General features: G+C 69.4%; 622 protein-coding genes, 4 tRNA genes and 1 riboswitch. Of the genes, 284 read left to right on the forward strand and 342 right to left on the reverse strand.

What is annotated here, in order from left to right:
- The 5 genes from ACTIFV_RS00405 to ACTIFV_RS00425 form a co-directional block, all read left to right on the forward strand.
- Positions 1–357, forward strand: a 357-nt coding sequence (locus ACTIFV_RS00405; protein ID WP_439590826.1) for an ABC transporter ATP-binding protein, incomplete at its 5' end; no start/stop codon positions are given.
- Between the two features lie 153 nt (positions 358–510).
- Positions 511–2,790, forward strand: a complete 2,280-nt coding sequence (locus ACTIFV_RS00410; protein ID WP_439591372.1) for a beta-glucosidase — start codon at positions 511–513, stop codon at positions 2,788–2,790.
- The gene (locus tag ACTIFV_RS00415) at positions 2,787–4,295 is read left to right on the forward strand and encodes a family 43 glycosylhydrolase (RefSeq protein WP_439590827.1); all 1,509 of its coding nucleotides are present in this window, start codon (positions 2,787–2,789) and stop codon (positions 4,293–4,295) included. The genes ACTIFV_RS00410 and ACTIFV_RS00415 overlap by 4 nt, the downstream gene beginning before the upstream one ends.
- Entirely contained in the window at positions 4,292–7,069 is a 2,778-nt protein-coding gene (locus ACTIFV_RS00420) for a family 78 glycoside hydrolase catalytic domain (RefSeq protein ID WP_439590828.1), read from the forward strand. The genes ACTIFV_RS00415 and ACTIFV_RS00420 overlap by 4 nt, the downstream gene beginning before the upstream one ends.
- Before the next feature lie 7 nt (positions 7,070–7,076).
- Positions 7,077–8,822 carry a DUF5605 domain-containing protein gene (locus ACTIFV_RS00425; RefSeq protein WP_439590829.1) on the forward strand — a complete coding sequence of 582 codons (1,746 nt, stop codon included), beginning with the start codon at positions 7,077–7,079 and terminating at the stop codon, positions 8,820–8,822.
- 443 nt (positions 8,823–9,265) lie between these two features.
- Here ACTIFV_RS00425 and ACTIFV_RS00430 read toward each other — a convergent pair whose 3' ends face one another.
- Complete coding sequence (locus ACTIFV_RS00430; RefSeq protein WP_439590830.1) at positions 9,266–10,516, reverse strand: FAD-binding protein; 1,251 nt, start codon at positions 10,514–10,516, stop codon at positions 9,266–9,268.
- A 9-nt stretch (positions 10,517–10,525) separates the two neighbouring features.
- Positions 10,526–12,034, reverse strand: coding sequence for an apiosidase-like domain-containing protein (locus tag ACTIFV_RS00435; RefSeq protein ID WP_439590831.1), 1,509 nt, complete (start codon positions 12,032–12,034; stop codon positions 10,526–10,528).
- 101 nt (positions 12,035–12,135) lie between these two features.
- Here ACTIFV_RS00435 and ACTIFV_RS00440 point away from each other — a divergent pair, with 101 nt between their 5' ends.
- A complete protein-coding gene (locus tag ACTIFV_RS00440; protein WP_439590832.1) occupies positions 12,136–13,146 on the forward strand; it encodes a LacI family DNA-binding transcriptional regulator in 1,011 nt (336 codons plus the stop codon).
- On the opposite strand, the gene ACTIFV_RS00445 is transcribed toward ACTIFV_RS00440, so the two are convergent.
- The 5 genes from ACTIFV_RS00445 to ACTIFV_RS00465 form a co-directional block, all read right to left on the reverse strand.
- Positions 13,119–14,060 (reverse strand): nucleoside hydrolase, encoded by a 942-nt coding sequence (locus ACTIFV_RS00445; protein ID WP_439590833.1) that lies wholly within the window; start codon positions 14,058–14,060, stop codon positions 13,119–13,121. The genes ACTIFV_RS00440 and ACTIFV_RS00445 overlap by 28 nt on opposite strands.
- Complete coding sequence (locus ACTIFV_RS00450; RefSeq protein WP_439590834.1) at positions 14,057–14,665, reverse strand: hypothetical protein; 609 nt, start codon at positions 14,663–14,665, stop codon at positions 14,057–14,059. The genes ACTIFV_RS00445 and ACTIFV_RS00450 overlap by 4 nt, the downstream gene beginning before the upstream one ends.
- Positions 14,662–15,570: a carbohydrate ABC transporter permease gene (locus ACTIFV_RS00455; RefSeq protein ID WP_439590835.1), complete on the reverse strand. Its 909-nt coding sequence runs from the start codon at positions 15,568–15,570 to the stop codon at positions 14,662–14,664. Before ACTIFV_RS00455 ends, ACTIFV_RS00450 begins: the two co-directional genes overlap by 4 nt.
- Positions 15,567–16,523: a carbohydrate ABC transporter permease gene (locus tag ACTIFV_RS00460; protein WP_439590836.1), complete on the reverse strand. Its 957-nt coding sequence runs from the start codon at positions 16,521–16,523 to the stop codon at positions 15,567–15,569. The genes ACTIFV_RS00455 and ACTIFV_RS00460 overlap by 4 nt, the downstream gene beginning before the upstream one ends.
- Positions 16,524–16,590: 67 nt before the next feature.
- Complete coding sequence (locus ACTIFV_RS00465; RefSeq protein WP_439590837.1) at positions 16,591–17,904, reverse strand: ABC transporter substrate-binding protein; 1,314 nt, start codon at positions 17,902–17,904, stop codon at positions 16,591–16,593.
- A gap of 136 nt (positions 17,905–18,040) precedes the next feature.
- Between ACTIFV_RS00465 and ACTIFV_RS00470 the strand changes: the two genes are divergently transcribed.
- Positions 18,041–19,315 (forward strand): glycoside hydrolase 43 family protein, encoded by a 1,275-nt coding sequence (locus tag ACTIFV_RS00470; RefSeq protein WP_439590838.1) that lies wholly within the window; start codon positions 18,041–18,043, stop codon positions 19,313–19,315.
- Between the two features lie 30 nt (positions 19,316–19,345).
- Here ACTIFV_RS00470 and ACTIFV_RS00475 read toward each other — a convergent pair whose 3' ends face one another.
- Positions 19,346–20,083, reverse strand: a complete 738-nt coding sequence (locus ACTIFV_RS00475; protein ID WP_439590839.1) for a FadR/GntR family transcriptional regulator — start codon at positions 20,081–20,083, stop codon at positions 19,346–19,348.
- A 118-nt stretch (positions 20,084–20,201) separates the two neighbouring features.
- Between ACTIFV_RS00475 and ACTIFV_RS00480 the strand changes: the two genes are divergently transcribed.
- Genes ACTIFV_RS00480 through ACTIFV_RS00520 form a run of 9 tightly spaced genes read left to right on the forward strand, consistent with a single transcriptional unit; the run spans position 20,202 to position 29,953 of the window.
- Positions 20,202–21,575 (forward strand): MFS transporter, encoded by a 1,374-nt coding sequence (locus ACTIFV_RS00480; protein ID WP_439590840.1) that lies wholly within the window; start codon positions 20,202–20,204, stop codon positions 21,573–21,575.
- Complete coding sequence (locus tag ACTIFV_RS00485) at positions 21,572–23,287, forward strand: dihydroxyacetone kinase family protein (protein ID WP_439590841.1); 1,716 nt, start codon at positions 21,572–21,574, stop codon at positions 23,285–23,287. The genes ACTIFV_RS00480 and ACTIFV_RS00485 overlap by 4 nt, the downstream gene beginning before the upstream one ends.
- Positions 23,284–23,760 (forward strand): ribose-5-phosphate isomerase, encoded by a 477-nt coding sequence (locus ACTIFV_RS00490; RefSeq protein ID WP_439590842.1) that lies wholly within the window; start codon positions 23,284–23,286, stop codon positions 23,758–23,760. The genes ACTIFV_RS00485 and ACTIFV_RS00490 overlap by 4 nt, the downstream gene beginning before the upstream one ends.
- A 19-nt stretch (positions 23,761–23,779) precedes the next feature.
- The gene (locus ACTIFV_RS00495) at positions 23,780–24,547 is read left to right on the forward strand and encodes a triose-phosphate isomerase family protein (RefSeq protein WP_439590843.1); all 768 of its coding nucleotides are present in this window, start codon (positions 23,780–23,782) and stop codon (positions 24,545–24,547) included.
- Entirely contained in the window at positions 24,544–25,338 is a 795-nt protein-coding gene (locus ACTIFV_RS00500; RefSeq protein ID WP_439590844.1) for a sugar phosphate isomerase/epimerase family protein, read from the forward strand. The genes ACTIFV_RS00495 and ACTIFV_RS00500 overlap by 4 nt, the downstream gene beginning before the upstream one ends.
- Positions 25,335–26,186 carry a phosphogluconate dehydrogenase C-terminal domain-containing protein gene (locus tag ACTIFV_RS00505; RefSeq protein ID WP_439590845.1) on the forward strand — a complete coding sequence of 284 codons (852 nt, stop codon included), beginning with the start codon at positions 25,335–25,337 and terminating at the stop codon, positions 26,184–26,186. Before ACTIFV_RS00500 ends, ACTIFV_RS00505 begins: the two co-directional genes overlap by 4 nt.
- Positions 26,187–26,191: 5 nt before the next feature.
- Complete coding sequence (locus ACTIFV_RS00510) at positions 26,192–26,947, forward strand: SDR family NAD(P)-dependent oxidoreductase (RefSeq protein ID WP_439590846.1); 756 nt, start codon at positions 26,192–26,194, stop codon at positions 26,945–26,947.
- A 1-nt stretch (position 26,948) separates the two neighbouring features.
- Positions 26,949–28,691 (forward strand): hypothetical protein, encoded by a 1,743-nt coding sequence (locus ACTIFV_RS00515; RefSeq protein WP_439590847.1) that lies wholly within the window; start codon positions 26,949–26,951, stop codon positions 28,689–28,691.
- Positions 28,688–29,953 carry an MGH1-like glycoside hydrolase domain-containing protein gene (locus ACTIFV_RS00520; RefSeq protein ID WP_439590848.1) on the forward strand — a complete coding sequence of 422 codons (1,266 nt, stop codon included), beginning with the start codon at positions 28,688–28,690 and terminating at the stop codon, positions 29,951–29,953. Before ACTIFV_RS00515 ends, ACTIFV_RS00520 begins: the two co-directional genes overlap by 4 nt.
- A 48-nt stretch (positions 29,954–30,001) precedes the next feature.
- On the opposite strand, the gene ACTIFV_RS00525 is transcribed toward ACTIFV_RS00520, so the two are convergent.
- Positions 30,002–30,874 carry a phytanoyl-CoA dioxygenase family protein gene (locus ACTIFV_RS00525; protein ID WP_439590849.1) on the reverse strand — a complete coding sequence of 291 codons (873 nt, stop codon included), beginning with the start codon at positions 30,872–30,874 and terminating at the stop codon, positions 30,002–30,004.
- Between ACTIFV_RS00525 and ACTIFV_RS00530 the strand changes: the two genes are divergently transcribed.
- Complete coding sequence (locus tag ACTIFV_RS00530) at positions 30,873–31,700, forward strand: helix-turn-helix domain-containing protein (protein ID WP_439590850.1); 828 nt, start codon at positions 30,873–30,875, stop codon at positions 31,698–31,700. The genes ACTIFV_RS00525 and ACTIFV_RS00530 overlap by 2 nt on opposite strands.
- Positions 31,701–31,706: 6 nt before the next feature.
- Here ACTIFV_RS00530 and ACTIFV_RS00535 read toward each other — a convergent pair whose 3' ends face one another.
- Both ACTIFV_RS00535 and ACTIFV_RS00540 read right to left on the reverse strand, forming a co-directional pair.
- Positions 31,707–32,708, reverse strand: coding sequence for a LacI family DNA-binding transcriptional regulator (locus ACTIFV_RS00535; RefSeq protein WP_439590851.1), 1,002 nt, complete (start codon positions 32,706–32,708; stop codon positions 31,707–31,709).
- On the reverse strand, positions 32,705–33,721 hold the full coding sequence (locus tag ACTIFV_RS00540; protein WP_439590852.1) for a LacI family DNA-binding transcriptional regulator: 1,017 nt from the start codon (positions 33,719–33,721) through the stop codon (positions 32,705–32,707). Before ACTIFV_RS00540 ends, ACTIFV_RS00535 begins: the two co-directional genes overlap by 4 nt.
- 212 nt (positions 33,722–33,933) lie before the next feature.
- Here ACTIFV_RS00540 and ACTIFV_RS00545 point away from each other — a divergent pair, with 212 nt between their 5' ends.
- From ACTIFV_RS00545 to ACTIFV_RS00555, 3 genes are all read left to right on the forward strand, one after another.
- The gene (locus tag ACTIFV_RS00545) at positions 33,934–35,247 is read left to right on the forward strand and encodes an ABC transporter substrate-binding protein (RefSeq protein ID WP_439590853.1); all 1,314 of its coding nucleotides are present in this window, start codon (positions 33,934–33,936) and stop codon (positions 35,245–35,247) included.
- An 87-nt stretch (positions 35,248–35,334) separates the two neighbouring features.
- Complete coding sequence (locus tag ACTIFV_RS00550) at positions 35,335–36,216, forward strand: carbohydrate ABC transporter permease (protein WP_439590854.1); 882 nt, start codon at positions 35,335–35,337, stop codon at positions 36,214–36,216.
- Between the two features lie 10 nt (positions 36,217–36,226).
- A complete protein-coding gene (locus tag ACTIFV_RS00555; RefSeq protein WP_439590855.1) occupies positions 36,227–37,135 on the forward strand; it encodes a carbohydrate ABC transporter permease in 909 nt (302 codons plus the stop codon).
- A gap of 44 nt (positions 37,136–37,179) precedes the next feature.
- On the opposite strand, the gene ACTIFV_RS00560 is transcribed toward ACTIFV_RS00555, so the two are convergent.
- Positions 37,180–38,010 (reverse strand): NAD-dependent epimerase/dehydratase family protein, encoded by an 831-nt coding sequence (locus tag ACTIFV_RS00560; RefSeq protein WP_439590856.1) that lies wholly within the window; start codon positions 38,008–38,010, stop codon positions 37,180–37,182.
- Between the two features lie 146 nt (positions 38,011–38,156).
- Here ACTIFV_RS00560 and ACTIFV_RS00565 point away from each other — a divergent pair, with 146 nt between their 5' ends.
- The 14 genes from ACTIFV_RS00565 to ACTIFV_RS00630 all read left to right on the forward strand — a co-directional run bounded on the left by ACTIFV_RS00565 (position 38,157) and on the right by ACTIFV_RS00630 (position 55,831).
- Positions 38,157–40,766 carry a family 78 glycoside hydrolase catalytic domain gene (locus tag ACTIFV_RS00565; protein WP_439590857.1) on the forward strand — a complete coding sequence of 870 codons (2,610 nt, stop codon included), beginning with the start codon at positions 38,157–38,159 and terminating at the stop codon, positions 40,764–40,766.
- On the forward strand, positions 40,763–41,416 hold the full coding sequence (locus ACTIFV_RS00570; RefSeq protein WP_439590858.1) for an aspartate/glutamate racemase family protein: 654 nt from the start codon (positions 40,763–40,765) through the stop codon (positions 41,414–41,416). The genes ACTIFV_RS00565 and ACTIFV_RS00570 overlap by 4 nt, the downstream gene beginning before the upstream one ends.
- A complete protein-coding gene (locus ACTIFV_RS00575; protein ID WP_439590859.1) occupies positions 41,413–43,374 on the forward strand; it encodes a glycoside hydrolase family 127 protein in 1,962 nt (653 codons plus the stop codon). Before ACTIFV_RS00570 ends, ACTIFV_RS00575 begins: the two co-directional genes overlap by 4 nt.
- Positions 43,375–43,378: 4 nt before the next feature.
- A complete protein-coding gene (locus tag ACTIFV_RS00580; RefSeq protein WP_439590860.1) occupies positions 43,379–44,632 on the forward strand; it encodes a RuBisCO large subunit C-terminal-like domain-containing protein in 1,254 nt (417 codons plus the stop codon).
- A 1-nt stretch (position 44,633) separates the two neighbouring features.
- Positions 44,634–45,914 (forward strand): four-carbon acid sugar kinase family protein, encoded by a 1,281-nt coding sequence (locus ACTIFV_RS00585; RefSeq protein WP_439591373.1) that lies wholly within the window; start codon positions 44,634–44,636, stop codon positions 45,912–45,914.
- Between the two features lie 84 nt (positions 45,915–45,998).
- A complete protein-coding gene (locus ACTIFV_RS00590; RefSeq protein ID WP_439590861.1) occupies positions 45,999–46,355 on the forward strand; it encodes an L-rhamnose mutarotase in 357 nt (118 codons plus the stop codon).
- On the forward strand, positions 46,352–47,518 hold the full coding sequence (gene rhaI / locus ACTIFV_RS00595; protein ID WP_439590862.1) for an L-rhamnose isomerase: 1,167 nt from the start codon (positions 46,352–46,354) through the stop codon (positions 47,516–47,518). Before ACTIFV_RS00590 ends, rhaI begins: the two co-directional genes overlap by 4 nt.
- Before the next feature lie 27 nt (positions 47,519–47,545).
- Positions 47,546–48,376: an alpha/beta hydrolase fold domain-containing protein gene (locus tag ACTIFV_RS00600; protein WP_439590863.1), complete on the forward strand. Its 831-nt coding sequence runs from the start codon at positions 47,546–47,548 to the stop codon at positions 48,374–48,376.
- A 24-nt stretch (positions 48,377–48,400) separates the two neighbouring features.
- Positions 48,401–50,437 (forward strand): bifunctional aldolase/short-chain dehydrogenase, encoded by a 2,037-nt coding sequence (locus ACTIFV_RS00605; RefSeq protein WP_439590864.1) that lies wholly within the window; start codon positions 48,401–48,403, stop codon positions 50,435–50,437.
- Positions 50,438–50,627: 190 nt separating this feature from the next.
- Positions 50,628–51,989, forward strand: coding sequence for a rhamnulokinase (locus ACTIFV_RS00610; protein ID WP_439591374.1), 1,362 nt, complete (start codon positions 50,628–50,630; stop codon positions 51,987–51,989).
- A 45-nt stretch (positions 51,990–52,034) separates the two neighbouring features.
- A complete protein-coding gene (locus tag ACTIFV_RS00615) occupies positions 52,035–52,184 on the forward strand; it encodes a hypothetical protein (RefSeq protein WP_439590865.1) in 150 nt (49 codons plus the stop codon).
- A 56-nt stretch (positions 52,185–52,240) separates the two neighbouring features.
- Positions 52,241–53,854 carry a DHA2 family efflux MFS transporter permease subunit gene (locus ACTIFV_RS00620; protein ID WP_439590866.1) on the forward strand — a complete coding sequence of 538 codons (1,614 nt, stop codon included), beginning with the start codon at positions 52,241–52,243 and terminating at the stop codon, positions 53,852–53,854.
- Positions 53,855–53,937: 83 nt separating this feature from the next.
- The gene (locus ACTIFV_RS00625; protein ID WP_439590867.1) at positions 53,938–54,933 is read left to right on the forward strand and encodes an NADP-dependent oxidoreductase; all 996 of its coding nucleotides are present in this window, start codon (positions 53,938–53,940) and stop codon (positions 54,931–54,933) included.
- A 46-nt stretch (positions 54,934–54,979) separates the two neighbouring features.
- Positions 54,980–55,831: an alpha/beta fold hydrolase gene (locus ACTIFV_RS00630; RefSeq protein ID WP_439590868.1), complete on the forward strand. Its 852-nt coding sequence runs from the start codon at positions 54,980–54,982 to the stop codon at positions 55,829–55,831.
- On the opposite strand, the gene ACTIFV_RS00635 is transcribed toward ACTIFV_RS00630, so the two are convergent.
- Positions 55,828–56,541 carry an SDR family oxidoreductase gene (locus tag ACTIFV_RS00635; protein ID WP_439590869.1) on the reverse strand — a complete coding sequence of 238 codons (714 nt, stop codon included), beginning with the start codon at positions 56,539–56,541 and terminating at the stop codon, positions 55,828–55,830. The genes ACTIFV_RS00630 and ACTIFV_RS00635 overlap by 4 nt on opposite strands.
- A 126-nt stretch (positions 56,542–56,667) precedes the next feature.
- On the opposite strand from ACTIFV_RS00635, the gene ACTIFV_RS00640 reads away from it, so the two are divergent.
- Positions 56,668–57,261, forward strand: coding sequence for a TetR/AcrR family transcriptional regulator (locus tag ACTIFV_RS00640; RefSeq protein ID WP_439590870.1), 594 nt, complete (start codon positions 56,668–56,670; stop codon positions 57,259–57,261).
- Positions 57,262–57,269: 8 nt separating this feature from the next.
- Here ACTIFV_RS00640 and ACTIFV_RS00645 read toward each other — a convergent pair whose 3' ends face one another.
- From ACTIFV_RS00645 to ACTIFV_RS00660, 4 genes are all read right to left on the reverse strand, one after another.
- Positions 57,270–58,115 carry a transglutaminase family protein gene (locus ACTIFV_RS00645; protein ID WP_439590871.1) on the reverse strand — a complete coding sequence of 282 codons (846 nt, stop codon included), beginning with the start codon at positions 58,113–58,115 and terminating at the stop codon, positions 57,270–57,272.
- Positions 58,112–59,044, reverse strand: coding sequence for an alpha-E domain-containing protein (locus tag ACTIFV_RS00650; protein ID WP_439590872.1), 933 nt, complete (start codon positions 59,042–59,044; stop codon positions 58,112–58,114). The genes ACTIFV_RS00645 and ACTIFV_RS00650 overlap by 4 nt, the downstream gene beginning before the upstream one ends.
- A complete protein-coding gene (locus ACTIFV_RS00655; RefSeq protein ID WP_439590873.1) occupies positions 59,038–60,714 on the reverse strand; it encodes a circularly permuted type 2 ATP-grasp protein in 1,677 nt (558 codons plus the stop codon). Before ACTIFV_RS00655 ends, ACTIFV_RS00650 begins: the two co-directional genes overlap by 7 nt.
- Before the next feature lie 90 nt (positions 60,715–60,804).
- Positions 60,805–63,672, reverse strand: a complete 2,868-nt coding sequence (locus tag ACTIFV_RS00660) for an aminotransferase (RefSeq protein WP_439590874.1) — start codon at positions 63,670–63,672, stop codon at positions 60,805–60,807.
- Between the two features lie 116 nt (positions 63,673–63,788).
- Between ACTIFV_RS00660 and ACTIFV_RS00665 the strand changes: the two genes are divergently transcribed.
- A complete protein-coding gene (locus tag ACTIFV_RS00665; RefSeq protein WP_439590875.1) occupies positions 63,789–65,330 on the forward strand; it encodes a molybdopterin-dependent oxidoreductase in 1,542 nt (513 codons plus the stop codon).
- Positions 65,331–65,425: 95 nt separating this feature from the next.
- Here ACTIFV_RS00665 and rocD read toward each other — a convergent pair whose 3' ends face one another.
- Together rocD and ddaH are read right to left on the reverse strand one after the other, a co-directional pair.
- Positions 65,426–66,652 (reverse strand): ornithine--oxo-acid transaminase, encoded by a 1,227-nt coding sequence (gene rocD, locus ACTIFV_RS00670; protein WP_439590876.1) that lies wholly within the window; start codon positions 66,650–66,652, stop codon positions 65,426–65,428.
- A complete protein-coding gene (gene ddaH, locus ACTIFV_RS00675; RefSeq protein ID WP_439590877.1) occupies positions 66,649–67,515 on the reverse strand; it encodes a dimethylargininase in 867 nt (288 codons plus the stop codon). Before ddaH ends, rocD begins: the two co-directional genes overlap by 4 nt.
- A 197-nt stretch (positions 67,516–67,712) precedes the next feature.
- On the opposite strand from ddaH, the gene ACTIFV_RS00680 reads away from it, so the two are divergent.
- The 4 genes from ACTIFV_RS00680 to ACTIFV_RS00695 are packed head-to-tail and all read left to right on the forward strand — an operon-like array spanning position 67,713 to position 71,954.
- Positions 67,713–68,618, forward strand: coding sequence for a hypothetical protein (locus tag ACTIFV_RS00680; RefSeq protein WP_439590878.1), 906 nt, complete (start codon positions 67,713–67,715; stop codon positions 68,616–68,618).
- Positions 68,615–69,805 carry a cytidylyltransferase domain-containing protein gene (locus tag ACTIFV_RS00685; protein WP_439590879.1) on the forward strand — a complete coding sequence of 397 codons (1,191 nt, stop codon included), beginning with the start codon at positions 68,615–68,617 and terminating at the stop codon, positions 69,803–69,805. Before ACTIFV_RS00680 ends, ACTIFV_RS00685 begins: the two co-directional genes overlap by 4 nt.
- Entirely contained in the window at positions 69,802–70,674 is an 873-nt protein-coding gene (locus tag ACTIFV_RS00690; RefSeq protein WP_439590880.1) for an N-acetylneuraminate synthase family protein, read from the forward strand. The genes ACTIFV_RS00685 and ACTIFV_RS00690 overlap by 4 nt, the downstream gene beginning before the upstream one ends.
- Entirely contained in the window at positions 70,671–71,954 is a 1,284-nt protein-coding gene (locus ACTIFV_RS00695; protein ID WP_439590881.1) for a DUF6716 putative glycosyltransferase, read from the forward strand. The genes ACTIFV_RS00690 and ACTIFV_RS00695 overlap by 4 nt, the downstream gene beginning before the upstream one ends.
- Here ACTIFV_RS00695 and ACTIFV_RS00700 read toward each other — a convergent pair.
- The 7 genes from ACTIFV_RS00700 to ACTIFV_RS00730 all read right to left on the reverse strand — a co-directional run bounded on the left by ACTIFV_RS00700 (position 71,914) and on the right by ACTIFV_RS00730 (position 76,582).
- Positions 71,914–72,636 carry a polysaccharide deacetylase family protein gene (locus ACTIFV_RS00700; RefSeq protein ID WP_439590882.1) on the reverse strand — a complete coding sequence of 241 codons (723 nt, stop codon included), beginning with the start codon at positions 72,634–72,636 and terminating at the stop codon, positions 71,914–71,916. The genes ACTIFV_RS00695 and ACTIFV_RS00700 overlap by 41 nt on opposite strands.
- Before the next feature lies 1 nt (position 72,637).
- Positions 72,638–73,633, reverse strand: a complete 996-nt coding sequence (locus ACTIFV_RS00705) for a glycosyltransferase family 2 protein (RefSeq protein ID WP_439590883.1) — start codon at positions 73,631–73,633, stop codon at positions 72,638–72,640.
- Between the two features lie 112 nt (positions 73,634–73,745).
- Entirely contained in the window at positions 73,746–74,744 is a 999-nt protein-coding gene (locus ACTIFV_RS00710; protein WP_439590884.1) for an NAD(P)-dependent alcohol dehydrogenase, read from the reverse strand.
- Positions 74,741–74,962, reverse strand: coding sequence for a helix-turn-helix transcriptional regulator (locus ACTIFV_RS00715; protein WP_439590885.1), 222 nt, complete (start codon positions 74,960–74,962; stop codon positions 74,741–74,743). The genes ACTIFV_RS00710 and ACTIFV_RS00715 overlap by 4 nt, the downstream gene beginning before the upstream one ends.
- Entirely contained in the window at positions 74,962–75,396 is a 435-nt protein-coding gene (locus ACTIFV_RS00720) for a hypothetical protein (RefSeq protein ID WP_439590886.1), read from the reverse strand. Before ACTIFV_RS00720 ends, ACTIFV_RS00715 begins: the two co-directional genes overlap by 1 nt.
- 108 nt (positions 75,397–75,504) lie before the next feature.
- Positions 75,505–76,374 (reverse strand): GTP-binding protein LepA, encoded by an 870-nt coding sequence (locus tag ACTIFV_RS00725; protein WP_439590887.1) that lies wholly within the window; start codon positions 76,372–76,374, stop codon positions 75,505–75,507.
- A gap of 4 nt (positions 76,375–76,378) precedes the next feature.
- A complete protein-coding gene (locus tag ACTIFV_RS00730) occupies positions 76,379–76,582 on the reverse strand; it encodes a hypothetical protein (protein WP_439590888.1) in 204 nt (67 codons plus the stop codon).
- A gap of 99 nt (positions 76,583–76,681) precedes the next feature.
- Between ACTIFV_RS00730 and ACTIFV_RS00735 the strand changes: the two genes are divergently transcribed.
- Positions 76,682–77,440 carry a hypothetical protein gene (locus tag ACTIFV_RS00735; protein WP_439590889.1) on the forward strand — a complete coding sequence of 253 codons (759 nt, stop codon included), beginning with the start codon at positions 76,682–76,684 and terminating at the stop codon, positions 77,438–77,440.
- 130 nt (positions 77,441–77,570) lie between these two features.
- On the opposite strand, the gene ACTIFV_RS00740 is transcribed toward ACTIFV_RS00735, so the two are convergent.
- Positions 77,571–81,236 carry a proline dehydrogenase family protein gene (locus tag ACTIFV_RS00740; RefSeq protein WP_439591375.1) on the reverse strand — a complete coding sequence of 1,222 codons (3,666 nt, stop codon included), beginning with the start codon at positions 81,234–81,236 and terminating at the stop codon, positions 77,571–77,573.
- A gap of 118 nt (positions 81,237–81,354) precedes the next feature.
- Between ACTIFV_RS00740 and ACTIFV_RS00745 the strand changes: the two genes are divergently transcribed.
- Positions 81,355–82,227 carry a LysR family transcriptional regulator gene (locus tag ACTIFV_RS00745; RefSeq protein WP_439590890.1) on the forward strand — a complete coding sequence of 291 codons (873 nt, stop codon included), beginning with the start codon at positions 81,355–81,357 and terminating at the stop codon, positions 82,225–82,227.
- Here the strand turns inward: ACTIFV_RS00745 and ACTIFV_RS00750 are convergent, their stop codons facing one another.
- Positions 82,228–82,788, reverse strand: a complete 561-nt coding sequence (locus ACTIFV_RS00750; RefSeq protein WP_439590891.1) for an acyl-CoA thioesterase — start codon at positions 82,786–82,788, stop codon at positions 82,228–82,230.
- A gap of 140 nt (positions 82,789–82,928) precedes the next feature.
- On the opposite strand from ACTIFV_RS00750, the gene ACTIFV_RS00755 reads away from it, so the two are divergent.
- Together ACTIFV_RS00755 and ACTIFV_RS00760 are read left to right on the forward strand one after the other, a co-directional pair.
- Positions 82,929–83,435, forward strand: a complete 507-nt coding sequence (locus ACTIFV_RS00755) for a GNAT family N-acetyltransferase (RefSeq protein WP_439590892.1) — start codon at positions 82,929–82,931, stop codon at positions 83,433–83,435.
- Positions 83,436–84,194, forward strand: a complete 759-nt coding sequence (locus ACTIFV_RS00760) for a coenzyme F420-0:L-glutamate ligase (RefSeq protein ID WP_439590893.1) — start codon at positions 83,436–83,438, stop codon at positions 84,192–84,194.
- 11 nt (positions 84,195–84,205) lie between these two features.
- Here the strand turns inward: ACTIFV_RS00760 and ACTIFV_RS00765 are convergent, their stop codons facing one another.
- The 7 genes from ACTIFV_RS00765 to ACTIFV_RS00795 all read right to left on the reverse strand — a co-directional run bounded on the left by ACTIFV_RS00765 (position 84,206) and on the right by ACTIFV_RS00795 (position 91,282).
- On the reverse strand, positions 84,206–85,054 hold the full coding sequence (locus tag ACTIFV_RS00765) for a hypothetical protein (RefSeq protein ID WP_439590894.1): 849 nt from the start codon (positions 85,052–85,054) through the stop codon (positions 84,206–84,208).
- Complete coding sequence (locus ACTIFV_RS00770; protein WP_439590895.1) at positions 85,051–85,728, reverse strand: response regulator; 678 nt, start codon at positions 85,726–85,728, stop codon at positions 85,051–85,053. The genes ACTIFV_RS00765 and ACTIFV_RS00770 overlap by 4 nt, the downstream gene beginning before the upstream one ends.
- Positions 85,716–86,981 (reverse strand): histidine kinase, encoded by a 1,266-nt coding sequence (locus tag ACTIFV_RS00775; RefSeq protein ID WP_439590896.1) that lies wholly within the window; start codon positions 86,979–86,981, stop codon positions 85,716–85,718. Before ACTIFV_RS00775 ends, ACTIFV_RS00770 begins: the two co-directional genes overlap by 13 nt.
- Before the next feature lie 64 nt (positions 86,982–87,045).
- Positions 87,046–87,852, reverse strand: coding sequence for an MBL fold metallo-hydrolase (locus tag ACTIFV_RS00780; RefSeq protein ID WP_439590897.1), 807 nt, complete (start codon positions 87,850–87,852; stop codon positions 87,046–87,048).
- 3 nt (positions 87,853–87,855) lie between these two features.
- Entirely contained in the window at positions 87,856–89,544 is a 1,689-nt protein-coding gene (locus ACTIFV_RS00785; RefSeq protein ID WP_439590898.1) for a cytochrome b/b6 domain-containing protein, read from the reverse strand.
- A 6-nt stretch (positions 89,545–89,550) separates the two neighbouring features.
- Positions 89,551–90,495 (reverse strand): electron transfer flavoprotein subunit alpha/FixB family protein, encoded by a 945-nt coding sequence (locus tag ACTIFV_RS00790; RefSeq protein ID WP_439590899.1) that lies wholly within the window; start codon positions 90,493–90,495, stop codon positions 89,551–89,553.
- A gap of 10 nt (positions 90,496–90,505) precedes the next feature.
- On the reverse strand, positions 90,506–91,282 hold the full coding sequence (locus ACTIFV_RS00795; protein ID WP_439590900.1) for an electron transfer flavoprotein subunit beta/FixA family protein: 777 nt from the start codon (positions 91,280–91,282) through the stop codon (positions 90,506–90,508).
- 108 nt (positions 91,283–91,390) lie between these two features.
- Here ACTIFV_RS00795 and ACTIFV_RS00800 point away from each other — a divergent pair, with 108 nt between their 5' ends.
- Positions 91,391–91,927, forward strand: a complete 537-nt coding sequence (locus ACTIFV_RS00800) for a MarR family winged helix-turn-helix transcriptional regulator (protein WP_439590901.1) — start codon at positions 91,391–91,393, stop codon at positions 91,925–91,927.
- Here ACTIFV_RS00800 and ACTIFV_RS00805 read toward each other — a convergent pair.
- From ACTIFV_RS00805 to ACTIFV_RS00820, 4 genes are all read right to left on the reverse strand, one after another.
- On the reverse strand, positions 91,924–92,697 hold the full coding sequence (locus tag ACTIFV_RS00805) for an enoyl-CoA hydratase (protein WP_439590902.1): 774 nt from the start codon (positions 92,695–92,697) through the stop codon (positions 91,924–91,926). The genes ACTIFV_RS00800 and ACTIFV_RS00805 overlap by 4 nt on opposite strands.
- An 8-nt stretch (positions 92,698–92,705) precedes the next feature.
- A complete protein-coding gene (gene mmsB / locus ACTIFV_RS00810; protein WP_439590903.1) occupies positions 92,706–93,614 on the reverse strand; it encodes a 3-hydroxyisobutyrate dehydrogenase in 909 nt (302 codons plus the stop codon).
- Positions 93,611–94,774, reverse strand: coding sequence for an acyl-CoA dehydrogenase family protein (locus tag ACTIFV_RS00815; protein ID WP_439590904.1), 1,164 nt, complete (start codon positions 94,772–94,774; stop codon positions 93,611–93,613). The genes mmsB and ACTIFV_RS00815 overlap by 4 nt, the downstream gene beginning before the upstream one ends.
- A gap of 182 nt (positions 94,775–94,956) precedes the next feature.
- The gene (locus ACTIFV_RS00820) at positions 94,957–97,497 is read right to left on the reverse strand and encodes a choice-of-anchor I family protein (protein WP_439590905.1); all 2,541 of its coding nucleotides are present in this window, start codon (positions 97,495–97,497) and stop codon (positions 94,957–94,959) included.
- A gap of 143 nt (positions 97,498–97,640) precedes the next feature.
- Between ACTIFV_RS00820 and ACTIFV_RS00825 the strand changes: the two genes are divergently transcribed.
- Entirely contained in the window at positions 97,641–98,117 is a 477-nt protein-coding gene (locus ACTIFV_RS00825) for an Hcp family type VI secretion system effector (protein WP_439590906.1), read from the forward strand.
- A 4-nt stretch (positions 98,118–98,121) separates the two neighbouring features.
- On the opposite strand, the gene ACTIFV_RS00830 is transcribed toward ACTIFV_RS00825, so the two are convergent.
- Complete coding sequence (locus tag ACTIFV_RS00830) at positions 98,122–98,454, reverse strand: YciI family protein (protein WP_439590907.1); 333 nt, start codon at positions 98,452–98,454, stop codon at positions 98,122–98,124.
- A gap of 79 nt (positions 98,455–98,533) precedes the next feature.
- Positions 98,534–104,584: a pullulanase-type alpha-1,6-glucosidase gene (pulA, locus tag ACTIFV_RS00835; protein ID WP_439590908.1), complete on the reverse strand. Its 6,051-nt coding sequence runs from the start codon at positions 104,582–104,584 to the stop codon at positions 98,534–98,536.
- Positions 104,585–104,771: 187 nt separating this feature from the next.
- Between pulA and ACTIFV_RS00840 the strand changes: the two genes are divergently transcribed.
- The gene (locus tag ACTIFV_RS00840) at positions 104,772–105,437 is read left to right on the forward strand and encodes an SDR family oxidoreductase (RefSeq protein WP_439590909.1); all 666 of its coding nucleotides are present in this window, start codon (positions 104,772–104,774) and stop codon (positions 105,435–105,437) included.
- A 7-nt stretch (positions 105,438–105,444) separates the two neighbouring features.
- Here the strand turns inward: ACTIFV_RS00840 and ACTIFV_RS00845 are convergent, their stop codons facing one another.
- From ACTIFV_RS00845 to ACTIFV_RS00875, 7 genes are read right to left on the reverse strand one after another with little or no spacing between them, the layout of a single operon-like run.
- Entirely contained in the window at positions 105,445–105,771 is a 327-nt protein-coding gene (locus ACTIFV_RS00845; RefSeq protein WP_439590910.1) for an ArsR/SmtB family transcription factor, read from the reverse strand.
- Positions 105,768–106,955, reverse strand: a complete 1,188-nt coding sequence (locus ACTIFV_RS00850; RefSeq protein ID WP_439590911.1) for a thiolase family protein — start codon at positions 106,953–106,955, stop codon at positions 105,768–105,770. Before ACTIFV_RS00850 ends, ACTIFV_RS00845 begins: the two co-directional genes overlap by 4 nt.
- Positions 106,952–107,416, reverse strand: coding sequence for a hotdog fold thioesterase (locus tag ACTIFV_RS00855; RefSeq protein ID WP_439590912.1), 465 nt, complete (start codon positions 107,414–107,416; stop codon positions 106,952–106,954). Before ACTIFV_RS00855 ends, ACTIFV_RS00850 begins: the two co-directional genes overlap by 4 nt.
- Complete coding sequence (locus ACTIFV_RS00860; RefSeq protein ID WP_439590913.1) at positions 107,413–108,597, reverse strand: bifunctional 2-methylcitrate synthase/citrate synthase; 1,185 nt, start codon at positions 108,595–108,597, stop codon at positions 107,413–107,415. The genes ACTIFV_RS00855 and ACTIFV_RS00860 overlap by 4 nt, the downstream gene beginning before the upstream one ends.
- 7 nt (positions 108,598–108,604) lie before the next feature.
- Entirely contained in the window at positions 108,605–109,504 is a 900-nt protein-coding gene (gene prpB / locus ACTIFV_RS00865) for a methylisocitrate lyase (RefSeq protein ID WP_439590914.1), read from the reverse strand.
- A complete protein-coding gene (locus ACTIFV_RS00870; protein ID WP_439590915.1) occupies positions 109,504–111,024 on the reverse strand; it encodes an MmgE/PrpD family protein in 1,521 nt (506 codons plus the stop codon). Before ACTIFV_RS00870 ends, prpB begins: the two co-directional genes overlap by 1 nt.
- Entirely contained in the window at positions 111,021–111,692 is a 672-nt protein-coding gene (locus tag ACTIFV_RS00875; protein ID WP_439590916.1) for a GntR family transcriptional regulator, read from the reverse strand. Before ACTIFV_RS00875 ends, ACTIFV_RS00870 begins: the two co-directional genes overlap by 4 nt.
- 161 nt (positions 111,693–111,853) lie before the next feature.
- On the opposite strand from ACTIFV_RS00875, the gene ACTIFV_RS00880 reads away from it, so the two are divergent.
- The 5 genes from ACTIFV_RS00880 to ACTIFV_RS00900 are packed head-to-tail and all read left to right on the forward strand — an operon-like array spanning position 111,854 to position 116,234.
- Entirely contained in the window at positions 111,854–112,771 is a 918-nt protein-coding gene (locus ACTIFV_RS00880; protein ID WP_439590917.1) for an ABC transporter ATP-binding protein, read from the forward strand.
- Positions 112,768–114,387, forward strand: a complete 1,620-nt coding sequence (locus ACTIFV_RS00885) for an ABC transporter permease (RefSeq protein WP_439590918.1) — start codon at positions 112,768–112,770, stop codon at positions 114,385–114,387. The genes ACTIFV_RS00880 and ACTIFV_RS00885 overlap by 4 nt, the downstream gene beginning before the upstream one ends.
- Positions 114,384–114,842, forward strand: coding sequence for a GbsR/MarR family transcriptional regulator (locus tag ACTIFV_RS00890; RefSeq protein ID WP_439590919.1), 459 nt, complete (start codon positions 114,384–114,386; stop codon positions 114,840–114,842). The genes ACTIFV_RS00885 and ACTIFV_RS00890 overlap by 4 nt, the downstream gene beginning before the upstream one ends.
- A 10-nt stretch (positions 114,843–114,852) precedes the next feature.
- Positions 114,853–115,377, forward strand: a complete 525-nt coding sequence (locus ACTIFV_RS00895; RefSeq protein ID WP_439590920.1) for a ribonuclease H family protein — start codon at positions 114,853–114,855, stop codon at positions 115,375–115,377.
- On the forward strand, positions 115,374–116,234 hold the full coding sequence (locus ACTIFV_RS00900) for a sulfurtransferase (RefSeq protein WP_439590921.1): 861 nt from the start codon (positions 115,374–115,376) through the stop codon (positions 116,232–116,234). Before ACTIFV_RS00895 ends, ACTIFV_RS00900 begins: the two co-directional genes overlap by 4 nt.
- 3 nt (positions 116,235–116,237) lie before the next feature.
- Here ACTIFV_RS00900 and ACTIFV_RS00905 read toward each other — a convergent pair whose 3' ends face one another.
- From ACTIFV_RS00905 to rlmN, 3 genes are read right to left on the reverse strand one after another with little or no spacing between them, the layout of a single operon-like run.
- The gene (locus ACTIFV_RS00905; RefSeq protein WP_439590922.1) at positions 116,238–116,714 is read right to left on the reverse strand and encodes an NUDIX domain-containing protein; all 477 of its coding nucleotides are present in this window, start codon (positions 116,712–116,714) and stop codon (positions 116,238–116,240) included.
- Positions 116,714–117,727, reverse strand: coding sequence for an aldo/keto reductase family protein (locus ACTIFV_RS00910; RefSeq protein ID WP_439590923.1), 1,014 nt, complete (start codon positions 117,725–117,727; stop codon positions 116,714–116,716). The genes ACTIFV_RS00905 and ACTIFV_RS00910 overlap by 1 nt, the downstream gene beginning before the upstream one ends.
- Before the next feature lie 37 nt (positions 117,728–117,764).
- Complete coding sequence (gene rlmN / locus ACTIFV_RS00915) at positions 117,765–119,003, reverse strand: 23S rRNA (adenine(2503)-C(2))-methyltransferase RlmN (protein ID WP_439590924.1); 1,239 nt, start codon at positions 119,001–119,003, stop codon at positions 117,765–117,767.
- Between the two features lie 137 nt (positions 119,004–119,140).
- Here rlmN and ACTIFV_RS00920 point away from each other — a divergent pair, with 137 nt between their 5' ends.
- The 3 genes from ACTIFV_RS00920 to ACTIFV_RS00930 are packed head-to-tail and all read left to right on the forward strand — an operon-like array spanning position 119,141 to position 121,505.
- On the forward strand, positions 119,141–119,959 hold the full coding sequence (locus ACTIFV_RS00920; RefSeq protein WP_439590925.1) for a hypothetical protein: 819 nt from the start codon (positions 119,141–119,143) through the stop codon (positions 119,957–119,959).
- An 18-nt stretch (positions 119,960–119,977) separates the two neighbouring features.
- The gene (locus ACTIFV_RS00925; protein ID WP_439590926.1) at positions 119,978–120,619 is read left to right on the forward strand and encodes a LysE family translocator; all 642 of its coding nucleotides are present in this window, start codon (positions 119,978–119,980) and stop codon (positions 120,617–120,619) included.
- A gap of 25 nt (positions 120,620–120,644) precedes the next feature.
- Positions 120,645–121,505 (forward strand): Cof-type HAD-IIB family hydrolase, encoded by an 861-nt coding sequence (locus ACTIFV_RS00930; protein WP_439590927.1) that lies wholly within the window; start codon positions 120,645–120,647, stop codon positions 121,503–121,505.
- Position 121,506: 1 nt separating this feature from the next.
- Here ACTIFV_RS00930 and ACTIFV_RS00935 read toward each other — a convergent pair whose 3' ends face one another.
- The 7 genes from ACTIFV_RS00935 to ACTIFV_RS00965 form a co-directional block, all read right to left on the reverse strand.
- Positions 121,507–121,872 carry a VOC family protein gene (locus tag ACTIFV_RS00935; protein WP_439590928.1) on the reverse strand — a complete coding sequence of 122 codons (366 nt, stop codon included), beginning with the start codon at positions 121,870–121,872 and terminating at the stop codon, positions 121,507–121,509.
- Between the two features lie 15 nt (positions 121,873–121,887).
- Positions 121,888–122,715, reverse strand: a complete 828-nt coding sequence (locus tag ACTIFV_RS00940; RefSeq protein WP_439590929.1) for an SDR family oxidoreductase — start codon at positions 122,713–122,715, stop codon at positions 121,888–121,890.
- Entirely contained in the window at positions 122,712–123,491 is a 780-nt protein-coding gene (locus tag ACTIFV_RS00945) for an enoyl-CoA hydratase/isomerase family protein (RefSeq protein WP_439590930.1), read from the reverse strand. Before ACTIFV_RS00945 ends, ACTIFV_RS00940 begins: the two co-directional genes overlap by 4 nt.
- Positions 123,492–123,519: 28 nt before the next feature.
- Positions 123,520–124,281: a 3-hydroxyacyl-CoA dehydrogenase gene (locus tag ACTIFV_RS00950; protein ID WP_439590931.1), complete on the reverse strand. Its 762-nt coding sequence runs from the start codon at positions 124,279–124,281 to the stop codon at positions 123,520–123,522.
- A gap of 100 nt (positions 124,282–124,381) precedes the next feature.
- Complete coding sequence (locus ACTIFV_RS00955; RefSeq protein WP_439590932.1) at positions 124,382–124,669, reverse strand: LysR family transcriptional regulator; 288 nt, start codon at positions 124,667–124,669, stop codon at positions 124,382–124,384.
- Between the two features lie 13 nt (positions 124,670–124,682).
- Complete coding sequence (locus ACTIFV_RS00960; protein WP_439590933.1) at positions 124,683–125,528, reverse strand: MBL fold metallo-hydrolase; 846 nt, start codon at positions 125,526–125,528, stop codon at positions 124,683–124,685.
- Positions 125,525–126,301 carry an enoyl-CoA hydratase-related protein gene (locus ACTIFV_RS00965; RefSeq protein ID WP_439590934.1) on the reverse strand — a complete coding sequence of 259 codons (777 nt, stop codon included), beginning with the start codon at positions 126,299–126,301 and terminating at the stop codon, positions 125,525–125,527. The genes ACTIFV_RS00960 and ACTIFV_RS00965 overlap by 4 nt, the downstream gene beginning before the upstream one ends.
- A gap of 116 nt (positions 126,302–126,417) precedes the next feature.
- Between ACTIFV_RS00965 and ACTIFV_RS00970 the strand changes: the two genes are divergently transcribed.
- The gene (locus tag ACTIFV_RS00970) at positions 126,418–128,115 is read left to right on the forward strand and encodes a flavin-containing monooxygenase (RefSeq protein ID WP_439590935.1); all 1,698 of its coding nucleotides are present in this window, start codon (positions 126,418–126,420) and stop codon (positions 128,113–128,115) included.
- Positions 128,116–128,118: 3 nt separating this feature from the next.
- Here ACTIFV_RS00970 and ACTIFV_RS00975 read toward each other — a convergent pair whose 3' ends face one another.
- Positions 128,119–129,360 (reverse strand): acetyl-CoA hydrolase/transferase family protein, encoded by a 1,242-nt coding sequence (locus ACTIFV_RS00975; protein ID WP_439590936.1) that lies wholly within the window; start codon positions 129,358–129,360, stop codon positions 128,119–128,121.
- Between the two features lie 89 nt (positions 129,361–129,449).
- Here ACTIFV_RS00975 and ACTIFV_RS00980 point away from each other — a divergent pair, with 89 nt between their 5' ends.
- From ACTIFV_RS00980 to ACTIFV_RS01000, 5 genes are read left to right on the forward strand one after another with little or no spacing between them, the layout of a single operon-like run.
- On the forward strand, positions 129,450–130,616 hold the full coding sequence (locus ACTIFV_RS00980; RefSeq protein WP_439590937.1) for an acyl-CoA dehydrogenase family protein: 1,167 nt from the start codon (positions 129,450–129,452) through the stop codon (positions 130,614–130,616).
- A 5-nt stretch (positions 130,617–130,621) separates the two neighbouring features.
- The gene (locus ACTIFV_RS00985) at positions 130,622–131,560 is read left to right on the forward strand and encodes a hydroxymethylglutaryl-CoA lyase (protein WP_439590938.1); all 939 of its coding nucleotides are present in this window, start codon (positions 130,622–130,624) and stop codon (positions 131,558–131,560) included.
- Positions 131,557–132,039: a MaoC family dehydratase gene (locus ACTIFV_RS00990; RefSeq protein WP_439590939.1), complete on the forward strand. Its 483-nt coding sequence runs from the start codon at positions 131,557–131,559 to the stop codon at positions 132,037–132,039. Before ACTIFV_RS00985 ends, ACTIFV_RS00990 begins: the two co-directional genes overlap by 4 nt.
- Complete coding sequence (locus ACTIFV_RS00995; protein ID WP_439590940.1) at positions 132,036–132,509, forward strand: nuclear transport factor 2 family protein; 474 nt, start codon at positions 132,036–132,038, stop codon at positions 132,507–132,509. Before ACTIFV_RS00990 ends, ACTIFV_RS00995 begins: the two co-directional genes overlap by 4 nt.
- On the forward strand, positions 132,506–133,384 hold the full coding sequence (locus ACTIFV_RS01000) for an LLM class F420-dependent oxidoreductase (protein WP_439590941.1): 879 nt from the start codon (positions 132,506–132,508) through the stop codon (positions 133,382–133,384). Before ACTIFV_RS00995 ends, ACTIFV_RS01000 begins: the two co-directional genes overlap by 4 nt.
- On the opposite strand, the gene ACTIFV_RS01005 is transcribed toward ACTIFV_RS01000, so the two are convergent.
- The 14 genes from ACTIFV_RS01005 to ACTIFV_RS01070 all read right to left on the reverse strand — a co-directional run bounded on the left by ACTIFV_RS01005 (position 133,385) and on the right by ACTIFV_RS01070 (position 148,235).
- Positions 133,385–134,533, reverse strand: a complete 1,149-nt coding sequence (locus ACTIFV_RS01005) for a thiolase C-terminal domain-containing protein (protein ID WP_439590942.1) — start codon at positions 134,531–134,533, stop codon at positions 133,385–133,387.
- Positions 134,530–134,928: a Zn-ribbon domain-containing OB-fold protein gene (locus ACTIFV_RS01010; RefSeq protein WP_439591376.1), complete on the reverse strand. Its 399-nt coding sequence runs from the start codon at positions 134,926–134,928 to the stop codon at positions 134,530–134,532. Before ACTIFV_RS01010 ends, ACTIFV_RS01005 begins: the two co-directional genes overlap by 4 nt.
- A 5-nt stretch (positions 134,929–134,933) precedes the next feature.
- Positions 134,934–136,478 (reverse strand): AMP-binding protein, encoded by a 1,545-nt coding sequence (locus tag ACTIFV_RS01015; RefSeq protein ID WP_439590943.1) that lies wholly within the window; start codon positions 136,476–136,478, stop codon positions 134,934–134,936.
- Entirely contained in the window at positions 136,475–137,500 is a 1,026-nt protein-coding gene (locus ACTIFV_RS01020; RefSeq protein ID WP_439590944.1) for an acyl-CoA dehydrogenase family protein, read from the reverse strand. The genes ACTIFV_RS01015 and ACTIFV_RS01020 overlap by 4 nt, the downstream gene beginning before the upstream one ends.
- Positions 137,497–138,699, reverse strand: coding sequence for an acyl-CoA dehydrogenase family protein (locus ACTIFV_RS01025; protein ID WP_439590945.1), 1,203 nt, complete (start codon positions 138,697–138,699; stop codon positions 137,497–137,499). Before ACTIFV_RS01025 ends, ACTIFV_RS01020 begins: the two co-directional genes overlap by 4 nt.
- On the reverse strand, positions 138,696–139,610 hold the full coding sequence (locus ACTIFV_RS01030) for an LLM class flavin-dependent oxidoreductase (protein ID WP_439591377.1): 915 nt from the start codon (positions 139,608–139,610) through the stop codon (positions 138,696–138,698). The genes ACTIFV_RS01025 and ACTIFV_RS01030 overlap by 4 nt, the downstream gene beginning before the upstream one ends.
- A 10-nt stretch (positions 139,611–139,620) precedes the next feature.
- Positions 139,621–140,418 (reverse strand): LLM class flavin-dependent oxidoreductase, encoded by a 798-nt coding sequence (locus tag ACTIFV_RS01035; protein ID WP_439590946.1) that lies wholly within the window; start codon positions 140,416–140,418, stop codon positions 139,621–139,623.
- A 14-nt stretch (positions 140,419–140,432) separates the two neighbouring features.
- Positions 140,433–141,629, reverse strand: coding sequence for an ABC transporter substrate-binding protein (locus ACTIFV_RS01040; protein WP_439590947.1), 1,197 nt, complete (start codon positions 141,627–141,629; stop codon positions 140,433–140,435).
- Between the two features lie 90 nt (positions 141,630–141,719).
- Positions 141,720–142,910 carry an ABC transporter substrate-binding protein gene (locus ACTIFV_RS01045; RefSeq protein ID WP_439590948.1) on the reverse strand — a complete coding sequence of 397 codons (1,191 nt, stop codon included), beginning with the start codon at positions 142,908–142,910 and terminating at the stop codon, positions 141,720–141,722.
- 14 nt (positions 142,911–142,924) lie between these two features.
- A complete protein-coding gene (locus ACTIFV_RS01050; RefSeq protein ID WP_439590949.1) occupies positions 142,925–143,776 on the reverse strand; it encodes a MaoC/PaaZ C-terminal domain-containing protein in 852 nt (283 codons plus the stop codon).
- Positions 143,777–143,792: 16 nt separating this feature from the next.
- The gene (locus tag ACTIFV_RS01055; RefSeq protein WP_439590950.1) at positions 143,793–144,887 is read right to left on the reverse strand and encodes an acyl-CoA dehydrogenase family protein; all 1,095 of its coding nucleotides are present in this window, start codon (positions 144,885–144,887) and stop codon (positions 143,793–143,795) included.
- 84 nt (positions 144,888–144,971) lie between these two features.
- Positions 144,972–145,580, reverse strand: a complete 609-nt coding sequence (locus tag ACTIFV_RS01060; protein ID WP_439590951.1) for a TetR/AcrR family transcriptional regulator — start codon at positions 145,578–145,580, stop codon at positions 144,972–144,974.
- 85 nt (positions 145,581–145,665) lie between these two features.
- Positions 145,666–146,850 (reverse strand): acetyl-CoA acetyltransferase, encoded by a 1,185-nt coding sequence (locus ACTIFV_RS01065; protein ID WP_439590952.1) that lies wholly within the window; start codon positions 146,848–146,850, stop codon positions 145,666–145,668.
- Positions 146,850–148,235, reverse strand: a complete 1,386-nt coding sequence (locus ACTIFV_RS01070) for a hypothetical protein (protein WP_439590953.1) — start codon at positions 148,233–148,235, stop codon at positions 146,850–146,852. The genes ACTIFV_RS01065 and ACTIFV_RS01070 overlap by 1 nt, the downstream gene beginning before the upstream one ends.
- A gap of 111 nt (positions 148,236–148,346) precedes the next feature.
- Here ACTIFV_RS01070 and ACTIFV_RS01075 point away from each other — a divergent pair, with 111 nt between their 5' ends.
- The 3 genes from ACTIFV_RS01075 to ACTIFV_RS01085 are packed head-to-tail and all read left to right on the forward strand — an operon-like array spanning position 148,347 to position 151,037.
- Entirely contained in the window at positions 148,347–149,534 is a 1,188-nt protein-coding gene (locus tag ACTIFV_RS01075) for an acyl-CoA dehydrogenase family protein (protein ID WP_439590954.1), read from the forward strand.
- A complete protein-coding gene (locus tag ACTIFV_RS01080; protein ID WP_439590955.1) occupies positions 149,531–150,565 on the forward strand; it encodes a TIGR03617 family F420-dependent LLM class oxidoreductase in 1,035 nt (344 codons plus the stop codon). Before ACTIFV_RS01075 ends, ACTIFV_RS01080 begins: the two co-directional genes overlap by 4 nt.
- Position 150,566: 1 nt before the next feature.
- On the forward strand, positions 150,567–151,037 hold the full coding sequence (locus tag ACTIFV_RS01085; protein WP_439590956.1) for a nuclear transport factor 2 family protein: 471 nt from the start codon (positions 150,567–150,569) through the stop codon (positions 151,035–151,037).
- A 3-nt stretch (positions 151,038–151,040) separates the two neighbouring features.
- On the opposite strand, the gene ACTIFV_RS01090 is transcribed toward ACTIFV_RS01085, so the two are convergent.
- Complete coding sequence (locus ACTIFV_RS01090) at positions 151,041–152,009, reverse strand: nuclear transport factor 2 family protein (protein WP_439590957.1); 969 nt, start codon at positions 152,007–152,009, stop codon at positions 151,041–151,043.
- A 240-nt stretch (positions 152,010–152,249) separates the two neighbouring features.
- Between ACTIFV_RS01090 and ACTIFV_RS01095 the strand changes: the two genes are divergently transcribed.
- Genes ACTIFV_RS01095 through ACTIFV_RS01120 form a run of 6 tightly spaced genes read left to right on the forward strand, consistent with a single transcriptional unit; the run spans position 152,250 to position 158,183 of the window.
- Positions 152,250–153,047, forward strand: a complete 798-nt coding sequence (locus ACTIFV_RS01095; protein ID WP_439590958.1) for an SDR family NAD(P)-dependent oxidoreductase — start codon at positions 152,250–152,252, stop codon at positions 153,045–153,047.
- Between the two features lie 27 nt (positions 153,048–153,074).
- Complete coding sequence (locus ACTIFV_RS01100; RefSeq protein WP_439590959.1) at positions 153,075–154,259, forward strand: thiolase family protein; 1,185 nt, start codon at positions 153,075–153,077, stop codon at positions 154,257–154,259.
- Between the two features lie 3 nt (positions 154,260–154,262).
- A complete protein-coding gene (locus tag ACTIFV_RS01105) occupies positions 154,263–155,234 on the forward strand; it encodes an amidohydrolase family protein (RefSeq protein WP_439590960.1) in 972 nt (323 codons plus the stop codon).
- Complete coding sequence (locus ACTIFV_RS01110) at positions 155,231–156,787, forward strand: AMP-binding protein (protein WP_439590961.1); 1,557 nt, start codon at positions 155,231–155,233, stop codon at positions 156,785–156,787. The genes ACTIFV_RS01105 and ACTIFV_RS01110 overlap by 4 nt, the downstream gene beginning before the upstream one ends.
- Positions 156,784–157,677, forward strand: a complete 894-nt coding sequence (locus ACTIFV_RS01115) for an LLM class F420-dependent oxidoreductase (RefSeq protein ID WP_439590962.1) — start codon at positions 156,784–156,786, stop codon at positions 157,675–157,677. Before ACTIFV_RS01110 ends, ACTIFV_RS01115 begins: the two co-directional genes overlap by 4 nt.
- Positions 157,674–158,183, forward strand: a complete 510-nt coding sequence (locus ACTIFV_RS01120; RefSeq protein WP_439590963.1) for a nuclear transport factor 2 family protein — start codon at positions 157,674–157,676, stop codon at positions 158,181–158,183. Before ACTIFV_RS01115 ends, ACTIFV_RS01120 begins: the two co-directional genes overlap by 4 nt.
- Before the next feature lie 37 nt (positions 158,184–158,220).
- Here ACTIFV_RS01120 and ACTIFV_RS01125 read toward each other — a convergent pair whose 3' ends face one another.
- From ACTIFV_RS01125 to ACTIFV_RS01145, 5 genes are read right to left on the reverse strand one after another with little or no spacing between them, the layout of a single operon-like run.
- The gene (locus tag ACTIFV_RS01125) at positions 158,221–159,132 is read right to left on the reverse strand and encodes an SDR family NAD(P)-dependent oxidoreductase (RefSeq protein WP_439590964.1); all 912 of its coding nucleotides are present in this window, start codon (positions 159,130–159,132) and stop codon (positions 158,221–158,223) included.
- A 22-nt stretch (positions 159,133–159,154) separates the two neighbouring features.
- Positions 159,155–159,874 (reverse strand): ABC transporter ATP-binding protein, encoded by a 720-nt coding sequence (locus ACTIFV_RS01130; RefSeq protein WP_439590965.1) that lies wholly within the window; start codon positions 159,872–159,874, stop codon positions 159,155–159,157.
- Positions 159,804–160,655: an ABC transporter ATP-binding protein gene (locus ACTIFV_RS01135; RefSeq protein WP_439590966.1), complete on the reverse strand. Its 852-nt coding sequence runs from the start codon at positions 160,653–160,655 to the stop codon at positions 159,804–159,806. The genes ACTIFV_RS01130 and ACTIFV_RS01135 overlap by 71 nt, the downstream gene beginning before the upstream one ends.
- Entirely contained in the window at positions 160,652–161,575 is a 924-nt protein-coding gene (locus ACTIFV_RS01140) for a branched-chain amino acid ABC transporter permease (protein ID WP_439590967.1), read from the reverse strand. The genes ACTIFV_RS01135 and ACTIFV_RS01140 overlap by 4 nt, the downstream gene beginning before the upstream one ends.
- 32 nt (positions 161,576–161,607) lie before the next feature.
- Positions 161,608–162,495: a branched-chain amino acid ABC transporter permease gene (locus ACTIFV_RS01145; protein WP_439590968.1), complete on the reverse strand. Its 888-nt coding sequence runs from the start codon at positions 162,493–162,495 to the stop codon at positions 161,608–161,610.
- A gap of 175 nt (positions 162,496–162,670) precedes the next feature.
- Here ACTIFV_RS01145 and ACTIFV_RS01150 point away from each other — a divergent pair, with 175 nt between their 5' ends.
- Positions 162,671–163,423 (forward strand): SDR family NAD(P)-dependent oxidoreductase, encoded by a 753-nt coding sequence (locus ACTIFV_RS01150; RefSeq protein ID WP_439590969.1) that lies wholly within the window; start codon positions 162,671–162,673, stop codon positions 163,421–163,423.
- A gap of 10 nt (positions 163,424–163,433) precedes the next feature.
- Here ACTIFV_RS01150 and ACTIFV_RS01155 read toward each other — a convergent pair whose 3' ends face one another.
- The 3 genes from ACTIFV_RS01155 to ACTIFV_RS01165 form a co-directional block, all read right to left on the reverse strand.
- Positions 163,434–164,219 (reverse strand): energy-coupling factor transporter transmembrane component T family protein, encoded by a 786-nt coding sequence (locus ACTIFV_RS01155; protein ID WP_439590970.1) that lies wholly within the window; start codon positions 164,217–164,219, stop codon positions 163,434–163,436.
- Positions 164,216–165,661 (reverse strand): ABC transporter ATP-binding protein, encoded by a 1,446-nt coding sequence (locus ACTIFV_RS01160; protein WP_439590971.1) that lies wholly within the window; start codon positions 165,659–165,661, stop codon positions 164,216–164,218. The genes ACTIFV_RS01155 and ACTIFV_RS01160 overlap by 4 nt, the downstream gene beginning before the upstream one ends.
- On the reverse strand, positions 165,658–166,302 hold the full coding sequence (locus ACTIFV_RS01165) for an ECF transporter S component (protein WP_439590972.1): 645 nt from the start codon (positions 166,300–166,302) through the stop codon (positions 165,658–165,660). Before ACTIFV_RS01165 ends, ACTIFV_RS01160 begins: the two co-directional genes overlap by 4 nt.
- Positions 166,296–166,405: riboswitch (TPP riboswitch) on the reverse strand. It overlaps the preceding gene by 7 nt.
- Positions 166,406–166,439: 34 nt before the next feature.
- On the opposite strand from ACTIFV_RS01165, the gene ACTIFV_RS01170 reads away from it, so the two are divergent.
- Positions 166,440–168,107 (forward strand): D-alanyl-D-alanine carboxypeptidase family protein, encoded by a 1,668-nt coding sequence (locus ACTIFV_RS01170; RefSeq protein WP_439590973.1) that lies wholly within the window; start codon positions 166,440–166,442, stop codon positions 168,105–168,107.
- A 24-nt stretch (positions 168,108–168,131) separates the two neighbouring features.
- Here the strand turns inward: ACTIFV_RS01170 and ACTIFV_RS01175 are convergent, their stop codons facing one another.
- The 4 genes from ACTIFV_RS01175 to ACTIFV_RS01190 form a co-directional block, all read right to left on the reverse strand.
- The gene (locus tag ACTIFV_RS01175; RefSeq protein ID WP_439590974.1) at positions 168,132–169,061 is read right to left on the reverse strand and encodes a J domain-containing protein; all 930 of its coding nucleotides are present in this window, start codon (positions 169,059–169,061) and stop codon (positions 168,132–168,134) included.
- A 134-nt stretch (positions 169,062–169,195) separates the two neighbouring features.
- Positions 169,196–169,711 carry a hypothetical protein gene (locus tag ACTIFV_RS01180; RefSeq protein ID WP_439590975.1) on the reverse strand — a complete coding sequence of 172 codons (516 nt, stop codon included), beginning with the start codon at positions 169,709–169,711 and terminating at the stop codon, positions 169,196–169,198.
- On the reverse strand, positions 169,708–170,562 hold the full coding sequence (locus ACTIFV_RS01185) for an LssY C-terminal domain-containing protein (RefSeq protein WP_439590976.1): 855 nt from the start codon (positions 170,560–170,562) through the stop codon (positions 169,708–169,710). The genes ACTIFV_RS01180 and ACTIFV_RS01185 overlap by 4 nt, the downstream gene beginning before the upstream one ends.
- On the reverse strand, positions 170,562–171,620 hold the full coding sequence (locus ACTIFV_RS01190) for an enoyl-CoA hydratase/isomerase family protein (protein ID WP_439590977.1): 1,059 nt from the start codon (positions 171,618–171,620) through the stop codon (positions 170,562–170,564). Before ACTIFV_RS01190 ends, ACTIFV_RS01185 begins: the two co-directional genes overlap by 1 nt.
- Positions 171,621–171,735: 115 nt before the next feature.
- Here ACTIFV_RS01190 and ACTIFV_RS01195 point away from each other — a divergent pair, with 115 nt between their 5' ends.
- Together ACTIFV_RS01195 and ACTIFV_RS01200 are read left to right on the forward strand one after the other, a co-directional pair.
- Positions 171,736–173,610: an ATP-binding cassette domain-containing protein gene (locus ACTIFV_RS01195; RefSeq protein WP_439590978.1), complete on the forward strand. Its 1,875-nt coding sequence runs from the start codon at positions 171,736–171,738 to the stop codon at positions 173,608–173,610.
- Positions 173,607–174,425, forward strand: coding sequence for an ABC transporter permease (locus tag ACTIFV_RS01200; protein ID WP_439590979.1), 819 nt, complete (start codon positions 173,607–173,609; stop codon positions 174,423–174,425). The genes ACTIFV_RS01195 and ACTIFV_RS01200 overlap by 4 nt, the downstream gene beginning before the upstream one ends.
- Here the strand turns inward: ACTIFV_RS01200 and ACTIFV_RS01205 are convergent.
- Positions 174,418–174,882, reverse strand: coding sequence for a hypothetical protein (locus ACTIFV_RS01205; RefSeq protein WP_439590980.1), 465 nt, complete (start codon positions 174,880–174,882; stop codon positions 174,418–174,420). The two genes, ACTIFV_RS01200 and ACTIFV_RS01205, sit on opposite strands and share 8 nt — an antisense overlap.
- 104 nt (positions 174,883–174,986) lie before the next feature.
- On the opposite strand from ACTIFV_RS01205, the gene cofG reads away from it, so the two are divergent.
- From cofG to ACTIFV_RS01230, 5 genes are all read left to right on the forward strand, one after another.
- Entirely contained in the window at positions 174,987–177,362 is a 2,376-nt protein-coding gene (gene cofG, locus ACTIFV_RS01210) for a 7,8-didemethyl-8-hydroxy-5-deazariboflavin synthase CofG (protein WP_439590981.1), read from the forward strand.
- Complete coding sequence (locus ACTIFV_RS01215; RefSeq protein ID WP_439590982.1) at positions 177,359–178,816, forward strand: flavin-containing monooxygenase; 1,458 nt, start codon at positions 177,359–177,361, stop codon at positions 178,814–178,816. The genes cofG and ACTIFV_RS01215 overlap by 4 nt, the downstream gene beginning before the upstream one ends.
- The gene (fgd, locus tag ACTIFV_RS01220) at positions 178,813–179,832 is read left to right on the forward strand and encodes a glucose-6-phosphate dehydrogenase (coenzyme-F420) (protein ID WP_439590983.1); all 1,020 of its coding nucleotides are present in this window, start codon (positions 178,813–178,815) and stop codon (positions 179,830–179,832) included. Before ACTIFV_RS01215 ends, fgd begins: the two co-directional genes overlap by 4 nt.
- Positions 179,829–180,437: a 2-phospho-L-lactate guanylyltransferase gene (gene cofC / locus ACTIFV_RS01225; RefSeq protein WP_439590984.1), complete on the forward strand. Its 609-nt coding sequence runs from the start codon at positions 179,829–179,831 to the stop codon at positions 180,435–180,437. The genes fgd and cofC overlap by 4 nt, the downstream gene beginning before the upstream one ends.
- Positions 180,438–180,640: 203 nt before the next feature.
- The gene (locus ACTIFV_RS01230) at positions 180,641–180,925 is read left to right on the forward strand and encodes a hypothetical protein (protein WP_439590985.1); all 285 of its coding nucleotides are present in this window, start codon (positions 180,641–180,643) and stop codon (positions 180,923–180,925) included.
- Here the strand turns inward: ACTIFV_RS01230 and ACTIFV_RS01235 are convergent.
- The 7 genes from ACTIFV_RS01235 to ACTIFV_RS01265 all read right to left on the reverse strand — a co-directional run bounded on the left by ACTIFV_RS01235 (position 180,911) and on the right by ACTIFV_RS01265 (position 186,174).
- Positions 180,911–181,654, reverse strand: coding sequence for a sulfite exporter TauE/SafE family protein (locus ACTIFV_RS01235; RefSeq protein ID WP_439590986.1), 744 nt, complete (start codon positions 181,652–181,654; stop codon positions 180,911–180,913). The two genes, ACTIFV_RS01230 and ACTIFV_RS01235, sit on opposite strands and share 15 nt — an antisense overlap.
- A complete protein-coding gene (gene cofD, locus ACTIFV_RS01240; RefSeq protein WP_439590987.1) occupies positions 181,647–182,627 on the reverse strand; it encodes a 2-phospho-L-lactate transferase in 981 nt (326 codons plus the stop codon). The genes ACTIFV_RS01235 and cofD overlap by 8 nt, the downstream gene beginning before the upstream one ends.
- Before the next feature lie 13 nt (positions 182,628–182,640).
- Complete coding sequence (locus tag ACTIFV_RS01245; protein WP_439590988.1) at positions 182,641–183,480, reverse strand: uroporphyrinogen-III synthase; 840 nt, start codon at positions 183,478–183,480, stop codon at positions 182,641–182,643.
- 155 nt (positions 183,481–183,635) lie between these two features.
- Positions 183,636–183,908: a hypothetical protein gene (locus ACTIFV_RS01250; RefSeq protein ID WP_439590989.1), complete on the reverse strand. Its 273-nt coding sequence runs from the start codon at positions 183,906–183,908 to the stop codon at positions 183,636–183,638.
- Positions 183,898–184,299, reverse strand: a complete 402-nt coding sequence (locus ACTIFV_RS01255; protein WP_439590990.1) for a phage holin family protein — start codon at positions 184,297–184,299, stop codon at positions 183,898–183,900. The genes ACTIFV_RS01250 and ACTIFV_RS01255 overlap by 11 nt, the downstream gene beginning before the upstream one ends.
- Position 184,300: 1 nt before the next feature.
- On the reverse strand, positions 184,301–184,693 hold the full coding sequence (locus ACTIFV_RS01260) for a hypothetical protein (RefSeq protein ID WP_439590991.1): 393 nt from the start codon (positions 184,691–184,693) through the stop codon (positions 184,301–184,303).
- A 104-nt stretch (positions 184,694–184,797) separates the two neighbouring features.
- On the reverse strand, positions 184,798–186,174 hold the full coding sequence (locus ACTIFV_RS01265; RefSeq protein ID WP_439590992.1) for a protoporphyrinogen/coproporphyrinogen oxidase: 1,377 nt from the start codon (positions 186,172–186,174) through the stop codon (positions 184,798–184,800).
- Between the two features lie 50 nt (positions 186,175–186,224).
- On the opposite strand from ACTIFV_RS01265, the gene ACTIFV_RS01270 reads away from it, so the two are divergent.
- From ACTIFV_RS01270 to ACTIFV_RS01285, 4 genes are all read left to right on the forward strand, one after another.
- The gene (locus ACTIFV_RS01270; RefSeq protein ID WP_439590993.1) at positions 186,225–186,809 is read left to right on the forward strand and encodes an HhH-GPD-type base excision DNA repair protein; all 585 of its coding nucleotides are present in this window, start codon (positions 186,225–186,227) and stop codon (positions 186,807–186,809) included.
- Positions 186,809–187,231, forward strand: a complete 423-nt coding sequence (locus ACTIFV_RS01275) for a DUF1801 domain-containing protein (RefSeq protein WP_439590994.1) — start codon at positions 186,809–186,811, stop codon at positions 187,229–187,231. The genes ACTIFV_RS01270 and ACTIFV_RS01275 overlap by 1 nt, the downstream gene beginning before the upstream one ends.
- Before the next feature lie 96 nt (positions 187,232–187,327).
- A complete protein-coding gene (locus tag ACTIFV_RS01280; RefSeq protein WP_439590995.1) occupies positions 187,328–187,795 on the forward strand; it encodes an NfeD family protein in 468 nt (155 codons plus the stop codon).
- 26 nt (positions 187,796–187,821) lie between these two features.
- Positions 187,822–189,336: a flotillin family protein gene (locus tag ACTIFV_RS01285; RefSeq protein WP_439590996.1), complete on the forward strand. Its 1,515-nt coding sequence runs from the start codon at positions 187,822–187,824 to the stop codon at positions 189,334–189,336.
- 56 nt (positions 189,337–189,392) lie between these two features.
- Here the strand turns inward: ACTIFV_RS01285 and ACTIFV_RS01290 are convergent, their stop codons facing one another.
- From ACTIFV_RS01290 to ACTIFV_RS01305, 4 genes are read right to left on the reverse strand one after another with little or no spacing between them, the layout of a single operon-like run.
- On the reverse strand, positions 189,393–190,220 hold the full coding sequence (locus tag ACTIFV_RS01290) for an ABC transporter ATP-binding protein (RefSeq protein ID WP_439590997.1): 828 nt from the start codon (positions 190,218–190,220) through the stop codon (positions 189,393–189,395).
- Complete coding sequence (locus tag ACTIFV_RS01295) at positions 190,217–191,146, reverse strand: ABC transporter ATP-binding protein (protein WP_439590998.1); 930 nt, start codon at positions 191,144–191,146, stop codon at positions 190,217–190,219. Before ACTIFV_RS01295 ends, ACTIFV_RS01290 begins: the two co-directional genes overlap by 4 nt.
- Before the next feature lie 4 nt (positions 191,147–191,150).
- Positions 191,151–193,895, reverse strand: a complete 2,745-nt coding sequence (locus ACTIFV_RS01300) for an FtsX-like permease family protein (protein ID WP_439590999.1) — start codon at positions 193,893–193,895, stop codon at positions 191,151–191,153.
- The gene (locus tag ACTIFV_RS01305; protein ID WP_439591000.1) at positions 193,892–196,582 is read right to left on the reverse strand and encodes a hypothetical protein; all 2,691 of its coding nucleotides are present in this window, start codon (positions 196,580–196,582) and stop codon (positions 193,892–193,894) included. The genes ACTIFV_RS01300 and ACTIFV_RS01305 overlap by 4 nt, the downstream gene beginning before the upstream one ends.
- A 178-nt stretch (positions 196,583–196,760) precedes the next feature.
- Here ACTIFV_RS01305 and ACTIFV_RS01310 point away from each other — a divergent pair, with 178 nt between their 5' ends.
- Positions 196,761–198,503: a DUF5979 domain-containing protein gene (locus tag ACTIFV_RS01310; RefSeq protein ID WP_439591001.1), complete on the forward strand. Its 1,743-nt coding sequence runs from the start codon at positions 196,761–196,763 to the stop codon at positions 198,501–198,503.
- A 121-nt stretch (positions 198,504–198,624) separates the two neighbouring features.
- On the opposite strand, the gene ACTIFV_RS01315 is transcribed toward ACTIFV_RS01310, so the two are convergent.
- Positions 198,625–200,013: a glycine--tRNA ligase gene (locus tag ACTIFV_RS01315; protein ID WP_439591378.1), complete on the reverse strand. Its 1,389-nt coding sequence runs from the start codon at positions 200,011–200,013 to the stop codon at positions 198,625–198,627.
- A gap of 122 nt (positions 200,014–200,135) precedes the next feature.
- Between ACTIFV_RS01315 and ACTIFV_RS01320 the strand changes: the two genes are divergently transcribed.
- Positions 200,136–201,167 (forward strand): class I SAM-dependent methyltransferase, encoded by a 1,032-nt coding sequence (locus ACTIFV_RS01320; RefSeq protein ID WP_439591002.1) that lies wholly within the window; start codon positions 200,136–200,138, stop codon positions 201,165–201,167.
- On the opposite strand, the gene ACTIFV_RS01325 is transcribed toward ACTIFV_RS01320, so the two are convergent.
- From ACTIFV_RS01325 to ACTIFV_RS01350, 6 genes are all read right to left on the reverse strand, one after another.
- A complete protein-coding gene (locus tag ACTIFV_RS01325) occupies positions 201,149–202,489 on the reverse strand; it encodes an alpha-hydroxy-acid oxidizing protein (protein WP_439591003.1) in 1,341 nt (446 codons plus the stop codon). The two genes, ACTIFV_RS01320 and ACTIFV_RS01325, sit on opposite strands and share 19 nt — an antisense overlap.
- 34 nt (positions 202,490–202,523) lie before the next feature.
- Entirely contained in the window at positions 202,524–203,339 is an 816-nt protein-coding gene (locus ACTIFV_RS01330) for a hypothetical protein (RefSeq protein WP_439591004.1), read from the reverse strand.
- Between the two features lie 78 nt (positions 203,340–203,417).
- On the reverse strand, positions 203,418–204,551 hold the full coding sequence (gene menC / locus ACTIFV_RS01335) for an o-succinylbenzoate synthase (protein ID WP_439591005.1): 1,134 nt from the start codon (positions 204,549–204,551) through the stop codon (positions 203,418–203,420).
- Positions 204,552–204,592: 41 nt separating this feature from the next.
- On the reverse strand, positions 204,593–204,772 hold the full coding sequence (locus ACTIFV_RS01340; RefSeq protein WP_439591006.1) for a hypothetical protein: 180 nt from the start codon (positions 204,770–204,772) through the stop codon (positions 204,593–204,595).
- Between the two features lie 102 nt (positions 204,773–204,874).
- Complete coding sequence (locus ACTIFV_RS01345; RefSeq protein WP_439591007.1) at positions 204,875–205,315, reverse strand: hypothetical protein; 441 nt, start codon at positions 205,313–205,315, stop codon at positions 204,875–204,877.
- A 118-nt stretch (positions 205,316–205,433) separates the two neighbouring features.
- Positions 205,434–206,126, reverse strand: coding sequence for a GNAT family N-acetyltransferase (locus ACTIFV_RS01350; RefSeq protein ID WP_439591008.1), 693 nt, complete (start codon positions 206,124–206,126; stop codon positions 205,434–205,436).
- A gap of 115 nt (positions 206,127–206,241) precedes the next feature.
- Here ACTIFV_RS01350 and ACTIFV_RS01355 point away from each other — a divergent pair, with 115 nt between their 5' ends.
- Positions 206,242–207,642 (forward strand): MFS transporter, encoded by a 1,401-nt coding sequence (locus ACTIFV_RS01355; protein ID WP_439591379.1) that lies wholly within the window; start codon positions 206,242–206,244, stop codon positions 207,640–207,642.
- Positions 207,643–207,682: 40 nt separating this feature from the next.
- Complete coding sequence (locus ACTIFV_RS01360; protein WP_439591009.1) at positions 207,683–209,266, forward strand: peptide MFS transporter; 1,584 nt, start codon at positions 207,683–207,685, stop codon at positions 209,264–209,266.
- A gap of 4 nt (positions 209,267–209,270) precedes the next feature.
- Here the strand turns inward: ACTIFV_RS01360 and ACTIFV_RS01365 are convergent, their stop codons facing one another.
- Positions 209,271–210,254 carry an acyl-CoA thioesterase gene (locus ACTIFV_RS01365; RefSeq protein ID WP_439591010.1) on the reverse strand — a complete coding sequence of 328 codons (984 nt, stop codon included), beginning with the start codon at positions 210,252–210,254 and terminating at the stop codon, positions 209,271–209,273.
- A gap of 66 nt (positions 210,255–210,320) precedes the next feature.
- On the opposite strand from ACTIFV_RS01365, the gene purU reads away from it, so the two are divergent.
- Positions 210,321–211,199, forward strand: coding sequence for a formyltetrahydrofolate deformylase (purU, locus tag ACTIFV_RS01370; RefSeq protein WP_439591011.1), 879 nt, complete (start codon positions 210,321–210,323; stop codon positions 211,197–211,199).
- Here the strand turns inward: purU and ACTIFV_RS01375 are convergent.
- Both ACTIFV_RS01375 and ACTIFV_RS01380 read right to left on the reverse strand, forming a co-directional pair.
- Positions 211,196–212,116, reverse strand: a complete 921-nt coding sequence (locus ACTIFV_RS01375) for a serine hydrolase (protein WP_439591012.1) — start codon at positions 212,114–212,116, stop codon at positions 211,196–211,198. The genes purU and ACTIFV_RS01375 overlap by 4 nt on opposite strands.
- Before the next feature lie 34 nt (positions 212,117–212,150).
- Positions 212,151–214,115, reverse strand: a complete 1,965-nt coding sequence (locus tag ACTIFV_RS01380) for a M13 family metallopeptidase (protein WP_439591013.1) — start codon at positions 214,113–214,115, stop codon at positions 212,151–212,153.
- A 76-nt stretch (positions 214,116–214,191) separates the two neighbouring features.
- Between ACTIFV_RS01380 and ACTIFV_RS01385 the strand changes: the two genes are divergently transcribed.
- Positions 214,192–215,517 carry an MATE family efflux transporter gene (locus ACTIFV_RS01385; protein WP_439591014.1) on the forward strand — a complete coding sequence of 442 codons (1,326 nt, stop codon included), beginning with the start codon at positions 214,192–214,194 and terminating at the stop codon, positions 215,515–215,517.
- On the opposite strand, the gene ACTIFV_RS01390 is transcribed toward ACTIFV_RS01385, so the two are convergent.
- Positions 215,518–224,274 carry a DUF5979 domain-containing protein gene (locus tag ACTIFV_RS01390; RefSeq protein ID WP_439591015.1) on the reverse strand — a complete coding sequence of 2,919 codons (8,757 nt, stop codon included), beginning with the start codon at positions 224,272–224,274 and terminating at the stop codon, positions 215,518–215,520.
- A gap of 104 nt (positions 224,275–224,378) precedes the next feature.
- Positions 224,379–225,002 (reverse strand): TrmH family RNA methyltransferase, encoded by a 624-nt coding sequence (locus ACTIFV_RS01395; protein WP_439591016.1) that lies wholly within the window; start codon positions 225,000–225,002, stop codon positions 224,379–224,381.
- A 131-nt stretch (positions 225,003–225,133) separates the two neighbouring features.
- Between ACTIFV_RS01395 and ACTIFV_RS01400 the strand changes: the two genes are divergently transcribed.
- Together ACTIFV_RS01400 and ACTIFV_RS01405 are read left to right on the forward strand one after the other, a co-directional pair.
- Complete coding sequence (locus ACTIFV_RS01400) at positions 225,134–226,423, forward strand: Nramp family divalent metal transporter (RefSeq protein ID WP_439591017.1); 1,290 nt, start codon at positions 225,134–225,136, stop codon at positions 226,421–226,423.
- Positions 226,424–226,439: 16 nt separating this feature from the next.
- Positions 226,440–227,075, forward strand: a complete 636-nt coding sequence (locus tag ACTIFV_RS01405; RefSeq protein WP_439591018.1) for a metal-dependent transcriptional regulator — start codon at positions 226,440–226,442, stop codon at positions 227,073–227,075.
- 65 nt (positions 227,076–227,140) lie between these two features.
- Here ACTIFV_RS01405 and ACTIFV_RS01410 read toward each other — a convergent pair whose 3' ends face one another.
- Positions 227,141–228,100 (reverse strand): SDR family NAD(P)-dependent oxidoreductase, encoded by a 960-nt coding sequence (locus tag ACTIFV_RS01410; protein WP_439591019.1) that lies wholly within the window; start codon positions 228,098–228,100, stop codon positions 227,141–227,143.
- 61 nt (positions 228,101–228,161) lie between these two features.
- Here ACTIFV_RS01410 and ACTIFV_RS01415 point away from each other — a divergent pair, with 61 nt between their 5' ends.
- Both ACTIFV_RS01415 and ACTIFV_RS01420 read left to right on the forward strand, forming a co-directional pair.
- Positions 228,162–228,971 (forward strand): HAD-IIA family hydrolase, encoded by an 810-nt coding sequence (locus tag ACTIFV_RS01415; protein ID WP_439591020.1) that lies wholly within the window; start codon positions 228,162–228,164, stop codon positions 228,969–228,971.
- A gap of 35 nt (positions 228,972–229,006) precedes the next feature.
- Positions 229,007–229,582 carry a YdeI/OmpD-associated family protein gene (locus ACTIFV_RS01420; protein WP_439591021.1) on the forward strand — a complete coding sequence of 192 codons (576 nt, stop codon included), beginning with the start codon at positions 229,007–229,009 and terminating at the stop codon, positions 229,580–229,582.
- A 201-nt stretch (positions 229,583–229,783) separates the two neighbouring features.
- On the opposite strand, the gene pyrE is transcribed toward ACTIFV_RS01420, so the two are convergent.
- Positions 229,784–230,362 carry an orotate phosphoribosyltransferase gene (pyrE, locus tag ACTIFV_RS01425; RefSeq protein ID WP_439591022.1) on the reverse strand — a complete coding sequence of 193 codons (579 nt, stop codon included), beginning with the start codon at positions 230,360–230,362 and terminating at the stop codon, positions 229,784–229,786.
- A 60-nt stretch (positions 230,363–230,422) separates the two neighbouring features.
- Between pyrE and ACTIFV_RS01430 the strand changes: the two genes are divergently transcribed.
- Positions 230,423–231,268 (forward strand): exodeoxyribonuclease III, encoded by an 846-nt coding sequence (locus ACTIFV_RS01430; protein WP_439591023.1) that lies wholly within the window; start codon positions 230,423–230,425, stop codon positions 231,266–231,268.
- Here the strand turns inward: ACTIFV_RS01430 and ACTIFV_RS01435 are convergent.
- The 4 genes from ACTIFV_RS01435 to ACTIFV_RS01450 are packed head-to-tail and all read right to left on the reverse strand — an operon-like array spanning position 231,265 to position 233,631.
- Positions 231,265–231,816 (reverse strand): hypothetical protein, encoded by a 552-nt coding sequence (locus ACTIFV_RS01435; protein WP_439591024.1) that lies wholly within the window; start codon positions 231,814–231,816, stop codon positions 231,265–231,267. The genes ACTIFV_RS01430 and ACTIFV_RS01435 overlap by 4 nt on opposite strands.
- A 48-nt stretch (positions 231,817–231,864) precedes the next feature.
- The gene (locus ACTIFV_RS01440) at positions 231,865–232,476 is read right to left on the reverse strand and encodes a dihydrofolate reductase family protein (protein ID WP_439591025.1); all 612 of its coding nucleotides are present in this window, start codon (positions 232,474–232,476) and stop codon (positions 231,865–231,867) included.
- A gap of 12 nt (positions 232,477–232,488) precedes the next feature.
- Complete coding sequence (locus tag ACTIFV_RS01445; protein WP_439591026.1) at positions 232,489–233,193, reverse strand: winged helix-turn-helix transcriptional regulator; 705 nt, start codon at positions 233,191–233,193, stop codon at positions 232,489–232,491.
- Entirely contained in the window at positions 233,194–233,631 is a 438-nt protein-coding gene (locus tag ACTIFV_RS01450; protein WP_439591027.1) for a VOC family protein, read from the reverse strand.
- 141 nt (positions 233,632–233,772) lie between these two features.
- Here ACTIFV_RS01450 and ACTIFV_RS01455 point away from each other — a divergent pair, with 141 nt between their 5' ends.
- The gene (locus tag ACTIFV_RS01455; protein WP_439591028.1) at positions 233,773–235,044 is read left to right on the forward strand and encodes a sensor histidine kinase; all 1,272 of its coding nucleotides are present in this window, start codon (positions 233,773–233,775) and stop codon (positions 235,042–235,044) included.
- Positions 235,041–235,718, forward strand: coding sequence for a response regulator (locus tag ACTIFV_RS01460; RefSeq protein WP_439591029.1), 678 nt, complete (start codon positions 235,041–235,043; stop codon positions 235,716–235,718). Before ACTIFV_RS01455 ends, ACTIFV_RS01460 begins: the two co-directional genes overlap by 4 nt.
- A 117-nt stretch (positions 235,719–235,835) precedes the next feature.
- Here ACTIFV_RS01460 and ACTIFV_RS01465 read toward each other — a convergent pair whose 3' ends face one another.
- Positions 235,836–236,405 carry an NADPH-dependent FMN reductase gene (locus tag ACTIFV_RS01465; RefSeq protein ID WP_439591030.1) on the reverse strand — a complete coding sequence of 190 codons (570 nt, stop codon included), beginning with the start codon at positions 236,403–236,405 and terminating at the stop codon, positions 235,836–235,838.
- A gap of 159 nt (positions 236,406–236,564) precedes the next feature.
- Here ACTIFV_RS01465 and ACTIFV_RS01470 point away from each other — a divergent pair, with 159 nt between their 5' ends.
- Both ACTIFV_RS01470 and ACTIFV_RS01475 read left to right on the forward strand, forming a co-directional pair.
- Positions 236,565–237,449 (forward strand): ABC transporter ATP-binding protein, encoded by an 885-nt coding sequence (locus tag ACTIFV_RS01470; protein WP_439591031.1) that lies wholly within the window; start codon positions 236,565–236,567, stop codon positions 237,447–237,449.
- Entirely contained in the window at positions 237,446–238,546 is a 1,101-nt protein-coding gene (locus tag ACTIFV_RS01475) for an ABC transporter permease (RefSeq protein ID WP_439591032.1), read from the forward strand. The genes ACTIFV_RS01470 and ACTIFV_RS01475 overlap by 4 nt, the downstream gene beginning before the upstream one ends.
- A gap of 54 nt (positions 238,547–238,600) precedes the next feature.
- Here ACTIFV_RS01475 and ACTIFV_RS01480 read toward each other — a convergent pair whose 3' ends face one another.
- The 3 genes from ACTIFV_RS01480 to ACTIFV_RS01490 form a co-directional block, all read right to left on the reverse strand.
- Complete coding sequence (locus tag ACTIFV_RS01480) at positions 238,601–238,993, reverse strand: VOC family protein (protein WP_439591033.1); 393 nt, start codon at positions 238,991–238,993, stop codon at positions 238,601–238,603.
- Between the two features lie 31 nt (positions 238,994–239,024).
- Complete coding sequence (gene rraA, locus ACTIFV_RS01485) at positions 239,025–239,492, reverse strand: ribonuclease E activity regulator RraA (protein WP_439591034.1); 468 nt, start codon at positions 239,490–239,492, stop codon at positions 239,025–239,027.
- A 92-nt stretch (positions 239,493–239,584) separates the two neighbouring features.
- Positions 239,585–240,139 carry an ArsR/SmtB family transcription factor gene (locus ACTIFV_RS01490; RefSeq protein WP_439591035.1) on the reverse strand — a complete coding sequence of 185 codons (555 nt, stop codon included), beginning with the start codon at positions 240,137–240,139 and terminating at the stop codon, positions 239,585–239,587.
- 57 nt (positions 240,140–240,196) lie between these two features.
- Between ACTIFV_RS01490 and ACTIFV_RS01495 the strand changes: the two genes are divergently transcribed.
- The gene (locus ACTIFV_RS01495; protein ID WP_439591036.1) at positions 240,197–241,591 is read left to right on the forward strand and encodes an MFS transporter; all 1,395 of its coding nucleotides are present in this window, start codon (positions 240,197–240,199) and stop codon (positions 241,589–241,591) included.
- A gap of 1 nt (position 241,592) precedes the next feature.
- Here the strand turns inward: ACTIFV_RS01495 and ACTIFV_RS01500 are convergent, their stop codons facing one another.
- Positions 241,593–242,069 (reverse strand): hypothetical protein, encoded by a 477-nt coding sequence (locus ACTIFV_RS01500; protein WP_439591037.1) that lies wholly within the window; start codon positions 242,067–242,069, stop codon positions 241,593–241,595.
- Positions 242,070–242,151: 82 nt separating this feature from the next.
- On the opposite strand from ACTIFV_RS01500, the gene ACTIFV_RS01505 reads away from it, so the two are divergent.
- Genes ACTIFV_RS01505 through ACTIFV_RS01515 form a run of 3 tightly spaced genes read left to right on the forward strand, consistent with a single transcriptional unit; the run spans position 242,152 to position 245,094 of the window.
- Complete coding sequence (locus tag ACTIFV_RS01505) at positions 242,152–243,267, forward strand: type III polyketide synthase (protein ID WP_439591038.1); 1,116 nt, start codon at positions 242,152–242,154, stop codon at positions 243,265–243,267.
- Positions 243,264–243,965 carry a methyltransferase domain-containing protein gene (locus ACTIFV_RS01510; RefSeq protein ID WP_439591039.1) on the forward strand — a complete coding sequence of 234 codons (702 nt, stop codon included), beginning with the start codon at positions 243,264–243,266 and terminating at the stop codon, positions 243,963–243,965. Before ACTIFV_RS01505 ends, ACTIFV_RS01510 begins: the two co-directional genes overlap by 4 nt.
- Positions 243,958–245,094 (forward strand): FAD-dependent oxidoreductase, encoded by a 1,137-nt coding sequence (locus ACTIFV_RS01515; RefSeq protein WP_439591040.1) that lies wholly within the window; start codon positions 243,958–243,960, stop codon positions 245,092–245,094. Before ACTIFV_RS01510 ends, ACTIFV_RS01515 begins: the two co-directional genes overlap by 8 nt.
- A 2-nt stretch (positions 245,095–245,096) precedes the next feature.
- Here the strand turns inward: ACTIFV_RS01515 and ACTIFV_RS01520 are convergent, their stop codons facing one another.
- Together ACTIFV_RS01520 and ACTIFV_RS01525 are read right to left on the reverse strand one after the other, a co-directional pair.
- A complete protein-coding gene (locus tag ACTIFV_RS01520; RefSeq protein ID WP_439591041.1) occupies positions 245,097–245,939 on the reverse strand; it encodes a UbiA family prenyltransferase in 843 nt (280 codons plus the stop codon).
- 72 nt (positions 245,940–246,011) lie between these two features.
- Complete coding sequence (locus tag ACTIFV_RS01525; RefSeq protein WP_439591042.1) at positions 246,012–248,204, reverse strand: ATP-dependent Clp protease ATP-binding subunit; 2,193 nt, start codon at positions 248,202–248,204, stop codon at positions 246,012–246,014.
- A 173-nt stretch (positions 248,205–248,377) separates the two neighbouring features.
- Here ACTIFV_RS01525 and ACTIFV_RS01530 point away from each other — a divergent pair, with 173 nt between their 5' ends.
- On the forward strand, positions 248,378–249,943 hold the full coding sequence (locus tag ACTIFV_RS01530; protein WP_439591043.1) for a M28 family peptidase: 1,566 nt from the start codon (positions 248,378–248,380) through the stop codon (positions 249,941–249,943).
- Positions 249,944–249,991: 48 nt separating this feature from the next.
- Here the strand turns inward: ACTIFV_RS01530 and ACTIFV_RS01535 are convergent, their stop codons facing one another.
- The 3 genes from ACTIFV_RS01535 to ACTIFV_RS01545 all read right to left on the reverse strand — a co-directional run bounded on the left by ACTIFV_RS01535 (position 249,992) and on the right by ACTIFV_RS01545 (position 253,631).
- Positions 249,992–250,987: a GlxA family transcriptional regulator gene (locus ACTIFV_RS01535; protein WP_439591044.1), complete on the reverse strand. Its 996-nt coding sequence runs from the start codon at positions 250,985–250,987 to the stop codon at positions 249,992–249,994.
- A gap of 236 nt (positions 250,988–251,223) precedes the next feature.
- Positions 251,224–252,414 carry a glycosyltransferase family 4 protein gene (locus ACTIFV_RS01540; protein ID WP_439591045.1) on the reverse strand — a complete coding sequence of 397 codons (1,191 nt, stop codon included), beginning with the start codon at positions 252,412–252,414 and terminating at the stop codon, positions 251,224–251,226.
- Between the two features lie 5 nt (positions 252,415–252,419).
- Entirely contained in the window at positions 252,420–253,631 is a 1,212-nt protein-coding gene (locus ACTIFV_RS01545; protein ID WP_439591046.1) for a glycosyltransferase, read from the reverse strand.
- Positions 253,632–253,757: 126 nt separating this feature from the next.
- Here ACTIFV_RS01545 and ACTIFV_RS01550 point away from each other — a divergent pair, with 126 nt between their 5' ends.
- Both ACTIFV_RS01550 and ACTIFV_RS01555 read left to right on the forward strand, forming a co-directional pair.
- On the forward strand, positions 253,758–254,351 hold the full coding sequence (locus ACTIFV_RS01550; RefSeq protein WP_439591047.1) for a hypothetical protein: 594 nt from the start codon (positions 253,758–253,760) through the stop codon (positions 254,349–254,351).
- A complete protein-coding gene (locus tag ACTIFV_RS01555) occupies positions 254,348–255,163 on the forward strand; it encodes an LLM class F420-dependent oxidoreductase (RefSeq protein WP_439591048.1) in 816 nt (271 codons plus the stop codon). Before ACTIFV_RS01550 ends, ACTIFV_RS01555 begins: the two co-directional genes overlap by 4 nt.
- On the opposite strand, the gene ACTIFV_RS01560 is transcribed toward ACTIFV_RS01555, so the two are convergent.
- Both ACTIFV_RS01560 and ACTIFV_RS01565 read right to left on the reverse strand, forming a co-directional pair.
- Positions 255,164–256,276 carry an AI-2E family transporter gene (locus tag ACTIFV_RS01560; RefSeq protein WP_439591049.1) on the reverse strand — a complete coding sequence of 371 codons (1,113 nt, stop codon included), beginning with the start codon at positions 256,274–256,276 and terminating at the stop codon, positions 255,164–255,166. It abuts the gene before it with no gap.
- 36 nt (positions 256,277–256,312) lie between these two features.
- Positions 256,313–258,901 (reverse strand): LuxR C-terminal-related transcriptional regulator, encoded by a 2,589-nt coding sequence (locus ACTIFV_RS01565; RefSeq protein WP_439591050.1) that lies wholly within the window; start codon positions 258,899–258,901, stop codon positions 256,313–256,315.
- Positions 258,902–259,029: 128 nt separating this feature from the next.
- Between ACTIFV_RS01565 and ACTIFV_RS01570 the strand changes: the two genes are divergently transcribed.
- The 4 genes from ACTIFV_RS01570 (at position 259,030) to ACTIFV_RS01585 (ending at position 261,641) form a co-directional block, all read left to right on the forward strand.
- Entirely contained in the window at positions 259,030–259,242 is a 213-nt protein-coding gene (locus ACTIFV_RS01570) for a hypothetical protein (protein WP_439591051.1), read from the forward strand.
- Between the two features lie 61 nt (positions 259,243–259,303).
- Positions 259,304–260,779 carry a cardiolipin synthase gene (gene cls, locus ACTIFV_RS01575; RefSeq protein WP_439591052.1) on the forward strand — a complete coding sequence of 492 codons (1,476 nt, stop codon included), beginning with the start codon at positions 259,304–259,306 and terminating at the stop codon, positions 260,777–260,779.
- Between the two features lie 80 nt (positions 260,780–260,859).
- On the forward strand, positions 260,860–261,279 hold the full coding sequence (locus ACTIFV_RS01580; protein WP_439591053.1) for a DUF6325 family protein: 420 nt from the start codon (positions 260,860–260,862) through the stop codon (positions 261,277–261,279).
- Positions 261,280–261,305: 26 nt separating this feature from the next.
- The gene (locus ACTIFV_RS01585) at positions 261,306–261,641 is read left to right on the forward strand and encodes an SHOCT domain-containing protein (protein ID WP_439591380.1); all 336 of its coding nucleotides are present in this window, start codon (positions 261,306–261,308) and stop codon (positions 261,639–261,641) included.
- A gap of 60 nt (positions 261,642–261,701) precedes the next feature.
- Here ACTIFV_RS01585 and ACTIFV_RS01590 read toward each other — a convergent pair whose 3' ends face one another.
- Positions 261,702–264,065 (reverse strand): arylsulfatase, encoded by a 2,364-nt coding sequence (locus tag ACTIFV_RS01590; RefSeq protein ID WP_439591054.1) that lies wholly within the window; start codon positions 264,063–264,065, stop codon positions 261,702–261,704.
- Positions 264,066–264,244: 179 nt separating this feature from the next.
- Between ACTIFV_RS01590 and ACTIFV_RS01595 the strand changes: the two genes are divergently transcribed.
- The 3 genes from ACTIFV_RS01595 to ACTIFV_RS01605 are packed head-to-tail and all read left to right on the forward strand — an operon-like array spanning position 264,245 to position 265,726.
- Positions 264,245–264,919, forward strand: a complete 675-nt coding sequence (locus tag ACTIFV_RS01595) for a GAP family protein (RefSeq protein WP_439591055.1) — start codon at positions 264,245–264,247, stop codon at positions 264,917–264,919.
- Between the two features lie 23 nt (positions 264,920–264,942).
- On the forward strand, positions 264,943–265,377 hold the full coding sequence (locus ACTIFV_RS01600; protein WP_439591056.1) for a DUF6325 family protein: 435 nt from the start codon (positions 264,943–264,945) through the stop codon (positions 265,375–265,377).
- Position 265,378: 1 nt separating this feature from the next.
- Complete coding sequence (locus ACTIFV_RS01605) at positions 265,379–265,726, forward strand: SHOCT domain-containing protein (protein WP_439591057.1); 348 nt, start codon at positions 265,379–265,381, stop codon at positions 265,724–265,726.
- 53 nt (positions 265,727–265,779) lie between these two features.
- Here ACTIFV_RS01605 and ACTIFV_RS01610 read toward each other — a convergent pair whose 3' ends face one another.
- Both ACTIFV_RS01610 and ACTIFV_RS01615 read right to left on the reverse strand, forming a co-directional pair.
- Positions 265,780–267,891 carry an ABC transporter ATP-binding protein gene (locus ACTIFV_RS01610; RefSeq protein WP_439591058.1) on the reverse strand — a complete coding sequence of 704 codons (2,112 nt, stop codon included), beginning with the start codon at positions 267,889–267,891 and terminating at the stop codon, positions 265,780–265,782.
- Positions 267,888–269,615, reverse strand: coding sequence for an ABC transporter ATP-binding protein (locus tag ACTIFV_RS01615; RefSeq protein ID WP_439591059.1), 1,728 nt, complete (start codon positions 269,613–269,615; stop codon positions 267,888–267,890). Before ACTIFV_RS01615 ends, ACTIFV_RS01610 begins: the two co-directional genes overlap by 4 nt.
- Positions 269,616–269,790: 175 nt before the next feature.
- Between ACTIFV_RS01615 and ACTIFV_RS01620 the strand changes: the two genes are divergently transcribed.
- Positions 269,791–270,684: a formylglycine-generating enzyme family protein gene (locus tag ACTIFV_RS01620; protein WP_439591381.1), complete on the forward strand. Its 894-nt coding sequence runs from the start codon at positions 269,791–269,793 to the stop codon at positions 270,682–270,684.
- Positions 270,685–270,689: 5 nt separating this feature from the next.
- On the opposite strand, the gene ACTIFV_RS01625 is transcribed toward ACTIFV_RS01620, so the two are convergent.
- The 4 genes from ACTIFV_RS01625 to ACTIFV_RS01640 are packed head-to-tail and all read right to left on the reverse strand — an operon-like array spanning position 270,690 to position 275,093.
- Positions 270,690–271,775, reverse strand: a complete 1,086-nt coding sequence (locus ACTIFV_RS01625) for an AI-2E family transporter (RefSeq protein ID WP_439591060.1) — start codon at positions 271,773–271,775, stop codon at positions 270,690–270,692.
- Between the two features lie 58 nt (positions 271,776–271,833).
- Positions 271,834–273,162 carry a DUF1254 domain-containing protein gene (locus ACTIFV_RS01630; protein ID WP_439591061.1) on the reverse strand — a complete coding sequence of 443 codons (1,329 nt, stop codon included), beginning with the start codon at positions 273,160–273,162 and terminating at the stop codon, positions 271,834–271,836.
- A gap of 60 nt (positions 273,163–273,222) precedes the next feature.
- Complete coding sequence (locus ACTIFV_RS01635) at positions 273,223–273,972, reverse strand: potassium channel family protein (protein ID WP_439591062.1); 750 nt, start codon at positions 273,970–273,972, stop codon at positions 273,223–273,225.
- A 50-nt stretch (positions 273,973–274,022) separates the two neighbouring features.
- A complete protein-coding gene (locus tag ACTIFV_RS01640) occupies positions 274,023–275,093 on the reverse strand; it encodes a DUF998 domain-containing protein (protein ID WP_439591063.1) in 1,071 nt (356 codons plus the stop codon).
- Positions 275,094–275,150: 57 nt separating this feature from the next.
- Here ACTIFV_RS01640 and ACTIFV_RS01645 point away from each other — a divergent pair, with 57 nt between their 5' ends.
- Complete coding sequence (locus ACTIFV_RS01645) at positions 275,151–276,530, forward strand: DUF2252 domain-containing protein (RefSeq protein ID WP_439591064.1); 1,380 nt, start codon at positions 275,151–275,153, stop codon at positions 276,528–276,530.
- On the opposite strand, the gene ACTIFV_RS01650 is transcribed toward ACTIFV_RS01645, so the two are convergent.
- Genes ACTIFV_RS01650 through dnaK form a run of 5 tightly spaced genes read right to left on the reverse strand, consistent with a single transcriptional unit; the run spans position 276,512 to position 280,910 of the window.
- Positions 276,512–276,925 (reverse strand): MmcQ/YjbR family DNA-binding protein, encoded by a 414-nt coding sequence (locus ACTIFV_RS01650; protein WP_439591065.1) that lies wholly within the window; start codon positions 276,923–276,925, stop codon positions 276,512–276,514. The genes ACTIFV_RS01645 and ACTIFV_RS01650 overlap by 19 nt on opposite strands.
- Positions 276,926–276,964: 39 nt before the next feature.
- On the reverse strand, positions 276,965–277,435 hold the full coding sequence (locus ACTIFV_RS01655; protein ID WP_439591066.1) for a heat shock protein transcriptional repressor HspR: 471 nt from the start codon (positions 277,433–277,435) through the stop codon (positions 276,965–276,967).
- 23 nt (positions 277,436–277,458) lie between these two features.
- Entirely contained in the window at positions 277,459–278,445 is a 987-nt protein-coding gene (locus ACTIFV_RS01660) for a DnaJ C-terminal domain-containing protein (protein WP_439591067.1), read from the reverse strand.
- A gap of 3 nt (positions 278,446–278,448) precedes the next feature.
- Positions 278,449–279,036 (reverse strand): nucleotide exchange factor GrpE, encoded by a 588-nt coding sequence (locus ACTIFV_RS01665; RefSeq protein WP_439591068.1) that lies wholly within the window; start codon positions 279,034–279,036, stop codon positions 278,449–278,451.
- Positions 279,037–279,038: 2 nt separating this feature from the next.
- Positions 279,039–280,910: a molecular chaperone DnaK gene (gene dnaK, locus ACTIFV_RS01670; RefSeq protein ID WP_439591069.1), complete on the reverse strand. Its 1,872-nt coding sequence runs from the start codon at positions 280,908–280,910 to the stop codon at positions 279,039–279,041.
- 284 nt (positions 280,911–281,194) lie between these two features.
- On the opposite strand from dnaK, the gene ACTIFV_RS01675 reads away from it, so the two are divergent.
- Together ACTIFV_RS01675 and ACTIFV_RS01680 are read left to right on the forward strand one after the other, a co-directional pair.
- On the forward strand, positions 281,195–281,770 hold the full coding sequence (locus ACTIFV_RS01675; protein ID WP_439591070.1) for a GNAT family N-acetyltransferase: 576 nt from the start codon (positions 281,195–281,197) through the stop codon (positions 281,768–281,770).
- 155 nt (positions 281,771–281,925) lie between these two features.
- On the forward strand, positions 281,926–283,371 hold the full coding sequence (locus ACTIFV_RS01680; protein WP_439591071.1) for an MFS transporter: 1,446 nt from the start codon (positions 281,926–281,928) through the stop codon (positions 283,369–283,371).
- Here ACTIFV_RS01680 and ACTIFV_RS01685 read toward each other — a convergent pair.
- Positions 283,362–283,916, reverse strand: coding sequence for a MarR family winged helix-turn-helix transcriptional regulator (locus ACTIFV_RS01685; RefSeq protein WP_439591072.1), 555 nt, complete (start codon positions 283,914–283,916; stop codon positions 283,362–283,364). The two genes, ACTIFV_RS01680 and ACTIFV_RS01685, sit on opposite strands and share 10 nt — an antisense overlap.
- A gap of 119 nt (positions 283,917–284,035) precedes the next feature.
- On the opposite strand from ACTIFV_RS01685, the gene ACTIFV_RS01690 reads away from it, so the two are divergent.
- Positions 284,036–284,800, forward strand: coding sequence for a MarR family winged helix-turn-helix transcriptional regulator (locus ACTIFV_RS01690; RefSeq protein WP_439591073.1), 765 nt, complete (start codon positions 284,036–284,038; stop codon positions 284,798–284,800).
- A 245-nt stretch (positions 284,801–285,045) separates the two neighbouring features.
- Here the strand turns inward: ACTIFV_RS01690 and ACTIFV_RS01695 are convergent, their stop codons facing one another.
- From ACTIFV_RS01695 to ACTIFV_RS01710, 4 genes are all read right to left on the reverse strand, one after another.
- The gene (locus tag ACTIFV_RS01695) at positions 285,046–285,846 is read right to left on the reverse strand and encodes an ABC transporter permease (protein ID WP_439591074.1); all 801 of its coding nucleotides are present in this window, start codon (positions 285,844–285,846) and stop codon (positions 285,046–285,048) included.
- Between the two features lie 9 nt (positions 285,847–285,855).
- The gene (locus ACTIFV_RS01700; RefSeq protein WP_439591075.1) at positions 285,856–286,773 is read right to left on the reverse strand and encodes an ABC transporter permease; all 918 of its coding nucleotides are present in this window, start codon (positions 286,771–286,773) and stop codon (positions 285,856–285,858) included.
- Between the two features lie 64 nt (positions 286,774–286,837).
- Positions 286,838–288,022: an ABC transporter substrate-binding protein gene (locus ACTIFV_RS01705; protein ID WP_439591076.1), complete on the reverse strand. Its 1,185-nt coding sequence runs from the start codon at positions 288,020–288,022 to the stop codon at positions 286,838–286,840.
- Positions 288,023–288,094: 72 nt separating this feature from the next.
- Complete coding sequence (locus ACTIFV_RS01710) at positions 288,095–289,129, reverse strand: ABC transporter ATP-binding protein (RefSeq protein WP_439591077.1); 1,035 nt, start codon at positions 289,127–289,129, stop codon at positions 288,095–288,097.
- Positions 289,130–289,232: 103 nt separating this feature from the next.
- Between ACTIFV_RS01710 and ACTIFV_RS01715 the strand changes: the two genes are divergently transcribed.
- Positions 289,233–290,009 carry a FadR/GntR family transcriptional regulator gene (locus ACTIFV_RS01715; RefSeq protein WP_439591078.1) on the forward strand — a complete coding sequence of 259 codons (777 nt, stop codon included), beginning with the start codon at positions 289,233–289,235 and terminating at the stop codon, positions 290,007–290,009.
- Positions 290,006–290,755: a PDC sensor domain-containing protein gene (locus ACTIFV_RS01720; protein WP_439591079.1), complete on the forward strand. Its 750-nt coding sequence runs from the start codon at positions 290,006–290,008 to the stop codon at positions 290,753–290,755. Before ACTIFV_RS01715 ends, ACTIFV_RS01720 begins: the two co-directional genes overlap by 4 nt.
- A 1-nt stretch (position 290,756) precedes the next feature.
- Here ACTIFV_RS01720 and dcd read toward each other — a convergent pair whose 3' ends face one another.
- From dcd to ACTIFV_RS01740, 4 genes are read right to left on the reverse strand one after another with little or no spacing between them, the layout of a single operon-like run.
- Entirely contained in the window at positions 290,757–291,362 is a 606-nt protein-coding gene (gene dcd / locus ACTIFV_RS01725; protein ID WP_439591080.1) for a dCTP deaminase, read from the reverse strand.
- Positions 291,363–291,401: 39 nt separating this feature from the next.
- Entirely contained in the window at positions 291,402–292,283 is an 882-nt protein-coding gene (locus ACTIFV_RS01730) for a hypothetical protein (RefSeq protein ID WP_439591081.1), read from the reverse strand.
- Positions 292,280–292,594 (reverse strand): hypothetical protein, encoded by a 315-nt coding sequence (locus ACTIFV_RS01735; protein ID WP_439591082.1) that lies wholly within the window; start codon positions 292,592–292,594, stop codon positions 292,280–292,282. The genes ACTIFV_RS01730 and ACTIFV_RS01735 overlap by 4 nt, the downstream gene beginning before the upstream one ends.
- Before the next feature lie 9 nt (positions 292,595–292,603).
- Positions 292,604–293,272, reverse strand: coding sequence for a TetR/AcrR family transcriptional regulator (locus ACTIFV_RS01740; RefSeq protein ID WP_439591083.1), 669 nt, complete (start codon positions 293,270–293,272; stop codon positions 292,604–292,606).
- Between the two features lie 160 nt (positions 293,273–293,432).
- Here ACTIFV_RS01740 and ACTIFV_RS01745 point away from each other — a divergent pair, with 160 nt between their 5' ends.
- From ACTIFV_RS01745 to ACTIFV_RS01775, 7 genes are all read left to right on the forward strand, one after another.
- Positions 293,433–295,118, forward strand: coding sequence for an ABC transporter substrate-binding protein (locus ACTIFV_RS01745; RefSeq protein ID WP_439591084.1), 1,686 nt, complete (start codon positions 293,433–293,435; stop codon positions 295,116–295,118).
- Entirely contained in the window at positions 295,115–295,939 is an 825-nt protein-coding gene (locus ACTIFV_RS01750) for an ABC transporter ATP-binding protein (protein WP_439591085.1), read from the forward strand. The genes ACTIFV_RS01745 and ACTIFV_RS01750 overlap by 4 nt, the downstream gene beginning before the upstream one ends.
- Positions 295,936–296,745: an ABC transporter ATP-binding protein gene (locus tag ACTIFV_RS01755; RefSeq protein WP_439591086.1), complete on the forward strand. Its 810-nt coding sequence runs from the start codon at positions 295,936–295,938 to the stop codon at positions 296,743–296,745. The genes ACTIFV_RS01750 and ACTIFV_RS01755 overlap by 4 nt, the downstream gene beginning before the upstream one ends.
- A complete protein-coding gene (locus ACTIFV_RS01760) occupies positions 296,742–297,821 on the forward strand; it encodes an ABC transporter permease (protein WP_439591087.1) in 1,080 nt (359 codons plus the stop codon). Before ACTIFV_RS01755 ends, ACTIFV_RS01760 begins: the two co-directional genes overlap by 4 nt.
- Positions 297,822–297,823: 2 nt before the next feature.
- Positions 297,824–298,864, forward strand: a complete 1,041-nt coding sequence (locus ACTIFV_RS01765; RefSeq protein WP_439591088.1) for an ABC transporter permease — start codon at positions 297,824–297,826, stop codon at positions 298,862–298,864.
- Entirely contained in the window at positions 298,861–301,095 is a 2,235-nt protein-coding gene (locus tag ACTIFV_RS01770; RefSeq protein ID WP_439591089.1) for a glycoside hydrolase family 3 N-terminal domain-containing protein, read from the forward strand. The genes ACTIFV_RS01765 and ACTIFV_RS01770 overlap by 4 nt, the downstream gene beginning before the upstream one ends.
- A 144-nt stretch (positions 301,096–301,239) precedes the next feature.
- Positions 301,240–303,885 (forward strand): FG-GAP-like repeat-containing protein, encoded by a 2,646-nt coding sequence (locus tag ACTIFV_RS01775; RefSeq protein WP_439591090.1) that lies wholly within the window; start codon positions 301,240–301,242, stop codon positions 303,883–303,885.
- 159 nt (positions 303,886–304,044) lie between these two features.
- On the opposite strand, the gene ACTIFV_RS01780 is transcribed toward ACTIFV_RS01775, so the two are convergent.
- The 5 genes from ACTIFV_RS01780 to ACTIFV_RS01800 all read right to left on the reverse strand — a co-directional run bounded on the left by ACTIFV_RS01780 (position 304,045) and on the right by ACTIFV_RS01800 (position 307,656).
- Positions 304,045–304,118, reverse strand: a tRNA-Gly gene (locus tag ACTIFV_RS01780).
- 35 nt (positions 304,119–304,153) lie between these two features.
- Positions 304,154–305,053 carry a hypothetical protein gene (locus tag ACTIFV_RS01785; RefSeq protein ID WP_439591091.1) on the reverse strand — a complete coding sequence of 300 codons (900 nt, stop codon included), beginning with the start codon at positions 305,051–305,053 and terminating at the stop codon, positions 304,154–304,156.
- Positions 305,050–305,379, reverse strand: coding sequence for a hypothetical protein (locus tag ACTIFV_RS01790; RefSeq protein ID WP_439591092.1), 330 nt, complete (start codon positions 305,377–305,379; stop codon positions 305,050–305,052). Before ACTIFV_RS01790 ends, ACTIFV_RS01785 begins: the two co-directional genes overlap by 4 nt.
- A 113-nt stretch (positions 305,380–305,492) precedes the next feature.
- Positions 305,493–306,368 carry an EamA family transporter gene (locus ACTIFV_RS01795; protein WP_439591093.1) on the reverse strand — a complete coding sequence of 292 codons (876 nt, stop codon included), beginning with the start codon at positions 306,366–306,368 and terminating at the stop codon, positions 305,493–305,495.
- Between the two features lie 10 nt (positions 306,369–306,378).
- Positions 306,379–307,656: a serine hydrolase domain-containing protein gene (locus tag ACTIFV_RS01800; protein WP_439591382.1), complete on the reverse strand. Its 1,278-nt coding sequence runs from the start codon at positions 307,654–307,656 to the stop codon at positions 306,379–306,381.
- A 74-nt stretch (positions 307,657–307,730) separates the two neighbouring features.
- Here ACTIFV_RS01800 and ACTIFV_RS01805 point away from each other — a divergent pair, with 74 nt between their 5' ends.
- Together ACTIFV_RS01805 and ACTIFV_RS01810 are read left to right on the forward strand one after the other, a co-directional pair.
- Positions 307,731–308,042, forward strand: coding sequence for a DUF2470 domain-containing protein (locus ACTIFV_RS01805; RefSeq protein ID WP_439591094.1), 312 nt, complete (start codon positions 307,731–307,733; stop codon positions 308,040–308,042).
- A gap of 44 nt (positions 308,043–308,086) precedes the next feature.
- On the forward strand, positions 308,087–308,740 hold the full coding sequence (locus ACTIFV_RS01810; protein WP_439591095.1) for a heme oxygenase (biliverdin-producing): 654 nt from the start codon (positions 308,087–308,089) through the stop codon (positions 308,738–308,740).
- Here the strand turns inward: ACTIFV_RS01810 and ACTIFV_RS01815 are convergent.
- Complete coding sequence (locus tag ACTIFV_RS01815) at positions 308,737–310,116, reverse strand: ATP-dependent DNA helicase (RefSeq protein ID WP_439591096.1); 1,380 nt, start codon at positions 310,114–310,116, stop codon at positions 308,737–308,739. The genes ACTIFV_RS01810 and ACTIFV_RS01815 overlap by 4 nt on opposite strands.
- 118 nt (positions 310,117–310,234) lie before the next feature.
- On the opposite strand from ACTIFV_RS01815, the gene ACTIFV_RS01820 reads away from it, so the two are divergent.
- Positions 310,235–311,308 (forward strand): hypothetical protein, encoded by a 1,074-nt coding sequence (locus ACTIFV_RS01820; RefSeq protein ID WP_439591097.1) that lies wholly within the window; start codon positions 310,235–310,237, stop codon positions 311,306–311,308.
- Positions 311,309–311,314: 6 nt separating this feature from the next.
- Here the strand turns inward: ACTIFV_RS01820 and ACTIFV_RS01825 are convergent, their stop codons facing one another.
- From ACTIFV_RS01825 to ACTIFV_RS01910, 18 genes are all read right to left on the reverse strand, one after another.
- Complete coding sequence (locus tag ACTIFV_RS01825) at positions 311,315–313,258, reverse strand: cytochrome c oxidase assembly protein (protein WP_439591383.1); 1,944 nt, start codon at positions 313,256–313,258, stop codon at positions 311,315–311,317.
- A gap of 107 nt (positions 313,259–313,365) precedes the next feature.
- Complete coding sequence (locus ACTIFV_RS01830) at positions 313,366–313,653, reverse strand: HU family DNA-binding protein (protein WP_179435630.1); 288 nt, start codon at positions 313,651–313,653, stop codon at positions 313,366–313,368.
- Positions 313,654–313,916: 263 nt separating this feature from the next.
- A complete protein-coding gene (rpsN, locus tag ACTIFV_RS01835) occupies positions 313,917–314,222 on the reverse strand; it encodes a 30S ribosomal protein S14 (protein WP_248146573.1) in 306 nt (101 codons plus the stop codon).
- A 3-nt stretch (positions 314,223–314,225) separates the two neighbouring features.
- A complete protein-coding gene (rpmG, locus tag ACTIFV_RS01840; protein ID WP_005051772.1) occupies positions 314,226–314,396 on the reverse strand; it encodes a 50S ribosomal protein L33 in 171 nt (56 codons plus the stop codon).
- Entirely contained in the window at positions 314,396–314,632 is a 237-nt protein-coding gene (rpmB, locus tag ACTIFV_RS01845) for a 50S ribosomal protein L28 (protein ID WP_150449445.1), read from the reverse strand. The genes rpmG and rpmB overlap by 1 nt, the downstream gene beginning before the upstream one ends.
- 139 nt (positions 314,633–314,771) lie before the next feature.
- Positions 314,772–315,446: a DNA-3-methyladenine glycosylase gene (locus tag ACTIFV_RS01850; protein ID WP_439591098.1), complete on the reverse strand. Its 675-nt coding sequence runs from the start codon at positions 315,444–315,446 to the stop codon at positions 314,772–314,774.
- Between the two features lie 30 nt (positions 315,447–315,476).
- Entirely contained in the window at positions 315,477–315,623 is a 147-nt protein-coding gene (locus ACTIFV_RS01855) for a hypothetical protein (protein ID WP_439591099.1), read from the reverse strand.
- 69 nt (positions 315,624–315,692) lie between these two features.
- Positions 315,693–317,102, reverse strand: a complete 1,410-nt coding sequence (locus tag ACTIFV_RS01860; RefSeq protein ID WP_439591100.1) for a hypothetical protein — start codon at positions 317,100–317,102, stop codon at positions 315,693–315,695.
- Between the two features lie 19 nt (positions 317,103–317,121).
- The gene (locus tag ACTIFV_RS01865; RefSeq protein WP_439591101.1) at positions 317,122–317,874 is read right to left on the reverse strand and encodes a TIGR03943 family putative permease subunit; all 753 of its coding nucleotides are present in this window, start codon (positions 317,872–317,874) and stop codon (positions 317,122–317,124) included.
- Positions 317,864–318,826: a permease gene (locus tag ACTIFV_RS01870; RefSeq protein WP_439591384.1), complete on the reverse strand. Its 963-nt coding sequence runs from the start codon at positions 318,824–318,826 to the stop codon at positions 317,864–317,866. The genes ACTIFV_RS01865 and ACTIFV_RS01870 overlap by 11 nt, the downstream gene beginning before the upstream one ends.
- Positions 318,827–318,896: 70 nt before the next feature.
- Positions 318,897–319,310 (reverse strand): Fur family transcriptional regulator, encoded by a 414-nt coding sequence (locus ACTIFV_RS01875; RefSeq protein WP_439591102.1) that lies wholly within the window; start codon positions 319,308–319,310, stop codon positions 318,897–318,899.
- A 41-nt stretch (positions 319,311–319,351) separates the two neighbouring features.
- On the reverse strand, positions 319,352–320,209 hold the full coding sequence (locus ACTIFV_RS01880) for a metal ABC transporter permease (protein ID WP_439591103.1): 858 nt from the start codon (positions 320,207–320,209) through the stop codon (positions 319,352–319,354).
- Entirely contained in the window at positions 320,206–321,054 is an 849-nt protein-coding gene (locus ACTIFV_RS01885; protein ID WP_439591104.1) for a metal ABC transporter ATP-binding protein, read from the reverse strand. Before ACTIFV_RS01885 ends, ACTIFV_RS01880 begins: the two co-directional genes overlap by 4 nt.
- Positions 321,006–321,968 (reverse strand): metal ABC transporter solute-binding protein, Zn/Mn family, encoded by a 963-nt coding sequence (locus ACTIFV_RS01890; RefSeq protein ID WP_439591105.1) that lies wholly within the window; start codon positions 321,966–321,968, stop codon positions 321,006–321,008. The genes ACTIFV_RS01885 and ACTIFV_RS01890 overlap by 49 nt, the downstream gene beginning before the upstream one ends.
- Positions 321,969–322,045: 77 nt before the next feature.
- Positions 322,046–323,362, reverse strand: a complete 1,317-nt coding sequence (locus ACTIFV_RS01895; protein ID WP_439591106.1) for a dihydrolipoamide acetyltransferase family protein — start codon at positions 323,360–323,362, stop codon at positions 322,046–322,048.
- Positions 323,363–323,372: 10 nt separating this feature from the next.
- Positions 323,373–324,338, reverse strand: coding sequence for an alpha-ketoacid dehydrogenase subunit beta (locus ACTIFV_RS01900; protein WP_439591385.1), 966 nt, complete (start codon positions 324,336–324,338; stop codon positions 323,373–323,375).
- 17 nt (positions 324,339–324,355) lie between these two features.
- Positions 324,356–325,516: a thiamine pyrophosphate-dependent enzyme gene (locus ACTIFV_RS01905; protein ID WP_439591107.1), complete on the reverse strand. Its 1,161-nt coding sequence runs from the start codon at positions 325,514–325,516 to the stop codon at positions 324,356–324,358.
- A 4-nt stretch (positions 325,517–325,520) separates the two neighbouring features.
- Positions 325,521–326,627, reverse strand: coding sequence for a histidinol-phosphate transaminase (locus ACTIFV_RS01910; protein ID WP_439591108.1), 1,107 nt, complete (start codon positions 326,625–326,627; stop codon positions 325,521–325,523).
- A gap of 63 nt (positions 326,628–326,690) precedes the next feature.
- Between ACTIFV_RS01910 and ACTIFV_RS01915 the strand changes: the two genes are divergently transcribed.
- The gene (locus ACTIFV_RS01915) at positions 326,691–327,086 is read left to right on the forward strand and encodes a phage holin family protein (protein WP_439591109.1); all 396 of its coding nucleotides are present in this window, start codon (positions 326,691–326,693) and stop codon (positions 327,084–327,086) included.
- 10 nt (positions 327,087–327,096) lie between these two features.
- On the opposite strand, the gene ACTIFV_RS01920 is transcribed toward ACTIFV_RS01915, so the two are convergent.
- From ACTIFV_RS01920 to ACTIFV_RS01930, 3 genes are all read right to left on the reverse strand, one after another.
- Complete coding sequence (locus ACTIFV_RS01920) at positions 327,097–328,446, reverse strand: hypothetical protein (RefSeq protein WP_439591110.1); 1,350 nt, start codon at positions 328,444–328,446, stop codon at positions 327,097–327,099.
- Positions 328,443–328,724, reverse strand: coding sequence for a hypothetical protein (locus ACTIFV_RS01925; RefSeq protein ID WP_439591111.1), 282 nt, complete (start codon positions 328,722–328,724; stop codon positions 328,443–328,445). Before ACTIFV_RS01925 ends, ACTIFV_RS01920 begins: the two co-directional genes overlap by 4 nt.
- Positions 328,725–328,850: 126 nt before the next feature.
- Positions 328,851–331,556, reverse strand: a complete 2,706-nt coding sequence (locus tag ACTIFV_RS01930) for an ExeM/NucH family extracellular endonuclease (protein WP_439591112.1) — start codon at positions 331,554–331,556, stop codon at positions 328,851–328,853.
- 151 nt (positions 331,557–331,707) lie between these two features.
- Here ACTIFV_RS01930 and ACTIFV_RS01935 point away from each other — a divergent pair, with 151 nt between their 5' ends.
- Both ACTIFV_RS01935 and purB read left to right on the forward strand, forming a co-directional pair.
- On the forward strand, positions 331,708–332,214 hold the full coding sequence (locus tag ACTIFV_RS01935) for a low molecular weight protein-tyrosine-phosphatase (protein ID WP_439591113.1): 507 nt from the start codon (positions 331,708–331,710) through the stop codon (positions 332,212–332,214).
- 24 nt (positions 332,215–332,238) lie between these two features.
- Entirely contained in the window at positions 332,239–333,621 is a 1,383-nt protein-coding gene (gene purB, locus ACTIFV_RS01940; RefSeq protein ID WP_439591114.1) for an adenylosuccinate lyase, read from the forward strand.
- Here the strand turns inward: purB and ACTIFV_RS01945 are convergent.
- The 3 genes from ACTIFV_RS01945 to ACTIFV_RS01955 are packed head-to-tail and all read right to left on the reverse strand — an operon-like array spanning position 333,618 to position 335,443.
- Positions 333,618–333,947: an amino acid transporter gene (locus tag ACTIFV_RS01945; protein ID WP_439591115.1), complete on the reverse strand. Its 330-nt coding sequence runs from the start codon at positions 333,945–333,947 to the stop codon at positions 333,618–333,620. The two genes, purB and ACTIFV_RS01945, sit on opposite strands and share 4 nt — an antisense overlap.
- Positions 333,944–334,642, reverse strand: coding sequence for an acyl-CoA synthetase (locus tag ACTIFV_RS01950; RefSeq protein WP_439591116.1), 699 nt, complete (start codon positions 334,640–334,642; stop codon positions 333,944–333,946). The genes ACTIFV_RS01945 and ACTIFV_RS01950 overlap by 4 nt, the downstream gene beginning before the upstream one ends.
- Positions 334,643–334,678: 36 nt before the next feature.
- The gene (locus ACTIFV_RS01955; RefSeq protein ID WP_439591117.1) at positions 334,679–335,443 is read right to left on the reverse strand and encodes a class I SAM-dependent methyltransferase; all 765 of its coding nucleotides are present in this window, start codon (positions 335,441–335,443) and stop codon (positions 334,679–334,681) included.
- Positions 335,444–335,483: 40 nt separating this feature from the next.
- Between ACTIFV_RS01955 and ACTIFV_RS01960 the strand changes: the two genes are divergently transcribed.
- Complete coding sequence (locus tag ACTIFV_RS01960; RefSeq protein ID WP_439591118.1) at positions 335,484–335,876, forward strand: NUDIX hydrolase; 393 nt, start codon at positions 335,484–335,486, stop codon at positions 335,874–335,876.
- 1 nt (position 335,877) lies between these two features.
- Here ACTIFV_RS01960 and ACTIFV_RS01965 read toward each other — a convergent pair whose 3' ends face one another.
- Both ACTIFV_RS01965 and ACTIFV_RS01970 read right to left on the reverse strand, forming a co-directional pair.
- Entirely contained in the window at positions 335,878–337,365 is a 1,488-nt protein-coding gene (locus tag ACTIFV_RS01965; RefSeq protein WP_439591386.1) for an SDR family NAD(P)-dependent oxidoreductase, read from the reverse strand.
- On the reverse strand, positions 337,362–338,156 hold the full coding sequence (locus tag ACTIFV_RS01970; RefSeq protein ID WP_439591119.1) for a siderophore-interacting protein: 795 nt from the start codon (positions 338,154–338,156) through the stop codon (positions 337,362–337,364). Before ACTIFV_RS01970 ends, ACTIFV_RS01965 begins: the two co-directional genes overlap by 4 nt.
- Positions 338,157–338,213: 57 nt before the next feature.
- On the opposite strand from ACTIFV_RS01970, the gene ACTIFV_RS01975 reads away from it, so the two are divergent.
- The 7 genes from ACTIFV_RS01975 (at position 338,214) to ACTIFV_RS02005 (ending at position 343,365) form a co-directional block, all read left to right on the forward strand.
- The gene (locus ACTIFV_RS01975; protein WP_439591120.1) at positions 338,214–339,248 is read left to right on the forward strand and encodes an endonuclease/exonuclease/phosphatase family protein; all 1,035 of its coding nucleotides are present in this window, start codon (positions 338,214–338,216) and stop codon (positions 339,246–339,248) included.
- 117 nt (positions 339,249–339,365) lie between these two features.
- Entirely contained in the window at positions 339,366–339,797 is a 432-nt protein-coding gene (locus tag ACTIFV_RS01980; protein ID WP_439591121.1) for a hypothetical protein, read from the forward strand.
- Between the two features lie 59 nt (positions 339,798–339,856).
- On the forward strand, positions 339,857–340,306 hold the full coding sequence (locus tag ACTIFV_RS01985; RefSeq protein ID WP_439591122.1) for an SRPBCC family protein: 450 nt from the start codon (positions 339,857–339,859) through the stop codon (positions 340,304–340,306).
- A gap of 70 nt (positions 340,307–340,376) precedes the next feature.
- Entirely contained in the window at positions 340,377–341,114 is a 738-nt protein-coding gene (locus ACTIFV_RS01990) for an SDR family NAD(P)-dependent oxidoreductase (RefSeq protein WP_439591123.1), read from the forward strand.
- 90 nt (positions 341,115–341,204) lie between these two features.
- Positions 341,205–342,176, forward strand: a complete 972-nt coding sequence (locus tag ACTIFV_RS01995; RefSeq protein ID WP_439591124.1) for an NAD-dependent epimerase/dehydratase family protein — start codon at positions 341,205–341,207, stop codon at positions 342,174–342,176.
- 35 nt (positions 342,177–342,211) lie between these two features.
- The gene (locus ACTIFV_RS02000; RefSeq protein WP_439591125.1) at positions 342,212–342,622 is read left to right on the forward strand and encodes a DUF3054 domain-containing protein; all 411 of its coding nucleotides are present in this window, start codon (positions 342,212–342,214) and stop codon (positions 342,620–342,622) included.
- Positions 342,619–343,365, forward strand: coding sequence for a YqjF family protein (locus tag ACTIFV_RS02005; protein WP_439591126.1), 747 nt, complete (start codon positions 342,619–342,621; stop codon positions 343,363–343,365). Before ACTIFV_RS02000 ends, ACTIFV_RS02005 begins: the two co-directional genes overlap by 4 nt.
- Before the next feature lie 67 nt (positions 343,366–343,432).
- On the opposite strand, the gene ACTIFV_RS02010 is transcribed toward ACTIFV_RS02005, so the two are convergent.
- From ACTIFV_RS02010 to ACTIFV_RS02060, 11 genes are all read right to left on the reverse strand, one after another.
- Positions 343,433–344,020, reverse strand: coding sequence for a TetR/AcrR family transcriptional regulator (locus ACTIFV_RS02010; protein ID WP_439591127.1), 588 nt, complete (start codon positions 344,018–344,020; stop codon positions 343,433–343,435).
- 59 nt (positions 344,021–344,079) lie between these two features.
- The gene (locus ACTIFV_RS02015; RefSeq protein ID WP_439591128.1) at positions 344,080–344,820 is read right to left on the reverse strand and encodes an SDR family oxidoreductase; all 741 of its coding nucleotides are present in this window, start codon (positions 344,818–344,820) and stop codon (positions 344,080–344,082) included.
- Between the two features lie 223 nt (positions 344,821–345,043).
- Positions 345,044–346,459 carry an aldehyde dehydrogenase family protein gene (locus ACTIFV_RS02020; protein ID WP_439591129.1) on the reverse strand — a complete coding sequence of 472 codons (1,416 nt, stop codon included), beginning with the start codon at positions 346,457–346,459 and terminating at the stop codon, positions 345,044–345,046.
- 14 nt (positions 346,460–346,473) lie between these two features.
- Positions 346,474–347,499 carry an alcohol dehydrogenase catalytic domain-containing protein gene (locus ACTIFV_RS02025; protein WP_439591130.1) on the reverse strand — a complete coding sequence of 342 codons (1,026 nt, stop codon included), beginning with the start codon at positions 347,497–347,499 and terminating at the stop codon, positions 346,474–346,476.
- Positions 347,496–348,983: an FGGY-family carbohydrate kinase gene (locus tag ACTIFV_RS02030; RefSeq protein ID WP_439591131.1), complete on the reverse strand. Its 1,488-nt coding sequence runs from the start codon at positions 348,981–348,983 to the stop codon at positions 347,496–347,498. The genes ACTIFV_RS02025 and ACTIFV_RS02030 overlap by 4 nt, the downstream gene beginning before the upstream one ends.
- Positions 348,967–349,965 (reverse strand): NAD(P)-dependent oxidoreductase, encoded by a 999-nt coding sequence (locus ACTIFV_RS02035; protein ID WP_439591132.1) that lies wholly within the window; start codon positions 349,963–349,965, stop codon positions 348,967–348,969. The genes ACTIFV_RS02030 and ACTIFV_RS02035 overlap by 17 nt, the downstream gene beginning before the upstream one ends.
- A 41-nt stretch (positions 349,966–350,006) precedes the next feature.
- The gene (locus ACTIFV_RS02040; protein ID WP_439591133.1) at positions 350,007–350,801 is read right to left on the reverse strand and encodes a class I fructose-bisphosphate aldolase; all 795 of its coding nucleotides are present in this window, start codon (positions 350,799–350,801) and stop codon (positions 350,007–350,009) included.
- 38 nt (positions 350,802–350,839) lie between these two features.
- A complete protein-coding gene (locus ACTIFV_RS02045; protein WP_439591134.1) occupies positions 350,840–351,709 on the reverse strand; it encodes a carbohydrate ABC transporter permease in 870 nt (289 codons plus the stop codon).
- On the reverse strand, positions 351,706–352,677 hold the full coding sequence (locus ACTIFV_RS02050; protein WP_439591135.1) for a carbohydrate ABC transporter permease: 972 nt from the start codon (positions 352,675–352,677) through the stop codon (positions 351,706–351,708). Before ACTIFV_RS02050 ends, ACTIFV_RS02045 begins: the two co-directional genes overlap by 4 nt.
- A gap of 3 nt (positions 352,678–352,680) precedes the next feature.
- Positions 352,681–354,069, reverse strand: a complete 1,389-nt coding sequence (locus ACTIFV_RS02055; RefSeq protein WP_439591136.1) for an ABC transporter substrate-binding protein — start codon at positions 354,067–354,069, stop codon at positions 352,681–352,683.
- A 41-nt stretch (positions 354,070–354,110) separates the two neighbouring features.
- A complete protein-coding gene (locus tag ACTIFV_RS02060) occupies positions 354,111–354,923 on the reverse strand; it encodes a DeoR/GlpR family DNA-binding transcription regulator (protein WP_439591137.1) in 813 nt (270 codons plus the stop codon).
- A gap of 117 nt (positions 354,924–355,040) precedes the next feature.
- Between ACTIFV_RS02060 and ACTIFV_RS02065 the strand changes: the two genes are divergently transcribed.
- Entirely contained in the window at positions 355,041–355,979 is a 939-nt protein-coding gene (locus ACTIFV_RS02065; RefSeq protein WP_439591138.1) for a phosphotransferase family protein, read from the forward strand.
- Positions 355,980–355,996: 17 nt separating this feature from the next.
- Entirely contained in the window at positions 355,997–357,274 is a 1,278-nt protein-coding gene (gene eno, locus ACTIFV_RS02070; protein ID WP_439591139.1) for a phosphopyruvate hydratase, read from the forward strand.
- A 107-nt stretch (positions 357,275–357,381) separates the two neighbouring features.
- Here the strand turns inward: eno and ACTIFV_RS02075 are convergent, their stop codons facing one another.
- Positions 357,382–357,540: a hypothetical protein gene (locus tag ACTIFV_RS02075; protein WP_439591140.1), complete on the reverse strand. Its 159-nt coding sequence runs from the start codon at positions 357,538–357,540 to the stop codon at positions 357,382–357,384.
- Entirely contained in the window at positions 357,519–357,743 is a 225-nt protein-coding gene (locus tag ACTIFV_RS02080; RefSeq protein ID WP_439591141.1) for a hypothetical protein, read from the reverse strand. The genes ACTIFV_RS02075 and ACTIFV_RS02080 overlap by 22 nt, the downstream gene beginning before the upstream one ends.
- A 146-nt stretch (positions 357,744–357,889) precedes the next feature.
- On the opposite strand from ACTIFV_RS02080, the gene ACTIFV_RS02085 reads away from it, so the two are divergent.
- Positions 357,890–358,273, forward strand: a complete 384-nt coding sequence (locus ACTIFV_RS02085) for an SRPBCC family protein (protein WP_439591387.1) — start codon at positions 357,890–357,892, stop codon at positions 358,271–358,273.
- A gap of 25 nt (positions 358,274–358,298) precedes the next feature.
- Here ACTIFV_RS02085 and ACTIFV_RS02090 read toward each other — a convergent pair whose 3' ends face one another.
- Positions 358,299–359,969: an RNA-binding domain-containing protein gene (locus tag ACTIFV_RS02090; protein ID WP_439591142.1), complete on the reverse strand. Its 1,671-nt coding sequence runs from the start codon at positions 359,967–359,969 to the stop codon at positions 358,299–358,301.
- Positions 359,970–360,475: 506 nt separating this feature from the next.
- Here ACTIFV_RS02090 and ACTIFV_RS02095 point away from each other — a divergent pair.
- The 3 genes from ACTIFV_RS02095 (at position 360,476) to ACTIFV_RS02105 (ending at position 362,673) form a co-directional block, all read left to right on the forward strand.
- Entirely contained in the window at positions 360,476–360,628 is a 153-nt protein-coding gene (locus ACTIFV_RS02095) for a LysE family transporter (RefSeq protein WP_212743478.1), read from the forward strand.
- A gap of 420 nt (positions 360,629–361,048) precedes the next feature.
- Positions 361,049–361,762: an alpha/beta fold hydrolase gene (locus ACTIFV_RS02100; protein WP_005050723.1), complete on the forward strand. Its 714-nt coding sequence runs from the start codon at positions 361,049–361,051 to the stop codon at positions 361,760–361,762.
- Entirely contained in the window at positions 361,759–362,673 is a 915-nt protein-coding gene (locus ACTIFV_RS02105) for an alpha/beta hydrolase (protein ID WP_171024213.1), read from the forward strand. The genes ACTIFV_RS02100 and ACTIFV_RS02105 overlap by 4 nt, the downstream gene beginning before the upstream one ends.
- Before the next feature lie 51 nt (positions 362,674–362,724).
- Here ACTIFV_RS02105 and ACTIFV_RS02110 read toward each other — a convergent pair whose 3' ends face one another.
- On the reverse strand, positions 362,725–363,453 hold the full coding sequence (locus ACTIFV_RS02110; RefSeq protein WP_138173429.1) for a class II aldolase/adducin family protein: 729 nt from the start codon (positions 363,451–363,453) through the stop codon (positions 362,725–362,727).
- A 145-nt stretch (positions 363,454–363,598) separates the two neighbouring features.
- Between ACTIFV_RS02110 and ACTIFV_RS02115 the strand changes: the two genes are divergently transcribed.
- Genes ACTIFV_RS02115 through ACTIFV_RS02145 form a run of 7 tightly spaced genes read left to right on the forward strand, consistent with a single transcriptional unit; the run spans position 363,599 to position 368,994 of the window.
- On the forward strand, positions 363,599–364,993 hold the full coding sequence (locus tag ACTIFV_RS02115) for a Rieske 2Fe-2S domain-containing protein (protein WP_439591143.1): 1,395 nt from the start codon (positions 363,599–363,601) through the stop codon (positions 364,991–364,993).
- Positions 364,990–365,583, forward strand: a complete 594-nt coding sequence (locus tag ACTIFV_RS02120) for a 3-phenylpropionate/cinnamic acid dioxygenase subunit beta (protein ID WP_138173431.1) — start codon at positions 364,990–364,992, stop codon at positions 365,581–365,583. The genes ACTIFV_RS02115 and ACTIFV_RS02120 overlap by 4 nt, the downstream gene beginning before the upstream one ends.
- Positions 365,580–365,894, forward strand: coding sequence for a hypothetical protein (locus tag ACTIFV_RS02125; protein WP_138173433.1), 315 nt, complete (start codon positions 365,580–365,582; stop codon positions 365,892–365,894). Before ACTIFV_RS02120 ends, ACTIFV_RS02125 begins: the two co-directional genes overlap by 4 nt.
- Positions 365,895–365,908: 14 nt before the next feature.
- A complete protein-coding gene (locus tag ACTIFV_RS02130; RefSeq protein WP_005050734.1) occupies positions 365,909–366,103 on the forward strand; it encodes a ferredoxin in 195 nt (64 codons plus the stop codon).
- A gap of 1 nt (position 366,104) precedes the next feature.
- Entirely contained in the window at positions 366,105–367,328 is a 1,224-nt protein-coding gene (locus ACTIFV_RS02135) for an NAD(P)/FAD-dependent oxidoreductase (RefSeq protein WP_138173435.1), read from the forward strand.
- Between the two features lie 39 nt (positions 367,329–367,367).
- The gene (locus ACTIFV_RS02140; protein ID WP_252370903.1) at positions 367,368–368,144 is read left to right on the forward strand and encodes an IclR family transcriptional regulator; all 777 of its coding nucleotides are present in this window, start codon (positions 367,368–367,370) and stop codon (positions 368,142–368,144) included.
- Between the two features lie 16 nt (positions 368,145–368,160).
- Positions 368,161–368,994: an aldo/keto reductase gene (locus ACTIFV_RS02145; protein ID WP_138173439.1), complete on the forward strand. Its 834-nt coding sequence runs from the start codon at positions 368,161–368,163 to the stop codon at positions 368,992–368,994.
- A 516-nt stretch (positions 368,995–369,510) separates the two neighbouring features.
- Here ACTIFV_RS02145 and ACTIFV_RS02150 read toward each other — a convergent pair.
- From ACTIFV_RS02150 to ACTIFV_RS02160, 3 genes are read right to left on the reverse strand one after another with little or no spacing between them, the layout of a single operon-like run.
- The gene (locus tag ACTIFV_RS02150; protein ID WP_175987716.1) at positions 369,511–370,257 is read right to left on the reverse strand and encodes an rRNA methyltransferase; all 747 of its coding nucleotides are present in this window, start codon (positions 370,255–370,257) and stop codon (positions 369,511–369,513) included.
- Positions 370,258–370,265: 8 nt separating this feature from the next.
- Positions 370,266–371,096 carry a TrmH family RNA methyltransferase gene (locus tag ACTIFV_RS02155; RefSeq protein ID WP_212743493.1) on the reverse strand — a complete coding sequence of 277 codons (831 nt, stop codon included), beginning with the start codon at positions 371,094–371,096 and terminating at the stop codon, positions 370,266–370,268.
- On the reverse strand, positions 371,083–371,565 hold the full coding sequence (locus ACTIFV_RS02160; RefSeq protein WP_138174566.1) for a GyrI-like domain-containing protein: 483 nt from the start codon (positions 371,563–371,565) through the stop codon (positions 371,083–371,085). Before ACTIFV_RS02160 ends, ACTIFV_RS02155 begins: the two co-directional genes overlap by 14 nt.
- A gap of 247 nt (positions 371,566–371,812) precedes the next feature.
- Between ACTIFV_RS02160 and ACTIFV_RS02165 the strand changes: the two genes are divergently transcribed.
- From ACTIFV_RS02165 to ACTIFV_RS02180, 4 genes are all read left to right on the forward strand, one after another.
- The gene (locus ACTIFV_RS02165; protein ID WP_138174568.1) at positions 371,813–372,691 is read left to right on the forward strand and encodes an AraC family transcriptional regulator; all 879 of its coding nucleotides are present in this window, start codon (positions 371,813–371,815) and stop codon (positions 372,689–372,691) included.
- Between the two features lie 181 nt (positions 372,692–372,872).
- Complete coding sequence (locus ACTIFV_RS02170) at positions 372,873–373,484, forward strand: LysE family translocator (RefSeq protein ID WP_138174570.1); 612 nt, start codon at positions 372,873–372,875, stop codon at positions 373,482–373,484.
- Positions 373,485–373,559: 75 nt separating this feature from the next.
- Positions 373,560–373,739, forward strand: a complete 180-nt coding sequence (locus tag ACTIFV_RS02175; protein WP_212743495.1) for a hypothetical protein — start codon at positions 373,560–373,562, stop codon at positions 373,737–373,739.
- Between the two features lie 18 nt (positions 373,740–373,757).
- A complete protein-coding gene (locus ACTIFV_RS02180; RefSeq protein ID WP_212743496.1) occupies positions 373,758–373,967 on the forward strand; it encodes a hypothetical protein in 210 nt (69 codons plus the stop codon).
- A 481-nt stretch (positions 373,968–374,448) separates the two neighbouring features.
- Here ACTIFV_RS02180 and ACTIFV_RS02185 read toward each other — a convergent pair whose 3' ends face one another.
- Positions 374,449–375,399 (reverse strand): LysR family transcriptional regulator, encoded by a 951-nt coding sequence (locus ACTIFV_RS02185; protein WP_138174572.1) that lies wholly within the window; start codon positions 375,397–375,399, stop codon positions 374,449–374,451.
- 120 nt (positions 375,400–375,519) lie between these two features.
- Between ACTIFV_RS02185 and ACTIFV_RS02190 the strand changes: the two genes are divergently transcribed.
- The gene (locus ACTIFV_RS02190; protein WP_138174624.1) at positions 375,520–376,323 is read left to right on the forward strand and encodes a sulfite exporter TauE/SafE family protein; all 804 of its coding nucleotides are present in this window, start codon (positions 375,520–375,522) and stop codon (positions 376,321–376,323) included.
- Between the two features lie 722 nt (positions 376,324–377,045).
- Here the strand turns inward: ACTIFV_RS02190 and ACTIFV_RS02195 are convergent.
- Together ACTIFV_RS02195 and ACTIFV_RS02200 are read right to left on the reverse strand one after the other, a co-directional pair.
- Positions 377,046–377,441, reverse strand: coding sequence for a peroxiredoxin-like family protein (locus tag ACTIFV_RS02195; RefSeq protein ID WP_212743497.1), 396 nt, complete (start codon positions 377,439–377,441; stop codon positions 377,046–377,048).
- A gap of 236 nt (positions 377,442–377,677) precedes the next feature.
- Complete coding sequence (locus ACTIFV_RS02200) at positions 377,678–378,340, reverse strand: LysE family translocator (protein ID WP_228480872.1); 663 nt, start codon at positions 378,338–378,340, stop codon at positions 377,678–377,680.
- 48 nt (positions 378,341–378,388) lie between these two features.
- On the opposite strand from ACTIFV_RS02200, the gene ACTIFV_RS02205 reads away from it, so the two are divergent.
- Positions 378,389–378,925 (forward strand): CGNR zinc finger domain-containing protein, encoded by a 537-nt coding sequence (locus ACTIFV_RS02205; RefSeq protein WP_138174574.1) that lies wholly within the window; start codon positions 378,389–378,391, stop codon positions 378,923–378,925.
- Between the two features lie 228 nt (positions 378,926–379,153).
- On the opposite strand, the gene ACTIFV_RS02210 is transcribed toward ACTIFV_RS02205, so the two are convergent.
- The 4 genes from ACTIFV_RS02210 to ACTIFV_RS02225 form a co-directional block, all read right to left on the reverse strand.
- Positions 379,154–379,498: a hypothetical protein gene (locus ACTIFV_RS02210; RefSeq protein WP_138174576.1), complete on the reverse strand. Its 345-nt coding sequence runs from the start codon at positions 379,496–379,498 to the stop codon at positions 379,154–379,156.
- Positions 379,495–380,010, reverse strand: coding sequence for an LD-carboxypeptidase (locus ACTIFV_RS02215; RefSeq protein WP_138174578.1), 516 nt, complete (start codon positions 380,008–380,010; stop codon positions 379,495–379,497). The genes ACTIFV_RS02210 and ACTIFV_RS02215 overlap by 4 nt, the downstream gene beginning before the upstream one ends.
- Positions 380,011–380,237: 227 nt before the next feature.
- Positions 380,238–381,632 (reverse strand): hypothetical protein, encoded by a 1,395-nt coding sequence (locus tag ACTIFV_RS02220; protein ID WP_138174580.1) that lies wholly within the window; start codon positions 381,630–381,632, stop codon positions 380,238–380,240.
- A 167-nt stretch (positions 381,633–381,799) separates the two neighbouring features.
- A complete protein-coding gene (locus ACTIFV_RS02225; protein WP_138174582.1) occupies positions 381,800–382,819 on the reverse strand; it encodes a PIN domain-containing protein in 1,020 nt (339 codons plus the stop codon).
- A 638-nt stretch (positions 382,820–383,457) separates the two neighbouring features.
- On the opposite strand from ACTIFV_RS02225, the gene ACTIFV_RS02230 reads away from it, so the two are divergent.
- From ACTIFV_RS02230 to ACTIFV_RS02255, 6 genes are all read left to right on the forward strand, one after another.
- On the forward strand, positions 383,458–386,025 hold the full coding sequence (locus ACTIFV_RS02230; protein WP_138174587.1) for an AAA family ATPase: 2,568 nt from the start codon (positions 383,458–383,460) through the stop codon (positions 386,023–386,025).
- A 242-nt stretch (positions 386,026–386,267) separates the two neighbouring features.
- On the forward strand, positions 386,268–387,704 hold the full coding sequence (locus tag ACTIFV_RS02235; protein ID WP_171024258.1) for a DUF3375 family protein: 1,437 nt from the start codon (positions 386,268–386,270) through the stop codon (positions 387,702–387,704).
- Complete coding sequence (locus ACTIFV_RS02240) at positions 387,701–388,366, forward strand: DUF4194 domain-containing protein (RefSeq protein WP_138174591.1); 666 nt, start codon at positions 387,701–387,703, stop codon at positions 388,364–388,366. Before ACTIFV_RS02235 ends, ACTIFV_RS02240 begins: the two co-directional genes overlap by 4 nt.
- Positions 388,366–391,269: an ATP-binding protein gene (locus tag ACTIFV_RS02245; protein ID WP_439591144.1), complete on the forward strand. Its 2,904-nt coding sequence runs from the start codon at positions 388,366–388,368 to the stop codon at positions 391,267–391,269. Before ACTIFV_RS02240 ends, ACTIFV_RS02245 begins: the two co-directional genes overlap by 1 nt.
- Before the next feature lie 31 nt (positions 391,270–391,300).
- Positions 391,301–391,585, forward strand: coding sequence for a transposase (locus ACTIFV_RS02250; protein WP_055990899.1), 285 nt, complete (start codon positions 391,301–391,303; stop codon positions 391,583–391,585).
- 8 nt (positions 391,586–391,593) lie between these two features.
- A complete protein-coding gene (locus ACTIFV_RS02255) occupies positions 391,594–392,457 on the forward strand; it encodes an IS3 family transposase (RefSeq protein ID WP_274647583.1) in 864 nt (287 codons plus the stop codon).
- On the opposite strand, the gene ACTIFV_RS02260 is transcribed toward ACTIFV_RS02255, so the two are convergent.
- Positions 392,458–392,688, reverse strand: coding sequence for a hypothetical protein (locus tag ACTIFV_RS02260; RefSeq protein WP_439591145.1), 231 nt, complete (start codon positions 392,686–392,688; stop codon positions 392,458–392,460).
- Between ACTIFV_RS02260 and ACTIFV_RS02265 the strand changes: the two genes are divergently transcribed.
- From ACTIFV_RS02265 to ACTIFV_RS02280, 4 genes are all read left to right on the forward strand, one after another.
- Positions 392,653–393,042 carry an SbcC/MukB-like Walker B domain-containing protein gene (locus ACTIFV_RS02265; RefSeq protein WP_439591388.1) on the forward strand — a complete coding sequence of 130 codons (390 nt, stop codon included), beginning with the start codon at positions 392,653–392,655 and terminating at the stop codon, positions 393,040–393,042. The two genes, ACTIFV_RS02260 and ACTIFV_RS02265, sit on opposite strands and share 36 nt — an antisense overlap.
- Positions 393,039–394,244 (forward strand): Wadjet anti-phage system protein JetD domain-containing protein, encoded by a 1,206-nt coding sequence (locus ACTIFV_RS02270; protein WP_138174595.1) that lies wholly within the window; start codon positions 393,039–393,041, stop codon positions 394,242–394,244. The genes ACTIFV_RS02265 and ACTIFV_RS02270 overlap by 4 nt, the downstream gene beginning before the upstream one ends.
- Positions 394,245–394,372: 128 nt before the next feature.
- On the forward strand, positions 394,373–394,834 hold the full coding sequence (locus ACTIFV_RS02275) for a zinc ABC transporter ATPase (RefSeq protein WP_138174597.1): 462 nt from the start codon (positions 394,373–394,375) through the stop codon (positions 394,832–394,834).
- 80 nt (positions 394,835–394,914) lie between these two features.
- Complete coding sequence (locus ACTIFV_RS02280) at positions 394,915–395,550, forward strand: metallophosphoesterase (RefSeq protein ID WP_171024259.1); 636 nt, start codon at positions 394,915–394,917, stop codon at positions 395,548–395,550.
- A gap of 153 nt (positions 395,551–395,703) precedes the next feature.
- On the opposite strand, the gene ACTIFV_RS02285 is transcribed toward ACTIFV_RS02280, so the two are convergent.
- The 6 genes from ACTIFV_RS02285 to ACTIFV_RS02310 form a co-directional block, all read right to left on the reverse strand.
- The gene (locus tag ACTIFV_RS02285) at positions 395,704–396,093 is read right to left on the reverse strand and encodes a hypothetical protein (protein ID WP_175987719.1); all 390 of its coding nucleotides are present in this window, start codon (positions 396,091–396,093) and stop codon (positions 395,704–395,706) included.
- 252 nt (positions 396,094–396,345) lie between these two features.
- Positions 396,346–398,436 carry a TniQ family protein gene (locus ACTIFV_RS02290; protein WP_138174602.1) on the reverse strand — a complete coding sequence of 697 codons (2,091 nt, stop codon included), beginning with the start codon at positions 398,434–398,436 and terminating at the stop codon, positions 396,346–396,348.
- Positions 398,433–399,590, reverse strand: a complete 1,158-nt coding sequence (locus ACTIFV_RS02295; protein ID WP_138174604.1) for an AAA family ATPase — start codon at positions 399,588–399,590, stop codon at positions 398,433–398,435. The genes ACTIFV_RS02290 and ACTIFV_RS02295 overlap by 4 nt, the downstream gene beginning before the upstream one ends.
- Positions 399,587–401,707: an integrase gene (locus tag ACTIFV_RS02300; RefSeq protein ID WP_336647671.1), complete on the reverse strand. Its 2,121-nt coding sequence runs from the start codon at positions 401,705–401,707 to the stop codon at positions 399,587–399,589. Before ACTIFV_RS02300 ends, ACTIFV_RS02295 begins: the two co-directional genes overlap by 4 nt.
- A gap of 75 nt (positions 401,708–401,782) precedes the next feature.
- On the reverse strand, positions 401,783–402,094 hold the full coding sequence (locus tag ACTIFV_RS02305) for a hypothetical protein (protein ID WP_138174608.1): 312 nt from the start codon (positions 402,092–402,094) through the stop codon (positions 401,783–401,785).
- Complete coding sequence (locus tag ACTIFV_RS02310) at positions 402,091–402,804, reverse strand: TnsA-like heteromeric transposase endonuclease subunit (RefSeq protein ID WP_212743498.1); 714 nt, start codon at positions 402,802–402,804, stop codon at positions 402,091–402,093. Before ACTIFV_RS02310 ends, ACTIFV_RS02305 begins: the two co-directional genes overlap by 4 nt.
- A gap of 290 nt (positions 402,805–403,094) precedes the next feature.
- On the opposite strand from ACTIFV_RS02310, the gene ACTIFV_RS02315 reads away from it, so the two are divergent.
- The 3 genes from ACTIFV_RS02315 (at position 403,095) to ACTIFV_RS02325 (ending at position 404,550) form a co-directional block, all read left to right on the forward strand.
- Positions 403,095–403,418, forward strand: coding sequence for a hypothetical protein (locus ACTIFV_RS02315; protein WP_138174610.1), 324 nt, complete (start codon positions 403,095–403,097; stop codon positions 403,416–403,418).
- A gap of 177 nt (positions 403,419–403,595) precedes the next feature.
- Positions 403,596–403,922 (forward strand): MarR family transcriptional regulator, encoded by a 327-nt coding sequence (locus ACTIFV_RS02320; RefSeq protein WP_138174612.1) that lies wholly within the window; start codon positions 403,596–403,598, stop codon positions 403,920–403,922.
- On the forward strand, positions 403,912–404,550 hold the full coding sequence (locus tag ACTIFV_RS02325; protein ID WP_171024261.1) for a hypothetical protein: 639 nt from the start codon (positions 403,912–403,914) through the stop codon (positions 404,548–404,550). The genes ACTIFV_RS02320 and ACTIFV_RS02325 overlap by 11 nt, the downstream gene beginning before the upstream one ends.
- Here ACTIFV_RS02325 and ACTIFV_RS02330 read toward each other — a convergent pair.
- The 3 genes from ACTIFV_RS02330 to dnaB all read right to left on the reverse strand — a co-directional run bounded on the left by ACTIFV_RS02330 (position 404,501) and on the right by dnaB (position 408,289).
- A complete protein-coding gene (locus tag ACTIFV_RS02330) occupies positions 404,501–405,646 on the reverse strand; it encodes a hypothetical protein (RefSeq protein ID WP_138174616.1) in 1,146 nt (381 codons plus the stop codon). The genes ACTIFV_RS02325 and ACTIFV_RS02330 overlap by 50 nt on opposite strands.
- Complete coding sequence (locus ACTIFV_RS02335; protein ID WP_171024262.1) at positions 405,643–406,686, reverse strand: helix-turn-helix domain-containing protein; 1,044 nt, start codon at positions 406,684–406,686, stop codon at positions 405,643–405,645. The genes ACTIFV_RS02330 and ACTIFV_RS02335 overlap by 4 nt, the downstream gene beginning before the upstream one ends.
- A gap of 229 nt (positions 406,687–406,915) precedes the next feature.
- Entirely contained in the window at positions 406,916–408,289 is a 1,374-nt protein-coding gene (gene dnaB / locus ACTIFV_RS02340) for a replicative DNA helicase (RefSeq protein WP_439591146.1), read from the reverse strand.
- A gap of 443 nt (positions 408,290–408,732) precedes the next feature.
- Here dnaB and ACTIFV_RS02345 point away from each other — a divergent pair, with 443 nt between their 5' ends.
- On the forward strand, positions 408,733–409,656 hold the full coding sequence (locus ACTIFV_RS02345; protein WP_439591147.1) for a hypothetical protein: 924 nt from the start codon (positions 408,733–408,735) through the stop codon (positions 409,654–409,656).
- 84 nt (positions 409,657–409,740) lie between these two features.
- The gene (locus tag ACTIFV_RS02350) at positions 409,741–411,192 is read left to right on the forward strand and encodes a chaplin family protein (RefSeq protein ID WP_439591148.1); all 1,452 of its coding nucleotides are present in this window, start codon (positions 409,741–409,743) and stop codon (positions 411,190–411,192) included.
- A gap of 196 nt (positions 411,193–411,388) precedes the next feature.
- On the opposite strand, the gene rplI is transcribed toward ACTIFV_RS02350, so the two are convergent.
- The 6 genes from rplI to ACTIFV_RS02380 all read right to left on the reverse strand — a co-directional run bounded on the left by rplI (position 411,389) and on the right by ACTIFV_RS02380 (position 415,563).
- On the reverse strand, positions 411,389–411,841 hold the full coding sequence (gene rplI, locus ACTIFV_RS02355) for a 50S ribosomal protein L9 (RefSeq protein WP_439591149.1): 453 nt from the start codon (positions 411,839–411,841) through the stop codon (positions 411,389–411,391).
- A 10-nt stretch (positions 411,842–411,851) separates the two neighbouring features.
- Entirely contained in the window at positions 411,852–412,106 is a 255-nt protein-coding gene (gene rpsR / locus ACTIFV_RS02360; protein ID WP_005054609.1) for a 30S ribosomal protein S18, read from the reverse strand.
- Positions 412,107–412,152: 46 nt separating this feature from the next.
- A complete protein-coding gene (locus tag ACTIFV_RS02365; protein ID WP_439591150.1) occupies positions 412,153–412,683 on the reverse strand; it encodes a single-stranded DNA-binding protein in 531 nt (176 codons plus the stop codon).
- A 5-nt stretch (positions 412,684–412,688) separates the two neighbouring features.
- The gene (rpsF, locus tag ACTIFV_RS02370) at positions 412,689–413,075 is read right to left on the reverse strand and encodes a 30S ribosomal protein S6 (RefSeq protein WP_439591151.1); all 387 of its coding nucleotides are present in this window, start codon (positions 413,073–413,075) and stop codon (positions 412,689–412,691) included.
- 128 nt (positions 413,076–413,203) lie between these two features.
- Positions 413,204–414,373 (reverse strand): CaiB/BaiF CoA transferase family protein, encoded by a 1,170-nt coding sequence (locus tag ACTIFV_RS02375; protein ID WP_439591152.1) that lies wholly within the window; start codon positions 414,371–414,373, stop codon positions 413,204–413,206.
- The gene (locus ACTIFV_RS02380) at positions 414,370–415,563 is read right to left on the reverse strand and encodes an acyl-CoA dehydrogenase family protein (protein ID WP_439591153.1); all 1,194 of its coding nucleotides are present in this window, start codon (positions 415,561–415,563) and stop codon (positions 414,370–414,372) included. Before ACTIFV_RS02380 ends, ACTIFV_RS02375 begins: the two co-directional genes overlap by 4 nt.
- 144 nt (positions 415,564–415,707) lie before the next feature.
- Between ACTIFV_RS02380 and ACTIFV_RS02385 the strand changes: the two genes are divergently transcribed.
- The gene (locus tag ACTIFV_RS02385) at positions 415,708–416,874 is read left to right on the forward strand and encodes a hypothetical protein (protein WP_439591154.1); all 1,167 of its coding nucleotides are present in this window, start codon (positions 415,708–415,710) and stop codon (positions 416,872–416,874) included.
- Here the strand turns inward: ACTIFV_RS02385 and ACTIFV_RS02390 are convergent.
- From ACTIFV_RS02390 to ACTIFV_RS02415, 6 genes are all read right to left on the reverse strand, one after another.
- Complete coding sequence (locus tag ACTIFV_RS02390; RefSeq protein ID WP_439591155.1) at positions 416,871–417,533, reverse strand: TMEM175 family protein; 663 nt, start codon at positions 417,531–417,533, stop codon at positions 416,871–416,873. The two genes, ACTIFV_RS02385 and ACTIFV_RS02390, sit on opposite strands and share 4 nt — an antisense overlap.
- 10 nt (positions 417,534–417,543) lie before the next feature.
- Positions 417,544–417,945, reverse strand: a complete 402-nt coding sequence (locus ACTIFV_RS02395) for a DUF779 domain-containing protein (RefSeq protein ID WP_439591156.1) — start codon at positions 417,943–417,945, stop codon at positions 417,544–417,546.
- 77 nt (positions 417,946–418,022) lie between these two features.
- Complete coding sequence (gene exaC / locus ACTIFV_RS02400) at positions 418,023–419,573, reverse strand: acetaldehyde dehydrogenase ExaC (protein ID WP_439591157.1); 1,551 nt, start codon at positions 419,571–419,573, stop codon at positions 418,023–418,025.
- A 113-nt stretch (positions 419,574–419,686) separates the two neighbouring features.
- On the reverse strand, positions 419,687–421,009 hold the full coding sequence (locus tag ACTIFV_RS02405; RefSeq protein ID WP_439591158.1) for a GAF domain-containing protein: 1,323 nt from the start codon (positions 421,007–421,009) through the stop codon (positions 419,687–419,689).
- Between the two features lie 129 nt (positions 421,010–421,138).
- The gene (locus tag ACTIFV_RS02410) at positions 421,139–422,563 is read right to left on the reverse strand and encodes a CCA tRNA nucleotidyltransferase (protein ID WP_439591159.1); all 1,425 of its coding nucleotides are present in this window, start codon (positions 422,561–422,563) and stop codon (positions 421,139–421,141) included.
- A 32-nt stretch (positions 422,564–422,595) separates the two neighbouring features.
- Entirely contained in the window at positions 422,596–424,125 is a 1,530-nt protein-coding gene (locus tag ACTIFV_RS02415) for a DUF7059 domain-containing protein (RefSeq protein WP_439591160.1), read from the reverse strand.
- Between the two features lie 115 nt (positions 424,126–424,240).
- Between ACTIFV_RS02415 and ACTIFV_RS02420 the strand changes: the two genes are divergently transcribed.
- The 5 genes from ACTIFV_RS02420 (at position 424,241) to ACTIFV_RS02440 (ending at position 430,085) form a co-directional block, all read left to right on the forward strand.
- The gene (locus ACTIFV_RS02420; protein WP_439591161.1) at positions 424,241–426,418 is read left to right on the forward strand and encodes a DUF6049 family protein; all 2,178 of its coding nucleotides are present in this window, start codon (positions 424,241–424,243) and stop codon (positions 426,416–426,418) included.
- Positions 426,415–428,013: a murein biosynthesis integral membrane protein MurJ gene (murJ, locus tag ACTIFV_RS02425; protein ID WP_439591162.1), complete on the forward strand. Its 1,599-nt coding sequence runs from the start codon at positions 426,415–426,417 to the stop codon at positions 428,011–428,013. Before ACTIFV_RS02420 ends, murJ begins: the two co-directional genes overlap by 4 nt.
- A gap of 90 nt (positions 428,014–428,103) precedes the next feature.
- Positions 428,104–429,105, forward strand: a complete 1,002-nt coding sequence (gene trxB, locus ACTIFV_RS02430) for a thioredoxin-disulfide reductase (protein WP_439591163.1) — start codon at positions 428,104–428,106, stop codon at positions 429,103–429,105.
- A gap of 5 nt (positions 429,106–429,110) precedes the next feature.
- Complete coding sequence (trxA, locus tag ACTIFV_RS02435) at positions 429,111–429,491, forward strand: thioredoxin (protein WP_439591389.1); 381 nt, start codon at positions 429,111–429,113, stop codon at positions 429,489–429,491.
- Positions 429,492–429,659: 168 nt separating this feature from the next.
- Positions 429,660–430,085, forward strand: coding sequence for a YciI family protein (locus ACTIFV_RS02440; protein ID WP_439591164.1), 426 nt, complete (start codon positions 429,660–429,662; stop codon positions 430,083–430,085).
- Between the two features lie 5 nt (positions 430,086–430,090).
- Here the strand turns inward: ACTIFV_RS02440 and ACTIFV_RS02445 are convergent, their stop codons facing one another.
- On the reverse strand, positions 430,091–430,438 hold the full coding sequence (locus tag ACTIFV_RS02445) for a tryptophan synthase subunit alpha (RefSeq protein WP_439591165.1): 348 nt from the start codon (positions 430,436–430,438) through the stop codon (positions 430,091–430,093).
- Positions 430,439–430,479: 41 nt separating this feature from the next.
- Between ACTIFV_RS02445 and ACTIFV_RS02450 the strand changes: the two genes are divergently transcribed.
- Positions 430,480–431,733 carry an RNA polymerase sigma factor gene (locus tag ACTIFV_RS02450; RefSeq protein WP_439591166.1) on the forward strand — a complete coding sequence of 418 codons (1,254 nt, stop codon included), beginning with the start codon at positions 430,480–430,482 and terminating at the stop codon, positions 431,731–431,733.
- Here the strand turns inward: ACTIFV_RS02450 and ACTIFV_RS02455 are convergent.
- The 8 genes from ACTIFV_RS02455 to rpmH form a co-directional block, all read right to left on the reverse strand.
- Positions 431,718–432,668, reverse strand: coding sequence for a ParB/RepB/Spo0J family partition protein (locus ACTIFV_RS02455; RefSeq protein WP_439591167.1), 951 nt, complete (start codon positions 432,666–432,668; stop codon positions 431,718–431,720). The two genes, ACTIFV_RS02450 and ACTIFV_RS02455, sit on opposite strands and share 16 nt — an antisense overlap.
- A complete protein-coding gene (locus ACTIFV_RS02460) occupies positions 432,668–433,600 on the reverse strand; it encodes a ParA family protein (protein WP_439591168.1) in 933 nt (310 codons plus the stop codon). The genes ACTIFV_RS02455 and ACTIFV_RS02460 overlap by 1 nt, the downstream gene beginning before the upstream one ends.
- 923 nt (positions 433,601–434,523) lie before the next feature.
- Positions 434,524–435,147 (reverse strand): 16S rRNA (guanine(527)-N(7))-methyltransferase RsmG, encoded by a 624-nt coding sequence (gene rsmG / locus ACTIFV_RS02465; protein WP_439591169.1) that lies wholly within the window; start codon positions 435,145–435,147, stop codon positions 434,524–434,526.
- Positions 435,148–435,170: 23 nt separating this feature from the next.
- Positions 435,171–435,686: a protein jag gene (locus ACTIFV_RS02470; protein WP_439591170.1), complete on the reverse strand. Its 516-nt coding sequence runs from the start codon at positions 435,684–435,686 to the stop codon at positions 435,171–435,173.
- A 32-nt stretch (positions 435,687–435,718) separates the two neighbouring features.
- On the reverse strand, positions 435,719–436,840 hold the full coding sequence (gene yidC, locus ACTIFV_RS02475) for a membrane protein insertase YidC (RefSeq protein ID WP_439591171.1): 1,122 nt from the start codon (positions 436,838–436,840) through the stop codon (positions 435,719–435,721).
- 8 nt (positions 436,841–436,848) lie between these two features.
- Positions 436,849–437,205: a membrane protein insertion efficiency factor YidD gene (yidD, locus tag ACTIFV_RS02480; protein ID WP_439591172.1), complete on the reverse strand. Its 357-nt coding sequence runs from the start codon at positions 437,203–437,205 to the stop codon at positions 436,849–436,851.
- Positions 437,202–437,540: a ribonuclease P protein component gene (gene rnpA, locus ACTIFV_RS02485; RefSeq protein ID WP_439591173.1), complete on the reverse strand. Its 339-nt coding sequence runs from the start codon at positions 437,538–437,540 to the stop codon at positions 437,202–437,204. The genes yidD and rnpA overlap by 4 nt, the downstream gene beginning before the upstream one ends.
- A gap of 9 nt (positions 437,541–437,549) precedes the next feature.
- Positions 437,550–437,687, reverse strand: a complete 138-nt coding sequence (gene rpmH / locus ACTIFV_RS02490; protein ID WP_036304730.1) for a 50S ribosomal protein L34 — start codon at positions 437,685–437,687, stop codon at positions 437,550–437,552.
- A gap of 312 nt (positions 437,688–437,999) precedes the next feature.
- On the opposite strand from rpmH, the gene dnaA reads away from it, so the two are divergent.
- The 11 genes from dnaA to ACTIFV_RS02545 all read left to right on the forward strand — a co-directional run bounded on the left by dnaA (position 438,000) and on the right by ACTIFV_RS02545 (position 449,472).
- Entirely contained in the window at positions 438,000–439,424 is a 1,425-nt protein-coding gene (gene dnaA / locus ACTIFV_RS02495) for a chromosomal replication initiator protein DnaA (protein WP_439591174.1), read from the forward strand.
- A 416-nt stretch (positions 439,425–439,840) separates the two neighbouring features.
- A complete protein-coding gene (dnaN, locus tag ACTIFV_RS02500) occupies positions 439,841–440,992 on the forward strand; it encodes a DNA polymerase III subunit beta (protein ID WP_439591175.1) in 1,152 nt (383 codons plus the stop codon).
- 32 nt (positions 440,993–441,024) lie between these two features.
- Complete coding sequence (recF, locus tag ACTIFV_RS02505) at positions 441,025–442,182, forward strand: DNA replication/repair protein RecF (protein ID WP_439591176.1); 1,158 nt, start codon at positions 441,025–441,027, stop codon at positions 442,180–442,182.
- Positions 442,175–442,666, forward strand: a complete 492-nt coding sequence (locus tag ACTIFV_RS02510) for a DUF721 domain-containing protein (RefSeq protein ID WP_439591177.1) — start codon at positions 442,175–442,177, stop codon at positions 442,664–442,666. The genes recF and ACTIFV_RS02510 overlap by 8 nt, the downstream gene beginning before the upstream one ends.
- Before the next feature lie 122 nt (positions 442,667–442,788).
- On the forward strand, positions 442,789–444,825 hold the full coding sequence (gyrB, locus tag ACTIFV_RS02515; RefSeq protein ID WP_439591178.1) for a DNA topoisomerase (ATP-hydrolyzing) subunit B: 2,037 nt from the start codon (positions 442,789–442,791) through the stop codon (positions 444,823–444,825).
- A gap of 44 nt (positions 444,826–444,869) precedes the next feature.
- Positions 444,870–447,464 (forward strand): DNA gyrase subunit A, encoded by a 2,595-nt coding sequence (gyrA, locus tag ACTIFV_RS02520; RefSeq protein WP_439591179.1) that lies wholly within the window; start codon positions 444,870–444,872, stop codon positions 447,462–447,464.
- Positions 447,461–447,865: a DUF3566 domain-containing protein gene (locus ACTIFV_RS02525; protein ID WP_439591180.1), complete on the forward strand. Its 405-nt coding sequence runs from the start codon at positions 447,461–447,463 to the stop codon at positions 447,863–447,865. The genes gyrA and ACTIFV_RS02525 overlap by 4 nt, the downstream gene beginning before the upstream one ends.
- Before the next feature lie 83 nt (positions 447,866–447,948).
- A tRNA-Ile gene (locus ACTIFV_RS02530) sits at positions 447,949–448,025 on the forward strand.
- 14 nt (positions 448,026–448,039) lie between these two features.
- Positions 448,040–448,112, forward strand: a tRNA-Ala gene (locus ACTIFV_RS02535).
- 122 nt (positions 448,113–448,234) lie between these two features.
- A complete protein-coding gene (locus ACTIFV_RS02540; RefSeq protein ID WP_439591181.1) occupies positions 448,235–448,960 on the forward strand; it encodes a Pr6Pr family membrane protein in 726 nt (241 codons plus the stop codon).
- 68 nt (positions 448,961–449,028) lie between these two features.
- Positions 449,029–449,472, forward strand: coding sequence for an NUDIX hydrolase (locus ACTIFV_RS02545; protein WP_439591182.1), 444 nt, complete (start codon positions 449,029–449,031; stop codon positions 449,470–449,472).
- Here ACTIFV_RS02545 and ACTIFV_RS02550 read toward each other — a convergent pair.
- Together ACTIFV_RS02550 and ACTIFV_RS02555 are read right to left on the reverse strand one after the other, a co-directional pair.
- Positions 449,455–449,928: an aminoacyl-tRNA deacylase gene (locus tag ACTIFV_RS02550; protein ID WP_439591183.1), complete on the reverse strand. Its 474-nt coding sequence runs from the start codon at positions 449,926–449,928 to the stop codon at positions 449,455–449,457. The genes ACTIFV_RS02545 and ACTIFV_RS02550 overlap by 18 nt on opposite strands.
- The gene (locus ACTIFV_RS02555) at positions 449,921–450,499 is read right to left on the reverse strand and encodes a DNA helicase (RefSeq protein WP_439591184.1); all 579 of its coding nucleotides are present in this window, start codon (positions 450,497–450,499) and stop codon (positions 449,921–449,923) included. The genes ACTIFV_RS02550 and ACTIFV_RS02555 overlap by 8 nt, the downstream gene beginning before the upstream one ends.
- Before the next feature lie 97 nt (positions 450,500–450,596).
- Between ACTIFV_RS02555 and ACTIFV_RS02560 the strand changes: the two genes are divergently transcribed.
- The gene (locus ACTIFV_RS02560) at positions 450,597–451,154 is read left to right on the forward strand and encodes a peptidylprolyl isomerase (protein ID WP_439591185.1); all 558 of its coding nucleotides are present in this window, start codon (positions 450,597–450,599) and stop codon (positions 451,152–451,154) included.
- Between the two features lie 13 nt (positions 451,155–451,167).
- The gene (locus ACTIFV_RS02565; protein ID WP_439591186.1) at positions 451,168–452,040 is read left to right on the forward strand and encodes a rhomboid family intramembrane serine protease; all 873 of its coding nucleotides are present in this window, start codon (positions 451,168–451,170) and stop codon (positions 452,038–452,040) included.
- Between the two features lie 103 nt (positions 452,041–452,143).
- Here the strand turns inward: ACTIFV_RS02565 and ACTIFV_RS02570 are convergent, their stop codons facing one another.
- Positions 452,144–452,386, reverse strand: a complete 243-nt coding sequence (locus ACTIFV_RS02570; RefSeq protein ID WP_439591187.1) for a cell division protein CrgA — start codon at positions 452,384–452,386, stop codon at positions 452,144–452,146.
- Positions 452,387–452,453: 67 nt separating this feature from the next.
- Between ACTIFV_RS02570 and ACTIFV_RS02575 the strand changes: the two genes are divergently transcribed.
- The 3 genes from ACTIFV_RS02575 to ACTIFV_RS02585 are packed head-to-tail and all read left to right on the forward strand — an operon-like array spanning position 452,454 to position 454,008.
- The gene (locus ACTIFV_RS02575; RefSeq protein ID WP_439591390.1) at positions 452,454–453,230 is read left to right on the forward strand and encodes a class E sortase; all 777 of its coding nucleotides are present in this window, start codon (positions 452,454–452,456) and stop codon (positions 453,228–453,230) included.
- A complete protein-coding gene (locus ACTIFV_RS02580) occupies positions 453,230–453,385 on the forward strand; it encodes a hypothetical protein (protein WP_248146428.1) in 156 nt (51 codons plus the stop codon). Before ACTIFV_RS02575 ends, ACTIFV_RS02580 begins: the two co-directional genes overlap by 1 nt.
- Positions 453,382–454,008 (forward strand): anthranilate synthase component II, encoded by a 627-nt coding sequence (locus ACTIFV_RS02585; protein ID WP_439591188.1) that lies wholly within the window; start codon positions 453,382–453,384, stop codon positions 454,006–454,008. The genes ACTIFV_RS02580 and ACTIFV_RS02585 overlap by 4 nt, the downstream gene beginning before the upstream one ends.
- Before the next feature lie 3 nt (positions 454,009–454,011).
- Here the strand turns inward: ACTIFV_RS02585 and pknB are convergent, their stop codons facing one another.
- From pknB to ACTIFV_RS02620, 7 genes are read right to left on the reverse strand one after another with little or no spacing between them, the layout of a single operon-like run.
- Positions 454,012–455,706 carry a Stk1 family PASTA domain-containing Ser/Thr kinase gene (pknB, locus tag ACTIFV_RS02590; RefSeq protein WP_439591189.1) on the reverse strand — a complete coding sequence of 565 codons (1,695 nt, stop codon included), beginning with the start codon at positions 455,704–455,706 and terminating at the stop codon, positions 454,012–454,014.
- Positions 455,707–455,757: 51 nt separating this feature from the next.
- Positions 455,758–457,464, reverse strand: a complete 1,707-nt coding sequence (locus tag ACTIFV_RS02595; protein ID WP_439591190.1) for a protein kinase domain-containing protein — start codon at positions 457,462–457,464, stop codon at positions 455,758–455,760.
- Positions 457,461–458,918 carry a peptidoglycan D,D-transpeptidase FtsI family protein gene (locus ACTIFV_RS02600; protein ID WP_439591191.1) on the reverse strand — a complete coding sequence of 486 codons (1,458 nt, stop codon included), beginning with the start codon at positions 458,916–458,918 and terminating at the stop codon, positions 457,461–457,463. Before ACTIFV_RS02600 ends, ACTIFV_RS02595 begins: the two co-directional genes overlap by 4 nt.
- Positions 458,915–460,300 (reverse strand): FtsW/RodA/SpoVE family cell cycle protein, encoded by a 1,386-nt coding sequence (locus ACTIFV_RS02605; RefSeq protein ID WP_439591192.1) that lies wholly within the window; start codon positions 460,298–460,300, stop codon positions 458,915–458,917. Before ACTIFV_RS02605 ends, ACTIFV_RS02600 begins: the two co-directional genes overlap by 4 nt.
- Positions 460,297–461,532, reverse strand: a complete 1,236-nt coding sequence (locus ACTIFV_RS02610) for a PP2C family protein-serine/threonine phosphatase (protein ID WP_439591193.1) — start codon at positions 461,530–461,532, stop codon at positions 460,297–460,299. Before ACTIFV_RS02610 ends, ACTIFV_RS02605 begins: the two co-directional genes overlap by 4 nt.
- Before the next feature lie 11 nt (positions 461,533–461,543).
- Positions 461,544–462,080: an FHA domain-containing protein FhaB/FipA gene (locus ACTIFV_RS02615; RefSeq protein WP_439591194.1), complete on the reverse strand. Its 537-nt coding sequence runs from the start codon at positions 462,078–462,080 to the stop codon at positions 461,544–461,546.
- Positions 462,077–462,817 carry an FhaA domain-containing protein gene (locus tag ACTIFV_RS02620; protein ID WP_439591195.1) on the reverse strand — a complete coding sequence of 247 codons (741 nt, stop codon included), beginning with the start codon at positions 462,815–462,817 and terminating at the stop codon, positions 462,077–462,079. The genes ACTIFV_RS02615 and ACTIFV_RS02620 overlap by 4 nt, the downstream gene beginning before the upstream one ends.
- A gap of 155 nt (positions 462,818–462,972) precedes the next feature.
- Here ACTIFV_RS02620 and ACTIFV_RS02625 point away from each other — a divergent pair, with 155 nt between their 5' ends.
- The 3 genes from ACTIFV_RS02625 (at position 462,973) to ACTIFV_RS02635 (ending at position 466,452) form a co-directional block, all read left to right on the forward strand.
- Positions 462,973–464,751 carry a carboxypeptidase regulatory-like domain-containing protein gene (locus tag ACTIFV_RS02625; RefSeq protein WP_439591196.1) on the forward strand — a complete coding sequence of 593 codons (1,779 nt, stop codon included), beginning with the start codon at positions 462,973–462,975 and terminating at the stop codon, positions 464,749–464,751.
- Between the two features lie 79 nt (positions 464,752–464,830).
- Positions 464,831–464,914 (forward strand) — tRNA-Leu (locus ACTIFV_RS02630).
- 167 nt (positions 464,915–465,081) lie between these two features.
- A complete protein-coding gene (locus tag ACTIFV_RS02635; protein WP_439591197.1) occupies positions 465,082–466,452 on the forward strand; it encodes a peptidoglycan DD-metalloendopeptidase family protein in 1,371 nt (456 codons plus the stop codon).
- A gap of 18 nt (positions 466,453–466,470) precedes the next feature.
- Here ACTIFV_RS02635 and ACTIFV_RS02640 read toward each other — a convergent pair whose 3' ends face one another.
- Both ACTIFV_RS02640 and ACTIFV_RS02645 read right to left on the reverse strand, forming a co-directional pair.
- Positions 466,471–466,962, reverse strand: a complete 492-nt coding sequence (locus ACTIFV_RS02640; RefSeq protein ID WP_439591198.1) for a GNAT family N-acetyltransferase — start codon at positions 466,960–466,962, stop codon at positions 466,471–466,473.
- Between the two features lie 25 nt (positions 466,963–466,987).
- Complete coding sequence (locus tag ACTIFV_RS02645; RefSeq protein WP_439591199.1) at positions 466,988–467,626, reverse strand: GntR family transcriptional regulator; 639 nt, start codon at positions 467,624–467,626, stop codon at positions 466,988–466,990.
- A 311-nt stretch (positions 467,627–467,937) separates the two neighbouring features.
- Here ACTIFV_RS02645 and ACTIFV_RS02650 point away from each other — a divergent pair, with 311 nt between their 5' ends.
- The gene (locus ACTIFV_RS02650; RefSeq protein WP_135062416.1) at positions 467,938–468,144 is read left to right on the forward strand and encodes a cold-shock protein; all 207 of its coding nucleotides are present in this window, start codon (positions 467,938–467,940) and stop codon (positions 468,142–468,144) included.
- 54 nt (positions 468,145–468,198) lie between these two features.
- On the opposite strand, the gene ACTIFV_RS02655 is transcribed toward ACTIFV_RS02650, so the two are convergent.
- The 5 genes from ACTIFV_RS02655 to ACTIFV_RS02675 are packed head-to-tail and all read right to left on the reverse strand — an operon-like array spanning position 468,199 to position 474,243.
- A complete protein-coding gene (locus ACTIFV_RS02655) occupies positions 468,199–470,274 on the reverse strand; it encodes a bifunctional lysylphosphatidylglycerol flippase/synthetase MprF (RefSeq protein ID WP_439591200.1) in 2,076 nt (691 codons plus the stop codon).
- Between the two features lie 23 nt (positions 470,275–470,297).
- Positions 470,298–471,566 (reverse strand): hypothetical protein, encoded by a 1,269-nt coding sequence (locus tag ACTIFV_RS02660; RefSeq protein WP_439591201.1) that lies wholly within the window; start codon positions 471,564–471,566, stop codon positions 470,298–470,300.
- Positions 471,559–472,242, reverse strand: a complete 684-nt coding sequence (locus ACTIFV_RS02665; protein ID WP_439591202.1) for an HAD hydrolase-like protein — start codon at positions 472,240–472,242, stop codon at positions 471,559–471,561. The genes ACTIFV_RS02660 and ACTIFV_RS02665 overlap by 8 nt, the downstream gene beginning before the upstream one ends.
- A 53-nt stretch (positions 472,243–472,295) precedes the next feature.
- Positions 472,296–473,003 (reverse strand): endonuclease NucS, encoded by a 708-nt coding sequence (gene nucS, locus ACTIFV_RS02670; protein ID WP_439591203.1) that lies wholly within the window; start codon positions 473,001–473,003, stop codon positions 472,296–472,298.
- Between the two features lie 19 nt (positions 473,004–473,022).
- Entirely contained in the window at positions 473,023–474,243 is a 1,221-nt protein-coding gene (locus ACTIFV_RS02675) for an MFS transporter (protein WP_439591204.1), read from the reverse strand.
- 79 nt (positions 474,244–474,322) lie between these two features.
- Here ACTIFV_RS02675 and ACTIFV_RS02680 point away from each other — a divergent pair, with 79 nt between their 5' ends.
- Positions 474,323–475,369, forward strand: coding sequence for a LacI family DNA-binding transcriptional regulator (locus tag ACTIFV_RS02680; protein ID WP_439591205.1), 1,047 nt, complete (start codon positions 474,323–474,325; stop codon positions 475,367–475,369).
- Here ACTIFV_RS02680 and ACTIFV_RS02685 read toward each other — a convergent pair.
- Complete coding sequence (locus ACTIFV_RS02685; protein WP_439591206.1) at positions 475,357–476,853, reverse strand: hypothetical protein; 1,497 nt, start codon at positions 476,851–476,853, stop codon at positions 475,357–475,359. The two genes, ACTIFV_RS02680 and ACTIFV_RS02685, sit on opposite strands and share 13 nt — an antisense overlap.
- Positions 476,854–476,979: 126 nt before the next feature.
- Between ACTIFV_RS02685 and ACTIFV_RS02690 the strand changes: the two genes are divergently transcribed.
- From ACTIFV_RS02690 to ACTIFV_RS02725, 8 genes are all read left to right on the forward strand, one after another.
- Complete coding sequence (locus ACTIFV_RS02690; RefSeq protein WP_439591207.1) at positions 476,980–479,910, forward strand: Na+/H+ antiporter subunit A; 2,931 nt, start codon at positions 476,980–476,982, stop codon at positions 479,908–479,910.
- On the forward strand, positions 479,907–480,446 hold the full coding sequence (locus ACTIFV_RS02695) for a Na(+)/H(+) antiporter subunit C (RefSeq protein ID WP_439591208.1): 540 nt from the start codon (positions 479,907–479,909) through the stop codon (positions 480,444–480,446). The genes ACTIFV_RS02690 and ACTIFV_RS02695 overlap by 4 nt, the downstream gene beginning before the upstream one ends.
- On the forward strand, positions 480,443–481,996 hold the full coding sequence (locus ACTIFV_RS02700) for a Na+/H+ antiporter subunit D (protein ID WP_439591209.1): 1,554 nt from the start codon (positions 480,443–480,445) through the stop codon (positions 481,994–481,996). The genes ACTIFV_RS02695 and ACTIFV_RS02700 overlap by 4 nt, the downstream gene beginning before the upstream one ends.
- A complete protein-coding gene (locus ACTIFV_RS02705; protein ID WP_439591210.1) occupies positions 481,993–482,571 on the forward strand; it encodes a Na+/H+ antiporter subunit E in 579 nt (192 codons plus the stop codon). Before ACTIFV_RS02700 ends, ACTIFV_RS02705 begins: the two co-directional genes overlap by 4 nt.
- Positions 482,568–482,837 (forward strand): monovalent cation/H+ antiporter complex subunit F, encoded by a 270-nt coding sequence (locus ACTIFV_RS02710; RefSeq protein WP_439591211.1) that lies wholly within the window; start codon positions 482,568–482,570, stop codon positions 482,835–482,837. The genes ACTIFV_RS02705 and ACTIFV_RS02710 overlap by 4 nt, the downstream gene beginning before the upstream one ends.
- 2 nt (positions 482,838–482,839) lie before the next feature.
- A complete protein-coding gene (gene mnhG, locus ACTIFV_RS02715) occupies positions 482,840–483,196 on the forward strand; it encodes a monovalent cation/H(+) antiporter subunit G (RefSeq protein WP_439591391.1) in 357 nt (118 codons plus the stop codon).
- 109 nt (positions 483,197–483,305) lie between these two features.
- The gene (locus tag ACTIFV_RS02720) at positions 483,306–483,929 is read left to right on the forward strand and encodes a hypothetical protein (RefSeq protein ID WP_439591212.1); all 624 of its coding nucleotides are present in this window, start codon (positions 483,306–483,308) and stop codon (positions 483,927–483,929) included.
- Positions 483,930–483,937: 8 nt separating this feature from the next.
- Positions 483,938–484,315, forward strand: a complete 378-nt coding sequence (locus ACTIFV_RS02725; RefSeq protein WP_439591213.1) for a hypothetical protein — start codon at positions 483,938–483,940, stop codon at positions 484,313–484,315.
- A 12-nt stretch (positions 484,316–484,327) separates the two neighbouring features.
- Here ACTIFV_RS02725 and ACTIFV_RS02730 read toward each other — a convergent pair whose 3' ends face one another.
- The 9 genes from ACTIFV_RS02730 to ACTIFV_RS02770 form a co-directional block, all read right to left on the reverse strand.
- Positions 484,328–486,949, reverse strand: a complete 2,622-nt coding sequence (locus ACTIFV_RS02730) for a penicillin acylase family protein (protein WP_439591214.1) — start codon at positions 486,947–486,949, stop codon at positions 484,328–484,330.
- Positions 486,950–487,094: 145 nt separating this feature from the next.
- Positions 487,095–488,906: a YhgE/Pip family protein gene (locus tag ACTIFV_RS02735; RefSeq protein WP_439591215.1), complete on the reverse strand. Its 1,812-nt coding sequence runs from the start codon at positions 488,904–488,906 to the stop codon at positions 487,095–487,097.
- Positions 488,903–489,553: a hypothetical protein gene (locus tag ACTIFV_RS02740; protein ID WP_439591216.1), complete on the reverse strand. Its 651-nt coding sequence runs from the start codon at positions 489,551–489,553 to the stop codon at positions 488,903–488,905. Before ACTIFV_RS02740 ends, ACTIFV_RS02735 begins: the two co-directional genes overlap by 4 nt.
- On the reverse strand, positions 489,550–490,179 hold the full coding sequence (locus ACTIFV_RS02745) for a TetR/AcrR family transcriptional regulator (protein WP_439591217.1): 630 nt from the start codon (positions 490,177–490,179) through the stop codon (positions 489,550–489,552). The genes ACTIFV_RS02740 and ACTIFV_RS02745 overlap by 4 nt, the downstream gene beginning before the upstream one ends.
- A 39-nt stretch (positions 490,180–490,218) precedes the next feature.
- On the reverse strand, positions 490,219–490,701 hold the full coding sequence (locus ACTIFV_RS02750) for an SRPBCC family protein (RefSeq protein WP_439591218.1): 483 nt from the start codon (positions 490,699–490,701) through the stop codon (positions 490,219–490,221).
- On the reverse strand, positions 490,694–491,044 hold the full coding sequence (locus ACTIFV_RS02755) for an ArsR/SmtB family transcription factor (protein WP_439591219.1): 351 nt from the start codon (positions 491,042–491,044) through the stop codon (positions 490,694–490,696). Before ACTIFV_RS02755 ends, ACTIFV_RS02750 begins: the two co-directional genes overlap by 8 nt.
- A 39-nt stretch (positions 491,045–491,083) precedes the next feature.
- Positions 491,084–492,526, reverse strand: coding sequence for an argininosuccinate synthase (argG, locus tag ACTIFV_RS02760; protein WP_439591220.1), 1,443 nt, complete (start codon positions 492,524–492,526; stop codon positions 491,084–491,086).
- A gap of 136 nt (positions 492,527–492,662) precedes the next feature.
- Positions 492,663–493,310, reverse strand: coding sequence for a peptidylprolyl isomerase (locus ACTIFV_RS02765; protein WP_439591221.1), 648 nt, complete (start codon positions 493,308–493,310; stop codon positions 492,663–492,665).
- Between the two features lie 22 nt (positions 493,311–493,332).
- Positions 493,333–494,082, reverse strand: coding sequence for a Pr6Pr family membrane protein (locus ACTIFV_RS02770; protein WP_439591222.1), 750 nt, complete (start codon positions 494,080–494,082; stop codon positions 493,333–493,335).
- 79 nt (positions 494,083–494,161) lie between these two features.
- On the opposite strand from ACTIFV_RS02770, the gene ACTIFV_RS02775 reads away from it, so the two are divergent.
- Both ACTIFV_RS02775 and ACTIFV_RS02780 read left to right on the forward strand, forming a co-directional pair.
- Positions 494,162–495,448, forward strand: coding sequence for an adenylosuccinate synthase (locus tag ACTIFV_RS02775; protein ID WP_439591223.1), 1,287 nt, complete (start codon positions 494,162–494,164; stop codon positions 495,446–495,448).
- Position 495,449: 1 nt separating this feature from the next.
- Positions 495,450–496,622, forward strand: coding sequence for a lactonase family protein (locus tag ACTIFV_RS02780; protein ID WP_439591224.1), 1,173 nt, complete (start codon positions 495,450–495,452; stop codon positions 496,620–496,622).
- On the opposite strand, the gene ACTIFV_RS02785 is transcribed toward ACTIFV_RS02780, so the two are convergent.
- Complete coding sequence (locus tag ACTIFV_RS02785; protein WP_439591225.1) at positions 496,619–497,776, reverse strand: AI-2E family transporter; 1,158 nt, start codon at positions 497,774–497,776, stop codon at positions 496,619–496,621. The genes ACTIFV_RS02780 and ACTIFV_RS02785 overlap by 4 nt on opposite strands.
- 79 nt (positions 497,777–497,855) lie before the next feature.
- Between ACTIFV_RS02785 and ACTIFV_RS02790 the strand changes: the two genes are divergently transcribed.
- Entirely contained in the window at positions 497,856–498,152 is a 297-nt protein-coding gene (locus ACTIFV_RS02790; protein WP_439591226.1) for a chorismate mutase, read from the forward strand.
- A gap of 39 nt (positions 498,153–498,191) precedes the next feature.
- Here ACTIFV_RS02790 and ACTIFV_RS02795 read toward each other — a convergent pair whose 3' ends face one another.
- The 7 genes from ACTIFV_RS02795 to purL all read right to left on the reverse strand — a co-directional run bounded on the left by ACTIFV_RS02795 (position 498,192) and on the right by purL (position 504,639).
- Positions 498,192–498,878: a hypothetical protein gene (locus ACTIFV_RS02795; RefSeq protein WP_439591227.1), complete on the reverse strand. Its 687-nt coding sequence runs from the start codon at positions 498,876–498,878 to the stop codon at positions 498,192–498,194.
- Positions 498,875–499,789, reverse strand: a complete 915-nt coding sequence (locus ACTIFV_RS02800; protein ID WP_439591228.1) for an ABC transporter ATP-binding protein — start codon at positions 499,787–499,789, stop codon at positions 498,875–498,877. Before ACTIFV_RS02800 ends, ACTIFV_RS02795 begins: the two co-directional genes overlap by 4 nt.
- Positions 499,786–500,163, reverse strand: coding sequence for a GntR family transcriptional regulator (locus ACTIFV_RS02805; RefSeq protein ID WP_439591229.1), 378 nt, complete (start codon positions 500,161–500,163; stop codon positions 499,786–499,788). The genes ACTIFV_RS02800 and ACTIFV_RS02805 overlap by 4 nt, the downstream gene beginning before the upstream one ends.
- 98 nt (positions 500,164–500,261) lie before the next feature.
- Entirely contained in the window at positions 500,262–501,140 is an 879-nt protein-coding gene (locus tag ACTIFV_RS02810) for a hypothetical protein (protein WP_439591230.1), read from the reverse strand.
- A gap of 54 nt (positions 501,141–501,194) precedes the next feature.
- Positions 501,195–502,043, reverse strand: a complete 849-nt coding sequence (locus ACTIFV_RS02815) for a hypothetical protein (RefSeq protein WP_439591231.1) — start codon at positions 502,041–502,043, stop codon at positions 501,195–501,197.
- A gap of 55 nt (positions 502,044–502,098) precedes the next feature.
- Positions 502,099–502,236: a hypothetical protein gene (locus tag ACTIFV_RS02820; protein WP_439591232.1), complete on the reverse strand. Its 138-nt coding sequence runs from the start codon at positions 502,234–502,236 to the stop codon at positions 502,099–502,101.
- 9 nt (positions 502,237–502,245) lie between these two features.
- The gene (gene purL / locus ACTIFV_RS02825; protein ID WP_439591233.1) at positions 502,246–504,639 is read right to left on the reverse strand and encodes a phosphoribosylformylglycinamidine synthase subunit PurL; all 2,394 of its coding nucleotides are present in this window, start codon (positions 504,637–504,639) and stop codon (positions 502,246–502,248) included.
- Between the two features lie 13 nt (positions 504,640–504,652).
- Here purL and ACTIFV_RS02830 point away from each other — a divergent pair, with 13 nt between their 5' ends.
- From ACTIFV_RS02830 to ACTIFV_RS02840, 3 genes are read left to right on the forward strand one after another with little or no spacing between them, the layout of a single operon-like run.
- Entirely contained in the window at positions 504,653–505,015 is a 363-nt protein-coding gene (locus ACTIFV_RS02830; RefSeq protein WP_439591234.1) for an ArsR/SmtB family transcription factor, read from the forward strand.
- A 1-nt stretch (position 505,016) separates the two neighbouring features.
- Positions 505,017–505,997, forward strand: coding sequence for an SRPBCC family protein (locus ACTIFV_RS02835; RefSeq protein WP_439591235.1), 981 nt, complete (start codon positions 505,017–505,019; stop codon positions 505,995–505,997).
- A complete protein-coding gene (locus tag ACTIFV_RS02840) occupies positions 505,997–506,863 on the forward strand; it encodes an alpha/beta fold hydrolase (protein WP_439591236.1) in 867 nt (288 codons plus the stop codon). Before ACTIFV_RS02835 ends, ACTIFV_RS02840 begins: the two co-directional genes overlap by 1 nt.
- A 73-nt stretch (positions 506,864–506,936) precedes the next feature.
- On the opposite strand, the gene ACTIFV_RS02845 is transcribed toward ACTIFV_RS02840, so the two are convergent.
- Complete coding sequence (locus ACTIFV_RS02845; RefSeq protein WP_439591392.1) at positions 506,937–508,043, reverse strand: fatty acid desaturase family protein; 1,107 nt, start codon at positions 508,041–508,043, stop codon at positions 506,937–506,939.
- 158 nt (positions 508,044–508,201) lie between these two features.
- Here ACTIFV_RS02845 and ACTIFV_RS02850 point away from each other — a divergent pair, with 158 nt between their 5' ends.
- Complete coding sequence (locus tag ACTIFV_RS02850) at positions 508,202–509,098, forward strand: TerC family protein (protein WP_439591237.1); 897 nt, start codon at positions 508,202–508,204, stop codon at positions 509,096–509,098.
- Position 509,099: 1 nt separating this feature from the next.
- Here the strand turns inward: ACTIFV_RS02850 and ACTIFV_RS02855 are convergent, their stop codons facing one another.
- The 13 genes from ACTIFV_RS02855 to ACTIFV_RS02915 form a co-directional block, all read right to left on the reverse strand.
- Entirely contained in the window at positions 509,100–509,771 is a 672-nt protein-coding gene (locus tag ACTIFV_RS02855; protein WP_439591238.1) for a response regulator, read from the reverse strand.
- Positions 509,768–512,263, reverse strand: coding sequence for a DUF4118 domain-containing protein (locus ACTIFV_RS02860; RefSeq protein ID WP_439591239.1), 2,496 nt, complete (start codon positions 512,261–512,263; stop codon positions 509,768–509,770). Before ACTIFV_RS02860 ends, ACTIFV_RS02855 begins: the two co-directional genes overlap by 4 nt.
- A gap of 128 nt (positions 512,264–512,391) precedes the next feature.
- Entirely contained in the window at positions 512,392–512,985 is a 594-nt protein-coding gene (gene kdpC / locus ACTIFV_RS02865) for a potassium-transporting ATPase subunit KdpC (RefSeq protein WP_439591240.1), read from the reverse strand.
- An 8-nt stretch (positions 512,986–512,993) separates the two neighbouring features.
- Entirely contained in the window at positions 512,994–515,150 is a 2,157-nt protein-coding gene (gene kdpB / locus ACTIFV_RS02870) for a potassium-transporting ATPase subunit KdpB (protein ID WP_439591241.1), read from the reverse strand.
- 2 nt (positions 515,151–515,152) lie between these two features.
- Positions 515,153–516,814 carry a potassium-transporting ATPase subunit KdpA gene (gene kdpA, locus ACTIFV_RS02875; RefSeq protein WP_439591242.1) on the reverse strand — a complete coding sequence of 554 codons (1,662 nt, stop codon included), beginning with the start codon at positions 516,812–516,814 and terminating at the stop codon, positions 515,153–515,155.
- Positions 516,814–516,903, reverse strand: a complete 90-nt coding sequence (locus ACTIFV_RS02880; RefSeq protein WP_439591243.1) for a potassium-transporting ATPase subunit F — start codon at positions 516,901–516,903, stop codon at positions 516,814–516,816. Before ACTIFV_RS02880 ends, kdpA begins: the two co-directional genes overlap by 1 nt.
- A gap of 265 nt (positions 516,904–517,168) precedes the next feature.
- Positions 517,169–517,609: a Fe-S cluster assembly sulfur transfer protein SufU gene (gene sufU / locus ACTIFV_RS02885; RefSeq protein ID WP_439591244.1), complete on the reverse strand. Its 441-nt coding sequence runs from the start codon at positions 517,607–517,609 to the stop codon at positions 517,169–517,171.
- Entirely contained in the window at positions 517,606–518,871 is a 1,266-nt protein-coding gene (locus ACTIFV_RS02890; protein WP_439591245.1) for an aminotransferase class V-fold PLP-dependent enzyme, read from the reverse strand. Before ACTIFV_RS02890 ends, sufU begins: the two co-directional genes overlap by 4 nt.
- Positions 518,868–520,985, reverse strand: coding sequence for an APC family permease (locus ACTIFV_RS02895; protein WP_439591246.1), 2,118 nt, complete (start codon positions 520,983–520,985; stop codon positions 518,868–518,870). Before ACTIFV_RS02895 ends, ACTIFV_RS02890 begins: the two co-directional genes overlap by 4 nt.
- Before the next feature lie 157 nt (positions 520,986–521,142).
- Complete coding sequence (locus tag ACTIFV_RS02900) at positions 521,143–522,357, reverse strand: amidohydrolase (protein WP_439591247.1); 1,215 nt, start codon at positions 522,355–522,357, stop codon at positions 521,143–521,145.
- Between the two features lie 158 nt (positions 522,358–522,515).
- Positions 522,516–523,520, reverse strand: a complete 1,005-nt coding sequence (locus ACTIFV_RS02905) for a LacI family DNA-binding transcriptional regulator (RefSeq protein ID WP_439591248.1) — start codon at positions 523,518–523,520, stop codon at positions 522,516–522,518.
- Positions 523,521–523,544: 24 nt separating this feature from the next.
- Positions 523,545–525,224: a glycoside hydrolase family 13 protein gene (locus ACTIFV_RS02910; protein ID WP_439591249.1), complete on the reverse strand. Its 1,680-nt coding sequence runs from the start codon at positions 525,222–525,224 to the stop codon at positions 523,545–523,547.
- Positions 525,225–525,311: 87 nt separating this feature from the next.
- Complete coding sequence (locus ACTIFV_RS02915) at positions 525,312–526,331, reverse strand: TerC family protein (RefSeq protein WP_439591250.1); 1,020 nt, start codon at positions 526,329–526,331, stop codon at positions 525,312–525,314.
- A 249-nt stretch (positions 526,332–526,580) separates the two neighbouring features.
- On the opposite strand from ACTIFV_RS02915, the gene ACTIFV_RS02920 reads away from it, so the two are divergent.
- From ACTIFV_RS02920 to ACTIFV_RS02935, 4 genes are read left to right on the forward strand one after another with little or no spacing between them, the layout of a single operon-like run.
- Positions 526,581–529,820: a DUF2126 domain-containing protein gene (locus tag ACTIFV_RS02920; RefSeq protein WP_439591251.1), complete on the forward strand. Its 3,240-nt coding sequence runs from the start codon at positions 526,581–526,583 to the stop codon at positions 529,818–529,820.
- A complete protein-coding gene (locus ACTIFV_RS02925) occupies positions 529,817–532,309 on the forward strand; it encodes a circularly permuted type 2 ATP-grasp protein (RefSeq protein WP_439591252.1) in 2,493 nt (830 codons plus the stop codon). The genes ACTIFV_RS02920 and ACTIFV_RS02925 overlap by 4 nt, the downstream gene beginning before the upstream one ends.
- Positions 532,306–533,199 (forward strand): transglutaminase family protein, encoded by an 894-nt coding sequence (locus ACTIFV_RS02930; RefSeq protein WP_439591253.1) that lies wholly within the window; start codon positions 532,306–532,308, stop codon positions 533,197–533,199. Before ACTIFV_RS02925 ends, ACTIFV_RS02930 begins: the two co-directional genes overlap by 4 nt.
- Positions 533,196–534,167 carry a zinc-binding metallopeptidase family protein gene (locus ACTIFV_RS02935; protein ID WP_439591254.1) on the forward strand — a complete coding sequence of 324 codons (972 nt, stop codon included), beginning with the start codon at positions 533,196–533,198 and terminating at the stop codon, positions 534,165–534,167. Before ACTIFV_RS02930 ends, ACTIFV_RS02935 begins: the two co-directional genes overlap by 4 nt.
- A 1-nt stretch (position 534,168) precedes the next feature.
- Here the strand turns inward: ACTIFV_RS02935 and pucL are convergent, their stop codons facing one another.
- The 3 genes from pucL to uraD are packed head-to-tail and all read right to left on the reverse strand — an operon-like array spanning position 534,169 to position 535,927.
- Entirely contained in the window at positions 534,169–535,080 is a 912-nt protein-coding gene (gene pucL / locus ACTIFV_RS02940) for a factor-independent urate hydroxylase (RefSeq protein ID WP_439591255.1), read from the reverse strand.
- Between the two features lie 2 nt (positions 535,081–535,082).
- Positions 535,083–535,418 carry a hydroxyisourate hydrolase gene (gene uraH, locus ACTIFV_RS02945; protein WP_439591256.1) on the reverse strand — a complete coding sequence of 112 codons (336 nt, stop codon included), beginning with the start codon at positions 535,416–535,418 and terminating at the stop codon, positions 535,083–535,085.
- The gene (uraD, locus tag ACTIFV_RS02950; RefSeq protein ID WP_439591257.1) at positions 535,415–535,927 is read right to left on the reverse strand and encodes a 2-oxo-4-hydroxy-4-carboxy-5-ureidoimidazoline decarboxylase; all 513 of its coding nucleotides are present in this window, start codon (positions 535,925–535,927) and stop codon (positions 535,415–535,417) included. Before uraD ends, uraH begins: the two co-directional genes overlap by 4 nt.
- Before the next feature lie 138 nt (positions 535,928–536,065).
- Here uraD and allB point away from each other — a divergent pair, with 138 nt between their 5' ends.
- Genes allB through ACTIFV_RS02975 form a run of 5 tightly spaced genes read left to right on the forward strand, consistent with a single transcriptional unit; the run spans position 536,066 to position 542,574 of the window.
- On the forward strand, positions 536,066–537,445 hold the full coding sequence (gene allB, locus ACTIFV_RS02955) for an allantoinase AllB (RefSeq protein ID WP_439591258.1): 1,380 nt from the start codon (positions 536,066–536,068) through the stop codon (positions 537,443–537,445).
- A 27-nt stretch (positions 537,446–537,472) separates the two neighbouring features.
- Entirely contained in the window at positions 537,473–538,558 is a 1,086-nt protein-coding gene (locus ACTIFV_RS02960; RefSeq protein WP_439591259.1) for an acetamidase/formamidase family protein, read from the forward strand.
- Positions 538,551–540,098: an AtzH-like domain-containing protein gene (locus tag ACTIFV_RS02965; RefSeq protein WP_439591260.1), complete on the forward strand. Its 1,548-nt coding sequence runs from the start codon at positions 538,551–538,553 to the stop codon at positions 540,096–540,098. Before ACTIFV_RS02960 ends, ACTIFV_RS02965 begins: the two co-directional genes overlap by 8 nt.
- Positions 540,095–541,318, forward strand: coding sequence for a pyridoxal-phosphate-dependent aminotransferase family protein (locus ACTIFV_RS02970; RefSeq protein WP_439591261.1), 1,224 nt, complete (start codon positions 540,095–540,097; stop codon positions 541,316–541,318). The genes ACTIFV_RS02965 and ACTIFV_RS02970 overlap by 4 nt, the downstream gene beginning before the upstream one ends.
- Positions 541,318–542,574 (forward strand): allantoate amidohydrolase, encoded by a 1,257-nt coding sequence (locus tag ACTIFV_RS02975; protein WP_439591262.1) that lies wholly within the window; start codon positions 541,318–541,320, stop codon positions 542,572–542,574. The genes ACTIFV_RS02970 and ACTIFV_RS02975 overlap by 1 nt, the downstream gene beginning before the upstream one ends.
- Positions 542,575–542,716: 142 nt before the next feature.
- Here the strand turns inward: ACTIFV_RS02975 and ACTIFV_RS02980 are convergent, their stop codons facing one another.
- From ACTIFV_RS02980 to ACTIFV_RS03015, 8 genes are all read right to left on the reverse strand, one after another.
- Positions 542,717–543,622, reverse strand: coding sequence for an ABC transporter permease (locus ACTIFV_RS02980; RefSeq protein ID WP_439591263.1), 906 nt, complete (start codon positions 543,620–543,622; stop codon positions 542,717–542,719).
- Complete coding sequence (locus ACTIFV_RS02985) at positions 543,619–544,428, reverse strand: ABC transporter permease (protein ID WP_439591264.1); 810 nt, start codon at positions 544,426–544,428, stop codon at positions 543,619–543,621. The genes ACTIFV_RS02980 and ACTIFV_RS02985 overlap by 4 nt, the downstream gene beginning before the upstream one ends.
- Complete coding sequence (locus ACTIFV_RS02990) at positions 544,428–545,249, reverse strand: ABC transporter ATP-binding protein (RefSeq protein WP_439591265.1); 822 nt, start codon at positions 545,247–545,249, stop codon at positions 544,428–544,430. The genes ACTIFV_RS02985 and ACTIFV_RS02990 overlap by 1 nt, the downstream gene beginning before the upstream one ends.
- A 6-nt stretch (positions 545,250–545,255) precedes the next feature.
- The gene (locus tag ACTIFV_RS02995; RefSeq protein WP_439591266.1) at positions 545,256–546,365 is read right to left on the reverse strand and encodes an ABC transporter substrate-binding protein; all 1,110 of its coding nucleotides are present in this window, start codon (positions 546,363–546,365) and stop codon (positions 545,256–545,258) included.
- Between the two features lie 203 nt (positions 546,366–546,568).
- The gene (locus ACTIFV_RS03000) at positions 546,569–549,295 is read right to left on the reverse strand and encodes a molybdopterin-dependent oxidoreductase (protein WP_439591267.1); all 2,727 of its coding nucleotides are present in this window, start codon (positions 549,293–549,295) and stop codon (positions 546,569–546,571) included.
- Positions 549,292–550,107: an FAD binding domain-containing protein gene (locus ACTIFV_RS03005; protein ID WP_439591268.1), complete on the reverse strand. Its 816-nt coding sequence runs from the start codon at positions 550,105–550,107 to the stop codon at positions 549,292–549,294. Before ACTIFV_RS03005 ends, ACTIFV_RS03000 begins: the two co-directional genes overlap by 4 nt.
- Positions 550,108–550,109: 2 nt before the next feature.
- On the reverse strand, positions 550,110–551,468 hold the full coding sequence (locus ACTIFV_RS03010) for an 8-oxoguanine deaminase (RefSeq protein WP_439591269.1): 1,359 nt from the start codon (positions 551,466–551,468) through the stop codon (positions 550,110–550,112).
- Positions 551,465–552,460, reverse strand: a complete 996-nt coding sequence (locus tag ACTIFV_RS03015; protein ID WP_439591270.1) for an XdhC family protein — start codon at positions 552,458–552,460, stop codon at positions 551,465–551,467. Before ACTIFV_RS03015 ends, ACTIFV_RS03010 begins: the two co-directional genes overlap by 4 nt.
- Before the next feature lie 77 nt (positions 552,461–552,537).
- Between ACTIFV_RS03015 and ACTIFV_RS03020 the strand changes: the two genes are divergently transcribed.
- From ACTIFV_RS03020 to ACTIFV_RS03030, 3 genes are all read left to right on the forward strand, one after another.
- Entirely contained in the window at positions 552,538–553,080 is a 543-nt protein-coding gene (locus ACTIFV_RS03020; RefSeq protein ID WP_439591271.1) for a nucleotidyltransferase family protein, read from the forward strand.
- A gap of 135 nt (positions 553,081–553,215) precedes the next feature.
- Positions 553,216–553,737, forward strand: a complete 522-nt coding sequence (locus tag ACTIFV_RS03025; protein ID WP_439591272.1) for an adenine phosphoribosyltransferase — start codon at positions 553,216–553,218, stop codon at positions 553,735–553,737.
- On the forward strand, positions 553,734–553,979 hold the full coding sequence (locus ACTIFV_RS03030; protein WP_439591273.1) for a hypothetical protein: 246 nt from the start codon (positions 553,734–553,736) through the stop codon (positions 553,977–553,979). Before ACTIFV_RS03025 ends, ACTIFV_RS03030 begins: the two co-directional genes overlap by 4 nt.
- Here the strand turns inward: ACTIFV_RS03030 and ACTIFV_RS03035 are convergent.
- The 4 genes from ACTIFV_RS03035 to purS are packed head-to-tail and all read right to left on the reverse strand — an operon-like array spanning position 553,968 to position 557,023.
- Positions 553,968–555,062 (reverse strand): NAD(P)-binding domain-containing protein, encoded by a 1,095-nt coding sequence (locus tag ACTIFV_RS03035; protein ID WP_439591393.1) that lies wholly within the window; start codon positions 555,060–555,062, stop codon positions 553,968–553,970. The two genes, ACTIFV_RS03030 and ACTIFV_RS03035, sit on opposite strands and share 12 nt — an antisense overlap.
- A 49-nt stretch (positions 555,063–555,111) precedes the next feature.
- The gene (locus tag ACTIFV_RS03040) at positions 555,112–556,029 is read right to left on the reverse strand and encodes a 2-hydroxyacid dehydrogenase (protein ID WP_439591274.1); all 918 of its coding nucleotides are present in this window, start codon (positions 556,027–556,029) and stop codon (positions 555,112–555,114) included.
- A 41-nt stretch (positions 556,030–556,070) separates the two neighbouring features.
- Positions 556,071–556,778 carry a phosphoribosylformylglycinamidine synthase subunit PurQ gene (gene purQ, locus ACTIFV_RS03045; protein ID WP_439591275.1) on the reverse strand — a complete coding sequence of 236 codons (708 nt, stop codon included), beginning with the start codon at positions 556,776–556,778 and terminating at the stop codon, positions 556,071–556,073.
- Positions 556,775–557,023 carry a phosphoribosylformylglycinamidine synthase subunit PurS gene (gene purS / locus ACTIFV_RS03050; RefSeq protein WP_439591276.1) on the reverse strand — a complete coding sequence of 83 codons (249 nt, stop codon included), beginning with the start codon at positions 557,021–557,023 and terminating at the stop codon, positions 556,775–556,777. Before purS ends, purQ begins: the two co-directional genes overlap by 4 nt.
- Positions 557,024–557,249: 226 nt before the next feature.
- On the opposite strand from purS, the gene ACTIFV_RS03055 reads away from it, so the two are divergent.
- The 5 genes from ACTIFV_RS03055 to ACTIFV_RS03075 all read left to right on the forward strand — a co-directional run bounded on the left by ACTIFV_RS03055 (position 557,250) and on the right by ACTIFV_RS03075 (position 563,078).
- Complete coding sequence (locus ACTIFV_RS03055; RefSeq protein WP_439591277.1) at positions 557,250–558,521, forward strand: ABC transporter substrate-binding protein; 1,272 nt, start codon at positions 557,250–557,252, stop codon at positions 558,519–558,521.
- Between the two features lie 83 nt (positions 558,522–558,604).
- Entirely contained in the window at positions 558,605–559,630 is a 1,026-nt protein-coding gene (locus ACTIFV_RS03060) for a carbohydrate ABC transporter permease (protein ID WP_439591278.1), read from the forward strand.
- Complete coding sequence (locus ACTIFV_RS03065) at positions 559,627–560,544, forward strand: carbohydrate ABC transporter permease (RefSeq protein WP_439591279.1); 918 nt, start codon at positions 559,627–559,629, stop codon at positions 560,542–560,544. The genes ACTIFV_RS03060 and ACTIFV_RS03065 overlap by 4 nt, the downstream gene beginning before the upstream one ends.
- Positions 560,541–562,037 carry a GH1 family beta-glucosidase gene (locus ACTIFV_RS03070; protein ID WP_439591280.1) on the forward strand — a complete coding sequence of 499 codons (1,497 nt, stop codon included), beginning with the start codon at positions 560,541–560,543 and terminating at the stop codon, positions 562,035–562,037. Before ACTIFV_RS03065 ends, ACTIFV_RS03070 begins: the two co-directional genes overlap by 4 nt.
- Positions 562,038–562,064: 27 nt before the next feature.
- Positions 562,065–563,078 (forward strand): LacI family DNA-binding transcriptional regulator, encoded by a 1,014-nt coding sequence (locus ACTIFV_RS03075; RefSeq protein ID WP_439591281.1) that lies wholly within the window; start codon positions 562,065–562,067, stop codon positions 563,076–563,078.
- A 111-nt stretch (positions 563,079–563,189) separates the two neighbouring features.
- Here ACTIFV_RS03075 and ACTIFV_RS03080 read toward each other — a convergent pair whose 3' ends face one another.
- Complete coding sequence (locus ACTIFV_RS03080; RefSeq protein ID WP_439591282.1) at positions 563,190–564,059, reverse strand: VOC family protein; 870 nt, start codon at positions 564,057–564,059, stop codon at positions 563,190–563,192.
- Positions 564,060–564,142: 83 nt separating this feature from the next.
- Entirely contained in the window at positions 564,143–565,054 is a 912-nt protein-coding gene (locus tag ACTIFV_RS03085) for a phosphoribosylaminoimidazolesuccinocarboxamide synthase (protein ID WP_439591283.1), read from the reverse strand.
- A gap of 75 nt (positions 565,055–565,129) precedes the next feature.
- On the opposite strand from ACTIFV_RS03085, the gene ACTIFV_RS03090 reads away from it, so the two are divergent.
- The 4 genes from ACTIFV_RS03090 to ACTIFV_RS03105 all read left to right on the forward strand — a co-directional run bounded on the left by ACTIFV_RS03090 (position 565,130) and on the right by ACTIFV_RS03105 (position 568,024).
- A complete protein-coding gene (locus tag ACTIFV_RS03090; protein WP_439591284.1) occupies positions 565,130–565,747 on the forward strand; it encodes a PadR family transcriptional regulator in 618 nt (205 codons plus the stop codon).
- Positions 565,744–567,261 carry a DHA2 family efflux MFS transporter permease subunit gene (locus tag ACTIFV_RS03095; RefSeq protein WP_439591285.1) on the forward strand — a complete coding sequence of 506 codons (1,518 nt, stop codon included), beginning with the start codon at positions 565,744–565,746 and terminating at the stop codon, positions 567,259–567,261. The genes ACTIFV_RS03090 and ACTIFV_RS03095 overlap by 4 nt, the downstream gene beginning before the upstream one ends.
- Positions 567,262–567,351: 90 nt before the next feature.
- The gene (locus ACTIFV_RS03100) at positions 567,352–567,510 is read left to right on the forward strand and encodes a hypothetical protein (protein ID WP_439591286.1); all 159 of its coding nucleotides are present in this window, start codon (positions 567,352–567,354) and stop codon (positions 567,508–567,510) included.
- Positions 567,511–567,520: 10 nt separating this feature from the next.
- Positions 567,521–568,024 (forward strand): hypothetical protein, encoded by a 504-nt coding sequence (locus ACTIFV_RS03105; RefSeq protein ID WP_439591287.1) that lies wholly within the window; start codon positions 567,521–567,523, stop codon positions 568,022–568,024.
- Here ACTIFV_RS03105 and purD read toward each other — a convergent pair.
- Positions 568,021–569,295 (reverse strand): phosphoribosylamine--glycine ligase, encoded by a 1,275-nt coding sequence (gene purD / locus ACTIFV_RS03110; protein WP_439591288.1) that lies wholly within the window; start codon positions 569,293–569,295, stop codon positions 568,021–568,023. The genes ACTIFV_RS03105 and purD overlap by 4 nt on opposite strands.
- A gap of 138 nt (positions 569,296–569,433) precedes the next feature.
- Here purD and ACTIFV_RS03115 point away from each other — a divergent pair, with 138 nt between their 5' ends.
- Together ACTIFV_RS03115 and ACTIFV_RS03120 are read left to right on the forward strand one after the other, a co-directional pair.
- Positions 569,434–569,787 carry a sterol carrier family protein gene (locus ACTIFV_RS03115; RefSeq protein ID WP_439591289.1) on the forward strand — a complete coding sequence of 118 codons (354 nt, stop codon included), beginning with the start codon at positions 569,434–569,436 and terminating at the stop codon, positions 569,785–569,787.
- 26 nt (positions 569,788–569,813) lie between these two features.
- Positions 569,814–570,167: a potassium transporter Trk gene (locus tag ACTIFV_RS03120; RefSeq protein WP_439591290.1), complete on the forward strand. Its 354-nt coding sequence runs from the start codon at positions 569,814–569,816 to the stop codon at positions 570,165–570,167.
- Between the two features lie 3 nt (positions 570,168–570,170).
- Here the strand turns inward: ACTIFV_RS03120 and ACTIFV_RS03125 are convergent, their stop codons facing one another.
- Entirely contained in the window at positions 570,171–570,782 is a 612-nt protein-coding gene (locus ACTIFV_RS03125; protein WP_439591291.1) for a zinc-binding alcohol dehydrogenase, read from the reverse strand.
- Positions 570,783–571,053: 271 nt separating this feature from the next.
- Between ACTIFV_RS03125 and purM the strand changes: the two genes are divergently transcribed.
- From purM to ACTIFV_RS03140, 3 genes are read left to right on the forward strand one after another with little or no spacing between them, the layout of a single operon-like run.
- The gene (gene purM / locus ACTIFV_RS03130; protein ID WP_439591394.1) at positions 571,054–572,106 is read left to right on the forward strand and encodes a phosphoribosylformylglycinamidine cyclo-ligase; all 1,053 of its coding nucleotides are present in this window, start codon (positions 571,054–571,056) and stop codon (positions 572,104–572,106) included.
- A gap of 6 nt (positions 572,107–572,112) precedes the next feature.
- On the forward strand, positions 572,113–573,573 hold the full coding sequence (purF, locus tag ACTIFV_RS03135) for an amidophosphoribosyltransferase (protein WP_439591292.1): 1,461 nt from the start codon (positions 572,113–572,115) through the stop codon (positions 573,571–573,573).
- An 18-nt stretch (positions 573,574–573,591) separates the two neighbouring features.
- Positions 573,592–574,824, forward strand: a complete 1,233-nt coding sequence (locus ACTIFV_RS03140) for an MFS transporter (RefSeq protein ID WP_439591293.1) — start codon at positions 573,592–573,594, stop codon at positions 574,822–574,824.
- An 83-nt stretch (positions 574,825–574,907) separates the two neighbouring features.
- Here ACTIFV_RS03140 and ACTIFV_RS03145 read toward each other — a convergent pair whose 3' ends face one another.
- Positions 574,908–575,084: a DUF3073 domain-containing protein gene (locus ACTIFV_RS03145; protein ID WP_439591294.1), complete on the reverse strand. Its 177-nt coding sequence runs from the start codon at positions 575,082–575,084 to the stop codon at positions 574,908–574,910.
- A gap of 158 nt (positions 575,085–575,242) precedes the next feature.
- Here ACTIFV_RS03145 and ACTIFV_RS03150 point away from each other — a divergent pair, with 158 nt between their 5' ends.
- The gene (locus ACTIFV_RS03150) at positions 575,243–575,779 is read left to right on the forward strand and encodes a universal stress protein (protein ID WP_439591295.1); all 537 of its coding nucleotides are present in this window, start codon (positions 575,243–575,245) and stop codon (positions 575,777–575,779) included.
- A gap of 73 nt (positions 575,780–575,852) precedes the next feature.
- Here the strand turns inward: ACTIFV_RS03150 and ACTIFV_RS03155 are convergent, their stop codons facing one another.
- Together ACTIFV_RS03155 and ACTIFV_RS03160 are read right to left on the reverse strand one after the other, a co-directional pair.
- Entirely contained in the window at positions 575,853–576,461 is a 609-nt protein-coding gene (locus tag ACTIFV_RS03155) for a PadR family transcriptional regulator (RefSeq protein ID WP_439591296.1), read from the reverse strand.
- The gene (locus tag ACTIFV_RS03160; RefSeq protein WP_439591297.1) at positions 576,461–577,336 is read right to left on the reverse strand and encodes a DUF4097 family beta strand repeat-containing protein; all 876 of its coding nucleotides are present in this window, start codon (positions 577,334–577,336) and stop codon (positions 576,461–576,463) included. Before ACTIFV_RS03160 ends, ACTIFV_RS03155 begins: the two co-directional genes overlap by 1 nt.
- 165 nt (positions 577,337–577,501) lie before the next feature.
- On the opposite strand from ACTIFV_RS03160, the gene ACTIFV_RS03165 reads away from it, so the two are divergent.
- Positions 577,502–578,251 (forward strand): MerR family transcriptional regulator, encoded by a 750-nt coding sequence (locus ACTIFV_RS03165; protein WP_439591298.1) that lies wholly within the window; start codon positions 577,502–577,504, stop codon positions 578,249–578,251.
- An 87-nt stretch (positions 578,252–578,338) separates the two neighbouring features.
- Here ACTIFV_RS03165 and ACTIFV_RS03170 read toward each other — a convergent pair whose 3' ends face one another.
- On the reverse strand, positions 578,339–578,503 hold the full coding sequence (locus ACTIFV_RS03170) for a hypothetical protein (protein ID WP_439591299.1): 165 nt from the start codon (positions 578,501–578,503) through the stop codon (positions 578,339–578,341).
- Between the two features lie 200 nt (positions 578,504–578,703).
- Here ACTIFV_RS03170 and ACTIFV_RS03175 point away from each other — a divergent pair, with 200 nt between their 5' ends.
- From ACTIFV_RS03175 to ACTIFV_RS03205, 7 genes are all read left to right on the forward strand, one after another.
- Positions 578,704–578,973 (forward strand): DUF7218 family protein, encoded by a 270-nt coding sequence (locus tag ACTIFV_RS03175; RefSeq protein WP_439591300.1) that lies wholly within the window; start codon positions 578,704–578,706, stop codon positions 578,971–578,973.
- A gap of 59 nt (positions 578,974–579,032) precedes the next feature.
- Positions 579,033–580,004: a DNA topoisomerase IB gene (locus ACTIFV_RS03180; protein WP_439591395.1), complete on the forward strand. Its 972-nt coding sequence runs from the start codon at positions 579,033–579,035 to the stop codon at positions 580,002–580,004.
- Positions 580,005–580,069: 65 nt separating this feature from the next.
- Complete coding sequence (locus ACTIFV_RS03185; RefSeq protein ID WP_439591301.1) at positions 580,070–580,447, forward strand: fluoride efflux transporter FluC; 378 nt, start codon at positions 580,070–580,072, stop codon at positions 580,445–580,447.
- Complete coding sequence (locus ACTIFV_RS03190) at positions 580,444–580,809, forward strand: fluoride efflux transporter FluC (protein WP_439591302.1); 366 nt, start codon at positions 580,444–580,446, stop codon at positions 580,807–580,809. The genes ACTIFV_RS03185 and ACTIFV_RS03190 overlap by 4 nt, the downstream gene beginning before the upstream one ends.
- 116 nt (positions 580,810–580,925) lie before the next feature.
- Entirely contained in the window at positions 580,926–584,585 is a 3,660-nt protein-coding gene (locus tag ACTIFV_RS03195) for an efflux RND transporter permease subunit (protein ID WP_439591303.1), read from the forward strand.
- Positions 584,586–584,601: 16 nt separating this feature from the next.
- Positions 584,602–585,552, forward strand: coding sequence for a phosphotransferase (locus ACTIFV_RS03200; protein WP_439591304.1), 951 nt, complete (start codon positions 584,602–584,604; stop codon positions 585,550–585,552).
- A complete protein-coding gene (locus tag ACTIFV_RS03205; protein WP_439591305.1) occupies positions 585,549–586,844 on the forward strand; it encodes an aspartate aminotransferase family protein in 1,296 nt (431 codons plus the stop codon). Before ACTIFV_RS03200 ends, ACTIFV_RS03205 begins: the two co-directional genes overlap by 4 nt.
- Positions 586,845–586,848: 4 nt before the next feature.
- On the opposite strand, the gene ACTIFV_RS03210 is transcribed toward ACTIFV_RS03205, so the two are convergent.
- A complete protein-coding gene (locus ACTIFV_RS03210; RefSeq protein WP_439591306.1) occupies positions 586,849–587,469 on the reverse strand; it encodes an antibiotic biosynthesis monooxygenase in 621 nt (206 codons plus the stop codon).
- 37 nt (positions 587,470–587,506) lie between these two features.
- Positions 587,507–588,583, reverse strand: coding sequence for a DUF998 domain-containing protein (locus ACTIFV_RS03215; protein WP_439591307.1), 1,077 nt, complete (start codon positions 588,581–588,583; stop codon positions 587,507–587,509).
- A gap of 149 nt (positions 588,584–588,732) precedes the next feature.
- Here ACTIFV_RS03215 and ACTIFV_RS03220 point away from each other — a divergent pair, with 149 nt between their 5' ends.
- Both ACTIFV_RS03220 and ACTIFV_RS03225 read left to right on the forward strand, forming a co-directional pair.
- Positions 588,733–589,026 carry a hypothetical protein gene (locus tag ACTIFV_RS03220; RefSeq protein ID WP_439591308.1) on the forward strand — a complete coding sequence of 98 codons (294 nt, stop codon included), beginning with the start codon at positions 588,733–588,735 and terminating at the stop codon, positions 589,024–589,026.
- A 648-nt stretch (positions 589,027–589,674) separates the two neighbouring features.
- Positions 589,675–591,816: a DEAD/DEAH box helicase gene (locus tag ACTIFV_RS03225; protein ID WP_439591309.1), complete on the forward strand. Its 2,142-nt coding sequence runs from the start codon at positions 589,675–589,677 to the stop codon at positions 591,814–591,816.
- Between the two features lie 17 nt (positions 591,817–591,833).
- On the opposite strand, the gene ACTIFV_RS03230 is transcribed toward ACTIFV_RS03225, so the two are convergent.
- Positions 591,834–592,916, reverse strand: a complete 1,083-nt coding sequence (locus ACTIFV_RS03230) for an Rv2578c family radical SAM protein (protein ID WP_439591310.1) — start codon at positions 592,914–592,916, stop codon at positions 591,834–591,836.
- A gap of 122 nt (positions 592,917–593,038) precedes the next feature.
- On the opposite strand from ACTIFV_RS03230, the gene ACTIFV_RS03235 reads away from it, so the two are divergent.
- From ACTIFV_RS03235 to arfB, 3 genes are all read left to right on the forward strand, one after another.
- Positions 593,039–594,538, forward strand: a complete 1,500-nt coding sequence (locus ACTIFV_RS03235) for a M15 family metallopeptidase (RefSeq protein ID WP_439591311.1) — start codon at positions 593,039–593,041, stop codon at positions 594,536–594,538.
- A 162-nt stretch (positions 594,539–594,700) separates the two neighbouring features.
- On the forward strand, positions 594,701–595,864 hold the full coding sequence (locus ACTIFV_RS03240) for an acyl-CoA dehydrogenase family protein (protein WP_439591312.1): 1,164 nt from the start codon (positions 594,701–594,703) through the stop codon (positions 595,862–595,864).
- Positions 595,865–595,956: 92 nt separating this feature from the next.
- Complete coding sequence (gene arfB, locus ACTIFV_RS03245) at positions 595,957–596,394, forward strand: alternative ribosome rescue aminoacyl-tRNA hydrolase ArfB (RefSeq protein WP_439591313.1); 438 nt, start codon at positions 595,957–595,959, stop codon at positions 596,392–596,394.
- Between the two features lie 4 nt (positions 596,395–596,398).
- Here the strand turns inward: arfB and ACTIFV_RS03250 are convergent, their stop codons facing one another.
- The 8 genes from ACTIFV_RS03250 to ACTIFV_RS03285 are packed head-to-tail and all read right to left on the reverse strand — an operon-like array spanning position 596,399 to position 602,903.
- Entirely contained in the window at positions 596,399–596,794 is a 396-nt protein-coding gene (locus tag ACTIFV_RS03250; RefSeq protein ID WP_439591314.1) for a hypothetical protein, read from the reverse strand.
- 30 nt (positions 596,795–596,824) lie between these two features.
- On the reverse strand, positions 596,825–597,397 hold the full coding sequence (locus ACTIFV_RS03255; protein WP_439591315.1) for an ECF transporter S component: 573 nt from the start codon (positions 597,395–597,397) through the stop codon (positions 596,825–596,827).
- A complete protein-coding gene (locus tag ACTIFV_RS03260) occupies positions 597,394–598,266 on the reverse strand; it encodes a siderophore-interacting protein (protein ID WP_439591316.1) in 873 nt (290 codons plus the stop codon). The genes ACTIFV_RS03255 and ACTIFV_RS03260 overlap by 4 nt, the downstream gene beginning before the upstream one ends.
- A gap of 15 nt (positions 598,267–598,281) precedes the next feature.
- Positions 598,282–599,091, reverse strand: coding sequence for an energy-coupling factor transporter transmembrane component T (locus tag ACTIFV_RS03265; protein WP_439591317.1), 810 nt, complete (start codon positions 599,089–599,091; stop codon positions 598,282–598,284).
- On the reverse strand, positions 599,088–600,959 hold the full coding sequence (locus ACTIFV_RS03270) for an ABC transporter ATP-binding protein (RefSeq protein ID WP_439591318.1): 1,872 nt from the start codon (positions 600,957–600,959) through the stop codon (positions 599,088–599,090). The genes ACTIFV_RS03265 and ACTIFV_RS03270 overlap by 4 nt, the downstream gene beginning before the upstream one ends.
- A 60-nt stretch (positions 600,960–601,019) precedes the next feature.
- Complete coding sequence (locus ACTIFV_RS03275) at positions 601,020–601,589, reverse strand: ECF transporter S component (protein ID WP_439591319.1); 570 nt, start codon at positions 601,587–601,589, stop codon at positions 601,020–601,022.
- Between the two features lie 21 nt (positions 601,590–601,610).
- Positions 601,611–602,588 carry a pirin family protein gene (locus ACTIFV_RS03280; protein WP_439591320.1) on the reverse strand — a complete coding sequence of 326 codons (978 nt, stop codon included), beginning with the start codon at positions 602,586–602,588 and terminating at the stop codon, positions 601,611–601,613.
- Positions 602,589–602,591: 3 nt separating this feature from the next.
- Entirely contained in the window at positions 602,592–602,903 is a 312-nt protein-coding gene (locus ACTIFV_RS03285) for a GNAT family N-acetyltransferase (protein WP_439591321.1), read from the reverse strand.
- Between the two features lie 98 nt (positions 602,904–603,001).
- On the opposite strand from ACTIFV_RS03285, the gene ACTIFV_RS03290 reads away from it, so the two are divergent.
- The 4 genes from ACTIFV_RS03290 to recQ all read left to right on the forward strand — a co-directional run bounded on the left by ACTIFV_RS03290 (position 603,002) and on the right by recQ (position 609,581).
- Entirely contained in the window at positions 603,002–605,494 is a 2,493-nt protein-coding gene (locus tag ACTIFV_RS03290) for a DEAD/DEAH box helicase (protein WP_439591322.1), read from the forward strand.
- On the forward strand, positions 605,491–606,510 hold the full coding sequence (locus tag ACTIFV_RS03295; protein WP_439591323.1) for a class I mannose-6-phosphate isomerase: 1,020 nt from the start codon (positions 605,491–605,493) through the stop codon (positions 606,508–606,510). The genes ACTIFV_RS03290 and ACTIFV_RS03295 overlap by 4 nt, the downstream gene beginning before the upstream one ends.
- A 48-nt stretch (positions 606,511–606,558) precedes the next feature.
- Positions 606,559–607,569, forward strand: coding sequence for a linear amide C-N hydrolase (locus ACTIFV_RS03300; protein WP_439591324.1), 1,011 nt, complete (start codon positions 606,559–606,561; stop codon positions 607,567–607,569).
- Between the two features lie 158 nt (positions 607,570–607,727).
- Complete coding sequence (recQ, locus tag ACTIFV_RS03305; protein ID WP_439591396.1) at positions 607,728–609,581, forward strand: DNA helicase RecQ; 1,854 nt, start codon at positions 607,728–607,730, stop codon at positions 609,579–609,581.
- On the opposite strand, the gene ACTIFV_RS03310 is transcribed toward recQ, so the two are convergent.
- Positions 609,565–610,836 (reverse strand): GNAT family N-acetyltransferase, encoded by a 1,272-nt coding sequence (locus tag ACTIFV_RS03310; protein ID WP_439591325.1) that lies wholly within the window; start codon positions 610,834–610,836, stop codon positions 609,565–609,567. The two genes, recQ and ACTIFV_RS03310, sit on opposite strands and share 17 nt — an antisense overlap.
- A gap of 76 nt (positions 610,837–610,912) precedes the next feature.
- On the opposite strand from ACTIFV_RS03310, the gene ACTIFV_RS03315 reads away from it, so the two are divergent.
- Positions 610,913–612,685, forward strand: a complete 1,773-nt coding sequence (locus ACTIFV_RS03315; RefSeq protein WP_439591326.1) for a glycoside hydrolase family 3 protein — start codon at positions 610,913–610,915, stop codon at positions 612,683–612,685.
- A 127-nt stretch (positions 612,686–612,812) separates the two neighbouring features.
- Positions 612,813–614,921: an acyl-CoA dehydrogenase family protein gene (locus ACTIFV_RS03320; protein ID WP_439591327.1), complete on the forward strand. Its 2,109-nt coding sequence runs from the start codon at positions 612,813–612,815 to the stop codon at positions 614,919–614,921.
- Here ACTIFV_RS03320 and ACTIFV_RS03325 read toward each other — a convergent pair.
- Positions 614,905–615,561, reverse strand: a complete 657-nt coding sequence (locus ACTIFV_RS03325; RefSeq protein WP_439591328.1) for a DUF4166 domain-containing protein — start codon at positions 615,559–615,561, stop codon at positions 614,905–614,907. The genes ACTIFV_RS03320 and ACTIFV_RS03325 overlap by 17 nt on opposite strands.
- Before the next feature lie 45 nt (positions 615,562–615,606).
- Between ACTIFV_RS03325 and ACTIFV_RS03330 the strand changes: the two genes are divergently transcribed.
- Positions 615,607–616,614, forward strand: coding sequence for an epimerase (locus ACTIFV_RS03330; RefSeq protein WP_439591329.1), 1,008 nt, complete (start codon positions 615,607–615,609; stop codon positions 616,612–616,614).
- Here the strand turns inward: ACTIFV_RS03330 and ACTIFV_RS03335 are convergent.
- Positions 616,601–618,241, reverse strand: coding sequence for an Ig-like domain-containing protein (locus ACTIFV_RS03335; protein ID WP_439591330.1), 1,641 nt, complete (start codon positions 618,239–618,241; stop codon positions 616,601–616,603). The genes ACTIFV_RS03330 and ACTIFV_RS03335 overlap by 14 nt on opposite strands.
- Positions 618,242–618,393: 152 nt before the next feature.
- Between ACTIFV_RS03335 and ACTIFV_RS03340 the strand changes: the two genes are divergently transcribed.
- The 4 genes from ACTIFV_RS03340 to ACTIFV_RS03355 all read left to right on the forward strand — a co-directional run bounded on the left by ACTIFV_RS03340 (position 618,394) and on the right by ACTIFV_RS03355 (position 624,343).
- Positions 618,394–618,963, forward strand: a complete 570-nt coding sequence (locus ACTIFV_RS03340) for a DNA-3-methyladenine glycosylase I (protein ID WP_439591331.1) — start codon at positions 618,394–618,396, stop codon at positions 618,961–618,963.
- A gap of 45 nt (positions 618,964–619,008) precedes the next feature.
- Positions 619,009–619,578: a TetR/AcrR family transcriptional regulator gene (locus tag ACTIFV_RS03345; RefSeq protein ID WP_439591332.1), complete on the forward strand. Its 570-nt coding sequence runs from the start codon at positions 619,009–619,011 to the stop codon at positions 619,576–619,578.
- A 10-nt stretch (positions 619,579–619,588) separates the two neighbouring features.
- Positions 619,589–621,835, forward strand: coding sequence for an LLM class flavin-dependent oxidoreductase (locus ACTIFV_RS03350; protein WP_439591333.1), 2,247 nt, complete (start codon positions 619,589–619,591; stop codon positions 621,833–621,835).
- Between the two features lie 162 nt (positions 621,836–621,997).
- On the forward strand, positions 621,998–624,343 hold the full coding sequence (locus ACTIFV_RS03355) for an ATP-binding cassette domain-containing protein (protein ID WP_439591334.1): 2,346 nt from the start codon (positions 621,998–622,000) through the stop codon (positions 624,341–624,343).
- Positions 624,344–624,383: 40 nt separating this feature from the next.
- On the opposite strand, the gene ACTIFV_RS03360 is transcribed toward ACTIFV_RS03355, so the two are convergent.
- From ACTIFV_RS03360 to ACTIFV_RS03370, 3 genes are all read right to left on the reverse strand, one after another.
- The gene (locus tag ACTIFV_RS03360; RefSeq protein WP_439591397.1) at positions 624,384–624,848 is read right to left on the reverse strand and encodes a recombinase family protein; all 465 of its coding nucleotides are present in this window, start codon (positions 624,846–624,848) and stop codon (positions 624,384–624,386) included.
- A gap of 76 nt (positions 624,849–624,924) precedes the next feature.
- Positions 624,925–626,676 carry a cation:proton antiporter gene (locus ACTIFV_RS03365; RefSeq protein ID WP_439591335.1) on the reverse strand — a complete coding sequence of 584 codons (1,752 nt, stop codon included), beginning with the start codon at positions 626,674–626,676 and terminating at the stop codon, positions 624,925–624,927.
- Positions 626,673–627,689 (reverse strand): malate dehydrogenase, encoded by a 1,017-nt coding sequence (locus ACTIFV_RS03370; RefSeq protein WP_439591336.1) that lies wholly within the window; start codon positions 627,687–627,689, stop codon positions 626,673–626,675. Before ACTIFV_RS03370 ends, ACTIFV_RS03365 begins: the two co-directional genes overlap by 4 nt.
- A gap of 64 nt (positions 627,690–627,753) precedes the next feature.
- Here ACTIFV_RS03370 and ypfJ point away from each other — a divergent pair, with 64 nt between their 5' ends.
- A complete protein-coding gene (gene ypfJ / locus ACTIFV_RS03375) occupies positions 627,754–628,530 on the forward strand; it encodes a KPN_02809 family neutral zinc metallopeptidase (RefSeq protein WP_439591337.1) in 777 nt (258 codons plus the stop codon).
- Positions 628,527–629,504: a prolyl aminopeptidase gene (gene pip, locus ACTIFV_RS03380; protein WP_439591338.1), complete on the forward strand. Its 978-nt coding sequence runs from the start codon at positions 628,527–628,529 to the stop codon at positions 629,502–629,504. Before ypfJ ends, pip begins: the two co-directional genes overlap by 4 nt.
- A gap of 59 nt (positions 629,505–629,563) precedes the next feature.
- Here pip and ACTIFV_RS03385 read toward each other — a convergent pair whose 3' ends face one another.
- From ACTIFV_RS03385 to ACTIFV_RS03415, 7 genes are read right to left on the reverse strand one after another with little or no spacing between them, the layout of a single operon-like run.
- Positions 629,564–631,183 carry a GMC family oxidoreductase gene (locus ACTIFV_RS03385; protein WP_439591339.1) on the reverse strand — a complete coding sequence of 540 codons (1,620 nt, stop codon included), beginning with the start codon at positions 631,181–631,183 and terminating at the stop codon, positions 629,564–629,566.
- Complete coding sequence (locus tag ACTIFV_RS03390) at positions 631,180–632,946, reverse strand: aldehyde dehydrogenase family protein (RefSeq protein ID WP_439591340.1); 1,767 nt, start codon at positions 632,944–632,946, stop codon at positions 631,180–631,182. Before ACTIFV_RS03390 ends, ACTIFV_RS03385 begins: the two co-directional genes overlap by 4 nt.
- Before the next feature lie 57 nt (positions 632,947–633,003).
- Complete coding sequence (locus ACTIFV_RS03395; protein WP_439591341.1) at positions 633,004–634,482, reverse strand: MFS transporter; 1,479 nt, start codon at positions 634,480–634,482, stop codon at positions 633,004–633,006.
- 32 nt (positions 634,483–634,514) lie between these two features.
- On the reverse strand, positions 634,515–635,762 hold the full coding sequence (locus tag ACTIFV_RS03400; protein WP_439591342.1) for a kynureninase: 1,248 nt from the start codon (positions 635,760–635,762) through the stop codon (positions 634,515–634,517).
- On the reverse strand, positions 635,752–636,723 hold the full coding sequence (locus ACTIFV_RS03405; RefSeq protein ID WP_439591343.1) for a hypothetical protein: 972 nt from the start codon (positions 636,721–636,723) through the stop codon (positions 635,752–635,754). The genes ACTIFV_RS03400 and ACTIFV_RS03405 overlap by 11 nt, the downstream gene beginning before the upstream one ends.
- Positions 636,724–636,770: 47 nt before the next feature.
- Positions 636,771–637,637, reverse strand: a complete 867-nt coding sequence (gene kynA / locus ACTIFV_RS03410) for a tryptophan 2,3-dioxygenase (RefSeq protein ID WP_439591344.1) — start codon at positions 637,635–637,637, stop codon at positions 636,771–636,773.
- A gap of 27 nt (positions 637,638–637,664) precedes the next feature.
- A complete protein-coding gene (locus ACTIFV_RS03415) occupies positions 637,665–637,922 on the reverse strand; it encodes a glutaredoxin family protein (protein WP_439591345.1) in 258 nt (85 codons plus the stop codon).
- A gap of 131 nt (positions 637,923–638,053) precedes the next feature.
- Here ACTIFV_RS03415 and ACTIFV_RS03420 point away from each other — a divergent pair, with 131 nt between their 5' ends.
- Complete coding sequence (locus ACTIFV_RS03420) at positions 638,054–638,662, forward strand: hypothetical protein (protein WP_439591346.1); 609 nt, start codon at positions 638,054–638,056, stop codon at positions 638,660–638,662.
- On the opposite strand, the gene ACTIFV_RS03425 is transcribed toward ACTIFV_RS03420, so the two are convergent.
- Both ACTIFV_RS03425 and ACTIFV_RS03430 read right to left on the reverse strand, forming a co-directional pair.
- On the reverse strand, positions 638,647–639,975 hold the full coding sequence (locus tag ACTIFV_RS03425) for a UDP-glucose dehydrogenase family protein (RefSeq protein WP_439591347.1): 1,329 nt from the start codon (positions 639,973–639,975) through the stop codon (positions 638,647–638,649). The genes ACTIFV_RS03420 and ACTIFV_RS03425 overlap by 16 nt on opposite strands.
- A 93-nt stretch (positions 639,976–640,068) precedes the next feature.
- On the reverse strand, positions 640,069–640,524 hold the full coding sequence (locus tag ACTIFV_RS03430) for an adenylyltransferase/cytidyltransferase family protein (RefSeq protein WP_439591348.1): 456 nt from the start codon (positions 640,522–640,524) through the stop codon (positions 640,069–640,071).
- A 197-nt stretch (positions 640,525–640,721) separates the two neighbouring features.
- Between ACTIFV_RS03430 and ACTIFV_RS03435 the strand changes: the two genes are divergently transcribed.
- Complete coding sequence (locus tag ACTIFV_RS03435; protein ID WP_439591349.1) at positions 640,722–644,783, forward strand: PKD domain-containing protein; 4,062 nt, start codon at positions 640,722–640,724, stop codon at positions 644,781–644,783.
- Between the two features lie 140 nt (positions 644,784–644,923).
- Entirely contained in the window at positions 644,924–646,069 is a 1,146-nt protein-coding gene (locus ACTIFV_RS03440; protein WP_439591350.1) for a glycosyltransferase, read from the forward strand.
- An 18-nt stretch (positions 646,070–646,087) separates the two neighbouring features.
- On the opposite strand, the gene ACTIFV_RS03445 is transcribed toward ACTIFV_RS03440, so the two are convergent.
- Entirely contained in the window at positions 646,088–647,101 is a 1,014-nt protein-coding gene (locus ACTIFV_RS03445) for a glycosyltransferase (protein ID WP_439591351.1), read from the reverse strand.
- A gap of 88 nt (positions 647,102–647,189) precedes the next feature.
- On the opposite strand from ACTIFV_RS03445, the gene ACTIFV_RS03450 reads away from it, so the two are divergent.
- From ACTIFV_RS03450 to ACTIFV_RS03480, 7 genes are all read left to right on the forward strand, one after another.
- On the forward strand, positions 647,190–648,101 hold the full coding sequence (locus tag ACTIFV_RS03450; RefSeq protein ID WP_439591352.1) for a glycosyltransferase family 2 protein: 912 nt from the start codon (positions 647,190–647,192) through the stop codon (positions 648,099–648,101).
- Between the two features lie 62 nt (positions 648,102–648,163).
- Positions 648,164–649,231 carry a glycosyltransferase family 4 protein gene (locus ACTIFV_RS03455; RefSeq protein ID WP_439591353.1) on the forward strand — a complete coding sequence of 356 codons (1,068 nt, stop codon included), beginning with the start codon at positions 648,164–648,166 and terminating at the stop codon, positions 649,229–649,231.
- A 114-nt stretch (positions 649,232–649,345) separates the two neighbouring features.
- Positions 649,346–649,996, forward strand: a complete 651-nt coding sequence (locus tag ACTIFV_RS03460; protein ID WP_439591354.1) for a hypothetical protein — start codon at positions 649,346–649,348, stop codon at positions 649,994–649,996.
- Positions 649,997–650,172: 176 nt separating this feature from the next.
- On the forward strand, positions 650,173–655,815 hold the full coding sequence (locus tag ACTIFV_RS03465; protein ID WP_439591355.1) for a PKD domain-containing protein: 5,643 nt from the start codon (positions 650,173–650,175) through the stop codon (positions 655,813–655,815).
- Positions 655,816–655,986: 171 nt separating this feature from the next.
- Positions 655,987–659,511, forward strand: coding sequence for a PKD domain-containing protein (locus ACTIFV_RS03470; protein ID WP_439591356.1), 3,525 nt, complete (start codon positions 655,987–655,989; stop codon positions 659,509–659,511).
- 146 nt (positions 659,512–659,657) lie between these two features.
- Entirely contained in the window at positions 659,658–665,819 is a 6,162-nt protein-coding gene (locus ACTIFV_RS03475) for a PKD domain-containing protein (protein ID WP_439591357.1), read from the forward strand.
- Positions 665,820–666,027: 208 nt separating this feature from the next.
- Entirely contained in the window at positions 666,028–667,209 is a 1,182-nt protein-coding gene (locus ACTIFV_RS03480) for a hypothetical protein (RefSeq protein WP_439591358.1), read from the forward strand.
- Positions 667,210–667,221: 12 nt separating this feature from the next.
- Here ACTIFV_RS03480 and ACTIFV_RS03485 read toward each other — a convergent pair whose 3' ends face one another.
- The 4 genes from ACTIFV_RS03485 to ACTIFV_RS03500 form a co-directional block, all read right to left on the reverse strand.
- Positions 667,222–670,074, reverse strand: coding sequence for a right-handed parallel beta-helix repeat-containing protein (locus ACTIFV_RS03485; RefSeq protein ID WP_439591359.1), 2,853 nt, complete (start codon positions 670,072–670,074; stop codon positions 667,222–667,224).
- A gap of 216 nt (positions 670,075–670,290) precedes the next feature.
- Positions 670,291–671,820 (reverse strand): glycosyltransferase family 39 protein, encoded by a 1,530-nt coding sequence (locus tag ACTIFV_RS03490; RefSeq protein WP_439591360.1) that lies wholly within the window; start codon positions 671,818–671,820, stop codon positions 670,291–670,293.
- Between the two features lie 4 nt (positions 671,821–671,824).
- Positions 671,825–673,234, reverse strand: a complete 1,410-nt coding sequence (locus ACTIFV_RS03495; RefSeq protein WP_439591361.1) for a polysaccharide biosynthesis tyrosine autokinase — start codon at positions 673,232–673,234, stop codon at positions 671,825–671,827.
- An 80-nt stretch (positions 673,235–673,314) separates the two neighbouring features.
- Positions 673,315–674,682, reverse strand: a complete 1,368-nt coding sequence (locus tag ACTIFV_RS03500) for a lipopolysaccharide biosynthesis protein (protein ID WP_439591362.1) — start codon at positions 674,680–674,682, stop codon at positions 673,315–673,317.
- A gap of 412 nt (positions 674,683–675,094) precedes the next feature.
- Between ACTIFV_RS03500 and ACTIFV_RS03505 the strand changes: the two genes are divergently transcribed.
- Positions 675,095–675,706 (forward strand): CDP-alcohol phosphatidyltransferase family protein, encoded by a 612-nt coding sequence (locus tag ACTIFV_RS03505; protein ID WP_439591363.1) that lies wholly within the window; start codon positions 675,095–675,097, stop codon positions 675,704–675,706.
- 11 nt (positions 675,707–675,717) lie between these two features.
- Positions 675,718–676,605: a glycerophosphodiester phosphodiesterase gene (locus ACTIFV_RS03510; protein ID WP_439591364.1), complete on the forward strand. Its 888-nt coding sequence runs from the start codon at positions 675,718–675,720 to the stop codon at positions 676,603–676,605.
- Here the strand turns inward: ACTIFV_RS03510 and ACTIFV_RS03515 are convergent.
- Positions 676,602–677,753: a glycosyltransferase family 4 protein gene (locus ACTIFV_RS03515; RefSeq protein WP_439591365.1), complete on the reverse strand. Its 1,152-nt coding sequence runs from the start codon at positions 677,751–677,753 to the stop codon at positions 676,602–676,604. The genes ACTIFV_RS03510 and ACTIFV_RS03515 overlap by 4 nt on opposite strands.
- Before the next feature lie 190 nt (positions 677,754–677,943).
- On the opposite strand from ACTIFV_RS03515, the gene ACTIFV_RS03520 reads away from it, so the two are divergent.
- Entirely contained in the window at positions 677,944–678,606 is a 663-nt protein-coding gene (locus ACTIFV_RS03520) for a hypothetical protein (protein WP_439591366.1), read from the forward strand.
- Positions 678,590–679,789 carry a glycosyltransferase gene (locus ACTIFV_RS03525; RefSeq protein ID WP_439591367.1) on the forward strand — a complete coding sequence of 400 codons (1,200 nt, stop codon included), beginning with the start codon at positions 678,590–678,592 and terminating at the stop codon, positions 679,787–679,789. Before ACTIFV_RS03520 ends, ACTIFV_RS03525 begins: the two co-directional genes overlap by 17 nt.
- On the opposite strand, the gene ACTIFV_RS03530 is transcribed toward ACTIFV_RS03525, so the two are convergent.
- On the reverse strand, positions 679,786–680,246 hold a 461-nt coding region (locus tag ACTIFV_RS03530), incomplete at its 5' end, for an integrase core domain-containing protein (RefSeq protein ID WP_439591368.1). The two genes, ACTIFV_RS03525 and ACTIFV_RS03530, sit on opposite strands and share 4 nt — an antisense overlap.

A 680,246-nucleotide genomic window follows, 5' to 3' on the forward strand; every position in this document is an offset into this window, starting at 1 on the left:
GCGCTGGCGCTCGACCCGAAGCTGATCGTCTGCGACGAGCCCGTGTCGGCCCTCGACCTGTCGACGCAGGCGCGCGTGCTGGACCTCTTCATCGAGATCCAGGAACGCACCGGGGTCGCCTACCTCTTCATCTCGCACGACCTCGCGGTCGTGCGCCACATCAGCCATCGCGTCGCGGTCATGTACCACGGCGAGCTCGTCGAGACGGGTGACGGCGACCAGGTAACGGCGCGGCCGGAGCATCCGTACACGCAGCGTCTGTTCCTCGCAGCGCCCGTGCCGAACCCCGACGAGCAGAAGGAGCGCCGCGCCGCGCGCCGCACGCTCCTCGACGCCCAAGCCGCCGACGCGGCCTGAACGCCCCTCCGGAAGGACCTCCCCGTGACCACGGACTCCACGGCGCACCTGCGCCCGCTGCTCGAGCGCCTCACCCTCGACCATAAGGTCGCCCTCGTGCAGGGCGCCGACTTCTGGACGACCGTGCCGCTCCCCGAGATCGGTCTGCGCGCCATGACGCTGTCGGACGGCCCCGCCGGCGTCCGCGGACCTCGGTGGGACGAGCGCGAGCCCTCGCTCAACCTGCCGTCGGGATCGGCCCTCGCGGCCTCGTGGGACGTGGACCTCGCATACCGGTACGGGGCGGCCGCGGCATCCGAAGCCCGTCGCAAGGATGTCGACGTCGTGCTCGGGCCGACCATCAACCTGCATCGCTCACCCCTGGGCGGGCGCCATTTCGAGTGCTTCAGCGAGGACCCCGAGCTGTCCGCCGAGCTCGGTGCCGCGTACGTGCGGGGTCTGCAGGAGAACGGCGTCGCCGCGACCCCGAAGCACTACGTCGCGAACGACTCCGAGACGGATCGCTTCACGGTCGACGTGAAGGTGGATGCCCGTGCTCTGCGCGAGCTGTACCTCGCGCCGTTCGAGCGCGCGGTCGAGGCCGGCGCGTGGTCGGTCATGAGCGCGTATAACTCGGTCGACGGCGTGACGATGACCGAGAACGAGCTGCTCGAGACGCCTCTCAACTCGGAGTGGGGCTTCGACGGCGTCGTCGTGAGCGACTGGACCGCCGTCCGATCGCTCGACGCCGTGCCGGCCGCGCAGGATCTTGCGATGCCCGGTCCGGCGCCGGCGTGGGCGGGGCTCGCGGATGCGATCCGTGACGGCAGCCTTGACGAGGCGGACCTCGATCGCAAGGTGCTCCGGATGCTGCTCCTCGCCGAACGCGTCGGCGCCCTGGAGGGGTCGGCGCAGGTCGAGCCTGCCCCTGTCGACGGCGTCGCGTTCACGCGCGAGGCCGCGATCGCCGGCACCGTGCTGCTGAGCAACGACGGCACGCTGCCGCTCGACGTGTCGACCCTCGGAACCGTCGCCGTCATCGGCCACAATGCCCGCGACGCGCGCACGCAGGGCGGCGGCAGCGCCACCGTGCTGCCCGAGAGGATCGTCTCGCCGCTCGACGGCATCCGCGCGGCGGTGCCCGACGCGGAAGTGATCTACGAGCTGGGCGCCGTCGTGCAGGAGGGGGTCGCCGAGATCCCGCTCGCCCAGCTGCAGAACCCGGTGACCGGCGAGCCCGGCCTGCGCGTGACGTTCTTCGACGCGGACGGCTCCGAGATCTTCACGGAGGACCGCCGGGCGAGCGCCCTGGTGTGGTTCGGCGGCGACGCTCCCATCTCGGCGAGCGCTCGCGTCGATCTGGCGACGAGGTACACCCCTGTCGAGACCGGAGAGATCCTGCTCGGCTTCTCCGGCGCGAACCCGGGTCGGGTCTTCGTCGACGGCGCTCTCGTGCTCGACGAGACGCCCGTCATCGAGGGCACGGACCTCGGCGCCGCGTTCCTGAATCCGCCGTCGTCGACCGCCCGCGTGCAGGTGACGGCCGGTCGGTCCATCGACGTCCGCGCCGAGTTCGACCTCGATGCATCCGGTCCGCTCGCGGGTGCGCTCAGCGTCACGGTGGGCATCGCGCCCGAGCAGACGGATCCCGACGAGCTGATCGCCCGCGCGGCGCGCGCGGCCGCGGCATCCGACGTCGCCGTCGTCGTCGTCGGCACCAACTCGAAAGTCGAGTCCGAGGGCTACGACCGCGTCGACCTGGACCTTCCCGGTCGGCAGGACGACCTCGTCCGCGCGGTCGCCGCGACCGGCACGCCCACGATCGTCGTCGTCAACGCCGGGTCGCCCGTCGTCCTGCCGTGGGCCGGGGATGTCGCGGCGGTCGTGCAGGGCTACTTCGGCGGTCAGGAGTTCGGCTCCGCGATCGCGGCCGTGCTGACCGGTGCCGCCGAGCCCGGGGGCCGTCTGCCCACAACCTGGCCCGCGGCACTGTCGGACGTCCCCGTGACCGACGTCACCCCGGCCGACGGCGTGCTGGCCTACCCCGAAGGCATCCACATCGGCTACCGCGCGTGGCTCAGGGCGGATGCGTCGCCGGCGTTCCCGTTCGGCCACGGCCTCGGCTACACGACGTGGGCATGGGGTGTCGGCCAGCGCTCGGGCGACGACCTCGAGGTCACGCTCGCGAACACGGGCGAACGCGCGGGCAAGCAGGTCGTGCAGGTCTACGCCGAGCGCGCCGAGTCGTCCATCGAGCGTCCCGCCCGCTGGCTGGTCGGATTCGCCGTCGTGCACGCCGAACCGGGCGAGACCGTGACGGCCGTCATCCCACTGCCCGCACGCCGCTTCGCGCACTGGGCCGACGGCTGGAGCCTCGAGGAAGGCGCCTTCACGGTGCGTGCCGGGGCATCCGTGGTCGATCTGCCGCTCTCGATCGAATGGACCGTCGCGTGACCACGCTCTACAACCCGCTCGTGAACGGCTTCCACCCCGACCCCTCCGTCGTGCGCGTCGGCGACGAGTGGTTCCTCGCGACGTCGACCTTCGAGTACCTGCCCGGCATCCCGATCCATCGCTCGACCGACTTCGAGACCTGGGAGCTCATCGGCCACGTCGCGACGCGGCCGGGCCAGCTCGGGGCCGCCGACGTGCCGACCGGTGGCGGCGCGTGGGCACCGACCATCCGCCATCACGACGGCCTCTTCCACCTCGTCATCACGGATGCGATGGGGCGCGGGATGCTGCACTTCACCGCCGAAGACGCCGCAGGCCCGTGGAGCGACGGCGACCTGCTGCTCGTGCAGGACGGCTCCGGCACGATCTCGGGCATCGATCCCGACATCGTGTGGGATGCCGAAGGCACGGCGTACGTGACCTTCTCCGGTCTGCTGCTGAGCGGCGACCTCGACCCCAACGCGCCGATGCACCTCGGCATCCAGCAGGCGAAGGTCGACCTCGCGACGCATCGCGCCCTCGAGGAGCCGCGATCGCTGTGGTCGGGCACGGGCCTCATGTTCCCCGAAGCGCCGCACGTGTACGAGATCGACGGCGCCTGGTACCTGCTGATCGCCGAAGGCGGCACCGAGCGCGGTCACACGATCAGCATCGCGCGCGGCGCTTCGCCCGAAGGGCCATTCGAAGGTGCCCCCGGCAACCCGCTCGTCTCGGCGCGCTCGACGCCGCGTCCGATCCAGAACACGGGCCACGGCGACCTCGTCGTGGGCCCCGACGGCGAGTGGCTGTGCGTGCTGCTCGGCGTGCGCCCCCGCAGCGGCACGCGCGCGTTCTCGGCCCTCGGTCGCGAGACGTTCGTCACGCCCGTCACCTGGACGGACGGATGGCCTGCGATCGCGCCGGTCGCGCTCAACGCCCGCCCGGGGACCCGCGTGGACGTTTCGTTCGACGCGCCGCTCGACGCGGAGTGGGTCGCCGTCCGGGCCTTCCCGACCGAGGTCTCGACGCTCCGAGACGGGCGCCTCGTCCTGGTCGCCGACGGCTCGACGCTCGCTGATGCGAAGCCGATCTTCGTAGGGCGCCGCCAGGAGCACCTCACGAACGAGGTCACCGTGCGCCTCGATGTCTCGGCCGGCGTGGGCGGTCTCGGCGTGCGCTACGACGAGGCGTTCCACGTCGAGATCGAGGCGGGCGCGGGATCCCTCACGGCACGCGCGAGCCTGGGCGGTCTGCACCAGGAGTGGTCGCAGCCGTTCACGGGCGACGTCGTCGATCTGCACCTCGCATCCCGCAAGCCCGTCGGGGGAACCGGGATCGTGTCGACGAGCGACGTGTTCCACCTCGGCGCGACGATCGACGGCGAGCGCCTCGAGCTCGCGCAGATCGACGGCCGGTTCCTGTCGTCCGAGGTGACGGAGTCCTTCACGGGTCGCGTCATCGGCGTCTACGCTGTCGCGGGCGAAGTGCACGCGCTGAGCTGGGTCGCCGAGGGGGATGACGAATGACGTCGAAGGTCGGGATGCTGCGCGCCGAGCTCCGTGACGACAGCCCGCTCGTCGCGACGCCGAGCCCGCGCCTGACCTGGACCGTCGAGACCGATGAGCCCGGCTGGATCCAGGCATCCGTCGACGTCACCGACGGGCTCGAGACCGTCACGCTCGACGGACGCGGCAGCGTTCTGGTGGCGTGGCCGTTCGCTCCCCTCGCGGCGGGCGAGTCCCGCGACGTCTCGGTGCGCGCGCGCTCGACCGACGGCGGCCGGACCGCCTGGAGCGAGCCCACCCGGGTCGAGGCGGGCTTCCTCGCCGACGGCGAGTGGATCGCACAGCCGATCGGCCTCGCCGAGCCCGATCGCGACGCGCAGCCGGCGGTCGTGCGCACGCGGTTCCGGCTCGCGCGCCCGTTCGCGAAGGTGCAGCTGCTGTGGACCGCGCTGGGCGTCGCCGAGCCGTCGGTGAACGGCACACCGGCTTCGGATGACGTGCTGAGCCCGGGCTGGACCGCCTACCGCGACCGGCTGGTCCACGAGACGGTCGACGTCACCGCGCTCGTGCACGAGGGGGACAACGAACTCGCCGCGACGATCGCCGGCGCCTGGTACACCGAGAAGTACGGCTTCTTCACCTTCACGAACCGCCTGTACGGCACGCAGCCGTCGTTCCTCGCGCAGCTGCGCGTGACGTTCGCGGACGGCGCGGTCGAGACGATCGCCGCGACGGGTGAGGGATGGGATGCCGCAGGCGACGGCCCCGTCGTCGACAGCGGCGTCTACCCGGGCGAGCACCAGGACCTCCGTCGCGCGCCGGCAGCCTGGGCGCCCGCGCGCGTCGGCGCCGCGGCCCTGCCCGGCTACGAGAACGTGCCCCTGCCCGAGGCGCGGATCGCGCCGCCCGTGCGGCGCATCGAGTCGCTCCCCGTCGCCGCCGTGCTCGAGACCCCCTCGGGCGGTCGCATCCTCGACTTCGGCCAGAACCTCGTCGGCCGTCTGCGCGTCGCGGTGCGCGGCGCCGCCGGCGATCGCGTGGTCGTCCGTCACGCCGAAGTGCTCGAAGACGGCGAGCTCGCGCTCCGGCCGCTGCGCAACGCCGCCGCAACGGCGACCTTCGACCTCTCGGGCGGCGACGACGTGCTCGAATCGCGCTTCTCGTTCTACGGCTTCCGCTACGCCGAGATCACGGGCGCCGACGTCGAGCCGGATGCCGTCCAGGCCGTCGTGCTCCACACCGACATGACGCGCACGGGATGGTTCTCCTCCTCGAACCCACTCGTCGACCGCCTGCACGAGAACGTCGTGTGGGGGATGCGGGGCAACTTCCTCTCGATCCCGACCGACTGCCCGCAGCGCGACGAGCGCCTCGGCTGGACGGGCGACATCCAGGTCTTCGCTCCGAGCGCGAGCTTCCTGTACGACAGCGACGCGTTCCTGACCTCGTGGATGCGCGACCTCGCGCACGAGCAGGCGCGCAACGACGGCGACGTCACTCTCGTGGTGCCCGCCGCCCTGCCGTCCTTCGGGTCGCTGGGCGCGACCGCCGCGTGGGGCGATGCCGCGACCGTCGTGCCGACGGTGCTGTACGAGCGGTACGGCGACCTCGGCGTCCTCGAGGCGCAGTATCCGAGCATGCGCGCCTGGGTCGACCGCGTTCTCTCCGAAGCCGGCGATTCGGGCCTGTGGGCCGGCAGGATGCAGCTCGGCGACTGGCTCGATCCGTCGGCGCCGCCCGACAAGCCCGGTGACGCCAAGGTCTCGGGCGACATCGTCGCGACCGCGTACCTCGCCCGTTCGCTGCGGCAGGTCGCGGACGCCGCGCGACTGCTCGGACGGGATGAGGATGCCGCGGTCTACGCCGCCCTCGCCGATCGCAGCCGGGCGGCCTTCGTGGCCGAGTACGTCACGCCGGCCGGGCGCATGATGAACGACGCCCCGACGGCGTACGCGCTCGCGCTCGAATTCGACCTCGTGACCGACCCCGCGCAGCGGGCGGCGCTCGCGGCACGGCTCGCGGCCGTCGTCCGCGAGGGCGGCTACCGCATCGCGACGGGTTTCGTCGGCACTCCGCTCGTGACCGATGCCCTCACCGCCGGCGGACACCTCGACGCGGCCGAGCGACTGCTGCTGCAGACCGAGTGCCCGTCGTGGCTGTACCCCGTCACGATGGGTGCGACGACCGTGTGGGAGCGCTGGGACAGCCTGCTGCCGGACGGCTCGGTCAACCCCGGTGAGATGACCTCGTTCAACCACTACGCGCTCGGCGCGGTCGCCGACTGGCTGCACCGCACCGTCGCAGGACTCGCACCGGATGCCCCCGGCTACGCGCGCCTGCGCATCGCGCCTCGGCCCCTCTCCTCGTTCCAGCACGCCGAGGCACGACACGTCACGCCGTACGGCGCGGCGTCGGTGGCATGGTCGCGCGACGGCGACGTGATCGTCGTCCGCGCGACCGTGCCGGCCAACACGACCGCGATCGTCGACCTGCCCGGCGACGGCGCCGCGTTCGAGGTGGGATCGGGTCGCCACGAGTGGCGGGTGGATGCGGCATCCACCGCCGAGCGGCCCGCACTCGACGGCCTGAACGCCTCGCTCGCCGACGTCATCGACGATCCGCGCGCCTACGCGGCACTGCTCGAGACGCTCGCCGAGGTCGCGCCCGAGCGTGTCGCCGCCGTTCGCGACGAGACCCTCTGGGCTGCCGGCCGCCCGCTCGCGGCCGCTCTGATGTTCACCCCGCCCCCCGTGCTCGAGGCGGTCGACGCCGCGGTCCGCGCGGCGACCCGATAGGAGTTCCATGTTCGACCGCGCCAGCACCTTCGGCGAAGCCCTCGACAGCCCCGCGGCCCGCGCCGTGCTCGAGAAGTACATGCCGGGCATCGCGGCATCGCCCATGGCGACGCAGTTCCGCAGCGGCCGTCTGGGACAGCTGATCGCGATCGTGCCGTCGCTCGAGGACCCGGCGGTGCGTGACGAGATGTGGGCGGCACTCGCCGCGATCGGCGACGGCGAGTCCTCGCGCGCCCCGTACGCGCCGGCGATCGCACCCGATCTGTCGTACGACGACGGCGAAAGGGCGTCGGCCGGCCTGACATCCCCCGCACCGACGCCGCTGTGGGACGTGCTCGAGATCCGGCTCGACGGCCCGTCGCACGGCAACCCGTTCGTCGATGTCGAACTGGACGCCGTCTTCACACGCCCCGACGGCACCGAGGTGCGCGTGGGCGGCTTCTACGACGGCGACGGGGTCTATCTCGTGCGCGCTCTCGCCGATGCCCTGGGCGACTGGTCGTTCACGACACGGTCGACCGCGGCATCCCTCGACGGCATCTCGGGGGCCGCGACGGTCGTCGGCGCGCGTGAGGGCGCGCACGGACCGGTGCGGGTCGACGGCTTCCACTTCCGTCATGCCGACGGCACGCGTCACCGGCCGCTGGGCACGACCGCGTACGCGTGGACCCACCAGCCCGAGGCGCTGCAGGAGCAGACCCTTGCGACGCTCGCCGAGGCTCCGTTCTCGAAGATCCGCATGTGCCTGTTCCCGAAGTCCTATCTCTTCAACGCGAACGAGCCGGCCGACTTCGTGTTCCCCGGATCGCTCGAGGGCGGCTTCGACCTCGAGCGCTTCGACCCCGCGCACTTCCGCCGCCTCGAGCGCCGCATCCATCAGCTGGCCGAGCTCGGCATCCAGGCCGACCTCATCCTCTTCCACGCGTACGACCGCTGGGGCTTCGCCGACCTCGGTCCGGCCGTCGACGAGCGGTACCTGCGCTACGTCGTGCGCCGCCTCGCCGCCTTCTCGAACGTCTGGTGGTCGATGGCGAACGAGTACGACCTGCTGTGGTCGAAGGATCTCGACGACTGGGAGCGCCTGGCGGCCGTCGTCGGCGAGGAGGACCCGTTCGGCCACCTCAACTCGATCCACAACTGCCGCCCGCTCTACGACTACTCGCGCCCGTGGATCACGCACGTCAGCATCCAGCGCGTGGACGTCTACCGCACCGCGGAGAACACCGACGAGTGGCGCGAAGCGTGGGGCAAGCCCGTCGTCATCGACGAGTGCGCCTACGAGGGCGACATCGACCAGGGCTGGGGCAACATCACGGGCGAGGAGATGACGCGCCGGTTCTGGGAGGGCGCCGTCCGCGGCGGCTACGTCGGCCACGGCGAGACCTACCTGCCCGCCGCGGACGCGGACGACGTGCTGTGGTGGGCGAAGGGCGGCGAGCTGACGGGAACCTCGCCGGATCGCATCGGCTTCCTCGAGCAGCTGCAGGCCGAGGCCCCCGACGGCGTGTGGGATCCCCTCCCCTCGGACTGGGACGTGCCGTGGGGCGGCGCTGCCGGAGAGCAGATCGTCGGATACTTCGGGTTCAACCGCCCGCGGTTCCGCAATGTGTTCCTGCCCGACGGCTCGTGGACGATCGACGTCATCGACACGTGGAACATGACCGTCGACCGCGTGCCCGGCACGCACGAGGGCAACACCCGCGTCGAGCTGCCCGGTCGGCAGTTCATGGCGATCCGCGCGACCCGCGCCTGATCCCGCCCGTCTGCTCTTCTCTTCACGCGAACCCACTCACTTCTCGCGAACCCACCCGGAATCACGCGCAGATCTGGGTGGGTTCACGAAAGATGGATGGGTTCGGGGTCTGCGGGATGTCCTCCACAGCCTGCGGCTCACGTGCGGAGTCAACAGATCGAGTGCGACGGATCTGCCGACGGGGATGCGGCGAGCAGAGTCGTGGGGATGGATGCTGCAGAAGCCCGCAGACGGGTGGCGTGCGCCGCCGAACTCGAAGGAGGACTACCGGATCGACTTCGGTTTGGACGATGTCGAGGCGTGGGGCGAGTTCGACGGCACGGGCAAGTACTTCGACCCCGCCGTTTTTCGCACCGGAGTAGGTGGGTTGGCGAAGAGTAGGTGGGTTCGCGAGAGAAGAGGGGTTCGGCGAAGAGGAAGCGGGAGAGAAGAGGGGAGAGAGGTCAGCGCGGCAGGCGGACGCCGAGGCGCTCGAGGTGGGCGTTCGAGAAGACGCCGTCGGGATCGAGGCGCTCGAACACCGCGCGGGCATCGGCCAGGCGCGGGTGGACGGCGGCGATCCGCGCCGCGTCGTACCGGTGGTACTTGCCCCAGTGCGGACGCGCCGCGAACGGCTCGAGCACCGCTTCGATGAGGGCGACCGCGTCGGCGACCTCGTTCGGTCGGTTGTGCCACGTGAAGTGGATGATGACGCTGTCGCGCTCGTAGGCACCGCTCAGCCAGAGGCCGTCGGCGGCGGCCGTGCGCAGCTCGGTCCAGATGAGAGCGGGACGGATGCCGTCGCCCAGCGCCAGCACGGCACGCAGAGCCGCAGGCGCATCGGCGCGTGAGACGAAGTACTCGCTCTGGATCTCGTCGCCGAACGACGGCTCGGCATCGAGACGGAAGTGCGGGAGGCGCAGCATCCAGGGCCCCGGGACTCCGCCGATCTCGGTGATGTTGTCGCCCTGGCCGAGCGGGGACTCGCCGGCCGCCGCCAGCCGTCCGTCGACAAGCGTCGCGGGCACCGGATCGTCATCGGCGTCGAGGCGCGTCTTCGTCCAGACGAAGCCGAGCGAAGGCTCCTCCCACCGCGAGAACACCGAGACGCTGTAGGCCGCGCCGGTCACCGCCGACCAGTCGCGGAGCGCGGCATCCCACGACACTCCCGTGTAGACGTCCTGGCGCACGCGGAACGACGGCACGACGTCGAGGGTCACGGCCACCGTGACGCCGAAGGCCCCGAGGCCGACCACGAGCGCATCGAAGTCGGCGGCACCGCGTCGGATCTCGTGCACCTCGGCGTCGGCGCCGACGTATCGCAGCGCCCGCACACCCGTCGACAGCACGCCGTTCCCATCGCCCGAGCCGTGCGTGCCGGTCGCCGTCGCCCCGCCTACGTTGATGTGCGGGAGGGAGCCCATGTTGCGCAGCGCCCATCCGCGCTCGTCGAGCCAGAGCGCGAGCTCGCCGTATCGGGTTCCGGCACCGACCGTCACCGTCTGCTCGTCGGGATCGAGCGAGACGTCGGCCGGCAGACCCGTCACGTCGACGAGCGTGCCCGTCGTGTCGGGCAGGTCCGTGAAGGAGTGCCGTGTGCCGAGCGCACGCACGCGCCCTCCGCGCGCGACGATGGAGCGGATGTCGTCGACCGAGGTCGCCGTCACGATCCGCGGGGCCGTGTACTCGTAGGTGCCTGCCCAGTTCCTCGTCACGAACTCAACCTATGCGACGCGCGTGACCCGCAGGGCGATCAATCCCTCGGAGGGGAGGGCGATGGAGGCTGCATCCCTCGCGAACGCGTCGTTGCGCTGCACGTCGTCGAGCACGAACTCCCCCGCGACCCGCTCGACCGTCATGCCCCACGCGTCGATCACGTCGACGACGAACCGGTCGCCGACCTCGAGCCGCTCGCCCTTGTTCCCCTGCGGCAGACGGAACGACCACGATGCACCCCCGGCCTCGCCGAGGTACTGCACGTACACCCGGCGCGGCCAGCCGGCGACGTACGCGGGGTCGTCCCACTTGTCGATCGGGTCGAGTCCCGGGGCGTCGATCTCGTCGAGCAGACGACGCAGGAACCCGAGACGCGCGGGGCTCTCGCCCTGCAGCGGCCCTCCCTGCACCATGTGCAAGGAGCCGTTGGGCAGTGTGAAGCTCTCGCCGTGCGACGCGTAGCAGCCGGCGACGGTCGCGATCCAGAACCGGTGAACGAGCTCGCGGCCCGTCAGACGCCCCCAGCGATCGTCGATGTCACCCTCGTACTTGATCTCATCGAGCACGATCGGCTTGCGGTACGCATCGCGATAGAGGGACGCGCGGCCGAAGTCCGCGACGGCCGACTCGTTCTGGATGGAGGCGTGCGTGACCCAGTCCTGATTGTGGTCGTGCAGCTCCATCCAGTTGTGGATCGACCGCAGATGATCGTGCGGATCCTCTTCCGCGAGGATCCTGCCCATTCGATCCCACCGGTCGGCGGGGCGATCGGTGAGGATGTCGAACTCGTTGCACAGCGACCACCACACGTTCGGGTACGCCGAGAGGCGCGCCACCAGGTAGCGGAGGTACGCGGCATCCTGCTCCTCCGTCAGCGCGTCGAGACCGAAGCGGCCTCCGTCGTAGGAGTTGAAGATGAGCACGTCGGCCTGGATGCCGTGGCGTCCGAGCATCTCGACGGCCTCGTCGAGTCGGCGGAAGAAGGGAATCACGGGGCGCGAGACATCCCATGAGCCGTCGGCGGACCTCTCGAACGGGAGGAGGTCGGGGAAGTGCTCGATGTGGCCCCCCGCCTGCGGGAAGACCATGAAGCGGAACTTGTCGAACCCGGCCCGAGCGAGCACCTCGGGAGTCTCGGAGAACAACGGCTCCTCCTGGTGGAGCCAGTTGTACGCGGTGGCGCCGACAGGACGGAAGGGGGTGCCGTCGGCGTGGGCGAAGTGGAAGGTGGATGCCACGCGCACCGGTCCGTGACCTTCCGCGCCCGCGACCACCAGCCTGCCCTCGACGCCGTCGAGCTCAGCCGCGTCGGACTGCGTGCGCCACGACCACGCACCTTGGAGTTCGGGCGCGAATCGTGCGCGGTAGCGCGTGCCGCCGTCCCAGAAGCCCGGCACGTGCGTCGCGGCGCCGCTCTCGTGAACGAACAGCACACGCAGGGGAACGAGATCCGCCGGGATGGGCTCGGCGGGACCCTCGAAGTCGAGGTGAAGCGGGCGGTAGGCGGGATGCGTCATGAAGAGACTCTCTCGTGATCGGAGGTGCAGACCAGAAACCGGTTGCCTGGATAGAATCGACGCGCGGGACGCCCGCACGTGGACGGAGTGAGGGGCATCGGATGCCGCGAAGCGAAGGCGCTCGACCCGCCACCATCGGCGATGTCGCCAGCGCCGCCGGCGTCTCCCGGGCCACGGTCTCGAGGGTCCTGAACGGTCGATCGACGGTCGACCCCGCTCTCATCGCCCGCGTCGAGGCCGTCATCGCCGAGCTCGCCTACCGACCGAGCGAGACGGCGCGCAATCTGTCGCTCGGGCGCACCAACACCGTCGCGGTCGTGGTTCCCGACCTCGGCAACCCCATGTTCCAGGCGATCCTGCGCGGCGCGACGCTCGCCGCCGCAGCCGACGGGTACCAGGTTCTGGTCGCGGATACGCAGGAGAAGCCCGACCTCGAACGGCGCGCGGCGCTCGACGCACGGCGACGCTGCGACGCCCTCCTGCTGTGCGCACCCCGCATGCCCGACGACGACCTCGCAGAGGTGCTGCGGAACGCGCGCCCCCTCACACTCGTCAACCGCCACGTGGACGGAGCGGCCGTCCCGCAGCTCGCGATGGACTATCGCCACGCGGTCGGCATCGTGGCCGACCACCTGGCCGCACTCGGACACCGTCGCATCGTCTACCTCGGCGGCCCCATCGCCAGCGCGTCGAACGTGCTGCGCCTCGAGGGTCTCGATGCTGCCGAAAAGCGCCACCCCGGACTCGCGATCGAGCGACGCGAAGTGGGCGCGACGCTCGACGCGGGATGGGACGCCGCCGATGCCGTGCTCGCGGGCGACGCGACGGCCGTCATCGCCTTCAACGACCTCGTCGCGATCGGCGTCCTCTCGCGGCTCGACGATCTGTCGATCGCGGTTCCCGAGCGGATCTCGGTCGTAGGGGTCGACGACATCCCGTTCGCGCGGTACAGCAGGCCGCACCTCACGACGGTCTCGGTACCGCAGGATTCGCTCGGCACCCTCGCCTGGCAGCAGCTCAAGGCCGCCATGTCGGGACTGCCCGTGGGCGACCCGGTGTGGGTGCGCGGATCGCTCGTCGAACGTCACAGCACGGGGCGGGCGCCCGCCTGAGTCGCGGGGACGACCGGCCACGAGCCGTCTGCGAACTCCTCGAGCTTCGCGAACATGTCCTCGAGGAGGTAGCGCACGTCGATCTGCTCGACGACGAGCACATCGTTTCCGAGCTCGGACGGGACGCAGTGGCCGTCCGCCGTGAAGCGGACCGGCGACTGGCGGCGGAAGGATGCGCACCACGGCTCGAGCATCAGGGCGATCGCGGGCGAGTCGCCGAGCGACCGCGATTCGACCGGTACGCGGTGGTGCGTCGTGTTGAAGTCGACGACCGTCTGAGCGAGGTAACGCCCGAGCTCGCCGCAGGGCTCGACGCGCCGGCGGAGCTCCGCGTAGCCGACCGCGGCGAGGCGGTACACATTCGACGGCACCTGCTGCAGCTGGACTCCTGAGCCGAAGACGACGTTCGCGGCGTGGATGTCGTTTCGCAGATTGAACTCGGGCCACGTACCGCGCCACTCACGGTCACCGTAGGGCGGACCGCCGATCCAGATCACGGTCGTGTCCGTGCGGGCGATGTCGGGAGCCAGGAGCAGCGCACTGGCCATGTCGGTGAGCGGGCCCAGGAAGCCGATGAAGAGCGGCCCCGCATCGGCGCGCCGTGCCTCCTCGATGATGAGCTGCGCGCCCGGACTGTCGACAGGCGTGAACTCGTCGGGAAGGCGGTGCTCGGCACCGTCGGCGATCCGCACCTCGCCCGGGATCCCCATCAGCTCGAGGAGGTGATCCAGCTCCTCGCGCGAATCGAGCATGGATCGGTCCGAGCGCTCGTCGCCGAAATGCGCGGGGATGATCCCGCGGATGTCGAGACTCGGCGACAGGAGGGCGTGCACGACGGCGAACTGATCGTCGGCTTCGTTCTTGACGTCGGAGTCGATGATGACGCGACGTCTGCGCGGGTCGTCGACGATCATGAAGCGACCGGGACCTCTCTGTCCATCGCAACCGCGGCGAGCGCGAGCGGCCCGAGCATCACCACGAGCAGAAGGGGTGCGATCGAGACGATGGCGCCGGCCGCGGCGACCGCGAGCACGAGCAGTGCGGAGCCCGCGGCATCCTCCGACATCCGTCGCCACGCGACCGCGAACGTACGGCGTGCCGGAACGCCCGTGCGCCATGCGCCCGCGACGCGCAGGGCGACAGCGCCCAGCCCGGCCGCGAGCACGACCGGCAGCGCGAGCGCCCACGCCTCACCCGGCGCGACGTATGGAAGCACGACGACATCGAAGGCGAGCAGGGCGGTCACGATCGTCGGCAGCACGACGTGGGACAGCGGATGCCGCACCGTCCGATCGACGAACACCGACCACAGACGGCGGGCGCTCACGTGCCGATCAGCCGCGCGCGCTTCGCGCAGCGTGTCGACTCCCGCGCTCAGCGCCGCGAACCAGGTCACGATGAGCAGCGACAGACCGAAGACGAGCACGCCGATGTACAGCGTGTCGGCGAACAGGTGGAAGGTCGGCGAGTGCGGGTCGAGCGCGCCGGGCGCCTGCCGTCGCTGCGTCGTCGCGCTCATCCCTTCAGCCCCGACGTCGCGACGCCGTCGACGAGGTACCGCTGGAAGACGGCGAAGAAGATCACGACGGGCAGCAGCGCCAGAACGCTCATCGCGAACATCGGCCCGAACGCCGAGGCGCTGGTCTGGTCGACGAAGAGGCGCAGGCCGAGCTGCAGCGTGAAGTTCTGGGGGTCGTTCAAGTAGATGAGCTGCGGGAAGAAGTCGTCCCAGCTCCAGATGAACGAGAAGATCGTGGTCGTGATGAGCGCCGGGCGCATGAGCGGCAGGATGACCGACCAGAATGTGCGGTACGGTCCGGCCCCGTCGATGAGGGCCGCCTCGTCGAGATCGCGGGGGATGCCTCGGATGAACTGCACCATGAGGAAGACGAAGAAGGCCTCGGTGGCGAGGAACTTCGGCAGCACGAGCGGCAGGAAGGTGCCGACCATGCCCAGCTCGTTGAAGATGATGAACTGCGGGATCAGCACGACGTGCATCGGCAGCATGATGGTCGAGATCATGAAGGCGAAGAGCGCGCCCTTCAGCCGGAATCGCAGCCGCGCGAACGCATAGGCGGCGAGCGCGCAGCTCACGACGTTGCCGACGACGGTGAGAGCCGAGATCGTGATCGAGTTGCCCAGCAGCTGCCAGAGGCTGAGTCCGGCGACGCCCTGCACCGCGATCCCGTAGTTCTCCAGGGTGAAGTCGCGGGGGAAGGGCGTCGGATTGGTGAGGATCTCGGTGCCCGGCTTGAACGAGGAGCCGAGCAGCCAGATGACGGGGTAGAGCAGGAGCAGCAGGAGCGCGAGACAGAACACGTGCCACACGATCGACCCGACGATGGTGCGCTTGGGTCGTCGACGGCGCTCGACGGGCTGCCCCGTCACGAGGGTCGCGGTCTGGTCCGTGATGAGAGCGGTCATTTGTCGTCTCCCGTGTAGTGCACCCAGCTGCGCGAGCTCCGGAAGATCAGAGCGGTCACGATCGCGATGACCACGAGCAGGAACCAGGCCATCGCCGAGGCATAGCCCATGTCGAACGCCGTGAACGCACGGTCGTAGAGATAGAGGGTGAAGAAGAGGGTGGAGTCGATCGGGCCGCCGCGACCTCCGCTGACGACGTATGCCGACGTGAACGACTGGAACGCGCCGATCATCTCGAGCACGAGGTTGAAGAAGAGCACGGGCGAAAGGAGCGGCCACGTGACCGACCAGAACGTGCGCCACCATCCGGCGCCGTCGACCGCCGCCGCATCGTAGAGCTCGGAGGGGATCTGCTTGAGCCCGGCCAGGAAGATGACCATCGGTGCGCCGAACTGCCAGACCGCGAGCGACACCAGGACGTACAGCGCGAGCGAGGGGTTCGAGATCCAGCCGCCGAGGTCGAGCCCGAAGACGCTCAGGGTGTTGTCGACGACACCGTCGTTGGAGAACAGCGTGCGCCAGACGATCGCCACGGCGACGCTCGCGCCGAGGAGGGAGGGTGCGTAGAACGCCGAGCGGTAGAAGCCCTGGCCCTTGCGCGGCCGGTTCAGCAGCAGGGCGATCCCGAGCGCGATGGCGAGCTTGAGCGGCACGGCGACCAGCACGTAGTTGAGGGTGACGCCGACGGACTTCCAGAACCGCGGGTCCTCGAAGAACATGCGCTCGTAGTTCGCGGTGCCGATGAACTCGGGCGTCGTGAAGAGGTCGTAGTCGGTGAACGACAGCACGAGCGAGGCGATCATGGGGCCGATGGTGAGCAGCGCCGCCCCGATGAGCCAGGGCGAGAGGAAGACCCACGCGGCGCCGTCGCGCCGCGGACGCCTCTTCTTCGCCGGCTCGGGCTCAGGTGCGGCCGCGGCCGGTGCCGCGGTGTCCGGATGTGTCACCGTCATCGGTGCTCCCTGGTCTCGGGGATGGGTCCGGCCGGGTCGCCGGCGACGGCGCCCCGGCCGGACGGGATTACGAGATGGCCGACTGGAAGGTCGCGTACAGCGCCTTCGCGGCATCCTTGTTGTTCGTCTGCCCGAAGATGATGTTCTCGTAGGCCAGGGTGAAGTCGGCCGGCAGCGTGCTCACGCCTGCGGGTGCCAGGGGCGACGGGTCCGAGAACTCGGACTGGTACTCGAGCACGAAGTCGTTCACGATCTTGTTCCCGCCGGTGAGCGTCGGCGCGAGCGCCTCGTAGTTCACGGAGTTGAGCGGGATGCCGCGCGTCAGGCCCAGGATCTCGGCGGCCTCCGGGTCGTTGATCAGGAAGTCCAGCAGCTTCGCAGCGACCTCGGGGTGGTCGGATTCCGGCGACACGGCGGCCACGTTCGTTCCGGCCATGCTGATGCCGAGCGTGTCGGTGTCCGACGGATACGGAGCCAGCGCCACGTGCTCCTCCCCGATCGTGTCGACGAACGCTCCGGTGATGGATGCCGCGATGAACTCGCCCGCCGACTTGCCGAGCGCGAAGCCCGAGTTCTGCATGCTCTGGTCGAGGGTCGACGTCGTCTGCGGGTCGGTCGACGCCCCCGAGTCACGGAGCTCCTGCATGAGATCGAACCAGTCCTCGAGATCGGACTCCTCGAATCCGAGCTCGCCCTCGTCCGTGAACATCTCCTTGCCGTTCTGGACGAGGTAGGTGGCGAAGTGGGCGATGTACCCGCCCGGGTCGGTGATCGCGGCCTTCGCGCCACCGCTCGCCGCGCGGATCTTCTCGCCCGCCTCGATCAGGTCGTCCCACGTGAAGCCGGCGGCCGGAGCATCCACGCCCGCCTCTTCGAACGCGATGGGGTCGTACGCCCACGCGTAGGTCGCGGTGCCGAGGGTGAAGCCGTAGAAGGTGCCGTCGATCTGGCCGATCTTCTGATTGGTCTCGGGGATGTCGTCTACCGAGATGACGTCGCCGATGTAGTCGGTGAGGTCGGTCGTCGCGCCCTTCTCGGTGTACTCCTTGACCGACTCCATCGGGATGAGGAACAGGTCGGGCTGCGAGCCGGAGGCGATCTGGGTGGCGAGCTTGGGGATGTAGGCATCGATCGCCGAGAACGAGGTCTCGACGGTGACGCCCGGGTTCTGCTCCTCGAACAGGTCGAGGGCCTCTTCGGTGAGGACGGCGCGTTCGTCGTTGCCCCACCACTGGAACGAGATGGTGACGGGACCGTCCTCCGTGGACTCGCCTGCGGGCTCGTCGCCCGCCGCGCACGCGGTCGCGGCGAAGACGACGCCCACCGCGGCGATACCGGCGCCCCACGCTCGGAGCGTGCGTCGCGGTGCTGTCATTGCCATGTCTAACTCCTCTTCGAGCGGATGGATGTCACCCGGTACTGGTGGTTTCGGCGCAAGGACGGGTGGCTCAGAAACCGGTTCCTCGGTACAGTAGCAGAGGTCAACCGGTTAGCCAAGAGCCCCCAAACGAGAGACGATGACGAGCACCTACACGAACCCCGTCCGCGCCCACGACGTGCCGGATCCCGACGTCATCCGTCTCCCCGAGGGCGGTTACGGACTCGTCGCCTCGAGCTTCGACCGTCGACCGGGGCTCCCTCTGTGGTGGTCCGCCGACCTCGTCGACTGGGTGCCCGTCGGCTTCGCCGGAGGCTGGCAGCCCCTCGCTCAGCTCAGCGGCGGAGTGTGGGCCCCTGCCCTGCGCGCGCACGCCGGAAGACTGTTCATCACCTGGGCGGACCCTGATCGCGGCGTCTACGTGGTGGAGGCGCCGTCCCTGGCGGGCCCGTGGTCCGCGCCGCGGCTCGTGATCGAGGGACCGGGACCGATCGACCCCTGTCCGCTGTGGGACGACGACGGGCGCACGTGGATCGTTCACGGCTGGGCGCGATCGCGGGCCGGGTTCGCGAACCGGCTCGACATCGTGGAGATGGATGCCGGGCTCACCGGGCCCGTGGGCACATCCCGCGTCGCGATCGACGGTGACGCGATCGACGGCTGCACCGTGCTCGAGGGTCCGAAGATCTACCGCCGCGCCGGCACGTACTGGATCTTCGCGCCCGCCGGGGGCGTCGAGAACGGGTGGCAGTACGCGTTCCGCGCCGACAGCCTCGACGGTCCGTGGGAGCCCCGCGTCATCCTGGAGCAGGGGGCCAGCACGACGAACGGGCCGCACCAGGGCGCGTGGATCGAAGGCGACGCCGGCGAAGAGTGGTTCATGCACTTCCAGCACACGCCGCAGCACGGTCGCATCCTGCATCTCCAGCCGCTCGCGTGGTCGGCTGACGGCTGGCCGCTGGTCGGGCACGCCGTGCACGGCGGTCCGCCGGAGCCGGTCGACGAGTGGGCACGACCGACGCCGCAGGACGCGCCGCCACCCCCTGAGATGCGCGGCGAGTGGCATGGGCGGGGCGCCGATCCCGGAGACCTCATCGCGGATGCGGCCGACGGCCGTATCACCGTGCATCCCGGCGGCCTCCTCGCCCGCCCCCTCGGGGTCGGTGAGGTCCGCGTCGAAGTCTCGCTCGAGGACGGCTCGGGCTGCCTCGTCCTGCTGGGCGCGGCCGAGCATCGGGTCCAGGCCGATGCGCCCGCGCGACTCGCGATCGCGCTCAGCGGCGACACGGCCCACTTCGAGGTCGACGGCGAACGCAGGGGCGAGCCCTTCGCTCTCGTGCCGTCGCAGTGGACAGGACTCGAGATCGCCGTCGGGGCCGGCGGTTCCGAGACGGCGACGTTCACGAGCGTCTGAGCACTGCAGCCCCGCCCGCGAACCCGGGTGTCAGACGGCCGCGTCAGCGGACAGCCGCGCGGATGCGGTCGCCATGTGCACCGCCATCGCGGAGGCCGCGGCATCCGGGTCCCCCGCCCGCACGGCGACGTAGACCGCGTCGTGCTCCTCCAGCGCGATGCGCGCGGCCTCGCCGCTGTGCACCGCACGGTCGGCGTAGACCTGAAGCAGCGAGCGCACGACGTTCAGCTGATCGACGAGCAGGCCGTTGCCGGCGGCACGGCCGAGGGCGTGGTGGAAGTCGAGATCGGCGCGCGCGAAGTCGGCGAGGCTGTCGAGACTCGCGCGCATGCGCTCGAGGCTCGCTCCCACGACGCCGAGCTCGGTGCTCTGGCCGCGTGCGGCGGCGAGGCGCGCGACATAGATCTCGAGGCCGGATCGCAGCTCGAGCAACTCGGCTGTGCTCTTCTCACCGATGAGCAGCCCCCACCGGAGCGTCTCGGGCAGCAGCTCGCTGGCCGTGCCGCGCAGATACGTGCCCGATCCCGGACGCACGTCGACGATGCCGAGGATCTCGAGGGCGGCCAGGGCCTCGCGGACCGCCGATCGCCCGACGGCGAGCGTCGAGGCGAGCTGCCGCTCGGGCGGCAGCCGCGTGCCCGGCGCGATCGATCCGCCCGTGAAGAGATCCAGCAGACGCCGGGCCACCTCGGACACCGGAGTGCCCGCAGGGAGCGACCCCAGGGCTGCCGTGATCTCGGCGGAGCGGTTGCCGGGATAGGAGGGCATGCGAGCAGGGTACAGCGGGATCGACCCGAAGCACACTTGCAATTGGTCAACCGGTTTGTCAAACTGTCCTGTGGCGGCACAGTCGCCGAATCACCGTCGATTGAAAATCGGAGTCAACGTGGACACGTCCTCTTCCACGGCCGCACCGCCTGTCGCGCGTTCAGCCATCCGCAAGGTGTCGATCCGGCTCGTGCCGTTCGTCGCCCTGATGTTCTTCATCAACTACCTCGACCGCACCGCGATCGGCTTCGCCGCTCCCAACGGCATGAACGACGACCTGGCCCTCAGCGCCGCGCAGTTCGGCTTCGCCTCCGGCGTGTTCTTCATCGGCTACATCCTGCTCGAGGTGCCCTCGAACCTTGCCCTGCACAAGTTCGGCGCCCGCAAGTGGCTCGCCCGCATCATGGTGAGCTGGGGCATCGTCGCGCTGCTGTTCACCTGGGTGCAGAACTTCGAGCAGCTCGTCGTACTGCGCTTCCTGCTCGGTGTCGCCGAAGCGGGCTTCTTCCCCGGCGCCATCCTCTTCCTGAGCCTCTGGGTCCCCGCGCAGTATCGCGGGCGGATCCTCATGCTCTTCTACCTGGCCCAGCCGCTCACGACCGTGATCGGCGCCCCGCTCGCGGGGGCCCTGATCCAGCAGCACGGAGTCTTCTTCGGCCTCGAGGGCTGGCGCTTCATGTTCATGGGCGTCGCGATCCCCGCCATCGTGGTCGGCGTCATCGCGTGGTTCTACCTCAAGGACAAGCCCGCCGACGCCAAGTGGCTCACGAACGAGGAGCAGGTCTGGCTCACCGACGCGCTCGTCAAGGAGCGCACCGCCACGGAGGCGTCCGAGACCGGCGGCAAGCACCCCTCGGTGCGCTTCGCCTTCAAGAGCGGCCGCGTGTGGGTGCTGTCGTTCATCTACTTCGGCTTCATCTACGGCCTGTACGCCCTCGCGTTCTTCCTTCCTACGATCATCGAGGGCTTCCAGGAGCAGACCGGCGCCACCTTCGACGTCTTCCAGAAGGGGCTCATCACCGCGATCCCCTACCTGCCGGCGGCGATCGTGATGTACTTCTGGTCGCGCGACGCCTCTCGTCGAGGCCTCAAGACGTGGCACATCGCCGTCCCCGCGGTGCTGGGCGCGATCTCGATCCCCCTGGCGCTCTTCGCCGGATCGCCCGCCGCGACGATCGCCGTCATCACCGTCACGGCCTGCGCCATCTTCGCTGCGCTGCCGAACTTCTGGACGCTGCCGACGCGCTTCCTCACGGGCATCGCGGCCGCAGCAGGCGTCGCGCTGATCAACACGATCGGCAACCTGGCCGGATTCAGCGCGCCGTTCATCACGGGCGCCGTCCACGACTGGACGGGTGGGTACGAGATCCCGATGGCGATCGTGGGCGCGTTCATGCTGCTGTCCGCCGTGCTCATGGTGCTGCTGGCGCGCAACGACCGCAAGGCGCGTGATGCCGAGACGCGCGTCCCGGTGGAGGTCGAGCAGTCATGACCCGTCTGTGGAACGACCCCGCGGACTTCGCCGACGAGATGATCGACGGCTTCGTCGCGGCGAACGGCCGCTACGTGCGCCGGGTGACGGGAGGCGTCGTGCGCTCCACCGTGTCACCGGAGGGTCAGGTCGCGGTCGTGGTCGGCGGCGGGTCGGGCCACTATCCGGCGTTCGGGGGCCTGGTGGGACCCGGGCTCGCCCACGGGGCGGCGATGGGAAACCTGTTCGCATCTCCGTCGACGCAGCAGGTGCACGCGGTCGCGAAGGCCGCCGACCAGGGCGGCGGGGTGTTCTTCTCCTACGGCAACTACGCAGGTGACGTGCTGAACTTCGACGCGGCACAGGACCGCCTGCGGGCGGAGGGCATCGAGGCGGCGACCGTCACGGTGACGGATGACGTCATGTCGGCCTCCCTCGCCGAGAAGCACAAGCGTCGCGGGATCGCGGGCGACCTGACCGTGTTCCGCAGCGCCGCGGCTGCGGCCGAGGCCGGCTACGACCTCGCCGCGGTGACCGCCGTGGCGGCGAAGGCGAACGAGCGGACCCGGTCGTTCGGGGTCGCGTTCACGGGCTGCACGCTGCCCGGCGCGCCGGAGCCGCTGTTCACGGTGCCGACGGGTCGGATGGCGATCGGGCTCGGCATCCACGGCGAGCCGGGCATCGACGAGACCGACATCCCGACCGCCGACGAACTGGCCGAGCTGCTGGTGCGGCGTCTTCTCGAGGAGCGTCCCGAAGGCGCCGACGGGCGCGTCATCCCGATCCTCAACGGCCTCGGGTCGCTGAAGTACGAGGAGATGTTCGTCGTCTACCGGCGCATCCACCAGCTCCTCGAAGCCGCGGGACTCGAGATCGTCGACCCGCACGTGGGCGAGTTCTGCACGTCCTTCGACATGGCCGGCACCTCGCTGACCCTGTTCTGGCTCGACGACGAGCTCGCGACCCTGTGGGAGCACCCCGTCGACACCCCCGCCTATCGGCGCGGCTCGGTCGCGGCGCAGCAGCAGGCGACGGTCGTGGATGCCGCGGAGGCCGCCGCCGTCATCCCGGAATCCGATGAGCAGTCGCGCGCGGTCGCGCAGACGGTGCTGGCCGCCGTGGAGACCATCGTCCGCACGATCGACGAGAACGTCGACGAGCTCGGCCGTCTGGACAGCATCGCGGGTGACGGCGATCACGGGATCGGGATGCAGCGCGGCTCGCATGCCGCCCTCGCCTCGGCACGTGCCGCCGTCGGGGCCGGCGCCGGTGCGCGCACCACTCTGGAGTGGGCGGCGGACGGCTGGTCCGACAAGGCGGGCGGCACGTCGGGGGCCCTGTGGGGCGTCATCCTGACCAAGATCGCGGAGAAGCTGGGCGACACCGGCGACCCGACCGCCGCCGACGTCGCCGCGGGCGTCGCCGCCGGAGCGCAGGGAGTCACCGACTACGGCAAGGCCGAGGTCGGGGACAAGACCCTCGTCGACGCCCTCGTGCCGTTCACAACGACGCTCACACAGGCCGTCAACGCCGGGGCCTCCCTCGCCGACTCCTGGGCGAACGCGGCGGACGCCGCGACCCGAGCCGCCGCGCAGACCGCCGACCTGCTCCCCCGCATGGGCCGCGCCCGCACCCACGGGGAGCACTCGATCGGCACCCCCGACCCGGGAGCGATCAGCCTCGCCCTCATCGCGACCGCGATCGCCGCCACCCTCAAGGAGACCGACTCATGACCGATCTGACCCCGCTGCGCCTCGTGATCGGCTGCGACGACGCCGGCTACGACTACAAGGAGATCCTCAAGAAGGACCTCGAGCAGAACCCCCTCGTCGCGTCCGTGGTGGACGTGGGAGTGGATGCCGACGGCCACACCGCCTATCCCAAGGTCGCGATCGCCGCCGCCGAGCTCGTCGCGGCGGGCGAAGCAGACCGCGCGCTGCTCATCTGCGGCACGGGCCTGGGCGTCGCGATCGCCGCGAACAAGGTCGCCGGGATCCGTGCCGTCACCGCCCACGACTCGTTCTCGGTGGAGCGTGGCGTGCTGTCGAACGATGCGCAGGTGCTCTGCATGGGCCAGCGCGTCGTCGGCATCGAACTGGCCCGTCGCAACGTCCGCGAGTGGCTCACCTACCGCTTCGACACCGCATCGGCATCCGCCGAGAAGGTGGCCGTGATCGGGCAGTACGAGACCACCGGGCAGTGCTGATCGTGAAAGGACAGTGCTGATGAGCGCACCGGTCACGGTCGGGGTCAGCCTCAAGACCTACTTCGGCAACACCCAGGCCCGCGAATGGCTCACGACCATCGCGGACCGCGTCGCCGTGCATCCCGCCGTGACCGAGGGCTCCGTCCACCTCTTCGTGATCCCCACCTACCTCCAGATCGGTGACGCGCTCACCGCGTTCGCCGGCACCCGCGTGATCGTCGGCGCGCAGGACGTCTCGCAGTTCGCACCCGGCTCCTACACGGGCGAGGTCACCGCCGCCGAGCTCGCCGAGATCGGCGTCGGCGTCGCCGAGATCGGCCACGCCGAGCGCCGACGCCTCCTCGGCGACACCGACGACGTCATCGCCGCCAAGACCGCCACCGCGCTCGCCCAGGGCATCACACCCGTGCTCTGCATCGGCGAGACGGACGAGGCGATGGATGCCGCGGCGACCTCGGTCGCCCAGCTCCACGACGCGCTCGACGGCGCACCGGCCGGGCCCGTGATCGTCGCCTACGAACCCGTCTGGGCCATCGGCGCCCCCGCACCCGCTCCCGCCGACCACATCACGCCCGTCACCACCGCGCTGCGCGCCGCCCTCGACGAGCTGCCCGGCCGCGACGGCTCGGTCGTCATCTACGGCGGATCCGCCGGGCCCGGCCTCCTCACCCGACTCGGCGACACCGTCGACGGGCTCTTCCTCGGCCGCTTCGCCCACGACCCCGACAACCTGATCGCCGTCCTCGACGAAGCATCCGCCCTCGCCACCCGGAAGTCCGGCGCATGATCGGCCTCGGCACCTACGCCTTCTTCTGGCAGCATTCCGATCGTGCGCCCGAGCCGCTCTCGCTGCGCGGAGCGTTCGAGGCGACGCGCGATCTCGACGTCGATCTCTTCCAGATCTGCGACTACGCGCCTCTCGACGGGATGACGGATGCCGAACTCCGCGACGCGGCGGCCGCGGCGCGCGATCTCGGCCTCGCGATCGAGCTCGGCACGAAGGGCATCGAGCCCGAGCGGCTCGAGCGCTTCCTGCGCCTCGCCGAGGTCTTCGACGCGCGCCTCGTGCGCAGCATGCTCTATGCGCCCGATTCGCGGCCGACGATGCGCGAAGCCGAGTCCTGGCTGCAGCGCACGCTGCCCGCGTACGAGACGGCCGGCGTGACCCTCGCCCTCGAGACGTACGAGCAGCTCGCGACGGCCGACCTCGCAGCACTCGTCTCGTCCGTCGGCACGCCGAACCTCGGCATCTGCCTCGATCCCGGCAACGTCGTCGCGCGCCTCGAGCGCCCGCGCGAGTGCGTCGCCCTGACCGCCGGCCTGGTCGCGAACGTCCACGTCAAGGACTTCGCCTTCGCACGACAGGACGGCTGGGTCGGCTTCACCTACAGCGGTGCACCCATGGGCACCGGCCTGCACGACTACCCGCACCTGCTCGAGACCGTGAGGCCCCGCGAGCGGGGCATCAACGAGATCGTCGAGCACTGGCTGCCCTGGCAGGGCGCCCCCGAGACCACGGTCCGAACCGAGCGGGAGTGGACCCGCACCACCATCGACTATCTGAGGAGCACACTGTGAGCAGTTACAAGATCGCCGTCATCGGCGCCGGGGGCAAGATGGGCACCCGCGTCTCGAACAACCTCGTCAAGACCGACCACACCGTCTGGTACGTCGAGAACTCCCCCGCCGGCCGTGAGCGCACGCTCGCCGCGGGGCGGCAGCTGACCGAGGCACCGGATGCCGTCGCCGACGCCGACATCGTCGTGCTCGCGGTGCCCGACCTCGCACTCGGTCCGGTCACGGCCGACCTCGTCCCCCAGCTCAAGCCGGGCACGATCGTGCTGACCCTCGACCCCGCCGCGGCGTACGCGGGTCTGCTCACGACGCGGGACGACGTCATCCAGGCGGTCGCGCACCCGTGCCACCCCTCGGTCTTCCTCGAGCGGACCACGAAGGAGGAGTGGGCCGACACGTTCGGCGGCATCGCCGCCCCGCAGGATGCGATCGCCGCCATCGAGTCCGACGACCCCGAGAAGAAGGCGATCGTCGAGGCGACGGTCCGTGCGATCTACGCGCCCGTGATCGACGTGCACTGGGTCACGATCAAGCAGCTCGCCCAGCTCGAGCCGACGCTCGTCGAGACCGTCGCGTGCATGATCGGCTCTCTGCTCAATGAGGCCCTCGACGAGGCGATCAACACGATGGGCGTGCCCGAAGCCGCTGCCCGCAGCATCCTGTACGGCCACACCCAGGTCGCCCTCGCGAACGGCCTGCGCGGAGACAACCCGTTCAGCGACGCGTGCCTGATCGCGATGGACTATGGGCGCGAGAGCATCATCAAGGAAGACTGGAAGAAGATCTTCCGCGACGACGAGCTCGACAAGAACCTCGCGCGGATGCTCCACCTCGACCACATCGAGAGGTAACGCGCATGGGTCAGCTCGAAGGCAAGACCGCGCTCGTCACGGGCGCGGCGCTGGGGATCGGACTCGCCGTCGCGCAGCGGTTCGCCCGCGAGGGCGCGCGCGTCGTGCTCGCCGACCGCAACGGCGAAGGCGCGGCCGCGGCCGCCGCGGCGATCGGCGACGCGGCCCGCGCCGTGACGATGGACATCTCCGACGAGGCCGCCGTCGCGGCGGGCTTCGCCGAGGTCGAGGCTGCGGGATGGGCTCCCGACGTCGTCGTCGCGAACGCCGGGGTGCAGCTCTTCGGGCAGGATGCGCCCGCGGCCGACCTCGACCTGGACGTCTGGAGGCGCACGATCGACATCAACCTGACGGGAGCGTTCCTCACGGTGAAGCACGCCGTGCGTGCGATGCTCGCGCACGGAGGCGGATCGATCATCCTCACCGGCAGCCCGACCGCCGTCAACGGCGAGGGCAAGGACTTCACGGCCTACAGCGCCTCGAAAGCCGGCATGCACGGGCTGGCTCGGACGGTCGCGGCGGCATATGCCGATCGCGGCATCCGCGTCAACACGGTGCAGCCGGCCTACACCGAGACGCCGCTCGTCGCCGCCATCAGCGAGGACCCGGCGTCGCGCGCCGCGATCGTCGGCCGTATCCCGATCGGCCGAGCGGGTACACCCGACGACGTCGCGGGGATCATGGTCTACCTCGCGAGCGACGACGGCTCCTTCGCGACGGGCGCGACCTTCCAGGTCGACGGCGGGATGACCTCGCTCTGAGATGACCTGGTACACCGAGTCCTGCGCATGGGCGAGCGGCCCGTGGTCGCTCGCCCTGCGCGGCGACGAGCTGGCCGACATCGCGTTCGACGGCCGGACGGTGCTGCGCAGCATCCGGGCCGTCGTGCGCGACCGGAACTGGGACACCGCTCCCCTGCTGGTCGACCGCGTGGCCGCGCACGACACGACGCTCACCCTCCACGTGCGCTCCGACGCGCTCGGATCGAGCTTCCGCGGCGTCGTGCGCGTCGAGGCCCGCGCCGGCAGACTCGACGTGCTCTGCGACCTCGAGTCGGAGCATCCGTTCTCGACGAACCGCACGGGACTTGTCGTGCTGCATCCTCCGCACGTCGCGGGTGCGCCGCTGCGCGTGGCGCACGCCGACGGGCGCATCGAGCAGACCGAGTTCCCTCGCGCGATCAGCCCCCACCAGCCCGTCCTCGACATCGCGAGCCTCACCTGGCTCGCCGACGGCCTCGAGGTGTCGACGACGTTCGACGGCGACGTCTTCGAGATGGAGGATCAGCGCAACTGGACCGACGCCTCCTACAAGACGTACTCGCGCCCGCTCGATCTGCCCTTCCCGTACGACCTCGCCGCCGGCGAGCGCGTGCGTCAGACGGTGTCGGTGCGCGCGCGGCGCACGTCCGAGACGTCGACGATGGATGCCACGCCCGCCCGCACCGCGCTGCAGGGCGGCGGGGCGTTCCCGCAGATCGGCGTGGGCGCGGCATCCGCCCCCGATCCTGCGCCCGCTCTGACACCCACCGCATCGAGCGTGCTGGTCGAACTCGATCTCGCCAGCCCGAACTGGCGTGCGGCGCTCGACCGCGCCGCCGCGAGCGGAGTCCCGCTCGATGTGCGCTTCGTCCTCGACGCCGAGAGTCCCGGCGCGCTCGTCGACGGCGTCGGCGCGCTCGCGGGTCGTGACGTCCTGCGGGTGGCCGCGTTCCACCAGGTGAGCGACGCGCGGCACGTGTCCGACCGCGAAGCCGTGGCCGATCTGCGCGCGGCCCTCGCCGAGACCGGTCTCGACGTCGCCGTCGTCGGCGGCTCGCGCTCGCACTTCACCGAGCTCAACCGCGAACGCCACCGCATCCCGAACGACCTCGACGGCGTGGCCGTCACGATCACACCGCTCTTCCACGCCCTCGGCACGGAGCAGCTCGTGGAGTCGCTCGCGATGCAGCGGCTCGTCGCGCGGCAGACGGTCGACCTCGCCGGCGGCGCGCCCGTCCACATCGGGCCGGTGACACTGCGCCCGCGCTTCAACGATGTCGCGACGGGCCCTCAGCCCGGTCCCACCCGCCCCGATCTGACCGAGGGCTACGGCGCGGAGTTCACCGGCGCGGCCGACGAGCGGCAGACCGCACCCGAGCTCGCCGCCTGGACGATCGCGAGTGCCGCGGCGCTCGGCATCCCCGGCGTCGCGTCGCTCGCGTGGTTCGAGGAGTGGGGGCCGCGCGGCATCCGTTCGTCCGCCGGCGACCCCCTTCCCGCCGCCGACGCCATCGCCGCTCTCGCGGCGCTCGACGGCGAGCTGCTCTGGGGCGACAGCCCCGACGGACTCGTGTGGGCGATCGGCGCCCGCACGAACGGCGAGACCGTCCTCCTCGCCGCCAACCTCGACCGGCACGAGCGCGAGCTCACGATCGAGACGCCCGAGCACGTCGTCCCGGTGACGCTCGCGCCGGCATCCTTCCTCCGAATCACCATCCCGAACCCCGAAGAGGACCCCTCATGACCGAGCAGTGGCGCGCCCTGCTGTCCGACCACGTCCGCACGCACACCGAGCAGATGACGCGGGAGCCGTCCGGCATCCTGACCCATCCCTACACGGTGCCGAGCTCGCCCGACTCGCCGTACTACTCCATGGCGCTGTGGGACTGGGATTCGTGGTTCATCAGCGTCGTCATGGGCCAGGTCGAGCTCGACACCGACCAGCCCGGCCTGTTCGGCGCGTTCGAAGAGGGCACGATCCGCAACTTCCTCGACCACACCGACGACGACGGCGTCATGCCGATCCTGCTCAAGCCCGGCGGACCGCTGCTGCACGGCGACCCCGGTCGTGCCGGCGGGTTCTCGCAGAACATGCACAAGCCCGTCATCGCGCAGCAGGCGGCGCTCCTCACCCGGCGTCGCGGGAGCGCCGAGTGGATCCGTGACGACCTCCCCGTCATCGAGCGCTTCCTGGAGCGCTACCTCGAGAGCCACGTGGATGCCGCGACCGGTCTCGCCTACTGGCAGACCGACTTCGCGATCGGGGTCGACAACGACCCGTCGGTCTACTACCGCCCCGACCGGAGCACGGCATCCGTCTACCTGAACTCGCTGCTGTACCGCGAGCTGCTCGCCTTCGGCTACCTGCTCGAAGAGCTCGAGCGTGCGCCCGAGGCGAACGCCTGGCGTGGCCGCGCGGAAGACCTCGCCGAGGCGGTGCGCACTCACCTGTGGGACGAGCGCGACGGCACGTTCTACAGCGCCGATCTCGCGCTGCGCGAGATCGATCCCGAGGACTGGCTGCACCGGGGAGCGCCGCGCTCGTGGTCGTCGGTGCTGCTGCGCATCGACAACTGGTCGAGCTTCCTGCCGATGTGGGCGGGAATCGCGACGCAGGAGCAGGCCGAGCGGATGCGCGAGCGGTACCTCGACCGGCGCACGTTCCGCGCGAACTTCGGCGTGCGCACGCTCTCGAAGCTCGAGCAGCAGTACAACCTCCGCGCCTCGAACAACCCGTCGAACTGGCTGGGCCCGATCTGGGGCGTGAGCAATTACCTCGTCTTCCGCGGACTGCTGAAGTACGGCTACACGGAGGATGCCCGCGAACTCGCCGAAGAGACGGTGCGCCTGTTCGGGCAGGACCTCGCGACGTCCGGCGGTCTGCACGAGTACTACCACCCCGACACGGGCGAGCCCATCATGACGAAGGGGTTCCAGAACTGGAACTTCCTCGTGCTCAACCTCATCGCGTGGCTCGAGGAGCGCCCCGTCTTCTGGGAGTTCTGAGCCGCTCCGCCGAACCGGAGCGCGCGGGCTCGGGATGCCCCGACCGGCTCAGTGCGGCGAGACGGGCGTCCACCCCTCGCCGCACGCGCCGCCGTCGGTCGTCTCGGCGATCGTCACCTCGGTGCCGTCGAGGGCGAGCAGCGGGTTGTAGAACCGCGAGATCTCGACGCTCGCCGTGGGGACGTAGTGGAAGATGAGCGACCGGCGGAACCGGTCCGTCGAGCGGTTCGGTCCGGAGCCGTGCACCATGCTGCCGTGGAAGAACAGGACGTCGCCCGCGGCGAGCACCGTCTGCTCGGCCGACATGTTGTCGGGCAGGGTGATCGCGGTGCTCGTGAACGACTCCTCCGGGTCGGCATCGTCGGGGCAGATGATCTCGTAGCGGTGCGAACCCGGCACGACCGAGAGACCGCCGTTCTCGCCGTCGCAGTCGTCCACCGCGATCCATGCGGCGATGCACGTCTCGGGATGCGCCTGGAGGAAGATGTTGTCCTGATGCAGCGCCTGCCCGCGCGCCGTGGGCGGCTTGAAGTAGAACATCGACTGCGCCGCGTGCGCCGGCCCGATGAGCTGCTCGACCAGGGAGGTGATGCGGCGGTCCAGCATCCATCGCCGCGCGAGGAGTCCCACCTCGAGATCGGTGCGCCGGTGCGGATGCACGAACCGCGGATACCGCGACAGGACGTCGTCCGCAGCCAGGTTGTCGTCGTGGCCGACGGTGCGATCGGACTCGACCTGCGCCATGAAGACGTCGCGGATCTCGGCGATCTCGGCGGAGGTGAGCAGACCGCGCACCTGCACGACGCCGTCGCGGGCGTAGGTCTCGGCGGGACTCTGGACGGCGGTGTCATCGAGGAGCGTCATGTGTCGATCGTCGCTCGCGCCGCGCGCCCACACCATGGGATGATCGGGCATGGTCATGGACGATCCTGCTGCGACGTCGCGCCGAGAGGCTCCGCATCCCCACGTCGTCCGTGTTCTCGCGGGCGAGTTCGCCTCGGGGCCGGAGTACGGCGCCTGGCGTGCGCGCGGCACGGACGACTGGCTGGTCATCCACACGATCGCCGGAAGCGGACGGATCGAGGGCGGAGACGGCGCCGTTCTCACGCGGCCGGGCGAGGCGGTGCTGCTGCGCCCCGGGACCCGCCACGACTACCGCACGGCCGGCGCATCGTGGGAGCTGGCGTTCGCGCACTTCCACCCTCGTGCGGAATGGATGCCGCTGCTGGAGTGGCCGATCGAGGCGGGCGGTGTCGGGGTGGTGCGCGCGTCGTCCGACATCTCGCCGCGCGTGCTCGCCGCGCTCCGCGCCACAGCACGCGCATCGTCGGGCTCGCTCCCGCAGTCCGAGCTCTTCGCCGTCAACGCCCTCGAGACGGCGCTGCTCTGGCTCGACACGCAGAATCCGCTGCGCGGAGGCATGGACGAACGCCTCCTGCGCGTCGTCGAGCACATCGGCGCGCACCTCGCCGAACCCCTGGATCTGACCCGGCTCGCGCGTATCGCGAACCTGTCTCCCTCACGGCTCTCGCACCTGTTCGCGGCCGCGCTCGGCATCCCTCCCCAGCGATACGTCGAGCGCGAGCGACTGAACCGCGCGGCGCAGCTGCTCGCGTCCACCGACCGCTCCGTCAGCGCGGTCGCACGCGACGTCGGGTGGGACGATCCGCTCTACTTCTCGCGGCGCTTCGCACGCCGACACGGCGAGAGCCCGACCGCGTACCGCGCCTCACGGACCCGACCGTGACGCCGTTCACCCGCCGGACGATGAGCGGACGACGAGCTCCGGTTCGAAGACGACCTGCTCGGCGGGCTTGCGGGGGTCGTCGCCCTCTTCGACCAGGAGCCGCAGCGCGGTCTCGCCCATGAGCCGCGCCGGCTGGCGGATGGATGACAGCGGCACGACCGCGGCCGCGGCGAAGTCGATGTCGTCGAACCCGATGAGGGCGATGTCGCCCGGCACGTCGATGCGGTGCGCGGAGAGCGACTGCAGCACCCCGAGAGCGACGAGGTCGTTCGCGCAGAAGACGGCGTCCGGTCGGTGCGCGTGCGGCCGAGAGTTGATCTCGTCGCCCGCGGCCGAGCCGTCCTCGACCTGGGAGGCGGAGACGGGGAGGATCTCGAGCGACGCACCCGGGACCTCATCGACCGCCCGGCGCGCACCGCGACGGCGGTCGTCGAGCTGACGCATGTCGATCGGCCCGCCCGTGAACAGGATCCGGCGCCGGCCCGTCTCGAGCAGATGACGCACGGCGAGGTAGCCGCCGAGCTCATCGTCGACCGAGACGCTGCTGAAGAGGTCGTCCTCGCTCCGCCGGTCGACGAGCACGGCCGGGATGCCCCGCTCGCGCATCTGCCGGAGTCTCTCGCCGACCTGCTGGTACGGCGAGATCAGGATGCCCCGCACCCGCTGCTGCTCGAAGAGGTCGAGGTACCGAGCCTCGCGGTCCACGTTCTCGTCGCTGTTGGCCAGCAGGATCGACAGGCCGCGCCGGTCGGCCTCGCTCTCGGCGCCGCGGGCGAGTTCGGTGAAGAACGGATTGCGCACATCGAGCACCACGAGGCCCACGGTCGTGCTGCGGCCCGCGCGCAGTTGACGTGCCGCATCGTTGCGCACGTAGCCGAGCTCCGCGATCGCCGCGTTGACCCGCACGACCGACTCGGGGGTCACCCGCTCGCGGTGGTTGAGCACGTTGGACACGGTGCCCACCGACACACCCGCCCGCTCGGCGACGTCGCGGATGCTCGCACTCATGCGCGATCGAACCCGTCCGTGCTCGCCCGTATCACCAGGTCGGGCTCGAACATGCGGTGCGGCTCGGCGATCTCGACGCCCTGGATCGCGTCGAAGAGCAGGTCGACGACGGCGACGCCGAAGGCCTCGTGGCGTCCGCGGACGCTCGTGAGCGGGATGAGGGATGCCTCGGCGAACTCGTTGTCGTCGTACCCGACGATCGCGAGGTCGCGCGGAACGACGGTGCCACCTTGGACCAGTTCGTGCATGATGCCGAGCGCCAGGAGGTCGTTCACGGCGAAGATGCCGTCGGGTCGCATCTCGGCAGGGCGCGCCATGAGCGATCGACCGACCTCGCGCCCGCCGGCGACGGTGCGATCGGGCATGTCGATCACTTCGAGCGTCGCGGCGCCGAAGCTGCGCACGACCTCGCTGGCCCCGGTGAGACGGTCGGCCACCTGAGGGATGCCGAGCGGACCGCCGACGAATGCGATGCGCCGGCATCCGACGTCCAGCAGGTGACGCATCGCCTGGCGACCACCCGAGATGTCGTCGAGCGAGACCGAGGGCTGGTCGCTCGAGCGCGCGCGCTGGCCGACGAGCACCGACGGGGTCCCGCGCTTGCGCACGTGCGCGAGACGATCCTCGACCGGCACGTGCGACGACATCAGCAGCCCCTGGACGCGGTGCTGCTCGAAGACCTGGATGTAGGAGTTCTCGCGCTCTTCGCTGCGATGCGAGTTGGCGAGGAAGACCGTGACGCCGCGCTCGCTCGCTCGACGCTCGACGCTCTCGGCGATCTCGGCGAAGTACGGGTTGCTCACATCGGGAGCGATGTAGCCGATGACGCTGCTGACACCCAGGCGCAGCTGGCGTCCCGCGTTGGAGGGCACGAATCCGAGGGAGTCGATCGCGTACTGGATGCGCTGGGCCTTGTCGGCCGAGACGCGATCGGGGTGATTCAGATAGTTCGAGACGGTGCCGACGGCGACACCGGAGAGCGCGGCGACGTCACGTATGCCGACTCTGGCCATGCACGGACTCCCTCGCCTCGATTGAACGTCACTGTACCCGAGCGCGCGATCCGCGCCGTCCCGCGGTGGAAACGTTTCAAGAATCATCCCGCGCGCGTGTCGGCGTTATCAACTTGTGACGTTTCAATCAGGTGTTGACATCGCCGGATGCTCCGTCTTACGATCCCTGTTGAAACGTCTCAAAAGTGAGACGCCACTTTCAAGGAGGAAATGTGTTCACAGCAGATCGGCGGCGACTCCGTAAGCCGTTCATCGGCGCCGCGGCTCTCGTCAGCGCAGGCGTCCTCATGCTCGCCGGCTGCTCCGGCGGCGACTCGGGCGGAGGCGAGAACCCGACGTCGCTCGAGTTCCTCAAGAACGCCGAGAACACCACGACGCAGCCCGTGCTCGACGCACTCGCCGCGGGTGCGTGCGAGGCCGAGAACGAGGCCGCGCCCCTCGAGGTCAACTCGATCCCGCAGGCCGAGCTCGACGCGCAGGTCCAGCTGCTCGCCACGCAGGACGGCCTGCCCCCCATGTTCTCCGCCGGCGGCAACCCCGCCGAGGGCGCGAAGCTCTGGGATGCCGGCTACCTCGTCGACTTCGACAAGGCGCTCACCGAGCTCGGCGTGCGCGACAAGGTCGCCGAGGGCGCCGTGTCGACGATCGAGAAGCTCTACGGCGGCGCATTCAACTTCCTGCCGTTCCAGTACAACATCGAGGGCATCTTCTACAACAAGGCGATCTTCGAGGAGAACGGGTGGGACGTCCCCGAGACATGGGACGACCTCGTCACCGTCGCGGGTGAGGCCAAGGCCGCCGGCCTGACGCCCTTCGCGGCATCGGGCGAGCAGGGCTGGCCCCTGACGCGCCTCGTCAGCGGCTACCTCTTCCGCTCGCTCGGCCCCGACGCGCTGCAGAAGGTCGCCGACGGCGACGCGAAGCTCACCGACCCCGACTACGTCGCCGCCGCACAGGCGATCGCCGACCTCGGCGCGGACGGCTACTTCGGCGACAACGTCGCCTCGCTCGACTACGACGCCGCCACCAACGAGTTCCTCACGGGCAAGGCCGCCATGATCTACATGGGCAGCTGGCTGCTGGGCAACATCAACGGCGACGGCAACCAGATCGGTGCCGACAACGTCGGATTCATGAAGTTCCCGGCCGTCGAAGGCGGCGCCGGCTCGATCGACGAGTACCCCTCGAACGTCGGCCTGCCCGCGACCTTCAACGCCAAGACCTACGCGGCCGACAACAACGTGGGCGCCTGGCTGAAGTGCATCACGGCCAACTACGGCACCGAGGCGCTCAAGCAGGGCCAGATCACGGGCTTCATCTCGGACGAGCCGGCAGACCTCCCCGCCATCTCGCAGACCGTCGCCGACGAGATCGCGAGCGCGACCGACAGCGTGCTGTGGTTCGAGGCGCTCTTCAACGCGAAGGCGTCGAGCATCTCGTCGACCAACGCGGCGCTGCTGGTCACCGGCCAGCTCTCGGCCGAGGAGTTCATGACCCTCGTCCAGGACGCGCTCGACCAGGGCTGATCCTCCGACGCCCCGGTGCGCCTGGACACCAGACGCACCGGGGCGTCATCCTGTTCCCGCCCCTCATCGCACCGAAAGGCCGCCACAATGAAGTCCGTCCTCGGCGACCGCAAGGCGATCATGCTGCTGCTCACGCCGGCACTGCTCGTCTACACCCTGATCATCCTCGCGCCCGTCGTATGGTCGTTCGGCCTCACGTTCTTCACCGGCAGCGTCCTGACCGGCTTCGAGTTCAACGGCGTCAAGAACTTCGAGCGCCTGTTCACCGACCCCTACGTCGCGGACGCCTTCTGGTTCACGATCAAGTACGCACTGCTGGTGACGCTCTTCCAGGTGGTCGTGGGGTACGGCCTCGCGCTCCTGTACCAGTTCGTGCTGCGCAAGTCGTCGGTGCTCGTGCGCACGCTGGTGTTCTTCCCCGTCGTGCTGCCGACCGTCGCGATCTCGATCCTGTACCAGAAGCTCTTCCAGTCCGCGCCGAGCGACGGGCTCGTCAACGAGCTGCTCGTCAACGTGGGCATCCCGACCGTCGACTGGCTCGGCGCCGGCGGGACCGCCTTCGTCGTCATCGTGATCATGGACGTCTGGCGCTCGGTCGGGTTCTACGCGGTGCTCATCTTCTCGGGGCTCCTCGACATCCCCGACGACATCATCGAGTCCGCTCGCATCGATGGCGCCAAGACGTTCAAGCTCTTCCGCCACATCGTGCTGCCGATGTCGCTGCCGATCCTCTTCGCCTCGTTCATCTTCAGCATCAACGGCACGATCAAGGTCTTCGACTCCGTCTTCGCCCTCACCGGCGGTGGTCCGGGCAATCAGACCACGCCGCTGACGATCTACATGTACCGCACGGCGTTCCAGTTCAGCGACTTCGGCTACGGCTCGACGATCGCGCTGCTGCTGACGGTCATGTGCCTCGCGGTGACCCTCCTCATCTTCCGCTCGTCGCGACGCGACAACACCGTCTAGGAGCCACGACATGACTTCGACTCTCGAGACGACCGCCGTCCACACCGCACGCCGGTTCGAGCCGCGCCGCCGCACCCCCGGCCAGGCGTTCCTGCACGTGCTGCGCCGCATCCCGACCTGGGTCGCGGTCGTGGTGCTGCTGGTCGTGTTCGCCTATCCGCTGTTCTGGATGGTCATCAACTCCTTCAAGTCGAACAGCGACTTCCTCAACAACCCGTCCTACGCCATGCCCGAGGTGTGGCAGTGGAGCAACTATGCCGTGGCGTGGGAGACCGGCAATCTGTCGACGACGATCACGAACTCGATCATCGTCACGATCCCGTCGCTCGTGTTCATCGTGCTCCTGGGGACGGCAGCGGGCTTCGCGCTCGAGGTGCTCGTGTTCAAGGGCCGCGGCACGATCCTCCTGCTGTTCCTCGCGGGCATCATGATCCCCGGTCAGATGATCGTGCTCCCGCTGTTCAACACGTTCTTCCAGCTCGGCATCAACGGCTCGCACTGGCCGATGATCCTGATCTACACGGCGGCGGGTCTGCCGCTGACGGTCTTCATGATGGCGACGTACTTCCGTGCGATCCCGCGCGAGATCTTCGAGGCGTCCACTCTGGACGGCGCATCGATGGTGCGGGCCTTCTTCTCCATCGGCTTCCCGATGATGCGCAACGCGGTCGTGACCGTGGCGATCGTGCAGTTCTTCCTCATCTGGAACGACCTGCTCATCGCGCTGATCTTCGGCGGCAAGAAGAGCCTCAACACGATCCAGGTCGGTCTGCTCAACTTCTCGGGCGAGTACGGCGCGATCAACTACGGTCCGCTCTTCGCCGCGATCTGCATCACGGTGTTCGGCATCCTGATCCTCTACCTCTTCTTGAACCAGCGCATCATGAAGGGCCTCGCGGCCGGCGCTGTCAAGGGATGACCCGGATGCCGGCGGGCTGCGAGGACGGCGCCCGCCGGCATTCGTCAACGCCAGTCGTGGCGGGCGCGGAAGCCGAGGCGATCCTGGATCTTGCGCGTGGACATGAGCGACTCGAACTCGCCCAGATCGTCGGCCACCGCAACGCCGGGGAACCATCGCGCGGCGAGCTCGCGGCTGGGGGTCGCGTTGCCCGACCCGGGAGCCGCGACGTTGTAGATCTCGAAGCCCGGCGCGGCCGCGGCGAGCGCCAGAGCGACCGCCTCGGCGCCGTCACGGGCATCGATCCACGAGCCGACGAGGTCGCGGCGGTAGTCCGGTTCGCCGGCACGCTCGAAGGTGTCGTAGGCATCGGGCGCGACGACGTTGGTGAACCGGAGGGCCGTGATCGAGGCATCCGGATGCCAGCCCACGAGCTGCGCAGCCATCGACTCCTCGACGACCTTGCCGAGCCCGTAGGTGTTGAACGCGCGCGTGTAGGTCTCGTCGACGGGCAGCGACGGCGGAGCCACGTCGAACGGGAAGCCCATGGCCGTGATGCTGGAGGCGAAGACCACGGTGCGGATGCCGGCGCGCTGCGCCGCGAAGAGCACGTGGGACGACGCGGACAGGTTGTTCTCGAACGTCGTCACGTCGGGCACGAGCCCGTTGACCGGGATCGCCGCGAGATGCACGATCGCGTCGAGACCGGCGTGGCGCGCCGTCACCCCCAGGAACGCGTCGAGCGTCTGCCCGTAGTCCGACAGATCGACGCGCGTGAACCCGACGCCGGGCGTGCCGGCGAGGTCGAATCCGATGACGTCGTGCCCGTCGGCGCGCAGGCGTTCGACCGTCGCTCTGCCGAGCGTTCCGCTGCTGCCGGTCACTGCGATGAACATGCGTGGTCCTCCGGGGTCCAGTGTCGCACCACGCGGCGGAGCGCCGCAGTGCGCAATCGATTGAAACGTCACAATTCTATTCCTTCCATCACCGCAACGTGCATAGGATGGAACTCTGAAACGTTTCGAGTAATCAGGAGTGACCAATGACGGCCACAGTGTCGGCCCCCCGTTTCGAGCATCACCGGGAGGCTCTCGGGATCGGCGAGTCCCGCCCTCGACTGTCGTGGATCGTGGAGTCCGCCCCCGCGGAGTGGCAGCAGTCCGCGTACCGCGTGGAGGTGCGGACGGATGCCGGAAGCGAGACGTTCGACGTCGCATCCGCGGAACAGGTGCTCGTGCCCTGGCCGGCCGCCGCGCTCGTATCGCGCGACCGCGCCCAGGTGCGCATCTCGGTGCAGGGCACGGACGGCGGGTGGAGCGAGCCCGGTTCGTGGGGCGTCGTCGAAGCGGGGCTCCTGGAGCCGTCCGACTGGATCGCCGGGCCGGTCGGACCGATCTGGAACGAGAACCCCATGACCGACACGCGGCGCCCGGCGCTGGTGCGCCGTGAGTTCGTCGTGCGGCCGGGTCTCGTGCGCGCTCGACTCTATGCGACGGCCCATGGTCTCTACCAGGCCGAGCTCAATGGGGAGCGCGTCGGCGACGACGTCCTCTCGCCGGGATGGACCGTCTACCGCGAGCGCCTGCGCTACTACACGTACGACGTGACGGAGCAGGTGGTCGAGGGCGCGAACGCGCTCGGCGCCTGGCTGGGCGACGGCTGGTACCGCGGCCGGCTCGGGTGGCGCGGCGGGTTCCGCAACCTCTTCGGCGACGACCAGTCCTTCCTCGGTCAGCTCGAGCTCGTCTACGCGGACGGCACGCGCGAGACCGTCGCGACCGACACGACCTGGCGTGCGGCCCCGAGCCCCATCGTGTCCTCGGGCCTGTACGACGGCGAGACGTACGACGCCCGCGATGAGATCGCCGGATGGTCGCTCGCGGGGCTCGACGACGCCGACTGGAGCCGCGTCCAGCTGCGCCGCCGCGACCGTGCGACGCTCGTCGCCCCGACCGGCCCGCCCGTGCGCGTGACGCAGGAGCTGGCGCCGGTGGCGGTGCTCACGACGCCGAGCGGCCGCCGCATCCTGGACTTCGGCCAGAACCTCACAGGCGTCGTGCGGCTGCGCGCGACGGCACCCGCCGGCACGACCGTGACGCTGCGCACGGCCGAAGTGCTGCAGGACGGCGAGCTCTACACGCGACCGCTGCGCGACGCGATCTCGACCGACGCCTACACGTTCGCCGGTCGGCCCGAGGGCGAGGACTGGGAGCCGCGCTTCACGTTCCACGGCTTCCAGTACGTCGAGGTCGACGGCTGGCCCGGTGATCTCGACGCCGACGCGGCGTCCGGCGCCCTCGTCGCACGCGTCCTGCACACCGACCTCGAGCGCACGGGGTGGTTCGAGTCATCCGATCCGCTGCTGAACCGTCTGCACGAGAACATCGTGTGGGGAATGCGCGGCAACTTCGTCGACATCCCCACCGACTGCCCGCAGCGCGACGAGCGCCTGGGGTGGACGGGCGACATCCAGGTCTTCGCGCCCACGGCGTCCTTCCTCTTCGACTCGTCCGGTTTCCTCACCGGCTGGCTGCGCGACCTCGCCGCCGAGCAGCTGCCCGACGGCACCGTGCCGTGGTTCGTGCCCGTCATCCCGGCCGACACGATGTGGACCCCGCAGCGCCCCGGCGCGGCGTGGGGGGATGCCGCGACCGTCGTGCCGTGGACGCTCTACGAGCGCTTCGGCGACGTGCAGGTGCTGCGTGACCAGTTCGACAGCGCCCGGGCGTGGGTCGACCTGCAGGCCGACATCGCGGGGCCCTCGCGTCTGTGGGACTCCGGGTACCAGCTCGGCGACTGGCTCGACCCCGCCGCTCCTCCGCAGGACCCCGCCGACGCCCGCACCGACCGCCACCTCGTCGCGAGCGCCTACTTCGCGCTGTCGGCGCGGATCGTCGCGCGCATGGCGGACGTGCTGGGGGAGACGGATGCCGCGCAGCACTACTCCACGGTCGCCGACGAAGCCGCAGCCGCATTCGTCGGCCGATACGTCCACGCGGACGGCCGCATGACGTCGGATGCGCAGACGGCGTACGCGATCGCTCTCCGCTTCGAACTGCTGCCCGAGCACCTTCGGGCGCCGGCGGCCGAACGTCTCGCGCAGCTCGTGCACGAGGCGGGCAACCGCATCGCGACGGGCTTCGTCGGCACGCCCGTCGTCACCGACGCGCTGAGCGCGCACGGACAGCTCGACGCCGCATACGATCTGCTGCTCGAGCGCGAGTGCCCGTCGTGGCTCTATCAGGTCGAGATGGGCGCGACGACGGTCTGGGAGCGCTGGGACGCGATGCTGCCCGACGGTCGCGTGAACTCGGGCAGCATGACGTCCTTCAACCACTACGCGCTGGGCGCCGTCGCCGACTGGCTGCACCGCGTGGTCGCGGGACTCGAGGCCGCAGACCCGGGCTATCGACGAGTCCGGTTCGCGCCGCGCCCCGGCGGCGGACTGACCCAGGCGTCCGCGCGACATCGCACGCCGTACGGCACGGCGTCGATCGACTGGAGCATCGACGGCGCCGAGCTGCGCGTGCGCGTCGAGGTGCCCGTCGGCGCGACCGCGGTGCTGGATCTCGACGGCGCCGAGCTCGAAGAGCTCGGCCACGGCGCGCACGAACGGGTCGTCGCGCTCCTGCAGGAGGTGGATGCCGCATGAGCCGCATCGCCTTCCTCCACACGGGCGCCGTCGTGATCGGCCCGGTGACCGACCGCGCCCGGGCGGCGCTGCCCGACGCGACGTTCGTGAACTACCTCGACGACCGCATCGTCGCCGACCTCGGGGACGCGTCGCGCGCGGCATCCGTTCCCGAACGCGTCGCGGACCTCGCCCGCGCCGCGAAGGCGGCCGGTGCCGACGTCGTCATGCTCACGTGCTCGTCGATCTCGCACCTCGCCGCGCCCACTGCGGCCGAGGTCGGCATCAGGGTGCTGCGCATCGACGAGGCGATGGCGGATGCCGCGGTCGCCGCGGGATCGCGGATCGCCGTGCTCGCGACCCTGCCGACGACGCTCGTGCCGACCGTGGCACTGCTGCGCGAGCGCGCCGAGCTCGCCGGTGCCGAGCCCGTCATCGTCGAGGAGGTCGTCGACGGAGCCTTCGCCGCCGTGTCGGCCGGAGATCGTGCGACGCACGATGCCCTCGTCGCCGCCGCGATCGAGCGCCGGGGCGCCGACGCCGACGTGGTCGTGCTGGCTCAGGCGTCGATGGCCTCGGCCGCCGACGCCGTCGATGTCGACGTGCCCGTGCTGACCAGCATCGCCCCGGGCATCGAACGCCTGCGCACCGTCGTGGAGGAGCCGGCATGACCGCGCCGCTGCGACCGCTCGGTGCGCCCGACGCCCGGTGGGCGAGCGGATTCTGGGGCGACATCCACACGCGCACGCGGACGGCGACCGTGCCGAGCATGTGGGCATCGCTGAGCGACCCCGCGGTGAGCCCGGGGCTGCGCAACTTCGAGATCGCCGCGGGCATCGAGCCCGGCGCCCACGTGGGTCCGCCCTTCATGGACGGCGACTTCTACAAGTGGCTCGAAGCGGCGATCGCGCAGCTCGAGACCGATCCCGAGCCGTGGCTCGCCGAGACGATCGAGCGGATCGCTCGGCTCATCGCCTCGGTGCAGCGAGAAGACGGCTACCTGCACACTCCGACCCTGATCGCCGCCAGGAACGAGGAGTCGGCCACGGCGCTGGCCGACCGCTTCCACTTCGAGACCTACAACCTCGGTCACCTCATCACGACGGGCGTCCGGCACTACGAGGTCACGGGATCGACGACCCTCCTCGACGTCGCTCGGGGCGCGGCATCCTTCCTCGAAGACCTCGCGACGAACAAGCCGCTCGAGCTCGCGCGCAGTGCGATCTGCCCCTCGCACTACATGGCCGTCATCGAGCTGTATCGGGCGACCGGCGAGCAGCAGTACCTCGACCTCGCCGAGGCGTTCGTTCGGGTGCGGGACGACTTCGAGGGCGGCGACGACAACCAGGACCGCCTGCCCGTGCGCGGGCAGACGGTCGTCGCCGGTCACGCGGTGCGAGCCAACTACCTGTACGCGGGTCTGGCCGACCTCGTCGCCGAGACGCGCGATGCCGAGCTCACCGCGGTGCTCGAGAACCTGTGGAACGACGTCGTCGACACGAAGCTCTACGTCACCGGCGGCGCGGGCGCCCTGTACGACGGCGCCTCGCCCGACGGCCACCCCTGGCAGGAGGACATCAGCCGCATCCATCAGGCCTTCGGACGCGCCTACCAGCTACCGCACACGACAGCGCATGCCGAGTCGTGCGCGAACATCGGACTGCTGCTGTGGAGCGAGCGGATGCTGGCGCTGACCGGCGACGCGAAGTACGCCGACCTCGTCGAGCGCATCGCGTACAACGCGTTCCTCGCCGGCATCAGCCTCGACGGCACGGAGTACTTCTACACGAACGCGCTCCGCCAGGTGCGCGATCTGCCGTGGGAGCTGCGGCGTCCCGGAGACACGGGCCAGCATCCCGTGCCGCCCCCGCCGCCGTCGGACGAGCGTCTGCGCGAGCGCTACCTCAGCTGCTTCTGCTGCCCGCCGAACACGGCGCGCACGCTCGCGCGTTTCCACGAGCGGGCCGCGTCGGTCGCGGACGAGGGGCTCTACATCCATCAGTACGGGGGCAGCGAGCTGCGCGCGTCGGTCGGCGCGAGCACTCTGAGCCTGCGGGAGGAGAGCGACTACCCGTGGCACGGCCGCATCGCCTTCACGGTGACGGATGCCTCGGGCGCCGGCATCCCGCTGCACCTGCGGGTACCGGGATGGTCGAAGGATGCCACGCTCGAGGTGAACGGCGAGCGCGTGGCCATCACCGCGGCAGGGACGTACGCGACGATCGCGCGGGAGTGGCAGGTGGGAGACGAGATCGTGCTCGACCTGCCGATGCCCGTCCGCAGGCTGCGCGCCCACCGACTCGCCGAGGAGGCGACGAACCAGGTCGCCGTGCAGCGCGGACCTGTCGTCTACTGCCTCGAGAGCGCCGATCTTCCGGACGGCGTCGTGCTCGAGCAGGCAGCGCTCCGGCGCGGTGCCGAGCTCCGCCTCGCCGAGACCGAGATCGCCGGCACGCGACTCATGGCGCTCGAGGCGGAGCTCGCCGTCCTCCCGCGCCCCACGGAGTCGCTCTACGCCGACGTGCCGGATGACGTGGTCGACACGGCATCCGCGCGCCTCATCCCCTACTTCGCGTGGGGCAACCGCGGACCCGGCGAGATGTCCGTCTGGCTGCCGCTCGTGTGGTGATGTCATGACCGATCACGTCATCGCCTCGTACGTCATCGAGACGTCCCTTCCGCTCGAGAAGGCCGCCGAAGTGCTCGCCGGCGAGCAGTCGACCGGCACCTTCGTCCGCGTCGAGCGCGAGTCCGACGGCGTGCGGGCCCGGTTCGCGGCGCAGGTCGAGAGCCTCGAAGAGATCCCGATGACGGATGCCTCGCCCCTCCCGGGATCCGTCGGCGACCCCGCCCTGCGGCGGCGCGCGCTGCTGCGCCTGCGCTTCCCGCTCGACAACTTCGGACCGTCGATCCCGAATCTGCAGGCCGCCGTCGCCGGCAACCTGTTCGAGATCAAGGAGCTCGCGGCGATCAAGCTCGTCGACCTCGACCTGCCGACCGCGTTCGCGCAGCGCTACGGCGGCCCGCGATTCGGCGTCGACGGCACCCGCGCGCTCGTCGGCCGGCCGGCGGGCGCCCTGATCGGGACGATCGTGAAGCCGTCGATCGGACTCTCACCCGAGCAGCTCGCCGACGTCGTCGACGAGCTCGCGCACGCCGGGGTCGATTTCATCAAGGACGACGAGCTGCAGGGCAACGGGCCGTCGGCACCGCTCGCCGCGCGCGTCGCGGCCGTGATGCCGGTGCTGAAGCGGCACGCCGACCGCACGGGGCGCATGCCGATGTACGCCTTCAACATCACCGACGACATCCACCTGCTCGAGCAGAACCACGATCTGGTGGTCGACGCCGGGGGCACGTGCGTCATGGTCTGCATCAACATGGTCGGGCTCGCGGGACTCGCGCACGTGAACCGCTTCGCACGCGTGCCGATCCACGGCCACCGCGCGATGTTCGGCGCGATCAGCCGGTCGGACCAGCTCGGGTTCTCGTTCCGCGCGTGGCAGAAGCTCGCCCGCCTCTCGGGCGCCGACCACCTGCATACGAACGGCATCTCGAACAAGTTCTACGAGTCCGATGCGCAGGTGCTCGACGCGATCGCGGCCGTGCGCGCACCGCTCGACGGCGTCGGTGCCACGGTGCCCGTCCTCTCTTCGGGCCAGTGGGGCGGCCTCGCGCACGCGACGTATCGCGCCGTCGGCACGACGGACCTGCTCGTGCTGGCCGGCGGCGGCATCCACGGTCACCCGGGCGGCGCAAGGGAGGGCGTCGCGAGCATGCGGGATGCCTGGGCCTCCGCCGAGCGCGGCGAGTCCGTCGCGCAGGCGATGGAAGCCTCACCGGCACTGCGGCGGGCGGCAGACCTGTTCGGGTCGCCCCGTGACTGACATGCGGGTGGCCTTCTACGGGGACGACGTGACCGGCAGCGTCGATGTGCTCCTCCAGTTCGCGCGCTGCGGGCTCGCGGGGCGCCTGTTCGTGGGCACTCCGGATGCCACGGCCCTCGCCCGTGCGGCGGCCGAGGTGCCCGTGATCGGGATCGCCGGGATCGCGCGCTCGCTCGGCACCGACGCCCTCGACGCGGAGGTCCGCTGCGCGCTCGCAGCGCTGGCAGCGATCCACCCCGATGTCGTGCAGTACAAGGCGTGCTCGACCGCCGACTCGTCGCCCACCGTCGGCAGTCTCGGGCGGGTGCTCGAGATCGGCCGCGACCTCTTCGGCGACGCTCCCGTGCCCCTGCTGTTCGCGCAGCCCGACTTCGGCCGGTACACCGTTTTCGGCCATCACTTCGCGGTCGAAGGCGGTACCGTCCATCGCCTCGACCGCCAGCCGACGATGTCGTCGCATCCTTCGACGCCGATGGACGAGTCCGACCTCGCCCGGCACCTCTCGCACCAGACGGACCTGCCGATCGGATCCCTGCCCTGGGTGTCCTTCGGCTCTTCGATCGCCGGTGCGCTGCGGGACGCCGAGGACGCGGGCGTCGTGCTCGATGCGATGGATGACGCGCACCTCGCCCTCGTCGGCGCTGCGCTGCGAGAGCTCGCCCTCGAGCGCCACCCGCTCTTCGCGATCGGGTCGGGCGGGCTGAGCCGCGCGCTGGCCCTCGCCGCGTCCGGGGGCGGCGCCCCGACGACCGCCGAACCGGACCCGACCGTTGCGCGCGGGCGCGAGCGAGTCGAGACCACGTCACCCGTGCTCGTCGTGTCGGGCAGCCGGTCTCCGAAGACGAGGCGGCAGGCGGATGCCGCGTCCGGCGCAGGCTGGCTCGTCAGACCGTTCGGGGCGCCCGACGACGTCGTCGCGGCGCTCTCGGCGGGCCGCAGCGTCGTGCTGACCTCGGATGACGCCGACGCGTTCACGGGAGTGGCGGACCCGCTCGCCATGATCGCGGAGGCCGCGGCATCCATCGTCCGCAGCGCGGTGCGAAGCGGCGCGACCCGCCGCGTGATCGTCTGCGGCGGCGACACCTCGGGCCGGATCGTGCGCCTCCTGGGCATCGACTCGCTGTCGCTCGCCGCGACGCTCGGTGGCAACGTCGTGCTGCTGCGCGCCCATGCGCAGGACCCCGCCGTCGACGGGCTCGAGCTGCTGCTCAAGGGCGGTCAGGTCGGAGACGACGATCTCTTCGAGACGGTCCGCGCGCTTCGGGTGTCAGCGCGTGCTTGACCGGATCCGTCGCGTCGGCTATCGTTCGATGAAACGATTCATCGTCGGTGTCCTCCGGGCGCCGGCCGCACGAGGAGCATCTCGATGACGAGCCCGACCACACGCGTGTGCTTCCAGCTGCAGGTGCGCCCCGAGCTGCTCGACGAGTACATCGCGCGGCACACGCCGGTCTGGCCCGAGATGCTCGCCGAGATCGCGGCATCCGGTCGTCGCAACTACTCGCTGTTCCTCGGCGAGGGGGGCCGACTCATCGGCTACTACGAGACCGACGACGATTCCGCTGCACAGGCGTACCTCGGAGCTTCGCCGGTCGCCGCCCGCTGGGAGGCCGAGATGGGTCGCTTCTTCGTCGGGCTCGAGGGGCGGCCCGACCAGGCATCCACTGCACTCACCGAGATCTTCAACCTGCACGACCAGCTCACAGAAAGCACGCGATCATGACGACGCTGTCCCCCGCCACCCTGCAGACCCTCGAGGCGCAGGGCATCGAGCTCCCCTCGTGGGCGTTCGGCAACTCCGGCACCCGGTTCAAGGTGTTCGCGACCCCCGGCACGCCGCGCGACCCGTTCGAGAAGATCGCCGACGCCGCCGAGGTCAACCGCGTGACCGCCCTCGCGCCGGCGGTGGCGCTGCACATCCCGTGGGACAAGGTCGACGACTACGCCGCTCTGCGCACGTACGCGCAGGACCTCGGGGTCGAGCTGGGCACGATCAACTCCAACACGTTCCAGGACGACGACTACAAGTTCGGCGCGCTCACCCACGAAGACGCCGCCGTGCGTCGCAAGGCGATCGACCACCACCTCGAGTGCATCGACATCATGGATGCCACGGGCTCCCGTGACCTCAAGATCTGGCTCGCCGAGGGCTCGAACTACCCGGGCCAGGCCGACCTGCGGGGGCGCCAGGACCGCCTGCAGGAATCGCTGCAGGAGATCTACGCGCGCCTGTCGGGCGAGCAGCGTCTCGTGCTCGAGTACAAGTTCTTCGAGCCGGCGTTCTACCACACCGATGTTCCCGACTGGGGGACGTCGTACGTGCAGGTGGCAGCCCTCGGCGACCGCGCGATGGTGTGCCTCGACACGGGCCACCACGCCCCCGGCACGAACATCGAGTTCATCGTGATGCAGCTCCTGCGCCTCGGCAAGCTCGGCTCGTTCGACTTCAACTCGCGCTTCTACGCCGACGACGACCTCATCGTGGGTGCGGCCGACCCGTTCCAGCTCTTCCGCATCCTGTTCGAGGTCATCCGCGGCGGGGGCCTCAACAACCCCGACGTGGCGTTCATGCTCGACCAGTGCCACAACGTCGAGAAGAAGATCCCCGGTCAGATCCGCTCGGTGCTGAACGTCCAGGAGATGACCGCGCGCGCGCTGCTCGTCGACGGCGAGGCCCTGACGGCTGCGCAGAAGTCGGGCGACGTGCTCGCGGCGAACGCGGTGCTGATGGACGCCTTCTACACCAACGTGCGCCCGGCCCTCGCCGAATGGCGCGAGTCGCGCGGCCTGCCGGCCGACCCGATGGCCGCCTACGCCGCCTCGGGCTACCAGGAGCGCATCGAGGCCGAGCGCGTCGGCGGCGTCCAGGCCGGCTGGGGCGCCTGATCGCGCGCCCCTGAACGAGGACCCACCATGACCGAGCCGTACGCCGATGCCGACGGACTCGTGCGCGTCTACCCCGCGCGCGAGCCCGACGGCACGGGACTCGTGTGGGCCCACGGAGGCGGATTCGCCGCGGGAGATCTCGACATGCCCGAAGCGGACGGCGTCGCGCGCGCCCTCGCGGCGAGAGGCACGACGGTCCTCTCGGTCGACTACCGCCTCGCACCCCTGCCGGCCGAGTGGGCCGACGCGGCGGGTGTCGCGCCACGGGACGGCCACCACTACCCCGCCGGGTCGGACGACATCGTGCGGGCGTGGGGATGGGCGACCGACCGCGCCGATGACCTCGGCGTCGCGGCGTCCCGCATCGCGATCGGCGGGGCGAGCGCCGGCGCCAACCTCGTGACCGGCGCGACGCTGCGGCTGCTCGCCGATGGCGCGGAGCCTCCCGCGCTCGTCGTGCTCGCCTACCCGACGCTGCTCGCGGTGCAGCCGGCACCGGATGCCGCCCTGCGCGCGGCGCTCGACGCCGATCCCGACGCCGACCGCTTCGGACCCGCGGCCGTGCTGGCGATGTACGAGAACTACCTCGGCGGTCCGATCGACGAAGCCGCCGTGTTCGCGATCCCCGGGCTCGCCACGACGGACGACCTCGCCGCGTTCCCGCCCGTGCTCATGATCAACGGAGACGTCGACGAGCTGCGCGTCTCGGGCGAGCACTTCGCATCCATCCTCGCCGCGGCCGGTCGCGACGTGCAGATCGAGATCGAGCCCGGAACGACGCACGGCCACCTCAACACTCCCGGGCCCGCGGCATCCGCGTCGCTCGAACTCATCGCCGCACGCCTTGCGGCACTCTGACTCCCACACCGAAGGACGCACCTCATGACCAATCCCGCTGTCGCCGATCTGATCGCCCGATCGAATCGCCTGGGCGCGGACCCCGCGAACACGAACTACGCCGGGGGCAACACGTCCGCGAAGGGCACCGAGACCGATCCCGTCACGGGTGAGCCCGTCGAGCTCCTGTGGGTCAAGGGCTCGGGCGGCGACCTCGGCACACTGAAGGAGTCGGGTCTCGCGGTGCTGCGGCTGGACCGGTTCCGCTCGCTCGTGGACGTCTACCCGGGGGTGGACCGCGAGGACGAGATGGTCGCGGCGTTCGACTACTGCCTGCACGGCAAGGGCGGCGCTGCGCCGTCGATCGACACGGCGATGCACGGACTGGTGGATGCAGCGCACGTGGACCACCTGCACCCCGACAGCGGCATCGCGATCGCGACGGCGGCCGACGGCGAGGCGCTGACGGCGAGGATCTTCGGCGACAAGGTCGTGTGGGTGCCGTGGCGGCGCCCCGGCTTCCAGCTCGGTCTGGACATCGCCGAGATCAAGAAGGCGAACCCGCAGGCGGTCGGCACGATCCTCGGCGGGCACGGCATCACGGCGTGGGGCGACACGTCGGAGGAGGCCGAGTCCAACTCGCTGTGGATCATCCAGACGGCGCAGGCGTACCTCGATGAGCACGGCAAGGCCGACCCGTTCGGCGGTGTGCGGGCCGGGTTCGAGGCGCTGCCAGAGGCCGAGCGGCACGCGAAGGCGGCGGCGCTGGCCGCGACGATCCGCGGCATCGCGTCGAACGACAAGCCCATGGTCGGCCACTTCACCGACTCGGATGTCGTGCTCGACTTCCTCGCTGCCGAGCGCGCCCCCGAGCTGGCCGCGCTGGGCACGAGCTGCCCCGATCACTTCCTGCGCACGAAGGTCAAGCCGATGATCCTCGACCTGCCCGCGGACGCGACGGTCGAGGCATCCATCGCCCGCCTCAAGGAGCTGCACGCGGACTACCGCGCCGACTACCAGGCGTACTACGACGCGCATGCGACCTCCGAGTCTCCCGCGATCCGGGGCGCCGACCCGCTCATCGTGCTCGTGCCGGGCGTGGGCATGTTCTCGTACGGAGCGAACAAGCAGACCGCGCGCGTCGCGGGCGAGTTCTACGTCAACGCCATCAACGTCATGCGCGGTGCGGAGTCGGTCTCGACGTATGCGCCGATCTCGGACGCCGAGAAGTTCCGCATCGAGTACTGGGCGCTCGAGGAGGCGAAGCTGCAGCGCATGCCCAAGCCCAAGACCCACCAGGGCCGCATCGCGTTCGTCACGGGCGCGGCGTCCGGCATCGGCAAGGCCATCGCGACCCGCCTCGCCGCCGAGGGCGCGTGCGTCGTCGTGGCCGACCTCGACCTCGAGAAGGCGCAGGCCGCCGCCGCCGAGCTCGGCGGCACCGACGTCGCGATCGGCGTCGCCGCGAACGTCGCCGACGCGGCGGGCGTGCAGGCCGCGATCGACGCGACGCTCCTCGCGTTCGGCGGCGTCGACCTCGTCGTCAACAACGCGGGCCTGTCGCTGTCGAAGCCGCTGCTGGAGACCACCGAGAAGGACTGGGACCTCCAGCACGACGTCATGGCCAAGGGCTCGTTCCTCGTCTCGAAGGCCGCCGCGAAAGCGCTCATCGAGCAGGGCATGGGCGGCGACGTGATCTACATCTCGTCAAAGAACAGCGTCTTCGCCGGCCCCAACAACATCGCCTACTCCGCGACGAAGGCCGACCAGGCCCACCAGGTGCGCCTGCTCGCGGTCGAGCTCGGCGAGCACGGCGTGAAGGTCAACGGCATCAACCCCGACGGCGTCGTGCGCGGCTCGGGCATCTTCGCCGCCGGCTGGGGCGCCAACCGCGCCGCGACCTACGGCGTCGAGGAGAAGGACCTCGGCCAGTTCTACGCCAACCGCACGATCCTCAAGCGCGAAGTCGTGCCCGAGAACGTCGCAGACGCGGTGTTCGTCCTCACCGGCCCCGAGCTCTCCCGCACCACCGGCCTGCACATCCCCGTCGACTCCGGCGTCGCCGCCGCCTTCCTCCGATGACCGAGACGCCCCGCTCAGCACCGCGAGAGTACTTCGCCCGCACGAGTGACCTTCGTACTCTCGCGAGGGGCACGCGAGCTCGTGCGTACGAAGTCCTTTCGACGAAGGGCGGGCCGGCGTGACGGACGCAAGCCCGACGGCATCCCGCGTCGTCGCGGCCGTCGACCTCGGCGCGACGAGCGGCCGCGTCATGCTCGGGTACCTGGAGGACGGGATGCTGCGCCTCGAGCCCGTCTCGCGGTTCCCGAACGGTCCGGTCCCCGGCGTCGACGGGCTGCACTGGGACTTCTCGGCGCTCTACCGACACATCCTCGCGGGCCTCGCAGAGGCCGTGAAGCGCGAGCCCGCGGTCGCGAGCGTCGGCATCGACTCGTGGGCGGTCGACTACGGTCTCGTGAACGGCGACGAGCTGCTCGGCGAGCCCTTCCACTACCGCGACGACCGCACGGCGCGCGGAGTCGAGCGCGTCCATGCGCGCGTGCCGTTCGAGGAGCTCTACCGCCGCAACGGACTGCAGTTCCTGCCGTTCAACACGCTGTACCAGTACGTGACCGAGCGGCGGCTCGCCGACGCGGATGCCGCGCTCCTGATCCCCGACCTCGTCGCGTTCCTGCTGACGGGCACGCGGGCCGCCGAGCGCACCAACGCGTCGACGACAGGGCTCGTCGACGTCTCCTCGGGGGAATGGGACGACGACCTCATCGAGACGCTCGGGCTGCCGGCATCGCTCCTCCCCCCGCTCGTCGACCCAGGCACGTCGCTGGGTCCGCTCAAGGGCGAGGCGCGCGAGCGCGTGGGCGGCGCCGTCGACGTCATCGCCGTCGGCTCGCACGACACGGCGTCGGCCGTCGCGGCCGTGCCGCTGTCGTCGGCGAACGCGGCGTACATCTCGTGCGGCACGTGGGGACTCGTCGGCGTCGAGCTGGATGCCCCGGTCGTGAGCGATGCGGCGCGCGCGGCGAACTTCACGAACGAGGGCGGCGTCGACGGACGGGTGCGCTTCCTCCACAACGTCACGGGTCTGTGGCTGCTGAGCGAATCGGTGCGCACGTGGGAGGCCGAGGACGGCGTGCCGATCGACCTCCCCGACCTGCTCGAGGCCGCGGCATCCATCGACGGCGATGCGCCGCTCTTCGACGCGAACGATCCCCGCCTCGCGGCGCCCGACGACATGCCCGCGCGCATCGCCGCCGTGCTCGAGCTCGCGGGCTCGTCGGTACCGACGTCACGCGCGGCGTTCGCACGCACGATCGTCGAGAGCATCGCGCAGGCCTTCGCCGACGCCGTCGCGACGGCCGGACGACTGACCGATCGCGAGATCGACGTCATCCACATCGTCGGCGGCGGCGCGCTCAACCGACTCCTGTGCCAGGCGACGGCCGACCGTTCGGGACTGCCTGTGCTCGCAGGCCCCGTCGAGGCGACGGCGCTCGGAAACGTGCTGGTGCAGGCCCGCTCGCACGGCTGGCTCGGCGCGGACGCGACGCTCGAGACCCTGCGCGACGTGGTCGCACGTTCCTTCGCGCCCGTCCGGTACGAGCCGCGCGGCTGAGTCAACCCCCTCGCGTGCGCGGGTCAGCGTACGTAGCGTGTGGGCATGGAAGAGCGCGCGAGCATGGATGACAAGCCCGAAGAGCAGTCCGCACCGACCGGCGGCGACGAGGTCACCGAGGAGCAGCTCGAGGCGGACAACCCCGTCGAGGAGGACACCCTCAAGCTCCTCGATCCGGATAACGCTCCCGCCTGACTCCCCCGATCGGATTTTCCTCAGCCGATCCATAGATCGCTAGATAAGCTAGCGATATGTCAGGCTCGCCTCGCCGCCGCTGGATCGGCCTCGTCTTCATCAGCATCGCCGTCGCGCTGATCATCGTCGATTCGACGATCGTCAACGTCGCCATCCCCTCCATCGTCGACGACCTCGGCATCACCTCGACGCAGGTCCAGTGGGTGCAGGAGGCCTACACTCTGGTCTTCGCCGCACTGCTCCTCGTGTTCGGCAGCATCGCCGACAGAGTGGGCAGGCGCCGGCTGCTGCTGATCGGCGTCGCGATCTTCACCGTCGCCTCCGTCGGCGCCGCGCTCGCGCCCACGGGCGACCTGCTGATCGCCGCTCGATTCGCGCAGGGTGTCGGCGGTGCGATGATCCTCCCCACGACGCTCTCGCTCATCAACGCCACCTTCCGCGGCCGCGAACGCGGAATCGCCTTCGCCGTCTGGGGATCCACGATCGGCGGCATGGCTGCGGTCGGCCCCCTTCTGGGCGGATGGCTGACGACGGCGTTCTCCTGGCACTGGGCGTTCCTGATCAACATCCCCCTCGGCATCCTCATCATCGTCGGGGTGCTCCTCACGGTCGACGAGTCCCGCGGTGGAAGCGATCGCATCGACGTCGTGGGAGCGCTGCTGTCGATCGTCGCGATCGGCGCGCTCGTGTTCGGACTCATCCAAGGCCGCGAATACGGCTGGTGGACGACCGAGAAGGCGCCCGAGATCGGGGGGTGGACCTGGCCGTGGACCATCTCACCGGTCCCCATCGCCTTCGCGCTGTCCGTCGTCGGCATCATCGCCTTCGTCGCGTGGGGTGTGCGTCGACGCCGGCGCGGTGAGCCGACGCTCATCGCACTCGGGCTGTTCGGCATCCCGTCCTTCCGCAACGGCAACATCGCCGCGATGGTCGTCTCGCTCGGCGAGTTCGGCATCATCCTCGCGCTGCCGCTCTGGCTGCAGTTCGCGCTGGGCTTCGAAGCCGTCCAGACGGGCCTGATCCTTCTCGCCCTGGCGCTCGGATCGTTCGTCGCGAGCGGGTTCGCCGGTGCGCTGAGCGGCCGCGTCGCGCCGGTCTGGATCGTGCGCGCCGGGCTCGTCGCGGAGATCATCGGCGTCGCCTGGATCGCGTTCGTGATCGCTCCGGATGCCTCGTGGGTCCCGCTCATCCCGGCCCTGTTCGTCTACGGGCTCGGTGTCGGACTGGCGACGGCGCAACTGACGGGTGTCGTGCTCGCCGACGTCCCCGTGGCCGAGAGCGGACAGGCATCCGGCACGCAGTCCACCTCGCGGCAGGTCGGCGCCGCGCTGGGCATCGCGATCCTCGGCACGATCCTCTTCACCACCACGGCGGCGAGCCTCGGCGCGAAGCTGGACGATCGCGCCGTGCCCGAGGCGCAGCGCGACCAAGTGGTCTCGGCCGTGGTCGACAGCGCGGGCGGCGCGATCGCCGGGCTCGAGAAGTCCCCCGAGACCGCCGCATTCGCCGACGACGCGAAGGCCGCCCTGTCGGAGGGCACGAAGTACGCGAGCTTCGCGGCAGCGGGGTTCCTCACGCTGGGCCTGCTCGCGACGCTCTCGCTCGGCAACGGGCGTCGAGAACCCGAAGACGTCGAACCCGCGGAGAGGAAGGCTAATCCGTCGGCTTGACAGATTTACTGAGTGCACTCATACTTGAGTCGTCTCAGTAAACCTGCCGTCCGTCGCGGCACGATCCGTCTGGAGTGCCGCCCATGAAGGCGTTCGTCGTCACCGGGTACAAGAAGGACCTGCTTCTCGCAGACATCCCCGACCCACTCGTCGGGCCCGACGACGTCCTCGTGAAGGTGCGGTCCGCGGGACTCAACCTTCTCGACGAGAAGATCCGCCTCGGCGAGTTCCGTCAGATCCTCCCGTATCGACTCCCGCAGGTTCTGGGCAACGACCTCGCGGGCACGGTGATCCGCGTCGGGGCGAACGTCCGCTCCTTCTCGCCCGGCGATGAGGTGTACGGGCGGCCCGACCAGGACCGCATCGGCGCGTTCGCGGAGCGCATCGCCGTCGACGCCGCGGATCTCGCGCCCAAGCCCTCGTCCATCTCCATGGACGAGGCGGGTTCGCTCCCCCTCGTCGTCCTCACCGCCTGGCAGGCCCTCGTCGAGAAGGGGCGGGTGGGCTCGGGCGCGAAGGTCCTCATCCATGCGGGCGCCGGGGGCGTGGGCTCGATCGCGATCCAGCTCGCGAAGCATCTCGGTGCGACGGTGGCGACGACGGCGAGCGCATCGAACGCGGACTTCGTGCGCGACCTCGGTGCGGATGTCGTCATCGACTACGCGAAGCAGGACTTCGCAGAGCTGCTGAGCGACTACGACCTGGTGCTCGACAGCATCGGCGGCAAGAACCTCGAGAAGTCGCTGCGCGTGCTCAAGCGGGGCTGCAAGGCCATCGGCATCGCCGGACCGCCCGACCCCGCCTTCGCCCGAGAGCAGGGACTCGACCCGGTGCTCCGCCTGGCTATCCGGGCGCTGAGCCGCACGATCCGCGCGCGGGCGAAGAAGCTCGGCGTGGAGTACGAGTTCCTCTTCATGAAGGCGAGCGGAACCCAGCTCCGCGAGATCACTCGCCTCGTGGACGAAGGTGCGATCCGACCGATCGTCTCGCGGACCTACGCGTTCGACGAGACCCCGGCCGCGCTCGCCTCGCTCACCACCGGTCACGGTCGCGGCAAGGCCGTCATCACCGACTTCTGACCATCCGCCCGGTCTCGCATACGCTCCCACTCGCAAAGGAAATCTCATGACCACCGAACCCGTCGTCACCTCGTACGCGAAGGCCCCCACCAGGACCATCCGCGTCGGCGGCACGACCTACGCCTACCGCGAGCTGGGCCCGAAGGGCGGCATCCCCGTCGTCTTCTTCGTCCACCTCGCTGCGACCCTCGACAACTGGGACCCGCGCATCGTCGACCCGATCGCGAAGACCCGCCACGTGATCGCCTTCGACAACAAGGGCGTCGGCGCCTCGACCGGGGTCGTTCCCGGCACGATCGAAGAGGCGGCCGACGATGCGTACGCGTTCATCACGGCGCTCGGCTTCGACACCATCGACGTCTTCTCGTTCTCGATGGGCGGGATGATCGCGCAGGATCTCGTGGTGAAGCATCCCGAGCTCGTCCGCAGGCTGGTGCTCACCGGCACGGGTCCGCGCGGAGGGAAGGACATGGACAAGGTCGTCGGCACGACCTACTGGGACATCCTCCGCGCCACCCTGACGCGATCCGACCCCAAGGAGTTCCTGTTCTTCAACCGCAACGACACCGGCAAGAAGGCGGGGAAGGCCTTCGTCGAGCGGCTCCAGGAACGCACCACCGACCGCGACCCGAAGATCAGCACGAAAGCGTTCCAGACGCAGCTGAAGGCCATCGCGCGGTTCGGGCGGTCAGCGCCGTCGGACCTGTCCGTGATCACGCAGCCGACGCTGATCGCCAACGGCGACAACGACCGCATGGTGCCGTCGGTCCTGTCCGACGACCTGCACCGTCGCATCGCGGGGTCCGAGCTCATCATCTACCCGGACTCCGGTCACGGCGGCATCTTCCAGTTCCACGAGAAGTTCGCGCCGGTCGCGGCGGAGTTCCTGTCCGCCTAGGAGAGGGGCTTCGCCAGCTGCGGGTAGAGCGCCTCGATCGGGGCGCTCAGCGCGGCCTTGAGCTGCACCGACGTCTCGTCGGCGAGGACCTCGTACTCCCCGGCCTCGGTCGCGTCGAAGACCTTGCTCACGAGGACCGCCGGGTCGAGCTTCGGGTCGCTCGAGTGCGCCGCCATCGCCGTGTCCACCCATCCCACGTGGACGCCCACGACGTGCACGCCGGCAGGCGCGAGCTCGAGCCGGAGGGAGTTGGTCGCCGACCACAGAGCGGCCTTCGTCGCGCTGTAGATACCGCCGACCGCGAACCAGCTCATGGCGGAATGGATGTCGATGAGCGCCGCATCCTCCTTCGCCGACAGCACGGGCGCGAACGCGCGTGCGAGAAAGAGCGGTCCGAGGAAGTTCGTCTCGACGTTCTCGCGGATCTCCTCATCGGTGTGCGAGAGGATGCCCGGCGTGCTCGGCGACGCGCCCGCGTTGTTGATGAGCACCGTCACATCGGACGCCGCGTCGACGGCGGCCCGGATCGACCCCGGGTCGGTCACGTCGAGGACGAGCGGGACGACGCGCGGATCGGCCCAGGTGCGGGGCGACCGCGCAGTGGCGTAGACCTTGGCCGCTCCGCGCGCGAGCGCTTCCTGCACGAACTGGGTGCCGATGCCGCCGTTCGCACCGGTGACGAGCACGACGGCGCCATGGAGAGAGGTCATTTCTGTTCCTTCGATCGAGGATGGTGGCCGTCACGCACGTGGAAGAATCAGCGGAGCATCCTCGTTCACACGTAGTGACTATACTCATAATTGAGTTCAGTCACCCAGTATTCCCGGAGATCACTCATGACGCTCGCCGATCAGCCCGTCGGACGACGCGAGCGCAACAAGCAGCAGAAGCTCGACCGCATCGTCGCCGCCGCCAGCGAGCTCTTCGCGACGCACGGCGTGGATGACGTCACCACGCAGCAGATCGCCGAGAAGGCCGACATCGGTGCCGGCACGCTCTTCCTCTACGCCAAGACCAAGGGCGAACTGCTCCTCCTGGTGCAGAACACCCACTACGCCGCGGCCCTCGACAGGGGGCGCGAGGCCGCGACATCCATCGACGACGTTCGCGAAGCCGTGATGGCCATCGTCCGGCCGGTGGTCGAGTGCAATCGGACGCAGATCGACAACGGACGCTTCTACCTGCGGGAGATGGCGTTCGGCGATCCCCAGGAGCCGCGGCATCAGGAGGCGCTCGAGATCGCCGCTGCGACGGAGGCGGCGATCGGCGAGGTGTTCGCCCGAGACGGGCGGGAGGATGCCGCGACCCGCGCGCACATCACGACGGCGGTGATGTTCCTCGCCCTCGCCGACAGCGGCAACGTCGACCGCAGCGTGGACGCGATCGTCGAGAGCATCCGTGCGCAGGTGACGGTGCTCCTGCCGCACTGATCACGTTCTCACGCTTCGCGTGTGATCGTGACCTTCACGTGCAGGTGGGACTTGAACGGCCCCGCATAGACACCGCGCAATGGTGGGACGTCGCCGTAGTCGCGACCGCGACCCACCAGCACATGGCGGTCGCCGATCTCGATGTTGTTGGTGGGGTCGAAGCCCTGCCACTCGCCGGCGAACCACTCGACCCACGCGTGCGACTCGCCGGGCACGGCTTCGCCGACCTCGGCATCGGCGCGCGGGTGAAGGTATCCCGAGACGTAGCGTGCAGGGATGCCGACGTCGCGGAGGGCGCCGAGCGTGATGTGCGCGATGTCCTGGCACACGCCCTTGCGGGCCTCCCACGCGTCGCTCGCGGTCGAGTGCACACCCGTGATGCCGTGCATGTACTCCACGGCGTCGCCGATCGCCTCCGCGATGGCGTGCGCCGCTCGGCCGGGACGATCGTGCTGCGCCGCGATCGATCGCGCGATCTCGGCGACCTCGTCGTGCGGACGCGTGCGCGCCGTCTGCCCGAGCTGTTCGACGGTCTCGATGGATCGTCCCGCCTCGCGACGCAGGACCTCCCACGAGAGGTCGGCGTGCTCCATCGGGCGCGGTCGCACCTCGACGAGCGAGCGAGCCGTGATCTTGAGGTCGCTGTGCGGAGACAGCACGTCGAAGGCCGCGACCCGCGTGCCGAAGTAGTCGACGTACTGGTTGACGCTCGTCGACGGCTCGATGTCGAGGGCGGAGCTCAGCACGAACTGGCTGTCGGTCGAGCTCGGCAGCATCCGCGCCTCGTTGTACGACGCCGAGACGTCACCCTGGTACGAGAATCCGGTCGCGTGCTCGACCCTCAGACGCTTCACGAGATCTCTCCGATCCAGCTGGGTTCGGCCTGGGTCGGGAAGAACCGCTGCCTGATGGCTTCGGATGCCTCGCGCGTGACCTTCTGCACGGCATCCATGTGCTCGGGCAGCTCGTGCAGGATCTCGCTGATGGGCCGGTACTCCAGGTCGTTGCGGATCTGCCCCAGCGCACGCAGCACCGTGTTGGAGTGCCCCACGCGATCGGCCCGCGGGTCGATGGCGCTCATGCAGTCCTCGGCGCGCGAGACCGAGTAGACGATCGACCGCGGGAACAGCCGGTCGAGCAGCAGGAACTCCGCGGCGTTGCGCGCGCTGGGCATGCCGCGGTAGGTGCGCAGATATGCCTCGTAGGCGCCGCACGATCGCAGGATCGTGGTCCACGAAGGACCGGATGCCTCGGTCAGCGACCGCGTGGCCAGCATGCGCGCGGTCATGTCCGCGCGTTCGATGCTGCGGCCGAGGGTGAAGAACTGCCACGCCTCGTCGCGGCTCGTCGAGGAATCGACGATGCCGACGGCGAGCGCCGCGCGCTCGCGCACCCACTGGAAGAACTCGTGGACCTTCTCTGTCTGCAGGCGCCGCGGCATCCGTGCGCTGGTCGTGTTGAGCGTCTCCCACAGCTCCGTGCTCACGATCTCGCGCGCGCGACGGGCGTTCTCACGCGCCGCCGTGAGGGCGTATGCGATGCTCGACGGATTCTGACGGTCGACCGCGAGACGGGCGAGCACGTCCTCGCGGCGGACGATCTCGAGTTCGGCGGGCGGCAGCGAGCCCATGACGCTCAGGAGCGACCGGCACGCGGTGTCCTCGTCGATCCACGGGTCTTCCAGCAGCAGCTGCAGGTGCACGTCGAGGATGCGCGCCGTGCCGTCGCTCCGCTCGATGTAGCGGCCGATCCAGAACAAGGACTCAGCGATGCGGCTCAGCATGAGCCGTCCTCGTCGTGAGCCTGCTGCTGCTGTTCCTGCTGCTCCACGTTCGATCGCGGTCGGTCCTGCGGCGAGTGGATGGGCGGGGCGGCGGCGTCGTAGATGATCGGGATGGCGGCGGTGACGGATGCCTGATCCGCGACGAGCCCTGCGAGGCCGGCGCCCTGCCCGTACTCGACGTGCCCGGGCGCGGCGCCGCCGACGATCCACGTGTCCTTCGACCCGCCGCCCTGGCTCGAGTTCACGACGAGCTCGCCCTCCGGCAGCGCCACGCGGGTCAGCCCGCCCGGGAGCACCCAGATGTCGTCGCCGTCGTTGACGGCGAAGGGCCGGAGATCAGCGTGGCGGGGACGCATCCCGTCCTCGACGAGGGTGGGGATCGTCGACAGCATGACGACCGGCTGCGCGATCCAGCCGCGCGGGTCGGCGATGAGCCGCTTGCGCAGTGCCTCGAGCTCGGCGGGCGAGGCATCCGGCCCCACGACCAGGCCCTTGCCACCGGATCCGTCGACGGGCTTGACCACGAGCTCGGGCAGCCGGTCGAGGACCTCTTCGAGGGCGCCTGGGTCCTCGAGGCGCCACGTGTCGACGTTCTTGAGGATCGGCTCCTCGGCGAGGTAGTAGCGGATGAGGTCGGGCACGTAGGTGTAGAGCAGCTTGTCGTCGGCGACGCCGTTGCCCACCGCGTTCGCGATGGTGACGTTGCCCAGGCGCGCGGCGAGCATGAGCCCCGGCGCACCGAGCATCGAGTCGGCACGGAACTGCAGCGGGTCGATGAAGTCGTCGTCGACCCGGCGGTAGATCACGTCGACGCGCTTCGGGCCACGCGTCGTGCGCATGAACACCTTGCCGCCGATGCAGAGCAGGTCGCGTCCCTCGACGAGCTCGACCCCCATGAGGCGGGCCAGCAGGGTGTGCTCGAAGTACGCGGAGTTGTACACGCCGGGCGTCAGGACGACGACGTTCGGGTCCTCGACGCCGGGCGGGGCCGATGCACGCAGCGCGGCGAGCAGCTTGTTGGGGTAGTCGCCGACGGGCCGCACACGCATCGAGACGAAGAGCTCGGGAAGGGTCTGCGCCATGACGCGGCGGTTGGAGATCACGTACGAGACTCCGGAGGGGACGCGCACGTTGTCTTCGAGCACCCGCATCTCGCCGTGCTCGTCGCGGATCAGATCGATGCCCGACACATGGATCCGCACGCCGTTCGCGGAGTGGATGCCGGCGGCCTGACGGTAGAAGTACTGGGATGACGCGATGAGCCCGGCGGGCAGGACGTCGTCGCGCACGCAGTGCTGGCGGCCGTAGGCGTCGTCGAGGAAGGCCTCGAGCGCGCGCACGCGCTGCTTGACCCCCGCCTCGACGCGCGACCACTCGTCGTACGTGATGATGCGGGGCACGGCATCCAGCGGGAACGGGCGCTCCTCGCCCGCGAAATCGAACGTCACGCCCTGTGCGAGGTACGAGCTCGCGAGCGAATCGGTGCGGCCGCGCAGCTCTTCCTGCGTCATCTTCGCGAGCGCTTGATACAGCTCGCGATACGCCTGGCGCGACTCGGCCGGCTCGCCGGAACTGGCCGGGCTGCCGAACATCTCGTCGAAGGCGGGCACGCCGGATGCCGTCTTGCGCGGCGCCAGCGTCGAGCCGTAGCCGTCGAACAGATCACCCATGGGGAGAGCCTAGTCCGGGCCGTGTTGCCGAAGTGTTTCAGAAGGTGCCCGCCGCAGGAAGGCCCCGTCGGGGGTCACCGTGTCGGTCCGTCACGACCCGGCAGCGGTGAGAGCGCGGTCCAGTGCGGATGCCACGAACGCGGTCGCCTCGAGCGTGATGCACAGCGGCGGCTTGATCTTGAGGACGTTCTTGTGGTCTCCCGTGGGCTGCACGATGCACCCCTCCTCGAGGAGCGCATCGCACAGGCTGTGCGCCAGGGCGGTGGCGGGCGCCTGCGTCACCGGATCGACGAGTTCGAGCCCCAGGTAGAGGCCCATCCCGTGCACGGCGCCGATCGCGGGGTGGGTCTCGGCGAGGGTGCAAAGCGCCCCGGCGAACGCCTCTCCGACGCGGCGGGCGTTGCCCTGCAGGTCGTCGTCCTCGATCGCATCCAGCACCGCGATCCCGACCCGGCTGCTGACCGGGCTGCCCCCGGCAGACGAGAAGAAACTGCCCTCCTGTTCGAACGCCTCGGCGATCGCGGTCGTCGTGATGACCGCGCCGAGAGGCTGACCGTTGCCCATCGCCTTGGCCACGGCGATGATGTCGGGCACCGCGCCCTGCTGCTGGAAGCCCCAGAAGTGGTGGCCGAGCCGGCCGTAGCCGACCTGGACCTCGTCCGAGATGCAGACGCCGCCGAGCGCGCGGATGCGCTCGTAGACGCCCGCGACGTAGCCGTCGGGGAGGAGCACGCCCCCGCCGTTGCCGAAGATCGGCTCGAGGATGACGCCGGCTATCCGGTCGCGCCCGGCTCCGCCGAGTGCGACGAGCTGCTCGTCGACGTCCGCGAGATAGCGCGGGCCCGAGTCCGCTCCGCGGTGCGTGCCGCGGACCGGATTGGGCGCATCCAGCAGCTCCACCCACGAGGGGCGTGTCGCGAGCGCACGCGGATTGTCGCCGATCGAGGTCGAGACGGCGTCGGCACCGATGGTCCACCCGTGATAGGCCTCGCGCGCCGCGACGATGCGGTCGCGACCGGTCGCGGTCATCGCCAGGCGCAGAGCGAGGTCGACGGCCTCGCTCCCGCTGTTGACGAGGAAGACGCGGTCGAGGCCCTCCGGCGCGAGGGCGGCCAGACGCTCGGACAGCTCGGTGACCGCCTCGTAGTGGAAGCGCGAGTTCGTGTTGAGGAGCCCCCATTGGCGAGCCGCCGCGCGCACGATGCCGGGGTGGGCGTGCCCCGCGAGCGTGACGTTGTTCACGACGTCCACGTACGTCTGCGCGTGGACGTCGATGAGGTACTCGCGCCATCCGCGCTCGATCTGCGGGGGGTGCGCGTAGTAGTGCTCCTGCGCGTCGGCGAAGACGGCCGAGCGACGCCGCAGCAGAGGTTCGACACCGACGTCGGGGGCGCGCACATCGACGCCGAGGAGATCCGACGGGTCGGGCGATGACGCCGTCGCCTCCTCGGCATCGCCGGGCAGCGCGAACGGCGCGCTGCGCAGCCCATCGCCCTGCGACAGCTGGACGCGGCCGAGAGCGTCGGCCGGAAGGACTCCGAGGGGCGACCCGGTCGAGATCCGTTCCTCGTCGACCGCGTCGGCCACGACGCCGTCGATCCACAGGCGCCGGGTTCCACCGGTGAGCACGACTCCCTCCGGCGTGCGGCTCAGCACGCCGTCGAACGGGGCCAGAAGGGGGAGGTCGGTCGACGACATCACGTCCACCCCGACGGCGAGCGTCGCCGCCTGCCCGCGCGCGGCGAGTGGTCGAGTGCGGGTCAGCCGATACTCGCCCCAGCGCGTGAGCGCGACGCTTCCCGCGACCGCGTGGCGCCGCAGCACCCGCTCGGCCGCCCCGGGGTCGAGCCAGTCGCCTTCGGACAGCTCCTCCGTCGTGACGGACAGGTCCACCACGGCGCAGGTGAGATCGGGCGGGAGCAGCGTCGCAGGGGGCGCCGGCACCCCGGCGGCGGCGACCCGGATGAGCGCCTCCATCCCTGCCGGATCACGCCGGGACGCGACCTCGAACGACGTCCACTCGGCCGCCATCCGCTCTTGCGCGTAGTCGTTGTCGCCGTCGATGGTCGTCTGATGGATGCCGCTGACGACGAGCACCGCCGTCCGCAGCACCACGAGCGGCCAGAGCGCGGTCAGCTCGGCATCCGTGAGGCGCACGTGCCGGGCGAAGGAGCGCACCGTCTGCAGGAAGAGGGCGTCGGCGTCTTCCCGGAAGTACGCGCACGCGCCCGCGGCGACGAGCTCACCGATCCGCCAGGTGCGCATGAGGTCGCCGAAGTCGATGACGCCGACGCCCAGCGCGTCGTCCATGACGAGGTTGTCGTCGGTGAGGTCGGCGTGGATGACCTGCAGCGGCAAGGCGTCCGCGACGCCCGAGAGGCGCGCGAGCGAGCGCTCGGCGGCGGCCTCGACGAGCTCGCGCTGCGGCCGCGGCGTCCCGTCCGCGAGCCCGAAGACGGTCGAGCCCGCTTCACGCACGTCCCATTGCGACCACCCGCGCGCGCCGGGGTGGTCGAAGCCGGCGAGGGCGGCCACGACGCGTCCGGCGACGTCGCCGATGCAGGCCGCCTCGGCGATGCCGTACGGCTCGCGATCGATCAGCGGCTCGCCCTCGACGAAGGAGAGGGTGCGCGTGAGCATCGCCGGTCGGCCCGGCAGCGCCACCTCGACGATGTCTTCGCCGAGAGGGCTTCGCAGGGGCTGTGGAACGCGGATCCCGGCGGCGCGCAGCCGTGCGAGCGCGCGATGCTGCGCGACGAGCTGGTCGCGCGTCGTCGACGCCCCCGCGAGCTTGAGCACGACCCTGCCGTCACCCGACTCGACGAGGTAGTTGCGATCCTGCTGGCTCCCGAGCTCGTGGGCGGGCGCCGGCAGGGCCCAGCGATCGTGCAGGATCGTCCTCACCTCGTCGGGCGAGACGACCGGACGCGCGAGCGAGGTCGGATCTGTCAACGTCATCGGGCCCCCTTCGACGAATGATCTTCACACAGATCGCACGGCACTCGATCGGTGGAGTCTGCTGGGCATCCGTCGCGATCGACCCATCCACGCCTCCGCGGTCGTACTCTGACACCGTGACCTCGCGCCGCGCATCCGTCCCTCTGGCAGGGCTCGCAGGCATCGCCTCCGTCGCCGCGGGCGCGGGCCTCGGCGAGCTCCTGGGGGCGCTCATCGCCCCGGAGTCGCGGCCTTTCGCCGTCGTCGGCGGCGCGCTCATCGACGCGGCGCCGTCGTGGGCGAAGGACACCGCGATCGCCCTGTTCGGCACGGCCGACAAGATCGCCCTCCTCGTGGGGATCGGCATCGTCGCGATCGGACTCGCCTTCTTCGCGGGATGGCTGCAGGCGCGCCGCCCACCGTGGGGGGTCGTGCTCGTCGCCGCCATCGGCATCGCCGGCGCCGTCGTCGCCACGACCCGCGCCGACGCGGGTCAGCTGGCGTGGGTGCCGGCCGCGATCGCCGGCGGGGTCGCCGCCGTGACGCTGTGGGGCCTGATCCGGATGCTGCAGCCCCGCGAACCCGTCGTCGCCGAAGGCGCGGCGCCGTCGCGGCGGGCCTTTTTCGCCGTGACCGGCGTCGCCGTCGGCGTCGGCGTGCTCGCGACGATCGCCGCCAGTGCGCGTCGCGCGGGCGGCGCGGCGGTCGAGGCCGTCCGGTCGGCCTTGCGCCTGCCGGCCCCGGCGGTCGCGGCATCCCCCGTGCCGTCCGGTGCCGAACTCGACATCCCCGGTCTCGCGCGCGTCGTGACGCCGAACGACCAGTTCTACCGGATCGACACGGCCCTCCTCGTTCCCGAGATCGATCCCGGCGACTGGAGCCTGCGCATCCACGGGTTGGTCGAGCGCGAAATCGTGCTGACGTGGGACGAACTGGTCGCCCTCCCCCTCGAGGAGAGCTGGGCGACCCTCGCGTGCGTCTCGAACGAGGTCGGCGGAACCCTCATCGGCAACGCGAAGTGGCTGGGCTACCCGATCCGCTCACTGCTCGAGAGGGTGAGCCCCCAGGCCGACGCCGACATGGTGCTGTCCCGCTCGATCGACGGCTTCACGGCATCCACTCCCCTCGAGGTGCTCACCGACGACGGTCGCGCCGCGATCCTCGCGATCGGCATGAACGACGAGCCGTTGCCGCTCGAGCACGGCTTCCCCGTGCGGATGGTCGTGCCGGGCCTCTACGGCTACGTCTCGGCGACGAAGTGGGTGACGGAGCTCGAGGTCACGCGGTTCGATCGCGCCCGCGCGTACTGGACGGACCGCGGCTGGTCGGAGCGCGGACCCATCAAGCTGCAGTCGCGCATCGACGTGCCCCGCAAGGCGCAGGGGCTCAAGGCCGGCGACACCGTCATCGCCGGCGTCGCGTGGCAGCAGCACGTGGGCGTCTCGGGCGTCGAGGTGCAGATCGACGAGGGCGAATGGATGCCGGCGCGCCTGGCGGCTGCGATCTCGGACGATACGTGGGTGCAGTGGAGCATGCCGTGGACAGCGACCGCCGGCGACCACCTGCTGCGCTGTCGCGCGATCAGCACCGACGGAGAGGTCCAGACGGAAGACCGCGCGAACCCCGTCCCCGACGGCGCGACGGGCTGGCACGAGCGCTTCATCACCGTCTTCGAGTAGGGCGCCGCTCCCGATCGCGAACCCGCCTGCTCTCCGCGAACCCACTCGCGAATCCGTGGGGGTTCGACCAACGTGAGTGGGTTCGGCGAGAGGCGTCAGCCCTTGAGCACGAGTGCGAGCTGCTCGACGGCCCAGTCGAGCTCGGTCGCACGCACGACCAGCGGCGGCGCGATGCGCAGCGTCTGACCGTGGGTGTCCTTGGCGAGCACGCCGCGGGCCAGGAGCTTCTCGGCGATCTCGCGGCCCGTCCCGTACGCGGGGTCGATGTCGATGCCCGCCCACAGGCCCGCGACGCGGAAGCTCGTGACGCCGTGGTCCACGAGGGCGGCCAGACGCGTCTCGAGGTGCTCGCCGAGAGCCGCGCCGCGGCGCTGGAACTCGCCTGTCTGCAGCATCTCGACGACCCGCAGGCCGATCGCCGCGGCGAGAGGATTGCCGCCGAAGGTCGAGCCGTGCTCGCCGGGCTGGATGACACCGAGGATCTCGCGGTCGGCGACGACGGCGGAGAGGGGCAGGATGCCGCCCCCGAGGGCCTTGCCGAGCAGGTACACGTCGGGGATGACGTCGGCACGGTCGCACGCGAAGGTCGCGCCGACGCGGCCGAGGCCGGACTGGATCTCGTCGGCGATGAACAGGACGTTCTCGCGCGTGCAGATCTCGCGCACGGCGCGGAGGTAGCCGTCGGGCGGGATGATGACGCCGGCCTCGCCCTGGATCGGCTCGATGAGCACGGCGGCCGTCTCGGGCGTGATCGCCGCGGCGATCGCGTCGGCGTCGCCGAACGGCACGTGCACGAAGCCGGGGGTGAACGGTCCGAAGCCCTCCCGCGCGACGGGGTCGTCGCTGAACCCGACGATCGTCGTCGTGCGGCCGTGGAAGTTGCCGCCCGCCACGACGATGGTCGCGGCATCCGGAGTGATCCCCTTGACGCGGTAGCCCCACGCCCGCGCGACCTTGATGCCCGTCTCGACGGCCTCCGCGCCCGTGTTCATCGGCAGCACCATGTCTTTGCCGCAGAGCTCGGCGAGCGCCGCGGCGAAGGGGCCGAGCTGGTCGTTGTGGTACGCGCGGCTCGTGAGCGTCAGATGACCCAGCTGCTCGCGCGCGGCGGCGAGGATCGCGGGATGCCCGTGCCCGAAGTTGAGCGCGGAGTACGCCGACAGCAGGTCGAGGTAGCGCTTGCCCTCGACATCGGTCACCCACGCTCCCTCACCGCGTGAGATGACGACGGGGAGCGGGTGGTAGTTGTGCGCGACGTGCTCGGACTCGGACTCGATGATCGCCGAGGTCGCGGCATCCGGCACGTACGTCTGCGTGGTCATCGGCGCAGCTCCAGCGTGCAGCACTTGATGCCGCCGCCGCCGAGCAGGAGCTCGGACAGGTCGACGAGGATCGGGTTGTAGCCCCGCTCGCGCAGCTGCTGCTCGAATCCCTTCGCGCGCGGCGAGATGATGACGTTGTAGCCGTCGCTCGACGAGTTCAGGCCGAAGACGGCGCCGTCTTCGTCCGACACCCGGATGGCCTCGGGGAAGCGCTCGGCGAGGACCTCCTGCGACGCCTCGTCGAAGGCGTGGGGCAGATAGGCGATGTTCGCCTTGTCGACTCCACCCTCGCCCTGCACGGGGTCGAGCACCGCGATCGCGGTGTCGAGGTGGTAGAACCGCGGGTCGACGAGCGTGAGCGAGACGACCTCCCTGCCGAAGATCTCGCCGAGCTCGCGGTGGCTGTCGCCGGTCGAGCGGAAACCCGTGCCTGCGAGGATCACGTCGCCCACGAGCAGGAAGTCGCCCTCTCCCTCGTTGACCTCGACCGGCTCGGCCACGGTGAAGCCGTTCGCGGCGAACCACTCCATGAATGCGGGGCCCTCGGGCGCGCGCTCGGCGAAGCGGAACTTCGCGCCGTACGCGGTGCCGTCGATGAGGAAGCCCCCGTTGGCCGTGTAGACCATGTCGGGCAGACCTGCGATCGGGTCGATCAGGTGGACTTCGTGTCCGAGCTCGATGTAGGCGTCGTAGAGCTTCTGCCACTGCGCAACGGCTTTGGCGGTGTCGGTCGGGTTGGCCGGCTCCATCCACGGGTTGATCGTGTAGCTCACCGTGAAGTGCTCGGGGCGGCACATCAGGTAGGTGCGGTGCTGCGCGATGCGGGTCGGGGCGCCGGTGGTGACGGTGTCGGGCGTAGTCATGGATCTCCTCGCGAGAGTGCGGCGGACGCTGTCCATGGGCCCGGCGGTGCTCGGGTGATCAGAGCCGGCGACACGGGCACGCCGGCATCCATTCTCGCATGCCGCCTCCGGATGACCCCCACCGTTCACGTTCCGGTCGCTTTCTGCTCGACCCGACGACACGTGCGCCGCGCAGGGTGTGGGAAAGGAGTGTGACCGTGGACAAGGATGCCGTGCTGGCCTGGGTGGAATCGCCTCTGCAGCTCGTCGGCGCCGCCGAGTGGGCGGCGGTCGAGGATCGACGCGTGCCCGTCGCGGGCCGGCTGACCGCCCAGATGTCGGCGACGGCCGATGAGCTCCTCGCCCGGGGCGCGCGGTTCGGCGCACTCGAGCCGTACGTCGGCATCCCCTGGTCGCTGCTGTCGCGCCACGGGCACTGGGTCGTGGGCGACGGCTTCTCGGGTCAGTTCCGGCTCGCGGCATCCGTCCTGCGCCCGCAGCGGATCACGTTCCTGGATGACGGCGCCAACGCGATCGCCTTCGCCGCGAGCCTTCTCGGCCATCGCCCCTATGCGCGGCCGGGGGTCGCGGAGCGCGGTCTCACCACCACTCTCCGCCCGTTCGCGCTCGAGAAGGTGCTGCGACTGGCACGCCGCGGTCGCGTCGAGCTCTTCACGGCGTTCGACCTCGGCGCACAGCGCAGCGACGACCTCGCCGACCGCGGCTTCGGCATCCGCTCGCACGCGTTCGAGTGGACCCGCGGCTCCGCTCCGGCGCCCACGCTCCCCAGGACGCGGATCGCGCTCGGCAGCGCGCGACCCGTCGACGGGCGGATGCCGCTGCCGCTGTACCTGCAGTGGGTCGCCGCGACGGCGGCCGCCGGACCGGTGGTGTACCTGCCGCACCGGCGTGAGACGAACCGGCAGCTCGAGGCGGTCGCCGCCGTGCCCGGAGTGACGATCGGACACTCCGATCTGCCGGTCGAGCTCGTGCTCGCCGGGACGCGCGTGCCCCTCGAGATCTTCACGCTGCCCTCGAGCACGACCTCGACCCTGCCCCTCGTCCTCGCGGGCACCGGCTCGGTCGTGCGAACGGGCCGGACGAGGACGCGGGTCGCATCATGAGCGAAGTCGTCGCGATCATCCCCGCCAGAGGCGGATCGAAGGGCATCGAGCGCAAGAACCTGCGTCGCGTCGGCGGCATCGCCCTCGTCGCCCGGGCGATCGTCGCGGCCCAGCGGTGCACGGAGGTCGATCGCGTCGTCGTCTCGACCGACGACACCGAGATCGCGAACGTCGCACGGGAGTGGGGCGCCGACGTCGTCCAGCGCCCCACCGACCTCGCCGGCGACGAAGCGTCGTCCGAGAGCGCACTGCTGCACGCGCTCGATGTGCTCGAGGAGCGGCGCGTGGATGTGGGCATCCTCGCGTTCCTGCAGGCGACATCGCCGTTCATCGACCCCGAGGCGCTCTGCGAAGCCGTCCAGCTCGTGCGCTCGCGCCGCCGGGACACCGTCTTCTCGGCCGTCGAGACGTACGGCTTCCTGTGGTCCCGCGGAGCGGGTGCCGCCGCGACCGCGATCAACCACGACGCCTCCCGCCGGCCGCGACGACAGGACCGCGAACCGCACTTCCTCGAGACCGGCGCGTTCTACGTCATGCGCGCCAAGGCCTTCCGCGCGGTCGGACACCGCTTCTTCGGCAGCATCGGCATCGCCGAAGTGCCCGCGCGCACCGCGATCGAGATCGACACCCACGACGAGCTCGCGCTCGCGCGGGCCATGGCGCCGCTCCTCGATGCGGTCGCCCCGATCGACGTCGACGCCGTCGTGACCGACTTCGACGGCGTCCACACCGACGACACCGTGACCGTCACCGAAGACGGTGAGGAGGCCGTGCGCGTGAGCCGCTCCGATGGCATGGGTACAGCGCTCCTGCGCCGCGCCGGTGTTCCGGTGCTGATCCTGTCGACCGAGAAGAACCCGGTCGTCTCGGCTCGCGCGGCGAAGCTGCAGGTCGAGGTGCGGCAGGGGGTCGACGACAAGGCCGCGAGCCTGCGGGCATGGGCGGATGCCGCATCCATCCCCCTCTCGCGGATCGCGTACCTCGGCAACGACGTCAACGACCTCGGCTGCCTCGAGATCGTCGGCTGGCCCGTCGCGGTGTGCGACGCGCATCCGCTCGTCGTGGCATCGGCGCGCGCGGTGCTCGAGTGCGGGGGCGGCGAAGGCGCCGTGCGCGAACTCGCCGACCTCGTGCTGCGCGCACGCGAGAGAACCGCATCCATTCCCCACGAGAGGACGCCCTCATGACCGTCACCATCGGATCCCGGGTCGTCGGAGGCGGGCGCCCCGTCTACGTCATCGCCGAGATCGGCCTCAACCACAACGGCGACGTCGAGCTCGCGAAGCGGCTCATCGACGTCGCGGCGGATGCCGGCGCGGACGCCGTCAAGTTCCAGAAGCGCACGCCCGAGATCTCGACCCCCGAGCACATGCGCGACATGCCGCGCGAGACGCCGTGGGGCACGATGTCCTACCTCGACTACCGCCGCCGCGTCGAGTTCGACCGCGACGAGTACATCGAGGTCTCCGATCACGCGATGCTCCGTGGCCTCGAGTGGTTCGCCTCGCCGTGGGACGAGCCGAGCGTCGCGTTCCTCGAGGACCTCGGCGTCTCCGCTCACAAGGTCGCCTCGGCGTGCCTCACCGACACGGGGCTCCTCCAGGCGCTGCGCGACACGGGCAAGCCCGTCATCCTCTCGACGGGCATGTCGACGATCGAGCAGATCGATCGCGCGACCGATGTGCTCGGCACCGACCGCCTCGTGCTGATGCACGCGACGTCCACCTACCCGATGGAGCCCGACGAGGCGAACCTGCGGATGATCCCGACGCTGCGCGATCGGTTCCCGGGCGTCGCCGTCGGCTACTCGGGACACGAGCGCGGCCTGCAGGTCTCGCTCGCCGCCGTCGCGCTCGGCGCCGTCGCGGTCGAGCGCCACATCACGCTCGACCGCACGATGTGGGGATCCGACCACGCCGCGTCGCTCGAGCCCGCGGGCCTGCAGCACCTCGTGCGCGACATCCGCATCATCGAGTCGGCGCTCGGCGACGGCGTCAAGCGCGTCTACGACGGCGAGCTGGCCGCGATGGCGAAGCTCCGGCGCGTCCCGGCGTGACGACCTCGCGGCTGCGGGTCGTCGGCGTCGCCGACACCGACTCGTACGTGAAGTGGGGTGCCGCGCTGCTCGGAACGGCTGCCGCGGAGTGGGATGTCGAGCTGATCGTGCTCGACACTCCCGCTGTCGTGAGCGACGCGCAGCTGCGTTCAGCCCTGGCGGGGAGCGGACTGGATGCCGCGACCGCCCGCCGCGCGACCTTCCACGAGCTCGAGCACGCGCTCTCGACGCGTCCGCCCGACGCGGTGCTCGTCGCCGCGCGCGGACCTCTCGCCCGCGTCGTCGCGCGCACCGTCGCCGAGCGCGCGCCGTTCGCGGTCGTCGTGACCGGCCTTCCCGGCATCTCCATCCCCGCCACGCGCAAGGCGATCCTCTATCGCGCCCAGTGCGATGTCTTCGTCGTGCACTCCCATCGCGAGGTCAGGGAGTTCGACGCGCTGGCCGAGCGCATGGACGTCCCCCAGAAGTTCGCTCTCGCGAGCCTGCCCTTCGCAGGACGTCACCGCGCGACGAGAGGCGACGACCTCGTGTTCGCGGCGCAGGCGCTCGTGCCCCTCGAACGGGCAGATCGGCTGAGCATCGCGGCGATGCTGCTCGCCGCGGCGCGAGCGCATCCCGATCGCCGAGTGGTGGTGAAGGTGCGCGGCGAGAGCGGAGAGCACCAGACGCACGCCGAGTCCGATCCCTACCCCGAGCTGCTCGAGCGGTTCGCGCCACTGCCGCCGAACCTCGTGATCTCGACGGCGCCCATGCGGACGGCGCTCGACACCGCCGGAGGACTCGTGACGGTGAGCTCGACCGCCGCGATCGAGGCGGTCGCCCGTGGCGTCCCGGTCGTGGCGATCGACTCGTTCGGCGTCTCGCCCGAGCTCATCAACGTCGTCTTCGAGGGCAGCGGACTTCTCGGCGACCTGGTGGATGCCGCGGCCCGCCGGTTCCGGCATCCCGATCCGTCGTGGATTCACGAGAACTACCTGCACGACCCTGCCGACGACGACTGGACCGCCGTCGTCGCCGAGCACGTCGAGCGCCGCCGCGAGGGGCTTCTGCCGCACCGGGCCCCTCTCGCCCGCCGCGGCGGCAGGCTGCGCGACACGTGGGAGCGCAAGCGCGCGCTCGGGCCGCTCGACCGCACGGCCGCCGGCCGCGTGGCCCTCGTCGTGGGGTTGCCCCTGCGCGCCGCGCTCGTCGCCGCCCATCGTGCCCGCTCCTTCGCGTCTCCGGCTCGCGCTGAGCGGGTCAGCGACCGAACCACGCCCCTCGGAGCGGCACGCCGTTGAGCAGAGCGCGATCGAGTGAGACCCCCTGAAGGTTCGATGAGGAGAGCGCCTCGAGCAAACCGCGAGTCAACCCAGGCCTGTCGATGTCCGGTTCGTCCCCATCGGCCGCCCCGTCGTCGGCGTTCGCGAATCTGTCATGCGCGAGGAGGATGGAACCGTTCTGCGTCGAGGTCAGGGTCGTTGCTATGCGTCGGTCCAGCGGCATCGGAACGGAATCGCGCAGACTCGGCCCCCACATGACGGGCTCGAGCCCCGTCGATCGGACAACGCGCCACGTCCTCAGCGTCTGACGTCCGTACGGCGGACGGAGCCATCGGACACGCGTACCGGCGATGTCCTCGAGTTCGGCACGTCCATCGACACACCGTCGACGGACCTCGGCGCTCGGGAAGTCGACCAGGGATCGATGGTCGATGCCGTGCAGGGCGACCTCATGCCCACGTGCGATGGTCTCACGGACGACATCGCCATGGCGACGCGCTTGAGTCAGGAGCACGAAGAACGTCGCCGTGGCTCCCGACGCTTCGAGCTCGTCCTGGATCGCACGGGTCGCCACCGGGTCCGGCCCGTCGTCGTATGTGAGGACGACGACGCGCGCGTCGGTCGTCACGGAGACGATTGAGCCGATCACGGCGCTGTGCTCCCTCACGAAGCGACCGACCGATCGTCGGAGTGTGCTCACGTCAGTCCTCGGTATCGTCGGATCCACCCGCAGGTGCCGTTGCAGAAGCGCTCGCGGCGGGGCGGGAGTACTCATGGTAGGTGACACCTATCGAGGCGACGGCCATCCCCGCGCCGCGATACACGGCGCGGAGCCCCCGCGCCGAGTGGTACCGGGACCGGGTAACCGCGCCGATCAGTGCTTGCACGCCGCCCGCGACGACGCGCGCGCAGCCGCCGACCGCCGCTGAGATCCGCACCCGCGCCCGCTGCGCGCGCGATGCACCGAGGATGAGATCGACGACGACCGAGGTGTTGCCATGACTCCAGGCGCGTCGCAGCACCCAGGCTCGCGTCATACGGGAGGCCGGCACGTGATCCTCCGCCACGGATTCGTCGCACCAGACGATCCGCCCACCTCGGGCGACGAGGGTTCGGGTGAGGAGAGTGTCCTCGCCGCCGCCGAGGCCCAGGCGGCCATCGAACTCCACGCCGAGACTCCGCAGCTGAGCGACGTCGAGGAGCAGATTGCCTGCAGCTGCGGCGCTCACCTCGGTGCCAGTCGGCATCGATCGGCGCACGAAGAATCGTCCGGCCTCGATCCAAGGGGGGACCGGCTCGGAGAAGACGGGCACCACACGGCCGGCCACGGCTGCGCTTTCGTGGCGCAGCCATGTCTCGACGAGCGTCGCCAGCCACCCCGGGCGCGGTCGTTCATCGTCGTCGATGAAGATCAGGAGATCCGATGCGTCAGCCTCCCGAAGCGCCCGACCTCGGGCTGCGGCGATCCCCGGCGCCGGTTCGACGACGTAGTCAACGTCCGGCGCACCGAGCGAGGTCACCACGGATCGCGCACTCGCCGCGGGATCGTTGTCGACGACCAGCACGCGGCCGGCCGACACCGCTCCCCCTGCCGCAGCCAGGCCACGCACCTGGTCGATGATGGGCGTCAGCCCTTCCACGAGCTGATCGGCGCGGTGGAAGGTGAGTACGGCGACAGTGAGGTGGAGAGGGCGCATGTGCGAACGAATCCTCCCTGTGCGCGACACACCATGACATCGCCGTCGCGGTTGAGCCGCGGCGGGCATCCCAGACGCTAGCACTTCCGCGCGCGCCCGAGCCGCACGTAGGTCAGGATCCCGCGGCGGTGACGACGACCTTGCCGACCGTCCGGCCGGACTCGACGTGCGCGAGCGCGGCGCCGGCCTCGGCGAGGGCGAAGGTGCGCTCGATCGCCGGGGTGAGGCGGCCGGCGGCCGCTAGTTCGACCAGTTCCGCCGTCACGGAGGTCTTGGTCACGGCGGTGACGGAGCGGAATCGACGACCCGGCCGGGCGACGAACAGCGACCTGATGATCCGCGGGATCGGCCCGAGGAGGCGGCCGCCGTCGCCGCCGGCGAGTGCGACGGTCCCCCCGTCGGCGAGGAGCGCGCGCAGCGTGTCGAGCGGGGGTTCGCCCGCGATGTCGACGACGGCATCGAAGTGTCCGGCGGGCAGCGACGAGAGCGCCAGAGTGCGGTAGTCGAAGGTGCGGGATGCCCCGAGTTCGCGCAGGAGGGCCTCCGCGCGCGCTCCGCACGTGGCCCACACCTCGGCGCCGCGATCGGCGGCGAGCTGCACCGTGAGCGTGCCGACGCCCCCGCCCGCACCGATCACGAGGACGCGCGAGCCCGACCCCACCCCGCAGGCGTCGAGCACCGTCACCGCGGTGTTGCCGGCGATCGGCAGGCAGGCCGCCAGCTCGGGGGCGAGTCCGTCGGGCACGGGCGACACGCGAGAGGCCTTGACGGCGACGTACTCGGCGAGCGTCTCGCCGGCCGCCCCCACGACCCGGTCGCCGGGAGCGAGGGCATCCACTCCGTCGCCCACGGCGACGACGCGTCCCACGAGGTCCATGCCGCGCCCCCGCACCCTCGGCCGACGGAGTCCGAAGAAGAGACGGACGAGTCGCGGCTCGCCCCGCATGAGATGGATGTCGCCCGAGTTGATCGACGCGGCCTCGAAGCGCACGAGCACCTCCCCCTTCTTCGGTCGTGGGACGGGGATCGTCTCGGCGACGACCGTGTCGGCGCCGCCGTAGGCGTGCTGGCGCCAGGCGATCATGGTGTCGGCGATGGTCGGAATGGTCATGCGTGCTCCTCGGGGTAGTGGAAGACGTCGTCGAGGCCCACCCCGAAGACGCGGGAGATCTGGAACGCGAGCTCGAGCGTCGGGGAGTACTTGCCCTGCTCGATCGCGATGAGGGTCTGGCGTGTGACGCCGATGCGACCGGCGAGATCCGCCTGCGTCATGCCCGCTGATTCGCGCACCGCGCGGATGGTGTTGGTGACGCGGGTGGGCTTCACCATCAGACGAGCCCCCGGCGGTACGCGATGACGCTCGCGATGCCGCTGATGAACGCCGACAGCGCGAAGCCGAAGAACATCGTGTTGGCGATCCAGAACCAGTCGACCTCGAACGCGCACAGCACGATGACGCCGACGGCGGCGATCACAGTGAAGGCCTGACCCACGCGACTGCCCATGCGGGCGATGTCGCGGTCGCGTTCGTCGGACTTTCCGACGCCACCGGGGTCGCGCATGCCGGCGAGGACTCCCCACACGATGCTGACGACGATGGTCGCCACGATGCTCGCGACGATGGTCCACAGCATGATCGGCCACCACTCGACGTCGGTGAGGGGACCCCCCGCCGCCTGCTGCAGCACGACGACGACGTAGATCGGGATGGCGATCACCAGAACGATGAGACCCGCCCAGGTGTTGCGCTCCTCGTAGACCATGGCATCCTCCGTGTCTAGAATTCTTTACACGTGAAGAGTACGACGGCTCCGGCATCCATGTCAATAATTCTTTACAGAGGCGGATGCCGGGGCGGGCGACGGGCAGCGTCAGGCGGCGTCGAACCCGCGTTCCCGGTAGAGATCGATGGACTCGCGGAGCGCCCACAGGACGTACGGCGGGAACTCCATGCCCCGGTGATCGGCCCACAGCAGCTGCGCCTCGATGCGGCCGACCTCACGCGCGTACTTCTCGAGATCGGTCGCGAACCCGAGCGCCGTGACGACGCCGCCCATCTGCGCGCGGTAGCGGTCCTGGCCGTTCGTGCCGACGAGGTTGTACGTCTTCTCGCGCAGGACGCGGGCGAGGTAGCGCTGCCACGGCCGCAGCTCGCCGGCCTGGATCATCGCCGTCGCCGACATCCGGTAGAACGCGAAGTGGCCCGGCTCCTGCTGTTTGATCGGCGTGATGATGGTCTCGGCGATCGCCGTCTCGCCGAGCTCTCGCATCCCGTCGTTGATGACGTTGTAGGCGAGCACCGCCTGGCGTTCCGTGCTCGCACCCGTGAGGTAGTACAGCAGGCGAGCGATGTCCTGGATGGATGACAGGTGCGCGAGCGCACCCATGACCTTCATCTTCATCGACACCTCGAGTTCGGGCGTCGTCGCCGGGCGGCCGAGATCCTGCTGCAGGCGATCGAGGATCAGTCCGTGCTGGATCTCCTGCGGCTGCCACACGTCGGCGTAGAAGAGTCGGTCGACCTCCTGCACGTCCGGCAGCAGCACGAGGAGCTCCAGAACGTTGCGATCGACCTCGAGCTCGACACGGGCGAGGTAGTCCACGACGTGGCCGTATCTGTCGGCCACCGCCCGCGGGTCGTGCACCTGTCGGTCCACCGAATCGAGTGAGATCGGCGGATACAGCTCGCCGAGCCGCTGCACGTGCTCGAGGATCCGCTGCTGCGTGATCTGCTCCGCCACGCCATCACATCCCGGTGATGCGCGTCCAGGCGGCCTTGCCCTCTGCACGTCGACTGGCCTCGTACGGCGTCGACTCGACACCCGGATCACCCGCACGCAGAAGGTCGTCACGCTGGTCGGTGTATCTGCGGTACCAGTGGACGAACGCCCACGCGCAGAAGCCGATCGCCACGAGGGCGGCCATCGCGATCACGAAGAGGAAGTCCATGGCGCCAGACTACGACGCGCGCTAGCACAACGCGCCGATTCGTGTCGATATCGCGGGCAAGGTTTGGCGTTTCAGGCGGCCACCTGGGATTCTGGGTCCATGGGGAGGCGTACAGCCGAGGAGACGCGCAAGCTCATCCTCGACGCGGGGTTGAAGCTGCTGCTCGAGCGCGGAGCTTCTGCCGGGGTCCAGCACATCCGCCTGCAGGAGGTGCTGCGCAGCGTCGGGCTGACCACGGGCGCGGCGTACCGCATCTGGGCGGATCAGGACGACTTCCATCGCGACCTGTCGATCGAGATGGTGAGCCTGCGATTCGCGCCGCCGTCGACCAGCGCCGAGAGGGCCGCCCGGAGCGTGCTCGAGGACGATGGATCGATGGATGACGTCCTCCGCGCGACGACCCAGGATCACGTGGAGTACGCGTCGCGGTTCCACCGCGAACCGGAGTCGCGCGACTCGCACGCGTTCATCACGGCGCTCGCTCTGCGGACCGCGGCCGGCAGCTGGCCCGAACTCCGCGAAGCGAGTGCCGAGCGGCATGCGGAGTCGATCGCGGACTTCACCGCCTTCTACACCGAGATCATGCCGCGCGTCGGTCTGCGGATGCGGGACCCCTTCACCGTCCAGGACTTCGCCGAGGCCATGGCGGCGCTGGGCGAGGGCTTCGCCGTCCGCGCGGCCGAGGGCCTCGATCACCCGATGTACGAGATCGAGGAGGGTGCACCGCTGCCCGCCGGATCGTGGACGCTCTTCGGCATCGCCGCGCGCGGACTCGTCGAAGTCTTCATGGTCCGCGACGAACCGGATGCCGGAAACACCGCAGCGGCCGCGGGTCGCCAGGACGACCCGGGCCGCTGACCCCAGTGTTGTTGCGGGTGACCTCAGCCGGCACTCCCCCCAGGATGGCCGGGTCGATCACTCCCCTCGTACATGTTCGCCGATTCGTAACCGCGGAGCCAGAAAGATAAGTTGTTTATCTAACTCGGCCTCAGATGACCTTCTCCGTCCAAGGGTCGGGGTTGCCGAAACGGTGCGCGGTGATCGCGATGGCCTGCTCGTGAAGGAACGGCAGCAGCTCCAGCCGGCCGGCCGTCGTCACCTCGTTGTCGTACACGGCGATGTCGGGGTCGCCGGCGGTCGCCTCGGCGAGCGCGCGGTGCGCGAGGGCTGTGGATGCCGGTGACCCGACGAATCGGACCCGCGACGGCCGCTCGCCCGCGGCGCGCGCGAGCCACTCGTCATCGGACTCGACGAACACCGCGACGCCGACGTCCGACAGCGCGCGCCGGATCGGCGCGGGAAGGCCCGTGACCGCGCTGATCGCGAACGGGGCACCGGCCCGGACGCCGGCGAGCGCGACCCGCAGGATCGCGTGGGGCGCGGCATCCATCGTCGCCCTCACCGTCACTCCCGGCATCGGCCGATAGCGGAACAGGTTGCGCTCCACGCCCAGGCGCGAGACGTCCTTGACCTGGCCGAATTCGCGGTCCCACGCGATCGCGTCCGAGAGAGCGCCGCGTCGCAGCCACTCGAACTCCTCGTAGCCGAGCGAGGGCTGCGCCGCCTCGATGATCGTCGTGAGACGCGAGTCGAGGCCGCGCAGGTGAAGGGTCGACGACGCCTGTCCGCCGGCGGACGCGCGCCACGACCCGAGGCCGATGAGGTAGTTCGGTCCGCCCGCCTTGGTGCCGGCGCCGACCGAGGAGCGCTTCCAGCCGCCGAACGGCTGGCGCTGGACGATCGCGCCCGTCGTGCCGCGATTGACGTAGAGGTTGCCCGCCTGCACCGTGTCGAGCCACTGGTCGAGGTCGTCGGGATCCTGCGTGTACAGCCCCGCCGTGAGGCCGTACGCGACGGCGTTCTGCAGCTCGATCGCCTCGGTGAGCGAGCTCGCGTGCATGACCCCGAGCACGGGCCCGAAGAACTCCTCGAGGTGGAAGCGGGAGCCCGGCTGCACCCCGGTGCGGATGCCGGGACGCCAGAAGCGGCCGGCGTACTCCGGGCCGTGGTCGACCGGCGCGGGCTCGACGAGCCACTGCTCGCCCTCGTCGAGGGTCGTGAGCGCCCACGCGAGTTTGCCGTGCGGCTTCTCGATGACGGGAGGCACTTCGCTCAGCGCATCGGTGGGCGGACCCACGCGGAGCGAGGTCGTCGCGTCGACGAGCTGCCGCGCGAAGCGCTGGGAGCGGCCCACGGATCCGACGAGGATCGCGAGGGAGGCCGCCGAGCACTTCTGCCCCGCGTGGCCGAAGGCGCTCTTGATGAGGTCGGATGCCGCGAGGTCGAGGTCTGCGGACGGCATGACGATCATGGCGTTCTTGCCGCTGGTCTCGGCCAGGAGCGGCAAATCGGGCCGCCACGAGCGGAAGAGCGCCGCGGTCTCCCATGCGCCGGTCAGGATGACGCGGTCGACGTCGGGATGCGAGATCAGCTGCGTGCCGAGCTCGCGCTCGTCGAGCGTCACGAGAGCGAGCAGGTCGCGCGGGATTCCGGCCTCCCAGAGCGCCTCGGCGATGACGGCGGCGCAGCGACGAGCCTGATGCGCCGGCTTGAACAGAACGCCGGAGCCCGCGGCGAGGGCCGCGAGCACGCCGCCGGCCGGGATCGCGAGAGGGAAGTTCCAGGGCGGCGTGACGACCGTGAGCTTCGCCGGCTCGAAGACGGCACCGCTCACGCTGTCGAGCTCGCGGGCGGTCGCGGCGTAGTAGCTCGCGAAGTCGACCGCTTCGCTGACCTCGACGTCCGCCTCGGCGAAGATCTTGCCCGTCTCGGACGCGGCGACTTCGATGAGCTCGCCGCGCCTCGCTTCGAGCGTCCGCGCCGCCGTCTGCAGCACGACGGCGCGCTCGGCCGCCGGGGTCGCGCCCCAGACGGCTGCCGCCGCGCGGACCCGGGCGACGATGTCGTCGAGCACGGCAGGATCCGAGACGTGGGATGCCGCGACCGTCGCGTCGCCGGCGGTCGAGCCGTCGACGCGCGCGAGGATGTCGCGAGCCCACGCACGATTGGCCGGCAGCGCCGGATCGGAGTCGGCCGCATTGCGGAACCCCGGCGCCCCCTGCGCTCCGGTGCGCGACTCGCGCGACGAGAAGACGGCCGTGTCGACGAAGGCCTCTCCGCCGAACAGCTGCGCATCGACGGGCCCTGCCACGGGCACGGTCTCGCCGGGATCGGTCGACGCGGAACGCGCGATGCCGAGGACAGCCTCCGTCAGGCCCGCGTCCTCCGACGCCGCGGGCCGCGTGAGCCGGGCGACGGGAGCCACGTCGGCCGTGCGATCCTGCGCGCGGTTCGGTCCCGTCGGGAGTGAAGGATCGGCCGCACGCTCGAGCGACGCGAGGAACCGATCGCGTTCCCGCTCGAACATCGAGGGGTCGTCGGCGAGTTCGAAGGCCGCGGAGAGGAAGTTGTCGCTCGACGCGTTCTCCTCGAGCCTGCGCACGAGGTAGCTGATCGCGACGTCGAATTCGTCCGGACGCACGACCGGCACGTAGAGGAGGACGTGCCCGACCTCGCGCGTGACGGCTTCGACCTGACCCTGCGCCATCCCGAGCAGCATCTCGAACTCGACGCCGTCGCGCACTCCGCGCTGCCCCGCGAGGAGCCACGCGTAGGCGATGTCGAAGAGGTTGTGCCCGGCGACGCCGACGCGCACCGCCGCCGTGCGCGACGGCTCGAGGGCGAAATCGAGGCAGCGCACGTAGTTCGCATCGGAGTCGAGCTTCGTCCCGTAGGTCGCGAGCGACCAGTCGTGCATCGCGGCATCCACCCGCTCCATCGCGAGGTTGGCGCCCTTCACGAGGCGCACCTTGATGCGCGCCCCACCGCCTGCGATGCGCTCCTGCGCCCAAGCGGTGAGACCTTCGAGCGCCGGCAGGGCGTCGGGCAGGTACGCCTGCAGCACGATCCCCGCCTCGAGACCGTGCAATCGCGGATCGCCGAGGATGCGCGTGAAGACGGCGATCGTCAGGTCGAGGTCGCGGTACTCCTCCATGTCGAGGTTGATGAAGGTACCGTCCTGCTGCGCGCTCAGGTACAGCGGGAGGAGCCGCTCGACGACCTTGTCGACGACCTCATCGAACGCCCACATCGAGATGTGGCTCGCGATCGCAGACACCTTCACCGAGACGTAGTCGACGTCGGGGCGTCGGATGAGATCGTGGATGCCCTCGAGCCGGTGCAGCGCCTCCGTCTCGCCGAGGACGGCCTCGCCCAGCAGATTGAGATTGAGTCGCGCACCGCTTTCGCGGATCTTCGCGATCGCGGGGCCGAGCTTGTGGGGGCGGGCGTCCACCACGAGGTGCCCGACCATCTCGCGCAGCACGCGCCGGGCGATCGGCACGACAGGCGTGGGCAGCATGGGCGCGACGGCGCCGCCCACGGCGACCGCCGAGCGCAGGTACCAGGGGAGGAATCCGGGCACGAGCGGCGCGACGCGCTGGAGATGGGATGCCGCGGCCGCGAGGCTCTCGGGGCGCATGACCCCGTCGACGAAGCCGATCGTGAACGGCAGCCCGTTGGGGTCCTTCAGCACGCCGGCCAGTCGCTCCGCGGCGGGATCCACATCGGCTCCGGCGGCTTCCGTCGTCCAGCGCTGGGCGAGCGCGATCGCCTCGTCGGCGAGCGAGGTGGTGGGGGCGGGATGCGGCGACATCGCGGTCCTTCGGTTCGGGGTGGTTCCAGCATCCACCGCGTCCATCATCCCGTCCGCAACCGATCGCGAAAAGCGATCATCTGCGATGATTACTCATCGACATCTTCGAAGGGTCTTCATGTTCGAGCTGAGGCGGCTGCGGCTCCTGCACGAGCTCGCCCTCCGCGGAACCCTGGCGGCCGTCGCCGAGGCCCTCGCCTACAGTCCGTCGACGATCTCGCAGCAGCTCGCGCAGCTGGAGAAGGATGCCGGAGTGCCGCTGCTCGTGGCGGACGGCCGCCGCGTCCGGCTGACCGAGCACGGCGAGGTGCTCGCGGAGCACGCGGCGCGAGCGCTCGAGCTCGAGGAGGGGATCCGTGGCGAGCTCGAGTCCCTGCAGCCGGGAATCGCCCCCGTGCGCATCGCCGCGATGCAGACCGCCGTCCATGCGATCCTGCCCGCCGCGCTTGCGGCGCTCGATCCGGCACTGCGCATCGAGGTCGCCGAGCTCCCTCCCGAAGAAGGGCTCTTCGAGCTGTCGGCGCGCAGGTTCGACCTCGTGATCGCCGAGCAGTATCCCGGCCACACGCGGGCCCACCAGGCGGGACTCGAGCGCGTGCTCCTCGGCAGCGATGCGATCAGGCTCGCTCTGCCGGCATCCGATCCCGCCGATGCCCTCCCCGCACTCGCAGGCCGCGCGTGGGTCCTGGAGCCTCAGGGCACCGCGGCCCGGCAGTGGGCCGTGCAGCAGTGCCGCGCCGCGGGCTTCGAGCCCGACGTGCGGTTCGAGCTCGCCGACCTGACCGCCCACGTCGGGCTCATCCGCTCCGGCGTCGCCGTGGGCATGCTGCCCGACCTCGTCTGGGCGGGTTCGCCCCCGCCGGTCCGTCTCGTCGATCTGCCCGGCGCGCATGCGCGCGAGGTGTTCGCCGCGTTGCGCTCGTCGTCGGCGACACGGCCCGGCATCCGCGCGGTGCTCGCCGCGCTGCGGAGTGCGTTCCCGGCCCGATGATCAGCGCCAGATGCTCGGCGCGGGCTTCTTGGTCGACGGAAGAGCGGATGCCTCGGCCCACTCGCGCACCCACGGCTCGAGCTCGGGCAGGTCATCCGGGCGGTGCAGCGCCTCGAACAGCTCCTCGAGGGGCACGATCCCGCCGCTGCGGCGGAGGAAACGCGCGCGCACGATCATCTCGGCGTAGATCTCGCCGTCCACGACGGCGCGGTGGATCAGGTAGGACGACTTGTCGTCGTGACCCATGAGACGCGACTCGACCGTGAAGGACTGCCACAGCTCGAGGGACTTGCGGAAGGTGATGGTCTCGCTCGCGACGACGGCGTACCACTTCCGCTCGGCGAGCAGATCCCACAGACCCGTGCGGATCAGCAGATCGAACCGGCCCAGGTCGAACAGCGAGCCGTAGCGACCGTTGTTCATGTGCCCGAGCAGATCGATGTCGGTCGGGAGCGTGCGCACCGTGACGCGGCCGATCGCCGTCGGGGCGAGGGGGCCGTTGCGGCGCAGCTGCGCCTTCGCGCGCCAGATCGTCAGGAGGGTGCGCCAGATCACGTTCACGAGGTGCGATGGTAGCCACACGCGCCCGATCGGACGAAAGGGATGTCGGATTCCTACAGCAGGCTCGGCGAGTTTCTGTCCGCCGATTCGGCGAATCGGTTCGATTTCGCGTCGTCGCGAGGCGCGCGTAGAGTCTGGCCATGGCTGCCGAACTCCAGACCGACATCGTCGTCCGTCCGGTCCGCGACGTGGATGCGGAAGCACTCGGTCGCGTCCACGCGACGTGCTGGCACGAGACGTACGACCACCTGATCAGCAAGGCCGCTCTCGAGGCCGTCTCGCCCAAGCGCCTCGCCGAGCTGTGGACCCACTGGGCGGTCCAGGGCCCCGACTTCAAGATGTTCGCCGCCCTCGTCGACGGCGAGATCGTGGGTTTCGCGGGCTCGGGTCCGGCTCGCGACAAGGACGCCCCGCGGTTCCGCGAGCTCTACTTCATCTACCTGCTCGACGCGTTCCACGGCACGGGTATCGGCCAGCGTCTGTTCGACGCCGTCGTGCCCGACGACGAGGAGTCCTACCTCTGGGTCGCCGAGGACAACCCCCGCGCACACCGCTTCTACGTGCGCAACGGGTTCGCCCTGGACGGCGCGGCGCACACGGAGCCCTTCCTCGGCGAGACGCTCACCGAGGTGCGGTTCGTCCGCTGAATGCTCTCCGTCTGGGCCCTCGAGGGCATTCCCGAGATCGTTCCCGGCGATGACCTCGTCGCACTGATCGCCTCTGCTGCGCGCGGCGATCTTCAGGACGGCGACATCGTCGTGGTCACGTCGAAGATCGTCTCGAAGGCCGAGGGGCGCATCGTCGCCGCGGACGACCGCGAAGACGCGATCACCGCCGAGACCGTGCGCGTCGTGGCGACCCGCGAGACCCCGAACGGCGGCCGGACGCGCATCGTGCAGAACCGGCTCGGGATGGTGTCCGCTGCGGCGGGGGTCGACGCATCCAACACCCCCGAGGGAACCGTCCTGCTGCTGCCGGTGGACCCGGATGCCTCGGCCCGCGCGATCGCGACGGGCCTGCGCACGCTCCTCGACGTCGAGGTCGGCGTGCTCGTGACCGACACCCTCGGCCGCGCGTGGCGCGAGGGTCAGACCGACTCGGCGATCGGGTCCGCGGGCGTGCATGTCTTCGAGGATCTGCGCGGACAGACGGATGCCGAGGGCCGCCCGCTCGTCGTCACGATGCCCTGCGTCGCCGACGAGCTCGCGTCCGCCGCTGATCTGGTCAAGGGCAAAGCGGCGAAGCTGCCGGTCGCCGTCGTGCGCGGCCGCGCCGACCTCGTCGGATCGCTCGATCTCCCGGGCGCCCGATCGATCGTCCGCCCCCTCGAGCGCGACATGTTCCGCCTCGGCGCGGACGAGGCCTACGCCGAGGGCTTGGCGGCGGGCCGCGCTCCCTCGGCGTAGCTCGGACGGGGTCAGCCCGCGCGGAGCGTGGCCGAACCCGCGGACACCTGCACGCGGATCGTGCTGCGGGCGTTCGAGGTCGAGTCGATCCGGTTGTCGAAGTCCCCGGCCGAGACGTCGGACACCACGTTGTAGCGCCCCTCGGGCACGGTGAGGTCGAGGTCGCCGGCACTCACCTCGGCCTCGATCGAGCGGGGCTGCGCGCCCGTGAGGACGGCATCCATCGACCCCGCGCTCAGCCCGATCGACACCGCGTCGACGTCGGCGAGGTCGAGGTCGACGCTCCCCGCGCTGATCTGGGCGTCGAGCTCGCGCGCCGAACCCTGGATGTCGGCGCTCCCGGCCCCCAGCTCGAGATCGAGGGCACCGAATGCGCCGTCGACGCGCAGGTCTCCGGCCGACAGACCGAAGTCGGCGTCCGCTCCTTCCAGCGCGCGGGGCAGGCGCAGCACGGCGTCGCCCGTGCCGCCCCAGAGCCAGCCGCCGGCGAAGAAGCCGTCGGGGGAAGCGACGGTCAGATCATCGCCCTCGCGTTCGAGCGTCCAGCGGGCGAGGCCCCACGAGCTCGTGACGTCGAGTTCCGCCTCGGGGACGTCGGCGAACTCGATCCGCAGCGATCCCGCCGAGACATCGACGTCGAGGTCGGTGACGCCATCCACGGCGAGGCTCGACGACGTCGTGCGCGCCGAGGCGGCCGCGACGGTCGCGAACACGGCCGACGCGATCGCACCGAGGATGACGACGGCGCCGACCGCGATCATCACGATCGTGATCACGCGCCCGGCACCGGACGACGGCGGCTTCCCCTGCGCGGCGGGCGGTCCGGGAACGACGGGCGGGGGGTTCAGCGTGGTGGTCATCGGTTCGTTCCTGCCTGGGGGCCGCTGCCCCCGTGTTCGAGGTGGGCGAGGGCGGCGAGCACCCGCCGATTGCCCGATTCGTCGGGCTCGAGTCCGAGCTTCTGGAAGATGCTCGTGATGTGCTTCTCGACGCTTCCCTCCGTGACGTGCAGGGTCTGCGCGATGGACTGATTGGAGCGCCCCTCGGCGAGCAAGGCGAGGACGGCGGACTCACGGTCGGTGAGGCGCAGCATCCGGTCGTCCCGCGTCCGTCTGCTCAGCAGCTGCGCGACGACCTCGGGGTCGAGCACCGTCGCGCCGGCGCCGATGCGCTCGATCGTGTCGAGGAAGTCGGCGACGTCGGCGACGCGGTCCTTCAAGAGGTAGCCGAGTGCGCCTCCGTCGCCGGTCACGAGATCGGCGGCGTACCGCTCCTCGACGTACTGCGACAGAACGAGCACTGCGAGCTTCGGCAGCCGCGTCCGGAGCGAGAGCGCCGCGCGGATGCCCTCGTCGGTCCACGTCGGCGGAAGACGCACGTCGAGGATGCACAGCTCGGGGGCGGTCTCGTCGACCGTCTCGTCCAGGCCCGCAGCATCCGGAACCGCCGCGACGACGTCGTGGCCCGCGTCTTCGAGCACGCGGACGAGACCTTCGCGCAGCAGGGCCGAGTCCTCGCAGATCAGAATGCGCACGGCAGGCTCACCTCCACCGACGTCGGTCCGCCCACGGGGCTGTCGATGCGGGCATCGCCGCCCGCCGCGATGATGCGGTTCACGATGCCGTCGAGTCCGCCGCCGGCGAGGATGCGGGCGCCGCCGACGCCGTCGTCTTCGACCCGTGCCCACAGCACGCCGGTGTCGCGACGCCGCACGACGACGCGCACTTCGGACGCATGAGCGTGCTTCGCGGCGTTCGTGAGGGCTTCGGCGATCGCGAAGTACGCGGCCGCCTCGGTGTCACGGCTGCAGCGTCCGTCGATGCGCACATCCAGGTGCACCGGCACGACCGAGCGGCCGGCGAGCGCCGAGAGCGCGGCATCGAGTCCGCGGTCGTCGAGGACGGAGGTGTGGATGCCGCGGGCCAGCTGACGCAGCTCGGTGATCGCCGCCTTGGTCGAGGTGTGCGCCTCGGCGATGAGCGCCTTCGCGGCCTCGGGATCGCTCTCGAGCTTCTGCTGCGCGAGCCCGAGCGTCATGCCCACCGAGACGAGACGCGGCTGGACGCCGTCGTGCAGATCGCGCTCGATGCGCGTGCGCTCCACGTCCGCCGCGCGCACGGCTCCGGCGCGCTGCACGCTGGAGGTGCGGGCGGCTTCGGCGAGCTGCGCCTCGCGCGAGGGGACCATCACCGCGCGGGCGAGCACGCCGTGCAGGATGCCGCATCCCACGATCGCGGCGATGGCGAGCACGGCGGCGATCAGGCCGACGGGGACGGCCCAGAGGACCGGGACGTCGATGCCGGTGCGTACGAGCGGGACGGCCTGACCATCCGCGTAGAGGGGCGCGAAGGTCAGCACCACGCCGGACGCGAAGATGCCGACGAGGCCGACCACGATCCAGCCGAGCACGGTCGCGATCGTGAAGTTGGCGACGCCGCGCCAGCTGCCCGGGTCGATGAGCTGCAGCCACAGGCTGCGGAGGAATCCGCCGAAGCCCGGTCGACCGCTGGTCCGCAGCCGTCGGGCAGGGAGGCCGAAGCCGTAGAGTCCGTCGATGCGCGCCGTCTCGAACCAGGCGACGCCGTAGAGCATGTAGACGAGCCCGAGCAGGAACACGATGCCGATGAGGAAGACGACGAGCAGGCCCACGCCGAGGCCGAGGAACGTGCCGAGGATCGTGAGCACGACCGGGCCGACGACGCCGAGCGCGGCGAGGTGGGCGATGGCGGCGGCGACTCTTCGCGGTGCCGTCACCGATGGGGCCGGACTGACGATCTGGGTGGTCATACGCCCACGGTAGGCCGAGCCGGTGCGCGAGCGCTCCCGTGGTGGCCGGAGACTCGTCTTCGGGTTATCCCCCGGTGTGATCCGCCAGGTACTCGAGCTGCGCGAGGGTGGATGCTTCGGCGGCGAACCGCACCTCGGTCGGCACGTCGTCGTACACGGCATCGACGACGGCGGTCACCGTGCCCGGATCGGTCGTCGGCGGCAGGCCGAGAGCCGAGAGCACCGCGGTGATGGAGGTCAGCCGTTCGCGGCGGTGCGAGGCGTAGCGGCGGCAGACATCCGCGAGATCGGCGAGCATCGGGCCGTGTGCGGGAACGACCGCGATCGCGCCGAAGGCCGCGAGGTGGTCGAGCGACCGGAAGTAGTCGGCGAGTGAGCCGTCGGGCCGGGCGATGATCGTGGTCCCCCGGCCGAGGATCGTGTCGCCCGTGATCATCGACCCCGGGTGCTCCGTGATCGACGACGCGTCCTCCGGCAGGAAGAACGAGACCGAATCGGCCGTATGGCCCGGCGTGGCGACGACCTCGATGCGGGTGCCGGCGGCCAGGAGCAGCTCACCGTCGTGGAGCGGCTCGCCACCGCGGCAGAGCAGGGGATCCACCGCGCGCACGGGTGCGCCCGTCACGGCGGAAAGACGTTCCGCGGACTCCGTGTGATCGATGTGGTGGTGCGTCAGGAGGATCAGCTCGACAGGGCCGAGACCGAGCAGCGTGTCGATGTGCCCGTCGTCCGGCCCCGGGTCGACCACGACCGATGTCTCGCTCTCCGCAGAGCGGATGACGAGGGAATTGGTGCCGTCGAGCGTCATCGGCCCCGGATTCGGCGCGAGGACGCGCGTCACGATACGCGTCCACTCCTGCGCCTCGACCATCGATCAGCGTCCGCTCACGTTGCCGAACAGCCTGGCGATGGGGGCGAGGACGAGGGGTCTCGCGGCGATCCAGGCGGCGATGATCACGACGAGGGAGGCGACGAAGAACCAGAAGCCGGTCCAGTTGTCGGCGTACGCGTTCGGATCGACCGAGCCCTGCGCCGCGTACATGTGGTTCAGGTTGCGCAGAGCGCCGGTCGCGAAGACGAGGAAGACATGGACGGCGATGAACGCGACGAAGTACAGCATCGTCGGGAAGTGAACGGCCCGCGCCCACTCGATGGGGTAGGCCTTGCTGAGCCCCTTCGCGTTCTTGGGCCACAGGCCCGACATCCGGAATCCTGTGATCGCCGCGACGGGAGCTGCGATGAAGATCGTCACGAAGTAGGCGATCTGCTGGATCGCGTTGTAGTTGACCCAGCCGTTCTCGGTGGGCCAGTCCAGCGAGATGTACTGCAGGATCGCCGAGACTGCGTTGGGGAAGACCTCCCAGGAGGTCGGGATGACCCGCATCCACTGTCCGGTGACGAACAGCAGGACGATGAAGATCACACCATTGACGAGCCACAGGATGTCGAGGCTCTGGTGGAACCAGAGGTTCAGGCTGATCTTGCCCTTGGGCTTGTTGCGCGGCGTCCAGAACGCGGTCGGACGCTTCTCGGTGCGCACCTGCAGACCCGACCGGATGATCAGCACCATCAGGAAGGCGTTGAAGAAGTGCTGCCACCCCAGCCATGCGGGGAAGCCGACGGGCGCCCCTTCGGGCAGGTGGTACTCGCCGGGGTAGGCGGTCAGGAAGTCGACACCCCACGCCGTGGACAGCAGCCACCGCACCGCGAGGACGGCCATCCCCGCGGCGAACAGCAGGCCGCCGCCGCCGACGATGACCGCGCCCGCCCACTGGAGCTTGGTGAACGGCCCGTACCGCTGCGGCTCGGGAGTCTCGAGCTTCACACCCGCGCGCTGCTCCGCCTCGAACCGCCGGGCGGCCGCGCCCTGCCACACGGTGCGTGTGAACGGCAGCGGCGTCGAGACGTCGATGGATGCCGCGGGCACCGCGACCTCGGTCGGACGCTCGGGGTGGACGGTGTCGGCACCGTGCGGCGAGACCGCCTCGACGACGACCTCCTCCGCGATCGCTGCGGATGGCGCGAACCCGGCGGGCGGCCACGGCTCGCCGCCGGCGACGCGCGGGAGTCCGCGGCGCAGAGCGGAGCCGGCCGAAGGAGCCGCCTCGGCAGGAGCAGTCGAGGCCGGAGCTGTCGAGGCCGGAGCGGCCGCGGCGGCGGCGCTCGCAGGGGCGGGCGCCGGAGGGACGACGGCGGCGGCTTCGACAGGCTCGGCTGTCGAAGCCGGGGCGACGGCGGCCGCGGCGGGAGCGACACTGGATGCCGCGGGCCACGGCTCACCGCCGGCGATGCGCGGGAGGCCGCGGCGTACGGCGCGGGTCGATGTCGCGGCGACCGGGGCCGGTGCGGCGTTCGCCGGAGCGGCCGGCGCGCCGGCCGGAGTCGGGTCGACGGCGGGGGCAGGGGCGGATGCGACCGCGACCGTCTCTGCCGCCGACGCGGCCGGCTCAGCGGCGGGTCGGTCGTCCGACGCGTCGATCGGGGCGTCGCCCGCGGGCGGCCAGGGCTCGCCGCCGGGGCGCCGCGGAAGCCCACGACGCAGAGTCTGCCCGTACGACGCCATCCCGGGTTACGCCTTCTTCGCCTCGAGCGCCGCGATGAGCTGCGGCACGACGGTGAACAGGTCGCCCACGACGCCGAAGTCGGCGATCTCGAAGATCGGGGCATCGGCGTCCTTGTTGATCGCGACGATCGTCTTGGCCGTCTGCATGCCTGCCTTGTGCTGGATCGCCCCCGAGATGCCGAGAGCGACATACAGCTGCGGCGACACCGAGACGCCGGTCTGGCCGACCTGGTAGGTCTGCGGCACGTATCCTGCATCGACGGCGGCGCGCGAGGCGCCGACCGCAGCGCCGAGCGCATCGGCGAGATCGTTGACGAGGGAGAACTTCTCTTCGGAGCCGAGCCCACGACCGCCCGAGACCACCTTGCCTGCGCCGCGCAGCTCGGGCCTGGTCGACGAGACGACGGCCTCTTCGGTCGCGCCGAAGGAGGCCTTCTTGCGACCGGATGCCTCGACCTCGATCGCCTGCACCTGGGGCGAGGCGACGGCCTCGGCCCGGGCATCCACTGCTCCGAGTCGGAGGGTGATCACGGGGGCGCCGAACGTCGCCGTGGACTGCACGTTGTAGGCCCCGCCGTAGACGGAGTGCTGAGCGACGACCCCCTCGTCGTCACGCACGACGCCGACCGCGTCGACCGCGAGCGCCGACCGCGTCCGCGCGGCGTAGCGGGCGGCCGTCTCGCGCCCCTCGATGGAGTGCGCGGCGAGGATGGCATCGGGCTGCACGACGGCGGCCGCCGCGGCGAGCGCGTCGACGTGGTCGCCGGGCGCGGTCACGACGTACGCGGCGCCGAGCGCACCGGCCTCGGCCGCAGCGGCCTCGTCAGCGACCACGGCGACCGGTGTCCCGACGTGGGACGCGGCACCCAGCAGGCCCGCTGCCGACTTGGCGAGCTCGCCCGAAGGCATCACATCGAGGAAGACGAGGATCGAATCCGCAGGAAAAGTCATGCCACCCACCTCACGCGAGCCGGTTCTGGATGAGGAACTCCGCGAGCTTCTCGCCCGCGTCGCCCTCGTCGACGATCTTGACCCCGGCGGCGCGCGGGGGCTTCTCGCTGAGCGCGATCATGATCGAGCGGGACGCCGCGGCATCCTCCGCATCGACGTCGAGGTCTGCCAGCGACAGCGTCTCGAACGGCTTCTTCTTCGCCGCCATGATGCCCTTGAAGTTCGGGAAGCGCGCGTCGGGCATCGCCTCGGTGATCGAGATGATCGCGGGGTACTCCGCCGTCACCTCGACGGTGCCGGCATCCGTCGCCCGCACGCCCGTGACCGACGACTCGCCGATCTCGACCGACGTGAGGTACAGCGCGGCGGGGATGTCGAGGAGCTCGGCGATCCACGCCGAGAGCACACCGCCCGAGCCATCGGTGGACTGGTTGCCCGTGATCACCAGGTCGAAACCGGTCTTGCGCAGGGCCGCGGCGAGCACCTCGGCCGTGAGCCCCAGATCGGCGCCCCGCAGCGCCTCGTCGACGATCTGCACGGCGGAGCCGGCGCCCATCGCGAGGCCCTTGCGCACGGTCGCGGCCGCCGACTCCGGAGCCATCGACAGCACGACCACCTCGGCGTCGGGGTGGCCGTCGGCATACGACAGGGCCACCTCGAGCGAACGCTCGCCGATCTCGTCCAGCACCGTCTCGGACGCCGCACGATCGGCCAGCCCCGTCTCGAGATTCAGCTTGCGGTCCCCGTAGGTATCGGGGACTTCCTTCACCAGGACCACGATCTTCATGCGTAGCGCTCCTTTGCCTCTTCGATTCTATTGTTCCGTGCGAGCAGCCCTGCGCGCGTTCGTTGCGCACTGCGAACCAGTAGCGTGGAAGGCGGCGAAGGGAGGACCATGGCACGTCGCGGAGCACTGCCGGTCGACCCGATCGCCGAGGCGAAGCGCCAGTGGCTCACGCACGGGTGGGCGGATGCCGCGCCCGGCATGTCGGTCGTCACCTCGATCATCCGCGCGCAGCAGATCCTGCTCGCGCGCATCGATGGCGCGCTGAAGCCGTTCGGGCTCTCGTTCGCACGATTCGAGATGCTGCGGCTGCTCGCCTTCACGCGTGAGGGCCGGATGCCGATGGCGAGCGCCATCGCGCGCCTGCAGGTGCACCCCACGAGCGTCACGAACACGGTCGACCGACTCGTGCGGGACGGCTTCGTCGTGCGGGAGCCGCATCCCGAGGATGGACGTGCGACGCTCCTCACGCTGACCGACTCCGGACGCGACCTCGCCGAGCGCGCGACGACGGCGCTGAACGACGAGGTCTTCACGCGACCCGGGCTGTCGGCCGACGACACGGACGAGCTGGTCTCGATCATCGCGCGGCTGCGCAAGGACGCCGGCGATTTCGAAGACCCGCGACCCATGCCCGATCCGCTCTAGCGATTGGTGAACTCGGGCGACCGCTTCTCACGGAAGGCGGCCATGCCCTCCTTCTGATCCTCGGTCGAGAACAGGGCTGCGAACGCGTGCTTCTCGAAGCGCAGGCCTTCGGCCAGGGGCGTCTCCATCGCGACGTCGAGCGCGGCCTTCGCGGCGTAGACCGAGGGCAGCGACTTCGCCGCGATCGTCTCGGCGACCTTCGCGGCCTCGTCGAGCAGTTCGGCAGCGGGCACGACGCGCGAGACGAGTCCGGAGCGCTCGGCTTCGGCGGCATCCATCATCCGCCCCGTGAGGATCAGCTCGGCGGCCTTGTAGTAGCCGACGGCCCGGAGGAGCCGCTGCGAGCCGCCCATGCCGGGGATGACGCCGAGGTTGATCTCGGGCTGGCCGAACTTCGCGGTGTCGGCGGCGAGGATGATGTCGCACATCATGGCGAGCTCGCACCCCCCTCCCAAGGCGTAGCCCGAGACGGCGGCGATGACGGGCGTGCGGAGGTCGGCGAACCGCTGCCACTGCCCGAAGTGCTCGCCCATGATCATCTCGAGCCCCGACTTGGACTCCATCTCCTTGATGTCGGCGCCGGCGGCGAACGCGCGCTCGGACCCCGTGACGACGATCGCGCCGATCGCGTCATCGGCGTCGAACGCGGTGGATGCCGCGACGATGTCGAGCATGACCTGGGTGTTGAGGGCGTTGAGCGCCTCGGGGCGATTGATCGTGATCCAGCCGACGCGACCTCGGGTCTCGACGATGATGGTCTCGTAGGTCATGGCTCTCCTCAGGCTGCGGCGCTGTCGGCGCGGATCGTGTTGATGATCCCCGAGAAATCCTGCCCTGCCCCGGCGCCTGCCGCGAACTCCTGGTAGATCTCGCGGGCGAGCAGACCCATGCGAGCGTCGACGCCCGTCAGCGAGATGGCCTGTTCGGCGAGCCCGAGGTCCTTGTTCATGAGCGCTCCCGCGAAGCCCGGCTGATAATCGCGGTTGGCGGGACTCGTGGGCACCGGTCCGGGCACGGGGCAGTTCGTCGTCAGAGCCCAGCACTGCCCCGAGGCGTTCGATGCGACGTCGAACAGCGCCTGATGCGAGAGTCCGAGTCGCTCGCCGAGCACGAACGCCTCGGCCACCGCGATCTGCGAGACCGCGAGGATCATGTTGTTGCACACCTTCGCGGCCTGGCCGAGGCCCGCGCCGCCGCAGTGCACGACCCGGCGGCCCATCGCCTCGAGAAGCGGCCTGGCGGCTTCGAAGTCCTCGTCGGAGCCTCCGACCATGAATGCGAGCGTCGCATTCTCGGCGCCCACGACGCCGCCCGACACGGGAGCGTCCAGCGAACGGTGCCGGGCGATCCCGGCGATGCGGTGCGCCTCCTGTGCCTCTTCGACCGAGATGGTGGAGCAGTCGATGAACAGTGTGCCCGGCGGAGCGACATCGACCAGACCATCGGCACCGTCGGACCCGAGGTAGGCGGCGACGACCTGCGCGCCGGACTGGAACATCGTGATGACGACCTCGGCGCCGTCCACCGCGGCCTGCGCCGAGAGCGTGACGGCGAGACCGGCGTCGAGGGCGGCATCGACTGCGGCGGGGAAGACGTTGAACCCGATGACGTCGTGACCGGATGCTGCGAGGTTCTTCGCCATGGGCAGGCCCATGTGCCCGAGCCCGAGGAAGGCGATGCGGGTCATCGCTTCGGCCCCAGCAGCTCACGGCCGATGATGACGCGCATGATCTCGTTCGTCCCTTCGAGGATCTGATGCACGCGGAGGTCGCGCACGACCTTCTCGATTCCGTAGTCGTGCAGATAGCCGTAGCCGCCGTGGAGCTGCAGAGCCTGGTTCGCGACCGAGAAGCCGGCATCCGTCGCGAAGCGCTTGGCCATCGCGCACTGCAGCGATGCGTCGTCGGCCCCTGAGTCGACGGCGGCCGCGGCATCCCGCACCAGCGCACGCGCCGCGCGCAGCTCGGTCGCCATGTCGGCGAGCGTGAAGACGATGCTCTGCTTCTCTGCGAGCGGCTCACCGAACGTGAACCGCTCATGCACGTACGCCGTGGCCTTGTCGAGCGCCCACTGCGCGCCGCCGAGGGAGCACGCGGCGATGTTGATCCGGCCGCCGTTGAGCGCCGACATCGCGATCTTGAACCCCTGCCCCTCGATCCCGAGCACGCTCGAAACCGGCACGCGCACCTCGTCGAGGATCACCTGACGCGTCGGCTGCGCGTTCCAGCCCATCTTCTTCTCATTCGGGCCGAACGACAGTCCCGCAGCGTCGGCGGGCACGAGGAAGGCCGTGATCCCGCGCGCTCCGGGTTCGCCCGTGCGCGCCATGACGATGTAGACGGATGCTTCGCCCGCGCCCGAGATGAACTGCTTGACGCCGGTCAGCACGTACTCGTCACCCGATCGGATCGCACTGGTCGCGATGGCTGCGGCATCCGACCCCGCCCCCGGCTCGGTGAGGCAGTAGCTGCCGAGATCGGCCATCGCGGTGAGACGCGGCAGCCATTCGTTGCGCTGCGCGTCGTCGCCGTAGGCGTCGATCATCCAGGCGACCATGTTGTGGATCGAGATGTACGCGGCGATCGCAGGATCGCCCTTCGCGAGCTCCTCGAAGATCGCGACGGCTTCGGAGCGACCGAGCCCCGCGCCCCCGACATCCTCGCGCACGTAGATGCCGCCGAGTCCCAGTTCTCCGGCTCGCTGGACGGTGTCGCGGGGGAAGTGCTTGCGCTCGTCCCAGTCGAGAGCGTGCGGCGCGAGCTCGGTGCGGGCGAAGTCGCGCACGGCCTCGAGGATCGCGTCGCGTTCGTCGGCGGTGAGGGCGGATGCGGGAAGTGTCATCGACATCGGTGTCTCCAGGATCGACCGTGCGCGTCTTCGTGGGTCGCGCTCGGGACGGGGGGCGCCGTCGTCGGCGCTGGATCCGAGTTTACATGGACTTCCTACTATCTGCGCGGAATCCCGACCTTCTGGCGGAGAAGAACGGGGTCCCCTCGTGAGGGCCCCCGTTCCGGTGGATGGATGCCGCGTCAGCCCGCGAGGCGGAAGCTCAGCCGCTGCGCGTTTCCGGCGACGTCGTAGACGACGAGGACGTTCGCGCCCGCGACCGCGCCGAACTTCCCCGGCTTCACGAAGTTGAGATCGGACCATGCGTTGTCGGTCAGATCCTTCTCCACGCCGTTGAGCGTCAGACGCGCGACCTTTCCGGCGTCGTAGAGCTTGAAGCTCACGAGCTCGTAGCCGCGACGTGCCTCCCGCGTGTACGTCGCGCCGTCCTTCACGGTGATGGTCGGCCTCGTGGAGTCGACGGTCACCGTGTAGGTGCCGGTCTTCGAGACGTTTCCCGAGAGGTCCTGCGCGTTGTACTTGACCTGGTAGGTGCCGTCAGCCAGCTCGACCGTCGCCTTGTGCGTCGCGGACGTCTTGCCCTTGGCATCCTTCTGCGTCGAGGTCACGAGCTTGCCGTCCCTGTAGACGTTCGCGACGACACGCTGCAGACCCTGGGCGTCGGTGGCGTCGATCTGGATCTTGAGCTTCTTGACGGCGGCAGCGGTCGGCGTGACCAGGACGACCTCGGGCCGCGTCGTGTCGACGATCGAGAAGGCGAAGTCCTGCGGCTCCGACTGGTTGCGAGCGGCATCTCTCGCGGAGAACGTGAGCACGTAATCGCCGACCGGCAGACCGCCCTTGACCACACTCGAGAGGTCGATCGTGTGCGTCGCCCGCGCGGCTCCGTCGACCTTGAGCTGCGTGTGCTTGACGACCTCGCCGTCGCGGGTGATGGTGCCCACGACGGCAGTCAGAGCACGGTCGTCGCTCGCGTTCAGCGTGAGCGTCACGGCGTTGCCCTCGAAGACGTTCCCACCGGTGTCGCCGAGCGCGACGACGGGTCGCGCCGTGTCGGGCGTCAGGTCGGTGAGCGAGAAGAGCGTCGTCGTGCCCGACACCTCGTTTCCTACGGCGAGCAGCGGCAGGCCCGTCGGCGAGGCGGCACCCGAGATGAACTCGAGACCCTCCGGACCGAGGTCACCGGCAGCGGACGTCGTCTGGTCGACCGTGAAGTCGCGGTTGTCGACGTACGTGACGAACGCGGCACCGGCGGGGTCGGTGATGTCGAAGACCATCACGCCGCCGACGCGCTCGAGACCGATGAACGCGTACGTGCGTCCGCCGACCGCGCCGATGGCGAGGTTCTCGGGCTCGGGGCCCTTGTCGTCGCTGCGACCCTCGAAGTTCGCCTCGGAGTGGTTCGAGTTGAAGTAGGCCGGATTCGCCACGTACGTGATGTTCTCGAACTGGTCGCCCGAGTCGAAGACCTGCGTGCCCTCGGTCGTCCAGATCGAGAACGAGCGACCACCGTAGGTGTAGAGCGCCTCGTATTGACCCGTCTCCTCGTTGAAGCCGTCCTCGATGCTGACGTTGAGGCGGCCTAGGTCGCCGTCGCCCAGGAGCGCCTTCAGCTGCGCGCTCACGGGGCCGTAGCCGTTCTTCGCGATGTCCTTCGCGCGGGTCGCCTCGACGTAGTCGCCCCACTCCCGCACGTCGCCCTCGTTCGCCGTGACGAGGAAGGTCTGCCCGCCGGCCTGGTAGGCGACGATGCCGTCGGGGTTGTAGATGCCGAAGAGGTTCTCGAACGTGCGCACGTTGAATGTCGACGCTCCCTGCGGATCGCGGTCGCTCGGGTCGATGCCGTTGCCCGCGACACCGTGGTCCTTGAAGCCGAGGGGCCAGATGTCGGTCACCGTCGCCGACGCCAGGTCGATCACGGCGACGGCATTCGCCTCCTGCAGCGCGGCGTACGCGGTGCCGCCGTCGACGGCGATGTACTCCGGCTCCAGGTTGCGCGAGACGGGCAGATCGTCGCCGTGCGGCGTCGGACCGAAGACGCGGACGGCCGAGTCGAGCGTCTTCGATCCGCCGATCTCGAACTCGTGGAAGTCCGCCGTCCGCACAGCGCTCTGCGCCGGCGCAGCCTTCGTCGCCGGAAGCGCGATGACGCTCACCGAACCCTCGGGGTCGATCGCGAAGTCGTCGTCGGGCTCGCCCTCGTTCGCGACGACCGCGTACGTGCCGTCGGGCGAGATCTCCACGTTGTCGGGGAGCGCGCCCACCGTCACCGAGCCGAGGACGACCGGCTCGGGCGCGTCCGCATCGAAGAACAGGATCGAGCCCGGCTCGGTCTTGGTCGGGTTCTCGAACGCGACGACGCCGAGGCCGTCCGCGCGCACGGTGATCGAGTTCGCGACGCCTTCGCCCGCGATCGTGTAGAGCTTCGTCGGAGCGGCGGGGTTCGAGGCATCCAGCACGTCCACGACGCCCGCCTGGGCGTTGACGACATAGAGGCGCGTGCCGTGGAACGCGACGATCTCGGCGGCCGAGGCGTCGAAGACGCCGGTCTCGTAGGTGCCGATCGGCGTGATCGCGAGCGTCGCGTCGTCGGACGAGTACGCGATCGGGGCGTCGACGACCCGAGCGCCGGCGGGAGCGGCGAGCACGAGTGACGCGGCGATGGAGACCGCGGCGACGGCTGCGACGGTGGCGCAGCGGCGACGCGAGAAGGCAGAGTTCATTCTCATCCTCAGTTCGGGTGGGAGGGGGACTCCTCCTGAGTAGTGAGGTGACGTGTCGTCGAGGTGAACGCGGCGTGAGCAGTCGGGGTGTCTGGCGCTCGAGCGTGCCGAGTGGCAGGCTGGCGCCGGACGAAGGAGCGACCATGACCGTCGACATCTTCTTGCATCTGCCCGGCATCGTGGGAGCGTCGGCCGACCGAGATCACAAGGACTGGATCGAGCTCACGAGTGCGACGTGGGGACTCGATCAGTCCGGTGCGGCCCACGCCTGCGGCGGAGCCGGCCGGGGGAAGGCGACGCAGCATCCACTCGTCGTCTCCGCGCCCACGAGCATCGCGACCCCCGTGCTCTTCGAGTTCGTCGCGAACGGCAGGCATCTGCCCACGGCCGTCCTCGATGTGGTCCGCTCCGGCGAGGACCGCCACAGCGTCATCCGCTGGGATCTCGACGACGTCGAGATCGCGCGGCTGGATGTCGCGGGCTCCGCGCCGGGCTTCGACGACGTGTTCGAGGTCCGGTCGCGGCGCACGCGCATGACGGTGGTACCCACCGACGCGAAGGGCGGAGCCGGTCAGCCGGTCACGCGGGGGTGGGACTTCACCGCCCAGCAGTCGTGGTGAGCCGTCACTCGCCCCAGTCCATGAAGGCGCGCAGCTCGATCTGACCGTTGCGGGCCATGGGATGCTTCGCCGCGATCTCGATCGCCTCGTCGAGATCCTCGACCTCGAGGATGTCGAATCCCAGGATGACCTCGCTCGTCTCGGCGAACGGGCCCTGGGTCGTGAGCACCTTGCCTCCGCGCACGCGGACGACGGTCGACTGCTTGGGCGGCGCGAGCACCTCGCCGATGATCCGCTTGCCCGCGGCGTCGAGCGGGTCGACCCACAGGTTGACATCGGATTCGTCCGAGACGGCATCCGGCTCGAGCGACGAGACGACGAACATCATGTACTTCATGGTCTGATCCTTCCGTGAGGGGCTCCGGGTCGGAACCCCTTCACGGAAGTCGTCGCGCAGCCGAGGGCGATGTCGACACTCAGAACACGATCACCGGGACGGCGATCGGGAACCGCGAGTCCTCGTAGTCGCCCGAGCCCGTGAACGTCGTGCGGATCAGGTGGATGCCCCGCGACAGCTTCGGCAGGGTGATGTCGACCTTGCCCTTCGCCGCCGCCGTGAGCGTCGCCGTGGCGATGACCTTGCCGTGGTCCGTGACCGTCACGGTGCCGGTCGCCGCCGAGCCGTCCGACGCGCTCACCTTGCCCTGCACCTTGACGGTCTGGCCGAACGACGCGAGCAGCCGGCTGGGCGCAGCCAGCACGCTCGTCGAGATCGACTCGTTGTCCACGAGGACGGCCACCGTGCGGGCGGGGACGGTGACGGTGCCGGATGCGGCATCCCACGTCGTCGTCTTCACGACCGCGTCCGCGCCGTTCGCCTGCGCCTTCGCCAGCGAGAAGCCGCGACCGGCGAGCTCGCCGATCGTCTGCGTCACCGGCTCGGGCGAGGCGTTGAAGACGACGAGCGCGCCGTCGAGCGCGGGATCGACGTCCTCGCCCACGAGGTCGTCGACGAGCATCGCGATGACGCCGGGTGCGGCATCCGTTCCGCTTCCCGGGAAGGTGACCTTCTGCTCGATGAGCTCGGCAGACCCGAGCCGCAGCAGATCGACCTCGTTGCGCACCCGCAGCAGGTCGAGGGCGGATGCCTCGGCCGCGGCGATGTCGGCTGCCCCGGGCTTGAGCGCGGGGTTCGCCAGCAGCGGGGCCATGATCGGCCACTTCTCCTGGTTGTCGGCCGCGCGCGGCAGGCCCGATCCGAAGGTCGACTCCTGGCCCGTCCAGTCGATGCGGTTGAACCAGTCGCCCGAGTTGTAGCTGTTGCGGTCGAGCGACTTGGAGCGCAGGAGCTCGGTGCCCGCATGCCAGAACGACGGCGTCTGGGCGAGCGTCGCGGTCGCGAGCGACAGCGTGTTCATGCGCACGCGGTCGGCCATCGACGTGTCGGTCGGCAGCTTGAGCACCGAGAGGTCGTACAGCGTCTCGTTGTCGTGCGCGTCGACGTAGGTGATGATCTCGTCCGGCTGATCCGCGTATCCTGCGGGCTGGCCGTTGTACTGGAGCTCATCGCCGCGAGTGACCGTGCCGTCGGCGGCGGTCAGCTCGAACGCGCGCAGGTTGCCCGCGAGTCCGAGCTTCACGAGATCGGTCTGGGTCGCGAGGTCGGCGAGCGCCTGATCGGTCGATCCGTTGATCGCGTCGCCGTTGGGGTCGGTGCCCAGGCCCGTGCCGTAGCCCTGACGGAATGTGGAGCCGGAGTCGACCGGGCTGCCGCCGTGCACGGCATCGCGCAGCCGGTCGCTGAACGTGCCGATGCCCGTTCCGCCGAGCTGGCCCTGCGTCGCCTGCTCGAACAGGGCGTTGTCGGCGACCTCGCCGAAGTTCCAGCCCTCGCCGTAGAGGTAGATCCTCGAGCCGTCGACGCCGTCCTCGTTCATCGTGAGGGCGTCGAGCGCGGCACGGATGGCGAGCATGTTCTCCTTCGAGTGATGCCCCATGAGGTCGAAGCGGAAGCCGTCGACCTTGTAGTCGCGCGCCCACGTCACGACGGAGTCCACCATGAGCTTCTGCGCGGCGGCGTGCTCGGTCGCGACGTTCTGGCAGCACGTCGAGGTCTCGACGGCTCCTGCGGCGTTGAGCCGCTGGTAGTAGCCGGGCACGATCTGATCGAGCACCGACTTCTCCCCCTGCCCCGCCTGCGCCGTGTGGTTGAACACCTGGTCGAGCACGACCTGCAGGCCCATCTTGTGCAGCGCTCCGACCATCTCGCGGAACTCGCCCACCCGTGCCCCACCCTCGGGGTCGACGGCGTACGAGCCCTCGGGCACGGAGAAGTGGTAAGGGTCGTAGCCCCAGTTGAAGCCATCGGCATCGGCCACCGCCTCGACGCACGCCTGCTGCTCGGTCGACGCGGGTCCGAACGAGCTGAGATCGCACGCGGGCACCGCCTGCTCGGACCGGTTCTCCTCGATCGTCGCGATGTCGAACGACGGCAGCAGGTGAACGGTGTTGATCCCGGCATCCGCGAGCTGCTTCAGCTGCTTCGCGCCCGCACCGTTGCGCGTGAACGCCCGATACGTGCCGCGTTCGGCCTCGGGCACGGTGGTGTCGCCGATCGAGAAGTCGCGGATGTGCAGTTCGTAGATCGACCGGTCGACGGGGCGATCGATGACCGGCTGCTTCGTCTTGCGCCACTGCGCGGGCTGCCACGCCTTGTCGTCGAGGTCGACGGCGACCGAGCGCGTGGAGTTCGTCGTGAGCGCGATCGAGTACGGGTCGGTCACGTCGTTCGTCTCGATGGCGCCCGTGGTCGGCGCGTAGACGCTGACCTCCCACAGGTACTCGTCGCTCTTGAGCGCCTTCTTGCCGGCGACGGACCAGGTTCCGGATGCCGCGTCCCATGCCGCCTCGTGGCGAATCGGGTCACCGCCGGCGCCGGCATCCCACGTCAGCAGCGTCGCGGACTGCGCCGTCGGCGCCCACAGTCGGAACGTGGGCTTGTTCCCGCTGAACACCACGCCGAGGTCTGCGCCCTCGAGCTCGGCGGCGTAGAGGTCGTCGAGCACGCCCGGGATCTGCACGCCGGTGAAAGCGGTGAGGGCATCGCCCTTGCCGCGCTGCGCGACCATCAGCTGTCCCTTGAGGAGTGATGCGGCATCCGCCCCCTCCACGCGCAGCGCCGTGTAGCCCGCGAGTGCGGGGAAGCGCGCCTTCTGCGCGTCGGTCAGCCCCCCGTCGACGAGGGTGAGGTCGATGGCGTCGCCCCCCGTGATCTCGCCGTCCGCCTGGGCGATCCCGGCCGTGGCGGAGGAGTACAGCTGCCAGCTCGCGTCGGCCGCGGGAGCACCCAGGTCGGAGGGCCAGGCGATCGTCTCCGCGTCGATCCAGTGCGCGCGGAGTTCGCCGACGCCGGCGAGCGGCGGGTCGGCGGATGCGACGGTCAGCACGTGCGTCTTGAGGTTGTAGCGGAACGTCGTGACCTTGCCGGCGCTCGCGCTGAACGAGATGTTCGCGCCGCCCGGAGCTCCTCCGGCACCGTAGTTCTCATCCCACGAGCGGTTGTGGGCGACCTTGACCTCGTACGAGCCGGTCGGCAGGTCGTCGGTCGTGAACTGGAAGACGCCGTCGGCGTTGCGGTCGAACATCATCGTCGCGAGGCAGTCCGGCTGCCAGTCGCCGGGGCAGCCGAGCTCGCTCTGCAGCGAGCCGGGGAGCGTGATGACGGGGCCGTCCAGCGTCGTGCGGATGTTCTTCGTGCGCGGGTCGAAGAAGAACTCGATGGGTCCTCCGCTGTGCGAGAACGCGATGTCGGGGCCGCTGGCGACACCGCCGGCGCCGTAGTTCTCGGTCCACGACTTCTCCGTCGCGATCTTGAAGGCGTAGTCGCCCGGAGCGAGGTCGGCGAGCGCGAGCGTCCAGATGCCGTCCTTCTGGGTCATCTGCACGTTGTCGCAATCGGGCTGCCAGTCGCCGGGGCATCCCGCTTCGCTGTTGAAGCTGCCCGGAACGCTCACGAACTCGTAGACCGTCGGCTCCTGCGGCTCGGGCTCGCCCGGCTCTTCGGGTTCGGTCGGCTCCTCGCCGAGGGTCACACGGTTGCCGACCGAGGCGTACGTCGACGCCGCGGCGTGGTTGCCCGCGGCGTCCGTCGACACCGCGCGGTACTCGACGAGCGTGCCGGCCGCGAGCCCGGCCGTGTCGTGGAAGACACGGGGGGAGGTGTCCTCGGCCGTGCCGAGCGGGGTCCACTCGTCGTCGCCGACGACGCGGTAGGCGAAGCTCGTCTCCTGCCACGTCGAATCGTCGACGTCGGCGGCGACCGGCGCGATTCCGCTGATCCCCGCTCCGGCCACGGGCACCTCCACCTCGATGCCTCCCGCCGCCGACGGCGCGGTCACGCTCTCGTCCGCCGTGAAGACGAGTGCCGAGAGCGCGGGGACGGTGAGGGATGCCGCGCCCTCGCCATCCGTGGAGAAGGCCGCTCCCCCGCCGTACAGCGGCGAGAACGAGGCATCCTTCGTCAGCGTCGGGATCGTGACCGTCTTGTCGGCCGTCGTGTTGTTCGTGGCGACGAGGTACTCGACCTTGTCGTCGCGGTCGACGCGACTGAACGCGTAGACGCCTGCGCCGTCGTCGGCATAGCGCTCGATCTGCGCGCCCGTCGCGAGGGCGGGGTGGTCGGCGCGCAGCGCGCCGAGCTCGGCGATGCGCTGGTAGAGCGGCGAGTCGGTGTCGAAGCGATCCTGACTGCCGAGCTGCTCCCCCGTCACCAGGGGCTGATCGGCATACGCATCGGTCTGCGTCGCGAAGAGGCTCTGCCGTGCGTCCTTGTCGCCTCCGGCGCCCGCGAAGCCCTGCTCGTCGCCGTAGTACACGACGGGCTGCCCGCGCGTCAGGTACATGAGCTCGTGCGCGAGCTCGTCACGCTGCAGGGCGTCTGCCCCGGCGACGAAGTAGCCGATGCGACCCATGTCGTGATTGCCGAGGAAGGTCGGCAGCGCCGTCGCCGAGGAGTCGGGCGTCGTGTACATGTCGTCCCCGGCGAAGAGCGCCGTGAGCTGAGCGGCCGATCCCCCCTTCGCGTAGGCCGTCGCGTTGGACTGGAAGGTGAAGTCGAGCACCGAGTTCATGTCGCTGTTGCGCACGTACGGCGAGAGCTTCGCAGGGTCGGCGTCGTAGACCTCGCCGAACATGAAGAAGTCGGGCTTGCCGTTGGCGTGGGCGTAGTCGAGCACCTGCGACGACCACTCCTCCCAGAACTCGAAGTTCACGTGCTTGGCGGTGTCGATGCGGAACCCGTCGATGCCGAGGTCGATCCAGTCCTGGTAGACGTCGATGAACCCGTCGACGACGGTCGGGTGTTCGGTCATGAGGTCGTCGAGACCGACGAAGTCTCCGTACGTGACGGATTCGCCCGCCCACGTCGAGTCGCCGCGGTTGTGGTACAGCGTCGGGTCGTTGAGCCACGCAGGGACCTTGACGTCGGCATCCGCCGGCGCGATGACCGGCGTGTAGGGGAACGACGTCGCGGGGTCGAGCGCGGGGAACGTGCCCGTGCCGGCGTACTGGCCCGGGTCGAACGCGGTGCCGCTCGCGTCGCGATACGGGCTCGTCGCCTGGTCGATGTAGGAGAACTGGTTCTCCTCGTACGAGATCACGTCGGCCGTGTGGTTCGTGATGATGTCGAAGTACACCTTGATGCCGCGGTCGTGTGCGTCGGCGATGAGCTCCTCGAGCTCCGCGTTCGTGCCGAGGTGCGGATCGATCTGCGTGAAGTCGGTGATCCAGTAACCGTGGTAGCCCGCGCTCGCGTCGGCTCCGGTGCCCTGAACAGGCCGGTTCTTGAAGCTCGGCGTGAGCCAGATCGCGCTGGTGCCGAGCCCTTCGATGTAGTCGAGCTTCGAGCGCAGCCCCGCGAGGTCGCCGCCCTGGTAGAAGCCCTTGTCGGTCGGATCGAATCCCGTCGCGAGGCGGTCGCCGGTGAGGCCGCCTTCGTCGTTGGACGGGTCGCCGTTCGCGAACCGGTCGGTCATGACGAAGTAGAACTGCTCGTCCGATCCCGCCTGGCGCACGGGCGCGCTCACGAGGGCGTCATCGGCTGCCGTGTAGTCGCCCGCGAGGCTCACGACCTCGACCCCGACGCGATGGCTCGTGTCGTCGAAGAGGAAGCGCAGGGTGGATGCTCCGGCGATGGTCAGCGGGATGTTGTCCCCGCCCCCGTCGAGGCCGTACGACTCGTCCCAGCCGTCGTTCGCGGCCACCTTGTAGGAGTACGCACCGGCGGGCACCTCGAACTCGGCGGCGTAGACGTCGTCGACGTCCGTCGGCTGCAGTTCGGTGGCGGCGCACTCGGGCTGCCAGTCGGCGGCGCAGCCGAGCTCGGACTGCAGGTCGCCCACGAGGGCGAAGGTGCGCTCGGCCGCGCTCGCGGCGGGGGCGATCGCTGCGAGACCTCCGGTCAGGATCAGCGCGGCCGTTGCTGCGGCGGCGATCGATCGGCGGACATGTACGGCGGTCGTCTTCGACACGTTTGCTCCCGGGGGAATGGCACGCAGACGTGCCCATGGTGCTTCGTCTGCCCGAAACTACCTGGGAGGAAGCTATGAATGCAAGCGCTTACATGATGAGAAGGCTCTCATTTCCTGCATCCCCGCGTTCTCGTGCCGGTTGGCACGCAAGCGTTTGCACGTCAGGGATTGCGAGTAGCGTCGAACCGTGCCCCTCGCCCTCGTCACCGGCGCCGCCCGCGCGAACAGCATCGCGGCATCCATCGTCCCTCGGCTGCGCGCGGACGGATGGACCGTCGCGACCTCCGACCTCGCCGACGCGGACTACCCGGCGGATCTCTCGACGACGGACGGCCCCGGTCGGCTGATCGACGACGTCGTTCGCGACCACGGCCCGATCTCAGCCCTCGTGCTGAGTCACGCGCACGACGTCGAATCGGGCATCCTCGACACCACCGCGGAGAGCTTCGACCACCACGTCGCCGTCAATGCGCGCGCCACACTGCTCCTCATCGCGGCCTTCGCCCGCCAGGTGCCCGAATCGGGCGGGGCGATCGTCGCGCTCACGAGCGACCACACCACCGGCAACCTGCCGTACGGAGCGTCGAAAGGCGCCCTCGACCGCATCGTCATCTCGGCCGCGCGCGAGCTTGGTCCGCTCGGCATCTCGGCCAACGCCGTGAACCCCGGGCCGATCGACACGGGATGGATGGATGACGCGACCCGCGACGCGCTGTCGCGCACGCAGCCGCTCGGACGCCTCGGCGAGCCGCGCGACATCGCTGCGGTCGTCTCGTTCCTCGTCTCGGACGAGGGGAGATGGGTCTCGGGTCAGCTGCTGCACACCGACGGCGGCTTCTCGGCGCGGTTCTAGATCGCGCTCAACCAGACGCCCGAAGCTCCGGATCGGGCGTGGTCGCGTACACCCAGTCCTCCACCACCTCGAAACCGCTCGGCTCGAGCCGGTGCACGAGCGAGTGCTTCCGGCGGTCGACGGCGACCAGCCCCGCGGCGCACAGCGTCTTGAGGTGGCGCGATGCCGTGAACCGGGAGAGTTCGGCCGCAGCCGCGATCTGAGAGATGTTCATGCCGAGCGGCGAGGCATCTCGCAGCATCCGGATGACCGTGAGCCGCTCGCCGTTCGCGAGCGCGCGGAAAGCCGTGAGCAGCGCGCCGTCTCCGGCGTCATCCCACGGAGAGACCGTCATGCGTCCCAGCGCTTGAGCAGGGCGGCGAGCGCCTGTCCGCCGCCGATGCACATCGTGACGACGGCGTACTCGAGGTCGCGGCGCTGCAGGTCGAGCGCCGCACGCACCGTGAGGATCGCGCCGGTCGCGCCGACGGGGTGGCCCAGAGCGATCGCTCCGCCGTACGGATTCACGCGCTCCGGATCGAGGCCGCCGTCGCGGATGACGGCGAGCGCCTGTGCAGCGAACGCCTCGTTGAGCTCGATGACGTCCACGTCTGCGGGGGTCAGGCCGGTCTGCTCCCACAGGCGTGACAGGGCGAGCACCGGGGCGTATCCCATGATGTCGGGGTCGACGCCGGCTGTCGCGACGGCCTCGATCGTCGCGAGGCCCGCGAGGCCGCGCGCCCGCACGTCGGACTCGCGCAGCAGGACGGTGGCCGCCGCACCGTCGTTGATCCCCGAGGAGTTGCCGGCGGTGACGCTGCCACCCTCGCGGAACGCCGGCCGCAGGCCGGCGAGCACCTCGACCGTGGTCTCGGGCCGCGGGTGCTCGTCGACCGAGACATCCACCGGCCGTCGGCCGCCGGTCGACACGGTCACGATCTCCTCGGCGAAGGCCGCACGAGCCGCTTCCGTCGACGCGCGCCGTTGCGATTCGGCGGCGAAGGCGTCCTGATCGACCCGGGAGACGCCGTAGCGCTCCGCGACGTTCTCGGCCGTGACGCCCATGTGCCTCTCGCTGAACGGGTCGGTGAGGATCGCAAGAGTGCCGTCGAGCATCTTGCGGTCGCCCAGGCGCGCGTTGCCTCGGGCGTTGAAGTCGAGGAAGGGCGTGCGCGACATGCTCTCGTCACCACCTGCCACGACGACGTCCACGCCGCCCCACAGGAGCTCCTGCGCGCCGGACCAGATCGCCTGCAGCCCGGACCCGCACAGGCGGTTGACCGTGAAGGCCGGCGTGCGCGTGGGCATGCCCGCCGCCAGCGCGACGCGACGCGCGTTGTACGCGTCGGGACCGTTCTGGGCGATGCATCCCATCACCACCTCGCCGACCTCGTCGGCGCCTACTCCCGCGCGTCGAAGGGCCTCGACGGCGGCCGCCGCTCCGAGCTCGTGCGCAGGCACGTCCTTGAGCGAGCCCGCGAAGCTGCCGACGGGCGTACGTGCCCCCGCGACGATGACGACCTTCTCTTTCGAGTTCATGCGTGTGCTCCTCTTCCCTCGGGCGCGCTGTAGCTCGAGCGCTGTTCGATGACGGCGAGCGTGCACCGCGAGATGCACACGAGCCTGCCCGACTCGTCGACGATGCGGACCTCCCACACATGCGCGCGACGGCCGATCGCCGCGGGGGTCGCCGTCGCCGTGACCCATCCGCTCGAGACCGGCCGGATGTGGTTGGCGTTGATCTCCTGGCCGACGACGTGCAGTGCCGAGCGGTCGACGGCGAGATAGCCGGCCCAGGATGCGAGGGTCTCGGCGAGCGCGACGGAGGCGCCGCCGTGGAGCACACCCGCGGGCTGGGTCGTGCGACGGTCGACCGGCATGCGCGCGACGATCGCGTCGTCCCGGATCTCGACGATCTCGATGCCGAGCGTCTCGATGAGGCTCGCGCCCGCCATCGCGTTCAGGTCGACGCCCGTGACGTCGCCGAACCAGATCGTCACTCGGCGGCCTCCTCCGCACGCTCGGCCGCCTCGAGGATCGCCGCGTCGGGGACGTACCCCTCGATGTGCCGCTCGTCCGGTCCGTTGTACTCGGACAGAGGCCGGATGAGGGCGTTCGAGGCGAGCTGCTCCATGATGTGCGCCGTCCACCCCGTCACGCGCGCCGCGACGAAGAGCGGTGTGAACGTCAGGGTGTCGAATCCGATGAGGTTGTACGCCGGACCCGAGGGGTAGTCGAGGTTCGGATAGATGCCCTTCCGCGCGACGAACTCCGACTCGAGCTCGGTGTAGAGCGCGAGCACGTCGGGCCGGTCGTAGTGGTTGACGAGGGTGTCCAGAGCCGCCTTCATCGTGGGCACGCGCGAGTCGCCGCGCTTGTAGACGCGGTGGCCGAAGCCCATGATCTTGCGCTTCTCGGCGAGCGCTTCGTCGAGCCACGGACCGACGTTCGACGCTTCGCCGATCTCGTCGAAGATGTGCAGCACCGCTTCGTTCGCGCCGCCGTGCAGCGGTCCCTTCAGCGCCCCGATCGCTCCGACGACGGCGGAGTAGAGGTCGCTCAGCGTCGACGCGATCACTCGACCCGTGAAGGTCGACGCGTTGAACGAGTGCTCCGCGTACAGGATCATCGAGCGGTTGAAGGCATCCACCACGACGTCGTCCGCCTCTTCTCCGAACGTCATCCAGAGGAAGTTGGCCGCGTAGTCGAGGTCGTCGCGCGGGGCGACGGGCTCCTGCCCGCGTCGGCGCCGCTGGCCGTACGCGACGATCGCGGGGAGTGCGGCGAAGAGGCGGATGCTGCGCGCGAGGTTCTCCTCGGGGTTGCCGCTCGCATCGAGCACCGAACCCGACCCCGCGAGGTCCTTCGCGCCGATGAGCGAGACCGCCGTGCGCACTTCGTCCATGGGGTGCGCATCCAGCGGCACGTGGTCGATCACGGCGCGGACGTCCGGGGCGAGCGCGCGGTACTCGCGCTCGATGGCCCGCAGGCGAGCGAGCTCGACGTCGGTGGGCAGCTCGCCCTTCCACAGCAGGTACGCGACGGCCTCGAACGGCTGCGTCGCCGCGAGCTCCTGGACGGGATAGCCGCGGTAGAGCAGCGAGTTGGTCTCGGGATTGACCTTCGAGACGGCGGTGTAGTCGACGACGACTCCCGCGAGTCCCTTCTTGATGTCAGTCATTTCTCTCCTAGCGCGCGATCTGGAAGTTGAACACGTTCGTGTCGAAGTGGTTGTACGCCTCGTAGTCGATGAGGTCGTAGAGGTCGGCGCGGTGCTGCATCTCGCCGAGCTTCGAGGTCAGGTGCCCCTCTTCGGTGAGCGTATCGAGTGCACGGGATGCCGCGCCCATCGCGATCCGCAGGAGCGAGACCGGCCAGATCACGATGTTGACGCCGACGTCGCGCAGCTGGTCGGCCGAGAAGAGGTCCGACTTGCCGAACTCCGTCATGTTGGCGAGGATCGGCACGTCGACGGCGTCGCGCACGGCGGCGAACTCCTCGAGCGAGCGCATCGCCTCGGGGAAGATCGCGTCGGCACCGGCATCCACCAGCGCCTTCGCCCGGTCGATCGCGGCCGAAAGCCCCTCGACGGCGGCGATGTCGGTGCGCGCCATGATGAGGAAGTTCGGGTCGCGCCGCGCATCCACCGCCGCGCGGATGCGCTTGATCGCGGTGTCGTCGTCCACGACGCTCTTGCCGTCGAGATGACCGCAGCGCTTCGGGTTGATCTGGTCCTCGATGTGCGTGCCTGCGAGGCCCGCGTCCTCGAGGGTCTGGATCGTGCGCGCGACGTTCATCGGCTCGCCGAACCCCGTGTCGGCGTCGATGATGGCCGGGAGGTCCGTCATCCGGGCGATCTGCTGCCCCCGGCCGGCGACCTCGGTGAGAGTCGTCAGGCCGATGTCGGGGAGCCCGAGGTCGGCCGACAGGACGGCACCCGAGATGTAGACGCCCTCGAAGCCCTTCTGCGCGATCAGCCGTGCCGAGAGCGGGTTGAAGGCCCCTGGGAAACGCAGCAGCTCACCGGTCGCGAGCCGATCTCGGAACGCCCGCCGCTTCTCGGCGGCCGAGACGGTGGAGTACAGCATCAGAACAGCCCCTTCGGAGCGGGCGCGCCCGCGAGCACGCCGGGCTTGGCGACGATCGTCAGCTGCTGCACCTCCGCGGGGGTGAGTTCGGGAAGACGCTGCGCGAGGTCGAGGAACCGTTCGATCTCCGCGGGCTCGAGGACGGGCTCGGCGAGGATCCGGAACTTGCGGATGTAGTCCTCCCGGGCGAACGGCCGCGCGCCGAGGGGGTGCGCATCGGCGACGGCGATCTCGTCCTCGATCACCGTGCCGTCCGTCAGACGGATCTCGACGCGGCCGCCGAAGGCCTTCTCGTTCGGATCGTCGGAGTGGTACCGACGTGTCCACTCGGCATCCTCGGCCGTCGTGATCTTGTTCCAGAGCGCGACGGTGTCCTCACGTGCGGCGCGCGACGGCAGGTAGGAGTCGACGTGGTGCCAGCCGCCGTCCTGCAGCGCGACCGCGAAGATGTACGGGATCGAGTGGTCGAGCGTCTCGCGGGATGCCGTGGGGTCGTACTTCTGCGGGTCGTTGGCCCCCGAGCCGATGACGTAGTGCGTGTGGTGGCTCGTGTGCAGCACGATCGACTCGACGTCCGCCGGGTCGAAGGTTGCCTCGTTGTGGAGTTTGCGCGCGAGGTCGATCCACGCCTGCGCCTGGTACTCGGCGGAGTGCTCCTTCGTGTACGAGTCGAGGATGCCGCGCTTGGCTTCGCCGGCAGCGGGGAGCGGCACATCGTAGGAGGCGTCGGGGCCGTCCAGCATCCACGCCACGACGCCGTCCTCGCCTTCGTAGATGGGCGAGGGGGACGTCTCGCCGCGCATCGCCCGGTCGACGGCCTCGACCGCGAGCTTGCCCGCGAAGGCGGGGGCGTGGGCCTTCCACGTCGAGATCTCGCCCTTGCGCGACTGGCGCGTCGCGGTCGTCGTGTGCAGGGCCTGGCCCACGGCCTGGTAGATCGTCTCGACGTCGAGTCCGAGCAGGGTGCCGATTCCGGCGGCCGCCGACGGGCCGAGGTGGGCGACGTGGTCGATCTTGTGCTTGTGCAGGCAGATGGCGCGCACGAGGTCGATCTGGATCTCGTATCCCGTCGCGAGCCCGCGCACGAGCGCCGCACCGTCGGAGCCGACGTGCTGGGCGACCGCGAGGATCGGGGGGATGTTGTCGCCCGGGTGGGAGTAGTCGGCTGCCAGGAACGTGTCGTGGTAGTCGAGTTCGCGCACCGCGACGCCGTTCGCCCAGGCCGCCCATTCGGGCGACGTGCGGCGCTCGAGCGCGCAGCCGAAGATCGTCGACCCGCCGCCCGACACCGAGACGGCGTGGTCGAGGGCCTGCTGACGCGCCGCGCTCACGGGGGCGCGGGTGAGGGATGCCGCGGCCACGGACGCGTTGTCCATCACGCGATTGATGATCATGTCGACGACCTCGGGCTCGACGGCGACCTCGTCGGCGGCGACCTCGGCGATGTGCCAGGCGAGCTGTCCTTCGCGCGCGAGGTGCTCGTCGCTGCGGTGGACGCGGAGGTGGTGGATGACGGTCATGATGCTCCTTGTTCGATCGTCGTGGAGAGTTCGGAGGTCGCGGCGTCGAGCGACTCGAGGATGCTGACGAGCGCGTTGTGCAGGTGCACGTGGGTCGCGTGGGCGGCGAGCTCGGTGTCTCCCGCGGCGATCGCCGACGCGATGAGGCGGTGCTCGTCGACGGATGCCACGAGTCTGCCCGGATTGTCGCGCGCGAGCCGGCGCACCCGCACGAGGTGGGTGCGGACGGTGCGCAGCGCGGCGGTGAGGTACTCGTTCGCCACGGCCGCATCGAGCGCCGCGTCGAATCGGGCGATGAGCGCGTAATAGTCGTCGAGCGCGTCGCCGCCGCGCAGGCTCACGTGGGCGAACTCGTCGGCGAGGATCGCGAACGTCGAGGGATCCGTCCGCTTCGCGGCGAGGCGCGCCGCCGTCTCTTCGAGTGCGCGGCGCACCTCGAAGAGCTCGCGGATGTCGTCTGCGTCGATGCCGCTCACGACGGTCACGCGCGGGGACAGCTGTACGACGAGTCCGTCGGCGCCGAGGCGGCCGAGCGCTTCGCGCAGGGGTGTGCGGCTGACACCGAGACGCGCGGCCTGCTCGACCTCGCCGAGCACGGATCCGGGGGCGAGAGTGCCGGACTGGATCTCGTCGAGGAGGGTGCGGTAGGCGCGATCACTGGCCCGCATCCTGCACCTCCGTCCTCGAGAGTCGTCCCCAGTGTATACACAAACGGGTCGCGAGGCGACTCGGTGCGACGCTACCGCGCTCTACGTATACACAACGTGGAGCGTAAGGACTTCGTCAGGGAGTATTCACGAATTCATGAAATCGGCGTAGCATCCCCAGCATGACCGACGTCATCCGCACGAGCGGACTGTCCAAGCACTACGGGCGCGTCCACGCGCTCGACGGCCTCGACCTCGAGGTCGCGCAGGGGCAGGTGCACGGTTTCCTCGGCCCCAACGGTGCGGGCAAGTCCACGACGATCCGCATCCTCCTCGGTCTGGCGCGGGCGACGGGGGGCGAGGCATCCGTCTTCGGTCTGGATCCCTGGCGCGAGTCGGTCGCGATCCACCGACGGCTCGCCTCCGTGCCCGGTGACGTGAGCGTCTGGCCGAACCTCTCCGGCGGCGAGGCGATCGACCTGCTGGCGCGGCTGCGCGGGGCATCCCGACATGACGCCTCCTATCGCGCCGAACGCGAGCGACTGTGCGCCGAGTTCCAGTTCGATCCGCGCAAGAAGGGCCGCGCGTACTCGAAGGGCAATCGCCAGAAGGTCGCGCTCATCGCGGCGTTCGCGGTGCCCGCCGAGCTCTACATCCTGGACGAGCCGACGAGCGGGCTCGACCCGCTCATGGAGGTGGTCTTCCGTCGCGAGATCGCGCGGGTGCGGGATGCCGGAGCCACCGTGCTGCTGTCCAGCCACATCCTGTCGGAGGTCGAGCTGCTCTGCGATCGGGTCTCGATCATCCGGTCGGGCCGGATCGTCGAGTCGGGCACCCTCGCGGAGCTGCGGCATCTGACGCGCACCGAGGTCTCGTTCGCGGGGACGGACGCCGCGACCGCGGCGGGCATCCCGGGTGCGCACGATGCCGTCGCCGCGGAGGGCCGGGTGCGTTTCACGGTCGACAGCGACGCCGTCTCCGACGTGCTGCCTGCGCTCGCGCAGCAGCACGTCGAAGGCCTGCGCATCGAGCCGCCGTCGCTCGAGGAGCTCTTCCTGCGCCACTACGGAGACGACCTCGCCGCTGCGGAAGCGAAATGAGCCGCCTCCGCGCGCTGCTCGGTCAGCGCATCCGTCGCGATCGGCTGCAGGTGTCGCTGTGGGTGGTCGGGACCGCGCTCCTCGCCTCCCTCTCGTACGTCGGAGTGGCGCAGTCCTACGGCTCGGAGCAGGACCGCACGTCGCTCCTCGCCGCGGCGCTCGCGAACCCCGTCATCCTGCTCTTCCGTGGACTGCCGTCGGGCACCGACGAAGCGGCGTTCATGGTGTTCCTCATCTTCCCCTGGCTCGCGATCCTCGCCGCTTTCATGAGCACGTTCCTCGCCGTGCGCCACACCCGCGGCGACGAGGAAGCCGGTCGGGCGGAGCTCGTCGCCGCGACGCCCGCAGGGCGCACGCTCCCGATCGTCGCGACGACCATCCACGGCATCCTCGCCAACGTCCTGCTCGCACTGCTGACCGCGGCCGCCTTCCTCGCCGTCGGACAGGAGGCCGGCGGCTCGCTGCTCGTCGGTGCCGCGACGGGAGCGATCGGCGTCACCTTCCTCGGCGTGGGGCTTCTCGCGGCGCAGATCATGCGCACCGCGCGCGGGGCGAACGCCCTGTCGGTGTGGGTGCTCCTCGCGACCTTCCTCGCCGCCGGCATCGGCAACGCGATCGGCACGCCGAGCGACGACCTCACGTCGATGCAGAGCTCATGGCTCGCGTGGCTGTCGCCCTTCGGATGGGGCGAGAACACACGCGCGTTCGCCGAGAACACATGGTGGCCCGTCGCACTGTGCCTCGGGGCCGGAGCCGTCGTCGGCGGAATCGCCATCGGCCTCGCCGCGCGGCGCGACCTCGGCGAGAGCTTCGTCGCGGAGCGACGCGGACGCGCGGCGGCCCCCTCGAGCCTCGCCGGCCCGACGGCCCTCGTGTGGCGGCTCACGCGCGGCTCCGTGCTGGGCTGGGTGCTGGGCGGGCTCCTGACCGGCCTGCTGTCGACATCGCTCGCGTCGATCGTCGCCGACGTCGGCGCCGCGAATCCGTCCGTCGAGGAGATCCTCGACAAGATCGCGGGCGGCGGGAGCATTCAGCAGGCGACCGTGACCACCTTCTTCACGATGCTCGGCGTGATCGCCGCGTGCTGCGCCGTGCAGACCGTCGCCCGCGCACGTCAGGAGGAAGCGCGCGGCACGGCCGAAGCCGTTCTCGCCACTCCGGTGGATCGCGTGCGATGGCTCGGCGACTACGTCGGGATCGCTCTCGTCGGGATCGCGCTGGTGTGCGCCGCGGGCATCGCGGGCGCGGCGGGCGGCATCGCCGGTCAGGACGGCGACTGGTCGCTCATGACGGATGTGTGGGTCGTGGGTGCGGGTCAGATCGCCGCCGCATCCGTCTTCCTCGTGCTCACGGCCCTCGTATTCGTGATGGCGCCGCGCCTCACCATCGCGCTGGGCTGGTCTCTCGTCCTCGTCGGCACGATGCTCGGTCTGTTCGGCCCGCTGTTCGGGTTCCCCGACTGGCTCACGCATCTGTCGCCCGTCGCCGTGACGCCGCAGGTCGACGGCGACGCGGTCGACCTGCGCGGCCTCTGGTGGCTCGTCGGCGTCGCGGTCGTGGGGGCCGCGGCATCCCTCGCCCTCATGCGTCGACGCGAGCTGGCGGCGGACGCATGACCGGGCACCCGGGCGTCGACGCCGCCGAACAGGCCGCGGCGATGCTGACGGCAGCTGGCATGGCGCGCATGCCCGCACGGGTCATGATGGCTCTCGTCGGCTCGCCGGACGAGGGCTACACCGCCGCCGATCTGGCCGACCGTCTCGGGGTGTCGGCGGCCGCCGTCTCGGGGGCGGTGCGCAGCCTCGTGGCGATGCGCATGATCCACCGGATCTCGCGGCCGGGGGACCGCCGCGACCGCTACGACCTCACCCACGACGCATGGTCGGGAATGGTGACGTCGGCGGCGCCGATGTACGCGCAGCTCGCGTCGTCGATGGAGCACATCGCCGACGAGAACACGGATGCTCCGGCATCCGCCGCGCGTGCGCGCGAGGTCGCCGACTTCCTGCGCTACCTCGCCGAGCGCATGCCGCAGATCGCCGCGGAGTGGCGGGCCTCGCGGGACGGGTAGCCTTTCCCGAGTGACTGATCGTTATGTCGTGGCCACCGATGGTGCGTGCAAGGGCAACCCGGGCCCGACCGGCTGGGCATGGGTCGGCGAAGACGGCGAATGGGCCGCAGGAGCGATCCCCGTCGGCACGAACAACATCGGCGAGCTCATGGGTCTGCTCAAGGCGATCGCGGATCACACCGACGTGCGCGAGCTCGTCGTGCAAGCGGATTCGAAGTACGCGATCGACACGTATGAGAAGTGGATGGACGGCCATCGTCGTCGCGGCTGGAAGACCTCGACCGGCGCGCCCGCGAAGAACGTGGACATCCTCGAGCAGCTCATCGCCGCGCGCGAAGCACGCCGAGCCGCCGGGATGCCGGATGTCGTGCTCGAGCACGTGCGCGGACACTCCGGCCACGTGCTCAACGCCTGGGCGGACGAGCGCGCCGTGCGGGCGTCCGAGCACGCCGCGAAGGGCACCGCCAGCGCGTGGTCGTCGCTGGGCTCGCACGACCGCATCGACGTGTCGACCCGCCCGAAGAACGGACGATGATGAGTGCGATCCTCACGACTGCCGATGAGCTGAAGGCGGCGGTCGACCGCGGTCGGTACGTCGATGGCGGGTCCGTGCGGATCCTCGACGTCCGCTGGCGCCTCGACAGCCCCGACGGCCGGCCCGCGTTCATCGCCGGACACATCCCGGGCGCGCTCTTCGTCGATCTCGCGACGGAGCTCGCCGCGCACGGAGAGCCGCACGACGGCCGTCATCCCCTTCCGTCCGAGGCGGACTTCCGCGAGACCGTGCGCGCGTGGGGCATCGACGGCGACGACACCGTCGTGGTCTACGACGACGCGGGCAATCTCGCGAGCGCCCGCGCATGGTGGCTGCTGCGTCACGCGGGCATCCGCGACGTCCGACTGCTCGACGGGTCGCTGCGCGCGTGGGTGGATGCGGGACTCCCGCTCGAGACCGGCGAGGCCGCTTCCGTCGAGCGCGGGGCGGCCGACGTCCGCTTCGGCACCCTGCGCACGCTCGAGATCGATGACGTGCTCGATCACGCCGCGTCGTCCGTCCTGCTCGATGCCCGCGCGGGCGAGCGCTACCGCGGCGAGACCGAGCCGATCGACCCGATCGCCGGGCACATCCCGGGCGCGCTCTCGGCTCCGACCACCGAGAACATCGACGCGACCGGACGCTTCCTCCCGCCCGCCGTGCTGCGCGACCGGTTCGCGGGACTCGGCGCCGAGGCAGGCTCCCCCGTCGGCGTCTACTGCGGTTCGGGGGTGACTGCCGCCCACGAGGCCGTCGCGCTCCTGCTGGCCGGGTACGAGCCGGCGCTCTTCCCGGGCTCGTGGAGCCAGTGGTCGAACACTCCCGGACTCCCCGTGGCGATCGGCGAGGAGCCCTAAGCCTCACGCACCCGCCTGCGCCAGATGCGCCGTGAGAGCTTCGAGTGCGGGGCGCTGGCCCTTGACCAGGCGGTCGCGCGCGGCATCCATCGTCGTCCACTCGACGCGGTCCACCTCGGGAAAGGACTGCGTGCGACCCGACCGCGGCGGCCACTCGAGCTCGAACTCGCCGAACTCGACGTCGTCGAGCGAGAGACCGGAACCGTCGGCGACGAAGACCGTGACTCTTTTGCCGGACGAGTACGCGAACGTGCCGAGCTCGGCGAACGGTCCGTCGGGCGGGTCGATGCCGAGCTCCTCGCGGAACTCGCGACGCGCGGCATCCAGTGCCGCTTCGTCCCCCTCGTCGAATTCGCCCTTCGGTATCGACCAGGCGCCGGCATCCTTCGCCGCCCAGAACGGGCCGCCCATGTGCGCGATGAGCACTTCGGCGCCGCTCGCGAGCCGGTAGAGGAGGATGCCGGCGCTGGTCGCGGGCATCAGGTCAGGCGGTGCTTCGGCGAGACCCGGTAGGTGTCTTCGGCGTCGTCGAACACCGCGTCGCCGAGGGCCGCGTCGATCGCCGCCATCGTGTCGGCGTCGAGCGTGACGCCGGAAGCCTTGACGGTGTCGGCGAGCTGTTCGGGGCGGGATGCCCCGACGAGCGCCGCGGCGATGTTCGGGTTCTGCAGGACCCACGCGATCGCGAGCTGCGGCATCGTGAGGCCCGCCTGGTCGGCGATCGGCTTCAGCTTCTGCACCGCCACGAGCACCTCGTCGCGCAGGAAGCCCTTGATGAAGTTCGCGCCGCTCTTCTCGTCCGTCGCGCGCGAGCCCTCGGGGACGGGCTGACCCGGCAGGTACTTGCCGCTGAGCACGCCCTGGGCCATCGGCGACCACACGATCTGCGAGATGCCGAGCTCCTGCGAGGTCGGCACCACCTTGCCCTCGATGACCCGCCACAGCATCGAGTACTGCGGCTGGTTGGAGATGAGCTGGATGCCGAGGTCCTTCGCGAGGGCGTGCCCTTCGCGCAGCTGCTCGGCGGTCCACTCCGAGACGCCGATGTAGAGGGCCTTGCCGTGACGGACGACGTCGGCGAAGGCCTGGAAGGTCTCCTCGAGCGGCGTCTCGTAGTCGAAGCGGTGCGCCTGGTAGAGATCCACGTAGTCGGTGCCGAGGCGCTTCAGCGACCCGTTGATCGAGTCCATGATGTGCTTGCGGCTCAGGCCGGTGTCGTTGGGACCGCCGGGGCCGGTCGGGAAGTAGACCTTCGTGAAGATCTCGAGCGACTCGCGCCGCTGCCCTTCGAGGGCCTTGCCGAGAACGGTCTCCGCCGCCGTGTTCGCGTAGACGTCGGCGGTGTCGAACGTGGTGATCCCGGCATCCAGCGCCGCGTGGACCGTCGCGATCGCCGCGTCGTCTCCCACCTGCGAGCCGTGGGTCACCCAGTTGCCGAGGGTGATCTCCGAGATCTTGAAACCGCTGTCGCCGAGGTACCGATAATTGACCATCCCTCAACGCTACCGGCGGTTCGGGATGCCGGATCCGTCAGACCTCGAGCGGAGTGACGGCTGCGACCGCGGCATCCTCTTCCGTCGCGACGAGCTGACCGCACGCGCCGTCGATCTCCTTGCCGCGCGTGTCGCGGAGGGTGGTCGGAATGCCCTTGGCCTCGAGGCGCCGGACGAACTCGTTCTGCACCGAGACCTCGGATGCCGTCCAGATCGAGCCCGGCGTCGGGTTCAGCGGGATCGGATTGACGTGCACCCAGCCGCGGCCGCGTTCGTTGAGCTTGTCGCCCAGCAGATCGGCACGCCAGCCGTGGTCGTTCATGTCCTTGATGAGGGCGTACTCGATCGAGACGCGGCGCTTGGTCTTGTCGAAGTAGGCGCGGGCGGCGTCGAGCACCTCGTCGACCTTCCAGCGCGAGTTGACCGGGATGAGCTCGTCGCGAAGCTCGTCGTCGGGCGCGTGCAGCGACAGCGCGAAGGTCACGGGGATGTCCTCGTTCGAGAGCTTCGTGATCGCGGGCGCGAGACCCACCGTCGAGATCGTGACCCCTCGCGCGCTCATGCCGAGACCGTGCGTCTTGTCGGTCATGACGCGGACCGCCTGCATGACCCGCGCGTAGTTGGCCAGCGGCTCGCCCATGCCCATGAAGACGATGTTGGAGACGCGCTCGGCGGAGTGGTCGTCCTTCTTCTTGCCGCCCAGGCCCCCGTCGGCGATGAGGCGGTTCGCGCGGACGACCTGCTCGACGATCTCGGCCGCCGACATGTTGCGGGTGAGCCCGGCCTGGCCGGTCGCGCAGAAGGGGCAGTTCATGCCGCAGCCGGCCTGGGACGAGACGCACAGCGTGATGCGACCGGGGTAGCGCATGAGCACCGACTCGACGAGCGCGCCGTCGTGCAGCTTCCACAGGAACTTGATCGTGTCGCCGCGGTCGGTCTCGAGGCGGCGCACCTCCGTGAGCAGGGGCGGCAGCATCCCGTGCACGAACTCCTCGCGCCCCTCGGCCGGCAGATCGGTCATCTCGGCCGGATCATGCGTCCAGTGCGTGAAGTAGTGCTTCTCGATCTGCTTCGCCCGGAAGCCGGGCAGGCCGAGCTCCTTGACCTTCTCGACGCGCTGCTCGGGCGTGAGATCGGCCATGTGCACAGGAGGCTTGCCGCGCTTGGGCGAAGCGAACTGCAGGAGGGGGCGACCCGCCTCATCCTTCTTCTGCGACCATCCCTCGGTCTTCGGGCGCACCTGGCGCACGCGCGTCTGCTCGGGTTCGATCGTCATGCTCTCAGGGTAGGGGACGCACCTGCGCGAACCCTGGCGCGGGGTGGCGACGGTGCGGGCGGGCGTGGGGATCGTGCTCGTCGCCGCAGCGCACATCCTCTCGCCCTGACACGCCCTGCCGGGGCTACCGTAGTGACGTGACGACGGGGTCGGAGGGGACGATGGATGCCGCGGCCCGCGCCGAGCTCGCAGCGCTGCGTCGTCGGGCGTACTCCGCCGACGCCGATATCGGGTCGGATCCCTCCGCGCTCGCGCGGCTGGTCGAACTGGAGGACGCCCTGCGCGCGCCCGCGCCGTCTCCTCCCGACGTGCAGGACGACCCGGTGGCACCCGCACAGCTCGCGCGTCCGTCCGAAGCGGTCGCGCCCACGACGGTCCACCGCTGGCACCGGGCGCTCATCGCCACCACCGCTGCCGCCGCCTGCGTGCTGGGCGGCCTCTCGTGGCAGGCGATGTCCGTGACCTCGGGCACCGCCGCCCCGGTCTCGAGCGAGCCGCCGCTCGACGCCGTCGGCGCGGATGCCCTCGCCCTGGCCACGGATCCGCAGTCGACGGTGCTGTACACGCTCCGACTCGACGGCGCTTTCGGCTCCTACGCCGACCCGTACCCGCAGCCGCCCCCGGATGTGCCGATCGACAAGCCGCTCTGGGCGTCATCGCTCGGCGAGTACTACGGTCACGAGCTCTGGATCGCGGGGACCGTGGATGCCGTTCCCGCTGACACGGAAGGCTCGAACGACGCGGAGCAGCTGTGCATCGTGCTCGTGGAGGGCTCCGCGACGCGTTCGAAGTGCGTCGCGCGTGCCGCCTGGGAACAGGGGGCACTGATGCTCACGATCGATTTCGCCGACCTCGACCCGGCGGAGCGACCCGACGAGATGCGGGCGGACCAGAGCCTCGGGCTGTGGTGGACGGACGACGATCGCCTCAGGGTGCTGCTCGGACGCGTCGGCTGAGCGACTAACGTTCTCGTCGTGGCACCCCTCGAGAACCTCCTCGCCTTCACCCTGGCGGCGATCGTGCTGATCGTGATCCCGGGCCCGTCCGTGCTGTTCACGATCGGCCGCGCGCTCGCCCTCGGGCGCACGGGCGGCCTGCTCAGTGTGCTCGGCAACGCACTCGGCCTGCTGCCCATCATCGGGCTCGTCGCCCTGGGAGTCGGCGGCGTCGTCGCGCAGTCGATCGTGCTGTTCACGATCGTCAAGATCGCCGGCGCGCTCTACCTCGCGTTCCTGGGCGTCCAGGCCATCCGCCACCGCAAGGAGGCGGCGCGCGTCGCCACCGAGGGTGAGCTTCCGCGGTCGCATTGGCGACAGCTGGCCGAGGGATTCGTCGTGGGGATCACCAACCCCAAGACGATCGCCTTCTTCGTCGCCGTGCTGCCGCAGTTCGTCGACCTCTCGGCGGGCGCCGTGCCGCTGCAGATGATCGAGCTCGGGCTCGTGTTCTTCGTGCTCGCCCTGATCTGCGACAGCATCTGGGCGCTCGCCGCCGCCGGCGCACGCTCGTGGTTCGGCAAGTCCCCCCGGCGCATCGAGGCGCTCACCGCGACGGGTGGCGGCCTCATGATCGGTCTGGGCGGCATCCTCCTGTTCACGGGCGGCGCCAAGCACTGACACCGTCGACCGGGAGAATGGATGCATGGCATCCCCCTCGCGCATCGTGTTCATCGACGTCGACGGGACCATCCTCGAACACGGGGCGAGCGTCGCCGCGTCGACCGTCGACGCCATCCAAGCGGCCCGCACGGCGGGACACCGGGTGATGCTGTGCACGGGCCGGGCGCAGGGCGACATCGACCCCGCCGTGCTCGCGATCGGCTTCGACGGCGCCATCACGAACGGCGGTGCGACGGCTGTCGTCGGTGACGAGGTGGTCGTGTCGCGGCTTTTGAGTCCGGAATCCGTCGACCGCCTCGTCGGCGCGATGCACGGCCTCGGCATCCACTACTTCCTGCAGACAGATGACGAGATCTTCGCGAGCCCCGGTATGACGGCGCTCGTGCGGGAGTACGTCCGCGGTCTCCAGGCCGACGATGACGCCCGCGGGATCACCCGGCCCGAGGACTCGCTCGCGGGGCTGGCCACCCGCACCTACCGCGATGCCGCGCTCGCACCGACGGGCGCCGTCGCGAAGGCCGTCTTCGTGAGCCTCGAGGACGACGGACTCGCACGGCTCGAGGCCGCCATTGGCGACGAGTTCCACATCGTGCCCGGCAGCATCCCCCTTCCGGGCGGCTCGAACGGCGAGATCTGCCTGCTCGGCACGAACAAGGGCACGGCGATCGAGCTCGTGCTCGCGCATCTCGGCGAGGATCCCGACGACGTGATCGGGATCGGCGACAGCTGGAACGACGTCGAGATGTTCCAGGTGTGCGGCACGAGCGTCGCGATGGGCAACGCCGAGCCCGAGCTCAAGGCACTCGCCGACGTGGTCACGACGAGCATCGCCGACCACGGAGTCCGCAACGCCTTCGTGCGCCTCGGGCTGATCGACGGCTGAGCTACGCGGGGTGCACCGCGAGGTTCGCGAGGTTGCCGTCCGGGTCCCGCACCTGGGCGACCCGCTCACCCCACGGCATGTCGCTCGGCGGCTGGACCGATGCGCCCCCGGCCGAGATCCAGGCGTCGTGCGCGGCATCCACGTCGTCGACGTAGAACCAGAGGGCGACGCGGTCGCCCTCCGTCGCGGCGTCCGGCACGCGACCGATGCCGAGCGCCTCGTTGCCGAACGCGAGCGCGACGTAGTCGTCCTCGTCGCCGCTCGCGAAACGGTACTCGACCGTGGCGCCGAGCGCGTCCTCGTAGAAGGCGACCAGCCGCGGCAGATCGCGCGAGTTCAGGATGGGGAAGAGGCTCCGCACGCCCACGCGGCGAGCGTACCGCTACAGGAAGATGTCGGGGAAGAGCTCCGAGTCGGGTGTGCCGGGAACCGCCGCGTAACCCGAGAAGTCAGTGACTCCGGATGCCTCGAGCACGTCCTCGACGATCAGCGTCTGACCCGTGTACTCGCGCGCCGGCCGCAGGAAGATCTCGTACGCGGCGTCGGCGTAGATCTCTGGCGTGCGGCTCACCTTCATCATGGTGTCGCCGCCGAGGGCGAACTGCACGGCCGCCGTCGCGATCGTCGTGCGGGGCCACAGCGTATTTGCCGCGATGCCGTGCCGGGCGAACTCCGACGCCATGCCCAGGGTGGCCATCGTCATGCCGTACTTCGCCATCGTGTAGCCGGTGTGCGCGCCGAGCCACTTGGGATCGAGATTGAGGGGCGGCGACAGCGACAGGATGTGCGGGTTCTCGGCGTCCTTGAGGATGGGGGCGGCCGCCCGAGAGAGCATGAACGTGCCACGCACGTTGACGTCCTGCATGAGGTCGTACTTCTTCGCCGGCAGGTCGAGCGAGCGCGACAGATCGATGACCGACGCGTTGTTGACGACGATGTCGATGCCGCCGAACTCGCCCTGCGTCTTGAGGACGGCCTCGGTGATGTCGTCGTCGTTGCGGACATCGCCGACGATGCCCAGCGCGTTGCCGCCGGCGGCCCGGATCGCCTCGGCCGCGGAGTGCACGGTGCCCTCGAGCTTGGGGTGCGGCGAGTCGGTCTTGGCCATGATGGCGATGTTGGCGCCGTCGCGCGCCGCGCGGAGCGCGATGGCGAGGCCGATGCCGCGGCTGCCGCCCGACATGAGGATGGTCTTGCCTGCAAGGGTCACTGTGCTGCCTTTCGGGCGGATGCCGCGGCGAAGGCCGCGACGCGGGCTTGGGCTTCGGGAGTCGCGAGAGCGGCGCCGATCGTCTGCGCCTCGTCGGCGAGCTGGACGACGACGCTCTGCTCGGGCGCGGCGCGTACGAGTCGCTTCGCCTGACCGTAGGCCGCGCTCGCACCGTCGAGCCAGAAGCGCGCGACGGCCTCGGCGCGCGCGCGCACCTGGTCGGGCTCGACGGCCTCGGCGACGAGACCCCACTCGACCGCCTCGGCGGCGGTCAGCAGGCGGTCCTGCAGCACGAGCTGGAGAGCGCGGCGCTGCCCGACCGCACGGCCGAGGTGAGCCGTGACCGACAGGTCGGGGGTGAGCCCCATGTTCGCGTAGAGACTGCCGATCCGGGAGTCCGTGCCGACGACCGCGTAGTCCGAGGCGAGGAGGATCCCGAGACCGCCCCCTGCCGTGGTGCCCTGCGCGGCGGCGGCGACGGGTGTGACCGATTCGGTGAGCGAGAGGATGCCGCGGTTGATGACGCCCGCGAGCTCGGCGATGCCGTCGGCCGAGAAACCGCCGGCCGCCATCGACAGCACGTCCCCGCCGGCGCAGAACGAGGGACCCTCGGCGTCGATGAGGATGGCGCCGACGTCGTCGCGCGAGGCGGCCTCGGCCGTGACGCGCTCCCACGCACGCGCGGTCGCCTCGTCGAAGGCGTTGAGACGCGTGGGGCGGTTGAGCGTGATGCGCGCGAGTCCGTCGTCGACGGAGAAGAGGATGGGGTCGGTCATGGTTTCTCCCTGGGTGGTGGAGTGACGATCAGCGGGGTGCCATTCTGATCGCGCCGTCGAGCCGGATGGTCTCGCCGTTGAGATAGCCGTTGTCGACGATCGAGAGCACGAGGCGAGCGTATTCGTCCGGCCGCCCGAGGCGTGCCGGGTAGGGGACCTGCTGGCCGAGCGAGTCCTGCGCGTCCTGCGGCAGGCCCATGAGCATCGGGGTCTCCATGATGCCGGGCGCGATCGTCAGCACGCGGATGCCGAAGCGCGCGAGCTCTCGGGCGATCGGCAGCGTCATCGCGTGCACGCCCCCCTTGCTGGCCGAGTAAGCGGGTTGGCCGATCTGACCGTCGAAGGCCGCGACCGAGGCGGTGTTGACGATGACGCCGCGGTCACCGCCCTCGGCAGGTTCGGTGCGCGCCATGACGGCGGCAGCCTGGCTGATCACGTTGTACGTGCCGATGAGGTTGATGCGGATGATCTTCGCGAACGGAGCGAGCGGGTTCGGGTTGCCCTCGCGGTCGAGCACCTTCGCGGGCGGGGCGATGCCCGCGCAGTTGACGACGACGCGCAGGGGCCCGTCCTGCGCCGCGGTCTGCACGGCCCCGGCGACCTGCTCGGGGTCGGTGACGTCGGCCGCAGCGAAGCGCGCTCCGAGCTCGGCGGCGACCTGGGCGCCGGGCGACGAGGGGAGATCGACGATCGTGACCGTGGCGCCGGCATCGAGCAGGCGCTTCACTGTCGCCAGGCCGAGGCCGCTCGCACCGCCGGTCACGAGGGATGAGGCGCCCGAGAGCTCCATGGGTTCTCCTTCGAACGGCCCGCGGCGATCACTCGATTCTCGCGGGATCGCATCCCAGCTTACGCGGGACGCAGTCTCACCGAGAACCCCGCCGAATCGCTCAGGCCCGCTGGCGCGCGCGCGACTCGCTGAAGCGGTTCGAGTACCGTTCGAACCGGTCGACCTCGTCGACCAGCTCCCGCGCTCGCGACGCGAACTCGAGAGCGTCGGGCGTCGGTCGGATCGAGCGCCCGTCGGGTTCGAAGAAGCGCACCTCGAGACGCCGCTGCAGCCACGCGATCTGTCGCGACACCGCGGCCGGCGAGTACCCCCGCTCTCGCGCCGCGGCGACGACGGATCCGCTGTCGATGACCGCGATGAACGTCTTCAGCACCCGTAGTTCGACCATGATCGCCCCTGGTTCATGACTCGGCGCCCCGCCCGCGGTACGACCGGTCGCCGGCGGCGGCCAGGTATTCGAGCTGGGCCGCCACGCTTGCCTCAGCACCCGCGCGCACACCTGCGGGCATGCTTCCGTAGACCGCATCCGTGATGGCTTCGACGGTCAGCGCGCGCGCGGGATCTTCGATTCCCAGTCGCGCGACCGCCGCCTGCACCTCGGAGAGGCGGCGCGCGCGATGTGCGGCGTACTCCGCTGCGACCCGCGCGACGCTGTCGCGCATCCCTCCGTGCCCGGGCAGGACGGTTTCGTCTCCCAGCGCAGCGAGCAGCGCGAGGGTCGCAAGGTAGTCGCCGAGCCTTCCACCGTTCACGCTGTCGAGAGCCGTCGTGCCCCGGCCGAGGATCGTGTCGCCGGTCAGCACCGACGCACGCGCCATGCCGGACAGCTCGTCGTCGGGCAGACGAAGGCAGACGGAATCCGCCGTGTGCCCGGGAGTCGAGAGCACCTCGATGACCGTGCCGGCCGCGTGGATCCGCTCACCGTGGCGCAGTGGCTGCGCATCGACGCACAGCGCCGGATCCGCGGCGCGCACCGGCGCCGATGCGGCCTGCGCCAATCGTGGAGCCCCCGCGGCGTGATCCGGATGGTGATGGGTCAGGAGGATGAGCGCCACGGAGCCCTGACCCAGCAGCCGGTCGAGGTGGTCGGATTCCCGCGGGCCCGGATCCACGATCACGACCGCCGGCGAGTCGGCGCGGCGGATCACGTAGGAGTTCGTGCCGTCGAGGGTCATCGGGCCGGGGTTCGGCGCGAGCACGCGGGTGGCGAGCGCCGTCCACGGGGTGACGCGGTCGAGGGCGTTCATCGGTTCTCGAACGAGGGTGCGCGCTTCTCGCGGAAGGCAGCCATGCCCTCCTTCTGGTCCGCGGTGTCGAAGAGGGACGCGAAGACGTGGCGCTCGAAGCGCAGTCCCTCGGCGAGCGGAGTCTCGAGTGCGGTGTCGAGCGCAGCCTTGGCGGCATAGACCGCGGGGAGCGACTTCGCCGCGATGGTCTCGGCGATCTCGCCGGTCGCCTGCAGCAGCTCGTCCGCGGGGACGATGCGCGAGACGAGCCCGGCGCGCTCGGCTTCGGCGGCATCCATCATGCGTCCCGTGAGCACGAGATCCGCGGCCCGGTAGTAGCCCAGCGCGCGGACGAGGCGCTGCGTTCCGCCCATTCCCGGGATGACCCCGAGCGTGATCTCGGGCTGGCCGAAGCGGGCGGTGTCGGCCGCCACGATGATGTCGCACATCATGGCGAGCTCACAGCCGCCGCCCAGCGCATAGCCCGCGACAGCAGCGATGACCGGTGTGCGCACGGCCGCGAAGTCCGCCCATCCGTCGAACGAACGAGTCATGACGACCTCGGTGCCCGACATGCTCGCCATCTCGCCGATATCGGCGCCGGCCGCGAAGGCTCGGGCGGAGCCGGTGATGACGATGGCGCCGATCCCGGGATCTGCGTCGAAGGCGACCGTGGCAGCGATGACCTCGCGCACCATCGCGGCGTCGATCGCGTTGAGCACGTCGGGCCGATCGAGCATGATCCACGCCACACGACCGCGCGTCTCGGTCCGGATCGTCCGCTGGCTGGTCATGCCGTTCGGGGTCCTCTCGCTCGACGGTGCGCCGCATCGCGCGTCGTTCGGCCTCGCTGGTTCGGCGCGGCGGCTCCATGCTAACATAAAGCAAGCGCTTGATTTTTGGAGGGAACGTGGGAGCACCGCAGGATGCCGCGGCGACGCGGGACGGGCACGAGGGCGCGCGCGCAGGACTGCCCGACTTCGTCGAGTACTTGATCATCGGCGCGGGCGTCTGCGGTCTCTGCCAGCTGCAGAGACTGCTGGATCAGGATGCCGACGTGCTGCTGGTCGACGCCAACGGCGATCTCGGCGGCACCTGGTTCAAGAACCGCTACCCCGGCTGTCGCTTCGACTCGGAGTCGTACACCTACCAGTACTCGTTCTCGAGCGAGATGCTGCAGGAGTGGGACTGGTCGGAGCGCTTCGCCGCGCAGCCGGAGACACTCTCGTACCTCAACTACTTCGCCGACAAGTTCGATCTGCGTCCGCACGTGCGCTACAACCTGTCGGTCGTCGGCATGGAGTGGTCCGAGGACGACCTGGTGTGGAACGTGCGCTTCCAGGACGGTCGCAGCATCCGGGCGCGGTTCGTGCTCTCGGCCATCGGCATCCTCTCCGCCCCGACCTATCCGCGCATCGCGGGCATGGAGACCTTCGCCGGCACCGCGGTGCACACGTTCGACTGGCCGGACGATCTCGACGTCGCCGGCAAGCGGGTCGCCGTCATCGGCACGGGCGCGAGCGGCGTGCAGGTCATCACGGACATCGCGGGCGTCGCCGATCAGCTGTACGTGCTGCAGCGCGGAGCGAACTGGTGCGCCCCGCTCGGCAACAGCCCGATCTCCCCCGAAGAGATGGCCGATCTGCGATCGCGCTACGACGAGATCTTCCAGTGGTGCAGCGAGACGCCGGCCGGCTTCATCCACCGTCCCGATCGCGTCCTCAGCACCGATGTCACGCGCGAGGAGCGGGTCGCTCACTGGCACGAGCTCTATCGCGGGTCGGGCGCGGGGATGTACATGGGCAACTACCGGGACACGATGATGGAGCCGGGGCCGAATGCCGAACTGTCGGAGTTCATCGCCGAGCGCATCCGCGACCGCGTGGACGATCCCGCGATCGCCGACATCCTCACTCCGAAGGATCATGGATTCGGCACCAAGCGGGTCGCGGGCGAGTCGGGCTACTACGAGGTGTTCAACCGCGATGACGTCGAGCTCATCGACCTCAAGGCGACGCCGATCACGTCGATCACCGAGACCGGCATCCGCTTCGAGGGCGACCAGGGTCGACCGCCGATCGAGGTGGACGTGATCATCTATGCGACCGGCTTCGACGCCGTCACCGGCCCGTTCGACCGCATCGACATCGTCGGAGCGCACGGCCTGAAGCTGCGCGACAAGTGGAGCGCGGGCCCGATCACGTGCCTCGGCGTCCAGGTCACCGGCTTCCCGAACCTCTTCGTGCTCGCCGGACCGCAGTCCGGTTCGGCTTCGGCCAACTTCCCGCGCGCGATCGAAGACGTCGTGAACTGGATGACGGCCTTCTCGAAGGTGATCCGCGAGGAGGGCATCGTGCGCGTCGAGGCCAAGCCCGAGGCGGAGGCCGAGTGGACGGCCCACGTGCACGAGGTCAACGCGAAGCTCCTGATGTCGAAGACGAAGTCGTGGTTCAACGGGCACAACAAGAACCTGGACCGCGATGAGGCACCTCGCGCGATGGTCTACCTCGGAGGCGGACCCCGGTTCCGCCGCCGACTGGCGGCCGAAGCCGAAGCGGGCTACCCGAGCTTCGAGGTCGAGCGGGCCGCGGTGATCGCCGCCCGCTGACGCTCAAGCCGTCGCGAGGGCCGCGCGGTGCTCCGGCGCCGCGACGGAGATGAGCGCGTCGCGGCGCTCGGCGCGCGTGCGCCCGCGCAGCCGGGCGACGCCGTGCTCCGTGACGACGGCGTCGACGTTGTAGTGGGACGCGGTGACGAGGTCGGATGCCGCGTGTCCCGCGACGATCGTCGAGTGCCCCTTCGCGGTGGTGGACGCGAGCGCGATCACCCGCATCCCCCCGTCCGAGAGGTGCGCGCCCTCGGCGAAGTCGGCACTGCCCCCGACGCCCGAGATCACGCCGCCCCGCACGGTCTCGGCGACGACCTGACCTGCGAGATCGACCGCGACAGCGCTGTTGACCGAGACGAACGACGGGATCCGGGAGATCTCGCGCGGATGATGGATGCGCTGCGAGTCATGCAGCTCGATCGCAGGATTGCCGTCGGCCCAGGCCATGAGCTGAGGCGAGCCGAGAAGCTCGACCACCTGCACGGGCGCCCCGCCGCGAGCCGCGATCGCGTCCACGAGCGGGATCATCGGATCGGAGAGCATGCCGTGGAGGCGGAGGGACGCGGCATCCCCGATCCTCGACACCTCGGCGGCCACCGCGTCGCCGATCGCGCCGATGCCGAGTTGCACCGTCGCGCCTGCGGGGAGAATTGCACCGACATGCGCCGCCACCGCCGCGGACACGGCCGACGGCACGACCGGCTCGTAGCGCGCCATGGGCACCTCGGATGCGACGAGACGGTCGAGCTCCGAGACGTGCACGGCGCCGTCGCCGACGAGCCGGGGCATGTCGTCGGCGACCTCGGCGATGACCAGGCGCGCGCGACGGATCGCGTCGAGCGTGTAGCTGGCGGACGGACCGAGGCTGCACCAGCCGTCAGCATCGGGCGGACCGACCCTCACGAGGGCGACGTCGGTGCGATCGAGCACGACCTCGGGCACGTCGATGAGCCGGAGCGGGAGGTAGTCGACCAGGCCCTCGCGGTGGAGCGCCCGGATCTCGCCGTGCACGTGCCACGCTCGCACCCTGACGGCGCCGGAGGTGGCGGCCTCGGCCAGATCGGGCTCGCCGAGCGTGATGCCGAGCGTGAGCACGACGGCCCCGGCCGAGGCCGGGCGACGGCCCAGCTCGCGCAGCAGGGTGAGCGGCGTGCCGCAGGCGTTGCCGGCGACGAGCCGGGTGCCCGCCGGCAGGCCCCCGAGGGCGTCCTGGGCGCTCGAGGCGATATCGGGCCACGTCGTCATGACTCCGAATCGTAGCGACTTGACGGCGTAGAGCAAGCGCTTGATACAATTGCACCGTCTTCCCATCCGCATATTCGACGGAGAACCCGATGGATTTCGAAGAACCGGAGCACATCCGCGACATCCGCCACGCCGTGCGCGACATCTGTGAGGGTTTCGGCTCGGAGTACTGGCGGCGCTGCGACGAGCAGCACGAGTTCCCCTGGGATTTCTACGACGCGATGGCGCGGGCCGGATGGGTGGGGATCGCGATCCCCGAGGAGTTCGGCGGCGGCGGCGCGGGCATCACCGAGGCCTCCGTCGTGCTCGAGGAGGTCGCCGCGTCGGGCGCGGCCATGAACGGCGCGAGCGCCCTGCACCTTTCGATCTTCGGGATGCACCCCGTCGCCAAGCACGGCACCGAGGCGCTCAAAGAGGCGTACCTGCCGCGCGTCGCATCCGGCGATCTGCATGTCTCGTTCGGTGTCACCGAGCCGGATGCCGGCACCGACACCCCCTCGATCACGACTCGCGCGACACGTGAGGGCGACGAGTACGTCGTCCAGGGGCAGAAGGTGTGGATGACCAAGGCCCACATCTCCGAGAAGGTGCTGCTGCTGACCCGCACCACTCCGCTCGATCAGGTCGACAAGCGCACACGCGGCATGACGCTGCTGATGGCCGACCTGAAGGCCCCGGAGGTCTCGATGGAGCTGATCGACAAGATCGGCCGCAACGCGGTCGGGTCGTGCGAGGTGCGCTTCGACGGCCTGCGCGTGCCGGTGAGCGACCGCGTCGGAGAGGAGGGCAGGGGTTTCACCTATCTGCTCGATGGGCTCAACCCCGAGCGCATCCTCATCGCCGCCGAGGCCGTGGGAATCGGCCGGGCGGCTCTGCGCAGGGCCACCCAGTACGCGCGCGAGCGCGTCGTCTTCGGCCGACCGATCGGCAAGAACCAGGGCATTTCGTTCCCGCTCGCCGAGGCCCACATGCGGCTCGCCGCCGCCGAGCTCGCGGTGCGAGAGGCATCGTGGCGATACGACCGCGGCCTGCCGTGCGGCGAGCAGGCGAACGCCGCGAAGTTCCTCGCCTCCGACGCCGCCTTCTTCGCGGCCGACAGCGCGATGCAGACGCTCGGCGGCTTCGCCTACGCGAAGGAGTACGACGTGGGCCGCTACTGGGTCGAGTCGCGCCTGATGAAGAGCGCGCCCGTCCCCCAGCAGATGGTCCTCAACTACATCTCCGAGCACGTGCTCGGCCTCCCGCGGTCCTACTGAGCCTCATGACCACGACACCGCCCTCAGCCGTCACGGTCTACGAGGTCGGCGCCCGTGACGGGCTGCAGAACGAGTCCACGACCGTCCCGACGGCCGACAAGCTCGCGTTCATCGCGCGTCTCGTCGAGGCGGGACTGCGCACGATCGAGGCGACGAGCTTCGTCCACCCGAGGTGGGTGCCGCAGCTCGCCGACGCCGAGGGGGTCCTCGAGGGCCTCGATCTGAACGGAAGCGTCTCCTACCCCGTCCTCGTGCCGAACGAGCGCGGTCTGGATCGCGCGTTGGCGGCGGGCGTGAAGGGCATCGCGATCTTCGGCAGTGCGACCGAGAGCTTCGCGCAGAAGAACCTGAATCGATCCGTCGCCGAGCAGTTCGACATGTTCGCACCGACGGTCACCCGTGCTCGTGCGCACGGCATGGACGTGCGCGCGTACGTGTCGATGTGCTTCGGAGACCCCTGGGAGGGCTCGGTCCCGCTCGGGCAGGTCGTCGACGTCGGCCGGCGACTGTTCGACCTGGGCGCGACCCAGCTGTCCATCGGCGACACTCTCGGCCTCGCGACGCCCGGGCGCGTGCACGACCTGATCGAGGCCTTCGGCGCGACGGGACTCGGACCCGACGACCTCGCCGTGCACTTCCACGACACGTACGGGCAGGCGCTCGCGAACTCCTACGCGGCGCTCGAGGCCGGCATCCGCACCTTCGACGCCTCCGCAGGCGGTCTCGGAGGCTGCCCCTACGCACCCGGCGCCGCGGGCAACCTCGCGACCGAGGATCTCGTCTGGATGCTCGACGGTCTGGGCATCCACTCGGGCGTGGACGTCGCGCATCTCGCGCGGACGAGCACCTGGATGGCCGGTCTGCTCGGACGCCCTTCGACATCGCGCGTGGTGCAGGCGCTCAGCGCGCAGGACGACGAACCGACCCCGGGAGGGACAGCATGACAGTGCACACGCGGCGCGGCCGCTACTACGAGGAGATGATCACGGGCGACGTCTTCCGCCACGAGCCCGGGCGCACGATCACCGAGGCCGACAACGTCCTCTTCTGCAGCATCACCCTCAACACCCAGAGCCTCCACCTCGACGCGGTGAAGTCGGCGGAGTCGGAATTCGGTCAGCGTCTGGTCAACAGCATGCTGACACTCGCGATCGTCTGCAGCATCGGCGTGCCCGATCTCACGCAGAAGACCACGATCGCCAACCTCGGATTCCAGACGATCGAGTTCCCCGCGCCGGTCTTCATCGGCGACACGCTCTACTGCGAGACGGAGATCGGCGTCAAGCGGCTGTCGGCCTCGCGGCCCGGTCAGGGCATCGTGACGCTCGAGCACCGCGGCCACAATCAGGACGACGTGCTGGTCTGCCGCGCCGTTCGCACCGCGCTCGTGCGGTGCCTGCCCGAGGACGAGCAGTCGGCGTGACCGACGCCGGCGCGCGGATCGCGGTCCTCGAGCAACGCCTTCGCGTGCTCGAGGACGTCCGCGCGATCGAGCAGCTCGCGACGACCTACCACGCCCTGTGCGACGGAGGCTGGGCGGGACCTAGTCACGTCGATCCCGACGCGCTCGCCGACCTGTGGACGCCCGACGGCGTCTACAGCATCAACGCGGCGCGCCCGCCGTGCCGCGGGCGCGAAGAGATCCGCGCGCAGTTCGTGCGCCTGCAGACGTCCATGCCGTGGATCCTGCACACCTTCACCAACGCCGACGTGCGCGTGGACGGCGACCGGGCCGTCGGGGTCTTCAAGGGCATCGCCTACTATCGGCGTGACGCGCAGAGCCACATCGTCGTCGGCACCTACATCGGCGATTTCGCGCGCACCGACAGCGGCTGGCGCTTCGCCTCGTGGGTGGCTGAGCTGGCCCACGGCTCCGTGCTGAGCGCACCGTGACCGGTCTGGGTGGACCATGGGGCGTGTGGTCGACGGGCCTGCGCCTGCGCGACAGCGCGAGCGCGGTGCGCGCGGCGACGGATCTCGAGGCGGCCGGCTATGGCGCCCTCTGGATGACCGGCGGTCTCGACGACCCCTTCGACCGTGTGCGCGAGCTGCTCGGAGCGACGTCGCGGGTCGTCGTCGCCACCGGCATCCTGAGCATCTGGACGATGGATGCCGACGCCGTCGCCGCCGAGATCCACGCGCTGTCGACGCAGCAGCAGGAGCGTTTCGTCCTCGGCCTCGGCGTCAGCCACGCCACGCTCGTCGATCGAGAGCAGGCGGGGCGGTACGGGCGGCCCCTTTCCCGCATGCGCGAGTACCTCGACGCCCTCGACCTGGCCGGTCTGGGCGCGGACCGGAGGATCCTCGCCGCCCTGGGTGCCCGCATGGTGGAGCTCGCCGGCGCGCGTTCGCTCGGTGCGCACCCTTACCTCACGACCCCGGATCACACCTCGTGGGCGCGCGGCGTCCTGGGGCAGGGGCCGCTGCTGGCCCCGTCGCAGATGGTGCTGCTCGAATCCGACCCCGAGATCGCTCGCGCCACGGCGCGCCGCGCGCTGTCGATGTACCTCGCGCAGCCGAACTATGTCGCGAACTGGAAGCGCGAGGGCTTCACCCCCGACGACGTCGCCGGCGGGGGCTCGGATCGATTCATCGATGCGATGGTCGCGTGGGGTGATGTGAATGCCGTGACCGCCCGACTCGTCGCACACCGCGATGCGGGTGCCGACCACGTGTGCATCCAGATGCTCGACGCGTCGCCGGACGCGCATCGTCACCCGCTGCCGGTGGCGGATCTGTGCCGCCTGGCGTCCGCCCTCGACCGCTGATCAGACCGTCGCGGCGCTGCCGAGCACGAGCGTGCCCGAGCTCATGAACATGCCGCCCACGCCCGTCGCGACGCTGATGTCCACCCCCGGGACCTGTGCGGGCGCGACTCCCCGCACCTGGCGCACCGATTCCTGGATGGCGAACATCCCGTACATGCCGGTGTGCGTATATGAGAGCCCGCCGCCGTTGGTGTTCATCGGAAGGCGTCCGCCGGGGGCGGTGTTGCGCTCCTCGACGAAGCTCGGCGCCTCGCCACGACCGACGAAGCCGAGGTCTTCGAGGCCGTAGAGCGGGACGTGCGCGAACGCGTCGTAGATCATGAGGTGGTCGACGTCTTCGTGCCGGATGCCGGCCTGGGCGAAAGCGCGCTCCCCGCCGAGGCGGATCGCTCGCGACGAGGTCAGGCTCTCGAGCCCCGAAACCACCGACGACTCGCTCGACTCCCCCGCACCCAGCACGTACACGGGCGTGGAGGAGAAGTCGCGTGCCCGCTCGGCCGACGTCAGCACGAGCGCGCCGCCGCCGTCGGTCACAAGGCAGCAGTGCAGCAGATGCACGGGGTCGGCGATGACGGGCGAGGCGAACACGTCGTCCACCGTGATGAGGTCGCGCAGCTTCGCCCGCGGATTGCGCGATGCCCACTCCCGCTGGATCACGGGCACCAGCGCGAGCTGCTCGCGGGTCATGCCGTACTCGGCCATGTACTGGCGCACTCCCATGGGGAAGAGCGACGGCGCCCCCACGGGGCCGTAGGGCACCTCGAACTGACCCATCGGCGACTGCGGAGCGGGGGCCCAGGGCACCATGCCGATTCGCGAACGCCCGGATTCGCCATGCGTGATGAGGACGGTCTCGCACAGCCCCGCCGTGATCGCGGCCATCGCATGACGCACGTGCAGCATGTACGACGACCCGCCCACGTTCGTGCCGTCGAGGTAGTGCGGGACGATGCCGAGGTAGTCGGCGACGTCGACCGGCATCTCGCCTGCCGAGGCGACCCCGTCGACGTCGGCGGGGGTGAGGCCGCAGTCCGCGAGCGCATTGAGCGCGGCATCCACGTGCAGTTCGAGGGCCGACTTGTCGGCGATCCTCCCGAGATCCGTGCTCTCGGCCGCGCCGACGATGGCGACGGCTCCTCGCAGGGTCATCGTGTTCCCTCCTCGTCCGGTGCGAAGTTCAGCACGCGGCGTTCGCCTCGCTCCTCGAACACCGCTCGCACGGAGTCGCCGACGGCGAGCGCGTCGATGTCGTCGGTCACGATGCCGGTCAGCACACGGGGTCCCTCTGCCAGCTCGATCATGCCCAGCGCATACGGAGCATCGAAGCCTGCAGGGCCTCGGTGGTTGATCACGAACGAGAGGAGCGTGCCTGTGCCCGCGGCGGGCACGAGTTCGATCTCGCGCGCCCCGCACCGGGGGCAGGAGCTCCGCGGATAGAGGAAGAACGATGCGCACGAGCGGCAGCGCGGCACCGTCAGCCGCTGCTGGTCGATGAGATCGAACCACTCCTGGGTATCGGGCGTGGGAGGGGCGACGGGCTTCATCGGGGTCACTTCGCGATCAGTTCGGGGAGCAGGTGCTTGCGCAGCTTGCCGTTCTCGCCCCGCGGCAGAGCGGGCACGACGTCGATGCGGCGGGGAACCTTGAATCGCGCGACGCGTTCGCCGAGGAACAGCAGCAGCGCAGGGGTGGTCGTCTCGGGATCATCGGCGAGCGGCGAGCCGGGAACCGCTTCGACGACCGCGCACACCGTCTCTCCCCATTCGGCGTCGGGCAGCCCGACGACCCCGGCGTCACGGACGTCGGGGTACTCGAGCAGCGCGGCCTCGATCTCGGCGGGATAGATGTTCACCCCGCCCGAGACGATCACCTCCGAGACGCGTGCGAGCAGGTACAGGTAGCCGTCTTCGTCGAGTCGCCCCACGTCGCCGACGGTCACGAAGTCGCCATGCCTTCCGGACTCCGTCTTGGCCGGATCTCCGCGGTACTCGAAGGCGTTCGCGCCCATCCGGAGGAACACCGCCCCCGTCTCCCCGGCAGGCAGCTCGGCGCGCGACGCGTCGAGGATGCGCACCTCTGCGCCGGGCTGAGGACGCCCGACGCTGCCCGGCCGCTGGAGCCACTCGTGTGAATCGATCGCCGTCCCGGCCGCCTCGGTGGCTCCGTAGTACTCCCAGATCACCGGACCGAACCAGTCGATCATGTCGCGCTTGACCGACTCGGGGCACGGCCCCGCGCCGTGGACCAGATTGCGCATCGTGCCGACGGCGTAGGCCGAGCGGATCTCCCGCGGCAGACGCAGCAGGCGGTGCATCTGCGTTGGCACCATGTGCGTCGTGGTGACGCGGTGATCCTGGATGCGGCGCAGCACTCCCTCCGCGTCGAAGCCGTCGGTCAGCACGATGGTGTGACCGAAGTGGAGGGATGCCACGGCGAGCCCGCTCACGGCGGTGTGGCTCAACGGAGAGGTGACCAGGTGCACGCCGTCGTTCAGCGGCTCGATGCCGAACATCCCGAGCTGCCACTGGGCCCCCGCGGCGAAGACGTCGTCGGGGTCGCCGTCGCGCAGCGCCCGGGTCACGCCCTTGGGGCGACCTGTCGTGCCCGAGGTGTAGCCGAGGAACGCTCCGGGCGATCGTTCGGCAGGTGGGTGCGTGGGGAGTTCCGCCAGCACGGGCGCGAGAGCGCGGAACCCGTCGTCGGAGCCGAAAGAGAAGAGAGCGTCGCCATCGAGACCCGCCGACGACGCGGCGGCCCGGACGACGGCGGCGAAGCGCGAGGACGTGAAGACGGCGATCGGCGCGGCATCCTCGATGATGTAGGCGATCTCGGCAGCGGTGAGCGCCGTGTTGACCGGCACGTAGTAGACCCCGGACTGCTGGCAGGCGAGCGCCAGTGCCAGCGCGAGGGGCTCGTTGGCGACGACGCCGACGACGCGATCACCGCGCACCTTGCCGCGCGCCGAGAGCAGATGCGACAGCGCGTGGGACCACGCGAGCAGCTCGCCGCGGTCTACGCGTGAGCCGTCGGGTCGCACGACCGCGGTCTCGGCGGGATCCGCCGTCGCGATCCGCCAGAAGCCGAGCTCGGTCATCGTGATCGATCCCCGGCGACGTCGGCGAGAAGCTGTCGAGCGAGTTCGCGGCGCAGAGACGAGGTCGTCCCGTATGCGGCCCCCAGACTCATCACCCGCTTGAGCCAGATGTGCAGCTGGTACTCCCACGTGAAGCCGATGCCGCCGTGCAGCTGCAAGGCGTGCAGGTTCGCGAGGGCACCGGCATCCCCCGCATACGCCTTCGCCGCAGCCGCGTGCCGCCATGCGTCGGGCTCGTCCGCGCCGTCGAACGCCGACAGGGCGGCGGAGGTCGCCATATCGGCCATCACTGCGACGTCGGCGATCTTATGCTTGACGGCCTGGAAGGAACCGACCGGACGATCGAACTGGGTGCGCACCGTCACGTAGTCGACCGTGAGGTCGAGCAGACTCCGGGTCGCCCCGGCGAGCAGGCACGCGGCGCCGGCGAGGGCGAGCGTGCGCGCGCGCCGCACCGCGTCGGGCGCTGCCTCGAGGAGTGCTCCGTCACCGCGGAGGCCGACTCGGGCGAGGGGTCGCAGGGGATCGAGCGCAGGAAGATCCCGGATGTCGAGTTCGCCGGGCAGGTATGCGCGCACCGTGTCGTCTTCGGCGATGGCGAGCAGAAGGTCGGCATCCCGGGCGAAGGCCACCTGCGACGCGCCGTCGAGGTGGATGGCCACGATCGCGTCGCCGGCGGCGATCCGCTCGAGCCATGCACCGGCCTCGTCGCCGGGCACGGCTCCGAGGATCGCCGTCGCGATGACGGCGGTCTCGAGGAAGGGCTCGGGCACGGCCCGTCGACCGAACTCGAAGAGCACCCCCGAGAGGTGGGACGCCGTGAGCTCGACGCCGCCGTGCTGTTCGGCGATGAGGGCAGAGACCAGGCCGGCCTCGGCGAGGCGGTTCCAGAGCGCATCGGTGTGCGCGACACGGCTGTCGAGACAGGCGCGGAGGTGATCGATCGAGCAGTACCGCTCGAGCAGATCGTCGCTGAGGTCCAGCAGCTCGCGCTTCTCGGGATCGAGGACGGCGGTGGTCATCGTCGCGGCTCCATGGGCAGTCCGATCACTCTCTCGCTGATGATGTTGCGCTGGATCTCGTTCGTGCCGCCGAAGATCATCGCGGCGCGGGCGTACCAGTAGCGATGGTGCCAGTCCGCCCACGCGCGTCGGGTACGCTCGTCGGCCCCGGGCAGCGCATCGGGATCGCCGACGACGGCGCCGTCTGCTCCGAGCAGCCGCAGGCCGGTGTCGAAGATGTCGAACTGCATCTGCGTCCAGTAGACCTTGTTGATGCTCGCGGTCGCCGTGAGATCGACGCCCTGCTCGGCCAGCCCGGCGAGGCGATGCACGTTGGCGCGGTACACCTCGGTCTCGACCAGCACGCGACCGAGCTCGTCGAGCGCCGCCGTGTCGTCGCCGAGTCCGCGGGCCTCGACCAGGCGAGCGAGGTTCGCGACGTCCTTCGAGAACTTGGCGTGATCGCCGAAGACGGCACCACGCTCGAACCCCAGGGTCGACATCGCCACCGCCCAGCCGCCGCCGATCTCACCGACGACGTTGTCCACGGGCACGCGCACGTCGGTGAAGAAGATCTCGGCGAAGCCGCGGGTCCCGTCGACCATGGTGAGGGGGCGGACTTCGACGCCCGGTGAGCGCAGGTCGATGCACAGGAAGGTGATGCCGTCGTGCTTGCGCTTGCCGCCCGCGACGGGGTCGGTGCGCACGAGAGCGAAGATCCAGTCCGCGAAGCCGCCCATCGACGTCCAGATCTTCTGGCCGTTCACGACGAACTCGTCGCCGTCGCGCTCGGCACGCGTGCGCAGCGATGCGAGATCCGAGCCGGACTCGGGCTCGCTGAACCCCTGGCACCAGATCGTCTCGCAGCTCAGGATGTCGGGGATCCAACGGGCGCACTGCTCGGGGGTCCCGTGCTGCATCAGGACGGGACCGAGCAGGTAGAGCCCGCCCATGTTGATGCGCTCGGGCGCGCCCGCGCGGTAGTACTCCTCGCCGAAGACGATGGACCGTCGCAGACTCGCATCCTGTCCGCCGTACTCGGCGGGCCAGTCGATCGCGGCGTAGCCGCCCTCGAAGAGCACGCGCTCCCACTCGCGGTGCAGGTCGAAGCCCTCGCGCTCCGTCCAGGGGGGCAGCGGCTCGGGCGGAACGCTGCGGGTGAGCCAGTCGCGCACCTCGTGGCGGAAGTCCTCGAGGTCGTCGTCGATGTGCGTGCTCATGCGGCAAGTCCCAACGTGCGAGACACGGTGGCCATGATCTCGCGATAGGTGTGCGGTTCCGTGCGGAGCGACACGTTGACGGCATCCGCCCCGATCCTGGCGTACCCCTCGACGATCGCGGGCAGCGCGTCGGGGTCACCGCTGAACCGCAGGCCGGCGATCACCTGCTGGTCGTCCCGGCGACGGCCGCTCGCCTCGAGATGCGTGCGATACGTGTCATAGTGCTCGGCGAACTGGGGCATGGTCAGGTTCCAGGGGTACCACCCCGTGCCGAGCTGGGCAGCGCGGCGGATCGCCGCTCGAGAGTGCCCGCCGACGAGCATGCGCGGCATGGGATGCGCCGTCGCGGGGTAGATCCCGGCATCGTCGGCCCAGAGCCTCGACACCTCGATCATCATGTCCTCGCATCGACGGCCGCGCGTGGCGAAGTCGGTCTCGCACGCCTCGACCTCCTCGGCCGACCAGCCCACGCCGACGCCGAGGTCGAAGCGATCGCCCGTGAGCTCGCTGATGGTCTTGAGCTCGCGCGTGATCGCGACCGGATTGCGCAGCGGCAGCAGCATGACCGAGCTGCCGAAGCGGAGGGTCGTCGTCGCGCGGCAGACGTGCAGCGCGGTCTGGAAGAGATCCAGCAGGCCCTGGTCGGCGGCGGCCTCGACCCGAGCCTTGCCGTCGACGGTCTTGTTGTGCACCTCGGCGCGGTCGGGGTCCGTCGCCGAGGGAGCAGCCGGATAGGGATAGGCCGAGGTGTACTGATCGAAGAAGAGGATGTGCTCTGGCAGCCAGATCCCGGAGAATCCGAGATCCTCCGCGGTGCGCGCGAAGTCCTGGATGAAAGCCGGCCCGCGTTCGGGGCTCCCGTCGAACAGATCCACCAGTCCGACCTGCACCGGCCGCCCTGCTCTGGTCATCACCGCCATGTCATCGCACCAGTGTCTCGATCTCGGAAGGTGTGGGGATGTGGTCGAAGCAGACGACGACCTCGTCGACGCCTGCGGCGCGCGCGCCCTCGTTAACCGCGGGGAGGGCGGATGCCGCAACGAGCCAGGTGGTGCGCACACGGTCGGCGCCCTCGCCCAGCACCTCGCGCAGCACCGCATCGTCGGGCGCCCGCTCGTTCGAGCTGGACGATGTCACGATCCAGCCTTCAGGAGCACCGCAGGCGTCGACGTAGCGACGCAGCGTGGGAGCGTCGGTCGAGCGAAGGTGGGTTGCGGGCCGTCGGTCCCCGACCGGCTTCGGGAGCGCGATCGCGCCTTCGAAGGAGACCGTGGCCCCCGAGTAGCTCGCGCGACGCTCGGTCCACAGCGCCTGCATGGCCGCCGTCTGGTCGAGGACGTGCTCGAGGTGGTCGCCCGCGGGCGGGCGCAGCGGGTCGATCAGTGCGACGGGAGGCGGAGCGAGGTCGATGCCCTGCTCCACCCGCCCGCCGCTGAACCAGTCGAGCGAGGCGATCTGCTTCGCACGCACCGGTGCGCTGTACAGCGAGGGGATGTCGCCTGAGAGTCCGATCCTGATTCCGCGGGTCGCTGTGGCCACGACGTGCAGGCCCAGCGTCGCGTCATGCGATCGGGTGACGGCGGTCTCGCGGTCTCCGAGCGCCCACCACGAGACGAGTCCGCTTGCTTCCGCGGCGCCCGCCGCTCTGTGCAGAGCGTCGAGCAGCGGCTCGCTCGTAGTCGTGCGCAGATGACATGCGATTCCGATCTCAGGCGGCATCCCCCTGCTCACCGTCAGTCGTTCCACTCCTTGAGGATGCCGTCGGCCTGCCAGACGAGGTACACGCCGGGGCCGTCGAGGCTCGCCTGGCCGCCCTCGTACATCAGCGGGCCGTAGACCGAGTCCTGCTCGGTGATGCCCTCGAGCGCCGTGGCGACATCCTCGGGGTCGGCGCTGCCTGCGGCCTTGATACCCATCGCCATGAGCCACATCGCGGTGTAGCCCTGCGCACCGTACATGTCGGGCACGGCGTCGTACTCGGCCTCGTAGGCCTCGACGAACGCGGTCGCCGTCTCGTTGGTGCTGAATCCGGCGTGGAACGGCGACATGAAGATCGTGCCTTCCAGGCCTCCGCCCGATGTCGTGAACAGCGCTTCACTGTCGACACCGTAGGTCGTGAGGAACGGCTTGTCGTAGCCGCGCTCGCGCATGGACTTCGCCAGCAGCGCCGACGGAGTGCCGAGCGTCGAGCCGATCACGGCGTCGGGGTCCAGCGCCTCGATCTCGGTGGCGGCCTGCGTGAAGTTCGTGTCGGCACCCGAGGTCTCGATCGTCTTGACGATCTCGACTCCGTTGCGCTCGAGCGCCGCAGCCCAGACTTTGGAGTCGCCGACCATGCCGTCGTTGTCGGCGGTGACGACGATGACCGCCGTCTCGATGCCCTCCGCGGGAACCACGGTGTCGATGAACTGGTCGTACATGCCGCCCTCCTGCGAGGGAAGGATGACCGGTCGGTAGATGTAGGGCGGGTCGGCGAGACCGGCCAGGATGGCCGACGTCACGATCGCGGGCGTCTGCGCGTCGGTGATCACGGGCGCCAGGGCACCGGCCTCGGACGACAGGCCGCAGCAGAGGATGCCCGAGGCGCCGTCGGCGGCGTACTGGTTGAACAGCGCGATCGCCTGGGCGGGATCGCCCTTGATGTCGTCGATCTTGAGGTCGATCGTGGATCCCTCACCGAGGTAGCCGCTTTCGTTGATCTCCTTGACGGCGAGCTTCGCGCCGTCCGCGATGGGAACGCCGGCGAACGCGGCGGGCCCGGACAGCAGGGCGGGGAAGCCGACGACGTATTCGACGGCTTCGCCGCCGCCGCCCTCGCCGCCGCCTCCGTCGGATGACGTGCATCCGACGAGACCGACGACCATCGTGGCGGCGACGGCCGCGATGAGCGCACGTGAGCGAACCGTGCGGAGTGAACTGAACTGAGACATCTTCGTCCCTTCTCGGGTTTGGCAGCTGTGTAAAGCAAGCACTTGATTTTGGCACAGCGGAGTGCGCCCGCGCAATGAGTTGCCCGGTTCTCAGCCCTCGAATCGGCTGAGTCGACCCCCTTCGCCCCAGACGAGGTGCAGCGCGGGCTCCTCGACGGACGCCTGACCGCCGGAGTAGGCGATGGGTCCGTAGACGCTCTCCTGGTTCGAGATCGCCGCGAGCGCTTCGCCGACGGCCGCGGGATCGGTCGATCCCGCATCCCGCAGTGCCGTGGCGAGCAGCCACATCGCGGTGTAGCCCTGCGCAGCGAACATGTCGGGCGACGCGTCGTACTCGGCGGTGTAGGCATCGGCGAAGGCGACCCCGAGGTCGTTCACCGGGTAGTCCGCATGGAAGGGCGTCGGGAAGATCGTGCCCGCCATCGCACCCGCGGAGGCGTCGTAGGCCGCCTGGCTGTCAGCGCCGACGTTGGAGACGATCGGCTTGTCGTAGCCGCGCTCGCGCAGCGCCTTGGCGAGGTTCGCCGTCGACGAGCCGATCGTGCTCGCGATCACGATGTCGGGGTCGAGGTCGACGATCTGGGTGGCCGAGCCGACGTACGACGTCTCGACGACCGGCACCTCGATGGTCTGCAGCAGCGCCACTCCGTTGCGCTCGAGTCCCGCGGCATACACCGCGCCGTCCTGCACCATCGCGTCGTTGTCGTTGTTGACCACCATGACCGCGCTGTCGTGGTCTCCGGCCCCGAGCACGGCGTCCAGGAACTCGTCGTAGATGCCGCCGGGCGTCGAGGGAACCTCGAACGGTCGGAACAGATGCGGGGGGTCGGCCAGCCCGTCGAGGATCGACACGGTGACCACGCCCGGAAGCGCACCGTCGGTCATGAGAGGCAGCAGCGCGCCGGCCTCGCCGCCGAGCGTGCAGCAGAGCACCGCGGATGCATCGCCGGCGTCGGCCTCACGGTACGCGGCGATCGTCTTCGCCGGGTCGCCGGCCGTGTCGATGACCTCGACCTCGACGGTGTCGCCGTCTCCCAGGAAGCCCGACGCGTTGATCTCGGCGACGGCGAGCTCGATGCCCTGCGCCACGGGTATTCCGGCGAAGGCGCCGGGGCCGGACTGCACGAGCGGCGCCGTGACGCGGTAGACGACGGCCGCACCTCGAGGGTCGTCCTCGTCCGCGGCGGTGCATCCCGCCAGTGCGAGCGCCGCGGCGGCACCTGCCGCGACGGCCGTCGCGATACGCGCAGAGGCGGAGCGGTCGTTCCGGGCATCCATCATCTGGTCTCCTCTTCTCAGGGCCGCGCGAGTTCCACGCGGCCGCGGTCGATCACGATCACTCCGTCCGCGCCGGCCACCTGGAACGACGCGCCCTCCTCGTCCCGCCACACCCGCAGACGCATCGCGTCGCCCGGGAGCACCGGGCGCGCGAAGCGGGCCGACATGCTGCGGAATGGCGCGACATCGCCGTCGCACAGCTCGTTCACGAGCATCCGCGCGACGAAGCCGTACGCGCACATGCCGTGCAGGATCGGTCGGGGGAAGCCTCCGCGGGCGGCGAAGGCGGGATCCGAATGGAGCGGGTTCCGGTCACCCGTCAGCCGATAGAGGAGTGACTGGTCGGGGCGGGTCGCGAACTCGCGCTCGTGGTCGGGCGGGGTCGCTGGGGCACTCCACGCAGCGCTCGGGCCGCGGTCTCCGCCGAAGCCGCCGGCACCGCCGAGGAACGCCCCCGTGCGGCTGCGCGCCAGCAGGTCTCCGGAATCGGGATCGCGCAGCTCGGTCTCGGTCCAGACCATCGCGTGCGGATCCTTGTCCCACATGTCGGTGATCGTCGTCGTGATCTCGGCGCGCCCGGCGGCCGGCAGCGGGCCGGAGACCTCGAAGGACTGCTCGGCGTGCACGGCGCGCGTGGGATCGTAGGTACCGATCTCGGGCATGCCCTCGGCGAAGCCCAGCACGACCGCGAAACTCGGGATCACCTGCTGCGGGATGCCGTCGGTGTTCTCGGTCGTGAAGGCGAGCTCGCTCGCGGGGTCGTCCTGCCCCGCACCGACCGCGAGCGCGTACAGCAGCGACTCGGTGGTCGTCCAGCTGACGGTCGTCGGAGCCGAACGCGCGCCGATACGTGAGGTGTCGAGAGTCATCGTGCTCCTTCTCGGGTCAGAAGCCGCGGATCGCGGCGACGAGGGCCCGGTGCCTGGTGGGGGTTCCGTACATCGCGCGGCCCGTGACCACTCGACGGAAGTGGTGCGACACCTCGTGCTCCCACGTGAAGCCGATGCCGCCGTGCACCTGGACCGATTCGCGCAGGACGCGCATCGCCGCGTCGCCGGCGCGCGCCTTGGCCGCGGAGGCGCCGAACCGCCAGCTGTCGGGGTCGGCCGGCCGGCCGAGCGCGATCGCCGTGGCCACCGCGCTGTACGCCGTCTGCAGCTCGCCGTACATGTCGACGAGGTTGTGCTTGACGCTCTGAAACGTCGCCACGGGTCGACCGAACTGCTCCCGCACGAGCGAGTAGTCACGTGCGAGAGTGAAGGCGCGGATGCCGGCGGACAGCAGATCGACGCCCGTGAGCAGCGCCCCCGTGAGCCACGCGTCGTGCAGTGCTGACGTGAGGTCCGGCCCGGTGACGACGACCTCTGCCGGCGCGGCAGTCAGATCGATCGTCGCGAGGCCGCGTCCGGGATCGACCGACTCCAGTGCGGTGATCGTGACACCCGGGCCGGCAGGATCCACGCGGGCGAGGACGAGCGTGCCGGCGTCGTCGAGTGCCGGGACGAGCAGCACATCGGCGTGCGTACCACTGTCGACGAAGGTCTTGCGGCCGTCGACCCTCTGCGCGCCGGGCGCGCCGGTCAGAGTCGTTGCGACATCGAGCAGCGAGCCGCGCGCATCTTCGTGGAAGGCGGTGACGACGATGCGGCCGGACTCCGCGATCTCGGTCAGGAGTCCGGACTCGTCGTCGGGATCCGCCGTCTGCAGAAGATCCACGGTCGCGCCGGCTGTGGCGACGAGAGGACCCGACCATCCGCAGCGCGCCGTCTCGGCGACGGCGGCCGCGAGTTCCGTCAGTGACGCGCCCTGCCCGCCGTGCTCCTCCGAGACGAGCAGTCCGGCGGCGCCGACCTCCTCGACGAGGGCCGACCAGAGCGGGGGGCGCTCCGCGCCGCCCCTCCTGCTGACGTCCACGGGACTGCGTTCGTCGACGAACCGAGCGAACACGGGGCTCAGATCTGCGCTGATCGGCTGGAACACGGTTCGGGATTCCTTTCCGTCGAAACAAGCGCTTGCTTGTCTACAGGTATGCGCGAGTCGTGATCACTCGCCGCCGAGGAGGTCTCAGTCCGGGGAGCGGACGCCGTCGAGCAGGATGGCGGTCTGCACCGCGATGACCTCATCGATGGTGACGCGACCGCGCGGGTCGAACCACCGGATGACCGTCTGCACCGCTCCGAGGATCGTGCGGTACATCATGCGGGCATCGATGTCGCTGCGCAGGGCGCCCTCGTCGATGCCCTCCTGGATCGTCCGCAGCCAGAGCTTCTCGATCTGCGACTGACGCTCCACGATCCCCGCCATGGGGCCGACGTACTGCCAGTCGTTCTGCAGGATCAGCAGGTGCTCGCGGTGCGTGACCGTGCTGCGCAGAGCCTCCGCGACCAGGCGCTCCAGGCGATCCGCCGCATCCTGAGCTCCGTCGAGTGCCTGCTCATAGGCGCGGATCTGCGTGTCGAAGTACTCCACGAGCACCTGCTCGACGATCGATTCCTTCGAGTCGAAGTAGTAGTAGAGGCTTCCCGAGAGCATGTCGGCTTCGTCGGCGACGTCGCGGACGGTCGCGACGGAGAACCCGTTCTGGGCGAAGACCTTCGCCGCCGCACGGATGATGACTTCCTTGCGTGCGACACCCGCGGGCGAGCCTGCCGAACGGCGACGGGTCGTTGTCACGTGGAGCTTCCTCTCTGGAGCCTGTCCGAGTACCCACGAAGCCTACCGAACGGGGCACGGCCGACCCGTGAGGCGGCGTGGGAACTCACGCGCTCCCCGAGACGATCGTGACGACACTCACGAGATCGCCCGGACTGCCGCCCTGGTTCTGGATGAGGCCGAAGGTCGGATCCGGCACCTGACGCTCCCCCGCCTCGCCGCGGAACTGCAACCACATCTCGTACATCATGCGCAGGCCGCTGGCGCCGATCGGGTGTCCGAAGCTCTTGAGTCCGCCGTCGACGTTGACCGGCAGCGCCCCGCCGCGGTCGTATCGCCCGTCGAGCACATCGCTCCAGGCCTTGCCGCGCTCGGAGAAGCCGAGCTCTTCCATCAGCACGAGCTCCGTCGGTGTGAAGCAGTCGTGCACCTCTGCGAGCGAGATCTGCGACGCGGGATCCGTGATGCCCGCCTGCGCGTAGGCCTGCTGCGCCGAGACCGCGGCCTCCGAGAGATCGGAGTAGTCGTAGTCGCTGTCGAACCGGCCGGTGCCCGAACCCGCGTCGAGGGCGAGCGCCCGGATGAAGAGGGGACGGTCGGTGTACTTGTAGGCGTCCTCGGCACGCACGATGACCGCGGCTGCCGCGCCGTCGGCGACACCCGAGCAGTCGAAGACACTGAGGTTGCCCGCCAAGGACGGCGCCGCGGCGATCGTCTCCTTCGAGACGGCCTTGCGGAACTGCGCACGCGGGTTGAGGGCGCCGTTCCCGTGGTTCTTCCAGGCGATGTGGGTCATCGCATCTTTGATCTGCGCCTCGGAAACGCCGTAGCGACGGGCGTAGGCCGGCACGATCATCGAGTACATCGCCGGGGCGCTCAGCGCCGCTGGGGTCCCGTCGTTGGGCACGCTGGGCATCTCGAGCCCCGAGTAGCCGGCATCCTTGAGCTTTTCGCCGCCGACGGCCATGACGACGTCGTAGGCCCCGGATGAGACGGCGAAGCACGCGTTGCGGAAGGTCTCGGATCCCGTGGCGCACATGTTCTCGACGCGGGTGACCGGCTTGTGCGAGATGTTCAACGGTCGAGTGAGCGTGAGCCCTGAGACACCCGAGATCATCGACCCGAGCCAGAAGGCGTCGACATCGTCGACCGAAAGACCGCCTGCCGAGGCCAGGGCTCCGTGGGTCGCCTCGACGAGCAGGTCGTCGACGTCGCGGTCCCAGTGCTCACCGAAGTTCGTGCAGGCCATCCCGACGACGGCGACCGGATTCTTCAGCGCGTGAGATGCCATCAGGCGTCCTCCTCGTCCACAGGTCGTACCTTCCACACATAGTTGCGCACACCGTTCGCTCCGACGCCCGCGAGACGGAAGGTCGGTCGTACACGGTCGCCGATCTCGAACGCGCGGCCCACGGCATCCGTCATCTCGCATTCGAAGCGACCGCCGCCGTCGAAGTCGACGGCGACGACCTTGGCGGGCAGCTGGATCGACTCCGAGAGCCAGTCGTCGGTGAACGTCGCGACCCGGCCCGGAACGTCGACCATCGCGATCGGCGCGAAGCCGTCGGTGGCCGAGCAGCGCAGGCAGACGCGGCGGGGCGGCATGTTGCGGTAGCCGCAGGTCGTGCATTGCGCCGCGATGAAGCCGAACTTCCACGCCACGTTCCGTCGCGACGCGGGCGGGACAGGCGGGCGGAAGTCGGGACGACGGGCGGGCTCGCGCGGCAGCAGGCCGCGCCAGTTGAGATAGTCGCCGTACCCGACCGAGTAACCGGCAGCGGCGAGCGCGGCCCCGATGCCCCGCTTGCCGGGAATGTGCTCGGGGGTGAGCCGGAAGACGAAGGCGTCGGCGCCGTCGGCGCCGCTCACGACCAGCACCGACTCGCCGGCACGCGCGGCATCGAGCACGACGGCCAGGCGCAGGGCGAAGTCGGCCGCTCCGGCGAAGCCGATGCCGGCCGCGTCCGCGGCTGCGAGCTGCTCGGGTCGGTAGCCGCGGCGGATCGCACCCGCGGCGCGGGCGTGGGGAACGCTGATGACGACGTGGTCGATCTGGTCCAGGACGAGCCCGCTCGCGTCGAGCGCACCCGCGACCGCCCGCTCGACGATCGGCACGTACTCTTCGACGCCGAAGCGCTCCTCCCACGTGCGCGTCCTCGAGGACCCCGGTTCTCGCCATCTGTCGAGGAACTCGCTCGTGACCGACGACGATCCGATGAGCTCGGCGACGGGATCCGGACCGACCACGAATGCCGCAGCGCCATCGGCGCCGGACTGCTCGTCGACCGAGCCGGGCAGACCGTACCGGATGTCGCTGAAGACGACGGCGGACCTCCCGGACCCGAGAGCTGCGCGCAGCGCCCCCGCCGCTCCGCGCAGGGAGCCGCCGACGTCGTACGCACCGCCGCTCGCGCCGAGACCGGCCGCGACCGCGACCGTCGTGGCGTTGGACTTCTCGAGATAGGCCGGCGAGCTCGTCGCGAACCAGAGGGTCTCGACGTCGGCTGCGCCCGCGAGTGCGCGCCGCGCCGCTTCGACCGCCATCGTTGTAGTGTCCTCGTCATAGGACGCCACCGGCCGCGAGCCACGTCCGCGACCGCCGATCACACGACCGGCGTCCGCCAGATCCAGCCGGGGCGCGGGCACGTACGCGCTGTAGGTCTCGATGCCGACCACGGCACTTCCTCTCCCCGGTGAGACGGTTTCAATCAAGCACTTGCTTTGCTAGCATACGAACCCAGTCACTGCCGACGCAACCGTCGGCGCACGACCGGTCGAGGGAGAGCGATGACGTCGGTGGGCGAGGCGGAGTTCCGGGAAGAAGTCAGAGTCGCGCTCGCGGGGTTCGCGCCCCGACGCGAGAGCGTCGACGACGACGCGGTCGCGGACGACCGCGTGTCGGTCGTCGCCGAGCGCTCCGAAGGCGAAGCCGAAGAGCTCGCCGAGCTGAAGAGATATCGCGCACACCTCGCGCATCACGGTCTGGCCTGGGTCGACGGTCCTGCCGCGTTCGGGGGACGGGAGCTGACACCGCGTCACACCGCACTGCTGCGCGAGCTCGAGGCAGATTACGTGCTGCCCGACGACGGATACCTGCGCTTCAGCATCTCGACGCTGTCGCCGACGCTGCTGGCGCACGGATCGCCGCAGCAGCAGGCAGACCTTCTGCCGCCGCTGCGCACCGCGGAGCTCATCGCCTGCCAGCTCTACAGCGAGCCCGGGGCCGGATCGGACCTCGCCGGCCTGTCTACGAGGGCCGAGCGCGTCGACGGCGGCTGGCGCATCAACGGGCAGAAGGTCTGGAGCTCGGGCGCGCACTTCAGCGATCTGGGGCTGTGCATCGCGCGCACCGATCCCTCCGTCCCCAAGCATGCGGGCTTGACGACGTTCCTCGTCGACATGCACGCGCCCGGTGTCGACGTGCGGCCCATCCGTCAGCTCACCGGCGGCGCGTCGTTCGACGAGGTCTTCCTCACCGACGTGTTCGTCCCCGATGACCGGCGGGTGGGCGAGGTGGATGCCGGGTGGTCGGTCGTCGTGACCTCACTGCTCAACGAGCGCTCGGCCATCGGCCGCGAGGTCGGCGTCGACGACACCCTCGTCGAGCGCCTGGTCGACCTGGCGAGAACTGCTCGGCAGCCGCTCGACGAGCGGACGCGCGATGCGGTCGCGGACGTCGTCGTGCGCGCGTGGGCCGCCCGGCTGACCACCGACCGGTTCCTCGAAGCCGGAACGCCCGGGCCCGAGCTGGCCCTCACCAAGCTGCTCACGACGGATCTGCTCGCCCAGATCAGCGACATCGCGGCCGACATCCTCGAGACGAGCCATGTCGCCGACAGCGGCGAGTGGGGCACTTACGCCTGGTCGGAGCTCACGCTCGGCCTGCCGGGGCTGCGCATCGGCGGCGGCACCGACGAGATCCTCAAGAACGCGGTCGGCGAACGGGTCCTGCAGCTGCCGAAGGATGCCCGGTGAAGATCGACATGGGGATGATCGGCGCCTCGGGCGTCGAGTGCGGGCCTCTCGCCGCGACGGCAGAGTCCGAGGGATTCGATGCCGCCTGGGCGAGCGAGAGCGTCACGGACGCGTTCCTGCAGTCGCAGGCCGCGCTCATGAGCACGTCGCGCTTGACGGTGGGCACGGCGATCGCCGTCGCCTTCGCACGCAACCCGATGTCGACGGCATACGCGGCATGGGACCTCGCCGGCATGTCGGGCGGACGCTTCATCCTCGGTCTCGGAAGTCAGATCCAGGCGCACATCGAGCGCCGCTTCTCGATGCCCTGGTCGTCGCCGGCGACACGGATGCGGGACTACCTGCTCGCCCTCGACGCGATCTTCACCGCATGGCGCGACGGGACGCGGCTGGACTATCAGGGGCCGGTCTACCAGCACACGCTCATGACCCCGGTCTTCACCCCGCACCACCACGAGCACCGCATCCCGCTCATGATCGCTGCGGTCGGCGAGCGCATGACCGCGCTGGGGGCGGAGCTGTGCGACGGACTGCTGCTGCACGGCATGACGACGACGTCCTATCTGGACGACGTCACGCTGCCGGCCGTGGCCCGCGGGCTCGCGACCTCGGGCCGTGAGCGCACCGCGCTCGAGCTGTCGGTGCCGCTGTTCCTCGTGATGGGCGACACCGAGGAGCAGGTCGCCGAGGCCGCGCAGAAGACCCGGGAGCAGATCGCGTTCTACGCCTCGACGCCGGCCTACGTCGGCGTCCTCGAGAGCGTGGGCCAGGGGGCGCTGCAGCCCGAGCTGCAGACTCTGTCGCGTCAGGGACGCTGGAAGGAGATGGCCGACCTGATCGATCAGGATCTCTTCGATGCCATCGCCCTCACCGGCTCACCCGACGAGATGCCCGAGCTGTGCCGGGCCCGGTTCGGGGGGCGCGTGGATCGCGTCTCGTCGTACTACGGCTGGCCCGTCGACGATCGGGATCGACTGCACGAGATCCTCGCCCGCTTCCACGACGACGACCCGATCACCCGGAGGGCATGACATGACGGCATCCACCATCGACGATCTGCTGGCGCGCGCGGCGATCACCGACACGCTCTACGCGTACAGCCGCGGGGTCGATCGGCGCGACGTGGATCTGCTCGCCGACCTGTTCACCGGCGACGCGACGTTCGACTACGGCCACGGCAACGTGACGCAGGGCAGGGACGATCTGCGCGCCCTGTTCATCGCCGCGACAGGACGCTACAAGGCCACGAGCCACCACGTCTCGACCGTCGCCTTCCTCCGCCTCGATGCGGCGAGCGCGTCGACCCTCTCGTACGTGTACGCCTTCCACGACACGGGAGAGAGCCACTTCCACATCTGGGGATGTTACGAGGACGAACTGGTCGACGACGGAGATCGCTGGCGGATCGCGGCCCGCAAGGTGCGCACAGCCGGAGCACGCACGACCGATTCCGAGGAGTTGCCGGAGCGATTCGAACGCTACCCGCGGGCCGACCTCGGCTGAGCCTCAGAGATCGAGCTCGTAGACGTCGAACGCGTGCCGGGTGTCGCAGTACTCGCGCACCTCGTCGATGAGACCGCCGGGCGAGACCGTCAGCACGAACGCGTACCGGTTCTGATAGACCCGGCCGCCCGCCGCACGTACGCCTTCGCTCACCGCCTCGACGCACACGAGGCCCGAACGGGCGTAGTCATCGTCCTCGGTGATGCGGTGCGCCTCGATCCGCAGCCCATCCCGATACGCCGTCCGCAGGCCGGGGATGCGCGCACCGCGCTGCGAGACGAGCACGCGCCCGACCACCAGAAGCTCCGGCGCAGGATCTGCCGGAGCCTCGGCATCCGACCATCGTCGATCCCTGCCGCCGTCCGCCCACCACGTCGCGTCCGGAGTGAACAGCGCCAGGAAGGCATCCTGATCGGCCGCCGAGATCGCCGCGAGCAGACGCACCGCGAGGGACGCGCCGGGAGTCGTGGCCACGAGCGGATCATCCGGGAACTGCTGCGCCGGAAGCGTCGTCCGGCGATCGAGGTGGCGGCCGTCGAACACGTCGGCCGCGTGCTGCGTGTCGAGGTACTCCCGCACACGGCTGACGCGATCGCCGTCGACGTCGATCGCGAAGCAGTAGCGGTTGCGGTACGGACGCGTGCCGAGATACAGCCCGTCCCCCGCCACCTCGAGGATCGCGACCCCTCCGCCCGCGAACGAGCGACGCACGATCTGACGAACGCCGCCGGGGAAGCGCTCCGGAACGCCGGCCAGGGCGGTGGCCTTGTCGGAGGCGCTCATCTCTCCGTGCAGGGGCCAGGGGCGATCCTCACCCGGATCCGTGCCGAACCGACCGCTCACGCGATCCGATCCCGTGTCGACCCACCAGGACGCATCCGGCGTCATGCAGGCGGCGACGCGCGCGGCGTCGTTGGCGTCGAGGGCCGACATGAACCCGAGGGCGACCCCGAGCGTCTGCGATCGGGTCATCAACGCCCCTTCAGCAATTGCTTGATTCACATCGAAGATGTCACACCTCGGGCGGTCGGCACAAGGGCGCGGACGCGCGCAGGTCGGTGTCGCGATTGCCTAAATCAAGCACTTGCTCTACAGTCGGAACACCCGCCGACGTCGCCGATGATGAAGGACAGATATGACCTCGACAGTCTCCCTCCGCGCCCGCCGTGCGGGGATCACCGCGGAGGTCGCCCTCGGCGCGGAGACCCGCCGATGAGCGGCCGGCTGCAGGGTCGGGTCGCCTACGTGCTCGGCGGCGGCAGCGAGGGCCCGGCCCGAGACGGCGAGTCCCTGCCGATGGGCAACGGTCGCGCGATCGCCCTGCGGCTGAGCGCAGAGGGCGCGACCGTCGTGGTCGGCGACAAGAGCCTCGACCGTGCGACGGTCACCGTCGAGCACCTCGACGGGCCCGGTCTCGCGGTGGAGGTCGATGCCGCGGATCCCGACTCGTGCCGTGCGGCCGTGTCGACGGCCATCGCGCACGCCGGCGCACTCGACATCGTCGTGTGCAATGTCGGCATCTCGGGTCGTGAACCGCTCAAGGTGCAATCGCTCGAGGACTGGGGCATCGCCGGCGACGTGAACGTGCGCTCGCACTGGCTCACCGCCCAGGCCGCCCTGCCGACCATGCTCGAGAACGCGCGCGGTGCTTTCGTGTTCGTCGGTTCGACGGCCGGTATCTACAGCAGCCGCCGTTCGCTGTCGTACGAGGCCACCAAGGCCGCTCAGCTGGCCGTCATGCGCCACGTCGCCGTCCGCTATGCCGACCGCGGAGTCCGGGCGAACGCCGTCGTGCTCGGGAACATAGATTCGGCGCTCGTGCGGCGGGAGTTCGGCGCCGGCGGCTCCGACGCCCGCGCCGGCGTGGTGCCGATGGGGCGCGAAGGCCGACCCGAAGAGGCTGCGGCGGCCGTCGCCTTCCTCGCGAGCGACGACGCCGGCTACATCACCGGGCAGAGCCTGGTGGTCGATGGCGGCGTCAGCGCCGCGTGGCCGACGCCCCACCGCTGAGCCGGAACGCAAGAAGAAGGAGTACGCGTGAACCCGCAGGTCGTCGTCAGCGGAGTCGGTATGCACCCGTTCGGGAAGCACCTCGACCTCTCGATGAAGGACATGGCGAAGGTCGCGGTCGAAGCCGCGCTGACCGACGCCGGGATCGGCGTGCCCGACGTGCAGGCGGTGTTCTTCTCGAACGCCCTCGCGGGCCTCATCACGGGCCAGGAGTGCATCCGCGGAGAGGTGACCCTGTACCCGCTGGGGCTCGCCGGCATCCCGATCCACAACGTCGAGAACGCGTGCGCGTCGGGAGGCAATGCGCTGCACCTGGCGTGGATGGCCGTCGCATCGGGCATGTACGACACCGTGCTGGCCGTCGGTGTCGAGAAGACCAATCTCGAGGATCGCGCTCGCACCTTCAGCGCGTACGCCGCCGGGATGGATGTCGAGGAGCGCTTCGACATCGGAGACGGGGCCGGCCAGGAGCGCAGTCCGTTCGTCGATCGGCAGGCACGCCTGGCATCCACCCTCTTCGACGACCGCGGCGTCACGATGGAGGGTCTCGCGCGCGTCGCGTCGCGCTCGCTCGAGGCCGCACGACTGAACCCCTATGCGCACCGCCGCTTCGGCGGAACCCCGGAAGACGTGCTGAACGCCCGCATGGTCGTCGAGCCCCTCACGGTGCTGATGAGCTCGCCCATCAGCGACGGGGCCGCTGCCGTCGTCGTCACGAGCGATCCCGCCGTCGTCCGTTCGGCACGCGCGGTCGACGTCCTCGCGTCGCGCATGGCCACTCGTCCGCCGAAGGATCAGCCCGACGCACCGAATGCCGTCCGGGCGTCCGCACTGGCCGCCTACGAGCAGGCAGGACTCGGTCCCGAGGACATGGATCTCGCCGAAGTGCACGACGCCTCGGTCGCCTACGAGCTGATGGCCTGGACCGACACCGGGCTGTGCGCCCCCGGCGATGAGCAGCGCTGGGCGATGGACGGCGTGACCGACGCCGGCGGAGCCATGCCCGTCAACCGTTCCGGAGGCCTCGTCGGCCGCGGACACGCCCTCGGCGCGAGCGGCCTCGCCCAAGTGCACGATGTCGTGCTGCAGCTGCGAGGCGAAGCCGGGGATCTGCAGCTGCCGACCGCGTCGCGTGCGCTCGTCCAGATCGGCGGAGGCGTCGTGGACTGGCTGACCGCGGCATCCAGCGTCCACATCCTCGGGAAGGGATGATCCGTGGCCGAGACGCTCGTCATCGACGCGCACATGCACGTCTGGGATCCGTCCTGGCTCCCTGAAGGTCTGCGTCTCGCATGGGCGCGCCAGGGTGCGGGGCGCCGATTCCCCGAGCGCGACCCGCAGGATCTGCTGCCGCGCGTCGCGACCGGCGAGAGCGATCCCGATGCGGTCCTGACGATGCGCGCCTTCGATCGCGCCGGGGTCGCGGCGGGCCTCATCCCCGTCGTCGATTGGACCATCGTGGGAGCGCCCGCCGGCGAGCACCTGCCCATCGACCGGCTGAACGCACGTTACGAGGATCTGTGCACCCGCAACGAACAGCGCCTGTTCTTCGCCGCGGGAATCGATCCCCGACACGACGACGCGCGCGAGATCCTCGACCGGGCGCTCGCGCACCCGCACTGCCGCGGGGTCAAGCTCTATCCGGCCGCGGGCTGGGATCTGCGCGATCCTGCGCACGAATGGCTGTTCGATGCCCTCGTCGAGCACGAGGTGCCCGTCGTCATCCACTGCAGTCCGCTCGGCGGCGATCCGCTGCAGGTGATCCGCTCGCGGCCGGCCGAGGTGGCAGCACTCCTGGCACTGCATCCCACCCTTCGGGTGTCCTTCGCGCATGCCGGCATCGAGGCGTGGTGGGCCGAGGCGCTCGACTGCGCGACCGGGTGGCAGCACGCCTACCTCGAGCTCTCGCTCTGGCAGCGCCTCGCCGCACGCGATTACGGTGAGTTCAGACGTCGCGTGAGCGGCATGCGGGAGCAGCTCGGCGCCCACCGCCTCGTCTTCGGCTCCGACATCGTCCGCGGCACGAAGCACGACCCGGACGGCGATGAGCTCGAGCGCTGGGTCGACATGGCGCAGGGCCTCGCGGCTCCGTACGCGGGTGCTCCCAGCGTGTTCTCGGCGGAAGAGCTGGAACTGTTCCTCTCGGGCAATGCCGTCCGTCTGTTCGATCTCAAGGAGTTCGCATGAGTGCCACCCTGGGCCGGCTCTTCGCCAACGCAGGAAGCCGCTTCGCTCGCAATGTCGCGATCGAGTCGTGCGGACGACAGCGCACGTTCGCCGAGGTCATCGATCAGGGCTGGCGGCTCGCGCATGCCCTCGCCGATCGCGGGGTGGCACCGGGATCCCGGGTCGCCGCCCTGCTGGGCAATCGCGTCGAGTCGCTCGAGGTCTACGTGGGACTCGCGCTGGGCGGCTACACGACCGTGCACGTCAACGACCGCCTGACCTCCGCCGAGGTCGACTACGTGCTGGCCGACTCGGGCGCGGTGGCCCTCATCCACACCGATACCGCGACCCCCGTCGCGGCCGGCCTGAGCACACACGGCCAGCTGACGGCATGGCTCGCGATCGGGGGCGAGCCACCCGCGGGCGCGGAGTCGTTCGATGCGGCACTCGAGGCGGCATCCTCCGATCCGATCGCCCTCGACGTCGACCCCGAGGACATCGCCCTCATCGGGTACACGAGCGGCACGACCGGATTCCCCAAGGGCGTGCTCGTGAGCCATCGGGCCGTCGTGAACTGCATCAAGCTCGTGCCGTTCGCATACCGCCTGCCGCTGCAGGGCCATGCGGCCTTCCCGGGCGGCTGGTCGTTCGTCTCGGGCCTGTGGGGCGTCATCTTCCCGCACTTCTACACCGGCGGCACCGTGTCGTTCGTGCCCGGCGCGACGCCCGACGAGCTCGGACGTCACATGGTCGCGCACCGGTCGACCTTCACCCTCGGACTCACGCCGCTCCTGCCCGGCCTGCTCGAGGCGATCCGCCTGCACCCCGCGGTGCTCGACACGCTGCAGTCCGTTCTGCACTCGGGCGGGCCGCTTCCTCCCGAACTCGCCGAGACGGTCGTCGGCGTCATCGGCGACCGTCTCGTCGAGACCTACGGCATGACCGAGGTCGTCGGACCGATCACGATCACCAACCGCACCGACTACCGTCCGGGCGGGCCGGCGCACATCTTCGAGTCCGTCGGCCGACCTCTGCCGACCTCGTCGATGCGGGTGGTCGACGCCGAGGGCAACACGCTCGGAGCCGGCGAGATCGGCGAGCTGGTGATCTCGGCCGACACCATGTTCTCGGGCTACCACAACGCCCCAGAGAAGACGGCGGCCGTGCTGCGCGACGGGGAGTACTTCACGGGTGATCTCGGGTACCACGACGAGGACGACTACTACTACCTCACCGGTCGCGCGCAGGATCTGATCGTGAGCGGCGGAGCGAACGTCTACGCCGCCGAGGTCGAGCGCGTGCTCCTCCTCATGGACGACGTGCTCGACGCGGCGGTCTTCGGGCTCCCCGACGAGCGGTGGGGTGAGGCCGTCTCGTGCGCGCTCGTCCTCTCGCCGGGATCGGCGGTCACCCCCGATGACGTCCGCACGTTCTCCCGCGCACAGCTCGCGGGCTACAAGAAGCCCGTGCACGTCTTCCTGGTCGAGGAGCTGCCGCGCAACGCGGGCATGAAGGTCATGAAGCACGTGCTCAAAGAGCAGCTCGCCGCGCGGGCAGGGAAGGTGGACGCATGAGGCTCGGCATCAGCGAGCTCTTCACGGGAGCGGGCGCGCGCGCGGGCTCGTGGTCGCACGACGCCGCGCAGCTCATCGAGGAGATCGGCTTCGCCTCGGTCTGGCTGCCCGAGCACGTGGTGTTCTTCCCGGAGTACCGTTCGTCCTACCCCTACGAGTCGGGCGGGGCTCAGGAAGTGCACAGGATGCTGGGGGTGATCGATCCCCTCGTGCTCGCTGCGGGCATCGCGGCGGCCACCACGACGCTGCGGATCGGCACCTATGTGTTCGTCGTGCCGCAGCGCAACCCGATCATCACGGCACGTCAGGTCGCGAGCATCGACCAGCTCAGCGGCGGCCGGTTCGAGTTCGGCGTCGGCGTCGGCTGGGCCGAAGAGGAGTACGAGGCGCTCGACGTGCCCTTCGCCCGTCGCGGTGCGCGCATGGACGAATACCTCGCCGCGATGCGCGCCCTGTGGTCGCCGGAGGAGCTCACGAGCTTCCACGGCGAGTTCGTCGACTTCCCGCCGCTGTACTGCTTCCCGAAGCCCGCGCAGCGCCGCCTCCCGATCATCGTCGGCGGCAACAGCGATGCGTCGCTGCGTCGCATCGTCGAGATCGGAGACGGCTGGGCGGGCTACAGCCGCACATTCGACGATGTCGAGCGATTCCTCGACCGTCTGCGCACCGCCATGGCGGCCGCGGGGCGCGAGATGTCCGAGCTCTCCCTCAAAGTCGGGCGGCGCAGCAAGGGCAAGACGGAGAAGGACTGGGAGGACGACCTCGCCTACATCGAGGGCGTCCAGCGGCTGGGCATCACCGAGGTCGTCGTCTCGCCGCGCATCGGCGACGAGAACTACGAGCGCGACATGCGGCGGTATGCCGAGATCGTCGGTCTGACAGCGCGATGACGACGGTCTCGACGGTCGATCGGCTCTTGGCCGAGGATGCCGTGCGTCGGGCTCTCATCGCCTATTGCCGCGGCGTGGACCGCGGGGACGCGGCATATGCGCTCACGGCGTACCACCCCGACGGAGTCGACCACCACGGCACATGGGACGGGCGCGTATCCGATCACTTCGCGGACGCCCTGCAGCGCCTCGTCGACCGGACGACATCGACCGTGCACCTGATGGGCGCCTCGGAGTTCGACTGGATCGACGCGCGCGCTGTGCGCGTCGAGTCGAGCGTTCTCGCCCTGCACGAGGTCGTCGATGCTCAGGGCCGCCGCTCGATCGAGCACCTCCACGGGCGCTACCTCGACGTGTTCCGCTGCATCTCGGGCGAATGGCGCATCAGCGAGCGCACCTTCGTGCGCGACCTCGATTTCCTGGATGATCGCGGCACCGCCGCATACCCGCCCGGCCTGTTCGCGGAGGGTGCGCGAGGATCCGAGGACCCCGCCGCGTCGTTCTGATCGCGGCGGCCAGCCCTCGGCCGTCGGGTCGGGCGGATCAGGAGTCGACCGTGACGCCTCGCAGCATGTCGGCGAGCACTTCGAACTCCTGCGTGAACGACACCATCACCTCCGCACCGTCGACGGCGTTCAGCGCGTCCCAGTTGTCGCGCACTTCCTCGGGGGTGAGGGCGCTCGAGAAGAAGCCCGGCGTCTGGGCGATGACGACGCGCGCGACGCGGCCTCCGCCGACGTTGTAGACCTCTCCGGTCGTCTCGCACGCCTCGGCGCTCAGCCACGCGACGACGGGCGAGACGAGCCGGGGGTCGAGTCGATCGGCGAACTCGCCGAGAAGGTTCTCCGTCATGCGCGTGCGTGCGCCCGGCTCGATCGCGTTGACGTGGATGCCATGCTTGGCGCCCTCGATCGCCAGTGTCTTCGTGATCCCCCAGATACCCGCCTTCGCGGCGCCGTAGTTGGCCTGGCCGAAGTTCCCGAACAGCCCGGCGGCCGACGTCGTGTTGACGATCCGACCGTAGCCCTGCGCGATCATGACAGGCCACGCCGCTTTGCTCATCGACATCGTGCCGCCCAGGTGGACGGCGAGCACGGGTGCCCATTCGTCCTCGGTCATCTTCGCGAACGACTTGTCGCGCAGGATTCCGGCGTTGTTCACGAGGATGTCCAGACGCCCATAGGTCGAGGTCGCGAGTTCGACGATCCTCGTCGCCCCGTCCAGCGTGCTCACATCGTTGGCGTCGGCGATCGCCGTGCCGCCGGCGGCGCGGATCTCCGCGACGACCTCGTCGGCGGGGGGAACCCCGTCCTCGCTGCCGTCGAGGGCTCCTCCGCGGTCGTTCACGACGACGGTGGCGCCTCGGGATGCGAGCGCCAGAGCGTGCTCGCGTCCCAGTCCGCGCCCGGCGCCGGTGACGATCGCCACGCGCCCCTGAAGGTCGATCTCGGTCATTGTCCGAACTCCTTGCTCTCGTTCAGCCGAACAGCGCCGACATGACTTCCGTGCTGCCCCGGACCTCTTCGGCCGTCCCGTGCGAGACGATCCGCCCGCGCTGCATGACGTACACCTCGTCGCTCACCTCGAGGGCGAGCTCGGCGTTCTGCTCCACGAGCAGGATGGTCGCTCCGCCGCGGTGCAGGGTCTCGATGTTCTCGAAGAGGATGTCGACGATCGAGGGGGCGAGCCCCATGGAGGGCTCGTCGAGCAGCAGCACCTGCGGCATCGTCATGAGCGCGCGACCGAACGCGAGCATCTGCTGCTCGCCACCGCTCAGTGACGCGGCGAACTGCGTCTTGCGGTCGGCCAGGCGCGGGAAGAGCTCGAAGACGCGGGCCAGCTCATCGCGGCGATCGGCGCGCGATCCGCGACCGCTGTAGGCGGCCAGCTCGAGGTTCTCGAGCACGGTGAGCGGGGGCGCGACGCGGCGTCCCTCGGCGACGAGCGCGACACCGGACCGCACGACGCGGTGGGCCGACCAGCCGGTGATCTCGCGACCCCCGACGGTGACGGAGCCGCCGGACGGCTTGTGCAGGCCCGCGATGGTGTTGAGGGTCGTGGTCTTGCCGGCGCCGTTGGACCCGATCAGTGCGACGAGGGTTCCCTGCCGCACCTCGATGTCGACGTCACGAACCGCCGAGATCGCGCCGTACCCGGCGGAGAGTCGCGATACGCGCAGCATCGGATCGCTTGCCAAAGTAGGCCTCCTTCACATCGTCCTGTTCGAGACACCAGGTGGGTGCTCCCTCGGCGAGCAGCGCCCCGGAGTTCATCACCGAGACCGTTTCGCAGAACTCCTCGACGAGCCGCATGTTGTGCTCGATGAGGATCAGCGTGTGCCCGAGATCCTTCAGCTGCACGAGCAGCTGGCCGATCTGCTCGGACTCGGCGTCGTTCATGCCCGCGGTCGGCTCGTCGAGAAGCAGGATGCGGGGATCGGTGGCGAGAGCGCGGGCGATCTCGACGCGTCGCTGGTCGCCGTACGAGAGCGTCTCGGCGAGAGAGCCGTGCGGGGCACGGCATCCGACCATGTCGAGCAGCTCGGCTGCCCGCTCGCGTGCGGCCTTGCGCTCGCGGCGCTCGGCGGGGCTGAACAGGATCGCGCCGGCGATCGTCGACGTGCGCTGCATGTACGCCCCCGCGATCACCGTCTCGAGGACCGTCAGGCCGGGGAAGAGCCGGATGTTCTGGTAGGTGCGGGCGACGCCCTTGCGCGCGATGTCGAAGGGGCGGGTCCGGGTGACGTCTTCACCGAAGACGCTGATCGAGCCCGAGTCGGCGCGGATGAATCCGCTGATCATGTTGAGCACGGTGGTCTTGCCGGCGCCGTTCGGCCCCAGGATGCCGTGCACCCGCTGCTTCGGAACCTTGATGGTGATGTCGACGACGGCCTTGAGGCCGCCGAACTCCTTCGTGAGTCCGACGATGTCGACGGCGAGCACCTCGTCGGCGCCGGTGGATCGAGTGTCGTCGGTCATGACGTCGCCCCCGCCTTCTCGCCCTCGCGCGCTTCATCGAGCGCTGCGCCCGCGCCGCCTCGCCGCTCTGCACGGCGTCGATCCCACTTCGCCCGCAGCAGTCGCATGCGCCTCATGTCGACGAGACCGCGCGGCATGTAGATGATGATGACGACGAGCAGGATGCCGGTGACGACACGGTCGTAGTCGCCCATCGGTCCGCGCAGAAGCTCGGGAAGGATCGTGAAGACGATCGCGCCGACGATGGGGCCGAGCCAGTAGAAGGCACCGCCGAGCACGACCGCCGCGAGGCTCACGAAGCCGAGGTGCGTGTAGAAGGTGTCCGGCCCGATGTACTGCAGGAAGCTCGCCTGCATCACCCCTGCTGCTCCGCCGAACGCGCCCGAGATGATCATGCCGACGAACTGGATGCGACGCGGCGAGATGCCGAGCGTCTCGGCCACTGCGGGGTCTTCACGCACGGCGTCGGCGGCCAGGCCGAAGCGCGAGCCGCCCAGGCGCCACATGATGAAGCCGGCGACGAGGAGCGCGCCGATGAGCCAGAGCCACGTTCCGAGATCGCCCGACACCCGTGTGCCGGTGGCTCCCCCCGTGAGGTCGGGGATGTTCAGGATGATGACGCGGCCGATCAGGACCATCGCGATGGTCGCCATCGCGAGGTAGTGGCTCTCGAGACGGATGAGCAGTGCGGCTGTGACGACGCCGAGCAGGGCGCCGAGCACGATGCACACGAGGAAGGCCACGGCAGGCGGCAGGCCGAACGACGACACGATGTACGCGAAGGTGAAGGCGCTGAACGCGCCGAAGAAGACGGGCGCGAGACTGAGGACGCCGGTCCACAGCGATGCGTAGATCGCCAGGGCGAAGAGGGCGCTGACGCCCGCGAACTGCAGGGTCGTCAGCCAGGCTGCGGTACTCACGAGTCGGTCTCCATGTCTGGCTCGGTCGCTGGTCAGGCTCGGACGAACTGGCGTTCGCGGAAGATGCCGCGGGGCCACGCGACGAGGACGAGCAGCAGTACGCCGAACGTGATGGCGTCGCGGAATCCCGACGAGATGTACTGGGCGCTCATCACCTCGAGAACGCCGATGGCGAGTCCCGCGATCGCGGCGCCGCGGATGTCGCCCCACCCGCCGACCACCACGGCTGCGAAGCCCTTCAGCAGCAGCGCCTCGCCGAGGTTGAACGACACGTTGTTGTCGGCGAGCGCGGCGAGCACTCCCGCCAGGCCGGCGATGGCGCCCGCCAGGAAGGCGACCACGATGAGGGTGCTGCGCGCGTTGACGCCGACGATCGTGGCCGACCGGGTGTCGGACGACACGGCGCGCACGGCCGCGCCGAACCGCGTGCGAGCAAGGAGCAGATGGACACCCGTGACGACGATGATCAGGGCGATGACGCTGTAGAGCTGGGCCGGGAGGATCACGAAGCCGCCGATCCGGAACGCCTCGGTCGCCACCGATCCTGCGGGGTAACTCGTCGCCGACGGGCCGGCGAAGGCCTCGGCGACCGCCAGCAGCACGATCCAGATGCCGATGCTCGCGATGATGGGGGCGAAGGTGCCCGCTTTGCGCTTTCGCAGCGGCTCGAAGGCGAGCACGTCCGAGGCGACGCCGAGGAGCCCGGCGAAGAGCACGCCGACGAGGAGCGCGACCCAGAAATTCACGCCGACCTCGGCGACCAGCCAGTAGGACGAAAGGGCGCCCCACGTGGCGAACGTGCCGTGGGCTACGTTCAGAATGCCCATCCGAGCGAGAATGAGCGAGAACCCGACTGCGAAGATGGCGTAGATCGAGCCCAGCGCGATGCCGTTCATCAACTGCTGGATCAGGAGTTGCACGAATGCCCTCTTCCGTAAGCGCCTTTGCCGGGTTCGAGTGGAGTCTGAATCAAGCGCTCGCTTGACTCGACGTCACGGTCTCAGCATACGTCATCCCGCGCCCGCGCTGTCAACCTCCGATTCCACGTCAAGCAAGCGCTCGACATGGAGCGACTCCTCGCCGTAGCCTCCGAGCATGGATCTGCATCTCACCGATCGCGTCGCGGTCGTCACCGGCGCGAGCGCGGGCATCGGCCGCTCCACCGCTTCCGCTCTGGCCGCCGAGGGAGCGCACGTCGTCATGGTCGCGCGGCGTGCCGATGAGCTCACGGCGGCAGCCGAGGAGATCGAGCGGACGCATGGCCGGCTCCCCCTCGTCGTGGTCGCCGATCTCGTCGAGGTGGATGCCGCGACGCACATCGCCGCTGCCGTGCGCGCGCACCACGGCAGGCTCGACGTCCTCGTCAACGTCGCGGGGGCCGCCGAGCAACCGGGCACGGTGCTGACGGAGGAGATCTGGCAGCGTCAGTTCGAACTCAACTTCCACGCGAAGCGCCGACTCACGGAGGCGGTCCTCCCCCTTCTCGAGGCGAGCGGGCGCGGCCGCGTCGTCAACTTCGTCGGTCTGCTCGAGCCGACCGTGGTCTCGGCGGCTCAGGCGGCGGTCGCCGCCTGCATCCTGTGGTCCAAGGCGCTCGCACGGACCGTCGCGGCGCATGGGACGACGGTGAACTGCATCGCCCCAGGCCGGGTCGACAGCGAACAGGTGCGGCGCTCGCTGCCCGACGGCGAGGCGAAGCAGGCGTTCATCCGCCAGCGCATTCCCGCGGGGCGCTTCGGGAAGCCCGAAGAGGCCGCGGCGCTCGTCCCCTTCCTCGCCTCGGAGCAGGCCGGCTACATCACCGGTGACACCATCAGCGTCGACGGCGGGATGCACTGGTCGATCTGATCGGCCCCCGTCACAGGCCGAGGACGAAGTTCCACGTCCCGGCAGCGACGGCGACGAGGACGGATGCCGCGGCGATCCCGGCGGCGATCGCGACGAGCGCGGCATCCGGCCATCGAAGCACCGACCGCCGCGCCCACGTCCGCGGGACGGGCGCGTCGAAACCGCGGGCCTCCATCGCGGTGGCGAGCTTCGTGCCGCGGCGGATCGCCAGGACGAACAGGGCGAACGCCTGGCCGAGGAAGCGCCGCAGGCGTCCGGCGTCGGCGACACCTCGTGCGCGACGCGCGAGGGAGAGCTCCCGCCAGTCGTCGATGAGCAGTCCGACGAGCCGGAGCCCCGCGAGGGCGCCGATCACGAAGCGGGCCGGAAGCCGCACGATCTGCGCGAGCCCGTCGGCGAGATCGGTCGGGTCGGTCGTGACGAACAGGATGATGCTCGGCAGCGCGATCGCGAGCACGCGGAGGAAGATCGCCAGGGCGAGGTCGATCGACCCCTCGCTGATCCGCAGGAGCCCCCACTCGACGTACATCTGCCCTGACGGACGCCCGTAGAGCACGGTCGCGTCGGCGGCGATGAGCGCGCCCACGCCGATCGGCCAGACGCGCAGCCAGAGTGCTCGTGGGGGGATCCGGGCGAAGGGCAGCAGGAGGAGCGTGAGGCCGAGCGTCACGCCGGCCGACACCGGGTCGATCGAGAGCAGGAGCGTGATCGACAGGATCCCCGCGGCCGCGAGCTTCGCGACGGGGTTCATCCGGCCGAGTCGCGTATGGCGCAGATCCGGATCGACGAGACTCACAGCACGACCTCGTGATCGGCGAGCGCCTCGACGAGGTCGCGGTCGTGCGTGACGAAGACGACGGCGGTGCCCTGCGCTCTCACCTCGTCGATGAGCGCGGCGAGCTCGCGCCAGGTGCGGGCATCCTGTCCGTAGGTCGGCTCGTCGAGCACGAGCACGCGCGGCCGGGTCGCGAGCGCCGCCGCGACCGTGAGCCGACGCTTCTCGCCGCCCGACAGCGTGAACGGGTTGACGGTTACGAGGTGCGCGAGCCGCAGGCGCTCCAGCAGCGGGTCGATCCGTTCCGCGGTCTGAACGGCGTCGAGTCCGAGCGCGCGCGGTCCGACCGCGAGCTCGTCGCGCACCCTCGACGTCAGCAGCTGATGCTCCGGCGCCTGGAACACCGTGCCGATCCGCGTGAGCAGGTCGCGCGATCGCCAGCGCCCCGGAGCGGGCGGAAGCCCCGCGCGCAGTTCGTCGCTGCCCGCGAGGTCGCCCGAGACCGGCTCGAGCAGCCCCGCGAGCGTCAGCGCGAGGGTCGACTTGCCCGCTCCGTTCGGCCCCGTGATGGCGAGAGCGCGCCCGGTACGCACTCCGAGGGAGATCCCGGATGCCGCGTCCACCGCGGTCTTGGCGCCGAAGGCCTTGCGTCCCACCGAGAGGTCCCGAGCCCCGAGGAGCAGGTCGGCGGAGCCCGTCCGAGCGGCGGCTTCGAATGCGGGCGCGACGCCGGGGACCCACACGCCGGATGCGGTCAGCTCGCGCTCGTGGCTCGCGAAGACCGCCTGCGGGGTGCCGTCGGCGAGGACGCCCGCCTCGCCGAGAACGATGACCCGGTCGACGTGCTCCGCCCAGAGCGAGACCCGGTGCTCGACGACGACGAGAGTCGCCCCGGTCTCGGCAGCGGCGCGGATGACGGCATCTCGCACCTCCACCGCCCCTGCGGGGTCGAGGTTCGCAGTCGGCTCGTCGAGCAGCAGCAGCCGCGGCTGCATCGCGAGCACACCCGCCAGCGCGAGACGCTGCTTCTGGCCCCCCGACATGCGGCTGGTCGGGTGGTCGCGTGTGAACGGGAGGCCGACGGCATCCATCGCCCGATCAACCCGCCGCCAGATCTCGTCGCGCGGGACGCCCAGGTTCTCGCACGCGAAGGCGATGTCGTCGCCGATGCGAGCCAGGATCACCTGCGCGTCGGGATCCTGCAGCACGAGTCCCGCGATGCCCCGGATGGATGCCGCGGCCGCGCCGTCGATCGTCAGCTCACCCGCGGACTCGCCGTCCTCGGCGTCGCCCAGCACCCCCGCGAGCCCGCGCAGCACCGTGCTCTTTCCCGATCCGCTCGCGCCGAGCAGGAGCACCCGCTCCCCCGGCTGAAGGTCGAGGTCGAGCTGCGAGACCGCCCAGCGCCGCCGCCCGGCGTGCCGCCACCCCCAGCCGCGCGCGACGACGCGCGCGCCGCTCACGCGGCGTCGACGGGTTCCGCCTCGCGCGACCGCGCCTCGCGACCCGCGGCGAAGCGGTCGAGCGCGCCGGTCGCGGCGAGCGCCCGCACGACGACCCACGAGAGGAGCCCTGCGATGAGGATGCCCGAAACGACGGCCGACACGAAGTAGACCGCGCGCGCTTCGGCGGACAGCGCCGCCACCGACGAGAAGTTGGTGTCGAGCAGCGCGACGGCGACGCCCGCGAAGGCGCCCGAGACGAGGGCCGCCACCAGACGCCAATTGGCGTACGCGAAGACGGCGAAGCCGAGCTCGGCGGCGAGCCCCTGCACGAGGCCCCACACGAGCGTGAGGAAGGCCCACTGCGTGCCCAGCGCCATCGAGACGACGGCCGCGACGACCTCGGCGTAGAGGGCGGCGCCGGGCTTGCGCACGACGAGACCGCCGAGCACGCCGGCGAAGAGCCAGCCGCCGGCCAGAAGCCCGGAGAGGCCGGGCGTGAACGACAGCGCCGTGTCGAGACCGGGCCACGCGAGGCCCCAGAGCCAGAACAGCACTCCCGAGGCGACGCCGATGACGCTGGCGACGACGATGTCGACGACGCGCCAGCGGAATCGCCCGGGCGCGGCTGTGACGGTGGATGCGGACGTGGACGTGTGCATCGGATGCTCCTCCCTGCGCCGGCATGATCCGGATCAGGTTCGACGGTCGAAGCGTGGATCGCTTCCTCTCAGCCCGGCTCACCGGACTCCCGTGGTTGTGGCCATGAGTATAGCCGTGGTCGGGGTACCGTAGGCGGGTGACCTCGGAAGAACCCGCCGCTCCGTCGCGCCGTGCGCTGCGCAGCGCGGGCGCTCCCGGCGAGGCCACGGGCGAGACGGCGACGATCGACGCGCAGCCGCAGCCGTCCACTCCGCCCCTCACCAAGCCGCCCTACGTCGCGTCGCGAGGACCGCGGCCCGCTCTCGCGGCCGGTGCCGGTGCCGGTGCCGGTGCCGCAGCATCCGTCACGACTCCGGCGGACGCCCCCGTCGCGGCCCCGGCGCCCGCCGCCCCCGCTGTGCCGACTGCCCCCGCGTCCGTCCCGGACGCCCCCGTCACACCCGACGGCTCCACGACGCCGGCGCCGCCGGCGCCGGTCGCTCCCCCGGCGCTCACGTGGGTCACCGAGGCCACGATCCGCCGGTCTCCCGCGTCGCTGACCGACGCCGCGCAGCCCGCGGTCGAGCCCCCCGACCTGCTCGAGCGCCGCCCGCGTCGCTCGCCGTTCCGGCCGAGCGTCGTCATCCCGACGCTGCTCGTCGCGGGAGTGCTCGGGGTGTACTCCGCCGGCGCGCTGCTGTGGCCCCTGCACGAGGTCGCTCCTTCGGTCGAGGGGATCGCCGTCCAGCCCGTCGCGGCCGCCGCGGCCGCTCCCGCCTGGCCCGCTCAGGGAAGCGCGTCCGTATCGGTCGCGGGGATCCCCGGCAGCCTCGCGACGACCGCCGACCTGCAGCCGATGGCGAGCATCACGAAGGTCGTGACGGCCCTCGTCGTGCTCGAGGAGATGCCGCTCTCCGTGGGTGAGCAGGGTCCGGAGTTCCGGTTCTCCTCCAACGACCGTGCGCGCTACTGGTCCTATCGCGACAACGGAGAGTCCGCGCTCGATGTCCCGGTGGGCGGAACGCTCACCGAGTACCAGCTGCTCCAGGGCATGCTCATCGGGTCGGCGAACAACTACGCCGACCGGCTCGCGGGCAACCTGTGGCCGACCGATGCCGTCTTCGCCGCCGCCGCGAACAGCTGGCTGCGCACCCACGGCATCGACGGCGTGACGGTCGTCGAGCCGACGGGGATGGATGCCGGCAACGTCGCGACCCCCGAGGCGCTCCTCGCGCTGGGGCAGAAGGCGCTGGCGAACCCCGTCATCGCCGGCATCGTGGCGACGCCCGCCGTGGAGCTGCCCGGCGCCGGTCTCGTGCAGAACTCGAACGGGCTTCTCGCCGATCCCGGTGTCGTGGGGATCAAGACCGGCACGCTCGTCGGCTACAACCTGCTCTCCGCGAAGGACATCACCATCGGCGAGACGGTCGTCCGCACCTATGCGTCCGTGCTCATCCAGCCCGACGATGCGTCGCGGATCGCGGCATCCCGAGCCCTCTACACGCAGCTGGAAGCCGAGCTGCAGCCCGTGCCGTCGGTGACGGCGGGCACGTCCGTGGGCCGCGTGACCACCGAGTGGGGTCAGGACGTGCCGATCGTGACGGCGACGGATGCCTCGGTCATCCTCTGGAACGGCGGATCCGGAACCGCCGAGACCAGCTTCTCGCTCGGCGACGCGCGGACGAAGGGTGCCGAGGTCGGGAACCTCACCGTCACGGGGCCGCTCGATCGGACCACGGTCGAGCTGCAGCTCGGCACCGACATCGAGCCGCCGAGCGCATGGTGGCGACTGACCCACCCGCTCGCACTGCTCGGCCTCGACTGACGCCCGACGGCGGGGTGCGCGCCGCTAGGCGAACCGCACGGTCTGCTGCAGGCGCGTGCGCACGTCGAACGACTCGTTGCCGCCGACCGCCCGGACTCCCGTGATGCCGCGACGGAGCGCCGTCGACAGCGCGCTGCGGGAGACCACCGCGACCGGTGTGCCGCGCACCTTCCCGAGCTCGGTGAGGGGCTCGTCGACGTCGTCGTCGGGCAGCACGACGATCGCACCGCCGAAGCGCACACCGGCTGCCCGGGCGACGACCCGCATGCGCGCGAGGAGTCCCGCGACCGGCGCTTCGGCCACGGTGTCTCCGATGATCTCGCCGCGGCGGAACCGCACGGGGCCGCCGAAATCCTCCGACAGCACCCCGTAGAGGCCGCTCGGGCCGAGCACGATGTGATCGATCTTCGCGTCGGGATCGCCACCGCGCCCGCTCGCCTCGACGTCGTGCCAGACGGTGTACCCCATGCCGAGATCGCCCACGATGCGCGCCGTCGCCTCCTCGGCGAGCGCATCCGCGAGAAGCCGGCGGACATGATGCGGCGCCGACCGCACGAGGGCGGGGTCGTAGGGGTCGTCCAGCGTCGCACCGCGGCCCACCCACTCGCGCATGAGCGTCAGATAGCGCTCGCGTCGCCAGCCGCCGGGCTGCCCGTGCGAGCGGGCTCGCGGGCGGGTGTCGGCCGCCGCCCTGGCAGGGCGCCACACCGGCGCTTCGGGCGCGAACGCGGGCGTGCCGAACCCGTGACCCCGGTCGTAGGCGGCCCGGGCCGCCGGCTCTCCGACGAGCTCCCACGCGCGCTGCACCTGGATGAACACCGCCGCGTCGCCGCCCGTGTCGGGGTGCGTCTGACGCAGGCGCAGGCGGTACGCCTTGCGGAGCGTCTCGTCGTCGGCGGATGCCTCGACCCCCAGCACCTCGTAGGCCGATGCCGAAAGCGGACTGTCGAACACGCGCACTCCCCTCGATCGCGCTCACGCGCGAGCCCGCGAACCACACCATTCTCGTCGAACCGCAGGCATCCATCGTCGCTCTCGACGGGAATCATCGGGCTCGCTCACGCTCTTCGCAGGGTGGAGTGCGGGGCTCAGTCCTTCTCGTTGCGGCGGGCGTAGGCGGCGGCGCTGCGGCTCGACAGGGCGAGGAGCAGCAGGATGTCGATGCTCAACGAGGCGAACGTCGTTCCGATCCTGATCTCCTGGCCCTGGACCCACCAGGCGAGGAACAGCGACGCGATCGAGAACACCGTGACGATCATCATGAACATGCGCGCCCAGTTGCGGCCCCGGCAGATGAACACGGCGAGGAGGAGGTCGATGAGCAGGACCGACCCCCCGACCGCGATCACGATCAGGAGACCGAACTGCGCGACATCCGAGGAGGGATCCCACCCGTCGGCGATGATGTCGGGGTCGTCGAGGATCGATTGCCATCCCGCCGCGACGCCGATGAGGACGAAGACCCCGGCGACCACCCGCAGGAGCACGAGGACCGCGGCGACGGTCGTCGTCGTGGGGCGCGGCATCGTCGGGTCGTAGCGGGTCGGGGCAAGCAGCCGCGAGGCGGATTCGAACGCCGCGCGTTTCGTCGGCTGGTCGCTCACGGGGTCACCTCCGCGTCCACCGTCGCGGCGACGGCACGTACGTCGACGACCGGCAGGTCGCCATCGGTCGTGATGCTGTCGCCACCGCCGTTGCGGGCGTGATAGCCGGTGGAGAAGTCGGCGATGACGTCGAGGAGCACGCCGGGATCGGCATCCGTCACCGTCTTGACGACGTGATCCCGTTCGATGTCGGTGTCGGCGTCGATCTTGTGCGTGACCTGCAGCGTGAACAGCGAGAGTCCCACGCGCGTGTCGAAGGTGCCCGCGGCGAGCCAGTCGACGCGCCGGCCGCCGGGGAGGAGCCACTCGTCGGGGCACTTCCAGAACCGCACGTGATGGCGCTGGGCGGGGTTTCCGTCCACCTCCTGCTGGTAGGCGAAGTCCTGTTGGCGGCCGAAGAGGAACAGAGGGCTGACGGGAGCCTCGTGATAGCTGCGCCGCGTGATCGTCGACGTGATGATGCGCCACGACGAGCGCAGCGTGACGGGGTCGGCTCTCGTCCATCCCGCTTCGCGCAGCGCGTGCTCGATCTGGGGGCCGTCGCCGAGGAAGGCGAGGTTGATGGGATCGCCCAGCAGCCCGTCGCTCGTGCGAGCGCGACCGATGAAGTAGTCGGGCACGTAGACGGTGGTGAGGATGCGATGCAGCCGCGGCAGGACCAGGTAGGCGAGCAGCACCCAGAACGCGATCGCGAAGGGGATGCCCCACCATCCCACCTTGAAGGTCTCGGTGAAGCTGAGGTAGGCGAGCCAGATCGCGGCGAGACCCGCGAAGACGAAGAAGAACCAGTCGACCGCGACACCGATCGAGTACGCCCTGCGGCGACGCTCGGTCTTCGCGGGCGTGCTCATCACCAGAGGGGGGTCGCGGGCGTGTAGGCGAGAGCGGTGTCGGCCACGTCGGGTGGCAGCTCTGCGAGCGACGCCGGCCGCCACGTCGGCGAGCGGTCCTTGTCGATGAGCTGTGCGCGGATGCCCTCGATCAGGTCGGGCTGCGTGTGCGCGAACCACAGCACGAGTCCGTACTCCTGTGCGAGGGCTGCCCGCAGATCGGGCAGCTCTCGCGCGCGCCGCACGGCGGCGAGGGTGACGGCGAGTCCCGTGGGCGAGAGTTCCTCGAGCAGGTCGGCGGTGGTGGATGCCTCGGCTTCGGGCCGCGCGCGCAGTCGCTCGACGATCTCGGCGACGGTGTCGGCTGCGAAGGCATGATCGATCCATTCGCGCGCAGCGATGAGCCGCGACGGCGGCGGCGTCTCGTCGAAGAGCAGAACGATCTCTGTCGGGCTCGTCGGGTCGGCGCGCGTCTCGAGCGCTTCGCGCACGGCATCGAGGTGCTCGCTGGGCACGAAGTAGTCGGCGAAGCCGGCGTAGATCGCGTCCGCGGCATCCATCGTCGAGCCGGTCAGGCCGAAGAACTCGCCGAGTCGCCCCGGAGCGTGCGCGAGCAGCCACGTGCCGCCCACGTCGGGCGTGAACCCGATGCGCGTCTCGGGCATCGCGAGCTTCGACCGCTCGGTCACGACACGGATCGCGGCATGGCCCGCCAGGCCGATGCCCCCGCCCATCGTGATGCCGTCTGCGAGCGCCACGATCGGCGTCGGATACTCCGCGATGCGCGCGTTCAGCGCGTACTCGGCCCGGAAGAACGTGGTGGTCGCACCCGGATCACCCGCCGAGATCTGCTCCGCGAGACCGCGCACGTCACCGCCCGCGCAGAAGCCGCGCTCCCCGGCGCCGTCCAGCACGACGACATCGACGTCGGTGTCGTCCTGCCAGCGGTCCAACGCGTCGGCGATCGTGCGGATCATGCCGAGATCCAGCGCGTTGATCGCGCGGGGGCGATGGAGGGTGATGTGCCCGAGACTCCCCTTCACGCGGGAGAGAACAGTGGATTCCGGGGCGTCGCTCACGAGGGAAAGGCTACCGTCAGCCCCGCGCTGCGTGCCGCGTGAGGATAATTCCGCACGCGGGGAGCGATTTCCGCAAAGATAGCGAGAACAGCTTCCGACGACGAGAGGGTGCCCCATGCCCGAAGGACAGGTGCTGGAGTTCTCCGGTGTGACCAAGCGCTTCGGCACGGTCTCCGCCGTCTCGGACTTCACGGCGCGCGTCGAGCCCGGGCGCGTCACCGGATTCCTGGGCCCGAACGGCGCCGGCAAGACGACGAGCCTGCGGATCCTCCTCGGCCTCGTGCGTCCCACGAGCGGGCGGGCGACCATCGGCGGAGTCCCCTACGCGAAGCTCGCGCAGCCTCTTCAGACGGTCGGCGCGGTGCTCGAGGCATCCAGCTTCCACCCGGGTCGCACCGCAGCGAGCCATCTGCGCGTCTACGCCCGTGCGGCGAAGATCTCGGATGCGCGCGTCGACGAGGTGCTCGGCCTCGTCGGGCTCTCGGATGCCGCGGGCCGCAAGGTCGGCGGGTTCTCGCTGGGCATGCGGCAGCGCCTGGGCCTGGCGTACGCGCTCTTGGGCGATCCCGGTGTGCTCGTGCTCGACGAGCCGTCGAACGGCCTCGACCCCGAGGGCATCCGCTGGATGCGCGGGTTCCTGCGCCAGCTCGCGGGCGAGGGACGCACCGTGCTCATCTCGTCGCACCTGCTGACCGAGGTGCAGCAGACGGTCGATGCGCTCCTCATCGTCTCGCAGGGCAGGCTCGTCTTCCAGGGCGGTCTCGAGGAGCTCGCCGATCCGACCGAGTACGCCACCGTGGTGGATGCTCCCGACCGAGCGTCTCTCGCGAGCGCCCTCGCCGGTGCGGACGTGCCCTACGAAGTGCTCCGCTCGGGTGTGACGGTGCGCAACCTGACGCCCGCCGAGGTGGGCGTGATCGCGGCGGACGCGGGGGTCGCGCTCTCGTCCCTGCAGCGCAAGGGACCGGCTCTCGAGGAGGTCTTCCTCGAGCTCGTGAGCGGCGCTCGCGTGCACGCGAGCGCGGCGGGGGCCATGGCACCCGTGGCCGTGCCGGGGGTCGAGCAGACCGATCCCGATCCCGTTGTCGAGCAGGCCGATCCCGATCCCGTGGTCGACGAGGCCGTTGCCGAACCCGTGGTGGAAGAGGCCGATCCCGATCCCGTGGTCGACGACATGCCCGCATCCGCCTCACCGGAGGACGCCGCAGCCGCCGCGGAAGAGCTCGAGGTCGAGGCCACGGGTGGCCCGGTCGCAGCAGCCGCCGGTGCCGCCGCCTTCGCGACCTCGACGAGCGGCGAGACGGTCGCGACGGGCACGATCCCCGTCGCCGCTCCGGCGCCGATCGACCTCGATGCGCCGCACTCCTTCGCCGTCGCGGCGACGGGCGTCATCGATGTCGTGCCCGCCGCGCACGATGTCGGAGACGAGACGGTGGATGACGCGGCCCCCGCCGAGTCGCATGACGACGAGCCGGAGGCCGCCGCATCCGGCGAACCCACGGAGCCCGCAGAACCCTCGGAACCCGCTGAGCCGGCCGAGTCCTCCGAGCCCGTGGCATCCACCGCACCGGACGCCGCACCCGAGGACGAACCGCTCCCCGAGGGCTTCGCCGCCGACGGGGTCCTCCCCGAAGCGACCCCCGTCGCACCGGTCGACGCGGACCCCGATGTCGAGGCGATCGGCGCGATCGACGAAGAGCTCGAGACGGCGAGCGCCGAAGGCCATGCCGCCGAGGAGCGACCCTTCGACACCTACGACAAGACGACGTCGGACGTCGATGCGGACGCGTTCTTCTCGTCCTTCGACGCCTCCCAGGGCGGTGGGCCCGAGGACGCCCGAGAGCCTGCCGACCCGCCGGGCGCCGAGGATGCGGCCGCCCGGGAATCCGCGGAGGAGACCGAGGAGTTCGGTTCGCTCGTCGATCTGGATCCCGAATGGGCCGAGTCCGCCGACCACCGCGACGAGAACGAGGGAGGTGAGCAGCGATGAGCCTCGCCGCCGCGACCCGATCCGAGGTCACCAAGCAGTTCACGACGTCGATGTGGTGGATCCTCGCGATCGTGCTCGTGGCCTACGTCGGCTTCACCGCGTCCGTCCTCGGCTTCGTCTTCGCCGCCTCGGCGACCGGCGCCCTCGGCGACAGCGGTCCGCAGTTCCCGTCCGAAGGGATCGCCGGCACGCTCTACAGCACCGCCACGTCGGTCGGCTACGTGTTCCCGCTCCTCATCGGGACACTGCTGGTGACGGGCGAGTTCCGCCACAAGACCCTCACTCCGACGTTCCTGGCGACACCCCGCCGCGGCACCGTGCTGTGGGCGAAGATCATGTGCGGCCTGCTGGTCGGCGTGCTCTTCGGTGTCATCGGCATCGTCGCCTCGGTGGGCCCCGCCGCCGGATTCATCTCGGGATACGGCCTCGACACCGAGCTGACCTCGTCCGACACGTGGGCGCTCCTCGGACGCATGCTGCTCGCCTACGTGCTGTGGGTGCTCATCGGCATCGGCGTCGGCGCGCTCGTGCGCAATCAGGTCGGCGCGATCGTCGGCGTGCTCGTGTTCACACAGTTCCTCGAGCCGGTCGCGCGGGCCGCGGCATCCTTCGTCGAGGGTCTCTCCGACGTCACGCGGTTCCTCCCGGGCGCCGCGAGCGACATGCTCGTCGGAGCGAGCGTCTTCGCGGTCAGCACGACAGGCGAGCCGGCGGACACGCTCGAATGGTGGGTCGGCGGGGCCGTCCTGCTGGGTTACGCGGTCGTCTTCCTCGTCGTCGGCTATCTCGCGAGCTGGCGCCGCGACGTCAGCTGACTCCGTCGGCGGGAGCAGGGGTCGGCGCCTTGCGCGACCGCGGCTTCTTCTTGGCGACAGGGGCGGAATCGGCTGCGAGCTCGACGACGTCGGCCGCGTCGCCCGCGACGTCGAGCTGCAGCGCCTGGACGAGCTCGAGTCCGTGGCGCGTCGTGAGCACGATCCGCTGGAACTCGGGATGCCCGTCGAGGTCGATCACGACAGCCGGACGGTGCCGGCGGATGATCGCGAAGTCGGTGGCGCCGGTGGATCGCCACGTTCCGATCGCGAGGACTCCGGGGATGTGCGTGCCCGGTGCCCGCACTCCGCGCAGCCACGTCCACGCGTCGTCGGTGAGCTGCACCTTCACGATCGTCGACCGCTCGATGGCGACATTCCTCTTGCGGAATGCGAGCGCCTTCTCAGACCCCGAGAGGACGACTTCGAGCTGCGTCGAGTCGAGCAGCAGGGTCACCATGCCCCCAGTCTGCCAGCGCCGATCGTCCGTGCGCTGGCGTTTTGCTTACAGTGGGGCAACGATCGAACGGATCCGAGGCGCCTCGGCGGTGCAAGACTGGTTCGGTGACCCTGCTCGATCCGGCGCCCGTCGACACCGCATCGGCCCTCAGCCGCGCGGCTGACGGCGTGCGACTCGACGTCGACGACGCCGCAGCCCTGCTGAGCGCGACCGGCGCTGATCTCGACCGCCTGCTCGAGATCGCGGGAGCGATGCGGGATGCCGGGGGCGAGGCATCCAGTCGCCCCGGAGTCATCACCTACTCGCGCAAGGTCTTCATCCCCCTCACGACGCTGTGCCGCGACCGCTGCCACTACTGCGTCTTCGTCGACACGCCCGGGCAGCTGCTCAAGAAGCAGAAGCCCGTCTACATGAGCGCGGAGCAGGTGCTCGCGGTGGCGCGGCAGGGCGCCGCCCTCGGCTGCAAGGAGGCGCTCCTCACTCTCGGCGACCGGCCCGAGGATCGTTGGCCCGAGGCGCGCGCCTGGCTCGACGAGCACGGCCACGCGTCCACGCTCGACTACGTCGGGGCGATGGCGCGGCTCATCACGGCCGAGACGGGGCTGCTCGCGCATCTCAATCCCGGTGTCATGTCGGCGGACGAGCTGCGGATGCTCCGCCCCACCGCACCGTCGATGGGCATGATGCTAGAGACGACGTCGCGGCGGCTGTTCGAGGAGCCCGGGCAGGTGCACTACGGATCGCCCGATAAGGACCCGGCGCTGCGCCTCGGCGTGATCGAAGACGCCGGACGCGAGCGCGTGCCGTTCACGACGGGGATCCTCGTCGGCATCGGCGAGACGCTCCGCGACCGCGCCGAATCGCTCGTCGCGCTCCGCGGGGCGCAGGAGCGCCACGGGCACGTGCAGGAGGTCATCGTCCAGAACTTCCGGGCGAAGCCGCGCACGGCGATGCAGGGGGCGCCGGATGCCGAGCTGCTCGAGTACGTCGCCGCCGTGGCGGTCGCCCGGCTCGTGATGGGCCCGCTCATGCGCATCCAGGTGCCGCCCAACCTGTCGGATCCTGCGGAGTTCGAGCTGCTCGTACGCGCCGGTGCGGACGACTGGGGAGGCGTGTCGCCGCTCACGGCCGACCACGTCAACCCCGAGCGCCCCTGGCCGCACATAGACGAGCTCGCCGAGCGCACCGCAGCGCTGGGCTATCGGCTCGAGGAGCGCCTGACGGCGCATCCGCCGTACCTGCGTGAGCCCGACGAGTGGCTGGATGCCGCGATGCGCGCTCCCGTCGCTGCCCTCATGGATCCTGAGACCGGCTGGGCCGCCGAATCCCCGAACCCACACACTTCTGCCGAACCCACCCGGATTCGCGCACAGAAGTCGGTGGGTTCGGCAGAAGCGGGTGGGTTCGGCGACCACGCGGGACGCTTCGACATCCGGCGCATCGCGGAGGCCGCGGCATCCGATCCCCTCTCCCTCGACGACGCCGAGTGGGTCGCGCTGCTCGAGGCGACCGGCGACGACCTCGACGCGCTCACGGCGACGGCCGACGACGTGCGGCGCTACACGGTCGGCGAGGCGGTGACCCTCGTCGTCAATCGCAACCTGACCTCGACCGGGTTCCGGCGCGCAGGCTCCGATGCGCCCGACGAGTTCGACCTCGACGACGTCGAGGCGATCGCCGCCGACGCGTGGAGTCTCGGCGCGACCGAGCTGTGCGTGCAGGGTCTGCTGCCGGCGACCGAGGATCCGGACGCGTACGTCGAGATCGCGCGAGCCGCGAAGGTGGGGGCACCCGGCATCCATCTCCACGCCTATCGGCCGCAGGACGTGCGCGACCTCGCCGACCGCGGAGGGCACGGCCTCGATGGTGCGCTCGCCGCGTTGCGCGAGGCGGGCGTCGACACGGTGCCGGGCACCGGGGTCAAGGTGCTCAGCGAGCGCGTGCGCGCTCTCGTCGCGCCGGGCGACCTCGAGATCGACGCCTGGATCGACGGCATCACGGCGGCGCACCGCGCGGGATTCCGATCGACGAGCGTCCTGTTCTACGGCCACGTCGAGACAGCGGCCGAGCGCATCGCGCACCTCCGCGCGCTGCGGGCGATCCAGTCCGAGACGAGCGGCTTCACGGAGTTCGTGCCGATCCCGCTCCCCGGGCCGGCGGGCGGCGTGCCGCTCGTCGCGGGTCGCGCGCCGAGCGACGAGCATCGCGCGATGGTCGCAGTCTCGCGCCTCGCGCTGAGCGGCAGCATCCCCCACGTGCAGATCCCATGGACCCGGGTCGGCCGCGACGCAGCGGCGGTGCTGCTGACCGCGGGCGGCGACGATCTCGGGGGCACTCTGCTGGACGGGCGCATCAAACCCGCGGCCGGAATCGAGTCCGGACTCGAACTGCCGATGCGGGATGCCGCGGCCATCGCGACGCGCCTGTTCCGGCCGTTCCGGCTGCGCACGACCGACTACCGCACGCCGGCGGCGCGATGATGCGCGTCGAGGTGGCGATCGTCGGCGCCGGGTTCGCGGGACTCGGCATGGCCATGGCGCTGCGTCGCGCAGGGGTCGATTCGTTCGTCCTGCTCGAGCGTGCGACGTCGATCGGGGGCACGTGGCGCGACAACGTCTACCCCGGCGTGGCGTGCGACGTGCCGAGCCACCTGTACGGGTTCGCGGAGCATCCCAACCCCGACTGGTCGGCGCTGTACGCGCCCGGCGACGAGATCCGCGCGTACCTCGAGCGCGTCGCCGCCGAAGAGGGCATCGCGCCGCTTCTCGGCACCCCGATGCTGAGCGCCGAATGGGATGCGGCGGCCGAACGCTGGCGCGTGCGGACGGGCGGGGCGCACGCCGGCGAGATCGAGGCCGACGCACTCGTCCTCGCGTGCGGGCGCCTGACCGAGCCCTCGATCCCCGAGCTCCCCGGGCTCGAGACGTTCCCAGGGCCGCTGTTCCACTCGTCGCGCTGGGACGAATCGGCCGAACTCGCAGGTCGGCGGGTGGCGGTCGTCGGCACAGGCGCGTCGGCCGTGCAGCTCGTGCCGGAACTCGCGCGCATCGCCGAGGTGACGCTCTTCCAGCGCACGCCGGCCTGGATCGTCCCGCGCGGCGCACACGCCTACTCCGACTCCGACCGAGCCGCCTTCGCGGCCGATCCGGCGAGGCTCGCGGCACTGCGGGCCGACCTCGATGCGGAGGGCGAGGCGCGATTCGCATCGCGGTCGGGGGATCCGGATGCCGCGGCCGCCGCCGCATCCGTCGCCCTCGCCCACCTCGAGGCGCAGATCCCCGACCCCGCACTGCGTGCCGCGCTCACGCCGGACTACGCTTTCGGCTGCAAGCGCGTGCTGCTGTCGGACCGGTTCTACCCGGCCGTCGCGTCGGATCGCGTGCACCTGGCTCCCGCGCTGTCGGCCGTCGAGGGGAGCACGCTCGTGGCGTCCGACGGCTCCCGCCACGACGTGGACGCGCTCGTTCTCGCGACCGGTTTCGCGTCGACGCAGCAGCCCTTCGCCGACCTCGTGGTCGGTGAGAGCTGCACCCTCGCCGACCACTGGTCGGGCGGCATGACGTCGTTCGGGTCGACCGTCGTCGCCGGCTTCCCGAACCTGTTCGTGCTCAACGGCCCGAACGCGTCGCTGGGCCACACCTCGTCGGTGCTCATGCTCGAGGAGCAGGCTGCGTACGCTGCCCGCACACTCGCGTCGCGCGCCGGCGTGCGCCGCGTCGACCCGGCCGCCGAGCGCGCCTACACCGACGAGATCGACCGGGCTGCGGCGACCACTCCCTGGATCTCCGGCGGTTGCCGCAACTGGTACGTCGACGACCGCTCCGGACGCCTGACGCTGCTGTGGCCCGGCACGGTCGCCGCCTTCCGCGCGCGCCTCGCCGCCGCGGACGGCTCGGAATTCCTCCCCGCTCCCATCAAGAGAGGCACGTCATGACCCTTCCGCTGCGCCTGGGCTACAAGGCATCCGCTGAGCAGTTCGGCCCCACCGAGCTCGTCGATCTCGCCGTGCTCGCCGAGGAGATGGGATTCGACTCGGTCTTCATCTCCGACCACTTCCAGCCCTGGATGCACGAGGGCGGCCACGCCCCCGCCGCACTGCCGGTCCTCGGCGCGATGGGCGCGCGCACGTCGCGCGTCCTGCTGGGAACCTCGGTGCTCACGCCCACGTTCCGCTACCACCCCGCCGTGATCGCGCAGGCGTTCGCGACGCTCGGCGTGATGTACCCCGGACGCGTGATCCTCGGCGTCGGCACCGGCGAGGCGCTCAACGAGGTGACGCTCGGGCTCGACTGGCCCGATCCGCCCGAGCGCTTCCAGCGGCTCAAGGAGGCGATCGCGCTCATCGAGGAGCTGTGGGCCGACGAACGCGTCACCTTCGACGGGACGTTCTACTCGGTGAAGGATGCCACGGTCTACGACCGCCCTGCGGCGGATGCGAAGGTGCCGATCTACATCGGCGCCGCCGGCCCGGCAGCGACGCGGCTGGCCGGACGCATCGCGGACGGCTTCATCACGACGAGCGGCAAGCCGCGCGAGCTCTACACCGAGACACTGCTCCCGGCCCTGAAGGAGGGTCTCGAGAAGGAGGACCGCTCGGAGGACTCGATCGACACCCTCATCGAGGTGAAGGTCTCGTACCACCCCGATCGCGAGGTCGCGCTCGAGAAGACGCGCTTCTGGGCACCGCTCGCGCTCTCGGCCGACGAGAAGATGGGCATCCACGACCCCATCGAGATGCAGCGGCGCGCCGCAGAGCTGCCGATCGAGCGCGCGGCATCGCGCTTCATCGTCTCGACCGACCCCGAGGAGCACGTCGAGAAGATCGCGGCCTACGTCGACATGGGGTTCCGTCACCTCGTCTTCCACGACCCGGGGCACGACCAGGAGGAGTTCCTGCGCACGTACGGCGCCGAGATCCTTCCGCGTCTGCGCGCGCGCTTCGGCGAGTGACCGCCCGCTGGACCGTCGTCGTGCCGGTCAAGCCGGCCGATCGGGGCAAGTCGCGGCTGCAGGTGCCCGGCGTCGACCGCGTGTCGCTCGCGCGGGCGATCGCGCTCGACACGATCGCGGCAGCCGCGCAGGTCGCCGATGTCGTCGTGGTCACCGACGAGGGCGGACTCGTCATGGCCGCGGCGGACGTCCCGGGTCTGCGGTTCGTGCCCGAGGACGAGCCGGAGGGGCTCGACGCCGCGGTCGCCCTCGGGCTGCGGGGTCTCACAGGCCGTCGCGCAGCGCTGCTGGGCGACCTGCCGTCGCTGCGGCCTGACGATCTCGCTGCCGCACTGGCACTCGCCGAGGCGCATGATCGCGCCGTCGTCGCCGACGCCGAGGGCACCGGCTCGACCCTCGTGACGGCCGGTCCGGATGTGCCGTGGGAATCGTCGTTCGGTGACGGCTCGTTCGATCGTCATGTCGCGTCGGGGTGCGTCGCGCTGCGGATTCCGGATGCCTCGACCCTCCGCCGCGACGTCGACACCTACGATCAGCTGCTCGCCGCCCGCGCCCTCGGCCTCGGACCGCGGACGGCCGCGCTGATGGACAGGGTGACGTCGTGAGCGGCTACGACGTGCGGGAGATGGGCGTTCTCGACGCGCAGCCGAGGGTGTGATCGCGACAGCATCCGGCATCCATCCGCCGCCGTTCGGCGCGCGTTCGGTCGGAGAATTGCGCTTCGGTCGGAGCATCCGCCCTGGATCCTCCGACGGAAGGGTGATTCTCCGACTCAACCTCACATCGGCTCGAACAGTAGCCTGAGTGCATGGACGAATCGCGAGCGTCGCGACCGAGCACCGGCTGGACGGTCGCCTGGCTCGGAGGCGCCGTGGTCCTCGCCGCCGTCGTGTTCGCGCCGCTCATGACGGTCGGCTTCTGCGCCGACTCCTCGATCCCCGGGAGGAGCTACTGCACGAGCTCGCAGCGTTCTGTCGTCGGCATCGACACGAGCTTCTGGATCTGGCTCGGCGCCACCGCGGCTTTCGGCATCATCGCGTGGATCGCCTCGCACGCCTTCTGGCGTCCGCGGCGGGTGTCAGCTGAGGAGTAGGTACCCGGCGCCGACGATCGTGAAGAGGATCACGAGCCGCTCGAAGAGCACTTGATCGACGCGGGATGCGATCCATCGGCCGAGCAGGGCTCCCCCGACGACCAGCGGCACGAGCACGAGATCGATCAGCAGGCCCGGCACCGTGATGAGGCCGAGCCCGATCGAGAAAGGGACCTTCGCGATGTTCACGATCGCGAAGAACCACGCGGCGGTGCCCAGGAACTCTTTGACGGGGAACCGCGCGGCGAGGAAGTACATCGACATGACCGGCCCCGCGGCATTCGCGACCATCGTCGTGAACCCGCCCAGTCCGCCGTAGACGGCGGCGGCGGCACGCCCACCGGTGGGCTGCTCGGAGGGTGCCGGACGGTAGCGCCGCCACAGCGTGATCGCGATGACCGCGATGAGGATCACACCGATCGTGCGCTTGACCCAGAGGTCGTCGGCGATCGCCAGGAAGCCGACTCCGAGCAGGACGCCGACCGCGACCGCCGGCACCAGCCGCCAGAGCGCACGCCAGTTCGCATGCCGACGATACGTGATGACGGCGAACACATCCGCGACGATCAGCAGCAGCAGGATCGTGCCGGTCGAGGCGCGGGCCGGCAGCACGGCGGCGAAGATCGCGACCGCGACGGTGCCCGCCCCCGGAATGCCGGTCTTCGAGATACCGACCACGACCGCCGCGACGGCCAGCAGCACCCACGCGAGCGATGTGAGCTCAGGCACGCAGGTCCGCCGCCGCGGAGAGCGCCGCATCGACGATGTCCGCGGTCGTGTCGGCGTCCGTCATCCACAGCGGCGCGACGACGGGATGGATGCCGAGCCCCGCCACGATCGGCGCGGAGGCGGCATCCTCCTCGGCGAGGAGCCAGGCATCCAGCACTCCCCCTGCCGACCGCGCAGCGTAGTGCGACGCGACTCCCACGGCCGAGGTCTCGACGCCGATCGCCGTCAGGCACACATCGGCCATTCCGCGGACCACGCGACCGCCGATGATCGGCGAGACGCCTACGATACGGGCGGCGGTCGCGCGCAGCGCTTCGCGCACACCGGGGACCGCGAGGATCGGGCCGATCGACACGACCGGATTGGAGGGAGCGATCAGCACGATGTCGGCGCGCGCGATCGCATCCGTGACGCCGGGGGCCGGAACCGCCGAGGAGATGCCAGGATTCTCGAACGACAGCGGGACGAGGGTCGCGCGGTGGCGCGTCCACCACTCCTGGAAGTGCAGTCTCGAGCCGTCCTCCAGCACGACCCACGTGTCGACTTCGGAGTCGGTCATCGGCAGGAGATTCGCACCGAGCGGCCAGCGCTGCGACATCCTCGCGAGGACTTGGGTCGGGGTGAGTCCCTCGCGCAGCCAGCCCGTGCGCGCGAGGTGGGTGCCCAGGTCGAGGTCGCCGAGCGTGAACCAGGGCCAGCCCGAGCCCCAGGCCTGGAGCTCGTGGTTGACGCGTTCGGTGTCGCCCGTTCGCCCCCATCCCCGCTGCGTGTCATTGACGCCCGCGAGCGCATACACGACGGAGTCGACGTCGGGCTGCAGACGCACACCCGACAGCCAGAGGTCGTCGCCCGTGTTGATGACGACGGTGGCCGGTGGCGCTGCGCGCCTCAGAAGAGCCGCGCGGACTCCGAGGGTGAACTTCGAGCCGCCGACACCGCCCGCGAGGACGACGACGCGAAGCGCGGATGTCACGGCGACGACCTGCTCAGTCGCGCTCGGGCGCGGCGACGGAGATCGTGCCGGTGCGCGGCGCGAACTCGTCGGCCGCGTGCGGCAGGGGGAACCGGCCGACGGCGTCGATGAGCGCCTCGACGGTCTGCGTCTCGGCGATGACGTCGACCGAGAGTCCCGCGCGGCGCGCGTCCTTGGCGGTGCGGGGGCCGATCGCCGCGACGAGTGTCTCACCGGGGAGGTCCGGGAACTGAGCGTGCACCTGATCGGCGACAGACCCGCTCGTGACGAGGATCGCGTTGATCCGGCCCGAGCGAACGTCCTGCGCGATCCGGTCGGTGACCGGCACGCCCACCGTGCGATATGCCACGACGCTCCGCACGCGATGACCGGCCTCGGCGAGCATGCGCGTGAGCACGGGCTTCGCGATCTCGCTGCGCAGCGTCAGCACGTCGCGCGGCTCGGGTTCGAGCGCGATGAGCTGCTCGGCCATACCCGCGGCGGAGTTGTCCTCCTCAGGCACCAGATCGACGCGATACCCCACCGCGAGGAGCGCTGCGGCGGTCGTCTCGCCGACGGCGGCGACCTTCGTCCGCGCCGGGATCGTCGCTCGATAGGCGTAGAGGACGTCGACGGTCGTCGCGCTCGTGACGGTGAGCCAGTCGAAGCGTCCGGCGGCGAGGTCGGCGAGTGCCTCATCGAGCGTCGCCTTGTCGTTCGTCGGCGCGAAGTTGATGAGGGGCGCGATGACCGGCGTCGCCCCTTGCCGACGGAGGGATGCGGCGACCGCGTCACCCCACGGGCCTCCTCTGGGCACGAGCACGCGCCAGCCCCCGAGGGGCTTGTCGGGCGTGGGCCGCGAGGCAGTGGTCATGGGCGACTCTCATGGAACTCGGTCGGCCACCCGGTCTCCGAGCAGCCGACGCGCTTGTCGAATCGGGATTTCGCGCGATCGGCAGCATTCGCACCATTGCACTGCCTGACCTGAGCATACCCCGCACCGCGGATGCGAGCGCGATCGGTGAGCCGTCAGCGGGTGTAGGCGCGGACGACGCCCCACACGACAGCGCCCACGACGGCGGCGCTCGCGATGACCGCAGCCACGCCGAGCGCAGGATTGCGCCGCACGAAAGTGCGGGCCTTGGCGATGCCCTCGTCCGTCGCACGGGATACCCGGCGCGGGACGTTCGCCTTCTCCTCGATCGCGGCGAGTGCCGCCTTCAGCTCGGTCCGCGCCTTCACGACGGGGTCGTCGATGCCGATGGGCACCGCGCTGCGCGGTACGGGCAGGTTAGAGCTCATCGCGGATCTCCTTGACGTCGATGGCGACGGACTGGACGGGGTTCTGGGCCTTGCTGATCTTCTTGAACCGCAGGACGCCGAGGAGCGCCAGCACGATGGCGATGACGAGCATGGCGACGAAGACGACGAGGGCGGCGAGCCACGCGGGCCACCACGACGACAGTCCGATGATGACGAACGCGCCGAGCGCCGGAACCGTCCAGAACAGGAAGAAGAGGGCTGCGGCGATCCATCCGGCACCGATCCCGGCATCCTTCGCCGTCTTCTTGACCCATGCCTTGCCGGCGTCGACCTCTGCGATCACGAGGTTGCGGATGAGCTCCGGGATCTCGCCGAGCAGCGTCAGGAGGCTGTCGTCGGCGCGGTCGCGGAAGCCGCGCGGAGTCGTCATGTCAGGCGCCGCCTCGGCCCGGGGCCCCGTTGATCTCGTCCACGGCGTCCTCTGCGGCGGCCTTCACGGCCTTGGCGTTCTTCTCCGCCGCCTTCGCGATGTCGTCGGCGCTGTCTTTGCCGACCTTGAGCGACGCGTCGAGGCGCTGACCGGGCGTGCCGTTCGAGGTCGCCGCCTTGCCGACCTTCACGGCGGTGTTCCACAGAGTCGTGGGCAGGGCGACGATCGTCGACGTGGCGAAGTCCTTCACCTTGTCGACCTGGTTCTGGACGGGCGCCGTGTTCCAGACCTTGAGCCACTGCGTCTTGATCTGCTCGTACCGCTCACGGCCGGCTCGGGTGCCGAGGACATACCCCACGGCGAGTCCGACGACGAGTCCTGCTTTGCCCCTCATGGGGTCTCCTCACGCTCGGGTGGTGCGCCTGATGACCTCCCCAGGTTAGCCCCGTATTCCGATTCCGGCATCCACCCTTGACATCGGGCGTCGAACCAGGATCATCACCCGAACAGCGCGCTCCGCCGCAGCCGCTCCGCCTCGTCGACGGCGTCGGGGATCACCTGTGCGAGGCCACTGCCCGACACCCAGGCGCCGACGACCCCGAGGCCGGTCCGTCCGACGACCGCCGCGCGGACCCGTGCGGCCGCGTCGAGCTGGCCGCGGGCCGACCTCGGCGGGGCCGTGGGCAGACGGTCGATGCGGGCGTCGCGGACGGCGAGCGACTCGATACCGAGGGCGAGGGATGCCGCGTCCGCCGCCTCGGCGATCGCCGCGCCGTCGTCTGCGGGGGCCGAGACGAGTGTCGCGCGGATGACGGCGCGACCCGCGCCGAGCCGGGCAGCCAGCCACGGCCACCGCGCGGAGACCACCGAGACGGTGCTCACGGGGCCGGACCCCGGCACCGCGTACACGGCCCTCGCCGGCGGCTGGCCGTCGACGACGAGCGAGACGACGTCCCACGTGGCGGGGGCTTCGGGCGCGACGACGTCGACGTGGGGTGCGAGGAGACGATGCGCTTCGGCACCGGATGCCGCGACCACGACGATCTCGGCATCCAGCTCCTCATCCTCGAGGAGCACGCGCCAGCCGGGCGCGATCGCCTCGACCCGCGAACCCGTGCGGACGTCGGCGCCGTAGTCCCCGAGTCTGCGTGCGAGCGCCTGGACCAGGGGGACGAGACCGCCCTCGAGGGTCTCGATCGTGGGGCCGCCGGGGCGCGAGCCGCGCAGCTGCGCGACGCCGCCGCCGAGCGAACCCGTACGCGTGAGGGCGGTGCCCAGACCCGGGGCGGCGATCTCGACGTCGACGTCGTCCGGCAGCAGGCCGTGCCGCCCCACCGTCAGCGGGGCGACGAGGCGATCGACGACGAGGTCGCCCATGCGGCGGCGCACGAGCTTGTCGAGGTTGTTCTGCTGCCCGATCGTGAGCGGCGGGCGCAGGCGGTCCAGGTACGCGCGCCACACGCCTCGCCAGCCGATGATGCGCCGCACCGACGGGTCCCACGGATTGGCCGGGATGCCGAGCACGGTCTCGGCCGGGAGGGGCGCGGGGCCGCCCGGAACACCGGCGACCCACGCCTCGAGAGGCGCTTCGGGTCGCACGAGGTCGGTGAGGTCCAGTTCGTCGACGAGCGCGCGCACGTGGCCCCCCGCCGTCGCGTAGCCGTCGGCGCCGACCGGTATCTCGACGCCGTCCAGCGTGCGCGAGCGGATCGCGCCGCCGAGTTCCTCACTCGCCTCGAGGAGTGTCACCCGCATGCCGACCTTGGCGCACTCGAGTGCTGCCACGAGTCCCGAGATCCCCCCGCCGATGACGACGACGTGCGTCTCGCGCGCGTGCTCGGCCAGGTTCTCGATCGACGATTCGGCGGGACTCACGCATCCATCCTCCCATCGCCTCCCTCGGCGGACGGTGGGAGACTGGGCCCATGACCCTGCACATCACGGGCGACGCCGCCGCCGATCAGCTGCTGACCGATGACCCGCTCGCCCTGCTCATCGGAATGCTCCTCGATCAGCAGGTCGCGATGGAGACCGCGTTCGCAGGCCCTCTGAAGATCCGCGAGCGGATCGGATCGATGGATGCCGCGGCCCTGGCGCAGTACGATCCCGAGGCGTTCGCGCAGGCGTTCTCGACGACCCCCGCCGTGCACCGCTTCCCGGGGTCGATGGCAGCCCGCGTGCAGGCGCTGAGCGCCGCCGTCGTGGACGACTGGGGCGGGGACGCCGCCGCGATCTGGACGCAGGGCGATCCCGACGGCGCCACGGTGCTCAAGCGGCTGAAGGCTCTGCCCGGCTTCGGAGAGCAGAAGGCGAAGATCTTCCTCGCCCTGCTCGGCAAGCAGTACGGCTTCACGGGCGCGGGTTGGCGCGAGGCCGCCGGCGCCTATGGCGACGAGGGCTCCTTCCGCAGCGTCGCCGACATCGTGTCCGCCGAGTCGCTCACGAAGGTCCGCGAGCACAAGCGCGCGATGAAGGCTGCCGCGAAGGGCGCCGGAGGCGGCGGCGTCTGATGGAGAAGACGGGGCAGAGCGTCCTCGAGCACGTCGCGGGGGTGACTCCCCTGCGACGACGCGAAGACGCCCAAGCGCTGCTCGAGCTGTTCGGCGACGTGTCGGGTCGCGAGCCCGAGATGTGGTCGAGCGGCATCGTCGGCTTCGGCTCGTGCCACTACCGCTACCCCACCGGCACCGAAGGCGAGATGCCGATCCTCGCCTTCGCGCCGCGCAAGGCGTCGATGACGGTCTACGCCTTCACCGAGAAGCACGCCGAGCAGCTCGCGCGGCTCGGCGACCACACGTCGAGCGTGTCGTGCATCTACATCAAGGACCTCGCGAAGATCGACCTCGGGGTGCTGCGAGAGATCCTCGCCGACTCGCTCGAGTGGGCACTCGCGGGCGGCGACGAGTACGCGGCGATCACTATCGACGGCTAGGGCGCATCCACAGCTGGACGGGGCCTCGCTCCGAGCCGCCGGTCGTCTCGATAGGGTGGAAGTGCCCCCAGCACGCAGCGGTGAAAGAGGTCCTCCATGCTCCCCTTCCTCATCGTCGGCGGGGTCGGCCTCGCCGTCCTGCTCATCTCGCTCATCGTCGGCGACATCTTCGACCACTTCGAGATCGGCGACGGCGCGATCTCGGGAACGGCGCTCGGCGTCGCCGCGGTCGTGTTCGGGGCATCCGGAGTCCTCACGTCGACGTCCGGCCTCGATCAGGTGTGGGCCTACGTGCTGGCCGCCGTGCTCGCGGTCGCGGCGTACCTGTTGGCGCTGCTCTTCGTGAAGCGGCTCACGAAGAGCTCCGACGGCGTGCCGGTCTCGGCCGTCGGTCAGACGGGCGTCACGCGATCGCCCATCTCGCCCTCGGGCGGCGAGGTGAGCCTCGACGGCCCGCACGAGATCGAGCGGCGACTCGCGTACTCCGACGAGCCCATCGCCGAAGGCGTGCGCATCCGCGTCGTCGAGCACTCCGGCACCCGCGTCAAGATCGTCGCCGAGTAGACCTTCCCCCGTCCCGAAAGGACAGCATGACGAACGAACTCATCCAGGTCATCGCCATCATCGCCCTCGTCGTGGCGGTGCTGGGTCTCATCGTGTTCATCGCGCGCCGCATCCGCCGCGTGCCCCCGAACGAGGCGCTCATCATCGTCGGCCGTGGCGCCGGCAAGGCTGCGCCGGGTGAGACGGTGACGGGTCAGCGCGTCGTCATCGGCGGCCGGACATTCGTGTGGCCGATCCTGCAGCAGGGCTTCGCGATCTCGCTCGAGCAGCGCCAGATCGGCATCACCGTCGAGGGCGTCGACAAGAACCGCATCAAGATCGCCATCAAGGCATCCATCAACTTCAAGGTCTCGGGCACCGAAGAGGGGGTCCGCCGCGCGGGCCAGCGCTTCCTCTCGCAGCAGGGAGCCCTCACCGAGATCATCAAGGAATCCCTCGAGGGCTCGCTCCGCTCGATCATCGGCGACATGACGATCGAGCAGATCATCTCGGACCGCAAGGGGCTCTCCGACCGCGTCGTGGCCGAGACGAAGGCCGACCTCGTCGAGCAGGGCCTGCAGGTCGACCTGCTCAACATCAGCGACATCTCGACGCCCGGCAGCGACTACCTCGCCAACCTCGGCCGCGCCGAGGCCGCCCGCGCCCGCCAGGTCGCCGAGGTCAGCGAAGCCGAGGCATCCCGAGCCAGCGAGTTCGCGCGCATCGAGGCCGCCGAGCAGATCGCCGAGCGACAGAAGGCGCTGTCGCTGCGCCAGGCCTCGATCAAGGCCGAGACCGATCGTGCCAACGCCGAGGCACAGGCCTCGGGTCAGCTCGCGACGGCCGAGCAGGACAAACTGGTCGCCGTGCAGGAGCGCGAAGCGCTCACCGAGCAGGCGCTCGTCACGCAGGAGCGCCTCGACATCGAGGTGCGCAAGCCCGCCGAGGCGCAGGCGTACGCCGAGGTCCAGCGCGCGACCGCCCAGCGCGACGCGGCCAACGCCGCGACCGAGGCCGACGCCTTCAAGCGCACGAAGATCGCCGAGGCCAACAAGGTCGCCGCGGTGCAGGATGCCGAGGCCTCCGCAACCGCGGTGCGCTTCGCCGGTGAGGCCGAGCGCGACCGTCAGGTCGCACTCGCGGCCGGTGTGCGCGCCGAGGGTGACGCCCGCGCATCGGCGATCCAGGCCGAGGGTCTCGCAACGGCCGCCGCGACCGATGCCAAGGCGCTCGCGCTGCAGAAGTACGGCGAGGCCGCCCTCGCGCAGGAGATCATCTCGCGCCTGCCCGAGATCGTCGCCGCCGCGGCCGCGCCGATCGGCAACATCGACAAGCTCACGGTCGTCTCGACCGACGGCGCCTCCGAGGTCACCAAAACGGTCGGCAAGGTGCTCGGCGAAGGCACCGAGGTCGTCAAGAACCTCACGGGTCTCGATCTCACGACGCTCATGCAGGCCTTCACCGGCAAGGCGCTCGATGTGCCGGTCGAGGCGGTCGCACGCGCCGGAGCCGCGAAGAAGGCGTCCAAGGGCGCCGCTGCGCCGACCGACCCCGCGGTCTAGGTCCCTCGGCACAGCATCGTCCGCAGTCGGCGGGACTCCGGTCGCGTCCAGCCGCGTCAGTCGCCGCCGCGTTCGCGCGCGGCGCGCAGCTCGGCACGCGTGAGGGGGATGGATGCCTCGGGACCGGCATCCACGACCGGCTCGGAGGGCGCGGGCGTCTGCGGATTCGCGGAGTCCGCGGCATCCACCGCCGACGCGGCGGGCGCCGCGGAGGTGACCCGTCCGTCGTGCAGCTCGATCACGCGATCGGCTCGTGCGACGAGCAGCGGGTCGTGCGTCGCGACGACGGCGGCGATGCCACGCTCGTGCGTGAGGGTCGCGAGGAGATCCATGATGGATGCCGCGGTGCGGCTGTCGAGCTGACCGGTCGGCTCGTCGGCGATGAGGACGCGCGGCTGCGTCACGATCGCACGCGCGATGCCGACCCGCTGCTGCTGACCGCCCGAGAGCTCATCGGGCCGCTGCGCCGCCTGCGCCGAGAGCCCGACTTCGGCGAGGGCCGCCGCGACCCGCTCGTCGCGCTCCCGCGGCTCGGTGCGCGAGATGCGCAGAGGAACCTCGACGTTCTCGGCGGCCGAGAGCACGGGGATGAGTCCGAACGACTGGAACACGATGCCGAGGGATCGATGACGGATGTCGGCGAGCGCGGCTTCCGACAGCGACGCGAGGTCCTGTCCGTCGAGCACGACCCGACCGGAGGTCGGCTCGTCGAGACCCCCAAGGAGGTTCAGGAGGGTCGTCTTGCCGGCGCCCGACGCGCCGCGTACGACGAGCAGTTCACCGGGATGCACCGCGAGATCGATGTCGTTGCAGGCGTGCACCTCTCCGCCCGGCGTCGAGAACGTGCGCGTCAGACTCTCGGCCCGCAGGATCGGCTCGGTCACTTCTGCTCCTCCTTGGGGGCGTGGGGCTGTCCCGGTCGCACCGAGACGTGATCGGGCTCGAGGTCGAGTCGCACGCGGTCCTTCAGCTCGAGGGCCTTCATGTACTCCTCGGGCAGCTGCATGCGGCCCACCCGGTCGAGCACGGCGTACTCGGCGGCGACGTGACGTTCGGCGCCCTCTTCGTCGACCTCGGTCGTGCGCAGGACCTCGGTCGCGGTGCGTCCGTCGCGGATCTGAACCGTGCGAGCCACGTGCGACGAGACCGACGGGTCGTGCGTCACGATCAGCGTCGTGACGCCGAGCTCCCGATTGGCGGCGCGCATCGCCTCGAGGACGTGCGCCGAGGTCTCGTCGTCGAGCTCGCCCGTGGGTTCGTCGGCGAGCAGCACCTCCGGCCGGTTGGCGAGCGCGATGGCGATGGCCACGCGCTGCTGCTCGCCTCCCGACAGCTCCCCCGGACGGCGGTCTGCGCGGTGCGAGATCTCGAGCAGCTCGAGCATCTCGGCCGCGCGCGCGGCCCGGTCGGCGCGCGGCACGACCCCCGCGACGGCGAGGGCGGCGCCGACGTTCTCGGTGGCCGTCAGGTACGGCAGCAGGTTGCGGGATGTCTGCTGCCACACGAAGCCGACGACGCGGCGACGGAAGTCCACGCGTCCCTTGGGCGTCATCGTGAGCAGGTCGCGGCCGCCGACGCGGGCCGTGCCGGCGGAGGGCGTGTCGAGACTCGAGAGGATCGACAGGAGCGTCGACTTGCCCGACCCCGATGCGCCCACGACCGCGACGAGCTCGCCCGCCTCGATGCGCAGATTGAGGCCCTGTAGCGCCTGCACCTCGATGCCCTTCGCCGTGAAGATGCGCACGAGGTCGGCGCAGAGGATCGCGGGCTCCCGAGCGAGCCCTGATTCCTGGTCGGTGACGGTGGTCACGGTGTCATCCTTCCTGACCCGTGCGCAGCAGCGAAGCGGCGCGCACGCGCCGTGACAGAGCGAGGGCGATGAGGGTCGATGCGGCCGCCACGACGAGGAATGCGAGGATCGCACCCCCCAGCAGGAGCGGGTCGAGGTGGTAGGCGGGCGACGTGGCTCCCGTGAAGACGCTGAGGTCCACGGCCCACAGCAGCAGCGCCGGCAGCGCGAGTCCGACGGCCGTGCCGACGACGAGCGCCGCGACCACACCGGGCAGCAGCTCCCACGCCACGAGCGCCCGGCCCGCGCGGGGTGGAGCACCCAGGACCCGCAGCAGGGCGACGAGGCGATCGCGGCCGCGTGACCCGAGCGCGAGGGTCAGCATGATCGCGAGGGCGCCGAGGATCGCGACGCCGAGCGTGCTCGCGATGAGCGCGATCCGGATCGCGAACGCACCTGTGCCCGACGACAGCTCGGCGGCGCGTGCCGTGGGGGTCGTGATCACAGCGTCGTCGCCGACGAGCTCACGGATCGCGGATTCGACGGCCGCGGCATCCGTCCCCGCCTCGAGCGACACGAGGGCCGCCGTCACCGGCGCCGTGCGCTGCGGGATGATGCGCTCCGCCCGACCGGCGTGCACGAGCACCCAGTTGGGCCCGATGCCCAAGGGGGCGGATGCCTCGCCGACTCCTCCGACTCGGGCGGGCGCTCCCTCGAGAGTCACGTCTTCCGCCGCATCGCTCGCCTCGCTCACCCGTTCCGACACGACGACGGGAGCGGTCGACCCGCTCGCTGCGAGGTCGACTCCGTCGGGGAGGAGCGGATGCTCGGGGTCCTGCGCTGCGCGGAGCTCGGCAGGATCGGCGAAGAGCATCGTCACCACGACGAGGTCGCGGCCCGCGCGCAGGTATCCGCTCGGCACGCCGGCGATCCCGGCCGCCGCCTCGACGCCGGAGACGGCGCGGATCTCGTCGAGCGTCGCGTCGCTCAGGTCGGCTCGAGCGATCTGCAGATCGGCGCCGACCTCGACCCGCGCTGTCGTGTCGATGCCGTGCTGGATCGATCCCAGCATGACGCCCGAGGTCACGGCGGCGGACATCCCGATCACGAGGGCCAGCACGGGAGCGACGCCCGCGGCGGGTTCGCGCAGCGACCGCGCGGCGCCGAGGAAGCCGACGAGGCGCGATCCCCGCGACTGTCCGGCGAACACGGCGCGCAGCGGGAGCGGGAAGAGCCGCAGGGCGACGACGCAGCCGACGAGACCCCACAGCAGGGGGACGGCGGCGACCAGCAGATCGGCCCCCGCCGCAGCGGCGCGCACACCGGTCGACCCGACGCGGGCACCCGAGAGCACGCCGCTCACGAGTGCGCCCGTCGCGAGCAGGGCGAGCACGATCACCACCGCCTCGAGCGCGACGCGCAGGCGGCGGCGGCGCGCAGACGGGGCGGCGTCGCCATCGGCCTCGTCGCGGAGCCCTGCCGGCGGTGGTGGCGTGAACCACAGGATCGCGGCGGTGAGGAGCGCGACCACGAGAGGCCCGACCGCCGAGACGGCGGTCGGCGGGATGCCGATCGACAGCGCGCCCACGATCACGAGCGCTGCGCCGAAGAGAGCGGGGACGACGCCGTACACGACGCCGTGCGTCGCGAGCGCACGCCGGACGGCGCCGGGCGATGCCCCGCGCGCTGTGAGCAGCGCGAGCGCGGGCCGACGGTCGCGCGCCACGATCCGGCATGCGAGTGCGAGGACCGCGACGGCGACGCCCACGGGAGCAGACGCCGTGATCGCGACGACCGCCGACATCGCCCGGGTCGTCGCGAGCGCGCCGTCGATCGTCGCGGTCGTCGAGGTCGAGAACTTCACCGTGAGCACGCTTCCGAGCCCGCCGGACTGCGAGCCGACGGGGTGGGCGTTGGCGGTGAAGGTGCGCAGCTGTTGCACGACCTCAGGGGCTTCCGCCGCCGAGATCCGGTCCGCGTACAGCGGGTACCAGACCGTCGTCGTGCCCTGCCAGCCCTGCAGGAGGGCGAGGGCGCTCGGGTTCAGGAACCCCGTCGCGTCGACGTGGCGGCCCGCGTCGTCGATCCAGATGCGCGGCGTGAGGACGGAGGGCACGTGGTACCAGTAGTCGTCGGCATCGGGGGAGGCTTCGAAGGTGCCTGTGAGCAGGAGCGGGAAGGGTGTGCCCGCTGCGCGGACCTCGCCGACCCGCCAGTCGAGCTCGGCCGCCGTGCGCACCGAGAGCGCGACCTCGAGAGGAGGCTGCGCGCCCCCGGGAGTAACGCCGATCACGTCCGGCGCACCGGGCCACTCCCCCTCGGCGAGCGCGGCGCGCTCGGTGTAGCGAGGATCGAGCGCGAGTTCGAGGCGGTTGAGCTCGTCGCCGCCCTCCACGTCGAACATCGGCTCCGTGCGCGCGACGTACTGCGCCTGACCCATCAGCGCCTCGAGCGGGTCCCCGACGTCATCCCGGACTCCCCCGAGCCGAGCGTCGAACTGCCCCCAGACGTCCGCGTACTCGTCGGGCAGCTCGGCATCGCCCGACCCGGACTGCGGGAAGCCCGACGCGTTCGCCTCGAGATCGCGTGCGCCGGGGGCGAGGGAGGATGCCGCGGCGCGCACCGTGGCGTCTCCGAGAGCGCTCAGCGCCACGGGCACACCCGCGGCGATGGCCGCGAGGACGAAGCACAGCATCGCGACGAGCAGCCCACCGCCCGGGCGGGTGCGCAGCATCCGTCGTCGGAGCCCTCCCCACGTGCTCACGGTCACGATGCCTCCCGGACTCGTCCGGCGCGGCTCTGCGTCGCGACGAGTCGCGCGACGATGACACCCGCGATCACCACGGCGGCCGCGACGAGAGCGACCAGCACCGCGGGGGGCATCCACCCCCACGCGACCGTCTCGGCCAGCACTGCGGGAACGCCCGGCACCGCGGCGAGCGTGAGCGCAGGCAGCGCGAGCACCGCCACCACGCCGCCGAGGATCGCACCGGCCACGGCGGCGGCGAGCACGACCCACCCGAGTTCGCCCACGCGGCTGCGGCGCTGCGCCTCCGGTGTGACGCCGAGCGCCCGCAGCACGAAGACGTCACCGGACCGACGGCGGGCGAGGGCGGCTGCCGCCGCGACGATCGCGACGGCGGCGAGAACTCCGCCGATCGAGGTCGCGACCCACCAGGTCGCGGCGAGCGAGTCGGTGAGCTCGGTGTTCGCGGCGCCCGAGTCCACCGCGTCGGCTCCGAAGACGGACGAGAGGGCGGATGCGGCATCCGCTCCCGAAGCCCAGACCTGGTCCGCGCGCAGCGCCGAGCCGCCCGAGGCGAAGAGGCTCTGCGTCACGGCGCCCAGCGGCAGCAGCACGGCGGCGTCTCGGGTCGCGCCCGGAACGGCGTCGACGAAGCCCGAGATCTGCATGCGGATCACCCTGCTCGAGCGGTCGAACCCGAGGTCGTAGGAGTCGCCGAGCGCCAGCCCGAACGTCTCGGCGAGGCTGGACGAGACGACGGCGGGCACGCCATCCGGAACCGGGGCGAAAGGGATGACGGCCGTGTCGCTCTCGCGCGACAGCGGGATGGGCGCCGTGGACGGCCAGTCGATGTCGCCCGCGCCCGTCGAGAGCGACTGCGGCGTCAGCGACGGCGTGAGCGAGCCGGGGCTGTTGGGGAACCCGACACGCACCCCGATGAGCGTCCAGGGCGCTCGGCCCGGCGGCAGCGCGCCCTCGGCCGTCAGCGTGCCCGATCCGGCGTCGACGGGATCCGGGGTGATCGCGATCGGGAGTGCGACCTTGGCGGGGGTGCCGAGCGCGTCGACGAGCCACGCCTCGCCCTCGAGCAGACCCGCGTCGGGGAGCTCGATCCGATCCTGATAGGTCGGCTCGCTGCCGTCCTCGGGGAAGGTGAAGGTCCGCACGATGCTCCCGCGCACGCCGAAGACGGCCGAGATGCGGTCCGCGTCGTCCGGCAGGGTCGCCCCGACCGGGTCGTGCGCGAGCTCGTCGGCGAGCGCGGCCGGATCGATTCCGGCCGCGGACAGCGGTGCGATGACGCTCTCGGCCGCGGCATCCGGAATCGACACCATCGACACGTCGATGTCGCTCACAGAGCCCGCGTGCGTCAGCACGGCAGCGGCGGCGGTATCGTCTGCGACGGTCGCGACGTCGGCCGCGCTCACCTGCTCGACGCCGACGACGGCTCGCGCATCAGCCCCTGCACGGAGGGCCGCGCTCTGCTCCGACACGAGCGACCATGTCGAGATCGACGCCCCGGCCAGCACGCTGCCGCCGGCGGCGAGCGCGATGAGCGCGACGACGACCCCGAACGCACCGACGTGACGCGAGACCATTCGCGCGGGGAGCGCGGGCGACAGCGCAGCGCGCGTCGCGGCGATCCGCGCCGTCACGTGGGCGACGGGCGCGAAGAACGTCAGGACGACGATGGATGCCGCGGCCAGCGCGAGCGCCGGGGCGACCGCGGTCACCACGAAGGCCCACACGTCGCTCGACGCGCCACCCGTCGCGAGCCCGCGCAGCTGCCACACGAAGAATCCCGCGGCGAGCGTCAGAAGCCCCGCACTGAGGCCTGTCACCGCCGTGCGCGCTCGTCCACCGCGCTCGATCGTCTCTCCTTCGGCGGCCCGGTGCGCCGCGATGCCGGCGATCGGACCGAGTGCGAGGACGGCCACGACGGGCACGATCCACGTCGCGCGCAGCGCTGCGACGAACCCGCTGCCGAGGAGGGTGACCAGGCCCGCGGAGGCGAGCCATCCGATCACCCCGCCGACGATCGCGACGACGACGAGCTCGATCACCGCGGCCCGTCGCGCCGCAGATGGGGCGCGGCCCCGCGCGCGCAGCAGCGACGACTCGCCGATCCGCGAGTCGCCGAGCAGCCGCGCGAGCTGGAGCGTCGCGATGACGCCTCCGATCGCGATCAGCGCCAGCGGGACCGGGATGACAGCCTGCACCGCCCGGACACCCTCGGCCGCGGTCGTGAGGGTCGCCGCGAGCCCGCCGTCGACGGACGCGCCCTGGGGCGCGAGACCGTCGATCGCCCGCGCTTCGAGATCGAGCCGAGCGAGGTCGGCGGCGATGACCGGGACGCCCCACGGGTCCAGGCCGTCGGGATCCACCGTGAGCTGCCACCGCAGAGCGCCGCCGCCGGTCGTCGGCAGCTCCTCCACCGCCAGCGAGTCGCCGAAGAGCCGTGAGATGAGCGCGGTCGCGGCATCCCTCTGCGCCGCGGGATCCGTGGACGCCGGGATCGTGAGGATCGCGGCGCGCTCGGCCTCGGGAACCGCGTCGACCGCCGCCACGACGGCGGCGCGCACCGCCGAGCCGATCGCGCCGATGACAGCCGAGACGCCGAGCACGAGCACCGCGATCGTCGCCATGACGGCGAGCAGAGTGCCCATGCGCGCACGAGCGCGCGCGAGCATCAGCGCCCACGTCGTCAACATGACCTCCTGCACCGCACGCCCGGGGGGACGACACGTCCGTCGAGTCTCGCATAGGGATCCGTTTCGCCGACTCGCGTAATAGAACCCCGATGCGACCGTCTCATCAGTCAAGCCGTTCCGCGATCTGGGGCGTGAGGCGGTGGGAGTGGCGGCCGGGGGGCCGCTTGGGGGAAGTTCCATGCAAGACATCGACGCGCCTTCGCGCGCGCCATTCATCATCCGTCGTGCCGTCGCGACGACCGCCGCGATCCTCATCTTCGGAGCATCCGTCGCCGGGGCCTCGCCCGCCTCGGCCGCGACCGTGGCGGTGCCGGGCGGCATCACCGCAGAGATGATCGACCACACCGGGTTCGAGGGGGGAGTCGCGGCACCCGCGATGGGCGACTGCGCGCGGTACGGCTCGGCGGCCTCGACCGTCACGAGCGGTCCGGTGGCGAATCCGGGCGGCGATCCCGGCACCGCGGCGGCCGCGTTCACCGACGGCCGCTCGGGAGCGGTCGCGCCCGGCTCGATCGCCTATTCGGCGCACGGGAGCACGGGGGCCGCCTGCGGCGGAGCGCAGCTCGACCTGTCGACGCAGAGCGCCGTCGGGTTCGAACCGGCCGCGCTCACCACCATCGAGACGGGCACGACCTTCAACGTCGGCCGCATGGTGCACCGCAACAATCCGCTCCGCACGCTCGTGAACGACTGGTTCCGCGGCACCATGCAGGTGAACCTGCTGGGGCTCCGGCTTCCCTACGAATGGACGCTGAACGAGACGCCGAACAACGCCCAGCCCGCCTCCGATCCCGCGAACGACGATGTGCTCGAGTTCACGGGCACGATCGGCGACCAGACGTTCGACGGACCCGACGGCGAGCGCTACACCCTCGTCGTATCGGGCTTCACGGCGCCGCTCGCCGACGGCTCGTGCGCGCCCGTCCTCGCCGATCCTCAGGCCGCGACGAACCGGTTCGAGACCGTCGAGCAGACGTCGACGTATGGATGCCTGTACGCCGAGATCCAGCGCGTGATCTCGCTCACGATCGTGAAGACGGTGGATGCCGCATCCGGCGCGATCCCGTCCTTCTCGTTCGCATCGTCCAGCGACGCGGTCGGCTCGTCGTGGGCCTCGGGCTTCACTCTCGCGCCGACCGGTGTCGGAGCAGCGGGCGCGGCATCCGTCACCCACGATCTGGTCGCCGGCGAGACGGTGACGATCGCCGAGGACGCGACTGCGTCGCCGTGGCGCTTCACCACCCTCGCGTGCGTCGACGGCGATGGCGCCGACCTGCAGATCACCACCGGCCAGACCCTCACTCTGCCGGGCTCGATCCACGCGGCGGACCCGATCGTGTGCACGTATACGAACACCGACACGACGGTCGTCGAGCCGGTCGGCGCGCTCGAGATCGCCAAGACGGTGACCGCACGGGAGGGCGCCGACCCCGACGGCTACACGGGCGGCGCCGCCCGCACGTTCGCGATCGACTACGCATGCACGCTGGGCGGCATCGAGGCGGCATCGGGCACCGCCCTCGTGTCGATCGCGGCGCCCGTCGTCATCGACGGGCTGCCCGCGGCGGCCGAGTGCGCCGTGACGGGTGAGGATCAGGCATCCCTCGCCGGCGACTTCGCGGACGACGCGTTCGCGTGGGACGGTTTCGTGGCCGACGGCCCCGTCACGATCGCCGAGGGGGCGACGGCGCGGATCGTCGTCGACAACCTCTTCACGCAGGATTCCGGCGGCGTTCCGAGCGATCCGACGGACCCGACCGTTCCTGGGCCGCCGCCGGAGCTGCCGCTGACCGATGCGCCGTCGGGCCTGGCGCTCACCGGCACCGGCCCTGTGCTCCCGCTCGTCGGCATCGCCGCCGTGCTGCTGGCGGCCGGCGTCATCGCCTTCGCCCTGCGCGGCTCGCGCCGCCGCAGCGAGTAGACCCGGGCGCGGCCGGCATCTATCCCCAGAGTCGTCCGCGCCCGCACGCCGGGACCACCCTTCCCGGCAACGCCGGAGGGCCTGCCGCATCACTGCGTGCAGGCCCTCCGGTCTTCGCTGGTCAGGCTCCCTTGAGCCGATCCGACAGGAATGCCACGAGGTCGTCGAGCGGCACGCGCTCCTGCGCCATCGTGTCGCGGTCGCGGACCGTGACAGCGCGGTCGTCGAGCGAATCGAAGTCGACCGTGACGCAGAACGGCGTGCCCACTTCGTCCTGGCGGCGGTAGCGGCGGCCGATCGCACCGGCGTCGTCGAAGTCGGTGTTCCAGCCCTGGGCGCGCAGTTCGTCGGCGACCTCGCGGGCGAGCGGCGACAGTCGCTCGTTGCGCGAGAGCGGCAGCACGGCGACCTTGACCGGCGCGAGGCGCGGGTCGAGCGCGAGCACCGTGCGGGTGTCGGTGCCGCCCTTCGCGTTCGGCACCTCCTCCTCGCGGTACGCGTCGACGAGGAAGGCCATCATGGCGCGCGTGAGACCGAACGACGGCTCGATGACGTACGGGATGTACCGTTCGCCCGACGCCTGGTCGAAGTACGTGAGCGACTGGCCGGATGCCTCGGTGTGGCTCGTGAGGTCGAAATCGGTGCGGTTGGCGATGCCCATGAGCTCGCCCCACTCCTTGCCGGTGAAGCCGAAGCGGTACTCGACGTCGATCGTGCCCGCCGAGTAGTGCGCGCGGTCTTCCTTCGGCACGTCGAACTGGCGCATGTTCTCGGGGTCGATGCCGAGATCGACGAACCAGTCCCAGCACGCCTGCACCCAGTGGTCGAACCACTCGCCGGCCTCGGCGGGAGGCGTGAAGAACTCGATCTCCATCTGCTCGAACTCGCGGGTGCGGAAGATGAAGTTGCCGGGCGTGATCTCGTTGCGGAAGGCCTTGCCGACCTGGCCGACGCCGAACGGCGGCTTCTTGCGGGCGGCGGTCACGACATTGCCGAAGTTGATGAAGATGCCCTGCGCCGTCTCGGGACGCAGGTAGTGCACGCCCGACTCGTCGTCGACGACGCCGAGATACGTCTTCATGAGGCCCGAGAACGCTTTGGGCTCGGTGTACTGGCCCTTGACACCGCAATTGGGGCACGGCACGTCGGCGAGACCGTTCTCGGCCTTGCGGCCCTTGCGCGCCTCGAAGTCCTCGATCAGCGTGTCGGCGCGGAAGCGCTTGTGGCAGTTGAGGCACTCGACGAGCGGGTCGCTGAAGGTCGCGACATGACCGGATGCCTCCCACACGCGCTTGGGCAGGATCACCGACGAATCGAGGCCGACCATGTCGCCGCGACCGCGCACGAACGTCTGCCACCACTGACGGCGGATGTTCTCCTTGAGCTCGGTGCCGAGGGGACCGTAGTCCCATGCGGAGCGGGAGCCGCCGTAGATCTCACCAGCCTGGAAGACGAACCCGCGGTGGCGGGCGAGGGCGATGACTTTGTCGAGGCGGGACTGCTCGGCCACGGTGGCTCCAATGGTCGGGAGGGGGGTGTGCGCCGGCGAACCCGGCATCCGTCCAGTCTATCGGGCACCTTCTGCCGACGTTCGCGGAGGACTACCATGTGGCCGTCGGCGAGGAGGCTGCCATGGACGACGAATCGGACTTCGCAGACGCCGTGTTCGCCCGGGTGCTGGGCGGATTCGAGATCCTCTCGATCTACGTCGGCGACCGGCTCGGGCTCTACCGCCTGCTCGCCGACGAGCCGCGGACCGCCGACGCTCTCGCGCGCGACGCGGGCATCCATCCGCGCTACGCCCTCGAGTGGCTCGAGCAGCAGGCGGTCGCCGGCATCCTCACCGTCGACGACGGCGCCTTCGCCCTGCCCGCAGGCCACGCGAGCGTGCTCGTCGACTCCTCGTCGATCGTGTATTCGGCGCCGCTCGCGCGCATGGTCGCGGCCGCCGCGATGCGGCTCCCCGATCTCCTCGACGCGTACCGCACGGGTGGGGGCGTGGGCTGGTCGGAGTTCGGCGACGATGCGCGCGACGCGCAGGGCGACGTCAACCGCCCCTGGTTCGAGTCCCGACTCGGGGCGGCACTGGCATCCGTCCCCCGCATCCATGACGTGCTGTCGCGGCCCGGCGCCCGCATCGCCGACATCGGCTGCGGCCACGGCTGGTCGACGATCGCGCTCGCCCGCGCCTACCCGAGCGCGCGGGTCGACGGCTTCGACGTCGACCCGCCGGCGATCGAGGCGGCCGAAGAGCACGCGAAGGGGATGGATGCCGTCGCCTTCGCCGTCTCGCCGGGCGAGCAGATCTCGGGCTCGTACGACGCGGCGTTCGTGTTCGAGGCGCTGCACGACATGCCCGACCCGGTGGCGGTGCTCTCGGCGATGCGTCGAGCAGTGAGACCCGACGGCCTGGTGGTCATCATGGACGAGGCCGTCGCCGACGCGTTCGCCCCCGACGGCGACGAGGTCGAGCGGGTCATGTACGGCTACAGCCTCTTCCTCTGCCTGCCCGACTCGATGTCGACGCCCGGCTCCGTCGGGACGGGCACCGTCATGCGGCCGACGACGCTCGAGCGATACGCGCGCGAGGCGGGTTTCGCGGGCATCGAGGTGCTGCCCATCGAGGACTTCGCGGCCTTCCGCTTCTACGCTCTGGCGCGCTGACTCGGCACCTCGCGCAGCGTGCTCCGGTCGAGGTCGGCGATCCTCGTGCCGCCCGAGAGCCCCAGCGTGATGTCCAGCTCGGCGAGCAGATTGCGCAGCACTTCGCTCACGCCCGGCTCGCCCGCGATCCCGAGACCGTACGCGTACGGACGCCCGATCGCGACGGCTGTCGCGCCGAGGGCGAGTGCTATAGCGGCATCCGATCCCTGTCGCACCCCCGAGTCGAAGACGATCGGCACGCGACCGCCGACGCGTTCGGCGATCTCCGGCAGCACCGCGAGGGTGGGCACGGACTGATCGATCTGACGCCCGCCGTGGTTCGAGATCCAGATGCCGTCGACACCGGCATCCATCGCCCGCGCAGCGTCGTCGGGGTGCACGATCCCCTTCAGGATGATCGGCAGAGTCGTCCACTCGCGGGCCTTCGCGAGGTCGTCCCACGTCAGCGCGGGCGTCGAGAAGACGTCGAGGAACGTCTCGACCGCGGCGCGCGGCAGCGGCGACCGCAGGCTGTCGCGCAGCCCTGCTCCGGTGAGCGCGCGGCCCTTGCGGGCGATCGTCACGCCGGCCGCGACAGCCTTGGGGGTGATCTTGACCGCAGGAGCGTCGGACGACGGGGCCGCCCGCGCCCGCTCCCGCACGAGCTGCTGGAACACGGGATCGCTCGTGTACTGCGCGATGCCCATTCCTCGCGTGAACGGCAGGTAGGCGAGGTCGAGGTCGCGCGTGCGCCAGCCGAGCAGATGCGTGTCGAGCGTCACGACGATCGCTTCGCATCCGGATGCCTCGGCCCGCCGCAGCAGCGACGCGTTGAGCTCGTCGGACGCCGACCAGTACAGCTGGAACAGCCGCGCACCGGCGGGCGCGGCATCCCGCACCTGCTCCATCGGGAACGAGGCCTGGTTCGAGAGCGTGTACGGGATGCCGAGGGAGGCCGCTGCGCGTGCGACCGCGAGATCGGCCTCGGCGTGCGCCATCTCCATGACACCGAGGGGCGCGAGCAGGAACGGGGTCGGCCGGGTCCTGCCGAGGAACTCGATCGACAGGTCGCGCGTGGACACATCGCGCAGCGGTCGCGGCCAGATCTGCCAGCGCCCGAACGCCTCCCGGTTCGCGGCGACCGTGCGCTCCGCTCCCGCGCCGCCGGCGATGTACGCGAAGGCCTCGGCGCTCAGCGCCTTGCCGGCCGCCGCCTCGAGTGCGGCGGAGTCGACCGGCACGAGCGGCTTCGTGCCGCTGATGCCGGCGCGGTAGATCTCGGACTGGGTCCGGCGCGAGATGCCGCGTGCGGCGGCGGGATCTGAGGGAGCCACGGTGCTCATGCCGCTCAGCCTAAGCGTCGCGAGCGCCGCCCGCTCAGCCGCCGAAGCCGCACCAATCGCCCACCCATGTGAGGATCTGCCCGCGCATGTCCTCGGGCGCCGCGAGCTCGATCTCGCCGGGGACGCCGTCGAGGGCGATCTCGAGGGTGAACACCGTGCCGCGCTTGTCCTCCTGCACCGCGTGCGGATCGCAGCGGAGGGGAACCAGCGGAAGCTCGATCTCGGTCGGCTCCGATGTCGGAGCGATCTCGAGATCGAGCCGATAGGTGTCGGCGATCGTCCCGGCGGCAGCCTCGAAGGTCAGCAGGTTCGTCGTCTGGATGCCGACGACGTCCGCCGCGGCCTCGCCGGTCGGCTCGACGGAGAGCACGAGCGTCGCAGGCTCGCCGGCCGGTGACGGCTCGAAGGACGCGAAGGAGAGGGACGCGGCATCCATCACCTTCGATGCGAGGCACTCGCGCTCGTGCAGCGGGCCGATGACGTCGAGCGGATCCGGCAGCGGCGCTTCGACCGTCTCGCCGTCGAGCTCGAGGAGCACCGTCATCGCGCCGTCGGTACCGTCGCAGTCCATCGGCGGGAGCTGGATGCGGATGTCGGTCGTGCCGCCCGCGGCGACAGTGCTCGTCCGTCCCTCGATCGCCCGCGTCGCGTCGCCGTCGAAGCGCTGATCTTCGACGCGCACGGCTCCGACCGCGATCGCCTCGTCGGTGCCGTTGCGCACCTGCACCTGCGCCTGGCGGGCGGCGACGTCCGAGCGCAGCTGCACGAACTCGACGGTCACACCGTCGGGCGGCGCGCCATCGCCGACCGGGCCGGCGGCGCAGCCCGCGAGCGCGGTCGCGACTGCCACGGCACCCGCACTCAGGCTGAGGACACGGACGCGCCATCGCACGGAGCCGGCATCCCGCCTGCGTACGGTCGGCACGAGCTACCGCCGGACCGTCTCGCGCGCGACGGTGAAATCCTCGAGTGCCACGGGATCGATCCGGACCCCCAGCCCGTGACCGGTCGGCACGCGTACGTGGCCGTCCTCGAGCACGGCCGGCTCGGTGACGATGTCGCGGTGGTAGAACCGGTCCGAGGCCGAGACGTCCCCCGGGAGCGTGAAACCCGGGAGCGCTGCGAGCGCGGCGTTCGCCGCCCGGCCGATGCCGGTCTCGAGCATGCCGCCGCACCAGACGGGCACGTCCGCCGCACGGCACAGGTCGTGGATCGCGACCGCCTCGAGGTACCCCCCGATGCGTCCGGCCTTGATGTTGACGATGGATGCCGCCCCCAGCGCGAGCGCGTCGGCCGCCGCCTTGACCGAGGTGATCGACTCGTCGAGGCACACCGGAGTGCGCAGCTGTCGCGCGAGTGCTGCATGATCGACGAGGTCGTCCTCCTGCAGGGGCTGCTCGATCAGCAGCAGATCGAAGCGGTCGAGCTCGGCGAGGGTCGCGGCATCCGTCAGCGTGTACGCGGAGTTCGCGTCGACCTGCAGCGGGATCGCGCCGTACGCCTCGCGCACGGCGGCCGTGTCGTCGACGTCGCGGCCGGGTTTGATCTTGATCTTGATCCGCACGTACCCCTCGTCGAGGTACCCGCCGACGGCGTCGACCAGCGCCGCCGGATCGCGCTGGATGCCGACCGACACCCCCGACGGCACGCGATCGCGCACGGCTCCGAGGTACTCGCCGAGCGGGCGCCCCTCGGACCGCAGCGCCGCGTCGAGCACGGCGAGCTCGAGACCCGCTTTCGCCATCCGATGGCCGATGACGGGCTCCAGCGCCCCGGCGATCTGCTCCGGCGCGATCGTGCCGCGCTCGAGGAGTGCGGGGATCAGGAACCGCAGCGCGACATCCCACGCGCCCTGCGTGTACTCGCTCGAGTACGTCGGCTCACGCTGCGACACGATCTCGCCCCACCCGTCGCCGTCGGCGGTCAGCGCGCGCACGACGATGACTTCGCGGACCGTCTCGGTGCCGAACGACGTCGTGAACGGCGAGACGAGCGGAAGATGCAGAACGCGCAGCTCGAATCCTTCGAGGGCGACGGATGCTGCGGGCCGGGCGATGGGCATGCCCTCAGGCTAGCCCCGCGGCTCCGATCGGGGGATGCGGGTCAGATCGCGAAGTGCGACGTCAGCGTGACGTCGGCCGACGGCACGAAGGTCGTGCGCGTGCGGTGCGGGCGCAGATGGCGCGGCATGCCCTCGGTGCGTGCGCGGCGGGCGCGGGAACGCGATGACGTCATCGCCGAGATCAGCTCTTCGAGCGCTTGTCGCATGGCGGACTCCTTCATGAGCCTCTCCTTTCGCGTCATCCATGAGACGGCGCGATGCGCGTTCCATAACGCGACTTCGGAGTGAAGGAGTCGGACGGATCGCCGCTGATACAGCGGGCGTCAGAATCGTGGGAGTTCGGACGCCTCGCCCGGCCGCTTGGGGCGCAGCTCCGCGGGTGCCGGCCAGGCGAGCTCGTAGCGGGTGTACGGCACGTCGACCGAGCCGAAGTCGTCGCTGTGGACGATCACACGACCCGTCTCGCCCGGGTTCGCGGGCGGAGTGACTTCGGCGATCCGGACGCGGATGGCGCCTTCGTCGGTCTCGAGCATCCACACTTCGGCGAGCCACGCGAGACCACCTGCCTCGAGCGCGTCCTCGGCATCCAGCCACTCGACCGCCCCCGTCGCCTCGCGGCCGAGCAGGTCGACGGCGACCCAGTCCTCGCCCTCGGGCCGGATCCAGCCCAGGAGCTCTCGATCGTCGCGGCGGTGCGGTGTCCAGTCGGCGGTGATCACCCGATCCACGCTAGCGGGGCGCAGGATCGGCGGAGTCGCGCTCATGCGCGCCAGCCTAGGGACGCGTCGTCGCCTCGCCGACGATTCGGTCGGAGGATGGCGCGAATGTCGGAGCATTCGGCAGGAATCCTCCGACGCGGCCGTGATCCTCCGACCGAACGACTCAGGGGCGGACGAGCAGGTACCCCAGGGCGTCGTCGAATCCGCCGATCACGAGTCCGTCGGCGAGGTGGCCGACGAGCGCATCGCGCACGCGGATGCGCCAGACTGCGGCATCCGTCGGCGCCTCGAGACGGATGGCACCGATGTCGCGCGGCACCGCGACCGACGCGACCACGCGCTCGGTCGACGGTGTGGGCACAGGGGGAGCTGCGAGCGCCCACGACACCATGATCCGGTCCGACTCGTCGCCGCGGTTGACGCCGTCGTCCATCGGTCCGTAGTGATCGACGAGGTACTCCGTGACGCGTGCGCCGAGTACGCGGAGGTTGAAGTGCGCGTTCCGGGCGACGAGCGGATCGAACGTCCACGTGATGTGGCCGACGTCTCGCGCGAGCGCCCACTCGCGCTGGTGCTGCTTGAGCACGCGGCCGAGGCCCTGACTCTGAAGTCCCGGCACGACTCCCGTGATGTGCGAGTGCATCGAGCGCGCGGCGGGTGCGGCGAAGAAGGCGACGGATGCTCCGACCATGCGGTCTCCGTCCCACAGCCCGACGGCGTAGTTGCCCGAGTGGGCGAGCGCCCGCAGCAGATTCGGCGGCATGCCGGAGCGATCGCCGCCCCAGACGTCGGCGAGCACGGCCGAGGCGGTGAAGACGTCCTCGACCGTGTCGAGGGGACGGATGTCGATGCCCATGCGCCCAGTCTCGCACCCGCGAGGGAGGTTCCGACGGGACCGCCCTCGTCATCGCAGACGCCGATAGCCTCGAAGGATGGGATCGGATGAGGACGCACGCAGACGCCTCACCCGGATGCCCCGACAGGGCGCGATCGTCGGAGTGCTCGCGACGGCCGGGCTCGCGTCGTCCTTCATGTTCACGCTGGTCGTGCCGATCCAGTCGAAGCTGCCGGAACTGCTCGACGCGAGCCGCGAGGACACGGCCTGGGTCGTCACCGCCACTCTCCTCGCGGCGGCCGTCACCACGCCCATCGCGGGGCGGCTCGGCGACATGTACGGCAAGCGCCGCGTCGTGCTCGTGCTGCTCGCGCTGCTCGTCCTCGGCTCCGTGATCGCAGCCGTCTCGCCGGGCATCGTCGGGGTGATCATCGGGCGCGCCCTTCAGGGCACCGTGACCGGCGTCGTCCCCCTGGGCATCTCCATCCTGCGCGACGTGCTGCGCGAGGACCGCGTCGACTCGGCGATCGCGCTCATCAGCGCGACGCTCGGTGTCGGCGGCTCTCTGGGGCTGCCGATCAGCGCCTTCATCACGGAGCGCGCCGACTGGCACATCCTGTTCTGGGTGGCGGCCGGTCTCGGCGTGGTGGTGTTCGCCCTCGTGCTGTGGATCGTTCCGGTCAGCGTGCTCCGCACAGCGGGTCGGTTCGACTTCGTCGGCGCGGTCGGACTCGCCGTCGGGCTCAGTGGCATCCTGCTCGCGATCTCGCGGGGCAACGAGTGGGGCTGGGCATCGCCCGCGGTCCTCGCGTGCGGGATCGGGGGCGTCGTCGTGCTGCTCGTGTGGGGCTGGTTCGAGCTGCGGATCGCCGAGCCGCTGCTCGACCTGCGCGTCGCCGCGCGCCCAGCGGTGCTTCTGACCAACATCGCTTCGATCGCGATGGGCTTCGCGCTCTTCTCGTCGAACGTCAACTATCCGCAGCTGCTCGAGATCCCGGTCGCCGCCGGCGGCTTCGGGCTCTCGCTTCTCGCCGCCAGCTTCATCATCATGCCGGCGGGACTCGTCATGATGGTCCTCTCGCCGTTCTCGGGACGGCTCGCCAAGACCGTCGGCCCCAAGCTGCTCCTCGTCCTGGGCGCGATCGCTCTGATCGTGGCCTACGCGTTCACGATCGTCTGGTCGTCGGAGGTGTGGCACCTCCTCGTCGCGAACCTCATCATCGGCGTGGGCATCGGCTTCGGCTATGCGGCGATGCCGATGCTCATCATGCGATCGGTGCCCCAGACCGAGACGGGCGCCTCCAACGGCCTGAACGCCCTGTTCCGCTCGCTCGGCACGAGCATGGCGGCAGCCGTGGTCGGAGCGATCCTGGCGACCTACACGGCCGAGTTCGAAGGGACCCCCCTTCCGACGCCGTATGCGTTCCAGCTGTCGTTCGTGCTCGGCGGCGCGGCGGCGGTCATCGCCCTGGTGGTGGCGCTGTTCATCCCGCGGCGGCGCGACGCGCACGAACGGCATCCCTCTCTGCCCGAATAGCCTCTCCCGCACCGTGGATACGCCGCGCTAGCCTGACCCCATGAGCGAGCGCTACGAGCCCGAACAGGTGCCGGTCGGTCCCCCGGAGGGTGCCACGGCGGCGGGCGATCCGGTCCGCACCGGGGGCGCGAACATCGTGGCGACGAGCGGAACGGACGCGGCCGCGACGACCGGCGACGAGGGCGGCGATCACGACACGCGCTTCTTCGGGCAGCCGTGGGCGCTCGCGCACATCTTCGGGGTCGAGATGTGGGAGCGCTTCAGCTTCTACGGCATGCAGGGCATCCTGCTCATCTACATGTACTACTCGGTCGCCGAGGGCGGCCTGGGCATCGACCGGACCGTCGCGACGGGCATCGTCGGCGCGTACGGCGGCACCGTCTACCTCTGCACGATCCTCGGCGCCTGGCTCGCCGACCGCGTCCTGGGCTCCGAGAAGGTGCTGTTCTTCAGCGCGATCGTCATCATGGCGGGGCACATCGGGCTCGCCCTGCTCCCGAGCGTCTGGGGTCTGGGCGTGGGCCTCCTGCTCGTCGCGGTCGGGTCGGGCGGGCTCAAGGCCAACGCGACGGCGGTCGTGGGCACGCTGTACTCCGTCAAGGACCCCCGGCGCGACGCGGGCTTCTCGCTCTTCTACCTCGGCATCAACCTCGGCGCCTTCCTCGGCCCGCTGATCACGGGTCTCCTGCAGAGCACCCTGGGCTTCCACTGGGGCTTCGGCGTCGCCGCCGTCGGCATGGCGATCGGCCTGATCCAGTACTCGTTCGGGCGCAAGCAGCTCCCGGCGGAGGCGAGCGTCGTGGCGAACCCGCTCCCCCGCAACCGCTACGCGGCATTCATCGGGTTCGCGGCCGCCGGGATCGTCGTCATCGTCGCTCTCGTGCTCCTCGGCGTCATCCGTGCCGAGAACCTCGCGACGATCGTCATCATCATCACCCTGCTCGCAGCGATCGCCTACTTCTTCGTGATCGTCTCGTCGCGGCGGATCGATGCGACCGAGCGCTCCCGCGTCCTGGGCTTCATCCCCCTGTTCATCGTGAACGTCGGCTTCTGGTCGCTGTACCAGCAGCAGTTCACCGTGCTCACGATCTACTCCGACCAGAGACTCGACCGTGACCTCTTCGGCTGGGAGATGCCCGTCTCATGGGTCAACTCCATCAACCCGATCTTCGTCATCATCCTGTCGGGCGTCTTCGCCGCGATCTGGACGAAGCTCGGCACGCGGTCCCCCTCGGCGCCCGTGAAGTTCTCGCTCGGCGCGATCATCATGGGCTGTGCGTTCCTGCTCTTCCTGCCGTTCGTCGCGACGGGCGTCAACGGCACACCCCTCCTCGCGATCGTCGTGATCCTCCTCGTGTTCACGATCGCCGAGCTGTTCATCTCGCCGCCCGGGCTCTCGGTCACGACGAAGCTCGCACCGCGCAAGTTCCACACGCAGATGGTCGCGCTGTACTTCCTGTCGATCGCGCTCGGCACCTCGATCGCGGGGTGGTGTGCGCAGTTCTACGACCCGAAGAACGAGGCGCCGTACTTCACGATCCTGGGCCTCATCGCGATCGCGCTGGGCATCGCCCTGCTGTTCTGCGTCAAGCCCGTCCTGAAGCTCATGAAGGGCGTGCGCTAGAAGGTCAGGGTTCGAGGGCGAGGGATGCCGGGATCGGCACGATCAGCTCGCGCATCGCGATGATCTCGCGGGCGTGCTCTTCGAGCCGGCGGTCCTCTGCGAGCTCCGGCGCCCACTGCGGCACGCGCGCCGCCGAGCCGTTCGCCTCGGGAACGACGAAGACGGTCATGCAGAGGGTCGTGAGGCTCCGGTCCGCGGGCGTGCGCGGATCCGCGCCCCACACCTGCACCGTGAGGTGCATGCTGTGCGGCCCGGTGTGGATGATGCGCGCCTCGATCTCGGCGAGGTCGCCGATGCGCATGGGGCGCAGGAAGTGGATGCCGCCCGAGTACACCGCGACCGGATCGCCCACGAGATCGCCCGCCCACGCGCTCGCGCACGCGAAGGCCGCCTCGTCGATCCATCGCATGACCGTGCCGCCGTGCGCCTTGCCGCCCCAGTTCACGACTCCGGGCGGCACGAGGAAGCGCAGCGTGGTGCGCGGTGCGGCCGAGGCATCCGTGTACTCCTCCGCGAGCATGATGCGACGGATCTCCTCACGCGGTCCCCGACGGTCGAGGGCGAGCTGCGCGAGCTTGCGGTCCGAGCGCGACTGCGGCGACCACGGCGGAACCTCCGTGGGTCGTCCGTCCGCGTCCTTCGCGACGAAGACGAGGATGCAGGTCGTGGCGGGCGTGTAGAGCGGCGCACTCACCTCGGCCGAGGAGACCGTGACGACGACGTGCATGCTGGAGCGACCCGTGTGGACGATGCGCGCGACGACCTCGATGAGGCTCCCCGGCGGGATCGGCCGGCGGTGCCTGACGTTTCCGACGTAGGCGGTGACGCAGTACGCGGCCGCCCATCCGACCGCACAGGCGTAGCCGGCCTTGTCGATCCACTCCATCACGCTGCCCGCGGCGACGGAGCGCCCGCCCTCGGCGGTGTCGGCCGGCGTCGAGAGGAAGCGCAGCGTCACGCGATCCTCGTGTCCGGCGGCGATGCTCACGGGGCCAGCGTAGCGACGATGGATGCGGGATCCGCGGCATCCGTCATCACAGGGCAGAATCGACCCATGGCCGTCTCACCGCCCCTCCTGCCCGACCACGCGTGTCTCATCGTGCACGGCAGCGACAAGCCGGGCATCGTCGCCGCCGTCTCGGCGCTCATCACGCGCAACCAGGGCAACATCGTCGCGTTCGACCAGTACTCCGACGACCCGACCGGCGGAGCGTACTTCCAGCGCGTCGTGTTCCACCGTCCCGGACTCGAGGGCGCGCTGCCGGCGATCGAGGCCGACCTCGCCGAGACCCTCGGCCGCGGCTTCGACCTCGAGTGGTCGATCACCGACCAGTCCGTGCCGAAGCGCATGGCGATCCTCGCCTCGAAGCAGGACCACTGCCTGCTCGACCTGCTGTGGCGCCATCGCCGGGGGGATCTGCCGGTGTCGATCCCGATGGTGATCTCGAACCACGCGACCGCCGCGGAGGACGTCCGTTCGTTCGGGGTGCCGTTCTTCCACGTGCCGTCGGTCGCCGGACCCGACAAGACCGCCTCCGAGGCGGAGATCCTGAAGCTGCTCGTCGGCAACGTCGATTTCGTCGTGCTCGCGCGCTACATGCAGATCCTCTCGTCCGACTTCCTCGAGAAGCTGGGCGTGCCGGTCATCAACATCCATCACTCGTTCCTGCCCGCCTTCATCGGCGCCGAGCCGTACAAGAAGGCCAAGGAGCGGGGCGTCAAGCTCATCGGCGCGACATCGCACTACGTGACGACCGACCTCGACGAGGGGCCGATCATCGATCAGGACACCATCCGGGTGACCCACGCCGACACCGTCGCCGAACTCGCGCGGCGCGGCGCGGACGTCGAGCGGCAGGTGCTCTCGCGGGCCGTGCTGTGGCACGCGCAGGACCGCGTCATCCGCCACGGCAACCACACCATCGTCTTCTAGAAGACGTACTCCATGAGGTCGATGCCCAGCACACGGAACGCGTCGTGCGCGCGCATGCGGTGCAGGATCGACAGGTCGTCGAAGCACACGATCAGCGCGTAGGACACCCCGGCGCGGGGCCCCGCGAGCACTCCGGCCTCGACGCGCACGCCGTCGTCACGGCCGGTCTTGTTGATGAACAGCAGACCGTGCTCGTCGTTCTCGTGCGAGAACGGGTCGAGCCCCGTCGCGGCGGCGACCAGCGAGAGGTCGTGGTTGAGGCTCAGCCACTCGGCGACCTGCGCGCTCACACCGGCCGAGACCGCCTGCGAGTTCACCAGCGCGGCGAACACCTCGGCCAGCTCGCGCGTCGATCCGAGCGCGAAGTGCGGGGCGTCGTCGGGACCGCGCTCGTCGCGGAACCGATCCAGCAGCGCCGCGCGCGACAGCCCGAGGCTCTCGATGCGCGTCCGCACGGCGGGGAGCCCGACGCGGGCGAGCAGCGCGTTGGCGGCGAGCGCGTCGCCGGTGGATGCCGTCAGCACCGCGAGATCCGACAGCGGGAGGGCCGGCGCCTTGAGGTGCTGCCAGACGCCCGCGACCGAGACGGCCTCGACCTGCGAGCGATCGATGATCTCGAGCGGATCGAGGACGCCGGACTCGAAGCCGGCGGCCACCTCGATGAGGAGCGGCACGACGCCCACGCCGCCGACCGGCAGTGTCACGAAGTCGTCGCCCGCGAGCACGGTCGTGCCCCGATCGAGGTCGTTGATCCGCACCGAGATCTTGGCGCCCGCGGCGGCGAGCTCGTCGAGCGCGCGGAGCGTCGAGGCGAACGATCGTCGACCGACCGCCGCTCGGCGGGGCAGGCGCCGGTTGCCGCGCCGGGAGCCTCGGAGCGAATCGGTGTCACGCGCGGGCTCAGGGGGGTTGCCCATGCGCAGGACTCCTTTCAGGGGAGTGGGTGGTGGCTCACCAGATCGAGACGCGCTGATCCTTGTCGAGCCAGAGCGCGTCACCTTCGGTGACGCCGAAAGCATCGTAGAACGCGTCGATGTTGCGCACGATCTGGTTGCAGCGGAACTCGTTGGGCGAGTGCGGGTCGATCGTCAGCAGACGGATGGTCTCGGCATCCCGTCCCTTCTGCTGCCAGATCTGCCCCCACGACAGGAGGAGTCGCTGGATGCCGGTGAACCCGTCGATGACGGGCGCGTCCTCGCCGCCGAGGTGCAGCTCGTACGCCTTGATCGCGACTCCCAGGCCGCCGAGGTCGCCGATGTTCTCGCCGATCGTGAGTGCGCCGTTGACGGTGTTCTCGTCGGCGAGGCCGCGCGGCACAAGCGTGTTGTACTGCTCGATGAGCGACGCCGTGCGGGCGGTGAACGCCTCGCGATCGGCCTCGGTCCACCAGTCGCGCAGCGATCCGTCGCCGTCGTACTGGCTGCCCTGGTCGTCGAAGCCGTGGCCGATCTCGTGGCCGATGACGGCGCCGATCCCGCCGTAGTTGGCCGCGGCATCCCGACCCGCGTCGAAGAACGGGTACTGCAGGATCGCCGCAGGGAACACGATCTCGTTCATGAGCGGGTTGTAGTACGCGTTGACGGTCTGCGGCGTCATGTACCACTCGTCGCGATCGACCGGGCCGCCGATGCGCGCGAGCTGACGGTCGTGCTCGTGGGCGTGGGCGCGCCGGATGTTGCCGACCAGGTCGTCGGCGTCGATCTCGAGCCCGGAGTAGTCCCGCCACTTGACGGGGTAGCCGATCTTGGGCGTGAAGGCGTCGAGCTTCGCGAGCGCGCGCTCGCGCGTCTCGGGGCCCATCCACTCGAGGGCCGAGATCGACTGCCGGTACGCCTCGATGAGGTTCGCGACGAGCTCGTCCATCGCCTCCTTGGCGGCGGGCGGGAAGTGACGCTCGACGTAGACGCGACCGATGGCCTCGCCGAGGGCGGCTTCGGTGAGACCCACGCCGCGCTTCCACCGCTCGCGGTTGACCGGCACCCCCGTGAGCTGGGTGCCGTAGAACGAGAAGTTCTCCTGCACGATCTCGTCGGTGAGGAACGCCGCCGCGCTGTGCACGATCTGGAACCGCAGCCACGCCTTCCAGTCCTCGAGGCGATCCTCGGTGAGGATCGGTCCGAGCGCCTCGACGAAGCTCGGCTGATAGACGACGACCTCGGCGAACGCATCGGGGTGGTCGGGCGCGATGCCCTCGAGCCACGGGGACAGGTCGAGGCCAGCGAGCGCCTGCAGCTCGTCCCAGGTCTTGAGGTTGTAGGTCGCGACGGGATCGCGGTTCTTGACCTTGTCCCAGTGGTGGCTCGCGAGCTCGGTCTCGAGCGCGAAGATGCGGTCGGCGGATGCCGCGGCATCCGGCACCCCCGCGAGATCCAGGATCCGTTCGATGTGCGCGCGATACGCCGTGCGGGTCGCGTCGAAGCTCTCGAGACGGTAGTAGCTCTCGTCGGGGAGCGACAGGCCGCCCTGCAGGACGAACGGCACGTACCGCTGGGGATCGCCCGGATCGGGTTCGACGAAGACGGAGACCATGCCGCCGACGCCGTCGCGCTCGAGCGCGCCGACCGTGCGCAGGAGCGCGGGGATCGAGTCGACCGCGTCGACCTTGGCGAGCTGGTCGGCGAGCGGCTCGGTACCGCGAGCCTCGATGCTCTCGGTGTCCATGAAGCTCGCGTAGAGGTCTCCGATCTTGCGGGCCTCGGTGCCGGGCTCGGCGTCGACGGACTCCTCCACGATCGCGTGGACGTCCTTCTCGGCCTGCTCGGCGATGAGGTGGAACGAGCCCCACCGCGCCTTGTCGTCGGGGATCTCGGTGCGATCGATCCACGAGCCGTTGACGTATCGGAAGAGGTCGTCCTGCGGCCTGATCTCTGCGCTGAGCTCATCGATCTCGAGGCCGGAGGGAAGGGCATCCGTCATGGGACCAGGATATGCTCCCGCCCCCGACATCCGGACCGCGGCCGGGCGCGTCACAGGTCGGTCATAGGCTCGTCGGGTGCCCGAGTCCGTGCCCACACTCAATCGCGACATCCTGCGCCTCGCCGTGCCGGCGCTCGGAGCGCTCGTCGCCGAGCCGCTCTTCCTCATCGTGGACGCCGCCCTGGTCGGGCACCTCGGGGTCGAGCCGCTCGCAGGCCTCGGGATCGCCTCGGCCGTGCTCCAGACCGTCGTCGGGCTCATGGTGTTCCTCGCGTACTCGACGACGCCCGCGGTGGCCCGGCGCTTCGGCGCGGGCGACCCGTCGCGCGCCGTCTCGGTGGGGATCGACGGCATGTGGCTCGCACTCGGCCTCGGCGCCGTGCTCGCCGTCGCCGGCTGGTTCGCCTCCCCTCTCCTCGTGAGCCTCTTCGGGGCGTCCCCCGCCGTGGCCGAGCAGGCGCGCATCTACCTCGGCCTGTCGATGTGGGGGCTCCCCGCGATGCTGATCGTCTTCGCGGCTACCGGGCTTCTGCGCGGCATGCAGGACACCGTGACGCCCCTGTGGATCGCAGGGGTCGGCTTCGCCGCCAACGCCCTGCTGAACTGGCTCTTCATCTACGGATTCGGGTGGGGCATCGCCGGGTCGGCGGCGGGAACCGTCGTGGCGCAGTGGGCCATGGTGGCGGCTTTCGTCCTGGTCGTCGTGCGGCTCGCGCGTCGGCACGAGGCATCCCTCCGTCCGCACCGCGAAGGGCTCACCGGTTCGGCGCGCTCCGGCGGCTGGCTGTTCGTGCGCACTGTGTCGCTGCGGGTCGCGCTGCTCGCGACGGTCGCCGTGGCGACGACGCTCGGCACCGACGAGCTCGCCGGCTGGCAGATCGCGTTCACGATCTTCTCGACGGCCGCGTTCGCCCTCGACGCCCTGGCGATCGCCGCGCAGGCGTTGATCGGCAAGGGCCTCGGTGCCGGCGACGAGCCGTTCGTGCGGCGCGTGCTCGCCCGCACGCTCGCGTGGGGCGCGCTCTTCGGCGTCGGCGTCGGAGCCCTCGTCGGCGGATTCTCGGGCGTCATCGGACTCGTCTTCACGGGGGATGCCGCGATCGCCGCGCTCGTCATGCCCGCGCTCCTCGTGCTGGCGATCGCCCAGCCGCTCTGCGGTGCGGTGTTCGTGCTCGACGGCGTGCTCATCGGCGCGGGCGACGCGAAGTACCTCGCGATCGCCGGCCTGCTGAACCTGGTGCCGTTCGTGCCCGCTCTCGTGCTGATCGAGGTGATGCGTCCCTCCGGCGCTGCGGGGCTCGCCTGGTTGTCCGTGGCGTTCTTCGGGGTCTACATGCTCGCGCGGCTCGCGACGCTCGGCTGGCGCGTCCGCGGGGCGGTGTGGCTCACCGCGGGGGCGTGATCAGGCCCGCCGGCGGCGGATCAGCACGAGGACCAGGCCGAGCAGCAGCATCCCGCCGCCCAGCAGGATCCCCGCCCAGGGCACCGGCGCGCCCGTCACGGGGAGCGGATCCGAGAAGGTGTTGACGAAGGCCGCGACCGACGGCTCGTCGGCGCTCCCCTCCTCGAGCACGATCGTCGTGGTGCGGCTGTCCATGGGCGCGCCGCCGTCCACCGCGACGGTGGTCACGATCGCGTCACCCGCGTCCGTCTCGGTGATCTCGCACTCGGCGCCGACGGGGAGCTCGGTCCATTCCGCCGTACCGTCGACGGCGACGAACTGCAGGGCGTCCTCGAGCGCCGAGACGGGGAGCCCCCCGAGCGTGCAGGTCACCTGGATCGGGAAGGCGTCCGGAGCGTTCTCGGGCACGCCGCCGGAGAACGTGCGTACGGCCTTGGTCGCCGAGACCGCGGCGAACAGGAACTCGTTCACCGCGGTGACCGCGGGCTGCGGCTGGTCGGTGTCGGTGAGCTCGGTCGCATCGGTCACGACGGAGAACGTGTAGCCGCCGCCTTCATCGACGGGAAGAGGCACGCCGTCGGCGTCGGCGAGCCAGTGACGGGTGGCTCCCCCCGTGTCGGTCTCGGCGATCCGGCACTCGGCGCCGGTGGGCAGAGCGTTGAACGTGGCCGTCGGCGCCGCGGCGCTGATCGTGCGAATCGGTCCGTCGAGGATCTCGAGCTCGTCGCCGCGCAGCGTGCACGCGAGGGTGACCTCGAAGTCGCCCGTGCCGAACTTCTGTGCGCCTTCGCCTGTGAGCACCTTCGTGACCTCGAGTGAGCCGCCGAGATACCAGTTCGTGACGGCGACCGAACCCACGCCCTCGGTCGGGATGATGATGACGCCGGTGGCCGGGTCGCCCTCGTTCGGCGTGATGACGACGGCATCGGCGAATGCGCTGTCGGTCTCGGTGATCTCGCAGCGGGTCTGCGCCGCGATCGGGTAGTAGCCGAGCGTGTAGCCGTTCTCGGGACTCAGCACCGCGGTGCCGGCGAGAACGATCTCGCCCGCGTTGACGCACACGATGTCGAGCGTGAAGCTCTGGCCGAGTCCGACCTGGTCTGCCGCGGTTCCCGCGAAGTCCTTCTCGACCAGCATGCCCGAGACGTCGAAGAGGTTCGTGAACGTGACGCGGTTGCGGGGCTGATCCGCAACGAGATCGGGGGTCAGCTCGGGGATGAGGACCGTGCTGCGCGACTGCGTGACCACCGGCGGAGCCGTGGGCGTCTCGACGACGACCTCGCTGATCGTCGCGGCCGCGCCGCGATCGTCGGTCTCGATGATGACGCACCGCGCGCGGCCGGGCAGGCCCGTGAAGTCGCGGAAGCCGCCGCCGTCGAGCGTGAAATTGGTGAGGGGGAGCACGGTCGCGCCGTTGAAGGAGCACTCGACCGACATCCCGAACCCCGTCGGGACTGCGCCCTCGTTCGGCTCCACGTTCTTGGAGACGCGGAGCGAGGCGAGCAGGTAGACGTTCTCCGTCCGGATGGTCGCGGTCGGTGAGGTGTTCGGCACGATGACCGCCGTCGCCGGCGTGTAGATGGTCTGGTCCTGTCCGGCGTCGTCCTCGACGATCGAGCAGACCGAGTCGACCGGGATGTTGCTCACGACCGTCGTGGCACCGGGACGGAGCGTCACGCGTCCTCCCGCCGCGAGCGGCACGGCCGCCCCCTGCCATCGGCACGTGACGGTCGCACCGAACGTCGCCGGGGCATCGTCGGCGCCGGGACCGGACACGACCTTCGTGAGCGCGAGCGCGCCGTTCGGGAAGACGTTGGTCACGGTCGCGGCGACGGTCGTCCCGTTGCCGATCGTGAGGCTCGACGGTGTGACGGTGTGCGAGCCGGCGAAGCCGTCGTCCGGCTCGGTGACGACGCACACCGCGCCGGTGGGCAGGCCCGTATAGGTCACGGTGCCGGCGCCGGTGATCGTGCGGGTCGCGCCGCCCGGGATCGCGACGCCCACGCTCTGACCGTTGACCGTGCGCGTGCATGCGAGCGAGACGACATACGTGCCCTGCGTCGCCGGAGGGAGGGATGCCGCGGGCGCGCCGGACAGGGTCTTGCGCACGCTCAGCGAACCCGTGGTGAAGGTGTTCGTGATCGTCGCGAGCGCGGGGGTCGCGGCATCCGTCACCGTGAACGTCGTCGGCGTGATGGTGGTGGAGTTCGCACCACCGCTGGCCGTCTCGCTCACGGTGCAGACTGCGCCGCGCGCGAGGTTCGCGATGTTCCAGGTCGGGGCGGCGCGGTTGAGCACCTGCGTGCTCTGGAAGACGAGCTGCGGGTCGCCCCACGCGAGGGTGCACCGAAGGCCCACCGTGAAGTCGGCGTCGCCCCATGCGGTGCCGCCCGCTCCGTCGATCGCCTTTGTGATGGATGCCGAGCCCGCCGTGTAGACGTTCGTGACCGTGACCGCGGTCCGGAGCGCCGTGCTGTCGGGCAGATTCGCCACCAGGTCGAAGTCCGCGATCGGATCGGGATCGTTCGGCCCGGGCACGCCCGCGACCGAGACCTGCGTGTAGGTCTGGGCCGCGCCTCTCGGGTTCGTCTCGGTGACGCGACAGGTCGAACCGGCGGGCAGGCCTGTGAACTCGATGACCTCGCCGTCGTCGAGGACGAACGAGCGCTCCGCGACCGGGATGACCTGCTGCCCGAGGAAGAGGCAGGACGCTGTGAACGCGTAGTCCTCGAGGTACTGGATGGGGTTGCCGTCCTGATCGACTGCGGGCCCGTTGTCGACGGCCTTCTCGACGCTGAACCCGGCGAGCTGGTAGGTGTTGGTCGCGGTGATCTGGTTGAGCTCGATCGGATCCGGGTAGGCGGAGTTCACGACGTTGGTGCGGGTGGACCAGTCGCGCAGCGCCGTGATGGGCTGCGCCGAGTAGCCGATGAGCACACCGGGCGTGGGCGTCGCCTCGGTGAGCGAGCACTCCGCGTACAGGGGCAGGTTGACGTTCGACCACGCCGAGGTCGCGGGCGTCGCGCCATCCGCGTAGTGCAGCACCGTGCCGTCGGCGGCCAGGTTCACGCGCGACATCGATGCACCGGCCGTGTTGACGAGGGTGACCTGCTGCGGACCCGACGTGCACGAGACGTCGAAGTCGTAGCTCGCCGGCATCGAGATGCTCGGATCCCAGCCGTCGGGAACGACCACCTCTTTCGCGAGGTCGATCTTGCCGGTCGCCATCGCGACGCCGATCTTGCGGGGCTCGACGACGGTGGTCGTGTAGTTGAGATCGTTGAGCACGCCGCGAGCGCCGACCGCCACGGAGTTCCACGCGATGGCGTCGCGATCCTGCGTCTCGGCACGGTTGGGCTGCCAGGCCGTCGTCGTGTCGTACGTGACCCTCAGGCTCTCGCCCGGCGGCAGGCCCTGCGTCGCGCGATTGGCGAAGTCGACGACGACTTTGAGTGCGCGAACCGACGCCATCTGGGCGGGTGTCATCGTGTCCGTCAGCGGAATCCAGTTGCGCGTCGTGACATCGGCGTAGCAGGGATTGGAGGGCAGGATCGTGCCGCTCGTGTCGCGCAGGATGTCGGCGGCATTGCATGCCGTGTTGGGCGCAGTGGTCATGTAGTAGGCGCGACGCTGCTCGCCCGTCGTCAGGCCGCTCAGGTACTGCACGTTGCCCGCGAACGTCACCGGCCAGGCCGACTGGCGCGGCGAGTTGATGATGACGCCGGAGTCGCCGTAGGCGGGCAGCACGTCGATGCCCGAGATGACCGTCGCGGGGATGTTGCCGAGATTGGTGACCTCGATCTTCCACGTCTCCGTGCCGCCCGGGCGCGTGATCGGGATGCAGGGGGTGCGCCAGTATCCGTCGGTTCCGTTGGCGCTGAGGCACTGGTTGGTCGGCACATTGAAGGCGAGCGTGCCGAGATCGTCGTAGTTGGGGTCGGCGGGGTCGGCGCCCGGGATGCCCGCCCCCACGCCCTTGACCCACTTCGTGATGCGCAGCGGCGCTGCCGGGGTGGGCGACACCTGCGTCACCGCCTCGCAGTTCGGCACGTTCGTCAGCGGAGGCTGAAGGGCCGTGTTGACCGAGCCGACGCACGAATCGAGGATGCGGTCGGCCGTCGCCGTGACGGCGTTCAGCACGGGGGTCTCGGGCTCGAGACCGATGCGGAACGCCATGTCGGCGAAGATCGTGAGCACGTCCCCGACGGCGAAGACGAAGCCCGGCGGCACGTTGATCGTCAGGCGGCCGGTCGTCGTGCTGAAACTCGCCGAGAAGCCCGTGACCGGCTTCGCCTGGCCGTTGGATCCCACCAGCCCGAAGCTGAAGATGGGCGTCGTGTCACCGGCATCCCGCTCCGCTGGTCGAAGGAGGGCGCCCTGCGAGTCCGTCGACGACAGATCGGTCAGGATCAGGTTCGAGATCGCGCGCGCCCCCGTGTTGGTGACCGTGATCGTGAAGTCGATGTCGTTCTCGGGGCTCTGCGGACCCGTGGGGGTCTTGACGATGCGCAGGGCCGTCGCGCGGTGCAGGAGCGTCGTCGTCGCGGTGGAGGATGCCTCGGCCTCCCACAGCGACGGACCGTTGCGCCACGAGGCGACCCCATCGACGTCGAGAGTGTCGGTGGTGCGCCCCTGCACGGGCTCGCCGGGCGCGGGCAGCACGCCGGGCTGGGTCGACGGCACGGGCTGCGTCGTGGACCCGCCGAGGCCGTATCGCAACGTGGCGTTGCGCGTGACGTTCATCGACACGACGACCTCGGGGTTGTAGGGGCGCTCCCAGTTGCCCCCGGTCGCCGTCTGGAACGAGAACCGCAGCCCTCGCACCTGGGCCGCCGTGACGCCCGCCGGCAGCACGGGCGTGACGGCGCCCGATGTCGCGTTCGCGTTCACGTACACGCCGTTGCGCCAGCAGGCGGTGAGATCGGTGCTGCCCCCGCAGGTCGCGACGAGGTTCACACCGTCATAGGAGTAGCCGATGCCCACCAGCGCATCGACCTTGATCCGCCGCACGGGCGTCGGCAGCGTCGCCTGCGGAAACGACGTGAACGAGAATGCGTTCCAGAACGTCGCCGTCGCATCCTCGAAGGCGAGCGTCGTCGTGCGCGCCGTGCCCGCGGGTCGGCTGCGCAGAGTGACGACGTAGGCGCTCGACTGGTCCTCGTACCGGCTGGTCGCATTGAAGGTCTTGCCTGCCGAGACCGAATAGGTCGGCAGCACGAAGATGAGATCATCGGATGCCGTGGCGACCGGCACGTTCGCGGGTGTGCCACCCGGCGAGGTGATCCGCGCCTCGGCGACGTTGAGTCCGACGGTCCCCGGCGCGATGGCGGCCTGACCATCGCGCGTGAAGGTCCGCTCCCGATAGACGAGGGTGATCGTCGACGAGCCCTGGGATGCGATGAAGCCGGTGTGCTCGACGCTCACGGCGGTGACGTCGGCGAGCTGCGCACTCGTGAGGGCGAGCGCCTGCGCGAGGGTGTAGGTCGTCTGCGCCCCGCCCCGCGAGAGCGTCACCGTCGTCGCGGTGGCGCCGACCGGCACCGTGATGCCTGCGATCTCGTAGAGGTTCATCGTCTCGTAGATCGTCGGCGCCGCCTGCGTCGGACCGGGATCCGAGACCAGGAGCGAGCGGATCTTGCCCGCGCTCGTGTTGGTCGCGGTGATCGTCCCCGTCACGAGCGGGAAGAGCGCCGGGTCGGTGTCGCTCGGGGGGATGCCGACATCCGACTGGTCGAAGGCCTTCGTCACCGACACGTTGATCGGGCTGTCGAGGATCGTGATGAGCGATCCGTCCGTCGAGGTGTACGTCACGTCGGGATCGACGCCGACGAGGGATGCCGTGTTGTCGACGACACCGGCGACACCTGAGTTGTAGGTGTAGCCGTTGGCCGTGCCCAGCACCGCCTGCGAGGGGTCGGAGCGTCGGTCCTGACGCAGCTGATAGGTCAGATCCAGAGGGCGCACGACGCCCGAGCCTGCGACACCCGTGCCGACGGCCGGATCGGTCGGCGCCGTCGCACGGCTCGCGCGGGTGGGGCTCTCGATGAACACGACACGGACGGCGAGCGTCGACGCCCGCTGGGCGGTGGTCAGCGTGTAGCCCGGGAAGGTGCCGTCGCAGAGGGCGCCCGTCGCTCCGCAGACGGTCGAGGTGATGTCGACCCACCCGCCGGTCGCCGAGGAGTACAGCGAGACCTGCGAGACGGCGTCGAACGTCATGAGCGGGTCGGTCGCCGCCGTGATCGGCTGGATGCGCACGAGGTCGAACGCATCATGCAGGGATCCTGCGACGTTCGCCGGGTCCGTCGCGGGATCGGTGATCGTGACCGAGTCGAACGGGAAGTCGTTCGTGCCCCACGTGATCCGGAGTGAGCTCTGCGCATCGGTCTGCGCCGTCGTCGTGGCGAGGTCGTCCGACGGCACGCCGCCCACGAGCCAGCCCTTGCTGATCGTCGAGCCGGGGCCTCCGGTCGCGGGGCGCAGCTCGATCGAGTCGGAGTCCGTCGCGGTGCTCGAGCCGGGAGTCGCGTTGGGATTCACCACTGTCGCGGCCGCGTCGTTCGTGACGACCGCCGCGGTGCCGTTGAGGTCGGCACCCGGGTCGCTGCGCAGGCTGTCGCGCAGCTCGACGCGGTAGTACGGGAGCACGTTGAACCCCGGCGGCAGCAGTCCGCCCGCGGGCAGCGGCGTGAAGGAGTAGCGGACGCCCTGGATCTGCTCGCGCAGGGCGGCGCTGGGCGTGTACGTGAAGCCGGACGACGGACCGGCGATGTCGACACCCGCTCCGCCGGGCAGGTTCACCCAGGCCGAGCCGTTCCAGTAGGTGATGGTCAGCTGCGACCCCGCCGGAACCTCGGTCGAGACGATCTGCTGCAGATCGAAGTGGTCCCAGAAGTCCGTCGGCGGGTCACCGGGCTGGGGGTCTCCGGGATCGCTCACGACGAGCGACTGGGCGCCCACCGTCGACGCGTTCGGATCCTGCACCGACACGGCGGCGGGCAGCTGCACGAGGGTCGTCGCGCCCACCGCCGACCAGATCCAGTCGCGCGAGATGTCCTTCTGGATCGATGCCGTGATACGGAGCGGTTGACGTGTCAGCGCCGCCTCCGAGAAGCCGACGTCGCTCTGCTGGCCGAGTTCGTCGAAGACCTGAGCGGAGGCGCTGTTGAGCGAGCGCACGTCCGCCTGGCCGGGCACTGGCTGTGCCCGCACGACGAACGGCAGGGTCGCGAACTGCGCCGCGTTCATCAATCCCGTGAACTCGACCGTGAATCCGTTGACGGCGCGCCCGGCTTCGGGGGCGGGGAGCGTGTCGCGCGTCGTCGTGCTCTGCGGCGTACCGGCGCCGTCCGTGTAGGCGTACGTGATCGTCGCGCCGGTGGCGCCGAGGGGCCATTCGATGTCGGCCGTCGTCCACCCGACGAAGTCGAGACCCTGCTGCTGCAGTGTCAGTCCGCCCGCGCCCGGCTCGGCGATGACCATCCGGGCGACGGGTGCGTCGCCCACCGAGGTGCCGATCGTGGCCGTGCGCGTCTCGCCCGGGAGCACGGTGGGGCGATCCCATACCTTCGTGACGGCGACGGTCGGCTTGATGCGACGGATCTGCACCGACGCCGAGGCGTTCGCGTTCGGACTCGTGACACCGCCGTTGGCGACCTGCACCTGCGCCGTGTCGGTGACCGTGACGGTCGAGCCGTCGGGGATGTCGACGACCGAGGGCCGCGTCACTGTCGCGAGCTGGATGGAGGCGCCCGAGGCGATGGGCTGGATGCCGATGTCCCCCGCCGAGTTGGTGAAGACGAACCGCAGTCCGTGGACGTCGGACAGGGTCAGCCCCGCCACCAGGTCGTTCGGGTCCGCAGGGATCGCCACGGGACCGGCGACACTCGCCCACGTTCCGCCGGCGTCGCGCCAGAAGACGTCCACCGTGTCGGCACCGGCCGGTGGCCGGAGCGCCGAGATGCCCGTCAGCGCCAGGAGCCCGAACGGGTCGGATGCCGCATCCCCCGGATCCTGGATCGTGAGCGAGTCGACCGTCGTGTTCGAGGTGTTGGCTCCGCCGATCGTCCACCCCACGGCACGCCCGGGCACCGCCGGGATGGGCTGGCCCGCAGGCATGTTGGACTGCGCTGACTTCGACGCGGCGGCCGAGAGGGTCTGATCGATCTGGATGTTGACGAGGGTGGATGCCGGCACGGTCACGGCATTCGACGCCGTCGCGGTTCCCGTGTTGGTGACGGGCCCGCCGTCCTGCACCGTCAGCCCCGTCGGTACCTGGACGTTGAGGACGATCGTCACATCGGACGTGCCGGCTTCGAGTCCGACGTCGGCTCCGTCGAGCGGCTGGATGAACGCGACGGTGACCGAGTTGTTCGCGCTGCTGATCGTGTAGCGGGTGCCGACCCCGGTCACCGACTGGACGGCGGGGGTGCCGAAGACGAGCGGCGCAGGCAGGGCGTCCGTGACCGCGGCGTTGATGCATCCCGCCGCATCCAGCGACGCGCACGACACGTCGAGCTGGTACTGGAATGTGTCGCCGGGCCGGTAGATCGGAGTGGTCGCCTGGCCGACGACGGACTTCTGGAGGGAGAGCTCCGCGTCCCCCACGGCGGCCATGCTCGCGGTGGGGACGAGTCCGCCGGCGAGCACGGCGAGGATCGCCGTGGCGACGAGCGCGATCCGACCGGACCGCTGGATGCGACCGTGCGCCCTGCTCTGTCGCCGGCTACTTCTCGATATCGAGGTGAACCAGCCCATCAAGTCCCCCTGCGGAGCCCGCCTGCGCGATGGGATGCGCCTGCTTCGAGTCACACTAGGACACACGCGTCACATGCGAAACGGTCGATTCGCAATCGAGATGATCAGGATGCGTGGCGGCGGCACCACTCGTACATGACGACGGCCGCCGCGGCGCTCGCGTTGATCGAGCGGGTCGAACCGTACTGCGTGATCTCGACGACTCCGGATGCCGCGGCCACCGCCTCGACCGAGAGCCCCGGCCCCTCCTGCCCGAACAGCAGCACGCAGCGTTCCGGCACGTCCGCGCGGTCGAGCGCGACCGAGCCCGCGACGTTGTCGATCGCGATGATCGGAAGGTCGGCGTCGGCGGCCCAGGCCGCGAAGGCGGCGACATCCTCGTGATGCCGGACGTGCTGGTAGCGGTCGGTCACCATGGCGCCGCGTCGGTTCCAGCGACGCTTGCCGATGATGTGCACCTCGGCCGCGAGGAACGCATTCGCGCTGCGCACGATCGAGCCGATGTTCATGTCGTGCTGCCAGTTCTCGATCGCGACGTGAAAAGGATGCCGGCGCTCGTCGAGCTCCGCGACGATCGCCTCCATCGTCCAGTAGCGGTACGCGTCGACGACGTTGCGCGTGTCGCCCGCGGCGAGCAGCTCGCGGTCGTAGCGCGGGTCATCGGGCCACTCCCCCACCCACGGGCCCACTCCCACCGGCACGGGAGGCGGAGGCGGCTCGTCGGTCACCGGCCCAGGGTATCCCGGCCCTCGCGCGCGGAACGAGCGGTCGGTGGAACGGCCGGTGAGGTCGATCCCGTGCGGAGCAGCATCGCAGGATGCGTCTTTCTCGACACCGGTTCGTGCGGTACGTTTTCGGTATGCCGAAATCTCCCGTGCTCGGTGTGGAGCACGCACGCACGACCCCCCGCCTCGCGTGGCTCATCGGCCCTGCGCTCGTCGCAGGAGTCGCGTATCTCGATCCCGGCAACGTCGCGAGCAACATGACGGCGGGCGCGAAGTTCGGCTACCTCCTCGTGTGGGTCGTCGTCATCGGCAATGTCATGGCGTGGCTCATCCAGTACCTGTCGGCCAAGCTCGGCATCGTGACGGGGCGGAGCCTGCCCGAGGCGCTGGGCGAGCGCATCCGGAGCCCGTGGGGCAGGCGCGCCTATTGGCTGCAGGCCGAGCTCGTGGCGATGGCGACCGACATCGCCGAAGTCATCGGCGGGGCGGTCGCCCTCAACCTGCTCTTCGGCATCCCCCTCGTGTGGGGCGGGGTCATCACCGGCGTCGTCTCGATCGCGCTGCTTCTCATCCAGTCCCGGCGCGGTGCCCGCACATTCGAATTCGTCGTGATCGGGCTCGTCGCGATCATCGCGATCGGCTTCACGTTCGGCGTCTTCATCGGCCCGCCCGACCCTGCGGCGATCGTGGGCGGGCTCGTCCCGCGCTTCGAGGGCACCGAATCGGTGCTGCTCGCGGCATCCATCCTCGGCGCCACGATCATGCCGCACGCGATCTACGCGCACAGCGCGCTCGCGCGCGACCGCTTCGCGCCCGCCGCCGCGAACGTCCGGGTGCCCGCGCCCGAACTCGAGCGCCTGCGCGGCATCTCGACGCCGCGCCTGCTGCGCGCGACCAAGTGGGACGTCACGATCGCGATGCTCATCGCCGGCACCGTGAACCTCTGCATCCTGCTGCTCGCCGCCGCGAATCTCGCGGGCGTCCCCGGCACGGACTCGCTCGAGGGGGCGTACGCGGCGCTGCGCGACGGCATCGGTCCGCTCGTCGCGACGCTGTTCGCCGTGGGGCTGCTCGCGAGCGGCCTCGCGAGCACCTCGGTCGGCGCGTACGCCGGCGCCGAGATCATGCACGGTCTGCTGCGGGTGCGGATCCCGCTGCTCGTGCGCCGGCTCATCACGCTCGTGCCGGCGCTCGCGATCCTGGCGATCGGCTTCGATCCGACGCTCGCGCTCGTGCTGAGCCAGGTGGTGCTGTCGTTCGGCATCCCGTTCGCGCTGATCCCGCTGGTCGCACTGACGGCGAACCGCGGCGTGCTGGGCGAGCACCGCAATCGCCTGGGCACGACGATCGCGGGGATCGCGGCATCCGTCTTCCTCATCGCGCTCAACGGCGTGCTGCTGTGGCTCGTTCTGACCGGGGCGTGACTCGGTAGCCTGGAGCGTGGCCTCCCCCGCAGTCGACGACTACCTCAAGACGATCTACCACCACACCGAGTGGCAGAGCGAACGCATCACACCGTCGCAGCTCGCGACCGAGCTCGGGCTGGCTCCCTCGAGCGTGACGGAGATGGTGCAGAAGCTCGCCGCGCAGGGCCTGGTCTCGCACCGCCCGTACGGACCCGTCTCGCTCACCTACGCCGGCGACGTGCGCGCGGCCGCCATCATCCGCCGCCATCGCCTCATCGAGACCTGGCTCGTGCGCGAGTTCGGCTACGCGTGGGACGAAGTGCACGACGAGGCCGAAGTGCTCGAGCACGCGATCAGCGACCGGCTGCTCGAGGGCATCGACGAGCGCCTCGGGCGTCCGCGCTTCGACCCGCACGGCGATGCGATTCCGGATGCCGCGGGCACCGTGCACCGCGAACCCTTCGTGCTCCTGGCCGCCGCGCCCGCCGGACACGAGGGCCGCGTGCTGCGCGTGAGCGATCGCGACCCCGAACTCCTGCGCGCCGTCGAGATCGCGGGCGTCGAGGTGGGCGCCGACGTCACGGTGAAGGATGCCGCGACCCTGCGCGTCGGCGACCTCGAGGTCGCTCTTCCCGCCGGCGCCGCGCAGGCGATCTGGCTCACGGCCTAGCGGGAGCTGCGCCGACCCCGATCGTTTCCTCGAACTCGGCGTCGTGGTCGTGGCGTTCGACGGAGTCAGTCGGGTTCAGGGACGCCGTTCGCGGCGGCGGCGAACGGCCAGTGCACGCCGGTCGCTTCCTCGGCGGCGGTCCACAGCCGCTCGCCGATCTCGCGCGACCGCGTGATGCGCGACGGCTTCGCCGCCCGCGGCGCGCCGGTCGCGACGAAGCGCGGGCCCCAGAACGAGCCGCCCTCGACGCCGTCGCCGGCCAGCGCCTGGACGAGGGGCAGCGCGCCGTCCTCCTTCGATTGCGTGATGACGGCCTGCAGGTTGTCGGTGAAGCGCGTGAGCTTCGTCGGCTCGTTCACGCCGGCGATGCCCGCCGTGCGGCCGCTCGTGGAGTATCCGGGATGCGCGACGACGCTGCGCACCGGCACACCCGCTTCGCGCAGCCGACGATCCGCTTCGAGCCCCAGCGCGGTGGTCGCGATCTTGGACTGCACGTACGCGCGCCACGCGGAGTATCCGTCCACCAGCTGCGGATCGACCGGGTTGTACGGCCACATCGACGTCGACATGCTGCCGAGCCACACCATGCGGCCCGACGCGGCGGCCAGGATCGGCAGCAGCTCGCCCGCCAGTGCGAAGTGCCCGAGGACGTTCGTGGCGAAGACGACCTCGTGGCCGTCGACGGTCGTCTCGCGGTGCTCGGGCGGATGCACGATCCCCGCGTTCAGCAGCAGACCGTCGAGCGCGCCCCGCACCTTCGCGGTCGCGGCGGCGGCGCGCACCGAGCCGAGGTTGCTCGTGTCGAGCAGGAGCGACTCGACCTGGTCGAAGGCCACGTCGGGATTGCGGCGATGAAGCGCCGCGCGGGCCGCGGCGAGACGGTTCGGATGGCGGCCCGTCATGACGACGTGGGCGCCGGCGCGTGCGAGATGCTCGGCCGAGAAGTAGCCCAGGCCCTTGTTGGAGCCCGTGATGAGGTACGTGCGACCCGTGAGGTCGGGAAGGCTCCAAGGGGCGCGCGGCACGATCCGACATTACGCCTCTCACCGAGGCATCCCGCGCCCCCACCCCGATAGGCTGACGGGCATGCGGACACGCGCCGACATCGAATGCTGGCTGACCGACATGGACGGCGTGCTCGTGCACGAGAACACGCCGATCCCGGGCGCCGCCGAGCTGCTGCAGCAGTGGCGCGATCAGGGCACGCCGTTCCTCGTGCTCACGAACAACTCGATCTTCACGCCGCGCGATCTCTCCGCGCGATTGCGCGCCTCGGGGCTCCGCGTGCCCGAGGAGTCCATCTGGACCTCCGCGCTCGCGACGGCCGACTTCCTGCACAGTCAGATGCCCGGGGGAACGGCCTTCGTCATCGGCGAGGCCGGTCTGACCACGGCACTCCACGAGGCCGGGTTCATCATGACCGAGACCGACCCCGACTACGTCGTCGTCGGCGAGACGCGCAACTACTCGTTCGAGGCCATCACGAAGGCGATCCGATTCATCGGCGCCGGCTCACGGTTCATCGCGACGAATCCGGATGCCACGGGCCCCTCGGTCGACGGAGTGCTGCCCGCCACGGGAGCGATCACGGCGCTCATCACGAAGGCGACAGGCATGGAGCCGTACGTCGTCGGCAAGCCGAACCCGATGATGTTCCGCTCCGCGCTCAACCGCATCGGCGCGCACTCCGAGAACACGGGCATGATCGGCGACCGCATGGACACCGACGTCGTCGCCGGCATCGAGGCCGGCCTGCACACCGTGCTCGTGCTGACCGGCATCAGCGACACGGCCGAGATCGAGCGCTTCCCGTTCCGTCCCGACGAGATCGTGCAGTCCGTCGCCGACCTCCTGTCGCCCGACCCGGTCGAGGCCGAAGAGACGGACATCCTCTGACATCCCATGTCGCCCGTCGGCGATAGGGTCGCGGTGTGGGTGCACTGGACGACGGCGAACGTGTCGAAGCGGCGGATTCCGCGGCGTGGCGCGCATGGCTCGTCGAGAACCATCGCGTCGCGAAGGGCGCATGGCTCGTGCGGCCGCGCCCGGGCTCAGGGCTCAAGCTCGTCGAGTACGAGGACGCGATCCGACACGCGCTCTGCTTCGGCTGGATCGACGGCCCGGTCCGTTCGTTCGACGCCGAGCGCGGCGGACTCTGGTTCGCACCCCGCCGGCCCATGAGCGGATGGGCGGCGACGAACAAGGCGCGCCTCATCGAGCTCGAAGCGGCGGGGCTCATGACCGACGCCGGTCGCGCCGCCGTCGAGCTCGCCAAGGCCAACGGGTCGTGGACGATCCTCGACAACGCCGAGGCTCTGCGCGAGCCCGACGACCTGGCCGCGGGTCTCGACGCCGATCCCGCGGCCCGCGCCGCGTGGGACGCCTTCCCGCCGTCGGCCCGCAAGCTCGGCATCTCGAACGTCGACATGGCACGGCGCCCCGAGACCCGCGCGGCACGGGTCGCCAAGATCGTCACCGATGCCGCGAACGGAGTGCGCCCCTCATGAACGCCCTCGAGCAGAACCTGCTCTTCGCGACGACGTTCGTCATCCTGCTCGGCACGATCGTCGTGCTCGTCTGGCAGTGGTGGCGCAGCCGCGGCAAGCCCGACGACTGACGCTTCGAGCGGGTGCCACCGCCCGCTCCATCTTCCGCCATCGGCTCCACGATCGTCGTGGCGCCCTCGCCGGAAACAGGCGCGCTCGCAGCTACTGAGGCTCGAGCCCGAGGTCGTCGAGGTCGATCGCGGCGAGCCACGCGAGGCCCTCGGCCTCGACGGCCGCCTGGGCACCGGTCTTGCGGTCGACGATCACGGCGACGGCGACGGGCTCGGCGCCCTCGCGGCGCAGCGCCTCGACGGCCTTGAGTGCCGACTGGCCGGTCGTCGAGGTGTCTTCGACGACGACGACGCGCTTGCCGGCGACATCCGCCCCCTCGACCTGGCGGCCGCGACCGTGGTCCTTCGGCTCCTTGCGCACGACGAAAGCGTCGAGCGGGCGGTGCGTGCGCGTGGACTCGTGCATGACGGCGTTCGCGATCGGGTCGGCGCCGAGGGTGAGTCCGCCGACCGCGACGATGCCGTCGACGTCGCGGATGAGGTCGAGCATGATGCGCCCGATCGCCGGGGCGGCACGGTGGTCGAGCGTCAGCTTGCGCATGTCGACGTAGTACGTCGCCTGCTTGCCGGATGACAGGGTGAAGTCGCCGTGGAAGACCGCTTCGTCCTCGATGAGGGCGATGAGGTACTGGCGGTCGGCTTCGAGCTCGGGAGTGGAGGCGGCGGTCATGCGTCAGAGTCTACGGACGCCGGGCGTGACGCGTCGGCGGTCGACCCTAGGCTGGATGCCATGCGCCTGGCCACTTGGAACGTCAATTCGATCCGCGCCCGCGTCGACCGGATCGTCGACTTCGCGGTGCGCGAGCACATCGATGTACTCGCGATGCAGGAGATCAAGTGCAAGGTCGATCAGTTCCCGTTCGACGCGTTCGAAGACGCGGGGTTCCACGTGGAGGCGCACGGGTTCTCGCAGTGGAACGGGGTCGCGATCGCGAGCCGCGAGCAGCCGACGGACGTACGGCACGCGTTCCCGGGCATGCCCGGCTTCGCGAAGGATCACACAGGGCCGGATGCCCCGCAGGAGGCCCGTGCCCTGGGGGCGACGATCGGCGGGGTCGAGGTGTGGAGCCTCTATGTGCCCAATGGCCGCGCACTGGAAGACCCGCACTACTTCTACAAGCTCGAGTGGCTCGAGGCGCTCCGCGGCTATACGGCGCAGACGCTCACGCAGAATCCGGATCTCGCACTCGCCCTCGTCGGCGACTTCAACATCGCCCCGACCGACGCCGACAACGGCGACCCCACGGTCGTGCAGGGCTTCTCGACGCACGTGTCGGGGCCCGAGCGCGAGGCGTTCGCCGCGCTCGAGGCGGCGGGCCTGCAGGACGTCGTGCGTCCGCTCGTGCCCACCGGCTACACCTACTGGGACTACAAGCGCCTGCGCTTCCCGCGCAACGAAGGCATGCGCATCGACTTCGTCCTCGGCTCGCACGCGGTCGCCGAAGCGGTGGCCGGGGCATCCATCCATCGTGACGAACGCAAGGGCGAGCTCCCGAGCGATCACGTCCCGGTCGTCGTCGACCTCGACCTCACCGGCCCCGACGATGACGACGACGACCGCCCGATGATCTTCTAATCGGCGTGCACGCATCCCGGCGGCTCGGAGTTGCCGCTGATCGCGAAGTCCTCGCACGTGAGGAACCGCGCTTGGTTGAGGCCGAGGACGAAGGCTGCGATCGCGACGCCGAGCACCACGATCACGATGAGCCACTTCGTCCGCTTGCGGGTCTCGGTGGCGAAATCCGGCCAGACGATGCGCACGAGCACCCACAGGGTGAAGGGGATGCCGACGATCACGGCGAGAAGACCGGCGAGATCGAGCAGGGCGACGCCGAGATCCTCCGTCTGATCGTCGACCACGAAATTCAGCAGGAGCCACAGCGAGGGCAGCAGCAGCACGAACGCCCGCGCCAGCCTGCCTCCGACCGGCTTGCGCTCGACCAGGACGAAGACGAACGCGGCGGTCGACGCGGCCCAGAGCGCGAGGATGTCGTCGAAGAAGATCTCCTTCCACGCACCCAGCGTGAAGGCCGGCCACCACGCGATCGCGGCCATGCCGACCATGATCACCCCGGCGGGGACGGAACGACGGCGCTGATCTTCGACGATGGATGCCTCGGCCACAGCCGCACGCTAGCGCGGAGGGTCGAAGCATCCATCGCCCCACGCCGGTCAGTCGGGTGACATCTCTCCCGTCGTCGGAACGCCTGCGGGGGCGTAGCGCAGCTCGACGACCGAGCCGCCCGACACCGGCGGTGCGATGAGCCTCAGGTTCGCGGGGGTCGCGCCGTCGGGGAAGACCTTGCGTCCCTCGCCCAGCACGATCGGATGCACCCACAGCTTGAGCTCGTCGTAGGCCTCTGCGGCCAGGAGCGAGTGGACGAAGTCGATGCTGCCGATGATGTGGATGTCGTCGTGTCGCTCGCGCAGCGCCGCGACGGCCGCCGGCGCGTCGGGGCCGAGCAGGGACGAGCCCTCCCACGACAGCTCGACGCCTGTGCGGGACGCCACGTACTTCGGGATCTCGGCGAACCTCCTCCCGATCGGGTTGTCGACGTGCTGCGGCCAGTAGACCGAGAAGATGTCGTACGTGCGGCGGCCGAGCACGAGAGCGTCCATGCTCGCGATACCCGCGCCGACGCGCTCCCCGATGACGTCGTCGAAGATCGGCGCCTGCCAGCCGCCCCAGCGGAAGCCGTCGGAGGTGTCCTCGTCGGGTCCGCCCGGCGCCTGGGCGACGCCGTCGAGGGTGGTGAAGAGGTCGATCGTGATGCGTCCGGTCATGGCCGGCTCCTTTCAGGCCGCGGCGAGACCCGCGGTGTCGATGAAGAACGTCTCGGCGAAGCGCTCGAGCAGCGTCGCATCGCCGTCGACGACGGCCAGGACGTCCTGGTCGATCGCCTCGGTGGGCGACAGCTCGCCGGAGATGACACGCCGGATGCCGGGGCCAGCCGCGAAGACGACGTCGGGCTCGCCCGCCCGGCGGGGTGCGCCCGGCGTGACGGGTCGACCGGCCGGCGCGAGCTGGGCGACGACGAGGTCTGCTCCGTCGACGTCGGCGCGCAGCACGATGTCGCCGACGTGCAGGTCGTAGACGGCGGAAGGGAGGGATGCCGCGGCATCCGCCCGGAACGCCGTCCGCAGGGCCATCGTCAGCGAGTCGACGGTCACGACGTCATCGGGACCGGGGTCGCCCATCGCCGCGAAGCCCCAACGCCCCAACGCCAGGACGATCGGCTCGAGCTCGCGGCCGTACGGTGTGAGCTCGTAGACCAGGCCGCAGTGCAGGAGCGGCACGCGCCGCACGACGCCGCCCTCCTGCAGCTCCTTGAGCCGCGTCGAGAGGATGTTCGTCGGGATCTTGGGGAGCCCCTGCTTGAGGTCGGTGTAGCGACGCGGACCGACGAGCAGATCGCGGACGATGAGCAGCGCCCACCGCTCGCCGATCAGCTCGACGGCGCTCGTGACCCCGCAGTACTGCCCGTAGCTGCGGGAGGCCACCTACGCCTGGCCCTGCTCCGCCATGAACGCCTCGGGGCCCTTCTCGGCCGCGGCGGGGTCCATCCACATGAACTGGATGCCGTTGCCGTCGGGGTCGATGAGGTCGCGCGCATACATGAAGCCGTAGTCCTGGGGGTCGCCCGGCGCCGTCCCGCCGTTCGCGATACCCGCATCGATCGTCTGGTCGACAGCCTCGCGGGAGTCGCGGCTGATCGAGATCAGCACCTGCGCGTGGGTCTTCGGGTCGGCGAACTCCTTGTCGGTGAACGTCGAGAAGTACTCCTTCGTGAGGACCATGAAGAAGATGTCGTCGCTCCAGACGAGACAGGCGGCGTTCTCGTCGGTGAAGTGCGGATTGATCTCGCAGCCGAGGGCCGTGTAGTAGCCCTTCGCCCGCTCGAGGTCGGTCGTCGGGATGTTGACGAAGATGCTGGTCATGACGGGCTCCTGCCGGTCGTTCACCGGGGGCCATCCTCGGCGATGAGATGATACTTGCAAAAGACAAGCTAACTTGTCAATAGCAAGTAGATCCGCCGTGCGGGGGATGCCGGCATCCGCCCTCCCCCGTAGCGTGGAGGGATGTCGACACCCGCCATCTCACCGCCGCCTGCGGTCCGGCCACCGGTGACCCGCGAAGGCCTGCGCAACGATGTGGCGCTCGCCGCCGCACTTCTCGTCGGCGCGGTCATCAGCACCGCGCTCGGCTCCGTCGCCGGGATCTACGGCGACGAGACGGCCGGCATGGAGTGGTCGCTCGTGTACGCGGTCGCCGTCACGGCCCCGCTCGCGCTCCGGCGCCGCTATCCCGAGGTCGTCGCCGTCGTCGTCGCGGCCGCCTTCTTCTTCGGCGGCACGCTGCGCGTTCCCGAGATGTACGTCGGCAACATCGCGCTCTTCATCGCGGTGTTCACCGTCGGCGCCTGGGTCGACGACCGGCGCCGCGCGACCCTCGTGCGCGTGCTGATCATCGTCGGCATGTTCGTCTGGCTCCTCGTCACGACCTTCCAGTCGGCGACCGCCCCCACGGACGAGGGGCTCTCGCGCGCGGGCATCTTCTCGCCGTTCGTCGCCTTCATGCTCATGCAGTTCCTCGTCAACATCGCGTTCTTCGGCGGCTCTTACTACATGGGCGACCGCGCCTATGCCTCCGCGCTGCAGCTCGCGGCGCTCGAGCAGCGCACCGCCGAGCTCGAGCGCGAACGCGAGGTCACCGCGGCGCAGGCCGTCGCGCTCGACCGCGTGCGGATCGCGCGCGAGCTGCACGACGTCGTCGCGCACCATGTCTCGGCGATGGGCGTGCAGGCGGGTGCCGCCCGTGCCGTCATGGAGCGGGATCCGGATGCCGCGCGCACCGCGCTCGTGGGCGTCGAGGAGTCCGCACGATCGGCGCTGACCGAGCTCCGTCAGCTGCTCGAGACGCTCCGCGGCCCGGGCGGCGAGCCGGTCGACGGCTCCACCCTGCGGCTCGACGACCTCGCCGACCTCGTCGCGCACGCGCGCGAGAACGGCCTTCCGACGACCTTCGCGGTCGTGGGCGACCCCGTCGACATGCCCGACGTCGTGCAGGTGAACGTGTATCGCGTCGCGCAGGAGGCCCTCACGAACGCGCGGCGCCACGGCGGACCGGATGCCGCGGCCGACGTGCGCCTGCGCTACGAGCCGTCGGCGCTCGAGCTCGAGGTCGTGAGCACCGGCCGCTCGCTGGCCCCGGCATCCCGACCCGGTCTCGGCATCGTGGGCATGCGGGAGCGCGCCGCGGCGTCGGGCGGCACGATCGAGGTCGGCCCGCGCGCCCGCGGGGGCTTCCTCGTGCGGATGCGCGTGCCCGTGCGAGCAGGGGTGCTCGTATGACCTCGGCGCTGCGGGTCCTGCTCGTGGACGACCACGCCGTCATGCGCGCGGGGTTCCGCATGATCCTCGAGGCGCAGGACGACATCGTCGTGGTCGGTGAAGCGGCGGACGGCGACGCGGCGGTGGCCGCGGCATCCACTCTGCATCCCGACGTCATCTGCATGGACGTGCAGATGCCCGGTGTCGACGGGATCGAGGCGACGCGGCGGATCGTGGCGGATCCCGACATCGCGTCCGCCGTCGTGATCGTCACGACGTTCGACCGCGACGACTACCTGTTCCGTGCGCTGGATGCCGGGGCCAGCGGCTTCCTGCTCAAGAACGCCGGACCCGAAGACCTCGTGACGGCCGTGCGCGTCGCGGCGGCGGGCGATGCCCTCCTCGCCCCGGAGGTGACGCGGCGCGTGATCGAGCGGTTCGCGGGGGGACCGGAGCCGACCTCAGCGCACACGGCCGCCGTCGCGCCGATCGACGCACCGGTCGTGGATCTCACCGACCGCGAGCGCGAGGTGCTCCTCCTCGTCGCGCAGGCGATGAGCAACGCCGAGATCGCACGAGAGCTCTACATCGGCGAGGCGACGGTCAAGACCCACGTCTCCAACGTGCTGCAGAAGCTCGGCGCCCGCGATCGCGTCGCGGCGGTCGTCTACGCGCACCGTCACGGGCTGGCCTGAGGCCCCCGCTCCGCGTGTGGCGCCGAGCGCACGGGTCCGCACCGAGTGCACGGGTCGCCGGCGTCGGCGAACCCGTGCACTCGACAGCGGGCAGTGCACTCGGCGGGGTGCTGCGCGTCAGGCGGCGACGGGCTCGCGGGTGTAGCGGTCGACGAGTGCGCCGAACGCCTCGAGGTAGCCGACCAGGAACTCGGCGGTCTGGTCGTTCGTGACCTCGCCGCTGTCGGTGAACAGGCCCGGCGTCGACTGCACGTAGCCCTCGGGCTGACCGAGCGTCGGGGCGTTGTAGTGGCTGAGGATCGCCTTGAGGTGCTGCTGCGCGGCCGCGGTCGCGATGGGGCCGCCGGACGTGCCGATGACGGCGGTCGGCTTGCCGTTGAACGAGCCCTGGCCCCACGGGCGGGCCGCCCAGTCGAGGGCGTTCTTGAGCACGCCGGGGATCGAGCGGCTGTACTCGGGCGTCACGATGATGACGCCGTCGACGTCGTCGATGGCCTGCTTGAAGTCGCGTGCCACCTGCGGGTAGTCGGCGTCGGCATCGGGAGAGTAGAAGGGGAGGTCCTTGATCGGGATCTCGACGAGGGTCGTTCCCTCGGGCGCGAGACGCTCGAGCGCCTTCGCGAGGCGACGGTTGATCGAGGTCGACGAGATGCTGCCGACGATGTAGCCGATGGTCCGGTCGGTCATGGTTCTTCGCTCCTAAACAGAAAGAGGTCCCGGTGGGGACCACCGTGGACGTTCCATTCAGGTGCAAGCATCGGCATCCGGAATCTATTCCACCGCATGAAGCGCGATCTCCGCCCTCGGGGGGATCCGCTCGGCGGGCGCCCTCCGTACGGTGGAGGCATGCTGACACTCACAGGAATCACGAAGAGCTACGGAGGGCGGCGCGTGCTCGACGACGTGTCGTTCGAGGTCCGGCCGGGCAGGCTGACGGGCTTCGTCGGCGGCAACGGCGCGGGCAAGACGACGACGATGCGGATCGTGCTGGGCGTGCTCGCGAAGGACGACGGCGCGGTCGCACTCGACGGCGCCGCGATCACAGCCGCGGACCGCCGGCGGTTCGGCTACATGCCCGAGGAGCGGGGCCTCTACCCCAAGATGAAGGTGCTGGAGCACATCGTCTACCTCGCGCGGCTGCACGGGTTCACGAAGCCGGATGCCACGGCCCGCGCGACGGCGCTGCTCGAGCGGCTCGGACTCGGCGAGCGCCTGGACGACAACGTCGAGACGCTCTCGCTCGGCAACCAGCAGCGCGCGCAGATCGCTGCGGCCCTCGTGCATGACCCGGAGGTGCTCATCCTCGACGAGCCGTTCTCGGGGCTCGACCCCCTCGCCGTCGACGTCGTCGCGGGCGTGCTGCAGGAGCGCGCCTCCGCCGGCACCGCCGTGCTCTTCTCTTCGCACCAGCTCGACGTCGTCGAGCGCCTCTGCGACGACCTCGTCATCATCGCGGGCGGCACGATCCGCGCGGCCGGCGCTCGCGACGCTCTGCGCGCAGAGCACTCGAACCGCCGGTTCGAGCTGGTGTCGTCGGGCGATGCCGGGTGGCTCCGCGACGAGCCGGGCATCGAGGTCGTCGACTTCGACGGCGGCTACGCCGTGTTCGACGCCGACACCGACGAGACCGCGCAGCGCGTGCTCCGCCGAGCCGTCGATCAGGGGGATGTCGCGAGCTTCGCGCCGCAGCATCCCACCCTCGCCCAGATCTTCAAGGAGGTCATCCAGTGAGCACTCCCACCCAGACCCAGACCCCGACCTTCGCGCAGAGCACGTGGCTCGTCGCCGAACGCGAGATCGGCTCGAAGCTGCGCAGCAAGTCATTCCTGATCTCGTTCGGCATCCTCTTCGCGATCGCCCTCATCGGCGTCGTGTGGCTCGGGTTCACCGCCAAGAACGACACCGGCACGCCCGTCGCGGTGACCGCCGATGCCGAGCAGTACGTCCAGAACGCCGGCGGGCTGGACATCACCGCCGTCGACGACCGCGCCGCCGCTGAAGCGCTGGTGACCGCCGGGGACGTGGATGCCGCGATCGTCGGCGACTCCGCGTCGCCCACCGGCTTCACCGTCATCGCCGAGAGCGACGTCTCGTCGACGCTGCTGCTGCAGCTCGCCCAGCTGCCTCCCACCGAGCTGCTCAGCCCCGAGGACGCGACGAACTTCCTCGGCTACATCGCCGCGATCGGGTTCGGCATCATCTTCCTGTTCTCGGCGCAGACGTTCGGCTCGACGATCGCCGCGAGCGTCGTGGAGGAGAAGCAGACGCGCGTCGTCGAGCTGCTCATCTCGGCGATCCCGACGCGCGCGCTCCTGGCGGGCAAGGTCATCGGCAACACGATCCTCGCGATGGGTCAGATCCTGATCCTCGCGGCGATAGCGGTCGTCGGGCTGACCGTCACCGGCCAGACCGAGCTGCTGCAGGGACTCGGCGCGCCGCTGGCGTGGTTCGCGATCTTCTTCCTCTTCGGGTTCATCCTGCTCGCGGCGCTGTTCGCGGCCGCCGCGTCGATGGTCTCGCGCATGGAGGACATCGGGTCGACGACGACGCCGCTCCTGCTGCTCATCATGGCTCCGTATTTCCTGGTGATCTTCTTCTGGAACAACCCCACGGTGCTGACGATCATGTCGTACGTGCCGTTCTCGGCCCCCGTGGGCATGCCGATGCGCATGTTCCTCGGGCAGGCCGAGTGGTGGGAGCCGCTGCTGTCGCTCGCGATCCTCATCGCGACCTGCGTCGCGGCGATCCTGCTGGGCGCGCGGATCTACCAGAACTCGCTCCTGCGCATGGGCGCACGCGTCAAGCTGCGCGAGGCGCTCGCAGGCTGACGACGGTTCCGGATGCCCCGTCCTCCCGGCTTCGGAGGGCGGGGCATCCGTGCGTCAGTTCTGCAGGACGGCGAGGACGTTCCCCGAGGGGTCGCGGAACCAGGCGATGTCGGGTCCGCGCCCCGGGCCGCCGCGCGCGATGCCCTTCGCATCGGTGGCGAATTCGTCGTCGGAGTAGATCTTCGTGACGACCCCCTTCGCGTTGAGCTCGTCCACGGCGCTGTCGATGTCGTCGACGGGGAAGTTCAGGATCGTGAAGGCCGCCGGCTCGTGGTTCGGCTTCGTGTAGGCGAGGACGGTCGCGCCCGACTCGAGGTGCAGCTCGAGGAACCCCATCTCGTTGTCGTGCACCTCGATGCCGAGGATGTCGGCATAGAACTCGCGGGTGGCCTTCGCGTCGGCGATGGAGAAGCCGCTGAAGGCGTGGTCTGCGTGGAAACCGGTCATGACCCCAGCATCTGCCGCGGCCCCTGCCGCGTCAACGCTCGACGAGGATCCCGTCGGCGTCGGCCCAGACGTGGCGACCCGGCGTGAAGGTCACCCCGGCGATCGTGACGGGCTCGTCGACCTCTCCGACGCCGTCCTTCGCGCTCTTGCGCGGATTGGACCCGAGTGCCTTGACGCCCAGCGGCAGTGCGGCGATCGCCGCACGGTCGCGGATCGCGCCGTGCACGATGAGGCCGGCCCAGCCGTTCGCGACGGCGGATGCCGCGATGAGGTCGCCCACGAGCGCGGACTCGAGGGAGCCTGCGCCGTCGATCACGAGCACCGCACCGTCGCCCGCGGTCGCGAGCACGGTCTTGACGAGGGCGTTGTCGCGGTGACAGCGAACGGTGCGGATCGGGCCGTCGAAGGCGACACGACCGCCGATGTCGTGGAACGGCAGCGAGAGCGAATCGAGTTCCTCGCCCCGCTCGTCGTAGAGGTCGGCCGTCGCGATGGTCATGCGTAGACGCTAGCGCCGCGGCTGAAGGAGAACGCGCTGAGAGAAGGATGAATCCGACCGGAACATCCTTTTCCGGGGAGAATCTCCTTTCTTCACGTCGTCGGCTCTGCCGGCGCGGGGGGATTCACGTCGGGGTGGAACGCCGTGAAGAGCGAGTAGGTCGCGCCGTCGGCGTCGGGTCCGCGCTCCTTGAACTCGATGATGAGCCCGAACAGGCGATCCAGGAGCTCCTTCTTGTGGGCGTCGTTGAGCTTGAGTCCGAGCCACGCGGTGTCGATGTCCTCGGATTCGAGTCCGGCGATCTGCTGCAGGAAGGTCTCGACCAGCACGTAGCTCGTGTTGGGCATCGGCGTGGTCCACGACAGGCCCGTCGCGCGGTACGGCACCTCACGCGATCCCTGGGCGCCGGTGCGCGGCGGCTCGGCTACGAGGAATCCCGTGTTCACGAGGGTGCGAACGTGATGCAGCATCGTGCCCGGGTTGACGCCCAGCAGCTCGGCGAGCTCCTTGTTGGTGCGGGATTCGAAGGCGCACAGCCGCAGCACGCGCATGCGCAGCGGCGAGCTCAGCGCGCGGCCCTTCGCCTGGAGATCGGCGTCCTCACTGTCGGAGGGGGCGATCGGTTCCTCATCTCCTGCAGTGGCCATGATCGACCTTACCGCGACTGATTGACATTCCCCAATCAGTCGCCCAGACTGATTGGCATGTCCCAATCACCCGATGCGTCGCACGACGAGGCGATGGATGCCGAGGTCCGCGCCGAGGCGCGGGCGGAGGCATCCACCCCCCTCTCCCCCGGCCGCGTCGACGACGCCGTCGAGGCGGACCAGGCGATCGCCGCACCCCCGGAGAAGGGCCACAGGCCCTCGCTGTGGCGCGACGGCAACTTCCTCACGGTGTGGAGCGGCCAGGCGTTCGGGCAGTTCGGCGCGCAGATCACCGAACTCGCGATCCCCGTGCTCGCGGTGCTGTTCCTCAACGCGACCGAGTTCGAAGTGGGTCTGCTCAACGCGGCGGGCACCGCGGCGTTCCTGGTCGTGGGACTGCCGGCCGGCGCCTGGATCGACCGGATGCGCAAGCGCCGGGTCATGGTGTGGGCCGACCTGGTGCGCGCGCTCGCTCTGGGCTGCATCCCGCTGCTGTGGTGGGCGGGCTCGCTCGAGATGTGGCACCTGTACGCCGTCGCGCTCGTGGTGAGCGTTGCGACGGTGTTCTTCGACGTGTCGTACCAGAGCGTCGTGCCGTCGCTCGTGCGCAGCGACCAGATCGCCGAGGCGAACGGCAAGTTCGAGTCGACGTCGCAGCTCGCGGGGATCGTCGGTCCCGCCGCCGGCGGCTGGCTCATCGGCATCCTCACGGCGCCCGTCGCGATCCTCATCACGGTCGGCACCTACCTCGCGTCCTTCGTGTTCCTCTCGGTCGCACGCGACAACGAGAGGGTGCCCGAGAAGCACGAGCACGACCCGCTGATCCGCTCGATCAGAGAAGGACTCGCGTGGGTCTTCGGCAACCGCTACCTGCGGCGGATCGTGGGCACGACGAGCGTGTCGAACCTCTTCAGCACGATCTCGTTCACCCTGCTGCCGATCTTCATCCTGCGCGAGCTCGGCCTGTCGGCGCAGAGCATGGGCGTCATCTTCGCCCTGAGCGCCGTCGGCGGCCTGCTCGGCGCGATCGCGACGCCCCGGATCGTCGCCTGGATCGGCGAGGCCCGCGCGATCCCCGTGAGCGCGATCGCGTTCTCGATCATCGCCCTGCTGCTCCCCGTGGCCGCGATGGTGCCGGCGATCGCCTTCCCGCTGCTCGTCGTCCAGGGGTTCGTGGGCCTGTTCACGGTGCTGCTCTACAACATCACGCAGGTGACCTTCCGGCAGCGGATCACTCCCCCGCGCCTGCTCGGCCGCATGAACGCGTCGATCCGCTTCGTCGTGTGGGGGGTCATGCCGATCGCCGCGCTCGCGGCGGGAGCGCTCGGCGAGTGGCTCGGCGTGGTGGCGACGATGTGGATCGGCGCGACCGGTCAGCTGCTGTCGGCGGCCTTCGTCGTGTTCGGGCCGTTCTGGGCGATGCGCGAGCTGCCGTCGGTCGACGACCGCTGACTCAGGCGGGCGCGGCGACGGTGCGGCCCGCCCGCACGATCCCCATGATCGCGAGAACGAAGGTCGCGAGGTAGGCGATGCCGATCACGATGCCCGCGATCCCGCAGATGACGGCGGCGGCGTCGTTCGACACCGCGCCGCCCGTCCAGTTCGTGAGCGCCGTGTTCACGGAGCCGCTGTCGCCGGCGTCGGGCACGGTGAGGGATGCCACGAGGAACGCGCCCCACAGGACGAAGGTCGCGATGTCGTACCAGTGGCGCGTCGCCTTGCGCGCGCGCACGTCGCGATCGAAGACCGTCAGCAAGGGCGGCAGGAGCATCAGGAGGATGAGGAAGAAGCCGTAGACGACGCCGATGACGGCGAGCCAGCCGGCATCCGCCCCGACGAAAGCACGGCCCACGAAGAAGAAGGCCGGCAGCACTACCGCGGCGACCCATTGCGTGATGAAGACGAAACGGCCCGTGCCGGCGATGCGCATGGACCGACCGTACAGCCAACCCGTAGGAAGGAAAATCCCGCGGGAGGACCGATTCGGCCCGGAACCGTGATTGATTGTCACCATGGCCGCACGCATCGTCTCGATCGGCACCGCCGTTCCCTCGGCCGCCGTGGAGCAGACGCGCATCCGGGACTTCTTCGCGGCGCAGCCGGGACTCGATCGACTGGCGCGCCGGCTCATCGGGGCCTCGTTCGATTCTGCCGCCATCGATCGGCGCCATACCGTGCTGACACAGCTGGCGGACGCCGCGGACGGCGTCCCCGGTCCCGCGGGCGTCGACTTCGTCGGCGCCGACCGGGTGCTGCTCTCGCCGACGACGGGCGCGCGCAACGACGTCTACGCTGCGCTCGCCCCGGGCCTCTCCGCCGAGGCGGGACGCGCCGCCCTGCAGGAGGCGGAGGTCGAGGCATCCGCCATCACGCACGTCGTCACGGTCTCGTGCACGGGATTCTTCGCACCCGGACCGGACTACCGGCTCGTGCGAGACCTCGGGCTCTCGCCGGCCGTCGAGCGCTACAACATCGGCTTCATGGGCTGCGCCGCCGCCCTCCCCGCTCTGCGGCTGGCGTCGCGGATCACGGTCGCGCAGCCCGACGCGGTCGTCCTGGTCGTCTGCACGGAACTGTGCACGCTCCACATCACCGGATCCTCCGACTCGCAGCAGATCGTCGCGTCCTCGGTGTTCGCCGACGGCTCGGCGGCCGCGGTCGTGACGGCGCGCGACGGAGTCGGCCGGGCGGGTGGGCTCGAGCTGGAGCGCTTCGCGACAACCCTCACGACCGAGGGTGAGAGCGACATGGTCTGGACGATCGGAGATCGCGGGTTCGAGATGGTGCTGTCGGCTGAGGTGCCGCGCATCATCGGGCGCGAGATCCGCGGTGCCGTGGACGGGTTCCTCTCGGGGCAGGCGCCGGATGCCTGGGCCGTCCACCCGGGCGGCCGCAGCATCCTGGACCGCGTCGAGACCGGACTCGACCTCGCCCCCGAGGCCATGCAGCCCTCGCGCGACGTGCTCAGCGCGTACGGGAACATGTCGAGCGCCACCATCCTCTTCATCCTCCGCTCGCTCCTGCACGATGCGGGCGTCGCCGACGGCGCCGCGATCGCCGCCCTGGCGTTCGGACCCGGCCTCACCGTCGAATCCGCGCTCGTGACCAAGCGAGGTGCCGGCGCATGAACCTGAGCGTGCGCGACGACGAGCTGCGCGAGCTCATGGACGACCCCGACTGCGACCCCGAGCGTCTGGATGCGACCCTGCGCCGCTTCGAGACGATCAACCGCCTCATCTCGGCGTGGGGAGTCGTGTATCGCGCCCACCTCGGCCCCTTTCTCGCGCGCCTGGGGCGACCCGCCCGCGTGCTGGACCTCGGCTCGGGCGGCGGCGACCTCGTCCTCCGCCTCGCCGCGCTCGCCCGGCGGGACGGCCTCGACGTCGAGTGGACGGGCGCTGATCCCGACCCCCGCGCCCACGCCGTCGCGGCGGAGAACGCCGCCGCCGGCATCCGATTCGAATGCGCGGATGCCGCGGCCCTGGTCGCCCGCGGCGAGACGTTCGATGCCGTCGTGTCGAACCACGTGCTGCATCACCTCGACGGGGGGCTGCTGACCTTCCTCGCCGAGTCGCAGGCGCTGTCATCGGGACTCGTCGCGCACGGCGACATCGCCCGCGGCCGGCTCGCGTACGGGCTCTACTCCCTCGCGGTGACCCCCTTCGCGCCGGGGACCTTCCTGCGCACCGACGGCCTGAGATCGATCCGCCGGAGCTTCACCCGGGTCGAACTCCAGTCGCTGCTCGACGACGCGGCGCCCGGGGACTGGTCGGTCTCGACACCGGCCCCGTTCCGCGTCCTGGCTGTCGGAGCCGGCCGTGCCTGACGTCGTCGTCGTGGGAGCGGGGCCGGTGGGCATGCTCCTCGCCGGCGAGCTTCACCGCCGCGGCGTCGCCGTGGAGGTGTACGAACGGCGCCCGCGGGCCGGCGGCGGATCGCGGGCGATCGGCATCCATGCTCCCGTGCTCGCCGCGCTCGAAGCGTCCGGGCTCACGGAGCGTCTGCTCGAGCACGCGCAGCGGGTCCCGCGGGGCGAGGCGCGCGTCGACGGCCGGCGCGTCGGCGTGGTCCGGTTCGATCGGCTGTCGATGCGGTTCCCGTTCGTCGCGACGCTGCCGCAGTCATCGACCGAAGCCGCGCTGTCGGCCGGGATGCCCGAACCCCTCCGCGGAGCGGAGGTGCTCGCCGTGCAGCCGCGGGGCGATCGCGTCCGGGTGCGCGCCGGCGTCGCGGGCCACCTGACCGAGGTCGAGGCCCCGCTCGTCGTCGTCGCTTCCGGCGCGGGCGCCCGCGGCCTCGTCTACCGGTCGCCGCGAGCGCACGAGTACCGGGACCGCTACCTCATGGCCGACGTCGCCGTGGAGCCCCGTGCCGATGCCGAGGTGGCGGTCGTCAACCTCGATCGATCGGGCGTGCTCGAGTCCTTCCCCCTGCCCGGAGGCGCGCGCAGGTTCGTCGCGTGGGACGACCCCGAGGCCGACGACTCTGCGGACGCGCGCACGGACAGGCTGCGGACGGCTCTCCGGATGCGGGGCGAGGTGACCGCGGCCACGGCTCTCACCGCCGCGACGGGCTTCGGGGTACGCCGGTTCACGGCAGCGCAGATGCGCCGGGACCGCGTGTTCGTGATCGGCGATGCGGCCCACGAGGTGAGCCCCATCGGCGGGCAGGGCATGAACCTGGGCCTGCTCGACGCGGTCACGCTCGCGCCGCTCCTGGCCGACTGGGTACGGGCCGGCCACGCGCCCGAGCGGGCACTGCGCCGGTGGGAGCACAGACGTGTGCGCAGTGCGCGCACCGCGGCATCCCTCGCGAGCCTCAACACCGCTCTGGGTCGCCCTCTCGAGCCGCTCGCGCACGCCGCACGGCGCGCTGTCGTCACGGCGATGCTCGCCGGCGCGGCGGGGTCCCTCTTCGCGCGCGCGTACGCGATGGGATTCGACCGGGACGCGTGAGCTCAGGCCGCCAGCGCCGAGCCCGACACGATCAGCTGCGCGGCCAGGAGGAGCGCGGCGAGCATGACGAGGCGGAACAGGATGCGGCCGGGCGGGCCGGCGAGTGCACGCACGACGGTCGCGACTGCGACGAGCACGACCGCGATGAACAGCGCCCATGAGAACGGGGGCACCTGCGCGATGTCGCCCGCGACCGGGCCGAGCAGCACCGCCACGGCCCCCACCGACACGGCGACCGCCGCGATGACGGCGGACGGGCGGGCACCCAGGCGATGCGGCAGCCCGCGCACGCCCGTCGACGCGTCGTCGGCGAGGTCGGGCAGGACGTTGGTGAAGTGCACGGCCACGCCGAGCGCGCCGCCCGCGATCCATGCCCACCACGCGGCGAACGCCGGCGAGGCGGCCGAGAGCGGCGCGAGCGAGGGGAAGATCCCGAAGCTCACGGCGAAGGGGATCACCGAGAACGCGGTCGCCTTGAGTCCCGCGTTGTACGCCCACGCCGACCCCAGCGCGAGTGCGTGGGCCGCCAGCATCCGCCACCCCAACGGCACCGACAGCGCGAGTGCGAGAGCCAGGAAGGCGGAAGCCCCGATCCATGCCGTCCGCAGGGTGAGGTCGCCTCGGGCGATCGGCTTGTCGCGCCGCCCGACGGCCCGATCGCGGGCCGCATCGAGGGCATCGTTGGACACACCCACGGACAGCTGACCGGCGAAGACGGCGAGCACCAGCAGCGCGAGCCGCCACGGCTCGAGACCGACCGCGACACCGAGCCCGAGCGCGAGCGCCGTCACCACGAGGGTCGGTCCCGGATGAGAGGACCCCCAGAGGCCGCGGATGATGCGCACGCTCGATCGTCCCACTACGACGGAGCCCCCGCATTCCTGTGACGGGATGCGGGGGCTCCGTGGCCGACGTCGCTAGTCCTCGAGGATCGCCTCGATGACCTCCTCGTCGTCCTTCGCCGCGGGGCCGGAGCTCGTGAGCGCGAGCGCCGAGCCATCGGCCGAGACATCCACCCGCACGACGTCGCCGTCGCGGATCGTGCCCGCCAGGATGCCCATCGCGAGACGGTCCTGGATCTCGGACTGGATCAGTCGGCGCAGCGGCCGCGCTCCGAAGAGCGGGTCGTAGCCGCGCTCGGCGAGCCAGGCGCGCGCGTCGGGCGTGACGGCGAGCGTCAGTCGACGGTCCCTCAGACGTCGCTGGAGCGCGTCGACCGAGAGCTCCACGATCTGCGCGAGGTCGTACTCGGTGAGAGCGTGGAACACGACGGTGTCGTCGAGGCGGTTGACGAACTCGGGCCGGAACGCCTGTCGCACGAGCGCCAGCACCTGGTCGCGCTTCTCTTCGGTGGAGAGCGTCGGATCGATGAGGATCGGCGAGCCGAGGTTCGACGTCAGGATCAGGATCACGTTCGTGAAGTCGACCGTGCGACCCTGGCCGTCGGTCAGGCGACCGTCGTCCATCACCTGGAGCAGCACGTCGAACACCTCGGGGTGCGCCTTCTCGACTTCGTCGAGCAGCACGACCGAGTACGGGCGCCGGCGCACCGCCTCGGTCAGCTGACCGCCCTGCTCGTAGCCCACGTAGCCGGGAGGAGCACCGACGAGACGCGAGACCGAGTGCTTCTCGCCGTACTCCGACATGTCGATGCGCACCATGGCGTGCTCGTCGTCGAAGAGGAACTCGGCGAGCGCCTTGGCGAGCTCGGTCTTGCCGACGCCCGTCGGGCCGAGGAACAGGAATGAGCCCGTCGGCCGGTTCGGGTCGCTGATGCCCGCACGGCTGCGCCGCACGGCATCCGCCACCGTCTTCACGGCGTCCTTCTGCCCGATGAGCCGCTTGCCGAGCTCGTGCTCGAGGTGCAGCAGCTTCTCGGTCTCGCCCTGCAGGAGCCTGCCGACCGGGATGCCCGTCCACGCCGCGATGACCTTCGCGATGTCCTCCTCGGTGACCTGGTCGCCGACCATGCGGTCTTCCGACGTCTCGAGCTTCTCGGCCTCCATGACCTGGCGCTCGAGGTTCGGGATGTCGGCGTAGAGCAGGCGCGAGGCGCGCTCGAGGTTGCCCTCGCGCTGCGCGCGCTCCGCCTCGATCCGCGCGGCGTCGAGCTTGGTCTTGAGATCTCCGACGAGGTTCAGGGAGGCGCGCTCCTGCTCCCAGCGCTGCTGCAGCTCGGTGAGCCGTGCCTCCTCGGCACCGAGGGTCGCGCGCAGGGTCGCGAGGCGGTCCTTCGACGCGTCGTCCTTCTCGCGCTTGAGGGCCATCTCCTCGAGCTTGAGCCGGTCGACGTGCCGGCGCAGCTCGTCGATCACGAGCGGCGCGGAGTCGATCTCCATGCGCAGGCGCGACGCCGCCTCGTCGATCAGGTCGATGGCCTTGTCGGGCAGCTGACGGCTGGGGATGTAGCGATTGGACATGGATGCCGCGGCCACGAGGGCACCGTCGGCGATCGCGACCTTGTGGTGCGCTTCGTAGCGCTCCTTCAGACCGCGCAGGATCGCGACGGTGTCCTCGACATTGGGCTCGCCGACGTAGACCTGCTGGAAGCGGCGCTCGAGCGCGGCGTCCTTCTCGATGAACTCGCGGTACTCGTTGAGCGTGGTCGCGCCGATGAGGCGCAGCTCGCCGCGCGCGAGCATCGGCTTGAGCATGTTGGATGCCGCGACCGACCCCTCACCACCGCCCGCGCCCATGAGCACGTGCAACTCGTCGATGAAGGTGATGATCTGGCCGTCGGACTCGGTGATCTCCTTGAGGACGCTCTTGAGCCGCTCCTCGAACTGGCCGCGGTACATCGCGCCCGCGACGAGCGCGGAGATGTCAAGGGTGACGAGCTCCTTGCCCTTGAGCGACTCGGCCACGTCTCCCGCGACGATGCGCTGGGCGAGGCCTTCGACGACGGCCGTCTTGCCGACGCCGGGCTCGCCGATCAGGACGGGGTTGTTCTTGGTGCGGCGGGTCAGCACCTGGCTGACGCGCCGGATCTCGCTGTCCCGCCCGATGACGGGGTCGAGCTTGCCCTGGCGGGCACGGTCGGTGAGGTTGATCCCGTACTGCTCGAGGGCGCTCCGCGCGTCCTCCTGTCCGGGCTGCGGGGTGGCGTTCATGCGTTCTCCTGAGAGTCATGCGGCAAAGTTGAGCCGTCTTGACTCAAGTTTACCAGCACCGAGTCTACCGGGGCAATGCGGGTTCGACCACGCCCTTACCCGCGGGGCGACCCGGGCGTAGGGTCTCGACCGGCGGCGCCAACGAGGGCGTCCGCCTCCTCGAAAGGAAACCCATGTCCCCGAAGATTCGTGGAGCGGGAGCGGTCATCGCCGCCGCCGCTCTGTTGGGATCGATGGCGCTCGCGACCCCTGCGTACGCCGTGCCCAAGAACGACGTCGACAAGATCACGAAGGCTGTCACCGTCGACGGCGTTCTCAAACACCTCAAGAAGCTGCAGCAGATCGCCGACGCGAACGGCGGCAACCGCGCCGCCGGACAGCCCGGCTACGCGGCATCCGTCAACTACATCGTGAAGGAGCTCCGCGGCGCGGGCTACCAGCCGCAGATCCAGGAGTTCGGCTACACGAACTACGCCGACAGCACGACGCTGACCCGCGAGGATCCCGCGACCGCGTGGGCCTACGGCAGCGACTTCACCCAGAACCAGTTCGACTCGGGCGTGCCCGAGGGTTCGGGGACGGGCGCCCTCACTCCCGTCGACCTCGTCCAGCCGTTCCCCGCGGACGGCACCAGCACGAGCGGCTGCGAACCCGAGGACTTCGCCGACTTCGAGGCCGGCGCGGTCGCCCTCGTCCAACGCGGCACGTGCGGCTTCGCCGTCAAGGCGCTCAACGCGCAGGCTGCCGGAGCATCCGCCGTCATCGTGTCCAACGACGGCCGCGCGGGCCTCGTCGGCATGATCGGCGACGCGACCGGTCTCACGATCCCCGCCGTCTTCGCCTCGTCGGCGGTCGGCGAAGACCTCGCCGCGAACCCCGGCGCGGTCGTGACCGTGACGGTCGCCTCGACGCGGACGGTCGCGTACAACGTCCTCGCCGAGACGAAGACCGGTGACGACGCCAACGTCGTCATGGCCGGCGCGCACCTCGACAGCGTGCTCGAGGGCCCGGGCATCAACGACAACGGCAGCGGCAGTGCCGCGCTGCTCGAGACGGCGATCCAGATGAAGAAGATGAAGCCGACCAACACCGTGCGCTTCGCATGGTGGGGCGCCGAAGAGGAGGGACTGCTCGGCTCCGAGTACTACGTAGGCAGCCTCTCGCCCGAGCAGGCGGAGTCGATCGCGCTCTACCTCAACTTCGACATGATCGGCTCGCCGAACTACACGCTCGGGGTCTACGACGGCGACCAGTCCGACATCGCCGCACCCGTGCCGATCCCGGCCGGATCCGGTGAGATCGAGGCCGTGTTCAAGGACTTCTTCGCGAAGCGCGGCCTCTTCTCGGTCGCCACGGAGTTCTCGGGACGCTCGGACTACGGCCCGTTCATCGCGGTCGACATCCCGGCCGGCGGCCTGTTCACCGGCGCCGAGGGCGTGAAGACCGCGACCGAGGCCGCGCAGTTCGGAGGCAAGGCGGGGGTCGCGTACGACCCGTGCTACCACGCCGCGTGCGACAACTTCACCGGAGCAGGTCAGGACCCGGCGATCTACGGCGGGCTGAAGAAGCTCAAGGGCAACATCAGCAGGCCCGCTCTCGACGTGAACTCCGACGCGGTCGCTGCGGCGATCGTCACCTTCGCAGCCGATGTGACCTCTGTCCGCGGCGCGGACGTCGGCGCACGCAAGGCGGCACCGGAGATCGACATCAACACGCTGCGCGACTGGTACGCCCAGTAGCGCGGCACGATCGGGCGGTGGGCACCGGAATCGGCGCCCACCGCCCGATCACGCGACCGACTCGAGCGTCGGGGTCGCGGCATCCATCGCCTCGAGCGTGCAGCAGAATCGCGCGCGATACGCCGTCGGGGTCGTTCCCAGAGCGCGCGAGAAGTTCTGGCGGAGGACGGCGGCGGAGCCGAACCCGCTCTCGTACGCGATGCGGTCGAGGCCCAGGTCGGTCTTCTCGAGCAGGCGCTGGGCGTGGATGATGCGCTGCCGTGCGAGCCAGGCGGCCGGAGTGGCGCCGAAGTCCGCCTTGAAGCGCCGGGCGAACGTGCGCGGAGACATGTGCGCCTTCGCGGCGAGCTGATCGACCGTGAGCTCCTCGCGGAGGTGGTCGAGCATCCAGTCGCTCACGGGCGCGAGAGAGAGCGACTGCACCTGCGGCAGCGGCCGGTCGATGAACTGCGCCTGGCCGCCGTCTCGCTGCGGCGGCACGACCATGCGCCGCGCGATGCGGTTGGTCATCTCGGCGCCGAGCTCCTGCCGCAGCAGGTGCAGGCACGCATCGAGACCCGCGGCGGTGCCGGCACTCGTGATGATGCGGCCGTCCTGCACGTACAGCACGTCGGGATCGACCTCGACGGCGGGGTACATCTCGGCCATGACGTCCGCATACATCCAGTGCGTCGTCGCCTTGCGACCGTCGAGGACGCCTGCAGCGCCCAGGATGAACGACCCGCTGCACACGCTCATGACCCACGCCTCGCGGGCGACGGCGTCGCGGATCACGTCGAGCACGCGCTCGTCGTTGGTGCGCCAGTACTGACGCGGCGTCGGCGACACGACCACGAGGTCGGCTTCGTACGCGAACGAGAGGTCGTCGTCGACGTTGAGCGAGAAGCCCAGCTTGGACTTCACCACTCCCGGATCGGGCGTCACGACGCGGAAGTCGAAGTTCGGGATGCCGTCATCCGAGCGGTCGAGGCCGAAGGCCTCGCACGCGACCCCGAACTCGAACGGTGCGAATCCGTCTTGGACGATGACGGCGACGGTCTTCATGGATGCTCCCGGGTGCTCGTGGCAGGAATCGTGCGAACTGTGGCCATCCTGCCACTGTTGGCAGTCCTAACGCAAGCGTAGCGTTACTGCCATGTTCCTGGTGATTGTTCTCTCAGCCCTCGCGGCCCTCGCGGTCGCCGCCACCCTCAACGCCCTCGCGAAGGACGGCTACCACCGCATCCCGACAGACCGCACGCGTCTACCCTGAGGCGCAGCAACCCCTCGCGTCGACGCCGTCACGCGGTGACGCGGTCGTAGATCTCGACCATCGCCGCCGTCCGCGACGATTGTCGGAACCGCTCGCGGATCGTCGGATCGGGTGTCGGCGCAGCGCCGGCCGCGATGTCGGCGGACGCGCGGCGCAGCGTCGCGGCGAGCGCCTCGACCGAGGCATCCGGCACCTGCCAGAAGCCCGCACCGAGCTCCGCTGCGAGATCCGGGTCGCTCACGATCGAGGGCGTGCCGAGCGAGGCCGCCTCGAAGATCGTCATGCCCTGCGTCTCGAAGCCGATCGACGTCTGCACGACCGCGTCGGCGGCTCGGATGCGGCGCAGCGCCTCGGCGTAGGGCAGCTTGCCCGCGAACACGACGGTCGCACGGCTCTTCTCGGCGAGCCGGCGCGCAGCCGCCAGCTGGCCGCCACCGCCGATCAGCTCGACCTCGGCATCCACTCCCGAAGCGGCCAGCGCCTCGAGGAACGGCAGCAGCCGCTTCTCGGGGCTCATGCGCCCGAGCCAGACGAACCGCGGGCGACCGGGTGCACGCCGGTCGGACGCTTCGGCGAGCGCCGCCGCAAGATTGTCGTCGTCGATCCCGTTCCACACGACGTCGACCGTGCCCGCGGGCGGAACCACGTCGTGCTCTTCGAGCCGGTGCGCGAAGTGCGCCGAGGGGGCGGTCACGGCATCCGATCGCACGGCCAGCCGACGCAGGAACGCCCACCCGTCGTGACCGGGCGTCCGCTCGCCGAGCACGCGGCGCTCCCACCAGTTGAGGAATCGCAGGACGAGTCCCGGGAACGGCGACATCGCCGCGATGCCGACGTCGAGCCGGTTGTGCATCGTGTGCACGACCGGGATGCCGTGACGTCGCGCGTAGCGGTGACCGATGAACGCGCCCCAGAAGTCGGCCTGCACGTGCACGACGTCCACCGGCGGGCGATCGGCGAGCGCCGCGTCCACGCGACGATCCGTGCGTCGGCCCGGCCAGGTGAGCGAGTACTCGCGGTCGAACGTGATCGGGACGGACGGCAGGTCGACGTACGCATCGGATGCCGGTGCCGATCGACCCCGCGGTCCGTGCATCGCCGGAGCGACGATCGTGACCGTGTGGCCCGCCTTCTCGAGGAACCGCCGCTGCAGGCGCATCGAGACCTGCGCCCCGCCGAGCGACTCGACGTGCTGATCGCCGAACATCACGACGTGCACGGCGGCTACTCCGGCAGGGGTTCGTCGCGGTAGAGCGCCTCGAACGTCTCGAGCGTGCGGGTGATGTCGTGGATGACGACGCCGTCCAGCGAGGCCTGCTGCATCCTGAGTCGATCTTCGGGGGACGCGGTCAGGACGTCCGTGATGCGCGCCGCGAGCTGGTCGGCGTCGCCGGGTGTGAAGAGATAGCCGTTCTCGCCGTCGTGCACGAGGTGCGGCAGGGCGACGGCATCCGCTGCCACGACGGGCAGCCCCGAGGCCATCGCCTCGAGCGTCGCGATGGACTGCAGCTCGGCGATCGACGAGATCACGAAGACGCTCGCGTTCGTGAGGTACGCCCGCAGCTCCTCGTCCGAGGTCGCCCCGTGGAACGTGACCCGGTCGGTGAGCCCGAGCTGGGACGTCAGCTGCTCGAGCGCACGCTGCTGGTCGCCCTTGCCGATCACGTCGAAGCGCACGTCGAGCGCCGGGTCGAGCTTGGCGATCGCGCGCAGTGTCACGTCGATCTGCTTCTCGGTCGTGAGGCGGCCGAGCGAGACGATGCGGTTCGCATCGCGCGGCGCGAGGTCCGCGGTGTAGTTGCGGGCGTCGATGCCGCACGAGATCGCGACGACGCCTTCGATCTCGATCGTCGTCTCGAGGAACTCGGCTGCGCGCTTGGTGGGTGTCGTGACCGCGCGCGCCATGTCGAGCGTGCGCTTCGCGTCCGCCCAGGCGAGCTTCACGAAGATCCGGTCGAGGAACGCCGGCAGCGTCGTGAAGTCGAGGATGTTCTCGGCCATGATGTGGTTCGTCGCGATGATCGGGATGCCGCGCTTGCGCGCCTCGCGCGCGAGACCGCGCCCGATCACGATGTGCGACTGGATGTGCACGACATCCGGCTTCACCTCGTCGAGCGCCTTGCGGGCGTAGTGCTTCGCCATCCACGGCAGGACGAAGGTGAGCCAGTCGTGCGGGGGCCAGCGCCACGACGGCAGGCGGTGCACCGTCATCTGCTCGCCCTCGATGGTCTCGCGGAACACGCCGTGATTGCGGTGCCCGGCGCTCGGCGCCATGACGTGCACATCGTGGCCGCGCTCCACGAGGCCCGCGGCGAGTCGCTCGGTGAACCGGGCGGCGCCGTTGATGTGCGGCAGGAACGTGTCGGCGCCGATCAGGACGGTGAGCGGTCGCGCGTCGTCGGGAAGAGGTGCACCGGGCGTCTCGGGGGATGTCACGGGATGCGGGTTGCCATTTCTGTGCGCGAAGCTCTGCGGCGGCCACGCGAGCGGAGGGTGCGTGCGGCCCCTCCACTGTACCCGAGCGCTTTCCGAGACCCGGGAGGCGGAACGTACGCTGGAGTCATGCCGCGACTTCAGGCCGACGCCGATCCCGCCCTCTGGGTGCCCGTCACCGAGTCGCTCGGCTGGCGCGGCCGACGCCACCGCAAAGCCGCGATCCGCATGCTGCTGTCTCAGGCGAACCGCGCGATGGGCGCCGACCAGCGTCCGGGCAGCGCGGTCGCCGCGTGGGCGATGAGCCAGGCTGCGCCGTTCCTCATGAAGCGCGCCGCGGGTCGCGTGCTGGTGTGGGTGTGGAAGGCAGACCCCGAGCTCGTGGTCGTGATGGCGCAGATCCAGGAGGCGACGGCGCAGCTGCGGACGGCGCGCGCCATGATGCCGATGGAGTACGACGACACCGAGAGCTTCCGCAGCGCATACCTCGGCACCGGCGAGAAGCTCGCCATGCCCCTTCCGCAGGACCAGCGCACGCCGCCGTTCGCGACCTACACGTGGGACACCGGGACGCACATCGTCACCGTGACGGCGGTATGCGCCGAACGCGAGCGCTTCGGCACCGTCATCGGCGCGATCGACGACGTCGCGCGCACGCTGCGGATCGTCGACGACGTCGCGATCGGCGAGTCGGCCCAGGTGCTGAGGCTGGATCCATCGTGACGGTGCACCCGGCATCCCATCGCCCGGTCCGCATCGGCGTGCAGCTCGCCCCGCAGCACGCCACCTACCGCGCCTTCCGCGACGCGGTCCTCCGCGCGGAGGACATGGGCGTCGACGCCATCTTCAACTGGGACCACTTCCTCCCCCTGACCGAACCGTTCGACGCACCGCACTTCGAGGCCTGGACCCTCCTCGCCTCGATGGCGGAGCAGACCGAGCGCGTCGAGTTCGGCCCGCTCGTCAACTGCAGCTCGTACCGCAATCCCGATCTGCAGGCCGACATGGCCCGCACGATCGACCACATCAGCGGCGGTCGCTTCGTCTTCGGCACCGGTTCGGGCTGGGCCCAGCCCGACTACGACGCGTACGGATACGACTTCGGAACGGTGGGCTCCCGGCTCGATGCACTCGCATCGGATCTTCCCCGCATCCGCCGCCGATGGCAGCTGCTGAACCCGGCGCCGACCCGTCGCATCCCGATCCTGATCGGCGGTCAGGGCGAACGCAAGACGCTGCGACTCGTCGCCCAGCACGCCGACATCTGGCACACCTTCGCCGCGATCGACGACCTGCCGCGCAAGATCGGCGTGCTGCACGAGTGGTGCGAGCGGGAGGGTCGGGATGCCGCGACCATCGAACTCTCGACGGGCTTCACGATCCGCGGCTTCGGCCCGCTGCTCGCCGACGATGCGCCGAGCCGTCTGCACGAGCTCGGGTTCCGGCTGCTCATCCCGGCGATCGACGGCCCCGACTACGATCTGTCGGGCCTGACGCCGCTGCTGACGTGGCGCGACCGCGTGAACGGCGGCTGATCACACCTTCGCATTCTGCTTCGGCACGACCACCTCGCGGATGATGAGCAGGATCGACGCCATGACGGGCAGCGCGACGAGCACGCCGATGATGCCCATGAGCGCGCCGCCCACCATCGCGCCGATGAGCACGAGCGCCGCGGGGATCTGGATCGCGCGGGTCATGACCCGGGGACTCACGACGTAGGACTCGAGCTGGATGTAGATCAGGTAGCACACGGCGAAGACGATCGCCTGCGTCGGGCTCGTGAAGAGCGCGACCGCGGTGCCGAGGAAGAGGAAGATCACCGACCCGAAGAGCGGGATGAGCGTGATGACGAACGCGATGGCCGCCATGAGCGCCGGGAACGGGAGTCCGATGACGACGTGCAGCACGAACACGATTCCGGCATTGATCGCCGAGAGGATCACCGACCCGAGGAGCGAGCTTCCGACGGACTTGGTGACCCGCTCGGTCATGTCGCGCAGTCGAGGGCGGGCCCGCGCCGGCGCGAGTGCGTAGAGCGACTCCTTCATGCCGGTGAGGGATGCGAGGAAGTACAGCGTGAGCGCGACGACGATGAAGCCGGCCGAGATCGCACTCGCGAAGCCGATGCCCACGACGAGCACCCCGCCGCCGATCGCCGCGATCGTCTCGGGCTGGCTCAGACCGTCGGCGATCTGCGCGAGCCCGGCGGTGACACTCGCCTGGAAGTCCTCCGGGAGAGCCCGGAACCAGTCGGAGTCGACGAGATCGCGCACCGCCTGCGGGATCGAGCGCACGAGCTCGCCGACCTGTGCGATGACGGGCGGCACCACGAAGACCGCGACGGCCGCCACCAGCAGGGCGAAGACGCCGAAGACGATCGCGATGCCGGCACCCCGCTTGAGACCGCGGCGCTCGAGCACCCGCACGACCGGATCGAGCCCCAAGGCGACGAACAGCGCGAGCACGATGTAGACGAGGATCGTCGTGATCGACCCGATCGCCGAGCCGAGGACGAGACCCCCCAGCACGCCCAGCGTCGCGATGAACGCGAGCGCGAGCGGGCTCTGGATCGACGCGAGCACGCTGCGGCGCCGTTCCGTGGGCTCCGGCTGGGCGGACATGAGAGGGTCGGGCGCGTTGCTCATGCGCCGGAGCGTAGCCACGCGCGGCGCGGCCGCGCCTCACCCGATCCGGGCGATCTCCGCCTCGTCGATGAGCCCGAGCTCGCGCGCGCGCGCGATGGCCGCATCCCGACCGTTCGCGTCGAGCTTGCGGTAGATGTGCGCCATGTGGGTCTTGACGGTGTTGAGCGACACGAAGCACCGTGCCGCCAGCTCGGCGTTGGTGAGCCGGCTCGGCAGGTAGGCGAGCAGTTCGAGCTCCCGCGCGGTGAGAGGCTCGATGAGGGCTTCCATGTGCGGGCGCTGCGAGGCGATGCCCGTACGCTCCAGGATGACGCGGCGGAAGCCCTCCAGAGCGCCGGGCAGCTCGCGCAGCAGTTGGAGCACGGGAGTCCCTGCACGGCGGAACGGCTGCACGAGCTCTTCCGGCTGCGCCGCCTCGAGTGCGCGCCGCAGGCAGTCGCGCGAGTCCGGGATGCGATGCTCCAGATCGGCGATCCACGCACCGAGCAGCTGCACGTCGACGAACACCGACGGCGGCATCGGATCGGGCAGATCGAACGACGCGAGCCTCGCGCGCGCGGCGGCCGGGTCACCGCTCGCGAGCATGCTCGCGACATCCTCGTATGCGACTCGCGACCAGGTGCGGGCGTTCGTCGGCTTGGCCGGGCGACCGGCTTCTCGTTGCTGTCTGCGCGCGATCGCCTCCAGTGCGTCAGCCACGAGGGGCGGCGGCGGCGTGGACGGCGCAAGAGCGGTCGATTCGGTGCCTGTGGGGTCCACGAGCCGGGCCTCGGCGTGCGCGATCCACATGAGCTGCGCACGGGCGTTGGCCGCCGCGCGGACATACCCCTCATGCAGCGAGAAGGCGCCTGCTTCGGGCTCGCCTCGCTTGATCGCGATCAGCGAGCGCGCCAGGTACGCGTCGGCCGGGGCGGCGTGGGTCAGCAGATCGAGCTGCCGAGACATCTCGAGTGCCTCGTCGGCGAAGTCCGTGGCGCGGCGGAGGTACCCGTCCCATGCCTCGGCGATGGCGAGCGTGCCGAGGGCGTGGATGCGGTAGGGGGCGTACGCGCTGCGATCGCCGTCGAGAGCCTCGCGCAGGAGGGTGCGCGCCTTCCGGCTGTCGCCGAGCAGCAGGTGCCCCCGGGCGACCGAGACCCTCGCGAACGTCTCGAGGGTCGCCGGCTGTGTCAGGTTCAGGAGATTCGGCAGTGCGACGGGGCGCTCCGCCGCGAGGAGTTCGATCGCACGCGCGCCGTCGATGATGTAGACCCGCGGATGCGGGAGGAACTGCACGAGCCCCGCGAGATACGAGTTGCCCACGATCTGCAGCTCGAGAGAGAGGTCGGGGTCCGCCATGAGCTCGCGGGCGGTGGTCTCGGCGAGGACGGCTCGACCCGACATGCCTTCGAGGATCGCGTAGAGCAGCTCGGCATCCTTCCGCGTCCGTCGCTGCTCACGGGGCACCTCGGCGAGCCACCGGGCGACCGTGGCCGTCTCGCCGCGTTCGTACACCTCGCGTCCACGGCCCAGGATGAGATCCATCGCCGCGCTCCAGTGCGACCCCGCGAGCAGTGCCTCGATCGCGGTGCCCACCTCGCCGCGAGCCGCATACCAGTCGGCGGCCGTCTTGAGGAGGGATGCCTCTGCCGCAGCGTCCGTGGCACGGAGCCGATAGCGCAGCAGATCGCGGAAGAGGTGGTGGAACCGGAACGCCCCTGTTCGGCCGCCCACGGGGACGACGAACAGGGACTCCTTCTCGAGCTCGCCGAGGAACGCCGCCCCGTCGTCGACGCCGGCCACCGCCTCGACGATGCCGGGCGTGAGCTCGTCGAGCACCGACAGCTCCAGGAGCGCCTGGCGTCGCTGCGACGTCTGCGCGTCCAGCACCTCTTCGCTCAGGTAGTCGATCACGAGGCGGTCGCTGTCGGCGAGGGCGTCCATGAACTGTCGGGCATCGGTGCGGAATCGCAGACCCAGACCGGAGAGCTGGACGCCGGCCGCCCACCCCTCGGTGTGCTCGACGACGGCGGTGGCCGTGTCGTCGTCGATCGATCGACGGGTGATCCGCGACAGCAGCTTCGCCGCCTCGGCATCATCGAATGCGAGATCCGACTGGCGCAGTTCGACCGGCGCGTACTCGAGTCGATGCCGAGCGCGTCCGAGCGACAGATCGATCCGCGACGAGAAGACGAAATGGGCGTTGGCGGGGAGGCGCTCGACGACCCGCCACAGGTCGGCCACGATCTCGCGGTTGGAGATCCGGTGCAGGTCGTCGAAGATCACGACGACTTCGGCCGGCACGTCCGCGAACGACGCCGCGAGCGCCTCGATGAGCGCGTCACCCAAGCCCGCCGACGCCGCGCGGGGCGCGTGCGCGAGCTCCGCGAAGCCCTCCGAGAGGCTCTGCAGCTCACCGATCAGCCGACGCGCGAAGTACACGGCGTCGTCGTCGGCGCCGCTGAGATCGAGCCAGCCGACGAGCACGTCATCGAGCGCCGCCGCCCACTGCGTCAGCAGCACGCTCTTGCCCGAACCGGCGGGGGCGACGAGCAGGGTCAGCGGGGCATCCATCCCCACGTCCAGCCGGACCCTCAGATCGGGCCGGTCGACGGCGTGGGGCGGCGCAGATCGGGGGACTGGCATCGAGACCGCCTTGCACGCGACTTCTCGCGTTCCGCAGAATCATCCCACACGGGTGACCTCCTGTGTGGCACCGCTGTTGCACGATGACACCAGTCGTGTTCCGCCCCATCGCCGCGAGGAGGTCCCGTATGTCCGCACACGAAGTCGCGATCGTGGTGAACGGCTGGATCGGGTCCGACGTCGCGGGCGCGCTCGAGGGCTTCACGATCGACACGGCCGAGCCCGGCGTGACCACGATCACCGGCCGTGTGCCCGACCAGGCGAGGCTGCTGGGACTGCTCGCGATGTTCGACGACCTGCACATCCACGTCGTCTCGGTGAACCCGGTGCCCTCGGCCTGAGCCGGGTTCTCACCCCGGCGGGGTGACGACGACGCCCTCGCCGGCTGGCACTCTGCTGCACATGGACTCGACGGCTCTCGCCAACCTGATCTGGGCGGTCGCCGTGGTCGCGGATCTCGCGATCAAGGTGATCGCCCTGATCGTCATCCCCCGGGATCGCAAGCCCACCGCCGCCATGGCGTGGCTGCTGCTGATCTTCCTGCTGCCGTTCGCCGGCATCCTGATCTTCCTGCTCATCGGCTCGTTCCGCCTGCCGAAGAAGCGCCGGGACGAGCAGGCGCGCATCGATCGCATGATCGTCGAGGGCGCCGCCACCCAGTCGGCTGTCATCGCCGACCCGTCGGAGTGGCCCCGCTCGTTCCAGCGGATCGTCGAGCAGAACGAGCGGCTGACCGGCCTGCCCGCGGCCGCGGGCAACAGCGCCGAGCTGTTCGACGACTACCAGGGCTCGATCGACGCGATGGCGGTGGAGATCGACCGCGCGACGCGCTTCGTGCACGTCGAGTTCTTCATCGTCGCGTGGGATGACACGACCCGCGGTTTCTTCGCCGCCATGGAGCGCGCCGTCGCCCGCGGCGTCAAGGTGCGTCTCCTGGCCGACCACGTGTCGTCGAAGCGGGTGGCGGGCTCGAAGGAGACCTTCGCCGAGCTCGATCGCATCGGCGTCCAGTGGGCGTGGATGCTGCCGGTCATGCCGTTCAAGGGAAAGTGGCAGCGCCCCGACCTGCGCAACCACCGCAAGATCGTCGTCGTGGACGGCCATGTCGGCTTCGTCGGATCCCAGAACCTCATCGCGCGGCACTACGACTCGCCGAGCCACATGAAGCGCGGCCTCAAGTGGCAGGAGCTCGTGGCCCGCGTCACGGGGCCGGCCGTGGCATCCATCGACACCGTCTTCCTCTCGGACTGGCTGATCGAGACCGGAGAGATGCTCGACGGCGAGCACGTGGAGGCCACGGCGCTCGAGCGCATGACAGGTCCCGACGCGCTGGTCTGCCAGATCGTGCCGTCGGGGCCCGGCTACGACACCGAGAACAACCTGCGCCTGTTCCTCTCGCTCATCTACGAAGCGACCGAGAAGGTCATCCTCACGAGCCCGTACTTCGTGCCGGACGAGGCGATGGTCTACGCGATCACGTCGGCGTGCGAACGCGGCCTCGAGGTGCAGCTGTTCGTGTCGGAGATCGGCGACCAGGGACTCGTCTACCACGCGCAGCGTTCGTACTACGAGGTGCTCCTCGAGGCGGGAGTGCGGATCTTCCTCTACCCCGCTCCGTTCATCCTGCACTCCAAGCACTTCTCGATCGACGACGAGATCGCCGTGATCGGGTCGAGCAACATGGACATCCGCTCCTTCAGTCTGAACATGGAGGTCTCGATGCTCGTGCGCGGACGCTCGTTCGTCAGCGGCATGCGCGAGATCGAGCAGAAGTATCGGGATGCCGGGCGCGAGCTGTCCCTCGAGGAGTGGCGACGCGAGCCTGCCAAGGCCACGTTCCTCGACGGCCTGGCGCGCCTCACCTCCGCGCTGAACTGAATCATCCCTCCGGGGTGACGACCCTTCGAGTGCAGGGCGGGAGTCTTGAGCCATACCGTCACCCGGAACCGGAGGTACTCATGACCACATTCGACTACGGTCCGATCGAGTTCTACGCGATCGGCTTCGAGGGCGACACCCCCGGACCGGGCGTGTTGCAGGCCATCGACGACCTGGTCGCCGCCGGCACGGTCAATGTGCTCGACCTCGTGTTCGTCGCCCGCTCGCTGGAGGATGAGCTCACCGTGCTCGAGCTGTCGGACACCGTCGTCTCGGACGCCGCGCCGGCCCTCGACCTTGCGGGCCTCGCGAGCGGCGAGGACATCACCGAACTCGCCGCGGGCGTCGCGCCGGGCTCCTCCGCGGCGATCATGGTCGTCGAGCTCCTGTGGGCGAAGGCCTTCGCCGGAGCGCTGTGGGATGCCGGGGGCGCCGTCATCGCACGGCAGGGCGTGCCTGCGCCGCTCGTCAACGCCTACCTGTCCGAACACTCGATCTGAAGGAGACCATCATGCTCGGAAGAAGAATGGGACGCCCCGGGCTCATCGGCCTGGCCGCACGGACCGCGGTCGTCGCAGGCACCGCGACCGCCGTCTCGGGCGGGATCGCGTCGCACCAGGCCAACAAGGCCAACCAGCAGGCCGAGGCGCAGGCCTGGGAAGCGCAGCAGCAGCAGGAGGCGATGAACGCCGCGGCCCAGCAGGCGGTCGCGGCCCAGCAGGCCGCAGCCCCGGCACCGGCCGCGCCGGCGGGTGGGGGATCCGACCTCATGGCACAGCTCAATCAGCTGGCCCAACTGCACGCGCAGGGGATCCTGTCGGACGAGGAGTTCGCCGCAGGGAAGGCGAAGCTGCTCGCCTGAGACGCGTGACAGGAGAACGGGGATGCCAGGCTTCGGCATCCCCGTTCTTCGCGTCCGCGGCTACTGCCTGGCCATCGCGATCCGCATGCGCTCGTCGGGGTCGATGAAGTGATCATGGTCGTCGACGCCGAGGTCGATCTGCACCCAGCCGATCTTCCCGGTGAACCGGCTCGTCTGCGGCGTGTAGTCGCTGCTCACCCCCGTGCCGGAGTCGTATCCCACGTCGGTCGTCTCGTCGGCCGAGAAGATCATCGGCTGTGTCGCCTCCACCCGGCCGGTGCCGGCGAGCTCTCCGTCGTAGTAGAGCGTGACGCCGCCGCCTTTCGCCAGGCCGCCCCCGTCGTAGGCGAACTCCATGCGGACCTGATGGGTGCCCTCCGGTACGGCCTCTTCCCCACGCGTGGCGAACTCCTGGATGCCCAGCACGTTGTAGACGAACACCGCACGACCCTCGTGCAGGTACAGCGTCCACCCGCCGAACCGTCCGCCCTGGGCGATCACGACGCCGTTCGCGCCGCCGGCCGGCACGGTGAGCTCTGCGGTCACCGAGAAGGACTTGTTCTTGATGTTCACGACACTGTTCTCGGACAGGCGGCCCATGCCGGAGAAGAGGAGCTGCGAGTCGCCGCGCAGCAACGTCGGCCGCCCGGCGAGGTCCGGGTTGAGCCGCTCGCCCGTGCGATCGTCGATCGGGAGCACGTTGTACTTGACCGCCTCGATGAGCCACAGACGCTGGAGGGCGCGGAGACGCTCAGGATCCTCTCGTGCGAGATCGCGCGCCTGGCTGTAGTCGGTGCTCCCGTCGTACAGCTCCCAGACGTCGTCATCGAGGGGCGTCGTCTGCTCCATGAGCAGCCACGGCGTGCGGTGCTTGGTGACGGCGCTCCAGCCGCGATGGTAGATGCCGCGGTTGCCGAACATCTCGAAGTACTGCAGGTCGTGGCGCTCCGCAGCATCCGGATTCTCGAAGGCGTAGAGCATGCTCGTCCCCTCCATCGGCGACTGCTGCACGCCATTGACCATCGTGGGCTCGGGAAGCCCGGCCACCTCGAGGATCGTCGGAGCGATGTCGATGACGTGTGTGAACTGCGAGCGCAGGCCGCCCTTGTCCGTGATGCCCGCGGGCCAGTGCACGATGGTCCCGTTGCGCGTCCCACCCCAGTGCGAGGCGACCTGCTTCGTCCATTGGAACGGCGTGTCCATGGCCCACGCCCACCCCACGGCGTAGTGGTTGTACGACGTCGGAGTGCCGAACTCGTCCATCTTGGACAGCATGAAGTCCGGCGTCTCGAGCGCAGCCATGCCGTTGAAGTTGGCCATCTCGTTGAAGGCGCCGTTCAGGGTGCCCTCGGCCGACGCGCCGTTGTCGCCGATGATGTAGTAGATCAGCGTGTCCTCGAGCAGCCCGAGGTCCTCGATGGTGTCGATGACCCGTCCGACGTGGTGGTCGGTGTGCTCGAGGAACCCGGCGTAGACCTCCATCTCGCGCTCCAGCACGGGCTTCAGCTCATCGGGCATGTCATCCCACGCCGGGATGGCTGCGTGGCGGGAAGTGAGCTCGGTACCGGGGGGAACGATCCCGAGCTCCTTCTGCCTCGCGAACGTCTTCTCGCGCTGCGCGTCCCATCCGTCGGCGAACCTGCCCTTGTACTTCTCGGGCCACTCCGGCGGCACGTGGTGGGGTGCATGCGTCGCGCCGGGGGCGAAGTAGACGAAGAAGGGCTTCTCGGGCATGAGCGCCTTCTGGGTACGGATCCAGCCGATCGCGCGATCGGCCAGATCCTCCGTGAGGTGATAGCCCTCTTCGGGCGTCGCGGGAGGTTCGACAGGGGTCGTCCCCTCGTACAGCGCAGGCTCCCACTGATTGTTCTCGCCCCCGATGAATCCGTAGAAGGTCTCGAAGCCTCCGCCGGCCGACGGCCACGCGTCGAAGGGGCCCATGGGCGATGACTGCCACACCGGCACCTCGTGGCATTTGCCGAACTGCGCCGTCGAGTAGCCGTTGAGCTTGAGCGTCATCGCGAGCGGAGCTTTCGTGTTCGGCCGCAGCGAGCTGTAGCCGGGTGCCGACGTCGCCGTCTCGGTGATGCTGCCCATTCCCGCCGAGTGGTGGTTGCGACCCGTGAGGAGCGCCTGGCGCGTCGGAGCGCACAGCGCGGTCGTGTGGAAGCGGTTGAACGTCAGGCCGCCGGCGGCGAGCTTCTCGGCATTCGGCGTGTGGCATGGTCCTCCGAACGCGCTGGACGCTCCGAAGCCGACGTCGTCGAGCAGCACGATGAGCACGTTCGGCGCTCCCTTCGGCGGCAGGAGGGGCTCGATCGGCGGATACGCCGTGTCCGGGTCCTTCGCGTCGTAGGTCGTGAGCCCCGGTGCGGGCCGATCCGGAATCGGCAGCATCGTGCGAGCGTGGCGGTCACCAGTCATGATCGAACCTCTCCTCGGAGTACGCCTGCACGCTAACCCGCAGCTCGACGAGGGCTCGTCACCCGCCCGGGATGACTTCGCCCTCGCCTCTGTCGGCGCAGTTCAGGCCCGCGCTAGCCTCGGGCGAGGATCGCCGAGCCGTCGAGACCACGCGGAGCAGGAGCGAGGAGACCCCCGTCATGGGCGCTGTCATCGGGCAGGTGCTTCCCCTCGCGCTCGGCGTGGCGATCAGCCCGATTCCGATCATCGCCGCGATCCTCATGCTGCTCTCGCCGCGGGCGCGCGTGACGAGCGTCGGTTTCCTGCTCGGCTGGATCGTCGGGATCATCGCGGCCGTCACGGTCTTCACGCTGCTCTCGTCCACGGTGACGCCGACCGCGGATCCGGATGCCTCGAACCCCGTGCAGGGCGTCGTGCAGCTCATCCTGGGGGCGCTGCTGATCGTGATGGCTGCAGGTCGATGGCGCAGACGTCCGAAGGAGGACGAAGAGCCCGACTTGCCGAAATGGACGAAGGCGATCGACGGCATGGGGTTCGCCACGGCGCTCGGGCTGGCGTTCCTTCTGTCGGCGATCAATCCGAAGAACCTGCTCCTCGCCGCGGGCGCGGGCGTCGACATCGGCTCGGCTGACCTCACAGTCGCCGAGGTCATCGTCGTCATCGCGATCTTCACCGTGATCGCGGCATCCACCGTCCTCGTGCCCGTCGTCGGCTACCTTCTCGCGTCCACCAAGCTGCGGGGACCGCTCGACGAGCTGAAGGGGTGGCTCGAGCGCGAGAACACCGTCATCATGGCGGTGCTGCTGTTGTTCATCGGCGTCTCGCTGATCGGCAAGGGCATCGGAAGCTTCTGAACCCCGTCAACGAAAGGATCACCATGGCCGAATTCCGTTACGGCCCCGTCGAGCTCTACCTCGTCGGGTTCGAAGGCGATCGCCCCGACCCGGGCGTTCTGGGCGCCCTCGCCGATCTCGTCGAAGGCCGGCTCTTCCGCCTGCTCGACCTCGTGATCGTCTCCAAGTCCGACGACGGCGACATCGACATCGTCGAGATCGAGGACGGCGACATCGTCGAAGGGCTCGGCGACATCGAACTCGCCGAACTCGGCATCGCCGGCGAAGAGGACATCATCGAGCTCGCCGAGCTCGTCCCACCCGGCGGATCGGCGATCATCGTCGCGCTCGAGCTGCTCTTCGCCCGCACCCTGGCCGAGAAGATCGCCGCCTCCGGCGCCGTCGTCCTGAGCGCGGAGCGCATCCCCGCACCCATCGTCAACGCGGTGCTCGACGCCGCACAGTCCGAAGGAGAATGACATGATCCGTCGCATCGGCCGCCCCGGCCTCATCGGCCTCGCCGCTCGCACCGCCGTCGTCGCGGGCACCGCGACCGCTGTCTCGGGGGCGATGCAGAACAACCAGCAGAAGAAGGCGCAGGCACAGTACGAGCAGGAGCAGTACCAGGCCGCGCAGCAGCAGGCGCAGATCGATGCCGCCGCTCAGGCCGCTGCCGCTCAGTACGCTCCCCCGCCGGCCGCGGCTCCCACCGCTCCCGCCGGAGGCGTCGACATCGTCGCGGAGCTGCAGAAACTCGGTTCGCTCAAAGAAGCGGGCATCCTCACCGATGAGGAGTTCACCGCAGCGAAGGCGAAGCTGCTCGGCTGAGAGCGCACAGAAGCGGCGGGAGAGGGATGCCTCGCCCGCCGCTTCTGCGTACGTCAATCGATCCGCGGACCGGGCGCCGGAGGGATCACGCCGGCTTCGAGGGCTTCGACGGTCTCGACGACCGGGACCGTGCCCGTCGCCGTGCTCGACCCCTCGACCAGGGCGGCCTCGGCGTCGAGGTCCGTCGCCGCCTGCTCGAACTGCGACTGGTACAGGCGCCAGTAGGCGCCGTGCGCGGTGATGAGCTCTTCGTGCGTGCCCTTCTCGACGATGTCGCCGTGCTCCATCACGAGGATGAGGTCGGCGTCGCGGATCGTCGAGAGACGGTGCGCGATGACGAACGACGTCCGGCCCTCGCGCAGCAGGTTCATCGCCTGCTGCAGCAGCAGCTCGGTGCGCGTGTCGACCGACGAGGTCGCCTCATCGAGGATCAGCACCGAGGGCTGAGCGATGAACGCGCGCGCGATCGTGATCAGCTGCTTCTCGCCCGCAGAGACGTTGGACGCCTCTTCGTCGAGCACGGTGTCGTAGCCGTCGGGCAGGGAGTGCACGAATCGGTCGACGCGGGTCGCCGTCGCGGCCTCGATGATCTCCTCGTCCGTCGCCGACTCGCGACCGTACCGGATGTTGTCGCGGATGGTGCCGGCGAACAGCCAGGGGTCCTGCAGCACCATGCCCGTGCGCGAGCGGACGTCATCTCGCGTGAGCTCGGCGATGTCCTGCCCGTCGAGGAGGATCCGACCGCCGTCGAGCTCGTAGAACCGCATGATGAGGTTCACGAGCGTCGTCTTGCCCGCTCCGGTCGGCCCGACGATCGCGACCGTCTGCCCGGGTTCGACCCGGAACGACAGGTCGGTGATGAGGGGACGCTCCGGCGTGTACGAGAACTTGACGTGCTCGAACTCGATGACGCCGTCGCCGTCGACCGGCTGCGGAGCATCGGGGGCATCCGGGTCCTGCTCCTCGGCATCCAGCAGTTCGAAGACGCGCTCGGCCGAGGCGACGCCCGACTGCACGACGGCGGCCATGCCGCCCAGCTGCGACAGCGGCTGGGTGAACTGCTGCGAGTACTGGATGAACGCCTGCACGTCACCGAGCCGCAGCTGGCCGCCGGCGACCATGACCCCGCCGAGCACCGCGATGCCGACGTAGGTGAGGTTTCCGATGAACGTCATGCCCGGCATGATGATGTTCGAGAGGAACTGGGCGCGGAAGCTCGCCTGGTAGAGCTCTTCGTTCTCGATCTGGAACTTCTCTCGAGAATCCGCCTCGCGGCCGTAGACCTTGACGAGCGCGTGACCCGAGAAGGACTCCTCGACGCGGGCGTTCAGAAGACCCACCTTGCGCCACTGGATGCCGAAGGCCTTCTGGGACTTGGGCCCGATGACGCCGAAGATGACGCCCATGAGCGGGAGCGACACGAGAGCGACGAGCGCGAGCTGCCACGAGATCGAGAACATCATGAACAGCACGCCGACGACCGTCAGCACCGACGTGAGCGCCGACGACAGAGACTGCTGCATCGTCTGCGTGATGTTGTCGATGTCGTTCGTCACGCGCGAGATGAGGTCGCCGCGCTTCACGCGGTCGAAGTACGACAGCGGGAGGCGGTTGATCTTCTCCTCAACGTCCTGACGCAGGCGCCACATCGTGCGCACCATGATCACGTTGATGACGTAACCCTGCACCCAGCTCAGCAGCGAAGAGACGACGTAGATCGCGAGGACCGCGACGATGACCATGCGCAGCGCGTCGAAGTCGACGCCCTGACCCACGACGAGTCCGTCCATCGCACCGATGATGTTGGCGAAGTCGGTCTGCCCGGCAGCTTCGAGAGCCGCCACCACATCGGCCTGAGACGTGCCCGCGGGGAAGCTCTGAGCGAGCATGAGCGAGGCGGCGCCCTGGAAGATGATGTTGGTCGCCTCACCCAGGATCTTGGGGGCGATGACGGCGAGGACGACGCCGATCGCACCCAGGATCGAGACGATCGTGAAGGCGACGGCGTGCGGCTTCAGCAGCCCGATCAGGCGGCCGAAGCTCTTGCCGAAGTCCGCCGCCTTGCCCGGCTTGACGCTGTCCCAGTCGCCCGAGCTCTGCCGTGCCTGCTCCGCGAGTTCGAGTTCGAGCTGTTCTTCTTCGCTGATGACGTTCGGAGTGCTCATGCCTGCACCGCCAGCTGCGAATCGACGATCTCCCGGTAGGTCGGACTCGACGCGATCAGCTCCTCATGAGTGCCGACGCCGACCATGTGGCCGTCCTCGAGCACCACGATGCGATCCGCCTCGGTGATCGTCGACACCCGCTGGGCGACGACGATCTTCGTGACACGCGGGAGCTCGCGCCACAGCGCTTGCCTCAGCCGGGCGTCCGTCGTGAGGTCGAGAGCCGAGAACGAGTCGTCGAACACCAGGATGTCGGGCTGATGCACGATCGCGCGCGCGATCGCCAGACGCTGCCGCTGCCCGCCCGACACGTTGGTTCCGCCCTGTGCGATCCGCGCGTCGAGGCCACCCTCCATCTGCTCGACGAAGTCTTTGCCCTGTGCGATCTCGAGGGCCTTCCACAGCTCTTCGTCGGTCGCCTCCTCCCGCCCGAACCGAAGGTTCGAGGCGACGGTTCCCGAGAAGAGGAAGGGTCGCTGCGGAACGAGCCCGATGCCTTTCCACAGCAGGTCGAGATCTGCTTCGCGCACGTCGACGCCACCGATGAGAACTGCTCCGCCGGTGACGTCGAACAGACGCGGGATCAGCGACACGAGGGTGGTCTTGCCAGAACCGGTCGAACCGACGATGGCGACCGTCTCACCCGGCGCGGCGTCGAATGAGATCCCCTGAAGCACGGGCGACTCGGCGCCCGGATAGGTGAACTCCGCGTCGTCGAACCGCACCGCACCGCGGGCCGGGAAGTCGGTCACAGGATGCTCGGCGCGCACGAGCGTCGACTCGCTCGCGAGCACCTCGCCGATGCGCTCGGCCGAGACGGCGGCGCGCGGGATCATGATCACCATGAAGCTCGCCATGAGCACGCCCATGAGGATCTGGGCGATGTACTGCATGAAGGCGAAGAGGGTTCCGATCTCGATGCTGCCCTCGTTCACCTCGATGCCGCCGAACCAGATCACACCGACGATCGTGACGTTCAGCACGAGCATCGCGAGCGGGAAGAGCAGCACGAAGAGCGACCCGACCTTGCGGCCGACCACCATGATGTCGGTGTTGGCAGCGCCGAAGCGCTCCTCCTCGATGTCCTCACGCACGAACGCGCGCACGACCCGCACGCCCGTGAGCTGCTCGCGCAGCACACGGTTGACGGCGTCCAGCTTCTTCTGGAACTGACGGAACAGCGGCACCATGCGGCTGACGATCAGCAGCACCATGACGAGGAGCACGGGAACCGCGACCGCGATGAGCCAGCCCAGGCCGAGGTCCTGTCGGAGGGCCATGATCACGCCGCCGATCGCCAGCAGCGGGGCGGTGACGAGCATCGTCGAGCCCATCATCGCGAGCATCTGCACCTGCTGCACGTCGTTCGTGTTGCGCGTGATGAGCGAGCCGGGGCCGAACGCCGATACCTCGCGCTCGGAGAAGGCGCTCACCTTCTCGTAGATGTCTCGACGGATGTCGCGTCCGGCCGCCATCGACGCGCGCGCCGCGAAGTAGGTGGCGATGATCGCCGCGACGATCTGCCCGAGCGAGATCGCGAGCATCAGCGCACCGGTCGACCAGATGTAGCCGACATCGCCCTGCGAGACGCCCTGGTCGATGATGTCGGCGTTGAGCCGCGGCAGATAGAGCGTCGCGACCGCCGAGACCACCTGGAACACCAGCAGCGCGGCGAGCAGCCATTTGTACGGCTTGAGGTAGCGGAAGAGGAGTTTTCCGAGCACGGTCTCTCCAGAGGTGAGGTGAAGTGGCGCGCCGAAGAGGGGGGAGCACGAAGGGCCCCCTGAAATGCGCTCGTTCAGGGTACGTCCACGTGCCGACATCCCTCCATTCCCGGCGCTACGCCCTGAGCGAATCGGCGGGGCTACGGTTGGGCGTATGGGCGGACCCGGGCGCGACATGGTGCTCATCGACGCGGGCATCCTGCGCATGGGGTCGGAGGACTTCTATCCCGACGAGCGGCCCGTCCACGAACGCCGACTCGCAGCCTTCGAGATCGACCGGTACGAGGTGACGAACGAGGACTACGCACGCTTCGTCGACGACACCGGCTACGTGACGGTCGCCGAGCGCGAGCTCGATCCCGCGGCGTTCCCTGGCGCCGATCCGGCCGACCTCGTCCCCGGCGCGATGGTCTTCACACCGACGAGCGGACCTGTGGACCTCGACGACTGGCGCGCATGGTGGCGCTGGCAGCCCGGAGCCTTCTGGCGTCGGCCCGCCGGGCCCGACTCATCGATCGACGGGCTGCTGCGGCATCCCGTCGTCCACATCGCCTACGAGGATGCCGTGGCCCACGCGGAATGGGCGGGCGGACGCCTCCCGACCGAGGCGGAGCACGAGTACGCCGCTCGCGGCGGACTCGTGGGCGCCCTGTTCGCGTGGGGCGACGAGCCGTACCCGGGCGGGATCGCTCAGGCGAACTCGTGGCTCGGGCGCTTCCCCTACGACAACCGCGGCGTCGGCGGGACGGCGCCGGTCGGGTCGTACCCCGCGAACGGCTACGGCCTCTTCGACATGACCGGCAACGTGTGGGAGTGGACGAGCGACTTCTACACGCCGCGCCACCTGCGGCTGTCCGATAAGGCGGTGGATGCCGGCAAGCGCGCGAACCTGCTCGCCGCCGCGAGCGCGCAGGAGGGCTTCCCCGCGATCCCGCGCCGCGTGCTCAAGGGCGGCTCGCACCTGTGCTCGCCCGAGTACTGCCTGCGCTTCCGGCCAGCCGCGCGATCACCTCAGGCCGAGGACACCGGGATGTCGCACATCGGCTTCCGCCTCGCGCGCGACGTGTGAGGCGATCAGAGCAGCGGATCGGGAGAACGCGCGGCCGCGGCATCCCCCGACAGCCATCTCAGCCATCTCTTGCCGGGATCGCCCTCGAGGATCAGCGCCCGCACGAACAGCGTCAGGGGGATCGAGAGGATCGCGCCGAGGGGTCCGATGATGAAGGTCCAGAAGATGACGGAGAAGAAGCTCAGCGTGAGACTCAGGTCGACGGCGTCGCTGACGAACTTCGGCTGGATGAGCACCTGCAGCGTGACGTTGACGACGCAGTAGATCGCGATGACGACGAGCATCATGGGCCACCCGCCGACGACCAGCGCGAGCAGGGCGGGCGGGATGAGCCCGAGCACGAAGCCGATGTTCGGCACGAAGTTCGTGACGAACGCGAGGATCGCCCACACGACGGGCGCAGGCACTCCGAGAGCCCACAGCGCGAGGCCGTCGATGATCGCGACGATCGCGCCGAAGATCGCATTCACGACGTAGTACCGCCGGACCCCGGTGTTGAACACCTGGAACCTGCGGACCGTGCTGCGGATCGAGGCGCCGAAGGATGCCTCGGCCCGCGCGTATCGCGCGCCGTCGGCCGCCATGAAGATGACGTACGCGAGGACGAAGAAGAAGGCCGTGAGCACATTCAGGACGGTGCCACCGAGGGACGCCGCGAACGACGCGATCGTCTCGGGCTTCAGGAGCGCACCCGTCGCATCGGCCGCCTGGTCGTCGAGGCCTACGGACTGCAGCCACGCGACGACCGCGTGAGCGGTCGCCTGCAGCTCGTCGGAGTAGTCGGCGACGAGCTTCACGAACTGCGTGCCCGCGAACCACAGCAGGGCGACCATCACGGCGAGGATCAGGTACGCGAGCACGATGACGGCGGTCGTCGCGGTCCAGGACGGCCAGCCCCGCCGTTCCAGCGGATGCCGCAGCGGATGACAGATGATGACGATGACCGCGGCCAGCGCGAGCGGGCCGACGAGCTCGCGGGCGAAGGAGAGCCCGGCGAGCGCGATGACGGCTGCGGCGAGCCCGAGCAGCACGCGCAACGTCGGAGACAGTGCGGGCGGCGCTGCGGGGGCCGGCTGCGGGACGCGCTTCACGACGTCAGGCTATCGGCGCGACCCCCGTACCGCCCCGGCGGCGCGCGACGCCCGGATGTCAGCGCACCGCAACGGGCGGCGGCGCCCACGTGCCGTTGAGCACGGAGGGCTTGGGCGAGTAGAGCCGCATGATGATGCGCAGCGGTCCGGCGGGCGCGGGCAGCCAGTTCGCTGTTCCGTCCCCGCCCGGGTCGGTCGGTCCGTAGTACATGTCGAGCGATCCGTCGGCGTTGTAGTGCAGCGGATCGCGATCGCCGAGGGCGAAGCGGTTGAGCGGGTTGGGCGCCTGGAAGCTGTCGTGGTCGTACATCGTGACCGACCAGAACGCGTTCACCGGCGGCAGGTCGGATGCCTCGAAGTGCTGGACGTAGTCGTTCTCCCCCACGACGGGAGCTCCCGCGGCATCCTCCACCAGGATCGGATAGACGGCGTCCTCGGGCGGATTCGCACCGAGCCCGACCATCGTGACGATCGCGCGTTTGAGGTAGTAGTTGCCGTAGACGCCCATCGTGTCGGTGTTGAGGCCCCACCCGTTGGCGACGCGTGCCAGGCTGTTGAGGCGGCTGAGCTGGAGCTGCAGCGCGGCCTTCGCGCCGGCTTCGAGGGCGGCCGTCTGGTCCGCGTCGAAGCGCGACGCGTCGAACTCCTCGCCGGGCACGATCCCGATGTCCTTCAGTCGCGCGAGCATGGAGAAGTCGGTCGGGTGCGGCGGGTACTGCGCCATGAGTCGCGACGCGTAGCCGAAGAAGTCCACGGCCGAGAGCGCGTTGACGGCTGCGAGCGGGTCCGCCGTGTGGTCGAAGGATGCCGGAGCCACCGACGTGCGCACGGCGTGCGACGGCTCGCCGCCGTCGACACGCGCGAGCTTCAGGCCGTCCTGGAAGACGTGCACCGCGTCGTAGTCGGAGGGACCGTTCGTCTGCGTACGCCCGATCATCCACAGGACCGAGGTCGGCGCGTGGATGACGTCGGCGTCCGCGGGCAGCGCGCCGTCCCACCCGGGCGGCACGATCACATGACGGGATGCTCCGGTGCCGGTCGTCCGCTTGCCGGGAACGGCGAAGGCATCCGTCCACATGTCGAGGAACGGGAGCAGGTAGTACCGCCCGCCGCTGTCGGGCACGTCGAGCACGAGCGGGCCGTCCGAGAGATCGAGCCACGCGCTCGAGTAGAGCGTGTCGAAGTTCGGCGCGACGACGGCGCGGAAGTCGCCCGGTGGGAAGGCGCGCACATGCCCGAGAGTGTTCGGCGCGGCGTGGCCGAGGGCGCCGGGACGCGTCGTATCCGTCAGCTGGAGCCGTGTGGCATCCATCGTCACGAGTGAGTAGAAGTACGAGTACGCCTCTTCGGCGAGTTCGGTCAGGTCGTCCAGGCTGGGCGTCGTCATGAGATCACCCTGCCTCCGCGGCTCCGCGGCGACGTCACCCGTCCGGGGCGATATCGCCCCCTACTCGGATGCCGCGTCGGAATCCTGCTCGGACCTCTTCTTCCGGCGCAGGTGCAGCATCGGCACCGGGAGCTCGGCCTGCGGGTCCTTCGCGACCCGCTCGTACACCAGCGACGACATCGTCGCGACGATGAGTCCGACGAGCACGACTCCGCCCGCCATCAGCACCACCGCGGCGACGCGCCCGGGCGCGGTGACCGGCACGTAGTCGCCGTAGCCCACCGTCGTCACGGTGCAGAACGCCCACCAGACGGAGTCGCCGTAGGTCTTGATCGTCGCGCCCGGCGCGTGCCGCTCGAACTGCAGCACGATGAGGGAGATGTACCAGATGAGCAGGAGCGCCGAGCCGATGCCGTAGATCAGCAGCTTGGCTCGCAGGTTGGACGCGGCTGACCGGCCGAACACGCGCGTGAAGGTGTCGAGCAGCCGCACGGGCCGGATCGCCGGGACGACCACCATCGACAGCGCGGCGAGATGCGAGCGGAACCACGCCGACCGCGGGTTCGCGAGCATGAGCCGCCCGAGGTAGTCGACGAGGAACAGCAGCCAGACAGCACCGATGATGGTGGTCGTCGCCGTCGCGGCCGTGCCGCTGAGGTCGCCGACCACGTGGATCGTGTAGGTGATCAGGAACAGGATCGCCGCGACCGTGAGGGGCCAGTACATGATCTGCGACCACCGGTGAGTGGCCGCCGTCTCCCCCGGCTTCAGGGGGAACTCGGCCTGCTCCGCCGGTCGCGCATCGGTCATGCTCGCACTTTAGCCGCGGCGCAGCGTCGTCGTCCGCAGGCCTGCCGTCGTCACACGGCGCCGCCGGTGTCCTGCTGCAGGGCGGCGGCGTTGCGGATGAAGAGGATGATCCACGCGAAGATCAGGATGCCGGCGACGAGCTCGACGGCGGTCAGGGTGTAGTAGCCGACCGCGAAGAACACCGCGAGCACGACGATCACCGCCGTGAAGATCCATCCGAGCACGATGAACGCGCGCGGCAGGTCGGGAATCCAGATGTGCAGCCGGAAGACGAGGATGCCGAAGGCGACCACCATGCCCGATGCGACCGCCGTGTGGATGGCGAAGAACCGGTCGACGGGGAACACCCCCACGAGCCCCAGGAAGATGCCCACGACGATGAGGCAGATCCGCACGCGCGCGAGGCCGTGGGGGTTGGGGGTCGGGATGCCGCGCACGGTGTACCGGGCGAGGGTCGTGACGATGATGCCCGCGACGATGAGCGCCAGATTGAACGTCATCGCCGACAGATCGTTCGTCATGCCCAGCGCACTCAGATTGTCTTTCCACCAGTTCGGGTCGCCCGCCGTCAGCATGCTCGCGATCACGCCCTCGGTCAGGAAGACCGCGAGCACGACGGCGAGCAGCTGCAGGTCCATGTGCGTCGCGGAGTAGAACACGACGTAGCCCGTCACCGCCGCGACCGCGCCCGACAGGATGACGACCGGGAGCGCGAAGACCTCGGCGCCGATGAAGCCCCGCTCGAGGATGACCGCGAGGAGCGTCCACGTCAGAAGCGCGATGATCGCGTGTGCGAACGCGAGGGCGGCGATGTCGACGACGTCCAGCCAGTGGAGCCTGCCCCCTGTGCCGACCAGCAGCCGCCCGGCGACGAAGGCGAGGATCGCGACGACCGCGGAGGCGATCGCCGCGTACTGCCCGACGGACCCCGGTCCCGAGATCGGTGCGTCCTGGAACCGGAAGACGATGAGCGAGACGACGCCGGAGAGGACGAAGGATGCCGCGCCGGCGCCCAGCGCGAGAGTCTCGAGCGATCGCTCCCCCGCCACGTCGGCATCGCCCGATGCGGCGGCGAGAACGCGGGATTCCCGGCGCGACGCGGGAGCAGAGGGTGATATCACGGGGTGAGATTAGCGCTCCCCGGTGTCCGGCGGCGAGACCTGCGCCAGGATGTCGACATGAGCGACACGACGCAGAACGCCTTCGAGGCTTCGTGGGCGATGCCGCCCACCGTCGCCGAGCGCATGGCCGAGGGCCGGGCCGCGCGCCAGCGGGTACCGCGCAGCGCACTCTCGCGCCTGACCGTCGGTGAGCGCGACCCCCTCGGCATCCTCGACCGTCAGAACTCCACGCGCGTGCCGGAGCTCGTCCCGCTGCGCATGGAGCGCATGGCCGCGAGCCCCTTCGCGTTCTATCGGGGCACAGCCGCGCTGCAAGCGGCCGACCTCGCCGAGGATCCGCACAGCGGCATCCTCGTCCCCTCCTGCGGTGACGCGCACGTCGCGAACTTCGGCTTCTACGCATCGCCCCAGCGCACCCTGGCGTTCGACCTGAACGACTTCGACGAAGCCGCATGGGCCCCCTGGGAGTGGGACGTCAAGCGGCTGGTGACGAGCATCGTGATCGGCGGGCAGGCGACGTCGCGCGACGACGACGTCGTGATGGATGCCGCGCTCGCCGCCGTGCGCACGTACGCGCGCTCGATGGCGGCGACGGCGAAGCAGAGCCCTCTCACCCGCTTCTTCGAGCACTTCGACGTCACCGCGATCGCGCAGAGCGCCGACAGCGAGACGCGTGCCGTGCTGCGCGAGGCGATCCGCGACGCCGAGAAGCGCACCGGCGATCGTGCGACGAAGAAGCTCACCGAGACGCTGCCGAGCGGGCGGAAGGTGTTCATCGAGCAGCCGCCGACGATGGTGCACGGGACTGCCGAAGTCGAGGCGCGCCTGCGCGACAACGTGCGCGCGTACGCGATGTCGGCGAACGTCGACATCCGGATGCTGCTGACCAACTACACGGTGTCGGACATCGCTCGACGCGTCGTCGGGGTCGGGAGCGTCGGCACGCTGTGCACGCTCGTGCTCATGCAGGACGGCGAGGGCAACGCGCTCATCCTGCAGGGCAAGGAGGCGGGGCGCAGCGTGCTCGAGGAGTACGGCGGCATCGAGCAGCCCGCGGCACTCGTCGACCACGTCGCGCAGTACGGCGAGGGGGGTCGCGTCGTCGCGCTGCAGCGCATCCTGCAAGCGGTCTCGGACCCCTTCCTCGGACACCTCCAGGCTTACCAGGGCGACTTCTACGTGCGGCAGTTCCACGACATGAAGGGCGGCATCGAGACCGAGGAGCTCGACGACCGGCCGTTCCGGGTCTATGCCGAGTCATGCGCGGCGACGCTGGCGCGGGCGCACTCGCAGTCTGCGAACGCGGCGGTGGTCGCGGGGTACATCGGCAACGGCCGCGTGGTCGGCGAAGCGCTGCTCGAGTGGGCGATCGCGTACGCGGCGCTGTCGCGCAAGGACTACGACGCGTTCGTCGCGGCTCAGTCCCCGAGCCCCTGAGCCGCGAGCCAGTCTCTGGCGAGACGCTTGGGGGCTTTGACGATCCAGGCATCGGTGATGACCTCGCGCAGCTGTTCGACACCGATCGCGTCGAGGCGCAGCAGCACGGCGGGGAACCCGTCGAAGTGCGGGATCGTGAAGAACACGTCGGGGAAGGATGCCAGGAGCGCCTCCTTCTCGTCATTCCCGTCGGTGCGCACCGCTGCCGTCGGGCCGTCCGGCCACTCCCGCCCGATCTTCTCGAGGGCAGCCAGATCGCTCTTGCGCGGCCCGCGCTCCCAGACGAAGCCCCCGTTCTTCGTGCGCCACATCGCCCCGCCGCCGTGGCCTTCGATCGCCTCGTGCGTCTCGGGCAGACTCAGCGCGATCGCGCGGACGTCGTCGAAGGTCGCCATCGACCCAGTGTGACGGGCAGCGCCAGCGCGCACCATGGGTCAGCCCTCCTGGTCGACCTCGGCGCTCGCGTCGGGCGCGGGCAGCTGACGGCGCGGGCGCCACACGACGAGTTCGGTCGCGCGGCGGACACGCGTGCCGTGGCGCATCGAGACGACGGCGCCCGACGGGCCGGCTGCGAAGACGCGCGCACCCGGACGTCGCTCGAGTTCGTCGCGCACCCGCGTCTCGAGCTCGTGCACGCGGCCGTGCAACTCGCGCACGCGGTTCTCGAGATCGAGGATCCGCGCGATCGCGGGGAGGCCGATACCCTCGCTCGACATGCGGGCGACCTCGCGCAGCTGCTCGACGTGGCGAAGCGAATATCGACGCGAACCACCCTGCGTGCGGTTCGCCACGACGAGGCCCAGGCGGTCGTACTGGCGGAGCGTCTGCGGATGCATGCCCGAGAGCTCGGCAGCCACCGCGATCGCGAAGATCGGGGCGTTCTCGTCGATGTCGTCGTCACTCATGCATCCACCTCCTGCCTATCGTCCTAGCCGCGGGCCTTCGACATGAGGTCGGCGCGCGGATTCTCCTTCGGCTCGAGATCGTGGAACCTCTGCAGAGCCTCTCGTGCGTCGTCGTCGAGGTGCGACGGCACCGCGACCTGCACTTCGGCGAGGAGGTCGCCCGTGCCCTTGGACGTCTCGACCCCGCGACCCTTGACCCGCAGCACACGGCCCGAAGGGGTGCCCGGCGCCACGCGCAGCTTGACCGGATCGCCGCCGAGCGTCGGCACCTCGATCGTCGCGCCGAGCGCCGCCTCGGTGAACGTCACCGGCACCACGACGCGCAGGTTGAGTCCCTCGCGCGTGAAGACGGGATGCGGGCGCACCGCCACCTGCACGACGATGTCACCGGTCTCGCCGCCGTCGGGCGAAGGGCGACCGCGACCGCGGAGGCGGATCTTCTGGCCGTCCGACACCCCTGCCGGGATCTTGACCTTGAACGGCTTGCCATCCTCGCCCTGGAGGGTGATCGTCTCGCCCTTGGTCGCCGTGACGAAGTCGATCGTCGTCCGGGCCGTGACATCGGCCCCGCGGGTCGGACCGCCGTAGCCGCGGAATCCGCCCGTCGACTGCCCGAACCGGCCCGAGCCGAAGCCGCCCTGCTGTCCGAACATCGAGAAGATGTCCTCGAAGTCCTGCGGATCCTGGCGGCCGCCGCCGCGCTGACCGAACCGCGAGAAGACGTCCTCGAAGCCGCCGGCGCCCTGGCCGCTCGCCGTGAACCGCGCGTTGCCTGCGCCCATCGCCCTGATCTGGTCGTACTCCGCGCGCTGCTCGGAGTCGCTCAACACCGAGTACGCCTCGCTGACCTCCTTGAACTTCGCTTCGGCCGCCGCGTCTCCCTGATTGGAGTCGGGGTGGTACTTGCGGGCGAGCTTGCGATAGGTCTTCTTGAGATCGGCGTCGGAGATGTCCTTCGAGACGCCGAGCACCTTGTAGAAGTCCTTGTCGAACCAGTCCTGACTGGCCATCGCCTACTCCCCCGGGACCGCGACGACGACCTTTGCGGGACGAAGCTCGATGGCACCCAGGCGGTAGCCGACCTCGACGACCTCGAGGATCGTCGACTCGGTCGTACCGGGCGTCGGGACCTGGAAGATCGCCTCGTGCTGCTGCGGGTCGAACGTCTCTCCCGCGGCGCCGTAGGCCGTGACGCCCAAGCGCTCGGCGACGGCACGGACCTTCTCGGCGATCGCTGCGAAAGGCGTGCCGTCGATCAGGTCGCCGTGCTTCTGAGCGCGGTCGAGGTCGTCGAGCACGGGCACGAGGCTCGTGGCCGCAGCGCCCTTCGCGCGCTCGATCTCGACCTGACGCTGCTCCTCGGTGCGGCGGCGGTAGTTCGCGTACTCGGCCGTCAGCCGCTTGAGGTCGGCGAGGTATCCGGCCGCCTCGGGCGGCAGGTCGACCGCGTCGTCGCCGACGATCGCCTCGTCGGTCTGCGCGGCACCCAGGATGTCGTCGACGGTCAGTTCGTCCTCCTGCGACGCGGGGTCGGAGACATTCGTCTCCGACCCCTCGTCGTCCGGACGGACCTCGTCGTTGTCGAAGTCCTTGTCGGTCATGATTACTTCTTGTCCTCGTCCTCGTCCTCGACGACCTCGGCGTCGATGACATCCTCTTCGGGGTTCGGCACCTCGCCGTTGCCCGGGTCGGTCACCGTCGGGTCGCCGGGCTCGCCGGCCGCCTGGCTGGAGGCGTAGATCGCCTCGCCGAGCTTGCCCTGGCTCTGGTTGAGCTTGTCGAACGCGTTCTTCACCGCGTCGTCGTCGTCACCTGCGAGCGCCGTCTTGAGCGCATCCACGTCGGCCTGCACCTCGGACTTGACGTCAGCGGGGAGCTTGTCGTCGTTGTCCTTGATGAGCTTCTCGATCGAGTACGAGAGGGTCTCGGCCTGGTTGCGGACCTCAGCGGCCTCACGGCGCTTCTTGTCGTCGGCCGCGTTCTCCTCGGCCTCGCGCACCATGCGCTCGATGTCCTCCTTGGGCAGCGACGAACCGCCGGTGATGGTCATCGACTGCTCCTTGCCGGTGCCCTTGTCCTTCGCCGACACGTGGACGATGCCGTTCGCGTCGATGTCGAACGTGACCTCGACCTGCGGGATGCCGCGGGGCGCCGGTGCGATGCCGGTGAGCTCGAAGGTTCCGAGGGGCTTGTTGTCGCGCGTGAAGTCGCGCTCGCCCTGGAAGACCTGGATGGCCACCGACGGCTGGTTGTCATCGGCCGTCGTGAAGGTCTCGGAGCGCTTGGTCGGGATGGCGGTGTTGCGCTCGATGAGCTTCGTCATGATGCCGCCCTTCGTCTCGATGCCGAGGCTCAGGGGGGTCACGTCGATGAGCAGGACGTCCTTGCGCTCGCCCTTGAGGACACCCGCCTGCAGCGCGGCGCCGACGGCGACGACCTCGTCCGGGTTCACGCCCTTGTTGGGCTCCTTGCCGGCCTCGCGATTGACGAGCTCCGACACGGCGGGCATGCGCGTGGATCCTCCGACGAGCACGACGTGGTCGATGTCGCCGACCTTGATGCCGGCTTCGCGGATGACGTCCTCGAAGGGCTTCTTGGTGCGGTCGAGGAGATCCTTCGTGAGCTCTTCGAACTTGGCGCGCGTGATCGTCTCGGACAGCGACACGGGGCCGCTGTCGGTCAGCGAGAGGTAGGGGAGGTTGACGGACGTCGAGGTCGACGACGACAGCTCCTTCTTCGCCTGCTCCGCGGCCTCCTTGAGGCGCTGCAGGGCGATCTTGTCACCCGAGACGTCGACGCCCGTGGTGTCCTTGAACTGCTTGATGAAGTAGTCGACGAGACGCTGGTCCCAGTCGTCGCCGCCCAGGCGGTTGTCGCCCGCGGTCGAGCGCACCTGGATGGTCGAGAAGTCGTCGTCCTTGCCCACTTCGAGCAGCGAGACGTCGAAGGTACCGCCACCGAGGTCGAAGACGAGGATCAGCTCGTCCTCCTTGCCGCGGTCGAGTCCGTACGCGAGGGCCGCGGCGGTGGGCTCGTTGATGATGCGGAGCACGTTGAGGCCCGCGATCTCACCGGCCTCCTTCGTGGCCTGACGCTCGGCGTCGTTGAAGTAGGCGGGCACCGTGATGACGGCATCCGTCACACTGTCGCCGAGGTACTGCTCGGCGTCGCGCTTGAGCTTCTGCAGGATGCGCGCCGAGATCTCCTGCGGCGTGTACTGCTTGCCGTCGATCGACTGCGTCTTCCAGTCGGTGCCCATGTGGCGCTTGACGGACGAGATCGTGCGGTCGACGTTGGTGACGGCCTGACGCTTCGCGGTCTCGCCGACGAGCACCTCGCCGTCCTTCGTGTAGGCGACGACCGACGGGGTCGTGCGGAAGCCCTCGGCGTTGGCGATGACCTTGGGCTCGCCGCCCTCGAGGACGCTGACGACGGAGTTGGTGGTTCCGAGGTCGATTCCCACTGCACGTGGCATGTGTTTCTCCTTCTGTGTGGGCGGAGCGGATGCCCCGGCCCGAGGTTTCTCGAATGAAGTCGTGGGGCGACTCAAGGGGTTGAGCCGCGATGACTCAACCTTAGAACAGGGAGACGAATGGTGTCAAATCAAAGTTGATAGAGAACGACTCAAGTTCGATCAGTGCTCTCCCACGGAGTGCGCGAGCGTCTGCAGCCCCACGACGACGAGCCCGCGCCGCCGGCCGAGGCTCTCGTCGGACATGCGGAGAGCCTAGTGGCGCACGGACGGGGCAAGATGGAGCCGTGACCCTCCCCTGGGACTTCGCACCCCTCCACGGCGAGCGCGTGACGCTCGACCTGCTGCGACCCGACGACCTCGAGCCGCTGTACGCGATGCAGTCCGATCCCGACGTCTGCAGGTACCTCCTCTACGAGGCGAGGTCGCGCGAGAAGGTCGTCGAGGTGCTGGCTCGGGATGCCGCCGCCACCCGCCTGGCCGAGGTCGGCGACTACCTCCAGCCGGCCATCCGCGACGAGCACGGCCGCTTCGTGGGCACGATGTACTTCCACCTCACGAGCGTCGACGACCGCACCGCCGAGATCGGCTGGATCCTCGCGCCGCACGCGCAGGGCAACGGCTACGCCTCCGAAGCCGCGCGACTTCTTCTGGCGCTCGGCTTCGACACTCTCGGACTCCACCGCGTCTACGCCGAGCTGGATCCTCGGAACGAAGCATCCGTCGCCCTCTGCCGTCGCCTGGGGATGCGCCACGAGTCCGCCATCCTCGAGCACATGTGGCTCAAGGGAGAGTGGACCGACACGGGCGGCTACGGGATCCTCGAGCGCGAATGGGCCGCGCGACGGAGTCCGGCCGGTTGACTCAGCGCCGCGCTTCTGCGCTGCAGCGCTGATCATCGGCGCCCAGATCGATTCGGCTAGCCTGAGCACGCGGCGCGACGAGGCGTCGCATCCACTCCCGGTCCTCGCCGAGTCGATGCACCGATAGTTCACCGAAGGGCTCTACCGTGACGAGCATGGGACCCGAACCGACCTCCTCCGAGCCTCCGATCTTCAAGGCGCCGCCTGCCCCGCCGACCACCGCGAACGCGGCGGCGCTCGGGGCGATCGCCGGCGTCTACCAGGACACGGGTTCCGAAGCGCCGGTCCCCCGCAAGCAGGTCGTCTCGTGGGCGTTCTGGGACTGGGCGACGCAGCCGTTCAACTCCGTCATCCTCACATTCGTCTTCGCATCGCTCTATCTCGTGTCCGACAGCTTCCTGCCGGCCGACATCGCCGCGCTCCCCGAGAACGACGCGGTCAAGGAGCGTGCTCTCGCCGAGCTGTCCAGCGGCTACGGACTCGCCACGACGGTCGCCGGCATCCTGATCCTGCTCCTCGCGCCGGTTCTCGGGCAGACGGCCGATCGGTCGGGCGGGCGCAAGCGCTGGCTCTTCGCCTTCACGATGCTGCTCGCGCTCGCGCAGTTCGCGCTCTTCTTCACCTTCGCCGACCCCACCTTCTTCTGGTACGGCGCGATCGTGCTCGCTCTCGGCGCCGTCATCAGCGAGATCGCGGGCGTCAACTACAACGCCATGCTCGTGCAGGTGGCGACGCCGAAGACGATCGGCAAGGTCAGCGGTCTGGGCTGGGGCCTCGGCTACATCGGCGGAATCGTCGCCTTGACGATCGTCATCGCCCTGACGTTCGCCGACTGGTTCGGCCTCGACACCTCGAACGGCCTCGCCTATCGGCTCATCGCTGCGGGATGCGCCGTGTGGACGATCCTCTTCTCCATCCCCATCTTCCTCAATGTCCCCTCTCTGCCCGCGCCGCCGCAGAAGGAGAGGATCGGGTTCTTCCGCAGCTACGCCGTGCTGATCAACGACATCGTGGCGCTCTACAAGGTGCACCGGCCGACGTTCTGGTTCCTGTTCGCGAGCGCCGTCTACCGCGACGGACTCGCCGGCGTCTTCGCGTTCGGCGGCATCCTCGCCTCCGTCGCGTTCCACTTCACGACGAACGAGGTGCTCATCTTCGCGATCGCCGCCAACGTCGTCGCGGGCATCTCGACGATCCTGGCCGGTCGCCTGGACGACCGCTTCGGCGCCCGCTCGGTCATCATCGCGGCACTGTCCGGCCTGGTGCTCATGGCGATCCTCGTGTTCGCCCTCGCCGGAGTCGGCACGATCGTGTTCTGGGTGGGCGGGCTCATCCTCTCCGCGTGCGTCGGGCCCGCTCAGGCGGCATCGCGATCGCTCCTCGCGCGGGTGACCCCCGAGGGGATGCAGGGCGAGATCTTCGGTCTCTATGCGACGACGGGCCGTGTGGCGAGCTTCATGGCGCCCGCGCTGTGGACGCTCTTCATCGTCTGGTTCGGATCGACGATCTACGGCGTGCTCGGCATCGCGATCGTGCTGCTGGTCGGTCTTGTGCTGCTGCTGCTCGTGAAGTTCCCGCCGCGCAGGCCCGTTCAGTCCTGAGGCCAGGCGTCTGAGAGCTTGGTCAGGAGCCGGGCGAGCTCGGCGCGCTCGGCATCGGTGAAGCCCTCGAGCGCGGTGGCGACGGCATCCCTCCGCTCCCCGCGGAAGCGACGGGCGATCATGGCGCCCTGCTCGGTGAGCGCGACGCGCGTGCGGCGCGCGTCGTCGGGGTCGGCTTCGCGCTGCACGAGGCCGAGCTCGACGCCCTGCTGAACGAGCCGCGACGCGCGCGGCTGGTCGACCCCGATGGCCTCGGCGATCTCGCCGACCGAGAGCGGGGTGGATGCCGAGGCCAGCGCCTCGAGCAGGCGCAGTCGCGCGGGACCACCGCCGCCACGGACTCCGGCGAGCCACGGAGGCGTGCCGGTCGCGTGACCGTGGTGACCGCGGCCGCCGTGGACGTTCCCACCGTGATGCGGTCCGCCGCGCCCGAACGGATGCTCTCCGGGCGGTCCCCACGGAGGGCGCGGTCCGCGGCGACCCCGCAGTCGGGCGAGGGCCGCGGCGATCGCGTCGCTCGCGTCGGAGTTCGAGGCATCCGGCATGCCTCCAATTTACATGCGACTTGACATGTAACAAAGAAGCATGTCACACTACATATGCATGCATATTTACATGTTTCACCTGAGCGGCCTCGTAGAGCGGCTCCCCGAAAGGATTCACAATGAACACCACACAAAATGAACAGAACTCCGCATCCGACCGCCCGCTGGGCTACTGGCTCCGCACCGTCGACGGCCTCATCACGCGGGAGTTCCTCGCCGCGTTCGAGGGCGAAGGCGTCACGCGCCGGCACTGGATGCTCCTCAACGTGCTCTCCGGAGAGGTCGAGATCCCCGGGCTCGCCGAGCGGATCGCCCGCAAGGGCAAGCGCCTGCGCGGACTCGCCGAGCGCGGCTGGGTCGAAGAGGGCGACGACGGCACCTGGGTGCTGACCGATGACGGCCGCGCCGCCAAGGAGCGGCTCGGCGGCATCGTCGACGGTCTGCGCGAGCGGGTCGCCGGTGCGGTCTCGCCCGAGGACTACGCGACGATGACGGCTTCGCTCGAAGCGATCGCGCGCGAGCTCGGCGGCGACGAGGTCGACAGCGGTCCTCGCGGCGGATTCGGCCCGAGATTCGCCTTCGGCCGAGGCCGCGGGCGCGGCTTCGCGTTCGGCCCCGGGTTCGGTCCCGACTCGGGCTTCCGTCCCGGCTTCGGTCCTGCGTTCCGTCCCGGCTTCGGTCCCGAGGGCCACGGGCGCGGGTGCGACGGCGACGCGTCGGCGCACCTGCACGACCACTCCCCGCACGCCCACAAGGGGCACCGTCGCGGCCGGCCGCACGGCCACCACGACCACGACGGTCGAGGCGAGCGCCGCTCGGAACGCGCCTACGAGCGCGGCTTCGACGCCGGCTTCGCGCGCGGGCGCAGCGGTTCGGAGGCGTAAACCTCCATCCGGTCGGAGGATTCGCTCTCGGTCGGAGGTTTCACACAGAGTCCTCCGACGCAGGCGGCATCCTCCGACCGAACTGAAGGCTGGACAAGAGAGGCACCGGGACACCGGTGCCTCTCTTCGGGCGTGGCGCGGCATCCATCCCCGTCGTTCACGTCGGCTGCGGGTCGCGGCATCGGCTGCGCCGTTCGATGGAGGGGATGCCGAAGCCCTTCGCCGACGCGCGGCGGAACCTCATGTCAGCGGCGTGTCTGCTCCGAGCCGGACAAGCGCTGCGCGAGGTAGATCGGCACGATCGAGACGATCACCAGGACGACGGCGATGACCGAGACGACGGGCGCCTGGTTCGGCCGGAACATGTTGTTGAGGATGAAGATGGGCAGCGTCGTCACGCCCGACCCCGCGGTGAAGGTCGTCACGATGATCTCGTCGAAGCTGAGCGCGAAGGCGAGCAGTCCGCCCGCGAGGAGTGCCGAGCGCAGCTGCGGGAAGGTGATCAGGCGGAACGTCGTCCACACGCCGGCGCCGAGGTCGGCCGAGGCCTCTTCCAGGTTCGTGCCCGTGCGGCGGAGGCGCGCGATCACGTTGTTGAACACCGTCACGATGCAGAAGGTCGCGTGGGCGATCACGACCGTCCAGATCGACAGCGGCACCCCCATGATGGTGCGGAAGAAGTTGTTGAGCGCGATGCCCGTGATGATGCCGGGGAGGGCGATCGGCAGGATGATCAGCAGCGAGATCGCGTCACGGCCGAAGAACTCGAAGCGCTGCAGCGCGAGGGAGATGAGCGTTCCGAGCACGAGGGCGACGGCCGTGGAGATGAGCGCGACCTGCAGGCTCGTGAGCACCGCCTCGAGTGCGCCGGCGCTCTGGAACGCCTTGCCCCACCACTCGAGCGTGAACCCGGGCGGCGGCCAAGCGAGCGACGTCGAGGTCGAGAAGGAGTTCACGAGCACGACGAAAAGCGGCACGTAGACGACGAGCAGGATGACGGCCGTGACGATCCCGAGCACGACACGTGCGGAGGTTCCCAATCGCATGGCGCCGCCTCAGAGGTTGTTCAGGGCACCCGTGCGGCGCACGAGGGCGAGATAGCCGAAGATGATGACGATCGGGATGAGGGCGATCGCCGCCGCGAGCGGCAGATTGTTCGCCGCACCGACGTTCGTGTAGACGAGGTTGCCGAGCATCTGATTCGCGCCGCCGACGATGTTCACCGTGATGTAGTCGCCGAGCGACAGCGAGAAGCTGAAGATCGTGCCCGCGATGATGGCGGGGAAGGTCAGCGGCAGCACGACGCTGCCGATCGTGCGCCAGGTCCTGCCGCCCAGGTCGGCGGATGCCTCGAGGAGCGAATCCGGCACCCGCTCGAGTCCTGCGTAGATCGGCAGGATCACGTACGGCAGCCACAGGTAGGACAGCGTGATGATGGTCGCCGGCAGGCCGTAGCCCGGGGTGTGCATGCCGAACGGCGCGAGCACCCATTCGAGGATTCCCTCCTGCGACAGCACCGACCGCCACGCGTACGCCTTCACGAGGTAGCTGGCCCACAGCGGCATGAGCACGGCGATCACGAGGATCCGCTGCATCCGCGGCGACGCGACCTTCGCCATGTAGAACGCGATCGGCAGGGCGAGGGCGACATCGATGATCGTCACGAGGAGCGCGACGCCGAGCGTGCGCAGCGTGACCGTCTGGTACAGCGCGCCGGTCACGACCGTGATGATGTTGTCGAGCGTCCAGTCCGTGCGGATCTCGCCCGTGAAGCTGTCGACGCTCCAGAACGCGGTGACCAGCAGCAGCACGAGCGCCACGATGTAGACAACGCCGAGCCAGAACAGCGGCGCGGTCAGCAGCAGCGACAGTCGTGCCCGCGGGTGCGTCGTGAGGAACGACGAGAGGCGACGGGATGCCGTGGCCTTCGGCGCGGGCACGGCTCGCGGTTCCGGCGGCGCTTGCGTTGTCATGCGGTGTCCTCGGGACGGGGATGGGGGCGGCACGCGGGGCCGCCCCCATCCGACGGTCAGGGCGTCAGCCCTTGATCTCGGACCAGGCTTCGGTCCACTTCGAGTAGTCGACGCACTCGACATCGGTGCGGCCGTCGACGCAGTCGGCGATGGGCGTCGTCCAATACCAGATCTGCGACGCGTAGTCGGCGTCACCGGCGTGGTACGCCTCGCAGTCGTCGCGGTAGTCGCATGCCTCCTGGCTCGACGGCGCCTCGCCGAAGTAGGCCGTGGCGGCCGCATTCGTCTCGGGGCTCGCGATCCAGTCGAGCCATGCGTACGCGCAGTTCGGGCTCTTCGCGTCCGACGCGATCATCCAGGTGTCCGACCATCCGGTCGCACCCTCCTCGGGCAGCACGACCTCGGTCGTCGCCTCTTCGCCGGCGAGCACGTTCTGGATGACCTGCCACGTCGTGCCGACGACGGAGTCACCCGTCTCGAAGGCCTGCACCTCCTTCAGGTAGTCCGACCAGTACTCGCCGATGTGCGCGCGCTGCTCCTTGAGCAGGTCGACGGCCGCCTGGAACTGCGTCTCGTCGAGCGCGTACGGGTTCTCGATGCCGAGGTCGGGCTGGTGCGTCATGAGGTACACCGCGGCATCCGCGATGTAGATCGGCGAGTCGTACGCGGTGACCTTGCCGCTGTACGCGGATGCTCCGTCGAACACGACGTCCCACGAAGTGGGCGCCTCGGGGAAGACCTCCGTGTTGTACAGCAGCAGGTTGGCGCCGTAGCCGTGGGGCACACCGTACGACTGTCCGTCGACGGAGTTCCACTCCTTGTCCTTCAGGAAGTCGAACACGCCCGCATAGCTCGGGATGAGGTCGGTGTTGACGGGCGCCACGTCGCCCGCGGCGATGAGGCGGAGCGTCGCATCGCCGGATGCCGCGACCACGTCGTACTCGCCCGTCTTCATGAGGTTGACCGCCTCGTCGGACGTGCCGTACGTCTTGGCCTCGACGGTGCATCCGGTCTTCTCCTCGAAGCCCGAGACCCAGTCCACGGCGGGGTCGTTGGTGCCGTCCTCGACGTAGCCGGGCCACGCGAGGATCGAGACGCTGCTCTCGAAGTCGCCGAGCTCCTCGGCCTCGTCGCCACCGCCCGCGCTGCCGCCGCCGCCGGCGGTGCCGCAGCCCGCCAGCACGGCGATCGAGCCGATCGCCAGCGCGGTCAGCGCGAGCGAGCGCGGTCCGCGTGTCTTGTGCATCATGAGTGTGTCCTCTCGGTGTGCATTGCTTGCCTGCTGTGGTCCGGGGCGTGCGCCCGCGGTCTGTGGCGCCGGTCAGGTCCCCGGCGGGATGAGGGCTACGACGTCCTCGTCGTGCCAGGTGACGTGGACGCGGTCGCCGCGCTCGTCGTCGACGGCGCGCGAGCGCGTGTTCGGCTCAAGCACCGTGACGCGCGGCCCCGCGTCGAGGTCGATGACGCGACGGATGCCGCTGCCGATGTAGATCGACTCGACGATCGTGCCGGGCGCCGATCGCTCGCCCGCGCCCGTCGCCGCGGCGCTGGTGAGGGTCAGCTTCTCGGGGCGGATCGAGTGGTGACCGTCACGGCCGATGAGCGCCGGCGAGTGCTCGGCCCCGAAGAGGTTGGACGTGCCGACGAAGTCGGCGACGAAGGTGGATGCCGGGCTCTCGTACAGATCGCGAGGCGTGCCGAGCTGCTCGATGCGACCGTCGTGGAACACGGCGATCCGGTCGGAGAGCGTCAGCGCCTCCTCCTGATCGTGGGTGACGAAGATGAAGGTGATGCCGAGATCGCGCTGGATCTGCTTGAGCTCGACCTGCATCTGCTCGCGGAGCTTGAGGTCGAGCGCGCCGAGCGGCTCGTCGAGCAGGAGGACCTTGGGCTGCACGACGGTGGCCCGGGCGAGCGCCACGCGCTGGCGCTGACCGCCCGAGAGCTGCGACGGCTTGCGCGCCGCCATCTGCTCGAGCCGGACACCGGCGAGGGCCGCCATCGCGCGGTCGCGGCGCTCGGCCCGCTTCATCCCGCGCACCCGGAGTCCGTAGGCGACGTTGTCGAGCACGCTCATGTGGGGGAACAGCGCGTAGTCCTGGAAGACCGTGTTGACGTCGCGATCGAACGGCGCCTTCTTCGTGACGTCCTGGCCGAAGAGCTCGATCGTGCCGGACGTCGGCTGCTCGAAACCGGCGATGAGCCGCAGCACGGTCGTCTTGCCCGAACCCGACGGACCGAGCATCGAGAAGAACTCCCCCGCCGCGATCTCGAGGTCGACGTGGTCGACGGCCGTAACGGAGCCGAACTCCTTCGTGAGTCCCGTGAGCCGGATGGCCGGCGGCTGATCGCTCATGACGCGCCCCTTCGATGTCGGTGCAACTAAATCATATGGATCCATATGTCAAAAGGGAGGCGCGGGTGTTACGGTCATGTCACGGTTGATCGGGAGGGTGTCCATGCCGCACGCGACAGGGCGCGTCGACGCCGCGCGCGCCGTGGTGTTCGCACCTCTCGACGGCTCCGGTCGCGCCGAGCTCGTCGAGCAGCGCCTGACGGATGCCATCGTGAGCGGCGTACTGCACGACGGCGAGAAGCTCCCCACCGAGAACGACCTGTCGCGCAGCTTCGGGGTCGCGCTCGTCACGGCGCGCGAGGCGCTCGAGAGCATGCGCGACAAGGGGCTCGTCGAGACACGCCGCGGCCGCGTGGGCGGCAGCTTCGTGACGTTCGATCGGGATGCCGCGTCCCGCCTCATCCACCGTCGCCTCGCCGACCTCAGCCGCATCGAGCTGCGCGACCTCGCACTGCATGTCGAGGCGATCGCCGGCATGGCCGCCGAGGTCGCGGCGGAACGCGCGAGCGCCGACGACATCGAGAACCTCGTGCGGCTGGCCGCGGCATCCGACCTCTCCACCGCCGGAGGCGCGCGCCGCGCCGTCAGCCGCTTCCAGCTCGAGGTCGCCGCGATCAGCCAATCGCCCCGACTCGTGCGCGAAGAGATGCGACTGCAGAGCGAGGCCGGGCCGATCCTCTGGATGTGCCTGGCCGACCAGGAGTACCGTGACCGCAGCGCCACCTCTCGCACGCGGGTCATCGACGCGATCGGCCGGGCCGATGCCGAAGGAGCGCGCGCGGCGACGACGGCGCACATCGACGGAGCCTTCGCGTGGCTCGTCGACGAACGGGCCAGGCGCGACGCGCTCGCGGCCGAGATCGAGGAGGCCAGCTCATGACGACGACGGTGACGAGATCGGTCGCGGATGTCGCGACACACGTCGCGACGACGATCGACGACATCTTCGCGACGATCGACGGATGGCGCGCGCTTCTCGAGGAGCAGCTGGCGACGGATGCCTCCCCCACCGCCGCCATCGTCGACCCCGTCGTCGAGACGTTCGCCGCGCCGGCCGTCGGCGGCGAGACGCTCCTCACGGGCGCCGGCTTCGTCGCGACCCCCGGCGCACTCGCAGACGCGGAATGGCATCTCGCGTGGTGGCTGGGCGGACCGACAGCGGACGTGCGCCGCCTCGCGACGATCGACGATCCGACGCACGACCAGTTCCGCGACTACACGTCACTCGAATGGTGGCGGGTTCCCGCATCCACCGGTGCGCGCCACCTCACGGGGCCGTACGTCGACTACGTGTGCACCGACGACTACACCGTCACGATCACGACCCCCGTCATGGTCGCCGGCCGGATGCTGGGCGTCGTCGGCGCCGACGCGCTCGTCGATCGACTCGAGCGCGCCTTGCTGCCCGCCCTGCGATCCGGCCGGGCTCCCGCGACGGTCGTCAATGCGTCCGGCCGGGTCGTGACCTCGACGGATCCGCGCCGCGAACCCGGCTCGATCCTGCGGATTCCGGGGCTCGCCGACGCGCTCGCCTCGCTCGCGCACGGCGGCGCGGCGCCACTCGACGGCGGCGCCGGTGTGCTCGCCTGCGGCGACACGTCGCTCGCGCTCGTCGTCGGCGTCTGACCTACGCGCCGCGGGAACCCGCGTCGGTCTCGCCGACGTCGGTGCGCAGGAAGTTCTGGAACGAGCGGGATGCCGTCGGCCCCCGCTGGCCCTGATAGCGGTTGCCGTAGGGCCCCGAGCCGTACGGGTTGTCGGCCGGCGACGACAGGCGGAAGAAGCAGAGCTGACCGATCTTCATGCCCGGCCACAGCTTGATCGGCAGCGTCGCGACGTTCGACAGCTCGAGAGTGACATGACCCGAGAAGCCCGGGTCGATGAATCCGGCCGTGGAGTGGGTCAGCAGGCCCAGCCGGCCGAGCGACGACTTGCCCTCGAGTCGCGCCGCGATGTCGTCGGGGAGGGTGATCTGCTCGAACGTCGAGCCGAGCACGAACTCGCCGGGATGCAGGATGAAGGGCTCGTCGGGCGCCGTCTCGATCAGGTGGGTCAGCTCGGGCTGGTCTTCGGCGGGATCGATGAACGGGTACTTGTGGTTGTCGAAGAGCCGGAAGTAGCGGTCGAGGCGCACATCGACGCTCGAAGGCTGGACCATCGCCGGGTCCCACGGTTCGAGGCCGACGCGACCCGTCGCGATCTCATGACGGATGTCGCGGTCCGAGAGCAGCATGCCGCCCAGCCTAGCGACGGCGACGCCCTCTTCGAAGAGTCAGGGCACGTCGGGGGTGACGATCGTCGGCGGCGGCGTCAGGCCCTCGAACGCGCGCATCAGATCCTCGTATTCACCCGGCAGCGATGTCGGGGCGAGGAAGGGCCCGCCCGTGTAGCTCAGCTCGATGCGGGGCCCCTCGATGCTGAGCGTGAGCGTCTGGTTGTCAGCGCTCCACTGGCGGGTGCCGTCCCCCGTGTCGACGTCGCCCGCGGCGTCCGAGGCATCCGTCAATCCGAGTTCGGCGGCGGATGCCGCGGCCGCCGCGACGACCGCCGCGCGCTGTGCGCTCGAGCCGTCGAAGTCGGCCGTCGTCCACAGCGGTGCGTCGATGCGCTCGAACATCGATGGGCCGCCGAAGCCGTTCTCGATGGACGCGATGCCCACCTGACCGTCGCCGATCTGCCATGCGTACCCGTAGGCATCGGTGAGCACACCCACGGCCGAGCGGAGCGCGCGCTGCACGGACTGCGCGAGCCGCGGAGTATCGACGGCCTCGGGTGCGTCCGGTGCGTCCCATCCGGCGATACCCGGGTAGAGGGACCACAGCACGAATCCACGGTCGGGCGACAGCGTGACGACGCCGACGCTGCGCTCGACGTACGACCCCACGCCTGCCAGGACGGCGGGGTTGCCGACGGCCACGAGGCAGATCGCGAGCGGTGCGACGAACAGGCTCCGCCGTACGACGGCACTCAGGGTCGCCCAGATCGTGACGACGATCGCGACGATCATGACGAGAAGCCCCACGACCCAGGGCATTCCGGTCGCCACCACGACCGCGGACAGGACGGCGACGACGACCGCGACGCCCAGCACGAGAGCGGGGCGGGTCGGCAGGCGCACCGGGCGCCCCTGGTCGACGGTCGCGGGAGCGATCACGTCAGCCCCAGGAGAGTGAGGATGAGCGAGGCGGACAGCGGATTCACCAGAAGGGTCGCGAGCACAGCGAACAGTCCGGCCACCCGCGTGCGCGCATCGAGCATCGCGATGATCCCGATCACCGTCACCGTCACGAGCGCGGCGAGCAGCCATCCTCCCGCTTCTCCCATGTTCTGTTCGAACGCGAGGATCGCCAGCACGCCGATCGAGACCGCGAGGAGCGGGAGGATGCCGATCGTCAGCGCGCGCAGCAGCCAGATGCGGAACACCCTCGTTCCGCGGCGGGGGATGACGAGCACCGGTGAATTCACCTGAGGAGTCTACGTTCGAGGACCGACAGTCCGCGCGTGCACGTAGCTCGAGAGCTCCGGCCCCGGCGAGAGCACCGCGTTCACGATCGCGCGGATCGCGAATTCGGATGCCTCGCCCAGCTCGACGGTCTCGGAATCGAGCAGCCACTGCAGCTGCAGGCCGTCCATGACGGCGAGGATCGCGGCGGATGCGGCATCCACCGTCTCGGACTCCGTGACGCCCTCCTGCGCGCACAGGAGTCGGAACGCCTCGCCGATCTCGCCGCGCAGGGTCGTGTAGCGATCGTCGAAGAACGACCGCGCGGGGTGGCCCTCGGTCACCGACTCCGCGGAAAGCACGGTGAACGCCTGCACGATCCCGGGCCGGTGGGCGTTGGCGAACGCCGTGCGCACGAGGTGCAGGAACAGCTCGGGACCGCCGGGGATGTGCTGTTCGGCGAGCTCCGCGACGTCGGCCCGGTCACGGAAGGCCAGGACCTCGAGCAGCAGGTTCTCCTTCGAACCGAAGTGATGCAGCACGCCTGCGCGCGTGAGTCCGACCTGGTCGGCGACCTCCGAGAGCGTGCCGTTGGTGGATCCCTTGCTGCCGAAGATCTCCACGGCGGACGTGAGGATCTCGCGCCGGCGCACGGCGGTGCCGGGCCGGGAATGCGGGCTCCGCCGCTTGTCGGACGTCATCGTTCTCCTTCTTGCCCGGCGGATGGATGCTCCGCACAAGCGCACTTGCCATTCTACTTACTGTCTCGTAAGTTAGCTGTTGCAATCACACCTCAGTGTCGACGTGGACTCCTTCGGGGCTGCTCGCCGGCGCTGGCACCCCCCCAACGAAGGAGAAGCAATGAGGCTCAGAACCTCCCTTGCCGCGGCAGGCATCGCCACGGCGCTGGTGCTCACCGGCTGCGCCGGCGGCGGCACCGCGAGCGAGTCCGGCGAGGGCACCGCAGCCCTCACGATCGCGAAGCCCGACGGCGCGATCTCGACCGAGTCGAACAACCCGTACCTGGGCGACTCGTCCGCCTCGAAGTACGGCTACGGCAAGGTCATCTTCGAGTCGATGGCGCTCCTGAACCCGACCGGCGACCTCGGCACCACGCCGTGGCTGGCCGAGGAGATCACCTGGAACGACGACTACACGCAGCTGACCGCGAAGGCGCGCAGCGGCGTCAAGTGGAGCGACGGCGAAGACTTCACCGCAGAAGACATCGCCTTCTCGTTCCAGCAGGTGCTCGACGGCAAGCTCAACGACACGAACGCGTTCGACCTCAAGAGCGTGAGCGTCGACGGCGACACCGTCACGATCGACTTCAACAACTCCAAGTACACCCAGCAGGCGCGCGTCCTGCACTTCCAGATCGTGCCCGAGCACATCTGGAAGGACATCGCAGACCCCAACACCGACCCCGTGACGGGCGAGGGCCAGGTCGTCGGCACCGGCCCGTACGTCATGGACTCGTGGACCACCGAGTCGGTCACCCTCACGGCCAACCCCGATTACTGGGGCGGCGAGCTGGCGGTGCCCGAGCTGCACTACGTCTCGTACGGTGACAACGCGGCCCTCACGACCGCGCTCGCGACGGGCGAGGCGGACTGGGCGCAGGCGTTCATCCCGCAGATCCAGGACAGCTACCTGTCGGCCGACCCCGACAACAAGTTCCTCGCCTCGCCGACCGCGGGCGCGGGCACGCTGTTCATGAACCTGCAGACGAAGCCGTTCAACAACGTCGCGCTCCGCGAGGCGCTCGCGTGGACGATCGACCGCCAGGCCTACGTCGACATCGCCCGCGAGGGCGCGAGCGAGGCGATCTGGAGCGTCACCGGTCTCGGCAAGCTGCTCGAGGGCGAGATCATCCCCGAGTACCAGGGCCAGGAGTACTCGGTCGACATCGACAAGGCGCGTCAGATCCTCACCGACGCCGGCTACACGTGGAGCGGCGAGCAGCTCGTCGACCCCGACGGCGAAGCGGTGACGTTCTCCATCTCCGTCCCCGCGGGCTGGAGCGACTGGAACACCGAGCAGGCGCTCATCGCCGAAGAGCTCAAGGAGGGCCTCGGCATCGACGTCAAGGTCGACCAGCCCGACTGGGGCGGCTGGGACGCCGCTCGCCAGGAAGGCACCTTCCAGGCGATCATCCACTGGCTCGAGGACACCGGCAACGCGTACGGCCTGTACACGTCGGCGATGGACCCGAAGTGGATCGTCGACGGCAAGGCGGCGTTCAACTTCGGCCGCTTCGACGACCCCGCCGTCACCGAGGCGCTGAACACCTACGCGAACGCCTCCTCCGAGGACGACCGCGAAGCCGCGCTCGCGGTGATCGAGAAGGCCTACGTCGAGAACGTGCCGGTCATCCCGCTCGGTGCGCACCCGCTTCTGGGCGAGTTCAACACCCGCAACTACGTCGGATGGCCGTCGGAGGACGACCAGTACGCCTCGGCCGATCCGACCCAGCCGGCGATCGTGCAGATCCTGACCAAGCTGCAGCCCGCCACGTCACCACTCACGAAAGCGAACCCGAAGCGATGAGCGATCCCCTGCTCTCCATCGACGACTTCTCCATCGTCTACGACGTCGATCCCCCCGTTCAGGCCGTCAAGAACGTCACCCTCGAACTCCAGCGCGGCGAGATCCTCGGTCTCGCCGGCGAGAGCGGGTGCGGCAAGACCACCCTCGCCTACGGCATCCAGCGTCTGCTCAAGCCGCCCGCCGTGATCACGAGCGGCTCGGTCGTCTTCCGCGACGCGAGCGGCGAGGACATCGACGTCAACGCCCTCGATGCGGAGGAGATGCAGCGGTTCCGGTGGGACAAGATCTCCATGGTCTTCCAGGGCGCGATGAACTCGCTCAACCCCGTCGCCACCATCGGATCCCAGCTCGACGACGTCTTCGAGGTCCATCGCCCTCAGCTCTCCCGCTCCGAACGCCGCGCGGCGGTCGTCGAGCTGCTCGAGATCGTCAAGGTCGGCGCGCAGCGCTACCGCTCGTATCCGCATGAGCTCTCGGGCGGCATGCGGCAGCGCGTCATGATCGCGATGGCGCTCGCTCTGCGCCCGCAGCTCATGGTGATGGACGAGCCCACGACGGCCCTCGATGTGCTCGTGCAGCGCGAGATCCTCCGCCAGATCTCGCACCTGCGCCACGAGTTCGGCTTCTCCGTCATCTTCATCACGCACGACCTGCCGCTCCTGCTCGAGATCAGCGACCGCATCGCCATCATGCGCGAAGGCGAGATCGTCGAGATCGACACCGCGGAGCGCATCTGGACCGAGCCTGAGGACGAGTACACCCGCACGCTGCTCTCCTCGTTCCCACGCCTCACCGGAGAGAGGGGGGTGGTCCACCGATGACCGTCCTCGAATTCGACGCCGTCACGAAGATCTACTCGGTACGCGGTGCCGGTCAGATGAAGGCTCTTGATGACGTGAGCTTCACGCTCCGCTCGGGCCAGACCATCGGGCTCGTCGGCCAGTCCGGCAGCGGAAAGTCGACGATCGCGAAGATCCTGACGCAGCTCGAGTCGCCCACGAGCGGAGAGGTGCGCCTCGACGGTGCGCCGATCCCCCGCCGGGGGGCGGGTCTGCGCCGATACCGCCAGCAGCTTCGGATGGTCTTCCAGGACCCGTTCGCCTCGCTGAATCCGTACCACTCGATCCGCTACGCGGTGCAGCGCCCGCTCGAACTCGACAAGGTCGTGCCGAAGGATCAGCTCGACGACGAGGTGCGCCGCCTGCTCGACCGCGTGCGCCTCGACGCCGACAAGGTCATCGACCGCCGCCCGCACGAGCTGTCGGGCGGTCAACGGCAGCGTGTGGCGATCGCTCGGGCCCTGGCATCGCGTCCTCGGATCCTCGTCGCCGATGAGCCCGTGTCGATGCTCGACGTGTCGATCCGCCTCGGCGTGCTCAACCTGCTCGCCGACCTGCAGCGCGAAGAGGGCCTGGGCGTGCTCTACATCACGCACGACCTCGCGACGGCGCGTCACTTCAGCGACGAGATCCTCGTGCTCAATCAGGGCCGCGTCGTCGAACGAGGACTCGCCGACGACGTCATCCTGCGTCCGCAGAACCCGTACACACAAGAGCTGCGCGCGGCGTCCCCCGATCCCGACCGCTTCTTCGCGCACGCAGCAGGAATCCTCGGAGGTGAGAAGTGAGCGCCGTCGCACCCCAGATCCCGACGCAGGACTTCGATGCGATCGCGGCCGGCACGTCGGCCACGAGCGCCGTGAAGGGCCATTCGCGCATCCCCTGGCGCTTCCTGGGCGGACGCGCCGTGTTCTACCTGTTCACGCTGTGGGCCGCCATCACGATCAACTTCTTCCTGCCGCGCCTCATGAAGGGCGACGCGGTGGATGCCTATCTGGCCCGCAACCGGAACGTCTCTCCCGAAGCCGCCGAGGCACTGCGTGCGCTCCTCGGCCTCGACACCGACAAGTCGCTGTGGCAGCAGTACCTCGACTACTGGAACCTGCTGCTGCACGGCGACCTCGGCATCTCCCTGCTGAACGGCATGAGGCCCGTCACAGAGGTGATCGGGCAATCGCTCATCTGGACCGTCCTGCTGGTCGGCTTCGCGACGCTCGTCGCTTTCGCGATCGGCACGATCGGCGGAGCGATCGTCGGCTGGCGCCGCGGGAGCCGCCTCGACGCGCTCATCCCGATCACGACCTTCCTCAGCACCATCCCGTACTTCTGGCTGGGGCTGATGGCCATCGCGATCTTCTCGGTCGGACTCGGCTGGTTCCCCATCGGCAAGGCGTACGGCGTCGGCGTGAAGCCGGAGTTCTCGGCCGAGTTCATCGGCGACGTCCTGCACCACGGGTTCCTGCCTGCGGCGACGATCGTCATCGCGTCGCTCGGCGGATGGATGCTGGGCATGCGCAACATGATGCTGACGGTCCTCGATGAGGACTACGTCATGGTCGCGCAGGCCAAGGGCATGCCCAACCGGCGCGTGCTGTGGAGGTACGCCGCCCGCAACGCGGTGCTGCCGCAGATCCAGAGCTTCGCCCTCGCGCTCGGCTTCATCGTCGGCGGCACGATCGTGATGGAGGTCGTCTTCAGCTACCCCGGGGTCGGCAAGCTCCTGCTCGACGCGACGAACGCGAAGGACTACGCCCTCATGCAGGGGGTCTTCCTCGTGATCACCGTGTCGGTGCTCGTCGCGAACCTGCTCGCCGACATCGCCTACGCATTCCTCGACCCGCGCACGCGCCAGACGGAGGCCTGAGCATGGACACCATCACCGAAACCAGCGTCACGAAGCGCTCGGCGAACACTCCCGCGACCGCAACCGTCCGCACCCCGTCCGCGCCGCCGAAGAAGCCGACCTTCTGGTCGAAGCTGGGCTCGGCCTTCGCGATGTTCCGAAACGGAAAGTCGATCGCGGGCCTGTCGATCCTCGGGTTCTTCGTGCTCGTCGCGATCTTCGCCGACGTCCTCGCGCCCTATTCGCCGACCAAGGTCGACAACACGGCGCGGTTCCAGCCGCCGTCGGCGCAGCACTGGCTGGGCACGACCCACATCGGCGAGGACGTGCTGAGCCAGGTCATCCACGGCACCCGCGGCGTCATAGTCGTCGGCTTCCTCGCCGCGATCATCGCGACCCTCATCGCGATCGTCATCGGCGTGATGTCGGGCTACCTGCGCGGCTGGCGCAGCGAGGGCCTGTCGGCGCTGACCAACGTGTTCCTCGTGCTGCCGGGCATCCCGCTCATCATCATCGTCGCGACGATGTTCGAGGACCCGCCGCTGTGGGTCATCGCGCTCGTGCTCGGACTCATCGGATGGGCGTGGGGCGCGCGCGTCCTGCGCGCTCAGACGATGTCGCTGCGCAGCCGCGACTTCGTGCAGGCCGCGAAGGCGAACGGCGAGCCGCTGCGGCGCATCATCACGGTCGAGATGCTCCCGAACCTGATGGCGCTCATCGCCGCGAGCTTCGTCGGCACCGTGACCGCCGCGATCATCGGCCTCACGACGCTCTCGTACATCGGGGTCATCCCCGTGACGACCTACAACTGGGGAACGATCCTCAACTGGGCGAGCGCGCAGGGCGCGTTCCGCCTGGGCCAGTGGTGGTGGTTCCTGCCGCCCGGCCTGTGCATCGCCGCGATCGGCGTCGCGCTGTCGCTCATCAACTTCGGCATCGACGAGTACGTGAACCCGCGCCTGCGGTCCGCCGGCGAGCGCGCTCGCGCCATGAAGAAGAAGGGCCTCAACGTCAACGACACCGTGACGGTGGTCCGCACGACCCCCCAGAGCGAAAAGCGATGAAGACCGAGACCCTCCCCTATCTGAACACCGACCTGACGATCTCCGAGCGCGTGGCCGACCTCCTCGGCCGCATGACGCTCGACGAGAAGATCGGGCAGATGCTGCAGCTCGACGCCCGCGACGACCTCGAGGACCACGTGCTGCGACGTCACGTCGGCTCGATCCTCCACACCTCTCCCGAGCGCATCGTCCGCGCAGGCGACCTCACGGAGCAGACGCGTCTGCGGATCCCGCTGCTCGTCGGCGAGGACTGCATCCACGGCCATTCGTTCTGGCCGGGCGCGACGATCTACCCGACACAGCTCGGCATGGCAGCGACGTGGAACGCCGACCTCACCGAGCGGGTCGCTCGGGCGACCGCCGTCGAGGTCGCGGCGACCGGCATCCACTGGACCTTCTCGCCCGTCCTGTGCATCGCCCGCGACCTGCGGTGGGGGCGTGTGGACGAGACGTTCGGCGAGGACCCGTTCCTCATCGGCGAGCTCGCCTCGGCGATGGTGCGCGGGTACCAGGGCGACGGGCTCGACGACCCGACCGCGATCCTCGCGACGGCGAAGCACTTCGCGGGCTACTCCGAGACGCAGGGAGGACGGGATGCCTCGGAGGCCGACATCTCGCGCCGCAAGCTGCGCTCGTGGTTCCTGCCGCCGTTCGAGCGGGTCGCCCGCGAGGGCTGCCGGACGTTCATGCTCGGGTACCAGACGACCGACGGCGTGCCGATCACGACGAACGACTGGCTCCTGACCGACGTGCTGCGCGGCGAGTGGGGTTATACGGGCACCCTGATCACCGACTGGGACAACGTCGGTCGCATGGTCTGGGAGCAGCGCATCCAGCCCGACTACGCCCATGCGGCCGCGGCCGCCGTGACGGCCGGCAACGACATGGTCATGACGACACCCGGGTTCTTCGAAGGGGCTCTGCAGGCCGTCGAGCAGGGTCTGCTGGATGAGAGCGCATTCGACCGTGCCGTCGCCCGCATCCTGACGCTGAAGTTCGAGCTCGGGCTCTTCGAGGACCCGAGGCTGCCCGTCGACGGACTCGAGTCGATCGTCGGCAGCGCGTCGCACGCCGAACTCAACCTCGAGGTCGCCCGTCGCTCGCTCGTGCTCCTCGAGAACGACGGCACCCTGCCTGTCGTGCCGTCGCCGTCGCGGCGGGTCGCGGTGATCGGACCGCTCGCCGACGACGCGCAGGAGCAGCTCGGGGACTGGGCGGGCAGCTCGGGCCAGGCCGGATGGATCGACGGCCAGCCCCGCGAGATGATCACGACCGTGCTCGACGGCCTGCGCGCCGTCGCACCCTGGACCGTGTCGTATGCCCGTGGAGCCGACATCCTCACGATGGAGCAGGACCCGCTCGGGGCGACGTTCCCCGACGGCCAGCCCCGGCCGCCGGTCGTGCGCCCCGTCGCGCCGGACGCCGCGATGATCGCGGCGGCCGTCTCGGCCGCCGCCGAGGCCGATGTCGCCGTCGTGGTCGTGGGCGACGTCGTCGGGCTCTTCGGCGAGGGCCGGTCGACGGCGACGCTCGAGCTCTTCGGTGCGCAGAACGCGCTGCTGGATGCCGTCATCGCCACGGGCACGCCGGTGGTCGTCGTGCTCCTCGCCTCGAAGCCGCTCGTGCTCCCCGCATCCGTGCAGGACGCCGCCGCCGTCATCTGGGCCGCGAACCCGGGCATGCAGGGCGGGCGGGCGATCGCCGAGCTGATCGCGGGTGAGATCGAGCCCTCGGGTCGGCTGCCGATCTCGTTCGCACGCCACGTCGGGCAACAGCCGACCTATTACAACCAGATCCGCGGACAGCACGGCGACCGCTATGCCGACCTGACGCAGTCCCCCGCCTGGGCCTTCGGCGAGGGCCTGTCGTACACGACCGTGTCGTACAGCGACCTGGCCCTCGAGGAATCGTCGGTCACGGCATCCGGAACCCTCGTCGCCCACGTCACGGTCGCCAACACCGGCGATCGACCCGTCCGCGAGACGGTGCAGGTCTACGTGCGCGACGAGATCACCTCCGTGAGCTGGACCGACAAGGAGCTCAAGGCGTTCCGCCAGGTCGACCTCGCACCGGGCGCGTCGGCGCGGGTGCGGCTGGAGCTGCCCGTGGCCGAGTGCACGATCGTGGATGCCGCGGGCTCCCGCGTCGTCGAACCGGGCGCATTCGCGCTGCTCGTGGGCCCCTCGTCGCGCGACGAGGTGCTGCTGGCGGCCCCGTTCACGGGTCCCTGAACCGCCGGGCGCGGGGGCACCCCCCCCGGGGGCGCGCCGGCGACCGGTGATGTCCCGCGGTTCTCCACAGATCTCCGCGGACACGCGACGGATGACGCCGGCTTTGTTACGATCCGGTAAGCCGTCGAATCTGGGGATCCGATCTTGCACACATCACGCCTCACCCGCGCCGTCGCGGGTGTCATCGTCGCCGCGCTCGCGATCGTCGGTCTCGTCCCAGCGCCCGCGTCGGCCGCCGAGTTCACGCGCACCGTCTCGGGGCATGTGTACCTCGGGGACGCGACCCGCTCGGCCGTCGCGGGCGAAGTGACGGTGACTGCCAGACTCACGGGCATGGGCTCCGTGTCGACGTCTACGGATGCGGCCGGCAACTACTCCCTCGCCATCGCCTCGACGCTCACCACGGTCTATCCGCTGCTGACGTTCACGTACAACGGCACGGAGGACTTCAACAGCGGTATCTACCCGAGTTACCCGACGGGGGCATACTCGGGGACGAGAACCATCCAGCTGTCAGCGGACCGACCCGGAACAGACATGATCCTGCCGCGCTCGCAGACCGTGACCGGGCAGGTGTTGCTCGGTACGTCCAGGACGCCGGCGCCGGCAGGCACCGTCGCGATCGTCTGGCAACGCATGAACGCCGGGAACTCCGGGATGAGCCCGGACTCGACGCCAGTCCTCGTGGATGCCGACGGCCGATACTCGCTGACGCTGCCCGGCGGCTACTACCTCTTCAAGTACATGTACGTCGGACAGAACGGTCCGTTCGCGACGATCCCCTACGTTCCGGACTCGCTCTTCGCCCCGTGGCCGCTGTTCGACAAGCCGATCGAACAACCCACCCAGACCATGTACCCGCCAAACTCGGCCAGCGGCAGGGTCACCCTCGGCACAGCACGGACGCCCGCCGCTGCGGGAACGGTGAAGGTGACTCCCAGTTTCTGGGTCAACGGCGTGTGGACCCGAGACGAGTCGAAGGCCGCTGTGACCGATTCCGCAGGCGGTTACATGGTCAGGGGCGTGAACAGCGGGTCGGTGCGGCTCGACTACGAATGGGTCGGAACACCGGCCGGCGCGTACGCGCCGCAGACCGCTTACGGCACGCTGTCCTCCGGTCGCCCCTATGTCGCCGATGAGAACCCGAACCTCACCGCTCTGTCATCGATCTCGGGTCGGGTGTCGCTCGGCGACCCCACGCGTCCGGCCGGCGCAAACTTCGTGCGAGTAACCGCCGGCACGTTCGTGCTCGGACAGTGGAGGGCAGCAGGCTCAGCCATGACCGATGGAGATGGGCGGTTCACCATTCCCGGGCTGGCCACGACCACCGAGTGGACGCTCCGGTACGACTACCTCGGCGAAGAGAACTTCGGCGATCGCGCGACGAGCAAGCACTCGTTGTCGGCGGGACCCATAACGAACGCCGACATCGTGCTTCCTCTCGAGATGGCCATCGGAGGCCGAGTCACCGACAGCGGCGGCACCCCGCTGCGCTGGGTCTCCGTCGTTCTCCGCGCTTACTCTCCCGACGGCAGGGAGCAGTACACCCGCACCGTCCAGACGGACGCCGCTGGCAGGTACCAGTTCATCGACCTGGACGACGAGAACTTCTTCACCGTCGAGTTCTCTCTCAGCGGATACGCTCGACAGACGTGGCCAGACAGCGGCTCATTCTACGAGCCCGACTACATCTCGCTCACGGAGGGCGAGATCCGCGCTGACGTCGACGTGACGGTGTACCGCTCCGCGTCGATCTCCGGTCAGGTGACGCGGCTCGGCGCGCCGACCGAGGTGGTCCCGTTCCATGTGGCGAGTGTCGAGGTGATGGTTTACGACGCCCAGGTCGGTCGATGGGCGCACGCCGGCATGTACACGACGACCCAGTCCGATGGCTCGTATCTGTTGGGCGAGCTGCCGCCGGACGACTACCGACTGCAGGTGACGTATCTCAGCGGACGCGGCGAAGCGTCGATGCTGAGCCCGGTGCTCCACGTTGAGGAGGCCGAGGTCGAGTTGTACACGGCGACCGTCAGACCGTTCCTTCGTGACACGACGGGCGACCTGGTGGGTGACGTTCTCGTGCGCAATATCAAGGGTGATCTGGTCGTGTATCCGGGCAACGGCAGCGGCGGGTTCCTCGCGCCTCGCAAGATCGGCTCGGGATGGTCACGGATGACGGGTGTCGTGCATGCCGGCGACTTCAACGGAGACGGCCATCCCGACGTCATCGCCCGAGACTCCAGCGGCTACCTCTGGCTCTACAAGGGCAACGGCACGGGTGGTTGGCTCGGCTCCACCCGCATCGGCAGTGGCTGGAACTCGATGAACGTGATCATCGGCCCCGGCGACTTCAACGGTGATGGATTCGGCGATATCGTCTCGCGGGACGCGGCTGGCAACCTGTGGCTCTACAAGGGCAATGGCAAGGGAGGGTGGCTCGGCTCCACCCGCATCGGCACCGGCTGGGCATCGTTCACGGCGGTGCTCGCTTCCAGTGACATGAACCAGGACGGGTTCGCTGACCTGATCGGCCGCGATTCGGCCGGAGCCCTCTGGCTGTACCCGGGCAACGGCAAGAGCGGGTGGCTGCCGCGCGTCAAGCTCGGATCGGGCTGGGGGTCCTTCACTGCGATCTTCAGCGTCGGCGACTTCGACGGGGATTGGTATCCCGACGTCATCGCCCGCGACGCGACCGGTGGACTCTGGCTCTTCCCGGGCAACGGCACGGGCGGACTCGATCCGAAGTACCGCATCGGCAGCGGATGGGCTTCCCTTCTCATCATCCGATGAGAAGCGCGACGGGACGAGGCGGAATCGGGTACCGCGCCACGCATCGCTCCGCGCGGTGTGGAGGCTCCGGCGACGCGGCACCACCCGCAAGCAGGACCCGTTCCTTCGGCACGCACACGAATGCCCCGCTGCACCGCCTACGGCGGCACATCGGGGCATTGGAGGGGATGACGGGAATCGAACCCGCGCTATCAGCTTGGGAAGCTGAAGTTCTGCCATTGAACTACATCCCCGTGCGAATGGACGCAGGGCAAGCATAACAAGCGGGTCAGCCCGGGACGTACCCGCTCCAGATGGCAGCCCCGAAGTCGATCTGGGGTCCGGAGCACGACACCGACCCGCTCGGGTACCCGCGCTGCGCGGCCATGCAGTTCGCCAGGAGCTCGATGTTCCCGCCGTAGAGGGCGGCGTAGGTACCCGACGACTGAAGCGAACCCCACACGCGGAACTGGTGGATGTGCGCGAGCTCATGCGCCATGGCCCAGTGGATGCGGGCGTCGGACCATCCGCCGAGTCCGGCCGTGAAGGAGATCACCCCCGACGATGAGGCGCAAGCGGCCGCCGTCCCACCGCCACAGGCGCCGTCGAACTGCTGCAGCGGCACTCCTCCCCCGCCCACACGGTCGAGGGCTGCGCGGACGCGCTGGTAAGCACCCGCCGGGAGCGCGGCATCGGATCGCGACGCGCCAACGCCGGCAGCGGCCGCGAGCCGTGCCTGCTCGGCGTCGTAGGCGACCACCGCCTGGGACACCGATACCGTGATGGCATCCACCTCGGCGACCGCGGCGACGACCGCCGCGGCATCCGTCCTCTCCTCCCTCACCGTGCTCTGGGCCGCGAGCACAGCGGCGCGGGCAGCCGAGACGTCGACCTTGCCCTTCGCGGCCGCGAAGGCTTGCGTCACCTCGGCGAGTGACGTGACGAAGTCCGCGCGGCGATCCAGGACGACCGAGTACAGCGAGCTCTCCGACCGCGCGACCGCGAGATCGACGCCGAGGTCGGACCCGACGACCTCGGCCGCCGAGAGCAGTGCGTCGAGGCGGTCGGCGTCGCGTTGCGCACTCGCAAGCTGAGCGAGCAGATCGGACCGCTGCGCCATCACGCCGCCGACGACGACGCAGGCGACGGCGATGAGGACCCCGATGCTGCGTCGCGCCTGCGGCCTCACTTCAGGAAGCCCTCCGAGGAGGCCAGTTCTTCGAGCTGGGCGGCAGCTCGCGCACGCAGGTCGTCGAGCTGGATGGCCGATCGGGCATCCCGCAATTGCTGGGCCTGCAACGCGTCTGCCAGGGCCGCGGCTCGATCGACCTGCTGCGCGTGGGCGCTGCGGAGGTCATCCGCACCGGCCTCGGCGGCGACGACGCAGAGAGAGAGGAACCCGAGCATCGCGAGGGCGGTGAGCCACACCGGCGTGATCCGTCGGCCGATCCTCCCCGCGCGCGCCAGCGCCTTCGGCGGTGCGGAGGAGATCGCGTCGATCGTCGAGTCGGTCATATCCTGCGTCCAGGGAGGGGGTTCGTGCAGGATATTCCTCCTCAGCCGCTACCGCGACCCCTGCGTGCGCAGAATGCGCTGAATGCGGCGCATTCCGAGGCATTGCGCGCAGTTCAGCCGAGCGGCTCCGCTGTCTCGCGTGCCGCTCGCCCCGACGATCGAATGGCGCCGATGCTCGCTCCGATCACGAGGGCGATTCCCACGACCTCCAGCCACGACATGTGCTGCCCGAGAAGGACGAAGCCGGCGATCGCCGCCGTGGCGGGCGCGAGGCTCATCAGGATCGCGAAGACGGATGCCGGAAGCCGACGGAGAGCGATGAGCTCGAGCGCATAGGGGATGGCGGAGGACAGCACTGCGACGGCGGCTCCGATCGCGAGGAGGTCGATGCGGAGGAGGGCGGCTCCGGCATCCATGATCCCGAAGGGGAGTGACAGGAGCGCCCCCGCGGCCATCGCGAGGGCGAGACCGTCGAGGCGGGGGAACCGACGCCCCACCCGCGCGGACGCGAGGATGTAGAACGCCCAGCTCGCGGCCGCACCGAGCGCGAAGACGACGCCGAGCGGGTCGAGGCGGTCCCACCCCCCACCGCCCAAGGCGATCACACCGGCGAGCGCGAGGAGGGCCCAGAGCCACGCCGACGCGCGCCGGGCCGCGACGATCGACAGCACCAGCGGACCGAGCACCTCGATCGTGACGGTGACGCCGAGGGGAAGTCGCTCGAGGGCGAGATAGAAGAGCGCATTCATGACCGCGAGCACGGTGCCGAACGCGAGGACGGAGAGCCACCCGTCCCGCGAATGGCCGCGCAGCACGGGTCGCGCGATGAGCAGCAGCACGACGGCCGAGAAGACGAGGCGCAGCATGACCATGCCGAGCGGTCCGACCGCGGGGAACAGCAGGACGGCGAGGGATGCGCCGACCTCCTGGCAGGCGAGTCCCACCAGCACCAGGAAGAGGGCGGACGTCTGCCCGGATCGGGTGGTCACCGCGCGGGTCTCAGCCGGCAGGCGGCGGCGCGCAGACCGACCTGGCGGCGATCGCGTCGTGATACTGCTCTGCCGTCCACGGCAGACCGGCTTCGGGAGCCGTCCCGCCGTCCGCGGGCGTCGCCTTCGAGGCGAGTGACGCCAGCTCCCACGCGAGCGAGCCCGCGTGGTTGATCGCGGAGTTGTTCAGCACGACGACGACGGTGAGGCCCGTCGCGGGGTCGGAGTATGCAGCCGTCGAGTACCCCGGAACGGTGCCGGTCTGGCCGATCAGCGAGCCCGGCATGATCGCGCCACCGGCGGTCGTGAGCCAGGACGGCGCCTTCGAGGAGGTCGGCTTGCCGTCATCGAATCGGTCGGCGGCGGTCTCCCGCGGCGCAGAGGCTCCCGTGGCGAGGGCCTGCATGTAGCGGTGCAGGTCTTCGAGCGTCGAGACGACGCCGGAGTCCGTGAAGCCCGTGCTCGACGACATCTCGGTGATGTCGAGCGGCTCGATGCAGTCGACCCCGCCCTCGACCGGACGCGAGACGAGCCCGGTCAGCGGGTCAGCGCCCGGGGCGGCCGGCTTGCCGGACGGCAGACGGGTGCTCGTGAGGCCCAGAGGCGCGGCCACGTACTGCTGGATGAGGGCCGCGGCGCTCTTGCCCGTCGCGCGCTCGAGCGCGAGGCCGAGCAGCACGTACCCCGCATCCGAATCGCGGTAGCTCGCTCCCGGCTCGGTCGTGCGCTCCGCGCCGAGGCCGAAGCTCGCGAGCTCCCGCGGGTTCCAGACACGCGACGGGTTCGCGACCCAGAGCGGTCGCAGCTGCGCCGCGTACGAGCCGATACCGGACGTCCCGTCGCACAGCTGGCCGAGTGTGACATCGGTCAGATCGGCGACGCCCGACACGTACATCGGCACGGGATCGTCGAGGCTCACGGTGCCCTGCGCGGCGACCGCGTAGAGCACGTCGCAGGTCATCGGCCGGGTGAGCTGCCCGATGCGGAACGTCATGTCCGTCGTGACGGCATCTGAGGAACCCGGGTACTGCGTGCCCATCGCGGCCGTCCAGGCTCCGCTCCAGGGCGCCCATACGCCGACGATGGCTCCTGAGGACCCCGAGGCGGTCATCGCGTTGGTGACGGCATCCTCGAACTGCGCGTTCAGGGCATCGGGAAACGCCTGGTCGACCTGGGGAGGAAGAGTGACCTCGGTCTGCGGCTCGGCGGAACAGGCCGCGAGCGCGACCACGAGCGCGACGACGGCACTTGCGGCCGCGGCGATCCGCGCCTTGGTTCTCACTCGCATCACCCCCGGTCGTGCATTGAATTCAAACACACCGAGGTCACGACCGTGCAACGGCCGTCCGTAGGCTGTCGAGTATGACGTACATCTTCGACGAATCGGTGCGGTCAGGCGTGCTCGGGCACATGAACGGCGACCACAGCGACGACAATCTGCTGATCGCGCGCGCCTTCGGTCCCGACCCCGATGTGGAGTCGTCGACGATGACCGGCTTCGACGGCGATGGCGGCGAGTGGCTCGCCCGCACCCCGTCGGGGGAAGCTGTCGAAGTGCGCGTGCCATGGCCGGGGGGCGCCATCTCGGAGCGCCCGCAGGTGCGCCGCGAGATCGTCGCGCTGTACGACCTCGCATGCGAGAAGCTCGGCATCGAGGCGCGGCCGCACGGCTGAGATCTGGAGGTTTAGGATGCCCTAACTTCCAATATCATGGGGCCATGAGCGACGTCATCCCCTTCTCCACGGCTCTGCGCGAGCGCGCTTCCGACGCGCACGCGGGCAGCGAGCACGCGGGCTTCATGGCAGACCTCGTGAGAGGCGAAGGAACCCGCGACGACTACATCGCTCTCGTCGCCCAGCACTGGTTCATCTACGAGGCGCTCGAGCGCACCGCGGGCCAGATGCGCAACGATCCCGTGGCATCCGTCTTCATCAGCGACAAGCTCACGCGCCTGCCCGCGCTCGAGGCCGACCTCGCGTTCCTCGTCGGCCCCGACTGGCGCGATCGCATCCGACCGCTGCCCACGACCCGGCGCTACGTCGACCGCATCGACCAGGTCGGCGCGACCTGGGCCGGCGGCTTCGTCGCCCACCACTACACCCGCTACCTCGGCGATCTGTCCGGCGGCCAGTTCATCGGCCGCCTGATGGCACGTCGGTTCGGCTTCGAGACGAACGGCATCGGCTTCTACCTCTTCGACGACATCGCCGACCCGGCCGCGTTCAAGGACGTCTACCGCGAGCAGCTCGACGCCGCGCCGTGGGACGCCGCCGAGCAGGAGCGCGTCATCGACGAGGTGCTGCTCGCCTATCGCTTCAACACCGAGCTCTTCGAGGACCTCTCGCGCGCGAAGAGCGAGGCCGTCGCCTAACCGGAGAGGCGGGGAGTGGATGCCTCGCGCCTGACGTCCGCCATGAATCGGCGCACGTCGAGGTCGACGCGGATGTCGCTCGGCCGCAGAGGCCTCGTGAGATAGAGCCCCTCGAGCGACGTGAGGCGCGACAGCGCGACGTACGTCTGCCCGGGGGCGAAGGCGCCCGAGCCGAGGTCGACGATCGCCCGGTCGTAGGTCTTGCCCTGGGACTTGTGGATCGTCACCGCCCACGCGAGACGCAGGGGGAACTGCGTGAACTCCGCGACGATGTCACGGGTGAGGGACTTGGAGCCGGGATCGTAGGCGTAGCGGTACTTCTCCCACACGGCCGGCTCGACATCGAACTCGTCGCCGTCGACCTCGACGCGCACCGTGCCACCGGCGATCCGCACGACTCGGCCGATCGTGCCGTTCACCCACCGGGGCGGGTCGGGGAACGACCCGCGGTCGTTGCGCAGGAACATGACCTGGGCCCCGACCTTGAGCTTCAGCTCGGGATCGGCGGGGTAGCCGGCATCCCCCCTCCCGAAGTCACCGCTCACTTCGGCCGACGCCGTCTGCTCGCGGCCCTTGAGCGCCTCGAGGTGCCGGCGATTGATGCCGTTGACGATGTCGTTGCGCGTCGCGAGCGTGATGAGGGGCGGCTCGTCGTCGGAGGCGACGGGCGGCACCCGGGCGCCGGCCTCGTTGAGCCTGCCGGCGATCTCGGCCGTCACGACGCCGTGCCTCACCGCGTTGAGCATCGCCTTGAAGCCCGCATCGGACTGCCGATGGATGTCGACGAGCTCGCGGATGTGCAGATCGGTTCCGTGCCGCCCCAGGTCGATGAGTCCGTCGACGGCCGGTTCGGCACCCGCCCACACGTGCGCGTCGAAGAACCAGAACGAGCGGTAGTGGTCCTGCACGTAGCGCAGCTCGTCGCCCTTGGGCGGCACGGGTGCGAGCTGGTAGGGGTCGCCGAACATGACGATCTGCACGCCGCCGAAGGGCTCATGACGGCGACCCCGGGCCATGCGGAGCGAGCGGTCGATGGCATCCATCAGATCGGCGTTCACCATCGAGATCTCGTCGATCACGAGGGTCTCGATCGCGTTGAGGATCTTGCGCGTCGCGTCGGACTGCTTCTCGTCGGTCGTGCCGATGAGCCCGATCGGCAGACGGAAGAGCGAGTGGATCGTCTGACCCTCGACGTTGAGCGCGGCGACGCCGGTGGGCGCGCACACCGCGATCTGCTTGGACGTGTTCCAGGCGAGGTGCTGCAGCAGCGTGGACTTGCCCGTTCCCGCGCGCCCCGTTACGAACACGTGCTCGTTCGTGTCTTCGATGAGCCGGAACAGCGCCTCCTGCTCGGCAGACAGCGGGGGCGTGTTCACCGATCAATGTTAACGAGCGGATGCCGCGCCCCGGCGACCCACGCGCGCGACCCGTGTGAAACCGCCCCCATGTGACGGTTCGGGAGGAGCCGGCATCCGCTTTTCCTAGACTGGGAACGTGAGCCCTCCGCAACCGAGCGACTCCCCGGTACCGTCGCGACGAGCGCGCGCATCGCGCGATCTCGTCGTGCTCGGCATCATCGGGGTGCTGCTGGCGGGTGCGGTGTGGGCGGGTGTCGCCGTCATCGGCAAGGAGTTCTACAGTGCCTCGGCATTCGTCGAACGCTACCTGTCGCTCGTGAGCGAGGGGCGCGCCGGCGAAGCCCTGGCGATCCCCGGAGTCGCCGTCGATTCGACGGAGCTGGATGCCGCGGGCCTTCCTCCCTACGCATCCGACGCGCTGCTGCGCCGCGCGGCGATGGCAGCGCTCAGCGACGTGTCGATCGTGTCCGAGGTCGAGACCGGCGACGCCACCCGCGTCACCGTGACCTATCGCGCGGGCACATATCAGGGCACGACCGCTTTCGATGTCGTGCGCGCAGGTCAGATCGGCCTCGCGCCCACGTGGCGTTTCGGCACGAGCCCGCTCGCCGTGATGGACCTCGTCGTCAAAGGCTCGATGACGTTCGAGGTGAACGGCTTCGAAGTCGACAAGCGACAGGTGTCGCCTGACGGGGTGGATGCCGATCCGCTCGCCCCCGTCGCAATGCTCGTCTTCTCCCCCGGTATCTACTCCGTGGCGGTGGACACCGCGATCTCGGCGACTCCGGGTGTGGCCGTCGTGTCCGACAGCCCGTTCGCCGGCATTCCGGTCGAGATCCAGGCGCAGGCGACGGAGCAGTTCGTCTCGGTCGTCCAGGATCGCGTCGACGAGTTCCTCGTCGCGTGCGCGACGCAGCAGGTGCTGCAGCCCACGTCCTGCCCCTTCGGCTACTACGTGCAGGACCGCATCGCGTCGCTGCCCACGTGGTCGATCGTGCAGCAGCCCGCCGTGACGCTCGAGCCCGAGGGCGCGGGGTGGGTCATCCCGCCGACGGAGGCGGTCGCGCACATCGAGGTCGACATCCGCTCGATCTTCGACGGCTCCATCGACCCCGTGAGCGAGGACGTGCCGTTCATCGTCACCGCGACGATCACGATCGCGCCCGACGGCAAGGCCACGATCACGGTCGGCGGCCCCGATACGCGCTGAGTCCGCTCAGCGACCGGCGCGGGCGTCCTGCTCGGCGAGCGCGGCGAGACGCGCGTTGTACTCCTCGAGCTCGGCGTCCCCCGTCCGATCCGCGTGCCGATCCCGGCGCTTCTGGATGCGCTCGTCCGACCGGCTCCACTGGATCGCGACCGTGATCGCGAGGATGAGGGTCGGGATCTCGCCGACCGACCAGGCCACACCGCCGCCGGTGTACTGGTCTTCGAGCGGTGTCGCTCCCCACGTGCGCCCCATCGAGCCGAACCACTCTGCCACCATGAGCCCCGACTGCATCATGATCGCGATGCCGAAGAACGCGTGCATCGCCATGACGCCGATGAGCAGCAGCAGGCGACCCGCGTAGGGCAGGCGCCAGGGCACGGGATCGATGCCGATCAGGGTCAGGGCGAAGAGGTAGCCCGTGAGGAGGAAGTGCGCGACCATCCACTCGTGTCCGAGGTGGTCGTAGAGCGACCAGCGGAAGAGGTCGGTGTAATAGAACGCCCACAGCGAGCCGATGAAGAGCCCGGCGGCGACGAACGGATTGGTCAGCACGCGGGCGACCGGCGAATGCACGGCCCAGAGGATCCACTCGCGGCCCCCGCGGGTGCCGTCGTCGCGTTTGCGGATGGCGCGCGCGGCGAGGCTCACGGGCGCTCCGACCACGAGCAGCGCGGGGATCGCCATGCTCAGCAGCATGTGACCGACCATGTGCACGCTGAAGAGGTAGTCCTGGTAGACGTTGACGGGCCCTGCGGTGACCCAGACGAGCAGCAGGAGCCCCAGCATCCACATCACCGTACGGAACACCGGCCACTGGTCACCGCGCTTGTAGAGGCGCCACACGCCCGCGAAGTAGAGGAAGAGCCCGAAGCCGGCCGCGAAGGCCCAGATGAGGTCGACGTTCCACGACGTGAGCCATCGCTCGATCGTGAGTTCCGGCGGCAGCGGCGCGCCCGTGAGGACCTCGGCCGGAGTCGGCCTCTCGGGGATCAGCGCAGGCACGGGAGGCGGCGTGCGGGCGAGCGCCGCCGCTGCGCCGCTCGCGATGCCCATGAGTGCGAGCTCGAGGGCGATGAGTCCCCAGAAACGGCGGGATGCCCCGTCCTCCCGCAGGCGCCCGATGAGCCTCCGTCGGTACCAGGCCGCGAGCACGCCGATCGACACGAGGGCGACGACCTTGACCATGAGGATCAGCCCGTAGGGCGAGAAGAGCGCCGAGAAGTCGCGCAGGCCGATCGCCGCGCGCACGGTGCCGCTGATCGCGACGACGACGAACGCGGCGAGGGCGATGCTCGAGTACCGCGCGAGCATCGTCGCCGTCTCGTCCCGCGTCTGCAGCGGCCGAACGATCACCATGAGGAGCAGCCCGCCCAGCCAGACGGCCGCGGCGATGATGTGCAGGATGAGGGCGGTCATCGCCTCGTGGTGGAACGCCTCTTCACCCGAGTGCCCCTGCGTGCCCATCGGCACGAGTGCCGCGATGGCGATGACGGCGACGAAGAGCGTCGCCGTCCACGACCGCACGGCGAAGGTCAGCACCGTGAGCATCGCGCCGGCGACCGTGGTGATGAGCCAGGTGCGCCCGGGCTCGGTCTCGACGAGGAAGCGGCCGAGCTGCGCGCCGAACTCCGGGCCCGCGCTCAGCGACGGATTGAACGCGTCGATGAAGGTCAGGAATCCGGTGAAGGCGGAGGCGATGGTGAAGACGGCCGCCGAGACGGATGCCGCGTCCAGCGCGACGTCGAAGGGCCGCTCGCCCGCCTTGAGCGTGAAGAGCGCGGTCACGAGCACGCCCACCATGCCGGCGGCCGAAAGATTGACCAGCAGCTTCGCGATGGGCAGTCCCCAGCGCGCGAAGGGACCGGGGTCGCCGACCGCGAGCTCGGCGGCACCGCCGCCGTACGCGAGACCCCACACGACCGAGATGAGCGCGGCCACGACGAGGATCATCGGGCCGGCGGCCCGCAGCACGCGGGAGTTCACCACCTAAGCCTAAGCGGGACGTGAAGAGGGGGATGCCGCAGGTCGCGGCATCCCCCTCTCGCAGTGCGGCGGTCTTACTTGACGGCAGCCTTCAGCTTCGAGCCGGCGGTGACCTTGACGCGCTTGCCGGCCGGGATCTTGATCTCGGCGCCGGTCTGCGGGTTGCGGCCCGTGCGAGCCGACGTGGCGACCTGCTCGAACGAGATCCAGCCCGGGATCGAGACCTTGCTGCCCTTGGCGACGGCCTCCGAGACCGTGGAGAAGAGGGAGTCGAGCACGCCCGAGACGGCGGCCTGGCTCTGACCGGTAGCGCTCGCGATGCTCGCGACGAGTTCGGTCTTGGTGATGGACTTGTCAGCCATTGGGTTGTCCTCCAAAAGGCGACGGATGCGTCGCCTCTATTGCTGGGACCGGTTGGCGAATGCCCCCCGGCTGGTCGGATCGACCGCCTCGACTATAGCCAGAATCCGCGGAAAATCGCGGATTTCCGCCGTTCGCGGACACATCCGACGGCGTGTCGGGGTGCAGATGTGGCGAAAGTGGCCGTTGTGACTCCCTTTCCACCCCGGAGAACGACGAAGGCCCGGTCCTCCGAAGAGGGCCGGGCCTTCGTGCTGTGGGGTGCTTACCAGCTCGACTTGGTCACGCCGGGCAGCTCGCCACGGTGCGCCATGTCACGGAAGCGGACACGCGAGATGCCGAACTTCGTGAGGACACCGCGGGGGCGGCCGTCGATGACGTCGCGCGAACGCACGCGCACGGGCGACGCGTTGCGGGGCAGCTTCTGGAGGCCGACGCGGGCCGCCTCGCGCTGCTCGTCGGTCGACTCCGGCGAGACGAGCGCCTTCTTGAGTTCGGCGCGCTTGGCGGCGTAGCGGTCGACGACCACCTTGCGCTGCTCGTTGCGCGCGATCTTGCTCTTCTTAGCCATGGATCAACGCTCCTCTCGGAATTCGACGTGCTTGCGGATGACCGGGTCGTACTTCTTGAGCACGATGCGGTCGGGGTTGTTGCGACGGTTCTTGCGCGTCACGTAGGTGTACCCCGTGCCCGCGGTCGACCGCAGCTTGATGATCGGACGGACGTCCTGAGCCTTCTTGGCCATTAGAGCTTGACCCCCTTCGCAAGGAGGTCCTTGACGACGGACTCGATGCCGCGTGCGTCGATGACCTTGATGCCCTTAGCCGACACGTTGAGCTTGATGTTGCGCCCGAGCGACGGCACGTAGTACGTCTTCTTCTGCACGTTCGGGTCGAAGCGGCGCTTCGTCCGGCGGTGCGAGTGCGAGATGCTGTGACCGAAGCCGGGAACTGCTCCAGTCACCTGGCACACTGCTGCCATAGTGATGTCTCCTTAGTACCGTGGAGCCGGACGGCCCCACCCAAGATCCCTTGTCTGCATCCCTGCCCCGGGCACGGCGATAGGCCGATTTCGAGGAGTGGGATACGTACTGCGTGCTGGAGTGCGCGCAGACAAAGAGTCAGTCTAGCATGCGGGGGCCAGCGCCCCTGCCCCACCGGAACGCCGACACCGTCGGGTCGCCGGGGATCCAGAACCGCCAGGGGAAGGCATCCGTCCCCCCGACGCCTGCGACGCCCACGCGGGGTCCGGATGCGATCACGGTGAGGGGCTCGTCGCGTAGCCACAGCCGCGCCGTGGCGCCGTGCCGGGGTGCCGCCGCGATCGCGTCGAGGCCGTCGTGGACCGGATGCCGCAGCCCCACGGCATCGCCGAGCCTGCCGGGTCCGCGCGCGAGGTCGCGGGGCGTGCGCGCCGCCGGACGACGCGCGGCCGCGGCATCCGCCCCCTCGACGATCTCGCCGGCACGCAGGAGGACTCCGCCCGCGACGCCCTCGGGACCGCTCACGACGTTGACGCACGAATGGATGCCGTGGCTGAGGTAGACGTACAGATGGCCGGGCTCGCCCCACATGGTCGCGTTCCGCGCCGTGCGGCCCATGCGGGCGTGCGACCCGGGGTCGGGAGTCTCGCCCGTGCCCTGACCGTGGTACGCCTCGACCTCGGTGAGGCGGACCGCGACCGCCCGCCCACCGACGGTCGTGCGCAGCACCCCGCCCAGAAGGCGGGGCGCCACGTCGACGGGCAGACCGAGCAGATCGTCGCGCTCGGCGCGGCGGAGTCCGACCTGAGACATGCGCGCGAGTCTACGCACGCATGTCCGCGTCTATCTCTTGCCGACCCGCGTGACGGCGTCGGTGTTCTCGACGCGATTGCTCGCCGCCCGCTTGTCGGCCTTCGCGGTGCGCTTCTCTTTCAGCGTCTTGGAGGCGGCGGTCTTGCCGCCCTCTTTGCGCGTGGACTTGTCACCCATGGGTCGTGCTCCTTCGAGAGCCACCCTGACCCTATGAGCCTGAGGCTACACGCGCCGGCTGCGAGGCTCTCAGCTGGGCGGCACCCGGCACCACGAGATGTCGAAGCCGGCGAGCGTCTCGACGGGAGCCGCGTCCGAGATCTGCACGATCCGCGTCTCGAGCGTCGCGGGCAGCGGCAGCTGGTAGGTGTCGTACGGGTTGGCCACGGCATCGGGCGCGACGAGCACGGCGGCGTAGCGCCCGCTGGGCGATGCGCACACCTGCAGGAGAGCGTCGTCGACCGCGATGTCGGCCACGTCGCCGACGGTGCCGTCATCACTCACGAACTTCACCGACGTCCCCTCGGCGACGAGTCCCGTGTCATCGAAGCGGCCGTAGGTGCGCAGCGTGCCACCGCCGGCGACCGGGAGGACCGAGCGCAGCGTGCCGAGCGACTCCTCTCCGTCGGCTGCCACGAGCGGCTGCTCGCTGCCGTCGGTCAGGTCGATGACGACCATGCCCTCGAGGCGCTCAACGATCGCGCTGGTGCCGACGATGCCCTCGATCGCGATCGCCGTGCCGAGCGACGTCCCCGACCCGCCGGTCGAGCTCGTGAGCATGAGGGTGCCGTCGAAGCCGAGGAGCAGGATGCTGTCGGTATCGGGCACGAAGCGCCACTCGGCGACCCGCGGATCCGCGCCCTCGACGACGATCGGCGTCGGCTCGGCATCCGCCGCACCCACCGCGAGCGAAGCGGTGAACAGCGCGCTCTCCCGTCCGCCGTCCGCGCTGAGGTCGGCGTCGGAGAACGTGTACCCGATGACCTCGCCGCGGTCGGCGGCCTGCAGGTTCGAGACGAATCCGCTGCCCGGCAGCGGGAGCGGGCGGGCGCCCCCTCCGCCCGGACCGCTCACGATCAGTGAGGCTTCGTCGGCGTCGGAGCGCACCGACATGACGAGGTGGGATGCCGTCGCCCGGAAGTCCTCGACGTGCTGCGAGGTGAACACCGGCACGGCGTCCCCGGCGAGGTCGGTGCGCACGACCGTGTCGCCGTACTGCCCGTCGCGCTGGAGCAGATGGAACTCGAGAGGAGGTGTCGTGAACGACTCCTCGATCATCGACGTGGCCCCGCCGCCGGTGCCGGTCACGTCGGCGATCGAGACGGTGTACTCCGTGTCATCACGCAGCGGCTGCGCGAAGCGCACGCCGACGCTGCGGCCCGAGGTGTCGACGGTGAACGGCACCGCCGGTTCGACCGTCACCTGCGCGGGCTCCACCTCGGCGAGCGCCTGCGAGGTCGTCACGATGATCCGCGCACCCGATGACACGATCGCGGCGTCGGGATCGACCTGGACCCCGGTGACACGCGGACCCTGTACGACGCCGACGGCTGCGGCTCCTGCGCCGACGACGACCAGCACGCCGAGCACGATCCCGAACCCGCGGAGGTACGCCCGACGTCGTCGCGCGCGCTCGCGCTCGCGTCGCGAGCCGGCCACCGCGCGACGCGAGGGGGGATCAGTACTCATACGGGTCCGCCGGCTCGTCGATCGCCTCGACCGACGACGCGTCGATCACGAGTCGTCCGTCGGGCATCGAGCGCACCGTGCCCTCGACGGTCACCCACTGCCCCGTGCCCGGGGCCGAGCCCGACGCTTCGACGGGGATCGTCGCGGTCTGCGCGTCGATCACGCAGTGCGTGATGACGAGTCTCGTCAGGCCGAAGCCGTCCGCGCCGTCTGTGACGAATCCGGTGAGCGTCACGTCGTCGCCGTCGAACGCCTCGGGGTTGGTCGCCGTGGCGAAGACGGCCGACCATTCGCCGATCCCGAACGACGCGGTGTCCCCCGTCGTGGCGAGATCGACGACATCAGCCCCCGCGAAGAGCGGGGGCGCCCCGACGTCCCGCGACATCGCGAGCTCCGCCGAGAGCGAGGCGGGCGGCAGCACGAGGGTCGCGATCGCGATGACGGATGCCACGACCCCGCCCGACACCGTGGCCGCCAGACCGAGCGCACTCGGTCGATGGTCGTGCCCGTGCTCGTCTCCGTGGTCGTGCCCGTGGTCCTCTTCGGCGCCGAGCGGCAGCGCGAAGCTCGCGATCGCGCCGACCAGCACGAACACCGACATCCCGACCGCGAACCACGACGATTCGGGGTTGATGTAGAGGCCGAGGCGACCCGTGAGCGCGAGACTAAGCGTGACGGCGGCCAGCACCGAGGCGAGGCCCACGCCGAGCCACCGGGTCGCGAGGCTGCGATTACGCGACAAGGTTCACCACCGCCCCGATCGTGAAGGCCGACAGCACCACGACGACCACGAGCCCGACGAGGGTGCGCGTGGTGAACGTCGTGCGCAGGAGAGCCAGCATCTTGACGTCGACGAGCGGGCCGACGAGCAGGAAGGCGACGATCGCCCCGGGCGTGAACGTCGACGCGAACGAGAGCGCGAAGAACGAATCGACGTTGGAGCAGATCGACACGACCATCGCCAGCGCGATCATCGCGACGATCGAGAGCGCCGGATTGGATCCGATCGCCAGCAGCACGTCGCGCGGGATGAGCACCTGCACTGCTCCTGCGAGCGCCGAGCCGATGATGAGGGCGGGCATGACGGCGCGCAGCTCGATGACGAACTGCGCGATGCTCCGTCGCCCCCGGCCGCCCGGCTCGTCGAGCACGATCGCGCAGGTGTCGCGGAACCGATCCGTGAGCAGGGTGTCGGGCGAGGGGTGCCGACTGTACAGCCATCCGATGAGGTTGGCGATCGCGTAGCCGCCGAGCAGGCGCGCGACGAGGATGCCGTCCGAGAACCCGAACGCCTGGTGCGTCGTGATGATGACGATGGGGTTCACGATCGGCGCCGCGATGAGGAACGTCAGCGTCTCGGGCACGGAGAAGCCGCGCATGAGCAGCCCGCGGGCGAAGGGGACATTGCCGCATTCGCAGACAGGTACGACCATGCCGAGCAGCGACAGCACGGCCCTGCGGGCCCATGCCCTGCGCGGCATCCATCGCTCGATGACACCCGGCGGCACCCAGACCTGCACGACGATCGACAGCACGACGCCCAGCGCGACGAACGGCAGCGACTCGATGAGGACGCTGATCGCGAGGGTCAGTCCGTCCTGGGCGCGGGTCGGCAGCGCGTCGGCGAAGAATCCCGGCGCGAACGCGTCGACCGCGAAGAGAGCGCCGACGACGACCGCGCCGACGCCGAGCATCGCGAGGATGCGACCCGTGCTCTGCTGCGGCCTGCGGCGCAGACGACCACCGTCGGGGCGCGCAGCGACGTCAGTCCGCGACACGCTCGCTCGACCGGGCCGCGGTGCAATCCGAGCACAGCCCGAAGATGTCGACGATGTGCTCTGCTTCGCTGAAGCCGTGGCTCTCGGCGGTGCGCCGGGCCCACTGCTCGACGTCGGATGCCTCGATCTCGACCGTCCTGCCGCACGAGCGGCAGATGAGGTGGTGGTGGTGACCGCTCGTCGAGCATGCGCGGTACAGCGCTTCGCCCTCGGGGCTCTGCAGCGAGTCGGCGTCGCCCTGAGCGGCGAGGCCTGCCAGCGCGCGATAGACGGTCGCGAGGCCGATGCCCGTGTTCTCATCGCGCAGCGTGGCGTGCAGCGACTGCGCGCTCACGAACCCGGGGGCATCCGAGAGCGCTTCTCGCACGCGCTCGCGCTGCCACGTATTGCGCTGGACCATGGGCCGGAGTCTACCTTTCGGGCGTCTGACGGGCCTGGGAGTCAGGTTCGTGTGACGCGGTCGCGGCGAGCGCCGATCCCGCGGCAGACGAGATAGATGACGAACGAGATCGTCGTGATGTAGGGGCTCACCGGCAGCGTGCCCATGATCGCGAGGAGGATTCCGCCGACGGCGGAGACGAAGCCGAAGAGGCTCGCCAGGAGCGGAACCGCGACGGGTCCCGTGGCGATCCGCATCGCGGCGGCCGCGGGCGTGACGAGCAGCGCCATCACCAGGAGCGCGCCGATGATGTGCACGCTCACGGCGACCATGAGCCCGAGGAGCAGCATGAACGCCAGCGACACGGCGGTCGTCGGCACTCCGCGCGCGGCGGCGGCCTGCGGGTCGAGCGAGTCGAAGCGCAGCGGGCGCCAGACGAGCAGCAGGCCGATCAGGACGAAGGCGCTGATGCCGATGAGCCACCCCAGCTGCCCCGTCTGCACCGAGACGATCTGGCCGGTGAGCAGGCTGAAGCGGTTGGCGCTGCGCCCGTCGTAGAGGGAGAGGAACAGGATGCCCAGGCCCAGGCCGAACGGCATGAGCACGCCGATGATCGAGTTGCGGTCGCGCGCCCGGGCGCCCAGCCACCCGATGATCGCGGCGGCGATGAGCGACCCCACGATCGAGCCCGTCACGACGTCGACCCCGATCAGGAGCGCCGCAGCCGCACCGGCGAACGACAGTTCGCTGATGCCGTGCACCGCGAAAGCCATGTCGCGCTGCATCACGAACACGCCCACGAGCCCGCCGACGAGTCCGAGCACGGCGCCGGCGACGACGGAGTTCGACACGAGCGCGAGGATCTCCACGTAGTCGGGGAGTCCGCCGAACATGGCGTCGGCGATGTCGGCCCAGTTCACGAGTGCTCCTCGTGATGGTGGTGCGACTCCTCGGCATCCGGAGCACCGACGACGACGAGCCGGTCGCCGGCCCGCAGCACGAAGACGTGCGCGCCGTACAGATCGGTGAGCACGTCCGAGCGCAGGACCTCGGTCGGCGTGCCGAGCATGAACCGGCCGTTGGCGATGTACAGGATGCGATCGACCTTGCCCAGCAGCGGGTTGATGTCGTGCGTCACGAGCAGCACCGCGGCGCCGGCCTGCCTGCGGTGGCGGTCGATGAGCCCGAGCACGGCCTGCTGGTTGGCGAGGTCGAGGCTCGTGAGCGGCTCGTCGCACAGCAGCAGGCGCGGGTCGTCGGCGAGAGCCTGCCCGACACGCAGTCGCTGCTGCTCGCCGCCCGAGAGAAGCCCGACGGGCCGGTCGGCGAAGCCCGTGGCATCCACCGCCTCGATCAGCGCGTCGATGCGGGCGCGGTCGCCGCGGCGCGGGAGCGGGAGTCCGAAGCGGTGGCCGTCGATGCCCAGCGCGACGAGATCGCGGCCGCGCAGCGACGTCTCGCGCGGCAGCGGGCGCTGCTGCGGGATGTAGCCGATGCGGCGGCTGCCCTTGCTCCGCACCGGCTCGCCGAGCGCGGTGATCGTGCCGCCGCTCAGCGGCTCGAGCCCGAGGATCGCGCGCAGCAGGGTCGTCTTGCCCGATCCGCTCGGACCCAGGATCGCGATGAGCTCGCCCGGCTGGACGTCGAGGTCGAGACCGCTCCACAGTTCGCGGTCGCCGCGCTGCAGCGAGGCGTCGCGGATCGTGAGCGCCGGCGTCACGACTCCAGCGCCGTGCTCAGCGCCTCGATGTTCGACTGCATCCACGAGAGGTAAGTCTGGCCCTCCGGCAGCGTTTCCGTGAAGTCGACGACGGGTATGGCGGTCGCGTCGGCCTCATCGGTGATGGCCGTCGTCTCGGCGCCGCCGGTCTGGGCGTTGACCACGACGAGCTGCACGGAGCCGCCGCGCAGCAGCTTCAGCGCATCGAGCATGGTCGCCGGGGGCACGTCCTGGCCCTCTTCTACGGCTTCCGTGAAGGCATCGGGAGCGACGTTCACGAGGCCCGCGGCGCTCGTCAGGTAGAGGGGAACGGGCTCGGTGACGAAGATCTCGGCGCCGCCGTGCGCCGCGTCGAGTTCGGCGAGGCCGGACTCGAGATCGGCGATGCCGCCGACGAACTCGTCGAGGTTGGCCGTGAAGGTCGCGGCGTCGTCAGGGGCGATCTCGCTCAGTTCTTCGGCGATCGCCTCGGCGACGTGCTCGATCGTGTGCGGGTCGTACCAGACGTGCTCGTTGAAGCCCTCGACGTGGTCGTGGCCCTCGTGGTCGTGGTCGGCCTCTTCTGTCGCTTCTGCGTCGTGACCCTCGTTCTCGGGCCAGTCGTGCGAGAACTCCACGGCCGTGACGACCGCGGCATCCGTCCCGCTCGCGTCGATGAGCGTGTCGACGAACGCGTCGTAGCCGCCGCCGTTCTCGACGATGAGCGCCGCCCGCGAGACCGCGAGCTGGTCGCGGGCGCTCGGCTCGAACGAATGGGGATCCTGCGACGCCGACGACACGATCGACGTCACATCGACGAGGTCGCCGCCGATCGCGTCGACGATCTGCCCGTACACGTTGGTCGACGCGACCACGGCGATCCGTCCGTCGTCTGCAGCGGGTGTCCCCGTGCAGCCGGCGAGGACGAGGACGGATGCCGCGGCCAGCGCGGTCGGAATCACGATGCGTCGAGGGGTCACGCATCGACCATAACGCTATTGATAATCGTTCTCAAATCAACGGCGCGATGATGTCGCTCGCACGCGGGGCGCGAGCGTCAGTCGAGGAGGAGCGCGGGCTCCTCGAGCACCGAGGCGACGTCGGCGATGAAGCGCGACACGCCGTCGCCGTCGACCACGCGGTGGTCGAACGACCCCGAAACGGTCGTGACCCAGCGCGGGCGCACCTCGCCGTCGACGACCCACGGCTTCTGCCGGATCGCACCGAGCGCGATGATGCCGACCTCGCCGGGGTTGATGATCGGGGTGCCGGCATCCATCCCGAACACGCCGATGTTGGTGATCGTGATCGTGCCGTGCTGCTGGTCCGCGGGGGTGGTCTTGCCCTCGCGGGCGGTGACGGTCAGCTTCTCGAGCGCACGCGCGAGTCCCTGCATGTTGAGGTCCTGCGCGTCCTTGATGTTCGGCACGAGCAGACCGCGCGGCGTCGCGGCGGCGATGCCGAGGTTGACGTAGTGGCGCACGCGGATCTCGGCGCCGTCGTCGCCGTCGATCCAGGCGGCGTTGACCATCGGGGTGCGGCGCACGGCCCAGATGACCGCGCGGGCCATGATGAGCAGCGGCGAGACCTTGACGTCGGCGAAGTCCGGCGAGGCCTTGAGTCGCTTGACGAGCTCCATCGTGCGCGAGGCGTCGACATCCGTCCACACCGACACGTGCGGCGCGGTGTAGGCGCTGCGCACCATGCCCGAGGCCGTCGCCTTGCGGACGCCCTTGACGGCGATGGTCTCTTCGCGCGATTCGTCGACCGGTGGCGCGACCTGGATCGTCTCCTCGCGCACAGGGCTCCACTCGGGCGTCTCGAGATTGCGGAACACGGATGCCTGGGACGCGTGCTTCATGACGTCGTCGCGCGTCACCTCGCCGGCCGGTCCGCTCGGCGTCACGGCCCCGAGATCGACGCCGAGATCGCGGGCGAGCTTGCGGATGGGCGGCTTCGCGGCGACGCCGACGGAGGATTCGACGCGCTGCTCCGGGCTGACGGCGGGCTTGCGTCGTCGCGACGTGACCTGCCCGCCCGTGCCGTACCCCACGAGCACCGCACCCTCTCCCTCTGATTCCGGTTCGACCGGCTCGCCGTGCTCGCTCCGTCCGACGATGGATGCGGCCGCCGCCGCATCCGCGATCGTGATGATCGGCGCGCCGACGTTGACCGTCGCGCCCTCGGCGACGATGAGCTCGCCGACCGTGCCCGCGAACGGCGACGGAAGCTCGACGAGCGACTTCGCCGTCTCGATCTCGACCAGCACGTCGTTGACGGCGACGGTGTCTCCCGGCGCGACGCGCCACTGCACGATCTCGGCCTCGGTGAGACCTTCGCCGACATCGGGGAGGACGAACGTCTGAGTGCTCATGGGATGCCTTTCAGTAGGCCAGTGCGCGGTCGACGGCCTCGAGGATGCGGTCGGCGTCGGGCAGGTAGATGCCTTCGAGCTTGGCCGCGGGGAATGGAACGTCGAAGCCCGATACGCGCAGGACCGGCGCCTCGAGAGCGTAGAACGCCTTCTCCATGACAGTCGCGGCGACCTCGGAGCCGACACTCACGGCGCCCGGAGCCTCCTGCGCGTAGACCATGCGGCCCGTCCGGCGGACCGAGTCGAGGATCGGTCCGTAGTCGATCGGCGAGAGCGAGCGCACATCCACGACCTCGCACGACGTGCCTTCGGCTTCGGCGAGCGCGGCCGCCTGCAGCAGGGTCGTCACCATCGCGCCGTGGCCGACGAGCGTCACGTCGGTTCCGCGCCGCACGACGCGCGAGGCGTGCAGCGGCACGGCGCGCGCCGACGTGTCGACCTCGCCCTTCTGCCAGTACTTCGCCTTCGGCTCGAGGAAGATCACCGGATCGCGCGACTCGATCGCATCCTGGATCATCCAGTACGCGTCGTTCGCCGTCGACGGGCTGACCACGCGCAACCCCGGAGTGTGCGCGAAGTACGCCTCGGGGCTCTCCTGGTGGTGCTCGACGGCGCCGATGTGGCCACCGTAGGGGATGCGGATCACGATCGGCAGCTGCAGCGAACCCTCGTGCCGGTTCGTGAGCTTCGCGAGCTGCGTCGTGATCTGGTCGAACGCGGGGAAGACGAAGCCGTCGAACTGGATCTCGATCACCGGGCGGAATCCCGCCATCGCGAGCCCGATCGCCGTGCCGACGATGCCGGATTCGGCGAGCGGCGTGTCGAGCACGCGTCGTTCGCCGAACTCCGCCTGCAGGCCCTCGGTCACCCGGAAGACGCCGCCGAGCTTTCCGATGTCCTCACCCATGAGCAGCACGCGGTCGTTCGCCGCCATCGCGGCGCGCATGCCGGCGTTGAGCGCCTTGCTGATGGGCATGACCGTCGTCGTGTCGCTCACGAGGCATCCCCTTCGAACGAGGCTTCGTAGTCCGCCAGCCACGCACGCTGCTCATCGATGAGCGGATGCGGCTCGGTGTAGACGTGGGCGAACATCGCCTCGCGGTCGAGGCCCCCGAGCGCAGACGTGCGCACCCGCACGTCGTCAGCGACGGCGGCGGCCTCGGCGTCCACATCCGCGAAGAACGCGTCGGAGGCGCCGCGCCCCGTCAGATAGGCGCGCATGCGCTCGATCGGGTCGCGTCGCGCCCACGAGGCCTCCTCGTCGGAGGTGCGATACTTCGTGGGGTCGTCGCTCGTCGTGTGGGCGCCCATGCGATAGGTCAGCGCCTCGATGGCGCGCGGGCCGGCGCCCGAGCGCGCCTCGTCGAGGGCCGTGCGCGTGACGGCGTAGCTCGCGAGGACGTCGTTGCCGTCGAGTTGGATGCTGGGCATCCCGTACCCGTCGCCCCGGCGCACGAGAGGCGCGGGCGACTGCGTCGCGACCGGCACCGAGATCGCCCACTGGTTGTTCTGCAGGAAGAACACCTCGGGCGTGCGATAGCTCGCGGCGAAGACCATCGCCTCGTGCACGTCGCCCTGGCTCGAGGCTCCGTCGCCGTAGTAGACGATGACCGCTTCGTCGCGGTCCGGGTCGCCGGTGCCGCAGCGCTCGTCGAAGACGAGACCCATCCCGAGACCCGTCGCGTGCAGGGTCTGCGAGCCGAGCACGAGCGTGTAGATGTGGGTGTTGCCGTTCTTGGGATCGGTCGGATCCCATCCGCCGTGGGTCAGCCCCCGCATGACGCGGATGATGTCGATCGGGTCGACGCCACGGATGCGCGTGACGACGTGCTCGCGGTAGGACGGGAAGATGTGGTCCTGCGGCCGCGCCGCGCGCGCCGAGCCGACCTGCGCGGCCTCCTGCCCGAAGCTCGGCGGCCACAGAGCGAGCTGGCCCTGCCGCTGCAGATTCGTCGCCTGGCGATCGAAGGCGCGGATCACGGCCATGTCGCGGTAGAAGCCCTCGAGTTCGGCGTCGCCGAGACCGTCGATGAGAGCCAGGTACGGCTCGGCGGCGGCGGTCGGCGCGAAGCGGCCGTCCGCGTCGAGGACGCGGACGAGGCCCGACTCCTCGGCCGGGCCGGGCGCAGCGGACAGGGTCTCGGGCGTCGTCACCGTTCTACGCTAGCCCTCGTGCCGGATGGGCTTCCGGGAGGTCCTTCACAACGGATGCCGCGATCCGTAGGACCTTCTCGACAGACTCCTCTTCGCCGATCGAGATGCGGATGCCGTCACCCGCGAAGGGGCGCACGATGAGCCCCGCCGCCTCGAAAGCTTCGGCGATCGCCAGCGTCTCCTCACCAGCGGGAAGCCACACGAAGTTGCCCTGAGCCTGGGGGATCGCCCATCCCGCGTCGCGAAGGGCCGCCGCGAGCCGATCCCGGCGGTCGGCGATCAGCGTGACGCGTTCGAGCAGCTCGGCCTCCGCGTCGAGGCTCGCGAGTGCGGCCGTCTCGCCCTGGAGGGTGACGGACAGCGGGATGCTGGTGCTCCGCGCCGCGTCGAGGATGCGAGGATGCCCGACGGCGTACCCGACGCGCAGCCCCGCGAGCCCGAAGGCCTTCGAGAACGTGCGGAGCACCACGACGTTGTCACGGCCCGCATTGCCCAGCACGAAGAGGCCGTCCACGGCATCCGGATCGGTGACGAACTCGGCGTACGCCTCGTCGAGGATCACGAGCACGTCGGCGGGCACCTGCGCCACGAAGTCGTCGAACTCCGCCTGCGTCACGATCGGGCCGGTCGGGTTGTTGGGGCTGCAGACGATGATCGCGCGCGTGCGGTCGGTGATCGCCGCCGCCATCGCGGGCAGGTCGTGGCGCGCGTCGGCCGTGAGCGGCACCTGCACTGCCGTGGCCCCGGCGACGACCGCGAGCCACGGGTACGCCTCGAAGGACCGCCAGGCGTAGATGACCTCGTCACCCGGTCCGGACGTGGCCTGGACGAGCTGCGCGAGGATCGCGACGCTGCCGGCGCCGACGTGGATCGAGTCCGCCGAGACGCCGAAACGCTCGCCGAGCCGCGCCCGCAGGCGGGCGGCCGAGGCATCCGGATATCTGTTCACCGACGTCGCGGCCCGCATCGCCTCGACGACGCCGTCGAGGGGATCGAACGGGTTCTCGTTGCTCGAGAGCTTGAAGGCGTCCGCCCCCGCCTGCTTGCCCTGCTTGTATGCGGGGAGCGCGGCGATCTCTGGTCGAACGCGGATCGGGATGTCGGAGGTCACGCCCCGAGTCTAGAAGGGGGTCCATTCCATGGGCGGTACCCTGCGTGGCAGACTGGCCGGACTATGCGCTTCCTCATCCGCGTCGTCATCAACGCCTTCGCCATCTGGGTCGTCACGCTGATCCCGGCCCTCCAGGTCTCGGTCATCGCCTTCCCCCCGGGTGAGACGCTGCAGTTCGTCCTGACGCTGCTGCTCGTCGCGGCGATCTTCGCGATCGTCAACACCATCATCGGCACGGTCATCAAGGTGCTCGCGTTCCCGATCTACATCCTGACGCTGGGGCTCATCGGCCTCATCATCAACGCGTTCCTGCTGTGGCTCACTGCGTGGATCACGTCGTTCTGGAACTTCGGGCTGCGCGTCGAGGACTTCTGGTGGGGCGTCGTCGCGGCGCTCATCATCTCGCTCATCAACTGGATCTTCGGCATCTTCCTGCGCCCCCAGCAGAAGCGCGACTGACCGGCCGGCCTCACCCGGTCCGCTCCGCCGAGTACTCGACGACGTCGACCTCGACCGCCGTCGCGAGTTCGGCGAAGGTGTCACGCAAGGCGTCGACGCGCGGATCGGTGGATGCATCGACCTTCGCCGCCGTGTCCGCGTAGGCGCTGATCCCGTGCGACGACATGCCCGCCTCTTCATCCACGACACGCTCGACCACGAAGCTGCCCGGTGCACCGACGGGCGCGGCGTGTCCGCCGCCCGCCAGCGCGGCCACGGCGTCGTCGCTGTGCCGGATCCCGACGCTCAGGGTTCCGGAGCCCACGTCGGCTTCGACGGGCGAGCCGAACGTGACGAGCGTGCGCGTGTCGTACCCGGACTCGAGGGCGATGTGCGAGCCGATCATGGCGCCCTGCGAATGGCCGAAGACGTGCACGGTGTCGCCGGGCTTCGCACCCGCCGCCTCGAGCGCCTGGAGCGTCGCGGCATAGGACGCCGACTTCTCCCGCGTGTACAGCTGCACGTTCGACTCGCTGTCCCACGGGTCGCGTCCGCCCGCGACCGAGGCATCCCGCATGCCCGCGATGTACGTCGCGAACTGCCGGGATCCGTCGGGCATCGTGTACACCTCGACACGCACGCGGGCGTCACCGGTCGGCACGCGGGCCGCGGCTGCCGCCAGCCCCGCCGGCGCGCTCGTCGCACCCGACGACACGCGCGCGATCGCGACGCCGGGCATCGCACCCGTCAGGCGTCCGTCGTGAGGGACGCGTCCCGTCCCGCCCGCCCCGGTGATCGCCGCGCCGGCGATCGTCAGCGTGCCGAGCGCTGCCCCGGCGACGACTCCCGGAGCGAATTCGAACGTCTTGCCGAGTCCTTCGCCGAGCAGATCGTCGAACAGCCCGCCCAGGTCGTAGCCGAACTGCGTCGTCTCGCGAACGAGTTCGCTCGGCCACATGATCGCCCTCTCGAACTCGAAGAGCCGCGCCTGCCCCACGGCGTCGGGGTGGAGTCGCATGAGGTCGTCGCGCCTCGCATCGATCCGTGCGAGCGCTGCGTCGTCGCCGGCGAGCGCAGCGGCGGTGCGCTGCGCGTCGAGCTCGACGATCTCGTAGACGGTCGCCGCCACGCGCAGGTCGTGGGCGATCGCATCGGCCTCCGCCATCGTGTCGGCGAGTCGGGCCGAGAGCACCGACGCGCTGCCCGCGGCCTGCCACGCGACATCGCGCTCCACCAGGAGCATGAGCTGAAGCGATCCCAGGCGGTCCCTCAGCGCATCGAGCTCGGCGCGTGCCGTCAGGAACCGGGACGCCGCGGCTCGCAGCGTGTGCGTGTCCACCGCGACGGCGCCCCCGCCGCGGATCTCGATCTCGTCACTCACGGGCACCCCCACTCGGCGCGCGAGCGCGCCGTCTCGCGCGCCTGCACGACATCGATCCGCGCGGTCTCGGCGAGGCATCCGAGACCCGACACGGCACCCGCCCACCGCGCCGCCTTCTCGTGGAACGCCGTGGCCGCACGCGCCTGCCAGTCGGTGGCCGCGACGAGTGAGCGGGCGATCTGCGCGGCGTCCTGAAGTCGGTCCGAGATGCGTTCGAGCTCACGCACGACGACGTCGAGCTCGGGGGTCGATGCGGGGGCGCAGGAGGAAAACGTCATGCGCCGATGGTGCGTGCCACGACGGGGACCCGACGCCGACCGAGGGCGGTTCTGTGGACCGCGCACGGGGGGCGTCGGGTGGGGAGGAGGAGCGGGGCCGGGATGAGACCGGCCCCGCTCCCCACGTCACGGGAACAGGATCGCCGTGCCGACGTACACCTTGGTCTTCGCCGTCGTCGTGTTCCCCGCGGCATCCGTCGCCGTGTAGGTGAAGGTGTACACCGCGTTGTTCACGGCGCGCACCTTGAACGACGTGTCGCTGATCGTCGTGATCGCCGCTCGCTTGGCACCCGAGGCGACTGCCGAGGTCAGCGCGACGGTCACATCGCCGCTGTCGTCGGCCGCCTTCACCTTGATGTTGATCGAGCGCATGTCGCCGAGCGGCAGGATGATCCACTTCTGCGACGGCGTCACCGAGAGCGTCGGCGGCGTCGTGTCGGGCGGTGTCAGGTCGAGGCCCACGACGACGGGGTCGTGGTCGCTCGATCGGTAGGCGTCGGGCGCGTACAGCGCGTCCTGCGCGGGCAGCTTGAACGTCGTGTCGTAGTCGATGAGGCTCGGCTCATCGGCGTTGACGTTCCACACCGCGGCATCCGTCACCTCACCCCGGATCGCCGGCCCCGCGAGCGCGTGGTCGAGCGAGCCGAGCATCCCGTCGAACACGTACGTGTACGAGTCCGCACCCGCCACGTCGGTGTAACCCGCCGCGGCGAGGACCTGGATGGGGTCCTCCTGCGCATAGGAGTTCAGGTCGCCCAGCACCAGCTCGCGTCCGGCGCCGATCCCGGTCGGATCCGTCGCGAGCCAATCCGCCAGCGCGGCGGCGGCCTGCGTGCGCACGCCGTTGCAGTTGCCCTGACCATCGGGGTCGGTGGGGTCGCCGACCGCGTTGCAGTCGGAGCCCTTCGACTTCAAGTGGTTCACGACGACCGCGAAGGTCGCGCCGGAGGCGTCCTCGAAGGCCTGGGTGAGCCCGGGACGGTTGAAGTCGTCGAGCCAGCGGGCATCCTTCGACTGATCCATCAGCTGGAACGCGCCGACGGGAGTCACCGACGCCGGCTTGTACAGCAGGGCGGTCGTGATGACGTCCGTGCCGATGACCCCGGTCTCGATGTAGTCGTACACGTCCGCGCCGAGCCGCTCGTTGAGCGCAGCCGTGAGGGCCGCGACCGCCGTGCCGTTGTTCTCGATCTCGATCAGACCGAACACGTCGGCGTCGATCTCGGCGAGCGCCGTGACGATCTTCGCCTCCTGGCGCTCGAACTCCTCGGGGTCGTTCGCCCCGCGGGCATCCGGACCCGTGAGCGTCGTGAAGTAGTTCAGCACGTTGAAGCTCGCGACCTTCAGCGCGCCGTCGACGACCGGAGCACCGGTGCGGGCGTTGCCGACGGCGAAGTCCGCTCCCTGCGTCGGCTGGATCGCCCACGTGTCGAACCGGTAGTCCAGCACGCCGGTCGTGTTCGTCACGAGGTCACCGCTGCGGAACGTGTTGTCGAGCGTGAACACCTCGCCGTTCGGGTGGATCGCCGGGTCCGGGTTCTGGTTGCTGCGACCGTCGTCGACGGTGATGGATGCCGCGAGGTTGGCCGCGGCGAGCGCGACCGCCTCGGGCGACCCGGCGTCGTACAGCTGCGTCGGCTGGTACTGACGGCCGACCGTGAGCGAGATCGTGCCGAAGCGCGCGAAGTCGAACGTCTCGCCGATCGCGAGCTGCTGCGGGAGCGTCACCCGCATGCCTTCGAGTGCCTCCTTCTGCGCCTCGGTGGCGGGAAGGGTGAGGGGCGTCGCCGCGGGCAGCTCCGCGCCCGTCGCGCAGATCTCGAGGTCTCCCAGGGTGATCTGCGTCTGGCCGAAGGCCTCGTTCACGACACCCGCGACATTGACGACGTCGCCGAGATTCACGGGCGCACCGCCGACGGCGTAGACGAACACCGCATCGGAGGTCGCGGCATCGCCGTCACCTGCGTCCTGCACGTAGTACCCGTTGAATCCGCCGGTCTGGAAGTCGCCCACGACGGTGCCCTCGACGCGCACGGTCGTGCCGGGCACGGGAGTCGCGGCACCGGATCCCTGGATCGACCCGATCGTCACGACGGGCAGATCGCAGCCCGCCTCTCCCGGCTGCGGGCCGGTGGGCGCGAGCGTGAGGGAGTTCACGGCGCCGGGGGTGTTGACGGCCTCGCCCGCGACGAGCGTGCCGGTCTGCCCCGGGATGCCGGCCAGGTCGAAGTCGTTGCGCGTCCAGTCGGCGACGGCGTCGGTGTCGGTGCCGTCGGGGATGCGGGATGCCCCGCCCGGCGCGAATGCGAGACCGTCGTACTGCGCGGTCAGGACGACTCCGCCGTAGGCGAGGTCACCGGCGCCGCCGTCGTTGACGGCGACCGCGTCGACGACCTCGAACCCGAGGCCGTCGTCGAGCACGCCGTCGTCGTTCGCGTCGAGATCCGTTCCGGGCGCGGGGACGGTGCCGGTGACCAGGAGCAGGCTGAGCGTTCCGTTCTCGAGCGTGTTGGCGGGGAGTCGCACGACCGAGCGGCCCTCGGCATCCGGAGCCGGGAACCCGGTGATCGCATTGTCGAGGATGCCGAGCGTCGGCGCATCGCCCTCGACGCCCAGGACCGTGTAGCCCGACAGGTCGGACACCCCCGTTGTGAGCAGTTCGATGTACTCGACATCCGTTCCCGCCGTCGACGCCGAGAACTCGTTGATGACGACGCTCGATGCGAGCAGGTCGGGCGGCGGCGCCGCCTGCGCCGGTGCGGCACCGAGCAGCGCTGCGGCGGTGACGACGGCGACGGCGATCGCGGACGATCGGAGCGGGGGACGACTCACGAGAACCTCCATCTAGACGCGAAAAGGGACCCTTTCGGGCCCCCAGAACACTCACGCTACGGGGGCGGCGCGGCGCGCGGAACCCCTTGCGCGCAACCATCCGGTGAACGAAGATCGACGCCGCGCGGTCTCCCGGGCCAGAATGAAGATCATGTCGGCGACCCCCGTGGACCCTTTCCGCGTCGTCTTCGTGTGCACAGGGAACATCTGCCGGTCGCCCATGGCCGAGGTCGTCTTCCGCGAGGCGGCGGACGCCGTCGGCCTCGGCAACCGCGTCGTCTCGACCAGCGCCGGCACCGGCGATTGGCACGTCGGCGAGCGCGCCGATCAGCGCACGATCGACGCGCTCGCGCGCCGCGGCTACGACGGAACGCGTCACCGTGCGCGCCAGTTCACGCACGACGACTTCGCGCACAGCGACCTCGTCATCGCGCTCGACCGCAGCCACGAGCGCATCCTGCGCGGCTGGGCGCGCGACGACTCCGACGCCGACAAGATCGCGCTGCTCATGTCGTTCGACGCGCAGGCGCAGACGCTCGATGTGCCCGACCCCTACTACGCCGGCCGCGGCATGTTCGACGAGGTGCTCGGTATGATCGAGAGCGCGAGCCGGGCCCTCTTCCGGCAGCTCGAACCCGCCATCCGACCGGCCATCTGAGTGCCGGCGCACGAACGGACGCCCGTGACCTCTCTGCCTCCTCAGCCTCTCAGCCCGCTCGACGGACGCTACCGCGCCGCCGTCACCGGACTCGCCGACTACCTGTCCGAGGCGGGTCTCAACCGGGCTCGCGTCGAGGTCGAGGTCGAGTGGCTCATCGCGCTCACCGACCGATCGCTCTTCGAGACCTCTCCGCTGACCGATGACGACAAGGCTCGTCTGCGGGCGCTCTACCAGGAATTCGGTCAGGCCGAGATCGACTGGCTCGCCGAGAAGGAGTCCGTCACCCGCCACGACGTCAAGGCGGTCGAGTACCTCGTTCGGGACCGACTCGCGACTCTCGGGCTCGATGCGATCGCCGAGCTGACGCACTTCGCGGCGACGAGCGAAGACATCAACTCCGCCTCCTACGCTCTGACCGTCAAGCGGGCCGTCGAACGGGTGTGGCTGCCGAAGCTGCGTTCCGTCATCGCGTCGCTGAGGGACGCGGCCGTGCAGCATCGGGATGCCGCGATGCTCTCGCGCACGCACGGTCAGCCCGCGACGCCCTCGACGATGGGCAAGGAGCTCGCGGTGTTCGCCTGGCGCCTCGAGCGCGTCGCCGCGCAGATCGAGGGCGGCGAGTACCTCGCGAAGTTCTCGGGCGCGACCGGCACCTGGTCGGCGCACCTCGCGGCCGAGCCGTCGGTCGACTGGCCCGAGCTCTCGCGCGCGTTCATCGAGGGTCTCGGCCTCGACTTCAACGTCCTGACGACCCAGATCGAGTCGCACGACTGGCAGGTCGAGCTCTACGACCGCGCGCGGCACGCCGGCGGCATCCTCCACAATCTCGCGACCGACGTCTGGACCTACATCTCGATCGGCTACTTCACGCAGATCCCCGTCGCGGGAGCCACGGGCTCGTCGACGATGCCCCACAAGATCAACCCGATCCGGTTCGAGAACGCCGAGGCGAATCTCGAGATCGCGGGCGGCCTGTTCGCGACGCTCGCGTCGACGCTGGTGACATCGCGGATGCAGCGCGACCTGACCGACTCGACGACGCAGCGCAACATCGGCGTCGCGTTCGGGCACTCCCTCCTCGCGCTCGACAACCTCGAGCGCGGACTGAACGAGATCTCGCTCGCGGGCGACGTGCTGCTGGCCGATCTCGACGCGAACTGGGAGGTCCTCGCCGAGGCGATCCAGACCGTGGTGCGCGCTGAGATCGCGGCCGGTCGGTCATCCGTCAGCGACCCGTACGCGCTGCTCAAGGACCTCACGCGCGGCCGCCGGGTCGGCGCGGCCCAGCTCGCCGAGTTCGTGCGCGGCCTCGACATCGGCGACGACGCGAAGGAGCGCCTGCTGGCGCTCACACCCGCGACGTACGCAGGTCTCGCCTCAGCCCTCGTCGACGAGCTGGGCTAAGCCTTCGGCGTCTCGCCGGGCGAGGCATCCGGCGCCGCGTTCTTCTCGTCTTTCTCGACGAGGATCGGCTTGTCGACGGTCTTGGCGATCTGGGCCGGATCGACCGCCAGCAGGAGCAGGGCCACCATGACGAGCACGACGATGAACGTGATGCCGGCCACGACGGCCGCCACGACGAGCGCGCGCTCGGACTGACCCTCGAAGCGCTGCTGGAAGAAGCCCATCGAGATGAGCGTCACGATGCCGGCGAAGAGCGCGGATCCGAATGCGAGCCCGAGCAGCTGCACGGGCTTCATGAGGTCACGACGGGTGGGGCGGTCGGTCACGCGGCGTCCTCGGCCTGGGCGGTGGATGCCGGAGCCGTCGCGCGCGGCGAGAATCCGGCGATGGCGAGGTACACAGCGACGATGGCGGCGTACCCGCCGAAGATGCCGACGGCGATCGTGATGCCGGTCAGCGTGAATGTCGCGTGCGCCTCTTCGATCGTGTACTGCAGCGCATAGCCCGTCGGCACGCAGAGCAGCGCGATGCCGAGGACGACCGTCAGGATGCCGACGACGAGCGCGTCGCGGCTCTCGCTGCGGGGGGCGACGGCGGCTGCCGTCCCATCGGACCAGGGGGCGATCTCGCCGGGCTTGAGGTCGCGCGGCTTCAGCGCGCGGAGGCCGCGAGCGCCGGCGACGACCTCGATGACACCCGTGACGATCGCCCACGACACGACGATCGCGAAGAAGCCCGTGATCGTGCGCAGCGGCGTGAGTCCACCGGCCATCCCGGCGAGCAGGGTGACGATGGCCAGGAGCAGCGACGGCCAGCGCGCGCCCGCGGGGTAGACGAGCCACGCCGCGATGAACTGCACGAGCGCCGTCGCGATGGCGAAGCCGCTGAAGACCGCGACGCCGACCGCGGCGGAGTGATCCGGCGAGAACGTGATCATGACGGTCGCGATCGCCGCGAAGGCGGCGCGCGCGAGCTGCACGTGGCGCACCTCGAAGGTGCGGACAGCGGCGGTGTCAGACACGGTGGATCCTGAGATTGCGGTAGGGATGCCTCCAGTCTAGTTCGCGGCGCGCGCAGCCTCCGCCGGGAGAGGCTTGCGCCAGACCGAGACGTGGCTCTCGCTCTCGCCCGTGAAGGGCGTCCGATGCCAGTCGGCGTAGCGTGCTTCGAACTCGAGGCCCGCGAGCTGCGCCATCAGGTCGCACTCGGCGGGCCAGATGTACCGGAAGTTCGTCACGCCGTAGCGGAAGGTGCCGTCATCCTGTCGCGAGTAGTGGTGGGACGCACCCTGCTGCGTCGCCATGTCGTAGGTGTCGAAGCCGAGGTGGTCGTCGTCGACCGCGAAGGGCACCGCCGTCTGACCGGGCGGCAGGCGACGGATGCCCGGGATCCACAGCTCGATGACGAATCGACCGCCCGGCGCGAGATGCCGCGCGGCGTTGCGGAAGCACGCGACCTGCTCCTCCTGCTCCCGGAGGTTGCCGATCGTGTTGAAGACAAGGTATACGAGCGAGAACTCCCCCTCGACGGTGGACGTCGACATGTCTCCGACGACGACGGGGAGGGATGCGGCATCCATCTTCGTGCGCAGCCGATCCACCATCGGCTGCGACAGCTCGATGCCCGAAACCGGCACACCCCGCGCCGCGAGCGGCACGGCGACCCGGCCCGTGCCGATCGCGAACTCGAGCGCCGCGCCGTCCCCGGCGAGCTCGGCGAGGAAGTCGACCGTCGGGTCGAGCACCTCGCGCGAGAACATGTCGGACGACGCATCGTCGTATCGCCGGGCGACGTCTTCGGTCCAGTAGTCGCTGCTCACCACGAACCCCGACCCTAGTCCCACCCGGTGATACCGTGCGAGCGTGCCCGATCGCGTCATCCATGTCTCGGCCGCCGTCATCACCGACGACGCCGGCAGGCTACTGCTCGTGCGCAAGGCCGGCACGACCGCGTTCATGCAGCCGGGCGGCAAGCCCGAGCGGGGGGAGTCGCCCGCCGAGACGCTGTCGCGCGAGCTCGAGGAGGAGATCGGCGTGCGCATCCCGGTCGGGGACCTGCGCCCGCTCGGCTCGTACACGGCGCACGCCGCCAACGAGCCGGGGTTCCTCGTCGTGGCGGAGGTGTTCGAAGCCGACCTCGACGGTGCCGTGCCCGTCATCGCGGCCGAGATCGAGGAGCTCCGGTGGGTCACCCGCGCGGATGCCTCCGAGCTCGAGATCGCCCCGCTCGCGCGGACCTACTTCCTGCCCGTGTGACTCACCACTGGCTCTTGCGGTAGTCCTTGAGGAAGATGCCGTAGAGGTCTTCGCCGGCCTCGCCGCGCACGATCGGGTCGTAGACGCGTGCGGCTCCGTCGACGAGGTCGAGCGGCGCGTGGAACCCCTCTTCGGCGAGGCGCACCTTCGTGTAGTGCGGGCGCTCGTCGGTGATCCAGCCCGTGTCGACGGCCGTCATGAGGATGCCGTCGGACTCGAACATCTCGCGCGCACTCGTGCGCGTCAGCATGTTGAGCGCAGCCTTGGCCATGTTGGTGTGGGGATGCCCCGGCCCCTTGTACCCGCGGCCGAACACGCCCTCCATCGCCGAGACGTTGACGATGTACGTCCGACGGGCGGGGGATGCCGCCATCGATGCGCGCAGGCGCGAGACGAGCAGGAACGGCGCCGTCATGTTGGCCAGCTGCACCTCGAGCATCTCGAGCGGCTCGACCTGGTCGACCGACTGGGTCCAGCTGTTGATGTGGTGCTCGTCGGGCACGAGGCCGCCCGCATCGATCGCGGTGCCGGCGGCGAGCCGCTCGAGCGACGACGACCCTGCCGCCATCGCCTCAGCCGTCAGGTCCTCTGCGGCCTTCGCGGCGGAGGCGAGGATCGGGTGGCTCGACACGGACTGCGCGAGCGCGAGCGGGTGGGCGTCGTTCGTGTGACCGAAGGTCAGGAGCTCGGGGAGCGGACCCGTCGGCAGCGGCGCGAGCTCGGCATCCACCAGCGGCTTGTACGCCCCCGTGGAGCGTCGCACCGTCTGTGCGGCGTTGTTGATGAGGATGTCGAGGGGTCCGTCGGCCGCGACGGCGTCGGCGAGCGCGATCACCTGCGCCGGGTCGCGCAGGTCGATGCCGACGATCTTGAGACGGTGGATCCAGTCCGCCGAGTCGGGCAGCGCCGAGAAGCAGCGCACGGCATCGCGGGGGAAGCGCGTCGTGATCGTCGTGTGGGCACCGTCGCGCAGCAGGCGCAGCGCGATGTACATGCCGATCTTCGCGCGGCCGCCGGTCAGCAGCGCGCGCCTGCCGGTGAGGTCGGTGCGGGCATCCCGCTTCTCGTGACTCATGGCCGCGCAATCCGGGCACAGCTGGTGGTAGAACGCGTCGACCAGCGTGTACTGCTGCTTGCAGATGTAGCAGGCACGCGGCTTGATGAGTTCGCCGGCGGTCGGCGCCTCGGTGCGGACGGCCAGCGGGATGCCGCGGGTCTCGTCATCGATCCGGTCGGGCGCTCCGGTGGCGGTGGCCGCCACGACCGCCCGGTCGGCATCGGCGATCGCCTGGCGCTTGTCCCGGCGGGACTGGCGCTTGACGTCCTTGTACATCTTGCCCGTGGCTCGGCGCAGCGCGATGTAGTCGGGATCGTCGGGCTCGAGGGATGCCGTCGCCGCGATGACCCGCAGCGCGATCGCCAGCTCTTCGGGGTCGATCGACCCGGTCGGCGGCGCGTCGGGGGTCTCGGAGGGCACAGGGGATTCTATCCGGCGGCCGCTGGGAAGATCTGGCCGATCGGCTCGCGCTTCTCGGCCTGGAAGGTGTCCTCCGTGCGGCCCCGCGCCCAATAGCCCGAGAGCGACACCTGCGAGCGCTCGAGCCCGCGCTCGTCGAACAGCGCGCGGCGCAGCTGCTTCATCGACTCGCGCTCCCCGTGGGCGAAGACGTCGACGCGACCGTCGCGCCAATCCAGATCGCGGACGGCGTCGGCGAGGAGTGCGGTGGGATGCGCGGCATCGACGATCCACCGCACCTCGACGCCCTCGGGAGCGGTGAGGTGGATGACGGCGTCGGCCGTGTCGACCTCGATGATCGCGGTGCCGACGGCATCCGGAGCCAGTGCCTCGAGCGCCGCGGCGATCGCCGGCACGGCGGACAGGTCGCCGAGAAGGAGGAACCAGTCGGCATCCGCGCTCGGGCGGTAGCCGCCGCCCGGTCCCATGAAGCTCAGCCGGGCGCCGGGCTGCACGGAGGCGGCCCACGGTCCGGCGAGTCCTTCGTCGCCGTGCACCACGAAGTCGAGGTCGAGCGTCTGCGCCGCGGCATCGACGCTCCGCACCGTGTAGGTGCGCGTCACGGGGTGGCCGTCGAGCGCTGTGAAGCGCAGCTTGACGTACTTGTCGGTGTCGGGACGATCTTCGAATGCCGTGAATCCCGATCCGCCGAGCGTCACCCGCACGAGCTGGGGACTGAGCCGGCGACTGCGCACCACCTCGAGCTCGATCAAAGGGCGAGGGGCGCGCGGGGTCGTGCGAGAAGTGAGGGCCACCTCAGACACGGTACCGCCGTATCAGCGGACCCGGCCCCGGACTCTGTGCGAGAGGAGGATCACGCCATGAATCGCAAGAGCTTCAGCGTCGCGACGTTCAACCTGTACAACCTGCAGCTGCCGGGTGAGCGCATGAACCCCGGTCAGACGCCGTGGACCGCCGACGAGTACGCGCGCAAGCTGACCTGGATCGGGTCGCAGCTGAAGGCGATGGATGCCGATGTCGTCGGCCTGCAGGAGCTCTGGCACCGGCAGGCGATGGCGGATGTGCTCGCGGCATCCGGTCTCGACCAGACGTACGAGCTCATCGCGTCGCCCGCCGACGGCGACCGGATCATCTGCGCAGCGCTCGTCAAGCACGGCCTGCGGGCGGCGGACCCCGTCTGGATCGACCGCTTCCCCGCGGCGATGCGTCTGCAGTCCACGACACCGATGGATCCGCAGTCGCCCGGCATCTACGTCAACGTGCCGCGCTTCTCGCGGCCCGTGCTGCGGATGTCGCTCGCGCTGCGCGACGATCATCCCCATGCCGAGGTCTTCGTCGCGCATCTGAAGTCGAAGCTCCCGATCCGGATCGACACAGAGGTCTGGTACGCGCAGGACCCCGACACCTACAAGCCGCACGTCACGGCGCTGGGCTCGGCCCTCGCGACGATCCAGCGCACAGCCGAGGCGACCGCTCTGCGCGTGCTCCTCACCGACGTCATGAAGGGCACCGTCACGCCCGTCATCGTCCTCGGCGACCTCAACGACGGGCAGCACAGCAACACGCTCAACATCCTCACCGAGCAGCCGCGCTATCTCGTCGGCGAGGCGAAGGGCGGGGCCGATGTCGGTCTCTACACGGCGCAGACGCTGCAGGAGTATCGCGACACCCGCGACGTGTACTACACGCACGTGCACGACGATCTGCGCGAATCGCTCGACCACGTGCTCGTGAGCGAGCAGTTCTACGATCACAGCGAGCGGAGGCTGTGGCTCTTCGACGGCCTCTCGATCAACAACGACCACCTCAACAGCGAGGACCACAAGCTCGACGGCACGGGAGACCACGGGGTGGTCAAGGTGCGGTTCGCGTACAAGCCGGTCAAGAGGCTCTGACCCGGCGCGCCGCGCGGATCGATCAGGATCGGAGAAGCACGCGGCATCCACCGCCCGTAACGTGACTTCCGTCAGACGGGCGCCCGGCTCGTCGAATCCCCCGAGGAGGAGAGCACGATGGCCGATGGACTGTCGAAGGACGAACGCGACGCCGTCAGGGAGCGCGCGAAGGAACTCCGCGCGCAGGAGAAGGCGGGCAAGAACCGGGAAGCCGGCCTGAAAGCCGTGCTCGAGGCGATCGAGAAGCTCGATGGCGCCGACCAGAAGCTTGCGAAAGGCGTCCACGACATCGTGATGGAGGTCGCGCCCCACCTCGTGCCGAAGACGTATTACGGGATGCCGGGTTGGGCCAATGAGGACGGCAAGATCGTCGCGTTCGTCCAGCCCGCGAGCAAGTTCAAGACGCGCTACTCGACGCTCGGATTCGAGCAGCCCGCGCAGCTCGACGACGGCGACATGTGGCCATCGGCGTTCGCGCTGCTGAAGCTGACTCCGGAGACGAAGAAGCGCATCACGGAGCTGGTGAAGAGGGCCGCGCCGACCGCATAGGCGGTCGGGGAGCGCGCGGCGCGTAGTGTCGTGCGTGTCGCCCATCAGGCGGGAGTCCGATGTTCACCGTCAGCGAGACCGTCACGATCGAACGACCGCGCGCCGAGGTCTTCGACTTCCTCATCGACGGGCGCAACCGGCCGACGTGGGACACCTCGGTCGTGTTCGAGAAGCTCACGTCGACGGGCCCGGTCGGCGTAGGCAGCAGCATCCATTCACGACTTCGGGCGATGGGGCGCGAGAGCGACTTCCACTGGCGGGTGACGCAGTTCGATGCTCCTCGGCGGATGGCGACGGTGAGCACATCGGGACCGGTGCAGACGTCGCTGCTGCTGGAGTTCGCGGAACAGGACGCCTCGACCACCGTGCACGCGGCGATCGAGGTCGATCCGACCGGCCTCCTGCGGCTGGTCGAACCGGTCATCGCCGACAACGTGCGCTCGACCCTCGTCGCCGGCCTCGCCCGCGCCAAAGCGCTGCTCGAGCGCGCAGGGCCACCGAGAGGATGACCGGCCCTCGGCATCCCGGCCTCCTGCGCTGATATCGGCGATACGCTCGCTGCACACGATCGGAGCACCCATGACCGGCAACGACATCGCGCTCGTCACAGGGGCGCGCGGAGGCATCGGGCGGGCTCTCGTCGCGCGGCTGCGCGTACGCGGCCTGCGGGTGGCCGCGGTCGGCCGTGATGCCGACGCGCTCGAGAGCGTCGGCGCCGACGCGCGGATCGGCGCGGACGTGACGACGCCGGATGGTGCGGCCGGCGCGATCGACGCGTGCGTGCGCGAGCTCGGCGGTGCACCCACCCTGCTCGCGCACGCCGTCGGCAGCACGCTCGTCGCCCCGCTGCATCGGACGCGGGCCGACGATGCACGCGAGATCCTGCGGGTGAACCTCGAGAGCAGTCTCTGGATGCTTCAGGCCTGGATCGCGGCGCTGGGCGGCGAGCCCGGCGCGGCGGTCTTCGCCAGTTCCGTCGTGGCGCGGATCGGCGTGGCCAATCACGAGGCGATCGCCGCGGCGAAGGGCGGCGTCGAAGCTCTCGTGCGCAGTGCCGCCGCCACCTACGCGAGCAGGGGCGTGCGGATCAACGCGGTGGCCCCCGGCATGACGGACACGCCCCTGACGGCCGGGATGCTCCGCGCGCCGGCGATGCGTGAGGGAGCGCAGAAGCAGTATCCGCTCGGTGGCATCCAGACGGCCGACGAGGTCGCAGCGGTCATGGACTGGCTGCTCTCCCCGGGTGCCGACCGGATCACGGGACAGGTCATCCCCGTCGACGGCGGATTCACCACGGTGCGACCGCTCGTCAGGTAGGCGGCGCGCGAGGTGCGGGCGAGGGGTCGCCCGCGATGACGCTTCGCCGAGGCAGGATGTCAGGGTGAGGTGCACAACGGAGCAGATGCCATGCGCGTAGTCGTCATCGGCGGAAGCGGCCACATCGGCTCGTTCCTCATCCCTCGACTGGTGCGCGCCGGCCACGACGTCGTGAACGTCACGCGCGGATCGACACGCGCGTACGTCGACGCCCCGGAGTGGAGCGCGGTCGCGCAGGTGATGGCCGACCGCGAGCAGCAGGATGCCGCGGGCGAGTTCGGCCGGACGGTGCTGGCGCAGCATCCCGACGTCGTCGTCGACCTGCTCTGCTTCACGCTCGAGTCCGCAACCGCACTCGTCGACGCGCTGCGCGGTCGCGTCGACCATCTCGTGCACTGCGGAACACTCTGGCGTTACGGCCCCGCCCTGAAGATCCCGATCCACGAGGGGCAGGGCACGCCGCCGTTCGACGAGTACGGCATCCAGAAGGAGGCCATCGCGCGCATGCTGCAGCGCGAGACCGCGGACGGCGGACTCGTCACCACCTCGGTGCACCCCGGCCATATCGTCGGGCCCGGCTGGTCGCCGGTGGGCCCCCTCGGCAACGGCGACCCGTCGGTGTGGCGCACGCTCTCGGAGGGCGGCACGCTGCGCATCCCCGGCATCGGCTCCGAGCTCATGCATCACGTGCATGCCGATGACGTGGCGCAGGTGTTCGAGCTCGCGATCGCGCACCGGGAGGCCGCCGCGGGCGAGGACTTCCACGCCGTCGCGCCGTCGTCGCTGAGCGTCCGCGGTTACGCCGAGATCGCGGCATCCTGGTTCGGTGAAAGGGTGACGCTGGAACCGATCTCGTGGGAGCAGTTCCGCGCCGAGAACACCGAGCGGCATGCGAACGCGAGCTGGGGCCACCTGTTCCGCAATCACCATCTGAGCATCGCGAAGGCCTGCACCGTCCTCGGCTTCGCGCCGCGCTACGAGCCGGAGGCGGCCATCCTGGAATCCGTCCGCTGGCTGATCGATCACGACCGTCTCGACGTCGCGCGCCGGCTTCAGGTGTGACGACGGGATGCCGTGGCCACGGCTAGCCTGACAGCATGACCGAGTCGGCCCCGCGCACAGCTCCGGATCCGCGCGCCGTGCGGCGCGGGGTGACATCTTTCGCGATCGACGCCGCGCTCGTCGTCGTCTTCGCCGCGATCGGGCGCGCGAGCCACACGGAGGCGATCCTCGCCGGACTGTGGATCACCTCGTGGCCGTTCCTGCTCGCCCTCGTCGTCGGGTGGACGCTGTCGCTCGCGTGGCGGTCGCCCCTGGCCGTGCTCCGCACCGGCCTGCCCGTCTGGGCGATCACGGTCGCCGGCGGGATGCTGCTTCGCGCCGTCTCGGGACAGGGTGTGCAGGTCGCGTTCGTCGTCGTCGCGGCATCCGTCCTGCTGCTGTTCCTGGTGGGGTGGCGCGGTCTCGTCGTGCTGCTCCGGCGACGACGCCGCAGAATCGACGAGTGACGGATTCCACGGACGCGCCGCCCCTTCCCGGGCGAGCGGTGATCGAGCAGCAGTGGAGCGATGCCGTCTTCGTGCATTGGAGAGTGGATGCTGCGCAGGTGCAGCCGATGCTCCCGCCGGGCGTGCGCGCCGACACGTTCGACGGATCCGCGTGGGTCGGACTCGTCCCCTTCGTCCTCCGGGACTTCCGGTTCCTTCCGCTTCCGCCGGTGCCCCTCTTGGGTACGTTCGCCGAGGTTAACGTCCGCACATACGGCATCGACGAGGCGGGGCGACGCAGCGTCGTGTTCCGCACCCTCGAGGCGGAGCATCTCCTCCCCGTGCTCGCCGCACGAGCCCTCTTCGGGTTGCCGTATCGGTGGGCCCGGATCGGGAGGCGCACCCGCGACGATCATCGGGTGATCGAGTACCGCTCGCGACGGAGAACGGGCCGCGTGACGGAGGGCCCCACGACCCGGATCATCGTGCGCCGATCCGAATCCCCCGCCGACACGGCACTGTCGAGATTTCTGACGGCGCGGTGGGGATTCCACGAGAGGCATCTGTCGCGCACACGCTGGGCTGCGAACGAGCACGTCGCGTGGCCCCTCGTGGATGCGGAACTCCTCGACCTCGCTGATGGGCTCGTCGCTGATGCCGGCTTCCGCGGGCTTGCAGAGCGCCCGCCGGACTCCGTACTCGCCATGCCGGCCGGTCATCCCGGCTTTCGAACGAGGTTCGCTGCGCCGATCGCGCTCCCGTGAGGGTGCACCCCCGGCTACAAGTGTCAGCCGAGCGTGATCCCGCGTGTCCGGACGAGCGTGCGCACCGTCAGCCGCGCGGCCACCACGGGGGCATGAGCGCAGCGATCCGCGAGCCGGCGGCCGTCGCATCGGTGTCGTCCGAGAGCGTCCAGACGTCGATCACGCCGACGAGGGCGCCCGCGATGAAGGCTGCCGCCTCCGCTCGTCCGCGCGGGTCGTCGGGAACGCTCACGACGCCCTGGTCAGCGAAGACGTCGATCGCCTGCTCGGCGCGCGCGCGAAGCCGTCCCTCGAGCGCGGCGCGGAAGGAACCGCGCGAGTCCGACGTCAGGAGTGCCCGATAGACCGTTCGATCGTCCACCAGGTGGTCCAGCAGGGCTCGCAGGGATGCCAGGTAGCGGCGCGCCACCCGATCGGGGGTCTCCTCCTCCGCGTCGACGTCGACCGTCGCGATGCGGTCGAGATCCGCGGTGAACTCGGTGACGGCGAACTGACGCGCTCCCGGGGCGTGCGCGTAGAAGGTGGTGCGGTGCACCCCTGCCTCACGGCAGAGCAGCGATACCGAGACGTCGTCCAGCGAGTGGGTCGCCAAGAGGGTGCGCAGCGCATCGCGCAGCGCCTGCCGGGTGCGCGTCGTGCGCGGATCCTCAGCCATGGGGGCCTTCCTGACGACGGGTGGATGCCGCGGGCCGCAGCATCCACCCGCTCATGATGTCAGGACCCGTAGTGCGCGAGCCCGGCCGTCTCGCCGCCGTCGGCGACGAACTCGGCGCCGGTCGAGAAGCTCGACTCGTCGGACGCGAGGAAGAGCACGAGATTCGACAGCTCGATCGCCTCACCCATGCGGTGGAGGGCGACATGGTTCTGCTCGCTCGGCAGGCCGTCGGTCATCGGCGTGCGGATGGCGCCGGGGTGCACGGAGTTCACCCGGATGTTGTACTTGCCGAGATCGAGTGCCGCGCCCTTCGACAGGCCGCGCACGCCGAACTTCGCCGCGTTGTAGCCGGGCAGGGACTCGTAGCCCTGCAGACCCGCCGTGGAGGACACGTTGATGATCGACCCCTTGCCGCTCTTCTTCAGCGGCTCGATCGCTGCCTTCGTTCCGTAGAAGACGCCCGTGAGGTTGATCGCGATCATCTTGTCCCAGTCCTCGAGCGAGTACTCCTCGATCGAGCCGAAGTTCGCGATGCCGGCGTTGTTGACGACGACGTCGAGTCCGCCGAACTCGTCGACGGCCGTCTGCACGGCAGCCTGCCACTGCGCGTAGTCGGTGACATCGAGGTGGACGTACCGGGCGGCATCGCCCAGCTCGGCGGCGAGTGCCGTGCCCTCGTCGTCGAGGAGATCGCCGATGACGACCTTCGCGCCCTCGTCGACGAGCAATCGTGCGTGGGAGGCTCCCATACCGCGGGCTCCGCCACTGATGAGGACCACTTTGTTGCTGACGCGTGCCATGGTGTGCACCTTTCTCCTGGAGGAGTCCCGGATGCGATCCGGGCCGTCGCTTCGTGAGCGACTGCATCTATTCTACAGCTGTCGATTAGATGTGAGGGCCGGACGCGAGACCTCGCGAATGAGCGGTCTCTCCTCCGGAGCCCGCTCAGTGGCGGTCCTTCGTCGCGTATCCGACGCGCGACCGCGACGCCCGCCGCGCGGCGGACATAGCGGCTGTCGTCCCCTAGCTCGCGCGGTGGATCGATTTCACCTCGAGATACTCCTCGAAGCCTGCACCACCCGCTTCCCGGCCGATGCCCGACTTCTTGTATCCACCGAACGGTGCCTCGTTGTTGAAGCCGCCCCCGTTCACGGACACCTGGCCGGTGCGGAGGCGTCGAGCGACTCTGACGGCCCGCTCTTCATCGCCAGACCATACGCCGCCCGCAAGACCGAACTCGCTTTCGTTGGCGAGTCGGACCGCCTCGTCTTCGTCCGAATAGGGAACGATCGACAGCACCGGACCGAAGATCTCGACCTTGTTGATCGTCATGTCACTGGTGACGCCCGAGAAGACGGTGGGCTCGACGAAGTACCCCTTGGCGGTGGGCCGCACGCCACCACCGGTGACGAGCGTGGCTCCCTCTTCGACCCCCTTGGCGATGAGCTCTTCGACTCTGTCCAGCTGACGCGAGCTGACCACCGGGCCGAGCTGCGTGTCGTCGGCGAAGGGGTCGCCGTAGACGAAACCTTCCGCCGCTCGCTTCGCGATCTCCTCGACCTGCGGGAGGACGCTGGCGGGGACGAGCATCCGGGTCAGTGCGGTGCAGGTCTGTCCCGCGTTGAAGTAGCAGTTGGCAACCCCGGCGGCGACGGCCTCTTCGAGGTCCGCGTCGTCGAGAATGATGTTCGCCGATTTGCCGCCGAGCTCGAGGGCGACCCGCTTGACGCTGGGAGCGGCGAGCTCGCTGACACGGACCCCGGCGGCCGTGGAGCCCGTGAACGAGACCATGTCGATGTCGGGGGATGTCGCGATCGCCTCGCCGACGGGAACGCCACGGCCGCTGACAAGGTTGAATACGCCCGCGGGCAGCCCGATCTCGTCGCAGACCTCGGCGAGGATGTAGGCGGTGAGTGGGGCGACTTCGCTGGGCTTGAGCACGACCGTACAACCTGCTGTCAGGGCTGGTGCGACCTTGAGCGCGATCTGGTGCAGCGGGTAGTTCCACGGCGTGATGCAGCCGACCACACCGACGGGCTCCTTGACTACCATGGAGTGCTTGACGTAGCCCGTGTCGTACGCGTATTCGCGAACATGGGCGGCGTAGAACCGAAAGTTGCGGATGGGCAGATCGGACTGCCATTCGATGGCGTGCGAGTACGGCATCCCGATCTCGGACGACACGGTGCGGGCGATCTCTTCGCGACGGGCGTGAAGGCCGTCGGCGAGTCTCTCGATCCAGTCGCTTCGCTTTTGGGGGGAGAGTGCCGCCCAGCCGTCGAACGCGCGCTTTGCTGCGGCTGCGGCTGCGGCCACGTCGTCAGCGGTGCCGTCTGGGACGGTGCCGATGACCTCCTCCGTGGTGGGGTTGACGACTTCGATCAGGTCGGTGGAGCCGGAGGGGATCCACTTTCCGTCGACGTAGATGTTGTGAGTCACCGTGGTGCCTTTCTTCATTGTGGAGCGGAGTCGATGGTGGGGTCGAACTGGATCTTGACGGTGTCGGCGCCGCCAATGGCGGCGAGAGCTGCGGCGCCGTCAGTGAGCGCGAAGCGAGTGGTGATCAGTTCCGCCAGGGGGAAACCGCTGCGCTGCAGGATGCGGACGGCTTCTGGAATGCCGCGACTGAGGCTGAAGGACCCGATGATCCTCAGTTGCCTGCGATAGATCTCGAATGGATCCAGTGTGAGCTGGCTGCCCGGTGGGCAGACGCCGAACGGTATGAGCGTTCCCCCGTCGGCCAGGAGGCTGACGGCGTCCTGAACGACCGCGGGGCGACCGGTGGCGTCGATGACGAGGTCGAACTCCCGGGCGGGCAGGACCTCGGTGACGGACCCTTCGACCACCGCGGTGGCAGTCGCGCCGAAGGTGCGAGCGCGTTCAAGGCGTTCGGGGATGCGATCCGCGAAAGTCACGTCGTGGACGTCCCATCCCCGAAGTGCGATCGACAAGATCATCCCCATCGGCCCTGCCCCGATGATCGCCGCCCTGAGCCCGGGCGCGAGTCGCGCGCGTTCGAGGGCATTCACCGCACACGCGAACGGCTCCGCGAGCGCGGCTACGGGCATGCAGAGGGAGCCGATCCTGTGCGCGTTCTGAGCGTTCACGACTGCGTACTCAGAGAAACCACCGTCGCGTTCGGCGCCGTATGCTTCGCCTCGTGTGCAAAGGTTCGGGTACCCGCGGGTGCAGTTCCGGCAGTGATGACAGGCGATGAGCGGGTCAATCGCGACGCGGGCCCCGATGTGGCCGCGGTAGTCGTGATCGGCGTCGACGATGGTCCCTGCGAACTCGTGGCCGGGGATCCTAGGGAAGTCGGCCGCGTACGCTCCGGCGAGGATATCGAGGTCGGTATGACAGAGCCCCGCCGCTTCGACCCTCACGAGGAACTCCCCGGGTCCGGGTGTCGGAATCGGAACCCGCGTCACCTCGAACGTGTTGAGTGCGGTGTACACGACAGCGTTCATCGTGTCGGTCATGAGTGTCCCTCCTCCAGCAGCTGCCAAATCGGGCGAGCGAGTTCGAGGGTGGCTGTGTATCGGACGTGGTTCGCGTCCCAGCGCGCGACGGCGCCTGTCTCGGGGGTGAAGTGTCGGTCGATTCGGGACCACGCGTTGCTGGCGTCGCGGGCGTCGGCGAATCGACCGGTCCCTATCCCGGCGAGCATCGCCGCACCGAGCGCACCAGGCTCAGCGGCGTGCGCCACCTGGATGCGTGTGTTCAACCCGTCGGCGAACATCTGCGCCCAGAGGCTGCTGCGTGCTGCTCCGCCGGCCAGACTCGCGACAAGACGGGGGCTTGCGCTTTCGAGCAGCCAGTCCATGTGAGTACGATGGTTATGGACCACGCCCTCCCAGACGGCTCTCACCAGGTGCGCGCGGGTATGCCACCCGCGGAGACCGAGGAATGATCCGCTGGCAGTCGCGCCGAAGGGGCTGCCGTAGAGGAATGGGTGGTAGATCGGTAGATCGGCATCGGGCGCAAGAGCGGCGACTTCGTCGTTCGCCGCCGCGATGGCGTCGGGGGTGTCGACCATCAGATTGCGGAGGAACCACTCGAAGTTCGTCGCCGAAGCCGGCGACGCGGCCATGTTCACCCAACTGCGTCCGTCGATCCATGGTCGGGACTGCCAATGCGGATTGACTACGCGGCGCGGAGCGATGTACTGGTTGACGCTGTACGTGCCCGCCAGGATGGAATAGTCGCCGACGTCGGTCGCACCCGCACCGAGGGCGGCTGCGACGACGTCGTGGGTCCCGATGGCGACCGGTGTGCCGGCCTTGAGTCCGGTGCGGTCCGCGATCGCCGGCAGGATCCCGCCGGCGATCTCACTCGCGGGTCTCGGGACCGGTAGCATCTGCTCGAATCTCCCGAGACCGTAGGCCGTGAGAGCGGCGGCGGAGTATATGGTTCCGTCGAGCGTGCCCACGCAGGAGTTCGCCTCGACGAAGTCCGTGGCGATCTCACCGGTCAGCGAATACCGGAGCCAGTCCTTGCAGTAGAGCAGCCACCGGGTGTCATCAAGCGTCGTGCGCTCGTTCTCCGCGAGCCATGCCAATAGTGGTGCCGATGAGGCCGCGAACGGCTCTTGACCCGTCAGACGGCGTGTCTGCGCCAGAGTGCCGTCCGATCTCCATCGATCGAGGATGGGTTCGGCCCGGGTGTCCAAGGCGAGGATCGCGTTTCGGGACGCTGTGCCGTCGCGCCCGACGAAGTACATGCCGTCGCCGTGCGCTGCGATCCCGATCCCGGTGATCTCGGCGCCGCCGCCGGGAATCACGGCGACGGCCTCCGCGATGGCATCCAGCAGCTGCTGGACGACTCCATCGGCGTCGCGTTCGACATGGTGCGGCCGGGATTGGATGGTCTGTGTGGGTCGCCGTGTGGTGACCACCTCTTGACCGTCGTCATCGAAGACGACGACCTTCAGGGCGGTCTGACCGCTGTCAATTCCGAGCAGCATGGCTTTCATCCATGAGGAGTCCATCGACGACTTCGGCGACCAGTCCGCCGGATCGGTCGAAGGATTCGGGGGTGTCTCCCGCAAAGTGCGCGGTGAGCGTGGTGTTGTCCAGCTGACGCCACCGACTGTCCGGGGGCAGGGGCTCCTCGTCGAAGACGTCGAGCGCCGCGCCGGCGATCTGATCTTGCTCGAGCGCGGTCAGCAGCGCGTCGTAGTCCACCAGACGACTGCGGGCCGTGTTGACGAAGTAGGCGCTGGGCTTCATCCTCGCGAACTGATCGCGTCCGATGAAGCGCGCATTCTCTTCGGTGAGGCGGGCGAACACCGCGATAACATCCGCGCGCTCGAACACGTCGTCGAAGCCCACCGGTTTGACGCCGTCCGCGAGCAGCAGGGCAGGATCGGCGTACGGATCGGATGCGATGACCCGAACGTCGAAGCCCGAGAGCAGCTTCACGAATCGACGCCCGACCTGACCGTAGCCGATCAGTCCGACTGTGCGGCCGCCGAGTTCGGCGGCCCGGGAATGGTAGTCCTTGCGCCACCCGCCGGCGGCGATGCTGCGGTCAGCGCGAGCGATGTTGCGCATCTCGGCGAGGATCAGCCCGAGGGTGATCTCCGCGACAGCGGGGGCGTTCCGTCCGGCGATGTTGCGCACCGCGACATTGTTCTCCGCTGCGGCCGTCGCGTCGACGTTTTCGGTACCCGCGCGCGCGACGACCACGGCACGAAGACGCTGGCTCTCGACGAGGACGCGGTTGTGAACGGGGAAGAAGTGCACGATGAGGATGTCCGCGGTTTCGGCCAGGTCGAGGAGGTCCGCGGGAACGTCGACCGCGTCCGGCCCGTGGAGTTCGATCTGGTGCTGAAGCGCGTGAATCGCCGGTCCGCCACCGGTAATGTTCCAGTCCGCCGCGATGATGTCCGCGGCATCTTCGCCGATGCGCTCGCGAACAGCGCCGCTGATGGACTCGGCGGGCACGTACGCGTCACCGATGATGACGATCTTGGGGCGCGTCGAGGTCATGCGCTGTGGACGAGATCGTGGAAGGTACGGGCGGTGGCAGCCGGGTCGGCTGCCTGCCAGACGTTGCGACCGTAGACGAGGCCGCGGGCCCCGGAGCTGAGCGCATCGGTGGTGCTGGAGCGAAGCGAATCGATGTCGTCGGTCTTCGGACCGCCGAGCAGCAGGAGCGGGACGGGAGTGTTGCCGATGACCGCCCTCATGGATTCCACATCGCCTGTGTACTGGGTCTTGACCGCATCGGCGCCGAGTTCAGCGGCCAGCCGGTTGACGTAGATCAGGGCTTCGGCGTCGGCCTGATCCTTCACGAGCGACCCCCACAGCACCGTCTCCACGATGAGGGGAAGACCCACCTCGTGCGCTTCGCGGGCTGCCCGGGCGACGGCTCGGCAGTTGTCTGCCGTCACCGCGTCGTCGGGGTTGCCGAGGATGAGGAACATCACGATGCCGTCCGCACCGAGCGCGGCCGCCTCACGCGCATCGATGAGTCGGCGATACTCCTCTCCGGAGCCGGCAGTTCCCTCGGGCTGGAGTGCGCCGAGGAAGATGAAGTCGGTGCGCACCAGGACCGCAGGCGCGTTGCGATGAGCGAGCTGAGCGCGGCTGCGGTTGAGCAGGCCGGGCGACAGCAGAATGCCGTCCGCGCCGGAGTCGACGACGGACTGGACGACGGCGGCAGCGGATTCCCCCCCTCCCTTGGCGCTGGCTCCCAGGCCCCGGTCGAACGCGACGATCATCGTCCGGCCGGTGTCTTTCGCGAACAGGCGGCCGAGCCGGAACTCCGAAGTTTCCATGGTGGTTACGTTTCCTTTCGATTCCCGGACGGGAGGTCTTACTTGATGGCCCCGAGTGAGAGACCTCGAACGAGCTGCTTCTGGGCGAGAAGGCCGGCGAGGACGACGGGAAGAGTGGCAAGGAGCGACGCCGCGGATAGTTTGGCGAGGAAGAGTCCCTGAGTGCTGATGAAGCCGACCAGGTATAGGGGCACGGTCTGTGCCTGCACCGACGTCAGGCTTCTGGCGAGGAAGAACTCGTTCCACGAGAAGATGAAACACAACAGGGCGGTGGCTGCCAGCCCGGGGGCGACCATCGGCAGCACGATGCGGTAGAGCTCCTGGAAGAAGCTGGCTCCATCCACGCGTGCCGCTTCGAGGACTTCCTTCGGGATCTCCACCATGAACGAGCGGATCAACCAGACCGCGAGGGGCAGGTTCATCGCGGTGTACATGATGATCAGGATGATGATCTGGTCGACCAGTCCGAGCTGCACAGCGATCAGATAGATGGGGATGATGGCGCCCGCGATCGGCAGCATGCGAGTCGACAGCAGGAAGAAGAGCACGTCCTTCCACCTGCGGATCGGTCGGATGGACAGCGAATAGGCGGCCGGAAGCGCCAGCATGATGACGATGATCACGGAGACAACGCTCGCCGTGATGGAGTTCTGCAGGAACGGAAGGAAGTTGTTCTCGAACGCGATCCGGAACTGGTCCAGCGTGGGTTCGAAGAACAGCTTCGGCGGATAGGTGACCGCATCGACTTCGGATTTGAACGCCGTGATGACCATCCACACGAATGGGAACACGATCAGTAGAGCGATCACCCACGTGAGTGTGGTGAGAATCCAGCCGAATCGACTGCCGCGGCGACGACGACGCGACCTCGCGACGACGATCCGCTCGGTAGCGGTGCGCGTACTCACGATGCCCGCCCTTCGGTGGTCTTCAGCAGGTTGGACGCGACACGCAGTCCGACCGAGGCGATGATCAGCGTCACGATCAGAACGACGACGGCCATTGCCGACGCTTGGCCGATCTCGAGCCCACGGAACGCGCGCTGATAGAGGTAGTACGGGATGTTCGTCGTCGCGGATCCGGGGGCGGCGAGGTAGACGACGTCGAAGGTCTGCAGGATGTAGATCGTCCCGAGGACGATGCTGAGCTCGCTATACGGGCGAAGATGACGCCACGTCAGCTCACGAAACCGGGCGACCGCCCCGGCTCCATCGACCTTCGCCGCCTCGATAGTGCTGGGGTCCTCTGACTGCAGCCCGGCGAGAAGGATCAGCATGAAGAACGGCGACCACTGCCAGGTGAGGACGATGATCACCGACAGCATGGGGTACTGGCCGAGCCAGTCCACGGGTGCGATGCCGACGAGGCCGAGAACCCAGTTCACGATCCCGTAGGTGGTGCCGAGCATGGTGTTCTTCCACAGCAGGGCCGTGGCGGCGGGAAGGACTAGGAACGGGATGATGAGCAGTGTGCGGACGACCCCGCGCCCGCGGAACTCCCGGTTGACCAGGAGCGCCAGTAGGAGCCCCATGACGAAGGACGCGAGGACGCCGCCTACGGTCATGACGACGGTGTTGCCGGCCGCCTGCAGGAACTCGGGCTCGGTGAAGATGGTGGTGTAATTCTCCAGCCCGACGAACTGCGGGCCGCTCCGGCTAGTGGCGAGGTTCCAGTCCGTAAGGCTGTACCAGATCGTCAGAAGGAACGGCAGCTGGCTGACCAGCACGACGACGATCATCATTGGGTACAGCGGGAATGCATAGGCGGCGCGCGCCCACCAGGACTGCTTCTTGGTGTGATTCGGGTTGTCACCCGGCGCAGGCGTCGCCGCCTGCGCCGGGTGCTCCCGCGCCTCAGTAGCTGAGGGCTGCGTCATGATCTACTCTCCGCTGGCCCACGTGCGGTTGTCGTCCGCGAATCGCTCGAGGATGGCATCTGCGGCCGCGGCGACGTCGGCGCCGGACGCGCCGCTGGTGATCGCCGCCGACACCTCCTTGGCCACCTGCGTGCCGAAGTCCTGATACGACGGCAAGAGCAGGAACAGGATCCCGTCGTAGGGTGTCTCACTCGGGTGCGACGTGGGGTCGGCCAGATCGACCATGTCGAGCGAGGTCTGCGCGAACGGGGCGGCAGCCATGTACTCAGGGATCTCGTACGTGGACTCGCGCGTCGCGGACGGCGCGCGCTCCCACCCGAGCTGCTCGCCGACGAGCTTGACGTAGTCCTTCGAGCCGAAGAATGCCAGGTACTTCCACGCCGCGTCCTGCTTCTTCGAGGTCGCGGTCACAGCGAGGTTCCACGACCAGAGCCAGCCGTTGCCGTCCCACTTCTCCACCGGCGCCGGCGCGTACCCGACCTTACCGACCACCGAGCTGGTGTCCGGGCTCTCCACCGATGAACCGGCTGAGGTGGCGTCGAACCACATGGCCGCATTGCCCTGAGTGAACGCGGTCAGGCACTCCGGGAATCCGTTCGTGGAAGAGCCGGGCACGCCGTAGTTGCGCTGCAGCTCGAGGTACTTGTCGATCGCGGCGATCGCCTCAGGGCTGGACAGCTGTGGCGTCCAATCCTCGTCGTACCAGACACCGCCATAGGCATTGATCATCGGGTTGAGCGCCGCCATCGCGGCACCCCAGGACGCGTCGCCGCGAAGGCAGATGCCTGCGAGGTTCTGCGATGGATCCTGGATCTGCTCTGCGAGCTGAGTGACGTCGTCCCAGGTGGGGTTGGACGGCATCTGCAAGCCGGCGGCGTCGAAGAGGTCCTTGCGATACATTAACATCGAGGACTCCGCGCTGATCGGGACCCCGTACAGCTGGTCGTCCAGCGTGAGACCGCTGAGCACCGCCGGCACGATGTCGCTCACGTCGAAGTCGGGGTCGTCCTGAAGATACGTGTCGAGGGGTGCCAGCCACTTGTTCTGTGCCCAGAGCGGCACCTCGAGCGGACCGATGCTGACGACGTCGAACGGGCTGGAGCCGGTCGCGACACCCTGTGTGAGCTGATCGCGCAGCTGGTCTTCGGGGAGATTGACATACTCCACCTTGACGTCGGGGTTCGCCTTCTCGAACTCGTCCGTGAGCTCTCGGATGTCGTCGAACTGCGGGACGGCCGCGGTGGCCACTGTGATCGTGGTGACGCCATCGCTGTTGTCCGGCGCGGACGTGCTCGCCGTGCAACCGCTGATCGCCAGCGCGGAAGCAGCGATGCCTCCGATGACTGCGCCGCTGCGCCAGCGCCGCGACACTGCGGGATGTGACTTGGTCATTGATTGCCCTTCTTGATGGTGGTTCGGGTGAGGGTGTCGAGTCAGGCGACCACGACGTGGTCGACGGACTGCTGCAGGTCTTCAAGGAGGTCGGCGTCGAGTCCGGTGTCCGTGATGATGCCGTCGATGTCGGCAAGGGTCGCGAACCGATGGAAGTACTCCGCACCGATCTTGGAGTGATCGATCAGAGCGATCGAGCGGCGTGAGGCGTTCACCATTGCTCGCTTGCATTCCGCCTCGGACTGGTCGGACGTGGTCAACCCGTGATCCACGCTGAAGCCGTTCGCCCCGATGAAGGCGAGGTCAATCCGCAGCTCTTCGAGCGCGGATACCGCCCACGGACCGACCGTGCTCTGACTGACCGGTCGGAACACTCCGCCGAGATGCATGAGGGTGATGTTCGGAAACGCGGCGAGGGCGTTCATGATGTGTAGCGAGTTGGTGACGACGCGCAGGCTGACATCCGTGGGCATGAAGCGTGGCATCAGCGCGGTCGTCGTGCCCGCGTCGATGAGGATCGCCCCCTCGTCGGGCAGCTCTGCAACGGCCGCCTTTGCGATCCGCAGCTTCTCGTCGGTCATGACCGATTCGCGTACCTCGTTCACGGGCTCGAACCCGAGGCGCTGGACAGCGATGGCACCGCCGTGTGTACGGGTGACGAACCCCTGCCGTTCCAGATGTACGAGGTCTTTTCGCACCGTCTCGGTGGTGACATCCAGTTCCGCTGCGGCCGTTGCCACGTCAACGCGGCCGAGCTGCCTCACACGGTCGAGGAGGACCCGTCGTCGTTCTTCCAGATACATCTTCGTTCCTTCCGCTTTGGTCATACTGACGCATATCGCAAGCGATCGCAACTCGACATTTCGATTATTGATTGGTTATGGTTGCGATACACCTCCGATTGGACCCGCATGTCGAAGATGCTTGCAGCGAGCTCCGTGCCCGCGTACCTGCGCGAAAGATCGCTGTCGGTGGCCACCGACGACGCCTGGAGCGTCGAGCAGTTGACCGGGGGTGTGAGCGGCGCGGTGTACTCGGCATTCGACGGGGAGCAGCGTTTCGTCGTCAAGCAGTCACTCGAGAAGCTCGCGGTCGAAGATGACTGGCGAGCCCCGCGCGAACGGATCCTCAATGAGGCCCGCGTGCTGCGCATCCTCGGCGAGATCGTCCCGACCCAATCCCCCGCGGTCCTCGACGTCGACGAGCGGACGCTCACCCTCACGATGGAGCACGCGCCCAGGGACTGGGGCGACTGGAAGCAAGAGCTCCTCGACGGTCGAGTCGATGCGTCGCTCACCAAAACCGTCGGGAGCGCACTGGGCTCCATGCACACAGCGACGAAGGGCAGCGTCTGGGAACTCCCTCCTGACGACGGTGCCGCACTATTCTTCGAGCTCCGGATCCGACCGTTCCACCTCACCATCGCCGAGCGGCTCCCACAGTATGCCGAGCAGGTGGAGGCCGTCGCCCGTCGCATCACGGCGTCCCGGGAGTGCCTGGTCCACGGCGACTTCTCACCCAAGAACATCCTCGTCGCGCCGCCCACCAGTCGAGACCGCCGGTTCTGGATCATCGACGACGAAGTGGGGCATCGCGGCGACCCCACCTTCGACCTGGCGTTCTTCCTTTCCCACCTCGCACTCAAGCGCATCCGCGCCAGCGCGGAAGTGCAACTCCTCTTCGACGCGGCCGCGAGCAACTTCCTCGACGGGTATGCGGGCTCCGGCCTCGCGATCGACAGCAGTTACCTGTCTCAGCAGATCGGATGCCTGATGCTTGCCCGCGTCAACGGTCGTTCGCAGGTCGGCTACCTCAGCCAATCGCAACGGAGTGAGGCGGAGACCATCGGCGCGGCGCTTCTGAACCGGCCCGACGAGTACACGCCGACCCATCCGCTCGAAATCAGATAGCCACAAAGGACCCGCGCATGCCGAAGACCACGATCACCGCCCTCGACGCCTGGGAGGCACTCGACTCGCGGGGACGCCCGACCATCGGCTGCCGGATCACGCTTCACGGCGGTGGAACAGGCCGTGTCATCACACCCTCCGGCGCCTCCACGGGAGACTTCGAGGCGGTCGAACTCCGCGACTATGATGACCGATACGCGGGGTTCGGCACACGTCGCGCCGTTGCCTCGTTGCGCGGCCCCATCGCCGAGGCGATCGTCGGCATGGATGCCCGGGATCAGCGGGCCGTCGATGCAGCGATCGGGGCTCTCGATAGCGATTCGGCCCTTTCGAGCATCGGTGGAAACGCTGCACTCGGCGCCTCCCTCGCCACGCTCACCGCGCATGCTGACGCCACCCGCCAGCCCCTCTGGAAGCTCCTCAGCCCTGACCAGACGCCACTGATCCCGCTCCCCATGGTGAACATCGTCTCGGGCGGCGCGCATGCGGGTCGCGCGATCGACATCCAGGACATCCTGGTGGTCCCCGTCGGCTCTCACAGCTTCACGGAGGGCATCGAGTGGGTCGCGCGTGTGCGCGCGGCGACAGCAGAGCTTCTCACCGAACAAGGCGGCTGGGCAGCTCTCGTGGCGGACGAAGGGGGACTGGGAGCACGGCTCGAGTCCAATGAGGCCGCGCTCGCGCTCGTGACACGCGGCATCGAACGGACAGGCCTGGCCGTCGCGGACGACGTCGCGATCGCGGTGGACATCGCGGCATCCCAGCTCGTCGACGAGAATCGGATCCGGCTCCGCTCCGAGGATGTCTCTCTGTCGTCGGACGAGTGGATCAGCAGGCTCGTCGAGTGGACCAGAACGTACCCCATCGTGTCGATCGAGGATCCGCTGGGCGACGACGACTGGGATGCGTGGAGACGTGCCTCCGAACGACTCGGAGACATCCAACTTCTCGGTGATGACCTCTTCGCCACGAACAGTATCCGCATCCGCCGAGGAGTCGACGCAAGCGTCGCGAACTCCGTGCTGATCAAGCCGAACCAGGCGGGTCTCGTCACCCGAACTGTAGACGCGGTGGTGTTGTCTCAGCAGTCCGACTACGCCACTGTGGTCAGCGCCCGCTCCGGCGACACCGAGGATCATTGGCTTTCGGACCTCTCAGTCGGATGGCGGGCGGGACAGATCAAGGTGGGATCCACGATGCGGTCAGAGCGCACCAGCAAGTGGAATCGACTCCTCGAGATCGAGGCAACCGAGACGACGCACTACGCCGGTCGATCAGCGCTCGCCGTGCGATAGGGCGCCATCACGCAGGGGCCGCACTGCCCGAAATCGCCCGTAGTCATGTCCGCGGAGCGCAGGAATGACCCGTGGGGGGCCGGATGCTAAGGGTGCCGCCTAAGCGGCTAGGGCTGCTCGGACTGTGCGCGCAGCTTGCTCGTCCGGCGCTTCGTGTAGGCGATCATGCTCGCGACGTACTCACCGAAGTCGTCGAAGGTGTCGATGACTTCGCCCTCAGCGAGCCAGTGGACCTGCCGGCCGATCACACCGTCGACGATCGGCATGGCGAACACGTCGGCCTGCTCCCGCGTTGCTCCGAGTCGAGCGCGACGCCGAGCAGCTCCTCGATGGATCGGATCTCGTCGTCGGTCGCTGCGACCGCGGGTAGATGATTCGGGAAGATGCCGCGAGGATCCCACGCCGCCAGGTCGTCCTTCGCCCTCACCATCTCGACGATCAGAGGGCGCCAGTCTTCGATCGTGCTCATGCACGGAGCAGCCTTCCTATCGCCTGATCCCCACCGTGGACGCGATCCGCAGCGCGGATCGATCTGCCGTACTGAGGATGTTCCGGCCCACGACCGTCGGTCCACGTGTGAGGGTGGGGCAGGCGCACCCATCCGCGAGGAGTTCGATGTTCACCGTCAGCGAGACAGTCACGATCGAACGACCGCGCGCCGAGGTCTTCGACTTCCTCATCGACGGGCGCAACCGGCCGCAGTGGGACTCGTCCGTCGTCTTCGAGAAGCTCACGCCCGCCGAGCCGGTCGCCGTCGGCAGCACCATCCACTCCCGCCTTCGAGCGATGGGCCGTGAGAGCGACTTCCACTGGCGAGTCACGCAGTTCGATCCACCGTCCCGCATGTCGACGTTGAGCACGTCCGGTCCGGTAGGTGCGGGGCATACCGCGAGCGTACTGTCGACAGATTCCGCGGGCAGATGTCCGGATCGATTTCCGATCCTGCGAGCTGTTGCCCACGTCGAACGCGCACAACGAGAACGAACCTGCCGACCATGAAATGTCGGCAGGTCCGCCACTGAAGCTATGCAGGCAGCAGGTACCGCGCGCCGCGCTTCTCGCCGTGCAGTTCAAGCACACCCCGGTCGCGCATCTTCTGGAGCAGGTGACTGGCTTGGACGGGGGTGAGGTGACAGAGGCTGGCAGCCTTAGCCCTGGTGATACTCCCGAACTCGCTCACGTAACGCAGGACAAGCTGCTCCTGTTGCAGCGGGTCCATCGCCTTGAGACGCGTGTAGGCATCGGACGCCGCGAGCCGGTAGAAGTTGGCAGTCAGCCCATACTGACGACTCCGGCCGCTTCCGGTGACCTCGACGACGCCGAGTCCTGCGAGCCGCGTCAGTTCGCCGCGGAGTAGCGAAGCTGTCGAACCGAGGGCCTCAGCGAGTTCACTCGGGCTTTGGGGACCCGCCTCTTTGAGGTCATGCAGAATGCGCAACGCAGTGAGTGAGAAGATCACATGGTTCTGGTCCTCGAATTCCACAAGGAACCGCACGAGCTCGAGGTCGGAGTCGGCAGTTGGTACACGCACCACTACGTGGTCGGCGGTGGTCTGCGAGTAGTCAGGCTCACCGCGCCCTGCACGGAGAAGGAACGCATACATCTCGCGAATCCCCCGTCCAGCGCGATCCACGATTCCCGCCCGCTTGAAGGCATCGACAAGTATGGGACTGCGCGGCACGGAGGTGTCCAAGAGGTTCCCGAGGGTCACCCCGTGGGGAAGTCCTCCTGGGCTCGTAACGCGCAACTGCTGTTCATCCAACTGCACAGTGATTGGCCCTCGAGCTGCGTAGTCGCGGTGAGTCAGTGCGTTTGCGACGGATTCACGGATGACTTCGTCCGGAATTCTAGGTACCCCGACGCGGTGAATGCCGAGCATGAGTTCTTGCTCGCTGTTCCGAGCATGAAGGAGGTCGCTCAATCGCTCGGCCGTCGCGACGAGGGGCCCGCGCATCGTCTCCGAAAAAACGACCTCGCCGTCGCGCAGCTCCTGAAACATGACCTCGTGAGTCGGGACGCTGCGCGCGATTGTCCGCTCACTACCGAAAAGGAGTACCGCTCCCAGCGTTGGCTGTGTCGAATCGTCGGGTCGAACGAGGCGGAGAGCGCGCAAGATCTCCTCCGCCGATGCGTCGGCGAGAGCGCGATCGCCCTTGCCAGATGCGCACAGTCGCCGGAATCGCTCGAACTCCAGCGCGTCGAGGTCGTCGACGTCCACACCCCTCGCGACGACAGCTGCGTAGTCACTGCCCTGTGCGGCCAAACCTTGCGCGAGCATGGCGTGCAGCATGAGTGGTTTGCACTGCGGTTCACCATTCGGTTGGAGTGTTCGACGCAGGTACTTGCCGCCACTCGTACCGACGGGAAAGGCAGATCGTGGCACGGACACCACAGCAATCGTGGTGTCTTCGACGTCCACGAGCTCGACATCGACTTCTAGGGGTGGCTCCGTCCGGTTCGTGACCATGGCTCGAAGCAGGTGAGGTTCAGTCGTCGAACCATGCCTTGGGTGGAGTCCCTCAATCCGGCCGTCATCAGCGACGCCCAGGAGCAGGGTGCCTCCTTCGGCGTTCGCTAGACATACGGCTGCCTCTACGATGTCCTCGTCGCTGAGGTCACTGCGGCGTGCTCGTTTGAACTCGACGGTGAGCGTTTCACGTCCTGAGATCAACGCCTTTGCCTCGTCAGAATTCACGTCTCCAGCATATGCATACTTTTGGCAGAGTTATGAGAAACCACGCTGGGCATCATTTCTGCTCATAAGTATGCATACAAGGTGATCCGTGAATACCTGCCCAGATCCAGAGCGTCACCCCTGCCGCTACTACTGTGGGTTCCCGCTCGAGATGGCATGAACCCCTCGCGATTCCACGGTAGTTGGCAACGGTTTCAGGGCCAGGATTCCACGCGAAATGGCATTTTCCTACAGTTGGTCCGACTCAACTCAGATGCCCGCTTGCGGCAGGCAGATCGACCTAGAGTGTGTTAACGAGTGAGCAGCCGCGCCGTTCAGAGGCGAGGGCGATCGCCGACGGGGCGGCTCACTCTTCTCCTCATCCCGGTGTTGCTCAGCGCGACCGGCGTCCTCGATCTCCGCATTCCTTGGCCGTGGCTCCATGGCGAGTCCGCGGGGGATCGTCCGGTCGAGCACTCACCCCTGAGAGCCCTGTCAAGGTGAGCTGGACCGGGACAGCCGCTGGAGTGCTCTATCTCGCGTGGCTGGCGTCCGCAACCCTGCGCCCCGGCGGCAACGGGCTATTCGAGACACAATCCCACGCGCGCGACTCCCGGTCGAAGCTGTTCCGGATGGGGCTCGTCACCAACCTGCTCAACCCCAAGGCCGCTGTCATGTAACTCGCGATCATCCCGCAGTTCATAGATCACGGGCAGGGAAACACGACCGCTCAGGGATTCGTTCTCGGCGGAGTTCAGATCATCGTCAGGATGATCGTCAACTCCCTCATCGTGCTGGGCGCCGGCACAATCTCCGGATTCGTGTCGACGCGACTCACATGGATCCGGCACCCCGCTCGGCGCAGTGGCGGTCACGCTGGCCAGAGAGGTCCCGCAATGCATCTCGCCCCTGAACCGGGCGATCATGCTGCAGGACCTCCGTGAGACGCCGCTCAGATAGACCGTCCTCCGGAAGCTCGACGAGTACGAATGACCCTTTCTGAAGGGATTGAACAGGACTGTTGTTCTGCACAGATTCTGCTAGGTAGAGTGGGATTCCATCCGACGGAACCCGCCGTCGGTGAACAAAGGAGTTCCAGAATGCGCATCGTCTTGGTTCATGGAGGTTGGCAGGGTGGTTGGGCGTGGGACGGCGTTGTCGCTGAGCTCACGAAGGCAGGCCACGAGGTATGGGCCCCAACCTTGCAGGGTCACGGTGACAACGACGACCGTGCAGGTGTCACGCTCTCGACCATGGCGGACAATCTCATCGGCCGGATCGCCGACAAGGGGTGGGACCGGTTCGTCGTAGTCGGCCACAGTGGCGGCGGCCCGCTCATCCAACTCGTAGCTGAGGCGATGCCGGAGCAGGTGGAGCAGGCGATCTTCATCGACGCGTGGGTACTCGCCGACGGCGAGTCGATCAATGCGATCCTCCCCGCCGAGTTGGCGAATTTCGCCCGTGGCACAGCCGCGTCCTCGCCCGACCAGAGCGTGCCGATCCCGCCGCAGCTATTCATGACGGCTTTCTTGCAGGACGGATCGGAGGAGCTTCACGCGCAGGTCGAGCCTCGTCTGGTGCCGTCGCCTGGCGGTTGGCTCGACGAGCCGATCCGTCTTCGGACGGCCGGCACCGGTGACGTGCCGAGCGGCTACATCTTCCTGCAAGAGGATCGGGCTGTGCCGCAGGAGTTGTACCGCGCATCAGCAGACCGGCTCACGAACCCCACGACCGCGAGCTCGCCGGGGAGCCACCAGGCAATGTTGACGCGCCCTGTGGAACTGGCAGCAGCCATCGTCTCCGTCATGTCGTGACGACGTTTCGCTCTTTCGCGACTTCCGCTGGGACCGTCGCTTACGCCGAATGGCTGCCCGGCGGCCCCGCCCGTGCGACGGTGCTGCTCGTTCACGGCGGGGGGGTGGGCCCCGATGGCTGGAGTCGAGCGATCGGCGGGCGACCCGGGTGGGCGCCCCGTCTCGCCGAGGCCGGATACCGCGCGGTCGTGATGACGTGGCCTGGGTTGTCGGCTGGCGGCGCATGGGACCCCGACACGCCGCTGGATGGGGCGGCGGTCGCCGGCGCGATCGTGGAGCTAATCGCTGCGCTCGGCGGCCCGGTTGTCCTCGTGGTCCACTCCATGTCCGCCGCTTTCGGCTATCGGGTCGCTTTCCACCATCGGGATTCACTGATCGCCCTAGTCGCGCTGGCGCCCGCTCCCCCCGGGGATATCCAGCCCGAGCCCGCCGTGCTGGAAGAGGACGCCGATCACATCGTCGTCCAGGGACGCCCGCTCACCTGGAGGCTTCCCCGTCGCGGCTGGTGGCATCCCGGACCAGAGTTCATCGAGGCGAAGCTGGTCGGTGCGAGCGAGCAGTTCCCACCCGGTCACCTGGACGAGCTCCGTTCACAGCTGGTGCCAATCCCAGCCGGGCTCCTCCTCGAGCGGCAGAACGTCCGCGGTGCGCAGGTCCACATCGGCGACAGGGAGTTGGACGGCCTACCGACCCTCGTGATGGTCGGTACCCACGACACCGATCATCCGATCGAGTCGGACCGCGCGACTGCAGACTGGCTCGCCGAGCGGGGCGGCGATGTCAGGTTCGTCGCGTTGACGGCAGCGAACGTGGCTGGCAACGGCCACATGCTGATGCAGGAGTCGAACAGCGATGCGGTGCTCAACCTGGTGACGGAGTGGCTCGGTCCAAATGTACGCCCGCGGCGGTGAGGATGGTGCAGTTGATCGCGACCCGGGCTCCGGACATCTGTGATGGCCTGACTACAGCAGGAGCCGTTGCTCAGCAAGTTCCTGCAGCAGGAATCGCCAGAGATGCCCGTCGTTGAATGCGTCACCCAGGTCGGGCAGGTCGGCGAGGTCGTTGTCATCGATCGGTATAGGCTCGGCCCCTGCCTGCAGAACGGCGAGGTGCACGCGAGCGAGGCTGTCGACATTGATCGCGCGGATGACGGCCTGCGGGACGCTCTCGCCGACGGCCGTGAGGCCGTGACCGCGCAGGATGCCGACCGGCCGCGTGCCGAAATCGTCCGCCATGGCCGTCGCGCGTGCGTGGTTGCGGATCAGCGCAGACGAGGGGTGCGCGGGGATGCCGTCGCGCGCCATCCGCATAGCGGGGATGTTGAAGGCACCGACAATCGGTAGCAGTGTCCGTCCGGTTAGCGAGAACGCGACGACAGCCGGCGGATGCGCGTGGACGACGGATCGGGCCGCAGGATTGCGGCGCAGCAGCTCAAGATGCAGAGACAGCTCGTTCGGCGCCCGGTACCCGCCGGCGAGCTCGAACGATCCCTCGAGGGGCACGGCGAGGATGTCGTCGGCGGTGGTGAAACGCAGCCCTCGCTCCTGCGGTCCGCGGGCTCGGATGAGGACGGTGTCGTCGTCGACCCGCAGGCTGACGTGCCCGAGGATGTCGTCCACGAGCCCCCGGACCGCGAGCACGCGGCAAGCATTGGCGACGAGCATGCGTTCGTCGACGTAGTCGTTCATCATCCACTTCTCCTTCGAGGCGTGATCTCCGATTGCGAATTCCTGGAAAATCTAGCAGAATCAGATTCTGTCTTAAAGAAAACCGGTCTCGACCGACATCATCTTCAAGGCGCGGAATAGGACTCTGACATCAGGAAGCAGCGGCCCAATGGCGAGCAAGACGACGATCATCGAGGACGTGCGGCGCGGCATGATCCCGGCGCACATCTATAACGACGAGGAGATCTTCGAGCAGGAGAAGAGCAAGCTCTTCAGCCGCGCGTGGATTTTCGTCGGACATGAATCCGAGATCCCTCAGCCCGGTGACTACGTGGTGCGGCATGTGCTCGACGACTCGTTTATCGTCGTGCGCGACGAGAGTGGTGAGATTCGGGCGCACTTCAACATGTGCCTGCACCGCGGGATGCAGGTATGCCGCGCCGAGGTCGGCAACGCCTCCCACTTCCGTTGCCCCTACCACGGGTGGTCATACCGCAACGACGGCCGGATTATGGGCCTCCCGTTCCACGAGGAGGCCTACGGGGGTGAGGCAGGGTTCAACAAGAAGGGTGCACGACTGCTCCCGGCGCCGAACCTGGACACATACAACGGTCTGATCTTCATCAGCATGGACCCGAACGCGCCGACCCTGCGGGAATACATCGGCGACTTCGCGTTCTACCTCGACTACTACACCGGGCAGAGCGCCAAGGGCATCGAGCTGCGTGGCCCGCAGCGGTGGCGCGTCAACGCGAACTGGAAGATCGGCGCCGAGAACTTCGCCGGCGACATGTATCACACGCCCCAGACCCACACCTCGGTCGTCGAGATCGGGTTGTTCCGTGAGCCGAAGGCGGAGAAGCGCAAGGACGGCAACACGTACTGGGCCGGCAACGGCGGCGGCACGACCTACAAGCTCCCGCCGGGCAGCCTCGAGGAGCGGCTGCGCTACGTCGGATATCCCGACGCGATGATCGAGCGGATGAAGGAGCAATGGTCGCCTGAGCAGCTCGATGTGATTGGCCGTGACGGGTTTATGATCTCAGCGGCATCGCTCTTCCCGAACATGAGTTTCGTGCACAACTGGCCGAAGGTGGAGGACGGGGACGACGTGCTGCCCTTCATCTCGATCCGTTCGTGGCAGCCCATTAGCGAGAACGAGACGGAGGTCTACTCCTGGTTCGCGGTCGATGCCGAGGCGCCGGAGGAGTTCAAGGAGCTCTCGTACAAGGCCTACCTTATGTGCTTCGGTAGCACGGGAATGTTCGAGCAGGACGATGTCGAGAACTGGGTCTCGCTGACCACGACTGCCAAGGGTTCGATGGCTCGACGGCTCCTGCTCAACAGTCGGATGGGGACTCTCAAAGACGACACTCCGGTCGTCGCTGCGCTGACGCCTGAACAGTTCGCCGGTCCAGGCGTCGCGCACGTTGGTTACGGCGAGTACAACCAGCGTCATCTGCTCGATCGTTGGGCCGACTACCTCGACACCGATGACGAAGTCGAGGTGCAGGTCGCGAGCATCGGTACAGGCATCACCAACAACGGGGAGGCACCCGCATGATGAACACCGAGACCGGTGTCCAGATTTCCGGGCAATCGCCTCTCGGCGCCCACGCCACGCGCGCCGATCGAGTCGGGCGGTCCCTACTGTTCTCCGACGAACTGCATCTCGAGGCGCATCGTTGGTTGATTGAAGAGGCTTACACCCTCGACGAGCAACGGTACGAGCACTGGCTTGAGACGCTTACAGAGGATATTCACTACATCATGCCGGTGCGTCAGACGACGGCTCTCGGGTCTTCCTTCACGACGGCGAGGGGGATGTCGCACTGGGACGAGAATAAGTACTCGCTCAGCCGCCGGGTCGCGCGATTCCTGACTGAACACGCTTGGACGGAGGACCCTCCCTCACGCCTGCGTCACTACGTGACGAACGTGCGTGTGTTCCTGTCCTCGGTCGAGGACGAGCTCATCGTCGACTCCGCCGTCCTGCTGTTCCGCAGCCGGGGAGACGTCAACGAGCCGTCAATCATCTCCGCTCACCGCGAGGACGTATTGCGTCGCGTCGGTGACGACCTGCAGTTGGCACGTCGGGTGATCATGGTGGACGAGTCGGTGCTCCGCACCCAGAACCTGGCGATCTTCCTGTGAGCGGCCTCGACTGGGAGGGTGCCGACGTCGATCGTGATGCCGCGGCGGCTGCGGCGGCGGAGCGCGAGCGTCTTGTCGCCCGCACCGTCGGAGAGCCGCTCGTCATCGCCAACGAGTTTTCGGAGATCGAAGTGCGCCGCGTGGAAACTCACAACGGCACGAGGCTACTGATCGACGCCCCGAAAACTGGCCAGTGGATCGCGATCGACCCCATGGAACTCGAGGCCCTGACCTGGCAGACCACGCAGACGTTCTCCGAGATGATCGCGCGGCCTGACCAGCCGATGTTTCCCGAAATGCGACCGCAGTAGAAAAGGAGAGACCGATGGCACGGATCATCGCCGACCGCAGCGCCTGCCAGGGCTACGCCAATTGCGTTGTCGCCGCGGGCGACTACTTCGACCTAGATGACGACGCCCTAGTGATCGTTCTGCGCGAGGACCTGCCCGACAGTGACCGCAAGCGAGTAGAGGAGGCGGCGCGCAGCTGCCCCGTCTCCGCCTTGGTTGTGGAGGACTGACGTGTCGCGGGTCGTCATCGTCGGCGCCTCTGTTGGTGGGCTCAAGACCGCCCAAGCCCTTCGAAGCGAGGGATTCGAGGGCGAGATCGTCCTGATTGACCAGGAACGCCATCCCACCTACGACAAACCTCCGCTCTCGAAGAAGTACCTCACCGGTGAGACGGCGCGACACGAGATCGAGCTTCTCTCCGAGCACGAGACGCGGGGGATCGGAGCCATCTCAATCTTCGGCACGCCCGCGGCATCCCTCAACCTCGAAGGCCAGGTTGTGACGCTCGAGGACGGTACAGCCGTCTCATACGACACACTCGTGATCGCCACCGGGTCACGCGCCCGTCGCTCTCCGTGGGGTGAAGGTGAGCATATTCACTTGCTGCGTACCAGCGGCGATGCCGAGCGCTTGCGGGATGAGCTGGCCACAGCGCGGCACCTTGTGGTCATCGGCGCAGGCTTCATCGGGGGGGAGGCTGCCGCAACCGCGATCACGGCGGGCGTACGGGTCAGCATGGTTGACCCGTTCCCGGCGCCGATGTCGCGGGTGCTCAATGCCGAAGTCGGCCAGATCTTCAGCCGCAAGTATGCCCAGGAGGGCGTCGAGGAGTACTTCGGAAGGACAGTCGAAGGCGTCGAACAGACGGCAGACGGGGTGCGCGTGGTGCTCGATGGCGGCGAGATCATCGAGGCCGATGCAGCTCTCGTCGGTATCGGAGCTGTGGTCAACACAGAGTGGCTCGAGGGTTCCGGCATCGAACTCGACAACGGGGTGACCTGCGACTCTGGGCTGCGGGCCATCGGGCATCCTGAGATCTTTGCCGTCGGCGATATCGCACGTTGGGCGAGTGCGTCGCGCAACGTCTCGCTGCGCCTCGAACATTGGACCAATGCCGTTGATCAGGCTCGCGTCGTCGCACACAACATCGTCCACCCTGATGATTGCGAGGACTACGACACGACCGAGTATGTCTGGAGCGACCAGTACGACTGGAAGATCCAGGTGGTCGGGCGCACCGGCGCCGACGACATCGTCATCATCGGGTCCGAGGAGGACCAGCGCTTCGCCGTACTTTACTCGGAGAGTGACGACTCACTGACCGGCGCGCTCGTCGTCAACTGGCCGCGGGCGCTCGTTAGCACGCGGCGAGCGGTGGCTACGAGAACCGATCGAGCCGAGGTCGCGGCGCGCCTGACCGGCGACGGCGCGCGGTCGGTCACGCCCGCGGTCTGAGGATGGTCCCCGTGACCACAAGGCGATACGATTTCTGTTGTGCAGAAATCGCCCGGCGACGGTGTAGCGCCCCAATACCCGATCGAGTCAGTGGACAACGCACTGCGGTTGCTCATCCTTCTTGGCGAGCGTACGGAGGTAAGGCTGACCGACGTCAGCGCCGAACTCGGGGTGGCGTCTTCGACGGCGCACCGCATCCTCGCAATGCTCATCTGGCGCGGATTCGCCCGTCAGGATCCGCGCACGAAGACCTACGGTCCGGGTCCGACACTCACGAGCGTGGCCTTCTCAATTTTCCGGCGCATGGATCTTCCGCGCCTGGCGCAGCCGATCCTCGAGGATCTCAGTTCCTCGATGGGCGAGACGAGCCATCTCGGCACCCTCGAAGGCGCGAACGTCCGCTTCATCGCGGCGTCCGAGCCGGCGGCGGCAGTCCGCGTCGCCTCACGCCTCGGACGGGAGATCCCGGCGTACGCGACCTCGACCGGCAAGGCGATGCTTGCCAGCCTGCCGACAGAACAGCTCGGGCGCTTGTTTCCAACGGACTCACTCCCCGCGGTGACCTCGCATACCGTTCAGTCCCTTGCGGACCTCGAGAAGGAACTCGAAACCGTTCGGCGCCAGGGCTACTCGACGAACCGCGAGGAGAGCGAGGACGGTGTGGCATCGGTCGCAGTCTCGGTCGCGAACTCAGCAGGCATCAATCTCGCCATCAACCTCGCTGCCCCAGTCCATCGTCTTCCGGTCTCGAAAGTCGCGACCTTCGGGCGAGCACTCAAGGACGCCTCGATGCGGTTGAGCGAGGCGTTGGGCTAATCACGGGGGTGCTCCAGTGAACCCCGCCCCGATCCCGCTCCTCCACGGACACTCGATTCCGCGTCTGGGTCTCGGCACGTGGCCGCTCAAGGGCGACGCGGTGCACGAGATGGTCGCGCTGGCGCTCGACATCGGCTATCGACTGATCGACACGTCTCACAAGTACCTCAACGAGGCCCCGGTTGGCGCGGCGATCCGAGAGAGCGGGATCGCTCGCGAGGAGATCTTCGTCACCAGCAAGTTCAACAAGGAGAATCACAGCGTAGATGGTGTCCAGCGCGCCTATGACGAGAGCCTCAGACGGACCGGGCTCGACTACCTCGATCTATTCCTCATTCACTGGCCAGTGCCTTGGCTCGACACCTACGTTGCGGCCTGGCGGGGTCTTGTAAGACTCGTCGAGCAGGGGCGGGTCGGGGCGATCGGCGTCTCAAACTTCAAACGACCACATCTGGAACGGATCGTCGCCGCTACCGGACGCGTGCCCGACGTCAACCAGATCCAACTGAGTGCCGACCTGGCGCGCGACGATATCCGTGATCTGCACAAGCGGTGGGGCATCGTGACCGAGGCCTGGAGTCCGCTCGGGCGCGGCGGCCCCTTGCTCACACATCCCGTCGTGGTAGACATCGCAGACCGGGTCGGTCGCACCCCCGCGCAGGTGTTGTTGCGGTGGCATGTGCAGCACAACATCGTCCCGATTCCGCGCGCGGACGACCCCAGACAGCTGCGGGAGAACGCGCAGATCTTCGATTTCAACCTCACTCACGACGACCTTGCGGAGCTGAGGAACCTCGATCGCGGTGAATCAGCGGCACGAGATTCCGACTCAAAAGAGAACGGACATTAGCGCGTTTCTCCCTGACTCGATCGCGTTTCAAGTTTCAGGGGCCGAGCGATCACGTCGAATCCGGAAACGATCAATTTCGGGATGCGTGCGGAGGCTAACCGTTGTCGAGCAGTTCGAGCAGCCGTGTAGTTACGCGCCAGGTTCGGACTGTCATCTGTTGAAACATCGGCATAGCGAGTACGCGCTGAACGCGGGTCTTGGTCGCTTGCGCGGCTACCCGCGAGAAGTACAGGACACCCGGCCCGATTGCCATCGCGTCGACGCCCTCGCGCATTTCGGGAAGATCTGCAAACGCCGCTTCGGCCGTGAGGGGATCCTTTACGAAGAACACTTCGCTGCGTAGCCGATCTGATCCGTGGTCCGATGGTGCTTGGGCGATAATCGCTGCTAGCTTCCAACAACGTCGCCGGCCAGTACGGTCGGAACCAAGACAGTGCTCAACGCTGTAACCGGGCTCTATGCAGCCCCACGAATTTTCTGCCCGAAGGAACAATGCTGACGAGCTACACGGAAGATTCAAACTCGATGCTGGAGTCGGCTGGCGATGCGGCAGAGGATGACTGCTCGGCTTCCGATTCGGAACCATGCGAGAGGTCGCCGGGGGCCGGTTAGGCGCACCTTGCGGGCGCGGGTCGTCACTGCGATCACGGTTCCCTCGTCGAGTACCTCTTCCAGCGAATTCAGCATGCCGTCGAGGCCTCGTGCAGCATCCGGTCCGTGCCACGCTGTCTGCTCGCCGTAGGGGATATCGGTGACCACGACATTGGGGCGTCGCCCGTTCAACGCGCGCCGGAGTTGTGCGGGGTCGAAGACGTCGGCTGGTGCGATGTTGTAGTCGAATGAGCCGTCGCCTGACGCGAGCCGGCGAGCGAGTCGCTGTGCAGCGGCGGCGGCATCGAGGTAGGCGGGTTTGCTCAGGCGCTCGGCGCGGGCCTGCAGTTCATTCGCGCGGGCGGTCATGCCGTGCTTGCTCAGAAGGGCGAGGTTCTTCCGGGCGAGTTCCAGCGCCGCGTGATCGACGTCGGAGCCGAGGACGCTGGTGATTCTGTCTCTATGCAGGAGTGTGAGAGTGGTGAGGAGGTGGCCGCTGCCGCAGCATGGATCCCATACCTGGGCGGTGGGGTTCGGGGTGAGCGCCAATGCTCGCTGGAACATCTCGCTGGCGAGGCGTGCGGGGAAGGCGGGGAACCCGGGGGCAGAGTGGAGCACGCCGCCGGAGAGGTCGGCGTAACTCTCTCGCGTGACGGCGTAGCGGTAGGCCATTCGCGTGCCTATGCCCGTCCGCGCTGGCGCGCGGCCTCGTAGAGAGCGATCGATGCCGCGTTGGCAGCGTTCAGCGAGCTGGCGGCGCCGCCGATGGGGATGCGTGCGACGACATCGCACGCATCGCGCCATCCCGCGCTGAGTCCGGCGTTCTCATTGCCGATCGCGAGCAGGACGGGGCCTGTCAGATCCACGTCGGCGATGTCGTCGGACCCGTTCTCGTCGGTTCCGACGATCGTGAGGGGGATGCCCGCAGCGCGTTGCTCCCGTACCCAGGTCACCAGTGGTTGATGAGATGGTTGTCGGATCACCGGCACCGCGAACAGCGACCCAGTGGAGGCGCGGACGGCTCTGGGGTCGTACGGATCTGCGCCGTGTCCGGTGACGATCAGGCCCGACCCGCCGAAGGCATCCAATGAACGGATGATCGTGCCGATGTTGCCGGGCAGGGAGGGGCGGTCGAATGCCATCCCGAGGAACGACGGCCCCATAGGTATGCGAGACAGCTGATCGTCCGGCACGGCGGCTACGGCGATCAGCTCGGGGGAGCCGTCGTCTTGGTCGCTCAACTGATGCAGCAGCTGAGCCGCGACGGCTACCCGCTCGCCTCCTGATCCTTCGATAACCTGTGCACCCCACCGCGACAGCGGCCGATCCGCGTCATAGAGGACTGCGCGGATCGGCCAGCCCCGCTCGAGTGCGAGGCTGATGGGGCGCACACCCTGCACGATGAACTCGCCGGCCCGCTGGCGCTTGTTGCGGTTGTGGAGCAGAGCTTCCCACTGTTGGAATCTTGCGTTCGGCCGGGAGACGCGCAGAGTTGGCTTACGCGCGTTCAACGGGAATCCAGACCTCGGCGGTTGCGGCGCGCTGCTCGCCTGGTCGGCGCTCAGTGACGATCGACGGCCCCGGACGCAGGCGCCACGGGTGTGACGGAAACCACTCGCTGACAATGTCCATCCAGGCCGACGCAAAAGGAGCGCCCGTGCGGAACACCGCCCATTTGCCGGCAGGAACCTCGATCACATCGAGGCGCTCAGGTGCGGGCGGAGCCGCATCGAGGGCGACACCGACCATGAACGTGAACCGACTGTTCACTGCGTAGTCGGCGTCGACCTCCGTACTCACCTGAAGCAGACCCGAGGGCTCCGAGCAGCCCAGTGCTCGGAGCCGCTCCACGTTCTCCGCAGACAGCGCCGTGATGTGTGCCTCGACATGAGGATTCCGGAATTCCGACACGACCGGGACGCACGCGGCGTAACCGATCAGGCGGAAGGCCGTCCGCTCGACGATACGGGCGTCTAACATGCTTCCCTTCAGCTTGGACTCTCGTGGTGCGAGACGATTTCCAGGGTGTTCGTCACGCCGGGTCCAGCGCCCGACAATTGGAGACCGATCAAGTCGGGTGAAGGCGCCCGGGACGCCTGATGGTGTGTGGTGTTGCGTGTCGTCGGACGTCGCCGGCCGTCACGAGCCGGCCCGCTCGGATCGGAGTCGCACGTTCGGACAAACCACTGCACCCCGGCAAGCAGAATTGGAATGAAGGGAGGCTTGTGTGATCAGTGAGCTCAACAGGCTCATCGAGGTCGTCGAAGCGGATCTGTCCGACGACCTCGACATCGGTGCGCTGGCTGCTTCCTTCGGCACCACGGAGTACCACTTGCGGCGGATGTTCGCATCGCTTGTCGGCATGCCGTTGTCCGAGTATGTGCGGCGTCGGCGGATGACGGTCGCCGCGGCCGACGTCATCGCGGGCGATCCGCTTCTCCAGGTTGCGGTTCGATTTGGTTATGGCTCGGCCGAGGCATTCGGACGTGCGTTCCGGGCGGTCCACGGTGCGGCGCCTATCGAGGTGCGGACGAACGGCGGCCCGCTTCGGTCACAGCCGCAACTCACGCTGCGACTGACTGTCCACGGCGCCACGTCGATGGACACGCGTATCGTGGATCGACCCGCGTTCCGGCTCGTCGGCCATGCTGCACGCGTTCCGCTCATCCACCGGAGCGCGAATCCTCACATCCAAGCGCACGTCGCTTCTCTGCCGGCGCACGAGCACGCGCGACTGACGGCGCTCGGCAACACGGATCCTCACGGACTGCTTCAGATAAGCGCAGATGTCGATTCCGACTACACCGAGGGAAGCACACTGACCTATCTGCACGGCGTTGCCCGGGACGCCGCGACGACCACGCCGGAAGGACTCGACGTGATCGAGGTTCCTGCCGGCACGTGGGCTGTGTTCCGGGCATCTGGACCATATCCCGCGGCTCTGCAGGAGACGTATGCGGCATCGGCATCCGAGTGGTTTCCGTCGAACCCGTGGCTGCTGCGACCAGGCCCCTCGATCGTCGCGATCCTCGATCGCGCTGAAGACTTCCGTTCCGCGACGACGGAGTTGTGGCTGCCGATCGTCCGCCAGCGTGATGACGTGTAACCGCGACACGACCATGACCTCGCTACCCGAGGGGCGCGACTTCATGCCATCCCGATCTCGCGGACGAATGTCTACACGGTGTCCATCTGGGCGATTCGCTCGTCTTCGGCTGATCGCTCGTGTATTTCGGGATTACGCGGACGCGGTACTGTGCGGAAGCAACGACTCTCGAAGGACGACGATGAGCATTGCATTCCTGCTGACCACCCTCGTGGTGGTCGCCACCCCCGGCACCGGCGCCGTCTACTCGATCGCCGCTGGGCTCTCCCGCGGCGCAAAGGCTGGCATTATTGCGGCGTTCGGCTGCACCCTCGGGGTCATCCCTCACATGGTGGCCGCGATCACCGGACTGGCCGCGATCCTGAATGCCTCCGCGATCGCGTTCCAGACGATCAAGTGGCTCGGTGTCGCCTATCTGCTTTACCTCGCCTGGCAGACATTCCGCGACAAGACGATGATCGACGGCGACGCGAACCCCGCCCCGGTTTCGTTCTGGCGGGTCATCCGTACCGCCGTGCTCATCAACCTGCTTAATCCGAAGCTGACCATCTTTTTCTTCGCGTTCCTCCCTCAGTTCGTTCCCGCGGGCGAGGCGAAAGGCACGTGGCACATGATCTGGCTCAGCCTTGTGTTTATGGCGTTGACGTTCGTCGTGTTTGCGCTGTATGGGGTGTTCGCCGCGGGGATGCGCAACCAGGTCATCACGCGCCCGAAGGTCATGGCGTGGCTGCGTCGCACCTTCGCGGGCACGTATGGGCTGCTCGCCGGCCGTCTCGCCCTCGAAACCCGCTGATGCAGCTCAGTTCATGACTCGGCGCTGCGCGCTCATTTCCCTCAGCTCGCCGTCGCGACACTCACCCTCGATGGCGTGACCGACACGGCGGACGTCTCGGCGACCGCGGCACCATTCCGCGAGCGGGCCTCCATGCGCCTCTCCGAACGACCGGAGAGCGAGTTCCCCGAGATCGTCGCCTGGCGGCGCGCATTCAGTCAGATGGGACTCAAACCCACCCAGTACCGGTGCGCGTCGGAAGCGCTGCCACGCTGATTCAAGAGCGACGGGGAATTGCCCTCGATCCACCCGCTCGTCGACCTGTGCAACGCCGTCTCACTCGCTTACGCGATTCCCATCGCCGTGTTCGACCTCGTCCACGAGGCGCCCCTGCCCGGTGGCAGCGGCACCTGGGCGGAGAAGGTTCTCGTGACCAGTGCCCACGTCGCGCGCGTGCCCGACGGCTTGGCGCCGGCGGCCGCTCACGCGGAGTCAAGTACGTGATCGAGCTCTGACAGCGCCGGACGTGAACGCCGGGGTCCTCGCTGCGCCCACGAGTTGTTATCGATAGTTCAGGGCGCTCGTGCCCGTCATTGTGGCGCTCGTGGTGTCGGCCATTTGCTTCACGATCATCGTCGCGGGCTCCGGATATGAATCCGGCCACGATGAGTGGAATTGGCACGGGCCACGGCAGACTGCCTACGCGCGTTGTTCCATGCACTCGTGGTCGTCAACAACATCGGTGCGCTGAGCATCTGCTCCCGTTCGGAGGGGGTGAGGGGAGGATCGCCGATCGGTAGCCGACCTTGCATTCCAGTAACAGACGCTCTCGGTGCGGTCTGGGTTGCTTGGGCCAGCCGGAATCTTGCCGCGCTGCGCCAGCGAGTCGTTACGCTCGGCAACGCTCACTAACTGGTGCCGAGGTCCTTTCCGAGCTTGGCGTACAGCTCTATCACCGACCGGGGTGGATCTCGTATCGGGTTCGCTACCCGCGGCGGGCTTGCTCAGGGGGCGAGCCGAGGATGACGACTCCGAGCGGCTCGGTGACATCGACTTCATCCCGGTAGCGCAGAAGCGCGTCGATGAACTCCTGCTGCGCGGGGGACGGAACGTAGGTAGACCGAGTGATGAGGAGTGCGCGGCGGTCGGCCCATTCCTCTGCCACCGGATGTATGGCAGCAGGCAGTGTGGGAGAGCGGCTGACGGTCCCATACGGGACGATCGCCGCGCCAGCCCCAGTGCTGGCGACGGCGTACACCGCGTTGAGGGTTGGCAACCGCACGCGGTACGCCGGTGACACACCGAGGATGCGCGCCTGCTCGTCGATGAGTGTCTGAAGCGGGTTTGCCGCTGGCAACCCGATCAGCGGCCCCCGCATCACCTCCTCGAAGGAAGGAGCCACGTCGTCTCCGCGGAACACCGAGCCACGAACGACGACAAGGGGATCCGCCCATAACTCACGAGCGATCAAACCGTCGCCCGTCGGTGGGAGGGAAACGATCCCGAGGTCAGCACCCCCCTCGCGGACCCGAGACGCGACCTCGACGCTGCTTGTCTCGACCACCGCGATCCGCATCGTAGGGAATCGTGCGAGAGTCGCGGCCAGGAACTCGGTCAAGGTATCGACGGCTGATGTGTTGCTGGCGAGCCGGATCTCGTGGGCAGAGTCCCCGCGCAGCCCGTCCATCGCCTGCCGCAGTTCATCAGCACGTTCGAGAAGGGCACGGGCATGTATCGCCAGGGTCGTGCCGGCCGTGGTCGGCACGATCCCACCTCGTCGACGCGACAACAGCTCGACTCGCTCTTGCCGTTCCAGTAGAGCGATCCGGCTGCTGGCCGACGACAGCGAGACCCCCACGGCGCGGGCGCCCGCCGTGATCGAGCCGGCGTCGATGATCGCGACGAACAGCTCCAGATCCCGCAAGTTGGGCGCCACGAACTAGCTTTCGGATTTCGCGTACATCCCTTCCGATTCTATCAACCTGCGTCCAGCGCACTTTTGGAAGCCTTGAAGGCCTCCGGGACATCTTGTGACCCGGGCGAGGAGGAGGCCAACGTGCTGATAGAAATCGCGCCGCTTCTGCGAGGAGCGGCGGTCGTCGGCGCAGGCTTCCTTGCAGGAGGTCTGAACGTCGTCGTAGGCGCGGGGACACTGGCGTCCTTCCCCATCCTCGTTCTGCTGGGGTTTCCGCCGTTGACGGCGACGATGGCGAACACGGTCGGCATCGTGCCCGGCAGCCTGTCGGGGGTATTCGTCTACCGACGCGAGCTGCGCGCACACTACCGCGTTACTCGCCTACTGCTTCCCTCATCCAGCGCCGGCGGCGTCACCGGCGCGCTCCTCCTCCTGCACTTGTCCGCCGACATCTTCGCTGCCGTCATCCCTTGGCTGATTGGTATCGGTACGCTTCTGGTACTCAGCGGACCCGCCATCAAGAACCGCATCGGCCGCGTGGCGGCAACCGACGACGTCGACGCGACGCCATTCCCTCGCCGAGGTTCGAAAGTCGCCTCCGTGGTCGGCGCGTTCCTGCTCGGAGTTTATGGTGGCTACTTCAGTGCAGCGCAGGGGATCCTCCTCGTCGCCCTGCTCGGGATCACGACGACGTTGCTGATGCAAGAACTCAACGCCGTGAAGAACGCCAGCGTCGCCGCGGTCAACATCATCGCCGCCACGGTCTTCATCTTCGTCTCACCAGAACTGATCTCGTGGCCCATCGTCGCCCTCGTTGCTCTCGGCTCGATCCTGGGAGGATTGGTCGGCGGCAGGTTCGCAAGACGACTCCCCGCAGGCCTGTTCCGCGGGTTCGTCGTCATCGTCGGCATCACCACCGTCACGGCAACGGTCTTAAGCCATTGACCACCCTCGGTCGGCAGGAACGGTCGAGCCAGATGTCAGCGCCGGAATCACCCCGGCACGCGACGATCGATCTGCCCGTCCGGGCCCCGGGCGTAGGCCGAACTCGTTGACGTGGAACCGGTTCACGGAGTTGCTCGCTCAGTGCAGCCGCTGGCGGCCGCCGCCCGCGAGGTCGGCGCGATGCGGACGGCCGCGTACCCCCGGCGCGATGGCACCGCGGTGCGGCGCAAGGATAGCGCGGTGAAGGTCGTGCCACAGCCCTGGCCCGCTTTCGCTTCTCCCCATCTCCTCGAGGCTTCTTTTCGAAGAGGAGCGCGTTCTGATCGCGATCTCGCGAGCCGAGGTGCGCGGCCAACGGAGATCGCCGCGCTGCATGACCGATCTCCGTCCACAACCAGCCGGGAGTTGCGTCGCAGCGCGCACGGTCGCACGAGAGGCGCGTGACTCCTCCGTCCGTCGCCTCTGCAGCAGTCAGCGGATCGCATCGAGCGCTGCGATGATGTCCCGCGGTTCCGCACGTCTGGTGTGGTCGCTGTCCACGAACGACCACGATATAGACCCGCTCTGCCTGATCACATAGGTCGCGGGGATCACAAGCGTTCGACCATCGCCACCGTTTCGACGGATGAGATCGTGACCTCGTCGCTCGTAGAGCGCAGCCAGCTCCGTAGGAATGACGAAGGACAGGCCGTAGCTTTGGGAGACAGTGGCCCCCACGTCGCTCAGAACGTCAAAGTGAGGCTGTGTTTCTCAGCGGTCGACAATGACTCGTCAGGCACCTGCGGCGAGATCGCAACGAGCCGCGCGTTGCGCGCCTTGAACTCCATGATGTTCGCTTGAAGCGCCCGCAGCTCGAGATTGCAATACGGGCACCAGCTGCCTCGGTAAAAGCTCAGCACCACGGGGCCATCCTCAAGCAGATCACTCAAGGTCACCGTTTCGCCAGTGGCGCTGGGGAGAGAAAACACCGGCGCCACATCTCCGACGGCCTTCGCGCGGTCTGCCGTACCGGCGTCGAAGAGCTCCGCAGCCGCACGATCCGTCGTCTCGTTCTCCTCGGAGGACCGGTTGGACCGCGCGTCCTCGTAGACACGCAGAAGCTCTTCCCGCAGGTTCATCTCGCTCCCATTCTGCGGCCGTTGACATACACGCTCAGCTGTCCACGCCCTCGGCTTCTGATGTACGGGGTTGCCGTCGTCGGCGCTCGTGCGCACGTGGCACTCACGACGTGTGCCGCGAGAGCGATCAGTCGATGTCGCAACGAATCGGTTGAACGGATTCGTCCATTTCAGGTTACATCGGCGCTGCGATGGCTGGCGCGCTGGCCACACGCGCGCGACCACCTGCAGGTTGTCTACGCGCGGGCAGCCTGGGGAACTTCCCTGGCCAGCATGACGGCGACCGCGGCAAGAAGGCTGCCGGTGATGCGGCGCTGCCACTTGAGCCAGGACGGGCGGGTTCCGATGAATCCTGCGATCGTCCCGGCGGCCAGCACGATTGCTGCGTTGACGATCACGCTGACAGTGATCTGGACTGTGCCGAGCGTGAACCCCTGCGCAATCGGGTTGCCGTGCGATGTGTCGATGAACTGCGGGATGATCGCCAGGTACATCACCGCCGCCTTCGGATTCAGCAGGTTGGTAAACAGCCCCATCCGGAAGAGCTTCCCGTGCGTATCGCGGGTGAGCGGTCCGGGTTCGAACAGTCCTGTCCCTCCTGGGCGGAACGTCTTGAACGCGAGCCAGGCGAGGTACAGCACTCCTGCGGCCTTCAGACCGATGTAGAGCCACGGAACCACAACGAACACGACACTGAGCCCCAGGTTCGCCATCGTCATGTAGGTGAGGAATCCCACGCCCGTCCCCGCCAGCGAGACCAGACCTGCGATTCGCCCCTGAGCGATACTGCGCGACACGAGATAGATCATGTTCGGCCCAGGCGTGAGCACCATCACCAACGCCGCCAACCCCATCCCGCCGACCGCGGCCCACGGGAGTCCAGTACCCAGCACCGTCATAGTCAGTTCCTTCCAACGATTCACGTTCCAGTGTGATGTAATGCCCTTATGCATCTCAACCCTTACGGCGAGTACGCGGTCCTGCTCGCCGCGTCACTGGCAAACGACTGGCCCGAAGATCGAGCGGGCATTGTCGACCGTGCGGAGTCTTATGGGATGCAGACGCCGTTCGCGAATCCGCAAGCGGACGACTACACCGGTGTCCGCAGGGTAATCGACCGATGGCTCGAAGTCGTTGATGAACCTTTGCCGCAACGACGCGCCGACCTCCTCAACCAACACCTCGCAGAGGCGGCCGCCTACCCGCGCCTAACCGACCACCATGATGAAGGCTGGCACCTCCACTATCGAGACCAAGACCAAGCCCTGCCGCATGTGCTGGAGGCCGTCATCAGCGTCGGCACCGCACTCCACCTGACAACGCGGGGAATGCACCGCCTTCACCGATGCGACGCCGGCAAAGTCCCGGGTGACCCGTGCCACAACGTCGTGGTAGACGTCACGCGCAACGGCCGCCAGCGGTACTGCAGCGTCCGCTGCGCCAACCGCGCTGCAGTACGTCGGCACCGCGCGCGACACGCGTGAACATGGAGACCTGACTACGCCCGGCCACCCACATCGCAATGAGCCTCATCGCCAGCAGCACCGGATCCCACACGCCGGTAGCGGCATCGTCGCCTCCCGCTGGCCCGCTCAGAAACGGAACTACGCCTCTCGACCTCCTCGAGGAAGGCGCCGACGCCGGGGAAAGTACGGCACCAACGTCGCATGCCGTGGCTCCACGAGCGGGGCGGCAACGCGGCTGACTCGCCCTCACCGGAGTCGGTCGACGCCCAGGTTCCAGATGGTCACGTTCGGTTCCGCGCCGTCGTGGCGAGCGGCGTACTCATGGAGCGCGTCCGTGCGCACGTGCTCCGGGTCCTCGCCGTCCGCGAGTCGGCGGATGAGCGGAGCCATCCATTCCCATCCCTGATCGACGAGCCGACTGGACCACCGCGACAGGAACCCGTCCGCCGTCCAGACTCCCGCGTGATCGTCGGGACCGTACCTCTCGCCGGTCGCGACGAGGCGCTCCTCGAACGCGACCCAGACGAACACGGAGCGGTAGGGCTGCGGCGTCCACCCAGCGAGCTCGGTGAACCGAACCGGGGACGTCATGCTTCCGTGATGCGCACAGGCGAGCGACTGGTCAGAGTCGGTCGTGGTTCGCCGGACTGTTCTGCACGAGCCACCTCCCCGTGAACGGGTAGACGAGGTCGACCGGATCCACCGTAGAAGCTCCGCACGCCGAGGTTCCAAAGAAGGTTGTGCAGGTTCGTGTTATCGCTGTACCCGAGGAACGGCTTCGGGTTCGCCGCGATCACGGCGGCATCGAAGTGCGGAATGACAGTGATCTGGTCATCACCACCGATGGCGGCCAGCACCGCGCGAATGCTCCGATCCGCGAACACCGCGTTCACGTCTGCCGCACGGGCTTCCGCGCTCGCGCCGAGTTGCCGCGTCGTGGGGTACTCGACCGGGATGAACCCGGTCGCCTCCTTCAGACGCCGCATCGCTTGCTCGTGGAGAACGGGCGAAATCGCTGGGGCGGCGAATGCCGGCGAGATCACGGCGACACGATCACCCGGACGGACTTTGGGAACGGCTTCAACGAAGCTGCGACCATCCACCGATTAGACCAGACTCCCGCACCGCGGCCCCGTTCGTCGGAGAATACGCCCACTTCGAGCGTATCTACACGCGGCCCCTTGGCTGGCGCGCCAGCGGCGGCGGGCGGCGGGCAGCGGCGGCGGCGGCGATTACGTCCCCACGACACTGCAATTCGCAACTCGCTCGAAAGACCTCGTGGAATTGGCATCTCGTATCGAGAACCTTCAACTGCCGGTCGTGTCGGCCCTCAGGCCTCTCCCGGCCTTGAACTGACCACGATTACCTTGGGTTCGACTGGTGCTCCGTGGGAACCCTTCACATACGACGCGATCCAGATCAGTCGGGTGCGCACGTGGCCGTCGTCGTCGAGCCCGAGTGAGGGGTAGGGCTGTCGCCGCCAGTGGCCGCGAACCGACCAGGCCGCACGATCGGGCGGCTCGCCGTCGCTCCCCTCTCGATAGACGGATACGTGATCGCTGCCCGCTTGCACGCGCACGATCGTCAGCTCGCCCTGCGGCTCGCCGCTGGGCACGACGACGCCTGTGACGCGTTCCGACTCAGTTATGCCGCCCTGGGCCATTAACGCCCACACCGCGGCAAGCAGTTTCTGTTCCGGTCGGGTGTCATCCCAGACCGGGACGAATGGCACGCGGCCGGACAGCTGCGGCCCGACCTGTTTGACATTGACCGCGCCGGATCCCGCAACGCCAGCAACGTATGTGCGTATGCGCCACATCGAGCCGCCCTGCCGGTACCAGACCGCGCGGACATGGCGGTCGCTGTCGCCCGCCCGCTGCATCACGATCGGGCGCGCGAAGAACCAGATCGCGTTGATATGCACGGGCAGCGGATCGAGAACGTCCGCGTCGACGAGGCTGTCGACAGCCAGACGCAGAAGCTCTTCGTGAAGGAGGAACGCTTCTTCGGGACGATCCGACCCCTCGCCGACCGCCGCGACGACGGACGGCACTTTGTTGGCGGTGAAGAGCTGTGCGCGAGGGTTGATGCGGGGCGGTTCACCGGCGCTAGGGGGTGGCACCCGCACGAGCGAGTCCGCAGCCAATCGTTCACCAGGATGCCCGATCGTCTTCAGCGACCTTCCTAGCCAGACGTGTTGATGGGCGAGGTCGAAGGCGATGTAGAGATTGGGTGGCGTCCACCCGCGAGCGACATAGTCGCGGTCAACGTCCCGCAACGGCGCCAACAGCCTCCGTGCATCCGAAGCGTTGAGCACAGTGGGTGGCAGCGGCCCGCCCGACAGGGTGCAGAACCCGTACCGCGCGACGGCGTCACGGTTGTGGAATGCGACGATGACTTCGTTACCCTCGGGCAGCCGAGCGGCAACGGTCAAGCCCGCCGCGATGGTGGGGATGACGCGACGGATTGCGTCGTCATGCTGCTCCCGAATGCCTTGAGCAAACCTCGACCGGCGGCGCGCTGGCTCCACACCCCGCCGCCGCTCCGGCACAGCCCCGCCACCATTCAAATGCACTCGCACCTTGCGAGCGAGCGACTCACTCAGCTGCGCCTCAGGGCGCACTTCCGCCTCACCCAGGCTCCGCAGCGCGTCGAGCACGGTGCGCACGTCAACGCCGAGCTCATTTGCAACCTCGAACACTCGGCGTCGGTACACGAAGTCCATGATGACTTGCCGAGCGTCACCGCCGAACCGCGAAGGCCGCCGACATAAAGCGAGGACAGCCGAGTGCCGATCAGATGCACGCCCCACCTGAACAGCGGCGGCCGCGCCGGCGGCCCTCGAGGTAGCTCCTACCCGCCCACTGTCTATGCCGGTGCGTCTCCTTCGATCTATGCCGGTGCGTCTCCTTCGATGGTGTCGAGACGCAGGGAGGCGACCTCGTCGATGCGGTTCCCTGACGAGTAAGCATTGCCGCTGAGATCCAGGACCCATACGGCGGTGTCCCGATGGGTGGCGTAGTCGCCGGCGTCCTCGTCGAGGATCTCGACGCTCTCGAGCTTCACGAGGCACGTTGCCTGGGCGGTGTAGTTGATCCATAGATCGCGCGACTTTCGCTCGATCTGCACCCCTTCCACGTTCACATCCAGTAACAAGACTTCAAGCACATCAGCAACGTCGAACTCGGTCTTCGCTGCCAGCGAGTGAGTGAAGTCCTTGGGTGTTCCGCCTGCCAGCACCGCATCCTGTACCGCGTCGTGAAGCTGTCGCTCCTGCTCGTAGTCCAATGAGCCCTCGTCATCGAGGAACTGCCCGGGAACCTTGAAATCGGAGATGCTTTCAAGGATCTTCACCTCCCACTCCACATCGAGTTTCTCGATCTCGGCCAAGAGTTCGCGCCGTCGCGCTGGTCCGAACGCACGCTTGTCAGCCGACAGAAGAAACGCGTGCGGATCTTCGGGTTCGCACGTGAGAAGCAGATCGACAAAGACGTACCAGTGCAGCGCGTCACGGTATCCGTTGCCCTCCCTGTCGAACGGTGCCGACCGTGAGATCGCCCGCAACGCGACCTCACGATGCTCTACCTCCGGGTAGCCGACGATCTCTGCACCCATCTGTTCGAGGCGCGCCCGCAGAAGACTCTCGTACTCGGCGGCGAAGGACTCTGAAGCGTTGATGGCTTCCTGGACGAGTTCCCGTGACCTCGGCGGCCATGTCTTGAGAGCCTTCTTCGCCTCGCGTTCACGCAATGCTGCACTGTCGCGGTACCGTGCCACGGCTTCATCGACCGCAAGCTCGGGCACATAAAGATCGAGCGCTTCGGAAGCGACCGCATCCGCGACGGCGTCCCACTGCCGCCCGCGCAGAAGCGGATTGCCGACGATCACGTTGGCGTCAAGCAGCAAGAACACAGCTCGACGGTACCCGGTGGAGTGTCAAGGTGAACGTGGGGCCGCTCCGATGAAGCAGAGCTCGTGATTCGTTACAGGTTCAGCCCGTGAGCACGCGCCAGCAGATCGGCGACATCGTTCAGCCCCTGATGGCGGAGGTAGGGGATGAAGTGGGTCATGGGTGGCTGATTCGAGCGGTACGGGTTCGGGTCTGCACCGTCATACAGCCCACCCCCAGGCAGCGAGGAGAGACCTCCGCCAGGAAGCGTAGACAAGCCGCCCCCGGGAAGCGTCGACAGACCACCGCCAGGAAGCGTCGACATACCGCCACCAGGGAGCGTGGATAAACCGCCACCAGGAAGGGTCGACAGGCCACCACCTGGGAGTGTCGACAGACCACCGCCGGGAAGCGTAGAGGCCCCGTCACCCGGCAGGGTGGACAAGCCGCCACCAGGAAGCGTCGACAGGCCACCGCCAGGAAGCGTCGACCGGTTGCGTGGCCAGGTGTTTCGTTCAGTCATCCGATCAGCGTGCCCCATCTCCCGCACCAACTCCAGCGGCCCGCGCGACGCACAGCTCGGCGTCCTGTCAGGGCGACGATAGAGTCGGCGGTGAGCAGCGCGTTCCATGGACACCGCTGTCGCGACGGAGGTCGGTCGATGACGGACGCGGTGCAAGCGGACACACGGGTGGACCCCCGTCAGCTTCTTGGCGCGTGGGCGAACAGTTCCGACGAATGGGTGCGGTACATCGTGCGCGTCGTACTCACCGGAGCTGGCCCTCTCAACTCCGACGAAGAGGACCACGCGTACACGCTGTTCCGGCAAGAGAAGGCGCTGGACGCCCGGGAACTGTCGACCGAGGATCAGCTCGCGATGATCGACGGGGAGGACGAGGCGCTCGAACCTTTGACCGTGACCTCACTGTCAGAGGTTGCGGGGGTGAACGCTCTGATCGGTGGTGGGGTCATCGAACCGCATCAGGGCCTCACCATTCTGTTCGGTGAGAACGGCACCGGCAAGACCGGGTACTCGAGAATCTTCAAAGCGCTTGCTGCCAGCCGCACCGCGGACGTCATCCTCGGGGATATCGAGGCGACGGCGCCGCAATCCCCGTCCGCGACGATCGGCTACCAACTCGGAGCGGAAGCGAAGACGTACGCCTGGACAGGGCAACGGGGGGTTGCCCCGTTCACGCGCATCTCGATCTTCGACAGCCCATCGGTGAGCTTCCATGTCGACGAAGACCTCGAGTATGTGTACGTCCCCGCCGCGCTTGCCTTGTTCAACCACGTCATCGCCGGAATCAAGGCCGTCCAGGCCCGCATTGATGCGGCAATCAGCGACCTGCGATCCGGCCCCACAGGACTGCTGGGCCGATTCCCGCGAGCGGCGTCGGTGTACCCGCTGATCGAGACGCTCGGCGCCGCGACAGACCTGGACCAGCTCAGGGCGATGGCCGACCACCACACCGACGCTGATACCCGCATCGGGACACTGCGCCGCACCGTGGCCGCGCTGGAGGCCGACACGATCAGCGCCGAGATCACCCTGCAACAACGCGCCGAGCGTGTCCTAGCCGAGGCGAGCACGGCCGCACAGATTCTCGGTCGGTTCAGCCCCGCCACGTACAGCAGCGAGCTCACCGCCCTGGCGTACCTGCAGGAGGAGTATCGAGCCTTCCGCGCGGCGCTGTTCGAAGCGGCGGACCTGCCCGCCGCCCCCGACGACACCTGGACCCGGTTCATCCAGGCCGGTGAGGAGTACGAAGCACACCTGAGCGCACACGACGCGCACGACGCAGACCGGTGCCTCTACTGCCGCCAACCGCTCAGTGACCCGGCACGGGCGCTGATCGGAAAGTATTCCGAGTTCCTCGAGGAAAAGATCGCCGGCGACATCGAAGCCGCCAAGGGGCGGCTCAGCGCCCTGACCTCACCCGTGTTCGGCATCCGGACCAGCGATGTCGACGCCTACGCGCGCGACCACGCCACGAGCAACCCGCAGCCCGTGTTCTTGCCACTGCTGGAACGCACGCTCAGCACTGCCACCGCGCTCCTTGACCACCTCCGCGACAACACCCCCGTCACAGCCGACCTCCTGGCTCACGTGGCCGCCGACGCAGATGGCCTCACCGAAGCACTCGAGACCACCAGCGGCGCCCTGGTGGAACTGCGAGGACAAGCCGCGCGGCGCGCGGAAACACTCGCTGAGAAGAAGAAGGAACTGGTCGAACTCGAAGCTGCCGCCGAACTCGCCCGGTCCTGGGCGATCATCGAACAACAGGTGCGCGACGCGAAACAAGCCGACCGCCTCGCACTGCTCGCCAAGCCCATGCCTGCGCTACTACGCGCGGTCACTGGCCTTGCCAAAACCGCGAGCGACCAGATGATCAACGAAAGCTTCGACGCGCTGTTCGCCGAAGAACGCACCGCGCTCCGTGCACCCGAACTTCAAGTCGAGTTCGTGGGCCGTCAGGGACGAGCGCACCGCCGCAAGGTCCTCACCGGCAAGCACAAGCCGTCGAAGGTCCTCTCCGAGGGCGAGCAGAAGGTTCTCGCGATGGCGGACTTTCTCGCCGAAGCACGCCTCGCCGGCATCACCGCACCGGTGATCTTCGACGACCCGGTCTCCAGTCTCGATCATCGCCGCATCAACGAGGTCGCGCAGCGTGTCGCGGCACTCGCCGACACGACCCAGGTGATCGTGTTCACCCACGACATCTTCTTCGCCACCACACTGCTGAACCTGATGGCAGCGTCCAAACGATGCTCGTACTTCCACATCACCGACGAGGACGGCAAGGGGCAGGTCACCCGAGCTACCGGGCCCCGCTGGGACAGCATCAGCAATCTGAAGAAGAACATCAACGAGACCATCCAGGCCGCCAAGTCCCAGCAGGGTGATGCGCGCGCCGCGCTCGTACGCACCGGCTACGACTGGATCCGGGCCTGGTGCGAGGTGTTCACCGAAACTGAGCTGCTGCAGGGGGTGACGCAGCGTTACCAGCCCAACGTGCGGATGACCGCGCTACCGAACATCAAGACGGCCGCCCTGCCTGCCGCTATCGAGACTGTGAACCGCGTGTTCGAAGAAGCCTGCCGCTACATCGACGGACACTCCCAGCCGCTCCCCACCCTGAACGTCAGCCCCACTCTGGCCGGCCTCGAGGCGCACTGGGCAGAGTTGAGCGAGGCCAGAGCCGCGTACCTCAGCGCCGGCGCGTGATTGGCCGTCGTTCGGGTGGGAGGAGACCCCGGCCTCGACAAGAACGCTACGTACCCCGGGCTGCCGACCCCGACCACATACCGCCGAGGGCATCTGGCGGATGAGGGTGCCCAGGCGCACGCATCCTCGCCCTCCTCGAGCCCCCGTCCGCCCGCCAAAGCGGCACCGTGTCGTCGGTATAGGAGATACTGGCGACACCTGAGGCCGGCAGGGGGGACCCGTTGACAGCAACACCACAGCAGTTGGCTGAAGCCGTCGACACCAACCCGACTCTTCGTCTTCTCGGCGCATACAGTCGCGACTGGGTCCTGCCGCTGTTCGCCACCCACCTGGGGACCATCGATGGTTCCGTCTCCGCGGAGTGGTTCCATGAGCGGGTCGCTGAGACCATCGACGCCTTGCCGAGCATGACGGGAGATCGTACTCCCGCCGAGCACTGTAAAAAGTGGGTCGAGGACCGGTGGCTGGAAACGGAGATGGACGCTGGCCGCCTGCGATACCGGCTCTCCGCCTACTCGCTGCGAGCCCTGCAGTTCGTCCGTGAGATCGTCGACGGTGAAACCACTGTCACCACGGCTCGGTTAGAGAGCATCGCGCATGCCGTCCACACGCTCGCGGATATGACCAACCCCGACCGGCGCGTGCAGGTTCGTCGGATCGATCGGGAGATCTCCCGGCTCAAGAAGCAGCGGGACGACATCAAGTCTGGTCGGACCCGGCTGTCTACCGTGGAGGAGCAGCAACAGCAGCTGCGTGAGATCTTGGCGATGACCCGCACGCTGCCTGCGGACTTCCGGCAACTGCGCACCCTTGTCGAGGACCGTCACCAGCGAGTCGCCCGACGAGCGATGGCCGACGGTCCTACCAAAGCAGAGCTCGTCGAGGACTACCTCCACGAGCACGACCTCCTCGGCGACACCCCCGAGGGCCGCTCCTACCAAGGGTTTTCGAGGCTGTTGACGTCCAAGCAGGCCCAATCCATCCCGGACGACATCGATCAGATCCTCTCCCAGGAGTTCGCCCGCGAGCACATGACTGTGACCGAGCGGGCGCAGCTCGAGACGATGTTCTCGACCCTGCTCGCCGCGCAACTTCGCGTACAGCAGAGCTACGTCAAATGGACCTCGTCACTGCGGCGCTTCCTCACCAGGAGCACACACGAGAAGCACCGGCGCCTCCTCGCCCTCGCTGACCGGGCGCTCAGCGCCGGCGCCGAATGGGTCGAACGGCACCCCGGCCCCGCGGTGATCGACAGCGACGTGCTCGGCATCGGAACGATCGACACCACCGACATCTCCCAGACCCAGTTTTGGATCGACCGGGGACCTCAAGAGGTTCAGGTCCGCGCGATCTCGCCGCACGCAGACCTCCCGACTGCGGATCGTGAGGCGTTGCGGCTGGCGGCTGGGACGAGCCCGAGAGTCGTCGCCCGGACCGTGAACCGGCTGATCCGTGAGCGCGGTGCGGTGACCGGCAGCGAAGTCTTCGACGCGACGCCGCCAGACTTCCGACGGCTGGGAGCACTCGTCTCCCTCCTTGATCTAGCCATCACCTACGGCCAGGTATCAGACCACATCAGAGATCGCGTCGCACTCCAGCCCGCGCAGGAACGTGCACTCCACGTCGCGCTCCCCCATCTACGCTTCGACACACCCATCATGATCGGTGAGCACGAATGAGCGACGGACACGGCACCACCGATACAGGAGAGCTAGCGCCTGACGCCCCCGAGGATTTCCCTGACGGTGCCCGCCGCGCGCTCGTCGTGCTTCTCACGAACCGGTTCATCACCCGGACGAGGAATCGCGCCGTGTGGGACATCCTGCGTGGGTATGAAGAAGAGATCCGCGGCCGCCTCGCAGATCTCTACCTGACACTGGAGATCGACCACGACCACGGCGTCGCATTCAAACGGCAGATCATGGAGGAGGACACTCCCCGCATCCTCCGCAAAGATCGCCCGCTCAGTCGCGACGCCTCGTTCCTGCTCATCTTTCTCTGCCAGGAGTGCGCCCACGCCGACCCCCAGGACGAGCTCGTCGTGGTCACCCGGGCTCAGATCGACGAGTTCCTTAGCGCCTACCGCCAGGATGACGACGGCGACCAGGCGAAGTTCGATCGTCGCGTCACCGCCGCCATCCGGCAGCTGCAGGATCTGCGGCTGCTCAACCAGGACCCTGACGCCGACTACCTCTACACGATCTCGCCAGTCGTGGTACCTCTTGTCGGTGTCGATGAACTGACGCGGCTGGAAGCGGCATACCGGCTCGGGGCAGGCGCCACCGCAAATGACGGGAATGGCACCGAAAACTCAGCCCAGCTCCTTGACGAGGAGTCCTGATGCTAATCAATGGGCAGTTCCGCATCGAGAAGGTCCAGGTCCTGAACTGGGGCGGATACTCCGACCTACAGGTCATGCATGTCGAACGTGCCGGCACCGCGATCCTCGGACCGTCCGGACGCGGCAAGTCCACCCTGCTCGATGCGATGGCCTCGGTCATCCTTCCCAACCCGCAAGAGTTCAACCAGGCCGCACGCGACGACAAAGGCCAGAAGCGCGAGCGCACCGTATACACGTACGCGCGTGGGCTCACTGACCGGCGGCGTGACGAGAACCGACGCTCCGGCACAACCACCTACGTGCGTCCACCCGGCACAAACGGGTTCGCCAGCGGCGCTGCGATCACGTGGGCTCATGACGATGGCCGACGGGTCACGGTGTTTCGACTCGCATGGGTTGCCAGCGACACCACCGGCGCCGACGCGATCAACGCGAATACGATCTACGGGTTCGTCTCCGGCGACTTCGACCTGGACCGCCTGAACGGGCTCACCGGTGTCCGCTCCGGCTCATCGCCCCTGACCAAGACGACGCTCAGCGGCCTGATCGACACCAGCCGCGGTGATCTCGTCGATTCCTCACAGAGCAAGATCCACGCGAAGATGCGCTCCGTGATGGAGATGGGCAAGTCCGACGAATCCCAGCGCCTTGCCATGCACCTGCTGCGCCGCGCCCAGGCCTCCAAAGGCATTTTCAACATCAACGCGCTGTTCAAGGAGTTTGTGCTCACCGAGCCGCTCGCGCTCGACCGGTGGGGAACCGCGCTCGAGGCGTACCGAGAGGCGTCACGTCTGTATGACGAGTACGAAGCCACCCGACGCCAGCTGGAGACCCTCACCCGCCTCCCTCAGCTCGCCGAGAAGTACCAGCACGCGGGCAAAGACCACACACGCAAGACTTCACTCCTCTTGGAGCGGGCCGAAGGGACCCCCGCGCGCCTACGGATCTGGCACGCCCACAAGCTCCTCGACTGGTTGCGCGCACGGATCGATGACAATCGCCTGACGACGGCAGAGACCAACGAAGATCTGCAGGCAGCGAACACGCGAAGGACACACGCGAAGACAACGTTCGACAACCTCCTGCTCAGCCTCACCTCGGCCGGCGGAGACAAAGCACCCCTCCTCAAGGTCCAACTCGACACCGCCCAGCACAACCTGGACCGGATCGGCATTCACCGCGCAGCCGTCTCCCGTCGCCTATCTGAGTTCGACCGCACCCTGCCCGCCTCGCAGGGTGATCTGTTGCTTCTGCAGGACGACCTCAGCGATATGCGCACCCAACTGGAGACCCAACAGATCGCTCTTGACGCCGAGGCCAAGGCTGCGGTGCTCCGCGCGGGCATGATCGCCGGACAACGGAAGTCGGTCGCACACGAGCTGCATCAACTCAGCTCCCGACGATCCAACATCTCTCCCGAGGCGGCTCAGCTGCGCGCCGACATCGCCGCAGCTACCAACGTGCCGCTGGACCGGCTGCATTTCTTCGGTGAACTCATCCAGATCAAGGCCGAGCACCAATCATGGGAGGCTGCCGTCTTCAGTGTTCTGCGCGGCGTCGCCAAGGATCTCGTCGTCGATCAGGAACACTTCATCACCGTTCGGCGATTCATCAATGAGCATGACACCCGGATGCACGTGTCGCTCGTTCCCGTTCGCGAACAGGGCTCTCAGCGCGAGCCGGTACCCGGCACCGTACCGGCGATTGTCGAACTGGCGGACTCACCGTTCGCCCCGTGGGTACTCAACGAGCTCGTCGACCGATTCTCCTACCAGCTCGTGGAACGCGACTCGGATCTGGACACCAAACGTGCGTCACACCTCAACGGCGCCGTCACCCGCGCAGGGATGCGCACCGCAGCATTCGGACGGTTCGCGAAGGACGACTCGGTACAGAGGTACTCGTTCATCGGCTGGGACACCGCCGATCTACGCCGCGACCTTGAGCAGAACCTCGCGTCGCTTACCGCGGAACTGGCACCCGCTGACGCCGCGTCCAACACCGCTCAAGCCACACGCGACGACGCACGCGATCGGGCACAGCGCCTCACGACACTCCTCGAAGAACTCGACTGGTCATCCATCGATACGGCACCTGCAGCCGACCAGGTGCGACAGCTCCAAGAGGAGATCGCCGAGGCCAACACCCCCGAAGTCACCGAACTCCAGAAGCAACTGGACGACGCGCGAACAGAAATGACCGAGTCGGAGCTGCACGCACGCGAGATCGAGACGAAGCTCACGACTCTGAACGCAGCGTGGGGAGTGCTGGTCGACCTGGAAGACGAGTCATCTCTTCTCATCGACGACTCCGCCGTGTTGGACGCCGACGAACGCGAGGCCACCGGCACACTCGGATTCCTCGCACCTCCCGTCGATGTCACGACGGCGACGGGTCGCGCGCTCCGTGCGGCAATCGAAGCCAGCTACGGGCAAGCGGCCACGGATCTGCAGAACCAGCTCGTCTCACTCAGGAAGGAACGCGAAGCACTCGAGACCGCTGTCCTCGCCACCATCCGTGCATTCCGCGGCCTGGAGGATCGAAACCAGAGGGAAATCGACGAGAGCATCGACAGCCTGCCGGCGCTGCTCTCCATTCACGACCAGCTGCTCACCGATGACCTCCCCCGCACCAAGCAACGCTGGCTCGAGCAGGTCGACCAGGACATGAACACACAGCTGCGAGGACTTCTCGTCCAGATCGATGACGATCGCCGCTCAATCGTCCGAGGCCTCGCCCCCATCGATAGGGTTCTCGAGCGTGTGGCGTTCCGCGTCGACTCCACCCTCACGATCGACGTCTCCGACAAACCCAGCGGTGAGCTCAACGAGTTCCGCTCCACGATCTCGGAGTACACCAGCAACACCCGGAGCCTGACCCGGTTTCCCGGACACCTGAGTTGAGGCGATGATCGTCTCGGAAGGAGTCCGTGAGATGCCTGCTGCACACCCGCCGGAGTTCCGGCGTCGAGCCCTGGATCTTGTCGCCCAGGGAAACCCTGTCGGTCAGACTGCGCGTGATCTTGGGATCAGTGAGTCGTGTTTGCGGAACTGGATGAACCGTGACGCGGTCGACTCCGGCCGCAAGGCCGGTGTCACGACCGATGAGCACAAGGAGCTCGTCGAGTTGCGCCGCCGGAACCGGGTGCTGGAGATGGAGATCGAGATCCTCAAGCGCGCCAGCGCTTACTTCGCCAGGGAGAACGTGCTCCCAAAATAGGGTTCCGGCTGGTCCAGGAGCTCGCCGCCGACGGTATTCCCGTCGCGGTGGCCTGCCGGTTCCTGAACGTCTCAAAGTCCGGCTTCTACGAGTGGCTCGGCCGGCCACCATCGCGGCGTGCGGTCTCGGATGCGGAGCTGACGACCACGATCCGACGGATCCACGCCGATTCCCGTGAGACCTACGGGGCACCGCGGGTGCTCGCGGAGCTGCGCCTCGGTCTCGGCGTTCACGTTGGACGCAAACGTGTCGCTCGGTTGATGCGGATCGACGGGCTCGTGGGCGTCTCGCATCGCCGCAAGCGACGCGGGTGGAAGCCTGCCACCGCAACCCACGAGGATCTCGTGAAGCGGCAGTTCCGGGCGGACGCGCCGAACCGGCTGTGGTTCTGCGACATCACGCAGCACCGCGCGAGAGACGGCTGGGTCTACTGCGCCGCTGTGATCGACGCGTACTCGCGGCGGATCGTGGGCTGGTCGATTAGCGACCGGATCACTGCGGAGATCGTCGTCGACGCGCTCGAGATGGCCCGCTGGCGACGCCGACCCGAGCCCGGGGCCGTGGTTCACGCGGACCGAGGAGCGCAATACACCTCATGGCTCTTCGGCCACCGGCTCCGGCAAGCCGGACTGCTCGGATCGATGGGCAGAGTCGCTTCCAGCGTCGATAACGCGCTCATCGAGAGCTTCTGGTCAACGATGCAACGCGAGCTCCTCGACCGCACCAACTGGACCTCGAAGACGCAGCTCGCGTCCGCGATGTTCGAGTGGATCGAAGCGTTCTACAACCCCACCCGCCGGCACACCGCGCTCGGCAACCTCAGCCCCGTGGAGTTCGAACGACTTCACATCCCCGCCGCAACCGCGGCATGATCAACAAAGAGAAACCGTCCGGGAAACCGGGTCAGGCTCCCCCTCCACCAATCCATCGAACGCGACGCGGAGAAGATCGAACGCGACTTCAACCGGCTGCGCCGCAAACTGGCCCTCCTCGACGACCTCACCCGAACCGGCGAGAGCTGGCGTCGCCGCGTATTCGACGCGCGCGAACACGTCGAGTTCAAGGCAATCGAGAAGAGAGCCGACGGCGTCGAAATCGTGCACGACGGTGTCTCCGGGATGAGCGGCGGGGAGGGGCAGGAACTCATCGCATTCATCCTCGGCGCAGCCCTGAGATATCGGCTGGGCGAAGGAACGGACGCCCCTCCCACCTACGCGTCGATCGTGCTCGATGAAGGATTTGTCAAAGCCGATAGCGACTACACCGGACGGGCCCTCGCCGCCTTGTCCGCGCTCGGGTTCCAGCTCATCATCGGCGCGCCGCGTGAGAAGGCAACGGCGTTCGAGTCCCACGTGGAAACCGTCGCATACATCAACTCCGACCCAGCCAACCCGCAGGGCGTGCGCATCTTCGAGATGACGATCAGCGAAGCGCTCAGTATCGAGGAAGCCGCGTGAGGAGCCCCGCAGACGTTGAACGTCTTATCACCACCCGCTACAAGTCGTCCTGGCGCGCCTGGCTCACACAATCCTCCCCTGAACAGATCACCTTCCCCCTCCAGCCACCCACCGCGTCAACCATCCCCGCACAAGAAGAGGCCGTCCGGACGTGGCTACATGCGTGGCGTGCCTGGCACGACCTGCACCCCGCTACCAGCCTGCGAACCGCGACCGTCCGCACGGCCGCTGGCGCTCAGGTCGTCTACACACACATCGACATCCCTGGGCCAACAGCGCTCGCTGGACTCGACCCCGCGACCGCTAACCACTGGCAGACCGCGATTTCCCGCTACCCCCAACTGGCAGACCTCGACGTCTCCACCGACCAGCTGCGGCCGATCCTGCCCCGCATTGTCGACCTCGACGATTACGACTTCGAACTGCTCCTGCGCGTCGTGGAATGGTTCCGCAACAACCCCGCATCCGGGCTCACCGCCCGCCAAGTCCCTGTCACAGGTCTCCACACCAAGTGGCTGGGACGGCACAAGGCGATCGTCATCTGCCTGCTTCGAACCGACATCCCCAACCGGGTGGCTGATCTTGGCGCAGAAGCCGTCGACCCTGAACTCGACATCAACGACCTCGATCTACTCGGACTGCGGCGACTGCCGAACCACGTCGACGTCATCCTCGCCGACCCCGCCGACCGCCGACTCGTGGGCGGCATCCGCCAACTCCGAGCACCCGTCGAAGAAGTCGCCGGCCTCCCCCTCACCCCCGATGACGTCCTGATCATCGAGAACAAGGAGGCCGCGACGCCAATAGAGGACCGAGCAGGGCTTGTAGTGATTCATTCGCTTGGCAACTTTCTCGACGTGCTCGACGCGCTCCCATGGCTGCGGTCCGCACGCACCTGGTACTGGGGAGACCTCGATCGAGCCGGGATCACACTGCTGTCGCGTGCCCGGGCTAGGGTGCCCGAGATCGCCTCCCTACTCATGCACGCCGACACTGTCCGGGAGTTCGAACCACTCGCGAACGCCGACCCGAGCGGTCGCGTAGACCCACCCGAACCAGTCCTCACGCAAGATGAACGTGCCGCGCTGGAATATCTCGACGCTGGACAGCCGCCGCTCCGCCTCGAACAAGAACGCATTCCATGGCACACAGCGCAAACCACCATCAACCTGGCGATCGACCAGGCCGCTGTCCTCGATTAGCGCTCGTGTGGCACCATCCCAGACCACCTCGAGGACACCCCGACGTGGACGGGCTCTGATCCCCGATGCCGTGGACACCGCGTCATCGGCATGACAGACTGCTCTGTTCTGCTGGAAGGGGAACCACCGTGCCGCACACAGACGACCACACCGACTGGGAACAGATCATCCGCGACATGATCGCGCGGAGCAGCGAATCCGCACCTACCGAGCCAGGCGTGTACCGGATGCCGTGCGGGAACTGCTACGTCGACTTCTTCCGCACCTCGGACGGCACCGAAAGTTGGCTCGTCCCCGGCGACGAGCGCAGCTACACTCGCGACACTGTCGCCATCGACCGGCACGGCGACCACCCGTGGGAGCGGATGTACACCCTCGGCCACGCCGCCGCCGAGATCCGACGCCGCGCGACCGCCGACGATACGCCCGTCGAGGTGCTGGTCGAGCAGCTGGCGGCGATCGCCGCGGTGGAGGACGCGGCCGAGGCGGAGGAGATCGCCCGCATCGCCCGGGAACGTCCCGCCGACAGCCCGGACGTCCCGCTCGCCGATGTCGCTCGGAAGTTCGGGATCGATCTCGACGAGCTCTAGCGATACCTGTCGTCGCCTACTGGCACGCTAGAGACACCAGATCATGCGAGACACCGATCACCTGCGAGAGGGGCGTCGTCGTGAACCTGTATCCGCGGTTCGACTTCGACCAGGTCGACTTCGTCACCGCGGACACCCACTTCAGCCACGCGCGGATCAGCGAACTCGCGGATCGCCCGTTCGCAACGGTCGACGAGATGAACGCTGAACTCATCCGCCGCTGGAACGAAACGGTCAGTCCGACAGAGGTGGTGCTCCACCTCGGAGATGTCGCGCTCGGCCCGATCGAGGAATCGATCGGTATCACCGCGCAACTGCACGGCCGCCGATTCCTGGTCCCCGGAAACCACGACCGGGTGTCACCGGCGACGCAGTCGAAGAAGGCGATCGAACGGTTCGCGGCGCTCTACGAAGCGGCCGGTTGGACGATTCTGCCGGAGGTCATCGAAGGCACCCGACGCGGGTATCGGATCCTCGCTTCTCACTACCCATACAAGGGCGACTCGCAGGAGTCGGATCGGCACACCACCCATCGACCGCGCTGGGACGACGGGATCCCACTCCTACACCCACGCCCGCGACCACGGACCGAACGGGCACCAGTTCCACGTCGGCGTCGACGCCCACGGCTACACGCCCGTCCCCTTCACCGAAATCGACGCGTGGATCCGCGGCCTCCCAGACGCCGAACCATGGCTCGACATCGCAATCCGTGAGGCCCGCCAGACCATTACCGACCTCGACGGCAGCGAAACCTCAAACTCCGACGCGCTGTTCTACACGATGGGCTACAACGAGCTACGGGTCGCGCTGGAAGAACTCCTCGGCGCGTTCGACTCCGCCCACCCCGACTCGCCCCCGGGGACTGTCTAGGCGCGGGACTTCCGCGTCGGCGTATACCGCGTGGGCCCGAGTGTAAACAGTTCGCCTGCCGCGGGACCTGATCGGAGGGTACGCGGTTCCCGTCGGAAGCGGATCCATCCGCGACGCCGCCAGTGCACCATCGTCAGGTACCGCACCGACGCCGAAGACCACGCCTCCTGACGCTCCGCGGCGTCGGGGTCGTGGGCGGCGAGCTCCGCGAACACCTCACGGAAGGTCGGCGGCTGACCACGCTCGCGGGTGTGGCGGTGGATGAACCTCACGGCGCGGCGCGCCCACACCGGCGCTGTCTCATCAGCGGTGAGTTCAGTGAACAGCGGCACGAGGTGCGGTGCCGACCACGGCTTCTCGTACACTTCACCGTCGTTCGACACCACCCTGCAGCTCCCCTCAGCGGTCATCCCAGATATACCGCCGCCGAGCCCAGCCAGGGGCGCGGGCGTCGTCAGAAGGATGATCCTCGCCAGGGGAGGATGTCAGTGTCTCGCGTGGGGCGGTCGGCGAGGATGTGCTCGGCAACGGCGCCGCATCGATGAGTGCTTGCAGTGCCGTGGTGTACTTCTCTCCGGTCGCCTTCATGCGTTCCCTGGCGGCTTGCTGCAGCCGACGGGAGGTTCGCTTCTCAGTTGTCATGACGTCCCTGCTTTCCCGCGGGGGCGGACGGTGATGCCGGCGGCGTGCAGGTGCCGGTTGATGGTCATCTCGCTGCATCCGGCAAGGTGCGCGATCTGTGCCATAGTCCTCCCTTGCGTCTCATAGTGGTCGCGTAGCCAATCGGAATCGAGGGTGAAGGTGGGGGGTCGTCCGCGACGCGACTTGGTGCCCGTGTCGGCGAGGATGCGGCCCACGGTCTGCCGGGACACGTTCACGTCCGCGGCGATCTCGTACGTCGACGCCCCCGCCGCATACGCCCGCGCTAACACATCGGGAGGCATCACGTCCGCGGCCGTTGATCGTGCTGGGCGGCTCCGCGCCCACGCCGCAGGCGCGTCCGGGACACCGTCCGAAGGCTCGGGTGTCCATGTGACGGGCTCATCGATGCCGTTGACGAGAAGGAAGTCCGCGGCGAGCTGGTCGAGTCCCGTCCGCACCGCTGACGGCAGTCCATCGGCGAAGCGGGCGACGGCCGGCGCGGTCACCCCTGCCTGATCCCACTCCGGCGGGATCGAATGGATCGGATTCCCCGACAGTGTCCGGTGCAGGAGCGCCCGGGCCAAACGCCATCGTCGTCCACCCCCAGCCGATACCCCCGCCACCCGGCACACCTCCTGCCACTGGGATTCGAGGAGGATCCCGCTGTAGTCGAGGGCGCGACGTCGGGCGTAGTCAACGGGCACGTCATGCGTATCGAGGAACGCGGCCAGCCGGAGGATCGCGTGCAGGGTGCCCACGTCATGAGAGCTGCGACCGAGGTCACGCATCACATGGGTCACCTGGCGGGCCGGCGCCTGCGGATCGAGCAATGCAAGAGCGGCGGAGTGTGTGAGCCTCGTGCCCGTGAACACCACCGCCGCCGCCAACGCCGACGCCACCACCTCACTGCCGACCCGTTGCGGCGCGTACCGGGTGATCCACTCGCCCCACAACTGTGCCGGTACCTTTCGCGCTCGTTCGACCGGGCTGACCCCTGACGGTGGTGCGGACTGCAGGAACACCGTCGGCCGGCGACGACGCCCCAGCGCGGCCGCGATCAGGGTCTGCAGTTGCGGCGTGTGCGCCGTGTACGACGAACTCTGAGCCAGCCGCCCCTGCAGCAGCGCGGCGACACTGCCCGGCTTCGCCAGTGCGGTGACGGCGAGGGTGGTGCCGACGGCGGCCCCGACGGCAGAATCCGGTCGTGCCCGTACTGCCGTCGTCCAATCCTCGCTCGCCCTAAACAGCGCCACGAGCTCCTCACCAAGCGGACTGATGTCGAGGCGATCGCCGGCGGCAATCGCGTGCCGGGCGGTACGGGACAGCAACCGAGTGTCTTCCAGCACCGCGACCGCCGGCTGCGGCGCCTCCGCATAGATCCCGAACCCTGCCCCGCCGGTGGAAACGATCCGCATCAACGCCCGCTGCGCATCCAGGACCGCCCGCGACACTGGAGTGCGGGTCGGGTCGGCCGTGAGGTCGGCCCGACACCGGTTCGCTTGCGGGCCCCGTCCCGGCCCTTGGACGGGATTGTGGCACCGGCCAGGAACGGGAACAAGCGCGAGCGGGTGGGCACGGTACCGGGCAGGACGATCACACACGGGGCACCGGTCCACGAGCAGGCGGCGGTGGCGAAAACAGGCGAACCCGAACGGGAACTGCCACGACATCCGCCACCGGCCACCCGAATCGACCAGGCACTCCGGGCAGTAGCGTCCCGCGGTCCCCGCCGCCGGGCATTGCGAACTGATCCGCCCCCGCCGGGTGTACCGGATCGCATGGTGCGCGAACCGCATTCTCGTCATCTCCTGGAACTGATCCGCCGGAATGCCCGTCGACGCCTCGAGCCGCGACGCCTGCTCATCAGTCAGCGCGGTGGCCCAACTGTCCGCCATCCACGCGGTCGCCGACACCGCCACACCCTCCTGCTGCTCGATGAGGCCGAGCGCGCAGGCCATCTCGTTCATCGTCGCCCCATAGGTGGCCGCCATCTTCTCCAGCCAAGAGTCGAACGGCTCATCAGGCAGCGGCCGCACCCGAAACGGCAGCACCCGCACCTCATAGGAAATCGTCGACGTCGTGGTCATGCGGCGGCCGCCTCGCCGTCCTGGTTCTTGCGGCGGCGTGCCTGGTGGTTTCGCAGCTGCTGATCCAGCTTCGCCTCAAGCTCGCGGCGCTCCGTCTCCGCGCCCTCATCGATGCGGATGTCGTCGAGCAGTTCCCGATCGATGACCTCCCGCCCTGTGCGGATCGCGCGGGACGCGCCGCGACGGATCAGGTCCATGAGGGATCCGATGTTGCCGGTGGTGCGGGCGAACAGGTACCGGGACAGGTCGACCAGCATCCCGGGGCGAGCACCGGTGAGGACGAGAGCTTGTTCGACGCCGAATAGCAGCCGGTCCCACTCCTCCCTGCCCCTCTTGTGGGTAAGCGTGAAGGGGCTGAGCCCGAGGACGGTCCATCGGCGGAAGGTCTGCGCCATCGCCGCCTCCCGGCCGGTCTCCCCTTCACCCACCAGGCCGCGGGCGCGGAGGGCGACGCCGGCGAACAAGAACGTCGCGTTGTATTCGTTTGCGAGCCACTTCAGCTGGTTGGCGACTTCGACCCCGTCGCGGGTGCGCATGTTCAAGAAGTGCAGGTCGTCAACGATCACCAGCCGGGTGTCATGCCGTTCGATGCACTCCGCCGCCGCCCGGGCCAGGTCCCGGCCGGCCATGGAGCGGTGCAGGATGCCGGCGGTGGCGGGGTGGGCGTAGAAGCCGAGGATCATCATGTGCAGGCCCTTGATCGTCAGCCGCCCCGTCAGCGTCACATGACACACCGGCAGGTGCCGCACGTCCCTGTCCGCGTCCAGCCATCCCCCGGCCTCCGCGATCCGCTGCTGGTGGAACACGCGGCCGAAGTTGTTCACCACGGTCGACTTCCCGAGCGCCGGCGGGGCGTCGATCGCTGCGGCTGACTTCACCCGGTCGGAGTCCTGCAGGTTGGAGTCGAGGATGTCCGCCAGCTGCAGTTCGATGTCCTCTACCTGCCGTGTGCGCAGCAGGATGTTCGCGTGCCACACCCGCCGCTCCAAGTCGTAGACGACGCGATCGCGAGCAGGCAACGACTCCAGCTGGGCGCGCGAGAGCTCCTCAGGGCGAGCGCGGGGAGGCCGTTCGGCGAAGTCTGTCCAGCCCTCGTAGGTGGAGAGGCTCCGTTGGCGGGGCGGCTGCTGCGGGGCGCTCGTCGGGCTGGTCATCGGAGCATCTCCATCGGTTCGAAGTGGTAGTCGCCGCGGATGGTGGGCTCGTCGATGTCGTCCTCGTCGTCATCATCACCGGTCTCGGGCGTGTCGACGCGTCGGCGCGGGTCGCGGACGGAGCCGGTGAGCTCGGTTCCGAGATCAGACGAGGCGGTCAGTTCCGCGTCGAGCATCCGTTGCACGGTGCGTAGCGACCACACCCCGTCCGGGTCCGGTTCCTTGTCGTTCAGCTGTGCGGCCATCCGGGCGCTCATCCGCCGCTCCGATGGCGTCAGACCACGGCCGGCGCCCCAGTCCTCCAGCAGCTGCGCGGCGACGTCGTCAACCTGGGAGGGGCGACCCTGCCGGATTGCGATCTTCTTCGCGTACTCCAACGCGTCCAGGCTGAACGGGGTGTCGAAGCTGCCCTTGTGCTCCCATTCGAGGGTGTGCCAGGTGTGGTCCTCGGGGTCGTGGAAGTAGATTCTGGTGAGGTCGTCGGGGTTGACGAAGAATGGCCACTCCGTACCCTTGTCGCGGTGGATCGACCGGGCCCGGTTGCGGTACTTCGCGACCGACTCGCCGGTGTAGCGGAGTTTGTGGATCTCCACCCCGTAGTGGTTGAACTGCCGCTTCACCACCGGCAGCAGCTCCAGCAGCACGTTCCGGTCGGTGGGCAGACGCAGCTGTCCCGCGACAGCCAGGCCCTGTTCGTATCGTTGCGCGGGGCTGAGCTTTACCCCGGGCAGGTTTGGATCCTCCAACGAACTGTGGGGACGAAGGTGGTAGACGGTGGCTACCCATTCCCGGATGATCTGCTCCAGCTGCGGCACCGTGTAGACGGCCTCTGCTTCGGGGTCCTCGCCGCGTCCGGCGACGTCCGCGCCCTTGTAGCCGGGCAGCTCTTGCAGCAGGTCGTCGAGGGTGCGGAAGAATCGTTCCACGGGGCTCTTGTCGGTGGGCTGGTAGATCCGGGCGGGTTGGATCGAGATCCCCAACCGGGCGCACCCGCTGGTGAGATGCTCCGACAGGTAGGCGGCGCCGTGGTCGACGACCAGCGTCTCCGGCAGGATGCCGGCGCGGGTGAACCGGGACACCTTCGTACGGGTCGGGTCTACCAGCAGCGTGTCGGGCAGACCGTGGTACGGCCAGCGAGCGGACGTGCCCCAATCCGTGGGCGTATCAAACGGTTGCAGCGCCTCCATCAGCACGCCGGCGACGTCGATCGATTTCGTCGAACCCGGCGTGAGCCGCAGTCCGAGGATGCACCGCGAGTACAGGTCCATCGCGATCGTGAGATCCGCTGACACCCATTTCCCGGTCACCGGGGCGACGGCGAACACGTTCAGCGGCGTGGTGTCCATCAGCACGTACTCGCCCGGCCGGACCGCCGACAACCGCCCGTAGGGTGCGGAGGGTCGGTTCGCGGTCGACCGTTTGCGTTTGGTGGGGCCGGTGAATGTGGCCCGGCCTCGATCCAGCTCAGCCAGCGCGTTGTACGCGCTCGCGCGCGAGGGGCGCTTCACTGTCCCCGGGCCGTGGACGCGCTCGGTGCGTGCATTGATCCGGTCGATGATGATCTTCTTGGAGACCTTCGCTTCGGGGGTCTGCTCATCCAGGACCGTCTGCGCGGTAGCGATCCACCGCGGGTCGAACCCGGTCAGCGCGTTTCCGGCTTGGGAGGACCGGTAGTCCATCAGGCCCGCCTCCCCGGACTCCCGGTACTGCGCCACCCAGCGGCGCACGGTCCGTTCGCCCTTCCCGAGTTCGGTCGCCTTCGCCGCAGTCCGCTGTCGCAGACTGTGCTGCGGGTGGTATTCCAGGCGCGGCTCACCCTCCCGCGGGATCTGCGGAGTGCCGGACTTGTATCCGGTGAGCACCTCGCGGACGTGGTCGGCGCGCTCCATGGTGCGTGCCTTCGCGGAGTCGGTAGCGTCCGCCCACAGCACCCCCAGCGGAGTAGCATCCCTTTCCCGCGTGTGGCCAGGGATGTGGGCCTTGCCGCCCTCGGCGGCGGGGCGCAGCACGTCGACCATCCGGAGTCGGCGGTGCCGGCCCGTGCGGTCGCGGATGATCACCGCCCCGTCAGCGATCTCCGCGACCGTGCACGCCTCCCCGTCGTAGACGAAGTCCATCCCAGGTCGCAGCATCCAGCTATCCATCATCATGCTTCCTCTCAAAGTGAGTAGTCGGGGATCGGGTGCCGGGACTCAGGCCGTGTCACGGAGGGATGAGCCGCTCTCCGCCGTCACGCGAAGATGCCGCGCCGGTGGCTGCACGACGCGCGTACCGAGCACTTGCCGCAGGTACTCCTCAACGGCGCGCAGCAGCTGGGCTGCCGCTTCCTTGTCCGCTCTCGGTGACTGCGGGGGCACCGGCAGGGCCACGGGGATGCCCAGCGCCTCGCATGCTCGCGCCGTGTCGGCCTCGCGGTCGCGCTCCGATCTCGTCGACCGCTCCGGGCCAGCCTCCTCGAAGAGCAGGGAGGGAGTGCCAGGTCGAAGGTCGTCTCGTGCGCTCATGTCAGCTCCAATACGCTCGTCGTGCTCAACAGGTGGGACAGGTCCGTGCGCAAACGCTGTGTCCACAGCAGGTGCAGCACGAGGGAACGGGCGAACCGCTGCTCTCCCGCGATCGGAGTCACGGCACGCACCGCTTCCCCGAACGTCACAGCGGCTCCCAGCACGGTCGCCGCGGCATCGACCTGCCCGGGATCGAACTGGAAGCTGCGCCGGTACCCGGCGAGGAACTGCACATTCGCCAGCAGCACCGGATCGGGCTCGGAGCACACCCGGTACTCCCAGCCATGCGCCTCGACCTCCCGCCGCGTCCAGTCCAGCGAGTCCCGCACCGCCGGGACCTGCAGCTTCGCCGCCGGCTTCACATCGACAACGCACACCAACCGGTCTGTGTGCGAGATCAGATAGTCCGGGATGTGCCTGCGGGTCGTGCCGTGATCGTCGCCCTCCATCAGGAACGGCTGGGACAGGATCCAGTCCACTCGCGGGTCGAAGTCGCACAGCAGCAGGTTCGCGTACTCCAGCCGCGACTCGTACCCCACGGGCGCCTGCATCGTCGCGGACCAGTACGAGCCGGAGAAGTGACGCTGCTTGCGGTACCAGCGGAACTCACGCCACGGCACCGCCGCCGCGAACACCCCCAACCGGGCATCCGGCAGCGAAACGACGTCGACGTGATCCTGCATCATACGGATCCGGATCGTCGACGCCACCGCGATCATCCCCGACCCGGCTCCCCGGCCCGCAGCTCACCATCGCCCGTGTCCCCGGTCGGAACCTGACAGCGGTGCGTGCGCATGAACACATGCTGTTGCCCCGCGACCGCGCAGCGGAACTCACCGACGCCACAGAAAGAAGTGAGCAGCTTTGTACTAAATCACTAAACAGCTAATCACTAGTAAATGTCACATTCACTACCAAGCTCGATGTTGCGCCTGTCAGATACACAACAAACCTCCGCCGACCAGTCGGCGGCGTCCGACGCATATGAGACACTCGGAGCATGACGGCGATCCACCCGATTGCCCCCGAAGACTCCAAAGCGCTCTTCGGGAACAGCTACATGCACACCGTGCTGGTCGAGATCACCCGGCACGGCGATGAACCGTTCTCCCCGAAGCAGATCATCGACGCCACCGGACTGCCCGGCGGGATCATCCACCCGCTCATCAAGAGGCTGAAGTCCAGGCATTTCATCGAGTACCTGGGCCGTGTGCCCGGGGAGAAGACCACGCTGTACCAGGTCCGCGACAACCCCTACATGCGCGCCGCCCGCGAGTACGCCGAAGCTGCGCCCGAGATCCCGCAGCATCGAGCCGCCAGCTAACCCACGGCGCCCCGGATCGACCCACAGCTCGGTCGCGACGACCGGTGAGCGACGTGTTCGACGTGCGTCGCGCCACCACGTGCCACCGCTGCCGAATTCGCAAGGTGCGGCGTCCAGAGCACACACTGGTGCGTTCTCCATGTTTCATGAATCTTGAATTTGATCTAGACTGGGTAGGTGCCAACCCTTGCCCGCGCGGCCGAGCTGTCGAAGGCGGTCTTCGGCAGCGAGCACATGCTTTCCGTGATGTGGCAGATCTCGCAGGCACCGGACGCAACGTTCAACGCTCCCGCCATCGAACGGGCCACGGGCCTGGCCGGGAGCATCGTGCACGGCATGCTCGCACGACTCAAACGCGCCGGCCTCATCGAGGTCGTGGGCCATCTCGAGGGAGAACGCACCCTCGCCTACCAGCGTCGCGACCATCTCGTATGGCAGGCGGCGTCTCAACTCACGTCCGAGGTGACTGACACCCTGGGCATCGGAGGCCCCTATGACAGCTAGCCCCTCCACGACCGTCGCCGGGACGTCCGGGGTGAGTTGGCAAACCGGTGCCCATCGCGTCCACGTCGACCTCGAGCTTCACCTCCCGGAGATCCAGCGCCGCCGCGCCACAAACGCGGCGGGGTCTGTACAAGACCTGGACACTCTGCGGTTCCTGCTGACGCTCCCCGTCGATCAGCCCACCGCCCTCGCGGGCCTCGATGCGTACGAGCGGCGCCTGGCTCGGCGAGCCGTCCGCTGCGGGTTCGCCGAAGAGCGCGCCGTCGCCCGCAGCCAGTCCACTCTCATCCGAAGAGCGGAGCCTCCCGTGACGGTGCGGCTGATATCGGTGTTCGGCCCGTTCCGTCGCAGCACCCTGCAGTTGGCGACGACATTCGCCCCCTACGGGCGTCGTCGACTCGTCGTCCCCTCTGGACGGCTCGACGAGATATTGTTGCTCGAAGCAACCTTCTACGGTGTCGGCGTTACGGTGGCCGACGCCAACGGCGAGCGGACCGTCGCCGCGTCGGCGCCCTTCCAGCCCGCCCGGTTCACTGGCGCCTCCTGGCTGTTCGCTGAGCGCATCTACGGCCAGGCGCTCAGCTCAGCGACCGCCACCGGGCAAGTGTCGGCGGCATCGAGATCATGACACCCGTGTGCTGGGCGAGCCGAACATGCTCCGCTTCAGCCTCCGCCAGACGCTGATTCCACCACCGTGCCACTTGAGAGGTCCCCATCGAGGTGACGATACCTGCGATCTCGTCCAGCGCGGCCAGATTGTGCAGGTGAGCCCGGAGCCGATCCTCATCGGAGCCGGTGAACGAGTCCACCGCGCGTCCCTCACAGTGGCGACACGGGCACGGCCACGGAGTCGCGCTGGCGAACCACTTCAGGTGCATCTCGCTGGACCGGGCGAATCGCATCAGCTCCGGCATCAGCACGTGCGGCGTGCGATCACCAGGGCGACTCGAGTACGGTCGGCTGCCCGGCACCGGCAGGCGCCGCAGGCTCGGGATCTGCCCGATCACGGCCGCGCGAGCGCCGGACGCGAACGCATCGATGCCAGCGAAGTCCGCCCGCCACGGCACCGCACCCTTCACCTCGCCGAAGAACCGGCGATACGACTCCGGCGCCCCCTTGAGATTCAGAGGATCACCCGCCTTCGCTCCCAGCGCCAACGCCACCGGATGACGGCTCCGCGCGGCGACCGCGATCAACTGCGAGATGTGATCCGGCGTCGACCACTTCTGATGGACGGCCAACGGGAGGATCACGTCGTCGCGGTCGATATTGTCCGCAGCCGCGAGGACCGCCTTAAGCGCCCCCGGGTCTGCGACGTCCACAAACCCCGCTGGGATCACCGCGACCGCCGCGCCTGCATCGCGCTGCGCCTGGAGAGTCTCCTCCACCGTGGGCGCGATGAGCGCATCCACCGGTTCATCGATAATCAACGGGCGCTCGGCCGTCGCCGGAGCGAGCACCGAAGTCGGCTCGATAAGGAAAACCAAATCCTGATGCCGCGCCCGCAGGCGCCAGGCGGTCTGAAGAGCCGTCGGCCCCGACAACACCATGCCGCCGTGTTCCATGTTCACGTGCGGGGCGGTCTGCATCGTCTCACCGCCAGCCATCGTGAACACTCGCCCGCCCAAAGTGCGCTCGACCAGCGTGGCACCGGCGAGCGACTCACGCGTCGTCCGCGAAACCAGAGAGCTGTCGACCACCTCGATGTTGGCCCGATCGGTCATGCTGCGCTCCTCACGTAAAGGTCTTCGAACTCGTCCTGAACCAGGAACGCGTCGCGCGCGAGCTCTGCGACGCTCTCACCCTCATTCAGCCGCTGCTGCACCACCCGGTCGATCAGACCAGGATGTTCCTCGGCGATCGCTACCGGCTCTACGCTCCGATATCCGGCGCGGGAGAGCTCGATGTTCAACTGCCGGTAACGGCCCTCGCTGATCACATCCAGATCCACCGCACGCCGCAGCAGCGCCGCGATCGACACCCGCCACTTCGACTTCAACCGTGCCAAGCCCGGGATCGTCACCGGTGCCGCCGCCAGATCCATGCGCACATCCTGCGCCGGCATCAAGAACTCCGCCGCGAACCGATCCGCCTCAGACTCCTGCGTCTCCGACGGCACCTGATGCATCACCGCGTGCGCAAGCTCATGCGCCAGCGAGAACCGCTGCCGATCCGGCGGAATGTGATCTCCCAGCAGCACCACTGGTCGCTGTCCTTCCGGCCAGCTCACCATCGCATCGATCCGCTCCGACCCCAACGATCGCTTCACCACCACAACCCCGGCATCCTCCAGCGAGCGCACGAGGTCTTCCAGCGGACCGGACGCGATACCGATCGACGCACGCACCTCCTGCGCGATCTCCTCCGGAGTATCGAAGCCATCGGGCGGAAGCGGGTGCCGCACCAGCCGCACCGGCGTGTCTCCCGCGACGAGCCCCGTCACTTGCAAGTGCAGCAATTCCAGTTCTGCCCGCAACCGGTTCGCCACCGACAGGGGCAACGTGGAGCGCTTGCGATGGAACACATACGGCGCCGCTCCCTCATCCACCGGGACCGTCAGCAGCACCGGTGGAACACGCAGCACACCGCTCAGCTTCTCCAGGCGGTCGGGGTCCAACTCCACCAGCCCGGATTCCGCCTTCGACAGCACCGCTTGCGAGATCCCCGTGGCTTCGGACAACGCACCCTGCGTCCACCCACGCGCAACTCGGACCGTGCCGAGCATCACCCGGCCGGTCCGGCGATCAGAAGCAAACTCTGCCATGACTCCCATCTTAGTCAGCGCCTCCGACAATCGCGCGATCCATGTGCAGAAATATTCTCGCGTGTTGGATGTGAACAGCCCACTCTGACCGCGACCCCACGCCAGACCGGGTCGACGGAGATGAGCCGCCCGATCACGTCGATGCCAAATCCATCCACCGCACTTGGCCGAATGGCCAAGTGCGGGCCAAGTTGACACAGAAACGGCCATCTTCACGTGGAACCTACAACTACCCGAAGTCGCCCGGCGCCATGTCGGTGAAGCGCGAGAAGTGACCCTGGAAGGCGACCGTGATGGTGTCGGTCGGCCCGTTGCGGTGCTTCGCGACGATCAGGTCGGCTTCGCCGGCGCGGGGGCTGTCGCGCTCGTAGGCGGCCTCGCGGTGCAGCAGCACGACCATGTCGGCATCTTGCTCGATCGAGCCGGACTCCCGGAGGTCGGACAACGCGGGCTTCTTGTCGGCGCGCTGCTCGGCACCACGGTTCAGCTGCGACAGTGCCACGACCGGCACGCCGAGCTCCTTCGCGAGCAGCTTGAGCGCGCGCGAGAACTCCGAGACCTCCTGCTGACGCGACTCGACGCGCTTGCCCGACGTCATGAGCTGGAGGTAGTCGATGACGACCATCTTGAGACCCACGCGCTGCTTGAGTCGACGGCACTTGGCCCGGATCTCGACGAGGGTCATGTTGGGCGAGTCGTCGATATAGAGAGGTGCGTCGTTGATGCGGCCGCGCGTCGCGGCGATCGTCGTCCAGTCGCGCGAGTCGAGCGTGCCCTTGCGCATGGCCTGCAGGGGGATCGAGCCCTCGGCGCTCATGAGGCGCATGGCGATCTCGCTGCGCCCCATCTCGAGCGAGAAGAAGATCGTGGGCATGTCGTGCTTGATCGCCGCGGAACGAGCGAAGTCGAGCGCGAGCGTCGACTTACCCATGGCGGGGCGCGCCGCGATGATGATCATCTGGCCGGGGTGCATGCCGTTGGTCAGCTGATCGAGACCCGAGAAGCCGGTCGGGATGCCCGTCATCTGACCGTCGCGACCCCGAGCCGCCTCGATCTCTTCGACGGCGGCGTCGACCGCGGTCGTGAGCGGCACGTAGTCCTCCGCCGCCTCGGCGCCCGTGACCGAGTAGATCTCGGCCTGCGCGCTGTTGACGAGGTCGAGCGCCTCGCCCTGACCCGAGTAGCCCATCTGCACGATGCGCGTGCCGGCGTCGACGAGACGGCGCAGAAGTGCGCGCTCATTGACGATCGAGGCGTAGTAGCCGGCGTTCGCGGCGGTCGGAACGATCGAGGTGAGGGTGTGCAGGTAGTCCGCACCGCCCGCACGCTGGAGCTCGCCGGTCTTGATCAGCTCGTCGGTGACGGCGACGACGTCCGTCGGCTCGCCGTGCGAGTACAGCGTCAGGATCGCTTCGAAGATCAACTCGTGCTTCGGCACGTAGAAGTCGGTGCCGCGCAGCGACTCGATGACGTCGGCGACGGCATCCTTCGACAGCATCATGCCGCCGAGCGTGCTCTGCTCCGCGAGGAAGTCGTGCGGCGGGGTGCGCTGATTGTCGCGGGGACCACCGAGACGGTCGTCCGAAATGTCCGCGATCGACATGCACACTCCCTTTCTGCGCGTCAGCGCGCAGCCCCCCGACTGCCGGAGACCACGCTATGGACGGGGTCTGACACCCGCAACACGGCCTGTGGATAACTCTGTGGAGAGTGTGCGAGAAACGCCGAGAAGCCTGTGCACAACAGTTGTGGACAACTCCGGGATCGAGTGCTTCTTCAGGTCGATAAAACCTTCTTGATCTGGGCTTAATGATTCCACAGCCTGTGGGCTGAGAAGTGGTTGAAGTATGGATTGAAGGTTTGTCCGCCGAAAGGCGGGTTGTGTAAAACACTTACCTTCCAGACACATCCCCGAACCGGCGAAATACCCGAAGTTTTGAGGATCCTATGGACTCCACGCGGTTGAAGGGGTATCGTCACTCGTCCAGGCACCCGATGCGCGATCCGACCGGAGCGCGCAGCCCATTTCTGTATGGGGAGGTGAACGTGGACATCGCACCATCGCTAGCGCGGACTGTGCGCCTCGCCCTGATCGGGCTCGTGACCGCGTTCGCCTGGATCCTCATCTCGCTCGTCCTCGGACTCAGTGGCGGCCACGCTCAGGCCGCGGAGAACGACGATGAGCCCGGGCTCCTGGGTGCCGTCACATCCCTGCTCGACACGACCACCACCGCACTCACCGACACGGTGTCGACCGTCGGCGGAAGCGTCTCGGAGGTGGTGGGCTCCGTGGTCGCAGTGACTCCGGCGCCCGTGCAGCAGCCCGTGACCGAGACCGTGAACACGGTCGGATCAGTGGTCACCGCGGTGACCGCACCGACCGCCGCAACCCTCGGCGGCGGGGTCGTCACGGCGGTCGTCGAGCCCGTCGTCACCGAGGTCGTCCAGCCGACGACGGAGCTCGTCAGCGGCATCCCGACCGTCGGCGACCTCGTCGTCTCGCTTCGACTGGACCGTGCTCTTCTCGCCGTCGGAACCACGCTCGACAGCACGCTGGGCGCGACTCTCGACACCGTCGTCGCGATCACCGCCCCTGTCGTGGTCTCGCCGGCCGGTCCCGATTCACCGTCCGCTGCGCTTCCCGCGCTCTCGCTCGAGGGTGCAGGTGCATCTCCCGCGGTGGCTGCGGCCTCCGGACCCACCGGGACGGCGCTCGCGTTGACGCCGTCGCGGGGGAGCGCTGTGCCTGCGGATGCCTTCGCACAGGCCTCCCCTCCCTCGACTTTCACAGCAGGACTCTGCCTGCTGTCCTCTGCCACCTCGGGACCCGCCGGTGCGGGTTCCGGCGCCTGGGCGCTCGTCGCCATGGTCCCGTTCGCCGCACACCGTGCCTGGGTGCGTCGCGCGGGACTCTCGGACGATCGCGTGCCTCCGGCGCCCGCAGCGTCCACCGACGTCTCCCCTGACTGATCGGGATGCTCCGCCCCTCCGTGGGCGGCTCCGCATCCGCGCGCACCGCGCGCACATCCGATCACTCAGCAAAGGAGCAAGACCATGCGCACGATCCTCAAGCGCGCCCTCTGGGGCGTCGCTCTCGCCGGCGGCATCACGCTGCTCGGCGCAACGGCCGCCAATGCGGCCGACGGCACGACGACAGGCGAAGACGGGCTGCTCTCGGGCACCCAGGCGCTCCTGAACGTGGCGGTGCCCATCACCGTCACCGACACCTCGATCTCACTGCTCGGCGACAGCTCGAGCACGCAGGCGGCGCCGGCTCCGGCCGCTGCGTCGGCGGCGTCCCCCGCGGCGGCTCCGGCCCCCGCTCCGGCGAACACGAGCGGGCAGGACGGCGTCGCATCCGGAACGCAGGCGCTCGTCTCGGTCAGCGTCCCGGTCACGGTGACCGGCAACGCGGTGTCCGTCCTCGGCGACAGTTCGTCGATGGATGCCGCGGCCCCCGCCGCACCGGAGGCACCGGCATCCCCGGCACCCGCCCCGCAGACGGGCGGCGCTGACGGCATCCTCTCGGGCACCCAGTCCGTTCTGGGTCTCGATGTGCCGATCACCCTCACCGGCAATGCGCTCAGCGTTGTCGGCGACACCAGCAGCGATGGAGCGACTTCGCCCGACGGCGACGCTCCGGCCACCGCTGCCGGGGGTTCGCCGACCACGACCGGTGGGGACTCGGTCCTCGGCGGTAGCCAGGTCGTCGCGCCGATCGCGGCTCCGGTGAATGTGACCGGCAACGCGATCTCGGTCCTCGGCGACAGCTCGAGCGAAGGCGCGTCCACACCCGCCGGCACGATGGGCGGTGCGACGGGAGCACCGGCGACCGATGGCGGCGACGGAGTAGCGAGCGGCACCCAGGTCGTCGCGCCCGTCACGGCACCGATCACCGCCGTCGGCAACGCCATCAGCGTCGTCGGCGACAGCGAGAGCACCGGCACCACTGGTCCCGCCGGAACCGCGCCCGCGGCGACCGGAACGCCCACCACCACGGGTGACGACGGAGTAGCGAGCGGCACCCAGGTCGTCGCGCCCGTCACGGCACCGGTCACCGCCGTCGGCAACGCCATCAGCGTCGTCGGCGACAGCGAGAGCACCGGCGCGACCGCACCCGCGGGCGCGCCCGCGGCGGGGGGAGACCCGGCCACGAACGGCGAGGACTCCGTCCTCGGCGGAACGCAGCTGGTCATCCCGATCACGGCCCCTGTCACCCTGGGCGGCAACGCCATCTCGGTGATCGGCGACAGCGAGACCGAGACGCCGACCGTTCCGACCACGCCGGTCGACCCGGGAACCCCGGGGGAGCCGGAGGAGCCCGGCACTCCCGTCGCACCCGGGGGAGCGGGTGACGGGTCGAGTTCGGCCGGCATGATCCTCGCCGACGCGGCACTCGCAGAGACGGGAAGCCCCGGCATCCTGCCGACGCTCATCGTGGCGCTGCTCATCATGCTCGCGGGAGCGGGGGCGATGTACGTCGGCCACCGCCGCGGGATCGTCTGAGAGACCACCGGGTCGCAGCGGGCGGCGGGCTCTGCCTGGACCGTCGCTCGTTGCGACCCGGCATAGACGGGCGGATGCCGCGCCACCTGGGGGCTGCGCGCGGCATCCGCTCCCGCACGCCGGAAACGACAGATGCCGCGGACCCGAAGGTCCGCGGCATCGTCATCCGGCACACGAAACGGCGTGCCGAAACTCGTTACTTCGCTGCGACCACCGAAAGGGTGATCACGGCGGTCAGGTCGTCGCGCAGACGCACCGTCGCCTCGTGCTCGCCGATCGACTTGATCGGCGACGTGATGTGGATCTTGCGCTTGTCGAGCTCGCCGAGGCCTGCGGCCTTGACGGCGTCGGCGACGTCACCGGTCTTGACGGAGCCGAAGAGGCGTCCTTCGTTGCCGGCCTTGACGGCGAGACGCACCTTGGTGCCCTCGAGGGCGTCCTTGAGCGCCACAGCCTCTTCGTGGTCGTGGATCGCACGCGAGTCGCGCGCCGCACGGATCGAAGCGACCTGCTTCTCGCCGCCGCGGGTCCAGGCCACTGCGAAGCCCTGGGGGATGAGGTAGTTGCGGGCGTACCCGTTCTTGACCTCGATAACGTCACCGGCGCTTCCGAGCCCGGCGACCTCATTCGTGAGAATCAGCTTTGCCATGAGGTGCTCCTTAGCGGCCGGCGCCGGCGTAAGGCAGGAGCGCCATTTCGCGCGCGTTCTTGATCGCCTTGGCGATCAGACGCTGCTCCTGCACCGAGACACCGGTGATACGACGGGCGCGGATCTTGCCGCGCTCCGAGATGAACTTGCGAAGAGTTGCGACGTCCTTGTAGTCGATGACGCCGACGCGGATCGCCTTCGCGGGGGCTGCGTTCTTCGCGCCCTTCCGCGGCTTGCGGCGATCGCCGGTAGCCTTTCCAGCCATTTCTTTTCCTTAGTTGTTGTCGGATGCCGCAGCATCCGGAGATCTCTTAGAAGGGGGTGTCGTCGCCGTAGGAGGAACCGGGCGTCGCCCAGGCATCCCCGCCACCGGCGTTCGACGAACCCGGAGTCGACCACGGCTCGTCGGCGACCTGCGCGGGGCGCTGACCGCCACCGGCGGCACCGCCCGCTCCGCCGCCGTAGTTGCCGCCCCCGCTCGCAGCGCGCGTGACCTGTGCGGTCGCGTAGCGCAGCGACGGGCCGATCTCGTCGACCTCCAGCTCGATCGCGGTGCGGTTGTTGCCTTCGCGATCCTGGTAGCTGCGCTGCTTGAGGCGACCGGTCGCGATGACGCGGGAGCCCTTCGTCAGCGAGCCGGCCACGTGCTCGGCGAACTCGCGCCACACGCTCGCGCGGAGGAACAGCGCTTCGCCGTCCTTCCACTCGTTCGCGGCACGGTCGAAGTTGCGCGGGGTCGAAGCGATCGTGAAATTCGCGACGGGGAGACCGTTCTGCGTGTAGCGCAGTTCGGGATCAGCCGTGAGGTTGCCCACGACGGTGATGATCGTCTCGCCGGCCATGGTCGTTACGCGTCCTGCTTCGCAACGGGCTTGGCAGGACGAGCAGCCTTGCGGGCGGCCTTCTCGTCGGCGCGCTTCTTCTCGGACTCGATCAGGGCGATCGCTTCCTCGGCGCGGAGGACCTTGGTGCGCATGACCGTCTCGCTCAGCTTGAGCTGGCGGTCGAGCTCCTGCGTCGCGGCGGACGTCGCGGTGAAGGCCACGACGGCGTAGATGCCTTCGGTCTTCTTCTGGATCTCGTAGGCGAGACGACGGCGGCCCCAGATGTCGACGTTGTCGATAGTGCCACCATCGTTGGTGATGACCTTAAGGAACTTGTCGAGATTGGGCGCCACGAGGCGCTCGTCGAGTTCGGGGCTCAGGATGACCATGAGCTCGTACTGGTGCGTCACTAACCCACCTCCTTCGGACTAGAACGGCTGCCGGGCATTTCCCGGCAGCAGGAGGGTGTGTGCATGTCGTTCGACTGAATGCGCATGGTGCGCGTGCGGACAACCCTCCAATGGTACCGGATGCCCGGTCAGCCGCCGAATCGGTGCGCGGGGTCGGCGGGCGCCTCGATCCCGCGCGCGACCACCTCGCGCTCGACCCACGCGCGATCGCGGTTCGGCGAGGGTGGCGTGAGGCGGTACTCGACGGGGGATTCCGAGAAGCTCACCGGACTGCGGACGCCGACGACGTCGCCGTCCCGCGTGCGGGCGAGAGGAGCGAGCCCGAGTCGGTCGGCGAGCGCGAAGGCGTCGCCGATGTCGAGGATGGGGGCGCATGGGATGCCGGATGCGGACAGCGCGGCGTGCCAGGCGACGGCGGAGCGCCGGCTGAGCGCGGCGACGAGCAGCGGTCGCAGCGATGCGCGGTTGGCACTTCGATCGGCCGCGGCGCGGAAGCGCGCGTCGGCGGCGAGCTTCGGCGTCCCGAGCCCTTCGCACAGACGCGCGAACTGCCGGTCGTTGCCGATCGCGACGACGAGGTCGCCCTCGGCGGTGGGGAAGGGGCCGTAGGGGAAGATGCTCGGGTGGTCGTTGCCCAAGCGCTGCGGCACGACCCCCGCGAACGCCCACGCGCCGGTCTGGTTCACCAGCGCCGAGAGCGCGGAGCTCAGCAGGTTCACCTCGACGTGCTGGCCCGCACCGGTGCGGTCGCGGTGGTGGAGCGCCGCCAGGATGCCGACCGCCACGTGGAGTCCGGTGACCACGTCGACGATCGCGACCCCCGCTTTCGTGGGGGGTCCGTCCGGTTGCCCCGTCACGCTCATCAGCCCCGACAGCGCTTGCGCGAGGACGTCGTAGCCGGGCTGATCGGAGCCTGCGCCGAATCCCGAGATCGACGCGTAGACGACACGGGGATTGGTCGAACGGACGCTCTCGAAGTCGAGACCCCATCGCGCGGCCGTGCCCGGTACGAAGTTCTGCACGACGACGTCGGCCTTCGCGGCGAGCGCGCGCGCCACCTCGGCGTCCGCCGGATCGCCGAGGTCGAGCACGATGCCGCGCTTGCCCCGATTCACCGACAGGAAGTAGGTGGAGTCCTCGCCGGCCGCGGGCGGCATCCATCGTCTCGTCTCGTCGCCGTCGGGACCCTCGACCTTGACGACGGTCGCACCGAGATCGGCGAGGAGCATCGTGCAGTACGGCCCCGCGAGGACGCGGCTGAAGTCCGCGACGAGCAGCCCCTCGAGCGACCCGGTCACCGGAACGCGCCGATGCCCGTGATGTGCTGTCCGAGGATCAGCGTGTGCACCTCGTCGGTGCCCTCATAGGTGCGCACCGACTCGAGGTTCGCCGCGTGCCGGATGGGCGAGTGCTCAAGCAGCACGCCGTTGCCGCCGAGGATCGTGCGCGCCTCGCGCGCGATCGCGATCGCCTCGCGCACGTTGTTGAGCTTGCCGAGCGAGATCTGCTCGGGGCGGAGGGTCCCGGCATCCTTCGCCCGTCCGAGGTGCAGCGCGAGCAGAGCGCCCTTCTGGAGCTCGAGCAGCATGTCCACGAGCTTCTGCTGCGTGAGCTGGAAGCCGGCGATCGGTCCGCCGAACTGGTCACGGGCGAGGGCGTAGCGCAGCGCGGCTTCGTAGCTGTCGCGCGCGGCGCCCATCGCACCCCACACGATCCCGTAGCGCGCTTCGTTGAGCGCCGAGAACGGTCCGCGCAGACCGACCGCGCCGGGCAGGACCGCCGAAGAAGGAAGCCGGATGCCGTCGAACCGCAGTTCGCACTGCACCGACGCGCGCATCGACCCCTTGGGCTCGAGCACGACGGCGTCGTAACCGGGCGAGTCGGTCGGGACGACGAACCCGCGCACGCCCTCGTGCGTCTGCGCCCACACGACCGTGACCTGCGCGATCGAGGCGAGGCCGATCCAGCGCTTCTCGCCCGTCAGGATCCAGTCGTCGCCGTCGCGCTCGGCGTATGTCTTCATGCTCGCCGGGTCCGACCCCGCGCTCGGCTCGGTGAGCCCGAAGCTTCCGATGACCTCGCCGCGCGCCATCCGCGGCAGCCACTCCTGCTTCTGCTCCTCGCTGCCCCATCGGTGGATGGAGCCCATGGCGAGGGAGCCCTGCACCGAGACGAACGTGCGCAGTCCCGAGTCGCCCGCCTCGAGCTCGAGCGCCGCGAGACCGTACTCCACGGCGGAGCGGCCGGGGCATCCATACCCCTCCAGGCTCATGCCGAGCACGCCCAGCTCGCCGAACGCGGGCGCGAGCTCGGCGGGGAAGTGCCCGCGGTCGAACCAGCCCGCGATGTGCGGTCGGATCTCGGCGTCGACGAACGCACGCACGCGGTCGCGCGCCGCTCGTTCGTCATCGCTCAGAAGCGCGTCGAGCGCGAGCACATCGGACTGCGCGCGCAGCGCGTCGAGGTCGTCGGGGTCGTGAGCCGTCATGGTGCTGCCTCCTCGCCGTGCACAACTCCTGCAATCTTGCCGCGCATCGCCCCGGAAAGGCTGTTCGGCGCTGCTGCGCCGCCGATTCGCCGGAGTTGTGCGCGCGCCCCGGTAGCGTGGACGGCGAACGACCGAGGAGGACGCATGAGCGGGATGCCGGCGCCATCGCTGCCCTTCGATGCCCGCCCGCTCGTCGAGCAGATCGACTGCGCGGCGGTGCGGGCGCATGCGACCGAGATGCGCGCACGGGGTGCGACTGCCTCCGCAGGCGGCGGATTCGCCGTCGGAATCGTGCTCGCCGTCTTCGCCGGGGTCTTCGCGGTCATGGTCAGTGTGTTCGTCGCCTTCACGGCGTCCATGGTGCTGCGCAGCACCGCCGGTGGCGTGATCGGGTCGCTCGCGGGCATCCTCCCCCTCCTGGTCGTGGGGATCGTGATCGCCGTCGTCGTGATCTTCGCCGTGCGCTTCTCCCGCGGCCAGAGCGCTCGCCGGTATCGCCTCGACCGCTTCGCGCGCGCGAACGGCATGGGCTACGTGCCGCAGATCGCGGACCCGGGGCTCCCCGGGATGATCTTCAGCCTCGGGAGCTCACGCATGTCGAGCGACCTCGTGCGCGGCGACAAGCCCCGCTTCGTCGAGTTCGCGAACTACCGGTACACGACGAAGTCGGGCAAGAACAGCACGACGCACCGGTGGGGCTACGTCGCCGTCAAGCTCGACGTGCCGCTTCCGCACATCGTGCTCGACGCGACCGGCAACAACAGCCTGTTCGGCTCGAACCTCCCGGCATCCTTCGACAAGGATCAGCGCCTCAGCCTCGAGGGCGACTTCGACCGCTTCTTCTCGCTCTACTGCCCGCGGGGCTATGAACGCGACGCGCTCTATCTGTTCACGCCCGACATCATGGCGCGCTTCATTGACAACGCCGCCGCGCTCGACGTCGAGATCGTGGACGACTGGCTGTTCCTCTACGGCCAGCGGGACTTCTCGACGCTCGACCCCGCCATGTGGAACTGGCTCTTCTCGGTCGTCGCGGCGCTGCTCGACAAATTCGCGCAGTGGGCCCGCTGGCGCGACGAGCGTCTGCAGGAGTCGGTGCCCGCGATCGGCGCGCCCCCGGTGGCGGGGGGCGCGGCATCCATCCCCTTCGCGGCCACCGACGGGATGCTGCGCCCGCCCCCGGGCGTCGCCGCAGGCGGTCTGCGTCTCAAGCGGCGCGTGCCGTGGATCGCGTTCGTCTTCGTGGGGGCCTTCTTCCTCTTCTGGCTTCTGAGCCAGTTCGGTGTCTTCGCCGCGTTCCTCGGCCGCTAGAGCGCTGCTCGCCCGCCCCGACGCGCGAGCGCCCGCACGATGAGGTGTTGAACAGGCGCAACCAGATACATGATCAGCAGCGCCCAGTAGCCGACAGCCGGGACGAGCAGGGCGATCACGAGCGCGAGGGCGAACAGCAGCGCCATCGCGATGTCGGCGCTCATGCCCCGTACGAGGTTGGCGGGCGGAATGCGGTGCAGACGAGGGTGCGCACGCAGGTAGAGCCGCTGCGCGAACATGATGAGCGAGGTCACGACCATGCTCCCGATGTAGACGATTTTGACGAGCTGGTCCTCGCCGCTCATCTGCCCCGACATCGCCGTCGCGACGGGCAGCCACACGATCGACAGCAGCCAGGCCATGATGATCCACAGGAGCGGGGTCGTGACGGTCTCGACGGTGGCGAAGACGCGGTGATGCGTCATCCAGAACAGCGCGATGATGGCGAAGCTCAGCACGAAGCTCATGAGCTGCTGCTGGTGTTCGGCGAACCAGTGCAGCGCGGAGCGGTCGTCGCTCGCGACATCGGCGACGCTCTCCATGAGCGGCAGGATGAGGAGCGTCATCGCGATCGCGACGACAGCGTCGGCGAACGCCTTGGCGCGCTCGGCCGTGAAGAAGCCCTCCGCCCGCGTCTCGCCGGTTGTCGACTCGCTCACGAGAGCGATGCTAGCGCTGTGTCTGCGGCTTCAATCCGAAGAACTCCAGCTCGGGGTCGTCGAGCATCCTCGACCGCACGATGAAGCGCATGCCCGTCGGCGACTCGACCGAGAAGCCCGCGCCACGGCCCGGAACGGCGTCGATCGTGAGGTGCGTGTACTTCCAGTACTCGAACTGCGCCTCCGAGATGTAGACCTGGATGGGGTCGTCGAGTCCCACCTCGAGTCCGCCCAGGTGCACGTCCGAAGGCCCCGTGAGGAACATGCCGACGGGGAAGCACATGGGGGCGCTGCCGTCGCAGCATCCGCCCGACTGATGGAACATCAGCGGACCATGCTGTTTCGTGAGATCGCGGAGGAGGGATGCCGCGGCATCCGTCACCTCGACTCTGGAGTAGGTCTCGACGACCACTGAGCACGCCTCTCTCTCGGGGATCACCCGCCCGACAGCCGGTGCCAGAGCCGGCCGTCGAGCGGGTGGGGTGGGGATCAGAAGAAGCCCATCGAGCCTTCCGCGTAGGAGACCAGAAGGTTCTTCGTCTGCTGGTAGTGGTCGAGCATCTTCAGGTGGTTCTCGCGACCGATGCCGGACTGCTTGTATCCGCCGAACGCCGCGTGCGCGGGGTACTGGTGGTACGTGTTCGTCCAGACACGACCGGCCTCGATCGCACGCCCCGCCTTGTAGGCCGTGTCGCCCGAGCGGCTCCACACGCCGGCGCCGAGACCGTAGAGAGAGTCGTTCGCGATCGAGATCGCGTCGTCGAAGCTGTCGAACGACGTGACCGACAGCACCGGGCCGAAGATCTCCTCCTGGAAGATCCGCATGTCGTTCGTGCCCTCGAAGACGGTCGGTGCGACGTAGTAGCCCTCGCTGAGGTCCCCGCCGAGGTCGACGCGCTCGCCGCCCGTCAGCAGCTTCGCGCCGCCCGCTTTGCCGATGTCGATGTAGGACAGGATCTTCTCGAGCTGGTCGTTGGACGCCTGCGCCCCGATCATCGTGTTCGGGTCGAGCGGATTGCCCTGGACGATCTTGCCGACCCGGTCGAGCCCGTCAGCGAGGAACCGGTCGTAGATCGAGCGCTGGATGAGCGCGCGCGACGGGCACGTGCAGACCTCGCCCTGGTTCAGCGCGAAGAGCGTGAAGCCCTCGAGCGCCTTGTCGTAGAAGCCGTCGTCGGTCTTCCACGCGACGTCCTCGAAGAAGACGTTCGGGCTCTTGCCTCCGAGCTCGAGCGTCACGGGGATGAGGTTCTGCGACGCGTACTGCATGATGAGCCGACCCGTGGTCGTCTCACCCGTGAACGCGATCTTGCGGATCCTCTTGTGCGACGCGAGCGGCGCGCCCGCCTCGATGCCGAAGCCGTTGACGATGTTGAGAACGCCGGCCGGCAGCAGGTCGCCGATGATGTCGATGAGGAAGAGGATGGATGCCGGCGTCTGCTCCGCCGGCTTGAGCACGATGCAGTTGCCCGCCGCGAGCGCCGGGGCGAGCTTCCATACCGCCATCAGGATCGGGAAGTTCCACGGGATGATCTGCCCGACGACCCCGAGCGGCTCGTGGAAGTGGTACGCGACGGTGTTCTCGTCGAGCTGGCTGAGCGTGCCCTCCTGCGCGCGGAGGACTCCGGCGAAATAGCGGAAGTGGTCGATCGCGAGCGGGATGTCGGCCGCCAGCGTCTCGCGGACGGGCTTGCCGTTCTCCCACGTCTCGGCGACGGCGATCTTCTCGAGGTTCGCCTCGATGCGGTCGGCGATCTTGTTGAGGATGACGGAGCGCTCGGCCGGCGTCGTCTTCTTCCACGACGCGAAGGCCTTCCACGCGACATCCACCGCTCGGTCGATGTCCTCGACCGCCCCGCGGCCGACCTCGGTGAACGGCTTGCCGTTGACGGGCGAGATGTTCTCGAAGTACTGGCCCTTGACGGGTTCGACGAACTCGCCGCCGATGTAGTGGCCGTACCGGGGTCGGTATTCGGCGACCGAGCCGCGCTGCCCGGGGGCGGCGTAGACGCTCGAGACGCCCTCTTCCACGATGGTCATGGTGTCTCCTTCGACAGGTGCGCGACATCCGTCGTCGCGCGCGGGTTGACGTTGCGTCGAAGGTAGGCCGCGCAACGTTGCATCCCGTTGCACGCATCCTCGCCGGGGGCGGATCAGGACTCGAGGCGCTCGATCCGCGCCACGAGCGACGATCGCTTCGGCGAGCGCGGGGGCAGCATCGAGAGGCACAGCCGCAGGAGCTCGACGTCGTCCGTGCCGGCATCCGTATCGGCGAACGACAGCAGGACGTCGACGGATGCCTCGGCCACGAGGGCCTCGCGCAGGGCACCGCGGACGGCGTCGCGGAACTCCTCCACGCCCGGAGCGTGCGACGTCGGGAGCACATCGCCGTGGAACGCGGCGAGCGCGACGCGGTGCGCCCCGCGATCGAGGAGCGACAGGAGCTGATGCGCGTCGGTCTCCAGTTCCGCGGTCAGTCGATACGGCCGCGACGCGGGCACGAGGTGCGGAGCGACGCGCTCGAGGTGCTTGCGCAGACGGACGAGCTCGGGGCGCAGGGTGTCCTTCGCGTCGGCCTCGCCGTACACGAGCTCGCCGAGGCGCTCGGCCGAGAGGCCCTGCCGGTGCACGGCGAGCATCAGCAGGATCTCCGCGTGCCGTGCGCCGATCTCCGTCACGGTCTCGGCACCGTCGCCCGCGACCTCGAGCAGCGCCCGATCGCGGCCGAGCACGCGCAGGGTGGACCGCACCGCCGCGCTGCGCACCGGCTTCGTGCGCCGCGCCCGCCCGGGCGCAGCACGCGCCTTGAGCCGCGCGACCATGAGTTCGCCCTCGATCGCGCGGGCCGCGGCATCCACCAGCAGCTGCGCCTGGGGCGAGACGGCTTCGACGCCGCCCGTCACGTCGATGACACCCAGGATGCGACGGGTCTCGGGGTCATGGACGGGCGCCGCCGTGCACGACCACGGCTGCACGAGCCGGTTGAAGTGCTCCGCTCCGCGGATCTGCACGCCGCGATCGAGCTCCAGCGCGGTGCCCGGCGCCGACGTCCCCACCGCGGTCTCCGACCAGTTCGCGCCGGGGACGAAGCCCATGTCGCCCGTGAGCGAACGCACGCTCCGGTCGCCGTCGACCCACAGCAGCCGGCCCGCGGCATCGCCGACCGCGACGACCACGCCGGACTCGTCCGGTCCACCCGGGAGGAGCAGCCCCCGCACCATGTCGATGACGCCCGACAGCGGGTGCGTGCGCAGATACTCGTCGATCGCGTCACCGCCGAAGTCGAGCGGGGGGAGCGCCTCGGCGCCGACCAGACTGTCGAGCGAACGCCGCCACGATTCGCGCACGAGCGGGCGGACATCGAGCAGTCGCTGATCCTGGTCGTGGCCCGCGAGCAGCTCTTCGTGAGCGCGCTCGATCAGCAGTCGCGAGGTCTCGGGCGAGACATCGCGGCGCGGTGACCACGGCGAAGGCATGGGGCTCCGATCGACGTCGGGGAGCGTGCGTCCAGTGTAGATCGCGCCTGGGCCGCGAGCCCGAGGATCCTCGTCGAAACCGATCCCGCGAGACCGGGGTTCGACGCGATGACTCGGTGTCGGCGAGGATCAGCGGGCGGCCCACCACTCGCGCAGGCGCCGCTCGGCCTCCTCCGCGCCGATCACGCCTTCGTCGAGCCGCAGGTCCAGCAGCCAGCGGTACGCCGCGCCGACGTCACGGCCCGGCGGAATGCCGAGGATCTCCTGGATCCGGTTGCCGTCGAGCTCGGGACGGATCGAGTCGAGCTCCTCCTGGGCCGAGAGCTCGGTGATGCGTCGCTCGATGTCGTCGTACGCGCCTGCCAGCCGCGCGGCCTTTCGCTTGTTGCGCGTCGTCACGTCGGCCCGCGTCAGGATGTGCAGCCGTTCGAGCTCGGGTCCGGCATCCCGCACGTAGCGACGCACCGCGGAGTCGGTCCACGCGCCCTCGGCGTATCCGAAGAACCGCAGGTGCTGCTCGATGAGCTGCGCGACCGAATCGGTCGTGGCGGAGTCGAAGCGCAGGGCCTGCAGCCGCTTGCGCGCGAGCCGCGCACCCTTGACGTCGTGGTGGTGGAACGTCACCCCGCCGCCGGGCTCGAGCCGACGCGTCGCGGGCTTGCCGATGTCGTGCAGGAGTGCGGCGATGCGCAGGGGCACGTCGGGTGCGGATCCAGGATGCCGCACCCGCTCGAGCTCGATCGCCTGGCTGAGCACCGTGAGCGAATGCTCGTAGACGTCCTTGTGGTGGTGGTGCTCGTCGACCTCGAGCTTGAGCGCGGGGATCTCGGGAAGGAACTCGTCCATGAGCCCCGTCTGGACGAGCAGGCGGATGCCGCGCAGGGGGTCGTCCGTCTGCAGGAGGCGTACGAGCTCGCTCTGGATGCGTTCCGGGCTCACCATGGCGAGGGTCGAGCGCAGCTCGGCCATGGCCGCGACCGTCGCGGGATCGACGGCGAACTCGAGCTGAGAAGAGAAGCGGGCGGCCCGCAGCATCCGGAGCGGGTCGTCGCCGAAGCTGATGGCGGGGTCGACCGGAGTGCGCAGCAGAGCGCGCACGAGGTCCTCGACGCCGCCGGTGGGATCGACGAGCGTGCGGCCGGGGACACGCAGCGCCATCGCATTGACCGTGAAGTCGCGACGCACGAGATCGCCTTCGATCTCATCGCCGAACTCGACCGTGGGCTTGCGGGTCACGCCGTCGTAGCTGTCGGCGCGATACGTCGTGATCTCGACCTGCTCGCCCTGAACCCGCGCGCCGATCGTGCCGAACGCACGGCCGATGTCCCACTGCGCGGTGCTGATGGGCTTGACGATGCGCAGGATGTCGTCGGGCCGCGCGTCGGTCGTGAAGTCGAGGTCGTGCACCGGTCGGCCGAGCAGCGCGTCGCGCACGGGACCGCCGACGATCGCGAGGTCGAAGCCCGCCTCGACGAACGCGTGAGCGAGGGTCGCGACGACGGGGGACTCGGCGAGCGCGCCGAGGCGCGCGACGCCCTCGGCCATGTTGAGCATGCCCACGAGCCTACCGAGCGCGCATCGTCGGATCAGGCGAGTCGGAGGAAGCCCGTGAACACCAGCTCGCGCACGCGCGGCAGCAGATCATCGCGCAGCTCACCGGCATCCACCTCCAGGAGCTCGGCGATCGCGTCGATGAGCACGCCGACCGGCAGGTCGCCGTCGCACGCGCCCACGAGAGCCGCGAGTCCGGGATCGACGATGAGCGAACGACCGAATCCGGCGCCCTGACGCAGTTCGATGAGCGTCGGCGCCTCGGCTCCGGGCAGCTGATGGCGCGCTTCCGTGACATCGGGGGCGACGACGACGATGGATGCCGCGAGCTCGCCGTCGTCGAGTCGCGCGAGTGCGTCGTGCGCATCGAGCGCGTCGGCCAGGTGCCGACCGAGTCCGCCGTCGGGGAGGGCCTGCGGAATCCGCTCGTACCGGTCCAGCGTGGGTCCGCCCGTCTCCGGACGTCTGAGCAGGATGTAGCCGAATCCGATCGAGGTGACCTCGCGCTCGGCGAAGTCGATCGTCCACGCGTCGATGAGGGCCGCGAAGCCCGGCGATCCCGCGAGCGTGCCGCCGTCGCGCACCCACAGCTCCGCGTAGGCGAGCGGGTCGAGCGCCTCCCGCTCCACGACCCACGCGTCGAGCGGGACGGTGGATGCCGCGACCCACGCACGAACGCGGTCGAGACCGTCGACTCCGGCACGGGACTCCCAGTTGCCGAGCAGCTGTGCGACGCCGCCCGGGGCGAGATGCGCGCCGACCTCGGTGACGAACGCCGCGACGAGGTCATCGCCGACGAGTCCGCCGTCGCGGTACTCGTACGCCGGCACCCCCTCGACGCGCGGGGTGATCACGAACGGGGGATTCGACACGACCCGATCGAACCGCTCGCCCGCGACCGGTCCGAACAGGCTGCCCGATCGCGTCTCGATCCCCTCGACGGCATTGAGCAGGGCGTTGAGGCGCGTGAAGGCGAGCGCACGATCGGAGATGTCGGTCGCGACGACGTGCGCGACGTTGCGGCGCGCACGGAGCGCCTGGATGCCGCAGCCCACGCCGATGTCGAGCCCGCGCTCGGCGGGAGTCGGCAGCTGCAGCGACGCGAGCGTGAGCGACGCGCCGCCCACGCCCAGCACGTGGTCCTCGGGGAGCGGGCCGCCGAGGGCGGCCTCATCGAGGTCGCTCGCGACCCACCACTCACCCTCGCCGTGCTCGTCGACGAACGACTGCGGCCTGACGATCGCCGTCGGCACGACATCGTCCCCGTCGATCGCAGCGAGTCCGAGTCGTACGAGTCCCTCGGCACGGGTCCCGGGCAGTGCGAGATCGACGAGCGGGAGGGGCTGCCGCATCCCGAGCACAAGGAGCCGGCCGAGCACGGCGAGCGCGTCCTCCCGTCCCGCGAGCGCGCGCACGGCCGGCGAGCGCAGCCCGCGCGCGATCGCGGTGTCGGCGGACTCGCCCCACGCGCCGCGGAGGGCCGCGGAGGCGAACCCCGCCGCACGCAGATCGGTCGCGAGATCGCGGCACAGGGCGGCGTCGGGGTCGGGCAGGGCAGCGCGCATCGTCCCATTCAAGCGCGTCGCGCCGCGAGGTGTCGGGAGCCTCGGAGGCTCGCGGCCTAGAATCGCACCTGATCGTGCGGTCCGGACATCGCACAGGAGCGAAACCCCCACATCCATGATCGTGCCCCCTCCGCGTCACACGCGCCTCCGTGTCCTCGCCGCCTTCGCGACGGCCGCGGCGCTGGCGATCGGCATCGGCGTCGGGGCGCCGGTATCCGCAGTCACGACACCGTCACCCACCCCCTCGCCGTCCCCGGGTGTCGTCGAGGTCGCGCTGTCTCCGATCCGGGACGGCATCCTGCGTCCGGGCGACGGACTCACCGTCTCGGTCGGCATCCAGAACGGGACGGATGCCACCACCGCGCCGGTCACGGTCACCCTCTCGCTGGGTCGCGTGGCCCTCGACTCGCGAGCGGCCCTCACGTCGTGGCTCGCCGGCGCGACCGACGGCGTCACCGTGGAAGCCGTCGGCACGACGCTGCTCGAGCCGGTTGCGCCCGGCCAGCAGGACGTCACCGGCATCCTCGTCCCCGCCGATGCGCCTGCCCTCGCAGGTCTCGCACCCGGGGTCTATCCGATCGTCGCCTCGTACGACGGCGCCGCCGGTGCGATGAGCTCGACGAGCGTCGTCGTCGTACCCCGCGACCAACCGGCCGCCGACATCGGCATCGTGGTGCCGATCACGGCCGCACCTCGTTCCGAAGCCCTGCTGACCGCCCCTGAGCTCGCCGAGCTGACCTCCGACGGCGGCGCCCTCGACGACGCGCTCGACGCCGTCCAGGGCACGAGCGCCACGCTCGCGATCGATCCGGCCATCCTCGCCGCGGTGCGCGTCCTGGGCATCTCGGCTCCCGACAGCGCCGTCGCCTGGCTCGACCGCCTCGAGAGCCTGCCCAACCCCCGATTCGCTCTGCAGTTCGGCGATGCCGACCCCGCTGTCCAGATCGATGCGGGCGGGCGCCCGCATGCGCCGACCTCGCTCGCGGCCTTCCTGAACCCGGCGGACTTCCCACCCGCGACCGCCGAGGACGAGCCGGCCCCGACTCCGACCCCCTCGCCGTCGGCGAGCGTCGACCCGCTCGCGCCGTCCTTCCTCACTCTCGATGCGCTCGTCGACGTCGCCGCGACGCGCGGTGCCGTGTACTGGCCGAGCGCGGACGCCGTGACGCCCGGAGCGATCGAGGCCCTGGGCGGACTCGGCACGGATGAGGACGCATCCCTGACCCTCGTGCCGTCGACGGCGACCGATGCGGGCGCGGCGGGCTCCACCGTCGCCCCGCACGCCGCGGCCGGCGGGGCGGAGCTGCTGGTCTACGACGCCGACGTCAGTCGCTCCCTCTCCGAGGCCGCCGCCAGCGAAGCGGGCCCGATTCGCGGAGCATCCCTCGCCGCCGCATCCGCCTACCTGTCCTTCGCCTCGGCCAGCGCGGGCGGTGGCGCGATCCTCGTGGCTCTCGATCGCTCCACGACCGCCTCGCAGGTGAGCCTGCGGGCCTCGATCGACGCGGCGCTGGACTATCCCGATCTGTCCGAGACGACCCTGACGGCGATCGCCGAGGGCGCGGCGCAGAACGTGCGGATCGCGGATGCCGAGCCGCCCGCGGCACGCGTGTCCGAGGCGTCCGTCCTGTTCGCCGAAGAAGCCGAGATCGCGCGCTTCGCCACCATCCTCGACGACCCGGCTCTTCTCACGGGCCCGGAGCGCGCCGAGATCCTGCAGCTCCTCGGCGTCGGGTGGAGCGCTGAGCCGGAGGAGTGGGCGACTGCCGTCACCGAGCATCACGAAGCGACGCAGACGACGCTCGGCTCGGTCCGGCTGCTCCCGACCACGACGATCAATCTCTTCGGCTCGGGCGCGGCCCTGCGGTTCACCGTGCGCAACGACCTCGCCTACCCGGCCAATCTCGTGCTCTACGCGACGCCCGACGACCTGCGACTGGACGTGCAGCGGGCGAACCCCGTCGTCGCCACGGCGACGAGCAACACGCGCGTCGAAGTACCCGTGGGGGCACGGCTCGGGAACGGCGAGGTCACACTGACCCTCCAGCTGCGCAGTCGCGCGAGCGTCGCGATCGGACCGGCCGAGACCGTCGACGTCAACGTGCGCGCCGAATGGGAGACCTTCGGCATCATCGCGCTCTCGGTCGTCGTCGGCGGCCTGCTCGTGCTCGGCGTCGTACGGACCGTGCGTCGGGCGCGCGCGCGCACGAAGGCGAAGACGGACGCCGCGACCGCCGACTCGCCAGACGCGCCCGGCACTCCGGGGTCGTCCGACGATGGGCCGGAATCATGAGTGGAGTAGCTCGCGCGAGCGTCCTTCTGGGCGCGGGCACGGTCGTCTCTCGACTGACGGGATTCCTGCGCACGGTCGTCCTCGTGTCGGCCATCGGCGCCACGACCGAGGCCGGCAACGCCTTCGCGATCGCCAATCAGCTCCCCAACAACATCTACGCGATCATCCAGGCCGGACTCCTCACCGCAGTTGTGGTGCCGCAGATCGTCAAGGCGGCCCGTCACGACGACGGCGGCAGCGCTTTCGTCTCCAAGCTACTGACCCTCGGCACGGTCGTGCTGCTGGCGGTCACCGCGGTCGCGGTCGTCATCGCGCCGCTGCTCGTTCAGCTGTATGCGCCGCGATTCCCGCCCGATCAGCAGGCGCTCGCCACGGCGTTCGCGTACTGGTGCCTGCCGCAGATCCTCTTCTACGGCCTGTACGCGCTCTTCGGCGAGACGCTCAATGCGCGCAGGGTGTTCGGCCCGTTCACGTGGGCTCCGATCGTGAACAATCTTGTGTCGATCACGGGTTTCGCGATCTTCATCGCCCTCTTCGGGCTCACGGGGTCACTCGAGGCCTGGACACCGTCGAAGGTCGCCCTCCTCGCCGGCACGGCGACTCTCGGCATCGTCGTCCAAGCCGCGATCCTCTTCTTCTTCTGGCGTCGCACGGGACTGCACATCCGCCCCGACTTCCGCTGGCGCGGGGTTGGGCTCAGACACATCGGTCGTCTCGCCGGGTGGACGTTCCTCATGGTCATCGCGGGTCAGCTCGCGGGCCTGGTGCAGTCCCAGATCCTGTCGGAGGTGAGCAAGGAGTTCCCCGGCGTCTTCGTGTCGCAGAACGCCTGGTTGCTGTTCATGCTCCCCTACTCGATCATCGCCGTCTCGATCGGGACGCCCTACTTCACTCAACTGAGCGAGCGCGCTGCGGCGGGGCGACACGACGAGGTCAAGGCGGATGTCGGGCGCAGCGCTCGAACTGTGGGCCTCTTCATCGTCGCCGCGACGGCTGCCCTCGCGGCGGCGGCGATCCCGGCGTCCCGCATCTTCACCAACTCGACGCAGGAAGCGGTGGATGCCGCACTCGTCCTCGTGTGCTTCCTCGCAGGCCTGCTGCCCCTGTCGGTGCTGTTCATCGTGCAGCGGACGTTCTACATCTACAACGAGACGCGCCTTCCGTTCTTCTTCACACTGGTGCAGTGCGCGCTCGTCGTCATCACTGCTCTGCTCGCCTCGTGGCTCGTGCCCAACGAGTTCCTCGCCGCCGGGATCGCGCTCGGGCAATCCCTCGCGGGCATCGTCCAGATGGTGCTCGCGGTGATCCTTCTCGACCGCAAGCTGGGCGGCATCGGGGTCAGGAGCTGGTGGCCGTCCTTCGGTCGCTACATCCTCGCCGCGATTCCCGCGGGTCTCGCGGGATGGAGCGTCTTCCTCCTGCTGGGCGGCGCGGACGGCTGGACCGTGTCCGACAAGTTCTTCGGGGCGCTCGGGGCGGCGATCATCGGCACGGCTTCACTGATCGTCTACCTCGGTGTTCTGGCGCTCCTGCGCGCTCCCGAACTCAAGCCCGCGCTCGCCCTCGTGCAGCGGTTCCTGCCCGGGCGGCGCTGACGCCGCGGGCTGGAATGCCCCGCGGTTACCATGTGTTGAAGCAGTCGGTGGGGGCCGAGGCATCCCACTCGATCGAAAAGGAGTCGTGTCGTGCGTCAGGTCATCATCATCGGTTCGGGCCCTGCGGGCTACACCGCCGCGATCTATGCGGCGCGGGCGAACCTGAAGCCGCTCGTCGTGGCGTCGTCCGTCGAAGCCGGCGGTGAACTGATGAACACGACCGATGTCGAGAACTTCCCGGGGTTCCCCGAGGGCATCATGGGGCCCGACCTCATGACCAAGATGCAGGAGCAGGCCGAGCGCTTCGGCGCCGAGGTGCTCTACGACGACGTCGTCGAACTCGACATCGACGGCCCGGTCAAGAAGGTCACGCTCGGTTCGGGCAAGACGTTCGAGGGCGACTCCCTCGTCTTCGCGACCGGATCGGCGCATCGCAAGATCGGCATCGAGGGCGAAGAGCGCCTCTCGGGCCGTGGTGTCTCGTACTGCGCGACGTGCGACGGGTTCTTCTTCCGCGAGCGCGTCATCGCCGTCGTGGGCGGCGGCGACTCGGCGATGGAAGAGGCGACGTTCCTCACCAAGTTCGCCTCGAAGGTCTACGTCATCCACCGTCGCGGCGAGCTGCGCGCGTCGAAGATCATGCAGGACCGCGCATTCGCGAACGAGAAGATCGAGTTCGTCTGGAACAGCGAGGTCGTCGACGTGCTGGGGACGGATGCCGTCAACGGCCTCGTGCTCGAAGACACCGTCGACGGCTCCCGCCGCGAGCTCGCCGTCGACGGGCTGTTCGTCGCCATCGGAAACGACCCGCGCACCCACCTCGTGCACGGCAAGCTCGATCTGACCCCCGAGGGCACGGTCTGGGTCGACGGACGGTCGTCGCGCACCTCCGTGCCCGGTGTGTTCGCCGCCGGAGACGTCATCGACCCGACCTATCGTCAGGCGGTCACCGCCGCAGGCAGCGGCACCGTCGCGGCCCTCGACGTCGAGCACTACCTGGCCGCGCTGGGCGAGGCGGGTCTTCCCGCCGTCGACGCGGGCGAGATCGACGGACTGCCGGATGCCGGGCTGTCCCGCGCCGACGCAGCGTAGGAACAATCCGCGCGCGTTCTGCGTTTCACCAAAAGAGACTTTCCTACAGAAGGAGTAAATCCATGACCGCCAAGGCGACGACTTCCGCCACGTTCGAGCAGGACGTCCTCCAGGCCGAGGGTCCGGTGCTCGTCGACTTCTGGGCTGCGTGGTGCGGCCCGTGTCGCATGGTCGCCCCCGTCCTCGACGAGATCCAGGCCGAGAACCCCGACAAGATCACGGTGCTGAAGCTCAACGTGGACGAGAACCCCGACCTCGCCATGAAGTACCAGATCACGTCGATCCCCGCGATGAAGGTGTTCAACAAGGGCCAGGTCGAGACGACGATCATCGGCGCCAAGCCGAAGTTCGCACTCGAGCAGGACCTCGCCGCCTACCTCGGCTGATTCCGGATTCGAAATCCCCGCTGACCTGCACCAGGTCAGCGGGGATTTCTGCGTTCGTGCCGCCGGAGGCATGAGAACTTCTTCGGCCCACATGTCGATTCGCACGCTTCTCGTTCGACGAACGAAGTGAGAAGGTCGAAGCGGCCTTTCCAGAAGCCGAACAAGGAGATGGCAGTGCGTTACATGATGATCATGCAGGTCTCACCCGAAGCCGCCGCGAAGGCGGCCGTCGAGCTCGACATGGAACAGGTCGTCGCCCAGATGGGCGCCTACAACGAGGCCCTGCAGAAGGCCGGGGTCTTCCTCTCGGCCGAGGGACTTTCGGATGCCTCGGAGGGCTTCCGTGTGGACTTCGACGCGACTCCGCCCGCGGTCTCGGACGGTCCGTTCGCCGAGGCCCGCGAGGTCTTCACCGGGTTCTGGATCCTCGAGGTCGCGTCGCGCGAAGAGGCGGAGCGCTGGGCCCTGGCGTGCCCGCTCGGACCGGGGGTGGCTCTCGAGGTGCGCCGCGTCAACGAGTTCTCGGACGTCGACCTGCCCGAGGACAACGAGTGGCTCGCGAAGGCCCAGGAGTGGCGCGCCGCGAACTCGTGATCTCGTCAGGACGCGTCCGCACGCACTGTCGCATCCCAGCGGCGGTGCGTGTTCGCGTCGCCCAGCAGGCGCCAGACGGCTTCGGTCAGCGGCGGGTACTCGAGAGCGATCTGACGCAGGACGCGGTAGTGGCGCGCGGCATTGGGCCGTGCGCCGCCGTTCGCCTCGATGTTCTCGGCGCGGAGCGTGAAGACGACGAGCTCGTCGACCGTCGGAAGGTCGTCCATGAAGGCCCAGGGGTCCTCACCACCACGCAGGCGTTCGTCGATGACGACTGCCAGTTCGTCGGCCGCTTCCGCCCGCAGGAGCTCGAGGCTCGCTCGTCGGCGCGGCGTCTGTTCTTCACTCCTCACCCTTCCAGCGTACGTCGGGCCGCCGGCGCGGTGGCGATCTCATGAGCGATCGGGATCGGGCGCGCCGGGCCGTCGAGGCGGTCTGGCGGTCCGAGTCCCCGCGGATCGTCGCGGCTCTGACGCGGCACACGGGCGACTTCGCGTGGGCGGAGGACCTCGCTCAGGAGGCGCTCGTCGAGGCGCTGGGGCAGTGGCCGGACGCGGGCATCCCGGATAAGCCCGGGGCATGGCTCATGACGGTCGCGAAGCGCCGTGCGATCGATGGCTGGCGTCGTCGCGAGCGGTGGCAGGAGCGCGAGCCGCTGTTCGGTCACGACGCCCTGATGGCCGAGCACGGGCATCCCGTCGAAGACGCCGCCGACCCCGACGACATCGACGACGACGTGCTTCGACTCGTGTTCGTCGCGTGCCACCCCGTCCTGCCGGCGCAGGCGCGCCTCGCTCTCACGCTGCGCACCGTCGCCGGACTCACCACCGAGCAGATCGCGCGCATGCTGCTCATCTCGGTTCCGACCGTCCAGCAGCGGATCGTCCGTGCCAAGCGCACGCTCGCGCGCGAGAACGTGCTGTTCGAGGTGCCCGACCGCGTCGAGCGACCGACGCGCATGGCGAGCGTCCTGCAGGTGATCTACCTGCTCTTCACCGAGGGGTACTCGCCGAGCGATGGCGAACACACCGTACGGCCCGACGTCGCGCGCGAAGCCGTGCGGCTCGCTCGCCGTCTCGCCGCGCTCGCCCCGCGGGAGACCGAGGTGCAAGCGCTCATCGCGCTCATGGAGTTCCAATCCTCGCGCTTCGCCGCGCGGACGGATGCCGAAGGCCTCCCGCTCACGCTGGAGGAGCAGGATCGCGGCCGCTGGGACCGCTCGGCGATCACGCGCGGTCGTACCGCGCTCGCCATCGCGGCGGCGGCCCCGCAGGGACTCGGCTACTACGGCCTTCAGGCGTCGGTCGCGGAGTGCCATGCCACGGCACCGTCATTCGCCCAGACGGACTGGCCGCGCATCGTGAGCCTCTACGACGCCCTGCTTCAGCTCGCGCCGTCTCCGGTCGTCGCCCTCAATCGTGCGGTAGCGGTGTCGATGGCGGAAGATCCGTCCGCGGGGCTGCAGATCGTCGACGCTCTCGCCGAAGAACTGAATGATTTCCGACCGTGGCACGCGGTCCGCGGCGAGTTGCTGGAGCGCCTCGGAGAGCAGGATGCCGCGAGGGCCGCTTTCCAGCGGGCTGCTTCGCTTCCCGGAAACGACGCCGAGCGCGCCCTTCTCCTGCGCCGGGCTCAGGCGGAGCCGTAGCCCGTCTCGCCGATCTCGTCCAGGATGCGGTTGAGGTCCTGGATGCTGGCGAAGTCTATGCTGATCTGGCCTTTTCTAGCGGTCAGAGCAATCCTCACGCGCGTGTTGAGGCGATCGCCGAGCCGTTCCGCGACCTCGTCGAGGTGTGCACGGCGAGCGCCGGCCTGTGGCTTCGAGGGTCGGTTCTTGCCGGCATCCGGCATCTTCGCCGCCGCTTCTGCGGCACGTACCGAGAGGTCTTCGTTGACGATCTTGTCGGCCAGCCGCTGCATCGCCTCGGGATCCGCGAGAGAGAGGATGGCTCGGGCATGACCGGCGGTGAGCACACCCGCAGCGACGCGCTGCTGAACCGGGACGGGCAGCTTCAGGAGGCGGATCGTGTTGCTGATCTGCGGCCGCGACCGGCCGATGCGACCCGCCAGCTCCTCCTGCGTGATGCCGAAGTCCTCGAGCAGCTGCTGGTAGGCCGACGCTTCTTCGAGCGGGTTGAGCTCGGAACGGTGGAGGTTCTCGAGCAGAGCGTCCCGGAGCAGATTCTCGTCGGCGGTCTCACGCACGATCGCCGGGATGGACGCGAGACCGGCTTCACGAGCCGCCCGCGTGCGCCGCTCCCCCATGATGAGCTCATAGGTGCCATCGTCCGTCGCACGCACCACCACAGGCTGCAGGACGCCGAACTCGCGCACGCTGTGGACGAGCTCGGCGAGATCGTCGGTGTCGAAGTGGGTGCGCGGCTGCCGCGGATTGGGCACGATCTCGTGCGGATCGACCTGGATGAGCCGCGCTCCGGGCACCGCCACGAGGTCGGCCTCGACCTCGGTGATGTCCTCGGCCGGCGCTTTGGGGAAGAAGACGTCGGCGGGGCGCGCCTCCGAGGGTTCCGCCGTCGGGATGAGGGCACCGATTCCACGGCCGAGGCCCGTACGCTTCGCCATCAGGACTCCTGTTCTGTCTGGGCAGCGTTCTCACGCTGGACGATCTCGACGGCTGCTTCACGGTACGCCACCGCGCCTGCGCTCTGCCCGTCGTAGGCGATGACGGTCTGCCCGAAGCTGGGCGCCTCGGACACGCGCACGGAACGCGGGATGACCGTGCGGAGGACGTCGTCGGGGAAGTGCTCGCGCACCTCCTCTGCGACCTGCTGCGCGAGCCGCGTACGTCCGTCGTACATCGTGAGAAGGATGCTGGAGAGGTGCAGGCCGGGATTGAGGTGCTTCTGGATCATCCGCACGGTGCCGAGGAGCTGGCTGAGACCTTCGAGCGCGTAGTACTCGCACTGGATCGGGATGAGCAGCTCGTCCGCCGCTGTGAAGGCGTTGATCGTCAACAGGCCGAGCGACGGGGGGCAGTCGATGAGCACGAAGTCCAGGCGGTGCTCGGGGCTCGACAGGTAGTCATCGAGCGCGGTCTTGAGTCGATGCTCCCGCGCGACCTGCGAGACGAGCTCGATCTCGGCACCGGCGAGGTGGATGGTGCTCGGCGCGCAGAGGAGGTTCGGTGACTCGGGACTGGTCTGCACGATGTCCGCGAGGGGGAACTCGTCGATCAGCACGTCGTAGACGCTCGGGATATCTGCGGTGTGCGGCACCCCGAGGGCGGTGGACGCGTTGCCCTGCGGGTCGAGGTCGATGACCAGGACGCGGGCGCCCAGCGATGCGAGGGCCGCGGCGACATTCACCGTCGTGGTCGTCTTGCCGACACCGCCCTTCTGGTTCGAGACAGTGACGACCCGCGTGTTGCCCGACAGCTGCACCTCGGTGCTCTCGAGAGCACGGCGGCGGGCGGAGAGGTCCGCCAGCTCACGCGCGAGGGGGGTGTCGTCGAATGCGAAGGATGCTGTCGCCTCCGAGTCGTCGGGATGTTCCACGTGAAACGCGCTCCTGCAGTTCGTCGGACGTCGGCATCCACTCTAACCCGCGGGGTCGACGCGCTTCTCCCGCTCTCGTTCCCTCCCCTCTCAATCCCTCTTACGTCGGACCGGTGTTCCGTCGCATGGCCCGGGCGCGCGAGTTGGCAGCGTAGCCGTCGAGCCGATGCGCCGTGTTCATGTGAAACGGGACGCGTCTTCTCGCGATCCCAGGCTCGTCGAGCTTCGACAGTCCACACCTCGCGTTCGCGCGGCCGTCGAAGGCGGCTTATCGAGACCCAGAACGATGTTTCACGTGAAACACCCGGTGCCCTCATTCCACTACGCTCCGTGGCTCTTCGAACGCCTCGAGCCCAGAATGGGCGCTGGAGTAGCCGCCGAAGGCCGGGCATGGGACCCACGCCGATGTTTCACGTGAAACATCCCTCGCTGGACTGGATACGGAGTCTGAGCCGAGCACACGAACGCTCGCGACCCAGACCTGTCGGTCGCGCACCCCGAAGGCGACGCATCGAGACCCACCGCGAGGTGCCGGTGGCTTGCCCGCGTGCCGCATTTCTCACCTGACGCGATGTGGATGATCCCCTCCAGCGAGATCCGATGGAGAGTCGGTCCGATCTCGCCGGGCTCGCGCCCGACTCGATCTTCTGAAGGGGATCCTCCGTCGAGATCGAGCAACCGAATCTGCCCCGTCGGTCGAGTGGGTGGCACGGCCGTGAAATCGGACCACGACCTCCGCTGTCCCGACCCGCAGCAGCGCTACCGTTTCACGTGAAACATCTCTGATCTCGATGCACAGACCGTGCGGGTTGCTCTATCGCCGCGGCGCAGATCCCGTCAGGAAAGAGTGACCGAATCGCCCCGTCGGTCGGCAGGCACGACCGCCTCATCGAGACCCATCGCAGCCGACGGGTGCTCGGTGGTCAGCGGACGGTGCCTCGCACCACGCGTGTCGGTTCCTCGAGCAGACCCTCGCCCACGAGTTCCACTCGGGCATCCTTCACTCGAAACTTGCGCAGCACCTTGTCGGCAGCCTCGATCTCATTCGAAGCGGCCGCTCCCTTGAGGAGGATCAGCTCTCCACCGTCGCGCACCAGTGGCGCCGTGAGAGGCACGAGAGTGCGCAGCGCGCTCACCGCGCGGGCGGTGACGGCATCCAGCGCCGGTCCGCGCTTCCAGTCCTCCGCACGAGTGCGCAGCACCTCGACATTGTCGAGTCCGAGCGAGGCGACCTGCTCGTCCAGCCATGCGACGCGGCGCTCCATGGGCTCGATGAGCACCCACTGCACGTCGGGCCGCGCGATCGCGAGCACGAGTCCCGGCAGGCCGGCACCCGAACCCACGTCGCCGACCGTACCTGAGAAGAGGGGAGCAGCCACCGCGCTGTTGAGGACATGGCGCGACCACAGCCGAGCAGGCTCGAGGGGGCCGATCAGGCCGCGTTCTTCCCCGTGCTCGCCGAGGGCTCGGGTGAACGCGCGTGCCACCTCGATGCGGTCTCCGAAGATCTCCGCAGCGACCGCCGGCTCGGTCTCGATCTCGCTCATCGATGTTTCACGTGAAACGTCGGTCACCCGCGGCTGATGACCGTGTGTCGGTCGGCACCCTCGCCGTACGACTCCGAGACGAAGCCGCGCTCCGAGACGATGTCGTGGACGAGCTTGCGCTCATAGCTCGACATGGCGGGGAGGGATGCCTGGGATGCGCCCTCGTCGAGACGAGCGATCGCACGCTCGACGAGAGTCGTGAGTTCCTGCTTGCGCGTGTCGCGGGACCCGCCGATGTCCAGGATCAGGCGTGAGAAGCGGCCGGTCTTCGTCTGCACCGCGATCCGCGTGAGCTCCTGCAGCGCCTGCACGGTGTCGGGGTCGGCGAGCACGCCGACCGATCCGCCTTCGGGAGCTTCGACGGAGACATAGGCGCGGCCCGCGCGGACGTCGAGAGCGAGATCGCCGTCGATGTCGGCGATGTCGAGAAGGCCCTCCAGGAAGTCCGCGGCGAAATCGCCTTCCTGCTCGAGCTGCTCCACGGTCTCGGGGGCACGGTCAGTGCGGGTGTCGACGGCGTGGTCGGGGGTCTGGGTCATCGTGTCCTCGTCGGAGTTCTGCGGGAAGGAGATCAGGGTGTGCCCGAAGTGGCATCCGGCTTCTTGCCCTGCTGGCCTCCGCCGGCGGGCTTGTTGCCCTGCGTCTTCTTCGCGCGCTGCTTGCTCACCGGCTGCTGGCGCTTGGGAGCCGCGGCCTTCGCCGCCTCAGCCTCTTCAAAGAGGCGCTGCTGCTCGGCCTGGTACTTCTCCATCGGAACGACCTTGCCCGAGCTGTCGATCGCCTTGCCCTTGCGTGCCAGGCGCTCTTCGCGAGCTTTGGCCGCGTCGGACCCAGGCGTCGGCATCTCGCGGATGACGAGGAACTGCTGGCCCATCGTCCACAGGTTCGACACGAACCAGTAGATGACGACGCCGAGCGGGAAGAAGACGCCCGAGAAGACGAAGGCGAAGGGCAGGACGTAGAGCATGATCTTCTGCATCTGGTACGCCTGGCCGGTCTTGGCCTCGGGGGAGAGGTTCTTCGAGATGATCTGAAGCTGCGTGAAGAACTGCGACGCGATCATCAGGACGACCAGCGTGAGCAAGATCACGATGGCCGTGACGTTCTGCGTCTCGAACGCGTTGATGAGCGTCTCATGCAGGGACGCGACGCCGAACAGCTTGGCGTCGTAGAACTGCTGGGTGAGTTCGGCGTTGAGCAGTCCGACACCGCCGATGCCGGCCGTCACATGCTTGGTGACGTCGTTCAGGACGCTGAAGAGCGCGAAGAAGATCGGCATCTGAACGAGAAGCGGCAGACAGCTCGACACGGGAGTGGTGCCGTGCTTCTTGTACAGCGCCATCGTCTCGCGGCTCATCGCCTCGCGAGAGAGCTGATCCTTCTTGCCTCGGTACTTCTCCTGAACTTTTCGCAGTTCAGGAGCGATTTCCATCATCTTGCGCTGGCTCTTGATCTGCTTCACGAAGAGCGGGATGAGCGCCGAGCGCACGACGATGACCAGGCCGACGATCGAGAGCACCCACGTGATGCCGTCGGCGGGCGGAAGACCCATCGCGGTGAACAGCCAGTGCCAGAAGACGAGCACCATCTCGACCAGCCACTTGAGCGGCCAGAGGATCGTGCCGATGAGGTCGAAACCGCCGGCGGCCGGGGCGGGGGACGGTGAAGACGTCGCGGCGAACAAGAGATCCATGCGGTGGATCAGTCCTTTCCTGAGGGTGCCGGGACGACGAACCCGTGCGGGGTCAGTCCGTGGCGGAAGTGTGCGTGGGCCGGCACGTCATCGACGCCGCCGACGGCCCAGGGATGGCAGCGCCCGAGACGGGCGACGGTGAGAGCCGCGCCCTTGAGCGCGCCGTGCTGCTGGACCGCCCCGACGGCGTACGCCGAACACGACGGGTAGTACTTGCAGACATCTCCGTACGTGTGCGAGATCGTCGCGCGATACCCGTGGAGCAGACCGAGCACCAGGTTGCGGGGGAGGAGCGGGATGCTGCGCAGAGCGGACGATGCCTCGAAGTGCGCCGTCCCGAGCGCGTACGCAGGAAGAACGCTCACGCGGCTGCCCTCCGCTCGAGGCAGCGGACGACCTCGTCGCGCAGAGCGGCGTAGGGAGCCGACGCTGAGGAGGGGAGTGCCCGGATCACGATGTCCGAGCCCGGGCGGACGGCAGGCAGCGCGGTCAGACAGACCGACTTCAGGCGCCTGCGGACGGTGTTGCGTACAACAGCAGATCCCACCTGCCGGCTCACGATGAAGCCGAAGCGGGTGGGACGCTGTTCGTCAGTGGTGGTGACGTAGGTCACGGTGTGCACGGCGGCACAGCGACGACCCCGACGGACGACGGCCTTGTAATCCGCTCCGCGGGTGAGTCGGTTCGGCCGCGCCAGCACCGGCCCGTATCAGGCCGAGAGCTCGGTGCGGCCCTTGCCGCGGCGAGCCGAGAGGATGGCGCGGCCGGCGCGCGTGCGCATGCGGGCGCGGAAACCGTGCTTCTTGGCGCGGCGGCGGTTGTTGGGCTGGAACGTGCGCTTGCTCATGAGATCACTTCCGGATGAAGGAGTGTCACCGGATGTGCAACCGGAGACGACGATGAAGGGGACGACAGTGCCGAGAAGGCAGACGTCAACCGATTAAGGCTACGTCGTCGGGTCCGATAACTCAAACTGAGCGGGACGCGGGGCATTATGGCGGAGCAGAGCCCGTCGGCCTGGCAGTGACACGCGGGTCGCCCGTACAGTGGAGTTTGCTCGAAGCACCGGCGCTGACTAGCGTTGCTCCGGCAGTTATCCACAGGCTGCGCGTGAAGAAACCGCGGCGGCCCTCGGATCCATCAACAACCCGGGGGGGCCATGTCAGTGCACGAGAATCCGGATGTACCCGTCTGGACACACGTGCTGGAGATCCTGCGCACCGACGAGCGGATCACGCCGCAGCTCGAGGGCTTCCTCAGCCTCGCCGTCGCCCAGGGCGTCATGGGCGGAACCCTCTACCTCGACGTGCCGAACGACTTGACGGCCGCGCAGATCAACAAGCGCATGCGGGCGCCGATCCTCGAGGCCTTGGCCACGGCATCCCCAGAGGGTGAGGTCTCGACGTTCCGCGTCGTGGTCAACCCCGAGCTCGCCGACGCGCATCTGACGGTTCCGATCCCCGTCCAGCAGCCGGCCACGACGCCCACGGTCTCCGCGATGCGCACTCCCATGGAGGAGATTCCGGATGTCGCGGCATCCATCACCCGCAGCGACACCCGCCTCAACCCCAAGTACACCTTCGACAACTTCGTCATCGGTCAGTCCAACCGCTTCGCGCACGCGGCGGCGGTCGCCGTCGCGGAAGCACCGGCCAAGGCGTACAACCCGCTCTTCATCTACGGCGATTCGGGCCTCGGCAAGACGCACCTCCTGCACGCGATCGGCGACTACGCGATCAGCCTCTACGCCGGCATCAAGGTGCGCTACGTCTCGAGCGAGGAGTTCACGAACGACTTCATCAACTCGATCGCGAACAACCGGGGCTCGGCATTCCAGGCGCGCTATCGCGACGTCGACATCCTGCTGATCGACGACATCCAGTTCCTCCAGGGTCGCGCCGAAACCCAGGAGGCCTTCTTCCACACCTTCAATACGCTGCACGACCACGACAAGCAGGTCGTGATCACGAGTGACGTGCCGCCGAAGCACCTCACGGGCTTCGAGGACCGCATGCGCAGCCGGTTCGAGTGGGGTCTCATCACCGACGTGCAGGCCCCCGACCTCGAGACCCGCATCGCGATCCTCCGCAAGAAGGCGCAGTCCGAGCGCCTGCACATCCCCGACGACGTCCTCGAGTACATCGCGACGGTGGTCTCGTCCAACATCCGCGAACTCGAAGGCGCCCTCATCCGCGTCTCGGCGTTCGCGAGCCTCAACCGCTCGAATCTCGACATGTCGCTCGCCCAGACGGTCCTGCGCGACATCATCGACCAGGACGACGCGAACGTCATCTCGCCGACCGACATCATCACGGCCACCGCGCAGTACTTCAAGCTCACCGTCGACGACCTCTACGGCTCCAGCCGATCCCAGTCCATCGCGACGGCACGGCAGATCGCGATGTACCTGTGCCGCGAGCGCACCAGTCTGTCGCTCCCCAAGATCGGACAGCTGTTCGGCAATCGCGACCACACCACCGTGATGTACGCGTACAAGAAGATCAGCGAGCTCATGAAAGAGCGCCGCTCGATCTACAACCAGGTCTCCGACATCACGACACAGCTCGGTCGCAGCCCTCGTTGACCCGCATTCTCCAGGGGTCGCGCCACCCGACGACATATGCCGGAAGTCGTTCTTGACAACACGCGCCGACCCCGCCATCATCACGTTTCCCACAGTGTGGAAAACCTGTGGATAACTCGGGACGACCGTACGTCAGCCTGTGGGCAAGCGGGGAACGACCGTGGATGCGACGCAACGCCTTCAGCACGTCGTCCGCAGCTCGCTCACAACTTACAAAGGTGTGGTTCCGGTGTCCCGAGAGCGATCGGCTGAGTTGTCCACAGATTCCACAGGCGTTAACACCATGACGTTAACGAAGATGAAGAAGCCGGTCCGATCACCTCGAGGAACAGCGAACCGCAACGACGCGCACTGTGTGGCTGCGTGGGCAAGGGCACTAGCATGAGTACTCCCGCCTCAGATGTAAGGGAGCATTCGTGAAGTTCCACGTCAATCGCGATGTGTTCAGCGAAGCCGTGTCGTTCGTCGTCAAGCTCCTGCCGCAGCGCAATCCGCAGCCGATCCTCGCCGGCGTGCTCATCGAGGCATCCGATGCCGGGCTCTCCCTCTCGGCATTCGATTACGAGGCCTCCGCACGCACGACGATCGAAGCGACCGTCGACGACCCCGGCACGATCCTCGTGCACGGGCGTCTGCTCTCCGAGATCGCCAGCCGTCTGCCGAACGCTCCGATTCAGATCGAGGTCGACGAGGACGGCGGCATCCTGCTCTCCTGTGGTTCGGCGCGCTTCACCCTCGCGTCGATGCCGGTCCAGGAGTACCCCGCGATCCCCGAGGTCACCGGCGAGTCCGGCCTGGTCCCGGCCGAGGACTTCGCGACCGCGATCGCACAGGTCGCGTTCGCAGCCTCGCGCGATGATGTGACACCCGTGCTCACCGGTGTTCAGCTCGAGGTCTCGGGCACGACCCTGAGCCTCGTCGCGACCGACCGCTACCGGGTCGCACTGCGCGAGATCCCGTGGGACGGCGGAGCCGCGGCATCCGACGAATCCGCCGCAGCGCTCGTCCCGGCACGCACGCTCACCGAGGTCGGCAAGACCTTCGCGCACAGCGGCGACATCTCGATCGCGTTCTCCGGATCGGGCGATCGCGAGATCATCGCCTTCTCGTCGGGCAACAAGACCGTGACGTCCCTGCTCATCAAGGGCAACTTCCCACCCGTGCGTCGACTGTTCCCCGAGGCCACCGAGCACCATGCGGTGGTCAATACGGCCGAGCTCGCCGAGGCCGTGCGACGAGTCTCGCTCGTGCTCGACCGGTCCGCGCCGCTGCGGTTCACGTTCACGACCGACAGCGTCTCGATGGATGCCTCGGGCACCGAGCAGGCGCGGGCATCCGAGTCCGTCGATGCGCACCTCGTCGGCGAGGACGTCACCCTCGGACTCAACCCGCAGTACCTGCTCGAGTCTCTCGGTGCGGTGAAGAGCGAGTTCGCGCGGATCACGTTCACCTCGAGCGAGAACGCGAACAAGCTGAGCCCCGTTCTGGTGACGCCGCAGACCTCGGTCGACAAGGCCGCGGCCGAGTCGTTCAAGTACCTGCTCCAGCCGAACCTCCTGCTCCGGTAGGTGCGTCGGCACCTCCACGTAGGGTTGAGTGCGTGATCGTGGAGCAGCTGAGTCTCGTCGACTTCCGCAACTATGCGGCCGCCGACGTGACCCTGGGTCCCGGTCCGAACGTCTTCGTCGGCCGCAACGGTCAGGGCAAGACGAATCTCGCCGAGGCCATCGCATTCTTCGCGACGCTCGGCTCCCATCGCGTGTCCAACGACGCGCCGATGGTGCGCGACGGGATGGATGCGGCGATCATCCGCGCCCGGCTCGCGCACGGCGAGCGCCGAGTCCTGCTCGAAGTGCAGGTGAATCGGCAGGGCTCGAACAAGGCGCGCGTGAACGGGGCATCCGTCAAGCCGTCCGAGCTCCCGCGCTACGCGCAGGTCGTCCTCTTCGCCCCCGAGGACCTCCAGATCGTCCGCGGCGATCCCTCGGCGCGACGACGGTTCGCGGATCAGCTCCTCGTGCAGCGGACTCCGCGCATGGCGGGCGTGCTCGGCGACTACGACCGGGTGCTGAAGCAGCGCACGGCTCTCCTGAAGTCCGCGCGGGCACGCGGGATCCGCGGCGACGCACTGTCGACCCTCGACGTCTGGGACGACAAGCTCATCGCCCTCGGGTCGGAGGTCATCCGGGCGCGCATCGCGCTCGCCGAAGATCTGCAGGGTCCGCTTGCGACCGCGTACGCGGCGATCGCCGGCGCCGATCACCAGCCGCGGCTCGAATGGGCGCTGTCCGCGCGCGGGGCGGATCCAGAAGAGGGCGCTGAGGGCGACGAGGTCGAGCCGACCACTCGCGCGATCGAGGATGTCTTCCGCGAGACCCTCCTGGCTCGCCGATCCTCCGAGCTCGATCGCGGTGTGACCCTCGTCGGACCTCACCGCGACGACCTCGTCCTCCGCGTGCGCGGCCTGCCGGTCAAGGGCTATGCGTCGCACGGCGAATCGTGGTCGGTCGCCCTCGCCCTGCGTCTCGCGTCCGCCGAGCTGCTGCGGGCCGAGTCGAACCTCGGCGATCCCGTCCTCATCCTCGACGACGTCTTCGCCGAACTCGACGCCGATCGACGCACTCGCCTGGCGGGCCTTGCGAGCGGCTACGAACAGGTCGTCGTGACCGCGGCCGTCGACGCCGACATCCCGATCGAGCTCCGCGCGCGAGTCGTGCGGGTCGAGGCGGGAAAGATCCTGGAGGCAGCGGATGCCTGAATCCGACGCCCCGGTCCCCGAGACGGTCTCCACCTATCTCCGCCTTCGCGGGCTCGAGCCGCAGTCGCGCACGTTCCGCAAGAAGCGCCGCCGCGAGCTGGACGAGGAGAACGTGCCGTTCAGCGCGGGTCGCGACCCCCGCGGAGTGGGTGACGTGCTCGCAGTGATGACCCGCGAGGCGGGATGGAACCCGCAGCTCGCTCGCGAGGATGTGGTCCTGGCCTGGGCCGAGGTCGCCGGCGAGGACACCGCGGGCCACACTCGTCCCGTCGCTTTCCAGGAAGGCACGCTGACCGTCCAGGCGGATTCGACCGCGTGGGCGAAGCAGCTTCAGCTGATGCGGTCGCACATCCTCTCCGAGATCGTGCGGAGATTCCCCGAAGCGGGCGTGACCGGCATCCGCTTTCTCGGGCCCGACGTCCCCTCTTGGAAATGGGGCCCCAGAGCCATTCCAGGGCGCGGTCCTCGCGATACTTACGGCTGAACCACGTCCACGGGTCTCCCGGTCGATTCCATCGCGCGAGAGGGCCGTAGAACCCGCGGGAACAGCCGCGACACGGTAGACTGTCAGGGCACCCTACGATCGATCAGGAGCGCTCGAAACATATGACGTCCGTGAATCCCGAAAGCACTCCTGAAGCACCCCGAAACAGCCCTGAACCGAACGGCGCCGAGTACGGGGCCGATCAGATCCAGGTGCTCGAAGGACTCGAGGCCGTGCGCAAGCGCCCGGGTATGTACATCGGCTCGACCGGGCCCCGCGGCCTGCATCACCTGGTGCAGGAGATCGTCGACAACTCCGTCGACGAGGCGATGGCCGGCTACTGCGACACGATCCTCGTGACGATCCTCCCCGACGGCGGCGTGCGCGTCGTCGACAACGGACGAGGCATCCCGGTCGACATGCACAAGACCGAGGGCAAGTCGACCGTCGAGGTGGTGCTCACCGTGCTGCACGCCGGCGGCAAGTTCGGTGGCGGCGGGTACGCCGTCTCGGGTGGTCTGCACGGCGTCGGGTCGTCGGTCGTGAACGCCCTGTCGACGCGCCTCGAGGTCGAGGTCCACCGCGAGGGCTACGCGTGGCGCCAGGAGTACCGCGACGGCGGCGTCCCGCAGGCACCGCTGGAGCGAGCCGAGAAGAGCGACATCACCGGCACGACGATCACGTTCTGGCCCGATGCATCCATCTTCGAATCCATCGACTTCGAGTACGACACGCTGCGCACCCGCTTCCAGCAGATGGCATTCCTCAACAAGGGGCTCCGCATCGACGTCCGTGACGAGCGCCCCTCGTCCGCGTACGAAGAGGAGGTCGAAGCCGGCGAGGTCGTGCTTCAGCAGCCGAACGACAGCTTCCTCTACGAGCGCGGCCTCGTCGACTACGTCGAATACCTCAACAAGGTGCGCAAGGCCGAGCACGTGAACGACGAGGTGATCGACTTCGAATCCGAGGACACCGTGCGCAAGATCTCGGTCGAGGTCGCGATGCAGTGGACGACCAGCTACACCGAGAACGTCTTCACGTACGCGAACGTCATCAACACGCACGAGGGCGGAACGCACGAAGAAGGATTCCGCGCGGCACTGACGACGCTCGTCAACAAGTACGCACGCGCGAACAACCTGCTCAAGGAGAAGGACGAGAACCTCTCGGGCGACGATGTGCGCGAGGGCCTCACGGCCGTCATCTCGGTGAAGCTCTCCGAGCCGCAGTTCGAGGGCCAGACCAAGACCAAGCTCGGCAACACCGAGGCGAAGGCGTTCGTCCAGAAGGTCGTGGGCGATCAGCTCGGCGACTGGTTCGACCGCAACCCGGTGCAGGCCAAGAACATCATCCGCAAGGCGATCGACGCCGCGACCGCGCGGCTCGCCGCCCGCAAGGCGCGCGAGACCGCACGCCGCAAGAGCGTCTTCGAGTCGGCCGCGATGCCCGACAAACTGAAGGACTGCACGAGCAAGGACCCATCGATCAGCGAGATCTTCCTCGTCGAGGGGGACTCGGCCGGCGGCTCCGCGGTGCAGGGTCGCGACCCTCACACGCAGGCGATCCTCGCCCTCCGCGGCAAGATCCTCAACGTCGAGCGCGCGCGTCTCGACCGCGCCCTCGGCAACAAAGAGGTGCAGGCGATGATCCAGGCCTTCGGCACGGGCATCGGTGAGGACTTCGACATCGAGAAGGCGCGCTATCACAAGATCGTGCTGATGGCCGATGCCGACGTCGACGGTCAGCACATCACGACGCTCCTGCTCACGCTGCTGTTCCGCTACATGCGCGGACTCATCGAGGCGGGGTTCGTCTACCTCGCGCAGCCGCCGCTCTACCGACTCAAGTGGTCGAACTCGCCGCACGAGTACGTGTACAGCGATCGCGAGCGCGACGCTCTGCTCGCGGCCGGTGTCGCCGAGGGCAAGAGGATCCCGAAGGACAACGGCATCCAGCGCTACAAGGGTCTCGGCGAGATGAACGACAAGGAACTGTGGGAGACGACCATGGATCCCGAGACGCGCACGCTCAAGCAGGTGACGATCGACGACGCCGCCGCGGCGGATGAGATCTTCACCGTCCTCATGGGTGAAGACGTCGAGTCGCGCCGCAGCTTCATCCAGCGGAACGCGAAAGACGTCCGCTTCCTCGACATCTGATTCCGGCGTCGCCCCCGCCGAACGACATAGCGAACTGAGAGAACATGACTGACGACGTTCGTCCCGACGCCCCGGAGCACAACCACGGGCACATCGACCAGGTCGACCTGCAGTCCGAGATGCAGCGGAGCTACCTCGACTACGCGATGAGCGTCATCGTCGGGCGTGCGCTGCCACGCGTCGAGGACGGCCTCAAGCCGGTGCACCGCCGTGTCATCTACGGCATGTACGACGGAGGATTCCGCCCCGACAAGTCGTTCTCGAAGTGCGCCCGCGTCGTCGGCGAGGTCATGGGTCACTACCACCCGCACGGCGACGCCCCGATCTACGACGCACTCGTGCGCCTCGTCCAGCCGTGGGCACTGCGCTACCCGCTCGCCATCGGGCAGGGCAACTTCGGCTCGCCCGGCAACCAGGGCGCCGCCGCGCCGCGCTACACCGAGACGAAGATGGCCCAGCTCGCCCTCGAGATGGTGCGCGACATCGAAGAGGACACCGTCGACTTCGTCGACAACTACGACGGGCAGACGCAGGAGCCGGTCGTCCTTCCGGCGCGGTTCCCGAACCTGCTGGTCAACGGCTCGGTCGGCATCGCCGTCGGCATGGCGACCAACATCCCGCCGCACAACCTCCGCGAGGTGGCCGCGGGTGCACTGTGGGCGCTCGAGAACCCGGACGCGACCAAGGAAGAGCTGCTCGAAGCGCTCATGGAGCGCATCCCCGGTCCGGACTTCCCCACCCACGCGCAGATCCTCGGCACGAAGGGCATCAAGGACGCCTATCGCACGGGCCGCGGCTCGATCACGATGCGCGCCGTCGTCAACGTCGAAGAGATCCAGGGCCGCACGTGCCTCGTGATCACCGAACTGCCGTACCAGGTCAACCCCGACAACGTCGCGGTCAAGATCAGCGATCTCGCGCGCGAGGGCAAGATCACGGGCATCGCCGACATCCGCGACGAGTCCTCGGGACGCACGGGGCAGCGCCTCGTGATCGTCCTGAAGCGGGATGCCGTCGCCAAGGTCGTCCTCAACAACCTCTACAAGCACACTCAGCTGCAGGACAACTTCGGCGCGAACATGCTCGCGATCGTCGACGGCGTGCCGCGCACGCTGCCGCTCGACGGCTTCATCACCCACTGGATCGATCACCAGCTCGACGTCATCCAGCGGCGGACGGCCTACCGTCTGCGTGAGGCCGAGAAGCGCATGCACATCCTGCGCGGCTACCTCAAGGCACTCGACGCGCTCGACGAGGTCATCGCGCTCATCCGTCGCTCCCCGACACCGAGCGAGGCCAACGAGGGCCTGCAGAAGCTCCTCGACATCGACGAGGTGCAGGCCGCGGCGATCCTCGACATGCAGCTGCGCCGGCTCGCGGCGCTGGAGCGACAGAAGCTCATCGACGAGGCCGCGGCCCTCGAACTCAAGATCGCCGACTTCCACGAGATCCTCGCGACGCCGGCGCGCCAGCGCACGATCATCACCGAGGAGCTCACCGGCATCGTCGAGCGGTTCGGCGACGATCGGCGCACGCAGATCCTCCAGGGCTTCGACGGCGACATGTCGGTCGAAGACCTCATCCCCGAGGAGGAGATGGTCGTCACGGTCACGCGCGACGGCTACATCAAGCGCACGCGCAGCGACAACTATCGCTCGCAGCACCGCGGCGGCAAGGGCGTCAAGGGTGCGCAGCTGCGCGCCGACGACGTCGTCGAGCACTTCTTCGTCACGACGACGCACCACTGGCTGCTGTTCTTCTCGACCAAGGGCCGGGTCTATCGCGCGAAGGCCTACGAGGTGGCAGAGGCGGGTCGGGATGCCAAGGGCCAGCACGTCGCGAACCTCCTCGCTCTGCAGCCGGGCGAGGAGATCGCGCAGATCCTCGACATCCGGGACTACAAGGTCGCGGACTATCTCGTGCTCGCGACCCGCGGTGGACTCGTGAAGAAGACGCGTCTCGAGGAGTACGACACCAACCGCCAGGGCGGGATCATCGCCATCAAGCTGCGCGGGCAGGACGACGAGGACGGCGACGAGCTCGTCTCCGCACTCCTCGTGGACGAGGGCGAGGACATCCTCCTCATCAGCCGGCACGGAATGTCGCTCCGCTTCGAGGCGACCGACGATGCGCTGCGACCCATGGGCCGATCGACCGAAGGCGTCAAGGGCATGTCGTTCCGTGCTGACGACAGCCTGCTGTCGGCGTCGGTCGCACAGGATGACGAGTTCGTCTTCGTCGTGACCGAAGGCGGCTACGCCAAGCGCACCGAGGTCGGCCAGTATCGCACCCAGAGCCGCGGCGGTCTGGGCATCAAGGTGGCCAAGCTGAACGAGGATCGCGGTGACCTCGCAGGCGGTCTGATCGTCTCCGAGGACGACGAGGTCTTGGTGGTTCTTGCCAGCGGCAAGGTGGTACGCTCTGCCGTGGCCGAGGTCCCCGCCAAGGGTCGCGACACCATGGGTGTTGTGTTCGCCCGCCCCGACGACGACGATCGCATCCTGGCGATCGCGCGCAACGGCGAGCGCGGACTGGCCGAGATCACAGAGACCGCCGAGCCCGACTCGGCCCCCGTGTCCGTCGATGGGCCCACTGAAGCTGCAGACGCAGTGACCGCCGAAGAGAGTACTGACCTATGAGCACCGTAGCCGACAAGCTCGCCAAGAAGTCCAGCCACAAGACCAGCGCCAAGCAGGTGCGCCTGCGTCTCGTCTACGTCGACTTCTGGTCCGCCGTGAAGCTGTCGTTCCTCGCCGCGATCGCGGTCGCGGTCGTCACGATCGTCTCGTTCGTCCTGATGTTCCTGATCGTGCGCACGACCGGACTCATCGACCAGGCCGACGAGTTCCTCGGCGGCTTCTCGGACGGCAGCTTCCTGCTGTCGAGCTTCGTCAGCTTCCCGCAGGTTCTGGCCTTCGCGGCAATCGTCGCGATCCTCAATCTCGTCGTCGTGACCGTGCTCGGCGCGGTCATGGCCGGCATCTACAACCTCGCCGTGAAGGTGACGGGCGGGCTGCTCGTCGGCTTCACGTCGAACTGACGATCGACCTCTTCCGATTTCGACATTGCCCGCTCGTCGGGTAAAGTCTTGGAGGTTGACGGCGCGAGATCGCCGGCACGATCGGGGCTATAGCTCAGGCGGTTAGAGCGCTTCACTGATAATGAAGAGGTCCCAGGTTCAAGTCCTGGTAGCCCCACCAATTCCATACCTCTCGGGGCCTTAACTCAGTTGGTAGAGTGCCTGCTTTGCAAGCAGGATGTCAGGAGTTCGATTCTCCTAGGCTCCACAGTCTTTCCCTCCTTCTCGGTGCTGCCCCTGTCGTCCGGCGACAACGTTTCCCGTCACCGTGTGCCCGACGCGGTATTCCTCTCAGAAGTCGAGCAGCGTCGTTCGACAGGAAGGGCACCCATGGTCTGGGCATGGCTTCGGATCGCAGCGGCGGTCGTCGGAATCTCGGGCGTCGTCGCGGGCTTCATCGTCAACGTCGACCGCGCGGGGCGTCAGGGGCAGGATCTCGGTCTGGTTCTGGCGAACTACTGCAGCCTCTTCACGATCCTGTCGACCATCATCCTCGTCGTGACCTTCGTCGTCGCCGCGGTCTGGTCGCTGCGGAACCCGGGTCTCTCGTCCGAGCCGTTCGGTGTCGCGCTCGCGATCGCCGGCATCACAGGACCGATCCTCCTTCTCGGAATCGTGTACAACGCGCTGCTCCGCGGGCTGCCGTCCGAGATCGCGCAGAGCGATCCATCCGGAATCCACGCGCTCGACGTCTGGGCGACCGAGTCGCTCCACGTGATCATCCCGCTCTACCTGCTCGTCGACCTCTTCTTCGCGTCGCGCCGTCGTGGTCTGCCGTGGTGGTCTCTCGCGGTCATCGTGGCGTACCCGCTCGTCTGGTTGATCTACACGGTCATCCGTGGAGGCATCGTTCCCGACCCCAGCGGCGCGCACGACTGGTGGTACCCGTATCCGTTCCTCGATCCGCACGGTGCCGGTGGTTGGCCCTCGGTCCTCATCTACGTGGGGGTCATGCTGGTCGTACTCGTCGGGATCGGCGCGGCGATCGTCGGCATCGGGCGACTGCGCGGCCGTCGCTCCGCGGCACGCCGCACCGGGGAGAGCCTCCCCGTCTGACGAACATGGATCCTTGTCCGCGCCGCGGCGACCCGCCCTGTGGAGTCGATGCCTGAGTAGGGTGAAGCATGGACATGCGGGTGGCCGCGTACGGGATCATCGTCGACAGCGAAGAGCGGATGCTGCTCGCGCACTGGATCGAGGGTCGCCGCGCCGCGTGGACCCTGCCGGGCGGTGGACTCGAACCCGGTGAGGACCCCGAGAAGGCAGTCCGGCGCGAAGTGCGCGAAGAGACCGGCTATCGGGTCGTGGTCGACGAGCTGCTCGGCATCCATTCGCGTGTCATTCCAGGGGCCCGCCGGATCACCCCGGCCGACGAGCCCCTTCAGGCGCTGCGGATCGTGTACCGCGCCCACATCACGGGCGGAAAGCTGCGCAACGAGAGGAACGGATCCACCGATCGGGCGGAGTGGTTCCCCGTGTCCGAGGTGCGCACGCTGCAGCGGGTGAAGCTCGTCGACATCGGACTCAAGATGGCGCAGGTGAGGGGAGCGTCAGTCAGCGTCCTGTGAGATGTCGGCGACGGTGGCGCCGTATGCCGCGATGAGGGCATCCGCGTCGACGAAGAGACTGTAGCCATGCGCTCCGGCGCCCATCGCGATGCGGGTACCCACGATGCGCTCGTCGGCGAAGACCGGCCAGTCGCCGTCGGCGCCGATCGGCACGATCGTGCCGCGTTCGTACCCCGTCGCGGCCAGTGCACGTGCGGCATCGGGAAGCTGAAGCTTGTTCACGCCGACGACGGCACGCAGCTTCGGCCACGAGATCGAACGGTCGCCCGGCACCAGCGCGAACAGGAAGGTGTCATCGCTCCGCTTCACGACCAGCGTCTTGACGATGTCGGCGGGCTGCAGACCGAGCAGCGACGCTGCTTCGGCGAGGCTGTCGGCGCGCGGTCGCTCGCGCAACTCGATGTCGAGTCCGAGAGCGGATGCCGCGTCTCGGACCCGATCGAGAGGATCAGGCATCCGGCGCGCGCAGCGGGTCGTCCGCGACCCAGAGCTCGTCATCGGCGCGGAGCGTCTGCCATGCGGCGTAGAGGACGCCCACCGCAGCCGCGACGCCGAGGATGATCGCGATGACGCCCCCGGCACCCATGCCCTGCTTCTGCGGCGCGGGAACGTATCCGGAGAGCCGCTTCGACACGCTCTTGGCGTACTTGTCGGCCTTCTTCGCATAGTCACGCGAATCGGGCAGCGAGAAGCCGCGCCCCGCGGCGAGGCGGGCACGGGTCTCGTTGGCGGCGTCCCACGCGGACAGAGCCGAGCCGACGACGACGCCGGCCGTCGGGATCACGTTCTTCTGCAGGACCTGCTTCGAGGCCTGCACGCCCTTGTCGAGGTAGGGGGCCGCGTACTGCTCGTAGCCTTCGCGCACGCGAGGTGCGACCTGCTCACGACCGAAGTAGCCGAGCTGCCTGCTGGCCTCACGCGCGACATCCGCCGCCTCGCTCACGAGGACCTGCTGCGACTGCCACAGGTTGTTCGCCTGCGACTGGAGCTTCTTGAGTTCCTTCTTGCGCTTGCGGCTGAGGCTCACGGGGCACTCCCTCTCGACGGGGTCGGTGGAGATTCCATCTTGCCAGAACCCCGGGGACGCGGGAGGGCTTGCACAGAACTCTGCGAGAATGTACGACATGCCCCAGCACACTGCCGTCGCCACTTTCCACACCAACCACGGCGACATCGTCGTCAACCTGTTCGGGGACCACGCGCCCCGCACGGTGAAGAACTTCATCGGCCTCGCCGACGGCACCGGGGCCTGGACCGATCCGTCCACCGGCAAGCCCGGCGAGGGCCCGCTCTACAAGGATGTCGTGTTCCACCGCATCATCCCGAACTTCATGATCCAGGGCGGCGACCCGCTCGGTCAGGGCACCGGCGGGCCGGGCTACACGTTCAACGACGAGATCAACGGCGAGCTCGACTTCAACGAGCCCTACAAGCTCGCGATGGCCAACGCCGGACTCCGCCGCAACGCGATCACCGGCCAGCCCGAGGGCACCAACGGATCGCAGTTCTTCATCACGACCGACCCGACCCCGTGGCTCCAGGGCAAGCACACGATCTTCGGCGAGGTCGCCGACGACGCGTCGAAGGCCGTGGTCGACGCGCTCGGCGCAGTGCCGACCGCCGCCGGCGACCGTCCGATCGAGCCGGTCGTACTGCAGTCGGTCGACATCGTCGCCGTCTAGTAACCGCCCGCTCGTGACGTCCGACGCGTTTCTGCGCAACCGCGACAACTTCTGCTACCGGCATCCTGATCGGCAGAGCTTCGTGCTCTGCCAGAGGTGCGGTCGCACGGTGTGCCCGGAGTGCCAGACGCAGGCCGCCGTCGGTGTCATCTGCCCCGAGTGCATGAAGGAGCAGCGGGCCGCGCAGACTCCCGTGCAGCGCAAGGCCGAGCGGCGGTGGGCGACGAGGTCGGTGACCGCCGTCGACAGCCGACCGCTCGCGACCTATGCGATCATCGCGGTCACGGCACTCGTCTACGTCGTCACCCTGATCCCGGGCTTCGGAACGTCCGTGCAGGACACCCTGCTGTTCTGGGCGCCGACGCTCTATCCAGAGCTGCTCGGACGGTTCGAGCCGTGGCGCATCCTCACGGCCGCGCTCGTCCACGGCAGCTTCTGGCATCTCGGACTCAACATGCTCGCGCTGTGGATGATCGGGCGCAGTCTCGAGCCGCTGCTCGGCCGGGGTCGGTTCATCGCGCTGTACCTCCTGAGTGCGGTGGGAGGATCGGTCGCGGTCGCGCTGCTCTCGTTCACGACTCCCGTGGTCGGGGCGTCCGGGGCCATCTTCGGGCTCTTCGGCGCACTCGTCGTGATCGGCCGTCACATCGGCGCGAACATCACGGGTATCGCGATCGTTCTGGCGATCAACCTCGCGATCGGGTTCGTCCCCGGGTTGGGGGTCTCGTGGCAGGCGCACGTCGGCGGACTGGTCGTGGGCCTGATCGTCGGATTCATCTACGTGCGCACGCGCGCCGCCCGTCAGAGAGCACTGCAGATCGGGCTGCTCGCCGCAGTCGGCGTCGGGCTCATCGCGCTGCTGTTCATTCCCGCGTTCGTGTACTGAAACGCCGCGACACACGCTGCCAGCAGCAGTTATCCACAGGTTCATCCACACCTGGGGATGAATGACAGCCGTGTAATTCCTCGGCCGAGAAGGGATGCCGCGGCTAGCGCCAGCGGGTCGTCATGAGGAACCCGACGAACGCGATGCCGAAGCCGATCGCGAGGTTCCATGCACCGATGCCGGGGATCGGGAGCTGCAGCGGGCCGCTCAGATAGAACACCAGCACCCACACCAAGCCGACGAGCATGAGCCCGATCATGATGGGCTTGAACCACACCGGGTTGGGAGCGGCCTCGCCTTCTGCTCGTTCGATCAGCGAGTCGTCGTCTTTGCCGGGTCGTGCCATGTAGAGCATTCTAACTGCCAGCCGTGTCTCAGCAGTGATCGCTAGGCTTCACCCCGTGGAGCCATCGATGGGGGTCGGTGCGGAGCCTGTGCCGCAGAGCGCTGTCGCGCGCCCGCGCAAGCGCACGTCGGTCATCGGCGTCATCGGCGAGATCCTCATCACCGCCGGCATCATCGCGATGCTGTACGTCGTCTGGCAGCTGTGGGTAGGCGATTGGATCTACGCCGCCGAGCGCAACGCGACGGGGCACGAGCTGTCCGAGACGTGGGCTCAGGAGTACAAGCCGGCGGTGCCGAACCCTTCGCAGACGGCCACGCCACCCGAGGCTCCTGCCGAGGTCACGCCCGTCATCCTGCCCCAGCCCGCCGATGCGGAGCGGTTCGGCGTCATGCGGATCCCGCGGTTCGGCGCCGACTACGCCGTCGAGATCGCTGGAGGCGTCTCACGTGAGCGCACGCTCGACGCGATCGGCATCGGCCACTACCCCGGTGCGGCGATGCCGGGCGAGGTGGGCAACTTCGCGCTCGCCGCGCATCGCACGACGTGGGGCAAGCCGTTCAACCGCATCGCCGAGCTTCAGGTCGGCGACCCGATCGTCGTCGAGACCCCCGACGGCTGGTACACCTATCGGTTCCGCACCCTCGAGTACGTGACGCCCGACCGGGTGGACGTGCTGCTGCCCGTTCCGCAGGCCCCCGGTGTACCGGCCGGCATGCAGTACATCACGCTGACGAGCTGCAGCCCGATGTACTCGATGACCGAGCGGATCGTGGCCTACGGTGTCTTCGACTCGTTCACACCCCGCAGCGACGGTCCGCCGTCCTCCTTGAGCGGAGCCACCTGATGTACGCGGCGCTGTGGCGCATCCTTCCCGGACCGGTGTGGCTGCGCATCCTGATCCTCATCGTCCTCGTCGCAGCCGTGCTCTACGGTCTGATCTTCTACGCCTTCCCGTGGGCGAGCCAGTTCATCAACCCGCAAGAGGTCACGGTCGAGTGACCGCGGCGATCCTCGTCGTCGACAACCACGACAGCTTCGTCCACACCCTCGTCGGATACCTCCACGAACTGGGCGCCGAGACCGACCTCGTCGAAGCGGACGCCGTGACCGACGCCGCCGCCGCGATCGACGGGCGCCGAGGCGTGCTCGTTTCGCCCGGTCCCGGAGCCCCGGCGGACGCGGGAGCGTCGATCGAGATCGTGCGGGAGGCCGCGGGCCGCGGCATCCCGCTCCTCGGTGTCTGTCTCGGGCACCAGGCGATCGCCGAGGCATTCGGTGCGACGGTCGCTCATGCACCCGAGCTGATGCACGGGATGACGTCGCTCGTGCATCATGGCGCGAGTCCGCTGTACGCCGGACTCCCGGACCCTTTCACCGCGACGCGCTACCACTCCCTTGCGATCGTGCCCGCGAGTCTGCCCGACGAGCTGGTCGTCACGAGCCGCACCGATTCGGGCGTCATCATGGGGGTCGCCCATCGCACCGCGCCGATCGAGGGTGTGCAGTTCCACCCCGAGAGCGTGCTCACCGAAGGTGGCCACCGTCTCCTGGGCAACTGGCTCGAAAGCGTGGGGTATCGGGATGCCGCGGCCCGCGGCGCACTTCTCAGCCCGCGCCGCTGAGGGTCACGTGCCGGAGCAATAGGTCAGCGTGATCGCCGAGCGGATCGGCACATCGCCCGGGGGGAGCGACTGCGACAGGACGGTCGGCGGGGAGTCGCCCGCGCAGGACGTGTCCTCCTGCGTCGAGACGACGAGGCCGAGGTCCTCGAGCTGACGCTGCGCGGCTTCGACGGTGTAGCCGGCGACGTCGTTGATCGTCACGCGCCCCGACGCGACGACGAGGTTCACCGCCGTGCCGACGGGGATCTCGGCACCCGCCGTCTGGTCCGCCGAGATCACGACGCCGGCCTGCAGGTTCGGATCGTTCACCTGCCGGGTCGTGCCGAGCGTGAGGCCGGCCTGGGTGAGCGCCTGGGATGCCGCATCCTGCGCCAGTCCCTCGAGGGTGGGCACCTTCGCGAGCTCCTGCCCGGAGGACACGTATACGCGGACTTCGTAGCCGACGTCCACGGCCTCGCCCGCCACGGGATTCGTGCGGATCACATTGCCCGGCGCGACGTCTCCGTTGGGCTCGTCCTCGCGGACGGCCGCCAGGTCGAGCTCGCCGAGCTCCTGCGCGGCGCGCTCGTACGTCATGCCGCTGAGATCCGGGATGATGCGCGACACCGACGGCACTTCGCTATGAGGCTGGATCGACACGACCCAGAACACGACGGCGATCAACAGGACGGCGATGAGCGCGACGCCCGACCAGATCCACGCGACGGGCGGGCCCGCCTGCGTGCGCTTCATCGTCGTGTCGGTGCTCAGCTGTCGCAGCGATCGCGCCGTCTCGGCCGCCTGCCGCGGGTTCGGGCCGTACAGCTCGCTGGTGAGGGCGCCGACCGCGCGCTTCGACGGCGCCTTGCCGTCGATCGTCGCGTCGAGCGCCTCGCGGAAGGACCCCGCATCCTGGAACCGCTGGAACGGGTCCTTCGCGAGGGCGCGCAGCGCGACGGCGTCGAGTGCACGCGGGATCGACTCGTTGATCTCGGAGGGGGGAAGCGGCGCCTCGCTCACGTGCTGGTAGGCGACGGCGACGGGCGTCTCACCGCGGAAGGGCGTGCGCCCGGCGAGCAGCTCGTACAGCACGACTCCTGCGGAGTACAGGTCGGCGCGCGCGTCGACCTGTTCGCCCTTGGCCTGCTCGGGTGAGAAGTAGGCGGCGGTGCCCAGGATCGCCGTCGTCTCGGCGACCGTCGACGAGCTGTCGGACACCGCGCGGGCGATGCCGAAGTCCATGACCTTGGTCTGCCCCGCGGCCGTCACCATGACATTGCCGGGCTTGATGTCGCGGTGCACGACGCCCGCACGGTGCGAGTACTCGAGTGCTTCGAGGATGCCGTCGACGTAGCGCACGGCGTCCTCGGCCGAGACCGGCCCTGCCGAGATGACGTCCTTCAGCGTCCGCCCCGTCACCAGCTCCATCACGATGTACGGCACGGGTCGCACCGACCCGTCTGACTGGGTCTCGGCATCCTCGCCCGCGTCGTACACGCGCACGATCGTGGGATGCGCCATGCGCGACGCGGCCTGCGCCTCGAGGCGGAACCGGGTGCGGAACGCGTTGTCGGTCGCGAGATCCTTGTCGAGGATCTTGATCGCGACGTCGCGGCCGAGGGTCAGGTCGTAGCCGCGATAGACGGTCGCCATGCCGCCGCGTCCGATGATCTCATCGACGCGGTAGCGTCCCGAAAGCACGCGCGGCTGAACTGACACATCACTCCCCTGAACTCCTAGCCAGACTAGCCGAGACGCAGGCTCCGACCGTCAGGGGGTCGGAGCGACGATCCCGGCCTGCGTCTCGACGGGATCCGACGGGCGGTTGACACCGCTGCCGGTGCACACGGCCGTGTAGCTGATGATGAGGCGCTCGCCGTCGGCACCCGTCACCTGCAGCTGCGCGGTCCGCGCGGTGCCCGGGAACGTGCCGGTGGGCTGGCCGGCGAAGGTTCCGCCCGTGGCGGTGAATTCATAGCTGCTCACCGAGCCGGTCCCGGCAGGGCACGTGAACGCGCTCCAGTTGATCGTGTGGGTGGAGCCCGTCTCGACGTTGCCGTTCGCATCGAGCCCTTCGATGACGGCGGCGGTCGGCGTGCCGATCGGGGTCTGATCGGTGTAGCGCGTGAGCACCAGCTCGCGATCCTTCGGGACGTTGCCGCCCGGCTCGACCGAGTAGACGGTGTTCACCGCTTCGGCCGTCGTCGCCGGCTGGCCCGCGACGCACGTGACGGTCTGCATTCCTGCCGCGAGGGCGACGTTGCGGGCATCGTCGCAGTTCATGCCCATGAGTCCGAGCGCGTTGACGTCGACGGTCGTCGGCGTCGGCTCGGGGGTCGTCTCGGTCGGCGTCGGCGATGGCGGCGTCGACGAGGACGAACCGGAGCCCGTCGGCTCGGGACCCGCGCCCTGGTTCGCCACGAGAGCCCAGATGGTGCCGCCGAGCACGATGAGCAGCAGGGCGATGAGCGCGATGAGCGGCCACGTCCACGGGCTGCGCTTCTTCTTCTCGGGCTCGGTCGCCTCTTCGGCGTCGGGCGCCGGCAGGAGCCGCGTTGCGGCGGACGTGTCGGAGCCGGCTCCGAGGATCTGCGTCATGTCGTCGCCGACGGCGACTCCCGTCGCGATCGCCGGGTCGGCGGCCGCGGCGGCGGCGAGGTCGCCGCGGCGCAGGGCCGTGGCGGCACGTGCGACCGCGGCTGCCGAAGCGGGGCGGTCCTCGGGCTTCTTGGCGATCATCGCCATGACGAGGTTCTGCACCGGCACTGCCACGGTGGGCGGCAGCGGCGGAGGCTGCTCGTTGATCTGCGCCATCGCGATGGCGACCTGCGACTCGCCCGTGAAGGGACGCTTGCCGGCGAGGCACTCGTAAGCGACGATGCCGAGCGAGTAGGTGTCGGTGGCGGGCGACGCCGGGTGTCCGGATGCCTGCTCGGGCGAGAGGTACTGCACTGTGCCCATGACCTGGCCGGTCGCCGTCAGCGGCACCTGGTCGGCGATCCGTGCGATGCCGAAGTCGGTGATCTTGACGCGCCCGTCGGGCGTGATGAGAAGGTTGCCGGGCTTGATGTCGCGGTGCACGAGCCCCGCGGCGTGCGCGGCCTGCAGGGCAGCCGAGGTCTGCGCGACGATGTCGAGCGTCTTGTCGGTCGAGAGCGCGCCGTCGCGCTCGAGGATCGTCGACAGGGCCTCGCCGGGGACGAGTTCCATCACCAGGAACGCGCTGCCCGCCTCTTCGCCGTAGTCGAAGACGCTCGCGATGCCCTCGTGGTTGACGAGGGCGGCGTGGCGCGCCTCGGCGCGGAAGCGCTCGAGGAAGCCGGGGTCGCCCATGTACTCGTCTTTGAGGATCTTGATGGCGACGGTGCGTCCGATGACGTGGTCGGTCGCCTCCCAGACCTCGCCCATGCCGCCGATGGCGATGCGCGAGTCCAGCTCGTAACGGCCTCCGAACGTCACACCCTGTGTCGGTCTCATCGTCCCAGCACCGCCTCCATGACCTTCTTCGCGATGGGCGCCGCGATCGCATTGCCGCTGCCCGATTGACCTCTGCCGCCGCCGTTCTCGACGACCACGGCCACGGCCACCTGCGGGTCATCGGCCGGTGCGAACCCCGTGAACCACAGCGAGTACGGTTCGTCGGTGCCGTTCTCGGCGGTGCCCGTCTTACCGGCCACGTCGACCCCGTCTATTCTTGCACCCGACGCCGCGCCGTCACTGACATTGGCGACCATCATCGCGACGAGCTCCGACGCGATGTCCTCGTCGATCGCGCGGCCGAACTCGGTCGGATCGAACGTCTGCTGCACGAGCAGATCGGGGCCGATCACCTGATCCACCATCATCGGGTTCATGACGATTCCTCCGTTGGCGATCCCGGCCGACACCATCGCCATCTGCAGGGGCGTGGCCCGCACGTCGCCCTGACCGAAGCCGGTGACGGCGGTCTTGTCGTCCGACAGGGCACGCGGATACGTCGACGCGGTCGAGACGAGGGGCATCGTGAAGGACGTGTCGAAGCCGTACTTGAGCGCCTCGTCGCGGATCGCCTGGTCTCCGAGTGCGACCGCGAGCTCGGCGAACGGGATGTTGCAGCTCAGGCGCAGCGCGTCGGCGATCGTCACCGTCTCCCCCGGACCGCACGTCCCGCCACCGGCGTTCGAGATCGCGGTGTTCGTGCCGGGAAGCACGTACCGTGCGACGTTCGGCAGCGCCGACTGCGGCGTGTAGTCGCCGGAGGCGAGGGCGGCGGATGCCACGACGAGCTTGAACGTCGATCCGGGCGGGTTGAGGTCGCCCGCGATCGCGCGGTTGGACAGCGGCTTGCCGGGGTCGGCTTCGAGCTGGTCGAATGCCGCGTTGACCTCGTTCGCGTTGTGCGACGCGAGGACGTTCGTGTCGAAGCTGGGACTCGTGACCATGGCCAGGATGCGACCCGTCGACGGCTCGATCGCGATGACACCGCCCTGAAGGTCGCCGAGCGCTTCGTAGGCGGCGCGCTGGGCCGTGGCATCCAGCGACAGCACGACGTTGGATCCGCGCGGCGGCTGCCCCGAGACGATCCGCTCGATGCGCGAGAAGAACTGCGAACCGCCGGTGCCGCTGAGCACGGGGTTCATCGCCTGCTCGAGCGCCGTGCGCGATCCGAGGACGGGATTGAAGAAGCCCGTCACGGGGGCCCACATGCCGGGGTCCGTGTAGACGCGCTGCCAGCTGTAGACGTCGGTCGTCGGGACCGAGGTCGCGATCGCGGATCCGCTCGCGATGATCGAGCCGCGCTGCACCTCGTACGAGTCGTACAGGGCGCGCTTGTTGGCGGAGTTGACCGCGAGGGCCTCGGCCTGCACGACCTGGATCCAGCTCGTCGAACCGAACAGCGCGAGGAACATGATCAGCATCAGGATGCTGAGACGTCGGAGTTCCTTGGTCATCCGATCACCACCCTCGGTCGGGAGCGCACGGCGTCCGAGATGCGCAGGAGCAGCGCGACGATGATCCAGTTCGCCACGAGCGATGACCCGCCCGCCGCGAGGAACGGCGTCGTGAGACCCGTGAGCGGGATGAGACGCGTGACGCCGCCGACCATGATGAACACCTGCAGGGCGATCGTGAACGACAGGCCGACGGCGAGCAGCTTGCCGAAGTCGTCCTGACCGGCGAGCCCGATGCGGATGCCGCGGCTCGTGAAGACCATGTAGAGGCAGAGGATCGCGAACACGCCCACGAGCCCGAGCTCCTCGCCGAGGCTCGGGAAGATGTAGTCGCTCTCGGCGACGGGGGTGAGCCACGGCCGGCCCTGCCCGAGACCCGTGCCGATGAGGCCGCCCTGCGCGAGTCCGAAGATCCCGTTCACGAGCTGATAGCTGCTGCCGTCGATGAGGTCGGGGTTGAAGGCGTCCAGCCAGTTCGAGAACCGCGCACCGACGTAGGGCAGGACGCGAGAGGCGAGGAAGGCACCGGCCGCGGCGAGCACGACGCCGATCAGCACCCAGCTGGTCTTGCCGGTCGCGACGTAGAGCATCGCGACGAACATGCCGAAGATGAGCAGACCCGTGCCGAGGTCGCGCTGCAGCACGATGATGCCCAGCGAGACGAGCCAGATGACCAGGAGCGGGCCGAGCTCGCGGGCGCGCGGCCACGTGAGACCGAGGAATCGGGTGCCGACAGCGGTCAGGCTCTCACGCGTGCGCACGAGGTAGCCCGCGAAGAAGATCGCCAGGGCGAGTTTGGCCAGCTCGCCGGGCTGGAAGGTGAAGATGCCGAGGTCGACCCATACGTCGGCGTTGCCGCCGGCGCTCAGGCCGGGGACGATCGGCAGGAGGAGGAGCAGGATGCCGGCGAGCCCGAAGAGGTACGTGTACCGGAACAGCACGCGATAGTTCTTGAGCAGCACGATGACCGCGATCGCCAGCACCAGCGCGATCGCCGCCCACGCCAGCTGCCTCGTCGAGAAGGCATCCCACCCGTGGCGGTCCCAGTGCAGGTCGAGCCGATAGATCATCGCGAGACCGAGACCCGTCAGCAGGGTCGCGATCGGCAGCACGAACGGGTCCGCGTCGCGCGCCGAGAGGCGCAGCACGATGTGGATCGCGACGACGAGCGCCGTCAGTCCGCCGCAGAGCGAGAGGAATGTCGCATCCAGCGCGCCCGTCGCGCCCAGCTGCACGAGCGCGATCGCCCCGCCGTTGAGGACGAAGGCGAACACGAGCAGGGCCAGCTCGCGGTTGCGCTGCGTCTGCGGGACGCGGATGCGACGCAGCGCCCGGATGACGGCGGTGTCGGCCGCGATCGCCTCGGTCGGCGACGAGGTCATGGCGCACCCCCCGCGAGCGAGATGGATTCGATGATCCGCCGCGCACCGTCGAGGTCCCCGGCGGGGATCGTCTGCACGATGCGATCGCGGGTGAACTCCGAGAGGTCGTCGAGACGGATGCCGGTGTCCTCGTACACGGTCGACAGCGAGATCGGACCGAGGTCCTGTGCGATGCCGCGGAAGATCACGACCGAGTCCTCATCCGCGCCGACGAAGTAGCGCCCCTGCGTCCACTGGTAGGCCGTGAGGAATCCCGCCGTCAGCAGGCCGAGCACGAGGATGAGGCCGACGATCCAGCCGATGCGCCGACGCCGGGCGCGGCGGCCGTCCTCCTCGATGAGCTCCTCGAGGAACTCGGCGGCGGGCTCGAAGTGCGTCGGCTCGTTCGCCGCCTGGCGGCCCGGGTGAAGCCAGCTCGTGCGGCCGGGTCGGGCCGCGGGCACCTCGATGCCGACGGGGTTCGATGCCGAGCCCACGATGGTCGGGGTTCCCGAGAAGACCGGATGCTGGCCGCCCACATCGACCAGGACGATCGTGACGTTGTCGGGGGCTCCGGCATCCAGCGCCTGCTTCAAGAGACTGTCGGCCGTTCGTCCCGGAGCGAGTCCGGCCGCGAGCGTCTTGGCTGTGTGCGGATCGTCGACCACGCCCGACAGGCCGTCCGAGCACAGCAGCCATCGGTCGCCGGGCTGCGTCGGCATGATGAACGTGTCGACCTCGGGGTCGGTGTCCATGTCGCCGAGCACGCGCATGAGGACGGAGCGGCGCGGGTGGAACCGTGCCTCTTCGGGCGTGATGCGACCCGAGTCGACGAGCCGCTGCACGAAGGTGTGGTCGGTCGTGATCTGGGTCAGTGCGTCGTCCCGGAAGAGGTAGATCCGCGAGTCGCCGATGTGTGCGATGACGGCGTAGTCCTCGACCATCACGAGCGCCGAGACCGTCGTGCCCATGCCGGCGAGCTCGGGACGCACGCGCACCGTCTCGCTGAGCTCACCCGCGGCGTCCGTGATCGCGTTGCGCAGGGCTCGCTCCGCCTCGGGCGGAGAGCTGTAGGGATGGTCGAGCGACTCGAGACGCCCGACGGCGAGGCTGGATGCCACGTCGCCGCCCGCGTGTCCGCCCATGCCGTCGGCGACCACGAACAGGTTGGACCCGGCGTACCCGGAGTCCTGGTTGTTCGATCGCACCTTGCCGGTGTGCGAGATCGCGGTGCTCGACCCTTGGAAGACCATGCGTGCGGGGGCTACTTCCGCAGCTCGAACGTCGTGGCGCCCACCTTGATGGGCGTGCCGACGCCCACCGGCACGGGGGCGGCGACGCGCACGCCGTCGTGCCAGGTGCCGTTGGTCGAGTCCAGGTCCTGCAGCATCCACTGATCGCCCCACAGCACGAGCCGGGCGTGGTGGCTCGACGTGTAGTCGTCGCGGATGACGAGGCCCGATTCGCTCGAGCGTCCGATCGTGAGCGGCTCGGTGCCCAGCGGCAGCTCGAGGCCGGCCTTCGGACCGCTCGTGATCACGATCCGCGACACGACATCGGTCGTCGCGGGGCCGGACGAGCCCTTGGGCGGGGTCGCTGCCGGAACGACCGGCGCGGTGGCGCCCCGTGTCGGAGAGCTCGGCGCGGCGACGGGGGCGGCCGCGGCAGGCGCGGCATCCGGCATCTTCCGCACCTTCACGCCGAACAGGTCGGCGCGCAGCGAGTACACGACGGCGAAGACGAAGAACCACAGCAGCAGCAGGAAGCCGATGCGCAGCAGCAGCAGGGTCAGTTCACTCACGCCAGCGGCCCCTGGTCTCGCAGGTCGAATGCGCGCGTGACGTCCTGGGCAGGACGGGAGGGCTTCGGAGGCGCCGACTGGGCGACCACACGGAAGACGATGTCGGTGCGGCCGATCGTGACGGTCGAATCCGGCGGCAGCGCCGCCTCGGTGACCTTCCGCCCGTTGAGGAGCGTGCCGTTCGTGGAGTTCATGTCGCGCACCATCGCGCGCTCGCCGTCCCACAGGATCTCGACGTGCTTGCGGCTCGTGCCCGCGTCCGAGATCGTGATGTCGGCGTCACTCCCCCGGCCGATCACGGTGCGGGATCTGACCAGCGGGTGCCGCCGACCCTCGACGTCGACGACGCCGCGCCACGAGACCCGCCCCTCGGCGGTGGTCGAATCGACGCGGATCGTGCCCGTCGCCTGCTGGTCGTCGCTCTCGAGGGCGATCGAGACGGGTCCGGCGAAGGAGTAGCCCTGCTTCTTGGCGTGCTTCTGCACCAGGGTGTGCAGCTCTTCATCCAGCGGCGACCCGAGCGCCGTCATCTTCTCCGCGTCGGTGGGCGCGAGGTGCACCGTGAACGCGTTGGGTGCGAGGATGCGGTCGCGCGTGACGACCGCGGCCTTCTTGTCGAGCTCGCTGCGCAGAGCGGACGCGACTTCGACGGGCTGGATGCCGCTGCGGAAGGTCTTCGCGAACGCGCTGTTGACGGCGCGCTCGAGACCCTTCTCGAAGCTGTCAAGTAGTCCCACGGAGCTCCTCATGCAGGGGGGCCAGGTGGGTACATGCTAGTTGCACAGCCTGGGGAAAGCGGGATCCTCGACCCGGTGGCTACGTCTACACTGCACTCAGGCGCGCTCGGCAGCGCAGCGGTCCGTGGGAGACCGCCCCGGCCGGAGGAGACAAGGTGGCTCTCAGTTCAGCTGCGGCGAAGTGGCCTCGCCGCGCATCGATCGGGCTCGCGTTCATTCTGCTCGCGACTGGATCAGCGGCCGCACCGATCGGGGCATCGGCGGCGACCGGCACTACGATCTCAGGGGTCATCACGCTTGCCGGTGATCCGGCTCCCGCTGGCTCCGTCGAAGTGGTTTTGCGCAGGTTCAGCGGCGGTGACCCGTGGCAGTTCGTCGATACCGTCGTTTCCGTGTCCGAGGACGGGTCGTACGCTTTTCGTGGGCTCGCACCCGGCTCCTACGACGTCCGTTTCGATCATCGCAGTGGCGGCTACGGCGACGAATGGCTTTCGGGGGTCGGCGCGAGCGATAGCGATCGATGGCTGTCGGTCAACACGGCCCCGGTCGTCGCGAACGTCGACCTCGAGCCGAGCGCGGTGATGAGCGGCCGGGTGAGGGATGCAGTCGGCCGCGTTGTCGCTGGTGTCACGGTGACCGCCGAGTTCTTCGCCGAGGGGTGGTGGGGTTACCATCCGTCGCGCGTCTCGACCACGTCTGACGCCAACGGCTACTACCGGCTCGTCGGGCTCACCCCGGGTAGAACTCAGGTAACCTTCGCCAAGAGCGGATACCCGACACAGGGATACGGTCAGGAACCCTATGGGCCGATCGACCCTTTGATCACAACCTCGCCCGGCACTTCGCGCACTCTCGCCGACATGGTCCTGTTCAAGAGCAACCGGACCACCGTGACCATCGAGTGCTCGACGTACGGCTGCTCCGGCCTCGCTCCGGGCGATTACTGGATCGACATACAGAAGCTCGTCCCCGGTCCACGCTGGCAGCAGGTGTCCGCTATCGGATTCCCGCCCGCGCAGAACAGCTATGGGACGCTCGTCGCGACGTCCACCGCGCAGTTGATTCCGGGAAAGTATCGCGCCTTCGTGCGCTTCGGTGGTGACTCCGCCCGCGCATACTCGCCGCCGGTGGATCTGGTGGATGGTGGTGATCTCCGGCTCTCCGCTTCGTTCCGACCGTTCGTCCGAGGCGATTACCTCCAGGGGCCAACCGCGGACGTGCTCGCGCGGATGCCGGACGGGACATTGCGCGTCTACGCGGGCAACGGCCGAGGCTCGTGGGACGGTTCGTACGTACACGGGTCGGGGTGGGGCGGATTCACGAGCGTCTTCTCGGCCGGTGACTTCGAAACGAACCTCGCCACGGACGTACTGGCGAGGACGACGGACGGTCGCCTCGTCCTCTATCCACGCACACCATGGGGCTCATGGGGCACGGCCCGCGTGGTCGGCTCCGGATGGCAGGGATTCACTGCGATCTTCTCTCCGGGGGACTTCAACGGTGATGGCACTTCCGACGTGATCGCCCGGGCTGCAAACGGGGACCTCTACCTCTACCCCGGCAACGGCGGAGGCGGGTGGCTCCTTCCCCGCAAGATCGGCACCGGCTGGGCGCAATTCACCTCTGTGTTTGCGGTGGGGGATTTCGATGGAGACGGCGCCGCCGACATCATGGGGCGACGATCAAACGGCGACCTCTACTTGTACAGCGGCGATGGCTGGGGTGGCTGGAAGGGATGGAAGCGGATCGGCGTGGGCTGGCAATTCTTCACCGAGATCGTCGGGCCCGGAGATTTCGACGGAGATGGCGCAATGGACGTCATGGGCAAGCAACGTGACGGCCGCCTCATCCTCTACCCGGGCAACGGCCAGGGCGGTTGGAGTACGGCCAAGGTCGTGGGGTGGGGCTGGCAGAGCCTCCGCATCGTCGGCTGAACGAGAACCTGATCGGTGAAAGCGGCGGTTGCCTGCGTGATATCCTCGGGAGGTTGAGTCGGGTTGCAACCCGGCTCATGCGCGAGTGGCGGAATAGGTAGACGCGCTGGCTTCAGGTGCCAGTGCCCGCAAGGGCGTGGGGGTTCAAGTCCCCCCTCGCGCACATCATGGAAGAGGCTCCCGAGAGGGGGCCTCTTCCGTTTGGTCGAGCATTCTTCCCGATTTCTGGTTACCGGGACTGCCGCGGTCGCGACAGTAGGACGCGGATCGGCCTCATCCGTGGCCATCAGCGGTGCGGCGCTTCGTCGTCCTCACGACCGGGAGCTTTCGGTGGACCCCCAGCAGACGTCCGACGACTGCGGCTGCGCGCCCACGCCCCGCGAGCGCCGGATGCTCTGGCCGACGATGAACCGACGCTCGGCCATCGGTCTCGGTGTGCTCGGACTCGCTGTCGTCGGCGGGCTCGCGGGTCCCGCGATCGCGCCGGCATTCGCCGCTGCTTACCCGTCGTGGGACGAGGTGAGAAGGGCGAAGGCGAACCAAGCGGCCAAGGCCGCCCAGGTCTCCCGGATCCAGGGGCTCATCGCTGCGCTGACGGAGGACGTCGCGGCCAAGAACCTGGTCGCCGAGCAGACCGCCGATGCCTTCTATGTCGCGCAGCAGGCTTACCTCGAGGCCGCGTACCGCGCCGAGCAGCTGCAGGCGGCCGCCGACGCACAGGCGGCGACGGCGAAGGACGCCGCCGACAAAGCGGGGCGCTTGGCCGCGCAGGTCTACCGAGACGGAGGTGACGACACTTCCCTCAAGCTCTTCTTCTCCGATTCCGCGGTCGATGCCGATGACCTGCTCGCGCGTCTGGGCACGATGGACAGGCTCATCTCGCGGAACAACGACGTCTACACCGACGCGATCACGGCGCGGGATGCCGCGAAGGGTCTCAGTGGCCAGGCCGAGGTCCAGCGGGCCGAACGGGATCGACTGCAGAAGGTCGCCGAGGCGGCGATGATCGCGGCGCAGAAGGCCGCCGACGACGCGCGGGCCGCGCTGGAGGCACAGCAGACCTACCTCGGTCAGCTGCAGGCGCAGCTCGCGGCACTCACCGATAGAACCTCGAAGACCGTTGCGGCCTACGAGGAGGGTGAGCGCGTCCGCAAGGAGCAGGAGAGGTTGGCTCGCGAGGAGGCCGAACGCAAGGCCCGTGAGCAGGCAGAGGCGGCGGCCGGCGGTGGCGGGAGCGGTGGCGGTAGCGGCGGCGGCGGTGGTGGCGGCGGCGCGGTCGGTGGATCGGGCTGGGCGCGGCCCTCGAGTGGTCGCGTCACCTCGGGGTACGGGCCGCGGAGCTCGCAGTGCGGGAACGGCACCGGCTGCTCCAGCTCGTGGCACCTCGGCACCGATATGGCAGCGGGCTGCGGGTCGGCCATCTACGCGGCAGCATCGGGCACCGTCACGATGGCCTGGCCGTACAGCGGGTACGGCAACTACATCCGCATCAACCACGGCGGAGGCGTCGGCACCGGATACGGTCACCTCAGCCGCATCTTCGTGACGAGCGGTCAATGGGTCAACGCCGGACAGCTGATCGGCGCCGAGGGCAACACGGGCAACTCTTACGGCTGCCACCTCCACTTCGAGGTCTACCCGCCGGGTGGCGGGACGACCAACCCCGCGGGATGGATGGCCGCGCGCGGCGTCTACCTCTAGCGACGGATCGCGGCCGTCTCAGGCTCCGTCGAGGGCGGGCAGCAATGCGTAGACGATCTCCTCGGTGTCACGCCGCAGACCCGGCGCGAACGCGACGTCGCGCGAGACCTCGGTGAATCCGTTCTTCTCGAGCACCGCGATCGAGCCGGCGTTGTGCGCCGCCACGCGCGCGAACAGCGGGCGCTCGGGTTCGCGCGAGATCAGCAGCCGCAGCGCCTCCGTCGCGATCCCCCGACCCCACGCGTGGCGTGCGAGCCAGTAGGTCACCTCGCGGTCGCCGTCGAGGGTGAATGCGGCGATGCTGCCGGCGAAGCCGCCGTTCTCGGTCACGATCAGGTAGAGCACGTCGTCCGCGGCGCGATTGCGCCCGGCCCACGAGTCGAACGCCGCCCGGTCGTCGGGATCATCGGCTGTGAACGTCGCGAGGGCGATGGCCTCGGCATCCCGCATCATCTCGAAGACGGCGTCGAGGTCGTCGTCGTCGATGTCGCGCAGCTCGATGTGGCCCATAGCGACCACGGTAGCGAAGTCCCGCTCAGACGAAGCCGTGGATCTCGCGCATGAGCGTCTCGGCACGACCGCCGTCGCGCGCGGCGAGGGCCTCACGCAGGAGTTCGTACTGCCCGGTGCGCGTGATGGGGCACGCGATGAACGGCGCCCAGCCCGCGAGGTTGCGGCGGATGGCCATCTCGGCCTCGCGCAGCACCGTCAGGAACGCGACGTTGCCGGTCGCGTGGACGACCCGCTGGAAGAATTCGGTGCTCGCCTCCATCAGAGCGAGACGGTCGTCGGCGAGGGATGCTTCGACGACGGCGTCAGCGCCGCGCAGCACCATCGCGAAGACGCTGTCGTCGGCGCGGGCGACCGCGATGCGCAGGCAGTTGCCCATCGTGTAGGCGACGAACTCGTCGGTGTCGTCGATGAGCTTCTCGTCGGGCACGGACACGCGCGTGTACCGGTGCGGCGAGACCTCGACGAGCCCGATGCGCTCGAGTCGCTGGAGCGCCTCGCGCACGGGGGTCCGCGACACCCCGAGGCGCTCGGCGATCTCGTGATCGCGCAGGCGCTCGCCGGGCGGCAGGGTTCCGTCCAGGATCGCCTCTCCGAGCGCGCGGTAGACCTCGTCACCGAGCACGGTGCCGTGCGTGTTCAGAGGGACGAGCGGGGTGGCCATGACGAGGTAATTGTATGTCGATGAATGCGGAGCGGATACACCTCTGTATCGGGGGTTTCCCGCCTGCATATGCTCGCCGCGGCACTGATATATCGGTAGAGTGTGCGTGTCACGCTTGTCGTGGCCTATCCGGGGGGATCCGTCGACGCCCGGGCTTAGAGCTCCGGCTCAGCCCGGGCGTCCGATGGGAATCTGCGCTCTGCAACGTTTGGGTCACCATCTTTCGCCGAGGTTTCCTCCCCTCCCCTCCTTTTGGTTAGCGTGGAATCGGACTCGCGCACGTGGCGCGGGCAGGCATGGAACGGCAATTCATGAGCACGCAGGGCACCGTCAAGTGGTTCAACTCGGAGAAGGGCTTCGGCTTCATCGCTCCCGATGAGGGTGGCGCAGACGTCTTCGCGCACTACACCGCCATCGAGGCGAGCGGCTACCGCTCGCTCGAAGAGAACCAGCGCGTCGAGTTCGAGATCGCGCAGGGGCCCAAGGGCCTTCAGGCAGAGAACATCCGCCCGATCTGATCGAGCGACGCTGACCGCGGCTCCCCCGCACTGGTGCGGAGTGGATGCCGCGGCTCAGTCGCGCTCGCCGCGCACGAGCTCCAAGCCCGCGCCGGCAAACTGACGCAGCGTCGCGTCGGGCAGGAACGCCCGCGTGAGCGCCGCGCCGATCCTCGTGAGATCGGCCTCGTCTCGGAAGAGCAGGTACATCGTCTCGTAGCGCGGGTGGAACTTCTCTTTGAAGCGGTGGAGTGACCCGAAGCCGTAGACCGGCTCGAGCATCTCGGCGAGTTTGTCGGACAGCGCGGCGATCGCGCCGGCGTCCGGCGGATACTCGTGGGCGAGCGGCGCTCCTGAGAGCGACATGATCTTCGCGCCCTCTTCGGAGAAGAACTTCGCGGAGGAGCCGATCAGGAACTCCATGACGGGGCCGAAGCCGCCCTCGCGCCTGCGCATGAGATCGAGCGTCCAGCCGTGCGCGACGCCGTCGGCGCCGTACACCGGCAGCCAGGACAGGAACCCGTCGACGTCGCCGTCCGCCGACACCGCGAGCGCGAGTCGCACTTCGCGGTCCTCGGCCTCGGTGAGCGTCCCCAGGGTGAACCCCATCTCGGGAAGGCCCTTGTCGCCCACCCACATCTCAGAGATCGCGCGCAGCTGCTGCTGGATGCCCCACGGCTCGTCCGCGAGGCGCGTCATCCGGAACGTCATCTCTTCGCGCCCCGCGCGATTGAGCGATGTCCGCACGGGCGCCCACTGCTTGCCGGTGAACTCGAGGCCGGGCAGGTCGACGATCGTGTCGTCGGCGACGACGAGACTGCGCCAGCCGGACGGCACCGCAGCCCGGGTCGCGTCGCTCGCACTGAAGAAGCACGGGATGAGGCCGGCCGCCTCCGACATGCGGATGAACTCGGCAACGCTCTGGGCGCGCGTGTCCACGGGGCCGAGCGGATCCGCGAGGGCCAGCGCGACCTGGGCCCGCTTCTGATACGCGACGATGCCGCTCTCGGTGCGCGCGTAGCTGTTGCCGTCCCAGGTCGTCATCCACGAGAGCGTGCCGCCGCCGTCGGCGTGCAGCATCTCCTTGACGTCCTCGACGGTCGGCGCCGGCTGCGTGCCGAGCGCGGACTTGCGCTTGGACCGGAACGCGCGCCGCACCCAGATGAGGTAGACGAGCATGAGCAGCCACATCACGCCGCTCGCGAGGGCGAGCTCGGTCTCGCCGTCGATGGCGCCCTCGACCTGCAGCTCGGACGTCAGGGTGATGGCGAGCACGAGAAGCACGGCGACGAGGACGTTGAGCGAGGCGATGATGACACCCAGCACCCAGGCCCAGCGGCGCCCTCGGCGCAGGCCGTTCGCGATCAGCAGGATCCACAGCGTGTCGATCGCGATGTCGATGAAACCCCCGGAGGCCGGCTCGGTCGGCCCGAAGGGCCCGTTGGTGGGCACGATCGCCGTGATGATCTGTGTCGCGCCGAGGACGAGGATCGCGATGAAGGCGACCAGACGCTGCTCGCGTACGGTCTGACGCTGGATGCGCAGCGATCTGTCCACGAAGAGGATGAGCAGCACCGCGAGCAGGTGCTCGAGGTCGGCCAGTGCACCCCAGAACAGCATCGCGACGAAGACGAAGGCCAGCAGCACGAGCCAGCCGCGTACGCGCCAGGGCGGGACGAGGAGTCCGACCGCGGCGGCGATGCAGGCCATCGTGCCGCCCGAGGCGCCGACGTCGAGGGCGGCGGCCTCGGTCTGCGCCCACTCCCAGGGAGCGAGCGAGAGCACCGACAGCAGCAGCGCCGTGGCCAGGATCGCGAAGAGCTGGCCGATCCAGAAGTAGAGCAGCGCGACACGAGACCCGCGGCGGAACTCGAGATACGCCATCCCCGCGAAGCTCAGGATCGTGAAGACGTACACGAAGGGCTGATTCACGAAGAAGGTGCCGGTGACGGGCGTCCACCATCGACCCTCGAGGAGTGCGGGGAGTCCATAGGCCACGCCGTCGAACAGCGGTCTGTCTTCGAACGGCGTCCACAGTCCCTGCGAGACGACTCCGACGACGAGCATGACCACGATGAAGCCGAGCGTCGCGGGCGTGCGTCGGATGAAGGTGAGAACCGGGTGCGGTGATCTCGTCTCAGGCTCGCTCATGCGTTCACGATAGCGAGGGCACACTACCGGCCGCGCGTGATCCGACCGTAATCGGCGAGGGCCTTCGCATCCTCCGCGTCGCGCATCGCACGGCGTGCGGCGTCGAGCGCCTCGACGGGGTCGCCCGCCTGGCGCGCGCGGGCGAGCTCCGCCTGCGCGGACAGCAGGCGTGAACGGGCATCGGCCCCGCCGCCGGAGTGGGCGATGGATGCCTCGGCCGACGCCAGCGCGGAGCGCGCCGTCGCGAGCGTCCCCGGCAGGGCGGTTCGTGCACCGCGGAGCCGTTGCTGGGCGGTTCGGGCGTCGCCCACGGCGATGTCGAGTCGGTCGCGCAGGCGCGCGATGGCCTCGACGGCGCGCGTCGGGCGGCGCGCGGCATCCACCTCCACGGTCGACAGCTCGCATTCGATGACGCGCAGCTCGGCTCCGAGGCGCTCGGCGTCGACGGCATCGAGTTGATCGCGGATCGTCATGGCCTGGCGGAGCGCGGCCCGTGCCGCCGCGAACTCACCGGGCACGGCGGCCTCGGCCTGCGTCACGAGGCGGTGATGCTCTTCGAGGAGACGGGCATCCACCTCCGCCTGTCGGAGTGCGCGTTCGGCTTGCGCGAGCGAGGGAAGAGCCGACTTCGACGGATCGCGCGCCTCGTCGGCGGCCGCGCGCAGCAGGCGCTCGGCGGCGTCGGCTTCGGAGATCGCGGAGTGCGCGGCGCGCGAGGCCGCGGCCCATTCCTCCTCCGCCACGCGCGACGACAGATCGGACACGAGCGCCGCGGGGTCGCCCATCGCGTCGCGCAGTGCACCCAGGCGCTGCACGGCCGCGGAGACCTGCACCGTCGCCGAGACGTTGGCGTCGACCCACCGTGCGTGCTCGACCTTGGCGCGCGCGATCGCGGCGATCGCCTCGGTCGCACGCCGCTCGATCCGTGCGGCGGCGCGTTCGACGTCGGGTGGCGAGGCATCCGGTTCCGAGATGACGCGGTACTGATCGAACGACTCGTCACGGACGTGCTGCGCCGACAGGCGCGCACGGCGCAGCGACGACGGTGCGCCGCCGCCGTAGAGCGCGCCCGAGAGACCGACCTCGATCTCGAGATCGCTCACGGCGTCATCGAGGCGCACGAGTGCGACCCCCGCCCGGTCGCGCGCCGCTTCGGCACGCGAGCGCGCGCGAGGTGATCGGCGCGCCCGGCGCACCGCCCACACGATCGCCGCCACAGCGAGTGCGGCGACTCCGAACACGACGACGGCCGGGATCAGCCAGCCGAGGAACGCGCCGAGGGCTTCAGGCACCGTCGGCCTCGAGGAGCAGGAGCGCTCGGAGCTGATCGGGGGTGTCGACCGCGGCTGCCGCGCCGTCGGCTTCGTGGGGCCAGCTGAATCCCCAGCGCACGAAGATCGTCGGGACGCCGTGCGCGGCTCCGCCCTCGACGTCGTGGTGCCGGTCGCCGACGAGAACGGGTCGGCTCGTGTCCACTCCCTGCGCGCGCAGCCGGCGCAGCGCCTCAGCCACGATGTCGGCCTTGGTCGCGAGAGTGCGCTCGTCGGGGGTCGCGCCGACGATGGCGCGGAACGCCGGGGCGAGTTCGAAGTACTCCATCAGTGCGAGCACCTGGTTCTCGGGCTTCGAACTCGCCGTCGCCTGCGGGACGCCGCATTCCGCCACCTGGGCGATGATCTCGGCGACTCCGGGGAAGAGCTTCGCGCCGGTCGTGTAGCCGTCCTGCTTGCCGAGGGCGCGGTAGAACGCGACGGCGTCGGAGGACTCGTCCGGCGTCATCCCGACGTTGACCTGGAAGGAGTCGTACATGGGCGGCCCGATCCAGTGCGCGAGCTCGCCGCGCTGCGGCGGAGTGCGGCCGAAGTGCTCGAGCGTGATCGTCAGGCGACGCAGGATGCCGTCCGACGCGTCGACGATCGTGCCGTCGACATCCCACAGGATGCAGGTCCAGGGAGAGCGGCGGGGCATGCCTCCACCCTACGGAACCTCCCACCGCCGCAGCGCCAGCGCCCCGGCATCGATCAGAAGAGGGTCGGCCGCCCGCTGTCGACGCCCTTCATCGCGTCGTAGTCGAGCACGACGCAGTCGATGCCGCGGTCGCTCGCGAGCGTGCGCGCCTGCAGGGCGAAGGACTGCGCCGCCAGGATGCCGCGCACCGGCCGCAGGTGCGGATCGCGGTTCAGCAGCTCGAGGTAGCGGGTGAGCTGCTCGACGGCGTCGATGCCCGCCTTGCGCTTGACCTCGACGGCGACGTGACCGCGCGGCGAGCCCGCGACCTCGATGACGACGTCGTCGCGGAGCATGAGATCGACTGGTCCGATCGCGGTCGGGAACTCCCGGCGCACGAGGGTGAGGCCTTCGCCGACGACATGGACCTGTTCGGCGAGCAGGCGCTGCAGGTCGGCCTCGACACCGTCCTTCTGCAGACCGGGGTCGACGCCGAGCTCGTGCGAGGAGTCGTGGACGATCTCGTAGAGCTTCACGACGAGCGCATCGCCCGTCTTGGTGTGCGTGACCCGCCACTGCTCGACGACGTCCTCCTCCTCGGACGCCTCGACCTCGAGGGTGCACGGCGGCGACATCCAGTTGAGCGGCTTGTACGAGCCGCCGTCCGAGTGCACGAGCAGGGAGCCGTCGCCCTTGTGCACCAGCAGGCGCGTGGCGAGGGGGAGATGCGCGTTGAGCCGACCGGTGTAATCGACGGAGCAGCGGGCGATGACGAGACGCACCCGAAGAGCCTAGCCCGCGTCAGTGATGGCCGGCGCCGACCTTCGACCCCGCGATCGGCTTGGCCGCACCCGAGGCGAGACCCGACATCGCGATGAGCGCGACGATGATCCACAGGGTGGGAAGGATGCCGATCTCGTGGCTGATCCAGCCCAGCACGGGCGGTCCGCACAGGAACGCGAGGTAGCCGATCGTCGCGGCGGCCGATACGGAGGCGGCGGCCTTGGCGGGGTCGTCCGCCGCGGCCGACATGCCGAGCGGGAACCCGAGCGAGGCCCCGGCACCCCAGAGCGCGACACCGACGAAGGCGATCGGCAGATTCGGCGCGAGGATGAACATGACCAGCCCGACGCCGGCGGCGATCGAGAGCAGGCGCAGCGTCCAGACCCGACCGAGGCGGTCGACGAGCGGACCGCCCAGGATGCGGAAGAGCGTCATGGCGACCGAGAAGACCGTGAGGGCGATCGCGCCCACCGCCTGCGTCGTGTCGTGTCCGTCGACCATCGCGATCGTGAGCCAATCGGTGGCGCTGCCCTCGGCGAACGCCATGCCGAGCATGATCGCGCCGATCGCATAGATGCGCGGGTCGCGCCAGACCGCGAGCACCTCGGCCATGCGGTCTCGGCGCGACGTCCTCGCGGTGGGGTCGTGCGTGACCTCGCGCACGGGCACGGCGCCGAGCGAGATGAGCCCCGTGACGAGCACGAGGATGCCGACGGCCCACAGGTGCCACGCGACACCGACGCCCCAGAGCGTCATGACGACGCCGATCCCCGCACCCACGACCGTGCCGATGCTGAAGAAGGCATGGAACAGCGGCATGAGCGTCTTCTCGAAGGACTGCTCGACGGCCGCCGCCTCGACGTTCATCATGACGTCGGTCGAGCTCATCCCGGCGCCCATGATGCCGAGGCCGATCGCCGTCACGACGTAGGACTCGAGGAACTCCACGCCGAGGCCCACGACCATGACGCCGACGGCGAAGGCCACCACCGTCGCGTACATCCCGCGTCGGGCGCCCCATCGCGCGACGATCACGTTCGCGAGCGAGAGGCCGACGATCGCCGCGGCGCCGGAGACGAACAGCAGGATCCCGACCTCGAAGTCGTTGATGCCGAGGTCGATCTTGACGGCGGGCAGACGCGACGCCCACGACGCGAAGCCGAGGCCGGTCGCGAAGAAGACGGCGAAGATCGCCGTGCGCCAGCGCACGAGCTGCGTTCGCGTGAGCACGGTGTCCATCCCGACACTTTACCGACGCCGAGGCCGCTCGTCGAATCGATTCGACGAGCGGGTCGAGAGCAGGGTACGATCGAGCGCAATGAGCACGCGCCGGGCCACCATCTCCGACGTCGCGCGCGAGGCAGGAGTCTCGCCGTCGACGGCGTCGGTGGTCTTCAGCGGCAAGACGCCGGTGTCGGATGCCACGCGCCGCCGAGTGCTCGATGCCGCGGCATCCCTCGGCTACACCGGGCCCGACCCCCGCGCCGCGTCCCTTCGCACGGGTCGGTCCGGAATCGTCGGCGTGGTCTTCGAGGAGCATCTCGGAGCGGCCTTCCTCGACCCGGTCAAGACCCTCATGATGGACGGCCTCACCGATGCGGTGGCGCCGCTCGGGGCCGGCCTTCTGCTGCTGCGCGACAGGGAGCCCGTCGCCGGTGGGCCCTCGCTCACCTCCGCCCCGATCGACGCGGCGGTCCTCGTCGGCTGCAGCGGGTTCCTGCGCGAATCGCTCGACGTCGTGCGCAGCCGCGGCATCCCGGTCGTCGTGATCGAAGGCGACGCGGGCGAAGGCGTTCCGCGCATCGGGCTCGACAACCGCGAGGCCCAGCGACAGGCGGCGAGTCATCTGCGGTCGCTCGGCCACGAGCGGGTCGCGATCGTGACCTTGCCCGTCCGCGCGGGGTGGCAGCGCGGTTGGATCGGCGACGCCGAGATCACGATCGATGTGACGCGGGCGCGGCTCGAGGGTGCACGTGACGTGTATCCGGATGCCGCGGCCTTCGCCGCCGCGGGCAGCTTCATCGACGAGGGCCTCGCCGCCGGGCGCGAGATCTTCGCGGATCCCGCGCAGCGGCCGACTGCGGTCATCGCGCAGAGCGATCTGCTCGCGGCGGGGATCATCCGCGCGGCGGAGGAAGCCGGGCTGCGGGTCCCCGAAGACGTGAGCGTCACGGGCTTCGACGGCATCGTGGTCGACGGCCTCGCGCCGTACGAGCTCACGACGCTCGTCCAGCCGGCGGCCGACAAGGGACGGGCGGCGGGGCAGGCGGTCGCGGCGATGCTCGACGGGGCGGATGCCGCATCCGTTCGTTTCACGTGCGTCTTCCGCCTCGGGAACACGACCGGTCCTGCTCAGGAGCGCTGAGGCCCGAGCGGCAGGACGGTGTCGCCGAAGTCGAGGATCGAGTAGCGCCCGCAGGACACGACGCGGGCGTCATCCATCGCCACGTCGCCGGGCAGTTCGAACGCAGCGGACTGGTCGTCGACGACGAGGTAGGTGACCTCCTCGGCGGCGAAGTCGTCGCGGTTGACGAGCCACGCATAGCCGTTCAGCCGATGATCGACCTGCACGAGTGCGCGCGGGTCGGCGATGTGCGCTTTCGGCAGGCGGATGGTCCAGAACTGTCCCGCGCCGGTCCGGTGCGAGGCATCCACCCAGTCGGCGACGCAGTCGAGATCCGCATCGGGAGTCGAGACCGCGTGAGCGATGCGCGGGATGCTCGCCACCGCCGCGACGACGATGACCGCGCCCGCCAGCAGGGGCACGAGCCGGGGGGTGCGGCGCCCGACCGCGTCGGGGGCGACGACGAGTGCGAGGGCTGCGGCGAACGCGAGCGGCTGCAGATACCGCGCGGCGTGGGTGCCGAGAGCGATCGCGCCGACCAGCACGAGGAGCGGCGCGACCCACGAGTAGAGGGCGACGAGCCGCGGACCGGGATGCGCCGTGCGGACCGTCAGGGTGACACCGACGCCGAGCAGCGCGGCCGTCAGGAGGAGTGCCGCGAGTCCGGCGGGTGAGCTCGCCCGCTGCGCGAAGAGGGAGCCGTAGTAGTCCGATGACGCGAGCCAGTGCGTCGGGTCGGCGTAGCCGGCGCCCGTGTTCGCGATGACGTGCGCGAAGGGCAGGCGCGCCAGCATCCCGAGGCCCGCTCCGCCGACGAGGGCCCCGACGAGGATCCAGGCACGCCCGGCGCGCGAGACCACGAGCACGACGACGACCAGCGGCACCGTCGCCCAGGCGGCGAAGAGGGGGTTCGAGAGGACGGATGCTGCGCTCACGAGCGCAAGGCCGACGACCGCGACCCACCCCGACGACTCGAAGGCGCGGCGCACGAGTCCGACGGCGATGACGCTCCCCACGACGGTCGCGGAGTAGTAGGTCGTCGTGGTCTGCAGGGATGCCAGCTCGAGCGCATCCCGACTGGCAGAGGTGTCGAGCACCGCGAGAAGAGTGAACGCGACCGACGCCAGCAACGCTCCGGCGATCGGCGCCCGCGCCCGCGCCCGCGATCCCGCCGCGACGCGGAAGGCGCCGTACAGCGCGACGAGGTTGAGGATGCCGCTCAGCGCGAGCGTCGGGCCGACTCCGGCGCCCAGCGCCCACAGCAGGCAGAACACCGCGAGCTCGGGAACGAACAGCACGGTCGACATGGCCCAGTCCTGGGACTGCCCGGTCTCGAGCGATCGGGCGAAGAGGGTCGTGAGGAGCGAGTCTCCGTCGCGCAGCAGCAGCTCGGACCGATCGGAGCCCGCCACCGACCCCACGACGATGATCGCGAGGGCGGTCGCGATCGCGACGCCGAGGATCTCCCGCACCCAGCGCGGCATACCGAGGGCTCGAGCCTGCACCGCATCACTCTCGCATGTTCCGTCCGCGGGGAAGAGGTCCGGATGCGCGGATAGACTGGACCGGACACCCTGATCGCCCGAGCCGCGCGGATGGCACCCCGGCCGACGACCTAGAGGAGGCCGCTCATGCTGGTCGTCCTCGGCGCGTTCGCGATCGTCCCGCTGCTGCTTCCCTGGCTCGCTCATCGCATCGGTGCGCGCGCGTTCTACCTCGCCGCCGTCCTGCCGATCGTGGCGTTCGCGCTCGCCGTCGCGCAGACGCCGGCGGTGCTCTCCGGCGACATTCCTTTCGAGACATACGACTGGATTCCGGCCCTCGGCATCCAGCTCTCGATGCGCATGGACACCCTGTCGTGGGTCATGACGCTCATCGTCACGGGCGTCGGGGCGCTCGTCATGCTCTACTGCCGCTGGTACTTCGACGGCAAGAGCGAGGGCCTCGGTCAGTTCTCGGCCGTACTGCTCGCGTTCGCCGGCGCGATGTACGGGCTCGTGCTCACCGACGACCTCGTCGTGCTGGTGATGTTCTGGGAGATCACGAGCGTCCTGTCGTATCTGCTGATCGGCTACTACCACCGGCGTGCCGCGAGCCGCCGAGCGGCGCTGCAGGCGCTCCTGGTCACGACGCTCGGCGGACTCGTCATGCTCATCGGGGTCGTGCTGCTGGTGGTGGATGCCGGCACCTCGAGCATCTCGACGATCCTCGCCGAGGCGCCGACGGGCGCGGTGGTGGATGCCGCGCTCGTCCTGATCCTGGTGGGCGCGCTCAGCAAGTCGGCGATCTTCCCGTTCCACTTCTGGCTGCCCGGCGCGATGGCCGCACCGACCCCGGTGAGCGCGTACCTGCACGCCGCCGCGATGGTGAAGGCCGGCATCTACCTCATCGCGCGGCTCGCGCCGATCTTCGCGATCGCCCCCACGTGGCGGCCGATCGTCATCGGGCTCGGGGTCTTCACGATGCTGCTCGGCGGCATCCAGTCCCTGCGTGAGACCGACCTCAAGCGCATCCTCGCGTTCGGCACGGTGAGCCAGCTCGGCATGCTCACCGTCGTGCTGGGGTACGGCACGCGGGATGTCGCCCTCGCCGGACTCGCCCTGCTCGTGAGCCACGCGCTCTTCAAGTCGGCGCTGTTCCTCGTCGTCGGCGTCATCGACCGGCAGCTGTCGACGCGCGACATCGGCGAGCTGAGCGGAGTCGGCCGCCAGGCGCCGACGATCGCCGTCTTCTCGTCGATCGCGGTCGCCTCGATGGTGGGCATCATCCCGACGATCGGCTTCGCCGCGAAGGAGGGCGCGATCGCCGCCCTCCTGCACGAGGCCGAGGGCGGCGCGCCGTGGGGCATCGTCGCCGTCGCCGGCGTGGCCCTGGGCTCCGTGCTGACGGCGGCCTACGGCATCCGGTTCCTCTGGGGTGCATTCTGGACCAAGCGCGACGCGACCGGCGCGAAGATGGCGCCGACCGAGTGGCCCGACCCGCCCATCGGGTTCCTCGCGGCACCCGTCATCCTCGCGGGTCTCACCGTCGTCGCGGGCGTGGCCTCGCCCTGGCTCGACACCGCCTTCGCCGGCTACGCCGATCTCTCGCCCGCCGCGAGCCCGGGGGTGCCAGCACCCGAATATCCCGCCTACCTCGCGCTGTGGCACGGCCTCGAACCCGCGCTGTGGATCTCGCTCGCCTCGATCGCGTTCGGTGCGGGCCTGTTCTGGATCACGCGCCGCAAGATGCCCAAGCGCATGACGCCGTTCAGCGCGGCCGAGGTCTACAACGCGAGCCTCCGCGGCATCGCCCGCCTGTCGGTGCTCACGACCACCGCCACCCAGCGCGGCTCGCTGCCTGTCTACGTCGGCACGATCTTCGTCGTGCTGCTGGCCGCCGAGGGCACGGCCCTGGTCGCGGGCATGGGGATGTGGGAGGTCAGGATCGACGGCTGGCAGACGCCGATGCAGCTCGTCGTCGCGCCGATCATGATCATCGCCGGACTCATCGCGGTGCGCGCGCAGAAGCGCTACACGGGCGTCGTGCTGGTCTCGGTGACGGGGCTCGGGATGGTGCTGCTCTTCGCGACGAGCGGCGCTCCCGACCTCGCCCTGACGCAGATCCTCGTCGAGACGGTCACGCTCGTGACGTTCGCTCTCGTGCTGCGCCGCATCCCCGCACGGATGGGCGAGCACAATGCCTCGGTCGCACCCGTCGCACGCGCGGTCCTGGCCGCCGGTGTCGGCCTGACGATGGCGTGCGTCGCCCTCGTCGCGACGGGGGCCCGTGTCGAGAAGCCCATCTCGGGTCGATTCCCCGAGCTCGCCTACGAGCTCGGCCACGGCAAGAACGTCGTCAACGTCGCCCTCGTCGATCTGCGCGGGTGGGACACGATGGGCGAGCTCTCGGTCCTCATCCTCGCGGCGACGGGCGTGGCATCCCTCGTCTTCGTCACGCACCGCTCCGACACGCTCTCGAAGTTCAACGCGCTGCCGTCCGGGGCGACGAGGGCGCGCCGGCCCCTCGTCGAGACGTCGGACGGACTCAAGCAGCGTGGCGATGCGCCGGGGAGCGGTCGCACGGCATGGCTCGTCGGCGGTCAGCGGGTGCGACCCGAGAACCGATCGATCATGCTCGAGGTGATCGTGCGCATCCTCTTCCACACGATCATCATCGTGTCGCTGTATCTGCTCTTCGCGGGCCACAACCTGCCCGGCGGGGGCTTCGCGGGTGGTCTCGTCGCGGGCATGGCGCTCGTCATGCGCTACGTGGCGGGCGGTCGCTACGAGCTCGGCGCCGCAGCGCCCACCGACGCCGGCCGCCTGCTCGGGGCGGGCATGACGATCGCCGTCGCGTGTGCGATCGTGCCGCTCTTCTTCGGCGGCGCACCGCTCACGAGCACCTATTTCGAGTGGGATCTTCCCGTGCTCGGCGAAGTCGAGTTCGTGACCTCGACGTTCTTCGACATCGGCGTGTACCTCGTCGTGATCGGACTCGTCCTCGATGTGCTGCGCAGCCTCGGAGCAGAAGTCGACCGACAGGCGCAGGAGCTGCGCTCACGGGGGGCGATGGTGCCGTGAACGTCTCTCTCGTCCTGATCGTGATCATGGCCGTGCTCTTCGCCTGCGGTGTGTACGCGATGCTCGAGCGCAGCCTGACGCGCGTGCTCATCGGCTTCCTGCTCCTGGGGAATGCCGCCAATCTGATGCTCCTCATCGTCATGGGTCAGCCCGGTGTCGCCCCGTTCTTCGGCGCCGCGGCCACGACCGACGAGATGTCCGACCCGCTGCCGCAAGCGCTGACGCTCACCGCGATCGTCATCACCTTCGCCGTCTCGGCGTTCCTCCTCGCGCTCATCTACCGCTCGTGGCAGCTGGGCCAGGCCGACACCGTCGAGGACGACGAGGCGGACGTGGCCCTGCGCGCGCGCAATCTCGAGGCCGAAGAGGCGATGGACGACGAGACGGAGATCGAGGGGGCGGACGACGGCGTCACGACCGACTTCATCGGCACCGACACGGCGCCGATCACCGTCCTCGGGAGTCGGGATGTCGCATCGCTCCGCGACGACGCCCCTGTCGATCGGCCGCGTCGCGACGGAGGTGGTGACGCGTGAGCACCCTCGTCCCGCTCCTCGTGACTCTGCCCCTCCTGGGTGCCGCGATCGCGCTCATCGCCGGCCGCCACCGCCGGACGCAGGTCGTCGTGTCGATCGTGACGCTCAGCGTCGTGCTCGTGATCGCGTCGATACTGCTCTTCGCCGTCGACCAGACCGGAGTCCCCATCGCGGTGTCGGTGGGTGGATGGCCCATCCCCTTCGGCATCGTGCTCTACGTCGACCGACTGGCGGCACTGCTCGTCGTGGTCTCGAGCATCGTGCTCCTCGCGGTCCTGCTCTTCTCGGTGGGTCAGGGCGCCGCCGACGGCGACGACGAGACGCCGATCTCGATCTTCCACCCGTCGTACCTCATCCTCGCGGCGGGCATCTTCAACGCCTTCATCGCAGGCGACCTGTTCAATCTCTACGTCGGATTCGAGATCCTGCTCGTCGCCTCCTACGTGTTGATCACGCTCGGCTCGACCGAGTCCCGCATCCGGACGGGCGTCGTCTACATCGTCGTCTCGCTCGTGTCGTCGATCCTCTTCCTCGCGGCGATCGCGATGATCTACGGCGCCCTCGGCACGGTGAACATGGTGCAGATCTCGGAGCGCATGGCCGAGATACCGCAGGAGACCCAGCTCGTCCTGCACCTGATGCTCCTGCTCGCCTTCAGCATCAAGGCGGCCGTCTTCCCGCTGTCGTTCTGGCTGCCCGACTCGTACCCCACAGCGCCCGCGCCCGTCACCGCCGTCTTCGCCGGCCTGCTGACGAAGGTCGGCGTGTACGCCATCATCCGCACCGAGACCGAGATCTTCCGCGACAACGACGTCAACGTGCTCCTGCTCGTCATCGCGCTCGCCACGATGATCGTCGGCGTGCTCGGCGCCGTCGCGCAGGCCGAGCTCAAGCGCATCCTGTCGTTCACGCTCGTGAGCCACGTGGGCTACATGATCTTCGGGCTCGCGATAGCGACGCCGGCCGCGATCGGGGCCACGATCTACTACATGGTCCACCACATCGTGGTGCAGACGACGCTGTTCCTGGCCGTCGGCCTGATCGAGCGACGAGCGGGCAGCACGTCGATCCTCAAGGTCAAGGGGCTCATGCGGGCGGCCCCCGTCATCGCGGTGCTCTACTTCATCCCGGCCGTCAACCTCGGCGGGCTCCCGCCCTTCTCGGGCTTCATCGGCAAGTTCGCGCTCTTCGACGCCGCTGCCGAGGTCGGCACGCCGCTCATGATGGTCCTCATCGTGGCGGGCATCGTCACGAGCCTTCTCACGCTCTACGCGCTCATGCGTGCCTGGAACCTCTCGTTCTGGCGCGAGGAGGACGACTCGGCCGAGACCGAGGCGCGCATCTCGTACCTCGACGCGGCCCCGGGCGGCGTCGACACCGAGCGGCGCGTCATCCCGAAGATCATGACGGCGGCGACGGCGGGCATGGTCGCGGCGACCGTCGCCCTCACGGTGTTCGCGGGTCCGCTCTACGACGTCTGCGCGCGGATCGGAGCATCGCTTCTCGAGCCCGTCAGCCTCGTGCAGCTGGAAGAGGAGGCCGGCCAGTGACCCCCGACGCCAAGCCCGTCTTCCTCGCGCAGCTCTGGCGGCAGCTGCCGTTCTTCGTCTGGCTCATCGCGCTGTGGATGCTGCTGTGGGGCCAGTTCACCTGGCTCGCGTTCCTCACGGGCCTGGTCGTCGCGGTGTTCGTGACGCGGGTGTTCCGCCTTCCGCCCGTGGAGCTCTCGGGACGCGTCAACCTCGGCTACGGGGCGCTGTTCCTGCTCGAGTTCCTCGTCGCGCTCGTGCAGGGCTCGCTCCTGGTCGCGTGGCAGGTGATCGACGTGCGCCGCCAGCCCGGTGCCGCCGTCATCGCCGTGCCCCTCATCGTCGACGACGACCTGATCATGACGCACACGGCGGTCACGGCATCCCTCGTGCCGGGATCGCTCGTCGTCGACATCGACCGCGACCGGCGCATCATCTACCTCCACGTGATCGGGGTGCGCAGTGACGCCGACGTCGTGAAGCAGCGCAACAACGTGCTGCGGTGGGAGCGGCGCATCGTGAAGGCGGTCGGCTCCCGAGCGCAGGTGCGCCAGCTGAAGGAAGCCGACGACGCGCCGAAAGGATCTCCCCTGTGAACGTCCTGCTCATGGTGATCTACGCGGTGTTCGGCATCGCCGCGCTGCTCACGCTGTGGCGCATCGTCATCGGGCCGTCCATCCTCGACCGAGCCGTGGCATCCGACGTCCTGCTGACGCTCGTGATGTGCGTGCTGGGTGCCGAGATGGCGATCAACCACCACACGCGCACGCTGCCCGTGCTGCTCATCATCGCCGCCGTCGGTGTCTTCGGCTCGATCTCGATCGCGCGGTTCGTCGCGAGAAGGGACGGCCAGAGCTCATGACGATGGATGCCGTGCTCGACCTCGCCGCGCTGATCCTGATCCTCATCGGGGCGCTGCTGTGCCTCACGGCCGCGATCGGTCTGCTGCGGTTCCGCGATGTGCCGACCCGCCTGCATGCCGCGACGAAGCCGCAGGTGCTCGGGCTCATCCTCATCTGCATCGCGATCGCGCTGGCGTTGCGCTCGTGGCCCGTCGTCGCCTTCCTCGTGCCGGTCGTGCTGATCCAGCTCGCGACGGCCCCGCTCTCGGCGCACATGGTCGGCCGTCAGGCCTACCGCAACGGCACGATCGACGAGCGCTCGCTCTACGTGGACGAACTGGCCGAGTCGCGCCGCACGCCACCCGCCGCGGGCGGCTGATCCGGCGGGTGGGGACTTCTCTCCATCGCCGATCGGTGCACGCTCGGATACGGTTCGAGGGTCGAGACGGGCGCGAGGAATCGTCGCGCCGGATCCGGAGGAGTGCGAGATGTCGATGAAGCCGATCTTCCGCGAGCTCCGGCAGGCGGTGCTGGACGGCATGCGCCACGCGGACCTCAAGCTCTCTCAGCTGACCACCAATATCGATGGACACCTGGACACCGTCGTGCGCGCGGTGCGGGATGTGGACACCTTCGACCCCGACACCGTCACCGATGCGACGTCGCGCGGGTGGCTGGGCGACATCTTCCTCCGGCGGGGCAGGCGGACCGACGCCGGATGGCATTTCCTGCCCAAGAAGGATCGAGACTTCGCGGCAGACGTCCCGGTCTATCCGGGCGAGTACGCCCTGGACCTGCACGGATCCCCGACCGCGGTGCAGGGTGGCGACGGGACGATGATGGATGCCTCGACGTTCGCGGACGTCGTCCGTCGACGCACCGACTGGGACGGCGAGACCCCGATACGGTTGTTCTCGTGCGACACCGGCCGCCAGCCGGACGGGTTCGCCCAGCAGTTGTCCAACGAGCTCGGCGTCGACGTCACGGCGCCCACGACGCCGGTGTGGTCGCGACCGAACGGAGACCCGTTCGTGACCGACATCGATCCGGTGACAGGTGCGCCGGTGTGGCCGCCGAGCGGCACGTGGGTGCTGTTCAGCCCGGAGAGTTGAGAGAGTCGATGATCAAGCAGGTGACCGTGTTCGAGCCGGGCTGGGTGCCGACCGCTCCCGGGCAGCGTCCGCCGTTGAGCGAGGAGCGTCTGTCCGAAGAGGAAGCCGCTCGGGTCGGCGACTACCTTCAGGCGGGCGCGGTGGTGATGCACACGACGGCGCTGGGCATCGACGTCCTCGACAACGACGAGAAGGTCGTGCCCATGACGATCCGCACCGACGGCGAGTACGTGTGGACCGGCCCGGTCACGTACTACGTGCAGACGTACGGCGTCGCGCCGGACGCCGACTTCCTCGCGCACGTGCGGGCCCGCGACTATCAGGTCCGGGTGCCCAGCGAAGCAGAGATCGAACAGGCCGCGGCGGTGTTCGCACCGCCCCGGTGACGTTCGTGCCCGTCAGTCGGCGGGCGTGAGCGTCAGGGTGTCGGTGGTCGCGGCGGCCACGGCATCCGGAGTGAACGCCCACGGCGTGAGGATCGCCTTCTGCCAGTTCTCGGTCTGGTCGACGTAGTTCGGGTGGAACGTGTGACCGCTCGTGCCGGTCAGGTGATTCCAGCGCGAGGCGTCGAAGTCCGACAGGTCCACGACCATCCGCATGGACGGGACCGTCACCGTGGCGAAGTCGCCCCCGATATCCCACCCCGTCGCGTTGACGATCGACGAGCCGCCACCGACGGCGTACGGTCCGCGGTTGAAGAGCGCCTCGATCGGCGCGATGCCCGATGACCCGAACGTGTCGCTGCGCAGCGGCAGTGCGTGGAGCGAGCCCCAGTTCCATCGCGTCATGTTGTCGCCCTGCAGCTTCGCGAGGCGGTCGTAGGCCCCCTCGGCCGTGACGGCGAGCATCTCTTCGCGTCCCGTGACGCCGAGCTCCTCGTTCTGCCACCAGTCCGATCCGGGATCGGCGAGGATCGCATCGACCACGAGGAACAGGCGGGCCTGGTCGGTCGTCGGCGCGGGGTTCTCGCGGCCGCGGACGAAGAGGTTCTGCACGAGCTCGTCCCACAGCACGTTGGCGTAGGCCGCGGCATCCGAATCCGCGTCGTTCTGCGCGTTCCACGTGCGCATCAGGTCGAGCGCCGCATCGGGACCCTCGCGACCCGTCGTGACGTCCATGAAGGCCGCCGTCAGACGCTTGCCCATGTAGAACTCGTTGTCGGCCTGGATGTCGCGCATGACGTCGACGGTGATCGGACCCTCGGCCGACTTGCGCTGGATGAGGTCGGCGATGCGCGCGGCTCTCCAGCCGTAGTCCCAGTCCCGCGTGAGGAAGTAGGGATAGCTGTCGTCTGTGACCGCGTTGTTGGCGGTGACGATGTATCCCTCGGTCGGGTTGTACACGACGGGGAGCTCCTCGAACGGGATGAACCCGTTCCAGTCGTAGGCCGAATCCCAACCGGGCTGCGGCATCCATCCGTCACCCGCTCCGCGGATCGGGAGCTTTCCGGGCGTTTGGTAGCCGATGTTGCCGTCGACGTCGGCGTAGATGAGGTTCTGCGCGGGGACGTCGAAGAGGGATGCCGCGCGGCGGAAGCCGTCGAAGTCCTGCGCGATGTTGAGCGCGAAGATCGCCTCGGGGGTCGAGCCCGGCGTGAGGGCGGTCCATTTGAGGCTGACGGCGTACTCGCCGTCGGGGGCGTCTGCGGGCTCCTGCGCGCCGTCGTCGCCGCCGACGTACGGGTCGGCTGCGATGGCGTCGTAGTCGTCGGTGAGTCCCGAGACGATCGGACCGTTGACCGTGGAGCGGATGACGAGCTCCTCGTCCTGGCCGCCGGCGACCTCGATCGTCTCGGTGCGCTCGTCGAGCGGGACGAGTGCGTCGTCGCGCCAGTACTCGTCGCCGTCGATCTTCTCGATGTACAGGTCGGCGACATCCGTCGTCAGGTTCGTGAAGCCCCACGCGATGCGGGAGTTGTGGCCGATGATGACGCCCGGCACGCCCGAGAAGCCGAAGCCGGACACGTCGAACGCGCAGGCTTCGCTGAGCGTCCGGCACTTCAGCCCGATCTGGTGCCAGACGCTCGGCAGCGCGGCACCGAGGTGCGGGTCGTTCACGAGCAGGGGCATGCCGGTGTCGGTCAGGCTGCCCGAGACGACCCAGGAGTTCGAGCCGATGCCCTCGCCCGCTCCGCCGACGAGGGCGCTGACCGCCTCGACGACGCCGTCGACCTCGCTCCACTCGATCGAGGCCGTCGCGACGGAGAGCTCGCCCTCGCCCGACGCCTCCTCCGCGGCGGTGCCCAGAGCGGGCACGGTCGAGATCTCGGGAACGATGACGGGATTGGTGTCGAACGGGTAGTCGGGGTAGAGCGCGTCCAGCCCCTCGGCGTCGTACGTCTGAGCGAGGATCGCGCGCTGAGCCTCCTCCTCGAGGTTGGAGCGGAGGTCCCACGCCATGGCCTTGAGCCACGCCACGGAGTCCGCCGCGGTCCACGGCTCGATCTCGTAGTCGGCGTTCTGCAGACCGAGGACGGCGTACTCGAACGAGGCATCCGCCCCCTGGTGATCGGCGAGGTAGGCGTTCACACCGTCGGCGTACGCGTCGTAGTACGCGCGGCTCTCGGGGCTCAGCGCCGCGACCTCCTGCTCGGCGACCGCTCGCCACCCGAGCGTGCGGATGAACTTGTCCGTCGCGAGCTGCGACGCGCCGAACAGCTCGGAGAGACGACCGCTCGTCACGTGGCGACGGAAGTCCATCTCCCAGAAGCGGTCCTGCGCCTGCACGTAGCCCTGCGCGAAGAACAGGTCGTGCGTGTCGTCCGCCGTGATCGTGGGGATGCCGAGGGCGTCGCGCTGCACCGTGACGTCGTCGCCGAGGCCCTCGACCTCGATCGTGCCGTCGAGCTGGGGGAAGGACCGCTGGATCGTCCAGCCGAGGAGGCCCGCGGCGACGAGCGCGACGACGGTGAGGCCGGCGATGGCGCCGAAGACCCAGAGGCCGATCGTCCTGCCCACGGAGCGTTTGCGCGGCGCGTGTTCGGTCTCGGTATCGGCCGGTTCAGGCGTGGACGTCGTCATCGATGCATCTCTTCCGGAAGGTCCCCAGACACGCCGTGCCGCGCACGACGGAACTCCGTGCCTCCCGTTCGGGTCGAGCGGCACCGTCAGGCATCGTAACCCGGCGGAGCATCCCGACCCGAATGTCGCTCGGTTCCGGGAGGGTTCAGCCGATGATGCTGGGCTGGAGATCGCGCAGCGTGCGGAAGTGCGTCATGCGTGTGACTCCGATCGCCGCCGCGACGCCGGCCGCGGCGAGCCAGAGGAGCAGGACGCCCAGATCGAGCCAGACGCGACTCGGATCGCCGCCGTACATCACCTGGCGCATCGCGTCGACGACGTAGCTCATCGGCAGCACGTGATGGAGCGCGGCGAGCGGCGCCGGGAGCGTCTGCCAGGGGAACGTGCCGCCCGCCGTCACGAGCTGCAGCACCATGAGCACGAGACCGAGGAACTGCCCGACGGAGCCGAACCAGACGTTCAGCGCGAGGATGATGGCCGCATACGTCGCCGATGCGAGCAGCAGGATGCCGAGCGTCGCGAGCGGATTTGCGAACTGGAAGCCCAGAGCGAGCGAGAGCACGGCGAACAGGCCGATCATCTGGACCCCGCCCAGGATCGCGGGCGTCGCCCATCCCGCGAGCGTCACGCGGATCGGCGAGTGCAGTGCCGTGACGGCGCGACGCGAGATCGGCTTGACGATCAGGAACAGCGCGTAGATGCCGATCCAGGCCGCGAGCGCCGCGAAGAACGGCGCGAGACCCGCACCGTAGTTCTGCGCCTGGGCGACGGTCGAGGTGTCGATGTCGACCGGGTTGCCGATCGTCGCGGCCTGCTTCTGACGCGTCGCGGCATCCGTGTCGGGAAGCTGCCCCACGCCGGACTGCAGACCGTCCCGCAGCTGGGTGGCGCCGTCGGAGAGCTGGTCGAGTCCCGTGCCCAGCGCCGCGGCGCCGGCCTGCAGGCGCGCGGCCCCGTCGGCGGCGGATGCCGCGCCCTGCGCGAGCTCGGCGCTCCCGGCCGACACCTGCTCGGCGCCGGCGTTGAGCCGATCGATCTGGCCGACGGCGGACTGCACGCGCTGATCGACGGCCTCGACCTTCTCGCCGAGGGGGTCGAGCGCCGCGAGGACCTCGTCGATCTCGGCGGGCGTGAGTCCGCGTGCAGCGAGGCGGTCGGCGATGTCCGTCCGGATCGAGGGGAGCGCTGCCGTGACTTCCGCCGCGGCGGCTCCCACTCGACCCGCGACCGCGTCGAGCTGCTGGGTTCCGGCGGCGACCTGCTGCGCGCCGCTCGCGAGCCGGGTCGATCCGTCGCGCAGCCGCGCCGTCCCGTCGGCGAGCTGCGTCGCCCCGTCGGTCAGGGCGCTCGCGCCCGTGCCGGCCGTGCCGAGCCCGTCGACGAGACGACCGGCGCCGGACGCGGCATCCGTCAGCTGCACGCGGATCGTCGCGAGGGCGTCCAGCAGCGTCAGACCGGCTTCGCTCACGACCTTCTCGGCGACGGTGGCCCGGATCTTCTCGACCGCCTGCGTGCCGATCGTCGTGGCCAGGTAGTTGTTGGCGTCGTTGGTCCGCAGCTGCAGCGTCGCCTGCCGCGGGGCGTCGGAGGTGATCGAGGCGATGGATGCCGTGAAGTCCGCCGGCACCTCGATCGAGAAATCATAGGTCCCGTCGTCGAGTCCGGCTTCCGCTGCCGCGGCATCCACTCGATGCCAGTCGAATGTGCCGCTTTCGAGCAGGTCCGCGGCGACCTCGTCGCCGAGGTTGCGAGCGGTGCCGTCGATGGTGGCGCCGGCGTCTTCGACGACGAGGGCGACGGGCACCTGTGCGAGACGACCGTAGGGGTCCTGGTTCGCCCACAGATACAGACCGCCGTAGAGGATGGGCACGGCCAGAAGCGCCACCAGGGCGATGATCGACATGCGCGACGAGAACAGTCGCCGCAGCTCGGCGAGCACCATCTGAGGGACCTTCATCGGAGGACCCCCGAACGCAGGCGCGCGGCGCGCGAAGGCTTCGGAGCCCGCCGCGTTCGGGTGCGGGATGCCGCGGCCAGCGCGGTCTGCGAGGCGCGGCCGGCGATCACGAGCACGGCGAGTCCGCGCGCCGCGAGCTCTTCGGCAAGTCGCCACCACACGGCGGGCTCGCCGCCGTGGCGGTCGGGCGAGACGAGCACGATGCCCTCGACGCCCTTCCGCAGCACGGCGAGCTCGCACAGCATGCGCAGTCGCGCGGCGGGCTCGACCGTGCTGATCGGCAGGAGTGCGAGCTCACCGAGCCCCAGGCCTTCGAGCCAGCGCCGCGCGGCGATCGGGTCGGAGCGGCGCCCCGCGAACATGAGCTCCTCGGCGACGACACCCGCGACCAGGACGTTCGGGTCGGGGTCGGACACATCGGGGGCGTCGACGAGCGCGACACGACGCCGGAGGGCCGCGGCATCCACCCGCCCGTCGATCTCGACCGCACCGGCGGCCGGACGCATGCGGCCGGATGCGAGGAGGCCGAGCACCGTCGGACGCTGTTCGGTCTCTTCGCACACGAGCACCGCTCGGCCGGATTCGTAGACGACGGTCGTCGCGGGGAGCGCGCGGCCCTTCGCCGCCGCCCGGAGCTGGACTCTCATTCGGTCACGTCGAGGATCGCGGGGTGGGTCTCGAGCAGGTCGACGCACTCGCGCCACGACAGACCGGCGATGCTCAGCACGGCGCGCACGGCGAGTCCTCGGGCGTCGGGCGACGCGACGTCGAGCCGGGTGATGGCCATGCGCGCGGACTCCTCGATGAGTCGCGCGAGCGTGCCCGCCGTGATGTCCTCGCGCAGCGATCCGTCGGCCTGACCTCGACGCACGAGCCGCAGCACGGTGGCGCGCAGCGGGGCGAGGGCGTCGGCGGTGTCGTGCACGTGCGTCTCGTCGAGCGCGATGGCGGCGGCGACTTGCACGCGGGAGGCCTCGCCCCACAGGCGCGATGCGAGCGTCGCGAGCGCGACGCGCGCATCGTCGTCGTGCACCGATCCTGCGATCTCGTTGAAGCGCCCGGCGCCGAGCTCGACGAGCTCGCGGATGAGCGACTCGCGGTCGGCGAAGTGTCCGTAGAGGGTGCGGCGCGTGAGGTGCGCGCGGCGGGCGATCGTGTCGATGGATGCGTGGGGGTCGCTGGCGAGGGCGGCGGCCGCGGCATCCAGTATCCCGCGCCGGTTCTCCTGCGCATCGCGTCGGGGGCGACGCGCGGTGGTGTCGGTGGTGGTCACGCTGCGAGTGTACGCCTAAAGTGCACACCGCTGTGTAACTTAGGCGGGAAGTGTCAGCCTTTCCACAGTCATCCGCCAACCCGTGCCGATCCCCTTGGCGAGCCACTGCTCAACCTCGTCGTCGGGCATGTCGTCGGGCAGCGCGAGCGTCATCGTCGCGCTGCTGGATTCCTCGTCGACGTCCTCGAAGACGATCGTCGCGACCGGGCCGGCGCGCAGATCGGAGCGATCGAGCTCGGGCCAGCCGTCCTCTGCGCCCCACGCGAAGACGAGCCGCTCGTCGGGCACGATCTCGAGGTAGATGCCGCCGGTCGTGTACCTCGTGTCTTCGTCGATGACCATGGGGAGCGTCCACGCTCCGCCCACGCGCAGGTCGACCTCGATCGGCTGTGCGGGTCTCGGCTGCTCGGGGTTGAGGAACCATTCCAGTTCCGAGGGGACGGTCCAGGCGCGGAACACCTCCGCGCGCGGGACCGGGAACGTGCGGGTGACGACGATCTGCCGTCGGTCGTGCTCAGACATCGGGATCCTCCGGGATTTCTCCGGCCGGGCGACCCCGGCCGAGGTGGCGAGCGAGGGCGTCGAAGCGGCTCTCGAAGAAGCGTCGGTATTCGCCGATCCACTCCTCCGCGTCGCGCAGGCGCGCGCTCTCGAGTTCGACGACGCGCTCCTGGCCCCGCCGTATCTTGCGGACGAGCCCCGCCTTCTCGAGCGCGGCGATGTGCCGCGACACGGTGGGCAGGCTCAGCGCGAAGGGCTCCGCGAGATCGCCGACCGTCGCCGACCCGTCGGCGAGCCGAGCGAGGATCGCGCGGCGCGTGGGGTCGGCGAGCGCCGAGAAGACCTCGCTGAGCTCATCCGTCATATTTGCATGATAGCGCAATTACGCCATCATGCAAATACTTCAGTCCGTGCCGAGATCGAAGGCGGACGCCTCGTTCGCGGCATCCGTCGCCTCGGCGAGCTCTTCGCGCTCGGCGTCGTAGTCGGCCGCGTGGTCGGTGATCTCGTTCGCCTCGCCGGCTTCGATGCGGCCCACGAGGGCACCCGTCGCGCCGCCGATGAGGCCGAGGCCCGCGTACTGCTCGAGGCGCGAGCGCGAGTCGGCGATGTCGAGATTGCGCATCGTGAGCTGCCCGATGCGGTCGGTGGGGCCGAAGGCCGCATCGCCGACGCGCTCCATAGAGAGCTTCTCGGGGCCGTACGAGAGGTTGGGCGAGGTCGTGTCGAGGATCGTCCAGTCGTCGCCGCGGCGAAGGCGCAGCGTGACCGTGCCGTTGATCGTGAGGCCGACCCACTTCTGGATCGACTCGCGCAGCATGAGCGACTGCGGCTCGAGCCAGCGTCCCTCGTACATGAGCCGACCGAGGCGGCGGCCCTGCTCGTGATACGTCGCGAGCGTGTCTTCGTTCAGGATGCCGTTGACCAGGCGCTCGTACGCGATGAACAGCAGGGCCATGCCCGGAGCCTCGTAGATGCCGCGCGACTTCGCCTCGATGATGCGGTTCTCGATCTGATCGCTCATGCCCAGGCCGTGGCGGCCGCCGATGCGGTTCGCCTCGAAGACCAGCTCGACGGGGTCGGAGTACGCGGCGCCGTTGAGGGCGACAGGACGCCCCTGCTCGAACGTGACCGAGACATCCTCGGTCTCGATCTCGACGGCCGGATCCCAGAAGCGCACACCCATGATCGGGTCGACCGTCTCGAGCGAGACGTCGAGGTGCTCGAGGGTCTTCGCCTCGTGCGTCGCACCCCAGATGTTGGCGTCGGTCGAGTACGCCTTCTCGACCGAGTCGCGGTAGGGGAAGCCGTGCTCGACGAGCCACTCGCTCATCTCTTTGCGACCGCCGAGCTCCGTCACGAAGTCGGCGTCGAGCCACGGCTTGTAGATGCGCAGAGCGGGGTTCGCGAGCAGGCCGTAGCGGTAGAACCGCTCGATGTCGTTGCCCTTGTACGTGGAGCCGTCGCCCCAGATGTCGACGCCGTCCTCTTTCATCGCGCGCACGAGCAGCGTGCCCGTGACAGCGCGCCCGAGCGGCGTCGTGTTGAAGTACGTCTTGCCGCCGGAGCGGATGTGGAACGCCCCGCAGGCGAGGGCGACGAAGCCCTCTTCGACGAGGGCCGTCTTGCAGTCGACGAGCCGTGCGACCTCGGCGCCGTACTCGAGCGCCCGGCCCGGGATCGCTTCGATGTCGTCCTCGTCGGGCTGACCGAGGTCGCCCGTGTAGGTGCAGGGGACGGCGCCCTTGTCGCGCATCCACGCGACGGCGACGGACGTGTCGAGACCCCCCGAGAAGGCGATGCCGACGCGCTCGCCGGTGGGCAGGGACTGAAGGACCTTCGACATGACTCGATCCTACCGAGAGCCGTGTCTCGCGTTTCGGCCGGTCGCGCGTGCTTCCCCGTCGGAGGATGTCGTGTCGGTCGGAGGATCGCGGCGGAATCCTCCGACGGAGCGCACATCCTCCGACCGAGCGTGAGCCTCAGCGCAGAGTGACGCCCGTGATCGTCACGGGTGTCGCGGGGGCGCCGTCATCTGCGCCGCCCTCGACGCCGGCGGCCGCGATCTCCTGCACGACGGCGAGGCCCTCGGGCGACAGCTGCCCGAAGACCGTGTACGACGGCGGAAGCTCCGTGTCTTCGTAGACGAGGAAGAACTGCGACCCGTTCGTATCGGGTCCGGCGTTGGCCATCGCGACGGTGCCGGCGGGGTACGTCTCGGTGCCGTCGAGCTCGTCGCCGTAGCGGTACCCGGGACCGCCCCTGCCGGTGCCGGACGGGTCACCGCACTGCAGCACGAAGATCCCCGACGTGGTGAGGCGATGGCAGGGGCTGTCGTCGTAGTAGCCCTGATCGGCCAGTGAGACGAAGCTGCCGACGGTGCAGGGCGTGCGGTCGGCATCGAGGGTCATCGGGATGTCGCCGGCGGTCGTCTGCAGGGTCGCCTCGACGGTGCCGGATGCCTCGCCCGCGGCATCCGGGAACGCCACCTCTTTCACCGCACCGGCACTCTCGACGTACTCGCACGCGCCTCCGCCCGGAGTGGCATCGCCGCCGGGCGACGCCGACGCGCAGCCGGAGAGGGCGAGGGCCAGGAGGGCGAGCGGGACCAGGACGAGACGCGAGCGCATCCGTCCAGGGTAGACGCGTGGGTCAGGCAGCGGTGTCGGGCGCGAACCGCGGGTCGCCGACCTCGGCGTCGGCCCGGCCGTCTTCGCGCGCCCGGCCGACCCACACCACGAACAAGCCGATCGCGATGATGGCGACGGCGATCCCGACGATGTAGAGCACGACGGTGCCGTAGCCGTTGTCGAAGTTGTTCGGGTTCAGGAACGGATACGGGTACCACCAGGGGTCGCCGGTCGCCGGGTTCGTGACGAGGTTCGCGCGGATGAGCGTGTAGACGACCCAGACGATCGGGAAGATCGCGATGATGCCCACCGTCGACCAGGCGAGGCCGCGGCGCTTGGGGGCGAGGAAGAGGTCGAGCAGGAGGAAGATCGGCCCGATCAGGTGCATCACCTCGTTCGACCAGGGGATCGGCTCGGTACCGGGATACAGCTGGACTCCCCGCAGCAGGATGTTGTAGACGATGCCCGTGATGATCATGTACGTCGTCACCGAGGCGAGCGCGATCGCGATGCCCCGGGGCTCGGAGGAGAACGCCCTCCCTCTCGTCAGGCACCAGGCCGCGGCGATCACCAGCACGACGGCGGCGAGCACGTTGGAGAGGATCGTGAAGAAGCTGAAGAAGTTGCTCGCGACCGTCGCGATGTCCTGGCCGTTGCGCTCGGCGCGGGACAGGGACTCGACGAGCTGAGCGACGACCGCCGCCACGATGACGAGGGCCATGACGATGCGGAGGACGGACCAGGTGAGTGCCCAGGCAGGGGTGCGCAGCATGGCCACACCCTATCGTCGGTTCGCGGCGGCACCTCGGTAGGATGGGGTGTAACCGTCCGATAAACGGGGGAGTGGGCCCATGCCAGGCATTGTGATCATCGGCGTCCAATGGGGAGACGAGGGCAAGGGCAAGGCGACGGACCTGCTCGGCGATCGCACCGACTGGGTCGTCAAGTTCAACGGCGGCAACAACGCCGGTCACACGGTCGTGATCGGCGACGAGAAGTACGCGCTGCATCTGCTGCCCTCCGGCATCCTGTCTTCGGGCGTCAACGCCGTCATCGGCAACGGCGTCGTGGTCGACCTCGAGGTTCTCTTCTACGAGCTCGAGGCGCTGCACGCGCGCGGAGTCGACACGTCGCGCCTCAAGGTGAGCGCCAACGCCCACATCATCACCCAGTACCACCGCACGCTCGACAAGGTGACCGAGCGGTTCCTCGGCAAGCGGATGATCGGCACCACGGGGCGGGGCATCGGCCCCGCGTACGCCGACAAGATCAACCGCGTCGGCATCCGCGTGCAGGACCTCTTCGACGAGAACATCCTGCGGCAGAAGGTCGAGGGGGCGCTCGACCAGAAGAACCACCTGCTGGTGAAGATCTTCAACCGTCGCGCCATCACGGTCGACGAGATCGTCGAGGACCTCCTGTCGTACGCCGAGCGCCTGCGGCCGATGGTCGCCGACACGTCGCTGCTGCTGAACGATGCGCTGGATGCCGGCGAGGTCGTCGTCTTCGAGGGCGGTCAGGCCACGATGCTCGACGTCGACCACGGCACGTACCCGTTCGTCACGTCGTCGTCGGCGACGGCGGGCGGGGCGGCCACGGGCGCCGGGGTGGGACCGAATCGCCTCGACCGCATCGTGGGCATCGTCAAGGCGTACACGACGCGCGTCGGCTCAGGACCCTTCCCGACCGAGCTCTTCGACGAGCAGGGCGAGTGGCTGCGCTCGCGCGGCTTCGAGTTCGGCACGACGACGGGTCGCCCGCGCCGCGTCGGCTGGTACGACGCTCCGATCACCCGCTACGCCACGCGCATCAACGGCATCACCGATCTCGTGCTGACCAAGCTCGACATCCTCTCCGGGCTGGACGAGATCCCGGTGTGCGTCGCCTACGACGTCGACGGCGTGCGTTTCGACGAGGTCCCCGTCAACCAGACCGACTTCCACCACGCGACGCCCATCCTCGAGTTCTTCCCCGGGTGGAAGCAGGACATCTCGACCGCGCGCACCTTCGACGACCTCCCGCTCGAAGCGCAGGACTACGTGCTCGCGCTCGAGAAGATGAGCGGGACCCGCATCTCGGTCATCGGCGTGGGTGCGGCGCGCGACGCCGTCATCGTGCGCCACGACCTCGTCGACTGACGTGCGCTTCCTCCTGGGCGGGTACACCGCCGACATGGGCGGAAACGGCACCGGGATCGGGATGCTGCTCGCCGGGGCACCCGACGACGCGCTCGCCGGCGGGCCGCTCGGGTTCACGGGCGAGGTCGCACCGGCGGACTCGCCGTCGTGGGTGGCATGGCATCCCTCGCTCGACGTCGTCTACGCGGCGCTCGAGAAGCGCGGGGCCGTCCAGGCGTTCCGCCGCACAGGCGAGGCCTCCTTCGTCGCGTTGGGCGAGCCCGTCGCGGCGGGCGAGGCGACCTGTCACGTCGCGGTCGCACCCGACGGCGCATCGCTCGTCGCGAGCTGCTGGGGCGACGGACGCGTCGTGCGCATGTCGCTGGATGCCGCGGGGCGCCCGTCCGCGCCGGTTGCCGCGACGGTGGCGGTCGACCCGTACGGCTCGACCGCCCCGGGCTCGGGATCGACCCTCGCGCGCTCCGGTGACATCGATCTGGCCGCGGCGGCACGTGCTCTGCGGGACGCCGCCGGCGACGAGTTCGCCCACCTCGTGCCGGATCACGACCACGCACCCGAGGCCGAGGCGTCCGATTCGCGTCCCTCGCGTGCCCACGAAGCGGTCTTCCTCCCCGGCGGGCTCATCGCGACGACCGACATGGGCCTGGACCTCGTGCGGCTCTGGCGTGCCGGCGCCGACGGACTCGCACCGGCCGGCGAGGTCGTGCTTCCGCGCGGCAGCGGCCCGCGCCACATGGTGTGGCACCCGAGCGGGCACCTGTACGTCGTCGCCGAGCTGTCGTGCGAGGTGTTCGTGCTGACTCCGGATGCCTCGAGCACGTGGCGGCTCGTCGGGGGCGCACCTCTCGGCGCGGGCACGATTCCGGGCGACACGGCCGCGGAGCTCGCGGCATCCCGAGACGGCGACTTCCTCTACGCCGGTGTGCGCGGCAGCAACACGATCGCCACCGTCCGCGTCCGCGGCCAGGGCGAGAGCCTCGAGCCGGTCGCTCTCGTCGAGGCCGGCGTCGACTGGCCGCGTCACCACGTGGTCGAGCGCGACACGCTGCTGGTCGCGGGACAGCTCTCGGACGAGGTCGCATCCCTCACGCTCGATCTGCGCACCGGTGTGCCCGGCCGCGTGCGTCACCGCGCGGCGGCGCCGAGCCCGACCTGCATCATGCCCTTGGTCTAGAGCTTCGCGTCCTGCTTGGGTATGAAGACCTGCTTGATGATGAGCAGGATGGATGCCGTCACCGGCACCGCGATGAGCGCCCCGAGCAGACCGAGCAGAGTGCCGCCGATGAGGGCGCCGATCACGACGAGCGACCCGGGGATCGAAATGGCCTTGCTCATGACCCGCGGCGTGATGACGTAGGCCTCGATCTGGATGTAGATCAGGTACGCGATGCCGAAGATGAGCGCCGACACGGGGCTCGTGAACAGCGCGAGCGCCGTGGCGAAGATCCAGTACAGCACCGGACCGACGAGCGGGATGATCGTGATCGTGAAGGCCAGCACCCCCATGAGCAGCGGGTAGGGCAACCCCAGGATCAGGTGGAGGGTGAAGGCCACGACCGAGTTGAAGAACGCCAGGACGACCATGCCCATGAGGTAGGCGCCGATCGAGTCGGTGATCTCATCGGTCATGGCGTGCACCTTCGGCCGGTTGCGGGCCGGAGCGAAGCGTACGAGCGAATCCTTGATGGCGGGCAGCGAGGCGACGAAATAGAGCGTCAGCACGACGACGATGAGCAGGCCCGAGATCGCGGTCGCGATGCCGACGCCCACCTTCAGCAAGCCCCCGGAGATCGCGGCGATGTTCGCGGGATTGGTGATGAACTTCTGGAGGTCGTCGATCAGGTCGGTGAGGCCGTCGCCGAAGACGCCCTCGAGCCACTTGTAGAAGTCCGACGCCATGAAGTTGTTGATCGTAGCCGGGAGCGTCGAGAAGAACTGGGTGACCTGGGTCACGAGGGTCGGCACGACCAGCCAGAGCAGTCCGACACCGACGACGAGGAGTATGAAGAAGACGATGACGATCCCCCACACGCGCGACACCTTGTGCCGCTCCAGCCACTTGAGCAGGGGATCCAGACCGAGCGCCGCGAACATCGCCAGCGCGATGTAGATGAGCACCGTGGAGATGTTGGTGATCGCGATGCCCAGCAGCACGGCGGCGAGGCCGCCGAGCGTGACGAAGAAGCCGACGGGGAAGGGACTGTCCAACCGCGCCCAGAACGCCTTGGTCGTCTTGGCGGGAGAGCCGGTCGCGGTCGTGGCCGCGGCATCCGTCCCCGCCGACGGGTCCGCGGCGAGGGGAGCGGGTTCAGGTGTGCCGTCGGTCATGCGTCACACTCTAGGGCCGGGCGCGCGCGGTCCGCTCGCCCGCCGCGGGTGATCTCCGCGCCGCGCTACGCTCGGAGCCATGAGCGACGACGACCCCACGCAGACGCTCCTGCGACTGCGCAGCAGCATCGACAATGTCGATGCCGCCCTCATCTTCCTGCTCGCCGAGCGGTTCAAGTGCACCAAGCAGGTCGGTGAGCTGAAGGCCGAGCACGGGATGCCGGCATCCGACCCCGCTCGCGAGGAGCGCCAGCTCGCCCGCCTGCGCACGCTCGCGCACGATGCCGACCTCGATCCCGAGTTCGCCGAGAAGTGGTTCAACTTCGTCGTGGCCGAGGTCATCCGCCACCACACGGAAGCGGCCGACGGGCGCTGAAGCGCACCCGCCGGCCGATCGCAGCCGCGAAGCCGGCGGCTACGGGATCGCCCGTCGCAGAATGACGAACGAGATCGCGGCGAGCACGGCCGCGAGCAGGACGCCCCACAGCGCCAGTCCGAGTGCGCCGCTCACGGCGATCCAGGTGAACAGCTGGACCCACGCGTTCGCGAAGCCCGTGAGCCACATCAGGACCACCAGCGCGAAGGCGATGCCGACGAGCACGACCGTCAGCCAGAGCGCTCCCCATCGCTTGTAGATCGTCGCGGCCCAGAAGCCGGTGACGAAGAACAGCATCGCGATCGCGAAGTAGATGAACAGCGCCGCGAGGGGGCCGGCCGCCCAGATCCACTCGAGGTAGAAGAAGTAGCCATTCATCCCCCACCCCTGCGTCGCCTGCTCGATGAGACCGCCGATGAGGAAGATGACCGCCAGCATCGCGGCCGTCACTGTCGCCGTGAGCAGGGTGCCGAGGAAGAACTCGCGCCGGGTCACGCTCATCGCCTGCGAGAAGGGGAAGGTCAGCGTCAGCGCCTGCACGCCGACCACCATGAAGTACCACAGCGGCGCCCCCGAGCCGCCGCCGATCTTGGGCGCGTCGGTGGGGATCATGGCGTAGATCAGCAGGCTCAGCACGAATGCCCCGACCAGCACGATGAGGGGCACCCAGATGTAGGTCTGCTTGTTGACGAACTGCATGCGGACGACATTGAGAGTGCGACTCATCGGAGTGCTCCTTCGTCGAGAGGGGAGGGATGCGAGGATTCCGCGCTGTGCTGCGTCGTGCGGACGATCAGCTGCTGCAGCGACACCGGCGCCACGTCCAGGCCGGCGGCCCGCAGGCTCTCGTGATCGGCGGCGGAGAGTGCGCCGAGCACCGTCACCGACGAGACACGTCCCAGGCTCTCGCGGTGGATGACCTCGCGTCCGGTGACGAAGGCCTCGACCGCGGCGGTGTCGCCCACGATGTTCGCCGCGCGGTCGCGCACGGCATCCGTGTCCTCGTCCATGATGATCCGCCCGCGATCGATCACGAGAACGCGCTCGATCAGGTTCGACACCTCGTCGATCAGGTGGCTCGAGAGGATGACGGTGCGCGGATGCTCGGCGTAGTCCTCGAGCAGCCGGTCGTAGAAGATCTGGCGGGCCACGGCATCCAGTCCGAGGTAGGGCTCGTCGAAGAAGGTGATCTCGGCCCGCGCGGCGAGGCCGATGATGACGCCGACGGCCGAGAGCTGACCGCGCGAGAGCTTCTTGATCGTCTTCTTCATCGGCAGCTGCAGCTCGTCGATGAGACGCTCGGCCAGCTCCTGGTTCCAGTTCGGGAAGAAGAGCCGTGCGGCGCGGAAGGCGTGGCGCGGGGTCGAGTCGTCGGGGTAGCGCTGGCTCTCGCGCACGAAGCACATGCGCTGCAGCACCCGCGCGTTCTCGTACGGGTGCTCGCCGAAGATGCGCACGTCGCCCGACGTCGCGAAGTTCTGCGCCGTGAGGATCGACATGACGGTCGTCTTGCCGGCGCCGTTGCGGCCGAGCAGACCGTAGATCGTGTCTTTCGCGATGGAGAAGCTGACATCGTCGACCGCCAGTGCATCGCGGTAGCGCTTGGTGAGGTTCTTCACCTCGATCACGTTCGTCATCGTGGGTCTCCTTCCGAAGTGGTGGATCGTTCCTGGATGAGGCGGGCGATGTCGTCCGGGCCGAGCCCGAGGTGCCTCGCCTCGGCGAGCAAGGGGTCGACGTATCGGTCGGCGAAGACCGCGCGTCGCTCGGCGAGCAGCGCGGAGCGCGCGCCGTCGGCGACGAACATGCCGATCCCGCGTCGCTTGTAGAGCACGCCCTTGTCGACGAGCATGTTCACTCCCTTGGCGGCCGTCGCGGGATTGATGCGATAGAAGGCCGCGAGCTCGTTCGTCGACGGCGCCTGGGTCTCTTCGCCCAGACTTCCGTCGATGATGGACTCTTCGACGCTCTCCGCGATCTGCAGGAAGAGCGCCTTGCCTTCTTCGATCACGTCGCTCCGCTCAGTTGGTTAGTTACTTGACTAACTAACCATGCAACGGGGAGAGCACGACTGTCAACCCCCAGGCGGGGTCGTCCACCGATCCGTGCTCAGGAAGGCGACTTGGGATGGATGACGCGGCCCGAGCCGGTGTCGGTGCGCGCCGGCACGGGCCATGGCGCGTGCTCGCGCGCTCCGGGTGCCGACCGCACCGGTTCGGCGACCGGCTCGGGAACTGCGCCCGAGACCTCTGCCGGAGCGACGGGGGCGATCTCGAGCGCGACCTGGGTCTCGAGCACCTCGATCGCGTCGTCGGAGAGCGCGATCAGTCCGTCGAGCTCCTCGCGGACTCGCCGGTAGGCGAGCTGTCGCTCCGCCGGCGTCGCGGCCTGGTCGACGGCGACGGCGAGAAGCTGCTTGGCCTTCTCCAGCCGCTTGCGCTCGATCTCGGTGAACGAGGTGTCCTTGATGCGGCGCGCGTCGCGCTCGGCGACGTCGAATGCGACCTCGTAGTCGGCGACGGCGTTGCGGTACTCGGCGAGCTGAGCGGGCGTGAGCCGCGCCTTCGGGGACGCCGGGCGCAGCCCGTCGGCGATGCGCTGCGCACGCAGGAACGCCGCCGTCAGCGGCTGGCGGCCGTCGCTCATGGCGGGGAAGGCGATGAGCTTCGCGACATCCAGCTCGTAGTCGAGCCAGCGGGCCGTGACGGAATCGTGGGTCGCGAACAGACGGGCGAGCTGTGTCGCCTGCGACTCCCCCTCATGTTCGGCGGCGCCCGCGGAGAAGGCCGATGTCTTCGAGATCGCCCCACCGCGCTTGGCGGCTGTCAGCTCACTGCGGGCGCGGAGCAGCTCGATGCGCTGTTTGTGTCGTCGCTTCGCGGCACGTTCCCACGCGTTGCCGATCCTGCCCACGAGGCCGATCGTGATCGCGCCGACGGGGAAGATGAGCCACCAGTAGCTCTCCCACAGCTGCGCGAACGTCTCCATCCCCTCATGCTAATGACGTCGAGAGCCGCCCGGCACCGGGAAGATGCTGAGCGCTCAGGGCGAAGGCGGCCGCTGGTCGCGTCGCGGGAAGTTCTTGATCGACCACTCGACCGTGCGCTGTGTCGCGGTGAGAACGTCCTGCGCGCGATCGAACCAGGACTCCGCCGTGACGGTCCACTGCGGCGGAGGTCGATGGCCCGCCTGGATGAGCGCATCGCGCTCTGCGGCGTCGAACGCATCCTCGGCGTGACGGACCGCGGACCGATAGGCCGCGAAGTCGGCGGGTGTGATGCGGGCGTCGACGGATGCCGGGCGCAGCCAGCGCGCGTGCCGCTCGGCATCGAGGAAGGCGGCGAGCAGCGGCGAGCGCGAATCGCTCATGACGGGGTACGCGATGAGTTTCGCGGGATCGGTCTCGTACTGCATCCATCGCGCCGTCAGGACGTCGTGCTCGGACATGAGCCTGCCCAGCGGATACTCGGAGCGCTCGGTGTGCGCCGCGGGCACGGTCGCCCGCGCGGCGCCGACCGCTGCACGCCGTGCGCGCACGGCGACCGAGGCGGCCTTGAGCTCGGCGCGCGCGGACTGCACCCGTCGGCGCGCGGCTGCGACGGCACCGTCGGGGGCTCGGGATGCCGCGCGGTCCGCCTCGACGCGGAGCAGGTCGGCCTGCGCGACGCGCACCTGCGCTCGACTGCGTGCGACATCCCTCTTGGCCGACTCGAGCTCGTGCAGCGCGGCATCCACTCCGAGCCGGCGGGCGGGGCCTCGTGGCATGGGCTTCACAGCACGGGCACCTCTCGTGCGGCCGGCGCGCAGGCCGAACCAGCCCGCTGTCCCGGCTGCAGCCGCGGCGGGAGCGATCCACCAGAACTCGGCGGCGAAGATGAGGAGGGGCTCCACCCCTCGATGCTAACCGCGAGAGGCGGTGTGGCGACCGGGAGTCTGCCGGGTACGGTCAGCCGAAGAGCAGTGCGAACACGGTCGCGCCGCCGCCGACGAGGATGAGCGCCACGATCGTGACCCATGCGATCACCTTGATGCGCTTCTGTCGCGTCTCGCTGTAGACGCCGTACTCATCGTCGCTCTGGGCCATGGGCTCAGTCTAGAGCGCGGGTTCCGACACGGTGGCACCGAAGGCGTCGGGCAGCGTCGAGGTCGACAGATCGCGCAGCTCGGCCAGCGGCACCGTGAAGAGTCCCTGCACTTCGAGCGCGGCATCGGTCGGGTCGGTGACGCCGATCCGCAGCACCGGGTAGCCCCGGCCTTCGCAGAGCCCGCGGAACTTCACGTCGTCCTCGCGGGGCACGCTCACGATGACGCGGCCGGTGGACTCCGAGAAGAGGGCGGTCGCGGCATCCACCCCGTCGCGCTCCATGATCTCGGTGAGCCACACCCGGGCGCCGACTCCGAAGCGCAGGACGCCCTCGGCCAGCGCCTGGGCGAGGCCGCCCGACGAGAGGTCGTGCGCCGACGAGATGAGCGACTGCTGACCGCCTGCGTGCAGCAGCTCGGCGAGCTTGCGCTCCTGGCCGAGGTCGACGGCCGGGGGCCGACCGCCGAGGTGACCGTGCACGGTGCCGGCCCACTGCGAGCCGCTGAGCTCGGTCGCCGTGACGCCGAGCAGGTAGATGTTCTCGCCCGCGTCCTGCCAGCCCGACGGGATGCGCCGGCCCACGTCGTCGATGATGCCGAGCACGCCGACGACGGGCGTCGGGAAGATCGGCTGATCGCCGGTCTGGTTGTAGAAGCTCACGTTGCCGCCGGTGACGGGGACGCCGAGTTCGAGGCATCCGTCAGACAGTCCTTCGACGGCCTGCGAGAACTGCCACATGACCTCGGGGTTCTCGGGAGAGCCGAAGTTGAGGCAGTCGGTCACGGCCGTGGGCACCGCACCCGTGACGGCCACGTTGCGGTACGCCTCGGCGAGGGCGAGCTTGGCGCCCTCGTACGGGTCGAGCTGGCAGAAGCGGCCGTTGCAGTCGGTCGCGATCGCGAAGCCGAGACCCGAGTGCTCGTCGACGCGGATCATGCCGGCGTCGTCGGGGAACGACAGGGCCGTGTTGCCCATGACGTAGTAGTCGTACTGGTTGGTGACCCACGACGTGTCGGCGAGGTTCGGGCTCGCGACGAGCTGCAGGAACTGCGCGCGGAGCGTGTCGGCGTCGCTCGTGCGGGGCAGCGCCGAGGCCGAGTCGTCCCGCAGCGCATCGATCCACGTCGGGTAGGCGACGGGCCGCTCGTAGACGGGTCCGTCGACGGCGACGGTCGAAGGATCCACGTTCACGATCTCGTCGCCGTGCCAGAAGATCTGCAGGCGTCCGTCGCCCGTGACCTCGCCGAGCACGCTCGTCTCGACGTCCCACTTGCCGACGACCTCCAGGAACGCGTCGAGCTTCTCGGGCGCGACGATCGCCATCATGCGCTCCTGGCTCTCGCTCATGAGGATCTCCTCGGGCGTGAGCGTGGAGTCGCGCAGCAGGACGTTCTCGAGATCGACGCGCATGCCCGAGCCGCCGTTGGCGGCGAGCTCGCTGGTCGCGCACGAGATGCCCGCTGCCCCGAGATCCTGGATCGCCTCGACGAGGTCGTCGCGGTAGAGCTCGAGGCAGCACTCGATGAGCACCTTCTCGGCGAAGGGGTCTCCCACCTGCACGGCGGGGCGCTTGGTGGGGCCGCCGTCGGCGAACGTGTCGGACGCGAGGATGGATGCTCCGCCGATGCCGTCGCCACCCGTCCGGGCGCCGAAGAGCACGACCTTGTTGCCCGCGCCCGTCGCGTTGGCGAGCTTGATGTCCTCGTGGCGCATGACGCCGACCGCGAGGGCGTTGACGAGCGGGTTGCCCTGGTAGACCGCGTCGAAGACCGTCTCGCCGCCGATGTTCGGCAGGCCGAGGCAGTTGCCGTAGAACGAGATGCCGCTCACGACGCCGTGGACGACGCGCGCCGTGTCGGGGTTGTCGATCGCACCGAAGCGCAGCTGGTCCATGACGGCGACGGGGCGCGCGCCCATCGAGATGATGTCGCGCACGATGCCGCCGACGCCGGTCGCGGCGCCCTGGAACGGCTCGATGTAGCTCGGGTGGTTGTGCGACTCGACCTTGAAGGTGACCGCCCAGCCCTCGCCGATGTCGACGACGCCGGCGTTCTGGCCCATGCCGACCATGAGTCGGGTCTTCATCTCGTCCGAGACCTTCTGGCCGAACTGGCGCAGGTAGATCTTCGAGGACTTGTACGAGCAGTGCTCCGACCACATGACGGAGTACATCGCCAGCTCGCCCGACGTGGGGCGGCGCCCGAGGATCTCGCGGATCTGCGCGTACTCGTCGGGCTTGAGCCCGAGCGCGCCGTACGGCTGCTCCTTCTCGGGCGTGGCGATGGCGTTCTCGACGGTATCGGCGATGGGGGTGGTCACGCGGCTCAGCTCCAGGAAATCGGGGATGCCGGACCCTCCGAGTCTAGTCGCGGGAAAGGGTTGACACCGGACGTCGGGAGGCATAACGTACAACCAAATGGTTGCACAAACGGAGCTCAGCGATGAACAGATCGACCGCGTCTTCCACGCGCTCGCCACGGCGACGCGCCGCGACATCCTGCGACGCACCATCGACGGTGAGCTGTCGGTCTCGATGCTCGCCCGCGACTACGACATGTCGTTCGCGGCCGTCCAGAAGAACGTCGCCGTCCTCGAAGAGGCCGGCCTCATCGTCAAGCGCGCCGAAGGGCGCGAGCGTCTCGTACGAGCGGATCCGGCGATGATCGCCAGGGCCCGCGCGCTCCTCGCGCGCTACGAGGAGCTGTGGCGATCGCGCATCGATCGCCTCGACGCACTGCTCGCCGAAGAACCGGAACCCCAGAGAACAGAAGGAGAATGACATGCCCGTCACCGACGTGGTCACCGACCCCGAAGCACTGACCCTGACCCTCACCGCCGACTTCGCGGCCCCCGCGGAGCGCGTGTGGAACGCCTTCACCGAACCCCGGCAGCTCGAGCGGTTCTGGGGCCCTCCCGGGTATCCGGCGACCTTCACGTCGTTCGATTTCACGGTAGGCGGCACGGCGCTGTACAAGATGACGAGTCCGCAGGGCGAGGAGTCGTTCGGCTCGTGGGAGTTCCTCGAGATCGACCCGACCTCGTCGTTCGCGGTGCTCGACCAGTTCGCCGACGAGTTCGGCAACGCCGTGGTCGAGATGCCCGCCAGCCGCATGACGTTCGCGATCTCCTCGACCGAAGCGGGCGCCCGACTCGTCAGCACGACCTACTTCACGTCGGCCGAGTCGCTCGAGCAGCTCGTCGGCATGGGCATGGTCGAAGGCGCCACGATGGCGATGAACCAGCTCGATCGGGTGCTCGGTGGGCTCCGCGCCTACGCCGAGGGCAAGGGCACGCGCACCGAGATCCTCGACGACCAGCACGTGCGCATCACGCGGCTCATCGACGGTCCGCGCGATCTCGTCTGGCGTGCGCACACCGAGCCCGAGCTCATGAAGAAGTGGCTGCTCGGCCCCGACGGCTGGCGCATGAGCGTGTGCGAGTTCGAGCCGGTGGCGGGCACGACCTACCGCTACGCGTGGGAGCCCGTCGGCGACGCGGAGGGCGAGGCCTTCGGCTTCGACGGTGAGATCCTGCACGCCGAGCCCCAGCGCCGGCTCGTGAACACGGAGCACATGACGGGCACCGACTACCCGGCGACGCTCAACGACATGAACCTCGAGGAGGAGGACGGCGCGACGCTCATCACGCTGTACATCGAGTACCCCGACGCCCAGACGCGCGACATGGTGCTCGCGACCGGCATGACCGACGGCATGGAGACGAGCTACGCCCGCCTCGAAGGCATCCTGGCTGCGGTGTGATGGCCACGCGACCGATCACCACCCGCGTGGTGGGCGAAGGCGACGACGCGATCACGTACGACATCCACGGTGACCTCGCTGACGCGACGCCGGACAAGCCCGCGCTCTTCGTGTTCGCGGCGCCGATGGATGCCTCGGGCCTCGCGCTTCTCGCTGAGCGGATCGTCGATCGCCCGGTCGTCACGTACGACCCGCGGGGCGCCGGCCGCAATCCGGTCGGCACCGCCGATATCCCGACCGAGCAGCACGCCGACGATCTCCACCGTGTCATCACCGACCTGGGGGTCGGGCCCGTCGACGCCTTCGGCAGCAGCGGCGGCGCGGTCAACCTGCTGGCTCTGCTCGCAGCTCACCCCGATGACGTCCGACGTGCCGTGGTGCACGAGCCCCCGCTCGCCGCCGGGCTGCCCGACCGCGACACCGTGCTCGCCGTCATCCGGGACATGAAGGACACCTACGCGCGGCACGGCGACGGCCCGGCGATGGCGAAGTTCATCCAGCTCGTCATGCTCGACGGGCCGCTGCCCGACGACTACCTCGACGGCCCGGCGCCGGAACCTGCGATGTTCGGGATGCCGGCGGAGGACGACGGCGTGCGGACGAACCCGCTCCTGCGCAACATGCCCGCGGTCATCGAGTACGAGATCGATGCGGACGCACTTCGCGCGCTGGGCGATCGGCTGGTGATCGCGGCGGGCGTCGAGTCCCGCGAAGAGATGGCCGCGCGCGGCGCGCGGGCGACGGCATCCACCGTCGGAATCCCGGTCACGGACTTCCCGAGTCACCACGCGGGCTTCACGTCGCAGCCAGGATTCCCCGGCGACCCCGAGGGCTTCGCCGCGCGGCTCCGCGAGGTGCTGGCGTAGCTCGGCATCCGCTGTCCGCCACCGGACGCACGAGAGCCCCGGCATCGCTGCCGGGGCTCTCGCGTGCGGTCGATCAGGAGGGGCGGAACTGCGCCACGAGGTGGCAGTCGAACGGGTCGCGTGCGGCGAGGCCGACGCGGTTGAGGTACGCGATGAAGATGCCGTACGACTGGATGAGGCTCGTCTCGGTGTACGGCACGCCGAGCGCACGGCACTGGTCCATGACGATCTCTCGCGCCTTGGCGAGGTGCGGGCGCGGCATGCTCGGGAACAGGTGGTGCTCGACCTGGTAGTTGAGCCCGCCCATGAGCCACGTCGCCCACCAGCCGCCGCGGATGTTGCGGGAGGTGCGCACCTGCTTCGAGAAGAAGTCGAGCTTCGCGCCGGGGGCGATGATCGGCATGCCCTTGTGGTTGGGAGCGAAGGATGCCCCCATGTAGACGCCGAAGACGGCGAGCTGCACGCCGATGAAGGCGAACGCCATGCCGAGCGGCAGGAAGAAGAAGATCGGGGTGAACAGCAGCGCGAAGCGCGCGGCGATCATCGAGAGCTCGGTCCAACGGCCCTTGACCTCGCCCCGTGAGAACAGGTGCTTGATGCCCAGGAAGTGCAGGTTCGCGCCCTCGAGCGTCAGAAGGGGGAAGAAGAACCAGCCCTGCTTGCGCGTGATGAAGGCCATCGGGCCCTTCACCTTGGCGGCGTCCTCTTCGAGGAAGCGGATCGTGTCGACCTCGATGTCGGGGTCGCGCCCGACCTGGTTCGGGTTGGCGTGGTGCCGCGAGTGCTTCGTGTTCCACCACGAGTAGCTGATGCCGACGATGCCGGCGGCCAGGATGCGGCCGATGCGGTCGTTGGCTGGACCCGACGCGAGGATCTGCTTGTGGTTGGCCTCGTGCGACAGGAACGCGACCTGCGTGAGCAGGATGCCGAGCGCGGCCGCGATGAGCAGCTGGAACCAGCTGGGACCGAGAAGGACGAAGCCTGCGACGCAACCGGCGAGCCCCAGGAGGAGGACCGCGCCGACGATCGCGTAGAAGCCGCGGGTGCGGCTCAGGAGCCCGGTCTCGCGGACGACCTCGGCCACCTGCGTGTACGACCGCGCGATGGGGGGGAAGGTGTCGGCGCCGGCGTACGTCTGGCGGATGGGGCCGAGGGTGGCCTCCAGAGTCTGGGTGGCGATGATCGCGTTCCTCTGGTTCGGATGCCGACCCGAGGGGCCGACGCGGAGCCACAGGCGGATGCCGATCGCTAAGCGCCACACTACGCGCGTGCATATGGCGACAGGCGTATGCGCAGGAGACGTGCAGTGCCTTGCCAGCCGCCGCCTACGATGAACCCGTGGACTTCTCGCTGGCCTTCACGCCCGACCTCATCGCCGTCTTCTTCACGCTCTTCGTGCTCGAGGTGGTGCTGGGCGTCGACAACGTCATCTTCATCTCGATCCTGGCCTCCAAGCTCCCGAAGGAGCAGCAGGCGAAGGCCCGCAACCTGGGCCTCACCCTCGCGATGGTGATGCGCGTCATCCTCGTTCTCTTCGCCGGCTGGATCATCACGCTGAAGGAGGACGTCTTCTTCATCGGCGAGATGGGCTTCTCGTGGAAGGACCTCATCCTCATCGCGGGTGGTCTCTTCCTCGTCTACAAGGCCGTCACCGAGATCCACCACAAGCTCGAGGGGCACGAGGAGGAAGCACAGGCATCCGGTCGCGCCACCGTCACCTTCGGCTCCGTGCTGATCCAGATCCTCCTGCTCGACCTCGTGTTCTCGCTCGACTCGGTGATCACGGCGGTGGGCATGACCGAGAGCCTCGTCGTGATCATCACCGTCGTGGTGCTGTCGTTCGGCATCATGCTCTTCGCGTCGCGCTTCATCTTCGCCTTCGTCAACAAGCACCCGACGGTCAAGATGCTGGCGCTGTCGTTCCTGCTGCTCATCGGCGTCTTCCTCGTCGCCGAGGGCTTCGACTTCAAGATCGACAAGGCCTTCATCTACGGCCCGATGGCGTTCGCGATCATCGTCGAGGCGCTCAACCTGACCTACTCGGCGCGCAAGGCCAAGCGCGAGCAGAAGCGTCAGACGGCGGTGCAGTTCCGGCCGCAGTACCCCGGTGTCGACGAGTCGGCGGCGATCGACGCGGCGCTCTCGAAGGATCCCGCATCGGGCTCCGTCGGACTGTCGCGCAAGCCCGTCGCGGGCGACGTCACCACCCACGAGCACCGCGAGGGCCTCGGCTGAGTCAGACGACGAGCCGGTAGCCCATGCCCTGCTCGGTGAGCAGGTGCGCGGGGTGTGCGGGATCGGGCTCGAGCTTCTTGCGCAGCTGCGACATGTACAGCCGCAGGTAGCCCGAGTCGCTCACCTGCTCGCTCGACCAGATCTCCTTGAGCAGGGTCTGGCGCGTAACGAGCGTGCCGGGATTGCGGGCGAGGAACTCCAGCATCCGCCACTCCGTCGGCGTCAGGTGCACGCGCGCTCCCGCCTTCGTGACCGACTTCGTGGCGAGGTCGACGGACACGTCCGCGAAGTTCACGACGGGGGTGCCGGATGCCTCCCCCGCCCGCCGCGAGAGCGCGCGCAGTCGGGCGAGCAGCTCGTCGATCTGGAACGGCTTCGTGACGTAGTCGTCGGCCCCGGCATCCAGCGCGTCCACCTTGTCGCCCGACCCCGTGCGGCCCGACACGACGATGATGGGCGCGGTCGTCCAGCCGCGGAGCGCGTGGATGACGCCGACGCCGTCGAGGCGCGGCATCCCGAGATCCAGCATCACGATGTCGGGGTGCTCCTTCGCCGCCAGGGCGACCGCGGCCGCGCCGTCGGGTGCCGCGACGACGTCGTAGCCGTGCGCGGCGAGGGTGATCCGCAGCGCGCGGACGAGCTGCGGATCGTCGTCGGCGATCAGGATCTTCATGCCACCTCCACCGGCAGAGCGATGACCATCGTGAGGCCGCCGCCCGGAGTGTCCTCCGGAGTCAGCGTCCCACCCATCCCGTTCACGAACCCGCGGGACACGGCGAGACCCAGGCCGAGACCCGTCGTGTTGTCGACATCGCCCAGACGCTGGAAGGGCGAGAACATGTCGTCGCGGCGTTCGGGCGGCACCCCCGGCCCACGGTCGATCACGCGGATCTCGGCCGTCGCGCCGAGGCGGCTCGTCGAGATGAGCACGGGCGCGTCGACCGGGCTGTGGCGCCGCGCGTTCGCGAGCACGTTGACGATGACGCGCTGCAGCAGAACGGGGTCGGCGATCACGGGAGGCAGGTCGGGATCGAGGGCGAGCTCGACCTCTTCGGGGCCGAGGGCCAGCTCGTCGAGCGCCGAGAGCACGGCTCCGGATGCGTCGACGGATGCCAGCGACACCGCTAGCACGCCGGCTTCGACCCGGCTCACATCGAGCAGATCGGTCACGAGCGCCGAGAGGGTCGCGAGGCTCTCGTCGGCGGTCGCGAGCAACTCGCGCTGGTCGTCGACCGACAGCTCCATCCCCGCCGCGCGCAGGCCGCCGATCGCGGCGACCGCGGCGGCGAGCGGGCGGCGCAGGTCGTGGCTCACGGCCGAGAGCAGGGCGGAGCGCACCTGGTCGGTCTCCGCGAGCGCATCGGCTTCTCGCGCCGTCGCGGTCAGGTCGGTGTGTTCCAGCGCGGCGGAGAGCTGCGCGGCGATCGCGTCGACGAGTCGGCGGTCGGCGGCATCCAGGTCCTTGCCGTGCAGCTCGAGGGTCGCGCGCGGAGACGACCCGACGCGGCCGATCGCGATCGACTCGTAGGCGCCGTCCCGCACGGGCTCGCCGTCGACCGCCAGCACGTCGCCGTCGATCCCGACGAGCCGCACCCCCGCGAGTCCGAGCGACTCGCGCGTGCGGGCAACCATCGCGGGGATCGCGCTCTCGCCGCGCAGCACGCTGCCGGCGACCGTCGCGAGCAGCTCGGATTCGGCTGCGGCTCGTCGCGCAGCCCGCGCGGCGCGCGCCGCGCGGTCGACGACGAAGCTCACGAGCACCGCGATGACGACGTAGAGCACGAGCGCCCACGCGTTGCGAGGGTCGGCGACCGTGATCGTGTAGAACGGCGGCACGAAGAAGAAGTTGAGCGTCAGGCCCGACATGACGGCTGCGAACAGCGCGGGCCAGATGCCGCCGACGAGGGCGACGATCACGACGAGCAGCTGGTAGGCGAGCACGTCGCTCGTGATGGTGTCCTCCGAGCGGAGCACGACGAGCAGCCAGGTGAGGAGCGGGCCGCCGGTCAGAGCGAGCACGAAGCCCAGCACGCGTCGCTTCACGCTGAGCGCCCCGCCGGAGATCCTCGGCAGCGCGAACCTTCCCGCCGAGGAGTGCGTCACGATGTGCACGTCGATGTCGCCGGATTCGCGGATGACGGTGGCTCCGATGCCCGGGCCTGTGATCGCGGCGGCCAGCCGCCCGCGGCGGCTCACGCCGATGACCAGCTGCGTGGCATCCACCGACCGCGCGAACTCGACGAGAGCGCGCGGGATGTCGTCGCCGATGACCTGATGGTACGAGCCGCCGAGCGACTCGACGAGTGCGCGCTGCTTCGCGAGCGCGCCCGGCGCCCCCGTACGCAGACCGTCCTGGCTCGACACGTGCACCGCGAGCAGCTCGCCGCCCGCCGAGCGCGCCGCGATGCGGGCGCCGCGGCGCAGCAGCGTCTCACCCTCGGGGCCACCCGTGAGTGCGACGACGACACGCTCGCGCGCCTGCCAGGTGCCCTGGATGCCGTGCTCCTCGCGGTAGCTCTTGAGCGCGCTGTCGACTTCGTCGGCGAGCCAGAGCAGCGCGAGCTCGCGCAGCGCGGTGAGGTTGCCGAGGCGGAAGTAGTTCGACAGCGCCGCATCCACGCGCTCCGCCGGGTAGACGACCCCGGCGGCGAGGCGGTCGCGCAGCGACTGCGGCGCCAGGTCGATGACCTCGACCTGGTCGGCGCCGCGGACGACGGCATCCGGGACCGTCTCCCTCTGCACGACGCCCGTGATCTGCTCGACGACGCCGCCGAGCGACTCGATGTGCTGGACGTTGACGGTCGTGATGACGTCGATGCCCGCCGCGCGCAGCGCCTCGACGTCCTGCCACCTCTTGGCGTGGACAGAGCCGGGGGCGTTGGTGTGCGCGAGCTCGTCGACGAGGGCGACGGAGGGACGCCGCGCCAGCACGGCATCCAGATCCATCTCGCTCAGCGCGACGCCGCGGTGCTCGACCGTGTGCCGGGGGACCGAGGGAAGCCCCTCGAGCAGGGCGGCCGTCGCGGCGCGGCCGTGGGTCTCGACGATCGCGACGACGACGTCCTGTCCGTCGGCGATGAGTCGGCGCCCTTCTTCGAGCATCTCGTAGGTCTTGCCGACGCCGGGGGCGGCCCCGAGGAGCACCCGCAGCCTGCCGCGCTTCATGCCCTCACCCTAGTTTCTGTCCGTGTGCATCTGTGGTGTGCACAACGTCGGCAGACCGCGCGTCGCCCGGCCGTGCGGGGCGATGCGGCGGTTGCTCGGAGCCGTTCTGCCGACGTCGTGCACGAGGCTCAGCCCAGCTCGTCCAGTGCGCGATTGAGCTGCAGGACGTTGACGCGCGGCTCGCCCAGGAAGCCGAGGTCGCGGTCCTGGATCATCGACTCGACGAGCGACCGCACGTCGGCCTCGGGCAGACCCCGGGCTTCGGAGACCCGTGCGACCTGCAGGAGGGCGTATGCGGGGCTGATGTCGGGGTCGAGCCCCGATCCCGAGGCGGTCACCGCATCCGCCGGGACATCGGCGATGTCGACGCCGTCGCGCGCGGCGATCGCGGCCTGGCGCTCTTCGATCGCGGCGATGAGGTCGTCGTTGTTCGGGCCGAGGTTGGAGCCGCTCGAGGCGCCGCCGTCGTAGCCGTCGCCGGCGGCGGAGGGGCGCGACTGGAAGTACTCGGGATCGTCGGCGAACGACTGGCCGATGAGCGCCGAGCCGACGAGCCGGCCGTCGTCGGTGCGGATCTGCGAGCCGTTCGCCTGCCAGGGCAGTGCGAGCTGGCCGACGCCCGTGATGAGCAGCGTGTAGCCGAGGCCGAGCACGAGGGTGAAGACGAGCATCGCGCGGATCGCGACGCCGGTCGTGCGCAGAGTGGTGCGGGACGTGGACATGATTCTCCTCAGAAGCCCGGGATGAGGCTGACCAGCAGGTCGATCAGCTTGATGCCGACGAACGGCGCGATGACGCCGCCGAGGCCGTAGACGAGCAGGTTGCGGCTCAGCACCTGCGAGGCGCTCGCCGCGCGGTACTTCACGCCGCGCAGCGCGAGCGGGATCAGCACGATGATGACGAGCGCGTTGAAGATGATGGCGCTCGTGACGGCGGATGCCGGCGACGAGAGCCCCATGATGTTCAGCGCCGCGAGGCCCGGGAAGACGCCCATGAACATCGCGGGGATGATCGCGAAGTACTTCGCGATGTCGTTGGCGAGCGAGAACGTCGTCAGCGCGCCGCGCGTGATGAGCAGCTGCTTGCCGATGCGCACGATGTCGATGAGCTTCGTCGGGTCGCTGTCGAGATCGACCATGTTGCCGGCTTCCTTCGCCGCCGACGTGCCCGTGTTCATCGCGACGCCGACGTCGGCCTGCGCGAGCGCGGGCGCGTCGTTCGTGCCGTCGCCCGTCATCGCGACGAGTCGGCCGCCCTCCTGTTCGCGGCGGATGAGTGCGAGCTTGTCCTCGGGAGTCGCCTCGGCGAGGTAGTCGTCGACGCCCGCCTCCTTCGCGATCGCCTCGGCCGTGAGCGGGTTGTCGCCCGTGATCATGACGGTCCGGATGCCCATCGCGCGCAGCTCGCCGAAGCGGTCGCGCAGGCCGTCCTTCACGATGTCCTTGAGGTGGATGACGCCCAGGACCGTCCCGTCCGAGCCCGTCAGGGTCGCGACGACGAGCGGCGTGCCGCCCGACTGCGCGATCGCATCGGTCTCGCTCGTGAGGTGCGCGCGCGTCGCGGCGGGGACGGGGGCTCCGGATGCCTCGAGCCACGCGAGCACGGCGGACCCGGCGCCCTTGCGCACGATCGTGCCGTCGGCGAGGTCGAGACCCGACATGCGCGTCTGCGCGGTGAACGGCACGATGGTCGCATCCGCCGGCGACGAGACGTGGATGCCTCGAACCGCCGCGAGCTCGACGACCGAGACGCCCTCGGGCGTGGGGTCGGCGAGCGACGACAGGGCCGCCGCACGGGCGAGTTCACCGGCATCCATCCCCGGCATCGCGACGAAGTCGGAGGCGCGACGGTTGCCGTAGGTGATCGTGCCGGTCTTGTCGAGGAGGAGCGTCGTGACGTCGCCCGCGGCCTCGACCGCGCGACCCGACATCGCCAGCACGTTGCGCTGCACCAGGCGGTCCATGCCGGCGATGCCGATCGCCGACAGGAGGGCGCCGATCGTCGTGGGGATGAGGCACACGAGCAGCGCGACGAGCACCGGGATGCTGACGGGCGACGCGGCGTACGACGCGATCGGGTTGAGGGTCAGCACCACCACGACGAAGACGACCGACAGGCTCGCGAGCAGGATGTTGAGCGCGATCTCGTTGGGTGTCCGCTGGCGCGCGGCCCCCTCGACGAGGGCGATCATGCGGTCGACGAACGTCTCACCGGGCTTCGACGTGATGCGCACGACGATGCGATCCGACAGCACGCGGGTGCCGCCCGTGACCGCGGAGCGGTCGCCGCCCGACTCGCGCACGACGGGAGCGGACTCGCCCGTGATGGCCGACTCGTCGACGGTCGCGATGCCGTGGACGATGTCGCCGTCGCCCGGGACGAGCTCGCCCGCGGTCACGATGACGACGTCGCCGAGTGTGAGGTCGGATGATGCGACCTCGACCGTCTCGGCGGCGGAGGCCGAGGCATCCCGCGCCCCGTCGTACCGGACGACGCGCGTGGCCTTCGTCGTCGTTCGGGTCTGGCGCAGCGTCGCGGCCTGGGCTTTGCCGCGGCCTTCGGCGACGGACTCCGCGACGTTCGCGAAGAGCACGGTGAGCCACAGCCAGATCGCGATGCCCCACGTGAAGCCGAGCGGCACGGGCGTGCCGCCGGACTCCTCCGCACCGCCGAGGAACGGCTCGGCGATCGCGATGGCGGTCGTGAGAGCGGCGCCCACCCACACGAGGAACATGACGGGATTGCGCCACTGCGCGGCGGGGTTGAGCTTGCGAAGCGCTCCGGGGAGAGCTTCGACGACCTGGGACCAGCTGAAGGCGCGGGATGCCGCGGGCTTCTCGGGAACGGATCCCGCGATCGGGGTCGGGGTCAGGGTGGAGTTCGACATCGTCAGACGAGTCCTTCGGCGAGAGGTCCGAGAGTCAGGACCGGGAAGTAGGTGAGAGCGGTGATGACGACCGAGACGACGGCGAGGAGGCCGACGAACTGCGGTCGGTGGGTCGGCAGCGTTCCCGCCGTCGACGGGACGCTGTTCTGCGCCGCGAACGAGCCGGCGAGGGCGAGCACGAACACGATCGGCACGAACCGCCCGAGCAGCATCGCGACGCCCAGCGCCGTGTTGAGCCACGGAGTGTTGGCCGTGAGACCGGCGAAGGCCGAGCCGTTGTTGTTCGCGGCCGACGTGAAGGCGTAGAGCACTTCGCTCAGGCCGTGGACGCCGGGGTTCCAGATCGAGACGCTCTCGACGTCGGCGCGGATACCCGGGATGGCGAAGCTCAGCGCGGTGCCGGCCAGCACGAGCGTCGGCGTGACGAGGATGTAGAGCGATGCGAGCTTGATCTCCCGCGGACCGATCTTCTTGCCGAGATACTCCGGTGTGCGACCGATGAGGAGACCGCCGACGAACACCGCGATGACGGCGAGCACGAGCATGCCGTAGAGGCCGGAGCCGACCCCGCCGGGCGCGACCTCGCCGAGCATCATGTTGATCATCGGGAGCATGCCGCCGAGCGGCGTGTAGCTGTCGATCATCGAGTTGACGGCGCCGGTCGAGGTGAGCGTCGAGGTCGAGACGAACAGCGTCGAGCCCGCGATGCCGTAGCGGACCTCCTTGCCCTCCATCGCGCCACCGGCGAGCTGCGGTGCCGCACCGCCCGCCGAGGCCTCGAGCCATGTGAGCACGGCCAGCGAGACGAGGAAGATGCTCGCCATGACCGCGAGGATCGCGTAGCCCTGGCGGTCGTCGCCGACGATCCTGCCGAACGCGCGGGGCATCGCGAACGGGATCACGAGCATGAGGAAGACCTGGAACAGGTTGGTCCACGGCGTCGGGTTCTCGAACGGATGAGCCGAGTTGGCGTTGAAGAAGCCGCCGCCGTTCGTGCCGAGGAGCTTGATCGCCTCCTGGGACGCGACGGGCCCTCCGGGGATCGACTGCCCGCTCACGGTCTCGACGAAGCCGTTCAGGTTCTGGATCACTCCGCCGGCGATCAGCACGATCGCCGTCACGACCGCCAGCGGGAGCAGGAGGCGAGAGGTGCCGCGCACGAGGTCGACCCAGAAGTTGCCGATCGTGCCGGAGCGCTTGTAGGCGAAGCCGCGGACGAGCGCGATCGCGACGGCGATGCCGACGGCGGCCGACACGAAGTTCTGCACCGCGAGGGCGGTGAACTGCACCGTGTAGCCGAGGGTCAGCTCGGGCGAGTACGACTGCCAGTTCGTGTTGGTGACGAACGAGACGGCGGTGTTGAAAGACAGCGGCTCACTGGGCGCCGGCAGTCCGAGGGCGTAGGGGAGCATGGGCTGGAGGCGCTGGAGCGCGTAGACCAGCACGACCCCGACGATCGAGAAGAGCAGCACGCCGCGCAGGTACGCCTGCCAGGTCTGCTCGGATCTCGGGTCTACTCCGATGAGTCGGTAGGCCCCGCGCTCGACGGCGAGGTCCTTCGGGGAGGTGTAGATGCGGGCGATGTAGTCGCCCAGCGGGCGATAGGCGAGGCCGAGCGCGAGGATGAGCGTCGCCGCCTGGAGGACCGTGAACCCGACATCCATCAGAACTTCTCCGGACGGACGAGGGCGACCACGAGATAGACGACGGCGGCGACGGCGAGGCCGGCCGCGACGAGCGAGAAGACGATCACAGGCGTTCCACGCCCTTCGCGATCAGGGCGATCACTGCGAAGACGACGAGCGTCCCGGCGAGGTAGATGACATCGAGCATGAGATCGATGAAACCCGCCGCATCAGAGCGATCCGGTCTTCCTCACGGAATCCGAACGGGCCGGCGGTCGTTCCTCACGGACTCCCTACGCCGAGGGCACTTCGCGCGCACGACAGCGCTGCGTGCGCACGCGGACGACGAGCGCTCTCGCGAGGAGGAAGTACTCTCGGCGGCGGAGTGAACCCTCAGGCGCGGGCGAGGGCGTCTTCGAGCGCGACCCATGCGAGCATCGCGCACTTGACCCGCGCGACGTACTTCGAGACGCCCGACAGCGCCGCGGCATCCAGGTAGACGTCCTCGTCGAGCACGATCTCGCCGCGCGAGCGCAGGGCCGTGCGGAACCCGTCGATGAGGGCGGATGCCTCGGCCCGCGGCATCCCGTCGGCGATCTCGGTCAGCATCGACGCAGAGGCCTGCGAGATCGAGCAGCCGGAGCCGTCCCACGTCACGTCGCGGATGACGTCGCCGTCGTCGCTCATGCGGACGCGCAGCGTCACGTCGTCCCCGCAGATCGGGTTGTGCTGGTGGGAGGTCGCCGAGCGGCGCTCCTCGGGGGCGAGCTCCTTGCCGCGCGGCCGCTTGGAGTGGTCGAGCAGCAGCTCCTGGTACAGCGCCTCGAGGCTCACGCGCCGACTCCGAAGAACGGGCGCACACCGGCGAGCGCGTCGAGGAACACGTCGATCTCGTCGTCGGTCGTGAAGACGGACGTGGATGCCCGTACCGACGCCGTCAGCCCGAAGCGGGCGTGCAGCGGCTTCGCGCAGTGATGACCGACGCGCACCGCGACACCGCGGTCGTCGAGGAACTGCCCGACGTCGTGCGCGTGCACTCCTTCGACATCGAACGACGCGATGCCCACCCGCTCGACCCCGGACGCGTCGCCGAGGATGCGGACGCCTTCGATCTCTCGCAGGCCGGCCATCATCCGCCGCTCGAGGGTGCGCTCCCGGTCGTGGACGGCGTCCATCCCGAGACCCTCGAGGTAGCGCGCTGCGGCGGCGAGGCCGATCGCCTGCGACACCGGCTGCGTGCCCGCCTCGAACTTCTGGGGTGCTGCGAGGAAGTGCGCCTCGTCGAGCGTCACGGTCGTGACCATCGACCCGCCGGTGAGGAAGGGCGGCAGGTCGTCGAGCACATCGGAGCGTCCCAGCAGCCCGCCGACGCCGTAGGGGCCGAGCATCTTGTGACCCGAGAAGGCGGCGAGGTCGACGCCGAGCGCATCGAAGTCGAACGGCAGGTGCGGAGCGGACTGGCAGGCGTCGAGCACGGTGAGCGCTCCCGCGGTGCGCGCGAGCGCGACCAGCTCGGCGACCGGGTTGACGATGCCGAGCACGTTCGAGACGTGGGTGAAGGCGACGACGCGCGTGCGCTCGCCGATGAGGGATGCCGCGGCATCCGTGTCCAGCGTCCCGTCGTCGCGCACCGGGATGGACCGCAGGACGGCGCCCGTGCGGGCCGCGAGCTCCTGCCACGGGATGAGGTTGGCGTGGTGCTCGGTCTCGGTCACGACGATCTCGTCACCGGGCGCGAGGGCGAACCGCGACGGTCCGCGGCCCGCTGTCGCGTTGCCGATCGCATACGCGACGAGGTTGAGCGCGAAGGTCGCGCCGCTCGTCCAGACGAGCTGCTCGGGCCGCGCGCCGAGGAACCCCGACACGGTGGCGCGGGCATCCTCGAAGAGCTCCGTCGCCTCGCCCGCCAGAGTGTGCGCGCCGCGATGCACGGCGGAGTTCGCCCGCGTCAGGAAGTCGACCTCCGCGTCGAGCACGACCTGCGGCTTCTGGCTGGTCGCACCCGAGTCGAGGTACACGAGCGGCGTGCCGTGCACGGTCTGCGACAGGATCGGGAAATCCGCGCGGACGTCGAACGTCGTGGGGGTGGAACTCACCCCTCCAGGCTACGCGCCCCCGGGTCGACGGGCGCGGGGGGTCCCTCCGTGCGCGACACCCGGCGGCCGATGTGGTGCACCTCGGGGGCGGGGCGTCCCGCGCGCTCGTCGCCGGGGAGAGGGCGTGAGCGCCGACCGTAGATGAGCTCGGACGAATCGAGCAGCCACGGCACGAGGGTGATGCTCACCCCGTGGATGAGCATGAGCTGCTGGGCGATGCGGCCCGAGCGCCGGTTGTGCAGGATCGATTCCCACCAGTGTCCGACGATGTACTGCGGGAGGTAGACGGTGACGACCGAAGAGCCGTGCTCCTCGCGGTACTTCTTGATGAACTTCGCCACGGGCGAGGCGTAGGAGCGGTAGGGCGACTCGATGATGAGGAGCTTCATCGGGATGCGGTGCTCCTGCCACTGCCGCTGCAGCTCGGCGGACTCGGCCTCGCTCACGGCGACGTGCACGGCGACGGCCTTCTCGTGCTTCGCGGCGAGGGCGTAGTCGATCGCCTTGATGACCGGCTTCTGCAGTCGGTTGACGAGCACGATCGCGAGGTCGCCCTCCGAGCCGAAGTGGGTCGCGTCGTCGACCTGGATCTCGTGCTCGACGTCGCGGTAGTAGCGGTTCACGCCGATCATGAGCGTCGCGAGGATCGGGATCGCGATGAAGACGAGCCACGCGCCGTGGGTGAACTTCGTCACCGTCACGATCAGCAGCACGAAGACGGTGAGGGCCGCGCCGAGCGAGTTGATCACGAGCCCTGTGCGCGCCGATCGACGCTCGTACGCGGCGGATGCCTGGGCCGCGGCATCCGGAGTCAGTGCCGCGAGGTTGCGCAGCGCGCGTCTCCAGTGCCGCACCATGCCGATCTGCCCGAGCGAGAACGACACGAAGACGCCGATGATGTAGAGCTGGATCAGGGTCGTGAGGTTCGCCTGGTACACGATGAGCACGACGATCGCGGCGATGCCGAGGATGATCATGCCGTTCGAGTAGACGAGCCGGTCCCCGCGGGTGTTGAGCGCCTTCGGGGCGTAGCCGTCGCGCGCCAGCACCGACCCCAGCAGGGGGAAGCCGTTGAAGGCGGTGTTCGCCGCGAGGAGCAGGACGCACGCGGTCGCCGCCTGGATGATGAAGAAGGGGATCGACCCCATGCCGAAGGTCGCCGCCGCGATCTGGGCCATGAGGCTCGGCTGCGGGCCCGCCTCGCAGTCGAAGCCGATGAGGTTGCAGGGGTTCTCGGCGTAGTGCACGCCCGAGATGAGCCCGATGGCGGTGAGTCCCGAGAAGAGCAGGATCGCGATGCCGCCCATGAGCACGAGCGTCATCTGCGCGTTGCGGATCTTGGGCTTGCGGAAGGCGGGGACGCCGTTCGAGACGGCTTCGACGCCGGTGAGCGCGGAGCAGCCGCTCGAGAAGGCGCGCAGGATCAGCAGGATGACGGCTGCCTGGGTCAGCTGCTCGCCCTGCACCTCGAACTCCGCGCTCGACGCGATCGGCGGGTCGCCGAGGAGGGTGCGCGCGATGCCGACGACGATCATGATCGCGACAGATCCGATGAACACGTAGGTGGGGATCGCGAAGGCGAAGGATGCCTCGCGCACGCCGCGCAGGTTGACGATCACGATCAGGATGACGAAGCCGACCGCGAGCTCGATGCGACCGGGATTCAGCTCGGGGATCGCCGAGATGATGTTGTCGACGCCCGAGGCGACCGACACGGCCACCGTCAGCACGTAGTCGACGAGCAGGGCCGCGGCCACGACGACGCCCGGCACTTCGCCCAGGTTCTTGCTCGCGACCTCGTAGTCGCCGCCGCCCGACGGGTAGGCCTTGATGAGCTGTCGGTAGCTCACGACGACCACGATCAGCAGCACGACGACCGCCGCCGCCACCCACGGGCTGAACGCGAGGAACGCCGTACCGCCGACGAGGAGGATCATCAGCAGCTCCTGCGGCGCGTAGGCGACGGAGCTCAACGCGTCGGACGCGAAGATCGGCAGTGCGCGCTTCTTCGGAAGCAGCTGCTCATCGAGCGCCTCGGAGGTGAGGGGCTCACCCAGGATCAGGCGTTTCGCGAGGGGCGGTTCCTCGGCGGGCTCACGACTTTCATACGTCACGGCGGGCGATATTACGCCTATGGATTTCGTGAGGACGCCTCAGAACCGGCATCCTGACGGAATCCTTACGCCCCGCCGACGGCAGGAATCGCCATGCGGATGACCAGATCAGCCGGTGAATGCCCGCCGCCCTGTGCCGTGACGCGCGCGACGATCTCTAGTCGAGGAACTCCCGCGCGGCGGTGACGAGTGCGTCGACCCCGATCTCGAGCGTCGGGTGGATGACCGGGGCGAAGAACGGCGAGTGATTGGTCGGGATGTCCCGCTCGAGTGTTCCGGCATCCTTCGCCGTCTTGTACGCCACGGGATCGACACCGCCCCAGAACCAGAACACCAGGGGCGCGCCGGATTCGCGTGCGAACCACGAGACGTCCTCGCTGCCCGTGAACATGCCGGGGTCGATGACCGTGCCCTCGCCGAAGGCGCGGTCGAACGCCGCGGTCAGCTGCGCCGTCGCGTCGACGTCGTTGATCGTCGGAGGAAGGGAGTGGTCGACGGCGATGACGGGCTGCTCTTCGGCACCGGATGCCTGGGCCTCCGCGCGCACGACGCGCTCGACCTTCTCGAGGATCCGCGCGCGCGCCGCATCGTCGGGGTAGCGCAGGCTCAGCTCGAGCTTCGCCTCGGCGGGGATGATGTTGTTCTTCAGCCCCGCGTGGATCGAGCCGACCGTGACCACCGCGACGTCGCGCGGATCGACCTCGCGCGACACGATCGTCTGAAGTCGCATGACGGTCGCTGCGGCCATGACGACCGGGTCGATCGTGGAGTGCGGTCTCGACCCGTGTCCACCCCGCCCGAGCAGGGTCACGGTGAGGCCGTCGGAGGCGGCCATCTGCGTGCCGCTGCGCACGCCGATCGTTCCGGCGGGGAGGGGGGTGACGTGCTGCCCCAGTACGATGTCGGGCTTCGGGAACCTGTCGAGGACGCCGTCGGCGATCATCGCCTGCGAACCCGCACCGTACTCCTCGGCGGGCTGGAAGACGGCCACGATCGTTCCCGACCACTCGTCCTTCGTCGCCACGAGCTTCTCGAGCGCGCCGAGCAGTGCCGTGACGTGCATGTCGTGGCCGCACGCGTGCATGACCGGGACGTCGAGACCGGCCGGGTCGATGCCGCGCGCCGTGCTCGCGTAATCGAGGCCGGTCTGCTCGGGGACGGGGAGGGCGTCCATGTCGGCCCGGAGCCAGACGACGGGTCCGTCGCCGTTGCGGATGACCGATGCGATGCCCGTCTTGCCGATGCCCTCTTCGAACTCGATGCCGAGCTCGTCGAGGTGACGGGCGATGACGCCCGCCGTGCGGGTCTCCTGGAACGAGAGCTCCGGGTGGCGGTGCAGATCGGTGTACAGCGCTTCGAGGTCGATCGTCATGCCTCGAGCCTACGCGGCGGCCCGCGCGGGTTCGGGGCGCCTGCCCTACCGCCGAACCCGCCCATTTTTCGCGAACCCACCCAGTTCGGTGCGCAGAATCGGGTGGGTTCGCGAGAGATGGGTGGGTTCGCGAGAGGCCCGCGGCGGGGGAGGCCCGGTCAGATGCGGGCGGTCGAGCCGCGCACGATCAGCTCGTAGGGGAGCTGGTTGGGGGCATGGTGGGCTCCGGATGCCTCGAGCTGATCGAGGATCGCGTCCGCCGCGCGCTCGCCCTGACCGAGCGGGAACTGGTCGACCGTGGTGAGACGGAAGAACTCGCCCAGCTCGTGGCCGTCGATGCCCACCACCGAGAGGTCCTCGGGCACGCGGTAGCCGAGCTCGCGTGCGGCGAGCAGTGCGCCGATCGCCATCTCGTCGGAGGCGGCGAAGATCGCCGTCGGACGCCCGCCCGGCTTGCCGAGAAGCTGTTTCGCGGCGCGGAACCCGCCTTCGATCGTGAAGTCGGCCGGCTCGAAGAGACCGGGGCGCACAGGGATGCCGGCATCCGCCAGCGCCTGCTCGAAGCCCTGCCGGCGGTGCGTCGGGATGTGGAAGTCGATGTCGAACTCGGGGCTGGCGCCGATGTGCGCGATCTCGCGGTGCCCGAGGGCCAGGAGGTGCTCGGTCGCCAGGCGAGCGACCGCGACGTCGTCGACGGTGAGGGTCGTGAGGCGGGGGTTCGGGCCGCCGATCGCGATGACCGGCATCCCCAGCTCGACGAGCCGCTCGGTCTCGGCCTCGCCGAGCTCGATCGAGATCGCGATGACCCCGTCGACGCGCTGACGCCGGAGGAAGGTGTCGAAGATCTCGAGGCGGGCTTGGTGGTCGGCGGTCAGGCTGTAGAGGGTGATGTCGTAGCCGCGGCGCATGAGGGCGGATGCGACGCCGCTCAGGACCGTCGAGAAGAACCAGCGGTCGAGGAACGGCACGAGGACGCCGATGTTGCGCGTACGCCCCGAGGCGAGGCTCGACGCGGACGACGAGACGACGTAGCCGAGGCTCTTGGCGGATGCCTCGACCCTCGCCCGCGTGGGCTCCGAGACGTGACCGCGCCCGCTCAGGGCGCGCGACACGGTCGCCGTCGACACGCCCGCGTGGCGGGCGACCTCGTCGATGCTGACCACGTCGTCATTCCTCTCGAGCGGTGCTCAGTCGTCGGCGAGCCAGACCGCGGTGTCGGTCGGCAGCGTCGCGCCCTCGACCGGGCCGCTCGCCGCGATCACGATACCGTCCGGCAGCGCGATCGGAGCAGTGCCGAGGTTCGCGACCACCGTCACATTCCCGTTGCGGAATGCCAGGACGTCGTCGCCGGCGTCGATCCAATCGAGCACTCCGGCGCCGAGCGCGCGTGCCTTGCGCGCGGCAAGCAGGCCCCGGTACAGCGTGAGGGTGGAGGAGGGATCGCCGACCTGCGCCTCGCGTGCGAGCGTGGCCCACTCCGCGGGCTGCGGAAGCCACGAGGCTCCGCTGTCGCTGAAGCCGTAGGCGGGACCGCCGGTCGTCCAGGGCAGCGGGACGCGGCATCCATCGCGTCCGTACCGCTCTCCGTCGGTGCGGAACCACGTCGGGTCCTGCCGGGCCTCGCCGGGGATGTCGATGACCTCGGGCAGCCCGAGCTCCTCGCCCTGGTAGAGATACGCGGAGCCGGGCAGGGCGAGCATGAGCGTCGTCGCAGCGCGCGCGCGGCGCAGGCCGACCTCGGGGATCGGCTTGCCGGGCGAATCGGGCCCGATGCCGTGACCCTGCGGGTTCTCGGCGGTCAGCGCGAGGCGCGACGCGTGGCGCACGACGTCGTGATTCGACAGCACCCACGTGCTCGGCGCGCCGACGGCTGCGTAGGCGTCGAGCGACTCGGTGATGACGGAGCGGAGGGCCGCGGCATCCCATTCCGTCTCGAGGTACGCGAAGTTGAAGGCCTGGTGCATCTCGTCGGGGCGCACCCACAGGGCGGTCTTCTCGGGCGTCGGCAGCCAGGCCTCGGCGCAGAGGGCGCGATCGCCCGCGTACTCCGCGACGAGCGCGTGCCAGTCGCGGTAGACGTCGTGCACTCCGGGCTGACCCCAGTACGGCACGTTCGCCTCTTCGCCGCCCATCGAGCCGGCGTCGGGGTCGGGCGTGTAGTCGGGCAGGCCCTCGGCCTTGACGAGGCCGTGGGCGACATCGACGCGGAAGCCGTCGACACCGCGGTCGAGCCAGAAGCGCAGGATGCGACGGAATTCCTCGCGGACCTCCTCGTTCGACCAGTCGAAGTCGGGCTGCGACGAGTCGAAGAGATGGAGGTACCACTGTCCGGGCGTGCCGTCGGCCTCGACGAGGCGCGTCCACGCGGGTCCGCCGAAGACCGACTCCCAGTTGTTGGGCGGCAGCTCGCCGTTCTCGCCCTTGCCGTCGCGGAACATGTAGCGCGCGCGCTCGCGGCTGCCGGGAGCGGAGGCGATCGCCTGCTGGAACCAGACGTGCTGGTCGGACGAGTGGTTGGGCACGAGATCGACGATGATCCGGATGCCGCGGCCGTGCGACGCGGCGAGCAGGTCGTCGAAGTCGTCCAGCGTGCCGAAGAGGGGGTCGACGTCGCAGTAGTCGGCGACGTCGTAGCCGGCGTCCTTCTGCGGGGAGAGCTGGAACGGGCTCAGCCAGATCGCGTCGATGCCGAGATCGGCGAGGTCCTCGAGGTGCTCGGTCACGCCCGGGAGGTCGCCGATGCCGTCGCCCGAGCTGTCGGCGAAGGAGCGCGGATAGATCTGGTAGATCACGGCGGTGCGCCACCACTCGGGCCCGGCGGGGAGCGAGTGGGCATCGGTGCGCTCGGAGGTCACGGTCGCAGTCATCCCGCCAGGATACTGCAAGCGCTTACATGCGCGTGAACATCCCCGCGGCGAGGAGAGGCGGCGAGAAGTCCGCCGCCTCCGCGTGCATCAGGGGGCATCGGCGCCGCGACTGATCTCGTCGGCGACGACGGGTGTCTCGCGCACGCGGTCGCCGCGCGTCTTGACCAGGCTCGCCACGGTGGCCACGGCGATCGTCCCTGCGATGAACAGCAGCGAGAGCCAGATCGGGATCTCGGGGATCACCGTGATGGGCTCCCCGCCGTTGATGAACGGCAGCTCGTTCTTGTGGAGGGCGTGGATGAGCAGCTTCACGCCGATGAAGGCCAGGATGACGGCGAGCCCCTGCGCGAGGTAGACGAGGCGCTCGAGCAGCCCGCCGATGAGGAAGAAGAGCTGGCGCAGCCCCATGAGGGCGAAGGCGTTGGCCGTGAAGACGATGTACGCCTCGTTCGTGAGGCCGTAGATCGCCGGGATCGAGTCGACGGCGAAGATGAGGTCGACGAACCCGATCGCCACGATCACGAGCAGCATGGGCGTGACGAACCGCCGGCCGTCGTTGACGACGGTCAGCCGGTCGCCGTTGTACTGATCGCTCACCGGAAGCACCCGACGGGCGGCCCGCATGAACCGTCCGTCCGCCGGGTTGGACTCGCCGTGCGCGAACGCCTGCCGATACGCGAGGTACAGCAGGAGCGCGCCGAACAGGTAGAACACCCAGGTGAAGTTCTCGATGAGGGCGGCGCCCACCGCGATGAACGCCCCGCGCATGATGAGCGCGATCACGATGCCGATCATCAGGACCTTCTGCTGATAGATCTTCGGAACGGCGAAGCTCGTCATGACGATGAGGAAGACGAACAGGTTGTCGATCGACAGCGCCTTCTCGGTCAGGTAGCCGGCGAAGTACTCGCCGCCGTACGTCCAGCCCGACACCATGCCGATGCCGACGCCGAAGAGCAGCGCGAGGCCGATGTAGAAGGCCGACCAGCGGGCGGATTCACCGATGGTCGGCTCGTGCGGCTTGCGCACGTGAGCGAAGAACTCGTAGACGAAGAAGGCGATCGTGACGGCGATCGTGATGAGCCAGACGAGCGGAGTGATGTTCACAGCGGGGGTCCTTACCTTGGCGTGAGCGGATCAGCGCCAAGGTCTTCTCCATCCTCGCGATCGAGGACCGGTGACCCGGGATGCGATGACGCATCCGAACTGACGAGCCGACCGTGTCGGAGTACTCCCCTTGGACTTCGAAGTCTAGGGGTGACCCCCGGGGCGTTTGCTGAGTGATCGCTGAGCGCTCCGTGGGCCGCGGCGCCCACCCGTAACCCCACCGCAACAGCGATGGTGCATGGTTGACCCATGTCGGTCAAGGTCGCGCTCGAGCACTACACGGGCTATCGGTTCGCGCATCCGGTCACGGTGCATCCGCATCTCATCCGCCTGCGACCCGCGCCGCACACGCGCACCCCGATCGAGGCGTACTCGCTGCAGATCAGTCCGGCCGAGCACTTCATCAACTGGCAGCAGGACCCCTTCGGCAACTGGGTGGCGCGCGTCGTCTTCCCCGAGAAGGTCAGCCACCTCGAGATCACGGTCGGACTCGTGGCCGATCTCATGGTCATCAACCCGTTCGACTTCTTCATCGAGGAGTACGCCGAGCGGTTCCCCTTCGCCTACCCGCCCGACCTCGCCGACGATCTCGCGCCGTATCGGGCCACGGTCGACGACAGTGCCGGGGCGGGGGACTGGATGCAGCGGCTCCCGCCGCTTCCCGCCGACGGCGTGCCGACGGTCACGTTCCTCGCGGACCTCAACCGCGCGGTGAACGGCGCGGTGGTCTACGACGTGCGCATGGAGCCCGGCGTGCAGTCGCCCGACGAGACCCTCGCGCGCGGCATCGGCTCGTGCCGCGACTCGGCCTGGCTGCTCGTCAGCCTGCTGCGCCGGTACGGGCTCGCGGCCCGTTTCGTGTCGGGCTATCTCGTGCAGCTCGCGGCGGACCAGGCATCCCTCGACGGCCCTTCCGGACCCACCGCGGACTTCACCGACCTGCACGCGTGGGCAGAGGTCTTCGTCCCGGGTGCGGGATGGATCGGGATGGATGCCACGAGCGCCCTGTTCGCGGGCGAAGGTCACATTCCGCTGTCGGCGACGCCCCATCCGAGCAGCGCGGCGCCCATCGAAGGGTCCACGGCGCCCGTCGCGGTCGAGTTCGACTTCCGCAACGAGGTGCGTCGCGTGCACGAGGACCCGCGCACGACGAAGCCGTACACGCCGCAGCAGTGGGAGCGCATCGACGCGCTGGGCGAGGCCGTCGACGAGCGTCTGCGGCGGGGCGACGCGCGGCTGACGATGGGCGGCGAGCCGACCTTCGTCGCTCTCGACGACGCGACCGCGAAGGAATGGAACACGACCGCCGACGGCGAGCACAAGCGCGCCCTCGCGACGGAACTCGCCGACAGGCTGCGCGGGGTCTACGCACAGGGCGGCGTCGTGCACCGCGGCGACGGCAAGTGGTACCCGGGCGAGCCGCTGCCGCGCTGGAACATCGCGCTCCAGTGGCGCACCGACGGCGTGCCCCTGTGGACCGACCCCGATCTTCTCGACGACCCGTGGCGGGCATCGGACTCGACGACCGCCCGCTACGACGCGGAGGTGGTCGCTCGGGGCATCACGTCGTCGCTGGGGCTGCCGGCATCCCAGCTCCTCCCCGCGTACGAGGACCCGCTCGCAGCCCTCGCCGCCGAGGTGCGCAAGCCCGAGGGGCCGCGACCCGGCGACGAGACGGCAGAGGTCGGAGAGCTGGATGCCGGCGAGCGCACGCCGACCGGCTGGGTGCTGCCGCTCACGACCGACGACGCCTGGACGAGCCCCGCCTGGCGGTTCCGCCGCGGCCGGCTCGTGCTCACGCCCGGAGCCAGCGCGATCGGCGCCCGGCTGCCATTGGATTCCGTGTCGTGGGTCGATCCCGAGCATCCCGGAGAGCCGTCGTACCTCGAGGCCGATGAGCCGCTGGTGGCGGGCATCCCGATCGTCGAGGTGGTCAGCCCCGACGAGGCGCCGCGCACGGCGATCGCGATCGAGGGTCGCGACGGTCACGTCTTCGTCTTCCTGCCGCCCACCACGACGCTCGAGGCCTACGCGTCGCTCCTGGCCGTCATCGAACGCGCGGCGACCTACGCCGGCGTCCCGATCGTGCTGGAAGGGTACGGCCCCCCGCCCGACGCGCGCCTGACGCAGCTCATCGTCACACCCGACCCCGGCGTCATCGAGGTCAACGTGCAGCCGACGTCGTCGTGGGCGGACCAGCGCGAGCTCACGCGGACGCTGTACGACCTCGCTCGGCAGAGCCGACTCGCGACCGAGAAGTTCGACCTCGACGGCCTGCACACCGGCACGGGCGGCGGCAACCACATCACGCTCGGCGGAACACGGCCGGTGGATTCGCCGCTGCTGCGCCGCCCCGATCTGCTCGCGAGCCTCATCGCGTACTGGCAGCGGCATCCCTCGCTCTCCTATCTCTTCTCGGGACGCTTCATCGGCCCGACGAGTCAGGCGCCTCGCTTCGACGAGGGCCGTCCCGAGTCCGTCTACGAGATGGAGATCGCGCTCGCCGAAGTGGGTCGGCTCTCCGCCCCCGAGGAGGGCGCGCCGCTCTGGACGGTCGACCGCGCTCTGCGCCACCTGCTCACCGACCTCACGGGCAACACCCATCGCGCCGAGTTCTGCATCGACAAGCTCTACAGCCCCGACTCCTCGCGAGGGCGGCTCGGGCTGCTCGAGCTGCGCGGTTTCGAGATGCCGCCGCATCCCGAACTCGCCCTCGTGCAGGCGCTGCTCGTGCGGAGCCTGATCGCGATGTTCTGGGAGGAGCCCTACACGGCACCGCTCGTGCGGTGGGGCACGCGCCTGCACGAGGACTTCCTGCTGCCCCAGGGGGCGACCGCCGACATCCGCTCGGTCGTCGCAGACCTGCGCGCCCACGGCATCGCGTTCGAGGAGACGTGGCTCGATCCGTTCATCGAGTTCCGATTCCCCAGGATCGGGATGACGCGCATCGACGGCATCGAGCTCGAGCTGCGGCAGGCCATCGAGCCGTGGCACGTGCTCGGCGAGGAGGCGACGGCAGGCGGTACGTCGCGGTACGTCGACTCGTCGGTCGAGCGCATCCAGGTGCGCGTGCGGGGCGTCGACCCGTCCCGCCATCTCGTGACGTGTCAGGGTGTACCTGTGCCACTGACACCGACGGGACACCTCGGCGAGTACTACGCCGGCGTGCGCTACCGCGCCTGGCAGCCGTGGTCGGCGCTGCATCCGTCGATCCCGGTGCACGCGCCGCTCACGTTCGAGGTCGTGGACATCGCGGGCGAGACCAGCCTCGGCGGCGCGACCTACCATGTCGTGCACCCGGGCGGACGGTCCTACGATCACCCGCCCATCAACGCCAACGAGGCCGAGGCCCGCCGCGCGAGCCGGTTCGAGAGGCGGGGCCACACGGCCGGACGCCTCGACGTCGCCGCGATGCGCGAAGCCGCGAGGCGTGCCGCGACGCCCGACTACCCGCACACCCTCGATCTGCGGAGGGTGCCGCCCCGGTGAGCGTGCTGCACGACTACGCGGCCGGCATCACGCAAGCGCCGCTGCTTCCCCTGTCGGACGATCCGACGGGGGGCGCTTCGCGCTTCGACGAGGTCATCGGCCCCGAGGGCACCCTACGCCCCGCGTGGAAGTCGATGGCGTCGGCGACGCTGGGCCTCACGCCCACCGAGGTCGCGCGAGTGGATGCCGAGATCGCGCGCGCGCTCGCGGACGACGGCGTCACCTACACGCACCGCGACGGCGCGCGCCCGTGGCGGCTCGACCCGTTCCCGCTCGTGCTCGAGGCCTCCACGTGGAACAGCCTGCAGACGGGGCTGGCGCAGCGCGCGGAGCTCCTCAACGCGATCATGGCGGACGTCTACGGCGACCAGCGCCTGCTCGCCGACGGCGTCATCCCGGCCGCTGCCGTCGTCGCCCACCCCGGATTCATCCGCGCCGTCGCGCGGCCGAGCATCGGGACCACGCATCCCCTCCTCATGACGGCCACCGACCTCGGTCGCGACGCGGACGGCGAGTGGCGGGTGCTCGCCGACCGGGTGCAGGCCCCATCGGGGCTCGGCTACGCGATGACCAACCGCGCGGTCGTCTCGCGACTGCTTCCCGAGCTGCACCGCGAGGCGGAGGTCCACCGCCTCGAGCCCTTCTTCGCGGCGTTCCGAGACGCTCTCCTGCAGTGTGCAGCGGTGGACGACACCGACCCTCGTGTCGTCGTCCTGTCACCGGGCACGCACTCCGAGACGGCGTACGACCAGGCCTTCCTCGCGAACTCGCTCGGCTTCCCGCTCGTGCAGGGCAGCGACCTCGTCGTCAGCGAGGGGAGCGTGTGGATCAAGCCGCCGCGCTGGCCGCGATCGAAGCCCGTCGATCGGGTCGACGTCATCCTGCGCCGCGTCGACTCGGAGTGGTCGGATCCTCTCGAGCTGCGCGGCGACTCGCGTCTCGGTGTGGCGGGGCTCGTCGAGGCCGTGCGCCGCGGACGCGTGCGCGTCGTCAACGGACTGGGCGCCGGTGTCCTCGAGAATCCGGCGCTGCTGCCGTTCCTGCCCGCTGCGTGCGAGCGCCTGCTCGGCGAGCAGCTGCGACTGCCCGCCGCGCCGGCGTGGTGGTGCGGCGACGACGGGCTCGATCGCGTGCTGCAGCGACTGCGGGACGACCCCGAGTCGATCCTCGTCCGCACGCTCGTCGGCCGCACGGTGTCGACATCGGGGACCCAGCTCGAAGCGATGATCGCGGCGCATCCGTACCGGTTCGTCGGCATCGAGCGGCTCCCGCTCTCGCAGGCTCCCGTGTGGGGGCCGGGCGCCGAGGCGCGGGCGCGCACGCTGGTCGTGCGGGCGTTCACGCTCCGGCACGGACCGGCGTACCGCACGCTCGCGGGTGGACTCGCGACGGCACGGGATGACGCGGGCGCCCCGCTCACGAAGGACGTGTGGGTGCGCAAGGCGGATGCCGCCGAGAGCGATCAGGGGCTGCCGTCGGCCACGCCGCGCGCGATGGAGCCGTCGATCCCCGCGTTCGCCCCGCGCGCCCTCGCCGACATGTACTGGGCCGGCCGCTACGCCGAGCGGGCCGAGGACGCCCTGCGCCTCGTGATCGCGACGCAGGCCCTCGTCGACCGACCCGCCGGAGACCGCTCCGCGGCATCCGGCGTCCTTCTCGGCGTGCTCCGCCGCCTCGCGGGATCCCGTTCCCTCGCGGCGGAGGCCGATCTGCGGTCCGCCCTGGTCGACGCCGGCCGGTCAGGATCTGCGGCGCATGCCCTCACGGGAATGCGCACGGCGCTCGAGGGCGTACGCGACCAGCTCTCGGGCGACACGTGGCGCGTCTTCAGCTACGCCGACCGGGCCATCGCGACCCTGCGCGAGTCGACGCATCCGTCGTCCGTCGCCGACGCCGCCGAGCAGATGCTCACGGGCGTGCTGTCGCTGCACGGCGTGACGGCGAGCATGATCCGCGACACCGGCTGGCAGATGATCGAGGCGGGCCGCTATCTCGAGCGGGCCCTGCAGGTGTGCACGCTGCTGTCCGCCGTCACCGCATCCCGATCGCAGACGGCCGATCGAGACGTGCTCGACGCCGTGCTGCTCGCCGCCGAGAGCCTCGTCACCCATCGGCGCCGCTACCGCGGCTACGGGCGCGTGCGCAGCATCCTGGAGCTCCTCGTGAAGGATGCCGCCAATCCGCGCTCGATCGCGTTCTCGCTCGATCGCGTGCAGGCGTCTCTCGCCGCGATGCCCGACTCGACGGGGTCGACCCGGCCCGAGCGCCTGCTGCACGAGATCATCGCCTCCGTCGAGGCGGTCCCCGTGACCGTGCTGGCCGCCCGGACCGAGGACGGTGTGCGCGAGGCGCTCGTCGCGTTCCTCGCCGAGACGTCGAGCGCCGTCGCGCGGCTCAGCCACGCGATCGAGCAGCTGCACGTCGAGGGCGGGCCGCCCGCACTGGAGATGTCGTCGCTTTCACTCATCGAAGAGATGACCCGATCGTGAAGTACCGCCTCACGCACCGCACCGAGTACGTGTACGACAAGCCGGTGCGCAACAGCCTCGGGACGCATCACCTGCGTCCACGCGACCTGCCGTGGCAGCACCTGTCGTCCCACGAGGTCGCGATCGATCCGGTGCCGACGGATCACGCGCGCGACACCGACTACTTCGGCAACGCCGTCACCTACTTCCACGTCACGGAGCCGCATGAGCACCTCGTCATCTCGGCGACCAGCGACGTCACCGTCGAGGCGCCGCAGTACGACGACGCGGCGCTGGCTGTGCCGTGGGAGCAGGCCCGACCCCTCGAAGAAGGCGCCTGGCCCGCGCAGTGGGCGGCGACGGAGTTCGCTCTCGAGTCCCCGCGGGTCGCCCACATTCCGGATGCCGCGGCCTACGGCGCCGTGTCCCTCACCCCCGGACGCCCGATCGGCGAAGCCGCGACCGACCTCATGCACCGCATCCATCGGGACTTCGACTACGACACGAAGGCGACGACCGTCACGAGCACCGTCGCGGACGCCATGCGCAAGCGCGCCGGCGTCTGCCAGGACTTCGCGCACGTCGCCCTCGCGTGCCTGCGCAGCCACGGTGTCGCGGCCCGCTACGTGAGCGGGTACCTCGCGACGCAGCCGCCGCCGGGCAAGCCGCGGGTCGTGGGGGCCGATGCCTCGCACGCGTGGCTCGCCGTGTGGCTGCCGGCGTCGGATCAGTGGCTGCACATCGATCCGACGAACGACACGTGGGCGGACGAGCGCTACATCACCGTGGCGTGGGGTCGGGACTACGGCGATGTCTCGCCGGTGCGCGGCATCATCTGGTCGAAGGCGAAGAAGTCGACGCTGCGCGTCTCGGTCGACGTCGCCCCCGTCCTCGAGCCGGAGCCCGCATGAAATCCTTCCGGTGCCGTGTGTGCGACGGAGCGCTCTTCTTCGAGAACTCGGTCTGCGTCACGTGCGGCACGGCCCTCGGCTTCTCGCGTCTCGAGCGCGAGATCGTGCCCGTGGATGCGACGGGTCGATACGTCGACGGCGAGGGTCTGATCTGGCATGTATGCCGCAACCTGAATCTGTCGGGCTGCACGTGGCTCGCGCGGTTCGAGGGCGGCCAGTGCGAGAGCTGCGACCTGACGCGCGTGCGTCCGGCCGACACCGATCAGGTCGGCCTGGCGAACGTCGTCGAGGCGGAGCGGGCCAAGCGCCATCTCCTCGTCGAACTCGACCGCGTGGGCCTCGGGAGATCCGTCGGAGGGCTCGCGTTCGATCTGCTGTCGAGCGAGCACCAGCCCGTCACGACGGGTCACGCGGACGGGGTCATCACGATCGATCTCGCCGAGAGCGATCCAGCGCATCGCGAGGGTCTCCGGGATCGACTGGATGAGCCCTATCGCACGATGCTCGGCCACTTCCGCCACGAGATCGGCCACTTCTTCCAGTCCACCCTCGTGCGGGACGATGCCGTCGTCACCCGATTCCGCGAGACCTTCGGCGACGAACGCGAGGACTACCAGGCCGCGATCGACCGCCACTACGCCGAGGGACCCCCCGCCGACTGGGAGACCGCGCACATCTCGACGTACGCGACGATGCACCCTTTCGAGGACTTCGCCGAGACGTGGGCGCACATGATGCACATCCTCGACACGGTGGACACCGCCGTCGCCTACGGACTTCTCGACGAACAGAGAGTGCATGCCGTCTCGGGCATGCGAGAGCTCGTCATCGGGGTGTGGATGCCGCTGTCCACCGCGTTCAACGTCGTCAACCGCTCGATGGGTGAGGGCGATCTGTATCCGTTCGCGATCCCGGCTCCCGTCATCGACAAGCTCGAGTTCACGGCGTCCCTGCTGCCCGGGGGCTGAGTCAGACGAACGAGGGCACGTCGGCCCAGGCATCCGGAGCCGGCGCGGCACCGTCGCGCGACACCGTGCCCTCGATGAGGCCGTAGGGGCGGTCCGCCGCGTAGAAGACCTCGTTCGGGTTCTCGAGGCCGAAGGGCGAGAGGTCGCAGACGAAGTGGTGCCTGTTCGGCATCGCGAAGCGCACTTCGGCGATCTCGGGTCGCGCCTCGATCGCGGCGGCGCCCATCGCGAAGAGCGTCTGCTGCAGCGCGAGAGAGTGCACGGTCGCGAAGGTCGAGAGCAGCACGCCGAGGACCTCGGAGTACAGCCCGTTGTAGTCGATGCCGGCCTCGACGGCGTCGGGCAGGAGACGCCAGCGCCCGGTCACCGAGGTCGCCATGATGCGGTCGTCGGTCTCGACGAGCGTCGTGTACCGATCACGGGGGAAGCCCGCGAACTCCGAGCCGGTGGACTTCAGCACCGTGAGGTCCTTCACGCCGCCGATCACATGAGTCGCGCCCGCGGACTTCTGCACGGTAGCGAGACGCGTGCCCTGACCCTTGCGCACGAATGAGTGATCGTGCGGCTTCCCGTCCACGAGGATGCGCTCCCACTCGTACTGCTCGGCCTGCCACAGGCCGCCCTCGATCCAGTCGAAGCCGTCGACGAAGTGCGCGCCGAGATGGAGCAGGTACTCCTCGGGAGAGGGGATGCCGTGCTCCTTCGCGAACGCGAACACCGTGTTCTTCTGGGTGTCGGTCGCTACGACGAGGGCGTTGTCGCCCTCGACGTACGAGTCCACGAGCGCCGTCCCGCGCAGCTGCGACGTGACATTGAGGTCGACGATCTCGTGGCGCGGAGTGTCGCGGTAGATGCGCACGACGCGGTTCTCGGCCTTGCCGTACTTGTTGGCGCCGAGGCTCACTGCGACCATCTCTAGCTCCCTCTGTATGTCGAATATGCGAACGGACTGAGCAGGAGCGGCACGTGCAGGTGCCGATCGTTCGCTTCGACGGTGAAGGTCACGGTCACGAGGGGATGGAAGCTCGGGATGCCGCGGTCCGCGAACCACGCTCCTGTGCCGAAGGTGAGCGCGTACATGCCGGGCTCGAGGACGTCGGGACCGAGCGCCGCACGCCCGTCGGCGTCGGTGACGCCCTGGGCGACCGGCTCGGAGCAGCCGCCGGGCAGGTGGCGGGCGAGCGAGACGACGACGTCCTGCGCGGCGGCTCCCGCCGTGGCATCCAGAACATGGGTGGTGAGGTGGCTCATGCGGGGACTCCTTCGTCCGTGACGGAGCTGCGCAGGCGCAGCAGAGCGATCTCGGCGAGCTGGCCGGTCGCCTCGGCTGCTTCGGCGTCGTCGTCCCCGTCGAGTCGGCGCTCGAGCTCCGCGAGCATCTCGTCGGGCGTGCGACCCGACGCCCGGATGAGGAAGACGCGCCCGAAACGCTCTTCGTAGGCGGCGTTGCCCGCCGCGATCCGCGCCGACACGTCGGCCGCGGCATCCGTCATCGACGACTGCTCGGAACGGGATGCTGCGGCCTCCGCGTCGTCGCCGGTGACCTTCGCGCCTATCCGGGGGTGATGGGCGAGCGCCGCGTCGAGGTCTTCGCGCGTCCAGCCGGCGGCGAGCAGCGCGGCCGCCTCGGTCAGTGCGTCGGCCGACGAGTAGGGTCGGGCGGCGACGAGCGCGTCGACCCAGACGGGGATCGCGGCCCACACGGTCGCGAGCGCGCGGGCGTCCGCGGCATCCAGCTCGTTGAACTCGTCGATCCGCACGCGGCCCCCTTCGTCCTGCGACGGTACCGCTCCGAGGGCACGAAGGGGTTTCGCCGATGTAAACCGCGTCGCCCGAAACGACGGCGGCGCGTCGAGCCGCGAAACCCACCCGTCACACGGATGCGGGATGCTGGCGGGATGACGACCGCTCTGCGCACCGGCGGCTCCGGCCGCATCCGCGCCGGGCGCGCGTGGATCGAGGGCGCCTTCCGGCCCGCCGACGTCACGATCCAGCACGGCGTGATCGTGGGAATCGAGCCCCCGCAGGGTCCTGCGCGCAAATCGGTGCTCGTGCCCGATGATGCGGTGCTGCTGCCCGGACTCGTCGACTCGCACGTGCATGTCAACGAGCCGGGCCGTACGCACTGGGAGGGCTTCCGCTCGGCCACCCTGGCCGCCGCGGCGGGCGGAGTGACGACGATCGTCGACATGCCCCTCAACTCGATTCCGCCGACGACGACGGTCGAGGCGCTCGCCGTGAAGAAGGCGGCCGCCGCGCGCTCCGCTCACATCGACATCGGCTTCTGGGGCGGCGCCGTGCCGGAGAACCTGGGCGAGCTCGCGCCCCTGCACGACGCCGGGGTCTACGGCTTCAAGTGCTTCCTCTCCCCGTCCGGCGTCGAGGAGTTCGGGCACCTCGACCGTGCGCAGCTCGGGGCCGCGATGGAGGAGATCGCCGCGATCGGGTCGCGGCTCATCGTGCACGCGGAGGACCCGGCGCTGCTCCACGAGCACGGGCCCCTCGGGCGGGGGTACGACGCGTTCCTCGCCTCCAGGCCGCCGGAGAGCGAGGCGTCGGCCATCGGCGCGGTCATCGCCGAGGCGCGTCGCACGGGCGCCCGCGCGCACATCCTCCACCTGAGCGACGCCGGCTCGCTCCCCGCGATCCGGGCGGCCAAGGCCGACGGCGTCGCCCTCACCGTCGAGACGTGCCCGCACTACCTGACGATCATCGCCGAGCAGATCCCCGACGGCGCCGCCGAGTTCAAGTGCTGCCCGCCGATCCGCGGGGCGGCGAACCGCGACCTGCTGTGGGCCGGGATCGTCGACGGCACGATCGACGCGATCGTCAGCGACCACTCGCCCTCGACCATCGACCTCAAGCGCTCGGGCGGCGGCGACTTCGGGCTCGCCTGGGGCGGCATCTCCGGTCTGCAGGTGGGCCTGTCGGCGGTGTGGACCGAAGCGCGCAGCCGCGGCATCCCGCTCGCGACGCTTCTTCCGCTCTTCACGACCGGGCCTGCGCTCGTCGCGGGGCTCACGGGCCGGGGCGTCATCGAGATCGGCGCGCCCGCGCACCTCGCGGTGTTCGGACCCGACGACCCCCACGCCATCGAGGCCGCGGCGCTGCTGCACCGCAACCCGATCACGGCGTACGACCATCGCCTGCTGACAGGCCGCGTGCGGCGCACGTGGCTGCACGGCACGCCTGTCTACGACGTGACCGAGGGCGGACCGGGCGAGGCGCCGCGCTTCCGCGGAGCGCCTCGCGGCCGACTGCTGTCGGCGCGGGCATGAGACGATCGGACCGGACGGGATGACACCATGAGGATCCTCCAGCCTGGAGTGGGCGAGACCCCCGGCGATCACTATCTGCGGTCGACACCCGAGACGGTGCTGTGGGGGCGGCTTCCGTGCCGAGTCGATGCGCCGGTGCTCGCGGTGGCGGCCGGCGCGAGCGTGACGATCGACACCGTGAGTCACGAGGGCGTGCTCGAAGACCAGGGCAAGGATCCGATCGCGTTCTTCACGGCTCACGGCGTGGATGCGGCATCCATCCTCGACGACGCCGTGGCCATCGCAGCCACCCTCTCCCGCGACCCGGCCGCCGACGGACCGCACGTCGTCACCGGCCCGATCTTCGTCCGAGGCGCGCACCCGGGTGACCTGCTGAAGATCACTGTCGAGAGGCTCGACCCTCGCGTGCCCTACGGTGTCATCTCGAATCGGCACGGCAAGGGCGCCCTGCCCGGCGAGCTGCCGCGCCGCGAGGGCAACGTCAGCGTCTTCACTCCCGTCGAGAGCCGCGGCGACCGTCTCGTCGGCCTCCTGCCCGTCGTCGAGGGCGGCGATCGCGTCATCGCGTTCCCGCTTGCGCCCTTCCTCGGCACGATGGGGGTGGCCGTCGACTCCGACGAGCGACCGCATTCCGTTCCGCCGGGAGCACACGGCGGCAACATCGACATCAACCTCCTGACCGAGGGGGCCGTGCTCTACCTCCCCGTGCAGGTCGAGGGCGCGCTCGCGTACGTCGGCGACCCGCACTTCGCGCAGGGCGACGGCGAGGTCGCACTGACGGCGCTCGAGGCATCCCTCCGCGCGACGCTCCGCTTCGACGTCGTGCCGCGCGACGAGGCGCTCGCCGAGTTCGGCGAGGTCCTCGGCCCTCTCGCCCGGGCGGGCGGCTACCTCGTGCCGACGGGGCTCGACCCCGACCTGAACGTCGCGATGCGCGAATGCGTGCGTGCCGCGCTCGCGCTGCTGCAGGCTCGCTGGGGCCTCGACGAGCACCTCGCGTACGCCTACCTCAGCGCCGCGACCGACTTCGATATCTCGCAGGTCGTCGACATCGTGTGCGGTGTGCACGCCCGCATCCGCGAGGCGGACTTCGAGGGGGTCGACCGTGGCTGACATCCCGCCCGATCTGCTCGCCGCGTTCGAGCGGTACGAGGCGGCGATCGTCGCGAACGACGTCGAGGTGCTGGACGCCTCGTTCGCTCCCGCCTCCGAGACCCTCCGCGGCGACGGCGCGGGGCTGCTCGTCGGATTCGAGGCGATCTCGGCCTTCCGCGGCCTGCGCGCCGGTGTGCCGGCGCGTTCGATCGAGCGGATCGAATACCGAGCGCTGGCGACGGATGCCGCGCTCCTCGTCTCGGTGTCGCGCTACGCCGGCGGCGGCACAGGCCTGCAGACGCAGGTGTGGCAGCGCATCGACGGCACGTGGCTGATCACGGCGGCGCACGTCACGCCGCGCGCCCCGGCCCTCGATACCTCGGTGTGGCGCACCGTCGGCTCGCCCCTGTGGCAGGGCGCCTGGGAGGGCGCGCTCGCGGGGCTCACGGTCGCCGTCAAGGACCTCTTCGCGATCAAGGGCTATCGCATCGGCGCGGGCAATCCGACCTACCTCGACGGCGCGAGGGCCGAGGCGACGACCGCGCCCGCCGTCGCCGATCTGCTGCGGGCCGGCACCTCGCTGCGGGGCATCGCCCGCACGGACGAGTTCGCGTACAGCATCGCGGGCGACAACGCCCACTACGGCACCCCGACCAACGGCGCGCTCCCCGGAGCCCTTCCCGGCGGATCGTCGAGCGGCCCGGCGACGGCCGTGTCGACGGGGCAGGCCGACATCGGTCTTGCGACCGACACGGCCGGTTCGATCCGCGTGCCGGCGTCGTACCAGGGCCTCTGGGGCCTCCGCACGACGCACGGGCTCGTGCCGCGGCAGGGGATGCTGCCGCTCGCGCAGTCGTTCGACACGATCGGCTGGCTCACGCGCGACGGCGCGACGCTCGAGCGCGTCGCGGACTGGTGTCTGAGCTACGACGGATCCGAGACGACCGAGGGCGTGCCCGCCGAGCTTCCGCGGCGCTTCGCGGTGCCGCTCGAGGTCCTCGACGCGGCGCAGCCCGAGACCCGTGCGGCCTTCGAGGCCGTCGCCGGGCGGCTCGACGCCGACAGCGTATCGATCGGCGACCTCGACGAGTGGCTCGCGCCGTTCCGGACGGTGCAGGGCGCCGAGGCCTGGCGCAACAACGGCGCGTGGGTGACGGCCCACCCGGGTGCCCTGGGGGCCGCTGTCGCCGAGCGGTTCCGCGTGGCATCCACCATCACCGCGGAGGACGAGGCATCCGCCCGCCGCTCCCTCGAGCCGCTCCGTGCGCGGATCCGCGACCTCGTCGAGGACGCCGTGCTCATCATGCCGACCGTGCCCGGACCCGCGCCGCTGCGCACGGGGTCGGGTCCGCGGGTCGACGAGGTGCGCACGGCGACGCTGCGCATGACGAGCCCCGCCGCGATCGGAGGCCTGCCCGCGCTGTCGGCCCCGCTGCTCACGGTGCCCTCGACCTCGGGCCCCGCACCCGTCGGAGTCTGCTTCGTCGCGCGCGAGGGCGCGGACATCTCGCTCGTACGCCGCGCACGCGAGCTCGCCGAGCACCTGGAGAAGCCATGAACATCCCCGGCCCGATCTCGCCCCCTCCGCGCCTGCTGATGGGTCCCGGCCCGATCTCGGCGTATCCGACTGTCCTCGAGGCGATGTCGGCTCCCCTCGTCGGCCAGTACGACCCGTTCATGACGGGCACGATGACCGAGACGCAGGAGCTCTATCGCGCCGTGTGGGCCACGACCAACGAAGCGACACTCCTCGTCGACGGCACGTCGCGCGCCGGGATCGAAGCGGCGATCGTGTCGCTCGTGCGTCCCGGTGACCGGGTCCTGGTTCCGATCTTCGGCCGCTTCGGGCATCTGCTCGCCGAGATCGCCGAGCGCGCGCTCGCCGACGTGCACACGATCGAGGTGCCGTGGGGCGAGGTGTTCCCGGTCTCGGCGATCGCGGAGGCCGTCGCCCGGGTGAAGCCGACGCTGCTCGCCCTCGTGCAGGGCGACACCTCGACCACGATGAACCAGCCGCTCGACGAGATCGGCGCTCTGTGCGAGAAGCACGGGGTGCTGTTCTACACCGACGCGACGGCCTCGCTCGGCGGGAACGCGTTCGAGGCGGACGCGTGGGGGCTGGATGCCGCCACCGCCGGGCTGCAGAAGTGCCTCGGCGGGCCCTCCGGGTCGTCGCCGATCACCCTGTCTCCGCGCGCGGTCGAGGTCGTCCAGGCGCGCAAGAAGATCGAGGCCGGCATCCGCGAACCCGGCGATCCGTCGGCCGCCGACTTCGTGCGCTCGAACTACTTCGATCTCGGCATGATCCTCGACTACTGGGGGCCGCGCCGGCTCAACCACCACACCGAGGCGACCTCGATGCTGTACGCGGCGCGCGAGTGCGCGCGCGTTCTGCTGCTCGAGGGACGGGATGCCGTCATCGAGCGGCATCGCGTCGCCGGCGCCGCGATGCTCGCCGGCGTGCAGGGTCTCGGCCTCACCGTGTTCGGAGACATCGCGCACAAGATGAACAACGTCGTCGCCGTCGAGATCCCCGACGGCGTGCCGGGCGACGTGGCGCGCGCCGCGCTCCTCGAGGAGGACGGCATCGAGATCGGCACCTCGTTCGGACCGCTGCACGGTCGCGTGTGGAGGATCGGGACGATGGGCTACAACGCCCGCGAGGACGCGGTCATGACGACGCTCACGGCGCTCGAGACGATGCTGCGCCGGTACGGTGCGCCGGTCCCGACGGGCGGCGGCGTCGACGCCGCGCGAGACGTGTACCGGGGGGCGTGATGGCCCTTCTCCTCGCGGAGCGGGATCGCATCGCCGCGGCGGCGCGGCGCGTCATGGTGCGCTGCGACGAACTGGCGCGCGTCACTTCGGCGCAGGGGAGCATCGAGCGGGTGTACCTCTCGCCCGAGCATGCGCGGGTCAACCGGCTCGCGGCGGAATGGATGCGCGAGATCGGCATGACGACGAGGCAGGATGCCGCGGGCAACCAGCTCGGTCGCGCGGGCGACGCGGCATCCCCCGCCCTGATGCTCGGCTCGCACCTCGACACGGTGCCCGACGCGGGGCGCTTCGACGGCATCGTCGGCGTGCTCATGGCGCTCGAGGTCGTGCGGCTGCTGCGGGATGCCCGGCTGCCGTTCGCGCTCGAGGTCGTCGCGTTCTCGGATGAGGAGGGCACGCGCTTCGGCAAGGCGCTGCTCGGGTCGTCAGCCGTCGCGGGGACGTGGGAGCCGCAGTGGTGGACGCTCACGGATGCCGACGGCACGTCGCTGCGGGAGGCGTTCCTCGAGTTCGGGCTCGATCCCGGGCGCATCGCCGAGGCGGCGCGCCGACCCGACGAACTCGTCGGCTACCTCGAAGCGCACATCGAGCAGGGTCCCGAGCTCGACGAGCGCGGCGAAGCGCTCGCGGTCGTGTCATCCATCGCCTCCGCACGGCGCTTCCAGCTCGTCGTCGAGGGCGAGGCGCGGCACGCCGGCGGGACGCCGTACGACCGCCGCCACGACGCACTGCTCGGCGCGTCGGAGGCCGCGCTCGCCGTCGAGCGGATCTGCCGCGCCGAACACCACGTCATCGGCACCGTCGGTCAGCTCGAGGCGTACCCCGGCGCAGTCAACGTCGTGCCGGGCGAGGCGCACCTGTCACTCGACCTGCGCGGCGAGTTCGACGAGACGCGCGACGGCGTCTGGCGGTCGATCGAGCGCGAGATCGACGCGATCATGGGTCGCCGCGGCCTGCGCTGGACCGCGCGCGAGGTGCACAGCGCTCCGGCGGTCTTCTGCGCGCCCCTCCTGCAGGACGCCCTGCGCGAGGGCATCCGATCCACCGTCGACACCGCCGAGGACCCGGCCGTCATCTTCAGCCGCGCAGGTCATGATGCGATGGCGATCGGCGCCGTGACCGGAGTCGGGATGCTCTTCCTCCGCAATCCGGACGGCATCAGCCACCACCCCGACGAGGCGGTCTCCGAGCAGGACGTGGCGCGCGGCATCCGGTCCCTCGCCGAGACCGTCCTGCAGCTCGCCGCCGACCGCTGAGCTCGCCCTCGCTCTCTCGCCGAACCCACCCGCCTTCCCCGAACCCACTCACTTTCGCGCGCAGATGCGGGTGGGTTCGGCAGGAGTGGGTGGGTTCGCGCGCCGGCCACGGGACGGGGAGGGGATCCCGGGGTGATGGGGCTCAGCGCTGACCGGGCTGCATGCCCATGCGCACGAGCACGATGTTCTCGACGATCTGCACGATGTTGTAGAGCAGGAGCGTGATGAGGGTGATGAGGGCGATCGACGTCCAGAGCTGCGTGAACTGCGCCTGCGCGTTGAACTTCAGGATCGATCCGCCGATGCCCTGACCGGTCGACAGCCACTCCGCGAGCAGCGCACCCGTGACGGCACCCGGCACCGACACGCGCGCCGCGGCGAAGAGCGACGGCCCCGCACCGGGGAAGTTCACCTTGCGCAGCGACGTGAAGCGTCCGCCTCCGAAGACGTGCACGACGTCGATGCTCTGCTGACTCGCGCGGCTGAGTCCGAACAGGATGCTCGCGAGCGCGGGGAAGAGGACGACGATCGTTCCGATGACGGCGACGGATGCCACGGTGCCGCGCCCCGTGATGAGGATGATGACGGGCGCGATCGAGACGAGCGGGATCGTGCGCAGCAGCAGGACGAGCGGCATGACGCCGGCCTCGACCGCCTTGGAGAGGCTGAACAGCACAGCGAGCACGACCGCCGTGATCATGCCGAACACGAAGCCGATCGACGAGTCGAGGAGCGTCTGGGCGACGAGCGGCGCCATCGTGGCGCGGTGCTCCGCGGCATCCTCATCGACGAAGAGGTGGTTCCAGACGTCGACGGGTCCCTTCGCGATGAACGGCGAGATGCCGCTGAAGCTCACGATGCACTGCCAGAGGATGAGCACGATCGCGAAGGTGATGACGGCGTTCGCGAGGGACCTGCCGATCGTGCGCAGGAGTGCCCTTCGGCGGTCCGCTCGCAGGCGCGCCTGTGCGACGGGATCGGCCTGCAGCACGAGCTGGCCCGTGAGGGGGGTCGGCGGATGGGCGGTGTCGACGAGCTTCTCGGTCATGATGCCTTCCCCGAGACCCAGGGGGTGACGAGCCGGACGAGCAGTCCGACGAGGCCGTAGGCGACGAGCGCGAAGACGGCGCACAGCAGGAACACCGACCAGACCCCGGCGGCGTCGAGCTGGCCCTGCAGACGGATGAGCGTCGGACCGACGCCGGCCGTGATCGCACCGAGGTACTCGCCGAGGACGGCGCCGAGGAAGGCCGTCGGCACCGCGATCTGCAAGGCGTTGAGGATCGCGGGCAGCGCCGCGATCAGGCGCACTTTGCGCAGCTGCGTCCACGAGCTGCCGCCGAAGACACGCACGACGTCGAGCGAGGCCTTGTCGGCGGACTTGAAGCCGAGGATCGATCCGACGACGGTCGTGAAGACGCACACGAGTGCCGCGAGGAAGATCGCGGTGGCCGACGGGTCGCCGGGATTCTTGGCGCCGCCGAGCACGACGACCGAGATGCCCCCGACCGCGACGATCGGCAGGCAGTAGCTCACGACGGCGATCTGCGTCACGACCGTCTCGGTCTTGGGGAACACGAGCACGAAGGCGGCCAGGACGAGGGCGATGCCGTTGCCCCACACGTAGCCGATCGCGGCGGCGGTGATCGTCGGCTGGAAGACGCCCCACGCGCCCAGGATGTTGCCGTCGAGGAACAGCCACTCGAAGACCGCCCAGGGCGAGGGGACGGGGGTGAACGACGTCCCTGCCTGGATCTGGAACGCCGTGAGCGAGAAGATCCACCACACGACGATGAGCACCGCCGCGCCGATGAGCCCGGCGGCCCACGTCGGCATCTTCCAGGTGGTGCGCATCACGCCTCCGCTTCGGCCCGACCGTCCGAGCCGAACAGCAGCTCCGACGCCCGATCGACGTAGGCGTGGAACTCGGGCGTGCGCATCATGTCGGGGGTCCGCGGCCGGGGCAGGTCGATCTCGATGATCTCCTTGACGCGGCCGGGCCGCGGCGACATCACTGCCACCCGGTCGGCGAGGAAGATCGCCTCGCTGATGCCGTGCGTCACGAGGAGGGTCGTCGCGGGCTTCTCGGTCCAGATGCGGAGGAGCTCGAGGTTCAGGTTCTGGCGGGTCATGTCATCCAGCGCCCCGAACGGCTCGTCGAGCAGCAGGACGGACGGCTTGAGCACGAGGGCGCGGGCGATGGATGCACGCTGCCGCATGCCGCCCGACAGCTGCGCGGGCTTCGCGTTCGCGAAGTCCTTCAGGCCGACGAGGGCGATCAGCTCATCGACGTAGTCCCGGTCGACCGGCTTGCCGGCGACCTCGAACGGCAGCTCGATGTTCTTGCGGACGCTGCGCCACGGCAGGAGGGCGTGGTCCTGGAACGCGATGCCGAGCTCGCTCTTGGAGCGCAGCTGATCGGGCGATTCGCCGTCGACGAGGGCCGTGCCGTGCGTCGGGTGGTCGAGAGCGGCGAGGATCCTCAGGATCGTCGACTTGCCGCATCCCGACGGACCGAGAAGGGCCAGGAACGAGCCCTTCTCGGTGTGGAGGTCGGTGTCCTGCAGGGCGAGGAGGGACTTGCCTCCTCGCAGTGCGAACGACTTGGAGACTCCGGTGATCTGGATGCCGGTGCCTGTCTGGGCACCGGCATCCGTGGTGGAGGAGATGGTCATGATCCCTTACGGCAGGTACGCCAGGAGGTCGGGGTTCTCCTCGTAGATCTCGTCGATGATCGTCGTGTCGAACAGCTGGTCGGCGGTGAGCTCCCAGCCCGACGCCTTGAGCGACGCGAGCGTCTGCTCCTTGAGGTCGTCCGAGATCGTGAACAGGCCGTTGGCCTCGGTCTCGTCGGTCGAGATGAGCAGCGCCTGCGCGAGGATGCCCGCCGCGACCTTCGCCGGGTCGAGCTCGCCGAAGGTGAGGTCGCCCGCGGCGGCCGACTCGTTGTAGTAGTCGGTGACGAGTGCGACGGTGTCGTCGGTCGGGTTCTTGAACGTGTCGGTCCAGCCCTTGATCTCGGCGATCAGGAACGCCTTGATGAGGTCCTTGTTCTCGGCCAGGTACTGGTCGGTGACCGTGAACGTCTCGGCGACGTAGGGGAGACCGTTCTCGGCGTAGGCGAGGTTGGTGACCGGGTAGCCCGCCATCTCGACCGTGATCGCCTCGTTCGTGAGGTAGGCCATGAAGCCGTCGACCTCGCCGTTGATGAGCGGCGTCGGGTCGAAGTCGACCGGCACGATCTCGAGCTCGCTCGCGTCGATGCCGTTCGCGGCGAGCAGCGCCGCGAAGACGGAGGCGTTGGAGTCCTGCACGCCGATCTTCTTGCCCTTGAGGTCCTCGGGTGTCGCGATGTTCCCGCCGTCGGCCAGCGAGAGGATCGTGAACGGGTTCTTCTGGAACGTCGCGCCGATGATCTTGAGGGGGGCATCCTGCTCGGCGACCGCGGCGCCGACCGAGGCCGCGTCGCTCAGCGCGAACTGCACCTGGCCGGACAGGAGCTTCGCGACGCCGGTGTCGGGGCCGGCGATGCCCGTGACCTCGCCGAAGCCGGCCTCGTCGTAGTAGCCGTTCTCGTACGCGTAGAACTCGCCGGCGAACTCCTCGTTCTTGATCCACGAGTACTGGATGCTGACGTCGCCGAACGAGGCCGCTTCATCCCCGCCGCCGCTGCCGGACGAGCTGGGGGCGGCGCCGCCGGCGCAGCCCGCGAGGACGAGGACGGATGCGAGAGTCGCCGCCGCGACGGCGCCGAAGCGCGCGCGGCGGGACAGGTTGCTGTGTGATGCCATCGGGTTGGCTCCCCCTTCGAGATGCATGTGATCAGGGCGACGCTATTGGTCGCACGTTTCACCGCGTGCGTCCGCGTGTTTCGGCGGTGTGAATCCGCCGGGCGCGTAGTAAGCGCGAGAGTGCTTCCCCCGCACGATCGCGCCCCCGAATCACGGGCGCGCCGAGACACGTCGTGCGTACGAAGTGCTCTCGGCTAGGGACGTCAGTCGAGGTCGTTCGCGAGGCGCCACACGCGCTCGCGCGTGAACGGCTGCCGGAACGGACGACGGCCGACGGCGCGGGCGATCGCGTTGCCGACGGCGGCGGCGACCGGGTTGTAGGGCGACTCGCTCATCGACTTCGCCCCGAACGGTCCGACCGTGTCCACCGTGTCGGCGAAGAGCACCTCGGTGTCGGGGATGTCGGCGAACTGCGGCACGCGGTAGAGCCGGAAGACGGGGTTCGACACCGCTCCGTCGTCGTCGACGAGCACCTCCTCATAGAGCGCGCTGCCGATGCCCTGCGCCGCGCCGCCCTCGATCTGACCGCGCACCTGCGCGGGATTGAGCAGCACGCCGGCATCCGCCGCCTGCACGGACTGCAGCACGCGCACCGTGCCGGTCTCCGCCTCGACGGCGACGCGCACGGCGTGCACGTTGAACGACAGACTCCGCTCGTCGCCGTGCTGCTCGCCGTCGGCGACGAGTCCTTCCGGACTGCGGTCGGGCGAGGCATCCACGATCTCGGCGAACGTGACCAGCCTTCCGGCCCGCACGCCGTCGGTCTCGAGCGTCGCCTCGTCGGCGCCCGTGAGCTCCCGCGCGACGGCCAGCAGGCGATCCCGCAATCGCGTGCAGGCGTCCTGCAGGGCGCGGCCCGCTCCCACGACACCGGCCGAGGCGAACGCTCCCGTGTCGTGCGCGACGGCGTCGGTGTCGGCGGAGCGCAGCACGACGCGGTCGCCGGACGCTCCGAGGATCGTCTGGGCGATCTGGCGGTGCACGGTGCTCGTGCCGTTGCCGAACTCCGCCGTGCCCACCGCGAGCACGAACGTGCCGTCCGGTCGGATCGTCGCCGACGCATGGGCGTGATGACCGCCCGGCGCCATCGCCGCGATGAACGACAGCGCCATCCCCTCGCCGACGAGCCAGCCCTCGGGCGCCTCGGCCCCGTTGCCCCGCCGCAGCGCGCTCTGCGCGAGATCGAGGCACTGATCGAGGCCGTAGCTGCCCCAGACGAGGTCGTCCTCGGGCTCCTCGAACACCGTGAGCAGCGCATCGCCGTCCCGCACGGCGTTGATGCGCCGCAGGTCGAACGGGTCGATGTCGAGGCGCTCCGCGAGCATGTCCATCGCCGACTCGACGCCGAGGATGACCTGTCCCAGCCCGTAGCCGCGGAAGGCTCCCGAGGGCACGTTGTTCGTGTAGACCACCTCGGCGTCGATCTGCTTCACGGGACACCGGTACACGTTGACCGACTCCGAGACGCCGTGGAACAGCACGCCGATGCCGTGATTGCCGTAGGCGCCCGTGTCGCTGAGCACATCGAGCTTCATCGCCGTGAGCACGCCGTCCGCCGTCGCGCCGAGCGAGACCGCGACGCGGAACGGATGCCGCACCGACGCGCGTCGGAACTCCTCGGTGCGCGTGTACTCGAAGGCGACAGGCCGACCCGTGCGCAGCACCGCGAGGGCGACGAGGTCCTCGGTGAACATCTCCTGCTTGCCTCCGAAGCCACCGCCGACGCGTGCCGCGAACACGCGCACCCGATCCTTCGGGAGCTCGAAGAGGTGGGCGAGCTCGTCGCGCACGAGGAACGGCACCTGCGTGCTCGAGCGCACGACGAGGCGCCCGTCGTCGTCCAGCCATCCGATGGCGCCGTGCGTCTCGAGCTGCGCGTGCGACACGCGCCCGGTCCGCCACGTGCCGCTCACCGTCACATCGCTCGCCGCGAGCGCGGCATCCGCGTCCCCGCCGATGCCGTCGTGCATCGCGGCGATGAGATTGCGGGATGCCTCGACCACGCGGTCGACGGCCGTGAGACCGGGGTGCAGCACGGGTGCCCCCTCGGCGCGCGCCTCTTCGGGGTCGAACACCGCCGGCAGCACGTCGTAGGTCACCTCGACGAGTCGGCAGGCGGCCTCGGCCGCCTCGGCGTCCTCGGCGACGACGGCCGCCACCCGCTGCGCGACGAAGCGCACGACGTCATCGAGGATGCGGGTGTCGTCGGGGTCGTCCTCGCGATGCTCGTGCCGTGCCGTCGAGAACCGCCGAGCGGTGACATCCTCGTGCGTGAAGACGGCGACGACGCCGGGAACGGCGCGCGCGGCCGTCGCGTCGATCGCGACGATGCGCGCGTGGGCGTGCGGCGAGCCGAGCACGCGCAGCACGAGCGCGTCGGGCACCTCGACGTCGAACGTGAACGGCTCGAGCCCCTGCACGACGCGCCGCCCGGGCTCCGGGCGCGCAGAGACGCCGATGCCGCGGGGTTGCGAGGAGGCCCCGGTCTCGCGCACGGGCCCGAGGACGGATGCCTCGATCGCCGCGCGGATCGGCCGGTAGCCCGTGCAGCGGCAGAGGCTGCCTTTCATACGCCGGTCGAGGTCGGGCAGGTCCTCGACGGTCAGCGTCGACGCCGTGACCGACATCCCCGCGGTGCAGAATCCGCACTGGAAGCCGAAGTGCTCGACGAGCGCCTCCTGCACGGGGTGCAGGTCGTCCCCCGGGGCGAGGCCGGCCGCCGTGGTCACCTCGACGCCTTCCATCCGCACCGCGGGGATGATGCACGAGTGCACGGGCGTGCCGTCGACGAGCACGGCGCACGCGCCGCAGTCGCCCGCGTCGCATCCCTTCTTGACCTCGTGGTGACCGTTCTCGCGCAGAAGCGTCCGCAGACACTGGCCCGCCCGCGGCTCGGCGTCGACGGGCTCGCCGTTGACGTGGAACCTCATGCCGCCAGCTCCGCCCGGATGCGCTCGGCCAGCGCGATGCTCACGCCTCGACGCCAGTCCGCGGCGCCGAGCGAGTCGGTGTAGTAGTGCGGAGCGGCGTCGATGGATGCCGCGAGGGCCGCGGCATCCGGAATCCCGGCGAACCGCACCACGAACGGACGCGACACCGCCGCCGTCACGGTGAAGACGGCGGCGCCGTCGGCATCGAGGCGGCCCGTGACGACGGCGCCCGAGCGCCCCAGCTCGGCGAGCGCGATCTTGCGCAGGACGAGTCGCGCGCTGAGAGCGTGCGCGGGGAGGTCGATCGCGCGGAGCACGTCGCCGCGGGCGAGCGCGTTCTCCGCGTTGCCGGTCACGAGGTCGGCGATCGCCCAGGTGGTCGTTCCGCGGTCGGCGTTCCACACCTCGGCGGTGCCGTCGAGCGCGACGGCGAGCGAGATCATCGAGCCCGCGGCGAACGACTGGCACACGTTGCCGCCGACGGTCGCGGTGTTCCAGATCTTGAACGATGCGAGCAGGGCGTTCGCGGCGTCGGGGATGACGGATGCCGCGGCCCACCCGGCCGGCACGTCGGGGCCGCGGGACCACGCGACGAGCTCGGCGATCGTGCAGGTCGCGCCGATCCGCAGGCCGGCGTCCGTGATCTCGATCGCGGGCCAGCCCATCGTGGTGAGGTCGACGAAGCCCGTCGTATCGGGCTGCGGCTCGCTCATCAGCCACGTGCCTCCGGCCATGACGACCTCGCCGTCGTCGAGTGCGAGGTCGTCGCGCGTGCGGGCGCGACGGAACCTCGTGACCGTGACGATGTCCACCGTCAGAGCCTCTCGGCGAGTTCGCGCGATGCGGCGGCGACCTCGCGCGCGAGCACGTCCTCGTCGGTCGTCACGAGCGTCGCATCTTCGACCACGGTGTTCCCGCCCACGAAGAGGCGCTTGAGCGGCGGCATCGCGCCGAGACCGAGGGCGGCGACGGGATCGAGGATGCCGGCGTGCTCGACGCGGTCGACCTGCCACACCGCGATGTCGGCGAGCTTGCCGGCTTCGAGCGAGCCGATCTCGTCCTGGCGGCCGAGCACGCGAGCGCCCCCCATCGTCGCGATCCGCAGGCCGTCGCGCACACTGAATGAGTCCGCACCCGTGCGCAGGCGGTTCATGAGCACGGCTTCGCGCACTTCGATCCCGAGCTGGCCGGACTCGTTGGACGCCGCGCCGTCCACGCCCAGCCCGACCGGGACGCCGGCGTCGAGCATCGCGCGCACGGGCGCGATGCCCGCCGCCAGGCGCCCGTTGGACGACGGGCAGTGCGCGACCCCGGTCCCGGTCGCGGCGTAGCGCGCGATCGCGGGTTCGTCGAGGTGCACGCAGTGCGCCATCCACACGTCGTCGCCGAGCCAGCCGAGGCTCTCGAGATAGTCCGTCGGCGTCATCCCGAATCGCTCGGCGCAGTAGGCGTCCTCCTCCACCGTCTCCGAGGCGTGCGTGTGCAGGCGCACGTCGAGCGAGCGGGCGAGCACCGCCGCCTCTCGCAGCAGATCGGCGGTGACCGAGAACGGCGAGCACGGCGCGACCGCGACGCGGACCATGGAGTCGAAGGATGCGTCGTGGTACCGCTCGACCGCCTCCTGCGACGCGGCGAGCGCGGCGGCGGTCGTCTCGACCGCGAAGTCCGGCGGCAGACCGCCCTGCGATGCGCCGAGGTCCATGGAGCCTCGCGTCGCGTGCAGGCGCACGCCGACGCGCGAGGCCGAGTCGACGATCGCGCCGACGATGTCGCCCGAGCCCTGCGGGAAGATGTAGTGGTGGTCGCCCACGGTCGTGCAGCCCGACCGCGCGAGCACGGCCATCGCCCCCGCGGCGCCGACTCCCGTCAGCCCCGCGTCGATCCGCGACCACAGCGGGTACAGCGACGTCAGCCAGTCGAACAGGATCGAATCCTGCGCGTAGCCGCGCGTGAGCCACTGATACAGGTGGTGGTGCGTGTTCACGAGACCGGGGGTGACGAGGCATCCCGTCGCGTCCACGATCTCGGCGCCCGCGCGCAGCTCTTCCGGCGCGCGTCCTGCGCCGACGGCCGTGATGATCCCGTCGTCGATCACGACGTGGCCGCCGTCGTGTTCGCTGCCTGCCGAGTCGACGGTCGCGACATGGCCGCCCTCGATGATGGTGCGGGTCATGTCGTGCCTTCCGGGGGGAGCGGCGCGCACGCCGACGGGGTGACGCGGATGCTTCCAGCCTGCGCATCGACGTCGATGACATTCTCCGTCGGCCGGTGGATGGCGCCGGTCAGATCGCGCAGCGGCAGGCCCGTGCCGTCGTGACGGGATGCCGTGATCTCGGCGAGCACGGCGATCGCCGTCTCTGCGGGTGAGCGTCCGCCGAGATCGAGGCCGAGCGGCGAGTGCACGCGCTCGAGCTGCCGTCCGGTGACGCCGCGCGCCCGGAGCAGGTCCGCACGGTGGGCGACCGTTCCGCGCGCCCCCATTGCCCCCACGAAGTCGAATCCCGCACGCAGGGCGGTCGCGAGGGCGGGGACGTCGAGTCGCTCGTCGTGGCTGAGGACGCACACGGCGGCGAAGCCCTCGCCCGGTTCGAGGTGCTCGTCCGGCATCCCCACGACGAGCTCGTCCGCATCCGGGAACCGGTCGCGCGTCACGAGGGACGCCCACACGTCGATGACGGTGACGCGGTACCCCGCGGCGGATGCCACACGGCACAGTGCCGCGGCATGCTCGCCCGCGCCCACGATGAACAGGCGCGGAGCGGGGTCGATCGTCAGCTCGATGCCGCCGGGCAGCAGGTAGGTCGCCGCGCGGCCTGCGGCGGCGCGTTCGAGGGCGTCGAGCGCCGCGGCATCCGCGGGAACCGGATACGCGACGACGTCGACGCTGCCGCCGCACGCGAGACCCGCCGCGTGGGCGGCCTCGTCCGAGAACCCGAGCCGGGCCGACTGCGCGACCCCGGTCACGCGCGCGGTGTGCGCGAGCACGACGGCATCCCCTTCGACGCATCCGCCCGAGATCGAGCCGATGATGCCGCCGTCGGCGGTCACCGCCATCGTCGCTCCGGCCCCTCGCGGGGCGCTGCGAGCCACCCTCGTGACGGTCACCGCTGCGACCGGCACGCCCCGCCGCAGGAGCGGCAGCAGGTCCTGCGCGAGTTCGAGCACAGTCCCACGCTAACCCGGTCGTGTTTCACGCGGACTACGCTCAGGAAAATCAGGGCTCACGCGACGGGGGTGCTCGCATGCACGTGACGGGAATCGTCCTCGCCGCCGGTGCGGGCGAGCGGTTCGGCGGTCCCAAGGGCCTCGCCCGGACGGCCGACGGGATGCCGTGGATCGCGCTCGCCGTCGGGGTCCTCCGGGACGGGGGGTGCGACGACATCGTCGTCGTCGTGGGCGCCGCCGCCGACGAGGTCGCGCTTCTCGTCCCGCCCGACGCGCGCGTCGTCGTCGCCGAGGACTGGGCGGACGGCGTCTCGGCCTCCCTGCGCGCCGGGCTGGCGACGGCGCTCGACGCCGATGTCGTCGTCGTGATGACGGTCGACACTCCGGATGCCTCGCCCCTCGCGGTCGCACGGGTGCTCGCATCGGGAGCCGAGCTCGCGCAGGCCGTCTATCGCGGTGTCCCCGGGCATCCCGTCGCGATCTCCCGTGCCCACGTCGCCGCTCTCGCCGACGCCGTCTCGGGTGACCGCGGCGCACGGCCCTACCTCGCGGAGCACGGCGTCGTGGAGGTCGAGTGCGGCGATCTGTCGTCGGGCGAGGACATCGACCGACGCCCCTGACCCCCACGCGGCGTGCACGATGTCGGACGTTCTGCCCGACACGCCGTCCTGGCGCGTGCCGGCACGGCGTGTCGGTCAGGATCCCCGACGTTGTGCACGCCGGGGATGATCCGGGACCGCGGGTAGGGTGGGCGCGTGCCGACCACCGAAGACCTCGCCCGCGCCGAGGCGCTCATCCGCACGATCCCCGACTATCCCGAGCCGGGGGTCCTTTTCCGCGACATCACGCCGCTGCTGGCGGATGCCGAGGGCCTGCGGTGCGTCATCGACGCGATGATCGAGCCCTTCCACGGGCAGTTCGACGTCGTCGCGGGCATCGAGGCGCGCGGCTTCCTGTTGGCGGCGGCCGTCGCGATGGTCGCGGACGTGGGGCTCGTTCCCATCCGCAAGGCCGGCAAGCTCCCGCGGCCCGCGGCAGCCGTCGACTACGCCCTCGAATACGGCACCGCGACCATCGAAGCGCACGACGACATCGCGTCCGGGACCCGCGTGCTGCTCGTCGACGACGTTCTCGCGACGGGCGGCACACTGCAGGCGGCGCACGAGCTGGTCCCCGCGATCGGCGGCGTCGTCGTCGCGACGAGCGTGCTCATGGAGCTTCCGGCCCTCGGCGGTCGCGCCCTCGTGCCCGACGCGTTCGCGGTCTTCACGGCGTGAGCGACGACTTCACGGTCGAACCTCGCTGGAAGGAGCGCGTCCTCTACCGCGAGGGCGACCGGGTCTTCGATTTCGACGGCGGCTGGGGTGTCGCACCGCCGGCCCTCTACGTGCCACCGGCGCAGGAATGGGATGCGATGACTCCGCCGTGGATGCACGGCCGCCGCGCCGAGATCGTCGCCCGCCTGGCCGAAGAGACCGGGCACACGATCGTCGAAGGTCCGTACCCGCTACAGCGCTGACGGAGCCGTCACGGCGCGGGCGTCCAGCATCTTCACGATCTCGACGACCGCGGCCCGACCGGCGCGATTGGCGCCGACGGTCGACTGCGAGGGGCCGAAGCCGATGAGATGGATGCGAGGATCCGCCGCGACCCGCGTCCCGCGCATCTCGATCCCGCCGAGGTCGTTGCGCAGGCCCAGGCCGTCGAGGTGCGAGAGCGCCGGACGGAACCCTGTCGCCCACAGGATCGCGTCGACGGGCGTGAACGACCCGTCCGCCTCGCGGACCCCGTCGCGCTCGATGCGCGTGAACATCGGCCGACGCACGAGCGCGCCCCTCTCGCGGGCGGCGATCGCATACGGCGTCCATGCGAGACCCGTGTAGCTCACGACGCTCTGCGACGGCCGCCCCGCCTCGACGTCGGCGATCACGCGGTCGATGACGGCGCGGCCGGTCGTCTCGGGCTGGAACTCGCCCTCGATGAAGGTCGGCTCGCGCCGCGTGTACCAGAAGGTCTCGGCGACCCGCGAGATCTCCTCGAGCTGCTGCACGGCCGAGATCCCGCCGCCGACGACGGCGACGCGCAGACCGGCGAACTCGTCCGCGGACACGTAGTCGCGCGTGTGCAGCTGTCTGCCGGCGAAGGTCTCGGCACCCGGGTAGGCGGGCAGGAGCGGATTCGTCCACGTGCCGGTCGCGTTGATGACGGCATCCGTCCGCCATACGCCCGCGTCGGTGGTCACGACGAGCTCCTCGCCCGCGTCGTCGACGCGGGTGACCCGCACGGGGCGCAGGATCGGTAGGTGCTCGGATGCCTCGTACTCCGCGAAGTAGCGGGGGACCGCCTCGCGACTGGGCTCGTCCGTATCGACGACGGGCGGCTCGGCGCCCGGAAGCGCGAAGATGCCGTTCACCGTCGACATCGTGAGCGACCGCCAGCGGTGCTGCCACGCGCCTCCGGGAGCGGTCGCCGCATCCAGCACGACGAGCGTGCGTCCCGTCGTCGCCTCGAGCGCGCTCGCGAACCCGCGCCGCGTGAGGTGATGGGCCGCCGACAGGCCCGCCTGGCCCGCGCCGATCACGACGACGGTCGCGTGCCTCATCTCATCCACGCCGATCCCAACGCCTCGCTCGGCGGGAGTCTTCCCGGGGTCAGCCGATCACGACGTTGAGCGGCTCGTCCCCGGCGAGCAGGCGCTCGATCTGCGTCCTCACGAGCCGCGCGATGCGCGGGCGCATCGCGGAGGACGCACCCCCGACGTGCGGTGCGACGACCACGCCCGCGAGCGACCACAGCGGGTGATCCGCGGGCAGGGGCTCGGGATCTGTGACGTCGAGCGCTGCGCGGATCCGTCCGCGGCCGACGTGGTGCACCAGGGCGTCCGTATCGACGATCGGCCCGCGGCCGACGTTCACGATGAGCGCGCCGTCCGGAAGCGCCGTGAGGAACGCGTCGTCCACGAGGTGACGGGTCGAGTCGCCGCCGGGCAGCGAGACGATGACGATCTCGGCGGTCGGAAGGAGCACGGGAAGCTCGTCGACGCCGTGCACCGGCATCCCGTCCTCGACGCGGGCTCGCGAGGCGACCGCGGTGACCTCCACCTCGAATCCCGCCAGTCGCGCGGCGATCGCCTTGCCGACGCCGCCGTAGCCGAGCAGCAGCACGCGCCGGTCGGCGAGGCTGTCGGCGAACTCGGGAGCCCATTCCTCGCGCTCCTGCGCGCGGACGAAGCTCGGGATGCGGCGCTGCGCCGCCAGCGTGAGGGCGACGGCCAGCTCGGCGGTGGATGCCTCGTGCACCGAGGACGCGTTCGCGAAGCGCAGGCCGGCGGGCAGGATGTCGGCGACGCCCTCGTAGCCGATCGACTGCCCTTGGACGAGCCCGACCTCGACGCCCTCGAGCCGCTCCAGCACCTTCGCCATCGACATATAGGGCGGGACGACGAGGTCGAACCGATCGCGCGGGGCCGCGGCATCCATCGGCCACACGATCAGCTCGACGCCGGCGGGGAGGGCGCCGAGATCATCGGCGAGCTGCGGGGTGGGGACGCTGACGACGAGTGTGCTCACCCGCTCCACGCTACCGGCGGCGTCGCTCGTCGGTCGCGGGATCAGGCGGCGGCGGCGACGACGGCGGCGATCGCCGCCGTGAAGAACGGCAGGCCGTCGACGCCCGAGCGCATCGCGGCGGCGGTGTCGGGGCCGAAGCCCTCTTCGACGGCGTGCTCGGGGTGGGGCATGAGGCCCACGACGTTGCCGCGCTCGTTGGCGATGCCGGCGATGTCGCGGAGCGACCCGTTGGGGTTCACGCCGAGGTAGCGGAAGGCGACGAGACCCTCGCCCTCGAGGCGGTCGAGCTCGGACTCCGACGCGATGTAGCCGCCATCGGCGTTCTTGAGCGGGATGACGATCTCCTGCCCCTGCGCGAAATCCGACGTCCACGCCGTGTCGGCGTTCTCGACGCGCAGGCGCTGGTCGCGGCGGATGAACTGCTGGTGCGCGTTGCGGATGAGTCCACCCGGCAGCAGGTGCGCTTCGACGAGCATCTGGAAGCCGTTGCAGATGCCGAGCACGGGCATGCCCGCGGCCGCCGCCGACTTCACTTCGGCCATGATCGGCGCAAGCGCGGCGATAGCGCCGGCGCGCAGGTAGTCGCCGTAGCTGAAGCCGCCGGGAAGCACGAGCGCGTCGACGCCTTCGAGGTCGTGCGAGCCGTGCCAGAGGGCGACGGGTTCGGCGCCGGCCACCCGGATGGCGCGCTGCGCGTCGCGATCGTCGAGCGAGCCGGGGAAGGTGATGACGCCGATGCGGGCGGTCACTCGACGACCTCGATGCCCACGACGTCCTCGATCACCGAGTTCGACAGGATCTCGTCGGCGATGCGGCGCGCCTCGGCGAGGACCGCGTCATCCACGTCGCCGTCGACGGTGAGCTCGAAGCGCTTGCCGATGCGGACGCTCGAGAAGCCGTCGACGCCGAGCCTGTCGAGAGCCCCCGACACGGCCTTGCCCTGCGGGTCCAGCAGCTCGGCCTTGGGCATGACGTCGACGACGATGGTGGGCATGAGAGAGCTCCCGGAGTGGGTGGGCGGAGGTTCGATCCCAGTCTATCGCCCGCGTCGACGGATGCCGGTGGGCACCATCCACGGCATCCGTGACCCAACCGTGACCGTCCCATGGGAGCGCTCCCTTGCATTCGTGGGAGCGATCCCATAACGTAGCCTCCAGTCCGATGGGAACGCTCCCACGGCCGATCCTGCAACACAGACCTGACAACACAAAGGAGTGACAGTGAACACACGCGCCTTCCGCAGAAGCGCAGTGGCTCTCGCCGCCTTCTCGGCCACCGCCCTCGTCCTCGCCGGCTGCGCCGGCGGCGGCACCGACGAGGGGTCGGGCGGAGACGAAGAGATCACGCTCACGCTCGCCACGTTCAACAACTTCGGCTACACCGATGAGCTCCTCCAGGAGTACATGGACGCCAACCCGAACGTGAAGATCGTCCACAACAAGGCAGCCGAGTCGGGCGACGCCCGCGCGAACTACTTCCAGAAGCTCGGCAAGGAGGGCCTCGCCGACATCGAGGCCGTCGAGATCGACTGGTTCGCCGAGGCCATGCAGTACTCCGACCTCCTCGCCGAGGTGCCCGACAGCGCCAAGGGCCGCTGGCTCGACTGGAAGGAAGCCGGCGCGACGGACGCCGACGGTCGTCTCGTCGGCTTCGGCACCGACATCGGTCCGCAGGCGATCTGCTACCGCGCCGACCTGTTCGAGGCCGCCGGCCTGCCGTCGACGCCCGACGAGGTCGCCACGCTCTTCGACGGCGACTGGAACAACTTCTTCGACGTGGCCGACGAGTACAAGGCCGCCACGGGCAAGCCCATGATCGACGCGGCGAACTCCGTGCTCCAGGGCATCGTCAACCAGATGGAGTACACGTACACCGAGCCCGACGGCACCGTCATCGCGACGGAGAACCCCGAGATCGAGGACGCGTACAACCTCGTGGTCGAGCGCGCCATCCCGAACTCGGCCTACTCGGGCCAGTGGAGCGACGACTGGAACGCCTCGATGGCCAACGGCGAGTTCGCCACGATGCTCTGCCCCGGCTGGATGCTCGGCATCATCTCGGGCAACGCTCCCGACGTGAAGGGCTGGGAGGTCGCCAACGTCTTCCCGAACGGCGGGGCCAACTGGGGCGGCTCGTACCTGACGGTCCCGGCGAACGGAAAGAACGTCGACGCAGCGCTCGCGCTCGCCGACTGGCTGACCGCTCCCGAGCAGCAGGCGAAGACCTTCGTGAACGCGGGACAGTTCCCCAGCGCGATCGAGGCGCAGAGCGACCCGGCCGTGACGGACTCGACCAACGAGTTCTTCAACAACGCGCCGACCGGTCAGATCTTCGCCGAGCGGTCCGAGGCCATCACGGTCACGCCGTACAAGGACGCGAACTACTTCAAGTACCACGACGCGCTCCAGAACGCGGTGAACCGTGTCTTCGACGGCACGGAGGACCAGACCACCTCGTGGAACACGTGGGTCACAGAGGTCTCGGCCTTCTGATGATCTGACGAGGGTGCGGGCCGCGCCACGCGGCGCAGCCCGCACCCTCGTTTCTGCCCCAACCATCAGATTCGGAGTTTCTCGTGACCGCGACCGATACCCGCGCGCAGACGAGCACACCCTCGTCACCGCCCCGTCAGACGCCGCCCCGACCCGGCCTGTCTTTCAAGAACAAGCTGAGCCGCTTCGACCTCCGGTTCTCGCCCTACTTCTACATCTCGCCGTTCTTCATCCTCTTCGCGATCGTCGGGCTCTTCCCCATCGCGTTCACCGCGGTGATCTCGTTCCAGGAGTGGGACCTCGTCCGCAACTCCGGCACGTTCGTGGGCCTGGACCAGTACATCTGGATCCTCAACGACCCCAAGTTCTGGACGGCTCTGCGCAACACCTTCAGCATCTTCCTGCTGTCATCGGTGCCGCAGCTGATCCTCGCGATCTTCATCGCCGCGATGCTCGACCGCAACATCCGCGCCAAGACCTTCTGGCGCATGAGCGTCCTGCTGCCGTTCGTCATGATGCCGGTCGCCGTCGCGCTCATCTTCAGCAACATGTTCGGCGACAACCACGGCCTCGTGAACAACATCCTCACCAACTTCGGACTCCAGCCCATCCCGTGGCACAAGGATCCGTTCTGGAGTCATATCGCGATCGCGACGATGGTGAACTTCCGCTGGACCGGCTACAACGCCCTGATCCTGCTCGCCGCGATGCAGGCCGTGCCCCGCGAGTACTACGAGGCGGCCACCGTCGACGGTGCCAACGCCTTCCGCCAGTTCTGGAGCATCACGCTTCCGTCGCTCAAGCCGACGCTCATCTTCGTGATCATCACCTCGACGATCGGCGGTCTGCAGATCTTCGACGAGCCGCGCATGTTCGACAACACCGGCCAGGGCGGTGCGGCGCAGCAGTGGCTGACGATCACCCTGTACCTGTACAACATCGGCTGGGGCGAGTTCAACTTCGGCCGCGCCGCGGCGCTCGCCTGGATCCTGTTCGCGATCATCCTCGTGATCGGTCTGATCAATCTGCTCATCACCCGTCGCCTGGTGCGCGATGAGGGGCGCCGGGGCGAGACATCCCGCGGTCGTCGGAAGGGAGTCAAGCGATGAGCGCCATCAGCACGCCACCGCTCGCCATCGTCGAGGAGAACATCCCCAACGAGAAGAAGCGCCGTCGCGGCGAGCGCACGACGAAGATCCGCGGCGTCCGCGCCGGAACGTGGGTCTACATCGGCCTCGGGGTCGTCGTCGTCTCGGCGATCTTCCCGTACTACTGGTCGTTCCTGATCGGGTCGGGGGATGCCTCGACCATCAACGATCCCGACATGTCGTGGCTCCCGGGCGGCAACTTCGTCGCCAATGCGCTGTCGGTCGTGAACGACCCGGCGGTGAACTTCTGGGTGGCGCTGTGGAACTCGATCTTCAGCTCGACGGTCATCGCGGCATCCGTCGTCGTCTTCTCGACCCTGGCCGGCTGGGCGTTCGCGAAGCTGCGGTTCCGTGGCGGCAAGTGGCTGCTCGCCTTCGTCGTCGCGACGATGGCGATCCCGATGCAGCTGGGTGTCGTTCCGTTGTACATCCTCTTCGCCGACCTCGGCTGGACCGGCAACATCGGCGCGGTCATCATCCCCGCTCTCACCAGCGCGTTCGGTGTGTTCTGGATGACGCAGTACTTGAGCCAGTCGGTCCCCGATGAGCTCATCGAAGCGGCCAGGGTCGACGGGGCCTCGATGTTCCGCACCTTCTGGACGGTCGGCGTCGTCGCTGCGCGGCCCGCCGCCGCGATGCTGTTCCTGTTCACCTTCGTGGGCGCCTGGAACCAGTTCTTCTGGCCGTTCATCGTGCTCGACCGACAGAGCCCCACCCTTCCGGTCGCGCTGTCGCTCCTGCAGTCGAACTACTTCGTGGACTACTCGATCGTGCTCGCGGGCGTGCTCCTGGCGACGATCCCGCTGCTGATCCTGTTCGCCTTCGCGGGCCGGCAGCTCGTGAGCGGCATCATGGCGGGAGCGGTGAAGGGATGACGATCGAGATCCAGAACACCGCCCTGCGCACAGCGAGCGCGGAGCGCCCGTTCCCCCAGGACTTCCTCTTCGGCGCGGCCACGGCCGCGTTCCAGATCGAGGGAGCCGCCTTCGAGGAGGGACGCACGGCATCCATCTGGGACGCCTTCGCGCGCGTCCCGGGTGCCGTCATCAACGCCGACAACGGCGATGTCGCGTGCGATCACTACCACCTGTATCGCGACGACGTCGCGCTCATGAAGCGCATGGGGCTGCAGACGTACCGCTTCTCGACGTCGTGGTCGCGCGTGCGTCCCGACGGCGGCGCGGTGAACGCGAAGGGACTCGACTTCTACGAGCGGCTCGTCGACGAGCTGCTGGATGCCGACATCCTGCCGTGGCTCACGCTCTATCACTGGGACCTCCCGCAGGCGCTGCAGGATCAGGGCGGCTGGGCGGTGCGATCGACCGCCGAGAAGTTCACCGAGTACGCGCTCACGATGCACGACGCCCTCGGCGATCGCGTCAAGGTGTGGACGACCCTGAACGAGCCCTGGTGCTCGTCGTTCCTCAGCTACACGGCGGGCATCCACGCTCCGGGGCACTACTCGATGGAGGAGGGGATGCTGGCATCCCACCACCTGCTCCTCGGCCATGGGCAGACCGTGACCGAGCTTCGCAAGCGCGACGCCTCGCTCGACCTCGGCATCACGCTCAACTTCACCGTCGCAGACCCCGCCGATCCGCGGAATCCGGCCGACGTCGATGCGGCGCGTCGACTCGACGGGCAGCACAACCGGTGGTTCCTCGACCCCGTGTTCCGCGGGGCGTACCCGGCCGACATCGTGGAGGACTTCCGCGCGGTCGATCCCGCCGCGACCGAGGCGTTCGAGGCGGCGGTCCTGTCCGGCGACCTCGCGGCGATCTCGGCGCACATCGACGCACTCGGCGTGAACTACTACCACGGCGACCTCGTGAGCGCCGCGGCGCCGGACGCGCTGCCGACCGGCGGCGACGCGCCGACGGACCGCCGTGGCGAGTCGCCGTTCCCGGCGGGGAGCGGCTACTCCAACGAGCGTGGACTCGATCGCACGTCGATGCACTGGGAGGTGCAGCCCGAGGGTCTCACCCGGCTGCTCCGCCGCGTGTCCGACGAGTACGCGGCTCGCGCCGGAACGGTGCTCTACGTGACCGAGAACGGCGCCGCGTACGACGACGAGGTCGTAGAGGTCGACGGCGAGACCCGCGTGCCCGATGCGGAACGCGTCGAGTTCCTGCGTGGTCACCTGGGCGCGATCCTGGATGCCGTCGACCAGGGCGTCGACGTGCGCGGATACTTCTACTGGTCGATGCTCGACAACTTCGAATGGGCCTGGGGCTACGAGAAGCGCTTCGGTATCGTTCGGGTGGATTACGACACGCAGGAGCGCACCGTCAAGGACAGTGGCCTCGAGTACGCGAGGATCATCGAGCAGCGTGCCCTGGGGACGGATGCCGCGGCCGTCGGTCGCTGAGATCCCGGCACGGAGAGGTTTACGAGGATGACCATAGACGCGGCGCGTGCCACCGTCACGATCGAAGAGGTCGCCGCCGCAGCGGGCGTCTCCCGATCGACGGTGTCGCGCGTCGTCAACGGCTCGACGGCGGTGAGCCCGGAGGCGCTCGAGTCGGTGAAGCGCGCGATCGACGAGCTGAACTACGTGCCCAACCGCGCGGCGCGTTCGCTCGCGAGCAGGCAGACGCACGCGATCGCGCTGATCGTGCCCGAGGACACGACGCGGTTCTTCGGCGATCCGTTCTTCGCGGCGATCGTGTCGGGCATCAACGCGCGGCTCGGTCGCTCCGACTACGTGCTGAACCTCTTCATCGCGAACGACGACCCGGGCGACAAGACGACCGCCTACGTGCGGTCCGGGGCCGTCGACGGCGCGATCGTCGTGTCTCACCACACGAGCGACCTCTTCATCGACCGGATCGCGCAGACGGTCCCCGTCGTCTACGGCGGCCGCCCGGTGCGCGAGCGCGAGCGCGACTATTACGTCGACGTCGACAACACCCGCGGCGCGCACGACGCGACGGTCTATCTCATCGAGCGCGGTCACCGCGACATCGCGACGATCTCGGGCCCGCTGACCATGCCCGCCGGCGTCGACCGCCTCGCGGGCTACCGCGAAGCCCTCGCCGCGTGGGGGCTCGCCGACGGCGCCATCGAGGACGGCAACTTCACGGCCGACGGCGGCGCGGCCGCGATGCGGCGCATCCTCGAGCGCGGACCCGTGCCCGACGCGATCTTCGTCGCGAGCGACCTCATGGCGCGCGGCGCGCTCACCGTTCTCGCCGCCGCGGGGCTGCGCGTCCCCGAGGACGTCGCCATCATCGGGTTCGACGATTCACCGGTCGCGACCTCGGTCTCGCCGCAGCTGACGACGATGCGACAGCCGTCGTTCGCCCAGGGGGAGCGCATGGCGAGCATCCTCCTCGATCTGCTCGCGGGCCAGCATCCACGTCACGTCACGATCCTCGAGACCGAGCTCGTCGTCCGCGAATCCGTCTAGGCGGTCCGCGAGCGCTGGGCTTGCCGTCGAGCGCACGGCCCCGTCACTGCGCCGACGTCGTGCACTCGCCGACGACCCGTGCCCTCGCCGGACGGCGTCTCCGTCTCCGCGCTAGGCGGACTCCGCGACCGTCGCGTTGAGCAGATTCGCCCACGGGTCGTCGAACGCGACCGTGCGGCCGTCGTCGCGCACGGCGATCCCGTGATCGCGCAGGCGCTCGCCGAGCGCACCGAGCGCATCGGCGTCGGGAAGCGCGAGGTCGACGCGGCCGAGGCCGAGCGCCGGCATCCGGGGTCCGGCTCCCCGGGAGTTCCAGACGTTCATCGCCATGTGGTGGTGGTAGCCGCCGGCGCTGACGAAGACGGCCTGGCTGCCGAGCGCCGCCGTCTCATCGAACCCGAGCGCGCCCACGTAGAAGTCGCGGGCTCGGGCGACGTCGCCGACCGAGAGGTGGACGTGGCCGACGGATGCCGCATCCCCCGCCGTGGAGCCGGCCGCCGCGTCCTCGGTCAGGTGCTCGCCGAGGAAGGCGTTCGGGTCGAGGTACAGGGTGGCCATCTCGATCTGCCCGTGCGTCCACGACCAGTCGGAGCGCGCGCGGTCCCAGTACAGCTCGATGCCGTTGCCCTCGGGATCGGTGAAGTAGAACGCCTGGCTCACGAGGTGGTCGGCGCTCCCCGTGAAGGTGCCCGGCGCGTGCCTGGCCACGCTGTAGAGCGCGGCCGCGAGGGCCGTCTGCGATTCGAAGAGGATCGCGGTGTGGAACAGGCCGGCTGAGCCGGGCGTCGCGTGCCGCAGAGCGGGCTCGTGGCGCAGGACCACGATCGGCCGCCCCGCGCGACCCAGAGTGACGGTGTCGCCCGCGGCGGACAGCACCTCGAGGGTCACGACGTCGCGGTAGTAGCGCGTCATCCCGTCGAGATCGCCGACCAGGAGCGTCACGGCACCCATCGCGGTGTCGGCGGCGAGCTTTTCATTCATGCGAATGAGAACGTCCTCTCCCGTCTCGTCATTCCTCGTCGCTCTTCGCGGAGTCATCCGACGACCGGCGACGCGAGGGCACGCTACGCCCCCGTCAGCCGCTCGAGCAGCTCGCGGTAGCGGTCGGCGGTGCGCTCGACGATCCCGGACGGAAGCTCGGGTGGCGTGCCCCGCTTGTCCCAGTTCGCGGCGAGCCAGTCGCGCACGATCTGCTTGTCGAAGCTCGCCATGCGCTCGGCAGGGCTCGTGCCGGATCGCCAGGCCGCGGCATCCCAGTACCGCGACGAATCGCTCGTGAGCACTTCGTCGGCGAGTGTCATGACGCCGTCGTCGTCGACCCCGAACTCGAACTTCGTGTCCGCGAGGATCAGCCCCTTCGCCTCGGCCGTGCGCGCCGCGCGATCGTAGATCTCGAGCGAGAGGTCGCGCAGCAGCTCTGCCTTCTCGGCGCCGACGAGCTCGACGGTCTGGTCGAACGAGATGTTCTCGTCGTGCTCGCCCAGGGGCGCCTTGTACGCGGGGGTGAAGATGGGCGCCGGAAGGCGATCGCCGTTCGAAAGGCCGTCGGGAAGCCGGATGCCGCACACCGTGCCGCTCGCGGTGTACTCCGCCCAGCCCGAGCCGGTGAGATAGCCGCGCACGACGCACTCGACCGGCTGCATGTCGAGGCTCTTCACGAGCATCGCGCGGCCGACGACCTCGGCGGGGATGAGCTCGCCGCCGTCGATCGTGTGATCGGGGGCGAGATGGTTCGGGATGCTGCGCCCTCCCTCGGTCGAGGCCAGGAGATCGAACCACCACAGGCTCAGGGTCGTGAGCAGCACGCCCTTGTCGGGGATGCCGGGCGAGAGCACGTGATCGAACGCCGAGACGCGGTCGCTCGCGACGACGAGCATCCGGCCGGTCAGAGCCGGGTCGAGCGGCTCGTAGAGATCGCGCACCTTGCCGGAGTAGACGTGGTTCCAGCCGGGCAGCGAGGTCGAGGCATCCGTCACCCGCCCATCATCCCAGACGACGAAGCGACGACTGCGGGTGTATAGTCCATCTGGACTAATCGAGATGGAGTGATCGTGAAGGATGCCGTGGATCGCCTGACCCCGCTGGGGCTCATGGTGCTCGCGCTGCTCGCCGAAGGCGACATGCACCCGTACGAGATCATCCGGCTCATGCGCATCCGCAAGGACGACCGGCTCGTCACGATCACCAACGGCACGCTCTATCACACGGTCTCGCGGCTCGAGAAGGCGGGCCTGGTCACCGAGGTCGGCGTGGATCGGGACGGCAATCGACCCGAGCGGACGACCTACTCGGTGACGGATGCCGGAACCCGCGCCGTCGGCGAGTGGGTGCGCCGCGAGCTCGTGCGGGTCGATCGGCCGGCCGAGTTCCGCATCGCACTCGCCGAAGCCCACAACCTCGACCGGGCCGAGGCGGTCGACCTGCTGACGGAGCGCCGCGTCGCCCTCGCCGCGCAGCGGGACCTCCACGAGAACGGACTCCGCGGCGCGATCGCCAAGGGCGTCCCCCACCAGTACCTGATCGAGCTCGAGCGGGAGGGGGCGCTCCTGCGCACCGATCTCGACTGGCTCGATCGCATCATCGCGCGCATCGCCGGCGAGGAGTTCCCGTGGGGGACCCACGAGCCGACCGAGCGCTACCTCGAACAGCGAAAGGCCGCACGGCAATGACCGAACAGCACACCCGGGCCGAGGCATCCGCCACCGTCGCCCCGACCCGCAGCCCGTGGCCCGCCCTGTGGGCGCTCGTCATCGGGTTCTTCATGATCCTCGTCGACACGACGATCGTCTCGGTCGCGAACCCCGCGATCAAGGCGGCGCTCGATCCGAACACGAGCAACCTCGACAACGTCGTGTGGGTGACCTCCGCCTACCTGCTCGCGTACGCGGTGCCGCTGCTCATCACGGGACGCCTCGGCGACCGCTTCGGCCCGAAGCGCATCTACCTCATCGGGCTCGTGATCTTCACGGCCGCATCGCTGTGGTGCGGCCTCTCGGGCACGCTCGAGATGCTCATCATCGCCCGCGCGGTGCAGGGTCTCGGCGCCGCGCTCATGACGCCGCAGACGATGGCCGTCATCACCCGCACCTTCCCGCCGAACCGCCGCGGTGCGGCCATGGGCCTGTGGGGTGCGACCGCCGGTGTCGCGACGCTCGTCGGTCCGCTCGCCGGCGGACTCCTCGTGGACGGGCTCGGGTGGGAGTGGATCTTCTTCATCAACGTGCCTGTCGGTGTCATCGCGTTCGTCCTCGCGCTGATCCTCGTGCCGAACCTCGAGACGCACCCGCATCGCTTCGACATCCTCGGCGTCGTGCTGAGCGCCGCCGGGCTGTTCCTCATCGTGTTCGGCCTGCAGGAGGGCCAGCACTTCGACTGGGCTCCCTGGGTGTGGGGCATGATCGTGGCCGGCATCGTCGTCATGGGCGTCTTCATCTGGACGCAGGCGCGCACCAAGAGCGAGCCGCTCGTGCCGCTGCCGCTGTTCCAGGACCGCAACTTCGCCGTCTCGAACCTCGCGATCGCGACGGTCGGCTTCGCGGTGACGAGCATGTCGCTGCCGCTCATGTTCTTCATCCAGCTCGCGCGGGGGCTCACCCCGACCGAGTCGGCACTGCTGCTCATCCCGATGGCGCTGCTGACCGGCGTGCTCGCGCCGTTCGCGGGACGCCTGCTCGACCGCACCGATCCGCGGTTCCTGCTCGTGCCCGGACTCGTGCTCTTCACGGCATCCCTCCTCTGGTACGCCGCGCTCATGAACGTCGACACCCCGATCTGGATGTTCCTGCTGCCCTCGGCCCTCATGGGCATCGGCAGCGCCGGCATGTGGGGTCCCCTCGCGACGACCGCGACCCGCAACCTCCCGGTGCACCAGGCCGGCGCCGGCGCGGGCATCTACAACACGACCCGCACCGTCGGCTCGGTCATCGGCTCCGCCGCGATCGCGGCGTTCATGCAGGCGCGCCTCGAGGCGAACCTGCCCGGCGCAGCCGACGCGGGCGGCGACTTCGGCTCGGGCGGCGCGCTGCCCGAGGTCGTGGTCGACGGCTTCTCGAACGCCATGGCTCAGGCGATCCTGCTGCCGGCGGCGGTCATGCTGATCGGCATCATCGCGGTGCTCTTCCTGCGTCGACCCAAGCCGCAGGCGAACGACTGGACGGCAGCACGCGAGACATCCAAGGCGTGACGCCGGTGGGAGCGGGAGGCGCCGCCTAACGACGGTGCGAGCGCGTGTCAAGGCGTCGACAGCGTGCGGTGCACGGAGTGGGATGGACGCATGCCCGCTCTCCTCATCATCCTGATCGTCGTCGGCATCGTGTGCCTGCTGCTCGGTGTCTTCGTCGAGGCCGTGAAGTTCCTGCTCTGGCTCGGCATCGTGATCCTCGTGATCGCCGTCATCGCCTGGCTCATGAGGTTCATCCGTCGCCAGACGTGAGGGGCGAGGGATGCCGATCTCCCGCGCCCGCCTCGTCTCGATCGCTCTGCTCGCCGCCGCCGGCGTGGCCTTGACGGGCTGTGCGGCGGGCGATGGAGAGACCGCGCCGACGGCGACATCGTCCACACCCGCCGCGTCGCAGGAGGTCGCATCGCCGGCGCCGTCCGCCACGCTCGACGTCCCCGAGACGCTGCCCGGGGAGATCGCTCGCGCGGTCTTCCTCATCGACGGCGGTGAGGGCGGCACCCCGGAGACCAGCTACATCGCGACGGATCTTGTCCAGATGGATGTGCCGTTCTCCGTCACGGGCGAGTGCATCGGCGACAGCGTGGACTACGAGGTCGTGCGCGCCGCCGTCGGCGACAGCGGCGGAGTCCTCGTCTCAGGGACCATCGAGTGCGGCGCGACGAACTCGAGCGGCTCGTTCTCGGCGCCCTACGCCGGGCCGGTGCAGCTCATGCTGAAGGACACCGACCACGTCTCGCAGGCCTGGGTCGTCGTGGTGCCGGGCTAGAGGCCTTCGTCGACCTTCGCCGCGATGTCGGTGCGGAAGCGCGCGCCCTCGAGACCGAGCTCGCCGAGTGCGCGATAGGCCCGCTCGCGCGCAGCGCGGAACGTCGTGGCCACGGCGACGACGTTGAGCACGCGGCCGCCCGTCGCGACCAGTCCGGCATCGTGCTCGGCGGTGGCCGCGTGAGCGAGGTGCACGCCCTCGACGGCGGATGCGGCATCCACCCCCATCAATGCGCGTCCCGTCACGGGGGACTCCGGGTAGCCGTCGCTCGCGAGCACGACGGTCACGGCGACGTCCTCGGCGAAGGCGGGGCGAGGCAGGTCTTCGAGGTGCCCGGAGGACGCCGCGAGCAGCAGCTCGGACAGCGGATCGATGAGACGCGGGAGTACGACCTGCGTCTCGGGGTCGCCGAAGCGCGCGTTGAACTCGATGACCTTGACGCCCTGCTCCGTGAGGATGAGGCCGGCGTAGAGGAGACCGATGAACGGCGTGCCCTCGGCATCCAGCTGACGGATGACGGGCTCGGCGACCTCGGTCGTCACGAGGTCGACGAAGGCGGCTTCGCTGCCGAAGCGGCTGTCGAGCCAGGGGAGCGGCGAGTAGGCGCCCATGCCGCCCGTGTTCGGTCCCTCGTCGCCGTCGCGCAGGCGCTTGAAGTCCTGGGCCGGGCTGAGCGGGAGCACGTGGTCGCCGTCGCTCAGGAAGAAGAGCGACACCTCCGGGCCGTCGAGGAACTCCTCGACGAGGACGGAGCCGACAGCGAGATAGGTCTCGGCGTGCGCGAGCGCCGCATCGCGGTCGGACGTCACGATGACGCCCTTGCCCGCGGCGAGGCCGTCGGCCTTGACGACGTGCGGAGCGCCGAACCGGTCGAGCGCGGCCTCGACCTCTTCGCGGGTCTGCGCGCGCACGGCTCCGCCGGTCGGCACCCCCGCGGCATCCATGATCCGCTTCGCGAACGCCTTCGATCCTTCGAGCTGCGCGGCTGCCCTGCCGGGTCCGAAGACCGGGATGCCGCGGGTGCGCAGCGCATCCGCGACGCCCGCGACGAGCGGGGCCTCGGGGCCGATGACCACGAGGTCGACCGACTCGGTGCCGGCGAAGTCCGCGACGGCGACGGGGTCGTTCGCATCGAGGTCGACGATCGTCGCGTCGCGCGCGATACCGGCGTTGCCGGGCGCGGCGAGGATCTCGTGCGGGGCATCCTCCGACCGCAGCGCGAGGATGATGGCGTGCTCGCGCGCGCCCGAGCCGAGGACCAGGATTCTCACCCGGCCAGCCTATCCGTGCCGGTCCCCGCGGCTCGGCGTGCACAACGTCGGCGATCCGAAGTCAGCTGGCTCTGTGCAGAGCGACCGGATCGTTCCCCGCACGATCTGCCGACGTTGTGCACGGCGTAGCGTGGAGCCGTGCCCAAGAAGATCCTGACCGGCGAGGGGCGCGCCGCGCTCGCCGCGGTGCGTGCCGGCGCTCCGGCCCGGAGCGAGCTCGCGACAGCCGTGCGCTACCTGCTGCAGCTGCTCGTCGAGAAGGCGCCCGGCGGCAGCGTCGAGGTGCGCGTGCCGCCCTTCGGCGCCGTGCAGGTGATCGAGGGGCCGCGGCACACGCGCGGCACGCCTCCGAACGTCGTCGAGATGGCTCCCGAGACGTGGATCGCCGTCGCGACGGGCGAGGAGCAGTGGATGGATGCCGCGGCCGCGGGCCGCATCATCGCCTCGGGTGTGCGCTCCGACGTCTCGGATCTTCTTCCGCTGCGGCCATGACGGCGCCACGGTGGGAGAATGGTCACATGGCCGACCAGGCACCCGCCCCCGAAGAACCCGCCACTCGCGCAGAGGACCGCATCGAGTCCGTCCGCGTGCGGCGGGCGCCGAAGATCTCGGTCTTCCTCGCGCTCGGTGCGGGCGTCGGCATCCTCGTCGCCCTGATCCTGACCTTCTCCTTCGGCGGGGCCTCCGATGTGAGTCCCAATACGGGCCTCGTCTACACGCAGGGTCAGGTCTTCGGGTTCCTCGCTCTCATCTGCATCACCGCCGGCGTCGCGCTCGGAGCGGTCGTCGCGCTGATCCTCGACCGCCGCTCGTCGAAGCACACCCGCGAAGTGCGCGCCGATCACGAGTCGGTGCACACCGACGAGCCGTAGCCCCTACGCCAGCTCGGCGATGATCGGGTGGATGGCCGCGTCGAACGCGACGACATCCCCTCGCAGCCCGTCGGTCACGGCGATCGTGAGGGCGCCGATCCACCACACGCCTCGCTGGGTCAGGGGCAGGATCTGCACGTTGAGCTCGAACGAGTGCGCGCGCCGGCCGACCTGGCGCTCGTGCTCGGCGATGGCGCTCGCATAGGCCCGATATGCGGTTCCCGTGTTCGATCCGGCGTCGCGGCGATAGCGCGCGTGCGTCGACTGCGCGAACGCGACGGCCTCAGCGCCGTGCGGGGTCGCGGCGGCACGCAGTTCGTCGGCGCCCTCGATCGGCAGTGCGAGCAGCGTCGCGAAGCCGTCGACGAGGTCGAGCGGCACGGGCGAGGGGTGGGTGAGCGGCTCGACGGTCATGTCCCAGTACGTCCGCCACTGGACCTCGAGGGCCTCCTGCGCGGCGGGCGTGCGGTCGTTGGCGCGCGGGGGGATGCCGCGCAGATGCGGCAGCTCCTCGGCGACGCGCAGCCCCAGCACCTGACGCAGGTACAGGGCGAGCAGAACGGGCTGACCCGCGTCCTCGCGGACCAGCCACTCCGGATTTCCGGTGCCGCCCATACCTGAAGTGTAGAGCGGGCGTGCGACCTGCGTCGGGAGGCCCGTGCTCCCGTATCTCCGCGGCGATCTGCACATTCACAGGCGTGAGCGTGGCCGAGAGATCGCGCTCCCGCCGCTCGACGCCGTGGGCAGACGGATGCCGCAGCCGAGCGGCGGGCACGCGGCATCCGTCCAGGGATCCCGCCGGTAGGCTGGGGGCGTGGCCTCCCCCACCAATCCCTACACCGAAGCCGGCGTCGACACGGCTGCCGGTGATCTCGCCGTCGAACTCATGAAGTCGGCCGTGCGTCGTACGCACGGTCCCGAGGTGCTCGGAGGAGTCGGCGGCTTCGCCGGACTCTTCGATGCATCCGTCTTCAAGAGCTATGCCAAGCCGCTCCTCGCGACCAGCACCGACGGCGTCGGCACGAAGGTCGCGATCGCGCAGGCGATCGACAAGCACGACTCGATCGGCCTCGACCTGGTCGGCATGGTCGTCGACGACATCGTCGTGGTGGGCGCGAAGCCCCTCTTCATGACCGACTACATCGCATGCGGCAAGGTCTTCCCCGAACGCATCGCCGACATCGTGCGCGGTATCGCACAGGGCTGCGCCGAGACCGGCACGGCGCTCGTCGGCGGCGAGACCGCGGAGCACCCCGGTCTCCTCGGCGTCAACGACTACGACGTCGCGGGCGCCGCGACCGGTGTCGTCGAAGCCGGTGCCGTGCTCGGCGCCGAGCGCGTGCAGGACGGCGACGTCGTGCTGGCGCTGGCCTCCAGCGGCCTGCACTCCAACGGCTACTCGCTCGTGCGCCACATCGTCGCCGGCGCCGGCATCCAGTACGGCGATCGCGCCCCCGACCTCGGCAGCCACGGCACGACGTGGGGCGAGGCGCTCCTCGAGCCGACGCGCCTCTACACCTCGCCGCTGCTGCGTCTGATCTCGCAGTTCGGCGGAGCCGTGCACTCCCTCAGCCACGTCACGGGCGGCGGGATCGCCGCCAACCTCGCGCGCGTGCTCCCGCAGGGCACATGGGTCGACGTGGACCGCTCGACCTGGTCGCCGCCGCCGGTCTTCCGCGTCCTGGCCGACCTCGGCGGGCTCGCCCTCGAGAGCGCCGAAGGCACCTGGAACCTCGGGATCGGGTTCCTCGCGGTCGTGGCTGCCGAGAAGGCCGACGCCGCGGCATCCGCCCTCGCGCAGGACGGCATCGCGACGTGGCCCGTCGGGGTCGTGCGCCGCGGTGCGCGCCCCGAGGGCGACTACGAACAGGGCGCCAAGGGCGTCGACGGCGGGGCGGTCCGCCTCGTCGGCACCTACAGCAGCGACGGAGCCGAGTAACACCCCATGTGCGGAATCATCGGGATGGTCGGGCGCGGAAACGTCAACCAGGAGATCTACGACTCGCTCGCACTCCTGCAGCACCGCGGTCAGGACTCCACCGGTATCGCGACCGCCGAGGCCAGCGGCGTGTTCCACATCTCGAAGGCGAAGGGCCAGGTGCGCGAGGCGTTCCGCACGCGGGACATGCGGGCCCTCATGGGCGAGATCGGCCTCGGTCACGTCCGATACGCCACGCAGGGCACGGCATCCAACGAAGAAGAGGCGCAGCCCTTCTACGTGAACGCTCCGTACGGCATCGTGCTCGTGCACAACGGCAATCTCACGAACACGCGCGAGCTGACGCAGGAGCTCTTCCACAAGGACCGCCGGCACCTCAACACGTCGAGCGACACCGAGCTGCTCGTGAACGTGCTCGCGAACGAGCTCCAGGCATCCATCTCCGGCGTCGAGCTGGCCGCGGACGAGATCTTCCAGGCCGTCGAGCGCGTGCACGAGCGCGTCGAGGGATCTTATGCGGCGATCGCGCTCATCGCGGGCTACGGGCTGCTCGCCTTCCGCGACCCGTTCGGCATCCGCCCGCTCATCCTCGGCACGCGCAAGGCCGCCGACGGCTCGTACGAGTGGGTCGTGGCATCCGAGTCCCTCGTCCTCGAGAACGGCGAGTTCGAGGTCGTCCGCGACGTCATGCCGGGTGAGGCCGTCTTCATCGATCTCGACGGCCACCTGCACACGAAGCAGTGCGCGACCGATCCCAAGCTCATCCCGTGCTCGTTCGAGTACGTCTACCTCGCGCGCCCCGACTCGGTCATGAACGGCATCTCGGTCTACGAGGCCCGCCTGCGCATGGGCGACCGGCTCGCCGACACGATCGCGAAGTACACGCCCAAGGGCACGATCGACGTCGTGATGCCGATCCCCGACTCCTCCCGGCCGGCTGCCATGCAGGTCGCGCGCAAGCTCGGCATCGAGTACCGCGAGGGCTTCTACAAGAACCGCTACGTCGGCCGCACGTTCATCATGCCCGGCCAGGCCGTGCGCAAGAAGAGCGTGCGCCAGAAGCTCAACGCGATGTCGAGCGAGTTCAAGGGCAAGAACGTGCTGCTCATCGACGACTCGATCGTGCGGGGGACGACCTCCAAGCAGATCATCCAGATGGCGCGGGATGCCGGGGCCAAGAGCGTGACGTTCGCCTCCGCCGCGCCGCCCGTCCGCTACCCGCACGTCTACGGCATCAACATGCCGTCGCGGCACGAGCTCGTCGCGCACGGGCGCACGATCCCCGAGATCGCCCAGGAGCTCGGCGCGGACTACATGGTCTACCAGGAGGTCGCCGATCTCAAGGCCGCGATCCTCGAGGGCTCCGATGTCGACGATCTCGACATGAGCTGCTTCGACGGGCGCTACGTCACCGGCACCGTGAGCGACGAGTACCTCGCCTGGGTCGAGGGCTCCCAGCAATCCTGACGCCACTACTGTGGTGAGGTGAGCTCCACCCCTGCGCGTCCGCTGTGGCAGGGTCGATCCCTCGCGGTCGTCGGGATCGTGCTGTTCGCGTTCTCACTGCGGTCGGCCGTGGCATCCCTCTCTCCCGTGCTCGTCGAGATCTCGGCCGACTTCGCCGTGCCGGCGGCCGTCGTCGGGCTCATCGGCACGGCTCCGCCGGTCTGCTACGCCGTCTTCGGCATCCTGACGCCGGCGCTGGAGAGGCGGTTCGGACTCGAGCGTCTCGCCCTCGCGGCGATGGGCGTCGCCGCGCTCGGACTGATCGCGCGCGGTTTCGCGGTGGACGCGTTCACGCTCCTCGGGGCGACCGCTCTCATCTTCGCCGCCGTCGGCGTGGGCAACATCCTGCTGCCGCCGCTCGTGAAGAAGTACTTCCCCGATCGCATCGGCCTCATGACGACGATCTACTCCACGACGATGGCGGTATCGACCCTTCTGCCGCCGCTCGTCGCGGTGCCGGTGGCGGATGCCTCATCCTGGCGCGTCTCGCTGGGTCTGTGGGCGGTCTTCGCCGTCGTCGCGATGATCCCCTGGGTCACGCTGCTCGCGCGCGCGAGGGAGAGCGAGGGAGCGGACGTCGACATCGAGACGGCCAACCCTCATGTGCTCGGGCGGCTCTGGCGCCTGCCGCTCGTGTGGGCGCTCGTCGTCGGATTCGCCATGTCGGGCGCGATCGCATACACCTCTTTCGCATGGCTGCCGAAGATCCTGATCGACATCGCGGGGATCACTCCGGCTGCGGCCGGCGCGCTGCTGTCGCTCTTCGCGGCGATGGGGCTCCCGGCGTCGGCCCTCGTCCCGGTGCTGGTGGTGCGGTACAACGCGACGCTCGCCGTGATCGGCGTCGCCGTGGTCGCCGGGTTCGCGGGGATCGCGGGGCTCCTCTTCGCGCCCCAGGTCGCGCCGTGGCTGTGGGTCGCACTGCTCGGAACCGCGCCGCTGCTCTTCCCGCTGACGCTCGTGCTGCTGGGCCTGCGCACGCGCACGCACGAGGGTGCGGTCGCGCTCAGCGGGTTCGTGCAGAGCGTGGGCTACGCGATCGTGGCGCTCTTCCCCGTCGGCATCGGCATCCTGCACGACCGGACGGGCTCATGGACCGGTCCGCTCATCGCGCTGGCGTTCGTCGTGGCAGCGGCGATCCCGGCGGGGTTCGTCGTCGCGCGACGACGCACCATCGAAGACGAGTGGGAGCGCCGCCACGGATCGTGGTGATCACGCCCGTCCGTGTGCTCGAGGCATCCTGAAGACGCACGCCGGGGATGCGGCGGGGTGCTCGTGAAGCGCGAGGGAAGGCGTCAGGCCTTCTCGTCCTCGAGCTCGTCGGCGTACTGGTCGGCCCACTTGTCGACGTATTCGTCGTCGGTCGGGTGACCCAGCTCACGCTCCAGAGCGTGATAGTTCACGCTCGGGCTGTAAGACTTGAGTTCACGGGCGATCTTCGTGTTCTTCGCCTTCTGACGGCCACGCCCCATATGCGAGACCCCCTCATTTCTGAGTGGCGGGCTGCTGCGGGCGCCCGCTCGATGTCGTCCGGCTTCGAGGCCGGTAAGAGTAGCATTCAGGATAACACGGAGCCTTCGGACCCCGGCCGCTCCGGCAGTCGGCGCGCGGCGCGGAGAGGCGAGACGCAATGAGTGACCAGGCAGCCGTAGATCCCACGGAAGAGGCGGATGCCGCACGCGGCGCCGTCATCGTCGGGACCATTCCCGGGCAGTCCTCTCGTGTGCTCGCAGAGGCGGCGAAGTACGCCGAGCTCTTCCACGCGCATCTGCTCGTCGTGCACGTCGACGTCACGCGGTTCGTGACCTACGAAGACCCCGACGGCTACGTGCATTCGGCTCCCATCGACCTCGACGTCACGTCGGGGGAGGGAGCGCTCGCCGATGTCACGTCCGCTGCCACCGCCGTCCTCGACGGCCGCTCGGTCGCGTGGAGCGTGCGCCAGCTCGTAGGCGACCCCGCGCTCGCGCTGAAGCATCTGGCCGAGCAGGTCGAGGCCCGGCTGATCGTCGTCGGCACGCGTCGGCGCGGCATCGGCGAGTCGATCCGCGAGTTCTTCACGGGTTCGGTGGCCGCGCGGCTCGCGCATCGCCAGCACCGGCCGATCCTCGTCGTGCCGCTCGGCGAGCCCGTGCCCGACGACGAGGACGTCTGGCCCGTCGCTTAGCCGACTCCCGGCCGGCCGTACGGACCGCGACGACCGCCAGGGCCCTCGCGGTCCGGGACCCCCCGTCCAGGCCTCAGCGCTGGAGGGTGCGGGTGAGGTTGCGCGCGGTCTCGTCGAGCGTGCGCTCGAGATCGTCGACGATGGACGCCGCGAGCTCGCCGCCGCGCGCGACATAGCTGCGGAGGTCGCTGCGGATGCGGGCGCGGAACTCGCTCACGAGCGCGTCGGCGCGGTGCAGCTGCTCGCGGCTGCGGGCACGCGCGTCGTCGGACTCGGTGGTCGCACGTGCTTCGACCCGCTCGCTGCGGCTCGCCGCGGCGAGATCGGCGCGCAGGCTCTTCATGGCCTCGCGCACGCTTCCGCGCACCTCGTCGGCGATGAGCCGCACGCTGTCGGTGAGCCCGGCCTCGATCCCCTCGAGATCGCCCTGGCGGGCGGCGACTTCGGCCCGACCGGCCCCGGTGATCTCGTAGACGGTCTTGCGGCCGTCGACCGCCTTGGTCACAAGCCCCTCCTCCTCGAGCTTCGACAGACGCGGATACACCGTGCCCGCACTCGGCGTGTACGTGCCACCGGTGCGATCCGAGAGCGCCTGCATGATGTCGTACCCGTGTCGCGGGCCCTCATCGAGCAGATTCAGCAGGTACAGGCGGAGGTCGCCGTGCGAGAAGACGGGGCTCATCACCACTCCTCGTCGTCGACGCCGGCGACGGCCTCGGGGGCTGCCGCGGCATCCACTGTCACCGCACGCCGCAGGACGGTCACGTCACCCGACACGGAGTTCGCGCGCACGTCGACGAAGCTGCCGCTGAGCTCGCCGATCGAGCCGGTGAAGTTGGTGGTGGGGCCCGCTCCATTGCCGGAGCGCACGACGCTGTCGATCTGCACCGTGCCGCTGACACTGCGCACGACGTAGTTGGCCGGCAGACCCTCGTCGAGCCGGATCGTCGCGCTGCCGCTCACGGTGTTGAGGTTGATCGCGCGGATCGGGCCGGTGGAGTCGACGACCATGGCCCCCGACACGGTGTCGATCGTCGCCTTGGTGAGCGCGCCCGTCGCTGCGACATCGCCCGAGACGCTGTTCGCCGACAGGGAGCCCTGCAGCTCGCGCACCTGGACGTCGCCCGAGACCGCGTTCAGCGTCAGACTGCCGGCGATCCCGTCGACGATGAGGTCGCCGGAGACGGTGTTGAGTCGGGCGTCGTTGCGGATGCCCGACACGAGCGCGCTCGCCGACACGACACCGAGCGTCAGGGCGATGTCACGCGGGACCGCGACGCTGATCTCGGCCTTGGGGCCGCCGGCGCCGAAGTTGCGGAACACCTCGAGGAAGTTGTCCCAGCGCAGCTGCGGGTGGTCGATCTCGACGGCGTCGCCGGTCACCTCGATGCGGAGGTCCTTCACGGTCACGCCGTGCACCTCGATGCGCATGCCGGGCTCGTCGTGAGCGACCACGTCGATCTGGCCGCCGACGAGGCCCACCTTGAGCGACGTCGCCGCCTCGATGTCGATGACGCGGGTTTCTCCGGGGTGGATGATCCACTTCTCGAAGGTCATTTTCTCCTCCTGCATGAGTTCTCAGTCGCGATATATCGCGTTGAAGAGAAGATAACACGATATATCGCGAGTGCGCAACGGCGCCGCGCGATCTCTCAGCTTTCCCTCTTGACCTTGACGTTACGTCAACCTTTAACGTGGTCATCGACACGAAGGGAGACGGAAATGGAGTGGTCGATCCAGCAGATCGCCAAACTCGCGGGGACGACGAGCCGCACGCTGCGGCACTACGACGACATCGGCTTGCTGCCGCCGTCCCGCGTCGCGTCCAACGGGTACCGGCACTACGACGAGGCTGCGCTCCTGCGCCTGCAGCGGATCCTGCTGCTGCGCGAGCTCGGTCTAGGACTCCCGCAGATCTCCGGTGTCGTCGACCGCGAAGAGCGCGAAGAGACCGCTCTCGAAGGCCACCTCGCGTGGTTGCGCGAGGAGCAGAGCCGGCTGGCGCGCCAGATCGCGTCGGTCGAGTCCACCATCACGGCACTGAGAGGAGGTGAACGACTCATGGCAGAGAAGATGTTCGACGGCTTCGACCACACCCGCTACCGGGATGAGGTCGAAGAGCGTTGGGGGAAGGACGCCTATGCGTCCGGCGACGCCTGGTGGCGGGGTATGAGCCCTGACGAGAAGGCGACGTGGAAGCGGCGCACGGCGCAGCTCGCGAGCGACTGGAGCGCGGCGGCCGAGCGGGGTATCGACCCCGCGGGCGACGAAGCGCGGCAGCTCGCCCAGCGACACGTCGAGTGGCTCGCGGGCGTGCCCGGCACGCCCGCAGGCGACGACGTGAAGGGCTACGTCATCGGGCTCGGCGAGATGTACGTCGCCGACCCGCGCTTCGGTGCGAACTACGGCGGACAGGCGGGCGCCGAGTTCGTGCGCGACGCGCTGCGTGCGTACGCGGAGGCGAGCCTCTAGGCACGGAAAGAACGGATGCCGTGACCAGCGCGGTCACGGCATCCGTTCGATGGGGGGATTCGTCCGACGGCTGACGCCGCCGGAAGATCAGGTGCGGCGGCTGCCGCTGATCAGGCGGAAGAGCAGCGCGATGAGGGCGATGACGCCCACGATCAGGGCGACCCACAGAAGCCACTGCAGCGCGGATCCCATTCCTCCGACGATGGCGAGCACGATTGCGACCACGATGATGATGATCAGCGCGATGTTCATGAGGTTCTCCTTCTCTGTCCGGCGCGAGGCGAACGCCCCGGTGTGCCTCGTGGGCACGTGAACACGCTCCCACCATCGGCCCATCAGTGCGAGGGGTTGCGCCTTTCGGCTCCGCGGTGCTAGCGGATCCGGCGACGCTGTCAAGCCCTACCCGCGACCTCACAGGCATCTCTACGGTCGATAGCGACGAAGGGGGAGCCATGCCCGCTGGACGGGGATCCAACAGCCTCAAGGACCCGAGTCTCTACGAGGAGCTCAGAGATCAGGGCGCTTCGAAGGAGAAGGCGGCGCGCATCTCCAATGCGATCGCCCGCGACGGGGCGAAGGCCGTCGGGCATCGCGGCGGCACGGCCGGCGACTACGAGGACTGGACGGTCCCTGAGCTGCGCACGCGCGCGAAGGAGCTCGGCATCTCCGGCTTCTCGGGCAAGCGCAAGGCGGAGCTCATCACGATGCTCCGGAACCACTGAGCCGCCTCGGCTCCGGTCTCGTCCGCGTCACGCCGGGCGACGATCCGGGGCTTCGTCGCATCCGATCCGGCAAGGGCTTCCGCTACGAGAACCCGATGGGGAGCACGGCGTCCGACGACGATCGCGAGCGCATCTCGGCGCTCGTCATCCCGCCCGCCTGGACCGACGTCTGGATCAGCATCGAGCCGCTCGGCCACATCCAGGCGGTGGGAACCGACGAAGCGGGCCGCCGCCAGTACCTCTACCACCCGCTCTGGCGGGAGCGTCGCGACAAGGGCAAGTTCACCCGTGCGCTCGCACTCGCCGAGGCCCTGCCGAGCGCGCGTCGACAGGTCACGAAGAGCATGCGCAGAGCCGACCTCGATCGCGAGAAGGTGCTCGCGGTGTCCTTCCGGCTTCTGGACTCGGCCGCGCCCCGCATCGGGTCGACGAGGTACCTCGAGCGACACGGCAGTCGTGGGCTCACGACGCTGGAGAGACGGGACGCCGCGGTCGAGGCATCCATGGTCACCCTCTCGTTCCCCGGCAAGAGCGGCAAGCGCGCGCTCCTCCAGGTCGACGACGAGGACCTTGCGGCTGTCATCGCGGATCTCGTGCAGGGCCGGCCGCGCTCATCGCTGCTCGCGTACCGCAAGGGCAACCGCCGCGTGCCGCTGAAGCCCTCGGAGGTCAACGATCACGTGCGCTCCCTCACGGGTGGCGCGTTCACGGCCAAGGACTTCCGCACCTTGCGAGGCACGATCGTCGCGGCGGAGTCCCTCGCACGCATCGGCACGGTCGACACAGAGCGCGATCGCAGGTCGGCCGAGCGGCTCGCGGTGCGCGCGGCGTCGGAGGCCCTGGGCAATACGCCCTCGGTCGCGCGCGCGAGCTACATCGATCCGAGGGTGTTCGCGCGGTACGCCCGCGGAGAGCTGATCGATCTCGACCTGTCGCCGGAATCGGGCATCCGGTCGCTGCTGGGCGGCGAGAAGGCGCGACGCGGCGATCGCAGCAAGAGCAGGCGCGCGCGAAAGGGAGGGCGAGGCTGAAGCGGAGGATGGATGCCGCGCAAACGCCCCCCGCTCTCGCGTCCTCGCGCCGCTAGCCTGAGTCCGTGTCACGGACCGCGTTCTCCTGGCCGCACCTCGGCCTGATCGCCGCGGGCGGCGCGGTCGGCACGGCGCTGCGCGCCGGGATCATCGCGCTCGGGGATCCTTCGTGGGCGTGGCTCAGCATCCCGCTCATCAACATCGTCGGCGCCTTCGGACTCGGAATCGTCACCGGGCTGGCCGTGCGGATGGGAGACGTGCCGCGCTCCCGAGCGCTACGCCAGTTCTTCGGCGCGGGCGTCATGGGGGGCTTCACGACCTACAGCACCTTCGCGGTGCAGTCGGTCGACGCTTTCTCGCTGCTCCTCGCGCTCGCCACCGTGGTGGCGGGCACGCTCGCCGCGTGGGGCGGCCTGGTGCTCGGGCGGCGGTCCCGATCATGACGCCGCTGCTGTTCCTGGCCGTCGCCCTCGCCGGAGGCGTCGGTGCCGGGCTCCGGTACCTCGTCGACGTCCGGACGTCGCTCGCCGTCGGCGCGCGGTTCCCCTGGGGGATCCTCGTCGTCAACATCTCTGGGTCGTTCGCACTCGGCGTCGTCGCGGGATCGGCTCCCGGCACCCCGCTCGCGTGGATCGTCGGCGTCGGGCTGCTCGGCGGCTACACCACCTTCAGCTCGGTCGCCGTGACGACCGTGGTGCTCGCCGAGGAGCCGCAGCCGCGCGCCGCCGTCGCTAACGCGGTCGGCACCCTCGTCGCGACGATCGCCGCCGCCGGACTCGGTCTCCTGCTCGGCGGGGCATTGTAGGCGAGGGCACAGGAACCCGCGTGGAATACTGAGAGCCGATACATTCTCGTATCGGCGCGGACGGTCCACACAGCACCGAGCCGGCCGCGGCACCCTTCATCACTGCAGAGGCAACCGTGTCGAACCTCGCCGTCCTGAGCCTGCGCAACCGCGCGCTCATCGCCCTCATCACGATCGTGGCAGCGATCTTCGGCGGGCTCGCGCTCACGAACCTCAAGCAGGAGCTCATCCCGTCGATCGAGTTCCCCGCGCTCATCGTCGTCTCGACCTATCCGGGCGCGTCGCCCGAGGTCGTCAACAACGACGTGTCGGGGCCGATCGAGGCCGCGATCCAGGGCGTGCCCGGACTCGAGTCGAGCACGGCGACGAGCACCACGAACGCCTCGATCGTGCAGGCGTCGTTCGCGTACGGCACCGACCTCGCGACGGCCGAGCAGAAGATGACTCAGGCGATCAACCGCATCTCATCGCAGCTCCCCGACGGCGTCGACCCGAACGTGCTCTCGGCGAGTATCGACGACTTCCCCGTCATCCAGGTCGCCGTCACGGGCTACGACGACGCGGAGACCGTCCAGGCGCAGCTCGAGGCATCCGTCATCCCCGATCTGGAAGACGTCGACGGCGTCAATGCCGCCCAGATCGTCGGCGGCGTCGGCCAGCGCATCACGATCACCCCCGACCAGGAGGCCCTGGCCGCCGCGGGGTACACGCAGCAGGCGATCCGCGATGCCCTCGACCAGAACGGCGTGCTCTTCCCCGGTGGTGAGATCACCGAGAACGACGAGACGCTCACCGTGCAGACCGGAACGAAGATCACCTCGGTCGACGAGCTCTCGGCACTGCCGCTCGTGCCGTCGGACGCGACGCAGTTCCAGGCCGGCGCTCTCACGATCGCCGACGTCGCGACGGTCGAGCAGACGCAGGACCCCATCACATCGATCTCGCGTGTGGACGGCGAGCCGGCGCTCACGATCGCGGTCACGAAGCTGCCGTCGGCCAACACGGTGGATGTCTCGAAGGGCGTCATCGCGGTCCTCCCCGACCTCGAGAGGAGCCTCGACGGCGCCACCTTCACGATCGTCTTCGACCAGGCGCCCTACATCCAGCAGTCGATCGAGACTCTCGCCGTCGAGGGCATGCTCGGGCTCTTCTTCGCCGTCCTGGTCATCCTGCTCTTCCTCATGTCGGTGCGCTCGACCCTCGTCACGGCGATCTCGATCCCCACGAGCGTGCTCATCACCTTCATCGGCATCCAGGCGTTCGGGTACTCGCTCAACATCCTGACCCTCGGCGCCCTCACGATCGCGATCGGCCGCGTCGTTGACGACTCGATCGTCGTGATCGAGAACATCAAACGCCACTACGTCGGCGATGCCGACAAGAAGGCCTCGATCCTGCTCGCCGTGCGCGAGGTGGCGACGGCGATCACGTCGTCCACGATCACGACGGTCGCGGTGTTCCTGCCCATCGCCTTCGTCGGCGACATCACGGGCGAGCTGTTCCGCCCCTTCGCGCTCACGATCACGATCGCGATGGTCGCCTCGCTCCTCGTGTCGCTCACGATCGTGCCCGTGCTGGCCTATTGGTTCCTGCGGCCGGGCAAGCAGCTGCGGGATGCCGAGGGCCGCGCGATCGACCCCGAGGACGAGAAGGCACCGCCGTCGCGTCTGCAGAAGGCCTACCTGCCGATCCTGCGCTGGACTCTCAAGCACTCGTTCGTGACGCTGCTGCTCGCGGTGCTCGTGCTCGGCGGCACGATCCTCGCGGCTCCGTTCATGAAGACGAACTTCCTCGGCGATTCGGGGCAGAACACGTTCACCATGACCCAGACGATCGGCGCGGCCCCGAGCCTCGAGGCGGAGTCGGCCGCGGCCGAGACCGTCGAAAACGCGCTCCGGGACGTGCCCGGCATCGAGACCGTGCAGGTCTCGATCGGGTCGAGCGGCTCCGCCCTGCGCGACGCGTTCTCGGGCGGCGGCAGCGGCATCACGTACTCGATCACGACCGACGCCGACGCCGATCAGGTGCAGGTGCGCGAAGACGTGCAGACCGCCGTCGCCGATCTCGACGACGTGGGCACGATCACGATCGCCGCATCCGGAGGCGGCTTCGGCTCGACCGACATCGCGATCGACGTGACGGCTCCCGACTCGAAGGCGCTGCAGGATGCGACGGACGCCGTGGTCGACGCCGTGACGGGCGCAGACGGTGTGGGTCAGGTGTCGAGCAACCTCTCGGCATCCCTCCCCTTCATCTCGGTCGCGGTCGACCGCGAGAAGGCTGCATCGCTGGGCCTGTCGGAGGTCGCTGTCGGCGCGCTCGTGTCGAACACGATGCAGCCGCAGCGCATCGGCACGGTGGAGATCGACGACACGGGCCTCACCGTCTACCTCGCGGCATCCCAGACGCCCGCGACCATCGACGAGCTGAGCGAGCTCACGGTGCCGTCCGCCACGGGTCCGATCCCGCTATCGGACGTCGCCACCGTCGAGGAGAGCGAGGGCCCGACCTCGATCACGACCGAGCGCGGTCAGCGCACGGCGACGGTGACGGTCACGCCGTCGTCCGACAACCTCCAGGCCACGACGGCCTCGGTGACGACCGCGCTCGAGGACGCCGACCTGCCCTCGTCGGCCGACGCGTCGCTCGGCGGTGTCGTGACGCAGCAGGCCGATGCGTTCTCGCAGCTCGGACTCGCGCTGCTCGCGGCCATCCTCATCGTGTACATCGTCATGGTGGCGACCTTCAAGTCGCTCCGCCAGCCGCTCCTGCTGCTCGTCTCGGTGCCGTTCGCGGCGACCGGCGCGATCCTGCTGCAGATCGCGACGGGCGTGCCGCTCGGCGTCGCTTCGCTCATCGGCGTGCTGATGCTGATCGGCATCGTCGTGACGAACGCCATCGTGCTCGTCGATCTCGTGAACCAGTACCGCCTCAAGGGACTGTCGGCGCACGATGCGACGATCGCCGGAGGCTCGCGTCGACTGCGGCCGATCCTCATGACCGCGCTCGCGACGATCTTCGCCCTCACCCCGATGGCGCTCGGCATCACCGGCCACGGCGGCTTCATCTCGCAGCCGCTGGCCATCGTCGTGATCGGCGGCCTCGTGTCGTCGACGGTGCTCACGCTGCTCGTGCTTCCCACGCTCTACAACCTGGTCGAGGGTGCGAAGGAGCGTCGCGCGGCACGTCGTGCCGCGAAGGCCGGCGTGACGCTCGAGTCGGATGCCTCCTCCTCCGTCGAGGCGGCGGCCCCGGTGCCCGAGACCCGTCGCGAGCGTCGCCAGCGCGAGGCCGCTCTCGCGACCGGCACGGTCCTCGTGGCGGAGGCGCCGACTGTCGTCGAGGAGACCGACGCCTCGCCCGCCGAGCCTCCCGTGTCCGACGATCGGTCATCCGTCGTCGAGCCGGAGCCGGAGTCAGCCGAGCCGGAACAGGGGGCCGTCGAGCCGGAGCCGGAGTCCGCCGAGTGGGCCGAGCGGCCCGACGCCGACGGATCCGCGACGGATGCGGCGGCCGTCGGCGACGACTCGACCGAGGCGCTGTATGCCGGAGACCCTGAGCCGGCCGAGGCGGAGAACCCGACGGTCGATGCCGCGTCGCCGCAGAGCATCGAGTCGTCGGATACGGCAGGGTTCGAAGGCGACGACGTGGCCACCGGAGACGGCTCGCACGAGGCGGCGGCCGCCGCCGCGCCGGGTGAGGACGAGCAGTCCTCGCCGCTCGACGAGGCGCCCGAGGGCGATCCCGAAGCGGACGAGCGCCGCGACGACGCCTGAGCGGAGCGACACGGTCATGTCCGAATCGCCGGCGTCGCTGACGGCGCGATGGGGCGGGACTCCGGTCGGACTCGAGCGCCTCGAGTCCGAGGTCGACGAGACGTACCGAGCGGCGTTCGTCGACGGATCGGCGGCGATCCTCAAGATCGCCGTCGCGGGGACCGCGCACGAGACGCTCGACTTCGAGTCGGCCGTCGTCGACGCGGCGCTCGCGACCGATCCGACGCTTCCGCTCGCGCGCACGATCGCGACGCGCGAGGGCGCGACGCGCATCGAGGCCGGCGGGAGGTGGGCTCGCCTCGTGGAGTGCCTTCCGGGGACGGATGCCGCGGCATCCATCGTCGACCTCGTCCTCGTCCGCGAGATCGGCCGCGTGGCGGGTCTGCTCACGCGCGCGCTGGAGGGCTTCCGGCATCCCGCAGACGAGCGGATCGTCGCGTGGGACGTCAGACGTGCGCCCGGTCTCCGCAGCCGCATCGACTCGCTCCCCGGCGCCGGCGTCCGGGACGACGTGACGGGGGCCCTCGACGAGCTCGAAGAGGCGCTTCCGACGATCGAGCGGCTGCCTGCGCAGGTGGTGCACAACGACATCAACGGCGGCAACGTGCTCGTCGACCGCGGGCGCGTGACCGGCATCGTGGACTTCGGCGACGCCGGGTTCATGCCGCGGGTGTGCGACGTGGGCATCGCGATGTCCTACACGCTCGGCTATACGAGGGAGCCCGATGTCTGGGCGGCGCCGACCCGGTTGCTCGCGGGGTATCGCGAGACCGTCGAGCTGTCCCCGGACGAGCTCGCCGTGCTCCCGGTGATCGTGCGGGCGCGTGCCGCGCAGCGGGTCCTGATGAGCGTCGCGGCGGCGGCATCCTCCTCCGAGGGGCGACGCGACGAGACGGAACGCCTCGCGCGCGCCTCGGCGGATCTGCGTCGGCTGATCGCCGCCGACGACGGAGGGAGAGGATCATGACGACGGGGCCGTCGACCTACTTCCGACCCGAGCACGCCGCCGGGCTCGACGACCGCACGCGCGAGCTCGTCCGTCGGCGCGAGCGTGCGCTGGGCGGCGCCTACCGACTCTTCTACCGCGAACCCGTCGAGTTCGTGCGCGGGCGGGGAACGAAGCTCTACACGGCTGACGGCGTCGAGTATCTCGACGCCTACAACAACGTCCCGTCGGTCGGCCATGCGCATCCGCGGGTGACCGAGGCGATCGCGACGCAGGCCGCGCTCGTGAACACCCATACGCGATACCTGCACACCGCCGTCGTCGACTACGCCGAGCGGCTGCTGGCGACGCTTCCACCCGCGATCGGGCATGTGATGCTGACGTGCACGGGTTCCGAGGCGAACGACCTCGCCCTGAAGGTGGCGCGGGATGCCACGGGCCGCACCGGCGCGATCGTCACGCGCTACGCGTACCACGGCGTCACTCTCGCCGCCGGCGCGCTGTCTCCGTCGCTCGTCGGCGCCCGGGACGTCGAGCCGTGGGTGCGCCTCGTGCCACCGCCGCATCCCGATCCCGTCGCCTTCATCGAGGGCGTACGCACCGCGATCGCAGAGCTCGACGGAGCCGGCTGCGGTGTCGCCGCACTGTTCGTCGACACGATCTTCGCGAGCGACGGGGTGATCCCGGGCGACTTCCTCGCGCCCGTCGTCGATCTCGTCCATGCCGCCGGAGGAATGTTCATCGCCGACGAGGTCCAGGCGGGCTTCGGCCGTCTCGGCCACGGCATATGGGGCTTCGAGCGCCACGGGATCGTGCCGGACGCCGTGACCTTCGGCAAGCCCGCGGGCAACGGCATGCCCATCGCAGGATTCGCGGCGATGGATGCCGTCATCGACGGCTTCGGCGCGCGACAGCGCTACTTCAACACCTTCGGCGGGACACCGGTCTCGGTCGCCGCGGCGAATGCCGTGCTCGACGTGCTCGTCGACGAAGACCTGATCGGCAACGCGGCCCGGACGGGCGATCTGCTCGCGACGGGACTTCGCGAGATCGCCCGCGAGTCATCCGTGATCGGCGACGTCCGCGCGGCCGGTCTCTATCTCGGCATCGACATCGTCGACGCCGACGGCCTGCCCGACGAGGCCCGCGCCCTCGACATCGTCAACGGCATGCGCGAACGCCGCGTTCTGCTGGCCGCCTCGGGCGAGCGCAACCACACCCTGAAGGTGCGGCCGCCGCTGCCCTTCGACGCGGCCGACGCCGAGCGGTTCACGACGGCTCTGGCCGAGACGATCGCCGCGACCGACAGCTGAGTCCCTAGGCGCCGCGCTGCAGCCACGGCCGCAGCATCCGCGTCACCCAGGGCAGCACGAAGTAGGTCATGATCGGCGTGAGCGCGATCGTCGCGAGCAGCACGCGAAGCGCGAGCGGCCAGTCCGTGAAGCCCGGCACGAAGCCCAGGAGCCACGACGCGAGCAGGTTCGTGGGGAAGAATCCGAGCCAGATCGTCACCGCCTGCTTCCAGCGCGGCGGCGCGGACGGGATGGGCTGCTGGATCGGTCCGGTCGCCGGCGCCGATTCACCGGCCGGATGCCGCGCCTCGACGTGGGTCGCGAAGGGGGCATCGAACCACCCCTCGATGCCCGTGCGTCGCTCCACCCGGACCTCGCTCGCGAACGAGCGACCGGAGTCGAGCCACCAGGCACGCTGCGACGACTGCTCCCAGGCCTCGAGAGTCGGGATGTCGCGGAAGCGGTAGAGCATGTACCAGAGATCGCTGCCCTCGCCGGCGCGCACCCAGCCCGACCCGAGAAACCCGGCGAATCCGGTCGCGAGGTCGGTGCCGGACTGCATCCAGCTCGTCGCCTCGACGGTCCGTGTCGGGTCGATCCGTCGCTCGATGGCGACGGTGATGGGGTGCATGTCCGGCTCTGCCATGCATCCATTCTCGGCCCGAAGAGACGCGCCGGAGGACTCAGGCCTTCTGCCCGCTCACCGCGAGGAACCGGATGAAGACGGCGATCCAGCCGAAGATCAGGGCGAAGACGATGATCTCGAACGCGGTGAGCGAGAAGTAGCCGACCGCGAAGAGCACGATCGAGGCGACGAGCGCTCCCAGGAACGCCCACGCCGACACGAAGTAGGTGCGGGGCATCCCGCGCAGCAGGCGGGGGCCGGCGATCAGCAGCACGAGGAACATCGCGGCCATGCCCATCGCCGAGAGGTTATGGACGAGCAGGTTCACATCGACGGGGAAGATCCCGACGCACGCCAGCATGATCCCCATCACGACGAAGAGGACCGGCACGATGCGCGGTCCTCTTGGGCTGGTCAGCGCTCCGGCTTCCGCCAGAGACTGCATGTCGTTCGCGATGTAGACCGCGAAGGTCGTGACCAGGAGCCCGCCCGCGATGAGCGTGCCGTTGAACACCCAGCTCGAGAGATCCTCGAACGAGCCGAGCTGGCTGAAGTGCACCTGCCACCAGTCGGGATCGGGGGTCGTGACCATCGCGGTGAGCGTCCCGATCGCGATGAACGCCATGAGCAGAGAGGACATGCGCTGCGTGGTCATGCTCGAGACCGACAGATACACGATCCAGGCGGTGAGCCCCAGCGTCACCGCCATGAGTACGACGGCCCAGAAGGGGACGACCGGGAGGCCGATGAAGCCGAGGGCGAGCAGCTTGTACAGCCCGTAGGTGACGACGAACGACAGTGCCGCGTGCACGATGACGACCGAGATCGTGTTGACCGTGAACTTCCACGTCGGGAGCGCACGTCGCCATTCCTGTCCCGGCAGGTCCCGTGCGCGCCAGTAGCCCACTGCCGAGGCGATCACGGCGACGATCGCCGCCCCGCATGCTGCCAGCAGACCGAACGATCCACTGGGGGTCGAGAGCTCGAGACCGTCCGTCGTGAACGCGACGATCAGCCCGTACAGCGCTCCCGAGATCCCGGCCCCGAAGGCCAGATAGACGGCGGTCGCCTCGGTTCGGCGCACCGGTGCGGGCGGCGCGGCGTCGGGAAGCGGAACGACGGAGGGTGCGCTCATTGCGCCAGTGTAGGACCGCGAGAAGCGTCGGCACGTGACGCGCCTGGACGTGCGAGCCGGTGGCGGTGCGCGCCGTGCTGAGTCGGGGGAACAGCACGACCCACGAGCTCATCGCGATGAAGGCGAACGACTCGAAGATGAACGGGGAGATGAGCGTGAGAACCATGGATGCCGCGCCCATGACGAGCAGGACCGCGGCCACGACCATGTGGCGACGGGTGCGGGCTGCGAGGCCGCGGATGCCGATCGCGCTCAGCATGAGCGAGACCAGCGAGACGGCGAGTCCGGCTGCGGCGATGCCGTGCGCGCTCTCGCTCACGGAGAGCGGGATCATGCCCAGGACGACGAGGCTCGCCCCGACCGACGCGACGGAGATGCGCACCGCCTTCGTCGTGCGCCTCCCCACTTCGGTGCGCAGCCCGACGGGGAGGACGAGGCCGTAGACGCCCAGCAGCGAGCCCGCCACGACCAGCGTGCCGTTGAAGACGTAGCCCGAGAAGTCGTCGTAAGTGCCGAGCTTCGAATAGTGGAGGTGCCACCACTCGGGATCGGTCGTCGTGCACACCGCGAGGGCGACGCCGACCATGAGGACGATCATCGAGAGCGCCCCCACGCGATGGGGTCCACTGAGGACCCTCGGACGCGGCGACGCGCGCGCGTGAAGGGTTCGAGAGAGCGAAGCGTCATGGACAGCGACGCGAGTGAGGGCTGGAATCGCCATCATGACCACCTTGATCGGCGACGACCCCGTCGATCGAGAAAAGCATTTCCCCAGAAATACTCGTCCGACGTTGTCGACAAAGGACAAAAGGTGTGTCCCCAGCGGCCTGCGGTCGCAGGCTCTACTAGGATACCGGTCACTCGGGGCGCTCCCAGTCAGTGTCGACTAAGCTTTCCGAGTCGGCTCTGGACACCGCCTCGTGCGGATGCGTTCATGTGAGTCCAAGGGGGCCGATGGTAGGGACGAATCCGTCTCGACGACCATCACGTGAATGGCCCCCGGCCGACGATTGTCCGGGTCACTCTCCGCGCCGCAACGAGCCGCGCGGGAGAGTGCTGTTCTCATGCGAGAAACCCAGAAGGACACCACCATGCCCAAGAACAAGAAGCCCGCCGGCGGTCGCGCCGCGAAGAACTTCGAGCCGCGCTACGGCGAGAAGAAAGGGTCGTTCCAGGACCGCAAGCGGCGGACGGATGCCCCGGACGCCCGTTCCCAGAAGCCGGGCAGCAAGAGCCCGGGCCACCGCGGCTACCGGGCCGAGCAGGCCACCGAGGCTCCCGCGAAGCGCCGCTGGACGTCGCAGGAGCGCGCCGGCCGCGATGAGGCCCGCGGCATCCGCACGCACGGTGCCGGCGACCGCCCTCGCTACGACCGGGACGCGCGCCCCGCGCGCGACGACCGATCGTTCGACCGCTCCGCACGTCCGGCGCGCGATGACCGTGCTCCCCGCCGTGACGTCGGAGGCCGCCCGGCTCAGGGTGAGCGCCCCCGGTACGACCGTGATGCGCGTCCGGCGCGCGACGACCGTGCTCCTCGCCGTGACGACCGTCGCCCGGCTCAGGGTGAGCGCCCCCGGTACGACCGCGATGCGCGTCCGGCGCGCGATGACCGTGCTCCCCGCCGTCAGTTCGACGATCGCCCGGCTCGTGACGACCGTCGCCCGGCTCAGGGTGAGCGTGCTCGCTACGACCGGGACGCGCGCCCGGCACGCACCGACCGCGACACCCGTGCCCCGCGTCTCGACCGGGTCGATCGCGATGACCGCCGCTCGTTCGGCGACGCGCGTCCGTCCTACCGCCGTGACGACCGCGTCGAGCGCCCTCGCTACGACCGTGATGCGCGTCCCGCTCGCGACGATCGTGCGCCTCGTCGTGACTTCGGCGACCGCCCCGCCGGAGGCGACCGTGCACCCCGGCGCGACCAGGGCGCCCGGCCGAACCGCGCGGACTGGAACGCCAAGCCCTCGCGCTCGACCGAGCACGACCAGCGGGTCGACGTCGTGCACGAGCGACTGCAGGCGCAGGCGATCACGGCCGGCGATGTCGCCGACGTGACGTTCGGCGACCTCGGACTGGGCGAGAACATCGTGCGCACGCTCGCGGACCTGGGCGCGCAGAGCCCGTTCCCCATCCAGGCGGCGACGATCCCTGCGATCCTCGAAGGTCGCGACGTCCTCGCACGCGGACGCACCGGCTCGGGCAAGACCATCGCGTTCGGTGCGCCGCTGGTCGAGTCCATCCTGCGCAGCCAGAGCGGGAAGCGCCGTGAGTTCGGCCGCAACCCGCGGGCGATCATCCTCGCGCCGACGCGAGAGCTCGCGCTGCAGATCGACCGGACGATCCAGCCCATCGCGCGCAGCGTCGGCCTCTTCACGACCCAGATCTACGGCGGCGTGCCGCAGGGCCGTCAGGTCGGTGCGCTCAAGAAGGGCGTCGACATCGTCATCGGCACGCCCGGCCGCATCGAGGACCTCATGAATCAGGGCAAGCTCGATCTCTCCAGCATCGAGATCGCGGTGCTCGACGAAGCCGACCACATGTGCGACCTCGGGTTCCTCGAAGGCGTGCAGACGATCCTCCGTGCGACCGCCGACGGCAGCCAGAAGCTGCTCTTCTCAGCGACGCTCGACCGTGAGGTGGCCGCGCTCGTCGACGAGTTCCTCGTCGAGCCGGCAGTTCATGAGGTCGCGGGCGAAGATCAGGACTCTTCGACGATCGACCACCGCATCCTCGTCATCGAGCACCGCGACAAGGCCGAGATCCTCGACTCGCTCGTCTCGCGCGAGGGTAAGACGCTCGTCTTCGCACGGACCCGCGCCTACGCCGAGATGCTCGCGGAGCAGTTCGAGGATGCCGGCATCAACGCCGTCGCACTCCACGGCGATCTGAACCAGGCCAAGCGCACACGCAACCTGGAGCGCCTCACATCGGGCCGCGTCAACGTGCTCGTGGCGACGGACGTCGCCGCGCGCGGCATCCACGTCGACGACATCGACCTGGTCGTCCAGGCGGACGCGCCCGACGAGTACAAGACGTACCTGCACCGGTCGGGCCGCACGGGCCGCGCGGGTCGTTCGGGCACCGTGGTGACCCTCATCACGCGCCAGCGCCGGCGTCGCATGGCCGAGATGCTCGACCGCGCCGAGATCGACGCTCCTTTCGAGGAGGTGCGGATCGGCGACGATCTGCTCGAAGAGCTCTCGGGGCGCCAGCTGTCGAACGTCGACGCGTAGTCGGCGTCCGCCGGGATTCAGAACAGCATCCCGGTATCGCCCGCCGCCGCGAGTCGTCCGCGCGAGGTGGTCCTGATCTGGCTCACGGTCGACCGTGACGCGAGCCCGGGCATGGCGGAACGCGGGCGCGTGCTGTCGTCCTCGGCGTGGCCGTCGAGCCCGTGCACGCGCAGCAGCGGCCGCACACGCTTCGAGAGCCAGGCGCGATACGGCTTCGGCGCGGTCGTCGACGCCCCGGGATACAGCCCCCGATACGAGGAGATGAGTTCGGGATGCTCGCGCTCGAGCCACTGCAGGAACCACTCCTTGGCACCGGGCCGCAGATGAAGGGCGCCGAAGACGACGCGCACCGCGCCCGCGGCCTTGATGCGCCGCAGCGCATCGTCGATCGCGGCGATCGAGTCGGTCAGGTGGGGGATGATCGGCATGAGGAACACGGTGACGCGGAATCCGGCATCCGTCGCCGCCCGCACGGTCTCGAGGCGCGCGCTCGCACTCGGCGTGCCGGGCTCGATGAGCTTCTGCAGCGTCTCGTCGAACACGGCGATCGACATCGCGATCGAGACGCGGACGGATGCCGCGGCTTCGGCGAGCATCGGCAGGTCGCGCCGCAGGAGCGTGCCCTTCGTGAGGATCGAGAACGGCGTGCCCGAGTCCGTCAGCGCCGAAACGATTCCGGGCATCAGCCGGTAGCGGCCCTCGGCGCGCTGGTACGGATCGGTGTTCGTGCCGAGCATGACGGGCTCGCGGCTCCAGGAAGGGCGGGCGAGCTCGCGACGCAGCACGTCGGCGACATTGATCTTGACGATGATCTGCGAGTCGAAGTCGCGCCCGGCGTCGAGCTCGAGGTACTCGTGCGTGCCGCGGGCGAAGCAGTAACTGCAGGCATGACTGCAGCCGCGGTAGGGGTTGATCGTCCAGTCGAAGGGCATCGCCGACGCGCCAGGAACGTGATTGAGGGCGGACTTGCACAGCACCTCGTGGAACGTCATGCCGGCGAATTCGGGAGTCGTCACCGACTGCACGAGACCGTTCAGGTGCTCCAGGCCGGGGAGGGCAGCGGCATCCGGAACCCCCAGCTCTTGACCCTGCCATCTCATGATCCCATGGGAACAGATCTTCGAATATCTGTCAAGACGGGCATGGGTGACATTCGAATCGGGAGAATATTCTCATCTTCATGTCCTGGTGGTCCGCGCGAGAGCCGGGTCAGAATGTCCAGGTGACGGCGCCCCCACGGCATGAGCCCACGCCGTCCCGCCGCGCCGCCCGAGCGCAGCGGGAGCGTGCCGCTCGGCGTGCCCAGGGGCCGATCCCCGATGCGACCGGGGCAGCGGCCGACGCCGAAGCCGAAGCTCGCGCGACCGCCGACACGGCGCCCATCCAGATCGTGCGGTCGAGGCTCCGCACCCCCACCGCGCCGACGTCGATCTCGGAGGCGCAACCGCAGACGCGTGCGCAGGCGAGACAGCGCGCGCAGGTGCCCGCGCCGACGGGACCGAACGTCGTCCACCTCGCTCCGTTGCACCGCGACCCCCCTCCTCTCCCCGCCGCCGACGACGCCGAGCCCGGCCTGATCGAGAAGGTGCCCGGGCCGGAAGAGCTCGCACCGGAGTCCGATGAGCTCGTGCCCGAACCCGCCTGGGCCGCGAGCGCGGTCGACGAGGGGCCCGCGCTGCGTCGACGATCGCGCGAGCTGCTCGACCTGGGCGTGATTCCTCGCCCCACGCCCGTCCACCACGCGCGAGTGCGCAATCTGTTCGGGTACCGCACCTCGGGGGCGCTCACGATCGCAGCGCTGCTCGTCGTCGGATCGGCGTCGGCCGTCACCGCTGCGCATCTGCCGCCTGTGCCCGATCGCAGCGTCGAGCAGTCGACGGAGGACGCGTCGATGCCCGACGTCGATCCGCCCGTCTACCTTCCCGCCGACATCGCGAGCGCGGGGCTCGGCGCGGCCGCTCTGCGTCCGGCCCCGGCCGCACTCGATGTCACGCAGCTCGACCTCTGCGCCCAGCCCGCCTTCACGGCCGCGCTGGCAGCGGGCGACGACGCTGCGACGATCGCGGCGGCGGGCGGTGCGGTGGCGTTCCGAGACGCGGTCGCCGCGGGCCGCGCGACCTGCGTCGCGCTCGACGACCCCGCCCGCGTGTGGGTCGTCGTCGACAAGCAGCGGCCGTTCGCCCCGATCGACTACCGCCCGACACCCTTGGCCGCGCCCTCGGGCATGAGCAACCCCGCCGGCGATGCTCTGCGGACGGACGCCGCGACCGCGCTGTCGGCGATGGCCGAGGCATCCCGAGCCGCCGGCGCCGGCGAGATCGGCGTCGTCAGCGGGTACCGCTCGTACGAGACGCAGGTCGGTACGTACAACGGCCATGTCTCACGCCGCGGTGTCGAAGGCGCCGACCTTGTGAGCGCACGACCCGGTTACAGCGAGCACCAGTCCGGTCTCGCGGCCGACGTCGCACCGTGCACGGGATCCTGCGCGTCGATCGACGACCTCGCCGCCTCGCCGCAGGGTGCGTGGATCCTCGCGCACGCGTGGGAGTACGGCTGGATCGTGCGATACGAAGACGGCGCGACCTCGGCGACGGGATACCTCGCCGAGCCGTGGCACCTGCGCTATATCGGCCCTGAACTCGCGCGGGCCTACGTCGAGGGCGAGTGGCAGACGCTCGAGGAGTTCTTCGGGCTGCCTCCCGCGCCCGACTACGCCGAATAGGCGTGGCTGGAGGCATCCCACAAATCCCGGTACTGAGTGCCGTGGATGATGGGATGCAATCCCACATGATCGAGCGGCGCGCGCGGGCACCTCGTTAGAATCGCCTGCGGCGATGAGGCCCCGCAGGGCTCCGCCGGGATTCGATACGAAAGGACCCAGCTCATGGAGCGCGACATCTACGACGAGGACCACGAGGCGTTCCGCGACGTCGTCAAGGAGTTCATCAAGCGCTACGCGACCGAAGAGAAGCGCAAGCAGTGGGAGCGCGACGGCGAGGTCGACCGCGCGACGATGCGCGCGGCGGGCGAGGCGGGCATCATCGGCCTCTCGGTCCCCGAGGAGTTCGGCGGTGCCGGGATGCTGCAGGACTACCGGTTCCGCTCGATCGTCATGGAAGAGGTCATCGGCGCGGGCCAGGGCTCGCTCGCCGGCGCCCTCGGCATCCAGGACGACCTCGCTGTGCCCTACATCGTGCACATGGGCACGCAGGAGCAGAAGGAGAAGTGGCTCCCCGGCATGGCGACGGGTGAGATCCTCGGCGCGCTCGCGATGACCGAGCCGGGTGCAGGGTCCGACCTCCGCGGCATCAAGACGACCGCGAAGAAGGTCGATGGCGGCTACATCGTCAACGGCGCGAAGACCTTCATCTCGTCGGGCAAGACCGCCGACATCGTCGTGACGTTCGTCAAGACGGGCGAGGGCAATCGCCCCGACGCGTTCAGCCTGCTGATCCTCGAAGACGGCATGGAGGGCTTCGATCACTCGAAGAAGCTCGAGAAGATGGGGTTCCACGGGTGGGACACCGCGGAGCTGTCGTTCAGCGACGTCTTCGTGCCCGAGGAGAACCTCATCGGCGGCAAGGAGGGACTCGGCTTCATCCAGCTCATGATGAACCTGCCCCTCGAGCGCCTCTCGATCGGCGTCGCCGCGGCGGCCGCGTGCGAGGCGGCGTTCGTCTGGACGCGTGACTACGTGATCAGCCGCGAGGCGTTCGGCGAGCGCATCGCCGACTTCCAGAACACGCGCTTCAAGCTGGCCGACATGGCGACGACGGTCGACGTCGTGTGGGCGTACAACGACCGCGCGATGATGCTCTACAAGGACCAGAAGCTCACTGCCGAAGAGGCCGCGAAGGTCAAGTTCTGGTCGACCGACCGTGAGGCCGAGCTGCTCGATGTCGGCGTCCAGCTGCACGGCGGCTACGGCTACATCACCGAGTACCCGATCGCCCGCGCGTACCTGGACGCACGCGTCCACCGCATCTACGGCGGCACGAACGAGATCATGCGCGATCTCGTCTCGCGCCAGATCGTCGGCAAGAGGTAGCTGAGAGCGAATGGATGCCGCGTCCCTCGCCGGGGCGCGGCATCCATCGTCTTCCGTCACCGGCTCATCGCCGCGGCGGGGATGATGGATGCATGCCCGCCACCCACCGCTCCGGACTTCGGGTGACGGCCGAGCTCACGATTCCCGAGTCGGAGCTGTCGTGGCGGTTCTCGCGCTCGTCGGGCCCCGGCGGTCAGGGCGTGAACACGGCTGACTCGCGCGTGGAGCTCACGTGGGACGCCGCGGCGTCCGGCGCGCTCACGGCCCTGCAGCGCGAGCGGATCCTCGACCGACTGGGCGCTCGACTCGTGGACGGTGCGCTGACGATCGCGGCATCCGAGCACCGCGAGCAGCTGCGCAACCGCGAGGCTGCACGAGAGCGACTGGCAGCCGTCGTGACCGAGGCCCTGCGGGCGCCCGCGCCGCCGCGCCGCCCGACGAAGCCGACCAAGGGTGCGAGAGAGCGCCGGCTCAAGCAGAAGCAGCTCCGCACCGACGTCAAGCGCCTGCGTCGGCCACCGGAGGCGTGACGGATCAGGCGGCCATGGCGAGGACGCCGTAGCCCATCGCGATGAAGAAGGACAGCACCGCCAGCACGATCGACACGGGCACCATCGTGTAGCGCTCGGGCTTGCTCCGCGAGATCGCGTTCATGAAGATGCCGAGCACGAAGTACGCGAAGATCACCCACATCGCGATCTGCGAGAACAGATCGGGGAACACGTCGATCGCCTTCACGCGGTCCCACGCGACGATGTCGATCAACGCGTAGATGAGGATCGACACGACGCTGCCGATGCGCAGGCGAGCAGGCAGCACGAGATGCTGTCCGCCCCACGCCCAGCGCCCGAGCGGAGCGCCGAGGATCAGGGCGAACTGGAAGATCGCGAGTCCTGCCAGCACGACGGTGAGCGCGAGAGCGAAGGGCACCCGATCACCGTATCGGGTGCCCGAAGCGGGTCAGTGCTGGCCCGCGGGGCCGCTGCCCCGACCGAGACCGCGACCTGCGAGTCCGCGACGGCGGGCGAGCTTCGCGACGCCGGCGGCGCGCAGGCGGTCGGCGATCAGGATGCCGAGGGTTGTGCCGACGAGGCATCCCGCGATCGTGAGCGCGAAGAAGGCGACCATCGTCCACGCGGGCATCGACCAGAGGTTGAACGACTCCGCGGCGAGGAACGGATACAGCACGCCGACCAGGACGGAGCCCGCGTAGTACTGCCATGTCTTCCAGAATCGGTAGAGCACGACGAGGAAGGCGAGTTCGGCGAAGAACGCCCACCACACCGCCGCGCCGAGGAACGGGAACGCGACGAGGCCCGAGATGACACCGACGAGGATGCCGGCGCCCGGCCGCTCGAGCAGGCGGAGCGCCACGGTCGCCGGCAGCAGCCACAGCCCTGCCAGGGCCACCGAGAAGAAGGGCGCGAGTGCGAACAGCGCGGTGGATGCCCAGCCCGCGCCCCACAGCAGCAGTCCGCCCGCGACGCCGATCGCGGCGCACGTGAGCAGATACACCGTCGAGACGCGGCTCACGAGTGGGCCTCCGCTCCGGCGAGCTGAGACTTGGGGGTGGGGGATGCCGCCCCCACGCGCCAGTATCCGCAGAAGCTGATGAGGTCCTTCGAGACGCCTCGGCCGACGAGGTGGCGGCGCCCTTCCGTGGGCAGCGCCTGCTCCCCCGCGAGGTAGGCGTGGAACGGTGTCGGCAGCAGGTCGGAGGCGATCAGCGCATCGAGCGCGAGCGCGCCCGGCTTGGCCGCGTGGTCGCGCACGATCCATCGCACCTCGACCCCGCTCGGATGCGGGAACTCGAGGGCGTCCGCGGCCTCCGCGACCTCGATGATCGCGAGCCCGGTCGCGGCCGACGGCAGGGACGCGCAGATCGACGACACCGCCGGCAGGCCCGTCTCGTCGGTCACGAGCAGCACGCGATCGGTGCCGCGTGCCGGGTTGAAGGCGAGCCCTTCGTCGATGATGACGACGCTCTCGCCGGGCTCGGCGGTCTCGGCCCATCGCGAGGCGGGACCGGCTGTGCCGTCCGAGGCCGACCCGTGCAGGACGAAGTCGACGTCGAGCTCGGCGGGAGCATCCATCGTCGCCGGTCGGAACGCCCGCACGGAGTAGTTGCGCATGACGGGCCGCATGCCGTCGGGGATCCGCAGGTACTTGAGATAGCCGAAGAGCTTGTGCGCCTTGGCCGGAAGCCGCTCGAGTCCCTCGTCGCCGCCGAGCGGCAGGAAGATGCGGAACCACTGGTCGTAGCCCATCGGGCGGAACCGCGCGATGTCGCCGCCGCCGAGCGTCACCCGCATCCAGTGCGGTGACAGACGCTCCGTGCGCAGGACGGACAGATGCAGGAGGTCCTGCGTCTCGGGCTTCACGAGTCGGCTGGCGACGGCCATGCGAGCTCCTTCGGGTCAGGCGAACGGGCGGAAGAGGACGAAGATCGCAGCGGACACGATCCAGAACACGATGACGAAGACGGTGTCGCGCACGCGCCACGGCACGAGGTGGCGTTCGGTGCGGTCGGGGTGAGCGCCGAAGGCGCGGGCATCCATCGCCAGCGCCACCCGCTCCGCGTGCCGGATAGCCCCCGCGAGCAGTGGCACGATGTAGCCGAACCAGCGGGCGACGGCTGAGAACGGTCCCCGTCCGCCGTGGGCTCCGCGCACGCGATGGGCCTGCCGGATGACGTCGAGCTCGTGTCCGAACCGCGGCACGAAGCGGAACGCCGCGAGCGCCGTGTAGCCGATGCGGTAGGGCACGCGCAGCTGCTGCACGGTCGCGCGCACGAGGTCGGGTCCGGTCATCGAGAGCCCCGCTGTGAGGGTGAGCGACACGATGGCGGCGATCCGCAGCGCGGTCGAGAAGCCCGTCTCGAGGGCGCCGGCGTACATCGTCCACGATCCGATCTGCCACATGACGGCCGTGTCGTCGACGCGCGCGGCGTCGGTCCAGACCGAGAAACCGGCGCCGATGGCGAGGACGGCGATCGGAAGCGCGAGGAACAGGATGCTCGCGAGTCGCCGGGTGAATCGCACGCCGATGATCAGGAGCGCGTAGGCGAGCAGCACGAAGACGGCGGGGGTCGCGGCATCCCGCACGAAGATCAGCGCGACGATCGCGGGAACGGGCGCGGCGAGCTTCGCGAGCGGATTGAGACCGTAGAGGAAGCGAATGGATGCCGCGGCCGGCCGCTCGGCGTAGGGATCGACGGCGACGGTCATGACGCAGCGCCGGGCAGATCGGCCAGCCGGGTGATGCCGGCGAGATCGCCGGGGAGATCGCGGAACGCGCGGGCGAGCGCCGGCGGGCGCAGCCCGGCAGTCTCGACGAGCGCGTCATCGGCGAAGACGTCGGCGGTCGGTGCGGAGCGCAGCACCCGCCCGTCGCCGATCACGACCGTGCGGTGGGCGTACTCGGCGACGAGCTGCATGTCGTGCGTGACGACGATGATCGTCGTGCCGTCGTCGTTGAGCTCCTGCAGCACGCCGAGGAGCTCATCCGCGCGGGCGCGGTCCTGGCCGAAGGTCGGCTCGTCGAGAGCGAGGATCGGCGCGCCCGCGACGAGGGCGGTGCCGACCGAGAGGCGGCGCTTCTGGCCGCCCGAGAGCAGGAACGGATGCGACGCGGCCTTGCCTTCGAGGCCGAAGCGCGCGATGAGGGCCATCGTGCGCTCGCGCACCTCGTCGTCTGGCAGCCGCAGTCGGCGCAGACCGTGCGCGATCTCGTCGAAGACGGTGTGCGCGATGAACTGGTGCTCGGGGTTCTGGAAGACGAACCCGATCTGCGACGCGAGCGTGCGGGTGTCGGTCTTCGCGACGTCGAGGCCGTCGATCCGCACGGCACCGCGCGGCGGGGGGATGACGCCGGCGATCGCCTGAACGAGCGTCGTCTTGCCCGCGCCGTTCGCGCCGACGACGGCGACGAACTCGCCGGCATGGATGTCGAGGTCGACCGCGTGCAGGACCTCCGTGCGCCCGCGACGCACCGACAGGCCGCGCACCTGCACGAGCGCCGGTTCGGTCGGAGGATGCGCATTCGGTCGGAGGATTCCGGCCGAATCCTCCGACGTAGTCGCGACGCTCCGACCGAGTGACGGCGACGACGCGATCGAAGGAGATTGCGCCGGCAGAAGGACTGCAGGGGCGGATGCATCCTCCTCTTGGTCGGATCCCCTTCGCTCGAGGGCCGGCGCGCCCACGAGACCCGCTCGCAGCTCGGCCGGCGCGAGCGGGAGGGGGTCGAGCGCATAGCCCGCCGCGCGCAGCCGCAGCGCCGCGAGGGTCGAGATCGGCAGCCACACGCCCATCGCGTGCAGCTCCTCCGCCCGGGCGCGCAGCACGGCATCCACCGATCCGTCCGCGACGACGGTTCCGGAGGCGTCCAGCACGACGACCCGGTCGACGAACCCGACGGCCGCGTCGAGATTGTGCTCGACCAGCAGGATCGCGCGGTCGCCCGCCGCGACGAGCTCTGCGAGCGCGGCGTAGACCTCTTCGATCCCGCGCGGGTCGAGATTCGCCGTCGGCTCGTCGAGGACGAGCAGCGGCGAGCCCATCGCGAGCGCGCACGCGATGGCGAGCCTCTGGCGCCCGCCGCCCGAGAGCCGGTCGGGGTTCTCCCCGCGACGCTCCCAGAGACCGACGCGACGCAGCGCATCCTCGGCACGCGCGAGCACGTCGGCGACCGGCATGCGCAGGTTCTCGGGGCCGAACGCGACTTCGTCGAGGAGCGTTCCCGTCACGAGCTGCGCGTCGGGGTCTTGGAACACCATCGACACGTGGGTGCTCAACCGGGCGACCGTCGCCGTCTGCGTGTCGAGCCCGGCCACCTCGACCGATCCCGACATCGCAGCGGGTACGGCGTGGGGGATGAGTCCGTTCAGCGCCAGCGTCAGCGTCGACTTGCCCGAGCCGCTCGGACCGAGGAGCAGCACGACGTCGCCGGGTGCGATGTCGAAGGTGACGGATGCCGGAGTCGGGGCATCCTCGCCGTCATGCGTGATCCCCAGCCCGCGCACGCGGACGAGCGGCGACGGATCGGCGGAGGCAGCCGCCTGCGGAGCGGCTGAGTCACGCTCGAGTGCGGCCACGAGAGTCTTCCGGAGAGGGTGCTTAGTCTCTCCTAACTTAGCCGACCCTAAGTCGCCGACCTAACGCGTCGCGCGCACGACCCCGGCTCGCCGCAGACCCGCGCCGACGGCCAGGCCGACTGCCGTCCAGGCGACCGGGCCCAGAACCGAGATCGCGAGGTACACGATCTGCGCCCACACCGGCAACGCGCCGAGGTGAGCGGCGAAGAAGACGGCCGCCGCCACGATCAGCCCGATGATGACGGCCGAGATGAAGAAGCGCCAGGGGGCCCAGGAGCGGTAGCGCACGACGGCCGCGACGATCTCCTGGATGCCGCCGAAGAGCACCGCCGTGCCGAGGAACTGCATGACGTAGATGGGTGCGATCGCGCTCGAGACGAGCGCCGCGAGGACGTGGGCGAGCAGGGCGACCCACGGGAGGCGGAGGGCCTCCTGGGCGATGATGCCCGGCAGCACGTGCACGCCGAGCACCAGCCCGTAGACGACGGGCAGACCCGCGAGCACCGGAATGGTGATCCAGCCCGCGACTCCGCCGAGGATGCCGGTGGCTACGCCGATCGCGGCGCACGTCAGCAGGACGCGCGTCGAGAGGACGGATCGGGCCGAAGCCCCGGGTGAATGCTGCGCCACGTGGGAAATCGTAGCCGCGCGTCAGACCCGTCGGCGCCGTCGCGTCAGCCGGACTGCGGGGAGGGGCGGGGCGGGGACCCGCTCCGCGCCATGGCCCGGAACACGTCCGAACCGCGCGGACTCGGCTTCCCACTCCTCGCGCGCCTCGACGATCTCGTCGTGCGATCGGCCGACGAAGTTCCACCACATGACGATGTCGTCCTCGAACGGCTCGCCCCCGAGGAGGAACACGGTCGCCTCCTCGTCGACGGCGACGTCGATGGCGTCGCGCCCGGTGCCGAGGTAGAGGAGGTGTCCGCGATCGACGGATGCCGCGGCATCCACCGTCGCTTCTCCTTCGACTCCGATCACGGCGTACTCCCACTCGGGACGCAGCGGAAGAGTGACGCGACTGCCCGCGGGGAGGAAGATCTCCGCCCCCACGAGCGGTGTGTACGCCGTCGCGGGCGACACCGCGCCGGCGAACTCGCCCATGACGACGGCAGCCTCGGCCGGACGCCCGCCGCCGGCATCGGGCAGCGTGACGATCGGCAGGTGCTCGTGCCGTTCGAAGGCGGGCTCGCCGTGGCGACGGCTCTCGGGCAGGGCGATCCACAACTGCAGCGCATCGAGCGGGATCGGCCCCTCGCCGATCGAGTACTCGGAGTGCGAGATGCCCGCACCGCTCGTCATGAGGTTCACGACGCCTCGGCTCACGACGACGTCGCTGCCGATCGAATCGCGGTGGTAAATCTCGCCGACGAGCGGCCAGGTCACCGTCTGCAGGCCGATGTGCGGATGCGGCTCGACGCGCATGAGGGTGTCCTGCGGGCCGAAGCGGTCGAGGAAGCACCACGCCCCGACGAGGGGCAGATCGCGCTGCGGCAGCGAGCGGTGCACCTCCATGCCGCGCACTCCGCCGAGTGGCACTTCGCGCGATTCGAGCAGCAGCATGCGGGGGCCGTCGCTCGGCGTGGGCTCCTCGGACGCCACGGCGGCGTCGGTGTCGAGGCGTGTCACGGCTCAGACCCCGTCGGGCCAGGCGATCTCGAGACCCGGCACCTCGTGCGTGCGGAGGTACTTCACGACCACGGGACATGTCGGCCTCACGACCTCGCCCCGGGCCGCGGCATCCTCCATCGCGAACGCCACGACCGTCGTCGCGAGTCCGCGCCCGCCGAACGCCGGATCGATCTCGGTGTGGTGGAAGACGTAGCGGCCGCGCGAATCGACGCGGTACTCGGTGAAGCCCGCGAGCACGTCGCCGAGGCGGACTTCGTAGCGGCTCTCGGCCTCGTCGCGGGTCACCGTTCGGTCATCGGTCAGATCACTCACGTGGGTCCTCTCGTCGCTTGTTCCAACGTATGCTCCCGCATGGGTGTTCCGCCATGATTCGGAGCGGGTGGATGCCGTGCGTAGGGGAGACTCGGAGGATGACCTCCCTGCTCCAGCGGATCGGCGACACCGACGACGCCGACGCCGTGTACGACGCCTTCGTCGCGTGGACCGGCGCGCAGGGCATCGAGCTCTATCCCGCGCAGGACGAGGCGATCATCGAGATCGTCTCGGGGGCGAACGTCGTCCTCTCCACGCCGACCGGCACGGGCAAGTCCCTCGTCGCCGTCGCGGCGCACGCCGCCTGTCTCGCTCGCGGCGGACGCTCGTACTACACGGCGCCCATCAAGGCGCTCGTGAGCGAGAAGTTCTTCGCCCTCGTGGACATCTTCGGCGCGTCGAATGTCGGCATGGTGACGGGGGACTCGTCGGTGAACCCCGACGCGCCGATCATCTGCTGCACGGCCGAGATCCTCGCGAACCTGTCCCTCCGCCAGGGGACGGATGCCGAGGTCGACCAGGTCGTCATGGACGAGTTCCACTTCTACGGCGATCCCGACCGGGGCTGGGCGTGGCAGGTGCCGCTGCTGCTCCTGCACCGCGCGCAGTTCGTGCTGATGTCGGCGACGCTCGGGAACGTCGCATCCATCGCCGACGACCTCAGCCGGCGCACGGGCCGCACGACCGCGCTCGTCACGGGTGTGGAGCGGCCCGTGCCCCTGCACTTCTCGTACGCGCGCACCCCCGCGCACGAGATCGTCGAGCGCCTGCTCGAGGAGCACGAGGTTCCCGTCTACATCGTGCACTTCTCGCAGGCCGCAGCCCTCGAGCGCGCGCAGGCGCTGGCATCGGTGCGGGTCGCGTCGCGGGAGCAGCGGGATGCCATCGCCGAGGCGATCGGGGACTTCCGCTTCACGACGGGCTTCGGCAAGACGCTGTCGCGCCTCGTGCGCTCGGGCATCGGCGTGCACCATGCGGGAATGCTCCCGCGCTATCGGCGGCTGGTCGAGACTCTCGCCCAGCGCGGTCTGCTCAAGGTCATCTGCGGCACCGACACGCTCGGGGTCGGCATCAACGTCCCGATCCGCACCGTCGTGCTGACGGCGCTGTCGAAGTACGACGGCACGAGGATGCGGCAGATCTCCGCGCGGGAGTTCCAGCAGGTCGCGGGCCGTGCCGGACGCGCCGGGTTCGACACCTACGGCAACGTCGTCGTGATGGCGCCCGAGTGGGAGATCGAGAACGCCGTCGCCCTCGCCAAGGCGGGGGACGACCCCGCCAAGCGCAAGAAGATCGTGCGCAAGAAGGCGCCCACGGGTGTCGTGAACTGGGGCGAGGGCTCGTACGAGCGCCTCATCGCCGCCGAACCCGAACCGCTCGTGCCCCAGCTGCAGCTCACGGCGGCGATGCTCATCAACGTCATCGCGCGCGGCGGCGACGTGTTCGAGAACGTGCGGTCGCTCGTGTTCGACAACCACGAGCCGCGCGGCCGCCGCTACGACCTGGCCCGGCGAGCGATCGCGATCTTCCGCACGCTCGTGGCGGCCGAGATCGTCGTGGCGGACGGCTCCGGCATCCACCTCACCGTCGATCTGCAGCCCAACTTCGCGCTCAACCAGCCGCTCTCGCCCTTCGCGCTCGCCGCGATCGGACTGCTCTCGCCCGACGACCTCTCGGCCGAGACCGGCTCGGGGCATTACGCGCTCGACGTCATCAGCGTGATCGAGGCGACCCTCGACGATCCGCGGGCGATCCTCTCGCAGCAGGAGTTCAAGGCCCGTGGCGAGGCCGTGGGTGCGATGAAGCGCGACGGGATCGAGTACGACGAGCGCATGGCGCTGCTCGAGGAAGTCACCTACCCCAAGCCGCTGGCCGAGCTGCTCGCGCAGTCGTTCGAGGTCTTCGCCTCGTCTCAGCCCTGGGTGCGCGACTTCGAGCTCGCCCCCAAGTCGGTCGTGCGCGACATGTTCGAGCGCGCGATGTCGTTCGCCGAGTTCGTGTCGTTCTACCAGCTCGCCCGCAGCGAGGGCCTCGTGCTGCGCTATCTCTCGGACGCCTACCGCGCCGTGCGCCAGACCGTGCCCGCCGAGGCGCGCACCGACGACCTGCTCGACATCATCGAATGGCTCGGCGAGCTCGTGCGCCAGGTCGACTCGTCACTGGTCGACGAGTGGGAGGCGCTGATCAACCCGGTGGTGGATGCCGCTACCCCCGTGGTGCCGCCGGCTCCGCCGTCCGTGCTGACCAACCGTCGCGCGTTCCAGGTGCTGGTACGCAACGAGCTCTTCCGCCGGGTGCAGCTCGCGGCGCTGCAGCGCGACGACGAGCTGGTCGAGCTGGATCCCGGCGTGGACTGGCCTGCGGCGCTCGACGCGTACTTCGACGATCACGACGAGATCCTCACGGGCGGTCCGGCGCGTTCGCCGCGCCTCGTCACGATCGACGAGCGCGCCGAAGAGTGGCTCGTCGAGCAGACGATCGACGACCCCGCCGGAGATCACGACTGGCGCATCCGCGGGGTCGTGGATCTCGAGGCATCCGTCGAAGAGGGCACGGCCGTGGTGCGCGTCACGGAGGTCGTGCGGCTGTGACCGAACCCGGAATCCTCGTCCTGCCCTCGAATCGTCCGGCCGACCGCTTCTATCGCGGCGGCCGTCGGATCACCGACTTCCGCGGCGAGGCGCCGGCGGCGGAGTTCGAACCCGAGGACTGGGTGGGCTCGGTGACGGCCGTGAGCGGAGAGGCGCCCTCGGGTCGGTCGGTGCTCGCGGATGGCACGCTGCTCGCCGACGCGATCGCGGCCGATCCGATCCCCTGGCTCGGCGCCGCGCACGTGGCGGCGTACGGAGCGGATCCGATGCTGCTCGTCAAGCTCCTCGACGCGGGGCAGCGGCTCCCCGTTCACGCGCATCCCGACGGATCGTGGGCGGCCGAGCACCTGGGTGCCGCGCACGGCAAGACGGAGGCGTGGTGCATCCTCACCCCCGGCGAGGTGCATCTCGGCCTCGCCCGGGACCTCGAGCGGGCAGAGCTCGACGACATCGTCGCGCGGCAGGACACCCCGGCACTGCTCGCGGCGATGCACCGCATCGAGGTCGGCCCCGGCGACGTCGTCCACGTGCCCGCCGGCGTGCTCCATGCGATCGGCGAGGGCATCCTGCTTGTCGAGCTGCAGGAGCCCGAGGACCTGTCGATCCTGGTCGAATGGCGCGACTTCGCGATCGACGGCGCCGTCGCGGGCCATCTCGGGGTCGGCTTCGACACCGCCTTGAGTGCGGTCGAGCGAAGGCCGCGCACGACGACGGAGATCAGCGGTCTCGTCCACCGTGCGGGGTCGCGAACGGCCCTGCTTCCGGCCCAGGCCGATGAGCTCTTCCGGGTCGAGCGCGTCATGGTCGACGGTCACGCGGCGCTCGAACGCGGCTTCGCGATCGTCGTCGTGGTCGACGGAGAGCTGGCGCTCATCGACGAGGCGGGCTCACCGACTCGGGTCGCGCGTGGTGCGACGGTGCTTCTGCCATACGCGGCCGGTGGTGTCGGCGCATCGGGTCAGGCGGAGCTGCTGGTCTGCCGTCCGCCTCTGCCGACCGCGCGCGTCGCTCGATAGGCTCGCGATCAGTGCGCCCCTCGGCGGGGCTGCGGAGCGGAGCTACCCATGTGCACCAGCTTTCAACTGCGGGCGGATGACGGCAGCGTGTGCGTCGGTCGCACGATGGAGTTCCCCGACATGCTCGGCGCGAATCTCACGGTCATCCCCCGCGACGTCACGCTCACGTCGGAGGCCCCGGACGGTGACGGCGCGACGTGGACGTCGGTGCACGGCGTCGTGGGAATGGATGCCGTCGGCCGGCCGCAGTGGCTCACGGACGGCATGAACGAGGCCGGGCTGTACGCCGGCGCCCTCTACATGCCGGGTTTCGCGTCGTATCCGCCGCCTTCGCCGGATGCCGGGTCGAACCTCTCCGTGCTCGACGCCGTCACGTTCGCACTCACGCAGGCGGCGACCGTCGCCGAGGCGTTCGCGCTGCTCGCGACACGGACGATCTGGGGGCCGGTGAACCCGCTGCTCGGGGCGGTGCCGCCGCTGCACGTGGTCCTCCACGATGCGTCGGGTGATGCCGGTGTCGTCGAGTTCGTGGATGGCGCAGCGGTTGCTCACCCCAACCCGCTCGGCGTCGCGACGAACGCCCCGTATCTGGAATGGCACTACGACAATGTGCGCAACTGGCTCCCGCGACTCGGACCGGCCAACCCCGCGCCGGTCGACATCCGCGGTGTCACGTTCGCCCCGCTCGCGCAGGGGCAGGGTTTCGTGGGTCTGCCGGGGGACTCGGGCAGCACCGGACGCTTCCTGCGCGCCACCGCGTACGTCTCGACCGTGCACGCCGGCGCGAGCGCGGCCGATGCGGAGCAGACATGCCTGCACGTGCTCAACAACTTCGACATCCCCGCCGGGCTCATGACGGGCGTCGGCCCGAACGGCCAGGAGCAGGATGACCAGACGAAGTGGTCGTCGATCTCGAGCCTCTCCGCGCGGCGGTACATCGTGCGCCTTCAGGCGAACCCCGCGCCGTTCGCCGTGGATCTGCGCGCGACCGACTTCACGACATCGTCTCCTCGACAGGTGGCGCTCGCGCCGGGTGGGTTCACAGAGCTTCAGGTCTGAGGCGTGACGTCGGTGACGATGATTACGCTGGCCACGTGACATCCCACTCCTACAACGACCCTTATGCCGATCTTGTGTGGGATCCCGACGAGCTCGCACCGCCGCCGGACTTCAGCGACGCACCCTATCCCGTCGATCGGTCGACGACGGCGGGCGCCATGCCGGCGACGCCGCTGAGCGGAACAGCACGCCGCGATTTCACGGGCACCGAGGCGCTCGCCGTGCTGCTCGAGGTGTACGGCTACGACGCCTTCCGCGGCGAGCAGGCGTCCATCGTCGACCATGTCGTCGCGGGCGGCGACGCCGTCGTGCTGATGCCGACCGGCGGGGGCAAGAGCGTCTGCTACCAGGTGCCCGCGCTCGTACGACCCGGTACCGGGCTGGTCGTGAGCCCGCTCATCGCGCTCATGCACGACCAGGTCGATGCGCTCATCGCCAACGGCGTGCACGCGGCCTACCTCAACTCGACGCAGTCCCCGCAGGAGCGCGCCGCCGTCGAACAGGCGTACCTCGCCGGCGAGCTCGATCTGCTCTATGTGGCCCCCGAGCGGCTCAACACCGAAGCGACGCTGCGCTTCCTCGCGCGCGGAAAGCTCAGCGTCATCGCGATCGACGAGGCGCACTGCGTGTCTCAGTGGGGCCATGACTTCCGCCCCGACTACCTCGCTCTCGGCGAGCTCGCCGACCGGTTCCCCGGCGTGCCACGACTCGCGCTGACGGCGACCGCGACGCCGGCGACCCACCGCGAGATGACCGAGCGCCTGCGACTGCCGAACGCGCGGCACTTCGTCTCGAGCTTCGATCGGCCGAACATCCAGTACCGCATCGAGGCGAAGTCCGACCCGCGCCGCCAGCTCGTCGGCTTCATCCGGTCGCTGCCCGAGCGCTCGGCCGGGATCGTCTATGCGCTGAGTCGCAAGTCGGTCGAGCAGACGGCGGAGTTCCTGAGCGCCCAGTGCGTCGACGCGCTGCCGTACCACGCGGGTCTCGACTCGTCGGTGCGCGCGGCGAACCAGTCGCGGTTCCTCCGCGAGGACGGCGTGGTGATGGTCGCGACCATCGCGTTCGGGATGGGCATCGACAAGCCCGATGTGCGGTTCGTCGCGCACATCGACCTGCCGAAGTCGGTCGAGGGCTACTACCAGGAGACCGGTCGAGCGGGACGCGACGGCGAGCCGTCGATCGCGTGGATGGTCTACGGGCTCGGCGACGTCGTGCAGCAGCGGCGCATGATCGACCAGTCGCCGGGTGATCGCGCCTTCAAGACGCGGCTCGGGCAGCACCTCGACGCGATGCTCGCGCTGTGCGAGACGATCGGCTGCCGCCGCCAGAACCTCCTCGCCTACTTCGGCGAGGACTCGACGCCGTGCGGCAACTGCGACACGTGTCTCGAGGCGCCCGAGACGTGGGACGGACTCGTGCCGGCGCAGAAGCTCCTCTCGACGATCGTGCGTCTTCAGCGGGAGCGCGGGCAGGCGTTCGGAGCAGGCCACCTCATCGACATCCTGCGGGGCGCATCGACAGACCGCATCCGTCAGCAGGGACACGACAAGCTGTCGACCTATGGGCTCGGCGCCGACCTGAGCGACCAGGACTGGCGGAGTGTCATTCGGCAGCTGCTCGCCCGCGGCATCCTCCAGGCTCAGGGCGAGTACGGAACGCTCGCGCTCGCCGAACCGGCCGCGGGCGTGCTCAAGGGCGAGACCGCGGTGCCTCTGCGCCGCGATGTGCTCGGACGAGGTGCGGAGGCGCCCCGGCTGCGCAGGTCGTCCGCGCCCGAGACGCTCGGCGAAGACGACCGCGGGCTGTTCGAGGCGCTGCGCGCATGGCGGGCGGGAGTCGCGAAGGAGCTCGGGGTGCCGGCGTACATCGTGTTCGGCGACGCGACCCTGCGAGCGCTCGCCGAGGCACGACCGGCGAGCCTCGGCGACCTCGACGGTGTCACCGGGATCGGGGCGAAGAAGCGCGAAGCCTATGGAGAGGCGGTGCTCGAAGTCATCGCCGCGGCGTGAGGGGAGGGAACGTCCGGATCCTCTGCACGCGCAGCACGTGCGGCAACGCGGAGAGGTCGCGCGAGCCGTCCGACCGGGCGAACTCGTACACGTCGAGCATGAACTGCACGGGGTAGTCGATCGTCTGAACGACGGTCTTGACCCACCGCCCGTCGACGAAGAACCGCAGGCGATCCGGCATCCACTCGACCGCGTAGTCGTGCATCTCGGTCAGGTCGCCGTCGATGCGGATCTTCTCGAAATCCATCGTGAGGCGCGGATCGTTCTGCGGCTTGACGCCGATGCCGACGAGACCGCCGTCGGCATCGACCTCGCTGCCGAAGATCTCGGCGATGCAGATCTCGCCGCAGTCGTCGGGGCGCTCCTCGAACCCGATGGGCCAGAACGCGACCATCGCATCGGCGTGGGCGATCGCCGCCATCCGCACCTCGATCACTCCACCGTGCACGAGCCAGCCGCGATGCTCGGGCTGCTCCTCGTTCACGACGAGACCCTGACGGAACCGATGCTGCCCGACACCGCTGCCGAGCGGCCCGGAGAACTGTCCGGTCTGCACGTGCGAGACGCGGATGTCGCCGTCGATCGCCGGAGCCCACGGTCTCGTGTCGCTGTCGATCCGAAGCTCCAGACCGCGGTCGGATGTCGCCCACCGCGCGGCGGCATCGGCCCGCGACGACCAGTGCGGGTTGTAGAACGGCCACCACCGGCTGTCATCGAGGGCGGCGAATCGCTCGTCGACATCGGGCACCCGCCCGGTGAGATCGAGGGGCGACATGTCGAGCACCCAGGAGTTGAACGTGAGCTCGCCCCCGCGCCACGGCATCGTGCCGGAACCCACCTGAGTGAACCCGGCGCCGCGGCACAGCGCGTTCGATCCCGGATTGTCGACGCCCGGGTAGGCGACGAGCAGAGATCGCGAACCGTCCGCCGCGACGAGCCGGATGAGCTGCCGCAGCGCCTCGCGCGCGACGCCTCGACCCTGCCACGCCGGCTCGATCTGCCACCCCGTCTCGAACGCGTCGACACCGTCGTGCGAGGTCTGCCAGTATCCGATCCCACCGACGGGGAGGCCGTCGACGTCGACCCGGTACATGCGCGCCTCGCCCGAATCCCAGAGCCGCAGATAGCGTGCATGGCGCTCGCGCACCTGCTCGTCCGTCTCGGGGCCTCCGAGGTACGCGGTCATCTCGGGGGTGTTCGCGCGCTCGAGCACGGGGAGGTCCTCTTCGCTCCATCGGCGCAGCGCGATGTCCATGCCCTCATTGTCGACGCCCCTTCGGACACGGCACCCAGAATAGAAAACCAAGCGACATTCGGTTTATCATCGAGGCATGAGCAACGACGCCACGACACCCATCGACGACCGGTACCGCGACGCGAGCCTCTCCGTCGACGAGCGGGTCGAGATCCTCCTGTCGCAGATGACCCTCGCCGAGAAGGCCGGGCTCTTCTTCCAGACGATGATCTCGATGGGCCCCGACGGCGAGCTGTCGGACGGCGATCCGATCTTCGGACTGCCGTCCAACGCGGAATACGTGATCGAGCGATCGATGAGCCACTTCAACCTGCTCGGTGTCGCGCCGACCGCCGGCGCGATGGCGCGCTGGCACAACAGGCTCCAGGAGCTCGCGGCATCCACTCGTCTCGGGATCCCCGTCACGATCTCGACCGATCCGCGCCACGCGTTCAGCGACAACCCCGGCGCGGCGATCCTCGCCGGACCGTTCTCGCAGTGGCCCGAGCCGCTCGGTCTCGCGGCGACCCGCGAGCCCGAGCTCGTCGAGCGCTTCGCCGACATCGCGCGCCAGGAGTACACGGCCGTCGGCATCCGCGTCGCTCTGCACCCGCAGGTCGACCTCGCAACCGAACCGCGCTGGTCGCGCGCCCTGCAGACCTTCGGCGAGGACGCCGACCTCAGCGGCGAGCTCGGAGCGGCGTACGTGCGCGGATTCCAGGGTGCATCGTTCGGCGCCGGCTCGGTGAGCACGATGACCAAGCACTTCCCCGGCGGTGGACCGCAGAAGGACGGCGAGGACCCGCACTTCGCGTACGGACGCGAGCAGGTCTACCCCGGCGACAACTTCGAGCACCACCTGAAGCCGTTCGAGGCCGTCTTCGCCGCCGGCGGACGCCAGATCATGCCCTACTACGGCATGCCGATCGGCACGGAGCACGAGGAGGTCGGCTTCGGCTTCAACAAGTCCGTCCTCACCGGCCTCCTGCGCGAGCGCTTCGGCTTCGACGGCATCGTGTGCACCGACTGGGGGCTCGTCACCGACTCCGAGATCATGGGCCAGCCGTTCCCCGCACGGGCGTGGGGCGTCGAGCACCTCACTCCCGAAGAGCGGATCGTGAAGATCCTGGATGCCGGCGCCGACCAGTTCGGCGGCGAGAAGTGCACGGAGCTGCTCATCGGCCTGGTCGAGACAGGCGCCGTTCCCGAAGAGCGCCTGGACGTCTCGGCCCGACGCCTGCTCCGGGAGAAGTTCGAACTCGGCCTCTTCGAGAACGCGTTCGTGGATGCCGATGCGGCCGACGCGATCGTGGGCTCGGCCGAGTTCCGCGCCGCGGGCGACGCCGCGCAGCGCGCATCGATCGCGGTGCTCTCGAACGATGGCGTGCTGCCGCTCGGCGACAGGGTGAAGCTCTACGTGGAGGGGATCGCCCCCGAGGCGGTCGCGGCCTACGGCGAGGTCGTCGCGACGCCGGGCGAGGCGGATGCCGCGATCCTGCGCCTGCAGGCGCCGTACGAGCAGCGGGCGACGATGTTCGAGAACTTCTTCCACGCGGGGTCGCTCGACTTCCCGGCCGAGACGCTCGCGCATGTCGCCGAGATCGCGGCCCAGGTGCCGACGGTCGTCGACGTCTTCCTCGATCGCCCGGCGATCCTCGGCCCGATCGTCGACTCCGTCGCGGCGGTCGTCGCGAACTGGGGCGTCAGCCCCGATGCCCTGCTCGACGTTCTGACCGGGGCCGCCGAGGCGCGGGGGAAGCTGCCGTTCGACATCCCGCGCAGCATGGCGACGGTCGAGGCATCCCGTCCCGACGTGCCCTTCGACACCGAGGATCCGCTCTTCCGCTTCGGCCACGGACTCGCGCTGTAAGACCTCGCACAACCGACCCTCGGCACGTCGCTCGACGACGTTGTAGGAGTCCTCTAGGCGCGTTGGTAACGGGTTGTGGAGGTTCTACCGTGGAAGGAGTCTTCCCACCACTCCGAGAGGTGCAGCAATGGCCGACGCCGCCGTCCGATCCAAGAAGCCCGCTACGAGCAAGCGCACGCCCGTCGGCGGTGCCCCGACCGCGCCGCACACCGCTGCCGAGGCATCCGAGCCCCGCATCGACGTCGACGCCGTCACCGACCTCCTGCTGGGCACGTGGGGCGACACGCGCCGCGAAGCGCGCGAGATGATCAAGGACCCCGCGTTCTGGCGCGTCGAGGGCATGCCGATGGACGAGCACCGCGAGCGCGTGCTCACTCAGCTCCACCTGCTCGTCCAGCACGGCGGCTCGCGCCGTGCGATGCCCGAGGAGTACGGCGGTCTGAACGACAACGGCGCGAACCTCGCGGGGTTCATGGAACTCGTGCTCGCCGACCCGAGCCTGCAGATCAAGTCGGGCGTGCAGTGGGGTCTCTTCGGCTCGGCGGTGTTCCAGCTGGGCACGAAGAAGCATCACGACGCGTGGCTCGAGGGCATCATCGACCTGTCGATCCCCGGTGCGTTCGCGATGACCGAGACGGGCCACGGATCGGATGTCGCGGCCATCGGCACGACGGCGACCTACGACCCCGCGACGAAGGAGTTCGTCATCCACACCCCCTTCCGCGGGGCCTGGAAGGACTACCTCGGCAACGCGGCCCTGCACGGCAAGGCGGCGACGGTCTTCGCGCAGCTCATCACGGGCGGCGTCAACTACGGCGTGCACTGCTTCTACGTGCCGCTCCGTGACGACGAGGGCGACTTCCTCCCCGGGATCGGCGGCGAGGACGACGGCGTCAAGGGCGGGCTCAACGGCATCGACAACGGCCGGCTGCACTTCGACCAGGTGCGCGTGCCGCTCTTCAACCTGCTCGACCGCTACGGCCAGGTCGCCGAGGACGGCACGTACACGAGCGACATCCCGAGCCCCGGTCGTCGATTCTTCACGATGCTCGGTGCGCTCGTGCAGGGTCGGGTCTCACTCGACGGCGCCGCGACGACCGGCACGGCACTCGCCCTCTACATCGCGCTCACATACGCGGGTCAGCGCCGCCAGTTCGACTCGGGCGCAGGCAGCGACGAGGTCGTGCTGCTCGACTACGGCAAGCACCAGCGTCGTCTGATGCCGCTCCTCGCGCAGAACTACGCGCAGTTCTTCTCCAACGACGAGCTGCTGCGCAAGTTCGACGCCGTGTTCAGCGGCCGCGACGACACCTCCGAGAACCGCGAGGACCTCGAGACCCTCGCCGCGGCCCTCAAGCCGCTGTCGACCTGGAACGCACTGAGCACGATCCAGGAGGCGCGCGAGGCGTGCGGTGGCTCCGGCTTCCTCGCCGAGAACCGCCTGGTGGGCCTTCACCAGGACCTCGACGTCTACGTGACGTTCGAGGGCGACAACAACATCCTCCTGCAGCTCGTCGGCAAGCGCCTGCTGTCGGACTTCGCGAAGCAGTTCAAGGGTGCGGATGCCGCGACCCTCGCGAAGTTCGCCGTCGGCCAGACGGCCGGCAAGCTGTTCCACGGCGCAGGACTCCGCCAGTTCGGCCAGTCGGTCGCCGACTTCGGCTCCACCGCGCGATCGGTCGAGCTCGGTCTGCGCGCCGAGCAGCAGCACGAGCTGCTCGCGGGCCGCGTGCAGCAGATGGTGTCGGATGTCGCGACCGCGCTGCGCCCGGCATCCAAGCTGTCCCCGTCCGAAGCCGCGGCGCTCTTCAACGCGCACCAGTCCGAGCTCATCGAAGCCGCGCGCGCGCACGGCGAGCTGCTGCAGTGGGAGGCGTTCTCCGACGGCCTCGCCCGGGTGACCGACGAGGGCACCGCCCAGGTGATGACGTGGCTGCGCGACCTCTTCGGTCTGCACCTCATCGAGAAGCACCTCGCCTGGTACCTCATCAACGGCCGCCTGTCGGCGCAGCGCGCGGCATCCGTCTCGCGCTACATCGATCGCCTGTCCCTGCGGCTGCGTCCCCACGCACAGGACCTCGTCGACGCCTATGGCTTCGCACCCGAGCACGTGCGCGCGCCCATCGCGTCGGGCGCGGAGCTCGAGCGCCAGAACGAGGCCCGCGACTACTACGCCGCGCTCAAGGCGTCGGGCGAGGCCCCTGTCTCGGAGAAGTCGCTCAAGAAGAAGGCGTGATCGAAGGCTGCTCGCAGCGCACGTCGTCCCGGCGCGACCTCCTCCGCACCGAGTAGGAGAACGAGCCGGCATAGCGGAACACCTCGCCGACGAGCGGTGAACGCAGTCGCACGTCGACGTGCTGGCGTCCATCGGAGAAGCTCTCGTCGACCGTGACCCGTACGACGTGTGGCAAAGGCAGCCGTCGGCCGCCGATGCGGAGCGCGAGCGACGTCGAGCGCAGGCGGACGCATCCATCCGCGACGTCGACGTCGAGCGCGACTTCGAGACGACCCCCGATTCCGATGCGGTCGATGAGGCGGCCGTCATCCACCGTCATCGAGTCCGCGAGCACGCGATCCCCGCCCGCGAAGTGGAGGGTGCGGATGCCACTCAGGGACCCGTCTGCGTGCTGCTCGTTGACCACGGTGAACGGCACGTCGCGACCGAACTCGGGGAAGAGGATCTGTCGTCGAGCAAGCCACGCGAAGGCCGGGCGGAGAATGCGCAGACGCGATCCGGCGGTGACGAACGTCCCCGCCCCCCGCCCCGTGCCCTCGGGAGCGGAAGCGAAGTAGGGGCGCAGTCCGGGGTCGATGGCCGCGAAGCCCTCCCCGAGAACGAGCTGGTACACCGACTCGGAACGCGACGGGGTCGTCATAGCGGCGAGCGTAGCGTATTCTGAACACGTTCAGAAAGAGGAGACATGCGCATCGTCATCGCCGGGGCATCCGGATTCATCGGCCGTCAGCTCGTGGCGGAGTTCACCGCCGGCGGGCACGAGGTCGTCGCGATCGGCCGTCGCGGTCCGGTGACCTGGTCGGACGCCCGCGCAGCAGTGGACGGCGCCGATGTGCTGATCAACCTCGCGGGCAAGTCCGTGAACTGCCGCTACACCGACGCCAACCGCGACGAGATACTGCGATCGCGCGTCGAGACGACGCGCGCGCTCCACCACGCCGTCGAGTCCGCTGTCTCGCCTCCGAGGGTGTGGCTCAACGCGAGCACCGCGACGATCTACCGTCACGCGATGGACCGCCCGAACACCGAAGCGAACGGCGAGCTCGGTGCCGGCTTCTCGGTCGATGTGGCGCGGTCGTGGGAGCGCGCCCTCTTCGCCGGCGATCTGCCCGGCACGCGTCGTGTCGCGCTGCGCATGGCGATCGTGCTCGGCGACGGGCCCGCGACGATGATGCTCGCGCGTCTCGCTCGGCTCGGTCTCGGCGGCCCGCAGGTCGACGGCTGGTGGCCGCAGCACCGTCGCTACCGCGGGATCGGCGAGCACCCGACAGGCGACGGCCGCGCACCCCATCACGACACCCGGGGGCGACAGCGATTCAGCTGGATCCACATCGACGACGTCCTCGGTGCGATCCGCTTCCTCATCGAACGAGACGACATCGACGGCGTCGTGAACCTCGCGAGCCCGCATCCCTCCGACAACGCGACGCTCATGCGCACGCTCCGCCGCGTCGTCCGTGCGCCTTTCGGCCTGCCGGCGCGGCGATGGATGCTGGAGCCCGCCATGTGGGCGCTGCGCACCGAGCCGGAGCTCGTGCTGAAGAGCCGGTGGGTGCTGCCCGAGCGCCTGACCGCGGCGGGTTTCACGTTCCGGCATCCCGACCTCGAGGAGGCGCTGCGGGCGCGCGAAGGAGCGCTCCCCGCTCAGGGCGGGAAGCGCTCCTCGAACGCGCCGACGGTCAGTCGAGCGTGAACGCGACCGTGGTCGTGTTGCCGAACACGTCGTAGGCGACGAGCGTGTTGGCACCGGAGACCGCCCCGAACACGCCGTTCTTGACCCCGTTGACGTCGGACCACACGTTGTTCGAGAGGTCCTTCACGACCCCGTTGATGGTGACCTTGTCGACCTTGTTCGCGTCGTAGAGCTTGAAGCTCTGCGCGGAGAGGGTCGAACCGCCCTTGACCGTGACGGTCGGACCGGTCGCGTCGAGCGCGAACTGCAGCGTCGTCGTGTTGCCCGCGACGTCGTACGCGACGAGGGTGTTGGCGCCCTCGACCGCGCCGAAGACGCCGGGCTTGACGAAGTTGAGGTCGGACCACGCGTTGTCGGTGAGGTCCTTGACCTTGCCGTTCAGCGTGATCCTGTCGATCTTGCCCGCGTCGTGGAGCTTGAAGCTGACGAGGCCGTAGATCCCGCCCGCACCGTTCGTGTACGACGCGCCGTCCTTGACCGTGATGGTCGGGGCGGTCTTGTCGATCGAGAACGCGAAGGTGCCGGTCTGCGCGATGTTGCCTGCGAGGTCGCTCGCGTTGTACTTCACCGTGTACGCGCCGTCCGGCAGCGAGACGGTCGCCGTGTGCGTCGCCGACGAGGCGCCGTTCGCGGCGGTCTGCGTCGACTTCACGAGCTTGCCGTCCTTGTAGATGTTCGCCACGACGCGGTCGAGTCCGCGGTCATCGGTCGCATCCACCTGCAGACTGAGCGACTGGAACGGTCCGGCGGTCGTCGGCGAGACGAGGGTCGCGACGGGCTTGACGGTGTCGGGTGCCTCCTCGAGTGTGACGGTGAAGAACGGGTTCCAGAAGTAGTCCTGCACCTCGGTCGAGGCGAACGACCACGAATCGCCCTGCTTCGTCACGGGGATCGACGGGCCGCCCTCGTAGTTCTGCGCCGTGACCGAGGCGACGCGGTAGCCCGCGGGCGGGGCGAGGCGCACGCTGAGATCGCCGGGCAGGTGACGCACGTAGCCGTAGCTCGAGAAGGCCTCGTAGGTGCCGTACCCGCCCGCGAAGTCGTACTCGGTCGCGGGGTTCCACGTGCCGCGCGAACCCAGCTCGACCGAGGCGAGGTCCTCGACGGGGGTGCCGTCGGCGAGCTGGACCTTGGTCACGAGGCGCAGGGCAGTCATGCCCACGAGCAGGAACTCGCCGTCGGCGTCGATGTCGACCGTGGCGTAGCCGCTCTGCGAGCCGAGGAAGCTGCCGACGGGGAGCTGCTCGATGTCGGCGGCCGAGGTCGCGCCCGTCGCGTCGAAGAAGACCTCGCCGCCGGGGCTGTTCGGGTACAGGAAGTGCACCTGCGCCTCGCCGACAGGCAGGTTCTCGAAGACGACGTCGCCGTCGGCGTTCGGGCTCGCGTGGTACCAGACGCCGTCGGCGCCCAGCACGCGCGGGGCGGAGTCGTTCTTCGCGTCGGAGTATCCCGCGGCGTTCGTGTTCGACGGGTCGAAGAGGCCGTCGGCGTAGCGGTCGTCGAAGCGCGTGACGGTGAGCGTCCCCGTCGCGTCGGAGTCGTCCTCGGCGGCGAGCGCCGGCAGCGGCGCGAGGACCAAGGCCCCGGCGACGCCGGCGACGAGACCGAGCTTGTGTGCAGATCGCATGTGTGTGTTTCCCCAGTTTCGAGAGAGATAACGGATGGATGCCGCGAGGCATCCGTCTTCGACGCTATGGGCGCATCTGGTGGCACGCCGAGGCGATCCGGCCTTGTTCACCGAGCCTTCTTCTGTCCGTTGCCAGCCGTAATGTTGGCGCCATGACGAGTACGCGCATCGGCCCCGACGGCATCGCACGCTGCGCGTGGGTCGGCGACGACACCGAGTACCGCCGCTACCACGACGAGGAGTGGGGGCGACCTCTGCACGGCGACCGACCCCTGTTCGAGAAGATGTCGCTCGAGGGGTTCCAGGCAGGACTCTCGTGGATCACGATCCTGCGCAAGCGCCCGCACTTCCGAGAGGTCTTCCACGGATTCGACCCCGCGATCGTGGCGGAGTTCGGCGACGACGACGTCGAGCGATTGATGATGGATGCCGGCATCATCCGCAACCGGGCGAAGATCCTCGCCACGATCTCGAACGCGCGGCTCGTGCTCGAGATGGCGGACGGCGAGCTCGATGCCTTCCTGTGGTCGTTCGCGCCCCCGTCGTGGCCGCGTCCGGCATCCTTCGCCGACGTCACGGCGACCACGGCCGAGTCCGACGCCATGAGCAAGGCGCTCAAGAAGCGCGGATTCCGCTTCGTGGGGTCCACGACGACGTACGCGCTGATGCAGTCGTCGGGCATGGTCGACGACCACGTCGCCGGATGCTGGCGCGCGGAGTGATCCCCTAAACGGATAGATCATCCGTTTAGGGTGTAGCCTGGGAGCATGAGCCCCCGAGCCGACGCCGTGCGCAGCCGCGAGCGCATCCTCGACGTCGCACGCACGCACGACGCGCGCGCCCTGCGCCTCAACGACATCGCTCGGGAAGCGGGTGTCGGGATCGGCACCGTGTACCGGCATTTCCCGACCGTGCGCGCCCTCGTCGAGGCGCTGAGCGCCGATGCGCTCGCGCGGCTCGTGGCCGCCGCGGCGACCGCCGCCCAGGAGCCGGATGCTGAGGCGGCACTGCGCGGCTTCGTCTGCGAGGCCGTCGCGCTGCAGCTCGCCGACGCCGGACTCGAAGCCGTCCTCACCGACCTCGAGCAGGTCGACCCCGCGATCCACACCGAGTGCACCGCGGCACGCGGTCGGGTGTTCGACGGGTACGCCGCCGTGCTCGCGCGCGCTCAACGCGACGGCGTCGTGCGCGAAGACCTGACCCCACCGCAGCTGCAGCGCCTCGTGTGCGGCGTCGAACACGCCGTGCGCCTCGGTTCTCCCGACGACCGGGAGCTGCTTCTCGACATCCTCTTCGCGGGCCTCCGCCCCGCGCCGGCCGCTGTCGCGGCTCTCTGAAAGGACCCTCATGGACTACGGCCACTCCCTCGAGTTCGGTGCGTTCATCACTCCCGCCGCGGCGAACCCGCAGAACCCGGTGCTGCTCAGCCAGGCGGCCGAGGCATCCGGCCTCGACCTCGTGACGTTCCAGGACCACCCGTACCAGCCGTCTTTCCTCGACACCTGGACGCTCATGTCGTACGTCGCCGCACGCACCGACCGCATCCGGATCGCGCCGAACGTGCTCAACGTGCCCCTGCGTCCGCCCGCGGTCGTCGCCCGTGCGGCCGCGAGTCTCGATCTCCTCTCGGGGGGACGATTCGACCTCGGTCTCGGAGCCGGCGGCTTCTGGGACGCGATCGAGGCGATGGGCGGCGGACGCCTGACGGCAGGCCAGTCGGTCACGGCGCTGGAAGAGGCGATCGACGTCATCCGCGAGCTGTGGGACACCGACGAGCGGCGCGGGGTCTTCACCGACGGCACCTACCACCGCGTGCACGGCGCGAAGCGCGGACCGCGACCCGCCCACGGCATCCCGATCCACATCGGCGCCTACAAGCCGCGCATGCTGGCCCTCACGGGGCGCAAGGGCGACGGGTGGCTTCCGTCCCTCGGCTACATGCAGCCGGGAGATCTCGGCCGTGGCAACACGACGATCGACGAGGCCGCCGCGAGCGTCGGCCGCGACCCGCGTGAGATCCGGCGACTGCTGAACATCGGTGTGCTGTCGAGCGATCCGGCCGAATTCGTCGAGCACCTCGTGCGTCTCGCCCTCGACGACGGGATCGGCACCTTCATCCTCGCGGGCGACGACCCGGGCCTGCTGCAGACGTTCGGCGAGGACATCGCGCCGGCGGTGCGCGAGGTCGTCGCGCGCGAGCGCGGTGAGCGGGGGACGGATGCCTCGCCCGTCCGCGCGGCGACATCGCTCGCCGCGCGGCGCGAGGGCATCGCGTACGACGACGTGCCTGTGGGCGTCGCGGCCATCGAGCCGGGCGACTTCGGCTACGGCGACGTCCGTGCGACGTACATGCGCGGCGGTCGACCGGGGATCGTGCTGCAGCCCGACTCGGCCGAGCAGGTCGCCGACGCGATCGCGTACGCGCGTCGGCATCCCGCACTCCCGCTCGCGATCCGCAGTGGCGGCCACGGCATCTCCGGCCGATCGACGAACGACGGCGGCATCGTGATCGATCTGCGCAGACTCGACGGGATCGAGGTGCTCGACGAGGGCGCACGGCTGGTGCGGATCGGCGCGGGTGCGCGCTGGATGCAGGTCGCCGCAGCCCTGGGCGAGCACGGCTGGGCGATCTCGTCCGGCGACTACGGCGGCGTCGGAGTCGGAGGACTCGCGACGGCGGGCGGTATCGGCTTCCTCGCGCGCGAACACGGCCTCACGATCGATCGCCTGCGGGCGGCCGAGGTGGTCCTCGCCGACGGCTCGATCGTGCGGACGGATGCCTCGACCCGCCCCGAGCTGTTCTGGGCGATCCGCGGCGCGGGTGCGAACATCGGCGTCGTGACGTCGTTCGAGTTCGAGGCCTCGCCGGTCGGCGAGGTCGGCTGGGTGCAGCTCGCGTTCCAGGTCGACGACGTCGCGGAGTTCCTCGAAGGGTACGGACGAGTGCTCGAGGCCTCACCGCGCGACGTGACGCTGTTCCTCCTGATGGGCGGCCGGCGTCCCGGCCAGCCGCAGGTCGCACAGCTGTACGGCGTGGTCGACTCGCCCGACCCCGACACGATCATCGCGCGACTGCAGCCGTTCGCCGAGCTCGGCCCTCTCGTGCAGCAGTCGGTCCAGCTCGCGACCTATGCGCAGGTGATGGCGAACGCCGACCTCGGTGCGCAGCACGGGTCGGGCGAGCCCTACTCCCGGTCGGGACTCGTCGAGCACGTCACCCCCGAGTTCGCGCAGACGGCCGCCCGCATGCTCGACGACGGTGCCGCCTACTTCTTCCAGCTTCGCGCCGTCGGGGGCGCGGTGGCGGACGTCGCGGAGGATGCCACGGCCTACGCGAACCGGTCGGCCAACTTCTCGGTCGCCGCGCTGGGCGCCGATCCGGCGCGACTCGACCGAGCCTGGGCATCCATCGCCGAGCACTCGCGCGGCATGTACCTGAGCTTCGACAGCACGCTGCGCCCCGAGAGGATCGCCGAGGCGTTCCCACCTGCGACACTCGCGCGCCTTCGTGCGATCAAGGCGGAGGTCGATCCCGCAGGCGTGTTCCGCGACAACTTCGCGATCGAGCCCGACCGCGCCGCCGACGCCGCGTAGCGCCTGGCCGGGGCCGAAACGGGGAGACTCGCGCCGTTCGGGGCGCGAAGCATCCCGCCCCGGACGAAATGGGGGCGCCACACGCAGGCGAGCAGTATTCAGGAAGCAGGATGTCCTCGATGGGCGGCAGAATGAAGCGTCGTTCCGAACGAGAGGCCCCCTGTGACCGAGAAGCACATCGCCGACTCCCACGAAGTCATCCGCGTCGTCGGAGCCCGTGAGAACAATCTGAAGAACGTCGACGTCGACATCCCCAAGCGCCGGCTGACGGTCTTCACGGGGGTGAGCGGCTCGGGCAAGTCCTCTCTCGTCTTCGGAACGATCGCGAACGAATCGCAGCGCCTCATCAACGAGACCTACCCGACCTTCGTGCAGCAGTTCATGGGCCAGCTCAATCGCCCCGAGGTCGATGCGCTCGAGAACGTGAGTCCGGCGATCATCGTCGACCAAGAGCGGATGGGCGCCAACTCGCGCTCGACCGTCGGCACGGCGACCGATGCGCACGCCATGCTGCGCATCCTGTTCAGCCGTCTCGGCCAGCCGCACGTCGGGTCGCCGCAGGCGTTCTCGTTCAACATCCCGTCCGTGTCCGGCGCGGGGGCGGTGACGTTCGAGAAGGGGGGCGAGACGGTCAAGGAGCGCCGCTCGTTCGAGGTCACCGGCGGCATGTGCCCGAAGTGCGAGGGTCTCGGCGAAGTGAGCGACGTCGACCTCGACGAGCTCTACGACAAGACGAAGTCGCTCGCCGACGGCGCCCTCACGATCCCTGGGTACAGCGTCGACGGCTGGATGGTGCGCGCCTTCACCGAGTCGGGCTTCGTCGACGCCGGAAAGCCGATCCAGGACTACACCGAGCAGGAACGGGCGGACTTCCTCTACAAGGAGCCGACGAAGGTCAAGATCCAGGGCATCAACATGACCTACGAGGGTCTTGTGCCGAAGATCACGAAGTCCTTCCTGACGAAGGACCGCGATGGACTGCAACCCCACATCCGCGCGTTCGTCGACCGCGCCGTGAAGTTCATGCCGTGTCCGGAATGCGGTGGCTCTCGGCTCAACGAGGGAGCGCGATCGTCCAAGATCGGCGGCGTCAACATCGCGGATGCCGCCGCGATGCAGATCACGGATCTCGCGGAGTGGCTCGCGACGATCGACGACCCGTCGGTCGCACCGCTCATGGCCGGGCTGCGCCACACGATCGATTCGTTCGTGAACATCGGCCTCGGCTACCTCTCGCTCGACCGTGCGTCGGGCACCCTGTCGGGCGGCGAATCGCAGCGCACCAAGATGATCCGGCACCTCGGGTCGGCGCTCACCGACATCTCCTACGTCTTCGACGAGCCGACGGCGGGCCTGCACCCTCACGACATCCAGCGCATGAACGAGCTCCTGCAGCTGCTGCGCGACAAGGGGAACACCGTGCTCGTCGTCGAGCACAAGCCCGAGGTCATCGAGATCGCCGACCACATCGTCGACCTCGGTCCGGGCGCGGGTCGCGCAGGCGGCGAGATCCAGTACACGGGGGACGTCGCGGGTCTGCGCGCCTCGGGGACCATCACGGGTCGCCACCTCGACGACAGGGCCCAGCTCAAGCCCTCGACGCGCGAGCGGAAGGCGGCGCTCGAGATCCGGGGCGCGACGCAGCACAACCTCAAGGACGTCGACGTCGACATCCCGCTCGGCATCCTCACGGTGATCACGGGCGTCGCCGGCTCGGGCAAGTCGTCCCTCATCCACGGCAACGTGCCCGGATTCGACGATGTCGTGGTCGTGGATCAGGCGCCCATCAAGGGCAACCGGCGATCGAGCCCTGCGACGTACACGGGCATCCTCGACACGATCCGCACCGCGTTCGCGAAGGCGAACGGCGTGAAGCCCGCCCTGTTCAGCGCGAACTCCGAGGGTGCATGCCCCGCCTGCCGCGGACTCGGCGTCATCATCACGACACTCGGGTTCACCCAGACCGTCGAGACGCTGTGCGAACTCTGCGGCGGCTCGGGGTTCAGTGACGCGGTGCTCGAGTACCTGCTCGAGGGCAAGAACATCGCCGAAGTGCTCGCGATGTCGGCGTCCGAAGCGGCCGAGTTCCTCGGGAAAGGGCCTGCGCACGCGATCCTCCTGCGCATGATCGATGTCGGACTCGGCTACATCACGCTCGGTCAGGCGCTCAACACGCTCTCGGGCGGCGAGCGCCAGCGGCTCAAGCTCGCGATCTCGATGGCCAAAAAGGGCGCGATCTACGTGCTCGACGAGCCGACGACGGGTCTGCACCTCGCCGACGTCGACAACATGCTCGGGATGCTCGACCGCCTCGTCGAGGCCGGCAATTCGGTCATCGTGATCGAGCATCACCAGGCCGTCATGGCGCACGCGGACTGGATCATCGACATCGGGCCGGGGGCCGGGCGCGACGGCGGCACGGTCGTCTTCGAGGGAACGCCGGCGGATCTCATCGCGGAAGGCAAGACCCTGACAGCGCAGCACCTCAAGGCCTACGTGGCCGGCTGAGTCTTCTCGCCCCGCACCGCTCGCTCGACGCGACGAGCGGTCAGCGGCCGGTGTCGAAGAGGTGGCGCCCGCCGTGGCTGAGCACCTTGACCACGACCCCTCGCCGGTGGAGCTCGGCGACCGTGCGCGTCTCCTCCTCGATGTTCCGGCCGAGGGCGTGCACGTTCGTCACGACCAGCACGTCGCCCCGCCCGAGTCGGCCGAAGAGGCGCACCAGGCGCTCCTCCCACGACTCCAGGGTCTCGGGAGCGGGATGCCGGAACCCGTCGATCGGCACGCCGAAACGCGTGAGCTCGTTGCGCTGCTCGGTGACCGACGGCATGTCGTCGCGCGAGACCACGAGCCCGACGAGCCGCGAGCCGGCGGGCCGGGCGAGCCACCAGTCGCGATCGGCCTGCAGCTCGGTGAAGCACTTGGGGCACTCGGCCGCCGCGTGCGGCAGGTGGATGGGACTCGTGTCGGCGCCGGATGAGCCGTCGTGGGCGTGCGTGACCGCGGCATCCATCCTCGTCGACTCGCTCAAGACCGCACCCTTCGTCGCGTCTATTCTGACCCGTCGCGACGACATCGCGATACCGCGGTCAGTCGTCCTTCTCGTCGAGCCGCAGCTGCAGGCTGATCTCGTCGGCGTCGAGCTCGGCCAGCGCGTGGCGCAGCGCCGCCGTCGAGTAGGCGCCGCCCGACGACAGCTCGAGCAGTCGCCCCCGCATCGCTTCGATCATGGCGAGGCGCAGCTCGAGCATGTCGCGCGCGAGCGCCGTGGTCTCGTCGTCGGGCGGCTCGGTGAACCGTGCGCCGACACGCGCGGCGAAGCCGTCGGGGAATGCGGAGCCGTCACGGCGCACGAGCCCGGGCGCAGACAGCGCCGCGCCCGCCGCTTCGCGCAGCTCGTCGTCGATGCGCTGCTGGTCCGCCCTGTCGACGCCTTCGTCGTCGCCTTCGTCGAGTCGCAGCATCCGCACCAGCCACGGCAGCGAGAAGCCCTGGATGATCAGGCTCCCCACCGCGACGAGGAACGCGATGAAGATGAGGAGCGCCCGCTCGGGCGTCTCGTCCCCGCGGGGAAGGGTCTGCGCGGCGGCGAGCGTCACGACGCCGCGCATGCCGGCCCAGACGATGATCGTGCCGTGCTTCCAGCCCAGCGGCCGGCCCTGGTAGTAGTCCAGGTCGGCGAGCGCGCGGGTGAGGCGGCGCCGGGCGGATGCGATGCGTCTCTCCTGATGGGCGGGGTTCACCTGCATCCCTCGTCCGCCGCGTCCGCCGGGTGGGGCGTCGGCGAGATCGTCGAGTCTTGTGCCGAACTGCTCGAGCCTGTTCCGCTGCCTCCCGCGGGCGCGTCTCGACTGCAGCCAGACGAGGATCGACACCCATCCGGCGCGGACGATCAGGATGATGCCCAGTGCCGCGATCGCGAGCGCGACACCGAAGCCCGCTCCGCCGTCGCGGTTGAGGTTCTGGTCGAGGATGGCCTTCAGCTCGAGGCCCATGACCAGGAAGACCGCGCCCTCGAGCACGAGCTCGACGGTGCGCCAGTTGAGTTCGTCCGACAGGCGCTGCTCGGGCGTGAACCAGCGCACCGACCCCTGACCCGTGACGATGCCCGCCACCACCGCGGCGACGAGCCCCGAACCGCCCAGATGCTCGGTCGGCAGGTACGCGGCGAAGGGCACCACGAAGCCGATGGCGGTGTTCGCTGCGGAGTGCCGGATCAACGCGCGCAGGCGCAGGTTGAGGTAGCCGATCACGGCGCCGACGACCGTCGCGATGAGCACGCCCCAGAGGAAGGAGCCGACGAACTGCCCCGGTGAGATCGACCCCACCGCGAGCGCCGCGATCGAGACGCGGAGGATGACGAGCGCGGTCGCGTCGTTGAGCAGGCTCTCGCCCTCGAGCATCGTCACGACCCGTCTCGAGATCCCCAGGCGCTTGACGATCGACGTCGCGACGGCGTCTGTGGGGCTCAGGATGGCGCCGAGCGCGAGGGCGAGCAGGAACGGGATGCCGATGACGGCCGAGAAGAAGAAGGCGAGCGCGACGGAGCTGAGCAGCACGAGCAGCACCGAGAGCCCCGCGATGGGGCCGAAGTCGCGTCGGAACTCGATCGCGGGGAGGGAGACCGCGGCCGAGTACAGGAGCGGGGGAAGAACTCCGACCAGGATGATGTCGGGGTCGATCTCCGGAACGTGGACGAACGGAAGCAGGCTGACACCGAGGCCGAGCAGCACCAGGATGAGCGGCCCCGCGATGTTCAGCTTCGGCCCGACCGCCGTCGCGACGGCGATGACCACCACCCCGATGATGATCAGGACGAGCGGGTCGACGACCTCGGTCACAGCACGCCGAGGGCTCGGACGGCGTCGCGTTCGGCGACGAGTTCGGCGACGGATGCATCGAACAGTGCGCGCCCGCGTGCGTCGAACGCGAGGTCCTCGATGACGCGGTATCCCGCGCCGTCGCCACGGGAGACCACCGGGAACGAGCACACGATCCCCTCGGGCACGCCGTACTCGCCGCGTGAGACGAGCGCCGCCGACGTCCAGCCGCGGTGCGTGCCCAGCTGCTCGTCGCGCACGTGCTCGATCGCGGCGTTCGCCGCCGACGCGACCGACGACGAGCCGCGCACCTCGATGATCTCGGCTCCGCGCTTCGCGACGCGCGGGATGAACACGTCGTCGAGCCACGCGATCGCCGCCTCCGTTCCGCCCAGGCGATCTGCCAGCGCGGCGGACACGGTCGTGCCATCCGCAAGGTGCGCGTGCGCCACGTCGGGGAACTGGGTCGCGGAATGGTTGCCCCAGATGATGACGTCGGCGATCTCGTCGGCACCGACGCCCAGCACCTCGACGAGCTGCCCGACCGCCCTGTTGTGGTCGAGCCGCGTGAGCGCCGTGAAGCGATCCGCGGGCACGCCATCGGCGGCCGACGCCGCGATCAGTGCGTTGGTGTTGGCGGGGTTGCCGACGACGACGGCGCGGAATCCGGATGCCGCACCCGCCGCGATCGCGGCACCCTGCGGACCGAAGATGCCGGCGTTGGCGGCGAGCAGGTCCGCCCTCTCCATGCCCGGCCCGCGCGGACGCGCGCCCACCAGCATCCCGATCTCGGCGCCGTCGAAGGCCTCGTCGGCGCTCACCGTGACGTCGACGCTCTCGAGCAGGGGGAACGCGCAGTCCTGCAGCTCGAGCGCGGCGCCCTCCGCCGCACGCACACCTTGGGGGATCTCGAGCAGACGCAGACGCACCGGCCGGTCGGCGCCGAGCATGTCGCCCGCCGCGATCCGGAACAGCAGTGCGTAGCCGATCTGCCCACCGGCGCCGGTGATCGTGATGGTCGTGGATCGCTGCATGTCAAGGAGCCTAGCGAGCACCCGATTTCCCGGCAGGCGTGGCGGCCTCGCGGTACCGTGAGGCATGACCTTCAACGACAACGCCCGCGTCGGAGGCAACCGAGCGACGCGTCGGGGGCCGGGCGCCGGCCTGGTGGGCGGCGGCATCGCCGGGATCGGCGGGCTCGTCATCCTGCTCTTCAGCCTGTTCACGGGCGGCGACCTCTCCGGACTGCTCGGCGGCGGCATCCCGGAGGCCGACCAGTACTGGGCAGACAACGTGCAGGACTACCGCGAGCCGAACCTCGTCATCGTCGACGGCTCGACACCGACGCAGTGCGGAACGGCGTCGAATCAGACGGGTCCGTTCTACTGCCCGCCCGAAGAGACGGTGTACGTCGATCCGACCTTCTTCGCCCTGCTGCGTCAGCAGTTCGGCGCGACGGCGGGCCCGCTCGCGCAGATCTACGTGCTCGCGCACGAATATGGGCACCACATCCAGAACATCGCCGGGATCATGCAGCGCTATCCGAACAACGGCACGGGACCCGACAGCAACGGCGTGCGCACCGAGCTGCAGGCCGACTGCTTCGCGGGCGCGTGGGTCGGCTCGATGACGGAGCAGGTGGACGAGAACGGCGTCCCGTTCCTGAAGGCGCCGACCGAGGTCGAGATCCGGGATGCCCTGGATGCCGCGCAGACCGTCGGCGACGACCACATCCAGCAGGCGGCAGGGCAGGGAGTGAACCCCGAGACCTGGACCCACGGATCCAGCGAACAGCGTCAGCGCTGGTTCTCGACGGGATACCGCGACGGCTACCAGGCGTGCGACACGTTCGCCGTCTCGGGGAGCAGCCTGTGAGCGACGCACTCGACGGCATCCTCTACCCACCCCTCGAGCCGTACGAGACGGGCGAGCTCATCGTGGGCGACGGCAATCGCGTCCACTGGGAGCAGTCGGGCAATCCCGACGGCAAGCCGGTCGTGTTCCTGCACGGCGGCCCGGGCGCCGGCACGTCGCCGTGGCAGCGCCGCTTCTTCGATCCGGAGCGCTATCGGATCGTGCTGTTCGATCAGCGCGGATGCGGCAAGTCCACGCCGCACGCGAGCGATCCGCACGCGGATCTGCGCTTCAACACGACCTGGCATCTCGTGGCCGACATGGAGCTGCTGCGCCGCAACCTCGGGATCGACCGCTGGCAGGTGTTCGGTGGATCGTGGGGAAGCGCCCTCGCGCTCGCGTACGCGCAGGCTCATCCCGACGTCGTGACAGAGCTCGTGCTGCGCGGCATCTTCACGCTGCGCCGTCACGAGCTCGAGTGGTTCTACGAAGGCGGCGCATCGGCGATCTTCCCCGATCTGTGGGAGGAGTTCATCGCTCCGATCCCCGTGCTCGAGCGGTCGCGACTCATCGAGGCGTACCACCGCCGGCTGACCGATCCCGATCCGGCCGTGCACCTGCCCGCCGGCGTCGCGTGGTCGAAGTGGGAGGCATCCACCCTCACGCTGCGCCCCGATCCGGAACTCGTCGCCGAGATGACCGAACCGGCCGCGGCGACGGCGTTCGCGCGCATCGAGAACCACTACTTCCTGCACGGCGGCTGGTTCCGCGAGGGCCAGCTCATCGAGGACGCCCCGAGACTCCGCGACATCCCCGCCGTGATCGTGCAGGGTCGCTACGACGTCTGCACGCCGATCATGACGGCGTGGGATCTGCACCGGGCATGGCCCGCAGCAGAGCTGGTCGTGATTCCCGATGCCTCGCACTCGGCGACGGAGCCCGGTATCGCCGCGGCTCTGAGGCTCGCGACCGATCGCTTCGCCGACGCCGGCTGAGCCCGCCCCGGCCGAGCTCAGCGGCGCCGGTCAGCGGGCGACGGTGTGCTCGCGGCGTGTCATTGCGCGATGAGCAGATCCGCCGCCACTTCGCCGATCACGATCGCGGGGGCGTTCGTGTGCCCGCGGATGAGCGACGGCATGATGGATGCGTCGGCGACCCGCAGACCGTCGACGCCGCGCACGCGGAGCTGCGGATCGACGACGGATGCGGCATCCATCCCCATCCGCGCCGTGCCGACCGGGTGGTACAGCGTGTGCGAGTAGCGGTGCAGGGACATCTCGGCGCGCTCCGTGGGCGTCATGGTCTCGCCGCCCGCGGGCTGGATCCACCCGCCTGTCGTGACGGCGCGCAGGGCGTCGGTGTCGATGATCCGCTCGCACGCGGCGAGACCGGCGAGCATCGTCGCCTCATCGAGGCCGCCGTCGTCGGTCAGGTAGCGCGGGTCGATGAGGGGTTTCGCGAAGGGATCGGCGGAGGCGAGTCGGATGGTGCCGCGACTGTGCGGACGCAGCAGGATCGCGCCGACCGTGATGCCCTCGGCCGGGGTCGGCACAAGGCCTTCGCCCACATACGGCACGGGAGCGAAGATGATCTCGATATCGGGCAGGTCTGCGGCCATGCCCGACCGATCGGCGACCGGGGTGCGCAGGAACCCGCATCCCTCGCCGACGTTCGAGGTCAGCATCCCCTTGCGTGCGGTGAGGAAGCGGGCGAGCTCGGTCAGCCGCTCGGCGCCGAAGAGCGTGCCGCCCTGGGCTTCGGGAGCCAGGCCCGCGACGAGGTGGTCCTGCAGGTTGGTGCCAACCTCGGGCGCGTCGACGACGACATCGATGCCGTGCTCGGCGAGATGGTCGGCCGGACCGATGCCCGACAGCATGAGCAGCTGCGGAGTGTTGACGGCGCCGCCCGAGAGGATCACTTCACGAGTGGCTGAGGCGTGGCGCGTAATGCCGTCGATGTCGACGTACACGCCTGTCGCCCGCGGAGTCTCGCCGGGCGAGAACGTCACCCGCCGTACATGCGCGTTCGTCACGATGCGCAGATTCGTGCGGCCCTTCGCGGGACGCAGGTACGCGTCGGCCGTCGACGCGCGGCCGCCGCGGTGCTGCGACACCATCGTCTGCGTGAAGCCCTGGCCATCGGGGAGGTTCGGGGCGGTGACGGGATACCCCGCCTCGCGCGCCGCGTCGAGGAACGCGCGCGTGTGCCGACGGGGATCGCGCTGGTGCTCGACCGCCTGAGGGCCGCCGGTCCCCTGCGTGGGATGCGCCGGATCCTGCGTGTTCTCGACCCGCTGGAAATACGGGACGAGCGAATCCCACGACCATGCGGAGCCCGCGGTATCCGCCCACTCGTCGTAATCGGCGGCGAACCCGCGGACCCACATCATGGCGTTGAGCGACGATGAGCCCCCGAGGGTCTTGCCCCGCGGCCAGTAGACCGTGCGGCCCTCGAGCTTCTCCTGCGGGACGGTGTCGTAGTTCCAGTCGTACGCGCCGCGGAAGAGCTTCGAGAAGGCGGCGGGCACATGCAGCTCGAGCGCCTTGTCGGGCGCGCCAGCCTCGAGCAGCAGCACGGTGACGCTCGGGTCCTCGCTCAGGCGCGCCGCGAGGGCGGCGCCCGCGGAACCGGCACCGACGACGACGTAGTCGGCGGCGAGCTCGTCGCGGGTCATGCGCGGAACGCCTGCACGAGTGTGCCCATGAGGCCGACCCAGTCGCCGTCCATGCGGAAGCGCGTGAAGCCCTCGCTCACCGCTGCACCCGTGCGCGAGGACACGAACCACGGCGGCTTCGGCAGCACCGACATCCGGCCCTTGCCGATGAGTGCGGACAGCGAGCGCGGCAGCGGGCGGAACGGACCGCGCGCGATCGACCGCTCGACGTGATCCAGCAGGAGCGCATTGTGCACGACGCCGATGCCGCTCTCGACGTGCTGCAGCGTCGCGCCGGGGAAGCCGCCCCAGGCGAGGGTCGGGGTGAGGAAGATGAAGGCGGTCCACGTGTTGATCGCGATGGAGCCGTACCGCAGGTCGGCGATCGCGCGTTCGAAGCCGCCGCCGAGCGCGGCCTCGGTCTCGGGATCGATCAGGACGTTGGCGCCGAGGGTTCCGACCAGCTCGTCGTTCGCGTGCGCGACGGCGTTGTCGAGGAACTCCTGTCCGTTGCCCGGCAGCGACACGACCCCGAGCACGGGGGCGAAGTACTCCGTCGTCTCGAGCGCCGTCGCGTCGTCGCCCGGCTCGACCTCGACGAGTGCGCGCGTGCCGTCGCCGCACCAGTCCGCGGACGGGTAGCCGGATGCCGCGGCGGCCAGCTTCTCGTCGCTGCGCGGGTACCAGACTGGCCGTGCGGGGGCGGCGTCGTACGCCGTGCGCAGCGCCGCGAGGAAGGCGTCCCGCTGCGGCCAGTCGGCGCTCAGGATGACGACCTGGCCGGCGATGCAGTTGTGCCCGCTGTTCTGCAGTCGCATCGTGGCGACGTGCTCGGCGTGGAACCGCAGATCGGCATCCGACCACACGCCGGGGACGATGATGATCGGCGACACCCCGCCGAGCTCGGCGGTGATCGGCTTCTTGAGCTGTGGGCGGTCCTCGCGCTTGCGTCGTGCGCCGGCGGCGCCCGTGCCCCACACGATCGCATCGAACGTCGTGGCGGCGCCGGTGATGTGGACGTGGTCGATGCTCTTGTGCCCCGCGAGGTACCCGCCGACGTCACCGCCGCCGCGCACGATGCGCAGGAACCCCGGTTCGATGAGCGGCGCGAGCGCGCGTTCGTAGACGGGCACGAGCACGTCCTGCGTCGGGTTGACCTTGAGGATCGCGACGCGGTTGTGCGCGAGCAGCTCGTACAGCACGTCGAGCACGGGAATGGATGTCACATTGCCCGCACCGAGCACGAGGCCGACGCCGCCGGGAGTCGTCGGCTGCAGCTGAGCGAGTCCGGCGTCGCGGCGGGCCTCGGCATCCGTCGTGCCCGGGGTGAACCAGATCTCGCCCGTGTAGCCCGACAGCAGCATGCCGTCGACGCGGTTGAGGGGGAAGACGTGCGCGCGTCGGCGGCCGCCGGGCGCCGGCTCGGTCGGGATGCCGGCGAGCGGGCTCTCGCCCTTGGCGAGCTTCGCGAGCGAGTCCCTGGCCGCGTCGATCCCGACGAGCGTCGCGTAGGGGCCGCTGAGCCATTCCTCGCCACGGAGGGGATGCCCCGCCTCGAGCCCCTTCGAGTTCGCCGCCGTGTCTGCCCATTCCTCGGCGACGGCGGAGACCGTCGCATGGAGTCGCTCCAGCAGCTTCGCGCGCTGGGCGAGCGTCACATGCACCCACGCGCGCAGTCCGGTGCCGAGGTCGGCGATGGCCGCGTCGAGCGAAGCCGCCTCGGGCAGGGCCGGCGCCGCGGCGGATGCGGGCTTGCGGGTCTTCACGGGTGCGGCGTCGGGCACGATCGCTCTCCTTCGGGCGGGGTTGTCATTCTACGACCGTGAGTGCGGGACCGAGTCTCAGGATGCCTGCGACTCGATGTCCTGCCGACGGAGGCGGTAGCGCGCGAGCGTCAGCAGGCTGAGGGCGATGAGTGCGGCCGGCACGACGCTGAAGCTCACGACGATGCCGGTGATCGCCGCATCCGGCTGGGTGACCGTCTGCCCCGCGGTGGATGCGACGTAGCCGGTCAGGGCGAGCACGATCGACAATGCCGTGGCGCCGAGGGCGAATCCCGTCGTCTCGCCCGCCGTCCACACACCGCCGAAGGCGCCGGCGCGACCCGGGCCGTTCTGCTGCGCGTCGTGCGCGATGACGTCGGGGAGCATGGCCATGGGCAGCGACTGCATACCCGCGTACGCGATGCCCGCGAACGCGACGGGCACGTAGATCCAGGCCCCGGGCGCCCAGATCGCGCCGGCGGTCGTGAGCGCTGCGACGGCGAAGAGGATGCTCGCGACCGCGAAGATGCGCTCCTTGCCCTGTCGGCGCGCGAACCACGCCCAGGCCGGTGCGGCGAACAGCGCGGGAGCGATGAGTGCGACGAAGAGGAAGGTCACGGCATCCTCCGACTTCAGCACCCACGTCGCGAGGTACTGCGCACCCGCGAGCATCAGTCCCGTCGCGAGAGCCTGCAGCAGGAACGTCGCGAGCAGCGCGCGGAAGGGCTGGCTGCGGCGCAGCGCGTCGAACGCGGCGCGGTAGTTGGCCCGGATGCCGGAGCCGAACGCCGAGGGTGAGGCATCCGGCGACGAGCCCTTCGTCCCGGAGGTCGCGTCGGCGACGAACTCGGCCTCCGCCGCCGTCGCGGAGCCCGCCGCCTCCATGGCGGGGCGCGTCGAGAGGGCATGGCGGGCGGCACCGGTCGCGATGAGCATGCCGACACCGATCGTGACGCCCGCGACGATACCCATCACGAGATACCCCGTCGTGGGATCGCCCGTGACGGTGCGCAGCAGCGGGCCGCCGGCGCCGAAGAGCAGGATCGCGAAGGTCAGGACGACGACGCGCCACGTGAGGAGCGTCGTGCGCGCGTCGTAGCTGTCGGTGAGCTCGGCGGGGAGCGCGATGTACGGCACCTGGAAGAGGCTGAACGCGGTCGCGGTGAGCAGGAAGGCGATGAGCACCCAGATCGCGCCCACGATCGGCCCGAGCGCCGGAGGCACGGCGAAGGTGACGGCGAACAGCACGGGGAGCGCCAGCGCGCCGACGAGCATGAGCCGCCGACGCGTGCCGTGACGCGCGAGGTCGCGGTCGGTGAGCGCGCCGATCACCGGGTCGATGATGACGTCCCAGATCTTCGCCGCCGACACGATGACCCCCGCGAGGATCGCAGCGACGCCGAGGCTGTCGGTCAGGTAGTAGGTCAGCACGAGGCCGGGGAGCGTCGCGAAGCCCCCCGTGCCGAGCGAGCCGATCGCATACTGCGCGACCGTGCGGCGGGGGAGGGCGCGGGTGGATGCGGGAGCCGCGGACGGACCGCGAGCGTCGGTGCTCATCGCGCCAGTGTAGGGCTCGAGCCCGGTTCACCTCACGAGGAGACGGCCACCTCTGCCTCGATCGCCCGCGCGACGGCGCGCAGCCCGTCCAGCACCTCGGCGAAGGAGGTCGAGAGCGGCGACAGCCCGATCCGCAGACCGTCCGGATCGCGGTAGTCGGGGATCACGTCGTGCTCCCAGAGCCGCGCCGTCACGGCACGCATGGTCGGGTGCGAGAGCGTCACATGCCCGCCACGGAGTGCCGGGTCCCGCGGCGAAGCGACCGTCACCCCCAGCGGGCCGAGCAGGGCCTCCGAGACGTCCAGCGCGAACGAGGTCAGCGCGACGGACTTCTCGCGGATCGCAGGGATCCCGGCATCCCGGATCATCGCCAGCGTGTCCTGCATCGCGAGCATTCCGACGATGGGCGGAGTGCCCGAGAGGAAGCGCCGCATGCCCTCAGCCGGTCGGTACGACGGGCCCATCGCGAAGACGTCGGCCGTGCCCATCCAGCCCTGGATCGGCTGTACGAGACGATCCTGGAGCGCCGCCGCGACATAGACGAAGGCGGGGGAGCCCGGGCCGCCGTTGAGGTACTTGTAAGTGCATCCGATCGCGATGTCGAAGCTCCACTCGTCCGCGTGCACGGGAACCGACCCGGCGGAATGGCACAGGTCCCACACGATGAGCGCGCCGGCATCGTGCGCGATGCGCGTGAGCTCGGCGGCATCAGCGAGGTAGCCGGAGCGGTACGCCACGTGCGAGAGGAGCACGACGGCGGTCTCGGGTCCGACGGCCTCACGCAGCGCGTCCGCGGTCACGCCCGACGACAGGTCGACGTCGATCCAGCGCACACGGCCACCGCGCTCGCGCGCGATGCCGTCGACCAGGTACCGGTCGGTCGGGAAGTTGTCGCGGTCGACGACGATCTCGACGCGTGCGGGGTCGGCCCCGTGCTGCGCATCGAAGGCGGCGCGCACGAGCTTGTACAGCAGCACCGTCGTGGAGTCGCCGATCACGGTCTGTCCCGGCCCGGCTCCGATCGCCACGCGACCGATCTCGTCGCCGATCGCGAAGGGCAGCTGCATCCACGACTCGTCCCAGCCTCGGATGAGCCTGCCGCCCCACTCCTCCGTCGCGAAGCGGGCGAGGCGTTCGACGCTCGCGCGCGGCGGGCGGCCGAGCGAATTGCCGTCGAAGTACACCAGCGAGGTCTCGCTGCCGACGAACTCGTCGCGGTACCGCCGCAGCGGGTCGGCGTCATCGAGCGCGGTGGCGGTGGTGTCGAGATCAGATGTCATCGTGGACGAGCTCCTCGGAGGGGACGACGGTCGCGCCGCCCAGCCACGCGGCGATCTCGCCGAGCGACGCGGGGGGTGGGCCGGGGATGAAGGTCGACACGCCGGAGGGCGTTCCGACGAAGGATGTGTCGGTCAGCGCCCCGACGAGGGCGGCACCGCGCACGCCCGCGCGGTCGAGTGCGGAGACCTCGTCGACGAGGACGCCGACTCCGCGCTCGCCGTTGCCGAGATCGGTTCCGTACAGCACGCGCCCGCCGGCCGAGGCGAAGGCGGCGAGATTCGCCTCGGCGTTCTGCGCCGACACGCCGTCATGGATCGTGAGGGTCGAGATCCACGTCTGCGTCGCGACGGCACGCTGCACCAGCGCGGCGGACAGTCGTTCGGTGAAGGGCGTGTGCGCGAGCACGTCCACCCCCGCCTCGAGAGAGGCCTCCGTCATCGCGTCGCCCTCGACATGGGCGACAACGGGCAGCCCTCGCTCGCGCGCACAGGCGATCACGGCCGCCAGGAACGCACCCTCGAGGACCGGCCCGGCGGCGGTGTTGAGCGAGATCTTGATGACGGATGCTCCGAACCCCGCCTGCTCGTCGACGGCGGTCGCGGCGCCGCCGGCGACCCCGGGGTGCAGCGACGGATCGGTCACGGCGCGCACGATCGCGTCGGGCGCCCACCCGCGACCGGACGGGTAGCCCCCGTCAGCCGTCAGGAATGCGCCGGCATATGCGATGCGCGGCATGCCATCCGGGGACCGGCGCGCGAGGGCCGCCGGGTCGCCGCCGAGGTCGAGCACACCGGCGATCCCGCCGGCCGTCAGCTCGCGCTCGTCGATCAGATGCAGATGGACATGATGGTCGATGAGCGGCGGCAGTGCGACGCCCTGCTCACCGCCGATCGACCGACGGCACAGCGACGCCGAGGGTCCGAGGAGCTCACGCAGACCCTGCGGGTCGGAGCGGGGCATCCGTCACCCTCGTCTCGGTGCGCGCCGAGCCGCACTCGGGCCGTGCGTCATGACTGGCGGCCGATCTCGGTACGAACTGCGAACAGCTCGGGGAAGAACGTGAGCTCGAGCGCCTTCTGCAGGAAGCGCACGCCGCTCGATCCGCCCGTCCCCGTCTTGAAGCCGATGATCCGCTCGACGGTCTTCATGTGGCGGAAGCGCCACAGCTGGAAGTTGTCCTCGAGGTCGACGAGCTCTTCGCACGTCTCGTACGCGGCCCAGTGCGTCTGCGGGTCCGCGTAGATCTGCGCGAAGATCGGCACGAGCTCGGGCGCGAACGTCCACGCCTGGGTGACGTCGCGATCGAGCACGTGGGCCGGGATCGGGTAGCCCGAGCGCGCCAGCATGCGCAGGAACTCGTCGTACACGCTCGGCGCCTCGAGGGCGGCGGTCAGCAGCGCGTGCGCGGAGGGGTCGGACTCGAAGACGCGCAGCATTCCGGCGTTCTTGTTGCCGAGGGTGAACTCGACGGCGCGGTACTGCGCGGACTGGAACCCGCTCGCGTTGCCCAGCACGCCGCGGAACTGCGCGTACTCGGCAGGCGTCAGCGTCGCGAGCACCGACCACTGCTCGGTGAGCGTGCGCTGGATGTGCTTGACGCGAGCGATGCATTTGAGTGCCGGTGCGAGCTGATCATCGCGCAGGTACGCCGCCGCCGCGGACAGCTCGTGCAGGACCAGCTTGAGCCACAGCTCAGTCGTCTGATGCTGGATGATGAACAGCAGCTCGTCGTGGTGCTCGGGGTCGCTGAGCGGCCGCTGGGCCGACAGCAGCGTTCCGAGATCGAGGTAGCCGCCGTAGCTCATGCGGTCCTGGAAGTCCGTCACGACCGATCCCTCGATCGTGCGGGTGTTGCGCTCGACGCCCTCGCTCACGATGTCGAGCTTATCGAGCGCGTCGCGTCAGATGAGCGCGAGCTCGCGGAGCTTGGCCTCGACGTCGGCATTCGACGGCTCGACGTGGTGCGTGGCATCCGGATACACCACGACCGGGATGTTCGTGCGCCCCGAGATCTCGCGCGCGACGTCGGCCGCGGCCGGGTCGGCCACGAGGTCGACGTACGTGTACTGGATGCCGAGACCGTCGAGCTGTGACTTGGTGCGGACGCAGTCGCGGCACCAGTCGGCACCGAACATCGTGATCGTGGAGGGAGAAGTCATGCGTCCATTCTTCCGGATGGATCCTGGGTGCCGGGTGGATGCCGCGAGGGCACTACCATCGCTCTCATACCCGCTTCGTCCCCCCGGAGGCTCCCCTGGCCAAGCAGCCGGCCCGCCCGACGATCCTCGTCGTGTGCACCGCCAATGTGTGTCGTTCGCCGCGCGCCGAATACGAGCTGCGCGAGGCCTTCGCCCGTGCGCCCCAGTTCGCGTCGATCCGCGTCGCGAGCGCCGGCACGGACGCCCCCCGCGCAGAGCACATCTGCGAGGTCGTGCGCGACTCGGGCCGATCGGACGGGCTCGCGAAGTACAACTGGCTCGAGTTCGCCGATCAGCACCGGTCGGCTCCGCTCACAGCGGCGAAGATCGCTTCGGCGAAGCTCATCCTCACAGCCGGGCCGGAGCATCGCGCGGCAGTCGCGCGGGTCGCCCCGGTCGCGCGCTCGCGGACCTTCACCCTCCGCGAGGCGCTGTGGCTCGGTGAGGGCTTCCGGCCCGGGCACGACGGCGTGGCCGCCGTGCCCGAGTTCGCCGCCTACGCCAACGGCCGACGCGGGATGACCGCGCCTCCCGTGCCGCCACGACGGTTGCCCTGGTCGCCTCGACCGAGCGGCGCGCTGTCGATCGACGACACGCACGGCGCTCCGGCGAAGGAGCATCGGGCCACGATCGATGCGGTCTCCGACGTCGCGGGGCGACTCGGAGCGCTGCTGACCGGAGCCGCCTACTCGCCCAGCTGAGGCCGACCGAGCCCGCGGTACGTCCACCCGGCGGCGTGCCACGCGGCCGGGTCGTAGCTGTTGCGGCCGTCCACCACCCGCCGCTGGGCGACGACCTCGCCCAGCGCGCCGGGGTCGAGGTAGCGGTACTCATCCCATTCGGTGACGAGCACCACGACATCGGCATCAGCGACGGTGTCGTCGAAGGATTCGCGGAAGTCGAGCTGCGGGTGCAGTCGTCGCGCGTTCGGGATCGCGTACGGGTCGGTGGCGCGCACGTCGGCGCCGAGGCCCTTGAGCCGGACCGCCACGTCGAGGGCGGGGGAGTCGCGCACGTCGTCCGAGTGCGGCTTGAAGGCGAGGCCGAGGACCGCGACCTTCTTGCCGAAGGGCTCTCCGTCGAGCAGGTCGACGACGTGATCGACGACCTTCTGCCGACGCCGGAGATTGATGGCATCCACCTCTTTGAGGAAGGCGACCGACTCGGCGCGACCGAGCTCCTCGGCGCGGGCGATGAACCCGCGGATGTCCTTCGGCAGGCATCCGCCGCCGAACCCGACGCCGGCGCCGAGGAAGCGCCGCCCGATCCGTGCGTCGAAGCCGATCGCGTCCGCGAGCTGCGTGACATCGGCATCCGTCGCCTCGGCGATCTCGGCCATCGCGTTGATGAACGAGATCTTCGTCGCGAGGAACGCGTTCGCGGCGACCTTCACGAGCTCGGCCGTCGCGAAGTCGGTGAGAACGAGGGGTGTGTCGGTCGCGAGGGCGTCCGCGTAGACCTCGCGCATCGCGGCTTCGGCGGTCGCGGCGGCATCGGCATCGCGCGGCAGTCCGACGACGATGCGATCCGGCGTGAGGCTGTCCTTGACCGCGAAGCCCTCACGCAGGAACTCGGGGTTCCACGCCAGGATCGCGCCCGGGGCGCCTTCGGCGAGTACGTCCTGCATCCGCGCGGCGGTGCCGACGGGCACGGTCGACTTGCCGACGACGACGTCACCGGGAGCGAGGTGCGGCAGGAGATCGGCGAGGGCGGCATCCACGTACGTCAGATCGGCCGCGTTCGAACCGCGCACCTGCGGGGTGCCGACGGCGATGAAGTGGACGGTGGCCTCCGCGGCGGCGGCGATGTCGGAGCTGAAGCGCAGACGGCCGGTCGCCCCGGCCTCGGTCAGCAGCTCGGGCAGCCCGGGCTCGTGGAAGGGCGCGATTCCGGCCCGCAGCGCCTCGATCTTCGCCTCGTCGACGTCGATGCCGACCACCTCGTGGCCGAGGCTCGCCATCGCGGCCGCGTGGACGGCTCCCAGGTAGCCGCATCCGATGACCGAAATCCGCATTGCTCTCCTCACGTCGTTCGAGACCCGCTCACCCATCTTGGCCGACGGCACGCGCAGGAAGGCGCGATCCACCGCGCCTTCGGGTCGGGCGCCTCAGGCGTTGACGACGCTGCCGTCGGCGGAGGCGCCGTTCGAGAGCGCGTCGAGTGCCGTGCGCAGGCGGGTGCTGGAGGTGTGGACGGTGTACGGGAAGTAGACGACCTCGACGCCCACGGCCCCGAGGTCCTGCTCGAGACGCTGACCCTTCTCGGTGCCGCGCCAGTCGTCGCCCTTGAAGAAGTGCGTGAAGTGCACGTCGCGCCACGCGTCGAGCTTGTCGGGCGAGGTCTCGATGTAGACGTGGTCGACGAAGCCGATGTGCCGGACGATCTCGGCGCGCTCGAGCGTGGGGACGACGGGGTCGACCCCCTTGACCGCGCGGAGCATCTCGTCGCTCACGACGCCGGCGACGAGGACGTCGCAGTTCTCCTTCGCGTGACGAAGGATGTTGAGGTGCCCGACGTGGAAAAGGTCGAAGGCGCCCGCGGCATAGCCGATACGCAGAGTCATGTGATCCCCCAGAGATCGCCGGGCCCCCAAGCCCGATCCGTGCATCCCGAATGCACGTTCGCCCAGTTTAGCCAGGCGAATGTTACGAATGCGAGAAGTCTCACCAACCCTGAGGGTCCCCTGAGGGTTGCCGCGTCCTCCGCAGGGTGCGATACTTCGCGGTGTCCGGCAGTGCGCACCGTTCTGGGGAGGGTGCAATGGGATCTTCGGAGTCGTCGTCCCGCACGTTTCATCGTCGACGCCCGCTCACCGCGCTCGTCTTCGCGACGATCGTCGCGGTCGCCGGTTCGCTGCTGGCCGCCGCGCCCGCGTCCGCGGCGGCACCGTCCGATGCGGTCCTCGTGTCGCCCGCGGACGGCACGGTCTCGTCGACGCCCGATCCACAGCTGCGCGTCAATGTGAGCGACTCCGACGGAGATCCGCTGACGGTGACGTTCGAGGGGAGGCGCAAGGGTGCGACGGTTCCGGGGCCGACGGATGCCGATCCCTTCACGTTCGCCGTCATCCCCGACACGCAGAACTACACATCCAACGGGCCGACCGCACCGATCATCGCGCAGCAGGCCCAGTGGCTCGTCGACACGCGCACGACGCTGAACACGCAGTTCGTCGTGCAGGTCGGCGACCTCGTGAACGACTGGCCCAACGCGACGCAGTGGCAGCGCGTGTCGAACGGCCTCAAGGTCCTCGACGACAACGGCATGCCCAACGCCGTCGTACCCGGCAATCATGACTTCGACAACGCCACCGGTGCGCACACCGCGTACGACACGTGGTTCCCACCCAGCCGTTACCAGAACGCGATCTGGACGCCGTCGACGGCGAGGTACGGCGGCTACATGGGTCAGAACCAGTTCGGTGCGGATGCCGAGGACCGCGCGAACATGAACAACTACTCGCTGTTCACCGCGGGGGGTGTGGACTGGCTCGTGCTGGGACTCGAGTGGGAGGCGTCCGCGGACGCTCTCGCATGGGCGGACCGGGTGCTCGCGGCGCATCCCGGCCGCCAGGTGATCATGTTCACCCACGCATTCGTCAACCTCCCCGGCTCGCGGCGGACGTTCGCGCAGCGACCGGGCGGAACCCCACCCGAGACGACCTGGGGCTCGTTCGTCCGCACGCACTGCCAGGTCAGGCTCGTCGTCAACGGCCACGAGCACGCCGGCGATCTGGGCGAGGCGCGTCGCACCGACGACAACGCGTGCGGGAAGCCCGTGCACCAGATCCTGTCGGACTATCAGGCCCGTGCGAACGGGGGCAACGGGTGGCTGCGCTACTACCGCTTCGACCCTCCGACGGGCACGATGACCGCCGTCACGTACTCGCCGTATCTCAACCAGTACGAGACCGACGCCGACTCCGCCTTCACGCTGCCCTTCCTCCTCTCGCCGCCGGTGGCGGCTCCGTTCACGACGATCTCGACGGTGACGGCATCCTCGGGGACGACGGCCGGCGCGAGCTGGCCATCCCTCCTTCGCGACACCGACTACGAATGGCGCGTCCGCGTGAGCGACGGCTCCGCCACGACGACCTCCAGCACCTGGACGGTTCGCACACCACCCGAGGACACCGTCCTCCGTGACGACTTCTCTCGCACGTCCACGGCGGGCTGGGGGGTCGCCGACTCCGGACAGACCTGGACTCCCACCGGGTCCGGGTTCTCGACCGACGGCGCCTCGGGGCGCATGACCATCGCTCCGGGGCAACGCCGCGACGTCTCGGCGGGCGCGGCGACCGGCGCCGACGCGAGCATCCTCACCTCACTCGCGATCACTCCGACCCCGACCGGGTCGGCGACCTACACGTCCGTGTGGGCCCGACGCAGCGTCGCCGGCGACTACCGGGCAACAGTGACGTTCCGCGTCAACGGCCAGGCGCCCGACGTGACCCTCTCGCGCAAGGTCGGCCCCACCGAGACGAACATCGCCACATTCCGGATGCCAGCGGCGCTTGCCACGGGCGCTCGCGTCAACCTGCGGTTCGAGACGGAAGGGTCCTCGCCAACCAAGTTGCGCGCGCGTGCGTGGGTGGGCGCCGTCGAGCCCTCGACATGGAACCTCGACACGACGGATGCCACTGCCACGCTCCAGGTCGCTTCGGGCGGCCTGGGACTGAGCACGTACGTCTCGAGCACGTCGGCGTCGGCATCCACCGTGATCGTCGACAGCATCCTCGCGACCCGGCTCGGATCCGTCCCGCCTCCCGTCAACGCGGCCCCCGTCGCCGCCATCGCGGTGACGTCGCAGAGCGGCCGAACGGTCGCCCTGAGCGGAGCGGGATCGAGCGACGCCGACGGCACGATCTCCTCCTACGCCTGGGCATTCGGCGACGGCACCACCGCTGCGGGCTCCGCCGCATCCCGCACCTACACATCCGACGGGACGTACACGATCAGTCTGACGGTGACCGATGACGACGGAGCGTCCGCCACAACGAACACGTCGGTCACAGTGGCCGCCGTCCCACCGCCCAATCAGGCTCCGGTCGCGGCGTTCACCTCAAGCGTCGCAGGCCTCGCTGTGTCGGTGGACGGGGCGACGAGCGCCGACACGGACGGCACGATCGCTTCATACGCCTGGACGTTCGGCGACGGAGCGACCGCGACCACCCGGGCGGCGTCGCACACATACCCGTCAGCCGGAACGTACAGCGTCTCGCTTCTGGTCACGGACGACGACGGCGCGACCAACACCACGTCCACGACGATCACCGTGACGGCCCCGCCGATTTCGGGTGTCCTCGCGCGCGATCTGTTCGAGCGCACGGGAGCGAACGGCTGGGGTACAGCGGACCAGGGAGGAGCGTGGGCGATCTCAGGCGCAGCATCGCGATTCAGCGTGGCGAGCGGTTCGGGCATCATCAGCCTCAACACGTCGACCGGCCAGCAGGCCGTGCTGCCTGCTGTGTCGAGCACGAGCACGCGCGTCGCGACCACGTTCTCCGTCGACAAGATCGCTGCTGCACAGTACATCTCCGTGATCGGCCGCCAGGTCGGCTCCGAACAGTACCTTCTGCGCCTCCGAGTCGGCGCGGACGGCGGGGCGACCCTGCTGGCGATGCGCGGCGGGACGGCCATCGGCGCGAATTACGTGGTGCCAGGACTGACGATCACGCCAGGCGCCCTCTACAACGTCGTCTTCGACGTCACCGGGACGGCTCCGACTACCCTGTCGGCCAAGATGTGGCGGTCCGGCACGACCGAACCCGCATCCTGGCAGTTCACCCGCACCGACTCAACCGCCGCCCTCCAAGCCGCGGGCTCCGTGGGACTGTTCAGCTACGTACCCACGGCGGCGAACGCCTTCCCGGTCGCGCTGTCCTTCAGCGAGTTCACGGTGACCGATCCCAACGGCGGTCCCCCACCCCCGAACGTCGCGCCCACGGCGAACTTCACCACCAGCGCCATGGGTCTGACCGCGTCGGTGAACGGGTCGACCAGCACCGACGCGGACGGCACGATCGCGTCGTACGCCTGGGCGTTCGGAGACGGCGCGACCGCCTCCGGCGCGACGTCCTCGCATGCGTACACGGCGGCGGGCACGTACACGATCACTCTCACCGTCACCGACGACGACGGGGCGACCAGCGCGACCTCGGCGCCCATCACCGTCGTGGCGCAGCCTGTCAGCGGGAACGTGCTGGCGAAAGATCTGTTCGAGCGTTCGGGAGCGAACGGGTGGGGTTCCGCCGATCAGGGCGGCGCGTGGTCCGTGACCGGCACGGCCGCGCGCTTTTCCGTCGCGGGCGGCGCCGGCGTCGTCTCGATCACGACAGGACAGGGACAGAACGCGAACCTCACCGCCGTGTCCAGCGCGTTCACGCGCGTCGTCGCGGAGTTCTCCGTCGACAAGGTCGTCGAGGGGCACTACATCGCCGTCGTCGGTCGGCAGGTGGGCGCCGCGCAGTACATCCTGCGCATGCGACCGGAAGCGGGCGGTGCGCTCAGGCTGTACGTCCTGCGCGACGGGAACCTGCTCGGCAGCGCGATCCTCGTGCCCGGGCTCATGGTGACACCGGGCCAGAAGTACACCGTCGCCTTCGAGGTCACGGGCACGTCCCCGACCACGCTCAATGCGAAGGTGTGGCGCTCGGGCGACGCCGAGCCCGGCTGGCAGGCGACGCGCACCGATTCGGCGGTGGGGATGCAGACGGCCGGCTCGATCGGCGTCTTCACATGGCTGCCCTCGTCGGCCACTGCATCCAATCCGGTCGCCGTCGCCTTCTGGTCGCTCGTCGCCACGGACACACGCGGCCCCTGAGACTATCGGCCTTTCCCCAGGGCGCGGGGGTTGACGTGGTCTGTACACTCACAGGTGGGGATACCCGGTTCGCGTCTGCCACATGACGGAGGATCGGGCGTGTTGCTGGGGCGACGCGTATACACACTTTGGGGAGAGCCATGGAGCTCACAATCGTCGTGCCGACGTATAACGAGGCGCCGAACGTCGCAGAACTCGTGCGCCGGGTCGCAGACGCCACGCGTGCCATCGATGCCGAGATCTTGTTCGTCGACGACAGCACCGACGACACGGCCGCCGTCATTCGCGAGGTGGCCGCGTCGGCTTCGCTCCCGGTGCGGGTGATCCATCGCGACGACGCGCGCGGCGGGCTCGGCGGCGCCGTGGTCGAAGGGCTCGAAGCCGCGGCATCCGATGTCTGCATCGTCATGGACGGGGATCTCCAGCACCCGCCCGAGGAGATCCCCAACCTGCTGCACCGGCACCGCCGCGGCGACGCGGACGTGGTTGTCGCCTCGCGGTACACGGGAGCCGGCTCGGCGGAGGGACTCGCCGATCGCGGCCGCGTCCTCGTGTCGCGTGCGTCCACGATGGTGACGAAGGCCATGTTCCCGATGCGCCTCAAGGACGTCTCCGACCCGATGACGGGCTTCTTCCTCGTCGACCGCAGAGGCGTCGACCTCGAGGGGCTGAAGCCCCGCGGCTTCAAGATCCTCCTCGAGATCCTCGCCCGCAAGGTCGTGCGCGTCGCCGAGATCCCCTTCGAGTTCGCCGACCGCTTCGGCGGCGAATCGAAGGCGTCATTCCGGCAGGGACTTCATTTTCTCACGCAGCTCACGGCGCTGCGCTTCGGCAAGATGTCGCTCTTCGCCATCATCGGCGGACTCGGAGCGCTCGCCAATCTCGCGATCATGTGGGCGCTCACGCAGATGGGCGTCAACTACATCGTCGCGGCGATCATCGCAGCCGAGATCACGATCGTCGGCAACTTCCTGCTGCAGGAGCGCTTCGTGTTCCGCGACATGAAGGGCGACGCCTCCGGCGTCTGGGCGCGCTTCGCCAAGTCCTTCTCGTTCAACAACGCCGAGGCTGTCATCCGCATCCCGCTCATCGCTGTGCTTGTCAACTCGTTCCACATCTCGAGCGTGATCGCTGCGGCCATCACGCTCGTCGTCGCGTTCTTCGTGCGCTTCCTGTTCCACTCGCTCGTCGTCTATGCACCGCGCAAGGCGACCCCCAAGTCGTCCCGGGTGCGGACCATCGTCGAGGGGCTGGATGCCGAGGCCGTCAAGCCCGGTGAGCTCTGACGCCGAGCGCCGTGAGGCTCAACGCGCTCTTCGATGACCGAGCGCCGTCGTGAACACCACCACGTGCTGGTGACCTGCGTCGGCCCAATCCCGGCGCGACAGGTCGGGCGATCCGTTCGTCTCCGCCGTCGCGGCGACGGCCTCGCGCAGGCGTTCCGGCGTGATGTCACCGTCGAACTGGTGCACCCACCCGGCGCCGACTTCGGCGGACAGCAGCTCGTTGACCTCCGTGCGGGGCACGAGGACGGGCCGGTCGAGCGAGAGCGCCGCGAGCGCACCGCCGGAGTTGTGCATGAAGCGATAGGGGAGGACCACGATCTGCGAGCTGGTCGCGATGTCGACGAGCTCGGCGTCGTCGAGGAAGCGGAGCGTCGCCTCCGTGCGGGGCGCGGCATCCACCAGCCTACGGATCGTGGCTTCGAGTTCGGGAGTGCTGGGGCGACCGCCGAGACGCAGGCTGATCGCGGCGTCCTCGTCGGCCGCAGCCGCGTACGCCTCGACCAGATGCTCGACGCCTTTGTAGCGACGTATGAGCCCGAAGTAGCCGATCCTGCCGGCGACCGCAGAAGCCTTCGGGAACTCGGCGAACCAGTCCCGGTAGTGACCGTGCGGGATGAGGGTCATGGGAGACGACCACGGACTCGTCGTGACCGGATTGAGGATGATGCGATGATCGGTGCGCCGTTCGAGCGCGAGGAGCAGTCGACGGGTCGCGGCGTCCACATCGGGCAGCTCGAGGTTGTGCGCCGTGCGCACGATCGCGGCGCGGGTCAGGGCGAGCTTCACCAGCAGCGCGCGGAAGAGAGTCCGCTTCGCGAGGCGCTTCCATCCGGCATCGCCTTCGAGCATCACTTCCGGCCAGTGGAAATGCATGACGTCGACGCGCCCGAACAGCGCGGGTCGCCACGAGAACGTCGTGTGCTCGATGTCGTGCTCGACCGCGAGGGAGCGATCGAGCATGACGATGTAAGGGTTCGTCGTCGGTCGCGGTGTGCGGAACGACTGCATGACCCTCGGTCGACGCGAAGTCATCCGTCCCCTCACATGACGCCGGTTCGTGAAGGGCCAGCGTATCGGGTCGAATGCGACCCTCCGTTATCGTGGTGCGGGAGGGGGATGCATGGCCGACAGCGCTCCGCGCATCGGCGTGGTCGTCGTGAACTACGGGTCGCACGATCTCGTCGCGCACAATCTCGGGCGGCTGGCTGACGAGGCTCCGCATCTCGACATCATCGTCGTGGACTCCTTCTCGTCCTCCGAGGAGCGAGCTGCAGTCAGCGCGCTCTGTCATGACCGCGGGTGGACCGCTCTGCTCCTGGACGAGAACGCCGGATTCGGCGGCGGCGTGAACCGAGGCGCTTCGGCGGCCTTCGAGCGCGGTGCGGACGTGTTGTTCGTGATCAACCCCGACGCCGTCATCGGGGCGGGGGATGTCGCATCCCTCGCAGCGCACTCCGCCGGCGACGATGGATGCCTCGTCGCGCCGGTGATCCGTCGCCCCGACGGCAGCCTGTGGAGCGAGGGCACCGACCTTTATCTCGACGACGGAACGATGGCGGGGGTGCGTCATCGCAGCGCGCACGGCGAGCGGGCTCGCATGTTCTGGGTCTCAGGGGCGTGCTTCGCCCTCTCCCGCGCCCTCTGGATGCGGATCGGGGGCTTCGACGAGAGCTACTTCCTCTACTGGGAGGATGTCGACCTCACTCGGCGGATCCTCGATCTCGGCGGTGAGGTCCGCATCGTGCGTGACGCGAGCGCCGTACACGACGAAGGCGGCACGCACGGAGGTCGCGCCGATCGACGTGCCAAGTCCGAGACCTACTACTACTACAACATCCGCAATCGCCTGCTCTTCGCCCGACGCAACCTCACGGAGAGCGATGTCCGGCGGTGGCGCCGGTCGGCGCTGGCGGTGTCGTTCGGCATCCTCCTGCAGGGCGGGCGCCGCCAGCTCGTCACGTCGATCGAGCCGTGGCGCGCGCTCGTGATCGGACTGCGGGACGGGCGTCGCGGGAAGACCGGAGCGCGCTGAGGCGCGGTCGATCCCGCACCGCTGGCAGGATTGACCCGTCCGCACGATCAGGGGAGCGCGCATTGCGACTTCGAGCACGGCGAGCCCGTCTCTATGAATCCATCCGCACGGCGCACCTCGAGCGGGCGCGACAGCTCACGCCTGCGGCGATCCTGTACCGCGAACGGCGCTACGACTTCGACCCGACGCTCGCCGAGGGGCTCGAGCTCGTCCAGGCGGGCCCGGTGCAGGCCGCGCTGCTCCTGCGGCGCTCGCGCCTCGACGCGCTCGAGGTCAACGAGCCGCTCATGCGCTCGAGCATCCTGGCGACTGCTCTCGCGATCTTCGCGGCACGGGCGCTGCGACGGCGTCGCCCGCGGATCGTGACGTACGCGATCGAGAATGCCGATCCCTTCGACACGACGCGGGTGGGTTGGAAGCGGCGAGCGAGGTTCGCCGTCGAGCGAAGGCTGGCGGTGTACATCTGGAGACGGGTGGATGCCGTGGCCTTCGGCACCGCCGGCGCTCGCGATCTCTACCGGGCGCTCCTTCCGAACCGAGCCGGCCTCCGCCAGATCCTCATCCCCGCGCTGCCGGCGCGGCCGGACGACCTGCCGAACGCCCCGCGCGGAGAGACCGTCGTGTTCCTCGGCGCTTTCGTGCCGCGGAAGGGGCTGCCGCTCCTGCTCGAGGCGTGGCCGCTCGTCGTCGCAGAACTGCCCACCGCACGGCTCACCCTCGTCGGCAAGGGGGCGCTCGAGGATGCCGTCCGCACTGCGGCCGGTGCCGAGGCATCCATCGATGCCATCCTGGACCCGCCGCGCGCCGAAATCCGCCGCATCCTCCAGGCATCCCGCGTGCTCGTGCTGCCGTCGCAGCCGTCTCCGACATGGCGCGAGCAGGTCGGTCTGCCGATCGTCGAAGGCCTCGAAGCCGGCTGCTCGGTCGTCACGACCGATGAGACGGGCATCGCGCCGTGGCTCATCGAGCACGGCCACGCCGTCGTGAAGGGTTCGGCGACGGCGTCGCAGCTCGCGCGCGCGATTCTCGACCAGCTCGCACGCGGCGATCGGGCCGTGGCGATCGCCGCGAGCCTTCCGCTCGAGGACGGACGCCTGCGCGCGGACCGGTGGATGTTCGACGGTGTCTGACCCCGAGGCGAACTCGCGACGTTTCCACGGCACGCTCACAACCGCGCCACGATAGAGTCTGGTTCGCTGGGAGCCTGGGGAGTGCTCCCCCAGCGGATCTGGGAAGAGAACACGATGACTGAACACGTCGACTCCACTGCCACCACCCCGTGGTGGCGCCGCCGAACGACTCTGATCGTGGCGGGCGCCGTCGTGGTGGTCGCCGTGATCGCGATCGTCGTGGCGGTCTTCGTCTCGAGAGGCGGCACACCGTCGGCCTCGCCGTCCCCGACGGACTCCGCGACCGGGACGGCGTCCCCCTCCCCGTCGGTCACTCCCGATGCCTCTGCCGGTCCGTCGCCCACCGAGACCGCCGATGCCGGGCCGTTCCCCGAGCTGCCGCCCGTCGCGCCGGACGAGCCGTCCGAGACTGACGCCGCGACAGTGCAGATCGCGAAGGTCGAGCATGTCGATGGCGAAGCGGTCGCCCCGGGCGATGTCGCCGGCGCGGCCATCCGGCTCACGATCGACATCACCAACACCGGCACGCAGCCCCTCGACCTCGGCCTCGTGGTCGTCAACGGCTACATGGGCCCCTCCCTGGATCCGGCCGAGATCTTCACCAAGCCCGGCGGCAGCCCTGTCTCGGGTTCGCTCGCTCCCGGTCAGAAAGCGACCGGCGTCTACCTGTTCCGCGTTCCGATCGACCGTCAGAACGATGTGACGATCGTCGTCGACTATCTCCCGGGGCAGCCGGCGATCGTGTTCAAAGGCTCCTTCGCTTAAGACGAGGACATGTTTGCCTGAGGAAACGCCCAGCGTCGCGGAAGACGTTTGACAGAACGCCTGCGCATTCAGTTCAATGAGGTAACGCGCAGCCTGGGGGCCGCGCAATATTCTGCATCCCTTCGGGTGGGGTGCCTGGGGACTGCCTGCGCTCGCAGGCGTGATGGGGAGCACTCGTGCTGAAGATCGGCAACGACGTGGAGCGCACAGACGCGTCCACGGGTTCGAAGTGGACGCGCCGTCTGATCGCCGCGGTCACGGTGGTCGGCCTGACGGTGGGAGGCCTGGCGCTGACAGCGGTGCCAGCATCCGCCGACACCGCTCCGGCACCGGGGACGCCCGCGACCGTGACCGCCGATGCTCTGCCGACGGCGCAAATGAACGGTGTGGCGTGGACGCAGGTCGTCGCCGGCAACACCGTCTACGTCGGTGGTCAGTTCACCGCGGCACGCCCGCCGGGAGCCGCGGCCGGCGTGAACACCTCGCCCCGCACGAACCTCATGGCCTATAACCTCACCACGGGTGCTCTGCTCCCGTGGAACCCGGGCGCGAACGCCGTCATCCGCTCCATGGCAGTCTCCGCCGATGGCAGCACGCTCTACGTCGCGGGCCTCTTCACGCAGATCGCCGGGCAGACCCGGTATCGCGTCGCCGCGTTCAACGCCGCGACGGGCGCCCTCCTTCCCTGGCAGCCGAGCCCGAACTCCGGCGTGCTCGGCGTCCAGGCCATCGGCAACACGGTCTGGATCTCGGGATCCTTCTCGACCGTCGGCGGTCAGGCGCGCACGAACGTCGCGGCTCTCAACGCCACCACCGGCGCCGTTCTGCCGTTCAAGGCGACCGTCGCGGGCGGTTACGGCGCCCGCGGTCTCGTCGTGAACCCCGCGGGAACGAAGGTCGTCGTCGCCGGCTCGTTCACGAGCGTCAACGGCAGCACCAATCCCGGTCGTGGTCTCGCCGCGCTCGATGCCACGACGGGCGAGTCGCTTCCGTGGCTCTCGAACAGCGTCATCCGCAACGCCGGTGAGAACGCGGCCATCTACAGCATCTCCTCCGACAGCGACAGCGTCTACGTGACGGGTTACGACTTCGGCGGCAGCAAGGTCGAGGACGATTTCGAGGGCGCCGCCCGGATGAGCTGGAGCGACGGCTCGCTCGTGTGGATGGAGGACTGCCACGGCGACACCTACAGCGTCGCCGCGAGCGGCGGCGTCGTCTACACGGCCGGCCACGCGCACTACTGCGGCAACATCGGGGGCTTCCCCCAGACGTCGCCCAAGTGGACGTTCTCGCACGCGGTCGCGTTCAATAAGGAGTACGACGGCGTGACGAAGATCACGCCCGACATCTACGGGTACCGCTCGTTCACCGGGCAGCCCGCCGGCTCGATCCTGCAGTGGTTCCCCGACTTCGAGGTCGGTACCTTCACCGGTCAGTCGCAGGCGGCCTGGAGCGTCGCGACGAGCGGCGACTACGTCCTCTACGCCGGCGAGTTCCCTTCGGTGAACAACCGCGGGCAGCAGGGTCTCGTCCGCTTCGCCAAGAAGCCGGTCGCGCCTGCTGCGGACGGTCCGCGCGTGCAGGCCAACAACTGGCCGCTCAGCGCAAGCTCGACGCGCACCGACAAGGTCCGTCTCGTCTGGAACGCCAACTGGGATCGCGACAGTGAGAACCTCACGTACGAGGTCTTCCGCCAGGGCACGGCGGCGCCAATCTACACGACGACGATGAAGTCCAACTTCTGGACGATGCCGGGTATGAAGTTCACCGACACCACCGTGACGGCGGGTCAGACGTACCAGTACCGCGTCCGGGTCACGGATCCCGACGGCAACGCCCTCACGGGCAACTGGACGCCGGTGACCGTGCCGACGACCAACACCTCTTCGGACTACAACGAGGACGTCATCGGTGACGGCGCCCTGCACTACTGGCCGCTCGGTGAGAACTCGGCGAGCGTGGCGACCGACTGGGCTGGTACCTCGTCGCTCGCGCTCAGCAACGTCACGACCGGCCAGACCGGGCCCAACCTGGCGCAGGCCAGCAAGGCGACGGGCTTCAGCGGCAACTCCAACGGCGCCACGACGTCGGCCGTGACCGGGCCTGACACGTTCACGGTCGAGGCCTGGTTCAAGACCGACAGCACGTCCGGCGGCAAGATCGTCGGCTTCGGCGGCAACAGCACGGGCGACTCGGGCAGCTACGACCGTCACGTCTACATGGACGGTCAGGGTCGCGTGACTTTCGGCGTCTACCCGAACACGGTGCGTACCGTGGCGAGCAACACCGGCTACAACGACAACCAGTGGCACCACGTCGTCGCGTCCCTCGGTCCCGACGGCATGAAGCTGTGGCTCGACGCCAAGCTCGTCGGCACGCGCGCCGACACCACGTTCGGTCAGTCCTACTCGGGCTACTGGCGTGTGGGCGGCGACAACATCGGCGGCTGGCCGAACGTCAACAACTTCTACTTCACCGGTGCGATCTCGGACGTCGCCGTCTATGGCACGGTGCTCGATCGCAACACGATCAACAAGCACTGGACCGATTCGGGCCGCACGTCGACGGTGCCCGCGGCACCAGCTGATGCCTACGGCAAGTCGGTCTTCGAGCTCGACCCGACCCTCTACTGGCGTCTCGGCGAGGCAGCCGGCGGCACCGTCCTCGATTCGGGCCCGCAGGGCAACCCGGGTCAGTACTTCGGGAACGTCTCGACGACGACCGGTGCGCTGGCGGGCACGGTGAACTCCGCTAAGACCTTCGCGCCCAACGGCGGAGACCAGACGGGCGTGTCGAGCGACGCGACGTTCAGCAACCCGGGCGTGTTCTCGATCGAGGCGTGGTTCAAGACCACGTCGACCGACGGCGGCAAGATCATCGGCTTCGGTGATCAGCGAACAGGCACGAGCAACAACTACGACCGGCACATCTACATGTCGGGCGACGGCCGTGTGAAGTTCGGGGTCTGGACGGGCTCGTCGCAGGTCGTCGAGAGCGTGCCGGGCTTCAACAACGGTCAGTGGCATCACGTCGTCGGCGTTCTCTCGCCGACGGGACAGCGGCTGTACCTCGACGGACAGCTGGTAGGCACGATCTCCAACACGTCGGCGCAGGACTACACGGGCTACTGGCGCGTGGGCGGCGACACCGGATGGGAAGGCGCGACCTACTGGGCGGGCTCCGTCGACGAGGTCGCGATCTATCCGAGCGCCCTGAGCTCCCAGGCGATCGCCTCGCACTACGAGATCGCGACGGAGGGGGCGGCCAACGTCCCGCCGACGGCGGCATTCACGTCGACGGCAACGGATCTGAGCGTCGCATTCGACAGCTCCGCTTCGACGGACACGGACGGCTCGATCGTCTCCTACCTGTGGAACTTCGGAGACACCGAGACCTCGACACTGGCCTCCCCGACGCACAGCTACGGGGCAGCCGGCACGTACAACGTGACGCTGACGGTGACCGACAACCGCGGCGGGACGAACTCCTTCGCGCAGACCGTTTCGGTGACGGCCCCCAACCAGGCTCCGGTCGCAGCTTTCACGTCGACCACGAGCGGCCTGACCGCACACTTCGACGGAACGGGGTCCAGTGACGCGGACGGCACGATCGCATCGTATGCGTGGACCTTCGGCGACGGTTCCACGTCGGCGCAGGCGAGCCCGTCGCGGCTGTACGCCGCATCCGGTATCTACAACGTCACACTGACGGTCACCGACAACAAGGGAGCGACGAACAGCATCACGAAGCAGGTCGAGGTCGCGGCTCCGGTCAACCAGGCGCCGGTGGCGGCCTTCACGTCCAGCTCGACCGGACTGATCGCGAACTTCAACGGCACGGGTTCCACCGACCCCGACGGCACGATCGCGTCCTACGCGTGGACATTCGGCGACGGGGCGACCTCCACGGTCGCGAGCCCCTCGCGGACCTACGCTGCGGCCGGCGACTACGTCGTCACGCTGACGGTGACCGACGACCAGGGTGCGACGAACAGCATCTCGAAGGCGATCACTGTCACGGCGCCCGTGAATCAGGCTCCGGTCGCGGCGTTCACGTCGACGACGAGCGGCCTGACGGCGAGCTTCGTCGGTACTGGATCGAGCGACCCGGACGGCACGATCGCGTCCTACGCGTGGACGTTCGGCGACGGCGCGACCGCCTCGACGGCCAGCCCTTCGCGGACCTACGCTGCGGGTGGCACGTACGACGTGACCCTCACGGTGACCGACAACCAGGGTGCGACCAACAGCATCACCAAGCAGGTGACGGTGACGGCGCCTCCCGCCACTGGTAACGCAGTCGCGACCGACTCGTTCGAGCGCACCGTGGCAGCCGGTGGCTGGGGCTCGGCGGATCTCGGCGGTTCGTGGAGCTTCGTCGGAGCGGCATCGCGCTTCAGCGTCACCGGTGGTGCGGGTGTGATCTCGCTGAACAACTCCACGACGCAGAACGCCAACCTGGCCTCGGTGTCGAGTGCGAACACGACGGTCTCGGCGACCTTCACGGTCGACAAGATCGCCAATGGGCAGTACGTGGCGCTCGTCGGCCGTCAGGTCGGTGCGGACCAGTACATCCTCCGCTCGCGGATCGGCGGCGACGGCTCGGTCATCCTGTACGTGCTGCGTAACGGCACGGCGATCGGCGCGGGTTTCACGGTGCCGGGTCTGACGGTCACCACGAACACGGCCTATACGCTGAAGTTCCAGGTGCAGGGCACCGGCACGACCAACCTGTCGGCGAAGATGTGGGCCGCGGCGGGCGCCGAGCCCGCTGCATGGCAGCTGACGCGCACCGACACCAACGCGGCGCTCCAGGCGCCGGGTTCGGTGGGTCTGTTCAGCTGGGTCCCGACCTCCGCTGCGGCGTACCCCGTCGCGCTCCGATTCACAGACTTCGCGGTGACGGACCCGACCGTGGCAGAAGGACCGAACCAGGCTCCGGTGGCGGCGTTCACGTCGTCGGCTTCGGGTCTGACGGCTTCGTTCAACGGATCGACCAGCACCGACGCGGACGGTTCGATCACGTCGTACGCGTGGAACTTCGGCGACGGGACGAACGGGACGGGGGCCACGGCGACGCGTGCGTACACGGCTGCCGGCACGTACAACGTCACGCTGACGGTCACCGACAACGCGGGTGCGACCAACGCGATCACCAAGGCGATCACGGTCGCCGCGCCCCCCGCCAACGGCAATGTGCTCGCGAAGGACACCTTCGCCCGCACGACCGCCGGTGGCTGGGGCACGGCCGACATCGGAGGTGCGTGGACGGTGTCGCCGACGGCGGCCAGGTTCAGCACCGCGCCAGGTGCCGGCGTGATCTCGCTGAATAACTCGACGACCCTGAACGCAACCCTCGCGGGCGTGTCGAGTGCGAACACGACGGTTTCGGCGACCTTCACGGTCGACAAGATCGCCAATGGGCAGTACGTGGCGCTCGTCGGCCGTCAGGTCGGCGCTGACCAGTACATCCTTCGCTCGCGGATCGCGTCGGACGGCTCGGTCATCGTCTACGTGCTGCGCAACGGCACGGCGATCGGCGCCGGCTTCACGGTGCCGGGTCTCACAGTGACCACGAACACGGCCTACACGCTGAAGTTCCAGGTCGCCGGCACCGGCACGACGAACTTCGGCGCCAAGATGTGGGCAACGGCGACTCCCGAGCCGGCTGACTGGCAGTTGACCCGCACCGACACCAACGCGGCGCTCCAGGCGCCGGGTTCCGTGGGCCTCTTCAGCTACGTACCGACGGCGGCCGCGGTGTTCCCTGTCGCAGTCACCTTCACCGACTTCACGGTGACCGACCCGACCATCCCGTAGTCACGACAGCAGAACGAGGGGCCCCGGAGCGATCCGGGGCCCCTCGTTTCGGTCGGACTCATTGTGGCGACTTCGACGCGCCGTTATACTCGCGGCCAACTGAGGTGCGCGGTCTGGGGCCGCGCCGTGATGTCTGCTCAGGCGCCGAGCTGTGGGGACAAGGTGATGGTCGTGACTGATCTCGTGGGTTCAGGTTTCGAGACATCCGGTCGTCGAAGCGTCCGCCTCATGATCGTCGGTCTGACCGTCGCCGCTCTCGTCGCGACCGGAGTACTCGTCTCCACGCCCGCAGCGGCAGACACCGCGCCCGCACCGGGCACGCCCGAGACGGTGACAGGAGACGCTCTCCCCACGGCGCAGATCAACGGCGTCGCCTGGACGCAGACGATCGCCGGTAACACGGTGTACGTCGGTGGCGACTTCTCGAACGCCCGCCCGGCAGGGTCGGCGGCGGGGGTCAACACGACGGGCCGCGCGAACCTCCTGGCATACGATCTCACGACGGGCGCGCTCCTTCCGTGGAACCCCGGCGCGAATGCTCAGGTCCGTTCCATGAGCGTCTCGCCCGACGGCAGCACGCTCTACGTCGGTGGGACCTTCACGCAGATCGCGGGGCAGACGCGCTACCGTGTCGCGGCGTTCTCGACGGCGACGGGCGCACTGCTCCCCTGGGCGCCGTCGCCCAACGCGACCGTCTATGGCGTCGTCGCCAACGGCTCGACGGTGTGGATCTCGGGGACCTTCAGCAGCGTCGGCGGGCAGACGCGCACCAACGTCGCCTCGGTGTCCGCGTCGACCGGCGCCGTCCTGCCGTTCCAGGCGACGGTCGCCGGCGGGTACGGCGCACGCGGACTCGTGGTGAGCCCCGGAGGTGACAAGGTCGTCGTCATCGGATCCTTCACGAGCGTCAACGGCTCGACGAACCCGGGCCGGGGCATGGCAGCGCTCAACAGCACGACAGGCGCGCTCGTACCGTGGGCGGCGAACAGCGTTCTGCGCAACGCGGGCAACAATGCAGCCATGTACAGCGTCAGCAGCGACAGCGACAGCGTCTATGTCACGGGCTACGACTACGGCGGTGGCGCGGAAGACGACTTCGAGGGTGCTGCACGCATCAACTGGTCGGATGGAGCCCTCATCTGGATGCAGGACTGCCACGGCGACACCTATGGCGCGTACCCGGTGGGCGATGTCGTCTACACGGTCTCGCACGCGCACTACTGCGGCAACATCGGATCGTTCCCGCAGACGGCGACCCCGTGGGTCCTCCACCCCGCGCTCGCGTTCGCGAAGGCTTACGACGGGGTCAAGAAGATCACGCGTGACATCCACGGATATCGCTCGTTCACGGGCCAGCCAGGCGGCACGCTGCTGCACTGGTACCCCGACCTCCAGCCTGGGACCTACACGGGTCAGACGCAGGCCGCATGGGCCGTCGCGGCATCCGGCAACTACGTCGTCATGTCCGGTGAGTTCCTGTCCGCGCAGGGCAGGTCGCAGCAGGGTCTCGTGCGCTTCGCGAAGAAGGCCATCGCGCCGCGCCTCACCGGTCCCCAGAAGGCCGACGCCGCGTTCCCGATCACCGCTTCGTCGCTGTGCGCGGGCGCCGTAAGACTCACGTGGGTCGCCAACACCGACAAAGACAACCAGACCCTCACCTATCAGGTCTTCCGGCAGGATCTCGGTTCGACTCCGATCTACACGACGAGCGCTGCATCCAACTTCTGGACCACTCCGACGCTCGGCTACGTCGACCAGACGGCGGTGCCGGGCCAGTCCTACAGCTACCGCGTTCGTGCCGTCGACCCCGACGGCAACCAGGCGACCGGTGCCTGGACCTCGGTCACGGTGTCGTCGACGAGCAGCGCGGCGTACAACCTCAGCGTGAGTCGCGACCGGCCGTCGCACTATTGGCCGCTCGGCGAGCAATCCGACACCAACGGGGCCGACTGCGCATCGACGAACGATCTCACGGTGCGCTCGGCCACGCGCAACGTGAACGGACCGAACCTCGCGACGGCCTCGAAGGCGACACAGTTCTCCGGCAGTTCGTCTTCGTACGCTTCCCCGGGCTCGAGCGAGACCGGCGCGAACACGCTCTCGGTCGAGGCCTGGTTCAAGACGTCGAGCACGTCCGGAGGCAAGATCGTCGGTTTCGGCAATGCCGCGACCGGCGGCTCGTCGTCCTACGATCGTCAGCTCTACATCGACGGATCCGGACGCGTGAGCTTCGGCCTCTATCAGGGCTCCAACCGTACGCTTTCGAGCGCGACGGGATTCAACAACAACCAATGGCACCACGTGGTCGGCACCGTCGGTCCGGTCGGGATGAACCTCTTCGTCGACGGGAAGCTCGCCGCGTCTCGCGCCGACACGACCGGCGGTCGTGCTCTCACGGGCTTCTGGCGCATAGGCGGCGACAACATCAGCGGGTGGACGAACAACCCGTCGAGCTCGTACTTGAATGGTGCGATCTCGGATGTCGCGATCTACTCGGCGCCTCTGTCCCCCACGCAGGTGAACGCGCACTGGATGGCCAGCGGACGCCCATCCGCAATCGGCGGTAGCAACCAGACGCCGACGGCGGCGTTCGCCTTCACGACGAACGCGCTGACGGCGAGCTTCAACGGCTCGGCCTCGGCGGATCCGGATGGATCGATCTCGTCGTACACCTGGACGTTCGGCGACGGTTCGACGGGCACCGGCATGACGCCCTCCCGCACCTACGCGGCTGCAGGGATCTACAACGTGACGCTCACCGTGACCGACAACGCCGGCGCGACCAACAGCGTCTCGAAGCAGGTCACGGTGGCGGCGGCGCCGAACCAGAACCCGGTCGCGGCCTTCGCGTCGTCGACGAGCGGGCTCACGGTGACGGTCAACGGCTCGAGCTCGGCGGATCCGGACGGCTCGATCTCGTCGTATGCGTGGACGTTCGGCGACGGTTCGACGGGCACGGGGGCGACGGCATCCCGCACTTACGCCTCCGGCGGCGCGTACAACGTGACCTTGACCGTGACCGACAACCGTGGCGGAACGAACAGCATCACGAAGCAGGTGACCGTCACGGCGCCTGTCGGCGGTGTGGTCGCGAGGGACGCCTTCGGGCGCACTGTCGTCGGTGGCTGGGGCACGGCGGATCAGGGCGGCGCCTGGACCGTGAGCGGAGTTCCCGCACAGTTCTCCGTCTCGAGCGGCGCGGGTGTCATGAACGTGACTTCGTCGACGACGATGGCCGCGAATCTGGCCGGGGTATCCCGAACAAGCGCGACGGTTTCGGCCACCTTCTCGGTCGACAAGATCGCCAACAGCCAATACGTCGCGATCGTGGGTCGGCAGGTCGGAGCGAACCAGTACATCCTGCGTCTTCGGATCGCGGCGGACGGCAGCGTCATCCTGTACGTCCTCAACGGAGGCACCGCCATCGGTGCGGGCTACACCGTGCCGGGATTGACCATCACGCCTGGAACGTCCTACACGCTCAAGTTCCAGGCCCAGGGCACGGGGACGACGAATCTGGCTGCGAAAGCGTGGCCGGCCGCAAGCGCCGAACCCGCGGCTTGGCAGATGACGAGGACGGATGCGGCGGCCGGGCTGCAGACGGCTGGATCCGTCGGGGTCTTCACGTGGGTGCCCACAGCGGCTGGCGTCTATCCCGTCAAGGTGAGCTTCACCGGGGTGACCGTCACGGAGTGACGCCAACCGGTGATCCGTACCTGACCAGGATCGTGAATCGGTCATTGCGGCGTGTCGAGCGCATCCGATAGGATTCGTCCGTCTGGGGACGACGCATTGGGGTGCGTCGGGTGATGCTCGCTGGGGCGAGCTGATGGGGATGAATCGTGAACGGTTCGCTTGGCATGCAGTCTGCGCTCACTTCGGAGTCGATGAAGCGCAGTCATCCGTGGCGACGCACAGCAGTCGTCGGCGCGATGATCGCGGCGCTCGTGGTGGGGGGACTCGCCTTCACAGCACCGCCCGCCTCCGCCGACACCGTGCCACCGGTCGGCCTCGAAGAGACGGTGACCGCCGACGTCCTTCCCACCGCCCAGATCGACGGCGTCGTCTGGACGCAGGCGATCGCCGGCAACACGGTCTTCGTCGGCGGCGAGTTCACCACGGCACGTCCTGCCGGCTCCGCTGTGGGAGTGAACACGGTTCCGCGGGCGAACCTCATGGCCTACGACATCCGCACCGGCGAGATGACGCCCTGGAACCCCGGTGCCAACGCCGTCGTCAAGTCCATGCGCGTTTCGCCGGATGGATCGCGCCTCTACGTCGGCGGCAACTTCACGCAGATCGGCGGAGCGACGCGCTACCGCATCGCAGCGTTCAGCACCTCGACCGGCGCCCTGCTGTCGTGGGCGCCCACCTCCAACGCACAGGTGTCGGCGATCGATGTCTTCGGCGACACGGTGTTCATGGGCGGCAACTTCACGAGCATGGCCGGCGGCGCCCGCCCTCGGCTCGCGGCCGTGTCGGCGACGACCGCCGCGCTCCTTCCACTGACGGCGAGCCTCGACGGCGGCTATGGCGTGACCGACCTGGTGGCGAGCCCTGACGGCGGCAAGATCGTCCTGACCGGATCGTTCACGAGCGCGAACGGCTCGACCAACCCTGGTCGCGGAATGGTAGCGCTCGACTCAACCACCGGCGCGTCGGTGCCGTGGGCCATCAACAGCCTCCTGCGCAACGCCGGCACCAACGCCGCCATGACGTCGCTCACCTCGAGCGGTGACAGCATCTACGGAACCGGGTACTCCTTCAGCGGCGCAACAGCCGAGGACGGTTTCGAGGGAACCTTCCGCGCCAACTGGTCCGACGGCAGCCTCGTGTGGCTCGACGACTGCCACGGCGACAACTACTCGGTCGCCGTCAGCCAGGGCGTGGTGTATACGGCCTCTCACGATCACTACTGCGGCAACATCGGCGCCTTCCCGCAGACCGACCCGTGGGGCTTCCATCACTCGCTCGCCTTCTCAGCCGAGTACCGCGGGAACGTCCTGACGAAGGACGTCTACGGATACAAGTCCTACACGGGCATGCCTGCCGCGACGCTGCTCCACTGGTACCCGGACTGGCAGGTCGGCACCTACACCGGCAAGTCGCAGGCGGTATGGGATGTCGTCGCCAACGACCAGTACGTCGTTTACGGCGGCGAGTTCCTCAAAGTCAACAACGTCGCTCAGCAGGGGCTCGTGCGCTTCGCCAAGAAGTCGACGTCGCCGCACAAGGCAGGACCGCAGGAGAGCGGTGACAACTGGGCGATCTCCGCGGCGTCGCTGCGCGCGAACGAGGTGCGACTGAGCTGGCGCGCCAATACCGATCGTGACAACGAAGTGCTCACGTACCAGGTCTTCCGTCAGGACAAGGGATCGACCCCGATCTACACCACGACACAGGCATCGAACTTCTGGACCATCCCGCTCATGAACGCCGTCGACTCGACTGTCATCGCGGGACAGACATACAACTACCGGGTGCGCGCGATAGATCCGGATGGCAACCAGGCGACGGGTGCGTGGACATCGGTCACGGTCGCCAGTAGCGCGCAGGCTCCCGAGTACAACATCTCGGTGGTCGACGATGGCGCCGTCCACTACTGGCCACTGGGAGACTCGACGCCCGACAGCGCCGTCGACTGGGCGGGCCGCGACGCTCTGACGGTTCGCAACGCGACGCGAGGCACGACCGGTCCGAACCTCGCGACTGCGACGACGGCGACGCAGTTCGCAGGCGGTTCGAGCTCATACGCGTCCACGAGCGCGATCGAGGTGGGCATCCATTCGCTCACCGTCGAAGCGTGGGTGAAGACGTCGAGTACGCAGGGCGGCAAGATCGTCGGCTTCGGCAACAAGGCGACCGGCAACTCGGGCACCTACGACCGAATGCTGTACATCGACGGCTCGGGCCGCATCAGCTTCGGCATGTATCAGGGCGCCAACCGCTCCCTGTCGTCCGGAACGGGCTTCAACAACGGGCAGTGGCACCATGTCGTGGGCACCGTCGGTGTAGCGGGCATGACGCTCTACGTCGACGGCGCGCGCATCGCCACTCGCGCCGACACGACGGGTGGGCGCACCCTGAACGGCTACTGGCGCGTGGGCGGCGACGCGATCTCGGGATGGACCAACAGCCCGAGCAGCGCCTACCTGAACGGTCAGATCGCCGACGTCGCGGTCTACCCGACGGCCCTGACCCGCACCCAGGTTAATGACCACTGGGTCGCGTCGGGACGCTCCAACGCGATCCCGCCCTCGCCTGCGGACGCGTACGGCAAGGCCGTCTACAATCTCTCGCCGACGCTGTACTGGCGACTCGGCGAGTCCTCGGGTTCCGCCGCGGCCGACTCCGGTCTGGACGTTCAGCCGGGCACGTATTTCGGCAGCACGACGAAGGGCGCTTCGGGCGCATTGCTCGGCGTGGCGGACACCGCGGTGAGCCTCGCGCCCACGAAGAACGGCAGCACGTGGGTGCAGACGGGGGTCACGAGCGACAAGTCGTATGCCAACCCGACGACCTTCTCGGTAGAGGCGTGGTTCAAGACGAACACGATCACCGGTGGCAAGATCGTCGGCTTCGGCAGCTCGCGCACGGGCCTGAGCTCGAGCTACGACCGTCACATCTACATGTCCAGCGACGGCACGGTGAACTTCGGCGTCAGCAACGGCTCCCGTTACATCGTCTCGAGCGGTGCAGGCTTCAACAACAACCAGTGGCACCATGTCGTCGGTCAGATGTCGTCGTCGGGTATGCAGCTCTACATCGACGGCGCGCTGGTCGGCTCGAACGTCAACGCGGGCGCGACGAGCTACACGGGATACTGGCGTGTGGGCGGTGACGCCGGCTGGACGGGCGACACCTACTGGAAGGGATCCGTCGACGATGTGGCGGTCTACCCTGCGGCTTTGTCGTCGGCTGACGTGCTCGCGCACTTCCAGCTCGGATCGCTCGGGTTCGCGAACGAGGCGCCGACCGCGACATTCACGAGCGTCATCAGCGATCTCGCCGTCGCCTTCGACGCCTCCGGCTCGACCGACGTGAACAACAACATCGCCTCGTACGCGTGGACGTTCGGCGACGGCGGCACGGCGACCGGTGTCGCGCCGTCGCACACGTACGCCGCCGTCGGCACGTACTCGGTCAAGCTGACCGTCACCGACGCCCTCGGCGCTTCCTCGTCGATGACCCAGCCCGTCACGGTCCGCGGACCGAACGCGCTTCCGACCGCCAGCTTCGCGCCGGTCATGACCAACCTCGCACTCGCGGCCGACGCGTCGGCCAGCACCGACTCCGACGGCGAGATCCTCACCTACGCATGGGCGTACGGCGATGGCTCGACGGGAACGGGCGTGACGACGGCGCACACCTACGCGTCTGCGGGGGTCTACCCCGTGACGCTGACGGTCACGGACGATCGCGGGGGCTCCGTGTCGACGACGCAGAGCGTCACCGCGACGCTCGCGCCGAACGTCCTGCCGACGGCCGCGTTCACGCCGACCGTCAACAAGCGCACCGTCTCGGTCAACGGCTCGGCGAGCGCCGACGCCGACGGTACGATCGCTTCCTACGCCTGGAATTTCGGCGACGGCTCGACGGGAACGGGCGCCACGGCGACCCGCACATACGCGGCCGGCGGCACGTACACCGTGACCCTCACCGTGACGGACGACCGCGGCGGGCAGGCAACGACGACCCGGTCGGTCGTCGTGCAGCCCAACACCGCACCCACCGCGTCCTTCTCGACACAGGCGCAGGGTCTGGTCGCGAGCATGGACGGATCCGCGAGCGCCGACGCCGACGGTGCGATCGCGTCCTACACCTGGACCTTCGGCGACGGCGCGACCGGTACGGGAGCGACCACCTCGCACACCTACGCGTCTGCGGGCGCCTACGTCGTCACCCTGACGGTGACCGACAGTGAAGGCGCGACATCGACCAGCACCAAGCAGGTGTCCGTCTCCGTGACCAACGTCATCGCGACGGATGGGTTCGAGCGCAATCTCGGGGTCGGCTGGGGCTCGTCGGACGTCGGCGGACCGTGGATGCTGACGGGCTCCGCTTCGCGCTTCTCCACGTCGGGCGGCGCGGGCAACATCTCGCTCGTCACTGGTCAGACTTTCCAGGCCCTGCTGCCGTCGGTCTCCTCGACGAGCGCACGAGTCACCGCTGAGTTCTCCGTCGACAAGGTGGCAGATGCGCAGTACATCGCCGTCGTCGGGCGACAGGTCGGATCGAGCCAGTACATCCTTCGTCTGCGTCCGGAGTCGGGTGGAGTGCTCCGTCTCTATGTGCTCCGCGACGGCAACCCGATCGGCGCGAACGTCCTCACCGATGTGGCCCTCGTCGCGGGCCAGAAGTACACGGCCTCGTTCGAGGTCGCGGGCACGTCGCCGACGAACCTGCGCGCCAAGGTATGGAAGTCGTCCGAGTCCGAGCCGGCCGCGTGGCAGATCACTCGGACGGACACGACCGCGGCGAACCAGGCTCCCGGCTCGGTGGGCGTGTTCACGTGGCTGCCGTCCAGCGCCGGTGCGTTCGCGCCGGTCGTGACGTCCTTCCACAGCATCGTGGTCGTGGACCCGAGCACGAACCTGCCGCCGGCCAATCAGGCTCCGGTGGCTGCGTTCGTGTCCACCGCCACCGGCCTCTCCGTGAGCTTCGACGGCACCGGCTCGACCGATGCCGACGGCACGATCGCGTCCTACCTGTGGGACTTCGGTGACGGCTCGACCGCGACAACGGCCACGCCGCAGCGCACCTATGCGGTGGCGGGCTCGTACACGGTCACGCTCACGGTCGCCGACAACGCGGGTGCCGTGCACTCGGCAAGCAAGGCCATCACCGTCGAGGCTGTGAACCAGGCTCCATTGGCGGCTTTCACCTCCAGTGCGGCGAATCTCGTGGCATCCTTCGACGCCTCCACGTCCAGCGATCCCGATGGCACCGTCGCCTCCTACGCGTGGAGCTTCGGCGACGGCGCGACCGGCACCGGTGCGACGGCATCGCGGACGTATGCGGTCGCGGGCACCTACAACGTGACGCTCACCGTGACGGACAACAGAGGTGCGACCAACGCGGTCACGAAGGCCGTCACGGTGTCCGCCGCGCCGAACGTGGCGCCGGTCGCAGCGTTCACGTCTTCCACCTCCGGCCTCGCAGTGACGGTGGACGGCGCGACGAGCTCCGACCCCGACGGCACGATCGTGTCTTACGCATGGGGCTTCGGCGACGGATCGACGGGCAGTGGCGCGACGGCGTCGCGCACATACGCCGCCGCAGGCACCTACAACGTCACCCTCACGGTCACCGACAACCGCGGCGGCACCAACGCGATCACCAAGTCGGTGACGGTGACGACACCGCCCGTGGGCAACGTCCTCGCGAAGGACACCTTCGCACGGACGACGACGGCCGGCGCCTGGGGCACTGCTGACCAGGGTGGTGCGTGGACAGTGACAGGCACTCCGGCAAGGTTCAGCACGGTCCCGGGCGCGGGCGTGATCTCGCTCAACACGTCGACCGCCCAACAGGCCATGCTCAACTCGGTCGTCGGAGCGAACACCACGATCTCGGCGACGTTCAAGGTCGACAAGGTCGCCAACGGGCAGTACATCCAGGTCATCGGTCGGCAGGTCGGAGTCGATCAGTACATCCTCCGCGCGCGCATCGCCGGCGACGGGACGGTGCAGCTGTATGTGCTGCGCAACGGGACGCCGATCGGTGCGGCGTTCACGGTTCCGGATGTCGTCATCGCGCCGGGGGTGGCCTACACGATGAAGTTCCAGGCGCAGGGCACAGGCGCGACCAGCCTCTCGGCGAAGATGTGGGCGACCGCCGCCGCAGAGCCGGCGGCGTGGCAGATCACGCGGACCGACACGAACGCCGCGCTCCAGGCGGCGGGCTCGGTCGGCGTATACGGCTATGTGCCGACGGCAGCGGGCGCCTTCCCGCTCGCGCTGACCTTCACCGACGTCACGGTCACCGACCCGACGATCCCGTGACGAGGCGATCCCCCGATGGCGCTCGGCGGCGTCGGGGGATCCCCGGGGTGAGCACCGCATTGGTATCCTGAGGCAGTCGCCACCCGGCGGTCTCCGAGATCGAGGAAACACCCTGAGCACGCCAGGACGCAGCGAAACCTCCCTTGGCATCAGCCTCCCGACGTCAGGGGCAGCCGAGCGGTGGATTGCTGCCATCGCGGTGATCGTCATGCCTTTGCGCTTCGCACTGCCGATGGAAGTGCCATCGAACGTGCTCGTCGCGATCCTCGTCCTGCCGATGGCCGCCGCTTACCTCAAGCGCTATGTGGGCGCCGTCTCGATCGCGGTGGCGGCGATCGTCGCCGTCGTGTCAGGATTGCTGCTCGCCCTCGCCGCCGCGCCGGAGCGGCTCGTGTCCACGCAGCTGCTCGTGCCGCAGACTCTGCGAGTCCTCGGAATCGCTCTCGTGCTCGCCGTGCTGCTGTGGGCGCGCTCCGTCATCGGGCTCCGCCAGATGATCTTCCTGTTCGGGGTAGGAGCTCTTGCCAACCTGCTCGTCATCGGCGTCAACACCGACAACGTCTGGAAGTTCTCGCTCTCGGTGCCGGTGACGATCCTCGTGCTGTCGCTCCCGTGGGTTTACGGCCGCCGCCTGCCCCAGGTCGTGGCGGCCCTCGTTCTTACGGGCCTGTGCGTGGCCTTCGACTCCCGCTCGGCCGCGGGATTCATGTTGATCGCCATCGCCCTCACCCTCACCCAGTCCGCCTCCACCGGCCGCACCGCCTCTACCGCCGCACGACGTTGGATGATCCTCCTACGCTTCGCCGCGATCGGCGTCGGCGCGTACTTCGCGCTGCAGGGTGCCATCCTGGAAGGGCTCCTCGGCGAGGTGACTCAGGAGCGTACGCAGGCGCAGCTCGCTACTACCGGATCCGCACTGATCGGCGGGCGCCCCGAGCTCGGAGCATCGGTCGCCCTCATCGCTCAACAGCCATGGGGGTACGGTGCCGGAGTGCTCCCCACACGAGCGGACGTCGTTCTCGCCCAGACGGGCATGTCGCGTCTCGGTTACGATCCCAACAACGGTTACGTCACGAACTACATGTTCGGCGACGGCTTCGAGGTGCACTCGGTGCTGGGCGACATGTGGATCCTCTACGGCCTTGGTGGTCTGCTGCTCGTCGTCGTCTTCGTCGTCGCCATGATCCGTGGTCTCGCCCACAGCATGGCGCTCGGCATCGCATCCACCATCGCTGTGTACCTCGTCTCGCGCACGACCTGGGACATCGCGTTCAGCCCGCTCTATACTTCCCTCGTGCTTCTGCCGCTGACCCTCGCGGCCGTTCTGGAGGATCGCCGACCGGAAGTCGGCGGTCTCGAATCAGTGGGGCGAGTAAGGAAGATCACCTGACGAACGGTGGTGTTAGGGCAACCCCACGAACCGCGATCCGGTCGGAACGCCCAGGAGGGCGGCGACCGATGCCGGCAACGGCACAGCGAGTGCGGCGGCGGACGTGATCGCCGCCTGCATCTGGTCGATGCGAGGAGCTGTGCCGACCGTCAGAGAGTTCTGCCACCCGGCGTTCTTCGCCGCCGCGAGAGCCTGTGGCGTGTTGTAGGCCTCGAAAGTCCTGTTGTCGCCTCGGCCCCACGCCACCATGGTCGGACCCCCCGCGGCCTTGTCGGTGAACAGGTTGCCGGTGATCTGCACGTTCCAGCCGTCGACCGCGCGGCCGGTCTCGCCGTCGCGTGCGTAGAACGAGAACTGACTGCCGGCACCGAACACATTGTTACTCACCCGTACATCCTGCGTGAGCCACCGCATGTTCGGATCCTGGCCGATACGTGGATTGATGCCCACGGCGCCGGGATCGGTGGGGCGGCGGGCATCCTGCGCGAGCTTGACGCCCATCAGCGAACTGCCGCCGAGTTCATTGTTGAAGACGTCGACGTTCGACGTGTTGTAGACGAGGATGCCGATCTCTCCGCCGAGAGCCTGATTGCCCGCCACGATGCCGTTGTCGGAGATCTCCAGTTCGATGTTGACCGAGCGGTTGTCGTTGGCAGTGTTGCCGATGACCTTCATGTCGTAGTTCGACTGATCGAACCACAGACCGTAGGCGTTGTTCCGACTGATGTCGTTGCCGGTCACGGTGACGTTGCGCGAACGCGTGATCTTCACCCCGCCCGCGACCGGCTCGTCCTTGAAGAACTCGCTGTTGTTGTCCGTGACGACGGAGTCTTTCAGCACCAGGTTGTAGTTCAGATCGAATCCGAGGCCGAGCATCCCGTTTCGCTGCGCCGTGACGCGCTGGGCGACACCGTTGTTGTTCGAGATCGTGAGGCCGATCGTGGCGTTGTCGACCACCACGAGGTCGCGGGCGACGGATTCGGTGTTCTGCAGACGAACGGCGCCGCGGTCCATGTAGGGCGTGGCGTACCGCATCACACCGAAGCCCTGGAGAACGGTTCGCGTCGCCACGGAGTTGATCGCCTGGCCGAGATCACTCGCACGCACGTCGTGACCGCTGGGGTTCGTGCCGAGGATCAGTCGGCTGTTCGCATAATCCACGGCGAAGGTGCCGGGGACGACATCCGCGGCGGTGCGCACCTGGCGCATCGACATGCCGTCTACGAAGAGCTGGTCAGGGCTCGCGGCCATTGGGTATGCCGGGTCGATGAATCGTCGATTCTGACCGCCCTCGAGGTCGTCGGAGAAGCGCGCCGTCCATCCGGACGCGACCCACACTGATCCGGATGGGGCCCAGTTCGTCACCGGTCGCGATCCGTCGAACCACACGGCCTCCCCTGGGTACGCCTGAATCGTCAGGGCCTTACCCCACGGGATGTCGACCTCCTCGTGGTACGTACCCGCGCGCAGCACGATCGTGGCTCCCGGCTTCACGGCATCGACTGCCGACTGCACGGAGTTGAACGGTCGGCTCTCAGAGCCGGTGCCACCGTCAGCTGCAGAGGCGTCCGCGAAGATGGCTCCGGCAGGCACAGGGTATGCGGCTTTGCCTACCGGCGTGGATCCCTGGCCGCCCGAGGGCTGCGGATCGCCGGGTCCGGTGACCGGTCCCGGGTCGACCGGCCCCGGGGGAGGCGTCGGTGTCGGTGTCGGGGTCGGGGTGGGTGTCGGTGCGGGCGTAGGTGTAGGAGTCGGAGTGGGTGACGCCGTCGGCTCCGGCGAAGCGGTCGGTTCGGGCGACGCCGTCGGGTCGGGCGACGCCGATGGCTCGGGCGACGCCGATGGCTCGGGCGACGCCGATGGCTCCGGCGACGAGGACGGCTCGGGGACGGTCGTCGGCTCCGGCGCGGCCGTCGGCTCGGGTGCAGGCGTCGGCTGCGGCGCCGCGGTGAGCGCCGGAGCGGGCGGCTCGCTCGGGGTCGGTTCGGCAGTCGGGACCGGTGTGGCTGTGCCCTCGGGCTGCGTGCCCGGTTCGGTCGGCGGGGGCGCGGTCGGCGTCGCACCGCTCAAAGGACGGACGTTGTCGACGATCGCCAGGTCGTCGATCGACAGTTCGGTGCTCCCTTTCGTCATTCGCGATCCGTACGCCCAGAAGCCCAGACCGCCACTCGCACCGATGCGCGCGTCGGAGGCATCCTCCAGCTGCAGTTGAGGAGCGCCGGCGCGATCCCCCACCCGCGCGAGTGAGCCCTCGATCCGAACTGGGTCGGAGCCGGTCACACTGAACGAGAGTGCGTACCACTCGTCGGGCGCGAGCGGCTGGTCGAGCTTGAGCGTCGTGAGTCCGGTCTCGACCGCGGCGTTCAGCCGGGACACCGACAAGAACGGGATGCCCGACGAGTTGATGTTGAGTCTCGCGCGGTACGCCGACCCGTCGGTCTGGGAGCGCAGGACGAAGGCGTAGTAGGCGCTGCCGCCGAGTGCACTGAGACGCACGGATGCTTCGGCGCGGGTGTCGCCGGCGGTCGCGTTCGCGAAGCGCACGGTGGCACCGTCTCCGGCTCCGAGGTCGATGTGGGCTGCGTCATCCGAAACCGACAGAACGCCAGCGGTCGTGCCGCTCGTCCGGTACGCACCCCCGTCCGGGACCGCACCCCACCCGTCGTCCGCGGTGCGATCGAACGAATCGGACACGACCGTGCGTTCGGCAGCGGACGCTGGTACGAAAGCGAGGGTGGAGGCGACGAGTGCGGCGACCGCGACGCCGACGGCGGCCGTGCTGCGGCGGAGCGCCTTTCGACGTCGACGAGTCTGCCGGATCGCTCGGCGGGTGCTGGGCTGCGTCTGCGGAGTGGGGAGGGGCAAAACAGAGTCCTCTGGGGAACCACGGCCATCTGACGTGACGACCGCTGCGCGACTCCTTCGGGTAGGAGTCCTGGCCACCATCGAGAGAGCCGATGCGGCAGGGTGCGCGTACGAACGGGTTTTGGAGACGGTACCCCAGCTCGGAGTGGAATGACCCGACTATGAGAGGATTCTCCTTGTTCACCTCCGGAGGCGCCCCGGGCGGTGTGTGCCACCTCACTCGCGTGTGTACTCGACCACGACCGACCGCGGCCCGCTCCAAACCGTCTCGCCGGTGAACCCCTCATCCGCGAGGAACGCCCGATCCGCTTCGAGCACAGCCTCCGCGGTCGATGCCACATATACCATCCACAGATGATCATGACCCTCGAGGCGATCGCTGTCGGCGAGCTTCATCGAGAAGCCGTCGAATGTGCCGGTCTCAGCTCCCGTCGTCAGGATCGTCACGTCCTCCAGCCCGGCAAAGGCCTCGGGGTACGCCGTCGCGATACGCCGAGCCGTGTACTGCGAGAGTTCATCGGTGTCGTCCCGGGGAGCGAAGTACACCGCGTCATCCGGAGTCGACCGCTCGGCCACGATCGCGGACGATGCCGCCCAGTCGCTACCCGACTTGGCGAAGGGGATGCGCTGAGAGACGAAGACCACGCTCACTGTGAGCACGTAGAGCGCTACGGCCGCGATGGCGTACCACCGTCGCGCGAGGGACCGGATGCCGAGAGCCAAGAGAAGCGCGGCGGCGGGTGCGGCAAAGGTGAAGTAGCGGGGCTGGTACAGCGGGGCGACGAGCACGGCGTACCCGGCGACGAACGCGGTGGGCACGGCGATCCACGGGAGCGTGAGGGAGAGGATCATCGCCTTGCCGTCGCCATCGCGTGCTCGCCGCACGATCGCCAGCACCATGAACGCGACGCCGAGAACGGCGGCCAGGATCGCCGCCACTTGCCACGCCCGCATGAACCAGGGAGCAGCCGCCCCATCGGCGGGAGTCTCGCCGAGGAAGAACTGATTGACGACCACTTTGCGGAGGATGCTGAGAGGGTTGCGGTCACCGGCACTGCTCAACTGCCCCTGCTGCGAGCGGGCGAGAAGCAGTACGGGTAGACCGAGAAGTCCCGCAAGGGCCGCCGCGCTCAGGAATCCGGCCCAGACGCGTCCGACCGAGCGGTACCGGACAATCACGGTCACGCCATGCGCCACAACCAGGAGGAGCAGATAGATGTTCTCAATGATTCCGAGCGCGGCCAGTCCGGCATAGGCAGCCCACCAGCCCCATCGGCGCGGATTCCCGGCGGCGACGACGAAGGCGTAGCTCGCCCAGACGGCAAGTAGTGCGGAGAACGCGAAAGGTCGGGCTTCGATCCCAGCCCACATCAAGCGTGGAAGCGTCGCGGCCAGCAAGCCGGCGATGAGCGCCGTCCTCGGTGTGGCGAGACGCCTGCCCAGGACGTATACGCCCACCGCGGTGGCACCGATCGCCAGCGCGCTCGGAAGTCGCAGTGCGAACGGCGAAGCACCGAAGAACTGGATCCAGAAGTGCATGAACGCGTAGTAGAGGCCGTGCACCGCGTCGATCCGCTGAAGAAGCGCCCACAGCTCGGGGAGACTGCGCTCGGCGGCGGTGATCGTGATGGCCTCATCGGTCCAGAGCGAGACGCCCCATGAACCCGTGAGCGCGATGAGAGTGGCGACCAGGAAGATCGCGGCAGGCAGGAGCCACCTCGCACGGCCGAGCAGAAGACCGGTCATCGAGTCACTCACCGGACGGCTTGCTGTCTTTCTCCGGCTCCGGGCGCCGGCGGCCGAGAGAGCGGCGACTGCGTTTGGGCTCCGTAGCGTAGTACGGGTTGTTCGCCTCGCGTTTCACGCCGTTCAGAACGATGCCCAGCACCGGGGTGCGCGTGGAGTTCAGCGCCGCGAGTGTTCGGGTGAGCGCGTCACGTCTCGTCTTGCGTGCGCGCGCGAGGACGACCACGCCGTCTGCGACCGGTGCGAGCCACCGAGGATCGCTGACGGCCAGCATCGGGGGACTGTCGATTATGACATAGTCGTACTTCTCCCGTACGTCCGCGACGATCTCGCCGACTCGCTCGGACGTGAGGAGCTGGCCGGGGTTCGGGGGCAGGACACCGCTCGTCAGGATGTCGACGCCGGTCGAGGCCCACGGCTGGACAGCGGTCTCGAGCCGGACGTCACCGAGGAGCACCGTCGTGAGACCGACCGAGCTCTCGAGCTGCGTGAGTTCGCCGACGGACGACCGACGAAGGTCGGCGTCGATCAGCAGGACGGTGCTGCCCTGTTCCGCCATGATGAGCGCTGTGGCGACGCTGATCGAGGACTTGCCCTCACCCGACTCGGACGAGGTCACGAGCAGCACGCGCGTGTCGCCGTCGACGTTTGCGAACCGCAGGCCGGCGACGAAGCTGCGCATCGACTCAGCGACCGAGCCGGTCGGATCCGTGCGGATGGTGGCCGGCACTGTGCGACCGTTCGAGGAGGCGATGATGTCGCCCAGGACGGGCGTCTCAGTGATGTCGGCGATATCGGCGTTGGAAGTGACGCGGGTCGCGAACAGGCGGCGCAGCAGCGCGTAGGCGAACCCGAGCGCGAGCCCCACGAGGGCGCCCATGATCGTGACGAGTCGCGTGTTGGGCAGAACCGCGTACGACGGCACCTGGGCCGACGATATCGTCCTCACCCGCACGGCCGGCTGGTTGTCGGCGTTCTGCGGTGAGAGGTCGCTCACGGCATTCGCGAGCTCGTCAGCGGTCGCGTTCGCGATGTCGCGGGCGAGCTCGGGATCCGCGTTCAGCACCTGGATATCGAGAACCGCGGTGTTGAGCGGGGAGTCGACCGTCATGGTGCCGGCGAGAGCCTGCGGTGTCATGTCGAGGTCGAGGTCGTCGATCACGGGCTGGAGCACCTGAGGCGAGGTGGCCACCACGATGTACGTCTGGACGAGGGTCTGCACGTAGTTCGCACCCTGCACCAGTTCGCTTGTGCTGTCGCCCCGCGCCGGGATGACCATCACCGATGACGTCGAGCTGTACATGTCGGTCTGTGTCTGCGCGTAGCCGAATCCCGCAGCGCCGCCGAGGATCGTGAGCAGCACGATGACCACCCAGTGCCTACGGAGGGATGTCAGATAGTCGTGCAGTGTCAAGAGGCGTGCTCGCTTTTCAGTGTCTCGCTGGTGCGGGTAGGTCTATTCTGGTGGGTCGATCGGGGGTTTGCCGACACGTATCACGCTCCGTCATCCGCCGTGGCGTCCGGCTCTGTGCGGACTTTCGCCTCGATGGCGAGCCGCCGACGCACGAGGTACATGTTCGGGAGCAGTTGACACGCCAGCACGCCGATGATCGAGCCGATGAGCGGCCCGAGCGCTCCGAGCGAGGGCGTCAACAGAATCGTGAGACCGAGGTTGAGGGGCAGCATCCCGAGGATCCAGAACGCCTGGAAGCGCAGGCCCGACGCATCCGTCAGGAACATCCCGTACGGGTACTTTGCGGATTGCAGCACGATGAACACCGAGAATGCGAGCAGGAGCTCCCAGCGGAGGTGGATCGTTCCGCCCGAAGCGAGTTCGGCGAGCCACCCGGACAGCAGGCTGATTGCGAGGCACGCCACCGCAGCGAGCCCTGAGAAGACCAGCGACATCGCACCCGGCGTCCAGGGCGTCGCAGTGCCGGTGGCCCGTGCACGCGCGAAGACGGGCCACAGCGACATTCCGGCAGCAGCGACGACGCCGAAGATCGGCGTGAACATCTGCGATGCGAGGCTGTACTGCGTGAGCTGCTCGAGAGTGCTCAGGTGGCTCAGCACGACGCGGTCCGAGGACATGGCGATCGGAAGCGCGATCATCTGGACGAGCATCGGCCAGGCGGTGTTGAACACCCTCTCGCCGCGCACCCGCGGATTGAAGGAGTCGCGGATGGCGTTTCCCAACATCGGGTGGATTCTGCGTGACGCGATAATGAGCGCGACGAGTGACAGCGCGGTTGTCGCCGTGTACGACACCACGGCGATGTATCCGCCATCGCCGGAGCCCAGTGTGATGAGCCCCCACAGCGCGAGCAGGACGACGGGCGTCTGCAGTCCGTTGAGGAGGATGACCAGGAAGTTCAGCCCCAGCGCGATGAGGATGCGCTGACCGAATGAGATGAGCACGTTGAGGCCGAATACCGCGAAGCACAGAGTCGCCGCGAGGGCTCCAGACTCGAGGGCTAGTCCGCCGCCGAGGAGAGGCTCCCACCATCCGCAGAAGTAGATAACGACGGCCGTGACGGCAACCGCCGGCCCCGATATCGCGAGCACTCGCAGGGACGACACGAGCACACCGTGGAGCCTGCCGTCGCTGCGCGGGTCGGATGCGCCCGCGACGGCGTTCATGATGGCAGCCCCGAGCCCGAGGTCGGTGAACGGGATCAGCGCCGCTAGCCCGACGAGCAGGATGTACTGCGCGTATGCCGCTTGACCGTAATTGTCGATGATGAGGCGCGTGACGAAGATGCCGAGGATCGCGCTCACCGGCAGGACCGCCACGCGTGCGAGCGCGCTGCCGCCGACCGACTTGACGATGCCGCGGCGCGTCTGGAGCTGCTCGAACGTCACTCTGAGCCCTCCTCGAGTCTGCGAGGCAACACCGTGTCCATCGCAATCTCCCCAGATCATGCGCATTCTCGTCGGTCCGATGACCGGATGAAGGATGCTGACGTCGACCCCTCCCCAGAGGTCACGCGACGTCGCACCCGATGCTCTACAGGAGTTTATCTGTCTCGGCCGCATCTGCCCGCCGATCCGATGATTTGGCCGATGGTAGGCTCGCGACCTACCGCATAGCACTGGGGGCGTGCGAACCGGTCGCGATCATCCGCGCTCGGGAACTTGACGCGGTGCCCCCGCACGACAAGGGAGTGCGATCCTGGCCTACATCGAGTCCTACCGCAGTCTCGCGGCGGCGCAGAAGGGCCGCGGTCGAGGCGCACCTGCATACTCTCTCTACGTCAATCGGCCGCTCGGCCGCGTGCTCGCTGCCCTCGCGCACACGATCGGTCTGACGCCGAATCAGGTGACCGCCGTCAGCGCGGTCTTCACGTTCACGGGTATCGCGCTCCTCGCGACCGTTCCGCCGTCGATCGGGCTGGGTATTGCCGTGTGGCTCCTCCTTGCGATCGGCTACGCGTGGGACAGCGCCGATGGACAGGTCGCTCGCCTGCGCGGCGGGGGGTCCCCAGCGGGTGAGTGGCTCGACCACGTGATCGACGCGGGCAAGATCGTCTCGCTTCCGCTCGCGGTCGCGATCGGCTGGTACCGCTTCTATCCGCTTCCGTCGCAGCTGTGGCTGCTCGTGCCGCTCGGCTTCGCGGTCGTAGGTACGGTGATGTTCTTCGGCATGATCCTCAACGATCTCCTCCGGGCGCGTCTGGGTGTGGCGCAGGCGGCCGAGGCCGGCGGCTCATCGCTCGCGCGCTCGCTCCTCGGCCTGCCCACCGACTACGGCGTTCTGTGCCTCACCTTCGCGGTGTGGGGTGTCCCGGTCGCATTCGTGGTGCTGTACTCGCTCCTGGCGATCGCGGCCCTCCTCCACCTCACGGCCGCATTGCCCGTGTGGTTCCGACGCATGAAGCGTCTCTGATCGCGGGCATCGTGACAGAGTTCACTCCGCCGGTTGAGAGCGAGGCCACCGGCCGGACGGGTGTGGGTCGCCGTGCTGTCCTCATCGGAGCAGGCGTCGCATTCGCGACGATCGCCGTCGGCGTGCCGCTGACGATCGCGCTCTGGCCGCGGCCGCCGGCGGTCGAGGCGATGCTGGCGAAGCGCCCCTTCGTCGTGGCGCACCGAGGTGGCTCCGTCGACTGGCCCGAGATGTCGGAGTACGCCTACGCTCAGTCGGTAGCGCTCGGCGTGGACGCGCTGGAGATGTCGGTCGCCCGCACTTCGGACGGCGTATGGATCGGAGCGCACGACAGCACGCTGGATCGAACGGCGGGCGTGTCGGGCTTTCGTATCGCGGACCACACGTGGGACGAGGTGAGGAAGTTGCGCATTCTTCCTCCTGACCGCAATCCCGACCAGGAGTCGCGGCCATACTGGCGCCTGACCGACTTGCTTGATCAGTACCGCGGGTCGCACGCACTGTGGGTCGATCCGAAAGCCGTCGGTCCGCAGCACTATCCCGAGCTGATGGCACTTCTGACAGGGAGCGTCCAGACGCCTGCCGAGGTCTTCGTCGCCAAGAGCGATGCGTCGAACACGCCATGGGCCGAGCTCGCGCGTGAAGAAGGGCTCGAGACGTGGGGATTCTACTACGGTGATCAGCTCGCGGCCGACCCAGGACTTTTCGACCGGACCCAGGAGCCGTGGACCATGCTGGGCCTCGACGACAACGCGACCGATGCACAGTGGGCGGCGTTCGCCGCGGACGGCCGCCCCGTCGTCGCGCATGTGCTCTCACGGCCCGAGCAGTTCCGGCTCGCCGTCGAGCGCGGGGCCCGGGGACTCATGGTCTCGGGCGTCCGGGAGCTTCGTGGTTAGCTGCCCCCGTGGCCGGGTCGTGCGATGCCGGAGATCATCTCCTGCGCATAACGATCTGGAGAGAACGCCGCCGCGACGGTGACGGCGTCGCGCGCGGCGCGTGCGGAATAGTCGTCCCATTCCCGAACGATGGTCGTGACCGCGTCGGCGACTGCGGGCGCGTCGGCGGCCGGAACGAGCACGCTGCTCGTCGAATGGCCGGCAGCCTCGGGCAGCCCGCCGACGGCACTGACGACCGACGGTCGCGCCGCCAGTGCGGCTTCGACCGCGGTGTTGCCGAACGGCTCATCGACGGTGGACGGGATGAGGATCACGTCGGCGGCAGCGAGCTCGTCCCAGATCGACGGCTTGAAGCCGAGCATGTCGATCCTGTCGGTACCGCCCGAGGCGACCTGACGATCGAGCTCTTCGGCGTAGGCCTCGTTGCCGGGGAAGACGGCGCCGAGAACTGAGAGTCGCACATCCACACCACGGTCGGTCAGGATCCGTACAGCGTCGACCGCAATGTGCGGACCCTTGCGGTGCGACAGGCGGCCGACGTACAGCAGACGCGCCGAGCCATCGATGCGGCTCCGGGGTGGCACGACCTCCTCGGGGCCGGCGACCGCGTTGTAGACGATCCGGGTCCGGGAGCGCAGCCACGGCGCTGCGTCCTCGAGGACGTCGAGGCTGAAGCGGCTGTTGATCAGGATGCGCTGCGCGAACACGAGAGGCAGGTACAGCGCACGACGCAGGATGCCCGAGACCGACGCCTCCCCCTCGTGCACGTGACAGACGGTGTAGCGACCCGTGAGCCGCGCCAACACGAGCCACAGAGGCGGAGTGATGGTGTTGACGACGACCGTGTCCGCCGCGGATGCGCGCAGGACGCGCAGACCGGGACCGATCGACGCGAACGTGGTGCCCACGAGTTGGAGCAGACCGCGCACGCTCAGCAGTCCCTTGCGCACGATCGGCGTGCGGCACTCCACTACCTGTGCGCCCGCATCAACGAGCATCGGCACCAGCGGGCCTGCGTGGGGCACGGTGACGGTGACCCGCCGGCCGTCGGCGACGAGCGCGCGCACGGTCTCGAGCGCCATGCGGTCCGAGCCGTAGAGGTCCGCTCCCGGGTTCGCGATCAGCACCGAGCGGGGGTCACGACTCATCGTCGGCCTTCCCGTGCGCAACGACGTCATCCGGCGTCCTCCACCCCGCCGGATTCCCGGCATCCCCTGTCGTCCAGGCTAGCGCGCGTCCGACGCCTCCCGATCGCCCACGCGGTCTACCGTCTCCTCGCCGTGCGTCCGGACGCGCCCAGCCCGGTATATTCGACACACTGGGGAAGGAAGGGCTGGCATGGCGCATCGAGTGCTGTTCGTCTGCGCAATGAACGTGTGCCGTTCGCCGCTCATGGCCTTCACCTTCGCCGATGCCCTTCTGGCGGACGCCGATGGTGCCGAGTGGTCGGTCATCGCCCGTGGCACGAACGTCACGCGCCGTGACCCGATGTGCGAGGTGAGCGCCTCGCTCATCTCATCGTCCGCGGCGGGAGCGTCCTTCGCCGAGTCCCACGCCTCAGCCCCCATCGCCGTGACACAGCTCGGTTCGCAGGACGCCATCTTCGTCGCGACCCGCGCCGAGCGCTCGCGCGTCGCCCAACTCAATCCGTCCGTTCGCTCGCGCACCTTCACCGTGCGCGAGGCCGTCCTTCTCGGTGAGCGGGCTGTTGCCTCCGGTGAAATCGATGCGGTCCTGCGCAATCGTCCGCCCAATCAAAGACTTCGCCTGGGTGGATATCCGGCGCTTCTGAACTCGCGTCGAGGGAGCGTGCACCTTCCCGCCCCGCGTAAGGGTCTCCCGTTCTTCGGCGGCCCGCCGAGCGATCCGCTGGACATCCGCGACGTGCACCTGGAGGGCGGGAGGACCCACCTGAACACTCTCAAAGAGCTGCAGGGCGATGTACGTCTGCTGCGCGGTCAGATCAGCGACTTTCTGAAGGCTCGTGTCGCTTCCGTCTGACGCCCGTGATGTCCGCCGGGAAGAGGACGCGCTTCCGCCCGCCGTCACGATCGTCGTCCCGACCTTCAACGAGGCTCCGAACATCGCGGAGCTCGTCCGCCGTACGACGGCCGCCGCTCGAGCGGGCGGGCTGAAGGTCGAGATCGTCTTCGTCGACGACAGCACGGACGACACGCCCGCAGTCGTCCGCGACGTCGCCGCCACCGCCGAGATTCCTGTGCGGCTCATCCACCGAGACGAACCCGCCGGCGGACTCGGCGGGGCCGTCGTCGAGGGGATCCGGACGGCCTCGACGGACGTGTGCATCGTCATGGACGGCGATCTCCAGCATCCGCCGGAGAAGATCCTCGAGCTCGTCGCACGATACGAGAGAGGCGACGCGGACATCGTCGTCGCCTCTCGCTATGCCGGCGGCGGCACCTCGCACGGACTCGCCGGACGCATCCGCGTGTTGGTCTCTCGTCTGTCGACCACCGTCACAAGAGCCATGTTCCCCATGCGAATGAGAGCCATCACCGACCCGATGACCGGCTTCTTCCTCGTCGATCGCTCGCGCGTGGATTTCGAGAGCCTTCATCCACGCGGATTCAAGATCCTGCTCGAGATCCTGTCCCGTCAGCAGCTGCGCACAGCCGAGATCGACTTCGACTTCGCCGACCGTTACGCGGGGCAGTCGAAGGCCTCCTTCCGCCAGGGCATTCACTTCCTCCTGCAGTTGACCTACCTCCGGTTCGGCAAGATGTCGCTCTTCGCCGTCATCGGCGGTCTGGGCGCCGTTGCGAACATCGCGATCGTGTGGGCGATGACTCAGCTCGGCATCGGCTACCTGGTTTCGGCGATCGTGGCGGCCGAGGTCACGATCATCGCCAACTTCCTGCTCCTCGAGCGCTTCGTCTTCCGTGAGATGCGGAGCGAGGCATCCGGATTCTGGTCGCGGTTCGCGAAGTCGGTGTCGTTCAACAACGCCGAGCTGCTCATCCGCATCCCGATCGTCGCGCTCATGGTCGAGTCATGGCACATCACCGCCGTCGTTGCGACGGCGATCACGCTCGTCGTGGCGTTCTTCGCGCGCTTCCTCTTCCACGCGCTCGTCGTCTACGCGCCACGGCGAACAGGACGATCGGCGCTCCGCAGGTTCGCGGAGGAGGTCGACGATCAGGCGATGTCGCCGGGTGAGCTCTAGCTGTTCTTCCCCGTGAGGTTGTGAACGCGTTCGGCGGGGGTTGAGCCTCCGAGCCCGGTGTGGGGTCGATGGTGATTGTAGTGATGGAGCCAGTCGGCGTAGGCGGCTTCGCGGTGGGATTCTGATTCGTAGGGTCTCGCGTAGGCCCATTCGGCGGCGAGTGTGCGGTTGAAACGCTCGACTTTGCCGTTGGTCTGTGGCCGGAACGGACGGGTGCGGCGGTGTCGGACGTCGTCGCCGAGCGCGGCAGCGAATACGTGCGAGCGGTAGCAAGAGCCGTTGTCGGTCATGACTGCGGTGACGGTGATCCCGTGCTCGGTGAAGAATGAGCGGGCGCGGATCCAGAATGCGGCGGCGGTCTCTTTACGCTCGTCGGGGAGTCGCTCGGAGTATGCCAGCCGGGTGCAGTCATCGACGGCGTGGTGAAGGAAGGTGTAGCCGCGCGAGGGTGACGCGC

This window comes from Microbacterium sp., from assembly GCF_051860965.1.
Lineage (GTDB): Bacteria > Actinomycetota > Actinomycetes > Actinomycetales > Microbacteriaceae > Microbacterium.

What these genes read in the sequence shown, in the direction of transcription:
- ACTIFV_RS00410 (WP_439591372.1), top strand. Translation starts at nt 511, where the DNA reads ATGACGCTGTCGGACGGCCCCGCCGGCGTCCGCGGACCTCGGTGGGAC.
- ACTIFV_RS00420 (WP_439590828.1), top strand. Translation starts at nt 4,292, where the DNA reads ATGACGTCGAAGGTCGGGATGCTGCGCGCCGAGCTCCGTGACGACAGC.
- ACTIFV_RS00425 (WP_439590829.1), top strand. Translation starts at nt 7,077, where the DNA reads ATGTTCGACCGCGCCAGCACCTTCGGCGAAGCCCTCGACAGCCCCGCG.
- ACTIFV_RS00435 (WP_439590831.1), bottom strand. Translation starts at nt 12,034, where the DNA reads ATGACGCATCCCGCCTACCGCCCGCTTCACCTCGACTTCGAGGGTCCC.
- ACTIFV_RS00440 (WP_439590832.1), top strand. Translation starts at nt 12,136, where the DNA reads ATGCCGCGAAGCGAAGGCGCTCGACCCGCCACCATCGGCGATGTCGCC.
- ACTIFV_RS00445 (WP_439590833.1), bottom strand. Translation starts at nt 14,060, where the DNA reads ATGATCGTCGACGACCCGCGCAGACGTCGCGTCATCATCGACTCCGAC.
- ACTIFV_RS00450 (WP_439590834.1), bottom strand. Translation starts at nt 14,665, where the DNA reads ATGAGCGCGACGACGCAGCGACGGCAGGCGCCCGGCGCGCTCGACCCG.
- ACTIFV_RS00455 (WP_439590835.1), bottom strand. Translation starts at nt 15,570, where the DNA reads ATGACCGCTCTCATCACGGACCAGACCGCGACCCTCGTGACGGGGCAG.
- ACTIFV_RS00460 (WP_439590836.1), bottom strand. Translation starts at nt 16,523, where the DNA reads ATGACGGTGACACATCCGGACACCGCGGCACCGGCCGCGGCCGCACCT.
- ACTIFV_RS00465 (WP_439590837.1), bottom strand. Translation starts at nt 17,904, where the DNA reads ATGGCAATGACAGCACCGCGACGCACGCTCCGAGCGTGGGGCGCCGGT.
- ACTIFV_RS00470 (WP_439590838.1), top strand. Translation starts at nt 18,041, where the DNA reads ATGACGAGCACCTACACGAACCCCGTCCGCGCCCACGACGTGCCGGAT.
- ACTIFV_RS00475 (WP_439590839.1), bottom strand. Translation starts at nt 20,083, where the DNA reads ATGCCCTCCTATCCCGGCAACCGCTCCGCCGAGATCACGGCAGCCCTG.
- ACTIFV_RS00485 (WP_439590841.1), top strand. Translation starts at nt 21,572, where the DNA reads ATGACCCGTCTGTGGAACGACCCCGCGGACTTCGCCGACGAGATGATC.
- ACTIFV_RS00490 (WP_439590842.1), top strand. Translation starts at nt 23,284, where the DNA reads ATGACCGATCTGACCCCGCTGCGCCTCGTGATCGGCTGCGACGACGCC.
- ACTIFV_RS00495 (WP_439590843.1), top strand. Translation starts at nt 23,780, where the DNA reads ATGAGCGCACCGGTCACGGTCGGGGTCAGCCTCAAGACCTACTTCGGC.
- ACTIFV_RS00500 (WP_439590844.1), top strand. Translation starts at nt 24,544, where the DNA reads ATGATCGGCCTCGGCACCTACGCCTTCTTCTGGCAGCATTCCGATCGT.
- ACTIFV_RS00510 (WP_439590846.1), top strand. Translation starts at nt 26,192, where the DNA reads ATGGGTCAGCTCGAAGGCAAGACCGCGCTCGTCACGGGCGCGGCGCTG.
- ACTIFV_RS00515 (WP_439590847.1), top strand. Translation starts at nt 26,949, where the DNA reads ATGACCTGGTACACCGAGTCCTGCGCATGGGCGAGCGGCCCGTGGTCG.
- ACTIFV_RS00520 (WP_439590848.1), top strand. Translation starts at nt 28,688, where the DNA reads ATGACCGAGCAGTGGCGCGCCCTGCTGTCCGACCACGTCCGCACGCAC.
- ACTIFV_RS00530 (WP_439590850.1), top strand. Translation starts at nt 30,873, where the DNA reads ATGGACGATCCTGCTGCGACGTCGCGCCGAGAGGCTCCGCATCCCCAC.
- ACTIFV_RS00525 (WP_439590849.1), bottom strand. Translation starts at nt 30,874, where the DNA reads ATGACCATGCCCGATCATCCCATGGTGTGGGCGCGCGGCGCGAGCGAC.
- ACTIFV_RS00535 (WP_439590851.1), bottom strand. Translation starts at nt 32,708, where the DNA reads ATGAGTGCGAGCATCCGCGACGTCGCCGAGCGGGCGGGTGTGTCGGTG.
- ACTIFV_RS00540 (WP_439590852.1), bottom strand. Translation starts at nt 33,721, where the DNA reads ATGGCCAGAGTCGGCATACGTGACGTCGCCGCGCTCTCCGGTGTCGCC.
- ACTIFV_RS00550 (WP_439590854.1), top strand. Translation starts at nt 35,335, where the DNA reads ATGAAGTCCGTCCTCGGCGACCGCAAGGCGATCATGCTGCTGCTCACG.
- ACTIFV_RS00555 (WP_439590855.1), top strand. Translation starts at nt 36,227, where the DNA reads ATGACTTCGACTCTCGAGACGACCGCCGTCCACACCGCACGCCGGTTC.
- ACTIFV_RS00560 (WP_439590856.1), bottom strand. Translation starts at nt 38,010, where the DNA reads ATGTTCATCGCAGTGACCGGCAGCAGCGGAACGCTCGGCAGAGCGACG.
- ACTIFV_RS00565 (WP_439590857.1), top strand. Translation starts at nt 38,157, where the DNA reads ATGACGGCCACAGTGTCGGCCCCCCGTTTCGAGCATCACCGGGAGGCT.
- ACTIFV_RS00570 (WP_439590858.1), top strand. Translation starts at nt 40,763, where the DNA reads ATGAGCCGCATCGCCTTCCTCCACACGGGCGCCGTCGTGATCGGCCCG.
- ACTIFV_RS00575 (WP_439590859.1), top strand. Translation starts at nt 41,413, where the DNA reads ATGACCGCGCCGCTGCGACCGCTCGGTGCGCCCGACGCCCGGTGGGCG.
- ACTIFV_RS00580 (WP_439590860.1), top strand. Translation starts at nt 43,379, where the DNA reads ATGACCGATCACGTCATCGCCTCGTACGTCATCGAGACGTCCCTTCCG.
- ACTIFV_RS00585 (WP_439591373.1), top strand. Translation starts at nt 44,634, where the DNA reads ATGCGGGTGGCCTTCTACGGGGACGACGTGACCGGCAGCGTCGATGTG.
- ACTIFV_RS00590 (WP_439590861.1), top strand. Translation starts at nt 45,999, where the DNA reads ATGACGAGCCCGACCACACGCGTGTGCTTCCAGCTGCAGGTGCGCCCC.
- rhaI (WP_439590862.1), top strand. Translation starts at nt 46,352, where the DNA reads ATGACGACGCTGTCCCCCGCCACCCTGCAGACCCTCGAGGCGCAGGGC.
- ACTIFV_RS00600 (WP_439590863.1), top strand. Translation starts at nt 47,546, where the DNA reads ATGACCGAGCCGTACGCCGATGCCGACGGACTCGTGCGCGTCTACCCC.
- ACTIFV_RS00605 (WP_439590864.1), top strand. Translation starts at nt 48,401, where the DNA reads ATGACCAATCCCGCTGTCGCCGATCTGATCGCCCGATCGAATCGCCTG.
- ACTIFV_RS00610 (WP_439591374.1), top strand. Translation starts at nt 50,628, where the DNA reads ATGCTCGGGTACCTGGAGGACGGGATGCTGCGCCTCGAGCCCGTCTCG.
- ACTIFV_RS00615 (WP_439590865.1), top strand. Translation starts at nt 52,035, where the DNA reads ATGGAAGAGCGCGCGAGCATGGATGACAAGCCCGAAGAGCAGTCCGCA.
- ACTIFV_RS00620 (WP_439590866.1), top strand. Translation starts at nt 52,241, where the DNA reads ATGTCAGGCTCGCCTCGCCGCCGCTGGATCGGCCTCGTCTTCATCAGC.
- ACTIFV_RS00625 (WP_439590867.1), top strand. Translation starts at nt 53,938, where the DNA reads ATGAAGGCGTTCGTCGTCACCGGGTACAAGAAGGACCTGCTTCTCGCA.
- ACTIFV_RS00630 (WP_439590868.1), top strand. Translation starts at nt 54,980, where the DNA reads ATGACCACCGAACCCGTCGTCACCTCGTACGCGAAGGCCCCCACCAGG.
- ACTIFV_RS00635 (WP_439590869.1), bottom strand. Translation starts at nt 56,541, where the DNA reads ATGACCTCTCTCCATGGCGCCGTCGTGCTCGTCACCGGTGCGAACGGC.
- ACTIFV_RS00640 (WP_439590870.1), top strand. Translation starts at nt 56,668, where the DNA reads ATGACGCTCGCCGATCAGCCCGTCGGACGACGCGAGCGCAACAAGCAG.
- ACTIFV_RS00650 (WP_439590872.1), bottom strand. Translation starts at nt 59,044, where the DNA reads ATGCTGAGCCGCATCGCTGAGTCCTTGTTCTGGATCGGCCGCTACATC.
- ACTIFV_RS00655 (WP_439590873.1), bottom strand. Translation starts at nt 60,714, where the DNA reads ATGGGTGATCTGTTCGACGGCTACGGCTCGACGCTGGCGCCGCGCAAG.
- ACTIFV_RS00660 (WP_439590874.1), bottom strand. Translation starts at nt 63,672, where the DNA reads ATGACGTTGACAGATCCGACCTCGCTCGCGCGTCCGGTCGTCTCGCCC.
- rocD (WP_439590876.1), bottom strand. Translation starts at nt 66,652, where the DNA reads ATGACCACGCAGACGTACGTGCCGGATGCCGCGACCTCGGCGATCATC.
- ddaH (WP_439590877.1), bottom strand. Translation starts at nt 67,515, where the DNA reads ATGACTACGCCCGACACCGTCACCACCGGCGCCCCGACCCGCATCGCG.
- ACTIFV_RS00685 (WP_439590879.1), top strand. Translation starts at nt 68,615, where the DNA reads ATGAGCGAAGTCGTCGCGATCATCCCCGCCAGAGGCGGATCGAAGGGC.
- ACTIFV_RS00690 (WP_439590880.1), top strand. Translation starts at nt 69,802, where the DNA reads ATGACCGTCACCATCGGATCCCGGGTCGTCGGAGGCGGGCGCCCCGTC.
- ACTIFV_RS00705 (WP_439590883.1), bottom strand. Translation starts at nt 73,633, where the DNA reads ATGCGCCCTCTCCACCTCACTGTCGCCGTACTCACCTTCCACCGCGCC.
- ACTIFV_RS00710 (WP_439590884.1), bottom strand. Translation starts at nt 74,744, where the DNA reads ATGACCATTCCGACCATCGCCGACACCATGATCGCCTGGCGCCAGCAC.
- ACTIFV_RS00715 (WP_439590885.1), bottom strand. Translation starts at nt 74,962, where the DNA reads ATGGTGAAGCCCACCCGCGTCACCAACACCATCCGCGCGGTGCGCGAA.
- ACTIFV_RS00720 (WP_439590886.1), bottom strand. Translation starts at nt 75,396, where the DNA reads ATGGTCTACGAGGAGCGCAACACCTGGGCGGGTCTCATCGTTCTGGTG.
- ACTIFV_RS00730 (WP_439590888.1), bottom strand. Translation starts at nt 76,582, where the DNA reads ATGGACTTCCTCTTCGTGATCGCGATGGCCGCCCTCGTGGCGATCGGC.
- ACTIFV_RS00735 (WP_439590889.1), top strand. Translation starts at nt 76,682, where the DNA reads ATGGGGAGGCGTACAGCCGAGGAGACGCGCAAGCTCATCCTCGACGCG.
- ACTIFV_RS00740 (WP_439591375.1), bottom strand. Translation starts at nt 81,236, where the DNA reads ATGTCGCCGCATCCCGCCCCCACCACCTCGCTCGCCGACGAGGCGATC.
- ACTIFV_RS00745 (WP_439590890.1), top strand. Translation starts at nt 81,355, where the DNA reads ATGTTCGAGCTGAGGCGGCTGCGGCTCCTGCACGAGCTCGCCCTCCGC.
- ACTIFV_RS00755 (WP_439590892.1), top strand. Translation starts at nt 82,929, where the DNA reads ATGGCTGCCGAACTCCAGACCGACATCGTCGTCCGTCCGGTCCGCGAC.
- ACTIFV_RS00760 (WP_439590893.1), top strand. Translation starts at nt 83,436, where the DNA reads ATGCTCTCCGTCTGGGCCCTCGAGGGCATTCCCGAGATCGTTCCCGGC.
- ACTIFV_RS00765 (WP_439590894.1), bottom strand. Translation starts at nt 85,054, where the DNA reads ATGACCACCACGCTGAACCCCCCGCCCGTCGTTCCCGGACCGCCCGCC.
- ACTIFV_RS00775 (WP_439590896.1), bottom strand. Translation starts at nt 86,981, where the DNA reads ATGACCACCCAGATCGTCAGTCCGGCCCCATCGGTGACGGCACCGCGA.
- ACTIFV_RS00780 (WP_439590897.1), bottom strand. Translation starts at nt 87,852, where the DNA reads ATGGTCGAGGCGCAGGAGTGGACGCGTATCGTGACGCGCGTCCTCGCG.
- ACTIFV_RS00785 (WP_439590898.1), bottom strand. Translation starts at nt 89,544, where the DNA reads ATGGCGTCGTACGGGCAGACTCTGCGTCGTGGGCTTCCGCGGCGCCCC.
- ACTIFV_RS00790 (WP_439590899.1), bottom strand. Translation starts at nt 90,495, where the DNA reads ATGACTTTTCCTGCGGATTCGATCCTCGTCTTCCTCGATGTGATGCCT.
- ACTIFV_RS00795 (WP_439590900.1), bottom strand. Translation starts at nt 91,282, where the DNA reads ATGAAGATCGTGGTCCTGGTGAAGGAAGTCCCCGATACCTACGGGGAC.
- ACTIFV_RS00800 (WP_439590901.1), top strand. Translation starts at nt 91,391, where the DNA reads ATGGCACGTCGCGGAGCACTGCCGGTCGACCCGATCGCCGAGGCGAAG.
- ACTIFV_RS00805 (WP_439590902.1), bottom strand. Translation starts at nt 92,697, where the DNA reads ATGACCTACGAGACCATCATCGTCGAGACCCGAGGTCGCGTCGGCTGG.
- mmsB (WP_439590903.1), bottom strand. Translation starts at nt 93,614, where the DNA reads ATGACCCGCATCGCCTTCCTCGGGCTCGGGCACATGGGCCTGCCCATG.
- ACTIFV_RS00815 (WP_439590904.1), bottom strand. Translation starts at nt 94,774, where the DNA reads ATGTCGATGACACTTCCCGCATCCGCCCTCACCGCCGACGAACGCGAC.
- ACTIFV_RS00820 (WP_439590905.1), bottom strand. Translation starts at nt 97,497, where the DNA reads ATGAACTCTGCCTTCTCGCGTCGCCGCTGCGCCACCGTCGCAGCCGTC.
- ACTIFV_RS00825 (WP_439590906.1), top strand. Translation starts at nt 97,641, where the DNA reads ATGACCGTCGACATCTTCTTGCATCTGCCCGGCATCGTGGGAGCGTCG.
- ACTIFV_RS00830 (WP_439590907.1), bottom strand. Translation starts at nt 98,454, where the DNA reads ATGAAGTACATGATGTTCGTCGTCTCGTCGCTCGAGCCGGATGCCGTC.
- ACTIFV_RS00845 (WP_439590910.1), bottom strand. Translation starts at nt 105,771, where the DNA reads ATGACGGTCTCTCCGTGGGATGACGCCGGAGACGGCGCGCTGCTCACG.
- ACTIFV_RS00850 (WP_439590911.1), bottom strand. Translation starts at nt 106,955, where the DNA reads ATGAACTCGAAAGAGAAGGTCGTCATCGTCGCGGGGGCACGTACGCCC.
- ACTIFV_RS00860 (WP_439590913.1), bottom strand. Translation starts at nt 108,597, where the DNA reads ATGACTGACATCAAGAAGGGACTCGCGGGAGTCGTCGTCGACTACACC.
- prpB (WP_439590914.1), bottom strand. Translation starts at nt 109,504, where the DNA reads ATGCTGTACTCCACCGTCTCGGCCGCCGAGAAGCGGCGGGCGTTCCGA.
- ACTIFV_RS00870 (WP_439590915.1), bottom strand. Translation starts at nt 111,024, where the DNA reads ATGACCGTCATCCACCACCTCCGCGTCCACCGCAGCGACGAGCACCTC.
- ACTIFV_RS00875 (WP_439590916.1), bottom strand. Translation starts at nt 111,692, where the DNA reads ATGCGGGCCAGTGATCGCGCCTACCGCACCCTCCTCGACGAGATCCAG.
- ACTIFV_RS00880 (WP_439590917.1), top strand. Translation starts at nt 111,854, where the DNA reads ATGACCGACGTCATCCGCACGAGCGGACTGTCCAAGCACTACGGGCGC.
- ACTIFV_RS00885 (WP_439590918.1), top strand. Translation starts at nt 112,768, where the DNA reads ATGAGCCGCCTCCGCGCGCTGCTCGGTCAGCGCATCCGTCGCGATCGG.
- ACTIFV_RS00890 (WP_439590919.1), top strand. Translation starts at nt 114,384, where the DNA reads ATGACCGGGCACCCGGGCGTCGACGCCGCCGAACAGGCCGCGGCGATG.
- ACTIFV_RS00900 (WP_439590921.1), top strand. Translation starts at nt 115,374, where the DNA reads ATGATGAGTGCGATCCTCACGACTGCCGATGAGCTGAAGGCGGCGGTC.
- ACTIFV_RS00905 (WP_439590922.1), bottom strand. Translation starts at nt 116,714, where the DNA reads ATGCCCGCGACCAGCGCCGGCATCCTCCTCTACCGGCTCGCGAGCGGC.
- ACTIFV_RS00910 (WP_439590923.1), bottom strand. Translation starts at nt 117,727, where the DNA reads ATGGTCAATTATCGGTACCTCGGCGACAGCGGTTTCAAGATCTCGGAG.
- rlmN (WP_439590924.1), bottom strand. Translation starts at nt 119,003, where the DNA reads ATGACGATCGAACCCGAGCAGACGCGCGTGCGCCAGGTGCGCCCGAAG.
- ACTIFV_RS00930 (WP_439590927.1), top strand. Translation starts at nt 120,645, where the DNA reads ATGGCATCCCCCTCGCGCATCGTGTTCATCGACGTCGACGGGACCATC.
- ACTIFV_RS00945 (WP_439590930.1), bottom strand. Translation starts at nt 123,491, where the DNA reads ATGACCGACCCCATCCTCTTCTCCGTCGACGACGGACTCGCGCGCATC.
- ACTIFV_RS00950 (WP_439590931.1), bottom strand. Translation starts at nt 124,281, where the DNA reads ATGGAGCTCTCGGGCGCCTCATCCCTCGTGACCGGCGGTGCGAGCGGC.
- ACTIFV_RS00955 (WP_439590932.1), bottom strand. Translation starts at nt 124,669, where the DNA reads ATGGTCGAACTACGGGTGCTGAAGACGTTCATCGCGGTCATCGACAGC.
- ACTIFV_RS00960 (WP_439590933.1), bottom strand. Translation starts at nt 125,528, where the DNA reads ATGAACGCCCTCGACCGCGTCACCCCGTGGACGGCGCTCGCCACCCGC.
- ACTIFV_RS00965 (WP_439590934.1), bottom strand. Translation starts at nt 126,301, where the DNA reads ATGACCAGCCAGCGGACGATCCGGACCGAGACGCGCGGTCGTGTGGCG.
- ACTIFV_RS00975 (WP_439590936.1), bottom strand. Translation starts at nt 129,360, where the DNA reads ATGACGACGTGGCCCGATATCGCCTCGAGCGCCCAGGACGCCCTCGGG.
- ACTIFV_RS00980 (WP_439590937.1), top strand. Translation starts at nt 129,450, where the DNA reads ATGGATTTCGAAGAACCGGAGCACATCCGCGACATCCGCCACGCCGTG.
- ACTIFV_RS00985 (WP_439590938.1), top strand. Translation starts at nt 130,622, where the DNA reads ATGACCACGACACCGCCCTCAGCCGTCACGGTCTACGAGGTCGGCGCC.
- ACTIFV_RS00990 (WP_439590939.1), top strand. Translation starts at nt 131,557, where the DNA reads ATGACAGTGCACACGCGGCGCGGCCGCTACTACGAGGAGATGATCACG.
- ACTIFV_RS01005 (WP_439590942.1), bottom strand. Translation starts at nt 134,533, where the DNA reads ATGACCCTGCGAGGAGCCGTCGCCATCGTCGGCGCGGCCGAGAGCACG.
- ACTIFV_RS01010 (WP_439591376.1), bottom strand. Translation starts at nt 134,928, where the DNA reads ATGAAGCCCGTCGCCCCTCCCACGCCCGATACCCAGGAGTGGTTCGAT.
- ACTIFV_RS01015 (WP_439590943.1), bottom strand. Translation starts at nt 136,478, where the DNA reads ATGACCGAGCTCGGCTTCTGGCGGATCGCGACGGCGGATCCCGCCGAG.
- ACTIFV_RS01020 (WP_439590944.1), bottom strand. Translation starts at nt 137,500, where the DNA reads ATGACCACCGCCGTCCTCGATCCCGAGAAGCGCGAGCTGCTGGACCTC.
- ACTIFV_RS01025 (WP_439590945.1), bottom strand. Translation starts at nt 138,699, where the DNA reads ATGAGCACGCACATCGACGACGACCTCGAGGACTTCCGCCACGAGGTG.
- ACTIFV_RS01030 (WP_439591377.1), bottom strand. Translation starts at nt 139,610, where the DNA reads ATGACCAGAGCAGGGCGGCCGGTGCAGGTCGGACTGGTGGATCTGTTC.
- ACTIFV_RS01035 (WP_439590946.1), bottom strand. Translation starts at nt 140,418, where the DNA reads ATGCCGCCTGAGATCGGAATCGCATGTCATCTGCGCACGACTACGAGC.
- ACTIFV_RS01040 (WP_439590947.1), bottom strand. Translation starts at nt 141,629, where the DNA reads ATGTCTCAGTTCAGTTCACTCCGCACGGTTCGCTCACGTGCGCTCATC.
- ACTIFV_RS01045 (WP_439590948.1), bottom strand. Translation starts at nt 142,910, where the DNA reads ATGATGGATGCCCGGAACGACCGCTCCGCCTCTGCGCGTATCGCGACG.
- ACTIFV_RS01050 (WP_439590949.1), bottom strand. Translation starts at nt 143,776, where the DNA reads ATGACTCTCGACACCTCACGTATCGGCGCGCGTTCGGCTCCGACGACC.
- ACTIFV_RS01065 (WP_439590952.1), bottom strand. Translation starts at nt 146,850, where the DNA reads ATGGCATCTCACGCGCTGAAGAATCCGGTCGCCGTCGTCGGGATGGCC.
- ACTIFV_RS01075 (WP_439590954.1), top strand. Translation starts at nt 148,347, where the DNA reads ATGACGTCGGTGGGCGAGGCGGAGTTCCGGGAAGAAGTCAGAGTCGCG.
- ACTIFV_RS01085 (WP_439590956.1), top strand. Translation starts at nt 150,567, where the DNA reads ATGACGGCATCCACCATCGACGATCTGCTGGCGCGCGCGGCGATCACC.
- ACTIFV_RS01090 (WP_439590957.1), bottom strand. Translation starts at nt 152,009, where the DNA reads ATGACCCGATCGCAGACGCTCGGGGTCGCCCTCGGGTTCATGTCGGCC.
- ACTIFV_RS01095 (WP_439590958.1), top strand. Translation starts at nt 152,250, where the DNA reads ATGAGCGGCCGGCTGCAGGGTCGGGTCGCCTACGTGCTCGGCGGCGGC.
- ACTIFV_RS01110 (WP_439590961.1), top strand. Translation starts at nt 155,231, where the DNA reads ATGAGTGCCACCCTGGGCCGGCTCTTCGCCAACGCAGGAAGCCGCTTC.
- ACTIFV_RS01115 (WP_439590962.1), top strand. Translation starts at nt 156,784, where the DNA reads ATGAGGCTCGGCATCAGCGAGCTCTTCACGGGAGCGGGCGCGCGCGCG.
- ACTIFV_RS01120 (WP_439590963.1), top strand. Translation starts at nt 157,674, where the DNA reads ATGACGACGGTCTCGACGGTCGATCGGCTCTTGGCCGAGGATGCCGTG.
- ACTIFV_RS01125 (WP_439590964.1), bottom strand. Translation starts at nt 159,132, where the DNA reads ATGACCGAGATCGACCTTCAGGGGCGCGTGGCGATCGTCACCGGCGCC.
- ACTIFV_RS01135 (WP_439590966.1), bottom strand. Translation starts at nt 160,655, where the DNA reads ATGACCGACGACACTCGATCCACCGGCGCCGACGAGGTGCTCGCCGTC.
- ACTIFV_RS01150 (WP_439590969.1), top strand. Translation starts at nt 162,671, where the DNA reads ATGGATCTGCATCTCACCGATCGCGTCGCGGTCGTCACCGGCGCGAGC.
- ACTIFV_RS01165 (WP_439590972.1), bottom strand. Translation starts at nt 166,302, where the DNA reads ATGCACACGTCCACGTCCGCATCCACCGTCACAGCCGCGCCCGGGCGA.
- ACTIFV_RS01185 (WP_439590976.1), bottom strand. Translation starts at nt 170,562, where the DNA reads ATGAGCACGCCCGCGAAGACCGAGCGTCGCCGCAGGGCGTACTCGATC.
- ACTIFV_RS01195 (WP_439590978.1), top strand. Translation starts at nt 171,736, where the DNA reads ATGCCCGAAGGACAGGTGCTGGAGTTCTCCGGTGTGACCAAGCGCTTC.
- ACTIFV_RS01200 (WP_439590979.1), top strand. Translation starts at nt 173,607, where the DNA reads ATGAGCCTCGCCGCCGCGACCCGATCCGAGGTCACCAAGCAGTTCACG.
- ACTIFV_RS01205 (WP_439590980.1), bottom strand. Translation starts at nt 174,882, where the DNA reads ATGGTGACCCTGCTGCTCGACTCGACGCAGCTCGAAGTCGTCCTCTCG.
- ACTIFV_RS01215 (WP_439590982.1), top strand. Translation starts at nt 177,359, where the DNA reads ATGATGCGCGTCGAGGTGGCGATCGTCGGCGCCGGGTTCGCGGGACTC.
- fgd (WP_439590983.1), top strand. Translation starts at nt 178,813, where the DNA reads ATGACCCTTCCGCTGCGCCTGGGCTACAAGGCATCCGCTGAGCAGTTC.
- ACTIFV_RS01230 (WP_439590985.1), top strand. Translation starts at nt 180,641, where the DNA reads ATGGACGAATCGCGAGCGTCGCGACCGAGCACCGGCTGGACGGTCGCC.
- ACTIFV_RS01245 (WP_439590988.1), bottom strand. Translation starts at nt 183,480, where the DNA reads ATGACCACTGCCTCGCGGCCCACGCCCGACAAGCCCCTCGGGGGCTGG.
- ACTIFV_RS01250 (WP_439590989.1), bottom strand. Translation starts at nt 183,908, where the DNA reads ATGAGCTCTAACCTGCCCGTACCGCGCAGCGCGGTGCCCATCGGCATC.
- ACTIFV_RS01255 (WP_439590990.1), bottom strand. Translation starts at nt 184,299, where the DNA reads ATGACGACTCCGCGCGGCTTCCGCGACCGCGCCGACGACAGCCTCCTG.
- ACTIFV_RS01260 (WP_439590991.1), bottom strand. Translation starts at nt 184,693, where the DNA reads ATGAGGGGCAAAGCAGGACTCGTCGTCGGACTCGCCGTGGGGTATGTC.
- ACTIFV_RS01270 (WP_439590993.1), top strand. Translation starts at nt 186,225, where the DNA reads ATGACCCTGCACATCACGGGCGACGCCGCCGCCGATCAGCTGCTGACC.
- ACTIFV_RS01275 (WP_439590994.1), top strand. Translation starts at nt 186,809, where the DNA reads ATGGAGAAGACGGGGCAGAGCGTCCTCGAGCACGTCGCGGGGGTGACT.
- ACTIFV_RS01280 (WP_439590995.1), top strand. Translation starts at nt 187,328, where the DNA reads ATGCTCCCCTTCCTCATCGTCGGCGGGGTCGGCCTCGCCGTCCTGCTC.
- ACTIFV_RS01285 (WP_439590996.1), top strand. Translation starts at nt 187,822, where the DNA reads ATGACGAACGAACTCATCCAGGTCATCGCCATCATCGCCCTCGTCGTG.
- ACTIFV_RS01305 (WP_439591000.1), bottom strand. Translation starts at nt 196,582, where the DNA reads ATGTTGACGACGTGGGCGCTGATGCTCGCGCGCGCTCGTGCGCGCATG.
- ACTIFV_RS01310 (WP_439591001.1), top strand. Translation starts at nt 196,761, where the DNA reads ATGCAAGACATCGACGCGCCTTCGCGCGCGCCATTCATCATCCGTCGT.
- ACTIFV_RS01320 (WP_439591002.1), top strand. Translation starts at nt 200,136, where the DNA reads ATGGACGACGAATCGGACTTCGCAGACGCCGTGTTCGCCCGGGTGCTG.
- ACTIFV_RS01325 (WP_439591003.1), bottom strand. Translation starts at nt 202,489, where the DNA reads ATGAGCACCGTGGCTCCCTCAGATCCCGCCGCCGCACGCGGCATCTCG.
- menC (WP_439591005.1), bottom strand. Translation starts at nt 204,551, where the DNA reads ATGCCCATCGCCCGGCCCGCAGCATCCGTCGCCCTCGAAGGATTCGAG.
- ACTIFV_RS01340 (WP_439591006.1), bottom strand. Translation starts at nt 204,772, where the DNA reads ATGAAGGAGTCCGCCATGCGACAAGCGCTCGAAGAGCTGATCTCGGCG.
- ACTIFV_RS01345 (WP_439591007.1), bottom strand. Translation starts at nt 205,315, where the DNA reads ATGAGCGCGACTCCGCCGATCCTGCGCCCCGCTAGCGTGGATCGGGTG.
- ACTIFV_RS01350 (WP_439591008.1), bottom strand. Translation starts at nt 206,126, where the DNA reads ATGGGCATCGACATCCGTCCCCTCGACACGGTCGAGGACGTCTTCACC.
- ACTIFV_RS01355 (WP_439591379.1), top strand. Translation starts at nt 206,242, where the DNA reads ATGCCCCGACAGGGCGCGATCGTCGGAGTGCTCGCGACGGCCGGGCTC.
- ACTIFV_RS01360 (WP_439591009.1), top strand. Translation starts at nt 207,683, where the DNA reads ATGAGCGAGCGCTACGAGCCCGAACAGGTGCCGGTCGGTCCCCCGGAG.
- purU (WP_439591011.1), top strand. Translation starts at nt 210,321, where the DNA reads ATGGCCGTCTCACCGCCCCTCCTGCCCGACCACGCGTGTCTCATCGTG.
- ACTIFV_RS01375 (WP_439591012.1), bottom strand. Translation starts at nt 212,116, where the DNA reads ATGGGCAACCCCCCTGAGCCCGCGCGTGACACCGATTCGCTCCGAGGC.
- ACTIFV_RS01380 (WP_439591013.1), bottom strand. Translation starts at nt 214,115, where the DNA reads ATGACGGATGCCCTTCCCTCCGGCCTCGAGATCGATGAGCTCAGCGCA.
- ACTIFV_RS01390 (WP_439591015.1), bottom strand. Translation starts at nt 224,274, where the DNA reads ATGGGCTGGTTCACCTCGATATCGAGAAGTAGCCGGCGACAGAGCAGG.
- ACTIFV_RS01400 (WP_439591017.1), top strand. Translation starts at nt 225,134, where the DNA reads ATGCCGAAATCTCCCGTGCTCGGTGTGGAGCACGCACGCACGACCCCC.
- ACTIFV_RS01415 (WP_439591020.1), top strand. Translation starts at nt 228,162, where the DNA reads ATGCGGACACGCGCCGACATCGAATGCTGGCTGACCGACATGGACGGC.
- pyrE (WP_439591022.1), bottom strand. Translation starts at nt 230,362, where the DNA reads ATGACCGCCGCCTCCACTCCCGAGCTCGAAGCCGACCGCCAGTACCTC.
- ACTIFV_RS01430 (WP_439591023.1), top strand. Translation starts at nt 230,423, where the DNA reads ATGCGCCTGGCCACTTGGAACGTCAATTCGATCCGCGCCCGCGTCGAC.
- ACTIFV_RS01440 (WP_439591025.1), bottom strand. Translation starts at nt 232,476, where the DNA reads ATGACCGGACGCATCACGATCGACCTCTTCACCACCCTCGACGGCGTC.
- ACTIFV_RS01450 (WP_439591027.1), bottom strand. Translation starts at nt 233,631, where the DNA reads ATGACCAGCATCTTCGTCAACATCCCGACGACCGACCTCGAGCGGGCG.
- ACTIFV_RS01455 (WP_439591028.1), top strand. Translation starts at nt 233,773, where the DNA reads ATGTCGACACCCGCCATCTCACCGCCGCCTGCGGTCCGGCCACCGGTG.
- ACTIFV_RS01460 (WP_439591029.1), top strand. Translation starts at nt 235,041, where the DNA reads ATGACCTCGGCGCTGCGGGTCCTGCTCGTGGACGACCACGCCGTCATG.
- ACTIFV_RS01465 (WP_439591030.1), bottom strand. Translation starts at nt 236,405, where the DNA reads ATGACCGACCGGACCATCGGCTACATCGTCGGCAGCATCTCGTCGACC.
- ACTIFV_RS01470 (WP_439591031.1), top strand. Translation starts at nt 236,565, where the DNA reads ATGCTGACACTCACAGGAATCACGAAGAGCTACGGAGGGCGGCGCGTG.
- ACTIFV_RS01480 (WP_439591033.1), bottom strand. Translation starts at nt 238,993, where the DNA reads ATGACCGGTTTCCACGCAGACCACGCCTTCAGCGGCTTCTCCATCGCC.
- rraA (WP_439591034.1), bottom strand. Translation starts at nt 239,492, where the DNA reads ATGACCATCGCGACGGCCGACCTCTACGACGAGCGGGGCGAGGAACTC.
- ACTIFV_RS01490 (WP_439591035.1), bottom strand. Translation starts at nt 240,139, where the DNA reads ATGGCCACTGCAGGAGATGAGGAACCGATCGCCCCCTCCGACAGTGAG.
- ACTIFV_RS01495 (WP_439591036.1), top strand. Translation starts at nt 240,197, where the DNA reads ATGTCCCAATCACCCGATGCGTCGCACGACGAGGCGATGGATGCCGAG.
- ACTIFV_RS01500 (WP_439591037.1), bottom strand. Translation starts at nt 242,069, where the DNA reads ATGCGCATCGCCGGCACGGGCCGTTTCGTCTTCATCACGCAATGGGTC.
- ACTIFV_RS01505 (WP_439591038.1), top strand. Translation starts at nt 242,152, where the DNA reads ATGGCCGCACGCATCGTCTCGATCGGCACCGCCGTTCCCTCGGCCGCC.
- ACTIFV_RS01510 (WP_439591039.1), top strand. Translation starts at nt 243,264, where the DNA reads ATGAACCTGAGCGTGCGCGACGACGAGCTGCGCGAGCTCATGGACGAC.
- ACTIFV_RS01525 (WP_439591042.1), bottom strand. Translation starts at nt 248,204, where the DNA reads ATGAACGCCACCCCGCAGCCCGGACAGGAGGACGCGCGGAGCGCCCTC.
- ACTIFV_RS01530 (WP_439591043.1), top strand. Translation starts at nt 248,378, where the DNA reads ATGTCCCCGAAGATTCGTGGAGCGGGAGCGGTCATCGCCGCCGCCGCT.
- ACTIFV_RS01535 (WP_439591044.1), bottom strand. Translation starts at nt 250,987, where the DNA reads ATGAAGACCGTCGCCGTCATCGTCCAAGACGGATTCGCACCGTTCGAG.
- ACTIFV_RS01550 (WP_439591047.1), top strand. Translation starts at nt 253,758, where the DNA reads ATGCCGCGACTTCAGGCCGACGCCGATCCCGCCCTCTGGGTGCCCGTC.
- ACTIFV_RS01560 (WP_439591049.1), bottom strand. Translation starts at nt 256,276, where the DNA reads ATGAGCAACGCGCCCGACCCTCTCATGTCCGCCCAGCCGGAGCCCACG.
- ACTIFV_RS01565 (WP_439591050.1), bottom strand. Translation starts at nt 258,901, where the DNA reads ATGCCAGTCCCCCGATCTGCGCCGCCCCACGCCGTCGACCGGCCCGAT.
- ACTIFV_RS01570 (WP_439591051.1), top strand. Translation starts at nt 259,030, where the DNA reads ATGTCCGCACACGAAGTCGCGATCGTGGTGAACGGCTGGATCGGGTCC.
- cls (WP_439591052.1), top strand. Translation starts at nt 259,304, where the DNA reads ATGGACTCGACGGCTCTCGCCAACCTGATCTGGGCGGTCGCCGTGGTC.
- ACTIFV_RS01580 (WP_439591053.1), top strand. Translation starts at nt 260,860, where the DNA reads ATGACCACATTCGACTACGGTCCGATCGAGTTCTACGCGATCGGCTTC.
- ACTIFV_RS01585 (WP_439591380.1), top strand. Translation starts at nt 261,306, where the DNA reads ATGGGACGCCCCGGGCTCATCGGCCTGGCCGCACGGACCGCGGTCGTC.
- ACTIFV_RS01590 (WP_439591054.1), bottom strand. Translation starts at nt 264,065, where the DNA reads ATGACTGGTGACCGCCACGCTCGCACGATGCTGCCGATTCCGGATCGG.
- ACTIFV_RS01595 (WP_439591055.1), top strand. Translation starts at nt 264,245, where the DNA reads ATGGGCGCTGTCATCGGGCAGGTGCTTCCCCTCGCGCTCGGCGTGGCG.
- ACTIFV_RS01600 (WP_439591056.1), top strand. Translation starts at nt 264,943, where the DNA reads ATGGCCGAATTCCGTTACGGCCCCGTCGAGCTCTACCTCGTCGGGTTC.
- ACTIFV_RS01605 (WP_439591057.1), top strand. Translation starts at nt 265,379, where the DNA reads ATGATCCGTCGCATCGGCCGCCCCGGCCTCATCGGCCTCGCCGCTCGC.
- ACTIFV_RS01610 (WP_439591058.1), bottom strand. Translation starts at nt 267,891, where the DNA reads ATGAGCACTCCGAACGTCATCAGCGAAGAAGAACAGCTCGAACTCGAA.
- ACTIFV_RS01620 (WP_439591381.1), top strand. Translation starts at nt 269,791, where the DNA reads ATGGTGCTCATCGACGCGGGCATCCTGCGCATGGGGTCGGAGGACTTC.
- ACTIFV_RS01630 (WP_439591061.1), bottom strand. Translation starts at nt 273,162, where the DNA reads ATGACGACGCCCAGCCTGGACGACCTGACCGAACTCGCCGAAGAGGCG.
- ACTIFV_RS01635 (WP_439591062.1), bottom strand. Translation starts at nt 273,972, where the DNA reads ATGACCGATGCGCGACCGGCGGAGCAGGCCGAGTTCCCCCTGAAGCCG.
- ACTIFV_RS01645 (WP_439591064.1), top strand. Translation starts at nt 275,151, where the DNA reads ATGAGCGACACGACGCAGAACGCCTTCGAGGCTTCGTGGGCGATGCCG.
- ACTIFV_RS01650 (WP_439591065.1), bottom strand. Translation starts at nt 276,925, where the DNA reads ATGGCGACCTTCGACGACGTCCGCGCGATCGCGCTGAGTCTGCCCGAG.
- ACTIFV_RS01655 (WP_439591066.1), bottom strand. Translation starts at nt 277,435, where the DNA reads ATGAGTGACGACGACATCGACGAGAACGCCCCGATCTTCGCGATCGCG.
- ACTIFV_RS01660 (WP_439591067.1), bottom strand. Translation starts at nt 278,445, where the DNA reads ATGGCCAGTCAGGACTGGTTCGACAAGGACTTCTACAAGGTGCTCGGC.
- ACTIFV_RS01665 (WP_439591068.1), bottom strand. Translation starts at nt 279,036, where the DNA reads ATGACCGACAAGGACTTCGACAACGACGAGGTCCGTCCGGACGACGAG.
- dnaK (WP_439591069.1), bottom strand. Translation starts at nt 280,910, where the DNA reads ATGCCACGTGCAGTGGGAATCGACCTCGGAACCACCAACTCCGTCGTC.
- ACTIFV_RS01680 (WP_439591071.1), top strand. Translation starts at nt 281,926, where the DNA reads ATGGGACCCGAACCGACCTCCTCCGAGCCTCCGATCTTCAAGGCGCCG.
- ACTIFV_RS01685 (WP_439591072.1), bottom strand. Translation starts at nt 283,916, where the DNA reads ATGCCGGATGCCTCGAACTCCGACGCGAGCGACGCGATCGCCGCGGCC.
- ACTIFV_RS01690 (WP_439591073.1), top strand. Translation starts at nt 284,036, where the DNA reads ATGAACACCACACAAAATGAACAGAACTCCGCATCCGACCGCCCGCTG.
- ACTIFV_RS01695 (WP_439591074.1), bottom strand. Translation starts at nt 285,846, where the DNA reads ATGCGATTGGGAACCTCCGCACGTGTCGTGCTCGGGATCGTCACGGCC.
- ACTIFV_RS01700 (WP_439591075.1), bottom strand. Translation starts at nt 286,773, where the DNA reads ATGACAACGCAAGCGCCGCCGGAACCGCGAGCCGTGCCCGCGCCGAAG.
- ACTIFV_RS01705 (WP_439591076.1), bottom strand. Translation starts at nt 288,022, where the DNA reads ATGATGCACAAGACACGCGGACCGCGCTCGCTCGCGCTGACCGCGCTG.
- ACTIFV_RS01710 (WP_439591077.1), bottom strand. Translation starts at nt 289,129, where the DNA reads ATGAGCGATCAGCCGCCGGCCATCCGGCTCACGGGACTCACGAAGGAG.
- ACTIFV_RS01715 (WP_439591078.1), top strand. Translation starts at nt 289,233, where the DNA reads ATGCCGCACGCGACAGGGCGCGTCGACGCCGCGCGCGCCGTGGTGTTC.
- ACTIFV_RS01720 (WP_439591079.1), top strand. Translation starts at nt 290,006, where the DNA reads ATGACGACGACGGTGACGAGATCGGTCGCGGATGTCGCGACACACGTC.
- dcd (WP_439591080.1), bottom strand. Translation starts at nt 291,362, where the DNA reads ATGCTGCTCTCGGACCGCGACATCCGTCATGAGATCGCGACGGGTCGC.
- ACTIFV_RS01740 (WP_439591083.1), bottom strand. Translation starts at nt 293,272, where the DNA reads ATGACGTCCGACAAGCGGCGGAGCCCGCATTCCCGGCCCGGCACCGCC.
- ACTIFV_RS01745 (WP_439591084.1), top strand. Translation starts at nt 293,433, where the DNA reads ATGAGGCTCAGAACCTCCCTTGCCGCGGCAGGCATCGCCACGGCGCTG.
- ACTIFV_RS01750 (WP_439591085.1), top strand. Translation starts at nt 295,115, where the DNA reads ATGAGCGATCCCCTGCTCTCCATCGACGACTTCTCCATCGTCTACGAC.
- ACTIFV_RS01755 (WP_439591086.1), top strand. Translation starts at nt 295,936, where the DNA reads ATGACCGTCCTCGAATTCGACGCCGTCACGAAGATCTACTCGGTACGC.
- ACTIFV_RS01765 (WP_439591088.1), top strand. Translation starts at nt 297,824, where the DNA reads ATGGACACCATCACCGAAACCAGCGTCACGAAGCGCTCGGCGAACACT.
- ACTIFV_RS01770 (WP_439591089.1), top strand. Translation starts at nt 298,861, where the DNA reads ATGAAGACCGAGACCCTCCCCTATCTGAACACCGACCTGACGATCTCC.
- ACTIFV_RS01790 (WP_439591092.1), bottom strand. Translation starts at nt 305,379, where the DNA reads ATGACCGACTCGACGATCGACGCGATCTCCTCCGCACCGCCGAAGGCG.
- ACTIFV_RS01800 (WP_439591382.1), bottom strand. Translation starts at nt 307,656, where the DNA reads ATGCGAGTGAGAACCAAGGCGCGGATCGCCGCGGCCGCAAGTGCCGTC.
- ACTIFV_RS01805 (WP_439591094.1), top strand. Translation starts at nt 307,731, where the DNA reads ATGACGTACATCTTCGACGAATCGGTGCGGTCAGGCGTGCTCGGGCAC.
- ACTIFV_RS01810 (WP_439591095.1), top strand. Translation starts at nt 308,087, where the DNA reads ATGAGCGACGTCATCCCCTTCTCCACGGCTCTGCGCGAGCGCGCTTCC.
- ACTIFV_RS01825 (WP_439591383.1), bottom strand. Translation starts at nt 313,258, where the DNA reads ATGATCCTCGTCGTGGCCGCGCTCATCTCGGTCGTGTGGGGTCTCGCG.
- ACTIFV_RS01830 (WP_179435630.1), bottom strand. Translation starts at nt 313,653, where the DNA reads ATGGCTGACAAGTCCATCACCAAGACCGAACTCGTCGCGAGCATCGCG.
- rpsN (WP_248146573.1), bottom strand. Translation starts at nt 314,222, where the DNA reads ATGGCTAAGAAGAGCAAGATCGCGCGCAACGAGCAGCGCAAGGTGGTC.
- rpmG (WP_005051772.1), bottom strand. Translation starts at nt 314,396, where the DNA reads ATGGCCAAGAAGGCTCAGGACGTCCGTCCGATCATCAAGCTGCGGTCG.
- rpmB (WP_150449445.1), bottom strand. Translation starts at nt 314,632, where the DNA reads ATGGCAGCAGTGTGCCAGGTGACTGGAGCAGTTCCCGGCTTCGGTCAC.
- ACTIFV_RS01850 (WP_439591098.1), bottom strand. Translation starts at nt 315,446, where the DNA reads ATGTCTCAGGTCGGACTCCGCCGCGCCGAGCGCGACGATCTGCTCGGT.
- ACTIFV_RS01855 (WP_439591099.1), bottom strand. Translation starts at nt 315,623, where the DNA reads ATGGGTGACAAGTCCACGCGCAAAGAGGGCGGCAAGACCGCCGCCTCC.
- ACTIFV_RS01870 (WP_439591384.1), bottom strand. Translation starts at nt 318,826, where the DNA reads ATGCTCGGCGTCGGCGCGGTCGTCGTCGGCGCTCTCTTCGCGGTCGAC.
- ACTIFV_RS01875 (WP_439591102.1), bottom strand. Translation starts at nt 319,310, where the DNA reads ATGGTCCAGCGCAATACGTGGCAGCGCGAGCGCGTGCGAGAAGCGCTC.
- ACTIFV_RS01895 (WP_439591106.1), bottom strand. Translation starts at nt 323,362, where the DNA reads ATGAGCACTCAGACGTTCGTCCTCCCCGATGTCGGCGAAGGTCTCACC.
- ACTIFV_RS01900 (WP_439591385.1), bottom strand. Translation starts at nt 324,338, where the DNA reads ATGCCCATCAGCAAGGCGCTCAACGCCGGCATGCGCGCCGCGATGGCG.
- ACTIFV_RS01915 (WP_439591109.1), top strand. Translation starts at nt 326,691, where the DNA reads ATGCGCTTCCTCATCCGCGTCGTCATCAACGCCTTCGCCATCTGGGTC.
- ACTIFV_RS01925 (WP_439591111.1), bottom strand. Translation starts at nt 328,724, where the DNA reads ATGACGTTTTCCTCCTGCGCCCCCGCATCGACCCCCGAGCTCGACGTC.
- ACTIFV_RS01935 (WP_439591113.1), top strand. Translation starts at nt 331,708, where the DNA reads ATGTCGGCGACCCCCGTGGACCCTTTCCGCGTCGTCTTCGTGTGCACA.
- ACTIFV_RS01975 (WP_439591120.1), top strand. Translation starts at nt 338,214, where the DNA reads ATGAATCGCAAGAGCTTCAGCGTCGCGACGTTCAACCTGTACAACCTG.
- ACTIFV_RS01980 (WP_439591121.1), top strand. Translation starts at nt 339,366, where the DNA reads ATGGCCGATGGACTGTCGAAGGACGAACGCGACGCCGTCAGGGAGCGC.
- ACTIFV_RS01985 (WP_439591122.1), top strand. Translation starts at nt 339,857, where the DNA reads ATGTTCACCGTCAGCGAGACCGTCACGATCGAACGACCGCGCGCCGAG.
- ACTIFV_RS01990 (WP_439591123.1), top strand. Translation starts at nt 340,377, where the DNA reads ATGACCGGCAACGACATCGCGCTCGTCACAGGGGCGCGCGGAGGCATC.
- ACTIFV_RS01995 (WP_439591124.1), top strand. Translation starts at nt 341,205, where the DNA reads ATGCGCGTAGTCGTCATCGGCGGAAGCGGCCACATCGGCTCGTTCCTC.
- ACTIFV_RS02000 (WP_439591125.1), top strand. Translation starts at nt 342,212, where the DNA reads ATGACCGAGTCGGCCCCGCGCACAGCTCCGGATCCGCGCGCCGTGCGG.
- ACTIFV_RS02010 (WP_439591127.1), bottom strand. Translation starts at nt 344,020, where the DNA reads ATGGCTGAGGATCCGCGCACGACGCGCACCCGGCAGGCGCTGCGCGAT.
- ACTIFV_RS02015 (WP_439591128.1), bottom strand. Translation starts at nt 344,820, where the DNA reads ATGGCACGCGTCAGCAACAAAGTGGTCCTCATCAGTGGCGGAGCCCGC.
- ACTIFV_RS02025 (WP_439591130.1), bottom strand. Translation starts at nt 347,499, where the DNA reads ATGACCGACACGATGAACGCTGTCGTGTACACCGCACTCAACACGTTC.
- ACTIFV_RS02030 (WP_439591131.1), bottom strand. Translation starts at nt 348,983, where the DNA reads ATGCTGCTCGGAATTGACAGCGGTCAGACCGCCCTGAAGGTCGTCGTC.
- ACTIFV_RS02040 (WP_439591133.1), bottom strand. Translation starts at nt 350,801, where the DNA reads ATGGAAACTTCGGAGTTCCGGCTCGGCCGCCTGTTCGCGAAAGACACC.
- ACTIFV_RS02050 (WP_439591135.1), bottom strand. Translation starts at nt 352,677, where the DNA reads ATGACGCAGCCCTCAGCTACTGAGGCGCGGGAGCACCCGGCGCAGGCG.
- ACTIFV_RS02055 (WP_439591136.1), bottom strand. Translation starts at nt 354,069, where the DNA reads ATGACCAAGTCACATCCCGCAGTGTCGCGGCGCTGGCGCAGCGGCGCA.
- eno (WP_439591139.1), top strand. Translation starts at nt 355,997, where the DNA reads ATGCCGAAGACCACGATCACCGCCCTCGACGCCTGGGAGGCACTCGAC.
- ACTIFV_RS02075 (WP_439591140.1), bottom strand. Translation starts at nt 357,540, where the DNA reads ATGCCGATCGTCGACGGTGTGATCGGCCGGCAGGTCCACTGGCTCGCT.
- ACTIFV_RS02080 (WP_439591141.1), bottom strand. Translation starts at nt 357,743, where the DNA reads ATGAGCACGATCGAAGACTGGCGCCCTCTGATCGTCGAGATGGTGAGG.
- ACTIFV_RS02085 (WP_439591387.1), top strand. Translation starts at nt 357,890, where the DNA reads ATGTTCACCGTCAGCGAGACAGTCACGATCGAACGACCGCGCGCCGAG.
- ACTIFV_RS02100 (WP_005050723.1), top strand. Translation starts at nt 361,049, where the DNA reads ATGCGCATCGTCTTGGTTCATGGAGGTTGGCAGGGTGGTTGGGCGTGG.
- ACTIFV_RS02110 (WP_138173429.1), bottom strand. Translation starts at nt 363,453, where the DNA reads ATGATGAACGACTACGTCGACGAACGCATGCTCGTCGCCAATGCTTGC.
- ACTIFV_RS02115 (WP_439591143.1), top strand. Translation starts at nt 363,599, where the DNA reads ATGGCGAGCAAGACGACGATCATCGAGGACGTGCGGCGCGGCATGATC.
- ACTIFV_RS02120 (WP_138173431.1), top strand. Translation starts at nt 364,990, where the DNA reads ATGATGAACACCGAGACCGGTGTCCAGATTTCCGGGCAATCGCCTCTC.
- ACTIFV_RS02130 (WP_005050734.1), top strand. Translation starts at nt 365,909, where the DNA reads ATGGCACGGATCATCGCCGACCGCAGCGCCTGCCAGGGCTACGCCAAT.
- ACTIFV_RS02150 (WP_175987716.1), bottom strand. Translation starts at nt 370,257, where the DNA reads ATGGCCTACCGCTACGCCGTCACGCGAGAGAGTTACGCCGACCTCTCC.
- ACTIFV_RS02160 (WP_138174566.1), bottom strand. Translation starts at nt 371,565, where the DNA reads ATGTTAGACGCCCGTATCGTCGAGCGGACGGCCTTCCGCCTGATCGGT.
- ACTIFV_RS02170 (WP_138174570.1), top strand. Translation starts at nt 372,873, where the DNA reads ATGAGCATTGCATTCCTGCTGACCACCCTCGTGGTGGTCGCCACCCCC.
- ACTIFV_RS02195 (WP_212743497.1), bottom strand. Translation starts at nt 377,441, where the DNA reads ATGAACCTGCGGGAAGAGCTTCTGCGTGTCTACGAGGACGCGCGGTCC.
- ACTIFV_RS02200 (WP_228480872.1), bottom strand. Translation starts at nt 378,340, where the DNA reads ATGACGGTGCTGGGTACTGGACTCCCGTGGGCCGCGGTCGGCGGGATG.
- ACTIFV_RS02205 (WP_138174574.1), top strand. Translation starts at nt 378,389, where the DNA reads ATGCATCTCAACCCTTACGGCGAGTACGCGGTCCTGCTCGCCGCGTCA.
- ACTIFV_RS02210 (WP_138174576.1), bottom strand. Translation starts at nt 379,498, where the DNA reads ATGACGTCCCCGGTTCGGTTCACCGAGCTCGCTGGGTGGACGCCGCAG.
- ACTIFV_RS02220 (WP_138174580.1), bottom strand. Translation starts at nt 381,632, where the DNA reads ATGGACTTCGTGTACCGACGCCGAGTGTTCGAGGTTGCAAATGAGCTC.
- ACTIFV_RS02230 (WP_138174587.1), top strand. Translation starts at nt 383,458, where the DNA reads ATGACGGACGCGGTGCAAGCGGACACACGGGTGGACCCCCGTCAGCTT.
- ACTIFV_RS02240 (WP_138174591.1), top strand. Translation starts at nt 387,701, where the DNA reads ATGAGCGACGGACACGGCACCACCGATACAGGAGAGCTAGCGCCTGAC.
- ACTIFV_RS02245 (WP_439591144.1), top strand. Translation starts at nt 388,366, where the DNA reads ATGCTAATCAATGGGCAGTTCCGCATCGAGAAGGTCCAGGTCCTGAAC.
- ACTIFV_RS02250 (WP_055990899.1), top strand. Translation starts at nt 391,301, where the DNA reads ATGCCTGCTGCACACCCGCCGGAGTTCCGGCGTCGAGCCCTGGATCTT.
- ACTIFV_RS02290 (WP_138174602.1), bottom strand. Translation starts at nt 398,436, where the DNA reads ATGACCACGACGTCGACGATTTCCTATGAGGTGCGGGTGCTGCCGTTT.
- ACTIFV_RS02295 (WP_138174604.1), bottom strand. Translation starts at nt 399,590, where the DNA reads ATGACCAGCCCGACGAGCGCCCCGCAGCAGCCGCCCCGCCAACGGAGC.
- ACTIFV_RS02300 (WP_336647671.1), bottom strand. Translation starts at nt 401,707, where the DNA reads ATGGACTTCGTCTACGACGGGGAGGCGTGCACGGTCGCGGAGATCGCT.
- ACTIFV_RS02305 (WP_138174608.1), bottom strand. Translation starts at nt 402,094, where the DNA reads ATGAGCGCACGAGACGACCTTCGACCTGGCACTCCCTCCCTGCTCTTC.
- ACTIFV_RS02315 (WP_138174610.1), top strand. Translation starts at nt 403,095, where the DNA reads ATGACGGCGATCCACCCGATTGCCCCCGAAGACTCCAAAGCGCTCTTC.
- ACTIFV_RS02325 (WP_171024261.1), top strand. Translation starts at nt 403,912, where the DNA reads ATGACAGCTAGCCCCTCCACGACCGTCGCCGGGACGTCCGGGGTGAGT.
- ACTIFV_RS02330 (WP_138174616.1), bottom strand. Translation starts at nt 405,646, where the DNA reads ATGACCGATCGGGCCAACATCGAGGTGGTCGACAGCTCTCTGGTTTCG.
- ACTIFV_RS02335 (WP_171024262.1), bottom strand. Translation starts at nt 406,686, where the DNA reads ATGGCAGAGTTTGCTTCTGATCGCCGGACCGGCCGGGTGATGCTCGGC.
- dnaB (WP_439591146.1), bottom strand. Translation starts at nt 408,289, where the DNA reads ATGTCGATCGCGGACATTTCGGACGACCGTCTCGGTGGTCCCCGCGAC.
- ACTIFV_RS02350 (WP_439591148.1), top strand. Translation starts at nt 409,741, where the DNA reads ATGCGCACGATCCTCAAGCGCGCCCTCTGGGGCGTCGCTCTCGCCGGC.
- rplI (WP_439591149.1), bottom strand. Translation starts at nt 411,841, where the DNA reads ATGGCAAAGCTGATTCTCACGAATGAGGTCGCCGGGCTCGGAAGCGCC.
- rpsR (WP_005054609.1), bottom strand. Translation starts at nt 412,106, where the DNA reads ATGGCTGGAAAGGCTACCGGCGATCGCCGCAAGCCGCGGAAGGGCGCG.
- ACTIFV_RS02365 (WP_439591150.1), bottom strand. Translation starts at nt 412,683, where the DNA reads ATGGCCGGCGAGACGATCATCACCGTCGTGGGCAACCTCACGGCTGAT.
- ACTIFV_RS02380 (WP_439591153.1), bottom strand. Translation starts at nt 415,563, where the DNA reads ATGACGGCTCACGACCCCGACGACCTCGACGCGCTGCGCGCGCAGTCC.
- ACTIFV_RS02385 (WP_439591154.1), top strand. Translation starts at nt 415,708, where the DNA reads ATGAGCGGGATGCCGGCGCCATCGCTGCCCTTCGATGCCCGCCCGCTC.
- exaC (WP_439591157.1), bottom strand. Translation starts at nt 419,573, where the DNA reads ATGACCATCGTGGAAGAGGGCGTCTCGAGCGTCTACGCCGCCCCCGGG.
- ACTIFV_RS02405 (WP_439591158.1), bottom strand. Translation starts at nt 421,009, where the DNA reads ATGCCTTCGCCGTGGTCACCGCGCCGCGATGTCTCGCCCGAGACCTCG.
- ACTIFV_RS02410 (WP_439591159.1), bottom strand. Translation starts at nt 422,563, where the DNA reads ATGCTCAACATGGCCGAGGGCGTCGCGCGCCTCGGCGCGCTCGCCGAG.
- ACTIFV_RS02415 (WP_439591160.1), bottom strand. Translation starts at nt 424,125, where the DNA reads ATGCGCGCTGCCCTGCCCGACCCCGACGCCGCCCTGTGCCGCGATCTC.
- ACTIFV_RS02420 (WP_439591161.1), top strand. Translation starts at nt 424,241, where the DNA reads ATGATCGTGCCCCCTCCGCGTCACACGCGCCTCCGTGTCCTCGCCGCC.
- murJ (WP_439591162.1), top strand. Translation starts at nt 426,415, where the DNA reads ATGAGTGGAGTAGCTCGCGCGAGCGTCCTTCTGGGCGCGGGCACGGTC.
- ACTIFV_RS02440 (WP_439591164.1), top strand. Translation starts at nt 429,660, where the DNA reads ATGGCAGTGCGTTACATGATGATCATGCAGGTCTCACCCGAAGCCGCC.
- ACTIFV_RS02450 (WP_439591166.1), top strand. Translation starts at nt 430,480, where the DNA reads ATGAGCGATCGGGATCGGGCGCGCCGGGCCGTCGAGGCGGTCTGGCGG.
- ACTIFV_RS02455 (WP_439591167.1), bottom strand. Translation starts at nt 432,668, where the DNA reads ATGGCGAAGCGTACGGGCCTCGGCCGTGGAATCGGTGCCCTCATCCCG.
- rsmG (WP_439591169.1), bottom strand. Translation starts at nt 435,147, where the DNA reads ATGAGCGAGATCGAGACCGAGCCGGCGGTCGCTGCGGAGATCTTCGGA.
- ACTIFV_RS02470 (WP_439591170.1), bottom strand. Translation starts at nt 435,686, where the DNA reads ATGACCCAGACCCCCGACCACGCCGTCGACACCCGCACTGACCGTGCC.
- yidC (WP_439591171.1), bottom strand. Translation starts at nt 436,840, where the DNA reads ATGGATCTCTTGTTCGCCGCGACGTCTTCACCGTCCCCCGCCCCGGCC.
- rpmH (WP_036304730.1), bottom strand. Translation starts at nt 437,687, where the DNA reads ATGAGCAAGCGCACGTTCCAGCCCAACAACCGCCGCCGCGCCAAGAAG.
- dnaA (WP_439591174.1), top strand. Translation starts at nt 438,000, where the DNA reads ATGTCAGTGCACGAGAATCCGGATGTACCCGTCTGGACACACGTGCTG.
- ACTIFV_RS02510 (WP_439591177.1), top strand. Translation starts at nt 442,175, where the DNA reads ATGCCTGAATCCGACGCCCCGGTCCCCGAGACGGTCTCCACCTATCTC.
- gyrB (WP_439591178.1), top strand. Translation starts at nt 442,789, where the DNA reads ATGACGTCCGTGAATCCCGAAAGCACTCCTGAAGCACCCCGAAACAGC.
- gyrA (WP_439591179.1), top strand. Translation starts at nt 444,870, where the DNA reads ATGACTGACGACGTTCGTCCCGACGCCCCGGAGCACAACCACGGGCAC.
- ACTIFV_RS02525 (WP_439591180.1), top strand. Translation starts at nt 447,461, where the DNA reads ATGAGCACCGTAGCCGACAAGCTCGCCAAGAAGTCCAGCCACAAGACC.
- ACTIFV_RS02540 (WP_439591181.1), top strand. Translation starts at nt 448,235, where the DNA reads ATGGTCTGGGCATGGCTTCGGATCGCAGCGGCGGTCGTCGGAATCTCG.
- ACTIFV_RS02545 (WP_439591182.1), top strand. Translation starts at nt 449,029, where the DNA reads ATGGACATGCGGGTGGCCGCGTACGGGATCATCGTCGACAGCGAAGAG.
- ACTIFV_RS02550 (WP_439591183.1), bottom strand. Translation starts at nt 449,928, where the DNA reads ATGCCTGATCCTCTCGATCGGGTCCGAGACGCGGCATCCGCTCTCGGA.
- ACTIFV_RS02560 (WP_439591185.1), top strand. Translation starts at nt 450,597, where the DNA reads ATGCCCCAGCACACTGCCGTCGCCACTTTCCACACCAACCACGGCGAC.
- ACTIFV_RS02570 (WP_439591187.1), bottom strand. Translation starts at nt 452,386, where the DNA reads ATGGCACGACCCGGCAAAGACGACGACTCGCTGATCGAACGAGCAGAA.
- ACTIFV_RS02575 (WP_439591390.1), top strand. Translation starts at nt 452,454, where the DNA reads ATGGGGGTCGGTGCGGAGCCTGTGCCGCAGAGCGCTGTCGCGCGCCCG.
- ACTIFV_RS02580 (WP_248146428.1), top strand. Translation starts at nt 453,230, where the DNA reads ATGTACGCGGCGCTGTGGCGCATCCTTCCCGGACCGGTGTGGCTGCGC.
- ACTIFV_RS02595 (WP_439591190.1), bottom strand. Translation starts at nt 457,464, where the DNA reads ATGAGACCGACACAGGGTGTGACGTTCGGAGGCCGTTACGAGCTGGAC.
- ACTIFV_RS02600 (WP_439591191.1), bottom strand. Translation starts at nt 458,918, where the DNA reads ATGACCAAGGAACTCCGACGTCTCAGCATCCTGATGCTGATCATGTTC.
- ACTIFV_RS02605 (WP_439591192.1), bottom strand. Translation starts at nt 460,300, where the DNA reads ATGACCTCGTCGCCGACCGAGGCGATCGCGGCCGACACCGCCGTCATC.
- ACTIFV_RS02610 (WP_439591193.1), bottom strand. Translation starts at nt 461,532, where the DNA reads ATGGTCTTCCAAGGGTCGAGCACCGCGATCTCGCACACCGGCAAGGTG.
- ACTIFV_RS02640 (WP_439591198.1), bottom strand. Translation starts at nt 466,962, where the DNA reads ATGGGCCACATCGAGCTGCGCGACATCGACGACGACGACCTCGACGCC.
- ACTIFV_RS02645 (WP_439591199.1), bottom strand. Translation starts at nt 467,626, where the DNA reads ATGGCCACCCCGCTCGTCCCTCTGAACACGCACGGCACCGTGCTCGGT.
- ACTIFV_RS02650 (WP_135062416.1), top strand. Translation starts at nt 467,938, where the DNA reads ATGAGCACGCAGGGCACCGTCAAGTGGTTCAACTCGGAGAAGGGCTTC.
- ACTIFV_RS02655 (WP_439591200.1), bottom strand. Translation starts at nt 470,274, where the DNA reads ATGAGCGAGCCTGAGACGAGATCACCGCACCCGGTTCTCACCTTCATC.
- ACTIFV_RS02665 (WP_439591202.1), bottom strand. Translation starts at nt 472,242, where the DNA reads ATGCCCCGCCGCTCTCCCTGGACCTGCATCCTGTGGGATGTCGACGGC.
- ACTIFV_RS02675 (WP_439591204.1), bottom strand. Translation starts at nt 474,243, where the DNA reads ATGGACACCGTGCTCACGCGAACGCAGCTCGTGCGCTGGCGCACGGCG.
- ACTIFV_RS02680 (WP_439591205.1), top strand. Translation starts at nt 474,323, where the DNA reads ATGAGCACGCGCCGGGCCACCATCTCCGACGTCGCGCGCGAGGCAGGA.
- ACTIFV_RS02690 (WP_439591207.1), top strand. Translation starts at nt 476,980, where the DNA reads ATGCTGGTCGTCCTCGGCGCGTTCGCGATCGTCCCGCTGCTGCTTCCC.
- mnhG (WP_439591391.1), top strand. Translation starts at nt 482,840, where the DNA reads ATGGATGCCGTGCTCGACCTCGCCGCGCTGATCCTGATCCTCATCGGG.
- ACTIFV_RS02720 (WP_439591212.1), top strand. Translation starts at nt 483,306, where the DNA reads ATGTCGATGAAGCCGATCTTCCGCGAGCTCCGGCAGGCGGTGCTGGAC.
- ACTIFV_RS02725 (WP_439591213.1), top strand. Translation starts at nt 483,938, where the DNA reads ATGATCAAGCAGGTGACCGTGTTCGAGCCGGGCTGGGTGCCGACCGCT.
- ACTIFV_RS02730 (WP_439591214.1), bottom strand. Translation starts at nt 486,949, where the DNA reads ATGACGACGTCCACGCCTGAACCGGCCGATACCGAGACCGAACACGCG.
- ACTIFV_RS02735 (WP_439591215.1), bottom strand. Translation starts at nt 488,906, where the DNA reads ATGAAGGTCCCTCAGATGGTGCTCGCCGAGCTGCGGCGACTGTTCTCG.
- ACTIFV_RS02740 (WP_439591216.1), bottom strand. Translation starts at nt 489,553, where the DNA reads ATGAGAGTCCAGCTCCGGGCGGCGGCGAAGGGCCGCGCGCTCCCCGCG.
- ACTIFV_RS02750 (WP_439591218.1), bottom strand. Translation starts at nt 490,701, where the DNA reads ATGTCTGAGCACGACCGACGGCAGATCGTCGTCACCCGCACGTTCCCG.
- ACTIFV_RS02755 (WP_439591219.1), bottom strand. Translation starts at nt 491,044, where the DNA reads ATGACGGATGAGCTCAGCGAGGTCTTCTCGGCGCTCGCCGACCCCACG.
- argG (WP_439591220.1), bottom strand. Translation starts at nt 492,526, where the DNA reads ATGTCGAAGGTCCTTCAGTCCCTGCCCACCGGCGAGCGCGTCGGCATC.
- ACTIFV_RS02765 (WP_439591221.1), bottom strand. Translation starts at nt 493,310, where the DNA reads ATGCGCTCGCGTCTCGTCCTGGTCCCGCTCGCCCTCCTGGCCCTCGCC.
- ACTIFV_RS02770 (WP_439591222.1), bottom strand. Translation starts at nt 494,082, where the DNA reads ATGCTGCGCACCCCTGCCTGGGCACTCACCTGGTCCGTCCTCCGCATC.
- ACTIFV_RS02775 (WP_439591223.1), top strand. Translation starts at nt 494,162, where the DNA reads ATGCCAGGCATTGTGATCATCGGCGTCCAATGGGGAGACGAGGGCAAG.
- ACTIFV_RS02785 (WP_439591225.1), bottom strand. Translation starts at nt 497,776, where the DNA reads ATGACCGACGGCACACCTGAACCCGCTCCCCTCGCCGCGGACCCGTCG.
- ACTIFV_RS02790 (WP_439591226.1), top strand. Translation starts at nt 497,856, where the DNA reads ATGAGCGACGACGACCCCACGCAGACGCTCCTGCGACTGCGCAGCAGC.
- ACTIFV_RS02795 (WP_439591227.1), bottom strand. Translation starts at nt 498,878, where the DNA reads ATGAGTCGCACTCTCAATGTCGTCCGCATGCAGTTCGTCAACAAGCAG.
- ACTIFV_RS02800 (WP_439591228.1), bottom strand. Translation starts at nt 499,789, where the DNA reads ATGACGAACGTGATCGAGGTGAAGAACCTCACCAAGCGCTACCGCGAT.
- ACTIFV_RS02810 (WP_439591230.1), bottom strand. Translation starts at nt 501,140, where the DNA reads ATGGAGACGTTCGCGCAGCTGTGGGAGAGCTACTGGTGGCTCATCTTC.
- ACTIFV_RS02820 (WP_439591232.1), bottom strand. Translation starts at nt 502,236, where the DNA reads ATGGCCCAGAGCGACGATGAGTACGGCGTCTACAGCGAGACGCGACAG.
- purL (WP_439591233.1), bottom strand. Translation starts at nt 504,639, where the DNA reads ATGCCTCCCGACGTCCGGTGTCAACCCTTTCCCGCGACTAGACTCGGA.
- ACTIFV_RS02830 (WP_439591234.1), top strand. Translation starts at nt 504,653, where the DNA reads ATGGTTGCACAAACGGAGCTCAGCGATGAACAGATCGACCGCGTCTTC.
- ACTIFV_RS02835 (WP_439591235.1), top strand. Translation starts at nt 505,017, where the DNA reads ATGCCCGTCACCGACGTGGTCACCGACCCCGAAGCACTGACCCTGACC.
- ACTIFV_RS02840 (WP_439591236.1), top strand. Translation starts at nt 505,997, where the DNA reads ATGGCCACGCGACCGATCACCACCCGCGTGGTGGGCGAAGGCGACGAC.
- ACTIFV_RS02855 (WP_439591238.1), bottom strand. Translation starts at nt 509,771, where the DNA reads ATGAAGATCCTGATCGCCGACGACGATCCGCAGCTCGTCCGCGCGCTG.
- ACTIFV_RS02860 (WP_439591239.1), bottom strand. Translation starts at nt 512,263, where the DNA reads ATGAAGCGCGGCAGGCTGCGGGTGCTCCTCGGGGCCGCCCCCGGCGTC.
- kdpC (WP_439591240.1), bottom strand. Translation starts at nt 512,985, where the DNA reads ATGTCCACGTCCCGCACCACTCTGCGCACGACCGGCGTCGCGATCCGC.
- kdpB (WP_439591241.1), bottom strand. Translation starts at nt 515,150, where the DNA reads ATGTCGAACTCCACCCTGACCCCGACCCCGATCGCGGGATCCGTTCCC.
- kdpA (WP_439591242.1), bottom strand. Translation starts at nt 516,814, where the DNA reads ATGGATGTCGGGTTCACGGTCCTCCAGGCGGCGACGCTCATCCTCGCG.
- ACTIFV_RS02900 (WP_439591247.1), bottom strand. Translation starts at nt 522,357, where the DNA reads ATGACGATCGACCTCGAAGCGCTGTACACCGATCTGCACCGCCACCCG.
- ACTIFV_RS02910 (WP_439591249.1), bottom strand. Translation starts at nt 525,224, where the DNA reads ATGACTGCGACCGTGACCTCCGAGCGCACCGATGCCCACTCGCTCCCC.
- ACTIFV_RS02920 (WP_439591251.1), top strand. Translation starts at nt 526,581, where the DNA reads ATGTCGGTCAAGGTCGCGCTCGAGCACTACACGGGCTATCGGTTCGCG.
- ACTIFV_RS02935 (WP_439591254.1), top strand. Translation starts at nt 533,196, where the DNA reads ATGAAATCCTTCCGGTGCCGTGTGTGCGACGGAGCGCTCTTCTTCGAG.
- pucL (WP_439591255.1), bottom strand. Translation starts at nt 535,080, where the DNA reads ATGGTCGCAGTGAGCCTCGGCGCCAACAAGTACGGCAAGGCCGAGAAC.
- uraH (WP_439591256.1), bottom strand. Translation starts at nt 535,418, where the DNA reads ATGAGCCACCTCACCACCCATGTTCTGGATGCCACGGCGGGAGCCGCC.
- allB (WP_439591258.1), top strand. Translation starts at nt 536,066, where the DNA reads ATGACGACCGCTCTGCGCACCGGCGGCTCCGGCCGCATCCGCGCCGGG.
- ACTIFV_RS02960 (WP_439591259.1), top strand. Translation starts at nt 537,473, where the DNA reads ATGAGGATCCTCCAGCCTGGAGTGGGCGAGACCCCCGGCGATCACTAT.
- ACTIFV_RS02970 (WP_439591261.1), top strand. Translation starts at nt 540,095, where the DNA reads ATGAACATCCCCGGCCCGATCTCGCCCCCTCCGCGCCTGCTGATGGGT.
- ACTIFV_RS02975 (WP_439591262.1), top strand. Translation starts at nt 541,318, where the DNA reads ATGGCCCTTCTCCTCGCGGAGCGGGATCGCATCGCCGCGGCGGCGCGG.
- ACTIFV_RS02980 (WP_439591263.1), bottom strand. Translation starts at nt 543,622, where the DNA reads ATGACCGAGAAGCTCGTCGACACCGCCCATCCGCCGACCCCCCTCACG.
- ACTIFV_RS02985 (WP_439591264.1), bottom strand. Translation starts at nt 544,428, where the DNA reads ATGCGCACCACCTGGAAGATGCCGACGTGGGCCGCCGGGCTCATCGGC.
- ACTIFV_RS02990 (WP_439591265.1), bottom strand. Translation starts at nt 545,249, where the DNA reads ATGACCATCTCCTCCACCACGGATGCCGGTGCCCAGACAGGCACCGGC.
- ACTIFV_RS02995 (WP_439591266.1), bottom strand. Translation starts at nt 546,365, where the DNA reads ATGGCATCACACAGCAACCTGTCCCGCCGCGCGCGCTTCGGCGCCGTC.
- ACTIFV_RS03000 (WP_439591267.1), bottom strand. Translation starts at nt 549,295, where the DNA reads ATGAGGTTCCACGTCAACGGCGAGCCCGTCGACGCCGAGCCGCGGGCG.
- ACTIFV_RS03010 (WP_439591269.1), bottom strand. Translation starts at nt 551,468, where the DNA reads ATGACCCGCACCATCATCGAGGGCGGCCATGTCGCGACCGTCGACTCG.
- ACTIFV_RS03020 (WP_439591271.1), top strand. Translation starts at nt 552,538, where the DNA reads ATGCACGTGACGGGAATCGTCCTCGCCGCCGGTGCGGGCGAGCGGTTC.
- ACTIFV_RS03035 (WP_439591393.1), bottom strand. Translation starts at nt 555,062, where the DNA reads ATGAGGCACGCGACCGTCGTCGTGATCGGCGCGGGCCAGGCGGGCCTG.
- purS (WP_439591276.1), bottom strand. Translation starts at nt 557,023, where the DNA reads ATGCCCACCATCGTCGTCGACGTCATGCCCAAGGCCGAGCTGCTGGAC.
- ACTIFV_RS03065 (WP_439591279.1), top strand. Translation starts at nt 559,627, where the DNA reads ATGAGCGCCATCAGCACGCCACCGCTCGCCATCGTCGAGGAGAACATC.
- ACTIFV_RS03070 (WP_439591280.1), top strand. Translation starts at nt 560,541, where the DNA reads ATGACGATCGAGATCCAGAACACCGCCCTGCGCACAGCGAGCGCGGAG.
- ACTIFV_RS03075 (WP_439591281.1), top strand. Translation starts at nt 562,065, where the DNA reads ATGACCATAGACGCGGCGCGTGCCACCGTCACGATCGAAGAGGTCGCC.
- ACTIFV_RS03080 (WP_439591282.1), bottom strand. Translation starts at nt 564,059, where the DNA reads ATGAATGAAAAGCTCGCCGCCGACACCGCGATGGGTGCCGTGACGCTC.
- ACTIFV_RS03095 (WP_439591285.1), top strand. Translation starts at nt 565,744, where the DNA reads ATGACCGAACAGCACACCCGGGCCGAGGCATCCGCCACCGTCGCCCCG.
- ACTIFV_RS03100 (WP_439591286.1), top strand. Translation starts at nt 567,352, where the DNA reads ATGCCCGCTCTCCTCATCATCCTGATCGTCGTCGGCATCGTGTGCCTG.
- ACTIFV_RS03105 (WP_439591287.1), top strand. Translation starts at nt 567,521, where the DNA reads ATGCCGATCTCCCGCGCCCGCCTCGTCTCGATCGCTCTGCTCGCCGCC.
- ACTIFV_RS03120 (WP_439591290.1), top strand. Translation starts at nt 569,814, where the DNA reads ATGGCCGACCAGGCACCCGCCCCCGAAGAACCCGCCACTCGCGCAGAG.
- ACTIFV_RS03125 (WP_439591291.1), bottom strand. Translation starts at nt 570,782, where the DNA reads ATGGGCGGCACCGGAAATCCGGAGTGGCTGGTCCGCGAGGACGCGGGT.
- purM (WP_439591394.1), top strand. Translation starts at nt 571,054, where the DNA reads ATGAAGTCGGCCGTGCGTCGTACGCACGGTCCCGAGGTGCTCGGAGGA.
- purF (WP_439591292.1), top strand. Translation starts at nt 572,113, where the DNA reads ATGTGCGGAATCATCGGGATGGTCGGGCGCGGAAACGTCAACCAGGAG.
- ACTIFV_RS03145 (WP_439591294.1), bottom strand. Translation starts at nt 575,084, where the DNA reads ATGGGGCGTGGCCGTCAGAAGGCGAAGAACACGAAGATCGCCCGTGAA.
- ACTIFV_RS03150 (WP_439591295.1), top strand. Translation starts at nt 575,243, where the DNA reads ATGAGTGACCAGGCAGCCGTAGATCCCACGGAAGAGGCGGATGCCGCA.
- ACTIFV_RS03155 (WP_439591296.1), bottom strand. Translation starts at nt 576,461, where the DNA reads ATGAGCCCCGTCTTCTCGCACGGCGACCTCCGCCTGTACCTGCTGAAT.
- ACTIFV_RS03160 (WP_439591297.1), bottom strand. Translation starts at nt 577,336, where the DNA reads ATGACCTTCGAGAAGTGGATCATCCACCCCGGAGAAACCCGCGTCATC.
- ACTIFV_RS03165 (WP_439591298.1), top strand. Translation starts at nt 577,502, where the DNA reads ATGGAGTGGTCGATCCAGCAGATCGCCAAACTCGCGGGGACGACGAGC.
- ACTIFV_RS03170 (WP_439591299.1), bottom strand. Translation starts at nt 578,503, where the DNA reads ATGAACATCGCGCTGATCATCATCATCGTGGTCGCAATCGTGCTCGCC.
- ACTIFV_RS03175 (WP_439591300.1), top strand. Translation starts at nt 578,704, where the DNA reads ATGCCCGCTGGACGGGGATCCAACAGCCTCAAGGACCCGAGTCTCTAC.
- ACTIFV_RS03190 (WP_439591302.1), top strand. Translation starts at nt 580,444, where the DNA reads ATGACGCCGCTGCTGTTCCTGGCCGTCGCCCTCGCCGGAGGCGTCGGT.
- ACTIFV_RS03200 (WP_439591304.1), top strand. Translation starts at nt 584,602, where the DNA reads ATGTCCGAATCGCCGGCGTCGCTGACGGCGCGATGGGGCGGGACTCCG.
- ACTIFV_RS03205 (WP_439591305.1), top strand. Translation starts at nt 585,549, where the DNA reads ATGACGACGGGGCCGTCGACCTACTTCCGACCCGAGCACGCCGCCGGG.
- ACTIFV_RS03210 (WP_439591306.1), bottom strand. Translation starts at nt 587,469, where the DNA reads ATGGCAGAGCCGGACATGCACCCCATCACCGTCGCCATCGAGCGACGG.
- ACTIFV_RS03215 (WP_439591307.1), bottom strand. Translation starts at nt 588,583, where the DNA reads ATGAGCGCACCCTCCGTCGTTCCGCTTCCCGACGCCGCGCCGCCCGCA.
- ACTIFV_RS03220 (WP_439591308.1), top strand. Translation starts at nt 588,733, where the DNA reads ATGAGCGTGAGAACCATGGATGCCGCGCCCATGACGAGCAGGACCGCG.
- ACTIFV_RS03225 (WP_439591309.1), top strand. Translation starts at nt 589,675, where the DNA reads ATGCCCAAGAACAAGAAGCCCGCCGGCGGTCGCGCCGCGAAGAACTTC.
- ACTIFV_RS03230 (WP_439591310.1), bottom strand. Translation starts at nt 592,916, where the DNA reads ATGAGATGGCAGGGTCAAGAGCTGGGGGTTCCGGATGCCGCTGCCCTC.
- ACTIFV_RS03240 (WP_439591312.1), top strand. Translation starts at nt 594,701, where the DNA reads ATGGAGCGCGACATCTACGACGAGGACCACGAGGCGTTCCGCGACGTC.
- arfB (WP_439591313.1), top strand. Translation starts at nt 595,957, where the DNA reads ATGCCCGCCACCCACCGCTCCGGACTTCGGGTGACGGCCGAGCTCACG.
- ACTIFV_RS03260 (WP_439591316.1), bottom strand. Translation starts at nt 598,266, where the DNA reads ATGGCCGTCGCCAGCCGACTCGTGAAGCCCGAGACGCAGGACCTCCTG.
- ACTIFV_RS03265 (WP_439591317.1), bottom strand. Translation starts at nt 599,091, where the DNA reads ATGACCGTCGCCGTCGATCCCTACGCCGAGCGGCCGGCCGCGGCATCC.
- ACTIFV_RS03290 (WP_439591322.1), top strand. Translation starts at nt 603,002, where the DNA reads ATGACCTCCCTGCTCCAGCGGATCGGCGACACCGACGACGCCGACGCC.
- ACTIFV_RS03300 (WP_439591324.1), top strand. Translation starts at nt 606,559, where the DNA reads ATGTGCACCAGCTTTCAACTGCGGGCGGATGACGGCAGCGTGTGCGTC.
- recQ (WP_439591396.1), top strand. Translation starts at nt 607,728, where the DNA reads ATGCCGGCGACGCCGCTGAGCGGAACAGCACGCCGCGATTTCACGGGC.
- ACTIFV_RS03310 (WP_439591325.1), bottom strand. Translation starts at nt 610,836, where the DNA reads ATGGACATCGCGCTGCGCCGATGGAGCGAAGAGGACCTCCCCGTGCTC.
- ACTIFV_RS03315 (WP_439591326.1), top strand. Translation starts at nt 610,913, where the DNA reads ATGAGCAACGACGCCACGACACCCATCGACGACCGGTACCGCGACGCG.
- ACTIFV_RS03320 (WP_439591327.1), top strand. Translation starts at nt 612,813, where the DNA reads ATGGCCGACGCCGCCGTCCGATCCAAGAAGCCCGCTACGAGCAAGCGC.
- ACTIFV_RS03325 (WP_439591328.1), bottom strand. Translation starts at nt 615,561, where the DNA reads ATGACGACCCCGTCGCGTTCCGAGTCGGTGTACCAGCTCGTTCTCGGG.
- ACTIFV_RS03330 (WP_439591329.1), top strand. Translation starts at nt 615,607, where the DNA reads ATGCGCATCGTCATCGCCGGGGCATCCGGATTCATCGGCCGTCAGCTC.
- ACTIFV_RS03335 (WP_439591330.1), bottom strand. Translation starts at nt 618,241, where the DNA reads ATGCGATCTGCACACAAGCTCGGTCTCGTCGCCGGCGTCGCCGGGGCC.
- ACTIFV_RS03340 (WP_439591331.1), top strand. Translation starts at nt 618,394, where the DNA reads ATGACGAGTACGCGCATCGGCCCCGACGGCATCGCACGCTGCGCGTGG.
- ACTIFV_RS03345 (WP_439591332.1), top strand. Translation starts at nt 619,009, where the DNA reads ATGAGCCCCCGAGCCGACGCCGTGCGCAGCCGCGAGCGCATCCTCGAC.
- ACTIFV_RS03350 (WP_439591333.1), top strand. Translation starts at nt 619,589, where the DNA reads ATGGACTACGGCCACTCCCTCGAGTTCGGTGCGTTCATCACTCCCGCC.
- ACTIFV_RS03360 (WP_439591397.1), bottom strand. Translation starts at nt 624,848, where the DNA reads ATGGATGCCGCGGTCACGCACGCCCACGACGGCTCATCCGGCGCCGAC.
- ACTIFV_RS03370 (WP_439591336.1), bottom strand. Translation starts at nt 627,689, where the DNA reads ATGCAGCGATCCACGACCATCACGATCACCGGCGCCGGTGGGCAGATC.
- ypfJ (WP_439591337.1), top strand. Translation starts at nt 627,754, where the DNA reads ATGACCTTCAACGACAACGCCCGCGTCGGAGGCAACCGAGCGACGCGT.
- ACTIFV_RS03385 (WP_439591339.1), bottom strand. Translation starts at nt 631,183, where the DNA reads ATGACCCGCGACGAGCTCGCCGCCGACTACGTCGTCGTCGGTGCCGGT.
- ACTIFV_RS03395 (WP_439591341.1), bottom strand. Translation starts at nt 634,482, where the DNA reads ATGAGCACCGACGCTCGCGGTCCGTCCGCGGCTCCCGCATCCACCCGC.
- ACTIFV_RS03400 (WP_439591342.1), bottom strand. Translation starts at nt 635,762, where the DNA reads ATGACATCTGATCTCGACACCACCGCCACCGCGCTCGATGACGCCGAC.
- ACTIFV_RS03405 (WP_439591343.1), bottom strand. Translation starts at nt 636,723, where the DNA reads ATGCCCCGCTCCGACCCGCAGGGTCTGCGTGAGCTCCTCGGACCCTCG.
- ACTIFV_RS03415 (WP_439591345.1), bottom strand. Translation starts at nt 637,922, where the DNA reads ATGACTTCTCCCTCCACGATCACGATGTTCGGTGCCGACTGGTGCCGC.
- ACTIFV_RS03425 (WP_439591347.1), bottom strand. Translation starts at nt 639,975, where the DNA reads ATGCGGATTTCGGTCATCGGATGCGGCTACCTGGGAGCCGTCCACGCG.
- ACTIFV_RS03430 (WP_439591348.1), bottom strand. Translation starts at nt 640,524, where the DNA reads ATGACTCTGCGTATCGGCTATGCCGCGGGCGCCTTCGACCTTTTCCAC.
- ACTIFV_RS03435 (WP_439591349.1), top strand. Translation starts at nt 640,722, where the DNA reads ATGGGATCTTCGGAGTCGTCGTCCCGCACGTTTCATCGTCGACGCCCG.
- ACTIFV_RS03440 (WP_439591350.1), top strand. Translation starts at nt 644,924, where the DNA reads ATGGAGCTCACAATCGTCGTGCCGACGTATAACGAGGCGCCGAACGTC.
- ACTIFV_RS03445 (WP_439591351.1), bottom strand. Translation starts at nt 647,101, where the DNA reads ATGACTTCGCGTCGACCGAGGGTCATGCAGTCGTTCCGCACACCGCGA.
- ACTIFV_RS03450 (WP_439591352.1), top strand. Translation starts at nt 647,190, where the DNA reads ATGGCCGACAGCGCTCCGCGCATCGGCGTGGTCGTCGTGAACTACGGG.
- ACTIFV_RS03460 (WP_439591354.1), top strand. Translation starts at nt 649,346, where the DNA reads ATGACTGAACACGTCGACTCCACTGCCACCACCCCGTGGTGGCGCCGC.
- ACTIFV_RS03480 (WP_439591358.1), top strand. Translation starts at nt 666,028, where the DNA reads ATGCCTTTGCGCTTCGCACTGCCGATGGAAGTGCCATCGAACGTGCTC.
- ACTIFV_RS03490 (WP_439591360.1), bottom strand. Translation starts at nt 671,820, where the DNA reads ATGACCGGTCTTCTGCTCGGCCGTGCGAGGTGGCTCCTGCCTGCCGCG.
- ACTIFV_RS03515 (WP_439591365.1), bottom strand. Translation starts at nt 677,753, where the DNA reads ATGAGTCGTGACCCCCGCTCGGTGCTGATCGCGAACCCGGGAGCGGAC.
- ACTIFV_RS03520 (WP_439591366.1), top strand. Translation starts at nt 677,944, where the DNA reads ATGGCGCATCGAGTGCTGTTCGTCTGCGCAATGAACGTGTGCCGTTCG.